General features: G+C 33.8%; 731 protein-coding genes, 17 tRNA genes, 3 rRNA genes, 2 pseudogenes and 5 riboswitches (2 of these 758 only partly in view). Of the genes and pseudogenes, 415 read left to right on the forward strand and 338 right to left on the reverse strand.

From position 1 onward, the window contains the following. On the forward strand, positions 1-723 hold the final stretch of the coding sequence (gene pckA / locus PQ462_RS01825) for a phosphoenolpyruvate carboxykinase (ATP) (RefSeq protein ID WP_121362528.1). The gene continues 882 nt to the left of window position 1, outside the view; only the last 723 of its 1,605 coding nucleotides appear in the window; the start codon falls outside the window, past its left edge; its stop codon occupies positions 721-723. Between the two features lie 125 nt (positions 724-848). On the opposite strand, the gene PQ462_RS01830 is transcribed toward pckA, so the two are convergent. Next, positions 849-1,907 carry a phytase gene (locus PQ462_RS01830; RefSeq protein ID WP_274252159.1) on the reverse strand — a complete coding sequence of 353 codons (1,059 nt, stop codon included), beginning with the start codon at positions 1,905-1,907 and terminating at the stop codon, positions 849-851. A gap of 74 nt (positions 1,908-1,981) precedes the next feature. Then, positions 1,982-4,792: a TonB-dependent receptor gene (locus tag PQ462_RS01835; protein WP_274252160.1), complete on the reverse strand. Its 2,811-nt coding sequence runs from the start codon at positions 4,790-4,792 to the stop codon at positions 1,982-1,984. 239 nt (positions 4,793-5,031) lie between these two features. Between PQ462_RS01835 and PQ462_RS01840 the strand changes: the two genes are divergently transcribed. Beyond that, positions 5,032-6,132 carry a DUF4407 domain-containing protein gene (locus tag PQ462_RS01840; RefSeq protein WP_274252161.1) on the forward strand — a complete coding sequence of 367 codons (1,101 nt, stop codon included), beginning with the start codon at positions 5,032-5,034 and terminating at the stop codon, positions 6,130-6,132. A 141-nt stretch (positions 6,133-6,273) separates the two neighbouring features. Here PQ462_RS01840 and PQ462_RS01845 read toward each other — a convergent pair whose 3' ends face one another. The 8 genes from PQ462_RS01845 to ruvC form a co-directional block, all read right to left on the reverse strand. Then, the gene (locus PQ462_RS01845) at positions 6,274-6,978 is read right to left on the reverse strand and encodes a PH domain-containing protein (RefSeq protein ID WP_012023450.1); all 705 of its coding nucleotides are present in this window, start codon (positions 6,976-6,978) and stop codon (positions 6,274-6,276) included. 84 nt (positions 6,979-7,062) lie between these two features. After that, positions 7,063-7,434 carry an MmcQ/YjbR family DNA-binding protein gene (locus tag PQ462_RS01850; protein WP_012023451.1) on the reverse strand — a complete coding sequence of 124 codons (372 nt, stop codon included), beginning with the start codon at positions 7,432-7,434 and terminating at the stop codon, positions 7,063-7,065. Between the two features lie 6 nt (positions 7,435-7,440). Next, complete coding sequence (locus tag PQ462_RS01855; RefSeq protein WP_274252162.1) at positions 7,441-7,791, reverse strand: DUF4260 domain-containing protein; 351 nt, start codon at positions 7,789-7,791, stop codon at positions 7,441-7,443. After that, positions 7,788-8,189 (reverse strand): GNAT family N-acetyltransferase, encoded by a 402-nt coding sequence (locus PQ462_RS01860; RefSeq protein WP_274252163.1) that lies wholly within the window; start codon positions 8,187-8,189, stop codon positions 7,788-7,790. The genes PQ462_RS01855 and PQ462_RS01860 overlap by 4 nt, the downstream gene beginning before the upstream one ends. A 152-nt stretch (positions 8,190-8,341) precedes the next feature. Then, positions 8,342-9,094: a cyclase family protein gene (locus PQ462_RS01865; RefSeq protein ID WP_274252164.1), complete on the reverse strand. Its 753-nt coding sequence runs from the start codon at positions 9,092-9,094 to the stop codon at positions 8,342-8,344. Between the two features lie 51 nt (positions 9,095-9,145). After that, on the reverse strand, positions 9,146-9,523 hold the full coding sequence (locus tag PQ462_RS01870; protein ID WP_274252165.1) for a GxxExxY protein: 378 nt from the start codon (positions 9,521-9,523) through the stop codon (positions 9,146-9,148). A gap of 116 nt (positions 9,524-9,639) precedes the next feature. Then, the gene (hemW, locus tag PQ462_RS01875) at positions 9,640-10,794 is read right to left on the reverse strand and encodes a radical SAM family heme chaperone HemW (protein WP_274252166.1); all 1,155 of its coding nucleotides are present in this window, start codon (positions 10,792-10,794) and stop codon (positions 9,640-9,642) included. Positions 10,795-10,880: 86 nt separating this feature from the next. Next, positions 10,881-11,435, reverse strand: coding sequence for a crossover junction endodeoxyribonuclease RuvC (ruvC, locus tag PQ462_RS01880; protein ID WP_121362521.1), 555 nt, complete (start codon positions 11,433-11,435; stop codon positions 10,881-10,883). Between the two features lie 109 nt (positions 11,436-11,544). Here ruvC and PQ462_RS01885 point away from each other — a divergent pair, with 109 nt between their 5' ends. Next, positions 11,545-12,489 (forward strand): lysylphosphatidylglycerol synthase domain-containing protein, encoded by a 945-nt coding sequence (locus PQ462_RS01885; RefSeq protein WP_274253743.1) that lies wholly within the window; start codon positions 11,545-11,547, stop codon positions 12,487-12,489. Next, on the forward strand, positions 12,486-13,589 hold the full coding sequence (locus PQ462_RS01890) for a glycosyltransferase family 2 protein (RefSeq protein ID WP_274252167.1): 1,104 nt from the start codon (positions 12,486-12,488) through the stop codon (positions 13,587-13,589). The genes PQ462_RS01885 and PQ462_RS01890 overlap by 4 nt, the downstream gene beginning before the upstream one ends. A 21-nt stretch (positions 13,590-13,610) precedes the next feature. Here PQ462_RS01890 and PQ462_RS01895 read toward each other — a convergent pair whose 3' ends face one another. Further along, complete coding sequence (locus PQ462_RS01895; RefSeq protein ID WP_121362518.1) at positions 13,611-14,096, reverse strand: hypothetical protein; 486 nt, start codon at positions 14,094-14,096, stop codon at positions 13,611-13,613. Between the two features lie 196 nt (positions 14,097-14,292). Between PQ462_RS01895 and PQ462_RS01900 the strand changes: the two genes are divergently transcribed. Both PQ462_RS01900 and PQ462_RS01905 read left to right on the forward strand, forming a co-directional pair. Beyond that, on the forward strand, positions 14,293-14,793 hold the full coding sequence (locus tag PQ462_RS01900; RefSeq protein ID WP_044048251.1) for a DUF456 domain-containing protein: 501 nt from the start codon (positions 14,293-14,295) through the stop codon (positions 14,791-14,793). Positions 14,794-15,075: 282 nt separating this feature from the next. After that, positions 15,076-15,678, forward strand: a complete 603-nt coding sequence (locus PQ462_RS01905; protein WP_149205657.1) for a DUF937 domain-containing protein — start codon at positions 15,076-15,078, stop codon at positions 15,676-15,678. Positions 15,679-15,743: 65 nt separating this feature from the next. Here the strand turns inward: PQ462_RS01905 and PQ462_RS01910 are convergent, their stop codons facing one another. The 6 genes from PQ462_RS01910 to PQ462_RS01935 form a co-directional block, all read right to left on the reverse strand. Beyond that, entirely contained in the window at positions 15,744-16,652 is a 909-nt protein-coding gene (locus tag PQ462_RS01910; RefSeq protein ID WP_274252168.1) for a pseudouridine synthase, read from the reverse strand. Between the two features lie 154 nt (positions 16,653-16,806). Further along, positions 16,807-17,763 carry a geranylgeranylglycerol-phosphate geranylgeranyltransferase gene (locus tag PQ462_RS01915; RefSeq protein ID WP_121362516.1) on the reverse strand — a complete coding sequence of 319 codons (957 nt, stop codon included), beginning with the start codon at positions 17,761-17,763 and terminating at the stop codon, positions 16,807-16,809. 61 nt (positions 17,764-17,824) lie between these two features. Further along, positions 17,825-18,415, reverse strand: a complete 591-nt coding sequence (locus PQ462_RS01920; protein WP_274252169.1) for a DUF502 domain-containing protein — start codon at positions 18,413-18,415, stop codon at positions 17,825-17,827. A 64-nt stretch (positions 18,416-18,479) separates the two neighbouring features. Continuing rightward, on the reverse strand, positions 18,480-19,418 hold the full coding sequence (locus tag PQ462_RS01925) for a mevalonate kinase family protein (protein WP_274252170.1): 939 nt from the start codon (positions 19,416-19,418) through the stop codon (positions 18,480-18,482). Between the two features lie 308 nt (positions 19,419-19,726). Further along, positions 19,727-19,945, reverse strand: a complete 219-nt coding sequence (locus tag PQ462_RS01930; RefSeq protein WP_095928167.1) for a hypothetical protein — start codon at positions 19,943-19,945, stop codon at positions 19,727-19,729. Between the two features lie 30 nt (positions 19,946-19,975). Further along, positions 19,976-21,076 carry a diphosphomevalonate/mevalonate 3,5-bisphosphate decarboxylase family protein gene (locus PQ462_RS01935; RefSeq protein ID WP_274252171.1) on the reverse strand — a complete coding sequence of 367 codons (1,101 nt, stop codon included), beginning with the start codon at positions 21,074-21,076 and terminating at the stop codon, positions 19,976-19,978. Between the two features lie 151 nt (positions 21,077-21,227). On the opposite strand from PQ462_RS01935, the gene PQ462_RS01940 reads away from it, so the two are divergent. Continuing rightward, on the forward strand, positions 21,228-21,704 hold the full coding sequence (locus PQ462_RS01940; RefSeq protein WP_250834338.1) for a TspO/MBR family protein: 477 nt from the start codon (positions 21,228-21,230) through the stop codon (positions 21,702-21,704). Between the two features lie 43 nt (positions 21,705-21,747). Here the strand turns inward: PQ462_RS01940 and PQ462_RS01945 are convergent, their stop codons facing one another. The 14 genes from PQ462_RS01945 to PQ462_RS02010 form a co-directional block, all read right to left on the reverse strand. Next, entirely contained in the window at positions 21,748-22,488 is a 741-nt protein-coding gene (locus tag PQ462_RS01945) for a hypothetical protein (RefSeq protein ID WP_274252172.1), read from the reverse strand. A gap of 82 nt (positions 22,489-22,570) precedes the next feature. Beyond that, positions 22,571-23,239 carry an MBL fold metallo-hydrolase gene (locus PQ462_RS01950; RefSeq protein ID WP_274252173.1) on the reverse strand — a complete coding sequence of 223 codons (669 nt, stop codon included), beginning with the start codon at positions 23,237-23,239 and terminating at the stop codon, positions 22,571-22,573. Positions 23,240-23,300: 61 nt separating this feature from the next. Next, positions 23,301-23,873, reverse strand: coding sequence for a Crp/Fnr family transcriptional regulator (locus PQ462_RS01955; RefSeq protein ID WP_274252174.1), 573 nt, complete (start codon positions 23,871-23,873; stop codon positions 23,301-23,303). A 3-nt stretch (positions 23,874-23,876) separates the two neighbouring features. Next, positions 23,877-24,524 carry an HAD family hydrolase gene (locus PQ462_RS01960; protein ID WP_274252175.1) on the reverse strand — a complete coding sequence of 216 codons (648 nt, stop codon included), beginning with the start codon at positions 24,522-24,524 and terminating at the stop codon, positions 23,877-23,879. A 6-nt stretch (positions 24,525-24,530) separates the two neighbouring features. After that, entirely contained in the window at positions 24,531-25,739 is a 1,209-nt protein-coding gene (locus PQ462_RS01965) for an NAD(P)/FAD-dependent oxidoreductase (protein WP_274252176.1), read from the reverse strand. Positions 25,740-25,965: 226 nt separating this feature from the next. Beyond that, positions 25,966-26,643 carry a glycerophosphodiester phosphodiesterase gene (locus PQ462_RS01970; protein WP_274252177.1) on the reverse strand — a complete coding sequence of 226 codons (678 nt, stop codon included), beginning with the start codon at positions 26,641-26,643 and terminating at the stop codon, positions 25,966-25,968. A 186-nt stretch (positions 26,644-26,829) separates the two neighbouring features. Further along, positions 26,830-28,497 carry an alpha-amylase family glycosyl hydrolase gene (locus tag PQ462_RS01975; protein ID WP_274252178.1) on the reverse strand — a complete coding sequence of 556 codons (1,668 nt, stop codon included), beginning with the start codon at positions 28,495-28,497 and terminating at the stop codon, positions 26,830-26,832. Between the two features lie 258 nt (positions 28,498-28,755). Next, positions 28,756-30,630 (reverse strand): glycoside hydrolase family 13 protein, encoded by a 1,875-nt coding sequence (locus PQ462_RS01980; RefSeq protein WP_274252179.1) that lies wholly within the window; start codon positions 30,628-30,630, stop codon positions 28,756-28,758. A 77-nt stretch (positions 30,631-30,707) separates the two neighbouring features. Next, positions 30,708-31,541 (reverse strand): hypothetical protein, encoded by an 834-nt coding sequence (locus PQ462_RS01985; RefSeq protein ID WP_274252180.1) that lies wholly within the window; start codon positions 31,539-31,541, stop codon positions 30,708-30,710. Positions 31,542-31,778: 237 nt separating this feature from the next. Beyond that, on the reverse strand, positions 31,779-33,893 hold the full coding sequence (locus PQ462_RS01990) for a glycoside hydrolase family 97 protein (RefSeq protein WP_274252181.1): 2,115 nt from the start codon (positions 33,891-33,893) through the stop codon (positions 31,779-31,781). Positions 33,894-33,917: 24 nt separating this feature from the next. After that, the gene (locus PQ462_RS01995; protein ID WP_274252182.1) at positions 33,918-36,221 is read right to left on the reverse strand and encodes a glycoside hydrolase family 65 protein; all 2,304 of its coding nucleotides are present in this window, start codon (positions 36,219-36,221) and stop codon (positions 33,918-33,920) included. 44 nt (positions 36,222-36,265) lie between these two features. Further along, positions 36,266-36,925: a beta-phosphoglucomutase gene (pgmB, locus tag PQ462_RS02000; RefSeq protein ID WP_012023482.1), complete on the reverse strand. Its 660-nt coding sequence runs from the start codon at positions 36,923-36,925 to the stop codon at positions 36,266-36,268. Beyond that, positions 36,918-38,435, reverse strand: coding sequence for an MFS transporter (locus PQ462_RS02005; protein ID WP_274252183.1), 1,518 nt, complete (start codon positions 38,433-38,435; stop codon positions 36,918-36,920). The genes pgmB and PQ462_RS02005 overlap by 8 nt, the downstream gene beginning before the upstream one ends. 173 nt (positions 38,436-38,608) lie before the next feature. Then, positions 38,609-39,640, reverse strand: coding sequence for a LacI family DNA-binding transcriptional regulator (locus PQ462_RS02010; RefSeq protein ID WP_012023484.1), 1,032 nt, complete (start codon positions 39,638-39,640; stop codon positions 38,609-38,611). Between the two features lie 235 nt (positions 39,641-39,875). Between PQ462_RS02010 and PQ462_RS02015 the strand changes: the two genes are divergently transcribed. The 4 genes from PQ462_RS02015 (at position 39,876) to PQ462_RS02030 (ending at position 48,809) form a co-directional block, all read left to right on the forward strand. Beyond that, the gene (locus tag PQ462_RS02015) at positions 39,876-42,857 is read left to right on the forward strand and encodes a SusC/RagA family TonB-linked outer membrane protein (protein WP_274252184.1); all 2,982 of its coding nucleotides are present in this window, start codon (positions 39,876-39,878) and stop codon (positions 42,855-42,857) included. 35 nt (positions 42,858-42,892) lie between these two features. Then, positions 42,893-44,734 (forward strand): RagB/SusD family nutrient uptake outer membrane protein, encoded by a 1,842-nt coding sequence (locus tag PQ462_RS02020; RefSeq protein WP_274252185.1) that lies wholly within the window; start codon positions 42,893-42,895, stop codon positions 44,732-44,734. 19 nt (positions 44,735-44,753) lie between these two features. Next, positions 44,754-45,851: a SusE domain-containing protein gene (locus PQ462_RS02025; protein ID WP_274252186.1), complete on the forward strand. Its 1,098-nt coding sequence runs from the start codon at positions 44,754-44,756 to the stop codon at positions 45,849-45,851. Positions 45,852-45,935: 84 nt separating this feature from the next. Continuing rightward, the gene (locus tag PQ462_RS02030; RefSeq protein ID WP_274252187.1) at positions 45,936-48,809 is read left to right on the forward strand and encodes an alpha-amylase family glycosyl hydrolase; all 2,874 of its coding nucleotides are present in this window, start codon (positions 45,936-45,938) and stop codon (positions 48,807-48,809) included. A 114-nt stretch (positions 48,810-48,923) separates the two neighbouring features. On the opposite strand, the gene PQ462_RS02035 is transcribed toward PQ462_RS02030, so the two are convergent. Together PQ462_RS02035 and PQ462_RS02040 are read right to left on the reverse strand one after the other, a co-directional pair. Further along, the gene (locus PQ462_RS02035) at positions 48,924-49,151 is read right to left on the reverse strand and encodes a DUF6814 family protein (protein WP_274252188.1); all 228 of its coding nucleotides are present in this window, start codon (positions 49,149-49,151) and stop codon (positions 48,924-48,926) included. A gap of 11 nt (positions 49,152-49,162) precedes the next feature. Next, positions 49,163-50,659 carry an MFS transporter gene (locus tag PQ462_RS02040; RefSeq protein ID WP_274252189.1) on the reverse strand — a complete coding sequence of 499 codons (1,497 nt, stop codon included), beginning with the start codon at positions 50,657-50,659 and terminating at the stop codon, positions 49,163-49,165. Positions 50,660-50,900: 241 nt separating this feature from the next. Then, positions 50,901-51,091: riboswitch (cobalamin riboswitch) on the forward strand. A 281-nt stretch (positions 51,092-51,372) separates the two neighbouring features. On the opposite strand from PQ462_RS02040, the gene PQ462_RS02045 reads away from it, so the two are divergent. Then, positions 51,373-52,692 carry a DUF5074 domain-containing protein gene (locus PQ462_RS02045; protein WP_274252190.1) on the forward strand — a complete coding sequence of 440 codons (1,320 nt, stop codon included), beginning with the start codon at positions 51,373-51,375 and terminating at the stop codon, positions 52,690-52,692. A 238-nt stretch (positions 52,693-52,930) separates the two neighbouring features. Here the strand turns inward: PQ462_RS02045 and PQ462_RS02050 are convergent. Continuing rightward, a tRNA-Phe gene (locus PQ462_RS02050) sits at positions 52,931-53,006 on the reverse strand. 103 nt (positions 53,007-53,109) lie between these two features. On the opposite strand from PQ462_RS02050, the gene PQ462_RS02055 reads away from it, so the two are divergent. From PQ462_RS02055 to PQ462_RS02085, 7 genes are all read left to right on the forward strand, one after another. After that, on the forward strand, positions 53,110-53,844 hold the full coding sequence (locus PQ462_RS02055) for a type III pantothenate kinase (RefSeq protein WP_274252191.1): 735 nt from the start codon (positions 53,110-53,112) through the stop codon (positions 53,842-53,844). Next, positions 53,837-55,066 carry a hypothetical protein gene (locus tag PQ462_RS02060; RefSeq protein WP_274252192.1) on the forward strand — a complete coding sequence of 410 codons (1,230 nt, stop codon included), beginning with the start codon at positions 53,837-53,839 and terminating at the stop codon, positions 55,064-55,066. Before PQ462_RS02055 ends, PQ462_RS02060 begins: the two co-directional genes overlap by 8 nt. Before the next feature lie 52 nt (positions 55,067-55,118). Continuing rightward, the gene (gene lptC, locus PQ462_RS02065; RefSeq protein WP_274252193.1) at positions 55,119-55,676 is read left to right on the forward strand and encodes an LPS export ABC transporter periplasmic protein LptC; all 558 of its coding nucleotides are present in this window, start codon (positions 55,119-55,121) and stop codon (positions 55,674-55,676) included. A gap of 2 nt (positions 55,677-55,678) precedes the next feature. After that, the gene (locus tag PQ462_RS02070) at positions 55,679-55,873 is read left to right on the forward strand and encodes a hypothetical protein (protein ID WP_044047564.1); all 195 of its coding nucleotides are present in this window, start codon (positions 55,679-55,681) and stop codon (positions 55,871-55,873) included. Positions 55,874-55,875: 2 nt separating this feature from the next. Next, positions 55,876-57,135, forward strand: coding sequence for a hemolysin family protein (locus PQ462_RS02075; protein WP_274252194.1), 1,260 nt, complete (start codon positions 55,876-55,878; stop codon positions 57,133-57,135). A gap of 108 nt (positions 57,136-57,243) precedes the next feature. Next, positions 57,244-59,343 carry a peptidylprolyl isomerase gene (locus PQ462_RS02080; protein ID WP_274252195.1) on the forward strand — a complete coding sequence of 700 codons (2,100 nt, stop codon included), beginning with the start codon at positions 57,244-57,246 and terminating at the stop codon, positions 59,341-59,343. Between the two features lie 290 nt (positions 59,344-59,633). Then, positions 59,634-60,080, forward strand: coding sequence for a hypothetical protein (locus PQ462_RS02085; protein WP_274252196.1), 447 nt, complete (start codon positions 59,634-59,636; stop codon positions 60,078-60,080). A gap of 21 nt (positions 60,081-60,101) precedes the next feature. Here PQ462_RS02085 and PQ462_RS02090 read toward each other — a convergent pair whose 3' ends face one another. Further along, complete coding sequence (locus PQ462_RS02090; RefSeq protein WP_274252197.1) at positions 60,102-61,016, reverse strand: GYDIA family GHMP kinase; 915 nt, start codon at positions 61,014-61,016, stop codon at positions 60,102-60,104. A 92-nt stretch (positions 61,017-61,108) separates the two neighbouring features. After that, positions 61,109-62,422 carry a hydroxymethylglutaryl-CoA reductase, degradative gene (locus PQ462_RS02095; RefSeq protein WP_274252198.1) on the reverse strand — a complete coding sequence of 438 codons (1,314 nt, stop codon included), beginning with the start codon at positions 62,420-62,422 and terminating at the stop codon, positions 61,109-61,111. A 180-nt stretch (positions 62,423-62,602) separates the two neighbouring features. Between PQ462_RS02095 and PQ462_RS02100 the strand changes: the two genes are divergently transcribed. The 6 genes from PQ462_RS02100 to PQ462_RS02125 all read left to right on the forward strand — a co-directional run bounded on the left by PQ462_RS02100 (position 62,603) and on the right by PQ462_RS02125 (position 69,899). Next, positions 62,603-64,774 carry a S9 family peptidase gene (locus PQ462_RS02100; protein ID WP_274252199.1) on the forward strand — a complete coding sequence of 724 codons (2,172 nt, stop codon included), beginning with the start codon at positions 62,603-62,605 and terminating at the stop codon, positions 64,772-64,774. 37 nt (positions 64,775-64,811) lie between these two features. Next, positions 64,812-66,488: a peptide MFS transporter gene (locus tag PQ462_RS02105; RefSeq protein ID WP_274252200.1), complete on the forward strand. Its 1,677-nt coding sequence runs from the start codon at positions 64,812-64,814 to the stop codon at positions 66,486-66,488. A gap of 8 nt (positions 66,489-66,496) precedes the next feature. Beyond that, positions 66,497-67,981 carry a peptide MFS transporter gene (locus PQ462_RS02110; RefSeq protein WP_073408042.1) on the forward strand — a complete coding sequence of 495 codons (1,485 nt, stop codon included), beginning with the start codon at positions 66,497-66,499 and terminating at the stop codon, positions 67,979-67,981. Positions 67,982-68,037: 56 nt separating this feature from the next. Continuing rightward, a complete protein-coding gene (locus PQ462_RS02115) occupies positions 68,038-68,505 on the forward strand; it encodes a thioredoxin family protein (RefSeq protein ID WP_012023502.1) in 468 nt (155 codons plus the stop codon). 224 nt (positions 68,506-68,729) lie between these two features. Continuing rightward, positions 68,730-69,182: a hypothetical protein gene (locus tag PQ462_RS02120; RefSeq protein ID WP_012023503.1), complete on the forward strand. Its 453-nt coding sequence runs from the start codon at positions 68,730-68,732 to the stop codon at positions 69,180-69,182. Between the two features lie 267 nt (positions 69,183-69,449). Next, positions 69,450-69,899: a hypothetical protein gene (locus tag PQ462_RS02125; RefSeq protein ID WP_012023504.1), complete on the forward strand. Its 450-nt coding sequence runs from the start codon at positions 69,450-69,452 to the stop codon at positions 69,897-69,899. 7 nt (positions 69,900-69,906) lie between these two features. On the opposite strand, the gene PQ462_RS02130 is transcribed toward PQ462_RS02125, so the two are convergent. Genes PQ462_RS02130 through surE form a run of 5 tightly spaced genes read right to left on the reverse strand, consistent with a single transcriptional unit; the run spans position 69,907 to position 74,699 of the window. Beyond that, positions 69,907-71,943, reverse strand: coding sequence for a ComEC/Rec2 family competence protein (locus tag PQ462_RS02130; protein WP_274252202.1), 2,037 nt, complete (start codon positions 71,941-71,943; stop codon positions 69,907-69,909). Between the two features lie 51 nt (positions 71,944-71,994). After that, on the reverse strand, positions 71,995-72,492 hold the full coding sequence (locus tag PQ462_RS02135) for a C40 family peptidase (protein WP_274252203.1): 498 nt from the start codon (positions 72,490-72,492) through the stop codon (positions 71,995-71,997). 11 nt (positions 72,493-72,503) lie between these two features. Beyond that, on the reverse strand, positions 72,504-73,619 hold the full coding sequence (gene lpxB, locus PQ462_RS02140) for a lipid-A-disaccharide synthase (protein ID WP_274252204.1): 1,116 nt from the start codon (positions 73,617-73,619) through the stop codon (positions 72,504-72,506). A 35-nt stretch (positions 73,620-73,654) separates the two neighbouring features. Next, a complete protein-coding gene (locus tag PQ462_RS02145; RefSeq protein WP_274252205.1) occupies positions 73,655-73,927 on the reverse strand; it encodes a hypothetical protein in 273 nt (90 codons plus the stop codon). After that, positions 73,920-74,699 carry a 5'/3'-nucleotidase SurE gene (gene surE / locus PQ462_RS02150; RefSeq protein WP_073408040.1) on the reverse strand — a complete coding sequence of 260 codons (780 nt, stop codon included), beginning with the start codon at positions 74,697-74,699 and terminating at the stop codon, positions 73,920-73,922. The genes PQ462_RS02145 and surE overlap by 8 nt, the downstream gene beginning before the upstream one ends. 212 nt (positions 74,700-74,911) lie before the next feature. On the opposite strand from surE, the gene PQ462_RS02155 reads away from it, so the two are divergent. Together PQ462_RS02155 and PQ462_RS02160 are read left to right on the forward strand one after the other, a co-directional pair. Beyond that, positions 74,912-77,095, forward strand: coding sequence for a carboxy terminal-processing peptidase (locus PQ462_RS02155; RefSeq protein ID WP_274252206.1), 2,184 nt, complete (start codon positions 74,912-74,914; stop codon positions 77,093-77,095). 84 nt (positions 77,096-77,179) lie between these two features. After that, the gene (locus PQ462_RS02160) at positions 77,180-77,977 is read left to right on the forward strand and encodes a DNA/RNA non-specific endonuclease (protein ID WP_274252207.1); all 798 of its coding nucleotides are present in this window, start codon (positions 77,180-77,182) and stop codon (positions 77,975-77,977) included. Here PQ462_RS02160 and rpe read toward each other — a convergent pair. The 15 genes from rpe to PQ462_RS02235 form a co-directional block, all read right to left on the reverse strand. Next, entirely contained in the window at positions 77,954-78,616 is a 663-nt protein-coding gene (gene rpe / locus PQ462_RS02165; protein WP_073408037.1) for a ribulose-phosphate 3-epimerase, read from the reverse strand. The genes PQ462_RS02160 and rpe overlap by 24 nt on opposite strands. Positions 78,617-78,984: 368 nt before the next feature. Next, complete coding sequence (locus tag PQ462_RS02170) at positions 78,985-79,848, reverse strand: sigma-70 family RNA polymerase sigma factor (RefSeq protein ID WP_007804760.1); 864 nt, start codon at positions 79,846-79,848, stop codon at positions 78,985-78,987. A gap of 162 nt (positions 79,849-80,010) precedes the next feature. Further along, a complete protein-coding gene (locus PQ462_RS02175) occupies positions 80,011-81,711 on the reverse strand; it encodes a hypothetical protein (protein ID WP_274252211.1) in 1,701 nt (566 codons plus the stop codon). A 14-nt stretch (positions 81,712-81,725) separates the two neighbouring features. Then, the gene (locus PQ462_RS02180) at positions 81,726-82,898 is read right to left on the reverse strand and encodes a DUF4249 domain-containing protein (RefSeq protein ID WP_274252212.1); all 1,173 of its coding nucleotides are present in this window, start codon (positions 82,896-82,898) and stop codon (positions 81,726-81,728) included. A 78-nt stretch (positions 82,899-82,976) separates the two neighbouring features. Further along, positions 82,977-84,155, reverse strand: coding sequence for a DUF4249 domain-containing protein (locus PQ462_RS02185; RefSeq protein ID WP_274252213.1), 1,179 nt, complete (start codon positions 84,153-84,155; stop codon positions 82,977-82,979). Positions 84,156-84,169: 14 nt separating this feature from the next. Next, complete coding sequence (locus tag PQ462_RS02190; protein WP_274252214.1) at positions 84,170-86,956, reverse strand: TonB-dependent receptor; 2,787 nt, start codon at positions 86,954-86,956, stop codon at positions 84,170-84,172. Positions 86,957-86,961: 5 nt separating this feature from the next. Beyond that, positions 86,962-87,705 (reverse strand): hypothetical protein, encoded by a 744-nt coding sequence (locus tag PQ462_RS02195; RefSeq protein ID WP_274252215.1) that lies wholly within the window; start codon positions 87,703-87,705, stop codon positions 86,962-86,964. A 187-nt stretch (positions 87,706-87,892) separates the two neighbouring features. Next, entirely contained in the window at positions 87,893-88,144 is a 252-nt protein-coding gene (locus PQ462_RS02200; RefSeq protein WP_012023519.1) for a hypothetical protein, read from the reverse strand. 186 nt (positions 88,145-88,330) lie between these two features. After that, positions 88,331-89,077 (reverse strand): LytR/AlgR family response regulator transcription factor, encoded by a 747-nt coding sequence (locus tag PQ462_RS02205; RefSeq protein WP_274252216.1) that lies wholly within the window; start codon positions 89,075-89,077, stop codon positions 88,331-88,333. A 1-nt stretch (position 89,078) separates the two neighbouring features. Next, positions 89,079-90,734 carry a tetratricopeptide repeat-containing sensor histidine kinase gene (locus tag PQ462_RS02210; protein ID WP_274252217.1) on the reverse strand — a complete coding sequence of 552 codons (1,656 nt, stop codon included), beginning with the start codon at positions 90,732-90,734 and terminating at the stop codon, positions 89,079-89,081. Positions 90,735-90,875: 141 nt separating this feature from the next. After that, a complete protein-coding gene (locus PQ462_RS02215) occupies positions 90,876-91,280 on the reverse strand; it encodes a hypothetical protein (RefSeq protein ID WP_274252218.1) in 405 nt (134 codons plus the stop codon). A 225-nt stretch (positions 91,281-91,505) separates the two neighbouring features. Beyond that, complete coding sequence (locus PQ462_RS02220) at positions 91,506-93,650, reverse strand: polyribonucleotide nucleotidyltransferase (RefSeq protein WP_274252219.1); 2,145 nt, start codon at positions 93,648-93,650, stop codon at positions 91,506-91,508. 179 nt (positions 93,651-93,829) lie between these two features. After that, a complete protein-coding gene (gene rpsO / locus PQ462_RS02225) occupies positions 93,830-94,096 on the reverse strand; it encodes a 30S ribosomal protein S15 (protein ID WP_012023524.1) in 267 nt (88 codons plus the stop codon). A gap of 185 nt (positions 94,097-94,281) precedes the next feature. Further along, the gene (locus tag PQ462_RS02230; protein WP_274252220.1) at positions 94,282-94,977 is read right to left on the reverse strand and encodes a hypothetical protein; all 696 of its coding nucleotides are present in this window, start codon (positions 94,975-94,977) and stop codon (positions 94,282-94,284) included. Positions 94,978-95,011: 34 nt separating this feature from the next. Next, positions 95,012-95,467, reverse strand: coding sequence for a GAF domain-containing protein (locus tag PQ462_RS02235; RefSeq protein ID WP_274252221.1), 456 nt, complete (start codon positions 95,465-95,467; stop codon positions 95,012-95,014). Between the two features lie 72 nt (positions 95,468-95,539). Here PQ462_RS02235 and xrtF point away from each other — a divergent pair, with 72 nt between their 5' ends. The 6 genes from xrtF (at position 95,540) to PQ462_RS02265 (ending at position 100,297) form a co-directional block, all read left to right on the forward strand. Beyond that, positions 95,540-96,076 (forward strand): exosortase family protein XrtF, encoded by a 537-nt coding sequence (gene xrtF, locus PQ462_RS02240; RefSeq protein ID WP_274252222.1) that lies wholly within the window; start codon positions 95,540-95,542, stop codon positions 96,074-96,076. Continuing rightward, positions 96,066-96,512: an exosortase F system-associated membrane protein gene (locus PQ462_RS02245; RefSeq protein ID WP_012023528.1), complete on the forward strand. Its 447-nt coding sequence runs from the start codon at positions 96,066-96,068 to the stop codon at positions 96,510-96,512. Before xrtF ends, PQ462_RS02245 begins: the two co-directional genes overlap by 11 nt. Before the next feature lie 46 nt (positions 96,513-96,558). Then, on the forward strand, positions 96,559-96,957 hold the full coding sequence (locus PQ462_RS02250) for an HYC_CC_PP family protein (protein WP_149205624.1): 399 nt from the start codon (positions 96,559-96,561) through the stop codon (positions 96,955-96,957). Between the two features lie 110 nt (positions 96,958-97,067). After that, positions 97,068-99,074, forward strand: a complete 2,007-nt coding sequence (locus PQ462_RS02255) for a TonB-dependent receptor plug domain-containing protein (protein ID WP_274252223.1) — start codon at positions 97,068-97,070, stop codon at positions 99,072-99,074. Between the two features lie 69 nt (positions 99,075-99,143). After that, the gene (locus tag PQ462_RS02260) at positions 99,144-99,488 is read left to right on the forward strand and encodes a heavy-metal-associated domain-containing protein (protein ID WP_012023531.1); all 345 of its coding nucleotides are present in this window, start codon (positions 99,144-99,146) and stop codon (positions 99,486-99,488) included. A 128-nt stretch (positions 99,489-99,616) separates the two neighbouring features. After that, on the forward strand, positions 99,617-100,297 hold the full coding sequence (locus PQ462_RS02265; RefSeq protein WP_012023532.1) for a DedA family protein: 681 nt from the start codon (positions 99,617-99,619) through the stop codon (positions 100,295-100,297). Between the two features lie 263 nt (positions 100,298-100,560). Here the strand turns inward: PQ462_RS02265 and rodA are convergent, their stop codons facing one another. The 6 genes from rodA to purH form a co-directional block, all read right to left on the reverse strand. Beyond that, positions 100,561-101,796, reverse strand: coding sequence for a rod shape-determining protein RodA (gene rodA, locus PQ462_RS02270; RefSeq protein ID WP_121362474.1), 1,236 nt, complete (start codon positions 101,794-101,796; stop codon positions 100,561-100,563). Between the two features lie 15 nt (positions 101,797-101,811). After that, a complete protein-coding gene (gene mrdA / locus PQ462_RS02275) occupies positions 101,812-103,785 on the reverse strand; it encodes a penicillin-binding protein 2 (RefSeq protein ID WP_274252224.1) in 1,974 nt (657 codons plus the stop codon). After that, positions 103,782-104,288, reverse strand: coding sequence for a hypothetical protein (locus tag PQ462_RS02280; protein WP_012023535.1), 507 nt, complete (start codon positions 104,286-104,288; stop codon positions 103,782-103,784). Before PQ462_RS02280 ends, mrdA begins: the two co-directional genes overlap by 4 nt. Next, positions 104,281-105,111 carry a rod shape-determining protein MreC gene (gene mreC, locus PQ462_RS02285; RefSeq protein ID WP_012023536.1) on the reverse strand — a complete coding sequence of 277 codons (831 nt, stop codon included), beginning with the start codon at positions 105,109-105,111 and terminating at the stop codon, positions 104,281-104,283. Before mreC ends, PQ462_RS02280 begins: the two co-directional genes overlap by 8 nt. Positions 105,112-105,222: 111 nt before the next feature. Further along, entirely contained in the window at positions 105,223-106,251 is a 1,029-nt protein-coding gene (locus PQ462_RS02290; protein WP_008466528.1) for a rod shape-determining protein, read from the reverse strand. Between the two features lie 57 nt (positions 106,252-106,308). Further along, entirely contained in the window at positions 106,309-107,835 is a 1,527-nt protein-coding gene (gene purH, locus PQ462_RS02295) for a bifunctional phosphoribosylaminoimidazolecarboxamide formyltransferase/IMP cyclohydrolase (protein ID WP_274252225.1), read from the reverse strand. A 164-nt stretch (positions 107,836-107,999) separates the two neighbouring features. Here purH and PQ462_RS02300 point away from each other — a divergent pair, with 164 nt between their 5' ends. Then, a complete protein-coding gene (locus PQ462_RS02300; protein ID WP_121362471.1) occupies positions 108,000-109,247 on the forward strand; it encodes an ABC transporter permease in 1,248 nt (415 codons plus the stop codon). 438 nt (positions 109,248-109,685) lie between these two features. Here PQ462_RS02300 and PQ462_RS02305 read toward each other — a convergent pair whose 3' ends face one another. The 4 genes from PQ462_RS02305 to tamL (PQ462_RS02320) form a co-directional block, all read right to left on the reverse strand. Further along, complete coding sequence (locus PQ462_RS02305) at positions 109,686-110,087, reverse strand: helix-turn-helix domain-containing protein (RefSeq protein WP_274252226.1); 402 nt, start codon at positions 110,085-110,087, stop codon at positions 109,686-109,688. Positions 110,088-110,361: 274 nt separating this feature from the next. Next, positions 110,362-111,216, reverse strand: a complete 855-nt coding sequence (gene accD, locus PQ462_RS02310) for an acetyl-CoA carboxylase, carboxyltransferase subunit beta (RefSeq protein WP_026728501.1) — start codon at positions 111,214-111,216, stop codon at positions 110,362-110,364. An 82-nt stretch (positions 111,217-111,298) separates the two neighbouring features. Next, positions 111,299-112,366: a class II fructose-bisphosphate aldolase gene (gene fbaA, locus PQ462_RS02315; protein WP_274252227.1), complete on the reverse strand. Its 1,068-nt coding sequence runs from the start codon at positions 112,364-112,366 to the stop codon at positions 111,299-111,301. A 60-nt stretch (positions 112,367-112,426) separates the two neighbouring features. Further along, complete coding sequence (gene tamL / locus PQ462_RS02320; protein ID WP_274252228.1) at positions 112,427-114,982, reverse strand: translocation and assembly module lipoprotein TamL; 2,556 nt, start codon at positions 114,980-114,982, stop codon at positions 112,427-112,429. Between the two features lie 37 nt (positions 114,983-115,019). Between tamL (PQ462_RS02320) and PQ462_RS02325 the strand changes: the two genes are divergently transcribed. After that, entirely contained in the window at positions 115,020-115,748 is a 729-nt protein-coding gene (locus PQ462_RS02325; protein WP_274252229.1) for a TrmH family RNA methyltransferase, read from the forward strand. Positions 115,749-115,757: 9 nt separating this feature from the next. Here PQ462_RS02325 and porT read toward each other — a convergent pair whose 3' ends face one another. The 4 genes from porT to PQ462_RS02345 all read right to left on the reverse strand — a co-directional run bounded on the left by porT (position 115,758) and on the right by PQ462_RS02345 (position 118,628). After that, on the reverse strand, positions 115,758-116,471 hold the full coding sequence (porT, locus tag PQ462_RS02330; RefSeq protein ID WP_012023545.1) for a type IX secretion/gliding motility protein PorT/SprT: 714 nt from the start codon (positions 116,469-116,471) through the stop codon (positions 115,758-115,760). Position 116,472: 1 nt separating this feature from the next. After that, on the reverse strand, positions 116,473-117,204 hold the full coding sequence (gene ubiE, locus PQ462_RS02335; RefSeq protein ID WP_274252230.1) for a bifunctional demethylmenaquinone methyltransferase/2-methoxy-6-polyprenyl-1,4-benzoquinol methylase UbiE: 732 nt from the start codon (positions 117,202-117,204) through the stop codon (positions 116,473-116,475). Between the two features lie 584 nt (positions 117,205-117,788). Beyond that, a complete protein-coding gene (locus PQ462_RS02340) occupies positions 117,789-118,271 on the reverse strand; it encodes a dihydrofolate reductase (RefSeq protein WP_121362467.1) in 483 nt (160 codons plus the stop codon). Positions 118,272-118,283: 12 nt separating this feature from the next. After that, positions 118,284-118,628: a 2TM domain-containing protein gene (locus PQ462_RS02345; RefSeq protein ID WP_012023548.1), complete on the reverse strand. Its 345-nt coding sequence runs from the start codon at positions 118,626-118,628 to the stop codon at positions 118,284-118,286. 238 nt (positions 118,629-118,866) lie between these two features. On the opposite strand from PQ462_RS02345, the gene PQ462_RS02350 reads away from it, so the two are divergent. Then, positions 118,867-119,163, forward strand: a complete 297-nt coding sequence (locus tag PQ462_RS02350; protein WP_012023549.1) for an isoamylase early set domain-containing protein — start codon at positions 118,867-118,869, stop codon at positions 119,161-119,163. 38 nt (positions 119,164-119,201) lie between these two features. Here the strand turns inward: PQ462_RS02350 and PQ462_RS02355 are convergent, their stop codons facing one another. The 4 genes from PQ462_RS02355 to PQ462_RS02370 all read right to left on the reverse strand — a co-directional run bounded on the left by PQ462_RS02355 (position 119,202) and on the right by PQ462_RS02370 (position 122,714). Beyond that, entirely contained in the window at positions 119,202-120,053 is an 852-nt protein-coding gene (locus PQ462_RS02355) for a thymidylate synthase (protein ID WP_073408013.1), read from the reverse strand. Positions 120,054-120,136: 83 nt separating this feature from the next. Further along, positions 120,137-120,760, reverse strand: a complete 624-nt coding sequence (locus PQ462_RS02360) for a bifunctional nuclease family protein (protein WP_012023551.1) — start codon at positions 120,758-120,760, stop codon at positions 120,137-120,139. Between the two features lie 164 nt (positions 120,761-120,924). After that, complete coding sequence (locus tag PQ462_RS02365; protein WP_012023552.1) at positions 120,925-121,893, reverse strand: electron transfer flavoprotein subunit alpha/FixB family protein; 969 nt, start codon at positions 121,891-121,893, stop codon at positions 120,925-120,927. Positions 121,894-121,967: 74 nt separating this feature from the next. After that, positions 121,968-122,714 carry an electron transfer flavoprotein subunit beta/FixA family protein gene (locus PQ462_RS02370; RefSeq protein ID WP_274252231.1) on the reverse strand — a complete coding sequence of 249 codons (747 nt, stop codon included), beginning with the start codon at positions 122,712-122,714 and terminating at the stop codon, positions 121,968-121,970. Positions 122,715-123,216: 502 nt separating this feature from the next. On the opposite strand from PQ462_RS02370, the gene PQ462_RS02375 reads away from it, so the two are divergent. The 6 genes from PQ462_RS02375 to PQ462_RS02400 all read left to right on the forward strand — a co-directional run bounded on the left by PQ462_RS02375 (position 123,217) and on the right by PQ462_RS02400 (position 132,535). After that, complete coding sequence (locus PQ462_RS02375; RefSeq protein ID WP_008466560.1) at positions 123,217-124,194, forward strand: pyruvate dehydrogenase complex E1 component subunit beta; 978 nt, start codon at positions 123,217-123,219, stop codon at positions 124,192-124,194. Positions 124,195-124,264: 70 nt separating this feature from the next. Then, positions 124,265-126,766 carry a DUF5686 and carboxypeptidase-like regulatory domain-containing protein gene (locus PQ462_RS02380; protein ID WP_274252232.1) on the forward strand — a complete coding sequence of 834 codons (2,502 nt, stop codon included), beginning with the start codon at positions 124,265-124,267 and terminating at the stop codon, positions 126,764-126,766. Between the two features lie 237 nt (positions 126,767-127,003). Further along, positions 127,004-127,603: a DNA-3-methyladenine glycosylase family protein gene (locus tag PQ462_RS02385; RefSeq protein WP_274253706.1), complete on the forward strand. Its 600-nt coding sequence runs from the start codon at positions 127,004-127,006 to the stop codon at positions 127,601-127,603. 133 nt (positions 127,604-127,736) lie between these two features. After that, on the forward strand, positions 127,737-128,267 hold the full coding sequence (locus PQ462_RS02390; protein ID WP_012023556.1) for an inorganic diphosphatase: 531 nt from the start codon (positions 127,737-127,739) through the stop codon (positions 128,265-128,267). A 113-nt stretch (positions 128,268-128,380) separates the two neighbouring features. After that, complete coding sequence (locus tag PQ462_RS02395; RefSeq protein WP_274252233.1) at positions 128,381-130,924, forward strand: sodium-translocating pyrophosphatase; 2,544 nt, start codon at positions 128,381-128,383, stop codon at positions 130,922-130,924. A 255-nt stretch (positions 130,925-131,179) separates the two neighbouring features. Further along, the gene (locus PQ462_RS02400; RefSeq protein ID WP_274252234.1) at positions 131,180-132,535 is read left to right on the forward strand and encodes a hypothetical protein; all 1,356 of its coding nucleotides are present in this window, start codon (positions 131,180-131,182) and stop codon (positions 132,533-132,535) included. A gap of 117 nt (positions 132,536-132,652) precedes the next feature. On the opposite strand, the gene PQ462_RS02405 is transcribed toward PQ462_RS02400, so the two are convergent. Further along, entirely contained in the window at positions 132,653-133,267 is a 615-nt protein-coding gene (locus PQ462_RS02405; protein WP_012023560.1) for a deoxynucleoside kinase, read from the reverse strand. Next, positions 133,267-134,070, reverse strand: a complete 804-nt coding sequence (locus tag PQ462_RS02410; RefSeq protein ID WP_274252235.1) for a hypothetical protein — start codon at positions 134,068-134,070, stop codon at positions 133,267-133,269. Before PQ462_RS02410 ends, PQ462_RS02405 begins: the two co-directional genes overlap by 1 nt. Positions 134,071-134,302: 232 nt before the next feature. On the opposite strand from PQ462_RS02410, the gene PQ462_RS02415 reads away from it, so the two are divergent. The 4 genes from PQ462_RS02415 to PQ462_RS02430 all read left to right on the forward strand — a co-directional run bounded on the left by PQ462_RS02415 (position 134,303) and on the right by PQ462_RS02430 (position 141,899). Then, positions 134,303-135,190: a GLPGLI family protein gene (locus PQ462_RS02415; RefSeq protein ID WP_274252236.1), complete on the forward strand. Its 888-nt coding sequence runs from the start codon at positions 134,303-134,305 to the stop codon at positions 135,188-135,190. A 63-nt stretch (positions 135,191-135,253) separates the two neighbouring features. Continuing rightward, positions 135,254-137,941, forward strand: coding sequence for a carboxypeptidase-like regulatory domain-containing protein (locus PQ462_RS02420; protein ID WP_274252237.1), 2,688 nt, complete (start codon positions 135,254-135,256; stop codon positions 137,939-137,941). Between the two features lie 93 nt (positions 137,942-138,034). Continuing rightward, entirely contained in the window at positions 138,035-140,284 is a 2,250-nt protein-coding gene (locus tag PQ462_RS02425) for a hypothetical protein (RefSeq protein WP_274252238.1), read from the forward strand. Positions 140,285-140,441: 157 nt separating this feature from the next. Further along, entirely contained in the window at positions 140,442-141,899 is a 1,458-nt protein-coding gene (locus PQ462_RS02430) for a M28 family metallopeptidase (RefSeq protein ID WP_274252239.1), read from the forward strand. A 68-nt stretch (positions 141,900-141,967) separates the two neighbouring features. On the opposite strand, the gene PQ462_RS02435 is transcribed toward PQ462_RS02430, so the two are convergent. After that, complete coding sequence (locus PQ462_RS02435; RefSeq protein WP_274252240.1) at positions 141,968-143,740, reverse strand: DUF4153 domain-containing protein; 1,773 nt, start codon at positions 143,738-143,740, stop codon at positions 141,968-141,970. A gap of 139 nt (positions 143,741-143,879) precedes the next feature. Next, complete coding sequence (gene metK / locus PQ462_RS02440) at positions 143,880-145,130, reverse strand: methionine adenosyltransferase (protein ID WP_012023567.1); 1,251 nt, start codon at positions 145,128-145,130, stop codon at positions 143,880-143,882. A 530-nt stretch (positions 145,131-145,660) separates the two neighbouring features. Here metK and PQ462_RS02445 point away from each other — a divergent pair. The 11 genes from PQ462_RS02445 to PQ462_RS02495 all read left to right on the forward strand — a co-directional run bounded on the left by PQ462_RS02445 (position 145,661) and on the right by PQ462_RS02495 (position 159,240). Next, positions 145,661-148,507 carry a TonB-dependent receptor plug domain-containing protein gene (locus PQ462_RS02445; protein WP_274252241.1) on the forward strand — a complete coding sequence of 949 codons (2,847 nt, stop codon included), beginning with the start codon at positions 145,661-145,663 and terminating at the stop codon, positions 148,505-148,507. 419 nt (positions 148,508-148,926) lie between these two features. Next, a complete protein-coding gene (locus PQ462_RS02450; RefSeq protein WP_121362455.1) occupies positions 148,927-149,115 on the forward strand; it encodes a hypothetical protein in 189 nt (62 codons plus the stop codon). A 73-nt stretch (positions 149,116-149,188) separates the two neighbouring features. After that, the gene (locus tag PQ462_RS02455) at positions 149,189-150,493 is read left to right on the forward strand and encodes an O-acetylhomoserine aminocarboxypropyltransferase/cysteine synthase family protein (protein ID WP_274252243.1); all 1,305 of its coding nucleotides are present in this window, start codon (positions 149,189-149,191) and stop codon (positions 150,491-150,493) included. Positions 150,494-150,603: 110 nt separating this feature from the next. Further along, complete coding sequence (locus PQ462_RS02460) at positions 150,604-151,692, forward strand: aspartate kinase (RefSeq protein WP_149205609.1); 1,089 nt, start codon at positions 150,604-150,606, stop codon at positions 151,690-151,692. A gap of 545 nt (positions 151,693-152,237) precedes the next feature. Then, on the forward strand, positions 152,238-152,429 hold the full coding sequence (locus PQ462_RS02465; protein ID WP_274252244.1) for a hypothetical protein: 192 nt from the start codon (positions 152,238-152,240) through the stop codon (positions 152,427-152,429). 189 nt (positions 152,430-152,618) lie between these two features. Next, a riboswitch (SAM riboswitch) is annotated at positions 152,619-152,727 on the forward strand. A gap of 79 nt (positions 152,728-152,806) precedes the next feature. Further along, positions 152,807-153,790 carry an alpha/beta fold hydrolase gene (locus PQ462_RS02470; RefSeq protein WP_274252245.1) on the forward strand — a complete coding sequence of 328 codons (984 nt, stop codon included), beginning with the start codon at positions 152,807-152,809 and terminating at the stop codon, positions 153,788-153,790. Between the two features lies 1 nt (position 153,791). Continuing rightward, complete coding sequence (gene thrA, locus PQ462_RS02475; protein ID WP_274252246.1) at positions 153,792-156,206, forward strand: bifunctional aspartate kinase/homoserine dehydrogenase I; 2,415 nt, start codon at positions 153,792-153,794, stop codon at positions 156,204-156,206. Between the two features lie 90 nt (positions 156,207-156,296). Continuing rightward, complete coding sequence (locus PQ462_RS02480; protein WP_073408333.1) at positions 156,297-156,722, forward strand: OsmC family protein; 426 nt, start codon at positions 156,297-156,299, stop codon at positions 156,720-156,722. A gap of 142 nt (positions 156,723-156,864) precedes the next feature. Beyond that, the gene (locus tag PQ462_RS02485) at positions 156,865-158,037 is read left to right on the forward strand and encodes a trans-sulfuration enzyme family protein (protein WP_012023574.1); all 1,173 of its coding nucleotides are present in this window, start codon (positions 156,865-156,867) and stop codon (positions 158,035-158,037) included. A gap of 159 nt (positions 158,038-158,196) precedes the next feature. Beyond that, the gene (locus PQ462_RS02490) at positions 158,197-158,697 is read left to right on the forward strand and encodes an RDD family protein (RefSeq protein ID WP_274252247.1); all 501 of its coding nucleotides are present in this window, start codon (positions 158,197-158,199) and stop codon (positions 158,695-158,697) included. Positions 158,698-158,829: 132 nt separating this feature from the next. Next, positions 158,830-159,240 (forward strand): RrF2 family transcriptional regulator, encoded by a 411-nt coding sequence (locus tag PQ462_RS02495; protein WP_012023576.1) that lies wholly within the window; start codon positions 158,830-158,832, stop codon positions 159,238-159,240. Positions 159,241-159,321: 81 nt separating this feature from the next. Here PQ462_RS02495 and PQ462_RS02500 read toward each other — a convergent pair whose 3' ends face one another. Then, on the reverse strand, positions 159,322-160,104 hold the full coding sequence (locus tag PQ462_RS02500; RefSeq protein ID WP_274252248.1) for a sulfite exporter TauE/SafE family protein: 783 nt from the start codon (positions 160,102-160,104) through the stop codon (positions 159,322-159,324). A gap of 312 nt (positions 160,105-160,416) precedes the next feature. Here PQ462_RS02500 and PQ462_RS02505 point away from each other — a divergent pair, with 312 nt between their 5' ends. From PQ462_RS02505 to PQ462_RS02575, 15 genes are all read left to right on the forward strand, one after another. Further along, complete coding sequence (locus tag PQ462_RS02505; RefSeq protein ID WP_121362450.1) at positions 160,417-161,304, forward strand: sulfite exporter TauE/SafE family protein; 888 nt, start codon at positions 160,417-160,419, stop codon at positions 161,302-161,304. Between the two features lie 25 nt (positions 161,305-161,329). Continuing rightward, positions 161,330-162,040 (forward strand): phosphoadenylyl-sulfate reductase, encoded by a 711-nt coding sequence (locus PQ462_RS02510; RefSeq protein WP_274252249.1) that lies wholly within the window; start codon positions 161,330-161,332, stop codon positions 162,038-162,040. Between the two features lie 153 nt (positions 162,041-162,193). After that, the gene (cysD, locus tag PQ462_RS02515; RefSeq protein WP_017497285.1) at positions 162,194-163,093 is read left to right on the forward strand and encodes a sulfate adenylyltransferase subunit CysD; all 900 of its coding nucleotides are present in this window, start codon (positions 162,194-162,196) and stop codon (positions 163,091-163,093) included. Positions 163,094-163,210: 117 nt separating this feature from the next. After that, positions 163,211-164,455, forward strand: coding sequence for a sulfate adenylyltransferase subunit 1 (locus PQ462_RS02520; RefSeq protein ID WP_274252250.1), 1,245 nt, complete (start codon positions 163,211-163,213; stop codon positions 164,453-164,455). Positions 164,456-164,537: 82 nt separating this feature from the next. Then, positions 164,538-166,628, forward strand: coding sequence for a HEPN domain-containing protein (locus PQ462_RS02525; protein ID WP_274252251.1), 2,091 nt, complete (start codon positions 164,538-164,540; stop codon positions 166,626-166,628). After that, the gene (cobA, locus tag PQ462_RS02530) at positions 166,621-167,394 is read left to right on the forward strand and encodes a uroporphyrinogen-III C-methyltransferase (RefSeq protein ID WP_274252252.1); all 774 of its coding nucleotides are present in this window, start codon (positions 166,621-166,623) and stop codon (positions 167,392-167,394) included. Before PQ462_RS02525 ends, cobA begins: the two co-directional genes overlap by 8 nt. A gap of 160 nt (positions 167,395-167,554) precedes the next feature. After that, positions 167,555-168,136, forward strand: coding sequence for a precorrin-2 dehydrogenase/sirohydrochlorin ferrochelatase family protein (locus PQ462_RS02535; RefSeq protein ID WP_274252253.1), 582 nt, complete (start codon positions 167,555-167,557; stop codon positions 168,134-168,136). A 97-nt stretch (positions 168,137-168,233) separates the two neighbouring features. Next, positions 168,234-169,286 carry an NAD(P)/FAD-dependent oxidoreductase gene (locus PQ462_RS02540; RefSeq protein WP_274252254.1) on the forward strand — a complete coding sequence of 351 codons (1,053 nt, stop codon included), beginning with the start codon at positions 168,234-168,236 and terminating at the stop codon, positions 169,284-169,286. A gap of 510 nt (positions 169,287-169,796) precedes the next feature. Beyond that, a riboswitch (SAM riboswitch) is annotated at positions 169,797-169,913 on the forward strand. A gap of 354 nt (positions 169,914-170,267) precedes the next feature. Beyond that, complete coding sequence (locus tag PQ462_RS02545) at positions 170,268-171,272, forward strand: homocysteine S-methyltransferase family protein (RefSeq protein WP_274252255.1); 1,005 nt, start codon at positions 170,268-170,270, stop codon at positions 171,270-171,272. Positions 171,273-171,300: 28 nt separating this feature from the next. After that, positions 171,301-171,759: a hypothetical protein gene (locus PQ462_RS02550; RefSeq protein WP_274252256.1), complete on the forward strand. Its 459-nt coding sequence runs from the start codon at positions 171,301-171,303 to the stop codon at positions 171,757-171,759. Between the two features lie 252 nt (positions 171,760-172,011). Then, positions 172,012-174,687: a methionine synthase gene (gene metH / locus PQ462_RS02555; RefSeq protein WP_274252257.1), complete on the forward strand. Its 2,676-nt coding sequence runs from the start codon at positions 172,012-172,014 to the stop codon at positions 174,685-174,687. 77 nt (positions 174,688-174,764) lie between these two features. Beyond that, a complete protein-coding gene (gene metF, locus PQ462_RS02560; RefSeq protein WP_179003207.1) occupies positions 174,765-175,721 on the forward strand; it encodes a methylenetetrahydrofolate reductase [NAD(P)H] in 957 nt (318 codons plus the stop codon). A 180-nt stretch (positions 175,722-175,901) separates the two neighbouring features. Beyond that, positions 175,902-176,555 (forward strand): class I SAM-dependent methyltransferase, encoded by a 654-nt coding sequence (locus PQ462_RS02565; protein ID WP_274252258.1) that lies wholly within the window; start codon positions 175,902-175,904, stop codon positions 176,553-176,555. Positions 176,556-176,716: 161 nt separating this feature from the next. Beyond that, positions 176,717-177,940 carry a dicarboxylate/amino acid:cation symporter gene (locus tag PQ462_RS02570; protein WP_274252259.1) on the forward strand — a complete coding sequence of 408 codons (1,224 nt, stop codon included), beginning with the start codon at positions 176,717-176,719 and terminating at the stop codon, positions 177,938-177,940. Between the two features lie 112 nt (positions 177,941-178,052). Beyond that, positions 178,053-179,456: a pyridoxal phosphate-dependent decarboxylase family protein gene (locus tag PQ462_RS02575; protein ID WP_274252260.1), complete on the forward strand. Its 1,404-nt coding sequence runs from the start codon at positions 178,053-178,055 to the stop codon at positions 179,454-179,456. 86 nt (positions 179,457-179,542) lie between these two features. Here PQ462_RS02575 and PQ462_RS02580 read toward each other — a convergent pair whose 3' ends face one another. Both PQ462_RS02580 and gldA read right to left on the reverse strand, forming a co-directional pair. Then, a complete protein-coding gene (locus PQ462_RS02580) occupies positions 179,543-181,660 on the reverse strand; it encodes an outer membrane beta-barrel family protein (RefSeq protein ID WP_274252261.1) in 2,118 nt (705 codons plus the stop codon). A gap of 389 nt (positions 181,661-182,049) precedes the next feature. After that, the gene (gldA, locus tag PQ462_RS02585; protein WP_274252262.1) at positions 182,050-182,946 is read right to left on the reverse strand and encodes a gliding motility-associated ABC transporter ATP-binding subunit GldA; all 897 of its coding nucleotides are present in this window, start codon (positions 182,944-182,946) and stop codon (positions 182,050-182,052) included. Between the two features lie 147 nt (positions 182,947-183,093). Between gldA and PQ462_RS02590 the strand changes: the two genes are divergently transcribed. Continuing rightward, positions 183,094-183,678 carry an outer membrane beta-barrel protein gene (locus PQ462_RS02590; RefSeq protein WP_012023595.1) on the forward strand — a complete coding sequence of 195 codons (585 nt, stop codon included), beginning with the start codon at positions 183,094-183,096 and terminating at the stop codon, positions 183,676-183,678. Positions 183,679-183,871: 193 nt separating this feature from the next. Beyond that, positions 183,872-184,453, forward strand: coding sequence for an outer membrane beta-barrel protein (locus PQ462_RS02595; protein ID WP_274252263.1), 582 nt, complete (start codon positions 183,872-183,874; stop codon positions 184,451-184,453). A gap of 181 nt (positions 184,454-184,634) precedes the next feature. Here PQ462_RS02595 and metE read toward each other — a convergent pair whose 3' ends face one another. After that, positions 184,635-186,959 carry a 5-methyltetrahydropteroyltriglutamate--homocysteine S-methyltransferase gene (metE, locus tag PQ462_RS02600; RefSeq protein WP_274252264.1) on the reverse strand — a complete coding sequence of 775 codons (2,325 nt, stop codon included), beginning with the start codon at positions 186,957-186,959 and terminating at the stop codon, positions 184,635-184,637. 157 nt (positions 186,960-187,116) lie between these two features. Between metE and PQ462_RS02605 the strand changes: the two genes are divergently transcribed. Next, positions 187,117-187,578, forward strand: a complete 462-nt coding sequence (locus tag PQ462_RS02605) for an Lrp/AsnC family transcriptional regulator (RefSeq protein ID WP_012023598.1) — start codon at positions 187,117-187,119, stop codon at positions 187,576-187,578. A gap of 119 nt (positions 187,579-187,697) precedes the next feature. Then, a complete protein-coding gene (locus PQ462_RS02610; protein ID WP_012023599.1) occupies positions 187,698-189,044 on the forward strand; it encodes a deoxyguanosinetriphosphate triphosphohydrolase in 1,347 nt (448 codons plus the stop codon). A gap of 67 nt (positions 189,045-189,111) precedes the next feature. On the opposite strand, the gene PQ462_RS02615 is transcribed toward PQ462_RS02610, so the two are convergent. The 3 genes from PQ462_RS02615 to PQ462_RS02625 are packed head-to-tail and all read right to left on the reverse strand — an operon-like array spanning position 189,112 to position 192,648. Next, positions 189,112-190,113, reverse strand: coding sequence for a DUF3078 domain-containing protein (locus PQ462_RS02615; protein ID WP_121362436.1), 1,002 nt, complete (start codon positions 190,111-190,113; stop codon positions 189,112-189,114). Between the two features lie 34 nt (positions 190,114-190,147). Further along, positions 190,148-191,935 carry a 1-deoxy-D-xylulose-5-phosphate synthase gene (locus tag PQ462_RS02620; RefSeq protein WP_274252265.1) on the reverse strand — a complete coding sequence of 596 codons (1,788 nt, stop codon included), beginning with the start codon at positions 191,933-191,935 and terminating at the stop codon, positions 190,148-190,150. A 41-nt stretch (positions 191,936-191,976) separates the two neighbouring features. Beyond that, positions 191,977-192,648 (reverse strand): hypothetical protein, encoded by a 672-nt coding sequence (locus PQ462_RS02625; RefSeq protein WP_274252266.1) that lies wholly within the window; start codon positions 192,646-192,648, stop codon positions 191,977-191,979. Between the two features lie 63 nt (positions 192,649-192,711). Between PQ462_RS02625 and PQ462_RS02630 the strand changes: the two genes are divergently transcribed. Continuing rightward, the gene (locus PQ462_RS02630; RefSeq protein ID WP_012023603.1) at positions 192,712-193,155 is read left to right on the forward strand and encodes a nucleoside deaminase; all 444 of its coding nucleotides are present in this window, start codon (positions 192,712-192,714) and stop codon (positions 193,153-193,155) included. Positions 193,156-193,166: 11 nt separating this feature from the next. Next, the gene (locus tag PQ462_RS02635; RefSeq protein WP_274252267.1) at positions 193,167-193,799 is read left to right on the forward strand and encodes a hypothetical protein; all 633 of its coding nucleotides are present in this window, start codon (positions 193,167-193,169) and stop codon (positions 193,797-193,799) included. 5 nt (positions 193,800-193,804) lie between these two features. Here the strand turns inward: PQ462_RS02635 and PQ462_RS02640 are convergent, their stop codons facing one another. Continuing rightward, positions 193,805-194,392 carry a hypothetical protein gene (locus PQ462_RS02640; RefSeq protein WP_274252268.1) on the reverse strand — a complete coding sequence of 196 codons (588 nt, stop codon included), beginning with the start codon at positions 194,390-194,392 and terminating at the stop codon, positions 193,805-193,807. Between the two features lie 232 nt (positions 194,393-194,624). Here PQ462_RS02640 and PQ462_RS02645 point away from each other — a divergent pair, with 232 nt between their 5' ends. Further along, on the forward strand, positions 194,625-200,312 hold the full coding sequence (locus tag PQ462_RS02645) for an alpha-2-macroglobulin family protein (protein WP_274252269.1): 5,688 nt from the start codon (positions 194,625-194,627) through the stop codon (positions 200,310-200,312). Positions 200,313-200,420: 108 nt separating this feature from the next. Continuing rightward, positions 200,421-202,796, forward strand: coding sequence for a penicillin-binding protein 1C (gene pbpC, locus PQ462_RS02650; protein ID WP_274252270.1), 2,376 nt, complete (start codon positions 200,421-200,423; stop codon positions 202,794-202,796). A 148-nt stretch (positions 202,797-202,944) separates the two neighbouring features. Here the strand turns inward: pbpC and PQ462_RS02655 are convergent, their stop codons facing one another. Beyond that, positions 202,945-204,489, reverse strand: coding sequence for an Rne/Rng family ribonuclease (locus PQ462_RS02655; RefSeq protein ID WP_044048260.1), 1,545 nt, complete (start codon positions 204,487-204,489; stop codon positions 202,945-202,947). Between the two features lie 379 nt (positions 204,490-204,868). Continuing rightward, positions 204,869-205,159 carry an HU family DNA-binding protein gene (locus PQ462_RS02660; protein ID WP_007805026.1) on the reverse strand — a complete coding sequence of 97 codons (291 nt, stop codon included), beginning with the start codon at positions 205,157-205,159 and terminating at the stop codon, positions 204,869-204,871. A 140-nt stretch (positions 205,160-205,299) separates the two neighbouring features. Between PQ462_RS02660 and mutY the strand changes: the two genes are divergently transcribed. Then, positions 205,300-206,334, forward strand: coding sequence for an A/G-specific adenine glycosylase (gene mutY, locus PQ462_RS02665; protein WP_274252271.1), 1,035 nt, complete (start codon positions 205,300-205,302; stop codon positions 206,332-206,334). A gap of 32 nt (positions 206,335-206,366) precedes the next feature. On the opposite strand, the gene PQ462_RS02670 is transcribed toward mutY, so the two are convergent. Continuing rightward, complete coding sequence (locus tag PQ462_RS02670) at positions 206,367-206,606, reverse strand: hypothetical protein (protein WP_012023612.1); 240 nt, start codon at positions 206,604-206,606, stop codon at positions 206,367-206,369. Between the two features lie 20 nt (positions 206,607-206,626). Beyond that, on the reverse strand, positions 206,627-206,965 hold the full coding sequence (locus PQ462_RS02675) for a DUF2085 domain-containing protein (protein ID WP_274252272.1): 339 nt from the start codon (positions 206,963-206,965) through the stop codon (positions 206,627-206,629). A 225-nt stretch (positions 206,966-207,190) separates the two neighbouring features. Here PQ462_RS02675 and PQ462_RS02680 point away from each other — a divergent pair, with 225 nt between their 5' ends. Genes PQ462_RS02680 through gldD form a run of 3 tightly spaced genes read left to right on the forward strand, consistent with a single transcriptional unit; the run spans position 207,191 to position 209,511 of the window. Next, a complete protein-coding gene (locus tag PQ462_RS02680; protein ID WP_012023614.1) occupies positions 207,191-207,631 on the forward strand; it encodes a single-stranded DNA-binding protein in 441 nt (146 codons plus the stop codon). 23 nt (positions 207,632-207,654) lie between these two features. Then, a complete protein-coding gene (locus PQ462_RS02685) occupies positions 207,655-208,950 on the forward strand; it encodes a gliding motility-associated protein GldE (RefSeq protein WP_012023615.1) in 1,296 nt (431 codons plus the stop codon). After that, the gene (gene gldD, locus PQ462_RS02690; RefSeq protein ID WP_121362425.1) at positions 208,951-209,511 is read left to right on the forward strand and encodes a gliding motility lipoprotein GldD; all 561 of its coding nucleotides are present in this window, start codon (positions 208,951-208,953) and stop codon (positions 209,509-209,511) included. A gap of 64 nt (positions 209,512-209,575) precedes the next feature. Here gldD and PQ462_RS02695 read toward each other — a convergent pair whose 3' ends face one another. Next, positions 209,576-209,947: a heavy-metal-associated domain-containing protein gene (locus PQ462_RS02695; RefSeq protein ID WP_274252273.1), complete on the reverse strand. Its 372-nt coding sequence runs from the start codon at positions 209,945-209,947 to the stop codon at positions 209,576-209,578. Between the two features lie 101 nt (positions 209,948-210,048). Between PQ462_RS02695 and PQ462_RS02700 the strand changes: the two genes are divergently transcribed. Continuing rightward, positions 210,049-210,915, forward strand: coding sequence for a DMT family transporter (locus PQ462_RS02700; protein ID WP_274252274.1), 867 nt, complete (start codon positions 210,049-210,051; stop codon positions 210,913-210,915). Between the two features lie 159 nt (positions 210,916-211,074). On the opposite strand, the gene PQ462_RS02705 is transcribed toward PQ462_RS02700, so the two are convergent. Together PQ462_RS02705 and PQ462_RS02710 are read right to left on the reverse strand one after the other, a co-directional pair. After that, positions 211,075-213,123, reverse strand: coding sequence for a M16 family metallopeptidase (locus tag PQ462_RS02705; protein WP_274252275.1), 2,049 nt, complete (start codon positions 213,121-213,123; stop codon positions 211,075-211,077). Positions 213,124-213,135: 12 nt separating this feature from the next. Next, on the reverse strand, positions 213,136-214,458 hold the full coding sequence (locus PQ462_RS02710; RefSeq protein WP_121362421.1) for a M16 family metallopeptidase: 1,323 nt from the start codon (positions 214,456-214,458) through the stop codon (positions 213,136-213,138). A gap of 271 nt (positions 214,459-214,729) precedes the next feature. On the opposite strand from PQ462_RS02710, the gene rplU reads away from it, so the two are divergent. From rplU to PQ462_RS02725, 3 genes are all read left to right on the forward strand, one after another. After that, the gene (rplU, locus tag PQ462_RS02715; RefSeq protein WP_012023621.1) at positions 214,730-215,173 is read left to right on the forward strand and encodes a 50S ribosomal protein L21; all 444 of its coding nucleotides are present in this window, start codon (positions 214,730-214,732) and stop codon (positions 215,171-215,173) included. A gap of 24 nt (positions 215,174-215,197) precedes the next feature. Further along, a complete protein-coding gene (gene rpmA / locus PQ462_RS02720; protein WP_012023622.1) occupies positions 215,198-215,458 on the forward strand; it encodes a 50S ribosomal protein L27 in 261 nt (86 codons plus the stop codon). Between the two features lie 116 nt (positions 215,459-215,574). Further along, entirely contained in the window at positions 215,575-216,882 is a 1,308-nt protein-coding gene (locus PQ462_RS02725) for a hypothetical protein (RefSeq protein WP_274252276.1), read from the forward strand. Between the two features lie 70 nt (positions 216,883-216,952). On the opposite strand, the gene PQ462_RS02730 is transcribed toward PQ462_RS02725, so the two are convergent. Continuing rightward, positions 216,953-219,712 (reverse strand): AsmA-like C-terminal region-containing protein, encoded by a 2,760-nt coding sequence (locus PQ462_RS02730; protein ID WP_274252277.1) that lies wholly within the window; start codon positions 219,710-219,712, stop codon positions 216,953-216,955. 49 nt (positions 219,713-219,761) lie between these two features. Further along, positions 219,762-220,343, reverse strand: coding sequence for a tRNA-(ms[2]io[6]A)-hydroxylase (locus PQ462_RS02735; RefSeq protein ID WP_012023625.1), 582 nt, complete (start codon positions 220,341-220,343; stop codon positions 219,762-219,764). 113 nt (positions 220,344-220,456) lie between these two features. Between PQ462_RS02735 and PQ462_RS02740 the strand changes: the two genes are divergently transcribed. Further along, positions 220,457-221,698: a glycosyltransferase gene (locus PQ462_RS02740; protein WP_274252278.1), complete on the forward strand. Its 1,242-nt coding sequence runs from the start codon at positions 220,457-220,459 to the stop codon at positions 221,696-221,698. A 113-nt stretch (positions 221,699-221,811) separates the two neighbouring features. Here the strand turns inward: PQ462_RS02740 and PQ462_RS02745 are convergent, their stop codons facing one another. From PQ462_RS02745 to porU, 6 genes are all read right to left on the reverse strand, one after another. After that, on the reverse strand, positions 221,812-223,659 hold the full coding sequence (locus PQ462_RS02745; RefSeq protein WP_274252279.1) for a hydrolase/aminopeptidase: 1,848 nt from the start codon (positions 223,657-223,659) through the stop codon (positions 221,812-221,814). A gap of 93 nt (positions 223,660-223,752) precedes the next feature. Continuing rightward, entirely contained in the window at positions 223,753-225,393 is a 1,641-nt protein-coding gene (locus tag PQ462_RS02750; protein WP_274252280.1) for a pyruvate dehydrogenase complex dihydrolipoamide acetyltransferase, read from the reverse strand. 5 nt (positions 225,394-225,398) lie between these two features. Continuing rightward, positions 225,399-226,397, reverse strand: coding sequence for a pyruvate dehydrogenase (acetyl-transferring) E1 component subunit alpha (gene pdhA / locus PQ462_RS02755; protein WP_095928018.1), 999 nt, complete (start codon positions 226,395-226,397; stop codon positions 225,399-225,401). Between the two features lie 160 nt (positions 226,398-226,557). Further along, a complete protein-coding gene (cdd, locus tag PQ462_RS02760; protein ID WP_274252281.1) occupies positions 226,558-227,040 on the reverse strand; it encodes a cytidine deaminase in 483 nt (160 codons plus the stop codon). Positions 227,041-227,115: 75 nt separating this feature from the next. After that, on the reverse strand, positions 227,116-228,324 hold the full coding sequence (gene porV / locus PQ462_RS02765; RefSeq protein WP_274252282.1) for a type IX secretion system outer membrane channel protein PorV: 1,209 nt from the start codon (positions 228,322-228,324) through the stop codon (positions 227,116-227,118). A 41-nt stretch (positions 228,325-228,365) separates the two neighbouring features. Then, positions 228,366-232,202 (reverse strand): type IX secretion system sortase PorU, encoded by a 3,837-nt coding sequence (gene porU / locus PQ462_RS02770; protein WP_274252283.1) that lies wholly within the window; start codon positions 232,200-232,202, stop codon positions 228,366-228,368. Between the two features lie 213 nt (positions 232,203-232,415). Between porU and gldJ the strand changes: the two genes are divergently transcribed. Next, complete coding sequence (gldJ, locus tag PQ462_RS02775; protein ID WP_274253707.1) at positions 232,416-234,101, forward strand: gliding motility lipoprotein GldJ; 1,686 nt, start codon at positions 232,416-232,418, stop codon at positions 234,099-234,101. Between the two features lie 113 nt (positions 234,102-234,214). Next, positions 234,215-235,501, forward strand: coding sequence for a UDP-N-acetylmuramoyl-tripeptide--D-alanyl-D-alanine ligase (locus PQ462_RS02780; RefSeq protein ID WP_274252284.1), 1,287 nt, complete (start codon positions 234,215-234,217; stop codon positions 235,499-235,501). 33 nt (positions 235,502-235,534) lie between these two features. Here the strand turns inward: PQ462_RS02780 and PQ462_RS02785 are convergent, their stop codons facing one another. Further along, positions 235,535-238,414 (reverse strand): triple tyrosine motif-containing protein, encoded by a 2,880-nt coding sequence (locus PQ462_RS02785; RefSeq protein ID WP_274252285.1) that lies wholly within the window; start codon positions 238,412-238,414, stop codon positions 235,535-235,537. Positions 238,415-238,758: 344 nt separating this feature from the next. Here PQ462_RS02785 and PQ462_RS02790 point away from each other — a divergent pair, with 344 nt between their 5' ends. The 8 genes and pseudogenes from PQ462_RS02790 to PQ462_RS02825 all read left to right on the forward strand — a co-directional run bounded on the left by PQ462_RS02790 (position 238,759) and on the right by PQ462_RS02825 (position 253,630). Continuing rightward, positions 238,759-241,908: a SusC/RagA family TonB-linked outer membrane protein gene (locus PQ462_RS02790; protein ID WP_274252286.1), complete on the forward strand. Its 3,150-nt coding sequence runs from the start codon at positions 238,759-238,761 to the stop codon at positions 241,906-241,908. Between the two features lie 18 nt (positions 241,909-241,926). Then, on the forward strand, positions 241,927-243,462 hold the full coding sequence (locus tag PQ462_RS02795; RefSeq protein ID WP_121362406.1) for a RagB/SusD family nutrient uptake outer membrane protein: 1,536 nt from the start codon (positions 241,927-241,929) through the stop codon (positions 243,460-243,462). 221 nt (positions 243,463-243,683) lie between these two features. Further along, positions 243,684-245,147: a glycoside hydrolase family 30 protein gene (locus PQ462_RS02800; protein ID WP_274252287.1), complete on the forward strand. Its 1,464-nt coding sequence runs from the start codon at positions 243,684-243,686 to the stop codon at positions 245,145-245,147. A gap of 33 nt (positions 245,148-245,180) precedes the next feature. Beyond that, positions 245,181-246,644, forward strand: a complete 1,464-nt coding sequence (locus PQ462_RS02805) for a glycoside hydrolase family 30 protein (protein ID WP_274252288.1) — start codon at positions 245,181-245,183, stop codon at positions 246,642-246,644. A gap of 33 nt (positions 246,645-246,677) precedes the next feature. Continuing rightward, the gene (locus PQ462_RS02810; RefSeq protein ID WP_274252289.1) at positions 246,678-248,945 is read left to right on the forward strand and encodes a glycoside hydrolase family 3 N-terminal domain-containing protein; all 2,268 of its coding nucleotides are present in this window, start codon (positions 246,678-246,680) and stop codon (positions 248,943-248,945) included. Between the two features lie 176 nt (positions 248,946-249,121). Then, positions 249,122-249,961: pseudogene (locus PQ462_RS02815) on the forward strand (endonuclease/exonuclease/phosphatase family protein). Position 249,962: 1 nt separating this feature from the next. Next, the gene (locus PQ462_RS02820) at positions 249,963-251,387 is read left to right on the forward strand and encodes a glycoside hydrolase family 30 protein (protein ID WP_274252290.1); all 1,425 of its coding nucleotides are present in this window, start codon (positions 249,963-249,965) and stop codon (positions 251,385-251,387) included. 11 nt (positions 251,388-251,398) lie between these two features. Then, a complete protein-coding gene (locus PQ462_RS02825) occupies positions 251,399-253,630 on the forward strand; it encodes a glycoside hydrolase family 3 N-terminal domain-containing protein (RefSeq protein WP_274252291.1) in 2,232 nt (743 codons plus the stop codon). A gap of 46 nt (positions 253,631-253,676) precedes the next feature. Here the strand turns inward: PQ462_RS02825 and PQ462_RS02830 are convergent, their stop codons facing one another. Further along, positions 253,677-255,698 carry a hypothetical protein gene (locus PQ462_RS02830; protein ID WP_274252292.1) on the reverse strand — a complete coding sequence of 674 codons (2,022 nt, stop codon included), beginning with the start codon at positions 255,696-255,698 and terminating at the stop codon, positions 253,677-253,679. Positions 255,699-255,862: 164 nt separating this feature from the next. After that, positions 255,863-256,117 carry a hypothetical protein gene (locus tag PQ462_RS02835; RefSeq protein WP_073407951.1) on the reverse strand — a complete coding sequence of 85 codons (255 nt, stop codon included), beginning with the start codon at positions 256,115-256,117 and terminating at the stop codon, positions 255,863-255,865. 301 nt (positions 256,118-256,418) lie between these two features. Here PQ462_RS02835 and PQ462_RS02840 point away from each other — a divergent pair, with 301 nt between their 5' ends. Further along, positions 256,419-257,174 (forward strand): NUDIX hydrolase, encoded by a 756-nt coding sequence (locus tag PQ462_RS02840; protein ID WP_274252293.1) that lies wholly within the window; start codon positions 256,419-256,421, stop codon positions 257,172-257,174. 31 nt (positions 257,175-257,205) lie between these two features. Beyond that, complete coding sequence (locus tag PQ462_RS02845; protein WP_274252294.1) at positions 257,206-257,526, forward strand: MmcQ/YjbR family DNA-binding protein; 321 nt, start codon at positions 257,206-257,208, stop codon at positions 257,524-257,526. A gap of 5 nt (positions 257,527-257,531) precedes the next feature. Here the strand turns inward: PQ462_RS02845 and PQ462_RS02850 are convergent, their stop codons facing one another. From PQ462_RS02850 to ahcY, 8 genes are all read right to left on the reverse strand, one after another. Continuing rightward, the gene (locus tag PQ462_RS02850) at positions 257,532-258,140 is read right to left on the reverse strand and encodes an alpha-ketoglutarate-dependent dioxygenase AlkB family protein (RefSeq protein ID WP_149205563.1); all 609 of its coding nucleotides are present in this window, start codon (positions 258,138-258,140) and stop codon (positions 257,532-257,534) included. After that, positions 258,127-258,372, reverse strand: coding sequence for an Ada metal-binding domain-containing protein (locus PQ462_RS02855; protein WP_149205562.1), 246 nt, complete (start codon positions 258,370-258,372; stop codon positions 258,127-258,129). The genes PQ462_RS02850 and PQ462_RS02855 overlap by 14 nt, the downstream gene beginning before the upstream one ends. A gap of 96 nt (positions 258,373-258,468) precedes the next feature. Then, a complete protein-coding gene (locus PQ462_RS02860; RefSeq protein ID WP_274252295.1) occupies positions 258,469-259,182 on the reverse strand; it encodes a 2OG-Fe(II) oxygenase in 714 nt (237 codons plus the stop codon). Between the two features lie 155 nt (positions 259,183-259,337). Then, entirely contained in the window at positions 259,338-260,186 is an 849-nt protein-coding gene (locus PQ462_RS02865) for a bifunctional helix-turn-helix domain-containing protein/methylated-DNA--[protein]-cysteine S-methyltransferase (protein ID WP_274252296.1), read from the reverse strand. Between the two features lie 121 nt (positions 260,187-260,307). Further along, positions 260,308-260,640, reverse strand: a complete 333-nt coding sequence (locus PQ462_RS02870; protein WP_012023652.1) for a DMT family transporter — start codon at positions 260,638-260,640, stop codon at positions 260,308-260,310. A 47-nt stretch (positions 260,641-260,687) separates the two neighbouring features. Continuing rightward, positions 260,688-261,767 (reverse strand): WG repeat-containing protein, encoded by a 1,080-nt coding sequence (locus tag PQ462_RS02875; RefSeq protein WP_274252297.1) that lies wholly within the window; start codon positions 261,765-261,767, stop codon positions 260,688-260,690. Positions 261,768-261,776: 9 nt separating this feature from the next. Then, the gene (locus PQ462_RS02880) at positions 261,777-262,061 is read right to left on the reverse strand and encodes a hypothetical protein (RefSeq protein WP_012023654.1); all 285 of its coding nucleotides are present in this window, start codon (positions 262,059-262,061) and stop codon (positions 261,777-261,779) included. Positions 262,062-262,252: 191 nt separating this feature from the next. After that, a complete protein-coding gene (ahcY, locus tag PQ462_RS02885) occupies positions 262,253-263,569 on the reverse strand; it encodes an adenosylhomocysteinase (protein ID WP_274252298.1) in 1,317 nt (438 codons plus the stop codon). 304 nt (positions 263,570-263,873) lie between these two features. Between ahcY and PQ462_RS02890 the strand changes: the two genes are divergently transcribed. Beyond that, positions 263,874-264,524 (forward strand): 4'-phosphopantetheinyl transferase family protein, encoded by a 651-nt coding sequence (locus tag PQ462_RS02890; RefSeq protein WP_274252299.1) that lies wholly within the window; start codon positions 263,874-263,876, stop codon positions 264,522-264,524. Between the two features lie 20 nt (positions 264,525-264,544). Here the strand turns inward: PQ462_RS02890 and PQ462_RS02895 are convergent, their stop codons facing one another. The 3 genes from PQ462_RS02895 to PQ462_RS02905 all read right to left on the reverse strand — a co-directional run bounded on the left by PQ462_RS02895 (position 264,545) and on the right by PQ462_RS02905 (position 265,905). Continuing rightward, on the reverse strand, positions 264,545-264,943 hold the full coding sequence (locus PQ462_RS02895; RefSeq protein WP_274252300.1) for a group III truncated hemoglobin: 399 nt from the start codon (positions 264,941-264,943) through the stop codon (positions 264,545-264,547). Beyond that, a complete protein-coding gene (locus tag PQ462_RS02900; RefSeq protein WP_274252301.1) occupies positions 264,940-265,227 on the reverse strand; it encodes a hypothetical protein in 288 nt (95 codons plus the stop codon). Before PQ462_RS02900 ends, PQ462_RS02895 begins: the two co-directional genes overlap by 4 nt. A gap of 81 nt (positions 265,228-265,308) precedes the next feature. After that, positions 265,309-265,905 (reverse strand): Crp/Fnr family transcriptional regulator, encoded by a 597-nt coding sequence (locus PQ462_RS02905; protein WP_274252302.1) that lies wholly within the window; start codon positions 265,903-265,905, stop codon positions 265,309-265,311. Positions 265,906-265,999: 94 nt separating this feature from the next. Here PQ462_RS02905 and PQ462_RS02910 point away from each other — a divergent pair, with 94 nt between their 5' ends. From PQ462_RS02910 to PQ462_RS02930, 5 genes are all read left to right on the forward strand, one after another. Next, on the forward strand, positions 266,000-266,731 hold the full coding sequence (locus PQ462_RS02910) for a geranylgeranylglyceryl/heptaprenylglyceryl phosphate synthase (protein WP_274252303.1): 732 nt from the start codon (positions 266,000-266,002) through the stop codon (positions 266,729-266,731). Positions 266,732-266,755: 24 nt separating this feature from the next. Beyond that, the gene (gene pnuC / locus PQ462_RS02915) at positions 266,756-267,379 is read left to right on the forward strand and encodes a nicotinamide riboside transporter PnuC (RefSeq protein ID WP_274252304.1); all 624 of its coding nucleotides are present in this window, start codon (positions 266,756-266,758) and stop codon (positions 267,377-267,379) included. Next, positions 267,340-269,454 (forward strand): DUF4301 family protein, encoded by a 2,115-nt coding sequence (locus tag PQ462_RS02920; protein ID WP_274252305.1) that lies wholly within the window; start codon positions 267,340-267,342, stop codon positions 269,452-269,454. Before pnuC ends, PQ462_RS02920 begins: the two co-directional genes overlap by 40 nt. Beyond that, entirely contained in the window at positions 269,454-269,855 is a 402-nt protein-coding gene (gene arfB / locus PQ462_RS02925; RefSeq protein ID WP_274252307.1) for an alternative ribosome rescue aminoacyl-tRNA hydrolase ArfB, read from the forward strand. Before PQ462_RS02920 ends, arfB begins: the two co-directional genes overlap by 1 nt. Before the next feature lie 267 nt (positions 269,856-270,122). Beyond that, positions 270,123-272,273, forward strand: coding sequence for a TonB-dependent receptor (locus tag PQ462_RS02930; RefSeq protein ID WP_274252308.1), 2,151 nt, complete (start codon positions 270,123-270,125; stop codon positions 272,271-272,273). Between the two features lie 46 nt (positions 272,274-272,319). On the opposite strand, the gene PQ462_RS02935 is transcribed toward PQ462_RS02930, so the two are convergent. Continuing rightward, a complete protein-coding gene (locus tag PQ462_RS02935; protein WP_012023665.1) occupies positions 272,320-272,733 on the reverse strand; it encodes a Rieske (2Fe-2S) protein in 414 nt (137 codons plus the stop codon). A 155-nt stretch (positions 272,734-272,888) separates the two neighbouring features. Between PQ462_RS02935 and greA the strand changes: the two genes are divergently transcribed. Both greA and PQ462_RS02945 read left to right on the forward strand, forming a co-directional pair. Next, positions 272,889-273,365, forward strand: coding sequence for a transcription elongation factor GreA (gene greA / locus PQ462_RS02940; protein WP_012023666.1), 477 nt, complete (start codon positions 272,889-272,891; stop codon positions 273,363-273,365). A gap of 67 nt (positions 273,366-273,432) precedes the next feature. Continuing rightward, on the forward strand, positions 273,433-273,822 hold the full coding sequence (locus tag PQ462_RS02945; RefSeq protein WP_274252309.1) for an HIT family protein: 390 nt from the start codon (positions 273,433-273,435) through the stop codon (positions 273,820-273,822). Positions 273,823-273,886: 64 nt separating this feature from the next. Here PQ462_RS02945 and PQ462_RS02950 read toward each other — a convergent pair whose 3' ends face one another. Then, positions 273,887-275,041 carry a sensor histidine kinase gene (locus PQ462_RS02950; RefSeq protein ID WP_274252310.1) on the reverse strand — a complete coding sequence of 385 codons (1,155 nt, stop codon included), beginning with the start codon at positions 275,039-275,041 and terminating at the stop codon, positions 273,887-273,889. 159 nt (positions 275,042-275,200) lie between these two features. On the opposite strand from PQ462_RS02950, the gene PQ462_RS02955 reads away from it, so the two are divergent. The 4 genes from PQ462_RS02955 to PQ462_RS02970 all read left to right on the forward strand — a co-directional run bounded on the left by PQ462_RS02955 (position 275,201) and on the right by PQ462_RS02970 (position 278,051). Continuing rightward, positions 275,201-276,076, forward strand: a complete 876-nt coding sequence (locus tag PQ462_RS02955; RefSeq protein ID WP_274252311.1) for a flavin reductase family protein — start codon at positions 275,201-275,203, stop codon at positions 276,074-276,076. Positions 276,077-276,107: 31 nt separating this feature from the next. Then, positions 276,108-276,479 (forward strand): DUF3127 domain-containing protein, encoded by a 372-nt coding sequence (locus PQ462_RS02960; RefSeq protein WP_012023670.1) that lies wholly within the window; start codon positions 276,108-276,110, stop codon positions 276,477-276,479. A gap of 136 nt (positions 276,480-276,615) precedes the next feature. Further along, a complete protein-coding gene (gene aat / locus PQ462_RS02965) occupies positions 276,616-277,254 on the forward strand; it encodes a leucyl/phenylalanyl-tRNA--protein transferase (RefSeq protein ID WP_274252312.1) in 639 nt (212 codons plus the stop codon). Positions 277,255-277,256: 2 nt separating this feature from the next. After that, positions 277,257-278,051 (forward strand): MOSC domain-containing protein, encoded by a 795-nt coding sequence (locus tag PQ462_RS02970; protein WP_274252313.1) that lies wholly within the window; start codon positions 277,257-277,259, stop codon positions 278,049-278,051. On the opposite strand, the gene PQ462_RS02975 is transcribed toward PQ462_RS02970, so the two are convergent. The 11 genes from PQ462_RS02975 to PQ462_RS03025 all read right to left on the reverse strand — a co-directional run bounded on the left by PQ462_RS02975 (position 278,048) and on the right by PQ462_RS03025 (position 287,262). After that, on the reverse strand, positions 278,048-278,758 hold the full coding sequence (locus PQ462_RS02975) for a HesA/MoeB/ThiF family protein (RefSeq protein WP_274252314.1): 711 nt from the start codon (positions 278,756-278,758) through the stop codon (positions 278,048-278,050). The genes PQ462_RS02970 and PQ462_RS02975 overlap by 4 nt on opposite strands. Before the next feature lie 81 nt (positions 278,759-278,839). Then, on the reverse strand, positions 278,840-279,976 hold the full coding sequence (gene thiH, locus PQ462_RS02980) for a 2-iminoacetate synthase ThiH (RefSeq protein WP_274252315.1): 1,137 nt from the start codon (positions 279,974-279,976) through the stop codon (positions 278,840-278,842). Between the two features lie 98 nt (positions 279,977-280,074). Further along, positions 280,075-280,851, reverse strand: a complete 777-nt coding sequence (locus tag PQ462_RS02985; RefSeq protein WP_274252316.1) for a thiazole synthase — start codon at positions 280,849-280,851, stop codon at positions 280,075-280,077. Next, positions 280,832-281,470, reverse strand: a complete 639-nt coding sequence (locus PQ462_RS02990; protein ID WP_274252317.1) for a thiamine phosphate synthase — start codon at positions 281,468-281,470, stop codon at positions 280,832-280,834. The genes PQ462_RS02985 and PQ462_RS02990 overlap by 20 nt, the downstream gene beginning before the upstream one ends. Further along, complete coding sequence (locus PQ462_RS02995; RefSeq protein ID WP_274252318.1) at positions 281,460-282,215, reverse strand: hydroxymethylpyrimidine/phosphomethylpyrimidine kinase; 756 nt, start codon at positions 282,213-282,215, stop codon at positions 281,460-281,462. Before PQ462_RS02995 ends, PQ462_RS02990 begins: the two co-directional genes overlap by 11 nt. After that, a complete protein-coding gene (locus PQ462_RS03000; protein ID WP_274252320.1) occupies positions 282,173-282,784 on the reverse strand; it encodes a thiamine phosphate synthase in 612 nt (203 codons plus the stop codon). The genes PQ462_RS02995 and PQ462_RS03000 overlap by 43 nt, the downstream gene beginning before the upstream one ends. Positions 282,785-282,872: 88 nt before the next feature. Continuing rightward, complete coding sequence (gene thiC, locus PQ462_RS03005) at positions 282,873-284,696, reverse strand: phosphomethylpyrimidine synthase ThiC (RefSeq protein WP_274252321.1); 1,824 nt, start codon at positions 284,694-284,696, stop codon at positions 282,873-282,875. Between the two features lie 159 nt (positions 284,697-284,855). After that, a complete protein-coding gene (thiS, locus tag PQ462_RS03010; protein WP_012023680.1) occupies positions 284,856-285,062 on the reverse strand; it encodes a sulfur carrier protein ThiS in 207 nt (68 codons plus the stop codon). 67 nt (positions 285,063-285,129) lie between these two features. Further along, a riboswitch (TPP riboswitch) is annotated at positions 285,130-285,226 on the reverse strand. 120 nt (positions 285,227-285,346) lie between these two features. After that, positions 285,347-285,907: a DNA-3-methyladenine glycosylase I gene (locus tag PQ462_RS03015; RefSeq protein WP_274252323.1), complete on the reverse strand. Its 561-nt coding sequence runs from the start codon at positions 285,905-285,907 to the stop codon at positions 285,347-285,349. Between the two features lie 76 nt (positions 285,908-285,983). Beyond that, a complete protein-coding gene (locus PQ462_RS03020) occupies positions 285,984-286,415 on the reverse strand; it encodes a lipocalin family protein (protein ID WP_274252324.1) in 432 nt (143 codons plus the stop codon). 187 nt (positions 286,416-286,602) lie between these two features. Further along, entirely contained in the window at positions 286,603-287,262 is a 660-nt protein-coding gene (locus tag PQ462_RS03025) for a queuosine precursor transporter (RefSeq protein ID WP_012023683.1), read from the reverse strand. A gap of 156 nt (positions 287,263-287,418) precedes the next feature. On the opposite strand from PQ462_RS03025, the gene PQ462_RS03030 reads away from it, so the two are divergent. Then, complete coding sequence (locus PQ462_RS03030) at positions 287,419-289,482, forward strand: M3 family metallopeptidase (protein WP_274252325.1); 2,064 nt, start codon at positions 287,419-287,421, stop codon at positions 289,480-289,482. A gap of 60 nt (positions 289,483-289,542) precedes the next feature. Here PQ462_RS03030 and tsf read toward each other — a convergent pair whose 3' ends face one another. The 6 genes from tsf to PQ462_RS03060 form a co-directional block, all read right to left on the reverse strand. Further along, entirely contained in the window at positions 289,543-290,505 is a 963-nt protein-coding gene (gene tsf, locus PQ462_RS03035) for a translation elongation factor Ts (RefSeq protein ID WP_012023685.1), read from the reverse strand. A gap of 140 nt (positions 290,506-290,645) precedes the next feature. Continuing rightward, positions 290,646-291,410 carry a 30S ribosomal protein S2 gene (rpsB, locus tag PQ462_RS03040; protein ID WP_095927954.1) on the reverse strand — a complete coding sequence of 255 codons (765 nt, stop codon included), beginning with the start codon at positions 291,408-291,410 and terminating at the stop codon, positions 290,646-290,648. A 228-nt stretch (positions 291,411-291,638) separates the two neighbouring features. Beyond that, a complete protein-coding gene (gene rpsI, locus PQ462_RS03045; RefSeq protein ID WP_012023687.1) occupies positions 291,639-292,025 on the reverse strand; it encodes a 30S ribosomal protein S9 in 387 nt (128 codons plus the stop codon). Further along, entirely contained in the window at positions 292,025-292,480 is a 456-nt protein-coding gene (rplM, locus tag PQ462_RS03050; protein ID WP_012023688.1) for a 50S ribosomal protein L13, read from the reverse strand. Before rplM ends, rpsI begins: the two co-directional genes overlap by 1 nt. A 195-nt stretch (positions 292,481-292,675) precedes the next feature. Next, positions 292,676-293,488: a ferritin-like domain-containing protein gene (locus PQ462_RS03055; protein WP_012023689.1), complete on the reverse strand. Its 813-nt coding sequence runs from the start codon at positions 293,486-293,488 to the stop codon at positions 292,676-292,678. Between the two features lie 24 nt (positions 293,489-293,512). Then, positions 293,513-294,259, reverse strand: coding sequence for a ferritin-like domain-containing protein (locus tag PQ462_RS03060; protein WP_012023690.1), 747 nt, complete (start codon positions 294,257-294,259; stop codon positions 293,513-293,515). A gap of 197 nt (positions 294,260-294,456) precedes the next feature. Here PQ462_RS03060 and PQ462_RS03065 point away from each other — a divergent pair, with 197 nt between their 5' ends. Beyond that, on the forward strand, positions 294,457-295,482 hold the full coding sequence (locus PQ462_RS03065) for a LacI family DNA-binding transcriptional regulator (protein ID WP_073407919.1): 1,026 nt from the start codon (positions 294,457-294,459) through the stop codon (positions 295,480-295,482). 42 nt (positions 295,483-295,524) lie between these two features. Here the strand turns inward: PQ462_RS03065 and PQ462_RS03070 are convergent, their stop codons facing one another. Then, complete coding sequence (locus tag PQ462_RS03070; protein WP_274252326.1) at positions 295,525-296,640, reverse strand: hypothetical protein; 1,116 nt, start codon at positions 296,638-296,640, stop codon at positions 295,525-295,527. A 153-nt stretch (positions 296,641-296,793) separates the two neighbouring features. Next, a complete protein-coding gene (gene polA, locus PQ462_RS03075) occupies positions 296,794-299,643 on the reverse strand; it encodes a DNA polymerase I (RefSeq protein WP_274252327.1) in 2,850 nt (949 codons plus the stop codon). A gap of 255 nt (positions 299,644-299,898) precedes the next feature. Here polA and PQ462_RS03080 point away from each other — a divergent pair, with 255 nt between their 5' ends. From PQ462_RS03080 to PQ462_RS03110, 7 genes are all read left to right on the forward strand, one after another. Further along, positions 299,899-300,096 (forward strand): hypothetical protein, encoded by a 198-nt coding sequence (locus tag PQ462_RS03080; RefSeq protein WP_274252328.1) that lies wholly within the window; start codon positions 299,899-299,901, stop codon positions 300,094-300,096. Between the two features lie 51 nt (positions 300,097-300,147). After that, positions 300,148-300,330 (forward strand): hypothetical protein, encoded by a 183-nt coding sequence (locus PQ462_RS03085; RefSeq protein WP_012023695.1) that lies wholly within the window; start codon positions 300,148-300,150, stop codon positions 300,328-300,330. Between the two features lie 187 nt (positions 300,331-300,517). After that, positions 300,518-301,192 (forward strand): response regulator transcription factor, encoded by a 675-nt coding sequence (locus PQ462_RS03090; protein ID WP_121362340.1) that lies wholly within the window; start codon positions 300,518-300,520, stop codon positions 301,190-301,192. Between the two features lie 82 nt (positions 301,193-301,274). Continuing rightward, positions 301,275-302,540 carry a sensor histidine kinase gene (locus PQ462_RS03095; RefSeq protein WP_274252329.1) on the forward strand — a complete coding sequence of 422 codons (1,266 nt, stop codon included), beginning with the start codon at positions 301,275-301,277 and terminating at the stop codon, positions 302,538-302,540. Between the two features lie 103 nt (positions 302,541-302,643). Further along, on the forward strand, positions 302,644-302,826 hold the full coding sequence (locus PQ462_RS03100) for a hypothetical protein (RefSeq protein ID WP_012023698.1): 183 nt from the start codon (positions 302,644-302,646) through the stop codon (positions 302,824-302,826). Between the two features lie 157 nt (positions 302,827-302,983). Next, positions 302,984-304,219, forward strand: coding sequence for a metallophosphoesterase (locus PQ462_RS03105; protein WP_012023699.1), 1,236 nt, complete (start codon positions 302,984-302,986; stop codon positions 304,217-304,219). A 71-nt stretch (positions 304,220-304,290) separates the two neighbouring features. Beyond that, positions 304,291-304,593: a thioredoxin family protein gene (locus PQ462_RS03110; RefSeq protein WP_012023700.1), complete on the forward strand. Its 303-nt coding sequence runs from the start codon at positions 304,291-304,293 to the stop codon at positions 304,591-304,593. 22 nt (positions 304,594-304,615) lie between these two features. On the opposite strand, the gene PQ462_RS03115 is transcribed toward PQ462_RS03110, so the two are convergent. Then, positions 304,616-305,254 carry a polysaccharide deacetylase family protein gene (locus PQ462_RS03115; protein WP_012023701.1) on the reverse strand — a complete coding sequence of 213 codons (639 nt, stop codon included), beginning with the start codon at positions 305,252-305,254 and terminating at the stop codon, positions 304,616-304,618. Positions 305,255-305,345: 91 nt separating this feature from the next. Continuing rightward, positions 305,346-308,627 (reverse strand): glycosyltransferase family 117 protein, encoded by a 3,282-nt coding sequence (locus PQ462_RS03120; protein ID WP_274252330.1) that lies wholly within the window; start codon positions 308,625-308,627, stop codon positions 305,346-305,348. A 245-nt stretch (positions 308,628-308,872) separates the two neighbouring features. Here PQ462_RS03120 and PQ462_RS03125 point away from each other — a divergent pair. Together PQ462_RS03125 and PQ462_RS03130 are read left to right on the forward strand one after the other, a co-directional pair. Further along, positions 308,873-308,943 (forward strand) — tRNA-Gln (locus tag PQ462_RS03125). A 109-nt stretch (positions 308,944-309,052) separates the two neighbouring features. Further along, positions 309,053-309,123, forward strand: a tRNA-Gln gene (locus PQ462_RS03130). Between the two features lie 60 nt (positions 309,124-309,183). On the opposite strand, the gene PQ462_RS03135 is transcribed toward PQ462_RS03130, so the two are convergent. Beyond that, entirely contained in the window at positions 309,184-310,008 is an 825-nt protein-coding gene (locus PQ462_RS03135) for a universal stress protein (protein ID WP_274252331.1), read from the reverse strand. A 173-nt stretch (positions 310,009-310,181) separates the two neighbouring features. On the opposite strand from PQ462_RS03135, the gene rimP reads away from it, so the two are divergent. The 5 genes from rimP to PQ462_RS03160 all read left to right on the forward strand — a co-directional run bounded on the left by rimP (position 310,182) and on the right by PQ462_RS03160 (position 316,391). Beyond that, entirely contained in the window at positions 310,182-310,646 is a 465-nt protein-coding gene (gene rimP, locus PQ462_RS03140; protein ID WP_044047587.1) for a ribosome assembly cofactor RimP, read from the forward strand. A gap of 13 nt (positions 310,647-310,659) precedes the next feature. Continuing rightward, a complete protein-coding gene (nusA, locus tag PQ462_RS03145; protein WP_012023705.1) occupies positions 310,660-311,913 on the forward strand; it encodes a transcription termination factor NusA in 1,254 nt (417 codons plus the stop codon). A gap of 58 nt (positions 311,914-311,971) precedes the next feature. Then, positions 311,972-314,842, forward strand: a complete 2,871-nt coding sequence (gene infB / locus PQ462_RS03150; protein ID WP_012023706.1) for a translation initiation factor IF-2 — start codon at positions 311,972-311,974, stop codon at positions 314,840-314,842. Between the two features lie 665 nt (positions 314,843-315,507). Then, entirely contained in the window at positions 315,508-315,822 is a 315-nt protein-coding gene (locus PQ462_RS03155; RefSeq protein WP_274252332.1) for a phosphatase PAP2 family protein, read from the forward strand. A 56-nt stretch (positions 315,823-315,878) separates the two neighbouring features. Then, complete coding sequence (locus PQ462_RS03160; RefSeq protein WP_274252333.1) at positions 315,879-316,391, forward strand: DUF4920 domain-containing protein; 513 nt, start codon at positions 315,879-315,881, stop codon at positions 316,389-316,391. Between the two features lie 86 nt (positions 316,392-316,477). Here PQ462_RS03160 and PQ462_RS03165 read toward each other — a convergent pair whose 3' ends face one another. Next, complete coding sequence (locus PQ462_RS03165) at positions 316,478-316,867, reverse strand: SPOR domain-containing protein (RefSeq protein WP_012023709.1); 390 nt, start codon at positions 316,865-316,867, stop codon at positions 316,478-316,480. A gap of 219 nt (positions 316,868-317,086) precedes the next feature. Here PQ462_RS03165 and PQ462_RS03170 point away from each other — a divergent pair, with 219 nt between their 5' ends. From PQ462_RS03170 to PQ462_RS03235, 14 genes are all read left to right on the forward strand, one after another. After that, positions 317,087-318,421: a c-type cytochrome gene (locus PQ462_RS03170; protein WP_012023710.1), complete on the forward strand. Its 1,335-nt coding sequence runs from the start codon at positions 317,087-317,089 to the stop codon at positions 318,419-318,421. A gap of 32 nt (positions 318,422-318,453) precedes the next feature. Beyond that, positions 318,454-321,513 (forward strand): TAT-variant-translocated molybdopterin oxidoreductase, encoded by a 3,060-nt coding sequence (locus PQ462_RS03175; protein WP_274252334.1) that lies wholly within the window; start codon positions 318,454-318,456, stop codon positions 321,511-321,513. 34 nt (positions 321,514-321,547) lie between these two features. Continuing rightward, entirely contained in the window at positions 321,548-322,948 is a 1,401-nt protein-coding gene (gene nrfD / locus PQ462_RS03180) for an NrfD/PsrC family molybdoenzyme membrane anchor subunit (protein WP_012023712.1), read from the forward strand. After that, positions 322,941-323,465 (forward strand): DUF3341 domain-containing protein, encoded by a 525-nt coding sequence (locus PQ462_RS03185; protein WP_274252335.1) that lies wholly within the window; start codon positions 322,941-322,943, stop codon positions 323,463-323,465. The genes nrfD and PQ462_RS03185 overlap by 8 nt, the downstream gene beginning before the upstream one ends. Before the next feature lie 8 nt (positions 323,466-323,473). Beyond that, a complete protein-coding gene (locus tag PQ462_RS03190; RefSeq protein WP_012023714.1) occupies positions 323,474-324,019 on the forward strand; it encodes a c-type cytochrome in 546 nt (181 codons plus the stop codon). Between the two features lie 27 nt (positions 324,020-324,046). Then, positions 324,047-325,441, forward strand: a complete 1,395-nt coding sequence (locus PQ462_RS03195) for a quinol:cytochrome C oxidoreductase (RefSeq protein WP_274253708.1) — start codon at positions 324,047-324,049, stop codon at positions 325,439-325,441. Between the two features lie 19 nt (positions 325,442-325,460). Continuing rightward, entirely contained in the window at positions 325,461-326,651 is a 1,191-nt protein-coding gene (locus tag PQ462_RS03200; protein WP_012023716.1) for a cytochrome c oxidase subunit II, read from the forward strand. 30 nt (positions 326,652-326,681) lie between these two features. Then, on the forward strand, positions 326,682-328,484 hold the full coding sequence (locus tag PQ462_RS03205) for a cytochrome c oxidase subunit I (RefSeq protein WP_121362328.1): 1,803 nt from the start codon (positions 326,682-326,684) through the stop codon (positions 328,482-328,484). A gap of 104 nt (positions 328,485-328,588) precedes the next feature. Next, a complete protein-coding gene (gene ruvB, locus PQ462_RS03210) occupies positions 328,589-329,611 on the forward strand; it encodes a Holliday junction branch migration DNA helicase RuvB (protein WP_012023718.1) in 1,023 nt (340 codons plus the stop codon). 6 nt (positions 329,612-329,617) lie between these two features. Beyond that, positions 329,618-330,964: a cytochrome P450 gene (locus PQ462_RS03215; protein ID WP_274252336.1), complete on the forward strand. Its 1,347-nt coding sequence runs from the start codon at positions 329,618-329,620 to the stop codon at positions 330,962-330,964. Continuing rightward, positions 330,961-331,887 carry a tRNA epoxyqueuosine(34) reductase QueG gene (gene queG, locus PQ462_RS03220; RefSeq protein ID WP_012023720.1) on the forward strand — a complete coding sequence of 309 codons (927 nt, stop codon included), beginning with the start codon at positions 330,961-330,963 and terminating at the stop codon, positions 331,885-331,887. Before PQ462_RS03215 ends, queG begins: the two co-directional genes overlap by 4 nt. A gap of 530 nt (positions 331,888-332,417) precedes the next feature. Next, a complete protein-coding gene (locus PQ462_RS03225; protein WP_274252337.1) occupies positions 332,418-339,287 on the forward strand; it encodes an HYR domain-containing protein in 6,870 nt (2,289 codons plus the stop codon). 50 nt (positions 339,288-339,337) lie between these two features. After that, positions 339,338-340,249: a PorP/SprF family type IX secretion system membrane protein gene (locus PQ462_RS03230; RefSeq protein ID WP_044047588.1), complete on the forward strand. Its 912-nt coding sequence runs from the start codon at positions 339,338-339,340 to the stop codon at positions 340,247-340,249. Between the two features lie 10 nt (positions 340,250-340,259). After that, the gene (locus PQ462_RS03235; protein ID WP_274252338.1) at positions 340,260-342,260 is read left to right on the forward strand and encodes an OmpA family protein; all 2,001 of its coding nucleotides are present in this window, start codon (positions 340,260-340,262) and stop codon (positions 342,258-342,260) included. 59 nt (positions 342,261-342,319) lie between these two features. On the opposite strand, the gene PQ462_RS03240 is transcribed toward PQ462_RS03235, so the two are convergent. Continuing rightward, complete coding sequence (locus tag PQ462_RS03240; RefSeq protein ID WP_274252339.1) at positions 342,320-342,661, reverse strand: hypothetical protein; 342 nt, start codon at positions 342,659-342,661, stop codon at positions 342,320-342,322. 87 nt (positions 342,662-342,748) lie between these two features. Between PQ462_RS03240 and PQ462_RS03245 the strand changes: the two genes are divergently transcribed. From PQ462_RS03245 to PQ462_RS03325, 17 genes are all read left to right on the forward strand, one after another. After that, on the forward strand, positions 342,749-342,991 hold the full coding sequence (locus tag PQ462_RS03245; protein ID WP_274252340.1) for a helix-turn-helix domain-containing protein: 243 nt from the start codon (positions 342,749-342,751) through the stop codon (positions 342,989-342,991). A gap of 653 nt (positions 342,992-343,644) precedes the next feature. Then, positions 343,645-344,070, forward strand: coding sequence for a CBS domain-containing protein (locus tag PQ462_RS03250; protein ID WP_012023726.1), 426 nt, complete (start codon positions 343,645-343,647; stop codon positions 344,068-344,070). Positions 344,071-344,225: 155 nt separating this feature from the next. Then, positions 344,226-346,517, forward strand: coding sequence for an NADP-dependent malic enzyme (locus PQ462_RS03255; RefSeq protein WP_274252341.1), 2,292 nt, complete (start codon positions 344,226-344,228; stop codon positions 346,515-346,517). An 80-nt stretch (positions 346,518-346,597) separates the two neighbouring features. Continuing rightward, positions 346,598-347,179 (forward strand): Holliday junction branch migration protein RuvA, encoded by a 582-nt coding sequence (ruvA, locus tag PQ462_RS03260; protein ID WP_121362318.1) that lies wholly within the window; start codon positions 346,598-346,600, stop codon positions 347,177-347,179. Between the two features lie 24 nt (positions 347,180-347,203). Continuing rightward, positions 347,204-354,415, forward strand: a complete 7,212-nt coding sequence (gene sov, locus PQ462_RS03265; protein WP_274252342.1) for a T9SS outer membrane translocon Sov/SprA — start codon at positions 347,204-347,206, stop codon at positions 354,413-354,415. Positions 354,416-354,499: 84 nt separating this feature from the next. Then, positions 354,500-354,880 (forward strand): glycine cleavage system protein GcvH, encoded by a 381-nt coding sequence (gene gcvH / locus PQ462_RS03270; protein ID WP_012023730.1) that lies wholly within the window; start codon positions 354,500-354,502, stop codon positions 354,878-354,880. Then, the gene (locus PQ462_RS03275; RefSeq protein WP_274252343.1) at positions 354,873-355,256 is read left to right on the forward strand and encodes a VanZ family protein; all 384 of its coding nucleotides are present in this window, start codon (positions 354,873-354,875) and stop codon (positions 355,254-355,256) included. The genes gcvH and PQ462_RS03275 overlap by 8 nt, the downstream gene beginning before the upstream one ends. Before the next feature lie 114 nt (positions 355,257-355,370). Next, complete coding sequence (deoC, locus tag PQ462_RS03280; RefSeq protein ID WP_274252344.1) at positions 355,371-356,114, forward strand: deoxyribose-phosphate aldolase; 744 nt, start codon at positions 355,371-355,373, stop codon at positions 356,112-356,114. A 19-nt stretch (positions 356,115-356,133) separates the two neighbouring features. Next, positions 356,134-358,242: an energy transducer TonB gene (locus PQ462_RS03285; RefSeq protein WP_274252345.1), complete on the forward strand. Its 2,109-nt coding sequence runs from the start codon at positions 356,134-356,136 to the stop codon at positions 358,240-358,242. 158 nt (positions 358,243-358,400) lie between these two features. Then, positions 358,401-359,303, forward strand: coding sequence for a heme o synthase (gene cyoE, locus PQ462_RS03290; protein ID WP_044047593.1), 903 nt, complete (start codon positions 358,401-358,403; stop codon positions 359,301-359,303). Positions 359,304-359,305: 2 nt separating this feature from the next. Next, positions 359,306-359,893 carry a cytochrome c oxidase subunit 3 gene (locus PQ462_RS03295; RefSeq protein WP_012023735.1) on the forward strand — a complete coding sequence of 196 codons (588 nt, stop codon included), beginning with the start codon at positions 359,306-359,308 and terminating at the stop codon, positions 359,891-359,893. A 42-nt stretch (positions 359,894-359,935) separates the two neighbouring features. After that, positions 359,936-360,922, forward strand: a complete 987-nt coding sequence (locus tag PQ462_RS03300; RefSeq protein ID WP_274252346.1) for a cytochrome c oxidase subunit 3 — start codon at positions 359,936-359,938, stop codon at positions 360,920-360,922. Between the two features lie 18 nt (positions 360,923-360,940). After that, a complete protein-coding gene (locus PQ462_RS03305; protein WP_012023737.1) occupies positions 360,941-361,291 on the forward strand; it encodes a cytochrome C oxidase subunit IV family protein in 351 nt (116 codons plus the stop codon). 78 nt (positions 361,292-361,369) lie between these two features. Continuing rightward, positions 361,370-362,026 (forward strand): hypothetical protein, encoded by a 657-nt coding sequence (locus tag PQ462_RS03310; RefSeq protein WP_012023738.1) that lies wholly within the window; start codon positions 361,370-361,372, stop codon positions 362,024-362,026. 12 nt (positions 362,027-362,038) lie between these two features. Further along, positions 362,039-362,725: an SCO family protein gene (locus PQ462_RS03315; protein ID WP_073407882.1), complete on the forward strand. Its 687-nt coding sequence runs from the start codon at positions 362,039-362,041 to the stop codon at positions 362,723-362,725. 2 nt (positions 362,726-362,727) lie between these two features. Continuing rightward, complete coding sequence (locus PQ462_RS03320) at positions 362,728-363,270, forward strand: DUF420 domain-containing protein (RefSeq protein WP_012023740.1); 543 nt, start codon at positions 362,728-362,730, stop codon at positions 363,268-363,270. Between the two features lie 37 nt (positions 363,271-363,307). After that, the gene (locus tag PQ462_RS03325; protein ID WP_443135208.1) at positions 363,308-363,532 is read left to right on the forward strand and encodes a hypothetical protein; all 225 of its coding nucleotides are present in this window, start codon (positions 363,308-363,310) and stop codon (positions 363,530-363,532) included. 16 nt (positions 363,533-363,548) lie between these two features. On the opposite strand, the gene PQ462_RS03330 is transcribed toward PQ462_RS03325, so the two are convergent. After that, on the reverse strand, positions 363,549-364,955 hold the full coding sequence (locus PQ462_RS03330; RefSeq protein WP_274252348.1) for a DUF4403 family protein: 1,407 nt from the start codon (positions 364,953-364,955) through the stop codon (positions 363,549-363,551). 178 nt (positions 364,956-365,133) lie between these two features. Between PQ462_RS03330 and PQ462_RS03335 the strand changes: the two genes are divergently transcribed. The 7 genes from PQ462_RS03335 to tsaB all read left to right on the forward strand — a co-directional run bounded on the left by PQ462_RS03335 (position 365,134) and on the right by tsaB (position 373,003). Continuing rightward, a complete protein-coding gene (locus PQ462_RS03335; protein ID WP_012023743.1) occupies positions 365,134-365,835 on the forward strand; it encodes an ABC transporter ATP-binding protein in 702 nt (233 codons plus the stop codon). Further along, positions 365,828-367,072, forward strand: a complete 1,245-nt coding sequence (locus PQ462_RS03340) for an ABC transporter permease (protein ID WP_012023744.1) — start codon at positions 365,828-365,830, stop codon at positions 367,070-367,072. The genes PQ462_RS03335 and PQ462_RS03340 overlap by 8 nt, the downstream gene beginning before the upstream one ends. A gap of 2 nt (positions 367,073-367,074) precedes the next feature. Then, a complete protein-coding gene (locus PQ462_RS03345) occupies positions 367,075-368,340 on the forward strand; it encodes an ABC transporter permease (RefSeq protein ID WP_274252349.1) in 1,266 nt (421 codons plus the stop codon). 40 nt (positions 368,341-368,380) lie between these two features. Continuing rightward, positions 368,381-369,496, forward strand: coding sequence for an efflux RND transporter periplasmic adaptor subunit (locus tag PQ462_RS03350; RefSeq protein ID WP_274252350.1), 1,116 nt, complete (start codon positions 368,381-368,383; stop codon positions 369,494-369,496). A gap of 77 nt (positions 369,497-369,573) precedes the next feature. Beyond that, positions 369,574-370,959, forward strand: coding sequence for a TolC family protein (locus PQ462_RS03355; protein WP_274252351.1), 1,386 nt, complete (start codon positions 369,574-369,576; stop codon positions 370,957-370,959). A gap of 6 nt (positions 370,960-370,965) precedes the next feature. Continuing rightward, entirely contained in the window at positions 370,966-372,255 is a 1,290-nt protein-coding gene (locus tag PQ462_RS03360; protein WP_274252353.1) for an efflux RND transporter periplasmic adaptor subunit, read from the forward strand. 76 nt (positions 372,256-372,331) lie between these two features. Beyond that, positions 372,332-373,003, forward strand: a complete 672-nt coding sequence (gene tsaB / locus PQ462_RS03365; protein ID WP_274252355.1) for a tRNA (adenosine(37)-N6)-threonylcarbamoyltransferase complex dimerization subunit type 1 TsaB — start codon at positions 372,332-372,334, stop codon at positions 373,001-373,003. A 7-nt stretch (positions 373,004-373,010) separates the two neighbouring features. Here the strand turns inward: tsaB and PQ462_RS03370 are convergent, their stop codons facing one another. From PQ462_RS03370 to PQ462_RS03380, 3 genes are all read right to left on the reverse strand, one after another. Beyond that, entirely contained in the window at positions 373,011-373,823 is an 813-nt protein-coding gene (locus tag PQ462_RS03370; protein ID WP_012023750.1) for a mechanosensitive ion channel family protein, read from the reverse strand. A gap of 86 nt (positions 373,824-373,909) precedes the next feature. Further along, a complete protein-coding gene (locus PQ462_RS03375; protein WP_274252356.1) occupies positions 373,910-374,185 on the reverse strand; it encodes a hypothetical protein in 276 nt (91 codons plus the stop codon). Positions 374,186-374,569: 384 nt separating this feature from the next. Next, positions 374,570-375,469 carry a NifU family protein gene (locus PQ462_RS03380; protein ID WP_012023752.1) on the reverse strand — a complete coding sequence of 300 codons (900 nt, stop codon included), beginning with the start codon at positions 375,467-375,469 and terminating at the stop codon, positions 374,570-374,572. 143 nt (positions 375,470-375,612) lie between these two features. Between PQ462_RS03380 and PQ462_RS03385 the strand changes: the two genes are divergently transcribed. Together PQ462_RS03385 and PQ462_RS03390 are read left to right on the forward strand one after the other, a co-directional pair. Next, a complete protein-coding gene (locus tag PQ462_RS03385; RefSeq protein WP_012023753.1) occupies positions 375,613-376,602 on the forward strand; it encodes a PorP/SprF family type IX secretion system membrane protein in 990 nt (329 codons plus the stop codon). An 8-nt stretch (positions 376,603-376,610) separates the two neighbouring features. Beyond that, positions 376,611-377,129: a gamma carbonic anhydrase family protein gene (locus tag PQ462_RS03390; protein WP_274252357.1), complete on the forward strand. Its 519-nt coding sequence runs from the start codon at positions 376,611-376,613 to the stop codon at positions 377,127-377,129. An 81-nt stretch (positions 377,130-377,210) separates the two neighbouring features. On the opposite strand, the gene PQ462_RS03395 is transcribed toward PQ462_RS03390, so the two are convergent. The 6 genes from PQ462_RS03395 to PQ462_RS03420 all read right to left on the reverse strand — a co-directional run bounded on the left by PQ462_RS03395 (position 377,211) and on the right by PQ462_RS03420 (position 381,990). After that, complete coding sequence (locus PQ462_RS03395; protein ID WP_274252359.1) at positions 377,211-377,927, reverse strand: LytR/AlgR family response regulator transcription factor; 717 nt, start codon at positions 377,925-377,927, stop codon at positions 377,211-377,213. Positions 377,928-378,028: 101 nt separating this feature from the next. Then, the gene (locus PQ462_RS03400; protein WP_274252360.1) at positions 378,029-378,739 is read right to left on the reverse strand and encodes a dioxygenase family protein; all 711 of its coding nucleotides are present in this window, start codon (positions 378,737-378,739) and stop codon (positions 378,029-378,031) included. Positions 378,740-378,751: 12 nt separating this feature from the next. Continuing rightward, positions 378,752-379,861, reverse strand: coding sequence for a sensor histidine kinase (locus tag PQ462_RS03405; RefSeq protein ID WP_149205511.1), 1,110 nt, complete (start codon positions 379,859-379,861; stop codon positions 378,752-378,754). Further along, positions 379,861-380,193, reverse strand: a complete 333-nt coding sequence (locus tag PQ462_RS03410) for a DUF4907 domain-containing protein (RefSeq protein ID WP_274252361.1) — start codon at positions 380,191-380,193, stop codon at positions 379,861-379,863. The genes PQ462_RS03405 and PQ462_RS03410 overlap by 1 nt, the downstream gene beginning before the upstream one ends. Then, positions 380,183-381,190: a Kelch repeat-containing protein gene (locus tag PQ462_RS03415; protein WP_274252362.1), complete on the reverse strand. Its 1,008-nt coding sequence runs from the start codon at positions 381,188-381,190 to the stop codon at positions 380,183-380,185. Before PQ462_RS03415 ends, PQ462_RS03410 begins: the two co-directional genes overlap by 11 nt. Positions 381,191-381,207: 17 nt before the next feature. Continuing rightward, a complete protein-coding gene (locus PQ462_RS03420; protein WP_274252363.1) occupies positions 381,208-381,990 on the reverse strand; it encodes a DUF6268 family outer membrane beta-barrel protein in 783 nt (260 codons plus the stop codon). A gap of 281 nt (positions 381,991-382,271) precedes the next feature. On the opposite strand from PQ462_RS03420, the gene PQ462_RS03425 reads away from it, so the two are divergent. Both PQ462_RS03425 and PQ462_RS03430 read left to right on the forward strand, forming a co-directional pair. Further along, entirely contained in the window at positions 382,272-383,600 is a 1,329-nt protein-coding gene (locus PQ462_RS03425; RefSeq protein WP_274252364.1) for a DUF4270 family protein, read from the forward strand. Beyond that, complete coding sequence (locus PQ462_RS03430; protein WP_274252365.1) at positions 383,601-384,839, forward strand: OmpP1/FadL family transporter; 1,239 nt, start codon at positions 383,601-383,603, stop codon at positions 384,837-384,839. A 4-nt stretch (positions 384,840-384,843) separates the two neighbouring features. On the opposite strand, the gene murI is transcribed toward PQ462_RS03430, so the two are convergent. Then, positions 384,844-385,623, reverse strand: coding sequence for a glutamate racemase (gene murI, locus PQ462_RS03435; protein ID WP_012023763.1), 780 nt, complete (start codon positions 385,621-385,623; stop codon positions 384,844-384,846). Between the two features lie 114 nt (positions 385,624-385,737). Here murI and PQ462_RS03440 point away from each other — a divergent pair, with 114 nt between their 5' ends. Further along, entirely contained in the window at positions 385,738-385,914 is a 177-nt protein-coding gene (locus PQ462_RS03440) for a class IIb bacteriocin, lactobin A/cerein 7B family (protein ID WP_274252366.1), read from the forward strand. Between the two features lie 160 nt (positions 385,915-386,074). Here the strand turns inward: PQ462_RS03440 and PQ462_RS03445 are convergent, their stop codons facing one another. From PQ462_RS03445 to PQ462_RS03475, 7 genes are all read right to left on the reverse strand, one after another. Then, positions 386,075-386,578 (reverse strand): OmpH family outer membrane protein, encoded by a 504-nt coding sequence (locus PQ462_RS03445; protein ID WP_012023764.1) that lies wholly within the window; start codon positions 386,576-386,578, stop codon positions 386,075-386,077. 14 nt (positions 386,579-386,592) lie between these two features. Next, positions 386,593-387,618 carry an OmpH family outer membrane protein gene (locus PQ462_RS03450; protein WP_012023765.1) on the reverse strand — a complete coding sequence of 342 codons (1,026 nt, stop codon included), beginning with the start codon at positions 387,616-387,618 and terminating at the stop codon, positions 386,593-386,595. A 42-nt stretch (positions 387,619-387,660) separates the two neighbouring features. Continuing rightward, positions 387,661-390,438 (reverse strand): BamA/OMP85 family outer membrane protein, encoded by a 2,778-nt coding sequence (locus PQ462_RS03455; protein WP_044047595.1) that lies wholly within the window; start codon positions 390,436-390,438, stop codon positions 387,661-387,663. Then, positions 390,371-391,111 carry an isoprenyl transferase gene (locus PQ462_RS03460; protein ID WP_012023767.1) on the reverse strand — a complete coding sequence of 247 codons (741 nt, stop codon included), beginning with the start codon at positions 391,109-391,111 and terminating at the stop codon, positions 390,371-390,373. The genes PQ462_RS03455 and PQ462_RS03460 overlap by 68 nt, the downstream gene beginning before the upstream one ends. A 4-nt stretch (positions 391,112-391,115) precedes the next feature. Continuing rightward, the gene (porG, locus tag PQ462_RS03465; RefSeq protein WP_012023768.1) at positions 391,116-391,805 is read right to left on the reverse strand and encodes a type IX secretion system protein PorG; all 690 of its coding nucleotides are present in this window, start codon (positions 391,803-391,805) and stop codon (positions 391,116-391,118) included. A 172-nt stretch (positions 391,806-391,977) separates the two neighbouring features. Next, positions 391,978-392,862, reverse strand: coding sequence for an NAD kinase (locus tag PQ462_RS03470; RefSeq protein ID WP_274252367.1), 885 nt, complete (start codon positions 392,860-392,862; stop codon positions 391,978-391,980). An 84-nt stretch (positions 392,863-392,946) separates the two neighbouring features. Beyond that, positions 392,947-393,606 carry a CBS domain-containing protein gene (locus PQ462_RS03475; protein ID WP_012023770.1) on the reverse strand — a complete coding sequence of 220 codons (660 nt, stop codon included), beginning with the start codon at positions 393,604-393,606 and terminating at the stop codon, positions 392,947-392,949. A 116-nt stretch (positions 393,607-393,722) separates the two neighbouring features. Here PQ462_RS03475 and PQ462_RS03480 point away from each other — a divergent pair, with 116 nt between their 5' ends. The 3 genes from PQ462_RS03480 (at position 393,723) to PQ462_RS03490 (ending at position 397,643) form a co-directional block, all read left to right on the forward strand. Then, on the forward strand, positions 393,723-394,436 hold the full coding sequence (locus PQ462_RS03480; protein WP_274252368.1) for a pyridoxine 5'-phosphate synthase: 714 nt from the start codon (positions 393,723-393,725) through the stop codon (positions 394,434-394,436). A 78-nt stretch (positions 394,437-394,514) separates the two neighbouring features. Next, positions 394,515-396,785 (forward strand): TonB-dependent receptor, encoded by a 2,271-nt coding sequence (locus PQ462_RS03485; RefSeq protein ID WP_274252369.1) that lies wholly within the window; start codon positions 394,515-394,517, stop codon positions 396,783-396,785. Between the two features lie 3 nt (positions 396,786-396,788). Next, positions 396,789-397,643 (forward strand): DUF4249 domain-containing protein, encoded by an 855-nt coding sequence (locus PQ462_RS03490; protein ID WP_274252370.1) that lies wholly within the window; start codon positions 396,789-396,791, stop codon positions 397,641-397,643. A gap of 49 nt (positions 397,644-397,692) precedes the next feature. Here the strand turns inward: PQ462_RS03490 and PQ462_RS03495 are convergent, their stop codons facing one another. Continuing rightward, entirely contained in the window at positions 397,693-399,012 is a 1,320-nt protein-coding gene (locus PQ462_RS03495; protein WP_274252371.1) for a hypothetical protein, read from the reverse strand. A gap of 205 nt (positions 399,013-399,217) precedes the next feature. On the opposite strand from PQ462_RS03495, the gene PQ462_RS03500 reads away from it, so the two are divergent. From PQ462_RS03500 to PQ462_RS03525, 6 genes are all read left to right on the forward strand, one after another. Next, entirely contained in the window at positions 399,218-399,982 is a 765-nt protein-coding gene (locus PQ462_RS03500) for an alpha/beta fold hydrolase (protein WP_274252372.1), read from the forward strand. A 92-nt stretch (positions 399,983-400,074) separates the two neighbouring features. Further along, positions 400,075-400,419: a phage holin family protein gene (locus tag PQ462_RS03505; protein ID WP_121362271.1), complete on the forward strand. Its 345-nt coding sequence runs from the start codon at positions 400,075-400,077 to the stop codon at positions 400,417-400,419. 115 nt (positions 400,420-400,534) lie between these two features. Then, positions 400,535-401,857 carry a trigger factor gene (locus PQ462_RS03510; RefSeq protein WP_274252373.1) on the forward strand — a complete coding sequence of 441 codons (1,323 nt, stop codon included), beginning with the start codon at positions 400,535-400,537 and terminating at the stop codon, positions 401,855-401,857. A gap of 281 nt (positions 401,858-402,138) precedes the next feature. Further along, positions 402,139-402,813, forward strand: coding sequence for an ATP-dependent Clp endopeptidase proteolytic subunit ClpP (clpP, locus tag PQ462_RS03515; protein ID WP_012023778.1), 675 nt, complete (start codon positions 402,139-402,141; stop codon positions 402,811-402,813). Positions 402,814-402,995: 182 nt separating this feature from the next. After that, the gene (clpX, locus tag PQ462_RS03520) at positions 402,996-404,228 is read left to right on the forward strand and encodes an ATP-dependent Clp protease ATP-binding subunit ClpX (protein WP_012023779.1); all 1,233 of its coding nucleotides are present in this window, start codon (positions 402,996-402,998) and stop codon (positions 404,226-404,228) included. A gap of 132 nt (positions 404,229-404,360) precedes the next feature. Continuing rightward, positions 404,361-405,014 (forward strand): murein L,D-transpeptidase catalytic domain-containing protein, encoded by a 654-nt coding sequence (locus tag PQ462_RS03525; RefSeq protein WP_274252374.1) that lies wholly within the window; start codon positions 404,361-404,363, stop codon positions 405,012-405,014. Positions 405,015-405,067: 53 nt separating this feature from the next. On the opposite strand, the gene PQ462_RS03530 is transcribed toward PQ462_RS03525, so the two are convergent. Beyond that, positions 405,068-406,030 carry a GlxA family transcriptional regulator gene (locus PQ462_RS03530; protein ID WP_274252375.1) on the reverse strand — a complete coding sequence of 321 codons (963 nt, stop codon included), beginning with the start codon at positions 406,028-406,030 and terminating at the stop codon, positions 405,068-405,070. Between the two features lie 143 nt (positions 406,031-406,173). Between PQ462_RS03530 and PQ462_RS03535 the strand changes: the two genes are divergently transcribed. The 7 genes from PQ462_RS03535 to serB all read left to right on the forward strand — a co-directional run bounded on the left by PQ462_RS03535 (position 406,174) and on the right by serB (position 410,246). Beyond that, the gene (locus PQ462_RS03535) at positions 406,174-406,584 is read left to right on the forward strand and encodes a VOC family protein (protein WP_274252376.1); all 411 of its coding nucleotides are present in this window, start codon (positions 406,174-406,176) and stop codon (positions 406,582-406,584) included. Positions 406,585-406,598: 14 nt separating this feature from the next. Next, positions 406,599-406,958, forward strand: a complete 360-nt coding sequence (locus tag PQ462_RS03540; protein WP_274252377.1) for an SRPBCC domain-containing protein — start codon at positions 406,599-406,601, stop codon at positions 406,956-406,958. A 72-nt stretch (positions 406,959-407,030) separates the two neighbouring features. After that, positions 407,031-407,435 (forward strand): SRPBCC family protein, encoded by a 405-nt coding sequence (locus PQ462_RS03545; protein ID WP_274252378.1) that lies wholly within the window; start codon positions 407,031-407,033, stop codon positions 407,433-407,435. Between the two features lie 94 nt (positions 407,436-407,529). Then, positions 407,530-407,937: a VOC family protein gene (locus PQ462_RS03550; RefSeq protein WP_121362262.1), complete on the forward strand. Its 408-nt coding sequence runs from the start codon at positions 407,530-407,532 to the stop codon at positions 407,935-407,937. Positions 407,938-407,939: 2 nt separating this feature from the next. Beyond that, a complete protein-coding gene (locus PQ462_RS03555; protein ID WP_274252379.1) occupies positions 407,940-408,383 on the forward strand; it encodes an SRPBCC domain-containing protein in 444 nt (147 codons plus the stop codon). A 38-nt stretch (positions 408,384-408,421) separates the two neighbouring features. Further along, positions 408,422-408,856 carry a VOC family protein gene (locus PQ462_RS03560; RefSeq protein ID WP_274252380.1) on the forward strand — a complete coding sequence of 145 codons (435 nt, stop codon included), beginning with the start codon at positions 408,422-408,424 and terminating at the stop codon, positions 408,854-408,856. A 157-nt stretch (positions 408,857-409,013) separates the two neighbouring features. Further along, on the forward strand, positions 409,014-410,246 hold the full coding sequence (gene serB, locus PQ462_RS03565; RefSeq protein ID WP_012023788.1) for a phosphoserine phosphatase SerB: 1,233 nt from the start codon (positions 409,014-409,016) through the stop codon (positions 410,244-410,246). Positions 410,247-410,447: 201 nt separating this feature from the next. Here serB and PQ462_RS03570 read toward each other — a convergent pair whose 3' ends face one another. Continuing rightward, positions 410,448-411,971: a GH3 auxin-responsive promoter family protein gene (locus tag PQ462_RS03570; RefSeq protein ID WP_071636395.1), complete on the reverse strand. Its 1,524-nt coding sequence runs from the start codon at positions 411,969-411,971 to the stop codon at positions 410,448-410,450. A 245-nt stretch (positions 411,972-412,216) separates the two neighbouring features. On the opposite strand from PQ462_RS03570, the gene PQ462_RS03575 reads away from it, so the two are divergent. Continuing rightward, positions 412,217-413,011, forward strand: a complete 795-nt coding sequence (locus tag PQ462_RS03575) for a DUF2797 domain-containing protein (protein WP_121362255.1) — start codon at positions 412,217-412,219, stop codon at positions 413,009-413,011. A 247-nt stretch (positions 413,012-413,258) separates the two neighbouring features. Then, entirely contained in the window at positions 413,259-414,338 is a 1,080-nt protein-coding gene (locus PQ462_RS03580) for a glycosyltransferase family 9 protein (RefSeq protein WP_274252382.1), read from the forward strand. Between the two features lie 73 nt (positions 414,339-414,411). On the opposite strand, the gene PQ462_RS03585 is transcribed toward PQ462_RS03580, so the two are convergent. The 3 genes from PQ462_RS03585 to sppA form a co-directional block, all read right to left on the reverse strand. Beyond that, positions 414,412-417,015, reverse strand: a complete 2,604-nt coding sequence (locus PQ462_RS03585; RefSeq protein WP_274252383.1) for an AsmA-like C-terminal region-containing protein — start codon at positions 417,013-417,015, stop codon at positions 414,412-414,414. Positions 417,016-417,181: 166 nt separating this feature from the next. Next, a complete protein-coding gene (locus PQ462_RS03590; protein WP_274252384.1) occupies positions 417,182-418,129 on the reverse strand; it encodes an alpha/beta hydrolase in 948 nt (315 codons plus the stop codon). A gap of 11 nt (positions 418,130-418,140) precedes the next feature. Next, positions 418,141-419,898 (reverse strand): signal peptide peptidase SppA, encoded by a 1,758-nt coding sequence (sppA, locus tag PQ462_RS03595; protein WP_274252385.1) that lies wholly within the window; start codon positions 419,896-419,898, stop codon positions 418,141-418,143. A 138-nt stretch (positions 419,899-420,036) separates the two neighbouring features. Here sppA and folK point away from each other — a divergent pair, with 138 nt between their 5' ends. After that, a complete protein-coding gene (gene folK, locus PQ462_RS03600; protein WP_274252386.1) occupies positions 420,037-421,170 on the forward strand; it encodes a 2-amino-4-hydroxy-6-hydroxymethyldihydropteridine diphosphokinase in 1,134 nt (377 codons plus the stop codon). 24 nt (positions 421,171-421,194) lie between these two features. Here folK and PQ462_RS03605 read toward each other — a convergent pair whose 3' ends face one another. Together PQ462_RS03605 and PQ462_RS03610 are read right to left on the reverse strand one after the other, a co-directional pair. After that, positions 421,195-421,731, reverse strand: a complete 537-nt coding sequence (locus PQ462_RS03605; RefSeq protein WP_274252387.1) for an RNA methyltransferase — start codon at positions 421,729-421,731, stop codon at positions 421,195-421,197. 74 nt (positions 421,732-421,805) lie between these two features. After that, entirely contained in the window at positions 421,806-422,243 is a 438-nt protein-coding gene (locus PQ462_RS03610; protein WP_012023798.1) for a DUF1573 domain-containing protein, read from the reverse strand. Between the two features lie 159 nt (positions 422,244-422,402). On the opposite strand from PQ462_RS03610, the gene mutS reads away from it, so the two are divergent. The 4 genes from mutS to PQ462_RS03630 all read left to right on the forward strand — a co-directional run bounded on the left by mutS (position 422,403) and on the right by PQ462_RS03630 (position 425,888). Continuing rightward, a complete protein-coding gene (gene mutS, locus PQ462_RS03615; RefSeq protein WP_274252388.1) occupies positions 422,403-425,009 on the forward strand; it encodes a DNA mismatch repair protein MutS in 2,607 nt (868 codons plus the stop codon). Positions 425,010-425,170: 161 nt separating this feature from the next. After that, positions 425,171-425,243: transfer RNA gene (locus tag PQ462_RS03620), tRNA-Gly, on the forward strand. A gap of 14 nt (positions 425,244-425,257) precedes the next feature. After that, positions 425,258-425,343 (forward strand) — tRNA-Leu (locus PQ462_RS03625). Between the two features lie 161 nt (positions 425,344-425,504). Further along, positions 425,505-425,888 carry a DUF1508 domain-containing protein gene (locus PQ462_RS03630; protein ID WP_274252389.1) on the forward strand — a complete coding sequence of 128 codons (384 nt, stop codon included), beginning with the start codon at positions 425,505-425,507 and terminating at the stop codon, positions 425,886-425,888. A 119-nt stretch (positions 425,889-426,007) separates the two neighbouring features. On the opposite strand, the gene PQ462_RS03635 is transcribed toward PQ462_RS03630, so the two are convergent. Together PQ462_RS03635 and PQ462_RS03640 are read right to left on the reverse strand one after the other, a co-directional pair. Next, complete coding sequence (locus tag PQ462_RS03635; protein ID WP_012023801.1) at positions 426,008-426,232, reverse strand: PG1828 family lipoprotein; 225 nt, start codon at positions 426,230-426,232, stop codon at positions 426,008-426,010. 348 nt (positions 426,233-426,580) lie between these two features. Next, positions 426,581-427,810, reverse strand: a complete 1,230-nt coding sequence (locus tag PQ462_RS03640) for a 3-deoxy-D-manno-octulosonic acid transferase (RefSeq protein WP_274252390.1) — start codon at positions 427,808-427,810, stop codon at positions 426,581-426,583. 135 nt (positions 427,811-427,945) lie between these two features. Here PQ462_RS03640 and PQ462_RS03645 point away from each other — a divergent pair, with 135 nt between their 5' ends. The 5 genes from PQ462_RS03645 (at position 427,946) to PQ462_RS03665 (ending at position 431,677) form a co-directional block, all read left to right on the forward strand. Further along, the gene (locus PQ462_RS03645) at positions 427,946-429,079 is read left to right on the forward strand and encodes a DegT/DnrJ/EryC1/StrS family aminotransferase (protein WP_274252391.1); all 1,134 of its coding nucleotides are present in this window, start codon (positions 427,946-427,948) and stop codon (positions 429,077-429,079) included. Positions 429,080-429,113: 34 nt separating this feature from the next. Continuing rightward, positions 429,114-430,130, forward strand: a complete 1,017-nt coding sequence (galE, locus tag PQ462_RS03650) for a UDP-glucose 4-epimerase GalE (RefSeq protein ID WP_073407837.1) — start codon at positions 429,114-429,116, stop codon at positions 430,128-430,130. An 86-nt stretch (positions 430,131-430,216) separates the two neighbouring features. Continuing rightward, positions 430,217-431,122 (forward strand): DMT family transporter, encoded by a 906-nt coding sequence (locus tag PQ462_RS03655; protein WP_274252392.1) that lies wholly within the window; start codon positions 430,217-430,219, stop codon positions 431,120-431,122. A 49-nt stretch (positions 431,123-431,171) separates the two neighbouring features. Further along, a complete protein-coding gene (locus PQ462_RS03660; RefSeq protein WP_149208433.1) occupies positions 431,172-431,366 on the forward strand; it encodes a hypothetical protein in 195 nt (64 codons plus the stop codon). After that, positions 431,351-431,677, forward strand: coding sequence for a hypothetical protein (locus tag PQ462_RS03665; protein WP_274252393.1), 327 nt, complete (start codon positions 431,351-431,353; stop codon positions 431,675-431,677). The genes PQ462_RS03660 and PQ462_RS03665 overlap by 16 nt, the downstream gene beginning before the upstream one ends. Positions 431,678-431,772: 95 nt before the next feature. On the opposite strand, the gene fabD is transcribed toward PQ462_RS03665, so the two are convergent. Both fabD and PQ462_RS03675 read right to left on the reverse strand, forming a co-directional pair. Continuing rightward, positions 431,773-432,645 carry an ACP S-malonyltransferase gene (gene fabD, locus PQ462_RS03670; RefSeq protein WP_274252394.1) on the reverse strand — a complete coding sequence of 291 codons (873 nt, stop codon included), beginning with the start codon at positions 432,643-432,645 and terminating at the stop codon, positions 431,773-431,775. Between the two features lie 71 nt (positions 432,646-432,716). Then, positions 432,717-433,079 (reverse strand): DUF983 domain-containing protein, encoded by a 363-nt coding sequence (locus PQ462_RS03675; RefSeq protein WP_012023807.1) that lies wholly within the window; start codon positions 433,077-433,079, stop codon positions 432,717-432,719. Between the two features lie 96 nt (positions 433,080-433,175). On the opposite strand from PQ462_RS03675, the gene PQ462_RS03680 reads away from it, so the two are divergent. After that, on the forward strand, positions 433,176-434,036 hold the full coding sequence (locus PQ462_RS03680; protein ID WP_274252395.1) for a helix-turn-helix domain-containing protein: 861 nt from the start codon (positions 433,176-433,178) through the stop codon (positions 434,034-434,036). Between the two features lie 160 nt (positions 434,037-434,196). Here the strand turns inward: PQ462_RS03680 and PQ462_RS03685 are convergent, their stop codons facing one another. From PQ462_RS03685 to PQ462_RS03705, 5 genes are all read right to left on the reverse strand, one after another. Continuing rightward, positions 434,197-434,730, reverse strand: a complete 534-nt coding sequence (locus tag PQ462_RS03685; RefSeq protein ID WP_149208429.1) for a YceI family protein — start codon at positions 434,728-434,730, stop codon at positions 434,197-434,199. 273 nt (positions 434,731-435,003) lie between these two features. Beyond that, the gene (locus PQ462_RS03690; RefSeq protein WP_274252396.1) at positions 435,004-435,234 is read right to left on the reverse strand and encodes a (4Fe-4S)-binding protein; all 231 of its coding nucleotides are present in this window, start codon (positions 435,232-435,234) and stop codon (positions 435,004-435,006) included. Between the two features lie 165 nt (positions 435,235-435,399). Then, positions 435,400-436,116: a pirin family protein gene (locus PQ462_RS03695; RefSeq protein ID WP_274252397.1), complete on the reverse strand. Its 717-nt coding sequence runs from the start codon at positions 436,114-436,116 to the stop codon at positions 435,400-435,402. 515 nt (positions 436,117-436,631) lie between these two features. Then, a complete protein-coding gene (locus PQ462_RS03700; RefSeq protein ID WP_274252398.1) occupies positions 436,632-436,991 on the reverse strand; it encodes a hypothetical protein in 360 nt (119 codons plus the stop codon). A 6-nt stretch (positions 436,992-436,997) separates the two neighbouring features. Further along, the gene (locus tag PQ462_RS03705) at positions 436,998-438,479 is read right to left on the reverse strand and encodes a helix-turn-helix domain-containing protein (protein WP_274252399.1); all 1,482 of its coding nucleotides are present in this window, start codon (positions 438,477-438,479) and stop codon (positions 436,998-437,000) included. 197 nt (positions 438,480-438,676) lie between these two features. Here PQ462_RS03705 and aceB point away from each other — a divergent pair, with 197 nt between their 5' ends. Further along, positions 438,677-440,278: a malate synthase A gene (aceB, locus tag PQ462_RS03710; protein ID WP_274252400.1), complete on the forward strand. Its 1,602-nt coding sequence runs from the start codon at positions 438,677-438,679 to the stop codon at positions 440,276-440,278. 219 nt (positions 440,279-440,497) lie between these two features. Continuing rightward, entirely contained in the window at positions 440,498-441,778 is a 1,281-nt protein-coding gene (gene aceA / locus PQ462_RS03715) for an isocitrate lyase (protein ID WP_274252401.1), read from the forward strand. 206 nt (positions 441,779-441,984) lie between these two features. On the opposite strand, the gene PQ462_RS03720 is transcribed toward aceA, so the two are convergent. From PQ462_RS03720 to purT, 3 genes are read right to left on the reverse strand one after another with little or no spacing between them, the layout of a single operon-like run. Continuing rightward, positions 441,985-442,560, reverse strand: coding sequence for a Crp/Fnr family transcriptional regulator (locus PQ462_RS03720; protein WP_066032734.1), 576 nt, complete (start codon positions 442,558-442,560; stop codon positions 441,985-441,987). Beyond that, positions 442,560-442,880, reverse strand: coding sequence for a DUF6370 family protein (locus tag PQ462_RS03725; RefSeq protein ID WP_149208422.1), 321 nt, complete (start codon positions 442,878-442,880; stop codon positions 442,560-442,562). The genes PQ462_RS03720 and PQ462_RS03725 overlap by 1 nt, the downstream gene beginning before the upstream one ends. 2 nt (positions 442,881-442,882) lie before the next feature. Beyond that, complete coding sequence (gene purT, locus PQ462_RS03730; protein WP_443135209.1) at positions 442,883-444,043, reverse strand: formate-dependent phosphoribosylglycinamide formyltransferase; 1,161 nt, start codon at positions 444,041-444,043, stop codon at positions 442,883-442,885. Between the two features lie 748 nt (positions 444,044-444,791). On the opposite strand from purT, the gene PQ462_RS03735 reads away from it, so the two are divergent. Beyond that, the gene (locus PQ462_RS03735) at positions 444,792-445,487 is read left to right on the forward strand and encodes a hypothetical protein (RefSeq protein WP_274252402.1); all 696 of its coding nucleotides are present in this window, start codon (positions 444,792-444,794) and stop codon (positions 445,485-445,487) included. Positions 445,488-445,527: 40 nt separating this feature from the next. On the opposite strand, the gene PQ462_RS03740 is transcribed toward PQ462_RS03735, so the two are convergent. From PQ462_RS03740 to PQ462_RS03750, 3 genes are all read right to left on the reverse strand, one after another. Continuing rightward, positions 445,528-447,396: a peptidase U32 family protein gene (locus PQ462_RS03740; protein WP_274252403.1), complete on the reverse strand. Its 1,869-nt coding sequence runs from the start codon at positions 447,394-447,396 to the stop codon at positions 445,528-445,530. A 145-nt stretch (positions 447,397-447,541) separates the two neighbouring features. Continuing rightward, a complete protein-coding gene (locus PQ462_RS03745) occupies positions 447,542-448,138 on the reverse strand; it encodes a hypothetical protein (RefSeq protein ID WP_274252404.1) in 597 nt (198 codons plus the stop codon). A 124-nt stretch (positions 448,139-448,262) separates the two neighbouring features. Next, positions 448,263-448,718, reverse strand: a complete 456-nt coding sequence (locus tag PQ462_RS03750) for a ferritin-like domain-containing protein (RefSeq protein WP_012023822.1) — start codon at positions 448,716-448,718, stop codon at positions 448,263-448,265. A gap of 358 nt (positions 448,719-449,076) precedes the next feature. Here PQ462_RS03750 and PQ462_RS03755 point away from each other — a divergent pair, with 358 nt between their 5' ends. After that, positions 449,077-450,135: a serine hydrolase domain-containing protein gene (locus PQ462_RS03755; RefSeq protein ID WP_274252405.1), complete on the forward strand. Its 1,059-nt coding sequence runs from the start codon at positions 449,077-449,079 to the stop codon at positions 450,133-450,135. Positions 450,136-450,250: 115 nt separating this feature from the next. Here PQ462_RS03755 and PQ462_RS03760 read toward each other — a convergent pair whose 3' ends face one another. After that, positions 450,251-451,441: a pyridoxal phosphate-dependent aminotransferase gene (locus PQ462_RS03760; protein ID WP_012023823.1), complete on the reverse strand. Its 1,191-nt coding sequence runs from the start codon at positions 451,439-451,441 to the stop codon at positions 450,251-450,253. A gap of 69 nt (positions 451,442-451,510) precedes the next feature. Then, entirely contained in the window at positions 451,511-452,608 is a 1,098-nt protein-coding gene (locus tag PQ462_RS03765; protein ID WP_274252406.1) for a fatty acid desaturase family protein, read from the reverse strand. Positions 452,609-452,715: 107 nt separating this feature from the next. Between PQ462_RS03765 and rsmG the strand changes: the two genes are divergently transcribed. Further along, positions 452,716-453,345: a 16S rRNA (guanine(527)-N(7))-methyltransferase RsmG gene (gene rsmG, locus PQ462_RS03770; RefSeq protein ID WP_121362231.1), complete on the forward strand. Its 630-nt coding sequence runs from the start codon at positions 452,716-452,718 to the stop codon at positions 453,343-453,345. 57 nt (positions 453,346-453,402) lie between these two features. Here the strand turns inward: rsmG and PQ462_RS03775 are convergent, their stop codons facing one another. Both PQ462_RS03775 and pruA read right to left on the reverse strand, forming a co-directional pair. Further along, the gene (locus PQ462_RS03775) at positions 453,403-454,134 is read right to left on the reverse strand and encodes a hypothetical protein (RefSeq protein WP_274252407.1); all 732 of its coding nucleotides are present in this window, start codon (positions 454,132-454,134) and stop codon (positions 453,403-453,405) included. Between the two features lie 252 nt (positions 454,135-454,386). After that, entirely contained in the window at positions 454,387-456,012 is a 1,626-nt protein-coding gene (pruA, locus tag PQ462_RS03780; protein ID WP_274252408.1) for an L-glutamate gamma-semialdehyde dehydrogenase, read from the reverse strand. A gap of 191 nt (positions 456,013-456,203) precedes the next feature. On the opposite strand from pruA, the gene PQ462_RS03785 reads away from it, so the two are divergent. From PQ462_RS03785 to pdeM, 4 genes are all read left to right on the forward strand, one after another. Continuing rightward, the gene (locus tag PQ462_RS03785) at positions 456,204-457,259 is read left to right on the forward strand and encodes a ligase-associated DNA damage response exonuclease (protein WP_274252409.1); all 1,056 of its coding nucleotides are present in this window, start codon (positions 456,204-456,206) and stop codon (positions 457,257-457,259) included. A 181-nt stretch (positions 457,260-457,440) separates the two neighbouring features. Next, complete coding sequence (locus PQ462_RS03790) at positions 457,441-459,042, forward strand: ATP-dependent DNA ligase (protein WP_274252410.1); 1,602 nt, start codon at positions 457,441-457,443, stop codon at positions 459,040-459,042. A gap of 164 nt (positions 459,043-459,206) precedes the next feature. Then, positions 459,207-461,666, forward strand: coding sequence for a ligase-associated DNA damage response DEXH box helicase (locus PQ462_RS03795; protein ID WP_274252411.1), 2,460 nt, complete (start codon positions 459,207-459,209; stop codon positions 461,664-461,666). A 6-nt stretch (positions 461,667-461,672) separates the two neighbouring features. Further along, complete coding sequence (pdeM, locus tag PQ462_RS03800; RefSeq protein ID WP_012023833.1) at positions 461,673-462,305, forward strand: ligase-associated DNA damage response endonuclease PdeM; 633 nt, start codon at positions 461,673-461,675, stop codon at positions 462,303-462,305. A gap of 1 nt (position 462,306) precedes the next feature. On the opposite strand, the gene apaG is transcribed toward pdeM, so the two are convergent. From apaG to map, 6 genes are all read right to left on the reverse strand, one after another. Further along, positions 462,307-462,693 carry a Co2+/Mg2+ efflux protein ApaG gene (gene apaG, locus PQ462_RS03805; protein ID WP_012023834.1) on the reverse strand — a complete coding sequence of 129 codons (387 nt, stop codon included), beginning with the start codon at positions 462,691-462,693 and terminating at the stop codon, positions 462,307-462,309. Between the two features lie 78 nt (positions 462,694-462,771). After that, positions 462,772-464,031: a type IX secretion system plug protein gene (locus PQ462_RS03810; protein ID WP_274252412.1), complete on the reverse strand. Its 1,260-nt coding sequence runs from the start codon at positions 464,029-464,031 to the stop codon at positions 462,772-462,774. Positions 464,032-464,108: 77 nt separating this feature from the next. Then, positions 464,109-467,009, reverse strand: coding sequence for a DEAD/DEAH box helicase (locus PQ462_RS03815; RefSeq protein ID WP_274252413.1), 2,901 nt, complete (start codon positions 467,007-467,009; stop codon positions 464,109-464,111). Positions 467,010-467,130: 121 nt separating this feature from the next. Next, entirely contained in the window at positions 467,131-467,904 is a 774-nt protein-coding gene (locus PQ462_RS03820) for a class I SAM-dependent methyltransferase (protein WP_274252414.1), read from the reverse strand. 40 nt (positions 467,905-467,944) lie between these two features. After that, positions 467,945-468,349, reverse strand: coding sequence for a GxxExxY protein (locus tag PQ462_RS03825; RefSeq protein WP_274252415.1), 405 nt, complete (start codon positions 468,347-468,349; stop codon positions 467,945-467,947). 69 nt (positions 468,350-468,418) lie between these two features. Continuing rightward, on the reverse strand, positions 468,419-469,237 hold the full coding sequence (map, locus tag PQ462_RS03830) for a type I methionyl aminopeptidase (RefSeq protein WP_274252416.1): 819 nt from the start codon (positions 469,235-469,237) through the stop codon (positions 468,419-468,421). Positions 469,238-469,437: 200 nt separating this feature from the next. On the opposite strand from map, the gene PQ462_RS03835 reads away from it, so the two are divergent. Beyond that, a complete protein-coding gene (locus tag PQ462_RS03835) occupies positions 469,438-470,691 on the forward strand; it encodes a DUF445 domain-containing protein (RefSeq protein ID WP_012023839.1) in 1,254 nt (417 codons plus the stop codon). A 163-nt stretch (positions 470,692-470,854) separates the two neighbouring features. On the opposite strand, the gene gpmI is transcribed toward PQ462_RS03835, so the two are convergent. Beyond that, a complete protein-coding gene (gene gpmI / locus PQ462_RS03840) occupies positions 470,855-472,372 on the reverse strand; it encodes a 2,3-bisphosphoglycerate-independent phosphoglycerate mutase (protein ID WP_274252417.1) in 1,518 nt (505 codons plus the stop codon). A gap of 141 nt (positions 472,373-472,513) precedes the next feature. After that, positions 472,514-474,940 (reverse strand): DUF5916 domain-containing protein, encoded by a 2,427-nt coding sequence (locus PQ462_RS03845; RefSeq protein WP_274252418.1) that lies wholly within the window; start codon positions 474,938-474,940, stop codon positions 472,514-472,516. 302 nt (positions 474,941-475,242) lie between these two features. Between PQ462_RS03845 and PQ462_RS03850 the strand changes: the two genes are divergently transcribed. Continuing rightward, on the forward strand, positions 475,243-475,968 hold the full coding sequence (locus PQ462_RS03850; protein WP_012023842.1) for a murein L,D-transpeptidase catalytic domain family protein: 726 nt from the start codon (positions 475,243-475,245) through the stop codon (positions 475,966-475,968). On the opposite strand, the gene PQ462_RS03855 is transcribed toward PQ462_RS03850, so the two are convergent. Beyond that, the gene (locus PQ462_RS03855) at positions 475,957-477,537 is read right to left on the reverse strand and encodes a L,D-transpeptidase family protein (RefSeq protein WP_012023843.1); all 1,581 of its coding nucleotides are present in this window, start codon (positions 477,535-477,537) and stop codon (positions 475,957-475,959) included. The two genes, PQ462_RS03850 and PQ462_RS03855, sit on opposite strands and share 12 nt — an antisense overlap. 415 nt (positions 477,538-477,952) lie before the next feature. On the opposite strand from PQ462_RS03855, the gene PQ462_RS03860 reads away from it, so the two are divergent. Beyond that, positions 477,953-478,025 (forward strand) — tRNA-Gly (locus tag PQ462_RS03860). A gap of 96 nt (positions 478,026-478,121) precedes the next feature. After that, positions 478,122-478,194 (forward strand) — tRNA-Gly (locus PQ462_RS03865). Between the two features lie 111 nt (positions 478,195-478,305). Here the strand turns inward: PQ462_RS03865 and pepE are convergent. After that, positions 478,306-479,013, reverse strand: coding sequence for a dipeptidase PepE (gene pepE, locus PQ462_RS03870; RefSeq protein ID WP_274252419.1), 708 nt, complete (start codon positions 479,011-479,013; stop codon positions 478,306-478,308). A 166-nt stretch (positions 479,014-479,179) separates the two neighbouring features. Here pepE and PQ462_RS03875 point away from each other — a divergent pair, with 166 nt between their 5' ends. The 7 genes from PQ462_RS03875 to PQ462_RS03905 all read left to right on the forward strand — a co-directional run bounded on the left by PQ462_RS03875 (position 479,180) and on the right by PQ462_RS03905 (position 485,228). Further along, positions 479,180-479,947, forward strand: a complete 768-nt coding sequence (locus PQ462_RS03875) for a carboxypeptidase-like regulatory domain-containing protein (RefSeq protein ID WP_274252420.1) — start codon at positions 479,180-479,182, stop codon at positions 479,945-479,947. After that, positions 479,934-480,662 (forward strand): carboxypeptidase-like regulatory domain-containing protein, encoded by a 729-nt coding sequence (locus PQ462_RS03880; protein WP_274252421.1) that lies wholly within the window; start codon positions 479,934-479,936, stop codon positions 480,660-480,662. The genes PQ462_RS03875 and PQ462_RS03880 overlap by 14 nt, the downstream gene beginning before the upstream one ends. Then, the gene (locus PQ462_RS03885; RefSeq protein ID WP_274252422.1) at positions 480,652-481,401 is read left to right on the forward strand and encodes a hypothetical protein; all 750 of its coding nucleotides are present in this window, start codon (positions 480,652-480,654) and stop codon (positions 481,399-481,401) included. Before PQ462_RS03880 ends, PQ462_RS03885 begins: the two co-directional genes overlap by 11 nt. Further along, complete coding sequence (locus tag PQ462_RS03890) at positions 481,401-481,907, forward strand: DUF6702 family protein (RefSeq protein WP_121362213.1); 507 nt, start codon at positions 481,401-481,403, stop codon at positions 481,905-481,907. Before PQ462_RS03885 ends, PQ462_RS03890 begins: the two co-directional genes overlap by 1 nt. Positions 481,908-481,973: 66 nt before the next feature. Further along, a complete protein-coding gene (locus PQ462_RS03895; protein ID WP_274252423.1) occupies positions 481,974-484,211 on the forward strand; it encodes a M1 family metallopeptidase in 2,238 nt (745 codons plus the stop codon). Between the two features lie 104 nt (positions 484,212-484,315). After that, complete coding sequence (locus PQ462_RS03900) at positions 484,316-484,663, forward strand: Sec-independent protein translocase subunit TatA/TatB (protein WP_274252424.1); 348 nt, start codon at positions 484,316-484,318, stop codon at positions 484,661-484,663. Between the two features lies 1 nt (position 484,664). Beyond that, complete coding sequence (locus PQ462_RS03905) at positions 484,665-485,228, forward strand: phosphatase PAP2 family protein (RefSeq protein WP_274252425.1); 564 nt, start codon at positions 484,665-484,667, stop codon at positions 485,226-485,228. 202 nt (positions 485,229-485,430) lie between these two features. On the opposite strand, the gene PQ462_RS03910 is transcribed toward PQ462_RS03905, so the two are convergent. The 6 genes from PQ462_RS03910 to PQ462_RS03935 all read right to left on the reverse strand — a co-directional run bounded on the left by PQ462_RS03910 (position 485,431) and on the right by PQ462_RS03935 (position 490,234). Beyond that, positions 485,431-486,072, reverse strand: coding sequence for an O-methyltransferase (locus PQ462_RS03910; RefSeq protein ID WP_274252426.1), 642 nt, complete (start codon positions 486,070-486,072; stop codon positions 485,431-485,433). A gap of 114 nt (positions 486,073-486,186) precedes the next feature. Then, a complete protein-coding gene (locus tag PQ462_RS03915; RefSeq protein WP_274252427.1) occupies positions 486,187-486,585 on the reverse strand; it encodes a hypothetical protein in 399 nt (132 codons plus the stop codon). Between the two features lie 203 nt (positions 486,586-486,788). Next, on the reverse strand, positions 486,789-487,340 hold the full coding sequence (locus PQ462_RS03920; RefSeq protein WP_274252428.1) for a YceI family protein: 552 nt from the start codon (positions 487,338-487,340) through the stop codon (positions 486,789-486,791). Positions 487,341-487,350: 10 nt separating this feature from the next. Then, the gene (locus tag PQ462_RS03925; RefSeq protein WP_274252429.1) at positions 487,351-488,802 is read right to left on the reverse strand and encodes a hypothetical protein; all 1,452 of its coding nucleotides are present in this window, start codon (positions 488,800-488,802) and stop codon (positions 487,351-487,353) included. Positions 488,803-488,807: 5 nt separating this feature from the next. Further along, a complete protein-coding gene (locus tag PQ462_RS03930; RefSeq protein WP_274252430.1) occupies positions 488,808-489,377 on the reverse strand; it encodes a YceI family protein in 570 nt (189 codons plus the stop codon). 293 nt (positions 489,378-489,670) lie between these two features. Next, on the reverse strand, positions 489,671-490,234 hold the full coding sequence (locus PQ462_RS03935) for a YceI family protein (protein WP_012023857.1): 564 nt from the start codon (positions 490,232-490,234) through the stop codon (positions 489,671-489,673). 424 nt (positions 490,235-490,658) lie between these two features. On the opposite strand from PQ462_RS03935, the gene rlmN reads away from it, so the two are divergent. Next, on the forward strand, positions 490,659-491,708 hold the full coding sequence (gene rlmN, locus PQ462_RS03940; protein ID WP_274252431.1) for a 23S rRNA (adenine(2503)-C(2))-methyltransferase RlmN: 1,050 nt from the start codon (positions 490,659-490,661) through the stop codon (positions 491,706-491,708). A gap of 158 nt (positions 491,709-491,866) precedes the next feature. Here rlmN and PQ462_RS03945 read toward each other — a convergent pair whose 3' ends face one another. Further along, positions 491,867-492,727, reverse strand: a complete 861-nt coding sequence (locus PQ462_RS03945) for a hypothetical protein (protein ID WP_274252432.1) — start codon at positions 492,725-492,727, stop codon at positions 491,867-491,869. A gap of 159 nt (positions 492,728-492,886) precedes the next feature. Between PQ462_RS03945 and PQ462_RS03950 the strand changes: the two genes are divergently transcribed. The 5 genes from PQ462_RS03950 to dnaG all read left to right on the forward strand — a co-directional run bounded on the left by PQ462_RS03950 (position 492,887) and on the right by dnaG (position 498,633). Further along, positions 492,887-493,864: a polyprenyl synthetase family protein gene (locus PQ462_RS03950; protein WP_274252433.1), complete on the forward strand. Its 978-nt coding sequence runs from the start codon at positions 492,887-492,889 to the stop codon at positions 493,862-493,864. 202 nt (positions 493,865-494,066) lie between these two features. Next, the gene (locus PQ462_RS03955) at positions 494,067-494,627 is read left to right on the forward strand and encodes an RNA polymerase sigma factor (protein ID WP_274252434.1); all 561 of its coding nucleotides are present in this window, start codon (positions 494,067-494,069) and stop codon (positions 494,625-494,627) included. Continuing rightward, complete coding sequence (locus PQ462_RS03960) at positions 494,614-495,345, forward strand: hypothetical protein (protein ID WP_274252435.1); 732 nt, start codon at positions 494,614-494,616, stop codon at positions 495,343-495,345. The genes PQ462_RS03955 and PQ462_RS03960 overlap by 14 nt, the downstream gene beginning before the upstream one ends. A gap of 72 nt (positions 495,346-495,417) precedes the next feature. Continuing rightward, positions 495,418-496,446 (forward strand): hypothetical protein, encoded by a 1,029-nt coding sequence (locus PQ462_RS03965; RefSeq protein WP_012023865.1) that lies wholly within the window; start codon positions 495,418-495,420, stop codon positions 496,444-496,446. A gap of 117 nt (positions 496,447-496,563) precedes the next feature. Beyond that, positions 496,564-498,633: a DNA primase gene (gene dnaG / locus PQ462_RS03970; RefSeq protein WP_274252436.1), complete on the forward strand. Its 2,070-nt coding sequence runs from the start codon at positions 496,564-496,566 to the stop codon at positions 498,631-498,633. 86 nt (positions 498,634-498,719) lie between these two features. On the opposite strand, the gene PQ462_RS03975 is transcribed toward dnaG, so the two are convergent. Next, a complete protein-coding gene (locus PQ462_RS03975) occupies positions 498,720-499,349 on the reverse strand; it encodes a response regulator transcription factor (protein ID WP_121362197.1) in 630 nt (209 codons plus the stop codon). Between the two features lie 92 nt (positions 499,350-499,441). Further along, a complete protein-coding gene (nadE, locus tag PQ462_RS03980; protein ID WP_012023868.1) occupies positions 499,442-500,248 on the reverse strand; it encodes an NAD(+) synthase in 807 nt (268 codons plus the stop codon). Between the two features lie 110 nt (positions 500,249-500,358). Here nadE and gldB point away from each other — a divergent pair, with 110 nt between their 5' ends. From gldB to PQ462_RS04010, 6 genes are all read left to right on the forward strand, one after another. After that, positions 500,359-501,315, forward strand: a complete 957-nt coding sequence (gldB, locus tag PQ462_RS03985) for a gliding motility lipoprotein GldB (RefSeq protein ID WP_274252437.1) — start codon at positions 500,359-500,361, stop codon at positions 501,313-501,315. Beyond that, positions 501,315-501,650, forward strand: coding sequence for a gliding motility protein GldC (gene gldC, locus PQ462_RS03990; RefSeq protein ID WP_012023870.1), 336 nt, complete (start codon positions 501,315-501,317; stop codon positions 501,648-501,650). The genes gldB and gldC overlap by 1 nt, the downstream gene beginning before the upstream one ends. 367 nt (positions 501,651-502,017) lie before the next feature. Next, complete coding sequence (tssD, locus tag PQ462_RS03995) at positions 502,018-502,410, forward strand: type VI secretion system tube protein TssD (RefSeq protein ID WP_274252438.1); 393 nt, start codon at positions 502,018-502,020, stop codon at positions 502,408-502,410. A 21-nt stretch (positions 502,411-502,431) separates the two neighbouring features. Continuing rightward, on the forward strand, positions 502,432-504,288 hold the full coding sequence (locus PQ462_RS04000) for a contractile injection system protein, VgrG/Pvc8 family (RefSeq protein WP_274252439.1): 1,857 nt from the start codon (positions 502,432-502,434) through the stop codon (positions 504,286-504,288). A gap of 12 nt (positions 504,289-504,300) precedes the next feature. Then, entirely contained in the window at positions 504,301-505,806 is a 1,506-nt protein-coding gene (locus PQ462_RS04005) for a DUF3289 family protein (protein WP_274252440.1), read from the forward strand. After that, positions 505,803-506,213 carry a hypothetical protein gene (locus PQ462_RS04010; RefSeq protein ID WP_274252441.1) on the forward strand — a complete coding sequence of 137 codons (411 nt, stop codon included), beginning with the start codon at positions 505,803-505,805 and terminating at the stop codon, positions 506,211-506,213. Before PQ462_RS04005 ends, PQ462_RS04010 begins: the two co-directional genes overlap by 4 nt. 334 nt (positions 506,214-506,547) lie before the next feature. On the opposite strand, the gene yihA is transcribed toward PQ462_RS04010, so the two are convergent. Next, the gene (yihA, locus tag PQ462_RS04015; RefSeq protein ID WP_012023876.1) at positions 506,548-507,180 is read right to left on the reverse strand and encodes a ribosome biogenesis GTP-binding protein YihA/YsxC; all 633 of its coding nucleotides are present in this window, start codon (positions 507,178-507,180) and stop codon (positions 506,548-506,550) included. Positions 507,181-507,222: 42 nt separating this feature from the next. Next, positions 507,223-507,987 (reverse strand): alpha/beta fold hydrolase, encoded by a 765-nt coding sequence (locus tag PQ462_RS04020; protein WP_012023877.1) that lies wholly within the window; start codon positions 507,985-507,987, stop codon positions 507,223-507,225. Between the two features lie 378 nt (positions 507,988-508,365). Here PQ462_RS04020 and PQ462_RS04025 point away from each other — a divergent pair, with 378 nt between their 5' ends. The 16 genes from PQ462_RS04025 (at position 508,366) to PQ462_RS04100 (ending at position 526,089) form a co-directional block, all read left to right on the forward strand. Further along, the gene (locus PQ462_RS04025; protein ID WP_044047617.1) at positions 508,366-508,839 is read left to right on the forward strand and encodes a division/cell wall cluster transcriptional repressor MraZ; all 474 of its coding nucleotides are present in this window, start codon (positions 508,366-508,368) and stop codon (positions 508,837-508,839) included. Continuing rightward, positions 508,814-509,722 carry a 16S rRNA (cytosine(1402)-N(4))-methyltransferase RsmH gene (gene rsmH, locus PQ462_RS04030; RefSeq protein WP_274252444.1) on the forward strand — a complete coding sequence of 303 codons (909 nt, stop codon included), beginning with the start codon at positions 508,814-508,816 and terminating at the stop codon, positions 509,720-509,722. The genes PQ462_RS04025 and rsmH overlap by 26 nt, the downstream gene beginning before the upstream one ends. A gap of 20 nt (positions 509,723-509,742) precedes the next feature. Beyond that, complete coding sequence (locus PQ462_RS04035) at positions 509,743-510,090, forward strand: FtsL-like putative cell division protein (RefSeq protein ID WP_012023880.1); 348 nt, start codon at positions 509,743-509,745, stop codon at positions 510,088-510,090. Continuing rightward, positions 510,081-512,090, forward strand: a complete 2,010-nt coding sequence (locus tag PQ462_RS04040) for a penicillin-binding protein (protein ID WP_274252445.1) — start codon at positions 510,081-510,083, stop codon at positions 512,088-512,090. Before PQ462_RS04035 ends, PQ462_RS04040 begins: the two co-directional genes overlap by 10 nt. Beyond that, a complete protein-coding gene (locus tag PQ462_RS04045; protein ID WP_274252446.1) occupies positions 512,087-513,550 on the forward strand; it encodes a UDP-N-acetylmuramoyl-L-alanyl-D-glutamate--2,6-diaminopimelate ligase in 1,464 nt (487 codons plus the stop codon). Before PQ462_RS04040 ends, PQ462_RS04045 begins: the two co-directional genes overlap by 4 nt. Positions 513,551-513,628: 78 nt before the next feature. After that, positions 513,629-514,861, forward strand: coding sequence for a phospho-N-acetylmuramoyl-pentapeptide-transferase (mraY, locus tag PQ462_RS04050; protein WP_274252447.1), 1,233 nt, complete (start codon positions 513,629-513,631; stop codon positions 514,859-514,861). After that, the gene (murD, locus tag PQ462_RS04055) at positions 514,862-516,193 is read left to right on the forward strand and encodes a UDP-N-acetylmuramoyl-L-alanine--D-glutamate ligase (RefSeq protein WP_073407775.1); all 1,332 of its coding nucleotides are present in this window, start codon (positions 514,862-514,864) and stop codon (positions 516,191-516,193) included. It begins immediately after the preceding gene. Positions 516,194-516,282: 89 nt separating this feature from the next. Beyond that, positions 516,283-517,602, forward strand: a complete 1,320-nt coding sequence (locus PQ462_RS04060) for an FtsW/RodA/SpoVE family cell cycle protein (RefSeq protein WP_149208391.1) — start codon at positions 516,283-516,285, stop codon at positions 517,600-517,602. Positions 517,603-517,624: 22 nt separating this feature from the next. Further along, positions 517,625-518,710, forward strand: a complete 1,086-nt coding sequence (gene murG, locus PQ462_RS04065) for an undecaprenyldiphospho-muramoylpentapeptide beta-N-acetylglucosaminyltransferase (RefSeq protein ID WP_274252448.1) — start codon at positions 517,625-517,627, stop codon at positions 518,708-518,710. A gap of 157 nt (positions 518,711-518,867) precedes the next feature. Next, positions 518,868-520,217, forward strand: coding sequence for a UDP-N-acetylmuramate--L-alanine ligase (gene murC, locus PQ462_RS04070; protein WP_274252449.1), 1,350 nt, complete (start codon positions 518,868-518,870; stop codon positions 520,215-520,217). After that, positions 520,204-520,926 (forward strand): cell division protein FtsQ/DivIB, encoded by a 723-nt coding sequence (locus PQ462_RS04075; protein WP_012023888.1) that lies wholly within the window; start codon positions 520,204-520,206, stop codon positions 520,924-520,926. The genes murC and PQ462_RS04075 overlap by 14 nt, the downstream gene beginning before the upstream one ends. A 6-nt stretch (positions 520,927-520,932) precedes the next feature. After that, a complete protein-coding gene (ftsA, locus tag PQ462_RS04080; RefSeq protein WP_149208387.1) occupies positions 520,933-522,345 on the forward strand; it encodes a cell division protein FtsA in 1,413 nt (470 codons plus the stop codon). A 79-nt stretch (positions 522,346-522,424) separates the two neighbouring features. After that, positions 522,425-524,407, forward strand: coding sequence for a cell division protein FtsZ (ftsZ, locus tag PQ462_RS04085; protein ID WP_274252450.1), 1,983 nt, complete (start codon positions 522,425-522,427; stop codon positions 524,405-524,407). 290 nt (positions 524,408-524,697) lie between these two features. Then, a complete protein-coding gene (locus PQ462_RS04090; protein ID WP_012023891.1) occupies positions 524,698-525,147 on the forward strand; it encodes a GatB/YqeY domain-containing protein in 450 nt (149 codons plus the stop codon). Between the two features lie 63 nt (positions 525,148-525,210). After that, positions 525,211-525,284: transfer RNA gene (locus PQ462_RS04095), tRNA-Arg, on the forward strand. 190 nt (positions 525,285-525,474) lie between these two features. Beyond that, a complete protein-coding gene (locus tag PQ462_RS04100; RefSeq protein ID WP_274252451.1) occupies positions 525,475-526,089 on the forward strand; it encodes a DMP19 family protein in 615 nt (204 codons plus the stop codon). Between the two features lie 111 nt (positions 526,090-526,200). Here the strand turns inward: PQ462_RS04100 and PQ462_RS04105 are convergent, their stop codons facing one another. From PQ462_RS04105 to PQ462_RS04120, 4 genes are all read right to left on the reverse strand, one after another. After that, positions 526,201-527,403: an outer membrane protein assembly factor BamB family protein gene (locus tag PQ462_RS04105; protein WP_274252452.1), complete on the reverse strand. Its 1,203-nt coding sequence runs from the start codon at positions 527,401-527,403 to the stop codon at positions 526,201-526,203. Between the two features lie 39 nt (positions 527,404-527,442). Then, on the reverse strand, positions 527,443-527,637 hold the full coding sequence (locus tag PQ462_RS04110) for a hypothetical protein (protein ID WP_274252453.1): 195 nt from the start codon (positions 527,635-527,637) through the stop codon (positions 527,443-527,445). Positions 527,638-527,664: 27 nt separating this feature from the next. Continuing rightward, entirely contained in the window at positions 527,665-528,267 is a 603-nt protein-coding gene (locus tag PQ462_RS04115) for a dihydrofolate reductase family protein (protein WP_274252454.1), read from the reverse strand. 63 nt (positions 528,268-528,330) lie between these two features. Then, complete coding sequence (locus PQ462_RS04120) at positions 528,331-528,765, reverse strand: hypothetical protein (protein WP_274252455.1); 435 nt, start codon at positions 528,763-528,765, stop codon at positions 528,331-528,333. Positions 528,766-528,827: 62 nt separating this feature from the next. Here PQ462_RS04120 and PQ462_RS04125 point away from each other — a divergent pair, with 62 nt between their 5' ends. Further along, entirely contained in the window at positions 528,828-529,616 is a 789-nt protein-coding gene (locus tag PQ462_RS04125) for a zinc-dependent peptidase (protein WP_274252456.1), read from the forward strand. A gap of 59 nt (positions 529,617-529,675) precedes the next feature. Here PQ462_RS04125 and PQ462_RS04130 read toward each other — a convergent pair whose 3' ends face one another. The 6 genes from PQ462_RS04130 to PQ462_RS04155 all read right to left on the reverse strand — a co-directional run bounded on the left by PQ462_RS04130 (position 529,676) and on the right by PQ462_RS04155 (position 534,341). Further along, on the reverse strand, positions 529,676-530,551 hold the full coding sequence (locus PQ462_RS04130; RefSeq protein ID WP_274252457.1) for a class I SAM-dependent methyltransferase: 876 nt from the start codon (positions 530,549-530,551) through the stop codon (positions 529,676-529,678). Continuing rightward, entirely contained in the window at positions 530,551-531,015 is a 465-nt protein-coding gene (locus tag PQ462_RS04135; protein WP_073407764.1) for an Mpo1 family 2-hydroxy fatty acid dioxygenase, read from the reverse strand. Before PQ462_RS04135 ends, PQ462_RS04130 begins: the two co-directional genes overlap by 1 nt. A 48-nt stretch (positions 531,016-531,063) precedes the next feature. Next, positions 531,064-531,612 (reverse strand): DUF2199 domain-containing protein, encoded by a 549-nt coding sequence (locus PQ462_RS04140; protein WP_274252458.1) that lies wholly within the window; start codon positions 531,610-531,612, stop codon positions 531,064-531,066. 88 nt (positions 531,613-531,700) lie between these two features. Then, positions 531,701-532,402, reverse strand: a complete 702-nt coding sequence (locus tag PQ462_RS04145) for a gasdermin (protein WP_274252459.1) — start codon at positions 532,400-532,402, stop codon at positions 531,701-531,703. A gap of 162 nt (positions 532,403-532,564) precedes the next feature. Further along, the gene (locus tag PQ462_RS04150; protein WP_274252460.1) at positions 532,565-533,794 is read right to left on the reverse strand and encodes a TMEM143 family protein; all 1,230 of its coding nucleotides are present in this window, start codon (positions 533,792-533,794) and stop codon (positions 532,565-532,567) included. Between the two features lie 319 nt (positions 533,795-534,113). After that, a complete protein-coding gene (locus tag PQ462_RS04155; RefSeq protein ID WP_274252461.1) occupies positions 534,114-534,341 on the reverse strand; it encodes a hypothetical protein in 228 nt (75 codons plus the stop codon). A 92-nt stretch (positions 534,342-534,433) separates the two neighbouring features. Here PQ462_RS04155 and PQ462_RS04160 point away from each other — a divergent pair, with 92 nt between their 5' ends. Beyond that, entirely contained in the window at positions 534,434-535,126 is a 693-nt protein-coding gene (locus PQ462_RS04160; RefSeq protein ID WP_274252462.1) for a S24 family peptidase, read from the forward strand. 232 nt (positions 535,127-535,358) lie between these two features. Here PQ462_RS04160 and PQ462_RS04165 read toward each other — a convergent pair whose 3' ends face one another. Next, a complete protein-coding gene (locus PQ462_RS04165; protein WP_274252463.1) occupies positions 535,359-535,823 on the reverse strand; it encodes a hypothetical protein in 465 nt (154 codons plus the stop codon). Positions 535,824-536,116: 293 nt separating this feature from the next. Between PQ462_RS04165 and PQ462_RS04170 the strand changes: the two genes are divergently transcribed. Further along, positions 536,117-536,533, forward strand: a complete 417-nt coding sequence (locus tag PQ462_RS04170; RefSeq protein ID WP_274252464.1) for a DoxX family protein — start codon at positions 536,117-536,119, stop codon at positions 536,531-536,533. A gap of 236 nt (positions 536,534-536,769) precedes the next feature. Further along, complete coding sequence (locus tag PQ462_RS04175; RefSeq protein WP_149208377.1) at positions 536,770-537,051, forward strand: hypothetical protein; 282 nt, start codon at positions 536,770-536,772, stop codon at positions 537,049-537,051. 153 nt (positions 537,052-537,204) lie between these two features. Here PQ462_RS04175 and PQ462_RS04180 read toward each other — a convergent pair whose 3' ends face one another. From PQ462_RS04180 to PQ462_RS04195, 4 genes are all read right to left on the reverse strand, one after another. Beyond that, a complete protein-coding gene (locus PQ462_RS04180; RefSeq protein ID WP_274252465.1) occupies positions 537,205-537,591 on the reverse strand; it encodes a hypothetical protein in 387 nt (128 codons plus the stop codon). Between the two features lie 59 nt (positions 537,592-537,650). Then, positions 537,651-538,424: a DUF1883 domain-containing protein gene (locus PQ462_RS04185; RefSeq protein ID WP_274252466.1), complete on the reverse strand. Its 774-nt coding sequence runs from the start codon at positions 538,422-538,424 to the stop codon at positions 537,651-537,653. Positions 538,425-538,670: 246 nt separating this feature from the next. Continuing rightward, positions 538,671-539,384, reverse strand: coding sequence for a LytR/AlgR family response regulator transcription factor (locus PQ462_RS04190; protein ID WP_274252467.1), 714 nt, complete (start codon positions 539,382-539,384; stop codon positions 538,671-538,673). Continuing rightward, a complete protein-coding gene (locus PQ462_RS04195) occupies positions 539,357-540,355 on the reverse strand; it encodes a sensor histidine kinase (protein ID WP_274252468.1) in 999 nt (332 codons plus the stop codon). Before PQ462_RS04195 ends, PQ462_RS04190 begins: the two co-directional genes overlap by 28 nt. A 181-nt stretch (positions 540,356-540,536) precedes the next feature. Between PQ462_RS04195 and PQ462_RS04200 the strand changes: the two genes are divergently transcribed. The 5 genes from PQ462_RS04200 to PQ462_RS04220 all read left to right on the forward strand — a co-directional run bounded on the left by PQ462_RS04200 (position 540,537) and on the right by PQ462_RS04220 (position 545,597). After that, a complete protein-coding gene (locus tag PQ462_RS04200) occupies positions 540,537-541,526 on the forward strand; it encodes a DUF6268 family outer membrane beta-barrel protein (RefSeq protein WP_274252469.1) in 990 nt (329 codons plus the stop codon). A 31-nt stretch (positions 541,527-541,557) separates the two neighbouring features. Continuing rightward, positions 541,558-541,770 (forward strand): hypothetical protein, encoded by a 213-nt coding sequence (locus tag PQ462_RS04205; protein WP_121362169.1) that lies wholly within the window; start codon positions 541,558-541,560, stop codon positions 541,768-541,770. Between the two features lie 235 nt (positions 541,771-542,005). After that, entirely contained in the window at positions 542,006-543,535 is a 1,530-nt protein-coding gene (locus PQ462_RS04210) for a SulP family inorganic anion transporter (protein WP_274252470.1), read from the forward strand. A gap of 221 nt (positions 543,536-543,756) precedes the next feature. Continuing rightward, a complete protein-coding gene (locus tag PQ462_RS04215; protein WP_012023915.1) occupies positions 543,757-544,665 on the forward strand; it encodes a helix-turn-helix domain-containing protein in 909 nt (302 codons plus the stop codon). A 92-nt stretch (positions 544,666-544,757) separates the two neighbouring features. Then, positions 544,758-545,597 (forward strand): oxidoreductase, encoded by an 840-nt coding sequence (locus PQ462_RS04220; RefSeq protein ID WP_274252471.1) that lies wholly within the window; start codon positions 544,758-544,760, stop codon positions 545,595-545,597. 177 nt (positions 545,598-545,774) lie between these two features. Here PQ462_RS04220 and PQ462_RS04225 read toward each other — a convergent pair whose 3' ends face one another. The 9 genes from PQ462_RS04225 to miaB form a co-directional block, all read right to left on the reverse strand. Continuing rightward, the gene (locus tag PQ462_RS04225; protein WP_274252472.1) at positions 545,775-546,977 is read right to left on the reverse strand and encodes an alkaline phosphatase family protein; all 1,203 of its coding nucleotides are present in this window, start codon (positions 546,975-546,977) and stop codon (positions 545,775-545,777) included. Between the two features lie 369 nt (positions 546,978-547,346). Beyond that, entirely contained in the window at positions 547,347-548,978 is a 1,632-nt protein-coding gene (groL, locus tag PQ462_RS04230; protein ID WP_012023918.1) for a chaperonin GroEL, read from the reverse strand. 85 nt (positions 548,979-549,063) lie between these two features. Continuing rightward, positions 549,064-549,339 (reverse strand): co-chaperone GroES, encoded by a 276-nt coding sequence (locus PQ462_RS04235; RefSeq protein ID WP_012023920.1) that lies wholly within the window; start codon positions 549,337-549,339, stop codon positions 549,064-549,066. A 140-nt stretch (positions 549,340-549,479) separates the two neighbouring features. Then, positions 549,480-549,818: a preprotein translocase subunit SecG gene (gene secG, locus PQ462_RS04240; protein ID WP_012023921.1), complete on the reverse strand. Its 339-nt coding sequence runs from the start codon at positions 549,816-549,818 to the stop codon at positions 549,480-549,482. A gap of 4 nt (positions 549,819-549,822) precedes the next feature. After that, the gene (locus tag PQ462_RS04245) at positions 549,823-551,523 is read right to left on the reverse strand and encodes a tetratricopeptide repeat protein (RefSeq protein WP_274252473.1); all 1,701 of its coding nucleotides are present in this window, start codon (positions 551,521-551,523) and stop codon (positions 549,823-549,825) included. Positions 551,524-551,644: 121 nt separating this feature from the next. Beyond that, positions 551,645-552,163, reverse strand: coding sequence for an LptE family protein (locus tag PQ462_RS04250; RefSeq protein ID WP_149208368.1), 519 nt, complete (start codon positions 552,161-552,163; stop codon positions 551,645-551,647). A gap of 97 nt (positions 552,164-552,260) precedes the next feature. Continuing rightward, positions 552,261-553,520: a sigma-54 interaction domain-containing protein gene (locus tag PQ462_RS04255; protein ID WP_274252474.1), complete on the reverse strand. Its 1,260-nt coding sequence runs from the start codon at positions 553,518-553,520 to the stop codon at positions 552,261-552,263. Positions 553,521-553,653: 133 nt separating this feature from the next. Further along, positions 553,654-554,025 carry a GxxExxY protein gene (locus tag PQ462_RS04260; RefSeq protein WP_274252475.1) on the reverse strand — a complete coding sequence of 124 codons (372 nt, stop codon included), beginning with the start codon at positions 554,023-554,025 and terminating at the stop codon, positions 553,654-553,656. An 84-nt stretch (positions 554,026-554,109) separates the two neighbouring features. Beyond that, a complete protein-coding gene (gene miaB / locus PQ462_RS04265; protein WP_274252476.1) occupies positions 554,110-555,555 on the reverse strand; it encodes a tRNA (N6-isopentenyl adenosine(37)-C2)-methylthiotransferase MiaB in 1,446 nt (481 codons plus the stop codon). 323 nt (positions 555,556-555,878) lie between these two features. On the opposite strand from miaB, the gene topA reads away from it, so the two are divergent. From topA to PQ462_RS04305, 8 genes are all read left to right on the forward strand, one after another. Beyond that, the gene (gene topA, locus PQ462_RS04270; RefSeq protein WP_274252477.1) at positions 555,879-558,398 is read left to right on the forward strand and encodes a type I DNA topoisomerase; all 2,520 of its coding nucleotides are present in this window, start codon (positions 555,879-555,881) and stop codon (positions 558,396-558,398) included. A gap of 3 nt (positions 558,399-558,401) precedes the next feature. Next, entirely contained in the window at positions 558,402-559,553 is a 1,152-nt protein-coding gene (locus tag PQ462_RS04275) for a formimidoylglutamase (protein WP_012023928.1), read from the forward strand. A 263-nt stretch (positions 559,554-559,816) separates the two neighbouring features. Then, the gene (gene porK, locus PQ462_RS04280) at positions 559,817-561,211 is read left to right on the forward strand and encodes a type IX secretion system lipoprotein PorK/GldK (protein ID WP_012023929.1); all 1,395 of its coding nucleotides are present in this window, start codon (positions 559,817-559,819) and stop codon (positions 561,209-561,211) included. Positions 561,212-561,292: 81 nt separating this feature from the next. Next, complete coding sequence (gene porL / locus PQ462_RS04285) at positions 561,293-561,940, forward strand: type IX secretion system motor protein PorL/GldL (protein WP_121362161.1); 648 nt, start codon at positions 561,293-561,295, stop codon at positions 561,938-561,940. A 51-nt stretch (positions 561,941-561,991) separates the two neighbouring features. Further along, complete coding sequence (gene porM / locus PQ462_RS04290; protein WP_012023931.1) at positions 561,992-563,533, forward strand: type IX secretion system motor protein PorM/GldM; 1,542 nt, start codon at positions 561,992-561,994, stop codon at positions 563,531-563,533. A gap of 44 nt (positions 563,534-563,577) precedes the next feature. Further along, positions 563,578-564,567, forward strand: a complete 990-nt coding sequence (porN, locus tag PQ462_RS04295; RefSeq protein ID WP_012023932.1) for a type IX secretion system ring protein PorN/GldN — start codon at positions 563,578-563,580, stop codon at positions 564,565-564,567. A gap of 199 nt (positions 564,568-564,766) precedes the next feature. Next, the gene (gene porN / locus PQ462_RS04300) at positions 564,767-565,756 is read left to right on the forward strand and encodes a type IX secretion system ring protein PorN/GldN (protein ID WP_274253710.1); all 990 of its coding nucleotides are present in this window, start codon (positions 564,767-564,769) and stop codon (positions 565,754-565,756) included. A 77-nt stretch (positions 565,757-565,833) separates the two neighbouring features. Beyond that, positions 565,834-566,907, forward strand: a complete 1,074-nt coding sequence (locus tag PQ462_RS04305) for an NAD(P)/FAD-dependent oxidoreductase (protein WP_274252478.1) — start codon at positions 565,834-565,836, stop codon at positions 566,905-566,907. Here the strand turns inward: PQ462_RS04305 and PQ462_RS04310 are convergent. Then, a complete protein-coding gene (locus PQ462_RS04310; RefSeq protein WP_012023935.1) occupies positions 566,888-567,271 on the reverse strand; it encodes a DUF983 domain-containing protein in 384 nt (127 codons plus the stop codon). The two genes, PQ462_RS04305 and PQ462_RS04310, sit on opposite strands and share 20 nt — an antisense overlap. Before the next feature lie 66 nt (positions 567,272-567,337). On the opposite strand from PQ462_RS04310, the gene PQ462_RS04315 reads away from it, so the two are divergent. Then, positions 567,338-569,251, forward strand: a complete 1,914-nt coding sequence (locus PQ462_RS04315; RefSeq protein ID WP_149208363.1) for an ABC-F family ATP-binding cassette domain-containing protein — start codon at positions 567,338-567,340, stop codon at positions 569,249-569,251. 151 nt (positions 569,252-569,402) lie between these two features. On the opposite strand, the gene PQ462_RS04320 is transcribed toward PQ462_RS04315, so the two are convergent. Next, complete coding sequence (locus PQ462_RS04320; protein ID WP_149208362.1) at positions 569,403-570,365, reverse strand: App1 family protein; 963 nt, start codon at positions 570,363-570,365, stop codon at positions 569,403-569,405. Positions 570,366-570,430: 65 nt separating this feature from the next. Here PQ462_RS04320 and PQ462_RS04325 point away from each other — a divergent pair, with 65 nt between their 5' ends. Then, positions 570,431-571,300 (forward strand): diacylglycerol/lipid kinase family protein, encoded by an 870-nt coding sequence (locus PQ462_RS04325; RefSeq protein WP_012023938.1) that lies wholly within the window; start codon positions 570,431-570,433, stop codon positions 571,298-571,300. A 14-nt stretch (positions 571,301-571,314) separates the two neighbouring features. On the opposite strand, the gene PQ462_RS04330 is transcribed toward PQ462_RS04325, so the two are convergent. Next, positions 571,315-572,460 carry a GNAT family N-acetyltransferase gene (locus tag PQ462_RS04330; protein ID WP_274252479.1) on the reverse strand — a complete coding sequence of 382 codons (1,146 nt, stop codon included), beginning with the start codon at positions 572,458-572,460 and terminating at the stop codon, positions 571,315-571,317. A gap of 118 nt (positions 572,461-572,578) precedes the next feature. Continuing rightward, positions 572,579-573,067 carry a DUF1761 domain-containing protein gene (locus PQ462_RS04335; RefSeq protein WP_274252480.1) on the reverse strand — a complete coding sequence of 163 codons (489 nt, stop codon included), beginning with the start codon at positions 573,065-573,067 and terminating at the stop codon, positions 572,579-572,581. Positions 573,068-573,251: 184 nt separating this feature from the next. Here PQ462_RS04335 and PQ462_RS04340 point away from each other — a divergent pair, with 184 nt between their 5' ends. The 12 genes from PQ462_RS04340 to PQ462_RS04395 all read left to right on the forward strand — a co-directional run bounded on the left by PQ462_RS04340 (position 573,252) and on the right by PQ462_RS04395 (position 597,861). Further along, positions 573,252-573,965 (forward strand): leucine-rich repeat domain-containing protein, encoded by a 714-nt coding sequence (locus PQ462_RS04340; RefSeq protein ID WP_274252481.1) that lies wholly within the window; start codon positions 573,252-573,254, stop codon positions 573,963-573,965. 244 nt (positions 573,966-574,209) lie between these two features. Further along, entirely contained in the window at positions 574,210-574,515 is a 306-nt protein-coding gene (locus PQ462_RS04345) for a hypothetical protein (protein ID WP_121362154.1), read from the forward strand. 410 nt (positions 574,516-574,925) lie between these two features. After that, positions 574,926-576,914 (forward strand): fibronectin type III domain-containing protein, encoded by a 1,989-nt coding sequence (locus PQ462_RS04350; protein ID WP_274252482.1) that lies wholly within the window; start codon positions 574,926-574,928, stop codon positions 576,912-576,914. A 4-nt stretch (positions 576,915-576,918) separates the two neighbouring features. Continuing rightward, positions 576,919-582,048 carry a T9SS type A sorting domain-containing protein gene (locus tag PQ462_RS04355; protein ID WP_274252483.1) on the forward strand — a complete coding sequence of 1,710 codons (5,130 nt, stop codon included), beginning with the start codon at positions 576,919-576,921 and terminating at the stop codon, positions 582,046-582,048. A 1-nt stretch (position 582,049) separates the two neighbouring features. Then, positions 582,050-586,207, forward strand: a complete 4,158-nt coding sequence (locus PQ462_RS04360; RefSeq protein ID WP_274252484.1) for a fibronectin type III domain-containing protein — start codon at positions 582,050-582,052, stop codon at positions 586,205-586,207. After that, positions 586,195-586,623, forward strand: coding sequence for a hypothetical protein (locus PQ462_RS04365; protein ID WP_274252485.1), 429 nt, complete (start codon positions 586,195-586,197; stop codon positions 586,621-586,623). The genes PQ462_RS04360 and PQ462_RS04365 overlap by 13 nt, the downstream gene beginning before the upstream one ends. Before the next feature lie 229 nt (positions 586,624-586,852). Next, positions 586,853-587,233, forward strand: coding sequence for a hypothetical protein (locus tag PQ462_RS04370; RefSeq protein ID WP_274252486.1), 381 nt, complete (start codon positions 586,853-586,855; stop codon positions 587,231-587,233). A gap of 105 nt (positions 587,234-587,338) precedes the next feature. Further along, positions 587,339-588,175, forward strand: coding sequence for a hypothetical protein (locus tag PQ462_RS04375; protein WP_274252487.1), 837 nt, complete (start codon positions 587,339-587,341; stop codon positions 588,173-588,175). A gap of 29 nt (positions 588,176-588,204) precedes the next feature. Beyond that, complete coding sequence (locus PQ462_RS04380; RefSeq protein WP_274252488.1) at positions 588,205-589,221, forward strand: hypothetical protein; 1,017 nt, start codon at positions 588,205-588,207, stop codon at positions 589,219-589,221. A 59-nt stretch (positions 589,222-589,280) separates the two neighbouring features. After that, the gene (locus PQ462_RS04385; protein WP_274252489.1) at positions 589,281-590,624 is read left to right on the forward strand and encodes a PKD domain-containing protein; all 1,344 of its coding nucleotides are present in this window, start codon (positions 589,281-589,283) and stop codon (positions 590,622-590,624) included. Positions 590,625-590,631: 7 nt separating this feature from the next. Continuing rightward, positions 590,632-593,088, forward strand: a complete 2,457-nt coding sequence (locus PQ462_RS04390; protein ID WP_274252490.1) for a hypothetical protein — start codon at positions 590,632-590,634, stop codon at positions 593,086-593,088. 93 nt (positions 593,089-593,181) lie between these two features. Beyond that, positions 593,182-597,861: a hypothetical protein gene (locus tag PQ462_RS04395; protein ID WP_274252491.1), complete on the forward strand. Its 4,680-nt coding sequence runs from the start codon at positions 593,182-593,184 to the stop codon at positions 597,859-597,861. 539 nt (positions 597,862-598,400) lie between these two features. On the opposite strand, the gene PQ462_RS04405 is transcribed toward PQ462_RS04395, so the two are convergent. The 12 genes from PQ462_RS04405 to PQ462_RS04460 form a co-directional block, all read right to left on the reverse strand. Then, positions 598,401-599,495, reverse strand: a complete 1,095-nt coding sequence (locus tag PQ462_RS04405) for a Ppx/GppA phosphatase family protein (protein WP_274252492.1) — start codon at positions 599,493-599,495, stop codon at positions 598,401-598,403. A 147-nt stretch (positions 599,496-599,642) separates the two neighbouring features. After that, positions 599,643-599,715 (reverse strand) — tRNA-Met (locus tag PQ462_RS04410). 127 nt (positions 599,716-599,842) lie between these two features. Further along, entirely contained in the window at positions 599,843-600,367 is a 525-nt protein-coding gene (locus PQ462_RS04415; protein WP_274252493.1) for a DUF4269 domain-containing protein, read from the reverse strand. A 45-nt stretch (positions 600,368-600,412) separates the two neighbouring features. Next, positions 600,413-600,706, reverse strand: a complete 294-nt coding sequence (locus PQ462_RS04420) for a hypothetical protein (RefSeq protein WP_121362138.1) — start codon at positions 600,704-600,706, stop codon at positions 600,413-600,415. A 7-nt stretch (positions 600,707-600,713) separates the two neighbouring features. Continuing rightward, entirely contained in the window at positions 600,714-602,225 is a 1,512-nt protein-coding gene (locus PQ462_RS04425; protein WP_274252494.1) for a glycosyltransferase family 39 protein, read from the reverse strand. A gap of 140 nt (positions 602,226-602,365) precedes the next feature. Next, positions 602,366-602,914 carry a DUF4494 domain-containing protein gene (locus PQ462_RS04430; RefSeq protein ID WP_274252495.1) on the reverse strand — a complete coding sequence of 183 codons (549 nt, stop codon included), beginning with the start codon at positions 602,912-602,914 and terminating at the stop codon, positions 602,366-602,368. Between the two features lie 185 nt (positions 602,915-603,099). Continuing rightward, positions 603,100-604,203 (reverse strand): PKD-like domain-containing protein, encoded by a 1,104-nt coding sequence (locus PQ462_RS04435; protein ID WP_274252496.1) that lies wholly within the window; start codon positions 604,201-604,203, stop codon positions 603,100-603,102. A 108-nt stretch (positions 604,204-604,311) separates the two neighbouring features. After that, on the reverse strand, positions 604,312-604,659 hold the full coding sequence (locus tag PQ462_RS04440; protein WP_274252497.1) for a PL29 family lyase N-terminal domain-containing protein: 348 nt from the start codon (positions 604,657-604,659) through the stop codon (positions 604,312-604,314). Positions 604,660-604,675: 16 nt separating this feature from the next. After that, a complete protein-coding gene (locus PQ462_RS04445) occupies positions 604,676-605,833 on the reverse strand; it encodes a DUF5074 domain-containing protein (RefSeq protein ID WP_274252498.1) in 1,158 nt (385 codons plus the stop codon). A gap of 33 nt (positions 605,834-605,866) precedes the next feature. Next, positions 605,867-607,828 carry a TonB-dependent receptor gene (locus PQ462_RS04450; RefSeq protein WP_274252499.1) on the reverse strand — a complete coding sequence of 654 codons (1,962 nt, stop codon included), beginning with the start codon at positions 607,826-607,828 and terminating at the stop codon, positions 605,867-605,869. Between the two features lie 185 nt (positions 607,829-608,013). After that, positions 608,014-608,251: riboswitch (cobalamin riboswitch) on the reverse strand. 153 nt (positions 608,252-608,404) lie between these two features. Next, positions 608,405-608,476, reverse strand: a tRNA-Glu gene (locus PQ462_RS04455). 280 nt (positions 608,477-608,756) lie between these two features. Beyond that, complete coding sequence (locus PQ462_RS04460) at positions 608,757-609,170, reverse strand: helix-turn-helix domain-containing protein (RefSeq protein ID WP_149208351.1); 414 nt, start codon at positions 609,168-609,170, stop codon at positions 608,757-608,759. A 372-nt stretch (positions 609,171-609,542) separates the two neighbouring features. Between PQ462_RS04460 and PQ462_RS04465 the strand changes: the two genes are divergently transcribed. Genes PQ462_RS04465 through PQ462_RS04480 form a run of 4 tightly spaced genes read left to right on the forward strand, consistent with a single transcriptional unit; the run spans position 609,543 to position 614,420 of the window. Next, complete coding sequence (locus PQ462_RS04465; protein WP_274252500.1) at positions 609,543-610,433, forward strand: hypothetical protein; 891 nt, start codon at positions 609,543-609,545, stop codon at positions 610,431-610,433. Between the two features lie 19 nt (positions 610,434-610,452). Continuing rightward, entirely contained in the window at positions 610,453-610,932 is a 480-nt protein-coding gene (locus tag PQ462_RS04470; RefSeq protein ID WP_274252501.1) for a DUF4280 domain-containing protein, read from the forward strand. A gap of 13 nt (positions 610,933-610,945) precedes the next feature. After that, positions 610,946-613,243, forward strand: coding sequence for a hypothetical protein (locus PQ462_RS04475; protein WP_274252502.1), 2,298 nt, complete (start codon positions 610,946-610,948; stop codon positions 613,241-613,243). A 10-nt stretch (positions 613,244-613,253) separates the two neighbouring features. Beyond that, positions 613,254-614,420 (forward strand): hypothetical protein, encoded by a 1,167-nt coding sequence (locus PQ462_RS04480; RefSeq protein WP_274252503.1) that lies wholly within the window; start codon positions 613,254-613,256, stop codon positions 614,418-614,420. A 127-nt stretch (positions 614,421-614,547) separates the two neighbouring features. On the opposite strand, the gene PQ462_RS04485 is transcribed toward PQ462_RS04480, so the two are convergent. Continuing rightward, a tRNA-Met gene (locus PQ462_RS04485) sits at positions 614,548-614,620 on the reverse strand. Between the two features lie 116 nt (positions 614,621-614,736). Here PQ462_RS04485 and era point away from each other — a divergent pair. From era to PQ462_RS04500, 3 genes are all read left to right on the forward strand, one after another. Continuing rightward, positions 614,737-615,618 (forward strand): GTPase Era, encoded by an 882-nt coding sequence (gene era / locus PQ462_RS04490; RefSeq protein WP_073410920.1) that lies wholly within the window; start codon positions 614,737-614,739, stop codon positions 615,616-615,618. Positions 615,619-615,955: 337 nt separating this feature from the next. After that, positions 615,956-617,269 carry a ribosome biogenesis GTPase Der gene (der, locus tag PQ462_RS04495; RefSeq protein WP_274252504.1) on the forward strand — a complete coding sequence of 438 codons (1,314 nt, stop codon included), beginning with the start codon at positions 615,956-615,958 and terminating at the stop codon, positions 617,267-617,269. A 148-nt stretch (positions 617,270-617,417) separates the two neighbouring features. Further along, on the forward strand, positions 617,418-620,180 hold the full coding sequence (locus tag PQ462_RS04500) for an outer membrane beta-barrel protein (RefSeq protein WP_274252505.1): 2,763 nt from the start codon (positions 617,418-617,420) through the stop codon (positions 620,178-620,180). A 103-nt stretch (positions 620,181-620,283) separates the two neighbouring features. On the opposite strand, the gene PQ462_RS04505 is transcribed toward PQ462_RS04500, so the two are convergent. The 14 genes and pseudogenes from PQ462_RS04505 to PQ462_RS04570 form a co-directional block, all read right to left on the reverse strand. Next, positions 620,284-621,021, reverse strand: coding sequence for a DUF2490 domain-containing protein (locus PQ462_RS04505; protein WP_274252506.1), 738 nt, complete (start codon positions 621,019-621,021; stop codon positions 620,284-620,286). A gap of 154 nt (positions 621,022-621,175) precedes the next feature. Further along, positions 621,176-621,723 (reverse strand): annotated as a pseudogene (locus PQ462_RS24020) (LemA family protein). Between the two features lie 13 nt (positions 621,724-621,736). After that, entirely contained in the window at positions 621,737-623,302 is a 1,566-nt protein-coding gene (locus PQ462_RS04515; RefSeq protein WP_274252507.1) for a DUF3137 domain-containing protein, read from the reverse strand. A 122-nt stretch (positions 623,303-623,424) separates the two neighbouring features. Beyond that, positions 623,425-623,823: a DUF1266 domain-containing protein gene (locus PQ462_RS04520; RefSeq protein WP_274253711.1), complete on the reverse strand. Its 399-nt coding sequence runs from the start codon at positions 623,821-623,823 to the stop codon at positions 623,425-623,427. Next, positions 623,824-624,345: a hypothetical protein gene (locus PQ462_RS04525; RefSeq protein WP_274252508.1), complete on the reverse strand. Its 522-nt coding sequence runs from the start codon at positions 624,343-624,345 to the stop codon at positions 623,824-623,826. A gap of 23 nt (positions 624,346-624,368) precedes the next feature. Then, positions 624,369-624,728, reverse strand: a complete 360-nt coding sequence (locus PQ462_RS04530) for a DUF1266 domain-containing protein (RefSeq protein WP_274253712.1) — start codon at positions 624,726-624,728, stop codon at positions 624,369-624,371. A gap of 6 nt (positions 624,729-624,734) precedes the next feature. Beyond that, positions 624,735-624,983, reverse strand: coding sequence for a hypothetical protein (locus PQ462_RS04535; RefSeq protein WP_274252509.1), 249 nt, complete (start codon positions 624,981-624,983; stop codon positions 624,735-624,737). A gap of 426 nt (positions 624,984-625,409) precedes the next feature. Next, positions 625,410-627,956, reverse strand: a complete 2,547-nt coding sequence (locus PQ462_RS04540; protein ID WP_274252510.1) for a TonB-dependent receptor — start codon at positions 627,954-627,956, stop codon at positions 625,410-625,412. 248 nt (positions 627,957-628,204) lie between these two features. Continuing rightward, a complete protein-coding gene (locus tag PQ462_RS04545) occupies positions 628,205-628,618 on the reverse strand; it encodes an RrF2 family transcriptional regulator (protein ID WP_012023964.1) in 414 nt (137 codons plus the stop codon). Positions 628,619-628,688: 70 nt separating this feature from the next. Beyond that, entirely contained in the window at positions 628,689-629,507 is an 819-nt protein-coding gene (locus tag PQ462_RS04550) for a TPM domain-containing protein (RefSeq protein WP_274252512.1), read from the reverse strand. 3 nt (positions 629,508-629,510) lie between these two features. After that, positions 629,511-629,948 carry a TPM domain-containing protein gene (locus tag PQ462_RS04555; RefSeq protein WP_274252513.1) on the reverse strand — a complete coding sequence of 146 codons (438 nt, stop codon included), beginning with the start codon at positions 629,946-629,948 and terminating at the stop codon, positions 629,511-629,513. A gap of 53 nt (positions 629,949-630,001) precedes the next feature. Beyond that, entirely contained in the window at positions 630,002-630,586 is a 585-nt protein-coding gene (locus PQ462_RS04560) for a LemA family protein (protein WP_012023967.1), read from the reverse strand. A 33-nt stretch (positions 630,587-630,619) separates the two neighbouring features. After that, on the reverse strand, positions 630,620-630,952 hold the full coding sequence (locus tag PQ462_RS04565; RefSeq protein WP_012023968.1) for a MerR family transcriptional regulator: 333 nt from the start codon (positions 630,950-630,952) through the stop codon (positions 630,620-630,622). A 46-nt stretch (positions 630,953-630,998) separates the two neighbouring features. Beyond that, a complete protein-coding gene (locus PQ462_RS04570; protein WP_121362115.1) occupies positions 630,999-631,976 on the reverse strand; it encodes a peptidoglycan DD-metalloendopeptidase family protein in 978 nt (325 codons plus the stop codon). 281 nt (positions 631,977-632,257) lie between these two features. Here PQ462_RS04570 and alaS point away from each other — a divergent pair, with 281 nt between their 5' ends. Next, on the forward strand, positions 632,258-634,897 hold the full coding sequence (gene alaS, locus PQ462_RS04575; protein WP_274252514.1) for an alanine--tRNA ligase: 2,640 nt from the start codon (positions 632,258-632,260) through the stop codon (positions 634,895-634,897). A gap of 264 nt (positions 634,898-635,161) precedes the next feature. Here alaS and PQ462_RS04580 read toward each other — a convergent pair whose 3' ends face one another. Then, positions 635,162-636,907 carry an ABC transporter ATP-binding protein gene (locus PQ462_RS04580; RefSeq protein WP_012023971.1) on the reverse strand — a complete coding sequence of 582 codons (1,746 nt, stop codon included), beginning with the start codon at positions 636,905-636,907 and terminating at the stop codon, positions 635,162-635,164. 277 nt (positions 636,908-637,184) lie between these two features. Between PQ462_RS04580 and PQ462_RS04585 the strand changes: the two genes are divergently transcribed. From PQ462_RS04585 to PQ462_RS04605, 5 genes are all read left to right on the forward strand, one after another. Then, a complete protein-coding gene (locus PQ462_RS04585) occupies positions 637,185-637,988 on the forward strand; it encodes a hypothetical protein (RefSeq protein ID WP_274252515.1) in 804 nt (267 codons plus the stop codon). A gap of 98 nt (positions 637,989-638,086) precedes the next feature. After that, positions 638,087-639,046, forward strand: a complete 960-nt coding sequence (locus PQ462_RS04590) for a GSCFA domain-containing protein (protein WP_274252516.1) — start codon at positions 638,087-638,089, stop codon at positions 639,044-639,046. A 238-nt stretch (positions 639,047-639,284) separates the two neighbouring features. Then, a complete protein-coding gene (locus PQ462_RS04595; RefSeq protein ID WP_274252517.1) occupies positions 639,285-644,384 on the forward strand; it encodes a translocation/assembly module TamB domain-containing protein in 5,100 nt (1,699 codons plus the stop codon). Beyond that, complete coding sequence (gene tamL, locus PQ462_RS04600; RefSeq protein ID WP_274252518.1) at positions 644,368-646,686, forward strand: translocation and assembly module lipoprotein TamL; 2,319 nt, start codon at positions 644,368-644,370, stop codon at positions 646,684-646,686. Before PQ462_RS04595 ends, tamL (PQ462_RS04600) begins: the two co-directional genes overlap by 17 nt. A gap of 213 nt (positions 646,687-646,899) precedes the next feature. Continuing rightward, positions 646,900-647,529, forward strand: coding sequence for a DUF4230 domain-containing protein (locus tag PQ462_RS04605; protein ID WP_274252519.1), 630 nt, complete (start codon positions 646,900-646,902; stop codon positions 647,527-647,529). 167 nt (positions 647,530-647,696) lie between these two features. Here PQ462_RS04605 and PQ462_RS04610 read toward each other — a convergent pair whose 3' ends face one another. The 3 genes from PQ462_RS04610 to PQ462_RS04620 all read right to left on the reverse strand — a co-directional run bounded on the left by PQ462_RS04610 (position 647,697) and on the right by PQ462_RS04620 (position 650,524). After that, positions 647,697-649,454 carry an aromatic amino acid hydroxylase gene (locus PQ462_RS04610; RefSeq protein WP_274252520.1) on the reverse strand — a complete coding sequence of 586 codons (1,758 nt, stop codon included), beginning with the start codon at positions 649,452-649,454 and terminating at the stop codon, positions 647,697-647,699. Between the two features lie 139 nt (positions 649,455-649,593). Further along, complete coding sequence (locus PQ462_RS04615; RefSeq protein WP_274252521.1) at positions 649,594-650,037, reverse strand: hypothetical protein; 444 nt, start codon at positions 650,035-650,037, stop codon at positions 649,594-649,596. A gap of 76 nt (positions 650,038-650,113) precedes the next feature. Continuing rightward, positions 650,114-650,524 (reverse strand): group III truncated hemoglobin, encoded by a 411-nt coding sequence (locus PQ462_RS04620; RefSeq protein ID WP_274252522.1) that lies wholly within the window; start codon positions 650,522-650,524, stop codon positions 650,114-650,116. 385 nt (positions 650,525-650,909) lie between these two features. Between PQ462_RS04620 and PQ462_RS04625 the strand changes: the two genes are divergently transcribed. Beyond that, complete coding sequence (locus PQ462_RS04625; RefSeq protein ID WP_274252523.1) at positions 650,910-653,057, forward strand: RICIN domain-containing protein; 2,148 nt, start codon at positions 650,910-650,912, stop codon at positions 653,055-653,057. Positions 653,058-653,143: 86 nt separating this feature from the next. On the opposite strand, the gene ilvA is transcribed toward PQ462_RS04625, so the two are convergent. The 5 genes from ilvA to PQ462_RS04650 form a co-directional block, all read right to left on the reverse strand. Beyond that, the gene (gene ilvA, locus PQ462_RS04630) at positions 653,144-654,388 is read right to left on the reverse strand and encodes a threonine ammonia-lyase IlvA (RefSeq protein WP_274252524.1); all 1,245 of its coding nucleotides are present in this window, start codon (positions 654,386-654,388) and stop codon (positions 653,144-653,146) included. 326 nt (positions 654,389-654,714) lie between these two features. Further along, on the reverse strand, positions 654,715-655,251 hold the full coding sequence (locus PQ462_RS04635) for a DUF4136 domain-containing protein (protein ID WP_012023983.1): 537 nt from the start codon (positions 655,249-655,251) through the stop codon (positions 654,715-654,717). Positions 655,252-655,281: 30 nt separating this feature from the next. Further along, positions 655,282-657,258 (reverse strand): urocanate hydratase, encoded by a 1,977-nt coding sequence (locus PQ462_RS04640; RefSeq protein ID WP_274252525.1) that lies wholly within the window; start codon positions 657,256-657,258, stop codon positions 655,282-655,284. Between the two features lie 564 nt (positions 657,259-657,822). Then, positions 657,823-658,800 carry a 2-hydroxyacid dehydrogenase gene (locus tag PQ462_RS04645; RefSeq protein ID WP_274252526.1) on the reverse strand — a complete coding sequence of 326 codons (978 nt, stop codon included), beginning with the start codon at positions 658,798-658,800 and terminating at the stop codon, positions 657,823-657,825. Positions 658,801-658,816: 16 nt separating this feature from the next. Then, positions 658,817-658,999, reverse strand: coding sequence for a DUF5522 domain-containing protein (locus tag PQ462_RS04650; protein WP_012023986.1), 183 nt, complete (start codon positions 658,997-658,999; stop codon positions 658,817-658,819). 116 nt (positions 659,000-659,115) lie between these two features. Between PQ462_RS04650 and PQ462_RS04655 the strand changes: the two genes are divergently transcribed. Genes PQ462_RS04655 through hemL form a run of 4 tightly spaced genes read left to right on the forward strand, consistent with a single transcriptional unit; the run spans position 659,116 to position 662,653 of the window. After that, entirely contained in the window at positions 659,116-659,457 is a 342-nt protein-coding gene (locus tag PQ462_RS04655) for a hypothetical protein (protein WP_121362100.1), read from the forward strand. A gap of 60 nt (positions 659,458-659,517) precedes the next feature. Further along, positions 659,518-660,426: a 1-aminocyclopropane-1-carboxylate deaminase/D-cysteine desulfhydrase gene (locus tag PQ462_RS04660; RefSeq protein ID WP_274252527.1), complete on the forward strand. Its 909-nt coding sequence runs from the start codon at positions 659,518-659,520 to the stop codon at positions 660,424-660,426. After that, a complete protein-coding gene (locus tag PQ462_RS04665) occupies positions 660,419-661,315 on the forward strand; it encodes a glucosaminidase domain-containing protein (RefSeq protein WP_274252528.1) in 897 nt (298 codons plus the stop codon). Before PQ462_RS04660 ends, PQ462_RS04665 begins: the two co-directional genes overlap by 8 nt. A gap of 51 nt (positions 661,316-661,366) precedes the next feature. Beyond that, the gene (gene hemL / locus PQ462_RS04670) at positions 661,367-662,653 is read left to right on the forward strand and encodes a glutamate-1-semialdehyde 2,1-aminomutase (protein WP_274252529.1); all 1,287 of its coding nucleotides are present in this window, start codon (positions 661,367-661,369) and stop codon (positions 662,651-662,653) included. A 39-nt stretch (positions 662,654-662,692) separates the two neighbouring features. Here hemL and PQ462_RS04675 read toward each other — a convergent pair whose 3' ends face one another. Continuing rightward, on the reverse strand, positions 662,693-663,430 hold the full coding sequence (locus PQ462_RS04675) for a hypothetical protein (protein WP_274252530.1): 738 nt from the start codon (positions 663,428-663,430) through the stop codon (positions 662,693-662,695). A 163-nt stretch (positions 663,431-663,593) separates the two neighbouring features. Continuing rightward, on the reverse strand, positions 663,594-664,034 hold the full coding sequence (locus tag PQ462_RS04680; protein ID WP_274252531.1) for a hypothetical protein: 441 nt from the start codon (positions 664,032-664,034) through the stop codon (positions 663,594-663,596). A 226-nt stretch (positions 664,035-664,260) separates the two neighbouring features. Between PQ462_RS04680 and PQ462_RS04685 the strand changes: the two genes are divergently transcribed. The 4 genes from PQ462_RS04685 to PQ462_RS04700 all read left to right on the forward strand — a co-directional run bounded on the left by PQ462_RS04685 (position 664,261) and on the right by PQ462_RS04700 (position 667,395). Beyond that, a complete protein-coding gene (locus PQ462_RS04685; protein WP_274252532.1) occupies positions 664,261-665,181 on the forward strand; it encodes a DUF4274 domain-containing protein in 921 nt (306 codons plus the stop codon). A gap of 6 nt (positions 665,182-665,187) precedes the next feature. Beyond that, complete coding sequence (locus PQ462_RS04690) at positions 665,188-665,604, forward strand: hypothetical protein (RefSeq protein ID WP_274252533.1); 417 nt, start codon at positions 665,188-665,190, stop codon at positions 665,602-665,604. 84 nt (positions 665,605-665,688) lie between these two features. Beyond that, complete coding sequence (locus PQ462_RS04695) at positions 665,689-666,708, forward strand: 2-hydroxyacid dehydrogenase (RefSeq protein WP_274252534.1); 1,020 nt, start codon at positions 665,689-665,691, stop codon at positions 666,706-666,708. A gap of 90 nt (positions 666,709-666,798) precedes the next feature. Further along, entirely contained in the window at positions 666,799-667,395 is a 597-nt protein-coding gene (locus tag PQ462_RS04700) for a hypothetical protein (protein WP_274252535.1), read from the forward strand. 78 nt (positions 667,396-667,473) lie between these two features. Here the strand turns inward: PQ462_RS04700 and lysS are convergent, their stop codons facing one another. Beyond that, complete coding sequence (gene lysS / locus PQ462_RS04705; RefSeq protein ID WP_274252536.1) at positions 667,474-669,177, reverse strand: lysine--tRNA ligase; 1,704 nt, start codon at positions 669,175-669,177, stop codon at positions 667,474-667,476. Between the two features lie 296 nt (positions 669,178-669,473). Here lysS and PQ462_RS04710 point away from each other — a divergent pair, with 296 nt between their 5' ends. From PQ462_RS04710 to lipB, 3 genes are all read left to right on the forward strand, one after another. After that, the gene (locus PQ462_RS04710; protein ID WP_274252537.1) at positions 669,474-670,199 is read left to right on the forward strand and encodes a hypothetical protein; all 726 of its coding nucleotides are present in this window, start codon (positions 669,474-669,476) and stop codon (positions 670,197-670,199) included. A 127-nt stretch (positions 670,200-670,326) separates the two neighbouring features. After that, positions 670,327-671,079 (forward strand): hypothetical protein, encoded by a 753-nt coding sequence (locus PQ462_RS04715; RefSeq protein WP_274252538.1) that lies wholly within the window; start codon positions 670,327-670,329, stop codon positions 671,077-671,079. 5 nt (positions 671,080-671,084) lie between these two features. Continuing rightward, on the forward strand, positions 671,085-671,783 hold the full coding sequence (lipB, locus tag PQ462_RS04720; RefSeq protein ID WP_012023998.1) for a lipoyl(octanoyl) transferase LipB: 699 nt from the start codon (positions 671,085-671,087) through the stop codon (positions 671,781-671,783). A 35-nt stretch (positions 671,784-671,818) separates the two neighbouring features. Here lipB and PQ462_RS04725 read toward each other — a convergent pair whose 3' ends face one another. Continuing rightward, entirely contained in the window at positions 671,819-672,484 is a 666-nt protein-coding gene (locus tag PQ462_RS04725; RefSeq protein WP_274252539.1) for a ribonuclease HII, read from the reverse strand. 338 nt (positions 672,485-672,822) lie between these two features. Here PQ462_RS04725 and PQ462_RS04730 point away from each other — a divergent pair, with 338 nt between their 5' ends. The 6 genes from PQ462_RS04730 (at position 672,823) to PQ462_RS04755 (ending at position 682,686) form a co-directional block, all read left to right on the forward strand. After that, on the forward strand, positions 672,823-676,011 hold the full coding sequence (locus PQ462_RS04730; protein ID WP_274252540.1) for a SusC/RagA family TonB-linked outer membrane protein: 3,189 nt from the start codon (positions 672,823-672,825) through the stop codon (positions 676,009-676,011). Positions 676,012-676,014: 3 nt separating this feature from the next. Beyond that, the gene (locus tag PQ462_RS04735; protein ID WP_274252541.1) at positions 676,015-677,457 is read left to right on the forward strand and encodes a RagB/SusD family nutrient uptake outer membrane protein; all 1,443 of its coding nucleotides are present in this window, start codon (positions 676,015-676,017) and stop codon (positions 677,455-677,457) included. Between the two features lie 168 nt (positions 677,458-677,625). Next, positions 677,626-679,599 carry a putative porin gene (locus tag PQ462_RS04740; protein ID WP_274252542.1) on the forward strand — a complete coding sequence of 658 codons (1,974 nt, stop codon included), beginning with the start codon at positions 677,626-677,628 and terminating at the stop codon, positions 679,597-679,599. Between the two features lie 42 nt (positions 679,600-679,641). After that, positions 679,642-681,003, forward strand: coding sequence for a pyridoxal-phosphate dependent enzyme (locus PQ462_RS04745; RefSeq protein WP_274252543.1), 1,362 nt, complete (start codon positions 679,642-679,644; stop codon positions 681,001-681,003). 131 nt (positions 681,004-681,134) lie between these two features. Beyond that, a complete protein-coding gene (locus tag PQ462_RS04750) occupies positions 681,135-682,406 on the forward strand; it encodes a DUF2851 family protein (protein WP_274252544.1) in 1,272 nt (423 codons plus the stop codon). Positions 682,407-682,458: 52 nt separating this feature from the next. Then, entirely contained in the window at positions 682,459-682,686 is a 228-nt protein-coding gene (locus PQ462_RS04755) for a PspC family transcriptional regulator (protein ID WP_008466940.1), read from the forward strand. Between the two features lie 52 nt (positions 682,687-682,738). Here PQ462_RS04755 and PQ462_RS04760 read toward each other — a convergent pair whose 3' ends face one another. Then, the gene (locus tag PQ462_RS04760) at positions 682,739-684,208 is read right to left on the reverse strand and encodes an APC family permease (protein WP_274252545.1); all 1,470 of its coding nucleotides are present in this window, start codon (positions 684,206-684,208) and stop codon (positions 682,739-682,741) included. A 273-nt stretch (positions 684,209-684,481) separates the two neighbouring features. Here PQ462_RS04760 and PQ462_RS04765 point away from each other — a divergent pair, with 273 nt between their 5' ends. The 20 genes from PQ462_RS04765 (at position 684,482) to PQ462_RS04860 (ending at position 703,072) form a co-directional block, all read left to right on the forward strand. Then, a complete protein-coding gene (locus PQ462_RS04765) occupies positions 684,482-685,369 on the forward strand; it encodes a ComEA family DNA-binding protein (RefSeq protein ID WP_274252546.1) in 888 nt (295 codons plus the stop codon). A 12-nt stretch (positions 685,370-685,381) separates the two neighbouring features. Next, positions 685,382-686,524 (forward strand): acyl-CoA dehydrogenase family protein, encoded by a 1,143-nt coding sequence (locus PQ462_RS04770; protein WP_274252548.1) that lies wholly within the window; start codon positions 685,382-685,384, stop codon positions 686,522-686,524. A gap of 87 nt (positions 686,525-686,611) precedes the next feature. After that, positions 686,612-686,806, forward strand: coding sequence for a 30S ribosomal protein S21 (gene rpsU, locus PQ462_RS04775; protein WP_012024008.1), 195 nt, complete (start codon positions 686,612-686,614; stop codon positions 686,804-686,806). Between the two features lie 101 nt (positions 686,807-686,907). After that, positions 686,908-687,801, forward strand: a complete 894-nt coding sequence (locus tag PQ462_RS04780) for a tyrosine-type recombinase/integrase (RefSeq protein WP_274252549.1) — start codon at positions 686,908-686,910, stop codon at positions 687,799-687,801. A gap of 33 nt (positions 687,802-687,834) precedes the next feature. Beyond that, positions 687,835-688,137, forward strand: coding sequence for a ribosome hibernation-promoting factor, HPF/YfiA family (hpf, locus tag PQ462_RS04785; RefSeq protein ID WP_012024010.1), 303 nt, complete (start codon positions 687,835-687,837; stop codon positions 688,135-688,137). A gap of 90 nt (positions 688,138-688,227) precedes the next feature. Continuing rightward, positions 688,228-688,301, forward strand: a tRNA-Thr gene (locus PQ462_RS04790). Between the two features lie 59 nt (positions 688,302-688,360). Then, positions 688,361-688,441 (forward strand) — tRNA-Tyr (locus tag PQ462_RS04795). 91 nt (positions 688,442-688,532) lie between these two features. Next, positions 688,533-688,604 (forward strand) — tRNA-Thr (locus PQ462_RS04800). A 55-nt stretch (positions 688,605-688,659) separates the two neighbouring features. Next, positions 688,660-689,847 (forward strand): elongation factor Tu, encoded by a 1,188-nt coding sequence (gene tuf, locus PQ462_RS04805; RefSeq protein WP_012024011.1) that lies wholly within the window; start codon positions 688,660-688,662, stop codon positions 689,845-689,847. Between the two features lie 62 nt (positions 689,848-689,909). Then, positions 689,910-689,980 (forward strand) — tRNA-Trp (locus PQ462_RS04810). 18 nt (positions 689,981-689,998) lie between these two features. Then, entirely contained in the window at positions 689,999-690,196 is a 198-nt protein-coding gene (gene secE, locus PQ462_RS04815; RefSeq protein WP_008466927.1) for a preprotein translocase subunit SecE, read from the forward strand. Positions 690,197-690,206: 10 nt separating this feature from the next. Then, complete coding sequence (nusG, locus tag PQ462_RS04820; RefSeq protein WP_012024012.1) at positions 690,207-690,758, forward strand: transcription termination/antitermination protein NusG; 552 nt, start codon at positions 690,207-690,209, stop codon at positions 690,756-690,758. 67 nt (positions 690,759-690,825) lie between these two features. Further along, entirely contained in the window at positions 690,826-691,263 is a 438-nt protein-coding gene (gene rplK / locus PQ462_RS04825) for a 50S ribosomal protein L11 (RefSeq protein WP_008466923.1), read from the forward strand. A gap of 13 nt (positions 691,264-691,276) precedes the next feature. Further along, a complete protein-coding gene (gene rplA, locus PQ462_RS04830; RefSeq protein ID WP_012024013.1) occupies positions 691,277-691,966 on the forward strand; it encodes a 50S ribosomal protein L1 in 690 nt (229 codons plus the stop codon). Positions 691,967-691,988: 22 nt separating this feature from the next. Further along, positions 691,989-692,492, forward strand: coding sequence for a 50S ribosomal protein L10 (rplJ, locus tag PQ462_RS04835; protein WP_012024014.1), 504 nt, complete (start codon positions 691,989-691,991; stop codon positions 692,490-692,492). Positions 692,493-692,584: 92 nt separating this feature from the next. Next, a complete protein-coding gene (gene rplL, locus PQ462_RS04840) occupies positions 692,585-692,956 on the forward strand; it encodes a 50S ribosomal protein L7/L12 (protein WP_008466917.1) in 372 nt (123 codons plus the stop codon). A 264-nt stretch (positions 692,957-693,220) separates the two neighbouring features. Further along, positions 693,221-697,033: a DNA-directed RNA polymerase subunit beta gene (gene rpoB, locus PQ462_RS04845; protein WP_274252552.1), complete on the forward strand. Its 3,813-nt coding sequence runs from the start codon at positions 693,221-693,223 to the stop codon at positions 697,031-697,033. A 321-nt stretch (positions 697,034-697,354) separates the two neighbouring features. Beyond that, positions 697,355-701,665, forward strand: coding sequence for a DNA-directed RNA polymerase subunit beta' (gene rpoC / locus PQ462_RS04850; protein WP_012024016.1), 4,311 nt, complete (start codon positions 697,355-697,357; stop codon positions 701,663-701,665). Between the two features lie 11 nt (positions 701,666-701,676). Beyond that, a complete protein-coding gene (locus PQ462_RS04855; protein WP_012024017.1) occupies positions 701,677-701,988 on the forward strand; it encodes a DUF3467 domain-containing protein in 312 nt (103 codons plus the stop codon). Positions 701,989-702,337: 349 nt separating this feature from the next. Then, positions 702,338-703,072: a hypothetical protein gene (locus PQ462_RS04860; RefSeq protein ID WP_274252553.1), complete on the forward strand. Its 735-nt coding sequence runs from the start codon at positions 702,338-702,340 to the stop codon at positions 703,070-703,072. An 88-nt stretch (positions 703,073-703,160) separates the two neighbouring features. Here PQ462_RS04860 and PQ462_RS04865 read toward each other — a convergent pair whose 3' ends face one another. Together PQ462_RS04865 and PQ462_RS04870 are read right to left on the reverse strand one after the other, a co-directional pair. Next, on the reverse strand, positions 703,161-704,753 hold the full coding sequence (locus PQ462_RS04865; protein WP_012024019.1) for a peptide chain release factor 3: 1,593 nt from the start codon (positions 704,751-704,753) through the stop codon (positions 703,161-703,163). Positions 704,754-704,900: 147 nt separating this feature from the next. Next, positions 704,901-706,340 (reverse strand): alpha-amylase, encoded by a 1,440-nt coding sequence (locus PQ462_RS04870; RefSeq protein WP_274252554.1) that lies wholly within the window; start codon positions 706,338-706,340, stop codon positions 704,901-704,903. 472 nt (positions 706,341-706,812) lie between these two features. On the opposite strand from PQ462_RS04870, the gene PQ462_RS04875 reads away from it, so the two are divergent. From PQ462_RS04875 to PQ462_RS04890, 4 genes are all read left to right on the forward strand, one after another. Next, positions 706,813-708,240: a peptidylprolyl isomerase gene (locus PQ462_RS04875; RefSeq protein WP_274252555.1), complete on the forward strand. Its 1,428-nt coding sequence runs from the start codon at positions 706,813-706,815 to the stop codon at positions 708,238-708,240. A 78-nt stretch (positions 708,241-708,318) separates the two neighbouring features. After that, a complete protein-coding gene (locus tag PQ462_RS04880; protein ID WP_012024022.1) occupies positions 708,319-709,272 on the forward strand; it encodes an AAA family ATPase in 954 nt (317 codons plus the stop codon). Positions 709,273-709,683: 411 nt separating this feature from the next. Then, entirely contained in the window at positions 709,684-712,455 is a 2,772-nt protein-coding gene (locus PQ462_RS04885) for a bifunctional aconitate hydratase 2/2-methylisocitrate dehydratase (RefSeq protein ID WP_274252556.1), read from the forward strand. 117 nt (positions 712,456-712,572) lie between these two features. After that, positions 712,573-714,837, forward strand: a complete 2,265-nt coding sequence (locus tag PQ462_RS04890; protein WP_073410930.1) for an aconitate hydratase — start codon at positions 712,573-712,575, stop codon at positions 714,835-714,837. A gap of 64 nt (positions 714,838-714,901) precedes the next feature. On the opposite strand, the gene PQ462_RS04895 is transcribed toward PQ462_RS04890, so the two are convergent. Next, positions 714,902-716,278 (reverse strand): Kelch repeat-containing protein, encoded by a 1,377-nt coding sequence (locus tag PQ462_RS04895; RefSeq protein ID WP_274252557.1) that lies wholly within the window; start codon positions 716,276-716,278, stop codon positions 714,902-714,904. 241 nt (positions 716,279-716,519) lie between these two features. Between PQ462_RS04895 and PQ462_RS04900 the strand changes: the two genes are divergently transcribed. Continuing rightward, complete coding sequence (locus PQ462_RS04900; protein ID WP_274252558.1) at positions 716,520-717,671, forward strand: peptidoglycan endopeptidase; 1,152 nt, start codon at positions 716,520-716,522, stop codon at positions 717,669-717,671. Here PQ462_RS04900 and PQ462_RS04905 read toward each other — a convergent pair. Both PQ462_RS04905 and PQ462_RS04910 read right to left on the reverse strand, forming a co-directional pair. Further along, complete coding sequence (locus tag PQ462_RS04905; RefSeq protein WP_274252559.1) at positions 717,663-718,064, reverse strand: response regulator; 402 nt, start codon at positions 718,062-718,064, stop codon at positions 717,663-717,665. The two genes, PQ462_RS04900 and PQ462_RS04905, sit on opposite strands and share 9 nt — an antisense overlap. After that, complete coding sequence (locus PQ462_RS04910) at positions 718,054-719,487, reverse strand: sensor histidine kinase (protein ID WP_274252560.1); 1,434 nt, start codon at positions 719,485-719,487, stop codon at positions 718,054-718,056. Before PQ462_RS04910 ends, PQ462_RS04905 begins: the two co-directional genes overlap by 11 nt. Before the next feature lie 506 nt (positions 719,488-719,993). Between PQ462_RS04910 and PQ462_RS04915 the strand changes: the two genes are divergently transcribed. After that, positions 719,994-721,403 (forward strand): APC family permease, encoded by a 1,410-nt coding sequence (locus PQ462_RS04915; RefSeq protein ID WP_274252561.1) that lies wholly within the window; start codon positions 719,994-719,996, stop codon positions 721,401-721,403. Between the two features lie 204 nt (positions 721,404-721,607). On the opposite strand, the gene PQ462_RS04920 is transcribed toward PQ462_RS04915, so the two are convergent. The 6 genes from PQ462_RS04920 to PQ462_RS04945 all read right to left on the reverse strand — a co-directional run bounded on the left by PQ462_RS04920 (position 721,608) and on the right by PQ462_RS04945 (position 726,946). Continuing rightward, positions 721,608-722,069 (reverse strand): DUF1810 domain-containing protein, encoded by a 462-nt coding sequence (locus PQ462_RS04920; protein ID WP_274253713.1) that lies wholly within the window; start codon positions 722,067-722,069, stop codon positions 721,608-721,610. Positions 722,070-722,227: 158 nt separating this feature from the next. Beyond that, positions 722,228-722,854 carry an alpha-ketoglutarate-dependent dioxygenase AlkB family protein gene (locus PQ462_RS04925; RefSeq protein ID WP_274252562.1) on the reverse strand — a complete coding sequence of 209 codons (627 nt, stop codon included), beginning with the start codon at positions 722,852-722,854 and terminating at the stop codon, positions 722,228-722,230. Between the two features lie 8 nt (positions 722,855-722,862). Further along, the gene (gene xth / locus PQ462_RS04930; RefSeq protein ID WP_274252563.1) at positions 722,863-723,639 is read right to left on the reverse strand and encodes an exodeoxyribonuclease III; all 777 of its coding nucleotides are present in this window, start codon (positions 723,637-723,639) and stop codon (positions 722,863-722,865) included. Between the two features lie 50 nt (positions 723,640-723,689). Beyond that, a complete protein-coding gene (locus PQ462_RS04935) occupies positions 723,690-725,069 on the reverse strand; it encodes an exonuclease domain-containing protein (RefSeq protein WP_274252564.1) in 1,380 nt (459 codons plus the stop codon). A 70-nt stretch (positions 725,070-725,139) separates the two neighbouring features. Beyond that, on the reverse strand, positions 725,140-726,399 hold the full coding sequence (locus PQ462_RS04940; RefSeq protein WP_274252565.1) for a Y-family DNA polymerase: 1,260 nt from the start codon (positions 726,397-726,399) through the stop codon (positions 725,140-725,142). Positions 726,400-726,496: 97 nt separating this feature from the next. Next, positions 726,497-726,946: a LexA family protein gene (locus tag PQ462_RS04945; protein ID WP_012024039.1), complete on the reverse strand. Its 450-nt coding sequence runs from the start codon at positions 726,944-726,946 to the stop codon at positions 726,497-726,499. Positions 726,947-727,044: 98 nt separating this feature from the next. Here PQ462_RS04945 and PQ462_RS04950 point away from each other — a divergent pair, with 98 nt between their 5' ends. Next, a complete protein-coding gene (locus PQ462_RS04950) occupies positions 727,045-727,818 on the forward strand; it encodes an XRE family transcriptional regulator (protein WP_125722441.1) in 774 nt (257 codons plus the stop codon). Between the two features lie 158 nt (positions 727,819-727,976). On the opposite strand, the gene PQ462_RS04955 is transcribed toward PQ462_RS04950, so the two are convergent. The 10 genes from PQ462_RS04955 to PQ462_RS05000 form a co-directional block, all read right to left on the reverse strand. After that, a complete protein-coding gene (locus PQ462_RS04955) occupies positions 727,977-728,738 on the reverse strand; it encodes a phosphatase PAP2 family protein (RefSeq protein WP_274252566.1) in 762 nt (253 codons plus the stop codon). A 340-nt stretch (positions 728,739-729,078) separates the two neighbouring features. Then, complete coding sequence (locus PQ462_RS04960) at positions 729,079-730,794, reverse strand: sensor histidine kinase (protein ID WP_274252567.1); 1,716 nt, start codon at positions 730,792-730,794, stop codon at positions 729,079-729,081. A gap of 251 nt (positions 730,795-731,045) precedes the next feature. After that, a complete protein-coding gene (locus PQ462_RS04965; RefSeq protein ID WP_274252568.1) occupies positions 731,046-732,173 on the reverse strand; it encodes a sensor protein KdpD in 1,128 nt (375 codons plus the stop codon). A gap of 157 nt (positions 732,174-732,330) precedes the next feature. Then, entirely contained in the window at positions 732,331-733,410 is a 1,080-nt protein-coding gene (locus PQ462_RS04970; RefSeq protein WP_274252569.1) for a porin, read from the reverse strand. A 448-nt stretch (positions 733,411-733,858) separates the two neighbouring features. After that, positions 733,859-734,410: a K(+)-transporting ATPase subunit C gene (locus tag PQ462_RS04975; protein ID WP_274252570.1), complete on the reverse strand. Its 552-nt coding sequence runs from the start codon at positions 734,408-734,410 to the stop codon at positions 733,859-733,861. Positions 734,411-734,529: 119 nt separating this feature from the next. After that, complete coding sequence (gene kdpB, locus PQ462_RS04980) at positions 734,530-736,587, reverse strand: potassium-transporting ATPase subunit KdpB (RefSeq protein WP_274252571.1); 2,058 nt, start codon at positions 736,585-736,587, stop codon at positions 734,530-734,532. A gap of 272 nt (positions 736,588-736,859) precedes the next feature. After that, the gene (kdpA, locus tag PQ462_RS04985) at positions 736,860-738,581 is read right to left on the reverse strand and encodes a potassium-transporting ATPase subunit KdpA (RefSeq protein WP_274252572.1); all 1,722 of its coding nucleotides are present in this window, start codon (positions 738,579-738,581) and stop codon (positions 736,860-736,862) included. A 105-nt stretch (positions 738,582-738,686) separates the two neighbouring features. Then, the gene (gene kdpF, locus PQ462_RS04990) at positions 738,687-738,764 is read right to left on the reverse strand and encodes a K(+)-transporting ATPase subunit F (protein ID WP_081909388.1); all 78 of its coding nucleotides are present in this window, start codon (positions 738,762-738,764) and stop codon (positions 738,687-738,689) included. Positions 738,765-738,925: 161 nt separating this feature from the next. Next, a complete protein-coding gene (locus PQ462_RS04995) occupies positions 738,926-739,207 on the reverse strand; it encodes a DUF7674 family protein (RefSeq protein ID WP_012024048.1) in 282 nt (93 codons plus the stop codon). Between the two features lie 371 nt (positions 739,208-739,578). Continuing rightward, the gene (locus tag PQ462_RS05000; protein WP_274252573.1) at positions 739,579-740,922 is read right to left on the reverse strand and encodes a sigma-54-dependent transcriptional regulator; all 1,344 of its coding nucleotides are present in this window, start codon (positions 740,920-740,922) and stop codon (positions 739,579-739,581) included. 167 nt (positions 740,923-741,089) lie between these two features. Here PQ462_RS05000 and PQ462_RS05005 point away from each other — a divergent pair, with 167 nt between their 5' ends. Continuing rightward, on the forward strand, positions 741,090-742,301 hold the full coding sequence (locus tag PQ462_RS05005; protein WP_274252574.1) for a polysaccharide deacetylase family protein: 1,212 nt from the start codon (positions 741,090-741,092) through the stop codon (positions 742,299-742,301). A 251-nt stretch (positions 742,302-742,552) separates the two neighbouring features. Here the strand turns inward: PQ462_RS05005 and PQ462_RS05010 are convergent, their stop codons facing one another. From PQ462_RS05010 to PQ462_RS05025, 4 genes are all read right to left on the reverse strand, one after another. Further along, complete coding sequence (locus PQ462_RS05010) at positions 742,553-746,092, reverse strand: ABC transporter permease/M1 family aminopeptidase (protein WP_274252575.1); 3,540 nt, start codon at positions 746,090-746,092, stop codon at positions 742,553-742,555. A gap of 4 nt (positions 746,093-746,096) precedes the next feature. After that, complete coding sequence (locus PQ462_RS05015) at positions 746,097-746,981, reverse strand: ABC transporter ATP-binding protein (RefSeq protein ID WP_274252576.1); 885 nt, start codon at positions 746,979-746,981, stop codon at positions 746,097-746,099. Between the two features lie 115 nt (positions 746,982-747,096). Further along, positions 747,097-747,303, reverse strand: a complete 207-nt coding sequence (locus PQ462_RS05020; protein WP_012024053.1) for a helix-turn-helix domain-containing protein — start codon at positions 747,301-747,303, stop codon at positions 747,097-747,099. 2 nt (positions 747,304-747,305) lie between these two features. Then, positions 747,306-747,821 (reverse strand): DUF2975 domain-containing protein, encoded by a 516-nt coding sequence (locus PQ462_RS05025; RefSeq protein ID WP_274252577.1) that lies wholly within the window; start codon positions 747,819-747,821, stop codon positions 747,306-747,308. A 174-nt stretch (positions 747,822-747,995) separates the two neighbouring features. Between PQ462_RS05025 and PQ462_RS05030 the strand changes: the two genes are divergently transcribed. From PQ462_RS05030 to rrf, 6 genes are all read left to right on the forward strand, one after another. Then, complete coding sequence (locus tag PQ462_RS05030) at positions 747,996-749,012, forward strand: LLM class flavin-dependent oxidoreductase (RefSeq protein WP_274252578.1); 1,017 nt, start codon at positions 747,996-747,998, stop codon at positions 749,010-749,012. Positions 749,013-749,962: 950 nt separating this feature from the next. Then, a 16S ribosomal RNA gene (locus PQ462_RS05035) occupies positions 749,963-751,476 on the forward strand. Between the two features lie 126 nt (positions 751,477-751,602). Beyond that, a tRNA-Ile gene (locus PQ462_RS05040) sits at positions 751,603-751,676 on the forward strand. A gap of 140 nt (positions 751,677-751,816) precedes the next feature. Then, a tRNA-Ala gene (locus PQ462_RS05045) sits at positions 751,817-751,890 on the forward strand. 195 nt (positions 751,891-752,085) lie between these two features. Further along, positions 752,086-754,969: ribosomal RNA gene (locus PQ462_RS05050) — 23S ribosomal RNA — on the forward strand. Between the two features lie 151 nt (positions 754,970-755,120). Beyond that, positions 755,121-755,230 (forward strand): 5S ribosomal RNA (gene rrf / locus PQ462_RS05055). The 16S, 23S and 5S rRNA genes sit together here with 2 tRNA genes alongside, the layout of an rRNA operon. 301 nt (positions 755,231-755,531) lie before the next feature. On the opposite strand, the gene PQ462_RS05060 is transcribed toward rrf, so the two are convergent. Beyond that, entirely contained in the window at positions 755,532-756,551 is a 1,020-nt protein-coding gene (locus PQ462_RS05060; RefSeq protein ID WP_274252579.1) for a proline-specific peptidase family protein, read from the reverse strand. Between the two features lie 173 nt (positions 756,552-756,724). Here PQ462_RS05060 and PQ462_RS05065 point away from each other — a divergent pair, with 173 nt between their 5' ends. Both PQ462_RS05065 and PQ462_RS05070 read left to right on the forward strand, forming a co-directional pair. Next, a complete protein-coding gene (locus PQ462_RS05065) occupies positions 756,725-762,919 on the forward strand; it encodes an HYR domain-containing protein (RefSeq protein WP_274252580.1) in 6,195 nt (2,064 codons plus the stop codon). A gap of 3 nt (positions 762,920-762,922) precedes the next feature. Then, positions 762,923-763,837 (forward strand): PorP/SprF family type IX secretion system membrane protein, encoded by a 915-nt coding sequence (locus PQ462_RS05070; protein WP_073411848.1) that lies wholly within the window; start codon positions 762,923-762,925, stop codon positions 763,835-763,837. On the opposite strand, the gene PQ462_RS05075 is transcribed toward PQ462_RS05070, so the two are convergent. Together PQ462_RS05075 and PQ462_RS05080 are read right to left on the reverse strand one after the other, a co-directional pair. Next, complete coding sequence (locus tag PQ462_RS05075) at positions 763,838-764,479, reverse strand: response regulator transcription factor (RefSeq protein ID WP_274252581.1); 642 nt, start codon at positions 764,477-764,479, stop codon at positions 763,838-763,840. It lies immediately after the preceding gene. A gap of 12 nt (positions 764,480-764,491) precedes the next feature. Beyond that, positions 764,492-766,684 carry a tetratricopeptide repeat-containing sensor histidine kinase gene (locus PQ462_RS05080; protein ID WP_274252582.1) on the reverse strand — a complete coding sequence of 731 codons (2,193 nt, stop codon included), beginning with the start codon at positions 766,682-766,684 and terminating at the stop codon, positions 764,492-764,494. 295 nt (positions 766,685-766,979) lie between these two features. On the opposite strand from PQ462_RS05080, the gene PQ462_RS05085 reads away from it, so the two are divergent. From PQ462_RS05085 to fsa, 14 genes are all read left to right on the forward strand, one after another. Then, the gene (locus PQ462_RS05085; RefSeq protein ID WP_274252583.1) at positions 766,980-767,426 is read left to right on the forward strand and encodes a PepSY-like domain-containing protein; all 447 of its coding nucleotides are present in this window, start codon (positions 766,980-766,982) and stop codon (positions 767,424-767,426) included. 345 nt (positions 767,427-767,771) lie between these two features. After that, positions 767,772-768,803, forward strand: a complete 1,032-nt coding sequence (locus PQ462_RS05090) for a LacI family DNA-binding transcriptional regulator (RefSeq protein ID WP_073411840.1) — start codon at positions 767,772-767,774, stop codon at positions 768,801-768,803. A gap of 25 nt (positions 768,804-768,828) precedes the next feature. Beyond that, positions 768,829-769,689, forward strand: a complete 861-nt coding sequence (locus tag PQ462_RS05095) for a helix-turn-helix domain-containing protein (RefSeq protein ID WP_274252584.1) — start codon at positions 768,829-768,831, stop codon at positions 769,687-769,689. Between the two features lie 67 nt (positions 769,690-769,756). Further along, the gene (locus PQ462_RS05100; RefSeq protein WP_274252585.1) at positions 769,757-770,299 is read left to right on the forward strand and encodes a YbhB/YbcL family Raf kinase inhibitor-like protein; all 543 of its coding nucleotides are present in this window, start codon (positions 769,757-769,759) and stop codon (positions 770,297-770,299) included. Between the two features lie 276 nt (positions 770,300-770,575). Next, positions 770,576-772,729, forward strand: coding sequence for an alpha-glucuronidase family glycosyl hydrolase (locus PQ462_RS05105; RefSeq protein ID WP_274252586.1), 2,154 nt, complete (start codon positions 770,576-770,578; stop codon positions 772,727-772,729). Positions 772,730-772,812: 83 nt separating this feature from the next. Then, positions 772,813-773,550 carry an SDR family NAD(P)-dependent oxidoreductase gene (locus tag PQ462_RS05110; protein ID WP_274252587.1) on the forward strand — a complete coding sequence of 246 codons (738 nt, stop codon included), beginning with the start codon at positions 772,813-772,815 and terminating at the stop codon, positions 773,548-773,550. A gap of 184 nt (positions 773,551-773,734) precedes the next feature. Continuing rightward, positions 773,735-774,898, forward strand: a complete 1,164-nt coding sequence (uxuA, locus tag PQ462_RS05115; RefSeq protein ID WP_274253714.1) for a mannonate dehydratase — start codon at positions 773,735-773,737, stop codon at positions 774,896-774,898. Between the two features lie 120 nt (positions 774,899-775,018). Then, positions 775,019-776,128: an endo-1,4-beta-xylanase gene (locus tag PQ462_RS05120; RefSeq protein ID WP_274252588.1), complete on the forward strand. Its 1,110-nt coding sequence runs from the start codon at positions 775,019-775,021 to the stop codon at positions 776,126-776,128. Positions 776,129-776,384: 256 nt separating this feature from the next. Further along, the gene (locus PQ462_RS05125) at positions 776,385-777,818 is read left to right on the forward strand and encodes an MFS transporter (RefSeq protein ID WP_274252589.1); all 1,434 of its coding nucleotides are present in this window, start codon (positions 776,385-776,387) and stop codon (positions 777,816-777,818) included. Between the two features lie 23 nt (positions 777,819-777,841). Next, a complete protein-coding gene (locus PQ462_RS05130) occupies positions 777,842-778,876 on the forward strand; it encodes a glycoside hydrolase family 43 protein (protein WP_012024070.1) in 1,035 nt (344 codons plus the stop codon). Positions 778,877-779,246: 370 nt separating this feature from the next. After that, entirely contained in the window at positions 779,247-780,254 is a 1,008-nt protein-coding gene (locus PQ462_RS05135; RefSeq protein ID WP_274252591.1) for a GntR family transcriptional regulator, read from the forward strand. A 2-nt stretch (positions 780,255-780,256) separates the two neighbouring features. Beyond that, positions 780,257-781,738 carry a xylulokinase gene (locus PQ462_RS05140; protein ID WP_274252592.1) on the forward strand — a complete coding sequence of 494 codons (1,482 nt, stop codon included), beginning with the start codon at positions 780,257-780,259 and terminating at the stop codon, positions 781,736-781,738. 9 nt (positions 781,739-781,747) lie between these two features. Further along, a complete protein-coding gene (xylA, locus tag PQ462_RS05145; RefSeq protein WP_274252593.1) occupies positions 781,748-783,073 on the forward strand; it encodes a xylose isomerase in 1,326 nt (441 codons plus the stop codon). Positions 783,074-783,391: 318 nt separating this feature from the next. Beyond that, positions 783,392-784,048, forward strand: a complete 657-nt coding sequence (gene fsa, locus PQ462_RS05150) for a fructose-6-phosphate aldolase (protein ID WP_012024074.1) — start codon at positions 783,392-783,394, stop codon at positions 784,046-784,048. Positions 784,049-784,139: 91 nt separating this feature from the next. On the opposite strand, the gene PQ462_RS05155 is transcribed toward fsa, so the two are convergent. Then, positions 784,140-785,015 carry a LysR substrate-binding domain-containing protein gene (locus tag PQ462_RS05155; RefSeq protein WP_012024075.1) on the reverse strand — a complete coding sequence of 292 codons (876 nt, stop codon included), beginning with the start codon at positions 785,013-785,015 and terminating at the stop codon, positions 784,140-784,142. A 102-nt stretch (positions 785,016-785,117) separates the two neighbouring features. On the opposite strand from PQ462_RS05155, the gene PQ462_RS05160 reads away from it, so the two are divergent. Further along, on the forward strand, positions 785,118-785,867 hold the full coding sequence (locus PQ462_RS05160; protein ID WP_274252594.1) for an MBL fold metallo-hydrolase: 750 nt from the start codon (positions 785,118-785,120) through the stop codon (positions 785,865-785,867). Beyond that, positions 785,868-786,218 carry a gamma-glutamylcyclotransferase family protein gene (locus tag PQ462_RS05165; protein WP_274252595.1) on the forward strand — a complete coding sequence of 117 codons (351 nt, stop codon included), beginning with the start codon at positions 785,868-785,870 and terminating at the stop codon, positions 786,216-786,218. It abuts the gene before it with no gap. Between the two features lie 9 nt (positions 786,219-786,227). Here the strand turns inward: PQ462_RS05165 and PQ462_RS05170 are convergent, their stop codons facing one another. Beyond that, positions 786,228-786,839 carry an RNA polymerase sigma factor gene (locus PQ462_RS05170; RefSeq protein ID WP_012024078.1) on the reverse strand — a complete coding sequence of 204 codons (612 nt, stop codon included), beginning with the start codon at positions 786,837-786,839 and terminating at the stop codon, positions 786,228-786,230. Between the two features lie 279 nt (positions 786,840-787,118). On the opposite strand from PQ462_RS05170, the gene PQ462_RS05175 reads away from it, so the two are divergent. The 8 genes from PQ462_RS05175 to PQ462_RS05210 all read left to right on the forward strand — a co-directional run bounded on the left by PQ462_RS05175 (position 787,119) and on the right by PQ462_RS05210 (position 802,681). Further along, the gene (locus PQ462_RS05175) at positions 787,119-788,270 is read left to right on the forward strand and encodes a FecR family protein (RefSeq protein WP_121362036.1); all 1,152 of its coding nucleotides are present in this window, start codon (positions 787,119-787,121) and stop codon (positions 788,268-788,270) included. A 172-nt stretch (positions 788,271-788,442) separates the two neighbouring features. Beyond that, positions 788,443-792,030, forward strand: a complete 3,588-nt coding sequence (locus PQ462_RS05180) for a SusC/RagA family TonB-linked outer membrane protein (protein ID WP_274252597.1) — start codon at positions 788,443-788,445, stop codon at positions 792,028-792,030. A gap of 18 nt (positions 792,031-792,048) precedes the next feature. Beyond that, complete coding sequence (locus PQ462_RS05185; protein ID WP_274252598.1) at positions 792,049-793,455, forward strand: RagB/SusD family nutrient uptake outer membrane protein; 1,407 nt, start codon at positions 792,049-792,051, stop codon at positions 793,453-793,455. A gap of 65 nt (positions 793,456-793,520) precedes the next feature. Then, positions 793,521-794,720 (forward strand): TlpA disulfide reductase family protein, encoded by a 1,200-nt coding sequence (locus PQ462_RS05190; protein ID WP_274252599.1) that lies wholly within the window; start codon positions 793,521-793,523, stop codon positions 794,718-794,720. Between the two features lie 89 nt (positions 794,721-794,809). Beyond that, complete coding sequence (locus PQ462_RS05195) at positions 794,810-795,946, forward strand: TlpA disulfide reductase family protein (RefSeq protein WP_274252600.1); 1,137 nt, start codon at positions 794,810-794,812, stop codon at positions 795,944-795,946. Positions 795,947-796,075: 129 nt separating this feature from the next. Beyond that, the gene (locus PQ462_RS05200; protein ID WP_274252601.1) at positions 796,076-798,865 is read left to right on the forward strand and encodes a M16 family metallopeptidase; all 2,790 of its coding nucleotides are present in this window, start codon (positions 796,076-796,078) and stop codon (positions 798,863-798,865) included. 294 nt (positions 798,866-799,159) lie between these two features. Next, the gene (locus tag PQ462_RS05205; protein ID WP_274252602.1) at positions 799,160-801,160 is read left to right on the forward strand and encodes a protein-disulfide reductase DsbD family protein; all 2,001 of its coding nucleotides are present in this window, start codon (positions 799,160-799,162) and stop codon (positions 801,158-801,160) included. Positions 801,161-801,172: 12 nt separating this feature from the next. Continuing rightward, the gene (locus tag PQ462_RS05210; protein WP_274252603.1) at positions 801,173-802,681 is read left to right on the forward strand and encodes an aminotransferase class V-fold PLP-dependent enzyme; all 1,509 of its coding nucleotides are present in this window, start codon (positions 801,173-801,175) and stop codon (positions 802,679-802,681) included. Positions 802,682-802,930: 249 nt separating this feature from the next. Here the strand turns inward: PQ462_RS05210 and PQ462_RS05215 are convergent, their stop codons facing one another. After that, entirely contained in the window at positions 802,931-804,535 is a 1,605-nt protein-coding gene (locus PQ462_RS05215; protein ID WP_274252604.1) for a class I SAM-dependent methyltransferase, read from the reverse strand. Positions 804,536-804,717: 182 nt separating this feature from the next. On the opposite strand from PQ462_RS05215, the gene PQ462_RS05220 reads away from it, so the two are divergent. Beyond that, positions 804,718-805,002: a hypothetical protein gene (locus tag PQ462_RS05220; RefSeq protein ID WP_274252605.1), complete on the forward strand. Its 285-nt coding sequence runs from the start codon at positions 804,718-804,720 to the stop codon at positions 805,000-805,002. Here the strand turns inward: PQ462_RS05220 and PQ462_RS05225 are convergent, their stop codons facing one another. Together PQ462_RS05225 and PQ462_RS05230 are read right to left on the reverse strand one after the other, a co-directional pair. Beyond that, the gene (locus tag PQ462_RS05225; RefSeq protein WP_274252606.1) at positions 805,003-805,722 is read right to left on the reverse strand and encodes a type 1 glutamine amidotransferase; all 720 of its coding nucleotides are present in this window, start codon (positions 805,720-805,722) and stop codon (positions 805,003-805,005) included. A gap of 111 nt (positions 805,723-805,833) precedes the next feature. Beyond that, complete coding sequence (locus tag PQ462_RS05230) at positions 805,834-809,784, reverse strand: hybrid sensor histidine kinase/response regulator transcription factor (RefSeq protein WP_274252608.1); 3,951 nt, start codon at positions 809,782-809,784, stop codon at positions 805,834-805,836. Positions 809,785-810,172: 388 nt separating this feature from the next. Here PQ462_RS05230 and PQ462_RS05235 point away from each other — a divergent pair, with 388 nt between their 5' ends. From PQ462_RS05235 to nagB, 11 genes are all read left to right on the forward strand, one after another. After that, a complete protein-coding gene (locus PQ462_RS05235) occupies positions 810,173-813,190 on the forward strand; it encodes a SusC/RagA family TonB-linked outer membrane protein (RefSeq protein ID WP_274252609.1) in 3,018 nt (1,005 codons plus the stop codon). A 16-nt stretch (positions 813,191-813,206) separates the two neighbouring features. Beyond that, on the forward strand, positions 813,207-814,730 hold the full coding sequence (locus PQ462_RS05240) for a RagB/SusD family nutrient uptake outer membrane protein (protein WP_274252610.1): 1,524 nt from the start codon (positions 813,207-813,209) through the stop codon (positions 814,728-814,730). 280 nt (positions 814,731-815,010) lie between these two features. Further along, positions 815,011-816,183 carry a cellulase family glycosylhydrolase gene (locus PQ462_RS05245; protein ID WP_274252611.1) on the forward strand — a complete coding sequence of 391 codons (1,173 nt, stop codon included), beginning with the start codon at positions 815,011-815,013 and terminating at the stop codon, positions 816,181-816,183. 123 nt (positions 816,184-816,306) lie between these two features. Continuing rightward, entirely contained in the window at positions 816,307-817,347 is a 1,041-nt protein-coding gene (locus PQ462_RS05250) for a glycoside hydrolase family 43 protein (protein WP_274252612.1), read from the forward strand. Positions 817,348-817,606: 259 nt separating this feature from the next. Continuing rightward, positions 817,607-819,418, forward strand: coding sequence for a glycoside hydrolase family 2 protein (locus tag PQ462_RS05255; protein WP_274252613.1), 1,812 nt, complete (start codon positions 817,607-817,609; stop codon positions 819,416-819,418). A gap of 230 nt (positions 819,419-819,648) precedes the next feature. Further along, complete coding sequence (locus PQ462_RS05260) at positions 819,649-820,671, forward strand: glycoside hydrolase family 43 protein (RefSeq protein WP_274252614.1); 1,023 nt, start codon at positions 819,649-819,651, stop codon at positions 820,669-820,671. A 21-nt stretch (positions 820,672-820,692) separates the two neighbouring features. Next, complete coding sequence (locus PQ462_RS05265; protein ID WP_274252615.1) at positions 820,693-821,871, forward strand: aldose epimerase family protein; 1,179 nt, start codon at positions 820,693-820,695, stop codon at positions 821,869-821,871. 196 nt (positions 821,872-822,067) lie between these two features. Continuing rightward, positions 822,068-823,045: a glycoside hydrolase family 43 protein gene (locus PQ462_RS05270; protein ID WP_274252616.1), complete on the forward strand. Its 978-nt coding sequence runs from the start codon at positions 822,068-822,070 to the stop codon at positions 823,043-823,045. A gap of 172 nt (positions 823,046-823,217) precedes the next feature. Next, entirely contained in the window at positions 823,218-824,249 is a 1,032-nt protein-coding gene (locus PQ462_RS05275) for an RNA ligase family protein (protein WP_274252617.1), read from the forward strand. A 139-nt stretch (positions 824,250-824,388) separates the two neighbouring features. After that, the gene (locus PQ462_RS05280) at positions 824,389-826,488 is read left to right on the forward strand and encodes an alpha-L-fucosidase (protein ID WP_274252618.1); all 2,100 of its coding nucleotides are present in this window, start codon (positions 824,389-824,391) and stop codon (positions 826,486-826,488) included. A 140-nt stretch (positions 826,489-826,628) separates the two neighbouring features. Next, positions 826,629-828,542, forward strand: a complete 1,914-nt coding sequence (nagB, locus tag PQ462_RS05285; protein WP_012024100.1) for a glucosamine-6-phosphate deaminase — start codon at positions 826,629-826,631, stop codon at positions 828,540-828,542. Between the two features lie 271 nt (positions 828,543-828,813). Here the strand turns inward: nagB and PQ462_RS05290 are convergent, their stop codons facing one another. Both PQ462_RS05290 and PQ462_RS05295 read right to left on the reverse strand, forming a co-directional pair. Continuing rightward, positions 828,814-829,527: a LytR/AlgR family response regulator transcription factor gene (locus PQ462_RS05290; protein ID WP_274252619.1), complete on the reverse strand. Its 714-nt coding sequence runs from the start codon at positions 829,525-829,527 to the stop codon at positions 828,814-828,816. 66 nt (positions 829,528-829,593) lie between these two features. Further along, positions 829,594-830,652, reverse strand: a complete 1,059-nt coding sequence (locus PQ462_RS05295) for a sensor histidine kinase (protein WP_274252620.1) — start codon at positions 830,650-830,652, stop codon at positions 829,594-829,596. Between the two features lie 121 nt (positions 830,653-830,773). Between PQ462_RS05295 and PQ462_RS05300 the strand changes: the two genes are divergently transcribed. The 16 genes from PQ462_RS05300 (at position 830,774) to PQ462_RS05375 (ending at position 859,406) form a co-directional block, all read left to right on the forward strand. Continuing rightward, positions 830,774-833,017 carry a GH92 family glycosyl hydrolase gene (locus PQ462_RS05300; RefSeq protein WP_274252621.1) on the forward strand — a complete coding sequence of 748 codons (2,244 nt, stop codon included), beginning with the start codon at positions 830,774-830,776 and terminating at the stop codon, positions 833,015-833,017. Between the two features lie 41 nt (positions 833,018-833,058). Further along, the gene (locus PQ462_RS05305; RefSeq protein ID WP_274252622.1) at positions 833,059-834,936 is read left to right on the forward strand and encodes a sodium:solute symporter family protein; all 1,878 of its coding nucleotides are present in this window, start codon (positions 833,059-833,061) and stop codon (positions 834,934-834,936) included. A 256-nt stretch (positions 834,937-835,192) separates the two neighbouring features. Beyond that, positions 835,193-836,158 carry a glycoside hydrolase family 130 protein gene (locus PQ462_RS05310; protein ID WP_274252623.1) on the forward strand — a complete coding sequence of 322 codons (966 nt, stop codon included), beginning with the start codon at positions 835,193-835,195 and terminating at the stop codon, positions 836,156-836,158. Between the two features lie 7 nt (positions 836,159-836,165). Then, the gene (locus PQ462_RS05315; protein WP_274252624.1) at positions 836,166-837,236 is read left to right on the forward strand and encodes a carbohydrate-binding family 9-like protein; all 1,071 of its coding nucleotides are present in this window, start codon (positions 836,166-836,168) and stop codon (positions 837,234-837,236) included. An 8-nt stretch (positions 837,237-837,244) separates the two neighbouring features. Next, the gene (locus PQ462_RS05320; RefSeq protein ID WP_274252625.1) at positions 837,245-838,327 is read left to right on the forward strand and encodes a putative glycoside hydrolase; all 1,083 of its coding nucleotides are present in this window, start codon (positions 837,245-837,247) and stop codon (positions 838,325-838,327) included. Positions 838,328-838,496: 169 nt separating this feature from the next. Next, positions 838,497-839,522: an isoaspartyl peptidase/L-asparaginase family protein gene (locus tag PQ462_RS05325; protein WP_012024108.1), complete on the forward strand. Its 1,026-nt coding sequence runs from the start codon at positions 838,497-838,499 to the stop codon at positions 839,520-839,522. A gap of 156 nt (positions 839,523-839,678) precedes the next feature. Continuing rightward, entirely contained in the window at positions 839,679-842,819 is a 3,141-nt protein-coding gene (locus tag PQ462_RS05330) for a glycoside hydrolase family 2 TIM barrel-domain containing protein (RefSeq protein WP_274252626.1), read from the forward strand. An 8-nt stretch (positions 842,820-842,827) separates the two neighbouring features. Next, positions 842,828-845,146 carry a glycoside hydrolase family 20 protein gene (locus PQ462_RS05335; RefSeq protein WP_274252627.1) on the forward strand — a complete coding sequence of 773 codons (2,319 nt, stop codon included), beginning with the start codon at positions 842,828-842,830 and terminating at the stop codon, positions 845,144-845,146. A gap of 273 nt (positions 845,147-845,419) precedes the next feature. After that, complete coding sequence (locus PQ462_RS05340; protein ID WP_274252628.1) at positions 845,420-846,904, forward strand: alpha-L-fucosidase; 1,485 nt, start codon at positions 845,420-845,422, stop codon at positions 846,902-846,904. 11 nt (positions 846,905-846,915) lie between these two features. Beyond that, on the forward strand, positions 846,916-849,156 hold the full coding sequence (locus PQ462_RS05345; protein WP_443135211.1) for a GH92 family glycosyl hydrolase: 2,241 nt from the start codon (positions 846,916-846,918) through the stop codon (positions 849,154-849,156). A gap of 12 nt (positions 849,157-849,168) precedes the next feature. Then, positions 849,169-851,829: a glycoside hydrolase family 3 protein gene (locus PQ462_RS05350; protein ID WP_274252630.1), complete on the forward strand. Its 2,661-nt coding sequence runs from the start codon at positions 849,169-849,171 to the stop codon at positions 851,827-851,829. A 263-nt stretch (positions 851,830-852,092) separates the two neighbouring features. Beyond that, complete coding sequence (locus tag PQ462_RS05355) at positions 852,093-855,179, forward strand: SusC/RagA family TonB-linked outer membrane protein (protein WP_274252631.1); 3,087 nt, start codon at positions 852,093-852,095, stop codon at positions 855,177-855,179. Between the two features lie 17 nt (positions 855,180-855,196). Further along, on the forward strand, positions 855,197-856,795 hold the full coding sequence (locus PQ462_RS05360; protein ID WP_274252632.1) for a SusD/RagB family nutrient-binding outer membrane lipoprotein: 1,599 nt from the start codon (positions 855,197-855,199) through the stop codon (positions 856,793-856,795). Positions 856,796-856,886: 91 nt separating this feature from the next. Then, entirely contained in the window at positions 856,887-857,936 is a 1,050-nt protein-coding gene (locus PQ462_RS05365) for a sialidase family protein (protein WP_274252633.1), read from the forward strand. 11 nt (positions 857,937-857,947) lie between these two features. Further along, positions 857,948-858,280: an L-rhamnose mutarotase gene (locus tag PQ462_RS05370; protein ID WP_274252634.1), complete on the forward strand. Its 333-nt coding sequence runs from the start codon at positions 857,948-857,950 to the stop codon at positions 858,278-858,280. Positions 858,281-858,434: 154 nt separating this feature from the next. Then, positions 858,435-859,406 carry a M20/M25/M40 family metallo-hydrolase gene (locus PQ462_RS05375; RefSeq protein ID WP_274252635.1) on the forward strand — a complete coding sequence of 324 codons (972 nt, stop codon included), beginning with the start codon at positions 858,435-858,437 and terminating at the stop codon, positions 859,404-859,406. 86 nt (positions 859,407-859,492) lie between these two features. Here the strand turns inward: PQ462_RS05375 and PQ462_RS05380 are convergent, their stop codons facing one another. The 18 genes from PQ462_RS05380 to PQ462_RS05465 all read right to left on the reverse strand — a co-directional run bounded on the left by PQ462_RS05380 (position 859,493) and on the right by PQ462_RS05465 (position 880,529). Continuing rightward, positions 859,493-859,993, reverse strand: coding sequence for a hypothetical protein (locus PQ462_RS05380; protein ID WP_274252636.1), 501 nt, complete (start codon positions 859,991-859,993; stop codon positions 859,493-859,495). Positions 859,994-860,334: 341 nt separating this feature from the next. After that, entirely contained in the window at positions 860,335-860,835 is a 501-nt protein-coding gene (locus PQ462_RS05385; protein WP_274252637.1) for a hypothetical protein, read from the reverse strand. A 7-nt stretch (positions 860,836-860,842) separates the two neighbouring features. After that, positions 860,843-864,589: a DUF6443 domain-containing protein gene (locus tag PQ462_RS05390; protein ID WP_274252638.1), complete on the reverse strand. Its 3,747-nt coding sequence runs from the start codon at positions 864,587-864,589 to the stop codon at positions 860,843-860,845. Between the two features lie 32 nt (positions 864,590-864,621). Next, positions 864,622-869,268, reverse strand: coding sequence for a hypothetical protein (locus PQ462_RS05395; protein ID WP_274252639.1), 4,647 nt, complete (start codon positions 869,266-869,268; stop codon positions 864,622-864,624). A gap of 144 nt (positions 869,269-869,412) precedes the next feature. Beyond that, positions 869,413-870,549 (reverse strand): type II secretion system F family protein, encoded by a 1,137-nt coding sequence (locus PQ462_RS05400; protein WP_274252640.1) that lies wholly within the window; start codon positions 870,547-870,549, stop codon positions 869,413-869,415. Then, a complete protein-coding gene (locus PQ462_RS05405; protein ID WP_274252641.1) occupies positions 870,539-871,015 on the reverse strand; it encodes a PulJ/GspJ family protein in 477 nt (158 codons plus the stop codon). The genes PQ462_RS05400 and PQ462_RS05405 overlap by 11 nt, the downstream gene beginning before the upstream one ends. Next, positions 870,997-871,341 (reverse strand): hypothetical protein, encoded by a 345-nt coding sequence (locus tag PQ462_RS05410; protein ID WP_274252642.1) that lies wholly within the window; start codon positions 871,339-871,341, stop codon positions 870,997-870,999. Before PQ462_RS05410 ends, PQ462_RS05405 begins: the two co-directional genes overlap by 19 nt. Further along, positions 871,329-872,618, reverse strand: coding sequence for a hypothetical protein (locus tag PQ462_RS05415; protein ID WP_274252643.1), 1,290 nt, complete (start codon positions 872,616-872,618; stop codon positions 871,329-871,331). Before PQ462_RS05415 ends, PQ462_RS05410 begins: the two co-directional genes overlap by 13 nt. Beyond that, positions 872,615-873,097: a hypothetical protein gene (locus tag PQ462_RS05420; protein ID WP_274252644.1), complete on the reverse strand. Its 483-nt coding sequence runs from the start codon at positions 873,095-873,097 to the stop codon at positions 872,615-872,617. The genes PQ462_RS05415 and PQ462_RS05420 overlap by 4 nt, the downstream gene beginning before the upstream one ends. Positions 873,098-873,101: 4 nt before the next feature. Beyond that, positions 873,102-873,449 (reverse strand): hypothetical protein, encoded by a 348-nt coding sequence (locus PQ462_RS05425; RefSeq protein ID WP_274252645.1) that lies wholly within the window; start codon positions 873,447-873,449, stop codon positions 873,102-873,104. A gap of 72 nt (positions 873,450-873,521) precedes the next feature. Then, the gene (locus PQ462_RS05430) at positions 873,522-874,061 is read right to left on the reverse strand and encodes a hypothetical protein (protein WP_274252646.1); all 540 of its coding nucleotides are present in this window, start codon (positions 874,059-874,061) and stop codon (positions 873,522-873,524) included. 6 nt (positions 874,062-874,067) lie between these two features. After that, entirely contained in the window at positions 874,068-874,985 is a 918-nt protein-coding gene (locus tag PQ462_RS05435) for a tail fiber protein (RefSeq protein ID WP_274252647.1), read from the reverse strand. A gap of 2 nt (positions 874,986-874,987) precedes the next feature. Further along, entirely contained in the window at positions 874,988-875,929 is a 942-nt protein-coding gene (locus PQ462_RS05440) for a tail fiber protein (RefSeq protein ID WP_274252648.1), read from the reverse strand. Further along, positions 875,922-876,875, reverse strand: coding sequence for a tail fiber protein (locus PQ462_RS05445; RefSeq protein WP_274252649.1), 954 nt, complete (start codon positions 876,873-876,875; stop codon positions 875,922-875,924). The genes PQ462_RS05440 and PQ462_RS05445 overlap by 8 nt, the downstream gene beginning before the upstream one ends. 67 nt (positions 876,876-876,942) lie before the next feature. Beyond that, positions 876,943-877,788, reverse strand: coding sequence for a hypothetical protein (locus PQ462_RS05450; RefSeq protein WP_274252650.1), 846 nt, complete (start codon positions 877,786-877,788; stop codon positions 876,943-876,945). A gap of 4 nt (positions 877,789-877,792) precedes the next feature. Beyond that, on the reverse strand, positions 877,793-878,755 hold the full coding sequence (locus PQ462_RS05455) for a hypothetical protein (RefSeq protein WP_274252651.1): 963 nt from the start codon (positions 878,753-878,755) through the stop codon (positions 877,793-877,795). A gap of 56 nt (positions 878,756-878,811) precedes the next feature. Then, positions 878,812-879,675, reverse strand: a complete 864-nt coding sequence (locus tag PQ462_RS05460; RefSeq protein ID WP_274252652.1) for a hypothetical protein — start codon at positions 879,673-879,675, stop codon at positions 878,812-878,814. Positions 879,676-879,800: 125 nt separating this feature from the next. Continuing rightward, positions 879,801-880,529 carry a hypothetical protein gene (locus PQ462_RS05465; RefSeq protein ID WP_274252653.1) on the reverse strand — a complete coding sequence of 243 codons (729 nt, stop codon included), beginning with the start codon at positions 880,527-880,529 and terminating at the stop codon, positions 879,801-879,803. Positions 880,530-880,733: 204 nt separating this feature from the next. Here PQ462_RS05465 and PQ462_RS05470 point away from each other — a divergent pair, with 204 nt between their 5' ends. Beyond that, a complete protein-coding gene (locus tag PQ462_RS05470) occupies positions 880,734-881,726 on the forward strand; it encodes a hypothetical protein (protein WP_274252654.1) in 993 nt (330 codons plus the stop codon). Between the two features lie 369 nt (positions 881,727-882,095). Here the strand turns inward: PQ462_RS05470 and PQ462_RS05475 are convergent, their stop codons facing one another. Genes PQ462_RS05475 through PQ462_RS05485 form a run of 3 tightly spaced genes read right to left on the reverse strand, consistent with a single transcriptional unit; the run spans position 882,096 to position 889,634 of the window. Next, positions 882,096-882,740, reverse strand: coding sequence for a hypothetical protein (locus tag PQ462_RS05475; RefSeq protein ID WP_274252655.1), 645 nt, complete (start codon positions 882,738-882,740; stop codon positions 882,096-882,098). Beyond that, positions 882,737-886,618 (reverse strand): DUF6443 domain-containing protein, encoded by a 3,882-nt coding sequence (locus tag PQ462_RS05480; protein ID WP_274252656.1) that lies wholly within the window; start codon positions 886,616-886,618, stop codon positions 882,737-882,739. Before PQ462_RS05480 ends, PQ462_RS05475 begins: the two co-directional genes overlap by 4 nt. 7 nt (positions 886,619-886,625) lie before the next feature. Further along, complete coding sequence (locus tag PQ462_RS05485) at positions 886,626-889,634, reverse strand: hypothetical protein (protein WP_274252657.1); 3,009 nt, start codon at positions 889,632-889,634, stop codon at positions 886,626-886,628. Positions 889,635-889,830: 196 nt separating this feature from the next. Between PQ462_RS05485 and PQ462_RS05490 the strand changes: the two genes are divergently transcribed. The 12 genes from PQ462_RS05490 (at position 889,831) to PQ462_RS05545 (ending at position 901,180) form a co-directional block, all read left to right on the forward strand. Further along, the gene (locus PQ462_RS05490) at positions 889,831-890,241 is read left to right on the forward strand and encodes a prepilin-type N-terminal cleavage/methylation domain-containing protein (protein WP_274252658.1); all 411 of its coding nucleotides are present in this window, start codon (positions 889,831-889,833) and stop codon (positions 890,239-890,241) included. Beyond that, on the forward strand, positions 890,241-890,717 hold the full coding sequence (locus PQ462_RS05495; RefSeq protein WP_274252659.1) for a general secretion pathway protein: 477 nt from the start codon (positions 890,241-890,243) through the stop codon (positions 890,715-890,717). Before PQ462_RS05490 ends, PQ462_RS05495 begins: the two co-directional genes overlap by 1 nt. Continuing rightward, positions 890,718-892,118 carry a GspE/PulE family protein gene (locus tag PQ462_RS05500; protein WP_274252660.1) on the forward strand — a complete coding sequence of 467 codons (1,401 nt, stop codon included), beginning with the start codon at positions 890,718-890,720 and terminating at the stop codon, positions 892,116-892,118. 32 nt (positions 892,119-892,150) lie between these two features. After that, a complete protein-coding gene (locus PQ462_RS05505; RefSeq protein ID WP_274252661.1) occupies positions 892,151-894,352 on the forward strand; it encodes a type II secretion system protein GspD in 2,202 nt (733 codons plus the stop codon). Then, positions 894,352-895,545, forward strand: coding sequence for a general secretion pathway protein (locus PQ462_RS05510; RefSeq protein ID WP_274252662.1), 1,194 nt, complete (start codon positions 894,352-894,354; stop codon positions 895,543-895,545). The genes PQ462_RS05505 and PQ462_RS05510 overlap by 1 nt, the downstream gene beginning before the upstream one ends. A gap of 1 nt (position 895,546) precedes the next feature. Further along, positions 895,547-896,068 carry a general secretion pathway protein gene (locus tag PQ462_RS05515; RefSeq protein WP_274252663.1) on the forward strand — a complete coding sequence of 174 codons (522 nt, stop codon included), beginning with the start codon at positions 895,547-895,549 and terminating at the stop codon, positions 896,066-896,068. Positions 896,069-896,352: 284 nt separating this feature from the next. Continuing rightward, positions 896,353-897,417, forward strand: a complete 1,065-nt coding sequence (locus PQ462_RS05520; RefSeq protein ID WP_274252664.1) for a hypothetical protein — start codon at positions 896,353-896,355, stop codon at positions 897,415-897,417. Between the two features lie 13 nt (positions 897,418-897,430). Beyond that, positions 897,431-898,366, forward strand: a complete 936-nt coding sequence (locus tag PQ462_RS05525) for a hypothetical protein (RefSeq protein WP_274252665.1) — start codon at positions 897,431-897,433, stop codon at positions 898,364-898,366. Between the two features lie 6 nt (positions 898,367-898,372). After that, positions 898,373-898,678 carry a hypothetical protein gene (locus tag PQ462_RS05530; RefSeq protein ID WP_274252666.1) on the forward strand — a complete coding sequence of 102 codons (306 nt, stop codon included), beginning with the start codon at positions 898,373-898,375 and terminating at the stop codon, positions 898,676-898,678. 9 nt (positions 898,679-898,687) lie between these two features. Then, on the forward strand, positions 898,688-899,500 hold the full coding sequence (locus tag PQ462_RS05535; protein WP_274252667.1) for a tail fiber protein: 813 nt from the start codon (positions 898,688-898,690) through the stop codon (positions 899,498-899,500). A gap of 9 nt (positions 899,501-899,509) precedes the next feature. Continuing rightward, positions 899,510-900,232, forward strand: a complete 723-nt coding sequence (locus PQ462_RS05540; RefSeq protein ID WP_274252668.1) for a hypothetical protein — start codon at positions 899,510-899,512, stop codon at positions 900,230-900,232. Positions 900,233-900,259: 27 nt separating this feature from the next. After that, positions 900,260-901,180: a hypothetical protein gene (locus PQ462_RS05545; protein WP_274252669.1), complete on the forward strand. Its 921-nt coding sequence runs from the start codon at positions 900,260-900,262 to the stop codon at positions 901,178-901,180. Between the two features lie 472 nt (positions 901,181-901,652). Here PQ462_RS05545 and PQ462_RS05550 read toward each other — a convergent pair whose 3' ends face one another. From PQ462_RS05550 to PQ462_RS05575, 6 genes are all read right to left on the reverse strand, one after another. After that, positions 901,653-906,338, reverse strand: a complete 4,686-nt coding sequence (locus PQ462_RS05550; RefSeq protein ID WP_274252670.1) for an RHS repeat domain-containing protein — start codon at positions 906,336-906,338, stop codon at positions 901,653-901,655. Positions 906,339-906,384: 46 nt separating this feature from the next. Further along, positions 906,385-911,514: a hypothetical protein gene (locus tag PQ462_RS05555; RefSeq protein WP_274252671.1), complete on the reverse strand. Its 5,130-nt coding sequence runs from the start codon at positions 911,512-911,514 to the stop codon at positions 906,385-906,387. A 12-nt stretch (positions 911,515-911,526) separates the two neighbouring features. Next, complete coding sequence (locus PQ462_RS05560; protein WP_274252672.1) at positions 911,527-912,138, reverse strand: hypothetical protein; 612 nt, start codon at positions 912,136-912,138, stop codon at positions 911,527-911,529. Next, positions 912,116-912,649, reverse strand: a complete 534-nt coding sequence (locus tag PQ462_RS05565; RefSeq protein WP_274252673.1) for an OmpH family outer membrane protein — start codon at positions 912,647-912,649, stop codon at positions 912,116-912,118. The genes PQ462_RS05560 and PQ462_RS05565 overlap by 23 nt, the downstream gene beginning before the upstream one ends. 338 nt (positions 912,650-912,987) lie before the next feature. Next, positions 912,988-915,339 (reverse strand): mechanosensitive ion channel family protein, encoded by a 2,352-nt coding sequence (locus tag PQ462_RS05570; protein WP_274252674.1) that lies wholly within the window; start codon positions 915,337-915,339, stop codon positions 912,988-912,990. 171 nt (positions 915,340-915,510) lie between these two features. Next, positions 915,511-915,807, reverse strand: a complete 297-nt coding sequence (locus PQ462_RS05575; protein ID WP_274252675.1) for a hypothetical protein — start codon at positions 915,805-915,807, stop codon at positions 915,511-915,513. Between the two features lie 254 nt (positions 915,808-916,061). Here PQ462_RS05575 and PQ462_RS05580 point away from each other — a divergent pair, with 254 nt between their 5' ends. The 3 genes from PQ462_RS05580 to PQ462_RS05590 form a co-directional block, all read left to right on the forward strand. After that, positions 916,062-916,745, forward strand: coding sequence for a S24 family peptidase (locus PQ462_RS05580; protein ID WP_274252676.1), 684 nt, complete (start codon positions 916,062-916,064; stop codon positions 916,743-916,745). 280 nt (positions 916,746-917,025) lie between these two features. Continuing rightward, positions 917,026-921,147 (forward strand): hybrid sensor histidine kinase/response regulator transcription factor, encoded by a 4,122-nt coding sequence (locus PQ462_RS05585; protein ID WP_274252677.1) that lies wholly within the window; start codon positions 917,026-917,028, stop codon positions 921,145-921,147. A 310-nt stretch (positions 921,148-921,457) separates the two neighbouring features. Further along, a protein-coding gene (locus PQ462_RS05590) for a SusC/RagA family TonB-linked outer membrane protein (protein ID WP_274252678.1) crosses the window boundary here: on the forward strand, positions 921,458-922,746 show its 5' end (the start). Its footprint extends 1,738 nt past the window's final position; 1,289 of the gene's 3,027 nt are visible here — the first part of the coding sequence; its start codon is at positions 921,458-921,460; the stop codon falls past the right edge of the window.

Consider the following 922,746-nt stretch of genomic DNA (forward strand, 5'->3'; position numbering starts at 1 on the left):
AAAAAAGGAGCGCTTTTAGAAAATGTGGTTTTTAAAGCAGGAACTAATGAAGTTGATTTTGATGATGTTTCGATTACTCAAAATACTCGTGTAAGTTACCCAATAACACATATCGACAATATTCAGCCGGGTTCTATTGGTCATAACCCAAAAAATATATTTTTCCTTACAGCAGATTCTTTCGGAATTCTGCCTCCAATTTCAAAATTAACTCCGGGTCAGGCTGCTTACCATTTTATTTCTGGATATACAGCAAAAGTTGCCGGAACTGAAGCAGGAGTTACAGAACCACAGCCTAATTTCTCTGCTTGTTTTGGAGCGCCATTTATGCCTTTGCATCCAACTAAATATGCTGAAATGTTAAGCAAAAAAATGAAAGATGCTGATGTAAAAGTTTGGTTAATCAATACAGGATGGACTGGCGGTGCATACGGAACAGGAAGCCGTATGAAGTTAAAATATACTCGTGCCATGATTACGGCTGCATTAAACGGTGAACTGGATAATGTAGAGTATGTAAACCATAAAGTATTTGGAATTGCAAAACCACAATCTTGTCCTAATGTTCCAAGCGAAATTTTAAATCCAAGAAACACTTGGGAAGACAAAGATTTATATGATAAAAAAGCGTTAGAATTAGCACAGAAATTTAAAGCTAATTTTGCCAAATTTGAAGAGTTTGCCAATGCTGAAATCTTAGCAGGCGCACCGATTACAGAATAAAAGGACTTACTAATTCAAAGTAAAAAAGCTGTTCAGAAATGAACAGCTTTTTTGTTTGGTTTTCAATCGCAGTAAAAAAAAATAAACACTAACACGGGTACTGCGACTGAAAACACTCAAAAGGTTTATTTTTTTGCTTCGTCGATACGTTTTTGGATTAAATCCCAAGCGTAATAATGGAAAGTCATTCCGTTGCTCATCGCTACAAAAAGTCCGTTTTTGTATTTTGGGCCTAAGTTTATACTTGTAACATCAGCACCGTCGCATTCAATTGTAGAAGTTGGAACTTCTGCCAATAACGGATGATTGTTTGGATTTCCGTTTGCACCTTCTCTTGGGTAAACCATAAACGAATTTGCCTGCTGGTTTGATACTAAAATATATCCTGTAGAATCTGTTTTTTTGTAAATCGCGATTCCTTCATGATCTGCTTTGAAATCTTTTTGACCAAAGAAAGCCAGTTCTTTATTATCGTTTAAAGCGGGATCTGCTTTGTATTTTCTAATTCCAGCCTGTTCATCACAATAGTAAACAAAACCTAATTCGTTGTCTACTGCAATAGCTTCAATTTCTTTCTTTCCGCTGTACGTTCCAAATTTGCGAACCACTTTTGCAGCAGCGAATTTTCCGTTTCCAGAAAGTTCATACTGCCATAAATAACTTCCAGAAGGTCCCGTTTTTCTTCCCACAATAGCGAAAATCTTTCCATCGCTTGGACGAGTATATAAAGCAATTCCCATAGGATCGCGTTCTGTATCGCCTTCAAAAACAGGAATTCCGCCGTTATCAATTGGTTCTAAATCAGGTAAACTGAAAATTCTGATTCTGTTTTCTTCACGTTCTGTTGTTACGGCAACGTCTACTTTTTTCCCGTCAATAATCAATCCGTAAGCGATATCAACGTTGTTTGGGCGTTTTAAAGTAATTGATTTTTTAAGGATTTTTCCATTCAAATCAAAAGCATACAAAGCGCCGTCTGTATCTTTATCTGTTCCTACAATGATGCTTTTTGAAGGATCTGTCGGGTGAATCCAGATAGAAGGATCATCAGTATCGTGAGGCAGGGCTTCTGTAACTGCTGTTGGTTTTACGGCGTTTGGCTGAACTGGAGCTAATTTATCGTCTTTACAAGCCGTGAATGAAACAGCTAAAAGTAAAAGAGCAATTAAAGATTTATTTTTCATTATGATATATGTTTTAATGCAATTAGACAGAGCGCTAAACTCTGTCTAATTTAAGAATTTTAAAAAAGTGCAGATTACAAGTCTAATTTCAATCCGAAATTGTAACGAGGCTGGTAATACTCAGCTTGTTTTGTATGAGCAGCAACTCCTTGGTAGTAACGTAACGGCTGATTTGTTAAGTTATTAGCTTCTGCAAAAAAGCGAAGTTTTGGAGTAATTTTGTAAGAAGCATTTGCATCTAAGAAAAACTGCTTGTCATAGTAACTGTCTTTGTAAGACTCAGAACCTAATTCATCTAAATAATCAGATGTAAAGTTTGTTGAGATTCTTGCAGAGAAACGTTTGTTTTCCCAAGATAAAGAACCATTAAACATGTGCGGTGCAGTACCTGGAAGGCTGATATTTTTTCTTTCGTTTCCATCCTCATCAGCAATTCCTTTTGCTTTAGATTTTGTGTACGTATAGTTTAAGTAAATACCAAAACCTTTTAAGAATTTTCCAGGAAGGAAATCTAACTGACGTTGTAAAGCAACCTCAAATCCGTAAACATTAACATTGTCTCCGTTTCTTGATTGTAAAAATGACCAGTTTTCTCCAGTTGGAATTGGGTTTGATTGATTTGGGAAATCTGCAGCAAATTTAGCATCTGTGTATTGATTGTCGCTGTAGTTGTAAATGAAATCATTTAATTTTTTGTAGAAAACACCTCCGGAAATTAAACCAACAGATTTGAAATAATTCTCTACCATGAAATCATAGTTGTATGCGTATGTAGCTTTAAGACCTGGATTTCCAGCTGTAATTTCTTTATCGGCTGCAATGTTGTTTACATAAGGAGCCAATGCATAATAGTTTGGTCTTGCAAGTGCCGTTGTAGCCGCTGCTCTTAATACTAAATCTTTTGTTGCGTTGTATTGGAATGAAATACTTGGCAATACATTCGTGTATGAGTTTGTGTTGTTGATTTTGCTTTCTAATTCTTCTTCATCTAAAACTCTGTTTCCTGTATAATCAATATGAGTATTTTCAACACGAACACCCATTACCATAGAAAGTTTATCATTAAAATCCTGATCCCATCTTACGTAAGCAGCAGAAATTCTTTCTTTAGCATTGTAATTTACCGCTAAATATTCTGCTGGGTCTGTTTCTTTATCAAATAAAGCAGGGTTATTTAAATCTAAACTTCCTAAGAAAGAAGCCGAAGCAAACGCACCCGGAACATATTTACTTCCCGGATTAAAGTTTTTCCCATCATAATAGCTGTTAGGAACTTCAGATAATAATTCCATGCCATCATTAATTGGCTCGTAAGCATAAAACATATTGTTTCTTTCTTTTTCCTTTAAACGAAGTCTAAGACCTGTTCTTAATCTTCCTTTTTCCCCTGCAATTACAGAGAAAGGAAAACGGATGTTTACTTTTGCGCCAAATTCGCTTTCGCTGGTTTCGTCTGTATTTTCAGTAACAGAATCAAATTTAAATTGATCAAGAGCTTCTCCAGCCGTTGTAACCAAAGGAAATCTTGTGTCTGTTAAGTTTTCGAATACATCAAGACCTTTTTGGCGGTATTCGATATAACGCTCGCCTGGACGGTATTCTCTTGCTTTTGCATAGTTGGCAGACCAGTCTAAATCTAAAGTAGAGTTGATTAAATGCTCTCCACGAAGCGAATAATTCTGAACTCTTTGGTCTTCTAATCTTCTGTTTTTGTTTCGGCTGTTGTCAACACCACCTTTTGTCTGACGTTTTACACGACCTTCAAAACCAATAATTTCTTCACCATTATAAAGAGGCTCAATATCGTCGATTGTGGTTCTGAAACGGTTTTCTCTATCGTCTCTCCAGTTGTAGATTGCATTCGCAAAAATTGTATTGTTTTCGTTGAATTTATAATCTAAAGCCAAAGAAGCACTGCGGCGAATACGCTGTACATCATATTTTCTAATTTCTGAAGCTTGAAGATATTCATTTCCAAAATCATCTTTTACCCATTCATTTTCGATGTTATCAGAACCGTAATCTACATTGTTATAAGATCCGCTGAAAACAACTCCTAATTTATCATTTGCAAAACGGTTACCATAAACAAATCCTGCTGTATAAGAAGCATGCTCACGAATTGGTAAATATCCTCCTGCAAGCGTAGCAGAGATTCTTTCTCCGTTTGGAGTTGCTCTTGTAATTAAGTTAACAGAACCTCCAATTGCATCAGCATCCATGTCTGATGTAAGCGTTTTGTTTACTTCAATTGTAGAAATCATATCAGACGGAATTAAGTCCATTTGTACGTTTCTGTTATCACCTTCAGCAGAAGGAATACGGTCACCATTTAAAGTAACAGAGTTTAAAGACGGAGCCAAACCTCTAATGATAATGTTACGAGCTTCACCTTGGTCATTTTGCATTGTAATACCAGGAACACGTTTTAATGCATCTCCAACGTTCGCATCAGGAAAACGACCCATTTGGTCAGAAGAAATTACGTTTCCAATATTTTTATTGTTTTTCTGCTGGTTCAGTGCTTTAGCCTGACCTTTTAAGATATCTCCAACAACAACCTCTTTCAGTTCGTTTTCAGAAGCTTTAAGAGCAAAATCAATTACATTGTTTTTTCCTTGTTCTACTTTTATTTCTTGAGTTAAAGTAGTATATCCAATATATTTTACTTCAACTTTATAAGTTCCTTCAGTAATATTTAATAATTCAAAACGACCGTTGTAGTCAGAAACGGTGTATTTTTTTTCACCTATAATTTGAACCATGGCTCCAGGCAGAGGCAGTTTGTCATCAGCATCTAATATCTTTCCGGATATTATCGCTTTCTGGGCAAAACCTGTTAAGGTCAATAATAAAAATGTTGTTAATAAATAGAATTTTTTCATCGTTGTGTTTTGTTTTTTATTTGATCGGTGCGAAGCTAAAGCCCCAGTATTACTAAACCCTTGGAAAAAAATTAACATAGTGTTATGATTACCCGGATAATGCTTGTTATTATTAATGTTTAAGTAACATTAAAACTTCAAGTTTTTGATTTACAAGTAAAAAGAAATTGATATTTTGATTAGAATTAAAAATTTGGCGTTAAATTTGCCGTATCAATCACAATCAAAAATCATCAATCATGTTAAAACAATTTTTTATCCTTTGTTCAGGAGCCGACCGCGACATCCTGGAAAACTGTTCAGAAGGCGAACAAACCAAATATGTTGGTATTGGTGCCACAGTATTTTTTACAGCAGTAATGGCTTTCTTAGCCAGTGCTTATGCGCTTTTTACTGTTTTCGATTCTATTTATCCCGCTTTGATTTTTGGATTTGTATGGAGTTTATTAATCTTTAATCTGGATCGATTTATCGTTTCTACTATTAAGAAAAGAGATCGTTTTATGGATGAATTCCTGCAGGCGACCCCTCGTATTATATTGGCAGTAATTATTGCGATTGTAATTTCTAAGCCTTTGGAAATTAAAATTTTCGAAAAAGAAATCAATACCGTTTTATTAAAAGAAAAAAACGAGATGGAATTGGCCAATAAAAAGCAGGTTGGTAATTATTTCAAATCAGATTTAGATAAAAATAAAGCCGAGATTGCAGCTCTAAAAGCCGATATTCTAAAAAAAGAGAAAGAAGTAAACGATTTGTATTCAGTTTATATTACTGAGGCCGAAGGAACAACAGGAACAAAAAAACTTGGAAAAGGTCCGGTTTATAAAGAAAAACGCGAAAAACACGATGCAGCTTTAAAAGAACTTGAAGTTCTTAAAAAGACCAACGAAGCTAAAATTGCCGAAAAAGAAAAAGCAGGAGTTCAGCTTCAAGCCGATTTAGACAAAAAAGTTTCGCAGACACAGCCTATCATCGAAAGTTTTGATGGGTTAATGGCACGTATCAATGCTTTGAATAAACTGCCTTGGCTTCCGTCATTTTTCATTATGCTTTTGTTTCTGGCAATTGAAACATCACCAATTATTGCCAAATTGTTAGCTCCAAAAGGTGAATTTGATTTTAAACAAGAAGAAGCCGAAACGGCAATGAAAGCCACTTTGGAACAAAACAAATACCAACGTGAATTATTAGTAAAAACCAGTGCAGAAATGCATGATAAAGTTTATGCTGATATTGCAGAAGATAAAGGTTTATTTGATTTACAGCGAAAAAATGCAAAAGAATTACTGGAACTGCAGTCGCATAAATTTGTAGAAAAGCAGAAGGCGACTTTATAAGTCGAAAGTTGGAAAGTCTAAAGTTATAAAGTCGAAATGCAGACTTAAAAAAGAAAGCCAGAAATAGAATTTCTATTTCTGGCTTTTATTTATAAACAAAAGAAAACTTTAAGACTTTCGACTTTTGACTTTAAGACTATTTTACATGTAACTTAAAATCTCTTTTTTGTAAGCGTCATATTCTCCCTGCATGATTAAACCATTGTCAAGAAGTTTTTTGTAATTCTGTAATTTATCAAAAAGTTCTTCTTTAGATAAATCGCTTAATTTTCGTTCTCCGGCTGGCTGAGTCGGAAGCGGTTCATAAGTTTCTGTAACAACAGGAGCTGCTGGTAAAATTTCAGCAAAACTTGTTACTTCTTCTGTTTCAACTTCTTCGATCTCTTCTTCTGCTTCTTCTTCAAAAACAGGTTCAGCAGTTTCTTGAATTGGAGTGGCAGTCTGAACTGGATTTTTTAATAAATCCAATTGTTCTTTAGCGTAAGTATAAATTTTTCTAGCCTGAATTTTTGGAATATAGTCAATAGAAACGGCTAAATCTGTTTTAGTGCCAAATGAAAATTCAGAACCTAAAATGTTTTCTTTTACAAAAGTACTCGCAATATCATCCCAAGTATAATCTGTAAAATCCATAGAAAGCCCTAAATTTTTAGGTTTACAGATAATGATACGTTTGTTTGTTAATACAATACTATCCGGAAAAACAGTAATCGCAGGCTTTTTTTGTACTGCGATGTATCCAACTTCTTCGCCTTTCATTAATAAATCTGTAAGTTTCGAAGTGATTTTTTCAATCGCTTTTGGATCTTGTTCTTCGTTCAGAAATTTTTTAAATTGTTCTTTCATGGTGTTATAAGTTGCTAAGTTACACAGTAACTATCCCGAGACTTCGGGACTGAATTTTTTTTTCTAACGATGCAAATGTAATGCCTAATTTTCTAATTCGATAATTTCATTCTGAATTTTCTTTGTCAAACTTTTGAAAACCAATTCATACGAATGGTCTATCAATTCTTTGACAAATTTTACGGGTAAATTTCCGTTTAATGCCACCGTATTCCAATGTACTTTACTCATATGAAATCCTGGCTGTATTTCGTCATATTCGGCTCTGAGCTCTTGTGCACGGTCTGGATCACATTTTAAATTGACTGACTGTTCATTCTTCTCCCATTGTGATAAAGAAGATAAGGCAAACATTTTTCCTCCAACTTTAAAAACCAAAGTATCTTCATCAAAAGGAAAATGTTCGCTCACCCCTTTTTTAGACAGACAATATTCGTAAAACGTTTCTAAATTCATAACTTTTTATTTACCAATTTCACCCAAATGCGTGTATTTAAAACCTTTTTCATATTTAAGACCGTATCCAAAAATACGATCCATAGCCGAATGTGAAAATAAAATAATTCCGGCTAATTGAGCGCTTTCAATGCTTAAATAACATCCAGCAGCATAAATTAAAAGTGCAATTCCTTTATGGTGAAAGATGTTATACAAAAATGCTCCTGCTTTATTGCCAAATGCATATCCAATCATAGACAAATCAGGAGCCAAGATTAAAGCCAGAAACCACCACCATTCATAACTTAAACGGTTGAAAAGAAATATTCCAAGAACAAATAAGGCAGTTTCTTCGAGTTTTAATACTGTTTTCATTTTACTATTTTTTCCATCATTTTTTCAGGATGATTCAGTTTTGTAAATCCGAATTTTTCATATAAAAAGTGCGCATCAGTTGTGGCCAATCGCCATATTTTTACTTCCTGAAGCTGTGAATCATTCATCATTGTTTCAATTAAAATTGATGAATAACCTTTTCCGCGATGTTCTTCATCAATAAAAACATCCATTAAATAAGCAAAAACGACGTAATCCGTTATGACGCGTGCAAAGCCAATTTGCTTATCATCTAAATAAATTCCAAAACAAACCGAAGCATCAATTGTACGTTGTACTTCATCAATAGTTCGTCCAGCTGCCCAATAAATGTCTTTTAAAAAATTCTGTATAAAAGGAACGTCGAGTTTTGTTTTGTCAGTTGAAACAGTAATCATTTTAATTTTAGATTTTAGAGTTCAGATTTTAGATTTTTTTGCTACAGATTAAAAAGATTAACACAGATTAAATCATTTTAATCCTTTAATCTGTGGCGAAAAATTAGTGTAATTGCTTCGCCTGTTCGCTATCGCTCGGGTTGTGGTAACCTTTAAATCTTATATAAAATTGGCTTTGATGGGCTTGCGTCATTTTCAAACGAAGCGATTTGAAGATTTAGTATATAACTTCCATCTTCAATTTCGTCCGGAACGTAAATCATTTCTGTAATCGTAGCATTAAATCTCGCATCTGAATTTAGATTGTGCGTGTCTTTTACATTCCAAAACGCCTTATGTGCCAATAATTTCCCTTCATCGTGTTCTTTGTCAACACTTGGCAAATCAATCAGTAAATGCTGAATTTCGCTTTCGCGGATGAAAATTGCTGCTTCTTCAGACAAATACGGCGGATTTGTATTGGAATATTTTCTTGATTTTTTTTCCTTTTGATTTGGAAGTGTTCTTATAATAATTGCTTCCAAAGATGTCACATTGAGCGAAGTCGAAATGCTTTCTTTTGTAATAACATAATCTTCTCCAATCTTTTCAGGTTCAACCGTAATCAATTTAGCATAAAAGAAGAACTGTTTCAGCCATTGATTAATACTAAAAAAATCATTCGTAATATGACCTAAACATTCCGTGTGCGTTCCATGCCCATGCGGATTGAAAAATATATTATTGAAATTCGTTGATGATTTTCCTTCTGAAACTTTCCCAATCCAGTCGCCAAAAACTACAGGTTCAATAACCGGTTTTTCAATATACCAGGCAATTGGGTTTTCATCTGTATTGGTTAATGGAATAGAGATATCAATGGGTTTTGATAAGTCAATTTCGAAGTTGTTTATTTTTGCTATCATAATTTAACCGCAAGGAGCGCTAAGGTTTACGCAAAGGTCGCTAGGATTTTATTAAAGATTGTTTGCTATTCTTTTAACTCCGTGTTTTAGTAATGCAACATTAAAATTTATTAATAAGCCTAATTTGCAATTTGTTAATTTTAAATAAGTCAATATTTGAGCGAAATGTACTTCATTTAAACAATCGACTGCTTTTATTTCCAAAATTAGTTTATTTTCTACTAAAATATCTAATCGATAACCAACATCTAATTTCACCTCTTCATAAATCAAAGGCAAAGCCTTTTGCTTTTCAACCAATAAGCCTAGTTTTCTTAACTCATAAAATAAGCATTCTTCGTAAGCACTTTCTAAAAGTCCAGGTCCTAAAGTTTGATGAACCTTCAAAGCCGAATGAAACACAATGCGTGATAAATCATTTTCTGACATGAGCAATTAATTATAAAATTAAAACTCAAATCTACGGTTTAATTCTGTTTTATATAAATTTATTCTTACAAAAAAAACAATAGCGTTCTTTGCGTAAATCTTAGCGCTCCTTGCGGTTAAATTTCAGGTTCTAAATAAAATAAATCTGAAGCAATTCCATCCGTTAAAAATTTTCCTTTAAGAGTTGGTTTAAGAATATTGTTTTCGATCGATAGCAAATCGTCGTTTAAGAACTTTTGAGATTGTTCTAATAGATAATTCAAATATTCTGAACCAAATTCCTTTTCAATTCTTTCTAAAGAAACGCCCCAAATCGTTCGCAGCCCCGTCATAATATATTCATTATAACGATCTGAAATGGTTAATGTTTCCGTTTCAATTGGAAGTTCATCGTTTTGAATCGCTTTTAAATACAATGAATTATTTGCAATATTCCAGCCTCTTTTTTCACCGTCGTAACTATGTGCCGAAGGTCCGATTCCGATATATTTTTTACCTAACCAATACGCCGAATTGTTTTTGGAGAAATAATTCTCTTTTCCAAAATTCGATAATTCGTAATGAATAAAACCATTTTTTTGAAGCATTTCAACCAAAATCATAAAATGGTTTGAAGCGGCTTCGTCTTGAGGTTCTGCAACTTTTCCGGTTTGAATTAATTTGCTTAAAGCCGTTTTAGGCTCAACCGTCAAGGCATAACTCGAAATATGCGGAATACCAAAATCTAAAGCAGTTTGTATATTTTTTTTCCACATTTCGTCGCTCATTCCCGGAATTCCGTAAATTAAATCAAGGGAAATATTATCAAAGTATTTGGTTGCTTCTTCAAGACATTTTTTGGCTTCCGCCGAATTATGAGCGCGATTCATCATTTTCAAATCCTCTTCATAAAAAGACTGAATCCCGATGCTTAAACGATTTATAGGACTTTTAGATAATTCCAGAATTCTTTCAGCAGACAAATCATCTGGATTGGTTTCGAGTGTAATTTCCGGATTTTCGACAACTTTATAATTTTTATAAACTTCAGAAATTAAAAAGTTGATTTCATCATTTGATAAAACTGAAGGAGTTCCGCCGCCAAAATAAATGGTTTCCACAATCTCATTGTCACTTCGAGCGGAGTCGAGAAGTTCATTTTTACGCATGCCAATTTCTTTGGCTAATGCCAACACCATATCGTCTTTCTTTTTCATAGAAGTAGAAAAATGAAAGTCGCAATAATGGCAAGCCTGTTTGCAAAAAGGTATATGAATGTAAATTCCTGGCATTTTTAATTAGATAATTAGAGAATGTGTCAATTAGATAATTTATGGTTGTCTACAGAATTATCTAATTATCAAATTGGCATATTGACTCATTTCTTAACTCGATCCTCGTTTTGTTTCACAAAAGCATCCCAGCCCGAATAACTTTTTCCGGCAATAACTTTTCCAGAATTAAAGAAATGACAAACCGCTGCTGCCAAACCGTCTGTTGAATCGAGATTTTTTGGTAATTCTTTTAAACCTAAAAGCTGTTGTAACATTTTAGCGACCTGTTCTTTGCTTGCATTTCCGTTTCCGGTAATTGCCATTTTTATTTTTTTAGGTTCGTATTCTGTAATCGGAATTCCTCTTGAAAGACCCGCTGCCATGGCGACACCTTGCGCACGACCTAATTTCAGCATCGATTGTACGTTTTTACCAAAGAAAGGAGCTTCAATTGCAATTTCGTCTGGGCAATGCGTTTCGATTAATTCAATGGTTCTTTCAAAAATGATTCTTAATTTTTGGTAATGATTGTCGTATTTAGAAAGCTGCAATTCGTTTAATTGCAGAAATTCCATTTTTTTATTGATTACTTTAATCAATCCAAAACCCATAATTGTAGTTCCGGGGTCAATGCCTAATATGATGCGTTCTTTTGTCAAAGTTTTTGTTTCAAGTTTGAGGTTTCACGTTTCAAGTTTTTGAAAAATGATACCTATTCATTTTCTCATTTTCAAATTGCCACATTCTCAAATTGATTACTTTTGCGGCATGATTTCAATTCCTCACAAAGCTAAGCAATTCCTAGTTCTTCTGGCCAAACTTTTAATTGTTGGCGGCGCATTTTATTTTATTTACAACCAGCTGGCAAACAACGACAAATTAGACTGGAGTAAATTCATTGTTTTATTCCGAAAAAATCAATCGGTTTTAGGAATTTCGTTTATTTTGCTTTTGAGTATTTTGAATCGTTATTTCGAGATTTTGAAGTGGCAGAATCTGGCACAGGTAATTCATAAAATATCGGTTTATGAAGCCACAAAACAGGTTTTGGCCGCTTTGACAGCCGGAATTTTTACACCAAACGGAGTAGGAGAGTATGCTGGAAAAGCGTTGTATTATCCAAAAAATGAAGCTAAAAGAGTTGTTTTTTTAAACCTGATTTGCAACGGAATCCAAATGATTCTAACTGTGATTTTCGGGATTTTTGGATTACTGTATTTCAATGCACAATTTAATGTAATTACAACCAAAACAGTTCTAATTCTTTTTGGAGGATTTGCATTCATTCTGATTGTATTATTTTCAATTAAAAAGATAAAAATAAAGGGATATTCTATTGAAAAGCTGATTCATAAAATCAACGAAATTCCAAAATCTGTTCACCAGAAAAATATCTTTTTAGGAATTTGCCGCTATTTGGTTTTTTCGCATCAGTATTACTTTTTGTTTTTAGGTTTTGATGTCGATTTACCGTATTTAACTTTAATGGCAGCAATAACGTCGGTTTACTTTTTAGCTTCTTCATTGCCGACATTTCAGTTTTTAGATTTTGCAGTAAAAGGAAGCGTTGCCATTTATTTCTTCGGAATTTTAGGCGTAAACGAATGGATTGTAATTTTCATAAGCACTTTAATGTGGTTCTTGAACGTCGTTTTACCAGTAGTTTTAGGAAGTTATTTTGTACTGAATTTTAAAACCAAAACAGCAGAATGATTTTTGTGTTGTTTGCAATATTAACCACTTATATCGTCAGCATTTTTTTGCTGATTTATGGTTTTGTCAAAGTAAAAAAATATCAAAAAACAGATTTAAAACCACAAACTAGTTTTACAATTGTAGTTCCGTTTCGAAATGAAAAAGAAAACCTGCCCAATCTTTTAAACAGCATTTCAAACTTAAATTATCCAACAGATTTATTTGAAGTGATTTTGGTTGATGATTCTTCAATTGAAAAGTTTCAATTGTCAATTGTTAATTATCAATTGTCAATTATTGATAATATCCGTGTTTCAAATTCTCCAAAAAAAGATGCCATTACAACAGCAATACAGCACGTAAAAACAGATTGGGTTATTACAACCGATGCTGATTGTATTGTTCCGGAAAACTGGCTTTTGACGTTTGATAATTTTATTCAGGAAAATAAAATTGCAATGGTTGCAGGAGCGGTTTCATACGAATGTGAAAATTCTTTTTTAGATCATTTTCAGCAATTAGATTTAACAAGTTTGCAAGGTGCTACAATTGGAAGTTTTGGTTTAAACAAAGGCTTTATGTGCAATGGGGCTAATTTTGCCTACAAAAAAACGTTGTTTCAAAGCTTAAACGGTTTTGAAGGAAATGACAAAATTGCCAGCGGTGACGATGTTTTTTTATTGCAGAAAGCAATCGAAATGTTTCCATATGAGGTGCATTATTTAAAAGCTCATGAAGCAATTGTATTAACAAAACCTACCGAAAACTGGAAAACATTATTTCATCAAAGAGTACGCTGGGCGGCAAAAACAAGTTCTTATAAAAGTACGTTTGGTAAATTTCTGGGAATAATTGTATTCTTCGGAAACTTAAGTTTGGTAATTGCTTTTTTCTTGTTTCTTTCCGGAATTATGGGTTATCCATTTTTGGTTTTATCTGCTTTTTTAAAGTTTGCTGTAGATTTTGTTCTGCTTTCCATCACCAATAAATTTTTAACCAAAACCAGAATTAAAAGTCTTTTATTAAGCAGTTTGTTTTATCCTTTTTTCAGCTCTGCTGTAGCTTTATATAGTTTGTTTGGCTCTTATGAATGGAAAGACCGCAGGTTTAGGAGTTAATTTTCTACAGTTCAAAAAGGATTATTTTTTATTCTTCTCTTTAATAATTACAGGTAAAATAAATTGAGTTTTTACAGGAAGACCTCGTTTTATGGCTGGATTTACTTTAGGAAAATCGACTAAACGTGCATGAAGAATACTATCGATTCTAATAGTGTCATAAGCCACAGAATCTTTTTGAAATTGAGGTTCAAATTTCATTTTAGAATTCGGAAAAATAGTCACTTTTACTTGTATTGTATCCAGATCCGGATATAGAATCGACAAACTGTCAACGTCGAGTTTTTCCTGAATAAGCTGCGACATAACATCAAAAAAACATTTTTGACGTTCTTTTTTGTCTGTAATTGTCTCGCAGTCAGAAACCGTAGGATATTCGTCAACTTCTTTCCAGTTAATTGATTTTAGCTCTTTTTGAAGTAATTCTTTTTCAGAAGGAACTTTCTTCTCAAAATATTGACAAGAGTTGAAAAATATGAAAACTATAAAAAAGAAAAACTGCTTCAAGATTTTGACTTTGAATTGAATAAACTAAAATTTTGTGGTATAAAAATACAATTATTTTCTTGGGGAAACTCGGTCTTTGGGTAATAAAAACGAAAGAAAATAACTCAAAAATGTTTTAAAAGAGATTTTCTTGTTTTTTCTTTCTATTTTTATAAGACACACAAATAAATTGCAGATTGCAAAATTACATAAAAATATGGATTCATTATTGTTGATATTAGGTTTTATATGCATGGTAGTAGGTGTTTTTGGCAGTTTTCTGCCTGTTTTGCCGGGACTTTCCAGCTGTTGGGTTGGTTTGCTGCTGTTGTACTTAACAAAAGCCGTTGATAACAATTACTGGCTTTTAGGAATAACACTTTTGCTTACCATCATAATTACTGTTTTAGATTATATCATTCCGGCAAAAGGAACTAAAAAGTTTGGCGGAAGCTCTTATGGTGTTTGGGGAACAAACATCGGGTTAATAATTGGAATTCTGGCTCCAATTCCATTTGGGGTAATTATTGGTCCGTTTGTAGGAGCTTTAGTTGGTGAAATGATATATGATTCAACAAACCATAAACGTGCGTTAAAAGCAGCTACAGGATCTCTTCTTGGTTTCCTGGCATCGAGTTTTATAAACTTTGTGTTTTGTATAATATATTTCGGAATTTTCATCCACACAACATGGGAATATCGAAACTTATTATTTTAATTATGTAACAAATAATTAGCTTTTTTCTTATTTTTTAATTTTTTTAAGAAAAATTTGAATTTTTTTAGAAATAAGATTTTCTCTGTTTTGACTGCGCAGAGGCTATATTTACTGGTATTTGACGTTTTTTATGTTAAAGTGCTCATAATCTACAAAGTAAAATCTTAACTTATTTTTTGGATATGTTAAAATATTTTATATTTTTATCCTGATAAACGATAAAAAGCCCCACTTTATCGATTATTTTGAATAAGTATAAATAATTATTTAAAAGTTATGAGTATGACCCCAAACCTACAAATTGAACTTAGACGTTTTATTTCTTCTAATGTTGTTTCAAAGCTAAACAAGTTTTATTTTGAAAATGATGCACTCCTGATAAAGGGAATTGATGTTTCGATAGGTACGGTTTTAATGGGACTCTATAACAAGGCCGAAGAATCTGGTTTTTACAAAGAGATTATTTCTCAAATTGAAGACAATTCAAGTTTTTATCAGGAAGTTGATTTTACTTCTGGCAGAATTTTATCAGTCGACGATTGTTATCGCACAGAAGGAAATCCAATATTAAAAGAAATCTTTACAAATAAAAAAGGCAGAATTTCTGAAATGATTTCAAACGAAGTCGGCATCAAAAGTGAAACAGCCCGCGAAATACTTAACTTCTCTGCACTCCTTGTAGTCTCTTATCTTAAAAATAACATTCAGTTACTTGATAGTCTAAAACTCCTTTTAGAAGAACAAAAAAGAGATATTTTAAACAGCATTCAACCCGGAATCAAAATTATCCTTGGCTTTTCATGTTACGAATCTGTTGAAGAAAAAAACCAAAACATCGGAAGATCAATCTTTACACTTTTCGGACATAATTTTTTTAGTTTCTAAGAAATAAAAAATCCCATCTTACAAAAGTAAAACAGGATTTATATTCAGTTAAATCTTGAGAAGATTTATGCGTTTTTCAAATTAATAACTTCTTGGTCTGTCAAAAATCGCCAGTTACCTCTAGGAAGATTCTTTTTTGTTAAACCTGCAAAAGAAACACGATCAATACGAAGTACGTTATAGTCGAAGTTTTCAAAAATTGCACGTACAACCTTTACATTTGATGAGCGCAGTTTAAGACCTACTTCACTTTTTGGTTCTTTCTCGATATAGCTTATTTCCTCAACAGATACACGGTGGCCATCAAGAACTAAACCTTTGCTTATTTTTTCTAAATCTTCAAATTTTAAGTTTTTGTCTAAAGAAACCTGATAGATTTTTGGTGATTTCTGATTTGGTAAACTAAATTTACGAATCATATCAGTATCGTTTGTAAACAACAACAATCCAGTTGTGTTTTTATCCATTCTTCCAATAGGAGCAATTTTTGCATTTGTAGCCGCACGAACAAGTTCCAGAACGTTACGATATTCCTGACCTTCATCAAGAGCAGTAGTAAAGTTTTTAGGTTTGTTTAGCAAAATATATTCCTTCTTTTCCGGAGTCAAAGTAACACCGTCAAAGTTTACAACATCATTTAGTTTTACTAAGTATCCCATTTCAGTAACGGGTACACCGTTTACTTTAACATTTCCTGACTGAATATATAAATCGGCATCACGACGCGAACAAACCCCTGAATTTGAGATGTATTTGTTCAAACGAATTTCATCCGAAGCTTTTTGTCTTTTAGCCGGCTGATTTTGTTTTCTAAGTTTTTCTGCCACTGCTTCCTGAGCTGCTTTAACTTCAGGTTTTACTTTTTTTGGCCCTTGCGCGCGCTTAGCCATAGGAGGTTTTGGCTTGCTGGAGTTTGATCTTGAGCTATTTGGTCTAGTTCCACCTCTTTTATTATTGCCTTCCTTGTTGTTCATAGAATCATTAATTTGTGCAAAGATAGTTTTTTCCTGCTAATAAATCTTAAGTTCAATGTTCTTAGATTGATAGCTTTCAATTTTAAGCTAATTAAGAGCATTACAATTGTAAATTTAGCTATAAATAAAGCTGCTCCAAATCAGCGATCAAATATTAAAATGTAGAAATCAATTGTTTACCGTGCCACAAGACACTCGGATTAATCAGAACAATGCAAAAAACACCAGAAACAATCAGGAATTTTAAAACGTTATGCAGTAACAAAAACTGTTCTTTTGAATTGGATTTCCATAGATAAAACAGAAAAAAAATCAAAACAATAAAACACGCGTAGAAGTAAATATCCATGTATCCTACATCATAAATGTCTACCAAAATATAAACAGGAATGATGGTTAAAAACGTCAAAACAGTAATGATTTTTTTTGAAACCTTTTCGTTGTAAGTAATTGGAATTGTGTGATAATCATTAGCCAAATCACCTTTTAAATTCTCCAAATCCTTTATCATTTCCCGAATCAAAAGCAATAAAAACAAAAACATGGCATGTGCCGAAATTACCACAAAATGACTGCGGTGATTTTCAATTTCTTCAAACGAAATCGAATTGTAGAAGTATAGCAAAATCGCAAAAAATGGAATTACAGCCATAAAAGCAGCTGTTAAATTCCCTACAATAGGGTATTTTTTAATTTTATGAGAGTAGAACCAAATTAGAAAGATATATGCAGAAAAGAATAAAAATGCACGCCAGGAAACAATTCCGGCCATTAAAACTGCTAAAAAATTAAGGCTGAAATAAACCGTTAACTTTGTTTTCTGACTCACTAATCTGTCCAGCATAGATTTATTAGGACGATTAATTAAATCTTTCTGGCTGTCGTAAAAATTATTGATTATATAACCTGAAGCAATTGTAACTGCGGAAGCAAAAACAATCAAAAACAAATAAAAATCCAGCAGAATATCTAAAGCTCTTTTTTCTGGAGCAAGAATAAATATTGCAGATAAGTATTGTGCCAGAATAATAATGGGAATATTATAGCCGCGTACCACAGAGAACAAACTAACAATTTTCATTACTAAAAGTTTGTGCTGTCTGCTTAACATAAATATATTTTGTTGGATTAAATTAAATTTGAAGTTAAAGGATATTTTTGGAATCTGAAATTTAGAACTTGTTTTTTAACAATTCTTTAGAGCCATAGCCTAATTTTCTAATGCAAGCCAAAGCTTCTTTCTGGGTAATTTCGATTTCCCGAATGTCTTTTTTTTCTACCAAAACAACTGATCCGCTCCACGGATTTGGAGCATCGGGTATGAAAACGGTAAAATTGTTTTCGTTAATCTGTTCTATTAAAAATGCAAACTGCCAGCCGGCATCAGTTGGAACCAAAATTACTTTTAGATCTTGCTTTGATTCAAAACCCATAATACTTTCATTCATGCTTTTCATAAACGAATATCCGGGTACAAAGCTTAAAATACCATCTTCTAATTTTTGGATCAGTTTTTTTGCCCTGGCTGTTCGTGCCAGCAAACCAGCAGCAAAACAAATTAAAATGATTATTAGTATTCCAATAAGTTCCTGAAGAGCAATTCCTAAAACATGAACTCTGGGCAGGTTATTTACAAGCGGAAGTGTTATTTTTTGAATAATGCCGTACCCTTTTTCAAGAATAATAAGCAGTACAACTAAAGGTACTAAGAACAGAATTCCTCCCAAAAAAGTTGCTTTAATTATTGTAAAAATACTTTTCATAATAAATAACTTTTTAGGATGAAACTTATAAAAATGTACTCAAATAACTTCGGCTTTTAAATAGTTAGAATTGGTAAACAACTTCTAGTTTATAGTCTTTTAAAGAAACTTTAGCACGTTCTAAATCTTCGGTAAATCCCAGAATATAACCACCTCCACCAGAACCGCAGAGTTTTAGATAATAATCGTTAGTGTCAATTCCGTGCTGCCAGATTCCGTGAAATTGTTCTGGAATCATAGGTTTAAAGTTGTTTAAAACTACTTTAGAAAGTTTTTTAGTATTGGTAAATAAAGATTTCATGTCGCCGTGCAGAAAGTTCTCTACGCAGGCGTCTGTATATTTTACAAACTGATTTTTAAGCATTGTACGGAAACCTTTGTCTTTTAGGTTTTCCATAAAAATATTAACCATTGGAGCCGTTTCGCCAACAATTCCAGAATCTAATAAAAATACCGCACCTTTTCCGTCAAAACTTTGAGTTGGAATTCCGGTTGCTTCAATATTATCTTTTGAATTAATAAGGATTGGAATACTCAAATAGCTATTTAACGGATCTAATCCAGAACTTTTTCCATGGAAAAAACTTTCCATTTGAGAAAATATGTTTTTTAACTGTAATAGTTTTTCGCGAGTAAGGTTTTCTAAAACAGTGATTTTGTTAGCTGCATATTTATCATAAATGGCTGCAACAAGTGCCCCGCTGCTTCCAACACCATATCCCTGCGGAATACTAGAATCGAAATACATTCCAGTTTCGACATCGCTTTTAAGAGTTTCTAAATCGAAAGTAACCAATTCCGGCTGCTGAGTCTGTAAAACTTCAAGGTAAGAAGCAAAACTTCTTAAACTTTTGTTAGATGAAATAGCTTCTTCTGTAGGCTCTTCAGATTTTTTTAAAGCGCCATTGTAAAAGTTATAAGGAATAGAAAGTCCTTTAGAGTCGCGAATAATTCCGTATTCTCCAAAGAGTAATATTTTTGAGTAAAATAGTGGTCCTTTCATGATTTATTTTATGTCTTTCTTTATTTTATTTGGGTTTTGTCTAGTGTCGAAAATGTTGTGAATCCTGATTTCGTTTGCACTAAAACTATATAATAGGCTCGATTGCTTTGTTATAACACATTTTCGATATTTTTTATTCACAGCTGATTTTGGAAAAATTTCTGGATTCATCACCATTATTGAAATTGCTTTTTCAAATTTGATGATAAAAATCTTTTTTGATTTTTCTGACCATCTTGCTTCAATGAACTTTAAAACTGAATCTAAATTTTTCTCCGCTGTTTTTGAAAAACTTACTTTAAGATCCACTATCTGTATTTTTTCATCACATCCTCATAGCTTGTAAATTCTCCTCTTTCAAATTCTAATTCACTTTGAGCTATATCCTCTTTTTGTTGATCGGTCAAATCGTCCCACCAATCTTTTTTATTTTTTCTAAGCAATTTTGCAACTGCCATAATGATTGAAGGATCATCAGTTTTTTTCAACATCTCCATTGCTTCGCGTTTTTCTAATTGAATGTCCATAACCAAAAATTTAACTAAAGATACGGAAAATTATAATGCAATCGCTCCCTCTCCAATTTTGTCGCAAATGTATTGACTATTCTGACAAAATACAACTAATTCGTCCTGAATAAATTGAAGTACTTTTTCGCTAACGTTTTCAGGATATAATACATGTACATTGGCACCAGCATCAAGCGTAAAACATACTGGAATCTTGGTTTCATTTCTGAATTTCCAGATTGCATTTATGATTTGAAGCGTATTAGGTTTCATTAAAATGAAATACGGCATCGATGTCATCATCATAGCATGCAGAGTCAATGCTTCACTTTCTACAACTTTGATGAATTCGTCTAAGTTTCCACTTTTAAAAATGGCAATCAATTTATCTAGATTTTCGTGCGCTTGTGCAAAACGTCTTTCTGCATACGGATGATTGTGCATTAAATCGTGCCCAACGGTGCTGGAAACTTGTTTTTCGCCTTTGTCAACCAATAAAATAGTATCTTGATAATTCTTGAAGTTCTCGTGAATTGTATACGGAAATTCAACTCCAAATAAATCTGTGCTTCCTTCAATATTTTCCTGATTTCCCCAAACGACAACATTCCCTTTTACACTTCTGCAAGCGCTTCCAGAACCTAATCGAGCTAGAAATGAAGCTTTTTGATAGAAATAATCGTCGGTCATTTCTGGATTCAGTTGTTTTTCCAGACTCATAAAATTCATCGCCAGCGCAGCCATTCCAGAAGCGGAAGAAGCAATTCCTGAACTATGAGGAAAAGTATTTTGAGTATCAATCGTAAAATGATACTCTTTTAAAAACGGCAGATAAACTTCAACTCTTTCTAAAAACTTCTGAATTTTTGGTTTAAAGTCTTCTTTTGGTTTTCCTTCAAAAAGAAAATCAAAAGAAAAACTATTTGTCACGTTGAGCGAAGTCGAAGCGTCTTTTTTTGAAAAAGCAAGTTTGGTGATTGTTTTACAATTGTTCAAAGTAAAACTTACCGAAGGATTTGCTGGAATCTGGTTTTCTTTTTTCCCCCAGTATTTCACTAAGGCAATGTTGCTTGGAGCGCTCCATTCAAAGTTTCCGTTTTCGATGGTTGAAGTATATGGATTTGGTATAAAATCAGCTGCTGTTAACATGAATTATAAAATTTTGGCAAAGATAGTTTTTAAATTTTTTCACCATATAAGTAATATAAGAAAATATAAATTGTCTTTGCTAAAATGAACTTCCATCACGTATGTGGTTTAATTTTTCTTTTGACTATTTTTGAATTCAAAATTTGATATCATGAATAAATTTGTAAAAATCGCTATAGCTTTAGTAATTTGTTTAACAGTTGGATATTCTGCTAGTTTAGTAACAAGACCAAGTATTGAGACTTGGTATGTAACGTTGGAAAAACCCGTTTTTAATCCGCCGAATTGGATTTTTATGCCAGTTTGGACAGTTCTTTACATATTTATGGCAATTGCAGCAGCGCTGGTTTGGGACCGAATAAAAGAACATACTGAGGAAGTTAAAAAAGCACTGCTTTTCTTCATCATTCAATTGATTTTAAATGCTATTTGGTCTTATTTATTTTTCGGATTAAAAAACCCGATGTTGGCTTTAGTCGAAATCGTGCTTTTATGGCTGATGATTTATGAAACATATTTGAAATTCGTCAAAATCAATAAAACTTCAGGTTATTTATTGATTCCTTATTTAGCTTGGGTTGGATTTGCTACAGTTTTGAATGCTAGTATTTGGTGGCTGAATAAGTAAAATTTAGTTTCAAGTTTCAGGTTTTTCTCTGTTTCAAGTTAAGCTATTTCAACTTCTTAAACTCTTCATTTTTAACATATAAAAAATCCATTGTATAAAGTAAATTTTTCTGTTTTAGAATAATTTCAGATTGCGGATCGGCTGTGCAAAATTCTAGGAAAAGAGCTTTTTCATCAGGATTTAATTTTAAATCTTTTGTAAAAAAATCTAAAGGACAAGTTGCTTCGGCGAATGTTTTGAAATCCAATTCAGGAGTTTTCTTTTTAGGTTTTTTGTTGCCACTATCTTCTTTTTTAAACAAACTTAAAAGACCTGCTCCCATAGCGCCAAAATTCATTCCGTTTGCAATAGTACCGTCATAAACGCCAGTATATTTTCGTAAATCGCTCGAGGCTCTCATTAATGCAATCGAATCTGAAACTTCTTGAGTAGGACCAACATGAGGAAATTTTATAGCTGTAATTAAGACTTCATAGAGTTCTTCCGGTTTCAAAATCATATTGACAATCAGGTTATTTTGATCTATGTTTTCCTGAGAAATTTTAAATCTTTTAAAGAAATAGTCTTTGGAGTAAAAAAGAAGGCTGTCTTGTGGATGGACTAAAATTGAAAACTCGCCTAGCTCATTTGTTCTGGTACTAATTCGAGCTGTTTTGTTAATCACCTCTACTTTATTAAGCGGAATGTTTTGCGAAAAAACTTTTCCGTTTAATACTTTTTCCGTTTGAGAAACGCTGAGCTGATAAGTAAAAATAGAAATTGTAGTAAGTAATTTTACACTCATATAGGATTAATTAGTTGAGAGTAAAATTATTAGAATTGTCTTAATGAAAACTTACGGAATGTGTAAATTCTTGTTAATAAAATTATCGCATGTTTTGAACAAATTTTCCCAGTTCTCCATTATTAAATAAAACTGGTCCGTGACCAAAACACAATATTTTAGGTTGTAATGATGCCAATTTGAGAATCGATTTTCTATTGGTTTCTTTATTAGCGGTAAATAAATGGGGAGGTTCATGCAAACCGACTTTTGTAGTGAGAAGATTCATATTGGTCATCACATCGCCTACAATTAAAACGCCATCCTTTTCCCTGAAAAAAGAGATATGTCCGCTGGAATGTCCCGGTGTTTCAATAACCGTGAATCCGCCAATTTGATCTCCTTCTTTTAAAGTTTCAGAAACGGGATGTCCTTTTCCTGCCCAAAAGTTTTTCTGAAATTTAGAAATGATATGATTCGGATTTGGGTATTCTGTAATTACATTTCCATTTTCAGCAAATGCCTTTTCAGGTTCGCTACATAAAAGTGGAATCTTCAGCGTTTCACAGATTATTTTACTGCTTCCCTGATGATCTGCATGAGCATGTGTTAAGGCGTGTTTGTTGACGGTTTTGTCTTTAATTGCTTTAAAAATTGTATTTGCTGAACTTCGAATTCCAGCATCAATTAAAACATCTTCAATTAAATAACAATTTATAGCGTTTCTAGGAAATAACGGAATCTGGTAAACGTCTTTGGCAATATTCTTCATCTTCTTCAAATTTTATTTTGACAAAGATTCGAATTCAGATTCTTAATCCACTTGATAAATGTTAAGAAATGTCCTGACGGATTCTGCTCAACGATTCTGGCGTAATTCCGAGAAAAGAAGCGATATAAATTAAAGGCGTTCGCTGAATTATTTTGGCTGGAGCCGATGCTAAAAAAGTCTGATATTTTTCTTTGGCAGGAATCATTTGCAGTTTTAAAACGCGATCGGCCATGCAAAGATAATTTTGTTCGGCGAGAATTCTTCCAACACGTTCCCAATTTTGGATTTCGCTATATAGAAATTGCATTTTTTCGAAAGTAATCGAAAGAACTTCGCAATCTTCAATACACTGAATATTTTCAAAAGAAACGGATTGATTTATAAAACTGGAATATGAAGCGATAAAACCCTCATCACAACTTAAATAAGTCGTAATTTCTTTTCCGTCTTTTAAATAATAAACCCGCGCCAGACCTTCAACAATAAAAAAGATTTTATTGCTGGTTTTTCCCATTGAAGAAAGAAATTCTTTAGCTATAAACTTTTCATATTCAAAACAAGAATCTATCTTTTCGATTTCTTTTTCAGAAAACGAAGCGATTGATAGTATTTGTTTTTGTAATTCAGCATTCACGATTTACAATATTTCGATTAATTCTGAAGCATTCTTAATAACCGCTTTTGCGCCACTAGATTTCAATTCATCTTCGGTTCTATAGCCCCAAGTTACGCCAACAGGAAACATATTAGCATTTATGGCCGTTTTCATGTCAATATCAGAATCTCCGACAAAAAGAATTTCTTCAGGTTTTAAATTCCATTTTTTACTGATTTCAATCGCTTCAAACGGATTCGGTTTCTTAAGCGCTTCTGTGCTTAAACCAATAGCTGTGTCGAATTGTTTTGGAAATAATTCATAAGCTATTTTCTTGGTTAACTCATCGGCTTTGTTGGAGAAAACCGCCATTTTGATGTTTTGCGAAGTCAGATTTTCTAGCAATTCTACAATACCCTCATAAGGTTTTGTTTTGAGTGTACAGATTTTAGTGTATTCATCGACCATACATTCAAAACAACTTTCGATTTCATCATCAGAATTGTTTGTAGCAGGTAAAGCTTTACTTACCAGATTTCGTAAACCGCTCCCAATAAAATATTGATATGTGTCGTAAGTATGTGTAGGATAATTTAAAGCGGTAAGCACTTTATTCATCGCATCTGAGATGTCTTCTAAAGAATTGACTAATGTGCCGTCTAAATCGAAAATAATTCCTTTAAATTTCATTTTGTATTAAATATTTTGAGCCAGAATAAACCCGCTTGTCCAGGCATTCTGAAAATTAAATCCTCCCGTTATGGCGTCGATATTTACAATTTCACCAGCAAAATAAAGATTTTCGTGAATTTTGCTTTCCATGGTTTTAAAGTTGATTTCTTTTAAATCGATTCCACCAGCTGTTACAAATTCTTCCTTAAAAGTGCTTTTCCCGTTTACTTTAAATTCAGCTTTTGTCAGTTGTGAAGTTAGATTCTGCAATTGAATTTTTGATAAATCTGCCCATTTCGTTTCAGAATCAATTCCCGAAGCTAGAACCAAACTTTCCCACAAACGATTCGGAAAGTCGAAAGGCGATTTTTTAGAAACGGCTTTTTTAGCGTGTTCTTGTTTTAAATCTTTCAGGATTTTTTCGGCATCTTCAAAATCAACATCATTTAACCAATTCACAAAAATGGTAAATTGATAATTTTTGTCGTGCAGAATGCGTGCACCCCAAGCCGAAAGTTTAAGAATTGCGGGACCGCTCATTCCCCAATGGGTAATTAACAAAGGCCCTGTAGATTCTAACTTGGTATCTTTTACATTTATGGTTACTTGTGCCGCAACGCCTGGCAGTTCTTTAATTCTCGAATCTTTGATGTTGAAAGTAAATAGGGAAGGAACGGGGCTTACAACAGCGTGTCCGTGTTCCTGAAGCATTTCCCAAATTTTAGGGTTGCTTCCCGTTGCCATCACTAATTTTTCGGCTGCATAATTGTCGCTTTGGGTATCAATTTTCCAATGATTTTCTTTTTTGAAAATCGATTGTACGCTTTGTCCTGTCAAAACTTTTATGCCTAATTTTTCAGTTGCTTTTAAGAAGCAATCAATAATGGTTTGGGATGAATTGGAAACAGGAAACATTCTTCCATCTTCTTCGATTTTTAATTCGACGCCGTGTTTTTCAAACCATTCGATTGTATCTCCCGAACAAAATTGATGAAAAGGCCCGCGAAGTTCTTTTTCGCCTCGTGGATAAAATTTAACCAATTCGTTGGGTTCAAAACAAGCGTGCGTCACATTGCATCGTCCGCCTCCGGAAACGCGAACTTTAGAAAGTACTTCTTTTCCCCTTTCTAAAATGGCAATTTTTAGTTTCGGATTTTTCTCGGCAATATTAATTGCGGTAAAAAAACCTGCAGCGCCTCCGCCAACGATGATTATGTCGAAATTTTTGATCATATTTTTATCTTTTTGCCACGACTCGAGCGATAGCGAACTGGCGTAGCAATTACACGAATTGGCACTAATTTTTTTCTTGCCACAGATTACACAGATTAAAAGGATTTTTTCTTTCGCCACGAATTTCACTAATTTCCACGAATTATTTTAGGATGATAAATTTGTGTCAATTCGTGAAATTCGTGGCAAACAAATCTGTGTTAATCTGTGCAATCTGTGGCTATACTTATATTTTGTCTGGATTATCAGAGATAATTCCGTTTACGTTGTAACTTTTTACTTTTTGAATGTCTTTTTCTGAGTTTACTGTCCATGGTAAAACTAAGAATCCTTTTTCCTGAATTTGTCGAACATTTTCTTTATTCAATAAATTAAAATCAGGATGAATAGCTTTTGCTTTTATTTTTTCGGCGAAAGCCAAAGCAGTATCAAGATTTTCTTCTGTTAAAACACCAATTGGGATGTTTGGATTTAGGTTTGATGTTCCCTCCAGCATATTCCATTCAAAACTGGAAATGATGAAATGACTGTCATTCCAGTTTTTTTCTGAAATATTTTCTTCAATTAAAGCAACAACTTTCGGCGCAGTTCCTATACCTTTTAATTCGATATTGATTAAACATTTTTTGTCAACCAAATCAAAAACCTCGTTTAAAGTTGGAATTTGATATTTTCCATCAATTAAAAATGATTTTAATTCTGCTAAAGTAAAACTGCTTACTAAACCTTTTCCGTTAGTGGTCCTGTCGATGGTTTCGTCGTGAATTACGATGATATATCCGTCAGAGCTCAAATGAACATCTAGTTCGATTCCGTCTGAATTTAGGTCTAATGCTTTTTGAAAAGCTTGTAAAGTATTTTCAGGTTCGTAGGCTTTAGCACCTCGATGTCCAATTTTAAGCATTTGTTACGAGTTTAACCGCAAAGGTCGCAAAGTTTTACGCAAAGGTCACAAGGATTATAAAAAAAGTTAGCCACAGATTATAAAGATTAGCACAGATTTTTAAAAATCCTTTTAATCCTAATAATCTGTGGCTAAAAAACTTTGCGAACCTTGCGATTTTCCCTTGCGACCTTTGCGGTTAAACTTTTAAAGCTCTTCTAATAAAACAATATCAAAATCATTGTCTATAATCACTTTCCCATCAATTACTTCGACTTCTTGATTTGAATAAGCATCTTTTAGTTTTGTTCCGTTTGGGAAGATATCACCAACTGGAAGTTCTTTTCTGCCTTTTGGTAAATCCACTCCCATAACAACTTTATCTGCAAAAGAACCTTTAGTAAACGTTCTAGAAAAAGTATAAGGATATGGATTAATCAACTTGTGAACACCAGCTCCAACCGCAGGATGATTTCGTCTAAACTGCCCTAATTTCTGCCAATGTAAAAGTGTTTTCTGTGTTTCAGGATTATTCTGAATTTCGTCCCAATTCATGTTTGAACGTAAAGTTGCATCGCCATTTGTACCTTCAACAACTAAGGAACGATTTGATTCGTCGCCATAATAAACTTGCGACATTCCTGGCGAAAGCAAAAGTTTAGTTCCCGTTTCAATTCCTTTTACACGGTTTGCATCAAAAGGCTGACCGTCGTCGTGCGAAGACATATAGTTTAAAACCGAATAACCTTTTAATTCATTATTTAAAGCATTCGAATATTTAGAAAATAAACCTTCGTAATCGTTTTGAGTCGCATTCCATTTAAATTCAAAATTGATCATGCTGTTAAAACCATTTTGAAAATAATTGACTTTTCGATCTCCAAAATCATAATCCTGCCCACCGCTGATTCCATAACCGTAAACTTCGGCAATGGTATAAAACTGATTTTGATCTAAAACCTGTAACGGATGGTGTTTTTTCCAAGTTTCAAATGCATAATCACACTCTTTTTTAAAATCGGCCCAAACGGCTTCTTCAGTGTGTTTTACGGTATCGGCACGGTAGCCGTCAACTCCAAATTCAAGAATGTAGTCTGTAAGCCATTTTATGATATAATACTTTGGTGTTCTTGGGTAACCTGTTCTTTTAAAGAACTCGTCCAACGAAGCAATTTCTTTTTCATAACGTCCTTCTTTTTTCCATTTTTCTATTAAAAAAGGAGGGAGTTCGACTTCTTGTACACTTTCAGTTCTAATATCTGGAAGATTGTCAACCAAAGTACACATTGTAGTATTTTCGAAAGATTTATAATCGCAGACAACGCCAGTTCTTACCCAGTCAGAAGGCCAAACGGGGTCTTCTGGAGTTACTGGTCCAGTATGATTGATTACGCCATCCAAAACTATTCTGATTCCTTTTTCGTGTGCTTTTTTTACCAGATTAGCTAAATCTTCTTTGGTTCCAAAGTTTGGATCTAAAGCCGTCCAGTCTTTTGCCCAATAACCGTGAAAACCATAGCTAAGCCCTGTTCCTTCGTCAACTCCGTCATGAATCTGTTCGACAATCGGCGTAAGCCAAATGGCATTTATTCCTAATTTTTCAAAATATCCCGATTCTATTTTTTTAGTAATTCCGATGATGTCACCGCCTTCAAATCCACGTAATTTTCCCGGAGTTTTGGTTCGGTTAAAATTGACATCGTTTGAAGTGTCTCCGTTGTAAAAACGATCTGTAAGTAAAAAATAAACATTTGCTCCTTCCCAAACGAAAGGTGTTTTAGAAGTATTTTCGTTATTCATTGTAACTGATTTTGAGCCAGAACAACTCATTGTTAAGTATACTAAAGATAAAAAAAGGAAAGTGTATTTTTTCATTATTTTAGAATATTTTAGGATGGATTGTGTTGAAAAAAACAGCCACAGATTACAAGATTAAAATGATTTTTAAATCTGTAATAATCCATTAATCTGTGGCAATAAAATTTTAAACACATAGAATCATAGCATTTCTTTGTCTGAAAAAGATTTGAATAAATGACTCGTTCATTTACACATAGCTATGTTTGTTTAAATAAGTGAAATGCCTTTTATTGAGCCAGAAAATCTATGTCTCTATGTGTTTAAATAAAATATTTATTCCAATTCTAAAACCAAAGCTGATTTTGGTTCTAAAGTAATTTCAGAAGCTAAATCGAATGTTTTTCCTGAAATAACATCTTTTCCTGATTTGTAGTTTTTGATGCTTTCTTTAAAGCGGTTTGTTTTTACAACCTGCTCTTTTGCATTGTTATTGAAAACTACCATAACGGTTTTATTATCAGTATATCTGAAATATACATAAGTGTTGTTTTCTGGAATATAATGCTTCATTTTTCCGAAGTGAACCGCTTCGTTTGTTTTTCTCCAGTTGAATAATTTTGCACTGAAATCAAAGTAAGCCGCTTGTTCTGGAGTTCTTCCTTCTTTGGTGAAAGCATTGTTTTTGTCCCCAGCCCATCCGCCTGGAAAATCCTGACGAATATCGGCATCTCCGCCTTTTCCTTTGTCGCCGCCCATTCCAATTTCTGAACCGTAATAGATTTGCGGAATTCCACGAACTGTTGCCAATAAAGTCATTGCCAGTTTGTATTTTGGTAAATCATATTTGAATTTTTCATTCATACGATCCGTGTCATGATTTTCAGCAAAAACTAAGATATTATTGGTATTTGGATATAAAAAATCCATTGCAAAATTGTTGTAGAATTTAATCAATCCGCTGTCCCAGTTTGGTTCATCTTCACTAAAGGCGGATGTAATCTGACTTTGAAGCGTAAAATCCATTACACTTGGAAGATTCGAATTGTAGTTTTCAATAGCACCAATTTTACTGTCTTTTTGCCAAAAAGCTAAATTCGCCTGATTGTGCATCCAGATTTCACCTACAATATTAAAATTAGGATATTCGTTTGTGATTGATTTTGCCCAATTTGCCATTGCTGTTTTATCCGAATAATTATAAGTGTCAACTCTAAAACCATCGAGATTGGCAAATTCAATCCACCAAATAGCATTTTGAGTTAAGTATTTTGCAACCAAAGGATTTCTAAGATTCAAGTCTGGCATTGAAGGCACAAACCAACCATCAACACAAACTTCCTGATCTATTTTTGAAGCATGAATATCTGTAATTACTTCACGACGGTGATGCGTTTGTGTGAAAGTTTCGAATTGATTGAACCAAGTTTTAGTTGGAATATCTTTCATCATCCAGTGCGTAATTCCCCAGTGATTTGTTACATAATCCATAACCAGTTTCATGTTCTTTTTATGCATTTCTGCTGATAAACGAGCATAATCGTCATTTGTTCCGTAACGTGGATCGATTTTGTAAACATCCGATTGTCCGTACGTATGATACGAATGCTGTTTGTCGTTGTCTTCACATAAAGGTGTACTCCAGATTGTAGTCGCACCAAGAGAAGAAATATAATCTAAGTTTTTAATAATTCCTTCGATATCGCCGCCGTGACGTCCGCTTGGATCTTGACGGTTTCCTTTTTCAGTTAAAGAAGCATCGCTGTCGTTTTTAGAATTTCCGTTAGCAAAACGATCCGGCATGATTAAGTAAATCAAATCAGAGGCGTCGTAACTTTTTCTTTCTGCCGAATTTGCTCTTCTTTCTTTTAGAGCATATTTTTGTTTAAAGGCAATTTTATTATTGTTTTTGAAAGAGAAAACCAATTCAGAAGCTTTTACGTCTTTTGTATCAATTGTTACGAAAAGATAGTTTGGGTTTTCTGTTTTTTCTACATTTTTAATCACCACATTATTCGAAACCGAAGCTTCATATTGTGAAATATTTTTTCCGTAGAACATAATCTGCAGTTCCGAATTTTTCATTCCTGCATACCAAAATGGCGGTTCTACTTTTTGGATTTGCGCTTTCGCGGAAGCAGAAAACAACAAAACCAATAGGATTAATTTATAAATCGAATGGTTTATAAGATATGTTTTGTGGTTTTTCATAATTTATGTTTTTATTGATTTTTGAAGCAGTAGTGAATAGGTAATAGTTTTAAAAATGAATTCTCTGCTAATTTTTTTTAATCACAAGGGATTCCAAATAAATCTAAGCCATCGACCCAGAATTTTTTTATAGGTTTATCCTTTTTTACAATGTATATTGTTCTTCCAGGAAAATCACATTTAGACTTTTCAGGATACATTCCCCATTGAAAATCATCATTATAGGTAAAATAGTAATCTCCAATGTTAGCAAATACTTTGGGTTTGATTTCATCTTTATAATCATAGTTTTTGCTTTCTTTTTCCTCGTATTGACGAATCTTTCTTTCAATATCAGAATAACTTTTTTGATAGTTTATTTTTAGTAATTGTTTAGAGCAAAAAATCGCTTTTCCATTTTTAGCGGTGTCAAATTTTTCAATTGGAAAAGCAATAAAATTTGTTCTACAGGTATTTAGTGCACAAACCACTTTATTTATTGTGATTTTTGAAAATCCTTTTGTACCATAAACGTAGTAACTCTTGTCTACAATTTTTTTAACCTCAAGTTCTAATGTATTACTTCTTATGAGTTTGAAAGTTCCTAAAGTATCATAGTATTCAAAATTTCGAACTTTATTACGGTCGTCGATTAAAACATTATATAAAGAATCTTTTTCATCTACCTGATTAAAAATTTTATCAAACTCATTTCCGCTATAATCACCTCCTTCATACTCTAAATTTGCTACAATTGCTATTGTTTTTTTTGATAAATTATAAACAGAAAAAAGAGTTGTATCTATAGTAACGCTGTCTTCTTCATTTTTTTTTGTATCAATTCTATTTAACGAATTGAATGTCTTACTTTCAGTATTTGTTTTAGTGATTTTTTCATTTTTGTGATGACATGAAATCAGCAAAAGAGTCAAAAAAAAAACCTATAATATTTTTCATTTATATTAATTATTTTTAATCATAGAATTTCGGTTTTCGAAATTTTGAGCAAATTTAACTAAAAAGACAAATGAATAAGTTTTTTCTTATTTTTTAAAGTAAAGGCCCTTAAAAAGGAATTTAAACCATATAAAAAATGTAAGAACATTTAAGACAAAAACTGGGGGAGATTTCTATTTAAATGGACTTACATTTCTTATATGGTTTATTAATTATTTGTTTTCAATAATGCTTATCGCATAACCTCCTCCTGGAGCAGAAAACTGAGATAATTTTGATTTGTTTGTTACAGCAATTTTCTTGATTGTGTAAGCTTGCGGATTAGTTTTGTAATGCGCATCTTTTGCATCAGCATAAATTGTTGCAGTGTATTTTTTTCCTTTTTCAAGGAAACTGAAATCGATGTTTGATGTACGCGGCGTTTCTCCGTTTACGTTTCCAACAAACCAGTTATTTGTTCCTTTTGCTTTACGAGCAACTGTGATAAAATCTCCAGGCTCAGCCTCAATATATTTACTTTCTGACCAATCTACAGCCACATCTTTAATAAATTGAAATGCATCTGGAAAACGGTTGTAGTTTTCTGGAGTATCAGCAGCCATTTGTAACGGACTGTACATGGTAACGTATAAAGCTAATTGATTAGCCAGTGTACTGTTTACATGCGATTTGTTTTCAGGATTCATTTTACTGATATCCATTTCGAAGATTCCAGGCGTGTAATCCATTGGGCCACCAATTAAACGTGTAAATGGCAATACCGTTACGTGATTTGGTTTAGAACCTCCAAATGCTTGGTATTCTGTTCCTCTTGCTGCTTCGTTTCCAATTAAGTTAGGATACGTTCTTGCAATTCCGGTTGGACGAACTGCTTCGTGAGCGTTTACCATAATTTTGTAATCAGCTGCTTTTTCGATAGCGTATTGATAGTGATTTACAATCCATTGGCTATAGTGGTTTTCGCCTCTTGGCAAAATATCACCTACATAACCGCTTTTTACAGCATCGTATCCGTTGTCGTTCATGAATTTGTAAGCAGCATCCATGTGGCGCTCGTAGTTACGAACAGATCCTGAAGTTTCGTGGTGCATGATGATTTTTACACCTTTAGATTTTGCGTATTCGTGCAGACCTTTTACATCAAAATCTGGGTAAGGCGTTAAGAAATCAAAAACATAATCTTTAGAATGTCCAAACCAGTCTTCCCAGCCTTCGTTCCATCCTTCAACTAAAACGGCGTCAAAACCATTTGCAGCAGCAAAATCAATATATTTTTTCACATTAGCATTGTTTGCTCCGTGTGTTCCGTTTGGTTTTGCTTTCGCGAAATCAGTAACTCCCAATTGTACTGTTGGGTAATCATTAGTATATGACCAAGAGCTTTTTCCTGTAATCATTTCCCACCAAACACCAACGTATTTTACTGGTTTAATCCAAGAAGTATTTTCAATTTTTGATGGATCGTTTAAGTTATAAGTCATTTTTGAAGCTAAGATTTCTCTAGCATCATCGCTCACAATAATCGTTCTCCAAGGAGAATGATTTGGCGCCTGCATATGACCTTTATCTCCTTTTGCATCTGGCGTTAACCAAGACGTGAAAGTCATGTTTTTATCATCTAAATTCAAGTGCATACAAGAATAGTCAATTAAAGCCGCTTCGTGTAAGTTGATGTAGATTCCTTCATTTGTTTTTAACATCAAAGAAGTCTGAACTCCTGTTGGAGAAAAAGATTTTTGTGAAACGTTTGCTGTGTATGCTTTTTCAGATAAACCTCTAATTTCAGATAGTTTCGATTTTGTGTAATCGTATTCTTGAGTATCATAATCTCCTGGAATCCAGAAAGCAGTATGATCTCCAGTCATAGCAAATTGAGATCTTTCTTCTTTAATTACAAAATAAGTAAGATTCTTTTGTGCTGGGAATTCATATCTAAATCCAAGTCCATCCTCGAATAAACGGAAACGAATTATGATTTGTCTGTCTGTTCCTTTTTGATTTAAAGTCACAGCCAATTCATTATAATGATTTCTGATGTGATCTACTTCTCCCCAAACCGGTTTCCAAGTTTCGTCAAAAGTGGAAGTTTTTGTATCAGTAATTGTGAAGTCGTTCAATAAAGATTTTTTATCATCTTTAAGTTCAAGACCCAATTTACTGGTTTTTACAACTTCTTTGTTTTTATATTTTAAATTGTACGTTGGAGTTCCGTCGTTTTGAAGAGAAAATTCCATTACGAACTTGCCTTCGGGTGATTTTAACTGCTGCGCTTTTGCAACGGTGCTAAACGCAAACAAAATTAAACTTGCGAAAAATAAGTTTTTCATGTTTTTTAGATTTTAGAGTATAATTTAATTTATTTGTACAAATTTACTTGCAATTTCAGGTTTTCCGTTAACAATAATAGTTAAATCTTGATCGCCGTCTACAGTAAAAGTTGTTTCGTTGTGATTTACAGCTACTTTTAAAATTTGGTTTCTGAAATTAATTTTAAAAGAATAGCCTTTCCATTCTTTTGGAATTTTTGGAGAGAAATGAAGCTGGTCATTTTTAACACGCATTCCTCCAAAGCCTTCCACGATACTCATCCATGTACCGGCCATTGACGTGATGTGACAGCCTTCTTCCACTTCTTTATTATAATCGTCCAAATCCAAACGAGAAGTTCTTAAATAAAATGTATATGCCATGTCCATTTTATCTAAAGCTGCTGCCTGAATCGAGTGCACGCAAGGCGAAAGCGAACTTTCGTGAACAGTAAACGATTCGTAAAACTCAAAATTGCGTTTTAATTCGTCCTTTGAGAAATGATCTTCGAAGAAATAGAAACCTTGCAGAACATCAGCTTGTTTGATGTAAGGTGAACGCAACACACGATCCCAAGACCATTTTTGATTAATTGGACGCTGTGAACGATCTAAATCTTTTACCGGAACTAAATCTTTGTCTAAGAAACCATCTTGCTGTAAGTAGATTCCAAGTTCTTTTGAAATAGGAAAGTACATGTCGTCTGCCACTTTTTTCCATTCTTTGATTTCTTCAGATGAAAGATTAACTTTTTCCATTACTCTTTTGTGATCTGCTGGATATTCTGAAGCTACTTTTTCAATTTGTTCAGCAGCAAAATCAATACACCATTTAGCAATATAATTGGTGTAGAAATTATTGTTGATGTTGTTTTCGTATTCATTTGGACCTGTAACTCCTAAAATCACATATTGATTTTTATCTTTTGAGAAAGAAGCTCTTTGGTGCCAGAAACGTGCAATACCAATTAAAACTTCTAAACCTTTTTCTGGAATATAAGAGTAGTCTCCCGTGTAACGGTTATAGTTGTAAATTGCAAAAGCAATCGCACCATTTCTATGGATTTCTTCGTGTGTGATTTCCCATTCGTTATGGCATTCTTCACCATTCATGGTCACCATTGGATACAACGCTGCGCCGTTTTTGAAACCTAAATTATCCTTAGCGTTTTCAATCGCTTTGTCTAATTGATTGTAACGATATGTCAATAAGTTTCTTGCAACTTGCTGGTCCTTTGTCGCCATATAGAATGGAATACAATATGCCTCAGTGTCCCAATAAGTAGATCCTCCGTATTTTTCTCCTGTGAAACCTTTTGGACCAATATTTAAACGAGAATCTTTTCCTGAATAGGTTTGATTTAATTGGAAGATGTTGAAACGAATTCCTTGTTGTGCTTTTACATCGCCTTCAATGGTAATATCTGACATTTCCCAAACTTTTGCCCAAGCCTCAATTTGGTTCTGTAGCAAAGTATCATATCCTAAAGCAACTGCAGATTTTATTACTTTTTCGGCTCCAGCCAAAGTATTTTCATGATTTAAAGAAACCGTATATCCACCAATTTTCTGAATTGATGAGGTTTGTCCTTTTGCAATAATAGTTCCGTAAGTGTACTGAACTTTATCTGTTGTTGAATCGATTGTAGATGGCGAAACATTGATATTTTCTCCATTTGCCAAAATCGTATTGTGCATGAAAGTAGTAACCTTAAAATGCGTTTTAAAGGTTTGAGCGGTTACAAAAGCTTCGTTTGTGCCTTTTTTAACTTCAAGCGGTTCCCAGAATTTTTCTTCCCAGTTGGCATCTTCATTGGTTACACCAGCATCAATATATGGCTTGTAAACGATTTTTGCATCTTTATTTAAAGGTGTAATATCGTATTTAATGATTCCGGCTTCGTCTAAATCTAATGAAAGAAAACGACGAACGTTTACGGCGATTTCGGTTCCATTTTTTAGAACTGCTTCAAAAGAACGATTGTACCATCCTTCTTTCATATTCAATTCTCTGCGGAAGTTCCTAACTTCGGTACAAGTATTTAAATCAAGATTTTCTTCGTTGATTTCAATGTCAATTCCAATCCAGTTTGGGGCGTTTAGTACTTTGGCAAAATATTTCGGATAACCGTTTTTCCACCAGCCCACTTTTGTTTTGTCCGGATAATAGATTCCAGCAATATAACTTCCTTGAAAAGTTTCTGCTGAATAGGTTTCTTCAAAATTGGCGCGTTGTCCCATAGCACCGTTCCCGATACTAAAAAGACTTTCAGACGATTTTACTCTCTCGGCATCAAATCCTTCTTCTATAATTGACCAATTGTCTGGTTTTATATAATCTTGGTTCATTTGTTTTTAAAGTGTTTTTGTGATTGATTGATTTATGATTGATTTTATTTTGTGATTAATGATTCGATAAAGGTTTCATCTATGAAAGTGAAATCTTTAAAAATGAAATCAGCCTCATGCAAAATTGTTTCCTCACCAATTCCCACACTTACCATTTCTGCAATATTTGCTGCCTGAATTCCGGCAACAGAATCTTCAAATACAATTGAATTTTTTGGATCAATGTTTAATAATTGAGCCGCCTTTAAGAAAACTTCTGGATCTGGTTTTGCATTGGTAACATCATTTCCGTCAACAATAACATCGAAGTAAGACAGAACCCCTGTTTTTTCTAAAATTGGTCTTGCATTTTTACTGGCAGAGCCTAATGCAATTCCTTGTTTTTTATCTTTTAATAGTTTTAGAATTTTTAAAACTCCTGGAAGAACCTCACTTTCATCCATGTCAACTAAATAAGATAAATAATCTTCGTTTTTTTGAATCAGCCATTTGTCTTTGTCTTCCTGAGAAGCCTCTACATTTCCTAATCCAAGTATAATGTCTAAAGAACGAACGCGGCTTACGCCTTTTAAAAGTTCGTTATCTTCATGTGTAAAATTTATATTTAATGACTGAGCGATTTTTTGCCAAGCCAAAAAGTGATATTTAGCAGTATCGACGATTACTCCGTCAAGGTCGAATATGAATGCTTTTTTATTATTCATGGATTTCAATTTTAGTTTTGCTATTTACTCTAAGAGTCAATAATCCTGCGAAAATCATTGATACACCTCCAATTATTAGAGCGTAAATAGGTTCATTATGGAAGAATTGTTTGATTACAAATCCTAATATCGTAGCGGCTACGATTTGCGGAATTACTACGAAAAAGTTAAAAACTCCCATATAATAACCCATTTTTGCAGCAGGCAAAGCACCAGATAACATGGCATACGGCATTGATAAAATACTTGCCCATGCAATACCAACTCCAAGCATTGGAAGGATAAGCATTTGTTTATCGCCAATAAAATAAACAGAAATTAAACCAACACCTCCTGCACATAATGCCAATAAGTGTGTTGCTCTAACGCCTACTTTTTTTGCAATAACTGGTAATAAGAAAGCAACTGCAGCGGCGATACCGTTGTAAACTGTAAACAATACCGAAACCCAATCGGCGGCATCATTGTAGATTTTCGAAGTTGTGTCTGTAGTGCCAAAAATATGCTGTGTAACTGCTTGAGTTGTATAAATCCACATTGAGAAAAGCGCAAACCAAGAGAAAAATTGAACCCAGGCTAATTTTTGCATTGTTTTTGGCATATTTAATAAATCGGTCATGATTATGGTAAAACCATTCTGGACTTTTTTTGTTCGTAACTGCGATGCAATTACAAATAAAACGCCCATAAAAATTAGACCAACAAATAGAATATAAAGTTCTTTTGCCAGATTGTTTTCGAAAATTAAAAATGAAATTAAAGCTCCGATACCAGCAAACAATAACCCTAAAAGCAATTGTTTTTTTGTAGAAACGCCAGATTCTGTTTCAGAATTTGAAAGGTCTTCAGAGTCTTTTTTGCTGTTAGCTTCAAAAGCATGAAGTTCGTCAGGAGTATATTCGGTTGATTTAAAAACGGTCCATAAAACAGAAAGCAGAAAAACGATTCCGCCAATATAAAATGACCATTTTACGGCATCAGGAATTATTCCTTTTGGAGCAACATTGCTGACATCAAAAACATTTGTAAATAGATAAGGTAAAATAGAACCTACAACGGCACCGGTACCAATAAAGAAACTCTGCATTACAAAACCTAATGCGCGCTGCTCGTCTGGTAAATTATCACCAACAAAAGCACGGAAAGGTTCCATTGAAACATTTATCGAGGCATCCATTATCCATAAAGTTCCTGCAGCAATCCATAAAGTTGGAGAGTTGGGCATTACAAACAAAGCCAATGAAGACAAAATAGCGCCAATTAAAAAATAAGGACGACGTCTTCCTAAACGAGTCCATGTTCTGTCACTGAAATAACCAATTACAGGCTGAATTATTAATCCTGAAACAGGAGCCGCAATCCATAAAATTGGAATTTTGTCAATTTCTGCACCGAGGGTTTCAAAAATTCTTGAAGTATTTGCGTTTTGCAGTGCAAAACCAAATTGTATTCCTAAGAAACCGAAACTCATATTCCAGATTTCCCAGAAACTTAATTTACGCTTTTCCATTATCGTAATTTGAAAATTATACGATAAGCGCTTTGCTTATCAAAACTTTGTTCTTTTCGAAGTAAAACTAAAAGCCTTGACGGGCGTAAAAGTATAAATTATTTTTTTATTAAAGCTAATAAAAAAGCCATAAAAATTAATTATGGCTTTAGAAAGTGTTGATTTTAGGTTTTTTAGTCAGTAGATTCTCTTTTTATGAGATGCGTTTCTATGACTTCTGTAATGTAATTTTCAGTATGTTCTTCATCCTCATCTTCTTCTGCTTCTATGCGTTCAATAAGCATTTTAGCTGCTTTATTGCCCATTTTTTCGCCGCTTTGACTAACTGTGGTGATAGTTGGAGTTGAATATTTCGAAATAATCCCGTCTGTAAAAGCAATAACGGCTAAATCTTCAGGAACTTTTAGTCCCATTTTATTGGCTGTTTTAATAATCGTTACTGCAAAAAGCTCGTTTACGGCAAAAACAGCATCGAAGGCACGATCATGCAAAAGCTGGCTTATGGTAATTTCGCATGTATCTACATCTTCGATTTTTATGATTAAATCCTCATTAAAAGGTAATCCGTTATCTAATAAGGCTTTTTCGTAACCGTCTGTTCGCAGTTTTCCAACACTTACATAATCAACAGTTGTTACAAGTGCGATTTTTTTACGGCCACTGTCAATTAAACTCTGAACGGCTTCATACGCTGCCGATTTATCATCAATAATTACTTTATCACATAAAATATCATTCGTAACGCGGTCAAACATTACAACCGGCATTCCCTGATTGATAACTTCTGTTATATGATGAAAGTCGCCTTTAAACTGAGTTTCTTTAGAAAGAGACATGATAAAACCATCAATACTTCCGTTGGCTAACATCTCCATATTCAGCACCTCCTTATCAAAAGAATCGTCCGATACACAAATGACAACACTGTAGCCATATTCGTTCGCAACCTGCTCAATTCCGTTGATTACAGTAGAGAAAAAATAATGTACAATTTCCGGAATAATAATACCAATACTTTTGGTTTTTCGGTTTTTTAAACTAAGGGCAATATTGTTTGGTTTATAGTTATAAAACTTTGCAAAAGCCTGAACTTTTAGTCTTGTTTCTTCTCCAATTTCAAGGCTGTTTCGGAGTGATTTTGAGACAGTTGAGATAGAGACGTCAAGTTCCTTTGCGATTTGTTTTAAGGTTATTTTACGTTTCATGAGATAAGGTGAAAAAAATCTAATTAATAATAAAGGTATCTGATATTTTTATAATTGACAATTTTAACGCTAAAAGATTACAAAAAATAGAAAGTTTTCAACACTACCACGTTTTCGTAAAGCAATAAAAATTGCCTCAGGTCGAGCACGTTAATAAATTCATAATTTTGGAATTCGAAGTAAAATTAAAAACTTAACTAACAATCACAAACTCAAACTAATTTAAACAAAAAGTATGAAAACAATTTACAAAAAGTTGTTATTTTTATTCCTATTGTTGCCTTTTAGTGTGTTAGCTCAAAACACTCTTACAGGGACTGTTGTCGATAAAACAACAGGTCAGCCAATACCAGGGGTAAACGTAAATGTACAAGGTGCTCCAAATGGTGCATCAACCGGATTTGATGGAAATTACCAGCTGTCAAATGTTAAAAACGGAAGTAAAATCGTTGTTTCTTTCATTGGATACAAAACAGAAACAATTGACTACACTGGTCAAAAAACATTAAATGTTTCTTTAAGCGAAGATACAAATCAACTTCAAGAAGTTGTAGTACAAGTAGGTTATGGTACTGTTAAGAAAAAAGACGCAACAGGATCTGTATCTCAAATTTCTGCTAAAGAATTCAATAAAGGAATTAACGTAACTCCAGAAAGTTTAATTGGAGGCCGTATTGCCGGTGTTAATGTTGTTGGAGGAGGAGCTCCGGGAGCAAAAGCAGATATTAGAATTCGTGGTGGATCTTCTTTAAGTGCTTCAAACGATCCATTAATTATCTTAGACGGACTTCCACTAAGTAATGCGGTTCCAAGTGGTGCTACAAGTATTTTATCTACTATTGATCCAAATGATATTGAATCTTTTACAGTTCTTAAAGATGCTTCTGCAGCTGCTATTTATGGTTCTCGTGCGGCAAATGGTGTAATCGTTATTACTACTAAAAAAGGTACTAAAGGTGGTGTAAAAGTTAATTTTAGTTCACAAGTTGGTGTAAATACAGTAGCTAATACAGTTGATGTTTTAAGCGCAGATCAATTCCGTAATGTTGTAAATACAATAGGAAACGATAAACAAAAAGCAACAATGGGTACTGCAAGTACTAACTGGCAGGATGAAATTTTCCATACAGCATTAACTACTAACAATAATATCTCTGTAAGTGGTGCATTATTTAATAAATTACCAGTTCGTTTATCTGTTGGGAATGTTGATAATCCTGGAATCCTAAGAAACACTTCTTTTGAAAGAACTACGACATCGATATCGTTAAACCCGGTATTATTTGACAATCACTTAAAAATTGACATCAGCGGAAATTTATCTTTCAGTAAAAATCAATTTCAGGATGAAGATGCTGTTATTGGTTCAGCGATTAGTTTTGATCCAACACAGTCTCCTTATCAGGCAGGTTCTCGTTACGGAGGATATTTTGAATGGTTAGAAGCAAATGGAAACTTAGCATTATTACCTGCTAAAAACCCGGTTGCAAGATTAAACCAAGAAGATAAAAGATCTAAATCTACCAGAAAATGGGGTAATATTAGTTTAGATTATAAATTCCACTTCTTTGAAGATTTAAGAATCGTTGCTGAAGCTGGTATTGACAGATTTGACAGCAGCGGCTATAACAGACAAAGTACAGAAAGTGCTTTAGGATATCAGCCAACTGCATTTAGTTCGGGAACATGGGTTAATTTAGGAAACTATGATACTTATACTGATGATCTTCAAAACAAGAATTTAAATACCTATTTTGTTTACAGCAAAAATTTAGGAAAACTTAAATTAGATGCTACTGCTGGTTATAACTATCAGTTGTTTCAAAAAGAAAAATACCAATCAGGAGCGCTTACACAGCCTGCTGCAACTAGAAATGAAGATGTTATCACTGATCCGGATATCAATTTACAATCATTCTTTGGTCGTTTAAACTTAGGATGGGACAGCAGATATTTATTGACATTAAACTACAGAAGAGACGGAACTTCACGTTTTTCTAAAGAAAACAGATGGGGTAATTTTATGGGAGGTGCTTTTGCATGGAATGTTGCTGAAGAATCTTTCTTAAAAGGAAATGAAACGCTTTCTAGTTTAAAATTAAGAGTAGGTTATGGTACAACAGGTCAGCAAGATATTTCTGCTCAATATGATTATTTACGAAGAGTAACACTTGGTACAGTTAATACACAGTATGTATTTAATGGAGTAGTTTACAGAACAGCAAGACCAGAAGGATATAACCAAAATATTAAATGGGAAGAACTGGCTGAGATGAACGTAGGTGTTGATTTCGGATTCTTAAATGATAGAATTACAGGAACTCTTAACTATTTTGATAAAAAATCAACTGATTTATTAGCAGACGTATTAGTTCCGGACGGAGCTAACTTAAGAAACCAAGGATTTAATAATATTGGTAACTTAAGAACAAAAGGTCTTGAATTCAGTCTTCAGTCAGATATCATTAAAAAAGACAATTTAACTTGGAATGTTGCAGTTAATGCTACGTACTTAGACCAAAAAATTGCTGATTTAGGTCAGACAGTTCCTGGATTCGAAGGGTATGCAGTTGGAGATGCTATTAAAGGAGGAAACGGTAATAAAATTTTAATTAATACTGTTGGTTATGCTCCAAATTCATTCTTCGTATATGAACAGTTATATGATGCAAATAAAAAACCAATTGCAGGTGCTTATGTAGACAGAAACGGAGATGGTAAAATTGACGATGGAGATCGTTACAGATACAAAAAACCAACTGCAGATTATACTTTTGGTTTATTCTCTACTTTAAACTACAAAAAGTTTGATTTTACAATGAACTGGAGAGCAAGTTTAGGAAATTACATTTTCGATAACGTAAACTCTAACATGGGATATTCTGATGCAGGTTTAAGAAGAAATGATGATTTAGCAAATATTAGTTCTGATTACTTAAATACAGGATTTAAATATGAAGATAACGGAACACAGCGTTACTTATCTAATTACTATGTAAAAGATGCTTCTTTCATCAAATTGGATAACGTAACTGTAGGTTATACTTTGGATAAAGCATTATTAAAAGCGGCATCTTTAAGATTCTCAGCTGGTGTTCAAAACGTTTTTGTACTTACAAAATATGATGGATTAGATCCGGAGAAATTCAACGGAATTGACGGTAACGTTTACCCAAGAGCAAGAACTTTCTTGTTTGGGGTAAATGCAAGTTTCTAATAGTACATTGAAAAACAAAATTTAAAACATACAAAATGAAAATATCATTTAAATATATATCTTATTTCTTCCTATTTATCTTAGGGATAAGTATGACGCTTACTTCGTGTACTGACGATTTAAACGTGACACCAAAAGATGACGATGAATTTTTATCTGAAACCTTTTTCCAGGATCCTGCATCTTATAAACAAGTTTTAGCAAAATTATATGCTGGTTTATATGTTGGAGGTAACGATGGTGACGGACAGGCAGATATTGCAGGTCTTAGCGGGGATTTCAGCAGTTACTTACGTCTTCTTTTTGTAACTCAGGAATTTACAACAGATGAAGCTATTATTGCGTGGGCCGATGGTACTTTACCAACTTTAAATTCACAAACATGGTCTCCAAACAATGAGTTTTTGTACGGAACTTATTCAAGAGCATCTTATCATATCAGTTTAGCAAATGAGTTTTTAAGACAAACTACAGATGATAAATTAGATGCAAGAGGTGTTGATGCAAATTTAAAAGCTGAAATCGCAACTTTTAGAGCTGAAGCACGTTTCTTAAGAGCATTTTCTTATGTTAACTTAATGGACTTATTTGGTAATGTGCCTATTACTACAGAAGCTGATCCAGTTGGATTCTTTTATCCAGTACAAAAAACAAGAGCAGAAGTTTTTGCTTTTGTTGAGTCTGAATTAAAAGATTTAGACAGCAGTCTGCCAAATGCAAGAACTAATGAATATGGTAGAATTGATAAAGTTGCTGCTAAATTTTTATTAGCTCAGATTTATTTAAATGCTAAAGTTTATACTGGAACAGAAAGAAATAATGATGCAGCTACTATGTGTACTGAAGTAATTAATTCAGGATATACTTTTGCTAACATTCCTTACCGCAATTTATTCTCTGCAGATAACGATAAAAACGGTGCTCAAAACGAATTTATTTTCCCAATTATCAGTGATGGTAATGCTATTAGAGCAACAGGAGGAGGAATGAGTTTTATTCTTCACGCTTCTATTGGAGGAAGTATGGATGCTGCTGCACAAGGTATGGATGGTGGATGGCAGGGAATCAGAACTCGTAAAGAGTTCGTAGGATCGTTTGGTACACCAACAGGTTCATTTGATTTCTACCAAACAAAGAGCAAAAACCTGGCAAACAATACAGGTATCTTAGTTAACAAAGATGGTCAGGCTTTTGACTCAAGCGATAAAAACGAAAAAGATGCAGGTTTCAACGCAAATAATACCTATGTATTTAATCTTGGAACTGGTAAAATTACTTTAAATGGTGTTGAAGTTGCGGCTCCAACAGGTTTCACTAATGCTCCTGTATCTTTAGGAAAACAGCAGGTTTGGGGGGATAAGAGATTATATTCTTATACACCGGGACAAGCATTAGATATTGCGAATGTATCAACATTTACAGATGGTTATGCATTAACAAAATTCACAAATGTTAAATCAGACGGTTCTGCTGCGCAAAGAACAGATATACCTGATACAGATTTTCCAATGTTTAGAGTTACAGATGCTTACTTAATGTATGCAGAAGCAACTTTAAGAGGAGCATCTTCAGGAAATATTGGTACAGCTGTTGGTTATATCAATCAAATTAGAACCAGAGCAAATGCTCCAACAATTTCAACTGGTGACTTAACACTTGATTTTATTCTGGCTGAAAGAGGAAGAGAATTATACTGGGAATGTCACAGAAGAACGGATTTAATTCGTTTTGGGAAATTCACAGGCGGAGATAAAATCTGGCAGTGGAAAGGCGGTGTTCAAAGCGGAACATCTACGGCTTCAACAAGAGACCTTATGCCAATTCCTGCTAAAACAATCCAGGCAAATCCAACTTTGAAACAAAATCCAGGATACTAACATCTAATAGCACTGTAAAATGAAAAATATATATAAAGTTTTAATCGCATTTATTGGTGTATTGGCAGTGTCGTGTAATGCAGATGCTGTTGATGAGAGACCAGTTGTTGATGGTATTACGATACCAGAAATTACTTCTCCTGCAACGGGACAAACCTATGTTTTAGATGCAGATGATGCAGCAAATGAAGCAGCAAAATTTACATGGTCTGCTGCTAAATATTCAAGCCCTGTAGCAATAAACTATACCTTATTAATAGATAAAAAAGGAGGTGATTTTTCTGCTGCAAAAAAACTTGAAACAACAACTAACGGTACTACAGAGGTTTCAGTACTTGTTAGAGATTTAAATCAAGCAGCAATTGATCTTGGAGGAAAGCCAGAAGCAGCAGCAATGTATGATGTAAAAATTGCATCAAATATTTCCGGGGCATTTCAACAGCTTTCTAAAGGTGTAATCACAATTAGTGTAACTCCTTATTTAGGAAGAGTTACTTATGGGTTTACAGATTGGTATTTAATTGGCGCAGCTGTAGCCGGCGGATGGGATAACAATGTTGATACTAAACACCAGCCAATGTTTAGAGATGGCAAAGCATCTGATAAATATAAATTCGTAGGATATTTTAAAGCAGGTAACTTCAAATTAATTTCTGAAAAAGGAAGCTGGGCTTCTCAATTAGGTAAAGCTAGTGAGGGTTCTATTGAAATTAAAGATAATGCAGGAGAATTTACGATTGCAGCAGATGGATATTATGCTTTTGAGTTCAATACTACATCTTTGAAATATACTTTAAAAGCGTATGAAGATGCAGCAGCTATAGCAAAAACATACACTAGTGTTGCTATTATTGGAAGTGCTATTAATCCTGATTGGGCTACTTCAATTCAATTGGATCAGTCGGCTTTTGACAAACATGCTTGGTCATTAGGAGCAACAAACCTTGAAGAAGGAGAGGCTAAATTTAGAGCAAATAATTCTTGGGATGTAAATTGGGGAGGAACTACTGCCTTTTCAGGTGGAGGAACTGGTGATAACATACCAGTAGCTAAATCTAAATACGTTATCTATTTCAATGATTTAGACGGAAGTTATTTGATGATTCCAAATCAATAATAAACTTTCTTCATAATAAAATGGGGCTATCTGCTAGATAGCCCTTTTTTAATCAGACTGACTAACCAAAATAACCACACTATTATGAAAAAAACTTTACTATCAATATTTTTATTGATGGCAGTAACTGTTTTTGCCCAGCAGCAAACCGTTACTTATTCAATAAACCCTCCCACTTTTGAAGATACTACGCCAATTACAATTACAATTAATGGTACCAGTATTAACGAAAGTACTTGGGGAGTTACAGGTAATGCATTGTATCTTTGGTCATGGTCTTATGATGTAAATGATGCCAACCAAATGGATTCTCCGTCTAACGGATCCTGGACTTCTTCAAATGAAGCTGCAAAGTTTACTTATAATGCAGGTTCCGACACCTACACTAAAACTTTTACACCGTCTGTATATTTTGGACGAAACGGAATTGGAAGAATAGGATTTTTGGTTAAAGCAAAAGACGGAAGCGGCAGCAAACAATCTCAGGATATTGTTGTCGAAGTTGGATCTTTTCAGGTAAACCTAACTTCGCCAGTAGAAAATAGCGCTTCAATTATAGCGTCTGGTTCAAATTTTAATATTGCAGCTACAAATACAAACGGAGCGGCAAGCTATTCGTTAAAAGCAAACGGAACTGTTATAAACACGAATGCAAGCACTGCAAGTTATTCTTATTCTCATATAAATGTTACCAATAATCAAACGTATGAATTGAGTGTAACACAGGGATCGACTACAATTGTAAAAAAGTTTTCAGTTGTGGTAAACCCAAACACAGTTTCACAAACAATGCCTGCGGGATTAGTTGATGGAATTAATTATAATTCTAATGATACTTCAAAAGCAAAATTGGTTCTTGATGCTCCTTTAAAAGATTTTGTTTATGTTGCCGGAAGTTTCAATAACTGGCAGCCAACTTCGGCATATGCCATGAAAAAAGATCCTGTTTCGGGAAAATTTTGGTTAGAATTAACCGGATTGGTTTCGGGAGTAAATAATACCTATCAATATTGGGTTGTAGATGCTTCACCTCTTGCCGGTTCTCCATCTTTAGTAAAAACGGCCGACCCTTATTCTACTTTAGTTTTGTCTCCGTATGATGATCCATGGATTCCGGCATCTTCTTATCCAAATTTAGCAGCTTATCCAGCAGGACAGCAGTTTGAAGTTACGGTTCTAAAAACTGGTCAGACTCCTTATAATTGGCAGGTAACTAATTTTACAAAGCCCGAAAAAGAAAAACTGGTTATTTATGAAGTTTTGGTTCGCGATTTTGATGCAGCAAGAAATTACCAAAGTATAATTGATAAAATAGACTATTTTAAAAACCTTAAAATAAACGCTATCGAATTAATGCCGGTAATGGAATTTGAAGGAAATGAAAGCTGGGGATACAATACTTCGTTTCACATGGCGTTGGACAAGTTTTACGGAACATCAGATAAATTAAAAGAACTAATAGATGTATGTCATCAAAACGGAATTGCTGTTATTCTTGATGTCGCTTTAAATCATGCTTTTGGAAGAAATCCAATGGTTAGAATGTGGATGAACGATCCTGACGGTGATGGTTTTGGCTCACCAACAGCCGAAAATCCATACTTTAATACAGTTGCAAAGCATACATTTAGTGTTGGAGAAGACTTTAATCATCAATCAACAAGAACACAATATTATGTAGAGCGTGTAATTAAGCAGTGGATTCAGGAATATAAAATTGATGGTTTTAGATGGGATTTAACAAAAGGTTTTACTCAGGCTTGTACAGCCTCAGATCAATCTTGTACAAATGCATACCAGCAAGACAGAGTAGATATTTTAAAGAAATATGCTGATTATTCTTGGAGTCTGGATTCAACGCATTATACCATTTTTGAGCATTTAGGAACCGAAGCCGAAGAAAAACAATGGGCAGATTACAGAGTAACAGAAACTCCAAGTAAAGGTGTTATGATGTGGGGTAAAATGACAGATCCTTACAATCAATTGTCTATGGGATATGCTTCTGAAAGTAATATTTCGAAAATGTCTAGTGCCAATCGTGGTTTTGCTGCAAACCGTTTAATAGGTTATGCCGAAAGTCATGACGAAGAACGTTTGATGTATAAAAATGTGCAATACGGAGCTTCAAGCGGTGCTTATAATGTAAAAACACTAAATACAGCTTTGTCTAGAATGTCGGCAATTGGAGCAGTTTCATTATTAGTTCCAGGGCCAAAAATGATTTGGCACTTTGGAGAACTGGGCTGGGAGAGTTCAATTTTTACCTGCAATGATAATTCTGTAAATACAGATTCAGATGCCACAGGCGGAGATTGTAAATTAGATACCAAACCACAGCCTCAGTGGGTAAATAACTGGTTAGGAAATTCAAATCGTAATAAAATTTACAATGATTGGGCTAAGATGATTACACTAAAAAAGGCCGAACCTGTTTTTTTAGGAACTTCAACAATTCCAGATTCTAATTCGCTTACAGTAAACATTAAAATAACCAATGCAGGTTTAACTTCGGCACAATTAAAAGACGTTTTGATTTTAGCCAATTTTGATGTTACGGCGCAAAACGTTTCGACGGGTTTTCCGTATGCAGGAACTTGGTACAATTTAATGGATAATACGACAATAAATGTTACCGATGTAAATACTCCGATAAATTTACCTGCAGGTGAATATAGAATTTATGGAAACAAAACTGCCAATTTAGCTATCGAAGATTTTGAAAAAGGAAGCACGGTGAATTTATATCCAAATCCGGTTTCAAATCATTTCACTTTAAGTACCGCAGTTTCAAAAGTTCAGATTTATTCAGTTTCAGGGCAATTGGTTAAAAGCTTTGCTTCAAACGGAAATGTTGATTTTCAATTTGGCGTAAGTGAATTACAAACAGGTTTGTATATCGTAAAAGCTTCAGATGAAAATGGTAAAATACAGGTAATGAAGTTTATCAAAAAATAAATATTGAAAATATATCTCTAAACAGATTAAAAATTTGGTTTGGTTAGTAATGTGAAAGGGCTGTTCTATTGAAAAATAGACAGCCCTTTTCTGGTTTAGTTGTTTATTGTTTTGTTATTTCTTTTTATGGCTATACTCTCCAATAACAGCAAAATAACCAAATGTTCCTAAGCCTAAAACAATAAGAGGCGTCAGGATAAAAAGAATAATAATACCAAATACTAAATCATCTTGCTGATCTGATAATAATTTAGGTAAGCCAAATTCAAACACGCAGAAGTAAGCGGCCGCAACTGCCAAAATAACCCATAAAACGCCTAAAGCTTGTCTGATTGTATTCATGTTCTTAAATGTTAAAGATGATTAATTTTGTTTTTGTTGTCTATGTAAATCATTCCAATTACGAAACAGATCGACGCAATAATAATAGGATACCAAAGTCCGTCAAGATAAAAATCGCTTTTTCCGGCTGCTTTTGCATGAGTTACAAAATAAGTCGAAATTGCCGGCAGCAGACCTCCAAAAATTCCATTTCCTACATGATAAGGAAGTGACATAGAAGTATATCTGATTTTAGTTGGAAACATTTCAACTAAAAACGCTGCAATTGGACCATAAACCATTGTAACAAATAAAACCTGAATGAAAACTAAAAAAATTAAAGTCCATTCATCGCCAGAATTGATATTTATAGTAACACTGCTTTGAGATTTTTTCTTATCAGCAAAATCTGTTTTCTTTTCGATATACGTAGTTCCATCAGTATAGGTTTTTGAAATAGTGGTAATTACGTCATTATTTTTTGCTTTTTCGATCTTTTGAGAGGTTTGGTCTACAATTTCGGTTTTGTAACTCACATCAGTTGTGTTGTACATCATTTTATATATAGGTCTGTAGAATAAAATAGCGAGTAACATACCGAACATCATAATGTATTTACGGCCGACTTTGTCACTCAGCCATCCAAAAACAATAAAAAACGGCGTTCCAATCAATAATGCAATTCCGAGTAAACTGTCAACCTGAGAAGAATCTACATTCATAACCGTTTTCATAAAACTCATGGCATAGAATTGTCCGGTATACCAAACAACACCCTGTCCCATTGTTGCGCCAAATAATGCCAAGAGAACAAACTTTAAATTGTATCGGTTTCCAAAACTTTCCTTTAAAGGATTTGCACTTGTTGTTCCTTCCTTTTTAGCTTTTGCAAATACAGGTGATTCGTCCATATTTTTTCTTATTAAATACGAAACTCCCACCATTACAATAGAAACCCAAAAAGGAACACGCCATCCCCATGAATCAAAAGCTTCGGCCGAAAGTACATTTTTGGTAGCCAGAATAACCATCAAAGAAATAAATAAACCAACCGTTGCAGTAGTCTGGATCCACGATGTCCAATATCCTTTTTGACCCGCCGGAGCATGTTCGGCAACATAAGTCGCTGCGCCGCCATATTCTCCGCCAAGAGCCAAACCTTGCAATAAACGCAAAATCAAAACTAACAGAGGCGCGACAAAACCAATGGTTTCATAACTTGGGATACAGCCTATTAAAAATGTAGAACCTCCCATTAATAATAAAGTAGCCATGAAAGTATATTTTCGGCCAATAATATCTCCCAATCGTCCAAAAAATAAAGCGCCAAAAGGTCTGACAACAAATCCGGCAGCAAATGTGGCTAATGTAGATAAAAATGCTGCAGTTGGATTATCACTCGGAAAGAATTTAGTTGAAATTACAACGGCCAAACTTCCAAAAATATAGAAATCGTACCATTCAATCATTGTTCCCATAGAAGAGGCCGAAATTACTTTCCAAATGCCTTTAGTAGAAGTTTTGCTCATAAAACGTTCTGTTGATTTAATAATGAATAAAAAATTAAAATACGATTTTACGAATATATAAGATATTTTTTTATTTAGTTGATACTTTTTTAACAAAAACTAATTAATTGTTGATAATACATTTTTAATCAGTCAATCCTTAATAATTCGGAATATATCATAGAATGCAGATGTGCCTAAACCCTTATGTAGTATAAGGATGAATGGATTTCAAAAAAGAAAACACTAGTTTTGTAGCTCAAAATTTAAATCAGAAAATGGTTGTCATGTTTGATTAAATATGACATTAAAAGGGAATTTGGTGCAAATCCAAAACTGTCCCGCAGCTGTAAGCTCATTAACTGAAACCTTTAATATGTCACTTTTCAATTCGAAAGGGAAGGCTGGGTGTAGGGAGCAAGTCAGAAGACCTGCCATTTTTATAGTAATAACAGCTTTCGGGGATTGAAGCTTGAATTAAGAATAATACTTTTTCACTCTAAGTGATAATGGGTATTGTTTGATCATTCTATTCTCGTAAGCTAAATAAGTTTATGAGATTTTTTTCTGCAAATGCGATGTCTTAAAAACAGTTTCTTTTTGGGTGTTTTTTCTTCTTGACGTTTCCTTTTCTCTATCAAAAAAATCATTAAACATGTCATTGCCCAGAAACGTAGTTTTTTAGTGCGCTGGATTTAAACATTTAAGTAATATAATTTTTTAAATATTTAATAATGAGAAACAATTTTTTTTCCAAGCAATTAATCGCCATTGCTTCTTTAATGATGCTGGCAACTTCATGTAATAATGATGATGATTTTACGGCGCCGCCTGTTATCAAGGGCGAACAGCAGTTAAAAGATACTTTGACAATTGGAAAAACACTTCAGCTGAGTTCAAAAATAAAAGACAGAAATAATGTTTCATTTGAATGGGCAGTAAACGGGAATGTTGTAGGATCTGATTCGACATATATTTTTAAACCAGAAACAAGAGGAGATTTTAAAATTACGATGACTGCCAAAAACAATGGCGGAAACGTATCTCTAACTTACGATATTCACACATTTGGAGCTTATGAAAACGGATTCTTTATGATTAATGAAGGATGGTTTGGACACGGAACAGGAACAGTTGGGTTTTACAGATACGATACAAAAGCAATAGAAGACAGTATTTTTGTAAAAGTAAATCCAGATAAAGATTTAAAACCAGAATCATCAACTTTAGAGTTTGGAACTATCTTTAATAAAAAACTATTCTTGGTTTCTAAAGTCGGCGGACCAGTTGTGGTTGCAGATGCTTATTCGCTTAAAGAAGAAAAAAGAATTCCGGCTCAGGGCGGAAACGACTGGCGTGCAATAGTTGGAATTGATGAAAATCAGGCTTTGCTTACTTCTGGAAAAGGAATATTCAAACTTAATTTGAATACAATGGAATTAAACGGACAAGTTGAAGGAATTACTGGTCAGGTAGGAGACATTGTAAAAGCTAACGGATATATCTTTGCATTGTCGGCATCAAAAGGGGTTATTGTAATTAATGCTACAACATTAGCAGTCGAAAAAACAATTTCAGGAATGGTTCTGGGATTTGCTGTTACTGATGATAAAAAAGTATGGGCCGCAGGCGGAACAAAACTTATCAATATAGACTCTAATACTCTTGAGGTAAAAGAAATAGCATTAGGTTTTCAGGCTTACGGAAGCTGGGGAGCCTGGCATCCGGGATCTATTACAGCTGCAAAAAATGCTATTTTCATTGCCAAAAATGGAAGCTGGAGCGGTGGTAAAGAAATTTATAAATATAACGGAGATGTTTCTTCATTAGCTTCGCCTTTCATTACATTAACAGATTCTAATATATTATATGGAGCAGGAATTGGTTATGACAAAAAGAAAAACACTTTAGTAGTTAATACCGTAAACGAAGGATATGGAGCAAATTTTGCGATCAATAACCTTTATTTATTCAATGCAGATTCTGGAGCTAAAACAGGAACAGTAAGTTTTTCAGGATATTATTTTCCAGCGGTTTCTGTGTTTCATCAATAAGATTTTTTAGACTAGGTTTTTTAACCGCAAAGACCGCAAGGTAAAAAACGCAAAGTTCGCAAAGCTTTATCAATATAAAGCCTTGCGAACTTTTTTTTAGCCGCAAATTATACAGATTAAAATGATTTTTAAAACCTGTATAATCCGTGTTATCTGTGGGCTATTCTTTTTTACTTTTCGGTTTAAATTTTTCCGAAAATAATAAAAACAAAAAACCCGAATATTGCTATTCGGGTTTTGGTGGTACCTCCAGGGATCGAACCAGGGACACATGGATTTTCAGTCCATTGCTCTACCATCTGAGCTAAGGTACCGTCTTGTGCTCAATGCGGGTGCAAAGATAGAATCATTTTCCGTTTATCCAAAACATTTTAGAAAAAAAATCAATTCGTATCTTCGCACAAACAAAAAAGAAAAATGATTTTAACTGTTGATGTTGGAAATACCAGAATTAAAGCTGCTGTCTTTGAAGGGAGTAGTGTTTTGGAGTATTTCGTTTTTGAAAAAAATGAGCTTGAAAAAAAAATTGAAAAAATTTTGGGAAAATTTCCAAACTGCTCAGATTTGGTTGTTGCCTCGGTTGGAGATGTCGAAAAACAATCTTTTTTGAGTTTTGAAAAACAGTTAAATGTTCATTTTTTTACACATGAAGATATTTACCCGTTTCATAATAAATATGCAACGCCAAAAACTTTAGGAATCGACAGAATGATTTTGGCTGCCGGAGCAACATTGCAGTTTCCGAAACAAAATCGATTAGTTATAGATGCCGGAACATGCATTACCTATGATTTTATCGACGAAAACGATAATTATCTGGGCGGCGCAATCTCTCCGGGGCTTCGTTTGCGTTACGAAACCTTACACAATTACACAGCCAGACTGCCTTTGCTTACTTTAAATGAGCCTCATTCTTATATTGGAGATTCAACCGCACAGGCAATTCATTCTGGTGTTGTGAATGGTTTCGTCTATGAGATTGACGGTTTTATCGATGAATATCGCTCGAACTTTTCAAATTTTATAATAATTTTAACGGGAGGCGATGCAGAATTTTTGGCTAAACGATTAAAAAATACCATATTTGCCAATTCAAATTTCCTTCTGGAGAGTTTGAGCCAAACATATCAATATAAAATCGACAATGATTAAAAAAATTATAATAAGTGCTTGTTTGCTTATATCGTTCGTTTCATTTGCTCAGCAAGGTACTGCATCGCCATATTCTTTTTATGGAATTGGAGATATCAAGTTTAAAGGAACTTTAGAGTACAGATCTATGGCGGGCGTTGCTGTTGAGCAGGATAGTATTCACTTGAATATTGAAAATCCAGCAAGTTATGCCAGTTTAATGCAGACTACTTTTACAGTAGGAGGAACTTTTGGAACTTCGACATTAAAATCGAATACTGGATCTGCAAAAGCACAAAGAACAACTTTTGATTATTTAGCTGTTGGAATTCCGGTTGGAAAATTTGGAGTATCGTTTGGTTTAATTCCATTATCATCTGTTGGATATAAAATTTTAGATGATAATACTGCGACGGAAGGAGCTGTAAGTTCTCAGTTAAGCGGAAAAGGCGGTATTAATAAAGTATATTTTGGCGTAGGTTATAAAATTAAACCTCACTGGACTATTGGAGCTGATGTTCAATATAACTTTGGAAAAATCACAACAACAAGTATAGAGCAGGTAACTGGTGTTCAAAATGGTACATCAGAATCAAATGCTTCAACTTTATCCGGGGCTAATTTTGATTTAGGTACAATGTATCAGACAAAGCTTTATAAAAAAGTAAACCTGTTTACAAGTTTGAGTTATACATTTTCAAGTAATTTAAATTCTGAAAATGTGAGAGAAATTAATGTAAGCGGTGATCCAGACCCTTATGCATATCCTGCATCAACTACTAAATTAAAACTTCCGAGCAGAGTAATTATTGGAGCGGGTATTGGTGAGTCAAGAAAATGGTTAATAGGTACTACATTAGCTTTTCAGGGAGAAGGACAGCTGACAAACTATTACAATGCAATGGATAACGTTCGATACGAGAATTATGCTAAATATGCAATTGGAGGTTACTACATTCCAAATTATACCTCTTTTACAAGCTATTTAAGCAGAATTACATATCGTGCAGGTTTGAAATACGAAAAAATTGGTTTGATTGTTAACAACGAATCAATTAAAGATGTAGGAATGACTTTAGGAGCTGGAATTCCAATTCCGGGATATTTTTCTAATGTAAACATAGGAATTGAATTTGGTAAAAAAGGAACAGTTTCTTCAAACCTCGTTCAGGAAAATTATGTAAACTTTAGCGTAGGATTCTCATTTAATGATAAATGGTTTGTGAAGAGCAAATTCAACTAAACATAAAAATATATGTTTTTATAAGCTCATTACAATTTATTACATTTGGCAAATGAATTTACCAAAGAGATATATTATAAGCGTTGTCACAGTTATTGCTGTGACACTGTTTTTTGGATGCGAAAGTAATTTTAAAGAAGTTCAAAAAATTAACTTCTCAGAGTTTGTTCCGGCAAGTGATGCCGATACTGTGAATGTCAAATACACAGATTCTGGCAAAATAACAGGAGTTTTGATAAGCTCAAAAATGCTTGATTATTCTAATCTTGAATTCCCTTTTACAGAATTTCCAAAAGGAATTGATGTTACTTTATACGACAAAAAACAAAAGCGTACCTTTATTAGATCAAATTATGCTGTATCCTATAAAAATACAAGTATAATAGATTTACAGGGAAAAGTTAAAATTACCTCAGAAGCAGGACAGGTTTTGGAAACAGAACAAATGTTTTTTGATCAAAAAAATGAGTGGTTTTACACAGAAAGAAAATTTAAGCTTACAGATGCTAAAGGAGTTTCTTTTGGTCAGGGAATTGATTTTAGCAAAGATTTTAAAGTGATTAATTCGCAGCGAATAAGCGGTGAATTTGAATCAGACGAAGAATTATAATTATGGGATATTTAAAATACACACAATACGTTTACATCTTATTTGCAGTTTACTTTATTTATGATGGAGTAATAAAACTTACCGAAAATAACGAAGCATATCCTTTAAGTTTCGTTATTGCAGGAATGGCTGTTTTTATGTTTTTCTTCAGAAGAAGGTTTCTTAATAAATATAACGATCGAAATAAAAAACAATAAAAATGGAAATTAGTATTATAATATTGTGTTTAATACTATCAGCATTTTTTTCAGGAATGGAAATAGCTTTTATTTCCTCAAATAAAATTTATCTTGGAATTGAAAAAAAACAAGATAATTTTCTGTCTCAAATTCTAACAAAACTTACCGAAAATCCTTCAAAATTTATAGCTTCAATGCTTATTGGAAACAATGTAGCACTTGTGATTTATGGTTTTTATATGGGAGATGTTGTTTTGAAATGGATAACAGGTCTTGGATTTCATTTTTCAGACGTAACCACTATTTTAGTACAAACTTTAATTTCGACTTTTATAGTTCTGATTACTGCAGAGTTTTTTCCGAAAGTTTTTTTTCAAATCTATGCCAATTCCTTAATTAAGATTTTTGCCGTTCCGGCTTATCTTTTTTACAGGTTGTTTTACTACATCTCTACATTCTTTATCTGGATATCTGATTTTATTTTAAGAAAGTTTTTTAAAACAGAAGGCGATCAGGTACAATTGTATTTTAGTAAAGTTGAACTTGGTAATTATATTACAGAACAAATGAGTTCAGTTGAAGATGATGATGAAGTCGATTCTGAGATTCAGATCTTTCAAAATGCCTTAGAGTTCTCAGGAGTAAAAGCGCGGGATATTATGACACCGCGAACAGAACTTGTTGCAATAGATTTGTTTGACAGCGTTACAGATTTAAAAGAGCTTTTTATAGAAACCGGATATTCAAAAATTGTAGTAAGTCAAAACTCCCTTGATGATATTGTAGGTTATGTGCATTCATTCGATTTATTTAAAAAACCGCAGACCATAAAATCAGTTTTAATGACTGTTGAATTTGTTCCGGAAACGATCTTAATAAAAGACGCTTTAAATATTTTAATTAAAAAGCGAAAAAACGTTGCGGTAGTTTTAGATGAATATGGAGGAACTTCCGGAATTGTAACAATTGAAGATATCGTTGAAGAGCTTTTTGGTGAAATTGAAGATGAGCACGATTTAGATGAAGAATTGATAGAACAGGATTTAGGCGAAGGCAAATATTTGTTTTCTACACGCTTAGATGTCGAATATTTAAATGAAACCTACAAACTCATGATTCCCGAAGAAGATTCATACGGAACATTAGGCGGCTTTATTGTAAATTCTACCAAAGAAATACCCCAAAAAGGAGATAAAATTGTGATTGACAGGTTCCATTTTAAGATAGAACAGGCTTCAAACAAGAAAATTGAATTGGTCAAAATGACAATAAAAGAGTGAATTTTTAAATAATTAAAAAAAATTGTGTAAAATAAAACGCTAGTTGTATTGTTATTAACTAGATAATTGTATTTTCGCAAACTGAATATAAAATTAACGATAATAAAAATGGCAGTTTTAGCAAAAATTAGACAGCGTTCCGCTTTATTGATAGGAGTTATTGCACTTGCATTATTTGCATTTATAATACAAGATCTAATCGGTAAAGGAACATTTAGTCAAAGTTCAAAAGATGTAGGAAGCATCGATGGAAAAGATATTTCATTTGAAGACTTTAGAGTTAAAGTTAGTAATCTTGAAAAAAGTGGTCAAGGAATTACTTCCACTGAAGCTGCAAACAGAGTTTGGGATCAAGAAGTTTCAATCGCATTATTATCAGCTCAGTTTGATAAATTAGGATTGAGAGTTGGTGAAAAACACTTAATTGAAGTTTTAAAATCAGACCCAAATATTGGTAAAAACCCTATGTTTTTAAACGCAGCAGGAGTTTTTGATATAGTTAAATTTAAAGACTACTTTAAAGCAAATCCTGAAGCAGCACAATATATTTCTGATAAAGAAAAAGATGCTGAATTAAACGCAAAATTTCAAATCTATAATACTTTAGTAAAATCTGGACTTTACACAACTGCTAGTGAAGGAAAGTTAAAGTATGAAATGGAAGCTAACAAAGTAAACTTTGCTTACGCTGGAGCGTTATACTCTTCTATTAAAGATAGTGAAGTAAAAATTTCTGATTCAGATATCGTAGATTATATGAAGAAAAACGAGAAAAAATTCAAAGCTGATGAAACTCGTGAAATTCAATACGTTTTAGTTGAAGATAAAGCATCAAAACAAGATGAGGCTGATATTAAAGCTAAAATTACTGCCTTATTATCTGGAAGTGTTGTTTACAATGCAAAAACAGGTAAAAACGATACATTACCAGGATTTAGAAACGCAACAAACATTGCTGAATTTGTAAACGCAAATTCTGATGTTCCTTACGATTCTACTTATGTTCCTAAAAATGCTCTTCCAGCTGTAGATGCTGATAAATTATTCAGCTTACCTGCTGGTGCAATTTACGGTCCTTATGTTTACGGAAAATACTATGCAATTTCTAAATCTTTAGGATTTAAAGCTGGTGTTAACGCTAAAGCAAGTCATATCTTAATTGGTTACGAAGGTTCTCAAACACCTAACCAAAAAGAAAAAAGAACTAAAGAAGAAGCTAAAGCTAAAGCTGAAGAAATTTTAGCACAAGTTCAGTCAAACCCTGACAGCTTCATGATGCTTGCTTTTACAAGTTCTGATGATTCATCTGCTCAGCAAGGTGGTGATTTAGGATATTTTGGTCAAGGCCAAATGGTAAAACCATTCAATGATTTTGTATTCAACAACGGAATTGGAAAAGTTGGTTTAGTAGAAACTCCATTCGGTTTCCACGTTATTAAAATTACAGACAAACAAGACGGAATTCGTTTAGCTACAATTGCTCAAAAAATTGAGCCTTCTGAAGCTACTTCTGATAAAGTATTTACATTAGCTACTAAATTCGAAATGGAAGCTGCAGACAAAGACTTTGCTGCTACTGCAAAAGAATTAGGTTTAAAAGTTGAAGGTCCGGTTTCTGCAAAAGCTATGGACGAGCAGTTTGGACCATTAGGAGCTCAAAGAAACATCGTTAGATGGGCATTTGATAAAGAAACTGATAAAGGTGATGTTAAACGTTTTGAATTAGCTAATATCGGACACGTTATTGCTCAATACAAAGGAGAAAACAAATCTGGTTTAGTTTCTGTTACTATGGCTAGACCTTATGTTGAGCCAATCTTGAAAAACAAGAAAAAAGCAGAAATCTTAAAAGCTAAAATGACAGGTTCAAGCATCGAAGCTATTGCTAAAAGTGCTGGTGTAGCTGTACAACAAGCTGCTGATGTTACTTTAGATAACCCTGTTTTACCAGGCGGAGTTGGACAAGAGCCGCAAGTTGTAGGTACTGCATTTGCTTTAGCTGCTAACAAACTTTCTGCTCCAATTGAAGGAAATACAGGAGTTTATGTAGTGAAAAATATCAAAACTGTAAAAGCTCCGGCTCTTACAAACCATGCAGAATATGTTGCTAAAGTAAAAGCTCAAAGCGCATCTGATGCAGGAAGAATTTTGCCAGCGTTGAAAAACAATGCTAAAATTGAAGATAACAGATTACAATTTAATTACTAAGCGAAAGTTTTAGTAAAATAAATAAAAGAAAAAACCCGAAACGTTCAATTGAATGTTTCGGGTTTTTCTGTATATAATGTTTTGGTAAAATGTTTTTGTAGTAAATGCTTTATACAATTTGCCTAACTATATGGGAATTATGGAAATATAACCTTAAAAATTTGTGATTATAAAAATATTACAGTTAATTTGTCGGAATTTTTGTTCTAACAAATCTAAATTTTAACAAACATTTGTTAATGCAAGTTCTGAGAGAATTATAAATAAATACTTTAATAATCAAACATTTAATGTTTTATAAGTTTAAATTTTTAAGAAGAAAACCAAAAGTATATTCTAAAATTGAAAATCACATTTTTGGAATAATTACGGAGCTTTTAAAAGTTAGCAGTACCGACATCAATGTTGATGAATTGGGTGGTAAATATTATTTAAGTAACGAAGAACAGCACTTTAAGGTAACAATTTTAAGTAACGATTACGTTATCAGGCTAACCAATACCCGTGACTCTGTAGCTGAAAAATACGATAAAGTTTTTGTAGAAGATGTTTTGAAAGCTGTAAAAGAAGAAAAACACCGCAGAATGGAGCTGGTGTACGACTCTATTACAAACAGTATTGAGAAAATGGCTGAGCGTTTACATAATACACTTATAGAGTCTAACGAGCAGGAAAATGAAAAAGTAAGACGTTTAGAATCTGAACCAGTTGAAAATGATCAAAAAGTAAATTTTTAATTGTGCTTATTGGATTGATAACTATTCCTGCAAAATCATTTCATCATAAGAGAGAATAACATCATATCCTTTTGATGTAAAATAATCCTTAGGATCTTCTTTTGAAACCACCATTACAAAGTCTCCACCCCAAGCGCCCAGACTTTTAACAGTACCATTAAAATCAGGAAACGCAATTTCTTTAATTGTTTTTATTTCCATAATGTTGCTTAAATGAATTTCATGCTTTTCTACTGCATAAGCAAAATCTTTTAAGGTTTTAGCATTCAGGATAGCTTTAGTTATTTTATTGTTTTCGGCAACACTCTTTGCTAGATTTTGATCTTTGTGTTTGTTATAAGCTTGTATAGCAGTTTTGCTGTTTTGTTTTTTGTTGAGATAAACAAAGTGAATGTTTTCTGTAAAGTCCGGATTGAAAATAACCGGTTCAACAAAATTGTTTTCTATTCGATATAAAATAGGAGTATTGTTCTGTGCGCAGGCAATGTCATAACCGCTGCCTCCAAAACTGTTTTTAAGCAGTGTAAAAGCATTAATTTTGGTCCACTGCGCAATATTATTAATCAAGGTCGAAGATGTTCCCAATCCCCAATTTCTTGGAAAAGTAAGATTCGTTGTTATTCTATATCCTTTTGACTGCTTGATAAATTCAGGATTTAAAAGATAAGCTTCGTGCAGGATATTAATTAAAGTGGTTTTTACAGTTTCAACTTCAGAATCTATATTGTTTATGACTTCATCAAATGAAATTACATTTTCAAACCAAAGCTGTTTGTCGTAGTCATAACTTTTCCATTCTATGATTTGGTTTTCTCCTTCTGTTACAACTAAATCCTGACCAAATTTTGTTGGCAGTGCAAAAGCATCTGCGCCATCTAAAACTAAATATTCTCCAGAGATGAATAATTTTCCGTTACTGTAAAAGGTTGTTGACATACGTATTTTTTAGCCCCGATAGAAGTGGAAATCCTTTTGCTTTTTTCTTTAAAAAGAAAAAGATTGCAACGAATAGCGGGATCAGCTTCTAATTATTTTCTTAAATTTTCAATGAATTCAACTACAGCACTATGCGAAACAGCAGTTTTCTTAAAATGTGCTTTTATCAAATGACGTTCTTCGTCTGTAGCTTCAAACTGGTTGATGATATTATTTAAGTGCATTTTCATGTGTCCTTCCTGAATTCCTGTTGTGGTTAAAGAACGCAACGCTGCAAAATTTTGTGCTAAACCTGCTACGGCAGTAATTTCCATTAACTCTTTTGCAGAAGGTTTTTCAAGCATTTCCATGCATAATTTTACTAATGGATGCAGTGAAGTCAAGCCGCCAACGGTTCCTAGTGCTAAAGGAATTTCAAGCCAGAATGTAAAAATTCCATCCTCAATTTTAGCATGTGATAAACTTGCATATTGACCGTTTTTTGAAGCATAAGCATGAACTCCGGCTTCTACAGCTCTAAAGTCATTTCCTGTAGCCAGTACAACAGCATCAACACCATTCATGATACCTTTATTATGTGTTACAGCTCTAAAAGGCTCAATTTCGGCAATTTGAACAGCCTGAACAAAGCGTTCTGCAAATTCCTGTGGATTTTGGATATGCTTTTCGGCTAAATCTTCAATTGGACATGAAACTTCGGCTCTAACTAGGCAGTTAGGTACGTAATTCGATAAAATACTCATGATAACAGTTAGTGTATCTTCTTCAGAAAATAAATCAGAATGCTGAAATTCTTCTTTTAAAGTAGATGCGAACTGCTCTAAGCATGAATTGATAAAATTAGCGCCCATGCTGTCTTTAGTTTCAAAAGTGGCATGAAGCTGATAGTAATTCTCAAGTAAATTTCGTTTGTCTTTTAATTGAATATCTAATATACCGCCGCCACGTTCCTGCATGTTTTTGGTAATGCTTTGTGTTTCAGAAAAAAACTTAGGTTTTATCTGCTGGAAAAACGATTGTAATTTTTCGGCATCACCATTAAAATTAAAATGAACCTGACCAATTTTTTCGGTATCAATTATAGTTGCTTTAAAGCCTCCGCGTGAAGCCCAAAATTTGGCTGCTTTTGAGGCTGCAGCCACGACAGAACTTTCTTCAATGGCCATTGGTATCGTTTTATACTTCCCATTGATCAAAAAATTTGGGGCTACCCCAAGCGGAATATATAAATTGGTAATCGTATTCTCAATAAATTCATCATGCAGCTGTTGGAGCTTTTCGTCTGAATTCCAGTAATTTCTTATAATATTTAACGCCTCTTCAGGAGTCGAAAAATATTCATTGGCGATCCAGTTAATTTTTTCTTTTTTGGATAATTTAGAAAATCCGGCAACAGCGTTGTTCATTCTCAATATATTAAATAATAATGTTGCCGCAAAGATACTATTTTAAGAGTTTTGATTGCAATCTATTTCAGACATGAAAGTACGCAATCGTTATTTTTTTTAACATTTAACACTTAAAATGTGTATTATGTTTATTTTTTTTATTAAAATTGGGCTCTTTTTATATTTAAAATAATTCTAATGAATACAAGTAAATTTACTGCAGTACTTTTATTTTTAACTGCGGTCGTTTTTGGACAGCAAAAAATAACTGTCGAAAATGTTTTTGGCGGTACTTTCCGGGCTAAAGGGATGGATGAACTGCAATCGCTGAAAAATACAAATCAATATACTGTTTTAAATGTTGACCAGGCGAGCAGAAGTATGCAGATCGATTTATACGATTTTGCTACGCTCAAAAAAGTATCGAATCTTGTTGATACTAAAAACCATAAAGAACTTGCCGACGGAATTGACAGCTACACCTTTGATGCTTCTGAAAAAAAGATCTTAATTGCTTGTAATTCTACTAAAATCTTCCGTCACTCTTTTACTGCTGATTATTACCTTTACGATATTGCAGCAAAATCTCTGATTAAACTTGTTGATTTTCAGATTCAAGAGCCAACTTTCTCACCTGACGGAACTAAAATCGCTTACGCAAAAGAAAATAACTTATATGTATATGATGTAGCATCAAAAAAATCTACACCAATTACTACAGACGGAAAGAAAAATGCTGTAATTAACGGTATTACTGACTGGGTTTACGAAGAAGAATTTGCTTTTGTGCGTGCATTTGACTGGAGCAAAGACAGTAAAAAAGTAGCTTACATTCGTTTTGACGAAAGCCAGGTTCCTGAGTTTTCAATGTCAATTTTTCATAAAGATTTATATCCAAAAATTGAAACTTTTAAATATCCTAAAGCAGGAGAAAAAAACTCAGAAGTTTCATTACATTTATATGATGTAGCTGCAGGAACTGCAAAAAAAGTAAATTTAGGAAACTACAATGATTTTTATATTGCAAGAATGCAGTGGACAAATGATGCAAATGTACTTTGTGCACAAGTTTTAAACCGTCACCAAGACAATTTAGATTTATTGTTTGTTGATGGAAATACAGCGACAGCAAAAGTAGTTTTAAATGAAAAAGATAAAGCTTATGTAGATGTAACTGATAATTTGACTTTCTTAAAAGACAACAGTTTTATCTGGACCAGCGAAAAAGACGGTTTTAATCATATCTATGTGTATGATAAAAACGGAAAACTTAAAAATCAAGTTACAAAAGGAAACTGGGAAGTAGTTTCATACTACGGTTTCGACGAAAAAACAAAAACGATTTTCTATCAGTCTACAGAAAATGGTTCTATTAACAGAGATCTTTACAGAATTGGTTTAGACGGAAAAAATAAAGTGCGTTTGTCTTCAAAAACAGGAACAAGTGCAGCGACTTTTAGTCCAAATTTCCAATACTTTATTACAACTTTTTCAAGTAATACACAGCCTACGACTTATACTTTAAATGAGGCTAAAACAGGAAAAGAAATTCAGGTTATCGAAAATAATCAGGCTCTTGCTGATAAATTAAAAGCGTATAACCTTCCTTCAAAAGAATACTTTGTTTTAAAAACAGCAAAAGGAAACGAACTTAATGCATGGATTTTAAAACCAAAAGATTTTGACCCTTCAAAAAAATATCCGGTTTTTATGTTCCAATATTCAGGCCCGGGATCGCAGCAGGTAGCGAATCAATGGAATAACTCTAATGATTATTGGTTTCTTTCATTAACACAGCAAGGTTATATTGTGGCTTGTGTTGACGGAAGAGGTACAGGTTACAAGGGGGCTGATTTCAAAAAGGTGACTCAAAAAGAATTAGGAAAATACGAAGTTGAAGATCAAATCGATGCAGCAAAAGTAATTGGTGCTTATCCATATGTTGATGCTTCAAGAATTGGAATTTTCGGATGGAGTTATGGTGGTTTCATGGCATCTAACTGTATTTTCCAAGGAAATGATGTGTTTAAAATGGCAATTGCTGTTGCTCCTGTAACAAACTGGAGATTCTATGACAGTGTTTACACCGAAAGATACATGCAGACTCCACAAGAAAATGCAAGCGGATACGATCAAAACTCTCCTATAAATCACGTTGATAAATTGAAAGGAAAGTTCTTATTGATTCATGGTTCTGGCGATGACAATGTTCACGTTCAAAACACAATGCAGATGATGGAAGCTTTAATTCAGGCAAATAAACAATTTGATTCTCAAATCTATCCAGATAAAGATCATGGTATTTATGGCGGAAAAACAAGAGTTCAGCTTTACAATAAAATGACCAATTTTATCAAAGAAAATTTATAATCTAAAACAATATTAACCTAAAAATAATAATGAAAATATGGGAGAAACTCAAGTAAAAACTGCGCATCCAAAAGGTCTTTGGGTACTATTCGGAACGGAGATGTGGGAGCGATTCAATTTTTATGGAATGCGCGCTTTATTAACTTTATTTCTTGTGAATTCATTATTGATGAAAGAAGAAGAAGCGTCTCTAATTTATGGAGGTTTCCTTGGACTTTGTTATTTGACACCAATGCTGGGTGGTTTTGTTGCTGACCGTTATTTAGGAAATAGAAATTGTATTCTATTAGGCGGATTATTAATGGCAATAGGGCAAATGCTTTTGTTTACCAGCGGAAGTGTTTTTGAGTCAAATTTAGATCTGGCAAAAATTATTATGTACTCTGCATTAGGAGTAATTGTTTTTGGAAACGGATTTTTTAAACCAAACATTTCTAGTATGGTTGGAAGTTTGTATCCAAAACAGGAAAAAACAAAATTAGATAGTGCTTTTACTATTTTCTATATGGGAATTAACATTGGGGCATTCTTAGGGCAGTCTATTTGTCCATTGTTAGGAGATGTTAAAGATGCAGGCGGTATTAGAGATATCCACGCTTTTAGATGGGGATTCATGGCGGCTTCTGCAGCAATGTTACTAGGTACAATTCTTTTTTACTTCTTGAAAAATAAATATGTAGTTTCTCCGGAAGGAAAACCATTAGGAGGACTTCCTTCTAAAAATGATGCTTCAGATTTTGAAGAAGGAGAATCACAAAAAGCAAACTTTTCTAATAAAGCTCTTGCTATGGCAGGAGTAGCATTTATTGCTTTAGGATTCTTTTTTCACTACGTGGTAGGTCAAAACTTAATTTATACTTTGATTTACTCAAGTGGTCTTGCATTAGCAGGATTGATTATTTCTGATACTTCTTTAACTAAAGTAGAAAGAGACAGAATTATTGTAATTTATATCGTATCGTTCTTTATTATCTTCTTCTGGGCGGCGTTTGAGCAGGCAGGTTCATCTTTGACTTTTATTGCTGATAACCAAACAGACAGACATTTCTTTGGCTGGGCAATGCCTCCATCGATGGTTCAAATTTTTAACGGAATGTTTGTTGTGTTTTTAGCAGTTCCATTTAGTGTTCTTTGGGATACTTTAAGAGCTAAAGGTAAAGAGCCGATTTCACCTGTAAAATTAGCTGCTGGGTTAGTGATAATTTCTATGAGTTTCTTTATGATTGCGACTCAGGTTTCTTACATCGGAACTTCAGGACTTTTATTAGTAAAATGGCTTATCTTATTATATTTCCTAAATACATGTGCTGAGTTATGTTTGTCTCCAATTGGTTTGTCATTGGTAGGTAAATTGTCTCCAAAACGTTTTGCATCATTATTATACGGAGTATTCTTTTTGTCTAATGCATCAGGTTATGCCTTGGGAGGAACTTTAGGTTCTATCTTGCCGGCAACCGGAGATAAATTTGCAAAGGCAAAAGAACTTGGAATAGATCTTCAGGCAGTTTTAGATAAAAAAATCACATTGACAGCAGATCAGTTGTCTTTATTAGATCATCATCAAATTAGTGCTCAAAACCCAATTTTTGCAGGATTTGAAATCCATAATTTATATGAATTCTTTATGGTTTTTGTTGTCCTGACAGGTATTGCAGCAGTTTTATTATTTGCTTTAACGCCACTATTGAAAAAATTAATGCACGGTGTTAGATAAAATATAAAATGGAAAACAATATTACTTTAGAAGAAATTCAAAATTTTAAAGGCAAGTACCCAAAGCAATTGTGGTACTTGTTTTTGGTTGAAATGTGGGAACGTTTTTGTTTCTACGGAATGCGTGGTGTTTTAGCAGTTTTTATGGTAGACCAATTGGGTTTGCTGGATGGGCAGGCAAGTCTTCAATATGGTGCTGTACAAGCTTTTGTTTATGCTTTTACCTTTATTGGAGGAATTTTTGCCGATAAAGTTTTAGGATTTAAAAAGTCGCTTCTTTTTGGAGGGATCGTTATGATTTTGGGTAATTTGCTAATTGCTGCAAATCCGCATGATTTCTTTTATTACGGGATTACACTTTCTATTATTGGAACAGGTTTTTTTAAACCGAACGTGTCTTCGATGGTAGGGGAGCTGTATCACGAAAACGATGGACGCCGTGACGCTGGTTACGGATTGTTTTACGCAGGAATTAATATAGGTGGAATGCTTGGAGGAGCAATTCCTATTTATTTAGGAAAGAACTATTCTTGGAGTTTATGTTTCCTTTCTGCTGCAGTTGTTATGATTATTGGTGTTGTAACTTTTCTTTTAACAAAAAAGCATTTAGCGCCAATTGGAAATTCTCCATTAGAAAATCATGCGCCTAAAAAACGTAGCCTTTACGAAATCGCAGTTTATGCTGGTTCTATAATGGTAATTCCGCTTGTTTATATAATGGTTATAAACTCTGATTACACAGAATATTTTATGTATACGATTGGAGTTTTGGCATTTGGATATTTTATATATGAATTAATAATGATTAAGGAACGAAAGCAGCAACTTAAGCTTTTGGCGGCATTTATCTTTATTTTTGCATATTTCATGTTTATGGCTATCTCAGAGCAATCTGGAGGGTCATTATCTTTATTTGCAAAGGATAATTTATCTACTAAATTGTTGTTTTTTAATATAGATCCAAACGTTGTAAATAATAGTATAAACTCATTATATGTTATTGTTTTTAGTCCATTAGTTGGGTTATTATGGATTTACATGTCTAAACGAAAAATTGAACCAAATACAATTATTAAGTTTGGGTTATCGTTTCTTTTACTAGCGGCAGGATTCTTTATTTTTTATAGTGCTAGATTTTTTGTAAACAAAGATGGATTAAGTTCTCTAGATATGTTTGCTTTAGGGTATCTTTTGTATACACTTGGTGAATTGTGTATTGGACCAATCGGGATGTCTGTAATTACAAAATTGTCTCCTAAACGTTTGTTTGGAATGATGATGGGATTATGGTTTTTATCTAGTGCGTTCGGGCAGTTTGCTGCAGGAAAATTAGGTGCTGAAATGTCTGATGCCAATACAGGAACAACTTTAATGTCTAAGCTTATTGCCTATACAGATGGATATTATCAATTGGCTTTATATGCACTTATTGCTGGTATTGCGTTAATTGTTTTGACTCCCCTACTCAGAAGATTAATGCAGGAAGTAAAATAAGCAGAAACTGTTTTTTCAATACATTTTTTGTTTAAATTTGCGAAAAATAATACATTATGAAAAGAATATTATTAATAGCCTTTTTTGTAGTTGGAGCATTTGCTGGACAAGCTCAGGAACTAAAATGGTATACTGATGTTAAAGAAGCAATCACGATAAGTAATAAAGAACAAAAACCAATGTTAATGTTCTTTACCGGAAGTGATTGGTGCGGATGGTGCATTCGTTTGCAAAATGAAGTTTTGAAAACGGCAGAATTCAAAAAATGGGCTGCTGATAATGTTGTTCTTGTAGAGTTAGATTATCCAAGAGGCGTGCCTCAGACTCCGGAATTAAAGAGTCAAAATAATGAATTACAGCAGGCTTTTGGAATCCAGGGATTTCCAACAGTATTCTTTACAAGTGCTGAAGCAAAAGACGGAAAGATTAACTTTAAAGGTCTTGGCAAAACAGGATATGTTGCCGGAGGACCATCTGCCTGGTTAACAGTTGCAGAAGGTATTGTTCATCCTAAAAAGTCTTAAAAAGATATATTCAAACTATAATTTATATATAAACTCCTTACAGTAATGTAAGGAGTTTTTTTGTTTAGTAAGAAAAGGTTTTCATATAATGTTTCTGAAATTGTTATTTATATATTTATTTATGTATAAAAAAACATATAATGTATTTTTTAATGTGATATAATTTGGATAATTAAAATATTGTGTTAATTTCGTCATGCTATACTAACCAAAACCAATATAATATGACTAAAAAACTACTTATCCTACTGTTTTTTTTAGGTTCATTTTTCGTTCAGGCACAAACTCTTGCGTGGAGAACTAATATGACTGATGCAATAGCCATTAGTAATGAACAAAAAAAACCAATGTTAATCTTATTCACTGCCTCAGGTGTACCAGAAAATCTTCAAAATGAAATCTTTAAAACTCCAGACTTTGCTGTATGGTCGCGCGACAATGTTGTACTGGTAAAATTAGACTTATCAGATGAAACGGCTTCAGATGGAGATAAAGAGCAAAACGTTAGATTAAAAAATGCCTTTGGAGTTCAGGATCTGCCGGAAGTGTGTTATGCAATAGCTTCGGTAAGAAAAAATAAAACGACTTTCAGCGCTCTTGGAAAAATCTCGTATAAACCAGGAGGGGCAAAATCGTGGATTGCAGAATCAAATAACATCCTGCATCCGAGCGAGTAATAAATTTAAATTAAGTTTCTTAGTTTAATTTGTAGAATCCCTTTTCAATGTATGTTGAAAAGGGATATTTTTTTTAAACGGTTTTAAATGTATATTGTACATTTAATATTTTAACAGGGTATTTTTTTCGGTTTTTTCAAATATTAAACCTTAAAAAGAGAATTTCATTTTAATGTATTTTTTTCTAACTATTTGTTTTAAAGACTCTTGTTTCATGTGGGTTTTATGTTAATTTAGTTCCTTTAACCCAAACCAAAACCAATATATATGAGCCGAAAACTACTTACCCTATTTTTATTTTTAACTGCCTGTATAGCAGAATCGCAAAATCTGGAATGGAAAACCGACATGACAGAAGCAATCAATCTCAGCAATGAACAAAGAAAACCAATGTTGATTTTATTTACATCGGCAGGTGCTTCAGATGCATTGCAAAATGAAGTTTTTAAAACTATAGATTTTGAAAAATGGTCTAGAAAAAATGTGATTTTAGTGAGACTTGATTTGTCTGATCCTAATATTGCCAGCGAGGTTCGAGAACAAAACATAAGATTAAAGAACGCTTTTGGAGTTGAAAATGTTCCTGAAGTTTGTTATGCAAGTGCCACTATTAGAAAAGAAAAAACCAACTTTAATACATTAGGAAAACTTACATATAGTTCAGGAGGTGTCAAAACATGGATCACAAACTCTGATCTAATTTTAAATCCAGAATAAAAAAGATTTAATTTAATCGATAAAATCCCTTTTCGGCTGTGGCATGAAAAGGGATATTTTTTTTCTCACAGCTTATCTGCCAAATTCTTTGAAGCGTATATGAATTAGAACCATCTGCAATAATAATTTTGGGCTGCAGCTGTGTTAAAACGCGATCTAGATTTATTTTGGGAGATTGAGTTAAAATTAAAATTTCAGGAGATATACTGTTTGCATAAATTCCGGTGCTGTCAATTATGGAAATTTTATGGCCTTTGAAAAACAATACGTTTTTAAGTTTTTGAGATTTATTTAAAACACTAAAATTACCAACTAAGTAAGAGTTAAAAACATTGCTTTTTGTGCTTTTGCTGCTCGTTGTATCGCTCGCAAAAAGCGTAATGATATTTCCATTTCTTGAAGAAATCAAAGTGTTTTTCTTCACATTATAAACGATTAATTCCTTTTGATTTGAAATTTCTCTTTTAGTATAAATCAGTGCAGATTGAAATAAAATTATTGATATAAATACTGCAATGAGTTTATTGTAACTTGGTTTTTGAGACCAGATTGTGGCGCTTATTATTACAAGATACAGCGTTATCAAGTAATAAAAATTAAAGCTGATGCCTTGAATGACAAATGATTCAAATGAAGCTACATAATGAATTAGTTGATTTAGAATGAAAATACTTTTTTCAAAAATATAAACCAATATTTCGGGCGGACTTTTGAAAATGGCAAATAACATAACGATAATTCCTGCAATCATTATAAAAGATAAAACCGGCAGAATTATAATATTGGTTACAAAAAATAATCCCGGAAATTGATGGAAATAATACAGGCACAAGGGCAATGTGCCAATTTGCGCTGCAAAAGAAACCGTTAGTGCGTTCCATATATATAGAATAAATTTATTTTTTGGTTTCCAGATTTTGTTTAATTCCGGCTGAAGCCAAACAATAAAAAACAAAGCTAAATAACTCAGCTGAAATCCAACATCAAATAAAAAGTACGGTTCAAAAAGCAATATCAATAAAAGGGAAACTAATAAAGTGTGATAAATATTACCGCTTCGTCGTAAATGATTTCCTATTGCTACAAACGAAAACATTACAACAGAGCGTAATACAGAAGGCGATAAACCAGAAATAACAGCAAAACCGGCCAGAGAAATTAAAATAGTAATTAATTTAATTGCAGAGCCTTTTCGGGTATTTGGAATTGGTTTTAAGATAAACATTATAAAAAGCATTATAAAGCCAACATGCAGTCCCGAAACAGAAAGTACATGTGTAGCTCCCGAATATTGATAATCTTTGATTATATCTGCTGAAATTTCCTGCTGCTGTCCTAAAATCAGAGCCAGCGCAACATTCATTTCATCTTTATTAAAATGAGCGCTTTCTAAATTTTTGAGAATAGTAGAATGCAAACGTCCAGAATAATACCAAATATCTTTTGTAATTGTCCTGCTGACTTTTATTTCTGATTTTTTGCAATATAACTGTGCGTAAATCTGTTTGTCTGATAAATACTTTGCATAATCAAACTGATTTGGATTTTTGTTCGAAAAAGTTCTTTGTAAAGTAGTTTCAACTCTAATTGTATTTCCAATAATAAGGGGATTTTTTAAACTGTCTTTTTGAATATTGACAATAATTCTGCCTGAATAAACTTTGCCGTCAATGCTGTTTATAAGGCCAATATATCGATCATTATAATCATTACTTTTGAGTTTTTCTCTTAAAGTAAAAGTGATGAACTGCTGGTTTTCAAAAACAGTTTTTGAGTACGTATAATTAGATTTGTCGAAAGTATCGGTGTGGAAAAGCAAAACGCATATCCCAACAAAAAAAGATAAAAGAAAACTGTTGATGCTAAAAAATGTTTTTGCTTTTTTATTTCTTTTTGAAATAAAATACGAAGCACAAAACAAGATTGTTGAAAAACCAAGAAAAATGAGAGATGCTTTTAACGGCGGCTGGCAATAATAGGAAACTAAAAGCCCAAAGATAAAGGGAATTGTTATTTTAACTAAAGGAAAATCTAATACTTTCATCAGGTAAAAGTATTAAATATTTGTAAGAAAATAAATATATTTTAGATGAGATTATTCAAAAACCCTGTTTACTTGTTCAAACGAATTTTTATAATAAGGTTCCTTTGTAGAAGAAATTATAACGCCTTTTGAAGTAGAAGAATGTACAAATTTTATTTCGTCTGAATTTACTTCCGTGATAAGTCCAACGTGATTAATCTGTCTGCTTTTGTTGGTTTTAAAGAAAATTAAATCTCCTTTTTTTGCATCATTAAGCGGAATAACTTTTCCAATTTTTGCCTGTTCAAAAGAACTTCTTGGCAGTTTTATATTTTCAGATTCAAAAGTAGTATAAACTAATCCGGAGCAGTCAAAACCGCTTTTTGTAGTTCCTCCGGCCTTGTATTTTACACCAATATTATCTGTTGCAGTATCGATTAAATTCTTTACCAGAGATCTGTTTTCTTTTTTAGATTCGCTTTTGCTTGTGCTTTTGCCTGCAACAGTTGAAGTCGATTTACAAGAAACGAATACGATCGATAGAAGAAGGAAAACGAATATTTTTTTCAAAACAGAAATATTTAAGATTTTAAATCGGCAACAATAAGTTTTGCAGTTTTTTTACTTGCGCCTACCCCACCAAGTTTTTGTTCTAAAATATCATAGTTTTTTAGCAGTTTTTCACGGTGAGAAGGTTCAAGCAGTTTGTTTAATTCTTCTTTGATGCGTTTTGTATTGCATTCGCCCTGAATTAATTCAGTTACAACTTCCTGATCCATAATTAAATTAACAAGCGAAATATATTTTAAAGTAATAATTCGTTTGGCAATTTGATATGAAATAGCGCTTCCTTTGTAACAAACCACTTCAGGAACTTTAAAAAGTGCTGTTTCTAAAGTTGCTGTTCCAGAAGTAACTAAAGCAGCTGTTGAAGAACGCAGTAAATCATACGTTTTATTCGATACAAATGCGATGTTTTTGTTTTTTATAAACTGCTGATAAAATTCGTAATCCTGACTTGGTGCGCCCGCAATAACAAATTCATAATCCTGAAAATCATCAACAACACTTAACATTACGCTCAGCATTTTGGTAATTTCCTGTTTACGGCTTCCTGGTAAAACAGCAATAATAGGTTTTTCTCCTAATTTATTTTCTTCTCTAAAAGCTGATTCATTAAAAGCGGGCTGATTTTGAATAGCATCAATAAGCGGATGCCCCACAAAATCTACAGGGAAATGATGTTTGTCTTCATAAAAACCTTTTTCAAAAGGCAGAATTACAAACATTCTGTCAACATCCTGTTTTATGGCGTTGATGCGATTTTCTTTCCAGGCCCAGATTTGAGGAGAAATATAATAATGAGTTCTGTAATTCAGTTCTTTGGCCCATTTTGCAATACGCATATTAAAGCCAGGATAATCAATAAAAATTAAAACATCAGGTTTAAATTCTGAGATATCTTTTTTGCAGAATTTTATATTGTTTAAAATGGTTTTTAAATTAAAAAGCACTTCAACAAAACCCATAAATGCAAGATCGCGATAATGTTTTACCAAAGTTCCGCCGGCTTTCTGCATTAAGTCACCGCCCCAAAATCTAATTTCGGCCTGAGGATCTTCCTCATATAAGGCTTTCATTAAATTTGAACCGTGTAGATCTCCAGAAGCCTCGCCAGCTATTATGTAGTATTTCATATCAACAAATTTTTATTGCAGCACAAAGATAGGATTTAAATAATTATGGTTGAAACTGCCAGAACAATCACGGCTAAAATCACGCCTCTGGCCATCATTTCTTTATTTCGGTTTAAAAGAATTAAGAAGACAGCAAGATCTAAAGTGGTTCCAATTGTAATTATTTTTCCCAAATATCCCATTTCTTTTATAGTTCGAATTCCGGTAGAAATATCAAAATTTGTAAAGAATTTGATAAACAAATAACTACCCAAAAGAGATGTAAAGATTCCAATAAGAAACCCAATAATAAATTCTTTTTTATCCATTTAATTTCCATGTATTAAGTTGCTGCATAGTATGATGTGCCGTTAAATCAAACTGAACCGGAACCACAGAAATATATCCGTTTTCTAAAGCCCATTCGTCTGTATCTTCGCCATTGTCTTCATTTGTAAATTTGCCCGTCAGCCAGTAATAATCTTTACCAAAAGGAGTTTGTCTTTTGTCAAATTTTTGAGCGTAATAAGCCTTAGCCTGACGGCAGACTTTTATTCCTTTAATTTCTTTTTCACTCAATTTTGGGAAATTGACATTTAAAACAACGCCGGGAGGCAGTTTGTTTTTAAGTGTTTCTAAAGCTATTTTTTTTACAAATGCTTTCGCCGGTTCAAAATCGGCATTCCAGTCAAAGTCCAAAAGTGAAAAACCAATGGCCTGAATTCCTTCAATTCCTGCTTCGACAGCGGCACTCATAGTTCCGGAATAAATAACATTAATTGAAGAATTTGATCCGTGGTTAATTCCGGAAACACATAAATCTGGTTTTCTTTTTAAAATTTCATTTACTGCCAATTTTACACAATCAACAGGAGTTCCAGAACAGCTGTATTCTGTAATTGTATCATCATCTTTAGAAATTTTATCTAAAAATAAAGTGTTATTTATGGTGATGGCATGACCCATTGCGCTCTGAGGTTTGTCTGGAGCGACTACAACAACATCGCCAATAGTTTCCATAACGCTTATTAAAGCTCTAATTCCCGGAGCCAGAATTCCGTCGTCGTTGGTTACTAATATTAAGGGTTTTTCGTCTTTCATGATAAGATTGCTATTTTTGATTTTTCAAAATTAAAGCTTGTAAAAGCAAATGTAGTAACAGATTTTGGTAGATTACTAACAAATAAATAAAAATTGTAAACTAAATTCAGGAACACTTTTGAACGATAAACATTTTTATATCTTTAACAAAAAATTATACTGATCTTGGCATGTTGGCATAGTTTTTACCGTAACTTAGATTAAAAAATTTGATGAATGCTATTATTAAGTTTATGAAAAGAAATTATAAAATACTTATAGCCGTATTATGCTTGTCTTTAACCCTGTTTGCTTTTAAGATAAATGCTGACAAGAATGATGATCCGGATCCAAATAGAGACAAGACACTTTTAGAATTACTGGCTTTTGTTATTGAAAAAGGACACTATAGTCCTGCAGAAATAAATGACGATTTTTCAAAAGGTATTTTTAAGGATTATATCGATGCATTAGACCCTTCAAAGAGGTTCTTTCTGCAGTCGGATATTGATGAATTCAAGCAATATGAGTTAATGCTTGATGATCAGTTTTTAAACAAAGACTTAACATTCTTTAATTTAACTTATACAAGATTAATGAAAAGAATGGAAGAGAGTAAAAAACGCTATAAAACTATTTTAGCGCAGCCTTTTAACTATAATACAGATGAGACTTTTAATGCAGATTATGAGACAATTCCGTATGCAAAGAATTTAAATGAAATTAATGAAAGATGGAGAAAACAAATTAAACTTTCGACTCTTTCTTCACTTGTAACAAAACAAAAAATTGAAGAAGAGAAAAAGAAAAAAGATCCAGCTTACAAAGAAAAATCATTTGAAACTTTAGAAAAAGAAACTCGTGAGAGTTCTTTAAAATCATTAGATGACAATTTTAGTGTTATTAAAGATTTAAATAAAGATTACTGGTTTTCTGTGTATTTAAATTCTATAATGGCTCGTTTTGACCCGCATACTAGTTATTTTGCACCAGAAGAAAAAGATCGTTTTGATGTAAATATCAGCGGAAAATTAGAAGGAATTGGAGCAAGATTAACTAAGAAAAATGACTTTACTCAAATTGATGAGTTAATTTCCGGCGGACCTGCATGGAAAGGAAAAGAACTTGAAGCAGGAGATTTAATTCTTAAAGTTGCTCAAGGTAATGAAGAACCGGTTGATGTAGTTGGAATGCGTCTTGACGATGTTGTTAAAAAAATCAAAGGACACAAAGGAACTGTAGTAAAACTTACAGTTAAAAAAGTTGACGGAAGTATTAAAGTAATTTCAATTGTAAGAGATGTGGTTGAAATTGAAGAAACTTACGCTAAATCTAGTATTGTTGAAAAAAACGGATTGAAATATGGAGTTATTTATCTTCCTAAATTTTACATCGATTTTGAAAACAAAGACGGTCGTGATGCCGGAAAAGATATTGCTCTTGAAGTAGAAAGACTGAAAAAAGAAAATATAAACGGAATCGTTCTTGATGTTCGCGACGATGGAGGAGGATCTCTTTCTACTGTTGTTGATATTGCAGGTTTATTTATTGAAGAGGGACCAATTGTTCAGGTAAAATCTGCTGGAAAAAAGAAAGAAGTTTTATACGATAAAGACAAAAAAATAGAGTGGGACGGTCCATTGGTAATTATGGTTAACAGTTTCTCTGCCTCGGCTTCTGAGATTTTAGCAGCAGCTATTCAGGATTACAAACGCGGCGTTATCATTGGAAGTAAACAAACTTATGGTAAAGGAACGGTACAAAATGTACTTGATTTAAACCAATTTGTTCGTAATGCAAATTATGGAGATTTAGGTGCTTTGAAAATTACAGGACAAAAATTCTATAGAATTAACGGTGGTTCAACTCAATTAGAAGGTGTTCACAGTGATGTTGTAATGCCGGATCGTTATGCTTATCTAAAAATGGGTGAGCGTGATATTGACAACGCAATGCCTTGGGATAAAATTGATCCTGCTGATTACAGTACGTGGACTTTTAACCAAAATTTTAGTAAGGCTATTGAGAAAAGCAGAACCAGAATTGCAGAAAATCCTCAGTTTAAATTAATTGAAGACAATGCAAAATGGATTGATGTTAAGAACAAAGAAAATACATACAGCCTGAACATTAAGAGTTTTAAAGAAACTCAGGAACAAGTTGAAAATGAAGGTAAAAAATACAAACCAATTTCTGATTACAAAAACAATCTGGTTTTTAAATCATTACCTTATGAAGTGCAGGAAATGAACAATGATGCTACATTAAAAGAGAAAAGAGAAGCTTGGCACCAGGCTTTATCGAAAGATGTATATGTTGAGGAAGCATTAAATGTTTTAGACGATTTACAGTCTCCTTCTTATGTAAAAACTACAGTTTCACCTAAAATGAAAAAGGAGAAATTAGTAAAATCTTAATTTTAGAAAATTTAATTTGTTATTGAAAAACGCTTCTTAAATAGTAATTTATGGAGCGTTTTTTTTAGATAAAATATAGTATTTATGAAGAATGCTTTAATTTGTTTTTTGGCTGCATTTATGGCCTTTTCTTGTAAAAAAGAAAATAATGTTATACATAAAGATGATAAAGAAGAAATAGGGGAGAAACAAAGTTCATTTGTTTCTGATCAAAGTAATAATATAGGTTCATTGTATTCTGTTTCTTATGAACCAACTTCAACAACCAATCAAATCGTTAAACATAAATATTATACACTGTCTTATAATGAAAAATTTGAACAGGCAGAATGGGTTGCTTACGAATTAAAAAAGGAATATTTGAAAAATGGAAATTTTAAACGTCCTTATTTTATCGAAGATCCAAAAGTGACAACAGGTTCTGCCGATTGGAGAAATTATAAAAAATCGGGTTATGATAAAGGCCACCTTTGCCCGGCAGGCGATATGGAATTTAATGAAGAAGCATATAACGATACTTTTTATACTTCGAATATTTCTCCTCAAAAACATGATTTCAACAGAGGAATCTGGAATAGAATAGAACAAAAAACACGTTATTGGGCAGGCAAATACAATGATATTTATGTCGTTACAGGTGGTGTTTTGAAAGATACAGATAAAAAAATAGGAACAGAAAAAGTTTCTGTTCCTAAATATTTCTATAAAATTGTTTTGGCAAAATCAGGAAAAGAACACAAAGCAATTGCTTTTTTAGTTCCAAATGAAGATAGTGACAAGTCTATTTATGATTTCGTAGTTCCTATTGAAACGGTAGAAAAAATGACAGGAATTGACTTCTTTCCGAATTTAAAAAATTTAAAAAGCAGTAAGGACTTTTAAATCTGCTATTGTTTCAATTGGATTTTCTGCTTTAAAAACAAAGCTTCCGGCAACTAAAACATCTGCTCCGGCTTCTACTAATTGTTTTGCATTTTTGTTCGTTACACCACCGTCAATTTCGATAAGAGTGGATGCGTTTTTGCGTGTAATTAAATCTTTTAGTTTTTTAACTTTTGCATACGTATTTTCGATAAAAGACTGCCCGCCAAAACCAGGGTTGACACTCATGATGCAAACCAAGTCAATGTCGTTTATAACATCTTCTAAAAGATCAATATTGGTATGTGGATTTATGGCAACACCAGCTTTCATTCCTTCGGCTTTTATTGCCTGAAGAGTTCTGTGTAAGTGTGTACAGGCTTCATAATGAACTGTTAATCCATTTGCTCCCAAATCGGCAAAAGTTTTAATGTATCGATCGGGATCAATAATCATTAAGTGCACATCGATATATTTTTTTGCATGTTTTGAAATGGCTTCTAAAACTGGCATTCCAAAAGAGATATTTGGAACAAAAACTCCGTCCATAATATCGATATGAAACCAATCAGCCTGACTGTTGTTTATCATTTCGACATCGCGCTGTAAATTGCCAAAATCGGCAGCAAGAACTGAAGGAGCAATAAATGTATTTTTCATTGTAGTGTGTGTTGTTTTTTTACAAAGATAAATTTTTTATGCACTGCATGGTAATTTAACCGCAAAGCACGCAAAGATTTTTGGCTTGTAAGGTTCTGTAAAAAAAAACGCAAATTTCGCAAAGCTTTGTGTGCTTAAAAAAAACAATAAAAAAACTTTGCGGACCTTGCGTAAATTTTAGCGTGCTTTGCGGTTAAATTTTCAAAATGCAAAATAAAAAACTCCGGTAATCAGCCGGAGTTTCAATCATCAATCAAAAAACGAACAGTCAATCAAACTGTTGTTTGCTTTAATATCCAAATTAAGAAATTTTAAATTAAACTCCAAGTAATTGGAATTTGTAATTTCTTTTGTCGGAATTTTGGTGATTAACCAAGATAAGTTTTAAGAATTTTACTTCTAGAAGTATGTTTTAATCTACGGATTGCTTTTTCTTTAATCTGACGAACACGCTCACGAGTTAAGTCGAAAGTTTCTCCAATTTCTTCTAAAGTCATTGGGTGCTGATCGCCAAGTCCAAAATACAAACGAACAACATCTGCCTCTCTTGGCGTTAATGTTTCTAATGAACGTTCGATTTCAGTACGTAATGATTCGTGAATTAACTCTCTGTCTGGGTTTGGAGATTCTCCAGAACGTAATACGTCGTAAAGGTTAGAATCTTCACCTTCAACAAGAGGTGCATCCATTGATAAGTGACGACCAGAGTTTTTCATAGACTCTTTTACGTCATTTACAGTCATGTCAAGTTCTTTTGCAATTTCTTCAGCAGAAGGCGGACGCTCATTAGACTGCTCTAATAATGCATACATTTTGTTGATTTTATTGATAGAACCAATTTTGTTTAATGGTAAACGAACAATACGTGATTGTTCTGCAAGAGCCTGAAGGATCGATTGACGAATCCACCATACGGCATAAGAAATGAATTTAAAACCACGAGTTTCATCAAAACGCTGTGCTGCTTTGATAAGTCCTAAGTTTCCTTCATTAATTAAGTCAGGAAGAGTTAATCCTTGGTTTTGATATTGTTTAGCAACCGATACAACGAAACGTAGGTTGGCTTTTGTTAATTTTTCTAAAGCTCTTTGATCACCAGCCTTTATTCTTTGTGCTAATTCTACCTCTTCATCAGCGGTAATTAGGTCAACTTTTCCGATTTCTTGTAGATATTTATCTAACGATGCAGTTTCACGATTGGTTACCTGCTTGGTGATTTTAAGTTGTCTCATCTTATTTGTCTCCTCAATTTTTTAAGTGTACAAGTAGTTATACGTATGGGGTTTCAAAAAAGTTACAATTTAGGTCAAAAAAATTTTGTTTTTTTTTATAAAATAAAAAACCTGTCTATAACTAGACAGGTTTTTAGTGAGTTATGTTTTTACAATTGTAAATTAATTTGCACTTGTGTTTTGAATTTCTATATTTTCTTTAATAGAAACTGGGATTCCGCTTTTCGTAAATCCTTCCAATCTTATTTCGAAAGTTCCGGAAAGATCAGAAGTATAAAATGAAGTTTCTGAATCTTGATTTAGCTGTACATCAGGATTCCAAAACAACTGATTTCTAAAATCAGGGATTCTTTCATTGTCAGCCGTATTTTCATACTTAACCTTGTTGTATATCTTTTTTGGCTGTGGTCTTAAAATAGTTGGTTTTGCAATAAAAGAGCCTGTTTGTGTGCTTTTGAAATCTTTATCAAATGTTGTAAAACTGATTAATCCGTTAAATGATTTTGCGCCAACATAATATCTTCCCACAATAATTTCAATTTTATATACATTTTTCATGTTATAAGTCAGCAGGTCATTTTGGTTTTCCAAATATAATCCATCTACTAATACAAGTGCAGGATTTGGCAGCTGAGGGAAAACACTTGGGTCGTTTACATGTAGATAAAGCTTGTCATCTTTTTGTTTAGAATAAGCTTCTACTGCAACCTCTGTTATAGTTTCTTTTAAGGTTTTAAATCGCGTATAATCATCCAGAATGTATTCTTTAGTCAGTGGGTAATAAAAAGGCTCCACTGTTGGAGTTTTCTCGATGTTATCTACTTTTTTATGGAAATAAGCATTTTCAACCTGACTTGAAATAGATCTTTCTAAAAGGCTTTCTTTTATTGTATAAGACAATTTTGCATCTTTTTCAAAAGATACTTTTGTATAATCTATTTCTGGAGCGTTGTTTACAGTAAGCTCATAATTGTTTGCTTTTTCGTCTATAATCTGAAGAATTATATTTGAACTGTAAAAGGTTTGATTAACGTTGAAAATGAAATTTCCGTTTTTATCAGTTTGTACAACTTTAAAAGCGAAAGATTTTCCCGGAATAGATAGCCCAACAGAAATATTATCGATTTTATCGCTGTTGTTTTTTGCACTTATTTTTCCTGAAATTATTTCTCCTCTAACTTCTGGCAGGATTATTTTTTGATTTTCATTTTTTAAATCCAATACTGCAAGATAAGCATTCCCTGCAGCAAAATCTACAGCCGAAATTTGATTTTGAGCTGGAATGTTATCTAATTTTCGAACAGAAAGTGAATAGGTTCCATTTGTATAATTTGCATTTGAAGACTTAATTTTTAAGTCAACTAATTCACGATTTGAAAAAATCTTTTTGTTTAGATTTAAAGTTACATTTTCGTTTTTTAAACTTTCTGCTGTCGTATTTGTATTTCCTGCAAAAATATTTTGAGAAGCAGTTTTCTCATCTACTTTATACGGATTGATAATATTAATATTTAACTGAAACAATTCAGAAAATGGTTTGTTCAGCATCCAATTGGTGTAGCCAATTAGTTTATAGGTACCTGTTTTTAAAGTTGTCGGAATAAAATAATCGCCTTGGCCGCTTGCGTTTTCTAAAGAGATTTTCGTTTTAAAAACTGATTTTTTATTATCATCAACTAATTCTACATAGGCTACTTTACTAATGCCGCTTGGTGTTTTGTCTGATGATTTTAGACAATAAACCTTGTATAATAATGTCTCACCTGAAATAAGTGTTGCTGCATTAGTATGAATAAAAATAGTTTCATCTAATGTTACAGTTTGTTGTGCGCTGCTTAATTGTGTATTAATTAATACAAACAATAATAATATGTGTTTTATTCTGTCCAAAATGAAGGTTTTACGTTAGATGAAAAAGATGTGCAGTCTCCGCATACAGCATCGACTAATATGTAATTTATACCGGCATTTGATATATAAGTCATGAGTTTACCATTTACGTTATAAATCATGCTTTCTCCTGAGCAGTCGTCACCTCCAAAACAAAATTTAAAAGGAATGTCGTCGCATGTACTAAAATAGGGTGCAGGTTCAAAAGGGAAAAAATCATCGTAATTAAAAAACAATCTCATTTCTGAGTAAGATGCCACTTCAAAAAAGCCAATGACTTTTGTACTCGAGTCGTTGATGCATTTTATATTTCCTGAAATTAAACCAGGCTGTTTTGGAGATAAAATGCCAGATGAACTAGACATATCTCTAAGTGTTTTATTAAAGGTATACGCATCAAGGCTTTCTATATATTGTTTTACTAATATGCTGTAACGATGACCAATGATATAATTATTTTTTTCGATAAATCGGATAGGGAAATTTACACGATCTTCAGAAAGGTCGTTTGTGTTTACTAAAAGGATCTCTGTTGATTTTTTAGTTGAATAACAGGTTTTTGTACTTGGATCGTTATTAATTAAAGCAACAGATTGTGGACTGGTTGAAATAAGTTTTAGACTGCTCCATCTCGGCACTACAACTTTATAGGTTTCGTCATACTCATATCTATAGTAATTTGATGATTTTTGAGGGTCGTAATTGTTTACATTAATTTGAACTCCTGTTTCATTGTCTTTGTTTGTTACAAGCGATGGAACAACACTTTTAATTGGGTTAACAGTAGTTAAAGTCTGTGGTGTAGACTGGTAAATTTTTCCGTCTTTAGTTTTTACTTCCAGAGTATATTGTTTATCAGCTTCAGCCTGAAAAGGAGTCACTGATTTGTAAACATTTCCATTTTCTTCAAATGGATACTCGTTATTTTGATTGTCTTTAACAACTACAACAGCACCCGTTTCTATTTTTACTTCTTCATCTTCAAACTTTGAAGTTTTAGTAATTTTTATTTCCTGATTTTTTAATTCATTAGTCAAGGTTGCTTCAATAACAATTATCTCTTCGTATGTATTTGTTAAAAGAGGAAATGTTTCTGTACAACCGCTAAAAAGGATTGCAAGAAGCGTTAAAAGGATTGTATTTTTTATATAGAGTTTCATTGTTTAAAATTGCTTCATTTTTAATTTAGATAAATTATATTTTTCATTTACCGTAAATAAAAAACCGTTTATCTGCTTTTAGTCTATCCAAAATGCAGGTTTTATGTTTGAGGCTATAGTGGTGCAGTCTCCGCAGGGTGAATTTACCCAAAAAGTGAATTGGCTGCCGGTTAAAAAATATGTGACTTTTTTTAGGGCTATATCATCCACAAAAGGTGGTACATGTGTACAAGGATCGGGATTGAATGGGATCTCTGCATAACAAAATTCTTTACAATCCGTGTAATATGGCGGTGCCACTTCACCATAAAATAAATCGGCATAATTAAAATAAATTCTCTCTGTTGATACTGATGCTACATCAAAATATCCGATAATTTTATCGCCTGAATTTTTTATAGACCTTATATTACCTAACACGATTCCGGGTTGTTTTGGAGATAAAATATTTTCGTTGCCAGACATTTTTTTTAACGTACTGTAGTAATTATAAGCCGCTAAATTTTCGACATACTGTCTTACTAATATGCTGTATCTGGTGGTAATAATATAATCCTGATCACTTATGAATCGTACTAAGTAATTAATTTTATCTTCGCTTAAACCATTTGTGTCTGTTAAAAGTAAAGTTGAGCTTTTTTTACTGCCATAACAAACTTTGGTATCAGGAGAGTTGGGAACAAAAATAACTCCGCCATTCGCATTTAAAATTGCTTTGGTGTCTACCCATTTTGGAGTTACAACTTTATACGTTTCTTCATATTCATACCTGTAAAATTTTGATTTGTTATCCGGATCAAAACTGCGGGCTCTAATAGTGACTCCTCTTTCAGTATCTATTGTTTCAATTTCTGCCGTAACGCTCTGCATTGGATTTATAGGTGTAAGTGTTTCTGCAGATGATTCAAAGGATCTTCCATCTTTCGTGTTAATGTGCAGCTGATATTGGATTCCGGGAGCAGCCTGAAACGCAACAGTTGACACATATCTGTCTGATTGGTCTTCAAAATCATATCTGTGTCCCGAATTATCAGTTATATAGACTTCTGCACCGCTTTCTGGTAAATAACTTTCATCTTCGAATTTAGCTGTTTTAACAAGTTTAATTTCCTGGTTTTTCAATTCGTTTGTTATTGTAGTTTCAACAACCAGAGCTTCTTCGTAAGTATTTGTCAATAGCGGATACGTTTCCGTACAGCTGTTGAAAATAAAAGCTGACAAGAAAAAAATAATACTATGTAGTTTAAAATTTTTCATCCTATATATTGGGATTAAAATTTAAAATTATAAGTAATACTTGGTACAGGAATTGAGAAAATAGAAGTTTTGTATCCTTTTACTTTTCCGCTTTGATCTGTTACAAAATAAATTGAATAAGGGTTGTTTCTTCCTAAGACATTATAAATTGAAAAGTTCCAGAAACTGTGTGCTAGTTTTTTAATTTTATGATTTCCTTCAATATTGATTCCAATATCTAAACGAATATAATCTGGAATTCTATAGGCATTTCTGTCGCTGTATAATGTATATTGTCCGTTTCCATATTGAAATGTTCCAATAGGATATGTTATTGGTCTTCCGGTTTGATACATGAAGTTTGTAGATAAACTATAGCGTTTTGTAAATCTATAATTTAAAATAGCACTTAAATCATGTGGTTTATCAAAGTTTGCCGGAAAAAAACTTCCATTATTTACCTTTTCTGAACTGAATTGACTGTCAAGTTTAATAAAAGTACGAGAATAGGTATAACCAATCCATCCGTTTAATCTTCCGGTTGATTTCTTTAACAATAATTCAACACCATATGCTTTTCCTTCTCCCTGTAATAATTCAGTCTCAACATTTTGATTCAATAAAAGCTGTGCTCCAACTTTGTAATCTAAAATGTTTTTCGATTTTTTGTAATATCCTTCAAGGCTTATTTCGTATTCTTCGTCTTGTAATGTTTTAAAAAGACCTAAAGAAACCTGCTGTGCGCTTTGAGGTTTTACATTTGAATCAGATAATTTCCAAGTGTCAGTTGGAGATTGTGTTACATTGCTCGATAATAAATGAATGTATTGACGAGTCATATCGTAACCTGCTTTTATAGAAAGATCTTCGGTAATGAAATAACGTGCTGCTAAACGAGGTTCAATTCCGCCATAAGTTTTTACAACTTCATTTTTGTCATAATGATTTGTTCCGGTTATAGTTTCGTTGCTCAAAGGTAATCCAGCCTGATAAGTATTTACATTAGCTTCTCCTAATGAAGCATAAAACGAATACCTTAACCCTAAATCAAACTGTAATTTGTCATTAAATTTATAACTGTCAGATAAATAAACAGCAGACTCAAGGGCTCTTTCTTTTTCAATGTCAGTAGCAATTAAAGTTGCATCAGGATTTGTTGGGTGTTGATATCCAGGAGAAATATTGTATAATTTACTTGCAATACCATAAGACAAATTATGTTTTGGTGTCAGCTGGTAGTTCAATTTTGCCTGAAGCTGCGATTCGTTTACTTTGTATCCAAAATCAAATGAATTTACATCATCAGAATGGTAGTCAATATTGAACTTATATTCACTGTTTGTAAAAATTAACGCTCCTTTGCTCTTTTTGTTAAAAGTATGATCCCACTTTAAAGATGCCAATCTGTTGCTGTATTTGTACACAGAATCTGAACTAAGGCTGAAACGGTCATGACTGTAGTAAGCAGTAGCCTCTAAGTTATTGTTTGCATTAATTGCATTATTGTATTTAATGATTCCGTCATAAAAACCAGCCTGACTGTTTTTTAAATTTTCATCGTCAAGCGCTTTTAAGATCCAGTCAGAATAAGTTGCTCTTCCTCCAACAATAATACTCGATTTATTTTTTTGGATAGGCATGCTTAAGGTAAGATTTGAAGTTATAGGTCCGATGGCACCTTCACCCGAAAACTTTTCTGGATTTCCATTTTTTGTTGCAATATCAAATACAGAAGATAATCTTCCTCCAAAATCAGCTGGGATACTTCCTTTGTAAATATCGGCTTTCTTTGCTGTATATGGGTTAATTGCTGAGAAGAAACCTAAAAAATGCTGCGGATTGTATAAAACAGCGTTGTCTAAAAGAATAAGATTTTGATCGTCTTTTCCTCCTCGTACGTTAAAGCCGGCAGATCCTTCTCCGGTAGTTTTAATACCAGGAAATGTTGTAGCTACTTTTAAAATGTCTCTTTCTCCAAGAATTAATGGAACATTTTTAATTCCTTCTATATCAATAGAAACTAAACCAGAAACAGTCGTTTCGGTAGTTTTTTGTCCTTTCTTTTTAATTACAACTTCATCTAGTTGATTTGATCTTTCATTAACATTGATATCAAATGTACCGTCGTCATAAACCATTAAAGTTCTTACAACTTCTTTATGGCTTAACGATTTTATCTCAATAACATTTATTCCTCTAGGAAGTTGTAAAGTATAGTTTCCATCAGGATCACTTGATGTGCTGATGTTTTTGTTTCTTACTTTGATAAAGATGTTTGCTTCCGCTTTTCCTGTTTCTTCATTTTTAACAGAACCAGAGACAGTATAATTTCTTTTTACATTGTCTTTATTCTCTTTACCTATAAAAACTATCGAAGCTTTTTTAGTTACACTATAACTATTTAGAGAATCGTACTGCTGATAAAACACAGGATTGTCAGAATGATCATTTCCGTTGTTTTGATTCGTTTCAACAGGCGCATCAGTAAAATAATTTGATGGTAAAGTATTGTGAATTGTACTATTAAGCGTTAAAATTATTTTGTTCTTTATAATAATATAATTCAAGTCAGTTTTACTGAAAACCGAATTAAGGATATCGTCAATTTTAGCATCATTGTAAACGCCGGAGATTAATCCTTTGTTAGAATTAACCCATGTTGGATCAAAATAAAATTTGTATGATGTTGCCGTTTCAATGCGTTTTAAGGCAATTTCTAAGGTTTCATCTTTAAATGTAATAGATAGTTTCTCACCTGCAGTTTGTGCTATAGACAATTGAAATGAGAATAAAATTATAATTGAAAGTAAAATTTTTTTCATTTGTCTTATTTAGTTTGAATTAGAAGAGAATTAGAAATGTATTTCATCAAATTTTTCATAAATTGATTTAAATCAGATTGTTTTAACTCTCTATTCAGTAAATAAAACCCATTGATTTGCTTTTTTTGTTCAGGGAACAGTTTGATGATGTCATTTTTTCCTTTTATAAGGTAAATGTTGTTTTTTAGTTCAATAAAAAACAAACTGTTTTCTTTAAAGGAATATAATATTCCATTTTCTGAAACTGTTTTTTGAATGTCCTTGTGGTGTTTGATATAAAATATAAAATCTGGTGCAATTTTGCTTACTTCATAATATCCTGTTGTAAATTCAGGGATCGTCTCAATCTTTTTTTCAATTTTGATAAAATTTTTGTCCTGAATTGAAAAAGACTCGACTTTGTTTTGAGTAAGGTTTATGCCGATATTTTCAGGCTGTCCTGAAGGGTTTAAAACTAAAATATCTCTGTAAATATCGTATTTTAGTTTTACGTTGTAATAGTTTTGACCTTCATAACTAAGTTTTCCTAATTCATACTGATTAATTAAGTATAAGTAGTTGTCTTGCACACTTCTGTAGAGATTCGTGTGTGGTATTCCGTTGTTTATATCCAGATTATCTTCTCCAACGGTTTTGTCATACCAGTTGTAAATATTAATATCGTTATTGGTTTGGGCTTGAATGACATAAATGTTTAAGAATAATCCAAATAAAATGAGGAAAATGGTTTTTTTTTGATAATTTTTCAAAGGATTCGATGGTTTTTGATGATTGTTTTGGAAGCTCTAAAATTATCAAAAAAAGATTATAAACAAAGGTTAAAATTGTTAAAATGTAATAAAAAATTTATTTTTTGTGATAAAACCCCTATTCCATTAGTACGAAATAAGGGTTTTAGGTGAAATGTTTTTGGGCAAAAAGAGTTTCTATGGATACTTACTCAAAAGAATCATCTGAACTGTCTAGAATTTGATCAAATATTTTCTTTAATGATTTTATGTATAAAGGAAAAAAGACGGCAAGTAAAACATATTCTATTCTTAAAACAGTAACATCATCCAGAATTTTATATAAACTCGGAATTATTATAGCTAATGAAACTGCAACGCCAACCCAGGGATTGTTTATTATTTTTTTAAGAATTGGTAAAATTTTCATTTCTGGTTGTTTTATCGTGGCTGTTTTCATCTATCATTATTTTGATTTAGGCAGGGTAAAAGTAAATTTCATCTAAGCAAATTGTTATGAAAATGTCATAAAACCTCTTTTTTGTGTCATGAAAGATGTTGAAGACTCTGTCGCTTAAACTTTTTCTTTCAAAAACAAAAATCCTCTTGTAGAAAGAGGATTTAGTTTTGTGTGTATTTTTTAGTATTATGACAAGATGTTCATATTTTTTATGAAATCCTTATAGGTGTCACTTAGATTTATTCGATGGTTTCCTTTTAATATAATAAGATTGTCAGTTAGGAAAATTTCTTCAATTTTAACAGAATTTACTATAGTATTGCGATGTGTTTTTATGAATTTGTTTTTATCCAGCAGTTCACTGATTTTTGTCAGCGAAATTAAGATTACAAATTTTTCTTTCTCAGTGATGATGTTACAATAACGCTCTTCAACTTCGATATAAAGAATATCTTCCAAGGCAACTTTCTTTAATGAATTTTTCTTTTTAATAAATAATGAATCGTTGCTTATAACAGTGTTTTGTTCTTCACTGAGGAATACATTGGTTTGTTCATAAAACTTTTCGACAGCCATTTCTATGGCATATAATATTTCCAGTTCGTTAAAGGGCTTCATTAAAAAGCTAAATGGTCTGGTGAGTTTTGCTCTTTCGAAAATCTGCCTGTCCTGAGAACTAGTCAAAAACACAAAAGGCTTCGATGCCTGAGGAATTATATTTATAGATTCAGCAAACGTTATCCCGTCTGGTTTTCCGTCTAGAAAAACATCTATTATTATTACATCAACAGAAGTCTCATAAAATAACTTTAAAGCATCTGTAAAGTTAACAGCAACTCCGGCTATATTATAATTGTTTTCGAGTAATACTTTTACAAGAGCATCACTTTGCTCCGGAGTATCTTCTATAATTAAAACATTAATATTATCCATTTCATTTTGTTTTTGGAAAAGTTAATATCATTTTAGTTCCTTTATTGAGTTCACTTTCTATTTCAAATGTACCGCTGTTTTTCTTAATCATCTGCTTGCATAACTGTAAACCCAAACCGGTTCCAATAATTTCTGAATTGCCTTTTTTAGCCAGTAATTCGCCTTCCTGGAGCAATTCATCGATGGTGTTTCTGCTCATTCCAATTCCTGTATCCTGAATTATGACCTGACAATAATCAGAATCGATTTCATTTGCAGAAAAGGTAATTTGTCCATTTTCTTTCGAAAATTTTATCGCATTGTCTAATAAATTTCTAAATACAATTTTTAGTGAATCAAGGTCTACAAACAAAAAGATGCTTTTTGAAACCAGATTTTCAAATGTAATGGCTTTTTCCAGTAATAAAGGTTTGTAATTGTATTCGATTTGTTGAATTACTGAATGCAGATGAATCGATTCTTTATGAAAATACAATTGCTTAGTCTGCAGTAATGCCCAATGTAATAAATTATCTAAAAGGCTGTAAGTGCCATTTGCAATACTGCTGTTTTGAACAATTAATTGATTTAATTCATCATAGTTTTTGGTTTCAAGCGTGGCAGATAATTTCGAATTACTGGATTTTAAAGCATTTACAGAGGAACGTAAATCATGGCTCACAATAGAAAATAATTGATCTTTAGTGGTATTTAATTCGTCAAGTTTGTTTTTTTGGCGTAAAATAATTTTACTGCTTTTTACTCTTTGTGCATATAAATAAACACCGCCGGTTAAAATTAATAAAAGGCCAATTGCAGAAAAAAACAAAGCATTGCGTTGCGTGTTTTTTAATTTGTTTTCGACTTGTAATACTTTGATTTCTTTTTGTTTTTGAGCTACTGTAAATTTTTTCTCAAAATCAGCAACTGCCCAAATTTTGTCCTGATTATTAATTGAGTCTTTCCATTGATCAGATTCTTTTCTATATAGTAATGCTTTTTTGTAATTGCCCCTGTTTTCTTCAACAACAGCCATATTTAGAGAAGTGTCCCATTTTTTATTAAAATCGCTTACTTTTTTTGACAATGCATATGATTTTTCAAAATAAGGAATAGCTTGATCATCTTTATATTGAAGATAATACAAATTGGCAATATTCATATATAAATTGATTAACGAAACGTTGTCATTTTCTTTCTCTTTTAAATCTTTGCTTTTAAAAAGATAAGTTTCGGCTTTTATGAAATCATTTAAATGTAAATAACTAACACCTATGTTTTGGTAAATTGCACTTATTTTAAATCCTTGTTCTTTTGCTAAAGGAAATTTTTCTATTTCATTAAAATATTCAATTGCTTTTTTGAATTCTTTTAATTCAAGTGAAATTTCTCCAAGAGTTTTATTTACTAAAGGGTAGAAAGCAAATCCTTTCGAGATTAAATTTAATTCTGATTTAGCTTCTTTAAACAACTTTTTTTTCTTGAAACTAAACCCTCTAAAATAATGACAATAATCATTTAGTTCTTTGTTAGTACTAATATTCAAATGTTTCATTGAATGGACTAAAGTAGAATCCCAATTATTTGTTTGAAAATAATATTGAGCATCCTTAAAATGTAACTCTTTATTGAAGGCTAAAGCTTTTTTTTTGCTTTCAATATTCAACAAAGAATTCACTGTTTGATTTTGAGAATAAAAAAAAACAGGGTAAAAAAAAAGCAATAAAAAAATATAAAAAGTAATTTTATGCATCTTTAAATTAAGGTTAAAAACATCATTTCTAATTTAATAGTAAATGATGTTTTTTAGTTATAGGTCTTATTCGTCAACTCCTGTTCTGGTTCCTCTAGAGGTTTCAGGATCAACATTTCTAAGATAAGTGATAACATTTTTTACCTGAGTTACGTCTGTAGAGTAGTAATCTATTTCGATATACCAAACATCACAAGTTTCGGGTGTATCTTCGGTATAGTCATAATCAAAGAAAACTTCAAGTGAAGAATCTTTTAAAGTAGGAACTGATACGATTGGTTTTTGAACGAATTCTGAGTTTATATATAAAGTAACTCTGATTTTTAATGTTGGCAGACCTCCAGGGCTGATGAAGTTTTCAACTGAAGCTAAAGGAGGAAGGGGATGCTGAAGATGTTTAGTGTCTTTAAAAACAAATGCTTTACTGTTGATTTTGGTGTTTTGGATAACTTTGTAACGTGTTAAGTCCATAGATAAGGTTTTTAGGGTTAATAATTTTATTTTTGGAGGTCTAAAGATATTTCATTTCTTTAAAAAAATGTAAGTTTCATCCTGTTTTTTTATAATTTTTACATTTTCTTTATCAAAGAATGTGTAATATTAAGATTACGCTATGATTTGGAAAACGAAAAACCCCAACTCAAATGCATGAGCTGGGGTTTTCTATGAATAAACCTTTAGTAAACTAAGATCTGATTACTCTTTTTTGTCCTCACGCGGAGGTCTTGGAACAAGTGCTTTTTTAGACACTTTTTCTTTTTTAGTTTTAGGGTCAACTCCTAAGTATTTTACTTCGAAAATATCTCCCATTTTAACTACATCAGCAACGTTCTCAGTACGTTCCCAAGCTAATTCAGACACGTGAAGCAATACCTCGTTTCCTGGTGCAGCAGTATATTCTACAACAGCTCCAAAATCAAGCATCTTAATTACTTTTACTTCGTAAGCTTCTCCAACCTGCGGTTTGAAAGTTAATGCATCAATTTTAGCTAATACAGTTTTGATACCTTCTGGATCAGTTCCTAAGATTTCAACTACACCTTGCTCATCAACTTCGTTAATTACGATAGTAGTTCCTGTAGCTTTTTGTAATTCCTGAATTACTTTTCCACCAGGTCCAATTAATGCTCCAATGAAGTTTCCAGGAATAGTTCTGGTAATAATTTTTGGTGCATGAGCTTTAACATCTGCTCTTGGCGCTGCGATAGTTTCAGTTAATTTACCTAAAATGTGTAAACGTCCATCACGAGCCTGAGCTAAAGCTTGTTCCATGATGTCATAACGTAAACCATCAATTTTGATGTCCATTTGACAAGCTGTGATACCGTCAGCAGTTCCTGTTACTTTAAAGTCCATATCTCCTAAGTGATCTTCGTCTCCTAAGATATCAGACAATACAGCAAATTTCTCACCGTCAGTAATTAATCCCATAGCAATACCAGAAACCGGTTTTACCATTTGAACTCCAGCATCCATCAAAGCCATTGTTCCGGCACAAACTGTTGCCATAGAAGAAGAACCGTTAGATTCTAAAACCTCAGAAACAACACGAATTGTATAAGGACAATCTGCAGGAATCATATTTTTTAAAGCTCTTTGAGCTAAGTTACCGTGACCAACTTCTCTTCTTGAAGTTCCTCTTAATGGCTTTGCTTCACCAGTAGAGAAAGGAGGGAAGTTATAGTGTAAGTAGAATTTTTCTTCACCTTGTTCAGATGGAGAATCGATTTGGTTAGCTTCTCTGGAAGTTCCTAAAGTTACTGTAGCCAAAGCCTGAGTTTCTCCACGTGTAAATAAAGAAGAACCGTGTACAGATGGTAAGTAATCAGTTTCACACCAGATTGGTCTGATTTCTGTAGTTTTTCTACCATCTAAACGAATTCCTTTTTCAAGAATTACGTTACGAACAGCTTCTTTGTTTGTTTTGTAGAAATATTTTCCAACTAAACCTGCAAGATCTGCATTTTCAGCATATTCTTCTTCTGTAAATAAAGCTTTTGCTTCTTCTTTTACAGCTGCAAATTTTTCACCTCTTTCTGCTTTTCCAGAAGCTTCTTGTGCAATTGCATAACATTTATCGTAAGCAGCAGCTTTTACTTTAGCATAAACAGCTTCGTCTTCAACTTCACCTTCATAAGTTCTGTATTCTTGAGAGCTAAGTTTTGCTCTTAATTTTTGCTGAGCATGAATTTGAACTTTAATAGCTTCGTGTGCAAATTTAATAGCCTCGATCATTTCAGCTTCTGAGATTTCTTTCATCTCACCTTCAACCATTGCAACAGAATCCAGAGAAGCACCGATCATCATATCGATATCAGATTTTTCTAATTCAGTTCTGCTTGGGTTGATTACTAATTTTCCGTCGATACGTGCAACACGTACTTCAGAGATTAAGTTGTAAAATGGAATGTCTGAAACTGCTAATGCTGCAGATGCTGCTAAACCAGCTAATGCATCTGGCATAACATTGTCATCATGAGACATTAATTGAATCATAACCTGAGTTTCGGCGTGGTAATCGTCTGGGAAAAGCGGACGTAAAACACGGTCAACTAATCTCATTGTTAATACTTCGCTGTCGCTAGGTCTAGCTTCTCTTTTGAAAAATCCTCCTGGGAAACGTCCTGCAGCAGCAAATTTTTCACGGTAATCTACCGTTAATGGTAAAAAGTCAACACCTGGGTTAGATGTTCTTGCAGAAACTGCAGTTGCTAAAAGCATACAGTTTCCTAAACGTACAACAACTGAACCATCGGCTTGTTTTGCTAATTTACCAGTCTCGATTGAGATGCTTCTTCCATCTCCTAAATCGATAATTTCTTGTGAAACTTGTGGAATCATAAATTTTTCCTTTTTGATTATACAATGGGTTTTAGTTGTGTTGTAGTTGTTGTTGTGTGTAGTTGTTGTTATCTAAAACCCAATGAAAAACCAAACTTTTTTTCTTGTAACGTGCTTGTTATAAACAGCTGTAATGTAAAAACAAAAAGAGGCACTTTCGCACCTCTTTTCTATATTGATTATTTTCTGATATTCAATACTTTGATAATCTCACGATATCTGTTGATATCTTTCTTTTTCAAGTAGTCCAACAAAGCTCTTCTTTTACCTACTAATAGTACAAGAGAACGCTCAGTGTTGTAATCGTGACGATTTTTTTTCAAGTGTTCAGTTAAGTGAGAAATTCTGTAAGTGAACAATGCGATTTGACCTTCAGCTTTACCAGTGTTTTTTGCATCACCGTGTTGTGCGAAGATTTCTTCTTTCTTTTCTTTAGTTAAATACATTCCAATATTGTTTTAATGATTTTTATGTATGTCATACAACTTTTGTAAGACGGGTGCAAAATTAGATTAAAAAAACAGAAAAATCAAAAAAAAATAAAAGAATCTAAAAATAAGACCTAAGAAATTCTTTTTTAATGATTTAGACGCGTCTTTTTCTATAAAAAACAAAGCAGATTTTGATATAATTACTTTAGTTTTTGGGCTTTTTTTCCGTTTTGTTTCTCGTTTAAAGATGAATAAGTCAATTGTATGTTGTTTTCATCTGTACTTACGCCAGAGATTAAGATTCCTTTGTCGTAATTGTCAACAAATGTGATTTTTCTCAAACTATCGCTTCCTTCCCATGCGCCTTGTTTCAATCCGTCTTTAATAATGCCTTTTTGTGTTATGAATTTATCTGTTTCTTCAAACTCACCGTTTCCATCTGTTACAGTCTGATTTTTGTTTTCATCCCAGCAATTAAGAATCAAGGTCTGCTGCTTTTTTGTTTTAGAATCCCAAAGGTTCTGTTTTTCGCACTTTTTACTCTGATTTTCATACCATGTAATCTCTTTGCCATTTTTATGGTCGTCAGTATAATTAATAACAGATTCTTTTGCTCCGTTTTTATAATAACAAATAAACTCGCCGTCTTTCTTCAAAATATCACGATCGAGAGTAGCACCTGTCATTTTTTTTCGGCCGTTTTTATAAAAATCTGTTACAACATAGCGTATGCTTTTTTGAGAATAATTTGTAATTACTCTTGTGTAACTGTAATTATCGGGTGTGCATTCACGATTCAATGAGTCTAAAAAGATTTTTTTAGACATCATGCTAATTTGTGCAGACAGATTAACTGAAAGTATCAGAAGCAAAAAGATAAAGATGTTTCTTTTCATTCAGTTCTATTTTTTTATCTTAAAAATAGTTCTTCTAGAATAATTTAGCAACTTCTTGATTCACAAATTCTAAAAATCTTTCGTCAGCTTCTGTAAAAGGGTCGATAACATGGCTGTCAATATCAATTTGCCCAATGTTTACTCCATTTACAAATAAAGGAACAACGATTTCAGATTTAACGGTTAAACTGCAGGCAATATAGTTGTCTTGAGCTTTTACGTCTGGCACTACAAAATTTGAATTGCTTTCTGCAACCTGACCGCAGATTCCTTTTCCAAAAGGAATAACTGTATGATCTGTTTCGGCACCCACATAAGGACCTAAATGAAGTGTTTTGTTTTCGTGGTTGGCAAAATAAAATCCTACCCAGTTGTAATATTCTACATTCTCGTTTAAAAGCTGGCAGACAGCTAATAGTTTTTCGTCTCTAACTTTATTATTGTCAGATATTATAGCGCTTATTTTTGGTTGTAATTCTTGAAATGTCATGATTTGAAAATTTTATACAAAAGTATTTAAAGCTAAACTCAAAAAATACATAAATTTGAAAAAAAAAATCTGTTGAGAAAATATCTAGTTCAATTCAAGCCGTTTTTAATTTTTATAGGTACTTTTTTTGCTGCTTATATAATCCTTACGGTTGTATATAAATTTTATTTGAACAGCCTTAGGCCAGATGAAGTAGATGCGGTAACTAATTGGGTTGGTCATAATGTAGAGCAGCTGCTTTTGATGTTCAATTATGATATTAAAATTCAGCAGGGTTTTGCTTCTCCGTGGTTAGAAGTTTGGTTTAATAATAAATATGGCGTTCGTATAGTTGAAGGCTGTAATGCCGTAAGCGTTATTATTTTATTTATTTCATTTGTACTCGCTTTTTCGGGTAAGTTAAAAGTTACGCTGCTTTATATCTTGTTCGGAATAGTTTTTATATACATTTTAAATGTAGCTCGTATAGCATTGTTAACTGTTTTGTTGTTTCATTATCCTGAAAAATCACATCTTTTACACGGTGTTTTATTCCCGTTGATTATTTACGGGTCTGTATTTATTTTATGGGTTTTCTGGGTTAATAAATTTTCAAAATATGCTAAATAGAATAGTAGAGCAAAAGAAGAAAATTTTTATTTCCATAATTATTATCTTCTGTTTTGGCTTAATTAGAGCTTTTGAAAAATCATTGTTTTATGATCCCTTTTTGGTGTATTTTGAATCTACTTTCAAAGGTCTGCCATTGCCGGATGTTGATTTGTTTAAGCTCTTTTATAATCTGCTGTTTCGTTTTGCGCTTAACACAATCCTGTCACTTGTTTTAATTTACACACTTTTTAAGGACAAAGGAATTCTAAATTTCAGTGCTTTTTTATACCTCTTTTTTGGATTAATACTTTTTATAATGTTTTTTATAATTCTAAGATATTTTCCAGAAAACAGTTGGCTTCTTTTTTATGTCCGACGTTTTATAATCCAGCCTATATTTGTGCTTTTATTTATTCCTGCATTTTATTATCAATTTCAAAATTTAAAAAAATAACATTTTATTAGATTTTTATTCAAACCATTTTAGGTATTTTTGCCGTATGAGTATAAAGAAATGTACAGTTCTATTTTTAGCTTTCCTCCTGTTGGTTTCCAACACAGGATTTGCTTTTGATGTACATTACTGCGGCGGAAAAATTGCCTCGGTTTCTTTAAATACTTCTGCCTCGGCATCTCCTGAAAAAAAATGCTGCGGGGATAAAGAAGGAAAATCATCTTGTTGTAAAGACAAAGTTGTTCACCTTGAAAAAAAATCAGATGATGCAACTTTTAAGATTTTCTTTTTTCAATTAGCCTTTCCTGCCGTAATTCAGGAATACAAGCCAATTGCGTTTTTGTCTGTTCCAAATTTCAAAAACAATCAAATCATTTCGTATTATTCTGATGCGAATGCGCCCCCGCTGTTCAAATTATACAATCAATACATTTTTTATTCCTGATTTTAATATTTAGAATCAAGCTGTCTTTGCATGGCTTACAATTTATTGTTTAAAGTTTCTAAGTTTCGAAACTTTAAATGTCATTTCTAAATACTATTAAAATCTTTTTTATGCAAAAAAATATCATGCTTTTTGTGGTGTTTTTGCTTTCGATTTCTGTGTTTTCTCAGGAAGATTTAGAGGAAGTAAAAATCACCAAAAAGCAAAAAGGAATTAAAAAATCTTACACGCTTACTTCAAATACATCTCTAATTACCAGTAAAGAACTTTTAAAAGCTGCTTGTTGTAATCTGGCAGAAAGCTTCGAAACAAATCCATCAATTGATGTTAATTTTTCTGATGCTTTAACAGGAACAAAGCAAATTAAAATGCTTGGGCTGACGAGTCCGTATTTAATGATTACCGAGGAAAATATTCCTTCGGTTCGCGGCGCATCTCAGGCTTATGGTTTATCTTTTACACCCGGAACCTGGATCGAAAGTGTACAGATTACAAAAGGTGCGGGAAGTGTTATTAATGGCTATGAAAGTATTTCGGGACAAATAAATACCGAGCTTTTAAAACCATTAAGTGATATTCCGTTTTTTTTAAATGCCTATGGTTCTACCGATTCCAGATTTGAGCTGAATACCCATTTCAATAAAAAACTGTCTGATAAATGGGCAACAAGTTTGTTTGTACATGGTAATGCGCGCGTGGCAAAAAATGATATGAACCATGATGGATTCTTGGATAATCCGCTGGGAAAACAAATAAACGTTTTAAACCGTTATCAATATTATGATCCCGAAAGTGGTTTGGTAAGTTTTATCAATTTCAGATATATGAATGATAAAAAACAAACCGGAGAAGTAGATTTTGATAAAGACCGTGACCGCGGTACAACAAATCATTGGGGATCTGAAATTAATACAGAACGTTTTGATGTTTCAACAAAAATTGGTTACGTTTTTAAAGATATGCCCTATCAAAGTATTGGCTTTCAAAATGCCTTTAATAGTCATAAACAAGATTCGTATTTTGGTTTGAATTTATATGATATTAAACAGAATAGTTTTTATTCTAATTTAATTTTTAATTCGATTATCAATAATACCATGCATAAATTCACAACTGGTTTGAACTTTTCATACGATCAATATCAGGAATTTGTGAATGCTGATGATTACAGCCGAATCGATAATTCGGTTGGAGCATTTTTTGAATATACTTATGACAATACAGATAACTTTAGTATTATTTTAGGCGGAAGAGTCGATAATCATAACCGATTAGGCTTTTTTGCGACACCTCGTCTGCATGTGCGATACAATCCATGGAAAAATGGAGTACTTCGTTTTTCTGCCGGAAGAGGAAAACGTTCGGCTAATATTTTTGCAGAAAACCAACAGCTTTTGGCAAGTTCTAGAACGTTCTCAATTTTGGATAAGAATGGAAAAATCTACGGCTTAAATCCTGAAATTGCCTGGAATTACGGAATCAGTTTTTCGCAGAAATTTAAAATTTTCAATAAAAATGCTGAAGCAGGATTTGATCTATACAGAACCGATTTTCAAAATCAGGCGATTGTTGATATAATGCAGAGTCCGCAGGATGTTTTGTTTTATAATTTAAAAGGAAGTTCTTTCGCAAATAGTCTTCAGGTTGAGTTTAATTATGAACTTATTCATAATTTAAATTTAAGAACAGCTTATAAATATTACGACATCCAGACTGATTATTTAAGAGGAACTTTTCAGCGTCCGCTTCAGGCAAAACATCGTTTTCTTGGAAATTTAGAGTATGAAACGACTTTAAAAAACGATAAACAATGGAAGTTTGATTATACTTTTAACTGGTCGGGAAAACAGCAATTGCCTTATACAGCTTCGAATCCGGCAGAAGATCAGTTTCCTGATTTTTCACCTTCTTATGCTGTTATGAATGCACAGGTTACAAGAGTTTTTTCACCTGTTTTTGAAGTATATGCAGGCGGAGAAAACATTGGAAATTATAAGCAGCAAAAAGCAATACTTGGGGCAAATGATCCTTTTGGGCCAAATTTTGATGCCTCTGTAGCATATGCGCCAATTTTTGGGCAGATGTATTATGCAGGATTACGATTTAAGATAAAATAACGGATCAATAACAATATCAATAACAATAACAATATCAATAATAAATTTATAACACTAAATAATAGACAAATGAAAAATTTGATTTTAATCGCAATGATTACTTTTTTAGGATTTTCGGCTCAGGCCCAAACTAAAAAGAATAAAAATTTAAAATATACTACTGAAGTAAACGGAAACTGTGAACAATGTAAAAAACGTATAGAAAAAGCTGCATATGGTGTTCCGGGTGTAAAAACAGCATCTTGGGATATCAGTTCGCATCAATTGGCTGTAATTTTAAATGAAGAGAAATCTTCGCCAAAAGATTTAAATCTGGCAATTGCAAAGGCTGGGCATGATACTAAAGATGCTAAAGCAACAGATGCCGATTATGAAAATTTGCATTCTTGCTGTAAGTACGAAAGAGAAAAATAATTTTTTAAGCCCGAGTTCGTAACTCGGGCTTTTTTAATAGTTAATTTATCTTTAAAATATGGGTTTTAATTGTGGTTAAAGCAAATTATTGTTAATTTCACGAACTTATAAATAAACCAAATACATTTATGACTAAGTTTGATTGGACCCAGTTAATAAACCCTGAATTTTACATAACTTTAAGTATCGGAGGTTTTGAAATTGGGCTGTTTATTGTTCTGTTTATTGTTTTTGCAGAAACAGGACTTTTTGCAGGTTTTTTTCTACCAGGAGATAGTTTGCTTTTCTTAGCTGGTATTTACAGCCGCGATTTAATTCAAAATGTAGTTTATATCCCAGGTGATTTTATAAATGTGTTTTTGCTTTCGACTGCTGTTGCTATTATGGGAGTTTTAGGAAATATGACAGGCTACTGGTTTGGAGCAAAAAGCGGTTATTATTTATTTAAAAAAGAAGATACATTCTGGTTTAAGAAAAAATATCTTTTACAGTCAAAAGATTTCTTTGAAAAATATGGCGGAAAAGCAATTATATATGCGCGTTTCCTTCCAATTTTTAGAACTTTCGCTCCAATTATTGCAGGGATTGTTTCAATGGACAAAAAGAAATTTATGTTTTTCAATATCCTGAGTTCTTTCTTGTGGTCATTTATCTTAATTTTTGCCGGACATTATTTATACGGAGTGTTCTTAAAACAAGGGATTGATTTAAAACACCACATAGAATATATCATTATTATAATTGTTATTATATCAACTTTCCCGGTTCTTCTAAAACTTTTAAAGAAGAAACCAGTTGAAAAAATATAATTTACTATAAAAGGCTAAAAAGTCCGAAGTTCTAAACTTCGGACTTTTTTTATGTCTATTGTTGTCTTTTGAATTTTGATTTAATATATGTCTCGGCGGTTTCAACTGCTGGCAATATTTATGAAATACATTGAGTTTGAAATGCAGAATAATAAAAAGAGAAAAGCTTCAACTCAGTTTTTTAAAAATCTGAATTGAAGCTTTTTTTAAATTATTTATATAGTTGGAATTCGGAATTTAAAAAATTGAATATTTAAAAACCTTTACCATTCATTTACTTTATTAGCATCCATTTTTAAGAAGATAAACAGCAAAATAGTGAATCCCCAAAGTCCGGAACCTCCATAAGAAAAGAAGGGCAGAGGCACTCCAATTGTTGGGAAAATTCCAATTACCATGGCAATATTTACAAAGAAGTGTATAAATAAAATTCCGGCAACACAGTAGCCGTAAACCCGGCTGAATTTGGTTTTTTGCCTTTCAGCTAAATAAATTACTCTTAAAAATAAACCTGTAAAAAGTAAAATAACAACTAATGAACCGGCAAATCCCCATTCTTCTCCAACAGTTGTAAAGATATAATCGGTATGTTGTTCAGGAACGAAACCTCCTTTGGTTTGTGTTCCTTCTAAAAATCCTTTCCCAATCCATCCTCCAGATCCAATAGCAATTTCAGATTGATTTGTATTGTATCCAATACCTTTCATATCAACTGTTTTTCCTAAAAGGATATTAAAACGGTCTCTGTGGTGTTGTTTAAAAACGTTGTCAAAAACATAATCTACAGAAAGAACAAATCCCGAAATAAGTGCTAGTAAAATGGCACTTAAAAGAATATTTCTGTCAACAGCCCTGCCTTTAAAATGTATAATAATTAATACGCCAAGTGCTATTAAGATTACTACATAAGGTTCTAATATCAGGGTTAATACAAATAATAAAATAGTAATAAAACCAGTCCACACATACCATGATGGCAGTCCTTCTCTAAATAAAACCAAAATGAAAACACTGTAAATTAAAGCACTTCCAGGATCGGGCTGAGGTAAAATAAGCATTACAGGCAGAAAGACAATCGCTAGTGCTTGTATTTGCCTGTTGGTTTCTTTTAGGTTAATTTGTGTATCACTTAAATATTTGGCTAATGCTAATGAAGTAGCGGCTTTTGCAAACTCAGAAGGCTGAAGTGTAAAACTTCCAATTGCATACCAGCATCGCTGACCTGCAATTGTTTTACCAAATAAAAACAAACCAGCCAAAGATAAAAGAGCAACACCAAAAATTATACTGGCATATTTTTCATAAAATTTTCCATCAACAAAAAGCACAACAAAAATTAATGGAATTGTACATCCAATAAAAATTAATTGTTTTTGATAGGTTCCATCAGTTGATAATAATGATGATGAGTAAATATTCAGCCACCCTAATACTACCAGCGCAATGTAGATAAAGACACTTATCCAGTCAATATTATTTTTTACACTTTGATTTTTCATTTGAAATAATCTTTGTTAGTTTTTCTTAGTGGTGTCTACCGCTGTTTTTTTTACTTCAGTTGCTGGTGCCGTTGTAACGGGTGCTTTTGGTTTTATGATTTTTGCCTGTAAAACAGAATCTTTTGGTACAGACTCAATTTTAAGAGCTTCGCTTATTCCGCCTAACTTAGCATATTCAGAAACTAAACTTTTATTTAATACTCTTACTTCCAGATCAGTTCTGGTAATTTTGTGTCGCAAGTATTTTTCGATCATTAAACTGGCTATCGGACCTGCAACTGTTGCTCCAAAACCTCCATTTTCAATCATAACCGCAATAGCAATTTTTGGATTGTCTTTTGGTGCGAACGCAACAAATATAGAGTGGTCTTTAAGTTTTTCTCTCTTACCATTTATTTTAGCATAATTTTCGGCAGTTCCTGTTTTTCCGCAAATATCAATTCCCTCTACTCTAAGAGCGTAAGCAGTACCTTTGTTATAAACATCAAATAAACCGCTGATAACCGGAGGGAAATACTTTTGATCAATTGTAGTCACGTGTTTTGTAGTGAACTTTTCATCAATTTTTTCGCCCTCAATTTTCTTAATGATGTGAGGTGTGAAATAATAACCCTGATTAGCTACTGTTGCCATCATGTTGGCTAATTGAATAGGGGTCATTAAAACCTCTCCCTGACCAATTGCATTCGATACAATGGTTGAACTTCTCCATCCTCCGTTAGGATAGATTTTTTTGTATGTTTTTGATGTTGGAATATTTCCTCTTCTACCGATTGGTAAATCATATCCCATAAATTGGCCTAAACCGAAACTTTTTACGTGGCTGCTCCAAACATCTACAGCTTGTCCCGGATCTTTATACTTATTGATAGTCAGCATGTATGCCTGTCCAAAATAAGTGTTACAAGAATTATAAATTCCGTTATGCAATTGATGAGGTCCAAAACCGTGGCATTTCATGAAACGACCGCCTCCATAACTAAATCCGTGGTGACACATAAAAGTAGTCTGTTCATTAATAACTCCTTCTTGAAGAGCAACAAGACCAGTCAAAATTTTAAATGGAGAACCCGGAGGATACTCAGCTAAAAGTCCTCTGTCGTATAAAGGTTTTGCAATCGAATCGTGATATAAAAGCGTGTAGTTTTTAGATTTTTGTCTTCCAACTAAAATCCCCGGATCATAAGAAGGAGCGGTTACTAATGCCAGAATTTCGCCCGTTTTAGGTTCAATAGCAACAATTCCGCCTCGTTTATTAATCATTAATTCTTCACCGTATTTTTGAAGTTCGGCATCAATGGTTAGATTGATATCTTCTCCGGCAACGGCAATCGTATCGTATTTTCCTTCTTTATATGGGCCGATTTCTCGGTTGTATTTGTCTTTTTGAATATATTTTACACCTTTTACACCGCGTAAAATTTCTTCGTAGCTTTGCTCTACACCTTGCTGCCCAATTAAATCTCCACTGTTATAATATGGATTTTTTTTGATTAAGTTCTCGTTTACCTGAGTGATAAAACCAAAAATATTAGCGCCATAATCTACCTCGTAATCACGAAGAGAACGTTTTTGGAAATAGAAACCTTCATACTTTCTGATTTTTTCCTGAAAAGCAGCAAATTCATTTTTGTTTAACTGCGATAAGAAAACAGATGGAAGTCTTGGGCTGTAAACTTTTGCCTTTGCAATTCTTTTGTCATATTCTTCACGAGTGATATTTAACAATGCGCAGAATTCTTCAATGTTTATATCTTTTCCAATTTCTCTTGGAATAACCATGATATCATAGGAAGCCTGATTGGCAACTAATAATTTACCATTTCGGTCATAAATGTAACCGCGTTCAGGATAGTCGTAGACTTTTTTAATTGCATTATTTTCTGATTTCAATTTGAATGAATCGTCAATAATCTGCAGATAAAAGATCCGAATCACTAGCAAAGATGCTGCAATAATAATTAAAGAGGGCAGCAGAACTTTTCTCATCGTTTATTGGGCTTAATAATGTAAATTATTATAATTGAAGTGATTATTGTAAAAATGGTGCTAAACAGAGTTCTTAGTAAAATATCTATTATGAACTTAAACTGAAAAGCTTCCAGCGTAAAAAGTACGATGTGATGCAGCAGGACAGATACTAATATAAATGAGAACCGCTCAGGAGTTAAAGATTCGTTTAGTTTGATAGTTTGATATTCATAACTTAATCCAAATGAAAATTTAAAGAAATAAGGTCTGTAATATGCTAATATAACGCAGGCTGTTGCGTGAATTCCGCCTGAGTTGCAAAACATATCCATAACTAATCCTAATAGAAAACTCGAAACAATGAGTCCAGCTCGATTGCTGTTTACCGGATATAAAATAATATATAAGATATATGGGAAAGGACTTATGTAGCCTAAAAAATTCATGTTGTTAAAAATAACAACCTGAATTGCCAGCAGCATAATAAATCGAAAAATATTTACCAACAAAGCACTACTCATCTTTTTCTTTGCTTTTCTTTTCTAAATTAATAAGTTCTTCTCTGTCCTTACTTTTAATAATATATACGTGTCCTAAGTTGGTCATGTCATTAAATAACTTAACGTTTATGACATAGTAACTTGTGTTCTTTTTAATGTAAATTTTATCTACAGTTCCAATGTTTATTCCTTCAGGGAAAATTACAGATTGTCCTCCGGTAACAATAGTGTCGCCTTTTCTAATCGAAGCTAATCTAGGAACATCTTCTAATTGAACAAAACCTGTGCTTTTTCCATCCCAGGTTAAAGAACCAAAATGATTTGATTTTTTTATTTTAGCATTGATCTGTGATTTCATATTCAAAATACTTACCACAGTCGAGTAATTTGCCGAAGTATTATCTACAACTCCAATAATACCTAAACTATTTATAACCCCCATATCTTGTTTAACTCCTTCCTTTTTTCCTGAGTTAAGTGTGATAAAGTTTTCGTGTGTATTGTAAGAGTTGTGAATTACTTTTGAAACTATGATATCGGCAGGTTTAACTCCTCTAATGCTGTCTGGAAAAGGTGCCTTTGTAGTGTCTTCTTTATTAAATAAAAGACTTTTTAACCTTGCGTTTTCAAGTACAAGCTCGTCATTTTCAGCTCTTAAATTCAAATATTCGTTTACACGGTTGATTCTCTCATAAACACCTCCGCTTAAAAAATTAGCCGAACTGATTACTCTGCTTCTGTGATAGGAATGCGATTGAATTGTAAGAGTCAACGAAATACCTAAAAGCAGCAAAAACAGTAACCGATTACTGTTTCTTATAATGAAATTAAAAATTTGCTGCATTTCTTGTCTGGTTATTTTGTTTCAGGATATGCTTTAAGGTTTCAGAATTATTAGAGCCAAATATTAAAAATTTGACTCTAATAAAAGTATATTGGTTGTTATTTTTTGATCTTATTTGATTAAGATACTTTTAAATTTTGCAATGTTTTTAAGGGCCATTCCTGTACCACGCACAACTGCTCTTAAAGGATCTTCAGCAATGTAAACAGGTAAATCTGTTTTTTGTGAAATACGTTTGTCGAGACCTCTTAACATAGATCCACCACCAGCTAAATAAATACCAGTGTTGTAAATATCTGCAGCTAATTCAGGCGGAGTCTGCGATAATGTTTCCATTACAGCATCTTCGATACGCTGGATAGATTTGTCTAAAGCTTTTGCAATCTCACGGTAAGAAACATCTACTTGTTTTGGTTTACCTGTAAGCAAATCTCTACCTTGAACTGACATATCTTCCGGCGGTCCGTCTAAATCTTCGATAGCCGCTCCAATTTGAATTTTAATTTTCTCTGCAGTACTTTCTCCCACAAAAAGGTTGTGTTGTGTACGCATATAATAAACGATATCATTTGTGAAAACGTCACCCGCAATTTTTACAGATTTGTCACATACAATTCCGCCTAAAGCGATAACAGCAATTTCTGTTGTACCACCTCCAATATCAACAATCATGTTTCCTTTTGGCTGCATAATGTCGATACCAATACCAATTGCTGCTGCCATTGGCTCGTGAATCAAATAAACTTCTTTTCCGTTTACTCTTTCACAAGATTCTTTAACCGCCCTCATCTCCACCTCAGTAATACCAGAAGGAATACAAACTACCATGCGAAGTGCAGGAGTAAACATTCTTTTTTTCAATGCCGGAATGCTTTTAATGAACATATTGATCATTTTTTCCGAAGCATCAAAATCTGCAATTACACCATCTTTCAAAGGCCTTATGGTCTTGATGTTTTCATGCGTTTTACCTTGCATCATGTTGGCTTCCTTACCAACAGCAATGATTTTGCCTGATACTCTATCACGTGCTACGATAGATGGACTATCAATAACAACTTTATCATTATGAATGATTAAAGTGTTTGCGGTTCCAAGGTCTATCGCAATATCCTCGGTCATGAAATCAAAAAATCCCATAAGTTTTTTAGGGGTTTAAAATGTTATAAAATAATTTATCGAACAAAGTTAAACAAATTAATGTTTAAAATGACGTGTTCCTGTAAATACCATTGCAAGATTATTTTCATTGCAATAATTTATGCTTAATTCATCTTTTATCGAACCTCCAGGCTGAATTACAGCAGTTATTCCTGCTTTTTTAGCTAATTCAACACAGTCAGGAAATGGGAAAAAGGCATCACTTGCCATTGAAGCACCATTTAAATCAAATCCAAAAGCTTTTGCTTTGTCAACAGCCTGAATTAAGGCGTCGACTCTTGAAGTCTGACCTGTACCTGATGAAATTAATGTCCCATTTTTTGCAAATACTATGGTATTTGATTTTGTGTTTTTGCAAATTTTCGAAGCAAAGATTAAATCTTCGATCTCCTGAGCAGTAGGTTCTGTAACTGTAACGGTTTTTAAGTGCTCTTTATTATCCGTAATATTATTTCTGTCCTGAATTAACAAACCATTAAGACAAGTTCTTACTTGACGAGATGGTAATTCAACTTCATTTTGAACTAAAATAATTCTGTTTTTCTTCTCTTGTAAAATTGTAATTGCTTCATCATCATAAGCTGGAGCGATTACTACTTCGCAGAATAACTTGTTGATTTCCTGAGCTGTTTCTACATCAATTTTAGTGTTTGCAATCAGTACACCTCCAAAAGCAGAAGTTGGATCGCATGCCAAAGCAGCTAAATAAGCTTCGCTGATTGTTTTTCTTGAAGCTAAACCACAAGCATTGTTATGTTTTAAGATAGCAAATGTTGGTCCGTCAGTTTTAAACTCAGCAATTAAGTTAACTGCAGCATCAACATCTAATAAGTTGTTGTAAGATAACTCTTTTCCGTGAACTTTTTTGAACATAGCGCCAAAATCTCCAAAGAAAAATCCTTTTTGGTGTGGGTTTTCGCCATATCTTAAAACTTGACCATCTGCAATACTTTCTTTGTAGATCGTTTCGTCTGTATTGAAGTAGTTAAAAATTGCTCCATCATAGTGAGATGAAACATGGAAAGCTTTTGAAGCAAATAATCTTCTGTTTTCAAGAGTTGTGCTTCCGTTTTGTTCTGTAATGATGTCTAAAAGTAAGCTGTATTCATTAACCGAAGCTACGATTACAGTGTCTTTGAAATTTTTTGCACCAGCACGAATTAATGAAATTCCGCCAATATCAATTTTTTCAATAATATCTTGTTCGCTTGCACCAGAAGCAACTGTTTTTTCAAAAGGATACAAATCAACAATTACTAAATCAATTTGAGGAATGTCAAATTCTTTCATTTGCTGCACATCACTTTCATTGTCCTGACGATTTAAAATTCCGCCAAAAATCTTCGGGTGTAAAGTTTTTACTCGTCCGCCAAGAATTTCAGGAAATGAAGTAATATCTTCAACAGGAACTACCGGAATTCCAAGGTTTTTAATAAAATCCTGAGTTCCTCCAGTTGAATAAAGTGTTACGTTTTGTTCGTGTAATTTTCTAACGATTGGCTCTAATCCATCTTTCGAAAAAACAGATATTAACGCTGATTGTATTTTTTTAGTTGTGCTCATTGTGTAGTTATGATTTTCAGACTGCAAAAGTAGTTTTTTTATATATTATTTTAAAAGATTTAGTGTAACAATCTCGTAAAAAAATCTACTGATGAGTAAGTTAACTTTTATTAGGTTTTTGTTTTTAAATTATTGAATTTTACTTTATTGAAAAATACTACTATATGCTTCTTTATCTAAGATTATTAAAAGAAAGTCTAAGCTTTGCCGTAAACGCTTTACGAAATAATAAACTTCGTACTTTGTTGTCGTTATTGGGTGTTACAATTGGTATTTTTTCAATAATTGCCGTCTTGGCTGCAGTTGATTCTTTAGACAAAAAAATCTCTAAAGATTTGAGCAGTTTAGATAAAAATACGATTTATTTAATGAAATTCAGTTTTGGGCCTTCAGAAATTCCACAATGGAAGAGAGAACAGTTTCCAAATGTGAAATATGATGAATATGTTAACTTAAAAAATTCTCTTAATAATACAGATCAGGTTGGGTATCAGCTTTGGGTTAATAAAGAAACTTTAAAATATGATTCTAAAACTGTAGCCGATGTGAGGATTAATCCATCTTCATTTGAAATGGGGGATATTGATGGTTTAAGTTTTGAAAAAGGACGATTTTACAATGAATCTGAATCGAACTCAGGAACTGCTGTAATTGTTTTGGGGTACGAAATTGCCCAGGGACTTTTTGGAGATATTGATCCAATTGGTAAAAATATTCGATTGTACGGCCAGCGTTTTACTGTAATTGGTGTAATTGCCAAACAAGGTGCGGGTTTTTTTGGAGACAGTAACGATACATCAGTTTATCTGCCGGCTAATTTTTTACGCCGAATGTATGGCGACAGCGATGCAATGACTCCTATGATTATTTTAAAACCTACTAAAGGAGTCGATATGGAAGCTTATAAAGCTGAAGTGTCTCAAAAATTAAGAGCAATTCGCGGAATGAAAGCAGGAGAAATGGATAACTTTTTCATAAATGTGCTTTCTGGTTTTACTGATTTTATCGACGGAATTTTAGGCCAGATGAATGTAGTAGGGTGGATTATCAGCGGATTTTCTCTTTTGGTCGGCGGTTTCGGAATTGCCAATATTATGTTTGTATCGGTTAAAGAAAGAACCAATTTAATTGGTATTCAAAAATCATTGGGAGCCAAAAACAGATTTATATTATTTCAGTTTTTATTTGAAGCTATAATTCTTTCGGTAATTGGCGGAATTATTGGTTTATTAATGGTTTGGGGAATTGCAGTTATTCTAACCAAAGCATTGGATTTTGAATTTGTACTAAGCTTTGGAAATATAATTTTGGGAACAACTTTAGCGGCACTTATTGGATTGATTTCCGGAATCCTGCCTGCAATTTCTGCCGCAAATTTAGATCCGGTTGAAGCTATTCGAACAGGAATGTAGTTTTTAAAGTTGCTAAGGTTCTGAGGTGCTAAGGCGCTAAGTTTTTTTGGAGATGCTGAGATTCTAAGACGCTAAGTTTTTTTTTCTGGGTTCTAACGTATTGTTTTTTTTACGACAAGGTTGGATGCTTTGGTTGGGAAAGCTAATTCTGAGAAATAACATAAATTAAATCATACATCGAGAAAAATTCCGTAGGAATTAAATATCGATAGCAACGGAATTTATTCCGTTGAAATTAAGATTGAAATCACACAAGAAAAATTCCGGCGGAATGGTATATTTTGTAGCAACGCAATTTATTGCGTTGGAAAATGAAATCATGACATTACGAGTTCCGTAGGAACGACACATATTTATTCTATTTAAAATAAAAAATCCCAAGAAATTCAGACTGAATTTCTGGGGATTTTTTTATAATATCAAAACGATTTGAAAATCTTATTTTTCTTTTAATAATTTCTCCAAATATTCAACTTTTTCTTTTTCTGCCTGAACCATACGCTCATAAAGTTCAATCACTTTATCTAATGGGTTGAATGTACAATGAGTTGGATTGAACATTCCATTTATTCCAGTACTGGTGCTGTTGTCATAAAAACTATTAAAATAATTTATCATATTTTCTTCGGTAAAGTTTTTAATTGCTTCAACACTTACTCCAAGCGCTTTTGCTACTTCTGCAAGTTTTTTATCATCTATGGTTTCGCTGTTTTCCATAGCCGAAACTGACTGTTGATTTATTCCTAAAGCCTGAGCCAAAGCTTCCTGCTTCATGTCTTTAAGTTCTCGAATACGGCTTATTTTTCGCCCTATATGATTTGGTTTTGTTGCTGTGCTCATAGTTCAAAGATATTTATATTTCTTTAAGAAAAATCGATTTTGGTAAAAAACAAGTCTGTTTCTGTAAGATACATTTTTTAATAGTTCGCTTGGGATAAAACTATTATTGCAAAACAAAAATACAATTTTTCAGACAAGTATTAATTAGTTGAGATTAAAATCGCATGTTGGGGAAATCCTGTAGGAACGAAACATATATTGATATTTAATAATATAAAAAAATCCCATCAGCAGAAGCGAATGGGATTTTGTATTTAGTTTAGAAAGTTTAAAACTATCTAATATCATTATTTTGAATCAAATCGATATATAAGTTGATCTTATCTTTCAATTCTTTTCTAGGCGTGATAAAGTCTAAGAAACCGTGCTCTAAAAGAAACTCAGCAGTTTGGAAACCTTCTGGTAAATCTTTTCCTGTAGTATCACGAACAACACGCGGACCAGCGAAACCAATCAAAGCGCCCGGCTCAGAGATGTTGATGTCTCCTAACATTGCGTAAGATGCAGTTGTTCCACCCGTTGTAGGGTCTGTACAAAGAGAGATATAAGGTAATTTAGCTTCTGCTAATTGAGCCAGTTTTACAGAAGTTTTTGCTAATTGCATTAATGAATAAGCAGCTTCCATCATACGAGCCCCGCCAGATTTAGAAATCATAACAAAAGGAAGTTTGTTTTTGATCGCGTGATCAATACCTCTTGCAATTTTTTCACCTACAACTGCTCCCATAGATCCACCAATAAAAGCAAAATCCATACAGCAAATTACAAGTTCTCTTCCTTTAGATTTTCCTACTCCCGTACGTACAGCGTCTTTAAGATGAGTTTTTTCCATTACATCTTTTAATCTTTCTGCGTATTTCTTTGTATCCACAAAATGCAGAGGATCTTTTGATGTCATGTTTTTATCTAACTCAACAAATTCGTTGTTGTCGAATAAAATTTCAAAATAGGTTGCGCTTCCAATTCGAACGTGAAAATCATCTTCAGGGCTTACGAATAAGTTTCTCGCTAATTCGTCTGCATCAATAATTTTTCCAGTAGGAGATTTGTACCACAATCCTTTCGGAACGTCCATCTTATCTTCTGTCGCGGTCGTAATCCCTTTTTCTTGTCTTTTAAACCAAGCCATATTGAATGTTTTTTTTGTTTTAGGTTTCAAGTTTCAAGTTGCGAAACCTGAAACTTGAAACGTTAAACTTGAAACTTTTTTATTATAGTGTATTCACATTGTTTAAATCTGCAAAAGCTTGTTCAAGTCTTGCGTTGAATGTCACTTCGCTTTCACGAACCCATCTTCTTGGATCGTAATATTTTTTGTTTGGAGCATCAGCACCTTCTGGGTTTCCAATTTGTGATTTTAAATAGTCAAGATTTTTAACCATATAATCACGGATTCCTTCAGTGTATGCAAACTGTAAATCAGTATCAATGTTCATTTTGATAACTCCGTAGCTGATTCCTTCTCTGATTTCTTCAAGTGTAGAACCTGAACCTCCGTGGAAAACGAAATCAACCGGGTTGTGGCCAGTGTTGAATTTGTTTTGTACGAAATCCTGAGAATTTTTTAAGATTTTTGGAGTTAATTTTACGTTTCCTGGTTTATAAACACCGTGAACGTTTCCAAAAGCAGCAGCAATTGTAAATTTAGGGCTTATTTTAGATAATTCTTCGTAAGCATAAGCTACTTCTTCTGGCTGAGTATATAATTTTGAGCTGTCTACGTCTGAGTTGTCAACGCCATCTTCTTCACCACCTGTAATACCAAGTTCGATTTCTAATGTCATTCCCATTTTGCTCATTCTAGCTAAATATTCTTTGCAGATTTCGATGTTCTCTTCGATTGGCTCCTCAGACAAATCGATCATGTGAGAACTAAATAATGGTTTTCCTGTTTCTGCAAAATGTTTTTCAGAAGCATCTAATAAACCATCAATCCAAGGCAATAATTTTTTTGCGCAGTGGTCAGTGTGTAGAATTACAGTTGCACCGTAAGCCTCTGCTAATGTGTGAATATGTTTTGCTCCCGCGATTCCTCCTGCGATTGCTGCTTTTTCACCTGCATTAGATAATCCTTTTCCAGCGTTGAATTGTGCTCCTCCGTTAGAAAATTGAATAATAACTGGCGCGTTTAGTTTTGCTGCAGTTTCAAGAACTCCGTTAATTGTGCTAGATCCAGTAACGTTTACTGCTGGAAGAGCAAAACCCTTCTCTTTCGCATAATTAAAGATCTCTTGAACTTGATCTCCTGTAGCTACTCCTGGTTTAATGTTGTGTGCCATTGTAATTTTTTTTATAGTTGTTTTTAGTTTTTAGGTTGCAAAAATAAGAATTAATTAGCATTAGAACGGATAATTTATTCCAAAATTTAAAACCGAGTGACCAAAATTGTATTCTTTAAACCATCTGTCTCCCTTGTCATGCGCCGGATTATAGGTCTTAAAGCCTAAATCTAAACGAATAACAAAAAAGCTTAAATCGTATCGTAAACCAAATCCTGAGCCCAAAGCAATTTCATCTAAATCGTTTAAGCTGTTAAATCTTGCCTTGTCATCAATCACATTATCGAGCACATTCCAGATATTTCCGGCGTCTGCAAAGAGTGCTCCTTTAACATCTCCGAAGATTTTAAAGCGATATTCTGCACTAAGGGCAATCTTCATATTTGCCTCGTTAAAATCGTTTAAAGCATTTGTGCTTCCGGGACCAAGTGAGTACGGCTGCCATGCTCTGTTATCGTTAGAACCTCCAGAATAATAACTTCGTGAAAACGGAATGTAATTTGAGTTTCCAAACGGAATTGCGATTCCAAAAAAGCTTCTTACTGCTAATACTTTCTCTTTTCCAAAATCCCAGTGTTTAATATAATCGAACTCCCCTTTAATATATTCAGCATATTCTAGGTTGAAAATCTCATAATTGCCGTTTGCATTTTTGGTTAAATTTCCAATGCTTGATACTGCAGACAATAATGTTCCTGCAGATTCAATTTTGGTTTTAAACTGATAAAAAGTATTATCTGCTAAATCGGTTTTAGTGGTTTTAGTAAAAGTATAGCTTGTAGATAAAATGAAGTCATTTTCAGTCAAACGAATTCTTCTTTCTTCAATACTTTCTACATCTTTATATTGTGGATTATCAGGTGTTAAAGCTGTTTGATTGGTTAGTACTTGATTCGTGAAATTTGTAGTTCCTTCCGGAATTATCAAGTTTCCGTTATCATCAAGATTTGTTGTTGTGGTATTATAGTTTTGCGCAATACCGTTTAACTCATTGTAAGAAGATTTATAAACATTGAAATAGTTATTCGGATTTAGATTTCGAACATATTGTGCGTTTAATAAATCAAATTTTACGGTATTACGTCTTTTTGGAGTCCAATTATAAGAGATACCTCCGGTAAAATTTTCCTTATCTAAACCAATATTCTGCTGCTTGGAAAAACCGGCAGCGATGGAAGTAGAAGGAATCATTCTCTTCGGAATAATTTTTTCTGTTCCAAAAGGCATCAGGATTCTTGGGAAATTCAGTTTTAAATCCAATCCATATTCCGAAACATTGAAAAAATTATCATTTGGATTCGCCATATCTTTTGATGAACCAATATTGGCACGTGCCGAAATTTCTAATGTTTCTGCCCTGTTAAAGACATTTCGAATTGTTTCTGAAATACTCGCTCCAATACCAAAATCCTGAATATTAGAGTGCGTAACATCTAATGTAGCACCAAAACTGTATTTTTTTCTTGGCGTTAAATATACCTTTGCAATTAAAGACTGCGCTGTAGAATCTCGTTTATCTACCTCGTATTGTATCGATGGATAATTAAATATTTTAAGATTATTCAAATATCTGGAAGAAAGCGTGGTTCTGGTATCAGAAAACGTACTTCCTTTCGTTATGAAAATAGCATCTGTAATGGCGCGGGGTTTGTATTTGAGCTTTTTATAACTGTACAAATTAAAGTTATTATAAGTTGTACTGTCATTGATTTTGCTTTTTGAATTAGCAGGAGAATAATCAGTATAGATATTTACATCGCTGATTTTGTATAATTTAAAAGGTTCAGTTCTGCTCGAATCTCTTTCCTGAATGTTATTGTTATTGATGATTAAAGTTACATCGGCTTTGTTTTTTTTGCCAATTGTATCAATATCAAACGTTACATAAGTAGGCTGAAAAAAGTAAGCTCCGTGATTTCTGTAATAGGTTGTAATTCTGTTTTTTTCTTCTTCAAAATTAGAAGTTTTATATTGATCACCTGATTTTAAAAACGAAGGTTCTGTGCTCGTTTTGTATAATGAATCCAGAGCAGGTGTTAATATTTTGGTTTTAATTGTATCAAGCGTATAAGCCGGGCCGGTTGTAATGTTGTAGTTTACTTGGGCTTTCTTTTTAGCAATGCTGTCTATCGTGTAATCAGTAGATACATTAAAATATCCATTATTGAAATAATAGAATTTTAATCGAAGTAATGATTTTCTGGTTTTTGCTGTATCAATAATTACCGGCGGTTCTCCAGTATTTTTTAAGAATTCATGAATTCCTTTGTATAAAAACGACTGCCCAAGTCTGTCTACTTGTTTTGCAGATAAAAATTTAGCCTCACGTTCGTACAATCCGGGATTATTTTTAAACTTAGCCTGATAAGTTGAGTCCGGATTTAAATTGGCTAAATTGTATAAGTTTAATCTAAGTTTGTAACCCAGCAGTGTACCATTTGGTTTTTGGTACATTTGATTTGTTGCATTTTCATCATTTGTAGACTTTCCGTTTACAATAATATTGTTTTTTACAAGAAGATTTTTTCCATCAGGAACTCTTTTTACAGCATTACAGGCGCAAATAAGTATTGCTATTAGAATAAATGCTGTTATTTTTGTGGAATTATTTTTCAAGTGTTTTTTAATATTTAATTCAAAAGTACATTATTTTATGGTTAGTAAAAACCAAATAAAACTTATATCAAGTTTACATCAAAAAAAGCAGCGTTTTGCAAATCAATTATTTTTTGCCGAAGGAGTAAAAGTAATTCAGGAATTGCTGCAATCCAATTTTGAATTAGAACATTTATACACTACGTTAAATGATTTTGAAGAAGTTCAATCTTCAAAACGAACTCTTATTAATGAACAAGAACTAAAAAAAATAAGTGCTTTAACAACTCCAAATTCTTGTCTGGCAGTTTTTAAAATGCCTGTTGAAAATCAAATTATAAATTCTGGTTTAATTCTGGCTTTAGACGACATTCGTGATCCGGGAAATCTGGGCACAATAATGCGTCTCTGCGACTGGTTTGGGATTAAACAAATTGTTTGTTCTAAAGAAACAGTCGATATTTATAATCCAAAAGTGGTTCAGGCCACAATGGGATCTATTGCCAGAGTAAACGTAAATTATGTTGATCTTAAAGCTTTTTTAAGTCAGACAAAACTTCCTGTTTTTGGAACATTTATGGATGGAGATATTATTTATCAATCTAATTTACCTCAAAATGGAATCATTATTATGGGTAATGAAGCCAATGGTATCTCGGCAGAAATTGAAAAAATAGTAACCACCCGGCTTACAATTCCAAGATTTGGAGAGCTGCAAAAAACCGAAAGTTTAAATGTAGCTACTGCAACAGCAATTATTCTTAGTGAATTTAAACGAAATAGTTAATATTTTGTTTTAATGAAATGTGAAATTTATTAAAATTGCTCTTGATTTCATTGAATCAATGTTGTCTGTCCACGGACTTGGGCCATTTATAGGTTTGTCACGAATTAATTCATCGGTTATACCAAACATTCCTCTTATAGAAGGAGAGAAAATGAAATATTCGGTAAAGAAGTCAACTCCAAAACCTAGTTCGTAAGCAGAGGTCCATTGTTTTACTCTAAATTTATTCTCGAAGTTATCGTCTGTAGATTTTGAATTACTTGATAAATTCAAAGTAGTAGACAATCCTCCAACCAGATACGGGCGAATGTTTCCAGTTCTAAGAGCAGAAAATTTAAGCAGTAACGGAAAATGTATGTAAGTACTGTTTACTTCGCGTAAATAATCTTTTTCTTGAGCAAAATTAGGATAATACAAATCACGTTTTGTGTAGTACAAACCTGGTTCAAAACGCAGGTTTATATATTCCTGCAGTCTTAAATCGGCTACAACACCAACATTAAATCCAGTTGTTTTTTTTACCTGAATATCCTGCTGAACAGGAGTTTTGTAATCGAATTTAAAGTCGAAACTGTTAAAACCTAAATAATAGCCAAAATAAAGGCGTTGTTTCTGCCAGTTTTCCAGATTAATAATAGGATCTTTACTAAACATGCTTTTAGCAAATTGAGAATATCCTTTTGTCGTTAAGACCAATAAAATGACGATTACAATTTTTCTCATACTATTTTTTAGATGCTGAATAAATGGTTGCTACACCAAAAGTTTGCGGCATTGCTACAACATCTATAAACCCAGTTTTTCTTAAAATATTGTTTAAGGCTTCACCATACGGAAAAGCAGCGGCAGATTCAGATAGATATCCGTAAGCTGAATTGTCTTTCGAAAACAATTTTCCAATAAGCGGCAGTATATTTTTGCTGTAAAATTTATATCCTTGTTTATATGGTGTTTTATCCGGAACCGAAGTTTCCAGGATTACAAAAATTCCGTTTGGTTTTAAAACTCGTAAAATTTCAGCAAAACCTTTTTCTAAATTTTCAAAATTACGCACGCCAAAACCTACAGTAATGGCATCAAAGTAATTATCTTCAAAGGGAATGTTTTCAGAATCTCCTAAAACCAGATCAATTACATTAGAAAGTTTTTTTTCCTCAACTTTCTTTTTCCCCACTTCAAGCATTCCGGCAGAAATGTCAAGACCTATAATTTTTTCTGCTTTCGTCTGCGCCATTAAAATAGCTAAGTCCCCGGTTCCTGTAGCAATATCCAGAATTACTTTTGGTTTAGTATCAGAAACTAATTTCAATACTTTTTTTCTCCATTTAGTATCGATACCAAATGAAATTACACGATTCAAATTATCGTAGTTCCCAGAAATGTTATCAAACATTTGAGCGACCTGCTCTTTTTTACCTAAAGAAGAGTCTTTATATGGAGTTATTTTTTCAGACATTATTATAATTTACGCAAATATAAACAATCTAGTTTAACTGTAATTGAGTTTTTTAAAATGTCAATTAAATGTTTTGAAGCAGAGGCTTAAATCAACTTTTGAAGTCTTTTTTTTGGCATCACCAAAAGTGGGTATTTTTAAAAAATCACCAAAAGTGGGTATTGTCTTGTGCCGATATTATGCACAACTTTGCTGAAGTAAAAATGATTAAAGTTTTAAATGATTGATCATTTTCATTTGACTTAATCAGATGGTTGCTTTTTTTGCACTGGTAATCATTTGTTCAGGTAAGTAGTTTTTAAAAGTGTTGTTCTTGGGGGAATACTATTTTTAAAAGTGCGAAGTACGTTCTTAGGATTAAATTTGTTTTTGGAAATTTTAATTTTCTTTGCCTTTAATATCTTAGTGGTATTTGTTATTAAAGGCGTTTTTGAGATTTATCTCAATTAACATTAAATGTTATTCAGTTATTTCAAATGTTTCTTTAACATTTGTGATTTTACAAAAACTATTTTCTTGAGCGAGTCAATACTAAAATCAATCGTTTTTTAAAAAACATCCTTCAAAAGAGGATGTTTTTTTATTTATTTTCTAATGTAAGTTTCATAAGTATAATCATAAAGATGTTTTTCATCTTTAAAATTTTCTTCAGATTCTACTAACTGCCATTCGCTTTTGCTGATTTTTGGAAAAAAAGTATCGCCCTCAAATGTGTGATGTACTTTGGTGATTTCAATTATATCGGCATAAGGCAGACCTAAATTGTAAATTTCACCGCCTCCAATAATATAAGAATCTTCATTTTCTGGACAGGCAGCAATAGCTTTTTCCATACTGTCAACCACAATACAGCCTTCCGGATTATAATCGGTTTGACGTGTTATAATAATGTGTGTTCTGTTTGGTAAAGGTTTTGGGAAACTTTCAAAAGTTTTTCTTCCCATTATAATATGGTGATTAGTCGTAAGTGACTTAAATCTTTTAAAATCATTTGGCAGATGCCATACTAACTCATTGTTTTTTCCAAGAGTATTGTTTTCGGCAACAGCCGCTATCATTATAATCATGGTATGCTGTAACTAAATTTTATTCTCAGTGTCTTCGTTTATTTTTGATTCTAATTGACTAATTCTTTTTTGCTGTAAAGCTACAAGTCTGTCAATTTGTTCTCTTTCCCATTTTTTATTCATAAAACGGTCTGTTATATAGACTTTTATAAAGTGTAAAATAAAGATAAAGAGCCAGGCAGTAATGATCCAGATACACCAGTTTTGATTTGTTCCTTCGCCAAAACCAAAAAATCTATTAGCAACGAATAAAAATAAACTTCCTAAAAGGAAAAGAACAAAATGAAAATATAAGACCTTTTTTTGTCTTAATCGTCTTCTAGCATACTCGTATTGTTCGTGCACTTCTTTTTCCATAAGATAAAAATGAGATTATAAAGTTAAAATTTATTTTTGAAAGACAATATTTTGGATATAGAATATTTGCCTGAAAATCAAACAACAATTTGAAATACAAAATTTTAAGTGCCTTAAATTATGGATACAGCTAAAAAAATATAGTGTTTTTGGTATTATCGTAAATCGATTGTGACTTCATTACTATTTGACGGAATTTACTTAATTTAGGATCTATAAATCTAAAAACGAAATAGTTATGTCTTTGAAGAAACAATTTATCAAAACGAAGCCGGTTGTTAAAGTTACATTTTCAATAGATGCCAAAGATGCTGATTCGGCAGCAGTCGTTGGAGATTTTAATAACTGGAACGCGTCAGAAGGTGCTTTAAGCAAGTTGAAGAACGGAACTTTTAAAGCTACTTATGATTTGGTTAAAGACGCGATTTACGAATTTAAGTATGTAATCGACGGAACGTATGTTAACGACCCAGAAGCCGATTTTTACAAATGGAATGACTATGCCGGAAGTGAAAATGGAGTTTTAGTTGTATAAAAAAATCCGCTTAAATATTTAAGCGGATTTTTTTATAATTATACAGCAACACTTCCTTTTATAGCAGGATGCGGGTCATAATCTACTAAAGTGAAATCGTCATAATCAAAATCAAAAATGTTTTTGATCTCTGGATTCAAAATCATTTTTGGTAATGGTTTTGGCTCACGCGATAATTGAAGTTCTAACTGCTCAAAATGATTATTGTAAATGTGTGCGTCACCAAAAGTGTGGATAAATTCACCAGGTTCTAAATCACAAACTTGGGCAATCATCATGGTTAATAATGCGTAAGAAGCAATATTAAAAGGAACTCCTAAAAATATATCAGCACTTCTTTGGTATAACTGGCAGGATAATTTTCCTTTAGTTTCTCCTTTTTCTAAGTCTGGACTTGCTACATAAAACTGGAAAAAAGCGTGACATGGAGGCAAAGCAGCTTTGTTATTGGCTACATTTTCTTCAAAAGATTTTTTAGTATCTGGCAGAACCGAAGGATTCCATGCAGAAACGATCATTCTTCTGCTGTTTGGATTTGTTTTTAATTCGGTAATCAGCTCAGAAATCTGATCTATTTCTTCACTGTTCCAATTACGCCATTGGTGTCCGTAAACAGGACCTAAATCGCCATTAGAATCTGCCCATTCATCCCAGATTTTTACTCCGTTTTCTTTAAGGTATTTAATATTGGTATCACCTTTTAAAAACCAAAGCAATTCATAAATAATCGATTTTAAATGAAGCTTTTTTGTTGTAACCATTGGGAAACCTTCACTTAAATCAAAGCGCATCTGGTAACCAAAAACACTTTTAGTTCCAGTTCCGGTACGGTCTCCTTTTTGATTGCCGTTTTCTAAAACGTGTTTTACTAAATCTAAATATTGCTTCATCGTCGTTTAATCGTTTAATCGTTTATTCGTGTAACTGTTTAATCAATTAAACGATTAAACAAATCCACGATTAAACATAAAATTTATCTTCTAGAGATTTCGTCTCTAATTTTTGCTGCTTTTTCATAATCTTCCTGAGAAACGGCCTGATCTAAAAGCTCATTTAGTTCTTGTAAACTATGTTTTGCGTAAACATCACCAGATTGGTTCGTTTCTTCCTCGTGTCCAAAAGTTTCCGGGTTAGAAAGTACATCATCAATTTCCTGAGATCCCTGATCAGAATCTGCAGTGTTTGATTTTAAATAAATTCCGGCTTTGTCTAAGATATTTTTGTAAGTAAAAATTGGAGCGTTAAAACGCAGAGCTAATGCAATAGCATCTGATGTTCTCGCATCAATAATTTCTTCAATTTTATCTCTTTCGCAGATTAAGCTTGAATAAAAAACGCCGTCAACAAGTTTATGAATGATTACTTGTTTTACCACAATATCAAATCTTTCTGCGAAGTTTTTAAACAAATCGTGTGTTAACGGACGTGGTGGTTTTATTTCTTTTTCTAAGGCAATAGCTATGGATTGGGCTTCGAAAGCGCCAATAACAATAGGTAATTTTCTTTCACCATCGACTTCATTCAAAATTAAGGCATAAGCGCCATTTTGAGTTTGACTGTATGAAATTCCTTTTATAGATAATTTTACTAGACTCATATATGTTTGTAAAAAAGGCACTTAGGGCCTCATTTTGTTGCTTTTTTTGATAGGGAAATAAAGCTGCAATTTTAGTCAAAAAATATGGAACAAAAAAGCTGCCTATAAACAAAGATACAATATCTTGTTTTTAGGCAGCAAATATTTTTATGAGAATTCTCTAATTAAGAATGCTGAGCTTTAAAAGCTTTTAATTTCTCTGTTAATTGCGGTACAATTTCAAAAGCATCACCAACAACTCCATAATCAGCAACTTTAAAGAAAGGAGCTTCAGGATCGTTATTGATCACTACTTTTACTTTAGATGAGTTGATACCGGCAATGTGCTGAATAGCTCCAGAAATACCTATTGCAATGTATAAGTTTGTTGCAACTGGTTTTCCTGTTTGTCCAACGTGTTCGCTGTGAGGTCTCCATCCTAAATCTGAAACTGGTTTAGAACATGCAGTTGCAGCACCTAAAACAGCAGCAAGATCTTCAACTAATCCCCAGTTTTCCGGACCTTTCAATCCGCGTCCTCCTGATACTACGATATCAGCATCGGCAATAGAAACTTTTCCAGAAACTTTTTCAACAGAATCTACTTTAATTCCAAAGTCGTTGTCTCCAAGTGTCGGGTTAAAATCTTCTGCAGCAGCTGCTCCGGCACTTTCGAAAATTCCGTAAGAGTTTTTAGCAAGACCAAGAACTTTTACATCTGTATCGATTTGTGTAATGTTGAAAGCTTTGTTTGAGAAAGCATTTCTTTTTACCTGAAATGGAGAAGTGCTAACTGGTAATCCCACAACATTTGATGCAAAACCAGCATTTAAAGCTACTGCAACTAATGATGAAAGATAAATACTGTCTGTTGTAGAAGAAAGTAAAACTACTTTTGTTCCTTCTTTTTCAGCAGCTTGTTTAATTACATCGGCGTAAGCCTTAGCAGTAAAACCAGCTAATTTATCGTTGTTTACTTTTAGTACCTTATCAACTCCGTATTTACCTAATTCGCTTACATCGCTGATGTTTACTGTCAAAGCTGTAACAGTTGTTCCTAAACTTTCGGCTACTTTTTTTGCATAAGAAGCCAATTCGAAAGCTACTTTTTTAAATTTTCCTTCTGCAGATTCTGCATATATTAATATTGACATGATGTTTTTGTTTAAAAGTTTAAAGTTTCAGGTTTCAAGTTCGTAAACTGAAAACTGCGAGTAAATACTGATTACTAGATTACTTTTGCTTCGTTGTGTAATAAATTGATTAACTCATCTAGATTATCTGCAGAAACTAATTTCACTGCTGATTTTGGAGCTGGTTTTTCAAATTTCACTGCTTTTGTATTTACAGGAGCATCAACTGGCTCAAGAATAGTTAAAGCTTTAGTTCTTGCTGTCATGATCCCTCTCATGTTTGGGATACGTAAATCTTTTTCTTCAACAAGACCTTTTTGAGCGCCAATAATTAAAGGCAGAGTCGTGCTTACAGTTTCTTTTCCGCCGTCAATCTCACGAACAGCTTTTACGTTATTTCCTTCAACAGTTATGTTTGTGCAAGAGTTTAAGAAGTTTGAACCTAAAATACCAGCAATCATTCCAGGAACCATTCCGCCGTTGTAGTCTAAAGATTCTTTTCCTGCAATAACTAAATCATAACCGCCATTTTTAATAACTTCTGCTAATTGTTTTGCAACAAAAAAACCATCTGTAGGGTTTGCATTTATACGAATTGCTTCGTTTGCTCCAATTGCCAATGCTTTACGCAATGTTGGTTCAGTATCAGGACCTCCAACGTTTACAACTGTTACATTTGCACCTTGTTGTTCTTGGAACCAGATAGCACGTGTAAGGCCGAATTCGTCGTTAGGATTAATTACATATTGTACGCCGTTGGTGTCAAATTCTGAGTCACCGTTGGTGAAGTTGATTTTTGAAGTAGTATCAGGCACATGGCTGATGCAAACTAGTATTTTCATAAGTATATATTTTGAATTTATAATATGCTTTTACAAATTTAGAATTTAATTTGGAATAATTATACTATGCATGCATAATATTTTTTAAAACTATTACGATTTCGCAGATTGTATGGTTTTAGATGATTTTAATCGGAATTTAAAAATAAAAAAATACTCATTTATCCTGATTGTTAGGAATTTTGCAATATTTGTAAAGTGAAGGTGAATATATTTTTTGTCCAAAAAATACTAATTTTTGAATTTTTCCGTTTTGATGAATGAATTTGATGAAAATAAGAATTAAACAAATTGATTAAAGTTTGTCTAAAAAATGATTTTGGCATTTTAAGTGTGAATTATACGTCTATTATATCGATTTCGTAAATATCACAATATTGCTTAAAAAGTTAAAACCTAAAGAGAGAAAGAACTTCATGCGATTTTAAATTCAATTTATGCATTTAAGTTATTTAAAATATTTATTTTTGCTCTTCAGAAAATTCAACATACAATAAAAAATATGAGAACAATACAATTTAGAGAGGCCATTTGTGAAGCAATGAGCGAAGAAATGCGCCGCGATGAATCCATATATTTAATGGGAGAAGAGGTTGCAGAATACAACGGAGCTTACAAAGCTTCAAAAGGAATGCTTGCTGAGTTTGGTGAAAAGAGAGTAATCGATACTCCAATCGCTGAGCTTGGATTTTCAGGAATTGCAGTAGGTTCTGCAATGAATGGAAACCGCCCAATTGTAGAATATATGACATTCAACTTCTGTTTAGTTGGTATTGATCAAATTATAAATAACGCTGCTAAAATGCGTCAAATGACAGGAGGACAGTTTAATGTGCCTATTGTTTTCCGCGGACCAACAGCTTCTGCTGGTCAATTAGGAGCTACTCACTCACAAGCTTTAGAAAACTGGTTTGCTAATACTCCAGGTCTTAAAGTTGTTGTTCCTTCAACTCCTTACGATGCAAAAGGACTTTTAAAATCAGCAATTCGTGATAATGATCCGGTTATTTTCATGGAATCTGAGCAAATGTACGGAGACAAAGGTGAAGTGCCAGACGGAGAATACACAATTCCTCTAGGTGTTGCTGATGTTAAACGTGAAGGAACTGATGTAACTATCGTTTCTTTTGGAAAAATCATCAAAGAAGCTTTTATCGCTGCTGATGAATTAGCTAAAGAAGGAATTTCATGTGAAATTATCGATTTAAGAACAGTTCGTCCAATGGATAAAGATGCGATCTTAAAATCGGTTAAAAAAACAAACCGTTTAGTAATTCTTGAAGAAGCTTGGCCGGTTGCCAGCCTTTCTTCTGAAATTTCTTATATCGTTCAGGAGCAGGCTTTTGATTTCCTTGATGCGCCAATTCAACGTATTACAACTGCAGATACTCCTGCACCGTATTCTCCAGTACTGCTTAAAGACTGGTTGCCAAATGCAGGTGATGTAGTAAAAGCAGTTAAAAAAGTGTTATACAAATAGTATATATTTAAAATACTCACAAAACTTCATCATTCATAGTTAATTGATGAAGTTTTTTTTTGCCCAGACAATGAAAAGAACAATTTTACTCAGCCTATTTTTTGTATTCGCATTTGCGGCTATTGTTACTGCACAAACAAAAGTGAGTGGAATTGTTTTGGACAAGTCTAATCAGCCGATACCATTTGCAAATGTTGTTTTTAAAGGTTCAAATATTGGAATTGTTTCTAACGAAGACGGTCGTTTTTATTTAGAATCATCAGAAACTTATACAGCATTATTGGTGAGTTCTGCGGGATTTTCAGATAAAGAAGTTCCTTTGGAAAAAGCAGTGAACTATAACTTTAAAATCGTTTTAAGCGAACCAGAAGCATTAAGCGAAGTTGTAATTTATACGGGTAAAACTTCAAAAAAGAATAATCCGGCATTGGACATTTTGAGAAAAATATGGGAGAGAAAGCGTAAAAACGGGCTTTACCAATTTAATCAATATCAAATGCAGAAGTACGAGAAAGTTGAGTTTGACATGAACACAATTGACAGTGCTTTTATGAAAAATAAACTCTTTAAAGGAATGGAGTTTGTTTTTAATCATGTTGATACTTCAGAAGTTACAGGAAAAACCTATCTGCCTATTTTCATTAACGAATCGGTTTATGATGTTTACGGAGATAACAGAATAAAGAAAGTAAAAGAAAATCTTACAGGGAATAAAATGTCTGGTTTTAATGGAAACCAACAGATTTTAGCTTTCGTAAAAGACCTTTATTCAGATTACAATATCTACGATAATCACCTTAAATTTTTTGATAAAAGTTTCACCAGCCCGCTTTCAAGAACCGGAATTGATGTTTACAATTACGTGCTGAAAGACAGTGCTTATATCGACAAAAAATGGTGTTTTAATATTGTTTTTTATCCAAGGCGTAAAAACGAATTAACTTTTAAAGGAGATTTCTGGGTAAACGATACCACTTTTGCGATCAAGAAAATTAATATGGGTGTTACCAAAAGTGCCAATATTAACTGGGTAAAAGATATTTATATTGAGCAGGAGTTTGAAGTAGAAAACGATTCTGTTTTCCTTTTAACCCGCGATTACATGATGTCTGATTTTGCTTTGAATAAAAAAGAAAAATCAAAAGGAGTTTATGGAAAACGAACGACCTTGTATCGTAATCATAAATTTAACATTCAAAAACCCGAAAAATTTTATAAAGAAGAAGTCAATTTCATAGATAATGCGGTCTATGAACGACCGCCGGAATTTTGGGAAGAAAATCGTTTTGAGAAATTAAATAAAGACGAAGCGGGTATTTATAAAATGCTTGATACACTGCAGACGGTCAAACGATTTAAGCAGCTGTATAATCTCGTCTCCATTTTAGGAAGCGGTTATATCGAATTTAAGAACTTCGACTACGGCCCTATTTATTCTACTTTTGGTTATAACGAAGTTGAAGGTCTAAGGCTGAGAGTAGGAGGAAGAACGTATTTTGGACCTAACGATCCTTGGCGTTTGCAGGCTTATACAGCATACGGATTTGACGATAATAAATTCAAATACGGAGTTTCTGGTAAATGGATGATCGACAAGAAAAAACGTATTATTATTTCTGGAGGAAACAGGCGGGATATTGAACAAATTGGAGCCAGTTTAACCACAACAAATGATATTTTAGGACGAAGTTTTGCATCGTCGGCCTTGTTTACAACCGGAAGTAACGGAAAGCTCACGAATATTAATTTGAGCAACATTTCTATCGAAATGGAGCCTAAAAAGAATTTTCTTGTTTCGGCAGGATTCTCTTATCGAACATTAGAATCGGCTTCAAAAACATTTAGTCTGGATTATTATACCACTTTGCCAAGTGTATCAGATCCGATGGGAGTGATAAAGAGTGATGTAAAACAATCAGAAGCCAATATCCAATTTGAGTATATGCCAAACCGAAAAACAATTGGTTATGGTGTCGAAAGAGATTTAGTTGACAGTCCTTTTAGTCATTTCTTTGTAAATTTCAGTTATGGTCTTAAAGGAGTTTTAGACAGCGATTTTGCTTACGAAAAAATTCAGGTTTTCTACAAACAGCCTATTATAATTGGACCTTTAGGAAGATCTAATATTATTTTGGAAACAGGAAAAACATTTGGAACAATTCCATTAGGGTTAATGAGTGTAATTCCGGGTAACCAGACTTATTTTACAATTGAAAATACGTTTAGTAACCTTAATTTCTACGAATTTGTAACAGATCAATATACTACTTTGCAGTGGAATCATGATTTTGGAGGAAGATTATTCGCGAGAATTCCGTTTATGAGAAAATTAAACTGGAGAGAGTTTGTAGGAGTTAGAGCGGTTCATGGAACTATTTCTAAAGCAAATCGCGAAATAAACGCTTCTGGACTTCCTTATAATGCACCAGAAAATGTATATTGGGAATACAATGCCGGAATTGGAAATATCTTTAAAGTCTTCCGTCTTGATTTTTCTTGGAGAGGAAACTATTTAGATATGCCGGATGCTCATAAATTTGCTATAAAAGGATCTTTCGGGTTCTATTTTTAATTATAAAGACGCAAAGCTTCAAAGTTACAGAGTCGCAAAGGTTTAAAATCTTTGCGGCTTTTTTTATGCTTAATCTTTTTTGCCCGCAGATTCTACAGATTTAAACAGGTCGAAGCAGATTTAATTTTTCAATCTGCGCTTATCAGCCTAAATCTGTAAAATCTGCGGGCAAAAAAAACTTTACAAGAATTGATTTCATTTTTAATTAATTTTGAAATTGACTTAAAAGTAAAAGTTATGCAGGAAGCTATCGATTTTCTAACCAATAAAAATCCAATCTTTCGGGAGATAATCGAAAAATACGGATTGCCGCCAATTCCAAAACGGCCTCAGGGATTTGAAACTTTGGTGTTATTAATTCTGGAACAGCAGGTCTCTATAGATTCGGCGAAAGCCACATTTTTAAAAATAAAAGAATATACAACCTGCAATCCTGAAACGATGGTCATTTTACCTGATGAAGAATATCGAAATCTTGGAGTGAGCCGTCAAAAAACAAAATACATTAAAATTTTAGCCGAAGCAATTTTAAACAAACAGTTAGATGTTGAAAGTTTAGCTTCAAAACCGGCAAAGCAGGTTCGTGAAGAGCTCATTAAACTGAAAGGAATTGGAAACTGGACAATTGATATTTATTTAATGTTTTGTCTTCAGGAACCGGATTTGATTCCGCTAGGCGATATTGCAGTTGTAAACACCATTAAAGAACTGCTGGATATTCATGATAAACAAGAAATGGAAATCCATACAGAACAGTGGAGTCCGTATAGATCTTATGCGACCTATTTGCTCTGGCACTATTACTTAAATAAGCGAAATAGGAAAATTACATATTAACTGTCTGTTATATAAAAAGAAAAGTATATTAATTAATGTATAAATACACAGATTAATATACTTTTTTCATTGTAAAAAAGGATTGTTTGGTTACTTTTGCAATCGAAATTATAGATATAATAATAAAACAAAAATGACCGCAGACAAACTAACAACTTTCGATGTATTAATCGAAATACCAAGAGGAAGCAGAAATAAATATGAGTACGATTTTGAAATCAAAAGAATGCGTTTCGACAGAATGTTATTCTCTTCAATGATGTACCCTGCAGATTATGGATTTATTCCAGAAACTTTAGCTCTTGACGGTGATCCTCTTGATGTATTGGTTTTAGTAAATGAACCAACTTTCCCTGGATGTGTTATGGAAGTAAAACCAATTGGTGTTTTCCATATGGCAGATGATAAAGGACCAGACGAAAAAATTATTTGTGTACCAGTTTCAGATCCAATCTGGAATTCATTAAACGATCTTTCTGATATTAACCCTCACTTAGTAAAAGAAATTGAGCATTTCTTCCAGGTTTACAAAGATCTTGAAAACAAAAAAGTTGATGTAGAAGGATGGGGAGATGTAAAAGAGGCTTACGAAATTATTGCAGAGTGCACTAAGCGTTTTGATGATATTGAAAATAAACCAGCAGGATTATTTAGTATTAAATAATTTAAGCATTCATAATTTATAAAAAAAGCAATACTGCCGTCAGGAGTATTGCTTTTTTGTTTAAATTCGTTTTAGTTAGTTTGTTGACTATTAACCAAAACCAATAAAATATTATGAATGCATTTATGATTTACCTGCCAATTGTCATGGCAGTTTTAGGATTACTTTTCATGGGAATAAAAAGGACTTGGGTTTTAAAACAAGACGCTGGAGACGGTAAAATGAAAGAGATTTCAGATTACATCTACGAAGGAGCCTTAGCCTTCCTAAAAGCCGAATACAAACTATTAACCATCTTTGTAATTATTGCCAGCTTAGCTTTGGCAGGAATCACTTTTATTCCGGGAGTAAAAACCCATTTATTAATTGTAATTGCCTTTATTTTTGGTGCATTATTTTCTGCTTATGCCGGAAATATTGGAATGAAAATAGCAACTAAAACAAACGTAAGAACGACTCAGGCAGCGCGTACAAGTTTGCCTCAGGCATTAAAAGTTTCTTTTGGCGGCGGAACCGTAATGGGTTTAGGCGTTGCAGGATTAGCAGTATTAGGTTTAACAGCCTTTTTTATAATTTTCTTTAATTTATTTTCTGGCGGAGTCTGGAAAGATACTGAAACAATGACTGTTGTTTTAGAAACTTTAGCGGGATTTTCGCTTGGTGCAGAATCAATTGCTTTGTTTGCCAGAGTTGGGGGCGGAATCTACACAAAAGCAGCCGATGTTGGTGCTGACTTAGTTGGTAAAGTTGAAGCTGGAATTCCAGAAGATGATCCGCGTAATCCTGCAACAATTGCAGATAACGTTGGAGATAATGTAGGTGACGTTGCCGGTATGGGAGCTGATTTGTTTGGTTCGTATGTGGCAACCGTTTTGGCAGCTATGGTTTTAGGGAATTATGTTATAAAAGATATGGGCGGCAGTATTAATGACGCTTTTGGCGGTATTGGACCAATTTTACTTCCAATGGCAATTGCCGGTTTCGGAATTTTATTCTCAATTATTGGAACAACTTTAGTAAAAATTTCAGATGATAATGCTAAAGAAGCGCAAGTACAGAAAGCATTAAATATAGGAAACTGGGTTTCAATTGTTTTAACAGCTGTAGCTTGTTTCTTCTTAGTACAGCACATGCTTCCTGAAACGATGCAGATGAGTTTCTTTGGAGAAGGATCAAAAGCCATTTCATCAATGCGCGTTTTTTATGCCACTTTAGTGGGATTAATTGTTGGCGGTGCTATTTCATCAGTGACTGAATATTACACCGGATTAGGTACAAAACCAGTTATGGCAATTGTACAAAAATCATCTACTGGAGCAGGAACTAACGTAATTGCAGGTTTAGCAACAGGAATGATTTCGACTTTTCCAACGGTATTATTGTTTGCTGGAGCAATCTGGATTTCATATGCTTTAGCTGGATTCTACGGAGTAGCTTTAGCAGCTTCGGCAATGATGGCAACAACAGCAATGCAATTGGCAATCGATGCTTTCGGACCAATTTCTGATAACGCGGGAGGAATTGCCGAAATGAGCGAATTACCAAAAGAAGTTCGTACCAGAACCGATATTTTAGATTCAGTAGGAAACACAACTGCAGCAACTGGAAAAGGATTTGCTATCGCATCTGCAGCTTTAACTTCATTAGCCTTATTTGCTGCTTACGTTACCTTTACAGGAATTGACGGAATTAATATTTTTAAAGCACCAGTTTTAGCCATGTTATTTGTGGGAGGAATGATTCCGGTAGTTTTTTCCGCTTTAGCGATGAATTCTGTTGGAAAAGCCGCAATGGATATGGTTTACGAAGTACGTCGTCAGTTTAAGGAAATTCCGGGAATTATGGAAGGAACCGGAAAACCGGAGTATGGCAAATGTGTTGAAATTTCTACAAAAGCAGCTTTAAGAGAAATGATGCTTCCGGGAATATTAACTATTGGTTTCCCAATTGCAATTGTACTTTTAGGAAAATTAGTTTACTCAGATAATAACCAGTTAATTGCTGAAATGCTAGGCGGATATATGGCTGGAGTTACAGTTTCCGGAGTTCTTTGGGCCGTTTTTCAAAACAATGCCGGAGGTGCATGGGACAATGCTAAAAAATCTTTTGAAGCCGGAGTTATGATCAATGGAGAAATGACATATAAAGGTTCTGATGCACATAAAGCGGCGGTTACAGGAGATACCGTTGGAGATCCTTTTAAAGATACTTCAGGACCTTCAATGAATATCTTAATCAAATTAACGTGTTTAATAGGTTTGGTAATTGCGCCAATTTTAGGAGAAGGTAATTCTCCATCAGACATTGCAGGAAAAGCTTCTTGCTGTGCAAAAACAGAAATGCATGCTGGAGTTTCTAAATGCGGTGATATGTCTGGAATGACAAAAGAAGAATGTCTTAAAATGTGTAAAGAAAAAGGCTGTTCAACAGAAGAAACAGCTAAATGTCTGGCTCATTTTGATGCAAGTGGAAAATATCAAAAAACAGACTGTTTTGATACTAGTAAATATGAGAAAAAATCAGTTAATGTTGAAGTGAAAAATATAAACGGAAAAACTACAGGAACTGTTACTAAAACAGAAAATGGCAAAACAACAACCGAAGTTTTCGAAGGAACCGAAGAAGAAGTTTTGGCGAAAGTGGAAGCCGCTAAATAATAACTTTGACAAAATGTCAAAATAAAAAAATGCCTCTAAATTTTAGAGGCATTTTTTGTTTGTGATGCCTAAGAAAAGATTGAAAAAAACAAAAAGAATATAATACCATTTCTTGGGGTAAATAAATGTCTTAAAATCTTATTTTAAAAACTTCTTGCGGCTGTTTTTAATCTATTTTCAATCTATTTTCAATCTATTTTCGCTTGTTATAAATCTATTAATTTGAATTTTAGCAACTTGAAAAAAGATTAAGGAATGAAAAAAATTATACACATACTGTTATTACTACAGAGCGGGTTTATAATGGCCCAGACAGAAACAGTTGTTACACCAAATGGGAAAAAGGTGCAAATTAACCCTTATGTTAATAATGGATTGCAGGCCAATAATGGTTATGTTCAGTTAGGCGGGGCTTTAGTACAGCTTTCTGTTATAACTACTGACAGTAACTTTACTCTGGGAATAGCAGGACTAACACCTGGATCTGCTGCAGATAATATTTTAGTATTAGATTCAAATAATATTCTAAGAAAAGTTAGTGGTTCCTCATTAACGGCAGCATATTGGAGCATTTTAGGAAATGCGGGTACAAACTCTTCCGTTAATTTTTTAGGGACTACAGATAACACACCTCTTGTGTTTAAAGTGAATAATCAATATGCAGGTAAACTATCGTCTACATCGACGGCTTTTGGTTATAATGCTTTAAATTCTGTTACTCCTTTGCAAGGTGCAGGAAATACAGCTATTGGAGTTTCTTCAATGGCTCTTACTACCAGTACTGGTATGTATAATACGGCGTTAGGAGCGAATACTTTAGCAAATAATACTACAGGTTCTAAAAATATTGCAATTGGATACAATACCGGTAATACTATTACAACAGGCAGCAACAACATTACTATAGGATCAGCAAGTTTACTTAGTACAAGTTCGGCAACAGCAAGTAATGAGATGAATATTGGTAATACTTTGTATGGTACTGGGGTTAACAATACTAATACAGGGAAAATAGGAGTAAACACCAACGCGCCAACTGCAGAAATGGATGTAAACGGTTATGCCAGAGTTCGTTCAATGGATGTGGGAGATCTAACGGATAACGTAGTAACAGCAGATGCAAATGGTAACTTGCGCCAAAGGGCAGCAATAGATGTTGCGGCACCTTCATTAGGTTTTGCAAAATTAGGATCGGGGGTTAACTTTACTGCTTCTGGATCATATTTTTATACAGGGACTGTGCTTACTCTGGGGCTTGGTAAATGGCTGGTAACTGTAAATATGTTATTATCAAAATCATCAGGAACATTAGTTGCAACAGGTGCAACTGAAACCTGGTGGGTGCGTTCTGGTTTCAGTAACAGTTCTACTGTTTTTGCTACTAGCTCGGATATTATTTCTACTAATACACTTATAAGCGGTTTACTGCCATCTAGCAGTTATTATGCAATGCTTTATGGAACCGTAATTATTAACAATACTTCTGGAGCTAATAAAAACTATTATTATTGGGGCGGAAATGTAGCAGGTGTTAATCCAGCTGGTACAATGTTAAATTTTGGAGGCAGTAACTGGTCTGAAGATTATGTTACATTTCAAAAAATCAATTAATAAAGGAATATCCAGTAATATAAAAAGAGGCTGTCTAAATCTAGACAGCCTTCTTTTTTATTTAAAAGTGAAGTAAAAACTTCAAAATTATTTTATTTGGTTTTGCAGCGACAGAGATTAAAACAGCCCGTTCAATTCAGCATCAATTCTATTAATAATGTCTCCTAAATCTTCTGGATTATCAACAAAATTAATGTTGTCAACATCAATAATTAATAATTTTCCTTTTGTATAAGTCTGAATCCAGGCCTCGTATCTTTCATTTAAACGGCTTAAATAATCGATAGAAATAGAGTTTTCATATTCACGTCCGCGTTTGTGAATTTGTCCAACAAGATTAGGGATAGTGCTTCTTAAATAAATTAATAAATCTGGTGCTTTTACCAATGATTCCATTAATTCAAATAAAGACGTATAATTTTCAAAATCACGGCTTGTCATTAATCCCATTGCGTATAAGTTGGGAGCAAAAATATAAGCATCTTCATAAATCGTTCTGTCCTGAATGATTTTTTTTCCACTTTCGCGAATTTGCTGCACCTGACGAAAACGGCTGTTTAGGAAATAAATCTGCAAATTAAAAGACCAGCGTTCCATTTGATGATAAAAATCGTCTAAGTACGGATTATCAACTACATCTTCATAATGAGGCTCCCATTTAAAATGTTTGGCTAATAATTTAGTTAATGTAGTTTTTCCTGCGCCTATATTTCCTGCTATTGCTATGTGCATTACCGTGTTACGATTTTATAATTTAAAATTTCTTTAGCTGTAAAAATAGATAAAATTTGGTCTTTGTAATAGTATTTGTCAAACGTTTTTTCTAAAATTTCAATTTCTGAAATTGTGTTTGTATTTTCTCTCAAATACAGTGTATTAGCTTTGCTGAAAATGTATTTTTGAGGTGAAATTATTTCAATTTTATCAAAATCGGGAATGGTTCCCAAACTTGAAATTTTACCGAAAATATCACACGAAAACCAATTGTTTTTTTTATCAATCCAAAAGAAAGTATTAAAGTCGGTTTGGTAATATTTTATGCTTTCTGTAAGCGGAATTGAAACCGTTTTGTATTCATTTTTTAAATAATCAAAAAGCCCGATCTGCTGGTTTAAAGTATTAAAAATCCAAAGCTGGTTTTGAGTCGACATTCCAATAGCGTTTACAACAATAGGAATAGTATTTTGCGAAAAGTTAATTTCGGTCATTTTATTTAGTTGATTATCCAGAAGAACAACGCTGTTAAAGTCTTCATAGAACAATACGATTTTAAGCGGATTCTGAATGTCGACTTTGGTAATATTTCCCAAAGAGACATTTTTATATTCAAAAATCTCGTTTCCTTTTATTTTGCTGAAAACATTGTTTTTTATCTGATAAGAGTACCCAAAAGAATCATAACCAATAAATTCGTCGGCATCAGTTTTGAATTTTGAAATTAAAACAGGATTTACTTTTTGGCTTTGCCCAAAAATAATTGAGGAAGAACATGCGATAAACAGCAATACTAAAATTTGGCGCAGCGTTTTACTCATAAATTAATAATTTCGAGTAGCCAAAGTACAAAAAGTACAGTAAAGAACGCCTTTAAATTAGCATTTTAGCCCAGATTTGTATTTAAACCTTTCTAAATTTTGATAGTCTTACAAAATTGCTGTTCTGTCGATAGCATTTTGGCATTAATATATTTAACTTTCAGTATCTTAAAATTAGTAATAAATTTGAATGTAAGTTTGACCAACTTTACAATCTATTAAACATCTAAACATGAAAAAACTAACCTATTTGCTTTTAGTATTGGCTTTCAGTCAGGTTCAGGCACAAAAAGATTTTCAGGGAATGGCCGTTTACGAATCTAAAACACAGGCTCCTAAATTTGAAGGAATGAGAGCAGGAAATCGTGATATAACGCCGGAAATGCAAAAATCAATGGAAGAGCGAATGAAAAAAATGCTAGAGAAAACTTTCATTTTAAATTTTGATAAAACAGCTTCTATTTATAAAGAAGAAGAAAAATTAGATGCTCCCGGACAACAAGGCGGAGGCATGCGAATGATGATGAACTCCATGATGGGAGGCGGAGGCACTTTTTATAAAGACGTTAAAACCAAATCCTATACAGTTGATAAAGAGTTTATGGGTAAAGAATTTCTTGTTGTGGATTCTCTGCCAAAATTAAACTGGAAACTGGAACAGGAAACCAAACAAATCGGCGGGTACAATTGTTTTAAAGCAACAGCTGTAAAAGAGGCCAGTAAAACCGATTTTAGAAATTTCAGACCTAAAAATAATGACAATAAAAAAGATGAGGTAAAAAAGACTTCGGGAGATACAAAAACGAATTTTGAAGACAATTTTGAAATCCCGAAAGAAATTGTTGTTACAGCTTGGTATACGCCGGAGATTCCGGTTAATCAGGGTCCGGAAAACTATTGGGGACTTCCGGGTTTAATTTTGGAAGTTAACGACGGAAAAACGACCATTTTATGTTCTAAAATTGTTCTAAATGCAAAAGATAAGGTCGAAATAAAGCCATCTAAAAAAGGAAAAGTTATTTCTCAAAAAGACTATGATGAAACGGTAATTAAAAAAATGGAGGAATTTAGAGAAATGAACCGCGGACGTGCCGGAGGACCGCCGCCAATGGGAAGATAAAATTTATACGATTCCAAAAAAAAAAATCCCGAACCTTCGGGGCTAAATTCCAATATTCTGATAATGAATAAAACACTTTTTATTTTTGCCTTACTTTTTACTTCTATATGCTTTTCTCAAAGTGTTCGTTTTGATGGTTTTATTCAGGATGAGCAGAAAAATCCGTTGGAAATGGCAAATATTATGGCGGTTAACAATACCACAAAAGCAATGGACTCTTATGGAATTACCAATGATAAAGGAAAATTTCAGCTGACTTTAAAACCTAATACTTCTTATACAGTTAAAGTAAGTTATCTGGGAATGAAGTCGAAAGAAATTACCGTTTCGACCAAAACCGAAAACATTGCCCAAAATATTGTTATGGACGGTGCGGGAATAGAACTCGAAGGTGTTGAGATTGTTCGTGAAATGCCTGTTTCTATAAAAGGCGACACAATTGTTTACAATGCCGATTCTTTTAAATCGGGAACCGAAAAAAAGCTCGAAGATGTCCTGAAAAAACTTCCGGGAGTTGAGGTAAATGCTGATGGTGAAATTGAGGTTGAAGGAAAAAAAGTAAGTAAATTAATGGTAGAAGGAAAAGACTTTTTTGACGGCGATACCAAACTCGGCGTTAAAAACATTCCTGCAGATGCCATTGATAAAGTTCAGGTTCTAAGAAACTATAACGAAATAAGCCAATTAAAAGGTCTGGAAAACGATCAGGAAAATGTGGCAATGAACATTAAGCTGAAAGAAGGTAAAAAGAACTTTTGGTTTGGAGATGTTACTGCCGGAACTGGTGTTGGAGAATTAGACAGTCGTTATATTATCAATCCGAAATTGTTTTATTACAGTCCAAAGTATAGTATAAACTTAATCACCAATTTTAATAATATTGGAGAACTGCCGCTTACGGCTCAGGATTATTTTAAGTTTACAGGCGGATTTAAAAACATGATGAAAAAGGGAGGCAGCAGTTTTAATGTTTCATCAAATGATTTAGGAATTTCGGTTTTAAGAAACAACAGAGCAAAGGAAATTGAAACCAAATTTGGCGCGACAAATTTCTCTTATTCTCCAGCAAAAACATGGACTATAAGCGGTTTCGGAATCCTTTCAACTTCAAAAACCGATTTAGAAACTAAATCCCAAACCACGATTCTAGATTCTGGAGATCAGCAGAAACGAGATGAATTAACGCATCAAAAAAATAATTTAGGACTTTTTAAATTAAGTTCGACATATAAGCCAAACGATAAATTTCAGTTTGATTATGACATCTTAACTAAACTGTCTAAACAACAAGAAGACACTGATTTACTGCGTGAATCTATTGTAAACAATGTGGCTGATGCAGAAAGTATATTTACGAATAAAAAACAGGATCCAACATCGGTAAACCAAAATTTAAGTTTGTATTATACACAAAGTGCCAAGAATATTTTCGCTTTTGAAATGCAGCATTTATATCAGGATGAAAATCCTTTTTATAATGCCAATTTGCGAACACAGCCTTTTGACTTAGCAGGTTACACAGTGGGACAGAATAGAAACGATTTAAACCAGGATCGTTTTGTAAAAACCAACAAACTCGATGCAAAATTGGATTACTATTATATGGTAACACCAAAAAGCAACATCAATATTACTTTAGGGAATACATATTCATATCAAAATTTTAATTCTCATATTTTCCAAATTTTGGATAATGGAGACCGAAATGACTTAGAAACGCCGGAAAATAATAATGATGTCAATTATAACTTTGATGATGTTTTTCTGGGATTTCATTATAAAATCTTAACAGGTAAATTTACTTTTACGCCAGGTGTCAGTGTACATTCTTATGCAATGAAAAATACCCAGCTGGGAACAGATTATTCTCAAAATTTTGTAAAAGTTCTGCCGGATTTCTTTGCTTTGTACCAAATTAAAAAATCAGAAACGCTGACGTATAATTTTTCGCTGACAAATGATTTTACAGATATTAATCAATTAGCAGCAGGTTATGTTTTGTCAGATTACAGCAGTTTATTCCGCGGAAATCGTTTCTTAGAAAATGCAACATCACAAGTGCATTCGCTTCGCTATTTTAAATACAATATGTTCAATTTCGAGAACATTTTTGCCAATGCAACCTATACCAAAAAAGTAGATGCGATTAAAACGCAGGCAGATTTTGAAGGAATAAATCAGTCATCAGTTCCATACAATTCAAATTTAGCCGATGAAACTTTCAGCGGAATGGGAACTTACGGCCGTTCTTTTCTAAAAAATTATAAAGCATCAGCAACAGCAAGTTTGAACTGGTCAAAATTCAACAACATTCAAAATGATAAATTAGCCACAACAGAGAGTTTTGTTCAAAATTATACCATAAGAGCTTCGACTAATTATAAAAACCTGCCCAATATTGAATTCGGTTATAACCTTTTGGTCAATAAATACAGCGGTTCTACATTTTATACGGATAAACCTTTTGCAAGATTAGACTATTATTTTTTGGATAGTTTTTCTTTTGTTTCAGAATATGAATTTTACCATTATTACAACGGAAATAAAACGGTAGACAACGAATACGACTTTTTGAGTGCAAGTTTAATTTATCAAAAGAAAAACAGCAAATGGGAATATAAAGTCTCTGCAACCAACTTACTAAATACAAAATATCTTAACGACGACAGTTTCTCACAATTTTCAACAAGAGTTTCTCAATACACCGTACAGCCTCGTTACATCATATTTTCAATGAAGTATAATTTGTAGTATTTTGATTGCAAATATTATGATTTTTTATGATTTGTTTAGCGAGTAATCAAATATCTTTGTGCTATATTATTAACAACAAAAAATATAGTCATGCGCAATTTTGTTTGGAGTTTATCACTCTTGTTTGCCGGAATGTCTGTTTCTATCGCTCAAACAAAAGGTATCGAAAAAGGAACCTATTTATCTACAAATAAAGGTGAAAAAATAAAATTAAATTTATTAGATGATAATAAATACGAATTGGTCTTTTATACCGGAGATTATGAAATTAAAGGCGATTCGCTGGTTTTTTCTAAAAAAGCAAAATCAGAAAACCGATTTGATCTTTCATTTAAAAATGATAAAAAAGCCAAAAAGGTCAAAATTAAGTTTTTAAATCCTTCTTATTATTCATTTTATATTGGAACTCAAAAAGGTTCAGAAGCAATTCAATACCAAAGAGTTTCTGATATTAAAACAAAAGTAGATCCAAACTGGACATCAACAGATTTAGATTTTGAAATAGACAAAACAGATTTTCTGTATTTGGTTTATGAAGATTATGATGGAAAAAGTGATGTTAGTAAATATGCATTACCAAAAGATGTTTCAGAGGTAACAATTGATTATCATTTAGAACTTTTAGGGAATATGAATATTGCCGGGTTTTATGACAGAAAAACAAACGAGCTGAAAGTTTCTGAACCAACAGGAAAAGATCCTTTGGTGTTTGTAAATGAAAGAGACGTACAGCCGGTTAAAGCGCCGCAGGTTGTTCCTTTAGAGAATCAAACCATAAAAAACTGGACTTATCCGGGAAAAAGTTCTTATTATGACAGTTATGGAACTGCTGTAGACAGCACTCAAAATAGTTTAATTGACAGTGTTGCTGTTGATACTCCTTTATATACTTCAACGGAAGATTATTCATATAAATTTAAATTTAAAATAGAAAATAATCTAAAAAGTGCTCTTGCTGCAACCAAAGAAGCTAAAACCAAGTTTTTAGTAGGAATTGTAGATAGTAAAAATGCCACAGCAAAAGAAAACTTTGATGCATTTATAAAAGATCAGGAATCTCAGACAGGATACAACATGTATGATAAGTATAATGCACAATATGATGTTTATAATTATTATATGGCTGGAGCCGATGACAAAAAATGGCTGAAAAACAATAAAATAACAAACGATCCAAGTATATTTATTTTAAATGGAAACGGGGATGTTTTAGCTGTTGCAAAATCAGATTTAACTTCAAAACAATATCAGTTTAGTTATTATGGAGATTTTTACCGTAAATTATTGCGTGCAGATGCTTTCCTTGCTATTGATAAGACTTTGAAAAATAAAAAAGCATCAGATGCAGATTTAATAAGCGCATTTAATAAGGCAGCTTTGCTTGAAGCATCTTATGATTATGATTCAGATTATACTCTAGACGATCCTAGTGAATTTGTAATTTCAAAAACAGCATTAGATAAAAAAGAAGTTACCCAAACCTGGAAAAAATTGATTGAAGCGCATCAAAAGGATAAAAAACCAGATATGACTTTGGTAGAAACAATCATAAGAGAAATCAAAAACCAAGGATTTACAAAACAGCTTTTTAATGAAGACAAAATCTTAAACGATACAGATTTCCTGGCAATTGATTATCTATTAAAACATTCTGATGAAATCGAAAGCAATCGAGCAACATTTAACAGCAATGCGCCAGAAATCCATAATATAGGAAATCCAGTTTCTGAAGTTTCTAATGCGTTGCAGACAAACCTATATGCTTCTCAGGATGGAGTGACAGGAGATATGAATAAAGAGAAAATCAATTCTGTTTATAAAAAGATCATCGAATCTGGAAAAGGAAATTTTGATGCCTACAGAAATTATTTTTATTACTTAGCCCAGCTTGAAGATAATGACGGTTCTAATAGAACTTACTTGAAAGAGTTTAATACTTATTTTGACAATACGTTAGCAGGGCCAAGTCCAATTGAAAAATTAGACGCTATTTTTGAAGGATTAGATTCCAGCTCTAGTTATTCGTATGACGGATGGAATTCATTTAAATTATACCATTCAGATATTTGCAATAATGCAGCCTGGACTGTTGTACAGAAACCGCAAAACTCAAACTTTATTAAAGATGCCATAAAATGGTCTGAATATAGTTTAGTAATATCTAAAAACAACCCATATTATTTAGATACGCTGGCGCAGTTGTATTACAAAGACGGACAAAAGGATAAAGCTGTTGCAACTCAGACTCTGGCAGTAAAATATTTAAATGATACTGTTGAAGAACAAACTGCAAATGATATAAAAGAAGTTTTATCTAAAATGCAGAATGGAACGTATTAAAATTTTGAGGTTAATTTTAAAAAATCCCGACTTGTTTTTTAAAACAAGTCGGGATTTTTTAATTGTATGTTTCAGCTAATTTATTTTGTGTAATCAATGAAATAGAAAAGCATTTTTCTTTATAAATCATTAAGTTTGAGATATCAAATTTAAACGTATGAAAAATAGAATGATTTTGGTTTTAATTGCTTACGGAGGAATCGCTTTTTCGCAGTCAATTAAGAAACCATTAGTTTCAGCAATTACAGTTAAAGATTTAAAAACCGATATGTATCAAATGGCCGGAGATCACTTTAATGGCCGTGAAGCAGGAACTTTAGACGAATTAAAGGTATCTATGTGGCTTGCCGAAAAAGCGAAACAAGCCGGAATGTCTCCAGCTGGAGATGACGGAACTTTTTTTCAGTTTTTTGATTTGTACCGACATCAGGTTACGGCAAATACAAAATTTAAAATTGGATCTAAATCATATAAATTATGGAATGAAGTCTTGGTTGCAGAAACAGCTAATATTAAAGTGGAAGCTCCCTTACTTTATTTAGGAGCAGCATCAAAAGAAGATATTAATAAAGCAGATGTAAAAGGAAAAGCGGTTGTTTTGTTAGCTTCGAAAGAAGGAATTCCAGAGGATATTTCTCTTTTTGAAAGACGTTATCCCGGTTATGTAAAGCAAAAATATTATGAAGATCTGGCACAAAAAGGAGCTGCAGCGCTTATAATTGTTGCAGATGAATTAGGAGAAAAAAGCTGGTCGCAGGTAGAACCGCAAATGACAAGAGGTGTTTACGGAATTGAAGGATACCGCGATAAAATACCAACTCCAGCCAGAATGCCTGCTTTTTGGCTTCACAACGATCAATTAGAGTTTTTAAAAACTACAAAAGAAGTATTATCAGCCGAAGTAGTTTCTGAAACCTATAAATATCCATCTGTTAATGTTGTTGGAAAAGTAGAAGGAACGGATTCAAAATTAAAATCAGAATATGTTCTTTTTAGCGGACATCAGGATCATGATGGAGTTAGGCAAAAATACGGTCAGGATTCTATTTATAATGGAGCAGATGACAATGCAAGTACCTGTGTTGCTATGCTGGCTATAGCAAGAGCTTATAAAAAACAACCCGGAAAAAGAACCGCATTATTTGTTTTTCATGGTTCTGAAGAAAGAGGTTTGTTAGGATCAAGCTGGTATGCCGAACATCCAACCGTTCCTGAAAAAGATATTACTGCGGTGCTAAATGGAGATATGATTGGAAGAAATGACCTAAACCAAGCAGCTTTGCTGGGATCGACTTCTCCACATGAAAATTCTTCAGATTTGGTAAATATTGCTAAAAAAGCAAATGATGAAGGGCCTAAATTTGAATTGGATAAACTTTGGGACAGACCAGAACATCCGGAGAATTTTTATTTCCGTTCAGATCATTTGCCGTATGCTCGTAAAGGAATTCCATCGGTATTTTTTACAAGTGTCCTGCACAGTCAATACCACACGCCAATGGATGAAGCAGAGAATATTGATTACGCCAAACTGCATAAAATGACCGAATGGATGTATCGAACAGGCTGGATTTTATCAAATGATGCGAATCGTCCTAAAACGTTGAAAAAATAAACGAGAAGATAAACTTTAAGCAAAAATAAAACCCGGCAAAATTTAAAATCTTGCCGGGTTTTATTTTTCTATTTTTTAATGCCTGCCATTACCTTGATTTGATAATTTGCAGGATCTTTTTTATTGTTTTTTATCTTACCATTTACACTCAGATAATTCAGTAAAATAATATATTTTGAAGTTTCTATTTTCTGCTCTATTTTATTATCTGTATCATAATCTCTTTTAAACGCAGAATTGGCATTAACAAAATCGTTTATTTTAAGCGGAATAATGTCTTTATTAATCTGTAATTCCTGACCATAATTTGTCGTTTTAGACTTAATTGAATATGTAGTACCATTCAAAGTAATACATTGGTTACAGTCAAATGCATTGTTTTTATTCAGAATAAAAATGAAATCATAACCATGAATGTTATCCACAACATTATTATTGTTTTCATAGTAATAATAGTTAAAATAATCATTTTCTTTAGGTTTGTCTTCATATTCAGATCGATATTGAAAACCTAAACTTTCCATTATTTTAGTTGATCCCGGGTCTTTGTCTTTTTTGTACAGCGCATCTAATTTTTTATGCGCATACGGAAGCATAATTTCAAAAGAGTAATTTCTTTGTAAAAAATAAACAATACTGCTTAATTCTTTTTCTTCCTCAAAAGTTAATGTTTTTCCTTGAGCTTTTTGCAGATAGTTTTCGAATCGGGATAACTGACTGTATTTTGAAATAGAATCAGCACTTTGAGGTCCAATAATCGAAAACAATCCGGCAAGGCACATAGTTATAGGAATGAATTTTATTTTTGGGTGTTTTGAAATTAAAAAATAAGCCACAACAACCGCGAGCCAAATAGATAATAATAAAACATAATAACGTTCGTGAGTAAATCCGTAAAGATTAATTCGGTATAAAATGGCCCAAAACAATAATACCAACAACGGAATTAATAAAAAATAAAACCAGCGGTTAAAGGTACGCATCCATAAATTACCGCTTTCATTTGCAATAGGATGTATCAATAAAAAAGAAAGAATTCCAACGATAGCAAATGCCAGAACCAAATATGAAACCCATCCTACAGGAAGCGAAAGCGTAACCAGAATTTTTGCTTCATAACAAATTAATATTACCAGATAAATACTTATAAGAGGCAGTAATACAAACTGTGTGAAATTTTTAAGCCCTTTTGGGTAATTTAATTCAAGCGGAAATTCTTTGCTATTCGTTTCAGGAACACCGCTTAAAAAGAAAATAGTATTAAAAACTCCTGCGATGACAAAAAATAGATATCCATATATTTTGCCGTCAAATTCTACTTTAAACAATTGATCGACGGCTAAAATTGCTAAAGCTAACCCGGTGTAAAGAACAATACTGTACAAGCCTGACGTAAGGATTCGTATAAAAAGCTGTTTATTAAATTCCCAAAATTCTTCCTGATTGTATGTCCTTGGAATAAAACCTGCAAAAGAAACCAATAAATGCAAAGCAAGGTTGAGAACAAAAAACTGCTGCCATTGAGCATCTGAGACTCTTTCGCCAAAATTAAAAACAAAAGCAATTAAGGGTACGCTGAATAGTATACTGACAGTAAAGCGTATGATATTGTTTTTGTGTTTAGCAGCAAAAAACAAACTTGCAGAAACTAACCAAACCAGACATAAAGAGCAGCTCATTATTGCCTTTAAATAGAATTCGCTATAGTTGGAATAATCCTGTCTAATATTTAAAACAGCGAAAATGGTACCGCAAATTGCTGTAATAGTTTCTAAAGGAAATCTCAGAATGGTTTTTTGTGCTGCATTTAATACGTTTTGTAATGAAGGAAGTCTGCTCATTTTTTAGTCAGTTATTTTGTACTAAGGAAAGCAAATGCCGTCAAATAAACAAATAAAAAATCCCGAACTCTAAACAAATAGAATTCGGGATTTATATATAAGTAAGATTAAGGAAATTTAGCTTTGAAGCTTAAAAAAATTATAATCCAAATGCAGTTTTTACCTGATCAACAAAATCAAGTTTTTCCCATGTAAACAACTCGACAGTAACTGTTTTTTCGTTTCCGCCGGGAGCAGAGAAAGTTTTAGTAACCGTTTCTGGTTTACGTCCCATGTGTCCGTAAGCAGCAGTTTCACTGTAAATAGGATTTCTTAATTTTAAACGCTGCTCAATAAAGTAAGGACGCATATCGAAGATAGCTTCTACTTTTTTAGCGATCTCACCGTTTGTTAAGTTTACTTTAGAAGTTCCGTAAGTCTCAATGAAAATACCCATTGGCTCAGCAACTCCAATTGCGTAAGAAACCTGAACTAAGATTTCGTCAGCAACACCTGCAGCAACTAAGTTTTTAGCGATATGACGAGTTGCATAAGCAGCACTTCTGTCTACTTTACTTGGATCTTTTCCAGAGAAAGCACCACCACCGTGAGCACCTTTACCTCCGTAAGTGTCAACAATAATTTTTCTTCCTGTTAAACCAGTATCTCCGTGAGGTCCTCCAATAACGAATTTTCCTGTTGGGTTAATATGGTAATTGATTTTATCGTTAAATAAATGAGCGTGCTCAGGGTTTTTAGCGATAATTCTTGGAATCAAAATTTCGATAACATCTTTTTTGATTTTAGCAAGCATTGCAGCTTCTTCATCAAAATCATCATGCTGCGTCGAGATAACAATCGCGTCAATACGAGTTGGTTTGTTATCGTCGCTGTATTCTAAAGTTACCTGAGATTTAGCATCTGGACGTAAATACGTGATTTCTTTGTTTTCACGTCTTAAAATAGCTAACTCTTGTAATAATTTATGAGATAAATCAAGTGCCAATGGCATGAAGTTTTCAGTTTCGTTTGTAGCGTAACCAAACATCATTCCTTGATCTCCAGCACCTTGCTCTTCCGGCTTAGCTCTGTCAACTCCTTGGTTAATGTCTGCAGACTGCTCGTGAATAGCTGATAAAATTCCACAAGAATTTGCCTCAAACATATATTCACTTTTAGTATATCCAATTTTACGGATTACCTCACGTGCAATTTGTTGTACATCAAGATAAGTATTTGATTTTACCTCACCTGCTAAAATAACCTGACCTGTAGTAACCAATGTTTCACAAGCTACTTTCGAATCAGCGTCAAATGCCAGAAAGTTATCAATTAAAGCATCCGAAATTTGATCTGCAACTTTGTCTGGATGCCCTTCACTAACAGATTCTGACGTAAATAAATAAGCCATAATAATTTATTAAATTAACATTAAGCGAGGAAAAGTAATTGCTGAAAGTGCTAAAGGAGAGTTCCTGCTTTAGCATTTTTTACTACCAAAATCTTTATTTCGGCATCCATAATGAACCGTTTCATTATGAAGAGGTTGCAATCAGTTCAAATTTTTCCTCTGTATTCGCGTGCAAAGGTATAAAACCATTTTGATTTGCAAATTAAAGTTCAACTTTTTTTATTTTTTATAGCAGAAATTTAACAAAAGCATACTATTTTGATAGGGTAATAGAAAATATTTTGATTTTTGTTTGGCTGATTAAAAAATAGTTCGCAAATTTGCCTTGTTAAAATCACAGAACAAAAATGAAATTTACAGTTTGCAATATGATGTCTTGTAAGATGCCGGAATTCTCCGCAGAGACTCTATTGTAGATTTTTTTTCAACAATATATAGAACCTCTGCCCGCCGCAGAGGTTTTTTTTGTTTAAAACCGAAAAAAAACTGTAAGTCTTTTAAGCCAAAAACAAATTAATCACTAAAAAGAAATGAAAAAAAATGTACTAATTGTTTTGGGTCTTGTGACATTTTCAGGCCTTTATGCTCAGGACAACAAAACCGAGCAGGATTCTTTGAAGAATAATGAATTGTCAGAAGTAACCATAATTGGATCAAGAAGTAAGAACAGAGTAAAAACAGATGTGCCGGTTCCGGTTGATGTTTTTAATATTGCCGATATTACAAAAGGAGCGCCGCAAACCAGCGTAACTCAAATTTTAAATTATGTTGCGCCGTCGTTTACAAGTAACGCAACATCAACTGCCGATGCAACAGATCACGTAGATCCGGCACAATTAAGAGGTTTAGGACCAGATCAGGTTTTAATTTTAGTAAACGGAAAACGCAGGCACACCAGCGCACTGGTAAACATAAACGGATCGCCCGGAAGAGGATCTGTAGGAACAGATTTAAATGCCATTCCATCTTTTGCTATTGAAAGAATCGAAGTTTTGAGAGACGGTGCGGCAGCACAATACGGGTCGGATGCTATTGCAGGAGTTATCAATATCGTATTAAAGAAAAATGCCAACTATATTTCTGGAGGAGTCCAGTATGGAGCTAACTTGTCATCAGGTTCAAATAACTTTAAAGGCGGTTCTGATGGACAAACAACCCAGATTGATTTAAATTACGGAACTTCTTTAGGAAAACCAGGAAGTTATTTAAACCTAACTGCTGTTGGTGTAACAAGACAGGCAACAAGCAGAGCAGGAATTAGAAATAACGGAATTTTTAATGCTTATAATGCTGTAGAAAACAGAGCGGCTCAAAATGGAGTTGAAATCAATTCATTGTTCAGCAATATTAATACAACAGGAAATTCGGCACAAATTATAAGTTCGCTGCAGCAATATGCGCCGCAGGTAAGTTATTTTACAACAGCACAGCAAAATGCAATTGCATCAGCAACAACAATTGCTCAAATGCAGACAGCACTTAATTTTGATGTTACTAATAATGAGTTAGCATATAGAGGACAGCAAAGAGCAGATTATAATATGAGTGTGGGGCAGTCAGAATTAGCTTCGGGACAAGCATATTATAATGCAAAATATCCTTTAACCGAAACGACTTCACTATATTCATTTGGAGGAATCTCTTATAGAAATGGGAAATCCTATGCTTTTAACAGACTGCCAAACGGTTCAGGAACTTTCACGCAAGTGTACCAAAACGGATTTTTACCGGAAATTGAATCGAAAATATTAGATGCTTCAGCAGCACTTGGAGTTACTACAAATATTTTAGGTTTCAACACAGATTTAAGCACCAATTTAGGAACAAATTCATTTAATTATGATTTAAACAATACTATCAATGCTACTTTAGGAACCAATTCGCCTTTGAGTTTTGATGCCGGAAAAGTTTCATTTTTACAAAGCACAACCAATTTAGATTTCAGTAAAAAGCTTGATGTTCTTTCTGGATTAAATGTTGCTTTTGGAGGGGAATTTAGATATGAAAATTACCAAATTAAAGCAGGAGAAGAAGCTTCATACGGATTATATGATGTAAACGGAGCTTTGGTAACCGGAATTTTACCAAGTACTTCACCTTTAATTGTTACTGATTTCTTTGGTAACAAACGTGGAGCGGGAGCGCAGGGATTCTCAGGATTTCAGCCTTCAGATGCTAAAGAAAAAGACAGACAAAGCGGTGCTGCCTATATTGATTTAGAGTTGAATGCAACCGAAAAATGGCTGGTAAACGGAGCAGCACGTTATGAAAACTATTCAGATTTTGGAAGTACAGTTACTTTTAAATTAGCTTCTCTTTTAAAATTAACAGATAATATCAATTGGAGAGTTTCAGGGCAGACAGGTTTTAGAGCGCCATCATTACAGCAAAAATATTTTGAAAGCAGTTCTACCCAATTCATTAATGGTTCGCCTTATCAGGTTGGATATTTTACAAATGATTCTCAGGCGGCAAAAAGTATTGGTGTAGAAAATTTAAAACCAGAAAAATCAAAAAGCATCAGCACAGGATTTACATTTAAAATTCCAGAAGCAAACATTACAATTTCTACAGATGCTTATTATACAAGAATCAACGACAGAATTGTTTTATCAGGACAATATGCTAGACCAACAGATGCGCAGATAAATGCAGCAACATCGCAGACACAAAAAGATGCTTTGACATTGTTTCAACAGGCATTTGATTTAAAAGGTGTTGAGAGAGCTTCGTTCTGGACAAATGGAATTGACTCAGAAACAAAAGGAATTGATTTAGTAATTTCTCAAAAATATGATGTAATTCAGGATTTTGTAATTAGAAATGATTTTGCTTTAAGTTTTAATGAAACAAAAAGAGTAGGCGCTTTAAATGTACCACAGTCTATTATTGATGCAGGCGGCGATCCTTATATATATTCATTTTTTCCTGAGTCAAGCCGAATTTATTTAGAAGAAGCAATTCCGAAATTAAAAGCAAACCTAACAACGACTTTCAGTATCAAAAAACTGGATATATATTTAAGAAACAGCTATTTTGGAAAAGTAACAGATCCGGGAGCAACAGATGTTAATTTAGATGGATTTTCTTCTGTTTACGAACATCCGGAATACAGCGCAAAATTAGTAACTGATTTGTCGTTCGGATACCAGATAAACGAACATTTTAGAGCAACCGTTGGATTTAATAATATAGGAGATGTTTATCCGGACAGAAATAATCCTTCGACTCCGGCTTTCACAAACACAACTCCAACTTTATCTCCGGCGCCAAGTACAGACTTAACAAACGCAAATCAGTTTGCATATTCAAGAGCTGTATCGCAATTTGGATTAAACGGAAGATTTGGTTTTGCACGTTTAAGTTTTAAATTTTAAAGTAAAAGAATAGACCACAGATTATAAAGATTAAACGAATTAGCGCTGATTTTTAAAATCAATGTAATCTTTTTAATCTGTGGCTAACCTTTCAGAATAATTTAGTGAGCTGAAAGGTTTGATTTTAGTGGCTTACAAAAATTTAATGTTAAATATCAAAATTTTATTTGGCAGTTAAATAAATAAATATTACATTTACTCTATCAAATTAGTCGAGTTTAAAAAAGGAATTAAATTTTAAATAGAAATGAAAACAATAGCAGGAAAAAATATGATGTGTTGTAGTATGATGCAAATGTGCATCCAACCTTGCTGTTGCCAAAAGTAAAAGATACAATCTTTGTTATAGTTACACTATAAGCCCTTTTGGTCGCCATCCGAAAGGGCTTTTTTCATTTCAACACTTTAAATTAAAAATCATGAAGACATTAAATTCCATAGCAGTAGAATATTTATTGAGAAACGATTCTCAAAATGACAATAACAAATCAGAAAATCTAACAAAAGAAATCACAAGAATCAATTCAGAACAGGATAGAAAAGTTCAAAAATCATTACTGTTTCAAATGTATGATCTTGAAACAGAAGGAGAATTTTCTTTTGCTTAATCACCACAAAATTTAATTACAATCAGATAACAATATATAATAGTATTAACAATACCTAAAAAACTAAGAAATCATGAGCACACAAAAATTTGCAACAAACGCATTACACGCAGGACACGATGTTACCAAAAATTCAGGAACAAGAGCAGTACCAATTTATCAGACATCATCATACGTATTTAATAATGCCGATCATGCTGCCAATTTATTCGGTCTTGCCGAAGCTGGATTTATTTACACAAGATTAAATAACCCAACAAACGATGTTTTAGAACAGAGGCTTGCCACACTCGAAGGCGGTATTGGAGCTGTAGTTACGGCATCTGGAGCATCAGCAATTTCTACCACTTTATTAACTTTATTAAGAACCGGCGATCATATCGTAGCATCAAATAGTTTATACGGCGGTACTTACAACTTATTAAGCGTAACATTATCTCGTTTAGGAATTACAACCACTTTTGTAGACCCTTCAGATCCACAAAATTTTACTAAAGCAGCAAAAGAAAATACCAGAGCATTTTTTGTAGAATCTTTAGGAAATCCAAAATTAGACGTATTAGACTTAAAAGCAATTTCGGCAGAAGCCAAAGCATTCAAAGTGCCATTTATAGTAGATAATACAGTTGCGACACCTTATTTATTAAACCCAATTAAATATGGTGCCGATATTGTAATTCACTCTTTAACCAAATATATAGCCGGAAATGGAACATCATTAGGCGGTGTAATTATCGATGCCGGAAACTTTGACTGGGCTAACGGAAAATTTCCTGAATTTACAGAGCCGTCTGCAGGATATCACGGATTAGTATATCACGAAGCTTTAGGAAATGCAGCCTTTATTGCAAAAGCAAGAATCGAAGGATTACGAGATTTCGGAGCTGCTTTGAGTCCGTTTAATGCTTTTCAGATAATTCAGGGATTAGAAACGCTTCCAATCCGAATTAAAAAACACAGTGGAAATGCTTTGGTTCTGGCCGAATGGTTAGAAAAACAAGATGAGGTAGTCTGGGTAAATTATCCAGGTTTGAAATCAAATAAATATTATGATTTAGCCAAAGAATACCTTCCGGAAGGACAAAGCGGTATTATAACTTTTGGATTAAAAGGAGGTTTTGACGCTGCTAAAAAAGTAGTAGACGAAACGAAGTTATTCTCACTTTTGGCCAATATTGGCGACACAAAATCGCTTATTATTCACCCTGCAAGCACTACTCACCAGCAATTGTCTGAAGAAGACCAATTGGCTACAGGAGTATCAAAAGATTTAGTCCGACTTTCTGTTGGAATAGAAGATGTTGAAGATTTAATTGCCGACTTACAAGCGGTTTTTGAAAGCGTAACCCAATCGCAGTACAGCATCAATAAGAATTAGGTTTTTTTGTTTTTTGTTTGAAAAATTGCCTTTAGCAGCGTGAGTTCTGCTAGAGGTGATTTTTTATGAAAAGAAAATCATCATACAGATATATTTTAAAAATTAAAATTATGTCAAAGCTTAAAATAAATATCATCCTATTTGGAATAGGAAATATAGGAAGCACATTAATCAATCAGATTATCGAAAGTCAGGAGTTTTTTCTGCAAAGCAAAAATGTCGATTTTCATTTCCCTATCATTACCAATTCTACAGTAGCCTTTTTCGAGAAAGAAGGCGTTGGATATGCCTGGGAAACCAATTTTAGAGAATTGGCTGTACCGTTTAGAGTCGAAGATATTATTGAATTTGCAAAAGAAAACGAATTCGAAAATCTTATTGCCGTTGATGCCACTGCCAGCGACGAATTGATTGGTCATTATAATACTTTAATCGAAAACGGATTCAATATCGTGGCTGTAAACAAAAAAGCCAATACGCTCCCAATTGATCTCTATAAAAAAATTAGGGAAAATCTAAAAAAATACGACAAAGAGTTCTTGTATGAAACCTCCGTAGATACAGGATTTCCGGTTTTGCAGACATTAAGGGATTTGTATTATTCAGGAGAAAAAATAACCAAAATACGAGGTGTGTTTTCAGATAACCTGAGTTATGTATTTAATCGTTTTTCGGCCGAAGAAAACTCTTTTTCCTCTATTTTAAAAGATGCCAGTCTGCTCGGATTAATGCGTTCTACATTTAAAGAAGATCTGTCTGGAAATGATACTGCCAGAAAACTATTGATCCTGACGAGAGAAATAGGAAAAGAATTCGAATTTTCAGATATAAAAATTCATCCTTTCATAAGAGAAGAACACTTAGAAAAAAATGGAATACTGAATAAAGATGCTATTGATAAATCATTTAAAATTGCCAAAATAACCCAAAAAGACAATCACGTCTTACGATATATTGGAGAATTTGATGTCGAGAAAAATACGCTGGAAGTAAAATTAGTATCAGAACCTGTAACATCAGCAATTGGCCAGTTAAAAGGTTCAGACTCTATTTTCGAAATTTACACACAATCATATGCTAATACTCCAATTGTGCTTCAAAGTGCATCACCATGCAAACAGGCAATTTCGAGAGGTTTAATAACCGATATTCTAAAAGTTGCAGAAAAAATAAAAAATAAAGAAGCAGTCTGGCTTTAGTGGTTTTCAATATTAGATAGTTCTTTGAAAGATTGAAACAGAAAGTTAGATATTTTTTTGTAAGATTTAACCTTCTTTAATTCAAATTGTAATTTTGTAAGATGTTTTTTAACGATAAAAAGCTGTTTTTTAACGTTTTTTAAGAAAAAATAAGCTTTTATAACTTGCAATATTAAAAAAATATTCGCAAATTTGTAAGACAAGTTAGAACTGTTAAAAAAGCAGTAATAATTGTTAAAATAGACAAAAACACTTTTTAGATTTTAATCACATCAAAAAAGTTTATAAAAAATACTAAATGCAAGATTTTTTAAAAATAACAGTCAAATCACAAATGAATAAGTCCCTACAGATGAACAAGATGTTCAATGTCGCACGTATTTGTGTATGCGTCTGTTGATACTAAAAGTATATATAAGTTGTATAAAACTTAGACCCTTTTGGTATTAAAAATCCAAAAGGGTTTTTTTATTCCATTTAGCATCATAACAAAGAATTAAAGTAAACATAAAGATTAAAAAATAACTAACATAAACTTAAACATCATGAGCGCAATTAACTACTTAAGAAAAAAATTCAGAAGTACAAAAACTGAAAGAAACAATCCGCCGCCAATAAATGAATTGATCCACCCAAGTTTCGGAATAACTGAAACAGATAAAAAAGCGGTAAAAAAAGCACCAAATTCATTATTGTTTTTGATGTATTCTAAAGAAAATGAAACGCTTTTCATCTAAGTTGAAAAGTACCATCATACAGGGCTGAAACCTGCATAACATTACTGGGCATAACGTTCGGTAATTTTGTGCGTACAATAGTTTCTGATTGAATTATGTTTAAGAAATTGAATAATCAGTATCGATAAAATTTGTTAGTTTAAGAAATTAGTAGTTAATTTGCACCGTTAAGTTCAAAAACGTATTGAAATGTTATAAAGAAAGGAGGAGGGATTAGACCCGATGAATCCTTAGCAACCCTTCGTTAATTCGAAGAAGGTGCTGCATTCTACCACGCCCAAACGTGGAAAGATAACAACAAGAATTTTTTTAGTTTCAACTCTAGACTTTCTTTCTAATATTTCCACATACAAATCAAAAAGTAAAAAGATTTGAAATTGGAAAATATACCAAGTCCCATTATAATTCAAGATTTCATCACCGAAAGTGGTGCACTGTATCAATCGTTACCGTTAAGTTTTACACTTTCCGGAAAACCGTTATATACAGCTCCAATTGTTTTGGTTAATCATGCCTTAACTGGAAACGCACATGTTACCGGCGAAAATGGCTGGTGGAGTGATCTAATCGGCGAAGCCAAAACTATCGATACCAATCAATATACCGTTTTGGCGTTTAATGTTCCCGGAAACGGAACCGATTCGTTTATAATCGAAAATTATCAGGATTTTACAACCAGAGATATTGCCAAAATCTTCATCAAAGGGTTAAAAGCACTGCATATTGAAAAAGTTTTTGCCATAATAGGCGGTTCTGTCGGCGGAGGAATCGCTTGGGAAATTCTGGCTCTGGAACCCAGCATTACAGAACATTTAATTCCTATTGCAACAGATTGGAAATCGACTGACTGGATGATTGCCAACTGTTTCCTGCAAGAACAAATTCTAAACAATTCTTCGAGACCAATCGAAGATGCCAGAATACACGCTATGTTATGTTACCGTTCTCCGGAATCATTCAAAGAAAAATTTCAGCGAACCATCAATCAGGATCTTTTGATTTTTAATATCGAAAGCTGGCTGGCACATCATGGCAAAAAATTACAGCAGCGATACCAGTTGTCATCTTATAAATTGATGAACCAATTGCTTAAAACCATCGATATTACCAGAAATAGTGAAGATTTCGAAACGTTAATATCTAAATCAAATGCTGCGATTCATATCGTGGCTATCAATTCAGATTTGTTTTTTACACCAAAAGAAAATCTGGAAACCTACAATGAATTAAAGAAATTTAAAAACAATGTTTTTTACAGCGAGATTGATTCGGTTCACGGACATGACGCTTTTTTAATCGAGTACAAACAATTAGATCATTTACTTGCCGATATTTTTAAGGCAGAAACAATAGCAAAATAAAATGAAAGTATTAAAATTTGGAGGTAAATCATTATCAAACGGAGAAGGACTTAACAAAGTAGTTTCAATCATTTCAGATAAAGTAAATCAAGGCGAGCAAATTGCCGTAGTCGTTTCTGCCCGAGGAAATGCGACAGATGAATTAGAAGATATCTTAAGAATTGCTGCTAAAAACGGTAATTATAAGCCTTTATTAGAAAGTTTTAAAGCATACCAGACTTCAGATTATCCGCAGGTAGATTTATCTGAGGAATTCAATATTTTAGATAAATTATTTGAAGGAGTAAGCCTTATTGGTGATTACAGCAATAAAATTAAAGATCAGATTTTGTCAAAAGGCGAATTGCTTTCGGCTAAATTATTGACTTCAATTTTAGTTGAAAAAGGAATACCTGCCAATTTTGTTGATACAAGAGAATTGTTGAAAACAGATTCTAAATTTGGTGATGCTCAGCCTTTAGAACAGCTTTCAAAGAAAAACGTCATCAATTATTTCAAACTTCATAATGGTGAAACAGTAAATATCGTTACCGGTTTTATTGGTTCAAACAACAACAACGACACCACAACTTTAGGAAGAAACGGAAGCAATTACACCGCTTCGTTAATTGCTAATTATCTGGATGCAGAAGAACTTCAAAACTTTACACACGTTGACGGAATCTATACAGCAAATCCAGATTTAGTTGCCGATGCTAAAAAAATCGAATTCTTATCGTTTAATGAGGCAAATGAATTAGCTAATTTTGGAGCAACTATTCTGCATGCCAAAACGATAATTCCTTTATTAGAAAAAAATATTCCCCTTCGTATTTTAAATACATTCAATCACGAAAATCACGGAACTTTAATCACTTCAAATTCTGCAAAAGAAGGAATTAAAACCCTTTCTGTCTTAGAAAATGTATCTCTTGTAAATCTTGAAGGACGAGGATTACTCGGAAAAGCCGGAGTTGATGCCCGAATTTTTAAAGTTATGGGCGATCATAACATCAGCGTAAGCATCATCTCGCAAGGTTCTTCTGAAAGAGGAATTGGATTAGTTGTGGCTAAAGACAAAGCAACTCTTGCAATGGTTGAATTAGAAAAAGAGTTCGAAAATGACTTTTATTCTAAAGATGTAAACCAGATTACAGTGACTGATAATGTTTCGGTAATTTCAATTATTGGGCAGGATTTAAGTACATTCCATAAACCCTATACAGCTTTAATTAAAAATAAAATAGTTCCAATTTTATTCAACAATACCGTTACTGGTAAAAATGTGAGTTTGGTTGTTAAAAAAGAAGAATTAAACAAAGCCTTAAACGTAATTCACGGAGAGATTTTTGGAGTTTCTAAAAAAATCAACATTGCGATTTTCGGTCACGGATTAGTGGGTGGAACTTTAATTAATCAAATTTTAGAATCGGCTTCTGCAATCGAAAAACGAAAAGATATTAAGCTGAATGTTTTTGCTATCGCAAACTCTAAAAAACTGCTTTTAAATAAAAATGGCGTAACTTCAAGCTGGAAAAACGACATTGAAACAAAAGGCGAATCATATACGATTCAGGACATTATTGATTATGCAAATGAATACCATTTAGAGAACTTAATTGCAGTTGATAATACAGCGAGTGCTTCATTTGTAGAAAATTATGTTACACTGGTAGAAAGCAGTTTCGACTTGATTTCGTCAAATAAAGTCGCTAATACTTTAACGTATGGTTTCTATAAAGAATTAAGAAAAGCTTTGGCAGAAAACCAAAAGAATTATTTGTACGAAACCAATGTTGGAGCTGGATTACCGTTAATTGATACAATTAAACTGCTTCACCTTTCAGGAGAAAACATTACAAAAATTAAGGGGGTTTTCTCAGGAACATTAAGTTATTTATTCAATAATTTTTCTGCAAAAGATGCTCCGTTCAGCGAAATTCTGCAGGAAGCAATTGATAACGGATATACAGAACCAGATCCGCGTGAAGATTTATGCGGAAATGATGTGGGAAGAAAATTATTGATCCTGGCAAGAGAATTAGATTTACAAAATGAGTTTGAAGAAATTTCAATTCAAAATTTAATTCCGGAGCACTTACGTGAAGGAAGCGCTGCCGATTTCTTGACTAAATTAAAAGAATTTGATCCAATTTATGCTAAAATAAAAGCAGATCAACAGCCAAATCACGTATTAAGATATATTGGTGAATTGTCTGGAGATTTGCAGAATGACAAAGGAAATTTAGAAGTAAAATTAGTTTCAGTGCCTTCAGATACAGCTTTAGGCGGATTAAAAGGATCTGATTCTTTCTTCGAAATTTATACAGAATCTTATGGAGATCGTCCAATCGTTATTCAAGGAGCCGGTGCAGGTTCTGCCGTAACAGCAAGAGGGGTTTTCGGAGATATTTTGAGATTATCTGATAAAGGGTAATTAGAATTTTAGATTGCAGATTTTAGTCCCGATAGCTATCGGGATAGATTTAAGATTTGAATTCAAACAAAACAAAAAAATAACAACACAATGAAAGTAACACTTAACAGAGTAAATGACGCATTTCATTTTAAAGTAAAAAATGAACGCGGACACATAGTTGACGTTGACAGCAGAGCTGAATTTGGCGGAAGCGATTTAGGTGCAAGTCCAATGGAATTAGTGTTAATGGGGGTTGCAGGATGCAGCGCTATTGATATGATTTCGATTTTAAAGAAACAGCGCCAGGAAATCACTTCTTTTAACGCTGAGGTTGAAGGAACACGAGTGCAGATTGAAGAAGCAAAACCTTTTAAAGAAATCGATGTGGTTTTCTATTTAGAAGGAGAAATTAACCCGGAAAAAGCAAAAAAAGCGGCGCAGCTTTCTTTTGAAAAATACTGTTCAGTTGCCAAAACAGTTGAACCAACAGCAACAATTAAATACAAAGTTGTCTTGAACAACGAAGCTTTATAAATTAGATAATTAGTCAATTAGATAATCAGAAAATGCTCAGATTGCGCATAAATAATTGACTTGTTTTAGTTTAGATTTCAGTTTTTAAAACTTGAAACCTGAAACTTTAAACTTGAAACAAAAAACAAAAAAACAACACACAATGAATACAGAAGAATTTGGTTTTGAGACACAAGCCATTAGAACACAATTAGAAAGATCACAATATTTAGAACATTCGGTGCCTTTGTACCTGTCGTCAAGCTTTGTTTTTGAAGATGCCGAAGATATGAGAGCTTCTTTTACAGAAGAAAAAGAAAGAAATATTTACAGCCGTTTCAGCAATCCAAACACAACTGAGTTTGTGGAGAAAATCTGCAAAATGGAAGGAGCTGAATCTGGTTATGCATTCGCAACAGGAATGGCTGCGGTATATTCTACTTTTGCGGGCTTATTGAATTCAGGCGATCATATCGTTTCTGCAAGCAGTGTTTTTGGTTCTACTCACGCTTTGTTTATGACTTATTTTCCGAAATGGAATATCGAAACTTCTTATTTCGAAATTAATAAACCGGAAACAATCGAAAGTTTCATCAAGCCAAACACTAAAATTTTATACGCCGAATCTCCAACAAATCCCGGAGTAGATGTTATCGATTTAGAATTGTTGGGAAATATTGCCAAAAAACACAACTTGATTTTAATTATCGACAACTGTTTTGCAACGCCATACTTACAGCAGCCAATTAAATTTGGAGCACATTTAGTAATTCATTCTGCTACAAAATTAATCGACGGACAAGGTCGCGTTTTAGGCGGGGTAACAGTTGGAAATGCCGATTTAATCAGACAGATTTATTTGTTTTCTAGAAATACAGGACCGGCTTTATCACCATTTAATGCCTGGGTTCTTTCAAAAAGTTTAGAAACTTTGGCCGTTCGTGTAGACAGACACTGCGAAAATGCTTTAAAAGTAGCTGAATTTTTAGAAAGTCATCCAAATGTAAACAGCGTAAAATATCCTTTCTTAAAATCGCATCCACAATATGAAATTGCTAAAAAGCAAATGAAAGCGGGTGGAAACATTATTGCATTTGAAATTAAAGGTGGTATCGAAGCTGGAAGAAAATTCCTGAATTCAATCGAACTTTGCTCATTATCTGCTAATATTGGAGATACAAGAACAATCGTAACGCATCCGGCATCAACAACTCACAGTAAATTATCAGAAGAAGATCAATTGGCAGTTGGAATCACACAAGGTCTTGTTCGTGTTTCTGTAGGTTTAGAAACCGTAGAAGATGTAATTGCCGATTTAAAACAAGCGCTTGGATAAGTCATCTTCGATTTAAGAATTCAAATTATATTAGTGACGATTTTTGACTGTAAATTTATTACTGTTAAAAATCGTCATTCTTTTTGAGGGATACTTGAGTAAAAATTATATTTTTGTTTCTGAAGAAAAACTAATGCGATCAAAATTAACCATATACCCATGAATCAATCAACTTATATTCTTGATGATAAACTATTAGCTTCAGTTGGAGCGCGGTTTTTAAATTATATTATAGATCTTTTTGCTTTTATAATTCTTTTCGTGATAACAGCCCTTTTTTTGGGAATTTTAATAGGTTTAGGATTTACACAAATTGGAGTATGGATGGATAATATGGGAGATTTTGGATGGAATGTTATTGCTATTCTTATTTCACTAATTTATTATTTGATGATGGAAGGCTTATTTTCAAGATCAATAGGGAAATTTATTACCGGAACTATTGTAGTTGATGAAAACGGTCAAAAACCTGACTTTGGAACTATTTTTAAAAGAAATTTATGTCGTTTTATACCGTTTGATGCATTTACTTTTTTAGGGGGTTCACGAGGCTGGCACGATTCTATTTCTCATACGTATGTGGTTAATAAAAAAGAACTGGATGAAGAAATTAAAATATTTCATGAATTTAATTTAATAGGGAACAAAGAAGTAATTTGATAGATTTAGTAGAATTTAACTATTGATCTGTTATTATTCTCATTTAAAAAGCCTATTTTTGTTGCAGAAAAATATGAAGTTTGTTTGTTTTAGAAAAAATCTAAAATTTACAGTCTCATTTAAAATATAAAAATGCTTTCAAAGAAGACAAAATACGGAATTAAAGCCCTTACATATTTAGCCAGGAGAGAAAATAACGAACCTGTACAAATTGCCGAAATCGCCAAAAGTGAACATATTTCGATTAAATTTCTGGAAAGTATTTTATTATTACTTCGAAATTCAGGATTTCTTGGTGCCAAAAAAGGAAAAGGCGGTGGTTACTATTTAATTAAAGACCCGAAAGATATTAGTATGGCTAAAGTATATCGTATTTTAGAAGGTCCAATTGCGCTGCTTCCATGTGCAAGTCATAATTTCTACGAAAAATGCGACGACTGCGATGACGAATCTACTTGTGCGGCAAGGCGTTTAATGACAGAAGTTCGTGATAATACACTCAAAATATTAGAAAGTAATTCTTTAGCAGATATTGCTTTTTAAGCTTAATTATAATTTAAAAATAAAAAAGACCATTTTCATAAATTTTGAAATGGTCTTTCTTATTTTTTACGAAATTTTAGTTTAAAAAATCAATTTATATCCAGCCATAAAAAGCATTACGGCTATGGCGTTTCTAAGGAATTGATCTGGCACTTTACCGCTTAACATGCTTCCCATATAGATTCCGGGAAGAGATCCCATTAATAGTTGTCCTAATAAAGCTATGTCTAAATTTCCCATTGAAGCATGACCAATTCCGGCAACCAATGTGAGAGGAACAGCATGTGCAATCTCAGTTCCAACTAAACGAGGTGTTGGCAGTAATGGATAAAGGAAAAATAAAGTTACAGTTCCTAAAGCTCCTGCTCCAATAGAAGTTAAAGTTACAGTTGCGCCTAGTAAAACTCCAATTGCAATCGTGAGCATGTTTTGTGTGGTACTTTCACTGTGAAATTTATCTCCGGCATGTTTTTGAGAATATTTTAAAATTTTATTTTTAAATATAATAGCGATTGATGTGAACAATAAAGCCCAGCCCAAACTATATTTAATAACACGATTTATTGTTTCAATATCAGTTTTAATACTGTTTAAAATCCATAAAGTAACTAAAGCTGCTGGAACGCTGCCAAGAGTAAGCCAGCCTGTAATTTTCCAGTTTATGTTTCCTTTTTTATTGTGAACAAAAACGCCTCCTGCTTTAGTAAATGCGGCATATAATAAATCAGTTCCTACAGCGGTTGTTGGCGGAATGTTGAAGTATAATAAAATTGGAGTCATTAAGGAACCGCCGCCAACTCCGGTCAGTCCAACAATAAAACCAACGGCTAATCCTGCAATTACAAGACCTATTTGAAAATCCATAAATAAAAGTTTGGGGCTAAAATACAATAATTTTACAATAATCCTATCGATTTTATAGAGATTAGAAAATGTATTTAATTACCAAATATTTTTGACGTCTAAATTGTTGAAATATCCTGCAATACGGCATTATTTGTGAAATTATACTGCATAATTCTTAATACTCTCTTTTAGAATGTAATGAATGACTAATTGAGGGCTCAAAAAAATAATAATATTGCTTTGTAATTTAGAAATAAGTAGTATTTTTGCAAAGTAATCTATTAACCCGATAGGGTAATGGTTTTTTGAAGCAAATTTAAACTTTTTAATATGGAGAAAGAACTGAAAATAAATAATACAGCCTCTTTTAAAGAGAAGCTTTGGATTGGAATTCCTGTTGTTTTACTAGTAGGTTTATTATTCACTTTAATATACAAGCATCACGCTGAATTTTCCTGGGACGGATTTGTAGCAGGATTCAATCAGGAATTTTTAGTGTTTTTTGCCATTGGAGTTTTTGCTCAATTGGTAGACGGAACACTGGGAATGGGATATGGAGCAACTTCAACCTCATTTTTATTGGCTTATGGAGTACCGCCGGTTATGAGCAGTACCGCAGTTCACGTTTCTGAAATGTTTACAACGGGCGCATCGGCACTTTCTCACCATCGTTTTGGGAACATCAATAAAAAACTGGTAAAGCATTTATTGATTCCGGGAGTTTTAGGTTCTATAACTGGAGCTTATTTGTTGTCAGACGTAATTAATGGCGATGTTATTAAGCCATTTATTGCGGTTTACATGATTATTTTGGCGGTTATCATTATCAGAAAAGCGTTAAAAAAGAATATTGTAAAAAAGAAAACTAAAAAATTAGGTGCTTTAGCAGTTTTTGGCGGATTTATGGATTCTGTTGGAGGCGGAGGCTGGGGGCCAATTGTGACTTCAACTTTATTAGGAAGAGGAAGAAACCCAAGATATACTATTGGTTCTGTAAATGCTGCAGAGTTTGCCATTTCATTTGCAAGCGGTATCACATTTATGCTTTTTGGAGGAATCCACGGCTGGCAGGTTATTATAGGATTGATTTTAGGAGGAGTATTTTCGGCACCTTTAGCAGCTTATTTAGTAAACAAAATCAAAAGAAAACCAATGATGGTTGCTGTTGGAGTTCTAATTATATTATTGAGTTTAAAAACATTATCTAAATTATTATAATTCTTTAGATAGGGAGAAAGAGATTATGAGTGCGATTATTGTACAAGAATTATTAGAGAAAACGAAAGATTTCTCACTTGACGAAACCTTAGTTTTTTTAGCAGAAGAATTTCCGGGAAAAGTAATTTTTTCGACTTCTTTTGGGCAGGAAGATCAGGTAATTACTGATTTTATTGCAAAAAGTAACACAGATATTACTGTTTTTACTTTAGACACAGGAAGATTATTTCAGGAAACGTATGACGTTTTTCACAAAACATTAAAAAAGTATAAAAGACCTATTGAAGTTTTTTTTCCAGAAGCGGCTGCTGTAGAAAATTTACTAAAATCAAAAGGACCAAACAGCTTTTACGATTCAGTTGAAAACAGAAAAGAGTGCTGTTTTATTCGAAAAGTGGTTCCGTTAAGAAAAGCTTTGGCAGGAAACTCAGTTTGGATTACAGGTTTAAGAGCAGAACAGTCAGAAAACAGACACGATTTAAGTTTGTTTGAATACGACGGAAACTTCGAAATCATCAAATTCAATCCGTTGCTAAAATGGACTTTAGAAGAAGTTGAGACGTATTTATCAGAAAACAATGTTCCTCAAAATGCATTGCACAAACAAGGTTTCGTAAGTATTGGATGTGCGCCTTGTACCAGAGCGATTTTCCCTGGAGAAGATATCAGAGCCGGAAGATGGTGGTGGGAATCAAGCCATAAAGAGTGTGGGCTTCACAGTGCGAAAAAAGAGTAAATAGAAGGAAGAATCAAGAGGCAAGACTTTCTGCAGAGAATAGAATATAGATTATAGAATAAAGAGTGGCGATTTTTAGATCAGGCAGCTTGAAACTTTAAACATGAAACCTGAAACAAAATTTTCACAACAAAAATATCAAACAAAAAAACAATGAGTTCAGTATTAAAAACAAACGCTTTAGAGAGTGAAGCGATATACATTTTCAGAGAAGTAATTTCACAGTTTGACAAACCGGTTTTACTTTTCTCAGGAGGAAAAGATTCTATCACATTAGTGCGTTTAGCGCAAAAAGCATTTTTCCCTGCTAAGATTCCGTTTCCTCTATTACACGTTGATACAGGACACAATTTCCCTGAAACCATTGCTTTCAGAGATAAATTGGTAGAAGAATTAGGTTTAGAGCTAATCGTTCGTAATGTTCAGGATGCTATTGATGAAGGAAAAGTGGTTGAAGAAACTGGAAAATATTCAAGCCGTAACAGCTTACAGACAACAACACTTTTAGATGCAATTGAAGAATTTAAGTTTGATGCTTGTATTGGTGGTGCGCGTCGTGACGAGGAAAAAGCAAGAGCGAAAGAACGTATTTTCTCGGTTCGTGATGATTTCGGACAATGGGACGAAAAAAATCAGAGACCTGAGTTGTTTGATATATTAAATGGAAAAATTGAAAATGGACAAAACGTTCGTGTTTTCCCAATTTCAAACTGGACAGAATTAGATGTTTGGAGCTATATCGAGAAAGAACACATCGAGATTCCATCAATCTACTTCTCACATAAAAGAAAAGTTTTTTTGAGAGACGGTTTAATCTGGTCGCATTCTCCTTTTGTGTACCAAGAAGAAGACGAACAAATCGAAGAAAGAATTGTTCGCTTCAGAACCGTTGGAGATATGAGTTGTACAGCAGCAGTTGAATCGTATGCAGCAACAATCGAAGAAGTAGTTGGAGAAATCAGATCATCAACCATTTCTGAAAGAGGAGCCAGAATTGATGATAAACGTTCCGAAGCTGCAATGGAAAAGAGAAAACAACAAGGATACTTTTAATTGATTAATTAATAATTAACAATTGATAATTAAAAAGTAGAATAAAAAAAACAAAAAACATACAGATTTATAAGTTTCGAGAAAACCTGAAACTTTAAACCTGAAACAATATATAAGATGGACGTTTTAAAAATAGCAACAGCAGGAAGTGTAGATGACGGAAAAAGTACTTTGATCGGGAGATTATTGTACGATACAAAATCATTGACGACTGATAAAATAGAAGCAATCGAAAAAAGCAGTAAACAAAAAGGATACGATTACCTTGATTTTTCTTTGGCTACAGATGGTTTAGTGGCAGAAAGAGAGCAAGGAATCACGATTGATGTTGCGCATATTTATTTTTCGACTGCAAAGAAGAGTTACATTATCGCCGATACTCCAGGTCACGTAGAATATACAAGAAACATGGTTACAGGAGCTTCGACTTCTCAGGTTTCTATCATTTTAATTGATGCTAGAAAAGGAGTTATCGAGCAGACTTACCGTCACTTTTTTATCAATAATTTATTGAGAGTGAAAGAAGTAATCGTTGCTATCAACAAAATGGACTTGGTAGATTACTCAGAAGAAGTTTTCAATAAAATCAAAGCTGATTTTCAGGCATTAAATGCAAAAAGTACTTTCAAGGAACAAAATGTAAGTTACATTCCTTTAAGTGCAATCAATGGTGGAAACGTGGTTGATAAATCAGAAAATATGCCTTGGTATGACGGACAAACGGTATTGGAACATTTAGAAGGATTACATGCTTCTGATGTTTTTGAAGCAGGAAAAGCACGTTTCCCAGTTCAGACTGTAATTCGTCCAAAAACGGAAGAATACCACGATTTTAGAGGTTACGCAGGAAAATTATACGGAAACTCAATTAAAGTTGGAGATGCCGTAACGGTTCTTCCTTCTTTAACAGAATCAAAAGTATCTAAAATTCACTTTTTCGATAAAACATTTGATGAAGCCGTAGCAGGTTCTTCCATTACAATCGAATTAGAAAATGATATCAATGTAACAAGAGGTGATATGATTGTAAAATCAGCAGAACTTCCAAAAATTGAAAAAGACATTACCACAACAGTTTGCTGGATGGACAGTAAAAAACTGGTTCCGGGAACTAAATATTTGGTACAGCATAATACCAACAGAGTTTTAGCAAAAGTAGAAAGCATTAAAAATACAATTGCAACAGATTACTCAGGAACGACAGAAGCTTCTCAATTAGCAATTAACGAAATTGGAGAAGTAAGCATCAAATTAAGCAAGCCGTTATATTTTGATTCATACAACGAAAACAAATCAAACGGAGCTTTTATCTTAATTGATACAGCAACAAACACAACAGCAGGAGTAGGATTCATTCGCTAGTTGATAGTTGATGGTTTTTGGTTGATAGTTATTCTGCCAGCAAACCAACAACCAACAACTGACAACCAACAACTAAAGAGAAATGGAAAGTTTTAGAACAGAAATAGAAAATCCGGTAGTTCAAAGAGAGATTATCGAATTAGAAAAAAAGATTCATTTATTCCGTGGAGGAAAAATTGATGATGAGCGTTTTCGTAGTCTTCGTTTAGCGCGTGGAATTTACGGTCAGCGTCAGGAAGGCGTTCAGATGATTCGTATCAAATTGCCTTATGGTAAAGTGACCAGCGAGCAATTAGTTCGTATCACACAAGTTTCTGATGAATATTCTACAGGGCGTTTGCACATAACTACACGTCAGGATATCCAGATTCACTATGTGAGTTTAGACCGAACACCAGAACTTTGGGCAGATTTGGCTAAAGATGATATTACGCTTCGTGAAGCTTGTGGAAACACAGTAAGAAATATTACAGGAAGCGAATTAGCAGGTGTAGACGTAAACGAACCATTTGATGTTTCGCCTTATGCACACGGACTTTTTCAATATTTGTTAAGAAACCCGATTTGTCAGGAAATGGGACGTAAATTCAAAATTTCGTTCTCCTCTTCAGACGAAGATACGGCTTTGAGTTATTTACACGATTTAGGATTTATTCCGAAAATCAAAGACGGACAGCGTGGGTTTAAAATCATGTTTGGAGGAGGTTTAGGATCTCAGCCAGCACATGCCGAATTACTTTCAGAATTCGTTCCGGTTAATGAAATCATTCCAACAGCTGAAGGAATCATCCGTATTTTTGATAGATATGGTGAACGTGCAAAGAGAATGAAAGCGCGTATGAAATTCTTAATCAAAGAAATGGGGAAAGATGCTTTTCTTGATTTGGTTGAAAAAGAGAAAAAAGCCATCGCTTTTGAAACATACGAAATTGATACAACCGCTTTTGACGGACCAATTCCAGAACCGTTATTAGAAGTTCCGCAAGTTACAATCGAAGATACAGAAGCTTATGAAGCTTGGAAAAATTCGAATGTAATTAAGCAGAAACAAGACGGTTATTATGCTATCGGGATCAAAGTTTTATTAGGAGATTTTTATACTGATAAAGCCAGATTATTAGCCGCTTTAATTAAAAACTACGCAGCAAATGAATTACGTTTTTCATTGCGTCAAAATATTGTAATACGTCACGTAAAAGAAGAGAATTTACCATTCTTTTACCAAGAATTAGCCAAATTGGATTTTGTTCAATTAGGATATAATTCAGTTGGAGATATTACGGCATGTCCGGGTACTGATACTTGCAACTTGGGGATTGCAAGTAGTACCGGTATTGCAGAAGAATTAGAAAGAGTTTTAACGGCAGAATATCCTCAGTATTTAAACAACCGCGAAATCGAAATTAAAATTTCAGGCTGTATGAATGCTTGCGGACAACACAATATGTCTGCAATTGGATTCCAAGGAATGTCTATCAACTCAGGAAAACTAGTAGCTCCGGCTTTACAGGTTTTGCTTGGTGGAGGAAGATTAGGAAACGGAGCTGGACGTTTTGCTGATAAAGTAATCAAAGTGCCTAGCCGTAGAGGTCCAGATGCATTGCGTACGATCTTAAATGATTTTGATGCGAATGGAAGCGGACAAAAATTCCTTGATTATTATGATGCAAAAGGAGAAAAATATTTCTACGAAATCTTAAAACCTTACGCAGATGTAACCAATTTAACAGAAGCAGATTTTGTGGATTGGGGTAATGCAGACAATTACGTAAAAGCAGTTGGAGTTGGAGAATGCGCCGGAGTTGTGATCGATTTAGTGGCGACATTATTGTTTGAAGCTAAAGAAAAATTGATTTTGGCTCAGGAATCTTTCGACGAGAAAAAATGGTCAGATGCAATTTACCATGCTTACGCAGGATTTGTAAACGGTGCAAAAGCATTATTATTGGCAGAAAACCAAAAAACAAATCACCACGCAGGAATTGTAGACTTGTTTGATACTGTTTTCATTGACACGAACAAAATCGAATTAAACTCAACTTTTAAAGATTTGGTTTATCAAATCAATAAAAATGAACCATCTGAAGCTTTCGCTAAAGATTATATTGCACAAGCAACAGTTTTCTTTGACAAAATCGAAACTTTCAGAGCACAGGAATTAGCAAATGCATAATATAAAACCCAAAATAACTTTAGTCGGTGCAGGTCCGGGCGATCCCGATTTACTTACGCTAAAAGCTGTAAAAGCATTGGCTGAAGCAAATGTGGTTTTATACGACGCTTTGGCCAACGAAGTAATTCTGGACTACGCGCCTAAAAATGCAATTCGAATTTTTGTTGGAAAAAGAATCGGAAATCATGCTTATACGCAGGATCAAATCAATCAGTTGATTGTGGATAATGCACTGACTTACGGAAACGTAGTTCGATTAAAAGGCGGTGATCCATTTATTTTTGGAAGAGGTGGTGAAGAAGTGGAATTTGCAGAAAGTTTCGGAATCGAAACCATTGTTGTTCCAGGAATTTCATCTGTAGTTGCAGTTCCTGCAAGTCAGGGAATTTCAATAACAAAAAGAGGCGTTTCAGAAAGCTTTTGGGCCATTACGGGAACAACATCAGATAGAAAATTATCTTCAGATGTAGCTTTGGCTGCACAATCTTCTGCAACAGTTGTAATCTTGATGGGAATGCACAAATTGCCTCAAATCATCGATTTGTTTCAAAAAGAAGATAAAGGAAATTTACCCGTTGCGATCATCCAAAACGGAACAACAACAGAAGAAAAAGTTGGAGTTGGAACAGTAGATTCAATTTTAGAAGTTGTAAAAGAAAAAGAATTAGGTTCGCCAGCCATTATTGTTTTCGGCGAGGTTGTCCGCGAAAGCAATAAACTAAAAGGATTTTACGAAGAATTTCTATCAAAAGAAGAAATTCGTTAGAATTATGTTCCGTTAGGAACATCTCATCGGTAGAAAAAAAATGTTTTCACATTAATAATGTTCCGTTAGGAACATATGATTAACACCGATTTTGCAGCGTCAGGTTTTAACCCGAAGTTTGCATTATTAATTGTTCCGTTAGGAACAACATATTGGTAACATGGAACAAAACGAATTATATCCGATATTTTTAAAGCTTCACAATTTAAATGTACTAATTGTAGGCGGAGGAAATGTAGGTCTGGAAAAGCTTTCTTTCTTGCTAAAGTCAAGTCCGAATGCAAATGTTGAGGTAGTGGCAAAAGAATTTCATTTAGAAATAAAAGTTCTGGCCGAGAAACATCCTTCGATTAAATTGACGGAATCGAAGTTCAAAAAGAAAATGCTCAAAAAACGTCACATGGTAATTGCCTGTACAGACGATTTGAAAGTAAATAAAAAGGTTTACGATTTAGCAAGAAAACGCTATTTGATTTGCAATATAGCCGACACACCAGATTTATGTGATTATTATTTGGGTGGAATCGTAACAAAAGGAAATGTCAAAATTGCTATTTCTACTAACGGAAAATCGCCAACAACGGCAAAAAGATTGCGTGAATTTTTTGAAGAAGTAATTCCAGAAGATATCAACCAAATGGTTGAGAATCTGAACGAATATCGAAAAACCTTAAAAGGCAATTTTGAAGAAAAGGTTAAAAGAATGAATGAGATTACCTCTTCATTAAAAAATAAAGAGTAAAAAGGTTTCGGAAAGAAATTAATGATAAAAATCATTGAAAGTACAAGGATTTATTCGTTTCTTTGCGTTATTAAGAATGATTATAAACAACAACATAATGATTAAAACAGATATACTTATAATTGGAGCAGGCCCAACAGGTTTATTTGCCGTATTTGAGGCAGGATTGTTAAAATTAAAATGCCACATTTTAGATGCTCTTCCACAACCAGGAGGACAGCTATCAGAGTTATATCCAAAAAAACCAATTTATGATATTCCTGGATTTCCAGAAGTATTAGCAGGAGATTTAGTTGATGGATTAATGGAGCAAATCAAACAATTTGAACCAGGTTTTACTTTAGGAGAACGTGCTGAAACAGTTGAAAAGCAAGAAGACGGAACTTTCATTGTAACATCAAACAAAGGAACTAAATTTCACGCGCCAGTTATTGCAATCGCTGGAGGTTTAGGAAGTTTCGAGCCTCGTAAACCACTTATCGAAGATATCGAGTTTTATGAAGATAAAGGAGTAAAATACTTCATTAAAAATCCTGAGAAATTCAGAGACAAAAGAGTGGTAATTGCAGGAGGAGGAGATTCAGCATTAGACTGGAGTATCTTCTTGGCAAATGTGGCTTCAGAAGTAACTTTAATCCACAGAAGAAACGAATTTAGAGGAGCTTTAGATTCTGTAGAAAAAGTACAGGAATTAAAATCAGCTGGAAAAATCAAATTAATCACTCCAGCAGAAGTTATCGGAATCAATGGTGCTGAGCACGTTGAGTCACTAGATATCGAAGAAAACGGCGCACATCGTAAAATCGACTGCGATTATTTCATTCCACTTTTCGGATTAACGCCAAAATTAGGTCCAATTGGAGACTGGGGATTAGAAATCGAGAAAAATGCAATTAAAGTAAACAATGCATTAGATTACCAGACAAACATTCCGGGAATCTTCGCAATTGGAGACGTAAATACATACCCAGGAAAATTAAAGTTAATCCTTTGTGGTTTCCACGAAGCAACTTTAATGTGCCAAGCTGCATACGGAATCATCAATCCAGGTAAAAAATACGTATTGAAATATACAACAGTTTCAGGAGTAGACGGTTTCGACGGAACTCGTAAAGAAGCGCCAAAAGCGGTTGTGAAAGCGATTGTTTAAGTTGCTAAGATTCTTAGTTTCTAAGACACTAAGATTTTATATATGAAGCTCAAACTTTAAAAAAGTTTGAGCTTTTTTTTATAAAACATATTCAAACATAGCCAGTGGTTTCAACCACTGGAACACAACGTATAGACACAACGCACAATCAATTTACATGATAACAAAACAAAACGGATTATCACAATACGTTCCCCGTGGTTGAAACCACGGGCTATATTAGAAAAACAGGTTTAGCTTTTTTATTAATCCCAGAGGGATGACATATTTATAGAAAAGAAATTATTCGTTTGGGCAAGAGCTCCAGCGGAGCGAAATATATATCGCTCCGCTGGAGCTTTTATGTTCTGATGATTGTTTTTCTATAAATATTATGCTCCTCCGGAGCTAAAATTATATAAAAGAAAAACCTTAGAACCTTAGCGCCTAAGTCCCTCAGAACCTTAGAAAAAAAACATTTGCAAATCGAAACCCTATTTCATACCTTTGCACTGTTCTTAAAATTATTGTCAGTTATCACGAAAGGCGGAGGGATAGACCCGATGAAACCTTAGCAACCCTTTATCATAAAGAAGGTGCTAAATTCTACTTTGTACGACATTTTCCAGTATTAAAGATAGATAACACAAATACATACTCGTATTTCTCAAAACTTTTCTCGATAACATATAATATTTACTGAAACAGATTCTGTATCAGGAGCGAATCATTGGCGCATTTTTGCAGTCAGTAGTTCCCGCTTTACGTTGCAATCATTTTGCTTTTTAAAGGAAAAAGCAAAATAATTTCCACTTCAATCGGGGCTAATGAGCCAGCAATACTGCACTTTTGGAATTAATGTAAAAAAAATATCGAAGATTAAACCCGACAGGTTTTCAAAACCTGTTGGGTTTAAAAGAACCTTCACAATCATAATAAAAAAACTTAGCATCTTAGTCCCGATAGCTATCGGGATAATCTCAGAAGCTAAAAAAAGAAGCCATGGCAATAACAATTCAAGAAGCAATAAAAAAAAATATCCTAATCCTTGACGGAGCAATGGGAACAATGCTGCAGCGCTATAATTTCTCAGAAGAAGATTTCAGAGGAGAGCGTTTCAAAGATTTCCCGCATCCATTAAAAGGAAACAACGATTTACTATCCCTAACACAACCACAAGCGATCCGCGATGTTCATGCCGCTTATTTTGAAGCAGGTGCTGACATTGTAGAAACCAATACCTTCTCAGGAACGACAATCGGTATGGCCGATTATCACATGGAAGATTTGGTTTACGAGTTAAACTACGAATCGGCAAAAATCGCCAGACAAGTTGCGGATGAGTTTACTGCTAAAAATCCAGAAAAACCACGTTTTGTAGCGGGTTCAATTGGGCCGACAAACCGTACAGCAAGTATGTCGCCAGATGTAAACGATCCGGGTTATAGAGCTGTAACATTTGACGATTTGCGAATTGCATACAAACAACAAGCAGAAGCATTAATGGATGGGGGATGCGATTTACTTTTAGTAGAAACAATCTTCGATACATTAAATGCAAAAGCCGCACTTTTTGCAATCGAAGAAGTAAAAGAAGAACGCAACATCGATATTCCAATCATGGTTTCAGGAACGATTACAGATGCTTCAGGAAGAACACTTTCTGGACAAACTGTAGAAGCGTTTTTGATTTCAGTTTCGCATATTCCGTTATTAAGTGTAGGATTTAATTGCGCTCTTGGAGCCGATTTGTTGAAACCGTATTTAAAAACATTAGCGCATAACACAAGCTTTAATGTGTCGGCACATCCAAACGCAGGTTTACCAAATGCTTTCGGACAATATGACGAAACACCAGAACAGACTCAGGTATTCATTAAAGAGTATTTAGAAGATAATTTAATCAATATCATCGGAGGTTGTTGCGGAACAACGCCAGATCATATTCGACTAATTGCTGAGGTTGCGAAGGATTATAAGCCAAGAGTTGCGCCGGTTATTGAATAATTTAGAAAATTTTGTACAAATAAAAATTATGCTAAAAACAAGTAAAATTCTTTTGATTTTTATTTTACTTAATTTTTGTTCTTGTGATAAATTAGATACAAGAGAACTGATTGTTAAAAATAGTTCTGATAAAATAATATATAGTATTCTATCCGAAAATGATAGTATGAATGATTCAAGCTTTTATTATGAATATCAAGATGATTTTAATGAAAGTAAAAGAGGAGATTATGATGCTCCATTTGTTTTCGAGGAAATCATGAGCGGAAAAATGATTGCTAATAGCGATAGACCGAGATATTGGAATAATTATTTTCAAAGATTAGAAGACAAAAAAGCAAGGTTATTTATAGTAGAAAAGGATAGTGTAGATAAATATGGTTGGAAAACAATATTTGCTAAAAATATTTACAGTAAAAAATATTTTATCACTCTTGATAAATTGGATAGCCTTAACTGGCAAATTGAATATAAAGGGGATAATTGAGAGAATTTCTTATGAAACCGAATTTGCGTGAGGGATAGAAGCGGTTAGCCCACAGCCTGACGAAGGAAGAGCGAGGACTAATAGCGGATAGCCCGGCCCGGAGGGACACGCCCAAAATAAGGTTGAAGAATAAACACATAATCCTAAAATAGTTTTTAGGATTTGAAATATTAGAATGAGATTGCTTCGTTCATCGCAAAGACAAGCAAAAAGTAAATTAAATGTTCTGTAGGAACAATGGATTGGTAGAAAATGACAGAAAAAAGAAGAGACCTTGTATTATCAGGATTAGAACCGTTGATTATTACGCCCGAAAGTGTTTTCGTGAATGTTGGCGAGCGTACGAATGTAACAGGTTCAAGAAAATTCTTGAGATTAATCAAGGAAGAGAAATATGACGAGGCGCTTGATATTGCAAGACAGCAGGTAGAAGGCGGAGCACAGATCATCGATATTAATATGGATGAGGGAATGCTTGACGGTGTTACTGCAATGACTAAATTTTTGAATTTAATTGCTGCAGAACCAGATATTTCGAGAGTGCCGATTATGATCGACAGTTCGAAATGGGAAATCATTGAAGCAGGTCTAAAAGTAGTACAAGGAAAAAGCGTTGTAAACTCGATTTCGTTAAAAGAAGGAGAAGAAGCCTTTATTCACCACGCTAAATTAATCAAACGTTACGGAGCAGCTGCTATTGTAATGGCATTTGACGAAGTGGGTCAGGCCGATAATTACGATCGTAGAGTGGAAATCTGTAAGCGTTCGTATGATATTTTGGTTAACAAAGTAGGATTCCCTCCGCAGGATATTATTTTCGATTTGAATATTTTCCCAGTTGCAACAGGAATGGAAGAACACCGCCTGAATGCTCTGGACTTTTTTAGAGGAACAAAATGGGTTCGGGAGAATCTTCCGCATGCACATATTAGTGGTGGAGTAAGTAACGTTTCGTTTTCTTTTAGAGGAAACGATACCGTTCGTGAAGCGATGCACTCGGTGTTTTTGTACCACGCAATTAAAAACGGAATGACGATGGGAATCGTTAATCCGGAGATGTTGACGATTTACGATGACATTCCGAAAGATTTATTAGAACACGTTGAAGACGTAATTTTAGATAGACGCGACGATGCTACGGAACGACTTTTAGATTTTGCAGAAAATGTAAAAGGCGAAGCAAAAAGCGATGAAAAAGTAGTTCAGGAATGGCGTTTTGGAACCGTTCAAGAGCGTATTACACACTCATTGGTAAAAGGAATTGATGCTTTTATTGAAGAAGATGTTGAAGAAGCGCGTTTGGCTGCAACGAAACCAATTGAAGTTATCGAAATCAATTTGATGACAGGAATGAATGTGGTTGGAGATTTATTCGGAAGCGGAAAAATGTTCCTGCCTCAGGTGGTGAAATCGGCTCGTGTAATGAAAAAAGCCGTGGCTTATTTATTACCTTTTATCGAAGAAAGCAAACAAGCCGGAGACAAACAAGGAAACGGAAAAATCCTGATGGCGACTGTAAAAGGCGATGTTCACGATATTGGTAAAAACATCGTTTCGGTAGTTTTAGCTTGTAACAATTATGAGATTGTAGATCTTGGTGTTATGGTTCCTCCAGAAAAAATCATTGCAGCGGCAATTGAACACGAAGTAGATATTATTGGATTAAGCGGATTGATTACACCTTCGCTTGACGAAATGGTGTACTTGGCCAAAGAATTAGACAAACAAGATATTAAAATCCCGATTATGATTGGCGGGGCAACTACTTCTCGCGCGCACACCGCGGTGAAAATTGCGCCTCAATACAGAGAAACTGTAATTCACGTAAACGATGCTTCGAGAGCTGTTACTGTTGCAGGAAATCTGTTAGATCATAACCGAAAAATATATGCAGCAGATATTCGTGCAGAATACGATTCTTTTAGAGAAACATTCTTAAATCGTTCGAGAGATAAAAACTTCCTGACGATTGAAGATGCCCGTAAAAACAAATTGCCATTGGACTGGAGCGAATATACTCCAGTTAAACCAAAAGTAATTGGTGCACAAACGATTGAAATAGAACTAGATGTTTTGGTTCCGTATATCGACTGGACGCCATTTTTTCAGACTTGGGAATTGTACGGAAAATATCCTGCGATTCTAACGGATGAAGTTGTGGGTAAAGAAGCGACATCTGTTTTTAACGATGCTCAGGCAATGCTGAAAGTAATTTTGGCTGAGAAAAAACTAAAAGCAAAGGGTATTTACGGAATTTTCCCTGCGAATCAGGTAAATGATGACGATATCGAATTGCGCGATGAAAATGGAAAAGTTTTAGAGAAATTCTTAACGCTTCGTCAGCAGTCGCAAAAAACAAAAGGTGCTCCAAACATTGCTTTAGCCGATTTTATTCTTCCAAAAGACAGTGGCGTAACCGATTATATGGGAGCTTTCTGTGTAACAACAGGTTTTGGTGTAGACGAATGGGCAGCAGAATACGAAAAGAATTTAGATGATTACAATTCAATCATGGTTAAAGCCCTTGCAGATCGTTTTGCGGAGGCTTTCGCCGAATATCTTCACGAGCGAGTACGTAAAGATTTCTGGGGTTATGATGCCGATGAATCTTTAACCAACGAAGAATTGATTAAAGAAAATTATAAAGGAATTCGTCCTGCTCCGGGTTATCCAGCTTGTCCAGATCACTTAGAGAAACCAACAATCTGGAAGCTTTTAGATGTTGAAAAACAAATAGGAGTGAAACTAACAGAAAGCATGGCTATGTGGCCGGCTTCGTCAGTTTCAGGATACTATTTCGGAAATCCAAAAAGCCGCTATTTCGGACTAGGAAAAATAAAAGAGGATCAGGTTACAGATTACGCCAAACGCCGAAATGTACCGCTTGATTACGCAATGAAATGGTTAAACCCTAATATAGCAGATTAAATTAGTCTAAAGTCAAAAGTCTTAAAGTCCGAAAGGAAAGACTTTCGACTTTCGACTTTCAAACTTTAAGACTTAAAATGAAAGTAACAGAACATATAGAAAACGCCAAAGGAAAAACATTATTCTCATTTGAAATTATTCCGCCTCAAAAGGGGAAAAGTATTCAGGAATTATACGATAATATTGATCCGTTAATGGAGTTTAATCCACCGTTTATTGATGTAACGACTTCACGTGAGGAGTATATTTACATAGATAAAGGTAACGGACTTTTGGATAAAAAACTGACTCGTATGCGTCCTGGAACGCTTGGAATCTGCGCTTCTATAAAACATAAATATAATGTAGATACGGTTCCGCATTTGCTTTGCGGTGGTTTTACAAAAGAAGAAACCGAATACATGCTGGTTGACTGTCATTATTTAGGAATTAACAACGTAATGGCGCTTCGCGGCGATGCAATGAAAGATGAACAATCTTTTGTGCCAAAAGCTGGCGGTAACCACTATGCAATTGATTTGGTTAAACAAATTAAAGATCTAAACTGCGGGCAATATCTGCACGAAGTAATAGATGCTGATAACAAAGCAGATTTCTGTATTGGTGTTGCCGGTTATCCGGAAAAACATTTAGAATCACCATCTTTACAATCAGATTTAAAAAGATTAAAAGAAAAAGTAGATGCAGGAGCTGATTATGTGGTAACACAAATGTTTTTTGATAATTCGAAATATTTTGCTTTTGTAGAAAAAGCAAGAGAAATGGGGATCACAATTCCTATTATTCCTGGAATTAAACCAATTGCTGTTCAAAGACATTTACAAGTTTTGCCGCAGATTTTCAGAATCGATTTGCCAGAAGATTTAATCGATGCTGTAGATAAATGCAAAAACAATGCTGAAATCAAACAAGTCGGAATCGAATGGGCGATTCAGCAGTCATTAGAATTAAAAGCCGCAGGAGTTCCATTTTTACACTATTATTCAATGGGTAAATCTGAGAATATTCGCCAGATTGCAAGTCAGGTTTTTTAGTTTTTTTTACCATTAAGAGATTAAGTTCATAAAGCCAGGCCTTAATTTTCTTTTTACCATTTAGAATTAAGCTCATCAAGTTTAGCTTAATTTTCTTAATGTCTTAATGGTGAAAATTCCCGAAATGACAAGAAAGCTTGGAATTTGGTATTTTTAAATTGGAATTTAATTTAAAAGATTATGAAACAAGAAGAACTACAAGCCATAGCCTCTCAATTAAAACATCCATCGGGAGAAAAAGGAATCGAAATGGGCAATATGATGAACGAAACGAACATCAACATGACCAAACATTCGATTCAGAATTTAAATATTTCAAACGAAAACAGAATTCTGGAACTAGGCCACGGAAACGCAGGCCACGTAGAATTTTTGTTTGAACAAGCCAAAAATCTAAAATACTACGGACTGGAAATGTCAGAATTGATGTTTCAGGAAGCGCGTCAGATCAATAGAAATTTTGTTTCTCAAAAACAGGCTTTCTTTTCACTTTATGACGGAAACGCAGTTCCGTTTGAGGATGGATTATTCGATAAGATATTTACCGTAAATACAATTTATTTCTGGCAGAAACCAGAAGAATTACTTTCGGAAATTTACAGAGTTTTAAAACCAAACGGGAATTTCTGCCTGACATTTGCCGAAGAAGATTTCATGAAAAAACTGCCTTTTACACAATTTGAATTTGAATTGTACAGTACAGAAAAAGCACAGGAATTAATCAAGAAAACGCCTTTTAAAATTGTGTACACCGAAACACAAACCGAAAAAGTAAAAAGTAAAACAGGCGAATTAGTCGACAGAGCTTTTACTACTATTGTTCTGGAGAAATAATTTTTTTTGCCACAGATTATAAAGATTACCACAGATTAGAAAATCATTTTAATCCCTATAATCTGTGGCAAAAAAAATAACCAATCAATTTTTGCAATCCTTTTTTTGAGTACTTTCATTCTTTATTATTAATCTTTTCCGAATATAATTCTCGACAACTTATGGAAGTTAAGAAAATCAATTTTTTGCAGAGTTACAGCAGTATTTTATGGCTTCTTGGCGGTATTATAATCGGGAGCATTTTCGGATTGGTATTTGGAGAAGATGTTTTGATCATAAAACCTCTTGGCGATATATTCCTGAATTTACTTTTTACAGCCATTATTCCGCTTATCTTTTTTACGATTGGTTCTTCGGTTGCGAATCTGGAAAGAACAGAGAAACTAGGAAAACTGTTTGTTATAATGTTATTGGTTTTTCTCGCGACAATTCTGATTTCAGCAATTGTAATGATTTGCGCGGTTTATCTTTTTCCAATTCATGAACATATTGCGATTGCCAAAGTTGCTTTTGAAGAAAAAGCATCAGGATCGGCGGGAGATCAAATTGCAAAACTGCTTACAGCCAATGATTTCTTCGAACTATTGTCTCGCAAAAGCATGCTGGCGTTGATTATTTTTTCTTTTTTAGTGGGTTTTGCAACATTACAATCAGGAGAAAAAGGAAATGCTTTCAAGAGTTTTCTGGATTCAGGAAACGAGGTAATGAAACAGCTTTTGAATATCATCATGAAATTTGCACCAATTGGTTTGGGAGCTTATTTTGCTTATCAGGTTGGTGTTTTTGGACCACAATTGTTAGGCGTTTATGCAAAACCAATGGCAGTCTATTACGCTGCCTGTATTTTCTATTTCTTTGTGTTCTTTAGTTTATATGCTTTTGCTGCTGGCGGAAAACGAGCCTTCAAAGTTTTTTGGAGCAATAACATAATGCCTTCTTTAACAGCAGTTGGAACCTGCAGCAGCATTGCAACGATTCCTGCCAATTTAACTGCGGCAGAAAAAATGGGAATTCCGGCACATGTACGAAATCTGGTAATTCCGCTTGGAGCACCTTTGCATAAAGACGGTTCGAGTATGTCATCCATCTTAAAAATAACTTTTTTGTTTGCCATGTTTGGTAAAGATTTTTCAGATCCGATGACAATTCTTTTAGCACTCGGAATTACAGTTATAGTTTCAATTGTCGAAGGCGGAATCCCGAACGGAGGTTATATTGGCGAAATCTTAGCCATAACAGTTTATGGTTTTCCAATGGAACAAGCACTTCCGGTTGCCATGATTCTGGGGACTTTAGTAGATCCAATCGCTACTTTATTAAACGCCAATGGAGATGTAATCTGTTCTATGATGGTTTCAAGATTCTCTGAAAAGACGAAATGGTAGCTTCTCTATAAAATTTCAATTCTTAAAATAAATACTAAAAACAACTTATCTCGTGTGAAATGGCTTTGACTTCGTTCAGCCTGACAATGCGTGATGTAAATAACTATATATTATGAATTCAAAATTACAGCATGATCTCGACAATTTTGAGAATATCTTGGAAAAAGCAAAACAGCAGGGAATTGATTTCCTAAATAATTTGGAAACTATTCCAACTTCAAATAAAAATGTAATTGATCCAAAACGTAATTTGAACGAATTAGGTTTAGGTTCTGAACAAGCTTTAAGTGAGTTTAAAGAAAGATTAGCTCCTCTATTAGTCTCATCGCCAGGCCCGCGTTATTGGGGATTTGTAACCGGCGGATCAACTCCGGCTTCTATTGTTGGAGATTGGCTGGCAGCAGTTTACGATCAAAATACACAATCCGTAACTTCGCAGGGAGGTAATTCGGCTTTAATAGAGTTTGAAACTATTAATTTATTATTGCAATTATTAGAACTTCCGGATTCGTTTTTAGGCGGATTTGTAACGGGCGCCACAATGTCTAATTTCACAAGTTTAGCAGTTGCGAGACAATGGTTTGGAAAACAGTATGGAAAAGATTTTGCTAAAAACGGAATTTCTGAAACCATCAATATTTTAACAGCAACACCGCATTCTTCTTCTATAAAATCATTATCGATGTTAGGAATTGGAAGCCAGAATTATACTGTTGTAAAAACAATAGAAGGCAATCGTGAAGCTTTGGATATTGCCGATTTAAAAGAAAAGATTAAAGCTTTAAATGGAAAACCTTTTATTCTGATTTCAAGTGCTGGAACAGTAAATACAGCCGACTTTGATGATTTTGAAGCAATAGCAGAATTGAAAGAAAAATACAATTTCTGGTGGCATATTGACGGTGCTTTTGGCGGATTTGCGGCAGTTTCAGAAAAATACAAACATTATGTAAAAGGCTGGAAAGGAGCAGACAGTATTACTATTGACTGCCATAAATGGCTGAATGTTCCGTACGAAAGTGCTTTTTATTTGATTAAAAAAGATCATGTTAATCTGCAGATTGAAACATTCCAAAATTCAAATGCGCCTTATTTAGGGAATCCGTTAGAGAATTTTAATTACCTAAATGTAGTTCCGGAAAATTCACGCCGTTTAAGAGCACTGCCGGTTTGGTTTTCTTTAGTGGCTTACGGAAAAGAAGGTTTTTGTGATATTATTGAAAAAAGTATTTTACTGGCACTTCATTTTGCAAATGCACTTGTTGATGAGGGAAGATTTGAGCTTTTAGCTCCAATTCGATTAAATAATGTTTGTTTTACTTTAAAAGGAGATGAGAATCAGGAAAAAGTAACAGCATTTTTAACTGAACTGAACGATACTGGTAAAGTGTTTATGACGCCGACTGTTTATCAAAATAAAAAAGGTATCCGTGCTTCATTTGTAAACTGGAGAACAAATGAAGAAGATATTAGAATTGTTATCGAAGAAATGAAAACTATTTTGGAGAATTTATAAACTAAAAATAAAAGAGCCTGCAAAAATCAGCAGGCTCTTTTTTCAAAAAAAAATAAAAAACAAAAAAACAAGTTCAAGGGATGAATTTAAATTCTGTATGTAAAGGCTAATGTCGCGATACGATTATCCAAGTTGTATCGTTTATTAATTGCAGTCTGCCCTACTGCTGAGTTTATATAAAAATTATTCGTATTAAGAACATCTGTAAAATTTAGTTTAAAGCTTCCTTTTCCAGCCAATACCTGTTTTGAAACTCCAATGCTCAGATCAAAAAAGCCGTCACGTTCATAAACTCCTAAATTTGATTTTGACTGATATTGAGCATTCGCTTCTGCTTTCACGCTTTCTGTAATAGTAAATGAATTCTGAACATTTAAATTTAAAGTCATAATTGGGTCAATTGTAGAAGAATTGAGCGCATTTGCTTCAAACCTGTTTTCAAAAACATTAAAAAGGGTATTTACAGACCAGTACTTTGCCAGTTCGCCAGAATGAGTAATATTTAATCCGTAATTGTATGATTTCGATAAATTAATTTGAGTTGTTACGGTTATATTGGTGTCTGGATTATAATTGTACACATCTGTAAAAACATCTTTTGTGGTGTTAAAATATAATGACGCCATAAAAGCACTTTTCCATGCATATCCCACTTCTGCCGTGTGGGTAATCTCAGGAACTAAGTTTGGATTTCCCTGCGAATAGTTAAATGGGTCATCATAAAAACGGAACGGATTCAGATCAAACTGACTAGGTCTGTTGATTCTTTTACTATATGATGTATGAATAGAGTGACTGCTTGTAAATTCATATTTTAAAGAAAGACTTGGAAACCATTTTAAATAATCGTCTTTATGTTCTTCGTTTAAAGTTTTTTGTAAAATGTCGATTGCTGTATATTCAGATCGTACACCACCCTGAATGCTCAAATCTCCAACTCGGTATTTATAATTGGCATAAGCTGCATAAATCTGTTCTTTATATTCAAAATGATTAGTAGAATTGGCATCTATAACCCATTGATTATTGTCTAAATATTCATAAACCGATGGATTATCATTATTTTTTACACTGGCTTTAAACCCCCATTCAATAGATTGTTTTTCTTTTAAAGGATTTGTAAAATCAACTTTTCCTGTAAAAACTTTTAATTGTGACGGAATATAACCTCTTCGGTCATTGACAGCAGTGGTATTTGAAAGATCGTTTGAACTTTGAAATTGATTTGATCTGAATTTTGAAGTTTCGTATTCAAAATCAAAAGCCATATTTTTCCCTTCAGTATTAAGTTTATGAAGTCCGGAAAAAGCGTATGTATAATCAAACCATTTTTCTTTGCTGTCATTATAGGTTACAGCATCAAATTGAGGCTGATTCATTGCGTTTACAACCGTATTTGTACCGTTTGCCATGTTTTGATAACGTCCAATTTTAGCATCAACATAAGCTTCGATATTTGTTTTTGGCGAAATCTCGTATTGCGCTCCAATTTTAAAATTATTTGATGTCAACGGTTCGTCAGTAATTGAAGTCTGATGATTTTTAGTCGAAATTTGTGTACGCGCAGCATCTGTATATTGGGTCTGATTAAACTCTTTACGTTCTTCTTCGCCTCTAAAAGTATAGCTGTAATTTCCAAAAAAGCCCAGTTTGTTTTTGTTGTAACTTAAGTTAACACCAGAATTGGTTCTGTTTTTTCGGCCTCTGCCGTAACTGGTAAATGCCGTTCCTTTTAATCCTGAATTACTTGGTTTTTTTAAAATGATGTCAATAATTCCTGCTTTTCCTGCAGCATCATATTTAGAGGAAGGATTTGTGATAACTTCTATTTGTTTAATATTCGAAGAAGTAGTCGATTTTAAGTAATTGGCTAATTCTTTCTGCGAAAGCTGCGTTAGTTTGCCATTTATCATTACGGCAACGCCCTGCTGTCCGCGAATAGATAAATCGCCGTCCTGAGAAACTACAACGCCGGGCGCACGCGATAAAACATCTAATGCTGTGCCGCCTTCAGAAACTATACTATTTTCGACATTGAAAACCAATCGATCAGATTTTTGAGTATATAAAACTTTCTTTTTTGTAATTACGATTTCATCTAAAACATTAATTGAGGTTTCAACTATGCTGTCATTTTCCTGTTCTGTCTGCGAATAGGAGTATACTGAAAATGCCAGCATAATTGAGGTTAAAATATTCTTCATGTCGTTTTGGGCTTTTAAATTTTAAATAGGCTTATATTTTTACTGTAAAACGATTTGTTCAATTTTATCAGAAAGTTTTTTTTGAAAGCTTTCAATTTGGCTTAAAATTGAACAGAAGAAGACTTTTATATGGAGGATAAAGGATAACATTTGGTAGGGTATTATTAAGTTTTTGCTTGGCAAATATAACACTATTTATAACAAGTCTAAATAAAAATAGTTAAAATTTGCTTAAATAAAATATAATCGCCTGATAACGAATAAATAATATTTTTAGAGGTAAAAAGAATTATTAAGAGAAATAACAATTCTAAAAAAGAAAACCCAATTTATTCCTGGAATAAATTGGGTTGGTATAAGAAACTGAGACTGTAAACTGAGACTGAAAATTATTTAGTAATTTCTCTAAATACAGCTTCTAGGTTTTTGTTTTTCTGATTCAATTGTAATGTTTTTAATCCATTCTCGTTAGCAAAGTCAAAAATGGCAGGACGCATATCTTTGTCAGTAATAAAAGTTAGCTCCCAAGTCATGTCATGCGTATTTTTGTATGAAGAAATGTTTTCAAGCTTTGCTAAAAGCTGTTCTTCTATCTGATAATCAAACTCAACCTCAATAACTTGTTCCTTGTCTGCAGCAACTAAATGATCTAATTTATTGTCGGCTACAATTTGTCCTTTGTCAATAATTATGACACGGTCGCAGATAGCTTCGACTTCCTGCATAATATGTGTCGAAAGAAAAATGGTTTTATCTTTTCCGATATTTTTAATTACGTTTCGAATTTCCATTAACTGATTCGGATCCAGACCTGTAGTTGGTTCATCTAAAATTAAAACATCCGGATTATGTAATAAAGCATTTGCAAGCCCTACACGCTGGCGGTATCCTTTTGATAGCTGGCTGATTTTTTTATGACTTTCTGGTGTCAGTCCTGTCAGTTGAATTACTTCTTCAATTCTTGACTTTGGCACTTTATAGACATCGGCATTAAAAGCCAAATACTCACGAACATACAAATCCAAATATAACGGATTATGTTCTGGTAAGTAACCAATAGACTGCTGTACTGCTTTTGCATTTGTCATGACATCGTGGCCATTTACAAGGGCTGAGCCGCTGTCGGCAAGTAAATAAGTGGTCAAGATTTTCATCAAAGTAGATTTTCCGGCTCCATTAGGACCGAGGAATCCTACGATTTCTCCTTTCTCAATTTTAAAAGAAATTTCATTTAAAGCTTTTTGCTCTCCGTAACTTTTTGATATACTGTTTACTTCTATCGACATGACTTTTTATTTGTTACAAAAGTAAACAGAAATAGTCTCGATTGCTAAAAATTCATCTCTTAAAATAATTATAAAAAAAATCGCCAGCCCAGTATTCACGGCATCGTTATTGTTAAAGGAATGCTAAAATAAAAATATACCCAAATTATGAAAAAAATTCTAGTGATGGCTGCTTTGGCTATCTGCAGTTTTGCAAACGCTCAAAAAGGAACAATCTTAGTAGGTGGAAACATCGGTTATACTTCTGAAAAATCAGAATACAGATTCAGCGAAGACAAAACAAGTACATTTACTTTTTCTCCAAAAGTAGGTTACCAATTTAACGATAACTGGACAGTAGGAGGAGAGTTTGCAGTAAGCTCATCTAACGACGAAACAACAGCTGGTATCGAAGAAAAAAACAACAATTTCAGATTAGGAGCATTTGTTCGTTATTCTGTGCCATTAAGCCAAACATTTGCTGTTTTTGCTGATATGGGAGCTGGTTTTCAAACTCAAAAAGATAAAGTTTACGGACCTGGAAATGCTTATGCAAAATACAAAGGAGACGGTATGTATGTTGGTGTTACTCCAGCTCTTTTCATTAACATGAAAAAAGGTTTTGGTTTAAATTTCAGCATTGGTGGTTTAGGATACGAAACTTTAAGTTTTGATAACAACGGAGCTGATTACAGCAAATTCTACTTCAACTTTGGACAAACATTTAACATTGGAATTTCTAAAAACTTCTAATCTTAAATTATATATTCAATTTCAGAAAGCACCTCAATCGAGGTGCTTTTTTTATAACTATTTCTTTTTGTTATTTTAATTTTCAGCTTATTTATAATGGTCTGTTTTTAATTAATTGTTAAGAAAATTAGTATTGGCATTCAGTGGTATTTTTGTTGTTGTATGTATGTGAAATCTTAATAAATATCACATTATGAAAAAAATGCTACTTATTCTTGCATTGTCAGTTTTTGGCTTTGCAAATGCCCAAAAGGGAACAATTTTAGTTGGAGGAAATATCGGTTATACTTCTGACACTTATGATTACCAATCTAATAAGGTTAAAGCAACAAGCTTTGATTTTTCTCCAAAAGCAGGTTATCAATTTCATGATAATTGGACCGTTGGGGCAGAATTTAAAGTGTCTTCTTCTAAACAAGAAGGAGATCTTAATAAAACAAAATCTAATTCTTTTAAAGCTGGAGCATTTGTACGTTATACTGTTCCTTTGAGTGAAACTTTTTCTGTTTTTGGTGATTTAGGAGCAGGTTTTCAAAATCGAAGAAATAAAGCTTACGAAAATGATCCGCTAATATCTGATGCTAAAGCAGATGGCATATATGTTGGGCTTACGCCGGCACTTTTTATCAATATGAAAAAAGGTTTTGGACTTAATTTTAGTATTGGAGGTTTAGGCTATGAAACTTTAAGCTATGATAATAATGGTGTAGATGTTAAATCTTTTTACTTCAATTTTGGAAAAACAGTAAACATTGGGATTTCTAAAAACTTCTAGTTCTAGATTTTAATGTAAAATAGAAAAGCACTTCATTTGAAGTGCTTTTTGTTTGTCAAATATTTTATGAAAATGAAATTCTTCTAAAATAGTATACCAACAGAAGTGAAACCGAAACGAATCATAACTAAATTCGGTCTCACCTGCCGGCATAAAAAATAAAAATATATTCTAAATAAAACTATTCAGTAACAGGATTTTCTACAGCTTTTCTCATTTCCTGAGCTGCAGCAACCATTTCAATCAGGGCTTTTTTAGTTTCGTCCCAATGACGGGTTTTTAAACCGCAATCCGGATTTACCCAAAGCTGGTCAACAGGAATTACAGCCGAAGCTTTTTCCAGTAATCGAACCATTTCTTTACTTGAAGGAACACGCGGTGAGTGAATGTCATAAACACCAGGCCCAATTTCGTTAGGATATTTAAAGTTGGCAAAAGCATCCAAAAGTTCCATTTGCGAACGAGAACATTCGATTGTAATAACATCGGCATCCATGTCGGCAATGTTTTGGATGATGTCGTTGAACTCGCTGTAACACATGTGCGTGTGAATCTGCGTGTCGTCGTTTACACCACTTGCAGAAATTCTAAAAGCTTTTACAGCCCAGTCTAAATATTTTGCCCATTCTTCTTTTCTTAAAGGTAAACCTTCACGAATTGCCGGCTCATCGATTTGAATAATTTTGATTCCTGCTTTTTCTAAATCTACAACTTCATCGCGAATGGCAAGAGCAATCTGTGTACAAGTTTCAGAACGAGGCTGATCATTACGAACAAATGACCATTGTAAGATTGTTACAGGACCAGTCAACATTCCTTTTACCCATTTTGAAGTTAGAGACTGCGCATATTTTGACCATTTTACAGTCATTGGGTTTGGTCTTGAAACGTCTCCATAAATAACCGGCGGTTTCACACAACGGCTTCCGTAGCTTTGAACCCAGCCGTTTTTAGTAAAAGTAAATCCGTTTAATTGCTCACCGAAATATTCTACCATATCATTACGCTCAAATTCTCCGTGTACCAGAACATCAATTCCAGTTTCTTCCTGAAAACGAATTGCAGCTTCAGTTTCTTTTTCGATTAAATCGTTGTATTGTTCAGTAGTTAGTTCACCTTTTTTGAATTTTGCTCTCCAGCTTCTCACTTCTGCAGTCTGAGGGAAAGATCCAATTGTTGTAGTTGGAAATAACGGCAGATTTAAAGCATCGATCTGGCTTTTTCTTCTTGAAGCAAAAGCACTTTTACGTTTGTCATCGGCAGTGGTAATTCCGGCAGCACGTGCTTTAACTTCGTTATTATGAATTAATTTTGAAGTTTTGCGGTTTTCATTTGCAATAACATTTCTTTCGTAATCAGCAGAGTTTTCAGGGTTAACTTCGCCAGAAGCAAATTGTTTTAAAAGTACAATTTCGTTGATTTTCTGTTTTGCAAAAGCAAGCCATTGTTTAATTTCCGGTGTTAAAGTCTGATCGTTTGTTTCTAGATCTAAATCGCACGGACTGTGAATTAAAGAACAAGACGGAGCAACCAAGATTCGGTTTTCGCCCAAAGCATCAGTTGCTTTTTTGATTAATTCCAACGATTTTTTGAAGTCGTTTTTCCAGATATTTCTTCCATCAACAACTCCTAAAGAAAGATTTACATTTGGAGCCAGTTTTCCTGATTCTAAAATATCATCTAATTGAAGCTGACAACGTACTAAATCTAAATGTAAAGTATCAACCGGAAGCGCTAAAGCCGTTTCAAGATTCTCTCCAAAACAATCAAAGTAATTGGCTAAAATAATTTTAAGTTTTGGAAAACGAACATTGATTTCGTTGTAAACTTTTGTAAAAACGTTTCTTTCTTTATCAGTTAAATTTAAAGCTAAGAAAGGTTCATCAAGCTGAATATATTCGGCATTTTCTGCTTGTAGTTTTTCAAGAATTTCAAAATAAACCGGAAGTAAAGCATTAATAAGATCAATTCGGTTAAAACCTTCTTCTTTCTCTTTTCCTAATAAAAGGTAAGAAACAGGTCCAATTAAAACAGGTTTTGTTTTAATTCCAACAGCATTTGCCTCTTTAAATTCAGTAATTATTTTTTCTGAAAATAATTCAAATTTTTGGTTCTTAGTGAATTCAGGAACAATATAATGATAATTGGTATCGAACCATTTTGTCATTTCCATTGCAACAACATCTTGCCCGTTTTTTTGTGATCCTCTTGCCATTGCAAAGTACAAATCTAAAGAAGAGTTTGATTTTGCTAATTCATGATAACGCCGCGGAATTGCACCAACAGCCAATGTTAAATCAAGTACCTGATCATAAAAAGAAAAATCATTAGACGGAATTAAATCAACTCCGGCTTCAGATTGTAAACACCAGTTTTTAAAACGGATTTCTTTTCCGGCATCTATAAGTTCATCTGCCGAAATTTTTCCGGCCCAATACAGTTCACTGGCTTTTTTCAGTTCTCTGTTGCTGCCAATTCTTGGGTAACCTAAATTGTTTGTTTTCATTTCTATTTCAGTATTTTTTACTGCACAAATTTATTGTATTGGTTTTTTAAACTTATATTTGAATATTATTTCAGTAAAAAGTGTTTTTAAATATGCTTTTTAAAGATTTAATTACTTTTAATTTGTTTTAAATTGACTTTTAGCCGTAAAAAAAACTATGGAAAATTTAGATAAAACCGATTTGCTGATCCTGAAATACCTTCAGGAAGACTGTAATATCAATACAAAAGATCTTGCGAGTAAATTATTTCTGACGGTAACGCCTGTTTACGAGCGTATCAAAAGACTGGAAAGAGATGGTTACATAACAAAATATGTAGCACTTTTGGATAAGAAAAAAATGAACCGCGGCATGACCGTTTTTTGTAATGTTCGTTTAAAAGAACACGCCAAAAATGTAGGGAGTAATTTTGTAAAAGATATTGTGGCGCTTCCAGAAATTATAGAATGTTATAATATAGCCGGCGATTACGATTTTATGCTCAAAATATTGGTGCAGGATATGGCTAGCTATCAGGATTTTGTCATGAATAAGCTGTCAACCATTGAAAATATTGGAAACACGAACAGTATTTTTGTAATGGGAGAAATCAAGCACAGCACTGCTCTTGAATTTTAAAACATTAAATTATTTATAAGGATCAATGGATTTTGGTTGAACAAAATCCTAAATAAAACGTATTTTTGAATTTTAGATGATAAATCTAAAATCATCCATCTAATATCTAAAATTGAAAAATGAACTGGGAACAACTTTTATCATTAAAACGTCAAGGAGATACAATTAAAAGATTGCGTGCAGAACAAGATGATACACGATTAGGTTTTGAGGTCGATTATGACCGAATTATATTTTCGGCTGCCTTTCGCTCTTTACAAGATAAAACTCAGGTAATTCCGCTTTCTAAAACAGATTTTGTGCATACCAGATTAACGCATAGTTTAGAAGTTTCGGTTGTAGGAAGATCTTTAGGACGTTTGGTTGGTAAAAAAATCATCGAAAAATATCCTTATTTAAAAGAAGTTCACGGCTATCATATGAATGATTTTGGTGCAATTGTGGCAGCGGCTTCTTTAGCGCATGATATTGGGAACCCGCCTTTTGGACATTCTGGTGAAAAGGCAATTGGAGAATATTTTTCGAGTGGAAAAGGATTAAAATACAAAGATAAACTAACGGCAAAACAATGGCAGGATTTAATTGATTTTGAAGGAAATGCCAATGGATTTTCAGTTTTAACAGCAAGCCGTCCGGGAATCGAAGGCGGACTTAGAATTTCGTATGCCACTTTAGGCGCTTTTATGAAATATCCAAAAGAAAGTCTTCCGAAAAAACCAACAAATAATATTGCCGATAAAAAATATGGTTTCTTTCAGTCAGATAAAACCTTTTTTGAAGAAGTGGCCGCTGATATGGGATTAATAGCAAATAAAGAAGATGGTGATATTGGTTTTGAAAGACATCCTTTGGCATATTTAGTCGAAGCAGCTGATGATATTTGTTATACGATTATTGATTTTGAAGATGGAATAAATCTAGGTTTAGTTTCTGAAGATTACGCTCTTGAATATTTAATCAAACTGGTAAAAGATAATATTGGGGTTGATAAATACAATATGTTAGAAACCAAAGAAGACAGAATTAGTTATTTACGTGCTTTGGCAATTGGAGCTTTAATTAACGATGCTGTAGATGTTTTTATTGAAAATGAAGAAGCAATTCTGGCGGGCAATTTCCCTTTTGCATTGACAGATAAAAGCAAATATAAAGCGCAGATGAATGACATTATCAAATTAAGTGTTGATAAAATTTATCAAAGCCGTGAAGTAATAGAAAAGGAAATTGTAGGTTATCAAATCATTCAGACATTGCTGGATAAATTTATCACAGCTTTTAATAATAAGTACGAAGGGACGGCATCAAATTACGATAAATTGATTTTGAAAATGCTCCCGGAAAAGCATCATTTAGAGAAAGGTAATTTATACGAACGTCTGCTTCACATCTGTCATTACGTTTCGCTTTTAACAGATGGAAATGCTTTAGAATTATATGAAATGATTCAGGGACGAAAAAAGAATTAATATTGAACAAAAAAACACCCCATAAAATCTTTATGGGGTGTTTTTTTATAATTAAAAGCGTTGTGATTTACTTGAAGGCATAAACGACACCAACACCAAGAACTTGTCTTAACTGCATCTTAGGCCCTTCATTAATTTGTGTTTTTGTTCCTGTAGCAGGATCTACAACATCTTTTTTGTTTTTAATATCATCATCATAAATTAAGTGAACGCCAATATTTGCTTTTACATAGGCATTTACAACCAGGTCCAGACGTGTGTCATAATCAATATCGACATTTCCGAAACGGTTTAAATAATCAGTATACAAACTCAGCCTGTTTTCGTAAAAAACGTTTTTATAAATTTCATTTTTCATGTAGGCTGTCAAAAGTATACCAAATTCGGCTTTTACTTTTTGTCCTTCTTCAACTAAAATCTGCTGTGTAGGATCTAAAGGATCAGGTGCATAAACGGCTTTTTTAACACCAAAAGAACCTTGATTCGCTAAATTTTGATCTAATACTAATGTGGTTTTTAACGTAATAGGTGAGAAATAAAAAGTTCTGTTTTTTTCTTTATTAGAGTTTTCAGCTCCAGCTCCCAGAAATATGTATGCTGGCGCAAAAGGTCTGGAAATAGCTACATCTCTATTAGGATAATTGTAACCATTAGAAAATTGTGTATTGAAATTAAATTTAGCAGAATAATACCAATTTGAAATTGTATCTGTTCTGTAACCATAAGTTGAGTTGAATTGAACCGCATCATCTGTCTTTCTTAATTCAGTACCATCCTGTTTATTTAGACCATATTTCATGATAAGTTCATTAAACCATTTCTGATTTCCTTTTATATAGGTTCTGGAAAATTCTCCTTTAAATAATCCTGAAATAGAGCTGGTTCCCCCGGCACTCCAGTTTAAAAAAGCAATTTGTGAAAGATCGAGTCCCAGTTGGTTTTTTTGTGCCCAGTTAGAAGGCGGTTTAGGACTTTGGTTTGGATCTAATGTTGTTTGAATAATCTGAGCAAAATTCTTAGATGTACACAAAAGAAATAAAAGCAAGAAGATTGAACGTAATAATTTCATTAGGTTTTAATTTTTTTTTGGTGCCGCAAAATAATTATTTTGTGCCGTTTGAAAAAAGATTTATTAAACTTTTAACGTCAATTTTACACAATTGTTGCAGTTGCTGCACGGTTCCGTGTTCAATAAACTCATCCGGAATACCTAAAATTTTAACCTTGTTTTTAAAATTATTTGTGGCTGCAAACTCTAAAACAGCACTTCCAAATCCTCCTTTTTTTACTCCATCTTCTATTGTAATAATGTTTTCGAATGTAGAGAAAATAGTTTTTAATAAGTTGATATCCAGTGGTTTTATAAACGGAAAGTCATAATGGGCAATAGTGTCGGCATTTGCGCATTGAGCTAAAGCATCTGTTACATTATTTCCAATCGTTCCTGTAGATAAAACAGCTGTTTTTGTACCGTTTTTTAGGCAGTTTCCTTCGCCTATTTTTATTTTTTCATACTGTCCGAAATTTTCTACTTCCCAGTTTTTTATAACGCCGCGTCCTCTCGGATATCGAATTGCGATAGGATTATTCAGACCTAATTGAGCTGTGTATAAAATATTTTGAAGCGCAATTTCATTAATTGGCGCATAAATAATCATATTTGGAATCGAACGCAGATAAGCAATATCAAAAACACCATGATGCGTTGCACCGTCTTCGCCAACCAAACCAGCTCTGTCGAGACAAAAAATAACAGGTAAATTTTGCAGTGCCACATCGTGAATAAGCTGATCATAGGCACGCTGTAAAAAAGTCGAATAAATCGTGCAATACACCATCATGCCCTGAGTTGTCATTCCGGCAGCAAGAGTTACTGCATGCTGTTCGGCAATACCCACATCAAAAGCACGATCCGGCAATTCATCCATCATAAATTTTAAAGAACTTCCAGATGGCATTGCGGGCGTTATCCCAATTATTTTTTCATTTTTTCGGGCTAAATCCAGAACAGTCAGACCAAAAACATCCTGATATTTAGGCGGAAGATTTTCTTCAGATTTTAAATGAATTTCCCCTGTCGAAGCATCAAATTTTCCTGGTGCATGATACTTAACCTGATTTTCCTCGGCCTGCTGCAGTCCTTTGCCTTTTGTAGTTACAATATGAAGAAACTTAGGGCCTTTTATCTTTTTTAAACGTTTTAATTCTTTTATTAAAGTTGGAAAATCATGACCATCAATTGGCCCCGAATAATCAAAATTCAGAGATTTTATAATGTTGTTCTGTTTTGGATTTTTTCCGTTTTTAACCGCAGTTAAATACTTTTTTAATGCACCTACGCTTGGGTCAATTCCAATAGCATTGTCATTTAAAATTACCAGAATATTAGCATCAGTAACTCCGGCATGATTTAGACCTTCAAAAGCCATTCCGCTTGCAATCGAAGCATCGCCGATAACCGCAATATGCTGTTTGTCTAAATCGCCTTTTAGTTTAGAAGCAATCGCCATTCCGAGTGCTGCAGAAATAGAAGTCGAAGAATGTCCCACTCCAAACGTGTCGTATAAACTTTCTGTTCTTTTTGGGAAACCGGAAATTCCGTCGATTTGTCTGTTAGTATGAAAAATTTCTCTTCTTTCGGTTAAGATCTTATGACCATAAGCCTGATGCCCAACATCCCAAACCAGTAAATCATCTGGAGTATTAAAAACATAATGCAGTGCAATTGTCAATTCAATTACACCCAGGCTGGCGCCCAAATGTCCTTCTTTTACCGAAACCACATCAATAATAAACTGACGAAGTTCCTGAGCCACTTGAGTAAGCTGTTCTTCTTTTAAAAGACGTAAATCAGCAGGATTGTATATGTTGGAAAGTAAATCGCTTTTCATTGTAAGGTAAAAAGCAAATTTACGGTTTTAATTTAATTTTATTACTGAGTATTGTGCAGGAAAATAGGCAGAGAATACTGCATTCTTATTTTTTTTCCGTTTAATTCACCAGGCTGCCATTTTGGGCAAGCATTCAAAACCCTGATAATTTCTTTTTCTAATGGTTCTTCGATTGCAGGAGAACATTCAAGAAAGGATACAGAACCGTTTTTTTCTACTGCAAATGCCAGTTTTAGATTGAGTTTCCAATAATATACATTTTCTGGTTTTTTAAATTCTTTTCCAAAAAAAGTATAAAATTGATCAATACCGCCAGGGAATTCTGCGTTAATTTGAGTTGGAGTATTTACGGCAGTTTCTTTTATTTCTTTTTTTGAAGAAGCGCTTACTTTCTCTGCTTTTGTCGATAATGGCGTACTTGATTTTAGTTCGTTGTTTTCATCTTTTTTTACAGATTTAACATCATCATCTTTCTTTGAAGAGACTGGAGGCGTTACAATTTTGACTGAACTATCTGTATTCTCTAAAGTTTCGTTTGTAACAACTGATTTTGCTGCAGCAGAATTTGAAACAGTTTGGGTATCATCGGTTTTCTGTTGCCTTTCGTCTTTGTTTTGGCAGCTAAACAAAATTGTTACAATAACTGTAAACAATGCCGGTAAAAATAACCTGTAGTACTGTGTTTTAGCAGCTATTTTATGTTTTCTTTCCATATTCTATTATCACGATTTAAATGTAATAAAAAAATAAGTTGTAAAAATCTTATTTTTGCAAGTATGATAAATCCTTTCACCGACGAATATTTTATGAAAAAAGCTTTGCAGGAAGCTGAAATCGCTTATGAAAAAGGCGAAATTCCTGTAGGAGCCATAATTGTCGTAGCCGATAAAGTAATTGCAAGAAGTCATAACTTGACAGAATTACTAAATGATGTTACTGCTCATGCCGAAATGCAGTCGATAACTGCGGCAGCAAATTTTCTGGGCGGAAAATATTTAAAAGATTGTACTTTGTATGTAACCCTCGAACCTTGTCAAATGTGTGCTGGTGCTTTGTACTGGAGCCAGATTTCAAAGATTGTTTTTGGTGCACGCGACGAACAGCGCGGCTTTATCAATATGGGAACAAAACTGCATCCTAAAACTACAGTTGTTTCTGGTGTAATGGCAAATGAAGCAGCAGATCTTATGAAACGTTTTTTTCTGGAAAGAAGGAAATAAAATTAATTATCATGACAGATTTCTCAATAATAAAAAAGCTATTTCATATTACAGAACCTAATGGTTTCTCTAATGATGAAATTCAAATTGTTAAAAATAACTTTGGTAATCTTCCACAAGTATTTGTTGATTATTATACCGAATTGGGTAAAATTCAAAAATTAAATAACACTCAAGATTCATTAGTTGCTGTCGATCGTTTAATAAATTATGCCACTGATGAATATTTGATTTTTTATACAGAAAACCAGCATGCTTGTGTTTGGGGAATTCATAAAGACGATTTATCAAAAGACAATCCGCCGGTTTATATGAGTTTTGATGAAAAGGAATGGAATCTGGAAACCGAAACTTTGACAGATTTTTTTACTGCAATGGCATATCTCCAGGCTGGTTTTGGGTTGGATTTCTATTCAGAATGTTTTTATGAAATGGATGATAAAGCCTTAAAATTTATTGATGAGAATTTCAAAAATAAAGGTGTTGCTTTTAAACAATGGGCTGACGGAATAAATTTCTACGGAAATCATGAAGATGATGTCATAATTGTTATGAGTAATAATCAAATATTTTATTCATCAAATACTGAGAAACATTTTCTAGAGATGGATAAAGTTCTCTCAAAACTTGGAGTACAGCTTTAGGCTTATTAAAATAACAGATCCATATAAGCGATTACAAATATCATGAATGAATTAAAACAGATTATATTGTAAAATGCATTTTCAGAACATCCTTTTTTTGAAAGAAGTATTTTTAAACTTATTCCTATCGAAAAAAGAAGTATTAAATAGCAGTAGAACATTATTCCGTTAAAGCCAGATGTAACATTATCTGAATAATCATGTAATTTGGATTTTACATTTGTAATTGTTTTGAATAACAAAGTGTGCTTTATTTCTATATTGGGTTCATCAATAAACTTTTTTTGAGTAGAAAAATGAAGTCCATTTTTAGTGATAAAACGATAAGAAACTTTTTCTTTTAAAGTACCATTTTTACCTTGTACTGTTTTCACAGCATAATGAGTAATTACATCATCTGTTTTTGTTTTTGGGAGTAGATAAAAATCTATAAATACTATAGCAATTAGAATAGTTATTAATACTAAAATCTTAATAACAATCTTTTTATTATTGGTAACAAATTTCTTTTCAATAAACTTTCCTTCTCTATTAAGGGGCACCACTATATTTTTAAGTTGAGCGAATATAATATTTTTATGTTTTAGGAACATGAAATAATATAGTTTTAAAAATGCATTTAATGTTCAAACAAGCTTCTGAGTACCTCTGTAGTAAGCTGTGACTTCAACAAAAGTTAAATAATCAAATTAGAGAATTTTCTTCTTAAAGGAACGAAAAAATATTTTACATTTATCGTGATTTAATTCGTATTTTGCTGTTACGACTTTTAACGGTAAATCGCATTAAAATCTTAATTTGTTAACCATTTAACTCTAAATAAAAGTGAAAGCAAAAGGACTATCTCTCGTATTTTTTGTGTTTTTTATTTTTCAATCCTGCGGACGCAAATCGGCTGCTGATTTCAACTCCGATTTTTCGTTATTCAAAGATTACATTACCAGTTTTACAGGCGGAATTGTTTCTTCGGATTCAGATATTCGTGTGGTTTTGGCTTTCGATAAAAACGATTGGAAACCAAATCAGGAATTAGACGATGATTTGTTTGATATTTCGCCAAGTGTGAGTGGAAAAGTGGTAGCACTTTCTACTAATACATTAGCTTTTATTCCAGAGAAAAAACTAAAAGCAGGGACAGAATATCAAGTCACTTTAAACTTAGATAAGCTCATTGCTATTCCAAAAGAGAAAGAAAAAGAATTGTCTAAATTCAATTTTACAGTTAAAACGGTTAAACAGGATTTTACCATAAATACGGGCGATATTCAATCGTACAGCAAAGAATACCAATATTTAAACTGCGTTTTAAAAACGGCAGATAATATTGATTTAGAAACAGCTCAAAAGCTGGTTGAAGCCAAACATAATGGCAATAATCTTAAAATTAAATTTGAGAAAACAAACGGGCCTGCAAAAGAATTTCGTTTTATAATTGACAGCATTCAGCGTCAGTCAGAAGCTTCAAACTTAGAGATTATTTATGATGGAAATGATTTTGATATTGATCAAAAAGGACAAATTGATTTCCCGATTACAAGCATTAAAGAATTTAAAGTTATAAAGGTTGAAGTTCCAGACGGAAACAATCAGCAGGTTTTAATTAATTTCTCTGAACCATTAGAAAAAGGTCAGGATTTTGCTGGATTGGTTTCGATTCAAAACACCAATAATCTAAAATTTTCTACACAAGGAAATTTACTAAAAGTATATTTTACCAATCAAAATACGCCTAAAAAAGCAGAGCCAGTGGCAGTTGTTGCAGAAGAGCCTGTTGCTGCTGCTGTAGACTCGGCTTCCGTTGTGGTTGATTCAGCTGCAGTTGCCGTAGATTCAGCAGCCGCAGTTGTAGAAGATGCTGTTGAATATGTGCCAGACGAAGAACCGGAGCAAGTTGTTACTGGTGAATTATTATTAGAAGTTTTTCAGGGAATAGAAAGCCAGTACGGCAAAAAACTGGAAAATAATTATACAGAGAAAATCTCTTTTGACCAGATAAAACCAAATGTTCGTTTTATTAAAAACGGAACAATTCTGCCAAGTTCAAACAATTTAAAACTGAATTTTGAAGCCGTAAATCTGAGCGCTGTAGATGTAAAAGTATACAAGATTTACAAAAATAATATTCTGCAGTTTCTTCAATACAACGAATTAAACGGCGGACAAAATCTCAAAAAAGTAGCACAGCCAATTGCCAAAACCACTTTAAATTTAAGGGAAAGCACGCTTGTAAATCTGGCAAAATGGAATACATATGCTTTAGATTTATCTAAAATCATTAAACCAGAACCGGGAGCCATTTACAGAGTTGAATTTGTGTATAAAAAGAAATATTCGCTTTATAAATGTGAAACATCAGAAGGAAATGACGATGAAACCGAGGAGGAAGAAGTTGATGAAAACGACGTAAACTACAGCGGAAACTCTTACGACGATTATTACTATTATGATGATTATGATTGGAGAGAAAGCCAAGATCCATGTACAGGTTCTTACTATTACAACGCTAGAATTGCAACAAATATTTTAGCTTCAGATTTAGGAGTTATTGCAAAAAGAGGCGAAAACAAATCGTACTTATTTGCTGTCAACAATATCGTTACAACTGAGCCAGTTTCAAACGCAAGAGTAGATTTATACAACTTCCAACAGCAAAAAATTGCAACCGAAGCAACAAGCAGTGAAGGAATTGCATCTTTCCAATTGGATAAATTTGCCTATTTTGCCATTGTAACTTTAGGTGATCAGTCGACTTACGTGAAATTAGACGACGGACTTTCATTGTCAGTAAGTAATTTCGATGTTGCCGGAGAGACTTTACAAAAAGGTCTAAAAGGATTTATTTACGGAGAAAGAGGCGTTTGGCGCCCTGGAGATAATTTGTATTTGTCATTTATTTTGAATGATGCGGCAAATAAACTTCCGAAATCACATCCAATTAAATTCAGATTAAACGACCCAAATGGTAAAACGGTTTATCAGACCGTTCAAAAAACGAATGATTTAAATCATTATGCCTTTATAGTGCCGACAAACCCAGATGCGCCAACAGGAAACTGGGAAGCAATGGTTAGCGTTGGCGGTGCTAAATTCTATAAGAGCATCAAGATTGAAACCATCAAACCGAATCGTTTAAAAATCAAAAATACATTTAGCAGAAAAACACTTTCGGCTTCGTATCCAAATACAGACAATCTTGAAGTAACGTGGCTTCACGGTGCAATTGCTAAGAATTTGAATGTAGAAATGCAGGCGAAATTCTCTCAGCAAAGCACAACATTTAAAGGCTATGAAAAATATACTTTTGATGATTTGGCACGCCAATTCAGTACAGAAGAAATCAATATTTTCTCTGGGAAATTAAATGAAAGCGGAAAAGCATCAGTAAATATTCAGCCAAGATTGCAAGGTCAGGCACCGGGAATGCTTCGCGCTTCATTCATTACAAAAGTATATGAAGAAGGAGGAGATTTTAGTACCGATGTAATGTCAACTACTTATTCTCCGTACAAAACTTACGTTGGAGTTAAAACGCCTGAACTGAACAAATACAGCATGCTTGAAACGAGAACAAACAATCGTTTTGAAGTGGTGACAGTTGATGAAAACGGAAGACCAAAAGCAGTTCGTAATCTCGAAGTAAGAGTTTACAAAGTAGACTGGAGATGGTGGTGGGATTCTTCGAGTGATAATTTATCAAATTATAACTCGTCGAATGCAACGACTTCATACAAAACCTTTGTAATCAATACCGATTCAAGCGGAAAAGGAAGTTTTCAATTTGCCCTCACAGACGAGGAATGGGGACGTTATCTAATTCGTGTTGAAGACGGTGAAAGCGGACATGCAGCTTCTTTAACCGTAAATATCGACTGGCCAGTCTGGTCTGGAAAAACACGAAACAGAGATGCTTCTACAGCCAATATGTTAGTTTTTTCTACCGATAAAAAGAATTATGCTGTTGGAGAAAAAGCACAGATTTCTTTCCCTTCAAGTGAAGGCGGACGCGCATTGATTTCTATCGAAAACGGATCGAGAGTTGTACAGACTATTTGGGCTGAAACTAAAAACGGAGAAACAAAAGTTGAAGTTCCAATTACAGGAGCTATGGCGCCAAACGTGTATTTTAATATTACATTATTACAGCCTCACGCTTCAACCAAAAACGATTCGCCAATTCGTATGTACGGGATTGTACCAATTGAAGTGGTAGATAAAAACACCATTTTGGCACCAACTCTTAATATGCCAGATGTATTAAGGCCAGAACAGCCGTTTACGGTTAAAGTAGGCGAGAAATCAGGTAAAGAAATGACCTATACAATTGCAGTTGTAGATGAAGGGCTTCTGGATTTAACTCGTTTTAAAACACCAAATGCATGGGATAGTTTCTACGTTCGTGAAGCATTAGGAGTAAAAACATGGGACGTTTACGATGATGTAATTGGTGCTTATGGCGGAAAAATAAATCAGATTTTCAGTATTGGTGGTGACCAGGATTTAGGAGGTGGAAAAGCTAAAAAAGCGAACCGTTTTAAACCTGTGGTATTGTATTACGGACCATTTAAATTAGGAAAAGGAGAAACAAAATCGCACGATTTAAAACTTCCAAAATATATTGGTTCTGTACGAACAATGGTTGTTGCCGGAGATGCAAATACAAGCGCTTACGGAAGCGTTGAAAAAGCAACACAAGTTAAGAGTCCGTTGATGGTGTTGGCCTCGTTGCCAAGAAAAATTTCACCTTCTGAAAAAGTAACGTTGCCTGTAACGGTTTTTGCAACTGAAAATAAAATTAAAAATGTTTCGATTCAGGTAAAAACAAGCAACGGATTGAAAGTAGCTGGAAGTGCTGTTCAAAAACTAAGTTTTGCACAGCCAGATGAGAAAATGGCGTATTTTAATTTAGTTGTAGGTTCTGCGACTGGAATTGCAAAAGTTCAGGTTATTGCAACATCTGGAACTGAGAAATCAACTTATGACGTTGAGATTGATATGACGAATCCAAATCCAGTTACGAGCACTTTTACAGATGTTGTTTTAACGCCAAATAGCACTAAAACAATGTCATGGAAAACTTTTGGTATTGCAGGAAGTAATAAAGCAAGATTAGAGGTTTCATCAATGCCATCAATGAATTTGAACGGAAGGTTGCAATTCTTGATTCAGTATCCACATGGTTGTGTAGAACAGACTACTTCATCTGTTTTCCCGCAATTGTATTTGGGAGATGTAGCTGATATTGATGCAAAACGTAAAGATTTAATTCAGAAAAATATTGGGGCTGGAATTCAGAGATTGGGTAATTTCCAATTATCAAATGGAGGAATGCCGTACTGGCAAGGAAATGCAATTGCAGATGATTGGGGAACTTCGTATGCAGGACATTTCTTGATAGAAGCAGAGAAAAAAGGATATGTACTGCCAATTAATTTCAAATCGAAATGGTTAGGTTATCAGCAAAAAGAAGCAAAACAATGGCGTTTTGAGCCTAAATACGGAAATGACTTAGCGCAGGCATATCGTTTATACACTTTAGCATTAGCAGGAAATGCCGATTTATCATCAATGAATAGATTGCGTGAAACAAAAGGTATTTCAAATGAAAGTATGCTTCGTTTAGCAGCAGCTTATGTTTTGGCAGGTCAGAAATCAGCAGGGCAAAGTTTATTCTTGAAAACCAGTATTGATGGAAGTTCAGATGAATACAGTTATTACTATTATGGTTCAAGCGAAAGAAACAGAGCAATGGCTCTTGAAACAATGCTGCTTTTGGATCAGAAACAAAAAGCATTTGCTACAGCTTCTAAATTAGCTAAAGAAATGTCAGCTAATCAATGGATGAGTACGCAGACAACGGCGTATTGTTTATATGCAATGTCGAAATTTGCGGTGAGCAATGGTCCAAAAGGAATCAATATTCAGTTTAGTAAAAACGGAAAAGGGGAAATCATAAACACAGGTAAATCAGTCGCAGATCGCAGTTTATCTGTTGCTTCCGGAACAAATAGTATTACGTTAAAGAACAATAAGGCTAATACCGTTTATGTTCGTGTATTGAACACGGGAATATTGCCTATCGGACAAGAAAATGCGGTTCAAAGTGATGTCACGGCTTCTATTGTTTTCAAAAACAGAAAAGGAAGCGTAATTAATGTTTCAAGAATCAATCAGGGAACTGAATTTGTTGCTGAGGTTACAATTAAAAACCAAAGAGGAGAAAGCGTTCAAAACGTAGCGTTATCGCAGATTCTGCCTTCGGGATTCGAAATTGTAAATACTCGTTTCACAGATTACGGAGACGCAGTAAACAACATCGCCGATTATATTGATATTCGCGACGACAGAACGAATTTCTACTTCGGAATGAAAGCCAGAGAAACAAAAGTTTTCCGAATTCTGCTAAATGCATCGTATTTAGGAAACTATTATTTGCCTGGATTACAATGCGAAGCGATGTACGATAACACTTTCTTAGCCCGAACAAAAGGATTCTGGGTTGAGGTTGTGAAGTAAATTTATGGGCCACAGATTGTACGGATGAAACGGATTAACACAGATTTAAGTTACTCTGCGAAAAACTGTTTTATCTGTACAATCTGTGGGCTAAAACCTTTAAATGCTTTGAAAAATAAACTTATAGCGTTTTTCCAACGCATCATAAACTGGATTAAAAGAAATAAAATAAAATCAGCAATTGCATTTGTGCTCTTGCTGATTTACTATTTTTCGATACCGCGAACTTTATTCAAAGAACCGTATTCTACTGTTATAGAAAGTAAAGAAGGAGAACTTCTTGGAGCTAAAATTGCCCGCGACGGACAATGGCGTTTTCCAGCACAGGACAGCGTTTCAGATAAATTCAAGAAATGCATTGTTTATTTTGAAGACGAGTATTTCTATAAACATCCCGGTTTCAATCCCGGTGCGATGATAAATGCTTTTAAACAAAACAGAAAAGCAGGTAAGGTTGTTCGAGGCGGAAGTACATTAACACAACAGGTTATTCGATTATCAAGAAAAGGAAAAAACAGGACCTACTTTGAAAAACTAATAGAAATTATTCTTGCTACAAGATTAGAATTGGGTTATTCTAAAGATGAAATTCTCGAAATGTATGCTGCACATGCGCCTTTTGGGGGAAATGTCGTAGGACTGGAAATGGCTTCGTGGCGTTATTTCGGAGTACAGTCCAATCAATTATCTTGGGCAGAAAATGCAGTTTTGGCTGTTTTACCCAATGCGCCAAGTTTAATTTATCCCGGAAAAAATCAGATAAAATTACTCAACAAACGAAACCGTCTTTTATTAAAACTGCATCAGGAAGGCATAATCGATAAACAGACGTACGAACTTTCGATAGAAGAACCATTGCCTCAAAAGCCATACGATCTGCCTCAAATAGCACCGCATTTACTGCAAAGAGTGGCAAAAAATGAAGAAGGAACAAGAGTAAAAACTACAATTGATTATGCTTTGCAAAATCGTGTCAATCAAATTGCTAGATATTATTACAATCAGTATAAGCAGAATGAAGTGCATAATCTGGCTATTTTGGTTATTGATGTCCAGAATCGAGATGTAATAAGTTATGTAGGGAATTCTCCAACAGATAAAGACCATCAAAAAGATGTTGATATTATTGATGCGCCGCGAAGTACAGGCAGTATTTTAAAACCGCTTTTGTACGGAGCAATGTTAGATGACGGCGAATTATTGCCTAATACTTTAGTAGCCGATATTCCAACGCAGATTTCTGGATACACACCTCAAAATTTCAATCTAACTTTTGACGGCGCAGTTCCAGCGCATCGTGCATTATCACGTTCGTTGAATATTCCTGCGGTTTTAATGCTTCAGGAATTTACGGTAAACAAGTTTTATGAAGAACTTCAAAAATTCAAATTAAAGAACATTAATAAAACTCCTGATCATTATGGTTTGTCGCTTATTTTGGGCGGCGCCGAAAGTAATTTGTGGGATTTATGCCGAACATACGCCAATTTATCTTCAACGTTAAATTATTATACTAAAAATAAAAGCCAATACAGAACGAATGAGTTCACAGAATTAAATTACAAAAACGATTTTAAGCCTGATTTTGGCTCTGAAATCAATCAAAAGAATGTTCTAGGTGCAGGATCAATTTGGTTGACGTACAACGCAATGGAAGAAGTCAATAGGCCGGAAGGAGATGAAGCCTGGAAGTTTTACGATAGTTCGCTTAAAATTGCGTGGAAAACAGGAACGAGTTTTGGGAATCGTGACGCTTGGGCTATTGGAACCAATTCAAAATATGTGGTCGGAATTTGGGTAGGAAATGCGACAGGTGAGGGAAGACCAACTTTGACAGGAGTAACCAGCGCAGCGCCAATTTTATTTGACGTTTTTAATTTACTGCCAAGACAAAGATGGTTTGATACTCCGTATAATGATTTGGCAGAAGTTGAGGTATGCCGTTTAAGCGGTTATTTGGCAAAAGACAACTGCCCAAAAATCAAACAATGGGTTGCTAAAAAAGGAAAAACGACTAAAGTTTGTCCATATCACAGAACAATTCATTTGGATAAGACAGAACAATTTCAGGTTAATAGCAGCTGCGAGAGTGTCGAAAATATTGTGACTAAAAATTGGTTTGTATTGCCTCCTGTTATGGCGTGGTATTACAAAAGTCAGCATATCGAATATTTGCCGCTTCCTCCATTCAAAGAGGGTTGCGAAGGAACGCAGACTACTACAATGGATTTTATTTATCCGAAAGCAAATAGTAAAATCTATTTGACAAAGGACTTTAACAGCAACGTGCAGCCCGTAATTTTAAAAGTAGCATATTCTGAAAGAGATAAAGAATTATTTTGGTATGTAGACGATGTGTATAAAGCCACAACCAAAACATTTCATGAGCTGCCAATTACACCAACAACAGGAATACATTATATTACGGTTGTAGATGCTTCTGGAAATGAAATTAGAAGAAAAATTGAAATAATTAGAGAATAAGTAGCTAACTGTCAGACTGAGCGAAGTCGAAGCCCACGTGCCCCAATTGGAGCGCCCTTCGACTTCGCTCAGGGTGACAATCGTAAGTTCTCAATCACAATAAAGCACAAAAAAACCGCCAATCTCACGAAAGGCGGTTCTTTGTTTTTTATTCTGTAATAACATTTCCTTTTTTGTCGTAGAAATGGTATTCTAAATACGTGTAAGCGTCACGAGGTATGATTTTCACCCATTTCTTATGTTCAAAAAACCATTTTGAACGTAATGATGGAAAACCTTTGCTGAGGTATGCAGCCACAAATGGATGTGTATTAAGCACAACCTTATTGTGGGTTTTTAAAAGTCTTTCTAAGTCAGAGGTGATCTTGTCAATTATTAATATTGGTGCTTCAATTTCACCATTAACTTTATTTGGATCTTCTTCTCTTGTTTTTATATTAACTTCTGGTCTTACGCGCTGTCTTGTAATCTGGACCAAACCAAACTTACTCGGCGGTAATATTTTATGCTTTGCTTTATCGTCGCTCATTTCTTCTCGCAAGAAGTCGAACAAAACTTTCCTGTTTTCTGGATTAGACATATCGATAAAATCAACTACGATTATACCGCCCATATCACGCAAGCGTAGTTGTCTTGCGATTTCTGCTGCGGCAATCATATTTACTTCCATGGCAGTATCTTCCTGATTGGTTGCTTTGTTAGAACGGTTTCCGCTGTTCACGTCTATAACGTGAAGAGCTTCAGTGTGTTCTATAATAAGATAAGCACCTTTACTCATGGAGACAGTTCGGCCAAAAGAAGTTTTGATTTGTCTCTCTATATTGTATTTCTCAAAAATTGGAGTGTCATTTGATTGATAAAACTTAACAATCGATTGTTTTGAAGGAGCAATTTCTTGCAGATATTCCTTCGTTTGATGGTACAACTCTTCATCATCTATTTGAATACCGCTGAAGGTATCATTAAATACATCTCTTAATATTGAAGAAGCTCTGTTAAGCTCTCCTAATACTTTTGATGGATGATGAGCAGTTGGTAATTTTTTACACATTGCAGACCATCTGCCAAGCAGGTTCTGCAAATCTTTTTCTAATTCGGCTACGTTTTTGCCTTCGGCTACTGTGCGAACAATAACACCAAATCCTTTAGGTTTGATCGATAGAACAAGTTTTTTTAGACGATCCTTTTCTTTTTTGTCTTCTATTTTTTGAGAAATAGAAACACGGTCAGAAAAAGGAACTAGAACGATAAATCTTCCGGCAAGAGAAAGCTCAGCACTTATTCTTGGACCTTTGGTCGATATAGGTTCTTTAACTACTTGAACTAAAACAGATTGATTGGCACTTAAAATATCAGTAATGATGCCATCTTTGTCAATCTCTTTTTCAAACTGAAAGGTTTTTAGGGAGAAATCTTTTAATTTACCTGCGCTTACAAGTTTTATGAATTTCAGTTGGGAAGCTAAATTTGGCCCCAAATCGTGATAATGTAAAAAGGCATCTTTTTCAAAGCCTACATTCACAAAAGCAGCATTAAGACCGGCAACGGGTTTTCTGATTTTGGCAATAAAAATATCACCAACCTGAAAGTTGCTTTTTTCTTCTTCTTTGTGTAATTCAATTAGTTTTCCATCTTTTAATAAGGCAAAATCTACGGCTTCAGAACTAGATCTAATGATTAATTCTTTATTCACACTGTAAATTTTTATCCGTGGATTGGTTGTCGGTTGCTTGTTGATAGTTGTTGGTAAAGAGACCAAAAACTAAAAACCAAAAACCATCAACTTCTACAAGGATGGATTAAACAATATTTTAACAGGTATTAACCCGGTGGAGTTAGCGGCCAATTTTCAGCGGCAGTAAGCAGTTTTAAGCTGCAAACTGTAATCTGTGACTGAGAATGACAAACTCCAATTTCAATGAACGTTTAAAAAGAAAAAAGTAGTTTAAAACTACTTTTTCTTTTTGTGGCGGTTAGCTCTCGCTCTTTTCTTACGTTTGTGAGTAGCTACCTTATGTCTCTTTCTTTTTTTACCACTTGGCATATCGTGTCAGATTTTATGTTAATTAATATTATTTTGCTTCGTTGTTAGTTTTTACTCCTTCTACAAATACTTTTGCTGGTTTAAAAGCAGGGATGTTGTGTGCTGGAATTTTAATTGTAGTGTTTTTAGAGATATTTCTACCTGTTTTTTCAGCTCTGGTTTTTACGATAAAACTACCAAAACCTCTTAGGTATACGTTGTCTCCTGTTTCTAAAGAAGTTTTAACTTCTTCCATAAAAGTTTCTACTGTTGCTTGAACATCTCCTTTTTCAAGACCTAATTTCTCTGAAATTTTCGCTACGATATCTGCTTTCGTCATTTTCTTTCCTATTTTATTTTATAAATGGTGTACTATTTTTTTGAGTTTGCAAATATAGGAATTAAAAAAATAATTAATCAAGCTAATTCGTTAAATTTTAATTACATAAACATTTACTTTTGCATTTTAAGGATTTGACGATGAATTTTCATAACAGGTTGATAAAATGGTATTTACAAAACAAACGGGATCTTCCATGGCGAAAAACAGCCAATCCGTACCATATTTGGCTCTCAGAAATTATGCTGCAACAAACCAGAGTTGTGCAAGGAATGCCTTACTTTTTTGCTTTTACGCAAGAATTTCCAACTGTTTTTGACCTCGCAAATGCCTCCGAAGAACAAGTTTTGAAACTTTGGCAGGGACTGGGATATTACTCAAGAGCCAGAAATCTGCATAATACTGCTAAATATGTTGCTTATGAGCTAAATGGAGTTTTTCCTGAAACTTATAAAGAGCTCCTTAATTTAAAAGGTGTTGGTGAATATACTGCCGCCGCAATTGCTTCTTTTTCTTATAATGAAGCGGTTCCGGTTGTCGATGGTAATGTTTTTAGGGTGCTTTCCCGTTATTTTGATATAGAATCAGATATTGCACTCCCGGCGTCTAAAAAAGAATTTGCTGCATTGGCTTATGAATTAATGCCTAAAAATGATCCGGCAACTTTTAATCAGGCAATTATGGAATTTGGTGCGCTGCAATGTGTGCCTAAAAGCCCCAATTGTACTATATGTATCTTTAATGAAAGCTGTTTGGCTTTACAAAAAAAGAAAGTCGATATTCTTCCTGTTAAATCCAAGAAGGTTAAAATTACCAATCGATTTTTTAATTATTTTGTTTTAGAGGATAATTTAGGAAATACAGCTATACAAAAAAGAACAGCAAAAGGAATCTGGCATAACTTATACGAATTCCCGCTTTTAGAAACCGGTGAAATTGTAGATTTTGATTATATTTCTAATGCAGTACAAAATCAGGTGTTTCCTGTATATACTATATTAAGTGTCGAAGAATACGCTGAAGCTACGGTAATTCATAAGCTTTCACACCAGCACCTGCATATTCAGTTTTGGAAAATAAAAATAAAGGAAACTATAAAGGAAGGAATTGAATTTGAAAAAATTAAAACTTTTCCTTTTCCTATTGTAATTTATAATTTTATAGAGAAGTTATAATAAAAAAACCGACTTATAGTCGGTTTTTTTATTTATACGCCTGCAGTCGCGTATTGAATTATTCTAACAACAATTCCAACAGCAAAACCAATTAAGGCCATATTACAGGCAGATTTTGCAGCTACAGGCTCGTCATTCTTTTTTACAAAGTAAATGATAGCTCCTGCCAGCGGAATACAAAAGGATAATACTTTTAATCCAGTACTTAGATCCTGCTGCGATTTGTCATTTTTCTTTTCGAATTCATCAAAATTTGAATTTCCTTCAGACATAATTATATAGTTTTTAGTTGTTAATTTATAAAGACGTGTTTAAAGAAATAGACAATCCAATAGGCAATAAAATCAGAAAGTCCGGCAAGTCCGTAACCAGCCAGGATACCTGTAGAAAAACGCAGGAAATTAGTGCTTTCCCTGTTGAAATAGGCTTGGGTTAAACCATCTATCATAGTTGGGGCAATAGCAAGCAAAGCCCAGTAAATATCAATTTTCATGAACCATAATAAAGGTATGAAAATGAAATACCCAACATAAATACCGGTACATCTGGCACAAAAAGGAAATTGCTTTCCTTTGTAAAAAAAAGATCTTTCGGGAAGTTTGTGACAACTTACAAATTCAATTTTTCTCATATCCAAAAATACATTATTTTTCTTTTTAACAAAATATTATTAAGACTTAATACCTGCATTGATTTTTTAATCTTCAGAAAAATTAAAATTTTCACTCTTACTAAAAATAGTATTGTTTTGCTTAGGTTAAAGTATTTTCTTTGCCATCCTGCTTTACAATTTTTAGAAAAGCAGGAATTAATTTGCTAAAAAAATGTATCTTTGGTAGAAATACCACTATTAATTATGAATGGAACATTAAATAAAGTCATGCTTATTGGTCATTTGGGCGATGATGTGAAAATGCATTATTTTGATGGAGGAAACTGTATCGGGCGCTTTCAGCTGGCAACTAATGAAGTTTATATTAATAAAACTACCAATGAGAAAATAACTTCTACAGAATGGCATAATTTGGTTGTGCGTAATAAAGCAGCTGAAATTTGCGAAAAATATCTTTCTAAAGGAGATAAAATATATGTGGAAGGACGTATAAAATCAAGACAATGGCAGGCAGAAGACGGGACAACAAAATATACTACCGAAATTCAGGTGACTGAGTTTACTTTCCTGACTACTAAAAAAGAAACTGCAAATCATAAACCGAATCAAGATCAGGAATCAGCAAAAAACACTAACTTTGATGCACCCAGCGAAGGCTTGCCAATAAATGACCTGCCTTTTTGATTGTTTAACTAATCTTATGTAATTTGGACCCGGAGCCCAGTTTATTTTTTACTACAACTTTAGACACCAATTTAATTATTGGTTTTGTCGGAATATTTATTTTGCTGTTTTTGTCAGCAATTGTTTCAGGTGCCGAAGTTGCACTTTTTTCTTTGTCTCAAAAAGATATCGATGACACTCTTCAGGAAAATGACTCAAAAGGGAAAATTATCTCTAACCTTTTAGACAGACCCAAAAAACTCTTAGCGACCTTATTAGTAGCCAATAATTTTTTAAATATTGGAGTTGTTATCCTGTTTTCTTTTATAGGAAGAAACATTTTTTCGGGCGTTGAGTCTCCTGTTTTAAAATTTATTTTAGAAGTAATACTGGTTACTTTTTTTATTTTATTGTTTGGAGAAGTACTTCCAAAAGTATACGCCAGCCGAAACAATATTAAATTTGCCAAACGTTTTGCCTATTCCATTTCAATTTTAGATAAATTACTGTCGCCAATTAGCTTGCCTATGCGCAGGGTTACTTTATATTTGCACAATAAATTAGGAAAACAAAAAAATAATTTTTCGATTAATCAGCTTTCTCAGGCTTTAGAATTAACAGATTCTGAAGGTACATCAACAGAAGAACAAAAAATTCTGGAAGGAATTGTTTCTTTTGGAAATACAGATACAAAGCAGGTTATGAGTCCGAGGATTGATATATTTGCTTTGGAAATAACAGAGCCATTTTCTGCAATCTGTCCTAAAATAATCGAAAAAGGATTTTCGAGAATTCCGGTTTATCGAGATAATATTGATCAGATAGAAGGCGTTTTATTCGTAAAAGATTTATTGCCTCATATTGACAAAGACGATTTTGACTGGGCTTCTTTAATGCGCGAACCATTTTTTGTTCCTGAGAATAAAAAACTGGATAATCTGCTAAAAGATTTTCAAAGCCTAAAAAGTCATCTTGCTATTGTGGTAGACGAATATGGCGGTACATCAGGATTGGTTTCTCTTGAAGATGTAATCGAAGAAATAGTAGGGGATATAAGCGATGAATTTGATGACGAGAATTTGAATTTCTCTCAAATTGATGAAAAGAATTTTCTTTTTGAAGGAAAAATAAATCTTAAAGATTTCTACAGAATTGTTGATGTTGATGAAGATGTATTTGAAGCCAGTAAAGGCGAAGCCGAAACTTTAGCCGGATTCATTCTGGAAATTCTGGGTAATTTCCCTAAAAAAGATCAAAAAATAGCTTTTGAGAATTGTGTTTTTACAATAGAAACCGTTGACAAAAAGCGTGTAAAACAAATAAAAGTAACAATAGAATAAATGTTTAAAAAAATACTTTCAGTAACTGCAATTTTGCTGACATTAACAGTCGTAAGCTGTAAAGACGATGTGCTGCCAAAACCTGCAAGTTTCCTGAGATTAGATTATCCGGAAGCTAAATACGTTAATTTTGAAAATAACTGCCCATTTGTTTTTCAAATGAATGAAGACGCAGTTATTAAAGGCGAAAAAGACTGCGGATTTGCGATTACTTATCCAAAAATGAAAGCGACTATATATTTAACTTACAAACCTGTAAACGGTAATATTGAAAAGCTTTTAAAAGATGCACAAAAACTTACTTATGAGCACGTTATTAAAGCCGATGATATTTTAGAACAGCCTTACATAAATCCTGAAAAAAAGGTTTATGGAATGTTTTATCAGGTTGATGGTAATGCGGCGACAAACTCTCAGTTTTATGTTACAGACAGTACAAAACATTTTATAGCAGGATCGGTTTATTTTTATGCAAAACCTAATTTCGATTCGATTATGCCGGCAGCGAGTTATATCAAAAATGATATGCAGCGTATAATGGAAACTTTAAAGTGGAAATAAAAATTTAAGAAATAAAAAAACGGCGTTCAATTGAACGCCGTTTTTGTTTGGGTAAAGTTTAAACTTAAGATTTAAAGTCTGAAACTTTGTATGTTTTTCCGTCTCCGGTTTCCTGAACAATTTTTGTTAAAGATTCTTGATTTTGAACCGTTTTATCAAAAGTAACGGTTGCTGTTTTTTTGTCGAAATCTACAGCTGCTTTTTCAACACCGTCAAGGTTCGATAATTCTTTCTCGATTGTTTTAGCGCATCCCATTGCACAAGTCATTCCTTCAATTTTAAAACTTGCGGTTTGTACATTTTCAGCAGCAATTGCTTTCTGTTCTTTAGTTGTTTCTAATGGTTTTATATTAGCCAGATTTTTATCTTCTTTTTTGCAGCTTATAAATACTAAACCTGCAATTGCTAATGAAGCAATGATCTTTGTAAATTTCATTATATATAATTTTAATTGAGTAATTGTGTTCTTTGCAAAATTAGTAAAAAACGAGAGGTCAGTTCATAAAAATAGTACAAATTTGCAGTAAAATAGTTTATATGGATGCAAAACAATTAAAGTGGGCTTACTTATTAGTCTTGTCCTTAATTTGGGGAAGTTCTTTTATCTTAATCAAAAGGGGATTGGTTGGATTAACAGCAATTCAGGTTGGTTCGTTTAGAATTATTTTTGCATCTCTCTTTTTATTAATTGTCGGCTTTAAGAGTTTAGGAAAGATATCGCGTCGTCAATGGAAATTTGTTGCCGTAACGTCTTTTTTTGGAACTTTTACTCCAGCCTTTTTATTTGCTATTGCGGAGACTGAGGTTGACAGTTCAATCGTGGCTATTTTGAATTCGCTTACACCTTTAAATACTTTAGTGCTGGGGATTCTTATTTTCGGAATCCAGTTTCAAAAGCGGCAGGTTTTAGGTGTTTTTATTGGACTTTTGGGATGTCTGCTTTTGGTTTTAAGCGGAGATTCTGCAGGAGGAACGCAAAATTACTTATATGTTCTATTGGTAGTTATTGCAACGTTGAGTTATGCCATAAATGTTAATTTGATCAAGAAATATTTATCTGATTTAAATTCGCTGAGTATCACAACAGGAAATTTTGCCATACTGCTTATTCCGGCTTTGATTATTTTGAGTATTACCGATTTTTCTCAGAGAATGCACCTTCAGGAAGCACAGCATTCTATTTTGTTTGTAATGATTTTGGGAGTTTTAGGAACTGGTATTGCGAATGTTTTGTTCTTTAAATTAATTCAGATTTCATCTCCTGTATTTGCAACTTCAGTAACGTATTTAATCCCGATAGTTGCTTTCTTTTGGGGATTATTAGATAATGAAATGCTTACGCCGATTCAGTTTTTTGGTGCTTTTATTATTTTAATTGGAGTTTATTTATCGGCTAAGAAGTGATTTTTTGAGTTATGAATTATGAGTTATGAGTTAATGGGCTTCGACTTCGCTCAGCCTGACAAAACGAGAAATAAAAAGAGCTTTGTCAAAGTTTTAAACTTTGATAAAGCTCTTAAAAATCTTAGAACCTTAGCAGCTTAGTTTCTTAGCATCTTTTTTTTATAAAAAATCTGCATCAGAAACGCCTTCGTTTATCTTAATGTCAATCATTTTGATATCTAATTCAAAACCAATGTTCTGTACTAAATTAAAAGGGACTTTTACGCCTTTTACAACTCTGTAATCGTTGAAATTTGTAATTTGAGTAACCGATTTTCCGTCTTGTTCACGAACTTTAGATTTAGCTACTTTCAATCCTGTTTTTATATCATAATAATGAGTTGTATTGCCGTCTTTTATAGCATAAGCATCACTTCCGTTGATTGGCTCAATACCCTGAACTTTTAAATTGGTTCTTTTTACTAATTGTAATTCTTCAAAAGGAGCAGCGTTTGCTTTCATTTCTTTAAGATCATCACCTTCAAGATTTTTTCGTTTTCCCTGCTGTTCTATATAAGCGCCTTTTTCATTTACAACCTGTTTCATTAAATCCATGGTTCCCATAGAAAGAGAAACCATCATTTTTCCTTTAGAATCCAATTTAGAAACAAAAGTCAACGGACCCGGAGCCTGCGGTACTTTTGTTGTTCCGTTCATGTTAAGGGTTTTTACAGCTGTTACTGCTTTTTCTCCGCCAATTGCATTAATATAATTTTCGAAAACCGTTTTTGCTGTAATGTTTGTTGGAGCTTCTTTTTTAACGGCAGGTTTTTCAACCGGATTTCCATATTTATCAAAATAATGAATCGGAATTTGAAGTTTTTCCAAACCTGGAATTACGTCAGAACCTTTTCCCACAATAACAATTCGCATATTGTCAAGTAAAAAATACTTGTTTGCCACGCGGTAAATATCATCGGCCGTTACATTGTTTATAGTCTGAATGTATTTTTCGTAGAAATCTGCCGGAAGTTTTTCTGTTTCAATGTTTAAAGCATATCTGGCAACAGCTTGTGGTTTTTCGACCTGCATTACAAAACGCCCAATGTATCCAGCTTTTACGTTTCTTAAAACTTCTGGATCAACTCTTTCAGTTCGTACTCTTTTTATTTCTTTTATAAACTGAACAACCGCACTGTCTGTAACTGTATTACGAACGGCAGATGAAGCTTTGAATTTAGTTACATATTTTCCGCTTCCAATGCTTGAATTTGCTCCGTAAGTCCACGCGTGCTGTTCACGTAAATTCATGTTTAGGTAGCTGTTAAAATCGCCGCCCAGAATTTGATTGGCAATCACGGCAGGGAAAAAATCAGGATCACTCATTTTTAGGTTTACAGTATTTACCAAAGAAATCTCTGATTGAACTGCATTTGGAACATCAACAAAATCAATTTGAAGCGCTGAGGCATTTTCAGGATTTGGATAAGTGTTTTTTGGTGCAGCCTGTTTCTTCCATCCGCTGAAAAGTTTTTCTACGGCTGCTTTGGTTTCTTTAAACTTGACATCACCAATGATAACCAGGTATGCGTTTTCTGGGACGAAATAAGTATTATAGTTTTTTTGAACATCTTCCAGAGTAACATTTTTTACCGTTTCTTCAGAAAGGTATTCTCCAGAAGGATGATTTTTTCCAAAGGCCAAAACGTCAACTACACGATTTGAAATAGCCGGAACACTTTTTTCATCGGCTTTAAGTCCTTCAAGTAATTTTGCTTTTTCTTTGTCGAATTCAGTTTGAGTGAAATTTGGCTGCAAAGCTCCTTCGGCAAGAAGTTCTAAAACACGTCCTGAATATTTAGATAATGCGCTGGCAAAAGCTCCCTGAGATGTAAAATTGATATTGGCACCATAAAAGTCGATTTCTTCATTAAAAGCTTCTTTTGAAGTTTTCTTAGTTCCGTTGCCAATTAAACTTGTTGTTAATTCATCAACTCCTTTTTTATTTCCTTCTGTAAAGGGCGCGTTGTCTAGTGTAAGGTTAAAACTTACGCGGGGCAGTTTATGATTTTCAACAATTAACACCTTCATACCATTTGATAATACAAAGGTTTGAGGTTTTTTTATGTTTACTACCGGCGGGTTTCCGGGTTTTGGTTGTGGACGATCTTGTGCTTGCATAATTCCAGTTAGGAATAAAAGGATTAAAAAAGTATGTAAATTTTTCATGATTCGATATTCTTAGTTCTGAGATTTTGGGGAAGGAATGTAATCTAAAATTAAGCGCTGATTTGGGTTTAGATATTTCTTGGCCACTTCTCTAATTTCTTCTCTTGTAATAGAATGGTAAATATCAATTTCGGTATTGATTAAATTTACGTCTCCATAAAGTAAATAATACGAAGCCAGATTTTCTGCAATTCCTTCTACGCTTGCATTTGCATTCACAAAATTATTATCGAATTTGTTTTGTAATTTTTGGTAATCTTTTTCAGAAATCAAATCGGTTTGGATTTTTACGATTTCTTCATCCATTTCTTTTAAAATATCGGCAGAAGTATTTGGAGCCATTGGCAGACCATATAATATATAGGTTCCATAATCTTCCTGACTAAAGCCTACAGCGCCAATTTGTAGCGCCATTTTTTTGTCGTCAACAATCTTTTTGTACAATTTAGAGCTTTTTCCATCACTTAAATAAGAGGAGATCAAATCTAAAACTCTTGCGTCTCTTGTTTTCATTGACGGAGTTCTGTACGAAGCGACAATCATCGGAATCTGAATATTTGGATCTTCGTATGTTGATTTTATGGTCTGTGTGATAGGTTCTTCTGTAAAAGTTTGTTTTTTAACTTCTTCGCCTCTCGGAATTGGTCCAAAATATTTCTGAATCCATTCTTTTGCTTTTGTTTTGTCAAAATCTCCTGCAACAACTAAAACAGCATTGTTTGGAGTGTAGAATTTTTTGTTAAATGCCTGAAACTCTTCAAGAGTTGCGGCATCTAAATCTTTCATAGATCCAATTGTTGTCCAGCGGTATGGATGATTTTTGAACATATTCTTTTTAACTTCAGGCAGAATATTTCCATAGGGCTGATTGTCGTAACGCATTCTTTTTTCCTCTTTTACAACTTCATTCTGCGTTTCAACTCCAATTTTATTGATAATAGGGTGCATTAATCTTTCAGATTCCATCCATAAACCCAGTTCTAAATTATTAGACGGAAAAACTTCGTAGTAATAGGTTCTGTCGTCTGATGTGTTGGCGTTATTCACACCGCCGTTTGCGGTAACGATTTTCATCCATTCACCGCGTTTAATGTTTTGTGTTCCTTCAAATAACAAATGTTCGAAGAAATGCGCAAAACCAGTACGATCCGGGCGTTCGTCTTTTGATCCTACATGATACATTACAGATGTAATGACCACAGGAGCCGATGGATCGTTATGTAGAATGACATGCATACCGTTGTCTAAATTGTATTCTTCAAAAGCTACTTTTTGAGCATGAGCCACTCCGCCAAGCATTAGTGCAGCACTTAACATCATTATTGAATTTTTCATAAAGATTAATAAAATTTATACCTATAAAGATTGGTAGTAAAGATTTGTTTATAGTTACATCAAAAGTAACCTTTTTTATGGAGGTTTTCTAAATTTCAAAAGAATCGATTTTATTTTAACAGTAAATTACATATAATTAAACGCAAAATTTACTGTAAAAGTGCTTGAAAAACAGACTTTAAACGGAAATAAATATTTTTAGAATAAGAGATTGCACAGTAAATTATTAGTTGTATATTTGCAACCTTAAAAATCAATAAATCAATTTGGTATGTATGCAATCGTAGAGATAGCAGGGCAACAATTTAAAGTAAGCAAAGACTTAAAGGTTTATGTTCACCGTTTAGCTAACGAAGAAGGTTCAAAAGTTTCTTTTGATAAAGTTCTTTTGTTAGACGATAATGGAAATGTAACTTTAGGCGCCCCAGCTATAGAAGGTGCTTCAGTAGAAGCTAAAGTGTTACAACACTTAAAAGGAGATAAAGTTATCGTTTTCAAAAAGAAAAGAAGAAAAGGATACAAAAAAAGAAATGGTCACAGACAATATCTTACTCAAATTGTAATTGAAGGTATTACTGCAGCAGGAGGAACTAAAAAAGCAGCAGCTAAAAAAGCAGTTGTAGCAGAAGAAGCAGCAGCTACTGAAGAAGTAGAAGCAGCTCCAAAAGCAAAAAAAGCAGCTCCAAAAGCAAAGAAAGAAGCTACTAAAGAATAATAACAATATTTAAACTCATACGTCATGGCTCACAAGAAAGGTGTCGGTAGTTCGAAGAATGGTAGAGAATCAGAATCAAAACGTTTAGGCGTTAAGATTTATGGTGGTCAAGCTGCTATTGCTGGGAACATCATCGTTAGACAAAGAGGTTCAAAACATAATCCAGGTGAAAACGTTTACATCAGTAAAGATCACACACTACACGCAAGAGTAGCTGGAGTTGTTAAGTTCCAAAAGAAAAGAGATAACAAATCTTATGTATCTATTATTCCTTTTGAGGCATAATAATCAAAGATTTACTTTTATAAAAAACCCGTTCTGAAAAGATCGGGTTTTTTTATTTTTATACTTTTTAAAACTTACATTTGCTAAGAAAGGTTTGTCTCTTTAAATTAAAAAAGTTGAAAAAAATAGTAGTATTTATACTCTTGTCCTGTTTTAGCGTGTACGGAAAAACAGTATCAGAGAGTATTGCAAATCACATAAGTTTATTAAACGATAAACAAAAAAGTATTTTATACGAGTTTGAAGTTTTAAAAAAGAATGGTTTTGATGCCGCTCCATTTTGGCTCAAAAATAAAAACCAGTTTCCTCAATTCAATGAAAATGTAAGAGATGAGTTAGCAAAGCAGATTTTTGCAAACTCTCATGTAATATATTCCCCGCCAAAAGATTCTGCAATTCAATTCTGGATGCAGACGCAGTTACTTACCAATTGGATGTTTTATTTATCGGCATTTATTGCTGTTTGCGCCCTTATCGCTTTATTTAAAAGATATTGGGGTATGCTCATTCAGTTTTTAATTAATCGTCTGGCGCCTTTATTAAAATTTTTGTTTTCTCCGGTTTTGTTAACATACGAATTGCTGTTAATTGGTGCTGCCAGTGTATTTTATGGCTGCGTAATCGAAGAGTTTGTAATGAGAACCGTAATTATTCATTTAGGACTGTTTTTATTATGGAGCCAGTCGACAGCTGTGTTTACTAAAGAATACTGGGTTAAAAAGTATGTTTATGAAATAGAAAATAACTTTTGGGGATCTGATCCGTGGGAAACAGTAAAAACAATCAGTTTTCCAGCCGTTATTGTTACGCTTGCTCTTTTTTATGTATTGTATAAAGTTCCAGAAGATATTTTCTACAATTATGAAATAGTTCTTTCTGGTATTGCGGCGATTTATGCATTGCCTTTTTGGCGTTCTTTAGAGAAATATATTTATCCGGTTTTATTTCCGTTTGTCAAAGATGATAATAGAGACCGAAGTATCAATTCACTTGGAGCTTGTACAGTTATAGCTCTTATTGCTGTAATTGCGCTTGCCTGGCAGTTTAATCCTGTTTTTAACAATATAATATCGGCATTGGTAAGTTTATTAATGCTGTCGTTCCTGATTTTGTCTTGTAAAATAAATCATAAATACAGTTATAGAAATTATTACTATATGCAGTTTGTAACTGTTGTTTTTCTTCTGTCAGTTTTGATTTATAGTTATTCTTTCCGCTTAAACGAAATTATCTGGTTTTCATTAATAGGAGGCAGTATATTTATTATAATAAAATACATGGAGATCTTTTCGTTTTTCTCTGATTGGAAAAGAGGAAAAGCCTGGGCCTGGAAATTAATGGGGCTGGCCGGGTTGTTATGGCTTTTGGGTAAATGTGTGTTATATGCTTCTCAAATATTATTTATCGTAACTCCGGCATTCTAAAAAGAAAAAACCTTTGCCGAGGTTAAACTTCGACAAAGGTTTAGAAAGATTTTTTTTGTGCTAAAAATATCTAATTTTCAGTATCTTTTGTTTCTTCCAGATCTTCTGTTTTACGGCCTACTTTTACTTTAGGATTATCCTGTGTTCCTGTAACAGTTAACGGAATTCCAAATATACCAAGCGGAGGAAGTCCTAAACGCATTTTTAAGTTTAGTTTTCCGTCTAAACTTGTTGTTCCTTCAATTCTTGGTCTAAAGCCTGCAAATTTAAATTTAAAGCGTTCTACGGTAATGATATTGTTCTTAACGGTGCTTTTGATATCTACTTTTGATACATCAGGATTTTTCATTGATTCAGAACTTGTTTGTTTGCTTACGGCATTAAACATTTTCAAACCGCGGACTTTTACATCTTTTACAGAAAGTACGCCGCCGCCAACAAGCGAAGGATAAACAGGGTCCATATTTCCATTTAAACGGCCTTTTAATTTATAATCTAAAGAAACAATTCCCTGAGCTTTTTCTGCAGCGCTTGCCATTTTTCTAAAAACTTCAATTTCATTATAAGCTCGTTTAATGTCAAAATCAGATGCTTTTATGGCATAATCAAAATTTGCTTTTTGCGGTGTTACGGCCTGATAATTGGCATTCATGGACACATTACAGCCAATTAAATTAAAACCAGTATTCTGCATTGTCAATTTACCTTTGTTCATGGTTAAATAACCGGTTGCATTTTGAAGATTCAGCTTGTCAAAATTTACTTTTTGGGCATTAGCCAATAATTGCAGATTCAGGTTTGTTGGAATAATAATAACGCCAGTTTGCTCAGGTTCGGTCTTTGTTTCTGTTTTTGGAGCTGGAGCTTTTGTTACCGAAGTATTTGCTGATGTCTGCGACATGAATTCATCTACATTGATATATCGCGCCGAAACTTTAAAAGAGCCTTTTAAAACACCTGTATTTGTGGTTGCATAGTTAAAAACATTTTGTAGATAACCATTCATTTTAAAATCAGATTGTCCGTATGCGGCCAGGAAATTATTAAAAGACATTTTATCCTGATTGATTTTGAAAATACCTTCTTTGATAATGAATTTTTTAGGAAGATATTCAGATGCTACGCCAATATTTCGCAGCTCAAGCGTTCCTTTATTGTATAATTTGCTGTAATTTCCTTTTTCGGCATCGCTTTGTTTTCCTTTTAAAACTAAATCGGCTTTAATGAAACCATCTAAATCAAGTCCTTTTTGAGAGAAAACTTTATAAATTCGGTTAACGTCCAATTCTCCTTTTGCCTTAATATCGTATGCTAAATCATTAAAATCACTCAAATCGGCTTCTACAAAAACAGGTTTTCCTTCAAAAGTAAACTGAGCTGGTTTTAGTTTGATTTTTAAATCTTCAAAAGTTCCCTTTTGGTTATCGATTTTAGATTTAATAGTAATATTGGTAATAGGGTTTGGATAATATTTTGTTTTAAGATAACCGTTTTCTAAGTCAAAAACACCTTTGGTAACCGGGAAAAGTTTGTTTTTTTGGTCGAATTTTCCATTCGCCTGAATATCTCCCGCCAAAGATCCTTTTAATTCAACGTCTGGAATACCTAATGCTTTTGTTAGTTTTTCGAGATTAATTTTGGCTTTAAAATCGGCATTGATTTCAGGTGTGTTTATGCCTTTTACAAAGAATTTAGATTTTAAATAATCCTGATTGATATTTAAAGACAGGTTTTTAGCATCAACCGTTAAAAGGTCCGGATTTAAAGATGGAACTTTTGTTTTAATGTCTAAATTTAAATTAGAAACCGGGAATGGGCTTTTATTATAATTTACAAATCCATTATCAATTTTGACATCCAGATTCAAATCCGGAGCGATATTTTGAGATGTGATGTAATTTCCTTTTAGCGTTAAAAGAAGATTTGTATTTCCTTTTAATTCTGTTTTAGAAAGCCAAGTAATGTATTTTGGCGGAAAAGCTGTAAATACATCATACAAATCGCTGTTATCAGATTTTATAACAAAATCCATATTATACCCATCTTTCAAAATGTCGAATTTTCCTTTAAAATCGACCAAAAGCTGGTTGATTTTTAAGTTGTTTTGCTGGAAAAAGAAAGAAAGGGAGTTGATGTTGACTTTTGTAATTAAGTCAGCATCCACTTTTTTATTCATTAAATACGGTTCGTTTTCATAAACAATATTTAATTTTTCAATTTTAGCTTTTGAGTATAAGTCGAAAACAGCTTTGTTTAAATCGCCTTTTCCTAAATAATTAAAACCAAACGCATCAAAATGCACCTTTGTTGACTGATCGTCGTAAATAATTTTACTGTTTAAAATCTCAATTCGCTCCAGTTTTAATGCAGTATCAGTACTGTCTTTGGTTTCTGCGGCTTTGGCTTGTGATTTATAAATGTTGTAATTGGCTTGTCCGTTTGGATTCACTTTTACATTTATAAAAGAATCAGATAAATAAATCTGGTCAATTTTTACCGATTTGCTGAAAATTAAACTCGCCACATTTATCCCAAAAGAAACCTCTTTTGCGGTAATAAATTTTTCGTTTTTGTATGGTGCAGAACCGTTAAGGCTTAAATTATCTAAGGTTAAAGTCAGTGATGGAAAATGACGAAAAAACGAAACCGAAACATCAGAATAATTAAGTTCTGCGCTCAGTCTTTCGTTGGCTGTTTTTTTGATCTGTTCTTTAATTTGATCTTCAAAAACAATTGGCGTTAAAAATAATAGTGCTAAAATAACAGCGAAAGTTATCCCTAAATACTTCGCAATTTTAAATACGATTGACCTGGATTTACTTTTTTGCATAGCAATTTGTGGTGTTTAAATAAAAAAATAGAGTAAAAAAGGGCGTAATTTATCCGTGAACGGTTTCTTTTTTACCATAATTGGTAATAATAGAACCTTCATATTCAATCCATTCTTTCCATCGTTTGTCGATGTCGATATTATCTTGGTATTTTCTGGCAAATCCTAAAAAAGTAGTATAATGTCCGGCCTCAGAAATCATTAAATCGCGGTAAAATTTAGCTAATTTTTCGTCTTTAATATTTTCAGAAAGAACTTTAAAACGCTCACAGCTTCTGGCTTCGATCATGGCAGAGAACAATAATCGGTCGCTGAGTGCATCACGTCGGCTTCCATCTTTTTTCATAAATTTGAAAAGCTCATTTACATAATGGTCTTTTCGTTCGCGCCCTAAAGTAAGACCTCGTTCTTTTATAATATTATGAACCATTTGAAAATGTTCGAGTTCTTCTCTGGCGATAATAAGCATTTCGGTTACTAATTCTTCTATTTCAGAATTATAGGTCACAATACTAATGGCGTTTGAAGCTGCTTTTTGTTCGCACCACGCATGATCTGTCAAAATTTCTTCAATATTCGACTCTACAATATTAACCCAGCGAGGGTCTGTAGCTAATTTTAATCCCAACATAATTTCCCAACATTTTATTCCTGCAAAATTAGTGTTTTTTATTACTAAAAATCAGGAAATGCCGCGGGATTGCGCCGAAAAAAGCATTATTTTGTAAGTTGAAATAAATTACAATGAATCAGATAAAAAAACTTCTCATAATTGGATTCGTCTGGCCTGAGCCAAATTCTTCTGCAGCAGGCGGAAGGATGATGCAGCTGATTTCTATTTTTAAAGAAAATGGTTTTGAAATTACGTTTGCAAGTGCTGCTCTAGACAGTGATTTTATGGTTGATTTATCTGAATTTGGAATAGCAAAGAAAAGTATTGAGCTCAATTCTGCCAGTTTCGATGATTTTATAACTGCATTAAATCCTAATGTTGTGTTGTTTGATCGTTTTATGATCGAAGAACAATTTGGCTGGAGAGTGACGGAAAAGTGTCCAAATGCAATCCGAATTTTAGATACAGAAGATTTGCATTGTCTGCGAACGGCAAGGCAGAAAGCTTTTAAAGATAACAGAAAATTTGAAATACACGATTTGTTGTCTGAAGAAGTGGCAAAACGAGAAATTGCCAGTATTTTGAGATGTGATTTATCTCTTATTATTTCTGAATTTGAAATGGATATTCTGGAGGCTGTTTTTAGGATAAACAGAGATTTACTTTTTTATCTTCCTTTTTTAGTTGATAAAATTTCGGATAATGATCTTTTAAAATTACCTTCATTTGAAGATCGGAAAAATTTTGTTTTCATTGGTAATTTTCTACATGAACCAAATTGGAATACTGTTCAATATTTAAAAGAAGCAATTTGGCCTTTAATCAAAAAAGATTTTTCGGAAGCTGTTTTGGAGGTTTACGGTGCTTATCCGTCGCAAAAAGTATTGCAATTGCATCAGCCCAAAAACGGATTTTTTATTATGGGAAGGGCAGAAGATGCAAATGAAGTAGTGAAAAAGGCTCGGGTTGTTCTGGCGCCAATTCGTTTTGGAGCAGGTTTAAAAGGAAAGTTATTAGAAGCGATGCAGTGCGGAACGCCAAGTGTAACCACAACAATTGGTTCTGAAGCTATGCACGGTGTTTTGCCTTGGAATGGAATTATTGAAAATGATCCAGAGCAGTTTTCAAAAAAAGCAATTGCACTTTATCAGGATGAAAATCTTTGGAGAGAATCTCAAAAAAATGGCGTTGTGATTATCAATGAATGGTATCAAAAAAGCCATTATTCAGATAAATTAACTGCAATAGTAAATGCTCTGCTGACAGATTCTAAAAGCCACCGTCTTCATAATTTTATGGGCAATTTATTGCAGCATCATGCTTATAAAAGTACAATGTATATGTCTAAATGGATTGAAGCTAAAAACAAATAAAAAAACCGATTACTTTGTAATCGGTTTTTTTATTTGTTTTAGTCTCAGTATTCAGTCTCAGTGAACAGTTCGTTTGTTTCTGAAAACTGCGACTGAAAACTGTACACTAAAAACTATTTCACAACGCTTTCAAAAGTTTGAATTGTTGTAGCGTGATATCCAGATTTTGCTTTACCGAAAATTTGTTTTGCCCAAGTTTTTCCTTCTGGAGTTTTGGCCATTTCTTTATACAGCATCATTACAGATCCCGTTCTGCTGCTTCCAATTAAAAATTGTTCAATTGCTGGGTTTGCAGCTTTGTATTGATGGCGGATTGCCTGAACAAACCACTGACGTTTAATGATGAAATTACCGCCGTTTGTAAAATTGAATTCTTTGTCAATCGCTTCCATTTCTTTTGCTGTAATATTATCAGGAAGATGATCAATAAAATGTTGTTTTTCGGCTGTTGTAGTGATTTTTTTGCTTAAACCTGCAACACCCGTTTCTCTCCAGCTTTTTTGGATAGCGTCAATAGCGTCAAAATCAGCAGAACTTACAGGAGTTATGTTTGATGGGATTCCGGGTTTGTAAATCCAGTCTTCCAGTTTTATTTTATCAGCCAGCGCTTTGTCTCCTTTGATAAGGTTTTCGTTGATGTATTTTACGAAATCTTCTGTTGTGATTGATTTGAAAGCGTGTGCATCAAAATAATTTTTAATGAAAACGTCAAATTTTTCACGGCCTACCGCATCTTCAATAACTCTTAAAAAAGCATAACCTTTTACATAAGGAATCATGCTGATTCCATCGTCAGGATTTCTTCCTGTCAGTGAAACTTTAAGTCTGGTATCTGGATTTGTATCGCCATATTCGGCTACATTATCAACAAGTTCTTTGCGTGTGATAACGTTTTGCATTTCAAATTCTTTTTTGCCAAAAATAGCTTCTCCAATTCTGTGCTCAACGTATGTTGTAAAACCTTCGTTTAGCCAAATATCATCCCAAGTAGCGTTTGTAACTAAGTTTCCGCTCCAGCTATGGCCTAATTCGTGTGCTAGTAAACTTGTTAGTGAACGATCTCCAGCAATTACTCCAGGAGTTAAGAAAGTCAGGTTTGGATTCTCCATTCCGCCATAAGGGAAACTTGGAGGTAAAACCAAAACATCATAACGTCCCCAACGGTATGGTCCATATAATTTTTCAGCAGCATTTACCATTTTTCCTAATTCAGCAAATTCATAAGCAGCACTTTTTAGAACAGATGGTTCTGCATAAACTCCAGTTCTATTGTCGATTGCTTGAAATTCGATATCTCCAACCGCAATCGCCATTAAATAAGAAGGGATTGCTTTGTCTTGTTTGAAAGTATAAACTCCAGTGTCATTTTTCTTCTGCGGATTTACAGCACTCATAACTGCCAATAAATCTTTAGGAACCGTAACTTTTGCATTGTAAGTAAAACGAATTCCAGGAGAATCTTGACAAGGGATCCAAGTACGAGACCAAACACTTTCGCCTTGAGAGAAAACAAAAGGTTTCTTTTTGTCTGCAGTTTGCTCTGGTTTTAACCATTGTAAAGCTACAGCATCTTTAGTAGTGTTGTAATAAATGTTTACTTTGGTTGTGTTTGGTTCGATTGTGATATGAAGTGGTTTTCCGTGAAATTCTGTGTCTTTTCCAAGTTCGAATTTGGTTTCTTTTTCTTCGTCGCCTAAAGTTACTTTAGTAATATTTAAAGTGTTTTCGTCGAAAATAATTTCATTTCCTTTACTGATGTTGTCAATTGTCCAGGAAGCTTTTCCTGAAATTGTTTGAGTGTCAAAATCAACTTTAATATCAAGATCAAGATGTTTTGCTACAGCGAGTTCTGGTTTAGAGTAACTGTGTTCATCAACAACAGCTATAGTTTTTTCTGTACTTTCTTTTTTCTGGCAGGCAATTGCTGTCAGAAATAAAGTGGCAAGAATTAGTTTCTTCATTTTGTGAGGTTTTGAATTTTAGGATGAAAATTAAACAAAAAATCCCGTCCCGAAAAACTTCGGGACGGGATTTAATTATAAAATTAACAAAGATTACGCCAGCATAGTAACTGGGCTTTCGATGTATTGTTTTAATGTTTGTAAGAACTGAGCTCCAGTTGCTCCGTCAATTGTTCTGTGGTCGCAAGCTAATGATAACATCATTGTGTTTCCAACTACGATTTGACCGTTTTTAACTACTGGTTTCTCAACAATTGCACCTACAGAAAGGATAGCAGAGTTTGGTTGGTTGATAATTGAATTGAATTCAGTAATACCAAACATTCCAAGGTTAGATACTGTAAAAGTACTTCCTTCCATTTCTTGTGGTCCAAGTTTTTTGTTTTTAGCTCTTCCAGCAAGATCTCTTACAGAACCGCCAATTTGAGATAAACTCATAGCGTCTGTAAATTTCAATACAGGAACTACTAATCCGTCTTCAACAGCTACAGCAACACCAATGTTTACGTGGTGGTTGATGATGATAGCATCTTCTTTCCACTGAGAGTTGATTTTTGGATGTTTTTTCAGTGCTAAAGCACAAGCTTTGATTACCATATCGTTGAAAGATACTTTTGTATCTGGAACGCTATTGATAGCAGCTCTTGCTTGCATTGCTTCGTCCATGCTTACTTCGATCACTAAGTTGTAGTGAGGTGCAGTAAATAAAGATTCTGCCAAACGTTTAGCAATGATTTTACGCATTTGAGAATTTTTGATCTCTTCTGTGTAAACTTCTCCAGCAGGAACAAAAACTTTTGGTGCAGCAGGAGCAGATGCTTCTTGTTTAGCAGCTGGTGCAGAAGCAGCAGTTTGAGCTTGAGCAGATGGAGTGAAGTTCTCGATGTCGCTTTTCACGATACGTCCGTTTTCTCCTGATCCTTTTACTTGTGATAATTGAATTCCTTTGTCAGAAGCAATTTTTTTAGCTAAAGGTGAAGCTAAAATTCTTCCTCCATTTGAAGTTTCAGCTACAGCTTCTGGTGCTTTTTCAGCAGCAGGTGCAGCTTTTTCTTCTGCAGCAGGAGCACTTGCAGTTGCAGCGCCTCCAGCAGTAAAGTTATCAGCAACTCCAGAAATATCAGTTCCTGCAGGTCCAATAATAGCTAATAAGCTGTCAACGGGAGCAGTGCTTCCTTCTTGAATTCCGATGTATAATAAAGTTCCAGCATTGAAAGACTCAAACTCCATTGTAGCTTTGTCTGTTTCAATTTCTGCTAAAATATCTCCTTCAGCTACAGTATCGCCAACTTTTTTCAACCAAGTTGCTACAGTACCTTCAGTCATTGTATCACTCAAACGTGGCATAGTTACAACTATAACACCTTTTGGTAATTCAGCTGTAGCTTTTGCAGGAGCAGCAGTTTCAGTTTTTGCTTCAGCAGCAGGAGCATCCGCTTTTGGAGCTTCAGCAGCAGGAGCATCACCACCAGCTAAAAGAGCAGAAATGTCTTCTCCTTCTTTACCAATGATAGCTAATAATGAATCAACAGGAGCAGTTTCTCCTTCTTGAATTCCGATATGTAAAAGAGTTCCTTCGTTAAAAGATTCGAACTCCATTGTTGCTTTGTCTGTTTCGATTTCAGCTAAGATATCACCTTCGCTTACTTTGTCGCCTACTTTTTTAAGCCAAGTTGCTACCGTTCCTTCCGTCATTGTATCGCTCAAACGAGGCATAGTTACTTTAATTGCCATAATTCTTATAATTTATGAGGTGTAAATGGATAGTCTTCTTGTGCGTATACTACATCGTATAATTGTTGTAAGTCTGGGTATGGGGATTCTTCAGCGAATTTCGCACACTCTTCAACTAAGTCTTTAACTCTTTGGTCAATAACTTCAATTTCTTCTTGTGTAGCATATTTTTGATCCAAGATTACGTCAAGAACCTGCGTAATTGGGTCGATTTTTTTGTACTCTTCAACCTCTTCTTTAGAACGGTATAATTGTGCATCAGACATAGAGTGTCCTCTGTAACGGTACGTTTTCATTTCAAGGAAAGTTGGTCCGTCTCCGCGACGCGCTCTTTCGATAGCTTCGTGCATTGCTTCAGCAACTTTTACAGGGTTCATTCCGTCAACAGGTCCGCAAGGCATTTCATAACCTAAACCTAATTTCCAGATGTCAGTGTGGTTTGCAGTTCTTTCTACAGAAGTTCCCATTGCATAACCATTGTTTTCAACGATAAATACAACTGGAAGTTTCCATAACATAGCCATGTTAAAAGCTTCGTGAAGAGAACCTTGTCTAGCAGCTCCGTCACCAAAGTAAGTCATGGTAACACCGCCAGTGTTGAAATATTTATCTGCAAAAGCGATACCGGCTCCTACAGGAATTTGAGCTCCTACGATTCCGTGTCCGCCATAAAAACCATGTTCTTTAGAGAAAATGTGCATTGAACCTCCCATGCCTTTAGAAGTTCCAGTTGCTTTTCCTAAAAGCTCAGCCATTACGTTTCTAGGATCAACTCCCATACCAATTGGCTGAACGTGGTTTCTGTAAGCAGTAATCATTTTGTCTTTAGTCAAGTCCATAGCGTGCAGTGCGCCCGCTAATACAGCTTCCTGACCATTATATAAGTGTAGAAAACCTCTAACTTTTTGTTGAATGTATAATGCTGCAAGTTTGTCTTCAAACTTTCTCCAAAGCAGCATGTCCTCATACCACTTTAAATATACCTCTTTTGTAACTTCTTTCATCTGAATTCTTTCTTTTGCTAAAGTTGTTTGTGTTATCGATTATTGTTGCCTGTAACGCAAAATAGTTTCCTCCCACAAATTTGCGCCCGAAAGGTCGGGATGCAAAAATAAGACATTACATTTAAGAACTAAAATTAAAACGATACTTTTTGGCTTTTTTTTACAAGAACTTTTTATCAAACATAAAAGGGAGTAAATTTTTTAGGGAAGCTGATTTGTAAACTTCACCTATTTCGCCCATAAAATAAATTTCGATAGGGGTGTCTTGTTTGATTTCATATTCTGCAATCGACTGACGGCAAGAACCACACGGTGGAATTGGTGCCTGAGTTTGATTTGTGTCTGAAGCTGCAGTAATTGCCATTTTTAAAATTTTAGCTTCGGGATAAATACTTCCGGCATAAAAAATGGCTGTCCTTTCTGCGCATAAGCCAGACGGATATGCGGCGTTTTCCTGATTAGATCCTAGAATTACTTTTCCATTATCTAGAAGTAAGGCGGCTCCAACTCTAAATTTTGAATAGGGAGCGTATGCTTTTTTACGAATTTCGATAGCTTGATTCATTAAATCCTGAACATCCTGAGAAAGCTCATTGATGTTGTCGTAAATAGTGAATGACGATGTAATGCTTATTTCTTTCATTTTATTTTGAGGAAAAAAAATCCAAATTTCTAAAATGCAGAAATTTGGATTGTTAGTTTTCTTTATGTTTTTTATTTAGTACGTTTCGTATTTGTCGCCAAAGTTAAAGGTTAAAGAGAAACGAAGTGTATTTTCTAAAGGATTTTTAACTTTTGATGCAGAGAATAAGTATGAAACATCAACTTTTATCATGCTGTATTTAAATCCTGCTCCCAGAGAGAAGAATTGTTTAGCTCCTTTCATAGGGCTTTCGTGGTAATATCCTAAACGCATTGCAAAAGCATCCTGATACATATATTCTGCTGCAGCGCTATAGGTAATCTCTTTTAATTCTTCGCTGAATCCGCCCGGAGCATCTCCAAAAGATTTAAAAATTCCGGATACCCAGCCAATATCTTTGTATTTCTTGTAGTTTGCTTCGTCAGCCTGAGTCTGTGAAATATCACCCGGATCAGTAAAGTCACCGTCTCCGTTAGCATCATATGGTGTTCCAGGTCCCGGAGGAGTTGGTACTAAAAGTTTTGTAAGTTCAAGGCTTACTCCAAGTTTGTTGTAATCATCAAAAATAAAATCAAAACCTCCACCTACTCTTAAATTAGCCGGTAAAAAGTTTGCGCTTAAATCGTCATTATCGTAGCTTATTTTTGGTCCTAAATTCTGAATGTTGAAACCAGCTCTCCATCTCCCATTAAAGTCAGAATAAGCAATTTCTTCTGATTGATAAAATCCGGCAACGTCTACAGCAAAAGAACCTGCTGCTGATGCATCAATTTCTTCGGTTGCTACTTTTAAATTAGAGCGAATGTATCTTGCAGCAACAGCCATAGAGAATGTTTCGCTTAATTTTAATGAATAAGATCCATCAAGAGCAAATTCGTTTGGATTTACTTCCCTTGTTGGCTCGTTAGGATCCCCGGTTTGTCTCAGTTCAATTCCTCCAAAACCAAAATAACGGAAACTACCGGCAAAGGCGCTTCGGTCATTAATTTTGTTGTAATACGTAACCTGACCAAGAGAAATATCATTGGCAAGATCTGTTAAATAAGGAGTGTAGCTGATAGAAAGTCCCTGCGCGTCTTCTGCAAAAGCATATTTGGCAGGATTCCATTGTTGAGAAAAAACATCTGAAGAAGTGGCAACACCCTGGTCTCCTAAACCAGCTGCTCTCGCATCGGCTGCGACTAATAAAAATGGTACTCCAGTTGTAATAGGGCGCTCAATATCTTGGGCTTTTGCGAATGTGGTAATTAATAGGCAAATTAATAGAAGCGATATTTTTTTCATTTGTGGGCTTAATGGTATTTATGTTACAAATATATACAATATTATAGAATGACAAGTTTTTCGTATTTTTCTGCTTTTTTATTTGTTAAATTAGATTTAACAGTAAGTTTATAAATATAAACTCCTTTTCCAATCCGGTCGCCAAAATCATCCCTTCCGTCCCACGTAATTTCTCTCGATAAAAAGCCTTCTGTTGTTATAATTTGATTTTTAGTCCAGACAATTTTTCCTGTAATTGTCATAACCTGAACCTGAACATCTAAAGGTTCATACGGTCTGTTGTGTGAAAACCAAAATTGGGTGTAAGTTGAAAAAGGATTGGGATAATTAAGAACGTGTGATAATGTTAATTCTTCATCTCCTACAACCACAAATTGTATTTCACTAGTTACGGGATTGTTGTAAACATCCCATGCTGTAAAGGTTATAGTGTGCAGTCCTGCAGATAAATTTCGCAGCGGGAAACGTAAATTTCCGTTTGTGTAATCATCCAATTTTGTTTGATAATAATCGTTCAAAATATAAGGATTGCTGGTATCGCCATCTAATACAGCTACAATATCATGACCAATTCCGCTGGCAGTATTAATACCATTTTCGTCTTCCAAAAAGGCTAGAAGAAACGGTGATGCATTTGTAATGCCGCCAGACACAAATGTTTCATCGTTCATATATAACTTAACTTTCGGACTTATATTGTCCTGAGGTGCATTTTCATTTATTCCTCCAATTTTAATAATAGTATTATAACCTGACTGATTTTCTAAAGCCTGGTTTTTCTTTGAATAAAAGCTGATTCTGCCGTTGTCTACCGGTATGCGTATGTCTCTTGGAACTACAAAACTAAATTCGAACTGACCATTGGTTACTGTTGCGTTTCCTCTAAATATGGTTTCTCCCAAAGTTTTAAATGACATTGCAGGGCTATATCCATCATTGTTTAAGGTAGAAGAAGTAATCATTTTGTCGAAAATTGCTGTTGCCAATTCACCGTTATAATTGCTTAAAAGAACATTGTTTTCATCTGTAATTTCACCTGAAATTTTGATTTTTGCCAATGATTTAAAGTCAGGAATTGGCTGCGAAATCACAATATCGTTTATTTTCGTTAAATTAATTCGGGGTTTTGGAATCGCCAGCATTAAAGCAGGATCACCAAGATATACTACAACATTACTTGACGAACTCGGGCTTTCGTTTTTAGATATTCTAAGAGATTCTGCAATGCTGTTGTATTGATTTGATCCGTATGAGAGCAGGTTTTTGTTTAGAATGTCATTAAAATTTTCTGCATTAGACTGACCAATTTCGCGAATCGTTGTCAGCATAGAAATAGCGCCTCCTTTTGGGTTCCAAAACACATATTCTCCGGCAGTAGGTCTTGAAGGGTCGTCAAATCTTGAAAATTCGCAGGTAATGGTTATAAATAATGGATATTTATATTGATTGTTTAAGTTTTGACCATCGGCTTTTTCCCATATTCTTTCGCTTGCCAACCCGTCTTCACCACCGTGTCCCAGATAATTAAATATTAACGCGCCTTTTTCAAATGCGTTGAAAAAATCAGTTCGGGCTTTTGGATAACGTGCGCCTCCGGCAGAAGCTTCCTGAGTATAAGAATCCAAAAGAATTTTGTCAACATTAAAAAAAGGTTTTTCGGCTGAGATTTTATCAGCTAAATTATTTTGACGTGTTTGTAACGTGGCGTCTGAAGCTCTGTCAGAATCGTCGCTTATTAAAACGACATTGTTTTTCCAGTTTCCGTATGATTTTACGTCGTGATATTCTAAAACTTTATTGACTATTTCCTGAGCCTGTGTATTGTCTGAAACTAACATTCTTCCAACAGCAATGTCAATACCGCCAAAAGGGAAGGCGACAATACCTTCGTTAGAATCCATAAGACCAAAGAAATCATCAGAGGCAAATCCAGATTCGCCAACCGAGTTGCTTCTTAAGGCTTGATATATAGGTACAATATTATTGTTATTTGCAATTCGGTTTTTATAATCAAATGAAGCATCTCCAAAAAGGTTTAAATATTTTACTCTTTTATCTGATGAAGAAGCATTATTATATATGTATCGAATGCAGTTTCTAATAGCTGCAATATCTTGTTTTCCGGAAGAAAATTCCTGATAGATGTTTTCAAGCGAAATTACTTTTACATTTAAATTAGAATTTGTGCGGTGAAAATTTGCGAGTCTTTCGGCTTGAGAACTTAATGATCTTGGTGTTACAATTACATAATCAATATCCTGAAAGTTGTTTTGGCTGTTTCTGAAAATAGTTCCTTTTAAATTTTGATTGGTAACTTTAGATTGGTTTTCTTTTAAAGGAGTATAATAATCAGACGCATCAATGGCAATATATTTTCTAATTTCTCCTAAAGCAGCTTTAAAGCTAAAAGAGGTTTGATTTGTATTCTCGATTTTTGATACATTATATAGGTCTGTAATATCCCAGATTTGAGAAATCCCCGCTGCGTTTCCAAAACTGTAATTTACGATTCCGGTAGTTGAGCCTGCAAGATCGTATTGGAACTTAAATTGTTTTCCTGTTCCCAGCAGTTTTCTTTTGGCAGTAAGGTTAATATAATCCAGATAGCCTTTTGAACCCGGAACACCATTATTATTATAGGTAAGTTTAATTTTTATGGTTTCTGCACCAGTAAAGGTTGTGTTGTTTGGAAGTTTTTCGGTTAAATATTTAACATCAGAATTTACTGTGATACTTCCAATATTAATTGTTCCAATATTTTGCCCGTTTGCCGAAACTCCAAATGAAGTTGTAGTAAAAGCTGCCGAAGCTGCATTTAATTCGATTTTTACAGGTACTGTCGTATCAAGATTAGGAAAACTAAAGCTGAATTCCTGTTCTTGGTTGATGTCAAAAGATTCACCAAGCCATTGACGTCCCAGATGGGCTATATTGGTCTGGTCGATTTCGTGAAATTGATAGTCATCAAACGTGTTTAGCTCTAAAGTGCTGTTTCCTGCAGGCTGGTTTAAGTTGGAAATCCTTTTGCCTTCATTTCCGCCTGAGGTTATATAATAATAGGATTTAGTATCATATAAATTAAGATTGGTTTGGTTTTCAGAGTCCCAATTTTCAACTCCTTCACCATAAAATAAGATATAATCTTCATTGTTAAACACGCCATCACTTTCACCGATAATCTGGATAGCATTTTCTTCTAAATCCTCCGGATAATAAACATTATTTGCCAGCGGGAGCATTCTTCCGCCGTTTCCGTAAATTTTAATTCTTTTGGGATCAGTTTTGCTTGGATCAAATCCCAGACTTTGTAAAAAAGATTTGGAAATCCTGTAAACGCCCGATTTCTCAATGTAAAAGCGATACCAATCGCCGGAAGCCAAAACAGAATTTGAAATCGCAGCCGATTTTTGAAATGTAGAAGAGCTGCTGGTTCTGGGTGTTGTATTTTGAATCGAGTATGAAAATGACTTAACACGTTTAAAGCTGCTGCCTTCTTTAATTATAGGTGAAAGAAACAGAAAAGCCTGCTTCATATCTCTGGAATTTGTAATTTTTAACGTTTCATTAAGCTTATCGGGGATGTTTTCAAGTAGTAAATCGCCTAATTCTGCTCTTGAAACTGCTTCATAATTTACACTGGTTAACGTGACTAAACTGCCGGCTGAAAGGTTAGATTGATTCAGATTAAGCAGTAATGTTATGCTTTTTTTTGTAATGTCGAAGCGGAAACCATCTCCTGAAAAGTATGGAATTGTGATTTTACTCTCGCCGTAATTTATCTCTTTTTTATTTTGCCAATCTATCGTGAAGCTCCCATTTATCTGAGAAAATGAGAGTATTGGCAGTAGTATAAAGTATGCGATCAGGGCTTGTTTCATTGGTTTCAAAAACGAAATTTAATCAAAAAAAAATTAGTAAGTAAAAATATAGTATTTCATGTTACAGTAAATAATAAAAAGTATATTTTTGCGTTCGTAACTATAGGTTATTTTCTGGTAAAAAACAGCTAAATAAAATTATTAGAACAGATGTTGCTAATTAAATGTTAATTATTATATTGCAGCACCTAAATTTATCACCTAAGAATGAGTATGAAAGTAAACAAAATTGTAGTCTTGCAATTAATGATGTCAATGGTATTGATGTTGGGCACGGCTAGTTGTAGCAAAAAATCGAGTTCGAGTCACGCTTCAAGAGCAACTGGCTGGGATGTAGATAGTCAGAATGGAACAGCTGCTAGAAATGCTGGGAAAAAACAACAGGCTGGACCTGGATTAGTTTTTGTTGAAGGAGGTACGTTTACTATGGGTAAAGTACAGGATGATGTTATGCACGATTGGAATAACACACCAACTCAACAACACGTTCAATCATTCTACATGGATGAAACCGAAGTTACCAACGGTATGTACTTGGAATACCTAGAGTGGTTAAAGAAAGTTTTCCCACCAACAGAAGAAAATTACAAAAATATTTACGAAGGAGCATCTCCTGATACTTTAGTATGGAGAAATCGTTTAGGTTATAACGAAACGATGACTAATAACTATTTAAGACACCCATCTTATGCTAACTATCCTGTAGTTGGTGTTAACTGGATTCAAGCTGTTGAATTTAGTAAATGGAGAACAGACCGTGTAAACGAGGCTGTTTTAGAGAAAAATGGTTATCTTAAAAAAGGTGCTAAAACAAATGATGTAACTGCTGAAAGTTTATTTAACACTGAAGCTTACGTTGCATCTCCATCTACAACTTATGGTGGAAATGAAGAATTAGTATTAAAGAAAAACCCTAACGGAAGAAGACCAAAAGCAGGAAAAGACGGTGTTGTTCCTGAAGAGAAAAACGTATATGCACAACGTTCTTCTGGTATCATTTTACCAGAATACAGACTTCCTACTGAAGCAGAATGGGAATATGCAGCTGCAGCTGATGTTGGACAAAGAGAATACAATATTTACAAAGGACAAAAGAAATATCCTTGGTCTGGAGATTACACACGTTCAAACAAACGTAAAAACAGAGGTGATCAATTGGCTAACTTTAAACAAGGAAACGGTGATTACGGTGGAATTGCAGGTTGGTCTGATGACGGAGCTGATATCACAAATGCTGTGAAAAGTTATGCAGCTAATGATTTCGGTCTATATGACATGGCTGGTAACGTTGCAGAATGGGTTGCCGATGTTTACAGACCTATTATTGATAACGAAGCAAATGATTTCAACTACTACAGAGGTAACCAATATGCTAAAAACAAAATTGGTAAAGACGGTAAAATTGAAATCGTTTCTACAGCAACGATTAAGTATGACACTTTAAGTAATGGTAAAGTTGTTGCAAGAAACCTTCCTGGAGAAATTGCTCAGGTTCCGGTTGACGAACAAGAAACTTACTTAAGAACAAACTTTAGTACAAGTGATAATATCAACTACAGAGATGGTGATAAACAATCTTCAAGATATTTTGACTTTGGAGATTCTGAGTCAGGATCAAAAGCTGATCAGTCAATGTACAACTCTCCTAAGCACAATATCACTACTGATAGTTTAGGTAAAATGATTAGAAAATATGATAACTCTAGTAAACGTACAACTTTAATCGATGATAAAGTAAGAGTTTACAAAGGAGGTTCTTGGAGAGACAGAGCTTACTGGTTAGATCCAGCTCAAAGAAGATACTTTCCTCAGGATATGGCAACTGATTACATTGGTTTCAGATGTGCAATGTCTAGAGTAGGTGCTAAAACTGAAAGAAGAAAATCACCAAGAAATTAAGATAAAGAAAATTTCATAAAAAATTCCAAATTCCAAAGCTGCATTTTCAGTTCGGAATTTGGAATTTTTTTATTGCTTTTTTCTACTTTTATAGTCTATAAAAAAGATATTAAATGAATATTCAGGAAATTCATAACTTGTTTTTGAAATGCCAATCTCTTTCGATTGATACTAGAAAAATTGAAAAAGGTTCTATGTTTTTTGCCATAAAAGGCGAAAATTTTGATGCAAATACTTTTGCTAAAGAAGCACTGGATTTAGGTGCGTTATACGTTGTTATAGATAACGAATCTTATTTTATTGACGACAGAACTATTTTAGTTAATAACAGCTTAGAAACACTGCAGGAACTATCAAAATTTCATCGTAATTATTTAAAACTTCCAATTGTTGCACTTACAGGAAGTAATGGTAAAACAACGACAAAAGAACTTATTAATGTTGTTTTGTCTAAAAAGTTTAAAACAAAAGCTACTGTAGGGAATCTGAATAATCACATAGGCGTTCCGTTAACACTGCTTTCTTTTACAAAAGAAACTGAAATTGGAATAGTAGAGATGGGAGCTAATCATAAAAAAGAAATAGAATTTTTATGTGAAATTGCCCAGCCGGATTATGGCTATATAACTAATTTCGGGAAAGCCCATTTAGAAGGTTTTGGCGGTGTGCAGGGTGTTATTGAAGGCAAAAGTGAAATGTATCAATATTTGTTAAAAAACAATAAAACTGTTTTTGTAAACCTTGAAGATCCCATTCAGATTGAAAAATCAAAAGGAATTAAAGCTTTTACTTTTGGTGTAAACAAAGAATCTGCCGACTTAAAGATTAAAAATATTGAGGCAAATCCTTTTGTGGTCATCGAGTATGAAGATTTTAAAGTAGAATCACATTTAATCGGGCTTTATAATGCGAATAACATCAATGCGGCAGTTTCGATTGGGAAATATTTCAATGTTGAAGATGTTTTAATAAAAGAAGCTATCGAGAATTATATTCCGGCAAATAATAGGTCTCAATTGCTAAAAAAAGGGTCAAATGAGATTATTTTAGATGCATATAATGCAAATCCAAGCAGTATGGCTGTGGCGATTACTAATTTTCTTCAATTAGAAAATCAAAATAAAATAATGATTCTGGGTGATATGTTTGAACTAGGAAATGAAAGCCATGAAGAACATAAAGCAATTGTAGATTCTCTGTCTGATCAGAATAAATCAAAATGTTATTTGATTGGAAAATCATTTTATGAAAATAAGATTTCGAATGCTAATATTCAATTTTATGAAACATTTGATGCTTTCGCAGCTTATCTAAAAACAATTGAATTTAAAGATAATACGATTTTGATAAAGGGTTCCAGAGGAATGGCTTTGGAACGTACTTTAGATTATATCTCATAAAAAAAGATCCGACAGAAGTGTCGGATCTTTTTTTTAAATACTCATCAAGAAACCAATTAAGTTTTCTTTTTTATTCAACCCTAGCTTTTTTCTAAGTCGGTAACGGGCAAGTTCTACACCACCGCCAGAAATGTTCATAATTTCGGCAATTTCTTTTGTAGACATATTCATTAATAAATAAGTCGATAAATCGAGTTCGCGGGGCGATATTGTTGGATATTTCTCCTTTAAACGCTTTAAGAAATCAAAATGTACATTCTTGATATGTTTTTCAAGATCTTTCCAGCTTTTGTCTGTATTTACTTCTTTTACGATGCTTTTGTGCAATTTGTTAAATTCAAATTTTGTCGAATCGTCTAGAATATTAGTATCAATGTCTTTTAATTTGTGAATAATGCCATTTAATACCTTGTTTTTCTTAACAACTTGCAATGAGTTATTTACTAATTCTTTATCCTTTGCCAAAATTTTTATTTGAAGCTTATCGTTTTTAAGCTTTTCAATTTCTTTTTCAAGTTCGTGCTGTTCGTACCTAATTTTGGATTCTTTTTCCAGGTATAATCTTCTTTGTTCAATAGTTTCGTAATATTTATTTTTTCTAATCTTAGATTGAATTCTATTAGAAATAATATAAACTGCTGCAATGACTAAAAAGAAGTATAAAAGATATGCCAGAAAATGGCGGTACCAAGGTGGCGAAATCGTAAATTTTACTTCGCTGATATCAGAAATGATTCCGTAGCTGTTTTTAGCTCTTATTTTCATAATATAGCTGCCTTCTCTTAGGTTTGTATATTCTTTTATAGCTACAGTTGACCAATTCCTCCAGTTGTCATCAAATGGTTCTAATTTGTAAGAATACATTAGATTTTCCTGATTTTCGTAAGTTGGAGACGAAAATGTAAATTTGACATGATTTGAACTGTATGGCAGTCTGAATTCTTTAGAAACATTCTTTAAATTTCCAATTAATATAGTGTCTTTTGGAAATGAAAAGCTTTCAATAAAAGCCTTTGGTTTAGTTATAAAAGAATTAGGTATTTTTGAGTCATAATGTGTTAAGCCGTCTGTTAATCCAATAAATATATTGCTTGGATCGATTGTGTTTACTGAAATGTAATTGTTTACAAGGTTTCCGGTAAGATTTGAAAAAGGTGCCTGGTTTCGGGTAAAGCTGCCATTTTTGTTTTTTATTAAAACTCCTAAAGATTCGTTATAAGAATACCAAAGATTTCCATTTGAGTCTTCGATCAGAGTATTAATTACCGGGATATTCTTAAATAAAGCGCTGAGTTTTTTGTCTTCAAAAAATGATTCTTGTTCCTGAGAATATCTATAAAAATGATTTTTTGCCTGAAAGTAAATTTTTTTATTTATATACTGTAAGCTTTCTATTCCTTTGTATTTATTTGAAATTTGAGTGTGTTTTTTGATATGATCAAATCTTTTTAAATCGCTGGAAAGCGTCATCTGATATAAATATGGATCTTTTTTCAGCCATAGATAATTTTCATCTAATTCAATTTCAAATGTGTTTGTTGTTTCATCAAAACCTTCTACCTGATTAACATATTCAATTCCGTTTGGCCCGTTTTTAAATATCGAAAAGCCATTGTAGCTTTCTCCTATTATATAATTATCATGGCCGGGAATAGCTTTAAAACCAAAATATCCTTTTGTGTCTAAAATTTTTGACACCTTATTGTTGTTTATTACTAAGGCTCCGCTGTTACTTGCACATAATAAAGTATTGTTTATTACCTGAACATTCCAGGCCTGAGCAATTGTACCTTCTACTTTATTAAAAGGTTCGTCTTTAAATGATTTATTCCAAGGATGATAAAATAATCCCTGATTGGTTGCTACATATAAATTCTGATTAAAAATTACCGAAGAATAAACAGTTCCTATATTATAGCTGTAATCGAAAAAAGTAAAAGGAGAGTTTTCATTGATAAATGTAATTCCATTATCAAGTCCAAGCCAGAGATTGTTTTTATTGTCTACAAATGAAGTTAAAATGGTGTTGTTTTGAAGGCCTTTTTGACGATTAAGATGCTGAATTATTTTTCCGTTTAAATCGCAGACGATAAATCCATTTAGAACTGAATTTAAAACTATAAATTTATTTTTAATTATACATCCGCCCAGCGATGTGTTTTTTTTGATGAAGTCATTTGCTTCGGTATTCCATGGCCTAACCGATTTTCCATCTGAAACAAAAAGTCCTTTTTCCAGCGTAGCCATTAATAGTTTGTTATTCGGAAGAGGAAACACAGACCATATCTCCTTATCGTTAAAAACAGTTGAGCCTTCAATTGGTTTTAGTTTCTGGTTTTTGTATTCCAGAATTCCTAATACCTTATCCTGAAAGTAAAGTTTGTTATTTACTAAAAAAGAAAATTGAAATTTGTTAGGAGCATTAATATGTCTTAATTTATTGTTTTTGTAGAAAAATACTTTTGTAAATGATTGAAAAATTACTTCTCCTTTATATATATGTATTCTCCATATTAGATTGATATTCTTATTGGTACTTTTGTCAATTAATTTTGAAAGAGAATGATATCTTAAAATACCTTTTTGGTCGCTGTTAAAATATCCAAATTCATCATTTCCTCCCACAAAAATTTTTCCGTCTGAATCAATCTTTACACTTCTAATTGCAGTTCCGTTAGGTAAAGAATATTTATGCCAGGTTGATCCGTCAAATTGAATCAAGCCGCTGTTGTTGGCAAAGTAAATATTTCCATTTTTATCCTGATCTATATTCCAGTTTTGTGTTCCTCCTTTGTATTCTGTCCTTTTATAGTTTTTTATTTGAGGCAATCCAATATTTTTTACCTGCCCAGACAGCATATTTGATAGATGTATAAGTACAAACGTTAAAAAAAATGATTTTATGAATTTCATAATTTTATGAGAGTATTTTTATAAGAAATGTTTTGTTTTTTGATTTAATCTTAAATAACGGTGTTGTTAATCAGTACTTTTTCTTGATTTTTTCCTAGAAAAGCTAAAATAATTGTTTTTCAATAAATGTAGTGTTTATTTTTGTAATTAACATTTTAATAACATTCAATATTTTTTATTTAAAATATTAAAAATCAGTTTTTTATAAAAAAAATGATGTGTTTTTGTAATGTATAAAAATTTAGTTTGATGTGTTTTTGTAATGAAATTTAATTACCAATAGTAAAAATTTAACTTTATTATTGCATCAAATTACTAATTAATTAACCAAAATTTTTAGAAAAATGAAATTAACAAAATTACTTATCTTTTGTGTTTCATCTCTATTGTTCTCAGTTATCGCAATGGCACAGGATGTTACGGTAACCGGAACTATTAATGATGAAAGTGGAATGCCCGTCCCGGGAGCAACAGTTTTGATTAAAGGAACAAATAAAGCTACAGCTTCTGACTTTGATGGAAAATTTCAGATCAATGTTCCTTCTAATGGAACTTTAACAATTAGTTTTGTTGGATACGTTACTGTACAGGAAGCAGTAAATGGAAGAAACAAAATAAGTGTAAAACTTCAGCCGGAATCTCAAAACTTAAATGAAGTTGTTGTTGTAGGATACGGAGTTCAAAAGAAAAGCGTTGTTACAGGAGCAATTTCTAGTGTAAAAGGAAAGGATTTAGAAAATCTTCCAATTACCAGAATTGAGCAGTCTTTACAAGGTAGAGTTTCTGGGGTTTCTATTGCAGCAAATGCAGGTCAGCCGGGTTCTGCTTCTACAATTAGAATTCGTGGATTTACTACATTAAACAATAATGATCCTCTATGGGTTGTTGATGGTGTTGTGGTAGACAACGGTGGTATTGGTTATTTGAATCAATCAGATATTGAATCTATCGAGGTTTTAAAAGACGGTGCTTCTGGAGCTATTTATGGTTCTCGTGCGGCAGCAGGGGTTATCATTGTTACTACTAAAAAAGGTAAAGCAGGAAAAATTTCTGTAAACTATACTGGATTTGCAGGAACATCTCAGGCAGCAAAGAAAATCGATTTATTAGATGCTTCTCAATATGTAACAATCATGAACGAAGCGTATACTAATGGAGGTAAAGCACCATTGTTTCCAACTGTTAATGGAAGCGGACAGCCTATAAACTATGGAAAAGGTACAAATTGGCAGGATGCTATTTTTAACAATCATGCACAGCGTTATTCTCACGAATTAAGCTTCAGCGGAGGTAATGATGTTTCTACATTCTATATGTCTTTTGGTATTACAGATCAGGAAGGTATTGTTACTACAGATATTTCTAATTATACAAGAAAAAATATCCGATTAAACTCTAATCATAAAATTGGAAAATTCATTAAAGTTGGTCAGACTTTAGGATATTCTAATGAAAAAACGATTGGAATTGGTAATACAAACGACGAATTTGGAGGACCTTTAGCATCTGCAATCAACTTAGATCCGTTGACTCCTGTTATTGAAACTGATCCTTCTAAAACAGGTCCGGGTTCAATTTATGCTAATCCAAATACTTTAAAAGATGCAAATGGTCATTACTATGGTATTTCTACTATTGTAACACAGGAAAATACAAACCCATTAGCATACACGCAGACAAGATTAGGAAATAATGATTTTGCAGAAAATTTTGTTGGTAATGTTTTTATTGAAGCAGAGTTATTGCCAGGTTTAAAATTTAAATCTTCTGCAGGTGCAAAATTAGCTTATTATGGTTCTGACAACTTTACTCCAGTTTTCTACTTAAACGGAGCTACAAAAAGAGATAAAAATGAATTGTTCAGATCATACAAAAAATCATTCAGCTGGAACTGGGAAAACACTTTAAATTATACTAAGAAATTTGGTGACCACAATTTCAGTATCTTAATTGGTAAAGGTACTTATGTAGATGGTATTACATCAGGTAACGATGCTACTTACCAAGGAATTCCGGCAACTACTCATGACGAAGCTTCTTTCAATGTAGATATCCCATTGGCTGATAAATTTGTTAACGCTTATAATTCAACAGCAGTTGAGCACAGAGTAGAGTCTTTATTCTCAAGATTAAATTACGATTATAAAGAAAAATATATTTTTACAGGTATTATTCGTCGTGATGGTTCTACACGATTTGGACCAAACCACAAATATGGAACTTTCCCTTCAGTATCTCTTGGATGGGTACCATCAAAAGAAGGATTCTGGAAAGAAAATAACGTTGTAACTAGTTTAAAAATTAGAGGAGGTTATGGTGTAACAGGAAACGACTCTTCTCCTGATTTCTTATACCTTTCAACTATTGGTAACAAAAGAAATTATACTATTGGAGGAACACCAGTACCAGGACAAAGCCCTAACGCTATTCCAAACCCTGATTTGAAATGGGAAGAAACTAAACAAGCAAACATTGGTTTTGAAAGTACACTTTTCCACGACTTCAATTTAAGTGTTGACTTATTTAACAAAAAAACATCAGGTATCTTAATGAAAGTGCCAATTCCTGGATATGTTGGAGCAAGTGGTGATACTTATGCCAACTTAGCAGATATGGAAAATAGAGGTGTTGATATTGAATTAGGATATCGTAAAAAAATTGGCGCATTGAATCTTTCTGTAAACGGAAACTTCTCTTATATCAAAAATGAAATCACTTATATTGATAAAGGAGTGAATTTTATTGCAGGAGATGAAACAGTACAATCAACTTCTTATGAAATCAACAGAACTCAGGTTGGTCAGTCTTATAACTCATTTTACGGATTTAAAACAAACGGTATTTTCCAGACTCAGGCAGATATCGATAATTATAAAAATGCATCAGGTGTAGTAATTCAGCCAAATGCTAAACCGGGAGATTTCCGTTGGCAGGATTTAAACGGAGATGGTAAAATTGACGGTAACGATAGAGATTTCTTAGGAACTTCATTACCTAAATTTACTTACGGTTTAACTTTAAACTTAGACTATAAAGGATTTGATTTATTAGTTTTTGGTCAGGGAGCTGGCGGAAACATGATTTATCAGGGATTACGAAGATTAGATATTACAAATGCGAACTACCAGACAGAAGTTTTAGGTCGTTGGACAGGACCAGGATCAACAAATTCTTATCCTAGAGTTACTGTTGACGATACAAACAAAAACTTTAGTAATCCATCTGATTTTAATTTACAAAAAGGTGATTTCTTCAGATTCAAAACAATTCAGTTTGGATATTCATTCCCACAAGAATGGATAAACAGTATTTCATTAACAAAAGTAAGACTGTATTTAACTGGAGAAAACTTGTTTACGATTACAAAATACACTGGTTTTGATCCAGAAATTGGAGGACCTACTACAGCTGGAATGAACAATGTACAAGGTGTTGACAGAGGATACTATCCTCAGGCAAAATCGTACATGTTAGGAGTTAATTTGCAATTTTAATTAAAAAAATAAAATATTATGAAACTTATAAGTTTTAAACAATCATTTATCGCTTTTGGAGTGTTATTGGCACTTGCATCGTGCGATACAGATGAAAAGTTGGAAGTAAAAGGTGATGGGGTTGTACTCGAACAAGATTTTTACAGAAATGAAACAGAAGCTTATTCTGGTTTAGTAGCTGCATATGATAAATTAGGTAAATATGCTGGAGCTATGGAAAACGCACCTTTGTTATTCTTAAATTCTGCATCAGATGATTTTTATGCAGGAGGTGGAGGAGCAGGTGATCAGCCAGGACTTCAGGTAGCATCAAATTATTCTATTACTCCAACTAATATACCGCCAAATATTTGGGCAGATTATTATAAAGGGGTTGCAAGATGTAATATCATGGTGGTAAAATTGCCAGGTATTTCTATGGATGAAACTAAAAAAGCAAGATTCATGGCAGAAGTAAAAGCTTTACGTGCTTATTACTACTTAGACCTTGTAAGAATGTTTAAAAATGTTCCATTGATTTTGACGCCATTAACAAAAGAAGAAATTCCTTTGGTTATGCAGGCTGCACCAGCAGATGTTTATGCTCAAATTGAAAAAGATTTAATTGAAGCAATTCCAAACTTACCAATAACATTGCCAGCTAATGAATTAGGACGTTTGACAAAAGGAGCTGCAACAGCTCTTTTAGGAAAAGCTTATTTATATGACAATAAAAAACCTGAAGCAGCGGCACAGTTCGCTTTAGTAAATGGTACTCCAGGAGGAACTAGCAGCTACGGTTATAAATTGATGGATAATTTTGCTCAATTATGGGATAAATTACATGAGTTTAATAGTGAGTCAATTCTTGAAATCAGCTACTCTGATAAATCAAATGCTGATTGGGGTAACTTTGAAAGAGGTGATGATGAAGGTAACGTAGCAGCTCAGTTAATGGGTATTAGAGATTATTCAAGAAAAGCAGCAGGTGTTACTGCGGGATTACCAGATTACATCAATGGATGGGGATTCATGGTAGTTACAAAAGATTTACAAACTGCTATGCAGGGAGATCCTCGTTATGCTTCTACAATTTTTGATGCAGGAACTTACAGAGGTACTGGAAATGATGATCCAAACGGACTTTTAAAGTATACTGACAGTTATAACGAAACAGGATATCACTTTATAAAATATGCACCAGTTAATGAAGATATTAAAGCTGCAAACCCTTTCCTAAACTTTGGAATTAACACTTATGTTATTCGTTTAGCTGATACATATTTAATGGAAGCTGAAGCTTTAGGAGGAACAGGAGCAAGAGCACAAGCATTACTTGATGCTGTAAGAGCTAGAGTTGGACTTGGATCTGTACCAGTTTCTTTAAACGCAATTTATGCAGAAAGAAGATTAGAACTTGCAGGAGAAGGACACCGTTGGTTTGACTTAGTTAGAACAGGTCAGGCAGCAGCAAAACTTGCTTTTAAAGGATTTACTGCTAATAAAAACGAAGCATTCCCAATTCCTTATAGTGAGTTTAACAACACTAAAATGGTTCAAAACCAAAATTATTAAAAAATACATATGTTAATGTTTGAGCCGAATGATAGATTAATCGGAATAATCTACTCTTCAAACAAGTTCATTTATTAATATATTTTGAGTTAAGTTAAGTTTAAGTTTGGTTGTCAGAATAGCCCATATTCTTTATTGATTATGGGCTATTTTTTAAATCAGTCTGTGCTTAATTTCCAAGAAAAATAAATCAAAAGCCTATAGACTAACAAACATATACAATGAAAAAAATGAAATTTATTATCACAACTTGTTTATGTTTCTCTTTATCTGTTTTTTCACAAACTAACCCAAAAAAGCAGGTACAGAAATTTACAACAGCCAACAAAAAAATAACCGTTTATACTACTGCAGCAGATACGAATCTTAAACTAACTGCTACAGACAACTTAAGTTTTACAGCTTCGAAACAACCTGTTGAAACAGAAATATCAGTTTTTGTAGAACCTTCAAAAAAGTTTCAAACCTTTATGGGAATTGGCGGTGCTGTAACAGATGCCAGTGCTGAGATCTTTGCTAAATTATCAAAAGAAAAACAAACCGAATTTTTAAATGCTTATTACGATTCTCAAAAAGGAATTGGGTATTCATTGCTAAGAACAACGATTCAAAGCTCTGATTTTAGCAGTGGAAGCTATTCTTATATCGAAGAAGGAGATAAAGATTTAAAAACGTTTTCAATTGATCATGATAGAAAATACAGAATCCCATTAATTAAAGATGTTATAAAAACTGCAGGAGGGAAGTTATTGACTTACGCTACGCCCTGGTCACCAAATGCATTCATGAAAAGTAATAAAAACGTACTGAAAGGCGGAAAATTACTTTCAGAATATTTCCAGCCATGGGCAAATTTTTACGCAAAATTTATAAAAGCATATAATAAAGAAGGTATTCCAATCTGGGGGACATCGGTACAAAATGAACCAATGGCAACACAGACTTGGGAATCTTGTTTGTATACAGCAGAAGAAGAAAGAGATTATATAAAAAACTACTTAGGGCCAACACTTAAAAAAGAAGGACTTGGAGATGTAAAAATTATTGCATGGGATCATAACAGAGATTTAATGGTACAGAGAGCCAATGTTATTTTCTCAGATCCGGAAGCTTCAAAATATGTATGGGGATTAGGCTTTCATTGGTATGAAACCTGGACAGGAGCACAGCCAATGTTTGAAAACGTTGCCAGAGTGCACGAAGCTTATCCTGATAAAAAACTAATGTTTACCGAAGGATGTGTAGAAAGATTTGATGCGGCAAAATACCAATTTTGGCCAAATGCAGAACGATACGGAACTTCTATGATAAACGATTTTAATAATGGAACTGTTGCATGGACAGACTGGAATATCCTTTTAGATCAGTTTGGCGGGCCTAATCACGTTGGTAATTTCTGTTTTGCACCAATTCATGCGGATACTGTTACAGGAGAATTAATTTACACACCATCTTATTATTACATTGGACATTTTTCAAAATTCATTCGTCCAAATGCAGTTCGTGTAAGTTCTTCAGTAAGCAGAAGCTATTTATTGAGCACGTCATTTTTAAATACCGATGGCAAAATGGCAACTATCGTTATGAATCATACCGATAATGAAATTACATACAATTTTATTATTGCTGAGGAAAAAGCAATTGTAAAAATTCCTGCTCATGCAATCCAGACACTAGTATATTAATTTATCATAAAACAGTTTTTCTATTCATAAAACATGATATCAACAAAAAGTATAGTACTAACATCGATACTAATTTTACAGCTGAGTTGTTCTCCGTCAAAACATGCTGATTCTTCTAAGATTGATTTATCTGTTTCAGGTAAAAAGTTAGATGTGTATACAACTGCAGAGAACTCAAGTTTAAGATTGTCACTCTCAAATGATCTTATTTCAAAGGAATCTTCGGCAAATACAGCAGTTTCAATAGAAGTAGATCCGGCTAAAACCTTTCAGACTTTCTTAGGAATTGGAGGTGCTGTAACAGATGCAAGTGCCGAAGTTTTCGCAAAATTACCGGCAGATAAACAACAAGAGTTTCTAACGGCGTATTATGATAAGGATAAAGGAATTGGATATTCGCTTGCAAGAACAAATATTCATAGCTGTGATTTTAGCAGTGAAAGTTATACTTATATCAGTGAAGGAGACAGAGATTTAAAAACTTTTAATATAGATCACGATAGAAAATATAGAATACCATTACTTAAAAAAGCAATTGAAAATGCCGGCGGAAAATTAACTTTATTTGTTAGTCCCTGGAGTCCCCCAGCTTTCATGAAAGACAATAATGATATTTTACACGGCGGCGTTCTATTGCCTGAATTTGCACAATCATGGGCAAAGTATTATGCCAGATTTATAAAAGAATATGAAAAAGAAGGTATTCCAATTTGGGGATTAACTATCCAGAATGAGCCTATGGCAAAACAGCGATGGGAATCCTGTATCTACACTCCTGAAGCCGAAAGAGATTTTCTGAAAAATTTCTTAGGACCGACTCTTGAAAATGAAGGGCTTGGTTCGAAAAAGATAATAATCTGGGATCATAACCGTGGAGACATGTTAGAAAAAAGAGCACAGCTTGTTTTTTCTGATCCTGAAGTTTCAAAATATGCCTGGGGAATTGGTTTTCACTGGTATGAAACATGGAATGGAGGCACGCCAAAATTCGAATCAGTAGCTAAAGTTCACGACGCTTTTCCAAACAAAAATTTACTTTTTACAGAAGGATGTATTGAAAAATTTGATGCTTCAAAATATCAGTTTTGGGGTAATGCAGAACGTTATGGACTTAATATGATTAACGATTTCAATAACGGAACAGTAGGCTGGACAGACTGGAATATTCTTTTGGATCAAAACGGAGGGCCAAATCATGTAGGCAATTTTTGTTTTGCTCCAATTCATGCCGATACCAATTCAGGACAGCTTATTTATACACCAATGTATTATTATATAGGGCATTTTTCAAAATTCATTCGTCCTGATGCAAAAAGAATAAATGAAACGGTAAGTAACAAGTCACTTCTAAGTACTTCCTTTAAAAATACTGATGGAAAGATTGCTACAATAATCATGAATCAGGAAAACAAAAGTGTGGTTTACAACCTAACAATTAATTCTCAAAAATATACCATTACCATACCGGCACATGCAATGCAGACACTGGTATACTAAGACATTATTTGATATTAATATTAAAAGTATAAAATGAAAAACAGTATTTTTTATGCGCTTATGTTCCTTTTTTGCGGAGCAGTCTGGAGCCAGCAGGTTAAAAATAATAAAGCAGAAATTGATGCTAAAGTTTCTGAATTATTATCAAAAATGACGCTTGAAGAAAAAGTGGGACAAATGACCCAAATTACAGTAACAATTTTTGAAGATGCTAAAAAACCGGGATATTTTGATGCTGCAAAATTAAAGCAGGGAATTCAGGATTATCATATTGGTTCTATATTAAATGTACCCAATCCGGGAGCTCCAACTTTAAAAAGATGGCAGGAAACCATGCAGGCCATTACAAATGAAGCAAATAAAACAAGGTTGAAAATTCCGGTATTATATGGTATCGATGCTATTCACGGAGCAAGTTATACAGCCGGAGCAACATTATTTCCTCAGCAAATAGGTTTGGCAGCAACTTTTAATACCGATTTAGTAAAACGAGGAGCAGCTATTTCAGCTTATGAAACAAGAGCTTCTTCAATTCCGTGGGTTTTCTCGCCAGATTTAGATTTTCCAAGAAATCCAGCCTGGTCAAGAATGTGGGAATCATTTGGAGAAGATGCCTATTTATCATCAAAAATGGCAGTTGCTTTAGTTGATGGATTTGAAGGAAATAACAATGTAGGTTCTAAATACAGCGTAGCTTCCTGCATGAAACATTACATAGGCTACGGAAGCACTACGACAGGAAAAGACAGAACACCAAGCATTATTCCGGAAAGACTTTTAAGACAATATGACTTAACAATTTATCAGGCAGCAATTAATGCCGGTGCAAAAAGCGTAATGGTAAGTTCAGGAGAAATCAACGGAACTCCAGTACATGCAAGCAAACACTTAATTACAGATATCCTTAAAAAAGAATTAGGTTTCTCTGGCGTTGTAGTTACTGACTGGAAAGATATCATTTATCTGTACACAAGACACAAAGTTGCGGAATCGAAACGTGATGCTGTTCGAATTGCTGTTATGGCCGGAATCGATATGAGCATGGTTCCTGAAGAATTTTCTTTTTATACTGATTTATTAGATTTAGTAAAAAAAGGAGAAGTACCAGTTTCAAGAATCGATGATGCCGTTTCGAGAATCTTAAAAATGAAATTTGAGCTGAATTTATTTCAAAATACTGTAGCAGATTTAAAAGATTACCCAAAATTTGGATCAGCAGAGCATATCGAAGAAGCTTATAACACTGCAGCAGAATCGATTACTTTATTGAAAAACAATGCATCAGTTCTGCCATTAAGTAAAAATGAAAAAGTTTTGGTTACAGGTGCAACAGCTAATAGTATGAAATATCTTAACGGAGGCTGGTCATATACCTGGCAGGGCGAAAACTCAGATACTTATGCTGCTGATAAATTCACCATTTTAGAAGCTTTCCAAAATAAATTAGGCAAAGAAAATGTATTATATACAGCTGGTGCAGATCTTGAAAAAGAAGACGATGCAGAAATTCAGAAAGCAGTTGAATTAGCAAAAAACGCTTCTAAAATTGTTTTATGCTTAGGAGAAAAAAACTATACAGAAACTCCGGGCGATATCAGCGATCTTTATATGAGTGCTTCTCAAATAAAACTAGCTTTGGCTTTGGCAAAAGTAAATAAGCCGATTATTTTAGTTTTAAATGAAGGAAGACCAAGATTAATAAGCAATTTTGAAGATAAAATGAGTGCTGTTGTTCAATGTTATCTTCCGGGAAATGAAGGAGCAAGAGCCTTAGTTGATATTTTATACGGAGACGTAAATCCAAGTGGAAGACTGCCTTATAATTATCCTAGATATCCCAACTCTTTAGAAAAATACAATAGAAAATATACTGAAAGTATTTCTGAAGGAGAACAGAATAATGACGCCAAATATGAGAAAAGTTATTCTCCTCAATTTGAATTTGGAACCGGATTATCGTATACCACTTTTGTTTATTCAAATCTAAAAATTGATAAAACAGAAATCAATAATACAGATGAAGTAAATGTTTCGGTAGACGTTACAAATTCAGGAACAAGAGCAGGAAAAGAATCAGTTTTATTGTATTTGTCTGATAACGTTGCAAGTATTACACCTGAATTTAAATCTTTAAAAAGATTTGAAAAGATAAGTTTAAAACCAAATGAAACTCAAACAGTAAAATTCACTTTAAAACAAAAAGATCTTCAATTTGTAAACGAAGATTTAAAATGGATTTCTGAAAAAGGATCTTTTAGTGTTCAGATAGGAGATCAAAAAAAGGATTTTCTGTTGAAATAAATTACTAAACCTGTAAAGTCTTATGATTTTACAGGTTTAAACAAAATAGCAAAAATTACAGTTATGATATATTTGATACTAATGATAGTAACAACTTTAATTAACATAACTTTTAAATAAGTTTTTTTCTTTAAGGCTTCGGAAACATTAGCTTTACAGATTAAATTTTTTTAAAGATGAAAAAGATAAATTCAATTGTTTTTGTAGTAATGCTCCTCTTGGTAAGCAGTACATTTTATGGTCAGAATCTAAAAATCATGACCTACAATATTCGTTTAGATGTTGCATCAGATGGAGAAAATGCATGACCAAACCGAAAGGATTATTTTACTTCTCAAATACAATTTTATAGTCCGGATATTTTTGGGGTTCAGGAAGCAACACCGGGTCAGGTTGATTACATAGCTTCAGCTTTACCAAATTACAGCAAATTTGGAGTAGGGCGAGAAGAAGGAGGATTAGGAGAAGCTTGTACGATTTATTATAAAAAAGATCGTTTTAAAGTCTTAGATTCCAATACATTTTGGCTGTCAGAAACACCAAATGTAGTTTCAAGAGGCTGGGATGCTGCCTGTAATCGTGTTTGTACTTACGGACTTTTTAAAGATCTAAAAACAAAAAAAACATTTTACGTTTTTAATCTGCATTTGGATCACATGGGCGAACTGGCAAGAATAAAAGGTGTTCAGCTTGCTCTTTCAAAAATGAAAGAACTAAATACAAAAAATTACCCGGCTTTTTTAATGGGTGATTTTAACTCAGAGCCAGAAACAGCTCAAATTGCAGAAATTAAGAAAGTAATGGATGATACCAAAGATGTTTCAAAAGAAAAACCGTTTGGACCATCAGGAACATTCAATGATTTTAAACACAATGAGCCTGTTACATTATTGCTGGATTATATTTTTATTTCAAAAAACAGCGGACTAACAGTTCAAAAACATGCAGTGCTGAGTGATTCTAAAGATTTAAAATATCCATCGGATCATTTGCCTGTTTTTATAGAAATAGATTAAAATGATAAACATCAACAAAAAACTTCAAATCCTGCTTTTACTGCCGCTTATTGCTGTGCAGATAAAGTGCGGATCTTCAAAAAATGTTGTTTCCAATCCTGATAAAGCAGAATCCTGGATTACAACAACAGATGAAACTTCAAAACTGAAAAAACAAGAAGACTTAGTTTTTAATTCAGAAATTAATTCAAACCAAACTATTGAGATTGACCCTTCTCAAAAATTCCAAACCATAGAAGGTTTTGGTTTTTCGTTAACAGGAGGAAGCGCCCAGGCAATCATGAAATTGGATAAAACCAAAAAAGAAGCCCTGCTTCAGGAATTATTTTCAAGAAAAGGCGATGCAATTGGTTTGAGTTACCTTAGAATTAGTATTGGAGCATCTGATTTGAATGAGAAAGTTTTTTCATATGATGATATGCCGGAAGGACAAACAGATTTAAAATTAGAACATTTCAATTTAGGTCCGGATTTAAACGATGTGATTCCGGTTTTACAGGATATCTTAAAAATAAATCCTAAGATAAAAATAATGGGATCGCCTTGGTCGCCTCCGGTTTGGATGAAAGACAACGGAAGTTCTAAAGGAGGAAGTTTACAGCCCAAATACTATGAAGTATATGCTCAGTATTTTGTAAAATATATTCAGGCGATGAAATCACATGGAATTATTATTGATGCTATTACACCTCAAAATGAGCCATTACATCCCGGAAACAATCCAAGTTTATTAATGCTGGCAGAACAGCAGGCAGATTTTGTAGGAAATCATTTAGGACCGGCATTTAAAGCAGCAGGAATTAAAACCAAAATTATTGTTTACGACCATAATTGTAACAAACCCGAATATCCTTTGACTATTTTAAGAGACAGCAAAGCCAATCCTTTTGTGGCTGGTTCAGCTTTTCATTTATATGAAGGAGACATTAGTGCTTTATCAACCGTTCATAATGAATTTCCAGATAAAGATTTATATTTTACAGAACAATATACAGGATCAAAAAGCAGTTTTGAAAACGATCTGAAATGGAGCGTCAAAAATGTTGTAATTGGTTCAATGCGTAATTGGAGTAAAAATGCCCTTTCATGGGGATTAGCAAACGATGAGTATTACAAACCTTTTACACCGGGCGGATGCTCAACTTGTAAAGGGGCATTAATGATTGATCAAAATCAGAATATTAAAAGAGAAGTAGGATATTATATTATAGGTCATGCTTCTAAATTTGTTCCAGAAGGTTCAGTGAGAATAGGAAGTAATGTAAGCGGAAACCTTTATAATGTTGCTTTTAAAACACCACAGGGAAAAATTGTTTTGATCGTAGAAAATGATGGAGCTTCAGCAGAAACATTCAATATTAAATACAATCAAAAACAAATCGCAACCACATTAAACGCTGGTGCAGCAGCTACCTACGTTTGGTAAAAACTTAAACTATGAAAAAAGTAACCACAATTACTCTGTTTATGCTTTCGCTTTTTGCGTCGGCACAGCAGCAAACAATAGATCAAAAAGTAAATGATCTGTTGAAAAAAATGACTATTGAAGAAAAAATCGGCCAGCTAAATCAATATACTGGTGACAATCAGGCAACGGGGCCAATTACTATTAACCCAAACAAACAATCTGAAATCAAAGCCGGATTAATAGGCTCGATGCTGAACATCATCGGAACAAAATATACCAGACAATATCAGGAATTGGCAATGCAGTCAAGATTAAAAATTCCGTTGTTATTTGGTCAGGATGTTATTCACGGATACAAAACTACTTTTCCCCTTCCTTTAGCCGAAGCTGCCAGCTGGGATTTACAGGCAATTGAATTAGCGGCAAGAGTGGCTGCAACAGAAGCTTCTGCAAGCGGTATTCACTGGACATTTGCTCCAATGGTCGACATCAGCCGTGATCCAAGATGGGGTCGTGTAATGGAAGGCGCAGGAGAAGATACTTATTTAGGTTCTAAAATTGCCTACGCAAGAGTAAAAGGTTTCCAGGGAAATAAATTAGGAGATCTAAATTCTGTAATGGCATGCGTAAAACACTTCGCAGCCTATGGAGCTGGAGTTGGCGGAAGAGATTACAATTCTGTTGATATGAGCGAAAGAATGCTTTGGGAAACTTATTTACCGCCTTTTAAAGCAGCTTTAGATGCCGGTGCAGCAACATTCATGAATTCATTTAATGATATTAACGGAATTCCTGCAACTGGAAATGCACATTTACAACGTGATATTTTAAAAGGAAAATGGAACTTTCAGGGATTCGTAGTTTCTGACTGGGGTTCTATTGGCGAAATGGTAGCACACGGTTATTCAAAAAACCTAAAAGAAGCGGCATACTCAGCTATTACAGCCGGAAGCGATATGGATATGGAAAGTAATGCTTACCGTTATAATCTGGCACAATTAGTTAAAGAAGGAAGAGTTTCTGTTGATTTAATTGATGATGCTGTAAAACGTATTCTTCGCAAGAAATTTGAATTAGGCTTGTTCGATGATCCTTACAGATATTCTGATGAGAAGAGAGCAGAAAAAGCTTTAAACAATCCGGAACACAGAAAGGCAGCTCTTGATGTAGCTCAAAAAAGTATTGTATTATTAAAGAATGAAAACCAGACTTTACCAATATCTAAAAGTGTAAAAACGATTGCTTTCATTGGACCTATGGTAAAAGAATACAAAGAAAACATGGGATTCTGGTCTGTAGAACTTCCAGAAGTTGACTACAATAAATGGATTGTTTCTCAATGGGATGGTTTACAAAATAAAGTAGGCAAAAACACGAAGTTATTGTATGCAAAAGGATGTGAAATAGAAGGGACAAATAAAGATGGTTTTGCTGAAGCTGTTGAAACTGCAAAACAAGCCGATGTTGTAATTTTAAGTATTGGAGAAAGACGCGACATGAGCGGTGAAGCAAAAAGCCGAAGCGATATTCATTTACCAGGCGTTCAGGAAGATTTAGTAAAAGCAATTCAGGCAACAGGAAAACCAGTTGTAGTTTTAATTAATGCTGGAAGACCTCTTGTTTTTAACTGGACTGCAGATAATGTTCCGGCAGTAGTATACACTTGGTGGTTAGGAACCGAAGCAGGAAATGCAATTGCTAATGTTTTATTTGGAGATTATAATCCGTCAGGGAAATTACCAATGACTTTTCCTAGAGAAGTAGGACAAATTCCTATTTACTACAATCATTTTAGTACTGGAAGACCAGCTAAAACAGAAACCGAAACCAATTATGTTTCGGCGTATATCGATTTAAAAAACTCACCTAAATTTCCTTTCGGATACGGTTTGAGCTATACACAATTTAGTTATTCTGATTTAAAACTTTCTTCAACAAAAATAAAAAACAATGAAACTATTAAAGTTTCATTTAAACTTTCAAATGTTGGAAAAGTTGCAGGAGAAGAAGTAGCACAATTATATTTAAAAGACAAATTTGGATCAGTGGTGCGTCCGGTTTTAGAATTAAGAGATTTCGAAAAAGTGAAATTAAATGCGGGTGAATCTAAAACTATCGAATTTACAATCGACAAAGAAAAGCTTTCATTCTATAACGATAAACTAGAATGGACAACAGAACCTGGAGATTTTGAACTTATGATTGGTTCTTCATCTGCAGATATTAAATTAAGATCAGATTTTGAATTACTTGCAAAGTAATGAAATGAAAACGGGGCCTTTGAAAGCCCCGTTTTTTTATATGTTATTATTTTAAACGTTTCTTGAAGCTGTACTTCAGCATATTCAATAATCCTTGTTCAATAATATCAATTCCAATTCCAAAATTACTGTCGGCAACTGTATGGTGCGCATTTCTAAATTCTTCAAAATCTTTCTGCGGAATTTCAAGATTTACCAATGGTTTGTAATCAATATAAATCGATGCACCATTTTTTGTTACTTTTTTACGGCTGGTATAATCAAAATAAGGATTGTTAATAGTACTTTCCTGAATAGTATACTTTTCTTGAGTATCTATTTTTTGATCAGTCAATAAATTAACCTCATATTTTTCGTTATCAAAATTATGCCAGAAAGGAATATCGGTATGCATAAAATCGCGGGCGCCGTTTTTAACCATATTTCGGTCAAAATACATTAAAAAACGATTTTGCTGCTGATCTGTAAAATATGGATTTTCGATCTCGGCATTATATTGAATAGTAAACTCGTTCAGCTTTTTATCATCGCTTACAATTTCAATAACAGCATCTTTAAAAATAGTTCTAATATCAGTTCCGTTTCTGTCATTTGAATAATTCAAAGTATAAAATAAGAAATTATTCCAGCTGTCTACTATCTCTCTTTTATTGGTATTCTTAAAATATTTACGCATATAATTGGCACGATTTCCTTTGTAAGTCGTAACCAGTTTTAATTTTCCAATATTATTTTGAGCGCTGAAATCTACTTTTTCATTAATGCCATAATAAGAAAATTTGTGAGGTTCTCTAATTTGTAATCCCTGATTTTGTTTTACTTCCAGATAATGCAGGAAATAAATAAAACCGCGATTTTCAATTAACCCAAATTCGTCTCTTGATGTTGCATCAATAAAATACGTTTCGCCTTTGTAATTGATTTTTAAGATTACATGATTAAAAGTCAATAACGACGGCAGGTAATGTGTAATGTAATGATCAGTATTAAAGTTAACCAATACTACAGAAGAATCAACATTAATATAATCTAAAACCACCTTTAATAAAACCGACTTTGCTTTGCAGTCACCTTGTTTATTTTCATAAGTTATAGAGGGTTCCTGCGGCTTGTGGCCGTTCATTTCATCGGCATTAAAAATATAATAAACATGATTCTGCACGTAATCTATTGCAAACTGTAATTGTTCATCTTTATCTGTAATAGCATCTAATTTCTCGACAAGTTTTGGGGCAAATTCTTTTAAAGAAGCTTTACTGTAGATTTCTTCGTAAAGAGGTGCAATATAATTAGCAAGATCAACCCAGCTGCTATCTGTTGCAAAATCGATAAAAGGCGCAATTTCTCTGTTGGTATCAAAAAAGTTGATATAGTCCTGTTTTTCAATTACAAATCTTTCACCTTTTTTGAGATGTTTAATTTCAGGTTCTAAAACATTTCCTTCATCGTCTCTAAAAAATGCTTTTTTATAAGCAATAGGATCTTTACGATCGTTGATAAAAGTAAATTTATAATTTCCGTAAGCCCAGTAAGTACTTGGGGTAACGTAAACATATTTTAGAAATTCTTTTCGCATAAAATCACGATCTGTAAAAACTTTTACGCGTGAATCTTCTGTAATTAAAACATCATAAAGGCGTAAATCTTTAATCGTAATATTTACTTTTTTATTACTGCTTAAAATACCGCCTTCACTTTGATTTTCGCTGTCAAGAACTTTTATTTTAGTATCTGCAATTTTATCAATCAGGACACCTTCTCTTAAAACACTTATTCTATGAATAATATACGTTTCGTTTTCTTCTACTACAACATCTTTTACCGAAGCACTTTCAAGATTGGAAGGTTCATTAAGAGTATAAGCAACACAGGCATACTCACTGTTTTCGTTATCACTTGTATAATAAACTTTATCTAAAAGGTAGCAGAAATCTCTTCCTTCCTCAACTTGTTTGTTTGAGAAATCAGATTCTTTTATAGATTCAATCAGCTGATTGTCATCAATTTTTGGAGCCCAGTTTTCAGGTTTTTGAATTTTATAATTTTCTTGTTCTACTGTGTTTTCCATGCTTATAAATTTTACAATTTTTATCGGTGTATATTCTTACTGCGAAAAGCAAAAGTATATAATAATAGTACATTTTGTTGAGTTATTTTAGAAAACTTAAAAGAGATAAAAAAAGCCTCACTAAAAAGTGAGGCAGCGTATAAAAACTAAAATAATTAATACAATTATTTCAGGACAGTGTTAATGAAATCCATAGCGCCAATTCCTTTATAAGATTCGAGTAAAGCTTTATCAAGAGCTTCGCGCTTTGTTTTTTTATTTTTAACTTCTCGTTCAATAACCTGATTAAAAATTCTTTCTTGTTCTTCACTGTATTTTAATGAAGCTTCAAGAAGATAAGTCTTAGAAACAAATCCAAAAGAAGACCAGATTTTGGTTCTAATTTTCTCACTGATATTTTTTAACGGATTGATATTCATAATTCTGTAATTAACTTCATATAAATTCTTTTTATAACGAAAACCCTATTTTATAAGTTTTTTCTTGTTTAAAACAGAATTTTAACAATTTATACACGTAATGTGTTATTATGACGCAATGTACTTCTTTTTTCGATTAGTTTTGTAATTTTAACTAAAATTGTGATTCGCACACTTTTAAATTTATGTTAACTTAGTTTATTTTTATAAGACTTATTCTCTAAAAAAACGTTACACTTTTTTAAAATAAAGTAAATTGCATGCTTAATTAAATCTAAAGCGAGTTAATTAAAAAATAAAAATGTTGAAATCTATACTAGAAAATAATGAAAATTACCAGCCGGGACTTTCTATAGATTGTGTCATTTTTGGGTTTCATGATAATCAGTTAAAAGTATTACTTATTAATACGCCTCACAGTGAACGATGGTCCCTTCCGGGCGGATTTATTCCAATTGATCAGGATATTGATACTGCTGCAGTAACAGTTTTAAACGAACGAACCGGTGTAGAAGGTGTATTTTTGAGGCAATTTTCGACGTTTGGAAAAATTAAACGAAATGAAAATCATTTTGATAATGAGGCTTTAAAACATTTAGATATCAGTCCTGAATTGGGAAAATGGCTGACAAGACGTTTTGTTACAATTGGATATTATGCATTGGTAGATTTTTCAAAGATTTTTCCTAATCCAATAAACAGAAACGAAATTGTAGAATGGATTGACCACAAAGAAGTTCCGGAACTTATTTTAGATCATCGTGAAATTTTAGATAAAGCTCTCGATACTTTAAGAGTCGAATTGAATTTAATGCCAATTGGTTATAACTTATTGCCTGAAAAATTTACAATTCCGGAATTGCAGACATTATATGAAACAATTTTAGACAAAAAATTAGACCGCCGAAATTTTTTACGCAAAATCACCAATATTGGAATTCTTACCAAATTAGACGAAAAGAAAAGCAACGTCGCGCACAAAGCCCCAAACTTATATTCTTTTGATAAAGAAAAATACGATGAGGTTTTAAAAGATGGATTATATCAAGGCTGGTAAAAAGTAAGCGTTAATCTTTAAAAATGATAGTATGGTTTCAATTGACGAATTTCGAAAATCAGCAATGTCATTTCCAGACGCGACTGAAGAACCTCATTTTGAGAAAATCTCTTTTCGAATCAAAAAGAAGATTTTTGCCACTTTTGATGGAAAAAATAATCAGGCCGTTTTAAAATTAAACGAAATAGACCAGTCCGTTTTTTGTGCGTCAAGCGAAAATATTTTCTATGTAATTCCAAATAAATGGGGAAAACAAGGCTGGACCATTGTCGAACTTTCCAGAGTAAGGCCCGAAATGTTTGAAGATGCTTTAATTCGTTCGTATGAAAACGTTGCTGCAAAAAAGAAGTAGCATTTCTATCTTACAATAGTTCTAAAAGTTAAATTAACTCTGGGTTTTTGAGTGCTTTTTGTTGGAGGAAGCCGATGCAGCCAATGTGTCTGCGTTTCATCTTTCATAACCAATAAACTTCCGTGTTCCAGAATCATAGAAACGGTTTCTTTAGACTCCTTATGTTTAAAAGCAAATTTACGTTCGGCGCCAAAACTTACTGATCCAATTGCTCCGTTTTTCTTTAAATCTTTTTCAGCATCACTGTGCCATGCCATTCCTTCTTCGCCGGAATGATATAAATTAAGCAGACAAGAATTAAAAGTTTCTCCTGTTTTTTCTTCAATAAAACTTTTCAATTTTAGCAATTCAGGAGTCCACGGAAGCGCTTTTTTAGTAGTATTCGAATACGTATATTCAAATTCCTTATCGCCATACCAAGCCACTTTTCTTTTAGTCAAAATTAATTTTCCAAAAATAATGGCTTCATCATTTTTCCATTCGATTGTGTTTAAAAGAGTATCGCGATAAAAATCTGCTTCTGTTCTCGAAAACAATTTACCGTAATAATTCACAGTTCCGTCTTTTGGAAGCTGATTAGTGGTTTCGTCTATTTGAGGATTAAATAAGTCCATTTTTCCATTTTAGATAATCAATTTTCATACAATGACCGCAAGGTCTGAAACCATTTTGTTTTGCATTTTCTTCAGAAGAAAAGAAAACCCGGTTCTCCCGTTTCATTCTCTTTCCGGAAGCACATTTTAAAGTTCCGTAGATTTTTAGCTTTTGGTTACCGCCAAAGCAAATTTCGCCTTTTTTAATTTTACTTCGAAGTTCTAAATCTGAAATTTTATTGTGTTGAAACATATTGTTGTGTTTTGTTTTCGCCACGAATTCACTAATTTTTTTAAAATCTATCCGGATAGAATTAATTTAATTCGTGAATTCGTGGCGAAAAAATATTTACGAAAGCGCGTCATGAAAAATAATTCCCAATGTAAAACGTTCACCAGAATGAATTTCACTTACTCCATGTTTCATATTAACACGATAATATCCTTTCGTACCTTTTACGGGTCTAAAGTTTGTCGTAAAAACCAGAATATCACCTTTTTTGGGTTTCAAAACAATAGCTTTGGACTGTGCTCTTGGAGTTTGCTGTGTCAATACAAATTCGCCTCCAGTAAAATCCTCGTCAGGTTCATTTAAGAAAAGCACAATTTGAATGGGGAAATAAACATCTCCGTATAAATCCTGATGCAGCGTGTTGAATCCGCCTTTGCCATATTTTAAAATTAAAACGGTAGCTTTCAGCTGATTATTATCATGACATTGCTGCAGCAATTCTGAATGAGTTTGAGGAAAAACAGTATTAATATTTAAAGCTTTCATCCACGCATTGGCAATTGGAGCTAGTTTAGGATAAATTGAAGAACGAAGATTCTGGATTAAATCCGGCAGCGGATAATTAAAATATTTGTATTCGCCCAAACCAAATCTATAGCGTTCCATAACAACAGTTTTTCGATATAAACAAGGATTCGCATACTCAGCTTTTAAAGCTTCACATTCGTCATTATTAAGAATGTCAGGAAGAACTGCAAAACCATTTTCATGCATTGTTTCTGTTATGTTTTCCCAATTTTGAGAAGCAATTTTAGATTGTATATTTTGCATAAGAGTTTTAGTTTGAGATTTTTTTCCGCCGCGAATTACTCGAATTACACAAATTTTTCTGTTTTTTGATAAAAATTAATTCGTGCACATTCGTGTAACTCGTGGCAAAAAATAATACGTTAGAAAAGTAGTTTTTACAAAATACTGGTCTCAAATTATAATTGAGAATTTACCTGCGCACCTTCCCAGCCAATAATTGCTGTTTTTCGGGTATTTCCCCACATATAACCGCCAAATGTTCCTGAAGACTGAATTACACGATGACACGGAATCAGGAACGCAACAGGATTACTGCCAATTGCAGTTCCAACGGCGCGTGATGCATTTGGTTTTTGAATTTGATGTGCAATAGAACCGTAAGTAGAAAGTTGTCCCATTGGGATTTTTAATAAAGTTTCCCAAACTTTCAATTGAAAGTCGGTTCCTTTTAAATGTAGTTTTATTTCAGATAATCTGCTCCAGTCGTTTTGGAAGATAAATAAAGCATTTTGCTGTGATAGATCTAATTTTTTTGAGAATTGAGCATTTGGAAATTTATTTTTCAAAGCAATAAATCCGGTTATTTCATCTTCGGCGAAGGCCATAAAACAAACACCTTTTGAAGTAGAAGCCACAATAATATTTCCAAACGGACTTTCTGCAAAACTGTAATTTATTTCAAGATTTTTTCCGCCGTTTTTATATTCGGCCGGAGTCATTCCTTCGATATTTATAAATAAATCGTGAAGTCGGCTTGTGCCGGAAAGTCCCGTCTCGAAAGCAGTTTCAGAAATGGTTGCCTGATTTTCTTTTAATAATTTCTTTGCGTGTTCCAGACTTGTATATTGTAAAAACTTCTTCGGACTTGTTCCTGCCCAATCGCTGAAAAGTCTTTGAAAATGAAACGGACTCAAATGCACTTTCCCAGCCACTTCATCAAGATTTGGCTGCTCTTTAAAATTGGCTTTGATATAATCGATTGCTTCAGCAATGCGATTATAATTTATGGTTTCCTGTGTGTTCATCTTTATTCAATTTTATAAGACAAAGATCGATTGGTTTTTGCTGGAATAAAATCTGAAACTTGCGGAGTTTTTTATGTTTTAAGTTGTGTTCGAACGTGATACATAAACTTGAAACAAAAAACTAATGCGCTGTGGTTTTAGAAAAAACATTAATTACAACTACGCCAAGGATAATTAAACTCAATCCAATTATGGCAGGTAAATCTGGTATTTCTTTAAAGAATATAGCTCCAATTGCTGTAATTAATACAATCCCGACTCCGGACCAGATTGCGTAAGCAAAACCAACAGGAATGGTTCTAATGGCAAAACTTAAAAAATAAAATGCACCGCAATATCCAATTACGGTAATGATACTTGGAATTAATTTGGTAAATTCTTCGGACTTTTTTAATGCAGAAGTTGCAATGATTTCGAAGATTATAGCGATGAATAAAAACAAAAAATTCTTCATGGTTTACTTTTTTACAAAGTTAAACTTTGTACGAAACCGAAATGAAATTATTTAAGGTTATCTTTTTTAGAAGAAACGCTTATTAATTTATATCCATTTTCTGTTCGTAGAAACTGAATGTGATCCTGTCCAAGATCATTCTTGTTTTTTGGGTTGATAATGATACTTTTTACGGGATAAATCCATTCTTTAGATTCATTGCAATTATTGAAATACATTTCATATTCGCTGGATTCAAAAATAAACTGATTTAGTCCGTCTGTAGTAACAAAATAATCCGTTTTTGGATTTTTAAGTTCCTGAAGTTTTGATTTTAAAAAAGTATAATTTTGATAGATAAATTTAGTTTTAGGGGAGTTTATCCAGCCGTCTGGTTCTTTCCAATATATAATTTTGTCAAAAGAATGTTTTTCCAGATTAGCTTTAGATAAATCGGAAAGGATTGTGTTTTGCAGCCAATATTTAAATTCTTTGTCGAAATTTATAAAAGAATAATATTGACCGTCGATTCCAAGAAAATTTTCTCTAACGGGATCTTTACTAGGCTCTTTTGATTTTTCTAATGAATAAAAATTAAGATCGTCGTTGTAAGCAAAATTTTCAATCAGGACTTTGTTATTGATGTCAATTAAGAACTCTTTTCCTCCCGTCCAGTAAAAGTGCTCTCCATCTTGTTTTTTTTCGGCATCTTTTAAAACGATGATCATTCCGTTTCTGACTTTGGTTAAATTGCTGTAAACAGCAGGAATAATGATTTTTCCTTCACTGTTAAAAATTCCCATTTTATCAGTCTTATGATCTGTAAATCTTATGAAGCCTTCATTTTCACAGTCGGGACCATTATCAAAAACATATAAACTATCTAGACCAACTGTTTTTCCTGTTTTGGTTAAATAATAGCTTTTCCATTTTTGATCTTTTTCTTCAGTTACGGCTATAATGTTTTCGAATTTACGTGCGATTGTAAAACCTGAAAATTTAGGTTCTATTTTAATTACTCCGTTTTTGTCTTTAAATCCAATTAAGGTGGTGTCTTTGTTTGGAAATGAATTCCAGACATCATTATTTTGTGCAAATGCAGATAAATTTAGAAATAGAAAAGTATAGAGAAGAAAAATCTTTTTCATGGCGAATATTTAAGTTGTAACAGTTTCTAATTGCATTTTTTTAGCTTCATCAAAGCAGTCGGCGCATAACATTTTAAAATCGGCCTGAGTTTCAAAAGCGTCATTCCATTCCTCACCATTATCCAAAAGCCATTGTTCGCATGCATTGCACCATGCAATCTGCGGAAGATCTTCTTCGGCTTCGGAATAGAAAAAACCTGATTTTTCTTTTGAGTCTATTGCCATTGCAATGTGAATGCAGGTAAAAGACATTTCTTTAGAACCGTGTACTTCACATAGAACATTTTCAATCATTTTTTATATTTTAAAAACCAAATTTAAAGTTATCTGGTAAAAACGTTGTAAATGTCTTGTTAAATTAATTCGTTTTTTTGATAACTAGAAACTGAAATAAAAAAAGAAACCCGACAGGTTTTTAAAACCTGTCGGGTTTGATATATGATTTTAAGAAAATCTAAAATCAGAAATCTTCAATCTAAAATTAATTAGTATCTGTAGTATTCTGGTTTGAATGGACCTTGAACTTCAACACCAATATAAGCAGCTTGATCTTCTCTTAGAACTTCAAGTTCAACACCTAATTTAGCTAAGTGTAAAGCAGCAACTTTTTCATCTAAATGTTTTGGTAACATGTAAACTTCATTTTTGTAAGCAGCACTGTTGTTCCATAATTCGATTTGAGCTAAAGTCTGGTTTGTAAATGAGTTACTCATTACAAAACTTGGGTGACCTGTAGCACAACCAAGGTTTACTAAACGACCTTCAGCTAAGATGATGATATCTTTACCGTTGATGTTGTATTTGTCAACCTGAGGTTTGATTTCGATTTTAGATGCACCGTGGTTTTTGTTTAACCAAGCCATATCGATTTCGTTATCAAAGTGACCAATGTTACAAACAACAGTTTTGTCTTTCATTTGCTCGAAGTGCTCTCCAAGAACGATATCTTTGTTTCCTGTAGTTGTAATGATAATATCAGCATTAGCAATTACGGTGTTTAATTTTTTAACTTCATAACCGTCCATTGCAGCTTGTAAAGCACAAATTGGATCGATTTCAGTAACTGTTACAATAGAACCAGCACCTCTGAAAGAAGCAGCAGTTCCTTTTCCAACGTCACCGTATCCGCAAACAACAACTCTTTTTCCAGCTAACATTAAGTCAGTTGCACGACGCACAGCATCTACAGCAGATTCTTTACATCCGTATTTGTTATCAAATTTAGATTTAGTAACAGAATCGTTAATGTTGATTGCAGGCATTGGAAGAGTTCCAGCTTTTACTCTTTCGTAAAGTCTGTGAACACCTGTTGTAGTTTCTTCAGAAAGACCTTTAATTCCAGCAACTAATTCTGGGTAACGATCAATAACCATGTTAGTTAAATCTCCACCGTCATCAAGAATCATGTTCAATGGTTTTCTTTCTTCACCAAAGAATAAAGTCTGCTCAATACACCAGTCAAATGATTGTTCGTCAAGACCTTTCCAAGCATAAACAGAGATTCCAGCAGCAGCAATAGCAGCAGCAGCCTGATCCTGAGTAGAGAAAATGTTACAAGAAGACCAAGTAACCTCTGCACCAAGAGCGATTAAAGTTTCGATTAAAACAGCAGTTTGAATCGTCATGTGTAAACATCCAGCAATACGAGCTCCTTTTAATGGCTGCTCATCTTTGTATTCAGCGCGAAGTGCCATTAAACCTGGCATTTCAGCTTCAGCTAGTTCAATTTCTTTTCTTCCCCAAGCCGCTAGAGAAATGTCTTTTACTTTGAAAGCCACATATGGCGTAGTCGTTGTACTCATTTATGTTATATTTGTAGAATTGTAATTTTTTTGCAAATTTAAGGAATAGCTTTTGAATTTTACTAATTTCTCTCAGATTTGTGAAATCTTTAATTTCTTAATCTTTAGAACATTAGTTTATAAAACGATTTAAACCATATAAGTGATATAAGTTCATTTAAAAAAGGATTCTTTCGTAATGCGCTTTGTTTTGAATTGCTTAAATTTACTTATTGCATTTTTTGAACCAACAGTTATATTTTCTCAAATGACTTATATGGTTTAAAAACTCATAATTCACAACTCATAATTCATAATTTAAAAAATGCCTCTATTTCAAACCATACAGTTTAACGAAACAACTAAAATCTTAATTTGGGAAATAACAGAATCTCTTGAAGAATTATTAAGTAAAGTTGTGTTGAAGGAAAAAACACAAAAGAGACTCGATGGCATGAAATCGCAAATGCATCAGCGTGCTTTTTTAAGTGTTCGAATGCTGATTCAGGAAATGGGTTTTACTGATAAAGATTTGCATTATGACGAATTTGGAAAACCGTATTTTGATTGTCATAACTACATTTCAATAACACATTCGTATCATTTTGCAGCAATAATTATAAGCCGCGAAACAGTTGGAATTGATATGGAATTGCAGCGAGAAAAAATCCAAAGAATCGCGGATAAATTTACAGATTATGAATGTGGTTATTTAGATTCATCTTTTACAGAAGAATATATAAAAAAACTTACCGTTATCTGGGGAGCCAAAGAAGCAATCTTTAAAATCAGAAATGAAAAAGGAATCAGTTTTAAAGATCATATAAATGTGAGCAACTTTTCTTTAGATGAAACTCAAACACAGGCAAGTCTTCATTTTGATAATTTGGTTAAGGATTTTGATGTGCATTATAAAGAAATCAAATCTGATAACTTTGAAGGAACTTTTACTTTGGTTTATGCTTTTGAAAAATAACCGCAATGACTGTTGAACGATTAAACTTCACTTTCTTTTTGTCTGTGCTGAAACATAGTCATATATAGAAAGGTGCTCATTTTTCGGGCACGTCTTTTTAAAGTTTCTACATTTTCGCCTTCAAAATGCTCGTCTAATGTTTGAGCCCAGTGATTAAGCCAGATACCAAATTCGTTTGGAGTAATTTTTTCGTCAAAATGAGCATCTACCTCGTTATGAACAGTATGAGGATTTCCTTTGTATTTACGGACACCAAATAAATTGGTTTCCCAAAAATCAGTCAGCTTTTCGAGATGTGCATCCCAGTCAGAAATCATTTCATTAAAATAAAAGCCGATTTCTTCATCGGCTCTTATTTTATCATAGAATTGATGTACCAGAAAAGAAACGTCAGCTCTATTTTCTATTTGTTTTTTCACAGAACAAGAGTATTTAACAGAATAAAAAATACGCTTAAAATTGAACTCAGAATTAAAAGGTTAAAAACCACTTTATGTTTCATTTGAGCCAAAATTGAAGTGTTTACAAAGATACAAGCTAGAACGATAACTGCCAGCTGAACCATTTGAAGAATTGAAGTTCCGTTAGATAAAACATACATTGCAGCAGCGCCTCCTAAACAGCTTTGCCCAATTACTGCCATTGCAGCAGAACCCATATAATTTTTATTGAAAATGTCGAATGTGGTTTGATATAGTGTCATGATATTCAGATTTTTATATGACAAAGATACGTCCGCAATACAACTGTATTTTATGATTAAAATCATAAAAAGAGAACTTTTTTATCTGTATACTTTTCGATTAATAATCTTCAATTCACCTTTCTTTTCCAATGCTTTTATGGCTCTAATAACAGTTTCTACCCGCAAACCGGTTAAATCTCCAATCTGTTGTCTGGTGAAATTAATGAGATAGCCATTTTTGTCTTTTTGGAAATTAAAATAAGCGATTCCATGATCGATTAATTTTAAAACACGATGTTCCGGTTCATGTGTAGAAATTTCGGCCGCCATAACTGATTTATAATACAATCGCTGCGCGAGGTTTTCTATTATTTTAATGCTGATCGCCGGGTTTTCTTCCAGCAGTTTCATAAAATTAGATTTTGGAAGAAGAAGAATTTCACTATCCTCAACAGCAATTGAATTGGCTGGATATTTTTGATTTAAAAATAATGGAGGTTCACCAAAAGATTGATTTTTATAGAATATTCCCTGAATAAATTCGCGGCCGTCATCATTATAATTGCACATTTTAATTTCTCCCGAAATAATCTGATAATAATGAGCTGGCAGATTTCCTTCTTCAAAAATAATTTCATTTTTGCCAAAAGACTTTTTTATTGCACCATATTTCTCTAACAATTCAGCCGTGATCATAATTGTTTTCTTTGATAGTTAACAGAGACTTTACAAATATAATTGATTCATAATAGTTCTTCTACGTTAAAAACTTTTTACTTTTACGGCCATTATGGAGCAAAAAATACTTACCACAATCCATCAACAAATTTTAGAAGCCAAGAAAAATGGTCAAAAATTATTAGCCATACTTTTGGATCCTGATAAAATTGTCTGGGAAAATTTAGATCATTTATTACTTAAAATAAATCAATCTCCGGCGACTCATATTTTTGTTGGAGGCAGTATTGTCGAAAGTACAATTATCGAAGATCTTATCGCACAGTTAAAACAAAAAACAAAACTGCCTGTTGTGATATTTCCGGGAGATCCGTCTCAGATTTCACCAAAGGCCGATGCGATTTTGTTTTTATCATTATTGTCTGGCCGAAACCCGGATTATTTAATCGAATATCAGGTTCAGGCAGCGCCAATATTGAAAAAAACAAATCTTGAAGTAATTTCAACAGGATATATTTTAATTGAAAGCGGCAATGAAACTGCTGTTGCCCGCGTTAGTAAAACAGAACCGCTTAATCGCGAAAATTTTGATTTAGCCTTAGCAACGGCTCAGGCAGGCGAAATGCTGGGCAGTAAATTAATTTATTTAGAAGCAGGAAGCGGAGCAAAAAAGTCAGTGCCATTAGAGATGATTTCAGTAATTTCTCAAAACGTAGAAATTCCTATAATTGTTGGCGGAGGAATTGTAGATTTGCACGGAATTAAAAAAGCATACAATGCCGGTGCGGATTTAGTAGTTATAGGAACAGCTTTTGAAAATGACAGCCATTTTTTCGATTCATAAATAACAGCCTTTAAATACCACAAAATGATTGATTTTTTTCTTGAAAGTTATAAAAATGCACCATTATGGCATATCATTCTGGAATTTTTGGTATTCGTTTGCGGGATCTTAAGCGTATGGTTTGCTAAAAAAGAAAATATTTGGGTTTATCCAACAGGATTAATTGCAACTGTAATTTCGGTTTACCTTTTATATGTTGCCGGTTATATTGGAGACATGATTATCAATGCTTATTTTTCAATTATGAGTATTTATGGCTGGTATATGTGGGCAAAAGGAACAACTGTTGAAGATAATCTGCCAATTACTCGTACAACTTTTAATGAAAAAATAATCGGAATCTTACTGTTTATTGTAACGGTTTTTGTAGTTTTCGGCATTTATAAATATTTCGATTACGAAATACATAAAGATAATTATGTCGATATGATATCGTCAGGTATATTTTTCGCAGGAATGTGGTATATGGCAAGGAAGAAAATTGAAAACTGGACACTCTGGATTATCGGCGATATTATTGTAGTGCCTCTTTATGCCTATCGCGGCTTGGGGATGTTGTCGCTTCAATATTTAATTTTTACAATTTTAGCTATTTCAGCTTATTTAGAATGGAGAAAAATCTTAGACAGCAAAAAACAAATATCATAAAAATTGCTTTGTTTGGCCCTGAAAGTACAGGTAAAACTACATTAGCAAAACAACTCGCAGACCACTACAAAACAGAATGGGTTCCAGAGTTTGCACGCGATTATCTGCAGGAAAGATGGGAAGAAAATCAGCATATATGTACTGTTGATGATATGATGCCTATTGCTTATGGGCAAGTTTTATTAGAGAATGAGAAGCTTACCGAGGCGAATAAATATTTGTTTTGCGATACTAATTTAATGGTAACTAAAGTCTTCTCTGAAGTGTATTACGGTTTTTGTGATCCACTTTTAAATGAAGCTGCCTTAGAACATGATTACGATTTGTTTTTCCTCACGGATATTGATGTTCCGTGGGAAAAAGATGATATTAGAGATACTCCGGAAGGAAGAGAAACCGTTTTTTCGGTATTCAAACAAACTTTAATTGATAATAAAAAGCCTTTTATAACCTTATCTGGTAATAAAGAAAGTCGTTTGGCAAAAGCCATAATGATTATAGACGCTTTAGGTGCTCTAAAAGAAAAAGGACTATCTTCTCAGGATTTTGTTGAAATTTATAATCACGGAATTCCTTTCGAAAATATTTTAAAGCAGCTGGATGTATTCAAAAACGGAATAGCAAAGAGCAGCTTGATTAGTCCGGCGACGATCAATAATGGCATTCTTAGCTTATCAGAAGTTGATTTTAAAGAAAAAGCTTCTTTTTTTGATAAGCATAAAGAAGAATTTAAAATTAAAAAATTTGTTCCGGCTTCTGGTGCTGCTACCAGAATGTATAAGTTTTTGACGGCCTTTTTAAATGATTTTGATATTGAAAAAGAAACCATAAATGCTTATATCAATAGAAAAAACGATAAAGAACTAGCCATTTTTATTATTGGGATGGATAAGTTTCCTTTTTTTGAAGATGTTGACAAAAAACTGAGAGAACTTTATCCTGATTTTGAAAACTTGGAAAGAGATTATAAAAACTATTATTTTATAAAACTGTTATTATCTCCTGAACATTTTAACTCGGCAAACAAGCCAAAAGCAGTTTTACCATTTCATTTATATAAAACTCATATAGCAACACCTATAGAAGAACATTTAAATGAATGTGTACATTATGCAACGGCAAAGAATGTTTCAAATTTACATTTTACAGTTTCAGAAATACATCAGGATTTGTTTGAAACTACTGTTGATGAGGTTAAAGGGAAAATTGAAAAACCTTCAGGGATAAAAATTAATATTGGATATTCTTATCAAAGTAAAAGTACAGATTCAATCAATGTTGATTTAAAAAATAAAATTGTCAGAAGTTCAAATGGAAGTCTGGTTTTTAGACCCGGCGGGCATGGTGCTCTAATTGAAAACCTGAATAATCTGGATTCAGACATTATTTTTATCAAAAATATTGATAATGTAATTCAAAATCATATTGATAAAATTGCTTTATATAAAAAGGCTTTAGGAGGAATTTTAATTGAAGTACAGCAAAAAGTATTTGGATATTTAAAAGCAATTGAAAAAAATGAAGTGAAAGAAGAGGATCTTAAAGAAATTGTGGATGTTTTAATGCAAAAACTAAACATTCAGATGACTAAAGATTTCAATAAATTTACTTTTGAGAATAAGATCACCAAAATTAAAGAACTGTTAGATCGTCCAATACGAGTTTGCGGAATGGTTCGAAATGAGGGAGAACCTGGCGGAGGACCGTTTTGGGTAATGAACGATAAAGGCGAGGTTTCTTTGCAGATCGTAGAAACATCACAGGTAGATTTAGCAAATAAAAAACAGCTTGAAGTTCTAGAAGAAGCTACGCATTTTAACCCGGTAGATTTGGTTTGCGGAATCAAAAATTATAAAGGAGAAAAATTTGACCTGAAAAAATTTGTTGACGAAAAATCTGGATTTATAGTTGAAAAAAGTGTTGAAGGGAAAGCCGTAAAAAGTTATGAACTTCCGGGATTATGGAATGGTTCGATGGCAAATTGGCTGACAGTTTTTGTTGCTGTGCCTTTAATTACTTTTAATCCGGTAAAAACGATAAACGATTTATTAAAACCGGCACATCAGCCACAATAATGGATAACGAGAAAATCATATCAGAATTAAACTTTAAAGCCGTTCGAAGCAGTGGTGCGGGCGGGCAGAACGTAAACAAAGTTTCTTCAAAAGTTGTTTTGTCTTTTGATTTAGAAGCTTCTCAAGCCTTGTCTGATGATGAAAAAACGCTCCTAAAAGAGAATTTATCAACTCGTTTAACTTCTGAAAATATATTAATCTTAAATTGCGACGAAGATCGAAGCCAGCTTAAGAATAAGGAAATTGTTGTAAAGCGATTTCTGGAATTAATTAAAAAAGGATTATATGTTCCAAAAGTTCGAAAAGCTACAAAAGTTCCCAAAGCTGTAATCAAAAAAAGAATTAAAGACAAAAAGAATATCTCTGATTTAAAACAGTCCCGAAGAAAACCTGATTTTTAGTATTAAGACTACAGAATTAAGTATTAAGAAATCCAAAAGTGAAAAATCGTAATACCTAATACATTTATCTTAATACTTTTCTATATTTGCATTGTCTCAAAGGGGTGCTCTAAATAACGAGCTGAGATCATACCCAAAGAACCTGAGCGAGTAATGTTGCTAAGGGAAAAACGACAAATCACAGCGTGCACACTATGCTTTGTCGTGAAACACATTTATTAATTTAACAAAAGAATAATTCCCCCTTTTATTCGTAATTCTTTACGAATGAAAACTATTTTTTCAGGTGCTAAGGCACAGAGGTACAAAGGTTCTAAGTTGAACCAAAAGTTTATTTTCTTTATTCTATTCTCAATTTTCTTTACTCTATTCTCTTTTGGACAAGAACAAGATTCAACCAAAGTAAATCAGCTTGATAATGTTTTGGTTTCTGCAGTTCGTGTTACGACCAAAACACCGGTTACGTTTAGTAATATGGATAAAAAAGAAATCAAATACCGAAATCTTGGTCAGGATATACCTGTTTTAATGAATTATCTGCCATCTGTAGTAACAACATCAGATGCTGGAGGAGGAATAGGTTATACCGGAATCAGAGTCCGCGGAAGCGATGCAACAAGAGTAAACGTAACCATAAACGGAATTCCATACAACGATGCCGAAAGTCAGGGAACTTTTTGGGTTAATATGCCCGATTTTGCTTCTTCTGTAGAAAGTCTGCAATTACAGCGAGGTGTTGGAACTTCTACCAATGGTTCATCTGCTTTTGGAGCAAGTTTAAATATGCTTACAGACAGTTATGCATCTAAACCAACAGGAGAAATTTCAAGCTCTTACGGGAGTTTCAATTCAAATAAAAATACAGTAAAATTCAGTACAGGTTTATTAAATGACCATTTTGAACTTGCCGGACGTTTGTCTACAGTGAAATCTGATGGTTATGTAGATCGTGCAAGTTCTGATTTGAAATCTTATTTTTTACAAGGAACTTACGTTGGCAAAACTACTTTAATTAAAGCTTTGGTTTTTGGCGGAACCGAAAAAACATACCAATCATGGAATGGGATTGATGCCGAAACATTAAATTCAAACCGAACTTTCAATTCTGCCGGAATGTATACCGATGAATTTGGAAATACTCGTTTTTACGATAACGAAACCGATAATTACAAACAGAATCATTATCAATTGCATTGGAGTGAATCTTTCTCTGATAAATGGAGTACTAACTTCGCTTTACATTATACAAAAGGGCAGGGGTATTACGATAATTATAAAGAAGATGCTGATATGGCCGACTATGGTTTACAGCCAGTTGGAACCGTAACAACAACCGATTTAGTGCGTCAGAAATGGTTAGATAATGATTTTTACGGAACTACTTTTTCTGTAAAATATAAAGAAGAAAAATTAGATGTTATTCTTGGCGGAGGCTGGAATAAATACGAAGGAGATCATTTTGGAAAAGTAATCTGGGCAAGATATGCTTCAACTTCAGAATTGGGAGATCATTACTATGACGACTATTCAGTAAAAACAGATGGGAATGTCTTTGCAAAAGCAAATTATCAGCTGACTGAAAAATTAAGCTTATATGGAGATTTACAATACCGTAGAGTACATTATAAAGCCAATAGTGCCGAAACTGGTTTAGTAAATGATACATTCAATTTCTTTAATCCAAAAGCGGGTTTAAACTACGAAATCAATCAAAAAAACACACTTTATTTCTCTTATGCACGTGCGAATCGTGAGCCAAACAGAACTGATTATGAAGGTGGAAATGTAAAACCTGAGAAATTGAATGATTTTGAATTAGGATGGAGATTTAATTCAGAGAAAATCCAATTAAATTCGAACTTCTATTATATGGGATATAAAGATCAATTGATTTTAACTGGAAGATTAGACGATGTTGGTGCACCAATTCGTGCTAATACTGAAAAAAGCTATCGTTTAGGATTTGAGTTTGATGCGACAATTTCACTTTCAGAAAAATTTATTATCAGACCTAACTTTACTTTAAGCAGTAATAAAAATGTTGACTTAGCTGTTGAAGGACAATACTACGGAACAACTAAAATTGCTTACTCTCCAGAAGTTATAGCCGGAAATATTATCGTATACAAACCAATTGAAAACTTATATGTTTCGTTATTGCAAAAATATGTTGGAGAACAGTATATGAATAATATTGAGCTTCCAGAAGCTAAACTGGCAGATTATTTTGTCAACGATTTGAATATTTCTTATGAAATAAAACCAAAATCAATTTTCAAATCAATTACAATAACAGGGTTGGTAAACAATATTCTGGATAAAAAATATGTTTCAAACGGAGCAATGTGGGATATTTATCCATACTATTATCCGCAGGCAGGAATTAATTTCTTAGCCGGATTAACTTTGAAATTCTAAAATAAAAAAAAGCCTGAAATTTACTTTCAGGCTTTTTTTTTTATTTTTAATTGTAAACGTGAATTACAGTTCCCGTTACCTGAACTTTATATTGTTTTAGAGGATATTCTTTTCCTCCAAGTCCTGTAAACAAACTGTAAGAAGTTTTATCGCAGGAACAAACAGCATTAATACCGTCAATTGTCATGGCAGCGCATGAATTTATCTCCTGATTAGGACATGCAGCATCAAAAGCATTGTAACCGCTTCCGGCATTAAAAATAATAATTCCTTTTGCACCGTAATTAGGAACTATAACTGCATTGCTGACATATTTGAGATTTGAATAAGAAGGCAGATTCATATCTACAGATAAATTAACAGAATAACTCGGTATATATGGGTTTTTGTTACTGCGATCGCTGTCACTGCACGAAAAAAGCACAGAAACGAAAAGAATTAAGAGCCAGATTTTTTTCATTATTTTAATAAGAATTAGTGAAACAAAAATAATTTATTTAGATTTGAATTTTATATGATTAACATATAATTATGTACTATTAAAAATAATAGTATATTTGTAATACAAAATCCCGTCCCGATGGGATTTTTTCTATTTATATAAACGATGAAGTTATGAGTAAAGTATCTTATTATACCGCTGATGGGTTAAAAAAGTTAAAAGATGAATTGGAGCATTTAAAGAGTGTAATGCGTCCTAAAGCATCTCAAGATATAGCAGACGCAAGAGACAAAGGCGATTTATCTGAAAATGCCGAGTACGATGCTGCAAAAGAAGCGCAGGGTTTATTAGAAATGAGAATTGCTAAACTTGAAGAAGTATATGCAAATGCAAGATTAATTGATGAATCTCAATTAGATGTTTCTAAAGTTTTGGTTCTTTCTAATGTGAAAATTAAAAACCAAAGCAACGGAATGGAAATGAAATATACGCTTGTTGCAGAAAGTGAAGCTGATTTAAAAACAGGAAAAATATCTGTAACTTCTCCTATTGGAAAAGGACTGCTGGGAAAATCTGTTGGCGAAATTGCCGAAATTACAGTGCCAAACGGAACTTTGAAATTCGAAATTCTTGAAATTACAAGAGAATAAATTTTTTATAGTTTAACCGTTAAATCGTTAAATCGGTTAAGCGGTTAGCCAGTTAAACCAATAAACTATGAGTTCAATATTTACTAAAATTGTAAACGGAGAAATTCCTGCCTATAAAATTGCCGAAGATGATAACTATCTGGCTTTTTTAGATGTAAATCCAAACGCAAAAGGCCATACACTTTGTATTCCGAAACAAGAAATCGATAAGATTTTTGATATGGATGAAGAATTGTATTTAGGATTAATGAAATTCTCTAAAAAAGTTGCTGCAGCATTAGAAAAAACAGTTCCTTGTAAAAGAATCGGAATTGCGGTTGTAGGTTTAGAAGTTCCTCACGCACACGTACATTTAATTCCATTAAATCATATGGATGAAATGCGTTTTCAGGACAAAGTTTCGCTTTCAAAAGAAGAATTTGAAACTTTAGCAAAAGATATTCAGTCTAATCTTTAAGATTAAACCCAAAATAAAAAACACCAATTCAATTTTGAGTTGGTGTTTTTTTTATGTCTAATTTTTAAGCCGGACTGGTTGTTTCATAAGTAATCTGAAACGTAGTTCCTTTACCAATTTCAGAATTAAGAACTTTAATTTTTCCGTTATGATATTCCTCTACAATTCTTTTGGTTAAAGAAAGTCCTAATCCCCAGCCGCGTTTTTTTGTAGTAAAGCCGGGTTCAAAAATAGTTTTGAATTGATTTTTTGCAATACCGCTTCCAGAATCTTTCACGTTTATTTTTATATGATGAGCATCTTTTTCAATATGAAGATCTAAAGTTCCTTTTCCTTTCATGGCATCAATAGCATTTTTAACAAGGTTTTCTATCGTCCAGCTGTGAAGTGTTGGATTGATTAAAGCAAAAATTGGTTTTTCGGGAACCTGATAAGAAAAAGTAACCTGTTTAGAGAAACGCGATTGTAAATATTCGTACGTATTTAATGTTTCGGCAACAATATCGTGCGGTTCTAAAACAGGAACAGAACCAATTTTAGAAAAACGATCCGTTATTGTCTGCAGACGTTCAACATCTTTTTCAATTTCAATAGTTATGGATTGATCAATCGCTTCGGTTTTTAAAATCTCAACCCAGCCAATTAAAGATGATAAAGGCGTTCCAATTTGATGAGCGGTTTCTTTTGCCATTCCCGCCAGCAGTTTATTTTGCGTTGCCATTTTTGTGCTTTTGTAAAAATTGTAAATCAAAGCAGCACACAAAAAGATAATCAGCAATAAAGCTACAGGATAATATTTGAGTTTATTAAGTAAAGCTGAATTTCCATAATAAAGCGTTTGATATTTTCCAGGAGCATACTCAAAAGTAATAGGTTCATTTTCATTGCCTAATTTTCTCAAATAATTGGCTCTTTTTTTCTTGTTCGTCAAGATCTCTTCTGGGACATTTGTGGCACTTACCACTTTATCATACAATATTACTATACCAGGAATAGAGGTATTATTGTTAATAATTTGAAGAGGAAGTTCAATGTCTGTATTTTCGTCAGCATTTACAATTGTAATTTGGGCATTTACAAAAAGCTTCATTTTTAAACGTTCCTCATTCTTAAAAATTTGGAAAAATGTATAAGTATTCCAGAGAATCAGCGAAATGATTAAAAAGGATATGAAAATTATAACCCAACGAGTTGTATTTCTACTTTCAGAAAAGCGCATAAACTAAATTTTGAGGTATAAATATAACGAAATAAACACATTTTATATTTTGCAGGGGCTTAAAAGATTTTTGTTTTAATCTTCAAAACTATTTCTTTGAATTGAACGATTTCAATACTTTTGTATGACCGAAATGAGGTTCGGTTAAACATTAAAATTATGATTAGCATCAATCCAAAAGAGATACCTACGGCACAGCTGCAGGGATATTTACAAAGTGCAGTAGGGCCAAGGCCAATTGCTTTTGCAAGTACAATAAGCGAAAAAGGAATTCCTAATTTGTCTCCCTTTAGTTTCTTTAATGTATTTAGTGCTAATCCGCCAATTTTGGTTTTTTCGCCTTCAAGACGTGTTCGCGACAATACCGTAAAGCATACTTTGATTAATGCCGAAGCCACAAAAGAAGTCGTAATAAATGTTGTCAATTATGATATCGTACAGCAGACTTCGCTGGCAAGTACAGAATACGGAGACGGGATAAACGAATTTATAAAAGCTGGTTTAACGCAAATTCCATCAGATTTTGTAAAGCCCTATCGCGTAAAGGAATCTCCGGTTCAGTTTGAATGCAAGATTACGCAGATTATACCGTTAGGAACAGAAGGAGGAGCTGGAAACCTGATTTTGTGTGAAGTAGTAAAAATTCACATTCACGAATCAATTTTGGATAAAAACGGAGCAATAGACCAGCATAAAATAGATTTAGTTTCAAGACTTGGCGGAAATTGGTATTCAAGATCCAATCAAGGGCTTTTTGAAGTCGCAAAACCACTAACAACTTTGGGCGTAGGAGTAGATGCAATTCCTAATTTTATTAGAGAAAGTCCTGTGTTTGATGGGAATGACCTTGGAAAATTAGGCAACGTAGAAACCTTGCCTACAAAAGAAGAAGTTAGTATATTTGTGAAAGAAAATTTTTCTGTAAAAGGAGTTTTAAGCTCAGATGATCAGGAAAAAGTTCATTTAGAAGCCAAAAAATATCTCAATAATGATGACGTTGAGTCAGCCTGGAAAGTGCTTTTAGCTAAAAAATAAGAAAAGAAATAATAATTAATTATAGACGAAGATGGAAGTTATAGGAAAAGTAAAAGTGGTTAATCCTGAGCAGCAAGTTAGTGCTTCATTCAAAAAAAGAGAACTGGTAGTTACTACAGATGAGCAGTATCCACAGCACATTTTAATCGAATTTACACAAGATAAATGCGATTTATTAAGCAGCTATAAACAAGGAGAGGCAGTAAAAGTTTCTATCAATTTAAGAGGAAGAGAATGGGTTAATCCACAAGGAGAAACTAGATATTTCAATAGTATTCAAGGTTGGAGAATTGAAAGAATGGCACCAGAAGGACCTGCACAAACACCTTCAGTTCCTGCAGCAGAAGCTTTCGCTCCAGCGACAAATTTAAACGAAGACGAACCAGACGATTTACCTTTCTAAGAGTTTAAAATTCAATTTATTAAATTCCAAATTCCAATTCATTTCCGTGAATTTGGGATTTGGAATTTTATTTTTGAGTTCATTTCATCAAATGAGAACTTTTTAGGATTTGGAATTTAAAAATTGACGATTTAAAATGTATTATTTATTTAAAGATTTGTTTTTTCCGCCGGTTTCAGAAGCTGATGAAGAAGGTGTTTTGGCTATTGGAGGCGATTTAGATCCAGAGCGGTTAAAACTAGCCTATAAGAGCGGTATTTTTCCTTGGTTTAATGAAGGAGAACCTATTCTTTGGTGGGCACCGGATCCAAGAATGGTACTGTTTTTCGATGAATTGGTAATATCCAAAAGCATGCGAAAAATCCTCAATAAGAAAATATTTAAGGTTACTTATAATAAAAACTTCAAAGAAGTAATTTCTAATTGCCAGCAGATAAAACGCGAAGGCCAGAACGGTACATGGATTTCAAATGAAATGATCGAAGCCTACTATGAACTTCATAGACAAGGAATTGCAAAATCTGTTGAGGTTTGGCAGGATGAAGTTTTAGTTGGCGGTTTATACGGAATAGATTTAGGTCATGTTTTTTGCGGAGAAAGTATGTTTTCCAAAGTTTCAAATGCTTCAAAAACAGCTTTTATCGCTTTAGCGTTATATTTGAAAAAAGAAAATTATAAAGTGCTGGACTGTCAGGTTTATAACTCGCACTTAGAGAGTTTAGGCTGCCGAGAAATAGATCGCGAAGAGTTTATGTCTATTTTAAAAAGTAAATAGAAATGAGTACAATTTATATTGTAAAGGAAATTTACATTTATCCAATAAAAAGCTTGGCAGGAATAAGCTGTAAATCTGCTTTCGCTGAAGAAATGGGATTTGAAAACGATCGCAGATGGATGTTAATTGATGCTGAAAATCAAATGCTGACGCAGAGGGAACATCGCATTATGAGCCAGTTTTATCCACATATTTCAGATGGAAAAATCAGCATAACTTTTCAGGATCAGGAACATGAATTTTTTATTGATGAACATTTAGAGAACTCAATAAAAGTAAATGTCTGGGATGATAAAAGCGAAGTTGTTGAGGTAAATCATGAAACATCAAAATGGTTTAGCCAGCACTTAGGCTTTGAATGTAAATTAGTCAAAATATTAAAAAACGGAGCTCGTAAGCACGAAAGCTCCAGATTAAAAGAGACTTTCAATGTGAGTCTGGCAGATGGTTATCCGTATTTACTAATAGGATCAAAAAGTCTGGATTTTTTGAATGACAAACTGAATGAAAAAATCACAATAAAAAGATTTCGCCCAAACATTGTAGTAAGTACCGAAAACGCTCACGAAGAAGATAATTTTAAGACTTTTACCATTGGAGAAGTTCAGTTTAAAAACATAAAACCATGCGGAAGATGCATTATGGTTAATAACGATCCTGAAAACGGAAGTTTAAAAAAAGAACCTCTTAAAACATTAAGCACATATAGAAATTTTGATAATTCTGTTTTATTTGGGACTAATATTGTAAGCTTAAACTCTGGTAATATTACAGTTGGCGATGCGCTTGTTTTCTAAAAATTCAGTTTAGTGAAATTCCAGTTTAACGTATTAAAGATTATTAATTCGTTCTTTAAAGCTGGTAATTCCAGAATTAATTTAAGTGTTTCGTGTGCCATCATATTCCCAATAATTCCGGGTAAAGTTCCTAAAACGCCATTTAAATTGCAGTTTGGTACATCTTTAGGATCAGGCATTTCAGGAAATAAATCTCTAAGGTTTTTACTTCCGTTATGATTAAAAACTGCAATTTGCCCTTCAAACTTTAAAATACTTCCATAAACTAAGGGTTTGTTTAATTCAACACAAGTATCATTGACTAAATAACGAGTCGAAAAATTATCAGAACCGTCCACAACAATATCATATTGCTGAATGATTTTTGCGGCATTTTCAGCAGTTAATTTTTCATTGATTGCAATAGCTTTAATCAACGGATTGAGTTTTGAAACCACATCTTTTGCGACTATTGATTTGTGCTTTCCAATTTTATTTTCGGTATATAAAATTTGTCGGTGAAGATTGTGAATTTCAATCGTATCAAAATCCATAATTCCAATAAAACCTACTCCTGCAGTGGCAATGTATTGTAAAATTGGGCAGCCTAAACCGCCGGCACCAATTACCAAAACCCGTGCTTTTTTTAGTTTTTCCTGACCTTCGTCGCCAATTTCAGGAAGAATAGTTTGTCTGTTGTAACGAAGAAATTCTTGAATAATGCTCATTTTAATCTAGTCTTAAAGTTTGAAAGTCAAAAGTCGAAAGCCAAAAGTTGTAAATGAAAGTTTTAAGTGAAGTTTTGGACTTTATGACTTTCGGCTTTCCAACTTTCGACTATAGGCTTTATCCCAGTCTTTCCAGACAGGTTCGTAACCCGCATTTTTTATAATTTTTGAGATTTCTTCTGCAGAACGTTCATCGCTGATTTCGAATTGTTCCAAAGATTGCGGATCAACAACATAACCACCCGGATTTGTTTTAGAGCCTGCGCTCATACTCGTAACTCCAATCGGAATAATGTTGTCTCTGAATTTCTCGTTTTCGCGGGTTGAAATCGAAATTTCTAAATCTTCATTCCATAAACGATAGGCACAAATTAATTGCGTCAAATCTTTATCATCCATAATAAAATTCGGTTCGATAATTCCTTCGGCAGGGCGGAGGCGGGGAAAGGAAACAGAATATTTGGTCTGCCAGTATTTTTTTTGAAGATAATCTAAATGCAAAGCATTAAAAAAGCTGTCGGTTCGCCAGTCTTCTAAACCTAATAAAACGCCTAAACCTATTTTATGAATTCCTGCTGAACCAATTCTATCAGGAGTTTCAAGCCTATAATCAAAATTTGATTTTTTGCCTTTGGTATGATATTTTTTATAAACTTCCTGATGATAGGTTTCCTGATAAACCAAAACCGAATATACTCCTGCTGCATGCAAACGTTCATAATCTTCTTGAGAAAGCGGTTGTACTTCAACAGAAATAATCGAAAAATCGTTTTTAATTAAATTAATTGCATTTAGAAAATAATTGATGTTTACAGTATAATTTGCTTCGCCTGTAACTAATAAAACGTGGTCAAAACCTGTGTTTTTCAGGGCTTCAACTTCTAGTTTTATTTCTGTATCAGTCAATGTTTTTCTTTTGATTTTATTGTCTAAACTAAAACCACAATAGGTACAAATATTTTGGCATTCGTTACTTAAATATAATGGCGCATACATTTGAATCGTTTTGCCAAAACGTTTCTTGGTAATCTCATGGCATTTTTGTGCCATTTGTTCTAAATAATTTTGGGCAATAGGCGAAATCAAAACCAAAAAATCATCGAGATTGTATTTGGTTTTAGCCAAAGTTCGCTCGACATCTTTAGATGTGGTTTGGTATATTCTGGATTGGATTTCATCCCAATTGTATTGCTCAAAAATAGATTTGAATGTGTTCATAGTTTTTGTTTTTTAACCGCAAGGCACGCTAAGAATTACGCAAGGTTCGCAAAGCTTTGCGTTCTTAGCGCTTTTCTTTGCGAACTTTGCGGTTAAATTTATTCATAAAGAAAAGAAGTCAAAGGACTGGAAGCCGAAGCATAGTTCTGCTGATTGGCAGCTCTGGCTGCAAAAGCCTTTCTTCCTGCAATAACGGCTTCTTTAAAAGCTTCAGCCATTAATTTGGGATTCCCGGCAACGGCAATTGCTGTGTTTACCAAAACGGCATCGGCACCAATTTCCATTGCTTTAGCAGCATCAGAAGGTATACCAATTCCGGCATCAACTATTACAGGGACATTACTCTGCTCGATTATAATTTCTAAAAAATCAATAGTTTTTAAACCCTTGTTGCTTCCAATTGGTGAACCCAAAGGCATTACAGCAGTTGTTCCGGCACTTTCTAAATGTTTGCATAAAACAGGATCTGCATGAATGTAAGGGAGGACAAAAAAACCGAGTTTGGCCAGTTCTTCTGTGGCTTTTAAAGTTTCAATTGGATCCGGCATTAAATATTTTGGATCAGGATGAATTTCCAGCTTAACCCAATTGGTTTCTAAAGCCTCACGAGCCAATTGAGCTGCAAAAACAGCCTCTTTTGCATTTCTTGCGCCAGATGTATTAGGAAGCAAATTAATATTAGGATGTTTTAAATGCGATAAAATAGCATCAGTATCTGTTTCCAGATCAATGCGTTTTAATGCAACCGTAACTAATTCGCTTTCTGAAGCTAAAACAGCCTCTTCCATTTCCTGATTTGATCCAAATTTCCCTGTTCCTAAAAACAAACGAGATTTGAAGCTTTTGTCTCCAATATTAAACAATGATGTTTGCATATAATTTTTCGTTTAATTGTTGAATTAGTATTTTCTTTTCGTCGCTTTCTGTTATGATTCCAGAAACGGCAATTCCATGAATTCCTGTTTCCATTAAAGGATTTATATCTTTTAAAGTAATTCCGCCAATAGCGTAAACCGGGACTTCAATTTTATTTTTCTTCATTTTTTGCAGAATCTCAAAATAACCAGATAAGCCTAAAATTGGACTTAGTTTTTCTTTTGTGTTTGTAAATCTAAAAGGACCCAATCCGATATAACTGCATCCATTTTTTACGTGATTCCGAATGTCTTCAAAAGTGTTTGCTGTTCCTCCAATAATTTTTTCAGCTCCTAAAATGGTTCGGGCCTCGTCGATTTTCATGTCTGATAAACCAAGATGCACACCATCTGCATTAATCTGCTGTGCGAGATAAAGATTATCGTTTATAATAAAGCTGGCCAGATATTTTTCGCATAAAAGCTTTATTTCTTCAGCTAAGATGAAAGAGTCTTTTTCGGTTTGGTTTTTAAATCGCATTTGTATCCAATCGCATCCTGCGTCTAAAGCCTGATGAATATTGCGGACTTGGTCTTCGATTGTGTTTCCCTGTGAAATGTATTGCAGTTTATTGTACATAATGATATCCAATTAATGTTGATGTTGAACTCAGGTATTTTTCGATATATTTTTTTGCGTTTTTGCAGGCTTCTTTTATATTTTGATTATAAGCCAGATTAGAAGCAATAGCTGATGAAAGAACACACCCTGAACCATGTTTTTCAGAACATTCTTTTTCCGTAGGAAGCAAATCATAAATCTCATTTTTAAGAAACAAACGATCAGTTCCAATTTCAGTTTCATTGTGTCCGCCTTTCAATAAAATATTGACAGGGATCTTAATTTCTTTACAAAGCATTTTTGAAATAAACCCTGGAAATAGAATTTCGATTTCATGATAATTAGGGGTAATCAAATCAATTTTTGACAAGATTTTATATAAATGAGAATAATCTTCAATTGTCATAAACTCAAATTTTGTTGTTGATTTTAAAACCGGATCCCAGACAATTTTAGTTGTGGGAGACAAAACTTTTACTGTCGAAATAATTTGATTCAAGTCATTTAAAGAAGAAACAATTCCGATTTTAACAGCGCTGATTTTATAACTGTTAAACAGCGTTTCTATCGAACGAATAATAAAATCTGTACCGGTCCATTGAATTTCATGAAATGCATTTTCTGTCTGAATTGTGTTGGCTGTTGAAATACCAAAACCTGTTACTTTGTGCTGTTCAAATGTTTTGATATCAGCCAAAATACCAGCACCTCCAGACGGATCTAAGCCTGCGATTGTAAGTGCGAAAGGACGGTTTGCTGACATATTTTAAATTGTTTTACAGGATTTTCATTGTTCCAAATAGTTCCTAAAAGTGCCACATCATCAAAACCATTTTTAAGAGTTTTTGAAATGTTCTCAGAACATATTCCTCCTAATGCAATAGCTTTTGTTCTATAGTTTTTTCTCAATTTTAATGCTTCAAAAAGATCTGTTTCCGGCTGATAATTCTCTTTTGAAATACTTTTAAAAACAGGGCTTAGAAATGCATAATCAAAATCACTTTCTAAAGAATTAAAATCTTCAATTGAATGGGTTGATGTTGATTTAGACCTGCAGGGTTTTAAAAACCTTGCATAAAAATCATTTAGATATTTTCTTTGTTTTTCAGAAAAATGCAATCGGTTAATATCAAAATCTTCTGCTAAATCGTGATGACTATGCAAAACCAAATTAGAACGAAATTCCAATTTGATTTGATGAATAAAATGTGCCATTTCTATTTCTGAAAAATCAGATTTACGAATGTGAAGCAAAGGCAATCCTTCTTCTAATAAAGAATGAAGAATTTCAATTTCATTTTTAATGGAAAAAGGGTTTGTAATTACAATCATTTCAAAAAAGCATTAAGTTTAAGATGGAAGTATTAAGACTTTGGAGATGTTCAATCTTAATACTTAATACTGTCATCTTAATGCATTACTAAATATAAATCTCTTTTCCCTGTTCAATAAATTCCTCTGATTTCTCCTGCATTCCTTTTTCTGCAGCAGCGACATCTCTAATTTCCTGAGATATTTTCATAGAGCAGAATTTTGGTCCGCACATCGAACAGAAATGCGCCACTTTTGCACCATCTGCCGGAAGTGTTTCATCATGAAATTCTCTTGCAGTGTCAGGATCTAAAGCTAAATTAAACTGGTCTTCCCAGCGGAATTCAAAACGCGCTTTACTCAAAGCATTATCTCGATATTGTGCTCCCGGATGACCTTTTGCCAAGTCGGCGGCATGCGCCGAAATTTTATAGGTAATCACGCCGTCTTTTACATCTTTTTTGTTGGGTAAACCAAGATGTTCTTTTGGTGTTACATAACACAACATCGCACAGCCATACCAGCCAATCATGGCAGCGCCAATTGCAGATGTAATATGATCATAACCCGGTGCAATATCTGTAGTTAATGGGCCTAAAGTATAAAATGGTGCCTCATGACAATGTTCTAATTGTTTGTCCATATTTTCTTTGATCATGTGCATCGGAACGTGTCCCGGACCTTCAATGAAAACCTGTACATCATGTTTCCAGGCAATTTTTGTCAATTCTCCTAAAGTTTCTAATTCTGCAAATTGAGCAGCGTCATTTGCATCTGCAATCGAACCCGGACGTAAACCGTCTCCCAAAGAAAAAGCAACATCATATTGTTTCATGATTTCGCAGATTTCTTCAAAATGTGTGTACAGGAAATTTTCTTTATGATGAAACAAACACCATTTTGCCATGATTGAACCGCCGCGAGAAACAATTCCAGTAACTCGATTTGCAGTTAAATGAATGTATCGAAGCAAAACTCCGGCGTGAATTGTAAAGTATGAAACGCCTTGTTCTGCTTGTTCAATCAAAGTATCACGGAAAATTTCCCAAGTTAAATCTTCGGCAATTCCTTTTACTTTTTCTAATGCCTGATAAATTGGAACGGTGCCAATTGGAACGGGTGAATTTCTTATAATCCATTCTCTGGTTTCATGAATGTTTTTTCCCGTAGATAAATCCATAATCGTATCAGCTCCCCAACGGCAAGCCCAAACGGCTTTTTCAACTTCTTCTTCAATACTCGAAGTCACAGCGCTGTTTCCGATATTGGCATTAATTTTTACAAGGAAATTGCGTCCTACAATCATAGGTTCGCTTTCTGGATGATTGATGTTATTTGGTATAATTGCTCTCCCGCAGGCAACTTCTGAGCGGACAAATTCTGGGGTAATTTTGCTTTTTGGTGTATTTGCTCCAAAACTCTGTCCGCTGTGCTGGCATTGCATCGCTTTAGTCTGCTCATTTAAAAGTTCGATACGCTGGTTTTCACGAATCGCGATATATTCCATTTCCGGCGTAATAATACCTTGTTTGGCGTAATACAATTGTGTTACGTTTGCACCTTTTTTAGCACGTTTTGGCTGGTGTAAATATTCAAATCGAAGATGATTCAGACTTTCATCTTTCAATCGGCTTTGTCCGTAATCTGATGTGATTTCACTTAAAATTTCAACATCATTTCTGTCAAGAATCCAGTTTTCGCGTAAGCGTGGCAATCCTTTTCTAATATCAATTTCTACATTTGGATCAGTATATGGTCCAGAAGTATCGTAAACGGTTACAGGTGGATTTTTTTCGATTCCTCCGTTTGAAAGTTTGGTATCGCTTAAAGTAATTTCGCGCATGGCTACTTTTATCGGATGAATTTCTCCGTCGATATAGACCTTTTTAGAGTTTGGAAATGGGGTTCTGGATATTTGTTCTTCTGTAGTCATAGGAAAAGAAGTTATGAGTTATGAGTTATGAGTTATGAGTTATGAGTTATGAGTTATGAGTTATGAGTTATGAGTTATGAGTTATGAGTTGTTGTAGCAACACCGGAGTGCGTCTACGTCAAGTTTGTAATTAGAATTTTTAAATTGGATTTTTAAAAATTAACCTCCCTGTGTAGCAGAAATAATTAAAATTTCGTCAGTTTCTTGTACAAGGAATTCGTTCCATTTGATTTTTGGAACAACGGTATTGTTTACGGCAACGGCGATTCCGTTTTGTTTGTGCGGAATTTCGAGATCGAGCAATGATTGAACGCTTAGCGATTCAGCATTGAATTTTTTGGTTTGTTGATTGATTTTTAGTTCCATTCCTTTCTGAGTTTAGTGTATAGATACACAATAGGAATGGCTGCAATAACGCACAAATATGCGTTTAAGAAGTCATCTTACTTTTCCCTACGCTAGTATGAACTAGATCAGGTTCAGAGGGTAAAATCTCAGCCTGCGTGATGCAGACACCCCTAAAGTGTGAAGCAAATGTAATGATTTTTTTTAAGTTTTCACTCGCGGTCTCAGTTTTGAGCCTTTTAATTTTTGTTTTGATTTTTTTTAAAACTTAAAAAACGACTGAAAACTGAGACTGTGACTGAAAACTATTTAACTCTGGTAAAGCAGTCCTCGATATGATCATTTACCATTCCGGTGGCCTGCATATGTGCGTAAATAACGGTTGATCCTACGAATTTAAAACCGCGTTTTTTTAGGTCTTTACTAATTGCATCCGAAATTGGTGTGGTTGCCGGAACATCTTTTAAAGTTCTGGGTTTGTTGTCGATAGGTTTTCCATCAGTAAATTTCCAAATGTAACTTGAGAAACTTCCAAATTCTTCCTGGATTTTCATAAATGCCTGGGCGTTTGTAACAGCAGATTTAATTTTAAGTTTGTTGCGGATGATTCCCGTATTCTGCATCAATTCTTCGATTTTATTATCAGAATAATTGGCAATTTTTTTATAATCAAAGTTGTCAAAAGCAGTTTTAAAGTTTTCTCTTTTATTTAAAATGGTTATCCAGCTTAAACCTGCCTGAAAGGTTTCCAGAATTAAAAACTCAAAGAGGGTAGGATCGTCATAAACTGGAGTTCCCCATTCTTCGTCATGGTATTTTTTATATAAATCACTTGCTGAACACCAGCCGCATCTTATTGGTTCCATTTTTTTATTTCAAATGTATAAAAAAACCTCAAATCAATTAAGATTTGAGGTTTTTGAATAATTTATAATCTAGTAATTAGATTTTTTTGAAAACTAAAACAGCAGAAACTGTAATTCCTGATTCGGTGTATGTTTCTTTTAATTTTAATTTGTTTCCTGTTAATTCAGCAACTTCGTATTTCTCAGTATTGTTAGTACCGTACGTTTTAGACAAACTGCTTCCGTCTTTTACCCATTTTCCTTCTTGAGTATATGCTTTACATTTGTCATCTGTAAATTCTGAATATGAATCTACAAAATTTCCATCTGCTTTAAATTCTACAACATCATTAGCACATCCTTCATTTGTAGCAGGTTGTAATATTTCCTGTCCTGCAAGAACAGCTCCTACTTCAGTAAGTTCCCACTTTCCTTCGAGTGTTCCTTCTTTATCATCATCGCTGCTGCAAGATGTTACTGCTAATCCTAAAGTTAAAACTGATACGAAAAGAATACTTAATTTTTTCATTTTGGTTGATTTTATTTGTTAAATTTTTTGGCAAAAATAGAATCTTTTTTAACAAATAAACTTTTGTTTCATAAGTTTTTTCGTGTGTTTTTAACATTTTATTATAAGTTGTTGATTTTCAATACCAGGTATTTATACCTGTTTTTCAAATGATAATCCTCTTCTTAAATAATTTCTATTATTTATATTATTTTTCTTCTTTTTCTTCGTCCAAATATCTTTTAATTAAATGATGACCTAAATAGATTGCCGGTGTGAGTAAAATGGCGATTGCTAACTTAAAAGTGTAACCAATTAATCCTGAGGAAATAAAAGTGTCGAAATCTATTTTTCCTGGAAGCCAAAATGCAATTCCAAGAACAATAAAAGAGTCAAATAATTGAGAAATTACAGTTGATCCTGTAGTCCTTAACCATATTTTTTTATGTCCTGTTCGTTTTCTAAAGAACCAAAAAACACTTACATCGATTAACTGAGAAACCATAAAAGCGATTATACTTCCAAAAATAATCCACATACTTTGACCAAAAACGGCTTCAAACTGCTGGTCATTAACTGGGCTTATTCCTTTTGCAGCCGGGATTACGATTGCCATAAATAAAATTAGAAATGCATATGCAATAAGACAGGCGGTTATAAAAGAAAGTTTTTTTACGCCCTTTTCGCCAAAATACTCATTAATTAAATCAGTTGTTAAAAATACAATTGGCCAGGGCAGAATTCCAATACTCATTACAAAAGGGCCAATCTGAATTAATTTTCCTCCTATAAGTTCTGCTACAACAGCATTTGTTATAAATATTCCTGCCAGAATTACAAAGACAATTTCTTTTCGGGTTTTAAACATGTTATTTTGGTTATGATGTTTCAAATTTAAGCTATTTCTTTAAATCATTGAAACGGATTACGCAGTTCGTTTGAAGTTTGCTTTCGATTGGTTAATTTTGAGACTCTATCTTTAATTCCTGAAAAGGAATAAGGAATTAATCAATGTACTTAAATTATGGAAAAACAACCCAATTTAAATAATCCGCTGCTTCAGGAATGGTCAGGTCCGTATGGAGGAGTGCCGGATTTTACAAAATATAAAATTTCAGATTTTAAACCGGCAATTGAATTTGCTATTCAGGAAAAGCTGGAGGAAATTGATGCAATTGCAAATAGTTCGGAAAAACCAACTTTTGAAAATACTGTTCAAGCTTTAGAACTTTCGGGCGAAAAGCTAGATCGTATTCATTCTGTTTATGGAATATACAGGTCAAATTTGAGTACTCCGGAATTTAATGCGGTAGATACAGAAATGTCGCCAAAACTGGCAGAAATCAGTGATAAATTCTATCAAAATGAAAAATTATTTTTAAGAATAGAAGAGTTATACAAATCTGAAGAAAGTAAAAAATTAACTGCTGAACAGCAGCGTCTTCTTTGGCTTTATTATACCGATTTTGTTCGTGAAGGAGCAGAGCTGAATAAGGAAGACAAAGAAAAGGTTGCGAAGATTAACCAAGAATTAGCGGGACTTTTTACGCTTTTCAGCCAAAAATTGCTGGCAGAAGAAAATGATCAGTATTTAGAATTAAATTCAGAAAGTGATTTAGAAGGTCTTCCAGAAGAATTTAAAAATGCTGCAATTGCAGAGGCAAAAGAAAGAAAGCTGAATGTTTTGGCTTGTATAGGAAATACAAGATCTTCAATCGAGCCATTTTTGACTTTTTCAAATCGAAGAAAATTAAGAGAAAAAGCTTTTGATATTTTTGTAAAACGAGGCGATAATCCGAACGAAAATAATACAAATGAAACGCTGGTATCTATTTTGAAGTTACGAGCTGAAAAAGCTAAGATATTAGGATTTAATAATTTTGCCGAATGGAGTTTGTCTAATAAAATGGCAAAAGATCCGCAGAAGACTTTAGATTTAATGAATTCTGTCTGGAAACCAGCTGTCGAGAAAGTAAAAAATGATGTTTCGGCTATGCAGAAAATGGTTGATAAAGAAGGAGGAAATTTTAAAATCCAGCCTTGGGATTATCGTTTTTATGCAGAAAAAGTGCGTAAAGCAAAATACGATTTAGATCAGAATGAAATTAAACAGTACCTGCAATTAGAAAATTTACGAGAGGGTATGTTTTGGACAGCGGGAGAGTTGTTTGATTTAGGTTTTAAACAATTATTCGATGTTCCTGTTTATCATCAAGATGTTCGTGTCTGGGAAGTAAATAATAAGAATACAGGAAAAGTAATTGGCCTATGGTATTTTGATCCTTACGCCCGTACAGGAAAACGTTCAGGAGCTTGGATGAACTCACATAGGGACCAGCAGAAAATAAAAGAAAACGTACTTCCAATAGTATCTAATAATTGCAATTTTATAAAAGGAAATGCAGATGAACCTGTTTTGATTTCGTGGGATGACGCGACGACTTTGTTTCATGAATTTGGGCATGCTTTACACGGATTATGTTCGAATGTTGCCTATCCAAGTCTTTCGGGAACTTCGGTTGCAAGAGATTATGTAGAATTCCCTTCTCAGTTATTAGAACATTGGCTGGCAACTCCGGAAGTGTTGAATAGGTTTGCACTTCATTATAAAACGAATGAACCATTGTCGCAGTCTTTGGTAGAAAGAATTGCAAAAGCGGCTAATTTTAATGAAGGTTTTGCAACTGTAGAAACAATTTCAAGTTCTTTTGTGGATATGAAACTGCATTTAACTACAGCAAAAGTAGATCCTCATCAATTTGAAAAAGATATTTTGGCAGAAATTAATATGCCTTCAGAAATTGTAATGAGACATAGAATTCCACAGTTTGCTCATATTTTTTCGAGTGATGGATATGCGGCAGGATATTACAGTTATTTATGGGCTGATGTTATAAATGCAGATGCTTATGAAGCATTTTTAGAAGGAAACGGACCTTTTGATAAACAAGTTGCAAAACGCCTTTATGATATTGTTTTAACGGCAGGAAACACAATTGATAACGAGACAATGTATGAAAATTTTAGAGGACACACTCCAAAATCAGATGCTTTAATGCGTGCAAGAAATTTTCCAGTCGAAAGTTAATTGATATAAAAAAGCCCGAATAAGTAAATATTCGGGCTTTTTAAATATTGAAATAATATATTAACCTAAAGTAACTCTTTTGAAACCTGTGATTTCAACGTTGAATCCTTTAACGTAATCACCAACTTTTTTACTGTCATCTTTGATGAAGTTTTGATCTAATAAAGCTTTTTCTTGATCTAAAGTAGTGTTGTCAGAAATGAAACGTTGAACTTTTCCTGGAAGGATTTTGTCCCAGATTTGCTCTGGTTTACCTTCAGCTTTTAATTCAGCTTTAGCATCTTCTTCAGCTTGTTTGATAACTTCAGGAGTTAATTGAGAGAAAGAGATGTATTTAGGAACATTTTTTAAAGTTTTTCCTAAACGTTTTGCTTCTTCATTATCTTTTTCGATTACAGCAATACGAGCAGCAAGTTCAGATTCAACGAAAGCTGGGTCAAAATCTTTGTAAGATAATGTGTCAGCTCCCATAGAAGCAACTTGCATAGATACGTCTTTTGTTAAAGTCTCAGCATTAGCAATTGGAGCAGAAATAGCTGTTAAAGCAGCAATTTTGTTCACGTGAACATAAGATCCAACGAAAGCACCTTCTAAAATTTCGAAACCACCGATTTCGATTTTCTCACCGATAACACCTGTTTGCTCGATTAATTTTTCAGCAACAGTAATTCCGTTGAAGTCAGAAGCTAAGAATTCTTCTTTATTAGAGAAGTTGATAGCTCTTTCAACTAAATCTTTAGCTAAAGTTACGAAAGCTTCATTTTTACCTACGAAGTCAGTTTCACAGTTTAAAGTGATGATAGCTCCTTTAGTGTTGTCTGCATTGATAAAAGAAACGGCAGCTCCTTCAGAAGACTCACGGTCAGAACGGTTAGCAGCAACTTTCTGTCCTTTTTCTCTAAGGATTTGGATAGCTTTATCGAAATCTCCTTCAGCTTCAACTAAAGCTTTTTTACAGTCCATCATTCCGGCACCTGTAGATTGTCTTAATTTATTTACGTCTGCAGCAGTAATTGTTGACATGATATTTTGAATTTTTAATGTTAAAAGTAAAAAATTCCAGCTTTTAAATCCCAAACTCCAATTTTAATAAATTATCAACATAACGTTTTTAATTTTGTATTTGGACTTTGGAATTTAAAATTTGGAATTTAAAATTTGATTTATTCTTCAGTTGCAGGAGCAGCTTCAGCTTCAACAGCAGGAGCTTCTTCAGCAGCTTCAACTTCTTTTTCTGCACCTCTGTCTGAAAGACCTTCGATTACAGCAGTAGTTACTAAAGATAAAATTTTGTCAATTGATTTAGAAGCGTCATCATTTGCAGGAATCACGTAATCAACCTCTCTTGGGTCAGAATTCGTATCAACCATTGCGAAAACTGGAATGTTTAATTTTTGAGCTTCTTTTATTGCGATGTGTTCAGCTTTGATATCTACTACGAACAATGCTGCAGGTAGTCTAGACATATCAGCAATTGAACCTAAGTTTTTCTCTAATTTAGCACGTAGACGATCAACTTGTAAACGCTCTTTTTTAGATAAAGTGTTGAAAGTACCATCTTTCTTCATTTTATCGATAGAAGACATTTTTTTAACTGCCTTTCTGATAGTTACGAAGTTAGTCAACATACCACCTGGCCATCTTTCAGTGATGTAAGGCATGTTTGCAGCTTTTGCTTTATCAGCAACGATGTCTTTTGCTTGTTTTTTGGTAGCTACGAATAAGATTTTTCTACCTGATGCAGCGATTTTTTTCAAAGCTTCGTTAGCTTCTTCAATTTTAGCTGCAGTTTTATATAGATTGATAATGTGAATACCATTACGCTCCATATAAATGTAAGGAGCCATGTTTGGATCCCATTTTCTAGTCATGTGTCCGAAGTGAACACCTGCTTCTAGTAATTCTTTTACTTCTATTTTGTTTGCCATTTTTGTACTAGTTTACGTTCTGTTGATTAGCAATGTGTTTTGGCTTTAGGCACTAAGCTTTAAGCTTTAGGCTTCAAACATTTGACTTTAAGACTTTCGACTTTAAGACTCAACCCATTTAGATGCTAAACTATATCCTACCTCGATAGGAGAGCAACAATAACTGTGTTTTTTAATTTCAATAAATAATTGATAATGTCTTGTCCCATCTGAACAAGACAGGTAATATTAACGTTTAGAGAATTGGAATCTCTTACGAGCTTTCTTTTGACCGAATTTCTTACGTTCCACCATTCTAGGGTCTCTTGTTAATAAACCTTCTGGTTTAAGGATTCCTCTGTTTTCAGCGTTAACTTCACACATTACGCGTGCTAATGCCATTCTTACAGCTTCTGCCTGACCAGTTGTACCACCTCCGTAAACGTTTACTTTTACGTCAAAGTTGTTTACATTTTCTGTCATAGACAATGGTTGTAAAACTTTGTACTGTAAAGTTGCAGTTGGAAAGTAAGTTGCGAATTCTTTTTTGTTTACAGTGATGTTTCCAGTTCCTTCAGAAACGTATACACGTGCAACAGCGGTTTTTCTTCTACCGATTTTGTGAATAACTCCCATTACTTAAGATCATTTAGGTTAACAGTTCTAGGTTTTTGAGCTCCGTGAGTGTGCTCAGATCCTACAACAACATTTAGATTTCTAAAAAGTTCAGCTCCTAATTTGTTTTTAGGTAACATACCTTTTACAGCTTTTTCTACTAATAATGCAGGGTTTTTAGATTGCAATACTTTAGCAGTTAAAGTTCTTTGTCCTCCTGGGTAACCTGTATGACGCATGTAAATTTTGTCATTCAATTTTGTACCTGTAAGGTTAATTTTTTCTGAGTTGATAACAATTACGTTATCTCCACAGTCAACGTGCGGTGTGTAACTTGGTTTGTACTTACCTCTTAAGATCATTGCAACCTTTGAAGCAAGACGTCCTAAGTTATGACCTTCAGCATCAACAACGATCCACTCTTTAGTTACAGTGGCTTTGCTTGCTGAAATTGTCTTGTAGCTTAATGCGTCCATAATATTATTTTAATTAAACATTCCATCCCCAATAAAGGGGATGCAAAAGTACAATTAATTATTTTAAAACCAAATACCTGAAAAGAATATTTTATATCCTGAAAATCAGGGGTTCAGTTTTTTATTTAAAACTATAAAAAAAGCACCTCTGCATTTTGCTGCAAAGGTGCTCTATTATTTTGAATTATTTTTTAGTTACACTATAAATATATTAGCGATATCAACTACTTGTTGTGTTGTAAGCGGCTCATCATAAGCTTCTGATCCTGCGGCAGCACCAAATGCTGTCGAAGTATTGAACCCTGCCTGTATCGTAACGCCTTCGCCGTCGTATACTGCTTGTGTCGCAGCCGGCATCCCTGCACCTCTTTCAGCATTAGAAATCCAGCCTTTCAGTCCGCGCAGACGTCTCACTTCTGAAGCGTGGCGTGCTTCTACAGAATGAATTTGTAATGCCGCTGTCAGTAAATCTGGAGTAGACATTAAATTTGCTGCCTGACCTTTATACGCTCTAACACCTGTATCTTCAAAAGCTTGTGCTAATGCCAAAAAGGTTGGATAGTCTCCAAAAGGGTCAAATGCACCGCCAACAGTAAAGTCAAAAGTGGGTTTTGGAACAAAGTTAGCGCTCATACTGCCGCCTAATCCTGCGATTAAAAAAGATACGTGGTCTGATTCGTGAGCTGCTATCTGCTGAAAAACTTTTAAATCGCGTCCGCCATTTTCAGAAGCAGGAATTACTCCAGAATCTAATGCCATTGCATAAAATTCATTTTCAAGGTATTCTAAGGTCAGCGCAAACTGCAAAGCGCCAATAGGTGTTGCAGGTGTTGCTGTGATATCTTTTGCAAATGCTTTACCGGTTAAGGCTGATAAACCAAAAGGTATGGATGCCAAGGCCAGGTTTTTTCCAATATTTCCAAACTGAGTAAAACTGTCTCTTCTTGAACCAGTACTTTTCATTAAGTTGTCATCAGTAAAGGTTTCTATAAATTTTAAAATATTCATAATTTCTAATTTTTAGCTGGTTAATTAAGGTAAATATTTGGCCGTGAATTTTGTTGTAATAAATCCTGCTGCAACTGGTAGAATTTTAGAAGGATCCTTCGCAGCATCTAATCCGGTAGAGGCGCTTACAATATCATCGCCTGCAAAATCTTTTGAATTTGGATTGATTAAGCTTCGAATTGCAGCAGCATGTCTAGCTTCTACAGAAACAATTTTTCCTGCTAATAATAAATAATCAGCGGTTTTAATAAGTCGGCCGGCACCATTATAAGCGGCAACACCAGTATCTTCTAAAGCTTTTGCAGTAGCTAAAACTTCGGTACGGCTGTTAAAATTCAAAGAACCATAACTAAAGGCTAAAGAAGGAAGTAATTGAGAACTTGGATCTGGAAGTGCTCCGGTTAAAGCAGCTTTAAAAAAATCCCTGTGAATTACTTCATGGTGATATAAATCAGTTAGAACTTGACGTTCAGTATCATTAAATACAGTATTAAAGTTTGAGGCGTTTACAACTTTAGTGTAAAAATCTGCTTCTAACTGCTCTAAAGCATAAGCATAAGTAAGAACACCAAAGTCTCCTGAGCCCAGGTCAAAAACACCATTTCTGACTCCCGGCAAGGAAGTATCCTCCATATTGTCTTCATTATCATTGTCGCTGCAACCAGCTAAAACCAAACCTGCGGTAACTAATGTTAGTCCACTGAGCTTAAGAAAGCTCCTTCTGCTATCCAGGGAAGGGTTGACCTCCTGAATTTTAACTTCGTTTTTCATAATCTAGGTTTTTTATTAAGGTTAATAACATTGTATTAAGGTTATTAACGAAATTTTAGGAGATGCGGTTTCAGAAAAATCATTCTTTTTTAGAATTATTTCGAATAGGTGGCATAATTTCAAATACTGGTGGTTGTTTTTTGTTTTATTTTCGGTAATTCTACTATATTTGTATTAATTACATAAACTTTTATTAGATGAAAGCTAAAGCAACTCTAAAACAAATTGCGAAGGAACTAGGTGTTTCTGTGTCAACGGTGTCTAAAGCACTAAACGACAGTCCGGAAATTAGTGAGCAGACGAAGGTGAAGATTAAGGAGTATGCCAAACTCAAAAATTATAAGCCGAATGTTATTGGTCTGAATTTAAAGAATCGTAAAACCAAAACCATTGGTGTAATTATACCTAATATATTGAACTCTTTTTTCGCAAAAGTTTTTAGCGGAATCGAAAAAGTAGCCGATAAAAAAGGATATAATGTAATTACATGTATTTCTAATGAATCTTTGGAAAAAGAAATTCATACGCTTGAAATGCTGAGCAACGGAACTATCGACGGATTTATTCTTTCGGTTTCTGAAGAAGCTCAAAAACTGCAAGATTATAATCATTTCTCTGAAATAATAAATGACGGAACACCAATTGTAATGTTTGATCGTATTGCTGATGAAGTAGACTGCGATAAAGTTGTAGTAGACGATTTTGACTCAGCTTTAAATTCAACACAGCATTTAATTAATTTAGGATGCAAAAATATTGCTTTAATTTCTTCCGTAGATAATTTAAGTGTTGGAAAACTTAGAGCTGATGGTTATTTAAAAGCTTTAAAAGACAATAATATTCCGGTTAACGAAAAAATTATTCTTCGTACTGATTCTGAAGATGATATGAAAGCTAAAATTGATTCTATTTTTGATCATAAAATCGACGGAATTTTTGCTTTGGACGAAAATGATTCAGTTGCGGCTTTAAGAGTAAGTTTGAAAAAAGGATATAGAGTGCCGGAAGATATTTCTATAATTGGTTTTGCAGACGGAATTCTGGCTTCAAGACGTTTATCGCCAAGTTTAACAACTGTAAGCCAGCACGGAATTGAAATTGGAGAAGTTGCAGCAAAAAGACTAATCCAAAGACTGGAAGAACCGGAAGGCGAAACTTCTGATTACGAAACGATCGTTATCAAAACAAAATTGAAAGAAAGAGAATCTACAAGAAAAGTATAAATAAAGAAAAACCCATCAGCAGAAACTGGTGGGTTTTTTATTTTATAGTGAATAAGGAAATTCAGGATTTTTATACTTTTTTAATTTTTCAAAAGGAACTAAGAAAGATTCTTCGCAGGCTCTCGCTGCTCTGTAAAAAGTAGGAGTGAACTCAATTCCTTTTTCGGTATAACTCCAGGAAGGGAAATTCCAATATTCTTCATCAGTATAATCACATGGTTCGTCATCAACATTTTTTGGTTTTTCAAAATGCTCTTGAGAGTTAATTACAGCAAGTAATTTTGGTGCAAAATAATCAGTTCTGTATTTAGAAAAAGCGTCAAAATTATTCTCTTTATCACCAGTTACACTTTTATCAAAAGCAAGAATATCATCAATTTCATATTGTTTTCCATTATTTAAATCAATCAGATAACCGCTTCCTCCAAAATCAGGATGAGCGCCTCCGCAGTAATACGATGCGAATATTTCGAAACCTAATAAATTTGTGTTTAAAAAGTTTATAGTTGCAGTGCTTTCAATTCCCTGACCATTGCTGTATTCAAAGCTCGAAGAGCAGTTAAGCTGGTTTAATGTATTTTGAATGTGTATCTGCTCTAAAATAGGATTAATTACAGTTTTGTTTTTCTCCGAAAAATCAGCTCCTAATCTAAAGAAATCAGAATCGCAGTGTTTTTCAGAATACCATACAATTTCTTTGTTGTTGTAAAGTGTGGTTTTCTGTTTTTTAAATTCAAGAAATTTATATTTCACCAGATTTAAACGTTCATCATCAAATCTAATTTTGATATTCGATTTGTAATTCTCAAAATTTACAGGTTCAAGGTGAACAGCTAATTGTTTTTCTTTGGCATCATACCAAAAACCCTCGAAATTATTACCTGATTTTTTCAGATAAAATTTTTCAGTTACAACATCGCCGGGCTTAAAATAAAAAGTATAATTATTGTCTTTTAGTTTTGCTTCCAGTTTAATGTCTTTTAATGAATTCTTGTAGAAATAAACTGCGGTTAGATTCGTTTCTTTATCTGATTTATAAACCTGAATAGTCATAAAGATGGTGCTTTTTCCTAAAGTTCCTTCCAGATAATAAATTTTGTCCTGACAAAATGCAATTGTTGAATAGAGTATAAATAGGTAGAAAAAACATTTTTTCATTTTACTATAATATTTAATTTTTTTAGAGCTTTTAGTTGAAGCAACAGATGCAAGAAAAGTAAAAATTCTTACACTTTAAAATGTTTTGACTTTTTTATTATTAAAAAAAGCCATTCGATAGGAATGGCTTTTAGAATATGAATAGTGATTTTTTTAGTGGGCTTCTAACCAGTCTTTACCTAATCCAAGTTCAACCTCTAAAGGAACAGACATTTTAAATGCATTTTCCATTTCGTGTTTAATCATTGGCTGGATTTTTTCGAGTTCATCATTGTGAACATCGAACACAAGCTCATCATGCACCTGAAGCAGCATCTTCGATTTCCAATTTTCGTCGCGAAGTTTTTTATGAATATTGATCATCGCAATTTTAATTACATCAGCAGCACTTCCCTGAATTGGAGCATTTACAGCATTTCTTTCGGCAGCGCTTCTTACGACAGCATTCGCAGAATTAATATCTTTTAAATAACGACGACGTCCTAAAATGGTTTGTACGTAACCTTTTTCACGAGCAAAATCAACTTGTTCTGAGATATAAGATTTAAGACGCGGATATGTTTTGTAATAAGCATCGATCAAAGCTGCACTTTCGCTTCTTGAAAGTGAAGTCTGATTACTTAATCCGAAAGCAGAAACACCGTAGATAATTCCAAAGTTTACGGTTTTAGCATTACTTCTTTGCTCGCGTGAAACTTCTTCTAAAGCCACATCAAAAACTTTTGCAGCAGTAGCTCGGTGAATATCTTCTCCGTTTTGGAAAGCTGCGATCATATTTTCTTCACCGCTTAAAGCTGCAATGATTCGCAATTCGATTTGAGAGTAATCGGCAGAAATTAAAGTATAATTTTCATCGCGGGCTACAAAAGCTTTACGAATCTGACGCCCTCTTTCGGTACGAATTGGAATGTTTTGCAGGTTTGGATTATTAGAACTCAAACGTCCTGTTGCGGCAACCGTCTGCATATAATCAGTATGAACACGTAAAGTCTTTTTGTCAACCTGTTCTGGTAGAGCTAAAATATAAGTGCTTTGCAGTTTTACCATTTGACGCCAATCCAGAATTTGTTTTACGATTGGATTATCGTTGGCTAAATAAGTCAAAACTTCTTCTCCGGTTGCATATTGACCGGTTTTGGTTTTCTTTTGTTTTGCGCCGCCAATTTTAAGTTTATCAAATAAAATGTCTCCTAATTGTTTTGGAGAAGCCAGATTGAATTTCTCGCCGGCAGTTTTATATATCTGTTCTTCTAAAGATTTGATCTCAACATCCATCTCTTTAGACATTTGTTTTAAGAACTCAACATCCAGACGAATTCCTTCTGTTTCCATGTCGGCTAAAACGCTTACTAATGGAATTTCGATTTCGTCAAACAGCTTTTTGGTTTCGGTTTTGTCTAATTCGGCTGTAAAGATTTCTTTTAATTGTAAAGTTACATCGGCATCTTCTGCGGCGTATTCTTTAATATCTTCTAAAGGAACATCGCGCATAGAAAGCTGATTTTTTCCTTTTTTACCAATTAAAGTTTCAATAGATTTTGGAGAATATTTCAAATACGTTTCGGCTAAAATATCCATATTATGACGCATATCCGGATTAATCAGATAATGTGCGATCATCGTGTCAAAAAGTTTTCCTTTTACAGTAACACCGTAATTAGAAAGGATTTTTAAATCGTATTTTAAATTTTGACCAATTTTCTCAATGTTTTCATTTTCAAAAAATGGAACAAACTTGTCAATCAAAGCTTTTGCTTCTTCCTGGCTTTCCGGAAACGGAACATAAAATGCTTTTCCTTTTTCGTAAGAGAAAGACATTCCCACAAGTTCTGCATGCAAAGCATCGATTCCTGTAGTTTCGGTATCAAAACAAACTGAAGTTTGTTTTTGTAAATTTTGTAAAAGCAATTTAATTCCTAAATCGCCCTGAACGGTCTGATAAGAATGTTCAGTATTCTCTAAAGTATTGTAAAATGAATTTCTTGCAGCTTCGGCACTTTCATCAAGAGTGGTGCCGCCTCCGCCAAAAAGATCAAATTGGTCTTCATTCTTTGGCTGTGGTTTTTTGTATAATTTAGCATCCTGAGCCGGAGTTGAACCTGATTCATTTCCTGCGCCAACTTTAAACAAATTATCAAATTGTTCTGCCATTCTTCTGAATTCCAATTCCTGAAAAATAGCATCGGTTTTTTCGATATCCGGACGAGAAAGTTCGTAATCATCTTCATTAAAAACGACATCGCAGTCACACATAATAGCCGCTAGTTTTTTAGATAAAATACCTTTGTCTTTATTGGCTTCGATGTTTTCTTTCATTTTACCTTTCAGCTTATCAGTGTTAGCCAAAAGATTTTCCATTGAACCAAATTCTTTCAGGAATTTTTTAGCCGTTACTTCACCAACTCCAGGTAATCCCGGAATATTATCTACGGCGTCACCCATCATTCCAAGAAAATCGATAACCTGCTCTGGTCTTTCGACTTCAAACTTTGCTAAAACCTCTGGAACTCCCCAAATTTCGATTCCATTACCCATTCGGGCAGGTTTGTACATAAATATATTTTCAGAAACCAATTGTGCAAAATCCTTATCAGGTGTTACCATGTACACCTTATAGTTTTGTTTTTCGGCTTGTTTGGCAATTGTACCAATTAAATCATCAGCTTCACAGCCTGCAAGTTCAATAATTGGAATATGCATGGCTTTTAATAATTCCTGAATATAAGGAACAGCAATTTTAATAGCTTCGGGAGTTTCGTCGCGGTTAGCTTTATATTCGGCAAACATTTCTGTTCTTGCGTGGCTTCCTTCTTTATCAAAAGCAACGGCTAAATGATCTGGTTTTTCTCTTTTAATAACATCTAAAAGTGAGTTCATAAAACCCATAATTGCAGATGTATCCATCCCTTTTGAGTTGATTCTCGGGTTTTTTATAAATGCATAATAACCGCGAAAAATTAATGCATAAGCATCTAGAAGAAAAAGGCGTTTTTGAGTTGACATATTAAAAATATTAGTCTGTAAAAATAAACAATTGGGTTTTAAAAAACGATTCGGTTTCTGAAAATATATTTTTTGAGCGGTATAACCTATATAGGCTCATTTTAGTAAAAGTGCGTCCTGCAGTGATGAACAGTAAGCAAAGCGTTAATATCAAGTTAAAATTTTTTATTCAGGGATTTCTTCATTTTTTCTTCATGTTGCGAAGGTAATTTTGAACTGTAAAATAAAAGGTATTTAATTTAAATCTTAGAAATCATGAGAAATTTATTGATGGTATTAGCGGCAGTTTTAGGAACAAGTGCAATGGTTCATGCGTTTCCAGCAAAAGATGGTAAAACAGTTCCTGCAAAAGAAGTAAAAGCAACAAAACACCCAAAAAATAAATCTGATAAAAAAGCAAAATCAGAAAAAAGTGAAGCTCCAAAACCTGAAACGACAAAAGTAAAAAAATAAACAAACAAAAAAATTAGAATAAAAAGTAATTAATTTAAAAATTAAAAAGTCATGAAAAATTTATTTATTGTATTAGCAGCAGTTCTAGGAACAAGTGTAATGGTTAGTGCTCAAACAACTCCAGCTCAGACAGCGCCGGCAAAAGAAGTAAAAGCTACAAAACACCATCACAAAGGAAATAAAAAAGCAAAAGCTGAAACTCCAAAAGAAGAAACAGCAGCTGTGAAAAAGTAAGAATTATTCTCGTTTTGTTTTCGAAACATTGTAACGAGGGCAAAACAGGAATAATGATTATGATGAATGCGATTGAAGAAGCTGATAAAGAAATTTGTCAGCTTTTTTTATTCGTTAATTTTTTAATAATGTGCAGCCGGACTTTTGATAATTGATTAATTTTAGTTGCGCATAAATGTCTTGTTTTATGAATGTTTTAATTGTAGAAGATAATAAAGAACTTGCTGTTGAAGTTTACGACTTTCTGTGCAAAGCAGGTTATATCTGTAAAATTGCGAATAATTGTGCCGATGCTCTCGAAGAATTTGGAAGCAATGATTATGATGCTATGCTGCTTGATCTTGGTTTGCCGGACGGAGATGGTTTTGAGGTTTTGCAGACCATTCGAAAAACAAAATCAAAAATTGCAGTAATTGTACTTACTGCCCGCGGTGAACTAGATGATAGAATTAATGGGCTTCATCTGGGAGCTGATGATTATTTAACGAAACCTTTTGCTTTGACAGAATTGGCAGCCAGATTGTTTGCCGTAATCCGACGAATTCATGGTTTTACTTTAAATAACTTAAGTATTCACGGTTTTTTGCTGCAGCTTCAGGATTATAAAGTGAGTTTTAATGAAGTGCCTTTGAGTTTAACAAAAAAGGAATTTGATATTTTTCAATATTTGGTTTTGAATAAAAACAGAGTAATTACAAGACTGCAATTAACAGAACATATTTGGGGAGACATTCTGGAAATAAATTCAGATTCTAATTTTATAGATGTTCATGTTCGAAATCTTCGAAAAAAATTAGACAAACACACTTCAATAGATTGGTTTGAAACGGTTCGAAATGTGGGTTATCGTATTAATGAATAAATAGATTTTCGTGAAGATAAAACATCAATTAGCCATTTTTAATGCACTAACAAGGTTGTTGGTAATTTTGATTTTGTGGCTCATGCTTCCTATTTTGGTTGAAAATGTGGTTTACAGACATATCAATAATGGGTTAATTGAAAAAAAGAAGAAATTCATCGATCATTTAAATCAGCAGGAAATTAATGATTTTATTGAAAATGAAGATGATTCAACTGAAACCTATTCCCAGTTTTCTACACTTCATAACGAATTTTTGGTACTTTCGAGAGCGCCGTTTAAGCCACATCAAAAAAGAACAAGTTTTAGTAACGAATACCGGATTATTGAAGGCGAAGAAAATGAATACCGAATTCTGCAGCATCATTTTAGTTACGAAAATCAAGATTATCAGTTAGAAATTGGAAGCAGTTTAAGCGAAGTAAAAGACTTAACTTTTATTATTAAACTGTTTATAATTGTTGTTTTGGTTGTTATTCTTTTTGTGACATTTCTGGCAGATACTTTTTATATCGAATATTTACTGAAACCTTTCTATAAAATTATTGATACTAAAATAAGGCGAGTCAATGAACCCGAAGTTTTTGACCATACGCCCATAAATGCAAAATCGAGGGATTTTAGAGAATTAGATTTGGTTTTAAATCAAATGATGGATCGTATTGCAGAGCTTTTCAAAAAAGAAAAACAATTTATTTCGAATGTTTCTCACGAACTTTTAACGCCAATTGCTTTATTAAAAAACAAGCTGGAAAATTTATTGCAAAATGACTCTTTAGATGATAATGCAGTTGATAAAATTGCGGGTTCGTTGAAGACGTTAGATATGCTGAAAAAAATCATCAATAATTTATTGCTGATTTCCAGAATCGAAAACAATCAATATGCAGCTAATGAACATATCAGTTTTCAGGAAATAATAAAAGATCTGCAGGAAGATCTTCAGGATCGTATTGATGATAAAGAAATTCAGTTTATTAATAAAGCAGAACATGATTTTGCCTTTACGGGAAATAAAACCTTAATTCATATTCTAATTTATAATTTGGTTACAAATGCCATTAAGTATAATAAATCTAAGGGAAGCATTATTGTAACTGACGGATTTTTGAACCATCACTATTTTATTTCAATAACAGATTCTGGAATTGGTTTAAATGAATCTCAAATCGAAAATATCTTTAACCGATTTGCAAGAGTAAGTTCTGATCAGGAAGGACAGGGCTTAGGACTTGCTATTGCTAAAAGCATTGCCGTTTTTCATCATATTGAAATAAAAGTTACGTCTGTTTTGGACGAAGGAACAGTTTTTACATTATTGTTTCCGGAAGAACCAAAACACAATTAAAAGTTAATTTTTTCAGATTGGTTCGATCTTCATTTTGTCTTCATTTACTGGTTATATCTTTGAGGTATAAATAATGAAATAATAATCAAATAAATCTACAATCATGAAAAAATTAATTTTATTAGCAGTAGCAGTTTTAGGAACAACAGCAATGGTAAACGCTCAAACAGCTCCAGTAAAAGAAACTCCGGCAAAAGAAGCAAAAGCTGCTAAGAAAGAGAAAAAAGCAGATAAAAAAGCTAAAAAAGCAGAAGCTAAGCCAGAAGCGGCAAAAGCTCAAAAATAATACAACAAGGCTTGTTGTAGAATAAAGGTTTTGAATAATTTGGTCGCAAAAGCTGATAGAGAAATCTATCGGCTTTTGCTATTATTTGAGTTAAATTTTTGATAATAAAAAGCAATAAAATTTTCATTCTTTGTTACTTTGCTTAAAACTGTAAATAATGATCCTTCGTTTTGTAATTCTATGTGCTCTTTTTATATTTATTGAGTTCTATTCCTATCAAGCCTTTCGCACCTTAATAAAACTTAGATGGGTTTTAGTTAGTTATCAGGTTATAAGCCTGCTTATTCTGCTGTTTATTATTTATTCATTTTCTCAGGTTGATCGTTCTGTAGGGCAGACCAAACAATTTATGTTTACTACAGGATTAATGCTGTTGGTTTATGTACCAAAAATTGTTCTTACATTAATAATGTTTGGAGAAGATATTATTAGAGTAGGAGCTAGTATTCTAAATTATTTTGTTTACAATACGCCTAGAAAAGAAATGATGCCTGAAAGAAGAAAATTTGTGAGCCAAATAGCTTTGGGTTTGGCAGCGGTTCCTTTCTTGTCTTTAATTTACGGAATCTTTGAAGGAAAATATAATTTTAAAGTATTTAAACAGACTATTTATTTTCCAGATCTTCCAGACGAATTTGACGGCTTTAAAATAACACAGATTTCAGATGTTCACAGCGGCAGTTTCGATAATCCTGAAAAAATAAATTATGCAATTGATTTGATTAATGAGCAGGAAGCAGATATGATCCTGTTTACAGGAGATATTGTAAATACGCATGCAAAAGAAATGCATCCGTGGCTGGAAACTTTTAACAGGATCAAAGATTATAAATACGGAAAATTTGCAGTTTTAGGAAATCACGATTATGGTGAATATGTAACCTGGCCTTCTGAAAAAGAAAAGGATGAAAATTTTGCCGAAATTAAAAGCCTGTATGGTAAAATTGGTTTCGATTTAATGCTGAATGAAAATAAATATATTCAAAAAGGAGCAGACAAAATAGCTTTGGTTGGAGTTGAAAATTGGGGCGCTAATTTTAAAAAAGCTGGTGATTTGAATAAGGCATCGGAGAATCTTCATAAAGATGATTTTAAGGTTTTAATGAGCCACGATCCAAGTCATTGGGAATATGAAATTAAAAAGCATCCTAAAAATTTTCATCTAACTCTGGCAGGGCATACACACGGAATGCAGTTTGGAATTGAAATTCCGGGATATTTTAAATGGAGCCTTGCGCAGTACATTTATAAACAATGGGCCGGATTATACGAAGAAGCCGGAAGATACGTTTATGTAAACCGGGGATTTGGTTTTCACGCCTATCCAGGACGAGTTGGAATTATGCCTGAAATCACAGTGATTGAACTAAAAAAAGGCGAGAATGTGGCTTAATTCGTTAAAAATGCTACATTTGTATTAATTATCTCTTTTTAATAGATTAAAAGAATTAAATTTTTGGTTTTATGTCAAAATTTGGAGAACTTATAAATGCTCAGGTTCCAGTGTTAATTGACTTCTACACAGATTGGAACGAATCATCAGTATTGATGCATCCGGTAATAAAGGATGTTGCGGCGGCACTAGGCGACAAAGCAAAAGTAATTAAGATTGATGTTGATAAAAATCAGGAACTAGCCGAAGCATTAAGAATTAAAGGACTTCCGACTTTAATGATATACAAGGAAGGACAAATGATCTGGAGACAATCTGGAGAGCTTGATGCAAATACACTTATCGGAATTGTTCAGGAGCAATTCAATGTATAATAATTCTTTCTAAAAGATATTATCAGTGTATAATATCAAATTTATATCCGTTTTCTTTTAAAAAATGAAGCGTTTTTGGCAGAGCAAATTTTAAATTTGGCGAAGCTTTTATGCTGTCATGAAATACAATTACACTTCCGGATTTTACATTTTTAGTTACATTTTCAAGACACTTTTCAGGGGTAATAGACTGATCGAAATCAGCACTCAAAACGTCCCACATTATGATCTTGTAACCTAGTTTTCTTAAAATTTTAGACTGCGCTTTTTTGATTTTTCCGTAAGGCGGGCGAAATATCAAATTGTTTGGTTTTATTTCTTCTTCTAAAATCTGGGCGCAATTTTTTACATTTTCGATATAATCATTAGTGTGTATTTTCCATCCATTTACATGGTTCATGGTATGGTTTCCAATAGAATGTCCGTCTCTAATCAGTTTTTCGAATAAAGATAAATTGGCTTTGATATTTTTTCCAATACAGAAGAAAGTAGCTTTAGCATCGAATTTTTTTAATTCAGATAAAACCCAGTCAGTAATTTCAGGGGTAGGGCCGTCATCAAATGTTAAGTATATTTTCTTTTCATTGTTTGGGATATCCCAGCAATATTTAGAAAATATCTTTTTTATAAATGAATTAGTTTTTACCCAATAAAAGCTCATTTGGATTGATTTAGATACATGTAAAAATAAAAAATGCGGCGCTTTTTATCAAGAAGCGCCGCATTTTTTTAATCAATATAATTTTCGTATATTATTCTTTTTCGCGTCCAAAACGCTCAAAAATATTTACATACGTATTAAAAGTTGTTTTGTGTTTTTCGTAGAAAGCGTTGTCGTTGTTATCTTTCATAACTTGCAATAAGCTTCTGTAACGCTCAATATCTGTAATAATATCAATTGCTAAATCTGTCTGATCTGAACCGCTTAAAGTTTTGTAGTAATCCAGATTTTCTCTGTATTTATTAACCAATTTGTCTAATAAATCGTGAGCTTTAGCTGTTTCACCAACTTTATAATAACCGCCCGCAAAAGGTTCAACTAATGAGTAGTAGCCAAATTTATCCAAAGGCATTTTTGTCATGGCTAAATTGATAATGTTTTTAGCCTTATCGTTTTTGCCTTCAGCAATAAGTTGGTTCATCAAACGAGACAAGTTTGTACGGTAGGTAATACTGTTTCTTCTTGTTTCCGGGTCGTGATAGATTTTGTTGCTTTCGCTGTTGCCCCAATCCCATTTCATTACAATATCGTACATTTTATCAGCGTCGATTTGTCCCATATCCATAGGGCCGCCGTCTTTAGAAGGTGTGTTTTTAATTGGAACCAATTTGTAAACCATTCCGTCTAATTGCAGGTAATCTTTAAGCCATAAATAATCTTCATCATCAAAAGCACCACCGCTGAAATAAATAGGGCGTTTCCAATCGTTATTAGCCAGGATATCCAGCATCATTAAACGATTTTTGTATAAAGCTCTTCCTTTAATATCAATATCCATATAAGGAACAATTGAATCATTGTATTTAGGGTTTACAACTTTGTTTTTGATGATAGTGTTTTTATCAACGTTAATTCTGATTTTATTTGTTGGATAAAAATGAATAGTCTGTCCATTTTGTAAGCCTACAGTCGATTTTGGATTTTTAATAAAATCAAGAAAGTCTTTTATATTCCAGCGCGTATCAATTTTTTGAATATAAGCTACATAATCCAGGTTATCACCCACATATTGACTATGTGTAAATGATATTGGCAGAGGGTCTGATTCGTATGATTTTGCTTTCATTTGATCGATATACCAGTCTGTCATGAAGAGGCTTGTGTTAACAATTTTCACGTCAGTTCTATAATGTTCAATTTCCTGAGCATACCAGAGCGGGAAGGTGTCATTGTCTCCAATAGTATAAAGAATAGCGTCTTTATCGCAAGAACTCAAGTATGCTTTTGCCATTGCAACAGCAGTATATCTGTTTGATCTGTCGTGATCGTCCCAGTTTTGAGAAGCCATTAAAATAGGCGCTGCTAATAAACTTCCGGCAATAATTACTGGTCCGGCAATTTTTGGAGCAACATATTTCTTGAAGCTTTCATATAAAGAATAAACTCCAAAACCAATCCAGATTGCAAATACATAGAAAGATCCAACAAGAGCATAATCTCTTTCACGAGGCTCAAAAGGTCTTTCATTTAAATATATTTTTAAAGCAATTCCGGTAAATAAAAATAATGCTAAAAGAACATAAAAACTTTTAAGGTCTTTATTAGCATGATACATTAATCCAATTAAGCCTAAAATAAAAGGAAGGAAATAGTAAACGTTTCTTCCTTTATTGTTTAAAACATCAGAAGGTAAATTGTCCTGAGAACCTAAATGAAGAGAATCAAGAGCTTTGATACCGCTGATCCAGTTTCCGTCTAAGTTGTCATATTTTCCCTGAACATCGCTTTGGCGTCCAACAAAGTTCCACATTAGATATCTCCAGTACATGTATCCAAATTGGTATTCGAACATAAAACTGAAATTGTCAACAGCAGTTGGTTTCTCGATTATTAAATAATCTCCATAACTCTTTAGGAATTTTACATATCCTTCGTTGTCAATTTGTTTTTGAGCATAAGCATGTCTGAATTCAGAAATTGTTTTTTCAACTTCATTGCGAAGCTGTGCTGTAGCCTTATTGTATTCTTCTTCAGTTAATTGGCTTGCGTCTATGCCGTATTTTGCTAAATCCTCTTCATAATCATAATTTGGATTGATTCTGAACTTAGGAGGATTTGTAAAACTGATGTAATTTTGAATGTGACCCGTTTCTGTACTCCACATTCTTGGCAGAATAGTTTTTTGATTGTCATCAGAATTTTGTTCTGCATTTTTATAATTGTTGGTAATGATATATTTACCTGTTTTATAATCTCTTTCGTAGTTTGGTTTTTTGTCTAAATATGGAGTTTTAGCATCAAGTCCGGCAAAAACTTCTGTGTATTGAGGTCCGTAAAATAAAGGGTTTACACCATATTGTTCACGATTGTAATAAGCCAGAACCTCTGCAGCGTCTGATGGTTTATTTTCGTTAATTACCGGGTTGGCATTAGCACGTACCGGAAGCATCATCCAGGTAGAAAAACCAATTAAAATAAATAAGATGCAAAGAATGATTGTGTTATAAAAAATCAGTCCTTTTTGTTTTGTGAATTTTAATCCAAAATAGAAGAAAGCAATTAAAACTAAAACCACAAAAATAGTTCCTGAGTTAAAAGGAAGACCAAGATTGTTTACCATGAAAACTTCGGTTTTACCAAAAGAAGCCATAGTTAAAGGAAGAAGTAATTTAAAAATGAATAATAAAATTCCAATTACAACAACATTGGCGATAAGAAAGTTTTTTATGGTTACTTTTTCGTAGTGTTTAAAATAATATAAGAATCCAATTGATGGAATTGTCAATAAAGCCATAAAGTGAACCCCAAATGAAAGGCCTACAACTAAAGAAATAATTAATAGCCATTTGTTTCCTTTTGGTTTGTCCATGTCTTGTTCCCAGCGTAGTCCAAGCCAAAAAAGCAAAGCAATTAATAGTGATGCCATTGCATACACTTCGGCTTCGACAGCATTGAACCAAAAACTGTCAGAGAAAGTATAGGCTAGAGCTCCAACAAAAGAACTTCCTAAAATAACAATAGAATTGTTTTGATCAATTTCGGCAAAACGTGCTACAATTTTCTTTAAAATCATAGACGAAGACCAAAACATAAATAAAATTGTAAATGCACTTGAAAAAACAGACATCATATTTACCATTACCGCTACATGCTGCGCATCTATAGCAAACATTGCAAAGAAGGCTCCCATCATTTGGAATAGAGGTGCTCCCGGAGGGTGGCCGACTTCAAGTTTAGCCGCTGTAGCAATATATTCGCCACAATCCCAAAAGCTCATCGTAGGTTCAACAGTTAGTGTGTAAGTAATTAAAGCGATTGCAAATGCAAACCAACCAATAATTGTATTCCATTTATTGAAATTGAATTGTGCCATATTTAGGTATTAAAATTTTGTATGTTTTCAATCCTACAAAGAAAATGTTTTTTTATGTAAAGAAACGAGCATTAACAAAAAATTCTATAAAAGTATCTGTAAAGAGTAATGTGTTGTATATGAGATGTTTTTAAGAATACTTGTGGTTTTAAAGTGAAAAAAAACTAAAAAAATGATTTTTTTTGGTTAAAAAGTTTGTGCAAACTAAATAAAACTTTAAATTTGCACTCGCTTAACCGCACTGCTGGTCTATGGTGTAATGGTAACACTACGGTTTTTGGTGCCGTCTTTCTAGGTTCGAGTCCTAGTAGACCAACAGAAAAGCCTCTCATTTTTGAGAGGCTTTTTTTATTTTAAAAAAGTTGCTTTAAAAATTTGCATAAATTAAATAAAGTTTTAATTTTGCACCCGCTTAACCGCACTGCTGGTCTATGGTGTAATGGTAACACTACGGTTTTTGGTGCCGTCTTTCTAGGTTCGAGTCCTAGTAGACCAACATAAAAAGCCTCTCAGATATGAGAGGCTTTTTTTATGCAATGCTCTTTTTGAAAGCTTTTTATATTTTTACTGTTAAAACAGGTTTGATGGAGTGGTTTACTAATCCTTCGCTGATACTTCCGTTAAAGAAATGAGCAAAACCTGTCCTTCCGTGTGTACACATTCCAATAATATCTGCATTTATGCTGTTTGAGAAGTTAATAATTCCTTTCTCTATATTTGTGTCATTGTAGATGTGAGTTGAGTAGTTAGTAAGGTTAAATTCGCTTACAAAATTTTGAAGAGCTTTTTCGGTTACATGAGTTGGTTTAAAGCTGTTAGGGGTGCATATAGAAACTAAGTGTATTTTTGCATCAAAAAAATTAGCGAAGTCTAATAGTTTTTGAAAAGGTTTTTTGGTTTCATCTGTAAAGTCAGAGGCAAAAACAATATTAGATACATTGAAATCTGTAGTGTCTTTTTTGATTACAAGAACAGGAACTTCAGAATTTCTAACAACTTTTTCAGTGTTTGATCCAATTAAAAGTTCTTCCATTCCAGATGATCCGTGTGATCCCATGATGATAAGGTCAATATCTTGTTCTTTGCTTATTTGTGTTATTCCATTTATTGGTTTGTCCATTTTTACCATTTCGGTTATCGAGATTCCTTCAAGAAATGGGCTGTTAGAAACTTTATCTAAAGTTTCGTTTGCTTTTTGCATGAAAAGCATGGTTTCGGGAATGCTGACGCCTCCAAATATTGCATCGTTAGTTTGATGTGGTAATTCCAGCATGTGTAAAATTGTAATTTCAGAATTGTTTTTTTTAGCGATTTGAGCAGCGACTTTTAAGGCATGTTCTGCGTGTTCTGAAAAATCAGTAGGTACTAAAATTCGTTTCATGATTTTAGGATTAAGGGGTTTAAAAAACTTGTTAATATTTGGTATTATAAAGGTAACGATTATTTTTGCAGCAATCTATTTATTTGATTTATAAAAAAATCACTATATTTGCACCGTTATTTATTAAAATCTAAATAATGAGGGGACTAAGTGTCCCCTCTTTTTATAAAATTATGACATTTAAGGAAAAGGTAAACGAATTAATTACAGAAGCACTTCTGGAAAAGCCATCGATCTTTTTGATTGATCTTGCTGTTTCGGATTCTTTTAAAATTAGTGTTGGTTTAGACGGAGATAATGGAGTTGCGCTTCAGGATTGTATTGATATTAGTCGTGCAATTGAGAACAATCTGGATCGTGAAGAGCAGGATTTTTCGCTTGAAGTAGCATCAGTTGGAGTGGGATCTCCTTTGAAATTGATAAGACAATACAAGAAAAATATTGGTAGAACGTTGATTGTTACTACAAATAATGAAAAAATCGAGGCAGAATTGATAGAAGCTAACGATGTTTTTATAATTTTGTCTTGGAAGGCAAGAGAACCAAAAAAAGTAGGAAAAGGAAAAGAAACAGTTCAAAAAGAACAACAGATACCTTATACAGAGATAAAAGAGGCAGTTGTTACAGTAACATTTTAATTAAAGAATTCGCATGGAAAATTTAGCATTAATCGATTCATTCTCAGAGTTTAAAGATAATAAACTTATTGATCGTGTAACGCTTATGGCAATTTTGGAGGACGTGTTTAGAAATGCACTAAAGAAAAAATACGGTTCTGATGATAATTTCGATATCATTATAAATCCTGATAAAGGAGATATGGAGATTTGGAGAAGAAGAGTTATCGTTGCTGATGAAGATCTGGACTTTGAGAACGAAGAAATTACTTTGACTGAAGCAAGAATGATCGAGGCGGATTTTGAAATTGGTGAGGAAGTTTCTGAAGAGGTTAAATTAATTGACTTAGGAAGAAGAGCTATTTTGGCTTTGCGTCAAAACTTAATATCTAAAATTCACGAACACGATAATACAAATCTTTATAAACAATTTAAAGATATTATTGGTGATATTTATACTGCCGAAGTGCACCACGTTCGCCCAAGAGTTGTTATCTTAGTAGACGATGAAGGGAATGAGATTGTGCTTCCAAAAGAAAAACAAATTCCTTCTGACTTTTTCCGTAAAGGAGATAATGTACGCGGAATTATTGAAAGCGTTGAATTAAAAGGAAACAAACCTCAAATTATTATGTCTAGAACTTCTGAGAAGTTTTTAGAAAAATTATTCGAGCAGGAAATTCCAGAAGTATTCGACGGTTTAATTACGGTTAAAAATGTAGTTCGTATTCCGGGAGAAAAAGCAAAAGTTGCTGTAGATTCGTATGATGACAGAATTGATCCTGTTGGAGCCTGCGTAGGTATGAAGGGATCTCGTATTCATGGAATTGTACGTGAGTTAGGAAATGAAAATATTGATGTAATCAATTATACAAACAATATTCAATTGTTCATTACAAGAGCATTGAGCCCTGCAAAAGTTTCTTCAATCAAAATAGATGAAGAAAGTAAAAGAGCTGAAGTTTTCTTGAAATTAGAAGAAGTTTCTAAAGCAATTGGTAGAGGCGGACATAATATTAAATTAGCGGGTCAATTAACAGGGTATGAGCTGGATGTTATTCGTGAAGGAGATGTTGCTGGTACAGTTGCAGATGAAGACGATGTTGAATTAACAGAGTTTTCAGATGAAATCGAAGAATGGGTAATTGAAGAGTTTGCTAAAATAGGTTTAGATACTGCAAAAAGTATCTTGAAACACGACGTAGAAGATTTAGTAAGAAGAACAGACTTAGAAGAGGAAACAATTCTAGATGTTATGAAAATACTAAAAGAAGAGTTTGATAGTTAAGCAATAGCTTTATCTGCTCTAACAACACAACTAAAAAAGGTAATAATAAAAAGGTTATATGTCTGAAGAGAGAGTAATAAGAATAAATAAGGTTTTAAGGGAATTAAATATCTCGTTAGAAAGAGCTGTAGATTATCTAAAAGATAAAGGAATTGCTATTGATGCAAATCCAAATGCAAAAATTTCTGACAGTGAATTTAATATCCTTCAAAGTCAATTTGCGGGCGATAAGGGGAATAAGGAAGCTTCTAAAGAGGTTGGAGAAGAAAAAAGAAAAGAAAAAGAAGCATTACGTGTAGAGCGTGAGAAAGAAATTGAAGACAAACGCAGACAAGAAGAGGAGCGTCAAAAACAGCAGGAAATAATCAAAGCCAGAGCTGTTGTTTCAGGACCTGTACAGGTAGGTAAAATTGATTTAAATCCAAAGAAACCTGCAGCTGTTTCTCCAGAAGAGCCAGTAAAAGCTGAGGAACCTAAAACTGTTACTCCAACTCAAACAGAAAAACCTGTTCAAAAAGAAACTGTACAGTCTGAGCCTGTAGCTCCTGTTGTTTCTGAAGAGAAAAAGGTAGAAAAGCCTATTATTACTGAGAAAAAAGAAGTAAAAGCTGAAAGTTCTAAAACAGCTCAGGAGCCAATTATTTCAACGGATCCAACAACTGCAGAGGAAACAATCACTACTCAATATCAAAAATTATCTGGAACGACTCTTACTGGGCAGACTATTGATTTATCTCAATTTAATAAGCCTAAGAAAAAGAAAGAAGATCCAAAAATTACTCCAAATAAACCAGGAACTCCTGGAGTTGGGAATAATAATAACGCTAATAAAAATAAGCGTAAAAGAATTGCTCCTAAACCTGGTACGCCGGGTGCGCCAAAACCTGCAACGGGTAATGCGCCGGGAACACCAAATCCGAATAAAATTACACCAAATTCTGGTGGAGGCTTTAATGCTAACAGAAACGCAAGACCTGGTTTTGTAAAAGGAAACCGCCCTGCAATTGTTGCAAAAGTAGAGCCTACAGAAGAAGAAGTAAAAAACCAAATTAGAGAAACTCTTGAAAAACTTCAAGGGAAGGGAGGTAAATCTAAAGCGGCTAAATATAGAAGAGATAAAAGAGAAACACACCGTCAGAAATCTGATGATGAACAAAGGGCTCTTGACGAAGGAAGTAAAACAATTAAGGTTACAGAATTCGTTACAGTTGGTGAGATTGCAATCATGATGGATGTGCCGATTACTAAAGTAATTGGAACTTGTATGTCTCTTGGTATCATGGTAACCATGAACCAGCGTCTGGATGCTGAAACATTAACAATTGTTGCTGATGAATTTGGTTATGATGTTGAATTTATAACTGTTGATATCGAAGAAGCAATTGAAGTTGTTGAAGATAGAGAAGAAGATTTAGTAACAAGAGCGCCAATTGTTACAGTAATGGGTCACGTTGACCACGGTAAAACATCTTTACTGGATTATATTCGTAAAGAAAATGTTATCGCTGGTGAGTCTGGAGGTATTACACAGCACATTGGAGCATATGGAGTTACTCTTGATAATGGACAAAAAATCGCATTTTTAGATACTCCGGGTCACGAGGCGTTTACCGCGATGCGTGCGCGTGGAGCTCAGGTTACAGATATAGCTATTATCGTAATCGCTGCGGATGATGATATCATGCCGCAAACTAAAGAGGCAATCAGTCATGCTCAGGCAGCTGGAGTTCCAATTATATTCGCTATCAACAAAGTTGATAAGCCAAATGCTAACCCTGATAAAATTAAAGAAAGATTAGCAGGTATGAATTTGCTTGTTGAAGATTGGGGTGGTAAAATTCAATCACATGATATTTCTGCAAAAACAGGATTGGGTGTGAAAGAATTACTTGAAAAAGTATTATTAGAAGCAGAGATTTTAGATTTAAAATCTAATCCAAATAAGGCAGCACAGGGAACTGTTGTTGAGGCTTACTTAGATAAAGGTAAAGGATATGTGTCTACGATTTTAGTTCAGCATGGAACTTTAAAAATTGGAGATTATATGCTGGCAGGAAAACATCATGGAAAAGTGAAAGCTATGCATGATGAAAGAGGGCATACAGTTTTAACTGCTGGTCCTTCAACTCCGGTATCTGTTTTAGGTCTTGACGGTGCTGCAACTGCAGGTGATAAGTTCAATGTATTTGAAGATGAAAAAGAAGCAAAACAAATTGCATCTAAACGTTCTCAATTAATGCGTGAACAATCTGTACGTACACAACGTCATATCACCCTTGATGAAATTGGACGTCGTATTGCTCTTGGTCAGTTTAAAGAATTAAACGTAATCCTTAAAGGAGACGTGGATGGATCTGTTGAAGCGTTATCAGACTCGTTCTCTAAACTTTCTACAGAAGAAGTTCAAATTAATATTATCCACAAAGGAGTTGGTGCAATTACAGAAACTGACGTTAACCTGGCTTCTGCATCTGATGCGATTATTATCGGATTTAACGTTCGTCCGGCTGGAAATGCAAGACAACTTGCTGATAAGGAAGAAATCGATATCCGTTACTACTCTATTATTTATGCAGCTATTGACGACTTGAAAGATGCGATGGAAGGAATGTTAGCTCCTGAAATGAAAGAAGAAGTTTTAGGAACTGCTGAAATCCGTGAGATTTTCAAAATCTCTAAAGTAGGTTCAATTGCAGGTTGTATGGTAACAGATGGTAAAATCTTAAGAACTTCTAAAATTAGAGTTATTAGAGATGGAGTTGTAGTTCATACAGGTGAATTGGTTGCTTTAAAACGATTCAAAGATGATGTTAAAGAAGTAACAAAAGGTTATGACTGTGGTATTCAAATTAAAGGATTTAATGACATTGAAATTAGCGATGTGATTGAAGCTTACCATGAAGTAGCTATCAAGAAGAAATTGAAATAATATTCAATATTAATATTAAAAAGTCCCAATGAAAATTGGGACTTTTTTGTTTAAAAAGATTTTGTGTGTAAGTGTGGTATTGAAAAAACTTTTTTATAAAAATGTGTTTCATTTTATAATATGAAACGTAAATGAGTGATTTGAATTAGGTGTGATTTTAGGATTGTTTGTTTCTTTGTCTTTAAATAGAATAGATAATTTGAATGGAAATTATTTGTGGTGGATATGAAGATAATGGTAATTCGTATTATTAATGCAGTTTTTAGGAAACGCTTTAAGTCAGATAATGCTGTTAGTAATTTTACAAACGTTCAGCAGTTAAGGCAGATAATGCCTGCATTGCTGGATGGATATTTGTCTGAAGCAGAAATGCCTAATAGTCTTCTTTTATTGTCGCCGCCTCCAGAGCATAACTCCAGTCTTTTTGATCTTGATTTGGAACATGCAAAAAAGGCTGTTGAGTCTAAGGATAAGGAGCGTTTTTTACTGGCTGCAAGAGATGCAGATCTGTCCTTTCCTTTTGCTGTTAGATCATTTGAGCCAATTTTAGGTATAGAAATTAGTGAAACAAAAACTCCTAAACTCTATGTTCTTATGCGAAGGGTAATGACTGATGCAGGATTACTTATGCTGCTAAAAATTATTATAAACGAGAACGGCCGTTTATGGTTAATAATCAAAAAACCTGCACTCCTGACCAGGAAAATATATTATATAAAGTTGGTTCTTTTCCTTCGGGTCATGCGGCTGTAGGCTGGGCATGGTCTTTGGTTTTGATTAAGCTTTTTCCGTATAAGCAAAAAGAGATTTTAAAACGCGGACATGACTTTGGCGAAAGCCGTGTTATTTGTAATGCGCACTGGTATAGCGATGTTGAAATGGGAAGAGTTATGGGGCAGGCAGTTGTTGAGTGTTTGTGTGTTAATTCGGCTTTTTTGTCTGATTTTGAAGAGGTGAAAAAAGAAATGTCACGAGCTTAGAAAAGGGTATTTATATTTCAGATTTTAATATTATTTTTGATAAAATTATATAAATTATGAAACGATTGTCAATATATGCTTTTACGCTTTTTATAAGTTTTTCTACATTGTCATTTTCGCAGGAAAGTGTTGAGAAGCCTTCACCGCCAGCTGGTAATGCTTTAGTTGGGGATTATTATGGAACAGATGTTTCTAGTGATGTTGTAAACAAAGCAATTTCTGTTAAGAAGTTAGAAAGTGAATTAAAAAACACGAAAAGGACAGAAGGAGTTGCTGTAAAAGGAGAGGTAACAAATGTTTGTGAGAAAAGAGGGTGCTGGATAACTCTTAAAGCAGAAGATGGGGTGTCTTTCTTTGTGAAAATGAAAGATTATGCATTTTTTGTTCCAACCACCTTAAAAGGTAAAAATGTGGTTTTAGAAGGTAGCGCTGAGAAAAAAGTAACTTCAGTTGATGAGTTAAAGCATTATGCTAAAGATGCTAAAAAATCAAAAGCGGAAATAGATGCAATTAATACACCAAAAGAAGAGATTCGATTTTTAGCAAATGGAATTAAAGTGGTAAATTGATTTAAAAGTTTTTACTTTGAAATCTATGAATAATAAAAAAAGCGAGATAATTATCTCGCTTTTTTTATTATTCTATATGTCTTTAATTATTTGCCTGGCTTTAATAAAAAGACACTTTTGTATTTTTTTCGAATGTCAACCAGATTTCTTTCGGCTTCTATTCTGGATTTGAAATTTCCAACAATAACCTTGTAGTTAGGAGTATTAAAAATTATAGTTCCGTCTATGTTCGAATATTCTCTTTTAAAGTCAGATAATGTCTTTTTAGCGTCTTCGCTTTTACCGCTGAAAATTTGAATTCTATAAGAATCGTTTGTACTTATTGATGTGTTAAATTTACGTTTGTCGTTCATTAACTGTTCAAATTTAGGGTCTTGATTTAGTGTTAAATTTTGGCTTTGAGCATGAATATTATATCCTAATGTCAACATTGTTAATGTTAAGAAAACGTTTTTTGAAGAGCTTAAAATTCTCATAATGTGATGGTTTTTATGCAAAAATACTATTTAAAGTTTGTATGTAAAATTTTAATATTATTTAGAATTGATATAAATTGATATTTAAGACTATTTTAAGGTTTTGAGAATAGTTCATAAGTCGTATTTTTGTGCAAGTTTTAAAAGAAGGTATTAATTTTAGTCTGATTTATTACAGAAAAAATCATACCAAAAATTAGTAGATAATTATTATACTATATGAAAAAGGTGGGTAACCATAATTCGATCTCAAGAAAATTATTACTTAGTTTATCGCTAACGTTGATTTTCTCCCTAACTTCATTTGCTCAAGATCCTGCTGCAGCTCCTGCGGCGACTGAAGCTGCTGCTCCGGCTGCTGCATCTGGTGGTGATCCGGTAAAAGGGAAAGAACTTTTTAATGCAAATTGTGCTGCATGTCACAAATTAGATGCTAAATCAACAGGTCCCGCTTTAAGAGGCGTTGCTTCTAAGCACGATATGGCTTGGATTTACAAATGGGTACACAACAGTTCTGATATGATTAAATCAGGAGATCCTGTTGCTGTTAAACTTTTCGAGGAAAACAACAAGGCAGTAATGACTTCTTTTCCTCAATTATCTACAGGTGATATTGATAATATTATCGCTTATACTTCTGAAGTAAAAGCTGAGCCGGCTGCAGCTGCAGGCGGTGCTGCTACTCCTCCTGGAACTAACGTTGAAGGCGGAGGGATTTCTAACAACATTATTTTAGGAGCTCTTGCTCTTGTAATGGCTATTTTAGTTGTTATGTTGTTCATGGTGAACAAAGTATTGACTAAAGTTGCCAGCAATAACGGAATTGAAGTTGCTCCAAAAGAGGGTAGAACTCCAATTTGGAAAGCTTTTGCTAAAAATCAATTTTTGGTATTAGTTACTTCTATATTCCTGCTTTTAGCTAGTGGTTACTTTGTGTATGGATATTTGATGCAGGTTGGTGTTGATCAAAATTATGAGCCAATTCAGCCAATTCACTATTCTCACAAAATTCACGCTGGAGACAATGAGATCAATTGTAAATATTGCCACTCTGCTGCACGTGTAAGTAAAACTGCTGGTATTCCTTCTCTAAATGTTTGTATGAACTGTCATAAAAATATTTCTGAGGTTGCTGAAACTACTGCTACTGCTGAATACAGCAAAGCGTTTTACGATGCTCAAATTCAAAAATTATACGATGCTGTTGGATGGGATAAGACTAAACAAGCTTATACTGGAAAAACACAGCCAGTTAAATGGGTTCGTATTCATAATCTTCCTGATTTCGTTTATTTCAACCACTCACAACACGTTTCTGTTGCAGGAGTTGAATGTCAAACTTGTCACGGTCCAGTACAAGAATTTGAAATCATGAAGCAATATTCTAAATTAACAATGGGATGGTGTGTTGATTGCCATAGAAAAACTGATGTTAAGATGGAAGGAAACGCATACTATGAAAAAATTCATGCTGAACTTTCTAAAAAATACGGTGTAGAGAAATTAACTGCAGCGCAAATGGGAGGTTTAGAATGCGGTAAATGCCACTATTAATCGAATTATTAAGATTTTAATATATATATACAATGTCATCAAACAAAAAATACTGGAAAAGTGTTGAAGAGCTAGAAAATAGCTCTATTGTTGAGGCGCTTAGAAATAACGAATTTGTTGAAGAGATTCCTACAGAAGAATTTTTAGGGAATGCAGATGCTTTAGCTTCATCTGGAACTTCACGTCGTGACTTTTTAAAGTACGTAGGATTTAGTACTGCGGCAGTTACACTTGCTGCTTGTGAAGGTCCTGTGCACAAGTCTATCCCTTATGTATTACAACCAGAGCAAATCATTCCTGGTGTTGCAGATTATTATGCAACTACTGTTTTTGACGGTTTTGATTTTGCAAATCTTTTGGTAAAAACTCGTGAGGGTCGTCCAATTAAAATTGAAAACAACACCATTGCTGGTGCTAAGTTTTCTGCCAATGCAAGAATTCATGCTTCTATCTTAGGTTTATATGATAGTATGCGTTTGAAAGAACCTAAATTGGATGGGAAAAACAGCAGTTGGTCAGCAGTTGATTTAAAAATTAAATCAAGTTTAGCTGATGCAAAAGCTAAAGGAGGTCAAGTAGTATTATTGACTAACACATTAGCGAGCCCGACTACTGAAAAATTAATTGGTGAATTTATCGCTAAAAATCCAAACTCTAAGCATGTTGTTTATGATGCGGTTTCTTCTTCTGATGCTTTAGATGCATTTGAAACTGTATACGGAGAAAGAGCTTTAGTTGATTACGATTTTTCAAAAGCTTCATTAATTGTATCTGTTGGTGCTGATTTCTTAGGAGACTGGCAAGGTGGTGGATACGATGCTGGATATGCAAAAGGACGTATTCCTCAAAACGGAAAAATGTCTCGTCATTTTCAGTTTGAATCAAATATGACATTATCTGGAGCGGCTGCTGATAAGCGTGTTCCAATGACTACAGCTGATCAAAAACAAGCTTTAGTTCAAATATATAATATTGTTGTTGGTGCTTCAGTTCCTGTTTCTTTAGATGCGAAATTTAAAGCAGAAGTTGTAAAAGCAGCTCAACAATTAAAAGCAGCAGGTACAAAAGGAATTTTAGTATCTGGAATCGAAGATAAAAATGCTCAGTTATTAGTTTTAGCTATTAACCAGGCATTAGCTAGTGAGGCTTTTAGTACTGCTGGTACAAGACAAATTAGAAAAGGTTCTAATGCTGTTATAGCTCAATTAATAAAAGATATGAATGCTGGAAGTGTTCACACTTTAATTATGAGTGGAGTTAATCCTGTTTATACTTTAGCAGATTCTGCTTCATTTGTATCTGGATTGAAAAAAGTTAAAACATCTGTTGCATTCTCTTTAAAAGAAGATGAAACAGCTGCTATATCTACAATCGCTGCTGCAGCGCCTCATTATTTAGAGTCTTGGGGAGATGTAGAGATTACAAAAGGAACTTACAGCTTAACTCAGCCTACTATTCGTCCGATCTTTGATACAAAACAATTTCAAGATGTTTTATTATCAGTAAACGGTACACCTGGAAACTTCTATGATTATTTGAAAGCTAATTCTGGAGCAATCATTGCTGGTTCTTCTTGGAATAAAGTTTTACATGATGGAGTTTTTGTAGTTGGTTCTGCTGCTTTAGCTGGTGGTTCTTATGATTTCGCCGGAGCTGCAAGTTTACTTTCTAAAGCAAAATCTTCTGGGGAACTTGAATTAGTATTATATACTAAAACTGGTATGGGAGATGGTCAGCATGCAAACAACCCTTGGTTACAAGAGTTCCCAGATCCAATTACAAGAGTTTCTTGGGATAACTATGTTACAGTTTCAAATGCTGATGCGAAGAAATTCAATTTATCAAATGAAATTGTTGCTAACGGAGGTTTAAATGGTAGTTATGCTACTATTACAACTGCTGATGGTAACAAAATAGAAAATGTACCAGTTATTGTTCAGCCAGGACAAGCTGTTGGTACAGTTGGTTTAGCTGTTGGATACGGTCGTAAAGCGGCTTTAAAAGAAGAAATGCAAGTAGGTATTAATGCTTACGCTTTATATAAAAATTTCAATAGTGTTCAGTCTATTACACTTGCTAAGGCAAATGGAGAGCATGAGTTTGCTTGTGTTCAAGGACAGAAAACTTTAATGGGTAGAGGAGATATTATTAAAGAAACTACTTTAGAGATCTTCAATACTCAAGATGCAAAACATTGGAACGAACAGCCAATGGTATCTTTAGATCATCAGGAAGTAGAAGCTACTACTGTTGATTTATGGGAATCATTTGATCGTACTACTGGACATCACTTTAACTTATCAATTGACTTAAATGCTTGTACTGGATGTGGAGCCTGCGTTATCGCTTGTCACGCTGAAAACAACGTTCCTGTTGTAGGTAAAGCAGAAGTTAGAAGAAGCCGTGATATGCACTGGTTACGTATCGACAGATACTATTCTTCTGAAAGTACTTTTGAAGGTGATAACGAAAGAAAAGAAGGAATTGCTGGTTTATCTAGTTCATTGTCTACATTTAATGAAATGGAAAAACCTGGAGATAATCCACAAGTAGCATTCCAGCCGGTAATGTGTCAACACTGTAACCACGCACCTTGTGAAACTGTTTGTCCAGTTGCGGCAACTTCTCACGGTCGTCAAGGTCAGAATCACATGGCATATAACAGATGTGTTGGTACTCGTTACTGTGCGAACAACTGTCCTTATAAAGTTCGTCGTTTCAACTGGTTCTTGTACAACAAAAACAGTGAATTCGATTATCATATGAATGACGATTTAGGTCGTATGGTGTTAAACCCAGACGTAAACGTTCGTTCTCGTGGAGTTATGGAAAAATGTTCTTTCTGTATCCAAAGTACTCAAGCAGTTATCCTTGAAGCTAAACGTCAAGGAAGAGTTGTAGGTAAAGATGAGTTCAATAATGCTTGTGCTTGTTCTGCAGCTTGTTCTTCTGGTGCAATGGTATTCGGAGATGTAAATGATAAAGAAAGCGAAGTTGCTAAATTAGCAGAAAGCGAAAGAATGTATCATTTATTAGAGCATGTTGGTACAAAGCCAAATGTTTTCTATCACGTAAAAGTTAGAAACACTTAGTAAAATTATTAATTAAGAAACAATATAAAGGATTATGTCGTCTCATTACGAAGCACCCATTAGAAAACCTTTAGTTATAGGTGATAAATCATATCACGATGTAACTGTAGATGTGGCAGCGCCTGTTGAAGGACCTGCAAATAAACAATGGTGGATTGTATTTACAATCGCATTAGTAGCCTTCCTTTGGGGGTTAGGTTGTATAATTTACACCGTATCTACCGGTATCGGAACATGGGGATTAAACAAAACAGTTGGTTGGGCTTGGGATATTACTAACTTCGTTTGGTGGGTTGGTATTGGTCACGCTGGAACTTTGATTTCTGCAGTACTTTTACTTTTCCGTCAGCGTTGGAGAATGGCTATTAACCGTTCTGCGGAAGCTATGACCATTTTCTCCGTAGTTCAGGCAGGTTTATTTCCAATCATTCACATGGGTCGTCCATGGTTAGCATACTGGGTTTTACCTATTCCAAACCAATTTGGATCTTTATGGGTAAACTTTAACTCACCATTGCTTTGGGACGTATTCGCGATTTCAACTTATCTTTCAGTATCATTAGTATTCTGGTGGACTGGTTTATTGCCTGATTTCGCTATGCTTCGTGATAGAGCTATTACTCCATTTAACAAAAGAGTTTATTCTATCCTAAGTTTTGGATGGAGCGGTAGAGCTAAAGATTGGCAGCGTTTCGAAGAAGTATCTTTAGTATTAGCTGGTTTAGCTACACCTCTTGTACTTTCTGTACACACAATTGTATCTATGGACTTTGCTACTTCTGTAATTCCTGGATGGCATACAACAATTTTCCCTCCATACTTCGTTGCTGGAGCGGTTTTCTCAGGATTTGCGATGGTAAATACATTGTTGATTGTTATGAGAAAAGTTTCTAACCTTGAAGCATACATTACATTACAGCATATCGAGTTAATGAACATCATTATCATGATTACTGGTTCTATCGTTGGTGTTGCTTATATCACAGAGTTATTCGTAGCTTGGTACTCAGGGGTAGAATATGAACAATATGCATTCTTAAACAGAGCTACTGGACCTTACTGGTGGGCATATTGGTCAATGATGACATGTAACGTGTTTTCTCCTCAGTTCATGTGGTTCAAAAAATTAAGAACAAGTATCATGTTCTCATTCATCATCTCGATTGTAGTAAACATCGGTATGTGGTTTGAAAGATTCGTAATTATTGTTACTTCTTTACATAGAGATTACCTTCCATCTTCTTGGACAATGTTCTCACCAACATTTGTTGATATTGGAATTTTCATTGGAACAATTGGTTTCTTCTTTGTGTTGTTTTTATTATACTCTAGAACATTCCCTGTAATCGCTCAGGCAGAGGTAAAAACAATTTTGAAAGGAACAGGAGATAATTACATTAGAGAAAGAGCAAATAAAGATTCACATCATGAGTAATAAAGTTATATACGCCATTTATAATGACGATGACGTTTTGATGGATGCAGTAAAGAAAACTAGAGCTGCTCATCATCATATTGAAGAGGTTTTTACTCCATTCCCAGTTCACGGATTGGATAAAGCTATGGGACTAGCACCAACAAGATTAGCAATATGCGCTTTTTTATACGGATGTGTTGGTATTTCTGTTGCAACAACAATGATGAGTTATATCATGATTCACGATTGGCCGCAGGATATTGGAGGTAAACCAAGTTTTAGTTTCATCCAAAATATGCCTTCTTTTGTGCCAATTATGTTTGAAATGACAGTGTTCTTTGCAGCTCACTTAATGGTAATCACTTTTTACATGAGAAGTAGATTATGGCCATTTAAACAAGCTGAGAATCCTGATGTAAGAACAACAGATGACCACTTCTTAATGGAAGTTGCTGTAAACGATAACGAAGCAGAACTTGTTTCTTTTTTCGAAGGCACTGGAGCTGTTGAAGTTAAAGTAATTGAAAAGAATTAATTGTAGCTATGAAAAGGATATATAAAATAACACTTTTAGTTGGTATAACTATTTTAGTTTCATCTTGCCACAATAATTCGGCGCCAAACTATCAGTATTTCCCAAATATGTATGAGTCTGTTGCTTACGAGCCATATACAGAAGCAAAAATATTTAAAGGAGGAAAAGAAGGACAGCTTCCTGTTGAAGGAACTATCAATAGAGGTTTTGAACCTTATGAATATGAAAATTCTACAGCTGGTTATGAATTAGCAAAAGCTAATTTAAAATCACCTTTAACAGAAGAAGAGAAAAACTCTGGAAAAGGGAAAGAACTTTTCGAAATTTACTGTATTAGCTGCCATGGAGCTGCTGGTAACGGTAAAGGTAAATTGGTTGAAAGAGAAAAATTTCTTGGAGTACCTAGCTATAAAGACAGAGAAATCACTGAAGGTAGTATCTTTCATGTTGAGACTTATGGTTTAAATGCAATGGGTTCACATGCAAATCAATTAAGTGCTCACGAACGTTGGTTAGTTGCTGACTATGTTCTGAAACTAAAAAGCCAATTATAATTGTTGAACAAACTGATCGTAATAGATATGTATACATTTTCAAGTAAATTAAAAACTTTTTCTATCATCTTAATGGTTCTTGGACTATTAGGAATTGGGTATGGTTTTTTAAGTGCACCTAAAGATATTCAAGAAGTTGAAAAAATACTAGCAGCAGATGCTCACGGAGCTCACGGTTCTGCACATGGAGAGTCTGCAGAGGCTTCACATAAAGAGGCAGGACATCATGAGGCTGCTGAAGCTTCACACGAAGAACATAAAGGAGGAGAACATGCAAAAGTTGGTGCGGCTGATGAGCACACTGAACACTTAAACCATGTATTGCACCAATTGCAAAACAAACCTTGGTCTGCATTATATGTAGCTTGTATTTTCTTTTTACTGCTTTCTATGGGGGTTTTAGCATTTTATGCTATTCAACAAGTTGCTCAGGCAGGTTGGTCTCCAGTTTTATTTAGAGTTATGCAGGGTATAACAGCTTACTTACCAGCTGGTTCTATCATTTTCTTCATAATTTTAGTTTTATGCGGATTACATTTTAATCATATATTTGTTTGGTTAGGTGAAGGAGTAACTGATCCTAAAAGCCCAAATTATGATGCTATCATTGCTGGTAAATCAGGATATTTAAATTTCCCTTTCTGGATTGTAAGAGCTTTTATCTTTTTGTTAGGATGGAATATCTACCGTCATTTTTCTAGAAAAAACTGTTTAGCTCAAGATGAGGCAAATGATGATCTTTACTACAAAAAGAATTTCAAAATTTCTGCGGGATTCTTAGTTTTCTTTATCGTATCTGAGTCTATTATGGCTTGGGATTGGATTATGTCATTTGATCCACACTGGTTCAGTACTTTGTTTGCATGGTATGTATTTGCTTCTTTCTTTGTAAGTGGTATTACTTCTATTGCTTTAATTACAATTTACTTAAAATCTAAAGGATATTTAGAATATGTAAATACTAGTCATATTCACGATTTAGCTAAATTCATGTTTGGTATTAGTGTTTTCTGGACTTATTTATGGTTCTCTCAGTTCATGTTGATCTGGTATGCTAATATTCCAGAAGAGGTAACTTATTTCGTAACAAGAATTCAATTATATAACCTTCCTTTCTTTGGTGCGGTTGTTATGAACTTTGTTTTCCCATTATTGATATTAATTAATACAGACTTCAAACGTCTTAACTGGGTTGTAGTTATGGCAGGTATTGTAATCTTATTAGGTCACTATGTTGATTTCTTTAATATGATTATGCCTGGTACAGTTGGAGACAAATGGTTTATTGGAGTTCCTGAAATTGCATCTATTCTTTTCTTCTTAGGGTTATTTATATTTGTTGTATTTACTGCATTAACTAAATCTCCTTTGCTTGCAAAAAGAAATCCTTTCATCGAAGAAAGTAAACATTTTCATTATTAATATTTAAAGAAGTAAACAGATGACAAGTTTGTTGGTAATTATAGTTTTAGTTTTATTAGCAGTTGCACTATGGCAATTGACCAAGATATTTGATCTTACTCAAGTAGGATCTTCTTCGGACGATTCTCAAGTTGCATCAGATAATGACAATAACATTCAGGGATATATTTTGTTTGGCTTTTTAGCATTCATTTATATATTTACTATTTATGGTTTACTAAAATGGGGTAATTTGGCGCTTCATACTCCTGCTTCAGAGCATGGTGGTTTAGTAGATAGTTTAATGAATATTACTTGGGTTTTGATCTTTACAGTTCAAGTTATTACTCAAGGTTTATTATACTGGTTTTCTTTTAAATACAAAGGAAATAAAGATAAAAAAGCATTATTCTTTGCTGATAGTAACAAATTAGAAGCAATCTGGAGTATCATTCCATCTGTTGTTTTAGCTTGTTTAATTCTTTACGGATTATATGCTTGGAATAACATTATGTTTGTTGATAAAGACGAAGATGTAATTGAAATTGAATTATACGCTCAGCAATTTAAATGGACAGCTAGATATGCTGGACAAGATAATGTTTTAGGAAAAGCTAACGTACGTTTAATTGAAGGAATCAATACATTAGGAGTTGATATGTCAGATCCTAACTCTCAGGATGATATTGTAGTTTCAGAACTACATATCCCTAAAGGTAAAAAAGTACACTTCAAAATGCGTTCTCAAGACGTTTTACACTCAGCTTATATGCCTCACTTTAGAGCGCAGATGAACTGTGTTCCTGGAATGGTTACAGAATTTGCTTTCGTTCCAACTTATACTACTGCTGAATACAGAGAGCTTCCATTTATGGTTGAGAAAGTTGCGAATATTAATAAACTTAGAGCTGAAAAAAGTGCTGAGTTAGTTGCAAAAGGCGGTACAGCTTTAGATCCTTATACATTTGACTATTTATTATTATGTAATAAAATCTGTGGAGCTTCACACTATAACATGCAAATGAAAGTTGTGGTTGATACTCCTGAAGATTATAAAAAATGGTTAAGTGAAAAAACTACTTTAGCTCAAGATATTAAAGCAGCAAAAGCTGCTGAAAAACCAGCTGAAGGAGCTGCTCCAACTACAGATACTACTGCAAAAGTAAAAGATACCGTAAAAGCGGTAGTTGATACTGTTAAAGCAGCTGTAGCTAAAGTTGCGATGAAATAATATTATTAAGAAAATTTAAAGTACACATATATGTCAGCAGAAGCGCACGGTCACGATCACGGACACGATCACGAGCACGAACATCATCATAAAGACACGTTCATTACTAAATATATTTTTAGTATTGATCACAAAATGATTGCTAAACAATACTTAATTACGGGTATTGTTATGGGAGTAATTGGGATTGCAATGTCCTTGCTTTTCAGAATGCAATTAGCGTGGCCAGAAGAGTCTTTTAAAATATTCAATGTTTTATTAGGAGATAAATTTGCACCTGATGGTGTAATGGCTAATGATATTTATCTTGCTTTAGTTACAATTCATGGTACCATCATGGTATTCTTTGTACTGACGGCAGGTTTAAGTGGAACTTTTAGTAACTTACTTATTCCACTTCAAATTGGAGCGCGAGATATGGCTTCTGGGTTTATGAACATGATTTCATACTGGTTGTTTTTCTTATCTGCTGTAGTAATGTTAAGTTCTTTATTTGTTGAAGCTGGACCAGCTTCTGCAGGTTGGACAATTTATCCTCCATTGAGTGCATTACCGCAAGCAATTCCAGGTTCTGGAACAGGTATGACTTTATGGTTAGTTTCAATGGCTATATTTATTGCATCTTCTTTAATGGGATCATTAAACTACATTGTAACTGTTATTAACTTAAGAACAAAAGGAATGTCTATGACTAGACTTCCTCTTACAATCTGGACATTTTTTGTAACAGCTATTATTGGTGTTATTTCATTCCCAGTATTATTATCTGCAGCTTTATTATTGATTTTTGACAGAAGTTTTGGTACTTCATTCTTCTTATCAGATATCTACATTGCTGGAGAGGTTTTACACTACCAAGGAGGTTCTCCAGTATTGTTTGAGCACTTATTCTGGTTCTTAGGTCACCCTGAGGTTTACATTGTAATCTTACCAGCTATGGGACTTGTTTCTGAAATTATGGCTACGAACTCTCGTAAACCAATCTTCGGATACAGAGCGATGATTATGTCAGTTCTTGCAATTGCATTCTTATCAACTATTGTATGGGGTCACCACATGTTTATTTCTGGTATGAATCCTTTCTTAGGATCTGTATTTACTTTCACAACTTTATTGATTGCAATTCCATCTGCTGTAAAAGCATTCAACTGGATTACAACTTTATGGAAAGGTAACTTACAATTTAATCCTGCAATGTTATTCTCTATTGGAATGGTTTCTACTTTCATCACTGGAGGTTTAACAGGAATCATTTTAGGAGATAGTACTTTAGATATTAACGTTCACGATACTTACTTCGTAATTGCTCACTTTCACTTAGTAATGGGTATCTCTGCACTTTATGGAATGTTTGCTGGTATTTACCACTGGTTCCCTAAAATGTACGGAAGAATGTTAAACAAAAACTTAGGTTATATTCACTTCTGGATTACAGCAGTTTGTGCTTATGGAGTTTTCTTCCCAATGCACTTTATCGGATTAGCTGGTTTACCAAGACGTTACTATACAAATACTAACTTCCCATTATTTGATGATTTACAAAATGTGAATGTCTTAATTACAACATTTGCTCTTGTAGGAGGTGCATTCCAGTTAGTATTCTTATACAATTTCTTTAGCAGTATTTTCTACGGTAAAAAAGCTGTTCAAAATCCATGGAAATCTACAACTTTAGAGTGGACTACTCCAGTTGAACATATCCACGGAAACTGGCCGGGAGAAATTCCTCACGTATACCGTTGGCCGTATGACTACAGTAACCCAAATCATGATGTAGATTTTGTTCCTCAAAATGTACCAATGAAAGAAGGTGAAGAAGTTTTACACCACTAAAATATATCAAAGGCTGTCAGAAATGACAGCCTTTTTTGTTTGACAGAAATTTAAACCTTAGGCTTACTGTTTTACAAACTAATTAGTTTCTATATCTTTGCAGGATGAATGAAAATCTAGATCCTACAACAAAAGGATATAACTCAGAAGAATTAGATCTTGAAAAAAGATTGCGTCCGCTGTCATTTGACGATTTTGCCGGACAAGATCAAGTTTTGGAAAATTTAAAAGTCTTTGTTGCCGCTGCTAACCAACGTGGTGAGGCACTTGATCATGCTTTGTTTCATGGACCTCCCGGACTTGGGAAAACGACTTTGGCAAATATTTTGGCAAATGAACTTGAGGTTGGAATTAAAATTACTTCTGGACCTGTTTTAGACAAACCTGGAGATTTAGCCGGATTGTTAACCAATCTAGATGAAAGAGATGTTTTATTTATAGATGAGATTCATCGTTTGAGTCCAATTGTTGAAGAATACTTATATTCAGCAATGGAAGATTTTAAAATTGATATTATGATTGAATCTGGTCCAAATGCCAGAACCGTTCAAATCAATTTAAATCCATTTACATTAATAGGAGCGACAACTCGTTCCGGATTACTAACGGCTCCAATGCGGGCTCGTTTTGGAATTTCATCACGCTTACAATATTATTCTACCGAACTTTTAACCACAATTGTAGAAAGAAGTGCGGGAATATTAAAAATGCCAATTGATCTTGAAGCCGCAATTGAAATTGCCGGCCGAAGCAGAGGAACTCCCCGCATCGCAAATGCATTGTTGCGAAGAGTTAGAGATTTTGCTCAAATAAAGGGTAACGGTACGATTGATCTAGAGATTTCTAAATATGCATTGAAGGCATTGAATGTTGATGCTCATGGACTTGATGAAATGGATAATAAGATATTATTGACGATTATTAATAAGTTTAAAGGCGGGCCGGTTGGTCTTTCTACCTTGGCGACAGCAGTTTCTGAAAGCAGTGAAACTATTGAAGAAGTTTATGAACCTTTCTTGATTCAGGAAGGATTTATTATGCGTACACCCCGCGGGCGTGAAGTTACTGAGAAAGCATATAAACATTTAGGGAAGATAAACACAAATATACAAGGAGGTTTATTTTAAATTTTTATGTCTGAAAAACAAAAATATACTTATCCTGAAAAATTATCTGTACTAAGATTTTTTAGAGATGCCGAAGGTGTTCGCAGAAATCCGATTCCTTTTCATAAAAAATATTTTGATAAATTGGGAGATTCTTTTTCTATTAGAATTGGTCTTTCAAAATATATAATCTTGTCGAGAGATAATGAAATTGCACAGTATATCTTAGTTAAGAATCAAAAAAATTACCATAAATCTAAATTTCAATCCGTATATCTTTCTAAGTATTTAGGGAAGGGGCTTTTAACGAGCGATGGTGATTTTTGGCTAAAACAAAGACGTTTGATACAGCCGGCATTTCATAAACAAAAAATGAATCAGCTGGTTGATAATATGAATGCAGTTATTGCTTTAGAATTAGAGAGTTTAGTTGAAGAAAAGCCAGTAGACCTCTTTCCTGTAATGAGTAATCTGGCATTCAATGTTGTAGCAAAATCTTTATTTCAGCTTTCGACTGCTGAGAATAAATTTCAACGTATTAAGTTCATCATAGAAGAAGTTCAAAATTTCTTAATTAAAGAAATTAGACTTCCGCATAAAGCATGGTGGTTTTCATTGAGTGGTCAGGTAAAGAAACATCTGAAGTTAGCCGAAGAAAACAACCATATTATTCAGGAAATCATTGAAGAAAGAAAAGTTTCGGGAGAAGAAATAAATGATTTATTGAACATGCTTTTAGAGACCCGATATGAAGATACTGGAGAAAGCATGTCTGTTGAACAATTGATTGACGAAATTAAAGTTTTGTTTATTGCGGGGCATGAAACTACTGCTAATGCTTTGACTTTTACACTTCATCTTTTGGGTAGAAATCCTGAAGTTCAGCAAAAGATTTTTGAAGAAATAATCAAAATCGAATCTCACACGGATAATGTTATCGAGCAGCTTCAAAAAATGACCTATACAAATGCTGTTTTGAACGAATCTATGCGTTTGTATCCGCCAGCATGGATTACTGACAGACAAAATCTTGAAGATGATTCTCTTGCTCATTTTAAAATAAAGAAAAATACCTTAATAGGAGTTTCTTTTTACGAACTGCATCGAAATCCAAAGTATTGGAAGAATCCGGATGAATTTATTCCGGAACGATTTCTTGGAGATCAAAAAAAGGAGTCAATGCAATATTTTTATCCGTTTGGTGCTGGTCCAAGAATGTGTATTGGCACCGGATTTGCCATTTATGAAATGTGCCTGACTATAACACAAGTTGTAAAAAAATATATCATTAAATCTAATAATGATGTAATTCAATTTAATCCGCTAATTACTCTAAAACCTGTTAATGTAGAAGTTTCATTTTTTAAAAGATGAGTATTAATTCAAAAGAGACATATTCAAAATTTATAAAAGAAGAAGCCAAAAGATTGGGGTTTATTTCTTGCGGAATTTCCAAAGCTGGTTTTCTGGAACAAGAAGCGCCTCGGCTTGAAAAATGGTTAAATAATAATCATAATGGTCAAATGGCTTATATGGAAAATCATTTTGATAAACGTTTAGACCCTACTTTATTAGTTGATGATGCTAAAAGTGTAGTTTCGCTCTTACTGAATTATTTCCCATCTGAATCTCAAAATGAAGAAAGTTTCAAGATATCGAAATATGCCTATGGTCAGGATTATCATTTTGTTATCAAAGAAAAATTAAAAGAATTTTTACATTCGATACAAGAAAATATTGGTGATGTATCTGGTCGTGCCTTTGTCGACTCTGCACCAGTTTTAGATAAAGCATGGGCAGCCAAAAGCGGTTTGGGTTGGATTGGAAAAAACAGTAACCTAATAACCCAAAGGGTAGGTTCTTTTTATTTTATAGCAGAACTTATCCTGGATTTAGATTTAGAATATGATCATGCTGTAACAGATCATTGCGGTTCCTGCACTGCATGTATTGATGCTTGTCCTACACAAGCAATCCTTGCTCCATATATTGTAGACGGCAGTAAATGTATTTCTTATTATACAATAGAACTTAAGGAAAATCTTCCAAATGACATGAAAGGAAAATTTGATGAGTGGATGTTTGGGTGTGATACTTGTCAGGATGTCTGCCCTTGGAATCGATTTTCTAAACCTCATTCAGAGCCACTTTTTAACCCAAATCCGGATCTGCTGTCTTTCTCAAAAAAGGATTGGACAGAAATTACCGAAGAAACTTTTCGAGTAGTTTTTAAAAATTCTCCTATCAAAAGAACCAAATTTGACGGACTCAAAAGGAACATCAAATTTTTAGAATAATCTAAATTAAAATACAAATTTGTTCTTATAATTTTGTGTTTTTATGGTATTGATTTTCAGTTATTTGGTTTGTTTTTGTTGTGTGTTTTGTTGTGTTTAAATTGTAAGACAATTTAGTTTTTTCTCCCTCTAAATCTTAATAAATTGACTTTTCTTTAAAAAATTAAGAAATTTCTGTTGTTTCATTGTTAAATTATCATCTTTATTGACTTGTTAAAGTTAATTTAAGTTTACTAAAAGTGTACTTCAACGTTTTTTCGCGTAGTTTATCGACTAATGTAGCTAGTATTGAGGTGTTTATATATTTTCGCCGCTCCAAAACTACTAATTTAACCGAGAGACATTTGTGTCTTGAACCGAGAACATTATGGTCAAAACGCTGCATAACTACTTTTTTGATTTTGAAAAGATTGTTTTCAATAATCTAAAATCTATCCTTTCATTTTTTTCGTATCTCGTTTATAACTTGAAATCTAATTCTGGGATTTCAACGATAATTTCTATTACTCAAATTAATACCGAGTCTGTCTATGCGTAACTCTACTTTTAATTGGTTTAAGTTTTTTAAATCAAATTGTACTATTTTATTCTTTCTTTTAATCAGCACCAGTGCTTCTGCGCAGTTTTATACTACGCACTATATTGCACCTGCTCCTTGGCAGTATTTTAGCAAAGCAAATGAAATCGTTATTGCAACTAACTCTACAACTACTGTAAAAATTACTGTATCAAAAAGTGATGGAACTTTAGTGACTAATCTTTCAGCGGTAAAAGGTACTCCTGCTGTTTATAGATTTGCAGGTCTTCCAAAAGACGCACCTGCATTTGCACTGAATACTGTTTTAAATGCTGCTGGTTTAATAGTTAAAGGAGATAAACCTATATCAATAAATTTAAGAAATATTGCTTCTGATGCTTTAGGAGGAGACGGCAGTGATAAAGATATTAAAGGAAATGCAGCATTAACAAGTTTTGGAGATGCTGGAATAGGGATTAGATTTAGAGTTGGATATTATAGAGATGGATCACTTGGTAATTTTAATAATTATGGTGATCAACGCCCCATATACAGTGTTATGGCTATTAATAATGGGACTTCAATAAAAATAAATAATGTTGTTACAACAACTTTAAATGCCGGACAAAGCTATTTGTTTACAGCACCTATTGGAACGCTCGTAGAATCTTCAAACCCTGTAGTTATGAATACCTCAGCGGCAATTGATACTCCAGGCGGATGTGGAGACGGGGCGTACAATCAAATTCCTCCTGAAGCGGTTTTAGGGACTGAATATTTTCTTGAAAGAGGAACAGGAAATAATATAGCAGAACAGACTACTGTAGTAGCTACAAAAGACGACACAAAAGTAACCATAGAAAGCTATTCGACTACAGGAGCATTAGTAGGATCACCGGTTACTGTAACTTTAGCACAAGCTGGAAATTTTTATACTTTTATAAATGGTGTTAAAGATGTTAGTTTTACAGCTTCTCATATTAAAGCAGATAAAAGAGTTGCCGTATATTCTGGAACAGCACAAAAATGTGAGGTTGATATTTCCACAATTGCGCCGGTATCTGAATGCGGTGGATCTAATTTCATAGAGACCGCAAAATTTAGAAATTATGGTACGGGGACATTAGATTATTTTGGATATATTCTTTTAAGAAGCGGGACAGAAGTTGTAACTGTGAATGGGAATAATATTGCCAATATATCTGGTGTTGGAGCTCGTTATCAGATAGGAAATACAGGCTGGTATTTAATAAACTTCAATAGTCAACAAATTGGAAGCCCAGATTTTCTTTCTATTGAAAGTAACGCTAAATTAACTGTTTCAATTGTACAGCAGGATGGAGGTTTCTCTATGGCGGGATTTTTCTCAAATTTTGCTGTTCAGCCAGAAGATCCAACCTTTACTTATATATCAGGCGGAGGATGTACTAATAATACAGCTACATTAAAAACACCAACAGGATTTGCTCCTTATCAATGGTATTTAAACGGAGTTGCTATTTCAGGAGCAAATTCAGATACTTATACAGCAACAAAAACGGGAGCCTATTCAGTTGCTTCAACTTTAACTTGTGGAGCTCAGACACAATCAAAACCTGTTTCAGTTACTTTATGTACTGATTTAGGCGTTACAAAAACAGTAGACAATACAACTCCATGTGTGGGTTCAAATGTTGAATTTACAGTAAAATTGAGCAATTTAGGCGTTAACAACGCAACAGGAGTTTCGATAAACGATTTACTTCCTACAGGTTATACATTTGTCAGCTCAACACAAACAATAGGAAATTATAATGCGTCAACTGGTGTTTGGAGTATAGGAGATGTAAATGGTGGAGTAACTGAAACATTAAAAATTACGGCAAAAGTTAATGCTTCTGGTGTTTACAATAACACAGCAGCATTGCCGGCATCAACAGTAGACAGTAATACGGCTAATAACAGCGCCAGTGTTTCAACTACACCAAATCCGTTACCAACAGCTTCGATAACAGGAGCACTAACGGCATGTTTAACGACTACTTTAAATGCAGTAACTAATGCTGCATCGCCAACGTATGTTTGGTATAAAAACAATGTTGTAATTTCTGGTCAAACATCATCTTCGTTAGTTGTAAATTCTGATGGAGATTATAAAGTTAAAGTTAGAAATTCTTCAACTGGATGTGAAGCAACTTCTGCGGCTTCAACAGTAAAAGTTAGTGATACTGAGAAACCTGTAAAACCTGTTTTGGCAGACATTACAGGGCAATGTTCAGCAACGGCAACAGCACCAACAACAACAGATAATTGTAAAGGAACAGTAACTGGAACAACGAGCGATCCTTTGACTTATTCAACTCAAGGTACTTATACAATTAATTGGAGTTTTAATGATGGTAATGGAAACGTAGAAACTGCGACTCAGAAAGTAATTGTTAAAGACACTCAAAAACCAACAATTACCTGTCCGTCAGCAGTTGTGGTTTCGGCTAATGCAAACTCTTGCGTTGCAACAGGAGTTTCTTTAGGCACGCCAACTACATCAGATAATTGCAGCGGAGCGGTAACCGTAACAAACAATGCACCGGCAAGTTTCCCATTAGGAAATACAACAGTAACTTGGACAGCTACTGATGCAGCAGGCAATACACAAACCTGTAATCAGACTGTAACAGTAAATGATACTCAAAAGCCAACAATTACCTGTCCATCAAATGTTGTAGTTTCTGCTAATGCAAACTCTTGCGTTGCAACAGGAGTTTCTTTAGGCACACCAACTACATCAGATAATTGCAGCGGAACTGTAACCGTAACAAATAACGCGCCGTCAACTTTCCCCTTAGGAAATACAACAGTAACTTGGACAGCTACTGATGCAGCAGGCAATACACAAACCTGTACTCAGACTGTAACAGTAAATGATACTCAAAAGCCAACAATTACCTGCCCATCAAATGTTGTAGTTTCTGCTAATGCAAACTCTTGCGTTGCAACAGGAGTTTCTTTAGGCACACCAACTACATCAGATAATTGCAGCGGAACAGTAACAGTAACGAATAACGCACCGTCAAGTTTCCCCTTAGGAAATACTATTGTGACTTGGACAGCTACAGATGCAGCAGGAAATACACAAACTTGTACACAGACAGTAAAAGTTGTGGGGCCAATTGTACCAAATAAAGACACTGCTTCAATTAATGGATATGAAGGAGGAACTGCTGTTTCAAATGTTTTAGCAAATGATTTGCTTAACTGTAATGCAGTTGTTAGAAATGAGGTTGAGTTAACTTTAGCTTCTACATTACCTTCAGTCTTAACTTTTAATACTACAAGTGGAGAAGTTACGGTTAAACCAAACACACCAACAGGGAAATATTCATTTGATTATAAAATCTGTGAAGTTGCGAATACTTCAAATTGCAATACAGCAACTGTAGAAATTACAGTTACAGCGCCTGTAATCTTAGCAGTAAAAGAAGATTTAGGTCCTATTAACGGAACAATCGGCGGTACAACAACCTCGCTTATTGGACTGGATAAACTAAACGGAGTTCAGGCTGTTATCGGATCAAATCCGGGACAAGTTACTTTAACAGCAACGGCTCCGACAGGATTTACGATTAATACAGACGGAACGATTACCGTAAGTGCAGGAGTTAAAAAAGGAAACTACGATATTGAATATACAATATGCGACAATAATAATCCAGCGACAAACTGCTCAACAGCAACATCAACAGTTGTGGTAACTGCAGCAGATTTAGTTGCAAACTTAGATTCTGTGGGATCAGTAGTTGGAGGAAATACGTCTCAAACGCTTATCAATGTTTTTGATAACGATACTAAAAACGGATCAAAATTAGATCCGTCAGATGTTAAACTGACACCGGGAACGGACCCGAAAGGTTACTTAACAATTGATGCCAATGGAAATGCAGTATTAGGAGCAAATGCACCGGCAGGAAATTACGAGTTAACATATGAAATCTGCGAGCTTTTTAATCCATCAAACTGCAGTACAAACAAAGTTCAGGTTACGGTTACTGCGCCTCAAATCTTAGCAGTAAAAGAAGATTTAGGTCCTATTAACGGAACAATCGGCGGTACAACAACTTCGCTTATTGGACTGGATAAATTAAACGGAGTTCAGGCTGTTATCGGATCAAATCCGGGACAAGTTACTTTAACAGCAGCGGCTCCGACAGGATTTACGATTAATGCAGACGGAACAATCACCGTAAGTGCAGGAGTTAAAAAAGGAAACTACGATATTGAATATACAATCTGCGACAATAATAATCCAGCGACAAACTGCTCAACAGCAACATCAACAGTTGTGGTAACTGCAGCAGATTTAGTTGCCAACCTAGATTCTGTGGGATCAGTAGTTGGAGGAAATGCGTCTCAAACGCTTATCAATGTCTTTGATAACGATACTAAAAACGGATCAAAATTAGACCCGTCTGAAGTTAAACTGACACCGGGAACAGATCCGAAAGGTTTCTTAACAATTGATGCCAATGGAAATGCAGTTTTGGGAGCAAATGCTCCGGCAGGAAATTACGAGTTAACGTATGAAATCTGCGAGCTTTTCAATCCATCAAACTGCAGTACAAACAAAGTTCAGGTTACGGTTACAGCACCGGTAATTGATGCTGTTGCAGAAAACTTAGGTTCAGTAAACGGAAGCACAGGCGGTACAACAACTGTTTCAGTAATTATAAACGATAAATTAAACGGATCTCAGGCTGTTATTGGAGCAAATCATGGAGAAGTTATTTTATCTAAAGTAAATCTTCCAACAGGTTTTGTATTAGAACCAGACGGACGTGTAACAGTTCCAGCCAAGACACCAATTGGAATTTACGAAATCGAATACAGTATTTGTGAAGTAACAAATACAGGAAACTGCGATACGGCAAAAAGTACTGTAGAAGTTACCGGAGGAGTGTTAGCAGCAAATCCTGACACTATTCTGTCAGTTGTTGGAATAAATCAGCCTCAGACAATTGTGAATGTTTTCGATAACGATACAAATAATGCATTACCGCTTGTACCAAGTGACGTAAAACTTTCTGTAGAAGTTGCAGATCCAAAAGGATTCTTAACATTAAATCCAGACGGAACAGTAACATTGGGAGCAAATGCACCAAGAGGAACTTATGAATTAACGTATCAGATTTGTGAAGTATTAAATCAATCAAATTGCAGTTCTGGTAAGGTAGAAGTTACAGTAGAAGAGCCAACAATAACCGTTACGGCTGAAAGTTTTTGCTCAAACAACGTTCCTTACGTAACGTATAAGGTTGTGGCAGATAATTTTACACCAACAAATTTAGTAACAATTAAATGGATTGACAGCGCAAACAATGTTGTAGCAACACAAATAGAGCAGCCATTAAGCGGTACTATTTTATGGCCGGGAGCAGTTATCGACGGAAACGGAAATGGAGTAGACTGGCCGGGCTGGTTATTAGCAAATGGGCAATGGACAGAAGGTGCTGACGGATTCGAAAACACCAGAACTGGAGTTACAATGCAATTCTCTCTAAACCCAACAGCAGCTATTCCGGTAAGTTATCCTGCTGCAACACCACAGTGTAATGCAAGACCAACTTTTGCAATCATCGCAAATGATGATACAGCGGGTCCGGTAGATACAAGTAAAGGAACTAACACGGGGACTAATATTTTTGATAACGACAAACTAAACGGATTAACTGTTAATCCTGCTGATGTTATTTTAAGCACAACAGTTCCAAATGCTAATTTGACTTTAAACGCAAATGGTTCAGTAAGTGTAAAAGCAGGAACGCCATCAGGAACATACCAATTGACGTATCAAATATGCGATGCTTCAAATTCAAATAACTGTAGTCAGGCAGTTGTAAAAGTGGTGGTGTTAAATTCAGTTTCTCCTGTTAATCCAGTACAGCAGTTGGCTTTGACAGATGATGCTCTTGTAGCAGTTGATGGAATTAACGGTTCTCTTGAATTTGTAAATGTTTTAGATAATGACTTATTAAACGGACAGCCAATTAATCCAGTTGATGTAATTATTAAAAACCAGTCAGGAAATTCAAATTTCGAATTTAATGCTGACGGAACAGTAAATGTTAAACCAAATACGCCAGGCGGAACTTACGCAATCGTATACCAGGTTTGTGAAAAAGCAAACGATACAAATTGCAGTACAGCAACATTAAATGTATTTGTAGAAGTTCCGGCAATTGCATTGGTTAAAACAGCGACATTCAATGACGAAAACAACAATACAATTGCAAATGCAGGTGAAACCATCAGCTATAGATTTACAGTTACCAATACAGGAAATGTACCGTTAAGCGGAATCACGATTACAGATCTTCTGCCGGGAGTTGTAGTTTCAGGACAATTTTTAGATTTAAATGTTGGCGAATCAAATGATACTAATTTTTCAGCTCTGTACAAAATAACACAAACAGATATCAATTCTGGAAAAGTAAGCAATCAGGCAAGTGTACAAGGAAAAAGTGCAAGAGGAGTAGTTGTTGAAGACAATTCTGATTATGAAAATATCGACGGAGACAAACCTACAGTATTAGACTTAAACGGATGTAAAATTAAAGTTCTCAATGCCTTTTCTCCAAACGGAGACCAGAAAAACGAGCGATTCTACATTCAAGGATTAGAATGTTATCCTGAAAATACCGTAGAAATTTACAACCGTTGGGGAGTTCTGGTTTTTGATGTAGATCATTATAACAATGTCGACAGAGTGTTTAAAGGATATTCTTTTGGACGTACAACCATGAAACAGTCAGAAGGGCTTCCGGTAGGAACTTATTTCTATATCCTGAAATACAAAGACAGCGACTCAAATCCTCACGAAACATCAGGTTATTTATACATTAATAAATAAAAAATACAAACGGCTTACGATAAGCTGAGCCGTTTTTTAAAATCTTTAAGATGAAAAAATTAGGTTTAATTTTTATGTTTTTTACCATTGTGTGTTCAGCGCAGCAAGATGCTCAGTTTACACAATACATGTACAACACTATCGGAATAAATCCGGCTTATGCAGGTTCGCGCGGCGTACTGAGCGTTTTTGGGTTATATCGTACACAATGGATTGGTCTTGACGGAGCGCCTGAAACAAGTACTTTTTCTGTAAACACACCTTTAACCAACAGCAATTTAGGATTAGGAGTTTCTTTGGTAAACGATAAAATCGGGCCAACGAACGAAAATACTTTATCGGCAGATTTGTCATACAGTATTCCAACATCAGAATCATTTAAACTTTCGTTTGGTATCAAGGCAACAGCAAATCTTTTCAATCTTGATGCTAGTAAATTGAGTTACGAAGATCAAAACGACGAATTATTTCAGGACATCAAAAATAAGTTTACACCCAATATTGGAGCCGGAATTTACTGGCATTCAGATCGTGCTTATTTAGGATTATCAGTTCCTAATTTTATCGAAACCAATCGCTATGACAATAATGATGTCGCTATTTTCAAAGAAAAAATAAACTATTACTTCATGGCAGGTTATGTATTTAATCTGGATCATTTAGAGTATATAAAATTCAAACCGGCATTGTTGACAAAAATGGTAGAAGGAGCACCTTTGCAGGTAGATGTTTCTGGTAATTTCATGTTCAATGATAAGTTCGTTCTTGGGCTTGCTTATCGCTGGAGTGCTTCGGTAAGTGCTATGGCAGGTTTTCAGGTTACAAAAGGCATGTATATAGGATATGGTTACGATCACGAAACCACACAATTAAGAAAATACAATTCAGGATCGCATGAGATTTTCCTTCGTTTTGATTTCTTTAATAATTACAGCAAACTTACCTCACCAAGATTCTTTTAATTGATAAATTATGAAGCTTAAAAAAATACTTTTTCCCATTTTGTTCCTTTGCTTTTTTATAGCAGATGCCCAAACGGCCAGTATAAAAAATGCAGATAAAAAATACGATAGTTACGCTTACGCGGATGCTATAAAAGCCTATGAAAAATTAGTTGAAAAAGGAGTTAGAGAAGAAAGAATATTTCAAAGACTTGGAAATTCCTATTATTTCATTGGCGAATTAAAAGAGGCCTTAAAATACTATCAGGAATTATTCAGTATTAATGAAAATCAGGAAGCAGACTATTTGTATAAATATGCTCAGTGTTTAAAATCAGAAGGGAATTATACTAAAGCCGATGAAATTTTAGAGAAATTCTCCCAAAAAGCACCTTCAGATAAAAGAGCCGTTTTGTTCTTAAAAAACAGAAATTATTTAGAAGATATTAAATCAAATTCAGGACGTTTTGATATTGCAGATGCCGGGATCAACTCAAAAGATTCAGATTACGGAAGCACTATTTTAGACAATAAATTAGTCTTTACATCGGCAAGAGATACAGGTTCTATTATCAAAAAGAATTTTAAATGGACAAATAAAGCCATTTCAACTTTATATGCTGTAGATTTAAATCCAGACGGAAGCATTGGAAAACCAATGTTGTTTCATAAACAAAATCTGCAGGTTAACTTCAATCAGTCTACTCCGGTTTTTACAAAAGATGGTAAAACCATGTATTTTACCAGAAATAACTCAGTAGACGGAAAAAGAAAACAAAACGAAAACAAGGTTACATTTTTAAAACTATACAAAGCAGTTTTAATTAATAATGAATGGAAAGAAGTACAAGAACTTCCGTTTAACAGTGACGAATACAGCGTAGCGCATCCAGCGTTAAGTGTCGACGAAAAAACATTGTATTTTGCATCAGATATGCCGGGAACGTTAGGACTTTCGGATATCTATAAAGTAAGCATACTTTCTAATGGAGGTTTTGGTGCGCCAGAAAATTTAGGTCCCGAAATTAATACCGAAGGAAGAGAAACTTTTCCTTTTATTTCAGATGAAAACGAACTTTATTTTGCCAGCGACGGAAGACCAGGTTTAGGCGGACTCGATATTTTTGTTTCTAAAATTACCAAAGAAGGCACTTTTGAAGAAGTACAAAATGTTGGTGAACCTATTAACAGTAAACAAGACGATTTTGCCTTTATCATTAACAGCAAAAACAGAAATGGTTTTTTCTCTTCAAACCGAGTAAACGGCCATGGACTTGACGATGTATACCGATTTACAGAAAACAGAAGATTAATTTGCGAACAGCAGATATCCGGAACCATTACTGATCAGGAAACAAACGAAACACTTTCAAAAGTTGCCTTGATTTTATTTGATGAAGCAGGTAAAACTGCCGTTGAAGCCAAATCAGATGCCAATGGAAATTATGTTTTTTCGAATGTAAAATGCGGTAAAAAGTACTATATCAAAACAGCTAAAGAAGATTATTTGTTTAAAGAAGTTTCGATAACGCTGAAAAAAGCAACAGGATCTGCTTCTCTGCCAATAGCTTTAGAAAAGAAGCCAAAGCCAATTACAGCAATTCCGGTTGTAATAAAAACCAATAATTCGATTAAACCAGTTAAAGTTACCATTGCAGTTGGAACCGATTTAGGAAAATTATTAAAAATCCCAATGAACTTTTTTGATTTAGGAAAAGCCACAATCAAAAAATCATCTGAACCTCAATTGCAAAAAATGGTCGATATGTTAAACCAATATCCAACAATTAAAGTCGATATTCGTTCGCATACAGACAGCCGTTCATCTTCACAAAGCAATCAGATTTTATCAGATAAAAGAGCGCAGTCTACCAAAGACTGGCTGGTAAGCAAAGGAATTAATGCAGACCGATTAACCGCAAAAGGATTTGGAGAAACACAATTAGTAAATAAATGTGCCGATGGTGTAAAATGTACAGAACAACAACATCAGCAAAACCGACGAAGCGAGTTTATAATCGTAAGTTTATAAAATTAAAAAAGGCTGTCTGGAAATATTTTCAGACAGCCTTTTTTAATTTGGCATATTTGTTATTCACCAATGACATCAGGGTTTACAATAAACATTTGATAAATTTCGTCTAGTATTTCCATTTCATCCGTTGGAAACATTTCTAAGACCATTTCTAAAATAAGCGCTACATTAATTGGTGAAGTTTTAATAGTATTCGAAGCTTTATGTGCATCGTAGTCCAGTGCTACAATACATAATTTTAAGATTTCGGCAATAACACAGCCAAGCTCAGAATAATTTGAAATTTTAATTTGAGCAACATTAGTATCTGATTTTGCATCTGTTGGTTTTAATGTACTGAAATAAAGTGCGGATAATTTTTTTATGCGTTCTAAATTTTTAATTTCATTAGTTTCCATAATATTTTTTTTACAAATGTAAGACTATATCTTAAAAGAGACATATATGTCGTGCTTATTTTTTCCACAGTTTAATAGATTTGATTTGTGGAAAAAAATAAATACGAGTTAGAGATTATTAAATTAGGTTTATTAATCAAGGAACTCAGAAGAAAAGAAAAGATCACGCAAGAACAATTGTCAACATTATGTAATGTTGATGTAAGAACTATTCAAAGAATTGAAAAAGGAAAACAAAATATTACAATTAGTTTACTTTTCACAATAGCTGATGCATTGAAAATAGAATCAAGTACCTTAATACATAAAATATTTTCTGAAAATCAATAATACTTCCAGATTTAAAATAATCCTTATATATAATCCCTAAGGGATATATTTGGGTGGATTTCCTTTTTCTGCCAATATTTAATTTCTACGAAATACTCCGTCAGGAGTTAAACATTGGCAGCTCCCCAAAAAAAATGCGTATTTTGTCTCGTAGGGACTATACAATTTAATATTGTTTCATATCTCCCTACGGGAAATTATTGAATGAAATGATTTCATTTTGCGCTACCAACCAGTTACTCCTAATGGAGTATTCCATATAAATTATAACATTTGATTTTACTGATATTTTATTCTTAACAGAGTTCTACTATTGTATTTAATTTCTACAAAGTACTCCGTTAGGAGTAACTGGTTGGTAGCAAAAAAAATATCCGCGATGTATTTTGTCCCATAGGGACATTTGTTCGTAGATAAAAACATGGATATATAATGAGATTTATATTTTATTAGGCAGACATCAAAAAGTTAAAAAATCTAATTTTCCACAAAAAACGCCTGTAATTTTTTTCTTCCTTTAAAGTATAATTTTGAAAATTCTAAAAACAATGTATTTTGTTTAAAATGAGTTAGTTGTGTTTTTAAAAAATCGATTTCGCTGCACATCGTATTTGTTTTTATTATAACTTTATGAAAACTAAAATTTTTCAGATATGACTGTAGATCAAATACTAAACGCAAAAGGGAAAAATGTTTTTTCGGTACGTTCAACCACAACTGTTTATGAAGCTTTAAAAGTAATGGGCGATAAAAATATCGGTGCTATTCTCATCATAGACGGAACCGATTTAAAAGGAATTTTATCTGAAAGAGATTATGCTCGAAAAATTGTTTTAAAAGATAAATCCTCCAAAGAAACATTTGTACATGAAATTATGGAAAGCAATGTTTTTACAGTCCAGCTTTCAAATAATATTGACGATTGTATGGAACTTATGAGTTCAAAAAGAATACGACATCTGCCTGTTTTAGAAAACGGAACCGTGGTAGGAATAATTTCTATAAGCGATGTTGTAAAAGCAATTATTGAAATTCAAAAAGACACCATTCATCATCTAAACTCTTACATCTCACAGTAAAACTTCTATAAAATACTTTTTTGAAATAGTCCGGTTTAAATCGGGCTATTTTTTTTGATTTTACCATTTTGATATTTTAACAAAAGAAAGCAGTAAAAGCGTCCCACTTTCAACTAAGACTTATATCTTTGTAAGCTAGAATAAAAGCTAAAATAATGAACAAAGAGAGTAAAAAAAGAGAGGCATTACAGTACCACGCTGAGCCAACTCCAGGAAAAATTCAGGTAGTTCCAACAAAAAAATATGCAACCCAGAGAGACTTATCGCTTGCGTATTCGCCGGGAGTTGCTGAACCTTGTTTAGCAATTGCAGAAAACATTGAAGATGTTTATAAATATACAGCAAAAGGAAATTTAGTTGCCGTAATTTCAAACGGTACAGCTGTTTTAGGACTTGGAGATATAGGCCCGGAAGCAGGAAAACCAGTAATGGAAGGTAAAGGTTTATTGTTTAAAATATTCTCTGATATTGACGTTTTTGATATAGAAGTTGACACAAAAAATGTTGAAGAATTTATTCAGACTGTAAAAAATATTGCTCCAACTTTTGGAGGTATTAATCTTGAAGATATCAAAGCACCGGAATCTTTTGAAATTGAAAGAAGATTAATCGAAGAATTAGATATTCCGGTAATGCACGACGATCAGCACGGAACTGCAATTATCTCTTCGGCAGCTTTAATCAATGCACTTGAATTAGCAGGAAAAAAAGCAGAAGATGTAAAAGTAGTAGTTTCTGGAGCAGGATCTGCAGCAATTGCTTGTACTGACTTATATGTTTTATTAGGAGTAAAAGTTGAAAATGTTTTAATGTTTAATAGTAAAGGACTTTTAACAAAAGACAATCCTGCACTTTCAGAATTACAATTAAAATATGCAATAGACGGTCCTAAAATTGAGTTAGCAGAAGCGGTAAAAGGAGCAGATGTTTTCATCGGCTTATCATCTGGAGATATTTTATCGCCGGAAATGTTGTTAACAATGAAAGAAAATCCGATTGTTTTTGCAATGGCAAATCCAAATCCGGAAATCGATTATAATTTAGCTGTACAAACACGTAAAGACGTGATTATGGCTACAGGCCGTTCAGATTTTCCTAATCAGGTAAATAACGTTCTTGGTTTTCCTTATATTTTTAGAGGAGCTCTAGACGTGCGTGCTACAAAAATTAACGAAGCTATGAAAATGGCTGCTGTAAAAGCATTGGCTATTTTAGCAAAAGAACCAGTTCCAGAACAGGTTAACGTAGCTTACGGAGCAATGAAATTAGGTTTCGGACAAGAATATATCATTCCTAAACCATTCGATCCTAGATTGATTACTGTTGTAGCTCCAGCGGTTGCAAAAGCAGCAATGGAATCTGGAGTAGCAAAAAATCCTATTACAGACTGGGCAGCTTATGAAGATAAGCTTCGCGAACGTATGGGTAACGATAATAAAATGGTGCGTTTAATTACAAACCGAGCAAAATTAGATCCTAAAAGAGTAGTTTTTGCTGAGGCAGACCAATTAAATGTATTAAAGGCTGCACAAATAGTACACGAAGACGGAATTGGTATTCCGGTTTTATTAGGAAACAGAGAAACTATTTTAGAATTAAAAGCTGAATTAGGTTTTGATGCTGAATTAGAAATCATCGATCCTAAAATAAACGAAGAAGAAGAAAGACGTAACAAATTTGCAAATTCATACTGGGAATCAAGAGAACGCAGAGGTGTTTCATTGCTTGATGCTCAAAAATTCATGCGCGAAAGAAACTATTTTGCTGCCATGATGGTAAACGAAGGAGAGGCAGATGCACTTGTTACAGGTTACTCAAGAAGTTACCCAAGTGTTGTAAAACCAATGCTGCAATTAATTGAAAAAGCACACGGCGCTTCACTTGTTGCAACAGCAAACATGATGCTTACATCACGCGGGCCAATGTTCTTGTCTGATACGGCAATAAACATCAATCCATCATCAGAAGATTTAGTAAATATTGCATTGATGACTGCTAAAACAGCAAAAATGTTCGGAATTGAACCCGTAATTGCAATGGTTTCTTATTCAAACTTTGGTTCATCAACGCATCAAAATGCTTCAAAAGTAAGAGATGCAGTGGCGTATTTACATAAAAATCACCCTGAGATGGTCGTAGATGGTGAGATTCAGGCAGACTTTGCTTTAAATTCTGAAATGCTTCAGGAAAAGTTCCCATTCTCTAAACTGGCAGGTAAAAAAGTAAATACACTGGTATTCCCTAACTTAGAGTCGGCTAATATCACTTATAAATTGATGAAAGAACTGAATAAATCAGCTTCTATCGGGCCAATTATGATGGGAATGGATAAACCAGTTCACATTTTCCAATTAGGAGCAAGCGTTGAAGAAATGGTTAATATGGCAGCAATTGCGGTTATTGACGCTCAGGAAAAAGAAAACAAAAAGAACAAATTAGCAAAATAATTCACTAAAAATAGGACAAAATAATATTGTCCTATTTTTATTGCATTTTTACTATATTTGGATTCTTACTAAATTATATTATGATAGCACATTTGCAGGGAAAATTAGTCGAAAAGAATCCCACAGAAGTTGTAATTGATTGCGGAGGAGTGGGATATCACGTAAATATTTCGCTACATACTTTTTCATTAATTCCAAATGCTGATTTTATAAAATTGTATACGCATCTTCAAATCAAAGAAGATGCGCATACTTTATATGGATTTATAGAAAAGTCTGAACGTGAGATATTTAGAATGCTGTTGTCTGTTTCTGGAATTGGAGCGGGCATTGCACGAACAATGCTTTCGTCTATAGAACCCAGACAAATTATTAATGCCATTGCCTCAGGAGATGTTGGGGTTATCCAGTCTATAAAAGGTATTGGAAACAAAACAGCACAGCGAGTAATACTTGATTTAAAGGAAAAAGTGTTAAAGTTGTACGATTTAGACGAAGTTTCTGTTGTCCAAAACAATACAAATCGAGATGAAGCGTTATCTGCTTTGGAAGTTTTAGGATTCGTTCGTAAAACATCTGAAAAAGTAGTGGAAAAAATCGTCAAAGAAGATCCGGAAGCTACTGTAGAAACGATCATCAAAAAGGCTTTAAAAAGCTTATAAAATCAATTTTATATAACCAATTGTATGCGTAAAATTTGTATTTTTTTACTGGTTTTATTTTGTGGTAACGTTTTGCGGTCACAAGTAAAACCGGCGGTTCAAGATACAACAAAGACTCAATTTTCTGTTGGGAAAATGGAGTTAGAAAATCCTCCAAGCATACTCTCGGCCTATAAATATGATCCCATAACAGATAGATACATTTATACAACATCTGTTGATGGTTTCTCTATTGATTATCCTTTAGTTTTAACGCCCAAAGAATACGAAGATTTACTTTTGAAAGAATCCAGAAGAGATTATTTCAGAAAAAAAATGGACGCTATTGATGGTAAAAAAACCGGAGCCGAAGCAGCCAAAAAAGATTTACTGCCAAGATATTACATTAATTCAAGTCTTTTTGAAAGCATATTTGGAAGTAACACCATCGACGTAAAACCTACAGGTTCTGTCGAAATGGACTTAGGAGTTCGATACACCAAACAAGACAACCCAGCATTTTCACCCCGAAACAGATCAAGTCTAACATTCGATTTTGATCAGCGAATCAGTATGAGTTTGATGGGGAAAATTGGAACCAGACTGGAAGTAAATGCCAATTATGATACTCAGTCTACTTTTGCCTTTCAGAATTTATTCAAACTTGCTTATACGCCATCAGAAGATGATATTATTCAAAAAGTAGAAGTTGGTAACGTAAGCATGCCTCTTAACAGCACGCTTATTCGTGGTGCGCAGAGTTTATTTGGGGTAAAAACACAATTACAATTCGGGAGAACAACCATTACAGGAGTTTTCTCTGAACAAAAATCGCAGACCAAAAGCGTTGTAGCAGAAAACGGAGGAACAGTTCAAAACTTTGATTTGTATGCTCTTGATTATGATAATGATCGTCACTTTTTCCTTTCTCAATATTTTAGAAACAAATACGACGTTTCATTAAAAAATTACCCATTTATAGACAGCCGTGTACAAATTACAAGATTAGAAGTCTGGGTAACTAACAAACAAAATCGTGTAACAACAACTGGCGGCGGAAATAACTTAAGAAACATTATAGCGCTTCAGGATTTAGGAGAAGCGCAGGTAAGCGGTGTTCCGGATAATGAAGTTGTAGTTATCAGCTCAACAGCTGGATTTTTCAACAATCCAATTGACAGCCCTACGAGTAATACCAACAACAAATACGATCCGGCAACAATTGGTCAGGCAGGTTCATTTTTAAACTCAAACATTAGAGAAATTGTAACGGCAAAATCCGGTTTCAATAATACAAATGTGAGCGAAGCTACAGATTATTCTGTATTAGAAAACGCAAGAAAACTAACAACAAACGAATATACTTTTAACCCGCAATTAGGTTACATTTCTTTACAGCAGCGTTTGGCAAATGACGAAATTCTTGCCGTTGCGTTTGAATATACTGTAGGAGGAAAAGTGTATCAGGTAGGGGAATTTGGAAGTGACGGTGTTGATGCTACTGTAGTTACAGGAAATAACAGCTCAAATCAGGCAATTATTACCCAGAGTTTAGTTTTAAAAATGCTGAAAAGTAATTTGACAAACGTTAAAAATCCGGTTTGGAACCTGATGATGAAAAACGTTTATCAAATTCCTCAGGCCTATCAAATTAAACAAGACGATTTTAGATTAAATATCCTTTACACAGATCCGTCTCCTATTAACTATATTACACCAGTTCAAGGATCATCATTCCCTCCAAATCCCGCTCCTGATAGCAAAGTTGAGCAAACGCCTTTATTAAACGTTTTCAACTTAGACCGCTTAAATTACAATAACGATCCACAAGCAGGCGGAGATGGTTTCTTTGATTATATTCCGGGAGTAACAGTAGATGTACAAAACGGCCGTGTAATTTTTACAACAAAAGAGCCTTTTGGAGAGTTAATATTCAATAAACTGCAAACCGGTGCAGGAGAGAGCTATAACGATCCAACAACATACAACGCGAATCAGCAGAAATATGTATTTAGAAACATGTATCGAAATACACAGGCCGGCGCTTTGCAGGATAGTGATAAAAACAAATTCTTATTAAGAGGAAAATACAAATCATCTGGAAGCAACGGGATTCCAATTGGAGCCTTTAATGTACCGCAAGGTTCTGTAGTAGTTACAGCCGCAGGACGTGTTTTGGTAGAAGGAATAGATTACAGCGTAGATTATCAATTAGGAAGAGTTCAAATTCTAGATCCTTCGCTGCAGGCTTCAAACACGCCAATTGAGGTTTCTTTAGAAAACAACTCAATCTTTGGGCAGCAGACACGAAGATTTATGGGATTCAATATCGAACATAAAATCTCAGATAAATTTGTAATTGGCGGTACTTATTTAAAAATGACCGAAAGACCTTTTACACAAAAATCAACTTATGGTCAGGAATCTGTAAACAATACAATTTTTGGCTTTAATGGAAATTATTCAACAGAAGTTCCATTTTTGACACGTTTGGCTAACAAACTTCCAAACATTGATACAGATGTTCCTTCAAATCTTTCTATTCGTGGAGAAGTTGCCTTTTTAAGACCAGATGCTCCAAAAGCAAGTGATTTTCAGGGAGAAGCTACTATTTATGTAGACGATTTTGAAGGTTCGCAGTCAACAATAGATATGCGATCTGCTTATGCCTGGAGTTTAGCTTCAACACCATTTATTACTTCTATCAACGACAATACTTTTAATGCCAATTCTAATACTTTAGAATATGGTTTTAAAAGAGCAAAATTATCCTGGTATACAATTGACCCTGTATTTTATTCTTCAAAACCATCGGGTATTTCAAACGATGATTTATCATTAAACACGACCAGAAGAATTTACAGTAGAGAGTTATACCCAAACACAGATATTGCGCAAGGACAGATTCAGGTTGTTAATACACTCGATTTAACCTACTATCCAAGAGAGAGAGGACCATATAATAACAACCCAAGTTTTGGGGCAAGCAATCCTTCTGCAAACTTTGGAGGGATTATGCGAGCTTTAAATTCAACTAATTTTGAGCAGGGAAATGTCGAATATATTCAATTTTGGGTACTTGACCCGTATGTTGGAAATGGTGAATCTCCAGCTACAAATGCGGGTAAAATATATTTCAATTTAGGTGAAATCTCAGAAGACGTTTTAAAAGACGGAAGAAAGCAATATGAAAACGGATTAGGACCAGATCAGGTTATGGTAAATCCACAACCGCTTTGGGGAGATGTTCCGGCATCACAATCTTTAATTTATGCTTTTGATACCAATCCAGATAACAGAAAAAATCAAGACGTTGGTTTAGATGGTCTGCCAAGTTCAAGAGAAGGTTCAATTTATACCAATTATGCGGGAGAAGCAGATCCTGCGGGAGACGACTATACGTATTATCTAAATGCTGATGGAGGCGTTTTAGAGCGTTATAAAAACTACAATGGTACAGAAGGAAACTCAGCAGTAAGCATCAATGATCCTAATCGTGGTTCTACAACACTTCCTGATGTTGAGGATATTAACCGTGATAACACCATGAGTACTATTAATGCCTATTATGAGTATAGCATTGATGTAAAACCTGGAATGCAGGTTGGTGAAAATTACATTACAGATATTAGAGAAGTTACAAATGTTGATCTTCCAAACGGAGGAACAACAAACGCAAGATGGATTCAGTTTAAAATTCCGGTTTCGCAGCCTCAAAATACAATTGGAAACATTACAGACTTTAGATCTATTCGTTTCATGCGTATGTTTATGACAGGATTTAATTCTCAGATGACAGTTCGTTTTGGAGCTTTAGATTTAGTAAGAGGAGAGTGGAGAAGATACACAGGAACATTAGATGCAAACGACCAAAATCCAGATGATGATGGAGTAGAATTTGATGTTGCTGCAGTTAATATTCAGGAAAACGGAACAAAATGTCCTGTAAACTATGTAATGCCTCCAGGCGTACAAAGAGAACAATTATATAATAACAATACGGTTATTAACCAAAACGAACAGGCATTAGCGGTTAGAATTGGCGGTGTTGGTTTACAATATCAAGATTCCAGAGCAGTTTTCAAAAACGTAAGTGTCGATATGCGTCAGTACAAAAAACTGAAAATGTTTTTACACGCAGAATCACTGCCAAATCAACCAACATTGGAAGATGATGAAATGGTTGGTTTTATTCGTTTTGGAAATGACTTTACACAAAACTTTTATCAGGTAGAGATTCCTTTAAAAGTTACCAAAACTGGTGGGTCTTGTTCAATAAGTCCGGATTTGGTTTGGATGGACGATAATAGTATAGATTTAGCTCTTGATTTATTGACAAGAATGAAAATCAAGGCTATGAGTATTGATATTAACTCATCGAAAAGAGATGTCAATGGTATTTATTATCCAGATAATGATCCGGATTTAGAAGGAGGAGATGGCGATGGTAAATTAACTTTAGGTATTAAAGGAAATCCTAACTTTGGTTTAGTCCGAAACTTAATGGTTGGGGTAAAAAGCCGTGCCGACCATAAAGACATAAAAGGAGAGGTTTGGTTTAACGAGCTTCGTTTAGCCGATTTAGAAAACAAAGGCGGTATGGCAGCAATATTAAATGTTGATACCAATATGGCCGATTTTGCTACTGTTTCTGCAACTGGTAGAAAAAGTACCATTGGTTTTGGTTCTTTGGAACAAGGAGCAAATGAGCGTGATCGTGAAGATGTACAGCAGTATAATATTGTTACAAACCTGAATTTAGGAAAACTGCTTCCTAAAAAATGGGGAATAAATCTGCCGTTTAATTATGCAATTGGCGAAGAAGTAATTACACCAGAGTACGATCCGTTTAATCAGGATATTAAATTAGATCAATTAATTAGAGAAACTACAGATCAGGCCGAAAAAGATAACATTAGAACTCGTGCTATTGACTATACAAAACGAAAAAGCATCAATTTTATTGGTGTAAGAAAAGACAGAGCGCCTGAGCAGAAACCTCATGTGTACGATATTGAGAATTTTACCTTCTCACAATCATACAATCAGGTAGAACGTCATGATTATGAAGTTGCAGATTATGAAGATGAGCAGTCTAATTCAGCTGTAAATTATGCTTATACGTTCCAGCCAAAAGAAGTTGTTCCGTTTAAGAGTACTAAATTCATGAAGAAAAGTGAATATTGGAAATTGTTGAGCGATTTCAACTTTAATTATCTGCCGTCAAACATATCTTTTAATACCAATATTTTAAGACAAAGCAACCGTCAGCAGTTTAGAGAAGTTGAGGTTGAAGGAATTGGTCTTGATCCGCTTTACAGAAGAAATTTTGCATTTAATTATCAATACGGATTTGGTTTTAACTTAACTAAATCTTTAAAACTAAATTATTCAGCAACATCAAACAATATTGTTCGAAACTTCTTGAACGATGACAATTCTCCAAAAGAAGATTTTAATATCTGGGATGATTATTTAGACATTGGAACACCAAATCAGCATGCACAGCAGTTGGTTTTAAATTATGATATTCCAATTAACAAAATTCCAATTTTTGGTTTTGTAAAAGCGAGTTATTCATATACGGCAGATTATATGTGGCAGCGTTCTTCGACAGCATTTTCAGAATACGAAGATCCAAACGGTACGGTATATGATTTAGGAAATACAATTCAAAATTCAAATTCAAATACACTTACAACAACTTTGAATATGAATACGCTGTATAAATACCTTGGTTTAACACCGGGTGCTAAAAAAACAGCTAAACCTAAAACGGCCGCACCGCCAAAACCGGGTGAAAAAATTGTTAATACAGCAAAACCAGTAGTAAGTTCAAGTCCGTTTTATGATGGTTTAATTGGAGTGTTGACAAGTATTAAAAACGTTCAGATTAATTATACGAAAAACAGCGGAACCGTTTTACCGGGTTACACGCCAAGTGTTGGGTTTTTAGGAACTTCTAAACCAAGTTTAGGATTCGTATTTGGAAGTCAGGATGATGTGCGTTATGAAGCTGCAAAAAGGGGATGGCTTACAACATATCAGGATTTCAACCAGAGTTTTACACAGGTTTCAAACAAACTTTTAAAAGTTACGGCAAACATTGATTTACTGCCGGATTTAAAAGTTGATTTATCAATGGATCGTTCTTATTCTGAAAATACCTCAGAACAGTATAGTGTAGATCCATCAACAAATGAGTATAAGCCGTTATCGCCTTATACTTACGGAATGTTTTCTATTTCGACTGTAATGATTAAAACAGCATTCTCACCAAGTGATGAAACACAATCAGCGGCATTTGATGATTTTAGAAGCAATCGTTTAATAATTGCAAATCGTTTGGCAGAAGGACATTATGGTTCTGGAGTTGCAATTCCAAGATATGGAGATGCAAACAATCCTATTCCGGCTGAAACAGATCCAAATTATGCGGTGTATACAGCAAATCAAGGATACCCAATTGGATATACAAAAAGTAATCAGGCTGTTTTATTGCCGGCTTTCTTAGCAGCATACACAGGTTCAGATGCTTCAAGTTCTTCTACGAATATTTTTAGAAGTTTTCCAATTCCAAACTGGAGTATTAAGTATAACGGTTTAATGCGCTATAAGTACTTTAAAGATAAATTTAAACGTTTTTCATTGCAGCACAATTATAGAGCATCTTATACCATAAACCAGTTTAGATCAAATTTTGATTACAACAGTTCGCCAAAAGTACAGGATGTAAATACTAATTTCTACAACGAAATTATAATGTCGAATGTCAATTTAGTAGAACAATTTAGTCCGTTAATTAGAATGGATTTTGAGTTGAAAAGCTCTTTAAGAGTTCTTTCTGAAATTAAAAAAGACAGAGCTTTATCGATGAGTTTCGATAATAATTTATTGACAGAAGTAAAAGGAATGGAATATATTATTGGTTTAGGATATCGCTTTAAAGATGTTATTTTCTCATCAAGATTAGCAGATAATCCAACCGGAATCATCAAAAGTGACATTAACATAAAAGCCGATTTTTCTTTAAGAAATAATGAAACTTTAGTACGTTACTTAGATTACGATAACAATCAGCTGGCGGCGGGTCAAAATATCTGGTCTCTTAAATTAACAGCAGATTACTCGTTTAGTAAAAACCTGACTGCAATATTTTATTATGATCATTCGTTTTCAAAAGCAGTTATTTCGACGTCATTCCCGTTAACAAACATAAGATCGGGCTTCACACTTCGATATAATTTCGGAAATTAAATTTGGGTTTCTAAACCATTATTATTAGAAGATTATTACATTTGTTGCAGAATTATTAAAATATCAATTTTCAAACATACTATTATGAGCATACCAGCAAATTTAAAGTACACAAAAGATCACGAATGGGTTAGCATCGAAGGCGATGTTGCGACTGTAGGAATTACTCATTTTGCACAAAAAGAGTTAGGGGATATCGTGTATGTTGAAGTAGAAACTTTAGATCAGACACTTGATAAAGATGAGGTTTTTGGAACAGTTGAAGCTGTAAAAACAGTTTCAGATTTGTTTTTGCCTTTAACAGGAGAAATTATTGCTTTTAATGAAGATTTAGAAAGTGCGCCGGAAACAGTAAATTCTGATCCTTACGGAGCTGGATGGATGATTAAAGTTAAAATTGCTAATCCTTCAGAAATAGATTCTTTATTGTCTGACGAAGCTTATAAACAATTAATCGGTGCCTAAACAATTATTGTTAATCTGGGCAATATTATGCTCAGGAATTATTGCTTATTTTTGTTTAACAGACTCAAGTAATCTTCCTGCAGTAAGTTTTCCCAGCATTGACAAAATAGTGCATTTTTGCTTTCATTTTGGTTTTACCATTTCCTGGATTGTGTTTTTTAAAAAAGAACTGAAAGGAAAAGATGTTAATGATTATAAAGCCTACTTTGTTTCGTTTATATTTTCGGTTTTTTTCGGAATAACAATCGAAATACTGCAAAGTGTTTTAACAGTAACAAGAGCATCAGATGTAACAGATGTTTTAGCAAATGCGCTCGGAGCCCTTGTGGCAGTTTTTACAGCGATAGCTTTAAAAAAACAAATCGATAAAATATAAGAATATAATTACCCACTTCGGTGGGTTTTTTATTGGCAGAAAATCAGCTTTATAAAACAGTATTTTTTATGAATTATAATGTACTTTTGCGCCATTCGATCTAACTTCTATATTATGAATGTTAAGCAGTACTTAGATTCAACTTACTTAAAAACAGCTTCTCAGGCCGGAATTTCGGAAGAGGAAAATGTTGTTGTAGTTAAAAATGCGATTGAAGAAGCGATTACAGAAAGTTTTAAGCTGATTATGATCAGGCCGGAATATGTGAGTCTGGCAAAAGAAATGATCTTAAAGGCAAATTCGACTTTATTGGTTGGTACAGTAATAGATTTCCCGGAAGGAAAATCAACTTTAGAAACTAAAATTAAAGAAGCAAACGAAGCAATAGAAAATGGAGCTGATGATTTAGATTTTGTTTGTAATTACGAAGCCTTTAAAAACGGAGATGTAGATTTAATAAAACAAGAAATCTTAATTGGAACTCAAATAGGACTGGCGAATAACAAAACAGTAAAATGGATTATTGAAGTCGCAGCATTAACAGATAAAGAAATTATACAGCTGTGTGCTTTAATAAAAAATGTTGTTGTATCGAACTTTAAAGAAGAAGATTATGCTTCGGTTTTTGTAAAATCATCTACAGGTTTTTATAAAACTGAAAACAATCTGCCAAATGGAGCAACAATTCCTTCTATAATTATAATGCTGGAAAATGCATCGCCTTTACCAGTTAAGGCTGCAGGCGGAGTTCGTTCTTATGAAGACGCAGTAGAAATGATTCGTTTAGGAGTTAAACGAATTGGGACTTCGGCAGCAAAAGCAATTGCAAACGGAGAAAATACCACAAATCAATATTAAATAAAAGCCCCAAATTTACGTGAATAAGTTATTTTTATCTTTTATCATTTTACCATTATTTGTTTTTTCTCAGGAAACAAATATAAAACAAGGTTTTACTTCAGAGCAATTTCCAATTTTTCCAAGTTGTGAAAATCTTCAGGCAAAAAAACTAGAAAATTGTTTTTATAAAGAAGTGCAGGATTTTGTGTATAATAACTTTGAAATTCCAGCTGATTTAAAACAAAACAATTACAAAGGAGAAGTAAAAGTTCTTTTTGAGGTTGATGCCAATGGTGAATTTAAAGTCATTTACGTAAATGCAGTAAATGATGCTCTTGTAGAAGAAGCAAAACGAGTTTTTGGTAAATTCCCAAAAATCAAACCTTCTACTTACAATGGAAAACCAACTTATTCAAAATATACCATTTCAATTGATATACCTTTAAAAAATGCAGATCAGATTGCTGCAGAAGCTTTGGCTGCATCACAAATTTTAAAACCAATTGAAAAGCCCATGACAGAATTGGATAGTATTGTGTATAAAAAATACAATATGCCTGAATTTGAAAGTCATTTAAATATTCCATTTTCTCATAGTTACTATGCACAGTTTGATGGGGCAATGAATCAGGTAGGAAGTAATAATCACACAGCTTCAAAGCCGTACACGTATGCCGAGGTTTCGAAATATTATAATTTAAAAGCCGTAAATCAATCGTTGCAAAAGAATGTTTCAAGCTGGTTAGGAAGAAAATGGTGGAACGAAAACATGGTACAGATTCAGGGAGAAGATTATTGGCTGGCTTTAAACCCGATTGTAGATTTACAGATGGGAAAAGCTTCAGATCTTGATGCTTCCTATTCTTATGTAAATACCCGTGCTTTAAATTTTAGAGGAGGTTTAGGAAAACAGATAAACTTTACTACTACCGTTTTTGAAAGTCAGGGCCGATTTGCAGGGTATTATAATGATTATGCCGAAACTTTGAAACCTTCTGGAGGAAATCCGGCAATTATTCCGGGAATGGGAATTGCAAAAAGATTTAAAACTGATTCCTACGATTTTCCTTTAGCAGAAGCTAATATTACTTTCGCACCAGGAAAAATATTCGATTTTCAATTAGGTTACGGCAGAAACTTTATTGGAGATGGTTATAGATCTTTACTTGAAAGCGACGGAGCAAGTCCATATCCGTATTTTAAAATCAATACCAATTTCTGGAAAATAAAGTACACAAATACTTATATGTGGCTTAAAGATGTACGTCCTGATGTAACAGTAGAAAAAACGTATGCGACTAAATTTATGGCAAATCATTATTTGAGCTGGAACGTTTCAAATAGATTGAACTTGGGTTTCTTTGAATCTGTAGTTTGGACAGATACCAACAATAGAGGTTTTGATGTGAATTTTGTGAATCCAATTATTTTCTATCGTTCAGTTGAATTTGGTTCATCATCAAAAAGCGGAAATGCCCTTTTAGGAATGACTGCTAAATATAAATGGAATAACAATGTAAATTTATATGCTCAGTTTTTGCTTGATGAATTTTCTATTTCAGATATGGGAGCTGGAGAACAAAGCTGGAAAAATAAATTTGGTTACCAATTGGGAGCAAAATATTATAATGCTTTTAAAGTTAAAGACCTTCTTTTACAATTAGAATACAATCACGTTCGTCCTTACGTATATTCGCATGGCGCGGTAATTACCAATTATGGGCATAACAATCAAAGTATTGGGCATCAATGGGGAGGAAATTTTGAAGAACTTGTTGCAATTGGGCGTTATCATAAAGGACGTCTTTTTGCCGATGCTAAATTTACTATGGGAACACGCGGTCTGGATTTTGATACGGCTCAGGACAGCTATAACTATGGTGGAAATATTTATAAAAGTTATGATGTGAATCGTCCTTATGATAAAGGTGTAAAAGTAGGACAAGGGAATAAAACAAGCGTTTTTATTGCCGATATTCAGGGAGGATATTTAATAAATCCGATAACAAACCTAAAATTGTTTGGAAGCTTTATTTACAGAAACTTTGACCCGACTCAGGAAACGGCAACAACTTTTAAACAAAGTACAACTTGGTTTACAATCGGATTACGTTCAGATATCTTTAATTGGTATTTTGATTACTAGGATTTTTAATAAGATTTTTCGAAATAATACTGTTAAAGATTGGCAAGTTCTTATTCTGTAAAGGTTTTATTGAAAAAAATCTAATTTTATAGGTCTCAATTCTACAATCTAATTTGTACATTTGCAGCACTCAAAAAAAATATACAAAGACTACGGTATTGAACGCTGCTAAAAATACATTATCAATAAAATCAATATTTCTGGATTTCAAAGAGATTACTAAAGCTGGTTTGGCTATTAGTGTTTTGTTCTCTTCGATAGCAGGATATTTGTTAGGAGTTAATGACGAACATCCTTTTAAATGGAGTGTTTTAATTGTTTTAGCAATTGGCGGCTATTGTATGGTTGGAGCATCTAATGCTTATAATCAGGTAATCGAGAAAGATATCGATTCATTAATGGATCGAACAAAAAATCGCCCTGTTGCTTCTGGGCGTATGTCAAAAGTAACAGCCTTAATAGTGGCAAGCCTGCTTACTATAATTGGTATTGTTCTTTTGTATACAATCAATGCTAAGTCAGCAATGTTTGCTGCAATTTCAATATTTTTATATACCAGTATATATACACCTTTAAAAACCGTAACTTCATTGTCAGTTTTTGTTGGTGCTTTTCCAGGTGCAATTCCTTTTATGTTAGGATGGGTTGCGGCGACAGGAGAATTTGGTATTGAAGCCGGAACGCTTTTTTTAATTCAGTTTTTCTGGCAGTTTCCTCATTTTTGGTCTATTGGATGGTTCTTATATGACGATTATGCAAAAGCAGGAATCTTTATGCTTCCAACCGGAAATAAAGACAGAAAAACTGCTTTGCAGGTTATTTTATATACGATTTGGTTAATAATAGCGTCGTTGTTGCCGGTTTTAGGGTATACAGGACAGTTGTTTATTTCGCCGGTCGCAGCAGTTTTAGTGTTTTTATTAGGTTTGTGGATGCTGTTTTATGCAGTTCGTTTGTACCAGCTGCGAACACCAAAAGCAGCCAGAACATTAATGTTAGTGAGTGTATCGTACATTTCATTACTGCAGATTGTGTTTATAGTAGATAAATTTTTAAGATAGTTATGGAAATGACATTAACAACAAGTGATGAGCAGGTAAGAAAATCAAAATCGGCAAAGCTGATTTTGTTGTTCGCAATGGTTAGTATGACCATGATGTTTGCTGGACTTACGAGTGCATTTGTAGTAAGTAAATCAAGAGCAGACTGGCTGCAGAATTTTCAAATACCAAGTGCTTTTTATTTTAGTACAGCTGTAATTATAGGGTGCAGCATCACCTTTTTTCTGGCGAAAAAAGCAATCCAGAACGGCAATAGAACTTCTACTACGGCGTTTCTTTTAGGAACATTGGTTTTGGGTGTTTTATTTGTTGTATTACAGTTTAGAGGTTTTGGACAAATTATAGAAAGTGGTTATTATATGACAGGTCAGGGCAGCTCGATTACTACAACTTTCCTTTATGTAATCGCGCTTATGCACTTATTGCACCTTGCAGGCGGGCTTATTTCACTTTTAATTATAATTTATAATCATTTTAAACAAAAATACAATCCGAGTCAAACTCTTGGAATAGAACTAGGTGCGATGTATTGGCACTTTTTAGACCTATTGTGGGTATTATTATTTTTATTTTTATATTTCTTTAAATAAGAAAAAAACGTAAATTTGGGAACTTTTTAACGAATATCTTTTATGGAAGCGACAGTTACTACTGCAAATAACGACAAAAAAACTTGGGGAGGCGGTCATGAAATCCAGCCGTTAGGATCAAGTTATGGTAAAATGATGATGTGGTTTTTTATCGTATCGGATGCCTTAACATTTTCTGGATTCTTAGGGGCTTATGGTTTTTCTAGATTTAAATTTATTGAAACTTGGCCATTGGCTGATGAAGTGTTTACTCACTTTCCTTTTATGCATGGTGTTTCGGCTCCTATGTATTATGTAGCCTTAATGACTTTTATCTTGATTTTCTCATCTGTAACAATGGTATTAGCTGTTGATGCAGGTCATCAATTAAAGAAAACAAAAGTTGCTATTTACATGTTCTTAACTATTATTGGAGGTTTAATTTTCGTAGGCTCACAAGCTTGGGAGTGGAAAAACTTCATTAAAGGAGAATATGGTGCAGTTGAAACACATGGTGGAAGTTTATTGCAGTTTGTTAAAGCAGATGGAACAAGAGTTGCTCTTGCAGATTTCGCAGTAAAATTACCAGAACAAAGAGAAGCTTTAACAAGAAGCAAAACTACTTGGTTCATGGAAGATGCTCAATCTTTGCCAACTTATTCTGTAGCAGAAATTCAGGCAGGATTTAAAGCGCATCCAGATTTATTGGTAAGAACAGAAACTCTTACTAAAGATAAAAAGAAAACAGTTTTGTCAAGACAAGAGTCTGAGACTCGTTTGGCAGAAGCTAAATATGTTGTAGAAGGTGCAAACTTAATTAGAAACGAATACGGTAATAAATTATTTGCTGATTTCTTCTTCTTCATCACAGGATTCCACGGATTCCACGTATTTTCTGGAGTTATCATTAATATCATTATTTTCTTTAATGTATTATTAGGAACTTACGAGAAAAGAAGAAGCTACGAAATGGTAGAGAAAGTTGGTTTATACTGGCACTTCGTAGATTTAGTTTGGGTATTTGTATTTACAGTTTTCTACCTAGTTTAATTTTAGAATTTAATTATTATGTCACACGAGCACGTATCAAATACAAAAAGAATCTGGTTTGTTTTCGCATTACTTTCAGTAGTAACTACAGTAGAAGTTATTTTAGGTATCTACAAACCAAAATCATTAGAGTTTACACATTTTATCGGTTTGAATTTGTTAAACTGGATATTCTATATCCTTACAGTATTCAAAGCTTATTATATTGTATGGGCATTTATGCACATGGAAGGTGAAAAAAGCAGCCTTAGATGGTCTGTTGTATCGCCAGTTATTTTCCTAGTATTATATTTATTGTTCATCCTGTTAACAGAAGGACACTATATTTATGGGGTTTTTAAAGATTCTACTATTAAATGGAATTTTTAACATGATATTAATTCGAAAAGAAGCTCCGTTTAACGGAGCTTTTTTTATTTTTGTACCTCAATAACTTCCGTTAAAACAATGAAAAAAAATATAGTTCTTTTTGTGCTTTTTGTTTTACCAATTGTAGCCTATTTGTTTTTTGCTTCAGGTGTAAATAGTTTTACAAAACTTCCCATAATTACTCCAAAAATTGCCGACTTTGGAAACTGGAAATCTCTCGACGGCAAGAAAGTCTCTCTTGATAAGAAAATTACGGTTTTAGGTTTTTCTGGTTCTGATATTTTAAGCAGCAGAGGAAACTACTTTAATCTTAATGAAAAAATCTACAAACGTTATCATGGTTTCGAAGATCTTCAGTTTGTTGTAGTTTGTCCGCTTGGTACAGAAAAAGAAGCTCAAAAACTGGTTGATGCATTAAAACCTTTTACAGATGTTTCTGGATGGAATTTTGTTTTTGCTTCTCCAGAAGAAATACAAGCATTTTACAATCAATTGCAGTTAAAAGGAAAACTAGATGATAAACTTGGGACTTCTAATGTTTTTATTGTAGATAAAGAACGAAATTTAAGAGGGCGTAAAGGAGAAAGTAAAGACAAAAAAGATGAATATAAAGAAGGATATGATACTTTTCATCCGTCTGAGCTGAGTAATGAAATGCTGGATGACTTTAAAATCATTTTGTATGAATACCGTGCTGCTCTTAAAAAGAACCATAATGCCACAAAACAACTTTAAAACTTACGAATAATGTTCAAAAATAAATCTTACATCGGGATTTCGTTTATTATTTTGATTTTCGGAATCTATGCAGTGCCAAAAATTGTTGATAGAATTAAAAATGGTGATGTTGTAAAAGGAAATCGATTAGATAATGTAGGTTCTAAAAGTTCTAAAGATGCAAAATTATTAACGATTGGTCCGGCTCCAAAATTTGAATTAACAAATCAGGATAACGTTAAAATATCTAATGAAACGTACAAAGGAAAAGTATATGTTTTAGAATTTTTCTTTACAACCTGCCCATCAATCTGTCCAAAGATGAATATGAGTATGCTTGAAATTGAAAAAACATTTTTTGGTAACCCAAATTTTGGTATTGTTTCAATTACAATTGATCCGGTTCATGATACACCTCAGGTTTTAAAAGACCATGCAAAACTATTAGGCGTAAAATCTGCTTCATGGAATTTCCTGACAGGAGACAAAGCAACTATTATGGATTTGTCAAACAAAGGATTTAATCTATATGCCGGCGAAAATTCAAAAGTAAGCGGAGGTTTTGAACATTCAGGATTATTTGCTTTAATTGATAAAGACGGAAATATTCGCTGTAGAAAAGATGAATTTGGGAATCCAAATATCTACTATGACGGTTTAGATAAAAAAGGAGTTAGAGATATTCAACAAGACATTAAAATACTATTAGAAGAATAAAAATGGAAGATCATTCATTAGAAAAAAAATACAATAAATTTATTGTTGCGGTTTCAATTATTATCCCGGTTGTTGTAGCAATCCTTTTTGGAATTAAATTAAAAGATTTCGGAATTAACGTTGAACCGCTTTCATTTCTGCCTCCAATTTATGCAACTACAAATGGTATTACAGCCATTGTTTTAGTTTGGGCTGTAATTGCTGTTAAAAACGGAAAACTTAAATTACACGAACGATTAATGACTTTTGCGATTGCGTTGTCTGTAGCGTTTTTAGTAATGTACGTTGCGTATCACATGACGTCAGATTCGACTAAATTTGGCGGTGAAGGAATTATACGTTATGTATATTTCTTTATTTTATTAACTCATATTTTATTGTCTATTGCGATTATCCCATTAGTATTGATTACTTATGTTAGGGCACTTGCGCAAAGATTCGACAGACACAAAAAAATAGCTAAAATTACTTTTCCGCTTTGGTTATATGTTGCGGTTACAGGAGTTGTAGTTTATTTAATGATTTCTCCTTACTATGTATACTAAAAATAAAATATCAAATTTTCAAACTCCAAATTCCAAATTGAAAAAATTGGTTTTTGGAATTTGTCTGTTCTTAGTTGGAATTGCAGCAAACGCTCAGTGTGCAATGTGCCGCGCCGCGCTTGCAGGAGATTCAAACGTAAAAAAAGCAGAAGCAGTAAACGATGGAATCGTTTTTTTAATGATAATCCCGTATTTACTTGTAGCAATAATAGGGTATCTAATTTATAGAATGTACCAATCGAAAAAGAAAAAGGCAGAATAATTATTCTGCCTTTTTTTTATTTTAATCCGTTTACAGAAACATTTACAGTTCCGTTTATTTTGATAAAAGCTATAATTGCCTGATTGGTTAACTGAATTTTATCAAACTGAATATCTTCCATTTTTCCGTTTACAAAAACACCAGGCATTGGCGAATAATTTTTAAGATAAGATGCCATGCTTTTTTTGCCTTCTTCTAAATTAGGCTGGATAGAATAGCGGCAGCTTTCTTCCATTTTTCTTAAAACATAACCTTGTGCAAGCCAGTTTGCAGTGCGCATTAATTTGCTTTTAGTATCAAGAACATAGTCGAGTTTGTCAAAATAAATTTCTTTTGTCTGCGCATTATACTGCGGAATCCCGTTTAAATACAATGTTCCGTTTATAGATCCTAAAACATCAAGAGCAATAATCATTTTTTCGTTTTTATGCCAGATTGAAACATTTTTTACGGTCACTTTTTTACTTCCTGATCCAAATTCCTGTCCGGCAAAATTCTTAGTCATAATTTTAGAAGCATCGACATAACTGGAAATTGCTGCAATATTGGCGGAAATCTGATTTGGGATTTTAGTAACTGGTTTCAAAACAATTTTGCTGGCATTAAACTTAGATTCCGGTTGTTTGCCTACAATGGTTTCCATGTTGCATTTCATTCCCATTTCAAGTAAGAATGAATCATTTTTGAGCTTTGCATTTGTTGAATAAATTTCAACAGGAACAATTCTCAGCCAGCTTTCATAAGTATCGCTCATTTGAAACGGCGTGCAGATTTTTTCTAAAGCTGATAAAACATTCGGTTTAAAATCCATTGATTTTTCAATTGCTTCATCAATTTTATGTTCCAGTTTTGATTTGAAAATTGAAATTGCCGGATTAATCAAATACGTAATCGGCATGTTTTTCCCAAAAACCGTCATTGTCGGGCTTTCGCTCCAGTCTAAAGATTTAAATTCTGTTTTAGTGTTTAATTTCCAATTGGTTAAAGCTACATCGCTGGATAATGTAATAACTCCGTTTAAGTTAAACTCGCGGGTATCGTAAAGTTCAACCCCAAGTTTTTTTGTACCAATTCGGTATTTAATATTGGCTTTTAAAGGGAGAATCGTTTTGATCTTTTTATCTGGATTAGCCGGATCGTTTTGGATTTTTATGGGTCCCTGTTTCCAGATTTTCATTTGAATATCGTCATCTTCAATGTCGTTATCCTCATAAATCAATCCGTTTAAAATTGCATTGGTTTGATTCTCAATATCATTTAATTTAACTGTAATAGGCAGATTAATAAATGACGGGCTTGCGTCGTAAACTAAAGGACTTGCATCATCTGGTTCTGGCTTAAGTGTTTCCAGTTTTTGTGTTGTTGAACAGCTTAAAAACACCGCAGCTACTGCAAACATTGAGATTTTTGAAAAAAACTTCATAATTATGATTTTTTTAAAGTCAAGCAAAATTAAGAAAACAATTAAATTATTCTCATAAAGTGTAACATTTGATAATAACCACCGTCTTATTTAAAAACTATGATAAAATTATTAACGTTTTGTTATCATAATTTACTTATAAAAAATATTATTATTGTTTTAAAAATTTAACAATATCATGATCGAAATCAAAGATTTGCACAAATCCTATAAAATGGGAAGTTCGGAGCTGCATGTGTTGAAAGGAATAAATTTTAATATTGCCGAAGGTGAATTAGTAGCCATTATGGGATCATCGGGATCTGGAAAATCTACGCTTCTTAACATTTTAGGAATTCTTGACGAGGCCGACTCTGGTAGTTATATTTTAGACAAAACCCCAATTAAAAAACTGAACGAAACTTTAGCTTCAAAATACAGAAACAAATTTCTGGGTTTTGTTTTTCAGTCTTTCAATTTAATAAATTATAAATCTGCATTAGACAACGTTGCAATGCCTTTGTATTATCAAGGTGTAAAGAGAAAAGAACGTTATGAAATTGCAATGAAATATCTTGAAAAAGTAGGTCTAGGATCGCATTCTCATCACTTGCCCAACGAACTTTCTGGAGGACAAAAACAACGTGTGGCAATTGCAAGAGCATTGGCATCTAATCCCAAAGTTTTGCTTGCCGATGAGCCTACAGGAGCCTTAGATACTAAAACTTCTTATGAGGTTATGGAGTTAATTCAAGGAATTAATGACGAAGGCAAAACGATTTTAATCGTAACACACGAACCTGATATTGCCGCAATGTGCAAAAGAAATGTGGTCCTGAAAGACGGATTAATTATCGATGATAAATTAGTAGAACAAGTTAGAGCTTCATCTTATGTTTAATATTGAGCGCTGGCAGGAAATATTTGAAGCCATTTCTAAAAACCGACTGCGAACGTTTCTAACGGGAATTTCGGTAGCATCGGGGATTTTTATTTTGGTGATTTTGCTTGGAGCAGGAAAAGGGCTTCAAAATGGTATTGAAAAACAATTTGAAAGAGACGCTGCCGGAATTATCGAAGTCTGGTCTGGTACAACTACAAAAGAATATAAAGGATTGAATCCAGGAAGACAGGTTCAGTTTCGAAATAGTGATTACAATCAGTCTACTCAAAAATTTGAAGATAAATTAGATTTAAGAGCCTCAACACAAAATTATTGGGGGCAATCTTTTTCTTATGGAAAAGAATCAGGAAGTTATCAGTTTAGGGGTGTAGATCCTGATTATGGCGGCATCGAAAACCTGACAATAGTTCAGGGACGTTATGTAAATAGTAAAGATTTGCAGAACAACGAAAAGGTTGCGGTTATTGGAATGAAATTAAAAAATGATTTGCTTAAAGATAAAGATGCGATAGGCGAAGAAATCTTAATTAACAATATCAGTTTTAAAGTCATTGGCGTTTTTACAGATCCGGGAGGAGAAAGAGAAGAAACCAGAGCATACCTGCCTTTAACAACTGTACAGAGGACTTTTGGAGGCGGAGATAAAATCAGCAATTTGTTTTTTACTTTAAAAAAGACAAGTAATTATGATGAAGCTTTGGCACAATCAGAAAAATTTACACAGGATTTAAAAGATCTATTAAAGAGCAAAAATATGGTTGCGCCTGATGATGATGGCGGAGTAGGAGTTTATAATTCTGTTAAAGATGCAAAGCAGTTTTATGATTTAAATCTTTACATCAGGCTGTTTTTCTGGTGGGTTGGTATTTGTACCATTATTGCCGGAGTTGTTGGTGTAAGTAACATCATGCTGATTATCGTAAAAGAAAGAACAAAAGAAATTGGAATTCGTAAAGCTTTAGGAGCTTCTCCGTTTTCGATTATTGCTATGATACTTCACGAATCAATTTTTATTACCACTATTGCCGGATTTGTCGGGCTTTTGGCAAGTCTGCTGTTATTAGAATTTGTTGGGCCGATGGTTCAGAGTGAATATTTTAGAAATCCGGAAGTAGATTTCAGCGTGGCATTAACAACACTATTTTTACTTGTGTTTGCAGGTGCTCTGGCGGGATTTTTCCCGGCATACAGAGCAGCCAAAATTAAACCTATTGTAGCACTTAGAGACGAATAATTATGTTTAAAAAAGATAATTGGGACGAGATTTTACAGGCCTTAACGGCTAACCCATTCAGAACTATTCTGACGGCTTTTGGTGTTTTTTGGGGAATTTTCATTTTGGTCATATTACTTGCAGCTGGTAATGGTCTGGAAAACGGTATTAAAAAAGGTTTTGATGGTATTGCCACAAACACTATGTTTATGTGGAGCCAGACAACATCAAAAGCTTATAAAGGACTTCCAAAAACCCGTCGTTACGATTTTAGAAACAGCGATGTTACGGCATTAAAAGCAGCAATACCAGATTTATTATATGTTTCGCCAAGAAATCAATTGGGCGATTTTAACGGAACAAATAACGTAGTTCGAGGTACAAAAACTTCGGCTTTTACGATTTATGGAGATTATCCTGAGCTGATTAAACAACAGCCAATGGATATTATAAAAGGACGTTTTGTAAATCAGCAGGATATTCTGGAAAAACGAAAAGTTGCTGTAATTGGTAAAGGAGTTATCAGCGAATTATATGGAAAAGAAGAAGAAGCTGTCGGCACTTATATTAAAATCAACGGTATAAATTTTATGGTTGTCGGGGTTTACAAATCCAAACAACAGGGCGGAAATGCAGAACAGGAACAAAAAAATATTTTTATTCCGTTTACCACTTTTCAGCAGGCGTTTAATTATGGCGATAAAGTAGGATGGATGGCGCTTACAGCTAGAGATGAAACTTCGATAACAGAATTGAAACCAAAGATTTTAGAAATCATAAAAGCACTGCATTCTGTAAATCCTACAGATGACAGAGCGGTTGGAAATTTCGACTTGTACGAACAGTTCAATAAAGTACAGAGTTTATTTAATATTCTAAAAATCATTGCTTACTTCGTAGGAACATTAGTTTTGATTTCCGGAGTAATCGGAATTTCAAACATTATGCTGATTGTAGTAAAAGAGCGTACCAAAGAAATTGGAATTAGAAGAGCTTTGGGAGCGACACCAGCTGCAATTAGAGGACAGATTTTATCTGAATCTATTTTCTTAACAATCATTTCAGGAATGTTAGGAATTGCTGTAGCAACCGGAATCATTGCGATTTTAAATATGGTATTGGACTCAATGCCGCCAGGAAACGATACCATGTTTGCCAATCCAAGTGTTGATTTGGGAGTTGTATTTGTAGCCTTAATAATATTAGTAGGATCAGGTTTGCTGGCAGGATTTATTCCGGCGCAGACCGCAATTAATGTGAAGCCTGTAGACGCTTTGCGAACAGAATAAATTATCAATCAAAAAAATAATCGATTAAACCGAAAACAAAATGAAAAAAGGAGTAACCGTAACCATTTTAATTTTAATTGCTGTAGTGTTTTTTGGCGCACTTTACTATTTGTATGCGAAGAATCAGGAATCACCAATTGTTTTTAAAACGGAGAAAGCAGAAATCAAAACAATAGTAAAAAATACAATTGCTACTGGTAACATTCAGCCTGATGAAGAGGTACTAATCAAACCGAACATTTCAGGTATTATTGAGCAGGTTTATATTAAAGCCGGAGAAAAAATCAAAGCCGGTGATATGATTGCTAAAATTAGAGTTGTAGCCAATGTATCTAATGTAAGCAGTACTCAAAATCAAGTACAAACTGCTAAAATTGCTTTAGACAATCAGGAGAAAATCTATCAAAGACAAAAAACACTTTTTGAAAAAGATGTAATTTCTGCCAATGATTTTGATGCAGCTCAATTAGCTTATAAACAAGCCAAACAAAACTATGCATCAGCATTACAAAGTTTAGATATTGTAAAAACAGGAACAACTTCGTCGTTAGGAAGTTATGCGAATACTTTGATTCGTTCTACAGTAAACGGAATGGTTTTACAGGTTCCGGTAAAAGTAGGAAATCAGGTTATTGAAAGTAATAACTTTAATGAAGGAACTACAATAGCAAGCGTTGCCGATGTGGGAAGAATGATTTTTATTGGAAAAATTGACGAATCTGAAGTGGGTAAAATCAAAGAAAAAATGCCAATTGAAATTACTGTAGGTGCTATCGAAAACAAAAAATTTGAAGCAGTTCTTACTGATATTGCACCAAAAGGAGTTACAGAAAACGGAGCAATTCAGTTTGAAATAAAAGCTAGATTAGAAAATAGAGACGAAACATTTATTAGAGCCGGATTAAGTGCAAATGCTTCTATTATTCTTGAAAAAGCCGAGAAAGTTATGGCAATAAAAGAATCATTAGTGCAGTTTGACAAAAAAACTCAAAAACCCTATGTAGAAGTTGAAACAACACCTCAGAAATTTGAAAGAAGAGATTTAGTTTTAGGTGTAAGCGACGGAATCTACGTTCAGGTAAAAAGCGGGATCAAAAACACAGATAAAATTAAAATCTGGAATCAGGGTTTGATCGATGAAAAAGAGAAAAAATAATTGAAATCGTAAAGAGTTTTTTGGTTTTAAAAAATGTTAAATTTGTGCAGCATCGACTGCGCCATCAATCAAAATATATGAAAATAAATAAATATAATAGTCTTGTTTTTGCCATGCTGTTCGGTTTTGGATTATCGGGCCAGGCACAAGCAAAACAATGGACTTTAGAAGAATGTGTGAGATACGCATTAGATAACAATATCACGATTAAGCTGTCTGAACTTGATGTAAAAACAGCAGATATTGATAAAAGAGGTGCTTTGGGAAGTTATCTGCCAACAGTAAACGGAAATGCTTCACACTCTTGGAATATTGGTTTGAACGTTAACCCGGTTACCAACATTGCAACTACGCAGACTACACAGTATTCTTCATTAGGAGTAAATGCCAATGTTGATATTTACAAAGGTCTGCAAAATCAAAATGCATATAGAAGAGCTTCACTTGCTATTGTAGCATCAAAATATCAATTGTTGAAAATGCAGGAAGATATTTCTCTGAATGTAGCCAACGCTTTTCTGCAGATTTTATCTAATAAAGAAAATTTAAAAGTAAGAATAGAACAATTAGCTATTGACGAAAAACGTCTTGCACGTTCTGAGGAAATGGTTAATGCCGGAACAATTCCGCGTGGTGATTTATTTGATTTAAAAGCAACTGTTGCAACAGATAAACAAAATATTACAGTTTCTGAAAACAATTTACTAATTTCAAAATTGAGTTTAGCGCAGCTTTTACAATTAAAAGAGTTTGCTGATTTTGATGTAGTAGATGATACAAATGCCAAAGATGAAAACAATATCATGGCACAATCGCCAATTGATATTTACAATAAAGCAAAAGAAATTAGAACGGAATTAAAATTAGCACAGACTAATCTGGAAATTGCCGAGAAAAATGTTTCAATTGCAAAAGGAGCTTATCAGCCAACTTTAAGAGGATTCTATTCTTTCAGCACAAGTGCAAGTTACAGTGACCGACTAATTGGAGCTGATGCAGCAGGAAATCCAATTTACGTTGGTCCAGATCCCGTTTTAACTCAGTTTAGTGATAATAAAGGACACAATTTTGGATTTCAGTTAAGTGTGCCAATCTTTAATGGTTTTTCTGCCAGAAATAATGTTGAAAGAAACAAAGTAAGTTTAGAAAAATCTAAAATAGATTTGGAACAAAAAAGCTTAGATTTGCAACGTAACGTTTATACTGCTTTTACAGATGCAAAAGGTGCTTTAAATACCTATGAATCTGCAACAGTTTCTTTAGAAGCAAGACAGCAGGCCTATAATTATGCTAAAGAAAAGTACGATGTTGGTTTAATGAATTCATTTGATTTTACACAAGCGCAAACTTTGCTTACAAATGCACAATCAGACGTTATTAGAACGAAATACGATTACATGTTTAAAATTAAAATACTTGAATTCTATTTCGGAATTCCAATTGTTCCAGTTATTACAAAATAATTTATTATGTCAAAAAAAACAGTTTACTTCTCAGTTGGCGGGGCATTAGTTCTAATTGCATTATTAGTAAGTCTTTCTAAGGCAGGAGTAATAGGAAATAAAGATGAAGGAAAAGAAGTTGAAGTTTCTAAAGTAACAGCTTCTACAATCGTTGAAACTGTTTCGGCTACCGGAAAAATCCAGCCGGAAATAGAAGTAAAACTTTCATCAATGGTTTCTGGTGAAATTATTGCGTTAAATGTAAAAGAAGGCCAGGTTGTAAAAAAAGGTGATTTATTAGTAAAAATAAACCCTGATTTATATACTTCAGGACTAGAAAGATCTGTAGCAAATTTATCTGGAACAAAAGCCGGATTAGTACAATCTGAAGCCAGTTTTAAAGAAGCTAAAGCCAATTACGAACGTAATAAAACATTATACGACAAAGGAGTGATTTCAAAGTCAGACTGGGATAAAGCTGTTTCGACATACGAAGTTGCCAAAGCAACAAAACAAAATGCATATTACAATGTTCAAAGTGCTTCGGCATCTGTAACAGAAGCCAGAGATAATTTAGGACGCACCACAATTTATGCTCCTGCCGATGGTACTATTTCAGTATTGAATGTAGAATTAGGAGAGCGTGTTTTAGGAACACAGCAAATGGCCGGAACAGAACTTTTAAGAGTTGCCAATCTTAACAACATGGAAGTTGAAGTTGATGTTAATGAAAATGATATCGTAAAAATTAAAATTGGAGACGAAGCAAATGTTGAAGTTGATGCTTACCTAAAAAAGAAATTTAAAGGAGTAGTAACCAGTATTTCTAATTCTGCCAGCACTACCTTAACATCAGATCAGGTTACAAACTTTAAAGTTAAAGTTCGTATTTTAAAAGAATCATATCAGGATTTATTAGAAGGAAAGCCAGATGCATATTCGCCTTTTAGACCTGGAATGACAGCTACAGTAGATATTATTACAACAACTAAAAACAATGTTTTGGCAGTGCCAATTAGTTCTGTAGTTGTAAAATCTGATACAACAGCTGTTAAAGATTTTAAAGTTGACGATCCAAATGAGAAAAAAACAACTCCAAAAAGCGATAAAAAATTTGAGTGTGTTTTTGTAAAAGTAGGTGACAAAGCCAAAATCAGAATTATTAAAACCGGAATTCAGGATGATACTAATATCGAAGTAATGTCTGGATTAAAATCTGGAGATGTAGTAATTACTGGGCCTTACACAACCGTTTCTAAAGAACTAAATTCTGGAGATAAAGTTAAACTTAAAAAAGCTGACGCTCCTAAAAAATAAATAAGATATATTTGTCAGGCTGAGCAGAATCAAGTTTTCTCTCAGCCTGAAATAATTAATTTTAAAATCATACACATTGTCTTTTATTCTCAATATCGAAACAGCAACCAAAAATTGTTCAGTATCAATTGCAAAAAATGGAGAAACTATTCTTTGTAAAGAAATTGCAGAAGAAGGATATTCGCACGCCGAAAAACTTCATGTTTTTATTGAAGAAGTTATTGCAGAATCCGGAGTTTCAATTCAGGATTTAAATGCAGTTGCAGTAAGCCAGGGGCCAGGTTCTTATACCGGGTTACGAATTGGAGTTTCGGCAGCAAAAGGATTGTGTTATGCATTAAATATTCCTTTAATAGCGGTAGATACTTTGCAGACTCTGGCCTCTAAAGCTAAAATCTCTGAAGGAAAAATTGTTCCGATGCTTGATGCCAGAAGAATGGAAGTTTACAGCGAAATTTTTAATGCAGATTTAGAAGTAGAAAGAACAATTCAGGCAGAAATTATTACAGAAGATTCTTTTGCATCATATAAAGAAACACTTTATTTCGTGGGAGATTGTGCCGAGAAATGCAAGCCTGTTTTGACTAAAGATAACTTTGTGTTTTTAGAAGAAATCAAATATCCTTCGGCAAACGAAATGAGTAAAATCAGTTACGATAAGTATCAAAAAAGCGACACCGTTGATGTCGCTTACTTTGAACCTTATTATTTAAAAGATTTTATGATGACACTGCCTAAAAAGCAGTAATCCATTTTTATTTTTGAAGTGTAAAAGGCTGAACAGAAATTCCTGCCTGATCTAAAGCTGTTTTACAATCTTCGAGCGTTTCAGAAAAAACAGCTCCATAATTAGCATTCTTCGCCCACGGACGCACTGCAAAATCTACAGAACTTGCCGATAAATTTTTAACAAAAACTTCCGGAGCAGGCTTTTGAAGCACTTTTGGATTTTTATTTAAAACCTCCAAAAGAATATCTTTTGCCTTCTTAATATCAGAATCATAAGAAACTGAAAAAGTTAAATCAGCTCTTCTTTCTCCCTGCATAGAGTAATTAATAATTGTTCCGTTTGACAAAGCTCCATTTGGAACAAAAACAGTTTGATTGTTTCCGGTAAGCATTTTGGTAACAAAAATTTGAATTTCCAGCACCGTTGCTATAACACCTTGAGCCTCGATCGTATCGCCAACTTTAAAAGGCTTAAAAACGATAATTAACATACCGCCGGCAAAATTAGAAAGTGATCCCTGCAGTGATAAACCAACTGCAAGACCCATAGCTCCTAAAATGGCTACGAATGAAGAAGTTTCGATTCCGAGGTTTGAAATAAAGGTTACAAACAATAAAATTCGTAAAGCCCATAGTAAAATATCAGCAAGAAATTTGGTTAATGTTGGATCCAGATTTCTCTTTTCCATTATTTTTCTAATAATTCTGTTGATGAATTTTATGGCATATAAACCAACAAATAAAACTAGAAATGCTGAGATTAATTTTGGCGAATAATCAATTAAAAGATTAATAAATTTCGCCGCGTAACTGCTTAATTGTTCAGGATTGATGTACATTATTTTAATTAAAAAAACCTTCTCAATAGAGAAGGTGTATTGATTGCTGCAAATATAAAATAATTATCTTTTAATTCAGAAGCTGCTTATTTTTCTGACTCTTCAGAATCAAAATCAGTTACAGCATCTTCGCTTACGTCTACAACGGTTTCGGGAACAAGTTCATAATCAGAATTGGTGTTTTCTGACAGTACTTCTTTTATAGAATCAAATACATCGCTGATTAAATCGGCAGCATTTTCAAGTATAGGTTCTGCGGCGTCTTTAATTTCTTCAACAGTAGTTTCTGACTGTATAGCAAAATCGGTAGTTTTTTCTTTTGCAGAGCCAAATAAATTGGTAAAAAATGAAGTTAATCCCATGGTTTTGATTTGGTTGGTTTAGAATACAATATTAATTGTTTTTCGAGAATTACAATTAAATTTTAGAATAATTAATTGATAACGAATTAGTTTGGTTTAATTTTAAACACATAGAAACAAAAGTCTCCAGCGGAGCATAATATTTATAGGATAATTTATTTCCATGCATGAAAAGCTCCAGAGGAGCGGCATATTTTATATAATATATGTTTCGCTCCTCTGGAGCTTGAAATCACGGGTACATAATTGCTGTAAATATTATGCTGCGCTGGAGCATTTATTGCTAAATAGTCTTGATGTCTCTATGTGTTAATACCTTTCAATAATTATTCCTAAATAAAAAAGCGCCTCGATTGAGACGCTTTCTATAATGTATTAAATGTTTTATGCATTCAAAGCTTCAACTTTAATAGCTTCATCATTCAGCATACTTTTCAGCATATTTTCGATTCCGCTTTTTAAAGTAAATGTTGATGAAGGACAACCGCTGCAAGCTCCTTGTAAAATCACTTTTACAGTTTTGTCATCTTCATTATAAGAATCAAAAGCAATATTTCCTCCATCAGCCGCAACTGCGGGTTTTACATATTCTTCTAATATGTTGATAATCTGCTGAGAAGTTACGTCCAGCTTGTCAAAAGCTTCGTCTTTTGTAACATCATTTTTTGTTGCAGTCTGAATTAAGCTTTCATCTAAAACAGTTCCTCCGTTTTCAATAAATTGTTTGATGAATGTTCTTAATTCTAAGGTAATTTCCTGCCAGTCGTTGATTTCGTATTTGGTTACAGAAATATAATTTTCATCAATAAATACTTCTTTTACATAAGGAAATTTAAATAATTCCTGTGCCAATGGAGAAGAAGCAGTCTGATCGATATTTTTGTATTCAACCGCATTTCTGGTCAACATTCTGCTTACTACAAATTTTAAAGCAGCAGGGTTTGGAGTTGTTTCTCCATAAACTGTAATAGGCTGTTTTTTAGCCTTATTTTCGTCAACTTTTATAATAACGCCGCCTTTGTCTACAAATGATGTAATTTGTTCTGCAACGGCATCTTTTACATCGTCCCAGTCTACAATGCTGTATCTTTCGATTGCAATGAAGTTTCCTGAAATATAAACTGTTTTTACAAACGGAAGATAGAACAATTGCTGTGCTAAAGGTGATGCTTGTGCTTCGTCAATATTTTTAAATTCAAAGCTTTGATTTTGAGTGATAAAATCTTCAAATTCGAACTTTAATATCGTTGGATTTTGAGTTTCTTTTATAGTGATTTTTGTCATGGCAGTAATTTTTTGCAAATTTACTAAAGTTATTTTCTACTTATGGCTATATTTGGTTTTTTAATAAAATAATTAAGACTCTTTTCAAATAATTCGTACGAAATTAGTAAGAGCACAAAAATTATATAAACTAACTAACCATCATGAAATTAAAAATCAAGTTTTTATTTGTTTTTTTAATTACTTCGTTCTTTACCTATTCACAAGAAGGAATTCCTGTTTATTCAGATTACTTATCGGATAACTACTACTTGATTCACCCTTCAATGGCGGGTGCCGCTAACTGTGCAAAAATTAGGTTAACAGCAAGAAAACAATGGTTTGGTCAGGAAGATGCGCCGTCGCTTCAGACTTTAAGTTTTAACGGAAGAGTAGGAGAGCGTTCTGGTGCCGGAATTATTGTTTTTAACGATAAAAACGGTTACCATTCAGAAAAAGGAGTAAAACTTACGTATGCACACCATATTATGTTTTCGAGAGACGAACTCGATTTGAATCAGCTTTCTTTTGGTATCAGCGGGGGATTGATTCAGAATCAGTTAGATGAAACTAAATTCGGAAATGTTTTCGATCCTATTGTTTTTGGTTCCATTCAAAAAGATTCTTATTTTAATTTAGATATTGGAGCATCGTATAATTTTCTTGATTTTTATGCACATGCCACGGTTCAGGGAGTTCTTGAAACAAGAAGAGAGCTGTATACAGATTATGAAAGTGACAATTTGAGAAAATTTCTTTTTAGTGCCGGATATGTGTTTGGAAAAAGAGATAAAATTACCTGGGAACCTTCTATCTTATTTCAATATTTTGATCAGACCAAGCAAAAATCTATCGACTTGAATTTAAAAGCGTACAAGAATATGGATTTTGGAAGTTTGTGGGCTGCATTATCGTATAGAAGAAGTTTTGATGGAGCACAGTATAGTTCAGGGAGCGGTGTTTCGTCTCAAAAATTGCAATACATTACGCCAATAGTAGGCGTTAATTTTAAAAACTTTATGTTTGCTTATACTTATTCTCAAGTTACGGGAGATGTAAAATTTGATACTGGCGGTTATCACCAGATTACTTTAGGAATTAATTTATTTTGCAGAAAAGAGCGTTACGATTGTAATTGCCCTGCAGTTAATTAAAATTTGTTATGATTATTAAATCTGTAAACCGAAAAGCACCTTCTATACCAGAAGATTGTTATGTTGCTGAAAATGCAACAATTGTCGGCGATGTTTCTTTTGGTGATTCTTGCAGCGTGTGGTTTAATGCTGTGGTTCGCGGAGATGTTCACTTTATTAAAATAGGAAACAAAGTAAACATTCAGGATGGAGCCGTAATTCATTGCACTTACCAAAAACATCCAACTATTATAGGAAATAATGTTTCAATTGGTCATAATGCGATTGTACACGGATGCACGATTCATGACAATGTATTAGTAGGAATGGGCGCTATTGTAATGGATAACTGCGTTGTTGAAAGTAATTCGATTATTGCAGCCGGAGCAGTTTTAACTCAAAATACGGTTGTTCCTTCGGGGACTATTTTTGCAGGTGTTCCAGCTAAAAAAGTAAAAGACATTGACCAATCTGATTTTGCAGGTGAAATCGAACGTATTTCGAACAATTATGTAATGTATTCTGGATGGTTTAAAAACGAAGAATAAAATACAAATTCCAATAGTATTAATGCTTTATTGGAATTTGGTCCCGATAGCTATCGGGATTATTTTGGAGTTTTTATAAACTTATAAATTGATTTTCTCGAAGAAAGCATTTTTATAGCTTTCACTTATTGGAATTCGTTTGTCGCTGATTAAAACTTTATTTTTTTGAATCGATTTTACATGTTTTATATTGATGATGTAAGATCTGTGGATTCGCGAAAATCCTTTATTCGAAAGCAGATTTTCCAGTTTTATTAAGCTGATTAAAGTCAGTGTAAATTTATTATCTGTAGTGTATATTTTTACGTAATCTTTTAAACCTTCGATAAATAAAATATCTGAAAAATTCATTTTTACATTTTCGTATTCAGCTCTAACAAACATAAAATCCTGTTCAACTTCTGGAGTCGGAACATTTTCTGAAACGGCCTGAACAGGAGCAGCGGGATTATTAATTTGCTGCGCTCGAACAACCGATTTTAAAAAGCGGTGAAACGGAATTGGTTTTACTAAATAATCAACAGCACCAAGATTAAAACCTTCTACAGCATAATCAGAATAAGCAGTTGTAAAGATTACTAAAGGCTTTTTTTCGATAGTGTTTATAAACTCAATTCCAGAAAAATGAGGCATTTGAATGTCCAGAAAAATCAAATCAATATTGTTCTGATTGATAAATGAAACGGCATCAATAGCGTTATTAAAAGTATTGACTAATTCGAGTGAATCTACTTTTTTGACAAAATCTTCTAATAGTTCAACTGCTAAAGGTTCATCATCTATAATTACACATTTCATTTGTTGGAAATTAAGTTTTAAATTGTTTTGGCAGTCAAAAGTAGTTTTAAACCAGTAAATTAAGTTTTAAAATTATCATAAAATACTGGTTGTTTCTAAAATTAACCGTTTACCGTAATGGTTTTGGTTAAAGTATATCCGTCAGTTAAATTTCCAGTCAGCGTTGCCAATTCGCTTGAAAGACTGTCTGAGAAAACATTATCTTTTGTGTTCGAAGTATCAGCTTGGCCATGAGAAGCATAATTAGTGCTCGAATATACTTCGCTGGAAATGTTTTCAGGAAAAGCAATCTGAGTTACTAATAAAGACGAACCACTGCCTGACAAAACTTCAACATGTACATGAGGTGCTCTGCCTTGATACCAGCCTGGGTAAATAGATATAAATGAAACTTCACCGCTTGCATTTGTAGTTTGTCTTCCTCTTAAAAAATGAACCGAGGTATAATCTGTCTGCTGCATTTGTGTACCGCCGTATTCAGAATAATTTCCGTCTTTGTCACAATGCCATACATCGACTAAAACATTAGAAAGAGGCGCACAATCATTGTTTTTATTTTCAATTTTTAAATTGATAAGAAGCGCAACTCCCACGCGGTCTGATTTTATATTTTCTAAAACCAGCTGACTTGGTGTTTTGATAGGAAATGGACCTTTTGTTTCTGCGGGAGAAACAACACAGCTTCCGTCTCCAGACGAGTTTGTGTCTGAGTCATCATTGTCGCTTGTAGAACAGGATTCTAATAATTTAGAAGCACCGGCCAAAGCGGTAATGCCTAAAAGACCATTTCGGATAAATTTTTTTCTGTCCATAATCACATTTGTTTAATTTACTGCGGTTTGAATTTTATCTAATTTTAGACTTAAATGCACTCGGTAAAATTGATTATCCTGGTTAATAGTTAGTTCGTGTGCGTTTGGATAAAGTAAATCAAGTCGGTTTTGAATGTTTACCAGTCCAATTCCTGAATTGTCAGGATCTTTTACATAATTTTCAATCGTATTTTCAATCCAGAAATCAAGATCATTTTCAGAAATGAAAATTTTGATCTTAACATGCGCGGCGCCCTTATAGTCAGTTCCGTACTTAAAAGCATTTTCAACAAAAGATATCAATAGCAATGGTTCGATAAATTTGTTTTTAGTATCGCCATGTACATTTATATAAATGTCTTCGATGTTGTTAAGCCGCAGTTTTTGTAAATCAATATAATTCTGGATATAATTGATTTCTTTTTCTAAAGCCACCGTTTTATTATCTGTTTCATACAGCATATAGCGCATTAGTTCAGACAATGTCACGATGGCATCAGGGACCAAATCAGATTTCTTGTGCGCCAGAGAATAAATACTGTTTAATGAATTGAATAAAAAATGCGGATTGGTTTGTTTACGCAGGTATATTAATTCGGTACTCGTTCTGTGTGTTTCGGCGATTAATTTATTTTGCTGATTATTATAGAACTCTGTCAGGGTTCTGATAATGGCACTTATTGTAAGGATTAAAATGTAAAAAAATGAAGGACCGATTTTAAAAAACAACGGCTGTCTCATTTCTACTCTAAAATGTTTTCCTTCTGGTAAAAAATGAGGATCTCTGGGGATCATTCTTGCCGGAGCAATATTATCTGGTCTTAAATGTCTAAATTCAGGAATAAAATAATTTATTCTAATGACCATAAAAATGACAATAATACCCAATGCAAATACAAAATACTGCCAGTATTTTTTTTGTAAAAGCAAAGCAGGAACCAAATAAAAATAGTTCAAATAAAACAGTAAAATACCGCTTATCCATTGTGCATAAAAATCATTATTGATCCTAAATGGACTTTCGTAAAACTGAATTAAAGAAGTCAGGATAAAGAAAAGCCAAATCATAAAATGGAATAAGATTTTATTTGAATTCGTATTTTTAATGGTATCTATCGTCATTATAATTTTATTTTTAATAAAATTAATTCATTTTTGGTTACCGATGGGGATAAGTTTTGTTTGAGTTTTGAAACAACTAAACCAGCGGTTTTTAAAGCATCTTCTTGTGTTGAAAAACTTTTGTTTTCATTTATAACCGGGATAATCGACTGCTTAATAATGATTTTTTCTTTGTAAGAAATCGAATACCCCCAGCCGGTATCAGTTTTAAATGTTTCGGTTTTTAGTACTTCTTTTTTAGTACAGGAAACAATTGATAAAACAAGAAACAAAAGCAGTAAATTCTTCTGGATTTTACTCCAGAAGAATTGTGTAATAGTATTAATTGTCATCGTCACTTTGTTCGTCTTGCGGTTTAAATTCCCAAACATCATCAAAGTAAGATGAACCTACTCTTCCTAATAAATAGAACCCGCGATTGTTAATTGCAAAACCAACTGCATCGGTTCTTGTAGCACCTTCCATAGCCGTTCTCTCTGTCCAAAGGTCTGTAGAAGGGTTGTATTCCCAGGCAGTTTTAATATTTTCACCACCTACAACATATCCTAATCCATTCATTGAGAAACCAGAAGCATTTGATCTGGTAATTGCATAGTCATCATTCCAAGAGTAATCATCATCTGTATCTTTATCAATATCTCTTTTTCTTGTCCAGGTATTAGCAGCCGGGTCAAACTCCCAAAAATCTTCCTGATATACACCATTGTTTATTCCTGTAACCAGATAAGCTTTGTCTGAAATTACAAATACAGTTGCATTACGTCTTTTATTACCGCCAAATCCATTTACAAGAGTCCATGTATTTGCTGTATCATCATACTGATAGAAATCTTTAAGATAATTTCCGTCATAACCGGTTCCAAAGAAAGCTTTGCCAGCTGCCTGAAAACCTACTGCACCATAACGTGCTGTTCCTTCAAAATCAGCTTTTTGAGTCCAGCTGTTGTTTGACGGATCGTATTGATAAAAGTCTTTTAATCTGTTAGTTCCGTCATAACCAAGACCAATATAACCTTTTCCGTTTAGTGTAAAAGCAGAAGCAGAACTTCTTCCAATACCTGTAAAATTGGCTTTTTGTTCCCAATAATCCCCATTTGAATCATAAACCCAAAGGTCTTTTAAATATTCATCTCCCGTGTAGCCTGTTGCTACATAAGCATAATCTCCAATTACAAAACTTGTCGCACTAGATCTTGCCGGACCGTCAAACGCTGATTTTTTAATCCAGTTTCCTACCAAATCATCATCGTCATTATCGTTGCTGCAGCTTACAAAAAACAGGCCCGAAAACAGGGCGGCGAATAATATTCCTTTTTTTAAATTATTCATAGTGTTTAAAATTTATTTTATTGTTTGTATTTGATCCCTATTCCTAAAACATATCCATTGCCAATATTATAATCATGAACGATATGGTCTTTACTGTCAGTAAGTTTATATTTTTTGTCAAAATTATATCCGGCTTTGAAATTCAAAAACCAGTTTTTTTCGACATTTCTTTCATATTCAAATGATGTCGTCATTTGCGAAAGAACTGCTTTTACAGCATTGTTATTTATATTGTTCTGAACATCTAAATTGTAAAAGTTTCCATTAAAACTATTGTTCAGGCTAAACTTGTTTCGGATGTTATTTGAATATGAAATTTTTGAATCTGGAAAACCAACCAGCAAATTTGCATTTTCGTTTATTTTATAATTTAATGAAGCTACAGGCAGGAATTTCGGATTACCAAAAATTGCCGTTCTGGAGGCTCCTATGTTTAAAGTCGTTTTTGAATTCAGCTGTCTGCTGATTTCAAAACTTCCTAAAAGCGACAAATCAGAAAAATCTAAATTGTGCTGGAAATTTGCTGTTGGCGTAAGCGAAAAAATTAGTTTTACAGCATTTAGTATTTCATGAGAAAATTCAAACTTATCCTGTATCTGACGTAACTGGTCTATACTTTTAAAGCTGTCTTTATCGTAACTCAAATTCAAATTAGTATACGATAATGTATTCTTTATACTGCTTTTAGAACTTATTGTTCGGCTAAAAAATACTCCCGCATTTGTTTCATTAAAATCAACTTTATCAGTAGGTTCTGTTTTTAAATCTACATTAACCGAAAACTTTTCCTGAGCTTTCATACTTAATATTGACATTAAAAAAACGGAACAAATTATAAACCTTATTTTCATTGCTTATTTATTGGCTCAAAAGTAGGCTGACGAAGGTTTTAAAAAAAAGAAGATATATGTATGACGCTTTTTGATAGACTAAATCCCGTTTTTTAAGGCTGAATCTAATATTGAAAGCAGTTAATGCACTGTAGATGTTTTAGCGTCATTTATAGTCGAAATATGCTTGCCTGTATATGTTATAGTGAAGTGCAGAATAGCGCCTTTTATATTTGCCAAAAAAATTGATTATGGGCAAGTTTTTATTAATGCTGTTTTTTGCGTTTACTATATTTTCATGCGGTACTGATACAGATGCCGGCGAGTTCGTTGTTGGATCAGATTATCTTGCTCTCAATAATAAAGTTGTAATGGTTGATACCGTTACGGTTGAAATGTCTACAATAAATTTTGATTCGCTGGTAACTTCAAGCCAGAGCCGAATTTTAGTTGGAAATTACGATGATCCAATTTTTGGCAAAATAAAATCAAACAGCTATTTTCAAATTTCCGGCAGTTCGTATTCGTTGAGTAATTCAGGATCAGATACCGAAGCGGTTAATTTTGTTTTTGATTCGATTTCGATGATTTTAAAATACGATAACTATTATTATGGTGATACAACTCAGGTTCAAAAATTCGACATCCATCGTTTAACTCAAAAAGTAAAACCAAACGTAGATGATAAAAGTTTTTATAATAATTCTACTTTGACTTACAGTGATGAAGTTCTGGGGACAATTTCATATAAACCCAGACCAACAGAGAAGGATTCGATTAATATTAGAATGAGCGACGCATTTGGGCAAGATATTTTTCAGAAAATCAAAAAAAGAGAAATTACAGGTTTTGACAATTTTACAGAATATCTAAAAGGACTTGTATTAGTGCCGTCCGGAACTAACTCATCAAGTGCAATTGGGTTTAATGTTTCAACAAGCAAAGTAAGGTTGTACTATTCTAAATATCAAGCTGATAATGATGATGATTCGCTTATTTTAGATTTTACTATTGCAGATATTTCTAAACAGTTTAATTCTGTCTCGCTTGATAAAACCGGAACAATAATTCAAAATTTACCCATTTCTACCCAAAGGCTTTCGAGTTCGCAGACCAATAAGCAGGGGTTTATTCAATCTGGCACAGGAGTGGCCTGCAGGATTGATTTCCCAAATATAAAACAGCTTAAATACATTTCTGCTAATGGAGCAATTGTAGATGCACAGCTGTTCTTAAAACCGGTTAATAATTCGTATTCCGATAAATATCCGCTGTCTGATTCCTTAAAGGTTTATGTGGGAGATAATTTAAACAGAATCAGCAGTCCTTTGCTCAATGCCGCTGGTAACTCTGTTTATGGAATTTTAAATAAAAAAAGCGATGAGTTCAATGAAAACATTGGATATACAATACCGTTAGGGAATTTTCTACAGAAAGAAATGCTGAAAGCTTCTGATTCCAGGTCTGCATTAATTTTAACCTTACCAGGAATATCTAAATCAGTTGACAGACTTGTTTTGGGAGATCAAAAGCATTCGCAAAATAAAATTCAAATTAAGGTTTATTACATCTCATATTAAATGAAAAATAAAATAGTTTTTTTTAGCTGCTTCATTTTAATGTCGCTTACTTCGTTTTCACAAAGTATATCAAGTTCTCCATATTCATTATATGGCGTGGGAAGTTTATACGATTCTGATTTTGGTTCAATTCCTTCAATTGGATCATCTGGAATTGCACTGCCATCCAATAATTTTATTAATAACCTGAATCCGGCTTCATTAGGATCAATGCCTCTTAATCATTTTATGCTGGATGTTGGTGGAAAAGCCATTGCGACAACTTATCAAAATAATTCCCGAAGCGAGAAGCGTAATAATTTTCAGTTTTCGCATCTTGCTTTTGCATTTCCTATTACTAAAAGATCAGGATTCAGCGTTGCACTGCGTCCATATTCAAGCGCATCATACAAGATTTCAAATTTGAAACTGCCTATAGCAGACAGTAATGAATCATATTATTTAACGGCGGGAGGCTCAGGCGGATTGAATAATTTTGATTTTTCATACGGATATCGTGTAACTGAAAAATTATCGGTAGGAGCTTCTGCAGCTTTGCTGTTTGGGAATGTTGTGGATGACCGAACATTTTCGATTTTAAATTCGATTACAAATGTTCATAAAAAGACAGATTATAACGGTCTTCGTGCTACTTTAGGAATGCAGTATAAAATTGATTCAACACTTACTATTGGGGCAACGTTTAAACTGCCGGCACAAATTAAGAGTTCAAAAATACAAACTGTTGAAACGATTACTGATGATGTTTACAATGCTATTGAAACTGATGTGGCATCAGATGTTGATGATTATTATCTGCCTTCAGAAATAGGGGTGGGGATCAGTAAAAAGTTTAAGAAAGTCCTGACTACGACATTTGACTATCAGAAGAGTTTATGGAAAGACACCAAACAGTCTGATTTATACGGAGAGTTTGTCAATCAGGACAGATTTGCCTTTGGTCTTACATATTTTAATGAAAAGAGAAATTTCCGAAAATATTGGGACAGGGTGCAATATTCTGCCGGGGCTAATTTTGATACCGGTTATCTGGAAGTTGATGGCAAAAGAGTTAACGATGCATCAATTTCTATTGGAATCAGACTGCCAATTGAAAACACTTTTTCGGCTTTAAATATTTCGTATTCTTACGGACAAAAAGGAAGAATTGCGAATGATTTAATCAAAGAAAATTATCACAAGTTATCTATCAATTTATCTTTAGACGGGATTTGGTTTGTAAAACGAAAATTTGAATAATCTCTTAAAAATCTTTTTCTATTACAGGATATTTGTTTTCTAAAATTGATTTTAATACTGCTGGATTTGAATTTACATAAAACACAGGATCGCTGTTGTTTTTACCATCAGTAAATCCAGCTTTTTCGCGTAATACATTTTGAGTCTGTCTTGCTACTGCTTCTCCAGAATCTATAATCTGAATGTGATCCGGAAGAATCTTTTTTATCTGCGGAATCAGATAAGGGTAATGACTGCATCCTAAAACAAGATAGTCGATATTAGCGTCAATCATTGGTTGTAAATAAGATTCAAGTAATTGAGTCATTTCTGGTGAATTTAAATTCCCATCTTCAATTAACTGGACTAATCCATAACCCACCTGCTCAATAATTGTGGTATGCTGAAACATTTCGGCAGTTTTATTAAAAAGCTCGCTGTTAAGAGTTCCTTTTGTGGCCAGGATTCCAATAACCTGTGTTCTCGAATTAGTAGCTGCGGGTTTTATAGCAGGCTCAATTCCAATAAACGGAATGTCATAATCATTGCGCAGTTCTCTAATGGCGTTTGTTGTGGCAGTATTACAGGCTACAACAATGAGCTTACAATTGTTTTCTAATAAAAATTCTACATTTTTTTTGCTTAGTGCAACAATTTCTTCTTTGGTTTTTTGACCATATGGAGCATTTTTGCTGTCTGCTAAATATATTGTTTTTTCGTTTGGAAGTAAATCGTGAATAGCACTCCAAATGGAGGTTCCTCCAATTCCAGAGTCAAAAACGCCTATAGGATTATTGTTTGTCATATTACAAAATTAGTATTTTTTACTTTCTCTGCAATTTGGTTTTTTTTAAATAAAAAGATATTTTATTGTAAATAAAATACTATATTTATACTTCACCCAAAAAACAATAACACTATGAAAATTATTGAAAATTTGTCATCTGAAAAGCTGACTAAAGAAGAGCTTAAAAAAATTAATGGAGGAAATGCTCCAGAGTGCTACGGTATCGCTTGTATCGTGGGATTTGAAGAAAACAGAAAACCTATTTGGGAATGTTTTCCTTCAGGAACTAAATGTCCGCCAAAAAATTAATACATTTTGTGTATTGAAGAAAAGGGGCCTGATTTCAGGCTCCTTTTTTTTGAATTTAATAAACCTTATACCTTATCACTTTACAGAGAAATACCTTAAAATAAAACGGCTCAAACTTAAAAAGTTTGAGCCGTTTTTAATTTTATCAGAATCGTTTTTCTTAGAATCCTAAATCTTTTTTCACATCAGCAGTGATGTTTGGACCATCAGCTAATAAAAGAGTAGAACCATCTAATACGTATTGGAAACCTTTAGCTTTTCCAATTTTTTGGATAGAAGCTCTTACTTTTTCCATTAATGGTTTTACGATATCAGTTTCTTTTTGTTGTAGTTCTTTTTGTGCATTGTCTCTGTAATCAACAATTCTTTTTTGCATATCTTGAACTTCTTTAGAACGATCTCCGTTTACAGCTTCAGTTACTGTAGCAGCTTCTGCTTCGTACTTTTTGATTTTAGTTTGGTATTCGTCAACCATTTTTTTGTATTCAGCATCATATGTCCCACTTAATTTTTGCAGTTGATTTTGAGCATCAAGCATCGCAGGCATTTTCGACATAATCTCGCTAACATCAACATGGGCAACCTTAGCCTGTGCGTTCATTGTGTTACTTGCTCCTAAAACTAGTATTGCAGCAATTAGTAAAGTTTTGATTTGTTTCATCATTTTTAAAATATTAATTAATTATTGGTCGTATTTGTTTTTTGTGTTTCGGCTTCTTTTGCTTTTTTAGCCGCTTCTCGTTCTTCGAGTATTTTTTTCCTTCTTTCTTCTAATTCTTTTTTGCGCTGCTCATAAAGCTTTTGTCTTTCTTCTGCTTTACTTGCTGCAGTTTCTGCCGGAGTTGTAGTTGTTTCAGTTGTCGATGCAGGTTTTGCAGTCGCATCTGTTTTTACAGCCTCGGTTGTTTTTGCCGCTTCCGTTGTTTTTGCAGTTTCAGAAACCGTGCCATTTTTTTTCGCATCTCTTTCGGCCTGCATCGCTTTACGTCTGTCGTCGTATTCTTTTTTCTTCGCTTCCTGCTCTAATCTTCTGTCTTCAATAAGCTTTTCTCTTGCGGCTCTTCTTTCATCTAATGCTTTTTGACGATCAGCCATTGCCGGATTTTCATCAATTTCATTTTCACGATTTTCTTTTGCTTCTTGTTCTTTCAATTGTTTTTTATTCAATTGCTCTCTTTTATCAGTTCTATTTAAAATACGAATCACCTGATCGCTGATGTCGAATCTTTTATTACTGAAAAGCATTGTCAAATCTGATGATTTATCAAAAATAAAATCATAATTCTTAGCCTCTGCAATATCCTGAACAGCGGTGAAAACCTGATCTTGAATCGGCTTTGCTAAAGCGGCTTTCTGTCTCATTAAATTCCCGTCGGCTCCAAATTGCTTTTGCTGATAATCCAGCATTTCATTTTCCTGAAATTTAATTTCAGTTTCTCTTTCTTCGATTAATTCTTTCGTCAATAAAGCTTTTTCAGTTTTAAGACCTTCTTTAAGAGAATTTATATTTAATTTTTTGGCTTCTATTTCTTGTTTCCACTTTTGGGCTTTTAGCTCCAATTGCGATTTTGCTTCTTTATAATCAGAAACATTTTCCAGAATATACTCCATATCAATGTAGCCAATTCTAGTTGTCTTGCCTTGTGCCTGACTTGTATTAGCTACAATCAAGGCTAAAAATATAAATAAAAATTGTTTTCTCATAACATTACTTTATTTGTCGATTTTTAACCAAACGTATAATTTCTAAAATTGTTGTCCTATGATAAAGTGTGTTTCCCAGCCATTTGCTTTATTAGTAGTAGATCCTGGAAGAGCATCAAATCCATAACCAAAATCAATACCCAATAATCCAAATGCAGGCATGAATACACGTAAACCGGCACCAGCAGAACGATTCAAGTCAAACGGATTGTAATCCTTGAACGTTGGATATGATGAACCTGCCTCTAAAAACGTCAATGCATAAATAGATGCAGATGATTTTAATGTAATTGGATAACGTAATTCCATAGAGAATTTGTTATAAATTGTTGCTCCAATCTGCTGTCCGTATCTAGAACTATTTCTGTCTTCAATAATTGGTGTTAATGAGTTATTAGGATAACCTCTTAACTGTATCGTTTCTCTACCATCCATTGAGTAGTTTGCCATACCGTCTCCTCCTAAATAGAAACGCTCAAATGGTACAACTCCTCTTGACTGATCATAAGCTCCTAAGAAACCAAATTCAGTTAAGGTTCTTAAAACTAACTTACCATATATTTTCGTATACCAGTCAGCTTTAAATTTAACTTTATAATATTCTAACCAGTTGTATTTCTTTTGATCGACTTTTCCAACATCTGTATCTGCACTTTTATAATCAGATCCAACACTTACAGTTCCTGACTGGCCATTTACTGTTTCAGTTTTAGTATAGTCACCAGGGTTTATTGCCTGTCCGTCAATACCGGTTGTGGTTGTTGTTCCTGTATATTGTGTTTTATATTCTTTTTGGTTTTGTAAATCTCCATAGTTTATATTGTTAAACAGAGAGTATGGAGGTGTTACTTTTGCAGAAATACTAAATTCTGAACCATACGTTGGGAATATTGGGTTAACCCCTTTATTACTTCTTGAAAGTCCAATAGTATATGCTAAGTTTCTCGACGCTCCGTTACCAAATGTAAATAATCCTGTATAGTAATTATTTAAATCATAATGCTGGTAACTTACAGACTGCGAAAGTACAAAATAATCATCAGGAACTGTAAGACGTTTCGCTAAACCAACTTGTACTGTAAAAATATTAAAACTTTGATTTCTGTTTACATCTCTTGATGAATAATTGTAATTAAACTGTTTACTATAAGAGATAGATGAACTGAATTGTACTGGTTTTTTACCTCCAAACCAAGGTTCAGAGAATGATAAACTATAAGTTTGGAAATATGTACTTCCTTGTAAACGAAGTGCTACTTTTTGACCATCTCCCATTGGAAGCGGTTTGTAAGCATCTTTGTCAAATAATTTTCTAGCAGAGAAGTTGTTGAATGATAAACCTAAGGTTCCAATGAAACCACCACCGCCGTAACCTCCTTGAAGCTCAACCTGGCTTGATCCTTTTTCTACTAATTGATATTCGATATCAACAGTTCCGGCAGCCGGGTCAACGTTTCTAAATTCTGGTTTGATAGACTCAGGATCGAAGAATCCTAACTGACCAATTTCACGAATTGTTCTTACTAATTCTTCTTTACTGTATTTGTTTCCTGGTTTAGTTCTTAACTCACGATAAATTACGTGGTCATTTGTTTTATCATTTCCTGTGACATATATCTTGTTGAAATATGCAATTGGACCTTCGGTAATTCTAATCTCAAAATCAATTGTGTCGTTTACTGTTTTTACCTCTACAGCATTGATTTTAGAGAATAAATAACCATTGTTTTGATATAAGTTTGTGATGTCTTCACCATCTGGTTTTGTATTATCAGCAATTCTTTTTTCTAATAAAACACCATTGTAAGTTTCACCTTTTTTGATACCTAAATAGCGGTTTAACTGCTGGTCAGAATATACAGTGTTACCTAAGAATTTAATGTTACCAAAGTAGTATTTGTTTCCTTCTTCAACATCAATTTTGATCGCAAGCATATTTTTCTTTTTGTTGTAAATAACAGAATCATAAATAATGCGGGCATCACGGTATCCTTTTTCTTTATAAGAAGCGATAACCTTTTCTAAATCGGTTTTGTATTTTTCAGGAATGAATTTTGAAGCTTTAAAAACGCGCAGTACATTTTTTTGCTTTGTATCTTTCATTGCAGCTCTAAGTTTGCTGTCTGAAAGCTGTTTGTTTCCTGTAAAGTCAATACTGCTGATTTTTACTTTATCCCCTTTGTCAACCCTTACAAGCATGTTTACCTGATTTCCTGCGGTAGTGTCAGGAGTGGTTGTAATAACAACTTTTGTGTTGTAAAAACCATCTTTTTTATACTTGTTTTCGATGTAGTTTTTTGTTGTCGTAATTAAGTTTTCGTTGACAATTTTATTTTTGGTTAAATTGTTGTCTTTAATTAATCCTTCGACTTTACTTTTCTTAACACCAGTTATTTTAACTTCGTTTAATTTAGGAAGTTCGACAATATTTAAGTCTAAATAAATACTATCGTTTTCTACTTTATTAATGTAAAAGGCAATCTCGTCAAAAAGACCAAGTTTACCTAATTTTTTAATTGCACTTGTGATTTCTTCACCAGGCACGGTGATTTCCTGACCTTTTTGCAGTCCCGAAAACGTTACTACAGTTTGTTCATTGAAGCTTATTTTACCAACTACAGATACTTTAGCCAGAGTATATTTTTTCCCTTGATCAAAAGGAACTCTATCTTGAGCTTTTATTTGTGAAAAACTACCCAATAATAAAAGGGTACAGATTATTTGTGGTATTCTTTTTTGTAACACTAAAAAATTATTTAATTTGTTCACTGGTTTTTCCAAATCTACGTTCTCTTTTTTGATAACTAATAATAGCCTCATATAAATCTTGATCTTTAAAGTCTGGCCACAAGACATTAGTAAAATACAATTCAGCGTAGGCAATCTGCCACAGCAGGAAATTACTTATTCTATGTTCTCCACTTGTTCGTATTAATAAATCTACGTCAGGTAAATTTTGCGTGTAAAGATGCTCATTTATAATTGAATCGTCAATAGTGTCTATTGAAATTATATTATTTTTAACTTTATCGCTTATTGCTCTAACAGCGTTTACCAATTCCTCTCTGGATCCGTAACTTAAAGCAAGAGTCAGGGTTAGTCTTGTATTGTTTTTCGTTTTGTCGATAACATCTAAAAGTTCCTTTTGTGCAGTTTTTGGCAATTTATCAAGATTTCCAATTGCATTAAGTCTAATATTGTTTTCCTGCAGTGTAACAAGCTCTTTTTTTAAAGAGTTAATCAATATTTTCATTAATGCTTCAACTTCCAATTTTGGACGATTCCAGTTTTCTGTAGAAAAAGCGTATAGCGTTAAATACTCGATACCAAGTTTGGCGCAGGTTGTGATTGTTTTTTTTACAGATTTTGTGCCGTTTTCATGACCAAAAGCTCTTAAAAAGCCTTGTTGTTTGGCCCAGCGTCCGTTTCCGTCCATAATAATGGCCAGATGCTTTGGTAAGTTTGATTGATCTATTGAGTCTAGTAAATTCATTTTATTATTCTGCGCAGTAGCAAGGTTTTTGTCCAAAGGTATATGTTAGAGTAATACCCGAAAAGACATACCAGTCATTATTATTTAAATTTCCAAATTTTAGAATGTTTGCGTTGCTGGTATTAGGATTACTTCCATCGATATTATCTGTAAAAGTATATCTAGCCCCAACTTCGGCTCCTATAACAAAATGCGGTGTTACATTTGATTTTATACCCAAAATCATAGGTATGGCAAATGAGTTTGAGTTAACACTTTGTATGTTATTAGGGTTTGATGAATATCGATACAACCCGTCATATAGAAAAAAGCTTAAACCCGAATATATATAAGGAGTAACTTTTGTATGGTAATCGTGCAGATTAAAATCGAAAAAATTGAATTCTAAACCAGCTGAAAATTCTTTTACATTGTTCTTAAAACGATAACCTCTTTTGTTTCTGCCTGTTTCATCAGAGTCAAAGTCGTTTGCTGCAATCGTAGATTGTGTATAAGAAAAACGATAAGAATGTCTTGGGCTTCTATTCCATTTATATAAAATACCAATAGCCGGCTTATCAGGGTTAATGTAAGTTGTACTTCCTACGTCACCAACAAAGTTGCTTCCGCCAATAAAAACTCCAAGCTCGTTTATTTGAGCCTGCAGTGTTATAAAAGGGAAAAAACATAACAATAAATTAAAAATTTTCTTCATTTAATTCAGAATTGCGTGCAAATATAATAATTATCGATACGAATCAACGTTCCTTTAGTTAAATGTGCTTTTTTTTCAATTTACGATATGATTTTGAGACATTTAATGATGATTCACTACATGCAGAACGAGAAAATATAGTAATATCGTATAGTTGGAACAAGAAAAGAGTTTAATTTCTCTTGTCTTCTCCCCAGAGCAATTTGTTTCTTAATGTTTTTAAGAAAGTTTCGCCTGGTATTTCAACCATTTTGATTTTATAATCGGTTTTTTTGATTTTAAGAACAGATTCGTTTTTTACTGAAGAAATTCTTGAATCCAGAGAAACTAAATATTGGTCTTCGCGGCCTGTTACGCGAAGTGTAATTTCGGTATCGTCTGGAATTACAAGTGGTCTGGCGGTTAAATTATGTGGTGCAATTGGCGTAATTACTAAACTTTTTACATCTGGTGTCAAGATAGGTCCGCCGCAGCTTAATGAATATCCTGTTGAACCTGTAGGTGTAGAAATAATTAAACCATCTGCCCAATACGAGTTTAGATATTCATTGTTTAAATAAGTTTCTACCGTTATCATCGAAGTTGTGTCTTTTCTGCTCACCGTAACTTCGTTCATGGCAAAATTAAGCTCTTTAAAAGCCTCATTAAAAGGTTCGCATGTTAAGCCCAATAAAGTTCTCTCTGAAGTTGTATAATTTTGGTTAATAACATACTGCAGTAAAATATCTATGTTTTCCTTTTGAACCTTTGCAAGAAAACCCAATCGGCCGGCATTTATTCCTAACAACGGAACACCTGAATTACGAACAAAAGCTGCGGCTCTTAAAATAGTTCCGTCGCCGCCAATACTTATAAGCATTTCAAAACTGTTGTCTAAAGCAGAGTTTGAAGGAAAAGTTTTGTAATCCTTTTTTACAAGCTGCTTTTCGTAGAGCATATTAAGGAAATTTTCTTCGATTACCATTTCCACATTATTGGAATTGAAAAACGCGAAAATGTCTTTTATAATAGGTTCTGTACTGTTTTGGTAATATTGTCCGTAAATGGCTATTTTCATTCTTTCTAATTAGATAATGAGAAAATGTGTCAATTTGATAATTTCATTATGTGAAATAATTTTCTCATTGACAAATTTTCTAATTTAAATATTAAGGTACTTGTCTAAATAATCAGAGCGTTCTTTTAAGCTGTTAATATAGTTGTCTTCCTGATGTTCAGAAATAATTTCATAACCATATCGTCTATAAGTTTGAATAATTTCATTTATAGCGCCTAAGCCTATTTTTATCGTGATCTGAACATTTTCTACATCAGCTTCAGAAATAAAACAGCCCAGAATTTTACCATTATTGCTTTCTACGATCTGCGTTACCTCACTCATAGAATAATCTAAAAGTCCCTTTTGAACAATAATAATGCCGCCTTGTTCTTTTAAAAATGGAGTTTCCTGAAAAAATTTCATAATATCCTCTATCTCATAATAACCTATATAGTTATTATTTTCATCTAGAATAGGAAGTATGTTAGTGTGGTTTTTAGCGAAAACTTCCAGAACATCAAGCCAGATCATCGATTTTCTGGCAAAAAAACGTTCTAAAGTATATTTATAGTCAATTGCTTTTTTATCTGTGTCAAAAGTTTCGACATCGTCAGAAGAGATGCTTCCAATAAAAATCCCATCTTCTAAAACCGGAAAATGAGAAAAATTTACATCAATAAAAAAATCCTGAACCGAGGCTATCGTTTCCTGACTATCAATCGCTCTGAAATCGTTTGTGATATAGTTTGTAATTTCTGTCATAAATCAATTGAAGATATTTGATGCAAAATAATCAAAAAATACCAAAAACTGCTGCGTTTTACTTTGTATTTTTGTCGTAACAAATATAGTGTTACTTGAATTAATTATCTATTTATATGACAAAGTTAAGTGTTAATATCAATAAAATTGCAACGCTGAGAAATGCTCGAGGCGGAAATGTTCCAGATTTATTAAAGGTCGCTGCAGATATTCAGCGTTTTGGAGGGCAGGGAATTACGATTCACCCGCGTCCGGATGAGCGACATATACGTTATCAGGATGCACGCGATTTAAAAGCAATTGTTACTACAGAATATAATATTGAAGGAAATCCGCAGCATAATTTTATTGATTTGGTTTTAGAATGTAAACCGGATCAGGTTACTCTTGTTCCGGATGCAATTGGTGCTATAACATCTTCTGCCGGCTGGGATACTATTAAAAACCAAGAGTATTTAAAAGAAGTAATTCAGGAATTTCAAAGAAACGGAATCAGAACATCGATTTTTGTTGATCCTGTTTTCGAAATGATCGAAGGTGCAAAGAAAACAGGTACAGACAGAATTGAATTATATACCGAAGCTTTTGCACATCAATACGATTTGGGAAATAAAAACGGAATAGACCCGTATGTAAAAGCAGCAGAATTGGCAAACGAATTAGGTTTAGGAATTAATGCCGGACACGATTTAAGTTTAGATAATATTCAGTTCTTTAAGCAGAACATTCCGGGATTATTAGAAGTTTCTATTGGACACGCACTGATTTCTGAGGCACTTTACCTAGGTTTGGATAATGTGGTTAATATGTATTTGAATAAATTGAAATAAGATTAAAACTAAACAATTATAACCTGATGTATTTGGGTTATAATTGTTTACTTTCGCACTTTTCTTATTAAAATTTACGTGTCAAAATCTGTTATTCTCTTTTTTTTATTCTGTTTTTCAAACATTTTTGCGCAGTCAAATATAAAGATTACAGGAAATGTAAAATCTTCTGACAATCAGACTCTCGCTGGTGTCCATGTTTTATTTGAAATAAATCAAAAACAAAAACATACAGTTACCGACACTTTAGGTAACTTTTTTGAAAATATTCCTGCGGGGAATATGGTTTTAACGATTAATCATTTAGATTTTACTTCAAAAGCAATTTACTGCCGTGTTCAAAAGGACACCATGTTTTCTATTATTTTAGAAAAAGATATTGCTCAGTTAAAAGAAGTAATTATTTCAAATGATAAGAAAAACGGAATTAAAACCTTATCAGGCGGAAAACTTTCTTTTAATCTAAAAGACTTAAACTCCGTTCCGACGCTTTTAGGAACAACAGATGTTATAAAACTTTTACAGTTGACCCCCGGAGTGCAAAATTCAGGCGATGCAAATGGTTATTTATATGTTAGGGGAGGCGATCCCGGGCACAACGCGATCTTGTATAATGAAACGCCAATTTATGGGATGTCGCATTTACTGGGAATATTTCCTTTCTACAATACAGATCATATTAAAGATATAGAATTTGATAAATCAAGCTCAAATGCAAAATACGGCGGACGTTTGAGTTCTACAACACTTTTAAATACCAATAAAAAAATACCTTCTGAGTTCTCAATTCAGGGAAATGCCGGAATTTTGGCTTCGCAATTAACATTATCAGGTCCGATTAACGATAAAAACGGTTTCTATATTTCTGGCAGAAAAACGTATATTGATGAAGTTGTGGGGCCGTTATTAAAATCAGATTCAGAAAACGATGTTCAGGATATGAAATATGGTTTTTCTGATGCAAACTTTACTTTTTTATCTCAAATTTCTACAAAGAATTTATTTTCATTTGATGCCTTTTATAGTGGAGATAAATTGAAAGTTAAAGATGGAGATCTGGCACTTCAAACCAATTTAAAATGGAATAACTTTACAGTATCGCCATCTTTAACGACGACATTTTCTCCTAAAGTAAGCATGTCCAATTCTATATATTTTAGTCATTATTCTAATGATTTAGATATGCAACAGGCAGCGATCCATTTTGGAGTTTCTTCCTATGTAAAGGATTTTGGGTTTGCAAATGCAGTTCGATTTTCGATTCATAATATCCCATTTGAATCAGGATTACAATATGTTTATCACAATTTACAGCCTCAAAAAGTAAATGTAGAAAACCTGACAACGATTGATAATAATTCGCAAAGGGAGATTAATGCCAATGAAGCAGCAATTTTTGCAAACGCAAAACCCAAATTGTTTGAAAATGTAACCGCAGATTTAGGTCTTCGAATTAATTATTATACTTCTGGAGCAAACTCGTATCTGCATTTTCAGCCGAGAGCGGTGTTGAATTATTATGCAAACGAAAAATATTCGTTTTATGCTTCTTACAACAGACAGTATCAATATTTGAGTTTAATTACAACTTCAAGTGTAGGTATTCCGACTGATTTTTGGATTGCAAGTTCGGATGGTATTAAGCCACAATCTTCAAATGAATTTTCAGTTGGATCAAACCAAAATATCACCAGAAATTTTTCTTCTTCTTTTGGAGGATTTTACCGTTCGATGAAAAATCTGCTCGAATATCCTTATGGAATAACGCAGTTTAATGAAACTACAACTTTAAAAAATGATTTGTATGTGGGGGAAGGGAAAGCGTATGGATTTGAAATGATGCTAAAAAAAAGCAACGGAAAATTTACAGGCTGGCTTAGTTATACCTTAAGCTGGTCTGAGCGAAATTTTGATGAATTAAATAACGGAAAAACATATTTTGCAAAGTATGACAGAAGGCATAGTCTTTCTGTAGTGGGAATGTATGATTTAAACGCAAAGTGGAATTTTGGGGTAACCCAGATATTTGGTTCCGGAAATCGATTTACAATGCCGACTTCCTGGTATTTTATAAACAATAATCCGGTGAAAGAATATTCACGATATAATAATGCTCAAATGCCAGATTATATTAGAACAGACATCTCTGCCAATTATTATTTTATAAAAACAGCAAAAAAAGAAAGCGCATTAAATTTTTCTATTTATAATGCTTTCAATATATCAAATCCTATTTATGTGGTTTTAAATGTTAGAACTACTGATAATAAAAATGAAATATTAGTTACACAGGATAAAAAGGTTTTATATCGAATTTTGCCTTCAATAAGCTGGCGATTTAAATTTTAAATTATGAAAAAGTATATCATTTTATTTTTTTCTTTTTTGCTCTTGAGTTGTTCTAATGATGATGTAAGCGTTCAAAAAAGCAAAGAATCTAAAATAGTGGTTGAAGGATGGATTGAAGAAGGTGATTTTGCTAATGTTTTACTGTCGAGCAGCATTCCGGTTACAGATGTTGTAGATACCACAAATGTTTTGCAGCACGTTATCAGGTCTGCAAAAATCACAATTTCTGACGGTCAGAATTCAGAAGTTTTAAGAGTAAAAAATGATAAAAACAGAATTCCGCCATTTGTTTATTTTGGAAATACATTAAAAGGCGAAGCTGGAAAAGAGTATTCTATTAAAATTGAATATTTGAACCGCGTAGTAGAAGCGGTTACCACAATTCCAAAATCGGTGCCTCTTATTAGTGCTGCATATATAAAAGAAAAACCTGCGGATACTACAGGATATATTTTTGTAAAATTTGATGATCCTGTTAATGAAAAAAACTACTATCAGATAGCAACAAAAATTGAAGGTGAGGAGCCTATTTTTGTGCCTTCATTTTATGGTAATCTGGATGATAAGAATTTTGAAAGTCCTTCGGTTGCATTAAAAATTAACAGAGGAGTAATATTATTTCCAGAAACACAGCTCAAACCTTATTTTAATGATGGAAGTGTGATTCATGTAAAACTACGAACGCAAACCAAAGAATCATTGGATTTCTGGAACAGCTGGCAGAATGAAATCGTAAACAGCAAAAACCCAATCTATCCTTCAAACACAAGTTTGAAATCGAATATAAAAGGAGGTATTGGTATTTGGGCAGGATATGGGCAGAGTGCTATAATTGTAAAAACACCTGCTAAAAAATAAGCCGATCTGAATAACTCAAATCGGCTTTGTTTTTTATTTTAAAGATATATTACTTTTGAAAACTTGCAGTAAAATCATTAAATTTAGTATAGAAAGTGTCAAATCCTGTTGAGAAATAAACGCCCATTTCTACTTCAGTTTTATCATTGAATCTTAAATAATTCACAGCATTGTAATAGTCGATTTCAGAATAATAGCTATTGTCTTCTTTTTCTGCATGCTGTACAATATCGGCGATTTTAGTCCCATCTTTTTTAGAAACTAAGATTAATTTTATATTCTTATTGAAATGAGCAACTTTGCCTTCTGCTAACTTTTTGTTGTAAGTACTCATGTCAGAAACATGTGTGTTAGAACTATAAGCAGGATGAGGCAGACTCTTTTCTAATGCTATACGGTCAGCAGCATCTTGTGCAAGATTCATGTCAGCTATGATAACAAAATTATCCAATAATGTAACTAAACCATTTGCTTTACCTCTGTACTGGCCAAGTTCATCATTGCCAATTAATTTGTCAACTTCAGTAGTACTTCCGCCAGTAAATGAAATTAGGTTTTTACCATTGTAAGTAAGAGTTGATTTTGCAGTGTTTTGTACTGCTTTTGTACTACTCATTTCCCAAGTATAACCATCATTTAGAGTTACTTTGTAAGCAAGATCAGTTGGAACTTGTTTGCCATCAGCATATTTTGCAGTCAGTGTAAAAATAGCAGCTTGTGTATTATCGATAGTTAAAACTGCATCTCCAGATGTTGGTAAATAGAACCAGTCATTTAAATCTGGTTTAACTTGTGTATAGTTACCCGCAGCAGAATTCCATGCCCATTCTCCATAAGTATCGATAGTTAAATACTTAATATCAGAAGAAGTACTTTTTACAGTAAAAATTGCGTTGTTGGTAGTTTGTGCTTTTTTAGCAGGAAAAACAAATTTTAATTCAGTAGATGAAGCTGTTTTTACCCAGATTTTTTGAGTACTGTTCCAAGTGTATACACCATAAGCACCTGATACCGTTAAGGCTTCTTCGATACCATTGTTGCTTTTTCCATTAAAAATATCAACAGGGCTTTCGTTAAGCAGATTAGTTAGATTTTCAATAGTTTCAAGAGCACTTAATTTCTTTGTTTTGTCTAATTGAACAAGCATTTCATTAGCTTCTGCTTCTAATTTTGTTTTTTGCTGATCAGGAGTTAGTTCAGAATAAGGTTTTTTTAGAAGTTCTGCAATCTGCTCTTCTAAGGTTTTTTCTGGTTCTGGTTTTTCTGGAACAACTACTTCTGGTTCAGTTTCTGGTGTAGTTTCGTCACTAGAACATGAAATCATAAGCTGCGAAGCAACCAGTGATAATAAAAGAAATTTTTTAATCATGATTTGTGTTTAATTAAATGAAATTATTGGCTTGTTTTTGGGCCGCAAGATAGTTTTTTAAAATTTCAAAAGTTTACGGAAACCCGTAAAAAAGTAAACTTTTTTCTGTTAATCTTTTTCTTAAAAATATTTTGAGAATATATTCTACAAGTGTTTAATAGATAAGTTTTTTACATTTGTAGAAGAATTTTTAAAGAGAAAATAAATGTTATACTCAAAAATAGAAGGTGAAGGAAAACCTTTTATCATCATGCACGGATTTCTCGGCATGTCTGATAACTGGAAAACCTTGGCAGGACAATATGTAGAAGCCGGATTTCAGGTTCATATTTTAGATTTAAGAAACCACGGACGCAGTTTTCATTCAGATGAATGGAGTTATGAGGCCATGGTTCAGGATGTTTTTGAGTATTGCCAGGCAAACCAATTAACCAGAATTGATATTCTGGGGCATTCGATGGGCGGAAAAGTGGCTATGCTTTTTGCAGCGCTGCATTCTGAAATTGTAGACAAATTGATCGTGGCAGATATTGGTCCGAGATTCTATAAACAGCATCATCAGGATATTTTGGCAGGTTTAAATGCGGTCGATTTTTCAGTAAAACCTAGTCGAAATGATGTCGAAGAAATCGTATCTCAATATGTTTCTGATCTTGGGACACGCCAGTTTTTATTAAAAAATTTATATTGGAAAGAACCTGGACAGTTAGCATTTAGGTTCAATTTAGAAGCATTTAATAATAATCTCGATGCTATTGGAAAACCTTTGGCAGAAAACCTGAAATTTGATAAATCAACCTTATTTATAAGAGGAGGAAATTCAGGCTATATTCAGGATTCAGATTTGGATGCTATTAAAATGCAGTTCCCAAATTTTAAATTAGAAACTATTCCAAATGCAGGACATTGGCTTCATGCCGAAAATCCAAAGATGTTTTTTGAATTGACAACAGCATTTTTGAAAGAGTAATAATTTTTAATCTGCGGTTAAAAAAAATAAGATTTCGGTCGTTGAACAATATAAAATCATTATTTTTAATTAAAATTTTTAAATTAAAAACTATGAAATTATTACTTAGACTCCTTGTTACTGCTGCCTTGGTTTTATTATTGTCTAACCTTTTGTCGGGAGTTCATGTTGCTAGTTTTGGTACGGCAGTAATTGTTGCGGTAGTTTTAGGATTGCTGAATATTTTTATTAAACCAATTTTAGTTCTTTTAACTCTGCCGGTTACACTTGTAACACTGGGCTTATTTTTATTAGTTATCAATGCAGTAATTATTTTGTTGTGTACTAATATTGTGGGCGGTTTTGCAGTCGATTCGTTTTGGACGGCGTTAATTTTCAGTGTTATTTTGTCTGTTCTGCAGTCTATAACTTATAAAATACTGGGAGACGATAAATAAAAAACAAATAGAGTCATTAAAACTGCTTCAAATACAATAGATTAAAAACTTGGTTGGGTTGCAAAAATTTTATAATTTTGCAACCCAATTTTATTACGTAAATTAAAGAACGAAGATGGATATTAAAAGAGTAGCAATAGACGCTGTTAACGAGACAATTGTTATGAACGTTGTTCATATGGATTATAAAGGTCAAGTAGCAAAAAGAATTAACGAAAAAATGCCTTTAGCGCAAGTAAAAGGATTTAGAAAAGGGGCTGTGCCTAAAGATCTTGTTGAAAAACAATACGGAAAAGCTATTAAGCAGGAAGAGATCAAAAAAGTAGTTGATTTGGCTTTAGAGCGTTATATTCAATCTGAAAGACTAAATCTTTTAGGAACTCCTCTTGCTAAAGTAAACGAAAACTTTAACTGGGATGCTGAAGAATTAACTTTCGAATACGAAATTGGTTTAGTGCCAAACTTCGAAATTGATCTTGAAGCTAAAAATAATATCGTAAAATATATCGTTACTGCTGACGATAAATTAATCGACGGACAAGTTGAGCGTATCCAAAAACAATTTGGAAAAGCAATTCCACAAGATAAAGCTGAAGCTGATTCAGATTTAACTGGAACTTTCTCTAGTGAAGCAAACGGAATCAATAATACAACTACAATCTCAGTTGGTGCTTTCAGTAAAAAAGCTCAAAAACAATTCGTAGGTAAAAAAGTTGGAGATGTTGTTACAGTAAGCACAAAAGGTTTATTTGATGACGATCACCAATTAATGGATTACTTAAAAGTTGGTCACGAAGGTGTTCACGGTTTAGATGTTGAAGTAAACTTTACTATCGAAGCCATCAACGGTTCTGAGCCGGCTGAATTAAACCAGGAATTATTTGATAAACTTTTTGGTGAAGGAAATGTTGCTTCTTTAGAAGATTTAAAAGCTAAAATTAAAGAAGATGCTGAAGCACAATTTGCTCAGCAGGCTGACCAAAAATTATTATTAGATGTTCAGGATTTCTTAATCGAAAACACAAAATTTGATTTACCAGCTGAATTCTTGAAAAAATGGTTACAAACTGTTGGAGAGAAAAAACTTTCTGCAGAAGAAGCTGAAATTGAATACGCAAGATCTGAAAAAGGGCTGCGTTTCCAATTAATCGAAGGAAAAGCATTAGCTCAAAGTAATATCCAAATTACATTTGATGATTTAAAAGAATTTACATCAAACGCAATTAGACAGCAAATGGCTCAATTTGGGCAAGTTAACCCATCAGATGAAGAAGTTCAGGGAATCGTGGCTAGAGTTTTATCTAACCAGGACGAAGTGAAAAGACTTTCTGAGCAGGTTGTAGCGGCTAAGATGTTAGATATCTTCAAAGAAAAAGCTAACCCAACAACTAAAGAGGTTACTTACGATGAATTTATTGCTGCTTCTTACGGAGAATAAATTTAAGTCTGAAAGTCAAAAGTTATAAAGTCAAAATTTAAGATTTTATTACAAAAACTGAAAGATAAAAAAAGGTTATATTTGAGCGTCAAAAGATATTTTTGACGCTCTTTTTTTTGTTTTAAAACTTCTTGTTTTTGAATTATTATTTCTTAAATTTCAAATACGAAACTTCTATTATAAAAAGAAGACAAATTGGCATCCTTTATAAAAAGGTATGAACTTTGTTTAATTCGTTTAAGTCACTTTGACTTTAGACTTTTCAACTTTAAACTAAAAATATGAACTACGGTAAAGAATTTAAAAATTTTGCTACAAAGCACCACGGAGTAAATGCCATGTATTATGACAAAATCATCAGCGCTATGACGCCGACGAATTTAACTCCAAACATTATTGAAGAACGTCAATTAAATGTTTCTATTCTAGACGTTTTCTCAAGATTAATGATGGATAGAATTATCTTTTTAGGAACAGGTATCGATGACCAGATTGCAAATGTTGTACAAGCGCAGTTATTATTCTTAGAAAGTGCCGATGCATCAAAAGACATCCAAATCTATTTAAATTCTCCAGGAGGAAGCGTTTATGCAGGTCTTGGAATTTATGATACAATGCAGTACATTAAACCAGACGTTGCAACAATTTGTACAGGAATGGCAGCTTCTATGGGAGCAGTTTTATTGTGTGCAGGTGCAGCAGGAAAACGTTCGGCTCTGCCACATTCAAGAGTTATGATCCACCAGCCGTCTGGAGGTGCACAAGGTGTAGCAACAGATATGGAAATTAACTTACGTGAAATGTTGAAATTAAAAGATGAATTATATCACATTATTTCACAACATTCAGGTCAGTCTTTCGAAAGAGTTCATAAAGACAGTGAGCGTGATTACTGGATGATTGCTGATGAAGCAAAAGAATACGGAATGATCGACGAAGTATTAAGAAGAGGATAATTTTATCAAAGCTTAAAATGTTTCACGTTACAGGTTTCAAGTTGTCTAAGCTACTTGGAACCTGCAGCTTGAAATTTGAAACAAAAAATAAATATTAAGCTGTAAAGGTGTTAAGTTTTAAAGTTTTAAAATCAAAAAGCTTAGAAACTTAGTATCTTTGCAGCTTAGTAACTAAATATAGAATGGCAAAAGTAGTATTAGAATGTTCGTTTTGTGGAAGAAAAAAGCCAGAAACTAATTTATTAATTGCCGGTATAAATGCACATATTTGTGATAAGTGTATTGAGCAGGCGCACGGAATTGTTTTAGAAGAATTAAAATCAAGCGGAAGTGCAAAACTTGTAGGCGATTTAATTCTAAAAAAGCCAAAAGAAATTAGAGCTTTTCTAGACCAATACGTTATTGGTCAGGATCAGACAAAAAAAGTAATGTCAGTAGCTGTTTACAATCACTACAAACGTTTAATGCAGCAGCAATTAGACGACGAAGTAGAGATTGAAAAAAGTAACATTATTATGGTAGGACAAACCGGAACAGGAAAAACATTGGTTGCAAAAACTATTGCAAAAATGTTAGATGTTCCTTTGGCTATTGTAGATGCAACTGTACTTACAGAAGCAGGTTACGTAGGAGAAGATGTTGAAAGTATTTTAACCCGACTTTTACAAGCTGCAGATTATGATGTAACCAAGGCAGAAAGAGGAATCGTATTTATTGACGAAATAGATAAAATCGCCCGCAAAAGCGACAATCCGTCTATAACACGTGACGTTTCTGGAGAAGGTGTTCAGCAAGCTTTGTTAAAATTATTAGAAGGAACAGTTGTTAACGTACCGCCAAAAGGAGGACGTAAACACCCAGACCAGAAATTTGTTGAAGTAAATACTCAAAATATCCTGTTTATTGCAGGTGGTGCTTTTGATGGAGTAGAACGTATTATTTCAAAACGTTTAAACCGTCAGGCAGTTGGATATTCGACTTCAAAAAATGCAGACAATATCGATAAAGACAATTTATTGCAGTATATTATTCCAAAAGACATTAAAGATTTTGGATTAATTCCTGAGATAATTGGCCGTTTGCCAGTTTTAACGCACATGGATCCTTTAGATAAAGAAACCTTGCGTGCGATTTTAACACAGCCAAAAAATGCATTAGTAAAACAATATCAGAAGTTATTTTTAATGGATGAAGTTGAATTTACTATTACAGATGAAGCTTTAGATTTTATTGTAGATAAAGCTTTAGAATATAAATTAGGAGCCCGTGGATTACGTTCGCTTTGTGAAGCTATCTTAACAGATGCGATGTATGAATTACCAAGTTCTGATGATAAAATTTTATCAATCGATAAAGACTATGCAGAACATACTTTAAGTAAAAACTTATTGAAGCGAATGGAAATTGCTTCGTAAAATCTCTAGATAACTTTGTCGAAATTTTAAACTTTGACAAAATTTCACTTTTAAACCTGTTCAATTTTTGAACAGGTTTTTTTATACTTTTAAAGTAAGATTTCCGTTTTGGATTTTGGGTAAATTGTAAACATGAAAAATATGATTTTTGTAATTGGTATGGCCTTGATTCTCTCTTGCTGCCAAAAAGATAATAAAGAGATTTTAGTTTCTAAAAATGAAAACAAAACAGAAATAATTGCAGAACAGACACCCAGAATTGAAATTGATTACAGTAAATATTATGCAGAAGCAAAAGGATACGTTCGGCAAAATAATTTAAATACAGATAAATTTATTCTTATTGATTTAGGATTGCATTCTGGTTACAAGAGATTCTTTGTGTATGATTTTAAAGAGAATACTATTTCAAAATCTTATATGGTAAGTCATGGGTGCGGCGATAGTCCCTGGGGAGGAACCTATTCTAAAGACAAGCCGAAAATAAGTAACGAATTTGATTCGCATTGTTCGTCACTGGGTAAATACGTTATTTTAGATCGCGGTGTAAGCCAGTGGGGGATAAAAGTCAATTATGTTTTGCAAGGAAAAGAAAAAAGTAATTCTAATGCCCGAAAACGAGCTATTGTACTGCATTCATGGGAAGCCGTTCCAAAAGATGAGGTTTACCCATACGGAACCCCTGAAGGCTGGGGCTGTCCTGCTGTATCAAACGAAAGCATGAAAGAAATTGATGAACTTTTGAAAACAAATAAAAATGTTCTGATGTGGATCATTAAATCATAAGTTTTCAAAAGATCTTTTTCTTCTAATGAAAATAAAATAACTGTTTTAAAAAACTATTGAACCCTGAATTTCTCTCTATACTCAATAGGTTTCATACCCACCATTTTGTAAAAAACTTTCCTAAATGCTTTAGGATCATTATAGCCGGTTTTTTCAATGATTTCTGAAATCGAAAGCTGTGTTTGTTCCAGATATTTTTTTGAACTTTCGACTCTAATATTCTGCAGATATTCAATTGGCGGAATTCCCGTTACTTGTTTAAAACGACGTGTCATGTTTCGGGCGCTGGTTGGAATATCTTTCGTGATTTCTTCCAGTTTTTCAATACTGTGGTACTGGCTTTCAATTTTTTGCTGTAACATGGCAACCAAAGTATCATTGTGTAAATGATTCGGTCTAAAAGTGCTGAAATAACTTTGTTTGTAACGATTTAAGTCGATAGAGAAGATTTTTGCAATTTGTACTGCAATTTCATTTCCGCAATATTTTTGAACCAAAAGAATCAGTAAATGGAAAGTTGAGGTTGAGCCACCGCTGGTATACAAACTTCCGTCGGCTGTTAAAGTTTCTTCTGGTTTTAGTTTTACCATCGGGAAAGCTTTTGTAAAAGCACTGCAGGCGTCGACATGTGTTGTAGCCAGTTTTTCATTTAATAATCCTGAAGCAGCAAATAAAAATGCCCCCGTACAAAAACTTGCCAGTTCGGCCCCAGACTCATGCTGTTTTTGCAGCCACGGAATAAATTTTTTATTCTTAGCAATCATTTCGTTCATATTATCGGTCGTGAAAGCTGGAATCAGAATTAAATCTAAATTTTTTGATGTCTCGATAGAATTGATTTCATACCCAAATAAACGTTCCTGATTTATTTGCTCAGCCGATTGAAAAATCATAATCTCGAAAGGCTTTTCGGTTTCTTTTGTTAGTTTGTTTGCCGTTTCAAAAACTTCTAAAATGGCAGCTATACTTAATAATTTATAATCGTGAGGAACGATTAAACCTACTTTCTTGCTCATGATTTTGTGGTTTTTAGGAAAATTAATTGGTAGACAAATGTAAGTATTTTGTCTTAAATGCCCCTAAAGTTGACTTTTATTGTATCCTAAAGGCCGTTTTAAAATTCTAAATTTGTTTTAAATAAATTGTAACTTTATATATTATGGAAACCAAGATGTATTTAAATCTAGCTGTAAAAGAGCTAAATAAGTCAATAAAATTTTTTAATGAATTAGGATTTCCTGTCAATCCAAAATTTACAAATGAAAAAGGAGCTTGTATAATTATTGGAGAAAATATTAATCTAATGATTTTGGCAGAAGAGTTTTATCAAACTTTTACAGATAAAAAAATCTGTGATTCTCATACAACCAGTGAAGCCCTTATTTCTATTTCTTTAGATTCAAGAGAACAAGTAAATGAAATGATAGACAAAGCTGTTAAAGCCGGCGGAACTGATTATAAAAGAGAACAAGATTATGGATGGATGTACCAAAGAACTTTTCTCGATTTAGATGGACATCATTGGGAAGTTTTTTATATGGATGAAACTCAGATTCCGGAACAGATGTAATTAAAAAAATAAAAATGATCACAGTTCAAAATACAATTGATGCATCTATAGATAAAGTATGGAATTTCTGGATTCTTCCGGAGCATATACAAAACTGGAATTATCCTTTTGATGAATGGCATACACCTCATGCAGAAAATGATTTACAAGTAAAAGGTAAATTTAAATATAAAATGGCAGCAAAAGATAAAAGCGAAAGCTTCGATTTTGAAGGTGAATATACCAAAGTTGAAAAATTTAAATTAATTGAATATAAGCTTTTGGACGACAGAACCGGAAGTGTTCTTTTTGAAAATTACGGAGACAAAGTAAAAATTACAGAAGTATTTGAGCCCACAAAAAATGATTCTGAAAGCATGCAGAAAAATTGGTGACAGGCTGTGATTGATAACTTTAAAAAATATGTTGAAAATAATAAAGAAGTGTAATTTTAAAAATAATAGATAATGATAACAGTACAAAATACAATCAATGCATCAATAAACAAAGTTTGGGATTTTTGGACCTTACCTGAACATATTACAAAATGGAGTTTTGCTTCTCCAGACTGGCACACGCCTTATGCCGAAAATGATATAAAACAAGGCGGAAAATTCAAATCGACTATGGCCGCTAAAGACGGAAGTATGAGCTTTGACTTTGAAGGCGAATATACTTTTGTTGAACCAAACAAAACCATAAAATATGTTATGGCTGACGGAAGAAAAGTGGAAATTACTTTTAAAGAAACTTTAGAAGGGGTGGAAGTTACAGAAAGCTTCGACCCGGAAACTCAAAATCCAGAAGAAATGCAGCGTGGAGGCTGGCAGGCAATTCTGGATAACTTTAAAAATTACGTCGAAAACAATTAGTTTCAATCCAAGAAAGCAGTTCCCTAACTTTAATAAACTTACCTCACTATATGCTTTAAAAACAATAATTATCTAACAAAAAACAAAAAAAACAATGACAAAACAAATTTGGTTAAACCTGCCAGTAAAAAATGTGGCAAAAGCAAAAGATTTTTTCTGGAAAATTGGTTTCTCGTTTAATGAACAACACGATACACCAAGCTCGACCTGCATGGTGGTTGGCGAAAATCATTTTGTAGTAATGCTCTTTGAAGAAATTCTTTTTTCAGGTTTTTCTCAAAACGATGTTACGGATACAAAATTAAGTTCAGAGGTATTGATTTCTATTGATGCCGAAAGCAGGGAAGAAGTAGACCAACTGGCAAAAAAAGTTCAGGAAGCCGGCGGAAATGTTTTTGCTGAACCAGCAGAAAGCCAAGGCTGGATGTACGGTTTTGGTTTTGCAGATTTAGATGGTCATCGTTGGAATGTTTTATTTATGGATTTTTCTAAACTGTCTTAATTATGGAAACTTTAGAATTTAAAATTAGAATTAAAGCTCCCGCTCAAAAAATATGGGAAGTTTTATGGAATGATGAAACGTATAAAAAATGGACAAGTGTTTTTTGCGAAGGATCTCATACCATAAGCAGCTGGAACGAAGGAGATAAAATACATTTTATGTCACCAAACGGAGAAGGAATGTATAGTATAATTGAAACAAAAACTCCAAACGAATATATGGCTTTTAAGCATATAGGCGAGATAAAAGATTTTAAAGAACTGCCTCTCGATGAAGAAACAAAAAAATGGAGCGGTGCAATGGAAACCTACAAATTAATTCCAGACGGCGAATATACAGATTTGATTGCTCGCACTGATTCTGTCGAAAAATTTGTTGATTATTTCAAAGATGTTTTTCCTAAAGGTCTGGAAGTTGTAAAACAATTATCAGAAGAAAAAAAATAACAATTTATAATTTACAATTAACAATTAAAAAAAATAGCATGGCAGCAATTAATCCTTATTTAATGTTTAACGGAACCTGCGAAGAAGCGTTTCTGTTTTACAAATCAGTTTTTGGCGGAGAATTTCCTTATATCGGAAAATATAAAGATGCACCGGCAGAAGAAGGAGAAAAGCTTTCAGAAGAAGCTTTAAACCGAATTATGCACGTTTCACTTCCAATTGGCAATACCATTTTAATGGGAAGTGACAGTCATCCAAGATATGGAGATGTTGGTTTTGGAGATAATTTTTCCATTTCGATTAATACAGAAAGTACAGATGAAGCTGACAGAATTTTCAACGGACTTTCTGCTGGAGGAAAAGTAGAAATGCCTATGAATAAAACTTTTTGGGGTGCTTATTTTGGAATGTTCAAAGACAAATTTGGAGTAAACTGGATGGTAAACGTCGATGAGAACCAACCAAACAAATAATGAAAAAGTTATGTTATTATAATAGAAGAGCATAATTGTTAAATTACTTAAAAAAGCGCATGAATATGCGCTTTTTCTTTGAAAAAAAAACAAGGATTATTCTTTTTTATCACCAAGAGATTGCCGATTTTTGTCGCTTTCAAATCAATAAGATAAAATGGCAGCAGAGGAAAATAAAGAAATTATTTTATTAAAAGTTTCTGGACACGATAAAATAGGGGTTACGGCAGGTTTAACAGCTGTATTGGCAGCTTACGATGCTAATATTTTAGATATTGGCCAAGCCGATATTCATGACACACTTTCTTTAGGTATCTTATTCGAAATTGCTGCAGGTTCTTCGTCTGCGCCGGTTTTAAAAGACTTATTATTTAAAGCCTACGAACTGGAAATAAAAGTTAAGTTTATTCCAATTTCTATAGAAGATTACGAAAAGTGGGTAAAATCACAGTCTAAGCAGCGCTACATCATCAATATTTTAGGTGAAAAGCTTGCAGCTTCACAATTGGCAGCTGTTACTAAAATAATGTCAGACCAAAACCTAAATATCGACTCCATTATACGTTTAACCGGAAGAACTTCAATTGTCGAAAAAGAACAATATCCGCGTTCTTGTATTCAGTTGTCAGTGACAGGAGAAATTGTAAATAAAATTGTCATGACGGCAAGTTTTATGGAGATTTCAAGAACTTTAAATGTTGATATTTCTTTTCAGGAAGATAATATTTACAGAAGAAACCGCCGTTTGGTCTGTTTCGACATGGATTCAACTTTAATCCAAACTGAAGTTATCGACGAATTGGCAGAACTAAACGGAGTAGGCGATCAGGTTCGTGCGATAACAGAATCGGCTATGAATGGTGAAATTGATTTTAATGAAAGCTTCAAAAAGCGTATGGCTTTGTTAGAAGGTTTAAGCGAAGAAGTGCTGCAAAATGTTGCCGTTAATTTACCAATAACACAAGGTGCACATCGTTTAATGAAAGCCTTGAAATACTACGGATATAAAACTGCAATTCTTTCAGGAGGATTTACTTATTTTGGAGAATACCTTCAAAAAGAATTAGGAATCGATTATGTTCACGCTAATCAATTAGAAATTAAAGACGGTAAATTAACAGGTAAGTATCTGGGCGATATCGTAGACGGACAAAAGAAAGCCGAATTTTTAAAAGCCATTGCTGAAAAAGAAGGAATTCATATCAACCAGACTATCGCAGTTGGAGATGGTGCAAACGATTTGCCAATGCTAAACCTGGCTGGCTTAGGAATCGCTTTTCATGCTAAACCAAAAGTTAAAGAAAGTGCTTCAACTTCAATCTCTAGTTTAGGACTTGACGGTGTTTTATATCTTTTAGGATATCACGACAGATATATCGATATGATGTAATCAAGATGTTACAACAGAATTCAATAATAAATCAATTGCCTCCTGCTTTAGCTGGAGGTATAAGAGTTGATAAAGATTAAGGCTTTAGCCAAATCACTCCGCATACAATTGAGCTAAAGCCTTAAACAAGATATATTATAAACCCCTGGCTAAAGCTGGGGGCTATTGAAAAATCTTAATTAAAATTCGTGAAATTCGTGTCTAACTTTTAACTGCACACATCTCCTTGAGCTGCTCCAAATAATCTCTCTGATTTGAAAGCCTCGGAATTTTATGCTGTCCGCCTAGTTTGTCTCTTTCTTTCAGCCAATCGTAGAATAAGTTTTCGCGGGCAACATTAATAACCAAAGGATTTAAAGTCATATTGTTGTAACGTTTTGCTTCGTAATCAGAATTTAAGGTTTGCAGGGTTTCATCCAGAACTTTTTGGAAAAGACCAACATCAGCCGGTTTTTTCTTGAATTCGATCATCCATTCGTGAGCGCCTTTTTCTTTGTCCTGCATAAAAATAGGAGCAACCGTGTAATCAATAACTTCGGTTTGGGTAATCTGGCAGGCTTTGGCAATGGCCTGATCTGTGTTTTCGACCATTAATTCTTCGCCAAAAACATTTATATGATGTTTGGTTCTTCCGGTAACTCTAATTCTGTATGGATTCAAGGAGGTAAAACGAACCGTATCGCCAATTAAATAACGCCATAAACCAGAATTTGTGGTAATAACAATGGCGTAGTTTTTATTTAGTTCAACATCGGCTAAACGAATTACTTTTTGATCTGGAGTTCCAAAAGTATCCATCGGAATAAATTCATAGAAAATTCCGTAATCCAGCATTAACAATAAATCGCTTGAATTATTTAAATCCTGAATCGCAAAAAAGCCTTCAGAGGCATTATAAATTTCGTAATATCTAAAATCCTTGCTTGGTAAAATTTTCTTGTATTGTTCTTTGTATGGAGAAAAACTCACACCTCCGTGAAAATATACTTCAAGATTCGGCCAAAGTTCTAATAAACTTTGTTTTCCCGTATTTTCAAGAACCTTATTCATTAAAACCAGCATCCAGGAAGGCACTCCTGCAAAACTGGTTACATTTTCATTTTTGGTTTCGTTAATGATTGCGGCAATTTTGGTTTCCCATTCGCTCATTAAAGAAGTTTTACTGCTTGGCGTACTGCTGAATTCAGCCCAAATTGGCATGTTTTCAATCAAAATAGCCGATAAATCACCAAAGAAAGTATTGTTGTTTTCATAAATTTGAGAACTTCCGCCCAGGCGTAAACTCTTTCCAAGAAATAACTCAGAGTCTTCATTGTTATTCAAATACAAACAAAGTAAATCCTTGCTTCCTTTATAATGACAATCTTCAAGTGCTTCGTTGCTTACCGGAATAAATTTACTTTTCGCATTTGTAGTACCGCTCGATTTTGCAAACCATTTAATTGGTGATTCCCAAAAAACACCTTGTTCACCCTGACGTGTGCGCTCGATCAAAGGCTGTAATTCTTCGTAACTTGCAATTGGAACTCTTTCTGCAAAAGTTTGATAAGAATTTATCGATTCAAAGTCATATTTTTTTCCAATAACCGTATTTTCAGATGCCAATAATAAATTATGCAATAGTTCTTCCTGAACTTCATTAGGATACTTTAAAAAAAGTTCAATTTGATGGATTCTTTGTTTTAGGACCCATGAAGCAAAAGAGTTTATTATAGATAAAGGCATGGACTATGGTATTGTTTTAGATGTTAGTTTTTGCCGTTGCAGGCAAAATCAGGAAACTTAAAATTTGAATATCGCAATACAAATCTTAACTTTGCTGTTGTATCAAAAATAGTGTTTTTTGTAATAAAAACCGCTTCAATTGCACTAAGATTTTAATCCAAAAAATGATTTTTCAAAAAAAATAGAATTAAAATCTTCAGCATTAAATCTAAAATCGAACATCTAAAATCTACAATTTAAACCTAATGACATATCAAGGCGTACTTACCAAAATGCAGACTGAACTCGGAAACCCAATTCAGTATTATTTAGTTTTCGAAGATAGTTTTCTCAATGTTAATCAATTATTAGATAAAGAAATTGAGATTAATTTTGCCGGTTTCGAATGTTTAAATTGTCATAAAAAGAAAAAAATATTCAGACAAGGTTTTTGTTATGATTGTTTTTATTCAAGCCCTGCTGTAGGCGATTGGATTATGAGACCTGAGTTAAGTACAGCACATTTAGGAATTGCAGATCGAGATCTGGAATACGAACAAAAAGCACAATTACAGCCTCATGTTGTTTATCTCGCTTTGTCTAGTGAAGTAAAAGTGGGAGTTACGCGTAAGAGCCAAGTTCCAACAAGATGGATTGATCAGGGAGCAACACAGGCCATCGCTGTTGTTGAGGTGCCGAATCGTTATTTAGCAGGAATTACAGAGGTAGCACTGAAAAATCATTATGCCGATAAAACAAACTGGAGAAAAATGCTGCAGTGTAATACAGAAGGATGTGATTTGATCTTTGAAAAATCGAAAGTAGAAAACTTAATTCCGGCAGAAGTAAAAGAGTTTTTTTATGCTCAGAAAAATGATGTTTACGAATTAAATTACCCGGTTTTAAATTATCCTGCTAAAATTGCAAGTTTAAATTTAGATAAAACCCCTTCGTTTCAAGGAAAATTAGTTGGAATTAAAGGTCAGTATTTAATTTTTGAAAACGGAACTGTTTTTAATATCCGAGGTTCCGAAGGTTATGTTGTCAATATAAACGTCTAGTATTATCCGTCGTTTGTCTATCTATATTTAGTATTAGTATATTCGTTTTTAATATTTATCGAAATCATCGTATTTTTAGAATTTCTATGAATAAGTGTGTGAATTTTGAAAGATTTGATAACAATTATATAATAATTACTTATTCAAAGAAATTAATTTTAAAAATTAAAACAGCCTAGATTTGAAATTGTCTATCTAGGCTTTTTTTGATAAGACCAAATTCTTTTAATCCTTAATTATTGTATAGATGAGTGTTTCAGGTAAAATAAATCATTTTAGGCGGGGCTTAATGCGTGGCCTGACTAAGAATATTGGAAAACCCAAAACAGAAAGAAATATTATTTTGGTTGATAAAACCGAAATAAAACGAGTTTTAATCTGCAGACCCAACGGAAGACTTGGTAATCTGTTATTAATTACACCGCTCGTTCAGGAAGTAGAGGAAATGTTTCCAAATTGTAAAATTGATTTATTTGTAAAAGGTGGATTAGCGCCAATTATTTTCGAAAATTATCCAGTCGTTAATAAAACAATCCATCTGCCTAAAAAACCTTTTAAAAATTTAATCGAATATATTAAGGTTTGGATTTCGATTACAAGTGAGCCTTACGACATGGCAATAAATGTCGACCAAAATTCTTCTTCTGGAAGATTAGCTGTAAAATTCTCAAGAGCAAGATATAAATTCTACGGAGATCTTGATGGTGAATTATCAGAACCTAAAAATGATTATGACCATATAGCTAAATATCCAGTTTATAACTTTCGTACCTATTTAACCAAACTTGGACTTCCAAAAAGAAATAAGATAGTAGAATCTTTAGATCTTAAACTTAATGTTGCTGAAATTGCTAACGGAAAGAAAATTTTAGATCACATAATTGATCCTTCTAAACGCACAATTTGTTTGTTTACTTATGCTACAGGAGCAAAATGTTTTTCTGAAGAATGGTGGGAGAGTTTTTATTCTAAACTAAAAGCCGAATATAAAAATTATAACATCATCGAAATATTACCAATTGAGAATGTTTCTCAAATTGGATTTCAGGCTCCAACATATTACAGTAAAGATATTCGCGAAATGGGATCTGTGCTGGCAAATGTAGATTTGTTTATTGGTGCAGACAGCGGTATTATGCACCTGGCGAGTTCTGTTCAAACGCCTACGATTGGTTTGTTCTCTGTTTCAGAATTAAAAAAATATGAACCTTATGACAGCGGCAGTGTAGGAGTAGATACAAAAGAATGTTTACAGCCGGAATATTTCAAAATTATTAATTCAATTTTAGAAAACGGAAAATTAAGAGTATATCCTAAAGCAGTATAAAAAATAGCAGTATAAAAAATAGCAGTATAAAAAAATAAAGGCCAATCATAATGATTGGCCTCTTTTTTTATACTTAGTTTTTCTTCTTGAAAAGTCCGTTTATTAAATCAGTTGCTTTTTTAGTAGTTTCCTGAGCTTTTTGTTCTTTTTCAGTTTTTGCTGCCTGCGTTGTGTCTTTCGCTTTTGTGTTTTTATTTATCAAATCAGTTAAAGCTGCTGCTCCTTTTTGAGTCAGTTTTTCTTTCTGCTGATTTGCCACTTGCGAAGCTAAACTTGTAACTGCACTTTTCATATCTGTCGTAATCTTTGGACTTGAAAAGTTTCCTCCAATAATAGCATTAATTGGAATGTTTTCCAGTTTTGCCGCATCTGCAGGAGACATTTTTGCGATAAGAGCATTTGCCTCGCTTCCTAAATATTTAGCAGGAACATCCAGTTTTAAGTTATAGTTCATCGTTTGGTCAAAACCATGAGTTCCGCCAACCGTTACTTTAATATCTTGATATTTAATATCGAAAGGTTTTACATTTACTTTTCCGTCATCAAAAGTCAGAGCCATTTTTAAATCATTTAAATTCAGTTTACTTGCATCAAGAAATTTGATGTTTGAAGTTAAAGAATTTAATACTGTAGAATTTTTAGGATTAACAGTTGTAGAAAGTAATTGGCCTAATAAATCCCCAGAAATTGATTTTAAATCAGGAGTTAATTCTTTTGCGTCTAAGTTTCCGTTTAATTTAATAGTAGAATTTAATTTACCATTGATAATTCCGGCAATTGGTGCAATTTTTTTCATCATGTCCAATTGCGTAAATGTCTGCGCAATATCAACCTGATTGAAACCTAAGTTCATATCAAATGTAGGCACTTTTGATTTAGTCGAAACAGCTCCCGTTAAACCAATTGTTCCTCCAAAGATTGAAGTTTTAAAGTTTTCAAGCAATGCTTTTTCATCTTTAATAATCAATTTTCCGGAAACATCTTTAAGTTTTAGGTTGTCATATAAAACGGTTGTTGCTTTTGCATTTAAAGTACAGTTTAAGAAAGCTGGAATTTTCATTGCCTCAGCTGGTTTTGCAGGAGTTTTTTCTTCTGCTTTTGCCGGTTCTCCAGAAGTCATAAAATCATCAACAGCCAATTGATTAGAACTCATATTGAAGTTTCCTTTCAATTCTTGTTTTTTAAACATAAAACCATAGAAATTTTCTAAAACTCCGTTTATAGCAATATCGCTTTTCCCGGTTGTAGCATTAAACTGTTTTAAGTTAATGGTACTTGGGTTAAACTCAACTAAAGCCGTGCTGATATTCATAGATTTATTGTTTTCATCAGTATATTTAAATCCTGATAAACTCATAGTTCCGGCGTTTTTGATGTTTTGATACTGGCTTTTTTCAACAGAAGCCATATCAAAATTAGTTGTAACATCAGCTTTTAGAATACCTGCCAAAGGTTTATCCATTTTAATTGGATATGCTTTAGAAAGATTTGCTAAGTTGATTGTTCCTTTTAATGCAGCATCTACAAGCGGATTAACTGTAATGTTTCTAATATTTGCTTTGGCGCTGAAAACATCCTGATCAATTCTAAAAGACAGCTTGTCTAAGTTTACGTAAGTGTCGTTCAGGATTCCGGTTTCGTTGATAATTTTAGTATCAATTACAATATTCTGAACTGATTTTGGTAAGTTCGGATATTGAAAAGAAGCATTGTTTGAAGCAATGGCAATATTGAATGCAGGAACTGTAGTATCTGTTAGTTTTCCTTTTGCAAAACCTACAACAGTAAATTCTCCGGTTGTTTTAACACCGTCAAGACTTGAAGCATAAGCCGAAGGAATTAAGCCTAAGAAATTGGTAAACGACGAAGTCGGCGTTTTAAATTTCAAGTCATAAATCTGGCCTTCTTTAACCATTTGAATAAATCCGTCAAATTCTAACGGCAATTGGTTAATCAAAGCTTTATTTTCTTTAAAAGTATATTTACTTTGGTCTAAATCAATTCCTAAAATCGCGTCTAAAGTCAATTTTATATTTTTCATATAATTAACTGTATCCATATCTAATGATACGTTAGCTGTGGTTTTTGTATCTAAATCTAATTTCGAATTGGTAAAATCTCCAGTTCCTTCGTGATTTAAACTATCAATAACCATTTTGATTTTTGAACCCTGATCGATATATCTAAAAGTAAAGTTTTCGATTTTGTAATTCTGAATCTTCAAAGAAAGCGGACTGCTTTTGACGTCCTTTTTGTTATCTTCTTTTTTATCTTTTAAGGCAATATCAAAATTTCCAACACCGTCTTTATTAAAGATAATGTTGATTAAACCATTTTCAGAAGTAATTCCCTGAATGTTTAAAGGCTCATCATTTCCTTTAAAAAGCTCTTTGATGCTCATTTTAAGATTCAATTCTCCTAATGAAACCAAAGTGTCACCTTCAAAAGGCGCTTTGTTAATAATGACCAATTTTTCGATTCCAACTGCTGCATTTGGAAAGTTTTTAAATAAACTTAAATCAGCATCAGCAAAGCTGACTTTAGCGTCAACACTTTCGTTGATAGCATCGGCAATTTTCGCCTTAATTTGATCTTTAAACAAGAACGGAATGGCAAATAATGCGGCCACAAAAACCACAAGGACAATGGCGGTTACTTTTAAAATTTTCTTTAACATATTTATAGATTTGAGGTTTAATTTTGAAAATTGACTCTTGCAAAAATAGTTTTTTTATTGAACTACAGGGATAAATTTTTCTTAATAATGTAAGAAAAATATGCTAATTAAAATAAAAAATCCGTTTGATATATTTCAAACGGATTTAGAGTATTTTTTGTTGTAACTATTTCTTTATAAATGAAACAATCTTGTTTATCATTGTTTCAGAAACAGGAAGGGTTTCATTATTATAACTGGTCATATTAGCCTGTTTATCACCGTCAATAATTTTTAATATATGGTTCATTTTATCAATAATAACCAATTCAGCATTTTTATTGGCCTGAGATAGATTTTCGGCATCTTTAACTGAAACCTGTAAATCATTATTTCCCTGAATTATTAAAACCGGAACAGTCAGTTTCTTAATTTCGATTTGCGGATCGTATTTAAACCACGAAATTAAATACGGCTGAATACTGGCTCTGAAAAGTGAATTTAAAAGCGGATCGACTTTGTTTACTTTGTTTCCGGTCTTCAGGCTGTCAATAATAGGAAACGTCATGTCTTCAACTTGTTTGTTCGATTTAGAAGAAATCTGTGATTTTAAAAGTTTATCAGCAGATTCTCCGGCTCCGGCAATCGAAATAAATTTATTTGCTTTTGCGCCTGCAATCATTCCAATTAAAGAACCTTCGCTGTGGCCAATAACCGTTAGCTGTGTAAAACGTTTATCTTGTTTCAAAAAATTAATCCAGCTTTTGACATCTTCGGTGTAATTTTCAAAAACCAGACTCGATTCTGTTACTGCCGATGCTTTGCTTTCGCCGATTCCTCTTTTGTCAAATCTCAAAGAAGCAATTCCGTTTTTAGCCAGCGCTTCGGCCAGCATTTTTAAGGAATTGTTTTTCATCATCGGGTTATTTCCGTTTCTGTCTGTTGGCCCGGAACCTGCAATTATTAAGGCAACCGGACATTTATTTACATCGTCTGGAACGGTAAGTGTGCCGTAAAGCTGATCGATGTTGATTTTTAAAGTAACATTTGTTTCTTTAAAAGTATCTTGTTTTGTGTTTTGGGCATTTAAAATGGTCAAAAACAGAAAAGCAGTAAACAGAAATATCTTTTTCATTTTAATTGGAATTATTTAATGTTTATTCCGAAAGGCATCATTGCCTGAACTCCTTTTTGTTTTTGAAATCTTTTTACTTGTTCAATAAGTAAATAATTTTCTTCGCCGATTTCTTCTTTAATAAAAGCTTCTTTAGATTGAGCAAAAGGAAGATCAGCCATTAAATCGCTGAATTTTTTTTCATACTCAGGATAATTCTGTGTGCTGTAATCTTTAATTTTTGCAATTTTAGCAGCCTCGGCAATTGCATCATTTAAACCGCCTATTTTATCTACTAATCCAATTTTTACAGCTTCTGTTCCAGACCAAACTCTTCCTTGTGCAATAGAATCTACTTGTGCAAAAGTCATTTTTCTGCCTTCGGCAACATGCGTCACAAAAGTCTTGTAGATCTGCTCAACACCTTCAAGTGTAAACGCTTTGAACTTTTCGTCAACAGGAACAAACGGACTGTAGTTTGCTGAGTTTTCGTGTGTTTTTACCTGTTCTGTATTAATTCCTAATTTGTTTGCCAGAGGCGTAAAGTTTGGAAGTACGCCAAAAACCCCTATAGAACCTGTAATAGTGTTGCTCTCTGCAAAAATTTTATCAGCATTGCAGGCAATATAATAACCTCCGGAAGCGGCATAATTTCCCATTGATACCACAACTGGTTTTACTTTTTTGGTAATTTCAATTTCTCTCCAGATTAAATCTGAAGTTAAAGCGCTTCCGCCCGGGCTGTCAATTCTTAAAACGATAGCTTTTACATCTTCATTTTTTCTTGCTTCCTGCAGCGAACGGCGCATTGAACCTTCGCCAATAACGTTTACATCACCTTCACCGCCGGCAATTTCGCCCTGAGCGTAAATAATAGCAATTTGATCATCAGCAATATTGGTTAATGCTGTGTTCATATTATTTTGAGTATAATCTAAAATTGAGATTTTGTTATAATCGTCATCGCCTTTTACTTTCAAAGCTTTTTTGATGGCATTATGATAAACATCTTCATAAGCTACAATGTCAACCAAATGCTGTGCTTTTGCCATTTCCGGAGTTCTCGCTAATAAACCGTTTGCAATTTCGTTTAATTTATCAACCGGAATATTTCTGCTTTTTGAAATGTCGCTGCAAACTGTTGACCAAATAGAGTTTAAAAGTGCTGTAACTTGTTCTCTGTTGGCATCGCTCATTTTGTTTTCTAAAAAGGGCTCAACGGCACTTTTGTATTTTCCGTGACGAATTACTTCCATGTGAATACCTGATTTTTCCTGAAAATCTTTGAAGAACATCACTTCAGATGAAAGTCCTTTAAAATCTAAATCTCCCGCCGGATTCAAATAAATGGTATTAGCAACCGAGTTTAAATAGTATTCTTTCTGTGAATAAGTATTGGCGTAAGCCCAGACAAATTTTCCTGATTTTTTGAAGCTTTCAAGAGCATTTCTTAAATCTTTGTACTGTGCCAGTCCTAATGAAGACTGATCGTTTAAGATCGAAATTCCTTTAATGTTGCTGTCTGTTTTTGCAGCTTCGATGGCATTAATTATATCAGTTAAACCAACTCCTTTTTTATCTGAAAAAACAGTTACCCACGGATCTTTATATTTTCCGGCGTAATCATTATTAATTTGTTTTAAGTCTAATTCGATGACAGAATCATTTTTAACCGAGACTTTATCGTCTCCGCCAAAGATGGCTCCAATTAGGATTACTCCAAAAAAGAAGATCATAATAAATACAAAAATACCAATAACTGTGGCAAGTACATTTCCTAAAAACTTCATAAGTATATATTTTTTAAATAAGTAGCGTAAAAGGGTTAATTGTTACAAATTTTACACATAAATTTAAATTCGTTCTATGTGCCGTTTCACAAATATATTGGTTAATTCTAAAATAGTTTTAGTTAATTTGCATTAATTATGAAATCACAGCATCAAGTCGTTTTATCCATAGGCAGCAATCAGGGAAACAGGTTAGAAAACATCAAAAGTTGTATCAATTTGATACATCAGGAAGTGGGAACTGTTATCAGGGTTTCGAAGTTGTACGAAACGCCTGCCTGGGGTTTTGAGAGTGATGCTTTTTATAATTGTGCCTTGCTTTTGCATACTACTTCATCGGCACAAAAAATATTAAATCAGGTTTTAAAAGTCGAAAAACAGTTAGGACGAATCAGGTTGAATCAGGAAGGATACCAATCCCGAATTATTGATGTTGATGTAATTTTTTTTGATGATGAAATTATTGAAACCGAAAAACTTCACATTCCGCACCCTTTGATGCAGAATAGAAATTTTGTTTTACTGCCGATGCAGGATTTAAAGTTAGACTGGAAACATCCTGTATTTCAAAAAACGGTTTCAGAGTTAATTTCAGTTTCACCGGATGACAGCGTTTGCACTGTTGTTCAGGATTTGAAATGTCCTTTAAATGAAATTCCGCTTCAAAAGTTCAATTATATTGCTTTTGAAGGAAATATTGGTGCAGGAAAAACTACTTTGGTTCACAAAATTGCAGAGGATTTTAATGCAAAAACAGTTTTAGAACGTTTTGCAGATAATCCGTTTCTGCCTAAGTTTTACAAAGATCAGAATCGATATGCATTTCCGCTCGAAATGTCATTTTTAGCCGATCGTTATCAGCAGTTATCAGATGATTTAGCTCAGTTTGATTTGTTTAAAGATTTTATTGTAGCCGATTATCATATTTTTAAATCACTGATTTTTGCTAAAATTACCTTGCAGGAAGATGAATATCGTTTGTACCGAAATCTATTCGATATTATTTACAAGGAAATGCCCAAACCCGATTTGTATATTTACTTGTATCAAAATACAGATCGACTGCTTCAAAATATTAAAAAACGAGGCAGGACGTATGAACAGAATATCGAAGGCGAATATCTGGATAAAATCAACAATGGTTATTTGGAATATATAAAATCTCAAAAAGATTTAAATGTTCTTATTGTCGACGTTTCTGATCGCGATTTTGTAAAAAAACAAGAAGATTATCTTTTTGTATTAAACGAAATACAGAAGAAGCTGGTTTAACTTTTAATTTAATTTTTGAAAGCGTTATTTTGGCCAGTTTAGTTTTTGAAACAAATCCCAAACCACAATTCCTGCACTGACAGCAATATTTAAAGAGTGTTTTGTGCCTAATTGAGGAATTTCGATACATCCGTCGCAAATGGCAACTGCTTCCTGCGATACGCCATAAACTTCATTTCCAAAAACAAGAGCGTACTTCTGATTTTTCTCAACCTGAAAATCCTGAAGGAAAACTGCACTTTCAACTTGTTCAATGGCAAGAGTAAGAACTTTTTCTTTTTTTAGATTTTCAATAACTTCCAAAACATTTTCATGATGTTCCCAAGCAACCGTTTCGGTCGCGCCCAATGCAGTTTTGTGAATTTCTTTGTTTGGAGGTGTTGCAGTAATCCCGCATAAAATTATTTTCTCAACCAAAAAAGCATCCGAAGTTCTAAAAACAGATCCTATATTATGTAAGCTGCGAATGTCATCCAAAACTAATATTAAAGGAGTTTTGTCTGATTTTTTAAAATCTTCAATAGATTTTCTTTCTAATTCGCTATTCTCAAGTTTTCTCATTGTTGTAAATTCAGGTCATAAAAAAAGCTTCCAAAGATAAGGAAGCTTTTTCGATTATTTTATTGTTTTTCAGATTAGCTTTTTACTGGATCTGGTAAAACAGTACCTTTAATTGTAAGTACTTTTGTTGGTTGTCCTTCTGCGTTAGAAGTAATTGTTACTGTTTTTGTAAAAGCACCAACTCTGTCAGTAGCATATTTTACACCAATAACACCTTTAGCACCTGGAGCAATAGGCTCTTTTGGAGATGTAGGAACTGTACAGCCGCAAGATCCTTGAGCGTTTGTGATGATTAACGGTTTTGTTCCGTTATTAACAAAAACAAATTCACGTTTTCCGTCAGCATTGTGCGCAATTGTTCCGTAATCGATAGTTTCACTTTCGAAAGCCATACCTGCTCCTTCGATTTTAGCAACTTTAGCAGCTTTAGCGCTTGCTTTTTTAGTAGTTTGTGCATTAGAAGCTGTAATACCAGCTACAGCTAACATAGCAAATAAAATTATTTTTTTCATCTTTAAGGGTCTTTTTTTAAATGATAAACAAAGCTATGTAAAATTCTGAAACGAGAGCCTAAAAATATCTTAAAATATTTTAATTTTTGTAGTCCTTCGATATGCCGTCAAAATATTATAAATTCGCTGTCTTATTTTTTCATTTAAAAACATTACAATTTGGCAGCGAAAGAGAAAGTGGCGAAAGAAACGCCTTTGATGAAACAGTACAACGAAATCAAGAGAAAATATCCTGATGCATGTCTGCTTTTCAGAGTAGGAGATTTCTATGAGACCTTTGGAGAAGACGCTATCAGGGCTTCTAAAATTTTGGGGATTACCTTAACAAAAAGAGGTGCAGGGTCTGATACTGAAACTGCTCTTGCAGGATTTCCGCACCATTCTATTAATACATATCTGCCAAAATTGGTTAAGGCGGGACTTCGTGTAGCGATCTGCGATCAGCTGGAAGATCCAAAAATGACCAAAACAATTGTAAAAAGAGGAGTTACAGAACTTGTAACACCTGGAGTTTCTTTAAACGATGAAGTTTTACAATCTAAAACAAACAACTTTTTAGCTTCTGTTTGTTTTGCGAATAAAAATATTGGAATTTCCTTTTTAGATGTTTCGACAGGGGAATTTTTAACGGCGCAGGGTAATGCAGAATACATTGATAAATTACTGCAGAATTTTAATCCAAGTGAAGTTTTGGTTCCTAAAAACTGCAAAAGCGAATTTAAAGATGCTTTTGGAGAAGATTTTCACACCTTTTATCTTGAGGACTGGATTTATAAAGAAGATTATGCTTTAGAAACTCTTACAAAACACTTTCAAACTAATTCTTTAAAAGGTTTTGGAGTTGAGGAATTAAAAGAAGGAATTATTTCTGCCGGAGCAATTTTGTATTATTTGTCAGAAACACAGCATAATAAAGTACAGCATATTACAGCTATTCAGCGTATTGCAGAAGATGCGTATGTGTGGATGGATCGTTTTACAATTAGAAACTTAGAATTGTATCACAGTTATAATCCAAATGCAGTAACACTTTTAGATGTAATCGACAAGACGCTTTCTCCAATGGGAGGACGTTTGTTGAAGCGCTGGCTGGCTTTGCCTTTAAAAGATACAAATAAAATTAAAGGACGTCATGCTGTGGTTTCGTATTTGAAATCAAATCCTGAAATCCTTCATAATATTCAATATCAAATTAAACAGATTTCAGATCTGGAGCGTTTGATTTCTAAAATTGCAGCAGGAAAAGTTTCTCCGCGAGAAATTATTTATTTAAAAGAATCGCTGGATGCTATTATTCCAATTAAAACATTAGCGCTAGAAAGTCCCCAGGAAGCTGTAAAAGTTATTGGAGACAGTCTGCATTCGTGTGATTTGCTGCGAGAAAAAATCAAAACAACATTAAATCAGGATGCACCCGTTGCAATTTCAAAAGGAAACGCAATTGCAACTGGAGTTAATGAAGAACTGGACGAATTAAGAGCAATATCTACATCTGGAAAAGAATTTTTGGAAGGAATAGAAAGAAGAGAATCAGAACGAACAGGGATTTCTTCTTTGAAAATATCATTCAATAATGTCTTTGGGTATTATATTGAAGTTAGAAATACGCACAAAGACAAAGTTCCGGAAGAATGGATTCGTAAACAGACTCTGGTAAATGCAGAACGTTATATTACTGAAGAATTAAAAGAATACGAAACGAAAATTCTGGGTGCTGAAGAGAAAATTCATAAAATTGAATCAGAGCTTTTTGAGCAGTTAGTAAATTGGATTGCGACTTATATTAAGCCGGTTCAAATGAATGCTTATTTGGTAGCACAATTAGACTGTTTGTGTTCGTTTACACAAATGGCTGTAGAAAACCAATATGTATGTCCGGAAATCGACGATACTTTTGAATTGGATATAAAGAATGGAAGACATCCTGTAATTGAAAAACAATTGCCGGTTGGAACACCTTATATTGCAAATGATGTTTTCTTAGACAGAGAAACCCAGCAGATTATTATGATTACCGGGCCTAACATGTCGGGTAAGTCGGCTATTTTAAGACAAACGGCCTTAATTGTGCTTTTGGCTCAAATGGGAAGTTTTGTTCCGGCTGATAGTGTAAGAATGGGAATTGTAGATAAGATTTTTACAAGAGTAGGAGCTTCTGATAATATTTCGATGGGAGAATCTACGTTTATGGTGGAAATGAACGAAACGGCTTCGATTTTGAATAATATTTCAGACCGAAGTTTGGTTCTTTTAGATGAAATTGGAAGAGGAACCAGTACATATGATGGAATTTCGATTGCCTGGGCTATTGCAGAGTTTCTCCATGAACATCCTTCAAAGGCTAAAACTCTTTTTGCAACACATTATCATGAGTTGAATGAAATGACAGAATCGCTTCCTAGAATTCAAAATTATAATGTAGCGGTAAAAGAATTAAAAGATACGGTTCTTTTTGTTAGAAAGCTTGTAAAAGGCGGAAGTGCGCATAGTTTTGGTATTCATGTGGCAAAAATGGCAGGAATGCCGCAACTTGTAATTTCAAAAGCGCAGAAACTTTTAAAGAAACTCGAAAAGAATCATTCAAGTGATGCTCTAAACGGAATTAAATCAGCAAATGATGAAATGCAGATGAGTTTCTTTAATTTGGATGATCCGTTATTAGAAGAAATAAAAGAAGAAATATTAAGTTTGGATATAAACGCGATTACGCCGGTTGAGGCGCTTATGAAGCTTAATGAGATTAAGCGAATGCTGGTTAAAAAATAAAATTAAAAATTTTCAATTTTAAAGTTTAGGTTATCAGAAGGTTATAAAATAAGTAAACTTTTTTTTCAAAAAACGCTTGTGTAATTGAATAAATGTCCTAAATTTGCACTCGCAATACGAAACAAATCAAGTGTTGCAGTTCTTAAACAGAATTTGAAAATGCGAAAATAGCTCAGTTGGTAGAGCGCGACCTTGCCAAGGTCGAGGTCGCGGGTTCGAGCCCCGTTTTTCGCTCTAGACCATATAATGCTCGGATGGTGAAATTGGTAGACACGCTGGACTTAAAATCCAGTGAACAGCAATGTTCGTGCGGGTTCAAGTCCCGCTCTGAGTACTAAAGCCTCTTCTTTTGAAGAGGCTTTTTTTATTGTGCAAACTCAATGGTTTGAAATTAATTTGTAAAGAATTAATTTTAAAAGAATCTAAAGATTTGAGAGGGCTTAAAATCTAAAATCAATAATCTAAAATCAATAATCTAAAATTTAAAATAAAAATATGGGTGCTTTTGTAATTAGCAAGCGGTTTAATGATGAATATAAGTTTGTGTTTACATCTAGAAAAGGGAAAGTTATTTTTACGAGTTTAAGTTATGAGTTGAGGTTTGAGTGTGAAGAAGATATTGAGAAATTTAAATCGACAATTGAGCTTGCTAGGTTTTTGAAATTTAAAGGCTCAGGAGGGAAGTATTTTTTTAAATTGATGCTTGGTGATGTTCATTTTGCGACAAGTCGAAAATATACTACAGAATTGCTTCTTCAAAAAGGGATAAAGGAAATTGTGACGTATGCTTCGAAGGCTGAGATTCTTGATTTTTCTTCAAGTGAGTCTATTTTTGAAGATGAGGAGGTTTTTGAAGAAGAAGAAGAAGTGGAAGAGTAGATAATAAAAAAAAGCGTTCATTTTCATGAACGCTTTTTTTTATGGCTCAATGTTGAGGTTTGGCCAAAAAAAAACCATCGATTTCGATGGTTTTAAAATTTTTAGAACTTAGGTTCTAATTATTTTTTTACTTCTTTAGCAGCGTCTTCTACTTTTGCAGCAGCAGAATCAACTTTAGCAGCAGCAGAATCAACAGTTGCAGCAGCAGAATCAACTACAGTAGCAGCAGAATCAACAGCAACAGCAGTAGAATCTACAGTTTCAGTAGCTGCAGCGTCAGCTTTTTTACAAGATACAACAGTTAAAACAGCAACAACAGCTAAACTTAAAAATACTTTTTTCATCTTACTTTATTATAAAAGGTTAATTATTAATTCGTGGCAAAGATATAAATTTTTTAATATGTAAAATATTTTTTCACTTTTTTTTTAAAATATTTTCCTCCGCTCACGTTTGTCTTATTTATCAAATAATATGCCAAATTTATAAAATTATCTTAAATTATCTAATGTTTTGTGTAAATAATTATTTGTTGAATATTCTGTTGGAAATTTGGCTGTTTTGATTACCTCTGTTGCGTTTTATTTTGCTTTTTAAGGATAATTCTGTTTTCTCGTGTAACGAAAATATGGTTCTTAAAATGAACTTTAATTAAATTACAGCTTCAAAACTTCAAAATTAAAGACAGAATATTACGAAACTGTTTTCATAATCGTATTTGTGGCTCCTTTGTTGTTCTGAATAAATGACTTACAAATATGACTTTTTTCTGTTAACAATTTTGGATCGTTAATTAAACGGTCTAAAATCTCTTTTAGTTCCAGGAAGTTTGTTATAGAAATGCAGCCTCCAAGTTCAACTAAAGATACAGCTTCTGCAAAATTTGAATAATTAGGTCCAATAACTATTGGGATTCCAAATGTTGCAGGTTCAAGAATATTATGGATTCCGGGATTTCCAAATCCTCCTCCTACATAAGCGATTGTTCCGTAACTGTAAATTTTAGTCAAAATTCCAATTGTGTCAATTATGAAGACATTATAATTGGATAAATCTTTGTTTTCTTTCTCAGAAAATAAAACGATTGACTTTTTAATCTGTGATTTAAGATTTGCAATCTGTTCTGTCTTTATATTATGCGGTGCAATGATAAATTTTACGTTTTCCGGCGCCTGATTAATATATTCTATTAATAAAGCTTCGTCTTTCGGCCATGAGCTTCCAATGACAATAGTCAGCTGGTTGTTTTTAAAATTTTCAACATAGTCCAGAGTGTTGTCTCTTTCCAAAATGGCATTTACCCGATCAAAACGAGTATCGCCGGAAACAATTACGTTTTTAAATCCAATCGCCTCGATTTTTTGTTTTGAGCTTTCATTTTGAACAAAAAAGTAAGTAAAAGCGTTTAGTGCTTTTCTGTAAAATCCGCCATACCATTTAAAAAACATCTGACTGTCTCTAAAAATACCGGAAATCAAATAGGTTGGTGTTTTGCTTTTTTCTAATTCCTTTAAATAATTCAGCCAAAACTCATATTTAATGAAAAAAGCAAATTCGGGATGAACTAATTTTAAAAATCTCTTTGCGTTGCTTTTAGTGTCAAGCGGTAAATAAATTGTCACATCGGCAACCGTGTTATTTTTACGCACTTCGTATCCTGATGGTGAAAAAAAGGTTACAATGATTTTATGTGATGGGTATTTTTCTTTGATTTTTTCAACTACAGGAAGTCCTTGTTCGTATTCGCCAAGTGATGCCGAATGAAACCAAATGGTTTTGTCGTTTGCTTTGATTTTTTCTTCTAAAACAGAAAATACATTTTTTCGGCCTTCCACAAAAAGCTTAATTTTCGGACTAAATAACGCTATGATTTTTAAGAAAAATCCTGCGATGTAAATGGTTAGATTGTATAAAAAAAGCATGTAATTTTTTTTGCAGCTAAATTACATTTCTTTCGACTATTTTCATTGGTTTGAAGCTATTAATAACTATTTTTGTTCCTCCTTTTAGAGATTTCTGTCTAAAATAGAGTCTTTAATTTTAAACATTATTCAAAAATGAAAAAAATACAAATGGTTGACTTAAAGAGTCAATACGAAAAAATAAAATCTACTGTAGATGCTTCTATTCAAGAAGTTTTAGACACAAATACTTACATTAACGGGCCATTAGTTCATCAGTTTCAAAAAAATCTTGAAGAGTATTTAGGAGCAAAACATGTTATTCCATGTGCAAATGGTACAGATGCTTTGCAGATTGCTATGATGGGGTTAGATTTAAAACCAGGTGATGAGGTAATTACTGCCGATTTTACTTTTGCAGCAACTGTTGAGGTTATTGCTTTATTGCAATTAACTCCAGTTTTGGTTGATGTTGATCTGCATAATATGAACATCGATATTGATGCGGTAAAAAAAGCAATCACGCCAAAAACAAAAGCAATTGTTCCAGTTCATTTATTTGGACGTGCGGCGAATATGGATGCGATTATGGAAATTGCCGCAGAACATAATTTATATGTAATTGAAGATAATGCGCAGGCAATTGGAGCAGATTATATTTCTAAATCTGGAACAAAATCAAAAGTAGGAACAATTGGCCACGTTGCAGCAACTTCATTCTTCCCGTCTAAAAACTTAGGATGTTATGGAGACGGAGGAGCAATTTTTACAAATGATGACAAATTAGCACACGTCATCCGCGGAATTGTAAATCACGGAATGTATGAGCGTTACCACCACGATGTTGTAGGTGTAAATTCTCGTTTAGATAGTATTCAGGCTGGAGTTTTAAATGCAAAATTGCCGCTTTTAGATGAATATAATGCAGCACGTCGTTTAGCAGCAACAAAATACAATGCAGCTTTCGCTGGAAATGCAAAAATTATCACTCCGGATTTTGATGCAAATCAAAATGATCACGTTTTCCATCAATATGTTTTGAGAATTTTAGATGCTGATAGAAATGCTTTAATGCAGCATTTATTAGATAAAGGAATTCCATGTGCAATTTACTATCCAATTCCATTGCATTCTCAAAAAGCATACTTAGATCCTCGTTATAAAGAAGAGCAGTTCCCGGTAACTAATCAATTGGTACAGGAAGTAATTGCTTTACCAATGCACACAGAACTTGACGACGAACAAATTAAATTTATTACCGATTCTGTTTTAGAATTTTTAAATAAATAATAAAAGCCAAAATAACCACAAAACAACCCAATAAATGAAAGTATTAGTAACAGGAGGATTAGGATTTATCGGTTCTCACACTGTAGTCGAATTGCAAAATGAAGGCTATGAAGTAGTGATTATAGATAATCTTTCGAATTCTTCAGAAGATGTTTTAAAAGGGATTACCGCGATTACAGGAAAAACGCCTTTATTCGAAAAAATTGATTTAAGAGAAAAAAGCGCCGTTCGGGATTTCTTTAAAAAACACAATGATGTTACTGGTGTGATTCATTTTGCAGCTTCAAAAGCAGTTGGTGAAAGTGTTGAACAGCCTTTGTTGTATTATGAAAACAACATTAGCAGTTTAGTTTATTTGTTGCAGGAATTACAGCAAAAACCTGAAGCAAGTTTTATTTTCAGTTCTTCTTGTACGGTTTACGGTCAGGCTGAAAAAATGCCAATTACAGAAGATGCTCCGGTTCAAACTGCAATGTCTCCTTACGGAAATACCAAACAGATGGGAGAAGAAATTATTACTGATGCTGCAAAGGTTACTAATATCAGCGCGATTTTATTGCGTTATTTTAATCCGGTTGGAGCACATGAAACAGCTGAAATTGGAGAACTTCCGTTGGGAGTTCCTCAAAATTTAGTTCCGTTTATTACGCAGACTGGAGTTGGTTTACGCCAGGAATTATCGGTTTTTGGAAATGATTATCCAACACCAGATGGAACTGCTGTTCGTGATTATATTCATGTTGTCGATTTAGCAAAAGCGCACGTAATTGCTTTACAGCGTTTGTTTAATAAAAAGAATGCAGCCAAAGTAGAAACCTTCAATTTAGGAACAGGAAAAGGAAGTTCTGTTTTAGAAGTCATTCATAGCTTTGAAAAAGTCAGCGGTAAAAAACTGCCTTACAAGATGATGCCTCGTCGTGAAGGAGATATTACTGAAGCTTATGCAAATACAGATAAGGCAAATAATGTCTTAGGATGGAAGGCAGAACTTAGTTTAGACGAAGCAATGGCAAGCGCCTGGAAATGGGAACAAAAAGTGAGGAATAAATAAATTCTTTATTAGTTAAAATTATAAAATTTTAAGATCCCAAATTATAGCAGTATAGTTTGGGATTTTTTTTTAACGTATTAATTATCATGAAACAAAGTTTAGACTATAAACTAATATTTGCCCTAGCGGCTGTTGGAATTATTTGGGGAACTACCTTTTTGGGTATTAGAGTTGCGGTTGAAACTATTCCGCCTTGGTTTGTAACTTCAATTCGTCAGGGATTGGCAGGAATAATCATGATGATTATTTTATTGTTCAAAAAAGAATTGAAATGGATTGGATGGGAAAATTTAAAACACCAGCTTGTTCCTTCTATTTTGATGATTGTAATTGCAAATGGTTTTACAACCGTTGCAGAACAGACTGTGCCAAGCGGACTGGCTTCAGTAATTAGTGCTATGGCTCCTATACTTATTTTTCTGGGCAGTATTTTATTTAAATTACAAAAACCAAGTTTAAGAGGATTTATTGGAGTTATAATAGGATTTTCGGGAGTGGTTTTTATATTTAAAGACGGACTAGGATCTTTTTTAGATGCCGATTACAGAATTGGAATGATGTTTATGGGGTTTGCGATTACTGCCTGGGCTGGTGGAACAATTTATACCAAAATTCATGGGAATAAATCTAAAAATATAGTTCTTAACTTATTCTACCAGTTTACAATGGCTTCATGTATTCAGATTGTTTTGGCATTTATTTTTTCGCCCAATATTGATGTGAATTTATGGAGTTCTAAAAGTATTTTTGCAGCATTATATCTGTCGATTTTCGGATCTGTTATTGCTTTTTTCAGCTATAATTACGCTCTGAAACACGTTACTCCGGTTCAGGTTTCTATTTTAGCCTATATCAATACTATAATTGCGGTATTTTTTGGCTGGCTGATTTTGGATGAAAAAATCACCATTGATTTTATAATTGCAACAATACTGATCATTTTGGGAGTTTTTATTATTAATTACAAAAAGAAGGAGAAGAAAACTTTATAATTTTGATTTAGTTTATTTTGTAAATTTGTAAGATTAAAATGTAGGAATAATGAGTTCGGATAAAGAAAATAAAAAGAATAACAAGGTCGAAGAGCCAAGAGTAGAATACGAGGTTCAAAAACCAAAATTTAAAGGTATAGATCGTGAAACTTTTGATTTTGATGCAGAATTTGCAAAAGGATTAACACCAGAGGAAGCAAAAGAGGAAGCAAAAAGGAGAATTAGAGAATGGTGGGGAAAATAGAAGTTATTTTTACTCCATCAGTAATTAGTTATCTTGATAATCTGGTTTTAGTTTTATATAGAAAGGAATATTTTGGTTTTATAGAATCAGCTGAAGAATATGTTGATGATATTTACGATGCAGTTCCTGAAAAGATTAGAAAATCTCCACATAAGAAAACTCCAAAATCACTTCAATATTTAGGTTTAAATTATATATTTTATAAATCCAACGCCAGAACAACTTGGTATATATTTTTTGAAAAGAGTAATCAAAATTATCTTATTACTGGAATTTTAAATAATTACAGCGAAGAAGCAAAGGAATTATAAAATAAAATCCTCATAAACTTATCAAAGTATATGAGGATTTATTGTTTTATACAGTTAACAACTGAAAACTGTCACTGAGACTGAACACTTAAAAATTAAGCATTAGCAACAGCAGCTTCTTTATCAATTTTATTAATCAATCCAGTTAAAACTTTTCCAGGACCAACTTCAGTAAATAAAGTAGCACCGTCAGCGATCATTTGCTGAACAGACTGAGTCCATTTTACAGGAGCAGTCAATTGAATGATTAAGTTCTTTTTAATTTCATTAGCATCAGAAACTGCGCTTGCAGTTACGTTTTGATACACTGGGCAGATTGGAGCAGAGAAAGTAGTTGCTTCAATTGCAGCAGCTAATTCTTCTCTTGCTGGTTCCATCATTGGAGAGTGGAAAGCTCCTCCAACAAGTAAAATTAAAGCACGTTTTGCTCCTGCAGCTTTCATTGCTTCGCAAGCTTTTTCAACAGCAGTAGTTTCACCAGAAATTACTAATTGTCCAGGGCAGTTATAGTTAGCTGCAACTACAACTCCGTCGATAGAAGCACAAACTTCTTCTACAACATTATCGGCTAAACCTAAAACTGCAGCCATTGTAGATGGAGTGATTTCGCAGGCTTTCTGCATAGCTAAAGCGCGTTGAGAAACTAATTTAAGACCATCTTCAAAAGATAAAGTTCCGTTAGCAACTAAAGCTGAAAATTCTCCTAATGAATGTCCTGCAACCATTTCCGGTTTGAAATCTTCTAAAGTTTTAGCTAAAATAACAGAATGTAAAAATACTGCTGGCTGTGTAACTTTAGTTTCTTTTAGTTCTTCGGCAGTGCCTTCAAACATGATATCAGTAATTCTAAAACCTAGAATTTCATTTGCTTTTTCGAATAATTCTTTGGCTAAAGCCGAATTTTCATAAAGGTCTTTACCCATTCCTGTGAATTGTGCACCCTGACCCGGAAATACGTATGCTTTCATTTGTCTAATTTAATTTTTACTTTTTTAAAATTGAAAATTAGTTTCAATTGGAAGGCAAAAGTACTATTTTTTTAGCTCGAATAATCCTTAAACATATAAATCCATGCTAATCTTGAAAATCTAAGATTAAAAGGAGTAAGCAAAGTAATGGTTACGGCAATAATTGGAAGGATTCTTAAATCGAAATTTGTTTCAAAGAAAAACTGTGCAATACAATACGTTGCAATTCCCTGAGCCACGGTTAATCCATAGTTTACGTACATGGCACCAAAGAAATAACCAGGCTCTTTTTGGAATTTGTAATTGCAATGACTGCAGTATTCATTCATTTTTGGAAAACTGAAATTCAGAAAAATATTCTTGTCTGTAAAAACTTTTCCTTTATGACAAACAGGACATTCGTTTTTTAAAATATGAGTTAATGCGCTTGACATGATATTGTTGATTTTTGTTTATACAAAGGTAATTCAGAGCATTATAAAAGTCTTTTTAGTATCTTCGCTTATTATAGCACAATAAAGACATTTTTTATGAAAAAATATCCCATTTATAGTGTTCAGAATTTTAGCTGTAACGATATTCATCGTGATTTTTATGTAAATACTTTTAAAGAGCATTTAAAAAATCACAGTTTTGTCGAAGAACCGCACCGCCATGATTCCTATTTAATGGTATTTTTTACCAAAGGTTCGGGATTGCATGAAGTTGATTTTGATCAGTTCGAAATCAAAAGAGGAAGTCTTTTTGTGCTGCAGCCCGGACAAATGCACCATTGGAATTTATCTGAAGACATTGAAGGTTTTGTAATTATCTTTTCGCAGGAATTGTACAATTTGTATTTCGGACAAAAAAAGATTAACGATTATAATTTTTACCATTCCATTCAAAACCGACCAGAAATGGTTTTTGAAGAAAAAGAAATCCCGAAAATCCAGCCTTATTTCGATTTGCTGATTCAAGAAAATAGCCAAGACAACAAATACCAATTGGATAAATTGTTGAATTTGTTGGATTGCATTCATATTGAAGTGGCAAGAAAATATGGCGAAACCTATTCGCATCAAACGCATTCATACAATATCAAAATCAACAAGTTTGAATCACTTTTAGAGGAATATTTCAGAACTGAAAAACTACCTTCGTTTTATGCAGAAAAACTAAATATTACGCTGAAACATTTAAACAGAATCTGTAACGAAATCCTTCAAAAAACAGCAACTGAAGTAATTACAGACAGAGTGATTCTGGAAATAAAAAGAATGCTGATCGACAAGCAATTAGCAGTAAATGAAGTTGCATTCAAAGTCGGCTATGAAGACTACTCGTATTTCTCCCGCTTCTTCAAAAAACAAACTGGAATGTCGCCGACTGAATTTAGAAATGTAAAGTAAGAAAGGGCTTCAACTTCGCTCAGCCTGACATATGATGTCTTTAAGAATACGATTGTCAGGCTGAGCGAAGTCGAAGCCCCTGTTCCTAAAAGTAAAAAAGCCTGTACCCCGAGAAGGTACAGGCTTTTTAACCAACCAAATTAAAACCTATTATAAAGTATTAGGCTTGTTTTACAAATTGTAATTCAATGTTCAAACGAACTTCTTCTCCAACTAAAACACCACCTGTTTCAAGAGCTGAGTTCCAGTTTAAACCCCAATCTTTACGATTAATTTTTCCTTCTATGCTTAAACCTACTTTTGTATTTCCCCAAGGATCAGTCATGATTCCGCTAAATTCAACTGGGAATTTTACTGTTTTAGAAACTCCTTTAATGTCTAAATCTCCAGTTAATTCATATTCACCATCGTTGATTTTTTTGAAAGAAGAAGATTTGAAAGTTAATTTTGGATGATTTTCAGCGTCAAAGAAATCACCGCTTCTTAAATGTCCGTCACGATCTGCGTTTGCAGTGTCTACTGAAGCGATATCAGCAGAAAAACTGAAATCTGCATTATCAAAACTATCTCCTTCTGTGATTGCAGAAGCTTCATAAGTTCCAAATTTTCCTGAAACATTTGTAAACATCATGTGTTTAACTTTAAAACCAATTTCTGAGTGAGTTGGGTCAATTGACCATTTTGTAGTTGCCATAATTTTATTTTTTAAATATTTTAAATAATTAATTTCATTTTGATAGGACAAAGTTACGGTGAGAGTTGTCCTGGAGCACTTAACCTAGATTAAGAAATAAAAAATGTGGTGTTTTTTGCCACAGATTACACGGATTAAAAGGATTAAAAGAAATATTGCCACGAATCACACGAATTGCCACAAATTTTAATTCAATTTATCTTGCTCGAGTCGTGGCGAAAAAAATCAATTTAATCCTTTTAATCTGTGGCGAAAAAAACTAATGCTTAAAGCTTAGCTTTTGTTATTCATATAAAATGTCAGCGCTCCCGACGGGCATTTATTAACAGTAGAAATTATTTTATCAGTTGTAGATTTTTCGGGAGTAATCCATGGTTTTTCTTTTGGGCGAAAAACATCTGGATTGTTTTTTACGCAATTAGCAGAATGAATGCACTTTCCAGATTGCCATACAATCGTAACTTCTCCGTTTGTATATTCTTTAGTGAGGTTATTTGGATTCATGGTTTAAAATTTTAAGGATGAATTTAATTTTAAAGTCAGACCAATTTTCTTATTTATAAAGTTAGTCTTTCTTTTTTAAAATTGAGCAAAAAAAGAAACGATAATAGTCTGATTTACAGATTTATTATCGTTTCAAGGTACAGGTATTAATTGTTTTTGTTTGAATTAATAATTCATCGGAATGTCCATTAATAAAAATTCAGCATCTGTATTTGCTTTAATATTCAACGTATCAGTTCCTGAAATTCCAACCGCATCACGAGTATTTAATTCTTGACCGTTGATGATTACATTTCCTTTTAAAACGAAAGCATAAACTCCGTTTCCTTCTTTTTTGATTTTATATTCAGTTGCAGTTCCTGCATCAAAATTACCCATGTTAAACCACGCATCTTGGTGAATCCAAACTCCTTCGTCATCGGCATTTGGAGATAAAACTTGTGCCAATTTATTATGTCTGTCAGCAACATTTAAAGTAATTTGCTGGTAACGTGGAGTAACGTTTCTTTTGTTTGGAAACAACCAAATCTGCAATAATTTAGTCTGCTGATCTGCGTTCGGATTAAACTCACTATGCTGAATTCCAGTTCCAGCACTCATTACCTGAATGTCACCATTTTTGATTACTTCCGTATTTCCCATGCTATCTTTGTGAGCCAAATCACCTTCTAACGGAATTGTAATAATTTCCATGTTATCGTGAGGGTGAGTTCCAAATCCCATTCCGGCTGCAATTGTATCGTCATTCAAAACACGAAGCGCTCCAAACTGAATTCTGTCTGGATTGTACCAGCTCGCAAAACTAAAGCTATGATAAGCGTTCAACCATCCGTGATTTGCGTTTCCTCTTGTGTCTGCTTTGTGCAATACTATATTTTCCATGATTTTGTCTTTTATTGATTTTGATAGTACAAAGATACGGTCGATGTAAAGGAAAAGCACTTAATGTAGATTAAGAAAAGATTCTGAGGTTCTAAGTGGCTAAGATTCTAAGTTTTTTTTTTGAAGCAGAAGAATCGTTTTCAAAAGACCTGAGGTCCCGCTATCCGTTTCAATCTTTTGTGGTGAACCCCACCACAAAAGGATTTCCACTTCTATCGGGGCTATGCGGGGAGTTTCATTTTTATAAGAAGGCTCAAAGGTGCGAAGTTGCAGAGGTTCAAAGGTTTTACCTCAAAGTAGCCACATGGTTTGTCATTTCGACGAAGGAGAAATCTTCGCAAGTAACTCTACAAAGATTGGAAATTATAAAGTTTTTTTTAGCTTCAAATTAACCACACAGTTTGTCATCCTGAGGAACGAAGGATCACACGAGAAATTCCGCCTGCATAATCGCCAATCTTTGCCGACTTCCGAGTGTGATCCTTCGTTCCTCAGGATGACAAGATTGCGCTGAATTACTTAATCCTAACCAATTTCCCTTTCCCAACCACTTCATCAAGATAATTTGCAGAAGAACTTTTCTTGTCATGCATAAAAAAAGGAATAGTATCTTTTTCGATTTGATCTTTTGAAATACTTATAACTAAGTCCGTATTAATGAAATTATCCAATACTATTTTGCTGCCATAAGAAACTTTTCCTTTTGGCAGATATTTGTTATCAAAGGCAAAAATGCTGTCCTTAAAAGTAATTTTATCTTTTTGGATATAAGTATTGTCCTCTTCAATCAAGTAATTGTAACGGCCAATAAGCTTGTCTGTTTTCTGAGTAAAACTAATTAAAAGCAGTGTCGTTATTAAGGCAAAATATTTCATGGCATTCTAACTATATTGATTCATAAATTGCTGTACAACAGCATCGGTATTCTCATGGCGTTTTTTTCTTTCCAAAACAATTGGCGGTGCTGCTCTTTCCAGACAATCCTTAACAGCACAGGTTTCGCAAGTTACGCCAACAATTCGTTTCACCAAAGGTTTTCCTTCAATGACTTTGAATTTCTTTTTCATTGTTGGATTAATCAAAATACCAACAGAAATACTTCGAATGGTATCATGTAAAAAAGGATCTTTTGTAGCCGAAGAAAAAACCAAATATTCGTTTCCGCTATTCGCATAACTGGAAATTTGTGCATCAAAAAAATGAGATTTATTTTGTTTGATCGCTTCATCAATTGTTTTTACCGAAACCCATCTTCTGCAATAATGTTCGTTGGTTTCGTTGGCGTGTGGTTCCTGCTGATGCGTAATGTGTAATTCTTTATTGATTTGGTAAACATCAGAACCAATTCGGTGAGATAATCTTAAAAAGAATAAATTTTTCAACTGAAAATCTTTCGGTAATAAATTGGTCAATCGCTGATAAAAAGATTCAGGCGAAACTTCAAAACTTTCAATTAATTGAACAAATTCTTCCGGTTTCGGATTTTCATTTTCTAAAAAAGAATTGATTTTATCCACTACTAATTTTCTCGGCAACAATAAAGCACCGGCAAAATAAGAGGCGTAAAAATTATGTAGTACCTGATCAAAATTCTCAAACTTAATCCAGCTGAAAGTCAGTAATCGATCTGATATTTTTAGATAATTATAAGCTATTTCTTTGGCTAAAATAAATGCTTTCTGCGGAGAATCTAATTCGGTTGAAAGCAATAAAGTTTTGCTTTTCGGAACATAAATCGAACGCAAATCGCCCAAAGCTTCCTGATCTGTAAAAACGATTTCTTTAATATGGTATTCGTATTCTTCTTTTAAAATCGCTTCCAGTTCTTCAACACTGATTTTGGAATCCAGATTAATCTGAAACGACTTCGAAAACGCGATTACTTTTTCTTCTAAATCTTCAAAATAATTGCTGTGCGCTTCCTGATACGAACGCAAAGCGGCTAAAAAGAAACTTTCGCGGCTTAAATTATAATGCTGTGCAATTTCGATAATCGTACTGATAAATGCATTGACTTTTGCGGGAGCATTGGCAATAATATCAATTAAATCGGCTTCCTGAATTCCGAAAAGTTCCAGAGGAATCTCTTTTAAAATACCTGATTTTAATATTTCGCCAATAGGAGCGAGGTTGTTATCGAGTTTTAAAGACACCATTTGGTCATAAGTCACGTCCAAATGTTCGCAGAGCAATAAAATTTTATCTGTTTTTGGATATTTTTTTCCCTTTTCAATCTCGTTTAAGTACGATTTTGAAAGATTTGTCAATTTAGCCAAGCCAAAAAGAGACAGATTTTTTTGCGTTCTGACTTGCTTCAATTTTAATCCGAAGATCAGCTTTATATAGTCTTTTTCGATATCCATGAACCAAATATAGGTATTCTAAAAATAATCGCCAAAAAATTATTTTTCATTTTTAGCGAACGTTCGCTTGTTTTGTAAAAAACTTTTTTCTAATATTGTGGTGTAGAAAATATTAATTATCAGTTTGTTATGTATTTGTGTTTTTGAAAAACATAGAATCGATTCAATTGCTGCTAATGAAATTAAAAACCACAGCTATGAAAAACCAATTAGAAATTACCGAAACGGCAATGGAATTTTTAGCCGAAAAGAAGCTTCGTTATCCAAAGATCTGGACAGAAGAAGCCATTGTTTTTATAACTGAATTGCATAAAAAATTCGAATCACAGCGAAAACTATTGCTTTTACAGCGTGAACAGAAACAAGTCACTTTTGATCAGGGAATTATGCCGGTTTTTATTCCAGAAACCAAAAGTGTGAGAGAAGGCAATTGGAAAGCTGGAGAAATTCCGAAAGATTTATTGGATCGAAGAGTAGAAATTACTGGACCTGTTGATCGAAAAATGATCATCAATGCTTTGAATTCTGGTGCCAAAACATTTATGGCAGATTTTGAAGACAGCACTTCGCCAACCTGGCAAAACCTGATGGACGGACAGGTAAATTTGATTGATGCGATAAACAAAACAATTACGTTTACTGATTTGGTAAAACAGAAATCGTATCATTTAAATGAAAAAATCGCAACGTTAATTGTACGTCCGAGAGGTTTGCATTTGCCAGAAAAACATGTTCTAGTTGAAGGAAATGAAGTTTCTGGTTCTTTGATAGATTTTGGTTTATATGTTTTTCACAATCATAAACGACTATTAGAAAACAATTCAGGACCGTATTTCTACATACCGAAATTAGAGCATTATCTGGAAGCGCGCTGGTGGAATAACGTAATCGATTTTACGGAGGATTGTTTGAAACTGAATAGAGGAACAATAAAAGTGACGGTTTTAATTGAAACCATAACGGCAAGTTTTCAACTAGATGAAATTATTTACGAATTGAAAGAACATATCGTTGGTTTGAATTGCGGACGCTGGGATTATATTTTTTCATACATCAAAAAATTTAGAAAAAATCCAAAATTCATCGTGCCGGATCGCGATCAGGTAACTATGACTTCACCTTTTATGAATGCTTATTCAAATTTGGTTATTCAAAGATGTCATAAAAGAGGAATTCATGCCATTGGCGGCATGGCAGCACAGATTCCGATTCGAAATAATGAAGAAGCCAATGCTGTTGCTTTCGCAAAAGTAAGAACCGATAAAGAACGCGAGGTAAAAAATGGACACGATGGAACTTGGGTAGCGCATCCGGATTTAGTTGCAATTGCAAAAGAAATTTTTGATAAGGGAATGCCAACTCCAAATCAGATTCATGTAAAAAGAGAACATCGAAAAATTACAGAAGCCGATTTGATTGAACCACCAATTGGGCTTATAACAGAAAAAGGTGTTCGAAAAAATATCAACGTTGGAGTTCTATATCTGGCTTCATGGCTGAACGGACAAGGTGCCGCTGCATTGCATAATTTGATGGAAGATGCTGCAACTGCCGAAATTTCGAGATCGCAATTGTGGCAATGGCTCCAGAATAAAGTGATTTTGGATAATGGACGAAAATTAGATTTGGCTTATTATCATGAATTGGCTTTAGATGAATTCAGAAAAATTAAGGAAGAACTAGGAGAAGAAAATTATGAAAAACAACAGTTTCCATTAGCCGAAAAAATGCTGGAAAGACTGGTTGTAAACCTGCATTTTGTGGATTTCCTTACCCTTCCATGTTATAAATATTTATAATTTATTTAAACACATAGAAACATAGATTTTATTTTTTCTATAATAAAGAGAAAAGAAAAAAACTGTTTTTTCACGCATAGATAACTATGTGTGTTGAAACAAATGAAACGCCTTTAACCACAAAGTATAACTATGTTTCTATGTGTTTAAAAATCTTGGTTAAAACTGAAAACCGAGACTAAAAACTTTATTAACGAACCACTTTAACTAAACTATATTATGAAAACAACAGAAGACAGAATTCAGGAATTGATTAACGATTGGATTACGAACCCGAGATGGAAAGGAGTAGAGCGTCCTTATACTGCGAGTGAAGTAGTTACGCTTCAAGGGTCTTATAAAATTGAGCATTCTATTGCCAAAATGGGTGCAGAGAAATTATGGAGAAAGTTAAAAAGTCAGGATTATGTTGCGGGTTTGGGAGCGTTAACTGGAAATCAAGCGATTCAGGAAGTCGATGCGGGTTTAGAAGCGATTTATTTAAGCGGATGGCAGGTTGCTGCTGATGCAAATCTGGCGGGCGAAATGTATCCTGACCAATCGCTTTATCCGGTAAACAGCGTTCCGATGGTTGTAAAAAAAATTAACAATGCTTTACTTCGCGCTGATCAGATTCAGACTGTAAATAATATTGAAGATAGAAAAGATTATTTAGTTCCAATTGTAGCTGATGCTGAAGCTGGTTTTGGAGGAAATTTAAATGCTTTCGAATTAATGAAATCTATGATTGAAGCAGGAGCATCTGGAGTTCATTTTGAAGATCAATTAAGTTCTGCTAAAAAGTGCGGGCACTTGGGCGGGAAGGTTTTAGTTCCTACTCAGGAAGCGATTAATAAATTAATTGCAGCGCGTTTGGCAGCAGATGTTATGGGCGTTTCAACTTTAATAGTTGCTCGAACAGATGCCGATGCAGCTAATTTACTAACAAGCGATGCAGATCCAAGAGATAGAAAGTTTTTAACAGGAGAAAAAACGGCAGAAGGTTTCTTGTATGTAAAAAATGGAATAGATCAGGGAATTGCAAGAGGTTTGAGCTACGCGCCTTATGCCGATTTAATTTGGATGGAAACCAGTAATCCGGATTTAGATTATGCTAGAAAATTTGCAAAAGCAATGAAAAAGGAATTCCCAGATAAAATGCTGGCTTACAATTGTTCGCCGTCTTTCAATTGGGCAGCAAAGTTATCAGTTGCTGAAATGGAAACGTTTAGAGAAGATTTAGCAGCAATGGGATATAGTTTCCAATTCATCACTTTGGCAGGATTCCATGCTTTGAATACCAGTATGTTTGAATTGTCAAAAGCGTATAAAGAACGCGGAATGGCAGGATATTCTGAATTGCAGGAACGTGAATTTGCTTTACAGAAAAACGGATTCAGAGCCGTAAAACATCAAGCTTTTGTGGGAACTTCTTATTTCGACGCCGTTCAGAACACTGTAATGTTAGGCAAATCAGCAATAACCGCAATGGAACATTCTACAGAGGTTGAGCAATTTTAATTCAAAAGAAAAGCCAGTTCATTGAACTGGTTTTTTTGTTTTTGCCACAGATTTCACAGATTAAAAGGATTAAAAAAATTGTTGCCATGTATTACACAAATTTCCACGAATTTTATTTTAATTTTTAAATCAATTAGTTCGTAGAAATTTGTGTAATTCGTGGCTAAAAAAATCACTTTAATCTGTGAAATCTGTGGCAAAAAAATCTATTTCTTTAAAAGTCTTGCTTTCATTTTACTGAAAAATTCCGGTGTTACACCAATGAAAGAAGCGATTTGTTTTTGGGGAACTTTGTGCACCAATGTTCCGTATTTTTTTGTGAATTTTTCAAAGCGTTCTTCCGCAGGTAAACTCAAATTATCCATTAATCTCTGCTGATTTGCAACCAATGAATTTTCAATTAAAATTCTGAAAAAACGTTCCAGTTTCGGAATTTCAAGATACAATTGTTCCTGATTTTCTTTCGATAACGAAACCACTTCGGCTTCTTCCAGAACTTCAATAAAAAGTTGTCCCGGTTTTTGCGAAAAATAACTGTACATATCACTCATCCACCAGCCTTCGCAAGCGAAAGAAAGTACGTGTTCAACAATATTATCGTTGATGTTGAAACTTCTTAAAATACCTGAATTTACGAAATAGGAATGTTTGCAGACTTCGCCGGCATTTAGTAAAAGCGTTTTGGCTTTGTAAGTGTTGGTTTCTAGTTTAGATAAAAAAAGCGCCTGTTCTTCTGGTGTCAGAGAAACGTGTTTGGCAATGTTTTCGAGAATTAATGCCATTATTTTTTATCGTCGATTAAAGTAAATGAAGTTGCTTTGAATCTATCTCCTTTAATTTCTCCCGTAACTAAAGCTTTGCTTATTGCATTACAGAAACCTTTTTCTGAGTGTGCATCACCGTGATCGTGAATTGTAGTTCCATCCACGAAATAGCTTTTTCCGTCAATGCGAACGGCTAAATCACAGCTTTTACCTTTCATTCCAAATTGACATTCTCCACATGAAGCTTCAACAACTGTTGGTTTGTCAAATTTCTTTTTGTCTTGTGCTTGTACTGCGATTCCAATAAAAAGGAAAGTCGCTAAAAGTATATTTTTCATAGTTAAGAATTTACAGTGATTAATTTTGCCGTTTTTTTGGCACGTTCTGTTATTTCGTTAATTGGAGTTGAAAGTGTATCGTGGCTTAAAACCACACCCATTCTTCGGTAAGGTCTTGACGTCGGTTTTCCAAAAATCCTGAAATCGGTTTTGGGTAAAGCGGCTACTTTTTCGATTCCGCTGAAAGTTGGATTTGCTGAATCTTCTGATGCTAAAATTACGGCGCTTGCTCCAGCTTTTTCTAAAGTAATTTCAAAAATGGGAAGACTTAAAATGGCTCTTAAATGCAGTTCAAATTCATTAAAATTCTGTGTTCCTGCTAAAGTTACCATTCCGGTATCGTGCGGACGCGGTGAAAGTTCAGAGAAATAAACGCCTTCTTTTGTCAAGAAAAATTCAACACCAAAAAGTCCAGCTCCGCCAAGCGCTTCCGTAATTTTTTCGGCCATATCCTGAGCTTCATACAAGTCTTTTTCTGAAACTAAAGCAGGCTGCCAGCTTTCCTGATAATCGCCTCTTTCTTGTCTGTGGCCAATTGGAGCGCAAAACAAAGTTGGATTATTATTTTGAGTAATGGTTAAAAGTGTAATTTCTGAATGAAAATGGACAAAAGCTTCTACAATAACTTCGATAACATCTCCACGCGAACCTGCAACGGCATATTGCCACGCTTTTTCGATATCGCTTTCTGTTTTGATTGTCGATTGTCCTTTTCCAGACGAAGACATTAATGGTTTTACCACGCAAGGAATTCCAACCTGCTGAACGGCTTTTTGTAGTTCTTCTGCCGAAGTTGCGTATTGATATTTTGCTGTTCTTAATCCCAATTCTTTTGCTGCTAAATCGCGAATAGCTTTACGATTCATGGTAAAGTTTGCCGCTTTCGCTGAAGGAACAACGGTGATTCCCTGTTTTTCGTAATCGTAAAAACGTTCGGTACGAATGGCTTCTATTTCAGGAACTATAAAATCGGGTTGGTGTTTGGCTACGATTCGGTCCAGTGCTTCGCCATCGAGCATATTGATGACTTCAAAACCGTGTGCGACTTGCATTGCCGGTGCATTTTCGTAACTGTCAACTGCAATTATGGTTTGTCCGATTCGTTGTGCAGCAATGACAAATTCTTTGCCTAATTCGCCTGAACCTAGGAGTAGTATTTTCATTTTGGAGTGGTGTATTGTTTGAGTAGTAAAAGTAGGGAAAAATGTTTTTAACCACAAAGCCTATTCGCATGGATTGGTGTAGAGACGCACTGCAGTGCGTCTACGTAATCTAGGTTTAACCGCAAAGTTCGCAAAGGATTTACGCAAAGCTCTCTAAGTTTTTGTTTTTATAAGTTGAGATGAGTTTGTAAAGGTTTTACGTAGATTTTGCAGATTTATTTTTTGTATGAGATTTTAATTTTTAGACAAATTAACCATGCAGTTTGTCATTTCGACGTAAGGAGAAATCTTCGCGAGTAGCTCCGTTTCAATAAGCCAATCTTTGTCGAGTTTCTTGCGAAGATTTGCTTCGCCCGTTCGCTATCGCTCGGGTCTCCTTACGTCGAAATGACAAGATTCGGAGAATTACAAGCGTAAAGGTTCTTTTGGAGCTGTTTGCGTGAGGGATAGAAGTGGAAAGCCCACAGCCTGACGAAGGAAGTGCGAGGACTTGAAACGGATAGCCCGACCCGGAGGGACACGCCCAAATTTATATGTTTATCAATAAAATAATGCTTATAGATATTTGTAGAAAATTCAGGTTAAATTAATTCGGGATTTTTGATGCAGCCATTAGTATATTTCTATATTTGCCCGCAAAACAAATAATAATCATAAGATGAGAATAAAATTTATTTTAATAATGAGTGCTTTATGCATTACATCGTTCGTACATTCACAATCAGCCGGAATTACATTTAATTTCGGAATGGGAGAACAAAAAGCTAATGCTGTAATTTTTAAAAAGGATAAACAAAAAGTCAGTGGAATAGTTAATTTCCCTGGGTTTGACGATAAAAAAGTAAAAATTAAAGTTGGCGAGGAAAATGAAAAATATGCTAGCAGTGATCTTGATTCAATTCAGATTTTAGACGACAACAAAAAATTGTCTTATACTTTTGTAAGAACAAAAACAAAGGTGTATAAAAAGAAGGGAACAGAATTTAAGGTTATTGATGAAAACTGGATTTGTAAAATTATTACAGGTATAGCTTCTTTATATTTAGGTGGTGAAGAATACGGAATAAAAGAAGTGAAGGTTGAGGATGAAAAAACGAAAGAAAAGGTTAAAGTAAAGAAAATGCAGGTTGTTTCTAAAGAAATAAATCATTACTTAAAAAGAAGTAATGAAGATTATCCTGTGCTGGTTTCTGTGAGTTCAAACGCTCTATCTGCTGGTTATAATGCTTTTTTTAATGAATATGGAGTTTATTATTTTAGCGATAATCCTGAAATTGCTAAAAAAATTGAAGATAAAGAGTATAAATATGATGACATTGAAAAGGTCGTAGATTTATATAATGTAAAACGAGAGAAAAAAGCAGAATCAAAATCAGCATTAAAGGCGACCAAGATAAATATTACGCCACCTGATTCAAAAGCAAAAACTACGAAGAAGAAATAAATAAAAAAGCGATACTTAATTAGGTATCGCTTTTTTTATATTAATGAAAATGATCTTCTTCAATTTCAAATTCGGCATCTTTTTCCCAGATTTCCATTTCGCAGGGTTTGCAGTTGAATTTTAGTTTGTATTCTAATTCTCCCTGTTTTAAAACCAATGGTTCTTTTACCTTAACACCAACGATGTCTTTTTGGTGAATTGGGCATTTTTTTAATTCGTATTTGATGCAATATTTGGTTGTCATTACACGAGATTTTCCTGGATCCCATTGTAATTCGAATGCTTTTTCGATTTCGGTAACACCGTGGCGTTCGTAGAATTTACGAGCTGTTTTATTCGAAACGTTGTACATAAAATCCAGTTTGGTTTCTGGATAGGGATGTGACGTTTTTACCAATTGGTGTTCTTCGCGAACGTAATTTGCCAAACGAATTTCTGATAATTGATCGAAAACATTTCTTCTCATTTCGTTGATTTTAGAAATAGGAAGAAACCAGTTTTCAGAAAACATTACATTGATTTCATCGGCGCTGTAAGGTGTAAAACCTGTTTTTGCCAATTGAACTTTAATGTTTTCTTCGATCGATTCGCCAGTTTTAGTTTTTTCTTTCGGATGCTCTAATTTTACTGTACTTACATTTCCGTCTTCGTCGGTAGCGATTAATTCAAAACCGTTTTCGTTTTCGGTAAGCAATAAAGTAGTTCCAATTTTACGGATCGCGCTGTCTTCTCTTTCAACAATTTTGATGAAAGCAGCGTCGTTGTTTCTATAGATGAAAGTTCCGTCTTTGATTTCTTTTAAAACGTTTGGGTATACTTTTCCGTTCTCGGCTTTGTTTACGTAGATTCCGTCGGCTTCATTATTTTCGTTGATAAAGCAAAGTCCGTCACCGTTGTTTAATAATTCGCCATTTTCGATTTCGTAAGCGTTTCCAACAGTTCTAATTAATTTACCGATATATTGTCCTTTTGATTTTGGGCTTTCCCAAGAACCAATAGAACTGTGTCTTTCGTTTACGAAATAATCCGTATAACCACGGTTGAAAGTTCTACTCAATGTAGAATCAAAAGTATACGTGCATTTTCCTGAAGAAGCTTTAATGTATTTATCGCTTCCTTCTAAATAGCTGTCTAATTTTTGACGTAAATAAGAAACGTTATTTTTAACGTAAGCAACGTCTTTTAATCTTCCTTCGATTTTGAAGGAAACAATTCCAGCTTCAATTAAATTCGGGATTTGATCTGAAACGTCCAAATCTTTAATAGAAAGTAAGTGACTGTTTCTGATTAAAGTATCTCCGTTTCCGTCAATTAGGTTATAAGGTAAACGGCAGTTTTGCGCGCATGAACCACGATTGGCACTGCGTTCTCCGTTGGCCACACTCATATAGCAGTTTCCGCTAAAAGAAACACATAATGCTCCAGTTACGAAAAACTCTAATTCGACATCAGCGTGGTCGTATATTGTTTTAATTTGATGCAGGTTTAATTCACGTGCTAAAACAACACGTTTGATTCCGGCATCTTTAAGAAATTTAATTTTATCTGCATCACGATTATTAGCTTGTGTACTGGCGTGAAGTACGATAGGAGGTAAGTCCATTTCCATAATCGCCATATCCTGAATGATCAATGCATCGACACCAATATCGTATAATTCCCAAATCATGGCACGACACGTTTCTAATTCGTTGTCGTACAAAATGGTATTCATAACCACAAAAACCTGTGCGTTAAATAAGTGTGCGTATTTAACTAGTTCAGCAACATCTTCGATTGAGTTGTTGGCATTAGAACGTGCTCCAAATTGCGGTGCACCAATATATACAGCATCGGCACCACTATTTATGGCAGCGATTCCTCCAATTAAATCTCTAGCAGGAGCTAATATTTCGATTTTCTTCTTCATTTCTAAAACTTTAGACTTTTGTGGTATTCCCGAAAAAAAGTGTGCAAAGGTCTTATAAATTATTTGAGTTTGCTAATGATGAAGCGATTTTTTTGAGTTTGTTAACTTAATATGGAATGAAGATAAATGAAATTATTTGATATAATTAATCTATTGGAAAATTATATCCTGCAGAAAATACTCCTGTTGATTGTTTTGCAGCTGGATGAAAATAACCTGAAAATGCAAGTTCAAAATTGTTTTTTCTGCCAACTGCTAATCCAAAACTGATGGGAATATGCATTAAAACAGTATTTTTATTGTAATTAACGGCTGGTGTAAAAGTTTGAAATTTTCCAAATGAAGCGCCAATGCCGCCTTCAATAAAAGGCGCAACCCACGGAATTGGAGCGCAAATACGAGCTTTTCCTCCAACTAACAAAGCACGAGTTGTTACTTTGTATCTTGGCTGGTCTAGATAAAATTGTTCTCCATCAATTTTTGTAGAAATTGTAGCAGCATAAGGTTTTATGCCAAACCATGAAGTTATTCCCCAAGCATATTCTGCTTGTACATACAGTCCGCTGCCCATAACATCTAATTGGTCCTGATTTCCATAATCTTCAATGTAATACGAACTGCTGGAAGCAAAACCTATTGAAGCATTTATTGATTTGCCAACTCTTGGCTGAGCTTTTGAAATAAAGGAAAATAAAACGGTAAAGATTGTGTAAATGAGAAAATTGCGTAAAGTTAATTTCATGTAGTCTGCTAGTTAGAATTGGTTGAGACTAAAATAAGATTTTATTTTTCAGCGGCAATAAAAATAAAAAAACCGCCCAATCCGAAGACCGGGCAGTTTTCAAAAAAAAGCATGAACCAATCGATTAATTTGCTCTCATTTTAATTTGTGATAAAGTATTTTGGATACCGTTTAGTTGTTTTGAAACGATATATACTTGATCATGTTCTAAATGGTTTTCTTCAAGTGCCTTTTTATATTTTTCGATTGCGGCTTCTTCACCCGTAATACAAGCATTTATAATGGCTTCTGTATCACCGCCTGTAAAAGCGGATTTAATATCAATCCATGTACGGTGTAAAGCCCCAAGCGGACCTCCGCCTGAATTATCTGTTGATTTTCCTAGCTTATTGATTTCATCTTGTAATTCTACAATATACAAAGCTCTTTCTCTTGCATATTCCAGAAAATCAGTTTTCATTGCCGGGTTTTCCACATGTTCTGCAGCATTTGTATATCCTAGTTTTCCATCTTCGAGAATTGAAATTAATCCTTCTAAAGTTTTAACAGCTTCTTGTGTGGTTTCATCTGTATGTATCATGACTAATAGTTTTTAAATTAATATATTACAAAGTTGGCGATTTATAAAGTGTTATGTTTTACAGGATTACATTTGAGGTTTTATAATATTGTAGAATGGGAATTTTGAAACTACTAATTTATTCTCCCGCAGATTCAGCCGATTAGGCAGATTTTTTATCAAAATGAATTTTCTCATTTTCCGTTTGCGTGAGGGATAGCAGTGGAAAGCCCACAGCCTGACGTAGGAAGTGCGAGGACTTGTAACGGATAGCCCGACCCGGAGGGGCACGCCCATAAATTATACAAATTATTCTTTTTGTAACCTTTAGTTGATGAATGTCGTCAAAGCTTTATCAATCAAACTAAATCATCACAAAATGAAAACAATTTTAAAATCTTTTGTTGTACTCTTAATAATTATTTATTTGGATTTGTCGGCTCAGAATTTAGAAACTAAAATAGACAGTCTAATTATCTCAAAGTTTAAACCTGAAAATCCCGGAGCAGTTTTTCTTGCGGTTAAAAATGGAAAAGTGATCTATAGAAAAGCTTTTGGAATGGCTGATTTGGAAATGAATGTTAAAATGAAACCTGAATTTGTTTTTGAAATTGGTTCAATGACCAAACAATTTACGGCTGTTTCTATTTTGATGCTTGCTGAGCAGGGAAAACTGAAGCTTGATGATGAAATTACGAAGTTTATTCCGGATTACCCAACAAATGGAAATAGGATTACATTACATCATTTGCTGACTCATACTTCGGGAATTAAGGATTTTACGAGTATGAAATCGATTAAAGATATTGCCAGACGAGATTTGTCGCCTAGAGAATTAGTAGATTTTTTTAAGAACGAACCTATTGATTTTAAACCTGGGGAGCAGTATAAATACTGTAATTCAGGATATGTGCTTTTGGGATATATTGTTGAAATTGTTTCTGGACAGACTTATGAGGAATTCATAACCCAAAATATTTTTAAGAAAATAGGAATGGAAAATAGTTATTATGCAAGCCATGATAAAATTATAAAAAACAGGGTTTCTGGTTATCGTGACAAGAATGGTTATATAAATACAAATTACATCAGTTTTTCTATTCCGTATGCTTCCGGTTCGATCATGTCGACTGTAGATGATTTGCTTAAATGGCAGAATGCAATAAATAGCAATGTATTATTAAATCCAGTTTATACAGAAAAAGCTTTTACGAATTATAAATTAAATAACGGAATCCATATAGATTATGGATATGGCTGGCATTTAGAAAAGGTGAAAAACAAAACAATACGCGAGCACGGAGGAAGTATTTTTGGTTTTAAATCTATGGGAGTTTATGAACCAACTGAACAAATTTATGTAGTGGGTTTGAGTAATTGTGAATGTAATTCTCCAACGACTATTACAAAAGATATTGCTGGTCTTTTAATTGATTAAAAGAAAGTTGTTTTTGAGCAATCTTTGGCGAATAAGCACATAAAAAAACAGCTTAAAGTATAAAAGTGATGAAACTTTTGAACCTTAAGCCGTTTTAGTAAAATTTAGAATATTGTTATGCAGTCAAAGCTTCTTTGATTCTGCGTAAAGCTTCTTTTAAAATATCGTTGCTTGTTGCGTAAGAGAAACGAATACAGTTTGGATTTCCAAAAGCATCTCCTGTTACTGTAGCTACGTTTGCTTCAGCTAAAAGATACATCGAAACATCGTTTGCATCTTTAATTTCATGACCTTTTAATGTTTTTCCGAAGAAAGAAGAAACGTCTGGGAATACGTAGAAAGCTCCTTCTGGAACGTTGATTTTTACTCCCGGAATTTCTTTTAATAATCCAACCACTAAATCTCTACGACCGTGGAAAGCCTGAACCATTTCGTTTAATACGCTTGGATCAGCATCTACAGCAGTAATTGTAGCGCGTTGTGCTACAGAGTTTGCACCAGATGTTACTTGCCCTTGAATTTTTGTACACGCTTTTGCGATAAATTCCGGAGCTCCAATATAACCAATTCTGTATCCTGTCATTGCAAATGCTTTTGCAACTCCGTTTACAGTAATTGTTTTTTCTAACATTCCCGGGATAGAACCGATGCTGCAGAAAGTTCCTGAGAAATTGATGTGCTCATAGATTTCGTCTGCAACTACGTAAATATTTGGGTGTTTTTCTAAAACTTTTGCAAGTGCTGTTAATTCTTCTCTGCTGTAAACAGATCCAGAAGGATTACATGGAGAAGAAAACCACATCATTTTTGTTTTTGGTGTGATCGCTGCTTCTAATTGTTCTGGGGTAATTTTGAAATCTGTTTCTACAGAAGTTGGTACTTCAACCGGAACTCCGCCAGAAAGTTTTACGATTTCGAAATATGAAACCCAATAAGGTGCTGGTAAAATTACCTCGTCACCATCGTTTAACATTACTTGCGCAATGTTGTATAAAGATTGTTTTGCTCCTGTAGAAACTACGATTTGAGATGGTTTGTACTCTAAATCATTGTCTCTTTTGAATTTTCTGCAGATAGCTTCTTTTAAATCCTGATATCCATCAACTGGAGAATATGTACTGTAATTATCGTCGATTGCTTTTTTAGCAGCTTCTTTAATAAAGTCTGGTGTATTGAAATCTGGTTCACCTAAACTTAAACTGATAATGTCTTTTCCTTGTGCTTTTAATTCTCTTGCCAAAGCGGCCATTGCCAATGTTTGTGAAGTCGCAAGGTTGTTGATTCTGTCCGAAAGAATATGGTTCATTATAAAAATTTTGAAGTCCTTAATTTGCTGTGTGATTAAGGAAGGTTAATTATTAATAGATTTTTTAGTTTAAACAGATAATTCAGGTTTCATTCCCAGTTCACGTAAATGCTTGAAGTGAGCAATAACTGCACTTCTCATTGTTTTATATTCATAATAAGGCAAGTTGCACTCCTTTGCGGTTTCTTTCACAATTTTTGCAATTTTGCCATAATGAATATGACTGATATTTGGGAAAATATGATGTTCAATTTGATGGTTTAGTCCTCCTGTATACCAGTTTACGATTGCATTTTTTGGAGCAAAATTAGTTGTAGTATACAATTGGTGAATAGCCCAGGTATTATCCATTTCGCCTAAATCATTTGGAGTTGGATTTGTAGTATGATCTACAACATGCGCCAGCTGAAATACAATGCTTAAAATTAAACCTGCAGTATAGTGCATTAGGAAAAAGCCAAGAAGAACTTTCCACCAGGTAATTCCAATTAAAATTGGTAAAACAATCCAGATTGACACATAAATCATTTTAGTGATAATAAGGGTTGTCCATAAAATTTTAGGACTTTTTGGTTCACCATAAGAGAGTTTTCTTTTAAGGTAATTACGCATTTGCTTAAAATCAGTAGTTAAAGCCCAATTGAAAGTTAGTAACCCATATAAGAAAACAGAATAATAATGCTGGAAACGGTGAAAACGGTGCCATTCTGCATGTTCTGTAAAACGAATAATTCTTCCGGCATCCAGATCTTCATCGTGTCCAGGAATATTAGTATAAGTATGATGAAGCACATTATGCTGTACCTGCCAGTTGTAAACATTTCCAGCCAAAACATAAATTGTTCCGCCCATGAATTTGTTGATCCAGCTTTTATTAGAGTAGGAACCGTGATTTCCGTCGTGCATTACATTCATTCCTACACCTGCCATTCCAACTCCCATAATAATTGAAAGTAACAGCATTAGCCAAAAAGGCATATTAAGCGTAAGAATTAAAAAATAAGGAGTTAGAAAAACTGCAAACAGAATAACAGCTTTTAAGTGTAATTTCCAATTTCCGGTTTTCTGAATATTATTCTCCTTGAAGTAATTGTTTACCCGAGAATTAAGTGTTCTGAAAAACTTCAGATTGTCTTGCCTTGCAAAAGTTGGAGCCGTGTTATTCATAATTGTTTTAAATAGGTTTCAAAGGTAATTATTATAAATTCTCAATTTGCAAAATTGAGTTAAATATTTCAATCGTAAAGTAGTACTTTTGTTAAAAATTTACAGCAATGGATGAGATATTGAAATATTTTCCCAATTTGACCGATCTTCAAATCGAACAATTTCAAAAATTAGACTTTTTATACCACGATTGGAATGAAAAAATCAATGTTATTTCGCGCAAAGACATTGATTCATTATATACAAAACACATTTTACATTCTTTAGGAATTGCTAAAGTTATGAAATTCGAACCCGGAACAACAGTTCTGGATGTTGGAACAGGAGGAGGTTTTCCGGGAATTCCGTTAGCGATTCTTTTTCCCGAAACCCGTTTTTATTTAATTGATGTTATTGCTAAAAAAATAAAAGTGGTTCAGGGTGTTGTAGATGCATTAGAATTAAAAAATGTAAAAGCAGAACAAAAACGTGCCGAATTGGTAAAAGGCGATTTCGATTTTATTGTGAGCCGTGCCGTAACTAATATGCCTGATTTTGTTTCTTGGATAAAAGATAAAATTAAAAAGCAGCACAAGCATAAACTAAAAAATGGGATTCTTTATCTTAAAGGTGGCGATTTGTCTGAAGAACTAAAAGATTTTCCTGCTGCAACCTTATATGATTTATCAGAGATATTTGAAGATGAATTTTTTGAAACTAAAAAAGTGGTTCATCTTCCTTTAAAGTTTAAACCTTAAATAAATAACCCGGCAAAGTTTAATTTGGCCGGGTTATAAAAAAAATAACTAATAAGTTTAAGAAGCCTTTCTTGAAAAATTTAAAAAAGGATTTGCTTTTATGTTTAAATTATCAATAAAATTGTGAATTGCATTTTCAGATGCTTCAGCGCTGTATTTAAATTCAGAATCAAAGAAAAATTCTCGGCAGATCACAGGTTCGTTTGAAGAATCGTAAACAGCCTCATCTGTTTCATCTAATTCATCATTTCTGTAAGGACAAGGGTGTGAATGCACCAATTCAGTTATAATTTGATTAAACCAATTATCAAATTTTTTCTTTTTCGGGGTGATATGGCGTGCTAATAATACTAATCCAACAAGTTCGTGTTGTAAAAAGTATGAACCTTTTCTGTATCGCACATCAATCATGCGAACATTCATTAATGCAATCCATAAAGCACCATTTACTGAACCAGAAGCCGATACTTTAAGATCTGCGTCAAAAAGTAAAGGATTAGTCTGTTCACGATTATTTATAGAACACCAAAGTGCTTCAATACGTTTTTGAGTATCATTAACTGAATGGGAATATCCTGTAAAGCGCCAGTATACCCATTCTAAAAGTGCAGCAGTTAAGCCAACAGATCCTTTATGGTTAACTTGTAATAAAATTTTTTCAAGTTCTTCATTTCCTTCTAATGGATCCAGCAGCTCATTTATTTTCTTTTTTGTCCATTTAAAATCAATAGCGTGACCAATGCTTTTTGATTCTGAAATTATTTTTGGGACGTTATTTAAGTTTCTCATGACTCTAATTTTTTTTGTTATGATTTATTTTGATGCAAATTTAGAGTCATGCTTTTTCTTATTGTGGACGTAAAAGTTTTAAAAGTATCAAAATAAGACTTTTTTGAAGCGCATTGTGCTGATAATTAAATGTATAAGAAAAGTATTACAATTTTAATAGATAGAAAGAATGATTAATTTGTAGAATCAAAAAAAGCCGGAAATTCAATTGAATTTCCGGCTTTTTTAATATTAAATGAACTCTAAATTAGATTATCCTAAAAACGGATATCTGTAATCTTCTGGAGTTACAAAAGTTTCTTTAATAGTTCTTGGAGAAGCCCAACGCAATAAGTTTAATGCAGAACCTGCTTTATCGTTAGTTCCAGAAGCTCTTGCTCCACCAAATGGCTGCATACCTACAACTGCTCCGGTTGGTTTGTCATTAATGTAGAAATTACCAGCAGCATTTTGCAATTTAGTAGTCGCTACTTCAACAGCATAACGATCCTGGCTGAAAACTGCTCCAGTTAAAGCGTACTCAGATGTAGTATCAACTAATTCTAAAGTCTCTTCCCATTTTGCATCTTCGTAAACATAAATAGTGATAACTGGTCCAAATAACTCAGTTTCCATTGTAGTATATTTTGGATTTGTTGTTGCAATAACCGTTGGCTCAATAAAGTATCCAACAGATTTATCGTAATTACCACCAACGATAATTTCAGCATCAGCATCTTTTTTGGCCTGATCGATATAGCTGGCTAATTTATCAAAAGAACCTTCGTGAATAACTGCTGTAATAAAGTTTCCGAAATCTTCCGGAGAACCCATTTTCATAGATTTTACATCAGCAATTAACTGCTCTTTTACAGATGGCCATAAACTTTGAGGAATATAAGCTCTAGAAGCTGCAGAACATTTTTGACCTTGGTATTCAAAAGCACCGCGAGTAATTCCTGTAGCAACTTGTTTTACGTTTGCACTTGGGTGAGCTATGATAAAATCTTTACCACCAGTTTCTCCAACGATTCTTGGGTATGTTTTATAATTGTGGATATTTGCTCCAATTTTAGACCAGATATCTTTAAATACGTGAGTAGATCCTGTAAAGTGAATACCAGCAAAATCACGGCTCGCTAATACAGTATCAGTAATCATTAAAGCATCTCCAAAAACTACGTTGATAACTCCGTCTGGAACTCCTGCCTCTTTGAAAACATCAATAATAATTTTTGCAGAAAATACCTGGCTGTCACTTGGTTTCCAAACCACAACGTTACCCATCATAGCAGCACTTGCAGGAAGATTAGCAGCGATAGCAGTAAAGTTAAAAGGAGTAATAGCGTAAACAAAACCTTCAAGCGGTCTGTATTCTACACGGTTCCAAACAGTAGAATCTGATTTTGGCTGATCGTTGTAGATTTGAGTCATAAACTCAACATTGTAACGCAAAAAGTCGATTAACTCGCAAGAAGAATCAATTTCTGCCTGGTGAATATTTTTAGACTGCCCAATCATTGTAGCAGCGTTAATACGAGCTCTATATGGACCAGCGATAAGTTCAGCAGCTTTTAAGAAAATAGCAGCACGCTGTTCCCATGCCATATTTGCCCATTTTTGTCTTGCTTCAAGAGCATTGGCAACTGCTTTTTCAATATGTTGTTTTTCAGCTAAATGATACTTTCCAACTACGTGTTTGTGATCATGAGGAGCTGTAATATTTTTTGTGTTTCCAGTTTTGATTTCTTCACTTCCAATATATAACGGAACGTCAATTTGAGAGTTCCACATTGTAGTGTAAGCTGCCTGAACAGCTGCTTTTTCTGGTGAGTTCGGTGCGTAGCTCTTTACAGGCTCGTTTACCGCTTTTGGTACATGAAAGAATCCTTTTAACATGGGATAAATTATTTTAAAATTTACGAATTGTTTAATTTTTTACAAAAGTACAAATGATAATTTGATTATATCACAATACAATATTAAAAAGTTGTAATTTAATAAACTAATTGCACGAAGTTGTAAAATATATTTTTTTATAAAGGTTTAAATTTGAGGTACTTCTAAAAGAATGTTTTAAATACACCAATATGAAAATACCGCTTTTAGCTTTTAACGATAAAGGTATTTACTGCCAGCAGGCAGATGTTTATCTTGATCCGTGGCGTCCTGTAAAGAACGCTATAATCACGCACGGACATGCTGATCACTCGCGCTGGGGACATCAAAATTATATTACACATCATACCAACATTCCTATAATTCGTCATCGTTTGGGCGAAATAAATGTAACCGGAAAAGAGTGGGGAGAAACCTTTGTTATCAATAATGTAAAATTCTCACTTCATCCTGCCGGACATATTATCGGCAGTTCGCAGATCAGGGTAGAACACAAAGGCGAAGTCTGGGTTTTTACCGGAGATTATAAAACGGAAGATGACGGAATTTCAACGCCGTATGAAGTTGTAAAATGCGACACTTTTATAACCGAATGCACTTTCGGGTTACCTGCTTTTAACTGGACACCGCAGGCTGAGGTGATTTCAGAAATCAATAATTGGTGGGCAGAAAATAAAGCCGAAGGCAGAACTTCAATTCTGTTTGGATATTCTTTAGGGAAAGCACAAAGACTTTTAAAATATTTAGATACCGATATTGGTAAAATATACACGCACGGCGCCATCGAAAATATGACAAATGTTTTACGTCCGATGGTTTATTTTCCTCCAACCGAATTAATTACCAGAGAAACCAAAAGAGAAGCACTTTTAGGAAATATTGTTCTCGCTCCGCCAAGTGCACACGGAAGTATTTGGATTAGAAAAATGACGCCTTTTGTAACAGGTTCTGCAAGTGGCTGGATGGCTTTTCGAGGTGCACGCCGCAGACGCGCGATTGATAAAGGTTTTGTTTTAAGCGATCACTGCGACTGGCATTCTCTATTAGAAAGTGTAAAAGCAACAGGGGCAGAACGCGTAATCTGCACGCACGGTTATACTGATATTTTTGCCAAATACTTAAGGGAATTAGGTTACGATGCCAGAACTGAAAAAACGCAATATGAAGGTGAAGCAGCAGAAATGGAAAAAGAAGAAAAAGAAACAGAAATAGACCAAAATGAAACTCCGGTTATTTCTGAAAATTAATTATTGGAGAATAATTTAGCACATAGAAACATAGGTTTAAAATCCGATAAAAAAGGTTAAAAAGAAAACCAGTTTTCCACACATAGCTATGTGAATTTAAGCAAAGTGAAACGCTTTTAATAGCAAAGAGAAGCTATGTTTCTATGTGTTAAATAAATTATGCGGTTTAAAAGAAATGTAAATGAAGAATTTCGCCCAACTTATAAAAACACTGGACAGCTCGAATAAAACGAACGTAAAAGTCGATGCACTGACGACGTATTTTAAAAATGCATCGCCGGAAGATAAAGTATGGACTATTGCTATTCTTTCGCACCGTCGTCCTGCAAGACCCGTCAATACAACTTTATTGCGTCTTTGGGCAAACGAACTGGCGAATATTCCGTTATGGCTTTTTGAGGAAAGCTACCATATTGTGGGCGATTTGGCCGAAACTATTGCTTTGATAATTCCAACAACCAAAGAACATTCCGATAAAAGTTTAACCGAATTTCTACAGGAAATCATCGCTCTAAAAAAGAAAACCGATCCAGAGAAAAAAGAATATCTGCATGAAAACTGGATGGCGTTAAATTATTACGAACGTTTTGTTTTTACTAAATTAATTACCGGAAGCTTCAGAATCGGCGTAAGCCAAAAATTAATGACACGAGCTTTATCAAAAGCAGAAGATGTTGATGAAGATGCTTTGGCTTATAAATTAATGGGAAATTGGAACCCGAATACGATTACATTTCAGGAATTAATTTTAGACGAAAAAAGTTCTGATTATTTATCAAAACCGTATCCATTTTATTTGGCGTATCCAATTGAAGGCGATGTTGAAGATTTAGGAAATCCCGAAGATTGGTCGATCGAACATAAATGGGACGGAATCCGATCGCAAACTATTATCCGTGATGACGAAATTTACGTTTGGTCAAGAGGAGAGGAGCTGGTTACCGATAAATATCCTGAGTTTAAATCCTTTCTCGGAATTATTCCAAACGGAACTGTAATTGATGCTGAAATTTTGGCTTTTCCGGAAAATGAAATCGGAACTTTTAATGATTTACAAGCCCGGATTGGGCGTAAAACCATATCGGCAAATCTGCTGGAAAAAGTGCCCGTAATTTTAAAAGCGTATGATATTTTGGAATGGGAAGGAAAAGATATTCGAAATTTATCGTATATAGAAAGAAGAAAATTACTGGAAGATTTATATGATGATATTAAAGACCAAGCTCGTTCTTTTCGACTTTCAGAAAGAGTTTCCTTAACTTCATGGGAAGATGTAGCGAAAGAAAGAGAGCGAGCACGTGAAATGAAAAGCGAAGGTTTGATGCTGAAAAGAAACACGTCGCCATATCAGGTAGGAAGAAAAAAAGGCGATTGGTGGAAATGGAAAATTGAACCTCTCGTAATTGATGCCGTTTTAACTTACGCCATGCGCGGACACGGACGACGCTCGAATTTATTTACTGATTATACTTTTGCGCTTTGGCAGAATAATGAAAATGGCGAAAAAGAACTTGTAACTTTCGCAAAAGCCTATTCTGGTTTAACCGATGCCGAATTCAGAAAAGTAGATGATTTTATAAAAAAGAATACTTTAGAACGTTTTGGTCCGGTTCGGAGCGTTACGCCAAAACTGGTTTTTGAAATTGGTTTTGAAGGAATTTCACTTTCGAAAAGACATAAAAGCGGCATAGCTACCCGTTTTCCAAGAATCCTGAGATGGCGTCAGGACAAAAAAATAGAAGAAGCCAATTCTATTGAAGATCTAAAAGATATGATTTCATAAATATGTTACAATTTTTAAACACATAGAAACATAGGTTAAATGTGTGTAAAAAGAATTTAAAAGAAACAAGTTTCCACTCATAGCTATGTTTGTTAATGCAAATGAAATGCCTTTATGCGTTCTAAAAGCTATGTTTCTATGTGTTAAAATTAATTATATCATGAATGAATAGGAACGAATTATATGTATTAGCCGAAAACTGGTTTAAAAGTCAGGGCTGGAAATCTTTTCCATTCCAGACGCAAACCTGGACGGCTTTTCTGCAGGGGAAAAACGGTTTATTAAACGCTCCAACCGGAAGCGGAAAAACCTATGCCTTGTGGTTTCCGGTAGTTCTCGATTACATTAAAAAAAATCCCGATTATAAAACCAAGCATAAAGCCGGATTAAAAGCCATTTGGATTACACCTTTGCGGGCGCTTTCTGTAGAAATAAAACAAGCAGCAGAACGAATTATTACCGATTTAGATCTGCCGTTAACCGTTGGAATCCGTTCCGGAGATACTTCGCAGAGCGAAAGAGCAAAGCAGAAAAACAAAATGCCCGATCTTTTAATTACAACGCCCGAAAGTTTGCAGCTTCTTTTAGCATCAAAACAATATGAAAAAACGTTTGCCAATTGCGGTGCTATCGTGGTTGATGAATGGCATGAATTAATGGGAACCAAACGAGGCGTGCAAATGGAATTAGCGTTATCGAGATTAAAAACAATTGCGCCACAAATGCGAATATGGGGAATTTCAGCCACTATCGGAAATCTCGAATTAGCACAAGAAGTTTTGTTAGGTCATGATACGGAAGCCTATAAAAACTCGGTTTTAATAAAAGCACACATCAATAAAAAAATCAAAATAGAATCAATCCTGCCGGAAAAAATGGAAACTTATCCGTGGCGTGGACACATGGGCTTGCATTTAATTGATGAGGTTGCCAAAATCATCCGAAAGAGCAAAACGACTTTAATTTTTACCAATGTACGCTCGGCCTGCGAAATTTGGTTTCAGGCCATTTTAGAAAAATATCCTGAATTTGCGGGCGAAATGGCCATGCATCACGGAAGTATCAGCAGAGAAACCCGTTTGTGGGTAGAAGACGCCATTCGAAACGAAGAATTAAAAGTAGTAGTCTGTACTTCGAGTCTAGATCTTGGTGTCGATTTTGCGCCTGTTGAAACCATTATTCAGGTTGGCGGACCAAAAGGCGTTGCCAGATTTTTGCAGAGAGCAGGACGAAGCGGACACCAGCCGGGAAAAGAAAGCGTGATTTATTTTCTCGCCACACATGCAATGGAATTAATTGAAGCTTCGGCTTTAAAAAAAGCAGTTGCTCAAACCGTTGTCGAAGATCGAATGCCGTATTTAAACAGTTGGGACGTTTTGGTTCAATACTTAAATACGCTAGCCGTTTCTGACGGATTTTTTCCGGATGAAATTTATCAAGAAGTTAAAACAACTTTCTGCTATCAAAATATAACCAAAGAAAACTGGAACTGGGTTTTAAACTTTATTACCAACGGAAGTCAGAGCTTGCAGGCTTACGACGAATTTAAAAAAGTAGAAATCGAAGACGACGGACGTTATAAAATCAACAGCCGTTTTATTGCCATGCATCACCGTATGCAAATGGGAACAATTGTGGGCGATGCTGTTTTGAATGTAAAATTTTTAAGCGGCGGTTTTATTGGTACAATCGAAGAATGGTTTGCTTCAAAACTGCAGCGAGGCGATGTTTTTACTTTTGCCGGAAGAAGGCTTGAATTGTTTCAAATTAAAAACATGCAGGTTTTAGTACGAAAAGCCGATCCTAAAAAAACAGCCAGAGTGGTAAGCTGGATGGGAGGCCGAATGACGTTATCGGCACAAATGAGTGAATTGCTTCGGGAAGAATTGTACGCAGCTAATACAGATCACTTAACTCCCGAATTAAAAGCTTTAAAGCCTATTTTTGACAGGCAGAGAAAAGAAAGTATTGTACCCGATAACAATGAATTTTTAATCGAAACGTTTAAGACAAGAGAAGGTTATCATGCTATTTTTTATCCGTTTGAAGGACGTTATGTTCACGAAGCTATGGCAAGTTTAATTTCGTATCGAATAAGCTTATTATCGCCAATTACGTTTTCACTGGCCTATAATGATTACGGATTCGAATTGCTTTCTGATCAGGAAATAGATATGCAGGCTGTTTTTGATAATAATTTATTTACGACAGAATATGTTCATCATGATTTACAGAAAAGTTTAAACGCAACCGAAATGGCACGCCGAAAATTTCGTGATATTGCCGTAATTGCTGGTTTGGTTTTTACGGGAATACCCGGAAAACCTGTTAAAACAAAACATTTGCAAAGTGGTTCGCAATTGCTTTTTGAAGTTTTTAGAGATTATGAACCCGATAATTTATTATTACAGCAGGCTTATACAGAAACCTTTGAACATCAGTTAGAAGAAGGACGTTTGATTCAGGCAATGGAAAGAATAAACAATCAGGCGATTGTCTGGAAACAATGTAAAAAGCCAACGCCGTTTAGTTTCCCAATAATTACAGATCGTTTACGCGAAAAAATATCAAGTGAGACCCTGCAGGAAAGAATAAAGAAAATGACCGCGAGTTACATGAAATAAATTAATATGAGAATAAATATCAACAATCAAAATTTCGTTTTGCATCAGTCCGGTGCTGCTTTTTGGGAAGAAAAGAAAATTCTTTTTATTTCTGATTTGCATTTGGGGAAAATTGCGCATTTTAGAAAACACGGAATGGCAATTCCGGAAAAAGCTCTTTTTGAAAATTTTACCAGATTAAATGAAGTGCTGGATTTATTCGATTCTGAGACGATTATTTTTCTTGGAGATTTGTTCCACAGCAAAATCAATAACGAATGGGAATTTTTTTCAGATTGGACTAAAACTGTTTCGCAGCAGATTATTTTGATTGAAGGTAATCACGATATTATTGCAAAAAAATACTATGCCGATTTGAACGTTGAAATTTATGAAGAGTTGATAATCGATGATTTTCTGCTGACACATCATCCTACAACACGAGAGAACTTTTTTAATTTTTGCGGACACATTCATCCCGGAATAAAACTAAAGGGATTGGGCAGACAATTTTTGAGTTTATCTTGCTTTTTTAGAAAACCACATCAAATGATTTTTCCTTCTTTTGGAGAATTTACAGGTAATTTTTACTTAATCCCTGAAGAAAATGATCAGGTTTATGCTATTACAAAAGAAGAAGTAATGGAAATAAAACGTTAGATTAATTTAATGCAAACGGAGCGCACATTCTAAAAGTAGGAACAATTACTTTGAATGTTTTGGTTGTAGTAAAATTGATCATATTAAAATGACCTTTCATAGCACCATAAGGAGATGATAGTAAACAACCAGAGCTGTAAGTGTGGTTTTCACCTGGTTTTAAAACCGGTTTTTTACCAATGACACCTTCACCGTCAACAATATCTAAATCGTTTAACGAGTCGAAAATTTCCCAGTGGCGGGAAGTTAACTGAACGGAATCTTTACTGTGATTTTCGATTGTAACTACGTAACTAAAAGCAAAGTGAATCTTATAGTTCTTGAAGTAAGTTCCTTCAAAACTAGTTAAAACCGATATTTTTATGCCTCGTGTAATTTGAGAAACCATACTAACCTAGTAAATCTGTGTGTTAATAGGTACAAAGCTACGAAAAAAAACTATGAAACCTAAAACCTTAACAATGTTTTAATTAACGATATTTATAGAGTTTGCATTGCCTTTTCCAATAACTCTTTGATAACGATCTATACTTTCTTTGTAATAAACCAAAATAGTGTATTCATTTTCTGTTTGATAAAAATTACCGTCTACGGCATTTTCCAAATCAATGTTTCCTTTTTTATCAGCAACTGTATATTGATAATTAGTAAAACCCTGTTTGATCATCACCGCTTTTTCAAAAACTGCTTTATCAGTATTATAATCCATTTTATATTCTGGTGAAAGGCTGTAATTATTGAACATTCCCGTAATATAAATGTCTTTGTTCATTCTAAAAGCAGGTGCCGAAAGTGTAAAATAAACCCAGGCATAATCTGCCTCGATGCTGTTGTCAGCCCCGTTTATATTTTTTACAACAAAATTTCCGTTTACATCCTGATAATTGGTATAAATTTGATTTCCTCTTGCAGCATTGGTATATAAATAAGCATTGTAAATATCATTGTTAGAGCCAATTCGGCCTACGTTATTATTTGCCGCGCGAATGTCTTTGTTTTCAAAATATAAAAATTCATTGCCTCCCCAAAACTGCGTTTCAGCATCATATTTATAAACCAGCTGATTTCCAATTGTATATTGCGGTGGAATATTTTTAATCGCGGTATTAAAATTTCCGTTTTGCAGCAAAAGAACTTTTACGTTTTGAGTTGGAGTCTGAAACGTAATATCGTTTGAGGCAATCGTAAAATCAAGATTTTGCTTATAGTTGATATTGCTGAGGTTTCGGGTTCTTTTTACCTGTGCGCCCACTGTACAATGTTCTTCATACACAATAAATTTTCGGGACAAAACCACTTCTTTATCTTCATTTAAAATCTTTAAAATATAATTTCCGGATAATCTGATTTGTGTTGTAAACTGATTTGGAAACGGAAGTCGGTAATGCGAATAAACCTGAAGCGTATTAAAAGAATTAGAATAATCCACTATTCTCTGGCCGTCAAAACCTCTTAAATAATCTGTTTTTGGAATATCACTGGGTTTCCAGTTATAATCGCAATGTGTGATTTCGAAATAATAATTGGCTTCATTTCCAAACAAATCATCAAACTGAAATTCAAATGTAGAATTCAGTTCAAATATCGGAACAACATTATTGCCATTTTGAACAAAAGTTACAGTTTTGATATTGTAAGGAGGAACTACTTCAGTTTGTATTTCCTGGGCTTTCGCCGAAGTAAAAATAAAAAGCGCAATTAGGCTTTGATATAAAAATTTTGGCATCTTATTACGTTGTAAGATTGTAAATATAAGAATTTTATTAAACGTATTAAGATGCCAGTTGTTACATTGACAATTTATTAAGAATTCAAAATGTATTCTAAATTAGCTTCGATCTCATCATTGATATAACTTTCTTCTAAAAGTGAATCAGATAAAAGCTTTTTGTTTTCCTGCAGTTTGATGATTTTTTCTTCTACAGTATTTTTAGAAATAAAACGAACAACGTTTACTTTATTCAACTGACCAATTCGGTGTGCTCTTCCAACTCCTTGTTTTTCAGCAAAAGGATTCCACCACGGATCTAGAAATAAAACATAAGAGGCTTTTGTAATATTTAAACCAACGCCTCCCGCTTTCAGCGAAATAAAAAACAATAAAGGTTCTTCTTTTTCCTGAAACAGTTTTACCTGCTGTTCTCTTTTGGCGGCCGGAGTTTCGCCTGTAATTTCACAATATGTTATTTTATTTTCCTTACACCAATCAGTATAAAAATTCAGGTTGGTAACAAACGAACTGAAAATAATTACTTTTTGTTTTGCTTTTACTAAATTTTTCAGATAATTGGTAACCGCAATATATTTTCCTGAATCAATTTCAGATTCCTGATCTACCATTTTTGGGTGGTTACTCAATTGTCGTAACTTCATCAGTGTGTTAATAATACTGATTTTATCAGGACCTGAACCATCGGTTTTTAAAAGGAAATTTCGAGCTTTTGATTTTTCCTGTTCGTATAATTTTTCCTGATCAGGATCCATGTCGCAATAGTAAATCTGCTCTGATAATTCTGGTAAATCCTTTAAAACCTGTTCTTTGGTTCGTCTTAAAATATAAGGCTGAACAAGATTTTTCAATTCAGATAAAACGTCTTCATTTTGTTTTTTCTCAATTGGGTTTTTAAAATTATCAACAAAAAAATTATAACTGCCCAAAATATCCGGATTTATAAACTGCATCTGGGACCATAAATCGTCAAGCGAATTTTCGATTGGCGTACCGCTCAATGCAATTTTATGCTCCGTACTTATTTTATTTATAGCTTTAAAAATCTTCGAGTTTTTATTTTTAATGTATTGGCTTTCATCCAGAATTAAATAACGGAAATCGTATTTTTCTAAAACCGAAATATCACGATGAACAATGCTGTAACTTGTAAAAATTAAATCAGTAGCTGCCAGTCTGCTTGCTAATTGTTTTCTGTCGTTGCCTACATACTGCATTCTCGAAAAATGCGGTGTGAATTTACCCGCTTCGTTAAACCAGTTAAAAACCAATGAGGAAGGCAAAACAATCAAAGCTTTAAGCGGTTCTCTTTCGATGGTGGTTTCGTTTGCAAACAAATCAAAATTGGTTGTTTTCTTCGTGAATCCCAGTTGTTCCTGAACGGCAACTAAAACAGCCAATGTCTGTAATGTTTTTCCAAGTCCCATATCATCAGCCAGACACGCGCCTAAATTGGAATTAAAATGTCCTAAAAGCCATTTTACACCGTCAATTTGATACGGTCTTAAAGTAGCTTTTAATAAATCAGAAGCGATATATTCAGCTTTATAGGTTACATCATCTTTGATTTCGGGAATGGCATCCAGAGCTGTAAAATTGCTTTTACGTAAAAGCAAAGTACCGCTTTCTATTTTAGCCAGTTTTGCCAGCGAACCGTATTTGCTGAACCATTCCAGCGGAATTAAAAAGTAGTTTCCGTCTGGCAGAGGAAAAAGCCTTTCCTTGCTTTTTATATTCGGAATAATTTCGCTGAAATTGATTTTATACGATCCAACCGTAATAATTATTTTAATATCAAACCAATCTCCATTTGTGTCTTTTGAAGCCGAAATAGTATGGTTTTCTGTAATGATTTCTTTGCTTTCCAGTTTTAAATTCTGAATATCAAAACCTAAACTTTCCAGTTTTTCTTTATTATCAATAATCAATTGGATATTGATATAAGGATCAGAAGTTTCAGCTTCAGAATTTAGGCCGAATAGTTCATTTTTGATTTTTACTAAGCCAATTTCGGTTAATTTGTCAACATATATATTTTCGTCTGCATTTCGTTTAAACTGAATAATTTTAGGTTCATTGGCAACACTGAAATCTACAAACGAATGTGTTTTTTTTGTTTTACCTGCATCAAATGAATAACCGTTATAATCAAAATATAGGTTGAGGTAATAACAGTTTTTAAAGAAATCATAAACGGGCTGAATCGTGCAGGAAACCAATTTGTCGCGAAGTTCGATTTCAAAACCATTGGCATCAATGTCAATTTTCTTTGCAATTTCCGGAATAAAACTTTTGAAATAATCATCTACTAATTTTGATGGAATTTCAATTGATTTTTTCTTTAAAAAAGGCATTAGTTTTTTAGCGTTCAGTTCTTTAAGCTGTCCTAATTTTTTATTGATAATTAACCAGCCCGGTTCGTCTAAAAGAATATCTGCATTGCTTTCCATTGGCAGAAAAGCTTTTTCATTTTCTTTTAGCGAAAGGGTATAAGTGATGCCTTCTGCATGTTTGTCAAACTGAATCTGCGGTTCAAAATAAACCGGTTCGACACTTACTTTTGAACGATAAAAATCTTTTTCTGGTCCAAGATTTAGAGACAAAGGAAATTGCTCTTTTACAATTAAATCGTAAAATGAGCTTAAATGGAATTTTAAATGCTGGCGGATTGCAAATTCAATTTTAGAATCTTTTTTCAGATCAGCAATGGTTTTAGCCGATTTGATTTTGGCGCTGAATTTTTTGAAGATAAATTCAGGTTTCAAAGAATCACAGGCCATTAGTATTTTTTTTGTATTTGAATCTAAATTGTCAAAAACAATCCCGAAACTCTGCATTACGCCGGGACTTGCTTTTTTGTCCAGATATTTGATTTCTTCTGTATTCTCGACAATGTAGGCGGTTGGAATATAAGTATTGAGATTTTTTTCTAAACTGATGTCAAAGCAAAATTGAAATGGTTTTGTAGGTTCCAAGGTTAAAAGATTTGGTTGGCTTATAGTTTTCGGGATTGGGCTGAAAAAAGAAAGAGTTTTCAAATTATTACTATTTTGAAAACTCTTTTTAAATGAACTTATATCACTTATATAATGAAAATTAGTTTTCCTGTTTAAAGCAAAGCGGAATAATTTCTCCTTTTGCTAAACAGTACTTTTCTACCAATTCTGGTGTGATTTTGTTAGTGTAATCTTCTTCAATTACAATAAATCCAATACTTCTTAATTTGTCGAAATAATCGCGTCCATAAACACGAACGTGATCGTACTGTCCGAAGATTTTAGCACGCTCTTTTTGATCTGTAATTGAATCATCTGCAAAAGTAACTTCACGGTTTAAATCCTGTGGAATTTGAAGAATAGCCATTCCGCCAGGTTTTAAAACACGATATAATTCCTGCATTGCTTTTGTATCATCAGGAATATGTTCTAAAACGTGATTACATAAAATCACATCATATTCGTTGTCTTTAAAAGGCAGGTTACAGATGTCAGCTTTTACATCGGCCAAAGGCGAAAGTAAATCTGTTGTAGTGTAATCAAGATTTTTCTGCTTGCGGAATCTTTTATAAAAAGCTTGTTCCGGTGCGAAATGAAGTACTTTTTTTGGTGCTGTAAAAAAATCAGTCTGATCGTTTAAATACAACCAAAGCAAACGGTGTCTTTCTAAAGAAAGTGTACTTGGCGAAAGCACATTATTACGCTGTTTTCCGTATCCGTAAGGTAAAAACGATTTAAAGCTTCTGCCATCGATAGGATCTGTAAATTTATCTCCCCTTAATGAGAAAGCTAAAATTGGGCGCGCCACATAACTCAAACGAATTAATAATGGACGCGGGATAGTATTTAAAACTAATTTAAAAAGTTTTTTCATAGGACTGTTTCGCAGAGTTACACAAAGGAGACACAGAGTTTCACAAAGTGTTTATAAATCTTTTTATGTTGTTTTTTAATATTTTTGAATCAAAATTAATGAGCAATCCTAATGGATAATTTCCGAGTTTCAGATATGTTAGTATTTGTGCAAAATGTACATCGGTAAAAGATTCAACTGTTTTTAACTCGATGACAATTTTATTTTCAATCAGCAGATCAATTCGATATCCGTGATCTAATTTTACATCTTTATATACAATTGGTAATGCTTTTTGTCTTTCAACAAGTAAACCAGAATTTACAATCTCATAATGTAAACATTCCTGATAAGCAGATTCCAGTAAACCCGGACCTAATTGTCTGTGAACTTCAATTGCTAAACCAATAATCTTATATGATATAGCATCTAGTTCATCTTGAGATACTAATTTTTGAGAATGCATTTTTAAAAGGCGTATAAAATATTTTTTTGTGAATCTTGGCGTATATCTTAGTGAATCTCTGTGGAATAGCTACAGTACTAATGGAACTTGTCTGAATTCGTCTTCTTCATTGCTTTCGATTCCTAAAGCTTTGTAGATGTATTGAAAAGTTGATAATAACTCTGGTTTACCATTTATTAATGCCACATCATGCTCAAAATGCGCGCTTGCTTTTCCGTCTGCAGTTGTAATCGTCCAGCCGTCTTTATGTTGTTTGATGTTTCTTGTTCCAAGATTAATCATTGGTTCGATTGCAACGACCATTCCTTCAACGAAAAGTTTTCCGCGTCCGCGTTTTCCGTAGTTTGGCATTTCTGGTTCTTCATGCATTTTTTGACCAACACCGTGACCAACTAATTCACGAACTACTCCGTAACCGTGTGCTTCAGTATATTTTTGAATCGCATTTCCAACATCTTCAACGCGGTTTCCAGCTTTAAATTCTCTAATTCCAACGTATAGAGATTCTTTAGTTACCTGTAAAAGTTTTTTAACTTCAGGAGCAACTTCTCCAATTTCAAAACTATAAGCATGATCTCCGTGATATCCATTTTTGAATGCACCGCAGTCTACAGAAATTACATCTCCGCTTTGTAAAGGCGTATTATTCGGGATTCCGTGTACAACCTGAGAGTTTGGGCTCATACAAAGTGAATTTGGGAAACCGTACAATCCTAAAAAGCTGGGAACTGCACCGTGATCACGAATGAATTCTTCGGCTAATTTATCTAGATATAATGTAGTAACTCCTTCTTTAATTTCAGAAGCAATCATTCCTAATGTTTTAGATACGATTAAAGCACTTTCGCGCATTAATTCGATTTCTTCTCTGGTTTTTTGGATGATCATATTTTTCAGATTTTCAGTTGGCAAAAGTACAATTTTTATCTCATTTTTTAAGTAATTTTTTTGTCACGAATTTGACGAATTCACACTAATTGAAGTGCGTTAAATTGTAATTTGTACTAATTCGTGAAATTCGCGGCAGACTTTTTTAATTTAATATCCCGGAAAAAAGCCCTAAATTAGTAGTAAAAACGTGTACAATCATGAAAACTACAATAGATCAGGATATATCAAAAGTAAAAGCACTGCGCAGAATGCAGCGAAACGCTTTGGCACTTTTAGGTTTTGCGGTGCTTCTTTTTATAATCGCTATTTATTTTAAAATTCCAATGCTGCAGGCTTTCAGCGAAGCTGCTATGGTAGGTGGAATTGCCGATTGGTTTGCTGTTGTGGCTTTGTTTCGCCATCCGCTTGGGATTCCGATTTGGCATACGGCTATTATTCCAACCAAGAAAAATGAAATTGGAGAAAACCTTGGGAATTTTGTTTCGGAAGAATTTCTAAACCGCGAAAAACTGGAAATCAAGCTGGATGAATTTAACTTTGCCACAAAAGCATCAGATTGGCTTTCGCAGGAAGAAAATGCAGATAAAATTGCCAATGTTGTGGCAGTAAATATTATTCCGGGAATTTTAAAAACAATTAAGGATGAAGATATTAAAAGGTTTATTCAGGTTCAATTTAAAGAAAAATTAGAAGGAATAAATTTTGGAAACTGGGTTGCGGTTGCTTTAGAGCCTTTGCAAAAGGGAGATTTAAAGAATCAAATGCTGACAAACCTTCTGGAAGTAATGAGCAGCGAATTGACTAATAATAAGGATTTGATAAGGCAAAAAGTAAAAGCATCAACCCCGCTTTTAAGTTTTGGACTTGCTGATAAAAGCATTACAGAAGGCGTTTTTAATGGTTTACAGGATTTTTTAAATGAGGCTAAAAAACCGGAAAGTGCAGTTCGTTTAAAAATTGACGAGTATATTTTTGATTTTTTAGAAAAAGTGAGAAATTCTGAAGAAATGAGAGTTAAAATCAATGATATGATTTTAGGTTTCGTAGGCAAAAAAGAAGTTCAGGATTACATCAACGGAATTTGGGATGAAATAAAACTTTCGATAACTAATGATTTAAATAAAGGCGATGACTCGTCTATTAAAAATAGTATTTCGAATTTAATTCAGACTTTTGGGAATGGCATTAAAGAAGATTCTATTATGATTGATAAAATCAATAATTTTATCAAAGATGATCTGCTTTCGGTTCTTTTAAATAATAAAAAAGTAATTGGAGATCTGATTTCTTCGACCGTAAAAAGCTGGGACGGAAAAGAGGTTTCAGAGAAACTTGAACTGGAAATTGGAAAAGATCTTCAATACATTAGAATAAACGGAACTTTGGTTGGTGGAGTTATTGGGCTTATTATTTATGGTGTTGAACAGCTTTATCATTATTTTGTTGTTTGATATTGAACAATAGACACAAATGTCAGGCTGAGCGAAGTCGAAGCCTTTTTGAACTTTAAGTGTTATGTGCCTTCGACTTCGCTCAGGCTGACAAAAAAATACGCAAAAACAAAAAGGGACTAATTTTAAAATTAGTCCCTTTTTTATGTTGAAAATCAGCTTTCTATAATAACGAATGACAAGTCATTGCATTTGGCTGCTGTACTCCCATTAATTCTAAAATAGTAGGAGCGATGTCACCAAGAACACCATCCTGAATATTTTTTAATTGTTTGTCAACTAAAATAATCGGCACTGGGTTTGTTGTGTGTGCCGTATTTGGGCTTCCGTCAGGATTAATCATGGTTTCGCAGTTTCCGTGGTCAGCAATAACAATTGTTGTGTAATCATTTGCAAGAGCAGCTTCGATTACTTTTTTCGCGCAGGCATCAACTGCCTCACAAGCTTTAATTGCAGCTTCCATAATTCCGGTATGGCCTACCATATCTCCGTTTGCAAAGTTTAAACAAACGAAATCCACTTCACCTTTGTTCAATTCAGGAACAAGAGCATCAGCTAATTCGTAAGCGCTCATTTCCGGCTGTAAATCGTAAGTTGCTACTTTTGGAGAGTTTCTCAAAATTCTAGATTCGCCTTCAAAAGGAGTTTCTCTACCGCCAGAGAAGAAGAAAGTTACGTGAGGATATTTCTCTGTTTCAGCAATACGGATTTGTTTTTTACCCGCTTTTTCTAAAACTTCACCAAGAGTTTCTGTGATGTTGTCTTTATTGTAAACTACTTTTACGTTTTGGTACGTTTCGTCGTAGTTGGTAAGCGTTACATAATACAAGTTTAATTTGTGCATGTTCTGCTCGTGAAAATCCTGCTGAGAAAGTGCTTCAGTAAGCTCACGGCCTCTGTCAGTTCTAAAGTTAAAGAAGATTACAACGTCACCTTCTACAATAGTTGCTAATGGTTTTTGTTCTTCATTAACAATGACAACCGGCTCAATGAATTCGTCAGTTACATCATGTGCATAACTATCAAGAACACTTGCCACAGCATTAGTAGATGGAATTCCAACTCCGTTAACGACTAAATCGTAAGCCAGTTTTACACGTTCCCATCGTTTATCACGGTCCATTGCATAGTAACGGCCAATGATAGAAGCAATTTTTACAGGAGTATCTTTAATATATTCATCTAAATCGTGAATGTATTTTGCTCCGGATTTCGGGTCAACATCACGTCCGTCTGTAAAAGCATGAACATAAACCTGATCTAAACCATACTCTTGAGATGCGTCGATTAAGCCGCGTAAGTGAGAAGTATGAGAGTGAACACCTCCATCAGAAACTAATCCTAAAAAGTGTACTTTTTTATTGTTTTCTTTAGCATAAGTAAAAGCATCGATTAACACTTGTTCTTTAGCAAGTGTTTTGTGGGCTACTGCTAAATTAATTTTTGCTAAATCCTGATATACAATTCTTCCGGCACCAAGGTTCATGTGTCCAACCTCGCTGTTTCCCATTTGTCCTTCTGGTAAACCAACGTTTAAACCATCGGTGCGAAGCTGTGCGCTTGGGTAATTTTTGTAAAGGCTATTTATAAATGGAACATTTGCATTGTCTATTGCAGATACTTTAGGGTCAGGAGATTTTCCCCAACCATCTAAAATCATAAGGATAACTTTTTTGTTCATTACATTTTTGTTTTCTACAAAGATAAGGCATTTCTAAAATTTGGAGAGAAAGCTTTATGACATTTATGTTTAATAAAATGAAGTGTAACAAAAAATACTAATTTAATTATAGAACTCTTTATTTTTTAAAATTTATTCACGCTAAGCTCTTTTTCTGATCTTATTTTTGACAGCACTATAGTCTATAAAATATTTTACGCTGATTGAAAAAACATGTTTTAGAGCATCATTGTTTAACAGATTGGTTACACTGCGTTTGAAGTCTTTATAAATAACACGTTCAAAATTAGAAGCATTATTGCGATATAAAACCGAAAGCTGGCTTCCGGGAGCAAACCACCATGAGTACGATAAATCAGCATTCCAGGAATAAAAATTTGAATTTTTGTTTTCTGTATATTGAGAATAAGGATCTAAAGTCCCGTCCTGGTCCAGTTTAAGTATATTTTTGTTTTCTGCTGATGACCAATATTGACGAACAGCCAGATTAAACGTCATCGTACTGTTAATGGCATATTTTCCTGATAAAGTGTTGGCATAAGTAATGACATCACGATTAGCAAAAACAATTGTTTCCGGCGTCTCTTCGTTTTCATCATCGTCATAACTGTCAATATATCCTTTGTTATTATTTCTTTTAAGAAAACTAAAAGTATAAGTCAGCAGAAGTTTATCATTAAAACGGTATCTTGGACCAATATCAACTCCAAATGCGGCTCTTCCGGGTTCATCGACAACTGATATAGATGGATTTATATCTATTGCAAATTTATGATTGTAATTTGTAGACACACTTGCCCACGCATCTATTTTTCTTGGAATAGTTACATATCGGCCGTCAGTTCTTGGCTCATAATAATCACATATTTCTACAGGATAAACCGTGATTCCCATTCCGTAATAATTGTTTTTTACCGTTGTTAAATTCACATTGGCATTAATACTGGCATCTTGTGTTTTTCCTGAATCCTTATTGAATTCAATATAGTTATTAAGGTTAATCCTGAAGCTGTTAAAAAGTTTAGTTGGGTTTAAGATTCTGTAATTAACGTTATTGAAAAAATTATAATAATTAGTGTAGAAATTAATTCCCAAATCATTTGGGTTAAAATCTTTGGTTACAAAATCAGATCCAAAACTGTAACGGTATTTTCCGGCTGTTTCAGCAAAACCAAGCGTGGCATACATTCCTCTTTTGTCTTCTTCGGCATTTATGGTGCTGTATTTTACATTACCTGATAAATTGTAGGTATTGGCTTTTGTATTTAAATCCCAAACTAAACCTGTTACATTGGCATCTCTAAAATGTCCGTTTCTGGTAACATTTGTATTTATAAAAGTAACGGATGAGTTTTTGCGAAAACGCTGATCCAGAACCAAAACATTATAATTGGTAAGCGGTTCTACGACTACACGTCTGGTATCGCCGGTAATAGTATCTTGTATGGTAGCAAAAGTTTTCTCGGTAACAGCGTTTAAAATTCCAACCCCTAAACCGTTTTTAGTTCTTCCTGAAAGTTTTAAGGCATTAATTAAATTTACGTTTTGAACCTGTTCGATAATTTTTTCATTATCATTTAGATCTGGTTCAGAAGGTCTTCCGCCAATTCTTCGGGAATAAAACATTTTACCTTTATTAAACAAATCTGTTCCTTCGGTAAAAAAGGCTCTGTTTTCGTTAAACTGCTGTTCAAACGGACCTAAATTCAAAATCTGATCGTCGTATTTTGTCTGCCCGAAATCAGGAATTAAAATAGCATCAACAGTAAAAGCGTCGTTAATTCCGTATTTAATATCCATTCCGCCTTTTACGGTTCCATACGTTTTTTGACCTTCTCCGGCATTTAAATAATAAGAAGCATAAGGCATAAGAAACAAACGGGTAGGAGGTTTTATGTTTTCGATTCCTTCCAGAGTTCCGGCCTGCTGCGTAAAAGTGCCTATTTTTCTATCAACAAAATTCCAGGTGTATTTGTATCGCGTTCGTTTTATTTCGCGGAAAAAATTAATTCCCCAGATTTGTTTGTTTTCCTGCGAAAATCGTAATGCCGAATACGGAATTTTTATTTCAACTGTCCATCCGTTTTCATTAACAACGGCTTTGCTTATCCAGACAGCATCCCAGGAGTAATCTTCGCCGGCTGCATCTGTCATGATACAGTCTCCCTGAACATCTGCTGCCGAAACATAAAACATAAAATCCTGCTGTCCGTCGTTAAAGCCATTAATAAAAACACCAAAAAGATCTGCTGTTCCAAAATTGTCTCGCTGGGAAATCTCTTTTAATATTTTATCCGGTTCGTCATCAAACATTTTTGCGCCAATATATATGGCATCATTATCATATAAGATTTTGACTTCCGTTTTTTTGCCTTCAGGAACTGGTTTTCCGTTATCTGGTTCAAGTGTGATAAAATCTGAAGCAATCGCAGCATTTTCCCACGCATTTTCATCCAGCTTTCCATCAATAGAAATGTTTTGCGAAATAGATTTCGCCTGTAGTGCTTTTTTCTGGCTGTAACAAAAAAAAACAGATAAAAACAAACTAAGATAAATAAGCTTTTTCATCGAATTTTAGAGAAAATATTGGGTTTTAAGTACTTTAATATAGAACAAATAGACTTCATTTTCTTTTACTTGTTACAGATTTTGTTTCAAAATTTCCATTTTCTTTTGCTTTTTTTAAGAAAATCGGTCCAAATGTTATGATTTTTAGCATAGGAAATAATCTTACAGAAACATCATTTTTATGTTAATAATGTTAAAATTTAAGCAAAAAGTGCCTGATTTACAGGGTTGTATTTTGCAAGGGGTGATTTTTTTATAATTTTGCCTTACCCAAATTTTTATTATTAACCTAAAGAAATTCAATGATTTACAAAATTTATCCGCTGCTTGTGTTTTTGTTATTGTCTTTTGGTAAAGATTCAAAAAACACCTCCGAATTAAAAACTGCAACGACAAGAAGTATTGCTAAAGTTGAAAAAAAGCTTACTGTTGATGCGAAAATTGAAAACATTTATTACTCTTTAAATTCTAACAATTTTAAGCTTCCGGAATTAAAATCTTTTTCTGAAGCATTGAAAGGATTTTATCTTTTGAAAGAAAGAGGAATTATTCAAAAAAACATTTTAACATTGGTTGATTTTAGTTTGTCATCAAATACCAAACGACTTTGGGTAATTGATATGACTACTAATACTATTTTGTTTAATTCTTTAGTGGCTCATGGAAGAAACACCGGAGAAGAATTTGCTACAGCATTTTCAAATTTAAATTCTTCTTTTAAAAGCAGTTTAGGCTTTTATGCAACTGGTGAAATCTATCAGGGAAAACACGGAGCTTCATTACGTTTAGACGGTCTTGAAAGAGGTGTAAACGATAATGCCCGCGAAAGAGGCGTTGTAATGCATGGCGCTGATTATGTTTCTGAATCTTTCATCAGAGATCATAAAAGATTAGGCCGAAGCCAGGGTTGTCCTGCGGTTCCGGTTGAATTAACAGATGAAATAATAGAAACAATAAAAGACAAATCATGTTTGTATATCTATCATCCGTCAAGAAGCTTTACAATGGAAGAAAGATTAATGTCTTAATTTCGAATACAAATCTGAATCTAAATTATAAATATCAGCTCTGAAAATGAGCTGATTTTTTTTGCTCCAAGCTGTCCAATACCACTGATACAAAGCGTATTTTTTTGTGATTTTAAAACTCATTGTTTTTTTAGACGCGATTATAGTATCGATTTTGACTTTAGAAAATCGTATTGAATCATTTAAAATATGCTCTGCTAATTCCAGCGGATTTTCTACACGAACACAGCCTGAGCTTAAAGAACGATTGTTTCGTACAAAATAGTTCCTGTGATTGGTGTCGTGCAAATAAACACTGTGATGATTTGGGAATAAGATTTTCATTAATCCTAAAGAGTTGTTATAACCCGGACTTTGAACGTATCTGTAGTTATTAGGTTTGTTTTCGTTCCATGCAGAAGGTTCAACTACTTTTCCTGAAGTATCATAAATAGTGATATTTTTCTTTGCCAGATAGTTTCTGTTTCGTTTCATGGCTGGTACAACATCTTCTTTTAAAATAGTTGGAGGAACTGTCCATGTTGGATTAAATACAACAGTTTTTAAAACAGAAGTAATAATAGGTGTTTTTCTTGAACTGGTTCCTACTACAATATTTCTAACTAATGTTGTGTCTTGATTTTCGACTACGTGCAGGCTGTAATCTGGAATATTAATGATGAAATAATTTTCTGCTAATTCAGTTGGATACCATCTCCAGCGTTCTAAATTGGCAATAATCTGCTGTTTTCTTCTTTCTTTCGAATAATTTAAAGCACTAATAGTACCAATACCAATAACTCCGTCATCGGCAAGGCCGTGTCTGGCCTGGAATTTTTTAACTGCTTCAAAAGTCTTTTCATCGTATTTGTCAGTCAAACTGTCTTTTCCAGACATGTCTTTCCAGAATAAAAGTTTCTTTTTAATGTTGATTAAAGCATTATTAGTATCCTTTAAAGTGATTTTTTTGACATTCTCGATGGCTTGAATATCTTCATCCGGAAAAGAATTAATAATTTGAAGTGATTGCAGTAATTGCTTATAAGTCTCAGATTTTGGCTGAATATTATCTACAATACTGTCTAATTTGTTTTTATTGAATGCCTTGATAAGAACATTATTCACGTCAAATGTTTTTTCATCCAAATCCCAATCGGTATATAATTTTTTAGGATCGAGTTTTCCTTTATATAAATGATTAAGGTATTTTTCGAAATTATAGGTTAGAAGTATATCGTAAGTTGCCAGTTCAGAATCGTTTAATTTACCGATTCTGTTTTCGAATTTCTTCAGCTGTGCGGCTTTATAATCTTCCGGGTCTAAACCTAATTCCTCTGATTTTTCAAGCTGAGACAAAACATAAGTTCTTTTTTTTAGATTTCCCCAAACAGTTTTGTTTTCAGATGCAGTATAAAATTGTTTCAGTGTTTCACTTTTAAAAGTGCTTAAAAGAGCGGTATCAACTTCTACTGTTCTTTCATCAGTAAGTATAATTGCCGGAGCTTTTTTTACAATAGGAACAATTTTAGGTTCTTCTTTTTTACAACTAATAAAAATACAAACTGCTAAAAGAAAATAAAGTTTTCTCATTCTATAATTTTTTAAACATTCAATAATGCTTCTTCAAAACCCTTTTATGATGATTATCTAAAATCGTCATGATTAAAATCTGAACCTGATTTTTTTCGGCAAATATAAGGTTGCTTTGTTTGAATAACGAAATAATTCCTATTAATTTTTTATCATTAGGTAAATATTACATAAGCTGCAGTCTCAAGATCATCTTAAGCATTCGATAAATTTGTTTTTCTCAGCAATAGCTGGTGTGTATGATAAGTTTCATTTAATGGGATTTACCGAATTATATTCATGATTTTTTAAAAATAATTGATTTTATAACTTTTTAATTTTAAATGTGTTATAAATAAATGTTGTTTTTATTTAATTTTTTTTCAAAAAAAGCTTGTTTTGAACTTAACTTTCTTTCTATATTTGCACAACCAATGCGAAAGTAGCTCAGTTGGTAGAGCTCCAGCCTTCCAAGCTGGTTGTCGCGAGTTCGAGCCTCGTCTTTCGCTCTAAAAACAAACTTTAAGTTTTGTTTTGTGAAAATAAAATTTTTGATTTTTATTTTTTTTAAAAGATTAAATTTTTTAAATTTGCACCCGGTTAATGCGAAAGTAGCTCAGTTGGTAGAGCTCCAGCCTTCCAAGCTGGTTGTCGCGAGTTCGAGCCTCGTCTTTCGCTCTTCAAAAGCCTCAAACATTGTTTGAGGCTTTTTTGTTTTTTACCATTAAGATATTTAGAAAATAAAGTTCAACACTTAATAGGCTTAATATCTTAATGGTAATATATAAATTACTTTAAACTGCTCAAATCGCTTTCGGTTTCTAATTCTTGCGGTGCTTCATTTTGTTTAAAAAGTCTCGCTTTCAAAGCACCTTTCAGGGTTATTTTATTTCCTTTAACTTCTAACCAGCTTCCTTCTCTTAATCCTAAAACCGGAATTGCGTTAAATGCATGAAATTCCTTAATTCTTGTTTCGCGCGTTTCTCCCATGTGCTGCGAATTTGCGTCAGGATCTAAATAATGCGGGTTTAGGTTAAACGGAATCAATCCCAGGGTTTGAAAACTTGGCGGATAAATTATAGGCATATCATTGGTTGTCTGCATTGATAAACCGCAAATGTTGCTTCCGGCACTTGTTCCCAAATATGGAGTTCCGTTTTTTACTTTCTCAGCAAGAAGCTGCATGATTTTGTTTTTGTATAATTGTGTTACAAGTAAAAAAGTGTTTCCTCCGCCTGTAAATACGCCTTCGGCATTTTGTATGGCTTCTTCCGGATTTTCAAATTCATGAATTCCCTGTACTTTAATGTTTATTGAAGCAAAAGCCTGTGCTGCTTTTTTTGTGTATTCGTCATGCGAAATACCGCTTGGACGTGCGTACGGAATAAATAAAATGGTGTTGCAATTCTTAAAATGAGATTGCAATGCAGGTAATAAATACTCTAAATAATTGCCGCCGTGCAATGTTGATGTGCTGGCGATGATGATGCTTTTCATAAATCTAAAACTCAAATTCTATCTGCTAAAGATATTAAAAAATGTGTCGCTCCTGAAATTACTAAAATGATAGTTTAATTAACATATTTTTACCAACTCGTTAATACTATATTTGGAAGACATTAGGATATTTTTACCTTTTTAATAATTTTCTAATTTATTCATTTTGACAAAGAGTATTGTTTGTTTTTTGGTAGCAGTTATAAGTCAGAATTCCTGGTCGCAAAATCAGGAACGTGCTGTTATTGACGGAAAAATTACTTCAAATACAAATGATTTGGAAGGTGTGTATGTTGTAAATGCTCAAACAGAAACAATGACAACAACCAATTCCTTGGGAGCTTTTTCAATTTTGGCTAAACCAGATGATGTACTTGTATTTTCTTCTATTCAGTTTAAAGAAAACAGGGTTTTGCTGACTTGTGAAAATTTTACTGATTTAAACTTTACAGTCAAAATGAATTTGGTTATGCATCAATTACAAGAAGTTGTAATTAAAAGATATGATAATATAAATGCTGTGGCTTTGGGAATTGTGCCTTCTGGACAGAAAAGTTATACTGAAGCTGAAAGAAAACTTCGTACGGCTACAGCGCTCGATGCTACTGCAAATGCCGGAACGATGGCTGGCGGATCTATCTCGGCAGATCCGTTATTAAACTTTTTATCAGGCAGAACAGCGATGCTGAAAAAAGAAGTTGAAGTAGAAAAGAAAGAGTTTTTTATGAAATTATTAGAAAGAATGTTTAGTCTGGAACATTTTGTTGAGCGGTTAAAAATTCCGGCAGAATATGTAAAAGGCTTTGAATATTATGCTGTAGAAAATAAACAGTTTACTACTATCTTAAATTCTAAAAATAAAACTTCGACTGAATTTTTATTGGGCGAATTGGCTGTAAAATATAAAGAAATCATTGCAGGTGAAAGGAAATAATATTTTTTATATCGCCTTATTTTTGTTTTTTGCGCAGTTAAGTTTGGGGCAAAAAGCTTCTTCTAAAGAAATTTCAGGTCAAATTTTCGAAAAATCTACTTCGGTTACCAGCGTAAATATTATTAATAATGATACACAGGTTTCGACTGTTTCAGATAATGACGGCAGGTTTTCTATTGTTGTCAAAGAAGGGGATGTTTTGGTTTTTTCGGCAGTAAATTTAGAGCCGCTTAAACGCAGGATTTCGGCAGAAGATATGAATTTGAGCCTGCTTGTAATTAAAATGGAGGCTAAAGAAATTGAGTTAAAAGAGGTAGTTGTTAATGATAATTACGGAATTACGGCAGAAAATTTAGGAATTGTGCCCCGCGGGCAAAAAACATATACACCAGCAGAACGAAAGGTTTATACAGCGACTTCAACATCTGTAGATAAAATCTTAAATGGGATTTCCGGTCGTACCGCAATGCTGAAAAAAGAGGTGAATGTTGAGAAAAAAGAAGCTCTTTTTAGAAAAATAGAATATCTTTTTGATGAGAATTATTATACCGAAAGATTGAAAATTCCGGCAGATGATATTAAAGGATTTCAATTATATTGTGTGGATGATGCCGATTTTGCCGTATCTTTGAATACAAAGAACAAAACAATGAGTATGTTTTTGATAACAGATTTAGCCCGAAAATATCTAATAATTCTCGAAAATGAAAAATAAACTAGGAGTATTCGTTGTTTGCTTATTTTGTCAAATAATGCTTGGACAAAACGGTACAAGAAAGTCGCTGCACGGTCAGGTTACGAACAAATCACTTGCTATAGAAAGTGGTTATGTTATGAATATTAATGCAAAATCCAGAACTTTTATAGGTCCGGGCGGATTGTTTGATATTTTGGCTCAGCCAAAAGATACACTGCTTTTTACCGGTATAGCCTTTCAGTCTAAAAAAATTGTTTTAACAGAGAAAGACTGCTCGCAGATTCTTTTCTCTGTGTCATTAGATTTGGTTAGTAATGAATTAAAAGAGGTTTTAGTTCGTAAAGATTTAAAAGTAAAATCACTCGACAGCAACACTCAGAAATATGTTGATATGCAGTTTGAAGATGATAAACAATCGACTGCAAAAAATACAGTAATGTATTCTGATCAAACGATTAAATACGGAACTGATTTTGTTCGAATTTTTAAAGATGTTAAAAAGCTTCTTTCTAAAAATAATGAAAAAGAAGAAGTAATCTCAGATATTGCTTTTGTTGAATATTCTAAAGCAAATTTTAAACCTGATTTTTATACTAAAACACTGGGTTTAAAACCAGATGAAGTTGATTTGTTTTTGATGTATTGTTCTAACGATCCAGAATCAAAAAGACATCTTAATGAAGATCAGAAATTTGAGCTGATTGATTTTTTAATCAACAAAAATGCCGAATTTAAAAAAGTGAATGCCGCTCAATAATGAAAAAAAAATGGTTTTATCCTTTACTGGGAATATTATTCTTATCGCTTTCTGCTTTTGCATTTCATAAATTTTATGTGGGTGTTTTTCAGGTAGAATATGCTGCAGAAAAAAAGATGATTCAAATTACATCACGCATTTTTATTGATGATTTGAATAATGCAATGGAGAAAAAATACCATAAGAAAACCTTTGTAGGTACAGAAAAAGAAACACAGGCTGACCTTGATTTATTTAAAAAATATCTCGCAGAAAATTTTACTATAAAAATAAACGGACAGACAAAACCTATTACTTTTTTGTCTAAAGAAGTTGAAGCCGGCGATGTACTGGTTTGTTATTCCAGAATAAAGGAAATTGATAAGTTTAAAACTATCGAAATTTCAAATACCATCTTGGTTGACTGGAACGGCGAACAGCAGAATATTACACATATTTCAGCATTTGGCACCAAAAGAAGTGTTCTTTTTACAGAATCTTCAAGGAAAGAATTGTTAAAGTATTAATTAATAAGTCAGATTAATGTTTTAATTATTATTTTCACAGCCTGACAAAATTACCATCAAAATTTTATGAAAAAAATTTCATTATTATTGCTTTTTCCTGCAATGTTAATCGCTCAGGAGAAAACTACTGCGCCTAGACAGCAAGGTAAATACGATACCAACAAATTCAGCCAGATGTACGATTTGCTGGCGACACCAAACATGTTCCGTACAGCATCTGGAGCACCTGGTCCTGCTTATTACCAGCAGCAGGCCGATTATAAAATTGATGTTGAATTAGATGATAAAAATTCAAAATTAACAGGTGCAGAAACCATTACTTATTCTAACAATTCACCAGATACTTTAGAGTATTTATGGATTCAGTTAGATCAAAATCAGGCAAGAGCAAACGGACAGACTGTTTTAGCTGAAGGAGAAAAAATCAATCAGGTTTTACCGCTTGAAGGTTTCTCAACAAAATATTTGAAAAAAGATTTAGAGCGCGGTTTTAATATTGAGCAGGTAAAAGATGCAAAAGGAAATCCAATGTCTTATACTATCAACGAAACTATGATGCGTATCAATCTGGTTTCGCCTTTAAAACCGGGAGAAAAAATTTCATTTTCTATAAAATGGTGGTATAACATCAACAACTACAGAAAAGAAGGCGGACGTTCTGGTTATGAATTTTTCGAAAAAGACGGTAATAAATTATATGTAATTGCACAGTTCTACCCAAGAATGGCAGTTTACAATGATGTTGAAGGATGGCAGAATATGCAGTTCTGGGGAAGCGGAGAGTTTGCTCTTCCTTTCGGAAATTTTGATGTAAATATTACAGTTCCTGCAGATCACATAATTGATGCAACGGGAGAATTAACAAACAGAAGCGAAGTTTTTACTGCAGAACAGGTTAAACGTTATGAGCAGGCTCAAAAATCATTTGACAAACCAGTTGTAATCGTAACTCAGGCAGAAGCAGAAGCGGCTGAAAAAGGTTTTTCTGAAAAGAAAAAAACATGGAAGTTCAGTGCTAAAAATGTTCGTGATTTCGGAATTGCTTCTTCTAGAAAATTTATCTACGATGCAATGGCTGTAAAAATTGGAAACAGAACGGTTATGGCTGAATCTGTTTATCCAAAAGAAGCAAACCCGCTTTGGGGAGAAACTTCTACATTAGTTGTGGCGCATACTTTAAAAAGTTATTCTTCTCATACTTTCGATTATCCTTATCCAAAAGCGGTTTCAGTTTCTGCAGAAGATCAGGGAATGGAATATCCAATGATTTGCTGGAATTTTGGTCGTCCGGATGAAAACGGAGTAACGAGCAAAGAAGTTAAAAACGGAATGATTGGGGTTATTATCCACGAAGTTGGACATACTTTCTTCCCGATGATTGTAAACTCTGATGAGCGTCAATGGACCTGGATGGATGAAGGTTTAAATTCATTCTTAGAATATCTGGCAGAGCAGGAGTGGGATCCAACTTTTCCATCAAGACGCGGACCTGCAAAAAATATCGTTCCTTATATGAGCGGTGATCAGAAGTTTTTAGAGCCAATTATGTCAAACTCTGAAACGATTCACCAATTTGGAAATAACGCTTACGGAAAACCGGCTACAGGTCTTAATATTTTGAGAGAAGTAGTTATGGGGAAAGATTTGTTTGATTATGCTTTTAAAACCTATGCAAACAGATGGAAATTTAAACACCCAACCCCAGAGGATTTCTTTAGAACTATGGAAGATGCATCTGCGGTAGATTTAGACTGGTTCTGGAGAGGATGGTTCTATTCAACTGATTTCGTAGATATCGGAATTAAAGATGTAAAACAATATTATGTTTCTGATACGCCGACTGCTGATATTAAAGATGTAAAAGTGAGAAAAGGACGTTTTGGATTCGAAAAAGGACCATTCGTGTATTTAGTTGCAGGGGATAATCCTGAAGTTAATGCTTCTAAGAAAAAAGAATTAAAAGTAGAAGATTTTAAAACACTGGCTGATTATGTTGACCAGACTTTTACAGCTGAAGAAAAAGCAAGTATTAAATCGCCTAAATATTTCTACGAAGTTGAATTCAATAAACCAGGCGGTATGATTATGCCAATTTTGGTTGAGATCACTTATGAAGATGGCACAAAAGATAATTACCAATATCCTGCTCAGATCTGGAGAAAAAATAATGATACAGCGAAAAAAGTTTATGCAGCTGCAAAGGCTATTAAAAGTATTCAGATAGATCCAAAACTGCTTACGGCTGATATTGATGTAACAAATAATTCATGGCCAAAAGTTGAACAAAAATCAAAATTTGACTAAGAATAAACCTAAAAGACTCTGAAAAGAGTCTTTTTTTTTAAGTAAATTTTAAAACTGTGCGCTTCAAAATTTAATATCTTTGTGGACACACAAAAATAAAAGATATGTTTGGTATAGGAGGAGGAGAATTAGTATTCATATTATTTATAGTACTAATGCTTTTTGGTTCAGATAAAGTGCCGGAAATTGCCCGTACAATGGGTAAGGCTATGGCGCAGTTAAAAAATGCGACCAATGATATTAAAAGTGAAATTCAAAAAGGAGCAGAGGCAAATGGCCTTGATACACGATCTTTGAATAATTTAACGGGTAATATCAATGCTGAAATTGAAAGCGCAAAATCTAATTTATTAGGCGATTCAACTAATTTGCTGGGTGATACCGCAACAGAAATTGATAAAGTAAAAGAAGATATCGATTCGCTTTCCGGACCTATAAAACGCCAAAGATAATATGCTTGAAAAAATAGAACAATTAGATGTTAATTTATTAGTATATCTAAATGGATTAGGGTCTGAAACATACGATAAATTCTGGATTTTTATTACCAATCAGGCTTATTGGACTCCATTTTTCTTGTTGCTGTTTTATCTTATTTACAAAAAAATAGGAGGAAAGCAAACACTTTATATTCTACTTTTTGTGGCTGTTTTAATTGCTTTTACAGATCAGACCTGTAATTTGTTTAAACATACTTTTCAGCGTTTACGTCCATGCAATAATCCAGACATCAAATCAATTATAAGAGTTGTTATGGTTAGGAACTCTTATAGTTTCTTTTCTGGTCATGCGGCAAATACAATGGCGGTTGCAACCTTTTTATATTTGGTTTTAAAACGTCATTTTAAATATTTCGGGTTATTGTTTTTATGGCCTTTAATTTTCGCTTACAGCCGAATTTATTTAGGATTACATTATCCGGGAGATATTCTAACTGGATATTTCTTTGGAGCGCTTTTTGGGTTCCTGATCTTTTTAGCTTATCGAAGATTGAAACCGCAATATTTTCCAGGATAGTTTAAGGTTCTGAGTTTTTAAGATACTAAGGCTCTAAGTTTTTTTAAAGAGCAAAATAAAAAAGGTTTTAGCTAAAATACACTGAGTATTTGGCTAAAACCTTTTTTATGTTTAAATCTCCTTTTTTCAGCTTTAGCTGGAAAAAATATATAAAATTAGATCCTTAGTACCTTAGCAGCTTAGTAACTTAGAACCTCAGCGTCTATAAAACTCTGCTTACCGTCAGCCCATCACGAATTGGCAGCAAAACCGTCTCTACTCTTGGATCATCTTTTAAAAGCTGATTGTATTCTAAAAGTACTTTTGTACTCGTATCATTTGGATGAACAGGTTTAAGTATTTTACCGCTCCATAAAACGTTATCAGATAAAATAATACCGCCTTTATTCATTTTTGGAACAATCATTTCCCAGTAATTGAGGTAATTTTCCTTATCTGCATCAATAAACACCAAGTCAAATTTTACATCAATGGTTGGAATAATATCGACAGCTTCGCCTAAATGCTGAAAAATTTGTTTTCCCCAAGGTGATGCATCAAAATATTTTCTTTGAAAATCGACTAATTCTTCTTTAATGTCAATAGTGTGCAATTGTCCGTTTTCCTGCATTCCTTCGCATAGGCAAAGCGCTGCATAACCTGTATAAGTCCCGATTTCAAGAATATTTACAGGACGGATTAATTTGGACAACATGCTTAAAACACGACCCTGAAAATGTCCGCTAAGCATTCTCGGTAAAAGTATTTTCTGGTACGTTTCTTTATTAAGTTTTGCTAATAATTCTGGTTCATTTTCAGAATGCTGTTCGATATAATCTTCTAATTCTTGTGATATAAAATGCATGTTGTAGTTGTTCTAATTGAATGCAAAAATACAAAAAATATCCGCTGGCTTTTTTGCATAAAAAAACCATTCGGTTTAAGAATGGCTTTTCGTTTTTAGTTTTAATTTGAAAGCTTATTTTTTCAAAGCTTCATTTACATCTTTTGCTGTTTTTACAGTTCCGTCTTTGGCAGCTTTAGCCGCATTTTCAACTTTTTCTGCGCCTTTTTTAGTTGCGTCTTTTACATCAGTCGCGGTTTTCTTTGCTGCATTTTCAACATCTGTTGCTGCTTTTTTTGTAGCATCTTTCACGTCAGCAGCAGCGTTTTGTGTAGCGTCTTTTGCTTTTGTGGCAGCACTTTCGGCTTTGCTTACAGCGCTGTCTTTTACTTCTTCAATATCTGTAGTTAATGAATCTACTCTGTTTCCAAGAGTTAATTCTTCATCGGCAGGTTTAGTTTCTTTTTTCTCACAAGATTGAACCCCAAATGCTAATAATGCAACAACAGCTAAACTTAAAATTTGTTTTTTCATAATGAATGTCTTTTTTAGGTTATAAAAATTTAAAAGGTTATAAAGTGGAATAATAAAAATACAAATTTTAAAATAACGGCGCCCTTTGTAAGATTATTTTTCTTTTGAGTGCAAGACAATTCTTGTGCCAAACTTTTTTAGTTTTAAAAAGTTGAAGTAATTTTTTTTAGTTGAAAATTGAGAAGTGTTTGAAGCTGTGTTTTTTAGTCTTTGTACAGGCTGAAATTGATTACAATATCATCTTTAACTTTTATTAAACCAGCCATTTTTACGGGCGGTTCCAGTTCTATATCAGAGAATTTTAAACTAAGTGTTCCCTGAATTTTATCATCGGTATTATATAAAATGAAGTCTTTGTATTTTAATGTTTTATCTGTGATATAAAAATTTAATCTGCATTTGTAGTTTTTACCGCATGGTTTAATATCTGTAATAGAAACCGTGCTGTTTGGAAATTGTTTCACTTTTACAGTTCCCTGTAAATCTTTAGTCATTATTTTGTTGCCGCAATCAAAGTTTGACATTTTGATTTCGGTATTAAAAGTGTTCTTTTTAACTGAATTTACATAAACTGTATCCTTTTTAGAAAAGGTGTTAGAGCAGTTGTATTTGCCAACAGTTGATACTCCGGTAATTTCTATCTTTATTTTGTTTATTACCACGGTTGTATCTTCTGGAAAAAAAGTGGGTTTAGCACTTCCTAAGAAAAAGAAAACTGCTAAACCCGTAATTAATATTTGAAATCTTGATTTCATTTTTTTTATATTAGAATGCAATTGTTGCTTCGAATACTAAACCATTAAATTTACCGCCATAAAAATTGTTTGGATTTCCAGCAGCAGGATCTCCTGTAAATTGTGAGTAATCTTTATAGTTTTGGTTAACGTAGTTTAACTTAGCTAAAATGTTTTTAGTCATAAACCAGCCGGCACTTGCTTCAAATTTATCTACGGTAACCTTTTTAGCATCGGCATTAGATAATTTTCCAGATACAGTATTGTATTTTCCTCCAAGGTAGAATTGTTCTGTTTTTCCAAATCTGTAAATAAGCTCAGAAGCATATTGATTAGCAGTACGTTTGTCGTCAGTACCAGCTTTGTCTCCACCTGAAGCTAATTCGATCGTTCCAAAGAATTCAAGTCCTTTATATTTCACAAAAGGGTTAATCATGTATGTTGTAGCCCAATTTTTGAAATTAGGGTTGAACGTTGCTTCTGGAGTTGATGTTTTACTGAAACTAGTAGGAACATCAGTAGTAGTTGTAGAAATAACATTACCATCAGCGTCGGTCTTAGTTATAGTATTTTTATAAGCGTTATTATTCAATATACCCCAATAACCAAATCCTGATCTATTAGCAGAATATATGTTTGCGTTACCAAGATTTGCATTATGGTAATAAGAGCCAGTTAATCTTATTCTTAAATCTTCATTAAGTTGTTTGTCATAACCCAATTTAGCTAAGATTGAAGGGCTGTGCGTTGTATTAGTGTTTGGCCCGGCAGTGTAAAAAACTTCTTCATTACTTTGATTTAAATTACCATTTGTAACACCTAACATACTTACCAATCCATTTCTGTTGTAGTAAACCTCCATACCCATTTCTGTAGTGAAAGAATACATAATGTTGTTTCCAACAAATGCATTTCTAATTGTATTACCATTATCAGAACCTCTAAAGTGTGCATCACCAAAATTGTTCTCCATTTGCCCAATTTTAATTGTAGCATATTTCATTACATCAGCCAGGAAGTCTTTTTTGATGAAGTCTAACTTGTCAATTTGCAAGTATCCTCCTTTTACATAAGAATCATTGTGGTGTCTTGAGGCTAAATAAATATCTAGATTCACTCTTACTCCGTCAAACAATTGAGCGCCAAGATACATATCAGCTCCAGGAAGCGTAAAATTGTTTTCAGTATTCATTAAACGATATCCGGTAATTGTTCTAACTGTAGTTCCGGCAGCTGTATTGGTTGTAGTTGTAGAACCAGCAGGCTGATCGTTGAATGAATTTGTTGCTTGAAAATCCATATTGAAAGCACCACCAAGGTCAATACTAAGGCCTTTAAATTCTCTATTGTCCTTTTGTACGTCGAAAACGTTGATACCGTCTTTTCCTCTGGAAATTTGGTTTTGCATGTTTCCAAAACTAACTTGTGCATTAACAGCAAATGTGCTGATAAGGGTAATAAACAGGATATAAATCTTCTTCATGGCGGTTATAAATTAAAGTTTAAATTGAATTTTATAGTTAAATCTTGTCCGGTTTTAATAGTTCCAAGCATTGCAGTTGGAGATTTCATTCCAAAATCAGTAAAAGTGATTTTATTTGTTCCCTGAAGATTTAACCCATCTTTTGTAACAGTTGTTTTTACTGTCGTTTTGTATACTTTGCTTACTCCGGCAATTGTATAAGTTCCGGTTAGTTCCCAAATCGTTTCGTTTACTTTTTCGGCAGATTTTAAAACGTATTTAATGTTTTTGTTTTTATCTGTTTTTAAAGTCTCATACGCTACTTTATCCATGCTTTTTTTCTCGCTTTTTACACTTTCAGCTAAAAGTGTTACTGATAGAGATTCGATCTCACTAAGCTTTGAATTGGCAATTGTTAAGTTTGCTGTCCCGGTTCCAGATGCTGATTTCATTTCCCAGTCATGAAGTGTTGAAGTTCCCGCAACAGAGAAAGTAGATTTAGAGTCTAAAGTGTATGATTTTTGCGCTGTAGCAATTGAAGTAATTCCAAAGAAAGTAATTATAGCTGCGATTAATTTTAGTTTATTGGTTTTCATTTTTATCATGTTTATATTGTTAAGAATAAGTTAATGTGTAGGCCGTTTTTCTGTTTAGTACTAAAGATGCTGTTTTAACTTGTATCAAAGATCTGCTTATAATTCAGTGTTATACATGATAAAAGTCATTGTTAAAATTTTATTAAATAAGTATTTAATAACTACAACGTTTTCATTTAAGGGAATCAATCAGCAAGAAAAAAAAGAGTATTGATTTTTACGAAAATTGTTAGTTTTTGAAGTTTTAGAACCAAGTTCCATTCTTGAAACCTGGTTCTAAAAAAGATTTCTGTTTAGCTCAAAGTGATGTTGAAAATCACCGTTAGGTCTTTTCCAGCTTTCACCACTCCAAGAGCTGCTTTTGGAGGTGTCATTTCAAAATCGCCAAAAGTGATTTGATTAGAACCCTGTAAAATAAAAGTGCCGTTTATAGAAGTAATTTTTACCTGAGTCTGGTATTCTTTACTTACACCGGCAATTGTGTAAACTCCTGTTAGATTCCAGGTTGTATCGTCTACTTTTACTGCAGATTTTAAAACGTATTGAATGTTTTTATGTGTTTCTGTATCTAAGGCTTCGTAAGCAACCTGATCCATGCTTGATTTGTAGCTTTTTAAGCTTTCTGCTAATAATGTAATAGTTAAGCTGTTTATGCCGGCAAGTTTAGAATCTTTAACGGTTAGGTTTGCAATACCTGTTCCTTCTGTAGATCTCATTACCCAATCGTGCACGGTAGAAGTTCCGGCAACCTCAAAAGTCGATTTAGTATCTACTACGGTATAAGTTCTTTGTGCGTTTACTTGGAATGTAAGGGTAGTGAAAATAATTGCTGTTAGGATTGATTTAATTGTTTTCATTTTGATGTGTATAGGTTAATTTTAATTAGGAGAGTTCTAAAGTGGCTGCGAACTAACCTTATTTCTTAGGCCAAATTTATCACGCACTCAAAGGATATGAAATGATAAAAATCATGGTAAAAGCTTTATTAAATTCTTATAGTTAAGAGTAAGCAGAAAGGATAAACTTAAATTGAAGTCAGGTGCTAAATAGTTTTGGGTGGTAATTGTTTGGTTATTTGTGTGTTAAGTTGTTTAGGGAAGAACAAACAAATAATATTGTTTCAATTCTTTCTTTCTGTTAAAGAAATAGAAATGTGTTACTGCAAGTTTTATATTTGAATATTGCGGGTAAAACAAGGATATTTTCTCTCAGATTTTTTGGTTTTGGCCAAGAATGCATCTAAAAATCAAAAAAAATGACAAAAGTGATTAACTTTGCAGCATGCAAATTGAGAAAAAAGACATAAGAGCCTTATCAAAAGATCAGTTACGAGATTTTTTTGTTGCCAATAACGACAAAGCATTTCGAGGCAATCAGGTTTATGAATGGTTGTGGAGCAAAGGAGCACATAGCTTTGAGGATATGACGAATGTTGCCAAAACAACACGTTCTATGCTCGAAGAAAATTTCGTTATCAACCATATTAAGGTAGATACCATGCAGCGCAGTAACGACGGAACAGTAAAAAATGCTGTACGCCTGCATGATGGATTAGTAGTAGAGTCAGTTTTAATTCCAACAGAAACCAGAACAACAGCTTGTGTTTCGAGTCAGGTTGGCTGTAGTTTAGACTGTAATTTCTGTGCTACTGCAAGATTAAAACGTATGCGAAATTTGGAACCGGGAGAAATTTATGACCAGATTATGGCCATCGATAAAGAAAGCCGTTTGTATCATAATCATCCTCTTTCGAATATTGTTTTTATGGGAATGGGTGAACCTTTAATGAACTATAATAATGTCATTAAAGCAATCGATATGGTTACATCGGCAGAAGGTTTAGGAATGTCTCCAAAACGTATTACACTTTCAACATCCGGAATCCCGAAAATGATTAAGAAAATGGCCGATGATGATGTGAAATTCAAATTGGCGGTTTCTCTTCATTCTGCGATTGATGAAACCCGTGCGAAGATTATGCCTTTCAGTAAAAACTTTCCTTTAAAAGATTTAAGAGAAGCATTAGAATATTGGTACAGAAAAACCAAAAGTAAAGTTTCATACGAGTATGTCGTTTGGAAAGGAATTAACGACGATAAAGCTTCTGTTGATGCTTTAGTGAAATTTTGTAAATATGTGCCGTGTAAAGTCAATTTAATTGAATACAACCCAATTGATGACGGAGAATTCCAGCAAGCCTCAGAAGAGTCTATTCTGGCTTATATAAAAGCATTAGAGAATATTGGTGTTGTGGTAAAAGTACGCCGAAGCCGCGGAAAAGATATCGATGCAGCCTGCGGACAATTAGCAAACAAAGAAGCAGAAGTATAATCCCTGCGGGATTAAATATTCCGGTGGGAACATCTCGTCGGTAAAAAAAATAATGACAGTATAAAATGTCCCATTTAGACATTTGAGTGATAATAAAAAAGCATTAAAAACGAGGGTGAATCTTGTTTTTAATGCTTTTTTTCTGGGCAAAAAGGGAACTATTTTTTCAAATCGATTTCTTCTGTTACGCCGTCTTTTGTTACAGAAGACAGCGTATCACAATCTCCATTGCCATAATCAATAACAGCCGAAGCCCCGTTTTTAGTTACAGAAACAATTCCTTTTACAGCAAACGATTTTCTGCATGAAGCTTTAAATTCTAATGGCGTTGTAATTTCTGCTGAATAAGTATCTCCGTTTGGTAAAGTTGTAGTACCGCTTCCGGTAACCACAAATACATTATCTTCCCAATTAAACCAGGTGTTGTAACCCGCAGTCATTTCTTTTACAAGAGAACCTTTTCTGCTGTAAACACTTCCATCGTCAAAAGTAATCGTTAAATCAATTGCTGCAGTCGAAACCAGATGTGCTTCTGCCAGTAAATCAGTTGATTTTACAGTTCGAATTATGCTTTTGCTTCCCTGTAGTTTTTTGCCATTGTGATAAAATCCTTCAAAAGTATAACTGATTGTTTGTGTAGAAGCCGAAAAATCATTAGAAAATGAAACCACCATTTTTCCTTTTACTATATTTCCGTTGTCAAGCGTACAGCCGTCAACGCCAAAATCTACTGTTTTTGTAAAAGTATTATTCGTTAAAACCGTTGTTGTAACAGCGCAGCCAGGCAAAAAGTTTTTAATATTTCCGGAAGGTTTATTATTAATATTTAGCTGAGAACTAAATTGATCTTCAGCAATATTAGTAACATCATCTATTGAGGCATCTATTTTAGCATTTGCAATAATCTCGTCGTTTGTAATTACTTTACTCGTTCCGTCATTTGTGTTTTCATCAGAATTACAGCTTGTAAATAGTGATAAAGCGATACATGTTCCAATTAATAAAAATTTTGTTTTCATAATAAATAGTTTTTTGGTTTTACTTTTAATTAATGAATTCAAATTAGTATTAGATTGAGGTGTTTTTGGATTGTTTTTTAAATTAGTGTTGAAATTGTTAATATACTAACATAAAATAGACAACGTTTTTTTATTTAAAATAGTATATTTGGAATCGAAATGAATATTACTTCACAAATAAAACAGCCCATTATTGCCGAGATGGAACTTTTTGAAAAAAAGTTCCATGAATCGATGACCTCAAAGGTTGCACTGCTCAACAGGATTACCTATTATATTGTAAACAGAAAAGGAAAACAAATGCGTCCGATGTTTGTGTTTCTTACTGCAAAAATGGTTTCTGGCGGTACTGTAAACGAAAGAACCTATCGCGGGGCATCGGTTATTGAATTAATTCATACGGCAACTTTGGTTCACGACGATGTTGTAGACGATAGTAATCGCCGCCGCGGATTTTTCTCAATCAATGCGCTTTGGAAAAACAAAATTGCTGTTTTAGTTGGAGATTATCTTCTTTCAAAAGGATTACTGCTTTCTATTGATAACGGCGATTTTGATTTACTTCGAATCATTTCTGTAGCCGTTCGCGAAATGAGCGAAGGTGAATTGCTTCAAATAGAAAAAGCCCGCAGACTTGATATTACAGAAGATGTTTACTACGAAATCATCAGAAAAAAAACGGCAACACTTATTGCCGCGTGTTGTGCACTTGGTGCAAAAGCTGTAATTGAAGATGATGTTCAGGTTGAGAATATGCGAATGTTTGGTGAACTTATAGGAATGGCGTTCCAGATCAAAGATGACTTGTTTGATTACAGCGAAGAAGCCATTGGTAAACCAACCGGAATCGATATTAAAGAGCAAAAAATGACGCTGCCTTTAATTCACGTTTTAAATACCTGCACACCGCAGGAAAAAAAGTGGCTTATCAACTCCATTAAAAACCATAACAAAGACAAAAAACGCGTAAAAGAAGTTATTGCTTTTGTAAAAAATAATAATGGTTTGGCTTACGCCGAAAACAAAATGGTGCAGTTCCAGCAGGAAGCACTTTCTCTTTTAGAAAATTACCCGGATTCTGAATTCAAAGCAGCGCTTACTTTAATGGTAAACTATGTTATTGAAAGAAAAAAATAATTTCTGCAATTAAATAATTTAGAAAAAATTGTCAATTAGATAATTGGTTTACTTTGTTGTAAATCAGTTGTCTATTTTTGTTTTATTGAAATTTTAAATTTTTTTATTGAATTTTTTTATACCTCATGCAACCATTTTAAATCGACAATCGTCTATGCTGATAGAAGTCTGTTTCTAAAACCAAAAACCGAAAAGCGTATTAATGAAAATTATTCATTTACATCACGAAGAAACCAAAATCATAAAGCTGGCTGTCGAAAATAATCGACAGGCACAGCAGCAGATTTACTGCAGGTTTTCTCCAAAAATGTTAAGTGTATGCCGGCAGTATATAAAGGACATTCAGCTGGCAGAAGATGTAATGATTACGGCTTTTATGAAAGTATTTACGAATCTAAAAAACTTTGAACACAAAGGAAGTTTTGAAGGCTGGATTCGAAGAATTATGGTTAACGAATGCATTTCGTATTTAAGAGTTCAGAAAAAAGTAAAATTTGCCGAAGACGAATTTTTTGTCGAAGAAAGTTTCAATGAAATCGACAGTCAGTTTACAGTAGAACAAATTCAGTATTTAATAGATGCCCTGCCAGATGGTTATAAAATGGTTTTCAATTTATACGCCATAGAAGGTTATAAACACAATGAAATTGCCAAGATGTTAGGAATTAATGAAGGAACATCGAAATCACAATTATCGCACGCCAGAAAAATGCTGCAAACACAAATTACTATTTTAAAAAAACAAGATAATGGAACCGAATAATTTTGAAAAGGATTTCCGTGAAAAGCTCAACCAGCGAAAAATTGAACCAAGCGAAAAAGCCTGGGATCGATTAGATGCTATGTTGAGTGTTGCCGAAGAAAAACCTAAAAAGAAAAGCAAAAAATGGTTGTACATCGCAGCAAGTGTTGTAGGGGTTTTATTAGTTGGAACTTTCTTTTTTAATCAGAAGGAAGACATTCAAACATCAAAAAATGTAGTAATCGAAGAAAATGCTGAAAAAGATTCTATTATAAAACCAGTTATAAATACTATCGATTCTGTTAAAACTGAAACTGTAATTGCAGAAAAATCTTCAACAGAAACTTCAAAATCTGTATCAAATAAAAAAGAAAATAATATTAATCAACCATCAAATAAAGCTCTTAAAAATCAATCAAATCAAATAGCGGAGTCTTCAATCATCATCAAAAACAATCAGGAAAAACAATCAACAAACAACAATCAAACTGTAATTGCCGAAAACCAAAAGAAAGAAAACATTGACCAACTGCTTGAAACTGCCGAAAATAAAGTTTTGGCAGAAAACGCAAACAAGGTTAAAAAAGCCAAAGTAAAAATCAATGCGGCTGATTTGCTGGATCAGGTCGACGGCGAGTTAGAACTTTCTTTTAGAGAAAAAGTAATTACAAAGGTGAACAAAAATCTTCAGGAAGTTAAAGTGGCTTTGTCAAACAGAAATCAGGAAGAAAAGAAATAACAATTCATATTTAAAATAACAATTAAAAAATCATCATCAATCAAATCATCAATCATTTTAAAACAATCAATTATGAAAAATTTTACCATTTATCTTATACTTTTCTTCTTTTTAGTAGTAAGCAAAGTGATAGGACAGGAAACTTTTGAGTCTGAAGCGAAAAGAATTGCCAATAAAATAGAGAAAATCACCAAAGAAGAGAAAGAAGCTTTAAAAGAAGAAATAGAAGCCATAAATGTTCAGTTGTCTGAAGGTAAAATCACGCAGGAACAAGCTGATAAACGCAAAAAAGAATTGGCAGAAGCGAGAGCTGTAATTATAGAAGAAAAAGTAACTCTGGCTCAAAATGAATTAAATGACTTGGTTCAGAAAAAAGTAGACGGAAAAATAAAAGAAGATTCTTCAAAGGTTTACATGATTCGATGGAAATCACCAAAACGAGACAAAGATTCGATTCACGGAGAAAAAAGAACTACTTCGCAGTTTGTATTTGCCATGGGTTTAAACAATACTATGGTTGACGGAAAACTGCAGGATTCAAATTATAGTTTTATAGGTTCGCATTTTTACGAATGGGGTTTTACTTATAACTCACGATTAATGAAAAACGATAATCTGCTTCATGCAAAATACGGGCTTTCATTAATGTACAACAATATCCGTCCAACAAATAACAGGACTTTTGTGGTAAACGGAGACCAGACTAATCTGGAAGTCAATTCGATTCACTTAACAGAATCCCGTTTTAGAAATGTCTATTTGGCTGTTCCAGTACATTTAGAATTTGATTTTACGAGACCTATTGAAAAAAATGGAAAAACATATTTCAAAACTCATAAAAGTTTCCGTTTTGGAGTGGGAGGTTATGCAGGTATAAATGTAAAATCAAAACAGATTTTGAAGTTTGAAGAAGACGATTTAAAATACAAAACAAGAATCAAAGGCGATTATAATGTAAATAATTTTATCTACGGATTAAGTTCTTATATCGGTTACAGAGATGTGAGTTTGTATTTTAAATACGATTTAAATCCGTTGTTTCAGGATAATTTAGTTAAAGAAAATAATATTTCTTTAGGATTACGTCTCGATTTAAATTAGAAATAAAGTTGAGTTTAGTTAGTAGAAAAAGTGTTTCGAAAGAGGCACTTTTTTTGTAAATTCAGGTTGGATTTGCGTACTTTTACAGGCTCTAATTTTTTAAAAATAATTTACGTTTTGATTTCACAAAGTACAATAGACGCTGTTTTTGAAACCGCTCGAGTAGAGGAGGTTATTGGCGATTTTGTCAATTTAAAACGTGCAGGAAGTAACTACAAAGGTCTGAGTCCGTTTTCAGATGAGCGCTCACCATCGTTTATGGTTTCACCTGCAAAAGGAATCTGGAAAGATTTTAGTTCCGGAAAAGGCGGTAACTCAGTAGCCTTTTTGATGGAACACTCTCATTTCACCTATCCTGAAGCAATTCGGTATCTGGCTAAAAAATACAATATCGAAATTGAAGAAACCGAACAAACAGATGCTGAAAAAGCAATGACCGATGTTCGTGAAAGTATGTATTTGGTTTCAGAATTTGCTGCGAAGTATTTTCAGGATGTTTTAGTTAATTCTGAAGAAGGAAAAGCAATTGGTTTATCTTACTTTAAAGAAAGAGGATTTACTAATGAAACCATCAAGAAATTTGCTTTAGGATATTCTCCTGAAACCTGGGATGCTTTAACAAAAGAGGCTCTGGGAAAAGGATATAAATTAGAATTTCTGGAAAGCACAGGTTTAACCATTGCGAGAGAGGATCGTCCTTTTGACCGTTTTAAAGGTCGTGTAATGTTCCCAATTCACAGTATGTCGGGACGCGTTTTGGGTTTTGGAGGACGTATTTTAACCAACGATAAAAAAGCAGCAAAATACCTCAATTCACCAGAAAGTGATATTTACCATAAAAGTAAAGTTCTCTACGGAATTTTTCAGGCAAAACAATCTATTGCCAAACTAAATAATTGTTATTTAGTAGAAGGGTATACAGATGTTATTCAGTTTAATCAGGCTGGAATTGAGAACGTTGTGGCTTCTTCCGGAACTGCTTTAACACCGGATCAAATTAGACTTGTTAATCGTTTAACTAAAAATATTACTGTACTTTTTGACGGAGATGCGGCCGGACTTAGGGCTTCTATTCGTGGAATCGATTTGATTCTGGAAGAAGGGATGAATGTAAGAGTTTGCGCCTTTCCTGATGGAGAAGATCCGGATAGTTTTGCCCGAAAAAATTCACATGATGATCTTGTAGCGTATCTGGAAAACAACAGTAAAGATTTTATACAATTTAAAGCTTCAATCCTGATGGGAGAAGCTAAAAATGATCCTATAAAAAAAGCCGATTTGATTCGTGATATGGTCACGAGTATTTCTAAAATACCAGATCGTATTCAGCGAGAAGTCTATATTCAGGAATGTGCCCGAATCATGGAAATCTCTGAGCAGGTTTTGGTGAGTACTCTGGCACAGCTGGTTCAAAAAGATCTTGCCGAAGCAAATAAAAAGCAAAAACAGGAACAAAAACCGTTTCAGGTTTTTAGAAATCCGCCGCCAAATACAGGCTTTTCAGGAGGAGATCCTGAAGACCCAAGAACAGGACCACCTGATGGTTATTATCCGGAAGAACCGGGTTATCCACAGGAAACAGCAGAAAAAGTAGATATTTTGTATGGCTTTGAAAGAAAAGTTATAGAGATATTATTGCTGTACGGAAGCGTAGAAGAAGATTTTGAAGATGTTTTTTTAAAAGCTGATGAAGAAGGAAATGTTAAAGAGGTAAGTGAAAAGCGAAGGTATAAGGTTTATGAAAAAATTTATCTGAGTCTGCAGGAAGACGAGGTAGAACTATCAAATGCTCTTTTTCAGAATATTTTTTCAGGATTAATTGATTATTATAATCAAAACGAAACCTTTAGTCTGGATAAATATTTAATGCACCTCAATCCTGATTTTGCTCAGGAAGTAACCAATATTTTAATGGAAGATGAAAAAGTTACCATTCATAATTGGGAAGGGCAGAATATTTTTCCGAAGCATAAAAATGTAACAATCGAACAAAATGTTTCAGATACCATATTTTCGATGCGATGGTTTTTAGTTTCAAAAATCATTCATGATTTAAAACATTCATTAATTTCTGATCCGCAGGAAGATAATTCTGAATTATTGATGATGGTAGTTGATTATTCTAAATTGCTGAATAATTTTTCAAAAAAATTAGGAAGAGTAGTAGTTCCTTACCATGGCGGATAAAAATCAAAAAGCTCTATACTGATTAACAATATAGAGCTTTTTTTATGGTTGATGATTTACGAAAGTAAATCAGGATACCACCGAAATTAAATAATTTCTAAAGTCTTAGCTTTATTAACTAAATCAACTAAATTGGTAACATTTAGTTTAGTTAACAATCTTAGTTTGTAAGTACTGATCGTTTTTTCGTTCAGACTTAAGATTTTAGAAATCTCATTGTTTTTCTTACCATCACTTAAATAACGTAAAACCTCGATTTCACGGTTAGAAAGTTTTCTGTACAAACGTTCGCTTTTGCTTTGTTTAGCAATAAGGGCCATGTTTTTGCGAACTGTTTCGTTGATGATAATTTTTCCTTCGTGTACTTTAATAATAGAAAGACCTAAAGTTTCAAGTTTTTCTGTTTTGTGTACATACCCGGATACTCCAGCTTTAATAGCATTTGGAGCATACATTTGCTCAGCCAAGTCACTGAAAATTACAATTTTTGTTTTTGGGAAATTTTTCAAAATAGATTTTACTTCGAAGATACTTGAAAGGCCTTCTAATTCTAAATCTAAGATTAGAATGTCGATTTCCTTCGTTTGAAGAATATCTCTAACCATTGAAAAATTGCCTACGTTGGCAACAATTGAAATTTGATCGTGGTCTTTAAAATAAGACTTAACGCCAAAGTGAGTCACAGGATGATTGTCTGCAAGACATACTTTAATCATAATTTTACCTTTTTAGAATTGTTATCATGTTTTTGGAACTGTAAAATTAATAAATAAATTCTGTAATATATTGCAGACAAATGTTAAAATATTTATTTTAACGTTTTTGGGATTAAACAAACCGGAATTGGATCCATTTTGTGCTTATTACTGGTGTTTAATCTTTTATAAATTTCAAAGACAGATTTTTCTCTCCCGCTAAAGTCATCTGCCGTATTTCCTGACTCTGAGGCGATCATTGCCCATTCTAATTCGTCGTAACTTGCCCCTAATTGATCCTCATCTGTCCTGTTATCGCCAAAAAGACCGTCTGTTGGAGCAGCTGTTAAAATTGATTTTGGAATCTCTAAAAACTCTCCTAAAGCATAAACATCAGATTTCATTAAATCGGCAATCGGACTCAAATCTACGCCGCCATCTCCGTATTTTGTATAAAATCCTACACCAAAATCTTCGACCTTATTGCCTGTCCCTGCTACTAATAGCCCGTTTATTCCTGCTAAATAATACAAAGAAGTCATTCTTATACGTGCTCTTGTATTGGCTAATGATAAATTAACTTTTGTTGAATCTTTTGAGGTTGGCACGGAGCTCTTAAAAGCTTCAAAAGTTGAAGTAAGGTCAGTTTCTACACTCGAAACATTTGGAAAACGCTTTTTTAATTGCTCAATATGTTCTCTTCCTCTAGAAACTTGACTTTCAGCCTGATGGATAGGCATTTCTACGCATAAAACCTGTAAACCAGTCTGTGCGCATAAGGTAGAAGTCACTGCAGAGTCAACTCCGCCGGAAATTCCAATCACAAAACCGTTCACTTTTGCGTTAGCAGCATAATTTTTTAACCATTCAACAATATGGGTATTTACTTTTTCTGTTTGAATTGTGCTTTTTTTAGCCATAATAGTTCAAGATTTAAGATACAGGGATGTATATTTGCAGAATTATTTTTGATTACAGATATCATATATATGTAATCTAATTCCAGCAACACAAATCTAATTAAAATAAAATGAAAATGTATCGCTTTGTAGTGGTTCTGTGCTTGTTTTTTTTGTCTTGTGACCAAAAAACAAAGGTTGAAAAAGAGGTTGAAGAAATTCCGGTTGATATTAAAGTAGAACGTTTTGATAAAGTGTTTTTCGAAACCAAACCAGAAGATCTGGCTAAAGTTAAAAAACAATATCCGTTCTTTTTTCCAGAAGGAAATGATGACAACGTCTGGCTTCAAAAAATGAAAGAACCAATCTGGAGAGAAGTTTATGATGAAGTGCAAAAAAAATACGCCAATTTTGAGCCTGTTCGTGAAGAGTTTAACGAACTTTTTAAACATGTAAAATATTATTTTCCAAAAACAAAAACACCAAAAGTTATTACAGTAATTGGTGAAATGGATTATAATGCAAAAGCAATTTATGCAGACAGTCTTGTAATTGTTGCCTTAGAGTTGTATTTAGGAAGAGAGCACAAGTTTTATGAGTTTCCAAATTATTTAAAATACAATTTTGAGGAAAGACAAATTATGCCAGATGTAGTTTCGAGTTTTACCTACCGAAACATTCCGTCTTATCCTGATAAAAATTTAATATCTCAGATGATTTTTGAAGGAAAACAATTGTACGCAAAAGATTTGCTTCTGCCTCAATATACCGATGCCGAAAAAATGGGTTATAAACCTGAACAGATAAAATGGTGCGAAGAAAATGAAAGCTATATGTGGCGTTATTTTCTTGAAAACGAAATGCTGTATAGTTTAGATCCTAAATTAACAACACGTTTTATAGTGCCGGCTCCGTTTTCTAAATTCTATCTCGAAATAGATAACGATTCACCGGGAAGAGTGGGTGCCTGGATTGGATGGCAGATTGTACGTTCGTATATGAAAAATAATAACGTTTCGCTGTCAGAATTATTAAAAGTAAATGCAAAAGAAATTTTCGAAAAATCAAAATATAAACCTAAGAAATAATGTCAAATACAATAAAATCAGAAATTAAATTCAACGTCGAATTAGACGAAAACCGCGTTCCCGAAAAATTAACCTGGAGCGCTCAGGACGGTGGTGTTCTTGCAGAAGAAGCAAAAGCTATTATGCTGTCAATTTGGGACAGTAAAGCGCAGGAAACAATGCGTATTGATTTATGGACAAAAGATATGCCGGTAGACGAAATGAAAATTTTCTTTCACCAGACTTTAGTAGCAATGGCTGATACTTTTAAACGTGCAACCGATGACGAAAAAATGTCAGACACAATGAAAGACTTCTGCGACTACTTTGCAGAAAAACTGGAGCTGACTAAATAATAGAAAACCCAATATTTTAAAATCCCAAATTCCAATTGCAAAACTGGAATTTGGGATTTTTTTTGAACATTAACTGCATAAAAAAAACGCTGAAACACTTGAGTTTTACAGCGTTTTTTTTATGCAGTTAATTAATCCTGCCAAAACTTAAAGACATTGAGTATCCTTCTTGTAAACAATCAAAAATGTCTTATTCTGATAGTTTTATGCCGTCTAGAGGTACACCTTGGAATTGTAATACCAATACATTTATTTAATCGATATCGTATGGATGTTAAAATTAAATATTGTCTTTTAAAAATTTAACCCCCATAAGTATCATCACATAAAAGCCACATGTCCAGTAATTAATAAAAATAATATACAAATGAGTTTTTTAGCAAAATTAGAATTAGACAACGAAATTTTTAATGTCTTAGAATTTGATGTTCATTTTATTCAAAATGTTGATACTAATGGAAAACCGGCCAATAAAGCAAAAGGCGGACAGATAAAACTTGTTATAGAAAGCACCCAAACTGATTTGTTTTCGGACTGGATGGTTTCGCAGACAAGTGTAAAAGATGGAAAAATTATTTTCTATCGAAGAGATGCTATGAGTACTATGAAAAATGTAACCTTTAAAAAAGCCTATTGCATATCGCTTCATAAAAGTTTCAAAAGTGAAGGATCAGTTCCTATGGTTACCGAAATTCTAATTTCTTCAAATGAAGTAAAAATAGGAAATACTCTTTTTGAAAATAACTGGAAAAATTCATAGACATCTTAACTAACAACGACCATGGCATTACAAACAATAACCACTATTAAAGTAGGCGAAATCAGGATTACCAATTTCAATAAATTAAAAATTTTTCAAACCATCCACGATCATCATACTTTTTCATTTGAAGTACGACAGGATTTATTAGTAGACGAGTTTAAAAGTGTGATGCCTTTTTCCCAGAAACTGTACGGCGAGAAAATCAGCATCGAAATAAAACCTATAGACGGTCTGGAAGATCTTATGATTGGCGCAGACCTTAAACATTATACCATGCAGTTTTATGGTGTGGTAACCAAAGTGAAACTGCAGAAATCCAATGTAAAAAATATAGAAGAAACTATCGTAGTAAAAGGAAAAAGCTCCACGATAGCACTGGAAAACGGTCCCGAATGCAATTCTTTTACCAATATGACCCTGAGCGATATTGTAACCAAAGTAAAATCAGGCTGTGATATTGATATGGATGTAAGACCATTTTACTTAGAAAACCTGCCTTATACGGTGCAGTATAACGAAAGTAATTTCTCTTTTCTAAACCGTCTGGCAAAAAGAAATGGACACTGGCTGTATTATAACGGACGCACAACTGTTTTTGGAAGCCCCGGCGGTGTGGGCGGACAGCCGCAATTAGTTTACGGGGTAAACATGCAGGATTTTGATTATACCATTAAACTCCTGCCGGCAATGTACAAAGTAATAGAAAATGACAACCGCGACGGCAGTTACAGAACCGATGAAACCTTAAAATACAGAAGGGAAGCCGACGGTTTTCAGCAGAATTTTTTAAATAAGTCTAATGAGTTCTTTAATAAAGAAACCATAATACAGCTCAACCAGAATCCTGTTGGAGGATATGCACGACGATCCTCAGAAGAATATGCCAAAAACAAAATGCGCGAAATTCTAAGCCGTTTAACAGAAGTAAAAGCCTCAAGCGAAGTTCCGGGAATTACGATAGGAAACGAAGTCAGGATAGCAGGTGTCGACGTACAGCTGGAAAGCTCCTACCGAGTAACGCAGATAACCCACATTTGCGACGACGGAGGCGGTTATGAAAATTATTTTACAGCTGTAAACTTTAACGGTTCTGTATTCTCTCCCCAGACCGATCCTGATTTAGTGCCGTTCTGCAGAAGCCAGACCGCTGTTGTAACGGGCAATGCAGACCCGGACGGACTCAGCGGCATACAGGTGCAGATGCCGTGGCAGGAAGCCAAAGGCGAAACCACTCCTTATATTCCCTTCGTGCAGAAATACGGAGGTGATGCCAGGGGAAGCCATACGCTGCCGGAAATTGGCGATACAGTTTTTGTAGATTTTCAGGGCAATAATGCCGAACTGCCTATTGCAATAGGAACCATAACCAGCAGAAAAGAAAAAAGCTGTTTCAGCACACCAAATAATGATTTAAAGGTCATGAAAACCCGTTCTGGAATTACAAGCATAATGAATGATGCCGATGGAAGTGTTTCTATTGAAGATCCAAGCGGCAATAAGTATTTTATGGATGGAAACGGAAATACAACTGTCGATGCTCCTAAGAATTTTACCATTAATGCAGGAGAAAATATAAGCATAAACGCAGGACAGAATATGGATGTCAATATTGGTCAGCATAAAACCGATACAATTGGAGGAGATTATACTGAAAAAATTACAGGCTCAAAATTTATTAAAATAGGTATTGATTTTATGGTGAATGTAACAGGCAGTTTTAAAGAATATGTAAAAGGAAAAATAGAATCGCATACTGAAAAAGAGCGACAAGAATATGGAGCAAAAGGAGTTGATACCAGCAGTGAAGGCTCTATTAGAAAACATGCGCAAAAAAATCTCAACAATAATAGCGGCGAGAATTCTACACATAATTAATACTCAATAAATATGAGATTACGATATTCTGAAAGCGAGATCATAAAAACAAGCGTAGGAGATCATGATGTTTTTTCTGGTGAAAATATTACTACAAGTGCAGGAGGGCATATTCATGAGTCTTGCGATGGTGAGATTATTTACGGAAATCCAGAAACTGCTCCTGAGCTAAAACTAGGAAATTATTTTAAAAAAGGCTACTGGACCAATCATAAAGACGAACCTATTACGAGGGCTGTTTATGGGCAAAAACTTAAATTTCATATCGAGTTTGATATAGAATATGCAACCGTGGGAGATACATTTGAATTTGGATTGTATGACGATGACAAATATTATTATCCTTTTGATCTTGTAAAAACCACAGACGATCATATCGAACTGGCAAGATCAAAATCTGGTGCATTATACAATACTGAAACAATAGGTGAAAACGGAAAGACGGTTCTAGTTTTTACGAGTACCAATCTTGAAAAACTTACAGACAAACTTGACAAGGACAAGATTTTTGAACTTTATTTTAAGTGTACCTATAATGGCAAAACAGGAATAGAAACTATTGATTTACCAGCGCGCCCAACCCAATATTTAAAACTTGGCGCGCTGGTTATTGACCGTTACAAAATGCCCGGCTTAAATCTAGAAGGTACCGATGTTGCCGATGATATGACTTTTGGTAAAGGAATACCAGATGCAAGACCGATATTTTCTGATATTGACACTTATATACAGGAATATACCGTATTTGGTTTTGATGAAACTAGACATGCAAAATATGCGAATCTCAATACAAGCAGTAAAGCCATTTATACTACTGCCGAAATAAAAAACTTAGGCACATTAATGGAGCGCTCAGCCAATTCGCATAACGAAGACCTGCTGTGGATAGACTTTAGAAATATGGCAAAAGATAATCTTTCCAGCGGTGATCTCTCTACGAATATAGATTTAATGATTAAAAAATTTAAGGAAAATACAGGTGGCGTATATGAAAACGAAATGCTTGCTAAAGCCATAATTAACAATCCTGCTACAGAGGCTTATTGCAATGAAGTAGAAAAATACATCGCAAGCCAGCTTAAACAAAAAAGCGCAAAACTGGAAGAAGTGGAGGATAAAGAACCTTATTTTAGAATAGAAGAGATTGAAAACGGTAGTAAGAATATTGTTTTTTTTAATTCAAAAGGTGACAGAAGTAAAATAGGAAAGAGAGATTTTAAAAGTCCTGCGTATACTTGGAAAAAAAATTGGAATGTACTTCGAGGAGAAACGATAGCTTTAAATGATATATGGGCAACAGAAGTAGTCTTGAAAGAAATAAAAACGGAAGGTGACAGCTGTACAGTACATTATCATGTAACCTTATGGGATCATTTTGGGCTGGATAGTCCAGATATGGAAAAATTTTATTCCTACGGTTCCGGCTTTAGGGCATGGTTTGTATTGCAGCATCTTTTTGGTTACAAACCTTTTTTGACGAAAATACAGTTTGACAAACAGTTTAAATTTGATTTATGAAAAAAATATTTATAATTTTTATTATTCTTTTTTCTTTTTCGTGTACTAGAAAAACAGAATTTATCCAATCTAAAGTTTATTCAAATCTTTTTTTAATAAAAAATCCTCCTAAAGAGGATACTTTGTTAAAAAAAGAAATTACTTTTTTTTTAATAAAAAATCCTCCTAAAATAGGAAAACGATTTACTCATTTAGATTTTTATAAGTATTCTTGGAATACTAAATATTTTTTAGATACCGAAGAAGACCCAGGAGGTTTTTCAAGTGAAGAATTGAGTAATTATCCGGAAGATAATTTAGGAACATTCATTATTACAAAATGTAAAAACGATACGACAAAGTTAGTTGGGGAATTATTTACTAAAAGTCCTTTTAAGGCTGATACCATTATTTATAAATGTGATTAAAAACTGGAACGTATTACGAGGCGAAACCATTGCGCTCAACGATATTTGGGCAACAGAAGTAATTATAAAGGAATTAAAAACCGAAAACGATATTTACGCAGTTAGCCTGTCATAAACATATAATGTGGCGATTGGCAAGATGAAAAAATAAAAAGAAAAACAAAACTGAATACTAAATAAATTAATTTAAAATTACCTATACGCTATAATTGATTTGCTTCAAATATAGTTTTAAATATATAGTTTTAAGATTTTTCTTTAAAAAAATAAAAATCCCAAATTCCAATTGCTTCAAACGGAATTTGGGATTTTTTTATTGTGGGAATTTAACTTCTTAAATCGAATTTAAAAAACCGCTGTTGTTTTTAAAAACCTCTTGGTTTACTTCATCTATATAGGTCAAGAGTTCATCTTTTCCAATAGATTCTGTTGATGAGGTTACAAAATACTGAGGCATTTCTGCCCAGTTGTTGGCATACATCTGTTTGCGGTAAGCTGCAATATGTGAATCGATTTTTCCTTTACTAATTTTGTCTGCTTTGGTAAAAATAATGCAGAACGGAATTTCACTTTCACCCATATACGACATAAATTCAATGTCTATTTTTTGGGCTTCATGACGAATATCAATCAAAACAAAAGCGCATACTAACTGTTCTCTGTTTTCAAAATAATCAGTAATAAACTGCTGGAAAATTGATTTTGTTTTTTTTGAAACCTTAGCATATCCATAACCGGGCAAATCGACCAAAAACCAATTATTGTTGATTTTGAAATGATTTATAAGCTGGGTTTTTCCAGGTTTTCCAGATGTTTTTGCTAAGTTTTTATGGTTGGTAATCATGTTTATCAACGATGATTTTCCAACATTTGATCGGCCTATAAATGCGTATTCCGGCAAAAAATCTTTCGGGCATTTTGCTGCATCAGAATTACTGACAATAAATTCGGCGGTATTAATTTTCATGTTCTTTGGTTTTAAAACCTCCTTTAAATCGAAAGTTAGATGCTATAAATTCTTTTCGGTAAGCCATTTCTCAAGAATTTCATTAAATTCCTGAGGATGCTCCATCATAGCAGCGTGTCCACATTTGTCAATCCAGTACAAACTTGAATTAGGCAATAATTTGTCAAATTCTTCAGCAACATTTGGAGGCGTTACTGAGTCATTTTTACCCCAAATGATGCAGGTGTCAACTGTCATTTTTGGTAAATCTTTGGCCATATTATGACGAATTGCGCTCTTGGCAATTGTTAACGTTTTAATCAGTTTTATGCGGTCATTGGCAGTCGCATATACTTCATCAATAAGCTCCGGAGTTGCAATTTTCGGATCATAAAATACATCTTCAGCTTTCTTTTTAATGTACTCATAATCGCCTCTTCTAGGGTAACTGTCTCCCATTGCGCTTTCATAAAGTCCTGAACTTCCTGTAATTACAAGTCCGGCAACTTTTTCAGGATAAAGCTTTGTATGATACAAGGCGATATGTCCTCCCAGAGAATTTCCAAGAAGAATTACTTTGTCGAAACCTTTAAAAGTGATGAAATCTTTAACGTATTTAGCAAAACTTTTTACGTTCGTTTTTAAAATGCTTTGTGTGTATATTGGCAAATCCGGAATAACAACTTTATATCCTTTCGTTGGGAAATATTGTGCTACACCATCAAAGTTACTTAGACCTCCCATTAACCCATGCAAAATAACGATAGGGGTTCCTTCTCCTGCTTCAAAATAGCTGTATTTGCCTTCTTTTTTATAGTGTTTGTCCATCTAATCTAATGCCAATTTCAATTTCGACAAATATAGGGTTAAATAAATAAAAATGGATTTTTGCTGCCATTTTTTAACTACATAATTTTAGTAGAACTTATAACTGTTTAAAAATCAGCTTTTAAAACAGTTTTGCGAATATTATGTAAATGTTAAATTCATTGCATTATAATTAATTTTTTAAGAGAAATGCTACTTAATTTTTTTAATTGTTAAAAGAATCATTCTGCAGGCTGATTAATATCTAAAGTGTTGATTGATCAATGTTTATGTAAAGTGGTAGTAAATGGCTTAAACTTATCAACAAAGTGGTAGTAAGTGGTAATATGTGGTAAAATTTTTTATATTTTTGCTGTATAACATGTTAAGTAGTTTTTCTTGAATACAATTGTAGGGACATATGAGTGTAAAGTCGATGCAAAAGGGAGGTTAATGATACCTGCGCCTTTAAAAAAGCAATTGGCTTCGTCACTTCAGGACGGTTTTGTCTTGAAGCGCTCGGTGTTTCAACAGTGTTTAGAATTGTATCCAATGGATGAATGGAATTTGATGATGGCGAAAATTAACAAGTTGAATCGTTTTGTAAAAAAGAACAATGATTTCATCCGAAGATTTACTGCTGGTGTTAAAGTGGTAGAAATTGATGCATTGGGAAGATTGTTAGTGCCAAAAGATTTGGTGACATTTTCAGGTATTTCTAAAGATGTGGTTTTTTCATCTGCGGTTAATATTGTGGAAATTTGGGATAAAGATTTATACGAAAAATCAATAAGCGGCGAAGATATGGATTTTGCCGATTTAGCCGAGGAAGTAATGGGAAATATTAATGACGACGACAATGGAATATCATAATCCGGTTTTACTTCATCCAACGGTTGATGGTTTAGATATTAAGCCAGACGGCATTTATGTAGATGTAACGTTTGGCGGCGGCGGGCACTCAAAAGAAATTTTGAGACGTTTAGGGCCAAACGGAAAATTGTTTGCTTTTGATCAGGATGAAGATGCGCTGACAAATGCGCTGCCTGATGAAAGGTTTACCTTAATTAATGAGAATTTTAGATTTATAAAAAGATTTCTTCGTTTTCATGGAATAAAAGCTGTAGATGGAATCTTGGCAGATTTAGGAGTTTCATCACATCAGTTCGATGTTCCGGAGAGAGGTTTCTCAACAAGATTCGATGCTGAGCTGGATATGCGGATGAGTCAAAAAAATGACTTAAATGCTTACCGGGTGGTAAATGAATATGAAGAACAGGATTTACGTCGTGTTTTTTTTGATTATGGGGAATTGAAAAATGCGCCAGTGCTGGCAAGAACAATTGTAGAAGCCAGACATCATAGACCAATAAAAACGACAGATGAATTAAAAGAAGTTTTGAAAAAATATTTACCGGAGAAAGTTCGAAATAAAATATTGGCTCAAATCTATCAGGCTATTCGAATCGAGGTAAATCAGGAAATGGATGTTTTAAAAGAATTTATAGAACAGTCTCTTGAAATTTTAAAACCGGGCGGAAGATTCTCTGTAATCTCATACCACTCTTTAGAAGACAGGCTGGTAAAAAGATTTATTAAAAACGGAATGTTTGAAGGAGAGCCAGAGAGAGATTTTTACGGAAACTTCTCGGTGCCGTTTAAAACAATAGGAAAACTGATTGTTCCGGATGATGAGGAAATCAAAATTAACAATAGAGCAAGAAGTGCAAAATTGAGAATTGCCGAAAAGATATAATACATATATATAGGTAGAAAATGAAAAGTGGAGTATTCAGCATATTAAAAGCAAGATTTCTAATAAACGACGATGCCGTAAAAAACTGGCGTTTCATTGTTTTTATAATTCTGCTTGCGATTCTGATGATTGCAAATACACAACGATACGAGCAAAAGGTTTTTGAAATAGCAAAACTAAACAATGAAGTGAAAGAACTAAGATCAGAATTTGTAGATCGACGTTCAGAATTAATGAAGCTGAAAATGGAGTCGACGATATCGGATAAAATGCTCGAAAAGCAGATTTTTCCATCAACGGTGCCTCCTGTAAAAATAGAAGTTAAAAAAGAAGAAGAAAAAAGTTTCTTTAAAAGAATATGGCAGTAGACGATAAACATATATCCTACAGAATTTACCTCGTAGCAGTTTTCATCTTTTTGATGGCAATTGCTATTGTCGTTAAATTAACCAATATTCAATGGGTTGAAGGAGATTATTACAGAAAACTGGCGAAACAGCGTACAGTAAGAAACTTTGTAATTCCGGCAAATAAAGGAAATATTTATTCGGCTGACGGGAGTTTACTGGCAACATCAATTCCAAATTATGAAATTCGTTTTGATGCAAAAGCGCCAAAAACAGAAACTTTTGAGAAGTATGTAAAACAATTGTCAGATTCTCTGGAAACTGTTTTAGACAGACCATCAGGTTATTACGAAAAAGAATTAAGAAAGGCGAGAGCCAATAAAAACCGTTATTATTTAATTGCCCGTAACTTAAGTTATACCGAATATGTAAAAATTAAAGGCTTTCCATTATTCAATTTAGGCGCTTTTAAAGGCGGAATTATCGTAGAGCAGGAAACTGTTAGAAAACATCCGATAGGTAAAATTGCTGAAAGAACAATTGGTTACGACCGAATTGACCCGGCAACCGGAGTTGAAGTTGGAAAAGGAATAGAATGGGCTTTTAAAAACTATCTAAACGGAAAAGACGGAAAAATTCTAAAACAGAAAATCGCAAAAGGACAGTGGAAACCGATTCGTGATGTAAACGAAGTAGATCCAATTGACGGTTACGATGTAATTTCGACTATAGATGTTTTTATTCAGGATATTGCACATCACGCTTTATTAAAACAATTAGAAGATTACGAAGCAGATCACGGTTGTGTTGTGGTAATGGAAACACAAACAGGTCATGTAAAAGCAATTTCAAATTTAGGAAGAGCAGAAGACGGATCATATTACGAAACAACAAATTATGCTATTGCTGAATCTCAGGAACCCGGATCGACTTTTAAACTAGTTGATTTAATGGCGATTTTAGAAGATAAAGTGGCAGATACAAGTAAGGTCTATGATAGTCAGGGTGGTGTAGTTAAATATTACGGAAAATCAGTACGCGATTCGCATCATGGCGGTTATGGAAAAGTTTCATTAGCCCGCGGATTCGAGCTTTCGTCAAACACCGTAATGGTTCAGGCTGTTTATGAAAATTACAAAAATAATCCATCGAAGTTTGTAAATCATATCAAAAGCTGGGGATTAAATAAAACTTTGGGCTTGCATTTTAAAGGAGAAGGAAGACCTTATATTCCGCAGCCGGGTGACAAACATTGGTCAGGAACTACACTTCCGTGGATGGCTTTTGGATATAATGTTTCGGTTACGCCAATGCAGACACTGGCATTTTACAATTCAGTTGCAAATGATGGTGTAATGGTTAAACCGCAGTTTGTATCTGAAATTAAAGAATGGAATAAAACAATTAAAAAGTTTGATGTCGAAGTAATAAACCCAAGAGTCTGCTCGCCTGAAACCTTGAAGAAAGTTAGAGCGGTTTTGCAAAATGTGGTTAAAAAAGGAACGGGTTCTAAACTGTATTCGAAAGATTTTTCAATGGCAGGAAAAACAGGAACAGCTCAGGTTAATTACGGCGGGAAAGAAGGGAAATCAGCATTGTATTATGCGTCTTCTTTCGTTGGATATTTTCCGGCAGATCATCCAAAATATTCTTGTATTGTAGTGGTTCACAAACCTAATACAGCTAGAAATAATTATTACGGGGCAGACGTTGCAGGACCGGTTTTTAAAAGAATCGCTCAAAAAATATTTACAGATGCGCCATCAACCAATAAAATAAAACAACTGGATTCTAAAATTGCAAAACAAGAAATCAGTTATGAAAAATATGAAAAAGAGGCTAATAAAAAATTAAGCCAGATTCCTAATTTAAAAGGAATGCCGGGAATGGATGCGATTGCTTTGCTGGAGAATTTAGGTTTGAAAGTAAAAGTAAATGGAATGGGGAAAGTAAAAAATCAATCGATTCAAGCCGGAACCAGTATTAGCAAAAACACAACAATTGTATTAGAATTATCGTGAAAGTATTAAAAGACATATTATATAAAGTATCTATTGAATCTGTAACAGGTTCAACAGATATTGATATTCAGAAAATTGAATTTGATTCACGCAAAGTAGAATCAAATGATGTTTTTGTGGCAATTCGCGGTTCGCTTTCTGATGGACACGATTATATTGAAAAAGCAATTCAGTTAGGTGCAAAAGCTATTATCTGCGACAAACTTCCTCAAAATATTGAGAAAGACGTCACTTATATTCAGGTAAAAGATACCAATACAGCTTTGGCTTTTATGGCTGCTAATTATTTTGGAGATCCATCTGCAAAACTAAAATTAGTCGGCGTAACAGGTACAAACGGAAAAACGACAATTGCATCATTATTGTTTCAGCTGTTTGAAAAAGCAGGCTTTAAAGTCGGCTTATTATCAACAGTAAAAATCGTAGTTGATAAAACAGAATATCCAGCGACACATACAACACCAGATTCTTTAACCATAAATCATTATTTAAATGAAATGGCTGAAGCAGGAGTTACGCATTGTTTTATGGAAGTAAGTTCACACGGAATCCATCAAAAACGTACTGAAGCTTTGCATTTTGTGGGCGGAATTTTCACGAATCTTTCACATGATCACTTAGATTATCACCCAACGTTTGCTGAATATAGAGACGTAAAAAAATCATTTTTTGATTCTCTGCCAAAAACTGCTTTTGTATTATCAAATATTGATGATAAAAATGGTTCAGTAATGCTGCAAAATACTGCAGCTAAAAAACTGACTTATGCTTTGAAATCTTATGCAGATTACAGAGCTCAGATTTTAGAAAGCCAGTTATCCGGATTATTACTGAAAGTTAATGATAATGAAGTTTGGGTAAAACTAATTGGAACTTTCAACGCTTACAATGTTTTAGCGATTTATGGCACTGCTGTAGAGCTAGGAATTGATAGTTTAGAAGCGTTGCGTTTATTGTCTGATTTAGAAAGTGTTTCGGGGCGTTTTCAGTATATCGTATCAGATAACGGAATTACAGCTGTTGTAGATTATGCACATACGCCGGATGCATTAGAAAATGTTCTAAAAACGATAAATGATATCCGTACTAAAAACGAACAATTGATTACAGTTGTAGGATGCGGTGGAAATCGTGATAAAACAAAAAGACCAATTATGGCAAAAATTGCGACAGATCTTAGTGATAAAGCAATTTTAACATCAGACAACCCAAGAAACGAAGATCCTGAAGTGATTTTGGATGAAATGGAACAAGGTGTTGAAGGTCATAATTATAAAAAAGTACTGAGAATTACCGACAGAAAACAAGCTATTAAAACAGCTTGTCAATTAGCTCAGTCAAAAGATATCATTTTAATTGCCGGTAAAGGACACGAGACTTATCAGGAAATAAATGGGGTTCGCCATCATTTTGATGATATGGAGACAGTAAAAGAAATTTTAGAACAACTGAATAAATAATAAAAGATTTTAAGTTCAAATACCACCACACAATTGGAATTTGGAATTTCAAAATTGGAATTTAAAAAATAGAGAAATATGCTGTACTATTTATTTGAATATTTTGACAAAACACTAGATGTGCCTGGAACAGGGGTTTTCCAGTACATTACTTTTAGATCGGCTTTAGCATTCATGCTTTCATTGCTTTTGTCAACTATTTATGGTAAAAGGGTGATTAACTTTTTGCGTCGTCAGCAAGTGGGAGAAACAGTACGTGAATTGGGTCTTGCGGGTCAAAACGAAAAAGCAGGAACACCTACAATGGGAGGATTGATTATCATTTTTGCCACATTGGTTCCAGTTTTGTTATTTGCCAGACTGCACAACATTTATATCGTGTTGCTTATTGTAACTACTTTGTGGATGGGAACTATTGGTTTTGTTGACGATTATATCAAAATATTTAAAAAAGATAAACAAGGATTAAAAGGAATTTTTAAAGTTATTGGTCAGGTTGGTCTTGGAATTATTGTTGGTGCAGTTTTGTATTTTAATCCTGCCGTTACAGTAAGAACAGATACAGGAAAAACAGATGTTTTTAAAACCGCAGCAAATACAACAGTTGTACTTCCTGCTCCTGTTGAGGAAAAATCTACAGCAACAACAATTCCTTTCGTAAAAAACAACGAATTTGATTATGCAGAAGTTCTTTCTTTTATGGGAGACGGATACGAAAAATGGGCTTGGTTAGTATTTATTCCGGTAGTGATTTTCATAATCACAGCGGTTTCAAATGGAGCCAATTTGACGGACGGAATCGATGGTCTTGCCGCCGGAACCTCCGCAGTTTCAGTCCTCGCGCTCGGGATATTTACATTCGTTTCAGGAAATATCATTTTTTCAAATTATCTGAATATCATGTACATCCCCAATTCGGGAGAAATGACCGTCTTTATCTCGGCCTTTGTTGGAGCATTGATTGGATTTCTTTGGTACAATTCATTTCCCGCATCCGTATTTATGGGAGATACAGGAAGTTTAACAATTGGAGGAATCATTGCCGTATTAGCCATTGCAGTTCGTAAAGAAATATTAATTGTTTTATTCTGCGGAATTTTCCTTGCCGAAAGTGCTTCAGTAATTATTCAGGTAACCTATTTTAAATATACAAAAAAGCGTTTTGGCGAAGGCCGAAGAATTTTTCTGATGTCACCGCTGCATCATCATTATCAGAAAAAGGGATATCATGAAAGTAAAATTGTGACCCGTTTCTGGATTGTTGCCGTAATGTTAGCCATATTATCAATCGTTACTTTAAAACTAAGATAGATGAGATTAGTGGTATTAGGTGGAGGAGAAAGCGGGGTTGGAACCGCTATTCTCGGAAAGAAAAAGGGATACGACGTTTTTGTTTCGGATTTTGGAAAGATAAAAGAGAGTTATAAAGAAGTTCTTATCATTAATAAAATTGACTGGGAAGAAGAACAGCATACCGAAGATTTGATTCTGAATGCTGATGTGGTGATGAAAAGCCCTGGAATTCCGGATAAATCTCCGATAATAAAAAAGCTGGTTGCTGCGGGAGTAAAAGTGATTTCGGAAATAGAATTTGCAAAACCTTTTACAGAAGCACTAACGATAGGGATTACCGGAAGTAATGGTAAAACGACAACCACAATGCTTACGCATCATTTACTAAAATCGGCCGGACTCAATGTAGGTTTGGGAGGAAATATAGGAAAGAGTTTTGCCTGGCAGGTAGCCGAAAATAAATACGACGCATACGTTCTTGAATTAAGCAGTTTTCAGTTAGACGGAATAATAGATTACCGGCCGGATATCGCCATAATAACCAATATCAGCCCGGATCATTTAGATCGATACGAATATAAATATGAAAATTATATCAATTCGAAATTTCGAATAACGATGAACCAAACCGAAAGTGATTATCTCATTTACGATGCAGACGATGAGGCAAGCACAGAATGGTTAAAAAACAACAAAACAAAAGCAAAATTAATTCCTTTTTCATTGACCAAAACATTCGATGAAGGGGCTTCTATAAATAACAACAAAATGGAAATAAAGATCAACCAAGAAGAGTTTACAATGGAAACAGAACACATTGCGTTAGAAGGAAAACATAATATGAAAAACGCAATGGCAGCAAGCTCTGTAGCAAAATTGATGCAAATTAGAAATGCAACGATTCGTGAAAGTTTATCTAATTTTCAAGGTGTTGAACACCGTTTAGAAAAAGTATTAAAAATTCAGAATGTACAATATATCAACGATTCAAAAGCAACAAATGTAAACGCTACTTTCTTTGCTTTAGACAGTATGAATGTTCCAACGGTTTGGATTGTAGGTGGGGTTGATAAAGGAAACGATTACAACGAATTAATGCCATTAGTTCGCGAAAAAGTAAAAGCAATTATTTGTCTTGGAATCGACAACCGTAAAATTATTGACGCTTTTGGAGCTGTAGTAGATATTATGGTTGAAGTAAATAACATGAATGATGCAGTAAAAACTGCTCAAAGATTAACAGAAAAAGGTGATGCTGTTTTATTGTCTCCAGCCTGCGCAAGTTTCGATTTATTCGAAAACTATGAAGACAGAGGGAAGCAATTCAAGCAAGCAGTTCATAACTTGTAGAAAATAGTTTAAAGTTTCACGTTTCAGGTTTCAAGTTCGACACCTGAAACGTGAAGCCTGAAACAAAAAAACTTGAAACAAAACAACAAATGAAGGAGCTGGTTAACAAACTAAAAGGAGATAGAGTAATATGGTCATTCGTGGCCTTATTGGCGTTGTTTTCGTTTATGCCTGTTTTTAGTGCGAGCAGTAACTTGGCGTATATAGGTCACGGAACCGGGAACACATTGGGGTATTTAGTAAAACACTTAGCTCACGTCTGCATCGGTTTTTTAATTATTTACTGGGTTCACAAAGTACCGTACCATTATTTCAGGGCAATTTCAAAAATTGCACTTCCGGTAGTGTGGCTGTTGCTATTGTATACTTTGTTGAAAGGAACTGTAATTGCAGGAGCAAATGCAAGTCGTTGGATTCAGGTGCCGTTCATTGGAATTACGTTTCAGACATCAACATTAGCGGCAAGCGTATTGTTTATTTATGTAGCACGCTATTTGTCAAAAACCAAAGAAGAAAACGAGCCGTTTCAAACCTCATTTATTCAGCTTTGGATACCGGTTTTTATCACTTTAGCATTGATATTACCAGCCAACTTTTCGACCACAGCGTTGATTTTTGCAATGGTAATGATGCTTACATTTATTGGTAAATATCCGTTAAAATACATTGCTTTTATTATTGGGTCAGGAATTGCGATGTTAGCATTTTTCCTTTTAGTGGCAAAAGCATTCCCGGAATCAAGATTTTTCAGCAGGGTTTCAACATGGGAAAGTCGTATCATGAACTTTACGACAGATAAGCCCGATGAAGATGATTATCAGATTGAAAAAGCAAAAATTGCAATAGCATCAGGAAAATTAGGAGGATTAGGACCTGGAAAAAGCGTTCAGAAGAACTTTTTACCACAATCTTCTTCCGATTTTATTTACGCCATTGTAGTAGAAGAATATGGTTTAGTAGGCGGGGTTTCAATATTAGTTCTGTATTTATTGTTGTTATTCCGATTTGTGATCGCATCACATAAAGCCAATACCTTGTTTGGAAAATTAGTTGTCGTCGGCCTCGGATTTCCGATGATATTTCAGGCCATGATTAATATGGCTGTTGCAGTAGAATTACTACCCGTAACAGGACAAACGCTTCCGTTGATAAGTTCCGGAGGTAGTTCGATCTGGATGACCTGTTTCTCTCTCGGGATTATTATTAGTGTAACCAAGAAAGAAGAAGAAATTGCCGAAGAACAAGAAGAAAAAGCAAGAAGAAAAGAAGCGCTTCAAAGATTAATAGATAAGGAATTGGCGGAAGATGATTTGCCGGTTGATGAAAAAGAAGAGATTTACGAAGAAGAAGCGATGTATTCCATCGAAGACAATTCAAGAAATCCGATGAATGCAGTTTTAAATAAATAAAAAGGGATAGAATAGTATAGTCATGACAAAGTATAAATTCATACTAAGCGGAGGAGGAACAGGAGGTCATATTTATCCTGCGATTGCGATTGCAAACGAATTAAAATTGCAATTCCCAGATGCTGAATTTCTTTTTGTTGGTGCCAAAGACAAAATGGAAATGCAGAAAGTGCCTCAGGCAGGTTACGAAATAAAAGGTCTTTGGATTGCCGGATTACAGCGAAAACTGACTTTGCAAAATATGATGTTTCCTTTAAAACTGGCATCTAGTTTATTGGAATCAAAAAGAATTATTAAAAAATTCAAACCCAATGTAGTAATTGGTACGGGCGGTTTTGCCAGCGGGCCATTATTGCAGGCGGCGGGTTCTGCAGGAATCCCGACAGTAGTTCAGGAACAGAATTCTTTTCCCGGAATTACAAACAAATTGCTGAGTAAAAAAGCAAATGCCATTTGTGTGGCTTATGAAAATTTAGAAAGATTTTTTCCAAAAGAAAAAATCGTTTTAACAGGGAATCCGGTACGTCAGGATTTAATTGATATTGATACAAAACGTGACGAAGCGATTGCTTTTTACGGCTTAGATCCAAATAAAAAAACACTGTTGGTTTTAGGAGGAAGTTTAGGAGCAAGGAGAATCAATCAGTTAATTGAAAAAGAACTTCAAAATTTCCTTTCGCAGGACGTTCAGATTATCTGGCAGTGTGGAAAATTATATTTTGAGGATTACAAAAAATACAATCAGCAAAACGTAAGAGTAGTTGATTTTATAGAAAGAATGGATTTTGTGTACGCAGCTGCAGATGTCATTATTTCACGAGCAGGAGCATCATCAGTTTCAGAATTATGTATTGTAGGCAAACCGGTAATTTTTATTCCGTCTCCTAATGTAGCTGAGGATCACCAAACTAAAAATGCTCAGGCAATCGTAGAAGCAAAAGGTGCGATTTTGTTGAAAGAATCTGAACTTGACAACGAGTTTAGCATTGTTTTTGAAGCGCTGCTGAAAGACGATGGAAAACAAAAACAACTGAGCGCAAACATTAAAAAACTGGCTCGCCCGGATGCGACAAAAGTAATAGTAGAACAAATTAAAAAGTTGTTATAATATAATATTTTATAAAAATTATACAACACAGAAAATAAATAAGAAGGCTATTTTAGGCAATTTAGGCTTGAAAAGACTTCAGAAAACGTAAAGGATTAATTGTTAGTTTCTTACAAAAAAGTAAGAGGCAGTCAAGTCGAAAAAAACATATTTTAAAATGAATTTAAATCAAATAGAAAACGTTTATTTTATAGGTATCGGAGGCATCGGAATGAGTGCTTTGGCCCGTTATTTCAAATACATCGGGAAAAAAGTTTCCGGTTATGATAAAACGCCTTCTATGCTTACAAGTGAATTGATTGAAAGTGGTATTGATATTCATTTTGAAGACAACATCAATTTAATTCCATCTAATTATTATGTAGAGAATACGCTGGTAATTTTTACGCCTGCGGTTCCAGCCTCACATTCAGAATGGCATTATTTTATTGAAAGAAATTACCAAATTAAAAAACGAGCAGAGGTTTTAGGAATTATCACTAAGGATACTTTTAGTTTTGCAGTTGCCGGAACACACGGTAAAACCACAACATCTAGTATTTTAGGACATATTCTACACCAAAGCGGGGCAGATGTTACAGCCTTTGTAGGTGGTATTGTAGAAAATTACAATTCAAATTTAATTGGAACCGGAAAAACGGTAACCGTAGTAGAGGCTGATGAGTTTGATCGTTCATTCCTTCATTTGCATCCTGATATTGCCTGCGTTACCTCGATGGATGCAGATCATTTGGATATTTATGGAACAAGTGATGCAATTCAGGCTTCGTTTATTGAATTTGCCTCGAAAGTAGAAGATAAAAGCAAATTGTTTATAACCAAAGAATTACCTCTTGAAGGCGTTCAATGTGCTATAAATGAAGATGCAGTATATAAAGCTTATAATGTTCGAATTGAAGATGGAAATTATGTTTTTGATGTGCAGACGCCGTCAGAAATTATGAAAGACCTTCGTTTTGGACTTCCGGGAAAACACAATTTAATGAATGGGTTAATGGCTATTGCGATGGCGAAAACGTATGGCACCCCGACCGACGCCATTGCAAAAGCTATTGCCTCATTTAATGGAATTAGAAGACGTTTTTCTTATCAAATTAAATCAGATAAGTTAGTTTATATAGATGATTATGCACATCATCCAACAGAAATAAATGCTGTTCATCAGGCAGTTAGAGAGTTATATCCTGGACGTAAAGTTCTGGCAGTTTTTCAGCCGCATTTGTTTAGCAGAACTAGAGATTTTGCCGACGGATTTGCCGAAAGCCTGTCTCAGTTTGATGAAGTGTTTTTGATGGATATTTATCCGGCACGCGAATTACCAATGGAAGGAATTACATCGCAATGGCTGCTGGGTAAAATGACAAACCCGAACAGAAAAATTGTTGCAAAAGAAGATTTATTAGCGGAAATCAAAGCCAGTGATGCGCCAATAATTGTAACAATAGGAGCTGGTGATATTGGTGAAATGGTACCATCAATTAAAAAAATGCTGAATGAAAATATTTAATTGGACAAATATTCGATTAGTACTCATTTTAGGGCTTGTTCTTTTTCTATATTCTTTCGCGCAGCACCGAAATGGAGATAGAAAATTGAAAAAATCTATGGTTGTTTTTGTAGGAGAAAATACGCTTTTTGTAAAGCCGGAAACGGTTAATAAATTGTTGATAGAAAATAAAAGAGACGCTTCCAGTATTAGAAAAGATGAAGTAGATTTGAATAAGATAGAGAAAACCCTTGATGCGCAAGACATGATTGAGAAGTCAGATGTTTTTGTAAGTATCGACGGCGTTCTAAAAGCGGTAGTAAAACAGAAGACACCAATAGCAAGAATCTATAATGGTGATCGCTCTTTTTATATTGACTATGAGGGTGATAAAATGCCCTTGTCAGATAATTTTACGGCGCGAGTTCCTCTTGTTTCTGGGGCAATAAATGAAAAAAATAACGAAGATTTAGCTGCTTTATTTCGCACAATTTACGACGATGCGTTTTTGAGAAAAAACATCATTGCAATACAAATTATGCCTAATGGCAGCCTAAAAATGTTTAACCGAAACTATGATTACGTCATAGATTTTGGTCGTACAATGAATGTTGATAGAAAATTTAGAAACTATAAAGCCTTTTTTCAAAAGGCTGTTTTAGATAGTACGTTATACAAATACAATAAAATTGACCTTAGGTTTACGGAACAAGTAGTTTGCACAAAATAATAGAAGATGGAAAAAGATAACATTGCAGTAGGTCTAGATATTGGAACGACAAAGATAGTTGCCATGATAGGCAAGAAAAATGAGTATGGTAAATTGGAAATTTTGGGTATTGGAAAATCCAAAAGTCTTGGTGTTGCACGTGGTGTGGTAAACAACATTACGCAGACTATTCAATCTATTCAGCAGGCAATCCTTGAAGCAGAAAACAATTCAGGTTATAAAATAAAAGATGTAGTTGTAGGTATCGCCGGGCAGCACATCAGAAGTATTCAGCATACAGATTACATCAGCCGTAATAATCCGGAAGAAGTAATTGGCGAAAAAGATATTCAGCTTTTAATCGATCAGGTAAATAAACTGGCTATGTTACCGGGAGAAGAAATTATTCACGTTCTGCCGCAGGAATTTAAGATCGACGGACAATCTGAAATCAAAGAACCAATTGGAATGTACGGCGGAAGATTAGAATCTAGTTTTCACGTTGTAGTAGGGCAGGCTTCTTCAATCAGAAACGTTGGAAGATGTATTCAGAGTTCAGGAATCGAATTATCTGGATTAACATTAGAACCATTAGCTTCTGCAGATGCTGTTTTAAGTCAGGAAGAAAAAGAAGCGGGAGTTGCGCTTATCGATATCGGAGGCGGAACAACCGATTTAGCCATTTTTAAAGACGGAATTATTCGTCATACAGCTGTAATTCCTTTTGGAGGAAATGTAATTACAGATGATATTAAAGAAGGCTGTTCGATTATCGAAAAACAGGCAGAGCTTTTAAAAATAAAATTCGGATCAGCATGGCCGGGAGAAAATAAAGACAACGAAATTGTTTCTATTCCTGGTTTAAGAGGCAGAGAACCAAAAGAGATTTCATTAAAAAATCTTTCAAAAATTATCCATGCACGTGTGGTGGAAATCGTAGAACAGGTTTTTGCAGAAATCAAAGCTTACGGACATGAAGATCCCCGCAAAAAGTTAATTGCAGGAATTGTTCTTACTGGTGGTGGTGCACAATTAAAGCACATTAAACAATTAGTAGAATATATCACTGGTATGGATACCAGAATTGGATATCCAAACGAGCATTTGGCAGGAAACTCAAGCGAAGAAATCTCCAGCCCGTTATTTGCAACAGCAGTTGGTTTAGTAATGAACAGCATCGAAAACAGCACACAAAGTGCTATTAGAATGGAAGTTGTCAATGAACAGCCAAAAGTAGTTTACAGAACCGTTGAACCGCCTGTACAACAGCAGCGATACGAAGTTGAAGAAAACTACGTTGAAAAAGTAGAAGCTATGGAACAGGCAAGGGAAGTAAAAACAATAAAGGCCGGACCAGAATCTACAGAAACAAAAATCAGAAGATCATTTTTTGATAGATATGTCGACAAAATCAAGGATTTTTTAGACAACGCAGAATAATAAAAGAGAAGGATTACTTTCTTGCCCCAAGTCAAGAAGTAAAAAATGTACTAAATAAGAATTTCAAAAAACCAAAAAGATGATGAGCAACTCAGAATTTGGAAGTATTTCATTTGATTTACCAAAAAACCAATCAAATGTAATCAAAGTAATAGGTGTAGGTGGAGGAGGAAGCAATGCTATCAACCACATGTTTAAACAAGGTATTAAAGGTGTAGATTTTATAGTTTGTAATACCGATTCACAAGCACTGCAGAACAGTTCAGTACCTAACAAAATTCAGTTAGGAGTAAATTTAACAGAAGGTCTTGGAGCAGGAGCAAATCCTGACGTAGGACAGCAGTCTGCTATTGAAAGCATTGCCGACATTGAAAAAATGTTAGACCGCGGCACTAAAATGGTATTTATTACCGCTGGTATGGGTGGAGGAACCGGTACTGGTGCAGCTCCCGTTATCGCACAATTAGCAAAAGAAAGAGAAATCCTTACAGTGGGTATCGTGACAATTCCGTTTCAGTTTGAAGGGAAAGTACGTCAGGAGCAGGCACTTTTAGGAATCGAAAAATTACGCAAACAAGTTGACTCTTTAATTGTAATTAACAACAATAAATTAAGAGAAGTTTACGGTAATCTTGGTTTCAAAGCTGGATTCTCTAAAGCAGATGAAGTTTTAGCAACTGCCTCTAGAGGTATTGCCGAAGTAATTACGCACCACTATACTCAAAATATCGATTTACGCGATGCTAAAACAGTTTTGGCAAACAGCGGAACGGCTATTATGGGATCTGCTGTGGCAGAAGGAGAAAACAGAGCAAAAGATGCGATCGTATCTGCATTGGATTCACCATTATTAAATGACAATAAAATTACAGGAGCCAAAAACGTATTGTTGCTTATCGTTTCTGGGTCTAACGAGATAACGCTTGACGAAATCGGAGAAATCAACGATCACATTCAGGCAGAAGCAGGTTACAATGCCAATATTATCATGGGGGTTGGAGAAGACGAAAGCCTTGGTGAAGCTATTGCAGTAACTATTATTGCAACTGGTTTTGACGTTGAACAACAAAACGAAATTGTTAATACAGAGCCTAAAAAAATCATTCATACGTTAGAAGATGAGCAGAGAAGTGTTCATAATTTAACAAACAAACCGCTTACTTCATTTGATTTAAATGCAGAAACACCTACTGCAAAATCAGAGGAGAAGATTGTTTTTGAATTAATGGAAGATACGGTTGCTCCCGTACAAACTCCAGTTGCTCCGGTAACAACACCTACAATCAATCAGGAAGAATTGGTAGTGATGTCTGAGTTCATTAAAAACCTTGATGTAACTTTTGAAATCGTGTCGCCAATTACTGATATTGATTTTAAAATTTCGACTCCTGCTGCAGAACCAGTTCAGGAAGTAAAACCTGTACAGCAAAGAACTTTTGAAAGAGAAGAACAACAAACTACTTTTTCATTTGATTTACCGCTTTTCAAGTCAGAGCCTGAAATTAAAAGAGAACCAATTGCAGAACAAGACAATAAAATTGTTTTTGAACTGTCAAACGAAACTCGCAACATAAAAGTAAACGATCCGGTTTCATTTGTACCGGTAACGGAACTTTCTGACAAAGGAATTATCAAATATTCGTTAGAAGAATATATGGAAGTTGAGAACGATTTACTAACTTCTAAACCGGTTGAAAAAGTGGTTGAAGATGTTGTTCCTGAAGAATTAAACATTACGTTGAAATCAAGAGCTGATTTTGCAAGCCAGCCAGATTTTACAACAACTTCAGAAGTTTCTCCAATGGAATTAACAATTGAAGAAACACTTCGTTTAAGAGCTGAAGAAAGAAGAAAGAAACTAAAAGAATTTAATTATAAATTCCACAATAACGTTTCAAGAATCGATGAGCTGGAAAAAGAACCAGCTTACAAAAGATTAGGAATCGATTTGTCGAATTCTCAATCAAACAATACAAATTCTAGAATTTCGGTTGGAACAGATAGTAACAACGATTTGCAATTGCGTTCAAATAATTCATTTTTGCACGACAACGTAGATTAATTTTACAATCTTAATATAAGAATAGCCCGAAAATTGGATTTAATTTTCGGGTTATTTTTTTTATCTTCGCACAGAATTTAGAAATTTGACTTTTAAATTAGTATTTTAAAGACAATATTGTCACCCTGAGCGAAGTCGAAGGGTTTCTTGTCGGAAAGGGCTTCGACAAAGTTTATCCTGAGCAAAGCCGAATGGACTCAGCCTGACAACTAGAATATTATTTAAAATAAAAAATACCTGGTTAATAATCAATTTATAAGCACAGCTTATTCAAATAAAAAAATATAAAGATGAGTTTACAAGCAAAGATCATGGACGAGATCAAAACGGCCATGAAAGCAAAAGATACAGTAGCATTAGAAGCATTAAGAGCAGTAAAATCTGAATTATTATTAGCTTCGACAGCTTCAGGATCTAAAGAAGATTTAAAAGAAGACGAAGAAATTAAATTACTTCAAAGATTAGTAAAAACCCGTAAAGAAAGCGCAAGAATCTTTACAGAGCAAAACCGTCCTGACTTAGCTGAACCAGAATTGGCTCAGGTAGCGGTAATAGAGAAGTTTTTACCGGCTCAGTTAAGCGAAGAAGAAGTAGAAGCTGTAATTGCAAAAATCATTGCAGAAACAGGCGCTTCTGGAATTGCTTCAATGGGTAAAGTTATGGGATTAGCATCTGCTCAATTAGGCGGAACTGCTGAAGGAAAAACCATTTCTACAATTGTGAAAAAATTATTATCATAAATATAATTTTAGATTTTAGTCCCGATAGCTGTCGGGACTAAAATCATAAATCTAATATTAACTGACCTCGTAGTTCAACTGGATAGAATATCAGATTTCGGCTCTGAGGGTTGGGGGTTCGAACCCCTCCGGGGTCACTTTAAAACTAAAAAAGCCTGCAAAAATATTTATTTGCAGGCTTTTTTTATGCCTTGAAATTCACTTAAACTACTCTGAATTATTATTGCAAACCTTAATAAAAAAACCGAAATTGAGCTGGAATTAAACTTAATATAACTCCATCTGCTGAATATTGTTCTAATTTATCAATTTAAACAAAATACATCAATGAGACATACATTAATAATTATGGGATTTTTTACAGCAATTTTAAGTTTCTTTGGATGTTCAGGGCAGACAAAAAAAGAAAACGGTGAGATTATTGTCACTGTAATGGAAGAAAAAAAAATTGAGACATCAAAAGACAAAGTTAATATGTATTTGACGGAAGAAAATATTGACAGAACTTCAGACAAATATTTATTAGATGAAGTTTCTACAGTTTTTTCTACACAACTGTCAGGTCAGCATCACAACGAATATGAGGTCGTAACGTCGTCCTGGAATAAATCAAAACAAGCTGTTTACATGGTTCGTTTGTTAAGAGGAGAAGTAAATAATGGCGGTTATAATCAGTTTTACAACAATGCAGGCGGGATGTATTACAAACATTTGCCAGAGGCTTTACATCTTATTGGAGCTCACAAATTTGCAGACTTAACAAAGCGCGCTAATGAAACTTTTGAAAAAGAATATGAAAGAGTCACAAAGTATCAGGAAAAGTTTGTGGATGACCCATTAGAGGAGTTTGATGATGAATTTTTTGACTTGAATAAAACTAAAAATCTGGAAAAACTGCTTGTAGACTACATCAGAAAACATAAAAAAGAACTTGTTGATTAATTTTACTGAAGCATTAATCTCTAGAGATGCTTTTTTGAATATTATTGCGTGTTAAATTAATAGTAAAATCTAAAAAAGAAGGCTTCTCAATTAGAGAAGCCTTCTTTTTTATTATCGAATTATTTTTAGATAAGCAGTGTAAACATTGTCTTTAAGTGAAGTTCGCATATAATATACGTTTTCGTCTTTTTCTTTTAAATCAAACTGAATTAAACCGGCATCGCAGTAATAATAAAGTAAGTTATCATCATTGTCAGGGAATTCAATATTTGAAACAGGCAGGGTTGTTAATTTTGCATCAAATGCTATTTCTCCATTATTTAAATCCAGCTCAAAAAGTTTCTTTTTACGAGTGTATCCCCAAATGTTTTCACTTTCTTTAAGAATGTATTCGATATTATCATCCTTAAAATCGGTTTTCCAAAGCTGATTTCCTGTTTTTGAATCAACAGCATATATAGAAGAAAACTGAGGCCCTTGTGCTGCTAAATATATTTTTTTGTCATGGCACAATATACGTTCCTTTGTATTGTATTGACTTTCATCTAATTTAAATTCCCATACAATATCAAGGTTATTAGGATTTAATGCAAAAAGCACATTTTTTTCATTTGCAATAAATACATTTTCACCATCTGTTACAGGTTTTCCAGTCATGGCTTCCTCAAAGCTTTTTTGGCTTAGTACTTTTCCTGTATCGGCTTCAAAACTATAAACAGTTGAACCGCTTTGAGTAAAAATTTTGTTATTAAAAACTAATGTCTGAATGTCGTTATTTGGAGTGTCTAGTTTGTAATTCCATGCCAGACTTCCGTCTTTTATGTTAAGAGCATAAAGATTACTGCTTCCGTTTTGATTTTGAGCAATGATAAAAAGTTTTCCATTACTTATAGTTGGAGCCTGATCTTTTAGTATAATTTGATCTGTAATATTGCCCAGTCTTGATTTCCAGAAAAATTCGCCAGATTGATTGTCTACAGCAAAAATTTCACCATTAATAAACGGAACATACACAACACCATCCTGCAGTGTAACTTTGTTGCCGCACATTTCCGTATTAGCAACTGAAGGTTTTACAGTCCAGTTAATTGTTTCGGTTTCTAAATCAAATGAAAAAAGTGCGCCGTCGTAATCATAAATAAGCATTGATTCGCCGTCTAATGGGATTTTTTTAACTGGTTTAAAAGCCTTGTTAACAACCATTTCAGCAACGGGAAGTTTAGTGTTGACATTGTTAGTTTTACTGGCTGGCGCTTGTCCAAACATATTTACAGCAATAAATGCAAGTAAAAATGGTGCTAGTGTTTTTTTCATTTTTGAAATTTTGATTTGGGTGATTTTTAAGCAGGTATTTTATTTCTGTGTTTTCTTCCTGAAATTTTTAATTAAAACAAAAACCGAAAAAACAAAAACAATCAAATACACAATTGCCAGGGCAGGTTTTTCAAATTTTAAATTTTCAAAGTCAATTTGTTTGTACAATGCTGCACCTACAATTATAGCTACAATACTAAACGTAAATACCGGCACATTATTTTTGTTTTCCATGTTTTGATGTTTTTGATTTATAATTGGTTATTTAATAGTTTTTCCTGCATTTCCTGTTTTTACTTCTCCGGCGCGTTTGTAACTGGCTAAAATTACTCCGGTCGAAGTAACAGTGTTTTCGATTAATTCAAATCCTGACGGATGTGCATTATCGTCAAAAAGCTTTTTCCCTCTGCCAAGCAGTAAGGGATGAATTTTTAATCTAATTTCATCTACTAAATCATTTTTGAGCAGTAAATGAATCAGCTCGCTGCTTCCCCAAACCTGAATATCTAAACCTTCTGTCTCTTTTAGTTTTTTTATTTCTGCCAGATTTTTGATAAAGATAGAGTTTTTCCAATCTGATTTTTTTCTGGTTTTAGAAAGAACGTATTTATTGCCTTCATTAATGCCGGGCCAAAATGCTGCGTTTTTCGGCCAGTAATCTTCCCAAATTTCAAAAGTCTTTCTGCCCAAAAGATAATCTGCTGGTTTTAGCTCATTTTTTACAGCTTTGCTATAAGCTTCGTCGCCATAAGGTGCAGTCCATCCTCCATATTTAAATCCGTCTGATTTATCTTCTTTTGGTCCGCCCGGAGCCTGCATTACACCATCCAGCGAAATCATCGACAAAACAATTATTTTTCTCATAATATATTGATTTTGTGTTTATGTAAATTTAATAAACTTATATATTGAGAGGTAAATAAAATTTTATTCAATAACCAGTTTTATATATTTCCTTCCGTCTTCATCAATATCTTCTGCATTGTAAGCGCGTTTTCCAATAAGATTTTGAACCGCTTTTTGAGCATCTTCTAAATCACCGCCTAATTCAAGTGTTACAATTCTTGAAGTATTAAAAGCATCTTCGTCAACAAAATCAGAAACATGCAGATAGAATTCGTCCAGAATATCTTCTAACGGATATTGAGAATCTTCATTTTCTTCTAACTCATATGTTACGGCAAAAACATATAAATCTCCATCTTGTTTGTCAAAATAGATTCCGTTTTCGATTAATTCATAATTAGGCGTATTGTATTTTGGTAATTCAATCTGGCTGATATTCTTCATAATAAGGTAAATATGATTTAAGAAGCTGGTTTTAAGATTATCAAGCGAATATAAAGAAATATTTAATTTCAATTTTATATTTTAGCAAAACAGAGATCAATAAAGCTTTCTGTTTTTTTAATTGAATTAAAACTATGCTTTTTCTCTTTTTAGGTGGAATTTTATTTGGTTTAATAATCGTGTTCAGAATTATTGAACCAACTTATTTACTGCTTTTTAATAAACCGTTGTTTATATTTTGGCATCCCATTTTGAATAAAATGAATGGTGCCGATAAAACAATTTTACGCCGTGAATTTCCATTTTACCTCAGTCTTTCAGATAAAAAGAAAGGCTATTTTGAACATCGGGTGAAGTGTTTCATTGATAATTATAATTTTGACGGAAAAGATATTGAAGTTACACAGGAAATGAAACTCATCATTGCCGGAACTTATGTAATGCTGACTTTTGGAATGCGAACTTATCTCATTCATTTATTTGAGAATATTGTCATTTATCCTTCTGTATATTACTCAACCATTAATGATGCATATCATAAAGGAGAATATAACCCGAGAATGAAAACCATTGTTTTTTCATGGGAAGATTTCCTGAGCGGACATCAGACAAAAGATAATATTAATCTCGGGCTGCATGAATTTACACATGTTCTGCACTTTCATTCCAGAAAAAGAGCAGATCCTAATGCAATAATATTCTATGATGAATTTACCGAAATAGAAAAATATTTTGATAAGGAAGACTTAACAAATAAGCTTAAGGAAAAACAATATTTTAGAGATTATGCGTATACAAACAAGTTTGAATTTCTTGCCGTAATTCTGGAACATTTTTTTGAAACTCCGGAAATCTTTAAGAAAGAATTCCCGGAGCTGTTTGAAAATGTAAAAACCATGATTAATTTTAAAGAAGAGGTTTAAAATTTTAGTTAATCATTTCTAAAGTCAGGGAAGTATTGCCGCTGTATTACTAAATTGACTTAAACCTTTTTTACTGCAAAAGCAGTTCTGTAAAACTCATATCCTTTTTCAGCACGATCAGGAAGAAATTTTTGACGGTATTCATCGGCTCCTAAATCTTCCAGAAGCTGAATATTAAACTGATTTAAATACTCTGGCAGCTCATTTGGCATAAAACCAAAAGTCCAGTGTTCCTCTAGTTTTTCCAGATCTTTTAAAAGTTTTTCTCCGCCTAAAAATAATTCAGGATTTTTGAGTATTTCTTTATGCACATAAGTAAATATGACGTAACTGTTTTGGGTAAACTTAGAAATGAAAGAAAAGGTGCTTTTTACGGCTTCTTCGGTTAAATAATTGGTTACGCCTTCCCATATAACGGCAGTAGGTTTAGAAAAATCTAAGTTATTTTCTTCTGCCAGCTGGTCCAGGTTTTGCTTGTTAAAATCGATTTGAAGAAAAGTAACATTTTCTGGAATCCTGCCTATACGTTTTTTATAAATTCCGGCTTTAAAATTTGACGTATTGGGGTGGTCAATTTCAATTACGGGAATAGATTTTAAAAAGTCAAGACGCACCGCTCTGGTATCAAATCCTGCTCCTAAAATTATAACTTGCTGTACGCCATTTGAAACTGCTGTTTTAAGCAGTTCGTCAATATATTTTGTTCTGGCAGTTCCAGAAGATAAAGCGCCCGGAATTTTTTTATTAATTGTATGGTTGATGTATTTTGAGAAAACAGAATATTGAGACAAACGAACAGCGAGCCTTAATTTAGAATCTACAAAATGTATGGCATAAGGGTCAGAAAATATTCTGTCCTTTTGATTTCGTTTAGTTTCCAGCGCTCTAAAAAAAGCCATGTATTGAGCTGTTCTGCTGGTTTTTTGAGCTTTCATTATTTTCTGGAAAATAAATTTTCGACAACCCAAGCCGGACCAATCAATAAAAACTGAAGATCTTTTAAAAAAGACGGTTTTTTGCCTTCGATATTATGACCGTAAAACTGCCCAATCCAGGCAATTACAAAAACGCCAATCGAGAATGCCCATAAAGGGAAAATCTGCCCGATATAATAATTAACAACAAGACAAATTCCTGAAAACAGAGCAATTTTTACTGCCATCGCAATAGATAATCGAATGTAGAAAATAAGCACAAAAAGCAAAACTACAAAAGCCCAGTTTTCGATAACAGGCGCATTTAGTTTTAAAGTATTGGCAATAATACCACTCGGAATACTCATTAGTAAACCTACTATAGAAAAGTAAATTGCCGGCACGCAAATGTAGTGTATCGCTTTGTTTTTTGGATTTTGATGACTTACGGCATACTCGGCAAACCATTGGTCTAATGTTCTCATTGTTTTGGTTTTATAAGGTTAGTTACCGTAAATCTAGTAAAATTTATCTTAGCTTTTACCGTGCTCTATTTTCATTATTTCATTTACAATAGCAGTTGCTTTTTCAAAAGTAATTCCATTTTCCTGATCGAGAGTTAAGGGATGGTTTTCTTCAATCATTTTTATTTCAGGAATCAATCCCAGTTCTTGTTCAATGGCAATTGTTTTAAGAGAAATAGTTTTGCCGTATGTAGGAACATCAGTCTGCATCCAGCCAAAATACGGTTCTTGGTTTATGCGGTTTGGGTCTTCCCACAAATCCATTCTCAGGCAAAAGTTATCTTCGCTTATTGTGGTCCATACATTAAAAACCAAATCCTCATGATAATCAATTATCGGGATGGTTAATCTTCCGCGGTGAAAAAAATGTTCTTCATCTACATAACACCAGCTGCCGCCGTATTCAATTCGCTGTTCTCTTTCTTCGGGCGGAACTGCATAATAATAAGCCGGAAATTCATTGCCGAAACATAAAGGCATTTCATCGAAAATTTCGCCGCAGCAAGAACATGTGTAACCTGAATTTGTTTCGTTTGGAGAAGAATTGGATAGTTTCAAAAGATATTTTTTTGTGAGTTATAATATTTTAAATAAGTACAGAAGCTTTCATTTTCTGTACTTATTTAATTAAAATGCTTTTTTAAAATTAAAATATATCACTGGTATCAGTTACTAATTTTAGCTTTTTAAATCGGCTTTTATCGAAGTCTATTCGGCTGGCTTTAACCGCTATTGGAAAAAGAGTATCAGTATTTGAAACCATTTTGAGCTTTTTTTGCGCGTTAATCGAAAAATCGGCTTTACCGCTGGCAATTTCGTTTAAGCTGGCAGTTAAATTGGTATCTAAAGCAAAATCAGTTTCGATATCGACAATTACATTTTTTGCGAAAACAATACCGCTTATTACAAGAATATAATTTCTATTGGCATTTTTTAGAAGAGAAGGATTTGGATGCAGAAAATCAGCTCCGTACATATAATCTTCGAGGTTTCCAATTGCATATTCTCTGGTGACGGAATTGTCATAACTTATGGTTACTTTTTTCCCGGATTTAATTTTTGATGATAATTCAAAATTTCCTAGGCCTAAAGTCTCCATGATCTGCTGAAGAAGTGTTATACCAATATTGAATCCGTAATCATCTTTGTGAGTGGAATTAATATTTAATGCCGGATTTTCAATTTCATTTAATACGATACTGCTTTTAAAAGCATGTTCAATATGGGCATAATAAAGCTGTGCTTCATCAAAAGGCTTTTTGAGCCATAATTGTAAGGGTTTGTGGTTTCTAATGGGACCCTGAATTATATCATAGCCCTGGTCGCTTAAAAAATTGGTAAGTTTCATTTTTTGGGGTCTTTAAAGTTATCGGGCTCGTTAATTAGTAAGCCGCTGCAGTTTTAAATAATTTAAAAACGGCAATTGTTCTTACAAAATTACGGATTGCTTATGAAGTTTCCTTCCAAAAAATGTATTATTATTGGTGCTTAAAAATGAATAAAAAAGGATTTATTTCTGGTTGTATTCAAAAACGTTATCCCATAATTCATCAATTTTTATCAATGCTTCTTTTAGCGATACAACCTGCCATTTTCCGTCATTTTCAATTCCAAGACCAATACTTTTTAGTTTTATTAATGCGTCGTTTACATCAAAATCCAGTTCGGTTTTTAAGTTTAAAGCAAACCAGGATTCAATTTGAGAATCCAGTTCTTCGGCAGTCAGCGAAACCGGGCTTTCGTGTAAAAAGGTATAGGCTAAAATGGTTTCTTTTAATGCCTCTTCTTCAGATGAATTTAAAAGCGAATAAAAAGCACCGCTGTTGTTTCCTAAATTCTTAAAATACAAACTGTCTGAAAGTGTTTTAGAATATCGAATTTTCTTGTTTATGAAATTATTGTACTGGCGGAAACAATACGCTGCCAGAATTCCCAAAGCAATTAATCCTTGATTTAAGGATGTTTTACTGTTTAATAAATCGATCGTTTCGCCCGTTTGGTAAGCTTCATACATATTTAGAAGAGCCGGAATTACTTTGGCGCTTAATAATGAAATACCACCAAAAACACCCGGAACCCAAAGCAGCATTTTGTCTTTAAAAGACATTTTTGGAACTGCATTTGGAAAAATGGTTTCAAGGTCGTTTTTAGGAACACGCTTAAAAATTTTTAATGCGATAGAACCCGGATCGATTGGCATTTTGCCTAATTTAACTTTTTTTGCTGCCAGATAATCGGCATCGCTGTAATTGAGGTAAATAAGTACCCGATCGTAATATTCGATTTCGACTTCTTTTTTCCAGAAAAAATATTTCTTGACCTTTTCTTTTGCTTTATGATGACCGCGGGCATACAATTCGTAATCTTTAAAAGCATTAAAATCGATTGTGAGATTTAAACCAATCAAATCAGATTCCTCAAAGGCTTCTTTTAAAGTTTCTTCGCCGATTCGGTAATAATTGCCGCGTTCTAAAACAGTAAGCAGTGTGTTCTTGAAGATAGAAAAATCGCTTTTGCCAATAAAGCCTTCACGTTCTCTTTCGCTTAAATCAGGATCATATAAAGCATAGTTTTGCTTTAAGTTTCGGTTTAGATTAAAAGATTCGTAATGATAATAATGTTCGATAATTTCGAATAATTTTTTAAAATCATCAGCCTTTTGTTTGTCTTCGGCGAAAGCTGCAATTTGTTGTTCGAGTAAAAATTCCTTATTAAAGGGAATATAATGTTCTCGTGTCATATCAATGAGGGCATTAATTTGTTTTAGGCGCGGATGCCGCAAAGATATGCTTTTGTTTCAAGTTTTTTGAAGCTTTAATGCTGTATAAAAACAAAAGCCGTAAGATGATTTTACGGCTTTGCTTTCCTAGGGACATACATTAGGCAAGCCCGGATTAGCTGCCTGCCCAATTTTGTAATCTATTGTAATTAAGATTTAAGGCCTCTCATATAACGTATTTCGAAAGATAGCGGGTTTCTAAACACATTTTATGAATACTCCTGGCGAAAAGAGCAGACCATTGTTTTTGGATTATTACGGTTCCCTGGAAAATTGTATTTTAAAGTTTATTTTGTTCCTCTCTTAATCTTTTGGCCTGACTCTCTCGTACTATTTTATATTCATTGTCCAGCCTTTTATATTCTGCCTTAATAATGTCGCATATAATGCCTGTACGGTCGCCTCTAATGGATTTTCGAATATAATCGTAAGAATAACCGTGTTTTTCTTTAATAATCTTTAACACTTCTTGGTTGTAACTTGGCTGAGATTTTATATTTTTGTCCATTGCATTTTTTGTATTAAAAGTAAGACAAATATATGTAAGATATTTCTTAGTTACAAATAATTGTAAGATATTTTATAAAATAAAAATAAACTATGGCGGAAAATACACTTAAAAGGATTAAACAGTATTTGGATTACAAAGGTATTAGAATTAGAGCGTTTGAAAGAGTGGTGGGAATGTCTAATGGCTCATTTGCCAGTCAGTTAAAAAATGACAAAACGATTGGTGTAGATAAATTAGAAAATATCTTACATCAATACCCTGATATTAACTCAGAATGGCTTTTAAAAGGCAATGGCGATATGCTTTTATATGATACTGTAAATGAAGGACGGGCATTTTATAGAAAAACAGAAAAAACGCAAAGCCGTAATATTCCGGTTTATGATGTCGAAACTACGGCAGAAATTGCTGATTTGCTTGGAGAAACGAATTCTCAAAGACCTATAAGTTTTTTAAATGTTCCCAGAATTTCTCAATACGACGGGGCTTTGTATTTATTAGACGATAGTATGTATCCGCTGTTAAAAAGCGGCGATATTGTGGTCTATAAAAAAATAGATAATCTGGAAAACAATATTATCTGGGGCGAAATGTACTTAATATACGTAAGCAGCGATAATAATGAATTTTTCTTAATTAGATATTTAAAACAATCTGAACGCGAAGGATACGCACAGTTTACGGCTTATAATTCGCATTATCAAACGCTGGAATATCCAATTAGCAGCATAAAAGCTATTGCATTGGTAAAGGCATCAGTTAGGGTTAATTCTTTGTTTTAAATTTAGACACAGGATTCAAAAAGAAAAGTGGGATTTCTAATCGTTACCAGCGATTTGAAATCCCACTTTCTTGTTCCAAAAAAAAAGTGACAAAATTTAACAAGCTTTCTTGCGAAAAACTATATTCTAAAATTAAAAAAATTATTGCATGCAATGATACGCCTAAATAATGTTTAGACACAGCGTATTTATACCTGTTTTTTGCATATTAAGGTATAAAAGATGCAAAAGATTAATTAAATTCAGATTTTTTTAATTCAATTACTCTTTCGATGTATTGTATCAGGTTTTCTCTTTCTAATGAAAATAAAGCTGCTTCTTCTTCGGTTTTTAGATACAAATCAGCAATACTTTCGGCATCCATGTTTTTGGTTTGATAATGGTGCAGGGCATATAGTATAAGGTTGTCTACAAAAAGTTCTTTTTGACGTCCTTTTTCGAGAGTTTCAGGATCAGCATTTTTAATTTTTTCTATTTCAGATTCGGGTAAATCAATCGTGAGGTAAGTAGTATCTACAGGAACTTTTGAAAGTATTTCGGGAGTAGTTTTTCCCGAAGCATTACAATAGGCACAAGGCGCGGGAACCCATTTTAATTGTTTATTTAAACGTCGAATATCCTCCCAGTCTACAAAACCTTTTCCGAGGCATCTGGGGCATTCTAAATCTGATTTTTTAAATAAATTAAAAAAGAACATTTTGTTGAAAATTTTGGTTAGTGGTTTGTGAGTGCGAAGATACTTAGTTTATGTAAGAAAATTATTTTATAGGTCTTATTTTTTAGGAAGAAAGATTTTTAACAAAAATCTGTACTTTCTTGAACTATATACTTTTCTGGTGTGGCTGTGTTTTTATTTCTTCAAACCATTAAATTTAAACATGGATATTCAATAACTATTCTGTAAAGAATATGCAAAGCATTTTACTGCTGAATGTTATAAATTTGAAAGAAGATTTTTATGATTTTAACTCGTAAACCAATTATGTGAAAATGGAAAATATACAGACAACTAAAACGCAGAATTTCTTTAGAATCCTATTGGGGCTTTTTATGATAACAGCAGCAATAGGACATTTTACTTTTCAAAGAGCCGATTTTCAGGCGCAGGTTCCAAATTGGGTGCCGCTGGATAAAGACCTTGTTGTAATTCTTTCCGGAGTTGTAGAAATAGCTTTGGGACTTAGTATGTTATTTTTAACACGATATAAAGTATTTGTAGGCATAGCGCTGGCTGTGTTTTACATTTTAGTTTTTCCTGGAAATATCGCCCAATATTTAAACAAAACACCTGCCTTTGGACTCGATACAGATCAGGCGCGTTTAATAAGATTGTTTTTTCAGCCTGTTTTAATCTTTCTGGCTTTGTGGTCGACAGGGGCGATTACGTACTTTAAAAGGAAATACTAAAGCAATATATTTTGTAAGAAAATATCTTATTTTTTTATTCTTTGTATAGCTTTAATTTTGTACGTTTGTCATCGACAAAATACTTTGGATATATTATTAAAACTTCATAGAAGTTAACATAATCGGATCCCTCGCCATGATGAGTAGTTTAAACCGAAAGGCTAGTAAATCTATCCTTAACACGGGTATTTTGTCACATCTAAAGCGGGGGATTCGTGCGTTTAAAAATTTTCGACATGACAAAAGAAAATCAAAAAACACACCGCGACGTAATGCGGTCAGTAGCCATTTTCGTCTCAAACTTAAGTTACGACGGCGAATTTCAAAAACACCCCATGTATTTGCAAGAAGTTTTCGAAGTATTGCTCAATACCGAATTTGGGAACGATCTCATTTTAAGGCAAAAAATGCTAACCTGTCTTAAAACCAGCAGAGATTTGGTTAAAGTTTTATCTCAGTTTACAGACAAACAAATTCAAAAAGCCTGCGATAATGTACTAATGGTTAAAGCAATTTAGGTTTTGTTATTCTAAAAATTAAAAGCTCCGTTAATGCGGAGCTTTTTTTGTGTTTTAGTTTGAAAGATTAGATTTTTCTATTGCTGGTGTTCACGAGCGAGACGCTCGCGCTAGCGGGGAGATTAATTGCTTTAGGAGGAAGCGTTAAAAGAATTACAGTAAAAACTTTGTCCATGTTACATCTACTTCAGAAGGAAAATCTGCAAAAATTAGAGTTTTACCTAATTTGTCATAGATAAATATACTTTTTCTATATTCACTTCTGAAAATATCTTTTTCTACAGCAATACAATAGTACCAAATAGAATTTATACCATTGTATGCTTTTGTTTCTGATCTTTCAATTCTTCTGATTAGATCTTTTGTATTATTATTTGAGTAATTTTTTAATATAATTTCGGAGTCAGTTATCGTTATTTTCGTTTCTTGCGTTTTGTCTACAATATTAGATTCTTTTTTTATAAAAGAATGTGATTTCAGTTCTTGTCCATTGGCAAAATTAAAAATGAATATTAAAAATAATATATTTATTGATTTCATTTTAGTTGGTATTATAGAGATTAATTTTTTATAACTAATAAATAAGATAGGTTGAAGGATTATGATTCTCGAATAACTTCGGCTATTTCAAGTGCAATCTCCTCAACAGTATAAGATGATGTATTTCGTGCTAATTTATCAGCTAGTGATGGACTGAAATCTATTACTTCTTTTTTTGTTATTTCATGCCAAATTGGTAAAACAATTTGTTCTCCACTTATTGATTTAGTTATGATGCCATCAAGTTCATAATTTGTCCAACCTTTTTGTATAAAATTTTTAGAAAGGACTACGATTCCGAACTTGCTTGTTGCTAGTCCTTTATCAATTTTCCTACGTAAACTATCGCCAATTTTTAATTCAAACTCGTCATACCATACTTTTAAACCTTCTAATTTTAAGGCATGTGCTAAAGGTCTAACAACTTCATCCTTATCTTCTGATGCATGTGATATGAATACATCGTACTCTTTTTCAATGTTCTCAGTGTCATTTGGGAAAAAGTCATCTTTATGCACTAAAGACGGTACAGAAGAAAGTGCGGGTTCTTTAATATTCGGTAAAGGGCTAGGTAAAGTTCTTACACTTGATCGAACCGTCCCTATTAATCCTTGCATGTCAATTGTAATATGCCAGTTTCCTGTGCTGGGAATACTAAGTCGAACAGGAGATTTTCTGGCTAATCCACCAGTATATCTATGATTTCTTCCATTTCTATAATTTTGAAAATTGGAACTATCCATAAGTCTAACATTGGCCGCGCTCCCAGATAGTGTAATTTCAATAATTTGTCCACGTTCTTTTCTTCCTAAATCATAATGTGTGAAATTCATATTTTTAGTTTATTAAGTAAATATTCATTGTTGAATTTATAGCAAATTTTATAAAAATCAATTCTTTTGAATTACGGAAAACCATAATTCAATAAATTTATTACCAGACAATTATATCAATAAAAAAAATCTTATCAACAAGTACTTCTACGCATTTTACAAAACCAATAAAAACAAAAAAGCCCAACCTAAAAAAGTTGAGCTTTTCAAAAATTATCTAATTATCTAATTATCTAAATTGACAAATTATCTAATCGAAAGATTATCCAATAAAATCTGGTACTTCCTTCCCACAGGAATAATTTCTCCATTTGACATGGTAAGATTTTTAAAAGTAACTGCCGAGATTTTGTTTGCATTTACGATATAAGAACGATGTACCTGTACAAAGCTTGTGCTGTCAATTTCTGAGGCAATGCTCGAAAGCGAACCGTAAATAATGTGGGGTAAATTGTGTTTTGTGCTGTAAAGTTTCATGTAATTGCCCAGACTTTCGATATAAATAATGTCACAAAGAGGCATATCAATTGTTTGTCCGTTTAAGCGGTAAGAAAAAGTTTTTGAGTTTGTATTACTTTCTTTTTTTAAGCTGTTGCCAGAGAAATAGGTTTTGGCTTTTTCTATAGCTTTGGCAAATTTTTCAGGCGAAATGGGTTTTAGTAAATAATCGATCGCATCGTTTTGGTAAGCCGAAAGCGCAAAATCAGAATAAGCAGTGGTTACAATTGTAAGCGGTCGGTTGGGCTGCAGTTCCATTAATTCTACACCCGAAATTACAGGCATATTAATATCCAGAAAAATAATGTCGTATTGGTTGGCGTTAAGCAGTTTTAGAGCTTCCATACCGCTAAAAGCGCTTCCGGAATGTTCCAGTTCGTCAAATTTTGAGATGTGCGAAATGAGCGCTTTGTGCGCCGGCGATTCGTCATCGACTATAAGACAGCGGTAGGTAAGTGCCATATACTTAATTTTACAACAAACATATTTTTCTCTTTTTTACAGCTCAAATCGTGTTTTAAGCCGTAAACTTCTAAACGCCTTTTTAGGTTTTCAATTCCAATTCCGGTGCTCGAAAGACGCGAACCCGAATCGAGATAATTGTTTTTTATCGTAAAAGACAAATTCTGGCATTTTACTTTTAAATCTAAAATAATAAACGGCTCGGCAGTTTCGGCAGAAAATTTAACCGCATTTTCTACCAAAGGTAAAAAGAATAAAGGCGGAATTTCGATTTCATCAAAAGCACCTTCAAAATTCTGGGTTACGTTTAAGCGTTCGTTTCTAAAGGTGTAATATTCAATATATTTTTTTACGAAGGCAATTTCTTCTTCAACTAAAACATAATCTTTTTTTGTGGCTTCAATCTGGTAGCGCAGCATGTCTGAAAGATTCAGGATTCGGTCTGGAACTTTATCCGGTTCAGAAAGAGATTCTCCGTAAAGATTGTTCATGGCATTCAGCAAAAAATGCGGATTTAACTGCTGTTTTAAAAACGAAAGTTCTGACTTGAAATTCATAATATCCTTATCAGCATCCATTATTTTTTTTGTGATAACGACATGCATAAAATAAAAAAACATTCCGTTGATAATAAGCGATAATATCTGGAGTGTTTTAAAATTTCCAAGACCCACAAGCGGGAAAAACCAATTCATAAAAAAGTAAAAACAAGTCCAATACACCACAAGCAGAGTAAAGAAAAGCTTAGCTTTTTTTCTAAATAAAACTGGTTTGATAATACAGATATTAAATATGGTAATCCAGACAATACAGGGAAAATAACCTAGGGCAATTTTACTTAAAATATAAGACCAGCTGTGACCGTCTAATTTTATTTCGTCATACACACAGGCTAAAATAACTAAGTAAACCAGGGTATTTACGAGTAGATTTCGCAGAAAAAAGTTTTGATAAATTTTGGAAATTGTCATAACTGCAAAATTAGTTTAATATTATAGTTTATAGCGCTTTGCAGGCTATATTTTATACAAACGCCATTCGTATAAATGATACGCCACTGGTATAAATATTCTATTATAATAGGAACTGCTAAGTTACTTTTGATCCCGAATTTCAATTACAATCCACTAACAAAACTTATATAATCCATTTATGAAATCAAGAATCACTTCGGTTTTAATTGTATTTATATCGCTGCATACAATCGCTCAGGAAAAAGAACCGGGAATTAAAACATTTGGTAAAGCCATTGTAGATAAATTTCCAACAACAAGAACTTTTGATGTGCAATACGAACAGTTAGGGCCGTCTAATTACAATTCTGATTTGTTTGGAAATAATTTTGAAAGAGGACGAATCGAAAGCCACAACCGATTTAAAGCAGCTTTTAATCTGCCTTTTTATGCTTCAAAATCAAAGCAGTTTGTTTTAACAACTTCTCTTCGATATAAATATGAAACGTATGAGTTTGGCGATATTTACAATTATACAAGTATGCAGACTTATTCGCGGGATCGTCAGGAACTGCATTTGTGGGGAGGTTCTTTGAGTGCAACTTATATGACATCGCTTTTTAAAAAACCGGTTATTTATAATGCTACAGCAACAGTTGACGGAGATGAAGATGGTTTTCAGCGTTTAAAAGGATTTGCATCGGTAGTTATAGTGCTGAAACGAACGCCAAGCACAACTATTACTTTGGGAGCTTTGGCTTTGCTGGACCCGTCGTCTATTGTGCCGGTTACACCGCTTTTTTCGGTCAATCATAAATTTAAAGATTCAAAATGGGATATGGATTTTATTTTACCGCAGCGTTTGTTGTTTAGAAGGGAATTGTTAGAAAACGGAAGAATTTCATTTGGTACTGAATTGAATACTGAAAGTTTTTACTTAAATTTAAACTCCTCAAATTTAAATGGCGTTTACGAACTAAATCAGCTCGAGTTAAAATCCGGAATTACCTACGAATATTGCTTTACGCCAAAAATAATAGCATTTGTAAAAGGCGGTGTTAATAATGTTGTAAGTGCACGTATTACCAAAAAAGGCGAACGCACGAATCGCTATATATACGATCAGAAAGAAGATGCACAGGGATATGTTAGAATTGGTGTATCGTATAATCTTTTTCAGAAGAAATAATTCAGGAGTTTAAGAATTAATATAAATAGTTATGATTGTTGAGGTTTTTAAAACAAATGTCCAGAAAGAATCAGAAAAGAATTATGTTATAGCTGTTATTCAAAATCAGTTTCCGGATTATAAAATTAATTTTGATCTCGAAGACTGCGATAAAATATTACGAGTAGAAGGTGTTGAACCTCAGTGTAATGATATTATCGATTATGTAAATTGTCTGGGCTATACCTGTATTCGATTAGATTAACATTTTATTACACAAAACAGGTAAAAATACGCAGCCGTATATTTAGCTTTATAAATAGTTTTGTACGATAATTTCATCTAAAATAAAACCAACACCAATGACAAGTTTCATTCTTTCGCTGTTCATTTTGCTTCTAAAACAATTCTGTTAATAAAACAGCTGTTTCTTATTATTGCTTTTTTTATGCTGAAAAGGTTTGCGTTGTTTTCGGGCATATTTTTTACATTTGTGCCATATGAAAAAAGCTTTCCAACTCTTCGATTTCTCCCAAAAGGTAAATTATAAAAACGAAATTTTAGCAGGTTTAACTGTTGCCATGACAATGATTCCAGAATCGTTGTCATTTGCTATTTTGGCTGGATTTCCGCCTTTGGTTGGTTTATATGCCGCATTTATTGCCGGATTAGTTACGGCCATATTTGGCGGAAGACCCGGTATGATTTCGGGCGGAGCAGGAGCAACGGTAATCGTTTTGATTGCTCTTATGAAATCGCATGGCATAGAATATGTTTTTGCTGCTGTCGCACTTGGCGGTGTGGTGCAAATTTGTATAGGACTTTTTAAACTTGGAAAATTTATCCGGTTAGTGCCTCAGCCTGTAATGTTTGGTTTCGTAAACGGATTGGCTGTTGTAATTTTTATGTCGCAGCTGGAACAGTTTAAAACCGTAGTAAACGGTCAGGTTTCATGGCTTCAGGGAACTCCTTTGTATATTATGCTGGGTTTGGTTGCGCTTACAGTTGCAATTGTTCTTGTTTTTCCTAAAATTACAAAAGCAGTTCCGGCTTCTCTGGTTGCCATTATGGTGGTTTTTGCATTGGTAATTGTTTTTAATATCGAAACCAAAACGGTCGAAGATATTGCTTCTGTTCAAGGCGGATTTCCTCCATTTCATATACCTAATATTCCCATTTCTTTTGAGACTTTAAAAATCATTTTTCCGTATTCGGTAATTGTTGCGGCTGTTGGTTTGACTGAAGGTTTGCTTACGCTGAATTTAGTCGACGAAATTACCGGAACACGCGGTAACAGCAATCGCGAATGTATTGCGCAGGGAAGTTCGAATATTTTAAACGGTTTTTTCTACGGAATGGGCGGCTGCCCAATGATTGCGCAAACGCTGGTAAATCTGGGTGCAGGATCCAGAGCAAGACTTTCGGGAATTATTGCTGCTTTGACGATTTTATTAATTATACTTTTTGGAGCGCCCGTAATTGGAAAATTGCCAATGGCAGCTTTAGTAGGCGTTATGATGATGGTAGCCATTACGACTTTTGAATGGGCGAGTTTCAGAATTATAAATAAAATGCCTAAACACGATATTTTCGTGGGAATTCTGGTGGCGTTAATTACAATCGTATTGCACAATCTGGCTTTGGCGGTTTTAATTGGTGTGATTATTTCTGCTTTGGTTTTTGCCTGGGAAAGTGCCAAAAGAATACGTGCGAGACAATTTATTGATGAAAACGGCATAAAACATTATGAAATTTACGGTCCGCTATTTTTTGGGTCGATATCCGCTTTTCTGGAAAAATTTGATGTACAGAACGATCCGGAACATGTTATAATTGATTTTAAAGAAAGTCGTGTTTCAGATATGTCGGCTATTGAAGCATTGAACAATTTGACTAAAAAATACCGTCAGGAAAATAAAACAATAGAATTGCAACATTTAAGTGCAGACTGCAGACAGTTACTTAAAAACGCCGATGCGGTAATTAACGTTAATGTTATTGAAGATCCTACCTATAAAGTGGTTAGTTAATTTGATAATTAGAAAATTTGTCAATTAGAAAATTATATTGACAACGTATATTGTAGAGACCCCCCGGAGTGCGTCTTACGCAACGTAACCACAATGTTTGATACAAGACATAGACACACTGCGGTGCGTCTCTACAGAGATGCATTATATTAATAATTATCTCATTTTCTAATTGGCAAATTATCTAATTAATCAAAGATTGATTTTTGTAACTTTGCAAAATGAAACTAACAGAAACTTTAGAAGATTTTTACACTGTAAAAATAAAAGGGATGCCCGAAAATCTTAAAAAAGAGATCGGACATTTTAATGTTTTTAAATTGGATGATTATATCGGGAGTACTTGTAATCCATTGCCTTATACTAGAAAAGACTTTTATAAAATAAGTTTGATCGTGGGCAGAAACAAAGTGCATTATGCTGACAAAGTCGTGGCAATCGAAGATCAGGCTTTGTTCTTTGCAAATCCGCAGATTCCGTATAGCTGGGAACATATTGATGAGAATCAAACTGGATTTTTCTGCATTTTTACAGATGCTTTTTTTAGCCAGTTTGGAAATTTAAAAGAATATCCTTTGTTTCAGCCCGGCGGTAATCCTGTTGTTCCGGTTTCTAAAGAACTGGCCGAATCTTTAAAAACAGTTTATCTTAGAATGCTGGAAGAAATCAATTCAGATTATGCTTTTAAATATGATGTACTCCGAAATCTGGTTTTTGAAATTATTCACCTTGCGCTCAAAACGCAGACTGTAACTGCTTCATTATACAGTAAATCAAATGCTACAATTCGAGTTTCTTCTTTATTCCTGGAGCTGCTAGAACGTCAGTTTCCAATTGAATCCATTACGCAGCAAATTAATTTTCGTTCGCCTTCAGAATATGCCAATCAGTTAAATGTGCATGTCAATCACTTGAATAAAGCATTAAAAGAAACAACGGGAAAAACAACTTCACAGATTATTTCTGAAAGAATTATTCAGGAAGCTATGATTCTGCTAAAACAAACCAATTGGAATATTAATGAAATTGCGTGGTGTTTAGGCTTCGAAGAATTGTCTCATTTTATCAATTTCTTCAAGAAAAATGTTCAGGTTTCGCCTAAAAACTATCGTTTAGCAGAAATTGTTTGATTTTTGTAACTTCTTGTTTGATTGTTTCAATATTTAAGAAGTACTTCACCAATACCTTTGTCCTGTAATTAATAACGTAAAAAATTAAAATCATGGACAATAAAAAAGTTTGGTTTATCACAGGTGCTTCAAAAGGACTTGGATTAGAATTAGCTAAAAAATTATTAGCAGAAGGTTTTAAAGTTGCTGCAACATCAAGAAGTGAAGAGGCTTTAGTAAAAGTATTAGGAAATTCATCTGAAAATTTTCTTCCTCTTGAAATGGATTTAGTTGACGAGAAAAGTGTAAAAAGTGCAATCGACAAAACTATCAATCATTTTAAAACAATTGATGTTTTGGTAAATAATGCCGGTTATGGTTTATTGGGAGCATTGGAAGAATTAACAGACGCAGAATCAAGAAAAAACTACGAAGTAAATGTTTTCGGATTATTGAATGTAATTAGAAATACAATGCCAATTCTTCGTGCAAACAAATCTGGACATATCTTTAATATTTCTTCTGTAGGAGGTTATTATGGGGAATTTCCAGGCTGGGGAATTTACTGTTCTACAAAATTTGCAGTTGCGGGTTTAACAGAATCTTTAGCAGCAGAAGTAAAATCGTTTGGAGTTCATGCTACAATCGTGTATCCGGGCTATTTTAGAACTGATTTCTTAAAAGACAGTTCTTTATTACTGCCTCAAAACCCAATTGCAGATTATAAAGAAGTAAGACAGTCTGAAAGTGCACACAAGGAAGATATCAACCAAAATCAGCCGGGAGATCCTGTAAAATTAGCTGAAGCTTTGATTAAAGCAAGCGAGGATCAAAATCCGCCTCTGCATTTGTTTTTAGGGGAAGATGCCTATAATATGGCAAACCAAAAAATAGCAAGTGTACAAAGCGAATTGGAAGCATGGAAAGCAGTTTCTGTTTCTACTGGCTTTTGATTAGATAATGATATTTATAACGATTGGTGTTAATTTATCCAAATAGTAAACCCGACAGGTATTTATAACCTGTCGGGTTTGTTGTGTTTATAAGTTTGTCAGGCTGAGCGAAGTCGAAGCCCGCATACCAATTGGAACGTCCTTTGACTTCGCTCAGGATGACACTCAATTCATTTTCTAATTAGCCAGCATTGATTTTAAATCGCTTAATTTCCCATCAACTTGATCAATCTGCAAACCTAAAATATGTGCTATTAAAGGGTAAACAGAAACGTTTTGAAAGGTTTTAACTTCTTTATTTACTTTAAAAGCAGGTCCTTTTGCATAAAAAACAGCGTGCATATCTTTGTTTTCATTGTCGTAACCGTGAGTTCCGCCTTTTATATGAGTGCTTTCTTTGCTTACTAAACTCCATCCTTTTTCAGCTTCAATAACAAAGTCATGTACACGCGGATTAGTTCCGTAATGCAGTCTTTCAGGAACTTCACTAGATTTCCAGAATTTAATATGCGGTACTTTTTTCAAAGCATTTGCAATAGAATCCTGATAACCGGCTTTGGCCTGCAGACTCATTATTGGGTTAATTACATCTTTGTAACCCAGCCATTCTGGTTTTAAATAATCCAGAACCGCTACTTTTTTATCATTGCTTATATCGGCCATTCCGTGATCTGAAACGATAATTAAATTGATTTGTTTTCCAATAGGCAGTTGATCTAATTTACGGGATAATTCTCCCATAATAGAATCCATTTTTGTTGCTGCTTTTTTAGTTTCAGGCGAAAGCGGACCAAAATTATGTCCTGAATGATCTGGTTCATCAAAATATAAAGTAACCAGATGAGGTCTTTGTTTTTCCGGAAGCTGCAGCCATTTTAGAACTGTGTCTATCCTCGCTCCGTACGGGATTTTATTATCATAATCTTTGTAATAACTTGGATTTCTTTTATCAATATCAGATCCCGGCCAAAAGAAAGAAGCAGCTTTTACGCCTTGTTGTTCAGCGACATTCCAAATAGGGTTTCCGCCATAAAAACGAGAATCACTTTTTGCTTTACTTGACAATGAAAACGATTCGTTTAAATCAGCATCGTAAAAAACATTATTAATAATTCCGTGATGATCTGGATAAAGTCCTGTTACAATAGCGTAATGATTTGGAAAAGTTTTGGTAGGATAAGAAGGTTTCATCGATTTTGCATGAACACCTTTTTTAGCAATCTGCGGCAGATTTTGAAGATTAAACTGCTTGGCATAATCCCATCTAAAACCATCCATAGAAACTAAAACAACATAATTGTCTTTGGTATTTTGGGCTTGTAAAAAGAATGAAAGTAAAAGAAAAATTAAAGACAGGAGCGAGGTAAAATGCTTTTTCATTTTTTGAATTTATTATACCTGCAAAGGTAGATATAACAGATTTTTTAAATAAAAAGAGAATGTTAAATAAAAAAAGGCTGCCACGAATTGCACTAATTTCCACGAATGATTTTGCTTGTAAAAAGTTGCCACAGATTTCACAGATTAAAAAGATTTCTTTATTGGATACACTAAAAATTTTTCACGCAGATTCTACAGATTCAAGCAGATTAATTTTATTTTTATAATCTATGATCTGCATAAAATAAAAATCCTTTTAATCTGTGTAATCTGTGGCTGAAAAGAAAAATAATTCGTGGAAATTCGTGGCAAACAAAAAAAAGCGCCAGATAAAAATCTGACGCTTTTAAGTTTTAAGAAGGGAATGAATTACATCATTCCTGGCATTCCGCCTCCCATTGGCATTCCGCCTCCGGCATTTTCTTCTTTAATATCGATTAATGCACATTCTGTAGTTAAGATCATTCCAGAAACAGATGCAGCGTTTTCAAGAGCTACACGAGTTACTTTCTTAGGATCGATAATTCCAGCTTTAAGCATATCTACATATTCGTCGGTTTTTGCATTATATCCAAAATCGCCAGAACCTTCAGCAACTTTAGCCACAACAACAGATCCTTCAAGACCAGCGTTTTCAACGATAGTTCTTAATGGAGCTTCAATCGCGCGAGAAACGATTTGGATTCCAGTTGCTTCGTCAGCGTTATCTGCTTTTAAGTCAGCTAAAGCAAGTTTAGCTCTTAATAAAGCAACACCTCCACCAGCAACGATTCCTTCTTCTACAGCAGCACGAGTTGCATGTAAAGCGTCGTCAACTCTGTCTTTTTTCTCTTTCATTTCAACTTCAGAAGCTGCGCCAACATAAAGAACTGCAACACCTCCGGCTAATTTAGCCAGACGCTCTTGTAATTTTTCTTTATCGTAATCAGATGTAGTAGTTTCCATCTGACCTTTAATTTGGTTTACTCTGTTTTTGATGATATCCGCTTCACCAGCACCGCTTACGATAGTTGTATTATCTTTATCGATAGAAACTCTTTTTGCGTTTCCTAACATTTCGATAGTTGTATTTTCTAGCGTATAACCTCTTTCTTCAGAAATTACAGTTCCACCTGTTAAGATTGCGATATCTTCTAACATTGCTTTTCTTCTGTCTCCAAAACCTGGAGCTTTTACAGCAGCAATTTTAAGAGCACCTCTTAATTTGTTTACTACTAATGTAGAAAGCGCTTCTCCGTCTACATCTTCAGCAATAATCAATAATGGTTTTCCTGATTGAGCAACTGGCTCTAAAACCGGAAGTAATTCTTTTAAAGAAGATACTTTTTTATCGTATAATAAGATGTATGGAGAGTCTAATTCTACTTCCATTTTCTCAGGGTTTGTAACAAAGTAAGGAGAAAGGTATCCTCTGTCAAACTGCATACCTTCAACAACATCAACAAAAGTATCAGTTCCTTTTGCTTCTTCAACAGTGATAACACCTTCTTTTCCAACTTTAGCGAAAGCTGTAGCGATTAATTCACCAATAACTTCGTCATTGTTAGCAGAGATAGAAGCAATTTGCTGAATTTTATCAGAATCACTTCCAACAACTTTAGCTTGTTTTGCTAAGTCAGCCACGATAGTTTCAACAGCTTTGTCGATACCACGTTTTAAGTCCATTGGGTTTGCACCTGCTGCAACGTTTTTAAGACCTTCTTTTACGATAGCCTGAGCTAAAACTGTAGCAGTTGTAGTTCCGTCACCTGCTAAATCATTGGTTTTAGAAGCAACTTCTTTTACCATTTGTGCGCCCATGTTTTCTAATGGGTCTTTTAATTCGATTTCTTTTGCAACAGAAACACCATCTTTAGTAACAGTTGGTCCACCAAATGATTTCCCGATGATTACGTTACGACCTTTTGGTCCAAGAGTTACTTTTACAGCATTTGCTAATGCATCAACACCACGTTTTAATCCGTCACGTGCTTCAATATCAAATTTTATATCTTTTGCCATTTTTTTAATTTTTGTTTAAAGTTTGATTTGTTTCAAGTTGTTTTAGTCTTAATTCATGATACTCACAACTTAATACTTATTGTTTTTAGATTATCGCTAAGATATCATCCTCACGCATGATCAGATAATCAGTTCCTTCCAGTTTTAATTCTGTTCCTGCGTATTTACCATAAAGTACAGTATCACCAACTTTTACGGTCATAGTGTGGTCTTTAGATCCGTTTCCTACTGCAACAACAGTTCCTTTTTGTGGTTTTTCTTTGGCAGTATCTGGAATAAAAATCCCTGAGGCAGTTTTAGTTTCAGCAGCAACAGGCTCAATAAGTACTCTGTCTGAAAGCGGTTTAATGTTTAAGGCCATGATTTTATATTATTATAGTTATACGTTTTTTAATGTTCTTTAAACTTTCAGAAATTATGCCATGCTCTATAAACTGACATTTTTTCTTAAAAAAAATGCCAGCTTTGACAGGCTGGCATTTTTAATATATATTAAAAATATTATTTTGCTGGTGCTGCCGGAGCAGGAGTTTGCTGTGCTGGCGCTGCTGGTGCAGTTGCTGCAGGAGCTTCACCTTTTTCAATAATTTTAGATCCTGTATCACCTAAAGCTCCAGTAAAGCTTAAGCTTGAAAGCAAGATTAAAGCAATCAGAATAGTAGCTAATGTCCAAGTACTTTTATCTAAAAAGTCTGTTGTTTTTTGTACACCGCCTAACATTTGAGTTCCACTGATAGTAGAAGATAATCCTCCTCCTTTAGGGTTCTGTACCATAATTACTACGATCAATAGAAAGCAAACTATTGTGATTAAAACTAAGAAAATTGAAAATGTGCTCATTGTATTAATTGTTATTGTTATTTTGTTGTAAAATCTTTATATCCGAAATGCGGTCTGCAAAGAAACTAATTTTTTCTGGATATTTCAAAATTAATATTTCATATGCTTGTATGGCCTTTGTATATTTTTTTTGTTCCAAATATACACGGGCTAAAGTCTCTGTCATTAGGTATGAATTGTCCTCTTCATTACTATTAAGTTGAATAGGAGGAGTCGCCATTGTTGGTTTTATTGGAGAGATTTTTGGATTTGTCTCAATAAATCTGTCAATAATTTCAGCTTTTTTCTTTTTTTCTTCCTCAACAGTAACTATTTCAGTTGTTTCTGTGGTTTTTTTTTCACCGTTTTCACTTTCGCTACGGTCAATAGGTTCTGCTCTTGCCAGTTGAAGCCATTCCTGGAAAGAATGTTTTTCGCTGACAGAAAAATCTATTGGTTTTCCTATTTCAAGATTTTCCTGAGCTTCTTTTACCGTTTCTGGAATTTCAATTTCAGAGGTTTCAATCTCAGGTGTTTCAATCTCAGGTGTTCCAAATTCTAAAAGTTCCGTTTTTTCAGTAATTTCTTCAACAGCTTCTGGTTCTTCAGTAGTTTTTGCTTCTTCTGTAACTGCTGGTTCTTCAAAAGTAACATTTGCAGCTTCTTTTATAGAAACAAGAACAGGGTTTTCGATTGGGTCAATCTGTACTTCTGCGATTTCATCGTCTACAAATTCATCAAAGAAAGTAGCTTTCACAACTGGTTTTTGAATAATTGGATCAGCTGTTTTTTCTTCAACTTCTTCGACTTTTTTAAATGTATCTAATATTTCTTCTTCACTTGGTGCAGCAATTGTTTCTTCTTCTGGAGCTGGTTCAAAAGCTGTCTCTTCAGTTTCTGTAACTTCTTTAAAAGTATTTAGTATTTCTTCTTCACTTGGAGTGATAACAGATTCAATAACGACTCCTTCAACTGGTTTGTCTTTTATTTCTTCATTTTCTACAGAAGTGTTTGTTTCTTCTTCTTCAAAAATTTCAATTGAATTGTCTGCAGATTGAGTTGTTTCTTCTTCGTCTTTAGTTACTTCTTTAAATGAGTTGAATATTTCTTCTTCATTAAGAATTGCGATTGGCTGTTCAGAAAGTACTTCTTCTTGGTTTTCTTCAACTTCGTTTACTTCTTTAAAAGTACTTAATATTTCTTCTTCACTTGGAATAATCAGTGTAGGTTGTTCTTCAATAACAGGTTCTTCTGTTTTTGCGAAAGTATTAGATTCCGTTTCTTCTGTTTTTTGCTGAATTTTAGACGGTTCTTCAAAAACTACAGTTGTAGCTTCTTTTATCGATTTTAAAATTGATTGTTCAATAGGATCGATACGAACTTCCGGAGCTTTTTTAACTTCTTCAAATGTAACCACTTCGCTGTCAAAAACTTTAATTTCTAAAAGGTCTTTTAATTTTTGATCATAAAAATCGTTTTGGATAGAAGTGAAAGTTTCTGATGTTATAAAATCAAATAAAACCGAACGATCAGCTGTATGAGCTGCAGTTACTTTTAAAGCATAATTATACTTAAAACTGTTTTGATTGTAAAGTCCTTTTAGTCGAAGTGCTCTGGCACTTTGAAAATATGGAAATTCATTCAAAACACTTCCTAATGCTTCTGCCTGCTTTTCTGTAATAGCATCGGGTTTGTTCATTAAGTAGGTATAATCAGTAACGTTCATTATTTATTGTTTAATCGTTTATTTTGTTTAATCGTTTAATTGTTTATTTGTTTAACTGTTTAATCGTTTGTTTTTATTTATCGATTTAACGAATAAACAATTTAACAGTTAAACCAAAAAATTACCATTTTGCCAGTGACTCATTAAAAATATCCTGAGTTATTCTCTCAAAAATAGTTTTAATAGCTTCGTTTAATACAGATCCTGTTGGCAGACTTGCTCCAGGGAAGTCATAGTAAAATTCAAAAGGTTTTTCAAAATCGTCAGTTTCTTTCTTTTTATTGGTGAACCTTACATTAATACGAATAGTTAAACGGTTTTGTGCCGCGCCGACATCACCTGTTGATGTTACAGCTGTTGCTGTCATTGGTGTGATTCTATAATCAACTATTTCACCTTCATAGGCTAGTTCTCCGCCATTGCTTACCAAGTTTAAATTGGTCTGATTCATAATTAAATCCTGCAATGCTAATGTAAAATCCCTGTCAATTCCGGGTTCAATTAAATCAGCATTGTTGTGGAAAAAGCTTACCTGAAATGTTTTTGCATCTATTGGACTTGCTCCTGTAAAGTTATAAACGCCGCATCCGCTAAAGGTTGTTGCGACTAATAATAGTAAAAGATATTTTAAGTGTTTCATTTTGTTTTAAGGATTGCTTCGCCATTTTGCTGAGGCTAGGGTCAAAGATATTCATTTCGTTTAAAACATTTTTGAGTTTTAACTTCTTTACAGGAAATTACAAATCAAATTGTTTAATTTTTCTATATAAAGTTCTTTCTGAGATTCCCAGTTCATCAGCAGCAGCTTTTCGTTTTCCTTTGTTTTTCTCTAATGATTTTTTGATCATTTCGATTTCTTTTTGTTCTAAACGTAAAACTTCTTCTTCTTCAATAGTTTCGGCAAACAAATAATTGTCATCCGGAATTTGATAGCTTTCTTCACGAACTGCCGGTGTCATAACAGCTGTTCTTGGTTCTTCTTCAAAATCAATTTCACTGTCATTTTCCTGAGAACCGTATATCTTTTGAATCAAATTCGGATTAATATCCTGCATTTTAGAACTTCCCCCATTCTTCATTAATTCTAAAGTCAGTTTTTTCAAATCATTCAAGTCGCTTCTCATGTCAAAAAGCACTTTGTATAAAATGTCTCTTTCGGTAGTAAAATCGCTTTCCTTTTTACTGTCGTTTATAACGGAAGGCAGATTACTTCCCTCAGTTGGAAGATATGAAGATAATGTAGAAGCTGAAATGTCACGGTTGGTTTCTAAAACCGAAATCTGCTCTGCTACATTTCGAAGCTGGCGGATGTTTCCATTCCATCTAAATTTTTGCAGAAGATGAACAGCATCGTCATCTAATTTTAAAGGAGGCATTTTGTATTTATGAGCAAAATCGGCTACAAATTTTCTAAATAATAAATGAATATCATCATTTCGCTCGCGTAAAGGCGGTAAAGTGATTTCGACTGTACTTAAACGATAGTACAAATCTTCACGGAATTTTCCTTTTTCGATTGCGTTGAATAAATTCACGTTGGTTGCTGCAACAATACGAACATTTGTTTTTTGAACCTGAGATGAACCTACTTTAATAAATTCACCATTTTCAAGTACACGAAGTAATCTTACCTGAGTTGTCAATGGCAATTCACCAACTTCATCAAGAAATATTGTTCCGCCATCAGCCACTTCAAAATAACCTTCACGTGTGCTTGTTGCACCTGTAAAAGCGCCTTTTTCGTGACCAAAAAGTTCACTGTCTATAGTTCCCTCCGGAATTGCACCGCAGTTTACGGCAATATATTTACCATGCTTTCTATGCGAAAGCGAATGTATAATTCTAGGAATGTTTTCTTTACCAACACCACTTTCCCCAGTTACCATAACCGAAATATCAGTTGGAGCAACCTGAATGGCTTTTTCGATAGCGCGATTTAATTTCGGGTCATTACCAATAATTTCAAATCGTTGTTTTATTGCTTGAACTGTTTCCATATCGATTTTGTTTCAAGTTTTTAATTGTTTCAGGTCACAAGTTTTGTGCTTTGACCTTTAACTTTTAAACTTTTTGGCTTATAATTTTTTATCTTTTGCCACAGATTAAAGTGATTAACACAGATTCCCTAAATTATAAAATATATCTTTTGTATTGTAAAGATTTTGTTTGAAAATTAATAAGCAATCCTACTTCTGAATTTGATAATTTAATATAGTTTAAAATTTGGGCAATATGTTCATTTGAAAATTCTTTGATTGCTTTTACCTCTAAAACAATATCTTCATTGATTATAAAATCAGCATAAAACTTATGAGGCAAAATAGTTCCTTTATATTCAATTGAATATTCTTTTTCTCTTTCAAAAGGAATGTTATTTTCTTTAAATTCTAATTCTAAAGCATCTTTATAAACTACTTCTAATAAACCTGGTCCAAGATTTCGATGCACTTCCATACAAATTCCAATAATCTTGTAAGTTTCTTTTTCTCTATAATGCTGCATAAAATATTAAATTTTAACCAAAACTTAAAAGTAAGAAAAATATTAAAAAAAATCTTTCTAATCCTTTTAATCTGTGGCAAAAAATTAATTCATGCTGCTAAGCCCTACAGCTTCTCCTTTCAGAGTGCCAGAAGTACAGCTTGTGATTTTTACGTTTACGAAATCTCCAATTTTATAATTCTCCTTTGGAAAAACTACCGTAATACTTTGAGAGTTTCTTCCAGAGAATTCTTCTTTAGATTTTTTAGAAACTTTTTCTACTAAAACTTCAACTGTTTTTCCAACAAATTCCTCACTTCTAAACCAAGCATGTTTTTGCTGTAAATCAACAATTTCCTGAAGTCTTCTGGCTTTGGTTTCTTCTTCAACATCATCTTTCATTTTTCTTCCAGCCAAAGTTCCGGGACGTTCAGAATACGAATACATATAACCGAAATTATATTTTACATATTCCATCAAACTCATTGTATCTTGGTGATCTTCTTCTGTTTCTGTTGGGAAACCGGCAATCATATCCTGCGAAATCGAAGCATCTGGAACAATAGCTCTGATTTTGTCAATCAAAGCCATATATTCTTCACGAGAATGCAGACGATTCATTTCTTTTAAAATTCTATTGCTTCCAGATTGAACTGGCAAGTGAATATGTTTGCAGATATTTGGATATTTTGCCATTACATGCAGAATACTTTCGTGCATATCCTGCGGATTTGAAGTCGAAAATCGAATACGCATTTTTGGAAAACCAACAGCAACCATTTCTAATAATTGGTCAAAATCAACCGCAGTTGCTTTTTGTATTTCAGAAGCGTTTACGAAATCCTTTTTTAAACCGCCGCCATACCAAAGGTAGCTATCAACGTTTTGCCCAAGAAGTGTAATTTCTTTAAAGCCTTTGCTCCATAAATCCTGAATTTCAGCCATGATACTTTGAGGCTCACGGCTGCGTTCGCGTCCGCGTGTAAAAGGTACAACACAAAACGTACACATATTATCGCACCCGCGGGTGATAGAAACCAAAGCGGTGATTCCGTTACTCATTAAACGAACCGGCGAAATATCTCCGTAAGTTTCTTCTTTTGATAAAATTACATTGATGGCGTCGCGTCCTTCTTCAACTTCGGCCAATAAATTTGGAAGATCTTTATAAGCATCTGGACCAACAACAAGATCAACTATTTTTTCTTCTTCCAAGAACTGACTTTTTAAACGCTCAGCCATACAGCCTAAAACACCCACTTTCATTTTCGGATTTGTGCGTTTTACAGCATTGTATTTTTCAAGACGTTTACGAATAGTTTGCTCAGCTTTGTCTCGGATTGAGCAAGTGTTTACCAAAACCAAATCGGCTTCTTCCAAAACAGAAGTAGTGTTATATCCTCCGTCAGATAAAATGGAAGCTACGACTTCACTGTCCGAAAAATTCATCGCACAGCCGTAACTCTCTATAAATAGTTTTTTAGTATTCTCAGGTTTATTTTCTAAAACAAGACTTTCACCTTGTTTGCTTTCTTCAATAATCTTTTCCATTGTAAAAATTCAAAGTGCAAAGATAGCGTAAATACGGTCAATATGACAAGATGGCAGAAAAGAATTTTAGATTTTAGATTGCAGATTATAGATCGTAGAACGAAAAAGATTTTGATGAGATAATCTTGAATCTAAAATTGGAATTCTAAAATAAAGAAATTTCTTGGTTAGAATCTGATAAAAGTTATACCTATATATATAATGCAGAATATTACAGATAAATCTGCAATTTTAAGTTTCATAATATCAAAATACCTCAAAAATGCATTCGTAAGGTTAATATTTAAAAAAAATAAATACTTTTGTTGCAGAAAATAAGAGCAATGGCAAAGAATTTAGTAATAGTGGAGTCACCTGCAAAGGCGAAAACGATCGAGAAATTTCTTGGGAGTGATTTTCAGGTGGAGTCAAGTTATGGTCACATAGCAGACTTACCATCCAAGGAAATAGGGGTAGATGTAGAGAATGGTTTTAAACCTAAATATGAAGTTTCCCCGGATAAAAAAGCCTTGGTAACGAAACTAAAATCGCTATCTAAAAATGCCGAAACGGTTTGGTTAGCATCCGATGAGGACCGCGAGGGAGAGGCTATTTCATGGCACTTGGCGGAAGAATTAAAACTGGATACAAAAAAGACTAAACGTATTGTTTTTCACGAGATTACAAAATCTGCGATTCTTAAAGCAATTGACAATCCAAGAGAAATTGATTATAATTTAGTAAATGCACAACAAGCGAGAAGAGTATTAGATCGTTTAGTGGGTTATGAATTATCTCCGGTTTTGTGGAGAAAAATTAAAGGCGGACTTTCTGCAGGTCGTGTACAATCTGTTTCTGTACGTTTGATTGTTGAAAGAGAACGCGAAATTCAAAGTTTTAATGCAGTGGCAACTTACTCAATTGTTGCTGAATTTGTAAACGAAGCTGGAAAAGCTTTTAAAGCAAAACTGCCAAAAAACTTCAATACAAAAAAAGAAGCCGAAGATTTCTTAAACAAAAACATCGGTTCTAAATATAAGGTAGCCGATTTAGAAACTAAACCTACCAAAAAATCTCCAACAGCACCTTTTACAACTTCTACGTTGCAGCAGGAAGCGGCAAGAAAATTATACCTGCCGGTTGGAATTACCATGCAGTTAGCACAGCGTTTGTACGAAGCGGGACTTATTACTTATATGAGAACTGACTCGGTAAACCTTTCTAAAGAAGCAATGGATGCTGCACAAGCAGAAATCATAAAATCTTATGGAAAAGAATTTTCTAAACCGAGAACTTTTGCAACAAAAAGCAAAGGAGCACAAGAAGCACACGAAGCAATTCGTCCGACAGATATGTCACGCCATACTGTAAATATCGATCGTGATCAGGCTCGTTTGTACGATTTGATCTGGAAAAGAACTTTAGCATCTCAAATGAGCGATGCACAGCTTGAAAGAACAAACGTAAAAATTGAAACTGATAATCATGATGAGCTTTTTACAGCTTCTGGAGAAGTTTTGCTTTTTGAAGGTTTCTTAAAAGTGTATTTAGAAGGTCATGATGATGATGAGGAAGAGCAGGAAGGAATGCTTCCGGCTTTAAAAGTAAACGAAAAGCTGGCTAATAACTATATTACAGCTACAGAACGATATTCAAGACCGCCTGCACGTTACACAGAGGCATCTTTGGTTAAAAAATTAGAGGAACTTGGTATCGGACGTCCGTCAACTTATGCGCCTACTATTTCAACAATTATCAATAGAAATTATGTTGAAAAAGGAACGCTTGAAGGTCAGGAACGTAACTATACACAGCTGACTTTACAAAATAGTAAAGTAGGTGAGAAGCTTTTAAAAGAAAATACTGGTTCTGATAAAGGGAAGTTGGTTCCTACTGATATTGGTACTATCGTAACAGATTTCTTAGTTAAGAATTTTGGGAATATTTTAGATTATAATTTTACTGCAAAAGTTGAGCAGGATTTTGATGAAATTGCCGAAGGAAATATCGACTGGGCAATCATGATGCAGGATTTCTACAATAAATTTCACCCAAATGTAAAAGAAGTTGAAGCTAATGCTGAACGTGAAAGCGGTGAAAGAATTTTAGGAAAAGATGCAGATGGAAGACAAGTTTCTGTTCGTTTAGGAAAATTTGGACCAATGGCTCAAATTGGAGAAGCAGACGATGAAGATAAAAAGTTTGCCAGCCTGATGGCAGATCAAAATATTGGAAATATCACACTTGAAGAAGCTTTGAATTTATTCTTGCTTCCTAAAAATTTAGGAGAATATAAAGGAGAAGAAGTAGAAGTGAGCAATGGTCGTTACGGTCCGTATGTTCGTCACGGAAGTGTGTTTATTTCATTACCTCGCGGTGAAGATCCTTTGAATGTTACAAAAGAAAGAGCTAAGGAATTAATTGACGAAAAAGCACTTGCTGATGCGCCAATTGCTGTTTACAAAGGAGAAGCAGTTCAAAAAGGTGTGGGACGTTTTGGTCCTTTTATTAAATGGAACGGTCTTTTTGTAAATGTGAGCAAAAAATACAATTTCGATAATTTATCTCAGGCAGATGTTGAAGAATTAATTGAAGATAAATTACAAAAGAATATTGATAAAGTTCTTCACAATTGGGAAGAAGAAGGAATTGTAGTTGAAAAAGCCCGCTGGGGACGTTCAGTTATTTTAAAAGGTAAAATCAAAATTGAATTAAGTAAAGATGTTGATGCGACAAAATTAACATTGGCAGAAGTTCAGGAAATGATCGAGAAAAAAGCGCCGGCTAAAAAAACAGCAGCAAAGAAAACCACAGCTGCTAAAAAAACTACAACCGCTAAAAAAGCACCAGCAAAAAAGAAATAAAGAATGGAATTTGACTTTCTAGAGCCTTTAAATGACGGAATTTTAAAATTCATTAGTTCATTGTCTACACAAGAACTGGGCAGCAAAATTGTTTTGCATACTCAGGATCAATTTCCGGATATCAGCAAAATTAATATTGCGATCGTAGGTGTTCTCGAAGATCGACGCAACATTAATATGGTTAATGAAGTTAACCTAACCGCAGTTCGTAAAAAGCTTTACGGAATGTTTCCTGGTAACTGGGATGCATCAATTGCAGATTTAGGAGATATTCTTGCGGGCGATTCTGTAGAGGATACTTATTTTGCAGTAAAAAAAGTTGTGGCTGCTTTAATTAAGAATAAAGTCATTCCTATAGTCCTGGGAGGTTCTCAGGATTTAACCTACGCTTTGTATCGTGCTTACGACGATTTAGAGCAAATGGTAAATATGGTTTCTGTAGATAATAAATTTGATTTTGGTAAAGAAAATGAATCGGTTTCGGCTAATTCTTACCTAACGCAGATTATTATTAATGAACCAAATAACCTGTTTAATTACTGTAATATAGGGTATCAGACTTATTACAATTCTCAGGAAGAAATTGATTTAATTGAAAAGCTGTTTTTTGATGCTTACCGTTTAGGTGAAATTTCAAACAATATTGCTTTGGCAGAGCCTGTATTTAGAGATGCAGATTTAGTTAGTATCGATTTGAATTCTGTAAAGTCTTCTGCATCAGGAAATATGGTTTCTTTTGAGCCGAATGGTTTTAATGGAAAAGAGATTTGCTCTCTGGCCAGATATGCCGGAATAAGCGATAAAGTTTCTTCTTTCGGAATCTTTAATCATAATAGTACATTGCCTGAATCTCCTATAATGGCTCAGATAATCTGGTATTTTATAGAAGGATATCATTACAGATCAAAAGAATATCCGTTTGGAAGCAGAACAAACTATTTAAAATACATTGTTCCGCTGGAAGAAGAGGAGCTTGTGTTTTATAAAAGTGACAAAACTGAGCGTTGGTGGATCGAAATTCCATTCGAAACAAACGGCAGCAATAAATTAAAAAGAAATACGTTATTACCATGTTCTTACGACGAATATTTGTCGGCTTGCAATCAAGAATTGCCAGAAAGATGGTGGAAAGCACAGCGAAAAAACGCTTTGTAGAAGAAAATTTCGAAAGAAATCTTAAAATATTTAATTTTTAGGAAAATAAGTTAAAATTATTAGTAAGAAAAGGTGTATTTATTATAAAATTTAACGTTTTACGTCGATTTTTTTAATCAGTTTATCGAGGAAATATTTTTTTTTTATTTTATTTAACATTATTTTTGAACGGTAAAAGAAAATTCGCAAATAGGTATTGTTTTTTAGATAAATAATAAATACGTTTACGGACTTTTAGTAATGAATAGATAATCCAAATTTATATGAAGAAGTTTATTGCATTTGCAGCAATGTTAACACTAGTAATCGGCTGTGGTAAGTCAGGTGACAAAGGTGAATTAGTTGGTGTTACAGGAGGGAAATGGCATCCTGAAAAACCGTATGGAATGACTTTGGTTCCGGGTGGATCTTTTATTATGGGTAAATCTGATGGTGACTTAGCTAATGTAGAAGATGCTCCAACAAGAACTGTAACTGTTCGCTCGTTTTATATGGACGAAACTGAGATCACTAATAGTGAGTACCGTCAATTTGTAGAGTGGGTAAAAGATTCTACAATGAGAGTTCGTCTTGCTATTTTAGCTGATGAAACTGGTCAAAAAAGTACTGGTGACAAAGGTAAAAAAGGCGGTAGTATTGCTGATTATGCATTTAATGATTCTGAGCCGGATAAAATGACGGCTTATGATAAATATATGTATGATAACTACTATAGTGTAGGAACAAAAGATGATCCGTATGCTGGTAGAAAATTAAACAAAAAAGTAAAATTAATTAGAGATACTAAAGCTTATCCAGATGAGTATTATGCTGAAGTAATGGACTCTATGTATTTACCAATTGAAGAATCATACAATGGTTTAAGAACAATTGATGTAAATAAATTGAAATTCCGTTATTCTTGGATGGATATTCAGGCAGCTGCAAAAGCTAAAGTTGGAAAAAGAAAAGACTTCGTTAAAACTGAACAGGTTAATGTATATCCTGATACAACAGTTTGGATTAAAGATTTCGCATATTCATATAATGAGCCAATGCACAATGATTATTTCTGGCACAAAGCTTATGGAGATTATCCAGTAGTAGGTGTGACTTGGAAACAAGCTAAAGCATTTTGTGCTTGGAGAACTTTAAATAAAAACAGCTACATTAAATCAAAGAAAAAAGGACGTGATTTAGTTAACGCATTCAGACTTCCAACAGAAGCAGAATGGGAGTATGCTGCAAGAGGTGGTCTGGAGTCTGCTACATACCCTTGGGGAGGTCCTTACACTAAGAGTGACAGAGGATGCTTCATGGCAAACTTTAAACCAAATAGAGGAGATTACGCTGCAGACGAGGCTTTATATACTGTTGAAGCAAAATCTTACGAGCAAAACGGTTATGGACTATATAACATGGCAGGAAACGTTTCTGAGTGGACAGATTCGGCTTACAATCCAAATGCATATGAGTATGTTTCTACAATGAACCCTAACGTAATTGATGGAAACAACCAAAGAAAAGTTGTTCGTGGAGGATCTTGGAAAGATGTTGCTTACTTCCTGCAAGTAAGTACTCGCGATCACGAATATGCTGATTCTGCAAGAAGCTACATTGGTTTCAGAACTGTACAAGATTACATGGGAACTCAAGTAACAGGAGGCGGAAGAAAATAATAATAACTTAGTGTATAATTAAATCAATATACAAAAACCAAATCGAATCTATTTAAAATTAAAACCTAAAAAAGAATTATTATGGCATTATTAAGTAAAAAAGTTATGAATTTCGCTTATGGTATGGGAGCGGCAGTGGTAATCGTTGGAGCTTTATTCAAAATTACTCACTTTGAGATTGGGCCATTAACAGGGACAGTGATGCTTTCTATCGGTCTTTTGACTGAGGCATTAATCTTTGCGTTATCTGCTTTTGAACCAGTTGAGGATGAATTAGATTGGACTCTAGTTTACCCAGAATTAGCTAACGGACAAGCTAGAAAAAAAGAAGTTAAAGCGGAAACTGCAACTGATGCCCAAGGTTTATTGTCTCAAAAATTAGATGCAATGCTAAAAGAAGCTAAAGTTGACGGTGAGTTAATGGCAAGCTTAGGAAACAGCATCAAAAACTTCGAAGGAGCTGCAAAAGCAATTTCTCCAACTGTAGATTCAATCGCAGGTCAAAAGAAATATGCTGAAGAAATGTCTATGGCAGCTGCACAAATGGAATCATTAAACAGTTTATATAAAGTTCAATTAGAAAGTGCTTCAAGAAATGCACAAGCAAACAGCGAAATTGCTGAGAACGCTGCTAAGTTAAAAGAGCAAATGGCTTCTATGACTGCAAACATCGCTTCTTTAAACAGCGTTTACGGTGGTATGCTTTCTGCAATGAGTAACAAAGGATAATTAGTTTTTAACTAGATATTACATTTATTAATAAGAACTAATTAGACAAAAATGGCAGGAGGAAAATTAACCCCTAGACAGAAGATGATTAACCTGATGTATCTGGTTTTCATCGCAATGTTAGCAATGAACGTATCAAAAGAAGTTATTTCTGCTTTTGGTTTGATGAATGAAAAATTCGAAGCTGCAAATACATCTTCAGTTACAACAAATGAAAGTTTGTTGACATCTTTAGATCAAAAAGCTGCTGAAGCAAAAGGAGAATTTGCTAAAGCTGCAGAAACAGCTCACAAAGTTCAGGCTGCTTCAAAAGAATTCTACGATTACATCGGTACTTTAAAAACTCAGGCTGTAAAAGGTTTTGAAGTTGATAAAGAAACTGGAAAAATGCCATACGAAGCTATGGATAGAGGTGATAACATCGATGACTGGTTTACAGGAGACGGTTACACTAAAAAAGGTAATGAAATTATCGCTAAAATCGAGAAATATAAATCAGATATTAAAGCTGCTTTAGGTACAGATAAAAAATATGCTGGAATTATTTCTGAGGTTGAGAAAAAATTTGATGTTTCTGACGTAAAAAACAAAGAAGGTATTAAAGAAAAATACTTAGCATACCACTTCAAAGGATTTCCTGCGATCGCTTCAGCTGCAAAACTTTCAGCTTGGCAAAATGACGTTAAGAAAACTGAAGCTGACGTTTACAACAGTGCATTAGGTAAAGCTGCAGTAGCTGCTGCTTCTTACAGCAACTACCAGGCAATTGTTGTTTTAGACAAAAATGCTTATTTCCAAGGTGAAAAAGTAACTGGTAAGGTAGTTTTAGGACGTTATGACGAAAACACAAAACCAACTTCTTTCCAAGGTCCTGGACAAATTGTTAACGGACAAGCAGTAATCTCTTTAACTGCTGGTGGAGTAGGAGAACAAGATATTAACGGACAATTTACTTTCTTAGAAGATGGTAAAAACATTCCTTTAAAATTCTCTGGAAAATATGTTGTAGTTCCTAGACCAAACTCAGCTACAATTTCTGCTGATAAAATGAATGTAGTTTATAGAGGTGTTGTTAACCCAATCTCTGTATCATTCGCTGGTGTTGATGCTAACAAAATTGTTGCAAGTGCTCCGGGATTATCTTCTGCAGGAAAACCAGGAAAATATAACATGAGCCCAGGTCAAGGTACTGAGGCTACAATTTCTGTAACTGGTACATTACCAAACGGAGATAAAGTAACAGATAAGAAAACATTCAGAATTAAAGGTATTCCTGGTCCAACAGGTACAATTAGAGGTGAAATGGGAGTTGTTAAAGGTCCTAAATCTAACTTAGAAATTGCTACTATTGGTGCTAAATTACTTGATTTTGATTTTGAAGTTGGTTTAGATGTTGTTGGATTCAATATGAAAATTGCTGGACAGCCTACTGTTGTTGTTACTGGTAATAAAATGAATGCACAATGTAAATCAGTTCTTGCAAGAGCTGGTAAAGGAGACCAAGTTACTATTTCTGAAATTAAAACTAAACTTGTTGGAGCTGGTAGTTATTTATTACCAAGAACTGCTCCGGTAATTTACGAAATACAATAATAAAGTAGTTAAAACTACGTTCAATATCTTATAATGATACCACGATGAAAGTAAGAAATTTTTTAATAGCTATTGTTTCTATCGCTGGAGGTTTTGCTTCTAATGCGCAATCTAATTTGCTTAATGCAAAAACTCCTGCTCAGATCGGACTTAAAACTCCTGCGCAGCTTATCTCAGATAATGATAAGCCTTTAGCTTACGGTTATGTTGATGATAGAGATATCTTGATGGGTAAAACTACTTGGGAAATCATTGATTTAAATGAAAAAATCAACTTTCCAATGTATTTTCCTGTAGATACAGCTAATATTGGTTCTGATAGACGTTCTCTTTATGACGTTTTAACGAAAGCCATCACAAAAGGCAAAATAACTGAAGTTTATGCTGATAGTTATTTCAATACTAAAAAATCTATGAAAGACATCCAGGGTGCATTATCTCGTATTGATACTACAGATGCTGGTAGAGAACTTATCAACCAATATCCAGATGACTACAAATCACGTGTTGTGAAGAAAAAAGTAGTTACTGGAAGCGGTAAAAAGAAAGTTGTTACTTATGTAGATGAAACAGTTGGTCCAACAAGAACGGTTCCTGCTGAGTATATCTTAAAACAAGATCTTACTTCTGCTGATGTTACACAGTACAAAATTAAAGGGTACTGGTATTTTGACAAACGCCAGAGTGAATTGAAATATCGTTTACTTGGACTTTGTCCTGTAACTCCAGACGTTTATACAATGAATAGTGACGAGAAAGATTATATTGAATTGTTTTGGATTTTCTTCCCAAATGCTCGTGAAGTACTGCATGAAGCAAAAGCTTTTAACGACAACAATTCAGCACTTCCAATTTCTTTCGATCAAATACTAAACTCTAGACGTTTTAATGCGGTGATCTACAAAGAGGAAAACCTTTACGGAGATAGAGCTATTAGTGATTACATGAAAGACAATGCACAAAATCAATTGTTAGAATCTGAAAGAGTAAAAGAGAAGATTCGTAACTTCGAACAAGATATGTGGAATTACTAAGTATCTGAAAATAAAATATTTAAAAAACTCTTACTACCTTTGTAGTAAGAGTTTTTTGTTTTTATGCTGTTTTTAGTCTTTTTATAAAAACAAAAATACTGCTCAATTTTAAATTACTTTTTAGTAATTTTGATTTATGTAAGAAAAATAACAATATTAAATATAAAATTACGTTTAATTTCTTATAATATTTATCATGATGAAAGTAAGGAATTTTTTAATTGCTGGTTTTACCCTTGTCAATGGATTTGTCTGCAATGCACAATCTAATTTATTAAATGCTAAAACAGCTGATCAAATAGGGCATAAAACTGCAGCACAGCAAATTTCTGATAACGACAAGCCTTTGGCTTATGGTTATGTAGATGACAGGGATGTTTTAATGGCAAAGACAACTTGGGAAATTATCGATTTAAATGAGAAAATCAATTTTCCATTATATTTCCCGGTAGATACTGTGAATATTGGACCTGAAAGACGTTCTCTTTATGATGTTCTAACCAAGGCCATTCGAAATGGCAGAATAACTGAAGTTTATACAGATAGTTATTTTAATACCAAAAAATCACTAAAAGATATTGAAGGATCTTTGACTCGTGTTGATACTACAGATGCTGGTAGAGAACTTGTTAATCAATATCCCGATGATTTCAGAACACGGGTTGTTAAGAAAAAAGTAGTGACAGGAACGGGTAAGAAAAAAGTAGTCAGCTATGTTGATCAAACAGTAGGTCCTACAAGAACGATTCCTGCTGAGTATATCTTAAAGCAGGATCTTACTGCTGCCGATGTTTCACAATATAAAATTAAAGGTTACTGGTATTTTGATAAACGCCAGAGTGAATTAAAATATCGTCTGCTGGGAATTTGTCCTGTAACTCCTGATGTCTATACGATGAATAGCGATGAAAAGGACTATATAGAACTGTTTTGGGTTTTCTTTCCTAATGCGCGGGAAGTGCTGCATGAAGCAAAAGCCTTTAATGATAAAAACTCTGCGCTTCCTATTTCGTTTGATCAAATCTTAAATTCAAGACGTTTTAATGCGGTTATCTATAAAGAAGAAAACGTATACGGAGACCGTGAAATTAAAGATTACATTAAAGACAATGCACAAAGTCAATTGTTAGAATCTGAAAGGGTAAAAGAGAAGATTCGCAACTTTGAAGAAGATATGTGGAATTACTAAGTGTTTAAATCCAAATTATACAAAAAACTCTTGCTACCTTTGCAGTAAGAGTTTTTTTTATTTTATCTATATTACCAATGCTTGATTATTTAATCGTCGGATCTGGATTAGCCGGAATTTCCTTTGCTGAAATCGCCCTTAAAAACAATAAATCTATTTTAGTTGTTGATAACAAATCCCAAAATTCTTCGAGAATTGCAGGAGGCTTGTACAATCCGGTTATCTTAAAACGTTTTAGTGAAGTCTGGAATGCAAAAGAGCATTTGGTTTTAATGAATGAATTCTATGAACAAGTTGAAGGAAAGCTGCAGGAAAAATTCAATTTTAAAATGCCAATTCTTCGAAAGTTTTTCTCAATTGAAGAGCAGAATAATTGGTTTGCTGCTTCAGATAAAATTAACCTGGCTCCCTTTTTATCTACAAAACTTATTACTAAAAAATACCAGGGTATTGACTCCCCTCATGATTATGGAGAAGTTCTGCATACTGGTTATGTAAAAACCGGGCAATTATTAGAAAGTTACAGAGAGTATCTAAAAAAGAATGATTTACTCCTTGAAGAATCTTTTCACAGCTCTTTTCTGGAAATTCTTGATTCAGGAATTCAGTACAAAAGTATCAAAGCCCGTCATATTATATTTGCTGAAGGTTTTGGGCTGCATAAAAACCCTTATTTTAATTACCTGCCTTTGGATGGAACAAAAGGTGAGTTGTTTTTAATAAAAGCATCTGGTTTAAAACTAGATGTTATTGTTAACACAAGTGTTTTTATTCTGCCTGTTGGAGGTAATTTATACAAAGTTGGTGCAACCTACAATTGGCATGATAAAACTGATCTCCCAACTGAAGAAGGAAAACAAGAGCTTATAGATCGTATTAAAGAAATTATTACCTGCGATTTTGAGATCATAAAACACTTTGCCGGAGTAAGACCAACAGTTGCCGACAGAAGACCTATAATAGGAACTCATGAGGCATACAAATCTATTCATCTTCTTAACGGATTAGGAACACGCGGTGTAATGCTGGGGCCGGCACTGGCAAAAATGTTATATGAGAATATTGAAAACGGAACTCCAATAGACCGTGAAGCAGATATAAAACGCTTCCATAAAAGATATTTGAAATCTCTTATTCCTGACCGGCCTTAGGATCGTATGAAATAAACATATTGATATATAAATTTCTCGACAGTCTTAAAACAAACGGAAATAATAGAATCAAAGTAATTACAATTGCAATAAAAGATTGTTCTATACTTGCTCCGAAGAAAACAAATGAGACAATAAATGCTGCAATTCCAACTGCAACATTTAAACCATAACTTACATACATTGCACCATAAAAGAACGAAGGTTCAATTTGATATTTTAAACCGCAATGACTGCAATTCTCATTCATTTTTAGAACATTAGTCAAGTGAAGCGGATTTTTGTCCGAATACATGCTCTCTTTTTGACATTTAGGACAACTTCCTGTTAAAATACTATTTAGTTTGGATCCTTTTTTTAACATTTGCAAAAAATTTAAACAAAGGTACGATTTTTCAACCTTTACTGCTGATAACAATAGTTATAAATTATGCTTAATATACACAATCTTTCCGTTTCTTTTGGAGGAACATATTTATTTGAAGAAGTTACTTTTCGTTTAGGAGCCGGAGACCGAGTTGGTCTTGTTGGTAAAAACGGAGCTGGTAAATCTACAATGCTTAAAATGCTGGCAGGAGATTTTGCGCCAGATTCAGGTGTTATCTCACAAGAGAAAGATATCAGAATGGGATTTTTACGCCAGGATATCGATTTTGAACAAGGAAGGACTGTATTGGAAGAAGCGTATGAAGCTTTTACAGAGATTAAGGTTGTAGAAAAAAAACTGGAACAAATCAATCATCAATTAGTTACAAGAACTGATTATGAAAGTGAAGAATACAGTCAGATTATTGAAGATTTATCTGATTACACACATCGTTTTGAACTTCTTGGCGGTTATAATTATGTTGGAGATACAGAAAAAATTCTTTTAGGTCTTGGTTTTAAAAGAGAAGTCTTTAATAATCAAACTGAAACATTTTCCGGAGGATGGAGAATGCGTATCGAATTGGCAAAATTATTATTGCAGTCAAATGATGTATTGCTTCTGGATGAGCCTACCAACCACTTAGATATTGAAAGTATTATTTGGTTAGAGAATTTCCTTCGCAATTATCCGGGAGTTGTGGTAATTGTATCGCACGATAAAATGTTTTTGGATAATGTTACCAACAGAACAATCGAAATTTCTTTAGGAAAAGCATACGATTTTAATAAACCATATTCGCAGTATTTAGAATTGCGTCATGAAATACGCGAAAAACAATTAGCGACTCAAAAGAATCAGCAGAAAAAAATTGAAGAGACAGAAAAATTAATCGAGAAGTTCCGTGCAAAAGCTTCAAAGGCTTCAATGGCGCAATCGTTGATTAAAAAGTTAGATAAAGTAGAAAGAATAGAAGTTGATGAAGATGACAATTCTGTAATGAATATTTCTTTCCCGGTTTCAAAAGAACCTGGAAAAGTTGTAATCGAAGCAGAACATGTTACAAAAGCTTATGGTGACAAAACGATTCTAAAAGATATAAGCTTATTGGTTGAAAGAGGAAGTAAAATTGCATTCGTTGGACAAAACGGTCAAGGAAAATCGACTTTCATTAAAGCTTTGGTTAACGAATTTGAATACGAAGGAACTATTAAATTAGGACACAATGTACAATTAGGATATTTTGCTCAAAATCAAGCAGAATATCTGGATGGTGAAATTACATTGCTTCAAACTATGGAAGATGCAGCAACCGATACAAATCGTATGAAAGTGCGTGATATGCTGGGGTCATTTTTGTTCCGTGGAGATGATGTAGAGAAAAAAGTAAAAGTACTTTCTGGAGGAGAGCGCAACCGTTTGGCACTTTGTAAATTGTTATTGCAGCCAATTAACGTACTGTTGATGGATGAGCCTACGAACCACTTAGATATTAAATCTAAAAACGTTTTAAAAGCGGCACTTCAAAAATTTGGAGGTACATTATTATTAGTTTCTCACGATAGAGATTTTCTACAAGGAATGTCGAATATTGTTTACGAATTTAAAGATCAGAAGATCAAAGAATATCTGGGCGATATTAATTTCTTCTTAGAACAGCGTAATCTCGAAAACATGCGTGAAGTGGAGAAAAAAGATGTTGTGAAAACAACAGCGCCTAAAGAAACCACAAAAGCATCTTACGAAGATCAGAAAAAAGGAAAAGCACTTCAAAACCGATTAAGCAAAATTGAAAGTCAGATTCAGCAGTTAGAAAAAGACATTCAGCACGACGATAAAATGCTCGAAACGAATTACGATAAACACATCGAAGATGCATCGTTCTTTACGGCTTACAACAAAAAGAAAGAAGACCTGGAACAATTGCTTATAGACTGGGAAATTGTTCAGGAGGAGATTGATAGCTTTAATGCTTAATTAGTTTTCAGTCGCAGTCACAGTTTTCAGCAAGTTAAACAGATATAGACCTTTGTTAAAGTTTTAAATTTTGACAAAGGTTTTTTTTACGTCAAAAAAATAAAAAATCTGTTCAAACCAGTTTGATCAGTATGCTGTATTCTCAACAAAGCTATTTAATGACCCCAATAGACCTAGAATGTGCAATCGCCTCACTGCTTTCTTTAAAATAACAGACGGAGACATCCAGCGATTCTAAATTCTTCATGATTTTTTTGACTGCCTTTTTTTGGGTTTTTCCGGTTTGTCTTATGTAAACTGCGATCACGGTTACTGGAAATATTTTGCAGATTCTTTCATATAAAACAGGATCATGCTGGGAATCGTCTCCAAGTAAAACATATTTTAAGTTGGGATAAAACTCTAAAACATGTTTTATTTTGTCAAACTTATGATCGTGATTACCGCGTCCGCTCATAAAGAAATCAGTAATTCCTCTTTTAATGTCTTTTAGTAAAATAACGGCTCTAGGAAGTTTGTGTATTTTGGTAAATTTTGCAATAAATCGGTACAAATTCCACTCACTGCTCGAAACATAAAAAAAAGCATTTTCTTCGCCCATATTATTTCTTCCTGCCGAACTCAAAGCCTGATAATGTTGTACAACATCTTTAAAAACTTTTCGGTCGTTTACATTTTTGAAAAGTAAAATGTACATTTTCCTGAAAATATTCCGCGTATGCGAAATCAAAAAAGTATCATCAATATCAGAGATAATTCCAAGATTTCCTTTATGCGGGCGTATAAAATTAGCATTACAGGTAATGGTTTTGCCTTCGTATTTTATACTGACCTGATATTCCATCCATCCAAAATGAGTTTCTTTTTCTAGCGGAATACAGAACTTAAAATAACCGTCATCCAGCGTTTTAGTATGGATTTCCTGATTGTTGCATTTAAGATAAACATCAAAATTTTCAATTGTTTTTATCCTAAACTGATTAATTATTGAACGTGCATTTTTTAGGTTTTTCTTCTGAAAATCATAGTTATACGTTCTTTTAAAAACATGCCCCATCACAATTAATTCTTCTTCATTGGCATAACCTCGATATAATTGTAAAATTGGTTTCATTAATTGCGTACTTTTATATAATACTGTAAATTAATTATTTTAATTGGTTTTTAAAAATAAAAGAGTTGAAAAAGAATATCATATTTGTTGTAAATCCTATTTCGGGCGATCTTGATAAATCAGATTTAATCGAGGCGGTTCAGGAATTTGCAGCTACAAATCACTTTAATCTGGAAGTTTATGAAACGACCGGCAAAAATGATCAGAGAGAAATACAGGCCCTTTATAAGCAATATCAGCCGGAACGAATTATTGTTGCGGGCGGTGACGGAACTATAAAAATGGCAGCCGAAGCCATGGAAGACCACGATGTAATTATTGGGATTCTGCCGGCTGGTTCGGCAAACGGACTTTCGGTAGATCTGAATCTGCCTGCCGGAATCGAAGAGAACCTAAAAATAGCTTTTCTAAACCATTATATCGAGATGGATATGATTTGTATTAATGGTAAAAAAAGCATCCATTTAAGTGATCTAGGATTGAACGCTAATCTGGTAAAAAACTACGAGCAGAGTGATGTACGTGGTTTTTGGGGCTACGCTTTACAGGCCTTTACAACCTTAACCGAATCTGAAGAACCGTTTGTAGCTTCTATTACCGCAAACAATAAAACTGTCGAACACGTTGCAAGAATGATTGTAATTGCCAATTCGCAAAAATACGGAACAGGCGTAATCATTAATCCAAATGGAGCAATGAATGACGGAAAGTTTGAATTGGTAATTTTGAAAAGTCTGGATTTGCTTTTAATTGGAAAAATTATAACCGGAAATATGCCTATTGATTCAGACGATATTGTGATTATTTCTACAGATAGGGCAGAAATAAAAACAGATTATCCGGTTCATTTTCAAATTGACGGTGAATATTGCGGCGCGCAGAAATCATTAGAAATTCATATTTTGCATAAGCAGATGAAATTGGCGGTTCCGTAATCAATTAAATATCTTTATTTAAACGGATTACGTTCCTGCCATTCTGTTTTAGGCTCAAGGTAATTAAAAAATCTGGCAATGTTATGATTGATCAGTGCGTTGCTGTGCGTTATTAAACCGTACATTTTTACTGGTTTTGCACCAACAGAACTTTTAATTTCAAGCGCTGTTCTGGCAAAAACAATTTCTTTAAAACCTTTTTTAATAGAATACGCAATCATGTCGTACAGCATGTTTAAATACAGCATTTTTTCGCGTTGGATACTTTCGTCATAGCCTAAGAAATAAGTGTCCATGATCTCTCCGTTTTTTATCAAAGTATTAAAACCAATTAGTTTTTCATCCAAAAAATAACCATACAATAAGAAATCTTCTTTCATTATTTCTTTAAAAAAACTAAAATGATTTCTTGCCAGAAAAAAGGTGTTGAAAGGTGCATTTTTAGCCACATGAAAATACAAGTCGTAAATAACATCTTCATATTTTCTAATATCGGCCAATGACATCTGCTGTTTTTCAATTCCCTCAGATTTTTTGCGGGCGCGTTTATACTGATCACGATATTTTTTTGAAAGTGCAGCAATGTAATCCTGTTCTGACTTCCAGTTTTCATTGATCTCAAAAATCATATTAGGCTGTGTCGAAAACGTATAATTGTTCTTGAATTCAGCTTGCAGCGGTTCGATTTCTTTGGCGGTAAAATCTTTAATACTGGTTATGTGAACTTTTTTGCCACTTGCTTTTAAATCTTTTTTGAGTTGATTAATGGCTTTATGAAGCGTTTTGACAGCTTTTGATTCTTTTATATTTTTATCAAAAATGAAAGCATTTTGACCAGTAAGCATATTGTTTCCTATGAATAAAACATGTGAAGCAAAATTTTTAAGAGCAAAATTACGGACAGAAGTTTTTAAGCATTGATCACGTTCTCCAAAAGACTCTAGTTTTTCGGCAAATAAAAATTGGGTTAAAACAATTCCAATGAGTTTTGTTTCTTCAAAAATTCCAATAAAATGGCAGATCATATTTACCGGACAAGAATTTTCGAGTACTTCCAGATATTCACGTGTTAAAAAAATGTTGTCTGAGGCCAGCAAATTCCATTCTGCAGGCAGTGAAGATGTGCTGTTGTAGATTTGAAAAGAATAAGTTGTATTCAAAAGTGTGCGCTAATTTTTTCAAAATTAGATAATATTTATAATAACTGACTTTCTTTAAGTTATTATTAAGAAAAACCCGTTTGAGTTTTGGTTTCAAACGGGTTTATATATTTGTAAATTATGCAAATCCGCAGATAATACCGCCCATTAAAGTAAGCGTAACTATCCAGTATCCGGCATGAATGAAAATGTATTTCCATGATTTTCTTTCAAACAAACCGTTGATTCCAATAATTGGTAAAGCGAAAAATAAACCTGAAATAAAACCATGCAAAGCACCGTGTTTAAAAGTGCGGTAAGCCGTTCCGTAATCGGCCATGAAAGCAGCAAAAGAAGGTTTTGCATTAGCAATTAAAGGCGGACCTCCAACCATGCCTATTGCTCCAGACTGATGAATGGTAAGTGACATTAAAGTCATTGTAATCATGAGTGAGAAAATGTAAGTAAGCCCAAAAATTTTGAGCATGCTTCCTTTTTTAAGATCTTCTTCGGTAAGGTTACTTTCTCTCATCCAGATTGATCCAAAAACTTTTGGATGATACCAGGCAAAACCAACAAGTAAAGTTACAACCGCAGCGGTTAGTAATGCGTAAAAGTTAAATTCCATGATATTAGGTTTTTATAATTAGTTGTTTCAAAATTAATCAAAAAAGAAGAACAAAGATGATATTTTAAAAGAAGGAAAAATCGTATGTATTTTTTATTTATCAACACTTTATTGACATGCGATGCTTTATATCTTGTAATTATCTAATTTTGATGCAAGAAAAACATAGTCCCCAAGTCTAGTTATGAAAAGCTTTGCAACACTTTTTTTAGCATTTGTTTTTTCTCTTAATACTTTTGCAGATACTGTTTCAGATAAAGAGAAAGAGGTGCTGATAAAATTATATCACGCGACTAATGGTTTGCAGTGGAAAATTAAATGGGATTTATCGTTGCCAGTTTCAACATGGTATGGAGTTCATACTGAAAATGGAAAAGTCACAGCTCTAAATTTATCCAATAATAATCTGCAGGGAAAACTGCCTGCTGAGTTTTTTGATCTGGTAAATTTGGTAACTATAGATTTGCATAAAAACAATTTAAAGGGAGAACTATCAGCCGAAATAGGGAAGTTGAATCAATTGCAAATTCTGTGTTTGTCTGATAATGAAATTGAAGGAATACTGCCTGATTCGCTTTATAAAATTGCAACTTTAAAAGTACTTCTTTTAAACAGTAATAAATTTTCGGGTAATTTAAGTTCTGATATTATGAATTTAAGTGTTTTACAAAACCTGAGTTTATTCAACAATAATTTTGAAGGAGAGATTCCAAAAGAATTAGAAAAGTTATCTAACTTGTCTGAATTGAATCTTTCTTACAATAAATTCAAAGGTTCGGTCTCAAGAAGTTTAACTGTGCTGGATTCTTTGAATATGACAATGTTTGACGAGAATGGAAATCCATTTTTGCTGGATATAAACGAAGAAAGAAAAAATGAAAATATTACCATAAATTAATCGTGCTTATGAATGAATTTTACTCGTTGAAACAAGTTGATTAAATATATTTAGTTAATTGCGAAAAAGCCGTAGAAATACGGCTTTTTTATTTTTAATTTATCCGGACTTTAAAATATATTTTAACTTTGCATCAATAAATTTGACTTTAGTTTTAAAGCAGTCAATTTTTTTTATAACTTTAAAATTAGATTCAATTCTAAATTAAGCTGAGAACAAAATATTAACCTTTTACTCTAAAATTATGACACTACAATATCAGGGTGAACAATACGGAAAGGCAACAACATTTACACTAAGAATTATTGGAAACAACCTTTCAAAAAGCAGTTCTAATTATCAAATTGATTTATTGGTTGGAGATAAAAAACTGCCAACGTTTACAAGTGAAATTCACCAAAGTCTTTCAAACTGTTTAAAAGAAATTTATTTATTTAGAAAACATAACGGAATAAAATTTGACGAATCATCAGAGAAAATTGTTTCTCTTTATGTTCCTTATGATAAGGTTTTATTTAACTACAATAAATATGCTTTGTTTAGAGCGTAGCTGAAAATCTAAAAATATTTAAGATGACCGTTCTTGTTAAGGACGGTTTTTTTGTGTCTGCATTTTAATTTTGAGAAGTATTTTCAGTTTTTTGTTAAATATGGTTATTGTAATAAAATTAGGATCAATTTTTAATTTTTTTTCACTCTTAAATTGTTTGATTTTTCTTATTTTTTATTGTTATATAAATGAATTTTCTTACCTGTAGAAAATAGCTGAATCCTTGTTGCTTATGGTCTGGCAATTTTTTTTTTTATTGTGTGAATTATCTTTATTAATTTATATAAAATATTATTTTTGCTTTTTTTAACATGGAAATAATTACATCCTAAATGTCCCTAAATAAGTTTCTTTTTTTCTTTTTATTATTTATATCAATATCATATTCGCAGACTAAACGCGCTGCTGTTATGGTTAATGCCAGAGCACAAAAAGATAAAATCTTAATTCGCTGGGCTGTTAATTCTCCAGCCGAATGGCAGAAAGCAAATAAAAAAGGATTTATAATTACCAGAAGTACAGTTTTAAGAGATGGTAATGTCTTGTCTAAGCCAGAAAAAACACTTCTTACCCCAAAACCGTTAACCCCGGAACCTTTAGATTCCTGGATGGATGTTGTTCAAAAAGATAACAATGCGGCGATTATTGCACAATCTATTTACGGAGAAAGTTTTGAAGTAACTTCTGCTAAAGAAGGCGATTTGGCAAAAATAGTAAACATGGCAGACGAATTGAATCAGCGATATACATTTGCTTTGTATGCTGCAGATATGAGTTTTGAAGGCGCAATAAAAGCTGGCTGGGGATATGTAGATACAAACGTAAAAAAGAATGAAGTATATGCTTATCAGGTAACCGTTTTTGAAAGTCCGCAGGTTAAAGAGTCTTCTTATATGATAGGTTTAAAAGATTATAGTGTTCTTCCTGCTCCAACTGATTTTATTGCTGTTCCTGATGATAAAAAAGTATTGCTTTCATGGGATTATGAAACCTTTAAAAGAATTTATACTTCATTCATGGTCGAGAAATCTTCAGATGGAATAAATTTTAGTCCAATATCAAATACAGCACTTGTTAATTTAAACGATAAAGATGATCATCCATCTAAAAATATGTATTATGTTGATACACTTAGCGTAAATGATAAAGTTTATCATTATCGTTTATACGGAATCACTTCATTTGGAGAAAAAGGAGAACTGACAAAACCAATTACAGTAACAGGAGTTGCAGCGATAGTTACTCCAGCCAGATTAGTAGATTATAACATTATAAATTCAAACGAAGTTAATCTGGAATGGGATTATCCAAAAGAGTCAGAAGGTTTTATTCAGGGTTATGAAATAAATTTAGCAAATAATGATAAAGGACCTTATAAGGTTGTTTCTAAAATTATTCCGCCTGCTGAAAGAAAACTCAACTTTAAAGATAACTTATATCCGTCTAACTATTTTACAATTTCTGTCGTTGGGAAAAATAATCAGAGATTAACTTCTCAAAGTATGCTAGTGCAGCCTGTAGATTCTATCCCGCCTGCTAAACCTATTGGACTGGAAGGAGTCATTGATAGTCTTGGAACGGTTCGATTAAAATGGAAACCTAATACCGAAAAAGATTTGCGAGGATATAGAATTTTAAAAGCAAATAATTCAGGAGAGGAGTTTGTCGATATTTATCATCAATCTTACGTTGGCACAGAGTACAAAGACAGTGTGAGTTTAAAAATGACTAACAGCAAAGTGTACTATAGAATTGCAGCCGAAGATATGCGTTATAATATCTCTGATCCTTCTGATATTCTTGTTTTGGATAAACCAGATAAAATTCCGCCGGCAGCGCCTATTTTTAAAGATTATGAAAATAAAGATGGAAAAGTGCATTTAAAATGGATACGAAGCTATAGCGAAGATGTGGTAAGTTATAGTTTAAGAAGAAGGGAAAAAGGTCAGGAAAAATGGCTGGAGATCAAGAAAATAAACGATACTATTCAGGAATTTACAGATGACCGTGTTGAGAATAGAAAAACCTATCAATATGCAATTTTGGCTAAGGATAAAAGTAATCTTTGGTCATCGCTGGATCATTCTACAGTAACAGTCAGTGTATTAAATTTTACACCAGTAAAAATAATTACATTCCTACAGGGAACAGCAGACAGGGAAAATAAAAAAATAGTTCTTTCTTGGGATTATGCTAAAAATAAAAGCAAAGTAACAGGACTAAGTATTTATAAAAATGTAAAAGGAACTCCGCCGACTTTATGGAGAGAATTAAACGGCAATATTTTTACATTGGAAGATAAAAATTTAAATATTAATCAGGAATATGAGTATCATTTAATTCCAAATTTGGAGAGTGATAGTCCGGCAAAAGCAGAGACTTTAACCGTTATATATTAAGCCTATGAAGAAATTTTACTTATTAGTTATTTTATTGATTTCAGTATTTGGATTTTCACAAACTGTTGGTACATATTCGGTTATCGCGAAATTGTATATTAAACCAGGAGGTGGAAGTTATGGAGGGAGCTGTAGAAATGATGTTAGAGTTAATTTAATTTACAATGATGCTACAAGACAGATAATAAGTCAGGATTTAAGCTCTATTCCTTCTAACAGCTATACTTTTTATACCAATACACTTCATGTACCCGCTACAAGTATACCAACAAAAATTCGAGTTACTTCTTCAAGAAACTGGAAAAGAAGTCTGGGAGGCTGTGGAGGTAACGGTTCATTTAATGATGATGCAAAAGAGAGTACAGCAGCTTTTTCATGTTTAACGTCTTATAATGATATTGTTAGATGGTGGGAAGACCAGCTGACAATTGAGAATATTCCTGAATTGAAAGTTATTCAAGCTGCAGATAATGCTTTGCCAACAGATACACCTATTACAATATATTCTAATACAGGGTTTGCACGATCTGAATACAATTGGCAGTATACTTTCAATCCAACTTCAAATCCTAATGATTGGATTGATTTTCCGGCAGCACTTAATGGTTCAGATAAAGTTACGATAAGTGCTAAATCTCTTTTGGCTGATGCTGGAAAATATCATGGGCAGACTATTTATTTTAGACAAAAAGCATGTAATACTTATTCAACTCCTGTTAACTATGTCATTAGACAATCGGCTCCTTTAATGAGTTCAGTTCCTTCTGTTGAAACCACTTGTTTTGATTCTGCAGATGGTAAATTGGTTGTTAAGTTTGACAGACCTTTGATTGATAAAGAAAAATTTACTTTTTCTATTATGCAATTAGATGAAAAAGGAGTTCCTATGGAAGTTCTTTGTTCATCACAAGATGATGAAAATATTGTTTTGGATAATACTAACAGCTATAAATTTCCCTGCGATTTTGCTGCTGGAAAATATGCACTTAGTTTTATTGGTTCTATAAACGGAAATAACACCAATCCTCCAATTGATCCACAGCATCCTTATATTTTTGATGTTACTTCACCCACACCTGTAGATTTTAGTTTGACCGCAACAAATGTTAATTGTTATGGAAGTAAAGATGGTACATTAACAATTAATGCATCCGGAGGTAGTAAAGAAGGTTACCAATATTCATTAGACAATGGTAATTCCTGGATTCCTTTTACAGATGTAAAAAGCACAAAAGAAGTTTTAACAGGCTTGTTTCCTATAGTAAAACCTTCAATAACCTATAGCGTAATAGTTAAAGACAAGAAAGGCTGTATAGCAAAACAGGGTGCTAATACAAAAGTTTTGACCGAAACCATATCAGAACCTTTATCACCGTTAGCTCTAAATTATACTTTTAAGAAAAATCCAACTTTTTATGGAGCAGAAAACGGTATAATAACAGCATCAGTATCTGGAGGTACAATAAAGGATGATAATTCATATGATTTTGTATGGAAAAATAGTAAAGGCGATATATTAACTGCCACAGGTCAATATAACTCAACAGATAAAACTTATAATATTACATTAGAAAATATTCCTGAGGGTGAATACAAGTTAACTGTTACTGATAAAAATTATGGAAAGGCTTCTAATAAAACAGGCTGTTCTGTTATTGAAGCATCAGAGAGTTTAACTCAGCCTAAACAAATAAAAATTACATTAACAGAAACACAATCTATTTCATGTAATACAGAAAATCTAGAAACAGATGCTGATAAATTTTCGGATGGAATTTTGACAGCAGCTGTTAGAGGAGGAATTCAATTCGAAAAAACAAAAAATGGAGGTTTACCCTATATATATACTTGGTCGAAGAAACTGGCAGATGGTACATGGGAGGTGATGAGTGAAGTTAAAGATTCAGTTGCAATAAATCTTCCAGAAGGTACTTACGCTGTAAATGTTGAGGATGCTAATGGTATAAAACAGGGAGAATACAACACTACAGATATAATAAAAGAAATTCCTGAGGTAGAAGAAATTTCAGAGCCTGCAAAACTTGAGTTATCGTTTGATTCTGAAAATGTATCTTGTTATGAAGGTAATAATGGATGGGCAGTTGTTAATGTTACTGGAGGAACTCTTATTGAAAAAAACGGTATTAAAGATTATAAATACTCATGGTATAATAGAGGAAATAAAGTAGCAGATACACAAAAAATATCTCAATTAATTGAAGGGACATATTACATTGAAATTGAAGATTCAAAAGGCTGTATTATAAAAGATAGCATTACAATTACGCAGCCTTCAGGGCGAGTTGAGATAAATTATCCTACAATAGATACTCCTACTTTTGCAGGAGCAAGCAATGGAAAAATTGTAGCCGAGATTACAGGAGGTACGGCATTTGATCCTGCATTAAATGATGGAAGATTATACGATTACGAATGGAAAAATTCGGCTGGAGTGGTGCAAAACCCAACTGCCGAAGTAGTAAATGGAGTTTATACAATCACTTTAAGCAATGTACCGGCAGATTCTTATTTTTTAACAATAAAAGATAAAAATTACAATCAGGCGACAAGTCAAACAACTAATTGTTCTGTAATAGAATCTGAAATAAAGCTGACACAGCCAGATCCTTTAAAAGTTGTTTTTGAAGTCATTAAAACTATTTCTTGTAATGCAGGAAATGAATATGGAGATAAAACAGATACGACTCCAAATGATGGACAGCGTGATGAATCGCAGGATGGAATTTTGAAAGCACATGTTACGGGAGGAACTCCGCTTGCATCAAATAAAAATGGAGGACTTCCGTATTACTTTTATTGGAAGAAACAGCAAGATGATGGAACCTGGAAAGATTTAGGTGTACAAGATTCAATTATCTCAAACCTTTCTTATGGGAATTATGCTCTTAATGTCAAAGATAGAAATGATGTTATTTTAGGTACTTATACAAATGGAAATTGGATTGCAAAAGATTCTATTCAGTTTATGGACCAGCCTCCAGTATTATCAGTAAAAATTGAAAAGGGAGATGTTTTTTGTAATGGAGGAAATGACGGATGGGCAACTGCAACTGCAGAAGGAGGAAGCGGATATTATACGTACAAATGGTCTAATGAATTTGAATCGGATAAAAATACCATTTTAAAAACGGGAACTTATTGGGTAATTGTTACAGATAAAAGAGGCTGTACTGCTTATGCGGAGGTTTTTATTAATGAACCTAAAAAACCGCTGGCTATAAAGTATAAAGATGTTGTTAACCCAAGTTTTTACAAAGCAACAAATGGAAAAATTGTAGTAGAAGTTACAGGTGGAACTATTGCGGCAGATAATACTTATTGGTTTGAATGGAAAAATAGTAAAGGAGTAATACAAACTACAACAACGACCAGTTTTGCAAATGATATTTATACTATTTCCTTAAACGGACTTGGAGAAGAAACTTATACTCTGACTGTTCGTGATGCTAATTACAATGCTGCAACAAATAAAACAAGCTGCACAGTAGCAAATTTAGTAACAGAATTAGACGATCCAGATCCGCTTGAAGTTACTTTTGAAGTTATTCGCACTATTTCTTGTAATGTAAGTAATGAATTTGGAAATGAGACAGATGCCAATCCTTTAGATAATCAAAGAGATGAATCGCAGGATGGAATTTTAAAAGCTAATGTAAAAGGAGGAATTCAGTTACCTGCAAATAAAAATAACAGATTACCATATTATTATACTTGGAAGAAAAAACAAAAAGATGGTTCATGGACTCTTTGGAATAACACAGGAGATACGGCAGAATATCTTTCAGAAGGAACCTATGCGTTGAATATTGAAGATGCCAACGGAATTAAATTGGGAACTTACGTTAATAATGTTTTAGTTGAAGAAAAAGATGCTGAAAAATATATTCCGCAGCCAGATCCATTAAAATTAAGTTTTACCAAGTTTGATGTTGGTTGTACAACTGGTGATGACGGCTGGGTAGAAGCACACGTAACAGGTGGAACGCCGCCTTATACGTATGAATGGACAAACGGAGAAACAACATCAAAAATAGAAAATATCACTACAAATAATTATTTTGTAATTGTAAAAGATGATAAAGGATGTGTGGTTCAGGGAAGTATTTTCGTGGGTGATCCTAACGGAATATTGACTACAGAAACGGTTAAAGATCCTATTTGTTATCAAGGAAATGATGGATCTATCGAACTCAATGTTACAGGAGGTAACCTGTCTTATACTTATTTGTGGAATACAGGAGCAGTTACCAAAGATTTAAATAATCTTACCGCAGGAAATTATGAGGTTACAATTACCTGTCCTGATTGTTGTGTTTACAAGAAAAGATTTGTTTTAAAAGATCCACAACCGGTTATTGTAAATATTGGGGCAGACAGGACTTTGTGTATTGACCAAAGTTTAGATTTAAATGCATCAATTGCTGATCCAAAAGCTCAATACAGCTGGACATCTACAAACGGATTTACTTCAAATGAAGCAAAAATCAACGTGTCAAAAGCCGGAACTTATCGTGTAAAAGTAACTTCAGGTTTGGGTTGTATTGGTGAAGATGAAATTGTAATCAAGACAAGTCAAATGGCAATCAGCGCAGAGTTTTTATTGAGCTCTCAAGCCTATTTAGACGAAGAAGTAATTTTAGTTAATACCAGTAACCCTTTTGGAGAAAGTACAGACTGGGTAATTCCTAAAGGAGTTAAAATTGTAGAACAGAAGGAAAAATTTATAACATTAAAATTTGATGCTGCAGGAGTATATTCAATTGGCTTACAGCAGACACAGGGAGAATGTTATGCGGTATATACCAAGAATATTACAGTTGAAAAGCGAGGAACATTACCAAATACAGGAACAACATCACAATTTGTTCTGGATTTTATCGTGACGCCAAATCCAAGTGACGGTAATTTTAAAGCAATTGTGAATTTAGAAAATAATAGTGCCATAAACTTAAGACTCTTCTCATCTGCAGGGCAGAATACAATGATTCAAAAACAGGAATCAGGAAAGAAAAAATATGAAGTAGATTTTAATACCTCATTATCATCTGGAATTTATGTTTTAGTATTAGAGACGGGACAGCAAACATTGGTTAAAAAAATTATCATCTATTAAAATGAAGAACCTTTTCAATAGCATATACTTATTTGTTGTATTCCTGGTTTTTAATGTAACAGGATATGCACAATTATATCCAGTTCAGTTAACACCAGTTTTTAATAGCCCGTACAGCGTCAAAATATCTGATTATGCCACAAGCATGGATACTAAGATGCAATTATTGATTAACCCTACAGATATTTCTATATCGCAGAGACGAGTACGTTTAAAACTATATATACAAGGTAACGGACTAAATATCCAAACTTCTGATTACGCTCAGGAACAAAGACCTATATATATTAATGGAGGTGAATTGCAAACGTTGACCAATGTAGACATTGCATCACTTTTCAGACTGGATAACCTGCAGGGAATTTCTGCAGCACAATATGCAAATCCTTTACCAGAAGGAATGTATAATTTTTGTTTTGAGATGTATGATTTTGTAACCAATCAAAAAATATCTCAAAAAAGCTGCGCCAGTTTGTATCTGATATTAAATGATCCGCCAATATTAAATACACCGCAGAAAAACGAACAAATTGCTTCGACAGAGTTTCCTAATATTTTATTTACATGGACACCACGTCAGATCAATGCAACAAATGTGTCGTATAAATTTGAGCTTAAACAGCTTTTCGATCCGTCATTAGATCCTCAGATTGGGTTTCAAATGTCGCCGACTTTATATGAAGAAACTTTATTTGGGACTGCATTATTATATAATTTAAGTATGCCAATCCTTACTCCCGGACTGCGTTATGCATGGAGAGTAAGAGCTATTTCTACGACAGGACTTTCAGAGAATGCTATTTTTAAAAATGACGGATATAGTGAAATATATTCATTTAAATATACCGCTTCCTGTGCCGCACCAACATTTTTGCTAAGCGAAGCACAGAGTTCCAAAAGTGTAAAAATTACCTGGGAAGGAATACCAGAACATACACGTTATCAAGTACAGTACAAAAAACAAGATGTTCGTAATGCCCAGTGGTTTTCGTCAAATAGTTTAAACAGACAGAGTTTAATTACCAATTTAGAACCGGGAGTTACTTATCAGTTTAGAGTAGGTTCAAGTTGTGATCCTGCCGAAGATGGGGTTCAGTCGTTTACTTATTCCAATATAAGCACTTTTACAACACCAACAGAAACCAGCGGTGTTCCTGCTTATAATTGCGGTATTGTACCACAAATAAATATTCAGAATCAAAAACCGCTTACGAATTTAATTCAGAGTGAAACATTTAAGGCTGGCGATTTCCCTGTAACTATTTTAGAACTGCAAGGACAAAACAGTCCATATTCAGGAAGAGGATACATTATTGTACCTTATTTAGCTGATACTAAAATAGCAGTTGAGTTTAAGGATATTGTAATCAATACCGATTACCAATTAATAAGCGGTATTGTAGAGACGAGCTATAATCCGGATTGGAAGAATATCACAGATGTTGAAGATTTTACTGGTGAAGGTCAGGGAGGACAAATCGAAGAAACAGTTCCGTTTGAAGTAAAAGATATTGTAATCAATGCCAATGGAGATATTCTTGTAAATGGTAAAGACGGCCAGCAAATAACTATTCCAGGTGGAAAAGATACTGTAATTACAGACAGCAAAGGAAATATTTATACCGTAGATAAAGATGGAAACGGAAGCAATGAACCTGCAATAGCAACGGCAGGAGGAAAACCTACTCCTGAAAATACAGATGGAGTAGATAAAAGTGGTCAAGCGACAGCCTTTACTGCCAAAGGAATTTCGATTGCTTTTTCTGGAAACGGAAGTAAATATGCTTTTGATGTAATGCCTGAAAATGCATCTGCTGCTTTAAAGAAAATATATGCCAAAGCTGGAGATAATGTACTGCCTTATAAAGCAGTATTAAATGGCGATTCCGATACAATGCTGGCTACAGTAACCCTTACAGATGCCAAAATAAATCTGGATAGTATTGTTTTTAAAACGCAGAATGGAGCTAAAATCGATTTTACAAGAAAAGAAAAAATATTCTATCTTACTGTAAAAGGAAATCTGAGTTACGCAGAAGAACAGATATTAGCAACTATAAAACAAGGTAAAAAATGGCAGGTTATTGGTGCATTTATGCTGGTGCATATTTCGCCAAAAGATGTTAATGTTGCATTGGTTCCTACAGATGGTAATTCTCAAAAAAAGCTTGATGATATTATTACTAAGACTCAAGAGATTTACAGTAAAGTTGGGGTTAAAATCAACTTTAAGAAAGATGATATCCTCAATATTAGCAGTGTTGTTTCAGGAAATACAATTCAGACGGATAAAAATACAATTACTTCTACTTATAGTGCAGACCAACAGGCTATAAATGGGTTATATCAAAGTACAGATAATAACTATGTTTTATTTGTAACTGATAAAGCTTCGAGTACAGGACAACAGGGTTATATGCGTTTGAATGGTCAGTTTGGTTATGTATTTAATTCAGGGCTGTCAAAAACTCCTGCACATGAACTAGGTCACGGAATTTTTAAACTCGAGCATCCTTTTGAGCAGTACAAAACAACAGATTCTAGTACTGATTTCTTAATGGATTATAGCTCGGGAACAGTTTTAAACCATCAAGATTGGAAACAGATTAATGATCCTGCGTTTAAGTTGTATGCCTTTCAGAGTCAGAGTAGTGGGGAGTATAAGATTATTGGTGAGGTTGATTACGTTTGTATAAAAAATGCTTATAAATATAAGCAAGGAACATCTTTTTATGACTTAGATGGTAACGAAATCATGCTTAATTCAAATTATGTTCCATTTGCTTTTGTAGGAGAAAAACCGTTAGAACATAAAGGACAATTGGCAATTATTCAAAATGTCGATACAGGGAAATTATTTTACCCTATAGATAGTAAAGATGGAACCGAAAAGGTTGGATATAGAGGATACGATGCATATGGTAATTTTAACATACCATTTAAGGGATTTACTTCTTCTAAAAAAGGCGGCGTACTTATTTATGCCAATGATAAAAACGAACTTTTTGAAAACGGAAAATCTTTAGGAGTACATGAAGGCTGTAGAGAATGTATTGAACTGAGGGGAGGTGAGAGTATTCCTTCAGGCGTTTTTAGAATAAATAAAAAGACTTTCAGTTTACCTGACGAATTATCTGTTGTTGCATCAGATAAAGATGAAATTACTAAGGAAATGGTGATTATAATAGACAATGATAGAAGAGGTGGTAGAGAAAATAAGGAAGATACATTTTCTAATGTCGATTTAGCACCTTCAACTAAAGAAGGAATAGATATGTATAAGGAAATAGTTTCTTTGTGGAATAATTATGAAAATGAAATTTATCAAGAACATCTAACACCATTCTCTGTTACAGGTTATTTCTTTGGTTATGAAATAGAAAAACTAGATGGGAAAAAATTATTGATGCCAGATTTAATCAAAAATAAAGTGCTAGGCAATGTCTCAGAGAAATTTATTCAAGACTTTTTTGAATATAAAATTATGGGTCTGTCAAATTTAACTAAAGGGTTTATTAGTTTGTATGGCTTAGGAAAAGGAAATAAAAATTATGAACAAGCAGGTTCGGAGATTGTACATAATTTTTATAAAAAAACGGGAGATAAATACTATAAAACTAAAACCATTGCAGATGCTATATATAAAGCAGAAGCGGGGAAACAAAATATTGACAATATGATAAAACTAGTTGATCAAGTTTTTCAATATAAAATGAGTAAGCCTAAAGAGGAACTTAATAATAGTAAATTTTTGGATAGATCACTCGATAACGATTGGTTTAAAGATGGAATTGATCCAGAAACATTCCCAAGATTTGAGGTTTCAGCTCTGACAAAAGCAGACGAAGATAGACTTGGTTTATTTTGTATTGGTGGTACTCAGGCAGCAAGAGTTGCAGTAAAAGAATTTAAACCTATAATTGAGGGAGATAATATAGGATACGAGGCTATTGTAATTATTCAGTATTTAGATACATTTGGAGTTTCTGAAAGTGATTATACAAAAGACTTAGGATTTAAAGGAGCTAGTACTTTGGCTCAATACAATTATCGAGGTGGAGTTTTAGCGCAATGGATTCTACAACATCAATTTGGTTACAAGCCTTTTGATGATTTTTTAACATATAACATAAAAATGAAGAAGACATGGAAAAAGTAAAGCAATTATTAGGTTATTTTTTATTTTCAGAGTTAATAATAATTATTGCTATAGTTTTTAATTTTGGGTTCATTAATAATACTACTTCAGGTTGGTTTTTTATTTTTATTCTTGGAACCTATATTTTCTATACAATCAAGTGGAATTTAATTTTAACTTTTATCTTTTACTTCATAAATGATAGTATAACAAAATTAATTTCAGCAGTTAGCATTGTTGTATTTCTTGGTATTACTCTTTATTTATTTTATCATCGAAGTTATTATGAAAGCCTTTCATTAGATAAATATCCGCATTCATTTATGAGAGATAATATAGAAGAAGTGTTAATTTTTTTCTGTTTGATTATCAATCAGTTATTGTTGAAATTTTATTGTATCATTTGGGATAAAATGAAAAAAACATGGAAAAAATAAATGCAATCTTCCTACTAGCGCGAGCATCTTGCTCGTGCGCCCAAAGTGATGGTGATATTTAAAATATGAAAACGTTCATTGATATAAAAAAAAGAGTTTTGTAGGAGATTGAAAAGAATACGAAGTCGGGAGACTTAGCATAGTGGAGATATTATCTGGTTTTGGAAAAGGAATACATCGATTCCAACTAAAACTTTAAAAATTGAATACACTCATTAATAATCTACTAATGAAAATAGAAATTAATAAAAAGTACCAGTCAAGTTTAATAGCAAATACTGATCTTCATGCAGGTGGTTTGTTTTTTTGTATAATCTACCAAAATCAACTAGAGTTCTTTGAGAATGGTAAAGTTGAGCTAACAAAAAAGATCGTTGATGCCTTTCGTCCTATGGATGAAAATGATGTTAAGCATTTACAAAATTATAAGATTGTTGGAGACTACTCATTTAATGATAGAGGATATTTGGTTTGTAAGTTTGAGGATTTGTTTTGGATATTTACAGGGTTGGCTACCGAAAAAAATAGTTCAATTATTCCCTTTAACATTAATGATAGTCGCTTACAATATAGTTGGGGAGAAGTTTATAAACTTGAAGAAATTATTTAGTTACAAGAATCTTTCAAATATTATTTCTTCTTTTGGCTTGGTTTACAAATTCAGCAAACCTAGGAAATGCAAGTAAAATATTGCAAAAAAAACACAGTGAATAGCATGAAAAAAAATCTTTTACTCCTGATAATAATGCTAATCAGCATTCAAAGCTTTGCACAAAAAATAAAAATAGACAAACAAGAAATAAAATTAGATGATAAAACAATAGGTTTTATAGAAGGCAAAAAGCCCTTTTTTAAGATTTTAAGTTTAGACAAAAGTTATGCAGTTATAGTAGAATTAAAAAAAGCTACAAATGAAGAATCCTTAGTATTGCCTTGGATTGAATTGCAAGATGAGAAAACAGGAAGATATAATGAATTAGAATTCAAAAGCAGAAAATTCAGTGCTTTCAATTATGCCAGAAGCGTTGTGTATGAGCTATTCGACAGAAATTATATCAATGCCGAAGGTTTAAATAAAACAGCCTTAGAAAATTTTATCAATGGCGAATTGACTGGTATTTCTGCGAAAAGATATGGAGTTCAGGATGAAATTGACAACGCAGAGAATATTGCAGACACTTATAAAATAGGAATTGATGATTTTGGTGTTATTTATAGTATAAAAGCACAAAATCCGGATCCGGAAGATAAAAGAATAGGATATATAAGAATGACTTCGCCTTCTTCAAATGGAGATTTAAAATATGAAGTTTTAGACCTTGATAATAATTTAATCGGAACATGGTTTGCCAGAGGCGGTATGTTCTCTGGATATGAAAAATTATTAAATCAAGAAGTGATTACATTCAACGGAAAAGTGTTTAAAGCAGCTTTTGATAATACAGGGAACCCAGTAGGTTATAAAATGAGCAATGATGTTACTGCTATGAATATCGTAAGAGTTTTGGTTGGTAATGGCTATGCTTTAGGAAGTCACCTTAGACGCAATTAAATAACGAATTAATATAATAAATGATAAAAATGAAGAAAAAAGTTTTATTAGCAGCAATGTTACAGCTTTTTATGGTTTTAGGCAGTTGCAGTTCAGATTCAGAAAAAGATTCAAATCCCGTTGACAAACGAACAATAACAGCTGAATATGTAGTTAATGTTCCTTATACAAGTGATTTTGTTATTGGAAATGATAATACAGTTTATCAATTTGGAGAAAGAGATTTTGAATTAAAAAAAATTGATTTAACTGGTAAAGTTAGTTCACTTAAAGCTTTTAGTGACGCAGTTTTTTATAATAGCAAACTGTCAATTTCAAAAACAGATGAGATTTTTGTAATTGCTCCATGGAATGATTTGAACAAAGATAAAATATATCGTTTTGAGAAGAATTTCTCAGAATTGAATCTTTTTTATACCATGAAACCCATAAGTTCTCCTTTTGCAGCTGGTATCAGACTTTGGTCAATTGCTGAAAACAATGATAACACTTACTTTGTATATGATTTTAACAATAAGCAGATAAAAAGATTTATACCGGAATTAAATGGCGATGTCTTTGTTGCAGGGTCAGAAAAAAACGAAATCAAAGACGGAACAGGATTAAATGCAGGCTTTAGTGTAGTAACTAAAATACTTCCTCAAAATAATATTTTATACTTAATAGATAATTTGGATTCAGGAAACGGAGTATCATTTTTGAATTCTAATATACGAAAATTAGAATATATTAATAATGAGTGGAAAGTAACCACTATACTTTCGAGTACAACAGAAACTTTTGTAGATATTGCTTTCGATTCTAAAAACGAATTGTATGTTTTAATTGAAGATAAAGGGATAGCAAAATTAAATCTTCAAAACAATAGGTTAGCTTCTTTCAAAGAAGGACAATTTGATGTTAGAAAAGATAATTCTTTCTATGGCTTTCCTTCAGCAGATATTAAAGCAATAAGAATAAAAGGAAACGATATATACATAGCAAATAGTGATTATTTAATTAAAATTTCCGATTTCCAGACAAAATTTGCTGCAGCAGCGCAGTAATAATAAATCAAAAAACCACTGCAGTGTTTTAATAACTGCAGTGTTTTAAAATGCACTGAATGAAAAAAACTTTACTCTTATTCTTACTTATTATCGCTGCTTCATGTTATCAGGAGACTGCTATAGCTATAGAAGGTGATTTTACGACTTCGTATGCCAATCAGGATGAATCTATACCCGTTATTATTGAAATAGATAACAAAATAACAGGTGCAGATACTTATGAATGGACGTTTGAAGGCGGAAACCCTTCTGCATCAAATTTTAAAAATCCAGGTGAGATTTTATACAGCAAACAAGGCACTTATACCATTAAATTGACAGCAAAAAATGTAGATGGTGAGAGTAGAGAATTTACGAAAACTGTAGTAATTAAAGATGGAATCAATATTGAGTTTACTCATGAAATTGTAAAAAGCAATTATTCTCCTGTTGAGGTAATTATAAAGAATTCTACTATTGGAGAAGGATTAACTTATAAATGGGAATTTCAGGATGGATCTCCAGCCTCTTTCACTGGGAAAACACCGCCAAATGTGGTGTTTACAACTCCGGGAGAACATACTATAACATTGACCGTTTCTAATGGTTTTGAATCTGAAAAACAAACAAAAACAATTACTGTTAATCCCTATTTAGTAAGCTTATTTACCTACGAGCCAAGTTTTGAAGATGATGATTACGAAGCTCCAGTAAAAATTATTTTCACTAATAAATCAGTTAGTGCGACAAGTTATAAATGGAGTTTTGAAGGCGGTAATCCAGCCGTTTCTACAGAAGAAAATCCAACTGTTATATTTACAAACCCAGGTACTCATGAAGTGACTTTAGAAGCTTTTAACGATAAAACAAGTCAGGTTTTTAAATCAACTATTACAGTTCTTCCAGATACCAATCTGCGTACTTTAACGAACATAAAATTGGGAATAAATTCGGCGCATAACAATAATAATATTGGCGCTATGTTCTCAACAGTAACGCGTCAGGTTTATAAAGCAAATGAAATTAACGATCAGAACAGCAGTTTAGTAGATATTGTTTTTCAGGGTTTAAACAGCAATTTTACTTACAATAGATTTATATCACCGGATCAGGCAAACAACTATGGTTTTTTAGCATTAAAAAATGCACAAAGCACCATTTTTGTAAACTCTCAAAATTTATGTAACTGCGGTTTAAATTTTACTGAGTCACAATTTGATGCCATGGTAAATGATACACCAATTAAATCATTAAACATAAGTTATACCGCTGCAGGAGCACAGGAATTCGGTTTTACCTATCCAAGAATAATTTTATTTAAAACACAAGACGGCAGAAAAGGCGCTATTAAAATTAAAGAAATGGTAAAGAACGGCACAAGTTCTTACATTTTATGTGATATCAAAGTCCAAAAACAATAACCAATAAATGAAGATAAAGAATAATAAAATCTTGTTTTGGTTATGTATTGTTTTTGCCTGTTGTTTTTGCAGGAAAGGATATGCACAGGATGTAGATTTAGAGAATTTTTATAAACCAAATTTTAAAGTAACAGGGAATATCAATGCCAATATGATGTACTATACTTCTAATATGGAAAATTCGCGTGAACCTTTTACTTACCTGTTTTCAGGAAATTTAAACGTCAGTGCTTTTAATTTTAGCGTTCCGATCTCTTATAGTATTACCAATCAAGGAAATAATTTAGGCTATACAGCCCCATTTGATTTTAACAGATTAAGCATTATGCCCAAATACAAATGGGTAAAAGCCTATATAGGAAATGTGAGCATGACATTTTCTCCCTACACATTAAGCGGTTATCCGTTTAAAGGAGTTGGATTGGAACTTACACCAAGAAGCCCCTTTAAAATATCCTTAATGGGAGGACAGCTGCTTAAAGCCGTTTCAGAAGAAAATGCTTTAGGGGGAGTTCCGGTATACCAGCGTTTTGGTTATGGAGCAAAAGTAGGGTTTGAGAAAGCCCAATATAAACTAGGCTGGATTGGATTTTATGCAAAAGACGATGTCAACTCCCTAAATATGGTAAATGACAGAGGAGTTACACCAAAAGAAAACTTTGTAAACAGTTTAATTTTCAGTACATCATTAGTCAGAAACTTAAATTTAAATGTAGAGTATGCCTTATCTGTTTTAACAGATGACATTCGAAGTAAAACTATTTCGGGCGGAGGTTTTAGAGATAAAGTCTTTTCTAGTAAAGAAACGACAAGTTTTATGAATGCCTTCAACGTTAATTTTGATTATAACATTCAAAAAAGTACAGTAGGATTAACATACGAACGCATCGATCCTAATTATAACACTTTGGGAGCGTTATATTTTAATAATGATTTAGAAAACATATCGCTGCGATTTGCGCGTCCATTTTATCAGGATAAAATTACCATTTCAACCAGTTTAGGATTTCAAAGAGACGATCTTGAAAAAGTAAAAAAACAGGATACAAAACGTGTAGTAGGATCTATTAACATGAATTACAGAGTAACAGATCAATTAAATATTACCGGTAGTTATTCTAATTTTTCAACCTATACCAATAAAAAATTAGATCAGTTTGAGTTAATAAACAATCCAAATGTAGTACCGTCAGATACTTTAGATTATAGGCAGTTGTCTCAAAATGCCAATATGAATATGTCGTATGCTTTTGGAAAAAAGAGAAATCAAAATCTGAATTTCAATTACAGCATCGCCGGTCAGGCCAATGAACAGGGAGGTGTAATTCGTAAAGGTCAGGCAAGTACAGTTCAGAATTATAATTTGGCGCATACAGTTAGTTTTCTGGCAGCAAAAGTTGCTTTAAACAGTTCACTTAATTATACCAATAATCAAGTAAGCAGAAACAATAATTCTTCGATGGGAGCTTCGGTTGGAGCTTCAAAAAAATTATTCAAAGACAAGCTGAATACCAATCTTGGGTTTCTGTACAATAACACGCAGGGAAATATGAATTCGAGTTCTGTGTTTGGAGTTAAGTTTAACAATAGTTACGTAATGCTCGAAAGACACAACTTTAGTTTAAATATTATTTCAATGTTTCGAAGCAGTACAAACACTCAAAAATTCAATGATTTAACAGCAACTCTAAATTATTCCTGTTCGCTTGATAAAATCAAACTGCCTGCTAAAAAAGAACCTAAGAAAGAAAAAGAAACGGTTTTAAACCCTGTTCTAAAAATAAATCATAAAGACAAAACTTACGAAGGCACCAGAGACGAAATTATAAAACAGCTTCAGGATATGCAGTCTGCACTTCGCCCAATGCCAAAAGAAGATTCAGATGATTTACAGCATTTACTTACCCTTACAACTTTGACTCCTGATGATCAAAGCTTCAAAGAAAAAGCATTGAATTATTTAAAAGCTTATGATTTAAATAACGACATCTTAGATAAATACAATAAATATCTTCTTGATACTGCAAAAAGTTTAAGAGAAGAAATGATTCGTAAAGACGAAGGGTTTGAAAATGATTATGTTATGGCTCTTGGAAGAGTAAATAAACATAAAATGCACGGCGTAAATGAAAAAGATGTAACAGATAAAGTAAGTTATAATTCTTATTTAAAACTGGTAGAACGAAAAAATAAAAAGTTACAGCCTTTATTAGTTCATAGATGGATGATTAATGAAATTACGATACTTTCAAATACACCTGTAGATCAAATTCATCAAAATGAAAATCTCTCGGTTTTTAATAAAGAAGAACTTGGGCATTTCTTCAAGATGATGAAAGAGAAAAAGACAGAAACAGAAACTATCGAAGAAATAAAAATAAAATTGATTCCTTTTTATCATGATTTAGCACTTAAAAATGTAAAAGATGATGAGGTTGATTTTAAATTTTTAAAGAACAATTAAAGACAAAATAGGTGCTCTTAAATAAAATGAGAGTATAAAAATATAAAAGAAATAGGTATGCTTTATTTTTCAAAAAAACAGAATTATTTGCTTATGAAAAAAAATTACAAAATACATTTCGCATCGTTACTTATCTTGCTTTCGGTTGTTTTTTCTTATGGACAGGACATTGCACCTCCAAAAGAATTAGGTGCAGCTTCGAGTTCTATCGAAAAGATCGAAGCATCTGACCGCTGGGTAGATAAATTTTCGAATCAGGATTTGGTAGAACTGCCAATAGGTATTCGTAATACGGTAAATAATATTCAATACTCTATTGGGATTACGAAGGCAACTTTTACTCCAGAGTACACAACTTTGACTGTTTTTTGCCGCGTTGATATTCCGCAGAAAGATAAAAACGGACAGCCTATGCAGCTCTTTTTTGGTGCAGATAATGTTAAATTATCGCATCAGGGAGGTATTATGGGCGAAGCAAAATTAGTGTTGCTGGGCAATGTCGATATTCCGTTCAGCGATAATAAATGGCAGCTTTCATTATATGGAGGTTTCGACATGGCAACCGGAAATGTAAATGATCTTACCTATGTAAAAATTGACTGTGATGGATTTAAAGAAATGAAAGTTTCAGGAGCGGTTGAGTTTTCAAGAAATTTAATTCTGCCAATAGATCCATTAACAAAAACGGTTGATGAAGCAAAAACTACAATTCCAAAAACATATTACAACGGAAAAACAGTTCAAATTCCCAATAGAGTTAGAGGAGAGTTCAGTTTTACAGCAGGAAGCTGGAATGATATTCTGGTAAATGTAAGCCTGCAGCCTTTTGTTTTGAAAGACAAACGAAACGGAAAAGACTTTGATGGTAATTTTCAGTTTTTGGTAAATAATGCAGTACTGGATTTAAGTGATTTAAAAAACGATCCTGTAGTTGTTTTTCCAGAATATTATGCAAAAAATGCACTTTTAGTACCCAGTCAGGAAGCATGGAAAGGAGTATTTGTTCAGACTTTTGATGTAGGTCTGCCAAAAGAATTTCAAACCACAGATACAGCGTCAAGCAAAGAAAGACTTCATGTAGGAGCTCAAAACCTTATTATTGATAAATATGGAGTTTCAGGAACTTTTTATGCAGATAATGTTTTTCCTTTAGACAGAGGTATCACAAGTCAGGAAAAATCCTGGGCTTATTCCTTAGACCATATCGATGTTACAATTGCGGCAAATACTTTTGTAAAAGCAAATTTAAAAGGACAGATTCTTTTACCAATTAGTAAAGCCGGCACAGAGAAAAAAGAAACCGCTGCCGCTCCGGCTGCAAATGCGTCAGGAGATGGAGCATCAAATACTGCGGCTAAACAAAAACAAACCAATAGAGCCGGTTTAGAATACAACGGTTTTATCTCTATGGAAGAACAGCAACTAGTTGTTATAACAAAAGATTCCATAGCCTTTGATATTTGGAAAGCAAAAGCCTTATTACTGCCTAACAGTTCGGTTGAATTAAAATTAGTTAACGGACGCTTTTTGCCCAAAGCAAACTTAAATGGTTCTGTTTCTTTTGGGACCAATAAAGGAGCAACAGACGATAAAGATGTAGAAGGAAAACGTACTGTAGATTTTAAAGGTATTACTTTTGAAAATCTGCAGTTACAAACCGTTTCGCCTATTATTTCGGTTCGAAATATGGGGTATAAAGGCACAGTTGCCTTTGGAAACTTTCCGGTTTCTATTGGAAATATAAATGTTGCCATTAATGGAGACAATTCCAGAATTGATTTTGATTTAGGAATTAACCTGATGGAAAGCATTGGTGCCGGTGCCACAGCCAGAATTGGGATAAAAGGTAAAATGTACGACGACGGATACAGGCAGAGAAGCCGATATGACGGTCTAGATCTTTCTGCCATTAATATTAACTGTAAGTTTAGTGGTCTAACCATTAACGGAGGTTTGATTTTAATGGAAAAAGATCCTGTATACGGAGATGGATTCAATGCAGATCTTGAAGTTGATGTTGCCGGTATTGTTAATGTAAAAGCAAAAGCTATTTTTGGACGTACCACTTTTAGATATTGGTATTTTGATGCAGCAGTTAAATGGCCGCCAACTCCTGCACCTTTTATGATTAATGGTTTTGGAGGTGGAGCTTATTACAAAATGAGCAGAAATCAAGATATTGCAATCGGCGATTTTTCACCTTCGGGATTGAGTTATACTCCAAATGAAAAAGTAAGTCTGGGAGTCAAAGCCTTAATTTATTTTCATGTAGGTTCAGAAACAATCTGTGATGGTGAAGCAGGATTTGAAATTGCATTTAACTCAAAAGGAGGAATAAACAGATTAGCCATTTTTGGAAAAGCCAATGTTATGGCTAAAATTCCGGGACTTAAAAGTGTTACCGACTTAATGGGCAAAGTAGCGTCTAACGTTACAGCAAAGAAAAGTTTCTTAGGAATTACAGAAAATGATCTTAAAGGCTCTTTTGCCAGTAAATATATTCCAGAAGCAAAAGAAGCAATTCCGGGAGATTTGTCTGCAGCGGTCGGAATAAAAATGGCAGCCGCTATCGAATTTGATTTTGAAAACAAATCGATGCATGCCACAACAGATGTCTATATTAATACACCAGGAAACTTTCTTTCGGGAATAGGACCGGGGGGACGAGCAGTTTGGGGCGTTTTTCACAAAGATCCAAAAGACTGGTACATGTACATGGGAACACCAGATGACCGATGCGGTATAAAAATAGGAGTAGCCGGAATGTATTTAAAAACAACAAGCTACTTTATGGCCGGAACAGTACTTCCGGGAAGTCCGCCGCCACCGCCTCAGGTTGCTCAGATTTTAGGTGTCGATTTAAAAGAACTGGATTATATGCGCGATGAAAACGCATTGGCAAACGGAGGAGGTTTAGCCTTTGGAGCCAGTTTAGATTTTGATACAGGAGATTTAAGTTTCTTACTTTTTTACGCACGTTTTCAGGCAGGAATGGGATTCGATATCATGCTTAAAGATTATCAGGAAGCAAGATGTTCGAATACAGGAGATCGTGTAGGTATAAACGGATGGTATGCTAACGGACAATCGTATGCTTACCTGCAGGGAGAATTAGGAATTAGAATTAAACTATCATTCTTAAAATTAAAAGTGCCAATTATTTCAGGAGGAGCCGCTGTTTTATTACAGGCAAAACTGCCAAATCCGGTTTGGATGCGAGGATACATGGCCGGAAATATGAATATATTGGGAGGACTGATAAAAGGGAAATTCCGTTTTAAATTTGAATTAGGAGAAGAATGCCAATTTGAAAATGCATTACCATTAGGAGGAATTAAACTAATAACCGATGTAACGCCAAAACAAAGCTCGACAGACGTAGATGTTTTTGCCGTACCGCAGGCAGCATTTTCAATGAAAGTAAATGAAGCTTTTGTAATTCCAGAAGACTCAGGCGATGTAACTTATAAAGTAATTTTAGAGAAATTTAAAGTATTTGACGGTGCAAAAGAAATTCCGGGTGTTTTTGAATGGAGTTCTATGAAAGACAGAGTTAACTTTGTTTCAACAGATATTCTGCCTCCGCATAAAGAATTAAAAGTTCAGGTTGAGGTAAGCTTTCAAAAAATGGTAAACGGTACTTTCCAGCCAGTAAAAGTAGATGGAAAAATAGCTACCGAATATGAAGAAAGGTTGTTTACCACAGGAGGTGCGCCAAACCATATTCCGCTTACAAATATTAAATATTCGTATCCAATTGTAGATCAAAAATATTTCCTTGAAGAAGAATATCCAAAAGGTTACATTCAGCTGAAACGAGGTCAGGATTATTTGTTTGAAGATGCAAATTGGGAAACCAGTATAAAAATGGATCAGGACGGAACTTCTAATTCAAAACCTGTTGCCTTTAATTATGATACAAGTTCAAACGAAGTGTATTACAACCTGCCAAACATCGATCAGGACAAGAAATACAATTTTTCAATTGTTAGTAATTTGAAGCAAAATACGGCGAAAAGCACAACATCAAATACAAAAACAAATACAATCAGCGATGAAGGAAATGATATTCAGATAAAAGAAAATCAAGCCGATGCGTTGTCTAAAGCCGAAGGAAGTATTGACCGTTTGAACTATTCGTTTAATACAAGTAAATACAAAACCTTTGCTTCTAAAATGAATGCAATAAATACACAAAACTATAATTTTGGAATTCTGTATTCAGATGTTATTTATTTAACCAATACCATTTCGAGTCAGGAAGCATTTGATTTAGTTGAGTTGAGCGGCGTAACGTACAGCGATGGTAAAGCACTTGTAACGGCAGAATCGAAACTAAACGATCAATATTATGCAACAGATATTTATCCTTATTTATACAAAGATTATCCTTTAAACGGTAGTTTTGCGATAAGTAACAGAGATACAAGTGAGTTAGGCGTTATTCCTGCAAAAGCAATTCCGCTTAATGCGTATTATATGACAAGTATAGAAAATGACGTTAACCAGTCGTGGACAAAAGGAAATTTCCCGTTTAAGTATAATATGCCGCTGCTTTACAAACAAGACTGGGTTGATTTAAGCAATCAAATTGTAAACTCTTATGTAAATGGCGAAGCAGGTGCTGTGGCAATTGCCCAGCGTTTTATAAACAACAATTTCCAGTTTATGCGATACGGAAATTACGAAATAGTAATGAAGTATAATTTACCGGGAAATAAACAGGCAAATGAGTTTGTTTACAAATACAAAAACAATAATAATTTTAGATAGGTTAAAATTATTCAATGAAAAAGAAAATGCCACTTAATTTTTAAGCGGCATTTTTTTTTTACACTTTTTTATTTTCTTGATTATCATATAAGATAACCGAATTGAATTAGAATATCATCAAATTTGTTTTTTATAAAAATGTAATTTTAATCTGATGAAAAATGAATGAAATTTAAAATTTAGAAGATATTAAAAAATTCACATCAGAGTTTCTAAATACTTTAAAACCAGCAAAAGATGAAAAAGATTGTTATACCGCAGAGGTTAAGGTATTAGATTATTATGAGTTAGGCTGTGTTATAACAAATATGCTGAAACTTTGTATTTGGCACTAGAACATGAGGAACATAAAATTTCGGAAACAAGAAAAGACCAATCTATTAATGTTGCGCTAATGCTCGAAGTAGTGCTGCAGCTTTTTCCTTTAGACGAATTTGAGTTTCTAAGCGAAATAAAACAACTCGTTTAATATAAAACCAAAATAAAAAAGGCCTCAGATTTTCTGAAGCCTTTTAAAAAATTGTAAAAACAGAAATGTTTTAAAAATTAGTGTTTACTTTTTTAGAACGTTCTGCTATAAATGAGATAAGCCATGTTACTTGTCCTTCTTTTACAAAGTATATTTTCTTTGTATCTAAGTTTGGCATAGCTTCCAGACAAGAAACAAGAATATTGTTTGCAGAGATTAAGTATTTCTGTTCGTAAGTGCTTAAAACTCTTGCTGCTTCTGAATTGGTTTTTGCAAGAGCAGTAAACTTACCAAAATTATTTTTTAGAATTGCATCATAATCAATAACGTCTTGCAGAGTTAAAGCAATATAATGTTCTTTTACGTTTTCATTGTAGTACAAAGTAGAAAATGCCCAAACAGCACCACCTGATAAATACATTTTATCTTTTTTGAATAAAAGAGGATTTTTGTCAAATAAGTCTTTTACTTTTTTACGAAGAACGGAGTTAAAGTCAAAAGATTTTTCCTGATAAGCAGACATGTCATTTGCCTGAGATGGATTTACAACTGTTTTTTGTACAGCATCTGTAAGAGTCATTGTTCCAAAATCCAGTTCAAGAGGAATAAACTCTAATTTGTTGTCTTTAAGTTCGTCAATATAACCGCCTTTTGTAGTTTGAGCACCAATATCAAGAAGGAAAGCATTAGCGTAATCAACCGGAGGAATAGCACCTTTTACAAGTGTTTTTGCTTCTTCGTTAACATCTAGAACTTCAAGTTGTTTATTTGTAAGAGAAGCGATTTTGTTTTTTAAAACATCAATATTACGAGCAGATTGAAAAACCGGAGCTGCAACGATAAAAATGTTTTCTTCAAGAATTTTATATTCAGATCTTATTTTTTTTAATTGATCACTGACAATAACGCTTGCTCTGTTTATATCTTCCTGAGGAAGTGCGTTTGATGCAGCAATATGATCAGCAAAAGGAATTCTTTCTGTCCAGAAAGAAAGGATTTTATAGTCAGCTTTTTTGATATTGTTTACATCAATAACTGAAACTTTTATAGCTCTTCTTCCAATTTCAATTCCAGCATAAATACTTTTTTGAGAAAATACATTGATGGAAAAAAATAAATTTAAAAGAATAAAAAATAGAATTTGGGGGTTGTGTCTTTTAAGCATTGTTATTACGATTATATTATAATTTTAAATAAATTATTGTTTTTTATCTTAAGAACGCAAATAAAACCAATCAAATATTTATCAATTTTGAGATGTTTTTGGTTTTATACAAAAAAAGCTTCAGATTTCTCTGAAGCTTAGTCTTAGTAGCGGGAACAGGACTCGAACCTGTGACCTTCGGGTTATGAGCCCGACGAGCTGCCTACTGCTCTATCCCGCGATGTTTCGGGTGCAAAGATACACACTAAATACTGTTATGCAAAGAAATTAGTGAAATATTTTTATTTAAGTTTGTTTTTGTTCTAATGATTTGGTTTGTAGTTGGTTACTTTTTGTTGTTTCTGAAATTAGATTTGATAATCAAGTAATTCCTTGTACGGGTTGTTTTTTAAACCCAATAATTTACCAAAAGCAGGCTCGGTTTTGTAACCGTTTTGTTTAAGTTTTATAATTTCTAGACGGAAGTTTTCATCTTTCGATTGCAGGATTTTATGCTCAATAATCATGTGTTTGTAACCATTTTGATTTTGAGTTGGAACGTTCTGCCCAAAAATTTCGATTTCAAACTCCTCTATTTTAAAGTTTGCAATTACAGATTCGTGTTCGTCGATATTGGCTTCCCAAATTTTAAAATCGGTTTTGTTTTCAAATGCAGAAGTGATTTTAGTAATAAACTCAGTTTTGTTTTGCCAATAACAAATAATATCAAGATCGCTGTTTTCAATATCAATATTTATCGGAATTGTGCCAGCCAGAATTGGATCAAATTCAGACAGGGTTTCTAAAACCTTATTTTCAGTCAGGCTTTTATAAGCCTCAATTTGTCTGGAATTTCCGTTTTTTAAATATTCTATATTGGTAAAATCGATCATTAATAGGTATAATTTTATTTGATATTTTTAGGGCTGATAAATATTTCAATCTCCAAAAGCAATAATCCCACTATTGGCGTTTTCAATGATTTCAATTATCTTAAATAATTGTTTTACATCAGTATCGTTTTGTAGTTTATGGTCTATATTATTTTGGCAAATTTGCTTTATTTGTTCACTGTACCATCTAAAGTCTGAGTTATACTCATAATGATTTTCAATAATCCCCTTAGTTTTTAAATTTTTAAATGTTTTACTGTCAAGTTGCCCAATAAATTCAAGTTCTGTTGGAGAATCGGGAGTAATTTGGTCGTCTTTTATGAGATAAAAATCTAACATTATTTAATTATTCTTTGATGTAATTTTTTTCTTCGTCAATTTCCTGCTGAAGTCTTTTATTAATGTTGACTTTGGCATTGGTAAAAACAAAAATGGTTGTTCCGTATTCTCTGGCGAATTTATTTGTGATTTCGCCCGCTATAAAAGCCGACTGAAAAAACGGACTTGTTTCTTTAAATTCATTGCTGTTTTCTTCAAAGGTTTTAACCCGAATTAAGTTTTTGTAATACAAATTCAAATTGAACCAGTTTACATAATCGGCATTAAAAGAAACGGCTTTAATTCCTTTTTTGGTATAAAAATTAATGGCTCCGGCTTGTCCGTAATTGTCACAAAGCACCAAAGTGTTTTCTGATTTTGGAAACAGCGCATAAACCGAATCTGTTTTTCGGGCCAGTTCTTTCCAGCCCAGCATATCGGCAAAATCCTGAGATAAGTTGTGTTCTTTTCCGTCTTCCCAGCGATGTGTCTGCTTTTCGGAGGCTAATTTTTCGGGACTTCTGTTTGGGAAAGCCAAGTAATACATCGGAACAAAAAATAATAACGGAAGCGCAATAAAAACAGGTTTTAAATAGCGTTTCCATCCCGTGTTTAAAATATCTGCAAGAAAAACAGAACCCAAAGCAATGTATATAGGATACAAGCCAATGGCATAATAAGCTTTGGCTTTAAAATATAAAAACACAAGTATTGTAAAAATTATCGAAGCAAAAAGAAACTTAAATTTTTCAAAAGGTTTGTAAAATAACAAAGCATAAAATGAAGCAAGGATTACAAAAAATGATCCTATGAAAAACAAAAGCTGTTCTTTTAAAAAATCGGCACGATTGACATTTACCAATTGTGTTTCAGACAATTCTTTCATGTGATGCACGATGGGGAAATGATTGTTATACTGCCATAATAAATTGGGTAAAATCAGAATCAATCCTAAAAATAAAGCAAAGTATAGTTTTTTTTCAGCCAGTATTTTTCTTTGTTTAGAAAGAATAAGTGCCGGTAAAAGTCCGATAAGGAGAAAGAGAATGTTGTATTTATTTAGAAATCCAAAAGCAAAAACAACGGCTCCAATATAAAGCCATTTTGGTTTTTCGGAAACAATATATTGTATCAGGATATAATAAAATGCCGTCCAGCACAAAACATCAAATGAGTTGGGCTGATAGAGCATGTTGATCCTCAAAAGTGATGAAAATACGATGCACATTGCGCCTAAAACCAAAGCGTAAAGATTTCCTTTTAAAAGCTCAATAGTTTTCCAGACAATTATAAGTGTCAAAACGCCAAAAAGGGCAGGGAAGAACTTAACCCAGAAAACAGAATTTCCAAGCAGTAAAATAAGATACGAAAACCATGAAGTAACAGGCGGAACAGATAAATAGCCCCAAGCCAGATGATGCGCCTGATCGAGATGTAAATATTCATCGCGCTGTAAATCATATTCGGGACTTATTAAAACGTATTGAAGAACAAATTTTAGAATAATAAACCCAATTAAGATTAGTGTTTTTTTGTTCATGGAGCTTTTTGGTTTAGTAAATGGTTTTGTATAACGAATATAGGGTTTATTTTGATTTGAAAATGCTTACAGGTTATCGTTAGAAAATAAAAAAGCTCCAGATTTCTCTGAAGCTTATTTTTTTGGATTTTTAAGAAAATTTATTCTTCTTCTGCGGTTTCAAATTCCATGTGGTCTACCATTTCTGCATCTGGTTTTGCAGGTTTAGAAGCTTTTAGCGCATTGAATCTTTCGAGCATTTCAGTTTCTTCCTCTTCACCGCTGAAATACGGGAAAACGTCCATAATTGGCGATTCTGAAATGGCAGGAATAGAATATTCTCCCATTGTGTTTTTCATTACATGAATCGTGTTGTCGTAAGCTTCTCTAACATCATTTGCCTGAACCAGCATGTACATGTTTGATTTTCTTTCTTTACCGCTTTCTTCATCATAAGCAATTAAAGAAACTTTTGATTTAAACCAGCGATCGGCATTTTCAAACGGATGTATTTCGGCATAATTAGCCACTTTTATATTTGTGATTTTAAATTCTTCACTAATATAAGCTGCCATTTCTTCATTAATTCTTTTTTCGGCTTCAGTATAAGATACAGCATCTACCAAATAAGGTTCTGTTAAAACTTTTTGGCCTCCAGTTTCATCTGTTTTTCTATATTTTACTTTGCATTCGTACCAAATTGCGCTCATCTTTTCTATTTTTTAAGGATGCCAAAGATAGATTTTACAGCAAAATAAATCTCGAAAATCACCAAATAGATATTCACAATTTGTGCATGTTTCTGGTAAAGTGCTGACTTTTTTTGGGTTAGGGAATAATTAAAAAAAGCCTCAGAAAAACTGAGGCTTTAATTTCCAAAAACATGATTTCTAAATTATGGTAGATTTAGATCTTTAAATCCTGAAACTTCGGTTGAGACTTCTCCTAACCATCCGCCTTCAGCGCGATTTGAATTGTAAACTTTGATAAAGTCAATTCCTTTTAGTTTTACCGATTCGCCTTTTGCATTTACTGCCCAGCTGATATCGATATATCCTCTTGCATCTGTATTAGCCCAGTTGTCTGTATAACCCCATTCGTAAGCAGGATTTGCCCAGTTTGTTCCTGTTCCTGATTTGTCGTAAATATTAGATTTTAGGAAAGTTCCTTTTAAAGTAACCGTATTTCCTTTCCATAAAGGATAGAAAGATTGTCTGTGAAATTGGTTTTTTGCAAGATATCCGGTTTGTCCCTGATTATCTGTCCAGCGAATGTAGTTTGGTTCGTTTGCATTTGCAGGTTCAGTTTCTGGTTTGTAGTAGGTAATCTCGTAGTTTTTAATTGTAGTTGGTTTGTTGTGTTCAGAACCTGCAATTTCAAACCACTCATCGTCAGCTATTCCATTTCCGTTTGCGTCATAAGAAACCATTACAATTCCTGGCTCAGACCAATCTGTAAAAGCATTTCCAAGAACTACAAAATCGGCTCCGTCTTTATTAACGATAGTATGGTCAAAACCAAATTGTACGTAACCTCCAAATCCTCCTAAACTTACCATGCTTCCGGTAGTTAAGGCCGTTTCTGCTTTTGCACGCATTGTTTCATCTGTATCTGCAGCTGTTGCGGCAGGCAGTGTATTGATAAATTGCCCTGGAGCCGGGAAGAAATCAAAAACACGTGTAATTCTGTTTAAATATGTTTTTTCGGCAACAGTTAAAGTGAAATTTTTTGAACTTTCGCCCACACCGTTTTTAGCTCTAAACTCAACATTATAAGTTCCTGCATTAGCAAAAACATAAAACAAATCAATAGTTGAGGAAACTTCCTGATCGTTTACAAGCCATTTGTAAGTAGCACCAGAAGCATTTGCTGTTTTGGCTTCAACTTTAAACCACTGCATTTTATCAACAGTAAAACCTCCGGCTGGGTTTGGTAAAGTAATTTCTGGAGCGCTTGCATTAATGCTGATGGTACGTCCGTCTGCAAAAGTAAAAGTCATGATTCCGTTTGCTAATGAAACCGAAATAATTTCAGCAGCATCTTTTCCTTTTTGGCCAGATGCAGAAACTCCTGTATCAGTTCCGTCGATAATCCAGTTTCCGTTAGATCAAATAGTAATTTTTACTGCTTCGCCTTTATCTCCGTTTTGTCCTTTAGCAGATGTTCCGGTATCAACACCGTCGATCCACCAGTTTCCGTTTTCTCCAATTTTAATGAAAGATGAAGTGTTGCGAACCGTTAGTTTTGATCCGTCACTCATTGTAATAACATAGCTTCCGTCTTTAGTTTCATAACTTACAACGTACAATCTTTTATTAAGAACATCAAGCAGGTTTTCATATTGTGCCATTCTGTTTTTCAAGTCATTGACGTCGTTTTTAAGATCGTTAATATCGTCTTTGTAACATCCTGATAAAAGCAGGATAACCGACAATGCTAGTAGAATTTTCTTCATTTTTAAAAATTTAAGGTTATGGATTAATTATTGTTTTTTTGGTTTTAAAAGCAAAATGAGCCGGAATGTCGCCTGTGGTAACAGTAAACTTTGTATTTCCGTTTTTGTCAATGCAGTACAATTTTCCGGGCGAAACATAATCTCCTGCATCAGTTACGTAAACGTTTAAAGAAACCGGATCTACCGCAATTCCGTAAGGCATTACAATTTCGTCGCTTACCGCTTTTGGCAGATAACTTTCAGAAAGAAGGGTTTCGGTTTTTACATTAATCATAGAATAATTAATGGCCCAGTCGCCGGTTGCATAACTGAATTCAGAACCTATAATGTAGGCCTTCTCCCCGGCAATTGTGATATTGGAACAGGCAATATCAAAGGTTTTTTTGATGTTGTCTGTTTTAGTGTCGATTACAAATAATTTAGGGCGAATGTTAAAATAATCACCGCGTGAGCTTACATATAAATCTCCGTCTTCATCGGCTTCAATTCTGTGAAGATTTATGGCAACTTCAATATCTTTTATTTTGGTAAAAGTGCTTAAATCAATTACAGAAACGGTTTTTTCATAATCAGGCGGACTATATCCTCCTGAATTGGCAACATAAAGTTTGTTGCCTACAATTGCCATTTCTTCAGGCTGACGGCCTACTTTTACAGTTCTTGTAATAGCAAGAGAAGTGGTGTCGATTTCGGCGACGAAACCATTTGGAGAATTCTCACCCAATTGTACTTCACCGTCGTAAGCGCTTAAAAAAGCTTTTCCGTTGGCAAAAGTTATGTAACGGCAGTTTTTTGCATCAATTACTTTAAGACGTTTTGCGGTAACAACATCCATAACTTCAACCTTGTTTGAGTTGTTAATTACCGTATAAAGCTTAGAGCCATAAATACCAATGTCGTTCCCCACATCTCCTAATCCCAAAGTTGCATCAGGATTTGCCTGTCCGTACACGTTGCGTTTGTAAGTTCCTGTTTCGTAGTCGTAATAATCTAACGAAGCTTTGTTCATGTTCATGTTTCCTTCGTTAAGAAGGTAAAAACCTTGTACTGTTGTAACCGTTTCCGGAGGTAAAACCACCACTTCTTCAGGAATAATGGGATCTTCTTCCTGACATCCCTGAAAGGCAATCGCTGCGAATACGAGTAAAAGCCAAAATTTGAAATTTGTTTTCATTATTGAGATTTTAATTGTTGATGCTGTTTTGGTTTAAAGATTTATAGACATACTTAATCGGTAATTTCTTCCCGGCATAGGAAAATTGAGTACGACATCATAATATTGATTAAATAAATTGTTAACCTCACCGCTTATTTTTACAGGAAGTTTTTCAATTTTTCCGTTCCAGATAAGCGCCATGTCGCTCGTGTACCAAGGTTTTACATAATTTACAGGAATGTTGGCTTTCTGGCTGTATCTTTCGCCTGTATAAATAAAACTGTAGTTTAAATTCCAGTTTTTCCAGTTAATAGAAGAAGTTAAAGTACCGCTGTTTCTAGGTGTGTAAGGAATTTGATCGCCGTAAGTAGTGCCTTTTGGCGTAATATCGATTGCCTGCTGATAGGTATAACTAAGGCCTAAGTCTAAAAATATTTGTTCAGGAAGTTTAAAAACCAAATTGGTATTGATTTCTAAACCGCGAATATCAACTTCTCCCAAATTCATCATCGTCCATCTAAAAAGATTAGAAGACGGCATTGCCACAATTTTGTCTTTTACGCGGTTGTAATAAACATCTGCCTGAAATGAAACCGATTGTAAAAACTTTTTTGGTTCGATAAGATAAGTGGTTCCAAAATCATATTGAGTTGTAAATTCCGGGCGCAAAAAGCTGTTTCCGATAAAAGTGTAATACAAATCATTAAAAGTCGGCATTCGGAAAGATTCTTTGTAAAATGCCCTGATTCTAAAATTCTTTACGTCAAATGGCTGAAAAGAAGCTGATACAACCGGACAAAAAACATGCTGACTGTCTCCCTGCTGGTAATATTTGACTTGTTCATCGATATAAGCGCCCAGTAAATTTGCCTGAATATCCAGACGCTCCCAATGCATTTCGCTCGAAAGTGCTCCTAAATAAGAATATCGGGTAGGATAGGGGAAATGGTATAAATTAGCGTCGAGTGTATTTATAGAAAGATCGGCAGCGAAAGACATTTTCCACCAGTCTTTTATATTGTAGAGATTAACAATCGAAGCGTAAAATTCGTTTTGGTAATATTTATTGTCTAATGCCCCTTCAAGAGTTTTATAATCCGGGTCGATGTAACGGCTGTAATCACGGCTGAATTTTACATTTGCCAGCATTTCGTGTTTTTCAAAAAAAGAATTTTGCACCGAAGCATGAATAAAGAAATTCCGATCCCATTGACGTTGTACATATTCGTACCGGTTGGCTAAAATAGCACCAGGAAGACCTCTTTCAGAATCGTAATAATAAGCTTTAAGATTGGCTTGTCCGTTTGTTCCAAACTTTGTGTTTAGGTTTAATTCAGCGCGAAGAGCAGTTATATCTCCGTTTTGGCGAACAGCTGTCGTGTCGTAACCGTCTTTTTTCTGATACCTGTATTTGTATTTTCCATCGGCTTTCATCCACTCAATATTTGATGAAAGAGCTATTTTAGAAGTTATTTTTTGCTGATAAAGAACAGAAGGATTCACCAGTCCGAAAGATCCGGTTTTAAAAGAAGCCCTGACATTTGCATTTTTACCCGATTCAAAAACGGGAACTTTCGATTTTAGAAATAAAGTATTAGAAGAGAAAAATCCGCGTGCCGGCTGAAAAATAGTAGACTTTTGACCATTATAAAGTTCTATGGCTTCAATATTATCAAGCGAATATTTTCCTAAATCTACCTGTCCGTTTTGAGCATTTCCAACCGTCATTCCATCGTAAAAAACCGCTGTATGGGCGCTTCCTAAACTGCGGACGTTAATGGTTTTTAAACCGCCAATTCCGCCGTAATCTTTTAGCTGTACGCCTGAAAAATAACGAACCGCATCGGCAACAGAAAGACTGTTAAGGTTTTCGAGCTGTTTGCCGGATAAAATCTGGACAGGCATAGGCGACTCTATCCTGAACTCGCGTTTGCTTGCGGTTAGAATAACTTCGTTTAACGGAAGCGGTTTTAAAGAATCAACTTCTTTAGCTTTGGGATGGTTTTGTGCCAAAATTGGATTTGAGAACAAAATCCAAAGCAAAAAACAAAATCCACAATGTATTAGGCTTAACGGCCTTTGCTTACATACGTGCATAAAAAAATGGTCTATTTGTAACAAATAGTTTTAAACGGAAAAAATCGAAATCAAATGTTAGTTTGATATTGCGCTTGTTCAAAGCTTTGGTCCACGAAAGCCTGAATTTATTTGCAGTGGCAGGTCTCCTGACTTATTCCCATTTTGAACCGCCTTCCCACATTTGATGAAAAATGCAGTGGCAAAAGATTAGATTTTAAAAGCCTCAAAAAGCTTTTTTGTCTGTCAAAATGTTGCATGGAACTTACAGTAACGGGCTTGTTCAGGATTTGCACCTGATTCCCTCTTCGTTAGCTGCCCTCGAAAAGTTGCAGCTAAACCAATGCGGGTGCAAAGGTAAATAAACTAAGCTGGGTTATGGTGCTGTTTTTGAAAAAAATGTTCTGTGCTTTTTTTCAGAGACTTATTGATTGAAAATTCAGTTTTGAGAACTGGTATTTTGAGCAGACTATTTTAAACAAAAAAAGCTCCAGATTTCTCTGAAGCTTTTTGTAGTCCGTGGGGGAATCGAACCCCCCTTACCAGGATGAAAACCTGGCGTCCTAACCGATAGACGAACGGACCTGCTTTGTTATTGCGGGTGCAAAAGTGCAACTATTTTTGAGATGTACAAAGGATTTTGATAAAAATTTTTTAAATAATTTTATTAAAAGATCATTTTTGATGATCGTTTTTCTTTAATAAGTAAGATTAATAAATTTGTATTTATTTGATATATAATTTGTTGTTTAGTTTTAGAAGAGCCAATGAAGAAAATTTTATTGAGAAAAAATAATTTAAAAAAAAGTGAAAAAATATTCTTTTGAGGGAATATTCTTGTATGTTTTCTTCTGTATTTTAAAAATCATTTATTCGTTAATAGCTTTTCAAGTCTTGCCATCATTTCATCTTTCTCTTTTAGCATGCGTTCGTACAAAGCAATTTTTTCTTCGTGCAGTTTTTTTAATTCATCCAATGGGTTGATATTGAATACAGGTTTAGCATTTCCGATATAAGCATCTTTTTCAATATTAAACGTATTGGAAATAATATTTACGGCTTGTTCTTCATCAAAGTTTTGAAAAGCTTCAACAGGAATTTTCAATATTGAAGAGATTTGTTTAAGCAGATTATCCTCAATTACTTCTTTCTGTTCCAGCAAAGAAATCTTTTTTTGGCTCCAGTCTTCGCCCAAATCATAAGCCAAAGCTTCCTGTTTTATGTTGAGCATTTCTCTAAAACGTTTTACGTTTCTTCCCTGATGAATTTTCTGTTCCATAAATGAATTTTGATTTCTAGGCTCAAAGATAAAGCCATTTCTATTAAAAAAACCTGAATTTCAAAGATAAAAAAATATCCCGAGAATATGTTTTTTGTCAGATATGATATCTAAAATATAGAATAGTATATTCCTTGTAAAAAAACTAAATTTTCAAGCTGGCACGATCTTGTTGATCGTGTCTTTTTTATTGTATTGATTTAGATTGTATTAAGAGCAAATAACTAGCCCAGATTAATAAATACATCTATTTTTTGTGTTAAAATTTAAAAATTGAAAGAAAATATTTATATATATTGTTTTTAATTAAGTAAAAAGATTACATTTATCCTTTGATTAAATTGTAGATTATAATCTACAATTGCTTTGCAATTGAAATTAATAACTGCTGTTAATGATATGGAAAAAGACGAAGACAAAGAAAAAAAGAAACAACAGGTTTTATTTGTAAGCCAGGATTATATACTGCCGTTTCGGCCTCTTGAACTCAATCACGAGTATTCAGTTTTGTACACAATAGAAAAGGGAGATAAAAAACAAACTCTTGAGCAAAATTTTAGTTTAAGGAGATTAAAACCTGACAGCAGTCAAAATGAATATCATTTTATTCAAATTGATAAAATATCAGAATTATTGGTTGATGGAAAGTCCGTAGATTCAAGAGCTTACAAAGTGGCAGAAAAAACTGCCGAACTGCTGTATCCCTTAAGAATCGTGGTAAACAAATACGGAAAATGGGTAGACATAAATAGTTACTATAAACTAAAAGAACGCTGGGAAAATCAAAAAGAAGCCATTAAAGAACTATTTGATGGAAAAACCTTTGAGATGTTAGCCCAAAATATCGAAAATGCTATCGAAGATGACAAATCTCTGGTAGAATTAATTTCCGGGAATTGGTTTTTAAGAGCCTATTTTAACGGAATACACAGAGCCTATACCCGAAGGTTTGAAAGAGAAAGAACTTTGTATTTTCCTGCTGCTGCAGAAGTTGAGGATATTGAATTTTCGATTGTTCAAAAAGTAAATCCTTATTTAAATGACTTAAATCTGATAGAAGTAACACAAAGCGGAAAATCAGAAGATGAAAATACAGAAGAACATTATCACGCCCAATATTATTTGAATCCTAATAATTATCTAATTGAATCTCTCCATTTAGAATGTGATTTAATTGATATGTGGCGAAAAATTAAAGTAGAAGTTAAAAATCTGGATCAGAGTAAAATCAGTATAGACAATGCAATATCTCTTTTAGTATAAAAATAAAACCTAACACATTATGAAAAAACATGTTGTTGTAGACGGTGCTTCGTGCAAATGTAAATTTAGTGAAGACACAAAAGCGACTGATATTTTAGTAGTAAAATCGCAGAAAAAGCATTTTGCAAATGATAAAGGAGCTGATAAAAAACTTATTGCCACAACAAAAGACGTCAATCAAACCTTAAAGAAAGGCACATTTGGCAAATGCACTTTGCAGCCAGCATCAGGAGGGAATTCTCCTTGTGTTGCATTGCCGCTAAAATGGGATAATCCCTATGAAAAAATTACACTGAGCAATCAGGGTAAAATTTTAACCGAAGACAGTAAAGCATCATGTAATATAGGCGGACCTGGCTGTATTGAGATTTTTAAACACGGACAGACAGCCGAAGTAGGAAGCGGACAGATGCAGAAAGCAGATCGTGATGTTTTACAGCAGATTAACCCATTATTAAATCTGGATGAGTCAGAAGAACAGCTTTCTGATTGTTATTAAAAAGTACAGCATTATGAGCAAAGTAAAAATATACGGGAATCCTAACCCTGTAATTGGAATAAAAGAATATTATTCTATTCATGATTTTTTTGGCAGTTCAGCATCTTCACAGACAGCTGAACCGCAATTTCAAAATACACCTGATGGAAATATTAAATGGAGTGTCTGGATATTATTGGGAAAATCATGGGTAAAAATGTCAAAAAACAATAAAACGGGAGCAACTGTAGACTACACATTTACTCAGATAAGCCTTAAACGAAAAGGAATCAGGATGCTCGTTGATGCAAACGGCGAAAAAGCGATTCTTGATATAGAAACAAAGAATACTGAAGAAAGAAAAATTCTTCATGTTGAAATTCTGGACTGGAGCAAAAAAAAGCCTGCAAAATTATTTAGTTATGGCGAAAAGATAACTGCACGTGTTCACTGCCTTAATATGGAAAAATTCCCTATAACCGTTACTTTATGGGAAGATGACGGAGGTAAAAAAGACCTTAGCGATATCAGCATTGAGAGTAAAGAAGTCAACGTTTTAAATGGAAAAGCAGATGTCGAATTTGCTTTCGATCCGGGCAAAGTATGGCTTGCCAATGCAAAATCAGAACCAAATGAATCAAACGAAGGCGCATTTCATGAATATTATGTAACAGCTGAGTTTTATAAAAAAGTTTCGAAACCTACCGAAAATGTCAATGTAATTAATCCAGATTATAAAGAAGATATATTTGCAAAAGTGCCGGTTTCTAAACCATCTGAACCGGGAAAAAAATCTCCAGCAGCACAAAAAGGACCTTCTAAAAAAGAAACCAGAGGAATCTCAAAAACTGATAGAAAAGCGGATGATTATCAGGAACAGAAAGTTGTTGTAAAACCAACTGTTGTTTTTAACCCACAGCAAGAGTTTATTAATAGTCTGATGATGGTTGATGTTGGGGATTCTGTGTGGAATAAGAAAAAAGGTTCATGTGCTTGTAAAGAAAATAATTTTTACTGGAGCAATATGCTCACTTGTGATGAACGAAAAAAAGTGCTTCATGTATGTGCAAAACTTTGGGGCGAAGATAAAAAGAAAGATAAGGCAAGTGAATTAATGGCAGTTATGCATCTTGAAACAAGTAAAGAGGTCTTTAAACCTTATGCAGACAATGGGGCTGGTTATTCTGGTTTAATACAGTTTAGTGATACGGCGGCAAGAAATTTAGGTACTACAAGAAGCGCTTTAAAAAAGATGACTTTCATAGAGCAAATGGATTATGTTCATGACTACTTTGCTTCAAAGAAAGAAATATCAAACATGGTTGACTTGTACTTGCATGTTTTAAAACCAAATGCAGTAGGAAATGGAAATAACCCAGATTATGTTCTTTTTGACGAAAGCATTTCTGTGCCAGATGGTGATGGAAGCCAGACAAGTGCTGAACAGCGAAAAATAAATATTGGAAAAGAACCTTGGGTAACCAAATACGGCTATTCTTCAAATCCTTCATTTATGAAAGGTGATGAACACACACAAAGAAAAAAATGGGTATATACAAGACAACGTTTTGAAGACCGCTGGGGATTTATAAACGGAAAAACCACAGTTGCGGATGTTATTATAGAATTAAAACAAGCACATTATAATCCTGGAGCAAAATATTTATTTACGGGTGTTTGTGAGAATGTTGAAGAAGGAAATGATAATACTAATGATAGAGCACCATGGATGGAAGTAGTTGTTAATGAAGCTAAAAATTATGGTGGCAAAAAACAAAATTTAATACAAGATAGAGTAACAATGTACCATAAAGAAGGTGCTAGCTATCTGGGTAAAAAAGAAGCCTGGTGTTCATCATTTGCATGCTGGTGTCTTGAGAATAGTAATCCTAATTATCCTTCACCTCATTCGCCAGGATCTAGATCATTTATTAATAATAAAACAGTTGAAAAATGTGAAGTGTTTTACGGTGCAATAGCTGTATTTTCTGATTGTAATAAAAATGGTATTGTTGAAAGTTCAGGACATGTAACTTTTGTTTATGGAAAAATAAATGGCACAAATAATTATGCTGTTTTGGGAGGAAACCAAAATAATATGATTAAAGTTTCATCGTATGACTGCAGTGGAAACGTTTTCCACAGTCATTATAGCGCCAAGAAAAAAAGAGACGTATATAAAAAATTTATGGGTTTTTTTAAACCCAAGGGATATGAAATAAAAGCAAATGAAAAATTAACGGTATCAGATGTGTATTCAAATCCTGACGAAGCTAATAAAGCAATAGGATTAAGTTCAATTAAAACTGTTAAAGGGGAGAAAGATGATTAAAAATAAAAAAATGAAATTAGCAAAAATAGGAATATTGATTTTTGTTTTTATTTATAGCTGTGCTAAAAAAAATGAAGAAAATATTCAAAATGATAACAAAATAAATAACGAGACCATGTTTTATAATGACAATAACGATAAAATAAAATCAATTTTAATAAAGCAGGTTGATTCTGGAAATGATGAAGTCTATGGTAGTTTTCAAGATTACAATAAAGATGATCTAGATGCTCTAGTTATAGTTGCGCAATCAATTTTGAAATCAAGTGGCTATAAAATAATAGATAATAAGAATTTTAATGATATTATAAAAAAAGTATTTGGAAGAATAATTGATGATCATTCCACAAATGAATATTTAAAGATTGAGACATTTGCTGAGAATAAATGCGATAAAAGTTTGCAATACTACCCTTATACTAATGATGCACAATACTTATATGTCGTAAAAGGTAAATTCATTACTAACTTTTACCCTCTTCCAACAATAATCGATTATTTAAAACTGTTTCCTGATGTTTCAAAATTTGAAAAAGAGGACATCATTATTGAAGATAAGATAGAGAATGTAAAAACAAAAGCCTCTCAATGGAAAGATGATTTAGAATATTTAGCTCAAACAAGAGAAAAAAATATTCAGATACTTACAAATCGCAATAAATATCTATTCAATGATAACAAAGCAAGTTTGGTATGGTTAAAATTTAATGATGAATATTTTTTAGAATCACTTGTAAAAGTTTTTGGTTATGTTCAAGATGAAGATTTATTAAAATGGGTTTTAGACAAAAACCTAAATGACGATGAATTTGACAAATTATTATTAACCAAAACCTGCGATAACAAATTCATTTTCCATAAAGAGATTTTTGAAGTTATGACAAAAGCTGACAAGAAAAGTAAGGAAAGCTATCTTCTTTATCTACGAGGAAAAACAGAACTTCCAAAAGTAGATGATACAAATTTTAGTGACACAGCAAAAATATTTGCTCTCTATTGTTATTATGCTACAAAATTTACTCAAAGTATTGATCAAGGCGATGTTTATACCTTTTTTCCAAAATTAAATGAGAAAAAGTATGAAGAGGAATTCAGAAAAAATAATTATTACAACATTCCTGATTTTAAAGAATTATTTGAACAAACCAAAAATGGTGGTATTGGTTTGCCTATGTAAAAGTTAAGTTTATTTACTTTTCAATCTCTGAGTCTTATTCTAAAATAGGTTTACTTTTTTGTGTAAATCTATTTTGGTACAAGACATAACAAAAAAAGCTCCAGATTTCTCTGAAGCTTTTTCTTAGTAGCGGGAACAGGACTCGAACCTGTGACCTTCGGGTTATGAGCCCGACGAGCTGCCTACTGCTCTATCCCGCGATGTTTCGGGTGCAAAGATACGCCGATTTTTGTGAAATCCAACGAAAACTTTAAAAAATGTTTTATTTTCTGTATTAACTTGATATGACTACCTTTGCAAAATAAATAATATGCAAATGTCACATAAAGCAGGTTTTGTAAACATCATCGGAAATCCAAATGTTGGAAAATCGACACTAATGAACGCCTTTGTTGGAGAAAGATTATCAATCATAACTTCAAAAGCACAAACAACACGCCATAGAATCTTAGGAATCGTAAATGGCGAAGATTTTCAAATAGTACTTTCAGATACTCCCGGAATTATAAAACCGGCTTATGAAATGCAGGAGTCGATGATGAACTTCGTAAAGTCGGCTTTTGAAGATGCTGATATTTTAGTTTACATGGTCGAAATAGGGGAGCAGAATTTAAAAGATGAAGATTTCTTTAAAAAAATCTTTTATGCTAAAATCCCGGTTTTACTATTATTAAACAAAATCGACAACTCAAATCAGGAACAATTAGAAGAGCAGGTTGCTTTTTGGAAAGAAAAAGTGCCAAACGCTGAAATTTTCCCAATTTCGGCACTTCAGAATTTTAATGTCCCGGAAGTTTTTGACAGAATTATTCAATTACTGCCAGAATCTCCGGCTTATTACCCTAAAGATCAGTTAACAGACAAACCAGAACGTTTCTTTGTAAACGAAACGATTCGTGAGAAAATCTTGTTGAATTACGCTAAAGAAATTCCATACGCAGTAGAAATAGTAACAGAAGAATTTCATGAAACCGATACTATTATCAGGATCCGTTCTGTAATTATGGTAGAACGCGATACACAAAAAGGAATCATTATTGGGCATAAAGGCGCAGCTTTGAAAAAAGTAGGAACAGATGCCCGTGCCGATTTGGAGAAATTCTTTGGAAAACAAATTCATATTGAACTTTACGTAAAAGTGAACAAAAACTGGAGAAGCAACGCCAATATGCTGAAACGATTTGGTTATAATCAATAGTTTTTGTTTAATCGGTTAATCGTTGATTTGTTTAATCGTTAAATGAAAGTTCTTTTTGAAAATAGGTGCGTTAGCCCTGATAGAAGTGGAAATCCTTTTGTGAAGCTTTAGCGGAACAAAAGATTGAAACGGATAGCAGGAATAGCTCCTAAAAAAGATAAAAACTTAGGTATTTAGTCCCAATGGCTATCGGGATAGTGACTTAGTCACTTTTTTAACTACCTTTGCAAAAAATTTAAATAAGGCATTTAAAGTTTTAGTGATCCGATTTTTAGGCCGCTAAAAATCTGAAATCTAAAGTCTAATCCCGAAGCCTCGGGACTAAAATAAAAAAAAAATGAATAATAACATTGTTGCGATAGTAGGAAGACCTAATGTAGGGAAATCGACCCTTTTTAATAGGCTGATACAAAGAAGAGAAGCTATTGTAGATTCAGTATCTGGGGTTACCCGTGATAGAAACTATGGTAAAAGCGAGTGGAACGGAAAAGAGTTTTCTGTCATTGATACGGGAGGATACGTTCGCGGATCTGATGACGTATTTGAAGGTGAAATTCGTAAACAGGTAGAACTTGCTATCGACGAAGCCGATGTTATTATTTTTGTGGTTGATGTTGAAGAAGGTATTACACCAATGGATGAAACAGTTGCAAAGTTACTTCGTAAAGTAACAAAACCTGTTTTATTGGCTGTAAACAAAGTAGATAACGCAATGCGCGAAAAAGATGCTGTAGAATTTTATAATCTTGGTTTAGGAGATTATTATACTTTCGCCAGTATCTCAGGAAGCGGAACCGGAGATTTATTAGATGCTTTAATTGATGCATTTCCAGAAAAACCAGAACCAGCAGAGGCAGCAGAAGAATTACCTCGTTTTGCTGTGGTAGGACGACCAAATGCAGGAAAATCTAGTTTTATTAACGCCTTAATTGGTCAGGATCGTTATATAGTAACCGATATTGCCGGAACAACACGTGATGCGATCGATACAAAATTTGACCGTTTTGGTTTTGAATTCAACTTGGTTGATACTGCGGGAATCCGTCGTAAAGCAAAAGTAAAAGAAGATTTAGAATTTTATTCTGTAATGCGTTCTGTAAGAGCAATTGAGCATGCAGATGTTTGTATATTAGTAATCGATGCTACACGTGGTTTTGAAGGTCAGGACCAGAGTATTTTCTGGCTTGCAGAGAAAAACCGTAAAGGTGTTGTAATCTTGGTTAACAAATGGGATTTAGTTGAAAAAGACACTATGTCAAGCCGTGATTACGAAGAGAAAATCCGCAAGGAATTAATGCCTTTTACAGATGTGCCTATTTTATTCGTTTCGGCTTTAACGAAACAACGTTTATTAAAAGCATTAGAAGCTACGGTTCAGGTTTTTGAAAACAGAAAGCAAAGAATTTCTACTTCAAAATTCAACGAATATATGCTGAAAGTTATTGAAGCATATCCGCCGCCGGCAATGAAAGGAAAATATGTGAAAATTAAATATTGCATGCAATTGCCAACGCAGACTCCTCAGTTTGTATTTTTTGCCAATTTGCCACAATATGTAAAAGAACCATATAAGCGATATCTGGAAAATAAAATTCGTGATAATTGGGATTTTGCAGGAGTTCCAATCGATATTTATATCAGAGAGAAATAATAAAAAGAGTCCCCAAAAACGGGGACTTTTTTTATATGATAATTTTAATGGCACGTTATTTGAATAAATGTAAAAACTACAATTAAAAAATAAAATTTTAAACCTTTTGTTTTTTCTGTAGTCTAACTAATCTAACTAACCCAATTTTATGACCAAGATTTATTCATTTTTATCGTTTTTATTCCTTTTTGTTTTGACTGCCAATGCACAAAACGACGTTACACTTAGAGGAACCGTTTTAGACGTTAACACGCAATTGCCTCTGGAAATGGCAACTGTTTATTTTACTACTATAAAAGATTCTACCGTTATCGAATACGCCACTACAGATAAAAATGGTGCTTTTAGAATGGATATCAAAAAATATGAAAAGCCTGTTTTTTTAAAGGTGAGTTATATGGGATATCAAACCTATTACGAAGAATACAAGGGGCTTACTGAAAACAAAGATTTCGGAAAACTTTACATGATAGAAAATGTAAATACGCTGAATGACGTTGTTATAAAAACGGAAGCAGCACCTATTACTATCAAAAAAGATACGTTAGAGTTTAACGCAGCTTCTTATAAAGTCCGTCCGGATTCTAATGTTGAAACTTTATTAAAACAACTGCCGGGATTTGATGTCGATAATGACGGAAAAATTACGGTGAACGGACGAGAAGTGAATCAGGTTTTGGTAAACGGAAAAACGTTTTTTGATAAAGACGGGGCCATTGCCATTAAAAATCTGCCGGCTGATATTATTAAAAAAATTCAGGTTTCTGATTTTAAAACCAAAAAAGAAGAGCTTTCTAAACAAGAATCAACTTCAGATTTTTCGAGTATTAATATTACTATTGATGAAAAGAAAAACAAAGGATATTTTGGAAAAATAATGGGCGGTTATGGTACCGATGATCGTTATGAAGCCAATGTGAATCTGAATTATTTTAATAACAAGCAAAAAATAAGTTTACTCGCTTCGTCAAACAATATCAATTCGACCGGATTTTCAATGGACGATGTTTTTGATAATATGGGAGGCGGAAGAAACAGCAGCGGAAGAGGAGGAAGTACAAGCTCCGGTTCTAGTGGAAAAGGAATTACGCAGTCAAATCTAGTGGGAGTTAATTACTCTGATGACTGGACTGAAAAACTGCTGGCTATGGGGAGTTACAATTTCTCAAATACCATTAATAACAACGACAGTAAATCAAATCAGCTTAGTTTTTTACCAACTGGAAATATTATAACCGAGGCCGAAGCTAAAACAAGAAACGAAAGTACAGGAAATAACGTCAATTTTGAATTAGAGTATAAAATCAGTCCAAGTATTCGATTGGTTGTAGCGCCAAAATTGAATCAATCCAGAACCAACAGTAATTCGACTTCGTCTAGTTTTTCTGAGGATGAAGATGGAAACGAGCTGAACAGAAGTACTTCAAAATCTTATTCTGAAGGTGATAATACCAATTTTGGAAACACAATCAATTTTAATAAATCTTTCGAAAAGAAATCCCGAAATTTTAGTTTTGTTTTTACCAATAACAACACTAACAATACAGCAGATGGTTTAAATCTTTCAGAAACTATTTTCTATCAGGACAATCAGCCGAATGATGAAAGAAATCAAACTACAAAAAAGAAAAATACCAGTGATTCTTATTCGGCAGATATTGAATATACTGAGCCGATAACAGATTCGCTGCGAGTACGATTTGGATCTAATTTTGATTGGAAAAGTACTTCAAACGACGAAAGAACTTTTAATTTTGATCCGGATACACAAGAATATACCGATCTTAATTTAGCATTGAGTAATTATACAAGTTCAATACAAAATTCGGTTACGCCAAAAGTTGGGGTTACGCTTCAAAAAAATAAATTTACGCTTAACCTTGACAGCCGAACATCGATTGTAAATTTTGATAATCACTCATTGTATTTGAATAATGCGACAGATTTAAGTAAAAAATATGCTTTGCCATTTGCAACAGCGGTGCTGCGATATAAATTTGACCGTTCTAAAAATTTATCATTCAAATACGATTATTCAAATACTCTTCCATCAGCTGCACAATTAATGCCGGTTGTAAATCTTAATAATCCATTGAATACGATTATCGGAAATCCTGATTTGCATCCTGTAGAAAAAAACAGTATTAATTTTAATTATAGAAATTACGATTTTCGTTCTCGTTCCGGCTATAGCTTGTACGTAAAAGGAGATTATTATGATAATGATATTGTTTCGACTTCAATTTATGATGAAAGCGGAAAAAGAACGACAACGTATATAAATATTTCGGGGGTTTACAATGCTTCTATTGGAGCAAACTGGAACCAGTCTATAAAATCTGGCGCGCATACACTGCGTTACGGATTAGGATTAAATGCTGGTTATACTTTTGATAAAGGTTTTACAAATGCTGTTTTGTATAATGCAAAATCGACTTCTATTACGCCAAAAGTATATTTATCATACGATTATGGAGATGTTCTGACGATTGCACCATCTTATAATTTATCCTACAACCAGTCGAAATACGAGAATTATTCGAGAGATGCTACTTCAAATGTTGTACACAGAATCAATTTGCAAACTACAACGTACTGGCCAGAAAATTTAATCTTCGGAAATGATTTTGGTTATACTTATAATTCAAATATTTCAGGCGACTTTAAAAAAGATTTTTATTTATGGAATACGAGTTTGTCGTATGGATTTTTAAATAAAACACTTTATGCTAAAGTAAAAGTATATGATGTTTTAAATCAAAATTTAAGCGCAACAAGAACCATTTCGGCAACTTCAATCCGCGATGAAGAAAATACGGTTTTAAGACGTTATGTAATGTTTTCTCTGGCTTATAAAATAGGAAACTTTACAGGGTCTGAAAAAGGAGGAAAGAGAAGACCGAGAGATTAAGTTTTCTTTTAGGTTCAAAGGGACAAAGGTTCAAAGGGGCAAAGGGACAGAATAAAAAACCTAAATTAAATTGTAAATTTGATTTAGGTTTTTTTATTAAAATCTAAAATCTGCGATCAATTTTATGGTAAAAAGTAAACCTGATGATATCACGGTCATAAAAATCTAGACCGCTGGCGCGTCTTTGAAAACTTTTTAAATAACCCAATTCTAAACCAATATTAGGATTAATGTGATAGCGAAGCGCAGCATAAAAACGATTTTGATCAAATGTATTTCGTTTGTTATCTTTTCCGTAATTCAATAAAATTTCATCAGAAATTGTTGCTTTTAGGCTCTGTTTTTCTTTTTTCCAAAGATCAAAAGTAGATTGTAATCTATAACGAAATCGGAATGCAAAGGAGAAATCGTCAAGTAATTCTGTTCGTGTTGCTTTTTGTGTAAAACGTTCTTCGATCTGAAATCGATTATGAAAAGTAATTTTTGCAATATCGTTTATAAAAGTAATATCCTGTTGTGTGCGATATTCTGGAATCGAAAAGTCAGGATCAATATTTGGATCCTGTGTATTTACGTTAAAGTATGCAAAACCGCTGCCCAAATCGATATTTTGAGTCGCTCGGTATCGGCCTTGTACTCGTATAACAAATAGATTTTGATGAATTGGATTTACAAAACTGCGATTATCAAATTCAGAATGCAAAGCCCATTTTTCGCTTAAAGGAAGAATATTATAATACCGAATCCAGGTCAGTGTCTGCTGATCTGTTTTCTTTATATTCTGCGCCGATAAAAAAGGACTTATAAGCCCTAAAATAAATAGTAATTTGAAAATCTTCATCAAGCTGATAAATCGAGCAGCGAATATATACAAGAAGGATTAATTTAATGTAGAATAAAATTTGTATTTGAAGGCTTTTTGTGATTTTGGACATACAAAAACGAGATGTAAAGTAATTTACATCTCGTTTTCTGTTTCTTTTTATTCGAATGTCTTATTTATTAAATAATTCTTCTGCATTTACATTTTGACGCTGTGCTTCTGATGCCATTTGCCATTCACGCTTTTTGAATCCAAATTTTGAACCAATTACATTTCCGGGAAAAGTACTAAGCCCATTATTATAATCAGTAATAGATGCACTTAAATAGCGTCGGCCGGCGGCTATTTGTTCTTCAGATTCAGTCCATGTATATTGCAAATTCAAAAATTGAGTATTTGCTCTTAAATCAGGATAATTTTCTACTTGCAGCATAATTTGTTTCATCATTTGACTGGCTTCATTATCTGCTTTATATTCAATCGTATTCGATTTTAACTGACGCAATTGTGTTATTTTTCTAATACGTCTTTTTCGTAATTTGTATATTGTTTTACAATTGTTACAAGATTTGGAATAAGCTCACTTCGTTTTATAAATAAAGCATCTAAAGACGAGAATGCATTTTGAATTTGATTACGTCGTTCATTTAGTGAGTTGTAAACAGAAATTATAAATATGATTATGGCAATTACAACGATGCCTAAAATTATTGCTGTCATAATGTAAATGTTTTTAATTAGCTTGTTGTTTCCAAATATTGATATTCAGTTTTAAATCATCAATAATTGAAAACTGTTTGTATAAATCTTCATAAAACGAAACAAGTAATTCAGGATTTAACTTCGTAGTTACTCCTGTTTCAAATTTGTTTATGCGATTATTGTTTGCCGCAATTATTTTATTGTTTATAAAAAAGAAGAACAGATTTCCTTTCGCTTTATGTGCAATATCTTTAATGTTCTGCATAGTGGCTGGTGTTAAAACATAACGCGCTTCTACCTGATCATTAGCATAAACATCAAACATTTTTGTAAACTCAGGATCTTCCAGTATTATCTTGCCAGAAGGTTTCACTATGTTAGAAGAAAAAGAATTACCAATAATATATTCTGAAATTCCGGCCTTTGGAGAAATTACAATTTGTGTACTAAATGTTTTATTGAATTTAGCCATAAAAAATTGTCCTGAAAAAACTTCTTCAGGCGATTCGTTTTGTAAACGAAAAGTTGGAGTATGGCTCATATACAAGTCACAATATTGAAATGGAACCCCGTTATAACTGCCCAGTATTTGATCATTTCCTGTAACATCATAATTTTTATCTCTAAATATGGCAAGTTCGTGTAACTCTCTTGCTCCAATATAGCCATGCTCTACATATTGAAAAGATGGGTTAATAAAAGCAATCATTTTTTTGAAAATCTGTTCTTTAAACGAAGTGTAATTTTCTCCCGAATCTACAATCTGCTTATGTTTTTTCTTCATAATTGGTATGTATACCAGATAAATTATGGCACAAAGTATTCCAAATACTATAAAAATAGAACTTCCATAAGAAGCATTTTCTGGATTGCTGGCAAGATCAGCTGCTTTTGTATAATTAAAGAACATGAATCCTCCAACTATTAAAACAGAAAAAACTATTCCAATGATCGAAAAATTCAATCCTTTTTTTCGGCTTTTTTCAAGGTTTTCCAATACAGGAGCCAATTCAGTATCAGCATACTCCTTAAATTCAGGAATTGTTTTTAAAGGAACAGATTCGATAGTTTCAATGACCTTATCGCTATTAAGATTTTCTTTTAAATTATTAACATGATCAATATTTACACCGCTTAATAAAACCTTAAAATCGGGCTCAATACCTGGAGGTACGGGTAAATTGTAGACTTCATTTTGTATTGAAAAACAAAGGAAATTTACAGGATACAGTCTTACTCTGATTTTGCCTAATGGCAGTGTTATCTTGTAATCAACAAATTGTGTTATTGATGAAGCTTTTTTTTCAGCATTTAGATCATTAAAAAGCTTTTCTATTAATAAATGACGATTGTTAAGTGCTTTTATTTTTTTAAATATTGAAAACCCAAACCCAATAAGAATTACAGGTATAATCAATTTGTAATAAATAGGAGTACTTGTATTTCCGTTCCCAGTAAAGCGCGACAGAAAAACACGTGATAAAACCGTTATAACTATAAAGCCGATTACTGCATAAAGAGCGAAAGCATAATAGGATAATTTTTTATCACGATTATGTTCTCGTAAAAGGATTTCTTGTATGTTGTTATTGTTCATTGTATTTTTAATTATGCAATTATTTATCTTTTACTACGGTAAAAAAATCTACTATATAGCTGTTGGAAAAAGAGGGACTATAAGTCCCTCTAAAAAATAATCATGTAAAAAGTAATATAAGATTACTTTAATGGATAAGTATTCCAAATGCTCGTATTGCTGCTCAGCATGCCTAATATAACGGTTGCAAAGTCTACAGGACTGCCTCCGTACATAAATACACGGCCAGTCATAAATGATGCAGCATACTCAGACCAGTTAGTATATCTTTCTTTTGCCATTTTACTGGCAGTTTCCAGATATTGTAAACAAGTTTGCTGGTCTATATATCCGGCAGCATAACAATATCTTGCTACAGAACCTATACGCTCAATATCCCAGGCATCAATGTCAGTTGGATTTCCGTTTTCATCAATGTTTAGTTTTAAAGCAGGAGCCAGTGCCTGTTCATATTCTTTGATATCATCTTCAGTATCTTCGTCAATTTCTGCTTCTTTTTCTCTGTGGCCTTCATCTTTCAGTCATTCCAGTACTTCAACTGCGTCTTCATGATCTGTAATATTCCACGCATTTTCAAGCATGTCTTTTAAATCACTTTTATAACCGTTGATTTCAAATGTATCTGTAGGATGCTGGTGTAATATTATAGAACCAATAGAAAGCAGTTCTTTTTTGTCATCAGGTACAGGTTCAATGTTTCCGAAATCGTCATCATCGTCATCGTCATCACCACCGCCAAATAATCCTGAAAAATTATTCATTAACTGGCTGAAGGCTGAATTCGCTTCAGAATTAGTATCGATTTTTTCATCCCCAGCCAGATAGCTGAATTTAGGGCATAACGCCGGATTACTATAATACTGCATATATGTGCCCATATTTTGCAAGGCAGCAAATTGATATTTGGTACATACCTCTGTCCATTGTTCATAAGTAATATTTAAAGCGTTAAGTATAGCGTTATTATCAATTGCCTGAGTCGTTAATGCACCAATTGCGGCAGCATATTCAGAAAGGCTTACGCCATGTATTGTATTACTCATTTTAGATTGTAAGTATTACAAGATTATTTCCAGTCTTTTTCTAATTTCGTATCCCATTTTACCTGAAACGGACTTTTTGTGTCTTCTTTCAATTTAGAAATAAATCCTTGGCGTTCAACGTATTTTGATGAGTTGTCTTTAGGGTCTTCTTTACTCCAGTATAAATAGCCATACATATAGCTTCTGTTGTATTCATCCCATGATTTAAAAGTTTTTTGGATACGTTTTGAAACTTCTAATGCTTTGTCTAAAGCTGTATTTTTATCATTAAAACCAGCTACATAAAAACTGGTCAACAGGAAGTTAGCTCTTCCAAGATCCCATCCTAAAATGGCATTATAGCCAAGATCAGTATAAGCATCATATAATAATTGTAAGTGAATTTTTTGCTAAGGATCTGTAATAAGAGCTAGTTTAGTTTCAAACTCTTGTTTACTCATTTTATCAATGCCAAGTTCTTTTACTTCATCAACAAATTCTTTGCTGTGCTTTCCGTTTTCAGATGTAAGTTCCTGAACTTGTTTCATTCCTGAATTTAAATCAGATATTGACCACCATTGTTGCAGCATTTGTTTTATAGGTTGTTTCATGCTGCTATCCTGACCACCAACTAAATTGTAGTCTCCTTGATTCTGCATCGTCAAAATAGCATAAGTACCATTTATAAAACGTGTAGTTTCGCTTGCTGAATCAGCAGTGTTTCCTTTCTTGCATCCAGTTAATAAAAAACATGTTGTTAATACAAGAGTTGCACTTAGGTTAAAAACTGTTTTACTTTGTTCATTTTGCTCATTTTAATGTTTGAAAATTGGTTTTTAAGAATTGTGTAAATGGTGTAAAAGGAGCAAATTTATTATGTAGAATTTCCCTAAAATGCCCCTAAAAGTTTAAAGAATAATAAAATAAGGTATTTTTTGAGGAGGGAAATATTGTCTGACAGGAGCTTTTATAATAAAAAATCCTAAATCAAATGAGAGTTTGATTTAGGATTTTAGAAAATAAAAAAACGGGATATGCTTTACACATATCCCGTTGATTTAGTTTTTAGCTTTTATTTTATATGTTTATAAACTGTATTTCAATGTTATTCCGTAAGTTCTTTGATCTCCCAATACACCAGCATATTGTCCTGCGTTACCACCTGCTGGCAATAATTGTTCGTAGTAATCTTTGTTTAAAAGGTTACGACCCCAGAAGTGAACAGACAAACCTTGTGATGCGCGGAAACCTAAGCGGGCATTAAAAATTGCATAACCCTGAACGACTAAATATTTTGAAGCCGAAGGACTTGATGAAAATTCAGAACGTGCATAAGAATCAACAGCTAAGAAAACTTTTCCTGCGTTTCCAAAGAATCTTGCATTATCAGAAAGCTCACCGCCTAATGATCCTGCCCATCTTGAAGCACCCGGAAGATTAGTTCCTGAAACGTCTTTGAAAGATACTGGAGCTCCTGTTTCTTCTAACGGCAGCGGTGCATTTGTAAATTTCACATAAGTACCATCAGTGTAAGTTACGGCACCATTTATTGTTAAGTTTGGACTTATAACAAAACTTCCATCTACTTCAACACCTTGTACACGTACTTTATCAGCATTGGCAAGATAACCACGGTTTACACCCAATTCAGCTGCCTGAACGTTAGTTTGGAAATCTTTAATATCAGTTTTAAATAATGCAATATTGAAGATTGAGTTTCTAAAAGGAGAAGTTTTTACTCCCACTTCATAATGGTAAACTTTTTCAGGTTTAATAACCGCAAGATCAAGCAATGGCTGGCCTGCAGAATTGGTTGGAAGTCCGGCAACGTTTACACCAACTGGTTTGTAGCTTTTTGCAAAAGTTCCGTAAGCATTGATTTTGTCTGAAGCTTTAAAAGTAACCGTAATGTTTCCAGAAAAGTCAGTATTGTCAGTACTTGAATCAAAAGCCTGATCAGAATAAACCAGTTTTTTCAAAGCCAATAATTGTGGATCTGTTGTTTGTAAACCTCCGTATGTTGTACGTGCGTAATGCGCGTCTTTTTTGTCAAAATTATATCTTAAACCAGGTAAAATGTGTAAACGATCTGTAATTGCCCAGTCAATTTGTCCAAATACAGCAGCACTAGACGCTCTGATTCTTGCATCAGTTTTAATTCCGTATCCTTCAAAAAGTCCTGGTGTTTTCCATAAGTTACTTGTTGTGCTTTGAGAAAATCTCCATTGCGCATTTCCAGATTCCTCAGTTCCATCAGTCTGTGATGTCTGGTCGATAAAAAATACTCCGGCAACACCGCTTATTTTAGAAGTAATCTGCCCGGCGTAACGAACCTCTTGTGTAATTTGTGTTTGTCTTGTAGGGTTTTGAGATTTGGCCAAAACTTGTAATCCTGTAAAATCTCGGTCATTTGACGGATCCCAGTTCCAAAAACGCCATGCTGTAGTAGAAGTAAGAGTTCCGCCTCCAATTTTTGTGTCAACATTTAAAGAGAAACCTCCCATATCCTGGTTAGAACGCCAAGGTGTATCCTGATCGATTTTACGGTCAAAAGCATTTAAACTTGGTAATTTATAATTTAAATCGGCAATAATGGCATCAAACTGGCGGTAAGCTGCTCTTTGTGTTGGAGCAACACCAGCAACAACCTGCGCATATCCATCTGGGCGCTGCGTTGTAATATCAGCAGCAAAAATAACATTTGTATTTACAGTTGGAGTCCAAAGTAATTGTCCTCTAATTCCCTGATTATTTAAAGTGTTTGTAGATCTTCCAGTTGCAATATTGTCAACTAAACCGTCGCGTGAAGTACCTGAAAATGATAATCTACCTGCCACTTTTTTACCTAGAGCACCTGTAACAGAAGCTTTAGCCTGTAAGAAAGAATAATTTCCATAACTAACCTCAAAATCAGCACCAGAAGTAAAACTTGGTTTGCGGGTAGTAATATTGAAAGCTCCCGAAGTTGTATTTTTTCCAAATAAAGAACCTTGAGGGCCGCGTAAAACCTCGATTTGTTCTACATCAATAAAATCTAAAGTAGTGGCAGCAGGACGAGCATAGTAAACACCATCAACATAAAAACCTACACCCGGATCAATTCCGTCGTTTGTTAATCCAAAAGGAGAACCTAAGCTTCGGATATTAATACCAGTATTTCTTGGGTTTGAAGAGTAAAGCTGTACCGATGGAACTAATTCTTTAATACGGTTTACGTTAAAAGCTCCGGTTTGTTCTGCCTGTTTTCCTGTAATTACAGAAATAGCGATTGGCACATCCTGAACTTTTTCGATTCTTCTTCTTGAAGAAACGACAACTTCAATAAGTTCGTTTTCTTCTTTAAGTGCAACTTGCAGCGGATTTGCTGGGATTGCTGTAAGTTCGATTTCAGCAGTTGTATAACCTACATACTGAATTAAAAGGGTTAAAGGAAGTCTTCCTTTAGAATCGATTACAAACTTACCGCTGTTATCAGTAACAGCACTGTTTGTAGTTCCTTTAACTACTACGTTTACGGCTTCTAAAGGAACATTTTCACTTGTTGTAACTACACCTTCAATATTTTGAGCGAATGAGATAGAGAAGGTTAAAAAGAATAATATTGTAAAGATATTTTGTATTGATGTTTTCATTTTTATATTAAGTATATGTGATTAGTAGAATTTAAAATAAATTTTTTTAAATCAACATATACACATCATAGATGAATTTCTTTTTACAGAAGCAGAAAGCTTTGTTTGGTTATTTTGCAAAAGTTTTGTGACACCTGATGAACTAAAATGTACTTTCATGTTAAAAATTTTGTAAATGGTTAGTTAAATATTTTGTGCAAATATAAATATTAATTCTATCGATTTACTAGGAATTAGAAAATATTTTTTTATTTTTTTACTAATGAGGCGATTGTGATACCTTCCATTGCCTTTAAAGTTTTGTCTCTAATAAGCATTAAACCGTGACGCAGACTGCACTCAGACTCGGTTTTACAATCAGAGCAAGGCTCGTAAAAATTTAAAGAAGCACATGGCAAAAGTGCAATTGCACCGTCAAATAATCGGTGAATTTCTGCCAGAGTGATGTCATTTTTGGATTTTATCAGATAGTATCCGCCAAATTTTCCCTGCTTACTGCTTACAAAACGTCCTCGTTTTAGATCTAATAGAATCTGTTCTAAAAACTTTTTAGGAATATTAGCGCCATCAGCAATTTCCACAGTTCTGGAAATGTGATTTTCGTCTTGTTCTGCTAAATAAAGTAAGGCCTTAAGGGCGTATTTTGCTTTATGTGATAACATCTATATTAAATTGTAATTTGTAAAAGTATGAAATTATTAATTATTGTTAACTGAAAACTTTTTTCTTTGTCTACCAGCTTCCTCCAGAACCTCCTCCAGAGAATCCGCCTCCGCCAAATCCACCGCCGAAGCCTCCGCCTCCGCCAGATGATCCGCCGCCAAAACCTCCAAATCCACCGCCGCTGCTTCTGCCGAGACTGCTTAAAAGAATTACATCCATCAGGCTTGGGCCTCCGCCATTACTGCCAGAATTTCCTCCACCGCCTCTTTTACCTCTGGAAAGTAAAATTAAAACAATTACAACAATAACAATAAAGGGCAGTATTGGAAAATCGTTTCCTTTAGACTGTTTGCGTTCGCCTTTATATTTTCCTTTAAAAACATCAAAAAGTGCATCCGCACCTTTATCAAGTCCGCGGTAATAACTTCCTGCTTTAAATTCAGGGATAATAATATTTCGGGTAATTTCGCCGCCAATTCCTGCTGTCAAGCGATCTTCTAAACCATAACCAGGAGAAATCCAGATTCTTCTTTCAGCTTTAGCCAATAAAATTAAAACACCATTGTCTTCTTTAGCCTGTCCTATTCCCCATTCCTGCGCCCATTTTGGTGTCAGGATTCCAATATCTTCGCCTTTAAGGCTTTCGATGGTAATAACAACAATTTGGGTTGAGGTTGAATCTGAGTAACGAATTAATTTTTCTTCTAATTGTGTTTTCTCAGAAGCACTTAAAACGTTGGCATAATCGTAAACAGAAGTTTGAAAATCTGGTTTTTTGGGAATATCAAATTGTGCAAAAATAGTATTGCAGATAAAAAACGCGATAAACAAAAAACTAAACTGAAAAATTCTATTGGAATTTGTGATTTTATTTTTGGAATTTTTCATTATTTATCCTTTAGAGATTTCGTTAGATAATTCGTTTATATCGTCTTCCTGAGATGGGAAATATTTTTTAAGCTGTTCACCGGCATTCAAAATACCGTCTACAATTCCTTGTTTAAAATTGCCGGCTTTAAAATGATTTGTCATAATGTCTTTTGTGCAATGCCAAAAGTCATCAGCAACAAGATCATTAATTCCTTTATCGCCGCAAATCACGAAGTTTTTATCTTCAACTGCAAAATAGAGCAGTACGCCATTCTGCAATTTAGTTTCATTCATTCGTAATTCATGAAAAACTTCTAAAGCTCTGTCGAAATGAGCTTTAGAAGTTGTTTTTTCTATATGAACCCTAATTTCGCCAGAAGTATTTTTTTCAGCCACACGAATAGCTTCAACAATTTCCTGCTCTTCTGTTTTGGTTAAGAAATCTTCTACTTTTGACATGGGAAATATTTTAGAGTTAAGATTGTAGATTTTAGATTATGGTCTAAAAAAAATTAGAATTTTACTTCAACTGGTTTGTCTGCTCCTGTAGAAGCTTCGAAGTATGGTTTTTCTTTATACTCGCTCAAGAACCAGTTGTTAGGAATTTTTAAAACATATCCGTTGTAAACTTGTACAGCTTCGTTAAAACGAGTTCTAGCTGTTAAAATCTGATTTTCTGTACTAGCCAGTTCATCCTGTAATTTTAGGAAGTTTTCATTAGCTTTTAAAGTTGGGTATTGTTCAACAGAAACTAATAATCTAGATAATGATGAACTTACACCGCTTTGTGCCTGGTTAAATTGTGCTAATTGCTCTGGAGTTACATTGCTTGGATCAATTGTTACAGATGTAGCTTTTGCACGAGCTTCGATTACCGCTGTCAAAGTTGATTTTTCAAAATCAGCAGCACCTTTTACTGTGTTTACTAAATTTCCAATAAGGTCATTACGTCTTTGGTAAGCCGTTTGTACGTTACCCCATTCTTTATTTACAGCCTGACTGTGTTGTAAAGCAGTATTTTTAATTCCAATCGACCAAAATGCGATGATAGCGATAAATGCTACAATAATTCCCACAGGGATTAACCACTTTTTCATATTTGTTTAATTTAAGTTTATTTCTATTTTTAATTACAATTCGTTTTTGATGTCGTTTAATTGCGTTTTTATGGACTCTAATTTACGTATTATTTCGAATTTATCTAACGTTTTCTTCTGACCTTCTTTTAAATGCGTTTTGGCTCCTTCAAGTGTAAAACCTCTTTCTTTTACCAAATGATAAATCAATTGAAGATTGGTTATATCCTCCGGAGTAAACATTCTGTTGCCTTTGGCGTTCTTTTTAGGTTTCAGGATATCAAATTCGCTGTCCCAAAATCGTATCAAGGATGCATTGACATTAAAGGCTTTGGCTACTTCGCCAATGCTGTAATATCTTTTATCTTTTGAAAGCTCAATATGCATGTTTTTTTATTTCTAATTTATTTCAAAAATAATACTTTTTGCAGTATTAATCTAATGACTGATTTTCCTGGTTTGCCATTTGCGAAATTGCGACGTATTCTGCTGCCGAAATATTGCCGTAATAGAAGTTTAGCGGGTTTACGACTTTTCCATCTTTGTGTACTTCGTAATGACAATGTGGTCCTTCAGATCTTCCGGTACTTCCTACATAACCTATAACGTCGCCTCTTTTGACTTTTTGTCCGGGTCTGCAGTTGTATTTGCTTAAATGCGCATATAAACTTTCATATCCAAAACCGTGCCTGATCACAACATGGTTTCCAAAGCCTGAAGCTGTGTCATCTGCTCTTGCCACAACGCCGTCTCCAGTGGCATAAACCGGAGCTCCTGTGTTGGCAGTAAAATCCATTCCGTTGTGCATTTTTCTCACTTTTGTAAAAGGATCGATTCTGTATCCAAAACCAGAAGCAACACGTTTTAAATTTTCATTCTGCACAGGCTGAATTGCCGGAATTGCCAATAATAAACTTTCTTTTGCTCCGGCTAATTTCAATATTTCATCTAATGATTTAGATTGAATTGCTAATTCTTTTGAAAGTTTATCTACTCTTTTTGTGGTATTCAAAACCAGCTGCGAGTTATTGTAACCTTCTAATGCTTTATATCTTTCAGGATTTCTAAAACCCGCTTTTCTAATAGAATCGGGAATTTCTGCTTTATTAAAATACACCCGGTAAATATTATTATCTCGTTCTTCCAGGGCATCTGCAGCAGCGTCGATTTCGTCCAGTTTTTTATTCAAAATCGAATATTGAAGTTTTAAATTTTCAATTTCACGTGCCTGAAGCCGATCTTTTGGAGTTTCAAAGTAAGGTGTGTTAATTAAAAGTACAAAAACTAAAAAGCCAAACAATGCCGAAGCCACTAAAAACAGTAATGCGTAACCAATTTTTATTCTTTTTCTGGTTTTTATTTTCGTATAAGCCAGATTTTCTGAGTCGTAATAATATTTTACTTTCGCCATATTTTAAAATACGCTATTTTTGCAGCTTGTAAAATAACTTAGACGAACAAAATGGCTAAATGCTGCAGTTATTCGGGGACTTTTTTACAAGAACAAAATAATTTGATAATTTGGGGGAATTACATAAATTATATAATGCGCAAAATAGGCAATTTATTGTTGTAAAACATAAGTTTTTAATTTTCGATTTTAAAATTAACGCATTATTAATTTGATAGAATTTCTAATTGTCACATTATCAAATCAACACATTTTAAACAGACACATTTTCTAATTTAAATATGAAATCACAAGACGTACGTAAACAATTTTTAGATTTTTTTGAGAGTAAAGGTCATACTATTGTTCCTTCAGCTCCTATTGTACTTAAAGACGACCCAACCTTAATGTTCAATAACTCGGGAATGGCCCAGTTTAAAGAATTTTTCTTAGGAAACGGAACTCCAAAAAGTCCTAGAATAGCCGATACGCAAAAATGTCTTCGTGTTTCAGGAAAACATAACGATCTTGAAGAGGTTGGTATTGATACCTACCACCACACTATGTTTGAAATGTTAGGAAACTGGTCTTTTGGTGATTACTTCAAAAAAGAAGCAATTAACTGGGCTTGGGAACTATTGACAGAAGTGTATAAAATTCCAAAAGAAAATCTTTATGTTTCTGTTTTTGAAGGAAGCAAAGAAGATAACGTTCCGTTTGACCAGGAAGCTTGGGATATCTGGAAAACATTAATCGACGAGGACAGAATTATTCTTGGAAATAAAAAAGATAACTTCTGGGAAATGGGAGACCAAGGACCATGCGGACCTTGTTCTGAAATTCACGTTGATTTACGTTCTGCAGAAGAAAAAGCTTTAGTTTCTGGAAAAAGTCTGGTAAACAACGATCACCCGCAAGTTGTTGAAATCTGGAATAATGTATTCATGGAATTCAACCGTAAAGCGGATGGTTCTCTAGAAAAACTTCCAGCACAGCACGTAGATACCGGAATGGGATTTGAGCGTTTGTGTATGGCATTACAAGGAAAAACATCAAACTATGATACTGATGTTTTCATGCCATTAATTAGAGAAATCGAAACGATTACAGGTGCAAAATATACAACTAATGATGTAACAGGCATTAGTGAAGAACAAAATAAAATGAATATTGCTATTCGTGTAGTGGCAGATCACGTTCGTGCGGTAGCATTTGCTATTGCAGATGGTCAGTTGCCATCTAACACAGGAGCTGGTTATGTAATTCGCAGAATTTTACGTCGTGCTATTCGTTACGGATTTACTTTCTTAGGAACAAAAGAGCCGTTTATCTATAAATTGGTTGAAACTTTAAGCGAGCAGATGGGAGATTCTTTCCCGGAAATCAGAACGCAGAAAGCACTTTGTTCGAATGTAATTCGTGAAGAAGAAAATTCATTCCTGAAAACATTAGATCAGGGATTAATTCTTTTAGATGCTGTAATTTTAAATAATACAGGAGATACAATTGATGGTAAAAAAGCTTTCGAATTGTACGATACATACGGTTTCCCGATTGATTTAACTGCTTTGATTCTTTCTGAAAGAGGATTGAAATTAGACGAAGAAGGATTCCAGGAACAATTGCAATTGCAAAAAGAAAGATCTCGTGCAGCATCAAAAGTAACTGCTGGTGACTGGAACGTAATTGTAGAAGATGATATTCAGGAATTTGTTGGTTATGACAGATTATCACAACAAGTGAAAATCACGAAATACCGCAGAGTTGAAAGTGTTAAAGATGGTGAGATTTTCCAATTGGTTTTCAATGCAACGCCATTTTATGGAGAAAGCGGAGGACAAACAGGAGATAAAGGATATCTGGAAGCTCAAAACGGTGATATCGTGTATATTATCGATACTAAAAAAGAGAATAACCGAACGATACATTTAACACAATCGTTACCGGAAAATATTACTGGGACTTTTAATGCAGTTGTTGATGCAAACCAGAGAGCTAAAACTTCGTCAAATCACTCGGCTACGCACTTATTGCACCAAGGTTTACGTAAGATTTTAGGAACGCACATTGAGCAAAAAGGATCGATGGTTCGTAATGCTTCATTGCGTTTTGACTTTTCTCATTTTGCTAAAGTGACTGATGAAGAGTTGTTAGAAGTAGAAAACTTTGTAAATGCAAGGATTCGTGAGAGTTTGCCATTAATTGAAAAAAGGGCTATTCCAAAAGAACAAGCTCTTGAAGATGGAGCAATTGCTTTGTTTGGAGAGAAATACGGAGATTTAGTTCGTACCATTAAATTTGGTGATTCTGTCGAATTATGCGGAGGAACTCACGTTGCGAATACATCTGATATCTGGCATTTTAAAATTGTTTCAGAAGGTGCTGTTGCAGCAGGAATTAGAAGGATCGAAGCTATTACAAGTGAAGCAGCAAAAGAATATTTTGAGTCTCAGGCTGTTTCTTTAGCAGAAATTAAAGAAGCACTTAAAAATGCTCAGGATCCGGTGAAATCGATCTTGGCATTACAAGATGAAAATGCACAGTTGAAAAAACAATTAGAAGCTTTATTAAAAGATAAAGCTAAAAATATGAAAGCTGATTTAGCTAAAGAATTACAAGTAATCAATGGCGTTCAGTTTTTAGCAAAGCAAGTTGATTTAAACCCAGAGGGGGCAAAAGATTTAGCTTACGAATTAGGTGGTTCTTATAACAACTTATTTGTAGTTTTCGCAACGGCACACGAAGAAAAACCAATGTTAACTTGTTATATTTCTAAAGAAATTGTAGCAGCCAAAAACTTAAACGCTGGGCAGGTAGTTCGCGAATTAGGTAAATACATCCAAGGCGGAGGAGGAGGACAGCCTTTCTTCGCTACAGCAGGAGGTAAAAATGTTGATGGAATTGCAGAGGCGCTTGCCAAAGCTGTGGATTTCGTTAAATAGTTAAAGCTGCTAAGGTTCTAAGATACTAAGGGACTAAGTTTTTATAATTCACAACAAACCCGACAGGTTTTAAAAACCTGTCGGGTTTTGCATTTAATATGGATTCAATAGCGTCCAGCTTTAGCTGGATGACGAAATGGGAATAATCAAAAGGCTTTAGCCAAACCATAATGTTTGGCTAAAGCCTTTCAACTTTAATTTATTATCCATCCAGCTAAAGCTGGACGCTATTCAAAAAACTTAGTCCCAGAACCTTTGAAAGAACTATTTACGCTCGCCAATTTGCTGGCGCCACATAGCGTAATACAATCCTTTTTCAACAATTAAATCTTCGTGTTTACCTTGCTCGATGATTTTACCTTGTTCCAGAACAAAAATTCTATCAGCATGCATAACGGTTGATAAACGGTGAGCGATTAAAACCGTGATTCGGTTTTTGTCTGAGATATTTCGAATCGTATCGTTGATCTCTTCTTCGGTAATTGAATCCAAAGCAGAAGTTGCTTCATCAAAAATCAATAAATTCGGATTTCTTAGAATAGCTCTGGCGATAGATAAACGCTGTTTTTCTCCACCCGAAACTTTGATTCCGCCTTCACCAATTGTAGTATTTAAACCATCTTCGGCACGTCTTAAAAGTTTATCGCAGCTTGCTCGTTTTAAAGCGTCGTATAAATCCTCGTCGGTTGCATTTGGTTTTACAAACAATAAGTTTTCGCGAATAGTTCCAGAGAATAATTGTGCATCCTGAGTTACAAATCCAAGTTGTTTTCTCAAATCAAGTAAATCAATATCTGTTGAATCAATATCATTGTATAAAACCTGACCTTCGGCTGGAGTATATAAACCAACTAATAGTTTTACTAAAGTTGTTTTTCCAGAACCAGACGGACCAACAAAGGCAACAGTCTGTCCTTGTTTGATTTCGAAATTGATATTTTCTACAGCTTTAAATTTGGCAGTTTTATGCTGAAAACTCACATTTGAAAATAACAATGACTGAATTGCCCCAACGTGTTTTGGATTCTGCGGACGAAATTCTTTTGGAGCACTTAATAAAGTTTTGAAATTCTCCATAGATACTTTGGTTTCATTCAATGCTATAATGAAATTTCCAAGTTCCTGAAGCGGACCAAAAATGAAAAATGTAAAGAAAACCATCGTAAGCAAATCACCCACAATAATTTTTCCTCCAAATAAGAAATAGTACAAAGTAAAAACCACACAGGTTCTTAAAAAGTGAACCGTTGTTCCCTGAATAAAACTCAAGCTTCGAATAAATCTGATTTTTTCTAATTCTAACTGCAGGATTTTAAAAGTGTTTAGATTTAAACGTTTCTCTTCCTGATAAGTCAAACCAAGACTTTTTACCAATTCGATGTTTCGTAAACTCTCCGTTGTAGAACCCGCCAAAGCATTGGTTTGGTTCACGATTTTTTTCGAAACAATTTTAATCTTTTTACCCAGATAAGAGCTTACCAAAGCAATAATTGGTGCAGTAATTAAAAAGATAATCGAGATTCTGTAATCAATGCGGGCAACATAGAGAATCACAAATATAAATCCGATAATGGTTTGAAAAATAAGCGAAATAGAAAGCGTAATCAATTTTTCTGAATCAGAACGTACTTTGGTTAATTTGCTCAAAGTTTCACCGCTTCGCTGATCTTCAAATTCAGCATAAGGAAGATCTAAAGATTTTTTAATTCCGTCAGTATACATTTGAGCGCCGGTTCTCTGAATCACGACATTGGTAAAGTAATCCTGAAAGTTTTTGGTAATTCTGGAAATCATGGCCGCACCAAGTGAAAGCCCAAGCCAGAAAGATAAAGATTTAATAAAGCCGGCAGCATTTCCGTCGTATTTATGCAGACCAACCCCGCAGTCCTGCATTAATTTACCGGTAATAATAGAATCTGATAAACTGAAACAAATGTTTATCGAGGCCATAATCAAAGCAAAAAACAACAAAAGTTTATGTTTGATTATATAAGAATATAATAATTTCATAGAGTATTTAAAAAAATGGAAGATGCAAAAGTAAGCAATTGTTTTAGTTTCTGAAGTTCATTTTTGTTATTAAAAATGTATTTTTTTTACAGATGCAGCTATCAATGTTTTTTTTGGGTTTGATTTCTTATCAAATATAATTAAGTATATATTTTGATAAGTATTAGTGTGTTAAGAAGTGTTAGAGTAGTGTTGTTTATCTTAATGTGGAATCCCGTAAGGTTTTGATTTTTGGTTGTGTTATGTTTGCTGCAGTAATAAATTTAACAAAGTCAAAATGAAAAAAATTTTATGCCTTTTCAGTGCTTTAGCATTAGTTTTAACGTCTTGTTCAAGCGATGATAATCAGGATAGTAATGTTGTTTTACCAAGAACGATTAAATATTCTAATATACAATATCCTTCAGACAACTCTTCATATGTAAGTACTTACGATGGTAATAAGGTTGTAAGTGTAAAAGATGAGGCTGGAAGAACTGATTATACTTATGAAGGCAGTCAAATTGTTAAAGAGATTAACTATGATACTGAAAGCGGTAAAGATATTATCAGCGATATTGTAGGTTATAAATATACAAACGGAAAATTAACTGAGTCTACATTTGCAGAAGGATTTTCGGCGGAATTTCCTAATGGAGAATATCAAAGCAGATATGTATACATACATAACGCAGATGGAACAATAAAAAAAGAGCATTACAGGATAAATACTAAAACAGGAGTTGAAACAAAAAGCAGTACTGTTGAGGTATTGACTTTTGCAAACGGAAATTTAGTAAAAAGTGTTGAAACAGATTCAGAAACGGGCAGTGTATTTACAGCTGTATATGAATATGACAATAAAAATAATCCATTTAAAAATATCTTAGGATTTAATTTATTAATAGGTCATAGTGAAGGCGAAGGATCAGTTAGTTCTGTAAATAATGTTATAAAATATACTGCATCATATGAAGATGGAGATGCCGCAAATGTATACAAAAGAGAAATTGTATATGATGCAAATGATTACCCATCAAAAATTACCAACTATAAAAATGATGGAACAACAATTAATGAAATAAACGAGTATACTTATTAATTAAAGATTATACACTTTATTATAAAAACCAAATACTTTCCGTATTTGGTTTTTTTATTGGTGAAAATTAGTGAAATTCGCGGTTAAATTTAAAAATCATGCAATTCAGAACCCAAATTCCAATTTCAAAAAGTAATAATCCGATTGATTATAATTCGAAAATACTTTCTGTTGGTTCTTGTTTTGCAGAAAATATGGCTGGGAAATTTGATTATTTTAAATTTCAAAATGAAACCAATCCGTTTGGGATTATTTTTAATCCTGTTTCAATTGAAAAGTTGTTTGAAAGAGTTTGTGCCAAACAGTGGTTTACAGAAAAAGACGTTTTCTTTTACAACGAGCGCTGGCATAGTTTTGAGGTTCATTCTGATTTAAGCAATGCTGACAGGCAGGAATTACTGGAAACGCTCAATAAAGCTATTACAGAAACCAATAAACAATTAAAAGAAGCTTCACATATCATCATTACATTTGGTACTTCCTGGGTTTACAGAAACCTCGAAAGTGAGCAAATAGCCGCCAATTGTCATAAAGTCCCGCAAAAACAATTCTCAAAAGAATTATTATCTGTTGATGTAATTCAGAGAAGCATTCAAAAAATAATAGATTTAATTCAGGTTTTAAATCCTGATATTAATTTCATTTTTACGATTTCGCCAGTGCGACACATAAAAGATGGATTTATAGAAAACCAGTTAAGTAAATCTCATTTGTTTTCGGCTTTACATCAAGTTTTAAAAACGCTTAATTCACAATTCATAACTCATAACTATTTCCCTTCTTACGAAATTATGATGGATGAACTTCGCGATTATCGTTTTTATAATGAAGATATGCTTCACCCCAATCAAATTGCGATTGATTACATTTGGAAACTGTTCAGCGAAAATTACATTTCGCAAGAAAGTGTTTTAATAATGCAGGAAGTAGACGAAATTCAAAAAAGCCTTCGACACAGAAGCTTCAATCCAGAATCTGAACAACACCAAAAATTCTTAGCTAAACTTCAGCAGAAAATAAATCTTTTAGGAGAAAAATTACCGCACATTAAATTCTAATCTTCAGTAAATATCGCTTTTACCAATGAACAGCATATTTGGTGTAAACCCAAAGATGTTTGTACCATACGACCTTTCTATTCGCGGCAAGAAAGTAAGAAATTAACTATTTAATAGTGAAATTTTAGAATAATTGCCAATAATTATGTAAATTGTTAAAGGTTTAAAATTTACATTTTTGTAAGATGTATAACCCTGCTTTTTTCAGAAGTAATTAAATCCTGTATTTTATTGACCTATGAATAAGAAACCCATTCATTATTTAAAAAAAACACTTCGTGTACTGGTATGGTGCGTGGTTTCTTTAGTGGCACTTTTATTGCTTCTTATTATATTAATTCAGGTTCCATCGGTTCAAAATTTCGTTAAAAATAAAGCGGTTACTTATCTTCAGGATAAAATAAAAACCAAAGTTTCCTTAGATTATATTTCGATAAAATTTCCAAAAGATGTAGTTCTGGAAGGTTTCTATTTTGAAGACCAAAAGAAAGATACTTTATTGGCTGGTAAACGTTTAGAGGTCGATGTTGACCTTTTTAAACTTGTAAGCAGTGAACTCGAAATCAATTCTGTTTCACTTGAAAAGGTAAAAGCAAATATTTCCCGAAACAAAAACGGCGTTTTCAATTTTGATTATATCATAAAAGCATTTGAATCTAAAGAGCCAAAAGTTGAAGATCCTAATGCAAAACCATTCAAAATATCAGTTGTAAAAGTAAATCTGGATAACATTAAATTTAATTTTAAAGACGATTATGCTAAAAATGATATTCGGGTAAACCTGACACATTTCGATACTAAATTCAAGGAATTCGATTTGGATAACATGAAATTTAATATTCCAAATATCAATCTTGACGGATTAAAACTGGTTTTAGATCAGGATGTTGTCGAAAAAATCGCCGAAGTTTCAGTTGAAACTGTTGATACTATTTCAAAACGTCCGGATTTCAATTTAAATCTTAAAAAAATCAGTCTTTCAAAAATTGACATCCTTTACGATAACAAAGATTCAAAATTAGATTCGGGAATAAAACTTGGAAACCTGAATTTATCCGTTAATGAAATTGATTTAAACAAACAATTTTTAGATTTCGATACTTTCGAATTAAAAAATCTTAGCGGAAACTTGCGATTAGGGCTAAAAGACAAAGAAATCAACGCACCAAACTTAGACACAACTGCAATTAAACAAGCAGGCTGGAAAGCCAGGCTCAACAAAATCAATATACAAAACGTGGCTTTTAAATTTGATGATATGCAGTCTAAACCTACCGCAAAAGGAATCGATTACAGCCATTTAGATTTGAGTAAATTTAATTTTGAAGCCGAGAAATTATACTACGGAAATGACACAATTTCGGGAAATATAAAAAAACTGACTGTAAATGAAAAACGCGGTTTACAGATTCAGGCTTTAAAAACTGATTTCTTTTACGGACCTAAAAATGCGTCTTTAGATAACTTGTATCTAAAAACTCCGCAGACATTAGTACAAGACAAAATAAAAGCCGAATATAAATCGCTTGCATCACTGCAAAAAGAGTTAGGAAATCTCACTGTTGATGCCAATTTAAAACAGTCTAAAATTGGTTTCAAAGACATTTTATTGTTTGTGCCTGATCTTCAAAAAACAAATCCGTTTAAAAGCAATACTAATGCTGTTTTATATGTAGACAGCCGTGTAAGCGGAAAAGTTAAAGATTTGAATATTGCAAAATTCGAAATGAGCGGTATTGGTACTACAAAAGTTTCCCTTTCGGGGAAAATAACCGGACTGCCTGATGCCGAAAAAGCGTATTATGATTTGAATATTAAAAAAATTTCGAGCACATCAAAAGATATCAATATGTTTGTGCCGGCTGGAACTATTCCTAAAAACATTCAATTACCCTCACAATTAAATCTGCAGGGAAAATTTAAAGGTTCTGTTCAAAACTTTAAAACCAATTTAGCTTTAAACAGCAGTTTTGGAAACGCAAAAATCGATGCACTATTCGACCAGCGAATCAAGAAAAAAGAGAAATACGATGCCGAAGTATATTTGCTGGATTTTGATTTGGGAAGATTAATCAAAAATGATTCAATTGGAAAAATTACACTTAAAGCAAAAGTCAAAGGAAATGGTTTAGATCCTAAAACTGCTAATGCTGTAATAGACGGTCTGGTTCAAAAAGCAGCTTTTAACGGCTATACCTATAGAGATTTAGCGTTAAAAGGAAACATTGCAAACGGTTCATTTGCTGTAAAATCCGGAATGAAAGATCCAAACCTCAATTTTGATTTAACAGCCAGCGGTGACACAAAAGACAAGTACCCAACTATAAAATTAAAACTGAATTTAGATATTGCCGATTTAGAAAAGCTGAATCTGCATGCGGGACCAATGAAACTTCGTGGAAATATAGACGCAGATATTGCTAATAGTAATCCCGATTTTTTAAACGGGAAAGTATTCTTGTCTAATGTTCAGATTTTACAAGATGCTGAGCCAATTGTTATGGATTCTGTTCGTGTAATTGCGTTTTCAGATAATACCCGAAATAATATTAAAATCTCATCTCAGTTTTTAAAAGCCGAAGTCGACGGAAAATATAAATTAACCACGCTTGCCGATGCAGTTAAAAAATCACTATCGAAATATATTGATTTAAAAACGCCAAAAGCAAAAGCAGAATCTGATGAACAAAGACTTGCATTTACATTAACAGTAGACAACGATCCGATTCTTTTTAAATTGATTCCGAAACTAACAGGGTTAGAACCAATTAAAATTACCGGAAAGTACAATAATGCAACAGATTCTTTAGAAGTAAGAGGAACTATACCAAGAATTACTTATGGAGACAACACAATCTCTGACGGGAAAATAAATATCGAAGCCAAAGAAAATGCTTTAGAATATTCTATTTCTATTGCCACAATAGAAGGTGGTTCATTGAAAATACCGTTTACCACTTTAAAAGGCGATGTACAAAATAATACTTTGACTTATGCTCTCGAAGTTCAGGATGCCAAACAAAAACAGCAATATTATGTAGCAGGAGAATTTAAAACAGAAGATTCTAAAAACATTGTAAAACTCAATGCCGAGAACTTTGTTTTAAATTATGATAAATGGAATCTTGATCCGGAAAACGCCATTGAATTTGGAGAAAAAAGATTGTATGTAAACAAATTCAATCTCAACAATAACGGAAATGAATTAAAAGTCCAGTCGCAGGGAACGCAGGATAATGCTCCTTTGCAGGTTGATTTTGTAAACTTCAAAATTGAGACTATTATGAATATGGTCAAAAAAGATGAAGTTTTAATGCAGGGTTTAATTAACGGAAATGCTCTGGTCGAAAACGTAATGACAAACCCGACTTTTACATCAGATTTAAAAATTGATGATTTTGCGTTTAAAGGAGAAAAAGTCGGCGATTTAGAAATTAAAGTAGACAACAAAACTGCTAATACTCTTGCCGCAAATGTAACTTTAAGCGATGAAGGAAATGATCTTAAACTAACAGGAGATTATCAGCTTGATGCCGGAAATTTTGATTTTGATATCGACATCAATAGACTAAATATAAAAAGCATTCAAGGCTTTACAATGGGTAATATTACCGAAGGAACGGGATATTTATCAGGAAATTTTAAAGTTACCGGAAACACTTCGCAGCCAAAAATTAATGGAGAATTAAATTTTAACGATACTGGTTTTAGAGTAACACAGCTCAACTCGTATTTTAAAACTAAAAACGAAAAAATCACTTTTAGTAATGAGACAATTACATTTGATAAATTCTCTCTTTTTGATGAAAACGACAATGAATTATATGTAAACGGAAATATAAAATCGCCTGATTTTAGAAAATACAATTTCGATTTAGTTGTCGAAGCCGATGATTTTAGAGCCATAAATTCGAAAGCAAAAGACAATGATTTGTTTTATGGCGATTTGTTTTTGGATACAAAACTGAATATCAAAGGAAATCTGGACAGTCCTGTTGTCGACGGAACGCTTAAAATCAATAAAGAAACCAAATTTACGGTTGTCCTGCCGCAGTCAGATCCTTCAATCGCTGATCGTGAAGGAATTGTTGAGTTTGTGAATGAAGATAATATGTATTTGAAACAAACGGTCGACTTGCAGAATAAACTCGATCAGTCTGAATTAAAAGGAATGGACGTAAATGTTGCCATTTCGATTGATAAAGAAGCAGAATTGACCTTGCTGATTGATAAGGCAAATGGCGATTATTTAAATTTAAAAGGTGAAGCAGAATTGGTGGGCGGAATTGACCAATCAGGAAAAACGACTCTGACCGGGAAATATGAGTTTTCAGACGGTGCTTATGAAATGAATTTTAACGGAATAAAAAGGAAATTCGATATTCAAAAAGGAAGTTATATTACCTGGAATGGCGAACCAACAATGGCTAATTTAAATATTACAGCTATTTACAAGGTAAATGCGGCACCAATTGATTTACTGGGAAATCAGTTATCAGGAATGGAACAAGCAGTTCAGAATACCTACAAACAAAAGCTTCCGTTTCAGACTTTATTGAAAATGAATGGAGAATTGATGAAGCCTGAAATTTCATTTGGAATTGTATTGCCGGAAGGAAATTATAATGTTTCGACAGATGTGGTTACAACAACACAGAATAAATTAAAACAGCTGGAACAAGATCCTGCAGAATTAAATAAACAAGTTTTTGCACTTTTATTATTAAACCGTTTTGTAGGTGAAAATCCGTTCGCGAGTCAAAGTGGCGGCATAAGTGCTGAAACAATGGCGAGACAAAGTGTTAGTAAAATACTTTCTCAGCAATTAAATAACCTGGCAGGAGAATTAATTACAGGATTTGAAGTCAATTTTGATTTAGAATCGTCTGAAGATTATACTTCGGGAAGCATGCAAAACAGAACTGATCTGAATGTGGAGGTTTCTAAAAAACTGTTGGACGACAGATTAAAAGTAACCGTTGGAAGCAGTTTTGGCGTAGAAGGAGCAGAGCGTGCCAATGAAGAAAGCACAAATATTGCGGGTGATGTTGCTTTAGATTATCAATTGACAAAAGACGGACGTTATATGGTTCGTGCTTATAGAAAAAATCAATATCAGGTTGCAGTAGAAGGACAGGTTGTAGAAACAGGTGTTGCTTTTATTATCACGATGAGTTACAATAAATTTAGAGAACTTTTCCATCGCAGTGAAAAAGAAAAAGAATTAATTCGAGAAGAAAAGCTTCGAAAAGAAAAGGAAAAACAGAAAAAAAAGGAAGAAAAAGAGAAGGAGAAATTGCAGGAAAATCAAATTGAAGGAAATGAACAAAAAACATAATCATATAAATAATCATTTTATAAAGTATTTTGTACTGCTATGCCTGTTTTTTGTTTTTGGATGCAGTAATACAAAATATCTTCCGGAAGGCGATTTGCTTTATACAGGCGGTTCTGTAAAAGTGAAAGATTCTATTATGAAAAAGAAAGATAGAAAAGCACTGCAAACCGAGCTCGAAGGTCTTCTTCGTCCAAAACCAAACAAAACATTTTTAGGATTACGTCCAAAATTATGGTTTTATAATATAGCAGGCGAACCAAAAAAACAAAAAGGATTTAGATACTGGCTTCGTACTAAGGTTGGAGAAGAGCCAGTACTTTTTAGTAAAGTCGATTTAGATTATAATGCATCAGTTTTACGAAATTTTACTGAAAACCGTGGTTTTTTTAAAACACGTGTAAGTGCTGATTCTACTGTTCGAAACAAAAGAGTTACAGCCGAATATACTGTTACGCCCAGAAAACAATACAAAATTAAAAGCGTTATTTTTCCCGATGATTCACTGGCAATGTCCAGAATTATAGGAAGATCAAGCCGAAGAAGCCTGCTTAAAGTTGGAAATCCGTATGATCTGGATGTAATTAAATCCGAAAGAGAACGAATCGACGCCAGATTAAAAGAAAAAGGTTATTACTATTTTAATCCAGATTATCTTTTAGCAAAAGTAGACAGCAGTAAAGGCGATCACGAAGTCAATATTAGACTGGTAATAAAAGACGATACACCTGTAAAAGCACTTACGGCTTATAAAATTGATAAAATCTATGTATATCCCAATTATTCGCTGAACAATGACAGCATGGTTTACAGGAAAAAAAATATTCAGCAGTATAAAGATTTTACAATTATAGATACTGCCGAAACTTTTAAGCCCAGAATTTATGACCGTACAATCTATTTTAAAAAAGGAGATTTGTATAATAGAAAAGATCACAATCTAACCTTGAACCGATTTGTAAATCTGGGAACTTTTAGTTTTGTAAAAAATGAATTTAAAACGTCAGACAGTATCAAAAATGCTTTGGATTCCTATTATTACCTCACACTTCTTCCTAAGAAATTTATACGAGTTGAGGTTTTAGGAAAAACCAATTCAGCAAGTTATACAGGGACAGAAGTAAATGTAAACTGGAATAATCGTAATTTCTTTCGCGGAGCAGAATTGTTTACTTTCTCGATTTTTGGAGGTGCCGATTTTCAGTTGGGCGGTGTAAACAAAGGAAAAAACATTTATAAACTTGGAGCCGAAACCAGCTTAACCTGGCCAAGATTCATTACGCCTTTTAATATTGAAGGAAACAGCGAGTATGTGCCAAGAACCAAAGCAACATTACGTTATGAATATCAAAAACGTACACAATTGTATGCTTTAAATTCCTTTAATACCTCATTTGGATATTTATGGAAAGAAAATATTCGCAAAGAACATCAATTGAATGTAATAGATGTAACTTATGTAAGTCCAAATCATGTTACGCCAGAATATTTAGAAGATATTCAGGAAGATCCTGCTTTAGGAAAAGTAATTGAAAAACAATTGATTTTTGGTCCAACTTACAATTACACGTATACTAATACAATGCAGAAGCGCCGAAAAAACACCATCTATTTTAATGGCGAATTAGATCTGGCAGGAAACATAACGGGATTAGTAACAGGTGCAGATTATCCAAATAATGTAAAAACCATATTTGATGTTCCGTTTAGCCAGTATGTCAAAATCAAATCAGATTTCAGGCATTACTTAAAATTAGGAAAAGAAAGCGAACTCGCAAGCCGATTAATCGTAGGAGCCGGATTTGCATACGGAAATTCGAATACACTTCCAGCTTCAAAACAATTTGTGGTGGGGGGAACCAACAGTATTCGAGCTTTCAGAGCAAGAACTTTAGGGCCGGGAAGTTATGTGATTCCAGAAACGACAACAAATATTAATTACACACCAGATCAATCAGCCGATTTAAAATTGGAATTCAATACAGAATATCGTGCAAAATTGTTTAGTATTGTGAGAGGCGCTGTATTTTTAGATGCAGGTAATATTTGGCTTTTACATGCCGATCCGGACAAACCTGGTGCCGAAATTTCAAAAGATTTCATGAAAGAACTTGCCGTTGGAGCAGGAGTAGGTCTGCGTTTTGATTTATCATTCCTGATATTAAGAACTGATTTAGCCATGCCGCTTCGAAATCCTGCTTTGCCAGACGGACAAAGATGGGTAATTGATGATATTAATTTTGGAAGCAGTTCCTGGAGAAAAGACAATCTGATTTTGAATATCGCTATTGGATATCCGTTTTAAGTTTTTCGCCATTTTTTCCGCCACGAATTCACGAATTTTCGTTAATCTATACGGATACTTATAGTTGAATTTCGCAAATTTTAATTTGTGAAATTGAAAAAATAATAGATAAAGAGATTTGCGAAAATTCGTGAATTCGTGGCGGAAAAAGAAACAATTTCGTGGCTAAAAAAGAAAAAAATGAAGTAAATTGGTCTAAAATATTTTAGAAGAATGCAAAACTTAATCAAAAGAATTATAGGTGTTGGAATTATTGTTTTATTAATTGTTCTGGCTTTTAAATATTGCCAGTTTAAGAAAGAAGACGATTCTGATATTCAGTACAATACTAATTTGATTCAGCAGCAGATTTTAAATGTTGGAAAACTAGTTGTTACCGAAGGACATTTCTCAGAAGTCATCACCTATAAAAATCAACAGAAATATTTGATGAACATGATTTCTTTTGAGAAAAAAGCACTTATTGTAGTTAATGCCAATGTAACCGTTGCCTACGATTTGCATAAAATGAAATACGATATCGACGAAAAAAACAAAACAATCACGATTCTAAATATTCCAAAAGAAGAAATCACAATCAATCCTGATATTCAGTTTTATGATGTAGAACAAAGCAAACTGAATCCGTTTACTGGAGATGACTACAATAAAATCAACAAATCAGTAAAAGCCAATCTGGCGAAAAAAATCGACCAGTCAACGCTAAAAACAAATGCCCAAAATAGATTAATAAGCGAATTATCTAAGATTTTAATCCTGACCAATTCAATGGGCTGGAAACTGCAATACAACGGAAAAACCATTGAATCAGAAACTGAGCTGAATCAGGATTTGAAATTGTAATTTTTAATATTTAAGGTTTTTTGCCCACAAATTTAACCGATGAAACGGGTTTCCACTGGAATTTGTTTAAGTTTTAATAGGCATTAATAAAATATGCTTTGCAACTTTGTAAGATTTAAAAAATCTGTGTTCATTAGCTTAAATCAGTACAATCAGCGGGCAATATTTTATACAGCTTCTTTATCAAAAATCAAATCCAATCCGCCGGAAATCAAATGCGCAATTTCTGGACGTTTTTCTTTCAGTTGGTCTAAATGAACCAAGACTTCCTGTAAAAGTTGTTTTTCATCAGAATCCTTTAGAAGTTCTGCAATTTCAACAGACAAAAGCCAATCGTTAGAATGATTATTTTTTAAATTTTCAAAAACAGATTTAAGTTCCGTTTTAGAACCTTTATTTTTTCTGATCTCTCTTACTTTTGCGTACAAATTCTCTAATTCGTCGCGCTCTTCAGTATGTTTTGCTTTAATAGTTTTTGTAGACGGAACAATATTAATTAAGTCAAAACTATTTACATCAGCAGGACCGGAAAAAGCAGAAATCACTTTTTTGCCAATTGCCATATCATAATTTCCCCAATCAGGCTGAAACAAAATGGTTTCGCCATGCGTTACAGTACAATTTCTAAAACTGATTAAAATAATTTCGCCGTGTAAGTTTCGCGATCCGGTGATAATTTCACCTTCTACAATAATATTCCCTTCAAACTCCAGTTTTACGGTTTCGTTTTCAACAATACTGTAAGCCTGTAAATCCTTTGGACTCATATCTTCAATAGCCAGGTTAAAACCTTTCAATTTCCCAATCGGACTTCCAAATCCGTGCGGATGCGTTAAAGTTCCGTGACCTACTAATTCTTTTTCTCTATATGATAAAGCTGTTTTTCCGGTTGTTTGAATGTAAACCGGTTTTCCCTCTTCTTCAATAACATTCGTAAAAACTCCTGAAATTTGTAAACCTGTACTCAATTCAATTGTGCCCAGAGCATTGGATTGAATTAGTTTTTTTATTCCCGAAAGTCCTCCGGTACGAAGTGCCATTTTATTGGCAAACTCTTCCAAAACTAAACTTAAATAAGAAAAAGTAGGAGTTACATAAAGTTGCGGCTGTAACTGCGTAATATCAAAATTCTGATTTGCAGCCGAAATATCATAAGGGATTTTCTTTACATTATCAGTCATGCACCAAGCACTTTCGCCAATTGAAGAAAGTAATCCGGCGCCGTATATTTTAGGGTTTTCAATCGTTCCAATCAAACCGTATTCAACCGTCCACCAGTGCAGATTTCGAATTTGAGCCATTTCAGACAATTCGCCCATATCATTTTGCAAATCAGCCACTGCTTTTTCAGCTTCGTCGATTTTTTCCTGCGGCGTATCTTCGGCTTCTTTTAAAATCGAAAGCAGTCGGATTGCCTCATACATCTGATAATCTTTATGAGATGAAATTGCTTTGCATCCAATTTCACCAAAACGTCTTAAATATTCAGCATATTCAGGATTTGCAATAATAGGAGCATGTCCGGCACCTTCGTGAATGATGTCTGGAGCAGGCGTATATTCAATATGTTCTAATTGTCGAATGTCTGATGCAATAACCAAAACATTATAAGCCTGAAACTCCATAAAAGCATTTGGCGGAATAAAACCATCAACAGCGACCGCAGCCCAGCCAATTTCGGTTAAAATACGGTTCATTCCGTACATACTCGGAATAGAATCAATTTCGATTCCCGTTTTGCGTAAACCATCTAAATAAGAATGATGTGCAACTTTTGAGAGATAATCTACATTTTTGCGCATAACATATCGCCAAACCGCCTGATTAATTGGTGTATAATCACTATAATCCTGAGGTTTAATAAATTGCTTTAAATGTTTTGGCAATCGTTCTAATAACGGATTGGTTTCTATAGATGCATTCATTTCGAAAACGTTGTAGATTAGAATGTAAAATTACGAATTTAGACTCCTAATTTTTGCATTTCATCACAAAATTTTTATTCGAAACTGATTTTTATTGCGTTTTTGTAGATTTTAGATCGTTAATAAAAAAATAGAAATTTTAGCAGTCGTTATTTTCAAAACTTACTCTTTCCAGAGTTTGTTCGTAGTTTTCGATTTCTTTTTTAGTCATTGAAACTTCTTTTAAATCTATTTTTAACTGCTTTTTAGTATCGGGACTAATCCATAAACCAGAGAAAGTATTTCCAGTTTTCTTTAAAATCAAAACACCGCTGAAACCATGTTCAACCATAATGAATTCATTTTCAGCTTTTCTGTTCTGTGTAATATCCAGATGAAGCCATTTGTTTGATTTATAACGGTATATTGCTACATAACTTAAATCGGCCGTACATTGGTTTTCTGTTGCTTTAATATAAAAAGTAACTGGCGTTTTTCCATCAACCGTTCCTTTATATAAATTAGAAAACGGGGCTTGTGATTGTGCCGCTAATTGATTTATAAATGTAAAACAGATAATAACAAATGAGATTGCTTTTTTCATAACAAAGAAATATAGATTTGGGATTAATTCATTTTAGCCAAATATAAAATTCTGTTTGTTATTTGAAAGAAATTTTCTAAGATTTTTTTGCGGCATTTCTCAATTCATTCTCAGCATTCCTGAAATATTCAATTTTATGACTGAACATAAATGCCATGTTTGTGGCACGCATTTTTGCTTCTTTGGTAATCACGCCTGCAAACTGAGCATCGATTGTAGTATTAAAAATGGCAATCCAGCGGTCAAAATGCGTTTTATCAACCGGCAGTTGTTTGTGCGGCGGAAAGGGAGTTCCGGAATAAGCCCGAACATCAAATAAAATAGTCTGCCAGAATCCGTACATTTTTTGCAGATGAGGTTCCCAGCGGTCTTGTAGTTTGTCATTAAAAATTGGGCCTATTAGATCATCTTTTCTAACATTGGCATAAAAGCTGTCAACCATTTGTTTGATGTCTTCTAAGGTTGAAATATCTTTAAGTTCTGACATGATTCTCTATCTAAAATTGAAATGCAAAAATACGCCATAACTCCAAGTTTGTTCTATGATATTTGTCATTTGTGAAAATTTTATAACATCATAAAATAGGCTGCATATTGATTAAAGAATTGATTTTTAGAATATTCTAATCAATGTAAAAAATAAGATTAGTTATTTTATGATTTTTAAAATATTAAATAATTGATTTTCAGGTATTTATGAAAAATGAAGATGAGTTTTTGTTAAGTTAATTTTTACAAATGATGTGTATTTGTAAAGTTCAAATTATATCGATTTCGTGAAAATTGAATTAATTTCGATGCGTTTTAATAAAATTAATCATAATAAAATGAGAAAAATTTAACTATCTACAAACCTCAAAAACCACAAAAAAATGCACAAAACTACTCAAAAACCTACAAATCGAGTGAGAAGCATAATGCAGGTCATTATCATGCTTTTATGTATTAATGTAAGCGCTCAGACTGTTACACCTTTTATAACATCTGGCGATCAGACAAGACTCCTGCAGCAGCAAGGTACAGTAAATTTCGGAACCAATTCCGGGACAAATCCCTCAACAGTTACGGTTAACGCAGGAACGACTTACCAGACAATGGACGGTTTTGGTTACACACTTACCGAAGGAAGTGCCGAAGTAATCAGCGGAATGGCGGCAACACAGCAAAATCAATTATTAAATGATTTGTATAATCCAAATACAGGATTAAATGCAAGCGTAGTTCGTATTAGTATTGCAGCTTCAGATTTAAGCAGTTCTTCTTATAGTTATAATGAAACTTCCGGCGATACCAATATGAACAATTTTAGTTTGAACGGACCGGATCTAACGTATTTAATTCCAATTATTAAAAAGATCCAGCAGATCAATCCAAACATTAAAATATTGGCAACACCGTGGTCAGCGCCCCGCTGGATGAAGACTAACAATTCATGGATAGGAGGAAGTCTGCAGACACAATATTATGCTGCTTATGCAAGATATTTTGTAAAATATCTTCAAGCTATGCAGGCACAGGGAATTCCAATTTGGGCAATCACACCTCAAAATGAACCTGAAAATCCGCATAATGAACCAAGTATGCTGATGAATTCTACAGAACAAAAGAATTTTATTAACCAGCAGCTTGGGCCTCAAATGGCATCAGCGGGTTTTGGAAATGTCAAAATCATAGCTTTTGATCATAACTGTGACAATACAGCTTATCCAATAGATGTATTAAACAACAGCAGTTATGTTGACGGTGCTGCGTTTCATTTGTATTTAGGAAATATTTCTGCAATGTCAACTGTAAAGACTCAAACAAACAAAAACGTTTATTTTACAGAACAATATACAGGTTCGGGCGGGAGTTTTAGCGGCGATTTTGGCTGGCACATGCAAAATGTAGTTATTGGAAGCACCAACAACTGGTCTAAAACAGTTTTAGAATGGAATGCAGCCAATAATTCTAGTTTAGGACCGCGCACGCCAGGCGGATGCAACACGTGTTTAGGTGCGATTACGGTTAATAACAGTACGAGTTATACCAGAAATGTGGCGTATTATATTATTGGGCAAATTTCTAAATATGTAAAACCGGGTGCATTAAGAATTGGTTCTTCGAGCACAAGCGGCAGTATTTTGTCAGTTGGATTTAAAAATCCTGACGGATCTATCGCTCTTGTAGTATATAATACTTCCGGATCATCAAATACAATAAAAGTGGTTTCGGGTTCATCAGCGTTTAATTATGCAGTTCCGGGTTCGTCAGCAGTTACTTTTACATGGGGAGCAGGAACGCCGCCTCCAACTGGTTTTCCGGGATATTATAATATCATTTCGAGAAACAGTAATAAAGGACTTGACGTAGCAGATAATTCATCAACAAGCGGTGGAAGAATTCAGCAATATGATATAACTAACGGCGGTGGAAATAACCAGCGTTGGAGATTTGTTTCTGATGGAGCCGGCAATTATTACATTATAGTAAAATCAACCGGAATGTATCTTGCAGTTGAAAATAATGGAACAGCAAATGGACTAAAAGTACAGCAGAGAACTTTCTCTAATTCTAATGAATTTAAATGGACGGTTGAAAGTCTTGGTGGAGGATATTATAAAATTACGAATGTAAATACTGGTAAGTCTCTTGATGTTGAAAGCGTTTCTACAGCAAATGGAGCCAATATTCAGGTTTGGGATTATACAGGAGGATTAAATCAGCAATGGCAGTTTGTTCAGGTTGAGTCTACGGCAAAAAAAGCGTTATCTGTAAGCCCTGAAGAAAATGAAAATACAGCTGATATGGCTGTTTATATTGATGAAGTAAGCAATCATTTAAAAATTGAAACAAATCACGAAGGCAGTGCCGATGTAGAAATATTCAATATCAACGGACAAAGCGTGTTAAAACGAAATGTAAATTTTGTAAAAGGAAATCTTTCTGAAATTGAAGTTTCGAGACTTCCAAAAGGAGTTTATATTGTGAGAGTAAACGATGGTGCAGGATCTTATTCTAAAAAAGTATTAAAACAATAATTATCAATTAAGGGTTCAATTAGTAATTTTATATTGATGCTTAAAAGGCTGTCTAATTTTTTTAGGCAGCCTTTTATTTTATCAATTTATCCTATTAATTGCGTAAACAAATCCTGATTATCGTTTAAGTATTGAAATTCAAAACCGTATTGTGTCATTTTCATTTTGATAGGCAGAATATCTTTTTTCTTTTTTAATTCTAAACCAACTACAACAGAACCAACTTCGCGGCTGTTTTTCTTGGCAAACTGAAAATAAGTAATGTCATCATCCGGACCTAAAATATTATTTACAAATTCTTTTAAAGCTCCCGGACGCTGCGGAAACTGAATCATGAAATAATGCATTAAACCTTCATAAAGCAGAGAACGTTCTTTTATTTCAGCAGTTCTTTCAATATCGTTGTTACTGCCGCTTACAACGCAGACTACATTTTTACCTTTAATTTTATCCTTGTAAAAATCCAAAGCTGCAATAGTTAAAGCGCCTGCAGGTTCTACAACCATCGCCTCTTCATTGTACAATCTTAAAATGGTTGTGCAGACTTTTCCCTCTGGAACGAGAATAATGTCTTCTAGATTATAACGGCAGATTTCAAAAGTTTTATCACCAACTTGTTTCACTGCTGCACCATCAACAAATTTGTCGATTGTTTTTAGTGCCGTATTTTTATTTTCTTCTATGGAAGTTTTCATCGAAGGAGCACCTTTTGGCTCAACGCCAATAATTTTAGTATTCGGACTTAAATGCCTGAAAACTTCCGACAATCCAGAAGCCAGTCCGCCGCCGCCAATAGGTACAAAAACATAATCAATAGGCTCTTTATATGTTTCCAATATTTCTAATCCAACAGTTCCCTGTCCGGCAATTACTTTTTCGTCATCAAAAGGGTGAATAAAAGTTTTGTGGTTTTTGATGGCATCTGCAGTTGCTGAGGCATACGCATCATCAAATGTATCTCCGGTTAAAACAATTTCAACAAACTTTTTTCCAAACAATTGTACTTGCTTTACTTTTTGTTTTGGAGTTGTTTTTGGCATATAGATTTTGCCGTTTATTTTAAGAAGATTACAAGAATAAGCAACACCCTGTGCATGATTACCAGCACTGGCACAGACAATTCCGTTTGCTTTTTCTTTTTCGTTTAACGAAGAAATCTTATTGTAAGCGCCCCGAATTTTGTATGAACGAACAATTTGTAAATCTTCTCGTTTTAATAAAATAGTAGATTTGAATTCGTCTGAAAGATTCAAATTTTGGGTTAAAGGCGTAGCAGAAATTACATTTTCGAGCTGCTTTTTGGCATTAAGTACTTCTTTAAATAAACTCATGATGTTTTTGTTTTCATTTTTTGCCACAGATTTAAAGGATGATTTTTTAATCTGTGAAATCTGTGGCAAAAAAATATTTGATTTAAAATCTTTTTTAAAATAAAAAACCTCCCAATTGGGAGGTTTCTATAAATTATATTTTACAAACTTATATAACACCTCGCCATCATTGCAGAATTGCAATAATGCTGATAATAGCGATAATAATGTTGTTAAAGTTTTTCATTTTTTTAGCTGATTGAACAGCAAATGTATTAATTATTTTGGAAAGTTCACAACTATTTAAAGTTTTATAAAAGCTGAAAACTACCAACTGTGACTGAAAACTATTTCTTCACCGGCGGATATTGAGCTAAAATTTTAGCAACAAATTCGGCAATTCTTTCATCTTTTTTATCGATGTTTCTTGTCAAAGTACCAATTCCTTCACCCTGCCAGATCATTTCTTTCTTTTTGGCATCGATTAAATCAATGTATAAAGTTCCTTCGGTAGAAGTAGAAACAGTAGTTTGGTTTCCGTACATCATCCACGGATTCCAGCCCCATCCCCAGCCGTAGCCCCATCCGGCACTGAATTGGTTTACATCAACCTGCTCTCTTGATTTTGTAAAAATATTTACCAATAAATCAGGATTGTCGCTTTTTGTAAAACCTTTAGCAGCCATTTGGTCATCAATTGCGCGAAGAATTCTTCTTTTATCTAAATCTGATATTTCGACTTTGTCAATTCCGGGCTTAAAGTAAGCGTATGTTTTATAAGGCGCAAAATCGACAGTTTTGTCATAATCAGAATAAACAGTCACAGTACTGCAAGAGCTAAGTATCAGCAGTAACAAAAGTGGAATTAACTTAAGTGTTTTCATATTTCTAAGAATTAATGTTCTCAATTTTAATTAAAGCAAACTTTCATCGACTAGATTAGGTAAAGTTACTTTTAATAACGGCTCAACTTCCATTGCTCTTTTTATAGCAAAAACAGCACCCTCGTTTCTTGCCCAGCTTCGTCTTGAAATTCCGTTGTTAACATCCCAGAAAAGCATTGACGCTAAACGCTTTGAAGCCTCTGTAGAACCATCAAGAACCATACCAAATCCGCCGTTTATAACCTCTCCCCAGCCAACGCCGCCGCCATTATGAATAGAAACCCAGGTTGCTCCTCTAAAGCTGTCGCCAATCACGTTATGAATCGCCATATCGGCAGTAAAGCGAGATCCATCATAAATGTTTGAAGTCTCTCTGTAAGGTGAGTCAGTTCCGGAAACGTCGTGGTGATCGCGTCCTAAAACAACTGCGCCAATTTCGCCTTTTGCAATTGCCTGATTAAATGCTTCGGCGATTTTAATTCTTCCTTCAGCATCAGCATATAAAATACGAGCTTGAGAGCCTACAACCAATTTATTTTCCTGTGCGCCTTTAATCCACTTAATGTTATCCTGCATTTGCTGCTGGATTTCATTTGGAGCTGTTTCGGCCATTTTTTCTAAAACTCCGCAGGCAATGGCGTCTGTTTTTAATAAATCTTCTGGTTTTCCTGAAGTACAAACCCAGCGGAAAGGACCAAATCCGTAATCGAAACACATTGGTCCCATAATATCCTGAACATAACTAGGATATTTAAAATCGATATTATTTTCGGCCATTACATCAGCTCCTGCACGAGAAGCTTCTAGTAAAAAGGCATTTCCATAATCAAAAAAGTAAGTTCCTTTAGCAGTGTGTTTATTAATAGCATCTGCATGACGGCGTAACGTTTCCTGAACTTTTACTTTAAATAATTCTGGATTCTCAGCCATCATTTTATTGGCATCTTCAAAAGAAACTCCAACCGGATAATAACCTCCAGCCCACGGATTATGAAGTGAAGTCTGATCTGAACCTAAATCAATCTTGATGTTTTCCTGATCAAAACGCTCCCAAACGTCAACCACATTTCCTAAATAAGCTATAGAAACGGTTTCTTTATTGGCTTTCGCCAAAGCTACTCTGGCAACCAATTCGTCTGTCGAAGTTACAACTTCATTAATCCATCCTTGTTCGTGACGGATTTTGGTAATCTTCGGATTTACTTCGGCGCAGACCGTAATACAACCTGCAATATTTCCGGCTTTTGGCTGTGCGCCTGACATTCCGCCAAGACCCGAAGTTACAAATAAACTTCCTTCTGGATTTTGTTTTATTTTTCTAAAACCGTTTAAAACTGTAATGGTTGTTCCATGTACAATTCCCTGCGGGCCAATATACATATAACTTCCTGCTGTCATTTGCCCATATTGTGAAACTCCTAAAGCATTCATTTTCTCCCAATCGTCCGGTTTAGAATAATTCGGGATTACCATTCCGTTTGTTACCACAACTCTTGGCGCTTCTTTATGAGAAGGGAACAATCCCATTGGGTGACCTGAATACATGGTTAAAGTCTGCTCATCTGTCATTTCAGACAAATATTGCATCGTCAATAAATATTGTGCCCAGTTTTGAAAAACAGCACCGTTTCCTCCATAGGTAATCAATTCATGCGGGTGTTGCGCTACGGCATAATCCAGATTGTTCTGAATCATGTGCATAATCGCTTTTGCCAGCAATGATTTTCCCGGATATTCGTCAATAGGTCTTGCGTACATTCTGTAATCAGGACGAAGACGATACATATAAATACGTCCGTATGTTTCTAATTCTTCTGAAAATTCAGGAATTAATTCGGCGTGATGTTTTGGATCAAAATAGCGCAAAGCATTTTTCAGCGCCAGCTTTTTTTCTTCTGCCGAAAGAATTTCTTTTCTTTTCGGAGCGTGATTAATAGCTGGGTCAAATGCCTGCTTTGGAGGTAATATAGAAGGTATTCCTTGTTGTATTTGTTCTTTGAAAGTCATTTTTTTAGAGATGCTAAGGTGCTGAGGATCTAAGATGCTAAGTTATTACAGTTAGATTAACAGCAGATTAATTTTTTGTTTTTTTAATTATGCCGCCCCGCTGGGGCTCAAATGTGACTGACGGTTATTTCTATAAATATATCGCTCCTCACGGAGCTTTTAAGTTTAGAAAAATCTATTTAAATATGCTGCGCCACTGCTCAAAAATGATGGACTGTTAATTGGTTCTATAAATATTTAGCTCTTCTGGAGCTGATAAAATAAAGCCTTGGAAAGGCGAAATATTTACAGAAAAACAATAATTACACCAATACAAAAGCTCCAGCGGAGCGAAATATTACCCAGCGAAATTGCAATTTAAAATCTGAAATTTATTTAAATATCTAATTTTCAAATTGTCACATTTTCTAATTAAAAAACTAGGGATAACGGATATCCGACCTATGATAGGATTTGTGGATTGTAATCCTAAATTTTCTCGAACGAATATCCATATTTGATATTTTAGATTGTTGATTTTAGATTGGGAAATTATCTTAATTATCAAATTGCCACATTATCTCATTAAGAATAAACTTCCTCATTAACACAAAACGGCATTTTTTTGCCTTCAATAACCGCAATTACATTTTGTGCTGCACAAACAGCCATTCCGTTTCGGGCTTCGTATGTTGCTGAACCAATATGCGGTAAAACGCAGCAATTTGCAAGCGACAATAACGGATTATCTTGTTTCATTGGTTCGGGATTGGTAACGTCTAATCCAGCGCCCCAGATTATATTATTAGTCAGCGCCTCAAACAAATCATTTTCATTATGAAATTTTCCTCTTGCGGTATTAATGAAAATCGAATTCGATTTCATTTTAGCAAAAGCATTTTTATTGAAAATCTCATTGTTTTCTGTACTGTAATTAGCATGAATACTCAAAACATCACTTTCGGTAAGCAGGGTTTCAAAATCTACGAATTTAGCATCCAATTCTTTTTCTACATCTTGTTTGCGAGAACGATTGTGGTAAATAATGTTCATTCCAAAAGCTGCTTTACACTTTTGCGCCATTTCAAAACCAATTCTTCCCAAACCAAATATTCCTAAAGTTTTACCATACAGTTCCTGCCCTAAATTGGCTAACGGATCAAAACTTCCCCAATCGTTGTTTAAAATTCTTCTATAGTTGAAAAATGATTTTCGGGCAACGCTCTGCATCAATAAAAATGCAACATCAGATGTCGCTCTGCTTAAAACATCGGGCGTATTTCCAATAGGAATTTTATGGCTGTTTGCCGATGGAATATTGACAGAATCAAATCCCACAGAAAACAAAGCAATACCTTTTAAATTGGGACATTGCTGAAAAAAATCTTCATCAAAAAAAATTTGGGTTCCAACATTTAAAAGAACATCGTTTTTCTGGCAGATTTTAATAAATTCTTCTCTGGATAATACATTTTCTGTTGGATTTATAGTCAGATTTATGTCTTTTTCCTGAAGTAATCTAAGACCAGCTTCGGGTATATTTTTATTGATAAAAACGTTCATTGCGTGTTATAGAATTTTATGAAGGTTTATTTATTCTTCCTGTTTTTTTATCATATCCGTACGGACAATGGCGACAGCCGCTTTTGCAGCAATAGCCTCTTTTTAAATGATGTTTTTCAGTAAAGCATTTATAACCTTCGGGCGTATAGTAAAAATCTTCGCCTTCGATTAATTTATTTTCATTACTTTGCTCTTTCATAAATCTGCTTCGTGTTCTTTTTTGAATAAACTAAAAATCAAAAATATAAATATTTGATTGTGATTTTATTGAAATCGAACAATTTTATAGCTACAAATTTATAAATTTTACAGCCAATGTTTCTGATTGTTGCCAAATATTTAATTCCGAAAGGTTATCGAGGAATGGCTGTATTTCCGTTTGTAATTGCAAAATATGATTATGATAAGACAAATAAAGTTTTTGTTAATCATGAAAAAATCCATTTAAGACAACAATTGGAGCTTCTAGTGATTCCGTTTTTTATCTGGTATTTTTTTGAATATTTAATTCGTCTCATTCAATATAAAAATGGGGCTTTGGCGTATCGAAATATTAGTTTTGAAAGAGAAGCTTACGCAAAAGAAACCGACATGAATTATTTAAAAAAACGATCTTTTTTTCAGTTTTCACATTACATAAAAATCAATAAGCATTAAAGGTATTAAGACAAAGATTATCACTTTTGACTTTCGACTTTTGACTTTCAGCTATTAAAAATGAATCCAGTTTTCAATCAAAATATAAATATTCAGTTTCCAAATCATATTTCGCTGACTATAAAGCGTGAAGATTTAATTCATCCGTTTGTTTCGGGCAATAAATTCAGAAAACTAAAATACAATTTACTTAAGGCAAAAGCCGAAAATAAAGAAACTTTACTGACTTTTGGCGGAGCATTTTCCAATCATATTGCAGCAGTTGCTTATGCAGGAAAAGAACAAGGCTTTAAAACCATCGGAATAATTCGAGGCGATGAACTTTTGGACAAAATACAGGAAAATCCAACCTTGAAATTTGCTCAGGAAAACGGAATGCAGTTTGAGTTTGTTTCGAGAGAAGAGTACCGTTTAAAAAGTGAAAAGTCGTTTATAGAAAAGCTGAAAGACAAGTTCGGTGATTTTTATTTGGTTCCGGAAGGAGGAACAAATGAACTTGCTGTAAAGGGCTGCGAGGAGATTTTGACAGAAGAAGATTCGGTTTTTAATTACGTATGCTGTGCAGTTGGAACAGGCGGCACAATTTCGGGATTAATTAATAATGCATTGCCAAATCAGAAAATTTTGGGCTTTCCAGCGTTAAAAGGTGACTTTTTAAACGATGAAATTCGTATTTTTGCAAATAAAGATAACTGGAATTTAATTTCTGACTATCATTTTGGAGGTTATGGCAAGATAAATTTAGAATTAATTGAATTTATTAATTCTTTTTTTGAAGAAACAAAAGTGCCCTTAGATCCAATTTATACAGGAAAGATGGTTTTTGGCGTTATAGATTTAATAAACAAAAATTATTTTCCTGCACATTCAAAAATTTTACTCATTCACACAGGCGGATTGCAGGGAATAGACGGAATGAATATAAAGTTGAAGCAGAAGAAATTACCAATACTCAAAACCAATGATTAAAAAAATTGTATTACTTCTCGTAATATTAGCTTTAGCAAGCTGCTCTTCTAGTAAGCCTGCCATCGCGACGACTAAAAAAGCGGCAGCCGTTCAAACCAGAACCGCATCAGCAAAAAGAACTACTTCTGCTAAACCTACTGCTAAATATCCTTCGACAAATAATACAACTGAGGTTATTCAATCTACTTCAAAAACAGTTGTTACCAGTGATTTAATCAATAATTATGTTTTGCAATACAAAGACATTGCAATGGGAAACATGAAAACTTACGGCATTCCGGCAAGTATTATTTTAGCACAGGGAATTTTAGAATCGGGTGCGGGCAGAGGAGATTTAGCTGTAGATGCTAATAATCATTTTGGAATTAAATGTCATAATGATTGGCTGGGAGAAAGTGTTCGCCACGACGATGACTCAGCTCAGGAATGTTTTAGAAAATATCCGCAGGCATCTGAATCCTATAGAGATCATGCCTTATTTTTGGTTGGGAAAAAGCGATATGCGACCTTATTTACTTACGAAAAAGACGATTATAAATCCTGGGCAAAAGGTTTGAGAGCGGCAGGTTATGCAACAGATCCGAAATATCCAGACAAGCTGATTAGTTATATTGAACGTTATAATCTGCATCAATATGATTGTCAGGTTACAGGAAGAAACTATGTGCCAATTAATACTTCGGTTCCGCCAAAAAAATCATCTTATGATGTCGCGTCAGACCCTAAGATCAATATGAATTCAAACGATCCTAATTTATACGAAGTTCAAAAAGGAGATACGTTATACTCAATTTCGAAAAAATTCAACTTATTAGTTGATGATTTAAAACAAAAGAATAATCTAACTGATAATGCAATTTCGATTGGGCAGAGGTTGAGAGTGAAATAATTATCAATTGATAATTGACAATTAACAATTATCAAGAAATCTAAAATAAGAATGTTATATAAAAGAAGTAGTCAGCTTTTTGCTGAAGCAGAAAAAGTAATTCCGGGAGGAGTAAATTCACCAGTAAGAGCCTTTAAAGCAGTTGGCGGAACTCCGATTTTTGTAAAAAGTGCCAAAGGTGCTTATTTATATGATGAAGACGGAAACAAATTAATAGATTACATCAACTCTTGGGGACCAATGGTTTTAGGCCATGCTTATCAGCCGGTTGTTGATGCTGTAATCGAAAAAGCAAAACTGGGAACTTCATTTGGAATGCCGACAGAATTGGAAACAGAAATTGCTGCTTTAGCCGTTTCTATGGTTCCAAATATTGACAAAATACGTTTTGTAAATTCGGGTACAGAAGCTTGTATGAGCGCAATTCGTCTGGCTCGCGGATTTACTAAAAGAGACAAAATCATCAAATTTGCAGGTTGCTACCACGGACATTCTGATTCATTCCTGATTCAGGCAGGAAGCGGGGCAGTAACTTTTGGATCTCCAAATAGTCCAGGGGTTACAGAAGGAACTGCAAAAGATACTTTATTAGCAAAATACAATGATTTAGAGAATGTAAAAACTTTAATAGAAGCTAACAAAGGAGAAATTGCTGCTATCATTATCGAAGCTGTTGCTGGAAATATGGGTTGTATTCCACCAGCAAAAGGTTTCTTGCAAGGTTTAAGAGATTTGTGTACAGCAAACGGAATCTTATTGATTTTTGATGAGGTAATGACTGGTTTCCGTTTAGCACGCGGCGGAGTTCAGGAATTATATGGAATTGATGCTGATATTGTGACTTTCGGAAAAGTTATTGGCGGGGGGCTTCCTGTTGGAGCATTTGCAGCACGCGAAGAAATCATGAATTATTTAGCTCCTCTTGGACCCGTTTATCAGGCAGGAACATTATCTGGAAATCCGTTAGCAATGGCTGCTGGATTGGCAATGTTAAAAGCTCTTGATTCAGATAGAGAAATTTTTACACGTTTAGAAGAAAAAACAGCTTATTTAGAAGCAGGAATCGACAGAGTTTTAAAAGCTAATAATGTTGTATTTACGATTAATAGAGTAGGTTCTATGATTTCGGTTCACTTTGATGCAGATCCGGTGACAGATTTTAAAACTGCTGCAAAAGGAGATAACGAAACGTTTAGGAAATTCTTCCACGGATTACTGCAGGAAGGAGTTTACATTGCACCATCTGCATACGAAACTTGGTTTATTACAGATGCTTTAACGTATGAAGATTTAGATTTTACAATTAATGCGATCGACAAGGTTTCGAAAACATTTTAATAACAAAAAAGAGGCTTTTAAAGCCTCTTTTTTTATGCATTATTTTTTGTCTTTTCTGTGTTCTTTCATTTTGTCTTTATGCTCTTTTTGAATTGCGGTCCATTTTTTATATTGATCTGCATTCAAAATAGATTTCATTTTAGCATCATACGCTTTGTGATCTTCTTCCATTTGTTTTTTCATGGCTTTTTTGTCAGCATCTGTTGGCTGAATACCAGAATCTCTTCTGCTTTTTTTAAGCATCGCCATTTTTGTACTTCTGTCAGATAAAAGTTCACCGATTTGTTTTTGCTGATCTGCATTTAAGTTTAAATCAGTTGTCAGTTTTTGCAAATGAGCTTGGTCACGTTCCTGTGGTGATTTAAAATGACCTTTGTGGTCTCCTTTGTGATCTTTATAGTCTTTTTTTAAAGCTGTCCATTTTGTGTATTGATCAGCATTTAAAATGGCTTTCATTTTAGCATCAGTCGCTTCTTTATCAGCTTTCATTTGTTTTTTAAATGCTTCTTTTTCTTCAGCTGTAGGTTTTGTTTTGTTGTTTTTTCTATCTTCTCTAAACTTTTCTGCTTTTGCACTTCTTTCAGCCAAAAGCTGTTTTACCTGTTCCTGTTGATTTTTATCTAAGTTCAAATCAGAAGTTAATTTTTGCAAATGTTTCTCACTGCGTTGTTCCGGAGTTAATTTTTCGCGTTGATCTTGTGCCGGTTTCTGATTGATGTCTTGTGCAAAACTTACTATTCCAACGAATAATAAAGCAGCAATAAATAATTTTTTCATTTTTCGTCTTTTTTAAAGGTTTATAGCAATTAGACTTCTACAGGTTTATTAAGTTTAATGGCATTTTCAGGTTTATCTTTTATTTAACAGAAAGTATTAAGAAAAATATAATGTTATTTAAAAAACAAAAAAGAGGCTTGCGGCCTCTTTTTGTAAAAACTAATTAGTTGTTTTCTTTTCTATATTCTTTCATTTTTTCTCTGGCTTTGTCTTTATTTTTTTCTTGTAAAGTATGCCATTTTGTGTATTGATCTGCTGTTAAGATTGTTTTCATTTTAGCATCGTTAGCATCTTTTTCTGCTTTAAGTTCATTTTTAAGAGCTTCTCTTTCGGCTGCAGTTGGTTTGGTGCCGCTGTCTTTTTTATCTTTTCTTTCTGCTCTTAGTTTTTCTGCTTTCGCACTTCTTTCTGCCAATAACTGTTTTACCTGAGCCTGCTGATTAGCATCTAAACTCAATTCGGAAGTCAGTTTTTGTAATTGCTTTTCATTACGCTGTTCCGGAGTCAGTCTTTCTCTCTGTTCGCGTTCCGGGTTTTGATCTGTGTCTTGTGCAAAGCCTGCTATTCCAACAAATAACATTGCTGCGATAAATAATTTTTTCATGATTTGTCTTTTTAAGGTTATAGCGTTTAGACTATAATAAACTGATTTGGTTTAATTTATATTGTTTAGGTTCTGCTTTATTTATAGTTTATAAATTATAAATGAGAGAACACCAATGAGAATTTTATTTTTTTTATAATAAATATTTAAAACCGCAACTTATTTGTAAGAATAGTTTTAAATTTGAAAAATGTTTTAAGTTTTAGATAAAAAGAATTAAAAGAAGATGGAAGAGTTTAATAAAAAGAATAAGAACAGGGTTCTTGATGCAGTAAATGGCGAGATGTCCTACCAAAAATTGACTGCTCCGGAATTGCATCAATTCGTTATGCATTGGAATTATGATGACGGAATTGAGCCTTTTAAATGGATTATAAAGCAAAAATATCTTGATAAGGGAACAGCTCTCTGTTTATATTGGATGCTCCAGCCGGATTATTTTTGCAGGTTTGAGAATGAAGATCAAATAAAGGATCAATTTAATTATGAGAATTACAAACTGATAAAAGAAATTGAAGAAAAATATGTATCTGGTTTCTATACTGATGAAAATTTCTCATTTGATCCAAACGAAGAATTTTTAGATCAAAATACCAACACAAAATGCATTCCTAGTGTAATGCTTTTAAAGTCAGCAGGAAATGTTTTTGAAAGGCTGGATATTGAATTTGCTTTTTTAAGGAAACCAAATGAAAAAGAAATAAAATCGATTAATACAAAGATTGGAGATGCTGTAAAGATTATTCAGGTTTCAAATCCTAATTTTGTATACAATCAAACAGATGAAGCAATAAAGGCAATAATTGAAAGTGTTGAGTATTGGAAAGAAAAAGATTTAGGCAAAATCAAAATCAAGAATCTTTCTTATTTATGGCTTGATTGCGTTCGCCAAAAGCATAATTGGGAATGGATTATTTGGGATTGGGAAACAGGAAATAACATCGGAATCACAAATTCTACAAAAGAATTAACCTGCTTGGCAGATACTATTATAAATCATACAATAGATGGATTTCAGCAATCTTCAATAATTGTTGATTTATATAATGATTTGGCAGGAGTAACTAATTTTTATGATTTAAGAAGAGACCCTTACAGCGGGATTGGTTTACTTTTTAGCACTGACCATTTAAAGTTTAGAGAATAATAAATCATGGCATTAAGAAGAATTACGATTGAAGATAATGTCTATTTGTATAAATCTGTGACTGGATTTGGAACCGGTATAGATATAGCAACATTTGAAATAACAATATTTTTAGAGAATTATAAATTGACGCCATTGAGAATTAATTTTATTACTTGGGAAGATATGTATGCTGGAAATCCTTTAAAAACAGGTATAAAACTAACTAAGTTATCGACTAAAGAAGAAGAAGTTGTCAATTTAAACCGACCTAAATATATTAGAGAATTTATTTTGTATGGCTTAAATTTGGGTTGGAATGGTAAAAATAAAGTAGAATCTATTAATGGTCTAAAAATGCTCATGAGTTTAGATTATGATGTTTCCATCTTACACCCAAAAAAGGGTTTTATTATTGCTCATGGAAAAGAATATTTGAAATAAGTTGATTCTTCATAATCAGAGATTTACTTCAGAATTAATTGCTTAATTTAGTAAAACCAGAAATTAAGAACCAAAACAATGATTATGAGTTTATCAGAAATATCAAAAAGAATTGCTTTTTTTTCAACTCAGCCTTATGACAAAACGTTTTTTAATCAATACAATGCTGATTTTGGTTTTCAATTAGATTTTTACGAAACGCAGTTAAATCCGCAAACGGTGGTTTTAATCGAAAATGCTTCTATCGTTTGTGTTTTTGTAAATGATATTGTAAACGAACAGGTTATTAGGCAATTAGCAGAAAAAGGCATAAAAATTATCGCTTTGCGTTGTGCAGGATTTAATAATGTAGATTTGGATGCTGCAAAAAAGTATGCAATTAAAGTCTGTCGCGTTCCAGCTTATTCACCACAAGCAGTTGCAGAACATGCGATGGCCATGATTTTAACTTTAAACCGAAAAACACATAAAGCTTACAACAGAGTCCGTGAACAAAATTTCTCCTTAAACGGATTATTAGGTTTTGACTTATTCGGAAAAACAATCGGGATTATTGGAACAGGAAATATAGGAAAAGCATTTTCTAAAATTGCTCTTGGTTTTGGCTGTAAAGTTTTGGCTTATGATATTGTTGAAAATGAAGAAATGAAAAAGGAAGGCGTATCTTTTGTTGGTTTAGAGGAGATTTTTAAATCAAGTGATATTATTTCGCTTCACTGCCCATTAAATGACCAGACGAAGCATGTAATTAATAAGACTTCGATTTCTTTTATGAAAGATAATGTGATGATTATCAATACAAGCCGCGGTGGATTAATAGAAACTTCAAGTGTAATTGAAGGTTTAAAAGAAGGTAAAATAGGTTATTTAGGAATTGATGTTTACGAACAGGAAGAAAAACTGTTCTTTAGAGATTTATCAGCAGATATTATACAGGATGACGCAATTCAGCGTTTAATGAGTTTTCCAAATGTTTTGGTAACGGCGCATCAGGCGTTTTTTACTAATGAAGCTTTAACCCAGATTGCTTTGGTGACTTTTAACAATATAAAATCATTGTTAGCGAAAAATGATATTGAAAACAAAGCAGCTCTGCTGGTTTAAATTATCTTAGGTTTAAACCCAATAGGTTTTTATCCCGAGGCTTCGGGACTGTCGGGTTTGGAAGAAATTTTTAATTTAAAATATCAGATTATGAAAAATAAAATTCTAATCCTAGTTACAATTTTGGCATTATATTCATGTCAGAATAAAAATGATTCAAAAAATATTGTCAAAACAATTGTTCAGGATACTTTATCTAAAACAATAGGAGGAACAGCAAATTTAAGCGATGCTCCGCCAAGAGATGATAAAGCAGTAGATCTGATAAGAAAACAATTAAATGTTTTATTAAAAAAAGATATTCCTGCAATGACAAAAGAGGATCGTTATTTTTATTACGAAGAATTTGATTTGAATAACGATAAGAAAAACGAGTATTTTGTTGGGTTCTCTAATTCCTATTTCTGCGGAAGCGGAGGCTGTTCTGGATATATTTTAAATAGCGATGGAAGTGTAATTAATCATTTTACCGTGACCGATTTTCCAATTTATGTTACGACTTCATCTACTGAAAAATTTTATAACCTTTTGATGAAAAGCGGCGGTTTATTTCATCATATAAAAATGAAAAACGGAAAATATCCTTCGAATCCATCTATAGAAGAAAAATGGAAAGGAGATGTTCCTAAAGAAAGTACTAAGGTTTTGGATATCAATGATAAAAAGTATGAAAAATATTCGTTCTAAAAAGAAAACCCGACAGGTTTTTAAAACCTGTCGGGTTTGAATATTATAAGATCCAATTTGGGATTTTAATTTTGGAATTTAACCAACTAGTTCCACAAATTTAAACTCGCCGTCAACAACAACTTTGGTTAAACCGTGTTTAGATAAGTTTTTCATCGACGCATCCCATTTTTTACCGCTTAAGTTAGCTGTAATTTTTAGCTGCGTTAAATCCATTCTATTTTCATTTTTCGTAAGCAGGTCAATGATAAATTTTTCTTCATCAGAAAGTTCAATCTGCGCTTGTTTTTTCTCAGGACGCATTTGAGGGAACAATAAAACTTCCTGAATAGAAGCATTGTTTGTTAAATACATAATCAAACGATCCATACCAATTCCCATTCCAGATGTTGGAGGCATACCGTACTCAAGAGCTCTTAAGAAATCTTCGTCGATAATTCCGTTTGCTTCGTCATCACCTTTTTCAGAAAGGCGCATTTGGTCTTCAAAACGTTCTCTTTGATCGATTGGGTCATTTAATTCAGAATATGCATTTGCAATTTCTTTACCGCAAACCATTAATTCAAAACGCTCAGTCAAATCTGGATTATCTCTGTGTTCTTTACAAAGCGGAGACATTTCTTTAGGATAATCTGTAATGAAAGTTGGCTGAATATAATTTCCTTCACATTTAGCTCCAAAAATCTCATCAATTAATTTTCCTTTACCCATTGTTTCGTCAACCTCGATTCCCATTCCTCTAGCCGCTTCAAACAATTCTTGTTCTGTTTTTCCAGAAATGTCAAAACCAGTAAAATGTTTGATAGAATCTGTCATCGTAACACGTGCATAAGGCGCTTTAAAGTTGATTTTGTGCTCGCCAAAAGTAACTTCGCTTGTACCATTTACTGCAATCGCACAATGCTCTAATAAACCTTCAGCAAATTCCATCATCCAGTTGTAGTCTTTATAAGCTACATATATTTCCATTGCAGTAAACTCAGGATTATGCGTTCTGTCCATTCCTTCGTTACGGAAGTTTCTAGAGAACTCATAAACACCTTCAAATCCACCAACAATTAATCTTTTTAAATACAACTCATTCGCAATACGCATGTAAAGCGGAATATCAAGTGAGTTATGGTGCGTAATAAATGGTCTTGCCGAAGCTCCACCAGGAATTGACTGTAAAACCGGAGTATCAACTTCAAGATATCCAGCATCGTTAAAATAACCACGCATTGCAGTAAATAACTTTGTACGTTTAATAAACGTTTCTTTTACCTGTGGATTTACAGTTAAATCTACATAACGCATTCTGTAACGCAATTCAGCATCGTTGAAAGCATCGTGTACATTTCCGTCTTCGTCAACTTTTGGTAAAGGTAACGGACGTAATGTTTTGCTTAAGAAAGTAAAGCTGGTTACTCGAATACATTTTGCTCCAACTTGTGTAGTAAACAATTCACCTTCAATACCAATAAAATCTCCTAAATCGGTTAATTTTTTGAATACTTGGTTGTATAAAGTTTTATCATCCCCTTCGCATAAAACATCACGGTTTACGTACAATTGAATACGTCCTTCGCTGTCTTGTAATTCAGCAAAACAAGCTTTACCCTGATCACGAACACTCATCAAACGTCCCGCAACGATAACCTTCTTACCTTCCTCAAAAGTTTCCTTTATCTGCTTCGAAGTATGATTTACAGGAAAAAGATTAGCTGGATAAGGATTGATTCCCAGATTGCGTAAGTTTTGAAGTTTTTCTCTTCTGATGATTTCTTGTTCTGATAATGCCATTTTGTGCTCTATTTTTTAAGTGTGCAAAGATAAAGAAAAGAATGCAGAATTTAGAATGCAGATTTTAGATTTTTTGCAGCATCAATTTATTGGGGTTCAACCACCTTTAGTCCCGCTATCCGCTTGTATCTTTTCTTCTCTAAAGAAGGGAAAAAAAGGATATCGCTTCTATCGGGGCTGGACTAGATATTTTGTTTTTGGGATGTTTCTATTGTTGAGTAAAATATTTCTGTAAGAAATAAACGTAGAAAAACTTACTATCTTAGCTTCTTAGAACCTTAGCATTTTAAAAATAAATGAAATATTTATCGATTTTTCTACTATTGGTTTCTTTTACCGGCTGTCAAGTTACCGAAACTATTACAATCAATCCAGACGGAAGCGGTGTTATAGAAATAAAACAACATCGAGAAGAAAACAGCTATATGCAGCTTGCAGGCGAAGAATACACTAAAGAGAATGTTTTTAAGGATACGACTTATGTTTTTAAGGACTACATTAATAAATACAAGGAAAACTTTTCGAAATATCTGCCGGAAGAACAGCAGTTATTTCAAAAATATGCCAATGTAAAAGTGCATACCAAAAGAAGTTCTTTTGAAAAAGAATATAAAAATGAGTTTGTCCTTCATTTTAATGCAGTTTCGGAAATTCCGGATTTGTATAAAACGGAAGATTATGCATCAGATATTGAGCATAATTATGCCTTAAGTGCAGAAAATCATTATTTCAGAATCGGCTATAATTTTGACGGAAAAGCGTTCAGCCGTTTGGTTTCGATTATAAATAAAACAGAGCTGGAAAAAGCAAAAAAACAATCTAAGGAATTCAATGCTAAATATGGAGCTTTAAAACTGGTACAGTCATATATTTTAAATTATCATTTTCCAAGAAATATAAAATCAGTTTCTAATTCAAAAGCTTTTATTAGTGCAGACAAAAGATCTTTAACCTTAGAATTCCTGCTTTCAGATTGTTTGCAAGATCCTGAAATGACAAATTTAGAAGTGGTTTTAGAGTAAATTTATCTGTGCGGTGTCCGTTACATCTGCCAAATCTGTAAGCCATTTTTTCGCCTAAACTATTAAACAAATGAACAATTAAACAATTCAAAATAGACTTCGTATCTTTGATAAAAATTGTACTACGATGAAATTATACAAATTATTTGGTTTCTGCCTTTTATTAGCAACTCTAACGAGCTGCACTTTTACTGAAAATATTACAATTAACGATAACGGAACCGGAAAATTCTCTGTAGATATGGATGGTTCGGCTTTAATGGAAATGGCGGGCGACCAGATAGGAAATCAAATGGGAGCTGATGCAAAAAAAGAGATCGATTCTAGTTTTACTTTCAAACAATTATTTGACGAGAAAAAAGACAGTATTGCAAAACTATCACCCGAGGCTCAAAAAGAAATTAAAAAACTCGAAAATTTTGTAGTCAATACTAAAATGAGTTCTGAGAAAAAGCAATTTTTAATGACTTTGTCGACTGACTTTAAAAATGTAAACGAAATGCAGGATATTCTGCAGACACTCAGCACACTTCAAAAACTAGAAGGCGGAGCAGCAGCATCTCCTTTTGGAAGTGGTTTTGGAGACAATAACAGTAAATTAAGTTATAGTTACGACGGGAAAAAATTCACCAGAAAAGCAGTTATTGATGCGCAAAAAAAGGCACAAAAACCAAAAGATTCTGCCGGAGATATGTCTAAAATGATGTTTGCTTCTTCAACTTATGTGGTGAAATATAATTTCCCAAAAAAGATAAAAAAAGTATCCAATCCAAACGCTTTATTCAGCGACGACCGAAAATCAATTACAATTCAATACTCTTTCACGGATTATATGGAGAATCCTGACAAACTTAACTTTGATGTTGAGTTTGAAAAATAATTAAAATGAATAAAAAAATTCAACTTCAGGATCTGGGAAACAGAGACTATAAATCGACTTGGGAATATCAGGAAGAACTTTTTCAGGATATTGTCGATTTAAAAATCAAAAACAGAAGAGAAGAACTGGACTTGCCAACATCCAATTATTTATTGTTTGTTGAGCATCCGCATGTTTATACTTTAGGTAAAAGCGGCGATTTAGAAAACTTATTATTAAACGAAAAACAGCTCGAAGCAAAAGGAGCAGCTTTTTATAAAATTAATCGCGGCGGTGATATCACATATCACGGACCGGGACAAATTGTGGGATATCCAATTCTGGACTTAGAAAATTTCTTTACGGATATTCATAAATACCTGCGTTTACTCGAAGAATCTATGATTCTGACTCTGGCAGAATACGGATTAGAATCTGGCAGAAGTGAGGGCGAAACAGGAGTCTGGCTAGGAGTTGGAACTCCGTTTGCACGTAAAATATGCGCAATGGGTGTTCGCGCTTCGCGCTGGGTAACCATGCATGGATTTGCTTTAAATGTAAATGTAGATTTAGGTTATTTTGATAATATTATTCCGTGCGGCATTCGTGGAAAAGGTGTTACATCTTTAAACGTTGAACTTGGCGTAGAAAAAGTAGATGAAGACGAAGTAAAGTCTAAAATCATAAAACATTTAACTCATTTGTTTGAAGCTGAAATAGTTTAAAATAAAAAAAGACTTATCTTTTGATAAGTCTTTTTTTATTCAAAAAAATTAAGCTCTAATTGATCCGGCAGAAGTCTAAAACTCATTCGGTGATATTTTGTAGTGCCATATTTTTTAATGGCTTCGCGATGTTCTTTTGTTGGATATCCTTTGTTTTGTTTCCAATTATACATTGGAAATTCTTCATGAATTTGATCCATATATTCATCACGATAAGTTTTGGCTAATATCGAAGCTGCGGCAATACTCAAAAATTTAGCATCACCTTTAATTATACTTTGATTAGGGATTGATTTTAAGAGTTCAATTTCTTCTACAGAAAATTGTTTTCCAAAAGTGTTTTTCAATCCTAATTTTGCATTTAAAGAGCGATTTCCGTCAACAATAATATATTCAGGAATATGTTTTAATTTCAAAATACATTCCTGCATTCCTTTCATTGAAGCATTTAAGATATTTATTTCGTCAATTTCGTCAGGAAATAGATGAGTTACAGAAAAACAAAGCGCTTGTTCTTCGATTACAGGTTTTAAAAGCGCACGTGCTTTTTCTGATAATTGCTTACTGTCGTTTAAGATTTTATTTTCAAAAGCCGTGGGTAAAATTACCGCAGCTGCGGTAACCGGCCCCGCTAAACATCCTCTGCCAGCTTCGTCAGTTCCTGTCTCCAGAGTAAATCCTGAATAATTAAGTTGCAGCATTTTTATTTTTTTTGAACCACAAATATTATATTTTTTTTCTAAAAATCATTAAAAAACAATATTGAAAATAAAGGATATAAAGTCCTTTGTTTTGATAAATTGAATACAAGTTTGTTAATTTTTAACAATCATCTTAATGAAATTATATTTGATTTTAGAAAAGAAATGTGTTTTTAGAAAAAATGATTTATGTAATGCTTTTGTTTAAAAGTAAGTTATTACTGTTTTATATATGTATTTAAAGTAAGAAAAGTATTTAATTTTTAACATTTTAAAATTTGTTTTGTAAGAAAATAAATTGATTTTTGTCAGGTTATTAACTTAAAAATAATTTTAAAATGAGATTAAAATTTACGTTTATTTTAACATTGTTGATGTTGATCTGCACGCAGTTTTCTTTTGCACAGCAAAGAACAATATCAGGAATTGTTACAGATGGAGGTGGAGCGGTTCCTGGAGTCAATGTGATTGTAAAAGGAACCAAAAACGGTACACAAACTGATTTTGATGGAAAATATTCGGTAAAAGCTAAAACAGGAGATGTTTTGATCTTTTCTTACATGGGAATGCAGGATTTTACAGCAACAGTAGGAACCAGTTCTGTTGTAAATGCTAAGATGCAGGAAGATGGAAAAGAATTACAAGAAGTAGTAGTTGTGGCATTTGGAACACAAAAAAAACAAGAAATCACAGGTGCTGTATCTAAAATTGATGCTAAGCAGTTAGAAAACACTCAGGCATCAAACGCAATACAATCTTTATCGGGTAAGGTAGCTGGTGTACAAATCAGCTCTAATTCAGGGCAGCCTGGAGATAAACCTCAGGTACGATTTAGAGGTCTTGGGTCAATTTCATCATCAAATGAACCTTTGTATGTTGTTGATGGTATTCCTTATAATGGTGATATCAATGCTATTTCTTCTCAAGATATTGAATCTATTAGTTTTTTAAAAGATGCATCTTCGAATGCACTATATGGCAGCAGAGGAGCAAATGGTGTAATTATTATTACCACCAAAAAAGGAAAAAAAGGAACACTAAGAGTGACTTATGAAACTAAAATTGGAGTTAATTCAAGAGCAGTTCCAGAATATGATATGATTACTGATCCTGGGGAATATTATAAAGCGGTTTATAATAGAGTTAGAAATGGATTAATTTATCAAGGCCAAACGCCTGAAAATGCATCAAATATTGCTGTGCAGAATTTAGTTAAAGGAGACACTTATTCATTAGGATATAATAATTTTAATGTTCCTGATAATCAAATAATAAATATTGCAAATGGACAAATAAATCCAAACGCTAAGTTGCTGTATCATGATACTTGGTCTAAGGAATTATTTAGAGAGGCTGCAAGAACTGAACATTTTCTCAGCCTTTCGGGCAGTACAGAAAATCTTAGTTCATATTTATCAGTAGGATATCTTTCTGATAATGGATATACAATTAACTCTAATTTTAAACGTACCACAGTTAGAGCAAATGTAGATTATAATGTATCCAGTAAAATAAAAATGGGGGCAAATTTAAATTATGCAAATTCAGATCAAAATGCACCTATATCTCAAGTATCATCTACCACATATAGCAACTTGTTTTATTGGGCAAGAAATATTGCTCCTATATATACAATTTGGCAAAGAGACAGCAATGGAAACATAATTACAAATGCTGACGGCAGCAGGGCTTATGAGTTTAATAAAACGGGTGATCGTCCATATGGATCAAATTTAAATCCGTATGCTACAACTTTGTTAAACACGCATCTAAATCAGGAAAATAAATTTGGTGTCAGAGGTTATGTTTCGGTGGATTTTTGGAAAGGGTTTAATTTTAGATACAACCTTGGTTACGATCTCCTTTCGGGATATAATTTAGACACAACTACTGGATTAGGCGGAGATGATATGGGGGTTAATGGTCGAATTGGCACTGGTACAAAAAATGAATATACAATAACAAATCAGCAGTTATTGTCTTGGAAAAAAACTTTTGGAGATCATAATCTTGAAATTTTATTAGGTCATGAATCTTCTGATTTTAAATCAAAAATGCTGGCTGGGCAAAAAAGCGGTATTGTTATACCTGACTTACCAATTATTAGTAATGCAACAGTATATAATTATTTAGATGGATATAATGATTTATATAAAGTTGAGGGCTATTTTTCTAGATTAAATTACAGTTATAAAAACAAGTATTTTGTTAATGGAAGTTTTAGAAGAGATGGATCATCTGTATTCGCACCAGAAAATCGCTGGGGTAGTTTTTATGGATTTGGGGGAGCTTGGTCTGTATCAAAAGAAGAATTTTTTCCTAAAACAAAATGGATAAATGATTTTAGAATAAAAGGAAGTTATGGAGAACAAGGAAATGATAATATTTATTATCCAGCAACATCCCAAATAAGTCATCGATCATATTATGGCAGTTCAAGAAATTACTATGCATATCAAACTCAATATGAAGTAGTTCCTGATGCAGAAGGAAATGCAAGCGTTCTTACGGTTTATCAAGGAAATAGAGATATTAAATGGGAAAAATCTAAAAACCTGAATATTGGTTTTGACTTGCAATTATTTAACAGATTGAATATTGAAGCAGAATACTTTGAAAGAAATGTCAGCGATTTGATATATAATCGCCCTAATTCTCCATCTACCGGAATTTCATTTATTACTGAGAACATAGGGGATATGTCAAATAAAGGAATAGAAGTAAACTTAGGATTAGATGTGATAAAATCAAATGATTTTGATTTCAACATTTGGCTAAATGGAACACATTATAAAAATAAAATCACTGCATTGCCTAGTCCATTTACAAATGGATATTTTCGATTTGAAGTTGGAGCCCCAGCGTATGCCTATTACCTGAGAGAATTTGCAGGAGTTGATAAAACAAACGGAGATGCATTATGGTATATGGATCAAAAAGACGCATCTGGAAATGTTATTGGTAAAGTAACAACCAATGTATATGGCAATGCAACACAATATTTAAGCAGTAAAGATGCTAATCCTGATGTTTACGGAGGATTTGGAACAGTACTTAGATATAAAAACTTAACATTTCAGGCCAACTTTGCTTATCAGTTTGGCGGATATATGTATGATAGCGTATATCAAACAGCTATGTATTCAGGATCAGATAACATTGGACAAAATTATCATAAAGACGTAACGAAAGCCTGGTCAATAGATAATCCAAATTCTGATATACCACGAATAGATCATATTTCTACTTTGCAGATGGCGGCTTCAGATTATTTCTTAATAAAATCTGATTACATCAGTCTTCAAGATGTTTCTTTATCGTATGATTTTAAGAATAGCATACTTACCGATTTAGGAATCGAATCTACAAAATTCAGCTTAATGGGATCAAATTTAGCTTTATGGTCTAAAAGAAAAGGCATGGATCCTAGATTAAATAATTTAGGAGCAAGAAATAATAATGGGCAAACCTTAAATGTATATGGCGTAATGAAATCTATTTCATTTGGTTTAACAGTAAATTTTTAAAACATGAAAAAAATAATAATATTATCATTGTCGTTGTTAATCTTTACAAGCTGCGAGAAAGATTTTCTTGATACTACACCAGAATCAACAATTAATGATGAACAACTTGCTTCGTCTGCAGAAGCTAATACTGCAGTTATAAACGGAATTTATTCAGCACTTAGATCTTATGGACTTTCTTTAGCTGGTAATCATGAAGATTATGGACATAAATCTATATTGGCAGCTACAGATTTAATGTCTAATGATATGCTGATGTCTAAATCGAGCTGGTATAGTTCTTTTTACAACTATCTGGGAAGACAGCAGACTAATACAAGATCCAGACTTGCATGGAGTATATATTATCCTCAAATAAAGACAACAAATGTTGTGTTAGATGCTGTTCCATCAAGTGTAACTGATGAAAAAATGAAAGCAATCAGAGGGCAGGCATTAGCACTAAGAGGTTATTTTTATTTTATGCTGGCACGTATGTATGGACCAACATATATTGGGAATGAAGATAAACTATGTGTTCCGCTTTATACAGATGTAAGTTTAGAAGGTAAAGCAAGATCAACAGTTAGGGAAGTTTATACTTTAATAGAAAATGATTTAAAAGAGTCTATTGAATTGCTGCAAGGCAATATTCGTAAAAATAATAACGCAGTTGATCAAACAGTTGCGCAGGCATTTTTAGCTGATGTTTATTTGGAAATGGGAAAATATAGTGATGCTGCTCCTTTAGCAAATGCTGCAAGACAAAATTACCCATTACTGACTGAAAGCGAATGGGAACAAGGCTTTTATGATGTAAGTAATAAGGATACAATGTGGGGGGCAACTATAACAGCTGCTCAAAGTAGTTTTGTGGCTAGTTTTTTCTCTCATTTTGATAATACTAATGAATCTGGATATGCTGGAGGTTTAGGAGTTTATAAAAATATTGACAAAAACCTTTATAACAGTATATCGAGTACAGATTTTAGAAAAAAAGCTTTCGTGGCACCAGGCGGAAGTGCAGTTTATCCAGAATTGCCAGAATATGCTAATTTAAAATTTAGGGATCCAACAATTACTGCAGGAGATTATATCTATTTAAGAGCAGCAGCAATGTATTATATAGAAGCAGAAGCTTATGCCAGATCAGGTAATGAGGCATTGGCAAAAAAAGCTTTATACGATATTACAATTACAAGAGATCCTTCTTATGTATTATCTACTAACACTGGGACAGCTTTAATTGATGAAATAATTCTTCAAAAAAGAATTGAATTATGGGGAGAAGGTTATGCCTGGTTTGATATGAAACGTTTAAGTGTTGCACTAACAAGAGATTATCCGGGATCAAATCATCCTGCATTTGGGAAGTTCAATATTCCAGTAGGAGACAATAGGTTTATTTTTCAAATTCCGCAGGCAGAAATTGACGCTAACCCATTGATAGTTCAAAATCCATTGTAATTATATTTTATAATTTCATTTTAAACTGCCCAAAATGTTGGGCAGTTTTTTTTATTTAGTATTAAAAACTTCTCAATACTAACAATTTGTTTTTTTTCGTTTATACGTTTTTATCTTTTACCTTTGCTCAACAAATTTTGCCGAAATAATTTTATATAACGCTATCAAATGAGAATATTCATTTTTTTATATCTATTAATTATACCAACATTATTGTTTTCTCAAGAAAAAACTACTTCAAAAGGTAGTTTAGATATGAATACAAAATATTCAAGTATAACAGACACAGTTAAAAAGAAAAAGGCAAAAATTGCTAAAATAGAACAATATCAAATTATTTCTCTGGAACATGATACCATTCATGCAGATACTTCGCTGACTATAAAAAGTGCCTATAAACAAAACCATCTTAGAAAAGATCTTTTTGGGCTTTTAGAGTTTCCAAATATAGGACAGCCGTTAAATATCCTGCAATATAGTTTAACCAGTTATTCGCCATATCCTGAAATTGGTTTTACTGCCAAGCATTACAATTATATACAAGCTGATGAGATAAGATATTATTCTGTTCCAACACCTTTAACCGAGTTATTTTTTAATACCACTATAAATAAAGGTCAGAATGTAGATTCGTTTATTACATTAAATACATCTAAAAACCTTAATTTCTCAATTGCTTATAGAGGTCTGCGTTCAGAAGGAGATTACATCAATCAGTTAGTAAGTGCAGGAAATTTTAGATTTACTACAAGTTACGCCACTACAAACCGAAGATATGCCTTGAATGTACATTATACTTATCAGGATAATTCAAACGAAGAAAATGGTGGTATTACAACAGCTGAGGATTTTGAAAGTGGTAGTGCCGATTTTAAAAACCGTCAGCGTCTGCAGGTTTATTTGACAGATGCGAAATCCTTTTTAAAAGGAAGACGTTTGTTTTTTGACCATGCTTTTAGAATAAATCCTAAAGATGGAAATAACAACTTATACATAAACCATCAGTTTAATTACGAAAATAAATTTTTCGAATACAATCAGGCAACTGTTCTTTCTGCTGTTGATGGATTTACAGAGCCGGTAAAACGTTTTGGAGAGTCTTATGTTACAAGCGGTATAAACGATCAGACACATTTTGAAAGATTGTATAATAGAGTTGGAGCTGCTTATGAAAATTCTCTTTTAGGTAAATTCAATTTCTTTGTAGACGATTACCGATCAAACTACAAGTACAACAGAATTTTAATTGACGCTTCTGGAAATGTTATTCCTGATAATTTGTTTTTGCAGATTAATAATTTCGGCGGGCAATATGAATATCAAAAAAATAAATGGAATGGACGCTTTTTGTATACAAGATCGATAACAAACCAATCGTTATCAGATCTTGATGCTAAATTGCGTTATGATTTAAATGATAAGATACAATTTGATTTTAGATATAGAAATATCAACAAACTGCCTAATAATAATTACAACTTGTACCAAAGCAGTTATGTAGAATACAATTGGTCGAATAACTTTAAAAATGAAAAAATAAATTCATTAGGTGCTAGCATTTCTACGCCTTGGGTAAATGCTGAAGCTCAATATACAGTCCTAAAAGATCACTTGTATTTTGTTGATATGGCAACTCCGGCACAAGCAGCACTTAGAACACAAATTGTAAAACCGGCTCAGTACGGAAATGTGATTAATTATTTAGAAATTAAAGCCAGTAGAGAATTTAAATTTGGAAAATTTGCTTTAGACAACACCTTATTATATCAAAAAGTAGATCAGTCAGAGTTGATTTTAAACGTGCCTGATTTTGTAACAAGAAACACATTCTATTACACAAATTACTTTTTCAAAAAAGCGTTATACGCACAGGGAGGAGTTGTATTTAACTATTTTACCAAATATTATGGAAATAGTTACAATCCTGTTATTGGAGAATTCTTTGTGCAGAATACTAAAGAAATTGGTAATTATGCCACTTTTGATGTTTTCATAAATGCACGAATTCGCCAGACACGCTTTTACTTAAAAGCAGAACATTTAAACGCTTTGTTCTCAAGCAGTAATTATTACTCTGCACCTGATAATCCGTATCGCGATTTTGTTATCAGATTTGGTTTAGTTTGGAATTTCTTCCAATAAAAATCATACAATTATTTAAATACCACATTAAACTTAAATAAAATGGACTTTTCAAATAATATTTTAGAAACAATTGGTAACACACCATTGGTAAAGCTCAACAAAATTGTTGCTGAAATTGATGCGTTAGTATTGGCAAAAGTCGAAACATTTAATCCGGGAAACTCTGTAAAAGACAGAATGGCCGTAAAAATGATTGAAGATGCTGAGGCTGATGGAAGACTTAAACCCGGAGGAACTATAATTGAAGGTACTTCTGGAAATACCGGAATGGGACTGGCGCTTGTAGCAATTGTAAAAGGGTACAAATTAATCTGTGTAATCTCAGATAAACAGTCAAAAGAAAAAATGGATATACTTCGTGCTGTTGGAGCAAAAGTTGTAGTTTGCCCTACAGATGTTGAGCCTACAGATCCACGTTCGTATTATTCAGTTTCAAAACGTTTGGCCGAAGAAACACCAAATTCATGGTATGTAAACCAGTATGATAATATGTCAAATTCGTTGGCACATTATGAGCAGACCGGCCCAGAAATCTGGAAACAGACAGACGGAAAAATTACACATTTTGTTGTAGGTGTTGGAACTGGAGGAACAATTTCTGGAGTTGGAAAATACTTAAAAGAAAAAAATCCAAATATTAAAATCTGGGGAATCGATACTTATGGTTCTGTTTTTAAGAAATACCATGAAACAGGGATTTTTGACGAAAACGAAATTTACTCATACATAACAGAAGGAATTGGAGAAGATATTTTACCTAAAAATGTTGATTTCTCCTTAATTGACGGTTTTACAAAAGTAACCGATAAAGATGCTGCTGTTTATACAAGAAAAATTGCTCTTGAAGAAGCTATTTTTGTTGGTAATTCTGCAGGAGCCTGTATAAAAGGATTACTTCAGTTAAAAGAACACTTTAAACCAGATGATGTTGTTGTTGTTTTATTTCATGATTCAGGAAGCCGTTATGTAGGTAAAATGTTTAATGATGACTGGATGCGTGAACGCGGATTCTTAGAAGAAAATGTTACTAAAGCAGAAGATGTTATTAAAGATCACATCGACAAGGAATTAATTGTTGTTCGTACAGAAGAATTAGTTTCTCATGCCATTGAGCGTATGCGTAAATATAAAATCTCGCAGATTCCGGTTGTTGATATAAACGGTTTTGTTGGTTCTGTAGATGAAACAGATTTGTTTAGAAGTTATGTTGCTGATAAAAACGTAGCCGAAAAACCTATTAAAGAAGTAATGGGGAAACCTTTTCCAATTGTAAAATTAGGAACACCAATCGAAGAAGTATCAAAACTATTTACCAAAGAAAATGATGCAGTTCTTGTTGATTTAGCAAACGGAAACCATCACATTATTACAAAATATGATATTATTGGCTCTATAAAATAGGTTGGTCAATAAAACTTTAATCCACAAATCAGATTGAATCAGGTTTGTGGATTTTTTTATTTCTGAAAATAAATTTGTAAGAATAATATTAAATTTGTTATTTTTAAATTGTAATTACAATAGTAAAAAAAATGAAAGAAGATTTTCTTCATTATTTATGGAAATTCAGGAAGTTTGATAACCTGAATTTAAAAACAGCACAAAATGAATCAATCACAATTATTAAGCCGGGTGATTATTTAGAACTTTCTGGACCAGACTTTTTTAACGCACTTATAAAAATTGGAGATCAAAAGTGGGCAGGAAATGTAGAAATACATTTAAAATCTTCAGATTGGTATCTGCACAATCATGAAAAAGATCCTGCTTATGAAAATGTTATTCTCCATGTTGTTTGGGAGAATGATACAGCAATTTTTAGGGAAAACAACACAGAAATCCCAGTTTTGATTCTTAAGGATTATGTTACTCAGGAAATAATAGAAAATTATTATGCACTTGTTTCGCCAAAAACATGGATTTCCTGTGAACGACAATTAAATAAGATTGACGATTTTATATTTAAAAACTGGCAGGAAAGATTGTTTTTTGAGCGATTAGAACGTAAGTCGTTATTTGTTTACGAATTGCTTGAGGAAACAAATCAGGATTGGGAAGCCGTTTTGTTTTGTATGCTGGCAAAGAACTTTGGTTTAAATACAAACGGAAATTCATTTTTACAGATTGCTAAATCAATACCTTTTTCGATTATTAGAAAGGAAAGTTTTGAAGCAGGCAGTCTTGAAGCTTTATTTTTGGGAACTGCAGGTTTGTTAGACGGGGAAAAAGAAGATGTTTATTTTAAAGATCTGAAGTTTAAGTATTTTTTTCTTCTCCATAAATACCAACTAGTAAAAACACATGTTGATCCGGTTTTGTTTTTTAAGCTCCGCCCAGATAATTTTCCAACAATAAGACTTTCTCAGCTTGCGGAGTTATATCATAAACATCAAAATTTGTTTTCTAAAATAATAGCTTTAAAATCTGCGAAAGAAGTTTATAATCTGTTGAATGTTTCTTCAAGCGAATATTGGAAAAATCATTATCAGTTCGATAAAGAAAGTTCAAAGAAAGCGAAGCCATTATCAAAATCATTTCTGGACTTGATAATTATAAATACTATAATACCAATTCAGTTTGCTTATTCAAATACAATAGGAGAGTTTGTAACAGAAGATTTAATTGATTTTATGATAGAAGTTGCTTCAGAAAAAAATGCCGTTATAGATAAGTTTAATTCATTTGGCATAAAATCTGTAAATGCATTTGAGAGTCAGTCTCTGTTAGAGCTCAAAAATGAATATTGTAATAATAAAGCCTGTTTAAAATGCGCTGTTGGAATTGAATTGCTTAAAAAGAATTAGATAATTTGTACTTTTGTAATCAGGAATATAAAATCTAAAGTCTAAAATAAAGATGTCAGCAATTTTAAAACTTAAATTTTTTTTCGAAAAATATGGTTTCCATGTTTCATCGAGATTAGCAGATAAATTAGGAATGCGTGTAACAAGTGTGCGATTATTTTTTATCTACATATCATTTGTAACTGCTGGTTTAGGATTTGGAGTTTATTTAACTCTGGCCTTTTGGATTAGATTGAAAGATTTAATTCGTTCTAAAAGAACTTCAGTATTTGATTTATAAAAAAAAACTCCAAATCTTAGATTTGGAGTTTTTTTTATAAATCAATAGTATTTTATTCTTCAGTTGTAGTATCGTTAAGTCTTGATCTTTTCTTACTGTATCCGAAGTAAACCAGAATACCAATTATAAGCCATCCAAATGATAATAATTGAGCATCTAAACTTAAATTAAAAATTAAGTAAGAATTGATCGCGATTCCAAGAACAGCAATAACTGGTAAAGCAGGAACTTTAAAAGTTCTGTTTAATCCCGGTTGTTTTACTCTTAAAATCCAAACAGCGATACAAACCATTGTAAAGGCAAACAAAGTACCAAAACTTGTCATATCAGCTAATTTGTTGATTGGTGTAAATGCAGCAACAGTTGCGATAATACCTCCTAAAATCATTAAGTTTGTTTTTGGAGTTCCGGAAATAGGATTTACTTTAGAGAAAACAGAAGGAATTAATCCATCTTTAGACATACCTAAGAAGATTCTTGATTGTCCCATGATCATTACCATTAATACAGAAATCAAACCTATAGTTGCAGCAACAGTAATAATAGAACCAGCCCAGCCTTGCCCGGCAATATCAAATGCATAAGCTACTGGAGCTTTGATAGCATCAGGGTATTTTCCTAGTGGATTAAAATCTTGGTAATTCATCATTCCTGTTAGTACTAGTGAAACAAGAATATATAATGTAGTACAAATTAATAAAGAAGCAATGATCGCAAACGGAACATCTTTTTTAGGATTAATAGCTTCTCCGGCTTGTGTAGAAACAGCATCAAAACCAACATAAGCAAAGAAAATTGCTGCAGCTCCGGAAACAATTCCTCCAATTCCGTAAGCATTATGAGTCGTTTCTTTTTCTATGATCTGAGTTGCTTCAGGAATAAACGGGCTCCAGTTTGCTGTATTAATAAAGAAAAGACCAGCTATAATTACAAAGATTACTGCAGATACTTTAAGGATTACAATAGCATTATTTGCTTTAGCAGCGCTTTTTGTACCTTTAATAAGTAATGAAATAACTAAAATTACAATTAAGAAAGCCGGAAGATTCATTGAAAATCCTTCACCAGTGTAACTTGCAGGGTCTGTTGTGAGCCAATCAGGAAGTTTAATGTGAAACAATTTAAGTAATTTGTTGAAATATCCTGACCAGGAAACGGCGACTGTCATTGATCCCATTGCATATTCAAGAATAAGCCCCCAGCCGATTATCCATGCAAACATTTCTCCGATAGTACCATAAGCATATGCATAAGCAGATCCTTCAACAGGTAAGATAGAAGCAAATTCAGAATAACAAAGAGCTGCAAAAACACAGGCAATACCTGCAATAATAAACGAAATTGCTAAAGCTGGACCTGCATGGTAATAAGCTCCAGTACCGGTAAGTACAAAAATTCCACCACCGATAATGGCACCAACACCAATGGCAGTAAGGCTCCATTTTCCAAGGACTCTTTTTAAATCACTTTTTTTCATATCGGCCTCAAAGGCAGATATTGGTTTAACTCTCCAAATTGACATACTATTTTATTGGTTTATTTGTTATTAAGTGCCAAATGTATTGTTTTTTGTAAAAAATAAAAACAATTATCATGTTTTAAGTTATAAAATATTTAATTTTTTGGATGAATAATTATTGGGTTTGCTTTAATAGCTGAGATTCATTAAATTAATTGGTAAGTAATGGGTCGAACTTTAACTTTTTGAGAATTGTGTTTTTTGTTATTTTTCTTATTAAATATGTAAATTCTTACGTAATTTGCGCTGTTTTAATTTTTAATTTTTTTATTAATAATGAATTTTCAGGTACTTAACCGTTATTTTAAGTTTACAAAGAGACAACAAACAGGAATTTTTCTATTTTTCACTATAATAATTATTTTACAGCTTATTTATTTTTTCTCGGATTTCAGCAAGTATGAAAAAATCTCTGCAGAAGAAAACCAATGGCTTTCAATCCAGAATGAAATAGATACTCAGAAAAAAAATAAGTTTGATAATAATTACACAGTTTATAAATTTAATCCAAATTATATTTCAGACTATAAAGGGTATAAACTGGGGATGTCGATTCAGGAAATCGACAGACTCTTAGCGTTTAGAAAACAAAATAAATATGTCAATTCTGCAAAAGAATTTCAAAATGTAACCCAGATTTCAGATTCTTTATTAAATGTACTTTCTCCGCTTTTTAAATTTCCTGATTGGGCGCAAAATAAGAATGAATTCAAAAAAGAAAAAAAAGAATATGTCCCGAAGGTGTTTGAAAAAAAAGAAAGAATTATTTTAACAGATATCAATCAGGCTACCCAAGAAGATTTAATAAAGATATATGGGATAGGAGAGGCACTTTCTTCAAGAATATTGAAACAAAAAGAAATATTAGGAGGTTTTGTTTCTATGGAACAACTAACAGATGTTTGGGGATTATCACCGGAAGTAATAATAGAATTAAATAATCATTTTAAAGCCGTCTTACCTTCTAACTTTAAAAAGATTCCTATAAACGACGCGTCATTAAAAGAGTTGTCGCAGTTTCCATATTTTAAATATGCATTAGCCAAACAAATTGTAACGTATAGAAGTATGAACGGAAATTTTAATAATATTGAGGATTTGTCAAAAATTAAAGGTTTTCCTGTTGAAAAAGCAAAAATAATTAGTTTATATTTGGAGTTCTAAAAAATTAGTAAAATGAATTTTGAATATAACGAAACGCAGTCAATGATTGCGCAATCTATAAAAGACTTTGCTGAAAAGAATATAAAACCTTATATAATGGAGTGGGATGAGGCTCAGATTTTTCCTGTTGACTTGTTTAAGAAATTAGGTGAAATGGGATTTATGGGGGTTTTAGTACCTGAAGAATATGGAGGTTCAGGATTGGGATATCACGAATATATTACAGTAGTTGAAGAAATCTCAAAAGTTGATCCTTCAATAGGATTGTCTGTTGCTGCACATAATTCACTTTGTACAAATCATATTCTAACATTTGGAAACGAAGAACAAAAGAAAAAATATCTGCCAAAACTAGCAACAGCTGAATTTATTGGGGCCTGGGGACTTACAGAGCATAATACAGGTTCTGATGCTGGAGGAATGAATACAACAGCTGTTAAAGATGGAGATTTTTGGATTATTAACGGAGCTAAAAATTTTATTACACACGCTATATCTGGAGATGTGGCTGTTGTAATTGTTAGAACTGGAGAAAAAGGCGACTCAAAAGGAATGACTGCTTTTGTTTTAGAAAAAGGTATGGCAGGTTTTTCTTCGGGTAAAAAAGAAAATAAGTTAGGAATGCGCGCGAGTGAAACCGCTGAATTGGTTTTTGACAGCTGTCGTGTGCCAGATGCAAATAGATTAGGAGAAGTCGGCCAGGGATTTGTTCAGGCAATGAAAATTTTAGATGGAGGCCGAATTTCAATTGGAGCCTTATCATTAGGAATTTCAAAAGGAGCTTACGAAGCAGCATTAAAATATTCAAAAGAAAGATATCAGTTTGGTCAGCCGATCAGTAATTTTCAGGGTATTTCTTTTAAATTGGCTGATATGGCAACAGAAATTGAAGCCTCAGAACTACTTCTGCATAAAGCTGCTTATTTAAAACAACAGCATAAACCGGTAACAACATTGGGAGCTATGGCAAAAATGTACGCGTCTGAAGCTTGTGTGAAAATCGCAAATGAAGCAGTTCAGATACATGGAGGTTATGGTTATACAAAAGATTTTCCGGTAGAGAAATTTTACAGAGACTCTAAATTGTGTACTATTGGAGAAGGAACTACCGAAATTCAGAAACTGGTTATTTCGAGAAACTTATTAAAAGAATAGATTTTGTAAAATAATTTACATTTTATAATTCATAATTCATAATTAATTTTTACATTTGCAGCCTTAACGAGAGGAGGTGTCTATATTATGTTAATTATACCAATTAAAGACGGAGAAAATATCGATAGAGCATTAAAGCGCTATAAAAGAAAATTTGATAAAACAGGAACTGTTCGTCAATTAAGAGCACGTACTGCTTTTATTAAGCCTTCTGTTGTAAAAAGAGCTCAAATTCAAAAAGCTGCTTACATCCAAACTTTGAAAGATAGTTTAGAGAGTTAGTATTTCGCTTTTCAAAAATAATTACCGTTAGTGGTCAAAATGTATTAATTTTGATCCTAACGGTTTTTTGTTTTCAAAACCTTTTGTAATTTATTGATCGTATGAAGTCAAATAAGCAGGCATTTCAGGATTATTTACAGTTTGAGAAAAAATATTCTCCTCATACTGTAAATGCTTATTTAAATGATTTAGGTTTTTTTGAAGGGTTTAATAAAGAGCGTTTTGAGCAGGATTCTATTGAAAAAGTAAATTATAGTCAAATTAGGAGCTGGATTGTTTTTTTAGTAGATCAAGGAGTTTCGAATGTTTCTGTAAATCGTAAAATGGCTTCTTTAAAAGCGTTTTATAAATTTCTTTTAAAAATAAAGCAGATAGAGGTTAGTCCAATGCTTAAGCATAAGGCACTCAAGACTCCTAAAATTGTCCAGATTCCGTTTTCTGAAAAAGAAGTAAGTGATTTGATGTTTGGAGTTGAGTCTCCAATTGGTTTTGAGGAAGTAAGGGATAAGCTTATTGTGGATTTGTTTTATACTACAGGAATGCGTCGGGCAGAATTAATAGGCTTAATGTTTAAAAATGTTGATTTGTCTTCGGGTGTTGTGAAGGTTTTGGGTAAAAGGAGTAAAGAACGTATTGTGCCGCTTCTGCCGATAGTTACGGATCAGATTAATTTGTATTTAAAAGAAAGAGAGCGGCTTGATCGAATTGTGGATTCTGAATATTTTTTTATTTCGGAAAAAGGGTTAAAATTAAGCGAATCTTTTGTGTATCGATTAATAAATTGTTACTTTAGTAGGGTCTCTGAAAAGGTAAAGAAGAGTCCGCATGTGCTTCGGCATACTTTTGCGACTCACTTACTGAATAATGGGGCAGATTTAAATTCAGTTAAGGAATTATTAGGGCATTCGAGTTTGGCGTCTACGCAGGTTTATACTCATAATAGTTTAGCAGAGTTAAAAAAAGTATATTCAGAAGCGCATCCGAGAAATAAATAATAGTTCCAAAAGTTTAACCCTAAAATTATTATTATGAAGGTAGATGTTCATGCAGTTAACTTTACTGTCGACAGAAAATTGGTGGATTTTATTCAAGAAAGAATGGATAAACTTGAAAAGTATTACGATCGAGTAGTTTCGGCTGATGTTTTTTTAAAAGTTGAAAGAACAAGTGAGAAGGAGAATAAAGCAGTAGAGATTAAGATTAATGTTCCGGGAGATGAGTTTTTGGTTAAAAAGCAGTGTAAAACCTTTGAGGAAGCTGTGGAACTTTCGGCAGAATCGCTAGAACGTTTGCTGGTTAAAAGGAAAGAAAAAATTAGAGCACATATATAATTGAAATTTTTTTTAAAAAATGTTTTGATTAAAAGATAAAATAGCTACATTTGCAGTCCGTTAGAAATAGCGGACTTTTTTAATGTATTCGCCGATGTAGCTCAGCTGGCTAGAGCAGCTGATTTGTAATCAGCAGGTCGTGGGTTCGAGTCCCTCTATCGGCTCAAAATATTTCAAATGCGATTTGAAATTGGTTCTTTAAAATGATGGAATTTTAAAATTAGGGGAGATACTCAAGCGGCCAACGAGGGCAGACTGTAAATCTGCTGTGTGAACTTCGCAGGTTCGAATCCTGCTCTCCCCACAAAAAAAAGAAGTTTAAGATTTCGGATTTTAGATTTTAGGTTTTTAAAAGTCTAAAATCAGAATTCAAAAATCTAAAATCAGAACTCTCTGCCGGTGTAGCTCAGGGGTAGAGTGCTTCCTTGGTAAGGAAGAGGTCTCGGGTTCAAATCCCGACATTGGCTCAAGTAAGTAGGAAATTGAAAATTAATATATAACTAAGATTAAAAATTAAGTAAAATGGCAAAGGAGAATTTTAATCGTTCCAAACCGCACTTAAACATAGGTACAATTGGACACGTAGATCACGGAAAAACTACATTAACTGCTGCAATTACAAAAGTATTGTCAGATGCTGGTTACTGTCAAGCAAAATCGTTTGATCAAATCGATAACGCTCCAGAGGAGAAAGAAAGAGGTATTACTATTAATACATCACACGTAGAGTACGAAACAGCTAACCGTCACTACGCTCACGTTGACTGTCCAGGTCACGCGGATTACGTAAAGAACATGGTTACTGGTGCTGCTCAAATGGACGGTGCTATCTTAGTAGTTGCTGCTACAGATGGTCCAATGCCACAAACTCGTGAGCACATCCTTTTAGGACGTCAGGTTGGTATTCCAAGAATCGTTGTTTTCATGAACAAAGTGGATATGGTTGATGATGCTGAGTTATTAGAGCTTGTTGAAATGGAAATTAGAGATTTATTATCTTTCTACGAATATGATGGAGATAATGGTCCTGTAGTTCAAGGTTCTGCTTTAGGGGGATTAAACAATGATCCAAACTGGGTACCTAAAATTATCGAATTAATGGAAGCTGTTGATAACTGGATCGAAGAGCCAGTACGTGACGTTGCTAAACCATTCTTGATGCCAGTTGAGGACGTATTTACAATTACAGGTCGTGGAACTGTTGCTACAGGTCGTATCGAAACTGGAGTTGCTAACACTGGAGATCCTGTTGAGATCATCGGTATGGGAGCTGAAAAATTAACTTCTACTATTACAGGAGTTGAGATGTTCCGTAAAATCCTTGATAGAGGTGAAGCTGGAGATAACGTAGGTTTATTGTTAAGAGGTATTGATAAAGCTGATATCAAAAGAGGTATGGTTATTATTAAGCCAGGTTCAGTAAAACCACACGCTAAATTCAAAGCTGAGGTTTATATCTTGAAAAAAGAAGAAGGTGGACGTCACACTCCATTCCACAATAACTACCGTCCACAGTTCTACGTACGTACAACTGACGTAACAGGGGTTATTTCTTTACCAGCAGGTGTAGAGATGGTAATGCCAGGTGATAACTTAACTATTGAAGTTGCTTTATTAAGCCCAATCGCTATGAACGTAGGTTTACGTTTTGCTATCCGTGAAGGTGGTAGAACAGTTGGTGCTGGACAAGTTACTGAAATCGTAGAGTAATCTATAATAATAAAAACAAAAGCCAGTTGATATCTTAACTGAAGTCACTGGCTTTTTTAATTACGGGCGTAGTTCAAGGGTAGAATAGCGGTCTCCAAAACCGTTGATGGGGGTTCGAATCCCTCCGCCCGTGCAATAAAAAATATATCAAATGACAAAAGTTACTAATTATTTATCAGAGGCTTTCGAAGAGTTAAAGTCAAATGTTACTTGGCCTGCTTGGGCTGAGGTTCAAAAATTGACAATTGTTGTGGCTGTATTTTCGATTCTATTTGCTTTGGCAACATGGGGAGTAGACGAATTTTTTGCAAAAGCTTTGGCTGGATTTTTTAACTGGTTAAAAGGATAATTTTTTTGTGATGGCAGATAATAATGTGAAAAAATGGTATGTAGTTAGAGCTGTAAGCGGCCAGGAAAATAAGGTTAAAGCTTACATCGAAACTGAGATTGCCAGACTAGGGATGGAGGATTATGTTTCTCAAGTTTTAGTACCTACTGAAAAAGTAGTTACAGTAAAAGAAGGGAAAAAAATGTCTAAGGATAAGGTTTATTTTCCTGGATATGTTATGATTGAAGCTAACTTAGTTGGTGAGATACCTCATATTATTAAATCTATTACTAGTGTGATTGGTTTCTTAGGAGAAATTAAAGGCGGAGAACCTGTCCCTTTAAGACTTTCAGAGGTAAATCGTATGTTAGGTAAAGTGGATGAACTTGCTGTGAATACAGATACAAGATCAATTCCGTTCAGCTTAGGTGAAACAGTAAAAGTGATCGATGGTCCTTTTAATGGTTTCAATGGTACGGTTGAGAAAATCAATGAAGAAAAGCGTAAACTTGAAGTAATGGTTAAGATTTTCGGAAGAAAAACCCCATTAGAATTAAGTTTTATGCAAGTTGAAAAAGTATAATTTTTTGTTACACTATAATAAACCATTGTAATCGCTTCCATTGATTACAGTGATAAATTTTTTAAAAATGGCTAAAGAAATTAGTAAGGTAGTTAAACTACAAGTTAAGGGAGGTGCTGCGAACCCGTCGCCACCGGTTGGACCTGCTTTAGGAGCTGCTGGGGTTAATATCATGGAGTTTTGTAAGCAGTTCAATGCTAGAACTCAGGATAAACCTGGCAAAATTTGTCCAGTGCAAATCACTGTGTACAAAGACAAATCATTTGATTTTGTTGTTAAGACTCCTCCAGCAGCAGTTCAGTTAATGGAAGCTGCAAAGCTAAAATCTGGTTCTGGTGAGCCTAATCGTAAAAAAGTAGCTAGCGTTACTTGGGAACAAATTAGAACTATTGCTGAAGACAAAATGCCAGACTTAAATGCTTTTACAATTGAAAAAGCTATGAGTATGGTTGCTGGAACGGCTAGATCTATGGGTATAACTGTATCAGGAGATGCTCCTTTTTAATTAAGAAAAAGACATGGCAAAATTAACAAAAAAGCAAAAAGAGGCTGCTTCAAAAATTGAAAAGAACAAATTATACTCTCTAAAAGATGCTGCTGCATTATTGAAAGTTGTTGCTTCTGCAAAATTTGATGAGTCTGTTGATATCGCAGTTCGTTTGGGTGTAGATCCAAGAAAAGCGAATCAAATGGTTAGAGGTGTGGTAACTTTACCTCACGGAACAGGAAAAGATGTTAAAGTATTAGCATTGGTTACTCCAGATAAAGAGGCTGAAGCAAGAGAGGCTGGAGCAGATCATGTTGGTCTTGATGATTACTTACAAAAAATCAAAGACGGTTGGACAGATGTTGATGTGATCATTACTATGCCTGCTGTTATGGGTAAATTAGGTCCATTAGGTCGTATTTTAGGACCTAGAGGTTTAATGCCAAACCCTAAAACAGGTACAGTAACTATGGATGTTGCTAAAGCTGTTCAAGAAGTTAAAGCTGGTAAAATTGACTTTAAAGTTGATAAAACTGGTATCGTACACGCAGGAATCGGTAAAGTTTCTTTTGGAGCTGAGCAGATTGTTGACAACGCACACGAAATTATTCAAACATTAATAAAACTTAAACCAACTGCTGCTAAAGGTACATACATCAAAGGTATTCACCTTACAAGCACAATGAGTCCTGCTATTGCATTAGACCCAAAAGCAGTATAATTGGTAGTTAAAAATTTTTAGTATGACTAGAGAAGAAAAATCAATCGCGATTGAAAATTTAACTGCGCAGTTAGCTGGTACAAATATCATTTACATTTCTGATATTTCTGGTTTAAACGCAGAGACAACTTCAAACTTACGTAGAGCTTGTTTTAAAGCAGGTATCAAATTAGAGGTTGTAAAGAACACTTTGCTTGCAAAAGCAATGGAAGCTTCTTCTAATGATTATGGTGATTTACCTACAGTTTTATCAGGTAACAGTGCTATATTTATTTCTGATGTTGCTAATGCACCTGGAAAAATTATTAAAGATTTCCGTAAGAAATCTGACAAACCAGTTTTAAAAGGAGCTTACATCAATTCTGAAGTATATATTGGAGATAACCAATTAGATGCGTTAGCTACAATTAAATCTAAAGAAGAGCTTATTGGAGAAATCATTGGATTATTACAATCTCCAGCTCAAAGAATTATTTCTGCTTTACAAAACAAATTCGCTGGAAGCGAAGAAGAAGGAGCAGAGTAATTATCGTAAGGGAGTTTGCTTCCTTACTGCTTAAATTAGCGCACAATAATTAAATTATATTTTTACACAAATCATTTTAAACGATAGAAAAAATGGCAGATTTGAAACAATTCGCAGAACAATTAGTTAACTTAACAGTTAAAGAAGTTAACGAATTAGCAACAATATTAAAAGATGAGTACGGAATCGAGCCTGCTGCTGCTGCTGTAGTAGTTGCTGCTGGTGGAGGAGACGGTGCTGCTGAAGAAGCACAAACTGAATTTACAGTTGTATTAAAAGATGCAGGAGCTTCTAAATTAGCAGTTGTGAAATTAGTTAAGGAATTAACTGGTTTAGGTCTTAAAGAAGCTAAAGATGTAGTTGACGGTGCACCAAGCAACGTTAAAGAAGGTGTTTCTAAAGAAGAGGCTGAAGGTCTTAAAAAATCTTTAGAAGAGGCTGGAGCTACTGTTGAGCTTAAATAATTAAACTCAGTTTAAGAACTAGGTTTAGGTCTTGAGTTAACACTCAAAGACCTAAACCATTTTTCGTATAATAAAATATATTAAGTTTTATTATCCCATAGTTTAAAATACGAAAAAGTTTTAGATCAATACGAAGAAAGAAAATTGAACTTGTTTTTATGTTTTATTTTTAAAGATGTATTGATTATAATAAGAAAGTATAGATTAAACAGTGTGTTTACACAAACAAAAATTACTTTTTTTTAATCAAAATTTTGTCCATTGATGATAACAAATCAGACTGAAAGATTGAATTTTGCCTCTACAAAAAATATCCCTGACTATCCAGATTTCTTAGATGTTCAGGTTAAATCTTTTAAAGATTTCTTTCAATTAGAAACGAAATCTGACGAAAGAGGCAACGAAGGGTTATACAACACCTTCATGGAAAACTTCCCAATTACAGATACAAGAAATAACTTTGTATTGGAATTCCTAGATTATTTTGTTGATCCGCCGCGTTATACAATTCAAGAATGTATAGAGAGAGGTCTTACTTATAGTGTGCCTTTAAAAGCTAGGTTGAAACTATACTGTACAGATCCAGAACACGAAGATTTTGAAACAATTGTACAAGATGTTTATCTTGGAACAATTCCTTACATGACTCCTAGTGGTACTTTTGTTATTAATGGTGCCGAGCGTGTTGTAGTATCTCAATTACACCGTTCTCCAGGGGTTTTCTTTGGACAGTCATTCCACGCAAATGGAACTAAACTTTATTCTGCGAGAGTAATTCCTTTTAAAGGATCTTGGATAGAATTTTCTACAGATATCAACAGTGTAATGTACGCGTATATCGATAGAAAGAAAAAATTACCTGTAACAACTTTATTCCGTGCTATCGGTTTTGAAAGAGATAAGGATATCCTTGAAATTTTCGACTTAGCAGAAGAAATTAAAGTTTCTAAAACTGGTATTAAGAAATATATTGGAAGAAGACTTGCTGCTCGTGTATTGAACACATGGCACGAGGATTTCGTTGATGAAGATACTGGAGAGGTAGTTTCTATCGAACGTAACGAAATCATCCTTGATCGTGATACAATTATTGACAAAGATAATGTTGAAGAGATCATCGATTCTAACGTAAAATCTATTTTGTTGCACAAGGAGGATAATAACCAAGCAGATTATGCTATTATCCACAACACGTTACAAAAAGATCCAACAAACTCTGAAAAAGAAGCTGTAGAGCACATTTACCGTCAGTTGCGTAATGCTGAACCGCCTGATGAGGAAACTGCTCGTGGTATTATAGATAAATTATTCTTCTCTGATCAACGTTATAACTTAGGTGAAGTTGGTCGTTACAGAATGAACAAAAAATTGGCTTTAGATATCCCTATGGATAAGCAAGTGCTTACCAAAGAAGATATCATTACCATTGTAAAATATTTGATTGAATTGATCAACTCTAAAGCAGAGATTGATGATATCGACCACTTATCAAACCGTCGTGTTAGAACAGTTGGTGAACAATTGTCTCAACAATTCGGTGTTGGTTTAGCACGTATGGCTAGAACTATTCGTGAGAGAATGAACGTTAGAGATAACGAGGTGTTTACACCAATTGATTTGATCAATGCTAAAACATTATCATCAGTTATCAACTCTTTCTTTGGAACTAACCAGTTATCTCAATTTATGGATCAAACGAATCCATTAGCTGAGATTACACACAAAAGAAGACTTTCTGCACTTGGGCCAGGTGGACTTTCGAGAGAGAGAGCTGGTTTCGAGGTTCGTGACGTTCACTATACTCACTATGGTCGTTTATGTCCGATTGAAACTCCTGAGGGACCAAACATTGGTTTGATTTCATCTCTTGGTGTTTATGCAAAAGTAAACGGAATGGGATTCATCGAAACTCCATACCGTAAAGTAACTAATGGTGTAGTTGATTTAGAAAGTACTCCAATTTACTTAAGTGCTGAAGAAGAAGAAGGTAAAATGATTGCTCAGGCAAACATTGAGATGGATGAAAATGGAAAAATTACAGCTAGCAATGTAATTGCTCGTGAGGAAGGTGACTTCCCGGTTGTTGAACCATCTGTAGTTCATTATACAGACGTTGCTCCTAACCAGATCGCTTCGATTTCTGCATCTTTGATTCCTTTCTTGGAGCATGATGATGCGAACCGTGCGTTGATGGGATCTAACATGATGCGTCAGGCAGTTCCTTTGATCCGTCCTGAAGCTCCGATTGTTGGTACAGGTTTAGAGCGTCAGGTAGCTTCAGATTCAAGAGTATTAATCAATGCTGAAGGGCATGGTACTGTTGAATACGTAGATGCTAATATCATTACTATTAAATACGATCGTACAGAAGACGAGAGAATGGTTAGTTTTGATGCTGATGAGAAAACGTACAACTTAATTAAATTTAGAAAAACCAATCAAGGTACAAGTATCAACTTGAAACCAATCGTAAGAAGAGGTGATAGAGTTGTTCCTGGTCAAGTATTGTCTGAAGGATATGCTACTCAAAATGGAGAATTAGCTTTAGGTAGAAACTTAAAAGTTGCGTTCATGCCATGGAAAGGGTACAACTTCGAGGATGCGATTGTAATTTCTGAAAAAGTAGTTCGTGATGATATTTTTACTTCTATCCACGTTGATGATTATTCATTAGAGGTTAGAGATACTAAGTTAGGAAACGAAGAGTTAACAAACGATATTCCTAACGTTTCTGAAGAAGCTACTAAAGATTTAGATGAAAACGGTATGATTAGAATTGGAGCAGAGGTTAAACCTGGCGACATTTTGATCGGAAAAATTACACCAAAAGGAGAATCAGATCCTACTCCAGAGGAGAAATTGCTTCGTGCAATCTTCGGGGATAAAGCAGGTGATGTAAAAGATGCTTCATTAAAAGCTTCTCCATCTTTACATGGTGTAGTTCTTGACAAAAAATTATTTGCAAGAGCCGTAAAAGATAAACGTAAACGTACTCAGGATAAAGATGCTTTAGGCGCTTTAGAAATGGAATTCGAAACTAAATTTGTTGAATTAAAAGACAGATTAGTTGAGAAATTATTCTTGATCGTTAACGGAAAAACATCTCAAGGTGTAATGAATGATTTGGGTGAAGAAGTTTTACCAAAAGGTAAAAAATATACTCAAAAAATGCTTTATGCAGTAGAAGATTTTGCTCACTTAAGCAAAGGTCAATGGGTTGCTGATGATGCTACTAATAAAATGGTTAATGATTTAATTCATAACTATAAAATTAAGCTGAACGACTTACAAGGAGCTTTAAGAAGAGAGAAATTCACTATTACAGTTGGAGATGAATTGCCATCTGGAATCTTGAAATTGGCTAAAATATATATCGCTAAAAAACGTAAGTTAAAAGTGGGTGATAAAATGGCGGGACGTCACGGTAACAAAGGTATTGTTGCTAGAATCGTTCGTCACGAAGATATGCCTTTCTTAGAAGACGGAACACCAGTAGATATCGTATTGAATCCACTTGGGGTACCTTCACGTATGAACATTGGTCAGATTTATGAGACTGTTCTTGGATGGGCTGGTATGAACTTGGGTAGAAAATTTGCTACTCCAATTTTTGACGGTGCTTCTCTTGACGAAATCAACGCTTTGACTGATGAAGCTAACGTACCACGTTTCGGACATACTTATCTTTATGATGGTGGTACTGGAGAGCGTTTTGCACAAAAAGCAACTGTGGGTGTAATTTACATGCTTAAATTAGGACACATGGTTGATGATAAGATGCACGCACGTTCTATCGGACCATACTCATTGATTACGCAGCAGCCACTAGGAGGTAAGGCTCAATTTGGAGGTCAGCGTTTTGGAGAGATGGAGGTTTGGGCACTTGAGGCTTATGGAGCTTCTAGTACTTTACGTGAAATCTTAACTGTTAAGTCTGATGACGTTATTGGTAGAGCTAAAACTTACGAAGCTATCGTTAAGGGAGAAACTATGCCAGAACCAGGTTTACCAGAATCATTCAATGTATTAATGCACGAATTGAAAGGTCTAGGATTAGATCTTCGTTTGGAAGAATAAATAAAAAGTTTCTAGTCACAGTCTCAGTATTCAGTCCCGCACTGAAAACTGGGACTGAGACTGTTTACTAAATGTTACAAGTTTTTAAAGATTTATACCCGTAACCCGTTCCGATTTTTTATAACAATGCAAGGCATTTTATAACTAGCACTTCAAATAAGAATTTGAGGTTTAGAGAAGTAACCCGAGGTAGTGTTTTAAGTCAAAAGTTTAAAAGTCCAAAGTCTAAAGTCGTTCATGACTTTATAACTTTATGACATTTGACTTTCGACTAGGATAAGAATCAATTTTTTAATTGCAAATAAATCAATAGTAAAAACTATGATGAATAACAGAAACAATAATAAAGATAAGAATCCAGTAAAAAGATTTAACAAAATTTCTATTGGATTGGCTTCACCAGAATCTATCTTGAAAGAATCAAGAGGAGAGGTTTTAAAGCCAGAAACTATTAACTATAGAACTCACAAGCCAGAGCGTGATGGACTTTTCTGCGAAAGAATCTTTGGACCAGTAAAAGATTTCGAATGTGCTTGTGGTAAGTATAAAAGAATTCGTTACAAAGGTATCATCTGTGACCGTTGTGGTGTAGAAGTTACTGAGAAAAAAGTACGTCGTGATAGAGTAGGACACATCAACCTTGTTGTGCCAATTGCTCATATCTGGTACTTCCGTTCTCTTCCAAACAAAATTGGTTATATCCTTGGTCTTCCATCTAAGAAATTAGATATGATCATTTACTACGAAAGATACGTGGTAATCCAAGCAGGTATTGCTAAAAATGCAGATGGAGAATCTTTACAAAGATTAGATTTCTTAACTGAAGAAGAATACTTAAACATTTTAGATACTCTTCCACAAGAAAACCAATATTTAGATGATTTAGATCCAAATAAATTTGTTGCCAAAATGGGAGCAGAGTGTATTATGGATTTATTAGCTCGTATTGACTTAGATGCTTTATCTTATGAGTTAAGACACAGCGCCAATAATGAGACTTCTAAACAAAGAAAAACTGAAGCTTTAAAAAGATTACAAGTTGTTGAATCTTTCCGTGAGTCTAACGAAAACCGTGAAAACCGTCCAGAATGGATGATTATGAAAGTGGTTCCAGTTATCCCGCCAGAATTACGTCCGCTTGTGCCACTTGATGGGGGTCGTTTTGCAACTTCAGATTTGAACGATTTATATCGTCGTGTAATCATCCGTAATAACCGTTTGAAAAGATTAATGGAGATTAAAGCTCCAGAAGTTATCTTAAGAAACGAGAAACGTATGTTACAAGAATCTGTAGATTCATTATTTGATAACACACGTAAAGCTTCTGCTGTTAAAACAGAATCTAACAGACCATTAAAATCATTATCTGACTCATTAAAAGGTAAGCAAGGACGTTTCCGTCAAAATTTACTTGGTAAACGTGTGGATTATTCTGCTCGTTCGGTAATTGTTGTTGGTCCAGAGTTAAAATTATATGAGTGCGGATTGCCAAAAGATATGGCTTCTGAATTATACAAACCTTTCGTTATCCGTAAATTGATTGAAAGAGGTATTGTAAAAACAGTAAAATCTGCTAAGAAAATCATTGACAAAAAAGAGCCGGTAGTTTGGGATATTTTAGAAAATGTAATTAAAGGACACCCAGTATTACTGAACCGTGCTCCTACTTTGCACAGACTTGGTATTCAGGCTTTCCAACCTAAATTAATTGAAGGAAAAGCAATCCAGTTACACCCATTAGTATGTACGGCTTTCAACGCCGATTTCGATGGTGACCAGATGGCGGTTCACTTACCATTAGGACCAGAAGCTATTTTAGAGGCACAATTATTAATGTTGGCTTCTCACAATATCTTGAACCCTGCAAATGGTGCTCCAATTACTGTACCTTCTCAGGACATGGTCTTGGGTCTATACTATATGACCAAAGAGCGTATTTCTACAGAAGATCACATTATTTTAGGTCAGGATTTGACTTTTTATTCTGCTGAAGAAGTAAACATTGCATTAAACGAAGGAAGATTAGAATTGAATGCTCGTGTGAAAATTAGAGCAAAAGATTTTAATGACGCTGGAGAATTAGTGTACAAAATTATTCAAACAACTGCAGGACGTGTATTATTTAACGAAGTAGTACCTGAAGCAGCTGGATATATCAACGACGTATTGACTAAGAAAAACCTTAGAGATATTATCGGACACATTTTAAGTGTGACTGATGTACCTACAACGGCAGCTTTCTTGGATAATATGAAAGATATGGGTTATAAATTCGCATTTAGAGGAGGTTTATCATTCTCTTTAGGTGATATTAGAATCCCAGAACAAAAAACTAAGTTAATTGCTGATGCCAGAGAACAAGTTGAAGGTATCTCAACTAACTATAACATGGGTCTTATCACAAATAACGAGCGTTACAACCAGGTTATTGACGTATGGACTTCAGCAAATGCTCAGTTAACAGAATTAGCAATGAAGAATATTAGAGAAGACCAGCAAGGTTTCAACTCTGTATATATGATGCTTGACTCTGGGGCGAGGGGTTCTAAGGAACAGATTCGTCAGTTAACTGGTATGCGTGGTTTGATGGCTAAGCCTAAAAAATCTACTGCTGGTGGTGGTGAGATTATTGAAAACCCGATTCTTTCTAACTTTAAGGAAGGTCTTTCGATCCTTGAGTACTTCATTTCTACTCACGGTGCTCGTAAAGGTCTTGCGGATACGGCTCTTAAAACGGCCGATGCTGGTTACTTAACAAGAAGGCTTCACGACGTTTCTCAAGATGTTATTGTTAACATCGAGGATTGTGGAACTTTAAGAGGTGTTGAAGTTGCTGCATTGAAGAAAAATGAGGAAATCGTTGAATCATTAGGAGAAAGAATTCTAGGACGTGTTGCATTGCAAGATGTTATAAATCCGCTTACTAATGAAGTAATGGTTCAATCAGGTCAGCAAATTACTGAGGCAATTGTGAAAACTATCGAAGCTTCACCAATTGAAAAAGTAGAAGTTAGATCTCCATTAACTTGTGAGGCTTTAAAAGGTATTTGTGCTAAATGTTACGGTAGAAACTTAGCTACTGGTAAGATGACACAAAGAGGTGAAGCTGTTGGAGTTATTGCAGCTCAGTCTATTGGAGAGCCAGGTACACAGTTAACACTTCGTACGTTCCACGTTGGAGGGGTAGCTGGAGGTATCTCTGAAGAGTCTAGCATTGTTACAAGATTCGCAGGTAGACTTGAGATTGAAGATTTAAAAACAGTTAAAGGAGAAGACAGTGAAGGTAATGCGGTTGATATCGTAGTATCACGTTCAACTGAATTAAAATTAGTTGATGAAGGAACTGGTATCGTCTTAAACACACATAATATTCCTTACGGTTCTAGTATCTTTGTTAAAGATGGAGAAACTGTTGGAAAAGGAACTGTAATCTGTAAATGGGACCCTTATAATGGTGTAATTGTTTCTGAGTTTACTGGTAAGATTGCTTACGAAGATTTAGAACAAGGACAATCATTCATGGTTGAGATCGATGAGCAGACTGGTTTCCAGGAAAAAGTAATTTCTGAGGCTAGAAACAAAAAATTAATTCCAACTTTATTAGTTTATGGTAAAGAAGGTGAATTGATTCGTTCTTACAACTTACCAGTAGGTGCACACTTAATGGTTGAAAATGGTGAGAAAATTAAAGCAGGTAAAGTATTAGTAAAAATCCCTCGTCGTTCTTCTAAAGCAGGGGATATCACAGGAGGTTTACCAAGAATTACTGAGCTTCTTGAGGCTCGTAACCCTTCAAACCCAGCAGTTGTATCTGAAATTGATGGAGTTGTATCTTTTGGAAAAATTAAGAGAGGTAACCGTGAGATCGTTATCGAATCTAAATTTGGTGAGATTAAAAAGTATTTAGTTAAACTTTCAAGCCAAATCTTAGTACAAGAAAATGACTTCGTAAGAGCGGGAGTTCCATTGTCTGATGGTGCAATTACACCAGATGATATCTTAAGAATTCAAGGACCGGCAGCTGTTCAGCAGTACTTGGTAAATGAAATTCAAGAGGTTTACCGTTTACAAGGGGTAAAAATTAATGACAAGCACTTTGAGGTTGTAATTCGCCAAATGATGCGTAAAGTAAAAGTTGAAGATCCAGGAGATACTCTATTCTTAGAAGATCAATTGATCCATACTAAAGACTTTATCCTTCAAAATGATAAATTATACGGAATGAAAGTGGTAGAAGATGCTGGAGATTCTTCAGTATTGAAACCAGGTCAAATTATTTCTCCTCGTGAATTGCGTGATGAAAATTCATTATTGAAACGTACAGATAAAAATCTTGTTGTAGCAAGAGACGTAATTACTGCAACTGCAACGCCAGTTCTACAAGGTATTACAAGAGCTTCGTTACAAACTAAATCATTCATTTCTGCGGCTTCATTCCAGGAGACAACGAAAGTACTTAACGAAGCTGCAGTAGCTGGTAAAGTAGATGATCTAGAAGGATTAAAAGAAAATGTAATTGTTGGACACAGAATTCCTGCGGGAACTGGTATGAGAGAATACGATAACACTATCGTAGGTTCTAAAGACGATTACAACGAAATGATGGCTAATAAAGAAGAATACATTTATTAATTAGGGAAACTATGAGTAATCCGAAACAACAACAAGAGCAAATTAACATTGAGTTAGACGAAACTATCGCAGAAGGAATTTATTCTAATCTAGCGATTATTAATCACTCATCATCGGAGTTTGTTTTAGATTTTGTGAGCATTATGCCGGGTATTCCTAAAGCCAAGGTAAAGTCAAGAATTGTCTTGACACCACAACATGCTAAAAGATTATTGAGAGCAATTGGTGAAAATATCCATAGATTTGAAGCAGCCCACGGCGAGATCAAAGAGACAGAACAAGCACCAATACCGCTTAATTTTGGTCCGGCAGGACAAGCATAAATTTTAAAGCCCCATTTTAATGGGGCTTTTTTTTGATCTATAATGAAAATTAAATGTCGTTTGTCTGATTTAATTTACTTTAGTCGACAAAATTTCTTTTTGCAGTCCTGTTATTCTAAATTGGCTGTTCCTATGATAGATTAATTTTTGAAATATAATGACTTAGTAAGGTTGATTTAATTCAAAGTTTAAAAAAGCGCTAACCTAATTAGCGCTTTTTTTATTTTGAAAATGAAGTGATTAAGTTCTGTTTGTAAAATATTTTATTTCCTTCCCAACCTTTTTATAAAAAATGTACTCTATATAAGTAAGAGCGATTCAGAAGTTTTTAACTTAAATAAAGTATAGTATGAAAAAGAAATTCACCTTACAAATAGCAAATCCTTGTTCTGAAAATTTTGATAAAATGATTCCTAATGCAAATGGTTCATTTTGTGATTCCTGTATGAAAAATGTGATTGATTTAAGTAAGAAAACAAATTCTGAAGTTGCTAAATTCATTGCGGAAAATAAAGACAGATCTATTTGTGCGAGATTAAAAACTACACAGTTAGAAGAACAGTTCGAATACAATGAAACTTCTAAAATCAATACTTTAAAATATGCAGCAGTTGCAGCATCCGTTTTATTGGCTTCAAATCTTTCAGCGCAAGAAAAAGAACCTGTTAAAACAGAAGTAAGTTGTACGAAACCTAATACTTATAAAGTAGGGAAAGTGGCTTATAACCATACTTCAAATCAAGAAATTTCTATAATTATAAAAGGAAGATTGCTGGAAGCAAATACAAATAAACCTTTTAATAGAGAAACATACCCGAATTTAATGCTTGCTGTTGATGGTTCACAAAATCCTGTAAAAGTTAATCCTAAAACGGGAGAATTTTCGATAGAAACTAAAATTTTAAAAAACAGTAAATCACTAATGGTTACAATTACCGGAAATGATTATTATCTGTCAAAAGAAATAGATTTCGATTTAAAGTCAGTTAAAAATAATGTTTTGAGACAAAATATAATTATTGGAGCAGAAGAACTTACTAAAATCTATATTGCTGGCGGATTAGGAATTAATTACACAAAGTAATAATTAAATTTACATTTTGGGGAATGTAAATTAAAAAGGCTGTCTAAATCAAATAGACAGCCTTTTGGTATTTTTTATCTAAAGGATATTAATCAAATTCAGATGTAAAGTATAATTTCACAGTAGGATATTTACTTTGTGTCATTTGTATTGTAAAATCAGAATCGGCTAAGAAAACTAATTGGCCATATTTGTCATGAGCCAGGAATTTTTGTTTAATACGCTTAAATTCTTTGAATTCCTCATTTTTAGAATCATCAGGTTTTACCCAGCATGCCTTATGTACAGGGAAGTTTTCATAAGTACATTTTGCACCATATTCATGCTCTAAACGATATTGAATAACCTCATATTGAAGTGCTCCAACAGTTCCAATAATTTTACGATTGTTCATTTCTAATGTAAACAACTGCGCTACACCTTCATCCATTAGCTGGTCGACCCCTTTTTCTAATTGTTTAGCTTTCATTGGATCGGCGTTGTTGATGTATCTAAAGTGTTCTGGAGAGAAACTTGGAATTCCTTTAAAACTCATGATTTCGCCTTCAGTTAAAGTATCTCCAATTTTAAAGTTTCCTGTATCATGTAAACCAACAATATCACCTGGATATGAGATGTCTACGATTTCTTTTTTCTCAGCAAAGAATGCATTTGGACTTGAGAATTTTAAATTCTTTTTTTGGCGTACATGATAGTAAGGTTTGTTTCTTTCAAAAGTACCGGAAACAATTTTGATAAAAGCCAGACGATCACGGTGTTTAGGATCCATATTTGCGTGGATTTTGAAAACAAATCCAGACATTTTTTCTTCTGTAGGTTCGACTGTACGCGTCTCAGAATCTTTTGCTCTTGGAGACGGAGCGATTGTAATGAAACAATCTAACAATTCACGAACTCCAAAGTTGTTCAAAGCTGAACCAAAGAATACAGGCTGGATTTTTCCATCCAGATAATCCTGACGTTCAAATTTTGGATAAACTTCATCAATTAATTCTAACTCTTCACGAAGTTTGTTAGCTGCTTTTTCTCCCACAATTTTATCCAATTCAGGATTGTTCTGTACATCAGAAAAAGCAATAGTTTCTTCAATATTTTTACGGCTGTCTCCACTAAAAAGGTTAATGTTCTCTTCCCAAAGATTATAAATTCCCTGAAAATCATAACCCATTCCAATAGGGAAACTTAAAGGAGTAACTTTCAATCCTAATTTTTGTTCTACTTCATCCATTAGATCAAAAGCATCTTTACCTTCACGATCTAATTTGTTGATGAAAACAATCATAGGAATATTACGCATTCTACAAACAGCAACCAGTTTTTCTGTTTGTTCCTCAACCCCTTTTGCAACGTCAATTACAACAATTACACTGTCAACAGCAGTTAAGGTTCTAAAAGTATCTTCGGCAAAATCCTTGTGTCCCGGTGTATCAAGGATATTGATTTTTTTATCTTTATAATTAAAAGCAAGTACAGAAGTTGAAACCGAGATACCTCTTTGGCGTTCGATTTCCATAAAGTCACTCGTTGCTCCTTTTTTAATTTTGTTATTTTTTACCGCTCCAGCTTCCTGAATAGCACCTCCAAATAACAGTAATTTTTCCGTTAATGTAGTTTTACCGGCATCAGGATGCGAGATAATTCCAAATGTTCTTCTGCGTTGTATTTCTTTTAAAAAGCTCATATTTTGTATAAATAGGTTGCAAAAGTACTATTAAATACGACTTTATAAAAATATTCACTTCTTAAATTTAGGAAGTCTTTTCTATTGAGAGATTTTTAGAAAAAAATAAGGCTGTTTTGCAACAGCCTTAGATAGTCATTTTTAAAATTACTGATTAATTGACCAAATTGAATATCCTCTTGGAGGACATTGTATTTTTACCCATTTGTCAGCCTGAGTAGTTGGATACCAAGATGAGTTTCCTGTAAAATCTTTAATTTGAGTATTTGCCCAATTGGTTTGAATCCATCTTTCCTGCCATGAGTCAGAATTGTTTATGTAAACAACCAATCCGGGATTTCCGTTATAACCATTTCTTCTGGCAACATATTCATCATTATCAGAATATAAAATAGAAGTTGTTCCAGTTGCTTTATTGTTGTGAATCCAGATTAGATTATTCAGTTTGTTTTTATCCAGCCATTCTTCATAATCTCTGTAAAAAATTGTTGGATAACCTTCGTGAGTTAATATATAGGAGTAAGCTAACATTTTGCTCCAGATTTCGTCAGTATCATGATTGGTTACAAAAGTTACTGCTTTGTACGGATTGCGTTTCCACATCATATCATCATTTAATAATGCGAGATTATTTCCGTCAAAGGCATCGTTCATTTTATAATAACATGCAAAATCAAACACAGAACTATTCGCATTGTTTGCCCAGTCATTTAATACATTTACATTCGAATCCCATAATTCTCCAACAGAAAACCCTCCAACATTAGAGTTCCAGGCATTTACAACCCATGCACCAAACCCTTTTACATAGTCGAATCTCCAGCCGTCAAATTTCATTGTGTTTTTATAATATTTACCAACTCCGTCAGCACGCAGCCACAGCCAGTTCTGAACGTTTGGTGCAGCATGGCATAAATCAGGAAACCCTCCAAAAGAGCCTTCGTCATTATTTCCGTAACTGTTTTTATAAAAATCATTATAGTTACGAGGAAATTTACCCGAAGCAACTCCTGTAAAATTAGTCCAGGTATTTGTTCCTGTAAATGGATTTGCTTCAGATTGTCCGCCGCTGTTATGATTGATTACGATATCTGCATAAACTTTGATATTCTCATTATGGGCAGCTGTAATTAAACTTACTAATTCAGCTTTTGAGCCAAATCGTGTTTCAGTGCTTCCGTTTTGATTATAATCTCCAAAATCAAAATAATCAGTAGGATCATATCCCATAGAGAATGCTCCATTTTGAGCTTTTGAAGCAGGTGGGAGCCAAATAGAACCAATTCCGGCATTTCCCCAAGCAGTTACTTTTCCTTTTACAGTATCCCACCAAGTTCCTCCAGCAGGCACATCCCAATAAAAGGCCTGCATCATAACCCCTCCTCCTGGATTATCAACATATTTTCCAGTTAGAGAAGAAGATTTTCCTGTACTGAAAGGCTTTCCGTCGTGATGTGTAACATTAATGATTTTAAACTCCTGACTTTCTGCTTTTGAGTCAACATCGTTTGTTTCGTTTTGTGAACAAGAGTACAAGAATCCTGTAATAGCCATAACAAAACACAATCTTGCAATAGGTTTTTTCATAATAGATGTGGTTAAGGTTAAATTAATAAAGTTTGTAATTGTTTAATTTTTAGTTTTTAAAATAAGATATTCTTAATTTTTACATGTTTAAATTATCAATTACGCATCTAAAGTAGGAGTTTTTTGATTCGGTTTAGTTTTGTAGGAAAATAGTTTTACAACGAAAACGTTGTAGTGTTTAAAACTTTTTTAGAATATTTAAATTTGAGATTTGAATTTAAATTAAGTGCATAGTAATTTGTCTGCAGAAGAAAAAGAATAACATTATATATTGGATTTAATATCATCCACATAATTTTTTGTTAATACTATGGCTGATAGTTGTATTATGTAATTGAATTGTTATTTTTGTTCGTTTTATATAAGATAAAGAAATTGACTATTTGGTTTTTCTGAATAACTTTTGAAGAACAAATAATGTCTCATTAAATTTTAAAGCACTGATCTTTAACATCCAATTAAATTTAAAATAATGTTATTAAAAAAATTACAGCTAAAAACAATTGATTACAAGTTAGTCTTAACAATGTGTTTTTTACTTTTTTTCACTTCAATAGTTTCAGCTCAGGAAATTATTAAGGATGTTGTAGCTGAAAAGCCTGCAGAACCAGTGCATGGTAAACAAAAAATAGACGGTATTATCGCTACAGTTGGAGATTATATTGTTTTAGATTCTGATATTGATAAAGGTTATTTAGAGATTTCAAGTCAGGGAGGTAATATTAAAGATATTACAAGATGCCAGATGCTTGGTAAGCTTCTTGAAGATAAATTATATGCGCATCAGGCTATTCAGGATAGTATTATTGTGAGCGATGCCGAAGTTAGAGGTATGATGGATGAACGTTTGAACTATATGATTCAACAAGTTGGAGACATCAATAAAGTAGTAGAATACTACAAGAAAAGTTCTGTAGAGGAATTTAAAACGTATTTTGCTGACATCTTAAAAGAGCAGAAGTTAGCTTCTGAAATGAGAGATAAAATTGTTAAAGATGTAGAAATAACTCCTGAAGAAGTTCGTAATTTCTTTAGAAAAATTCCTAAAGACGAATTGCCGACTTTTGGAGCTGAAATGGAAGTAGCGCAAATTGTGGTAGAGCCAAAAGTTTCTAAGGAAGACAAGCAAAAAGTAATAGATAGATTAAATGCTATTAGAAAAGATGTTTTAGAAGGATCAAGCTTTGCAACAAAAGCTGTTTTATATTCTCAGGATCCTGGATCTGCACCAAATGGCGGTTACTACAAAATGACACGTAAAACACCTTTTGTAAAAGAGTTTAAAGATGTTGCATTTAGTTTACAGGAAGGCGAAATTTCTGCACCATTTGAAACTACTTTTGGATATCATATTATAATGGTAGATAAAATAAAAGGACAGGAAGTAGAATTACGTCATATATTAATTGCTCCAACCGTTTCTGAAAGCGCTTTAAAAGAAGCAAAAGAAAGAATTGCAAACATTAGAGCTAAAATTGTAAGCAAAGAATTGACTTTTGCAGACGCTGCAAGAACAGAATCTGATGAAAAAGAAACCAGAGCAAATGGGGGAACATTAATTAATCCTAATACTCAGGATACTCGTTTTGAATTGACTAAAATGGATCCAACCTTATATGGTCAGGTTTCAAATTTAAAAGATGATGAAGTTTCTCAGCCACTTTTAAATACAGACGATAAAGGAAAGAAAACATATAAGTTGATAACTGTAACAAACAGAATCGACGAACACACAGCTGATTATGCTAAAGATTATACTAAAATTAAAGAGTTAGCATTAAAAGAAAAGCAAATCAATGCGATAGCAAAATGGTTTGATACTAAGATTAAAGATACTTATATCAAAATTATTGGAGAATACAAAGATTGTACGTTTGCTAACAATTGGTTGAAAAAATAATTTTTATTAAATAAAGAAAAAGAGTTAGTTTTATGAATTCATTAAACTAACTCTTTTTAATTTTAAATATATTCATAAATGTCTGACGTAACAGCAATTCATAATTTAGTTCAGAAACGCAACGAATTAAAAAACGAAATAGCAAAAATAATTGTAGGGCAGGATGCCGTAATTGATGAAATTTTACTTTGTATATTTTCTGGAGGACACGCTCTTTTAATTGGTGTTCCGGGATTGGCAAAAACGTTAATGATAAATACTTTATCGCAGGCTTTAGGTTTAGATTTTAAAAGAATTCAGTTTACACCAGACTTGATGCCTTCGGATATTTTAGGAAGTGAAATTCTAGACGAAAACAGACATTTTAAATTCATAAAAGGACCAATATTTTCTAATATTATTCTGGCTGACGAGATTAATAGAACTCCTCCAAAAACTCAGGCAGCTTTATTAGAAGCAATGCAGGAACGTTCAGTAACAATTGCAGGACAAAATTACAAATTAGATCTGCCTTATTTCGTTCTGGCAACACAAAACCCAATTGAGCAGGAAGGAACGTATCCTTTGCCGGAAGCCCAGCTAGACCGTTTTATGTTTGCTATTAAACTAGAATATCCAACTTTTGAAGAAGAGGTAAAAGTGGTTAAACAAACCACATCAGATAATAAAGTAGAAATTAGACCATTGTTTACTGCTCAGGAAATTATTGATTTCCAGCATTTAATTCGTAGAATTCCAGTAGCAGATAATGTTATAGAATATGCTGTAACATTAGTGAGTAAAACTCGTCCCGATAATGCGTTAACGAATGATTTTGTAAAAAACTATCTGGATTGGGGAGCAGGGCCGAGAGCTTCGCAAAATTTAATTTTAGCTGCAAAAGCCCACGCTGCTTTTAATGGTAAATTTTCACCGGATATTGAAGATGTAAAAGCAGTAGCAACCGGAATTTTACGTCACAGAATTATTAAAAACTACAAGGCCGATGCTGAAGGAATAACTGAAGAAGTTATTATTAAAAAGCTGATGTAAATTATAAAACAATAAATTGTAAAAAGCCTGATAATCTTATCGGGCTTTTTGTTTTTTTATTTGAAATCAATATTAAGAATTAGTCAATTTTGACATGGGCAGATGAAGGTCGAAATGACGTTAAAACTTGTAACTATAACGTTATAATTATTTATTTAGAAAGATTCTTTATCAAAATAGGTGTAAAATCTTACTTGCATCCTAACATTAAATTTCGACTTTGTTAATGAAAAGATTTTAAAATATCAATAATTCATTTTTTTAATACAAAATTGATATTTTAGCAAAAACAAGCAGTGAAAATCGTTTTTTAACAATAATAATTTTTGAAAAGGCGACTTCTATTATATTTTTTTTAATTATCGGCTTTAATGCTTAAATTTGCATAAAAAAAATAAATCTGCCTTAATTATGAACATTTATAAGGATTATATCCAAGAAATTGAAGAACGTAAAAATCAGGGACTTCACCCAAAACCAATTGATAGTGCTGAATTATTAAGCGAAATTATTGCACAAATTAAAGATACAAATAACGAATACAGAGAAGATTCTCTTAAGTTTTTTATTTACAATACTTTACCAGGAACTACAAGTGCTGCTGGTGAAAAAGCTAAGTTTTTAAAAGAGATTATTCTGGGTCAGTCTGTTGTGGCAGAAATTACACCAGCATTTGCTTTTGAATTATTATCTCACATGAAAGGCGGGCCTTCTATCGAAGTGTTACTTGATTTAGCTTTAGGTAATGATGCCGCTATAGCAAAAGAAGCAGCAAAAGTTCTTAAAACACAAGTTTTCCTTTACGAAGCAGATACAGATCGTTTAGTAGAGGCATTCAAAAATAATAATACAATTGCTAAAGAAATCCTTGAGAGTTATGCTCAAGCTGAGTTCTTTACAAAACTTCCAGAAGTTGCAGACGAAATTAAGGTAGTTACATTTATTGCTGGTGAAGGTGATATTTCAACAGATTTACTTTCTCCGGGTAACCAAGCGCACTCTCGTTCAGATCGTGAGCTTCACGGACAATGTATGATTACACCTCAGGCACAGCAGGAAATTAAAGCGTTACAAGCACAGCATCCAGATAAAAGCGTAATGTTAATCGCTGAAAAAGGAACAATGGGAGTTGGTTCTTCTAGAATGTCAGGTGTAAACAACGTGGCGCTTTGGACAGGAAAACAAGCAAGTCCTTATATTCCATTTGTTAATATTGCTCCAATTGTTGGAGGAACAAACGGAATTTCTCCAATTTTCCTAACAACTGTTGATGTTACTGGTGGTATTGGTTTAGACCTTAAAAACTGGGTTAAAAAAGTTGATGCTGACGGAAACGTTATTCGTAACGAAAATGATGAACCAATTTTAGAGCAAACTTATTCTGTTGCTACAGGAACGGTTCTTACAATCAATATTAAAGAGAAAAAACTTTATAACGGAGATCAGGAATTGATCGACATTTCTAAAGCATTTACTCCTCAAAAAATGGAATTTATCAAAGCAGGTGGTTCTTACGCTATCGTATTTGGTAAAAAACTTCAAACATTAGCAGCTAAAGTTTTAGACGTTGAAGCTCCGTTAGTATATGCTCCATCAAAAGAAGTTTCTCACGAAGGACAAGGTCTTACTGCGGTTGAAAAAATCTTCAACAAAAATGCAGTTGGTATCGCTCCAGGTAAAGTATTACACGCAGGTTCTGATGTTCGTGTTGAAGTAAACATTGTAGGTTCTCAAGATACTACAGGTCTTATGACTGCTCAGGAATTAGAATCTATGGCTGCTACAGTAATTTCACCAATCGTTGATGGTGCTTACCAATCAGGATGTCATACTGCTTCTGTTTGGGATAAAAAAGCGCAGGCCAATATTCCTAAATTGATGAAATTCATGAACGATTTTGGTTTAATCACGGCTCGTGACCCAAAAGGTGTTTACCATGCAATGACTGACGTAATCCATAAAGTACTTAACGATATTACTATCGACGAGTGGGCTATAATTATTGGTGGTGACTCTCATACAAGAATGTCAAAAGGTGTTGCTTTTGGTGCTGACTCAGGAACTGTTGCTCTTGCATTGGCTACTGGAGAAGCTTCAATGCCAATTCCAGAATCTGTAAAAGTTACTTTTAAAGGAGATATGAAAGGGTATATGGATTTCCGTGATGTGGTTCATGCTACTCAGGCGCAAATGCTTCACCAATTTGGAGGAGAAAATGTATTCCAAGGAAGAATTATTGAGGTTCACATTGGAACATTAACTGCTGACCAAGCCTTTACATTTACAGACTGGACTGCAGAGATGAAAGCAAAAGCTTCTATTTGTATTTCTGAAGATGATACTTTGATCGAATCATTGGAAATTGCTAAAGGCAGAATCCAAATCATGATCGACAAAGGAATGGATAACGATAAACACGTTCTTCAAGGATTGATCAACAAAGCTGATAAGAGAATTGCTGAAATTAAATCGGCAGAGAAACCAGCTTTAACTCCAGATGCAAATGCTAAATATTATGCTGAAGTTGTAGTTGATCTTGATTTGATTGCAGAGCCTATGATTGCTGATCCAGACGTAAATAATGCTGATGTTTCAAAAAGATATACGCACGATACTATTAGACCTTTATCTTTTTACGGTGGAGTGAAAAAAGTAGATCTTGGATTTATTGGATCTTGTATGGTTCATAAAGGAGATATGAAAATCCTTGCTCAAATGTTGAAAAATGTTGAAGCACAAACAGGAAAAGTGGAATTTAACGCTCCTCTTGTTGTTGCTCCTCCAACATATAACATTGTAGATGAATTGAAAGCTGAAGGTGACTGGGAAGTTTTACAGAAATATTCTGGTTTTGAATTCGACGATAATGCTCCAAAAGGTACTGCGCGTACAGAATATGAAAACATGTTGTATTTAGAGCGTCCAGGTTGTAACCTTTGTATGGGTAACCAGGAAAAAGCTGCAAAAGGAGATACAGTAATGGCAACTTCTACGCGTCTTTTCCAAGGAAGAGTTGTAGAAGATAAAGAGGGTAAAAAAGGAGAATCATTACTTTCTTCTACTCCAGTTGTAGTATTGTCTACAATTTTAGGAAGAACTCCTACTATTGAAGAATATACAGCAGCTGTAGACGGTATCAACTTAACTAAGTTTGCGCCTTCAAACAAATCGTTAGTAATGTAATCTTACGATTATTAATATTATAAAGCCCGAGTGATAAACTCGGGCTTTTTCTTTTATAGCTCTTCTATTTTTTGTAACTTGTCATGTTCAAAATAAAAAAAACAAAACAATAAACTTATGGCTTTTGATATTGAAATGATAAAAAAAGTGTATGAGAACATGCCGGAACGTGTTGATAAGGCACGCGAGCTAGTTGGTCGTCCACTTACTTTGACAGAGAAAATTTTATATAATCACCTTTGGGATGGAGCTCCATCTCAAGTTTTTAAAAGAGGTGTAGATTATGTTGATTTTGCACCAGACCGTGTAGCGTGTCAGGATGCTACAGCACAAATGGCATTATTGCAGTTTATGCATGCCGGTAAATCTAAAGTAGCAGTTCCAACAACGGTACATTGCGATCACCTGATTCAGGCAAAAGTAGATGCAGCAACTGATTTGGCAAGAGCGAAAACGCAGAGTAATGAGGTTTTTGACTTTCTATCATCTGTTTCTAATAAATATGGAATTGGTTTCTGGAAACCAGGAGCCGGAATTATTCACCAAGTAGTACTTGAAAACTATGCTTTCCCTGGCGGGATGATGATTGGTACCGATTCTCACACAGTAAATGCCGGAGGTTTAGGAATGGTAGCAATTGGAGTTGGTGGAGCAGATGCTGTTGATGTTATGTCTGGTATGGCTTGGGAACTTAAATTTCCTAAACTTATTGGAGTGAAATTAACTGGTAAATTATCAGGCTGGACAGCTCCAAAAGATGTAATTTTGAAAGTAGCAGGTATTTTGACTGTAAAAGGAGGAACAGGCGCTATTGTTGAATATTTTGGTGAAGGAGCAACTTCTATGTCTTGTACTGGTAAAGGGACTATTTGTAATATGGGTGCTGAGATTGGCGCTACAACTTCTACTTTTGGTTATGATGCTTCAATGGGACGTTATCTTCGTTCTACAAATCGTGCCGATGTTGCCGATGCTGCAGATAAAATTGCTCCATACCTAACTGGAGATCCTGAAGTCTATGCTAACCCTGAAGAATATTTTGATCAGGTTATCGAAATTAATTTATCTCAATTAGAGCCGCACTTAAACGGACCATTTACTCCAGATTTAGCTACTCCGATTTCTAAAATGAAAGAAGAAGCAATCAAAAATAACTGGCCGCTGCAAATTCAGGTAGGATTAATTGGTTCTTGTACAAACTCTTCTTACGAAGATATTTCTCGTGCAGCTTCTTTAGCAAGACAAGTTGCTGCGAAAAACTTAAAAACAAAAGCCGAGTTTACCATTACTCCGGGTTCTGAAGTAGTTCGTTCTACAATAGAAAGAGACGGATTTATTGATACATTCCATAAAATTGGAGCAACTGTTTTTGCTAACGCCTGCGGACCATGTATTGGTATGTGGGATAGAGATGGAGCAGAGAAAGAAGAAAGAAATACAATTGTTCACTCTTTCAACCGTAATTTCTCAAAACGTGCAGATGGTAACCCTAATACACTTGCTTTTGTTGGTTCTCCAGAATTGGTAACTGCAATGGCAATTGCGGGTGATCTAGGTTTTAATCCATTAACAGATAAGCTGATTAATGAAGATGGAGAAGAAGTAATGCTGGATGCTCCAACTGGAGACGAACTTCCTGCTAAAGGTTTCTATGCCGAAGATCCAGGATTTCAAGCTCCGGCTGCGGATGGTTCAGGTGTTCAGGTTGTGGTAAATCCAACGTCAGAGCGTTTACAATTATTAGCTCCTTTTGACGCTTGGGACGGAAAAAATATTACTGGTGCTAAATTGTTAATCAAAGCATTCGGAAAATGTACTACAGACCATATTTCTATGGCTGGACCTTGGTTACGTTTCCGCGGACATTTAGATAATATTTCTAATAATATGCTTATTGGAGCTGTAAATGCTTATAACCAAAAAACAAACTCTGTTAAAAATCAATTAACAGGTCAATACGATGCTGTTCCTGCGGTTGCTCGTGCATACAAAGCAGCTGGAGTTCCTTCTATTGTAGTGGGAGATCATAACTACGGAGAAGGTTCTTCTCGTGAGCATGCGGCTATGGAGCCTCGTTTCTTAGGTGTTAAAGCGGTATTAGTGAAATCTTTCGCTCGTATCCATGAAACTAACCTTAAAAAACAAGGTCTTTTAGGATTGACTTTTGCAAACGAAGCAGATTATGATAAAATTCAGGAAGATGATACAATTAACTTCTTAGATTTAACTGAATTTGCTCCTGGTAAACCATTAACATTAGAGTTTGTTCATGCAAATGGCACTAAGGATATCATTTTGGCGAACCATACTTATAACGCCGGACAAATTGGATGGTTTGTTGCAGGTTCTGCATTAAATTTAATTGCAGCAGGAAAAGCTTAATTTTTTAAGATTCGATTATACTTAAAAAGCGCTCTGTGTTTTTACAGAGCGCTTTTTTATTTGATTAATTAATTTTGTCTGATTTGATTTTTAATGTTTTAATTCTATTTGGTTTTGTTGTTTGAAATTCATCAATTGAGACACTGTATGTGTTTGAAGAAGGAGTTTTAGAATAATCATTGTGTGTATAGCCGCCAATTATATAAAGTTTGTCATTGTAAAAATGCATAGAACAAGATTTTAAACCCAGATCAATTTTATATTCTTTCAGCTGTTTTGTTTTTAAGTGATAGGTGTAAAATATTGCATCTTCAAAAAAATAAATGATATTGTCATGATAAGTTATTGCTGGTCTTCCTAATCCTGAAAATAATTCACCTTCAATCAGCCATTTTTGTGTAATCAAATCAAAAGTTTCAATTTCAGGCAGAGGCTGGCTGTTATTTCCTCCAATAAGATATATTTTATCATTAAGCAGGATTCCTGTAGTTTCTTTTGCAGTTGGCATGTTGTCTAGTTCATACCAATAACCGGAAGTAATGTTGTACATATGTACTTTGTTGGTGAAAGTTTTTTTACCGCTTTCGGTCATTTTTATAGAACCGCCCATTATAATAATATTGTCTTTATAAGTAAACGAAGCAAAATCTGCAGCTTGATGCGGATTTGTATTGTCGACTTTTGTAGTTTGATTACTAAGGTTTAAAACTTCAATTTGATCTTGTAAATATTCAAATTTTCCATTTACAGAAATCCTTTTTCCTCCTAAAACATACACTGAGTTATCATATAAATGTGTATTGTGATATGCTCTTTTTATGAATTTTATGGGAGAATCTTCCCAAGTATCAGTTTTAATATTGTATGTAGAAAAATCTCCTTTGTAAAACAAAAAAGTTGAATTTCGACTTAATTCGTCTTGAAGATCTTTTAAAGTAGGCGCGGCTTTTTCTGCAGTAACTTTCTTCCATGAATCAGCTTCACGAGATCCATTCCCGCCTATAACATAAATTTTATCGTCCTTTAAAAACGATCCAAAAGAGAAGATAGGGAATTTTAAAGGAGCCAGTTTATTAAAGTTCAGCTTTGATTTTAATTTTAACTGATGATTGGCTGTAATTGTCAATTCAGATAAATTCTCGACTTCATTAACCAGAAAGATAATGAAATTTGCTTTCTTAAGGTCTTCTAGACGTACTTTTAGACTGGTAAATCCAATATGAGAGAATTCTAAAATTTCATCGTTTTTAAATTGTGGAAGCAGCTTTAAAGAAAATTTCCCATTCAGATCAGTTATTGTTCCTACTTTGCTTGACAAGGCAAATACATTGGTGTTTTCAATAGGAAAATTCTCTTTTTGAGAAAACACTTCGCCATTTATGTTTTGCGAAATAGAAAAAAAAGGAATGAAAATAAAAATCAAGAGTAATTTTTTTACCATTTTTTAGGTTTCAAATTTTGGATTTTTTGGAAAAAAAGAATGCTAAATGTAAAAAACTGCATTTCAAAAAGTTGGCTCAATTTTTATGCCGAGGTTGTTAATTTGAAGTAAATTAGTTGTTAAAAAACGTGGAAATTTTACTTTAAAAAGTTAAATTCGCCTTTTAGGCAATATATTTGTGCTTTTTGAGTTTCAAAATAGTGTCTAAACTTAAAAGGAGTAATAACTTTAATAGGTAAGTATGGTTTTTAGATTAATTATAGTATTGTTTTTTTTTAGTGTTGGTGTTTTTTCTCAGGAAAAATTTATCAAACATAAAATTTCAAAAGGAGAAAACCTTACTATAATTGCTAAAAAATATGGAGTAAAAGCAAAAGACATTCAAGAAGCGAATCCAAATGCTCCAAAAATTTTAAAACTAAATTCGGTTTTGTTGATCCCGAATAAAAATGTAAAGTCAGCTCAAAATTCTACACCATCAATAGCGAACAATACTTCTGTAAATACTACTGGTTCGCACGAAGTTTTACAAAAAGAAACACTTTGGGGAATATCTAAAAAATACAATGTTAGTGTTGATGATTTAAAAAAAGCAAATCCTGCGCTGGAAACAGAGGGACTGAAAATTGGACAGCAAATCGTTATTCCAGTAAATACAGCAGTAATTGCTGAAAATACAGCTCCGGAAACAGAAAAACCAGAAATCATTTCTTCTGCAGATGTTGACCTTGAGGTTAAAGTACAGCCAAAAGAAACAAAATACGCAATCGCAAAAAAATACGGAATAACGGTAAAAGAACTGGAACGTCAAAACCCTTCTATAAAAGCTAAACTTCCGGTTGGATATGTTTTGAAAATCAAAACAACAAAAGAGAAAGCAGATGCTGTAAATGTTTTAAATGAACCTAAGACATTATTAGACGAAAGTTTTGGTTCTGAGCCTCAAATTGCAGATAATAATACAGCAGTTAAAAAAGATTCTACATTTGTTTATAATGGAAATCATTCTGATTTAATCGACCAGATTATTGTAAGTGCGACTGAAAATATTGGAACCCGTTATCGTTCAGGCGGTACTACAAAATCAGGTTTTGACTGTTCAGGTTTAATGTTCTGCACTTTTGGAAATTTTGATATAAAACTGCCAAGAAGTTCAATCGAACAATCTCGTATAGGAACTAAAGTAGCTTCTGCAGAAGCGCAAAAAGGAGATTTGATTTTCTTTAAAACTAACGGCAGACGTCATATTAATCATGTAGGAATGGTAGTTGAAGCAGCTGACGGAGAAATTAAGTTTGTGCACTCATCAACACATGGCGGAGTTATGATTTCTTCTACAAAAGAACCTTATTATCAAAGAACTTTTTCTCAGGTAAACCGTATTTTAGAATAAGAAACTATTTAAAAATTGCTTTTTTAATTCTTCAACCGGAATAGGTTTGTTTAAAAAATCACAAACAAATTCATTTTTTCTAATTTGTTCTATTTCATCAGAATCTAAAGTTGAAGAAAGTACATAAATCTGAGTTTCCTTTTGAATTTCCATATTAAGCGTTTGAAATATATCTAAAAATTCAAAACCATTCATTATAGGCATTTGTATGTCTAATAAAATGACTAATCTCTGCTTTGCCTTTTTATTCTTTATAATCCATTGCAGACCTTCTAATCCATTATTGGCAATAGCAACTTGGTTTATATCAAGAATTTTTTTCAGTAATTGTTTTGTAACAAGCTGATCAATTAAATTGTCTTCAATTAATAATATAGTTGAGTTAAATTCCATAAGAAGTTGGGATAGCTACAATAAATTTACTTCCAATATTGTTTTCAGAAACAACAGAAATATTTCCTTTAATATTTTCGACAGCTTCTTTTACAATATAAAGACCTAATCCGGATCCTTTATTTTTGTTTGTTCCAAAGTACATTTCAAAAATATAATCTTTACAATCTTCTTTGATACCTATTCCGTTGTCAGAAACCTCAATTCTGTTAAAGCCGTCAGAAAGATAAGTCTTAATTGAAATAAACATTTCTTGTTTACTGTTGTCGGCATATTTAATTGCATTAGAAAGTAAGTTGCTGATAATGATTTTTAAACGCAGACCATCGCTCTGAATTTGATCTATCTCTAATTCTTGTTTAAAAGTAATTTTGCTTGCATTTTCAATGTGCATTAATTGCGAAATGGCTTCGTTGAAAATCTCCTTAAGGCTTACAGGTTCAATAACAATTTGTTTTCTTTTGTTTTTAGAATAATCAATAATATCACTTATAAATTGATCCTGCTTCGTTAAACTTTGATGCATTAATTTTAAATAGTCTTTTATTTGATCGATGTCATCTTCCAATTGTGTAATCTCAATCAGGCCTTTTAAAGATGTAATAGGAGATCTTAAGTCGTGAGAGGCGCTGTAAACAAAGCGGTCTAATTCATGATTAACTAAAGTTAGATCCTCATTTTTAACTTCAATTTCCTTTTTAGAAATAGTCAGACGTTTTACCATTATTGAATAATAGGAACAAACACTTAAAACGATTATTAAAATAAAAACGATGTTGGTGATTGTTAAAAGTGTTTTTATTTTTCGGGTTCCTTCTCCCAGAGTATTCGAGAAATTACGCTGATTAATAGTAAGCTTATCACTAATACGGCTGATTTGAAGAATGAATTTCTTTTGATCAGCTTCAGTCAATGAATTGTGTTCGATTTTTGCATTAATTTGAGTTCCAATTATAAAAAGTTCATCAATTAAATTATCTCCTTGTTCCCATTCGTGAATTGCTTTTGCCAGAAATGAAACTTTTTTAAAGTTTACAAACAGCCAGACAATATCATCTAAATCATCTTTATGATTACGGCCGGCTAAAAAACCTTTTCTTGCTACCTCATTATCGCCTGCCTTTAAAAGAGTTTTTCGGGCAATTCCATCGCCTTGAGGAACTTTTAATTCTTCTTTGTATAGTTTCCATTGATTTGGGTCTTTGTTGTAGAGATAAGTGATAAGATGACGTGAAGCATCTTTTTGCCCCTTAGAATAATGTGATTCTCCATTAACATAAGCCCTGTTGGCAGATAAAATTTTAATGGTGAAAAAATTAATGCAGATCAATAATGCACAAGAAATGAATACGATTAATATTAAAATAAACACATTCGGCAAACGGAGGCTTTGTAAAGAACGAACCTTATGCATGATTTTCATATTAGTAGGTTTAATATTAATGTTCTGCCTTATGTTTTGATTGTTTAGTTTATTCTTAAAATAATCTTGAGGCTGATTATTCAGAAGAAATTAAAATAAACAATTGTTAATAAAAAAATGTAAATTTTAAGACTAATGAAGTCTTTTACCAAATTTAGTAAAAAATACGAATCTTTTTACAAGACTTGTTATTTTGTTTCTTATTCTTATTTTTTAATTTAATTATTTGATTTTTAATATCTTATATTTTTTTGTTTTTTTTGGAATAAAAATATTGCAATTTTACTTAGGTTTTTTAAAATGAAATATGAAATTACTATTGATTTTTTGTTTAACAATAAAAAAGTTAAGTGGAAGATTTGTTTAATACTTTGAATATTAATATCTCTATTAATATGGGATAATTTTCTATTTATGATTTTTAATTTGAGAATTTCAAAATTTATAACAGAAAATTCAAATTTTGAGAAAAAAGTATATCTTTAACCAACCTAAAACCAAAAACAATGCAAGAAGAGAACCAAGAACATTTTAAAAGAGAACTCGGATTATTAGACGGAACCATGCTTGTGGTTGGTTCAATGATTGGATCTGGAATATTTATTGTAAGCGCCGATATAGCCAGACAGGTAGGATCTGCAGGATGGCTTACTTTAATTTGGCTGATATCAGGATTGATTACCATTATAGCAGCTGTCAGCTATGGAGAGTTGAGCGCCATGTTTCCAAAAGCCGGTGGGCAATATGTTTACTTAAAAGAAGCGTATAACAAGTTAATAGCTTTTTTGTACGGTTGGAGCTTTTTTGCAGTAATTCAAACCGGAACTATTGCGGCAGTGGGAGTAGCTTTCTCAAAATTTGCTGCTTATTTATACGAACCATTGAGTGATGAAAATATACTTTATGAAATAGGTTCATTTAAACTAAATGCTGCGCAGTTAGTATCGATATTCACTATTATTTTATTGACTTATATTAATAGCCGTGGTGTTAAAAACGGTAAAATTCTTCAAACTGTTCTTACGATTATTAAAATTTTATCATTATTGGGCTTAATTGTTTTCGGATTAACGCTTGCAGCAAAAGCTTCTGTTTGGGATGCGAACTGGGCCGATGCATGGAATACTCGTGCATTTGATAAAGAAAGCGGCTCATGGATGCCAATAGGAGGAACTGCATTAATAACCGGAATTTCAGCTGCAATGGTTGGATCTTTATTTTCGAGTGATGCCTGGAATGGTGTTACTTTTATTGCTGGAGAAATTAAAAATCCGCAGCGGAATGTTGGTTTAAGTTTGTTTCTGGGAACTTTTATTGTAACCATTATTTATGTTTTAACGAATATTATGTATTTAGCCGTAATTCCGTTAGAAGAAATTGCAACAGCAAAATCAGATCGTGTTGCCGTTGTAGCATCACAATATATTTTTGGAAATATAGGAACGCTGATTATTGCAATTATGATTATGATTTCGACTTTTGCCTGCAACAACGGATTAATTATGGCTGGAGCGAGAGTATATTATACAATGGCAAAGGATGGTTTATTCTTTAAAAAGGCAGCTGTTTTAAATGAATCAAGTGTTCCTGCATGGGCACTTTGGGCACAATGTTTTTGGGCTTCGGCTTTATGTCTTACAGGAAAATATGGTGATTTGTTAGACTTTGTAATTATCATTGTCTTGATTTTCTATATTTTAACGATATACGGAATCTTTATTTTGAGAAGAAAAATGCCAAATACCGAAAGACCTTATAAAGCTTTTGGATATCCATTTTTACCAATGCTTTATATAATAACAGCTGCAGCAATATGCGTTTCACTGCTTATTACAAAATTCTCAACCTGCGGATGGGGAGTGTTAATTATGCTGACAGGAATTCCGGTTTATTATTTTACTAAACCAAAAGAGTAAACTTTTATTTGATCTGAAATTTTTAATTTAAATTATAAAAAGCGTCTTTATATAAAGGCGCTTTTTTAGTACAAACAAATTTATAATCGAGAATCGGCGTTTTTTTGGGGTAGTCTAAAAAGCAGTAATTGTAATTTAATAGAATAAAAAAAGACACTGCTAAAACACAGTGTCTTTTGATATTAAATAATCTATTGAAATTTGTTATACAACAGCAGGTTCAACAGATGATTTTATAGATGAATTAATAATAGATATAGTAAGCGGATCAATTTCTCCGGAGAAAAAAGCATCCAGAACTTCCTGAAATATTGGATTTGCATTTTCTGTTAAAGAAAATAAAGTCATACACGAACGTAATTTACGGGCATCTAAATCTCCAAAAATTCCGTCAGCAGATTTCATTTTAAAGGTTAATAAAAGCTCTGATATTTCGATTAAATGTTTTCCTAAAATTGGATGTTCTAAATAATCAAAAGCTTCTTTTAAGTCATTAATGGCATATAGATTGGCAGTATCGCTTTTTCCCAAACCTTTTATTTGAGGAAAAATAAACCACATCCAGTGCGTTTCTTTTTTTCCTTTGCTGATTTCAGAAAGAGCAGTAAGATAAAGTTTGTTCTGCGCATCTAAGAAGCGCGCTAAATCATTGTTTGAATAAGCCATTACGGTATTATATTTTAAAAAAGGGTTGCAAAAGTAGTAAAAAAGAAGGGCTCTGCCTAATAAAACGTTCATACAATCAGTATTTTAACTTTTTTCGACAGAATTTTCCTCATCGTTGCAGCGTTAAAAAAACGGCGTTGTTTTTCGTTATTAATAAATTACACATTTCTGTGTGTTTGTCTAAAAGTTAAATTTATTCTTGGTAAAACATTTCGTGCTGTTTTGGGAACTTGATGCTGCCAAAAGCTGTTCGTAGTTCCGGCCATCAGTAAAAAAGAACCATGATGTAACGGAATTTCGACCTGCGGAATTTCTTTACTGTATTTATGGCGCAGCCTGAACATTCTAGTTTCTCCAAAAGTCACCGAAGCAATAATTGGGTTTGGTCCCGTATTATGTTCTTTATCGCTGTGCCAACCTACGCCATCATTTCCATCTCTGTACAAATTAAGCAGTACAGTATTAAAATCCTGCTGTGTTTCTTTTTCTACACGTCCTCTAATAGTCAGCAATTCATAATTCCAGTCAGGACCTTTTAGATCTGCTCCCGGATTATCTTTATCTTCATACCAGGCAATCATTCTGGGAACAGTATAGGTTTTATCATAAATTTCCATTTCGTATTCTCTCCATTTCGTTTTGCGAAGCAGCCTTTCATAAAAACGATCAGATTCTTCTTTTGTGAAGAAATTATCAATTAAAATCAATTCAGAATCAGGAATGTCAAATACTTTTTTTCCTGCCAAACCTGTGGTAAATAATTCGGTGTCGTTAAATAGTGTCATTATTCCATTTATTTTTTGTCAATTTGAATCCATACAGGTGCATGATCGCTTGTTTTTTCCCAGCCTCGCACATGACGATCAACACCGCCGGAATGCAATGCTGATGCTATTTGCGGGCTTAATAAAAAATGATCGATTCTAAGACCTGCATTTCGCAGATAAGCATTTCTGAAATAATCCCAGAAGGTGTAAATTTTCTCATCAGGATACAATGTTCTAATCGCATCTGTCCATCCTTGTGAAACTATAGCTGTAAATGCTTTTCTAATTTCTGGTTTGAAAAGCGCATCATTTATCCATTTTTCAGGTTTATAGACATCCAGCTCTGTTGGCATCACATTATAATCACCTATTAATAGTACAGGAACTTTTAAGGATAATAATATTGCTGCACGCTCAGCCAGGCGATCAAACCATTTCAATTTATATTCAAATTTTGGTCCCGGCACTGGATTTCCGTTTGGGAGATAAAGACACGCAATCACAATTCCGTCAATTAAAGCTTCAATATAACGGCTTTGAACATCTTCGTCATCACCCGGAAGTGTACGGGTTATTTCTTCTATTTTCATATTTCGGGCAAGAATAGCAACACCGTTCCATTGTTTTTGTCCGTGCCAGACGGCATTGTAACCTGCATCATTAATAGCCTTAATAGGAAAGTTATCCTGAGGTGCTTTTAATTCCTGTAAACACACAATATCCGGAGCTGCTTCATCCAGCCATCGAAGTAATACATTTAACCTTCCGTTGATTCCGTTTACGTTATAAGTTGCTATTTTCATAGTACATTTAATTTTAAAATCTATATTAAATTTACTGATTATTTATGTTCTTATTTTATAAACTGCTTGTTAAAGAATACTTTACCAGGATGTTTTTCTGCGTAAGTAAAAATTAAATGTTCTATATACTGATTACTTTTATATTGTGTTACATAACTTTTTACTTCATCATAATCGTTAATGGCGATATCTCTGGGTATGTAGCCCATTCCGTGAAAATGCCCATTTTCAACCCAGACACAGCTTCGTTCGTCAGCAGATCTTCCTTTATCGATAATCGCAAAACTGGGTCTGTTGTTCAGTAAATAATCAATTGCATTATCTACTTGTTCGTTATGAAGCAGAACATCAGGCAGGCTTCTTACATCATTATTTTGAAATAATTCTCCTTCTTCCGGTCTTGTATATTTACAAAATCTATGATCAATTTCGAACTGTTCTGCCAGACTGCGCAGTAAATTGATACCGTCATACTGTGTATTAAATTCATGAATGCAGATTTGAAATTTACTCACTTTTCCAATAGCGAGATATTTATAACCATTTCTGGCTTCGTATTGATAAATGCCAAATTTAGCCTCAAAACGTTTTAAAGCTCTGTTGTAAGTAGGCCAGAGTTTTTTGATTTCGGTGCATTCTAAAAGAAGCGCCATTAATTCAGTTGCGCAGATCTCAAAAGAAATTCCGTAAATGTCTCTTAAAAAATGTTGTCTTTGCGGGTTGATATTATTGCCTGTAAAATGCGATGTAACACGTTTTTTTAAATTAACAGCTTTTCCAACATAAATTACTTTTTTTGCCTGATTATAAAAATAATAGATTCCCGGTTTTTCAGGTAAATTATTAAAATCATCAGGAGGAAGGTTAGGAGGTAAGCGCTGATCTTGTGCCGTTTTCTTGATCATTTTTTCGATTTCTCCAGCATCATCCCATTCTAACAAAAGCGAAAATAATATGGCTGTTGCATCTGCGTCTCCTCCGGCACGGTGTCTGTTTTCTAAAGATATATTTAAAGAGTTACAAAGATTTCCTAAACTGTATGAACCTAAACCCGGTTTGATTTTTCTGGCGGCGCGAACTGTACAAAGTTTTTTTGCCGACCATTTGAAACCTGCCTGTTCCAGCTGATGATGAACAAATGAATAATCGAAGTTAACATTATGCGCTACAAAAATGCGGTCTGTAAGCATTTCGAGAACTTTCTCAGAAATATCATCAAAGATTGGTGCATTAGCCACCATTTCGTTATTTATACCTGTTAATCCAAAAATAGAAGGAGGTATGTCCTGTTCAGGATTTACCAGTGTTTCATAACGATCCAGCACATTTTTACCATCATGAATAATAATGGCAATTTCTGTTATACGGCTTCCACTGGCATTTCCTCCTGTGGTTTCAATATCGACTATGGCATATTCCTGATTCTTCATTTCTATATAACGTAAAATCGATTGGTTTTCTGTTGTTTATTAAAATTTTAAATCTGTAATAATTTGCTTTTTAGGCTTTAACAGTAATAACGTCTTTAAGTGAGGTAGAAAACTTAGGAGATAATCTGTTTTGTTTCATTTTCCATTGTCTTCCAAGAGACTGCACACCAAATTTAATTTTATTATTACCATAATTTTGGTTCATTTTGTCGATAACACTCATTAAAGGCTGGTGTTTAGGATTTGAAGTTTCAAATAAATTAAGCTGTGTTTCGCTGTTTGGCGTTAAGCCCATTACAATTACGCCTGCTTTTTTATAGCGATAACCCTTTTTAAAAATAGCTTTAAATCCTTTTTGAGCTGCAGCATTAAGTTCTATCGTAGAATTAGTTGGGAAATCTGTTGTAATCGTAATGCTTCTCGAATAGTGTGATTCTTCGTTTTTTATAAAACTCGTTTGGATAAAAACAGTGACCATATTACAATGACAATTTTGTCGTCTTAATTTCTCAGCACATGAGGCTGTAAATGTGCTGATTCGCTCTGATATTTCTTCATAAGAAGTATATCTTTTTTCGAAAGACCTTGTTGTAGCGATCATTTTACGATCTGCAGCTTCTTCTAAGTCTAAAGTTGGTTTGCCTTCTAATTCATGCTTTAACCGAAGCCCGACTACTGACATTTCTTTTCTCACCCATGCATCTGGAAGCTGAGTAAATTCATAAGCGGTATTAATTTTTTTTGCTTTAAGACGTTTCGCGTGTTTTCTTCCAATTCCCCAGACATCTTCAATTTTCGACCATTTTAAGGCTTTAACTCTTTTTTCTTCAGAATCAATACAATGAACATTTTGTGTGCGATCTGCAAATTTTCGGGCAATTTTATTCGCCATTTTAGCCAGAGCCTTAGTAGAAGCAAAACCAATGCTGACAGGAATGCCTGTTCCTTGTGTGACTTCTTTACGCATTTTTAAACCCAAGGCATTCATATCAAATAAATCGTAGCCTGAAAATTTCAAGAAAGCTTCATCGATACTGTAGATTTCGATTTCAGGGGTATAAGTTCTAAGCAGGTTCATTACCCGATTGCTCATATCGCCGTATAACGGATAATTAGAAGAATAAACAAAAATGTTTTTTTCTTTAAAAACAGATTCGTACTTAAAAGCGGGAATAGCCATTGGTATGCCCAAAGCTTTAGCTTCATCAGACCGCGAAATAACACAGCCGTCATTATTAGAGAGAATAACTATAGGTTTTTCTCTTAAATGCGGTTCAAATACCCTTTGGCAGGAAGCATAAAAATTATTACAATCGACTAAAGCAAACATTTTAAATTTGTTTTCTATTTCTGTTTTGTCACCCTGAGCGAAGTCGAAGGGTTTTATCGTATAAAAGGTCTTCAACTTAGCTCAGACTAACAATAACTTAAAAAGTTTTGATACTATGAGTTACAATTCCCCAGATCACGAAATTATTTTCTGGAGTCACTTTTATTGGTTTATAATCTTCATTTTCGGCAATAAGCCAGATAATGTCTTTTTCTATTTTAATGCGTTTTACCGTAAATTCACCATCAATTTGACACACAGCAATTTTATTGTTTTGCGGTTCCAGACTTTTATCAATAATTAATAAATCACCATCATGAATGCCGGCATTTTTCATAGAATACCCTTTTACCCTGGCAAAATAAGTAGTGTATTTATGTTTGATGAGTTCTTTATTGAGATCAATCGATAATTCGATAAAGTCATCAGCAGGCGAAGGAAACCCCGCACTGATTCCAACATCAAAAAAAGGTACTTTTACTTCCGTGCTTGTATCCGGGATATAAAATTCTATTGATTTTGTGGTATTTATATTTCTCAGATTCATAATCACTTCAGAAACTTAATTTTTTACATTTACAAAATTAGTACAGACAGCAACATTTTTTCATATATTTGCTGTTCCAAATTATAACAAAATTAATTATGTCCTTATTTTCAGACAACATCAGAGCATTAAGGGTGAAGCATAAAATATCGCAGGAGAAATTAGCTGAAAACCTTAGTATTACCAGAGGAAGATACGTGAAATACGAAGATGGAACTTCGGAAGCACCGTATGACATTTTAAAGAAAATTGCGTTGTATTTTCATATGAGTATTGACTTGATATTATCTGTCGATATACGCAAAATTGATGTACAGAATTTGATAAAGCTGGAAGGTAACCGACTTATTCTTCCTATTCAGGTTGATAGTTTTGGAGAAAATTTTATCGAAATCGTATCTCAAAAAGCAAAAGCAGGTTATTTAAACGGATATGCTGATCCAGAATATATTGAAAGTTTACAGCAGATTACACTTCCGTTTTTAGGACCTGGCAAACATCGCGGATTTCCCGTTGAAGGCGATTCAATGCCTCCACACGAAGATGGTTCTATTATTATTGGCCGTTATGTAGAAAAACTGGGAGAGGTTATGGATGGCAAAACCTATATTCTTATTACTAAGAATGAAGGAATGGTATATAAGCGTCTCAATAAAAACAAAAAGAATGCCTTGGTTTTAGAATCGGATAATAGTTTTTATCCAAATTATGAAGTGAAAGCTTCTGATATTTTGGAGATTTGGGAATACGAATGTAATATAGGCCGTTCTGATAAGAAACAAGAAATAACAGAAACCGGAGCAATGAAAGATTTGCTTTTAGAATTGAAAAGGGAAGTTAGAGAGATTAAGAATAATACTTCGAATGCTTAGTTTATAGCCACAGATTTCACAGATTAAAAGGATTTTTGAATGGCTTTGTGGAAATTTTTTCGCTGCGAATTCACAAATTTTGATTTAAAATAATTCGTGAATTCGTGGCGAAAAAAAAATAATCTTTTTAATCTGTGAAATCTGTGGCGAAAAAAAAACTAAAAAACCTTCACAAATCCCAATCCATATTGCTGCCCGTTATAAAAAGGCATTATCATAGAGGTAGATTTATTTTCGGCTGATGACTTAAACAGTTTCTTGGTAATATATGGATTGACCCAATAGGCAATTTTCGTACTCAAAATTCCAATTCCAGCTCCGGCAGCGACGTCTGTCAGCCAATGGCGGTTATTGTAAATTCTGAAAAGCCCAGTTCCTGTTGCAACAGCATAACCTGCAATTCCGTACCAAATCGATTTGTCTTTGTATTCTTGGTATAAAAATTCAGCACCCATAAAGGCAGTTGCAGTATGCCCGGAAGGAAAAGAGTTATTCGAACTTCCGTCAGGTCTTTCTACATGCGAAATCGATTTTAAACCCAAAACCGTTGTAGCCATAATTGCATACGAAGTCACAAGGATTACAGAACGGTCGCGCATATTATTCTTGCCTTTTACGCCAAAAGCATTCAATGCATATACTGATGCAGCAGGAGCATATTGAGAAAAATCATCAATTGTAATTTTCTCGTCAATGTCTTCAGTTACTTCATCTTTAATCTGGTGATTAAAACTCAAAAGCTGATCACTTTTTAAACCAATTACACCATAACCAATTAATACACCCGGAATAATTAATTGTTTGTAATTGAATTTTAAATTATGAGAAGTACTGTCAATTTTTGTGATCGAATCATTTTGCTGTGCATTCGCAGAAAATAATACGAATAAAAATACAAGGGAAATCGTTTTGTGGAACATTGTTTTTGTCGTTTATATTTTGCAATAGTAACGAATGTTTAACGCTGTTATTTTGGTCTTAATAGAACCTTAAGCTAACTTTAATTTGTTGGTTTTAAATGAGGTAGTTGGATTAAGATTGGCTTATTTTTATTTTATTCAGATTGATGATTTTAAGTAAATAAGTCCCAGCGGGACGATATATTTATAGAAAATTTATTAGGCGTGTTTTTTAAGCCCCAGCGGGGTGAAATATGTCGCTCCGCTGGAGCTTATTATCAACGTGAATCAAATTAGCTGTAAATATCTCGCTTCTCCGAAGCTTTTTTAATATTTTTTCTTTTAATAATTCACAATTCTTCTAAACCTTCAGCGAAAACCAAAACGTACTTCCTAATCCCAAATTACTCTCAACACCAACACTTCCATTTTGAGCTTCAATAAATTCTTTGCTAATCGCCAAACCTAATCCCGTTCCAGATTTTTGACTGCCCGGAACTTGAAAATATTTATCAAAAACCTTGTCTTTATATCTTGTATCAATTCCTTTTCCGGTATCAATAACCTGAAAAACCATCTGATTATTTTCTTCTTTTAATTTAATGAGAATCGTGCTTTTTTCAGACGAATATCTAATGGCATTCGATAGATAATTAATCAAAACCCAGCCTGTTTTTTCGGCATCGGCTTTTACATTTTTGAGATTTTCATTGGCATCAATAACTAACTGAATCTGTTTTTGATCTGCCTGAACTTTTACAGCTTCTACAGCATATTTCACAATTTCGTGCGGATTGCTTTTTCCAATATTCAGCTGAATGTTTCCAGTTTCCAGTTGCGATAAATTTAATAACTCTCCTGTAATTTTCAACAAACGCTGACTGTCATCTTTTATACTTTCAACCAATTGTTTTTGGTCGTCGTTCATATCACCCGTTTTTTCATTTTCAAGCAATTGAAGACTTAATTTTATAGAAGCAATAGGCGTTTTTAATTCATGAGAAACAGTTGCAATGAAATTGGTTTTAGCAAAATCCAATTCTTTAAAAAGCGTAATATTTCTCAGAATAATCACATCACCAATATTAATTTCTTTTTCTTCTCCAGTTGGTGTTATCGTGATATTGTGAATTTCTTTTTCGAAATAACTTTCTTTTCCGTGAGCAAAAATTTTGAGAGCCTGTTTTTTAGGAGTTTCACTTTCTTTCAGAATTAAAGAACGAATTAAATCATTAGAAATGGCTAGTTCAGAAGCTGGTTTTCCAATAATATCTTCAGATTTTAGACCAATAATTTTCAATGCTTCATCATTCACAAACAAAACAATTCCTTCGTTGTCCAAACCAATAATAGGATCGTTCATATTATTGATCAGGGTTTCCAGTCGTTTCTTTTCAAAAAGAAGTTTATAAACATTGCTGTCATGATATTCTTCAAGTTTTTGCGCCATGGTATTGAATGATTTTGCAAGATCTCCAAATTCGCTATGACTCGTAAAATGAACACGTTCTGAATAGTTTTTATTGGCAATTTCCTTAATACTCTGCGTTAATTCTCTAATAGGATTCGCAATATTATTGGGCAGATTAACCAATAAATTAAAAGCAATCAGAAAGCATAAAGTTCCCACGATGGCAATCGACAAATTGGCCGTTTCAGCCGAGTGTTTGGCGATATCGCTTTTCTGTTTTATGGCGTCAAGATTCAGTTTCATAATCGCAAAAATATCCTGACGAATCTGAGCTTTTATATATTCATCGGCATTATTTTTATCTAAAAGGGCAAAGCTGGCTTTCAGTTTTTCGGTGGCTTGCTTTTCGCCTGGTTCTGTAATATTTTGAGTCTGCTTTTTGAGATTTTCTTCAAAATTCTGAATCGTTTCTTTTGAATCCGATTTGATTCCGTCCAAAGCAAAAATCATATTTCGGGAATATTCCAACGTATTGTAATTGGATTTCAGAATATTCTCGGTGTCTTGCTTAATCAAAAAAACAGAATAAGCACTCACTAACGAGAGAATGATAATCATTAAAAATAACAATCCAACACCCAGATTCAATTTGGTTTTAATTCTCATTTTATAAAACATTTAATTTTTTTTGAACCATATAAGTTATATAAGTTCATTTAAAAACTGTGCTTAAAATTTAACCGCAAAGAGCGCTAAGGTTTCGCAAAGCACGCAAAGATTAAAGTAAAAGCTTTGCGTCCTTGTGTCTTCGAGCAAAAAACTCTAGCGAACTTTGCGTAAATCACTGCGCTCTTTGCGGTTAAAATTCAACGTCCCGCATTAAATGAACTTATATAACTTATATGGTTTAAAAACTTTTAAGACAGAATAACAAGATCAACATTTGATAAAGACAGCTTGTTTAGCAAACGTCTGAAAATTGTTGTAGACAAAATTACTTTAAATAAATTCAAATGCGGTTTTCCGATGCACACAGTTGTAATTTGTTTTTCCTCGACAGTTGTCAAAATAGCATTAGCAATATTCGAATTTTCGAGTTTAATAACTTCGGCTCCTAGTTGCACGGCAAGTTTAAAGTTATTAATTAAATGTCTTTGTTTGTCTAAAGCAATTTTATTACTGCTTTCCTGCGGAGTTTCGACATACAAAACATACCAGCTTCCGTTATAATAGCTTGCCAAGCGAGCTGCTTTTCTAATTACAATTTTGGCCGTTTTATCATTACTGCTAATACAGGCCAAAAGTTTCTCATGTCGTAAAGCATGAAGATTCGGAACTTCATTTTCAACTTTTCGAACGACTTGACTCGCTACTTCTTTCAAAGCCAATTCTCGAAGTTGTAAAATCTGTTCCGATTTAAAAAAGTTCGTTAAAGCCGTCTGAATTTTATCCGCAGTATAAATTTTTCCTTCTTTCAAACGCGCAATCAAATCTTCTGATGTTAAATCGATATTCACGACTTCATCTGCTAATCGTAAAACATTGTCCGGAATACGTTCCTGAACATCAATGTTTGTAATTCTTTTTACGTCTTCATTTAAACTCTCAATATGCTGAATATTAACCGCCGAAATTACATTTATTCCAGCTTCCAGAATTTCTAAAACATCCTGCCAGCGTTTTTCATTTTTGCTTCCTTCAACGTTCGTATGTGCCAATTCATCAACAATAACCACTTCAGGACGAAGATTGATAATCGCCTGAACATCGAGTTCTTCTAATTCTTTTCCTTTATAGAAAATGGTCCGTCTCGGAATTATTGGTAAACCAGCTAATAATTCATGCGTTTCCTTTCGCATATGCGTTTCAATGTAGCCAATTTTGACATCGATTCCGTTTTTTAATAACGAATGCGCTTCCTGCAGCATACGGAAAGTCTTGCCCACACCGGCACTCATTCCAATGTAGATTTTAAACTTCCCCTTTCGTGATTTCTGAATTAAATCGAGAAAATGCTGTGCGTTATTTTCGTTTTCTTCTTTCATGTTTTTTTGCCACGAAGGCGCTAAGTCACAAAGTTTTTATTTTTTTTTAACCACAAATTCACGAATTTTTATTTAAAATAATTCGTGAATTCGTGGCGAATAAATTAGCACAAAAAAATCCTTTTAATCTGTGTAATCTGTGGCAAGAAATATTCTTCTAAAAACTAATCGCCAGCGAAGTTGTCACGAACGTATTCGTATCCGTTGGAAGATTGTCTTTATTGGTGAAGATTTCGTCTTTACTCGAAAGATTTCTTGCTTCAATTCTAAACATAACATTATCAGTAACTAAGTAATCAAAGTTAGCTGAAAATCCATAAGTTTTAAAACCATTTGGCGTTTCAGTCGCGATAATTACACCCTTTTCATCACTATAATATTCACCGCGTACTGCAAGCTGAATCTTGTCAACTGGCTTGTATTGCAGAATCAAAACTGGCGAAAACCAGGTATCATATTTATTACTTCCTTTTGCCGACTGCTGAGATCCAACATCAAAACCAGCTGTAATATTTGTCTTTTCCGTAACCTTAAATTGTCCGTAAAAGTTGTTGAAATAACGCCATTTTTTATCAATATCCGGCTGTTCATTTCCAACATAAGTACTCCAGTTCAAAGCAACCCTATCAGAAGGTTTGTAGGTAACTTGCGTTCCAAAAGCAGGGGTTTGATTCCCATCGATTTTCTGAATTCTCTGCCAACCGTTCAAATACATCGCTGCCAAGTACCATTTTCCAGATTCAGAAGTATAACCAATTTTGACTCCCGCTTCATAATAAGGAGAATTCTCAGCCATAATACTTCTTGTTAAAGTCTGGCAGTCTTTTCCAATTGCACTTTCAAATCCAATATGCGAAGGCATGATTCCCGCATCAACCCATAAATTATGGTTTTTCGAAATCTTTACACCAACATTTGCCTCGTAGATATTTTTCAGCAAACCTTGTTCTGCCGACATGTTATACTCGGCATAAGTTCCCGCCATCAAGGCAAAATTCCCTCGAATATTTTCTTTCGAATAATTCACTTTCGCCATTCCCAAATTCAGGTTTACCTCGTTGCTTTTATTATAACTGTAAAAAAAGTTTGGCCGAGTATGATTTTCAGGTTTCCCGAAATCATAACTGTAATAAGCGTCTACATATCCTGAAAATGTCAGCGGACTTTTAGATTCTTCTTGTGCTTGTAAATTGCTATAACCAAAAGCGATTAAAGCGGTAAGTATTATTTTTTTCATTTTTGTGGTATTCTATTATTTATTAGTAGATTTTTTAGGAGCTAATCCCGCTATCCGTTTCAATCTTTTCCTGGCTAAAGAAGCCAGAAAAAGGATTTCCACTACTATCGGGGCTAGGGCATTTGGGGAAAAAAGGTGTTTTGTATTATAATATTTTCATATCCTAACAGGTTTCCAAAACCTGTTAGGTATTATTGTAAGTTTAGTTTTTCGATTCCAACTCTCGCCACAGTTTGTCATTGCGAGGAAGGAAAAATCTTCGTAAGTAACTCCGTAAAGTAAATCGATAATCTTTGTCGAGCTACTTGTGGAGATCCCTCGTTCCTCGGGATGACAAACGGTGTGGTTACTCGGTTTATAATACCTAACAGGTTTCTAAAACCTGTTAGGAGAAAAACCTTAGTCCCGATAGCTATCAGGATAGCGACTCAGAACCTCAGAACCTTTTCTAGCGTAGCTGATCCAAAGCCACATTCAATTCCAGAACATTCACAGTTTCAGGACCAACAACAGCAGTATTAATTTTAGATTCCACCAAAGATTTTACTTTCGCTTCGTCCAGTTTTCTTTCTTTAGCAATTCGTTTAACCTGAATCAGCGCCCCTTGCGGAGAAACATTCGGATCTAAACCGCTTCCAGAAGCCGTAACCATATCAGCAGGAATATCAGATTTTTTCAAGTACGGATGAACCAATAAAAGCGTATCAATTCTTTTTTGAACCAAAGCCAGATATTCGGCGTTGCTTGGACCTTTGTTGCTTCCGGCACTTCCTGCAGCATTATAATCAACAGCCGAAGGTCTTCCCCAGAAATAATTCGACTTATCGAATTTTTGACCAATTTTTTGATAACCAACCACTTTTCCGTTAACCGAAATTGTTTCTCCTTTTCCTTGATTTGGAGCCAATTGTGCGATTCCGTAAATCGCTAAAGGATAAATAACTGCGAATAAGATTAATGTAACCGCAGTAAGTTTTATTATAGAAAATAGATTTTTCATTTCTTTTGAGATTCTAAGACTCTAAGATGCTAAGGTTCTAAGTTTTTTTCTTAGAAGCTTAAGGAATCCAAAGTCTATGTTTTTAATTTGAGTTTTTGTAAACCTGTCAGGTTTAATTTTTACATGAAGAGTGCAACAATCACATCAATCAATTTGATTCCAATAAAAGGAACAATTAATCCGCCAAGACCATAAATTAAAAGGTTTCTTTTTAAGATCGCACTAGCCCCAATTGGACGGTAATCAACACCTTTCAGCGCAAGCGGAATCAAAATTGGAATGATAACCGCGTTGAAAATTACAGCCGATAAAATGGCACTTTCAGGACTATGCAAATGCATAATATTCAAACCTTGCAGTGCAGGAATCGCAGTAATAAAAAGAGCAGGAACAATAGCAAAATATTTCGCAACGTCATTTGCAATAGAAAAAGTAGTTAAAGTACCTCGAGTCATTAAAAGCTGTTTTCCAATTTCAACAATCTCGATTAGTTTCGTTGGGTCATTGTCAAGATCGACCATGTTTCCTGCTTCTTTTGCAGCTTGAGTTCCGCTGTTCATGGCAACTCCAACATTCGCCTGAGCAAGGGCAGGAGCATCATTTGTTCCGTCACCCATCATGGCTACTAGTCGTCCTTCGGCTTGTTCTTTTCTGATGTAATTCATTTTATCCTCAGGTTTAGCTTCGGCAATAAAATCATCAACACCAGCAGCTTCGGCAATAAATTTAGCTGTAAGCGGATTGTCACCTGTAACCATAACCGTTTTGATTCCCATTCTGCGTAAACGCTCAAAACGCTCTTTCATTCCGGTTTTTATAATATCCTGAAGTTCGATAACACCTTGAACTTCATTGTTTTTGATTACTACTAATGGCGTCCCTCCGTTAGACGAAATAGAAATTACTTGTTGTGCAGTATCTTCAGGGAAAGAATTTCCGGCTTGTTGCGCAATATTTTTTGCAGCGTCTTGTGCACCTTTTCTAATATTGGTTCCGTCTTTTAATACGACTCCGGAAGTTCTGGTTTCGGCAGTAAATTTTATTGTGTGTGAAATATCTGAAGTAGTTTGTAAAAAGCTCGCTTTTGTTTCATTTTTCACATCTAACATTTCACTTAACTCGAGAATACTTTTCCCTTCCGGAGTATCATCTGCAAGCGAACTCAAAACAGCAGATTTCACAAAGTCATCAAAAGAAATTCCTTTTGTTGGATAAAAATTGGTTGCTTTTCTGTTTCCAATGGTGATGGTTCCTGTTTTATCCAAAAGCAGTACATCAATATCCCCAGCAGTTTCAACCGCTTTACCAGATTTTGTAATTACGTTAGCTCGCAACGCTCTGTCCATTCCCGCAATACCAATTGCAGAAAGCAAACCACCAATTGTAGTTGGAATCAAACACACAAACAAAGCAATGAAAGCCGCAATCGTGATGGGTGCGTTGGCATAGTCGGCAAACGGTTTTAGCGTAACGCACACAATCACGAAGATTAAAGTAAATGCGGCTAATAAAATGGTTAAGGCAATTTCGTTTGGTGTTTTCTGACGGCTCGCACCTTCAACCAAAGCAATCATTTTATCTAAAAAGCTTTCGCCAGGTTCAGAAGTCACTCTTACTTTGATTTTATCAGATAATACTTTTGTTCCTCCGGTAACCGAAGATTTATCTCCGCCAGATTCCCTGATTACAGGAGCACTTTCTCCGGTAATGGCACTTTCATCAATGGTAGCCAGACCTTCGATAATCTCACCATCGGCAGCAATTAAATCACCGGCTTCACAAACGAATATATCGTCTTTTTTTAATGCCGAAGAACTAATGTTTCTAATTTCTCCGTTAGGTAAAATTTGTTTTGCAGGAGTTTCTTCTCTTGTTTTTCTTAAACTGTCGGCTTGTGCTTTTCCTCTTGCTTCGGCAATAGCTTCGGCGAAATTGGCAAATAAAAGCGTTGCCAGTAAAATTAAAAATACAATTAGGTTATAAGTAAAACTTCCCTGATCATTTGCACCCATTAATATTGAAATGCAGACAGCAAACATAATAGCTGTTCCAATTTCTACGGTAAACATTACCGGATTTTTGATCATCATTTTTGGGTTCAGCTTGACAAAAGACTGCGCTAAGGCTTCTTTTACCTGTTTACTTTCAAACAATGATGTGGATTTATTAGTTGTCATTTTCTTGTAAAAAGTTAAATGTTATTTGTTAAATGTTGTGTGCTAAAAACACATGGATTATAGAACATAGCCAGCGGTTTCAACCGCTGGGACGCAACGTATATCACAATCTTTGTCCCTGCAATTCGTTTCCCGTGGTTGAAACCACGGGCTATATTGAAATACGAATGATAAAATCGTTATTCTAACTATGTGTGAAAACGAGTTTTCTTTTTATTCTTTTTTATTGATTTAGATTCTATGTTTCTATGTGTTTAAAATATCCAGCATTTTTATTTTAAAGTAAAGAATTCTGCCAATGGACCTAAAGCCAATGCCGGGAAGAATGATAAAGCAGCGATAATTGCGATTACGGCAAAAGTCATGATTCCGAAAATTGAGGTGTCGGTTTTTAAAGTTCCTGCACTCTCTGGAATGTATTTTTTACCTGCCAGTAAACCTGCAATTGCTAATGGCCCAATGATTGGAATAAAACGGCTTAACAGTAATACAATTCCTGTAGTGATATTCCAGAACGGATTATTATCTCCCAGACCTTCAAAACCAGAACCATTATTGGCAGCACTCGAAGTATATTCGTACAACATTTCTGAGAATCCGTGATTACCAGGATTGTTTAACCAGCCTGTTGCGTTGCCGTTAAACCAATAACCCATTGCAGTATCATGCGCAGCAAAATAAGAAGCTAAAGCAGTTCCGGCTAATATTAATAAAGGGTGAAGAATAGCGATGAAAGCAGCAATTTTAACCTCCCGCGCTTCGATTTTCTTCCCTAAAAATTCGGGAGTTCGGCCAACCATTAATCCTGAGATAAATACAGCCAGAATAATGAAAATGTAATAGTTTAGAATACCAACACCGCATCCTCCGTAAAAGGCATTTACCATCATAGATAATAATTGCATAGCGCCAGAAATAGGCATAGAACTATCGTGCATACTGTTTACAGAACCTGTAGAAATTACCGTTGTAGCAATGCTCCAGAAACCTGAAATTGCCGGGCCAAACCGAACTTCTTTTCCTTCCATCGCTCCGGTTACCTGTGCAATTCCCATTTTTTCGATAGCAGGATTTCCGTTAATTTCACTCATAACTGTTGGAACAACCAAGAGTAAGAAACCAACCGTCATTACACCAAAAATAATATTCGCTAATTTTCTTTTGTTGAGGAAAAATCCAAGAGCAAAAATCATTGCAAACGGAATAATCATCTGCGACCAAAGCTCAACTCCATTCGTAAAATAAGTTGGATTCTCTAATGGATGCGCTGAGTTGGCTCCAAAAAATCCACCACCATTTGTACCAATATGTTTAATAGCAATAAAGGCCGCAGCGGGTCCGCGAGAAACTTCTACATGATCACCTTGAAGCGTTGTAATAGCATCTTTACCTTCAAATGTCATTGGAGTACCGCTAAATACTAGTGCTACAGCTACAATTGCTGAAAGTGGTAATAAAATACGAGTACAGCTTTTGATGAAATAATTATAAAAATTACCCAGTTTTTCTGTAGTTCTTTCTTTCATTGCTGTAAAAATCATTGCGGCAGCAGCCATTCCGATACCAGCAGAAACAAATTGAAGAAACATCAAGACGATTTGTGAAAGGTAAGAAACCCCGCTTTCGCCTGAATAATGCTGTAAGTTACAATTGACTAAAAATGAAATGGCAGTATTAAATGCCAAATCAGGAGTCATCGATGGGTTGTTATCCGGATTTAAAGGTAAAGAACCCTGAAACAATAAGACAAAAAAGCAAAGAAAGAACCAAACCATATTAATGCTTAAAAGTGCTTTTAAGTGTTGTTTCCAGTTCATTTCTTCAGCCGAATTGATACCGCTGATTTTAAAAATAAATTTTTCAATTGGATTGAAAATCGGGTCAAGAAGTGTTTTGTCTCCCAAATACACTTTAGCAATATATTTTCCTAAAGGGATCGCTAAAACAATGGTTAGGATAAAAATACCAATGACGCCTAATAATTCTGTGTTCATAATTTTTATATTTTTTAGTGAAAGGTGAGAGGTGATTTGTAAAATGAGTTGATGAATAAAATTTGCATTTACATTTCACTTAAAGCATTTCACTTTTTACATGATTTAAAATTTTTCGGGTTTGATTAGTACATAAACCAAGTACACGAAAACGGCGATTGAAATGATAAATAGTGCAGTCATGATTTAGATTTTTTCAAAAAATTCAACTGACAGAAAACAAATTGCAAACAGTAAAACTGCTAAAGCAAGAAGAAGGATTGTGACCATGATTTTTATTTTAGATTTTTGAGTTCAGATTTCAGATTATGTTGAAGCGATTAAACGATTAAACAGTTAACCGATTAAACACCAGAAGCATTAACCTGCTTGATATATTCCGCTTTAAGCGTTTGAGGAAAAAGATGAGAAATATTGCAGTGGCGCATTTCCATAAAAGAAGAAACCGAAAAAACATACACATTAGAAATGGCATTTTTAGTTTCGATGCTTCCGGTTATGAATAAACGTTCGGCTAGAGCCAGACATTTCTTAGCTCTTACTATATTTCCAGAAATAATAGATTTTTTGGTTATCTCAGCAAACCGTTCGGCTTGTTTGTAGATTGAGGTTACTTGATTTTTCATTTGGAATGAATTTTTAATGTTCTTCCTCCTTATGCCAAAATATGTTCCGAAAAAGTTGAGTCACAGCTAAAGTGCTGTCAATAAAAGGGATGTAGTTTTGTGCCAAAAAATAGGCATAAAAAAAGCTTATCATTTTGATAAGCTTTTCTCGTTTTGATATGTTGTTATTGTCAAGCTCCAGAGGAGCGAAATATTTATAGAAATGATGAATCCACATTTATCAGAGCCCAGCGGGGTGACATATTTTTTCAGATTGCCTAGGTGTCGCTCCTCTGGAGCTTTTTCTCATTGGCAATAAATAATCTATAAATATTGTGATTCTCTGAAGCTTTGAGAATTGTAATTGATATTGAAATTGAATTTTGTTATTGTTATTGAATTTGATACTCTTCTAACTTGCGGTACAAAGTCGCAATTCCAATTTCTAATAATCGAGCCGTTTCTGCTTTATTCCCTTTAGTATAATTTAAAACCTTTTGTATATGCAGTTTTTCAACACTCTGCATTGAGAAAGCCGACATAGGTTTTGAATTATTTTCAGCCTGATGTTGCATTTCATAAGGTAGAACATCCGAAGTTAAAGTATCGCCATTACTTAAAATAACTGATCTTTCGATGATATTTTTAAGTTCGCGAATATTTCCAGGCCAGGAATAGTTTTCTAATTTCTGCAGAAAATCATCAGAGATTTGTAATGTTTTTTTATTCGTTTTTTCAGAAAACTGTTTCACGAAATAATGCGTCAAAACGCCAATATCTTTAATTCGTTCTCTTAAAGATGGCAGTTTTATTTCGAAGATATTTAATCGGAAATACAAATCAGAACGGAAGCGATGTTCGTCACTTTCTGTTTTTAAATCTCTATTTGTAGCGGCAATTAATCTAAAGTTTGATTTTTTAGGAGTCGTGTCACCAACCGGAATATATTCGCTGGTTTCTAAAACACGCAATAATTTGGCCTGAAGATCAATTGGCATTTCACCAATTTCATCCAGAAATAAAGTTCCGCCGTTTGCTTCTTCAATAAAACCCTTTTTATCTTTTACAGCTCCCGTAAAAGCACCTTGTTTATGACCAAAAAGTTCGCTTTCTAAAATTTCTTTTGTGAAAGTACTGCAGTTTAGAGCCACAAAAGATTTTCCTGCACGATTGCTATTTTCGTGAATCGCCTGCGCGAAAACTTCTTTTCCTGTTCCAGTTTCACCCGTAAGTAAGACAGTCGAATCGGTTTTGGCAACTTTTTGAGCAAGATCAATTACTTGTTCAATTCCTTTTGATTTTCCAATAATGGTATTAAAAGAATATTTATCGTTAATACGTTTTTCTAATTGCTGAACTTTTTTCTGTAGATGTACTTTTTCGACAGCTTTATAAAGAAGCGGAATAATTTTATCATTATCGTCGCCTTTTACAATATAATCAAAAGCGCCATTTTTCATTGCTTGAACGCCGTCTGGAATATTTCCGAAAGCAGTTAGCAGAATAACTTCTGTCAGCGGAAAACTGTTTTTTATATTTTGAACAAAATCGACACCGTTTCCGTCAGGCAGTTTTACGTCACACAAAACAACGTCAATATCAGTTTGCTCCAGTTTTTTAAAACCAGACTTTAAATCTTTCGCTTCAAAAACTTCAAATCCTTCCGATTTTATAATGCGAACCAGTAGACTTCTCAGTTTTTCTTCGTCGTCTATAATTAAAATTTTGTGTGTCATTTGCAGAAATGCTAAATCAAATTTTTGTAATTGATGTACAAAGTTAGGTTTAAAATCTGTTCACTTTTTTGAATCGACAGAAATTATTTTAAGCACTAGAATCAGTTTTAAAATATTTTTTTGAAAAAGAAATGTACTTTTAAGTCGAAAATGAATCCCTAAAATTTATGCCAAAACGAATTCTTCTTATAATAATTATCGTAATCTTCGGAAGCGTTAATGGTTTTTCAAATGGAATTATCGAAAAAGATTCTTCAAAATCGAAAACTATTTCATTCAAAATAAAATTGAAATCGACGGATAAAGTAACAATTGCCGTTTCTCCATTAAAATACAACAAACATTTGGCGTATAGTTTTACGCTTGACGATGGCTACAGATCTGCTTATTTAACCGCTTTTCCATTATTGAATGGAGGAAAAATCAGTAATTCATCCATTAACGAATGGAAAATTGATCAAGGTGGAGATGGAACAGTTTCAGAAGGGCTTTTTTATTCGGACGGAATGGGAAATAAAATTCCGTTTAAATTGGCTTTAGCGATCAATGGAGGTTCAATTCGAGATCTACCAGAAAACCGCGGACATCTTTCGTGGGCTGAAATTAAAGAAATGTACAATGCTGGCTGGGATATTTTAAATCACAGTTTTCATCATGCAACAAAACATGGAACTAAGTACTTGACAGAAGTAACCGAAAATACTACTTCAATAAAACAAAATCTAGATTTTACCATGTCGCATTTTGTAGTTCCTGGCGGAGAAGGTGATGAGAAATATTATTTAGAATATGAAAAAGAAGCTTTGGCCAATGGAAATTTATCTGTTGCTTCTTATTACGGTGTAGGGCCAGTTTTTAAAGTAGATTCAAAAGTAGATTTAGATAAAATGATTTCTGCTCGAACTTTTGTTCAGAGTTTAAAAGACACTACAAGTTTTAAAACGATGGATAAATATTTAAAAACGATAGATTCTATTGTAAAACAAAAAGATCCAGTTTGGTTTAACGAATTCACACACGGAACGGGAAATACAAACTTGTGGAATCTAAGCATGCGTTTTCCTGATTTCAAATACTATATGACAACGCTTGCCAACAAATACGGATTAAAAGGAAATGATTCGATCTGGATGGCGCCGTGGCAAGAAGTTTACGAATACATTTGGTTAAGAGACGGAATCAAAGTCGATTTTCAGCAGAAAAATAAAGAAGTAATAGTTACAATTAAACTTCCGGAAATTCCAGAAACTTTTAGGAATCGTGATATTTCTTTGAATGTAGAAACTGCATCAAAATTTCAAATCGAATCCAACAAAGATTTGAAAATTAAAGACGACGGAAAAACAACTCATAAACAGATTTTAATTCAATTGAGATAAAAGTTTTTTGCCACAGATTAAAAGGATTAAAATGATTTTTTTTGCCACGAATTCACGAATTTCTCTAATTCCTATTTTTGACTGATTTTTATTTCAAACATAGCCCGTGGTTTCAACCACGGGTACACAATATCTAATTATACCCAATTCGTAACGTTTCCCGCGGTTGAAACCGCGAGCTATATTTTGAGCATTTGTGAAAAACTAAAATTAAAAATTAGTGGAAATTCGTGGAATTAGTGGCAAAAAAACTAATCAATTTCCTTTTCGTTATCCTTTATAAAAGTATCAATATTCATTAAATACGGATCAATAACAATGCGTTGAGGTTTTGTTTTGAGTTTGATTTTTCCTTCAATTGTATTGTTCTGGATTGGAAAAGTATAATTAAATAAGTTTCCGTTTTCATCATAAATTCCAATATGTATAGTGGCATCGTTTGCGATTTGTTTTCTTTGTCCTGTTGCATTTTCTTTATATTTCTGAGAAAACGCTTTAAATGAAACCTCATAAAAACCATTCTTTTTAATACTTGAAACAGCTTCTATTTTTGAGGAATAGGTAATAATCTGCTTAAACATTTCGTCCAGTTTAGAATGCAGCTTTTTATCCGTTACAGCATAAATTTCTTTTAATAAAGCCTCAGAATCAGGAAACGGATTTGGATATTTATAATGATTCAGAAAATTTTTCAAAGCCAGATTTACTTTTTCTTCACCAATTAAAATCCGAAGCTGATGCATTACCAGCATTCCTTTGTCATAAGGTAAATGCGGTGTGTCATAATTCGTTTTATACAAAGGAGTTTCAGGATCATAACTTCGGCTGCTCAAATATAGATCCAGATGAATTTTTAAAGTTTCGAGCGCTTTTTCCAAGCCATGCTCTTTTTCATAAAGCATCAATTCGGTGTATTGCGCCAAGGTTTCAGTCAAAATCCAGCTTCCTTCTTTTTGTTCCGGACTTATTTGGGAATTTCCCCACCATTCGTGCGACAATTCATGCGCCGTTAATTGATTAATCACATCTTCTTTATCCTTGTTGTTGAGGTTGCTGTAAAATCCGAAATTTTCTTTCATAAAAACGGTCGACGGATATGAAGTCGCAGCAAATCCATCGACGAAAGCAGAAACTTCGGCATAACGAATCGTTTTATACGGATATTTGCCAAAATTATTTTGGCAGTAATCTAAAGTATTTTTTACATCCTGAATTAGTTTTTTAATGTTTCTCGAATGTCTTTTATCATAAAAAACTTCAATCGAAATACCTTTATAATTTGTTTTTTGGATTCTATATTCAGCAGATGAAAAAGCAAATCGAAACGGAATCTTGCCGTTAGATTTATAATGAAAATAATTGCGATCTTTTTTTTTCCAATTTCCAATTAAATCTCCAAACCCAATCGCCGTTTGGTTTTTAGAAGTCGAAACCAGAGCATCATAATCAACAAAATCATATTTAATTTCCGATTTGTCTTCTAGCTTTTTAAGAGGCGTCTGAAGTTTCAAATATCTTTTTGCCCTCTCTTTTTTACTACTGATTTCATTCGATTCCTGATAACCAAAAAGCGGAAAGTAACGGCTTATCCGCATAAATGATCCATTTTCGATTATAGAATTAAAGGCAGTATGTCCTTTAAATGGTGACCACGACGACTCAAAAGAAAAATTCATTTTCATTTTCTGTTGAGGTAACAAAGGTTTTTCCAATCGATACCAATAATGATGAAATGCCGAAACATCATCTAGATTTTTCGAATTCGGAATTTCAATAGAAGTCAGTTTCGAATTTCGATCTATATATAGGAGTAAACTATCAATTGGTTTTTCAGAATCATTGATCAATTCATAAACGCCTTTTACTTCATAACGATTTTCCTCAGGAAATAAATCGACTCTACTTTTTACAGAACCAATCGTGGGCTGAGCAAGATTGGTGTATTTTTTAAATTGAGTTTCATATTGCTCGCTCCAGTTATTCTGATCGTCTTCGGTGAAATATGGATATTCGATATTCGTTTTATAAAAAAGATAACTTCCAAAACCAATAAAAAGAATAATTCCCAATGCAAAAGTTGTTTTTTGAAAGCCATTAAATGAATTTCTCCGAAAGGTTTTTAAAACTGAAGCATTTCTTTTCCATAAAATTCCTGTCAAAGTAAGAAGCAGTAAAGCCAATCCGAAATTGTACAGCATCGAAATATGAAACGGAAAAGTATATTTTCCGAAACCATTCAAATCAAAATATTCTCTTTTAAAAGCATCTCCAAATCGAAGTAAAGGATGCGAAATTCCCAATTGTTCTCCAATTCCCGTACAAAACAAAATGCAGACAAAAGCAGCAACCGAAAGTCCGACATATTTATTTTTAATAAAAGTTTGAATTGCGATTATTAAAATTGAGATTAATAACAACGGAAATCCGAGATAATAAAACAAAGAAAGATAGATGCCAATTTCGATTGGAGCATTGGCATTCGCAATCTGAAAGGCGCATCCAATCAAAATACTAATGCTGATAATGAGTAACGGAATGATAAAAAGTGCCGTCAGTTTGGCCAATAAAATCACAAATTGAGAATACGGTGCGGTATTTTCGAGCATTTCAAATCTCGAATTTTCGCTTCGGTTTAATAATTCACTGCTGTAAAAGAGAAGAATCAAGATCAGAATAAAAGGTAGACGATCCATTATGGTGGAAATCATTAAAGCCGTATCGGTAATTTTTTCGGCTAATCTTATTCCGCCGTCAATTTCATCCGAAATTTCGATTGCCAACAATCCCCAAAATAAAAGAACAATCAATAAAAACGGAATTCCTTTTACAACTAAAAAAATATCCAGCTTGATATTGCTTTTAAAAACAGCAAAATTATGATTGAAAGTTTTGAACTCGATGTTTTTTGGAATTTCCGAAGAAAAGATTTTTGCTTCTTTTGAAATAGTTTTTTGCGTTTTTATCTTTTTGGTTTTTGTTTTTCGGAAGGAAAATAATCGATACGAAACAAAAAGTAAAGGCAGTGAAACTGAAATCCACAACAATCGATTAAATAAAAAGTTCCCCGAAAGTGAAACCAGTTCGGTGTTTTTTTCAATTGCAGTCCAATATCTCGTTTGTTCTAAAAACGCTGCCAAACCAAACGGATCTATTTTTGCTGCCAAAGACATGGCTTTCGCCGAAGACGGTGAAGCATTTGCAAAGATGGGCGAATTAGAAAAAATAGAACCCGCTATATATAAGATGTAAATTAATAAACCGCCAACATAGATAAAAAGTTTATTTCGCGTAAGCCACGCCAAAGCCGTCAATATAGAAAGACACAGAAAAATATTCGGAATCACAATTACAAAATACGGCCAGAGATAATTTATAGTTTCAAAAGGACCGATTTCGCTTTTAGAAAGCCACGGCATTTGATGTCCAACGATCATTCCTGTAATGAACATTCCAAAAGAAACTACGGCGATTGCAAACGCAGTAATAAATTTAGGTGCCAAATAATGAAACTTAGAAATAGGAGAGGAGAAAATAATCGAATCGAATTTCGTTTCATATTCCTTTAAAAAACTTTGTGCAACCTGAAGCGTAATCGAAAATATCGTCATCAGCGAAATTAGGCCAATCGCATAAGTAAGCACATACGGACTATTTTTGTAAGCACCCGAAAAAGAAAAATTCGCAAAAGCACTCACAAAAAATCCTAAAACCAAATAAATAATAAACGCGGCATAAAATGTCCAGCTTCTGGTATTGTTATGCCATTCAAATTGAATTAATTTAGAAAGCATAACATTAATTTTTAAGTTGATTTTGAGCTAAAACACTAAAATAAACATCGCTTAAATCGGGCGATATCAATTCGAAACCAGAATCTGGACGTTCATGGGAGAAAACATGAATATTGATTTTTCCTGAATTTAAGTTAGACGAAATGATATTAAAGTTCGATTGATGCTCTTTCAGTTCTGTTTTCTGAATCGCTTTCATCCAGATTTTATCTTTCAAAGAATCAATCGCTTCGTTTGGTTTTCCTTCCAAAATCAATTTTCCGTTAGAAATAATCGCCATCTTAGGGCATAAATCGCGAACGTCTTCTACAATATGCGTCGATAAAACCACGATAATGCTTTCACCAATTTCACTCAACAAATTATTAAATCGGTTTCTTTCCTCCGGATCAAGTCCCGCAGTAGGTTCATCCACAATAATAATCTTCGGGTTTCCCAATAATGCCTGAGCAATTCCAAATCGCTGACGCATTCCGCCAGAAAAAGAATGAACCGCTTTCTCTTTATGCTGCAGTAAATTCGTCTGCTGTAATAAAAACAAAATTTGATCGTGTCGTTCCTTTTTATCGACAATTCCTTTTAAAACTGCCAAATGATCGAGCAGTCGATAAGCAGAAATTTTAGGATAAACGCCAAATTCCTGTGGCAGATAACCCAAATTTTGCCTGATGAACATTGGATTTTCTAGAATATTAATTCCGTTAAATTCAATAATTCCCGAAGTAGGTTCTTGTAAAGCGGCAATAGTTCGCATTAAAGTCGATTTTCCGGCGCCGTTTGGGCCGAGTAAACCAAACATTCCGTTTGTAATTTCAAGCGATAAATCGGCAATCGCTTTTGTGCCGTTCTCATACGTTTTGCTGAGATTTTTGATTGATAAACTGTTCATTTTTTGAGTGATTTTGATGATTGAATTGAACTATGATTTAAAAAATTTAGGCAATAGAATACCTGTCGGCTTCAAAAACCGATTTATTAAGAGTGAAATAAGATTTAAAAGAAAGCTATTCTGCCACGTATTCTAAAATGTCCCCAGGCTGGCAATCCAATATTTTACAAATAGCTTCGAGAGTATCAAACCGAATTCCTTTTGCTTTTCCCGTTTTTAGAATCGATAAATTGGCAGGTGTAATATCTAGTTTTTCTGCCAACTCTTTACTTTGCATCTTGCGTTTGGCAAGCATTACATCAACATTTACAATTATTGGCATAGTTATATAAATAAGTCTTGTTCGTTCTGAAGGTTTAAACCTTGTTTAAAAATGGCGGCTAAAAAGTAAGCGAAAACACCCAGCATTCCGTGTAATAATATAAAAAGTGAAACTTCATTATCTAATGGAACAAAAAAGAAAGCCACAAATAATACAGTACTCGGAATTAGTAAATTGGATAAATAGAAACGCCTTAAATGAGAAATTCCGTTTTGCGTAAATAATTTAGGCTGAAAAAATACTTTAAAAACATTACTGCTCAATAAAAAGAAAAGCCCATATAAACTCAGTGGAGCCAAAAAATCAAAAAGAATATACGGCAAGTTGTAATCACCTAACATTAAAGGATGAGAAGTAAAAGGATAACAAACCTGAAAATACTTTCCGTTGTTCTTAAAATTCAAAAACAATCCCGTTAGTAAAGTAAAAACAGAATATCCGGCCAAAAAGAAATAAACCACAGACAAAAATCGGGTAAAGTAAAATAATATTCTAGATACAATATGAGTTGTCTTCATATAATGAAAAGTTAGATTGATATTGCAAATGTATAATTAATTATTGTAAAACAATAATTAATTATTAAAAAAGAAACTTTTAGATAGTTTTAGAAATATTATAAATCTATTAACATTAGAAAACAAAAGGCATCCATATAAAAGGCTTAATTTTGCATATTAGCATTTTTTTATATGAAAAACCCAATTTCAGTCTCATTATTAGAGCTCGCTATCATCACTCAGGATAGCAATGCCACAGAAACATTTCAAAAAACAAAAGACATAGCGCAATTAGCAGATACTTTAGGATACAAGCGATTTTGGCTTGCAGAACATCACAATATGGCACATGTTGCCAGTACAGCAACGGTTGTTTTGATTGGTTATGTAGCAAGTCAGACCAAAAATATCCGTGTAGGTTCTGGCGGAATCATGCTCCCAAATCATTCTCCTTTAGTAGTTGCCGAACAATTTGGAACCCTGGAAACCCTTTATCCAAACCGAATCGATTTAGGTTTAGGAAGAGCACCTGGAACAGATCAGCCAACTGCAGAAGCGATCAGAAAAGACTTTTTCGAGCAGGCACAGCGTTTTCCGCAAAACGTAAGCAAACTCCAAGAGTATTTTTCAAGCGAAAATGAAACTGGAAAAGTACGCGCATTCCCAGCTGAAGGATTAAAAGTTCCTATCTGGATTTTAGGTTCAAGTATGGACAGTGCGGCTTTGGCAGCAGCTTACGGATTGCCTTATGCTTTTGCCGGACACTTTGCGCCAAAACTGATGATTCAGGCATTTGAATTTTATAGAGAAAATTTCCAGCCTTCAGAATATTTAGATAAACCGAAAACAATGGCTTGTCTGAATATAATAGCTGCAGATACCAATGAAGAAGCAGAACTATTGTCTACAAGTTTGTATCAAATGTTCCTGAACCTAATTAGAAACGACCGCAAAGGCCTACAACCGCCGGTTCCGTCATTAGACGACATCATGAACGAAGCAGAACGTTTTCATGTCAACCAAATGACAGCTGGAACTTTCACAGGAAACAGAGAACAATTAAAAACCGATTTGGAAAAGTTTATAGACTACGCAAGAATCGACGAACTAATGGTGACAAGCCCAATCTTCGATCATCAGGCGAAATTAAAAAGCATCCAGATCACAAAAGAAGTAATCGACAGTTTAAATGAAAGTATACATATATAAGTATACTATATATAAGAGTAGATTTCATTCCCGCAACCCGACAGGTTTTTAAAACCTGTCGGGTTTATTTTTGTACATATATTAAGTAGAAAACTTAGATTGTCATGCTGAGCGAAGTCGAAGCTCTTTTATACATATACAATAAGGGGCAGTTTCCCGCTATCCGTTCCAATCTTTTGTGCCGAACCCCGGCACAAAAGGATTTCCACTTTTATCGGGGCTGCGAAAATCTTTTGAAAAAGGAAATTTTAGGGTCAACAAGATAATTGGAGAAGAAAAAGCTGATGCTCTTGCTTGATTTGAGAATTAAAATAAGATCAAAAACACGGCTTAAAAGCTGAAAACTCTGTAAAATCGGCAAACCCGAACCCGTGTAAAATACGAAATCCACAGTTATACCAAGAAAAACCTCACAGCTATTCAAGAAAGTTGAGATTGTAAATCAGCTGTTATGAGTTAGTTAAGAAAAAGTTTTAAAAAAGATTGAAATTATATAAGGAAAAGGCTTGTAAATGTAAATAAAGGTGGTACTTTTGCACCCGCAACAGCGAAAAACGTTCACAGAAATACTGACAGGCAATACGAATTAAAAGAGAAGAAATTTTCAAAAAAAAAGATTCGAAAAAGCTTGTGGGATTTGAAAATGCTTTTTACATTTGCACCCCGCAAAACACGGAAAGTTCATTGAGAGACTGGCAGGAAAAGAAGAAAAACAGAGACGAAAAAAAAGTTTCAAATTTTTTTTAAATTTTTCTTGCGAGAAACAAAAAGAAGTTTTAGTTTTGCACCCGCTTTGAGAGACAAGCGAAAGACAAAGAAATTACGTTCGTAGACATATTGAATTGACAGCCGTTTTAACAGAGATGTTAGAACAAAAGAAATAAGAGTAATAGAATCGAAAGATTCGAAATGAACCGATAGATATTTGTCGAGATATAATATTAAAATATACGATGAAGAGTTTGATCCTGGCTCAGGATGAACGCTAGCGGCAGGCTTAACACATGCAAGTCGAGGGGTATAGCACTTCGGTGCTAGAGACCGGCGCACGGGTGCGTAACGCGTATGCAATCTGCCTTTCACAGAGGGATAGCCCAGAGAAATTTGGATTAATACCTCATAGTATTATGGAGTGGCATCACTTTATAATTAAAGTCACAACGGTGAAAGATGAGCATGCGTCCCATTAGCTGGTTGGTAAGGTAACGGCTTACCAAGGCTACGATGGGTAGGGGTCCTGAGAGGGAGATCCCCCACACTGGTACTGAGACACGGACCAGACTCCTACGGGAGGCAGCAGTGAGGAATATTGGTCAATGGACGCAAGTCTGAACCAGCCATGCCGCGTGCAGGATGACGGTCCTATGGATTGTAAACTGCTTTTGTACGAGAAGAAACATCCCGACGTGTCGGGACTTGACGGTATCGTAAGAATAAGGATCGGCTAACTCCGTGCCAGCAGCCGCGGTAATACGGAGGATCCAAGCGTTATCCGGAATCATTGGGTTTAAAGGGTCCGTAGGCGGTTTAGTAAGTCAGTGGTGAAAGCCCATCGCTCAACGGTGGAACGGCCATTGATACTGCTGAACTTGAATTACTGGGAAGTAACTAGAATATGTAGTGTAGCGGTGAAATGCTTAGATATTACATGGAATACCAATTGCGAAGGCAGGTTACTACCAGTTTATTGACGCTGATGGACGAAAGCGTGGGGAGCGAACAGGATTAGATACCCTGGTAGTCCACGCCGTAAACGATGGATACTAGCTGTTGGGCGCAAGTTCAGTGGCTAAGCGAAAGTGATAAGTATCCCACCTGGGGAGTACGAACGCAAGTTTGAAACTCAAAGGAATTGACGGGGGCCCGCACAAGCGGTGGAGCATGTGGTTTAATTCGATGATACGCGAGGAACCTTACCAAGGCTTAAATGCAGACTGACCGATTTGGAAACAGATCTTTCGCAAGACAGTTTACAAGGTGCTGCATGGTTGTCGTCAGCTCGTGCCGTGAGGTGTCAGGTTAAGTCCTATAACGAGCGCAACCCCTGTTGTTAGTTGCCAGCGAGTAGTGTCGGGAACTCTAACAAGACTGCCAGTGCAAACTGTGAGGAAGGTGGGGATGACGTCAAATCATCACGGCCCTTACGCCTTGGGCTACACACGTGCTACAATGGCCGGTACAGAGAGCAGCCACTGGGTGACCAGGAGCGAATCTATAAAGCCGGTCACAGTTCGGATCGGAGTCTGCAACTCGACTCCGTGAAGCTGGAATCGCTAGTAATCGGATATCAGCCATGATCCGGTGAATACGTTCCCGGGCCTTGTACACACCGCCCGTCAAGCCATGGAAGCTGGGGGTGCCTGAAGTCGGTGACCGCAAGGAGCTGCCTAGGGTAAAACTGGTAACTAGGGCTAAGTCGTAACAAGGTAGCCGTACCGGAAGGTGCGGCTGGAACACCTCCTTTCTAGAGCCTGAGTGTTAGCAGTAATGCACGCTTGGGAAAAATGATGAAATTTAAAGGTTTTGAATTTTAGATTGTATTACTCTTGCTGTTAATTTAAAAAAAAATGATAAAAATTAAGTAAAACAGAGTCTCGTAGCTCAGCTGGTTAGAGTACTACACTGATAATGTAGGGGTCGGCAGTTCGAGTCTGCCCGGGACTACTTTTTAAGAATTGGCAATTAATAATTGTTGATTGCTAATTAAAAAGACTGAAAAGCTTAAAAAGAAGGAAATTCTAGAGTTGAAAGATTACGGATTACAAATAATTCCTAATTCATAATTCACAATTCATAATTAGATTGGGGGATTAGCTCAGCTGGCTAGAGCGCCTGCCTTGCACGCAGGAGGTCAACGGTTCGACTCCGTTATTCTCCACGATTTTAGTCATAAAGATTAAAGTCATAAAGTCCAAAGTGATTCACTTGGCGGCTTTTGACTTTTGATCTTCGGCTGGATAAAGTTCATTGACATATTGAGATAAGAAAATAATAAGAAAGTAGAAAGCGTTTTTTACAATTTTATTGTAAAAAACAAAAAAAAACGGTCTTGTTTTAAGTAACAAGATTGGTACAATAAGCAAAATAAGGGCGTATGGGGAATGCCTAGGCTCTCAGAGGCGATGAAGGACGTGATAAGCTGCGAAAAGCTGCGGGGACTGGCACACACAGATTGATCCGCAGGTATCCGAATGGGGCAACCCGCTATATTGAAGATATAGCACACCGATAGGTGGGCAAACCCGCTGAACTGAAACATCTAAGTAGGCGGAGGAGAAGAAAACAAAAGTGATTCCGTAAGTAGTGGCGAGCGAACGCGGATTAGCCCAAACCAGTGCTGTTACGGCAGTGCTGGGGTTGTAGGACCACGACATTTTATGCATGCAGAACCGGAAGTTACTGGAAAGTGACGCCATAGAGGGTGATAGCCCCGTATGGGTAATAAATGTAATAGATAGTGGTATCCTGAGTAGGGCGGGGCACGTGAAACCCTGTCTGAATTCGGCGGGACCATCCGCTAAGGCTAAATACTCCTGAGAGACCGATAGTGAACCAGTACCGTGAGGGAAAGGTGAAAAGAACCGTGAATAACGGAGTGAAATAGATCCTGAAACCATACGCTTACAAGCGGTCGGAGCCCTTTCGTGGGGTGACGGCGTGCCTTTTGCATAATGAGCCTACGAGTTAACGCTGCTGGCAAGGATAAGTACTTCAGGTATGGATCCGCAGCGAAAGCGAGTCTGAATAGGGCGCTTTAGTCAGTAGTGTTAGACGCGAAACCGTGTGATCTACCCATGGGCAGGTTGAAGCTGTGGTAACACACAGTGGAGGACCGAACCGGTTGACGTTGAAAAGTCTTCGGATGACCTGTGGGTAGGGGTGAAAGGCCAATCAAACTCGGAAATAGCTCGTACTCCCCGAAATGCATTTAGGTGCAGCGTTGGTTATAAAGTTATACAGAGGTAGAGCTACTGATTGGATGCGGGGGCTTCACCGCCTACCAATTCCTGACAAACTCCGAATGCTGTATAATGTTCACTAACAGTGAGGGCTTGGGTGCTAAGGTCCAAGTCCGAGAGGGAAAGAACCCAGACCATCAGCTAAGGTCCCCAAATATATGCTAAGTTGAAAGAACGAGGTTTGTCTGCCCAGACAGCTAGGATGTTGGCTTGGAAGCAGCCATTCATTTAAAGAGTGCGTAACAGCTCACTAGTCGAGCGGACGAGCATGGATAATAATCGGGCATAAGCATATTACCGAAGCTATGGATTTGCAAGTAATTGCAAGTGGTAGGGGAGCATTCTAACAGGGTTGAAGGTTTTTCGTAAGGAGGGCTGGACTGGTTAGAAAAGAAAATGTAGGCATAAGTAACGATAATGCGGGCGAGAAACCCGCACACCGAAAAACTAAGGTTTCCACAGCTATGCTAATCAGCTGTGGGTTAGTCTGGTCCTAAGGCGAACCCGAAAGGGACAGTCGATGGCCAACGGGTTAATATTCCCGTACTACTAATTACTGTGATGGGGTGACGGAGTGATGAAAGCGCCGCGAACTGACGGAATAGTTCGTTGAAGTACCTAGCTATAGGTCCTGTAGTAAAATGCGCAGGAACTGGTGAAATACGATAGTACTCGGAGTCTTCGGACAAAGAGATAGTGCGCCTAAGGGCTTCCAAGAAAAACCTCTAAACTTCAGGTAATTAGTACCAGTACCGTAAACCGACACAGGTAGTTGAGGAGAGAATCCTAAGGTGCTCGAGAGATTCATGGCTAAGGAATTAGGCAAAATAGACCTGTAACTTCGGGAGAAAGGTCGCCCTGAGCAATCAGGGCCGCAGTGAAGAGGTCCAGGCGACTGTTTATCAAAAACACAGGGCTCTGCAAAATCGTAAGATGAAGTATAGGGCCTGACACCTGCCCGGTGCTGGAAGGTTAAGAGGAGATGTTATCTTCGGAGAAGCATTGAATTGAAGCCCCAGTAAACGGCGGCCGTAACTATAACGGTCCTAAGGTAGCGAAATTCCTTGTCGGGTAAGTTCCGACCTGCACGAATGGTGTAACGATCTGGACACTGTCTCAGCCATGAGCTCGGTGAAATTGTAGTAACGGTGAAGATGCCGTTTACCCGCAGTGGGACGAAAAGACCCTGTGCACCTTTACTATAGCTTAGTATTGACCTTGGATAAATGATGTGTAGGATAGGTTGGAGACTATGAAGCGGCGTCGCCAGGCGTTGTGGAGTCATTGTTGAAATACAACCCTTTGTTTATCTGAGGCCTAACCCCGTGCTGCGGGGGACAGTGCTTGGTGGGTAGTTTGACTGGGGTGGTCGCCTCCAAAAGAGTAACGGAGGCTTCTAAAGGTTCCCTCAGTACGCTTGGTAACCGTGCGTAGAGTGCAATGGCATAAGGGAGCTTGACTGAGAGACATACAGGTCGATCAGGTACGAAAGTAGAGCATAGTGATCCGGTGGTTCCGCATGGAAGGGCCATCGCTCAAAGGATAAAAGGTACGCCGGGGATAACAGGCTGATCTCCCCCAAGAGCTCATATCGACGGGGGGGTTTGGCACCTCGATGTCGGCTCGTCACATCCTGGGGCTGGAGAAGGTCCCAAGGGTTGGGCTGTTCGCCCATTAAAGTGGCACGCGAGCTGGGTTCAGAACGTCGTGAGACAGTTCGGTCTCTATCTACTGCGGGCGTTAGAAATTTGAGTGGATCTGATTCTAGTACGAGAGGACCGAATTGGACTAACCTCTAGTGTATCTGTTGTCCCGCCAGGGGCACCGCAGAGTAGCTACGTTGGGAAGGGATAAGCGCTGAAAGCATATAAGCGCGAAACCCACCACAAGATGAGATTTCTTTTAAGGATCGTGGAAGATGACCACGTTGATAGGCTATAGATGTAAAGGCAGTAATGTCATAGTCGAGTAGTACTAATAATCCGTAAGCTTATGTACACCCTTTTCCCGGGCCGAAAGGCTCGGGAGGAAACTTTCTAAAACAAAACTTACTTTTCTTTATCTCAGTATGTTAAAATATTGTTTAATTGATAATTAACAATTTATAATTGATAATTAATAATTAAAAGCTGCTAGCAGCGAATAGCCTTAAGGTGGTTATTGCGGCGGGGCTCACCTCTTCCCATCCCGAACAGAGAAGTTAAGCCCGCCTGCGCAGATGGTACTGCAGTTTTGTGGGAGAGTATGTCGTCGCCTTTCTTTTGAAAACCCTATCCAAATCGGATAGGGTTTTTTGTTTTTATTAATGTTTTGGATTTGTTGCCGATCGCTGTTGTGAAAAATATTCTCCCAAGATGGATTACTCTCTTTATGTTTTACATTGTTTTTCTCCTTTAGTTTTTATTGTTTTAATATGTAACAGGATTTCCTGCGGCTTGAAACCACAGGAAATGTTTTTAATTACTTATAAAAGTTCTGGATTCGGTTTTGATAACTATATGTGAGAAAATTTATTAAATTTTATATTGTACGCTGTAAATCAGTTATTTGTGTTTGTTGCTTAATTGACTTTTTCATCATTGATATCATTAATAAAATCAATAACACCATTCATAAACACTTTTTGATCGTCCCACATTGCTAAATGGCTTCCATTTGGACAGTATAAATAACGGCCTTTTTTGACTAATTTGCTTTGTTCCTCCATTGCTTTTGGATCCATCGTGTCGTATTTTGCTCCAATCATAAGGGTGGGAATAGTAATTTCATAAAGTCTGTTTTTAATATCCCATTTGGCTAATCTTCCACTGATACCAAATTCACTCGGACCTTGCATTAAGGCATAAATTTCTCCATTTACATGTTTGCTGGCACGATTTAATCCGTCTGGCCATTCATCTAATCTGCATAAATGTTCTTTATAAAAATTTGGAAGCAATAATTCCATATAACGTGGATTTTCAAAATCTTTTTTAGCTTCTAAATTTCTAATTTCTTTTAAAACTTCTGGTTTCATTTGTTTTGCCAGAACCTCATCAGCATATTTTCCATATTCTGGGGCGCTTGCCATCATATTAGAAACTAATAATCCTTTCATGTTTTGCTGATATTTCAATGCATATTCCATTGCAAGAATGCCTCCCCATGAATTTCCAAGAACATAAAAATTGTCTTTATCAGCATTAATTGCTTTGCGGACTTGTTCTACTTCATCTACAAATCGGTCAATAGTCCATAAGCTGCTATCTTTTGGCTGGTCGCTGTAGTAAGATCCTAATTGATCATATTCGTAAAATTCAAATCCTTCACGCTGGAAAAATGTTTCAAAACATTCCATATATTCGTGTGTCATTGCTGGACCTCCATGCAATAATAAAACTTTGATTTTTGGATTAGTACCAAATCGTTTTGTCCAGACTTTAAATTCTCCAACGGGAGTTTTTATTGGGATCATTTTTACTCCTGCAGTTTCAACTTTTTCTTTATCATATGTAAAATAGTCTGATAAGATATTGGTATTGTTTTCATTTTTACATGATGTTAAAAGTAAAAGAGAGGAAAGGACAATAATACTGCGCATGGTTTTAGTTTTTAATGATTTAGACTAATTTACAAATTATATTTTGCAGTAGACTTTTTGATTGTATTATTTTATGCCAGAGTTCAAAAATCATTATTTATAGTGATGTGAAAGAAATAGTGAGATTATAGTTTTGCGCTTTAAATAGTATTTGCAAATTATAATACCTCAGTATGATAAAATTTAAGATTTTAACTAAAATAGCAAAGTTAGTTTTACTGTTTACAACTTTTTTTTCTTTTGGATCAATTTATGCTCAGGAAAAAGATATAAATAAGTCAGATTCTAATATTGTTACGCTTATTAATAAAAATGACTTTCATTCAGTTAGTAAAACTATAAAGGTTACTTCAAAAAAGAGTATTACCAAAACTGCAAAATCTACTGCAGATACCGAACCTCCTACATTGATTTGTCCACTCGATCAAAAATTGAATTGTGGAATGCCAGTTCCAAGTTATTTTGATTTGTTGACAGTAAATGATAATATTGATACTGAAATTGATGTAACGCAATATCCGGGAGAAGGTTCTTTTTTTTATGATGGAATGGAAATTAAATTTACTGCGACAGATGATGCAGGAAACATAAGTCATTGCAGTATTATTGTTACCGCTGTTACTCCAGATGTCACTCCTCCAACATTTACATGCCCAAGCAGTATTAAATTGAATTGTGGAGATGTGATACCTAATTATGCTATCAGTCCAATGATGAACCTTAATGATGATTGCAGTATTAATTTAAAGTATAAAATGACTCCTGCAGCGGGAACTATTTTTTATGGTATTCCAACTCCTATAGAAATTGAATATTCTGATAAGACAGGGAATAAATCGTATTGCAATTTTATAATTACCGCTAATCCTGATGTTACAAAACCGATAATTAGCTGTCCGAGCAATAAGAAATTGGCTTTGGGCAGTGTTTTGCCTAATTATCTTAGCGAAGTTACCGTAAGTGATAATTGTGATGCGAGTCCAGTTGTTACGCAAAGTCCTGTTGCCGGTACTGCTTTTATACCAGGTATGACGGTTACAATGACAGCAGCTGATAATTCTGGAAATAGTGAAATTTGTGCTTTTACAGTAGAAGCAATTACTAGTTCAGATAGTGAACCTCCAGTTATTTCTTGTCCAGTGAATCAAGAGTTATTTGCCAATTCTACTCTGCCAAATTACGTTTCCTTTTTAGCAAATATTACAGATAATGTTACAGATCCGTTTGATTTGGTTTTTACTCAAACTCCTGGTCAGGGAACTTTATTTACTTCTGATACAAATGTAAAAATTACTGCAGCTGACGAGGCAGGAAACAGCAGTTCGTGTACCTTTTTGGTAAAATTAAAAACCAGTACGGAAGAAATTAATTGTAAAACGACAAGTTTTAATGTTTCAAATTTAAATGGCAGCAACGGGTTTACGCTTTTTGGAGATACAAAAGTCAGAGAATCAGGTTTCAGTGTGAATAGAGCAGGCGATGTAAATAACGACGGTATAGATGATTTTATAATTGGAGCTCCGGGTAATTATAATCCTTGGTATGGAAAAGATAAAATTTACAAAATTATTCGTGGCGCAGCGTTTGTTGTTTTTGGAAAAACTACTGGTTTTCCGCCAAATATTGACTTAGGGTTACTGGATGGAACTACTGGTTTTTCCATTAGAAATGATATTCCTTCAAGCAATTTTCCTGAAACGGGATATGATGTAAGCAGTGCTGGAGATATCAATGGTGATGGTATAGACGATTTTATGATTAGTGATCCAACTAGACAATCTGCTTATGGTCCTGAAGTTGGACATGTGTATGTCATTTTTGGAAAGAACGGTGGATTTCCTGCTGATTTCAATTTATCGACTTTAAACGGTACAAATGGTTTCACTCTTATAGGTAATGATAATTATTGTAATGTAGGAAATGCAATAACACCCGTAGGAGATGTTAATGGTGATGGTTTTCAGGATATAGCTGTAATTACTAGAGGATCTGGGGCAGGAAATGGAAAATGTATTATTATTTATGGGAGACACGGAAGCTTTCCAGCAATTATTAGGGTTAATGATATTGATGGTACAAACGGCTTTATCATTACAGGAGATGCGATAATTGGAAAAATTGGTAAAAATCTTTCTGCTTTGGGAGATGTTAACGGAGATAATATTCCAGATATAGGTTTAGGCAGTAATGATTCTTCACAAAGTAAGCTGTTCGTAGTTTTTGGACGTTCAGCTAATTTTCCCGTAGTATTTAATATTTCGCAAATAAATGGAACAAATGGATTTGTGGTTGAAAACTCTGAAACTCCATTATATTCCTATGCTGGAATGGCTAAGGCTGGAGATATTAATGGTGATGGTATTAATGACATTTTTGTAACGTCAAACTATATATTGTTTGGAAGAACTGCTTTTCCTAAAACTGTTGATTTAAAGGATTTAAACGGAAGCAATGGATTCAAACTAACCAATTATTTTGGTAATAACTTTGGATATGCAGGAGATTTTAACGGAGACGGAATCGATGATTGTTTCTTTGATACTGGTATTTTATATGGTAAAAATACATGGAACTCAACTGTAAACTTAAATTCTATATCAAATAATGAGTTTTTAAAACTTAACATACCAAATATATATAGTCATAAAACTGCAATAAATTTCTCTGGAGATGTCAACAAAGACGGAATAAGCGATTTGATTATTGGAACTAGTCCTGACTCATATGGAAGTAATTTAAAAGTAAATTGGAATCCTGGTACAGCATATGTGGTTTTTGGAAAAAAAATAGCAGATACAGAAAAACCAATCATTGCCGATTGTCCTGCAAATCAAGTTTTAAGTATAGGAGATTTAATTCCTGATTATACAAAATCAATTGCTGTTACGGATAATTGTGATGATAAACCTTTAATCACACAAACTCCTGCTGCAGGTTCTGTATTTGATGGCACTACAGTAAATATTACACTCAAAGCTGTAGATGCGAGTGGTAATACATCAGAGTGTAAATTTACAGCAGCACTAATGACCAGTGCGAGTCCGATAATTGTTTGTCCAGCAAATCAAGAACTATATGTAAATTCTTTACTGCCTAATTATGTTCATTTTTTAGAAGATGTCAGCGATGATAATACTCCAAATTATGAATTAATTTTTACTCAAACTCCGCCTGTTGGGACTTTATTTACAACTGATACGAATGTAACCATTACAGTTAAAGATAAATCAGCTAATGAGAGTTCGTGTACATTTTTAGTAAAATTAAAAACAGAAACTTTTGATTTAGACTGCAATACATCCAGTATTGATGGAGAGATGCTAAACGGAAATAACGGATTAATTTTATATGGCGAAAAAGCAGGAGAAAGAGCAGGTTATACAACAAGTGGTGCCGGAGATATAAACGGAGATGGAATTCAGGACTTTCTTATTGGTGCAAAAAATCACGGATGTTATGTCGTATTTGGAACAGATACCGGATTTCCTCCTAATATAAATTTAGGACAGCTCAATGGAAGTAACGGATTCAAAATTTTTGATGATGTTTTAAGCGTACCTGCCGAATTAGCTTATGATGTGAGCAGTGCAGGCGATATTAATGGAGACGGTATTGACGACTTAATGCTTAGTGATCGTCAGAAATTGAATTCAGGGAAATATTTCGCAGGAACAGTATATCTTATTTATGGAAAAAAAACACCTTTTGCTGCACAACTGCCGCTTTCCAGCTTAAATGGAAATAATGGATTTAAAATTATAGGCAATACTTACGATGAATTTTTAGGAACAGCAGTTAGTAATATTGGTGATTTTAATAATGATTCTTATAGTGATATTGCTATTTTATCTGCTAATAAAGGATCTGGAGGAGTTAAAAAAGCATACATAATTTTTGGACGCAGCACTAATTTTCCTGCCTCACTTAATATTGATGATCTAACTAGTTCTTCTTCATTTATAATTGAAGGAGATGTAGGTCAAACCATAGAAGCACCGGGTGATATAAATGGGGATGGTATAGTTGATCTCATTTTTTCGGGAGATTTTACAAAATATCGATATGTTGTTTTTGGGACTTCGGGTTTATCAGGGAAACTCAATACTTCTAGTTTGAATGGGACAAATGGTTTTAGAATTGAAAATTCAGCCAATACACTAAGCACAAATCAATATTATCAGGTTAAGGCTTTAGGAGACGTTAATGGGGATTCCTTGAATGATGTAGGAATTGATAATTATGTATTGTTTGGAAAAAGTTCATTCCCTTCTAATTTTGACCTGAAAGACTTAAATGGAACAAATGGATTTAAAATTATTACTAATACACTAGAGTATTTACATGAATATAGTGGCTATGGTGATTTTAATGCAGATGGGATGGATGATATAGCCGTGGTGTATCAAAATCACGTTTGTATTGTGTATGGAAGGAATGCTTGGAATCCTTCTATAAACCTCAATACTATAACTGCAGCCGATGCCTTAAAAATTAAATTGCCCTATAGAACGAAATATAGTGTGAGCTACTTTAATGATGTCAATAAAGATGGTATAGATGATATTTTAATAGGAAGCAGCGATACAAAATATACTTTTGAACCTAATCATGATCCTGGAATTTCGTATTTAATTTTTGGAAGTAAATATACAGATGTTACAGCTCCTGTAATTGCAAATTGTCCAAGTAATCAGGTCTTAAATTCAGGAGATTTACTGCCAGATTATATCAATAGTATTACAGTTACAGATAACTGCGACTCAGCTCCTAAAATTACACAGACACCAGCTGCAGGTTCAGTTTACGATGGAACCAATACAGAAGTTGTACTATTGGCTGTTGATGCGTCTGGAAATACCTCTGAATGTAAATTTGAGATAAGTACCACAGCAGATACAAATCCGCCAGTTATTGAGTGTATTTCAGATCAAACAGTATCTTGCGTAACTAAAATAATCCCAAATTACTTAAATCTTGTAACTGTTACTGATTCAGAAGATGTCAATCCTGTACTAACACAAAATCCAATTGCTGGAAGTGCTTTTACAGACGGAATGACGATTACCATTACCGCAAAAGATGTTTCAAATAATAGTTCAATTTGTAGTTTTAAAGTAAACGCTTCCGCAGATGTGACTGCGCCGGTAATCACTTGTATCGGAGATCAAACTTTATCATGCGGCAGTACAATTCCAGATTATACACCTTTAGTTACAGCAAATGATAACTGCGATTCTTATCCTGTAATTACTCAAAATCCGCTTGCGGGAAGTGTTTTAACAAACGGAATGACTATTACAATAACGGCTAAAGACGCCTCTGATAATCAATCAAACTGCAGTTTTAAAGTTAATATATCTGCAGATGTAACAGCGCCGTCGATTAATTGTATTGCAGACCAGAATTTAAACATTGGAGATATTCTTCCAGATTATCGAACCATGATTACTGCAGCCGATAATTGCGATTCGAATTTAATCATAACACAAGTCCCATCTTCGGGAACAAATGTTACAGACGGAATGAATGTAACAATGAATGTTTCAGATAACAGCGGTAATAATACGTCATGTACATTCAAAATTAACCTTGTAAAAGATACGCAGGCACCAGTTTTTACCTGTATCGCAGACCAAATGTTTGATTGCAGTGTAAGTCAGGTTCCGGATTATACCAAAATGATTTTTGCAGCCGATAATACAGATCCAAACCCTGTAATTGCTCAGTCTCCGTTACCAGGAACAACGTTTTCAGATGGAATGACTATTACGATCAAGGTTTCAGATAAAAGCAATAATATTTCAGAATGTTCTTTCCAGCTCTTTATGTATCCTCTTTTGGTAGATGCAGGACAAGATATTGAAATTAATGAAGGTCAGTTTGTTAAACTGCAGGCTGTTGCTTTAGAAAATGGTTCTTTTTCATGGTCACCGGCAACAGGATTAAACAATACCAAAATTGGAAATCCAATTGCGACGCCTCAGGAAACCACAACGTACACTGTAGTTTTTACCAATAAAGACGGTTGTCAGGCCGAAGATTCGGTAACCATAACCGTTATTCCGTTAGAAAAAGACGAAACAAAATATGGTTTCTCACCAAATGGTGACGGAATTAACGATTTCTGGGAAATTGACAAAATAACAGATTATCCAGAGAATGAAGTCCTGATTTACAGCCGTTGGGGTGATTTGGTTTACCAAACCAAAGGCTACGACAACTCCACAAATGTTTTTAGCGGAATTGCCAATAAAAGCCGAAATCTTGGAGCCAGTCAACTGCCAGAAGGAACTTATTTCTTCGAAATCCGTGTCAATCAGCCCCATCATTTTAAAAAACTCAAGGGATATCTTGTTTTAAAACGTTAATTCATGAAAACTAAAATCAATATAATCTTAACCCTATTCATAATCATCATTTTTTTAGAAAGAGCTTATGGACAACAGACACCTGTTTTTTCAAGTTATAATTACAATGCCGTTTTAATAAATCCTGCCCATGCCGGATATTACCATGATATTGATATTGCGATGACTACAAATGGTTATTTTAATTCAGTAGAAGGAAGTCCAAAGAATTTTGATCTTTCGGTAAATAAATTAACATGGGGAGAAAAAATAGGTTTGGCTGCAGGAATTTCACATGACCAGATAGGAGTAACCAATACAACCAGTTTTTTTACCTCTTATTCCTATAAAATCTATTACGATTCAGATTATAAATATGGAAAATGGTGGGCATACGATCCTAGTATAATTTCTTTTGGAGTTACAGCAGGAGCAATGCTTTACAACGAAAACCTGACTCGGTTGGGAATTGAAAATGATCCCGAATTTCAGGAAAACATAAACAGTTTTACACCCACTTTAGGAGTTGGCTTTTTGTATAACCGAGATCAGATTTATTTCGGATTATCGTCTCCAAATCTCTTAAGTTCTGCTTTTAATTCAAGTAATAATACCCATTTAAAAAACGTATATTACAGTTATTTTGGTTATAAATTTTTCACCAATCGTTTTGAAGAAGTACTGGTCAATCCAAGCGTATTATTTAAATATGTAGAAGGAGCGCCGTTTCAGGCTGATCTGAATCTTTTAATCAATTATAAAAATAAAGTAGAATTTGGCGGTGGTTACCGAACTTCAAAAACGCTGAATTTTCTAGCTGGATTTCACCTTTCAGACAATTTCAGGGTTATCTGTACTTACAATAAATCTATTGACAATGTAGTAATTCCCGACACTTTTGGATTAGTTTTAAACTACAGAGCGGGTAAAGGGTTTTAGTTAATCAACTAAACCATTTTCGACTGCATATTTAACAAGACCTGCCGTATTTTTAGCATTTAGTTTAGATAACAAATTACGGCGGTGCGTATTTACGGTATTTAAACTAATAAACGTTTTTTCGGCAATTTCAGCCGTATTGTATTCGTGGGCAATCAAAACCAAAATCTCTTTTTCACGGGAACTTAGCTCAGTTAAGTTAGAAACCTGCTTTTCGATTTTCGAACTATTCGAAAGATGTTTTTCTTCCAGTTCTTGAGCAAAATAATTCTCTCCCGAGGCAATTGTGTTAATTGCTTTCAGCAGTTCTTCTTTTGCAGCATTTTTCAGCAAATAACCGTTTACGCCAATTCTAATCAGCCTGGAAACAATCATCACATTGCTGTGTGTGCTTACAATTAGTATTTTGACATCTGGATGCTGTTTTTTCAGGATTTTACTCAATTCAATTCCATCCATTTCAGGCATGCTGATATCCAGAATAATAAAATCAACAACTCCCTTTTTAATAATTTCCAGCGCTTCAATTCCGTTTACCGCTTTGTCAATAACAGTGATATTGGGTTCCTGCTCTAAAAGAGAAATAATCCCCTGTAGAAACATCGTATGATCGTCGGCAATAAGTAGGTTAATTTGGTTCATTCAACAAATATATTAGTTGCTTTTTAATTCATCAAGCTGATTTTTCAAATCAATGCCTTTTATTTTCGCTTTAGGTTTCGGCTCTGCAATCGGAATCTCAATATTAAAAATAGAACCGCGTTTTAGTTTAGAATCAATTACAAACGAGCCATTTAATTTCTTAATTCGGTTTTCCAGATTAATAAATCCAATTCCTTTCGAATGATTTTTTGTTTCAAAACCAATTCCATTATCCTCAAACAAAACATTCAATATATTTTCAATATAATTCAGCTGAATTTCCACTTCCGAAGCCTTTGCATGTTTAATCGTATTCGTTAAAAGTTCCTGAATAATTTTAAAAACCTCAATCTGAATATTTTCATCAAGGTCATTAATTTCTTTCTTTGGATACGGAATATAAGAAATCTTAATTTTGCTGGCTTCGCTGATATTTTTTAAATACGACTCCAGAACTTCTAAAAATTTATTCTGGCTGAATTTCTTCGGAAGAAGTGTATGCGATAAATTCCGAACCTGCTGATACGTCTCATCCAATTGAAGGCTGATTTTCTGAATATTAGAAAAATCGGAAGCATTCAAATGATTGACTTGTAATTTTATAGCAGCTAAATTGCCGCCAATACTGTCATGAAGTTCCTGCGCAATACGCTGTCTTTCCTTATCCTGTCCGCTAATCGATGCTTTTATCAACTCTAATTCCTGTTCTTTCAAAATACCATCTATTTTTTGAGAACTGATTTCCGCGTGTTTAATGTTCAGTAAATGCTGTACTTTAAAACGTTTGTAATACTGAAACAAAAGACCAATTATCGGAATCATTAAAATCAGAAAAGCAATAATAGTAAACCATCTTATTTTTTTCTGCTGATTGATTTCCAAAGCTTTAAATTGCTGGTCTTTCTTTAAAAGCGCTATTTCATTTCGTTTTTTGTTTGATGAATTCTGATACGCCAGAATCGTATTTTCATTATTCTTTTTCGAAATTTCTTCCTGCAGAATCATATTTTTAATAGCCTCTTCCTGATTGGCAAGCGTCAGTTTTTTAGCTTCATTTTCAAACTTCAAAGCTTCAATTTCTTTTTGTTTCTGCGCCGTTTTATATTTGACTTCCAGTTCGTTAATCTCTTTTATTTTCTGAAGATTATTGATAGAATCTTTTATGAGGGCTGACTTTTCGAAAAACGAATAAGCACTTTTATAATCGTCCTGAAGAATGGCTATTTTTCTCAACTCATCATAAATAGAACTCTGATTTTGAAGCAGACCAAAATGAACCGATTTCTGAAGAGCTTCAGAAAATATCAATTTTGCTTCGTTATATTTTTTCAGCGAAATATAAGTATCGCCAATACTGCTTCGGGAAACAATCGATAATTGATTTAGTTCACTTTTATCAGCAATAGCAAGCGCTTCCTGAAACATTTTTAATGCTTCCTGAGTTTTTTTTTGTAATTGATAATTTTCGCCAAGTCCCAATAACACAATAACACGTCCCTGGTTATTATTGGTTTTTTCAGAGAGTGCTTTTCCTTTTTTATAAAAAATACTGGCATTGTCATAGTCTTTCAGCTTCGAATAAATATCGCCAATATTGATGTAACTGCCCAGAATAATTTCATTATCATCTTTATATTCAAGACATTGCTTAAACAATTTCAAAGCATTGCTGTATTCGCCCAATTCGCTGTAAGTCTGCGCTAAACCATGCGTGTGCGTATAAAAAAGATTTATTTCGTTGTATTTTTGAGAAGCTTCAATACCTTTTAAATGCCATTTTTTGCTCTCATTCAGCAAACCTCTTTTTTTATAATTGATGGCCAAAAGATTATAGCCAAGTGAAAAAAGCCTGTTTTTTAAAGAATCGTTTACAACAGTGTTGAATTTTAAAGCCTGATTGGTATAATAAATAGAAGAATCAATAATGGCTCTTTTATTAAAATAATAAGCCAGAAGCAGATTAGTTCGGGCGAGAGCTCTGTTGTCGGCAATACCAGATTTTAAAATGGAATGCGCTTTTTTATAAGCCTTTTTTTCGTCTCCTTTATTGTATAAATCATAAAGCGCCAGTGTGTTTTTATCCTCTTTAATTTTTACAGGATTTCTGGAAATAAAAGTCTTCTTTTTAGTTTCAATCTGCGCGTGCAGGCTGAACGATAAAAAGATGAAGATCAATAAATAAAGTCTTCCTGACCAGATTGCCATGTGTTTTTGGTTTAAACTCTAATTTTGGTTTCGAGTAAGTTTTTAAAGTGTTGTAAACTTGGGGTTTATGATCTCGGTCTTTGACGAACCAGAAAGGTAAAAATACTATAAAAGCATCAAACAGCCATTTCTTAAAATAAATTTTTTAGGCAAAGTTGTGATATAATTTTAAAACTAAAACTATTTGTTAATCAATTCGTTATGGATTTTAAAAAGACTAAAAATTTCTTAAATTAATTTGAAAGCATATTTTGAATTGGTAAATTAGTAACACTACATTTAAACGAAATGAATTATGAAAACGAAAATATTTTTAGCCATAGCATTGTTAATCGTAACAATCTCGGCCAGTGCACAGAAGAAAATTGAAGTTGCCGAACTGCCAAAACCGGCACAGGAATTTTTAAAGAAACATTTTAGCCATACTTCGGTAGAAAAAGCTCAAAAGGATCCTGAACACGGTGAAAAAGGGTATGAAGTCAAACTTAAAGACGGAACTGAAGTTGAGTTTTGGAAAGACGGATCATACCGAGAAGTCGACGGTGGAGACAAACCAATTCCTACTGATTTTATTCCGGATAATATAAAAGCTTATGTAGCCAAAAATCATCCCAACGAAAAAATAACGCACATCGACTATGGGCACAAAGATCTCGATGTCGATTTGACCAATAAAATCGATTTGGAATTTACCAAAGACGGTAAAATTCTAAAAGACAAAAAGAATAATGTCAAAAATTAATAATTTATAAAAATTAAGCATCCTAATTTTTTTTGATTTGAAGATCAGCTTCGGAGAAGCGAAATATGTATAGAAAAAATATTTGTTATCCATGACAAAGCTCCAGCGGAGCGAAAATTTTTTCGACAATGTTGCAATATTTCGCTCCGTTGGAGCTCTTTTGTATGCGTATTATTGAATTTCTATAAATATTCTGCCCCGCTGGGGCTTACTGAAACAATAGCTGTACAATCAAATTAAATTGTCTAGCACTTTTTCTTCTAACTTCTTTTATTTAATGCCAATTTTTACGAAAGAACATCTTGAACGAAAATAGTTTATATTTACATCTTTATTTTTTATTTCATGGAAGAAAATAAACATGTAACGATTTATGATATTGCCGAACGTCTTAATTTGGCAACATCAACTATTTCACGCGCTTTAAAAGACCATCACACGATAAGTGACAAGACAATTAAGAAGGTGAAAAAAACTGCCGAAGAAATGGGGTTTGTTCCCAATACTTTAGCGGCAGGTTTACGCGGAAACAAAACCAGAACTATTGGTGTTTTGATTCCCACCGTTACACAGCCCTTTTTATCATCTTTAATCAGCGGAATCGAAATCACGGCCCAAAAATCAGATTATACCGTTATCATTATGCAGTCGCATGACTCGTATGAAGAAGAAGTAAATATGGCGAAATCTTTGTATTCCAATCGTGTAAGCGGTGTAATTTGCTCATTGGCAATGGAAACCAGAGATACAGCACACTTTCATCAGTTTTCAAACAATAATATTCCACTGGTTTTTGTCGATAGGGTGCCAAAAGACTACAACACTTTTAGAGTAGTTATCGATAACTATACAGCAGGTTATAAAGCAACAAAACACCTTATCGAGCAAGGCTGTATTCGTATTGCACATTTAACAGCAGGATCAGAATTAGGGAATTTGTACAACGAAAGAAAAAGAGGTTATATAGAAGCCTTAAAAGATCATAATATCGAAGTGGAAGAAGAATTGATTATCAATTTAAATTCAGTTACTTACGAAGATGGTGTAAAAGCAAGCAACGCTTTATTTGATTTAAAACCAATTCCAGATGGATTGTTTGCACCTGGAGATATTCTCGCTGTAAGCGCCGTACAGACTGCTAAAAAAAGAGGTATTAAAGTGCCCGAAGAATTTAAAGTAATTGGCTTTAACAACGATCCTATTTCACAGATTATAGACCCTAATTTATCTACAATTACGCATCCTGCAGAAAAAATGGGGAAAGCAGCAGCCGAAATTATTATCAAAAATCTAAAGTCATCTAAAAATGATGATGCTAAAGAAATTACCTTTTTAAATACAGAAGTCCTTGCCAGAGAGTCATCTAGTAAAGAGTAAATGAGAAAGAATTAAATTGTCATTTATGCATACCATTACACTTCCCGATGAAATGAATTTAGAAAAAACACAGCAAATACATGTTGTGGATTACAGAAGTTCTAAAGATGTTTGGAAACAGCAGATTATTCTAAATCAAAATATAATTAGTTTTCTTATTGAAGGAACAAAAGAAGCTGTTTTCGATAATGCATCCTTGTCTATAGATTCTTCTAAGTTTTTAATAATGAGATCAGGAAATTGTTTAATGACAGAAAAAAGGATTTCGGAAGCCTCAAATTATAGAAGCGTACTCTTGTTTTTTTCTAACGAAATGATTCATAATTTTATTAGAAAAATGGAAATAAAAGACTTTGAATCAGTTGAAGCCAAGTCTGTTCATGCTTTTGAATATGATGATTTCATACAAAGATTTGTACAAAGCCTAGTAGATATTTCTAAACTTTCGGGAGAAATAAAATCCAAATTATTAGAAGTGAAGCTGGAAGAAATTATGCTTTATCTTACCGAAAAGTATGGAACAGAATTTCTGTACTCCTTAACTGTAAACAGCAATAATGCTGCGCAAAAGTTTATTCAGGTAATTGAAAATAGTCATTTGAGTAAACTCACTTTAAAAGAACTGGCATTTTTATGTAATATGAGCATTTCAACATTCAAAAGAGAATTTGAAAAACATTACGCCGAATCTCCAATAAAATGGTTTCAAAACAAAAGACTGGAGTTTGCTCATTATTTATTGCAGCAAGAACAAAAAAATCCATCAGAAATATATTTTGAAGTTGGTTACGAAAACCTATCCAGCTTTACGCAGGCTTATAAATTGAAGTATGGCGTAACGCCAAAACAAAATCAGAAAAACTGGACTTTTAGCAACAGTTTTTGATCCTTTCCCTAAAGTTTCGCTGGCATAGCAGAATCTAAATTTGCTTTAAATTTTAAAACCAAGTAAAATGAAAAAGTTAAATTTAATTTTGGTGTTGTCTTTAATTTTTACAACAACAATTTTTGCCCAAAAAACATTTACCCTAACCAGTAAAGATTTAGGAGGAGAAACTACAAAAGTTCAGGAATTCAATGGATTTGGATGTTCAGGTGAAAATCAATCACCGCAGTTATCATGGAAAAACGCTCCAGAAGGAACTAAAAGTTTTGCCATAACCATGTACGACCCGGATGCGCCCACAGGAAGCGGATTCTGGCATTGGGTAGTAGTTGATATTCCGGCAAACATAAACGAATTGGTTACTGGTGCAGGAACTAAAAACCTTGTTCCAAAAGGCGCTGTTCAAAGTGTAACCGATTATGGAATTAAAGGGTTTGGAGGTCCATGTCCGCCGGTTGGTCACGGATTTCATCAATACATCATTACCGTTTATGCCTTAAAAACCGATAAACTGGGAACCGATGAAAATACAAATCCGGCAGTAGTAGGATTTAATCTTTGGAACCAGACTTTGGCAAAAGCCAGTATTGTGGCATATTACAAACGATAGAGTATTTCAGGATTTAACTTTAAATCCAACCCCGTTAAAGCAGGATAGTTTTTATAATTATCCTGCTTTTATTTGTTATAGAAATTATTTTTTTGAAAAAAAGAGAGCTAAAATTTTTTTCTTAAATAACAATCCTATATTTTTACGCAACCGATTGCATTTGTTATTTTATTTAAGATAATGTATTTTTTAAATTAAAATTTTATCAAATAGTATTATTAAGATGCAAAATGCTGATACAGTAAAAATGAAATTTAAGAATAAACTAATTAGTAAATGACTTCAATAAGACTTGTATTCCTGTTTGTTTCGATTTCCTTTTCGGCTTTAGCGCAAAAGGATTATAAACTTTGGTTTCAGTATGATAGAATCAGCAATTTGGCAATTGATTCAGAATATAAAAACAATATTCAGGGAATTGTTTCTTTGGGAAATTCTGAAACTTCTCAGATTTCCGTAAAAGAATTAGAAACAGGAATCGCTGGAATGCTGGGAAATAAACCCCAAATTAAATCAGAAATTAAAGGAGAAAACAATTTGATTATTGGTTCTCAAAAAGCTTTAAATCCTGATTTGAAAAAAGCTCTGCAGACAGATTTTGAAAAAATAAACAACGAAGGATTTATTATTAAATCCATCTCTTTTAAAAATAAAAAACAGCTTATCATTTCAGGAAAAAATGATGTTGCAGTTTTGTATGGAGTCTTTAATTTTTTGAGGATGCTGCAGACCAATAAATCAATCAAAAGTTTAAATATTGCCGATTCACCAAAAACAAATCTTCGAATTTTAAATCACTGGGATAATCTCGACCGAACTGTAGAACGCGGCTACGCAGGTTTCTCTTTATGGAACTGGCAGAAATTACCTGATTTTATCGATCAAAGATATATTGATTACGCCAGAGCAAATGCCTCAATTGGAATTAATGGAACGGTTTTAACCAATGTAAATGCAAACGCTTTAATCCTGACTCCGCAATATTTAGAAAAAGTTGAAGCCTTAGCTAATGTTTTCAGACCTTACGGAATAAAAGTTTATTTAACGGCAAGATTTTCGGCACCCATTGAAATAGGAAACTTAAAAACTGCTGATCCAAAAGATCCGGAAGTAATTAATTGGTGGAAAAATAAATCGGCAGAAATCTACAAACGAATTCCAGATTTTGGTGGGTTTTTGGTGAAAGCCAATTCAGAAGGTCAGCCCGGCCCGCAAAACTACGGAAGAGATCATGTTGACGGAGCGAATATGCTGGCTGATGCCGTTGCGCCTTTTGGCGGAGTTATTATGTGGAGAGCCTTTGTATATTCAGAACATGATGCAAATGATCGTGCTAAACAAGCTTATGCTGAATTTCAGCCGTATGATGGAAAATTTAAAGAAAATGTAATTGTTCAGGTTAAAAACGGAGCAATCGATTTTCAGCCTAGAGAACCTTTTCATCCGTTATTTGGAGCAATGCCGAAAACGCCTTTAATGATGGAGTTTCAAATTACACAGGAATATCTGGGTTTTAGCACACATTTGGTTTTTCTGCCTAAATTATTTCAGGAAGTTTTAGAATCTGATACATATCAAAAAGGCAAAGGGGCAACCATTGCTAAAGTTATTGACGGTACTTTATATCAAAACAAATTAACCGGAATTGCCGGCGTTGCCAATATAGGAAACGATTTAAACTGGACAGGACATCCTTTTTTACAGGCAAATTGGTATGGCTTCGGCAGGCTGGCCTGGGATCCGTATTTAGATTCTGAAACTATTGCTGATGAATGGTTAAGATGCACCTTTTCCAACGATGAAAATTTTATTAAACCTGTAAAAAATATCATGATGGAATCGCGTGAAGCCGTTGTCAATTACATGACTCCGCTTGGTTTGCATCATATTATGGATACAGGACATCATTACGGGCCGGGACCTTGGGTTTCTAATTTGTCAAGACCAGAATGGAATCCAACCTATTATCATAAAGCAGACAAAAATGGAATTGGTTTTGATCGATCAAAATCGGGTACGAATGCCGTTTCACAATACGCAGCAGAAGTCGCAAATCTTTTTGATAATTTAGAAACTTGTCCTGAAAAAGATCTTTTATGGTTTCATCATGTTGCATGGGATTATAAACTGAAAAACGGACAAACACTTTGGAACGGTTTGGCATTGAAATACCAAGAAGGTGTAAATCAGGTTGCAGTAATGCAGAATGTTTGGAATCAGGCAGAAAAGTATGTTGACAACGAACGTTTCAACGAAGTAAAAATGTTATTAGAAATTCAGCATAAAGAAGCAAAATGGTGGCGTGATGCCTGCTTATTGTATTTTCAGCAATTTTCGGGAAAAGAACTTCCGGCTGGAGTCGAAAAACCAACACAAACTTTAGAGTATTTTAAATCATTAAAATTTCCTTTTGCACCAGGAAATGGCTAAAATTAGAACACGGATGAAACGGATTCGCGATAGCGAATCTGCGTCATCCGTGTACCAAATATCAAAAATATATTTTAAAAATTATGAGCAAAAAAACGGCAATAGTAACCGGAGGAAATTCGGGTTTAGGATTTGCAACAGCAAAGAAATTATGTGACAACGGAATCACAACCTACATTATTGGAAGAACAAAAGACAAAACGCAAGATGCCTGCAAAGAAATTGGCGAAAATGCTATTCCGGTAATTTTCGACTTAAATGATCTGAAAGGAATTCCTGCCATGATCGAAAGCATTACCAAAAACAGTCCTATAGATATTTTGGTAAACAATGCCGGAATCAATATGAAAAAAGAGTTTGCAGATGTTACCGATGAAGATTTCTTAACTATAGTTCACACCAATCTGTTGAGTGTTTTTGCTGTGAGCAGAGAAGTGGTAAAAAACATGAAAGAAAACGGAGGTGGAAGCATTATCAATATCAGTTCGATGGCATCGCAATACGGAATCCCAAAAGTAATTGCCTATTCGTCAAGCAAAGGCGCAATAGAATCTATGACGCGTGCTATGGCGGTCGAGCTGGCGCAGTTTGGCATCCGCGCCAATTGTATTGCTCCGGGATTTATTAAAACAAAAATGTCGTCAACAGCTTTAGATAACGATCCTGAAAGAAAAAATAAAGTATTGGGAAGAACTCCAATGGGCTATTTAGGAGAACCGTCAGACATTGCAGATGCGGTTTATTATTTTGCTTTAAGTGAATCAAAATATACAACAGGAACTGTTTTGCCAGTTGATGGTGGAAACAGTATTGGGTTCTAATTTTTAAATATTTTAAACACATAGAAACATAGTTCTTCTTTGTATAAAAAGGCGTTTCACTTACATTAATGCACATAGGCTATGTGTTAGGAACTAGTTTCTTTTTTAAGTCTTTTTTAGAGTTAATATAAATCTATGTTTCTATGTGTTTAATTAATTTTTACAAAAGTTAAGTATGATAAAAATGCAGCAAACCATGAGATGGTTCGGACAAAACGACAATGTCAAACTAATTGACATTCGGCAAGCCGGCGCAGCGGGAATTGTAACCGCATTGCATCAAATTCCGGTTGGCGATGTTTGGACAGTTGAAGCAATAAAAGAAAGACAGGAAATTATTCGTAATTCTGGCTTGGAATGGACTGTGGTTGAAAGTCTTCCTGTTCATGAAGAAATTAAACGAGCTTCTGGAAATTACCTGCAATACATCGAGAATTATAAAATCAGTTTGCAAAATCTGGCAGAATGCGGTATCAAAATCATTACTTATAATTTTATGCCGATTTTGGATTGGGTACGAACGAATCATAATTTTATCAACGAAGATGGAAGCAGGGCTTTGCTGTACAATCAGGATGCATTTACTTATTTTGATGTTTTTCTTTTAAAAAGACCCAATTCAGAAAACGATTATTCAGATGTTGAAAAAGAAAAAGCTTTGCAGTTTGGGAATCAATTGTCTGAAGATGAAAAAGCACTTTTGTTTAAAAATGTTTTATTGGGACTGCCGGGAAGTAAAATCAATTTTACGGCCGAACAGATTTTGTCTCTTTTAGAAAATTATGCCGAAATCGACAATCAAAAACTAAGAGAAAATCTGATTTATTTTTTATCAGAAGTAACTCCGATTGCGGAGAAAAACCAACAAAAATTAGCGATTCATCCCGATGATCCGCCGTTTTCGGTTTTAGGACTTCCGAGAATAGTTTCAACAGAATCCGATTTAAAAGCTATTTTTAATGCCGTTTCTTCAACTGCCAATGGCTTATGTTATTGTACAGGTTCGCTAAGTGCTGATCCAAAAAACAATCTTGAGAAAATTATAGACGATTTTGGAGATAGAATTCACTTTTTACATCTCCGAAATACCATCCGCGAAAGCGAAACTATTTTTAGAGAATCAGAGCATTTAAACGGTGATGTTAAAATGGAAATTATCGTTGAGAAATTATTGCTGTTGATGAACAAAACCCAAATAAGCCTGCCAATGCGTCCAGATCATGGTTTCCTTCACAGAGTTGATGAAGCAACAGAAACCTATCCGGGTTATTCTTTGACAGGAAGACTAAAAGGGCTTGCTGAATTAAGAGGTTTAGAAATGGGAATTGCTTATAAACTGAATTTGTAATTTTTTTTTCGTGTTAAACTGACTGGTTTTAAAAACCTGATAGTTCTGCGATGAGAAAAAAAAACGTCCTGTTTATCATTTCGAGAACAAAAAATAAGTATTAACTATTAACCAAAATATATGAAATTTATTAACCCTTATTTGCTCGCGATCAGTACCGTATTTTTTGTAAATTGTTCTTCTAACAAGGAAACGTTAACCTTAAAAGACTCTTATAAAAACGATTTTTATATTGGAACTGCTTTGAGCGCAGATCAAATTGAAGAAAAAGATGCAAAAGTTGATTCATTAATTCGAACAGAATTTAATGCAATTACAGCAGAAAACATCATGAAATCGATGTACACGCATCCACAAAAAGATAAATATGATTTTAGTTTATCGGACAAGTTTGTAGCTTACGGAGAGAAAAATAAAATGTTCATTCACGGACATACTTTAATTTGGCACAGTCAGTTAGCACCCTGGATGGAAAAAATCGCAGACAGCACTGAAATGAAAGCCTTTATGAAAGATCATATTACAACAATTGTTTCAAAATACAAAGGCAGAATCAATTCGTGGGATGTTGTAAATGAAGCTTTAAACGAAGATGGAACTTTAAGACCGTCTGTTTTTTTGAAAACGCTTGGTGAAAAATATCTTGTTGATGCTTTTAAACTGGCAGCAAAAGCAGATCCAAAAGTAGACTTATATTACAACGATTATAATATTGAAGAACCGGCAAAAAGAGCCGGAGCAATTGCTTTAATTAAAAAGATAAAAGCAGAAGGCGGAAAAATTGATGGTGTTGGGATTCAGGGACATTGGAGACTGCATAGTCCATCGATAGAAGAAATTGAAAAGAGTATTTTAGAATATTCGGCATTAGGAATAAAAGTTGCTTTTACAGAATTGGACATTACCGTTTTACCAAATCCGTGGGATTTGAAAGGAGCCGATGTAAATCAGAATTTTGAAGGGAGTGCCAAAATGAATCCGTATCCTAAAACATTGCCGGATTCTGTTCAGACTAAATTGGCAGAACGTTATGCGTCGATTTTTAAATTGTTCTTAAAACATAAAGATAAAATAAGCAGAGTTACTTTTTGGGGAGTTTACGACGGACAATCATGGTTAAATGACTGGCCTATAAAAGGAAGAACCAATTATCCGCTTCCGTTTGATAAAGATTTGAAACACAAACCGGCTTACGATAGTATTTTAAAGTTAAATAAAACGGAAGAATAGTGGGTTTAAAAGGCTTTCAATTAGAGTATTATAAACAAACGGTTGTTTTTTATGATATTATTCAAATAAAGCATATTGAATTTGCATAATATGTTTTTTTATATAATTTTACACAACCGATTGTTTTAAATTTAATTCAACACAATCCTGTCATTTTGAGGAAGGGGAAACCACACTGGAAACTCTGATTTCCCGTTTCTCGAAATGATAAAAAACTAAGTTTAAAACAATAGACTAACTAACCACAAACCATAAAATGAATTACATTTCACAAAAATTATCCATCAAAGAAAAAATTGGATACAGCTTAGGAGACTTGGCAGCCAATTTGGTTTTTCAGACTTTGATGACGTATCTGGCTTATTTCTACACCGATATTTATGGATTATCGCCAACAGATTCTTCTATCATAATGCTGATTGTTGGTTTAGTTGCCGCTTTTGTTTTTAATCCCATTATTGGCGTTTTAGCTGATAGAACAAGTACAAAATGGGGAAAATTCAGACCGTGGATTCTGGCAACTGCAATTCCGCTTGGAGTTGTGGCTTTACTGGCATTTTCAACTCCTGATTTCTCTTATAAAGGAAAAGTAATTTATGCTGTTGTAACTTATACTTTACTGCTGCTTTTTTATGCAGGAAATAATCTGCCGTATTCTGCTTTAAGCGGAGTTATTACAGGCGATATGTCCGAAAGAAACAGTATGTCATCATATCGTTTTGTGGCAGTTATGTTTGCCCAGTTTTTTGTTCAGGTTTTTATGCTCGGAATTATAAAAAGTGCCGGAAACGGAGACAAAGCAATTGGTATCGAAAAAGTAATGACGGTTTTAGCCATCATTGGAACCATCATGCTTTTAATCACATTTTTAACGACTAAAGAAAGAATCATTCCCAAACCAGAGCAAAAATCAAGTGTAAAAGAAGATTTAGGCGATTTGGTAAAAAACAGACCCTGGGTAATCATGCTTTCGCTTACAACTTTGGTTTTTATTACACTGGCAATGAAAGGCGGTTCGTATGTATATTATTTTGAAAATTATGTAGATAAAGATCAGTTAGCACTTTTTATCCAGCCTATTTTAGATACTTTATCGGCTATTGGGTTGAATCATTTTGGTAATGATCCCGTTTCTGCTGGATTTGGATTATTCAATGCAGGAGGCATTATTTTTATGATCGTAGGAATCACTTTGTCTAAAAACCTGGCAGATAAATACGGAAAGCGAAATATATTTGGATTGTTCTTATTCATTTCAACGCTTTTTATTATCGCTTTTTATTTCTTTCCATCAACATCAGTCAGCTTAATGTTTTTCTCCCAAATTCTGCACGGATTTTTCTACGGAATTACAATCCCAATTCTTTGGGCAATGATTGCCGATGTTGCTGATTATTCTGAATGGCTGAACAATCGCCGTGCAACCGCAATTATTTTCTCTGCCATGATGGTAGGCTTAAAAGCCGGATTAAGTATTGGCGGTGCCTTGACAACATTGTTTTTAGGATTTTTTCATTACATGCCAAACTCTGCGGTACAAACAGAAACTGCGATTAACGGAATCAAATTATTGGTCAGCATTTTTCCTGCAATTCCATTTTTAATAGGAGCCGGATTATTGTTTTTCTATAAAATCAATAAAGAAATGGAAGTGCAGATCGAAACCGATTTAAAACAAAGAAGAACTTAATTATTTAAAACAAAGATATCACTATGCCTGAAGACAGCATTGAACAAATTAATTTCGATGAAATTAATGAACTGGCGATTTCAAAGCCTTTAGTTTCTCATATTTACACAGCCGACCCGTCGGCGCATGTGTTTAATGGTAAAATTTATATTTATCCATCGCATGATATAGATGCCGGAATTCCGTTTAATGATAATGGAGATCATTTTGGAATGGAAGATTATCACGTTTTTTCAATGGACAGTATTACAGCAAAAGCCGTAGATAATGGTGTTGCGCTTCACGTAGATGATGTTGCCTGGGCCGAAAAACAAATGTGGGCGCCAGATGCAGCACATAAAAACGGAAAGTACTATTTGTATTTTCCTGCCAAACGTGCCAATGGAATTTTCCAGATTGGAGCAGCGATCAGCGATTCTCCTTCAGGGCCTTTTGTACCTCAGCCAGATGCAATAAAAGGAAGTTACAGTATTGATCCTGCAGTTTTTGAAGACGAAGACGGAAAACATTATATTTATTTTGGCGGTATCTGGGGCGGACAATTGCAGAAATACAGAAATAATGTATACGACCAGAATAACGAAGAACCTTCTGAAAATGAACCCGCTTTAGGACCAATTGTAGCTTTGCTTCGCGATGATATGCTTGAACTTGCAGAAGAACCAAAAGAGATTAAAATTTTGGATGAAAAAGGAGAAATCCTGTTAGCCGGAGATAATAACCGTCGTTTTTTTGAAGCTTCATGGGTACATAAATACAACGGAAAATATTATTTCTCATATTCAACAGGAGACACCCATTTTATTTGTTACGCTATTGGCGATAATCCGTATGGGCCGTTTACCTATCAGGGAAGAATTTTAAATCCTGTTGTGGGCTGGACTTCTCATCATTCTATTTGTGAGGTTGAAAATGAGTGGTATTTATTTTATCATGATTCAAGTTTGTCAAAAGGCGTAACACATTTAAGAAGCATGAAAGTGACTAAAATTGATTATTTAGAAGATGGTTCGATTGTAACAATTGATCCGTATGGAATAAGAAGATTAATTGATTAGTTTTTTGTGTAAAAAAATTTAGCAAAAATTACAATCGGTTGTGTTGATTTGATTTTGCTTTTTTTGTCATTGCGAGGAACGAAGCAATCACATTTGCTGAATCAAATTGCAGTGAGGCTGTTCGTTCGTCGCAATGACAAACTTATTATGAAAATGTCTTTTGAAGCTGTTTTGCGTGAGGGATAGAAGTGGAAAGCCCACAGCCTGACGAAGGAAGTGCGAGGACTTGAAACGTATAGCCCGACCCGGAGGGGGCACGCCCAAATTATTGAAATATAGAATTTAAAAAACTTAACATAATTAATACATAAAATGATTTTTTATAAAAGTTTTTTAGCTACTTTAGCATAACAGAACGGAACAGAACGGTATGCTAAAAGAAGAAGAAAAATTTGAATTTATAATTAATCACGATAGTGATATTCCGAAGTACCAGCAATTGGTTGATGGAATTACAAATGCTATTGCCGAGAACATTTTACAAAAGGGAGATTTGCTTCCGTCAGTAAATGTAATCTGCAAGACCTATCAGCTTTCGAGAGATACAGTTTTTAAAGCCTATACGATTTTAAAAGAGCAGAATACGATTGAATCTGTACCCAATAAAGGATATTATGTGGCGGGTGAAACAAGAAAAGTGCTTTTGGTTTTAGACACTTTTAAGGCATATAAAGAAGTTTTGTACCATTCATTTGTCAATAACCTGCCGGATAACGTGATTACCGATGTGCAGTTTCATCATTATAATATTGATGTTTTTAAAACGATCATCAATAACGGAATCGGAAAGTATTACAAATACGTGGTCATGAATTTTGATCACAAAGAAATTGCTCCGGCGTTGTCGGCAATTTCAAAAGATAAACTGCTTTTGATAGACTGGAATATTCAGGCAGAGAAAGCAAATAATTATGTTTTTCAGGATTTTGGAAAGGCATTTTATAACTCATTGACAGAAGCAGCTGATTTGTTTAAAAAGTATAAAAAGATACAATTTGTGTATCCGGATTTTACAAATCATCCAAAAGAAACAGTTGAGTTTTTTAAGAAATTCTGTGCTGATTTCAGTTTTGAGTATGAAGTGGTTACAGATCCTAAAAAGTTCAATATCGAGAAAGGAATTGCTTATATAAGCGTAAGCGACAGGATTTTGGGGCACTTTTTAGAGCAGTGCAAAGAGAAAGATTTTGAACCAGGAAAAGACGTTGGGTTTTTGTCGTACAACGAAACCCCAATGAAAAAATTTATATACAAAGGAATTTCGGTTGTCTCAACTGATTTTAAAGAATTAGGAACCAAAGCAGCGGCATTTATTACGCATGACGAAGAAACGCAGTGTTATGTGCCGACAAATTTAATAATAAGAGAATCATTGTAAGTATGTATTATATCGGATATGATATTGGAAGTTCTTCTGTCAAGGCAGCCTTGGTAGAAGCAGAAACGGGTAAAAAAATAATCGTTTTGAATGAACCGCAGAACGAAATGGAAATCCTTTCGATTCACCCGGACTGGGCAGAACAGGATCCTGAAATCTGGTGGCAGCACATTTGTACGGCAACTAAAAGAGCTATTAAAGAAGCTAATATCGATGCATCTAAAATTCAGGGAATTGGTATTTCGTACCAAATGCATGGATTGGTGATTGTGGATAAGGAAGGAAATGCACTTCGAAATTCAATTATCTGGTGCGACAGTCGTGCGGTTGAAATTGGAAACAAAGCTTTTGCCGAAATTGGAGAAGAAAAATGCATGTCGCATTTATTGAATTCACCAGGAAATTTTACGGCTTCAAAACTAAAATGGGTTAAAGAAAACGAACCTGAAGTTTACAATAAAATAGCTAAATACATGCTTCCGGGAGATTACATCGCTTTGAAACTGACAGGTCAAGTAACGACAACCAAAAACGGTTTGTCTGAAGGAATGCTTTGGGATTATAAAGAAAATAAAGTAGCCGACTGGCTTTTGGAATACTACGGAATCGACAAATCATTGACGCCAAAAATCGTAGAAAATTTTACGAATCAGGGAGTTGTTACTGAAAAAGCTTCGGCAGAATCAGGTCTTCCAGCTGGAATTCCGATTGTGTACAGAGCGGGAGATCAGCCAAACAATGCATTATCATTAAATGTTTTAAATCCGGGAGAAGTGGCTGCGACTGGCGGAACTTCGGGCGTGTTTTATGCAGTAAGCGAAATTTCATCTGGAAAAAGCACAAGGGTGAACAATTTCGTTCACGTAAACTACGAATTAGAAACGCCAAGAGTGGGGAAACTTTTAAATATTAACGGAGCAGGAATTCAGTACAGATGGCTTCGTAATAATATGGGGAATGAAAGTTATGAGGTTATGAATGAAAAAGCTTCAAATGTTGAGGTTGGATCAGAAGGTGTTGTGGTGATTCCGTTTGGGAATGGCGCAGAACGTATGTTCAACAATAAAACTATTGGAACTCACTTTTTAAACCTCAACTTAAATATTCACAACAGCGCGCATTTGTTTAGAGCTTCTCTTGAAGGAATTGCTTTTTCGTTTGTATATGGAATGGAATGTTTAAAAGAAGACAATGCGACGATTAATGTAATTAGAGCAGGAAATGATAACCTTTTCCGTTCGGAGATTTTCTCAAATACCGTGGCGACTTTAATTGGTCACGAAATCGAAATTTACAATACAACAGGAGCTGTTGGCGCTGCGAGAGCAGTTGGCTTAAAAGATGGTGATTACGGCAAGTTTGGTGCTAATGTGAGTGACAATGACCATGTAATGACGTTTTTACCGCTTCACAACAAAGAACCTTACGAAACGGCTTATAAAAAATGGAAACAAGAATTAGAATTAATATTAACAAATAAATAAAAAAATCAAATGATAGTTTTAGGAGATAAAGAATACTACAAAGGTATCGGCCAAATTAAATTTGAAGGAAAAGAATCTGATAATCCGCTGGCATTTAAATATTACAATCCAGAACAAGTTGTAGCTGGAAAAACAATGCGTGAGCACTTTAAATTTGCTATCGCGTATTGGCATACATTCTGCGGACAAGGAAGCGATCCATTCGGACCAGGAACACAGCAATTTGCTTGGGATGCTTCGTCAGATCCGTATCAGGCTGCAAAAGATAAAGCAGATGCCGCTTTTGAATTCATCAGTAAAATGGGATTCGATTATTTCTGTTTCCACGATTATGATTTAATTGCTGAAGGAGCAACTTTCGCAGAATCAGAAAAACGTTTGGCTTTTATTACAGATTACTTAAAACAGAAAAAAGCAGAATCTGGAATTAAATTACTTTGGGGAACTTCAAACTGTTTCTCAAACCCAAGATTCATGAACGGAGCAGCTACAAATCCAGATTTTAATGTAGTAGCAAGAGCTGGAGGGCAAGTAAAATTAGCGCTTGACGCAACAATTGCTTTAGGCGGAGAAAATTATGTATTCTGGGGTGGTAGAGAAGGTTATATGTCTTTACTAAACACAGATATGGGAAGAGAATTAGACCACATGGCACAATTCCTTGCAATGTCTAGAGACTACGCAAGAGCTCAAGGTTTTAAAGGAACTTTCTTTATCGAGCCAAAACCAATGGAGCCATCTAAACACCAATACGATTTTGACTCGGCTACAGCAATTGGATTCTTAAAAAATTATGGTTTAGACAAAGATTTCAAAATCAATATCGAAGTAAACCACGCTACTTTGGCGCAGCATACTTTCCAACACGAATTAGAGGTTGCAGCAAAAGCGGGAATGTTAGGAAGCATCGATGCAAACAGAGGAGATTACCAAAACGGATGGGATACTGACCAGTTCCCTAATAACATTCAGGAAACGACTGAAGCGATGTTGGTTTTCTTAAAAGCCGGAGGATTACAAGGCGGAGGAGTTAACTTTGATGCTAAAATTAGAAGAAATTCTACAGACTTAGAAGATGTTTTCTTAGCGCACATTGGGGGTGCTGATACTTTTGCAAGAGCTTTACTTACTGCAGACAAAATCATTACTTCTTCTCCTTACGAAAAATTAAGAAAAGAAAGATACAGCTCATTTGATTCTGGAAAAGGGAAAGATTTTGCTGATGGAAAATTAAACCTTAAAGATCTTTATACTATCGCTCACGAAAACGGTGAATTAAATCTTCAAAGCGGTAAACAAGAATTGTTTGAAAACATAATTAACCAATATATTTAATTGGTTTAGATTTTATATCAAAAATATAGTGAGATAAAATTGAGAGAATGTGTATTAAGATTATGATTTGTTTTGAAAGTGAGATTTAAAAAAATAGGTTGAAGGTTTAGTTACTATTTTTTGAAAATCAAACAAAAGAAACAAAGTCAGTTTAATAAAATAATAAGTGAGTTATTTTTTTATTAAGGGTTTTTTGAAGATTAGAATCGATCGAAATGCACATTTTTCACTCACTGCAGCATGCTGAGAACTTTGTCAAAGTTTAAAATTTGACAAAGTTTTTTTACGCAAAAAAACTTTTAACTTAAACTAAAAAACATGAAATTTTTTATTGATACAGCCAATCTTCAGGATATTGAAGAAGCACAGGCTTTAGGCGTTTTAGACGGCGTAACCACCAATCCGTCTTTAATGGCCAAAGAAGGAATTACAGGAAAAGAAAACATTTTAAAACATTATCTTGACATTTGTAATATCGTTGACGGCGATGTTTCGGCTGAAGTAATTTCGACTGATTTTGAAGGAATGGTAAGAGAAGGTGAAGAGCTTGCAGCTTTACATCCGCAGATTGTGGTAAAACTGCCTATGATTGGCGACGGTGTAAAAGCCTGTAAATATTTTTCTTCTAAAGGAATTAAAACCAATGTAACTCTAGTATTTTCTGCTGGTCAGGCATTATTGGCAGCAAAAGCCGGAGCCACTTATGTTTCTCCATTTTTAGGCCGTTTAGATGATGTCTCAACAGATGGAATGCATCTTATTGAAGAAATCAGAGAAATCTATGATAATTACAATTACCAAACCCAGATACTTTCAGCTTCGGTAAGACATACTATGCATATTGTAAATTGTGCCAAAGTAGGATCAGATGTTATGACCGGACCGCTTTCGGCAATTAAAGGATTACTAAAACATCCATTAACAGATATTGGCTTGAAACAATTTGTTGAAGATGCTAAAAAAATGAATCTCTAAACTCTAAATACAACACGCAGTTAAGCCCTTTTCGTATTGAAAGGGCTTTTTTTACTAAAGCATGATAAGTTTTAAATAATGACGTAAAAACTTATTTCAAATTCTCCATCAATGTTTTCAAAAACGCAATCACTGCTTTTTTCTCATACACTTCTTTCAAAGAAATCAGCATTGCAGTTCTGGTCATGTTTTCTCCCTTTATGGGAATAGCATGCAAATCTTTTTCGTTTTCGATTGTTGTTTTAGTTAAAATGGTATGCCATTTTCCCGTTTTGATTAATTCCAGCAAAGTGGGAATATCATTAATTTCAATCGTAACTTTCGGATTGAGATTGTCTTTTTTAAAAGCTTTATTTATAAACTGTGTAGTACTGAAACCACTTGAAGGAAGTGCGAGCGGCAAGGAACTGACTTCACTCAAAGAAATACTTTTTTTATTGGTAAATGATGTTTCGGTTGAGGTAACCAAAGCCATTGGAGACGTAAATAATTCCCTGTATTTAAAATGTGCCTCAGAAGCAATTTCTTCAAAAGTCAGAATCACATCAAGTTCAAAAAGATTTAGTTTCTGTATCAGTTCCTGCGAAGTTCCAAAGACGATTTCGAATTGAATTTTAGGATATTCAGAACTAAATAAAATCAGCGCTTTTGTAACCACATGACGAAGTGCGTATGTCACGCCAATCGCCACTTTTCCGGTTTCAAGATTATTCAAATCTTTTAAAAGTTCAAAACCGTCCGTTGCTTTGTTAACAGACTGTTGCGCGTAAACCGAAAATAAATCTCCAGCTTCCGTAAGTGTAATTCGTTTTCCAATTCTATTAAAAAGCGGTACCTGCAATTCATCTTCCAATTGTTTAATTTGTTGTGATAAAGTGCTTTGACTGATGTGAAGTGCAGTTGCAGCTTCGGTAAAATTCAGTAATTCTTTTGCTTTTAGAAAATATTTAAGCTGTCGAAGTTCCATTTCTAAATCGGTTTTATCGATTGATTTTATCGAAAAATAAGGTTTTACAAATATAGAAAATCTTAAGAACTTTGTAGTGTCGCAAAATTAAAGCAAAACAAAATGAAAATTATAGCTTTACAAGAAGGAAATTATATAGCTGATTCTAAAAAAGAGTTTAAGCTGATTACAAAAGAAACAACCGAAACAGGCCTTAAAATGGCAATTCAGCCTTTTGTGGTTATTACAGATAACGATGTCATATTATTAGATTTTGGTCTAGGATTTATGAATGACGGAATCCCGTTTATTCATGAAATGCTGAAAAAGAATAATATTGCTCCGGAGCAAATAACAAAGGTTTTGGTTTCGCATCTGCACAAAGATCATATCGAAGGAATTGGTTATTTTGAGAATGGAAACTTTGTTTGTAATTTTCCAAATGCTAAGATTTACATTCAGGAGCGAGAAATAGATTTTGCTTTAGAACAAATCAATAATCCGTCTTATGTTTTTGAGATTTTAAATGAGCTCAAAAAACTGCCTAATGTTGAATTAATGCATGATGACAGCGGACAGATTACTAATGAAATTTTCTACGAAGTTTCGGCCGGACATACCAAATATCATCAGGTTTTCTGGATCAAAGCCAATGATGAAATTGTTTTTTACGGCGCAGACGATCTGCCTCAAAAAATATACTGGTCAATGCACGTTGCTTACAAAACCGACTTTGATGGAAAACGCGCTATGGAATCCCGAAAAAAATGGGAACTGCAGGCAAAAGACGAAAACTGGAAAGTGCTTTTTTACCACGATATGAAAATGCCGGTTTTGGAATTTTTTGAACAAAAAATAGAATACGTGTCATAAATGAAAGATTTACAATCAATGCCGGCTTTAATTATTTATGGTTCGCTGGCACCGGGCGAATCCAATCATTCGGTTATGGATTCTATTAAAGGAGAATGGCAGAAAGCAATTATAAAAGGGAAACTGCAGGAAGGAGGCTGGGGATCATCTTTAGGATATCATGGTTTTATCCCTGTAAATATAGAAGAAGCAGAAACCATCAATTGTTATGTACTTTTCTCTGAAGATCTCACAGCAAACTGGGATTATCTCGACGAATTTGAAGGCGACGGTTATACGCGAATTCTAACAGAATATGAACTCGAAAACGGGGGAAAGGGAACAGGATTTATTTATGCTTTAAAACAATAAAAGGAAAATTCAGATTAATTTACTTAGTCTGAATTTTTTTTTAGCCGAAAATAAAAGAAACAAAACACTTTTTACCTTTTCTTCTAAGGAAGTTCTTAGAATAGAAAAAGCTTTAGTAATTTGAGCCTCAACGGTTTTTATAGAAACATCTAGATGCTCGGCGATTTCGATATTAGTCAAACCTTCTTTTTTACTCAAAATAAATACCTCTTTGCATTTTGGAGGCAGATTCTGAATTTCTTTATTTACCGCATTTAAAACCCTCTGAAAAGCTTCTGAATCTTCTTCCTGAACAATTCCGTTCAAAGCGTCATAATACGATTTTTCTAATGAAAACAAAGACTGGTTTTTTCGATACAAATCGATAAACTCGTTATAAGTCATTTTATAAAGAAAACTTTTTAACGAATGCTCCGGTTTTAATCTCGTGCGCTGTTCCCAAACCTTAATAAAAACATTCTGTACAATATCTTCTGCACTGTAAACATTCTTTACCAGACTGTTAGCATAAACACAAAGTTTATGATGATACGTATCGATTAAATAAGTATATGCCATTTCATCTCCGTTTTTAAGAGACTCAATTAATACAGCGTTATTGTTGTAGTCGGCATTTATCATAGAAACAAATATATAAATTATAATTTTTAAGGCTTAAACTGAGGCTGTATTTGGGGCAAATTGGCTGTTTTTTTCATTTTCTATTTGAAAATTATTACAAATAAAAACCTGAAAAAATGCAAAGATAAAAACATTTACTCTTTTATATCTATCAAATTAGTAGAATTTGTTGAAAGAAAAAACTTGTGAAAAATAAAAAATTCATCAAAATGAAAAAAACTTTATCAAATTGTTAGGGTTTTGTTTTTTGGCTTCGTAATAATATTAAAAATAACTAAAATGACAGTAAAAAAGTCAGAGAGACTAATTGTTAAATTTATCACAAATCAGGCGAGTCAGGAGGAAATCGAAGCCTTGACCGAATGGTTAAAAGAGGATGAAAATCAGCTTGTGTTTAAGGATTTTGTAAAAACCAATTACGCAATAGATACCGCTGTGAACAATTTTGATTCTACCGAAGTCAGAAAACAACTTTCAGAAAGAATCAGAAAAGAAAATAACGTTTTTTATAAAAGAAGATTTTCATCGTATTACAAATATGCAGCGATTTTGATCGTGGCTTTGGGCGGATTTTATTTTTACAAAAATTCAACTACTGCAATACAGTCAAAACAAAATGTAATAATACCGAGAGAAGATGAAATTGTACTGCAGCTGGGTGACGAATCGCAGAATCTTGACCCAAATGAAGCCAGAACAATAACTGATAAAGACGGAAATGTAATTGGAAAACAGGAAAAAGACAGATTGGTTTATACGAAAGCTTATGCCAAAGGTGCATTAGTTTACAATACAATCAAAATTCCGTACGGAAAAAAGTTTGAAGTACAATTGTCAGATGGAACACTTGTGCATTTAAATGCAGGAACATCGCTGCGATATCCGGTTCAGTTTGTTAAAAATCAAAACCGACAAGTTTATCTTCTTGGAGAAGCTTTTTTTGAAGTTGAAAAAGACAAAGAACATCCGTTTGATGTAAACACACAGAATGTAAATGTTGAGGTCTTGGGAACTAAATTTAATGTAGATACGTATAGTGAAAATCCAAGAACTGATGTTGTTTTGGTTGAAGGAAAAGTGTCTTTGTACAAAGATCAGAAAACCAAAGAAAATCAAGTGTATTTAAAACCTGGAGAAAAAGGCTCAAACGAAAGAGGACAGTCAGAAATTACAACAGAACAGGTTAATACAGAATATTATACAGCTTGGATAAAAGGAAGTTTAGTATTCAAAAATGCTTCGTTTGATGCTATTATTAAAAAACTGGAACGACGTTACAATGTTACTTTTATCAATAAAAACAAAGTACTTGGAAAAGAAATTTTTAACGCCCGTTTTGATAATGAACCCATTGAAGTGGTGCTCAAATATTTTAGTGACAGTTATGCTATTGATTATATCATTGACAGAGACAAGATTACAATAAAGTAAATTATCAATTAACAATTCATAATTAACAATTAAAAAACGCCTATGTAACAAAAATCCAAAGAAGAAGGATCGGCATTAAATAAAAAAAAACCGGAAAATGCGCCAACATTTCCCGGTAGAATAAATGCGATCAGTTAATTAACCAACCAACATTAAAAAACATTTTAAAAGTATGAAAAAACTATTGAACAGAATTAGGTTCGACAAACCTTTTTTGAAATTCGATTTGAAGATGAAATTGACCACATTATTTCTATTAACCACTCTCACGGTTATGCAGGCGGGTGTAACCTACTCGCAAAAAGCAAAAATGTCTTTCAGTGCTAATAATATGACGGTTGCAAAAGCCATCGAAAAATTAGAATACACAACCAATTACAGATTTGTTTATAATGTAAAATCAGTTGATTTAAACAGAACTATTTATGTAAATGAAAGTAATGTTTCGATCGAGACGATTTTAAATACCATTTTTGGCAATACCGGAACAGATTATAAAGTTTCGGGAAACCATATTGTATTAATGGCAAAAAAAGCTCCGGCAGAAAAACCTGTAACGTCACAAAATGAGGAGGCTGATTTTATCGTAAAAGGACGTGTTACCGATGAAAAAGGAATGCCTTTAGCAGGTGCTGCAATTTCTGATAATGGTTCTGGACGAGGTGTAAATACAGACTTTAACGGAGAATATCAGATTATTGCAGTAAGCAGTGAAACGACTTTAGCATATTCTTATTTAGGATTCGTAAGACAAGAAATAAAAGTTGAAGGCAGAAGTGTAATCAATGTTGTGCTTAAAGAAGAAACACTTCAACTGGGTGAAATTGTTTTAACAACAGGTTACCAAAATATTTCGGCTGAGCAGGCAACCGGATCTTTTTCAAATTTAAAAGCAAAAGATTTTCAGGAACAGCGTTTAAGCAGTTTAGATAAAATTTTAGAAGGTCGTATTGTGGGTTATCAGGATGGAAAAATTCGTGGTACAACATCTATGCTTGGCGTAACATCTCCTTTGTATGTTGTTGACGGATTTCCGATAGAAAATACAAAATTGACTCCGTTTTCTACAATAGAAGAAAATGTTCCAAGTCTGAACTTAGAAGATATTGAAACCATTACGGTTTTAAAGGATGCAGCAGCTTCGTCTATTTACGGTTCACGTGCCGCAAATGGGGTTGTCGTTATTACAACTAAGAAAGCAAAAGCAGGAAAAACAAACATTTCGTTCTCTAGTAATTTAACCATTACACCTTATAGAAATTACACCGGAAACCTTACTGATTCTGCTGATATTATTGGTTTAGAAAGAGGATGGGCAGATGGAAATCCTAATTTAAAAGGAGCAAATGCAGCGACATATTCACAATCATTATTAAATAACGCAGTTTTTACCAGTTTAGGAATGCAGACTATTTTAAACGGTTATGCAGGAAACATTTCTCAAACAGAAATGAACAATCGTTTAAACAAGCTGGGTTCTCAGGGATATAAATACTTCGATGATATTGCCAGATATGCAAAACGCGATCAGTATTTTATGCAGCATAATGTTAGTTTAGGTAAAGCAACAGATAACAATACATTTAACGCTTCGCTTACCTATAAAAATAATGAACTTGAAAACAGATACTCTGAAAATCAGTCAGTGGGAATTAATTTAAAAAATTCAACAGAAATTAATAACTGGCTGTCTTTAGACTTAGGAACTTATATTAATTACGGAAAAGGCGATACACAAAGCTTTTTAGCACTAAATCCTGATTTATCAAATTCGTATTTTAAATATCAGCCGTATAATCAGTTAGTAAACAACGACGGAACTAATTTTGTTTCTACAGCAGCTTCTCGTTATAATAATTATACGCTGCAATCGATGCAGAATTATGGCTTGTACAATATGGATATTACACCAATGGACGAGTTTGGAAGAAATTTAAATGAGACTAAAAATTTCTTAAACAGAACTTTTGCCAAGTTTAATGTAAAATTCAGCAAAGCGTTTACTTACAATGTAATGTTTCAATACGAATACAGTTCAGATCGTGCAAGCCAGTTGTATGAAAAAGATTCTTATTATGTTAGAAACAGAGTTAACCAATTGGTAACGATTGCCAATAACAAAGCCGTTTATAATTTGCCTTACGGAGATATTATAAAAGAAACCAACCAGTTTTCTAATGCTTATAATTTCCGTCAGCAGTTAAATTTCAATCAGATTTTTGCTGATAAACACGATTTTTCTGCTATTGCCGGTATGGAAATTCGTCATTCAAAACAAGAGTTCAGCAACAATACACGATACGGATATGACAGCCAGACTTTAGGTTTTGCACCTATTAACCAAGTTGATTTACTAAAAGTTTATGGAACTGTTTTTGGCGGTTACATGGTGCAAGATGAGTTTTCTTTGGAAAAAGAATTACAAAATCGTTATGTTTCAGTTTATGGAACAGGAGGTTATACTTTTGATAAAAAATATAATGTTTCTGGAAGTGTACGCTGGGATCGTTCTAATCTTTGGGGAACAGACAGCAAATACCAAAATAAACCCATCTGGTCAGCAGGAGCAGCGTGGAATATCGATAAAGAATCATTTTTTGCAGTTTCATGGGTAGATGCCCTAAAAGTTCGCGGATCGTATGGTATTGGAGGAAATATTGCCAAAGATTCAGCGCCATATCTTACAGCCTATTACAATTCAAATTCAAATGTTGGAGGAAATCAGGGAACTGTTAATAAACGACCAAACCCAGAATTATCTTGGGAAAAAACGACAACAAAAAACATTGGTTTAGATTTTTCATTGTTTAAAAGAAGGATAAGCGGAACCTTAGATTTGTACAACAAAAAAGGAGAAGATCTATTAGCAAGAAGCCAGGGAATTCCAACCGAAGGATTTGGATATTCTACTTATACGCTTAACAATGGAGAAATGACAAACAAAGGTATCGAAGTCAGCTTAAGTGGTACTATTGTAAAAACACCTTCATTTTCATGGGAAGCAGCCGTTTTATATGCTAACAACAAAAACAAAGTAGATTACGTCAATGTAAAAGCTCCGGTTTATTATCTGCAGTTAGATTATCCTCAAGATTTCCCAAGAGTAGGAAACAGCTACAACACAATTTATGGTTATAAATGGGCAGGCTTAAGCAGTACAGGAATACCTCAGGTTTATGATGCATCTGGAACAGCAGTAAAATACAATCCGGGCCAGCTGGATGCTATTCAGGATTATGGATCAACAGTTCCTATTCACAGCGGTTCTTTCCATACTTCTGCTAATTATAAAAACTTCTCACTTTCGGCACTTTTTGTTTATGAGTTAGGACATAAAGTTAGAAATACTTTTCTGCCAATGTTGAAAAATAGTTATAACGGAGCTGCAGGAGGTTACGTAACCGATATTTCAGTAGTAAACAACAATATCGCAAATCGTTGGATGCAGCCAGGCGACGAAGCATTTACAAATGTTCCAAGAGCAGTTTATGAATATGATCCGGAATTTAATTCAGATTCTTACACTATTTATTCATATTCAAACATTAATATTCTGGATGCATCAAATGTGAGATTAAGCAACGTTTCATTGGCGTATCAAATGCCAAAAGACCTTATTAAAAGAGCAAAACTAGACGGAGTGCGTTTTAATTTAAATGCAGAAAATGTATACACTTTTGCCAAAAGCAGAGACGCTAAATATATGCTGGGCGGTTTCATATCTCCAAGTTTTGTTTTGGGTGTAAATGTTAATTTCTAATTTATTAAAGACTAGACGATGAAAAATATATATAAAAAGACAGCATGCTTAATAGCTTTAGGATTGACTTTAGTCTCTTGTGATAATTATCTGGATGATGTGCCAAAGGGTTTTAAAACACCCACAACATTAGCAGATTATGAAGCTTTTTTACGTGACGAATACACCAATCACAGAATTGATATTACCGGAGCGTCACAATTATTAAATGATCAATATGTTACAGTTGCCTCTTTAGCAAGCAATAGATTGTATAATGCCAATTATATGTGGGACGAAAATGCAGATCGTATTTCGTTTAAAGTATCAGACGAAACCGCTTATTATGCAGGTTATGCCGGAATTGCGACTTTTAATTTAATTATCGAAAATGCCTTATCAACAACTACCGGAACTGATGCCGAAAAAAGAATAGTCTGGGCAGAAGCAAAAGTATTGCGTGCTATGAATTACTTTAATCTCGCTAATTTTTATGCAGATACTTATACTGCATCTACAGCTTCAACAAAATTATCAGTTCCTTTAATTACAAGTGCCAATATCAATGCGCCAAGTAAACAAGTAACGATTCAGGAGATCTATGATTTTATCCTGAATGATGTTAAAGAAGCTTTGCCATATCTGCCAAAAGTTTCACAAACTGCTTTGCATCCAAATTTAGGGGCAGGTTACGCATTTTATGCAAGAGTATATCTACAGATGAATAATTATACAGAAGCCCTGAAATATGCAGATTTAGCATTGTCAGAAAATAATAAATTGTACGACTGGATTGGATATTACAATACAAACAAAGCAATTATAGATATTCCTAATTCGTATACTACAACAGTATCTCCAATGGGATATAATTATGTAGAAAACTATACCTATCGTCATGGAACGTATTCTAGTTTAACAACAGAAAATAGTATTCCGGTAGAACGCGCGCAACGTTTTGAAGCTGGAGATGCACGTTTTATTTCTCGTTGGAAAATTTACACCGTTGGAGCAGAAACGTATTATAGAAGAACACTGTCTGGAGCTTTTAATTTTGGCGGTATTACAACTGTAGAAGTGTATTTAATTAAAGCAGAATGTCTTGCACGTGCAGGGCAGATCAGTGAAGCGCTGGGAGTTTTAAATACAGTACGTAAAACCCGTATTTTTCCTGCCTCTTATCAGGATATTTCAACTTCAGATAAAACAACAGCTCTGAATGCTATTTTTAGAACAAAAAACAATGAACTGATTAATACGCTGATTCCTTTTGCAGATGCACGCCGTTTAAATGCCGAAGGTGTTTATAAAGTAAGTTATACTAAAACAGCAAACGGAAATACCTATACTTTAAAATCAGATTCTCATTTATGGACAATGCCATTTCCACAAGGAGCAACACAAAATCCAGGAAACGGAACATTAACACAAAATGTAGATAAATAACAATTCAAAAGCTTCCTGATTAGGAATCACGAAAGGGAAGCTTTTCTATAAAACATCGATCAAAAATGAATACAATTAAATATAAAATAACAGCTTTGTGCATCTGTTTGTTTATGGTTTCAAACACTCAGGCACAAAAGAAAAAAACAGCTGCTCCGGCAGCAGCATCTTATACAATTGAAGGAAACGTTACAGGTCTTGAAGAAGGAACAACTGTAAAATTAATTCCAGGTGGTACACATTCATCAGAACTGCCGGTTGCAGAAACTACGCTGAAAGATGGTAAATTTACCTTTACAGGAAAATTAAAAGAACCGCGTTTTTTCTATATTATCTTTGGTAAAAACAAAGGAAACATTTCTGTAATGGCAGAAAATTCTAAAATAAAAATTACTGCTTCGGGCAGTGTTTCAAATGATGAAGGACAGTATATTAAATTTAAAGACATAGCAGTTACAGGTTCAAAATCACATGATTATTATGTAAAAGAAACCGCTTTTAAAGCAGAGTTAGATAAAGATTATGCTGCTTATCATGTTGGAATAGATGAATTGAGCAATAAAGTAGGCAAAGCCAGAAAAGAAGGAAATAAAAAAGCTTTAGACTCTCTTTACGGCACTGAACAATGGAAAGTTTTTGAAGCAAAGGAAAAAGCATTTTTTACCAAAGTAGAAAAAACAACATTAGATCTTATTGCAAAACATAAAGAAACCTGGTGGGGTCCGTTTTTTATGATGACAAATTTCAGTTATTTTACACCAGAACAAAAACCATTGTACGATCAGTTTTCTGAAACAGCAAAGAAAAGTTACTACGGGCAAATTTTAGATAAAGATTTAAATCCGAAATCATTAATTGGAACCAGCATTGCTAATTTCAGTTTAAAAGATAAAGACGGAAAACCATACGCAGCAAAAGATATTACAGCAGGAAAAAAATATATTTTGGTTGATTTTTGGGCTTCTTGGTGCGGACCATGCCGAAAAGAAATTCCAAACCTAAAAACAGCCTATTCAGAATATTCTGGAAAAGGATTTGAAATTTTAAGTATTTCAATTGACAAAGATGAAAAAGCCTGGCAGAAAGCATTGGGACAAGAAAATATGCAATGGCGTAATCTTTTAGATGATGACAAAGTAAGCAAAGCATTTAATGTAAAAGCAATTCCGGCAACCTATTTAGTTGATAGTAAAGGTATAATTATCAGCGATAATTTAAGAGGTGCAGAATTAGAAGCAAAATTAAAAGAACTATTAAAATCTTAATTTTAAGTTTATAGCCGCAGTTTACAATCTCAATCAACACTGTAACTGAAAACTGGGACTGAAACTGAATACTAAAAAAAATAACTCACATGAAAAGTACAATCTTAAAATCGTCATTAATTGTATTGGCACTTGCATCTGTAATTACTTCTTGCTCTAAAAAAGAAGGTTACACAATCAACGGTACTATTGCCGGATTAGATAAAGGAATGGTGTATCTTGAAAACACAGATGAAAACGGAAATAAACAAATAGCAGATTCTGCACAAATTAAAGAAGGAGGAGCTTTTACTTTTGAAGGAAAAGTTTCAGAACCTTTACTATATACTCTTAAATTAAAAGGAGAAGATTATGGAGCTTTCTTTCTTTTAGAGAACGAAGACATTAAAATTGAAGCTAAAAAAGATTCTATTTTTAAAGCCAAAATCAGTGGAGCGCCGCAAAATGATATTTACAAATCATACTACGATAACGAATTCAAAAAAATCCAGAATATCGCTGGTCCTGTCTACAAATTATCTGACTCCTTAACTCAAAACGGAAAAGTAAAATTAACAGCTGAACAGCAAACCATGATGGATAAAAAATGGAAAGATCTTGCCGCTTTCGCTGATGATTTAACCGATAAATACATCCGAAAAAACAAAGATAAAGTAGGGGCAGCTTTAATAATCAACGACCGAATTGTATCGTATGGAACTCCGGAACAGGTAAAAATGTATTACGCCGTTTTATCTCCCGAAGTACAAAAATCAATTTACGGAAAACAGTTAAAAGAAGCCATCGACCTTAACGAAAAAACAGCAGTAGGCGTTACGGCTCCAGAATTTTCTCAAACTGACATTGACGGAAAAGTAGTGAAACTTTCAGATTATAAAGGAAAATATGTTCTGGTAGATTTTTGGGCTTCTTGGTGCGGGCCATGCCGAAAAGAAAATCCAAATGTAGTTTTAGCTTATAAAACCTATCACGAAAAAGGATTTGATGTTTTGGGAGTTTCCTTAGATGATAAAAAGAACCTTTGGCAGAAAGCAATCGAAAAAGACGGTTTAACCTGGACTCATGTTTCTGATTTAAAAGGATGGCAGAACGAAGCCGCTGTTTTATATGGAGTAAAAATGGTGCCAACGAATTACTTAATTGGTCCAGACGGAAAAATCGTTGCTAAAAACCTTAGAGAAGCAGAATTACAATCAAAACTAAAAGAAATCTTCAGCAAATCATAAAGATTAGTATTTAGTCGTTCCTGATCGCTATCGGGATCAGTCCCAGTCTCAGTCTCAGTCTCAGTTCAAACTGCAAACTGCGGCTGAAAACTAAAAACGGCTGAAAACTAAAAAAATATCAACAAAAACATGAAAAAACACATCCTTCTGGGCTATTGCTCACTAGCATTCTGCACGCTTGTTTCTGCGCAGAATAAATCAGTTAACTTCAAGAAAATAAAAGAATTAGGCGGAATAGAAGAATATTTATATCAGCCAAACGGCATGAATGTTTTGCTTTTGCAGGACAATGCTTCACCTGTTGCAACCGTGCAGATTGTATATCGTGTAGGTTCTAAACATGAGGTTTTAGGAAACACAGGATCGACACACCTTTTAGAACATTTAATGTTTAAAGGAACACCGGGTTTCAACAAAAAAAACGGAAACACCATTACAGATGTTTTGCAAAATACAGGAGCGCAGTTAAACGCCACAACCTGGTATGACCGTACGAATTATTTCGAAACACTTCCGAGTGATAAAATCGAACTGGCACTTCAAATTGAAGCCGACAGAATGCGTAATTCTTTATTATTAAAAGAAGACAAAGAAGCCGAAATGACGGTTGTGCGTAACGAATTTGAACGCGGTGAAAACAATCCAAATAGTTTATTAGACAAAGAGATCTGGGCTTCGGCATACATTGCACACCCGTATCATCACTCGACAATTGGCTGGAAATCGGATATTGAGAATGCACCAATCGAAGTTTTACGTAATTTCTATAATACCTATTACTGGCCGGATAATGCCACTTTAACCATTATTGGAGATTTTAAAAAAGACAACGTTTTTGACTTAATCGAAAAGTATTTCGGTAAAATTACAAAAGCACCAAACGCAATGCCGCAGCCTTACACACAGGAACCGCAGCAATATGGCGCCCGAAAAATTGTAGTAAGAAAACCGGGAGAATTAGGCGTAATAAACAAAGCTTATAAAATTCCGGGCGCTTTACATGAAGATCTTCCTGCCTTAAATATTTTGGGAGAAATTATAGGTTCCGGGGCATCTGCTATTTTAAATAAAACTTTCGTTGACAGCCGTTTAGGAATTTATACGTATGCAAGTGCAACAAATTTCAAAGAAGTCGGTCTTTTTACTATCGGAGTTGGTTTTCCAACCTCATCAAAACATGAAGATATCGATGCAAAAATCAGCGAAGTGGTAGCAAAAATCCAAAAAGAAGGCGTAACACAAGATGAGGTAAACAGAGTAGTTGCCAAAATTAGTGCGCAGACCATTTTAGCAAGAGACGGTTCTGGCGTAATTGCATCAGAATTAAACGAAGCCATTGCAGCCGGCGACTGGACAGATTATGTAACAGGAGTTGACAGATTGAAAAAAGTAACTCCGGCAGATGTTCTTCGCGTAGCGCAAAAATATTTAGTTGAAGACCAAAGCACAACGGGTTATTTTATTCCGAAACAATCAGGAAACCAAAATCAGGATACTGCAAAAGCAAACAACTTTATTCCTGAAAACGGACCGTTTTATTACAGACATTCAGAAGACGGACACGTGCATGAAGAATCAGAATCAAATGTTTCATCGGAACAAAAAAACACAAAAGAAATCGCTTATGATAATGCGGTAATCGAAAAAACAGCTTCGGCTTACAAAAGAGAAAAAGTATCTGGAATTGATGTCATTTCGGTAAAAACTTCAGCAAAAGATTTCGTAACCGTTGCAGCAAGCATTTCGTTAGGAAATTATGCAAATGAAGGAAAAAATAATATGATTCCTTCTTTAACAGCCTCAATGTTATCAAAAGGAACTACGTTGAATGACAAGTTTAAATTCTCAGAAAAACTGCAGAAATTGGGCGTAAACTTAAGCGTAAATGCCTCAACTTTTAAAATCAATATTGGATTTAAATGCTTGAAAAAAGATTTAGATCAGGTAATTACATTACTGGCAGAAGAATTAAGAAATCCTTTGTTTGATGCCAAAGAATTTGAAAACTTAAAACAGCAGTTTATCGGGAATACACAGCAGGATTTAAACGATCCGGGCGAAAGAGGAAGCATTGCATTATCGCAGGCTATTTATCCAAAAGCAAATCCAAATTACAGTTTAAGTGTTGAAGATAATATCGCGAATATTAAAAACGCATCTTTAGATGAAGTAAAAGCTTTTCATAAAAAATATTTCGGATCGGCTTCAATGCATTTAGTAATTGTAGGTGATACAGAAGGATCTAATTTAAATGCTTCTTTAAAAAAATCATTCAAAAACTGGAATGGCGGAGTAGTGGAAAACATGAAATTTGAAGAAGCAGTAAAAGCCAATTCAAAAACAGAAGTAGTAACAATTCCGGAAAAACCAAGTGCCGAATTATTCATTGGGCAATACACAGGTTTAAAAAGAACCGATGCCGATTATATTCCGTTTTACATTGCTAACTATACTTTAGGAGCAGGTTTTGCCGGACGTTTAATGCAGACCGTTCGTGATAATGACGGTTTAACCTATAGTATTTCATCTGGTTTAGGAGGAAATATTACAACAGGCGGTTACTGGTTTGTAAACGCTTCATTCAACCCTGCATTATTTCAAAAAGGATTAGATGCTACAAAAGTTCAGGTAGATAAATGGGTTAAAGACGGAATCACCGCAACAGAATTAGAAAACAAGAAAACCAATTTAATTGGAAGTTTTAAAGTAGGAATGTCAACCACAAGCGGAATGGCAAGAACTATTTTAAGTTTTGTAGAAAGAGGTCTGGAGCCAAACTATATCGAACAATATCCAAAAGATATCGAAAAAGTGACTTTGCAGCAGGTAAACGATGCCGTTAAAAAATACATCCAGTTAGACAAAATGATTATCATCAAAGCAGGTTCTTTAGATAAAGACGGGAATCCTTTGAAGTAGTTTTTTTAGTTTTCAGTCCCAGTGTTCAATCTCAGTGTTCAGTCTCAGTGTTCAGTCTCAGTGTTCAGTCTCAGTTTTTCAGTTCGCTGTAATCTGCAAACTGTGACTGTGACTGAAAACTAAAAAAAAACTGAACACTGGGACTGAAAACTGAGACTAAATAAAAAATTTTAATAGTCGTCTTTCATTATTTTCATTTTAGAATCTGAATTAGTAAGCCATTTTCTATGAAAGACCTTTAAGAGAGCTGTTTTTGCCAACAGCTCTTTTTTGTAAAATATCAAACCAAAAACAATGAAAAATAGCATATTAACTTTCCTTTTACTGCTTTCGGCGAGTATGTTTGGTCAAATGTACAATCCCGTAAAGTGGTCAGCATCTGTAGAGAAAATTTCAGATAAAGAATATATTTTAAAAGCCAAAGCCGTAATACAATCGGGCTGGCATTTGTACGGACAATATATTGAAGAAGGCGGACCTTCGCCAACCGCTTTTACCTTTAAAAATACGCCGAAAAAATTCGAATTAGTGGGAAAAACAACCGAAGAAAAAGGTCATGAAACGATCGACAAAATCTTCGATATGAAAATCAAGTATTTTGAAGACAAAGCCGTTTTTACCCAAAAAATCAAACTGATTTCTGACGTTTCGTCCATTACAGCCGATGTTGATTTTATGGTTTGCGATGACAGTAATTGTTTACCGCCCACAGCAGAAGAATTAACTTTTAAAATTCCGGCAGAAAAGAGATTGGCTTCCGCCGAAGAAACTCCAGCCGTAAAAAAAGATTCGGCTGTTGATGAAGATGTAACATTTGTAAAAGCCGTAGATAAACCAGAAAAAACAGCAGTAAATCCCGTTAAGAAAGAAGAATCAAGAGGGTTGCTGAGTATTTTCATTATTGCTTTTTTATCAGGATTTGCAGCGCTTTTAACGCCTTGCGTTTTCCCAATGATTCCAATGACGGTAAGTTATTTTACCAAGCAAAGTAAAACTAAAGCAGCCGGAATTCGTAATGCCATGATTTACGGATTTTCAATCGTAATTATTTATGTTTTATTAGGTTCTATCGTAACCGCAGTTTTTGGTGCCGATTCGCTGAATGCACTTTCAACTAACGTTTGGTTCAATCTGATTTTCTTTATTTTATTGGTTGTTTTTGCCTGTTCATTTTTGGGCGCTTTCGAAATTATGCTTCCAAATGCATTAGCCAATAAAGTCGATTCACAAGCGGATAGAGGCGGATTAATCGGGATTTTCTTTATGGCTTTGGCTTTAGCCATTGTATCCTTTTCATGTACAGGACCAATCGTAGGAACCTTATTAGTCGAAGCTGCTTCAAAAGGCGGAATTGCGCCAATTGTTGGAATGTTAGGATTTTCAATCGCCATTGCCCTGCCGTTTTCATTATTTGCAGCATTTCCGGGCTGGTTAAATGCATTGCCAAAATCAGGTGGCTGGTTGAATACCGTAAAAGTAGTTTTAGGCTTTTTAGAATTGGCATTAGCCTTCAAATTTTTATCTAATGCCGATTTGGTTCTGCAATTGCATTGGTTAGAAAGAGAAGTTTTCCTTGCCATTTGGATTGCTGTTTTTGGAGCTTTGGCTTTTTATTTATTCGGAAAAATTACTTTACCTCACGATTCGCCTTTAAACCATATTTCGGTAGGAAGATTAAGTTTTGGATTGATCGTTTTAACGTTTACCATTTATTTGATTCCCGGACTTTGGGGTGCACCTCTTAAATTAATCAGCGGATTTCCTCCGCCAATGCATTACAGCGAATCTCCAGACGGATTAGGCGCTAAAAATACTGCCGAAACAACAAAATCTGCTTTGCCGGAAGGCGCAGAATACGGTCCGCAGAATATCATCACTTTTCATGATTACGACAAAGGAATGGAGTTTGCCAAAAAAGCTGGAAAACCTGTTTTGTTAGATTTTACCGGATATGCCTGCGTAAACTGTCGAAAAATGGAAGAATTAGTCTGGTCAGACGCTAAAGTTTTAGGTGTTTTAAATAATGATGTGGTTTTGATTTCGCTTTATGTTGACGATAAAAAAGAACTGCCAGAAAGTGAACAATATGTTTCTGAAACAACCGGAAAAAAAATCAAAACCATCGGGAACAAATGGAGCGATTTACAGATTAAAACCTATAAAGCAAATGCACAGCCGTTTTATGTAATTGTAGATCATGCAAGTAATTCTTTAACAGAAACCTCAGCGTATAATCCTGATATCGAAGAATATTACAATTGGCTTCAAAGCGGTATTAAAAACTTTAAAAAGTAAATTGCTTTTAAGATGATAAATGAAATGGATACTATTTTGAATACAAAACCAAGCGAACTCGAAAATTATTTTTCTGAATTTAGAGAAAATACAATTGGAGTCAATCACAGTTTCGAATCGATTTACGGCCCGCAGAATGTTCTGTATGCAGACTGGATTGCCAGCGGAAGATTATATTTACCGATTGAAGATATTATGCTTCGAAAAATTGGCCCAATGATTGCCAATACACACTCTTTTTCCAGCCAGACCGGAAAAGCTTCGACTTATGCCTATCAGCACGCAAGAGAGCTGATAAAAAAGCATGTAAACGCAAATGAATCCGATTGTCTTGTAGCAACAGGAACCGGAATGACGGCTGCTTTAAATAAATTGCAGCGTATTATGGGACTTCGTTTTCAGGACAATATTTTCAATGTAAAAATCAATTTTGATGATGAAAGGCCGGTAGTTTTTATCACACACATGGAACATCATTCCAATCAGGTTCCGTGGTACGAAACCATTGCCGATGTTGTGGTTTTACCCTGCGGAAAAGACAATTTAGTCGATCCAGAGATATTGGCCGAAGAAATCAAAAAATACGAAAACAGAACGCTTAAAATTGGCTCATTTACCGCTTGTTCAAACGTTACGGGAATTATTACGCCGTATCATGAATTAGCCAAAATAATGCATCAAAACGGCGGTTATTGTTTTGTAGATTTTGCAGCGTCGGCGCCGTATGTTTCAATTGATATGCATCCGGAAGATCCAGAAGAACAATTGGATGCGATTTTCTTTTCGCCCCATAAATTTCTGGGCGGTCCCGGAACGTGCGGCATTTTAATTTTCAATGAAAAATTATACCAATCTAATTTTCCGGATAATCCGGGCGGCGGAAATGTAAAATGCACCAATCCGTGGGGCGGTTATCATTACAGCGATGCAATTGAAGTAAAAGAAGATGGCGGAACACCGGGATTTCTGCAGGTTATGCGAACTGCTTTGTGTCTGGAACTGAAAAATAAAATGAACGTTCAAAACATGAAAAACAGAGAAAAAGAACTGCTTGATCTTTGTTTTCTTGAATTGCAGAAAATAAAAGGTTTAACCATTCTGGGAGATTTAAAAACAGAAAGAATTGGCTGCGTTTCGTTTACAATCGAGAATATTCATTACAATTTAATCGTACGATTATTAAATGACCGTTTCGGAATTCAGGTACGTGGCGGGTGGTCTTGTGCCAGTACATACGCTCATTTTTTATTGAATATTGATGAAGAAAAATCAACCCAAATCACAAACGGAATCCTTCAGAAAAATTTAACCGAAAAACCGGGCTGGGTAAGGGTTTCACTTCATCCAACTATGAAAAATGAAGAACTTTTGTTTATTTGTAAAGCCGTTGAACAAATCGTTTTAAATATTCAGGATTGGCAGAGAGCATATCAATATAATCCTGCAACCAACGAATTTGATAATCTTTTGGTAAAAGAAACCATTGAAGACGATGTCAAAAGTTGGTTTTCTTTGGCTTAGATTTGTGTATATAAAAGAGGCTGTTCTACTTTTGGAACAGCCTCTTTTTTAATTTTCTTTGGATGGAGGATTTTTTTATCTGTATAAACCCCAGCGCCATATCTTATATTAGAAAATAGGTCACTCCGCTGGAGCTTTATATTGTAAATGTATATTGCTATAAATATTAAGCTTCTCTGAAGCTTAAAAAAAGCATTTTATTTTGTATGAATAAACATTGATAGGAGATGAAAAAAAGGTTTTTGAACTCTATTTTCCTTTCAATAAATTAATGCTGACTGTAGCGGTATCGGCATTTGGAAATCGTTTAAAAACAGATTCATCCGGAAATAATCCTGCTTCTGCTGCAATGGTATTAAAAACATCAATTTCAACAATATACTGATCAGAAAAACCATGAGTGGCATCATAAGCCGTTGCAGGAGTGCCGCCTATATTCTCGGCTGTAAGTTTAGGATTTATGGTGTGAAGTTCAATTAAAAGCAGACCAAACTTATGCACATACGGTGACCATTTTTGTAAATGTTCCAGCAGATTATCTTCAACGAGATTGTTACTTATTCGTTTTCCTTTGTAAGCAAACGCACCTGTAGATTTACTGACTCTGTTTTTATTAACATGAATTGGATTATGCCAAATTCGGTTATGGTCTAAAAAAGTCCTTACATTCAGGAGGTCTTTCAAATCAATATTATAGTTTTCTTTGAGATCATTAGCCAATACATCCGGACGTCCAATATCGCCCCAAATTACTTTTGCCCAAATATCAGCTTTTATCAAATTGGCTCTGGTAACTTTTAAAGCAGTTTGATTATAATCGGCGCCAACAAGAAATAGAGGATATTCATCTAAATATTTTCCCCGCAGAGTCTGCCTGTCGATCACTTCAAAAATATGCTGCAGAAAAGCGCCGTTGCCACAGCCCATATCCAGGATTCCTTTTGGCTGTTCTTCAATTGGAAGATTAAAAAGTTTGATCAGAATTTCGTCCACGACTTTAAAATAAGTGTCATGTGCGCCTCCGCTTCCCCAAACATTCATTTCACGATCTACATGAAGTTCGTTTTCACCTTCAGCGGTTTTTAATACATCCGGATTACCAAAAATTAATTCTTCAATTTTGGCGAATGTTGGTAAATAGGAAACCGTAACGCCGTAAGCGCTGGCTCTTTTGGCAAAAAACAAACCGGCTTCGGTAAACTGATAATTGCCGTTTTTTTCGATAAACCAGCCCAGATGAACAAAAAAGTCTAATATTTTTTTGAAGTTTTCCGGTGATTTATGAAACTCTTCGGGTCTGAAAGAAGTTTCCATAAAATATTTATGAAACATGCCGTTCATCGCCAGACGAACTATTGTAGGACCAATTAAATGACCTTCAATATGTTTTAAAATTTGTCTGTGAATACTGCTTCTCAACAGATCTGCTGACGGTTCGATTCCGTATCTAGTTTTATATTTTTCAAAAATAAGATTGAGTTTTTCAAACGGAACATCTTCAAACAAACGAGGATGAAACTGAATCGATAAGTGAAGTAAATCCACAACATCTTCATAAAGATGAAATAATGAAAAAGCCATTTTGGTTTTTTCGTTTACCGAAATTGTAATTTCCTGTGTTTGATTATCAACTTCATAATCCAGAAAACCCTGAGAAGCCAAAACTCTTAAACCTACATTCAGATATCCTTCATTAGCATTAAAAGCAGCAGTAAGCTCAGATAAAGTGAGTTTCTCTTTATTTAAGATAAATTCTAAAACAGATTTATTTTTAAACGCAATTGCCACAGGAGCAGTTACAAGGCCGTCAAGATGCCTAAAAATAGAACTTAAAAACTTTGATTTATGAGCCATAGTACAAAAATGAAGGTTAGTTTAAAAATAGTGAATTTTTTCTTACCTAACGCAAGTCAGTTTTGTTTAGTCCAGAATAAAATTGCTCATTTATATTTAAACAAAAACAGTTAAATCTGACTGGATAAATACGTTCCTATTTTTTAGCTTTCTTACTCTTATGTTTGTAAAAAAATAAAGAAATGGAAATGAATGAAGAATTAGAGAAATTTAAAAACTTAGCAGGTCAATATTTAAATACTTTAAAACCTATTTCGGTAGAAAAAAACAGGTATGAAGTAAAAATTGAATTGACAGGTTATACTGAATTGAGCTGTATGATTACACAAATTTTGAAATCATGTATTTTAACATTAGAACAAAATGCAAATAAAGACACAGATATTGCCTTAATGCTTGAAATGGCGCTTCAGTTACTTCCTGTAGATGAATTTGAATTACTGGATAGAATCAATGAATTACAATAATTATTGAGCTTTATATGCAGCAGTAAGTTTATCCAAAAACTCAAAAAGTTTCGCATTCATTTCGCTGTAATCATAAGCCAGAATAGTTTCAGGACTTTGAACAAATTTGTGTTTTTTACTTGCAGAAGCTAAATCATCTTCACTTTCAATTAAAAGTGATACGACTTCTGTAGATAATTCCATGTGGCATTGAAAACCATAAACTACATTAGAATAGGAAACAATCTGAACCGGACAGCCTTCGCTAAAAGCCAAAACTTTACTTTCTGGTGTCAGTCCTGGCATATCATTGTGCCAATGTCCTACGTTTAAGTATGTGCCGAAATGGTTTATTTTTTCATCTTCGGTACCCAGTTTTGTCAAGGTAATAGGAAAAACACCAATTTCTTTTTCGGGACTCTGATTGACTTTTGCTCCAAGTGCTTCGCCAATTAACTGCGAACCTAAACATACACCTACAACAGCTTTTCCTGCCGAAATACATTTTTGAATCAAATTTATTTCGGCAGCAGCATTAAAATGCGGACATTCCTCCAAAGTAGTATTCGGACTTTGAGGCCCGCCCATGACAATTAGCAAATCGATTAAATCTGCTGAATCGGGCAGGGGTTCGTTTTCATAAACTTTAGAAAAAGAAATTTGATAATTTCTCTCTTTTGCCCAGTTTAAATACGCTCCCGGCGCTTCAAATATTTCGTGTTGTATAAAATGTATGTTCATCAAATTCAAAATTTAGAGCAAATTTACCTTCATTATAAAAAATCCTCATAGTCCACTTTTAATTATTAAAAGATAGTCCAGAAGTTAAAACTGAAAACTGCGACTAAAAACTCACTTATTCATTGCAATATACTCCGAAGGAGTCATTGTAAAATGCTTTTGGAAATTACGTCCGAAACTCGTCTGCGATTTATAACCCACCATTTCGGCGATTTCATACATTTTGTAATTCTCGTTTAAAAGTAACTCAGCAGCACGTTTTAAGCGTACGATATTAATCAGCTCATTCGGACTCAGATTCGAAATGTCTTTAATTTTTCGGTATAAAGTTGAACGGCTCATATTCATGATTTGTGCGAGAGATTCTACGCTTAAATCAGAATCGGTGATGTTTTTCAGAATTTCTTCGTCGAGTTTTTTCAGGAACTTTTCATCGGTTTTGTTGTGTGCAATACTTTTAATATGCGAAAGCGGCGAACTCGCATAATAATTCATAATCTGCTTTCTGTTTTCAATCAAATTATTTACCTGAACTTTTAAATAATCCATTGAAAAAGGTTTTGCTATATAGGCATCGGCACCCACTTCAAGACCGTCAATTTGGGATTTCAGCGAATTTTTGGCGGTAAGCAAAATCACCGGAATATGACTGGTTTCGAGATTTGTTTTAATCTCTTTACACAATGTAATTCCGTCCATAACCGGCATCGAAACGTCGCTTATAACCAATTGAATATTTTCATTATGAATTATTTTTAAGGCATTTTCTCCATTATCCGCTTTTAAAATAGTATAAAACGGCGCTAATTCAGTTGTAATAAAATTCAATAAATCTTCATTGTCTTCAACTACTAAAAGCTGTGTTTTTTCATGTTTGTTTTCGACTTCAATTGTTTCAGATTCCGTTTCGACTTCTTCTTTTTCAGGTTCATTGTAAAACATAAATTCTTCTTCCTGACGAAGCGGCACCACAAGCTCAAAAATATTGACTTTTGAGTCCGGAATTACCTGCAGATTTCCGTTATGCAGCTGCGTTAACGAATGCGCCAGCGATAGTCCAATTCCTGTTCCCGAAGTCGTATCCATATTATCAACCCTGAAAAACGGTTCAAAAATTTTATCTTTTAAATGAAACGGAATCAGATTTCCGTCATTTTTTACAATTAAAGTCAGTTTCTTTTCATCTCTAAAAAGCGTAATCGAAGCTTTATCTGTAGAATATTTAATAGCATTGCTCATCAAATTACTCAGGATTTTTTTGAAAGCTTCTTTATCTACAAAAGCAAAAATGTCTTTTTCGCCCAGTTCAAGTTCAAATTCAATTCTGCGTTCTTCAATCAACTGACTGAATCTCAAATGTAAATTCCGAACCATCGACGAAATATTGGCTTCTACAAAAGTCAATTTCAAACCGCCAATTTCAGATTTTCTAAAATCCAGTAATTCGTTTACCAGTTTTAATAAACGAGACGTGTTTTTCTTCATTATAGAAAGATTCTGAGGTACTTCCGGCGATTTGTGCTCCATAACCAAAAGTTTTTCCAAAGGCCCTTTTATCAACGTCAAAGGCGTTCTGATTTCGTGCGCCACATTGGTAAAAAAGTCAATTTTGGCCTGATAGATTTCTTTTTCTTTTTCGTCGTTTAGATGTTTTATTTTTCGGTTGTTTTTAATCTGCGTTAAATTCTGCGAATAACGAATGATGTAATAAAACGAACCGCATATTAGCAGAAAATAGAAAAAATAAGCATAAGAACTCGCCCAAAACGGAGGCAGAATTCTGATTTTTAATTCTACTTCTTTGCTCCAGACACCAAAACTATTCAGCGACTTTACTTTAAAAACATAATCACCCGGCGCTAATTCTGTAAAGAAAACTTTATTGTTGCGTTCCAGATAAACCCAGTCGTTGTTAACGTTTTCCAGTTTATACCAATATTCTGTAAGTTCCGGCGCTGTGTAATTTAAAGAGGCAAATTCGAGATTAAATGACGACTGGCTATTGTCTAATTCCAGTTCATCAATATGCGAAATAGATTGTTTTATAGGCGAATCATTTCCGTTGGCATCAATATCCTTATTATTAATCTGAAGATTGGTGATGAAAATCGAAGGCGTGTATTTATTCTTGGTAAAGTTCTTCGGGTTGAAACTGATCATTCCGTTTAAATTTCCAAAATACATATCGCCATTCGTATCTTTATAAGCCGATGCATAATTAAACTGGTCGCTCAATAAACCATTTGCGGTTGTATAAATTTTGATGCTTTTATGATCCGGGCCAAATTTTACCAAACCTTTGGAAGTCGTCAGCCATAAATTTTTAGAATCGTCTTCTAAAATCGAATACACGACATTACTTGGAAATCCGTTTTTGGTGGTGAATTTTTTAAACGTTCTTGTTTTTTTATCAAATAAATCCAGTCCATTTTCGGTAGCAAACCATAAATTTTTAGAACTGTCTTCAAAAATATAATTGATAGAGTTATTGCTGATTCCGTTTGGGTTTTTATAATCGTAAATAAAAACCTCTTTCTTTTTGGTTTTAGGATTGTAATAAAACAAACCATCGCGGTAACTTCCCGCCCAGAGATTTCCGTCACTGTCTTCTTTATAAGTCGTATAATGCGTGGTTTCCGGAAATGTTTTTAGAGTATCAAAAGTATCTTTCTGCTCATTATACACATAAAGTCCCATTGTCGTAATTACAATTAATTCGTCTTTTTTGGTTACATAAAAAGAAAAAATAAAATTACTTCGCAATCCAGAACCCGGATTATTGGCACTGTAATGTTTGATAACTGCGCCCGAATTTCGGTCTAAAACATCCAGACCATGTTCAAAAGTTCCTACCCAGATTTTGTCTTTTCTGGGCATTAAAGCATGAATATTATAATATGAAACACTGCTTTTGCTTCCGTTTGGCAAATACGAAGTAAAGATTTGAGTTTTTGGATTAAATCGGTTTAAGCCGGCATCTTCAGTTCCAATCCATAAATCACCTTTATCATCTTTATGAATTTCTCTAACGGCGCTTCCGCTGATAGAATTTTGCCCTTTCTGCGGAAAATATTTCTTGAACTGCGTGTATTGTTTTTGATGGTAATTAATGCCTCCAAAATACGTTCCAACCCAAATTCCGTTTTCTTTATCAATAGTTATAGAATACGCCGCATTATCTGAAATTGCATACGGATCATTGTAATTTTTTTTGAGATTAACGCTCGACTTCGTTTTTAGATTATAAACATAAACCCCAGATTCACTGGCAATCCAGAGTTCGTCGTTTCCTTTCTTTTTAAACTGGCGGACATAAACAGGTTTTTTTGTCGAAAATTCTAAACTTGAAGTTTTTTTGTTTTGAATGTTATAAAGTAAAACGCCGTCGTCCTGCGTTCCTATAACAATATTGTTTTGGTCTAAAGCATAAATAACCGTAATCCTAAAATTAGCAGAATTGGATGGAGGCGTTACAGGAATATTTTCAAAGGAAAGATTTTCTTCAGAATAACGGTAAATTTTATTTAAGGAAGAAGCCCAGATCTGCCCGTTTGCATCTCTGGAAATCGAAGTGGCTATAAAGTATTTATTTGGGTTAAAAGTTTTGGTTTCTTTTTTTGAAGTAGAATATTTATAAAGAATATTTCCTGAAATGAACCAGATATTTCCGTTTTTATCGTGATTAATATCGTTGATACGATCGTTAATAGCTTCGTTTAAAACTGTAAACTGATCTGTTTTTTTATCGTATTGGTACAAACCTTTATCTGTCCCTACCCAGATAACGCCTTTATACTCGTGTAAAGACTGAATATAATTGCTTCCTAAACTATGAATTGGATCGGCATTGCTTCTGTAAGTTTTAAAACGATAGCCGTCAAATCGGTTTAAACCATCTTTTGTACCAAACCACATAAAACCGTCATCATCTTGTAAAGAGGTCAAAACGGTGTTGTTAGAAAGTCCTTCTTCAACCTGAAAATGTTTGAAATAATATTCTTGTGCTTCAATAAAATTTACTGAAAAAATCAAAAAAAATACAAAAAGAAAGAATTTACGCATAGCTGTGTTTTTTAGGATAAAACATGGACTTATTCAAATCGTGTCAATTTTCAACAAAATGTTGCAGGCCTCTGTTTTTCTCGTCTTTTTTATACAATTTGAATCATTTGAGATAGAAATTGACACAAATGAAGCATTTTATTTTGAATTAAAATCATCTACTTTGGATTTTCAAATAAATGATATTGACAATTTTTAGGCTTAAAAAATACATTGTCTTTAAAATAAAGTTTGAAAAAATATTCCATTAGCAATTTTGAAACAAAATGAACGAATTATTAGCAGCTAGTAAAACTATTTGTTTTTTTGTGCGCATTAGAGCCGACTAGAATTAGTAAAAAACAATTGTAAAACCAACCAAAAAAGAAACTATCTAAATGACAAATCAATGAAAACAAAGATCACTCAAATTTTAAAGAAGAGATATTACCTCTTGTTTTTCTTTAGTTTATTATTACAACAATCGTATGCACAACAGCAAATAACCATAACGGGAAAAGTAGCTTCTGCAGCAGGAGAATCAATTCCGTTTGCTAACGTTGTCATTAAAAACACTAAAAACGGCGCTGTAACCGATTTCGATGGAACGTATAAAATAACCGCAGGCTCAGACCAGACACTGGTTTTTAGTTCTCAGGGTTATAAAACAACCGAAATCGCGATTAACGGCAAAACAATAATAAATGCTGCTTTAGCAGAAGATGCCACAAAACTCGACGAAATTGTAGTAGTAGGATACGGCTCGCAGCAGAAAAAAGACCTTACAGGAGCTGTAGCGCTGGTTAAAGCCACTGAAATTCAAAAAAGACAGGTAACTACAGTTGCAGATGGATTACAAGGTTTAGTTACGGGAGTAAAAGTTCGCGGCGGCGGACGTCCCGGACAGGAAGCTAATATTGAAATTCGTGGTTTAAAGAACCTTCAAAATGCCAATCCGCTTTATGTAATTGATGGTTTGGTAACAACGGCAAATCGTGATTTTAACCCAAATGATATCGAATCAATTCAGGTTTTAAAAGATGCTTCTGCCGCTGCTATTTATGGTTCGAGAGCAGCAAATGGGGTAATTATTATTACGACTAAAAAAGGTAAAAAAGGACCGCTGCAAGTTGAAGTTTCGGCAAAAACAAGTTTTCAGGTTATGCCTCGTTACGATTTGATGGGAACCGAGGAGTTTGCCAAATACAACAACATGGCGTATGACAATGCCGGACTTCCGAGACAAAACCTGAATATGGCTGTTGATACTGACTGGCAGGATGCAACTTTTCAAACAGGAATGATTCAGGATTATAATGCGAGTTTTTCAGGCGGAAACGAGAATTCTACATTTTTCCTTTCTGGAAATTATTTTGGAAATGAAGGAACTGTTGTTGGAACTGATTTCGACAGAATTTCATTTCGTGTAAACTCAAGCGGTACAAAAGGAATTTTTAGTATTGGAGAAAACTTAGCCATTAGTAATGCTAAAACAGATGAAATGTCTGGAAATCCAATTATTGATGTTTACAGAATGACGCCGACAATTCCGCTTTACGACGCTTCTAATCCGGGCGGATACGGGTACGGAAAACAAGGTGTTGCAGATACTTTTGGAACAAATCCTCTGGCACTTGCTGATTTTTCTAATACAACAAACGAAAACTTTAGAATTAGAGGAAACATCTGGTCAGAGTTAAAATTTGTGCCTTGGTTAAAATACCGTTTCAATTTTGGATATGAAACTAGTTTTGATTCTTATAAATACATGAGAAAAAAAGGAAGCTGGACATTAAACCAGCCTCAGGATCCATCTCAGACCGATCAAAATAAAGGAAGATCAGAAACGATGTTATTTGAAAATACACTGACTTTCAAAAAAGAATTTGGGAAACACGATATTACAGTTTTAGTAGGTCAGACGTTTCAAAAAGATACTTACAATCAGATTTATGGAACAAAGAGAAATCTGCCAATGAATTCTGGAACAGGTCAGTATTATGAAGTTTTAAATCAGGGAGATTCACCTGTTGTTGGAGGTTTTATAAACGAAGCCGCTTTAACATCCTACTTAGGAAGATTAGAATACAATTACGATAATCGCTATTTATTTAATGCAGTAATCAGACGTGATGGTTCATCAAAATTCAGCGATGGAAATAAATGGGGTAATTTCCCGTCACTTTCTGCAGGATGGAGAATAAGCAACGAATCATTTTTTAAATCAGAATTTATTAAAGATTTAAAATTAAGAGCAAGTTATGGAGAATTGGGTTCTGGAAATATCAGAGAATACGAGTCAAGAAGTTTCATTAATAATTTCGGACAAATTGTATTAGGTAAAGACCAAAACTTATATCCATCTGCAGCTCAGGTAAAATTATCAAATTCACAATTGCGCTGGGAAAAATTAAAACAAACCAACTTAGGATTAGATTTAGGAGTTTTAAATAATGATCTGCGTCTTACTGCCGATTATTTTATTGCCCGTACAGAAGATGTATTATTTGGTTTTCCAATTTTACTGACTACTGGTAACGATGGCGGAAACCCAATTTCTAATGCTGCAACTGTAGAAAATAAAGGTTTTGAATTAGAACTGGCTTACAGCAAAAAAATCAACGAAGTTTCATTTAATGCTTCTGTAAACTTTACAAAAATAAACAACAAACTGGTTTCTTTAGGTAACGGTCAAAATGAAAACATTATTGGAAACACCATGACACGCAGCGGACAACCAGTAGGTATGTGGTACGTATTGCAGACAGATGGTTTATTCCAGTCTCAGCAAGAAATTCAGAACTACAAAAACGCAGATGGAAAAGTGATTATGCCAAATGCGGTTCCGGGAGATATTCGTTTTAAAGATGTGAACGGTGACGGGCAAATTACAAATGAAGATAAATCTATCGTAGGAAGCCCATGGCCAGAATTTGAAATGGGATTAAACGCCGGAGCAGAATACAAAGGTTTTGATTTTTCTATGAACTGGATTGCTTCGCACGGAGCTACTGTTTATAATGGATTTAGAAGTGTTGTAGATCGTTTTGACGATAACAGTAACTACAGAACAGGTATTCAGCCTTGGACACCAGAAAATCCAAATACTGATTTTCCTAGAATTACAAAAGGTTCAACCTTAAACTCAAGAGGAGACAGCGACCGTTTCTTAGAAAGCGGTGATTTTATCAGACTAAAATACATTGGTTTTGGATATAATCTGCCAGACAGTGTTTTAAAAAATTCAGGAATTACAAGAGCAAGATTAACATTATCTGCACAAAACATTCTTACGATTACAAAATACAAAGGCTTAGATCCTGAATTTAGTAATACGGGAGATAACAGAATTTTTGAAAGAGGTGTTGATAATGGTTCTTTCCCAAATCTAAAAACATATTCTTTTGGTGTAGAGTTTAGCTTTTAATTTAAAAAACAGCGTAATGAAAAAAATAATAATAATAACAGCAGCTTTTCTGGGTCTGGTTTTTACAGCTTGTGAAAACGAATTGGATTTGAACAGCCCAAATGATATAACAGTAGATCAATATTGGAAAACTGAAAGTGATGCACAAGCCGGTGTAAACTCAATTTACGCCATGTTTTATAAAGACGGATTATGGGCAAGATGGATTTATTTTCGTTTAGACCTTACTTCTGATGAAGGTTACAGCGTAAGCCCGTGGACAGAATTAGCAGACTGGACAAGATTTAATTACATCAATTATAATTTTTGGGAAGGAAATGCCGTAACATGGAGAGATACTTACAAAGCCATCTTTAGATGTAATCAGGTTTTAGCAAATGTTCCAAATATTGCTTTTCAAAATGAAGATGATAAAAAGAAAATTATTGCGCAGGCTAAATTTTTCAGAGCCTTACATTACTACTATGCAGCAGTAATCTGGGAAGATGTTCCATTGGTTTTAGATCCGTCTACGCCGTCAGATTTACCTCAGCAGAAAAAGGTTGACGAAATCTGGGCACAAATTGAAAAAGACCTAAACGAAGCCTACGAAGATCTGCCAAGAGACTGGTCATCAGATCAATTGGGAAGACCGGATAAAGGTGCCGCAAAAGCTTTTCTTGCCAAAACGTATATGCAGCAGCGCAAATGGCCGGAAGCCAAAGCCGCTTTAGAATATTTAATTAACGGCGCAGGAGCAAAGTATAGCTTAGCTGCTAACTACAGAGACAATTTTACAGATGTAAATGAAAACAACAGCGAATCTGTTTTTGAAATCCAGTTTGGAGATCAAAGAAAAGGAGGAACAGATGAGTCACAAAATGCAGCAGTTTCGAGCAATCGTTCGCAGTTTTTTGCACCTAGAGGAATTGGATGGTCAGACGGTCAGGCTCGTTTTTGGTTAGTAAATGCTTTTAAACAGGAAAAAAACAAAGATGGTAATCTGGATACTCGTTTAAGATGGACTTTATACTACCCTCAATTACTGGCTGATTTTGGAGATAAAACATACGATAGAAACTGGGAATGGAATAATGATGAAGCATGGTTTAGAAAAGGAAGCCGTGACTACTACAGAAATAATGAAGATTATTACAACCAGGTAAATTACAGATTAGTTCGTTATGCAGACATTTTATTGCGTTATGCCGAAGTTTTAAATGAATTAGGCAATACTTCAGATGCTTACCAATATGTTGATCAGGTAAGAGCTCGTGCAAACATGAAGACATTAGCTGCTGCACATCCTGAAATTGGAAACGATCACGATAAATTCTTAGAACGTTTGAAAATGGAAAGAGTTCTGGAATTATGCGGCGAAAGTGTTCGATGGGAAGATTTAAAACGCTGGGGAGATTTAAATTCTCAGGCTTCAGTTGATAAAATTGCGCTTCGTGATCCGGATTTTAAAAACTTCACGGTAGGCAAAAATCATAGAATGCCAATCCCGCAGAGTGATGTAGATAATAATCCAAATCTAGAGCAGAACTCTGGATATTAAAAAGATGCATTGGTTAAAATTGAACAGAATTTAATTTTAACACATAGAAACATAGTTTTTAGGAATCTATTAAAGGCGTTTCACTTAGAATAATACACAATAGGACTATTTGTGAAAGCTGGCTTTTTCTATAATCTTAAGCAGAATAATAAAATCTATGTTTCTATGTGTTAAAAATAATCTCACCCAATGAATTAAAACTGATTTTTTGAGAGAATCAGATTAATATATCTGATTCCCTTATCATAAAGAACGATTGTTCATAATAACAAAATTTATAATGAGAAAAGTAAAATTGTGTCTGACATTTATGTTGGCAGGATTAGTATTGCTAAGCTGCAACAACAAAAAAAGTAATTCTGAAGAGAAAAAAAATGAAACTGCTGTAATCGAAAAAAGAGAAATCTGGACAAAAGACCAAGCCAATAAATGGTACGCAGAACAGCCTTGGTTAGTGGGCGCAAATTATTATCCCAGCACAGCTGTAAATCAATTAGAGATGTGGCAGGAAGATACTTTTGACCCCAAAAGAATCGATCAGGAATTGGGCTGGGCAGAAAATTTAGGCATGAATGTAATGCGCGTTTACCTGCACGATTTATTGCACAAGCAAGATGGAGAGGGACTTTACAAACGTATGGATCAGTTTCTTGAAATTGCAGACAAACATCACATTAAAACCCTTTTCGTTTTATTTGATTCCTGCTGGGATCCGTTTCCTTCTTTAGGAAAACAGCGCGCTCCAAAACCCTTCAAACACAACTCAGGCTGGGTGCAGAGTCCGGGACAAAAAGTGCTGCAGGATTCTACACAATATCCTCGTTTAGAAAAATATGTAAAAGAAACGGTTGCCAAATTTAAAGATGACAAACGTATTCTGGGCTGGGACGTTTGGAACGAGCCGGATAATATGACAGGACCATCTTATGAAAAAGTAGAAATCAAAAACAAAGTCGATTTAGTTCTGCCTCTTTTAAAAAATGTTTTTGTGTGGGCAAGAGAAAGCAATCCTTCACAGCCTTTAACTTCTGGAGTTTGGGTTGGAGACTGGAGCGATGAAGCGAAAATGAAACCAATGCACAAAATGCAGATTGAACAATCAGATGTAGTTTCTTTTCACAACTACAATACACCACAAGATTTCGAAAAAGTAATCAAACAATTACAGCGTTACGGAAAACCGCTATTGTGTACAGAATATATGGCAAGACCAAACGGAAGTACTTTTGAAGGATTTTTACCAGTAGCCAGAAAATACAATGTAGGCATGATTAACTGGGGATTTGTTGATGGAAAAACACAAACCAAATACGCCTGGGACAGCTGGACGAAAGAATACAGTTCAGAACCAAAATTATGGTTTCACGAAGTATTACACACAGACGGAACACCATACATAAAAGCTGAGACAGATTTGATTAAAAAAATGACAGCAGAAGCGAATAAGAAGTAGATAAATTTTATTGCCCACAGATTTCACAGATTTCACGGATTTCCGCCGATCATTTTAAATTATATCAGCAAAAATCTGTTTAATCTGTAAAATCCGTGGGCAATAAGCTAAACTTTAACAGCAATGAAAACAAACACAATAAAACAGCTCTTTTTTCTGCTGGTAATTTTGGCTGGATTTTCTGCGAAAGCACAACAGCCAGATCCGCCGGGACAAGTTAAGGGAAATGAAAAACCAAAAAACGAAGCCTATCTTTTTGCGCACATGACGCACAACGATTATGGCAGATTGTATTATTCTGTAAGTTTAGACGGTTTGCATTGGGAAAACCTCAACAGCGGAAAACGCGTTTTTGAAGAATACAAAGGACATCCCGATATCTGTAAAGGACCAGACGGAAAATATTACATTGCAGGAAATACAGGCGACGATGCAAAAAGTATTAACATCTGGGTTTCGGATGATTTAATTACCTGGAAAAAACATTCTGATTATACGCCGGATTTAAAAAGCACACCTGATTATTCTAATGCTTTACAGCGAATTGGTGCTCCAAAATTATATTACGATAAAGATTCAGAAAAGTTTATCATGACTTGGCATACCCCGCATCTTGAAGGAACAAAAGAAGACGGAGAACGTTATTGGGCAAGTCAAAGAACTTTATATGTTTTGTCGAAAGATTTAAAAACTTTTGAAGGAACACCAAATCGTTTGTTCGACTGGGATATGGGAACCATTGATGTTTTTATTCGTAAAATCGGCGATTCTTACTATGCCGTAATTAAAGACGAAACCTACCCAACGTTGTATTGGACAACCGGAAAAACCATCCGAATTGCGAAATCAAAAAATCTTTTAGGACCTTATTCTTTGCCCCAGCAGTCTATCAGTCCCAATTTTAGAGAAGCGCCAATGCTGATTCCTTCTCCAGATGACAAAATATGGTACATGTATTACGAACAATATCCCGGAGTTTCTTACGGATTATCAATTGCAGATAACTTAAACGGACCTTGGTACCAAGCCTCAGGTTACACTTTTTTCTCAGATTGGGATAAATACAGTCTTCCGGAAAAAGTGCGCCACGGCTGCATGATTACAATCTCTAAAAAAGAATACGACAGTTTGGTGAAAAAGTTCGGAATCACTAAAAAGTTATGAGTTATAAATTATGAGTTATGAGTTGTGGTCGTAGTTTTTGAATTTTGAGTTAATAAAAACAGATTATTTAATCGGAAATAAAATAATTAGTAACCCAACTCATAACTTCTAACTCAAAACTCATAACTAAAAATACGGTTAGTTAAGTTAGTTTGAGAAGTTACCAGACTTATGTGGATATAAGTCTGGTAATTCATTTTGATTTAGAAGAAAATCACGGCATTTGTTGTTATCAAAAAGTGCCTAAAATATATAAAGCATGAAAAGAAAAAGTATCCTTTTTTTAGCCTTGTTATCCATGTTTGCAGTAAATGCACAATGGAAACCTCAGGGAGATAAAATCAAAACAAAATGGGCAGAACAGGTTGATGCAAAGAAACCGCTGCCAGAATATCCCCGTCCGATTATGGAGCGCAGCCAATGGAAAAATCTAAATGGTTTATGGAATTATGCCATTCAGGAATTTGGCAAAACAGCGCCTTCAAAATATGACGGGCAGATTCTGGTTCCGTTTGCTGCAGAATCAAGTCTGTCTGGTGTGATGAAAGAAGTCGGCGCAAAAAATGAACTTTGGTACGAAACTAATTTTTCGATTGAATCAGGCTGGAACGGCAAAAATATTCTTTTACATTTTTGCGCTGTTGACTGGAAAACAGAAGTTTTTATAAACGACATTAAAGTAGGTTCGCATACAGGCGGATACACTCCATTTGCATTTGATATAACGCCATTTATTCAAAAAGGAAAAAATCAAAAACTAGTCGTTAAAGTTTGGGATCCATCAAATGATGGACCTCAGCCAAGAGGAAAACAAGTTAAAAATCCAGAAGGAATTTGGTATACGCCTGTTACCGGAATCTGGCAGACCGTTTGGATTGAACCAGTAAACGCTAAAAATATCTCGGAACTAAAAATAACACCCAATATTGACCAAAATACAATCAGCATTAAGGCTGATATAAACGGAGCAGAAAAAGGAGATTTAGTTGAAATTTCTGTTTTTGACGGCGGAAAAGAAATTGCTAAAGAAAAAGCCGTTGTTGGCGAAAGCAACGATATTGTTTTGAACAATCCAAAATTATGGTCGCCCGAAAGTCCATTTTTGTATCAGACTAAAGTTCGTTTAATCAGCAAAAATAAAGTGGTTGATGAGGTGAAAAGTTATTTTGCGATGCGAAAAATTTCATCAAAACGAGATGAAAACGGAATCATGAGAATGCAGTTAAATAATAAAGATTATTTCCAATTCGGACCTTTAGACCAAGGCTGGTGGCCAGACGGATTATACACTGCGCCAACTGATGAAGCTTTAAAATATGATATTATTAAAACCAAAGAATTAGGCTTTAATATGATTCGTAAACACGTAAAAGTTGAGCCGGAACGCTGGTACACACATTGCGATCAATTAGGAATTTTGGTTTGGCAGGATATGCCAAGCGGAGACGATCAGCCAATTTGGCAAAACACAAAATATTTTACCGGAACAGAATTACAGCGTTCGGCAAAATCAGAAGAAATCTACAGAAAAGAATGGAAAGAAATTATGGATCATTTGTATTCTTATCCAAGTATTGTGGTTTGGGTTCCGTTTAACGAAGCCTGGGGACAATTCAAAACCGTAGAAATTACAGAATGGACTAAAAATCACGATCCAAGCCGATTAACAAATTCGTCAAGCGGCGGGAATCATTTTCAAACTGGAGACATTTTAGATTTACACAATTATCCCGGACCGGAAATGTATTTGTATGATGCCAGAAGAGTTACTGTTTTAGGAGAATACGGCGGAATTGGTCTTCCGCTGGAAGGGCATTTATGGAGAGCAAATGACAATTGGGGTTACGTTAAATTTAAAAATGAAGCTGAAGTAACGGCAGAATATATCAAGTACGCTAAAATCTTAAAAAATTATGTAAAAACAGGATTTTCAGCAGCAGTTTACACGCAGACAACCGATGTTGAAGGAGAAGTAAACGGTTTCATGACCTACGACAGAAAAATAGATAAAATGGATTTCAAAGCTGTAAATATGATTAATACAGAAGTTATTAATGCTTTGAATCATTAAATAGTGATTTGTTTTTAAACACATAGAGACATAGATATTTTTATCTTAAAAAGAAAAGTAAAAGAAACTAGTTTCTACACATAGTTGTGCAGAGATACTGTAAAAAGTATTTTTTCAAGACCATGGAAAGCTATGTTTGTTTAAGAAAAATGAAATGCCTTTTTACAGACAAAGAAAAACTATATCTCTATGTGTTTTAAAAATCACACCCAACAATAAAAAAACTAAAAATGAAAAAATACCTTATACTTTTTCTGTTTACAATTATAAGTTTTGCGCAGCAAAAAACATTTACAAACCCAATTCTTCCAGCGGGAGCAGACCCATACAGTACCTATTACAAAGGCTATTATTATTACACCAATACATTGGGGAATAAACTGGTTTTATGGAAAACAAAAGACTTGTCTGATATTAAAAATGCAGAAAGTAAAGTAATCTGGACACCGTCCCAAAACACCAATTATTCGGCTGAAATCTGGGCACCGGAGTTTCATATCATCAAAGGAAAATGGTATTGTTATTTTGCAGCAGATAATGGCGACAACAATACGCACCGTATGTATGTTTTAGAAAACAAATCCTCAGATCCGTTTAAAGGAAAATTTGAATTTAAAGGAAAAATTGCTGCCAAAACCGATAAATGGGCAATCGACGGAAATGTCTTCGAACATAAAAATCAACTCTATATGATTTGGGCCGGATGGGAAGGTGACACAAACGGACAGCAGAATATTTACATCGCTAAAATGAAAAATCCGCTTGAAATTGAAGGCGACCGCGTTATGATTTCTGCACCAACAAATGACTGGGAAACACACGGAGCACTGCATGATGATGTAAATCCTCCTCAGGTAAACGTAAACGAAGGCCCGCAGTTTTTAGAAAGAAAAGGTAAAATTTTTATCGTGTTTTCGGCAAGCGGATGCTGGACAGATTTTTACGCTTTAGGATTATTAACATTTAACGGAGGTGATAATTTATTAGATGCCAATGCCTGGAAAAAATCTCCTGAACCCATCTTCAAACAATCAGATAAAAACAAAGTATACGCGCCAGGACACAATTCATTTTTTAAATCTCCTGACGGAAAAGAAGATTGGATTTTGTATCACGCCAACTCAAATCCTGGAGAAGGATGCGGTAATAAAAGATCGCCAAGAATGCAGAAAATTTATTGGGATGCCAACGGATTTCCGGTTTTGGGAGAGCCGGTAAGTGAAGAAACCAAACTGGCAATTCCATCAAAATAAAATCATCTTAAAATTATAAAAATGAAAAATATTCAAATTGCTGCAGTTGTTTTGCTGGCGCTTTTTCAATTTAATTGTAAAGACAATAAAAAGGAAGATTCGGTTTCGAAGGAAAGGACAGAAATCAAAACAGATTCAGTAAAAACTGTTTTCGAAACTAAAAATTTCGATACCATAATCGACGGAAAAAAAGTTGGGTTATACTGGATCGAAAATAAAGGCATTAAAGCTGCTTTTACCAATTACGGCGGAAGATTAATTGGACTTTGGGTAAACGATAAAAACGGAAAACCAACCGATGTTGTGGTGGGAATGAATAGCGCAAAAGGCTTTAAAACCTCAACAGAACCTTATTTTGGAGCAACGATTGGAAGAGTTGGAAACCGAATAGGAAAAGGAAAATTTACATTAGAAGGGAAGCAATATCAAGTTCCGTTAAACAATGGGAAAAATGCCTTGCATGGCGGTGTAAAAGGTTTTCAGGATGTAGTTTGGAATGCCGAAAAAACAAACGAAAACACTTTGGTTTTTACCTATGTTTCACCAGACGGCGAACAAGGTTTTCCTGGGAATTTATCTGTAAAAGTAACCTATACGATTACTGATGATAATTCGGTTAAAATGGAGTATGAAGCAACTACAGATAAAACAACAATTGTCAATTTAACCAATCATGCTTTTTTTAATTTGAATGGAGAAGGAAGCGGTACAATCTTAAATCACGAATTACAAATTTATGCCAACGAATTTACTCCCGTTGACGAAGGTTTGATTCCAAGCGGCGAATTAAAAGCAGTAAAAAATACGCCTTTTGATTTTACGTTAAAACATACCATTGGCGAAAGAATTGAAACCAAAGATGAACAGTTGAAATTTGGAAAAGGCTACGACCACAATTACATTTTAGACGGAACTAAGAAAAAGGGATTAAATCATGCTGCAACCATTTGTGGTGATAAATCGGGAATCACGCTTGATATTTTTACACAAGAACCGGGATTACAGTTTTACAGCGGAAATTTCATGCAGTCAAAAAACACATTTAAAAGTGGTGCAAAAGATGATTTTAGAACTGCTTTTGCTTTAGAAACTCAGCATTTCCCAGACGCACCAAACCAGCCAAAATTTGCTCCGATTGTTTTGAAAGTGGGAGAAAAATATCATACAGTTTCTTATTATCAGTTTTCTGTAAAAAAGTAGTTTAACCGCAAAGTTTTTTTTACCGCAAAGAGCGCAAAGAATTACGCAAAGGTCGCAAAGTTTTTTTCTCACTTTTGTCACCCTGAGCGAAGTCGAAGGAACCCAAAGTAATTCCTTATTTTTTTTACTCTTGCGTGCTTTGCGTAATTCTTTGCGCTCTTTGCGGTTAAAATACACCAACTAAAACCAATAAAAAATGAAAAAAATACTAACCTTAATAACATCACTCTGTGTCTTCGCAGCCTGTTCGCAGGAAAAAAGCACAGAGAAACCAAAAGAAGTAAAATCGAATACCATCTTACTGGCCGATCCAACTATATTTTACAACAAAGGAACCTATTATTTATACGGAACCACAACAGGAGATTTTCCAAACGGTGAAGGATTTCAGGTGTATACCTCAACAGATTTAAAAGACTGGAAAGGTCCAAATGGCGAGCAGAGCGGTCTGGCTTTAAAAAAAGGAGATGCTTTTGGTGACAAAGGTTTTTGGGCACCGCAGATACTTTCGTATCAAAATAAATTTTACATGATTTACACTGCAAATGAAAATATTGCAGTCGCAGTAAGTGACAGTCCGCTTGGGCCGTTTAAAAGCGAATCAAAAGAACCGATTATCAAAACCGGAAACCAAATTGATCCGTTCATTTTTATTGATGAAGATGGAAAAAAATATTTATATCATGTGCGTTTAACTAACGGAAACCGAATTTTCGCAGCAGAAATCAATGACGATTTTCAAAGTATAAAACCGGAAACGTTAACCGAATGTATTTCGGGAATTTTGCCTTGGGAAAATACACAAAATGTAAGCTGGCCGGTTACAGAAGGCCCGACAGTTTTAAAACACAACGGTTTGTATTACATGATTTATTCGGCAAATGATTTCAGGAATATAGATTATGCTGTGGGTTACGCAACCAGTAAAAGTCCGCTTGGACCTTGGGAAAAAGCAGCAGACAGCCCAATCATCAGCAGAAAAAACACCAAACAAAACGGAATTGGCCACGGTGATGTTTTTTGGGATAAAAACAACAAAATGCATTATGTACTGCATACACATTTTAGCGAAAGCGGTGTTTCCCCAAGGAAAGCCGGAATTATTTCAATTGAATTTAAAGACGGAAAAATTCTAGCTGATCCTGCAAGTTTTCAGTTTTTAAAAACAAAATAAAAAGTTCTGTTTTGATAAATTAGACTTGATTTTTTTTATAAGTATAAACTCTCAAAAATATAGTAAGAATAACTAATTTTGCCTAAATTTTTAGGTTGAAACTGCTTATTTATTGGTGGATAAATAATCTGTAATACTTTTAAGATTATATTATTCTAATTAATAAAATTGCATGAGTACTTTTTCTGAATATGAGAAAATGCCTGAAAACTTTAATCAGTATGAGCAGAATGAAAAGCTGGTTAAAGATATGAACAAGCTGAAATGGGTGGTGACAGAAAAAGTACACGGAGCTAATTTTAGTTTTGTCTATCAAAACAAGAATTTACAATTTGCCAAAAGAAAAGATCTCTTAAAATGGAATGATGACTTTTTTGGGTTTCAATCGGTAATAAGTAAAATTGAAACCCAAATAATATCTTTTTTTGAACAGTTAAGTTTTGATTTTAAAGCAGATAAATATATAGTGTATGGAGAATTATTTGGAGGGCACTACCCGCATCAGGATGTAGTTCCGGAACCTAATGTTCAAGCTATACAAACAGGTGTTTACTACACGCCTGAAATCAGTTTTTGTGCTTTTGATATTGCGTTTGTAAAAGAAGGTAAAAAAGAATATCTGGATTATGACCTGACAGTCTCTTACTTTGAAAAATTTTCTGTTTTTCATGCTAAAATACTTTTTTCAGGAAAGCTCAATGAGGCGTTAGAGTTTAATAAGAGAATCAGTTCGACTATTCCCGCATTACTTAATTTACCTTTAATTGAAGACAATTTAATTGAAGGAATTGTTGTAAAACCATTAAAACATAACGGATTAATCCAAAATGATGAAAGACCGGTAATAAAACTAAAAAATGCAGAGTTTAAAGAACAAAAATTTCATCAGGCACAAAATTGGTCTTATATCCCAGAGGTATCGTCACATTCAGAAGAGTTAACTTTTTTAATAGAAGATCTTAGAACTTATATTACAGAAAACAGATTGAACAGTGTATTGTCAAAAATTGGTGCAATCGATTTTAAAAATATTCAAAGGATGGAAAATATCTACAATGAATTTGTTGAAGATGTTTTATTAGATTTTAATATCCAAAATGATCAAATTCTTAATGATATTTTAGCTGAGCAAAGAGAATGGATTGTAAACCGAATAAAACCAGAAATAAGGTTATTGGTTGAAAATCATAATTTGACTAAGTAAATCTGATTTTCTGATTACTTTAAATTTTTCGAAAACTCTTTCAAAATCGTTGTTGGTCGAAATAATAACATTTAGAATAGTAATTTACATTAATATTGTGTTGTTCCTATTTTATTAATACGTTATGAATCACCGTACGATGAAAAACATTTTTCTTTTCTTGTGTTCTCTATGTATCACAATTTCTGCAAACAGTCAAAATACTGTAAAAGCTCCGGAACCTTTTGGTCCGCTTCCTACTCAAAAACAACTGGACTGGCAGGAAATGGAATTTTATGCTTTTGTACATTTTTCATTAAATACATTTACCAATAAAGAATGGGGTTACGGCGACGAATCTCCAGCTCTGTTTAACCCGACAAATTTAGACGTTCGTCAATGGGCGCGTATTGTAAAAGCGGCCGGAATGAAAGGAATTATTTTGGTTGCCAAACATCACGATGGATTTTGTTTATGGCCTTCGGCGTATACAGAACGTTCAGTGAAGAATTCTCCGTGGAAAAACGGGAAAGGTGATTTAGTAAAAGAATTGGCAGAAGCCTGTAAAGAATACGATTTAAAATTAGGACTATATCTTTCTCCCTGGGACAGAAACCGGGCAGATTATGGCAAGCCGGAATATATTACCTATTTTAGAAACCAGCTGAAAGAATTATTAACCAATTACGGAGATGTTTTTGAAATGTGGTTTGACGGTGCAAATGGCGGTGACGGTTATTACGGCGGAGCCAATGAAACGAGGAAAATCAATACACTTGAATATTACAATTGGGATGAAACCTATAAATTAATCTACAAAACTGCACCAAAAACTTTGGTTTGGGGCGTTGGCCCTTCAGAAGCCAGATGGATTGGAAATGAAGAAGGCCGTGCCGGAAAAACAAACTGGTCGCTTTTGCGCCAAAAAGATGAATTAGCAGGAAAAGTACATTATACCGAATTTATGTCAGGGCATGAAGACGGAGAAAAATGGGTTCCTGGCGAAGCCGATGTTTCAATCAGACCGGGATGGTTTTATCATTCAGTTGAAGATGATAAAGTACGTCCGCTGGATGAAATGGTCGATATTTATTACGAATCAATTGGGCGAAATGCCACTTTATTATTAAATCTTCCGGTTGACAGGAGAGGTTTGGTTCACGAAAATGACGAAGCCAGATTAAAAGAATTAGTAGCGACTGTAAAAGCCGATTTTAAAACCGAATTATTATCTAAAACAAAAATTGCTGCTGATAATGTTAGAGGCAGCAGCGAAACATTTGCAGGAAAAAATGCGGTCGACGGAAATAAAAATACCTATTGGGCAACAGATGACAATGTTAAAACCGCTTCAATAACTTTTGAATTTGATAAACCTACAGACATAAACCGAATTTTACTTCAGGAATATATTGCACTTGGGCAGCGTGTAAAAGCTTTTAATGTTGAGGTTAAAGTAGATGGAAACTGGAAAACTGCTGCAAACGAAACGACAATTGGTTACAAAAGAATTCTAAGAATCGACCGGGTTAAAGCATCGGCGTTAAGAATCAATATTACAGATTCAAAAGCAAATATTGTTATTTCAAATATTCAAGCTTACAATGCACCGACTTTTGTGCGTATGCCGGAAATCAGCCGTGATAAAAACGGCGATGTTACGATTAAATCTCAAGACGGGAATCCTGTTTATTATTCGCTTGACGGAAAAAATCCAACGAAAAAAAGCACCTTATATAAAGGAGTATTTCGAGTTAATAAAGCGGTTACCATAAAAGCCGTAGCAATTGATGCTGTAGAAAATATTAGCAGCGCAGTAAAAACGGCAAAATACGGCGCATCAAAAGAAAACTGGAAAATAGTTTCGGCTTCAAGCGGAGATTTAAAAGCAGCTGATCGTGTTATCGACGGAAATCCAGATACCGATTGGAGTTTTGGTAATGATCAAAACAAACTTCCACAGGAAATAATTATAGATATGGGAAGTCTTTTAAACTTAAACGGTTTTACGTATGTACCGCAGCAAGTAGGAAACAATCTTAATTTAATTTCAAATTACGAATTCTACACAAGCACTGATAATGTAAACTGGACATTGCAGTCTGGAGGTGAATTTTCGAATATTAAACACAACCCAATCGAACAGATTAAGACTTTCAAAAAAGCCAAAGCCAGATATATTCGTTTTGTTGCCAAGTCAGCAGTGGCAAAGGGATCAACTGTTTCTATAGCAGAATTAAATGTTATCGAAACATTATAATTGCCTTTTGAATTGTAAACTTTTTGGTTAAAGTTTCAAATTTTGTCCTATAGCGAAGGTAACAGGTTATTAGTCGAATTTTTGATTATTTACATTATGTAATATTTAATTTTATACTAAATAATTAGAACAACAGGCAAATGATTAAAGAAAGTATAAATTTCAAAGAAGCAGGAAAGTTTGAAGAAACGCGTTTTGAAAAGATACACAATGTAATTTTTGATTCGTCTAAAGAAGCTTCAATTTTAGTAGCTCAGGAAATAGCCAATATAATTCAGAGAAAAGAAGAATTAAACGAACCTTGTGTTTTAGGTTTGGCAACAGGATCTTCTCCTATAAAAGTATATGAAGAATTAGTTCGTCTTCATAAAGAAGAAGGTTTAAGCTTTGCAAATGTGGTAACTTTCAACTTAGATGAGTATTATCCAATGGATAAAAACGACATTCAAAGTTATTGGTACTTTATGCATGAGCATCTTTTTAATCATGTTAATATTCCGCCTCAAAATATCAATATTCCTGACGGAAGCATCAGCAATGAAGACCTGCAGCAATATTGCATCGATTATGAAATGAAAATCAAAGCTTACGGCGGATTGGATTTTCAGCTTCTTGGAATTGGAAGAACGGGACATATCGGATTCAACGAACCGGGATCTCACGTAAATTCAGGAACCAGAAGCATTACATTAGATCACTTAACACGTGTTGATGCCGCATCATCATTTTTAGGAATTGATAATGTGCCTAGAAAAGCAATTACAATGGGAATTGGCACCGTAAAAAATGCTAAAAGAATTGTACTTCTTGGATGGGGAATCAGCAAAGCAGATATTATAAAGAAAACAATCGAAGGTGAAATTTCCTCTCGAGTTCCGGCGACGTATTTACAGCAGCACAACAACACAACTTTTGTTTTAGATACCGAAGCTTCATCAGAATTAACTCGAGTAAAAACACCTTGGTTAGTAAAATCTGTAATCTGGACAGACGAATTAAAATTGAAAGCAGTGGCTTGGTTAAGCGAATTAACTAAAAAACCTTTCTTGAAACTGACTGACAAAGATTACAACGATAACGGAATGTCAAGCGTTTTGACAGAAGAAGGAACTGCATACAATTTGAATATTAAAATGTTCAACAAAATGCAGCAGACTATCACGGGATGGCCGGGTGGAAAACCAAATGCCGATGATACGTACAGACCAGAACGTGCAACTCCGGAAAGAAAAAGAATTATCATTTTTAGTCCGCACCCAGATGATGATGTTATCTCTATGGGGGGAACTTTTGACAGATTGGTAGAGCAGGGGCATGATGTTCATATTGCATACCAGACTTCAGGAAATATTGCGGTTTCGAATCAGGAAGCTTTAAAGTTTGCTGAAATTACAAAAGCATTAAATGCTGATTCTGTTACGGCAGAGACTATTATTGACTTTTTGAAAAACAAAAAAAGCAATGATATCGATTCATTAGAAGTAAGAAAACTGAAAGGTTTAATTAGAAGAAGTGAATCATTAGCAGCAACAAGATATCTAGGTTTGCCGGATTCTAATGTAAATTTCCTTGATCTTCCTTTTTATGAAACAGGAACGGTAAAGAAAAATAATCTTGGTGAGGCAGATATCGAAATTATGTGCGATATCATCGAAAGAATAAAACCTCATCAAATCTACGCAGCAGGAGATTTAGCAGACCCGCATGGAACACACAAAGTGTGTCTGGATAGTTTGTTTGAAGCTTTAAAACGATTGAAACACAAGAGTTTTATGGATGATTGCTGGGTTTGGCTGTACAGAGGTGCTTGGCACGAATGGGAAACCTACCAAATTGAAATGGCGGTTCCAATGAGTCCGGATCAGGTGCTTAAAAAACGTCACGCGATTTTCTATCACCAGTCTCAAAAAGACGGTGTAATGTTCCAGGGTGATGACAGCAGAGAATTCTGGATTAGAGCAGAAGACAGAAACAGATTGACTGCAGAAAAATATCACGCTTTAGGTTTAGCTGACTATTCAGCGATTGAAGCCTTCAAGCGATATTTCTTCTAAGAAATCTTAAAAATATAATAAACTATTTTCATGTGGTTTATTTGGTTAGTTACCAAGTTTTGAAATGCAGCCGTGGTTGGCTGCATTTTTTTTGTTTTTATACGCGATGTAGTTTAACCTCAAAGAGCGCTAAGGTTTGCGCAAAGAACACAAAGTTTTTTTTGCTTGGTCAAAAAAAGAATATAAAAAAGTTCGCAAAGCTTTGTGAATAAACTTTGCTCCCGATAGCTATCGGGATTACGTAAACCTTAGGGCTCTTTGCGGTTAAATACTATATAGAAGAATTTAAAATTCTCTGTTTTACATGATCGATATACGATCTTCCAATTACATATCGAAGTCCTTCAATTTCAATACTGTTTCCTTCAACTGCGTCGATTTTGTCGATTGCAATGGTATAGGATCTATGGATTCTCAGGAAGTTTTTTTCTGGCAGTAAATCTGTAAAGTCAGATAAAGTGCTGTGAATAATATATTTCCCTGTAGTGGTGTTGATTTTTAAATAATCTTTAAGGCTTTCGATAACCAAAATTTCGTTGAAGAAAATCTTCTTCATTCTCTTTTTGTCAATTTTCACAAAAATAAAAGGGCTGTCTGGATTACTTTCCTGCGGAGAAGCGGCTTTGTTTTCTAACCTCTTGCTGATTTTATTGAGCGTTTTCATTAATCTTGGAAATTCGATTGGTTTTACCAGATAATCTAAAACGTCCAATTCATAAGTTTCAATCGCAAACTGACTATAGGCGCTTGTAATTACTAATAAAGGCGGATTTTCAAGACTTTTTATAAAATTAATTCCGTCAAGAACCGGCATGTTTATATCCAGAAAAATAACATCAACTTTGTTATTTTTCAAAAAATTCAAGCCTTCAATCGGGTTACTGAAAGTATTTATTACCTCAAAATTTTCAAGCGGCTCTAAGTAATTTTTAATAACATTGATTGCCAATGGCTCGTCGTCAATAATCAAACATTTTATTCTCATTTCTATAATCTTAGTTATTTGAGCGAATAATTTAGCAGGTAAACTTATATACGAGGAAAAACGGTGTTAGGATACTTTAATCACCAGCTTTACGACAAAAATATCTTTTTTATTTTTAAATGAAAGCTTATAGTCAGTTTTATTATAACCTAATTCTAGTCTTTTTTTAACATTTTCAATCCCTATACCACTTGACTTGTTAAAATTATCATGATGCTGCGTAATTTCTGGCGTAGGATTAGAAATTGTGAAGTACAGAAAATCATCTTTTACCTTAAATTTAATGTCGATTTTTACTTTTCCGGTGTTTTTATTTACGCCGTGTTTAAAGGCATTTTCAATAAAAGTCAGTAAAATCACCGGAGAAATTTCTTTATCATGAATGTCTCCCGAAACTTCCATGTTTATTTCCAGACGTTCATCATTTCTAATTCGTTCCAGATCAAGGTAATTTTGAATACATAGAATTTCGTTTTCTAAACTCTGTTTTTTTCCGCTTGTATCATAAAGCATGTAACGCATCAGCTCAGAAAGTTTTAAAACAATCTTGGGCGTTTTATTCGATTTTTCGACAGATAAAGAATAAATGTTATTTAATGTGTTGAAGAAAAAGTGCGGCGAGATTTGAGATTTCAGGAAAAGCAGTTCTGTTTCTAATTGTGATTTCTCTAAATCAGTTACCCTTTTTTGTTCTTTCAAAAAGTCTAAAGTGATTTTGATTGCTGTAACAAAAGTCATTACATACAATTCTCCCATCATCATATCAATCGTATAATTCAGCGTTAATTTGTCGATTGTTTCAGGTCCTTCGGGCCAGACTTCATGTGTGATTAAGAGATAAGTAAGGTTAAATTTTATCAATACCATAACAAAAATGGCAGATAAAACCGCGAGTACATACAAAACATACTTTTTTCGGTACACCAGATACGGCATAAAAATCAGGATATTCAAATAACAAAGTGTCATGTGAATAGGAAATCCAAGTAAGTTGGTTTTTATCGAATACCAGTAATCGTTAAAATAGCTTCCCCACCTAAAAGTATTAAATAAGAAATAAGTCAGCCAAAAAACTACATGATAATACAAAGGTACGCGGTATAATTTATTAGAATTGAAATTCATAATATGAGTATGTTTTGTGACTTTTTTTGATGTTTATCTAAGTTTATATGTTGTCCGTCTAAATAAGTTTTAATAAAAAGTCAGTTTATATAAATTTAAAGTTAAATTAAGGTTGTTTTATATGAAGAAAATTTTCGTGCCTGCTTTATTTGTAATTCTGGTTACAAGTTGTAAAATAAAGTCATACAAAAATAATAATCAAGAAAATATTTTTGTAAACCATGTTGATCCTTTTATTGGGACAGGTGGACACGGCCATACGTATCCTGGAGCGACAGTTCCTTTTGGAATGTTACAAGTAAGTCCTGATAACGGAATCTCGAGCTGGGACTGGTGTTCAGGCTATCATTACTCAGATTCTATTGTTTCTGGTTTCAGTCATTTACACTTAAGCGGAACCGGAATTGGCGATTTGGCGGACATTTTATTTATGCCGACAAACAAAAAAGTCGATTTAACAGCTAAAACAACATCACGCGATCAATTACCATATAAATCATTATACAGTCATGCTAACGAAAAAGCAGCACCAGGTTCTTACCAGGTTTTTCTTGAGGATCCTAAGATCAATGTAGAATTAACTTCTTCACAAAGAACAGCTTATCACAAATATACATTTGCTAAAAATGACAAACAATCTGTTGTAGTCGATTTAGGATTTGCTATTAATTGGGATAAAGCTTTAAAGACAGAAATTAAAATTGAAGACGAATATACTATAAGTGGTTATCGTTATAGTATGGGCTGGGCAAAAAATCAGAAAGTATTTTTTGTGGCTAAGTTTTCTAAACCTATTTCTGAATCAGTTTTAATTGCTGATAAACAATTTGTTAATGGTAAAAAAGCTGACGGAGAGAATACTTCGGCACAATTATTTTTTGATTCGAAAAACTCCGATCAGCTTTTTGTAAAAGTGGCACTTTCATCTGTAAGTACGGCGAATGCAAAAGAAAATTTAGACGGAGAAAAAGCCAATTTCGACAATACAAAATCAGAAGCTTCTTCTGTTTGGAATAAAGCATTAAGTAAAATTAAAGTTGAAACACCAGTAGATTCGTTAAAAACGATTTTCTATACTGCGATGTATCACGCACAAGTTGCCCCTGTAACCTATAGTGATAAAAACGGTCAATTTAGGAGAGAGGATGATCAAATTGTTACAGCAAAAGATTATACCGCTTATTCGACCTTATCACTATGGGATACTTTTAGAGCCGAAAATCCTTTATTGACTCTGCTGGCGCCAGACAAAGCTTCAGATATTGTAAACTCAATGTTAGCGTATTACGATACCAAAAAAATATTACCGGTTTGGACACTATACGCCAATGAAACGAATACAATGACAGGTTACCATTCCATTCCGGTAATTGTTGACGCATATTTAAAAGGAATAAAAGGTTTTGATGCAGAAAAAGCTTTCGAAGCTATGAAAACTACGATGATGCAGGACGAACGTGGTTTGAATTTCTACAAAAAATACGGTTATATACCTTATAATTTATTAGACGAATCAGTTACAATTACTCTGGAATATGCTTATGACGATTGGTGTGTGGCACAAATGGCAAAAGCTTTAGGAAAAAATGCCGATTACGAATTTTTCTTAAAACGTTCTCAGGCATACCAATATTTATTTGATCCGAAAACAGGATTCATGAGAGGAAAATCTGAAGACGGGAAATCATGGAATGAGCCTTTCGATCCAAAACATTCGAATCACAGAGAACATACAGATTATACCGAAGGTAATGCATGGCAGCACAGCTGGTTTGTACCTCATAATGTAGAAGATTTTATTAAACTTCACGGAAGCAAGGAAGTATTCACCAAACGCTTAGAGCAGTTATTTACAGAGAGTTCAGAAATTACAGGAAACAATGTTTCGGCAGATATTTCAGGATTAATTGGGCAGTATGCTCACGGAAATGAGCCAAGCCACCACATTGCCTATATGTTCAATCATGCAGGTCAGCCTTGGAGAACACAATATTGGGTTCGTCATATTCTTGATACGCAATATAATACAACACCAAACGGATTAAGCGGTAATGAAGACTGCGGACAAATGTCAGCATGGTATGTTTTCAGTTCAATGGGATTATATCCTATGAATCCGGCTTCTGGCGAATACGAAATTGGAAGTCCTATTTTCGAAAAAGCAACCATCAATCTTGAAAAAGGCAAAACGTTTGTAATTGAAGCAGAAAATGTTTCAGACAAAAACTTTTATATCCAGTCAGCGACTTTAAACGGAGTCGAATTCAATCAAACAGCAATTACACATCAACAGATTTTAAAAGGCGGGGTTTTACATTTTGTAATGGGATCGCAGCCAAATAAAAACTGGGGAACAAAAAAATAAACAAAACAAAAAACAAAACTAACCTACTAACAAAAAAATAGATGGATATTATTGACGTATCGATAATCGTAGCTTACATTCTGCTCTCGGTGAGTATCGGAATTTGGATTTCAAGAAAAGCAAAACAAGGATTAGATGATTATTTTCTTGGAGGAAAAACAATCAAATGGTATTTTTTGGGTCTAAGTAACGGATCTGGAATGTTTGATGTTTCCGGAACTTCCTGGATGATTGGGGTACTTTTTCTATATGGTGTAAAAAGCTTCATGTTCATGTGGTTGTGGCCTATCTGGAACCAGATTTTTGTAATGATGTTCCTTGCAGTCTGGATTAGAAGATCAAAAGTAATGACAGGTTCTGAATGGATTTTAACCCGTTTTGGAAGTGACAGAGCTGGAAAAGCATCGCATATTATTGTGGCTATTTTTGCTATTATTTCTACAATTGGTTTCATCGCTTATTTCTTTGAAGGAATCGGAAAATTTGTAACCATTATTCTTCCTTGGGATTTAACGCTTCATTATGGAGATATGATTTTATTGACTTCTGAACGTTCTTATGCATTGTTAATCATATTTTTAACTACTATTTATACTGTAAAGGGCGGAATGTTCTCGGTAGTAGCGACAGAGGTAGTGCAATATTTAATTATGATTGTAGCTGGAGTTTTAATTGCCGGATATGCATTTATTAATTATACTGATATTCAGATTAATTCGATTATTACGCCAGAATGGAAAAATGTTTTCTTTGGCTGGCAGTTTGAAACCCAATGGAGTGATAAATTCCAAACCTTCAATAATTTAATTGATTCTGAAGGTTATAAAATGTTTGGCGCTTTCATCGGGATGACATTGTTCAAAGGTTTCTTTGCGAGTGTTGCCGGGCCAACACCAAGTTATGATTTACAAAGAGTTCTTTCTACAAAATCGGTTAAAGAAGCTGCTTATATGAGTGGTTTCACAAACTTAATTTTATTCATTCCTAGATATTTATTAATTACAGGAATCGTAGTAATTGCGCTGGTAAACTTAGCTCCAGAATTAAATGCAAATACAGGTTTAACCGGAGCTGATCTGGAATTATTAATGCCAAAAGTGGTCAATTTATATATCCCGGTTGGAATTAAAGGAATTCTTTTAGCAGGTTTATTAGCCGCTTTTATGTCAGGATTCTCAGCTTTCGTAAATGCTGGACCGGCTTATATCGTAAACGATATTTATAAAAAATACTTTAAACCGGTTGCATCAAATGCACATTATATTAAAGTAAGCCAGATTTCTTCTTTCCTTGTAGTTGGTTTAGGTGTTTTTATGGGATTCTTTGCAGACTCAATTAACTCTTTAACGCTTTGGATTACAAGTGCTTTGTACGGAGGTTATGTAGCGGCCAATTTCCTAAAATGGATTTGGTGGCGTTTTAATGGCTGGGGTTATTTCTGGGGAATGTTCGCCGGATTAATTGTAGCTTCATTACAATTTGCTTTAGGTCAGGCCAAAGGAAGTTTAACCGAAGGTTCATTTTTATATGATTTAGCACATGTACAAGTGATTTATTTGTTTCCGTTAATATTTGGTTTCTCAATTTTAGGATGTTTGTTAGGAACATTCTTGAGTAAACCAACTGATATGGAAGTTTTAAAATCGTTCTATTCAAACGTAAGACCTTGGGGATTCTGGGGTCCGGTTTATAAACAATTAAAAGTTGAAGACTATACTTTCGAGAAAAATAATGATTTCTGGAGAGATATGATGAACTGTGCAATTGGTATCATCTGGCAGTCAAGTATGATTCTGCTTCCAATATTCTTCATCATTAGAGATTATCCAAAAGCAGTTATCGCATTGATTGTGTTTTTAGTAACGACTACGATATTAAAATTCACATGGTTGGATAAAGTTAGAAAAATCGAAGATTAAGATAAAAGATGCAAAAAACAAGAGCTTTGTCAAAGTTTCAAACTTTGACAAAGCTTTGGAAATATTTTTAAACACATAGAAACATAGGTTTAAGTGTGTATAAAAAAGAATACAAAAAGAAACTAGTTTCTAACACATAGCTATGATTTTTAATGCAAGTGAAACGCCTTTAAGCGATTTTCAAAAACTATGTTCCTATGTGTTTAGTAAATGACAAAAGTGAGAGAATAAAACAAACAATAAAAAACAAAAAAAAATGAGCAGTATTCCTTGGCAAGACAGACCCGAAAACAGTAAAGATGTGATGTGGAGATATTCTGAAAATCCAATTATCGACAGATATGCAATACCGTCATCAAACAGTATTTTTAATAGTGCTGTAGTTCCTTTTGAAGATGGTTATGCGGGAGTTTTCAGATGTGATAACAAAGCGGTTCAAATGAATATTTTTGCCGGCTTTAGTAAAAACGGAATCGATTGGGACATTAACCACGAACCAATCGTAATGCAGTCTGGTAATACAGACATGATCGAATCTGCTTACAAATACGATCCACGTGTGGTTTTCATCGAAGACCGTTACTGGATTACATGGTGTAATGGTTACAACGGACCAACTATTGGTATTGGATATACTTTTGACTTTAAAGAGTTTTTTCAATGCGAAAATGCCTTTTTACCATTCAACAGAAACGGAGTTTTATTCCCTCAAAAAATAAACGGAAAATACGCCATGTTAAGCCGTCCAAGTGATAACGGACATACACCGTTTGGAGATATCTGGATCAGCTACAGCCCGGACATGAAATATTGGGGAGAACACCGTTTGGTAATGAAACCAAGTCCGTTTGAGCAAAGTGCCTGGCAGTGTACAAAAGTAGGAGCAGGACCAATTCCTATTTTAACAAACGAAGGCTGGCTGATGATCTATCACGGAGTTATCAATACCTGCAACGGTTTCCGTTATGCAATGGGTTCTGCGCTTCTGGATGTTGATTCACCAGACAAAGTAAAATACAGAACACAGCCTTATTTATTAGGACCAGCAGAAATTTATGAAATGGTAGGAGACGTGCCAAACGTAGTTTTTCCATGTGCCGCTTTACACGATACAGAGGAAGATAAACTGGCTGTTTATTACGGTGCAGCCGATACTGCTGTAGCCATTGCATTTGGTAAATTAAGTGAAGTAATTCAGTTTACAAAAGATAACAGTTTATAGAAAAAGCATGCGTTTAAAATTTCAATGGTTAACAGTTGTTTTAGTTTCTCTTTCGACGGCAGGTTTTGCGCAGTCAAAGAAAAATACGATTATTCCTAAAACATACGTCGCGGCAAAAACTACATCTTCAATAACAATAGACGGAGACGAATCTGATGCTTCATGGAGCAGAGCAGAATGGACAGATCTTTTTGAAGATATAGAAAATGACGTTAAGCCTAAATATGCAACAAAAGTTAAAATGCTGTGGGACGAAACCAATTTTTATATATTAGCAAAGATTGACGAACCGCACGTTTGGGCCAATTTAAAGCAGCGAGATACCATTATTTTTTACAACAATGACTTTGAAGTTTTTATAGATCCCGACAGCGATACTTTTAACTATTACGAATTAGAAATAAACGCCTTGAACACTGCTTGGGATCTATTTTTATCAAAACCTTACAGAGAAAATGATCTCGTGGTTTTAAACGACTGGAATCTTACAGGTTTAAAATCAGCAGTAAAAATTCATGGAACGCTTAATAACCCCAATGATGTAGATCAGGGATGGGTTTTAGAAATGGCGATTCCGTGGGCAGCTTACAAAACCTCTTATTTCGATCAAAACGTACCTGCAGATAAATTCTGGAGAGTCAATTTTTCCAGAGTCAACTGGCAGCATTCACTTATTGAGGGTAAATACGAACGCAAAAAAGGCGCTGACGGAAAATTTCTGCCAGAGTACAACTGGGTTTGGTCGCCAATGGGCGTAATCAATATGCATGAACCCGAAAAATGGGGCTATGTTTATTTTTCATCAAAAGAAGGAAAAGATATCTTTACCATTCCGCAGGATGAAAAAGTAAAATGGGAACTTTACAATTTATACAGAGCCCAAAAAGAATATTTCCAAAAGAATAAAATCTGGGCAAAATCAATAGCGAATCTAACAAAAGAAGTGATAAGCATTGATAATAAAATTTTAAAACCTATTTTAGAAAACCATTCCAGCGGTTATAATATTTCAGTAAAAAGTCCATTTTCTAATGAAACATTTATTATAAGGCAGGACGGGAAAATAATAACAAAATAAACCACACTATGAAACTACCAAAAACATTACTTCTTTTATTGGCAATTACCATTTTTTCCTGCGCCAAAAAAGAAGAACCAGCTGCAGCATTTAAATTTGGAGTCTGGACAACCGCAGATGCTAAAAAATCAGATGCAGATTACACCAAAGAATTCAAAAAATACAAAGACGGCGGTATCGACGAAGTATTAATCAATACAACAACAGACCCGCAGCTTTTAAAAAGATTAGTGCCTCTTGCCGCTAAAGAAGGCCTAAAAGTTCATGCCTGGATTATGGCGATGAACAGACCCGGAGATTCAGTTGCGTTACAGCACCCGGAATGGTATCAGGTAAGCAAAGAAGGAAAATCATGCTTTGACAATCGTCCTTATGTCGATTACTACCAATGGTTATGCCCAACCAGAAAAGAATCAAGAGAACACGTTTTACATTTAGTTGAAGAACTGGCAAAAGTAGAAGGAATCGAAAGTGTTCATTTAGATTATATTCGTTTTCCGGACATCTTTTTACCAATCAGTTTACTGCCAAAATACAACTTGGTTCAGGATGTAGAATTACCACAATTTGATTTTTGTTATTGTGACGAATGTGTAAAAGCATTCGAAAAAATCCACCATAAAAACCCAAAAGAAAGCCACAACACTTCTATCGATATGGAGTGGAAAAACTTTCGTTTAAATGCGATAAGAGCTGTTGTTGACGAAGCTTATAAAATTGCACACAAACACAACAAACAATTAACAGCTGCTGTATTTCCTTACCCTGAAATGGCAGATCACATGGTGCGCCAGCGTTGGGACAAATGGAATATCGACGAAGTATATCCAATGATTTACCACAGCTTTTACAATGAAGAAATTGACTGGGTTGGTTATGCTACAAAACAAGGTGTCGAAGATCTAGAAGATAAGAAAACGAAAATCAATACAGGAATTTATATTCCGGGCTTGAAAAACGATGCAGAATTGAAACAAGCTATTTTAGAAGCAAAAGAGAATGGAGCAGTAGGAGTTTCATTTTTTGACGGAAATGCATTGTCTGAAAGTAACTTAAAGACAATCAAAGAAACAAAAGCAAGTTTAAAGTAATATTTTTAAACACATAGTAACATAGATTTTTAAGTGTGTATAAAAAGAATACAAAAGAAACAAGTTTCTAACATATAGCTATGTTTGCTAATGCAAGTGAAACGCCTTTATTTAGTTTCCAAAACTATGTTTCTATGTGTTTAAATAAATTAAGATAAAAGTAAGCAGCATGTCAAATAGAAGAGATTTTATCAAAAAAGCAGCTTTAGGCGCAGCAGCCGTAAGTTCAGTAGGATTTAGCGGATTTGCAAAAGAGAAAGAAGATGAAAAAGAAGGCGCATTAGAATTTCCTTCAAAAAAAGTAAAAAAACCGGTTGTTATTTCGACATGGAACCACGGTTTACCGGCGAATAAAGAGACCTGGAAAGAATTAAAAGCAGGAAAATCTGCCTTAGACGCGATTGAAGCCGGTATGAAAATTCCTGAAGCAGATCCGAATGTCCGCAGTGTTGGTTATGGAGGATATCCGGATCGCGAAGGAAAAGTAACTCTTGATGCCTGTATTATGGACCACAACAGCAACTGCGGTTCGGTTTGTTTTTTACAAGGTATTATGCATCCAATTTCTGTAGCCAAAAGAGTATTGCAAAATACGCCTCACGTAATGCTTGCCGGACAAGGCGCATTGCAGTTTGCTTTATCAGAAGGCTTTAAAGAAGAAAATTTACTAACTCCAGAATCTGAAAAAGACTGGAAAAAATGGCTGGAAGATTCTAAATACAAACCAGTTATTAATATAGAAAATCACGATACCATAAGCATGCTAATGTTGGATCAAGACGGAAATCTTTCGGGAGGGTGTACCACCAGTGGTGCTGCCTGGAAGATGCACGGCCGCGTCGGTGACTCCCCAATAATCGGCGCGGGTCTTTTTCTGGATAACGAAGTGGGCGCTGCGGCCGCTACAGGTTTAGGCGAAGCAGTAATTAGAACAGCAGGAAGTGCCATGGTTGTAGAATTAATGCGTCAGGGAAAATCGCCTTATGATGCCTGCAAAGAAATCACAGAGCGTATTTACAACAAACACAAAAACCACAAAGACATGGAGTATCTGCAGGTTGGATTTATTGCCTTAAATAAAAACGGCGAATATGCAGGTTACAGTTTGAGATCTGGTTTTAATTATGCCGTTTCTGATGATGAAAAAGGACACAGAATGGAAGACGCTAAATTTAAAATGTCGTGGGATAAATAGACCTGTTTGTCATTTCAACGAAGGAGAAATCACAAACATAACTCGACAAAGATTGGCGATTAAAATTTGAAGCACATAGAAATAGATTTTTCTCTCACAATCTATCCCGATCCCGAAACTTCGGGACAGGGCTATGTGTTAAAACAAAAAACAAAAATGAAAAAAACAGTATCCATATTAACCTTATTACTTACTACAGCATTATCTGTTAACGCACAGGAAAAAGTTCCGTTTTGGCAGAATGAGAAAATCAATGAAGATAATAGAGAGCCCATGCACGCCGCTTATTATGTTTTTGAAAATGAAACATTAGCTGCTAAAAACGAATGGAGACAATCTAAAAATTACTTAGACATTAACGGAGCCTGGAAATTTAAATATGTTGAAAATCCGGCTGCACTTCCAAAAGATTTTGAGAAAACCAATTTTGACGATAAAAGCTGGGATAATTTTAAAATTCCGGCAAGCTGGGATGTAAACGGATATGGATATCCGGTTTATGTAAATACAACTTACGATTTTGATTATTTAATGGCGCCAAATCCGCCGTTTGTGCCAACAAAATACAATCCTACAGGAGTTTACAGACGAGAAATCAACATTGACAAATCGTGGGAAGGAAAAGATATTTTTCTTCATATTGGTACAGCTAAATCAAATTTAACGGTATGGGTAAATGGTGTTTATGTAGGTTATGGAGAAGATGGAAAATTACCATCTGAATTCAAATTAAACAAATATGTAAAAGCCGGAAGAAATACAATTGCACTTCAGGTAATGAAATGGAACGACGGTTCGTATTTAGAATGTCAGGACATGTGGAGAATGAGCGGAATTACCCGTGATTCTTATTTAGTTGCCAGAAACAAAGCACATTTAAACGATTTTGAAATTATTCCTGATTTAGATGCCAATTATGTAAACGGAAGTCTAAAAATCTCAACTCAATTTTCTGATTTAGATAAAAAAGACAGTTACACTTTAGACGTTCTGTTAAAAGACGGAGACAAAGTTATTACTTCAAAAGTTATTGCAGCTTCAAATGAAAAACAAACGTTTGATTTTAAAGTAGAAAATCCAAAGAAATGGAGTGCAGAGATTCCGAATTTATATCAGGTAAGTTTTATTCTAAAAGATAAAAAAGGAAATGTAATTGAAGTTATCAATCACAACGTTGGATTTAGAAAAGTAGAAATTAAAGGCGGACAGCTTTTGGTAAACGGAAAAGCGATTTACATAAAAGGAGTAAACCGTCATGAAGTTGATCCAATTACAGGACAGACAATTTCGAGAGAAAGAATGGAACAGGATATTAAATTGATGAAAGAATTTAATATCAATGCCGTGAGAATGTCGCATTATCCAAACGATGAATATTTCTACGAATTATGCGATAAATACGGAATTTATGTGGTTGATGAAGCCAATATAGAATCGCACGGAATGGGTTATGATATAACCAAAACGCTTGGTAATAAACCAGACTGGGAACTGGCGCACATTCAGCGTATGCAGCGTATGATCGAAAGAGATAAAAACCACACTTCAATCATTATCTGGAGTATGGGTAACGAAGCCGGAAACGGTTACAACTTTTACAGAGGGTATTTGTGGATTAAAAATCGTGATAAATCAAGACCAATTCAGTACGAAAGAGCAACTGCGGGCGCTTGGGATGGAAAAGATTTAAAATTTGAATGGGATTCTGATATTATCGACCCAATGTATAGTTCTCCAAACAAAATGGAAGAATATATTCTGGCAAATCCAAATCCGTCAAGACCTTACATTCAGTGCGAATATGCGCATGCAATGGGGAATTCAATGGGGAATTTTAAAGATTATTGGGATGTGATTCGTAAATATCCAAACTTTCAGGGTGGTTTTATTTGGGACATGATCGATCAATCGGTTTACAAAAAACTGGATAACGGAACTACCATTTTAGCTTACGGAGGAGATTTTGGACCTAAAGACGTAAAAAGCGATAACAACTTTGTAAACAACGGAGTTTTTACAGTAGACAGAAAACCAAATCCTCATGCTTTTGAAGTAAAAAATGTACAGCAAAATATTCACACTTCTTGGGAAAATCAGGAAACTGCGACTATAAAAGTATACAATGAATTTTCATTTAAAGACTTGAGTAATGTTACTTTACATTGGGAATTATTTTTAGACGGAGTTAAAGATGCAGCGGGAATTATCGATTATTTGGCAATTGATCCAACGCAGTCAAAAACTTATACACTGCCAATTCAATTGGGGGATAAAAAATTTCAGGAAGCTTTTATTACTATCAGTTATCAGTTAAAGCAGGAAGAACCATTTTTACCAAAAGGTTTCGAAATTGCAACAGAACAACTGGCTTACAAAGGAACTTGGAAAAATGATATTACGGTAAAAGGAGATGGAAAAATTACAGTTGAGAAAAAAGTAAATGCAACAGTTTTTAAAAGCGATAAGGCTGAAATTACTTTTGACAAGAAAACCGGATTTATCAGTGGTTATTCATTCAATAACCAGCCGATAATAAAAGAAGGATATCAATTGCGTCCTAATTTCTGGAGAGCACCAAATGATAATGATTTTGGCGCTAATTTTCAGGTAAACTTAAAAGCGTGGAAAGATGCAACAGAAAATCCAACATTGGTAAACTGGACATTTACGCCATCAAAAGACAATAAAGTTGTAGTAAAAGCAACTTACAGCTTACCACAGGTTTCTTCGACATTAGAATTGAATTATGAATTTAACGGAAACGGAGAATTAGCCGTAAAAGAAGTTTTAAATATTGATAAAAACAAAGAACAGCCTATCTTGCCAAGATTTGGAATGGAAGTAATTGTTCCGAGAGATTTCAGTAATATGACGTATTACGGAAGAGGTCCTCACGAAAATTACATCGACAGAAATTACAGTTCAAAAGTGGGATTGTATACGCAAACGGTTTCAGAGCAGTATTATCCATACATCCGTCCGCAGGAAACCGGAAATAAAACCGATGTGCGTTTCTTAGAATTATCAGGAGATAAATTAAAATTAACCGTTACATCTGACGAATTATTGGCCGTAACCGCTTTACATTTCTTAAACGAAGATTTAGACGACGGACTGCAGAAAGACCAAAGACACGCTGCCGAATTGAAAGAAAGAGATTTAACAAGTTTAAAAATCGATTCGAAACAAATGGGAGTAGGAGGAATAGACAGCTGGCAGGCATGGCCAATGGAAAAATATCTTTTGAGAGGAAAAAATTATCAGTATCAATTTAAAATAACACCATCATTAAAATAATTTAGAATATGAGAATTATAAAATCTTATTTGATAATCGGTTTTCTTGCTCTTGTAACTTCTTCGTATGCGCAGAAAGTTTTTACAGAGAAAGACATTCGTATCATTCCAAAACCAACTCAGACTCTAATAAAAACAGGTGTTTTTGAATTTAATAAAGATACAAAGTTTGTTACCGGCAATGATTTCCAAAAGGATGCGGCCAATGCTTTGGCTTCTAAATTTGCCATTGCTGCAGGATGGAAACCAGAAACAACAACAAAAGCTCCGGCAAGTAATTTTGTTCAGTTTAAAACAGATCCAAACTTAAAAAATGAAGCTTACATTTTAGATGTAAATCCAAATAGTATTGTTATTTCGGCTAAAGGGAATACAGGTTTTTTATATGGTCTGGAAAGCATCAGACAATTACTTCCTGAAGGAATCGAAAGCCAATATGCTGTAACATCTGCAAAATGGCAGATTCCGAGTTTAACCATAAATGATGAACCTCGATTTAAATGGAGAGGTTTAATGCTGGATTTATCACGTCATTTCTTCGATAAAAATTATATTCTGGCTACAATCGACCGTTTGGCAATGCACAAAATGAATGTTTTGCATTTGCATTTAGTAGACGATCAGGGCTGGAGAATCGAAATTAAAAAATATCCAAAACTTACAGAAGTCGGAGCCTGGAGAGTAGATCAGGAAAACTTATCATGGAACGCCAGACTTGCCGTAAGCGCAGATCAAAAAGGAACTTACGGAGGATTTTTTACGCAGGACGAGTTAAGAGAAATTGTAAAATATGCTGCAACAAAAGGCATCGAAGTAATTCCTGAAATAGAAATGCCGGCTCACGTAAGCAGTGCCATTGCATCCTATCCTGAACTGGCTTGTTTTGATCAGAAAATTGGAGTTCCGTCTGGTGGAGTCTGGCCTTTAACAGATATTTATTGTGCAGGAAAAGAAACTACGTTTGAGTTTTTACAAAATGTAATCGATGAAGTAATTACCATTTTCCCTTCAAAATATATTCATATTGGGGGAGATGAAGCGACTAAAACCAATTGGGCAAAATGTCCGCACTGTCAAAAAAGAATTAAAGATGAACACTTAAAAAGTGTAGACGAGTTACAAAGTTATTTTGTAAAACGTATGGAAAAATACATCAATTCTAAAGGCAAAAAAGTAATTGGCTGGGATGAAATTTTAGAAGGCGGTCTGGCTCCAGATGCAACAGTAATGAGCTGGAGAGGAACAAAAGGCGGAATTGAAGCGGCAGATCAGGGACACGATGTTATTATGACTCCTGAAACACCTTGTTATTTCAACTTTTATCAAGGTCCGCAAAACGAAGAACCTTTAGCTTTTGATGCTTATAATCCGTTAAATGAAGTTTACAAATTTGATCCCGTAGTGCCGACTATGACGCCTCAGGAAGCTGGACACGTTTTAGGCGGACAGGCGAATTTATGGGCAGAACATATTTCTGGGCCAAAAGATTCTGAGTATATGATTTTTCCAAGATTAGCCGCGTTATCAGAAACATTATGGAGTCCGAAAGAGAAGCGTAATTGGAATGATTTTACAACAAGATTGTTTTCAATGTTCAAGCGTTATGATTATCAAGGATTAAATTATGCAAAAAGTGCTTATTTGGTAACGGCTTCTTCTACTGCAGATTTAGCTAACAAACAAGTGAAAGTGGAATTAAAGAATGAATTTCCAAATCCGGATATCCGTTATGTTTTAGGAGATAAAAATATAGATCATCACGCAGTAAAATACACAAGTCCAATTGAGTTTAAAGAAACAACTGTTTTAAAAGCTTCTTTGTTTCAGGACGAAAAACCAGTTGGCAAAACATTTACAGACACGATCATTTTCCATAAAGCTGTTGCACACAAAGTTAAGTACTTAACACCTTTTAATCAGAGTTATAAAGGAGATGCTAATACGATGGTTAATACAATCAGAGGAAGTAAAAATTTCCATGACGGACAATGGCAGGCTTGGCTTGTAAACGATATGGAACTGGTTATTGATTTCGAAAAACAGGAAAGTATCGAGCAGGTAATCGTAGGAACTTTAGAAAGCCAGGGCGCTGGAGTTAATTTTCCTATAGAAGTTAAAGTACTGGTTTCTAATGACGGAATTAAATACAAGCAAGTTGGAAAAATAACACGTCCGTATGCAGTAAATGCTGTTCCTGAATTGAAAGATTTTAAAATCAATTTTCAGAAACAAAACGCACGCTTTGTTAAAGTAATTGCAGGCAACTTAAAGAAAAGCCCTAAAGGAGAAAGCTCTTGGTTGTTTGTAGATGAGATTTTGGTGAACTAATTTTTTAACACATAGAAAAATAGATTTATTTCTTGAATGAATAAAAAAGGTATAAAAAACTAGTTTCTAACACATAATTCTATGTGCGTTAATGCAAGTGAAACGCCTTTTAAAGCTATGAAAACTATGTCACTATGTGTTAAATAGAAATTTTAGAAATCCAAGAGATGAATTTTAACAAAATTGAGTAAAGCAAGGGCGCTTTGTCTCAATATGTTAAATGTTGATTTTACAATTAAAAAAAACAAAAACAAAACCTAAAATAGAATAAAAATGAAAAGAGGGATATTTATAATCGCATTATTATTTTCCGTTCAAATGTTTTCACAGGCCATTTATGAAGATGAGCGATATGTACCGGAAACAGATCCGGCAGTGTTGAAAAACTTAGACGAGTGGCAGGGCAAAAAATTTGGTCTGTTAATGCACTGGGGAACTTACAGCCAATGGGGAATTGTAGAATCTTGGTCTATCTGTCCAGAAGATTACGGATGGTGTGAACGCAAAAAAGGAAGCAATCCGTCTAATTATAATGATTACATAAAAGATTACGAAGGATTAAGAAAAACATTTAATCCTGTGAAATTTGATCCTGCAAAATGGGCAAAAGCTGCTAAATATGCCGGAATGAAATACATGGTTTTTACAACAAAACACCATGACGGATTTAATATGTATGATACTAAATATTCTGATTACAAAATCACAAGTAAAGATGTTCCTTTTCATACCAACCCTAAAGCAGATGTTTTAAAAGAAATTTTCAACTCTTTTAGAGGTGAAGGTATTTCAACAGGAGCTTATTTCTCTAAACCAGACTGGCATAACGAAAACTACTGGGATCCATACTTTCCTCCATTCGACAGAAACGTAAACTACGATCCGTCATTATATCCAGAAAAATGGCAAAAATATGTTGATTTCACTCACAACCAAATATTAGAAATCTTGACTAACTACGGTAAAGTTGATATTTTATGGTTAGATGGAGGATGGGTTAGAAAAAGAGACCAGGTTAACATCAAAGAAAACTACGACGAGAAATTTACTGAAAACGAATCTAAAAACGGTTTCATCAAACACAGAGTTGTAGATCAGGATCCTAAAATGGACGAATTGGTTGTAAAAGCGCGTCAAAAACAACCAGGTTTAATTGTGGTGGATAGAGCAGTTCACGGTAAAAACCAAAACTACTTAACTCCGGAAGGACGTGTTCCTGCAAAAACATTGCCTTATCCTTGGGAATCTTGTATTCCAGCCGGCGGGGGATGGTCTTATTCTCCAGGAGCTGAATACATGACAGGAAGACAAGGTATTCATATGTTGGTTGATATTGTGGCAAAAGGCGGAAACTTATTATTAAATATTGCGCCAAGTCCTGAAGGTGAATGGGATAAAGGAGCTTACGATTTATTACAGGCTTACGGAGACTGGATGAAAGTAAACAGCACAGCGATTTACAACACAAAACCAATCGAACCTTATAAAGAAGAAAACATTTGCTTTACACAAAATAAAACAGGAAATGTATTTGCATTTTATTTAGCTAAAGAAGGAGAAAATAAAATTCCTGCTGAAGTTACTGTAAAATCGATCAGCCCGAAAAAAGGAACAAAAATTACGATGTTAGGTTCTAAAACTTCTCTTAAATGGACAAAAGAAGGAAACGGATTTAAAGTAATTATTCCAGAAAGCTTAAGAAATAACCTTCCTGCAAAAGAAGCGTGGACTTTAAAAATCGAAGCGATCAACAGATAAAAATGAAACCTATGGTTTTAAATACAAACAAATTTAAGACAGCATGTATTTTGTACATGCTGTTTTTTAGCATCATGATTTTTGCGCAGGAACCTGCCGATTTTGTTAATCCTTTTATTGGTACTTCTAATTATGGTGCGGCTTATCCAGGTCCAATAGCCCCGCGCGGTATGGCAAGTATCAGTCCGTTTAATGTGGCTGGAGTAAAAAATACTCCAATGGAAAAAGACAGTCAATGGCTTTCGAATCCCTATGTAAATGAAAATACCTTTTTGACAGGATTTAGTCAGGTAAATTTAAGCGGTGTCGGCTGTCCAGATTTGGGTGTTATTTTATTGATGCCAACGACTGGAAATGTAGAAATCGATCATTTAAAATACGGTTCAACGTATTCTAATGAAGTTGCCAAAGCAGCTTATTACAGCGTAAACATCGACAAATACAAAGTAAAAGGCGAATTTACCGCTTCAAAACGAGTGGGAGTGAGCAGATTTACTTTCCCGAAAGGGCAGTCTAATATTTTATTAAATCTTGGATTGGGGTTAACAAATGAAGAAGGAGCAATGGTAAAAGTCGTTTCTTCGACAGAAATTGAAGGAATGCGCTCGGTTGGTTCGTTTTGTTATAACAGTCCAGAAGATGCTTATCCGGTTTATTTTGTGGCTCAATTTTCTAAACCTGCCCATAAATTTGGAGTTTGGAAAAAAACTGCAAAATACAACGGCGTTGAAGCGCAATGGATGGGTTACAACGGAAAAGCGAGAATAATGGAAAATACCATTAAAACTGTAGTAGGTGATAGTATTGGGAGTTATTTTACGTATAAATTCGACAAACAAGAAACGGTTGAAGTGAAGATTGGAATTTCGTACGTAAGTATCGAAAATGCCCGTGAAAACTTAGCAAAAGAAGTTGGTAACAGATCTTTTGATGCAATCTATAAAGAAACCTACAACGAATGGAACGAAGAATTGTCTAAAATTTTGGTTGAAGGCGGTACAAAAGATGACAATACGATTTTCTACACAGCTTTGTATCACACTTTAATTCACCCAAATACTTTAAATGATATTAACGGACAATATCCCGTAATCAAAAGAAGTAAAATTGCTAAAACCGATGACACCCGTTATACCGTATTTTCATTATGGGATACGTACCGAAATGTACATCCATTGATGTCTTTGGTTTATCCAAAACAGCAATCTGATATGGTAAAAAGTATGTTGACTATGTTTGATGAAAACGGCTGGTTACCCAAATGGGAATTGAACTCAACAGAAACTTTTACTATGGTGGGAGATCCTGCAAGTATTGTAATTACAGATACGTATTTAAAAGGAATTCATGATTTTGATGTTCAGAAAGCGTATTACGCGATGCTGAAAGGAGCGGATCAGGTTGAAAATAATCCGCTTCGTCCCGGATTGAAAGATTATATCAAAAAAGGATATTTGACAACCGACAATAAAGGCCCGGTTTCGACTACTCAGGAATACAATATTTCAGATTATTCTATTTCGCTTATGGCCAACGAATTCGGTGACAAAGACAATGTAAAACGTTTTAAAGAACGTTCATTATCCTACAGAAAATTATTCGATAAAAACTTAAATCTGCTTCGACCAAGAACTCCTGACGGAAAATGGTACGAGCCATTTGATCCTGCTTCTGGAGCTAATTTTGAAGAAAATGTTGGTTTTATCGAAGGAAATGCCTGGCAGTACGCTTTTATGGTTCCGCATGACATTAACGGATTAAAGAAATTAATGGGAGGTGATCAGGCTTTTTCGGCGCAATTGCAGAAAATATTCGACACCAAACAATTTGATATGGCAAACGAACCAGATATTGCCAATCCGTATTTATTCAATTATGTAAAAGGAGAAGAATATAAATCTCAGGAAATGGTTAAGAAATTGGTTCGCGAATATTTCAAAAATGAACCAAAAGGATTACCAGGAAATGATGATACAGGAACAATGTCGGCCTGGTTGGTGTATTCGATGATGGGAATTTATCCAATATCGCCTGGAGATCCAATTTACACCATTACCACGCCAATGTTTCATAGAGTGACGATCAAATTAGATCCAAGATATTATAAAAAAGAAAGTATCGTAATAGAAAGACAAGAAAATAATGGAGGGAAAATCAATTCGATCGAACTAAACGGAAAAACACATAACAGCTTTTTTATTTCGCACGATGATTTTGTGAATGGAACAAAGCTTAAAGTGATTCAAAATTAAAACAACACAATTATGTTACAACTAAAAATCAAAAAAACAGCCATTATTTTTGTAATGGCTGTAGGTTTTTTTAACCAAACCTATGCGCAGAAAAAATACCCGTATCAAGATCCAAAATTACCGGTAGAAGATAGGGTAAAAGACTTGTTAAGTCGTATGTCGCTTGAAGAAAAAGCACGCCAGATGGATATGTACAGAGGAGACTTTTTTAAAGACAAAGAAGATTTCGCTAAATCTAAATCGGCAGAAAAAATTGGAAAATTAGGAATTGGAGCTATCCATGACCTTTATCCGCGTTCGGCTAAAATGATTAATGATCTTCAAACAAACGTAATAAAAGGAAACCGCTGGGGAATTCCTGCGTTGATTATGTGTGAAATGCTTCACGGTTATCTAGACGAAGGAAGTACGGCTTTCCCAATGAATATTGGACTTGGAGCAACCTGGGATGTTGCTGTGATGGACAAAGTGGGTAAAGTAATTGGTATGGAAGCAAGAGCGCATGGAGTTCATTTTGGTTTTGGACCAAACCTAGATTTAGGACGTGAACCACGTTGGGGTAGAGTTGCTGAAACTTTTGGAGAAGATGCATACTTAAACAGCGAAATTGGTTTGGCTTTTATTAAAGGAATGCAGGGAGACGATTTAAAATCAGATCGTTCGATTATTGCAGAGCCGAAACACTTTGCCGTTCACGGTATTCCTCAGGCGGGAGGAAATTCTTCGCCAATTTTGGTTGGAGAACGTTCTGCAAGAGAAGACCATTTGCCATCTTTTGAAAAAGCTTTTAGAAAAGGCGGTGCATTAGGAACAATGTGTGCGTATTCTGAATTAGACGGAATTCCTTGTGCAGCAAATCATTGGTTATTGACTGATGTTTTGAGAAACGAATGGGGTTTTAAAGGTCTTGTAGTTTCAGACTTAGGTGCTATCAAATACATTCAAACAACTCATAAAGTTGCTGATTCTCCAAAAGAAAGTATTAGAGAAGCAGTTTCAGCTGGTGTTGATATGCAGTTTTATGATTTTAGTAATGAATTTTGGCAGAATACAATCATTGAATTAGTAAATGAAAAGAAACTGACAATGGAAAACATCGACCGTGCTGCGGGAGGAGTTTTACGTTTGAAATTCTTATTAGGATTATTTGAAAATCCATACACAGAAAAAAATCTGATTAAAGAGCGTTTTCATACTCCGGAAAATCAGCAGGTTGCTCTTGAAGCGGCGCAGAAATCAATGGTTTTATTGAAAAATGAGAACAACATTCTGCCTTTAAGCAAAAGTTTAAAAAATATTGCCGTTATCGGACCAAATGCAAATGCTTCAAGATTGGGAGGTTATGCTCCTAAAAACAGTGTTGGTATGACAGTTTACGAAGGAGTTAAGGAATTGGTTGGAAAAACGGCTAATGTAGTTTATGAAGAAGGCGTTCCGCTGATTGTAAAAGGACAAATTATTCCATCTAAATATTTATTTACTCCAGACGAATCTCAAAACGGATTAAAAGGAGAATATTTTAATAACAGAAACCTGGAAGGAACTCCGGCATTGACTCGTATCGACAGTCAGTTAGAGTTTGATTGGCCTTGGGCTCCCGGAGATGGCGTAAATGTGGATGATTTTTCTATCAGATGGACAGGATTCTTAAAATCAGATCAGGCTCTTGACGGCTGGTTAGGTTTAAGTTCTGATGACGGAATTAGAATGTATATCGACGACCATTTGGTAATCGACAACTGGACAAAAGGAGCGACAAGTATGGTTACGACTCCAAAAAACATCGAAAAAGGTAAAAAATACAAAGTCCGCATTGAAATGTGGGAAGGAGGCTGGGGAGCCAGAGCACATTTCCGCTGGAATTTAGAAAAAGTAAACTTACAGCCGGCAATCGAAGCGGCTAAAAAAGCAGATGTTGCGATTGTGGTTTTAGGAGAATCGAACGAGTTGGTAGAAGAAAACAGAGATGTTGCTTCTTTAGACTTATTTGGAATCCAGCAGCAATTAATTGAAGAAATTCAAAAAACAGGAACTCCAGTAGTTTGTGTATTATTAAACGGTCGTCCGCTTTCTACAAACTGGATTTCTGAAAATATTCCTGCAGTGTTGGAAGGATGGTTTCCTGGAGAGTTAGGAGGAAGAGCAGTTGCTGATGTTTTATTTGGAGATTACAATCCGGGTGGAAGACTGCCAATTACAGTTCCAAAATCAGTTGGGCAGTTACCTATATATTATAACCAAAAACCATCTGCTATTCATAAATACGTTGCAGAGAGTGAACATCCTTTATATTCATTCGGTTACGGATTAAGTTACACGAAGTTTGAATATTCTAATTTAAAACTGAATACTGCTGAAATTAAACCAAACGGAGAAGTAAAAGTTTCTGTCGATGTTAAAAATGTTGGAGACAGAGACGGAGACGAGGTTGTTCAATTGTATATTAATGATGTATATAGTTCTGTAACGACACCTGAAAAAACATTAAAAGGTTTCAAAAGATTAAATATTAAAAAAGGAGAAATTAAAAATGTTGAATTTACACTTACTTCAGATGAGCTATCTCTTTGGAACAGAGAAATGAAGCGCGTTGTAGAGCCTGGAGATTTCGAAGTTATGGTGGGCGGAAATTCGACAGATTTGCTTAAAACGAAATTTAAGGTTTTGAACTAAAAAGAGTGAAAAAGGATAATATGTTTAACGATTAAGATAATTAAAAAAGAATGCTGTTAAAAAAACGATAAATCAATTAGATTAATTCGATGTGAGGTCAGGAAATATAGAGGATTATGGCTACAATTTAAAACGTTTTCGTATCCTAAAAAGATAAATGTATGACGAACACCTTTTCAAACTTGTCATTTGTCGAAATTATATTTTGTTAACAAAATGTATTCTTAAGTTTAACATGTTATTAACTCAAAAAACAACTAAATATGATCAAGGACGTACTAAAATTACTGTTAGTGATTTGCTTATTTGGATTCCAAAGTATGCAGGCACAAACTACAGTAAAAGGAACGATAACAGATGCTCAAAGTGGAATTCCGATCCCTGGAGCGAATGTTGTTGTTAAAGGAACAAAAACAAGTACCTCATCAGATTTTGATGGGAAGTATACGATTACAGTTCCAAATCAATCAGCAGTTTTGGTTTTCTCTTATGTTGGTTCAGCTTCAAAAGAAGTAGCCGTAGGAACTCAAACTACAATTAATGCGGCTTTGGGAGCAGCAACACAACAATTGGGAGAGGTAGTTGTAACTGCTCTTGGTATTAAAAGAGAGAAAAAAGCAATTACGTACTCAGCTCAAAACATTGCAGTAGGAGAGCTTTCAGAAGCAAGATCATTAAACGTTGCCAACTCACTATCGGGTAAAGTTGCGGGTCTTAACTTCTCTACAACATCAAACGGTGTTGGTTCTTCTTCTAGAATTACATTAAGAGGTAACAGATCTCTTAATGGTAATAACCAGCCATTATATGTAGTAGATGGTGTGCCAATTAGTAATGGTACAACTACAACAAATCCTGATATTGATACAGGAGGTACAACACAGCCAGATGGTATTTCGAACATTAACCCTGAGGATATTGCTTCGATGACAGTTTTAAAAGGACCTTCTGCAGCTGCTCTTTACGGTTCTAGAGCATCAAATGGTGTAATCGTAATTACAACTAAATCTGGTAAAGCAGGAAAAACTTCAGTTTCGTTATCATCTAATTTTATGGCTTCTTCTGCTTATAATTTGATGAACTTACAAAATGAATACGGACAAGGAACAAATGGAAATTATGTTTCTAATTCAAGTTCAAGCTGGGGAGCACCGTTAGACGGACGTCAGGTTTCTGCATGGCAGTTGGTTCGTAACCCAAACTATACAGGGCCGGCGACACAAAGCTATTCTCCACAGCCAAACAACGTGATCGACTTTTACAAAACAGGTTACAACTTAGCTAACACATTAACTGTAACAGCTGGTAACGAAAAAGCACAAGGATATTTCTCTTACACGAACACACGTGCTGAAGGTATTGTGGGAGGAAATGCAATGGACAGACACAATCTTAACTTAAGATTGACTAGTAAAATCTCTGATAAATTATCATTAGATGTAAAAACGAACTACATCGTTCAGGATATTGATAATTTATTAAGAACAGGAGAAGAATCTATTGGTACATCGGCTTATTTATTACCTCGTAGTATTGCTTATAACGATTACAAAAACTTCGAATATATTGATGCTGCAGGACAAAGACAAGTAAACTATTTCCTTGACGAAACGGGAGCTCCTGGCGGAAACCCATTCTGGTCTGCTTTAAGAGATGATGCTCGTACAGACAAAAGAAACAGATTTATTGGTTTAGCGTCTCTTAAATATGAGTTTACAAAAACTTTAAGTTTACAAGGTAGAGCAGGTTTAGATCAAATGACGAACAAAAACGTAAGAAACAGATATGCTACAAATGCATTTAACAGCAACATGGGTTCATACAGCGAATCTTACGAAACTGTTAGCGAGTTAAACGTTGATGCTTTACTTTCTTACAATCAAAAATTTGGAGATTTTTCTATTGGGCTTAATGCTGGAGCAAACTCATTACAACAAAACAGCTCAGCTTTAAATTCTGGTGGTGTTTTAAGTAAAAGAAACTTCTTTGCATTATCTAATGTGCAAACAATTCAATCTACTTCAACTGCTTCAGAAAAAAGAATCAATTCAGTTTATGGATTTGGACAGATTGGTTTTAGAAACTATTTATTCTTAGACGTAACAGCTAGAAATGACTGGTCTTCTACTTTACCAAATGATTATTTCTACCCATCTTTCGGTTTGTCTGCAGTTATTTCAGATATGGCTAAATTACCAGAGGTAATAAGCTTTGCAAAAGTTAGAGCTTCTTATGCACAAGTAGGTAACGATACAGATCCTTATCAAACACAGCAAAGATTCTCATACATTGGAGGAAATGGCGGTATGTTATACGGACAAAGCACACAAGCTAATCCAAACTTAAAACCTGAGATTTCGTCTTCTACAGAGTTTGGTGCAGATGTTAGATTTTTCAATAACCGTTTAGGTTTAGATTTTACATATTTCAATACATTAACTAATAACCAGATTTTTTACATCAATACTCCAGAATCTTCTTCTTTTTCTAGAGCTATCGTAAATGGTGGAGATATTGAAAATAAAGGTATTGAGGTAACACTTACAGCAACTCCGGTTCAAACAGAAAACTTTACTTGGGATATTACAGCAAACTACGCTTCTTATAAATCAAAAGTAAAATCGATTTATGAAGGAAGAGATGAGTTAGTACTTGGTGAAGGTCGTTTAGTTAGAAGTAAAGTTGTTGTAGGAGGTGAATACGGTGATTTATACATTAAAGGTTTCCAAAGAGATCCAAACGGAAATATTATTGTAAACAGTGCCGGTATTCCATTAGCAACAAATGGTTTTGATGTTCGTGCTGGTAACTTTAATCCAGACTGGACTGGAGGTTTGAAAAATAACTTTAAATACAAAGATTTCTCTTTAAGTTTCCTTGTTGATTTTAGAATTGGTGGAGAAGTTATTTCATATACTCAGGCAAGACAAGCTGGTTTAGGGGTAAGTGATATTACACTTGCAGGAAGACAAGGCGGAATTGTTGTTGATGGTGTTGTTGCTGCAGGAAACGGTACATATACTCCAAATACTACAAGTATTACAGCTGAGCAATACTGGACAGCTATCGGACAAAGAACTCCTGTTGCAGAGCCATTTATTTATGATGCAACAAACATCAGATTAAGAGAGCTTGTTTTTGGTTATTCATTACCAAAACGTTTATTAGGTGATTCAGGATTCTCAAGTATTGATTTTTCTTTAGTAGGCAGAAACTTATTCTTCTTCGTAAATAAAGCTAAATATTTTGATCCAGAAGCAGGTGCAGGAACTGGAAACTTGCAAGGTATAGAATCTTTCAACATTCCTTCAACGAGAGATTATGGAGTTAATGTGAAATTTGGATTTTAATTAAAAAAAGAGACAACATGAAATATAGTTTTAAAATAAAAACATTAGGAGTTGCATTGATGGCAGTTTCTATTTTGTCAAGCTGTACAAAAGACTTTGATGAAATAAACAAAGATCCTAATTCGTTGACAGAAGATCAGCTTGATGCTACATTAGCGGGACCAGCATTTGCTTCTGCTTTGTATGCAGGTATTCACAACGGATCGTATTCGTCTCCAGGAGTAGATGATCAAGGTACGTGGGGTATTGCAACCGGTATTTTGTCTTCAACTTTTATCCACTATTTAAACTGTGGATATGGTACTGAAAGAAACGCTTTCGTTAATGGATATGAAGGCAGAGGATGGACAAGATTTTACACTGTTGCTGTTCCGGCATTAACAAATGCTGTTAAAGCATCTGAAGGAAATGCAGAAGCATTGGCAGTACTTAAAATATGGAAAGTTTTTATGTATAACCAAATGGTTGACGCTTATGGACCAATTCCTTACACTGAAGCAGGTAATGGAAAAGAAAAAGTACCTTACGATAGTGTAGAGTTTATTTATGAAGATTTCTTTAAATTGTTAGATGAAGCAAACGCAGTATTGTCTACTTCTTCTACAGCTACAGTTGCATCTCTTTCTCCAAACGACAGAGTTTATGCAGGAAATGTAGACAAATGGAGAGTTTTTGGAAACAGTATGAGACTTCGTTTAGCAATGAGAATTTCTGATAAAGAACCTGCAAAAGCTAAAACTCAGGCAGAAGCTGCGGTTGCTGCAGGAGTTATGCAGACAAATGATCAAAGTGCATTCTTTAAAGCAAGTAACATTACTCCAAACAATTTAAATATGATTGTAAACAGCTGGGGTTATGTAATGACAGCTTCTATGGAAAGTATCTTAGTTGGGTATAAAGATCCGCGTTTATCAAAATGGTTTGCTCCGCTTGATGCTGCGGCTACAACTAAAGTATATAGAGGTAATCCGGTTGGAGGTTTAGAAGATCAATTTGGAACTACTAAATTCTCAGCCTTTAATAATGATGTTTTAGGAAATGGTGCTGCTAATAACCTTAGTGAAACAAAAAACATTGAAATCTTTATGGCTTCTGAAAACTATTTAACCAGAGCAGAAGGAGCTTTAAATGGATGGAACATGGGCGGTGATGCCAAAACATTGTACGAAACAGGTATTAAATTATCTCTTGCTCAATGGGGAATTACTGATGCAGCAGAAGTTAATGCTTACATCAATGGTTCTACATTACCAACATTACCTAATATTTTAACACTTTATCCAACTTTAGATTTACAAGACATTCCTGTTAAATTGCCTGTAGCGTGGTCTGCATCTGCTGCTGATCAGCGTACACAGATTGCAGTTCAAAAATACTTAGCTATTTTCCCTGAATCTTGGGAAGCTTGGGCAGATTTAAGAAGAAGCGATGCTAAAGTTATATATCCAGTATTAAACACAGATAATCCAGATGTTGGTGTTGGTAAATCTTTAATGAAAAGAATTATTTATACAACAAACGAATATTCTTCAAACAAAGAAGCTGTTCAGGATGGTGTTACAAAACTAGGCGGCCCTGATACCGGAGGAACAAAACTTTGGTGGGACACTAAATAATTAATTTGGTTGAGTAATGAGACACACACTCTTTACTTAAAAATTCAAAAGGAGAGGAAACTCTCCTTTTGTTTTATATAAAAGTTAGATTATGAATTTAAAAAAATATTATTCAGCATTTTTATTGATTTCGATTTTAGTTTCTTGTACCTCAACTAAAAATGAACCGAAAGCAATTAATATCACTCAAAATTATATTGCAGAGAAACCTGTTACAGCAGCCAGCCACGCCTCAACATTAGTAGAGTTAGAAAACAATACACTTTTAGCAGCCTGGTTTGGCGGGAAATACGAAGGAGCAAAAGACGTCGGCATTTATATTTCATCTTATAAAGAACAAAAATGGTCAGTTCCTAAAGAACTTATCAAACCTTTAATTAAAGACGGAGACACACTGCCTTGCTGGAATCCGGTTTTGTTTAAAAGCAAAAGCCAGAATTTGTATTTGTTTTACAAAGTAGGGAAAAATCCAAGAGAATGGTTTGGCGCTATGATTGTTTCTAAAGATGATGGAAAAACGTGGAGTAATTCAAAATATCTTCCCAAAGGTATTTTAGGGCCAATTCGAAACAAGCCCATCGAAACAACTCCAGGCGTTATTTTATGCGGCAGCAGTACCGAAAGTGTTGACGATAATAAATGGAGGGTTTTTATAGAAACCTATACAGAAGGAACAGACAGCTGGACAATTGCAGATATCAACGACAAGAAAAATTTTGATATTATTCAGCCCACATTTTTAGTTCATTCTGATAAAGAAATTCAGATTTTATCCCGAAGCCGACATAATAAATTAATTTCGAGCTGGTCTAAAGACAACGGAAAAACCTGGCAGAAAACAGACAGCATAAATGTCGTAAATTCTAATTCTGGAGTCGATGCTGTAACATTATCAAATAAATCATTTTTATTGGTAAACAATCCTCTAAAAATGGGAAAAGACTGGTTTAACGGAAGAAATGTTCTGGATGTAGAATATTCTAAAGATGGTGTAAACTGGAAGAAATTATTTGATCTGGAAAATCAAAAAGAAGGCGAATTTAGTTATCCGGCCATTATCCAGACTTCAGATAAAAAAGTTCATATATTGTACACTTATAATCGAAAGTTCATTAAACACACCACATTCGATTTAAAATAAAAACAGAAATTATGCAAAAATACTGTCTTGCCTTAGATTTAAATAACCACCCAGATTTAATTGCAGAATATATCGATTACCATAAAAATGTCTGGCCTGAAATTCAGAAAAGCATTAAAGATTCTGGAATTATCAATTTAGAGATTTATAATGTCGGCGATCGTTTGTTTATGATTATGGAAACCGATGATAATTTCTCATTCGCAGAAAAAGCAAAACTAGATGTAGAAAATCCAAAAGTGCAGGAATGGGAAACTTTAATGTGGAAATTCCAAAAAGCACTTCCCCAAGCCAAATCTGGAGAAAAATGGATTTTAATGGATAAGATTTTTGAACTAAAATAAATTTTTATGGCACACGGATTTAACGGATTTGCTTCGCAAAAAAAGCTGATAAATACGGATTTTATTTATATTCTTTTATAAAAAATCTGCGGGCATTTGTGCTTTGCGAAGCAAATCCGTTTCATCCGTGTGCCAATTTTAGACAACTATAATTATGAAATTTTTTATAAAGATAAACTTTGCTTATGGTTTGTTACTTTTTGGTCTTACTATCAATGCGCAAAAAAATAATCTATCGCAGACATTTTATAAACACGATAAATATCTTTCTTCAGATAAATTAGAAGGCCGTTTCGTAGGAACGAAAGGGAATAACGATGCAGCAGCTTACATCAAAAAGTACTTTAAAAAGTATGGTTTGCAAAAGTTCAATGATACTTATGATCAGCCTTTTAAAGTGTTTGTAAAAGAAGGAATTAATAAAATGAAATCCGACAGCGTTTCAACACAAAATGTTTTTGGATTTATTGAAGGTTCTGATGAAAAACTCAAAAATGAATTTATTGTCATCGGTGCGCATTATGATCATTGGGGCTGGGGCGGAAAAGGATCTGGAAGCAAGAAAAAAGATACCATAGCCATTCATAACGGTGCAGATGATAATGCATCTGGAGTTTCTGCTTTGTTGTGTATTTTAGAAGAAGTTTCGAAATTAAAAATTAAACCTAAAAGGAGTATTATTTTTATTTCTTTCAGCGGAGAGGAAGAAGGTTTATTAGGCTCTAAATATTTTGTGAATCACTTACCTGTCAAAAAAGAAGCCGTAAAAGTAATGCTGAATATGGATATGGTAGGAAGATTAAATGCCGAGAAACAAATCTATATGGGCGGTGCAGGAACTTTCCCCAACGGTGTTGAACTCATGAAAAAATTAGGAGATAACAGCGGGCTAAACCCAGTTGTATTCGCTGGTGATGTTGGCGGATCTGATCACGTTTCTTTTTACAAAGCTTCGATTTCTGCCATAGGATTTCACACAGGCGGACATCCGCAATATCATACACCCGAAGATGATATTGAATTAATTAATTTTGAAGGTGGCGCTTTGGTTTCAAAATATATTTATAATGCTTTGGTAAGTATTGCGAATTATAATGAAGAATTGGTTTTTATAAAGCAGGATTAGAAGTGAAAACTGCGCAAAACCAGAGACATTTGCGCAGTTTTTTGTTGGACACGCCAGAGAGCGAAAGATTTTTTTCTTTGTTTTGCCTACTTATTTTTCAGAAATCCACCATTCTTATCATAAAGTAATAAACTTTCTTTTGCTTGAAAATGTCCTTGTTCTGCTGCTTTTTTTAGATATTTAAAAGCGAATTTTTGTGTTTCGTTATCAAGAAAAGTTAATTTCTCTTTGTTAACTATTTTTTCTTTGTTAACAAACTCATTCATGCTATATAAAATGGAATAAACATCATAACAAGCCTGTTTGTAACCATATTTGTTTGCCATTAATATAGATGTACATAAATACTCTTCCTTATGACCGCTTAAAGCATATATACTATATAATTCTCTATATGCTAAAGTATCTCCAGCAAATAATATTTTGTCACTTAATGCTCTAACCTTTTTAGTATCATTAAAATAATCTGTATATAAACCTGTGGTAGATTGAACTTTCTCTTCTATTACTGGCAACGATTTTTTTTCTTCATTTCTACAGCTTAAGACCAAAAGTCCCAATATCACAATTAGCATTAATTTTTTCATAATTTAAAAAATTTATTTTATTCAATTATGTACTCCCGTTACGCGAAGTCACAGCTCCCGGACGAATCCTTTTGTGTGGCTATTTGGTAGTTAAAGCCTCGTTTTCAGAACGTATCAAACCAAAGTATTATAACCATTGGTAAAAGTTTTTTATTTTCTTTGTCTATAATTCTACGTCACACGAAAGGATTCTTGCTAAGGGGGAGAGAAAATTTCGCAATATAAAAAACCTCGCATTAATACGAGGTTTTTTATTCTAAAATACTTTGTCTATTATCGTTGCGCCACACGAAAGGATTCGTGCGGGAGCTGGGCGACTAGTTAAAATTTGATAAAGTACATTATTTTATTTTTTTTATTTTATTTAGTAAATAATCACATCTGTTTTTTAAGGAATCAATGTCACTAGTTTTTCCAATTATTCTTATTTTTTTTGATTTATTCTTACTAATAAAATACAAATTCCTAACAAGACCATTTGAAGCATTGTCTGAGTAAACATTTTCTAATTGACAATAATCTGTATTAAAAAAATAATCGAGATTTAATTTATCTAACTTGTCAACTGGAAAACTATCTTTTATTTTATCAATTGAAAATAAACTCCTATTGTATATTACATAAGGGCTATTTTTTTTATGATAAATATGACAATTATCCTCAGAATTTTCACTATAAAACTCTATATAAATTTCGTTTACAGAATCACAACTCGTTACATTTTTGATTATTGTATTTTTATTTTTTTCTTGTGTAAGGTCTAATTTTTGTTTTGATTTTTCACATTGTGTAAGAACAAGAATAAAAAGACACGATAAAATAAGAGAAAATGTTTTTTTCATGATTAGTTTATTTTTTTCCGCCAATTATTATTTCAGGTAGTTCTTGGGGAGTTTCTTGAATTGAGTATCTACTAAACTGCTGTAAGACAAATGACTTATACTGATCTGTTGTTCCTGAAAATAAATTGCTGTTTATTACAGATGAATATGCAATTCTATGCATTAGGTTTTTGTCAGTAAATCCCCATTTTCCATGTACTAGACCTTCATGAACTACTACACTAGCTCTTATGTTTTCAACTGTTGGTTCATAACTAAGACTTCCATAACTAGTAATCGAATAAGATTTATCAGAGAATATTTCAGTTACATAATTTGCTCCAGAGCCTGAGTAAGGATTGTTATAGGTCTTATTGCCACCTAAATGAACTGAAGTTGAACCCCCGCGTAATTCTCCTATTTCGAATCTTGCAGGATTTAAAAATGAAGCAAAAGAAAAAGTATTACCTGATAATTCATCATAAAAAGGAGTAACAAAATAGTTAGTTCCTTGAGTAATATTATTAATCATATTTGCTTGTGCACTAGGGGTTAATTGGAAATTAAAATATCGACCTCCTAGTGTTAGTAAACTTCCCGCTTCAAGACCTGAAAATTCTGCATTCCCATCATATATTAGTGGTACTCCTGTAAATCCTTCTCTTGTACTACCTCTGTAATTACCATTACTACCATATACAGGATTGCTAAAACTAGCTACTTCACCATCTTGAGTTCTATATCCGCCTTCATCCCAATCATAATAAATATATGCAGTTTGTGAACTCTCCGGCTTCATTCCATCAGGATCAACATTTGTAACAGGATTATTATAACAGTAATTATAAGTTGACCATCTTCTTGAAACTTCAGCTAATGGATCAATGTTTATCCATTGACCCAATGTTGGGTCATAATTTCTAGCTCCATAATCATACATTACGAGTCCGAGCTCATCTTGTAATTCTTTTCCATTATACTTAAATTTATTATCTACTCCATTTATAACGTTAGTATATACTTTATGCATTAAACCAAAAGGATAATAATTATTCTCCTGAACAATTTCACTGCTGTTAATGGCACCATTCTTATCTTTATCTTGATAACTTAATCGAATGTTTCCTAAATGGTCTTTATATTGATAAATATAGTTAAATGTATTTCCAGAAGGTTCTATATATCCCTCTGGTTGTCCAATGAATTTTAAAATTAAAGGTCCATCTCCTTCAAATTGCTGTAAATATTGATAATTACCCGCATAAGTGGTTTCTGTTCTATCACTTGATTTGATGACGATCTTTTTCTGTTTTATACCTGTAGCATCATAAATATACCTAATTAAATCATTATTTAGAAATTTAATTTCAAAAGGTAGATTTAAATGGTTATACGTAATACTGTTTATTCTTTTGTTTTTATCCGAAATCATATTGCCATTATCGTCATAACTATATTCTACAGGATCATTGCTTCCGTTATTGAATCCTTCTGTACTACCAGAAGTATCTTCAACTTTAGTAAGTTTATTCCCTGTATCGTATGTGTAAGCAAGGATATCCATAGGTCCAAATGAAGTAGCTGCTGTATTTATATTTCCCTGCCTAGTAATACTCATAATATTACCATTTTTATCATAACTTAAACTTTCGTTATATCTTCCTTGATTTATTGCAGAATTATCTATTGCCTGAGTCAAACGGTTTAAATTGTCATAATTATAAGTATAATTTTTTAAGCTATTATCTGTATTCGCTGTTTTCCAAAAAGTCTGACTAATGTTGCCATTAAATAACTTGTTTTGTCCTGTACTTGTGGCGTTGTAATTAATTTGAAAAGCAAACAAATTACTCCCCAGATTAGTTACATCGTTTATGTTTTTTAGCCAGCCGCGGATATTGTAGTTATAATTAATATTTTGTAAACGCGACTGTGTTGTTTTTCCACCAATCCCTTTAGTAATCAATTGCCCCATATTATTATAAGTATTGCTGGCAAGAGTTTCCTGACCCTGATTATTAATAGTCTGTTTTTGTGTTAATAAACGTCCGCTATGATCGTATGTAAAAGCGTCTATTATTAAAATTTCGATATTATCCTTTTTCTTATGGGTAGAGGTTGTTTCTAAAATTTTACCAGCAAAATCAAGTTTGGTTTTTACAACATCAGTTGTCGCTAAATAATTGTTTTTACTGTATTTATAAATATTTCTGCCTTTTGCATCATAGTAACTCGTAGTTGTCGTCCAATTTGTTGTCCCTAAAATACGTACTTTAGTACATACATTTAAACCTTTTGGACTGGTAATTGGAGTAATGCCATATGAAACAACAGCTGTCCCGCCATCGAGATCAATATTATTATAATTATCGTAATAGTTTATAGTAAACAAATCAATATCAACATTTGGGAATGCAGTATTAGGGTAGTTAATGCTTGTCCCTTTAATGTTTAAACTTGAAGTTTGTTTATTTTCGAATAAAGTTGTGCTTTTATTCGCTTCTGTCTGAACTAATGCTCTTGTCGTTTGTAAAGTATTTACATATTCCCCTGTATAAATAGGCCTGCTAAAAGCATCATACTTAGTAAAAAGCCATTTGTTTAATGCTCTTAAATTAGCATCTTGGGTTAATACCGGCCTGTCTAATTTATCATAAACAATGTATTCCCATTCTTTACCTGGAAGTTTTTTCTCAACCAGCCTGTTTTTAGTATCATATCGATATTGATATCCTAATTCTTTTAGGGTTAAATTATTTGTTGAGCCTTCTGCTTTAGGAGGCAAAACATAAGTTAAATTTCCGTATGTGTCATAAATATAATAGGTGTCGTGTTTAACTTCGGTTTGAGCACCATAATCAGCATACGTACGCTTTAAGATAACCTGTCCTTCTTTGTTTTTAAATTCTTCGGTTGTATTGTTTTTACCACTAACCCAGTTTTCATCTTTGGTTATGATTTTATACAATTGATTCTCTGAGTAATTGGTTGTTGAGGTAACAGTAGGAATATAAACTCCTTCAGAATTCAATTGTGTTGTAACAACGTATAATTTTACTTCATCAGCAGCCGTTACAGTATTTGTTAGATAATCTAGTTTTATTTCATGACCAGAGCCTAATGCCCAATCTTTTCCGGGTGCAGACTGTAATAAAACCCTGCCAAGGGGTGAATTGTCAAATTTCTTCTGCGCGTAAGGATTTGGGGCTGTAGTATTAATATCATCAGGATAATTTGTTTTGTAATAATCAATTATTCCATTGAGAGCCGTAGATTCATTTCTATATGATCCAATTGCAATGTTGCTATCTGGATAAGGGAGATATTCTTTCTCTTGTCGACCAATATTGTCATAAACCGTATGAGAAATAATGTCGGTTTTGTTAGGAGAAGCTTTTATGGCGATACTTTGAATAGGTCTTCCTAAACCGTCATGATAAATTACACTTTCTAAAACATCAGAGTTATTAGCAATGTCATCTGTAGATTTTAAAGCTGTTTGATATTTACGGGTAAAAACAAAATTCCCGTTACTAAGTGCAACCGGCGTATATTCATCAGGGCTTATTCTAGCCAAAAAGTTGCTCCCTAATTGTATAATAGTATTTGGACGAAGAGTAATGCTTTGAGTCGCAATAAGGGTTTCAGTCCCTGTTACAGTATATGGGGCATTTATAGACCCTTTAACGATAGTTACCGGGGTTTGAGCCTGAATATATATGGTAAATAATAACAAAATAATTTGTATACTATATTGTTTAGTTTTTATGATCATAATTTTATGATTAAGTTTTTAAATCGTATAAATTACAGACCTTCCATATCAAGAAATTCTGCTTGATAATCTAGATTGTCATCATTTGATAAACCTTGCTGTAAAGTGATGTTTTCACTTTCAAAATACAAAGCAGGAGCGGCAGGATCAAATCTTTTTGTGGCTGTACAAATTAGTTTAGCTCTTTTTCCGTTTAATGCAGGAGGTACAAAAAAGAGTTCTTTAGATTCTAAAGTCCTAATTAACGGAACTTGCTGTCCGGTATCTGCCAGTTTTAAAAACCATTGAAAATCATACTCAGAACTATTTTCTATTCGTTGTTTTATAGCGTTTCTATCAAATCTATACCCACCTCTTGTTGTATAAAAATTGGTGTAAGAATTCATTACATAAGGAAACCTAATAAATGCTTCAAAGGCATGTGGGTTTGGGAAAGGTTCTTCTCCGTGCATACCAGAAGTTGGTCTTGGAAAATAAAATAAAGGATGTAAACTTGGTGTTGAGATCTCTGGCCATGTAAAATTTATTCCTAAAAAAGCAGGAACCGGAATATCATAAAGTTTAAACTTCTCAATACTAATTTTGAAATCAGGATCGACAACCGTACCATTATCAATTGTCCATGGTGTGTCTTGCCAGTATTTAGGATCTGAGTCTGTTGAAGAAGTACTGTCATCAATACCATAACCTGAAGATTTGTCGCATACATTACCGGAGTAATGATTAACAGAACTTAATTTATAATAAGCAATTACATTGTCGTAGTCATCTAAACCGCTTGTTAATTTTATTAAATTACTTTTTGCGATATAAGTAGTTGGTGGAATTGGATCTTGATGATCAATCCATTTAGGGGTTACTTTTACAGAACATACTATTCTGCCTGATGTTCCGTCAAGGCATTTTGGTATAAAAAATACATTAGAGTATTCCTGAACCCTTGGAATTTCGATTTTTTTTCCATCAATTTCCATCCACCAGGTTAATTCTGCAGTTTTATCAGGACCTGAAAATTTAGAACTTTCCAGACCTAAAATTTCATAAGTATTTCCAGATCTTTGTGCATAGTAGTTACAAGTATATTCTTCTAGCGGATATGGAAGATTTAATAACCTGTATTCATCCGGTAATGGAGTATAACCAGGATTATAATGCACTCCAATTTGAGAAGGATTAGGGAAATATAATTGATTATGAAGGCTTAAAATATTTCGGCCTTTATATGGAGCTCCATCCGGTAGTTTATCTTCCCAGTTTACTCCTCTGCCGCAAGCCACAGGTATTTTGTAAGATTTAAAATCTCCAATTTTTATTTGTAAGTCCAAATCGGTTACAGTATTTTGATCTTCTGGCGATGGAATTGTCATTTGATTCTGACAGTCATTAAGCATACCATTATAACCATAACAATATTCTTCAATAATGTTTAGATCCTGATCTTTGATTTTTTTAAGGCGATTTAAGTCATCATATTCATATGAAATTGAAGTACCTCTTGGATCTACTACTGATGATATTCCAACCAAAGGTTTGTAAACATAAGAAGTAACCATTGCACTGCCAAGATTCGATCGTATTTGTTGAATCTCGTTTTTCAATAAATTATCATTATAGTTTTGTAGATATTCAAGAGTTTCTGAGCTGCTCTTACCTAAGGCAGTCATAACTTCAGCATAAGTAGCATTTTCTATTTTTGCAATGGGTTTTGTGTAATTATATCCCCAAAGATAAACAGTATGGGTGTCATCTTTTTTTGATGATTCTATCGAATTACCAAATTTATCGTAATCATGAAATTGAATTTTTTCTTCAAATTGATTTGAACCTTTACTAATTCTTACCGCCTTTGGGAGGATCAAAGTTTTACCAGCTTTAACAAAAGAATCGTACAATACTTCCTGTGTACTAAGAGTTTCTTGACTATTACCTATTTTGCGCGTTGTTTTTATCATTATAGGTTCAGCAATTCGATTTTCACTTTTTAAACTTTGCATTAATGGAGTTAAAGTATAAAAATGAGGATAAACCATTTCCTTTATTAAGGAAATTATACTTCCAGACTCATTTACAGTATTTTGTACTGATATAGGTAATGAATATTTTGGATCATAAGTTGTTAAAGTACTATTTACAACTTTGTTTAGTTCGTATTTTGTTGATGTTTTTGTTTCGCTGAGTAAATTTCTGCTAGAGTATACAGATGGATAAAATGCAAAATCAGGTTCTATTGGCTCAACGTCTGAAACTTCACCTGGAAAAATATCTCGCCTTGAAATACCAACTTTCTCATTAATTTCACCAAAATTATACACATATTCATAACTGTTTTGGGTTTCTTCTACCAAGTTGTTTGCCTTGTCATATTTTCTAAGATATTTTAATTTTCCAATCAATATCTCCGTATTATTACTAGTAGGAAGCCTCCAGCCATTATTAAAACCAAATTCAATTTTATTTTTATCATAATTTGCAAAGGTAAATTTTGGGAGTTCTATAGGATAGTCTTCTCTGGTTGAAAATATTTTTTCAACATACCCATTGTCAGCATTTTCTTTAACCAAAACTCTTGCATATCCTACATTTGATCCTTCTATGACATCAAAATCCGATCTGGAATTTGTAAAAGTATGAAGTGTAAGACCAGATTCTAACCAATAAGTTGTTAAACCTAAATAAGTAGCTGCAAGCGACTCGCTGCCAGCATGTGCGATACCAAGTGTTGGTAAATTATTCAAAATTCCAGATGAATTATTATCGATATTTAAATAATTATATTTATGTACTTGTACGGTACCTTTGTTGTCAATTAGTTTATGAATTGAAACTCTTAATCCGCCAGACTTAACATTTTGGTTGCTTAAAATAGAATAAAAATCATTTAAATCATATTCAAACTCCTCAGTACCACCAGTTGGATATTTTACCTTATTTAAAACTCCCGCTTTTGTATATGCTAGAGAAGGTTGTAATGATCTTCCTGCTGTAATGAAGCTGCTTTCAAAAATAGGAAATGGAGAAACGGAGAAGTCTTTTTTGTTAGGTTTGTAGTATAATTTAGGAGGAGGAATAAGACACATACCACAAGTTACAGCACTAACATTATTGTATTCACTTGAAACTGGACCATTAGCATAACCAAGATAATCTGTAATATTAGATCCTCGTTCAGGTAATTTAATGTCATCATTATAATAAAATCGGTGAGGAGGAATTAGGACATCATTTTTTCCTATTTCTTGTACTGCTAAAAGACGTAATCTTTTACAAGTAGGCTCACTGCAATTATTATTAGAAATCATATAATCGTACTCTAATTTTATTGTCTTTATTATATTGTTATTAATATCCTTAATAACAACTTTAGACAAAGCAAAGTCACCTGGGAGGTCATTTCTAGGTTCTTCATATTTAAATTCTACCGTTCCCTCAGCGTATACTATTTTACTGATTCTATTCAAATTAGGGTACCTAATTTCTGTAGAGGTTTGATTTTGCATCGTTTGATTTCCCTGACGATCATTTAGTTCAAAACTAGCTGTTTTACGATATTCAGGATAACTTATTGCATATTTTTCGTATTCAAAAGAAACTTCATTTCCTTTGAAATCTTTTATTTTACTGAGTTTATAAGCCATTATTTCTTGTGAAGTAAGATCTCTGCTTGACTCGGTGCTTATGTATGGAGTACGAATTTCTCTGTTGACATATTGGTTTACATCTAACTGGTCAAAAATGTATTGAGTTCCGTTTATGTTTGTAATTTCCACTTTAGTAACACCAAATAATCTTCTAGGAACTCCTCCGTCAAAAAAACGTAAGTCTCCTTCAAATTTAACATTATCCCTAAATTCCGAAAAGAATGGAATTATAGAGGTTTTCCCTATTGTTGTTGCAATTTTATTTCCCTGATAAGCAATTTCCATTACTGATCCATCTCTTCTATGAGTAAAAGACGTATTTAGACCTGGAGCATTGACATAAAACTGGTCAGGGGCGAGGTCCTTTCTTGAATACGCATAAGACATTTCTGCTACTTCATAAACTTTATCAATGCTGGTATTTTTATCGTAGTAGTTGTTTAAAGAAAGACTTGCATTTTGCAGCAACCATCCTACTTCTTTTAATTTCATGCCCAGTATATCGCTGGTTCCTATTTGGGAGAATTTTAGTCTATGACTGTTTGGGTTGTATGGTAAAGCACCTTCGATAGTCACTTTAAAGTCTTCCATGCCTTTAATCACTTTCGTTACCATTCCTCCTGCATTTAAAGACCAGTTCTGACCAACATTAGAAGCCGTTTCATCTATCTTAATTCCAGTTGCTGAGTAATTCAACTCTATAGGGATACTAATTTGTCCTATTTGAATTTGATAAATAGGGATATTAACACTTGCAGTTCCAGTGTATTCTGAAACGTTTGAAAAGTTCACCTTTCTAAAGGCGGCTACGTTTGGTGTACCAATTTTTGGAGTGAAAATTTCCGTGTAAAGTAAATCGCTGATGCCTGAAGATTGACTACCGGATCCTCCATCACCAGGTCCCGATTCAATAGGTCCCGATCCGGGACCTCCTTCAATAGGACCCTGTTCTACAGGATTATTTCCTGGAGATCCTGTTTGAGCCTGTACAATAAATGAAAAAAATAAAAAAATAAATAAGCAATAGTAATTTTTTTTCATAAAAATTAGGTTATAGTTTATTTGGTTAATTGAGGTTTTAAATATATAATAATTTTCTTTTGTTTTTGATTTTATTATGAAGAAAAATATTAAATAATAATATTGTTTTCAATTATTTAACTGTTATGCTGTGAAATTTTGATATTATCCAATTGCACTGCTCAACTGGAACATTGGTAAATACATAGCAACTAATAAAACAGCCACCAAAACACCAACAAATAGAATAATAAACGGCTCTAATACCGTTGTCATCACTTTAGATTGCTGTACGACTTCCTGATTATATTGTTCACTTAATTGCTTAAAAACATACTCGGTTTGATTGGTCTCTTCGGCAACTTTTACAAGAGAAATAATTCGGTTATCGAAGAGGGGAGTATTTTTTAAACTTGAGCTTAAGCTGTTTCCTTTTAAAATACTGTTTTCGACTTGTTCGAGTGCATCCTGAAGTGGTACAAAATGAATCATCTTTTTTACCATTTGAATACTGTTTAACAACGGAACTTTGGCAGTAGTCAATAAGGTTACTGCCTGAGTAAATTGTGCCAGATAAACTTTTGTCATAAATGCCCCTAATACAGGAACTTTTACTAAGAAATAATGCAGTGCCTTTTTGTATTTATGATTGTTCTTAAAAAACTGAGTTGAAAAAATGAAGATGATTATTGCCAATAAAAAATAAAGCCCATAAGTTTTAGTCCACACCGAGAGTTTTACAATTAACTGGGTCAAAAACGGAAGCTCCATATTGTTTTGTTTGAAGATATCCTGAAACATAGGTACTACATAACTCAACATAAAAACTACGACTAAAACTGCCGTACTTAATACAATAGAAGGGTAGGTTAGTGCCGCAATTATAATTCTTTTTTGTTCGTTTTTGCGTTCAAAAAAATGACCAAGTTCCTGACATACTTGTGCTGTTGTTCCTGTTTCTTCACCAATTTGAATAGAATAATACTCATATTCAGTAAACGATTTTGACTTACGTAAGGCTTCAGAAAAAGGCATTCCGTTTACAACATTATTTAGTATCGTCTGAATTAAATCTTTATCGGCACTTTTCTTTAATGATTCAATAATTAATGATAATCCTTCCTTAAAACTAACTCCTGCTTTTAATAAAACAGCAAGTTCCAGATAAAAAGCCTGCTTCTTTTTATTATTAAAGCTGTCGCCAAAAAGCGTGATTTCTTTCTTTAATAGACTTTCAATACTGCTTGGGTTTGCAGATTGAATGGTTTTTTTATTTGGGATGTTTTCTATTTTAAAGGCCATTTTCCTGATTCATAAAAAAGGTTAAATCATTTTTTTTTGAAACAAAAATTTGATAATCCGGTAATTCTGTTTCTGCAAATATTGAGATAGCATCTATTTGTCCGCTGCTAATTTCTTTTCCTCTAAAAAAAGCTTTTTTAGGAATAACTTTTAATTTAATAGTATCCCGATTTCGCATGCTGAATTTCTCCTGAAAAGAATAAGTTACAGTGTCGATTTCTGAAGTCATTATTAATAACTGTTTAGAACTATCGTACATGATATTATGAGGTTCGTTAAAGTCCTGCCACAGCTTTTGTTCGAAAAGGGATAATGTGGTTGTTTTTTCAAAATTACTTTGAATGGTATGAATTTGTTTTTGAACAATTCGTAAAACACTAAATGCCATACCAACCACAATAGCCGTTATAATCATAACCACTATTAATTCTGAAAGTGTAAATGATTTTAATTTTCCTGCAGCCATATTACTTGTTGTTTTGTAATTTCTTTTTTAGAAATATTATTTACTGCCGAAATTGAAATTACTTTTTTTGTAGAAATGGTTTCCAATTCAATACTAATATCCCAGTTTTTAAAATTTTCCTGATAAGGTAATTTTATGGTATTATTTTGAATTTCATATTCCAGTTCGTTTATTCTGGTTTCTACATTGTGCGTGTTTTTCGAAAAAGTATTAAAAACTAAATTATTTAAAATTAAGCTGGCAATGATAAAAATAATTACCACCAAAACTGTAGCTACAATGGCTTCTACTAATGTCGCCGATTTTACTTTTTTTAGTATAACCATTTCAAAACAGTTTTTGGTTCTTGTTCTAAAATTATGCCTCCATAAATTGCAGGTACATTTTCATTTTCGATAGTTGCATTATAGACGTGATTCATGAAAATTGAACCCGCCTGGTTTGCAACAAATTGTTTCGTATAAACTGATCCGGAAACGGTGCCTTTTATTTCAAAATTTCCATTGCAATATACCTGACCTTTTATTTTTGAATCTTTTTCTAATACGATTTGGGTTTTAAAATCGGGTTTTTCTTTTGTCTGGAAATAGGTCACACAGCCTTTTAAGGAACTTCCTTCGCCTATAAAAATTTGATTTTCTAATAAGCTGTTATAATTGGAGTTATTATCAGAATCGTTTTTATTGTCCTGAAATAAAAGCAATGCCGATGGATAGCTTAAATTGCATTTTTTCCCTAATGTGATTTTTTTTGAAGCAATCGCTTGGAAATTCCCCATAGTTTCGTCTTCAATTTCAATACTGGGTGCAATTAAAATTATATCATTCAATAAAGCTGTTTTTCTTACCTTAATAGCTGTTTCTGATTTAATAATAATGTTTCCTGAAATTATTTTATTTTCTAATGTTATGGCATTTTCGGAGTAAAATCCATTTGTTTTTTCTTTAAAAGAATTTAAAATTTTAATTCCAGAATTCAAGTTTATATAGTCTTCCTGACGGATAATTCTATATTCTTTTATATAAAAATTTATCGCGTCCAGAAAAGTTTTTCCCAATTTTGGAAGCTCTTCAGTACTCTTTTCAATACGGCCATAAATTAATTGCGAACCATAATAACTGTTTCCTGCAATATAGCCTGAATTGACACCTTGTTTGGGTAAATAAGCGATACCCGTAATTTTTGTATTGCCCACAACAGTTAGCGCATTATGAGTTTCCTGTAGAAATAGAGTAGGAGTTTTATCTGCAAAGAGCAGAGATCCAATTATGGCAGTTTTGGTAAATTTCTTTTTACGAAATTGTGTTATCGTAATTCCTTTTTGAAATACTCCCCATTGCGATAAATGAGTTTTTATAATTTGATTTTCTTTTTTGACAAAATCAATCTTAGCGGTATCAGTATTTAATTCCTTTTGTTCTAAAAGTGACTGAATACCAATTTCGGCAATTTGTATGTTTTCGATAGCACCTTTTGACTGCTCTTTCATGTAAATAAAAGTATACGCATACAAAACCAAGCCAGCTAAAAGCAAAGCAATTAATACAGCAATAAAAACTGTAAATTGTAAAGCGCCAGATTTTATTTTAAGTTTTAATCTCAATCCTGAAGCATTATAAGATTAAGATTTCCTTTGTATTTTACGTAAATAGATTCTTTATCGCCGCTTTTAAGAAAAATTTCATTTTCAGTTTCCCCAATTTTCATGTAATAATTTTTATTATCTATGATAAGCATGAAAAGGGTGTTTTTACCTTTTGAATCTGCAATTAAACCTTTATACACAATATTTGGCCAAACTAATTCTGGTTTTTTGGCAACCTTTTTAATACTCTTATTGCTTGTTTTTGCATGAGAAACAGTTTCTGGATTATACATTTTTCCTAAAAAAGGATCTCTATAATTTACATTAATAGCAAATGATTCTCTTTTATTAATCTTAAGAGGTTTAATGGTAAATTCAGGATTATCGGCAGGAGTTATTTCATCAGATTTTGTAAATGAAAAGACCTGAAACAAAACAGCGCCCCAGACAAATAAAACCAGAGGCAAAAGAATATATATGTTTTTTTTGTTTTTCATTAATTTATTTTTGATTCATTTCTTTCTCGATTTTTGCTACTCGCAAAGCTAAAGCTTTTAATGTTTCAATTTCTTTTGACTGTTCTTCAATTTTTTTATTTTGTTGAATAGAGTATAAAGTCAATTCTTCAATTTTTTGCAAGAGTTTGATATTCATTTCAGAAAGATTAATTCCATCTTTTTGCATTTCTTTTGCCGAAGCAATTTCAGGTAAGTGCTTGTTTTCTTTAATGAATTTATCTACAGATTCCAAAGAGGGTAAATTGTAATCATTTTCAAAAACGAAATCGGCTCCGGCATCTACAGTAACTTTTACTTCGCGTGAAGCAATATTTCCTGCAACGGTTAGCATTGAAGACGGATTTGTTGTACCAATTCCAACTCTGGCAGCATTTAAAATTAATGGTTAATCTCCTGCACCTGTTTACAAGAAAACAGGATATTGATTACTTATAAATGTTGTGGAATTACCCGTATTGCTAATTTCTAGTGATCTGGCATCTCCACTTCCAATTCTGGCCGGAAAGAAATTAGAAACCCCATAAACAGTTAATGGAACGTTTGGCTGAGAAGTTCCAATACCTACATTTCCTTCAATATTTTGATTGCCTATAAAGTTATTTGCCCCTCTGGTGGCTACCTCATTCCAAGTAGGATTAACTGAAAAAAGGGTATAGTTTGTAGCTTTTCTAAAGAACAATCTATCGTTATCAGTAAAACTTGAAGCTATTTGAAGTTCATGATTATTTAAACTATTTGAATGTCTTGTGACAAGTAAATGCTGCCAGCCACTATAACTCAAATCAGGGATTGATCCAACGGGATTAATTGCTTCATAAATACCAGAATTTAATGGAACAGTTAGATCAGTAATTCCAAGAGCTTTTCCGTCTCCAATTTGTTGAGAAAAAGCTGAAATTGTAATTAGTAAGGCAGTAATTATTGTAATGACTTTAACTTTCATTTTTTGTTATTTATGTATTTTAGATTTCAGAATTTTGATTTCCTCATTTTGTTTTATATTGTCTTTTTTTATTTCCTCATTTTCCTTTTTCATTTCGATCATATATAATGTCAATTCCTCAATTTTCTGCAAGAGTTTGATATTCATTTCAGAAAGATTAATACCGTCTTTTTGCATTTCTTTTGCCGAAGCAATTTCAGGTAAATGTTTATTTTCTTTAATGAATTTATCTACAGATTCGAGAGAAGGTAAATTGTATTCATTTTCAAAAACAAAATCGGCACCGGCATCAACTGTAACTTTTACTTCGCGTGAAGTAATATTTCCTGCGACCGTAAGTTTTGAAGTTGGGTTTGTTGTTCCAATACCTACATTTCCATTAAAATAGGCATTTCTATTTTGATAAGTTCCTGTTGTTGTGGCATATTCTTCTACTGTAGTTTTATAATTGTGCGCAGGTCCATTATCTTCATTATACGGAAGAGGATTTTTAACTCCATCGTAAACAGTTGGGTTAACAGCAAAATTTGATGAATAATAGTAAGTAGTTCCTCCACCACGAAGCCAAATTATAATACAATGGCAGCTTCCAGTCTCTGTAGCGTCTCTCCATCCAGCAATGAAATTAGGAATTGAACCTCTTGAAGGTTTAATATCGGCATCAATAAAGTTGGAACCATGTCCCCATGCTGTAATATGATAGTTAAAAGTCGCAACTAATGATCCTCGCCATTGAGAATCTAAATGGATGCTGTGTCTTGATAAAGTTAAATTTGTTGCTTTGTCATTATTCCAGCCTCCATCTAAAAAAGTTACGGGATAGAATTTATCAATATCTCCGCCAACATTAATGCTGCTAGATACTTGGGCAAAGCTGTATTTTGTAAAAAGATATAATAAGATTATAAATATTACATTTTTCATGTTTATTTATTTTCAATTTTTTGAATTCTGTCCTCTAAAATTTTTTGATTTTTTTTCATTTCTTCATTCTCCTTTTTCATATCAATCATATACAAGGTCATTTCTTCCATTTTTTTTAATAGAGCCATATTCATTTCGGCAAGCATTAAACCATTTTTCTCTATTTCTTTTGCTGATGGAATTTCTGGTAAGTGTTTGTTTTCTTTTATATAATCTTCAACTTCTTGCAAAGTTTTAAGTTTATAATCATTTTCAAAAACGTAATCAGGAACTAATGGTCCTTCCATGTCAACTCGTACTTCCTGCGTATGAATTTTTCCTTTAACGGTTAGTTTCTCGTCTGGAGACAATGTTCCAATACCAACTTTATTTCCTAGTATCAAGAAGTTGTTTACTTGATGGGTTTCGTTTATATTAGGTATGTAATCTTGTATATTTGAAAGAATATCTGTGTTTATTGGTGATCCCTTTAATTCGTAAGGAACCGATTTCATGTTTTCACCACTTGACTTTGTCCAGCCCGCAAAATTAAAACCCCAATCATGGAAGGCTGCAGAATAAGGAACATCAAGAGCCAGATACTTTTTTCCATTATATATACAAGTTTTTAATTTCCAAATGCCTTCGTCGTCAAACGATTTTATAGAAGCAGCAATGCCATTGTATGATGATGATGAATTTATTTCGGCTACATTAATTCTGTTTAAGGATGCTATAGTACCTCTAAACGCTGTTATTGTTCCAATAGCATTGTTCATAGGTAATAGCGTTCCATTATATATTTCGTGAAGTAAAATTAAATTTCGGGCAAAATCGCCTTTGCCATTATTACCAATATTTACAACTTTGTAGTTTTCTGCTAAAGGTGTTGTTGAAATTTGTGCGTTAGTAAATAATGGAATTGCTAATATTGCTATAAATATAAATTTTAGATTTTTAGTCATTACAAGTACTTTTTAGTTTATTTTCGAGTGTTCGTATTTTATCATTTTGCTTTTCACTTTCTTTTTTCATTTCTATCATATACAAGGTCATTTCTTCCATCTTTTTTAATAAAGCCATGTTCATTTCGGCAATCATTAATCCGTTTTTCTCTATTTCTTTTGCCGATGGAATTTCTGGCAGATGTTTGTTTTCTTTTATGTAATTTTCAACTTCTTGTAAAGTTTTGAGCTTATAATCATTTTCAAAAACATAATCAGGAACTAATGCTCCAGTCATATCAACTCGCACTTCTTGTGTATGGATTTTTCCTTTTACGGTAAGTTTTTCGTCTGGAATTGCGGTTCCAATTCCCACATTTCCGTTTTGGATCGCTTTTATGGCAAGAGTCGCCCCATCTGCAACAAAAACATTTCCCACATATAAATCCCAATCAGAAGTCATTGGAACGAATTTAGAAACTGTTGTGTCATTCCCAGTAGCATTTAAAGTAGTAAAGGTGCCATTTGTATTTAAAGAAGTTACCTTGATATAAACCGTAATAGGAGTATTTATTCCTAAAGTATTTACTGCTCTTATTCTAAATCGAGGATTTGCATATTGTGTGTTACAATCAATAGTAAAATTAACCCCAGATCCTACGTAAGGATTATTGTTTACTCTTCCAGCTTCTCTCCATAAAGCCGGATTAGAATGAGATATTGAGGCAACATGAGTTGCTGCCGAAGCAACATTTCCTCTTGTATAATTTATCGAGATTTGATAATAACCACTGGCTCCAGCAGAAGCTGGATTTACACTTAAAAATTCGATATAATCGCCAACAATATATCCTGCAGGAAAAGTAACACTGCTTTCATATTCTGTTGCATATACTAAATTATTTGATTTAGCAGAAAGTTGTATAAAAAATAAAACGGTAAATAGTAAAAGTAATTTTCTTTTCATTTTTAAGGATTATTTAGTTAGGATTGTTTCGATTTTATTTTCTAGATTTTCAATTTTTTTATTTTGCTCAAGTCATCTCTTCCATTTTTTTTAATAGAGACATGTTCATTTCGGCCAGCATTAAGCCGTTTTTCTCTATTTCTTTTGCCGATGGAATTTCTGGCAGATGTTTGTTTTCTTTTATAAATTCTTCAACTTCGGGTAAAGTTTTAAGTTTATAATGGTTTTCAAAAACATAATCAGGAACTAACGCTCCAGTCATATCAACACGCACTTCCTGCGTGTGGATTTTTCCTTTTATGGTAAGTTTTTCATCTGGATTCATTGTTCCAATACCAACATTATTTCCCATTATCAAAAAGTTACTTACCAAATGGGTTTCATTCATGTTTGGAATGTAATTTTGAATATCCGAAAGTTTATCAGTATTAACCGCTTGACCATTTACTTCATAATTGACAGATTTCATGTTTTCTCCTGTTGATTTAGTCCAACCAGTAAATTGATATCCCCAATCATGGTGAGAATCGGCGTAAGGAACATCAACAGCTAGATATTTCTTACCATTATAAATACAGGTTTTTAAAATCCATTCGCCATTTCCATCATAAGTTCTTAATGTTGCAAATGTGCCATTATAAGCTGATGAACTGTTTATTTCTATCATATTTGTTCTATTATATGATCCTGCAGTACCTCTAAAAGCAGTTAAAGTTCCTACGGCATTATTCATTGAGATTAAACCTCCATTGAAAATCTCATGAATTAAAATTAAGTTTTTGGTGGAGTCTCCACCATTTGTTCCTATTTCAATGATTTTGTAATCAGAAGATAAAGGGGGTGTTACTTGTGCATTTGTAAAAAAAGAAAGAAATAATAGCAGAAAAAGAAAAAGTTTGTTTTTTTTATACATTGTTTTAGTTTTTTAGTTTCTTTTCAAGAGCCAATATTTTATCATTTTGTTTTTCACTTTCTTTTTTCATTTCGATAACATATAGGGTTAGTTCTTCAATTTTTTGTAAAAGTTTGATATTCATTTCAGATAAATTAATACCGTCTTTTTGCATTTCTTTTGCAGAAGCAATTTCCGGTAAATGTTTATTTTCTTTAATGAATTTATCTACAGATTCTAAGGACGGAAGATCATAGTTGTTTTCAAAAACAAAATCGGCTCCAGCATCTACACTTACTTTTACTTCGCGTGATGCAATATTTCCTGCAACAGTAAGTTTTGAGCTTGCATTTGGTGTACCAATGCCTACATTTCCATTTATACCTATAGATAATTTTGTTGTATAGACTAATTTTTGTTCTGAGTCAACAGGGTCAGCGGTTTGAATAAGCAAGCCATTCGTACCAGTATCAGTACCAGCATACAATCTTACTCCAAATGAGTTAGTTAAGTTTGTATGAGTTATCATTTCTAATCCTGTCCTTCCGTTTCCATACTGTCCTAACCTTATTTCTTCAAAATTGTAGGCACCAGGAATACTTAATTTATAATTAGAGTTATTATTATAGTTACCTATCTGAAAAACATATTGAGGATTCTCTGTTCCAATGCCAATATTACCATTAGGTAAAAAGGTCATGTATCTTGTAGTTAAATCTTTACCTATAAAACTGCTTGAAACATTTGCAATTCCATTGGTAACAAAACCAGTTGAGCCAAATGTAAAAAAAGACTGACTGCCCGATTCGTTAGTAATAAAATAGGCACGTCCCCAACCTCCAGTATACCCAGGGAAATTTGCTTTTAGCTGAACACCATATGCAGGATAACTAGTGCCAAGACTAATATTATCAAAAGTTGTATTTTGTGCTCTTGCAGCAAAATTGATGCAAAGAAAAACAGTAACTAATGAAATTAATTTTTTCATAAAAAATTTAATTTTTGGGTTGGTTAAATAGACAGATGAGATTTCTGAAAAGCATTCTAATTATTTATAGTAAAATTAAAAACAGTACTTCTGCCACTTTGGTTTCCGGCATCATCAAATGATTTTACAAACCAGTAATAAGTTCCAGCCGTCATGGTTTTATTATACGGACTTGTACCTCGATCTTTGAAGTTTAAATTCGTCAATGCACTTTCTGTATAGACATATATGCTGTCTCTTTCGGCACTTCCGGGTACAAGAGTTCTGCTCCATTGAAAATTTATGCTTTTGTTAGTGGTAGTACTTGCGTTTAATGGACTAGATAGAGTAGGAGTGTTTGGAACTTTAGTATCTACTGTAATTGATCTCGAAGTATAAAGTGTTTGCTCAGTACCATTACTTGCTCTTACTTTCCAAGTATATTTCCCTTCATCAAAAGTAAAATTCAGAATCGTTGTTTCTGAAGTTTGATCTTTTACTAAGGTGTTGTTTTCGTCTAAAACCTGAATTTGATAATTTGCTGCTCCAATGATTGCGTCCCAGGATAATTTTTGTGAAGCAGTTTTTGTAATTAAATTGTTATTTGGGGTTAATAATACAACAGTATTGTTTTGGAAATCATCGTTGTTTAAAATTTCAAAACTTTTTTTAACATATGCGGTTTCATAGGCACTATTAATTGCTCTTATTCTCCATTCATATTTTCCAATATTTAATTGCTGTGTATAAGAGTTTTTTGAAACTACGGTGTCAAGGATAATCTGCCTTGCGGCTTCAAAACTTGGAATTGCAATTTGAAGCTGATATTTATCTGCACCTTCAACAGTTTCCCAAGAAAATGTCACTCCCGATGTCGATAAAATGGCGTTATTTGCCGGTGCTGTTAAGGATACTTCCTTTTTAGTTATATTATCAACCATTAGTATTTCTTCACAAGAAAGAAAAGAAAGAAGAAAGAAAAGGAGAAAATACTTAAGTGAAATTTTATTCATGATTATTAGAATAGTCTTAATTTATAATTTAAAAAAACAAAATGCCGAAGCCCTTACATGTCAAACAAATCTTTGTTGTTTTTCTTTTCGTTTGTTTTACTTTTTGTTATTCCGGTACAGCTGTTTTGTTCGTTTATAATATCAGCCACATTCCAAGTACCTTTAGTTGATTTTACCCAGCAAAAAGAGCTTACCTGATATGCCACAATTGTTTCTGGATTTATGTCTATATTGTCTGTTTTTTTTCCGCTTTTAAACAAAGCAATTGTATATTTCTTGAATTGATTATTGGTTAAATAATAAGCATCGGCTTGTCGTATTTTAGCAATTTCTTCATTAGATAAACTTACAGCAAGACTTGAGATTATTTTTAAACCTTGAGTATCTGTTAATAATTTTAAAAGAGAGGCATTATAATCAGAGTTGATTTCCTGAACAAGACCAGCTATATCTAAAATTTTAATGGTTACCAATTCTGGTTTAATTGGAAGACTGTCTATAAAAGCAACTTTTGTTTGATTTTGATTGTATTTTGCTTTCGATTTATAAATCTTGTTTAGTTTTTTATTGTAAGGCACAACCCCAATTTCTACTCTAATATTATTTTCCAGTTTTGGCAGGCCTTTGGGTTCAAATGTATTTAGATTGTATGATAATTTAGATGTTCCAATACTTCCTAATTCAACAACTGAAGAGGAGAACTTATAGTTGTCATTTTTTATTTTAGTTGTCTGGCATGCACTGCAGATTAAGACTATCAAGACAACAATTTTTTTTAACATAATGCGCTGTTTTATAAGTGAAAGGTGTGAATTTTAATAACAATTAAAAATGAATTTTGACAGATTATTTCTATTATCATTAATTTAACAAATCTAGTAAAATGGATGTAATATATTGTTAAAAAAAATTTTTTATTTCAATAGAAAAATAAGTTATTGTTAAGTAATATCTTATATTTGATTTTCTATTTTTAAAACCTAATTATGAAAAAAACAATACTTTTTTTTGCATTTTTGTTATGTCAGATTATAAATGGTCAAACGTTTTCAACTAATTTAACTCCAGTGGGTTGGGAACATAATACTTTGTTTAATGCTACGACACGTTATACAGTAACACAACAAGGACCAATAGTTCATCTTCCAACATTTTTTGACGGAGGTATGAATCCTTACTATATTTCTGGTGTTACTCCTAGTAATCCTTCTGTTATTTTGATTGAAGGACTATCAACACTGCATACTCAATCAGGATCATGGGTTGGATGGACAACGCGATATCTTCCGGCGACTCGATTTAAGATAGAAGGTTATGACGAATACAATTCTGCTAACGTATGGAGAGTTATAGCAGATTATTCAGCTTTTGATTATGCAGGGTTCAATTTTTCGGTTAGAATTCCGATTGGCGGAAGTTATACTAAACTAAAATTTACATTTTACAGCGGTGAGAATTATAATGGCGACAATTCTACAGTTGGAATTTCGGAACTGTTTTTTATACATCCGGAAGCAACTTATCCTTATGCGGGCTTACTAGCGACGGCTCAAGGGAACTGGCAGAATAATGGATCTGATTTAGTTTTTAATACTGGAAATGTAGGTATAGGAATAACAAAACCAAATAATAAGTTAGATGTAAACGGAACAATCCATTCAAGAGAAGTAAAAGTTGATATGGAAAAATGGTCTGATTTTGTTTTCAAAAAAGAATATAGTTTACCCACTCTTCAAGAAGTCGAAAAACATATTATTGAAAAAGGCCACTTAGAAAATATTCCAAGTGAAAAAGAAGCTCTAAAAAATGGAATTTCTTTAGGAGAAATGAACTCAAAACTATTACAGAAAATTGAGGAACTTACTTTGTACATGATTGAGGTGAATAAAAAAGTAAATGACCTTCAGGTTAGTAATGATAGGCTTCTTAAAGAGAATAACGTATTAGTTTCGAAAGTTGAAAAATTGGAGAAAAAGTAATTCTAATTTTATAAGAAAGACTATTTATAATAGAGAGTTTACTTTTTGTAATTTAAACTTATCCGAAAAATTCTATTTTTGTTTGAGATAAAATATAGCATTCATTTAATTTTAATCTGTATCGAACATAAAAGAATATGTTTTTTACGCATTGCTTTATTTTTTTAAATCTTGGTATTTAGTACTGAAATAGTCGATAAAGGGAGGGAGGATGCTCTGAGTGCTATTTTTCAAATCCATTGAGATGACCTAGCAGTTGCAGGCTAACATGAATTCTATTTTAACAGTTTGATACACTTTAAAGTGCTATAAAAGCAAAAGCCACTCCGTTATGGAATGGCTTTACTATTCAAAATAGATGATTATAATTTACCAAATTATACTCCAATAAATAACAGTATTTTTAGTTTTGTTTATTGCAACTCCTTTTGAGAATCCATTTTCCCATCCTTTTGGCATTTGTGGATTAGGCTGTAATTCGAATTGTTTAAAATGATTTCCTGATTCCGCATTTATAACATAAATTTTAAAACCTTTATCTTTCCAAAAATCTACATTATTGGCAATCGAAAAATCGATGAAATTTGGAACAGGCAATAGTTTTTTATAACATGGTTTGTCTATCAAAGAAGAATCTCCTATTTCAACCATTTCAAGACTATCTTTAGTTCTTACAGTTTCAAATCTATTTACTATCAAAAGACATAAATCTTTGTTGGTGTATACACTCTTATAATTCTGAATAATTTTTTTTTCTAATTTTTTAATGCTATTTGAAGATAAATTATATTCAAACAAAAATAAACCGACATCATTTTTTTCAGAATTTGTATTAGCAACTGTAAAGTTGTCAGTCGAGTTGAGTATACTGGGAAAATGATTAACCAAGGTAGAATCAAACTTGTTTTTAAATAACAAATACCTTTGATTTGTTACATTATTAAAGTTTTTTTTATCATTACAACTATTTAAAGTAACAACTAACGCTACTAATAATATATTAATTTTCATCATTTTTTTATAGATTGAATTACAGCTTGAGTAATTTGAATAAAACTATCTAAAATTTTTAATCCAGTACCATAATCTGTATGTTTATTACCATAATATTCTGCCGTTTTTGCGTTGTCTTGACCTGCAGGTTTTGTTAAAGTGTATGTAGTAGTTCTTGAAGAACTCCATGGACTTTGTCCACTTGTTTCCGCTAGTACTTTCTTATCATTCATTTGTTCAGGTTTAGCATACGTAACTTTAGAATCTCCTATTTGTTTCATGTCTGTAATTGTTGAAGTTATTTTTTCTTCTCCCATCGCTCCCCCACTAACAAATTCTCTTTCTTTTATATTTACTTTCTCTGCTTTTCTATAACCTTGTTTTTCCATAAATATCTCTGGATTTTCAACAACACTAGCTCCTAACTCCCTAATATTGTTAGCTTTTTCATTATTATTCCCAAACATATTGTCAGCTCCAAGTCTATCATATTTTTTTGCATCTCCAGCACCAATTTTATTCGCAGTTGTCTGAGTAAGTTTTGATTGACCTTCAACATGAACCACAGCACCAGTTTCTCTATTAACAAACCAATCTGGAGGAGGAGAAGCCATCATCCCATCTGGGTCAATAAAATAAACAGGATTATCAACAGCATAGGTGTATGGACTGAATCTTCGTGACTTTTCTGCCAATGGGTCAATGTTCATCCAGCGACCAAGTGCAGGGTCATAATTCCTTGCTCCATAATCGTAGAAGTTAAGCCCCAGCTCGTCTTGGAGTTCTTTTCCATTATACTTGAACTTATTGTCAACACCATTTATTGCAGAATTATATCCTTTTTGTAGCAAACCAAAAGCATAATAATTATTCTCTTGAACAATTTCACTGTTGTTAACGACGCCATTATTGTCTTTATCTTGAAAACTTAAGCGGATGTTGCCTAAGTGATCTTTATATTGATAAATATAATTATAAATTCCCGCATTATAAGCTATATATCCCTCTGGATGTGAAAACTGCTTCAAATTATTGTTTTCATAAATAAAGGTTCCGGCATAATCTGTACTTTCTCCTGTTGTAATCGTTTTACGTTGTTTTGCTCCTAAAGCATTGTATGTATAATTTATTGTATTACCGTTTAGTGTTATTGATGTAGGAAGATTTAAATAGTTATAACTTATGTTTGTAATATTTTTATTTGTGTCAGTTTTCATATTACCATTATTATCATAAGTATATTCTATTGCCAGATTACTACCGTTACTAAATCCTTCAGTGCTTCCAGAAGTATCTTCGACCTTATCAAGTCTATTTCCCTTGTAACTATAACTTAGATTGTCCATAATCCCGAATGCAGTAGCAGCTGAATTAATGTGCCCTAATCTTAATAGATTAATAATATTACCATTTTTGTCATAACTTAAACCTTCGTTGTATCTTCCTGAATTTATAACAGAGTTATCCATGGCTTGTGTTAACCTGTTTAATTCATCATAAGTATAATTGTAGCCTTTTAAACTATTATCTGTATTAGCAGTTTTCCAAAATGTCTGACTAATGTTACCATTAAATAAAGAATTACCTAATACAGCATTATTATAATTTATTTGAAAAGCAAACAAATCATTCCCTAAAGTATTTATGTTGTTGATACTTTTTAACCATCCACGAATATTATAGCTGAAATCTACATTTTGGAGACGAGGTTGATTTATTTTTCCTCCAACACCTTTAGATATTAGCTGCCCTAAATTATCGTATGTATAGTTCGCAATTATTTCTTTTGTTTGATTGTCGATAGATTGGGTTTGAGTTAATAAACGGCCAATATGATCATAAGAGTAAGAATCTACTATGCTAATTAAAGCTTCATTATCTTTTTTATGTGTAGTTGTTGTTTCTAATATTTTTCCTCCAAAATCAAGTCGTGTTTTTACAGTTGCAGTAATATTTAGAAAGTTGTTTTTATTATAATTGTATATTATTCTTCCCTTACTATCATAATAATCTGTGTTTGTAATCCAATTATTAGTTCCTAAAACTCGGATTTTAGAACAAGTAGGTAATCCTTTAACATTAGAGATAGGAGTAATGCCATATGATATAACAGATGTTCCGCCGTCTAAGTCAATATTATTGTAATTATCATAATAGTTTATAGTAAAAAGATCTATACCTGAATTAGGAAAAGCGTCGTTTGAATAATTTATATTTGTTCCATTAATATTTAGAATCGATGTCTGTTTATTGTCGAAAATAATGGTGCTATTATCTGCTAGTGTCTGAATAGCAGATCTAGATGTATCTGTCGTATTTATATATTCTCCGGTATATATTGGTCTGCTGAAAACATCATATTTCGTAAAAAGCCATTTGTTATTTAATTTTAAATTTCCATCTTGGGTTAGTATGGGTCTATTTAGTTTGTCATAAACGATATATTCCCAATCTTTACCTGGGATTTTTTTCTCAACTAATCTATATTTTGTGTCATATTTATATTGATACGTCAAATTATCTAATAAAGCTGTATTTAGTCCACTATGATAGCCTCTACAGGTTTGAGGTAAATTTACAGTAAATGTTGTAGAAAATCCAGTTGATGGAGCTCCGGTTATACTCGTTATTTTTAATTTTCCTTCAACGATACTTACATTGTAATCTCCATTAGAAATAGTTCCTAAATTCATATCAGGAAGGGCACAAGGTGTCGTTGGAAGATCTTGTGGGGTGTTACTAAGAAATGTTGAATTATAGCCTCCGCTAAAAGCTATTTTTAAAACGTTATCTACAATTGTCACATTTACAGTACCTCCTCCACTTGTGCCAGAAAAAACATAATGACTAAATGTTTTTGAAAAATTGTTATACCCAATCGTTGGTAAATCGTGTAGTATTAAATCATCTGTATTTGTCGATGGTGGAAGGACAAATATTAAGTTATTATATTTATCATAGATGTAATAAGTATCATGATTGGTGTTTGTTAATGTTCCATCAACCAATGATTTACCAAATGTTCTTTTTAGTATTAGAAGGCCGTTTTTGTCGGTAAACTCATGAGTGGTTTTGTTGTTTCCGTCTGAAGGTATCCAATTTTCATCCTTAATTACTTTTTTGTATAAAGTGCTACTAGGGTAAAAGCTTATATCATCAATTTTTGAGTCTATAATATTAAATGATGCTTCTGTATTAATTAAAAATTGTTTTACTTCATTTTCTTCATTTGTTTGATAATCGAATTTTACCTCATGTCCATTTCCTAAAGCCCAGTCAATTCCTGGTGCTGCTTGTTTCATTACACGATTAAGAGGTGATTTTTCAAATTCTTTATTTGAAAACGGATTTGGTTGAACGTTGTTTATATCAGCAGAATAATTTGTTATATAATAATTATTAGTATTGTTTACGGCATTATTTCTATACGAAGCTAAATTAATGGAAGTATCCATATAGGGAAGGAATTCTTTTTTTTGACGGCCAATAGAATCATACGTAACAGCAGTTACTATATCTTGAATAGATGGAGATGCTTTTATGGCAATGTTTTGCATTGATCTGCCTAAGCCATCGAAATAGTTTATAGTTTCTATTACATCGTTATTTTTTGTAATTTCTAATGATGTATTCATGGGAGTTTGAAATATTCTCGTAAAAACATAATTTTCATTACTGAAAGAATTACTACGATATGCGTCAGATTCTATTCGGGCAATAAAAGAACTTCCAGCTTTAATCCATGTATTAGGCTTTAAAGTTATGCTTTCTGAGGCTGTAAGAGTTTCTATTCCAGTAACAGTATAATTATTTTCTTTTGTAATAGTGACAGGAGTTTGTGACTTACAATTAAATCCAATTAAAAAAAACAATAGGAGGTATATAGATATATTTTTCATTTGAATATTAATTTTTATAATGATATTGATTTTCTGAAATTAATTTTCCCTCAGCATCTTTAACAGATAGTAATTTCCCAAAATTGTCATAATTGTAGTTCATCATATCGCCTTTTGGGTCATTAATACTACTAACTCCCACCAATGGAATGTGAGTATAAGTAGTAATCATTGAATTTGTAAATGAAGCATTATTACGAAGATTGTTTATAGACGCTAAATTGGTTTCATTGTAATTATTTAATACAGAGGTCGAAATACCAAGTGCTGCTGCTATTTGTGCATAAGTAGCATTCTCTATTTTTGCAATTGGCAGTGTTTTATTATACCCCCATATTATAACAGTATGAAGATCATTTTCATAATGAAACTCTACAGGGTTACCTTTAAAATCATAATTATCATAAATCAATATTTTGGCAGTGTTCTTTAAAGTATTAGTTGTTATTTTTTTTGGAACAAGGAAACCAAGTGTTTGATCGTATTCATAAGATGTATTTTCTTTATCTTTACCATTGATGGAAATATGATTTGATAGTGGGAGTGTAAAAATATTATTTTGATAATAATTAGAATTAAGAATTGTTTGGTCATAAAATATTCCATCTACTAGATTAGATTTGTAGGTTCTATCAAGAATTCTGTAAGAATCATAATCATAATTTGTGGTTGTAGTGATAATTTTATCATTAAAATATTCTTTTTCAATTTCAGCTTTTAGAAGTGTTTCTTTTCCAAAAATTGGATAAGTACTAATTTGATATCTTGGGAGTTCATCTAAACTCCCATTCATATTATATTGAAAAAATTGACCATAGTAGCCAATTTTTGCGCCATAATCAATTGAGCTTCTATATTTATAATATTCTAACTTTTTTTCTTTTAAGATCTTATTGTTGGAATCAAATAATCTTTCGCTTGTTAGTGAACCATTATCGATATCATCATTACCGAAGGTAAAATTGTTAATAGTTTTTACATTATCTAAATAAGCAACATTTTCTGCTCTATTTTGAAATGTTCGCATAATGTAACCATTTTTTGTATTGCCTGACTCAGTGATTTTTACGGTGCCATATCCAACATAATTAGAGACACCATTAGGTGATACATTAAAATAATTGTTAGATGAAATTCTGTCGACTTTAACACGATATAAATAACCCGTTGAACTTGGATGGCTTATAGTATTATCATAAGTTGCAGTTCTAGCTGTTAAGAGGGGAATCATAGTTGTTCCTCCATAATAATCGTAAATTTTTGAGGTGGCCAATGTACCATCATTATCATAATTTGCAATTTCCCTTATTCTTAGTCCATTACCTCTAGTTATTCCTTGTGCTTCACCCTGTACTGAATAAAATAAATTACTGGCTTCATTTAATTCATATTTAAATGTGCTGTACCCTTTTGTAGGATAGGTGATTTTTTCTAATATAGCAGCTTTGGCATAATCTTCACTAGGATATAAATTATTACCATTATCTCCCATATGGCTGTAATATTTAAACTGAATAGGATTTGGTATAATTGAGGTGTTTTGAAGGCTTCCATTATAATAACCCCAAAAATCTATGGCAAAAGAATTTCGTGGAGGAAGATTTATTGAATTATAGGTAAAATCGTATTGTTGATCGTTAATTATTAATGAGTTTAACTTTAACCTATAGAGAGTTTGATTAATATTTGTAAATGCTTCACCTGATGTGAAAACATTTGCAGATGATGTAGAAGAAAAATAAGAGTACGCAAATTTTATATTTTTAATTTTTCTACTATATTGGTTGTTTAGTGTTATTGAATCTAATTTTTTTAATTTTGGATTGTCTATTCTATCAGAATAATAAAAGTCAATCTTACCCTCATCAGAGGTAATTGAATTAATTAATTTTAAATTCTGTTTGGAAAAACTGAAATATGTATTTGTATATTCGCCATTACTATTTTCAGCTGGTACAAATACATATTCAGGATAACTCATTAATGGTTGTCCATAATGATCTAAAGTAATTTTATTGAAAGGCCTATAAGATGTATGGGTCTTAGATAAGACTTTAGATTTAGTAAATTCTTGTGAATATTGTGAGTTGCTGATGAAATTTGGAATATCTATATAATCAATTGTTGTTTCTCTTTTATTGGGAGTAATTATTTTAGTTAATTTCCATATACGTGAATCTACTGGTGAATAAATACTTGGTGTAGAACTTTCAGATTTTATTTTTTCTAAGGCACTGAATTCATAGATAATACCTGATGGGTTAGTAATAACAAATTTGATATTATCAGCATTTATATAGTTTAAAGTAATTTTATATCCTTCTTTATTCAAGACTTTAAACGAGATTGCGTTAGTAGATTTAGAAAAATCGTTAATAAATGTTAATGATTGACCTAAAAAATTAGCAGTGAAGATATCAGGTTCAGAATCAAAATTTCTATTATTTATTATATCAGCCGTATGGCTCAATAAACCTTTGTATATAGTGTATTCTGCAAAATTAATTTTGTTACCTACATTAATAGGTATTTCACTAACTACAGGATAAACACTGCTGACCGGGTCACATGAATCATATGGACTTCTAGCATACACGCATGGGTAAGGTGAATCTGAAGGATATATATAACCTTGAAAATCTGGACGCATTTTAAAATAATCAGAATCGAAAAATTTAAGATCGTCAATATCACTAATACTTTGTACTATAGATCCTAAATTCATATCCCATCCTAAGCCAGTTATTCCCGGTTGGTCATTTACTCTATTGCCACTTGTAGCTGTATAAGTAAGATTAAGAGGGATTTGAGAAAGTTCGACTAATGGGATATTAATATTTGCAGAACCGTTATATTCATTTAGTGCAATTTCTTGAAATTTAAATAAAGATGCGCTGCTCGGGGAAGTAGGCATGTTTGGCATATATTGTTTTATGAGCTCTGAATTAGTTACAGTTTGGGCATTTATATTTAGGAAGAATAAAAACGGAAAAATAATTTTAATTTGTAGATGCATATTGATTGGGTAAATTGCTGATTATCTTTTTATTGCTAAAGGTTGGTTTATTATTGAATCACAATGCAATGATAATAAAAAAATAAAAAAAAATCTTATAAAAAAATTACAAAAAAAGAAGGTTGTTTCTTACTTTTTTTTTATTTTTTTTCCCAATAAAAAAGATATATTTGTAAAAATTAATTTATATTTTGTTTTGAAGAAAAATCTACTTAAAAAACTGCCGTCTTTCAATCTTCAGGAAATGTTGATTGTTCTTGCCATCATCGGAATATTGCTTTTAATTGCTTTGCCAAACCTAATGCCGTTAATTACAAAAGCCAAAAGTGTAGAGGCTCAGGTACAGCTAAAGGCGATTTATAATGCTGAAAAGCAGTATTATTTTATGTACTCTAAATACAGCCCTAATTTTACCGAAATAGATTTTGAAGCACCGAAAACGACAAAAGAAAATGGAAGCGCCAACTATGTGTATGAAATTGTACACTCAAGCAATAATGAGTTTAAAGTAAAGGCAACAGCTATTACTGATTTTAATGGGAATGGTGTTTTTAATGTTTGGGAAATAGATCAGAATGGCGTTCCAAAACAAATTACAAATGATTAATGTGGTATTTAAAATTAATATTAGTAATTGTATTTGCTTTTGTATTGTACCAAGACTTTAAAAGTCGTTTGGTTTATTGGTTTTTATACCCAATCATTGGTGTCTTAGCATTTGCAATTCAATTACAAAATCTTCCAGTTTCAATTGCCCTGACTAACTTAGGATTTAATTTATTATTTGTAGTTTTAATTTTATTGGTCAGCACACTTTACATTAAATTCAGAAATTTAGATTTTAAAAACACAATTGGAATAGGAGATATTCTATTTTTTCTATTTATAGCCGGCACTTTTTCTATAGTTTCCTTTCTTGTTTTATTTGTTTTTTCGCTTGTATTTTCTTTGATTTTGCATATAGTTTTAAATAATAAAAAAGAGCAGGCAACAGTTCCTTTAGCGGGTTATATGTCACTTTTTTTTGGTGTTGTTTATGCAGTTTCTTTTTGCTTTAACAATGCTTTTTTATATGCTTATTAGATGGAGAATTTTGATATTCCAATAGAATTTCAGCAGCTTGTAAAGTCAGAACAAGCCTATTATTACAGGATAATTCCGGTTGGAAAAGATCAGAACACAGTAATCTTAAAAACTGACGCGTCTGATGTTGTAAGCCTGCAGAATGAATTAAGCATTTTACTTAGTTTTCAAGTTCAATTAAAAACCGATTCTACAGAAAATATAAACCGTTTTTTAAGTACCAATTATAGAAAAACTTCTAATAACGTTTCCGAGATTCACTACACTTCTGATTTTTTAGAAAAGATTGTTTTGAATGCCAAAGAAATAGGAAGCAGTGATATTCATTTTGAACCGTATGAAAAAAATGCAAGAGTTCGTTTTCGTTTGGACGGTAAGTTAAAAGAACAGTTTCATATTTCGGTAGAAGAATATCCTATTATTGTAAATAAAATTAAGATTCGTGCACAGCTAGATATTTCTGAAAAAAGATTACCTCAAGATGGCCGTATTACGATGGTTACAGATTATCAGGACTTTGATGTTCGTGTTTCTGTTTTACCCACTTTACATGGCGAAAAAGTCGTACTGCGTATTTTAAGTAAAGATACGAGTCATATTGATATTAACTCTCTTGGTTTTACAGATAAAGAATTAGCAGCATATCTTGAAAATATAAAGCGTCCAAATGGAATCGTGCTTATTTCTGGACCAACCGGTTCAGGTAAAACGACCACTTTGTATGCTACTTTAAAAAGGCTAAACGTTCCTAACACCAATATTCTAACAGTAGAAGATCCAATAGAATATACGCTTGAGGGAATCAATCAGGTTCAGTTAAAAGAAAATATCGGACTTGATTTTGCAGCTACTCTAAGGACTTTTTTAAGACAAGATCCCGATATTATAATGGTAGGGGAGATACGTGATGTTAATACCGCCAATATGGCAATTCGTGCGGCCTTAACGGGGCATCTTGTTTTGTCTACAATACATACAAATTCTGCTTGGGCAACAGTTTCAAGATTAATTGATATGGGCATACCATCATTCTTAATTGCAAGTACGCTGAACATTAGTGTTGCGCAAAGATTGGTTCGTAAGCTTTGTAATACTTGTAAGACAGAAGAAACAATTAATCCGGAAATTTTCCCCAGTGGATTCGAAATTCCAAATGACTTAATTTCACATCATACAGCTGTAGGATGTGAGCATTGTTATCATACAGGTTATTCCGGAAGAAAAGCCATTTATGAGATCCTGCCAATAGGTTCAGAATTATCTAATTTAATAAAAAACAATCAATTAGATATTAATGATTACTTAGAAGAGAAAGACATTTTTACACTAAAACGTAACGCATTGTTATTAATAAAAGAAGGAATTACTTCGGTTGACGAAGTTTTTTCATTACTATTGTAAAACAAATAAAATCCTACAACTGATATAATTTCATGAGAAAAATAATTACGCTGTTTTTTATACTAATTTTTCAATTTTCATTTTCGCAAGAAAATCGAATTCAACAGCTAAAAAATAATATTGAGTCCATTTCTGCCGATGCTCCTGGATTAAATGAAAAAGTAAATGTTAATATAAAAGAAGCTTCTCTTTCAAGCTTTTTATTGGCTGTTTCGCAAATTCATAAATTAAATTTTAGCGTTGCCGGAAACCTAAGCCAAATAAATATTGTAAATAATTTTTCGGATGTGACGGTAGGCGATCTGCTTATATTTTTATGTAAAGAATATAATCTTACGATTGATTTTACAGGAAATATTCTGGCTATTAAATCGTATGTAAAACCAACAGAAATTCCTGCTTTAAAAGCTATTGATGTATCATACGATCTGGCAAATAATTTACTTTCACTGAATTTAAAAGATGATAAATTGTATGATGTTTTCAGAAAAATTATGGACGAAAGCGGTAAGAATCTTGTTTTTGCTCCAGGTTTGGAAAATCAATTGCTTACCGTATACATTAAAAGCATGCCTTTTGATGCTGCTTTGAATAAACTAGCATTTGCAAATAATTTAAGTGTAAACAAATCCCGAGATAACTTCTACATTTTTGATAAAGTAGAAGGGAATTTTGTAAGCGAAGGAACATCAGATCCAAATGCCATACGTCAGAATAAACCTCAACGAGCCCGAAAATCTAATTTTTTCTTTACGGTTGTTGATGCTGAGAAAAAACTTTTAAACGTAGATTTTGAGAATACTCCAATTTCAAGCATTGTTTATGATATAGGCAATGAATTGGATATAGATATGTTTATTTCGAGTCCTTTAGAAAGTGCTGGAAACGGAACAGTTAAAGCAAAAAACATCACTTTTGATGAACTTTTAGCTAAACTATTTGAAACTAAATCTGATGGTGGTCCTTCACAAACAAGTAATTCACAGCAATTTAGTAATAATAATTCGGGAGCACCAATGGCATCTTCTGGCGGAGGCGGCTATACATTTAAAAGAAGTGGCTCTGTTTATTATTTTGGAACAAAAGATCAATTAGTGGTACGAAATATTAAATCGATTCCATTAATGCATCGTTCTATTGAACTTCTAAGTGATCCTTCAAAAGAGGGCAGAAGTGCCGGTCGATTAAATAACACGAATAGCTATTCTAATTATAATTCTTTTGATAACAATAGTAATAGATCTAACTCTAATTCTAATTACTCTAACCAAAACAGTAATTTTAATAGTGGAGGCAGCAGTAGTAATTATTCATCTTCAAGCGGAGGAAGCAGCAGTAATCCATCAGAATCTATCCTAACTATTATTCCTGATGAAATAAAGAAAGATTTAGACATAAAAATTGATAAAGAACTCAATAGCTTTTTAGTAAATGGCCCTGCGGCTAACATTGAAAGATTTGAATCTTTTATACACTATATAGACAAAGCTGTTCCGGTAATTTTAATTGAAGTGATGCTGTTAGAAGTTAACCGCAGTGCTACTGTAGAAACAGGTATACAAGCCGGAATTGGTGATAAACCTGTAACTACAAAAGGAACTGTTTTTCCTAATGCCGACATTAATTTAGGAGCCTCTACAATCAATAAAATTATAGACGGTTTTAGCGGATTTGGATCTTTAAACATTGGTCAGGTTGTTCCTAATTTTTATTTGAGTTTAAAAGCTATGGAAACAAACGGAAATCTAAAAATACGTTCTTCCCCTAGGTTATCAACTTTAAATGGACATAAAGCCTATTTATCTATTGGAGAGACTACGTATTATGTTGTGACCAATCAAAATTATTATGGATCGCAAATTCCGCAAGCTTCAGAAGTAAAAAATTACCAGCCTATCGATGCAGAATTATCGGTAACTATTATGCCTTTGGTTTCTGGTAACGGACAGATTACTATGGATATTAAAGTGATTCAGTCTAGTTTTAACGGCCAAAAAGTAGATAAAGATGCGCCTCCGGGAATTAATTCAAGGGAGTTTACTTCAATTATTAGAGTTAAAGATCAGGACTTAATCGTTCTGGGCGGACTGGAAGAATCTGTGAAAAATGATTCAGGAACGGGTGTGCCATTGTTATCCAGAATTCCAATTATTAAATGGATTTTTAGTTCGAGAAAAAGAGAAGATTCAAAGAAAAAGTTGAGTGTGTTAATTAAACCTACAGTTATTTACTAATGGCCATATTATCCTTAAATACCTTTTTGCTTGGAAAACAATACATTGGTGTTGAGCACTTCACTATAAATAACGAAGATAAAGTTGCCTTACTTTTAGTTGAAAAGAAAAAAGAAGGATTAGTAATTACCAAAAAAGACAGGGTTAGTTATAACGGAAAAATAGCTGAAAAGTGGGATACTAAACTGCCTTTCTTTTTAGTTATAAATTCCAATCAGGTTATACAAAAAGAAGTTTTAGGTGTTGAACCATCTGATGAAAAACTGCTTTATAAATCTTTCCCTAATACCAACTGGGATGAGTTTTATTATGAAATTTGGAGGTCAAAAACAAAATCGGTAATTGCGATTGCAAGAAAATCGTATGTAAGTACCTTGCTGGAAGATTACGAAAATCAAAAAATATCGATTGCCGGAATCAGCCTTGGAGTATGCTCCATAGCTGATATTATTGGTTATACAGATGGAAGTGAGCTTTATACAAATCATCAGAGTGTTTCGAAAGAAGAGACGCAGATAATTTCAGCAAGTGTTTTAGAATCGGCAATAACCTATACCATAAACGATCTTCAAATTGAGAATAGGCAATTGTTGTCTTTTTCCGGAATTTTAAGATTAATACTCAATAATACACTGAATACAGGTTCTATAATTTCGTATAGTGACCAATTATATAATGATTACAATCAGAAAACTTTTTTTAATAAAGGAATTAAAATAATGGTTGGAGTTATTTTGGGGATTTTACTTCTGAATTTCGTTTTTTTTACACACTATTATAAGCTAGCTCAGGAATCATCTGAAATTTTGCTGGTTAATAAATCTTCAATTGAAGATGTTAGTAAAATAAAGCAAAGAATTATTGTAAAAGAAGAAAAAGTTAAAGGAATAGATGGAAGAATGACTTCGAGAAGTTCCTTAATTATTAATGAAATTACAAGCAAAGTCCCGTCTTCTATTTTGTTGACCGAACTTACTTTTAATCCTCTGGAAAAGAAAGTTAAAGCCGAGGAACAAATACTTACAAAGGATAAAGTAATTGCAATTTCAGGAACTACAATTGCTAATTCTTCTTTTACTAAATGGGTAGAAGATATCGAAAAACTAAATTGGGTTGATAAAGTTTTAATTACGCATTTTGGAAAAGATGAAAATAATGAAACAACATTTTCTATAAACTTAACTCTGAAGTAAAATGAACTTGAATAAAAAAAACAAACTGCTTGTAATTGGTTTTTTTGTACTGCTCTATGTTTGTTATTCTTTTGCGATATCAAATACCATAAATTATTATAATGAATATCAGAAAAAACAACAAGAGATAGCCGAGGATAGTGATATGCCCAAACTTGTGGCGCAGCTGGTTCAAAAAGAAAAACAACTGGACCAGATTTTATCTACTTATGATGTGATTATATCAGATTCATTTCAGAATGATTTATTAAAGCAATTAACTTCTTACAGTGATAGTTATCATTTAAAAATTGTTGATTTTAAAGAACCCCACATCATCTCCCAAAAAGGATTTACTACAACGAGTTATACCTTTTCTTTAGAAGGATCATTTAATGGATGTCTGACCCTGCTTAATAAAGTAGAAAACAATCCGATGCTGGGGAATATTAAGCACTTAAATTTTGTAAAAAAAAGAAATTATAAAACCAATACAGACCAATTGTTTGTAGAGGTTATTATGCAAAAGAATAAAGGAGTTTAGTCAAAACTCATTATCAAAAACAAAACATAAAACAAATTATGAAAAAGACTTTTTTTATTATTTGTGACATTTGCTGCACAGGTTGCTAATGCTCTTCGGCAAAAGTATTGGAACAAAACGGAATTCATTTAACCGAAATGAATATTACACATTTAAAGAAAGTTGAAGAAATTTACTTAGTATGTTATTGAGCAGAATAAAAAAATAGCTGATTTGGAACAGGAAAATAAAAAGATGACAGATTTAGAAAAAAGATTTCAAAAACTTGAAAAAACATTAAAATAATGAATAAAAGAATTATTTACTCAGCAATACTATTTGGAATATTCACATTTGGATTCAAGGCTCAGAGCTTAAGTCCCATTTCTCATATTTCAGAGGCGGGTTCAGCAGATGCCTTCAAAGCAGGCTATACTTTTGCATATGCAACATCTGGAACTCCGTGGAACGGATCTTTAATTAGTTATGGGGGATTTCCAATAAATAATTATGACACACAGATAAGTTCAGATTACGGGCCTGGAGGAGGTACTCATATTAGTTTTAGAACTAAAAACGGAGATATCAATGCTTGGAATCCGTGGATTGAATTAGCCAGTAAAGGAGAAAACGATTTTATGGGAAAGCAAAGTATATCGGGTAATTTAGGTCTTGGTATAAGTAGTCCTTTGCATAAATTACATGTATATGGAAATCATTCGGATTCCAGAATTTTGCTTCATTCTGTAGGTGGAGGTGATGAAGTTCGTCAAGCCGATTTAATGCTTTGGGCAAGTGAACCGGGGCTAACTTACACAGGGGTAGGGATTGGTAATAATATTCATAACTATAAAACTACAAATGGCGGATTAAAACTGATTAGTACAGCTAGAGGAGGTTCCTATATAAGATTGTTAGATTGTGCGATGCAGTTTAATATTGTAAATTCGGGAGAAAATGATATACAGGCGATGACTATAAATACGTCAGGAAATATAGGAATTGGTGTTGTTTCTCCTTTATATAAATTGGATGTGAATGGAGCAATCCATTCAAGTGAAGTAAAAGTTGATTTAAACTTCCCTGCACCAGATTATGTTTTTGCTAACGATTACAAGTTAAGGGATTTGAAAGAAGTTGAAAATTATATAAAAGAAAACAGCCATTTACCAGAAATTCCATCCGCAAAAGAATTTGAGAAAAACGGAGTCAATGTTTCTGAGATGAATATGGCACTTTTGAAAAAAGTTGAAGAGTTGACTTTGTATATGATTGAAATGAAAAAGGAGAATGAAGCTGTAAAAAAACAAAACCAAAAATTTCAAGAAATATTCGAACGACTAAATAAAATTGAAAATCAATTAAAGTAAAATCTTTAATACTATGAAAAATAAACTGATTTTTATTGGTGCTGTTATATTTTCTATATCTGTTAAGGCACAATTATATACACCAAATAGCGGAAATGTAGGTATAGGAATAGAAAATCCACAAACTAAATTAGATGTAGCAGGTAGAGGGCGTTTTAAAGTTCCGGATGATGAATCGGGTGTAGGAGGGCTTACTATCGAAACAAATAATGGAACTAATTTAAAAATGGGAGGAAATACAACTTACAGCTGGATACAATCTCACATGTCACTGCCTTTATATATTAATGAACTTGGTAATAATACAATTATTAATAAAAAATATGGCAATGTAGGTATTGGAACTATAAATCCATTAGCAAAATTAGAAGTTAGTAACGGAAATATTCTCGTTCGTAATTCGGCTAATGTTGACAATGAATCTTCTATAATGATTGCACAGTCAATTAATGTTGGCAGTATAGATACTTTTGGCACTTCAATACGTACGATTACTCAAAGTGCTGGGAATAACACTTATGGAATGCAGTTTTTTACGAATGAATCTTATATGACAAACCAGACAGAAAAGATGAGAATTTTGGGAAATGGTAATGTTGGCATAGGAGAAACGAATCCAACTAATAAACTAGATGTAAAAGGAACTATTCACTCTCAGGAAGTAAAAGTAGATATGAAAGATTGGTCAGATTTTGTGTTTAAAAAAGAATACAATTTGCCAACACTTCAAGAAGTTGAAAAACACATTAACGAAAAAGGACATTTAGAAAATATCCCAAATGAAGAAGAAGTTTTAAAAAACGGAATTAATTTGGGAGAAATGAATGCGAAGCTTTTGCAGAAAATTGAAGAATTAACTTTGTATGTAATTGAGCAAAATAAGCGTTTAGATAAAGTTGAAAAAGAAAATGCAGATTTGAAAAGTCAGATAAATTCATCTAAAAAATAATACAATATGAAATTGAAAATTTTAATATTAGTTTTATCCGTCCAAATTAGTTTTTCTCAAAGTGTTTTCCCTACTGATGGAGGTAATGTTGGTATTGGAACAAATACACCATTATATAAATTAAATGTATTTGGTTCCCATAGTGATGCTAGAATTTTATTGCATTCTATTGGAGGAGGCGATGATGCACGCCAAGCCGATTTAATGCTTTGGGCTAGTGAACCCCAAGTAACTTATTCAGGTGTTGGAATAGGAAATAATGTAACAGTATCAAGTGACAGAGGATTACATTTATTAAATACTATAAGATGAGGATCTTATATGAGATTATTAGACAATTCGATTTCGATAGGAATAGTTTCATCCACGGGAGCAATAAAAGAAACAATATGTAAATACAGAGGGAGATATTGGTTTTGGAACAAATTCTCCAGTAAGTTATATATTGCACGCTCTTTAACACTAGATGGCGGAATTAGTAATACTTTGCCAAGACCATTAATTACAGCAGGTACTTTAGCAAATGGAGAAATAAGAAGCTATGGAGGCGGGGGGAATTTTTATGATGACGGATTTTTAAGATTATCTGCCGGTGGAGGAACAAATGTAGATGTAAAGTCATACATTGATTTATCTGGATACTCGACAATTCCAGATATGAATAGAAATATTGTTTTTGGGACGTCAGGAACAGAACGTATGAGAATTGATGTTAACGGAAATATAGCAATAGGTTCAAAATCGCCAGATGCAAAGCTTACTGTAAACGGAACAATCCATTCAAGCGAGGTAAAAGTCGATTTAAACTTTTCGGCACCAGATTATGTTTTTACAAATGATTACAAATTGAGAAGTCTGAAGGAAGTTGAAAAGTACATAAAAGAAAATAGTCATTTACCTGAAATTCCATCGGCAAAAGAATTTGAGAAAAACGGAATTAATGTTTCTGAAATGAATATGGCACTTTTAAAGAAAGTAGAAGAATTAACTCTTTATTCTATTGAGCAGCAAAAAAATACCGAAAAGCTCAATTTATATATTGACAAGCAGCAAAAAAAATATGATGAATTAATATTGCAACTGAAAAAGCAAAATGACCGTTTAGAAAAGCTCGAAAAAATGAATAATAATTAAGAAAATAAAATGAAAAAAGTATTTAGATTAAGTTCACTGTTCTTGCTTTTATGTTTTCAAAAAAGTATTTCGCAAGGATTTATTACAGCACCAGATAATAGTGTAAATGCAATTAATGCTTCTTCTACTGTAATTCCTAAAACAGAACCTAGTACAGCAATGTGGACAGCAACAAATGCGTATTGGGCTACGCCTCTTATTTATAGAACAAGAAGATTTCCTGATGATGGAACAGGAGTTTTTCCTTTTAATAATTATGGCGAATTAATGATTCAGGGAACATCTCACGGAAACATGTATAATAAAGGAATTAGTTTTTTAACATGGGATGGATCTGGTGCAGAACCACAAATTAGAATGAGAGTTTCGCCAGAAGGAAATATTGGTATTGGGACTTTGTCGCCAGATGCAAAATTAACCGTAAATGGTAAAATCCGTTCCCGTGAAGTAAAAGTCGATTTAAACTTTCCTGCACCAGATTATGTTTTTGCAAATGATTATAAATTGAGAAGCCTGCAGGAAGTTGAAAATTATATAAAAGAAAATAGTCATTTACCTGAAATTCCATCAGCAAAAGAATTTGAGAAAAACGGAATCAATGTTTCTGAAATGAATATGGCGCTTTTAAAGAAAGTTGAGGAATTAACTTTATATATGATCGAAATGCAAAAAGATATTTCTGTTTTGAAGCAAGAAAATAAAGAATTGAAATCACAGATTAAAAGTAATTAACCTCATCTAAATAATACTTAAAAACCTATGAAACAAAAATACTTGATTTTGATATTGTTTTTTACAATCATCAGCAGCGCACAGAATTATAATAATATAGTTAATTATTCAATTAATGGCACTCCGGTTAATGGAGTTAAAATTAAAACCAATCTGCCTTTTGCCGCAGCAAGTCAAATGCCTACCATAACAATAACAGGGTTTAATTATCAGACTGCAGAGACGATAAACCTAACAATTGTTTATTATATATATTATAACGGACCAGATTCAGGAAATGCATCAAGTTATTATTTTCATACACCAAAAATGTCTTCATCAGGAAGTTATACCCCACCGGTTTACTTATCTAATGAAAATGGTAAAGTAGTTATTTTTATTAATGATAAAGTTTATTTTCAAAGATTTACAGTAAGTGTTTATGCGCAGGGTATGGCAGAAACGAGTAGTTGGTTTCAAGGATGGACAGCCGTTGATGAACCAATGACAGGAACTAAAACAGTAGAAATTCCATATCAAAATAGATTTAAAGGCAATGTTTATCTTTCCGGAGGAAGCATTTGGAATTTAGAAGGAAATGTAGGGATAGGAACTGAAAACCCTGATGCAAAATTAGCAGTAAATGGTACAATACATTCAAAAGAAGTAAAAGTAGATTTAACCGTTCCTGCTCCTGATTATGTTTTTGCAAGTGATTATAAATTAAAAGACCTAAAAGAAGTTGAAAAATATATAAAAGAAAACAGTCATTTACCCGAAATTCCATCGGCAAAAGAATTTGAGAAAAATGGAATCAATGTTTCTGAAATGAATATGGCGCTTTTGAAAAAGGTTGAGGAATTAACTCTTTATACTATTGAGCAACAAAAGAATACCGAGAAGTTAATGAAGATTATCGAAGAGCAGAGTAGGAGGTTAAACGTTCTGGAAAATTGTAAATTAAAATAGAAAACTTTATGAGCAATTACTAGAATTTGAAAAATAGAAAATTCCTAAGGGAAAAATCATTTTATAAGAGATTATTTTAAACAAAAAAAGAGACTTTCAGTCTCTTTTTTTGTTTAAAATAATTTAAATTATTAATCCGTTTAGCGTATTAGTTAATAAGAAATTGAAATTAGGTGAGTGTAAACTAATAGAGTTTTTTGACTTAAAAAACGGAATATTATAATTAAATTTTTATGACGTGAATATTATTAGAAGAATTATGATGAGGCCAAAAACAATTACACCTATCATATGATTTCGGTCACTATTTCCACTTTTTTTATCAATACTTCCTTTAGGAGACCATATTTTAGAAAATGAAATAAAATCATCATCGTTGGTAAGAGTTATAGCATTTAAATAGATGTATCTTGTAATGGCCCCTAAGAGTTCAAGCAAGTATCTTCCTGATATTATTTCGATTAAATCCATATTATTCTTGATTTATTTCTTCGTTTACTTTTCTTGCACCCTTTTTTGCATATCTAATAAATTTACTTCGTTTTGTATAGGAAGTAAGAATTTTATTTATTCTTACAATTATCGCTCCTCTAGTTGCAGGGGTTAATTTTGTTAAAAATGTGCCTTTAAATGTTGAACCAAAGGTTGCTACATTAAATTTACCGGCTAGACTTGGTGCAATTGAAAATCTTCCTTTAATTGGACTTGGAGTGATAAAATATATAGTATTTATACCAGATTCAACAACCTCTTGAGGACTAGCACCAAAACCGTTAAGGTGCCTTGCCGAATTATCTTTATAAAAATTCCTTGTACCATAAACATATGCATCATCCGCTATATTATATGGAACTTTAGCCAGCCCTCTTAACTTAGATTTAATAAAGTTATCACTTTCTCTGGGATTTAAATAATTTTCTTCGATATTTTCAAAGAAATTTGGTTGATGAGCAGTTATTTGAGGCGTCCATCCGTAATTATCGAGCCCTTTACCAGAGGAAACTGATGTAATAGTTATTCCTGTCTCAAAACCTCCGGCACTAAGTTCAGATTGCACAGATGTTAAATTAAAATAATAGCCTTTATTTTCACTATACATTACTTCAGAAGGATCTAATCCATTTTTTATAGCGTTCTTTCTCTGAAAATTAGCCCAGAATTTAAGGAGCCAGCCTCCATCAGGGTCAACTCCAGAAACAGGATTATTTCCCATTCCTAAATAAGGAGAAGCATACTGACTATAAGGATCGGTAGAAAGCCATCTTCCAATTCTTCCATCCCAAAGGCGTAATTGAAAAGCCTCCATTTGTGTATCTTTATCCAGTTCCTGCCCTTGAAAAGCATAGCGATAGTTGTCAAATGAATTACGTCCATATAATACCTCTCCAAATGGATAATAATCGGCGTAAGATTTTGTTGTAACTGTACCTCCAGTTTCCTTTTGAACGACTGCCCTAACATTACCTAAGTGATCAGTAATTTCATAGTTTGTTATATTTGTTCTATTTGTAACGCCTAATCTATTTAAGCCATAAATTGGTAGTTCGACTTGATTTATGCTTCCACCGCCAGTTAAGGAATATATAGCTATTGTGTTTCCAGATAAATCTACTGTATAATAAGTGGTACCAGGCAGTGAACCATAACTCTCTTTTCTAATACGCTGTCCTCTTTCATTATAAAAGAACTTTACTAAAGAAGTATTACTTTTCTTTACTTCTATTACTAATCCTTGTGAGTTGTAAATGTAACTTAGATTTTCAGAAATATTATCTGTTAATTGGCCTATTTCATCATATTTATAATTTTGTGCGTTTGTTTGATTTCGAATATCATTTAAATTAGGATCTACAATACCGCTGTCAGAAACACTGTTTAATTGATTTTTTCCATTGTAACTGTAATTCAAATTGTCAATAATTCGGCCTGAATTATCAGTTCTTATAAGCGTTTTTATATTTCCATTAGGGTCATAGGTTAAGCCACCTTCATTTAAAACCGACGACGGAGTAATAATAGCTGTATTTGGATTTGCATTTCCAAATGTAGCTTGTGTAAGCCAATTGTTAAGGTTGTAATTGTATAAATACCCTTTTTGATTTGTTGAATTCCCAGAATAATCGTCAGCTATTGCTCTATTAGCCCATCTAGCTGCTTTTATATTTCCGTTATAATCAGTATTAATTGTAGGTGATGAAATAATATTCCTTCCCGTACGTAAATAGTCTCCGTTATAATAGTCAAGTGTCAAACCAAATACATCATTATTATCTCCTCCAGGATCTTTAGATGCTTCTAGGCTTGGATGGTTAATACTCTTAAGTTGTCCGCTTAGTGTATATACATAATCTAATCCTTGCGTTCCTAGACCTATGTTAACTCTTTTTAATTCGCCTGTTTTGTAATAATTATAATCTGCCTGTGTTGTAAAATTTGTATTATTTGTTGAGGTCTCAACTTTTGTTAGTACACCATTAATATTATAGGTATATTTATGTATAAATGACTCGTTAATATTATCTTTTTGAAACAAAACTTTTTGTACATTTCCTTTATAATCATATTCATAGTGAGTGGTTTTTGCTCCAAGACCTTCATTGTATTGTATAACCCATTCTGTTCTTCCATATATGTCATAGCTGTACCAGCTAATTGAGTTTATTGTATTACCGGCGTCTGATTTGTAAGTTACTGCTACATTTCCAGATAAATTTTTCTGTAAATTTACATATCCTGGTGCTAAAGTAATAAGGCTTAAAGATGTAGGAATTGTTAATGAGTAAGCTGTTGGTAAAAGAGTGGGATCAGTAACGGTATTTTCTGTATAATCATATATTGAGAAATTTCTTTCCTTAACACTATTACCAGTAATGATTGCGGCATTATTTACACTATTGACAGCTGTTGTCCATATTCCTGGATTTCCTGCAATAACACCGTTTTCTATCGGTCTGCCCAAAATGTCATAATTGGTGTAAGAAACTTCATTGCTTTTACTTTGCAGTGCATTTTGTGAATAACGTATTTGTCCATCATTGCGATAAGCAAATTTATTGTTTCCTTGATCAGGATCTGATGTTTCAATTAATTGGCCTAATGTATTGTATAAATAGGTAGTTACAAAATTTGTAGAAGTCATGTGTGTAGGACTTGCTACAATTGTTGTATTATTTGTATATCCATTTGGTTGTACAGATTTTATTAATTGACCTGTTTTGTTATATATATTTATGGCATATTCAAAGTAGTTTACATTATAAGTTATTCCTAATGAACCAGCATCATATGTTGGTGTTCCTGAAGAAATATAAACTTTTGGGTCTGAAGCGGGAGGTATTTTTGCTTCTATTCTATATGCATTTCCACCAGTTATACTTGAAGCTATTAATCCTGTTTTTAAATCATATACATTATATAAATTTGCCCCTCCTATCAAGCTTCCTGATGAAATACCTTTTGGAATATGAACATCTACAAATCCCTGAGTTCCTATGAGTGAAACAACTGGATATGAAACTCCTCCTTCAGAACCTGATCTGGCAGAAGCGAGTAATTTGCCTTCGCCATCAGTAAAAGCTACATTTTCATTACCATTAGCATCAATGTTTACAGATTTGTAAAATTTAGTAATAACTTCTTCTTTTCCGTTAGAAATTGTTCCATCATAAAAATCAGAGCCAAACACATAATACATTTCCTGTGCAGCAGGGACAACATAAGAATAGACTGTTTTCCATTCTCCATTTATTTTATTACCGCCTACTACAGTAATAACATTACCAGGATTTAATGAATCATAATTTATTTGAGAAAAGGGATGGGTTGCTGTAGCCTGATAAGGTTCGTCAGTATTATTGTCACTATAATAATTTGCTAAGCTTGCATTTGCTGAAATATCTGGTAGATTAGCAGCTGTAATTATAAAACTGCTTCCTGCTGTCGCAGTTACTGTAAAAGTATTCCCTAAATTTATATTTGGAGCAGTTAAAGTTACATTCAATCCCGAACCTACACTACCAGTAGCTGTTATAGATTGTGATGCTTTATACGAATCACTTATTGCAATATTATTTAATGGCAGAATAGAAGGATAGGCAGAAGCAGTTGATTCAGTAGTACTTTTTAGAAAATTAATTTTATTAAAAGTTGTAAGAGACGATGGGGCGATAAAAGAGGTCTTATCCGACCTTCCAAAATTATCATATGTTGTTTCTGTACCCCAAATTTTATTTGTAACATAATCTTTAGACAAGTTCACATCTGATTTTCCTAAATCGTCAAAGTAAGATCTGGATTGGCTTGTTACATTTCCTTTACTGTCGTATGAAACACCATGAATCCAATTGTAAAGATTATCATTAGAAATGAAAACTTCTTCACTGTCTCCAAGATCTTTACTAAAAGTCAAATAGCAGGCAGGTATAATGGGGGAAGTGGCCCCTGTATGGTAAAATACTAGATAATTAGATTCTATTTTAACTCTGTAGTTAGTGTCAACACTACCTTGTTTAATTATTCCTAATTCAGTATTTTGTAAAGGTACTCCGGTATTTAAGTAGAGAATTTGACCTGTTTTTAGTGTACAAGAACTAGACCAAGCACCTGTGATGCTTAGGTTTACTGTACCGTTTTTTATGGATATACTGCCATTACTGCTTCCTTCTCCGGTTGTACAAGTAAAAACGCTTGGCAGTACATTAGAGTAATTAACTCCTGCTGCATAGTTAGATGGTGATATGCTTATATTGGTATTTACACTTGTAACTAAATTTGCAGCATCATAAATTACTAAACTATTATTTTCAATTTTTGCATTATATCCGCTTGGAACACCGTTCGGGGTTATAAGTATGGGACCTAATTCAAGATTGGGCAGACTTGGAGAAATAGTTAATACTTTTATGACTCCAGTTTTCATTACAGTTGGCTGCCACCTGCCGCCAAAAACAAGAGATAAGACATTATTTGTAACAGATAAACTTCCTGAAACAGATCCATTTGAATTGACTAGATCTGATAAAATTAAATTTACCGTATAATTTGGATAGTTTCCAAAGGCGTCTAAATTGTATGAACCAGCTTTTTTGTTATGAGTAATTCCCGGATTTCCAAAAATAAATATCGGAAATAAGATAAAATAGTATATATATTTTTTCATCGATTTTCTATTAGGTTAACAAACTCTTATTTATATAAAATTGATCTTATAAATATTTATTATTATATGTATTTGATTTAGCTAATTTAAAACCACCAGTGATTCCATTATTAGCATCATCAAGAATTTCCGAATACGTTTTAATTAATCTTCCAGCGGCATCGTATTCAAATCTTGTTGCAAGGCCATTGTTTGAAATAATATGGGTTAACTCATCCCATTCATTATAAACATATCCTGTTATTGATGCAGCCACAGGACGGATCATAAGATCATCAAAATATACTATTGAAGTATCTGCTGAAACTAAATAGATTGTATGCACCCCTGCAGCTACATTTACATAACCAGATTTCAGTACCCAGTTTCCGGCAGTGTATGATTCTGTAAAATCTACTATAGTACTATTATTATTTATCCTTGCTTTTGCAGCGTTTGATTTTTCAACCCAAACAGATACTTTGTATTTACCAGGTCTATGTTGACCACTTCTCATAGCGACCCCAAATTGTGAACTTGATGAGGCTGCAATTGATTTTTTGCCTGTATGATAATAAGTAGAATTTATTGAGGCATTATTCATTATCACTTCTGGTTCTATAAAGTTAACGAAACCTGTCATAGGGGCATTTTCACCACCAGCAAAAAATATTTCGTTATAACCTGCATTTCCTACAACAGTTACTTTGGTATTATTATCTCCCATTTTTGTTGATGTATAATTACCATTTATATCTTTTGTTTCAAGTGGTGCCGAAAAATGATCATATAATGTTATTTCAGAAATTTGCTTCCATTTAGAAGATTGTGGGTCATTTAAAGGAGAATTCCATTTAAAATCATCATCAGTGTCATAATTATTGCCACTGATATAACCTTTAAAAATACCATTGCTGTCTTTTTCTCCATTCCAAGTATAAGATTTATGTTTTCTCCAGATTTTTTCATTTAATAAAGTTGGAGATTGCGTTCCTCCAGCCATGTCTTTATATGACCATATATTATTCCATGTTGTAATACCAACACCAGTTTCTTTCCATGGTTTACTTGCACCGCCATTTTTATCAAAAATATAAGAATAATTAACTGCTACCTGAGATAACATGTTTTTGTATGTATTAGGATTATCAACTTTTGATCCCATTCCTCCATGTCTTAAATATGCTGGAACAATTTTAGTTTTGGTTATTTCTCCAGTACTATTTATTGTTCTTGTTTCAGTTGCCTGACCAGTTAAAAAGTCATAATTATCATAATAATTTGTAGACGACCAACCTCCATTTATTGTGGTTGTACTTTCTAATCTTGATGGAAAAACAACTTTTCCAATAGAATTGAAAGTATATCTGAAATCTTTTGCATTTATTGAATTTCTCTTTGTATATTCTTGTATAGCATATTTAAAGCTTTCTTGCGAAATACCATTTTCTTTGTCATCATATTGAAATTTTTTATATTTATTAATAGTTTGACTTATCAATTGCTGTTTAGAATTAAAATGCCTTACACTTAATAGTTGTCCTAATGACGAAAAGTTATCATACAACATGATCTTAGAAGTAGATACTTGACGATAATTGGAATTAAATTCTCTTCTACTGCCTCCGAAAAATTTTAAATAAAACTGATCTCCAAATTTATAATCATATTCTCCCTCATTCTGATTACTTTGCATCAGATCGTCCATTACTCTAAAATTAAAAAGAGAACTGGATAATGTTTCAGAATTGTTTTTTATAGTTGCCGTTACATATTCATATTGTACATTAGGTGAAGGAATTTCTTCTACAGCCTGAATATTATCTGCCACTTGCGGGTTATCTGATGGCTCAAAAGAAGTTACTCCTGATATATTTGTTGTGTAAGGATTTCTATAGTCATAATCCGTAAATAAAATATTACCATTATTAAAATCTGAAGTAGTAATTCGTCTAACTCTCAGTCCGCCTCCATTCTTTCCATTTCGGCCATATTGGGCAACTAATCGATTGTAATTAGCAATAATCTTAAAACTAAATGCGTATTCAGCCTGATTTGGTTCAGAATAAGTATATTGTTTTATTTCAAAATTTCCAGTACCACTGCTATGATAGCAAGATGGACCTTCAAAAAATCTTCTTTGAAGAGTAATATCTGTTTTATTGTTAGGCTTTAGAGTTAATTTTTTATTTGGATTATCTATACCAATAATGGTGTAATTATTTGTGTACTCATTCATGCGGGAATAATGAGTAGGATCTTTAAATTTAAAAGTTAAATCGATTTCTTGGTTTAAGCTAAATACGTCATTTAAATTATCGGATGAATATTTAAAATCTGTATTTATTGTTATAATATCATCTTGTACGGTATATTTAACAGGAGTATTGGTTAAAGGCTGGCGAACTCTATAATAATCAGCAGCAGAACTCGCGACTGTATTAGTGTTTAAAGCTGCTTCTCTCGAAAATGAATCAGGTTCGTAATCAATTTTTATTTTACCCCCAATAGGTGTTATAATTTCATTTAAACTCCATGCATCGGGGTTATCTTTTACATAGCCCCAATTATCTGAATTAGTGAAATTATACGGAACAGTACTTTTTAAGTAATTGAACTTATATGCAGGCATCGTTTTAATGTTATTTTTTCCATTAAGTTCAAGACTTCTTAAAGCCAGTCTTCCGTTATTTGCATTAGGTAAATTATTTCCTAGACTATAGTCATAATTAAAATTGATGACTTTTACAGCCTTGGTCTGAATATCAAAGCCTTGTGATTGATTTAAGATGTTAATATCTTCTGTATCAAGTACATTTTGATCAGTGTTAATATCCGAAACTTTTACATCATAAGGATTTTTACGGCATACATCATATGCTCCAAAAAAACCAAAATCAAAATAAGTGTAACCTTTCTTCCTATTGGTCCCAGTCCCTAAATTTTTATTTGCATTTGCAGCATCATTATTTTTTAACAGTATTATTTTATCAAGTTTCAAACTTAAATTCTCAGGTAAGTCTACATATTTATAGGTTCTATGCTTATAATCGTAGTCAAAGTTAAAATTCAAGGACTGGTATGTATTAGAACCACTTGATACGGGTACATAATAATATCCTTGCTCTATTGGTCTGGCTATTCTGTCTTGAAATGTTTGGGTTAAGTTTATAGGCATTGCACCAGACTGATATTGTCCATTTCGGTATTGTATAGAGGTACTTTTGTCATCTTCTCTAACTGACTTAACAAATAAAGCAGTATGGGTACGGGTTTTAACTTTATCTAAGTAGTAAATTTCTTTTCGGCCCCAAAAAAAGAAATTTTTACTATTATATGTTTTTCCTCCAACTTTTGGAGATCTCCACCCATATCCATCTGACCATTTTCCATACTCAAATTGAACATAATATCCATAATCATCCTTGTCAATAATGTTGTTGTTGTTAATGTCTACATAATCAGGACCTGTAACAGCAGTTAATAGCCAATGTGTTGCATATGGTTTTGTTTTAATTGTTTCTAAAAATTTATCATTTTCATTACTCGTATTTGAGTAATTTTTATAAACTTCCTCAAAGCTGTATACAGGTAGTGAATAATGATATACTTTCCCATCTAAAGCGGTAATTCTGTAGGCTCCAATTCCATTTTCTGCAATATTTTTATAGTACTGTCTATCATAATTTGATGCTTCCAGAAAAGGAGTTGAACCTGTATTTCCATCTACAATTTGTTTATTTGTAAAAGCCTCAATGTACTGTCCATCTCTTTTTCTGTTACCAACCTTAGTTAATTGCCCATCTTTATTATAATTAGAGCTAAAAGTATTATCAGTATCGGTAACAATATTATTTACAAATCTTCCCATTTCATTTGAACCGTTGGAATTGACAGTATTATTGTCTAAATTAAATGTAGGGTCAAGGGATTTAAAATCTCCTGTTTGTGTTCTTAAAAAGGAAGAATTTACATTATCAAAATAAAAAAACAGTTTGTTGTTTAATTTATAGTTACTATCATTTGTGTTTGCAGGATATGTTAAATATGTTGCAAGATCATTTGCTTCATCTCCTTTGCCATAGAGCATAACTTCATCATAAATTCTTGGAGAAAATGAGCCGGACATTCCCTGTGCTGTTGCAGAATAGTTGTCATAATCAGGTAATGTTATTTCTGCTTGTGTAAACATTCCTGTGCTAGATGGACGATTTTTATCTACAACGTTATGAGTTCTAACATCCATTGAATATTTTATGTCCTGTTTGTATTGGGATTCTTTTTTTGAATCGAAAAGATTTAAAGTTCCAGAATTATAGCTGTTGGTAAGTTTAAAAAGCGAATATTCAATGTGTGTATGCTGATAAGCTATCCAAAAGAAACCAGCTGCATTTAAATCAAACCCACGATTAAAGTTATTTATATAATAATCTGAGTTTGTAACGGGCGTACTATTATTGCTCGAGACATTTAAAAATTGTGAAGTTACTTTGTTTGAAGCAGTACTATAAGAAACACCCAAAGCAGAGGCTTTTACTTCTCCGCTGGTATTTATAGTAAGGCCATTGTATGAGGCACCTGTTGCAGATAGAGTGTATGAACCGGAAACTTTTTTTGAATCTAAATTATATCCAACACCAACTCCTGCATATGAAACCTCAATTTGTTCAGAACCTACTCCAATTCCTACTCCTGCATACCCCACAGTTCCCCCCCAGGCTTTATGTGCTCCCCATGATCTACTCATTCCAATTGTTATACCATTAGGCAGAGTACCTCCTATTGAGAAGCTATAGTAGTTTAAATTTTGTCCTTGATCGTATAATAATTCTGAAACTCTTGTTTTATCCCAATCATCTGGAACTCCTTTTACGGATCTATTTATAGCACCAGGATTTAGACTCCATCCAAGACCAACCCAAGAAGCTTCTTCGTCCATTGCTATTCCCGCATGATTTGATAATGTAAGCGGATAACCTCCTTCTGGACTTGGTACATTTAATAAAGGCAAAACATAAGACATGTCTCCTGTATTAAGATTAACCATATCTGTGGCATCTATAGGTTCAAAACTAGTAGCTTCTGGAGCAACTGGTCCATTATTAGAAGCAAATAGATTATTAGGTAATAATGTTGGAAAAAATATCAACAAGAAAAAAGTGGCAATAATACGATGGCGCTTGTGGTATTTGGTCATTGGTTTATGATTTTAAAAAACTAGTTGAGGTTCGTTTATTAAGGCTTTGGTATTTATTTTGAATTTAACATCTCCGGTATTAAGACCCAAATCTTCGATTACAAAATTTAGATAGTCTTGTTTTAGATATTTTTCGTCACGGGGATAGACTATCATAATAGAAGTTGAGTTACTCATGCCGTACATTCTTGGATAAATAAAGTCGGCTAGGGCAAGGGTATCTTTTGCAGGGGTGTAAACATGTAGTTTTTCCTCCATTCCAAAAGCTAAATCATTGACCATTTGACCAAATTTTGCTTTGTCTTGCGCAACACTATTTAATAACTCCTGATTGTTTTTTGACATTGAAAGATTGAAATACAAAAACTTATTGTATTGCTTCCTTAATTTCTCTATCTCAGACGGACTATTTTTTTCTGTTAATTCCTGTTTTACTAATAAATCAGTTGGTCTATACTGTAAAACATAATCAACACCAGATATCGTTTTTTTGTAATGATAGCCGTTATCTTCGTCTTGTATATATGCATTCATTTCCTCTTGTGTATCAAATGATTTGTTACAAGAGGAAATAAATAATAGTAAAATAAATGGTAAAAGTTTATTTCTTATCATATTCAGCATTAAGGCCTTTTAAAACTTTTTCGGTTAGGTCAGTAGATTCATCTGCGTACATGATGTTTCCGCCGCCACTTGCGCCAAATATGATTTTGTAGTTATGATCTTTCCCGTATTCTTTGATATAATCGTTAATATCGTTAATTACGGTTTGTGTTACTTTTTTATCTTCTTCCTGAATTTTTTTCTGAATAGCTTCTTGGTAACCGTTAATTTGCTGCTGTTTGTTAGATAACAATTCTTGCTTTAATTTTAGTTCTGTAGGAGATAAAGAAGCTCTCTCTTTTTCGTAGTTTTTTAATTCATTTTGCCAGTTACTGATTAAGGAATCTACATTGGCTTTCATTAAAGAGGCTTTTTTATCAAATTCTGCTTTTGCAACTTTTGTTTTACTATATCCAGTGATTAATTTATTAACATCAACATATACTAATTCTGAACTTGATTTTGCAAAATAGATTGCAGCAATACTTAACACAACTGCTAAACAAGCAGCATACAAGGGGATTTTTTTCATTTTGTTTATTAGGATAATTTTAACAATATTAAATCAATTAATTGCTAATTTAATCAGATGTATATTACTTTTTTAACATTTTTAATTGATTGATTTTTAGTAAATTATCTGTTTTTTGTCTCAATTAATTAAATTTAACTAAATGAAAACTATCTGAATTATCTCTAAAAATCATACAAATATGTTTTTTTTATTTTAAATTTCTTTACGGGAAACCACATTATCACATTTTTTCTTAAAAAAATAAATAAGATGATTTAAGTTCATTTTCTTTAACAAAAAAAGAGCAAAACTTTAAAGTTTTGCTCTTTTGAAAAGAGGGTTAATTTTGCTAATTTTTATGTCGAAAAAGTCAGCCCTTTAGCTTTAAAATTGCTAAATAAAACTTGTTTAGCCGTACTTATAGTTTCTTCGGTTCTATAGATACTGCACCAAAATTTGATTTGTATTTTAAATTTTCCATCAGAAATTGAATTGTAATAAATTTGAGACGGTTTAGTGTTGTTTACCAAAGGAAGATTTTCAAGAGAACTTAAAATAGTTGCATTTATGTCTTCTGGAGTTGCCTCTCCGCTGATTTCAATAGAAATATCTACCAGTTTAAAATTATCTGTATACGTCCAGTTTGTAATGTTTTGAGACAATAAATTACCATTTGGAATAATAATTTCGGCACCATTTGGAGCATTGATTTTGGTTGTTCTTAATCCCATAGATTTTACTCTTCCAGATTCAGAACTAATATCGATAACATCCCCAATTTGAATTGGTTTATCAAAAATCAAAATAATTCCCGATACAAAGTTGTTTACGACATTTTGAAGTCCAAGTCCAACACCGACACCCAACGCTCCCAAAAGAATACTCAATTTGTCTAACGGCATTCCCGATGCAGCAACAGCCAAAAGATAACCCACAATCAAAACAACAAGTCTTGTAATAAGTAATTTAGAATGCTGTCTTTTATTGATGTTTTCTTCGTTTTCGTCTTCAATTTCTCCAAAAAAGTACGCAACATAGTTTTGCAATAAATGTGCGGCCCAGACAATTATAAAAAATAAAACAATATTTCCTAAAGTAAAAGTGATGCTTCCGATAGTGTTAGGACGACTCAATAAAGTACCAAGAGAAGAACGTAATGATTCCCAGATATTTAAATTAGAAGCAATTACAACCAGCCACATATAGCTGATTACGATTATGAATGGTTTTTTGAGCGTGTCAGATAAATTCTCGTAATCAAAAATCTTTTCGATACCTCGTTTTACTCGGGTTGTATAAATCTGTAAAAGAATTATTTCCAGAATTATTTTTAAAAGTACACTCAATGCAACAATCTGAGTAAGAGAAATAAAGGCAGTTAAACTCAGCATGTTTGAAAGAGAAACCCTTCCAAAAAGATTGTAAAGTATCGATAAAACATTTAATCCGATAAAAATGATGCTGGCCCATTTAAAAAATCCTTTAATGTATAACTGATCTTTTAAACTTTTAATTTGAACCAATCCATATCGAATTCCTAAAATATTAATGATAATGAATGAACAACGTTGAAATAAACCTACTTCTATAAAAAGATCCAGAAAACAAAGCGCAAAAAACAATCCGAAAAGCAATAACCAGTTTCGCATTGATTTTCCAGACCAGTCATTTTTAAACAAGATCGTCAGAACACCTAATAAACCAAGCTGAAGTAATTCTAAAAACAGGGCAGGAGCATACAAATTTGTTACAACGGCAATGTTTAGGGTAATGACAATTATTGGCAGAATTACGCCTCTGTTTAAATATTTAAAATTAAAAAGAGCAAGATTTTCGTCGTGACCATTTGATTTTAAATATTTCAAATTGCGTGAAATATACCAAGCCAAAAGTCCCATAAAGAAACACAGAGTGATTAATGCTCCAGCTTTATAACTTAAATAATAAGCGGCTACATTTTCTTCAATTATAATTTTTGCTTTAATGTTATGTGATACCACTTTTTTTGCTGTAGTGTCAGTGCTCCATAACGAAGGATATTCTTTATTTAGAATACTTATTCCTGATTTCTCGAGTTTGGTTTCTACAGTTGCAAGAGCATTCGAAACTGCAATTTTATGCTCTACAGTTAGCCTTTTTTTATGGTTTAAAGTCTCCTGATTTTTAGTCATCAGACTATCAGTTGTAAGATATCTTTTTTTAAGGTTCGCTAATTCAGTTTTGAATTGTTTTCTGCGGATAGTATCTTTTATGAGAGTAAATAAAATTTTGTCTTTACGAAGATCAATAATCCTGGTTTTAATTTTTTCAAGATTTTGATTACGAATGTTTATCGCATTATTTTGATCGTTTAATTCTTGTTCGATTTCTTTTAGAACAATACGATACATCTGCTGATTTCGCACATTTGGATTAGCTCCTTTTAAACTTGCTAGTATTAAATCAAGTTTGCTTTCGGTTCTTTTAATGTCTCCAAATAAGTGGAAAGTACTTCCTTCAAATTCGGCATCATTTGCAGCAGATTCCAGTACATCTCCGGCTTTTTCGATAGCCATCAAATAATCACTGTCGGTTGTGGTTTCTTCAAATAACTTAGACTTGTTTTCAGCTTTAGAAGCAGTATTTGAAGTCTGAGAATAAGAAAATGATGCTAAAAAGAACATCATTAATAAGGCTGGTAAATAGAACGAATTTCTTTTTGAATTCATAATTAATCTGGTGATTTAAGGTCTCCAAATTTAATTGTTTTTTAGATAGAATTGTTTTGAGATTTAAAATTTCATAAGAAATAAATAAAAAGCAAAAAATGTAATGTCTCTGTGTTTTTATTAAAATAAACAGAGACATTATTTTCTTTTAATTTACTTCAAATAAAAAAATCAGGCAGTGTTATGATGTTTTTCTTTTAAAAGTTTAAGTTTATGTAATTCGTCAGTAAGCTGTTTATTAATGTGTGATAATTCATTGTTTTGAACTTCCATTTTTTTGATATTTTCAGTTGCAGCGGTAAGACGTGTGGTTATGTCATCTAGAAGATCACGATAATATTTTACAGCGCTTACTGCATTATCAAGTTCAGCAGCACGGTCTTGAGCCAATGTTTTTCTCCATGAGAAAAACCATGTTATAAAAGCACCAAAAAATGCTGTTAAAGTAGGGTATAAAAAATGTTCCATAAAGATATTATTTATAAAGTATTTGGGTTAAAAATGTTTTAAGCAGCGTATTATTTTACATTTATTTTTAATGTATTTTATGTGTAAATAGTTGTTTTTGTTTTGTTTTGTTGGTTTTTTAATAGAAATATGATTTTGTAAGGCGTTTATTTTACGTGAAATTTATTGTTTTTCAGTTTGTTTTTTCTTTACTTTGCAAATATAATGTAAAATAATACATCAAAACAAAACTTTAACACAAAATATATATTGATATGGGATCAACTGAAAGGATGCGTGAATATCTTGATTATAAAGGAATTACTAAATATAAGTTCTGTAATGATTTAGGCTTTTCTAATAAATTTTTAGACAACAGCAGTAATATGGGAACGGATAAGGCGTGTAAAATTTTACACTATTATCCAGAAATTAATTCCGAGTGGCTTCTAACCGGAAACGGACCTATGATAAAAGAAGATAATACCAATATTATAATTATGAATAACGACCGAAGAACAATCGATACACTGCATGTGAGCCAGGAAATACCATTATATGATCTAGAAGCTGTGGCAGGTTTACGAGAATTGTTCAACAGCGGAAAACCACAAAGAATTTTGGATACAATTAAAATTCCCAATCTGCCAAAATGCGATGGAGCTATTTCTGTAACTGGAGACAGTATGTATCCGCTTTTAAAATCAGGAGACATCGTCCTGTATAAAGAAACTGAGTTTGAAAATATCTTTTTTGGTGAAATGTATCTTTTAAGCGTAAAACTAAATGATTGGGAAGAATACATTACAGTAAAATACGTTCAAAAATCAGATCAGGGATCAGAATTTGTAAAATTGGTAAGCCAGAATTCACATCATCAGCCAAAAGATATTCATATCTCAAAAATTTCGGCATTGGCACTTATAAAAGCTAGTATCCGTATCAATACAATGATGTAATTTATTTGAAAATCAGATTTTTCTGTTTTTTAGAAATAAAAATAGAAGCCTTTAATTTTTACATTTAAAGGCTTCTATTCTTTTTTTAAATTATGCCCAACCCTAATGTTTTCTGAAATTAAAGTACAAATCCACCCCTTAAAAAGAAAAAACAACTCCCTCTTTTTTTTACATTAGATTTATTTTGCAGTGCCTTCAAAACGATTTTTTTCATAGGTTTATTGATTGTGAAAATACAAATCGTTTTACAAATTTTATCTGGCGTTTATAAATTCTGTTTATGAGGAATATTAAAATTTACATTTTAAGCTGTATTGCATTTCTTTCCATTTCTTTTGGCGTTTCTGCACAAGGATCTGATTTATATTTTGATCATATTGATTACGATGTGAGTTTTTCGCAAAGTATGATTTCGAGTATTCATCAAACCAAAAAAGGATTTATCTGGATAGGAACTGCAAACGGATTAATCAGTTACGACGGATATAATTTTCTGCGATATGTTTACAACAAAGACATTCTAAATACCATCAGCAACAATCATATTAACGTGATTCTGGAAGACAGACAAAAAGAACTTTGGGTTGGAACCAATAACGGATTGAATCTCTTTAATAAAAATGAAAGGAGTTTTTTAAGAGTTGACGTTCAGAGAATTAAAGGCGGACGAAATTATATATCATCTATAATTCAGGATGATCAAAACCAAATTTGGATTGGGACTTTTGGCGGTATAAAACGTCTTAATAAAGAGAAATATTTGTTAGAAGAAATCTCAAACGATCACAATTCGCCATTCAGAAAAAGCAGGGTTTTGTCTTTGTTTTATGATCGCAATTATGGTGTTTTGGTTGGAACTTCTAAAGGCTTAGAATGTTTTGATCCTAAAAATGGCTCAAAAAAAATATTACCAAAAACATTGACAGATAACGAAGCTTTAATCAAATCGAAAATCTGGAAAATTATCAAAGAAAAAAATGGTGATTTATGGTTTGCGACTGAAGCAAATGGCGTTTTTCATTTTGATGCAGATAAAAATATCGTAAAAAATTACCTGCTTAATACAAATAATAAAAACAGTTTATCGTCAAATTGGGTCAATGATATTGTTTCTGTCGACAATAATACCATTTGGTTTGCCACTAAAAATGGTTTATGTGTTTACAAAAAAGATAAAAATGAATTCACCAAATACGGACATAATCCACTGGAAAGTTACAGTCTTTCAGACGATGATGTCAAATGTTTTTTAAAAGACCGTCATAACGATATTTGGATTGGGACGAATGGAGGAGGAGTCAATTTTTTTCAGAAAACCAATACCAATTTTACCAATATAAGAGAAGTCATCAAACCTAGTTTCGGATTAAATACAGCCTTTGTAAATGCTGTTGTGAGAGAAAATGACGGTTCGGTATGGGTTGGAACAAATGGCGGAGGCTTGAATTATCTTGACTTTAGAAATAATAAAAATACATCTTATCAAATTGAAGGCTACGATTTTGATAAAAGCGTTAACATGATAACGGCTTTGGTAAATCAAAACGAACAGAACTTGTTTTGCGGAACTTTCAATGGATTGTTCAAATTCAATAAAAGCAGTAAAACATTCCAGTTTATTTCGCTTTCACGCAAAGATTCTAAAGAAAGAGAACGCCCCATTACTTCTTTATTAATGGACAATACAGATTTATGGGTAGGAACAAACGGAAACGGATTAAAGAAAGTAATGCCCGACGGAACGGTCGAAATTTATATGGCAGACGGAAGTTCAAATTCTCTCAGCGATAATTTTATTACTGATATTGTAAATAGAAAAGACGGACTTTGGATCGCTACACAATACGGCTTAAATTATTTCGACAAAAAGCTAAAACAAGTCACCAGAGTTTTTAAAGCCGGACCAAAAAGCGGATTGTCAAACAATAGTCTAACTGTAATGTTTACCGATTCTAAAAATCGTTTTTGGGTAGGAGCAGAAAGTGGCGGAGTAAATATTTTTGATGAAAAGAAAGGACGTTTCTTCGAAATCAACCGCTCTATGGGATTCACAGATGAAACCATCAAAAGTATTTCAGAAGATTCAGAAGGAAATATCTGGATCAGCGACAATAATTTATTGTACAAAATAAAAACCAAAACTATAACGCCTGTTCCCAATATTGCTGATTTTGAAATCACTTCTTATTCTTCAAACGATGGCTTAAAAGTCAAACAATTTTCAAATAACTGCAGTGTACAACTAAATGCAAAAGAACTCGTTTTTGGATGTTCGAATGGTTTAATCGTTTTTAACCCTTCGAAATTAATCAAAACAAAAGATAAATCACCAATTGTTTTTACAAAGCTTATTGTTAATAATGAGGAAATTAGACCAGGAAACAAAGAAGTTGCTTTGGAAAAACGGATCAGCGAAACAACTGAAATTACTTTAAAACACGATCAGGGATACATTGGCTTGGAATTTAGTGCAATGAGTTTTATTTCGCCGGAAAAAAATGAATATGCATATAAACTCGAAAGTTCTAATAAAGACGAATGGCATATTATAGGTTCACAGCATTATATCAACTTAACCAATTTAAATTCCGGAACTTATCTTCTAAAAATAAAAACTTCAAACGGAGGCGGAGAATGGAATCCGAATATTAAGACTTTAAAAATTACCATTCTGCCACCGTGGTGGCAAACATGGTGGGCTTATTTGTTTTACATCGCTTTATTAACAGGAGCTTCAGTTTTGTTATTCCGCTTTTTCAGGAACCGAGAGTTGTTAAAACAAGCTTTTTATCTGGAACAAGTTGAAAAAGAAAGACAGGAAGAATTGTATAAAATGAAACTGGATTTCTTTACCAATGTTTCGCACGAAATCAGAACGCCTCTAACATTAATCAGCGGACCAGTTGAAGAACTTTTAAACAGTGCCGAGAAAAACTCGAATCTGGAACTGAAACTAAAAACCATCAAAAACAATTCTGATAGATTATTGAAATTAGTCAATGAATTAATGGATTTTAGAAAAGCAGAAAAAGGCAGTATGAAAATCTATTGCGAACAGCAGGATATTGTTTCATTTTGTTTTGATATTTACGAATCGTTTCGAGGAATTGCTGTCGAGAAAAAAATCGATTATAAATTCGTCTTAAACATAAATACAGTACAGCTTTATTTCGATAAAAACCAAATGGAGAAAGTGATTTACAATCTGCTTTCGAATGCCTTTAAATTTACCGGAAAAAACGGCCGAATTACTTTAGGCGTAGAACAAAAAGAAGATTCAGACTATGTCGAAATAAAAGTAAAAGACAACGGAATAGGTATTCCGGAAAACAGAAAAAAGAAGATTTTTAAGAATTTTTTCCAATTAGACGAACGCGGCAGTGCCAATTTAGGCAGCGGAATTGGTCTGGCTTTAAGCAAAAGTATTGTAGAACTGCATCACGGAGAAATCAAAGTTCAGACAGAAGAAGATCCAAACTTTACTACCATATTTACAATCAAATTAAAGAAAGGAAAAGATCATTTTAAAAAATCGCAGATAGTCGAGAATTCAGTTAAGATTGAAGAAAATGGAAATCCAATTTCGGATGTTAAAACAGAAATTGAAACTTACGAAAGAGAATACGAAGAGCTGGAAAACAGCAATAAAAAGACTGTTCTGGTTATTGAAGATAACGAAGAAGTACTCTCTTTTGTGTACGATATTTTGTATCACGATTACAGGGTTTTGAAATTTACAGATGGAATTCACGCACTCGAGTATATGGAAAAAGAAATTCCGGATCTCATCGTAACCGATGTTATGATGCCGGAAATGGACGGCTTTGAATTGTGTACCATTTTAAAAACAAATCAAAATACAAACCACATTCCGGTTATTTTATTAACGGCAAAATCTTCTACTTTAAATAGAATTGAAGGACTTTCTACTGGAGCAGATGCTTATATTTCGAAGCCTTTTAGTATTGAAGAATTAAAACTGACAATCGCCAATTTATTATCAGCCAAAGAAATCATTCGTCAGAAATATGGAGAAGGATTTATTGCTGCTGTTGAAGAAGAAAACGTAAATACGCCGGAAGGAATCTTTCTAAAAAAACTCACTCAGATTATCGAAGCAAATCTGGATAATACTGATTTTGATGTAAATGATCTGGTAAATGAAATAGGAATGAGCAGAACCGTGCTTTACAAAAAAGTTCAAACCCTCACAGATCATTCGGTAGCTGGTTTTATAAAAAATATGCGATTAAAAAAAGCTGCTCATTTATTAACCAACACCACTTATTCTGTTGCTGAGGTAACTTATATGGTTGGTTTTAATGACAGAAAGCATTTTAGTAAAGAATTTAAAAAGTTTTATAATTTATCGCCTACTGAATATAAAGCTTCAAATAATTAACTATAAAAAAGGGTTTAATCGCTGACAGACCTATGTTTACCCAAAGTCCGCAAAGTTTAATAAGCTTTGCGGACTTTGCGTTTTTTCCTTTTGCGTTCTTTGTGTTTAACTGCAAAATTAAGTACCTCGCAATTATTTAAGTTTTTTATTACGAATACTGTTTTTTAAAGGCTTGTCTGGTACAAATTTCTCAGATAAAGACGTTCGAACCCCTAAAAACGAATATCTTCCTCCCTTCGTAACCTCAATTATTAGTCACATTTGCAACATAATCACATGACTTTATAATTAACTAACCAAAAAAATTACAATGAAAAACAACAAACCCGAAAAGATTCTTTTTCTTGGTGGAAATTATCTAAAATTAATTTTAATGTTTTTTCTGTGTATTCTGGCTTCTAATGTGAAGGCACAGGAAAGCACAGTTTCAGGAAAAGTAGTTGACAATGCAGGTCTCCCATTACCAGGAGTAAATGTACATGTTAAAGGAAGTACAAAAGGAACTCAAACCGATTTCGATGGAAATTTCAGCATCAGCACAGCGCCAAAAAGCACACTTGTTTTTTCCTTCATTGGGATGGATGAAGCTGCTGTTGATACAGAAAACAAGAAAAACCTAAAAGTAGTTCTTAAACCAAGTTCTCAGGCACTAGACGAAATTATAGTGGTTGGTTACGGAACCAAAAAGAAAAGCGACGTAATTAGTTCTGTAGCTTCGGTTAAGCCAGGCGATATGACAAAAGTGGCGACTTCTGATGTTGGAGAAATGTTAAGAGGTAAAGCGGCCGGAGTTCAGGTTTCGTTAGCCGATGGAGGTCCGGGAAGTTCTTCTTCAATTCAAATTAGAGGAAAAAAATCTATTAACGGCAGCAACGAACCTATCGTAATTGCAGATGGTGTTGTAATTGGAAACATCAATGATGTAAATGCCAACGATATTGCTTCTTTAGAAATTTTGAAAGATGCCGCAGCACAATCTATTTATGGAGCAAGAGCGTCAAATGGAGTTATTTTGATTACTACAAAAAGAGGAAAAACCGGAAAAGCAAAAATCGCTTACAATGGTTTCTCTGGAGTACAAACAATCAACAGGAATTTTGACATTTACAGCGGAGAAGAATTTGCTCAGTTAAAAAGAGAAGCTTACAGAACAAGCAATGGCGGAGTTTACAGACCAGACGATCAGGTTTTTTCGCCGCTTGAATTAGAATCTGTCCAATCAGGAAAATATATCGATTGGGAAAAATATGCGCTGAGAACAGGTACAACTAATAACCACAGTTTAAGCATTTCGTCAGGAACAGATAAAACGAGTATTTTTTCAAGTATCAACTACATTAATACAACAGGAGTAATCCCAAATTCTGATTTCGAGAAAGTGGCCATGAGAGTCAATGTAGATCAGAGAGTGGCAGACTGGTTGAAAATAGGAATGAATGTTTCGCTTCAATTCTCAGAAACAAACAGACCAAACGTAGGTAATGTTTTAAATAATGCCATTACTACATCACCTTTAGGAAGAATTTATAATGATGATGGATCATTTCGTTATCTGCCGGGAGGAATTCAGGAAACACCAAATCCGCTTATTGATATTTA

This window comes from Flavobacterium sp. KACC 22758 (genome assembly GCF_028736135.1).
Classification (GTDB): Bacteria; Bacteroidota; Bacteroidia; order Flavobacteriales; family Flavobacteriaceae; genus Flavobacterium; species Flavobacterium johnsoniae.

Excerpts from the sequence above, each read along its gene's own strand:
- PQ462_RS01830 (WP_274252159.1), bottom strand. The coding sequence starts at position 1,907 with ATGAAAAATAAATCTTTAATTGCTCTTTTACTTTTAGCTGTTTCATTC.
- PQ462_RS01835 (WP_274252160.1), bottom strand. The coding sequence starts at position 4,792 with ATGAAAAAATTCTATTTATTAACAACATTTTTATTATTGACCTTAACA.
- PQ462_RS01840 (WP_274252161.1), top strand. The coding sequence starts at position 5,032 with ATGTTAAAACAATTTTTTATCCTTTGTTCAGGAGCCGACCGCGACATC.
- PQ462_RS01845 (WP_012023450.1), bottom strand. The coding sequence starts at position 6,978 with ATGAAAGAACAATTTAAAAAATTTCTGAACGAAGAACAAGATCCAAAA.
- PQ462_RS01850 (WP_012023451.1), bottom strand. The coding sequence starts at position 7,434 with ATGAATTTAGAAACGTTTTACGAATATTGTCTGTCTAAAAAAGGGGTG.
- PQ462_RS01855 (WP_274252162.1), bottom strand. The coding sequence starts at position 7,791 with ATGAAAACAGTATTAAAACTCGAAGAAACTGCCTTATTTGTTCTTGGA.
- PQ462_RS01860 (WP_274252163.1), bottom strand. The coding sequence starts at position 8,189 with ATGATTACTGTTTCAACTGACAAAACAAAACTCGACGTTCCTTTTATA.
- PQ462_RS01865 (WP_274252164.1), bottom strand. The coding sequence starts at position 9,094 with ATGATAGCAAAAATAAACAACTTCGAAATTGACTTATCAAAACCCATT.
- PQ462_RS01870 (WP_274252165.1), bottom strand. The coding sequence starts at position 9,523 with ATGTCAGAAAATGATTTATCACGCATTGTGTTTCATTCGGCTTTGAAG.
- hemW (WP_274252166.1), bottom strand. The coding sequence starts at position 10,794 with ATGCCAGGAATTTACATTCATATACCTTTTTGCAAACAGGCTTGCCAT.
- PQ462_RS01885 (WP_274253743.1), top strand. The coding sequence starts at position 11,545 with ATGATTTCAATTCCTCACAAAGCTAAGCAATTCCTAGTTCTTCTGGCC.
- PQ462_RS01890 (WP_274252167.1), top strand. The coding sequence starts at position 12,486 with ATGATTTTTGTGTTGTTTGCAATATTAACCACTTATATCGTCAGCATT.
- PQ462_RS01900 (WP_044048251.1), top strand. The coding sequence starts at position 14,293 with ATGGATTCATTATTGTTGATATTAGGTTTTATATGCATGGTAGTAGGT.
- PQ462_RS01905 (WP_149205657.1), top strand. The coding sequence starts at position 15,076 with ATGACCCCAAACCTACAAATTGAACTTAGACGTTTTATTTCTTCTAAT.
- PQ462_RS01910 (WP_274252168.1), bottom strand. The coding sequence starts at position 16,652 with ATGAACAACAAGGAAGGCAATAATAAAAGAGGTGGAACTAGACCAAAT.
- PQ462_RS01915 (WP_121362516.1), bottom strand. The coding sequence starts at position 17,763 with ATGTTAAGCAGACAGCACAAACTTTTAGTAATGAAAATTGTTAGTTTG.
- PQ462_RS01920 (WP_274252169.1), bottom strand. The coding sequence starts at position 18,415 with ATGAAAAGTATTTTTACAATAATTAAAGCAACTTTTTTGGGAGGAATT.
- PQ462_RS01925 (WP_274252170.1), bottom strand. The coding sequence starts at position 19,418 with ATGAAAGGACCACTATTTTACTCAAAAATATTACTCTTTGGAGAATAC.
- PQ462_RS01930 (WP_095928167.1), bottom strand. The coding sequence starts at position 19,945 with ATGGACATTCAATTAGAAAAACGCGAAGCAATGGAGATGTTGAAAAAA.
- PQ462_RS01935 (WP_274252171.1), bottom strand. The coding sequence starts at position 21,076 with ATGTTAACAGCAGCTGATTTTATACCAAATCCATATACTTCAACCATC.
- PQ462_RS01940 (WP_250834338.1), top strand. The coding sequence starts at position 21,228 with ATGAATAAATTTGTAAAAATCGCTATAGCTTTAGTAATTTGTTTAACA.
- PQ462_RS01945 (WP_274252172.1), bottom strand. The coding sequence starts at position 22,488 with ATGAGTGTAAAATTACTTACTACAATTTCTATTTTTACTTATCAGCTC.
- PQ462_RS01950 (WP_274252173.1), bottom strand. The coding sequence starts at position 23,239 with ATGAAGAATATTGCCAAAGACGTTTACCAGATTCCGTTATTTCCTAGA.
- PQ462_RS01960 (WP_274252175.1), bottom strand. The coding sequence starts at position 24,524 with ATGAAATTTAAAGGAATTATTTTCGATTTAGACGGCACATTAGTCAAT.
- PQ462_RS01965 (WP_274252176.1), bottom strand. The coding sequence starts at position 25,739 with ATGATCAAAAATTTCGACATAATCATCGTTGGCGGAGGCGCTGCAGGT.
- PQ462_RS01970 (WP_274252177.1), bottom strand. The coding sequence starts at position 26,643 with ATGCTTAAAATTGGACATCGAGGTGCTAAAGCCTACGAACCTGAAAAT.
- PQ462_RS01975 (WP_274252178.1), bottom strand. The coding sequence starts at position 28,497 with ATGAAAAAATACACTTTCCTTTTTTTATCTTTAGTATACTTAACAATG.
- PQ462_RS01980 (WP_274252179.1), bottom strand. The coding sequence starts at position 30,630 with ATGAAAAACCACAAAACATATCTTATAAACCATTCGATTTATAAATTA.
- PQ462_RS01990 (WP_274252181.1), bottom strand. The coding sequence starts at position 33,893 with ATGAAAAACTTATTTTTCGCAAGTTTAATTTTGTTTGCGTTTAGCACC.
- PQ462_RS01995 (WP_274252182.1), bottom strand. The coding sequence starts at position 36,221 with ATGAACCAAGATTATATAAAACCAGACAATTGGTCAATTATAGAAGAA.
- pgmB (WP_012023482.1), bottom strand. The coding sequence starts at position 36,925 with ATGAATAATAAAAAAGCATTCATATTCGACCTTGACGGAGTAATCGTC.
- PQ462_RS02005 (WP_274252183.1), bottom strand. The coding sequence starts at position 38,435 with ATGGAAAAGCGTAAATTAAGTTTCTGGGAAATCTGGAATATGAGTTTC.
- PQ462_RS02010 (WP_012023484.1), bottom strand. The coding sequence starts at position 39,640 with ATGAAACGTAAAATAACCTTAAAACAAATCGCAAAGGAACTTGACGTC.
- PQ462_RS02015 (WP_274252184.1), top strand. The coding sequence starts at position 39,876 with ATGAAAACAATTTACAAAAAGTTGTTATTTTTATTCCTATTGTTGCCT.
- PQ462_RS02020 (WP_274252185.1), top strand. The coding sequence starts at position 42,893 with ATGAAAATATCATTTAAATATATATCTTATTTCTTCCTATTTATCTTA.
- PQ462_RS02025 (WP_274252186.1), top strand. The coding sequence starts at position 44,754 with ATGAAAAATATATATAAAGTTTTAATCGCATTTATTGGTGTATTGGCA.
- PQ462_RS02030 (WP_274252187.1), top strand. The coding sequence starts at position 45,936 with ATGAAAAAAACTTTACTATCAATATTTTTATTGATGGCAGTAACTGTT.
- PQ462_RS02035 (WP_274252188.1), bottom strand. The coding sequence starts at position 49,151 with ATGAATACAATCAGACAAGCTTTAGGCGTTTTATGGGTTATTTTGGCA.
- PQ462_RS02040 (WP_274252189.1), bottom strand. The coding sequence starts at position 50,659 with ATGAGCAAAACTTCTACTAAAGGCATTTGGAAAGTAATTTCGGCCTCT.
- PQ462_RS02045 (WP_274252190.1), top strand. The coding sequence starts at position 51,373 with ATGAGAAACAATTTTTTTTCCAAGCAATTAATCGCCATTGCTTCTTTA.
- PQ462_RS02055 (WP_274252191.1), top strand. The coding sequence starts at position 53,110 with ATGATTTTAACTGTTGATGTTGGAAATACCAGAATTAAAGCTGCTGTC.
- PQ462_RS02060 (WP_274252192.1), top strand. The coding sequence starts at position 53,837 with ATGATTAAAAAAATTATAATAAGTGCTTGTTTGCTTATATCGTTCGTT.
- lptC (WP_274252193.1), top strand. The coding sequence starts at position 55,119 with ATGAATTTACCAAAGAGATATATTATAAGCGTTGTCACAGTTATTGCT.
- PQ462_RS02070 (WP_044047564.1), top strand. The coding sequence starts at position 55,679 with ATGGGATATTTAAAATACACACAATACGTTTACATCTTATTTGCAGTT.
- PQ462_RS02075 (WP_274252194.1), top strand. The coding sequence starts at position 55,876 with ATGGAAATTAGTATTATAATATTGTGTTTAATACTATCAGCATTTTTT.
- PQ462_RS02080 (WP_274252195.1), top strand. The coding sequence starts at position 57,244 with ATGGCAGTTTTAGCAAAAATTAGACAGCGTTCCGCTTTATTGATAGGA.
- PQ462_RS02085 (WP_274252196.1), top strand. The coding sequence starts at position 59,634 with ATGTTTTATAAGTTTAAATTTTTAAGAAGAAAACCAAAAGTATATTCT.
- PQ462_RS02090 (WP_274252197.1), bottom strand. The coding sequence starts at position 61,016 with ATGTCAACAACCTTTTACAGTAACGGAAAATTATTCATCTCTGGAGAA.
- PQ462_RS02095 (WP_274252198.1), bottom strand. The coding sequence starts at position 62,422 with ATGAACAACGCTGTTGCCGGATTTTCTAAATTATCCAAAAAAGAAAAA.
- PQ462_RS02100 (WP_274252199.1), top strand. The coding sequence starts at position 62,603 with ATGAATACAAGTAAATTTACTGCAGTACTTTTATTTTTAACTGCGGTC.
- PQ462_RS02105 (WP_274252200.1), top strand. The coding sequence starts at position 64,812 with ATGGGAGAAACTCAAGTAAAAACTGCGCATCCAAAAGGTCTTTGGGTA.
- PQ462_RS02110 (WP_073408042.1), top strand. The coding sequence starts at position 66,497 with ATGGAAAACAATATTACTTTAGAAGAAATTCAAAATTTTAAAGGCAAG.
- PQ462_RS02115 (WP_012023502.1), top strand. The coding sequence starts at position 68,038 with ATGAAAAGAATATTATTAATAGCCTTTTTTGTAGTTGGAGCATTTGCT.
- PQ462_RS02120 (WP_012023503.1), top strand. The coding sequence starts at position 68,730 with ATGACTAAAAAACTACTTATCCTACTGTTTTTTTTAGGTTCATTTTTC.
- PQ462_RS02125 (WP_012023504.1), top strand. The coding sequence starts at position 69,450 with ATGAGCCGAAAACTACTTACCCTATTTTTATTTTTAACTGCCTGTATA.
- PQ462_RS02130 (WP_274252202.1), bottom strand. The coding sequence starts at position 71,943 with ATGAAAGTATTAGATTTTCCTTTAGTTAAAATAACAATTCCCTTTATC.
- lpxB (WP_274252204.1), bottom strand. The coding sequence starts at position 73,619 with ATGAAATACTACATAATAGCTGGCGAGGCTTCTGGAGATCTACACGGT.
- PQ462_RS02145 (WP_274252205.1), bottom strand. The coding sequence starts at position 73,927 with ATGGATAAAAAAGAATTTATTATTGGGTTTCTTATTGGAATCTTTACA.
- surE (WP_073408040.1), bottom strand. The coding sequence starts at position 74,699 with ATGAAAGACGAAAAACCCTTAATATTAGTAACCAACGACGACGGAATT.
- PQ462_RS02155 (WP_274252206.1), top strand. The coding sequence starts at position 74,912 with ATGAATGCTATTATTAAGTTTATGAAAAGAAATTATAAAATACTTATA.
- PQ462_RS02160 (WP_274252207.1), top strand. The coding sequence starts at position 77,180 with ATGAAGAATGCTTTAATTTGTTTTTTGGCTGCATTTATGGCCTTTTCT.
- rpe (WP_073408037.1), bottom strand. The coding sequence starts at position 78,616 with ATGAAAAATACATTTATTGCTCCTTCAGTTCTTGCTGCCGATTTTGGC.
- PQ462_RS02170 (WP_007804760.1), bottom strand. The coding sequence starts at position 79,848 with ATGAGACAACTTAAAATCACCAAGCAGGTAACCAATCGTGAAACTGCA.
- PQ462_RS02180 (WP_274252212.1), bottom strand. The coding sequence starts at position 82,898 with ATGAAACTCTATATAAAAAATACAATCCTTTTAACGCTTCTTGCAATC.
- PQ462_RS02185 (WP_274252213.1), bottom strand. The coding sequence starts at position 84,155 with ATGAAAAATTTTAAACTACATAGTATTATTTTTTTCTTGTCAGCTTTT.
- PQ462_RS02190 (WP_274252214.1), bottom strand. The coding sequence starts at position 86,956 with ATGAAAAAAATTTTACTTTCAATTATAATTTTATTCTCATTTCAATTG.
- PQ462_RS02200 (WP_012023519.1), bottom strand. The coding sequence starts at position 88,144 with ATGAAAACAGCCACGATAAAACAACCAGAAATGAAAATTTTACCAATT.
- PQ462_RS02205 (WP_274252216.1), bottom strand. The coding sequence starts at position 89,077 with ATGGATAATATTAATGTTTTAATTATAGAAGATACTCCGGAGCAAAGT.
- PQ462_RS02215 (WP_274252218.1), bottom strand. The coding sequence starts at position 91,280 with ATGGACTTAACACGTTACAAAGTTATCCAAAACACCAAAATCAACAGT.
- PQ462_RS02220 (WP_274252219.1), bottom strand. The coding sequence starts at position 93,650 with ATGATTCCACAAGTTTCACAAGAAATTATCGATTTAGGAGATGGAAGA.
- rpsO (WP_012023524.1), bottom strand. The coding sequence starts at position 94,096 with ATGTATTTAACTAAAGAAAAGAAAGAAGAAATCTTCGCACAACACGGT.
- PQ462_RS02230 (WP_274252220.1), bottom strand. The coding sequence starts at position 94,977 with ATGAAAAGAAACATCTTTATCTTTTTGCTTCTGATACTTTCAGTTAAT.
- PQ462_RS02235 (WP_274252221.1), bottom strand. The coding sequence starts at position 95,467 with ATGACATTTCAAGAATTACAACCAAAAATAAGCGCTATAATATCTGAC.
- PQ462_RS02245 (WP_012023528.1), top strand. The coding sequence starts at position 96,066 with ATGCTAAATAGAATAGTAGAGCAAAAGAAGAAAATTTTTATTTCCATA.
- PQ462_RS02250 (WP_149205624.1), top strand. The coding sequence starts at position 96,559 with ATGAGTATAAAGAAATGTACAGTTCTATTTTTAGCTTTCCTCCTGTTG.
- PQ462_RS02255 (WP_274252223.1), top strand. The coding sequence starts at position 97,068 with ATGCAAAAAAATATCATGCTTTTTGTGGTGTTTTTGCTTTCGATTTCT.
- PQ462_RS02260 (WP_012023531.1), top strand. The coding sequence starts at position 99,144 with ATGAAAAATTTGATTTTAATCGCAATGATTACTTTTTTAGGATTTTCG.
- PQ462_RS02265 (WP_012023532.1), top strand. The coding sequence starts at position 99,617 with ATGACTAAGTTTGATTGGACCCAGTTAATAAACCCTGAATTTTACATA.
- rodA (WP_121362474.1), bottom strand. The coding sequence starts at position 101,796 with ATGAAAAATCAAAGTGTAAAAAATAATATTGACTGGATAAGTGTCTTT.
- mrdA (WP_274252224.1), bottom strand. The coding sequence starts at position 103,785 with ATGAGAAAAGTTCTGCTGCCCTCTTTAATTATTATTGCAGCATCTTTG.
- PQ462_RS02280 (WP_012023535.1), bottom strand. The coding sequence starts at position 104,288 with ATGAGTAGTGCTTTGTTGGTAAATATTTTTCGATTTATTATGCTGCTG.
- mreC (WP_012023536.1), bottom strand. The coding sequence starts at position 105,111 with ATGCAGCAAATTTTTAATTTCATTATAAGAAACAGTAATCGGTTACTG.
- PQ462_RS02290 (WP_008466528.1), bottom strand. The coding sequence starts at position 106,251 with ATGGGATTTTTTGATTTCATGACCGAGGATATTGCGATAGACCTTGGA.
- purH (WP_274252225.1), bottom strand. The coding sequence starts at position 107,835 with ATGAGCACAACTAAAAAAATACAATCAGCGTTAATATCTGTTTTTTCG.
- PQ462_RS02300 (WP_121362471.1), top strand. The coding sequence starts at position 108,000 with ATGCTTCTTTATCTAAGATTATTAAAAGAAAGTCTAAGCTTTGCCGTA.
- PQ462_RS02305 (WP_274252226.1), bottom strand. The coding sequence starts at position 110,087 with ATGAGCACAGCAACAAAACCAAATCATATAGGGCGAAAAATAAGCCGT.
- accD (WP_026728501.1), bottom strand. The coding sequence starts at position 111,216 with ATGGCTTGGTTTAAAAGACAAGAAAAAGGGATTACGACCGCGACAGAA.
- fbaA (WP_274252227.1), bottom strand. The coding sequence starts at position 112,366 with ATGGCACACAACATTAAACCAGGAGTAGCTACAGGAGATCAAGTTCAA.
- PQ462_RS02325 (WP_274252229.1), top strand. The coding sequence starts at position 115,020 with ATGGTTAGTAAAAACCAAATAAAACTTATATCAAGTTTACATCAAAAA.
- porT (WP_012023545.1), bottom strand. The coding sequence starts at position 116,471 with ATGAGAAAAATTGTAATCGTCATTTTATTGGTCTTAACGACAAAAGGA.
- ubiE (WP_274252230.1), bottom strand. The coding sequence starts at position 117,204 with ATGTCTGAAAAAATAACTCCATATAAAGACTCTTCTTTAGGTAAAAAA.
- PQ462_RS02340 (WP_121362467.1), bottom strand. The coding sequence starts at position 118,271 with ATGATTATAATGATAGCGGCTGTTGCCGAAAACAATACTCTTGGAAAA.
- PQ462_RS02345 (WP_012023548.1), bottom strand. The coding sequence starts at position 118,628 with ATGGAAAAAGAAGTGCACGAACAATACGAGTATGCTAGAAGACGATTA.
- PQ462_RS02350 (WP_012023549.1), top strand. The coding sequence starts at position 118,867 with ATGTCTTTGAAGAAACAATTTATCAAAACGAAGCCGGTTGTTAAAGTT.
- PQ462_RS02355 (WP_073408013.1), bottom strand. The coding sequence starts at position 120,053 with ATGAAGCAATATTTAGATTTAGTAAAACACGTTTTAGAAAACGGCAAT.
- PQ462_RS02360 (WP_012023551.1), bottom strand. The coding sequence starts at position 120,760 with ATGAGTCTAGTAAAATTATCTATAAAAGGAATTTCATACAGTCAAACT.
- PQ462_RS02365 (WP_012023552.1), bottom strand. The coding sequence starts at position 121,893 with ATGTCAATATTAATATATGCAGAATCTGCAGAAGGAAAATTTAAAAAA.
- PQ462_RS02370 (WP_274252231.1), bottom strand. The coding sequence starts at position 122,714 with ATGAAAATACTAGTTTGCATCAGCCATGTGCCTGATACTACTTCAAAA.
- PQ462_RS02375 (WP_008466560.1), top strand. The coding sequence starts at position 123,217 with ATGAGAACAATACAATTTAGAGAGGCCATTTGTGAAGCAATGAGCGAA.
- PQ462_RS02380 (WP_274252232.1), top strand. The coding sequence starts at position 124,265 with ATGAAAAGAACAATTTTACTCAGCCTATTTTTTGTATTCGCATTTGCG.
- PQ462_RS02385 (WP_274253706.1), top strand. The coding sequence starts at position 127,004 with ATGCAGGAAGCTATCGATTTTCTAACCAATAAAAATCCAATCTTTCGG.
- PQ462_RS02390 (WP_012023556.1), top strand. The coding sequence starts at position 127,737 with ATGACCGCAGACAAACTAACAACTTTCGATGTATTAATCGAAATACCA.
- PQ462_RS02395 (WP_274252233.1), top strand. The coding sequence starts at position 128,381 with ATGAATGCATTTATGATTTACCTGCCAATTGTCATGGCAGTTTTAGGA.
- PQ462_RS02400 (WP_274252234.1), top strand. The coding sequence starts at position 131,180 with ATGAAAAAAATTATACACATACTGTTATTACTACAGAGCGGGTTTATA.
- PQ462_RS02405 (WP_012023560.1), bottom strand. The coding sequence starts at position 133,267 with ATGCACATAGCAATAGCAGGAAATATAGGCGCAGGAAAAACTACATTA.
- PQ462_RS02410 (WP_274252235.1), bottom strand. The coding sequence starts at position 134,070 with ATGAGTAAAACGCTGCGCCAAATTTTAGTATTGCTGTTTATCGCATGT.
- PQ462_RS02415 (WP_274252236.1), top strand. The coding sequence starts at position 134,303 with ATGAAAAAACTAACCTATTTGCTTTTAGTATTGGCTTTCAGTCAGGTT.
- PQ462_RS02420 (WP_274252237.1), top strand. The coding sequence starts at position 135,254 with ATGAATAAAACACTTTTTATTTTTGCCTTACTTTTTACTTCTATATGC.
- PQ462_RS02425 (WP_274252238.1), top strand. The coding sequence starts at position 138,035 with ATGCGCAATTTTGTTTGGAGTTTATCACTCTTGTTTGCCGGAATGTCT.
- PQ462_RS02430 (WP_274252239.1), top strand. The coding sequence starts at position 140,442 with ATGAAAAATAGAATGATTTTGGTTTTAATTGCTTACGGAGGAATCGCT.
- PQ462_RS02435 (WP_274252240.1), bottom strand. The coding sequence starts at position 143,740 with ATGAGCAGACTTCCTTCATTACAAAACGTATTAAATGCAGCACAAAAA.
- metK (WP_012023567.1), bottom strand. The coding sequence starts at position 145,130 with ATGGCTTATTTATTTACGTCAGAATCTGTTAGTGAAGGGCATCCAGAC.
- PQ462_RS02445 (WP_274252241.1), top strand. The coding sequence starts at position 145,661 with ATGAAAAAAAATGTACTAATTGTTTTGGGTCTTGTGACATTTTCAGGC.
- PQ462_RS02450 (WP_121362455.1), top strand. The coding sequence starts at position 148,927 with ATGAAGACATTAAATTCCATAGCAGTAGAATATTTATTGAGAAACGAT.
- PQ462_RS02455 (WP_274252243.1), top strand. The coding sequence starts at position 149,189 with ATGAGCACACAAAAATTTGCAACAAACGCATTACACGCAGGACACGAT.
- PQ462_RS02460 (WP_149205609.1), top strand. The coding sequence starts at position 150,604 with ATGTCAAAGCTTAAAATAAATATCATCCTATTTGGAATAGGAAATATA.
- PQ462_RS02465 (WP_274252244.1), top strand. The coding sequence starts at position 152,238 with ATGAGCGCAATTAACTACTTAAGAAAAAAATTCAGAAGTACAAAAACT.
- thrA (WP_274252246.1), top strand. The coding sequence starts at position 153,792 with ATGAAAGTATTAAAATTTGGAGGTAAATCATTATCAAACGGAGAAGGA.
- PQ462_RS02480 (WP_073408333.1), top strand. The coding sequence starts at position 156,297 with ATGAAAGTAACACTTAACAGAGTAAATGACGCATTTCATTTTAAAGTA.
- PQ462_RS02485 (WP_012023574.1), top strand. The coding sequence starts at position 156,865 with ATGAATACAGAAGAATTTGGTTTTGAGACACAAGCCATTAGAACACAA.
- PQ462_RS02490 (WP_274252247.1), top strand. The coding sequence starts at position 158,197 with ATGAATCAATCAACTTATATTCTTGATGATAAACTATTAGCTTCAGTT.
- PQ462_RS02495 (WP_012023576.1), top strand. The coding sequence starts at position 158,830 with ATGCTTTCAAAGAAGACAAAATACGGAATTAAAGCCCTTACATATTTA.
- PQ462_RS02500 (WP_274252248.1), bottom strand. The coding sequence starts at position 160,104 with ATGGATTTTCAAATAGGTCTTGTAATTGCAGGATTAGCCGTTGGTTTT.
- PQ462_RS02505 (WP_121362450.1), top strand. The coding sequence starts at position 160,417 with ATGGAGAAAGAACTGAAAATAAATAATACAGCCTCTTTTAAAGAGAAG.
- PQ462_RS02510 (WP_274252249.1), top strand. The coding sequence starts at position 161,330 with ATGAGTGCGATTATTGTACAAGAATTATTAGAGAAAACGAAAGATTTC.
- cysD (WP_017497285.1), top strand. The coding sequence starts at position 162,194 with ATGAGTTCAGTATTAAAAACAAACGCTTTAGAGAGTGAAGCGATATAC.
- PQ462_RS02520 (WP_274252250.1), top strand. The coding sequence starts at position 163,211 with ATGGACGTTTTAAAAATAGCAACAGCAGGAAGTGTAGATGACGGAAAA.
- PQ462_RS02525 (WP_274252251.1), top strand. The coding sequence starts at position 164,538 with ATGGAAAGTTTTAGAACAGAAATAGAAAATCCGGTAGTTCAAAGAGAG.
- cobA (WP_274252252.1), top strand. The coding sequence starts at position 166,621 with ATGCATAATATAAAACCCAAAATAACTTTAGTCGGTGCAGGTCCGGGC.
- PQ462_RS02535 (WP_274252253.1), top strand. The coding sequence starts at position 167,555 with ATGGAACAAAACGAATTATATCCGATATTTTTAAAGCTTCACAATTTA.
- PQ462_RS02540 (WP_274252254.1), top strand. The coding sequence starts at position 168,234 with ATGATTAAAACAGATATACTTATAATTGGAGCAGGCCCAACAGGTTTA.
- PQ462_RS02545 (WP_274252255.1), top strand. The coding sequence starts at position 170,268 with ATGGCAATAACAATTCAAGAAGCAATAAAAAAAAATATCCTAATCCTT.
- PQ462_RS02550 (WP_274252256.1), top strand. The coding sequence starts at position 171,301 with ATGCTAAAAACAAGTAAAATTCTTTTGATTTTTATTTTACTTAATTTT.
- metH (WP_274252257.1), top strand. The coding sequence starts at position 172,012 with ATGACAGAAAAAAGAAGAGACCTTGTATTATCAGGATTAGAACCGTTG.
- metF (WP_179003207.1), top strand. The coding sequence starts at position 174,765 with ATGAAAGTAACAGAACATATAGAAAACGCCAAAGGAAAAACATTATTC.
- PQ462_RS02565 (WP_274252258.1), top strand. The coding sequence starts at position 175,902 with ATGAAACAAGAAGAACTACAAGCCATAGCCTCTCAATTAAAACATCCA.
- PQ462_RS02570 (WP_274252259.1), top strand. The coding sequence starts at position 176,717 with ATGGAAGTTAAGAAAATCAATTTTTTGCAGAGTTACAGCAGTATTTTA.
- PQ462_RS02575 (WP_274252260.1), top strand. The coding sequence starts at position 178,053 with ATGAATTCAAAATTACAGCATGATCTCGACAATTTTGAGAATATCTTG.
- PQ462_RS02580 (WP_274252261.1), bottom strand. The coding sequence starts at position 181,660 with ATGAAGAATATTTTAACCTCAATTATGCTGGCATTTTCAGTATACTCC.
- gldA (WP_274252262.1), bottom strand. The coding sequence starts at position 182,946 with ATGTCGATAGAAGTAAACAGTATATCAAAAAGTTACGGAGAGCAAAAA.
- PQ462_RS02590 (WP_012023595.1), top strand. The coding sequence starts at position 183,094 with ATGAAAAAAATTCTAGTGATGGCTGCTTTGGCTATCTGCAGTTTTGCA.
- PQ462_RS02595 (WP_274252263.1), top strand. The coding sequence starts at position 183,872 with ATGAAAAAAATGCTACTTATTCTTGCATTGTCAGTTTTTGGCTTTGCA.
- metE (WP_274252264.1), bottom strand. The coding sequence starts at position 186,959 with ATGAAAACAAACAATTTAGGTTACCCAAGAATTGGCAGCAACAGAGAA.
- PQ462_RS02605 (WP_012023598.1), top strand. The coding sequence starts at position 187,117 with ATGGAAAATTTAGATAAAACCGATTTGCTGATCCTGAAATACCTTCAG.
- PQ462_RS02610 (WP_012023599.1), top strand. The coding sequence starts at position 187,698 with ATGAACTGGGAACAACTTTTATCATTAAAACGTCAAGGAGATACAATT.
- PQ462_RS02615 (WP_121362436.1), bottom strand. The coding sequence starts at position 190,113 with ATGAAATTATTACGTTCAATCTTCTTGCTTTTATTTCTTTTGTGTACA.
- PQ462_RS02620 (WP_274252265.1), bottom strand. The coding sequence starts at position 191,935 with ATGAAAAGCGATTTACTTTCCAACATATACAATCCTGCTGATTTACGT.
- PQ462_RS02625 (WP_274252266.1), bottom strand. The coding sequence starts at position 192,648 with ATGGAAAGAAAACATAAAATAGCTGCTAAAACACAGTACTACAGGTTA.
- PQ462_RS02630 (WP_012023603.1), top strand. The coding sequence starts at position 192,712 with ATGATAAATCCTTTCACCGACGAATATTTTATGAAAAAAGCTTTGCAG.
- PQ462_RS02635 (WP_274252267.1), top strand. The coding sequence starts at position 193,167 with ATGACAGATTTCTCAATAATAAAAAAGCTATTTCATATTACAGAACCT.
- PQ462_RS02640 (WP_274252268.1), bottom strand. The coding sequence starts at position 194,392 with ATGTTCCTAAAACATAAAAATATTATATTCGCTCAACTTAAAAATATA.
- PQ462_RS02660 (WP_007805026.1), bottom strand. The coding sequence starts at position 205,159 with ATGACGAAAGCAGATATCGTAGCGAAAATTTCAGAGAAATTAGGTCTT.
- mutY (WP_274252271.1), top strand. The coding sequence starts at position 205,300 with ATGAATTTTCATAACAGGTTGATAAAATGGTATTTACAAAACAAACGG.
- PQ462_RS02670 (WP_012023612.1), bottom strand. The coding sequence starts at position 206,606 with ATGTCTGAAGGAAATTCAAATTTTGATGAATTCGAAAAGAAAAATGAC.
- PQ462_RS02675 (WP_274252272.1), bottom strand. The coding sequence starts at position 206,965 with ATGAGAAAAATTGAATTTGTAAGTTGTCACAAACTTCCCGAAAGATCT.
- PQ462_RS02680 (WP_012023614.1), top strand. The coding sequence starts at position 207,191 with ATGAATGGAACATTAAATAAAGTCATGCTTATTGGTCATTTGGGCGAT.
- gldD (WP_121362425.1), top strand. The coding sequence starts at position 208,951 with ATGTTTAAAAAAATACTTTCAGTAACTGCAATTTTGCTGACATTAACA.
- PQ462_RS02695 (WP_274252273.1), bottom strand. The coding sequence starts at position 209,947 with ATGAAATTTACAAAGATCATTGCTTCATTAGCAATTGCAGGTTTAGTA.
- PQ462_RS02700 (WP_274252274.1), top strand. The coding sequence starts at position 210,049 with ATGGATGCAAAACAATTAAAGTGGGCTTACTTATTAGTCTTGTCCTTA.
- PQ462_RS02705 (WP_274252275.1), bottom strand. The coding sequence starts at position 213,123 with ATGAAAAATTTACATACTTTTTTAATCCTTTTATTCCTAACTGGAATT.
- PQ462_RS02710 (WP_121362421.1), bottom strand. The coding sequence starts at position 214,458 with ATGAAAAATTCAATAATGATGTTAAGTGCTGCACTAATGCTTGGCGGA.
- rplU (WP_012023621.1), top strand. The coding sequence starts at position 214,730 with ATGTATGCAATCGTAGAGATAGCAGGGCAACAATTTAAAGTAAGCAAA.
- rpmA (WP_012023622.1), top strand. The coding sequence starts at position 215,198 with ATGGCTCACAAGAAAGGTGTCGGTAGTTCGAAGAATGGTAGAGAATCA.
- PQ462_RS02730 (WP_274252277.1), bottom strand. The coding sequence starts at position 219,712 with ATGCAAAAAAGTAAATCCAGGTCAATCGTATTTAAAATTGCGAAGTAT.
- PQ462_RS02735 (WP_012023625.1), bottom strand. The coding sequence starts at position 220,343 with ATGTTGGGATTAAAATTAGCTACAGACCCTCGCTGGGTTAATATTGTA.
- PQ462_RS02740 (WP_274252278.1), top strand. The coding sequence starts at position 220,457 with ATGAATCAGATAAAAAAACTTCTCATAATTGGATTCGTCTGGCCTGAG.
- PQ462_RS02745 (WP_274252279.1), bottom strand. The coding sequence starts at position 223,659 with ATGAAGAAACTAATTCTTGCCACTTTATTTCTGACAGCAATTGCCTGC.
- PQ462_RS02750 (WP_274252280.1), bottom strand. The coding sequence starts at position 225,393 with ATGGCAATTAAAGTAACTATGCCTCGTTTGAGCGATACAATGACGGAA.
- pdhA (WP_095928018.1), bottom strand. The coding sequence starts at position 226,397 with ATGAAAGAAGTTACAAAAGAGGTATATTTAAAGTGGTATGAGGACATG.
- cdd (WP_274252281.1), bottom strand. The coding sequence starts at position 227,040 with ATGAAAGAAATAAGCATTACATCGTCATTCACTATTTACGACAACATC.
- porV (WP_274252282.1), bottom strand. The coding sequence starts at position 228,324 with ATGAAAAAAATATCGCTTCTATTAATTTGCCTATTAATTACCACATTC.
- porU (WP_274252283.1), bottom strand. The coding sequence starts at position 232,202 with ATGAAACAAGCCCTGATCGCATACTTTATACTACTGCCAATACTCTCA.
- gldJ (WP_274253707.1), top strand. The coding sequence starts at position 232,416 with ATGAAAGTAAACAAAATTGTAGTCTTGCAATTAATGATGTCAATGGTA.
- PQ462_RS02780 (WP_274252284.1), top strand. The coding sequence starts at position 234,215 with ATGAATATTCAGGAAATTCATAACTTGTTTTTGAAATGCCAATCTCTT.
- PQ462_RS02785 (WP_274252285.1), bottom strand. The coding sequence starts at position 238,414 with ATGAAATTCATAAAATCATTTTTTTTAACGTTTGTACTTATACATCTA.
- PQ462_RS02790 (WP_274252286.1), top strand. The coding sequence starts at position 238,759 with ATGAAATTAACAAAATTACTTATCTTTTGTGTTTCATCTCTATTGTTC.
- PQ462_RS02795 (WP_121362406.1), top strand. The coding sequence starts at position 241,927 with ATGAAACTTATAAGTTTTAAACAATCATTTATCGCTTTTGGAGTGTTA.
- PQ462_RS02800 (WP_274252287.1), top strand. The coding sequence starts at position 243,684 with ATGAAAAAAATGAAATTTATTATCACAACTTGTTTATGTTTCTCTTTA.
- PQ462_RS02805 (WP_274252288.1), top strand. The coding sequence starts at position 245,181 with ATGATATCAACAAAAAGTATAGTACTAACATCGATACTAATTTTACAG.
- PQ462_RS02810 (WP_274252289.1), top strand. The coding sequence starts at position 246,678 with ATGAAAAACAGTATTTTTTATGCGCTTATGTTCCTTTTTTGCGGAGCA.
- PQ462_RS02820 (WP_274252290.1), top strand. The coding sequence starts at position 249,963 with ATGATAAACATCAACAAAAAACTTCAAATCCTGCTTTTACTGCCGCTT.
- PQ462_RS02825 (WP_274252291.1), top strand. The coding sequence starts at position 251,399 with ATGAAAAAAGTAACCACAATTACTCTGTTTATGCTTTCGCTTTTTGCG.
- PQ462_RS02830 (WP_274252292.1), bottom strand. The coding sequence starts at position 255,698 with ATGGAAAACACAGTAGAACAAGAAAATTATAAAATTCAAAAACCTGAA.
- PQ462_RS02835 (WP_073407951.1), bottom strand. The coding sequence starts at position 256,117 with ATGAATATCAATCCGTTAAAAAATATCAGTGAGAAAATTAGAACCAAA.
- PQ462_RS02840 (WP_274252293.1), top strand. The coding sequence starts at position 256,419 with ATGTTGAAATCTATACTAGAAAATAATGAAAATTACCAGCCGGGACTT.
- PQ462_RS02845 (WP_274252294.1), top strand. The coding sequence starts at position 257,206 with ATGGTTTCAATTGACGAATTTCGAAAATCAGCAATGTCATTTCCAGAC.
- PQ462_RS02850 (WP_149205563.1), bottom strand. The coding sequence starts at position 258,140 with ATGGACTTATTTAATCCTCAAATAGACGAAACCACTAATCAGCTTCCA.
- PQ462_RS02855 (WP_149205562.1), bottom strand. The coding sequence starts at position 258,372 with ATGTTTCAACACAATAAAATTTCAGATTTAGAACTTCGAAGTAAAATT.
- PQ462_RS02860 (WP_274252295.1), bottom strand. The coding sequence starts at position 259,182 with ATGCAAAATATACAATCTAAAATTGCTTCTCAAAATTGGGAAAACATA.
- PQ462_RS02865 (WP_274252296.1), bottom strand. The coding sequence starts at position 260,186 with ATGAACACACAGGAAACCATAAATTATAATCGCATTGCTGAAGCAATC.
- PQ462_RS02870 (WP_012023652.1), bottom strand. The coding sequence starts at position 260,640 with ATGAAGAATTTTTTGTTTTTATTCATCGCTATAATCTTCGAAATCATT.
- PQ462_RS02875 (WP_274252297.1), bottom strand. The coding sequence starts at position 261,767 with ATGAAAAAGATTTTTCTTCTCTATACTTTTCTATTTCTAAATTTATCT.
- PQ462_RS02880 (WP_012023654.1), bottom strand. The coding sequence starts at position 262,061 with ATGATTGAAAATGTTCTATGTGAAGTACACGGTTCTAAAGAAATGTCT.
- ahcY (WP_274252298.1), bottom strand. The coding sequence starts at position 263,569 with ATGAGTACAACGACTACGCCATATGTGGCTTTCAAAGTAAAAGACATT.
- PQ462_RS02890 (WP_274252299.1), top strand. The coding sequence starts at position 263,874 with ATGCCTCTATTTCAAACCATACAGTTTAACGAAACAACTAAAATCTTA.
- PQ462_RS02900 (WP_274252301.1), bottom strand. The coding sequence starts at position 265,227 with ATGACACTATATCAAACCACATTCGACATTTTCAATAAAAATTATATG.
- PQ462_RS02905 (WP_274252302.1), bottom strand. The coding sequence starts at position 265,905 with ATGATCACGGCTGAATTGTTAGAGAAATATGGTGCAATAAAAAAGTCT.
- PQ462_RS02910 (WP_274252303.1), top strand. The coding sequence starts at position 266,000 with ATGGAGCAAAAAATACTTACCACAATCCATCAACAAATTTTAGAAGCC.
- pnuC (WP_274252304.1), top strand. The coding sequence starts at position 266,756 with ATGATTGATTTTTTTCTTGAAAGTTATAAAAATGCACCATTATGGCAT.
- PQ462_RS02920 (WP_274252305.1), top strand. The coding sequence starts at position 267,340 with ATGGAGAAAAATCTTAGACAGCAAAAAACAAATATCATAAAAATTGCT.
- arfB (WP_274252307.1), top strand. The coding sequence starts at position 269,454 with ATGGATAACGAGAAAATCATATCAGAATTAAACTTTAAAGCCGTTCGA.
- PQ462_RS02930 (WP_274252308.1), top strand. The coding sequence starts at position 270,123 with ATGAAAACTATTTTTTCAGGTGCTAAGGCACAGAGGTACAAAGGTTCT.
- PQ462_RS02935 (WP_012023665.1), bottom strand. The coding sequence starts at position 272,733 with ATGAAAAAAATCTGGCTCTTAATTCTTTTCGTTTCTGTGCTTTTTTCG.
- greA (WP_012023666.1), top strand. The coding sequence starts at position 272,889 with ATGAGTAAAGTATCTTATTATACCGCTGATGGGTTAAAAAAGTTAAAA.
- PQ462_RS02945 (WP_274252309.1), top strand. The coding sequence starts at position 273,433 with ATGAGTTCAATATTTACTAAAATTGTAAACGGAGAAATTCCTGCCTAT.
- PQ462_RS02950 (WP_274252310.1), bottom strand. The coding sequence starts at position 275,041 with ATGCGCTTTTCTGAAAGTAGAAATACAACTCGTTGGGTTATAATTTTC.
- PQ462_RS02955 (WP_274252311.1), top strand. The coding sequence starts at position 275,201 with ATGATTAGCATCAATCCAAAAGAGATACCTACGGCACAGCTGCAGGGA.
- PQ462_RS02960 (WP_012023670.1), top strand. The coding sequence starts at position 276,108 with ATGGAAGTTATAGGAAAAGTAAAAGTGGTTAATCCTGAGCAGCAAGTT.
- aat (WP_274252312.1), top strand. The coding sequence starts at position 276,616 with ATGTATTATTTATTTAAAGATTTGTTTTTTCCGCCGGTTTCAGAAGCT.
- PQ462_RS02970 (WP_274252313.1), top strand. The coding sequence starts at position 277,257 with ATGAGTACAATTTATATTGTAAAGGAAATTTACATTTATCCAATAAAA.
- PQ462_RS02975 (WP_274252314.1), bottom strand. The coding sequence starts at position 278,758 with ATGAGCATTATTCAAGAATTTCTTCGTTACAACAGACAAACTATTCTT.
- thiH (WP_274252315.1), bottom strand. The coding sequence starts at position 279,976 with ATGAACACATTCAAATCTATTTTTGAGCAATACAATTGGGATGAAATC.
- PQ462_RS02985 (WP_274252316.1), bottom strand. The coding sequence starts at position 280,851 with ATGCAAACATCATTGTTTAATATTGGAGACAAAAGCTTCAAATCTCGT.
- PQ462_RS02990 (WP_274252317.1), bottom strand. The coding sequence starts at position 281,470 with ATGTACAATAAACTGCAATACATTTCACAGGGAAACACAATCGAAGAC.
- PQ462_RS02995 (WP_274252318.1), bottom strand. The coding sequence starts at position 282,215 with ATGTCAGCAAACCGTCCTTTCGCACTTACAATCGCAGGCTTAGATCCG.
- PQ462_RS03000 (WP_274252320.1), bottom strand. The coding sequence starts at position 282,784 with ATGATTGTAATTACAAACCCTTTTTCCATTAAAAATGAAATTGAAATT.
- thiC (WP_274252321.1), bottom strand. The coding sequence starts at position 284,696 with ATGACTACAGAAGAACAAATATCCAGAACCCCATTTCCAAACTCTAAA.
- thiS (WP_012023680.1), bottom strand. The coding sequence starts at position 285,062 with ATGGAACTAAAAATCAATCAACAAACCAAAAAATTCAATGCTGAATCG.
- PQ462_RS03015 (WP_274252323.1), bottom strand. The coding sequence starts at position 285,907 with ATGGAACCAATAAGATGCGGCTGGTGTTCAGCAAGTGATTTATATAAA.
- PQ462_RS03020 (WP_274252324.1), bottom strand. The coding sequence starts at position 286,415 with ATGAAAAAATTAAGTATTCTTTTCGTATCAGTTTTAACTTTAGGATTA.
- PQ462_RS03025 (WP_012023683.1), bottom strand. The coding sequence starts at position 287,262 with ATGTTTAAAACCCGAAAAGAAATTGTCTTTGTAATTCTGGCAGGAATA.
- PQ462_RS03030 (WP_274252325.1), top strand. The coding sequence starts at position 287,419 with ATGGAAAAACAACCCAATTTAAATAATCCGCTGCTTCAGGAATGGTCA.
- tsf (WP_012023685.1), bottom strand. The coding sequence starts at position 290,505 with ATGTCAACAATTACTGCTGCAGACGTAAATAAATTAAGACAATCTACA.
- rpsB (WP_095927954.1), bottom strand. The coding sequence starts at position 291,410 with ATGGCAAACAAAATAGAAGTAAAAGAATTACTAGAAGCAGGTGTTCAC.
- rpsI (WP_012023687.1), bottom strand. The coding sequence starts at position 292,025 with ATGGGAGTTATTCACAAAATCGGTAGAAGAAAAACCGCTGTTGCACGT.
- rplM (WP_012023688.1), bottom strand. The coding sequence starts at position 292,480 with ATGGACGCATTAAGCTACAAGACAATTTCAGCAAGCAAAGCCACTGTA.
- PQ462_RS03055 (WP_012023689.1), bottom strand. The coding sequence starts at position 293,488 with ATGAATATTTTAAAATTTATAGAAACCTTTACTGATGACAACTTAATG.
- PQ462_RS03060 (WP_012023690.1), bottom strand. The coding sequence starts at position 294,259 with ATGAAAAACGAAGTTAAAATTCAGGAGGTCAACCCTTCCCTGGATAGC.
- PQ462_RS03065 (WP_073407919.1), top strand. The coding sequence starts at position 294,457 with ATGAAAGCTAAAGCAACTCTAAAACAAATTGCGAAGGAACTAGGTGTT.
- PQ462_RS03070 (WP_274252326.1), bottom strand. The coding sequence starts at position 296,640 with ATGAAAAAATGTTTTTTCTACCTATTTATACTCTATTCAACAATTGCA.
- polA (WP_274252327.1), bottom strand. The coding sequence starts at position 299,643 with ATGTCAACTCAAAAACGCCTTTTTCTTCTAGATGCTTATGCATTAATT.
- PQ462_RS03080 (WP_274252328.1), top strand. The coding sequence starts at position 299,899 with ATGAGAAATTTATTGATGGTATTAGCGGCAGTTTTAGGAACAAGTGCA.
- PQ462_RS03085 (WP_012023695.1), top strand. The coding sequence starts at position 300,148 with ATGAAAAATTTATTTATTGTATTAGCAGCAGTTCTAGGAACAAGTGTA.
- PQ462_RS03090 (WP_121362340.1), top strand. The coding sequence starts at position 300,518 with ATGAATGTTTTAATTGTAGAAGATAATAAAGAACTTGCTGTTGAAGTT.
- PQ462_RS03095 (WP_274252329.1), top strand. The coding sequence starts at position 301,275 with ATGCTTCCTATTTTGGTTGAAAATGTGGTTTACAGACATATCAATAAT.
- PQ462_RS03100 (WP_012023698.1), top strand. The coding sequence starts at position 302,644 with ATGAAAAAATTAATTTTATTAGCAGTAGCAGTTTTAGGAACAACAGCA.
- PQ462_RS03105 (WP_012023699.1), top strand. The coding sequence starts at position 302,984 with ATGATCCTTCGTTTTGTAATTCTATGTGCTCTTTTTATATTTATTGAG.
- PQ462_RS03110 (WP_012023700.1), top strand. The coding sequence starts at position 304,291 with ATGTCAAAATTTGGAGAACTTATAAATGCTCAGGTTCCAGTGTTAATT.
- PQ462_RS03115 (WP_012023701.1), bottom strand. The coding sequence starts at position 305,254 with ATGAGCTTTTATTGGGTAAAAACTAATTCATTTATAAAAAAGATATTT.
- PQ462_RS03120 (WP_274252330.1), bottom strand. The coding sequence starts at position 308,627 with ATGGCACAATTCAATTTCAATAAATGGAATACAATTATTGGTTGGTTT.
- PQ462_RS03135 (WP_274252331.1), bottom strand. The coding sequence starts at position 310,008 with ATGAAACGAATTTTAGTACCTACTGATTTTTCAGAACACGCAGAACAT.
- rimP (WP_044047587.1), top strand. The coding sequence starts at position 310,182 with ATGACATTTAAGGAAAAGGTAAACGAATTAATTACAGAAGCACTTCTG.
- nusA (WP_012023705.1), top strand. The coding sequence starts at position 310,660 with ATGGAAAATTTAGCATTAATCGATTCATTCTCAGAGTTTAAAGATAAT.
- infB (WP_012023706.1), top strand. The coding sequence starts at position 311,972 with ATGTCTGAAGAGAGAGTAATAAGAATAAATAAGGTTTTAAGGGAATTA.
- PQ462_RS03155 (WP_274252332.1), top strand. The coding sequence starts at position 315,508 with ATGGTTAATAATCAAAAAACCTGCACTCCTGACCAGGAAAATATATTA.
- PQ462_RS03160 (WP_274252333.1), top strand. The coding sequence starts at position 315,879 with ATGAAACGATTGTCAATATATGCTTTTACGCTTTTTATAAGTTTTTCT.
- PQ462_RS03165 (WP_012023709.1), bottom strand. The coding sequence starts at position 316,867 with ATGAGAATTTTAAGCTCTTCAAAAAACGTTTTCTTAACATTAACAATG.
- PQ462_RS03170 (WP_012023710.1), top strand. The coding sequence starts at position 317,087 with ATGAAAAAGGTGGGTAACCATAATTCGATCTCAAGAAAATTATTACTT.
- PQ462_RS03175 (WP_274252334.1), top strand. The coding sequence starts at position 318,454 with ATGTCATCAAACAAAAAATACTGGAAAAGTGTTGAAGAGCTAGAAAAT.
- nrfD (WP_012023712.1), top strand. The coding sequence starts at position 321,548 with ATGTCGTCTCATTACGAAGCACCCATTAGAAAACCTTTAGTTATAGGT.
- PQ462_RS03185 (WP_274252335.1), top strand. The coding sequence starts at position 322,941 with ATGAGTAATAAAGTTATATACGCCATTTATAATGACGATGACGTTTTG.
- PQ462_RS03190 (WP_012023714.1), top strand. The coding sequence starts at position 323,474 with ATGAAAAGGATATATAAAATAACACTTTTAGTTGGTATAACTATTTTA.
- PQ462_RS03195 (WP_274253708.1), top strand. The coding sequence starts at position 324,047 with ATGTATACATTTTCAAGTAAATTAAAAACTTTTTCTATCATCTTAATG.
- PQ462_RS03200 (WP_012023716.1), top strand. The coding sequence starts at position 325,461 with ATGACAAGTTTGTTGGTAATTATAGTTTTAGTTTTATTAGCAGTTGCA.
- PQ462_RS03205 (WP_121362328.1), top strand. The coding sequence starts at position 326,682 with ATGTCAGCAGAAGCGCACGGTCACGATCACGGACACGATCACGAGCAC.
- ruvB (WP_012023718.1), top strand. The coding sequence starts at position 328,589 with ATGAATGAAAATCTAGATCCTACAACAAAAGGATATAACTCAGAAGAA.
- PQ462_RS03215 (WP_274252336.1), top strand. The coding sequence starts at position 329,618 with ATGTCTGAAAAACAAAAATATACTTATCCTGAAAAATTATCTGTACTA.
- queG (WP_012023720.1), top strand. The coding sequence starts at position 330,961 with ATGAGTATTAATTCAAAAGAGACATATTCAAAATTTATAAAAGAAGAA.
- PQ462_RS03225 (WP_274252337.1), top strand. The coding sequence starts at position 332,418 with ATGCGTAACTCTACTTTTAATTGGTTTAAGTTTTTTAAATCAAATTGT.
- PQ462_RS03230 (WP_044047588.1), top strand. The coding sequence starts at position 339,338 with ATGAAAAAATTAGGTTTAATTTTTATGTTTTTTACCATTGTGTGTTCA.
- PQ462_RS03235 (WP_274252338.1), top strand. The coding sequence starts at position 340,260 with ATGAAGCTTAAAAAAATACTTTTTCCCATTTTGTTCCTTTGCTTTTTT.
- PQ462_RS03240 (WP_274252339.1), bottom strand. The coding sequence starts at position 342,661 with ATGGAAACTAATGAAATTAAAAATTTAGAACGCATAAAAAAATTATCC.
- PQ462_RS03250 (WP_012023726.1), top strand. The coding sequence starts at position 343,645 with ATGACTGTAGATCAAATACTAAACGCAAAAGGGAAAAATGTTTTTTCG.
- PQ462_RS03255 (WP_274252341.1), top strand. The coding sequence starts at position 344,226 with ATGAACAAAGAGAGTAAAAAAAGAGAGGCATTACAGTACCACGCTGAG.
- ruvA (WP_121362318.1), top strand. The coding sequence starts at position 346,598 with ATGATAGCACATTTGCAGGGAAAATTAGTCGAAAAGAATCCCACAGAA.
- sov (WP_274252342.1), top strand. The coding sequence starts at position 347,204 with ATGCGTAAAATTTGTATTTTTTTACTGGTTTTATTTTGTGGTAACGTT.
- gcvH (WP_012023730.1), top strand. The coding sequence starts at position 354,500 with ATGAGCATACCAGCAAATTTAAAGTACACAAAAGATCACGAATGGGTT.
- deoC (WP_274252344.1), top strand. The coding sequence starts at position 355,371 with ATGAATGTTAAGCAGTACTTAGATTCAACTTACTTAAAAACAGCTTCT.
- PQ462_RS03295 (WP_012023735.1), top strand. The coding sequence starts at position 359,306 with ATGGAAATGACATTAACAACAAGTGATGAGCAGGTAAGAAAATCAAAA.
- PQ462_RS03300 (WP_274252346.1), top strand. The coding sequence starts at position 359,936 with ATGGAAGCGACAGTTACTACTGCAAATAACGACAAAAAAACTTGGGGA.
- PQ462_RS03305 (WP_012023737.1), top strand. The coding sequence starts at position 360,941 with ATGTCACACGAGCACGTATCAAATACAAAAAGAATCTGGTTTGTTTTC.
- PQ462_RS03310 (WP_012023738.1), top strand. The coding sequence starts at position 361,370 with ATGAAAAAAAATATAGTTCTTTTTGTGCTTTTTGTTTTACCAATTGTA.
- PQ462_RS03315 (WP_073407882.1), top strand. The coding sequence starts at position 362,039 with ATGTTCAAAAATAAATCTTACATCGGGATTTCGTTTATTATTTTGATT.
- PQ462_RS03320 (WP_012023740.1), top strand. The coding sequence starts at position 362,728 with ATGGAAGATCATTCATTAGAAAAAAAATACAATAAATTTATTGTTGCG.
- PQ462_RS03330 (WP_274252348.1), bottom strand. The coding sequence starts at position 364,955 with ATGAAGTTTTTTTCAAAAATCTCAATGTTTGCAGTAGCTGCGGTGTTT.
- PQ462_RS03335 (WP_012023743.1), top strand. The coding sequence starts at position 365,134 with ATGATCGAAATCAAAGATTTGCACAAATCCTATAAAATGGGAAGTTCG.
- PQ462_RS03340 (WP_012023744.1), top strand. The coding sequence starts at position 365,828 with ATGTTTAATATTGAGCGCTGGCAGGAAATATTTGAAGCCATTTCTAAA.
- PQ462_RS03345 (WP_274252349.1), top strand. The coding sequence starts at position 367,075 with ATGTTTAAAAAAGATAATTGGGACGAGATTTTACAGGCCTTAACGGCT.
- PQ462_RS03350 (WP_274252350.1), top strand. The coding sequence starts at position 368,381 with ATGAAAAAAGGAGTAACCGTAACCATTTTAATTTTAATTGCTGTAGTG.
- PQ462_RS03355 (WP_274252351.1), top strand. The coding sequence starts at position 369,574 with ATGAAAATAAATAAATATAATAGTCTTGTTTTTGCCATGCTGTTCGGT.
- PQ462_RS03360 (WP_274252353.1), top strand. The coding sequence starts at position 370,966 with ATGTCAAAAAAAACAGTTTACTTCTCAGTTGGCGGGGCATTAGTTCTA.
- PQ462_RS03370 (WP_012023750.1), bottom strand. The coding sequence starts at position 373,823 with ATGTACATCAATCCTGAACAATTAAGCAGTTACGCGGCGAAATTTATT.
- PQ462_RS03375 (WP_274252356.1), bottom strand. The coding sequence starts at position 374,185 with ATGGGATTAACTTCATTTTTTACCAATTTATTTGGCTCTGCAAAAGAA.
- PQ462_RS03380 (WP_012023752.1), bottom strand. The coding sequence starts at position 375,469 with ATGACAAAAATCACTATAAAAGAAACTCAAAATCCAACGATATTAAAG.
- PQ462_RS03385 (WP_012023753.1), top strand. The coding sequence starts at position 375,613 with ATGAAATTAAAAATCAAGTTTTTATTTGTTTTTTTAATTACTTCGTTC.
- PQ462_RS03390 (WP_274252357.1), top strand. The coding sequence starts at position 376,611 with ATGATTATTAAATCTGTAAACCGAAAAGCACCTTCTATACCAGAAGAT.
- PQ462_RS03395 (WP_274252359.1), bottom strand. The coding sequence starts at position 377,927 with ATGAAATGTGTAATTATAGATGATGAACCTTTAGCAGTTGAACTATTA.
- PQ462_RS03400 (WP_274252360.1), bottom strand. The coding sequence starts at position 378,739 with ATGGACAGAAAAAAATTTATCCGAAATGGTCTTTTAGGCATTACCGCT.
- PQ462_RS03405 (WP_149205511.1), bottom strand. The coding sequence starts at position 379,861 with ATGACGATAGATACCATTAAAAATACGAATTCAAATAAAATCTTATTC.
- PQ462_RS03410 (WP_274252361.1), bottom strand. The coding sequence starts at position 380,193 with ATGACAATTAATACTATTACACAATTCTTCTGGAGTAAAATCCAGAAG.
- PQ462_RS03415 (WP_274252362.1), bottom strand. The coding sequence starts at position 381,190 with ATGAATAATTTAAAAAAAGGAATATTATTCGCCGCCCTGTTTTCGGGC.
- PQ462_RS03420 (WP_274252363.1), bottom strand. The coding sequence starts at position 381,990 with ATGAAAGCTCAGGAAAAGTTTTCGGTTAATGTAGATTTAAAAACAGAA.
- PQ462_RS03425 (WP_274252364.1), top strand. The coding sequence starts at position 382,272 with ATGGGCAAGTTTTTATTAATGCTGTTTTTTGCGTTTACTATATTTTCA.
- PQ462_RS03430 (WP_274252365.1), top strand. The coding sequence starts at position 383,601 with ATGAAAAATAAAATAGTTTTTTTTAGCTGCTTCATTTTAATGTCGCTT.
- murI (WP_012023763.1), bottom strand. The coding sequence starts at position 385,623 with ATGACAAACAATAATCCTATAGGCGTTTTTGACTCTGGAATTGGAGGA.
- PQ462_RS03440 (WP_274252366.1), top strand. The coding sequence starts at position 385,738 with ATGAAAATTATTGAAAATTTGTCATCTGAAAAGCTGACTAAAGAAGAG.
- PQ462_RS03445 (WP_012023764.1), bottom strand. The coding sequence starts at position 386,578 with ATGATGAAACAAATCAAAACTTTACTAATTGCTGCAATACTAGTTTTA.
- PQ462_RS03450 (WP_012023765.1), bottom strand. The coding sequence starts at position 387,618 with ATGAGAAAACAATTTTTATTTATATTTTTAGCCTTGATTGTAGCTAAT.
- PQ462_RS03455 (WP_044047595.1), bottom strand. The coding sequence starts at position 390,438 with ATGAGGCTATTATTAGTTATCAAAAAAGAGAACGTAGATTTGGAAAAA.
- PQ462_RS03460 (WP_012023767.1), bottom strand. The coding sequence starts at position 391,111 with ATGAATTTACTAGACTCAATAGATCAATCAAACTTACCAAAGCATCTG.
- porG (WP_012023768.1), bottom strand. The coding sequence starts at position 391,805 with ATGAAGAAAATTTTTAATTTATTGTTATGTTTTTTCCCTTTTATAACA.
- PQ462_RS03470 (WP_274252367.1), bottom strand. The coding sequence starts at position 392,862 with ATGAAAATAGCCATTTACGGACAATATTACCAAAACAGTACAGAACCT.
- PQ462_RS03475 (WP_012023770.1), bottom strand. The coding sequence starts at position 393,606 with ATGACAGAAATTACAAACTATATCACAAACGATTTCAGAGCGATTGAT.
- PQ462_RS03480 (WP_274252368.1), top strand. The coding sequence starts at position 393,723 with ATGACAAAGTTAAGTGTTAATATCAATAAAATTGCAACGCTGAGAAAT.
- PQ462_RS03490 (WP_274252370.1), top strand. The coding sequence starts at position 396,789 with ATGAAAAAGTATATCATTTTATTTTTTTCTTTTTTGCTCTTGAGTTGT.
- PQ462_RS03495 (WP_274252371.1), bottom strand. The coding sequence starts at position 399,012 with ATGATTAAAAAATTTCTTTTATTATCACTGGTTGCTTCGCAGCTTATG.
- PQ462_RS03500 (WP_274252372.1), top strand. The coding sequence starts at position 399,218 with ATGTTATACTCAAAAATAGAAGGTGAAGGAAAACCTTTTATCATCATG.
- PQ462_RS03505 (WP_121362271.1), top strand. The coding sequence starts at position 400,075 with ATGAAATTATTACTTAGACTCCTTGTTACTGCTGCCTTGGTTTTATTA.
- PQ462_RS03510 (WP_274252373.1), top strand. The coding sequence starts at position 400,535 with ATGGATATTAAAAGAGTAGCAATAGACGCTGTTAACGAGACAATTGTT.
- clpP (WP_012023778.1), top strand. The coding sequence starts at position 402,139 with ATGAACTACGGTAAAGAATTTAAAAATTTTGCTACAAAGCACCACGGA.
- clpX (WP_012023779.1), top strand. The coding sequence starts at position 402,996 with ATGGCAAAAGTAGTATTAGAATGTTCGTTTTGTGGAAGAAAAAAGCCA.
- PQ462_RS03525 (WP_274252374.1), top strand. The coding sequence starts at position 404,361 with ATGAAAAATATGATTTTTGTAATTGGTATGGCCTTGATTCTCTCTTGC.
- PQ462_RS03530 (WP_274252375.1), bottom strand. The coding sequence starts at position 406,030 with ATGAGCAAGAAAGTAGGTTTAATCGTTCCTCACGATTATAAATTATTA.
- PQ462_RS03535 (WP_274252376.1), top strand. The coding sequence starts at position 406,174 with ATGGAAACCAAGATGTATTTAAATCTAGCTGTAAAAGAGCTAAATAAG.
- PQ462_RS03540 (WP_274252377.1), top strand. The coding sequence starts at position 406,599 with ATGATCACAGTTCAAAATACAATTGATGCATCTATAGATAAAGTATGG.
- PQ462_RS03545 (WP_274252378.1), top strand. The coding sequence starts at position 407,031 with ATGATAACAGTACAAAATACAATCAATGCATCAATAAACAAAGTTTGG.
- PQ462_RS03550 (WP_121362262.1), top strand. The coding sequence starts at position 407,530 with ATGACAAAACAAATTTGGTTAAACCTGCCAGTAAAAAATGTGGCAAAA.
- PQ462_RS03555 (WP_274252379.1), top strand. The coding sequence starts at position 407,940 with ATGGAAACTTTAGAATTTAAAATTAGAATTAAAGCTCCCGCTCAAAAA.
- PQ462_RS03560 (WP_274252380.1), top strand. The coding sequence starts at position 408,422 with ATGGCAGCAATTAATCCTTATTTAATGTTTAACGGAACCTGCGAAGAA.
- serB (WP_012023788.1), top strand. The coding sequence starts at position 409,014 with ATGGCAGCAGAGGAAAATAAAGAAATTATTTTATTAAAAGTTTCTGGA.
- PQ462_RS03570 (WP_071636395.1), bottom strand. The coding sequence starts at position 411,971 with ATGCCTTTATCTATAATAAACTCTTTTGCTTCATGGGTCCTAAAACAA.
- PQ462_RS03575 (WP_121362255.1), top strand. The coding sequence starts at position 412,217 with ATGACATATCAAGGCGTACTTACCAAAATGCAGACTGAACTCGGAAAC.
- PQ462_RS03580 (WP_274252382.1), top strand. The coding sequence starts at position 413,259 with ATGAGTGTTTCAGGTAAAATAAATCATTTTAGGCGGGGCTTAATGCGT.
- PQ462_RS03585 (WP_274252383.1), bottom strand. The coding sequence starts at position 417,015 with ATGTTAAAGAAAATTTTAAAAGTAACCGCCATTGTCCTTGTGGTTTTT.
- PQ462_RS03590 (WP_274252384.1), bottom strand. The coding sequence starts at position 418,129 with ATGAAAAAGATATTTCTGTTTACTGCTTTTCTGTTTTTGACCATTTTA.
- sppA (WP_274252385.1), bottom strand. The coding sequence starts at position 419,898 with ATGAAGTTTTTAGGAAATGTACTTGCCACAGTTATTGGTATTTTTGTA.
- folK (WP_274252386.1), top strand. The coding sequence starts at position 420,037 with ATGAAATCACAGCATCAAGTCGTTTTATCCATAGGCAGCAATCAGGGA.
- PQ462_RS03605 (WP_274252387.1), bottom strand. The coding sequence starts at position 421,731 with ATGAGAAAACTTGAGAATAGCGAATTAGAAAGAAAATCTATTGAAGAT.
- PQ462_RS03610 (WP_012023798.1), bottom strand. The coding sequence starts at position 422,243 with ATGAAAAAAATAATTTTATTTGCTATGTTAGCTGTAGCTGGTATTACA.
- PQ462_RS03630 (WP_274252389.1), top strand. The coding sequence starts at position 425,505 with ATGGGTGCTTTTGTAATTAGCAAGCGGTTTAATGATGAATATAAGTTT.
- PQ462_RS03635 (WP_012023801.1), bottom strand. The coding sequence starts at position 426,232 with ATGAAAAAAGTATTTTTAAGTTTAGCTGTTGTTGCTGTTTTAACTGTT.
- PQ462_RS03640 (WP_274252390.1), bottom strand. The coding sequence starts at position 427,810 with ATGCTTTTTTTATACAATCTAACCATTTACATCGCAGGATTTTTCTTA.
- PQ462_RS03645 (WP_274252391.1), top strand. The coding sequence starts at position 427,946 with ATGAAAAAAATACAAATGGTTGACTTAAAGAGTCAATACGAAAAAATA.
- galE (WP_073407837.1), top strand. The coding sequence starts at position 429,114 with ATGAAAGTATTAGTAACAGGAGGATTAGGATTTATCGGTTCTCACACT.
- PQ462_RS03655 (WP_274252392.1), top strand. The coding sequence starts at position 430,217 with ATGAAACAAAGTTTAGACTATAAACTAATATTTGCCCTAGCGGCTGTT.
- PQ462_RS03660 (WP_149208433.1), top strand. The coding sequence starts at position 431,172 with ATGAGTTCGGATAAAGAAAATAAAAAGAATAACAAGGTCGAAGAGCCA.
- PQ462_RS03665 (WP_274252393.1), top strand. The coding sequence starts at position 431,351 with ATGGTGGGGAAAATAGAAGTTATTTTTACTCCATCAGTAATTAGTTAT.
- fabD (WP_274252394.1), bottom strand. The coding sequence starts at position 432,645 with ATGAAAGCATACGTATTTCCGGGTCAGGGTGCACAATTCACAGGAATG.
- PQ462_RS03675 (WP_012023807.1), bottom strand. The coding sequence starts at position 433,079 with ATGTCAAGCGCATTAACTCATATTTTAAAAAACGAATGTCCTGTTTGT.
- PQ462_RS03680 (WP_274252395.1), top strand. The coding sequence starts at position 433,176 with ATGAAAAAATATCCCATTTATAGTGTTCAGAATTTTAGCTGTAACGAT.
- PQ462_RS03685 (WP_149208429.1), bottom strand. The coding sequence starts at position 434,730 with ATGGCAACTACAAAATGGTCAATTGACCCAACTCACTCAGAAATTGGT.
- PQ462_RS03690 (WP_274252396.1), bottom strand. The coding sequence starts at position 435,234 with ATGAATCCAAATAACCTCACTAAAGAATATACAAACGGAGAAGTTACG.
- PQ462_RS03695 (WP_274252397.1), bottom strand. The coding sequence starts at position 436,116 with ATGGAAAATATAGTATTGCACAAAGCAGACACAAGAGGAAACGCAAAT.
- PQ462_RS03700 (WP_274252398.1), bottom strand. The coding sequence starts at position 436,991 with ATGAAATATTTTGCCTTAATAACGACACTGCTTTTAATTAGTTTTACT.
- PQ462_RS03705 (WP_274252399.1), bottom strand. The coding sequence starts at position 438,479 with ATGGATATCGAAAAAGACTATATAAAGCTGATCTTCGGATTAAAATTG.
- aceB (WP_274252400.1), top strand. The coding sequence starts at position 438,677 with ATGAAAAACCAATTAGAAATTACCGAAACGGCAATGGAATTTTTAGCC.
- aceA (WP_274252401.1), top strand. The coding sequence starts at position 440,498 with ATGAAAACAACAGAAGACAGAATTCAGGAATTGATTAACGATTGGATT.
- PQ462_RS03720 (WP_066032734.1), bottom strand. The coding sequence starts at position 442,560 with ATGGCATTAATTCTCGAAAACATTGCCAAACACGTTTCTCTGACACCA.
- PQ462_RS03725 (WP_149208422.1), bottom strand. The coding sequence starts at position 442,880 with ATGAAAAATATACTTTTAGCGACTTTCCTTTTTATTGGAATCGCAGTA.
- purT (WP_443135209.1), bottom strand. The coding sequence starts at position 444,043 with ATGAAAATACTACTCCTAGGTTCAGGCGAATTAGGCAAAGAATTTGTC.
- PQ462_RS03735 (WP_274252402.1), top strand. The coding sequence starts at position 444,792 with ATGGGAGAACAAAAAGCTAATGCTGTAATTTTTAAAAAGGATAAACAA.
- PQ462_RS03740 (WP_274252403.1), bottom strand. The coding sequence starts at position 447,396 with ATGAAGAAGAAAATCGAAATATTAGCTCCTGCTAGAGATTTAATTGGA.
- PQ462_RS03745 (WP_274252404.1), bottom strand. The coding sequence starts at position 448,138 with ATGAAATTAACTTTACGCAATTTTCTCATTTACACAATCTTTACCGTT.
- PQ462_RS03750 (WP_012023822.1), bottom strand. The coding sequence starts at position 448,718 with ATGATACATACAGATGAAACCACACAAGAAGCTGTTAAAACTTTAGAA.
- PQ462_RS03755 (WP_274252405.1), top strand. The coding sequence starts at position 449,077 with ATGAAAACAATTTTAAAATCTTTTGTTGTACTCTTAATAATTATTTAT.
- PQ462_RS03760 (WP_012023823.1), bottom strand. The coding sequence starts at position 451,441 with ATGAACCATATTCTTTCGGACAGAATCAACAACCTTGCGACTTCACAA.
- PQ462_RS03765 (WP_274252406.1), bottom strand. The coding sequence starts at position 452,608 with ATGAATAACACGGCTCCAACTTTTGCAAGGCAAGACAATCTGAAGTTT.
- rsmG (WP_121362231.1), top strand. The coding sequence starts at position 452,716 with ATGGATGAGATATTGAAATATTTTCCCAATTTGACCGATCTTCAAATC.
- PQ462_RS03775 (WP_274252407.1), bottom strand. The coding sequence starts at position 454,134 with ATGAGAAACTTAAATAACGTCCCAAAAATAATTTCAGAATCAAAAAGC.
- pruA (WP_274252408.1), bottom strand. The coding sequence starts at position 456,012 with ATGTTAAAAGGATTCTTTCATGTACCAAAAGCGGTAAACGAGCCTGTA.
- PQ462_RS03785 (WP_274252409.1), top strand. The coding sequence starts at position 456,204 with ATGAAAATACCGCTTTTAGCTTTTAACGATAAAGGTATTTACTGCCAG.
- PQ462_RS03790 (WP_274252410.1), top strand. The coding sequence starts at position 457,441 with ATGAAGAATTTCGCCCAACTTATAAAAACACTGGACAGCTCGAATAAA.
- PQ462_RS03795 (WP_274252411.1), top strand. The coding sequence starts at position 459,207 with ATGAATAGGAACGAATTATATGTATTAGCCGAAAACTGGTTTAAAAGT.
- pdeM (WP_012023833.1), top strand. The coding sequence starts at position 461,673 with ATGAGAATAAATATCAACAATCAAAATTTCGTTTTGCATCAGTCCGGT.
- apaG (WP_012023834.1), bottom strand. The coding sequence starts at position 462,693 with ATGGTTTCTCAAATTACACGAGGCATAAAAATATCGGTTTTAACTAGT.
- PQ462_RS03810 (WP_274252412.1), bottom strand. The coding sequence starts at position 464,031 with ATGCCAAAATTTTTATATCAAAGCCTAATTGCGCTTTTTATTTTTACT.
- PQ462_RS03820 (WP_274252414.1), bottom strand. The coding sequence starts at position 467,904 with ATGAAAAAACTTTTTAAATTAGTTTTAAATACTATCCCGCGTCCATTA.
- PQ462_RS03825 (WP_274252415.1), bottom strand. The coding sequence starts at position 468,349 with ATGCATTCTCAAAAATTAGTATCTCAAGATGAACTAGATGCTATATCA.
- map (WP_274252416.1), bottom strand. The coding sequence starts at position 469,237 with ATGATCATCCAAAAAACCAGAGAAGAAATCGAATTAATGCGCGAAAGT.
- PQ462_RS03835 (WP_012023839.1), top strand. The coding sequence starts at position 469,438 with ATGAAAACTACAATAGATCAGGATATATCAAAAGTAAAAGCACTGCGC.
- gpmI (WP_274252417.1), bottom strand. The coding sequence starts at position 472,372 with ATGAACAAAAAAGTTATCCTTATGATTTTAGATGGTTGGGGAAAATCT.
- PQ462_RS03845 (WP_274252418.1), bottom strand. The coding sequence starts at position 474,940 with ATGAAAAAGCTTATTTATCTTAGTTTGTTTTTATCTGTTTTTTTTTGT.
- PQ462_RS03850 (WP_012023842.1), top strand. The coding sequence starts at position 475,243 with ATGATTTACAAAATTTATCCGCTGCTTGTGTTTTTGTTATTGTCTTTT.
- PQ462_RS03855 (WP_012023843.1), bottom strand. The coding sequence starts at position 477,537 with ATGAGAAAACTTTATTTTCTTTTAGCAGTTTGTATTTTTATTAGTTGT.
- pepE (WP_274252419.1), bottom strand. The coding sequence starts at position 479,013 with ATGAAAAGCATCATCATCGCCAGCACATCAACATTGCACGGCGGCAAT.
- PQ462_RS03885 (WP_274252422.1), top strand. The coding sequence starts at position 480,652 with ATGAAAAATAAACTAGGAGTATTCGTTGTTTGCTTATTTTGTCAAATA.
- PQ462_RS03890 (WP_121362213.1), top strand. The coding sequence starts at position 481,401 with ATGAAAAAAAAATGGTTTTATCCTTTACTGGGAATATTATTCTTATCG.
- PQ462_RS03895 (WP_274252423.1), top strand. The coding sequence starts at position 481,974 with ATGAAAAAAATTTCATTATTATTGCTTTTTCCTGCAATGTTAATCGCT.
- PQ462_RS03900 (WP_274252424.1), top strand. The coding sequence starts at position 484,316 with ATGTTTGGTATAGGAGGAGGAGAATTAGTATTCATATTATTTATAGTA.
- PQ462_RS03905 (WP_274252425.1), top strand. The coding sequence starts at position 484,665 with ATGCTTGAAAAAATAGAACAATTAGATGTTAATTTATTAGTATATCTA.
- PQ462_RS03910 (WP_274252426.1), bottom strand. The coding sequence starts at position 486,072 with ATGCATTTTATATCACAAGAATTAGAAGATTATATCGAACAGCATTCT.
- PQ462_RS03915 (WP_274252427.1), bottom strand. The coding sequence starts at position 486,585 with ATGAAAAAACAAATTTTAAGTTTAGCTGTTGTTGCATTATTAGCATTT.
- PQ462_RS03920 (WP_274252428.1), bottom strand. The coding sequence starts at position 487,340 with ATGAAATCAAGATTTCAAATATTAATTACGGGTTTAGCAGTTTTCTTT.
- PQ462_RS03925 (WP_274252429.1), bottom strand. The coding sequence starts at position 488,802 with ATGAAGAAGATTTATATCCTGTTTATTACCCTTATCAGCACATTTGCT.
- PQ462_RS03930 (WP_274252430.1), bottom strand. The coding sequence starts at position 489,377 with ATGAAAACCAATAAACTAAAATTAATCGCAGCTATAATTACTTTCTTT.
- PQ462_RS03935 (WP_012023857.1), bottom strand. The coding sequence starts at position 490,234 with ATGAAAACAATTAAATCAATCCTAACAGCAATTATTTTCACTACCCTT.
- rlmN (WP_274252431.1), top strand. The coding sequence starts at position 490,659 with ATGCAAATTGAGAAAAAAGACATAAGAGCCTTATCAAAAGATCAGTTA.
- PQ462_RS03945 (WP_274252432.1), bottom strand. The coding sequence starts at position 492,727 with ATGAAAACAAAATTTTTATTAATTGGAACATGTATCGCTTTATCACTA.
- PQ462_RS03950 (WP_274252433.1), top strand. The coding sequence starts at position 492,887 with ATGAATATTACTTCACAAATAAAACAGCCCATTATTGCCGAGATGGAA.
- PQ462_RS03955 (WP_274252434.1), top strand. The coding sequence starts at position 494,067 with ATGAAAATTATTCATTTACATCACGAAGAAACCAAAATCATAAAGCTG.
- PQ462_RS03960 (WP_274252435.1), top strand. The coding sequence starts at position 494,614 with ATGGAACCGAATAATTTTGAAAAGGATTTCCGTGAAAAGCTCAACCAG.
- PQ462_RS03965 (WP_012023865.1), top strand. The coding sequence starts at position 495,418 with ATGAAAAATTTTACCATTTATCTTATACTTTTCTTCTTTTTAGTAGTA.
- PQ462_RS03975 (WP_121362197.1), bottom strand. The coding sequence starts at position 499,349 with ATGATTAAAGTATGTCTTGCAGACAATCATCCTGTGACTCACTTTGGC.
- nadE (WP_012023868.1), bottom strand. The coding sequence starts at position 500,248 with ATGGCTAAAAAAAGCACAATTCAAACAGAAAAAGTAAATACCCATATT.
- gldB (WP_274252437.1), top strand. The coding sequence starts at position 500,359 with ATGAAAATGTATCGCTTTGTAGTGGTTCTGTGCTTGTTTTTTTTGTCT.
- gldC (WP_012023870.1), top strand. The coding sequence starts at position 501,315 with ATGTCAAATACAATAAAATCAGAAATTAAATTCAACGTCGAATTAGAC.
- tssD (WP_274252438.1), top strand. The coding sequence starts at position 502,018 with ATGAGTTTTTTAGCAAAATTAGAATTAGACAACGAAATTTTTAATGTC.
- PQ462_RS04000 (WP_274252439.1), top strand. The coding sequence starts at position 502,432 with ATGGCATTACAAACAATAACCACTATTAAAGTAGGCGAAATCAGGATT.
- PQ462_RS04005 (WP_274252440.1), top strand. The coding sequence starts at position 504,301 with ATGAGATTACGATATTCTGAAAGCGAGATCATAAAAACAAGCGTAGGA.
- PQ462_RS04010 (WP_274252441.1), top strand. The coding sequence starts at position 505,803 with ATGAAAAAAATATTTATAATTTTTATTATTCTTTTTTCTTTTTCGTGT.
- yihA (WP_012023876.1), bottom strand. The coding sequence starts at position 507,180 with ATGAAAATTAATACCGCCGAATTTATTGTCAGTAATTCTGATGCAGCA.
- PQ462_RS04020 (WP_012023877.1), bottom strand. The coding sequence starts at position 507,987 with ATGGACAAACACTATAAAAAAGAAGGCAAATACAGCTATTTTGAAGCA.
- rsmH (WP_274252444.1), top strand. The coding sequence starts at position 508,814 with ATGACGACGACAATGGAATATCATAATCCGGTTTTACTTCATCCAACG.
- PQ462_RS04035 (WP_012023880.1), top strand. The coding sequence starts at position 509,743 with ATGAAAAGTGGAGTATTCAGCATATTAAAAGCAAGATTTCTAATAAAC.
- PQ462_RS04040 (WP_274252445.1), top strand. The coding sequence starts at position 510,081 with ATGGCAGTAGACGATAAACATATATCCTACAGAATTTACCTCGTAGCA.
- mraY (WP_274252447.1), top strand. The coding sequence starts at position 513,629 with ATGCTGTACTATTTATTTGAATATTTTGACAAAACACTAGATGTGCCT.
- murD (WP_073407775.1), top strand. The coding sequence starts at position 514,862 with ATGAGATTAGTGGTATTAGGTGGAGGAGAAAGCGGGGTTGGAACCGCT.
- PQ462_RS04060 (WP_149208391.1), top strand. The coding sequence starts at position 516,283 with ATGAAGGAGCTGGTTAACAAACTAAAAGGAGATAGAGTAATATGGTCA.
- murG (WP_274252448.1), top strand. The coding sequence starts at position 517,625 with ATGACAAAGTATAAATTCATACTAAGCGGAGGAGGAACAGGAGGTCAT.
- murC (WP_274252449.1), top strand. The coding sequence starts at position 518,868 with ATGAATTTAAATCAAATAGAAAACGTTTATTTTATAGGTATCGGAGGC.
- PQ462_RS04075 (WP_012023888.1), top strand. The coding sequence starts at position 520,204 with ATGAAAATATTTAATTGGACAAATATTCGATTAGTACTCATTTTAGGG.
- ftsA (WP_149208387.1), top strand. The coding sequence starts at position 520,933 with ATGGAAAAAGATAACATTGCAGTAGGTCTAGATATTGGAACGACAAAG.
- ftsZ (WP_274252450.1), top strand. The coding sequence starts at position 522,425 with ATGATGAGCAACTCAGAATTTGGAAGTATTTCATTTGATTTACCAAAA.
- PQ462_RS04090 (WP_012023891.1), top strand. The coding sequence starts at position 524,698 with ATGAGTTTACAAGCAAAGATCATGGACGAGATCAAAACGGCCATGAAA.
- PQ462_RS04100 (WP_274252451.1), top strand. The coding sequence starts at position 525,475 with ATGAGACATACATTAATAATTATGGGATTTTTTACAGCAATTTTAAGT.
- PQ462_RS04105 (WP_274252452.1), bottom strand. The coding sequence starts at position 527,403 with ATGAAAAAAACACTAGCACCATTTTTACTTGCATTTATTGCTGTAAAT.
- PQ462_RS04110 (WP_274252453.1), bottom strand. The coding sequence starts at position 527,637 with ATGGAAAACAAAAATAATGTGCCGGTATTTACGTTTAGTATTGTAGCT.
- PQ462_RS04115 (WP_274252454.1), bottom strand. The coding sequence starts at position 528,267 with ATGAGAAAAATAATTGTTTTGTCGATGATTTCGCTGGATGGTGTAATG.
- PQ462_RS04125 (WP_274252456.1), top strand. The coding sequence starts at position 528,828 with ATGCTTTTTCTCTTTTTAGGTGGAATTTTATTTGGTTTAATAATCGTG.
- PQ462_RS04130 (WP_274252457.1), bottom strand. The coding sequence starts at position 530,551 with ATGAAAGCTCAAAAAACCAGCAGAACAGCTCAATACATGGCTTTTTTT.
- PQ462_RS04135 (WP_073407764.1), bottom strand. The coding sequence starts at position 531,015 with ATGAGAACATTAGACCAATGGTTTGCCGAGTATGCCGTAAGTCATCAA.
- PQ462_RS04145 (WP_274252459.1), bottom strand. The coding sequence starts at position 532,402 with ATGAAACTTACCAATTTTTTAAGCGACCAGGGCTATGATATAATTCAG.
- PQ462_RS04150 (WP_274252460.1), bottom strand. The coding sequence starts at position 533,794 with ATGACACGAGAACATTATATTCCCTTTAATAAGGAATTTTTACTCGAA.
- PQ462_RS04155 (WP_274252461.1), bottom strand. The coding sequence starts at position 534,341 with ATGGACAAAAATATAAAATCTCAGCCAAGTTACAACCAAGAAGTGTTA.
- PQ462_RS04160 (WP_274252462.1), top strand. The coding sequence starts at position 534,434 with ATGGCGGAAAATACACTTAAAAGGATTAAACAGTATTTGGATTACAAA.
- PQ462_RS04165 (WP_274252463.1), bottom strand. The coding sequence starts at position 535,823 with ATGTTCTTTTTTAATTTATTTAAAAAATCAGATTTAGAATGCCCCAGA.
- PQ462_RS04170 (WP_274252464.1), top strand. The coding sequence starts at position 536,117 with ATGGAAAATATACAGACAACTAAAACGCAGAATTTCTTTAGAATCCTA.
- PQ462_RS04175 (WP_149208377.1), top strand. The coding sequence starts at position 536,770 with ATGACAAAAGAAAATCAAAAAACACACCGCGACGTAATGCGGTCAGTA.
- PQ462_RS04180 (WP_274252465.1), bottom strand. The coding sequence starts at position 537,591 with ATGAAATCAATAAATATATTATTTTTAATATTCATTTTTAATTTTGCC.
- PQ462_RS04185 (WP_274252466.1), bottom strand. The coding sequence starts at position 538,424 with ATGAATTTCACACATTATGATTTAGGAAGAAAAGAACGTGGACAAATT.
- PQ462_RS04190 (WP_274252467.1), bottom strand. The coding sequence starts at position 539,384 with ATGGCACTTACCTACCGCTGTCTTATAGTCGATGACGAATCGCCGGCG.
- PQ462_RS04195 (WP_274252468.1), bottom strand. The coding sequence starts at position 540,355 with ATGACAATTTCCAAAATTTATCAAAACTTTTTTCTGCGAAATCTACTC.
- PQ462_RS04200 (WP_274252469.1), top strand. The coding sequence starts at position 540,537 with ATGAAATCAAGAATCACTTCGGTTTTAATTGTATTTATATCGCTGCAT.
- PQ462_RS04205 (WP_121362169.1), top strand. The coding sequence starts at position 541,558 with ATGATTGTTGAGGTTTTTAAAACAAATGTCCAGAAAGAATCAGAAAAG.
- PQ462_RS04210 (WP_274252470.1), top strand. The coding sequence starts at position 542,006 with ATGAAAAAAGCTTTCCAACTCTTCGATTTCTCCCAAAAGGTAAATTAT.
- PQ462_RS04215 (WP_012023915.1), top strand. The coding sequence starts at position 543,757 with ATGAAACTAACAGAAACTTTAGAAGATTTTTACACTGTAAAAATAAAA.
- PQ462_RS04220 (WP_274252471.1), top strand. The coding sequence starts at position 544,758 with ATGGACAATAAAAAAGTTTGGTTTATCACAGGTGCTTCAAAAGGACTT.
- PQ462_RS04225 (WP_274252472.1), bottom strand. The coding sequence starts at position 546,977 with ATGAAAAAGCATTTTACCTCGCTCCTGTCTTTAATTTTTCTTTTACTT.
- groL (WP_012023918.1), bottom strand. The coding sequence starts at position 548,978 with ATGGCAAAAGATATAAAATTTGATATTGAAGCACGTGACGGATTAAAA.
- PQ462_RS04235 (WP_012023920.1), bottom strand. The coding sequence starts at position 549,339 with ATGGCCTTAAACATTAAACCGCTTTCAGACAGAGTACTTATTGAGCCT.
- secG (WP_012023921.1), bottom strand. The coding sequence starts at position 549,818 with ATGAGCACATTTTCAATTTTCTTAGTTTTAATCACAATAGTTTGCTTT.
- PQ462_RS04245 (WP_274252473.1), bottom strand. The coding sequence starts at position 551,523 with ATGAACGTTACTGATTATACCTACTTAATGAACAAACCCGATGCTATT.
- PQ462_RS04250 (WP_149208368.1), bottom strand. The coding sequence starts at position 552,163 with ATGAAACACTTAAAATATCTTTTACTATTATTAGTCGCAACAACCTTT.
- PQ462_RS04255 (WP_274252474.1), bottom strand. The coding sequence starts at position 553,520 with ATGGAAACAGTTCAAGCAATAAAACAACGATTTGAAATTATTGGTAAT.
- PQ462_RS04260 (WP_274252475.1), bottom strand. The coding sequence starts at position 554,025 with ATGCAGCATTATAGAGAAAAAGAAACTTACAAGATTATTGGAATTTGT.
- miaB (WP_274252476.1), bottom strand. The coding sequence starts at position 555,555 with ATGGAAAAGATTATTGAAGAAAGCAAACAAGGTGAAAGTCTTGTTTTA.
- topA (WP_274252477.1), top strand. The coding sequence starts at position 555,879 with ATGGCAAAGAATTTAGTAATAGTGGAGTCACCTGCAAAGGCGAAAACG.
- PQ462_RS04275 (WP_012023928.1), top strand. The coding sequence starts at position 558,402 with ATGGAATTTGACTTTCTAGAGCCTTTAAATGACGGAATTTTAAAATTC.
- porK (WP_012023929.1), top strand. The coding sequence starts at position 559,817 with ATGAAGAAGTTTATTGCATTTGCAGCAATGTTAACACTAGTAATCGGC.
- porL (WP_121362161.1), top strand. The coding sequence starts at position 561,293 with ATGGCATTATTAAGTAAAAAAGTTATGAATTTCGCTTATGGTATGGGA.
- porM (WP_012023931.1), top strand. The coding sequence starts at position 561,992 with ATGGCAGGAGGAAAATTAACCCCTAGACAGAAGATGATTAACCTGATG.
- porN (WP_012023932.1), top strand. The coding sequence starts at position 563,578 with ATGAAAGTAAGAAATTTTTTAATAGCTATTGTTTCTATCGCTGGAGGT.
- porN (WP_274253710.1), top strand. The coding sequence starts at position 564,767 with ATGAAAGTAAGGAATTTTTTAATTGCTGGTTTTACCCTTGTCAATGGA.
- PQ462_RS04305 (WP_274252478.1), top strand. The coding sequence starts at position 565,834 with ATGCTTGATTATTTAATCGTCGGATCTGGATTAGCCGGAATTTCCTTT.
- PQ462_RS04310 (WP_012023935.1), bottom strand. The coding sequence starts at position 567,271 with ATGTTAAAAAAAGGATCCAAACTAAATAGTATTTTAACAGGAAGTTGT.
- PQ462_RS04315 (WP_149208363.1), top strand. The coding sequence starts at position 567,338 with ATGCTTAATATACACAATCTTTCCGTTTCTTTTGGAGGAACATATTTA.
- PQ462_RS04320 (WP_149208362.1), bottom strand. The coding sequence starts at position 570,365 with ATGAAACCAATTTTACAATTATATCGAGGTTATGCCAATGAAGAAGAA.
- PQ462_RS04335 (WP_274252480.1), bottom strand. The coding sequence starts at position 573,067 with ATGGAATTTAACTTTTACGCATTACTAACCGCTGCGGTTGTAACTTTA.
- PQ462_RS04340 (WP_274252481.1), top strand. The coding sequence starts at position 573,252 with ATGAAAAGCTTTGCAACACTTTTTTTAGCATTTGTTTTTTCTCTTAAT.
- PQ462_RS04345 (WP_121362154.1), top strand. The coding sequence starts at position 574,210 with ATGACACTACAATATCAGGGTGAACAATACGGAAAGGCAACAACATTT.
- PQ462_RS04350 (WP_274252482.1), top strand. The coding sequence starts at position 574,926 with ATGGTTAATGCCAGAGCACAAAAAGATAAAATCTTAATTCGCTGGGCT.
- PQ462_RS04355 (WP_274252483.1), top strand. The coding sequence starts at position 576,919 with ATGAAGAAATTTTACTTATTAGTTATTTTATTGATTTCAGTATTTGGA.
- PQ462_RS04360 (WP_274252484.1), top strand. The coding sequence starts at position 582,050 with ATGAAGAACCTTTTCAATAGCATATACTTATTTGTTGTATTCCTGGTT.
- PQ462_RS04365 (WP_274252485.1), top strand. The coding sequence starts at position 586,195 with ATGGAAAAAGTAAAGCAATTATTAGGTTATTTTTTATTTTCAGAGTTA.
- PQ462_RS04370 (WP_274252486.1), top strand. The coding sequence starts at position 586,853 with ATGAAAATAGAAATTAATAAAAAGTACCAGTCAAGTTTAATAGCAAAT.
- PQ462_RS04375 (WP_274252487.1), top strand. The coding sequence starts at position 587,339 with ATGAAAAAAAATCTTTTACTCCTGATAATAATGCTAATCAGCATTCAA.
- PQ462_RS04380 (WP_274252488.1), top strand. The coding sequence starts at position 588,205 with ATGAAGAAAAAAGTTTTATTAGCAGCAATGTTACAGCTTTTTATGGTT.
- PQ462_RS04385 (WP_274252489.1), top strand. The coding sequence starts at position 589,281 with ATGAAAAAAACTTTACTCTTATTCTTACTTATTATCGCTGCTTCATGT.
- PQ462_RS04390 (WP_274252490.1), top strand. The coding sequence starts at position 590,632 with ATGAAGATAAAGAATAATAAAATCTTGTTTTGGTTATGTATTGTTTTT.
- PQ462_RS04395 (WP_274252491.1), top strand. The coding sequence starts at position 593,182 with ATGAAAAAAAATTACAAAATACATTTCGCATCGTTACTTATCTTGCTT.
- PQ462_RS04405 (WP_274252492.1), bottom strand. The coding sequence starts at position 599,495 with ATGCTTAAAAGACACAACCCCCAAATTCTATTTTTTATTCTTTTAAAT.
- PQ462_RS04415 (WP_274252493.1), bottom strand. The coding sequence starts at position 600,367 with ATGATCGATTTTACCAATATAGAATATTTAAAAAACGGAAATTCCAGA.
- PQ462_RS04420 (WP_121362138.1), bottom strand. The coding sequence starts at position 600,706 with ATGTTAGATTTTTATCTCATAAAAGACGACCAAATTACTCCCGATTCT.
- PQ462_RS04425 (WP_274252494.1), bottom strand. The coding sequence starts at position 602,225 with ATGAACAAAAAAACACTAATCTTAATTGGGTTTATTATTCTAAAATTT.
- PQ462_RS04430 (WP_274252495.1), bottom strand. The coding sequence starts at position 602,914 with ATGAGCGCAATTTGGTACGAATGCAAAGTAAAATATAGAAAAACAGAT.
- PQ462_RS04435 (WP_274252496.1), bottom strand. The coding sequence starts at position 604,203 with ATGACTTTTACTTTTGCAGACGGACGTACCATCAGCATTAATGCAAGC.
- PQ462_RS04440 (WP_274252497.1), bottom strand. The coding sequence starts at position 604,659 with ATGAAGAAAATTCTACTAGCATTGTCGGTTATCCTGCTTTTATCAGGA.
- PQ462_RS04445 (WP_274252498.1), bottom strand. The coding sequence starts at position 605,833 with ATGAAAACAAATTTCAAATTTTGGCTTTTACTCGTATTCGCAGCGATT.
- PQ462_RS04460 (WP_149208351.1), bottom strand. The coding sequence starts at position 609,170 with ATGGAACAGAAAATTCATCAGGGAAGAAACGTAAAACGTTTTAGAGAA.
- PQ462_RS04470 (WP_274252501.1), top strand. The coding sequence starts at position 610,453 with ATGAAAAAACATGTTGTTGTAGACGGTGCTTCGTGCAAATGTAAATTT.
- PQ462_RS04475 (WP_274252502.1), top strand. The coding sequence starts at position 610,946 with ATGAGCAAAGTAAAAATATACGGGAATCCTAACCCTGTAATTGGAATA.
- PQ462_RS04480 (WP_274252503.1), top strand. The coding sequence starts at position 613,254 with ATGAAATTAGCAAAAATAGGAATATTGATTTTTGTTTTTATTTATAGC.
- era (WP_073410920.1), top strand. The coding sequence starts at position 614,737 with ATGTCACATAAAGCAGGTTTTGTAAACATCATCGGAAATCCAAATGTT.
- der (WP_274252504.1), top strand. The coding sequence starts at position 615,956 with ATGAATAATAACATTGTTGCGATAGTAGGAAGACCTAATGTAGGGAAA.
- PQ462_RS04500 (WP_274252505.1), top strand. The coding sequence starts at position 617,418 with ATGACCAAGATTTATTCATTTTTATCGTTTTTATTCCTTTTTGTTTTG.
- PQ462_RS04505 (WP_274252506.1), bottom strand. The coding sequence starts at position 621,021 with ATGAAGATTTTCAAATTACTATTTATTTTAGGGCTTATAAGTCCTTTT.
- PQ462_RS04515 (WP_274252507.1), bottom strand. The coding sequence starts at position 623,302 with ATGAACAATAACAACATACAAGAAATCCTTTTACGAGAACATAATCGT.
- PQ462_RS04525 (WP_274252508.1), bottom strand. The coding sequence starts at position 624,345 with ATGAGTAATACAATACATGGCGTAAGCCTTTCTGAATATGCTGCCGCA.
- PQ462_RS04535 (WP_274252509.1), bottom strand. The coding sequence starts at position 624,983 with ATGCAGAATCAAGGAGACTACAATTTAGTTGGTGGTCAGGATAGCAGC.
- PQ462_RS04540 (WP_274252510.1), bottom strand. The coding sequence starts at position 627,956 with ATGAAAACATCAATACAAAATATCTTTACAATATTATTCTTTTTAACC.
- PQ462_RS04545 (WP_012023964.1), bottom strand. The coding sequence starts at position 628,618 with ATGTTATCACATAAAGCAAAATACGCCCTTAAGGCCTTACTTTATTTA.
- PQ462_RS04550 (WP_274252512.1), bottom strand. The coding sequence starts at position 629,507 with ATGAAAAATTCCAAAAATAAAATCACAAATTCCAATAGAATTTTTCAG.
- PQ462_RS04555 (WP_274252513.1), bottom strand. The coding sequence starts at position 629,948 with ATGTCAAAAGTAGAAGATTTCTTAACCAAAACAGAAGAGCAGGAAATT.
- PQ462_RS04560 (WP_012023967.1), bottom strand. The coding sequence starts at position 630,586 with ATGAAAAAGTGGTTAATCCCTGTGGGAATTATTGTAGCATTTATCGCT.
- PQ462_RS04565 (WP_012023968.1), bottom strand. The coding sequence starts at position 630,952 with ATGCATATTGAGCTTTCAAAAGATAAAAGATATTACAGCATTGGCGAA.
- PQ462_RS04570 (WP_121362115.1), bottom strand. The coding sequence starts at position 631,976 with ATGGCGAAAGTAAAATATTATTACGACTCAGAAAATCTGGCTTATACG.
- alaS (WP_274252514.1), top strand. The coding sequence starts at position 632,258 with ATGAAATCACAAGACGTACGTAAACAATTTTTAGATTTTTTTGAGAGT.
- PQ462_RS04580 (WP_012023971.1), bottom strand. The coding sequence starts at position 636,907 with ATGAAATTATTATATTCTTATATAATCAAACATAAACTTTTGTTGTTT.
- PQ462_RS04585 (WP_274252515.1), top strand. The coding sequence starts at position 637,185 with ATGAAAAAAATTTTATGCCTTTTCAGTGCTTTAGCATTAGTTTTAACG.
- PQ462_RS04590 (WP_274252516.1), top strand. The coding sequence starts at position 638,087 with ATGCAATTCAGAACCCAAATTCCAATTTCAAAAAGTAATAATCCGATT.
- PQ462_RS04595 (WP_274252517.1), top strand. The coding sequence starts at position 639,285 with ATGAATAAGAAACCCATTCATTATTTAAAAAAAACACTTCGTGTACTG.
- tamL (WP_274252518.1), top strand. The coding sequence starts at position 644,368 with ATGAACAAAAAACATAATCATATAAATAATCATTTTATAAAGTATTTT.
- PQ462_RS04605 (WP_274252519.1), top strand. The coding sequence starts at position 646,900 with ATGCAAAACTTAATCAAAAGAATTATAGGTGTTGGAATTATTGTTTTA.
- PQ462_RS04610 (WP_274252520.1), bottom strand. The coding sequence starts at position 649,454 with ATGAATGCATCTATAGAAACCAATCCGTTATTAGAACGATTGCCAAAA.
- PQ462_RS04615 (WP_274252521.1), bottom strand. The coding sequence starts at position 650,037 with ATGAAAAAAGCAATCTCATTTGTTATTATCTGTTTTACATTTATAAAT.
- PQ462_RS04620 (WP_274252522.1), bottom strand. The coding sequence starts at position 650,524 with ATGTCAGAACTTAAAGATATTTCAACCTTAGAAGACATCAAACAAATG.
- PQ462_RS04625 (WP_274252523.1), top strand. The coding sequence starts at position 650,910 with ATGCACAAAACTACTCAAAAACCTACAAATCGAGTGAGAAGCATAATG.
- ilvA (WP_274252524.1), bottom strand. The coding sequence starts at position 654,388 with ATGAGTTTATTTAAAGAAGTACTTAATGCCAAAAAGCAGCTCGAAAAT.
- PQ462_RS04635 (WP_012023983.1), bottom strand. The coding sequence starts at position 655,251 with ATGAAAACACTTAAGTTAATTCCACTTTTGTTACTGCTGATACTTAGC.
- PQ462_RS04640 (WP_274252525.1), bottom strand. The coding sequence starts at position 657,258 with ATGACTTTCAAAGAACAAATACAACAAGGAATACCTTCTATATTACCT.
- PQ462_RS04645 (WP_274252526.1), bottom strand. The coding sequence starts at position 658,800 with ATGAACGTTTTTATCAATAAAAATATACCCGAAGCTGGTCTTAGATTA.
- PQ462_RS04650 (WP_012023986.1), bottom strand. The coding sequence starts at position 658,999 with ATGAAAGAGCAAAGTAATGAAAATAAATTAATCGAAGGCGAAGATTTT.
- PQ462_RS04655 (WP_121362100.1), top strand. The coding sequence starts at position 659,116 with ATGTTTCTGATTGTTGCCAAATATTTAATTCCGAAAGGTTATCGAGGA.
- PQ462_RS04660 (WP_274252527.1), top strand. The coding sequence starts at position 659,518 with ATGAATCCAGTTTTCAATCAAAATATAAATATTCAGTTTCCAAATCAT.
- PQ462_RS04665 (WP_274252528.1), top strand. The coding sequence starts at position 660,419 with ATGATTAAAAAAATTGTATTACTTCTCGTAATATTAGCTTTAGCAAGC.
- hemL (WP_274252529.1), top strand. The coding sequence starts at position 661,367 with ATGTTATATAAAAGAAGTAGTCAGCTTTTTGCTGAAGCAGAAAAAGTA.
- PQ462_RS04675 (WP_274252530.1), bottom strand. The coding sequence starts at position 663,430 with ATGAAAAAATTATTTATTGCTGCTTTATTATTCGTTGGAATAGTAAGT.
- PQ462_RS04680 (WP_274252531.1), bottom strand. The coding sequence starts at position 664,034 with ATGAAAAAATTATTTATCGCAGCAATGTTATTTGTTGGAATAGCAGGC.
- PQ462_RS04685 (WP_274252532.1), top strand. The coding sequence starts at position 664,261 with ATGGAAGAGTTTAATAAAAAGAATAAGAACAGGGTTCTTGATGCAGTA.
- PQ462_RS04690 (WP_274252533.1), top strand. The coding sequence starts at position 665,188 with ATGGCATTAAGAAGAATTACGATTGAAGATAATGTCTATTTGTATAAA.
- PQ462_RS04695 (WP_274252534.1), top strand. The coding sequence starts at position 665,689 with ATGAGTTTATCAGAAATATCAAAAAGAATTGCTTTTTTTTCAACTCAG.
- PQ462_RS04700 (WP_274252535.1), top strand. The coding sequence starts at position 666,799 with ATGAAAAATAAAATTCTAATCCTAGTTACAATTTTGGCATTATATTCA.
- lysS (WP_274252536.1), bottom strand. The coding sequence starts at position 669,177 with ATGGCATTATCAGAACAAGAAATCATCAGAAGAGAAAAACTTCAAAAC.
- PQ462_RS04710 (WP_274252537.1), top strand. The coding sequence starts at position 669,474 with ATGAAATATTTATCGATTTTTCTACTATTGGTTTCTTTTACCGGCTGT.
- PQ462_RS04715 (WP_274252538.1), top strand. The coding sequence starts at position 670,327 with ATGAAATTATACAAATTATTTGGTTTCTGCCTTTTATTAGCAACTCTA.
- lipB (WP_012023998.1), top strand. The coding sequence starts at position 671,085 with ATGAATAAAAAAATTCAACTTCAGGATCTGGGAAACAGAGACTATAAA.
- PQ462_RS04725 (WP_274252539.1), bottom strand. The coding sequence starts at position 672,484 with ATGCTGCAACTTAATTATTCAGGATTTACTCTGGAGACAGGAACTGAC.
- PQ462_RS04730 (WP_274252540.1), top strand. The coding sequence starts at position 672,823 with ATGAGATTAAAATTTACGTTTATTTTAACATTGTTGATGTTGATCTGC.
- PQ462_RS04735 (WP_274252541.1), top strand. The coding sequence starts at position 676,015 with ATGAAAAAAATAATAATATTATCATTGTCGTTGTTAATCTTTACAAGC.
- PQ462_RS04740 (WP_274252542.1), top strand. The coding sequence starts at position 677,626 with ATGAGAATATTCATTTTTTTATATCTATTAATTATACCAACATTATTG.
- PQ462_RS04745 (WP_274252543.1), top strand. The coding sequence starts at position 679,642 with ATGGACTTTTCAAATAATATTTTAGAAACAATTGGTAACACACCATTG.
- PQ462_RS04750 (WP_274252544.1), top strand. The coding sequence starts at position 681,135 with ATGAAAGAAGATTTTCTTCATTATTTATGGAAATTCAGGAAGTTTGAT.
- PQ462_RS04755 (WP_008466940.1), top strand. The coding sequence starts at position 682,459 with ATGTCAGCAATTTTAAAACTTAAATTTTTTTTCGAAAAATATGGTTTC.
- PQ462_RS04760 (WP_274252545.1), bottom strand. The coding sequence starts at position 684,208 with ATGTCAATTTGGAGAGTTAAACCAATATCTGCCTTTGAGGCCGATATG.
- PQ462_RS04765 (WP_274252546.1), top strand. The coding sequence starts at position 684,482 with ATGAATTTTCAGGTACTTAACCGTTATTTTAAGTTTACAAAGAGACAA.
- PQ462_RS04770 (WP_274252548.1), top strand. The coding sequence starts at position 685,382 with ATGAATTTTGAATATAACGAAACGCAGTCAATGATTGCGCAATCTATA.
- rpsU (WP_012024008.1), top strand. The coding sequence starts at position 686,612 with ATGTTAATTATACCAATTAAAGACGGAGAAAATATCGATAGAGCATTA.
- PQ462_RS04780 (WP_274252549.1), top strand. The coding sequence starts at position 686,908 with ATGAAGTCAAATAAGCAGGCATTTCAGGATTATTTACAGTTTGAGAAA.
- hpf (WP_012024010.1), top strand. The coding sequence starts at position 687,835 with ATGAAGGTAGATGTTCATGCAGTTAACTTTACTGTCGACAGAAAATTG.
- tuf (WP_012024011.1), top strand. The coding sequence starts at position 688,660 with ATGGCAAAGGAGAATTTTAATCGTTCCAAACCGCACTTAAACATAGGT.
- secE (WP_008466927.1), top strand. The coding sequence starts at position 689,999 with ATGACAAAAGTTACTAATTATTTATCAGAGGCTTTCGAAGAGTTAAAG.
- nusG (WP_012024012.1), top strand. The coding sequence starts at position 690,207 with ATGGCAGATAATAATGTGAAAAAATGGTATGTAGTTAGAGCTGTAAGC.
- rplK (WP_008466923.1), top strand. The coding sequence starts at position 690,826 with ATGGCTAAAGAAATTAGTAAGGTAGTTAAACTACAAGTTAAGGGAGGT.
- rplA (WP_012024013.1), top strand. The coding sequence starts at position 691,277 with ATGGCAAAATTAACAAAAAAGCAAAAAGAGGCTGCTTCAAAAATTGAA.
- rplJ (WP_012024014.1), top strand. The coding sequence starts at position 691,989 with ATGACTAGAGAAGAAAAATCAATCGCGATTGAAAATTTAACTGCGCAG.
- rplL (WP_008466917.1), top strand. The coding sequence starts at position 692,585 with ATGGCAGATTTGAAACAATTCGCAGAACAATTAGTTAACTTAACAGTT.
- rpoB (WP_274252552.1), top strand. The coding sequence starts at position 693,221 with ATGATAACAAATCAGACTGAAAGATTGAATTTTGCCTCTACAAAAAAT.
- rpoC (WP_012024016.1), top strand. The coding sequence starts at position 697,355 with ATGATGAATAACAGAAACAATAATAAAGATAAGAATCCAGTAAAAAGA.
- PQ462_RS04855 (WP_012024017.1), top strand. The coding sequence starts at position 701,677 with ATGAGTAATCCGAAACAACAACAAGAGCAAATTAACATTGAGTTAGAC.
- PQ462_RS04860 (WP_274252553.1), top strand. The coding sequence starts at position 702,338 with ATGAAAAAGAAATTCACCTTACAAATAGCAAATCCTTGTTCTGAAAAT.
- PQ462_RS04865 (WP_012024019.1), bottom strand. The coding sequence starts at position 704,753 with ATGAGCTTTTTAAAAGAAATACAACGCAGAAGAACATTTGGAATTATC.
- PQ462_RS04870 (WP_274252554.1), bottom strand. The coding sequence starts at position 706,340 with ATGAAAAAACCTATTGCAAGATTGTGTTTTGTTATGGCTATTACAGGA.
- PQ462_RS04875 (WP_274252555.1), top strand. The coding sequence starts at position 706,813 with ATGTTATTAAAAAAATTACAGCTAAAAACAATTGATTACAAGTTAGTC.
- PQ462_RS04880 (WP_012024022.1), top strand. The coding sequence starts at position 708,319 with ATGTCTGACGTAACAGCAATTCATAATTTAGTTCAGAAACGCAACGAA.
- PQ462_RS04885 (WP_274252556.1), top strand. The coding sequence starts at position 709,684 with ATGAACATTTATAAGGATTATATCCAAGAAATTGAAGAACGTAAAAAT.
- PQ462_RS04890 (WP_073410930.1), top strand. The coding sequence starts at position 712,573 with ATGGCTTTTGATATTGAAATGATAAAAAAAGTGTATGAGAACATGCCG.
- PQ462_RS04895 (WP_274252557.1), bottom strand. The coding sequence starts at position 716,278 with ATGGTAAAAAAATTACTCTTGATTTTTATTTTCATTCCTTTTTTTTCT.
- PQ462_RS04900 (WP_274252558.1), top strand. The coding sequence starts at position 716,520 with ATGGTTTTTAGATTAATTATAGTATTGTTTTTTTTTAGTGTTGGTGTT.
- PQ462_RS04905 (WP_274252559.1), bottom strand. The coding sequence starts at position 718,064 with ATGGAATTTAACTCAACTATATTATTAATTGAAGACAATTTAATTGAT.
- PQ462_RS04910 (WP_274252560.1), bottom strand. The coding sequence starts at position 719,487 with ATGAAAATCATGCATAAGGTTCGTTCTTTACAAAGCCTCCGTTTGCCG.
- PQ462_RS04915 (WP_274252561.1), top strand. The coding sequence starts at position 719,994 with ATGCAAGAAGAGAACCAAGAACATTTTAAAAGAGAACTCGGATTATTA.
- PQ462_RS04920 (WP_274253713.1), bottom strand. The coding sequence starts at position 722,069 with ATGGCTTATTCAAACAATGATTTAGCGCGCTTCTTAGATGCGCAGAAC.
- PQ462_RS04925 (WP_274252562.1), bottom strand. The coding sequence starts at position 722,854 with ATGACACTATTTAACGACACCGAATTATTTACCACAGGTTTGGCAGGA.
- xth (WP_274252563.1), bottom strand. The coding sequence starts at position 723,639 with ATGAAAATAGCAACTTATAACGTAAACGGAATCAACGGAAGGTTAAAT.
- PQ462_RS04935 (WP_274252564.1), bottom strand. The coding sequence starts at position 725,069 with ATGAAGAATCAGGAATATGCCATAGTCGATATTGAAACCACAGGAGGA.
- PQ462_RS04940 (WP_274252565.1), bottom strand. The coding sequence starts at position 726,399 with ATGTTTGCTTTAGTCGATTGTAATAATTTTTATGCTTCCTGCCAAAGG.
- PQ462_RS04945 (WP_012024039.1), bottom strand. The coding sequence starts at position 726,946 with ATGAATCTGAGAAATATAAATACCACAAAATCAATAGAATTTTATATC.
- PQ462_RS04950 (WP_125722441.1), top strand. The coding sequence starts at position 727,045 with ATGTCCTTATTTTCAGACAACATCAGAGCATTAAGGGTGAAGCATAAA.
- PQ462_RS04955 (WP_274252566.1), bottom strand. The coding sequence starts at position 728,738 with ATGTTCCACAAAACGATTTCCCTTGTATTTTTATTCGTATTATTTTCT.
- PQ462_RS04960 (WP_274252567.1), bottom strand. The coding sequence starts at position 730,794 with ATGAGAATTAAAACCAAATTGAATCTGGGTGTTGGATTGTTATTTTTA.
- PQ462_RS04965 (WP_274252568.1), bottom strand. The coding sequence starts at position 732,173 with ATGAAAGAAGAAAACGAAAATAACGCACAGCATTTTCTCGATTTAATT.
- PQ462_RS04970 (WP_274252569.1), bottom strand. The coding sequence starts at position 733,410 with ATGAAAAAAATAATACTTACCGCTTTAATCGCTTTTGGTTATAGCAAT.
- PQ462_RS04975 (WP_274252570.1), bottom strand. The coding sequence starts at position 734,410 with ATGAAAAATCTATTTTCTATAATAAAACTTACTGCGGTTACATTAATC.
- kdpB (WP_274252571.1), bottom strand. The coding sequence starts at position 736,587 with ATGACAACTAATAAATCCACATCATTGTTTGAAAGTAAACAGGTAAAA.
- kdpA (WP_274252572.1), bottom strand. The coding sequence starts at position 738,581 with ATGAACACAGAATTATTAGGCGTCATTGGTATTTTTATCCTAACCATT.
- kdpF (WP_081909388.1), bottom strand. The coding sequence starts at position 738,764 with ATGACTGCACTATTTATCATTTCAATCGCCGTTTTCGTGTACTTGGTT.
- PQ462_RS04995 (WP_012024048.1), bottom strand. The coding sequence starts at position 739,207 with ATGAAAAATCAAGTAACCTCAATCTACAAACAAGCCGAACGGTTTGCT.
- PQ462_RS05000 (WP_274252573.1), bottom strand. The coding sequence starts at position 740,922 with ATGACACACAAAATTTTAATTATAGACGACGAAGAAAAACTGAGAAGT.
- PQ462_RS05005 (WP_274252574.1), top strand. The coding sequence starts at position 741,090 with ATGCCAAAACGAATTCTTCTTATAATAATTATCGTAATCTTCGGAAGC.
- PQ462_RS05010 (WP_274252575.1), bottom strand. The coding sequence starts at position 746,092 with ATGCTTTCTAAATTAATTCAATTTGAATGGCATAACAATACCAGAAGC.
- PQ462_RS05015 (WP_274252576.1), bottom strand. The coding sequence starts at position 746,981 with ATGAACAGTTTATCAATCAAAAATCTCAGCAAAACGTATGAGAACGGC.
- PQ462_RS05020 (WP_012024053.1), bottom strand. The coding sequence starts at position 747,303 with ATGCCAATAATTGTAAATGTTGATGTAATGCTTGCCAAACGCAAGATG.
- PQ462_RS05025 (WP_274252577.1), bottom strand. The coding sequence starts at position 747,821 with ATGAAGACAACTCATATTGTATCTAGAATATTATTTTACTTTACCCGA.
- PQ462_RS05030 (WP_274252578.1), top strand. The coding sequence starts at position 747,996 with ATGAAAAACCCAATTTCAGTCTCATTATTAGAGCTCGCTATCATCACT.
- PQ462_RS05060 (WP_274252579.1), bottom strand. The coding sequence starts at position 756,551 with ATGCGCAGTATTATTGTCCTTTCCTCTCTTTTACTTTTAACATCATGT.
- PQ462_RS05065 (WP_274252580.1), top strand. The coding sequence starts at position 756,725 with ATGATAAAATTTAAGATTTTAACTAAAATAGCAAAGTTAGTTTTACTG.
- PQ462_RS05070 (WP_073411848.1), top strand. The coding sequence starts at position 762,923 with ATGAAAACTAAAATCAATATAATCTTAACCCTATTCATAATCATCATT.
- PQ462_RS05075 (WP_274252581.1), bottom strand. The coding sequence starts at position 764,479 with ATGAACCAAATTAACCTACTTATTGCCGACGATCATACGATGTTTCTA.
- PQ462_RS05080 (WP_274252582.1), bottom strand. The coding sequence starts at position 766,684 with ATGGCAATCTGGTCAGGAAGACTTTATTTATTGATCTTCATCTTTTTA.
- PQ462_RS05085 (WP_274252583.1), top strand. The coding sequence starts at position 766,980 with ATGAAAACGAAAATATTTTTAGCCATAGCATTGTTAATCGTAACAATC.
- PQ462_RS05090 (WP_073411840.1), top strand. The coding sequence starts at position 767,772 with ATGGAAGAAAATAAACATGTAACGATTTATGATATTGCCGAACGTCTT.
- PQ462_RS05095 (WP_274252584.1), top strand. The coding sequence starts at position 768,829 with ATGCATACCATTACACTTCCCGATGAAATGAATTTAGAAAAAACACAG.
- PQ462_RS05100 (WP_274252585.1), top strand. The coding sequence starts at position 769,757 with ATGAAAAAGTTAAATTTAATTTTGGTGTTGTCTTTAATTTTTACAACA.
- PQ462_RS05105 (WP_274252586.1), top strand. The coding sequence starts at position 770,576 with ATGACTTCAATAAGACTTGTATTCCTGTTTGTTTCGATTTCCTTTTCG.
- PQ462_RS05110 (WP_274252587.1), top strand. The coding sequence starts at position 772,813 with ATGAGCAAAAAAACGGCAATAGTAACCGGAGGAAATTCGGGTTTAGGA.
- uxuA (WP_274253714.1), top strand. The coding sequence starts at position 773,735 with ATGCAGCAAACCATGAGATGGTTCGGACAAAACGACAATGTCAAACTA.
- PQ462_RS05120 (WP_274252588.1), top strand. The coding sequence starts at position 775,019 with ATGAAATTTATTAACCCTTATTTGCTCGCGATCAGTACCGTATTTTTT.
- PQ462_RS05125 (WP_274252589.1), top strand. The coding sequence starts at position 776,385 with ATGAATTACATTTCACAAAAATTATCCATCAAAGAAAAAATTGGATAC.
- PQ462_RS05130 (WP_012024070.1), top strand. The coding sequence starts at position 777,842 with ATGCCTGAAGACAGCATTGAACAAATTAATTTCGATGAAATTAATGAA.
- PQ462_RS05135 (WP_274252591.1), top strand. The coding sequence starts at position 779,247 with ATGCTAAAAGAAGAAGAAAAATTTGAATTTATAATTAATCACGATAGT.
- PQ462_RS05140 (WP_274252592.1), top strand. The coding sequence starts at position 780,257 with ATGTATTATATCGGATATGATATTGGAAGTTCTTCTGTCAAGGCAGCC.
- xylA (WP_274252593.1), top strand. The coding sequence starts at position 781,748 with ATGATAGTTTTAGGAGATAAAGAATACTACAAAGGTATCGGCCAAATT.
- fsa (WP_012024074.1), top strand. The coding sequence starts at position 783,392 with ATGAAATTTTTTATTGATACAGCCAATCTTCAGGATATTGAAGAAGCA.
- PQ462_RS05155 (WP_012024075.1), bottom strand. The coding sequence starts at position 785,015 with ATGGAACTTCGACAGCTTAAATATTTTCTAAAAGCAAAAGAATTACTG.
- PQ462_RS05160 (WP_274252594.1), top strand. The coding sequence starts at position 785,118 with ATGAAAATTATAGCTTTACAAGAAGGAAATTATATAGCTGATTCTAAA.
- PQ462_RS05165 (WP_274252595.1), top strand. The coding sequence starts at position 785,868 with ATGAAAGATTTACAATCAATGCCGGCTTTAATTATTTATGGTTCGCTG.
- PQ462_RS05170 (WP_012024078.1), bottom strand. The coding sequence starts at position 786,839 with ATGATAAATGCCGACTACAACAATAACGCTGTATTAATTGAGTCTCTT.
- PQ462_RS05175 (WP_121362036.1), top strand. The coding sequence starts at position 787,119 with ATGACAGTAAAAAAGTCAGAGAGACTAATTGTTAAATTTATCACAAAT.
- PQ462_RS05180 (WP_274252597.1), top strand. The coding sequence starts at position 788,443 with ATGAAAAAACTATTGAACAGAATTAGGTTCGACAAACCTTTTTTGAAA.
- PQ462_RS05185 (WP_274252598.1), top strand. The coding sequence starts at position 792,049 with ATGAAAAATATATATAAAAAGACAGCATGCTTAATAGCTTTAGGATTG.
- PQ462_RS05190 (WP_274252599.1), top strand. The coding sequence starts at position 793,521 with ATGAATACAATTAAATATAAAATAACAGCTTTGTGCATCTGTTTGTTT.
- PQ462_RS05195 (WP_274252600.1), top strand. The coding sequence starts at position 794,810 with ATGAAAAGTACAATCTTAAAATCGTCATTAATTGTATTGGCACTTGCA.
- PQ462_RS05200 (WP_274252601.1), top strand. The coding sequence starts at position 796,076 with ATGAAAAAACACATCCTTCTGGGCTATTGCTCACTAGCATTCTGCACG.
- PQ462_RS05205 (WP_274252602.1), top strand. The coding sequence starts at position 799,160 with ATGAAAAATAGCATATTAACTTTCCTTTTACTGCTTTCGGCGAGTATG.
- PQ462_RS05210 (WP_274252603.1), top strand. The coding sequence starts at position 801,173 with ATGATAAATGAAATGGATACTATTTTGAATACAAAACCAAGCGAACTC.
- PQ462_RS05215 (WP_274252604.1), bottom strand. The coding sequence starts at position 804,535 with ATGGCTCATAAATCAAAGTTTTTAAGTTCTATTTTTAGGCATCTTGAC.
- PQ462_RS05220 (WP_274252605.1), top strand. The coding sequence starts at position 804,718 with ATGGAAATGAATGAAGAATTAGAGAAATTTAAAAACTTAGCAGGTCAA.
- PQ462_RS05225 (WP_274252606.1), bottom strand. The coding sequence starts at position 805,722 with ATGAACATACATTTTATACAACACGAAATATTTGAAGCGCCGGGAGCG.
- PQ462_RS05230 (WP_274252608.1), bottom strand. The coding sequence starts at position 809,784 with ATGCGTAAATTCTTTCTTTTTGTATTTTTTTTGATTTTTTCAGTAAAT.
- PQ462_RS05235 (WP_274252609.1), top strand. The coding sequence starts at position 810,173 with ATGAAAACAAAGATCACTCAAATTTTAAAGAAGAGATATTACCTCTTG.
- PQ462_RS05240 (WP_274252610.1), top strand. The coding sequence starts at position 813,207 with ATGAAAAAAATAATAATAATAACAGCAGCTTTTCTGGGTCTGGTTTTT.
- PQ462_RS05245 (WP_274252611.1), top strand. The coding sequence starts at position 815,011 with ATGAGAAAAGTAAAATTGTGTCTGACATTTATGTTGGCAGGATTAGTA.
- PQ462_RS05250 (WP_274252612.1), top strand. The coding sequence starts at position 816,307 with ATGAAAACAAACACAATAAAACAGCTCTTTTTTCTGCTGGTAATTTTG.
- PQ462_RS05255 (WP_274252613.1), top strand. The coding sequence starts at position 817,607 with ATGAAAAGAAAAAGTATCCTTTTTTTAGCCTTGTTATCCATGTTTGCA.
- PQ462_RS05260 (WP_274252614.1), top strand. The coding sequence starts at position 819,649 with ATGAAAAAATACCTTATACTTTTTCTGTTTACAATTATAAGTTTTGCG.
- PQ462_RS05265 (WP_274252615.1), top strand. The coding sequence starts at position 820,693 with ATGAAAAATATTCAAATTGCTGCAGTTGTTTTGCTGGCGCTTTTTCAA.
- PQ462_RS05270 (WP_274252616.1), top strand. The coding sequence starts at position 822,068 with ATGAAAAAAATACTAACCTTAATAACATCACTCTGTGTCTTCGCAGCC.
- PQ462_RS05275 (WP_274252617.1), top strand. The coding sequence starts at position 823,218 with ATGAGTACTTTTTCTGAATATGAGAAAATGCCTGAAAACTTTAATCAG.
- PQ462_RS05280 (WP_274252618.1), top strand. The coding sequence starts at position 824,389 with ATGAAAAACATTTTTCTTTTCTTGTGTTCTCTATGTATCACAATTTCT.
- nagB (WP_012024100.1), top strand. The coding sequence starts at position 826,629 with ATGATTAAAGAAAGTATAAATTTCAAAGAAGCAGGAAAGTTTGAAGAA.
- PQ462_RS05290 (WP_274252619.1), bottom strand. The coding sequence starts at position 829,527 with ATGAGAATAAAATGTTTGATTATTGACGACGAGCCATTGGCAATCAAT.
- PQ462_RS05295 (WP_274252620.1), bottom strand. The coding sequence starts at position 830,652 with ATGAATTTCAATTCTAATAAATTATACCGCGTACCTTTGTATTATCAT.
- PQ462_RS05300 (WP_274252621.1), top strand. The coding sequence starts at position 830,774 with ATGAAGAAAATTTTCGTGCCTGCTTTATTTGTAATTCTGGTTACAAGT.
- PQ462_RS05305 (WP_274252622.1), top strand. The coding sequence starts at position 833,059 with ATGGATATTATTGACGTATCGATAATCGTAGCTTACATTCTGCTCTCG.
- PQ462_RS05310 (WP_274252623.1), top strand. The coding sequence starts at position 835,193 with ATGAGCAGTATTCCTTGGCAAGACAGACCCGAAAACAGTAAAGATGTG.
- PQ462_RS05315 (WP_274252624.1), top strand. The coding sequence starts at position 836,166 with ATGCGTTTAAAATTTCAATGGTTAACAGTTGTTTTAGTTTCTCTTTCG.
- PQ462_RS05320 (WP_274252625.1), top strand. The coding sequence starts at position 837,245 with ATGAAACTACCAAAAACATTACTTCTTTTATTGGCAATTACCATTTTT.
- PQ462_RS05325 (WP_012024108.1), top strand. The coding sequence starts at position 838,497 with ATGTCAAATAGAAGAGATTTTATCAAAAAAGCAGCTTTAGGCGCAGCA.
- PQ462_RS05330 (WP_274252626.1), top strand. The coding sequence starts at position 839,679 with ATGAAAAAAACAGTATCCATATTAACCTTATTACTTACTACAGCATTA.
- PQ462_RS05335 (WP_274252627.1), top strand. The coding sequence starts at position 842,828 with ATGAGAATTATAAAATCTTATTTGATAATCGGTTTTCTTGCTCTTGTA.
- PQ462_RS05340 (WP_274252628.1), top strand. The coding sequence starts at position 845,420 with ATGAAAAGAGGGATATTTATAATCGCATTATTATTTTCCGTTCAAATG.
- PQ462_RS05345 (WP_443135211.1), top strand. The coding sequence starts at position 846,916 with ATGGTTTTAAATACAAACAAATTTAAGACAGCATGTATTTTGTACATG.
- PQ462_RS05350 (WP_274252630.1), top strand. The coding sequence starts at position 849,169 with ATGTTACAACTAAAAATCAAAAAAACAGCCATTATTTTTGTAATGGCT.
- PQ462_RS05355 (WP_274252631.1), top strand. The coding sequence starts at position 852,093 with ATGATCAAGGACGTACTAAAATTACTGTTAGTGATTTGCTTATTTGGA.
- PQ462_RS05360 (WP_274252632.1), top strand. The coding sequence starts at position 855,197 with ATGAAATATAGTTTTAAAATAAAAACATTAGGAGTTGCATTGATGGCA.
- PQ462_RS05365 (WP_274252633.1), top strand. The coding sequence starts at position 856,887 with ATGAATTTAAAAAAATATTATTCAGCATTTTTATTGATTTCGATTTTA.
- PQ462_RS05370 (WP_274252634.1), top strand. The coding sequence starts at position 857,948 with ATGCAAAAATACTGTCTTGCCTTAGATTTAAATAACCACCCAGATTTA.
- PQ462_RS05375 (WP_274252635.1), top strand. The coding sequence starts at position 858,435 with ATGAAATTTTTTATAAAGATAAACTTTGCTTATGGTTTGTTACTTTTT.
- PQ462_RS05380 (WP_274252636.1), bottom strand. The coding sequence starts at position 859,993 with ATGAAAAAATTAATGCTAATTGTGATATTGGGACTTTTGGTCTTAAGC.
- PQ462_RS05385 (WP_274252637.1), bottom strand. The coding sequence starts at position 860,835 with ATGAAAAAAACATTTTCTCTTATTTTATCGTGTCTTTTTATTCTTGTT.
- PQ462_RS05390 (WP_274252638.1), bottom strand. The coding sequence starts at position 864,589 with ATGATCATAAAAACTAAACAATATAGTATACAAATTATTTTGTTATTA.
- PQ462_RS05395 (WP_274252639.1), bottom strand. The coding sequence starts at position 869,268 with ATGAAAAAAAATTACTATTGCTTATTTATTTTTTTATTTTTTTCATTT.
- PQ462_RS05400 (WP_274252640.1), bottom strand. The coding sequence starts at position 870,549 with ATGGCCTTTAAAATAGAAAACATCCCAAATAAAAAAACCATTCAATCT.
- PQ462_RS05405 (WP_274252641.1), bottom strand. The coding sequence starts at position 871,015 with ATGGCTGCAGGAAAATTAAAATCATTTACACTTTCAGAATTAATAGTG.
- PQ462_RS05410 (WP_274252642.1), bottom strand. The coding sequence starts at position 871,341 with ATGGTTATACTAAAAAAAGTAAAATCGGCGACATTAGTAGAAGCCATT.
- PQ462_RS05420 (WP_274252644.1), bottom strand. The coding sequence starts at position 873,097 with ATGAAAAACAAAAAAAACATATATATTCTTTTGCCTCTGGTTTTATTT.
- PQ462_RS05425 (WP_274252645.1), bottom strand. The coding sequence starts at position 873,449 with ATGCTAACCGTTGCAGGAAATATTGCTTCACGCGAAGTAAAAGTTACT.
- PQ462_RS05430 (WP_274252646.1), bottom strand. The coding sequence starts at position 874,061 with ATGAAAGTTAAAGTCATTACAATAATTACTGCCTTACTAATTACAATT.
- PQ462_RS05435 (WP_274252647.1), bottom strand. The coding sequence starts at position 874,985 with ATGAAAAATGTAATATTTATAATCTTATTATATCTTTTTACAAAATAC.
- PQ462_RS05440 (WP_274252648.1), bottom strand. The coding sequence starts at position 875,929 with ATGACTAAAAATCTAAAATTTATATTTATAGCAATATTAGCAATTCCA.
- PQ462_RS05445 (WP_274252649.1), bottom strand. The coding sequence starts at position 876,875 with ATGAAAAGAAAATTACTTTTACTATTTACCGTTTTATTTTTTATACAA.
- PQ462_RS05450 (WP_274252650.1), bottom strand. The coding sequence starts at position 877,788 with ATGTATAAAAAAAACAAACTTTTTCTTTTTCTGCTATTATTTCTTTCT.
- PQ462_RS05455 (WP_274252651.1), bottom strand. The coding sequence starts at position 878,755 with ATGAAAAAATTAATTTCATTAGTTACTGTTTTTCTTTGCATCAATTTT.
- PQ462_RS05460 (WP_274252652.1), bottom strand. The coding sequence starts at position 879,675 with ATGGTTGATAATATAACTAAAAAGGAAGTATCCTTAACAGCACCGGCA.
- PQ462_RS05465 (WP_274252653.1), bottom strand. The coding sequence starts at position 880,529 with ATGTTAAAAAAAATTGTTGTCTTGATAGTCTTAATCTGCAGTGCATGC.
- PQ462_RS05470 (WP_274252654.1), top strand. The coding sequence starts at position 880,734 with ATGAAAAAAACAATACTTTTTTTTGCATTTTTGTTATGTCAGATTATA.
- PQ462_RS05475 (WP_274252655.1), bottom strand. The coding sequence starts at position 882,740 with ATGATGAAAATTAATATATTATTAGTAGCGTTAGTTGTTACTTTAAAT.
- PQ462_RS05480 (WP_274252656.1), bottom strand. The coding sequence starts at position 886,618 with ATGAAAAATATATCTATATACCTCCTATTGTTTTTTTTAATTGGATTT.
- PQ462_RS05485 (WP_274252657.1), bottom strand. The coding sequence starts at position 889,634 with ATGCATCTACAAATTAAAATTATTTTTCCGTTTTTATTCTTCCTAAAT.
- PQ462_RS05495 (WP_274252659.1), top strand. The coding sequence starts at position 890,241 with ATGTGGTATTTAAAATTAATATTAGTAATTGTATTTGCTTTTGTATTG.
- PQ462_RS05500 (WP_274252660.1), top strand. The coding sequence starts at position 890,718 with ATGGAGAATTTTGATATTCCAATAGAATTTCAGCAGCTTGTAAAGTCA.
- PQ462_RS05505 (WP_274252661.1), top strand. The coding sequence starts at position 892,151 with ATGAGAAAAATAATTACGCTGTTTTTTATACTAATTTTTCAATTTTCA.
- PQ462_RS05510 (WP_274252662.1), top strand. The coding sequence starts at position 894,352 with ATGGCCATATTATCCTTAAATACCTTTTTGCTTGGAAAACAATACATT.
- PQ462_RS05515 (WP_274252663.1), top strand. The coding sequence starts at position 895,547 with ATGAACTTGAATAAAAAAAACAAACTGCTTGTAATTGGTTTTTTTGTA.
- PQ462_RS05520 (WP_274252664.1), top strand. The coding sequence starts at position 896,353 with ATGAATAAAAGAATTATTTACTCAGCAATACTATTTGGAATATTCACA.
- PQ462_RS05525 (WP_274252665.1), top strand. The coding sequence starts at position 897,431 with ATGAAAAATAAACTGATTTTTATTGGTGCTGTTATATTTTCTATATCT.
- PQ462_RS05530 (WP_274252666.1), top strand. The coding sequence starts at position 898,373 with ATGAAATTGAAAATTTTAATATTAGTTTTATCCGTCCAAATTAGTTTT.
- PQ462_RS05535 (WP_274252667.1), top strand. The coding sequence starts at position 898,688 with ATGAGATTATTAGACAATTCGATTTCGATAGGAATAGTTTCATCCACG.
- PQ462_RS05540 (WP_274252668.1), top strand. The coding sequence starts at position 899,510 with ATGAAAAAAGTATTTAGATTAAGTTCACTGTTCTTGCTTTTATGTTTT.
- PQ462_RS05545 (WP_274252669.1), top strand. The coding sequence starts at position 900,260 with ATGAAACAAAAATACTTGATTTTGATATTGTTTTTTACAATCATCAGC.
- PQ462_RS05550 (WP_274252670.1), bottom strand. The coding sequence starts at position 906,338 with ATGAAAAAATATATATACTATTTTATCTTATTTCCGATATTTATTTTT.
- PQ462_RS05555 (WP_274252671.1), bottom strand. The coding sequence starts at position 911,514 with ATGACCAAATACCACAAGCGCCATCGTATTATTGCCACTTTTTTCTTG.
- PQ462_RS05560 (WP_274252672.1), bottom strand. The coding sequence starts at position 912,138 with ATGCTGAATATGATAAGAAATAAACTTTTACCATTTATTTTACTATTA.
- PQ462_RS05565 (WP_274252673.1), bottom strand. The coding sequence starts at position 912,649 with ATGAAAAAAATCCCCTTGTATGCTGCTTGTTTAGCAGTTGTGTTAAGT.
- PQ462_RS05570 (WP_274252674.1), bottom strand. The coding sequence starts at position 915,339 with ATGAATTCAAAAAGAAATTCGTTCTATTTACCAGCCTTATTAATGATG.
- PQ462_RS05575 (WP_274252675.1), bottom strand. The coding sequence starts at position 915,807 with ATGGAACATTTTTTATACCCTACTTTAACAGCATTTTTTGGTGCTTTT.
- PQ462_RS05580 (WP_274252676.1), top strand. The coding sequence starts at position 916,062 with ATGGGATCAACTGAAAGGATGCGTGAATATCTTGATTATAAAGGAATT.
- PQ462_RS05585 (WP_274252677.1), top strand. The coding sequence starts at position 917,026 with ATGAGGAATATTAAAATTTACATTTTAAGCTGTATTGCATTTCTTTCC.